At 66.5% G+C, this 913,664-nt stretch carries 772 protein-coding genes, 13 tRNA genes, 1 other RNA gene, 28 pseudogenes and 3 riboswitches (2 of these 817 running past the window's edge); of the genes and pseudogenes, 455 read left to right on the top strand and 359 right to left on the bottom strand.

Translation table 11 applies throughout. The annotated features are described in order from the left end of the window. Both FQS62_RS18545 and FQS62_RS18540 read right to left on the bottom strand, forming a co-directional pair. On the bottom strand, positions 1 to 1,331 hold the 5' portion of the coding sequence (locus FQS62_RS18545) for a hybrid sensor histidine kinase/response regulator (protein WP_208043014.1). 1,312 nt of this gene lie to the left of the window's left edge; only the first 1,331 of its 2,643 coding nucleotides appear in the window; it begins with the start codon at positions 1,329 to 1,331; its stop codon lies off the left edge, out of view. Positions 1,332 to 1,397: 66 nt separating this feature from the next. Then, a complete protein-coding gene (locus FQS62_RS18540; protein ID WP_005414426.1) occupies positions 1,398 to 2,567 on the bottom strand; it encodes an OprO/OprP family phosphate-selective porin in 1,170 nt (389 codons plus the stop codon). 332 nt (positions 2,568 to 2,899) lie between these two features. On the opposite strand from FQS62_RS18540, the gene FQS62_RS18535 reads away from it, so the two are divergent. Both FQS62_RS18535 and FQS62_RS18530 read left to right on the top strand, forming a co-directional pair. Then, positions 2,900 to 4,243 (top strand): dicarboxylate/amino acid:cation symporter, encoded by a 1,344-nt coding sequence (locus FQS62_RS18535; protein WP_005410972.1) that lies wholly within the window; start codon positions 2,900 to 2,902, stop codon positions 4,241 to 4,243. A 230-nt stretch (positions 4,244 to 4,473) separates the two neighbouring features. Continuing rightward, positions 4,474 to 6,765 carry an NADP-dependent malic enzyme gene (locus FQS62_RS18530; protein WP_032129106.1) on the top strand — a complete coding sequence of 764 codons (2,292 nt, stop codon included), beginning with the start codon at positions 4,474 to 4,476 and terminating at the stop codon, positions 6,763 to 6,765. 521 nt (positions 6,766 to 7,286) lie between these two features. Here the strand turns inward: FQS62_RS18530 and FQS62_RS18525 are convergent. After that, entirely contained in the window at positions 7,287 to 8,030 is a 744-nt protein-coding gene (locus FQS62_RS18525) for a basic secretory protein-like protein (protein WP_049444023.1), read from the bottom strand. Next, entirely contained in the window at positions 8,027 to 11,371 is a 3,345-nt protein-coding gene (locus tag FQS62_RS18520) for a GH92 family glycosyl hydrolase (RefSeq protein WP_208043874.1), read from the bottom strand. Before FQS62_RS18520 ends, FQS62_RS18525 begins: the two co-directional genes overlap by 4 nt. Positions 11,372 to 11,792: 421 nt before the next feature. On the opposite strand from FQS62_RS18520, the gene FQS62_RS18515 reads away from it, so the two are divergent. The 4 genes from FQS62_RS18515 (at position 11,793) to FQS62_RS18500 (ending at position 15,032) form a co-directional block, all read left to right on the top strand. Beyond that, entirely contained in the window at positions 11,793 to 11,990 is a 198-nt protein-coding gene (locus FQS62_RS18515) for a zinc-finger domain-containing protein (RefSeq protein ID WP_005410967.1), read from the top strand. A gap of 15 nt (positions 11,991 to 12,005) precedes the next feature. After that, positions 12,006 to 13,121 (top strand): glycosyltransferase, encoded by a 1,116-nt coding sequence (locus FQS62_RS18510; protein WP_088480517.1) that lies wholly within the window; start codon positions 12,006 to 12,008, stop codon positions 13,119 to 13,121. Beyond that, a complete protein-coding gene (locus tag FQS62_RS18505) occupies positions 13,102 to 14,433 on the top strand; it encodes an O-antigen ligase family protein (RefSeq protein WP_088480518.1) in 1,332 nt (443 codons plus the stop codon). Before FQS62_RS18510 ends, FQS62_RS18505 begins: the two co-directional genes overlap by 20 nt. 149 nt (positions 14,434 to 14,582) lie before the next feature. Further along, positions 14,583 to 15,032: an REP-associated tyrosine transposase gene (locus FQS62_RS18500; protein WP_154349614.1), complete on the top strand. Its 450-nt coding sequence runs from the start codon at positions 14,583 to 14,585 to the stop codon at positions 15,030 to 15,032. A 146-nt stretch (positions 15,033 to 15,178) separates the two neighbouring features. Here the strand turns inward: FQS62_RS18500 and FQS62_RS18495 are convergent, their stop codons facing one another. Further along, positions 15,179 to 16,096 (bottom strand): LpxL/LpxP family Kdo(2)-lipid IV(A) lauroyl/palmitoleoyl acyltransferase, encoded by a 918-nt coding sequence (locus FQS62_RS18495; protein ID WP_049444013.1) that lies wholly within the window; start codon positions 16,094 to 16,096, stop codon positions 15,179 to 15,181. Between the two features lie 60 nt (positions 16,097 to 16,156). Here FQS62_RS18495 and waaA point away from each other — a divergent pair, with 60 nt between their 5' ends. Both waaA and FQS62_RS18485 read left to right on the top strand, forming a co-directional pair. Then, positions 16,157 to 17,455: a lipid IV(A) 3-deoxy-D-manno-octulosonic acid transferase gene (gene waaA, locus FQS62_RS18490; protein WP_049444011.1), complete on the top strand. Its 1,299-nt coding sequence runs from the start codon at positions 16,157 to 16,159 to the stop codon at positions 17,453 to 17,455. A 215-nt stretch (positions 17,456 to 17,670) separates the two neighbouring features. Beyond that, positions 17,671 to 18,888 (top strand): hypothetical protein, encoded by a 1,218-nt coding sequence (locus tag FQS62_RS18485; protein ID WP_049444009.1) that lies wholly within the window; start codon positions 17,671 to 17,673, stop codon positions 18,886 to 18,888. Between the two features lie 68 nt (positions 18,889 to 18,956). On the opposite strand, the gene FQS62_RS18480 is transcribed toward FQS62_RS18485, so the two are convergent. The 3 genes and pseudogenes from FQS62_RS18480 to FQS62_RS18470 form a co-directional block, all read right to left on the bottom strand. Then, positions 18,957 to 20,315, bottom strand: coding sequence for a TolC family outer membrane protein (locus tag FQS62_RS18480; RefSeq protein ID WP_049444008.1), 1,359 nt, complete (start codon positions 20,313 to 20,315; stop codon positions 18,957 to 18,959). A 16-nt stretch (positions 20,316 to 20,331) separates the two neighbouring features. Beyond that, entirely contained in the window at positions 20,332 to 20,979 is a 648-nt protein-coding gene (locus FQS62_RS18475; RefSeq protein ID WP_164158636.1) for a protein-L-isoaspartate O-methyltransferase family protein, read from the bottom strand. 155 nt (positions 20,980 to 21,134) lie between these two features. Next, a pseudogene (locus FQS62_RS18470) lies at positions 21,135 to 21,794 on the bottom strand (TetR/AcrR family transcriptional regulator); the annotation flags it as partial. Between the two features lie 123 nt (positions 21,795 to 21,917). Between FQS62_RS18470 and FQS62_RS18465 the strand changes: the two are divergent. Together FQS62_RS18465 and FQS62_RS18460 are read left to right on the top strand one after the other, a co-directional pair. After that, positions 21,918 to 23,053 (top strand): annotated as a pseudogene (locus tag FQS62_RS18465) (efflux RND transporter periplasmic adaptor subunit). A gap of 3 nt (positions 23,054 to 23,056) precedes the next feature. Beyond that, positions 23,057 to 26,218: an efflux RND transporter permease subunit gene (locus tag FQS62_RS18460; protein WP_025874140.1), complete on the top strand. Its 3,162-nt coding sequence runs from the start codon at positions 23,057 to 23,059 to the stop codon at positions 26,216 to 26,218. A 399-nt stretch (positions 26,219 to 26,617) separates the two neighbouring features. Here the strand turns inward: FQS62_RS18460 and FQS62_RS18455 are convergent, their stop codons facing one another. Beyond that, on the bottom strand, positions 26,618 to 27,523 hold the full coding sequence (locus FQS62_RS18455; RefSeq protein WP_049445542.1) for a LysR family transcriptional regulator: 906 nt from the start codon (positions 27,521 to 27,523) through the stop codon (positions 26,618 to 26,620). Between the two features lie 123 nt (positions 27,524 to 27,646). On the opposite strand from FQS62_RS18455, the gene FQS62_RS18450 reads away from it, so the two are divergent. Together FQS62_RS18450 and FQS62_RS18445 are read left to right on the top strand one after the other, a co-directional pair. Beyond that, entirely contained in the window at positions 27,647 to 28,420 is a 774-nt protein-coding gene (locus FQS62_RS18450) for an SDR family oxidoreductase (RefSeq protein WP_088480523.1), read from the top strand. 97 nt (positions 28,421 to 28,517) lie between these two features. After that, on the top strand, positions 28,518 to 29,507 hold the full coding sequence (locus FQS62_RS18445) for a hypothetical protein (protein WP_208043872.1): 990 nt from the start codon (positions 28,518 to 28,520) through the stop codon (positions 29,505 to 29,507). Positions 29,508 to 29,600: 93 nt separating this feature from the next. Here FQS62_RS18445 and leuB read toward each other — a convergent pair whose 3' ends face one another. From leuB to FQS62_RS18395, 10 genes are all read right to left on the bottom strand, one after another. Next, complete coding sequence (gene leuB, locus FQS62_RS18440) at positions 29,601 to 30,662, bottom strand: 3-isopropylmalate dehydrogenase (RefSeq protein ID WP_208043871.1); 1,062 nt, start codon at positions 30,660 to 30,662, stop codon at positions 29,601 to 29,603. Then, positions 30,652 to 31,230, bottom strand: coding sequence for a 3-isopropylmalate dehydratase small subunit (gene leuD / locus FQS62_RS18435; protein ID WP_208043870.1), 579 nt, complete (start codon positions 31,228 to 31,230; stop codon positions 30,652 to 30,654). Before leuD ends, leuB begins: the two co-directional genes overlap by 11 nt. Further along, on the bottom strand, positions 31,230 to 32,648 hold the full coding sequence (gene leuC / locus FQS62_RS18430; protein WP_107380372.1) for a 3-isopropylmalate dehydratase large subunit: 1,419 nt from the start codon (positions 32,646 to 32,648) through the stop codon (positions 31,230 to 31,232). Before leuC ends, leuD begins: the two co-directional genes overlap by 1 nt. 60 nt (positions 32,649 to 32,708) lie before the next feature. Continuing rightward, on the bottom strand, positions 32,709 to 33,488 hold the full coding sequence (locus FQS62_RS18425; protein ID WP_057500351.1) for a class I SAM-dependent methyltransferase: 780 nt from the start codon (positions 33,486 to 33,488) through the stop codon (positions 32,709 to 32,711). Positions 33,489 to 33,498: 10 nt separating this feature from the next. Next, complete coding sequence (locus FQS62_RS18420) at positions 33,499 to 35,085, bottom strand: 2-isopropylmalate synthase (RefSeq protein ID WP_208043869.1); 1,587 nt, start codon at positions 35,083 to 35,085, stop codon at positions 33,499 to 33,501. Continuing rightward, positions 35,082 to 36,173 carry a threonine dehydratase gene (locus FQS62_RS18415; protein WP_057500352.1) on the bottom strand — a complete coding sequence of 364 codons (1,092 nt, stop codon included), beginning with the start codon at positions 36,171 to 36,173 and terminating at the stop codon, positions 35,082 to 35,084. The genes FQS62_RS18420 and FQS62_RS18415 overlap by 4 nt, the downstream gene beginning before the upstream one ends. 96 nt (positions 36,174 to 36,269) lie before the next feature. Then, positions 36,270 to 36,521, bottom strand: a complete 252-nt coding sequence (locus FQS62_RS18410) for an ACT domain-containing protein (protein ID WP_049445555.1) — start codon at positions 36,519 to 36,521, stop codon at positions 36,270 to 36,272. Beyond that, complete coding sequence (ilvG, locus tag FQS62_RS18405) at positions 36,505 to 38,241, bottom strand: acetolactate synthase 2 catalytic subunit (protein ID WP_088480528.1); 1,737 nt, start codon at positions 38,239 to 38,241, stop codon at positions 36,505 to 36,507. Before ilvG ends, FQS62_RS18410 begins: the two co-directional genes overlap by 17 nt. A gap of 38 nt (positions 38,242 to 38,279) precedes the next feature. Continuing rightward, the gene (gene ilvC, locus FQS62_RS18400; protein WP_057500354.1) at positions 38,280 to 39,254 is read right to left on the bottom strand and encodes a ketol-acid reductoisomerase; all 975 of its coding nucleotides are present in this window, start codon (positions 39,252 to 39,254) and stop codon (positions 38,280 to 38,282) included. 65 nt (positions 39,255 to 39,319) lie between these two features. After that, complete coding sequence (locus FQS62_RS18395; RefSeq protein ID WP_208043773.1) at positions 39,320 to 39,826, bottom strand: hypothetical protein; 507 nt, start codon at positions 39,824 to 39,826, stop codon at positions 39,320 to 39,322. 86 nt (positions 39,827 to 39,912) lie between these two features. Here FQS62_RS18395 and ggt point away from each other — a divergent pair, with 86 nt between their 5' ends. Beyond that, on the top strand, positions 39,913 to 41,631 hold the full coding sequence (ggt, locus tag FQS62_RS18390) for a gamma-glutamyltransferase (protein ID WP_049445562.1): 1,719 nt from the start codon (positions 39,913 to 39,915) through the stop codon (positions 41,629 to 41,631). Between the two features lie 565 nt (positions 41,632 to 42,196). On the opposite strand, the pseudogene FQS62_RS18385 reads toward ggt, so the two are convergent. Further along, positions 42,197 to 43,773 (bottom strand): annotated as a pseudogene (locus FQS62_RS18385) (BCCT family transporter). Between the two features lie 245 nt (positions 43,774 to 44,018). Next, positions 44,019 to 44,120: riboswitch (TPP riboswitch) on the top strand. Between the two features lie 82 nt (positions 44,121 to 44,202). Between FQS62_RS18385 and thiC the strand changes: the two are divergent. The 6 genes and pseudogenes from thiC (at position 44,203) to FQS62_RS18355 (ending at position 53,542) form a co-directional block, all read left to right on the top strand. Continuing rightward, a complete protein-coding gene (thiC, locus tag FQS62_RS18380; RefSeq protein ID WP_099588689.1) occupies positions 44,203 to 46,047 on the top strand; it encodes a phosphomethylpyrimidine synthase ThiC in 1,845 nt (614 codons plus the stop codon). A gap of 93 nt (positions 46,048 to 46,140) precedes the next feature. After that, a complete protein-coding gene (locus FQS62_RS18375) occupies positions 46,141 to 46,812 on the top strand; it encodes an ion channel (protein WP_088480400.1) in 672 nt (223 codons plus the stop codon). Positions 46,813 to 47,071: 259 nt separating this feature from the next. After that, positions 47,072 to 49,398: pseudogene (locus tag FQS62_RS18370) on the top strand (winged helix-turn-helix domain-containing protein). 115 nt (positions 49,399 to 49,513) lie between these two features. Beyond that, on the top strand, positions 49,514 to 50,413 hold the full coding sequence (locus FQS62_RS18365) for a helix-turn-helix transcriptional regulator (RefSeq protein WP_049444442.1): 900 nt from the start codon (positions 49,514 to 49,516) through the stop codon (positions 50,411 to 50,413). A 49-nt stretch (positions 50,414 to 50,462) separates the two neighbouring features. Next, a complete protein-coding gene (locus FQS62_RS18360) occupies positions 50,463 to 53,321 on the top strand; it encodes a TonB-dependent receptor (RefSeq protein WP_049444440.1) in 2,859 nt (952 codons plus the stop codon). 77 nt (positions 53,322 to 53,398) lie between these two features. Next, on the top strand, positions 53,399 to 53,542 hold the full coding sequence (locus tag FQS62_RS18355) for a hypothetical protein (RefSeq protein ID WP_049444439.1): 144 nt from the start codon (positions 53,399 to 53,401) through the stop codon (positions 53,540 to 53,542). A 55-nt stretch (positions 53,543 to 53,597) separates the two neighbouring features. On the opposite strand, the gene FQS62_RS18350 is transcribed toward FQS62_RS18355, so the two are convergent. Continuing rightward, on the bottom strand, positions 53,598 to 54,719 hold the full coding sequence (locus FQS62_RS18350) for an HDOD domain-containing protein (RefSeq protein WP_057501192.1): 1,122 nt from the start codon (positions 54,717 to 54,719) through the stop codon (positions 53,598 to 53,600). A gap of 151 nt (positions 54,720 to 54,870) precedes the next feature. Then, a complete protein-coding gene (ppa, locus tag FQS62_RS18345) occupies positions 54,871 to 55,407 on the bottom strand; it encodes an inorganic diphosphatase (protein WP_005410935.1) in 537 nt (178 codons plus the stop codon). Between the two features lie 183 nt (positions 55,408 to 55,590). Between ppa and FQS62_RS18340 the strand changes: the two genes are divergently transcribed. From FQS62_RS18340 to FQS62_RS18325, 4 genes are all read left to right on the top strand, one after another. Next, positions 55,591 to 56,064 (top strand): hypothetical protein, encoded by a 474-nt coding sequence (locus FQS62_RS18340; protein WP_049444435.1) that lies wholly within the window; start codon positions 55,591 to 55,593, stop codon positions 56,062 to 56,064. Positions 56,065 to 56,136: 72 nt separating this feature from the next. Next, a complete protein-coding gene (locus FQS62_RS18335; RefSeq protein WP_049444433.1) occupies positions 56,137 to 56,637 on the top strand; it encodes an RNA polymerase sigma factor in 501 nt (166 codons plus the stop codon). Positions 56,638 to 56,741: 104 nt separating this feature from the next. Beyond that, complete coding sequence (locus FQS62_RS18330; RefSeq protein ID WP_049444431.1) at positions 56,742 to 57,674, top strand: FecR family protein; 933 nt, start codon at positions 56,742 to 56,744, stop codon at positions 57,672 to 57,674. 266 nt (positions 57,675 to 57,940) lie between these two features. Next, a complete protein-coding gene (locus FQS62_RS18325) occupies positions 57,941 to 60,859 on the top strand; it encodes a TonB-dependent receptor (RefSeq protein ID WP_208042878.1) in 2,919 nt (972 codons plus the stop codon). Positions 60,860 to 60,952: 93 nt separating this feature from the next. Here FQS62_RS18325 and FQS62_RS18320 read toward each other — a convergent pair whose 3' ends face one another. Continuing rightward, positions 60,953 to 61,210 carry a DUF2789 domain-containing protein gene (locus tag FQS62_RS18320; protein WP_049444427.1) on the bottom strand — a complete coding sequence of 86 codons (258 nt, stop codon included), beginning with the start codon at positions 61,208 to 61,210 and terminating at the stop codon, positions 60,953 to 60,955. Between the two features lie 107 nt (positions 61,211 to 61,317). Between FQS62_RS18320 and FQS62_RS18315 the strand changes: the two genes are divergently transcribed. From FQS62_RS18315 to FQS62_RS18295, 5 genes and pseudogenes are all read left to right on the top strand, one after another. Continuing rightward, a complete protein-coding gene (locus FQS62_RS18315) occupies positions 61,318 to 61,905 on the top strand; it encodes a biliverdin-producing heme oxygenase (protein ID WP_049444425.1) in 588 nt (195 codons plus the stop codon). 31 nt (positions 61,906 to 61,936) lie between these two features. Then, the gene (locus FQS62_RS18310; RefSeq protein ID WP_005410928.1) at positions 61,937 to 62,404 is read left to right on the top strand and encodes a YbaN family protein; all 468 of its coding nucleotides are present in this window, start codon (positions 61,937 to 61,939) and stop codon (positions 62,402 to 62,404) included. After that, positions 62,391 to 63,119, top strand: a complete 729-nt coding sequence (gene exbB / locus FQS62_RS18305) for a tonB-system energizer ExbB (protein WP_208042877.1) — start codon at positions 62,391 to 62,393, stop codon at positions 63,117 to 63,119. The genes FQS62_RS18310 and exbB overlap by 14 nt, the downstream gene beginning before the upstream one ends. Positions 63,120 to 63,128: 9 nt before the next feature. Continuing rightward, a complete protein-coding gene (gene exbD / locus FQS62_RS18300) occupies positions 63,129 to 63,554 on the top strand; it encodes a TonB system transport protein ExbD (protein WP_208042876.1) in 426 nt (141 codons plus the stop codon). Beyond that, positions 63,551 to 64,269: pseudogene (locus FQS62_RS18295) on the top strand (energy transducer TonB). Before exbD ends, FQS62_RS18295 begins: the two are co-directional and overlap by 4 nt. Positions 64,270 to 64,320: 51 nt before the next feature. On the opposite strand, the gene FQS62_RS18290 reads toward FQS62_RS18295, so the two are convergent. Further along, positions 64,321 to 66,348, bottom strand: coding sequence for a sodium-translocating pyrophosphatase (locus FQS62_RS18290; RefSeq protein ID WP_049444416.1), 2,028 nt, complete (start codon positions 66,346 to 66,348; stop codon positions 64,321 to 64,323). 359 nt (positions 66,349 to 66,707) lie between these two features. On the opposite strand from FQS62_RS18290, the gene FQS62_RS18285 reads away from it, so the two are divergent. Beyond that, entirely contained in the window at positions 66,708 to 67,211 is a 504-nt protein-coding gene (locus tag FQS62_RS18285; RefSeq protein ID WP_049444414.1) for a hypothetical protein, read from the top strand. 70 nt (positions 67,212 to 67,281) lie between these two features. Here FQS62_RS18285 and FQS62_RS18280 read toward each other — a convergent pair whose 3' ends face one another. Then, on the bottom strand, positions 67,282 to 67,671 hold the full coding sequence (locus FQS62_RS18280) for a DUF488 domain-containing protein (RefSeq protein ID WP_049444412.1): 390 nt from the start codon (positions 67,669 to 67,671) through the stop codon (positions 67,282 to 67,284). A 118-nt stretch (positions 67,672 to 67,789) separates the two neighbouring features. After that, complete coding sequence (locus tag FQS62_RS18275) at positions 67,790 to 69,046, bottom strand: 6-phosphofructokinase (RefSeq protein ID WP_208042875.1); 1,257 nt, start codon at positions 69,044 to 69,046, stop codon at positions 67,790 to 67,792. A gap of 136 nt (positions 69,047 to 69,182) precedes the next feature. On the opposite strand from FQS62_RS18275, the gene FQS62_RS18270 reads away from it, so the two are divergent. The 3 genes from FQS62_RS18270 (at position 69,183) to FQS62_RS18260 (ending at position 72,014) form a co-directional block, all read left to right on the top strand. After that, positions 69,183 to 69,746, top strand: a complete 564-nt coding sequence (locus FQS62_RS18270; protein ID WP_014038375.1) for an adenylate kinase — start codon at positions 69,183 to 69,185, stop codon at positions 69,744 to 69,746. Between the two features lie 328 nt (positions 69,747 to 70,074). After that, positions 70,075 to 71,439, top strand: a complete 1,365-nt coding sequence (mpl, locus tag FQS62_RS18265; RefSeq protein ID WP_208042874.1) for a UDP-N-acetylmuramate:L-alanyl-gamma-D-glutamyl-meso-diaminopimelate ligase — start codon at positions 70,075 to 70,077, stop codon at positions 71,437 to 71,439. Continuing rightward, complete coding sequence (locus FQS62_RS18260) at positions 71,436 to 72,014, top strand: LON peptidase substrate-binding domain-containing protein (protein ID WP_208042873.1); 579 nt, start codon at positions 71,436 to 71,438, stop codon at positions 72,012 to 72,014. Before mpl ends, FQS62_RS18260 begins: the two co-directional genes overlap by 4 nt. Before the next feature lie 122 nt (positions 72,015 to 72,136). Here FQS62_RS18260 and FQS62_RS18255 read toward each other — a convergent pair whose 3' ends face one another. Then, positions 72,137 to 74,134, bottom strand: a complete 1,998-nt coding sequence (locus FQS62_RS18255; protein ID WP_208042872.1) for a bifunctional DedA family/phosphatase PAP2 family protein — start codon at positions 74,132 to 74,134, stop codon at positions 72,137 to 72,139. Positions 74,135 to 74,219: 85 nt separating this feature from the next. On the opposite strand from FQS62_RS18255, the gene FQS62_RS18250 reads away from it, so the two are divergent. From FQS62_RS18250 to FQS62_RS18240, 3 genes are all read left to right on the top strand, one after another. Further along, on the top strand, positions 74,220 to 74,882 hold the full coding sequence (locus tag FQS62_RS18250; RefSeq protein ID WP_049444404.1) for a serine/threonine-protein kinase: 663 nt from the start codon (positions 74,220 to 74,222) through the stop codon (positions 74,880 to 74,882). Next, positions 74,879 to 75,385, top strand: coding sequence for a DUF2867 domain-containing protein (locus FQS62_RS18245; RefSeq protein WP_208042871.1), 507 nt, complete (start codon positions 74,879 to 74,881; stop codon positions 75,383 to 75,385). Before FQS62_RS18250 ends, FQS62_RS18245 begins: the two co-directional genes overlap by 4 nt. A gap of 165 nt (positions 75,386 to 75,550) precedes the next feature. Continuing rightward, complete coding sequence (locus FQS62_RS18240) at positions 75,551 to 75,913, top strand: DUF4288 domain-containing protein (RefSeq protein ID WP_071306611.1); 363 nt, start codon at positions 75,551 to 75,553, stop codon at positions 75,911 to 75,913. A 45-nt stretch (positions 75,914 to 75,958) separates the two neighbouring features. On the opposite strand, the gene FQS62_RS18235 is transcribed toward FQS62_RS18240, so the two are convergent. Further along, positions 75,959 to 76,642, bottom strand: a complete 684-nt coding sequence (locus FQS62_RS18235; RefSeq protein WP_164158585.1) for a hypothetical protein — start codon at positions 76,640 to 76,642, stop codon at positions 75,959 to 75,961. A 108-nt stretch (positions 76,643 to 76,750) separates the two neighbouring features. On the opposite strand from FQS62_RS18235, the gene FQS62_RS18230 reads away from it, so the two are divergent. The 3 genes from FQS62_RS18230 (at position 76,751) to FQS62_RS18220 (ending at position 79,638) form a co-directional block, all read left to right on the top strand. Next, positions 76,751 to 77,569, top strand: coding sequence for an SDR family oxidoreductase (locus FQS62_RS18230; RefSeq protein ID WP_049412060.1), 819 nt, complete (start codon positions 76,751 to 76,753; stop codon positions 77,567 to 77,569). A gap of 93 nt (positions 77,570 to 77,662) precedes the next feature. Next, positions 77,663 to 78,655, top strand: a complete 993-nt coding sequence (locus FQS62_RS18225) for a YiiG family protein (protein ID WP_208042870.1) — start codon at positions 77,663 to 77,665, stop codon at positions 78,653 to 78,655. A 17-nt stretch (positions 78,656 to 78,672) separates the two neighbouring features. Beyond that, positions 78,673 to 79,638, top strand: coding sequence for a YiiG family protein (locus FQS62_RS18220; RefSeq protein WP_208042869.1), 966 nt, complete (start codon positions 78,673 to 78,675; stop codon positions 79,636 to 79,638). A 102-nt stretch (positions 79,639 to 79,740) separates the two neighbouring features. Here the strand turns inward: FQS62_RS18220 and FQS62_RS18215 are convergent, their stop codons facing one another. Then, a complete protein-coding gene (locus tag FQS62_RS18215) occupies positions 79,741 to 80,613 on the bottom strand; it encodes an ion transporter (RefSeq protein ID WP_154349593.1) in 873 nt (290 codons plus the stop codon). A 63-nt stretch (positions 80,614 to 80,676) separates the two neighbouring features. On the opposite strand from FQS62_RS18215, the gene FQS62_RS18210 reads away from it, so the two are divergent. Beyond that, positions 80,677 to 81,903, top strand: coding sequence for an acetylornithine transaminase (locus FQS62_RS18210; protein ID WP_208043396.1), 1,227 nt, complete (start codon positions 80,677 to 80,679; stop codon positions 81,901 to 81,903). 83 nt (positions 81,904 to 81,986) lie between these two features. Here the strand turns inward: FQS62_RS18210 and FQS62_RS18205 are convergent, their stop codons facing one another. Further along, positions 81,987 to 82,598 (bottom strand): HAD-IA family hydrolase, encoded by a 612-nt coding sequence (locus FQS62_RS18205; RefSeq protein ID WP_208043395.1) that lies wholly within the window; start codon positions 82,596 to 82,598, stop codon positions 81,987 to 81,989. Between the two features lie 123 nt (positions 82,599 to 82,721). Between FQS62_RS18205 and azu the strand changes: the two genes are divergently transcribed. Continuing rightward, a complete protein-coding gene (azu, locus tag FQS62_RS18200) occupies positions 82,722 to 83,171 on the top strand; it encodes an azurin (protein WP_057501171.1) in 450 nt (149 codons plus the stop codon). A 106-nt stretch (positions 83,172 to 83,277) separates the two neighbouring features. On the opposite strand, the gene hemL is transcribed toward azu, so the two are convergent. Together hemL and thiE are read right to left on the bottom strand one after the other, a co-directional pair. Then, entirely contained in the window at positions 83,278 to 84,567 is a 1,290-nt protein-coding gene (gene hemL, locus FQS62_RS18195) for a glutamate-1-semialdehyde 2,1-aminomutase (RefSeq protein ID WP_107380346.1), read from the bottom strand. A gap of 16 nt (positions 84,568 to 84,583) precedes the next feature. Continuing rightward, positions 84,584 to 85,210, bottom strand: a complete 627-nt coding sequence (gene thiE / locus FQS62_RS18190; RefSeq protein WP_057499635.1) for a thiamine phosphate synthase — start codon at positions 85,208 to 85,210, stop codon at positions 84,584 to 84,586. A 34-nt stretch (positions 85,211 to 85,244) separates the two neighbouring features. Between thiE and FQS62_RS18185 the strand changes: the two genes are divergently transcribed. Beyond that, positions 85,245 to 85,469, top strand: coding sequence for a rubredoxin (locus FQS62_RS18185; protein WP_080354805.1), 225 nt, complete (start codon positions 85,245 to 85,247; stop codon positions 85,467 to 85,469). Positions 85,470 to 85,529: 60 nt separating this feature from the next. On the opposite strand, the gene FQS62_RS18180 is transcribed toward FQS62_RS18185, so the two are convergent. The 8 genes from FQS62_RS18180 to FQS62_RS18145 all read right to left on the bottom strand — a co-directional run bounded on the left by FQS62_RS18180 (position 85,530) and on the right by FQS62_RS18145 (position 89,839). Next, complete coding sequence (locus FQS62_RS18180; protein ID WP_057499634.1) at positions 85,530 to 86,375, bottom strand: SirB1 family protein; 846 nt, start codon at positions 86,373 to 86,375, stop codon at positions 85,530 to 85,532. Between the two features lie 320 nt (positions 86,376 to 86,695). Continuing rightward, positions 86,696 to 87,142, bottom strand: coding sequence for a DUF192 domain-containing protein (locus tag FQS62_RS18175; protein WP_208043394.1), 447 nt, complete (start codon positions 87,140 to 87,142; stop codon positions 86,696 to 86,698). A 21-nt stretch (positions 87,143 to 87,163) separates the two neighbouring features. After that, entirely contained in the window at positions 87,164 to 87,811 is a 648-nt protein-coding gene (gene rpiA, locus FQS62_RS18170; RefSeq protein WP_006389802.1) for a ribose-5-phosphate isomerase RpiA, read from the bottom strand. Between the two features lie 22 nt (positions 87,812 to 87,833). After that, positions 87,834 to 88,313, bottom strand: a complete 480-nt coding sequence (locus FQS62_RS18165) for an EVE domain-containing protein (protein WP_019338636.1) — start codon at positions 88,311 to 88,313, stop codon at positions 87,834 to 87,836. Next, positions 88,310 to 88,903: a 5-formyltetrahydrofolate cyclo-ligase gene (locus FQS62_RS18160; protein WP_049449699.1), complete on the bottom strand. Its 594-nt coding sequence runs from the start codon at positions 88,901 to 88,903 to the stop codon at positions 88,310 to 88,312. The genes FQS62_RS18165 and FQS62_RS18160 overlap by 4 nt, the downstream gene beginning before the upstream one ends. 83 nt (positions 88,904 to 88,986) lie before the next feature. Then, a non-coding RNA gene (gene ssrS / locus FQS62_RS18155) (6S RNA) lies at positions 88,987 to 89,172 on the bottom strand. Between the two features lie 152 nt (positions 89,173 to 89,324). Beyond that, positions 89,325 to 89,621 carry a cell division protein ZapA gene (locus tag FQS62_RS18150; protein ID WP_005410899.1) on the bottom strand — a complete coding sequence of 99 codons (297 nt, stop codon included), beginning with the start codon at positions 89,619 to 89,621 and terminating at the stop codon, positions 89,325 to 89,327. Further along, positions 89,618 to 89,839: a TIGR02449 family protein gene (locus tag FQS62_RS18145; protein ID WP_043034082.1), complete on the bottom strand. Its 222-nt coding sequence runs from the start codon at positions 89,837 to 89,839 to the stop codon at positions 89,618 to 89,620. The genes FQS62_RS18150 and FQS62_RS18145 overlap by 4 nt, the downstream gene beginning before the upstream one ends. Before the next feature lie 153 nt (positions 89,840 to 89,992). On the opposite strand from FQS62_RS18145, the pseudogene FQS62_RS18140 reads away from it, so the two are divergent. Continuing rightward, positions 89,993 to 90,537, top strand: a pseudogene (locus FQS62_RS18140) (UPF0149 family protein). Positions 90,538 to 90,542: 5 nt separating this feature from the next. Then, on the top strand, positions 90,543 to 91,865 hold the full coding sequence (locus FQS62_RS18135; RefSeq protein WP_088480401.1) for an aminopeptidase P N-terminal domain-containing protein: 1,323 nt from the start codon (positions 90,543 to 90,545) through the stop codon (positions 91,863 to 91,865). Between the two features lie 551 nt (positions 91,866 to 92,416). Here FQS62_RS18135 and pepQ read toward each other — a convergent pair. The 7 genes from pepQ to rph all read right to left on the bottom strand — a co-directional run bounded on the left by pepQ (position 92,417) and on the right by rph (position 99,624). Further along, on the bottom strand, positions 92,417 to 93,748 hold the full coding sequence (pepQ, locus tag FQS62_RS18130) for a Xaa-Pro dipeptidase (protein WP_088480742.1): 1,332 nt from the start codon (positions 93,746 to 93,748) through the stop codon (positions 92,417 to 92,419). A 75-nt stretch (positions 93,749 to 93,823) separates the two neighbouring features. Further along, on the bottom strand, positions 93,824 to 94,195 hold the full coding sequence (locus FQS62_RS18125) for a PilZ domain-containing protein (RefSeq protein WP_049443677.1): 372 nt from the start codon (positions 94,193 to 94,195) through the stop codon (positions 93,824 to 93,826). Further along, positions 94,192 to 96,471: a DUF1631 family protein gene (locus FQS62_RS18120; protein ID WP_208042864.1), complete on the bottom strand. Its 2,280-nt coding sequence runs from the start codon at positions 96,469 to 96,471 to the stop codon at positions 94,192 to 94,194. Before FQS62_RS18120 ends, FQS62_RS18125 begins: the two co-directional genes overlap by 4 nt. A gap of 165 nt (positions 96,472 to 96,636) precedes the next feature. Beyond that, a complete protein-coding gene (hemW, locus tag FQS62_RS18115; protein WP_226053686.1) occupies positions 96,637 to 97,863 on the bottom strand; it encodes a radical SAM family heme chaperone HemW in 1,227 nt (408 codons plus the stop codon). A 56-nt stretch (positions 97,864 to 97,919) separates the two neighbouring features. Beyond that, positions 97,920 to 98,516, bottom strand: a complete 597-nt coding sequence (gene rdgB, locus FQS62_RS18110; protein ID WP_049443671.1) for an RdgB/HAM1 family non-canonical purine NTP pyrophosphatase — start codon at positions 98,514 to 98,516, stop codon at positions 97,920 to 97,922. Next, the gene (locus FQS62_RS18105; RefSeq protein ID WP_049443669.1) at positions 98,513 to 98,902 is read right to left on the bottom strand and encodes a VOC family protein; all 390 of its coding nucleotides are present in this window, start codon (positions 98,900 to 98,902) and stop codon (positions 98,513 to 98,515) included. Before FQS62_RS18105 ends, rdgB begins: the two co-directional genes overlap by 4 nt. Continuing rightward, complete coding sequence (gene rph / locus FQS62_RS18100) at positions 98,899 to 99,624, bottom strand: ribonuclease PH (protein WP_005410889.1); 726 nt, start codon at positions 99,622 to 99,624, stop codon at positions 98,899 to 98,901. The genes FQS62_RS18105 and rph overlap by 4 nt, the downstream gene beginning before the upstream one ends. A 124-nt stretch (positions 99,625 to 99,748) precedes the next feature. On the opposite strand from rph, the gene FQS62_RS18095 reads away from it, so the two are divergent. After that, positions 99,749 to 100,609, top strand: a complete 861-nt coding sequence (locus FQS62_RS18095) for a YicC/YloC family endoribonuclease (protein WP_019661992.1) — start codon at positions 99,749 to 99,751, stop codon at positions 100,607 to 100,609. Between the two features lie 25 nt (positions 100,610 to 100,634). Here the strand turns inward: FQS62_RS18095 and FQS62_RS18090 are convergent, their stop codons facing one another. The 10 genes from FQS62_RS18090 to fdnG form a co-directional block, all read right to left on the bottom strand. After that, positions 100,635 to 101,288, bottom strand: coding sequence for a nucleotidyl transferase AbiEii/AbiGii toxin family protein (locus FQS62_RS18090; RefSeq protein WP_164158579.1), 654 nt, complete (start codon positions 101,286 to 101,288; stop codon positions 100,635 to 100,637). Then, positions 101,285 to 101,776: a helix-turn-helix domain-containing protein gene (locus FQS62_RS18085; protein WP_049443665.1), complete on the bottom strand. Its 492-nt coding sequence runs from the start codon at positions 101,774 to 101,776 to the stop codon at positions 101,285 to 101,287. Before FQS62_RS18085 ends, FQS62_RS18090 begins: the two co-directional genes overlap by 4 nt. Before the next feature lie 70 nt (positions 101,777 to 101,846). Continuing rightward, positions 101,847 to 102,926, bottom strand: a complete 1,080-nt coding sequence (selD, locus tag FQS62_RS18080) for a selenide, water dikinase SelD (RefSeq protein ID WP_164158578.1) — start codon at positions 102,924 to 102,926, stop codon at positions 101,847 to 101,849. 26 nt (positions 102,927 to 102,952) lie between these two features. After that, positions 102,953 to 103,048, bottom strand: a tRNA-Sec gene (locus FQS62_RS18075). A 24-nt stretch (positions 103,049 to 103,072) separates the two neighbouring features. Next, a complete protein-coding gene (gene selB / locus FQS62_RS18070; protein ID WP_164158577.1) occupies positions 103,073 to 105,004 on the bottom strand; it encodes a selenocysteine-specific translation elongation factor in 1,932 nt (643 codons plus the stop codon). Further along, complete coding sequence (gene selA, locus FQS62_RS18065) at positions 105,001 to 106,425, bottom strand: L-seryl-tRNA(Sec) selenium transferase (protein ID WP_088480737.1); 1,425 nt, start codon at positions 106,423 to 106,425, stop codon at positions 105,001 to 105,003. The genes selB and selA overlap by 4 nt, the downstream gene beginning before the upstream one ends. A 4-nt stretch (positions 106,426 to 106,429) precedes the next feature. After that, positions 106,430 to 107,413 (bottom strand): formate dehydrogenase accessory protein FdhE, encoded by a 984-nt coding sequence (gene fdhE / locus FQS62_RS18060; protein WP_208042863.1) that lies wholly within the window; start codon positions 107,411 to 107,413, stop codon positions 106,430 to 106,432. A gap of 380 nt (positions 107,414 to 107,793) precedes the next feature. After that, positions 107,794 to 108,441, bottom strand: a complete 648-nt coding sequence (locus FQS62_RS18055; RefSeq protein WP_049448818.1) for a formate dehydrogenase subunit gamma — start codon at positions 108,439 to 108,441, stop codon at positions 107,794 to 107,796. Next, positions 108,438 to 109,355, bottom strand: a complete 918-nt coding sequence (gene fdxH / locus FQS62_RS18050; protein ID WP_049448816.1) for a formate dehydrogenase subunit beta — start codon at positions 109,353 to 109,355, stop codon at positions 108,438 to 108,440. Before fdxH ends, FQS62_RS18055 begins: the two co-directional genes overlap by 4 nt. A 10-nt stretch (positions 109,356 to 109,365) precedes the next feature. Beyond that, positions 109,366 to 112,434: a formate dehydrogenase-N subunit alpha gene (fdnG, locus tag FQS62_RS18045; protein WP_208042862.1), complete on the bottom strand. Its 3,069-nt coding sequence runs from the start codon at positions 112,432 to 112,434 to the stop codon at positions 109,366 to 109,368. 290 nt (positions 112,435 to 112,724) lie between these two features. Here fdnG and gmk point away from each other — a divergent pair, with 290 nt between their 5' ends. From gmk to FQS62_RS17960, 16 genes and pseudogenes are all read left to right on the top strand, one after another. Next, positions 112,725 to 113,390, top strand: a complete 666-nt coding sequence (gene gmk / locus FQS62_RS18040) for a guanylate kinase (protein ID WP_014038334.1) — start codon at positions 112,725 to 112,727, stop codon at positions 113,388 to 113,390. 110 nt (positions 113,391 to 113,500) lie between these two features. After that, a complete protein-coding gene (gene rpoZ / locus FQS62_RS18035) occupies positions 113,501 to 113,800 on the top strand; it encodes a DNA-directed RNA polymerase subunit omega (protein ID WP_005410877.1) in 300 nt (99 codons plus the stop codon). 106 nt (positions 113,801 to 113,906) lie between these two features. Continuing rightward, positions 113,907 to 116,057 (top strand): annotated as a pseudogene (locus FQS62_RS18030) (bifunctional (p)ppGpp synthetase/guanosine-3',5'-bis(diphosphate) 3'-pyrophosphohydrolase); the annotation flags it as partial. Between the two features lie 62 nt (positions 116,058 to 116,119). Next, positions 116,120 to 116,506: a RidA family protein gene (locus FQS62_RS18025; RefSeq protein ID WP_005410875.1), complete on the top strand. Its 387-nt coding sequence runs from the start codon at positions 116,120 to 116,122 to the stop codon at positions 116,504 to 116,506. 7 nt (positions 116,507 to 116,513) lie between these two features. Further along, positions 116,514 to 118,625: an ATP-dependent DNA helicase RecG gene (recG, locus tag FQS62_RS18020; RefSeq protein WP_088480031.1), complete on the top strand. Its 2,112-nt coding sequence runs from the start codon at positions 116,514 to 116,516 to the stop codon at positions 118,623 to 118,625. A 500-nt stretch (positions 118,626 to 119,125) separates the two neighbouring features. Then, positions 119,126 to 120,064: a nucleoside hydrolase gene (locus tag FQS62_RS18015; RefSeq protein WP_049444618.1), complete on the top strand. Its 939-nt coding sequence runs from the start codon at positions 119,126 to 119,128 to the stop codon at positions 120,062 to 120,064. An 88-nt stretch (positions 120,065 to 120,152) separates the two neighbouring features. After that, the gene (locus FQS62_RS18010; protein WP_005410871.1) at positions 120,153 to 120,395 is read left to right on the top strand and encodes a type B 50S ribosomal protein L31; all 243 of its coding nucleotides are present in this window, start codon (positions 120,153 to 120,155) and stop codon (positions 120,393 to 120,395) included. Between the two features lie 296 nt (positions 120,396 to 120,691). After that, positions 120,692 to 121,969, top strand: coding sequence for a citrate synthase (locus tag FQS62_RS18005; RefSeq protein ID WP_208044042.1), 1,278 nt, complete (start codon positions 120,692 to 120,694; stop codon positions 121,967 to 121,969). A gap of 290 nt (positions 121,970 to 122,259) precedes the next feature. Continuing rightward, positions 122,260 to 123,359, top strand: a pseudogene (locus tag FQS62_RS18000) (hypothetical protein). A 377-nt stretch (positions 123,360 to 123,736) separates the two neighbouring features. Next, positions 123,737 to 124,243, top strand: coding sequence for a CS1 type fimbrial major subunit (locus FQS62_RS17990; protein WP_046984294.1), 507 nt, complete (start codon positions 123,737 to 123,739; stop codon positions 124,241 to 124,243). A 48-nt stretch (positions 124,244 to 124,291) separates the two neighbouring features. Further along, a complete protein-coding gene (locus tag FQS62_RS17985; RefSeq protein ID WP_208044040.1) occupies positions 124,292 to 127,015 on the top strand; it encodes a TcfC E-set like domain-containing protein in 2,724 nt (907 codons plus the stop codon). A 20-nt stretch (positions 127,016 to 127,035) separates the two neighbouring features. Beyond that, positions 127,036 to 128,142, top strand: a complete 1,107-nt coding sequence (locus FQS62_RS17980; protein ID WP_208044044.1) for a CblD like pilus biogenesis initiator family protein — start codon at positions 127,036 to 127,038, stop codon at positions 128,140 to 128,142. A 19-nt stretch (positions 128,143 to 128,161) separates the two neighbouring features. After that, positions 128,162 to 128,860, top strand: coding sequence for a pilus assembly protein (locus tag FQS62_RS17975; RefSeq protein WP_208044039.1), 699 nt, complete (start codon positions 128,162 to 128,164; stop codon positions 128,858 to 128,860). Positions 128,861 to 128,927: 67 nt separating this feature from the next. Further along, a complete protein-coding gene (locus FQS62_RS17970) occupies positions 128,928 to 133,598 on the top strand; it encodes an ESPR-type extended signal peptide-containing protein (protein WP_268922387.1) in 4,671 nt (1,556 codons plus the stop codon). Beyond that, positions 133,570 to 133,761: a YadA-like family protein gene (locus tag FQS62_RS17965; protein WP_268922385.1), complete on the top strand. Its 192-nt coding sequence runs from the start codon at positions 133,570 to 133,572 to the stop codon at positions 133,759 to 133,761. Before FQS62_RS17970 ends, FQS62_RS17965 begins: the two co-directional genes overlap by 29 nt. Before the next feature lie 69 nt (positions 133,762 to 133,830). Next, positions 133,831 to 134,580, top strand: a complete 750-nt coding sequence (locus tag FQS62_RS17960; protein WP_208044037.1) for a hypothetical protein — start codon at positions 133,831 to 133,833, stop codon at positions 134,578 to 134,580. 144 nt (positions 134,581 to 134,724) lie between these two features. Here FQS62_RS17960 and FQS62_RS17955 read toward each other — a convergent pair whose 3' ends face one another. Both FQS62_RS17955 and FQS62_RS17950 read right to left on the bottom strand, forming a co-directional pair. Beyond that, positions 134,725 to 135,369, bottom strand: coding sequence for a hypothetical protein (locus FQS62_RS17955; RefSeq protein ID WP_208044036.1), 645 nt, complete (start codon positions 135,367 to 135,369; stop codon positions 134,725 to 134,727). Positions 135,370 to 135,577: 208 nt separating this feature from the next. Continuing rightward, the gene (locus FQS62_RS17950; protein ID WP_208044035.1) at positions 135,578 to 138,001 is read right to left on the bottom strand and encodes a penicillin-binding protein 1A; all 2,424 of its coding nucleotides are present in this window, start codon (positions 137,999 to 138,001) and stop codon (positions 135,578 to 135,580) included. A 219-nt stretch (positions 138,002 to 138,220) separates the two neighbouring features. Between FQS62_RS17950 and FQS62_RS17945 the strand changes: the two genes are divergently transcribed. The 13 genes from FQS62_RS17945 (at position 138,221) to tkt (ending at position 154,045) form a co-directional block, all read left to right on the top strand. After that, positions 138,221 to 139,279: a pilus assembly protein PilM gene (locus FQS62_RS17945; RefSeq protein ID WP_010484061.1), complete on the top strand. Its 1,059-nt coding sequence runs from the start codon at positions 138,221 to 138,223 to the stop codon at positions 139,277 to 139,279. Beyond that, complete coding sequence (locus FQS62_RS17940; protein WP_049444607.1) at positions 139,279 to 140,163, top strand: PilN domain-containing protein; 885 nt, start codon at positions 139,279 to 139,281, stop codon at positions 140,161 to 140,163. Before FQS62_RS17945 ends, FQS62_RS17940 begins: the two co-directional genes overlap by 1 nt. Next, positions 140,160 to 140,816, top strand: coding sequence for a type IV pilus inner membrane component PilO (pilO, locus tag FQS62_RS17935; protein WP_208044034.1), 657 nt, complete (start codon positions 140,160 to 140,162; stop codon positions 140,814 to 140,816). The genes FQS62_RS17940 and pilO overlap by 4 nt, the downstream gene beginning before the upstream one ends. Next, positions 140,813 to 141,349: a pilus assembly protein PilP gene (locus FQS62_RS17930; RefSeq protein WP_226053694.1), complete on the top strand. Its 537-nt coding sequence runs from the start codon at positions 140,813 to 140,815 to the stop codon at positions 141,347 to 141,349. The genes pilO and FQS62_RS17930 overlap by 4 nt, the downstream gene beginning before the upstream one ends. A gap of 21 nt (positions 141,350 to 141,370) precedes the next feature. Beyond that, positions 141,371 to 143,344, top strand: a complete 1,974-nt coding sequence (locus FQS62_RS17925; protein WP_049444603.1) for a type IV pilus secretin PilQ — start codon at positions 141,371 to 141,373, stop codon at positions 143,342 to 143,344. Between the two features lie 173 nt (positions 143,345 to 143,517). Continuing rightward, positions 143,518 to 144,543 carry an AAA family ATPase gene (locus FQS62_RS17920; protein WP_049444601.1) on the top strand — a complete coding sequence of 342 codons (1,026 nt, stop codon included), beginning with the start codon at positions 143,518 to 143,520 and terminating at the stop codon, positions 144,541 to 144,543. An 8-nt stretch (positions 144,544 to 144,551) separates the two neighbouring features. Then, positions 144,552 to 145,481 (top strand): DUF58 domain-containing protein, encoded by a 930-nt coding sequence (locus FQS62_RS17915; protein ID WP_208044033.1) that lies wholly within the window; start codon positions 144,552 to 144,554, stop codon positions 145,479 to 145,481. Beyond that, on the top strand, positions 145,478 to 145,927 hold the full coding sequence (locus FQS62_RS17910) for a DUF4381 family protein (protein ID WP_049444596.1): 450 nt from the start codon (positions 145,478 to 145,480) through the stop codon (positions 145,925 to 145,927). Before FQS62_RS17915 ends, FQS62_RS17910 begins: the two co-directional genes overlap by 4 nt. Continuing rightward, positions 145,924 to 146,928 carry a vWA domain-containing protein gene (locus tag FQS62_RS17905; RefSeq protein ID WP_208044032.1) on the top strand — a complete coding sequence of 335 codons (1,005 nt, stop codon included), beginning with the start codon at positions 145,924 to 145,926 and terminating at the stop codon, positions 146,926 to 146,928. Before FQS62_RS17910 ends, FQS62_RS17905 begins: the two co-directional genes overlap by 4 nt. After that, positions 146,925 to 148,745 carry a tetratricopeptide repeat protein gene (locus FQS62_RS17900; protein WP_208044031.1) on the top strand — a complete coding sequence of 607 codons (1,821 nt, stop codon included), beginning with the start codon at positions 146,925 to 146,927 and terminating at the stop codon, positions 148,743 to 148,745. The genes FQS62_RS17905 and FQS62_RS17900 overlap by 4 nt, the downstream gene beginning before the upstream one ends. Further along, positions 148,742 to 150,457: a BatD family protein gene (locus FQS62_RS17895; RefSeq protein ID WP_088480093.1), complete on the top strand. Its 1,716-nt coding sequence runs from the start codon at positions 148,742 to 148,744 to the stop codon at positions 150,455 to 150,457. Before FQS62_RS17900 ends, FQS62_RS17895 begins: the two co-directional genes overlap by 4 nt. 57 nt (positions 150,458 to 150,514) lie before the next feature. After that, complete coding sequence (locus tag FQS62_RS17890; protein WP_088480094.1) at positions 150,515 to 151,834, top strand: dicarboxylate/amino acid:cation symporter; 1,320 nt, start codon at positions 150,515 to 150,517, stop codon at positions 151,832 to 151,834. Between the two features lie 213 nt (positions 151,835 to 152,047). Beyond that, on the top strand, positions 152,048 to 154,045 hold the full coding sequence (gene tkt / locus FQS62_RS17885; RefSeq protein ID WP_088480095.1) for a transketolase: 1,998 nt from the start codon (positions 152,048 to 152,050) through the stop codon (positions 154,043 to 154,045). Between the two features lie 125 nt (positions 154,046 to 154,170). Here tkt and FQS62_RS17880 read toward each other — a convergent pair whose 3' ends face one another. Continuing rightward, a complete protein-coding gene (locus FQS62_RS17880; protein ID WP_107380303.1) occupies positions 154,171 to 156,123 on the bottom strand; it encodes an acetyl-CoA hydrolase/transferase C-terminal domain-containing protein in 1,953 nt (650 codons plus the stop codon). Between the two features lie 34 nt (positions 156,124 to 156,157). Continuing rightward, positions 156,158 to 156,715 (bottom strand): flavin reductase family protein, encoded by a 558-nt coding sequence (locus tag FQS62_RS17875; RefSeq protein WP_099589261.1) that lies wholly within the window; start codon positions 156,713 to 156,715, stop codon positions 156,158 to 156,160. 118 nt (positions 156,716 to 156,833) lie between these two features. Here FQS62_RS17875 and FQS62_RS17870 point away from each other — a divergent pair, with 118 nt between their 5' ends. From FQS62_RS17870 to FQS62_RS17860, 3 genes are read left to right on the top strand one after another with little or no spacing between them, the layout of a single operon-like run. After that, complete coding sequence (locus FQS62_RS17870) at positions 156,834 to 157,199, top strand: BlaI/MecI/CopY family transcriptional regulator (RefSeq protein ID WP_012481135.1); 366 nt, start codon at positions 156,834 to 156,836, stop codon at positions 157,197 to 157,199. After that, the gene (locus FQS62_RS17865) at positions 157,192 to 158,391 is read left to right on the top strand and encodes a M56 family metallopeptidase (RefSeq protein WP_049446324.1); all 1,200 of its coding nucleotides are present in this window, start codon (positions 157,192 to 157,194) and stop codon (positions 158,389 to 158,391) included. Before FQS62_RS17870 ends, FQS62_RS17865 begins: the two co-directional genes overlap by 8 nt. Then, positions 158,388 to 158,951, top strand: coding sequence for a hypothetical protein (locus FQS62_RS17860; RefSeq protein WP_049446326.1), 564 nt, complete (start codon positions 158,388 to 158,390; stop codon positions 158,949 to 158,951). The genes FQS62_RS17865 and FQS62_RS17860 overlap by 4 nt, the downstream gene beginning before the upstream one ends. A 65-nt stretch (positions 158,952 to 159,016) precedes the next feature. On the opposite strand, the gene FQS62_RS17855 is transcribed toward FQS62_RS17860, so the two are convergent. The 3 genes from FQS62_RS17855 to FQS62_RS17845 form a co-directional block, all read right to left on the bottom strand. Further along, positions 159,017 to 159,817 (bottom strand): MBL fold metallo-hydrolase, encoded by an 801-nt coding sequence (locus FQS62_RS17855; RefSeq protein ID WP_049446327.1) that lies wholly within the window; start codon positions 159,815 to 159,817, stop codon positions 159,017 to 159,019. 11 nt (positions 159,818 to 159,828) lie between these two features. Further along, positions 159,829 to 160,647 carry a S1/P1 nuclease gene (locus FQS62_RS17850; RefSeq protein ID WP_208043738.1) on the bottom strand — a complete coding sequence of 273 codons (819 nt, stop codon included), beginning with the start codon at positions 160,645 to 160,647 and terminating at the stop codon, positions 159,829 to 159,831. Positions 160,648 to 160,879: 232 nt separating this feature from the next. Beyond that, complete coding sequence (locus FQS62_RS17845) at positions 160,880 to 161,509, bottom strand: OmpW/AlkL family protein (RefSeq protein WP_049447745.1); 630 nt, start codon at positions 161,507 to 161,509, stop codon at positions 160,880 to 160,882. 192 nt (positions 161,510 to 161,701) lie between these two features. On the opposite strand from FQS62_RS17845, the gene gap reads away from it, so the two are divergent. The 8 genes from gap to FQS62_RS17805 all read left to right on the top strand — a co-directional run bounded on the left by gap (position 161,702) and on the right by FQS62_RS17805 (position 173,538). After that, on the top strand, positions 161,702 to 162,706 hold the full coding sequence (gene gap, locus FQS62_RS17840; RefSeq protein WP_005414333.1) for a type I glyceraldehyde-3-phosphate dehydrogenase: 1,005 nt from the start codon (positions 161,702 to 161,704) through the stop codon (positions 162,704 to 162,706). A 125-nt stretch (positions 162,707 to 162,831) separates the two neighbouring features. Next, positions 162,832 to 165,501 (top strand): DUF2339 domain-containing protein, encoded by a 2,670-nt coding sequence (locus FQS62_RS17835; RefSeq protein ID WP_154349566.1) that lies wholly within the window; start codon positions 162,832 to 162,834, stop codon positions 165,499 to 165,501. Next, positions 165,498 to 166,874 carry a DUF3999 domain-containing protein gene (locus FQS62_RS17830; RefSeq protein WP_049447747.1) on the top strand — a complete coding sequence of 459 codons (1,377 nt, stop codon included), beginning with the start codon at positions 165,498 to 165,500 and terminating at the stop codon, positions 166,872 to 166,874. The genes FQS62_RS17835 and FQS62_RS17830 overlap by 4 nt, the downstream gene beginning before the upstream one ends. Before the next feature lie 640 nt (positions 166,875 to 167,514). Further along, the gene (locus tag FQS62_RS17825) at positions 167,515 to 168,690 is read left to right on the top strand and encodes a phosphoglycerate kinase (protein ID WP_088480962.1); all 1,176 of its coding nucleotides are present in this window, start codon (positions 167,515 to 167,517) and stop codon (positions 168,688 to 168,690) included. Further along, positions 168,687 to 169,340 (top strand): HAD hydrolase-like protein, encoded by a 654-nt coding sequence (locus FQS62_RS17820; protein ID WP_088480963.1) that lies wholly within the window; start codon positions 168,687 to 168,689, stop codon positions 169,338 to 169,340. Before FQS62_RS17825 ends, FQS62_RS17820 begins: the two co-directional genes overlap by 4 nt. A gap of 174 nt (positions 169,341 to 169,514) precedes the next feature. Continuing rightward, a complete protein-coding gene (pyk, locus tag FQS62_RS17815; RefSeq protein ID WP_049447753.1) occupies positions 169,515 to 170,981 on the top strand; it encodes a pyruvate kinase in 1,467 nt (488 codons plus the stop codon). 280 nt (positions 170,982 to 171,261) lie between these two features. Then, on the top strand, positions 171,262 to 172,266 hold the full coding sequence (locus FQS62_RS17810; RefSeq protein WP_049447752.1) for a class I fructose-bisphosphate aldolase: 1,005 nt from the start codon (positions 171,262 to 171,264) through the stop codon (positions 172,264 to 172,266). A 129-nt stretch (positions 172,267 to 172,395) separates the two neighbouring features. Beyond that, positions 172,396 to 173,538 (top strand): iron-sulfur cluster assembly protein, encoded by a 1,143-nt coding sequence (locus FQS62_RS17805; RefSeq protein ID WP_088480964.1) that lies wholly within the window; start codon positions 172,396 to 172,398, stop codon positions 173,536 to 173,538. A gap of 91 nt (positions 173,539 to 173,629) precedes the next feature. Here the strand turns inward: FQS62_RS17805 and FQS62_RS17800 are convergent, their stop codons facing one another. After that, a complete protein-coding gene (locus FQS62_RS17800; RefSeq protein WP_049447750.1) occupies positions 173,630 to 174,229 on the bottom strand; it encodes an O-acetyl-ADP-ribose deacetylase in 600 nt (199 codons plus the stop codon). A 210-nt stretch (positions 174,230 to 174,439) separates the two neighbouring features. Next, positions 174,440 to 175,399 (bottom strand): cysteine synthase A, encoded by a 960-nt coding sequence (gene cysK / locus FQS62_RS17795; RefSeq protein ID WP_049447749.1) that lies wholly within the window; start codon positions 175,397 to 175,399, stop codon positions 174,440 to 174,442. A gap of 207 nt (positions 175,400 to 175,606) precedes the next feature. Between cysK and FQS62_RS17790 the strand changes: the two genes are divergently transcribed. The 8 genes from FQS62_RS17790 to FQS62_RS17755 all read left to right on the top strand — a co-directional run bounded on the left by FQS62_RS17790 (position 175,607) and on the right by FQS62_RS17755 (position 187,315). After that, positions 175,607 to 176,590, top strand: coding sequence for a LysR family transcriptional regulator (locus FQS62_RS17790; RefSeq protein ID WP_049447748.1), 984 nt, complete (start codon positions 175,607 to 175,609; stop codon positions 176,588 to 176,590). A 598-nt stretch (positions 176,591 to 177,188) separates the two neighbouring features. Next, entirely contained in the window at positions 177,189 to 177,620 is a 432-nt protein-coding gene (locus FQS62_RS17785) for a DUF2946 domain-containing protein (protein ID WP_057499467.1), read from the top strand. Between the two features lie 71 nt (positions 177,621 to 177,691). Beyond that, positions 177,692 to 179,755 (top strand): TonB-dependent copper receptor, encoded by a 2,064-nt coding sequence (locus FQS62_RS17780; protein ID WP_208043644.1) that lies wholly within the window; start codon positions 177,692 to 177,694, stop codon positions 179,753 to 179,755. 276 nt (positions 179,756 to 180,031) lie between these two features. Further along, positions 180,032 to 181,138, top strand: coding sequence for an efflux RND transporter periplasmic adaptor subunit (locus FQS62_RS17775; protein WP_208043643.1), 1,107 nt, complete (start codon positions 180,032 to 180,034; stop codon positions 181,136 to 181,138). Beyond that, entirely contained in the window at positions 181,135 to 184,260 is a 3,126-nt protein-coding gene (locus tag FQS62_RS17770; RefSeq protein ID WP_208043642.1) for an efflux RND transporter permease subunit, read from the top strand. Before FQS62_RS17775 ends, FQS62_RS17770 begins: the two co-directional genes overlap by 4 nt. Beyond that, on the top strand, positions 184,253 to 184,792 hold the full coding sequence (locus tag FQS62_RS17765; RefSeq protein WP_088479603.1) for a GNAT family N-acetyltransferase: 540 nt from the start codon (positions 184,253 to 184,255) through the stop codon (positions 184,790 to 184,792). The genes FQS62_RS17770 and FQS62_RS17765 overlap by 8 nt, the downstream gene beginning before the upstream one ends. A gap of 179 nt (positions 184,793 to 184,971) precedes the next feature. Then, positions 184,972 to 186,489: an alanine/glycine:cation symporter family protein gene (locus tag FQS62_RS17760; RefSeq protein ID WP_049447388.1), complete on the top strand. Its 1,518-nt coding sequence runs from the start codon at positions 184,972 to 184,974 to the stop codon at positions 186,487 to 186,489. Continuing rightward, complete coding sequence (locus FQS62_RS17755) at positions 186,482 to 187,315, top strand: TrmH family RNA methyltransferase (protein ID WP_208043840.1); 834 nt, start codon at positions 186,482 to 186,484, stop codon at positions 187,313 to 187,315. Before FQS62_RS17760 ends, FQS62_RS17755 begins: the two co-directional genes overlap by 8 nt. Before the next feature lie 184 nt (positions 187,316 to 187,499). On the opposite strand, the gene FQS62_RS17750 is transcribed toward FQS62_RS17755, so the two are convergent. From FQS62_RS17750 to FQS62_RS17735, 4 genes are all read right to left on the bottom strand, one after another. After that, on the bottom strand, positions 187,500 to 188,921 hold the full coding sequence (locus FQS62_RS17750) for a M28 family peptidase (protein WP_049447392.1): 1,422 nt from the start codon (positions 188,919 to 188,921) through the stop codon (positions 187,500 to 187,502). A gap of 274 nt (positions 188,922 to 189,195) precedes the next feature. Further along, a complete protein-coding gene (gene mscL, locus FQS62_RS17745) occupies positions 189,196 to 189,600 on the bottom strand; it encodes a large-conductance mechanosensitive channel protein MscL (protein ID WP_049447393.1) in 405 nt (134 codons plus the stop codon). A gap of 54 nt (positions 189,601 to 189,654) precedes the next feature. Then, positions 189,655 to 190,371 (bottom strand): fumarylacetoacetate hydrolase family protein, encoded by a 717-nt coding sequence (locus FQS62_RS17740; RefSeq protein ID WP_014038281.1) that lies wholly within the window; start codon positions 190,369 to 190,371, stop codon positions 189,655 to 189,657. Positions 190,372 to 190,446: 75 nt separating this feature from the next. Further along, positions 190,447 to 190,728 carry a hypothetical protein gene (locus FQS62_RS17735; RefSeq protein ID WP_005410817.1) on the bottom strand — a complete coding sequence of 94 codons (282 nt, stop codon included), beginning with the start codon at positions 190,726 to 190,728 and terminating at the stop codon, positions 190,447 to 190,449. Between the two features lie 178 nt (positions 190,729 to 190,906). Between FQS62_RS17735 and FQS62_RS17730 the strand changes: the two genes are divergently transcribed. Continuing rightward, positions 190,907 to 191,242: a Rieske (2Fe-2S) protein gene (locus FQS62_RS17730; RefSeq protein ID WP_100440271.1), complete on the top strand. Its 336-nt coding sequence runs from the start codon at positions 190,907 to 190,909 to the stop codon at positions 191,240 to 191,242. A gap of 337 nt (positions 191,243 to 191,579) precedes the next feature. On the opposite strand, the gene FQS62_RS17725 is transcribed toward FQS62_RS17730, so the two are convergent. From FQS62_RS17725 to thiS, 4 genes are all read right to left on the bottom strand, one after another. Then, the gene (locus tag FQS62_RS17725; protein WP_049447494.1) at positions 191,580 to 193,427 is read right to left on the bottom strand and encodes an SLC13 family permease; all 1,848 of its coding nucleotides are present in this window, start codon (positions 193,425 to 193,427) and stop codon (positions 191,580 to 191,582) included. 27 nt (positions 193,428 to 193,454) lie between these two features. Next, positions 193,455 to 194,189: a tRNA (guanosine(46)-N7)-methyltransferase TrmB gene (gene trmB, locus FQS62_RS17720; protein WP_005410814.1), complete on the bottom strand. Its 735-nt coding sequence runs from the start codon at positions 194,187 to 194,189 to the stop codon at positions 193,455 to 193,457. Beyond that, positions 194,189 to 194,983, bottom strand: a complete 795-nt coding sequence (locus FQS62_RS17715) for a thiazole synthase (RefSeq protein ID WP_049447493.1) — start codon at positions 194,981 to 194,983, stop codon at positions 194,189 to 194,191. Before FQS62_RS17715 ends, trmB begins: the two co-directional genes overlap by 1 nt. Before the next feature lie 106 nt (positions 194,984 to 195,089). Next, on the bottom strand, positions 195,090 to 195,290 hold the full coding sequence (gene thiS, locus FQS62_RS17710; protein WP_049447492.1) for a sulfur carrier protein ThiS: 201 nt from the start codon (positions 195,288 to 195,290) through the stop codon (positions 195,090 to 195,092). A gap of 207 nt (positions 195,291 to 195,497) precedes the next feature. On the opposite strand from thiS, the gene FQS62_RS17705 reads away from it, so the two are divergent. Next, positions 195,498 to 197,333 (top strand): autotransporter outer membrane beta-barrel domain-containing protein, encoded by a 1,836-nt coding sequence (locus FQS62_RS17705; RefSeq protein ID WP_208043035.1) that lies wholly within the window; start codon positions 195,498 to 195,500, stop codon positions 197,331 to 197,333. A gap of 115 nt (positions 197,334 to 197,448) precedes the next feature. Beyond that, a tRNA-Gly gene (locus tag FQS62_RS17700) sits at positions 197,449 to 197,522 on the top strand. 125 nt (positions 197,523 to 197,647) lie between these two features. Here the strand turns inward: FQS62_RS17700 and FQS62_RS17695 are convergent. The 3 genes from FQS62_RS17695 to FQS62_RS17685 are packed head-to-tail and all read right to left on the bottom strand — an operon-like array spanning position 197,648 to position 200,751. Further along, positions 197,648 to 199,120, bottom strand: a complete 1,473-nt coding sequence (locus tag FQS62_RS17695; protein WP_208043036.1) for an acyl-CoA dehydrogenase family protein — start codon at positions 199,118 to 199,120, stop codon at positions 197,648 to 197,650. After that, positions 199,114 to 199,542 (bottom strand): acyl-CoA thioesterase, encoded by a 429-nt coding sequence (locus tag FQS62_RS17690; RefSeq protein ID WP_049447489.1) that lies wholly within the window; start codon positions 199,540 to 199,542, stop codon positions 199,114 to 199,116. The genes FQS62_RS17695 and FQS62_RS17690 overlap by 7 nt, the downstream gene beginning before the upstream one ends. 27 nt (positions 199,543 to 199,569) lie before the next feature. Then, positions 199,570 to 200,751, bottom strand: a complete 1,182-nt coding sequence (locus FQS62_RS17685) for a YbfB/YjiJ family MFS transporter (protein ID WP_049447488.1) — start codon at positions 200,749 to 200,751, stop codon at positions 199,570 to 199,572. 122 nt (positions 200,752 to 200,873) lie between these two features. On the opposite strand from FQS62_RS17685, the gene FQS62_RS17680 reads away from it, so the two are divergent. From FQS62_RS17680 to FQS62_RS17655, 6 genes are all read left to right on the top strand, one after another. After that, positions 200,874 to 201,899: a GlxA family transcriptional regulator gene (locus FQS62_RS17680; RefSeq protein WP_099589897.1), complete on the top strand. Its 1,026-nt coding sequence runs from the start codon at positions 200,874 to 200,876 to the stop codon at positions 201,897 to 201,899. Positions 201,900 to 201,966: 67 nt separating this feature from the next. Beyond that, positions 201,967 to 202,845 (top strand): 30S ribosomal protein S6--L-glutamate ligase, encoded by an 879-nt coding sequence (rimK, locus tag FQS62_RS17675; protein WP_005410807.1) that lies wholly within the window; start codon positions 201,967 to 201,969, stop codon positions 202,843 to 202,845. Between the two features lie 247 nt (positions 202,846 to 203,092). After that, positions 203,093 to 203,569, top strand: coding sequence for a hypothetical protein (locus tag FQS62_RS17670; protein ID WP_088479595.1), 477 nt, complete (start codon positions 203,093 to 203,095; stop codon positions 203,567 to 203,569). A gap of 89 nt (positions 203,570 to 203,658) precedes the next feature. After that, positions 203,659 to 204,132: a hypothetical protein gene (locus FQS62_RS17665; protein WP_049447485.1), complete on the top strand. Its 474-nt coding sequence runs from the start codon at positions 203,659 to 203,661 to the stop codon at positions 204,130 to 204,132. A gap of 8 nt (positions 204,133 to 204,140) precedes the next feature. Next, positions 204,141 to 204,818: a response regulator transcription factor gene (locus tag FQS62_RS17660; protein ID WP_005410804.1), complete on the top strand. Its 678-nt coding sequence runs from the start codon at positions 204,141 to 204,143 to the stop codon at positions 204,816 to 204,818. 4 nt (positions 204,819 to 204,822) lie between these two features. Beyond that, entirely contained in the window at positions 204,823 to 206,151 is a 1,329-nt protein-coding gene (locus FQS62_RS17655; protein WP_080354893.1) for a sensor histidine kinase, read from the top strand. Positions 206,152 to 206,451: 300 nt separating this feature from the next. Here FQS62_RS17655 and coaE read toward each other — a convergent pair whose 3' ends face one another. From coaE to FQS62_RS17640, 3 genes are read right to left on the bottom strand one after another with little or no spacing between them, the layout of a single operon-like run. Continuing rightward, a complete protein-coding gene (coaE, locus tag FQS62_RS17650; RefSeq protein WP_057499452.1) occupies positions 206,452 to 207,063 on the bottom strand; it encodes a dephospho-CoA kinase in 612 nt (203 codons plus the stop codon). Positions 207,064 to 207,074: 11 nt separating this feature from the next. Beyond that, on the bottom strand, positions 207,075 to 207,938 hold the full coding sequence (locus tag FQS62_RS17645) for a prepilin peptidase (protein WP_049447482.1): 864 nt from the start codon (positions 207,936 to 207,938) through the stop codon (positions 207,075 to 207,077). Between the two features lie 8 nt (positions 207,939 to 207,946). Then, entirely contained in the window at positions 207,947 to 209,206 is a 1,260-nt protein-coding gene (locus FQS62_RS17640) for a type II secretion system F family protein (RefSeq protein ID WP_099589893.1), read from the bottom strand. 361 nt (positions 209,207 to 209,567) lie between these two features. Here FQS62_RS17640 and FQS62_RS17635 point away from each other — a divergent pair, with 361 nt between their 5' ends. The 3 genes and pseudogenes from FQS62_RS17635 to pilB all read left to right on the top strand — a co-directional run bounded on the left by FQS62_RS17635 (position 209,568) and on the right by pilB (position 212,364). Beyond that, on the top strand, positions 209,568 to 210,020 hold the full coding sequence (locus FQS62_RS17635; protein ID WP_208043037.1) for a pilin: 453 nt from the start codon (positions 209,568 to 209,570) through the stop codon (positions 210,018 to 210,020). 105 nt (positions 210,021 to 210,125) lie between these two features. Further along, positions 210,126 to 210,542, top strand: a complete 417-nt coding sequence (locus tag FQS62_RS22305) for a pilin (RefSeq protein ID WP_208043038.1) — start codon at positions 210,126 to 210,128, stop codon at positions 210,540 to 210,542. 93 nt (positions 210,543 to 210,635) lie between these two features. After that, positions 210,636 to 212,364 (top strand): annotated as a pseudogene (gene pilB / locus FQS62_RS17620) (type IV-A pilus assembly ATPase PilB). Positions 212,365 to 212,469: 105 nt separating this feature from the next. Here the strand turns inward: pilB and FQS62_RS17615 are convergent. Then, a complete protein-coding gene (locus tag FQS62_RS17615; protein ID WP_049447478.1) occupies positions 212,470 to 213,843 on the bottom strand; it encodes a sigma-54-dependent transcriptional regulator in 1,374 nt (457 codons plus the stop codon). Between the two features lie 60 nt (positions 213,844 to 213,903). Further along, entirely contained in the window at positions 213,904 to 215,517 is a 1,614-nt protein-coding gene (locus tag FQS62_RS17610) for a sensor histidine kinase (RefSeq protein WP_049447477.1), read from the bottom strand. Positions 215,518 to 215,922: 405 nt separating this feature from the next. Here FQS62_RS17610 and sucC point away from each other — a divergent pair, with 405 nt between their 5' ends. Beyond that, positions 215,923 to 217,092, top strand: a complete 1,170-nt coding sequence (gene sucC, locus FQS62_RS17605) for an ADP-forming succinate--CoA ligase subunit beta (protein WP_208042996.1) — start codon at positions 215,923 to 215,925, stop codon at positions 217,090 to 217,092. A gap of 20 nt (positions 217,093 to 217,112) precedes the next feature. After that, positions 217,113 to 217,988 carry a succinate--CoA ligase subunit alpha gene (sucD, locus tag FQS62_RS17600; RefSeq protein ID WP_017356169.1) on the top strand — a complete coding sequence of 292 codons (876 nt, stop codon included), beginning with the start codon at positions 217,113 to 217,115 and terminating at the stop codon, positions 217,986 to 217,988. Positions 217,989 to 218,105: 117 nt separating this feature from the next. Here the strand turns inward: sucD and FQS62_RS17595 are convergent, their stop codons facing one another. From FQS62_RS17595 to FQS62_RS17570, 6 genes are all read right to left on the bottom strand, one after another. Next, entirely contained in the window at positions 218,106 to 219,863 is a 1,758-nt protein-coding gene (locus tag FQS62_RS17595; RefSeq protein ID WP_208042995.1) for an ABC transporter transmembrane domain-containing protein, read from the bottom strand. Between the two features lie 51 nt (positions 219,864 to 219,914). Next, the gene (locus FQS62_RS17590) at positions 219,915 to 220,184 is read right to left on the bottom strand and encodes a hypothetical protein (RefSeq protein ID WP_049447475.1); all 270 of its coding nucleotides are present in this window, start codon (positions 220,182 to 220,184) and stop codon (positions 219,915 to 219,917) included. A 318-nt stretch (positions 220,185 to 220,502) separates the two neighbouring features. After that, the gene (locus FQS62_RS17585; protein ID WP_208042994.1) at positions 220,503 to 221,519 is read right to left on the bottom strand and encodes a TraB/GumN family protein; all 1,017 of its coding nucleotides are present in this window, start codon (positions 221,517 to 221,519) and stop codon (positions 220,503 to 220,505) included. After that, on the bottom strand, positions 221,513 to 222,526 hold the full coding sequence (locus tag FQS62_RS17580; protein ID WP_049447473.1) for a lysophospholipid acyltransferase family protein: 1,014 nt from the start codon (positions 222,524 to 222,526) through the stop codon (positions 221,513 to 221,515). Before FQS62_RS17580 ends, FQS62_RS17585 begins: the two co-directional genes overlap by 7 nt. Next, entirely contained in the window at positions 222,520 to 223,194 is a 675-nt protein-coding gene (locus FQS62_RS17575) for a hypothetical protein (protein WP_141097651.1), read from the bottom strand. The genes FQS62_RS17580 and FQS62_RS17575 overlap by 7 nt, the downstream gene beginning before the upstream one ends. Before the next feature lie 58 nt (positions 223,195 to 223,252). After that, complete coding sequence (locus tag FQS62_RS17570; protein WP_154349552.1) at positions 223,253 to 223,429, bottom strand: hypothetical protein; 177 nt, start codon at positions 223,427 to 223,429, stop codon at positions 223,253 to 223,255. A gap of 354 nt (positions 223,430 to 223,783) precedes the next feature. Between FQS62_RS17570 and FQS62_RS17565 the strand changes: the two genes are divergently transcribed. Next, a complete protein-coding gene (locus tag FQS62_RS17565; RefSeq protein ID WP_208042993.1) occupies positions 223,784 to 225,418 on the top strand; it encodes an NAD+ synthase in 1,635 nt (544 codons plus the stop codon). Between the two features lie 146 nt (positions 225,419 to 225,564). Here the strand turns inward: FQS62_RS17565 and FQS62_RS17560 are convergent, their stop codons facing one another. Beyond that, entirely contained in the window at positions 225,565 to 226,767 is a 1,203-nt protein-coding gene (locus FQS62_RS17560; protein WP_208042992.1) for an alpha/beta hydrolase family protein, read from the bottom strand. A gap of 222 nt (positions 226,768 to 226,989) precedes the next feature. Next, the gene (locus FQS62_RS17555) at positions 226,990 to 227,877 is read right to left on the bottom strand and encodes an outer membrane protein assembly factor BamD (RefSeq protein ID WP_049447469.1); all 888 of its coding nucleotides are present in this window, start codon (positions 227,875 to 227,877) and stop codon (positions 226,990 to 226,992) included. Positions 227,878 to 227,990: 113 nt separating this feature from the next. Here FQS62_RS17555 and rluD point away from each other — a divergent pair, with 113 nt between their 5' ends. The 4 genes and pseudogenes from rluD (at position 227,991) to FQS62_RS17535 (ending at position 230,690) form a co-directional block, all read left to right on the top strand. Then, on the top strand, positions 227,991 to 228,980 hold the full coding sequence (gene rluD, locus FQS62_RS17550; protein WP_208042991.1) for a 23S rRNA pseudouridine(1911/1915/1917) synthase RluD: 990 nt from the start codon (positions 227,991 to 227,993) through the stop codon (positions 228,978 to 228,980). After that, positions 228,980 to 229,751: pseudogene (locus tag FQS62_RS17545) on the top strand (laccase domain-containing protein). Before rluD ends, FQS62_RS17545 begins: the two are co-directional and overlap by 1 nt. A gap of 2 nt (positions 229,752 to 229,753) precedes the next feature. After that, on the top strand, positions 229,754 to 230,278 hold the full coding sequence (locus tag FQS62_RS17540) for a DUF4166 domain-containing protein (protein ID WP_049447466.1): 525 nt from the start codon (positions 229,754 to 229,756) through the stop codon (positions 230,276 to 230,278). After that, a complete protein-coding gene (locus FQS62_RS17535; RefSeq protein WP_099589885.1) occupies positions 230,253 to 230,690 on the top strand; it encodes a thiol-disulfide oxidoreductase DCC family protein in 438 nt (145 codons plus the stop codon). Before FQS62_RS17540 ends, FQS62_RS17535 begins: the two co-directional genes overlap by 26 nt. Before the next feature lie 94 nt (positions 230,691 to 230,784). Here FQS62_RS17535 and otsA read toward each other — a convergent pair whose 3' ends face one another. From otsA to FQS62_RS17515, 4 genes are all read right to left on the bottom strand, one after another. Continuing rightward, complete coding sequence (gene otsA / locus FQS62_RS17530; protein ID WP_049447464.1) at positions 230,785 to 232,149, bottom strand: alpha,alpha-trehalose-phosphate synthase (UDP-forming); 1,365 nt, start codon at positions 232,147 to 232,149, stop codon at positions 230,785 to 230,787. Beyond that, positions 232,146 to 233,927 carry a glycoside hydrolase family 15 protein gene (locus FQS62_RS17525; RefSeq protein WP_208042990.1) on the bottom strand — a complete coding sequence of 594 codons (1,782 nt, stop codon included), beginning with the start codon at positions 233,925 to 233,927 and terminating at the stop codon, positions 232,146 to 232,148. The genes otsA and FQS62_RS17525 overlap by 4 nt, the downstream gene beginning before the upstream one ends. A 39-nt stretch (positions 233,928 to 233,966) precedes the next feature. Beyond that, positions 233,967 to 234,725, bottom strand: coding sequence for a trehalose-phosphatase (otsB, locus tag FQS62_RS17520; RefSeq protein ID WP_049447463.1), 759 nt, complete (start codon positions 234,723 to 234,725; stop codon positions 233,967 to 233,969). A 151-nt stretch (positions 234,726 to 234,876) separates the two neighbouring features. Continuing rightward, complete coding sequence (locus tag FQS62_RS17515) at positions 234,877 to 237,312, bottom strand: TonB-dependent receptor plug domain-containing protein (RefSeq protein WP_088480719.1); 2,436 nt, start codon at positions 237,310 to 237,312, stop codon at positions 234,877 to 234,879. 215 nt (positions 237,313 to 237,527) lie between these two features. Here FQS62_RS17515 and FQS62_RS17510 point away from each other — a divergent pair, with 215 nt between their 5' ends. The 4 genes from FQS62_RS17510 (at position 237,528) to FQS62_RS17495 (ending at position 243,101) form a co-directional block, all read left to right on the top strand. Then, positions 237,528 to 238,010 carry a DUF3574 domain-containing protein gene (locus tag FQS62_RS17510; protein ID WP_005410781.1) on the top strand — a complete coding sequence of 161 codons (483 nt, stop codon included), beginning with the start codon at positions 237,528 to 237,530 and terminating at the stop codon, positions 238,008 to 238,010. Positions 238,011 to 238,046: 36 nt separating this feature from the next. Beyond that, entirely contained in the window at positions 238,047 to 238,904 is an 858-nt protein-coding gene (locus tag FQS62_RS17505) for an SH3 domain-containing protein (RefSeq protein WP_208043753.1), read from the top strand. A gap of 109 nt (positions 238,905 to 239,013) precedes the next feature. Further along, a complete protein-coding gene (locus FQS62_RS17500; protein WP_154349543.1) occupies positions 239,014 to 240,732 on the top strand; it encodes a thiamine pyrophosphate-dependent enzyme in 1,719 nt (572 codons plus the stop codon). Positions 240,733 to 241,496: 764 nt separating this feature from the next. Continuing rightward, a complete protein-coding gene (locus tag FQS62_RS17495) occupies positions 241,497 to 243,101 on the top strand; it encodes a SulP family inorganic anion transporter (protein WP_226053583.1) in 1,605 nt (534 codons plus the stop codon). A gap of 81 nt (positions 243,102 to 243,182) precedes the next feature. On the opposite strand, the gene FQS62_RS17490 is transcribed toward FQS62_RS17495, so the two are convergent. Then, positions 243,183 to 243,893 carry a glutathione S-transferase gene (locus FQS62_RS17490; protein ID WP_208043150.1) on the bottom strand — a complete coding sequence of 237 codons (711 nt, stop codon included), beginning with the start codon at positions 243,891 to 243,893 and terminating at the stop codon, positions 243,183 to 243,185. A 170-nt stretch (positions 243,894 to 244,063) separates the two neighbouring features. On the opposite strand from FQS62_RS17490, the gene FQS62_RS17485 reads away from it, so the two are divergent. The 3 genes from FQS62_RS17485 to FQS62_RS17475 all read left to right on the top strand — a co-directional run bounded on the left by FQS62_RS17485 (position 244,064) and on the right by FQS62_RS17475 (position 248,289). Continuing rightward, positions 244,064 to 244,879, top strand: a complete 816-nt coding sequence (locus FQS62_RS17485) for a DUF3014 domain-containing protein (protein WP_208043149.1) — start codon at positions 244,064 to 244,066, stop codon at positions 244,877 to 244,879. Between the two features lie 181 nt (positions 244,880 to 245,060). Beyond that, on the top strand, positions 245,061 to 247,646 hold the full coding sequence (clpB, locus tag FQS62_RS17480; RefSeq protein ID WP_057501267.1) for an ATP-dependent chaperone ClpB: 2,586 nt from the start codon (positions 245,061 to 245,063) through the stop codon (positions 247,644 to 247,646). Positions 247,647 to 247,743: 97 nt separating this feature from the next. Next, on the top strand, positions 247,744 to 248,289 hold the full coding sequence (locus tag FQS62_RS17475) for a hypothetical protein (RefSeq protein WP_226053582.1): 546 nt from the start codon (positions 247,744 to 247,746) through the stop codon (positions 248,287 to 248,289). Positions 248,290 to 248,329: 40 nt separating this feature from the next. Here the strand turns inward: FQS62_RS17475 and FQS62_RS17470 are convergent, their stop codons facing one another. The 3 genes from FQS62_RS17470 to FQS62_RS17460 form a co-directional block, all read right to left on the bottom strand. Beyond that, positions 248,330 to 249,130, bottom strand: a complete 801-nt coding sequence (locus FQS62_RS17470) for a MipA/OmpV family protein (protein ID WP_208043148.1) — start codon at positions 249,128 to 249,130, stop codon at positions 248,330 to 248,332. 140 nt (positions 249,131 to 249,270) lie between these two features. Further along, on the bottom strand, positions 249,271 to 250,560 hold the full coding sequence (locus tag FQS62_RS17465) for an ATP-binding protein (protein ID WP_057501269.1): 1,290 nt from the start codon (positions 250,558 to 250,560) through the stop codon (positions 249,271 to 249,273). Then, positions 250,557 to 251,294 carry a winged helix-turn-helix domain-containing protein gene (locus FQS62_RS17460; protein ID WP_208043147.1) on the bottom strand — a complete coding sequence of 246 codons (738 nt, stop codon included), beginning with the start codon at positions 251,292 to 251,294 and terminating at the stop codon, positions 250,557 to 250,559. Before FQS62_RS17460 ends, FQS62_RS17465 begins: the two co-directional genes overlap by 4 nt. Before the next feature lie 180 nt (positions 251,295 to 251,474). Here FQS62_RS17460 and FQS62_RS17455 point away from each other — a divergent pair, with 180 nt between their 5' ends. Next, entirely contained in the window at positions 251,475 to 252,761 is a 1,287-nt protein-coding gene (locus FQS62_RS17455) for an O-acetylhomoserine aminocarboxypropyltransferase/cysteine synthase family protein (protein WP_208043146.1), read from the top strand. A gap of 395 nt (positions 252,762 to 253,156) precedes the next feature. Here FQS62_RS17455 and ybaL read toward each other — a convergent pair whose 3' ends face one another. The 4 genes from ybaL to FQS62_RS17435 all read right to left on the bottom strand — a co-directional run bounded on the left by ybaL (position 253,157) and on the right by FQS62_RS17435 (position 258,915). After that, the gene (gene ybaL, locus FQS62_RS17450) at positions 253,157 to 254,854 is read right to left on the bottom strand and encodes a YbaL family putative K(+) efflux transporter (protein WP_208043145.1); all 1,698 of its coding nucleotides are present in this window, start codon (positions 254,852 to 254,854) and stop codon (positions 253,157 to 253,159) included. A gap of 194 nt (positions 254,855 to 255,048) precedes the next feature. Continuing rightward, on the bottom strand, positions 255,049 to 255,930 hold the full coding sequence (locus FQS62_RS17445; protein WP_208043144.1) for an XVIPCD domain-containing protein: 882 nt from the start codon (positions 255,928 to 255,930) through the stop codon (positions 255,049 to 255,051). A 9-nt stretch (positions 255,931 to 255,939) separates the two neighbouring features. Then, entirely contained in the window at positions 255,940 to 256,248 is a 309-nt protein-coding gene (locus tag FQS62_RS17440) for a hypothetical protein (RefSeq protein WP_049445850.1), read from the bottom strand. 279 nt (positions 256,249 to 256,527) lie between these two features. Beyond that, positions 256,528 to 258,915 carry a TonB-dependent receptor plug domain-containing protein gene (locus tag FQS62_RS17435; RefSeq protein ID WP_208043143.1) on the bottom strand — a complete coding sequence of 796 codons (2,388 nt, stop codon included), beginning with the start codon at positions 258,913 to 258,915 and terminating at the stop codon, positions 256,528 to 256,530. A gap of 336 nt (positions 258,916 to 259,251) precedes the next feature. On the opposite strand from FQS62_RS17435, the gene FQS62_RS17430 reads away from it, so the two are divergent. Further along, a complete protein-coding gene (locus tag FQS62_RS17430) occupies positions 259,252 to 261,117 on the top strand; it encodes an ABC-F family ATP-binding cassette domain-containing protein (protein WP_154349537.1) in 1,866 nt (621 codons plus the stop codon). Positions 261,118 to 261,196: 79 nt separating this feature from the next. On the opposite strand, the gene ampR is transcribed toward FQS62_RS17430, so the two are convergent. After that, positions 261,197 to 262,063: a LysR family transcriptional regulator AmpR gene (ampR, locus tag FQS62_RS17425; RefSeq protein ID WP_154349536.1), complete on the bottom strand. Its 867-nt coding sequence runs from the start codon at positions 262,061 to 262,063 to the stop codon at positions 261,197 to 261,199. Positions 262,064 to 262,238: 175 nt separating this feature from the next. Between ampR and blaL2 the strand changes: the two genes are divergently transcribed. The 3 genes from blaL2 (at position 262,239) to FQS62_RS17410 (ending at position 265,146) form a co-directional block, all read left to right on the top strand. Further along, positions 262,239 to 263,150, top strand: coding sequence for a L2 family extended-spectrum class A beta-lactamase (gene blaL2, locus FQS62_RS17420; protein WP_154349535.1), 912 nt, complete (start codon positions 262,239 to 262,241; stop codon positions 263,148 to 263,150). 86 nt (positions 263,151 to 263,236) lie between these two features. Next, positions 263,237 to 264,451 carry a cation:proton antiporter gene (locus FQS62_RS17415; RefSeq protein WP_208043401.1) on the top strand — a complete coding sequence of 405 codons (1,215 nt, stop codon included), beginning with the start codon at positions 263,237 to 263,239 and terminating at the stop codon, positions 264,449 to 264,451. A gap of 53 nt (positions 264,452 to 264,504) precedes the next feature. Continuing rightward, a complete protein-coding gene (locus FQS62_RS17410; RefSeq protein ID WP_049444546.1) occupies positions 264,505 to 265,146 on the top strand; it encodes a hypothetical protein in 642 nt (213 codons plus the stop codon). A 49-nt stretch (positions 265,147 to 265,195) separates the two neighbouring features. Here the strand turns inward: FQS62_RS17410 and FQS62_RS17405 are convergent, their stop codons facing one another. Continuing rightward, positions 265,196 to 265,939 carry a DUF3011 domain-containing protein gene (locus FQS62_RS17405; RefSeq protein ID WP_208043402.1) on the bottom strand — a complete coding sequence of 248 codons (744 nt, stop codon included), beginning with the start codon at positions 265,937 to 265,939 and terminating at the stop codon, positions 265,196 to 265,198. A gap of 158 nt (positions 265,940 to 266,097) precedes the next feature. Here FQS62_RS17405 and aspS point away from each other — a divergent pair, with 158 nt between their 5' ends. The 18 genes from aspS (at position 266,098) to queC (ending at position 282,235) form a co-directional block, all read left to right on the top strand. After that, on the top strand, positions 266,098 to 267,849 hold the full coding sequence (aspS, locus tag FQS62_RS17400; protein ID WP_164159197.1) for an aspartate--tRNA ligase: 1,752 nt from the start codon (positions 266,098 to 266,100) through the stop codon (positions 267,847 to 267,849). 16 nt (positions 267,850 to 267,865) lie between these two features. Then, entirely contained in the window at positions 267,866 to 268,186 is a 321-nt protein-coding gene (locus tag FQS62_RS17395; RefSeq protein WP_049444541.1) for a hypothetical protein, read from the top strand. 31 nt (positions 268,187 to 268,217) lie between these two features. Then, positions 268,218 to 268,739, top strand: coding sequence for a GNAT family N-acetyltransferase (locus tag FQS62_RS17390; protein ID WP_057500828.1), 522 nt, complete (start codon positions 268,218 to 268,220; stop codon positions 268,737 to 268,739). Positions 268,740 to 268,814: 75 nt separating this feature from the next. Then, entirely contained in the window at positions 268,815 to 269,447 is a 633-nt protein-coding gene (locus FQS62_RS17385) for an esterase/lipase family protein (protein ID WP_057500829.1), read from the top strand. A gap of 176 nt (positions 269,448 to 269,623) precedes the next feature. Further along, positions 269,624 to 270,355, top strand: a complete 732-nt coding sequence (locus FQS62_RS17380) for a YebC/PmpR family DNA-binding transcriptional regulator (protein ID WP_032128531.1) — start codon at positions 269,624 to 269,626, stop codon at positions 270,353 to 270,355. Between the two features lie 105 nt (positions 270,356 to 270,460). After that, positions 270,461 to 270,982, top strand: a complete 522-nt coding sequence (ruvC, locus tag FQS62_RS17375) for a crossover junction endodeoxyribonuclease RuvC (protein WP_049444534.1) — start codon at positions 270,461 to 270,463, stop codon at positions 270,980 to 270,982. Positions 270,983 to 270,995: 13 nt separating this feature from the next. Further along, a complete protein-coding gene (gene ruvA, locus FQS62_RS17370) occupies positions 270,996 to 271,589 on the top strand; it encodes a Holliday junction branch migration protein RuvA (protein ID WP_005410756.1) in 594 nt (197 codons plus the stop codon). A 49-nt stretch (positions 271,590 to 271,638) separates the two neighbouring features. Beyond that, positions 271,639 to 273,558 carry a potassium transporter Kup gene (locus FQS62_RS17365; RefSeq protein WP_049444532.1) on the top strand — a complete coding sequence of 640 codons (1,920 nt, stop codon included), beginning with the start codon at positions 271,639 to 271,641 and terminating at the stop codon, positions 273,556 to 273,558. 334 nt (positions 273,559 to 273,892) lie between these two features. Further along, on the top strand, positions 273,893 to 274,933 hold the full coding sequence (gene ruvB / locus FQS62_RS17360; protein WP_019337543.1) for a Holliday junction branch migration DNA helicase RuvB: 1,041 nt from the start codon (positions 273,893 to 273,895) through the stop codon (positions 274,931 to 274,933). Beyond that, positions 274,923 to 275,354 carry a tol-pal system-associated acyl-CoA thioesterase gene (ybgC, locus tag FQS62_RS17355; RefSeq protein ID WP_049446502.1) on the top strand — a complete coding sequence of 144 codons (432 nt, stop codon included), beginning with the start codon at positions 274,923 to 274,925 and terminating at the stop codon, positions 275,352 to 275,354. The genes ruvB and ybgC overlap by 11 nt, the downstream gene beginning before the upstream one ends. 10 nt (positions 275,355 to 275,364) lie before the next feature. Further along, complete coding sequence (gene tolQ / locus FQS62_RS17350) at positions 275,365 to 276,144, top strand: protein TolQ (protein ID WP_006438802.1); 780 nt, start codon at positions 275,365 to 275,367, stop codon at positions 276,142 to 276,144. Positions 276,145 to 276,168: 24 nt separating this feature from the next. Next, positions 276,169 to 276,597, top strand: coding sequence for a protein TolR (gene tolR / locus FQS62_RS17345; RefSeq protein WP_005410751.1), 429 nt, complete (start codon positions 276,169 to 276,171; stop codon positions 276,595 to 276,597). Beyond that, the gene (tolA, locus tag FQS62_RS17340; protein ID WP_049446504.1) at positions 276,587 to 277,642 is read left to right on the top strand and encodes a cell envelope integrity protein TolA; all 1,056 of its coding nucleotides are present in this window, start codon (positions 276,587 to 276,589) and stop codon (positions 277,640 to 277,642) included. The genes tolR and tolA overlap by 11 nt, the downstream gene beginning before the upstream one ends. Positions 277,643 to 277,925: 283 nt before the next feature. After that, the gene (gene tolB, locus FQS62_RS17335; protein ID WP_053443406.1) at positions 277,926 to 279,245 is read left to right on the top strand and encodes a Tol-Pal system beta propeller repeat protein TolB; all 1,320 of its coding nucleotides are present in this window, start codon (positions 277,926 to 277,928) and stop codon (positions 279,243 to 279,245) included. Between the two features lie 64 nt (positions 279,246 to 279,309). Then, positions 279,310 to 279,828 (top strand): peptidoglycan-associated lipoprotein Pal, encoded by a 519-nt coding sequence (gene pal / locus FQS62_RS17330; RefSeq protein WP_005410748.1) that lies wholly within the window; start codon positions 279,310 to 279,312, stop codon positions 279,826 to 279,828. Between the two features lie 3 nt (positions 279,829 to 279,831). After that, positions 279,832 to 280,650, top strand: coding sequence for a tol-pal system protein YbgF (gene ybgF, locus FQS62_RS17325; RefSeq protein WP_049446507.1), 819 nt, complete (start codon positions 279,832 to 279,834; stop codon positions 280,648 to 280,650). 139 nt (positions 280,651 to 280,789) lie between these two features. Then, the gene (gene queE / locus FQS62_RS17320) at positions 280,790 to 281,491 is read left to right on the top strand and encodes a 7-carboxy-7-deazaguanine synthase QueE (protein ID WP_049446508.1); all 702 of its coding nucleotides are present in this window, start codon (positions 280,790 to 280,792) and stop codon (positions 281,489 to 281,491) included. A gap of 78 nt (positions 281,492 to 281,569) precedes the next feature. Continuing rightward, positions 281,570 to 282,235, top strand: a complete 666-nt coding sequence (queC, locus tag FQS62_RS17315) for a 7-cyano-7-deazaguanine synthase QueC (RefSeq protein WP_049441292.1) — start codon at positions 281,570 to 281,572, stop codon at positions 282,233 to 282,235. Positions 282,236 to 282,287: 52 nt separating this feature from the next. Here queC and FQS62_RS17310 read toward each other — a convergent pair whose 3' ends face one another. Continuing rightward, positions 282,288 to 283,244 (bottom strand): DUF2268 domain-containing putative Zn-dependent protease, encoded by a 957-nt coding sequence (locus FQS62_RS17310; protein WP_088480892.1) that lies wholly within the window; start codon positions 283,242 to 283,244, stop codon positions 282,288 to 282,290. Positions 283,245 to 283,422: 178 nt separating this feature from the next. Here FQS62_RS17310 and FQS62_RS17305 point away from each other — a divergent pair. Beyond that, positions 283,423 to 283,498, top strand: a tRNA-Lys gene (locus FQS62_RS17305). Positions 283,499 to 283,512: 14 nt separating this feature from the next. On the opposite strand, the gene FQS62_RS17300 is transcribed toward FQS62_RS17305, so the two are convergent. Continuing rightward, the gene (locus FQS62_RS17300) at positions 283,513 to 284,166 is read right to left on the bottom strand and encodes a site-specific integrase (protein ID WP_065428130.1); all 654 of its coding nucleotides are present in this window, start codon (positions 284,164 to 284,166) and stop codon (positions 283,513 to 283,515) included. Positions 284,167 to 284,238: 72 nt separating this feature from the next. Beyond that, the gene (locus tag FQS62_RS17295) at positions 284,239 to 284,649 is read right to left on the bottom strand and encodes a MerR family transcriptional regulator (protein ID WP_049446607.1); all 411 of its coding nucleotides are present in this window, start codon (positions 284,647 to 284,649) and stop codon (positions 284,239 to 284,241) included. A gap of 85 nt (positions 284,650 to 284,734) precedes the next feature. Between FQS62_RS17295 and FQS62_RS17290 the strand changes: the two genes are divergently transcribed. Continuing rightward, the gene (locus tag FQS62_RS17290) at positions 284,735 to 285,370 is read left to right on the top strand and encodes a cation efflux transmembrane domain-containing protein (protein ID WP_049446609.1); all 636 of its coding nucleotides are present in this window, start codon (positions 284,735 to 284,737) and stop codon (positions 285,368 to 285,370) included. Positions 285,371 to 285,434: 64 nt separating this feature from the next. On the opposite strand, the gene FQS62_RS17285 is transcribed toward FQS62_RS17290, so the two are convergent. After that, positions 285,435 to 285,656, bottom strand: a complete 222-nt coding sequence (locus FQS62_RS17285) for a hypothetical protein (protein ID WP_049446612.1) — start codon at positions 285,654 to 285,656, stop codon at positions 285,435 to 285,437. Between the two features lie 281 nt (positions 285,657 to 285,937). On the opposite strand from FQS62_RS17285, the gene FQS62_RS17280 reads away from it, so the two are divergent. Continuing rightward, the gene (locus FQS62_RS17280; RefSeq protein WP_268922182.1) at positions 285,938 to 286,267 is read left to right on the top strand and encodes a hypothetical protein; all 330 of its coding nucleotides are present in this window, start codon (positions 285,938 to 285,940) and stop codon (positions 286,265 to 286,267) included. A 466-nt stretch (positions 286,268 to 286,733) separates the two neighbouring features. Here FQS62_RS17280 and FQS62_RS17275 read toward each other — a convergent pair whose 3' ends face one another. Next, on the bottom strand, positions 286,734 to 287,198 hold the full coding sequence (locus FQS62_RS17275) for a hypothetical protein (RefSeq protein WP_159054967.1): 465 nt from the start codon (positions 287,196 to 287,198) through the stop codon (positions 286,734 to 286,736). A gap of 305 nt (positions 287,199 to 287,503) precedes the next feature. Here FQS62_RS17275 and FQS62_RS17270 point away from each other — a divergent pair, with 305 nt between their 5' ends. The 3 genes and pseudogenes from FQS62_RS17270 to FQS62_RS17260 all read left to right on the top strand — a co-directional run bounded on the left by FQS62_RS17270 (position 287,504) and on the right by FQS62_RS17260 (position 289,498). Next, a complete protein-coding gene (locus FQS62_RS17270; protein WP_080354844.1) occupies positions 287,504 to 287,803 on the top strand; it encodes a hypothetical protein in 300 nt (99 codons plus the stop codon). Positions 287,804 to 288,302: 499 nt separating this feature from the next. Then, positions 288,303 to 288,902 (top strand): hypothetical protein, encoded by a 600-nt coding sequence (locus tag FQS62_RS17265; RefSeq protein WP_208042891.1) that lies wholly within the window; start codon positions 288,303 to 288,305, stop codon positions 288,900 to 288,902. Between the two features lie 171 nt (positions 288,903 to 289,073). Next, positions 289,074 to 289,498 (top strand): annotated as a pseudogene (locus FQS62_RS17260) (BLUF domain-containing protein). A gap of 45 nt (positions 289,499 to 289,543) precedes the next feature. Here the strand turns inward: FQS62_RS17260 and FQS62_RS17255 are convergent. After that, positions 289,544 to 289,735 carry a hypothetical protein gene (locus tag FQS62_RS17255; RefSeq protein ID WP_226053577.1) on the bottom strand — a complete coding sequence of 64 codons (192 nt, stop codon included), beginning with the start codon at positions 289,733 to 289,735 and terminating at the stop codon, positions 289,544 to 289,546. Between the two features lie 897 nt (positions 289,736 to 290,632). Further along, on the bottom strand, positions 290,633 to 290,965 hold the full coding sequence (locus FQS62_RS17250) for a hypothetical protein (RefSeq protein ID WP_080354887.1): 333 nt from the start codon (positions 290,963 to 290,965) through the stop codon (positions 290,633 to 290,635). Positions 290,966 to 291,065: 100 nt separating this feature from the next. Between FQS62_RS17250 and FQS62_RS17245 the strand changes: the two genes are divergently transcribed. Continuing rightward, positions 291,066 to 291,227: a hypothetical protein gene (locus FQS62_RS17245; protein ID WP_019658981.1), complete on the top strand. Its 162-nt coding sequence runs from the start codon at positions 291,066 to 291,068 to the stop codon at positions 291,225 to 291,227. A gap of 428 nt (positions 291,228 to 291,655) precedes the next feature. Next, positions 291,656 to 292,117, top strand: coding sequence for a PA2169 family four-helix-bundle protein (locus FQS62_RS17240; protein ID WP_049420088.1), 462 nt, complete (start codon positions 291,656 to 291,658; stop codon positions 292,115 to 292,117). Between the two features lie 607 nt (positions 292,118 to 292,724). Here FQS62_RS17240 and FQS62_RS17235 read toward each other — a convergent pair. Then, complete coding sequence (locus FQS62_RS17235) at positions 292,725 to 293,087, bottom strand: hypothetical protein (RefSeq protein ID WP_049447266.1); 363 nt, start codon at positions 293,085 to 293,087, stop codon at positions 292,725 to 292,727. A gap of 852 nt (positions 293,088 to 293,939) precedes the next feature. Here FQS62_RS17235 and FQS62_RS17230 point away from each other — a divergent pair. Continuing rightward, positions 293,940 to 294,917 carry a YagK/YfjJ domain-containing protein gene (locus FQS62_RS17230; protein ID WP_159054965.1) on the top strand — a complete coding sequence of 326 codons (978 nt, stop codon included), beginning with the start codon at positions 293,940 to 293,942 and terminating at the stop codon, positions 294,915 to 294,917. A 23-nt stretch (positions 294,918 to 294,940) separates the two neighbouring features. On the opposite strand, the gene FQS62_RS17225 is transcribed toward FQS62_RS17230, so the two are convergent. The 3 genes from FQS62_RS17225 to FQS62_RS17215 form a co-directional block, all read right to left on the bottom strand. After that, positions 294,941 to 295,354: a hypothetical protein gene (locus FQS62_RS17225; RefSeq protein ID WP_208042893.1), complete on the bottom strand. Its 414-nt coding sequence runs from the start codon at positions 295,352 to 295,354 to the stop codon at positions 294,941 to 294,943. A 416-nt stretch (positions 295,355 to 295,770) separates the two neighbouring features. Further along, on the bottom strand, positions 295,771 to 296,088 hold the full coding sequence (locus FQS62_RS17220) for a hypothetical protein (protein ID WP_208042894.1): 318 nt from the start codon (positions 296,086 to 296,088) through the stop codon (positions 295,771 to 295,773). Between the two features lie 113 nt (positions 296,089 to 296,201). Then, positions 296,202 to 296,468 carry a hypothetical protein gene (locus FQS62_RS17215; protein WP_226053576.1) on the bottom strand — a complete coding sequence of 89 codons (267 nt, stop codon included), beginning with the start codon at positions 296,466 to 296,468 and terminating at the stop codon, positions 296,202 to 296,204. Positions 296,469 to 296,750: 282 nt separating this feature from the next. Between FQS62_RS17215 and FQS62_RS17210 the strand changes: the two genes are divergently transcribed. Both FQS62_RS17210 and FQS62_RS17205 read left to right on the top strand, forming a co-directional pair. Continuing rightward, positions 296,751 to 297,593, top strand: a complete 843-nt coding sequence (locus FQS62_RS17210; RefSeq protein ID WP_049447273.1) for an alpha/beta hydrolase — start codon at positions 296,751 to 296,753, stop codon at positions 297,591 to 297,593. 83 nt (positions 297,594 to 297,676) lie between these two features. After that, positions 297,677 to 298,615, top strand: coding sequence for an alpha/beta hydrolase (locus FQS62_RS17205; protein ID WP_208042895.1), 939 nt, complete (start codon positions 297,677 to 297,679; stop codon positions 298,613 to 298,615). Between the two features lie 37 nt (positions 298,616 to 298,652). Here FQS62_RS17205 and FQS62_RS17200 read toward each other — a convergent pair whose 3' ends face one another. Next, positions 298,653 to 299,075, bottom strand: coding sequence for a response regulator (locus FQS62_RS17200; RefSeq protein ID WP_049447278.1), 423 nt, complete (start codon positions 299,073 to 299,075; stop codon positions 298,653 to 298,655). 92 nt (positions 299,076 to 299,167) lie between these two features. Continuing rightward, positions 299,168 to 299,935 (bottom strand): CPBP family glutamic-type intramembrane protease, encoded by a 768-nt coding sequence (locus FQS62_RS17195; RefSeq protein WP_208042896.1) that lies wholly within the window; start codon positions 299,933 to 299,935, stop codon positions 299,168 to 299,170. Positions 299,936 to 300,084: 149 nt separating this feature from the next. Between FQS62_RS17195 and FQS62_RS17190 the strand changes: the two genes are divergently transcribed. Further along, positions 300,085 to 300,393, top strand: a complete 309-nt coding sequence (locus tag FQS62_RS17190) for a TFIIB-type zinc ribbon-containing protein (RefSeq protein ID WP_208042897.1) — start codon at positions 300,085 to 300,087, stop codon at positions 300,391 to 300,393. Between the two features lie 131 nt (positions 300,394 to 300,524). On the opposite strand, the gene FQS62_RS17185 is transcribed toward FQS62_RS17190, so the two are convergent. The 6 genes from FQS62_RS17185 to FQS62_RS17160 all read right to left on the bottom strand — a co-directional run bounded on the left by FQS62_RS17185 (position 300,525) and on the right by FQS62_RS17160 (position 307,498). Continuing rightward, positions 300,525 to 301,037, bottom strand: coding sequence for a GNAT family N-acetyltransferase (locus FQS62_RS17185; protein ID WP_012481061.1), 513 nt, complete (start codon positions 301,035 to 301,037; stop codon positions 300,525 to 300,527). A gap of 81 nt (positions 301,038 to 301,118) precedes the next feature. Beyond that, the gene (locus FQS62_RS17180) at positions 301,119 to 302,114 is read right to left on the bottom strand and encodes a copper resistance protein B (protein WP_208042898.1); all 996 of its coding nucleotides are present in this window, start codon (positions 302,112 to 302,114) and stop codon (positions 301,119 to 301,121) included. Then, positions 302,111 to 303,922 carry a copper resistance system multicopper oxidase gene (locus FQS62_RS17175; RefSeq protein ID WP_049447287.1) on the bottom strand — a complete coding sequence of 604 codons (1,812 nt, stop codon included), beginning with the start codon at positions 303,920 to 303,922 and terminating at the stop codon, positions 302,111 to 302,113. The genes FQS62_RS17180 and FQS62_RS17175 overlap by 4 nt, the downstream gene beginning before the upstream one ends. A 75-nt stretch (positions 303,923 to 303,997) precedes the next feature. Further along, positions 303,998 to 304,381 (bottom strand): CopL family metal-binding regulatory protein, encoded by a 384-nt coding sequence (locus FQS62_RS17170; RefSeq protein WP_049447289.1) that lies wholly within the window; start codon positions 304,379 to 304,381, stop codon positions 303,998 to 304,000. A 204-nt stretch (positions 304,382 to 304,585) separates the two neighbouring features. Then, on the bottom strand, positions 304,586 to 306,391 hold the full coding sequence (gene recQ, locus FQS62_RS17165) for a DNA helicase RecQ (protein WP_049447291.1): 1,806 nt from the start codon (positions 306,389 to 306,391) through the stop codon (positions 304,586 to 304,588). Positions 306,392 to 306,949: 558 nt separating this feature from the next. Then, a complete protein-coding gene (locus FQS62_RS17160; protein WP_006385608.1) occupies positions 306,950 to 307,498 on the bottom strand; it encodes a Dps family protein in 549 nt (182 codons plus the stop codon). Positions 307,499 to 307,584: 86 nt separating this feature from the next. Between FQS62_RS17160 and hrpA the strand changes: the two genes are divergently transcribed. Continuing rightward, positions 307,585 to 311,667 (top strand): ATP-dependent RNA helicase HrpA, encoded by a 4,083-nt coding sequence (gene hrpA / locus FQS62_RS17155; RefSeq protein WP_208043301.1) that lies wholly within the window; start codon positions 307,585 to 307,587, stop codon positions 311,665 to 311,667. Positions 311,668 to 311,784: 117 nt separating this feature from the next. On the opposite strand, the gene FQS62_RS17150 is transcribed toward hrpA, so the two are convergent. Next, positions 311,785 to 312,321 (bottom strand): hypothetical protein, encoded by a 537-nt coding sequence (locus FQS62_RS17150; protein ID WP_049443695.1) that lies wholly within the window; start codon positions 312,319 to 312,321, stop codon positions 311,785 to 311,787. 130 nt (positions 312,322 to 312,451) lie between these two features. Between FQS62_RS17150 and FQS62_RS17145 the strand changes: the two genes are divergently transcribed. The 8 genes and pseudogenes from FQS62_RS17145 (at position 312,452) to tsaB (ending at position 324,792) form a co-directional block, all read left to right on the top strand. Then, entirely contained in the window at positions 312,452 to 314,608 is a 2,157-nt protein-coding gene (locus FQS62_RS17145) for a RelA/SpoT family protein (RefSeq protein ID WP_049443697.1), read from the top strand. A gap of 30 nt (positions 314,609 to 314,638) precedes the next feature. Beyond that, positions 314,639 to 316,209, top strand: a pseudogene (locus tag FQS62_RS22300) (hypothetical protein). Positions 316,210 to 316,271: 62 nt separating this feature from the next. Continuing rightward, positions 316,272 to 317,162, top strand: coding sequence for an SDR family oxidoreductase (locus FQS62_RS17130; protein WP_049443700.1), 891 nt, complete (start codon positions 316,272 to 316,274; stop codon positions 317,160 to 317,162). A gap of 73 nt (positions 317,163 to 317,235) precedes the next feature. After that, on the top strand, positions 317,236 to 318,288 hold the full coding sequence (locus tag FQS62_RS17125; RefSeq protein ID WP_049443702.1) for a glycosyltransferase family 2 protein: 1,053 nt from the start codon (positions 317,236 to 317,238) through the stop codon (positions 318,286 to 318,288). Between the two features lie 84 nt (positions 318,289 to 318,372). Then, entirely contained in the window at positions 318,373 to 320,811 is a 2,439-nt protein-coding gene (gene mrcB / locus FQS62_RS17120; protein ID WP_088479445.1) for a penicillin-binding protein 1B, read from the top strand. An 11-nt stretch (positions 320,812 to 320,822) separates the two neighbouring features. Further along, complete coding sequence (locus tag FQS62_RS17115) at positions 320,823 to 321,344, top strand: hypothetical protein (protein WP_180839184.1); 522 nt, start codon at positions 320,823 to 320,825, stop codon at positions 321,342 to 321,344. Positions 321,345 to 322,020: 676 nt separating this feature from the next. Beyond that, entirely contained in the window at positions 322,021 to 324,069 is a 2,049-nt protein-coding gene (locus FQS62_RS17110; RefSeq protein ID WP_099589863.1) for a DNA repair helicase YoaA, read from the top strand. Between the two features lie 9 nt (positions 324,070 to 324,078). Beyond that, positions 324,079 to 324,792, top strand: a complete 714-nt coding sequence (tsaB, locus tag FQS62_RS17105) for a tRNA (adenosine(37)-N6)-threonylcarbamoyltransferase complex dimerization subunit type 1 TsaB (protein WP_099589862.1) — start codon at positions 324,079 to 324,081, stop codon at positions 324,790 to 324,792. A 508-nt stretch (positions 324,793 to 325,300) separates the two neighbouring features. Here the strand turns inward: tsaB and FQS62_RS17100 are convergent. Together FQS62_RS17100 and gshB are read right to left on the bottom strand one after the other, a co-directional pair. Continuing rightward, on the bottom strand, positions 325,301 to 326,185 hold the full coding sequence (locus tag FQS62_RS17100) for an energy transducer TonB family protein (protein ID WP_049445443.1): 885 nt from the start codon (positions 326,183 to 326,185) through the stop codon (positions 325,301 to 325,303). Next, positions 326,185 to 327,131, bottom strand: a pseudogene (gene gshB, locus FQS62_RS17095) (glutathione synthase). The gene FQS62_RS17100 and the pseudogene gshB overlap by 1 nt, the downstream one beginning before the upstream one ends. Positions 327,132 to 327,371: 240 nt before the next feature. Between gshB and pilG the strand changes: the two are divergent. The 7 genes from pilG (at position 327,372) to FQS62_RS17060 (ending at position 339,259) form a co-directional block, all read left to right on the top strand. Beyond that, on the top strand, positions 327,372 to 327,773 hold the full coding sequence (gene pilG, locus FQS62_RS17090) for a twitching motility response regulator PilG (protein WP_005418455.1): 402 nt from the start codon (positions 327,372 to 327,374) through the stop codon (positions 327,771 to 327,773). A gap of 18 nt (positions 327,774 to 327,791) precedes the next feature. Beyond that, positions 327,792 to 328,154 carry a response regulator gene (locus FQS62_RS17085; RefSeq protein ID WP_005410717.1) on the top strand — a complete coding sequence of 121 codons (363 nt, stop codon included), beginning with the start codon at positions 327,792 to 327,794 and terminating at the stop codon, positions 328,152 to 328,154. Next, the gene (locus tag FQS62_RS17080; RefSeq protein WP_049445439.1) at positions 328,154 to 328,684 is read left to right on the top strand and encodes a chemotaxis protein CheW; all 531 of its coding nucleotides are present in this window, start codon (positions 328,154 to 328,156) and stop codon (positions 328,682 to 328,684) included. The genes FQS62_RS17085 and FQS62_RS17080 overlap by 1 nt, the downstream gene beginning before the upstream one ends. A gap of 41 nt (positions 328,685 to 328,725) precedes the next feature. Continuing rightward, the gene (locus tag FQS62_RS17075; RefSeq protein WP_049445437.1) at positions 328,726 to 330,762 is read left to right on the top strand and encodes a methyl-accepting chemotaxis protein; all 2,037 of its coding nucleotides are present in this window, start codon (positions 328,726 to 328,728) and stop codon (positions 330,760 to 330,762) included. Between the two features lie 100 nt (positions 330,763 to 330,862). Beyond that, entirely contained in the window at positions 330,863 to 337,474 is a 6,612-nt protein-coding gene (locus FQS62_RS17070; protein WP_208043174.1) for an Hpt domain-containing protein, read from the top strand. Continuing rightward, positions 337,461 to 338,798 carry a chemotaxis protein CheB gene (locus FQS62_RS17065; protein ID WP_154349517.1) on the top strand — a complete coding sequence of 446 codons (1,338 nt, stop codon included), beginning with the start codon at positions 337,461 to 337,463 and terminating at the stop codon, positions 338,796 to 338,798. Before FQS62_RS17070 ends, FQS62_RS17065 begins: the two co-directional genes overlap by 14 nt. Then, positions 338,795 to 339,259 (top strand): chemotaxis protein CheW, encoded by a 465-nt coding sequence (locus tag FQS62_RS17060; RefSeq protein WP_049445432.1) that lies wholly within the window; start codon positions 338,795 to 338,797, stop codon positions 339,257 to 339,259. The genes FQS62_RS17065 and FQS62_RS17060 overlap by 4 nt, the downstream gene beginning before the upstream one ends. 102 nt (positions 339,260 to 339,361) lie before the next feature. On the opposite strand, the gene FQS62_RS17055 is transcribed toward FQS62_RS17060, so the two are convergent. Continuing rightward, complete coding sequence (locus FQS62_RS17055; RefSeq protein WP_049445429.1) at positions 339,362 to 340,099, bottom strand: 16S rRNA (uracil(1498)-N(3))-methyltransferase; 738 nt, start codon at positions 340,097 to 340,099, stop codon at positions 339,362 to 339,364. Further along, complete coding sequence (gene bioA / locus FQS62_RS17050) at positions 340,090 to 341,481, bottom strand: adenosylmethionine--8-amino-7-oxononanoate transaminase (protein ID WP_219630224.1); 1,392 nt, start codon at positions 341,479 to 341,481, stop codon at positions 340,090 to 340,092. The genes FQS62_RS17055 and bioA overlap by 10 nt, the downstream gene beginning before the upstream one ends. Positions 341,482 to 341,558: 77 nt before the next feature. Between bioA and nudE the strand changes: the two genes are divergently transcribed. From nudE to gcvH, 9 genes are all read left to right on the top strand, one after another. Beyond that, on the top strand, positions 341,559 to 342,122 hold the full coding sequence (gene nudE / locus FQS62_RS17045) for an ADP compounds hydrolase NudE (protein ID WP_005418435.1): 564 nt from the start codon (positions 341,559 to 341,561) through the stop codon (positions 342,120 to 342,122). After that, entirely contained in the window at positions 342,119 to 342,922 is an 804-nt protein-coding gene (gene cysQ / locus FQS62_RS17040; RefSeq protein ID WP_154349515.1) for a 3'(2'),5'-bisphosphate nucleotidase CysQ, read from the top strand. Before nudE ends, cysQ begins: the two co-directional genes overlap by 4 nt. Positions 342,923 to 342,935: 13 nt before the next feature. Continuing rightward, positions 342,936 to 343,775: a nucleoside triphosphate pyrophosphohydrolase gene (gene mazG, locus FQS62_RS17035; RefSeq protein ID WP_088480713.1), complete on the top strand. Its 840-nt coding sequence runs from the start codon at positions 342,936 to 342,938 to the stop codon at positions 343,773 to 343,775. Next, entirely contained in the window at positions 343,772 to 344,101 is a 330-nt protein-coding gene (locus FQS62_RS17030; RefSeq protein ID WP_088480712.1) for a YnfA family protein, read from the top strand. The genes mazG and FQS62_RS17030 overlap by 4 nt, the downstream gene beginning before the upstream one ends. Before the next feature lie 124 nt (positions 344,102 to 344,225). Continuing rightward, a complete protein-coding gene (locus FQS62_RS17025; protein WP_049445447.1) occupies positions 344,226 to 344,528 on the top strand; it encodes an Mpo1-like protein in 303 nt (100 codons plus the stop codon). A 66-nt stretch (positions 344,529 to 344,594) separates the two neighbouring features. Beyond that, on the top strand, positions 344,595 to 345,554 hold the full coding sequence (locus FQS62_RS17020; RefSeq protein ID WP_107380104.1) for an SPFH domain-containing protein: 960 nt from the start codon (positions 344,595 to 344,597) through the stop codon (positions 345,552 to 345,554). 1 nt (position 345,555) lies between these two features. Next, a complete protein-coding gene (locus FQS62_RS17015) occupies positions 345,556 to 345,999 on the top strand; it encodes an NfeD family protein (RefSeq protein ID WP_049445415.1) in 444 nt (147 codons plus the stop codon). Positions 346,000 to 346,143: 144 nt separating this feature from the next. Continuing rightward, a complete protein-coding gene (gcvT, locus tag FQS62_RS17010) occupies positions 346,144 to 347,256 on the top strand; it encodes a glycine cleavage system aminomethyltransferase GcvT (protein ID WP_164159048.1) in 1,113 nt (370 codons plus the stop codon). Positions 347,257 to 347,349: 93 nt separating this feature from the next. After that, a complete protein-coding gene (gcvH, locus tag FQS62_RS17005) occupies positions 347,350 to 347,745 on the top strand; it encodes a glycine cleavage system protein GcvH (RefSeq protein ID WP_049445410.1) in 396 nt (131 codons plus the stop codon). Between the two features lie 314 nt (positions 347,746 to 348,059). Here the strand turns inward: gcvH and FQS62_RS17000 are convergent, their stop codons facing one another. Then, positions 348,060 to 348,410, bottom strand: a complete 351-nt coding sequence (locus FQS62_RS17000; RefSeq protein ID WP_268922099.1) for a hypothetical protein — start codon at positions 348,408 to 348,410, stop codon at positions 348,060 to 348,062. A 111-nt stretch (positions 348,411 to 348,521) separates the two neighbouring features. Here FQS62_RS17000 and FQS62_RS16995 point away from each other — a divergent pair, with 111 nt between their 5' ends. Then, the gene (locus tag FQS62_RS16995; protein ID WP_226053481.1) at positions 348,522 to 349,040 is read left to right on the top strand and encodes a hypothetical protein; all 519 of its coding nucleotides are present in this window, start codon (positions 348,522 to 348,524) and stop codon (positions 349,038 to 349,040) included. Between the two features lie 119 nt (positions 349,041 to 349,159). Here the strand turns inward: FQS62_RS16995 and FQS62_RS16990 are convergent. Then, positions 349,160 to 350,052: pseudogene (locus FQS62_RS16990) on the bottom strand (LysR family transcriptional regulator). A 114-nt stretch (positions 350,053 to 350,166) separates the two neighbouring features. On the opposite strand from FQS62_RS16990, the gene FQS62_RS16985 reads away from it, so the two are divergent. Beyond that, a complete protein-coding gene (locus FQS62_RS16985; RefSeq protein ID WP_049445404.1) occupies positions 350,167 to 350,925 on the top strand; it encodes an SDR family NAD(P)-dependent oxidoreductase in 759 nt (252 codons plus the stop codon). 191 nt (positions 350,926 to 351,116) lie between these two features. Here FQS62_RS16985 and FQS62_RS16980 read toward each other — a convergent pair whose 3' ends face one another. Beyond that, positions 351,117 to 352,517: a serine hydrolase domain-containing protein gene (locus FQS62_RS16980; protein WP_208043345.1), complete on the bottom strand. Its 1,401-nt coding sequence runs from the start codon at positions 352,515 to 352,517 to the stop codon at positions 351,117 to 351,119. A 324-nt stretch (positions 352,518 to 352,841) separates the two neighbouring features. On the opposite strand from FQS62_RS16980, the gene FQS62_RS16975 reads away from it, so the two are divergent. Together FQS62_RS16975 and FQS62_RS16970 are read left to right on the top strand one after the other, a co-directional pair. Continuing rightward, a complete protein-coding gene (locus FQS62_RS16975) occupies positions 352,842 to 354,131 on the top strand; it encodes an NTP/NDP exchange transporter (protein ID WP_208043346.1) in 1,290 nt (429 codons plus the stop codon). 75 nt (positions 354,132 to 354,206) lie between these two features. Further along, positions 354,207 to 354,557 (top strand): DUF1304 domain-containing protein, encoded by a 351-nt coding sequence (locus FQS62_RS16970; protein ID WP_208043344.1) that lies wholly within the window; start codon positions 354,207 to 354,209, stop codon positions 354,555 to 354,557. 508 nt (positions 354,558 to 355,065) lie between these two features. On the opposite strand, the gene FQS62_RS16965 is transcribed toward FQS62_RS16970, so the two are convergent. The 3 genes from FQS62_RS16965 to FQS62_RS16955 all read right to left on the bottom strand — a co-directional run bounded on the left by FQS62_RS16965 (position 355,066) and on the right by FQS62_RS16955 (position 359,000). Then, the gene (locus tag FQS62_RS16965) at positions 355,066 to 355,533 is read right to left on the bottom strand and encodes a hotdog fold domain-containing protein (protein WP_088479645.1); all 468 of its coding nucleotides are present in this window, start codon (positions 355,531 to 355,533) and stop codon (positions 355,066 to 355,068) included. 75 nt (positions 355,534 to 355,608) lie between these two features. Next, complete coding sequence (locus FQS62_RS16960) at positions 355,609 to 358,086, bottom strand: acyl-CoA dehydrogenase (RefSeq protein WP_088479644.1); 2,478 nt, start codon at positions 358,084 to 358,086, stop codon at positions 355,609 to 355,611. Then, on the bottom strand, positions 358,083 to 359,000 hold the full coding sequence (locus FQS62_RS16955; RefSeq protein WP_049445385.1) for an alpha/beta fold hydrolase: 918 nt from the start codon (positions 358,998 to 359,000) through the stop codon (positions 358,083 to 358,085). The genes FQS62_RS16960 and FQS62_RS16955 overlap by 4 nt, the downstream gene beginning before the upstream one ends. Before the next feature lie 141 nt (positions 359,001 to 359,141). On the opposite strand from FQS62_RS16955, the gene FQS62_RS16950 reads away from it, so the two are divergent. Next, positions 359,142 to 359,744, top strand: a complete 603-nt coding sequence (locus tag FQS62_RS16950; protein ID WP_006464233.1) for a TetR/AcrR family transcriptional regulator — start codon at positions 359,142 to 359,144, stop codon at positions 359,742 to 359,744. A gap of 137 nt (positions 359,745 to 359,881) precedes the next feature. On the opposite strand, the gene FQS62_RS16945 is transcribed toward FQS62_RS16950, so the two are convergent. The 3 genes from FQS62_RS16945 to FQS62_RS16935 all read right to left on the bottom strand — a co-directional run bounded on the left by FQS62_RS16945 (position 359,882) and on the right by FQS62_RS16935 (position 364,877). Then, a complete protein-coding gene (locus FQS62_RS16945; protein WP_049445382.1) occupies positions 359,882 to 362,635 on the bottom strand; it encodes a TonB-dependent receptor plug domain-containing protein in 2,754 nt (917 codons plus the stop codon). A 383-nt stretch (positions 362,636 to 363,018) separates the two neighbouring features. Beyond that, complete coding sequence (locus tag FQS62_RS16940; RefSeq protein WP_170935765.1) at positions 363,019 to 363,834, bottom strand: XOO1806 family protein; 816 nt, start codon at positions 363,832 to 363,834, stop codon at positions 363,019 to 363,021. A gap of 149 nt (positions 363,835 to 363,983) precedes the next feature. Next, on the bottom strand, positions 363,984 to 364,877 hold the full coding sequence (locus FQS62_RS16935) for an Hsp33 family molecular chaperone HslO (protein WP_208043057.1): 894 nt from the start codon (positions 364,875 to 364,877) through the stop codon (positions 363,984 to 363,986). A 77-nt stretch (positions 364,878 to 364,954) separates the two neighbouring features. Here FQS62_RS16935 and mtgA point away from each other — a divergent pair, with 77 nt between their 5' ends. From mtgA to FQS62_RS16920, 3 genes are read left to right on the top strand one after another with little or no spacing between them, the layout of a single operon-like run. Next, positions 364,955 to 365,704 (top strand): monofunctional biosynthetic peptidoglycan transglycosylase, encoded by a 750-nt coding sequence (gene mtgA, locus FQS62_RS16930; RefSeq protein WP_049445374.1) that lies wholly within the window; start codon positions 364,955 to 364,957, stop codon positions 365,702 to 365,704. A gap of 47 nt (positions 365,705 to 365,751) precedes the next feature. Beyond that, positions 365,752 to 366,771: a glycosyltransferase family 2 protein gene (locus FQS62_RS16925; RefSeq protein ID WP_049445371.1), complete on the top strand. Its 1,020-nt coding sequence runs from the start codon at positions 365,752 to 365,754 to the stop codon at positions 366,769 to 366,771. Next, complete coding sequence (locus FQS62_RS16920; RefSeq protein ID WP_049445369.1) at positions 366,731 to 367,162, top strand: CBS domain-containing protein; 432 nt, start codon at positions 366,731 to 366,733, stop codon at positions 367,160 to 367,162. The genes FQS62_RS16925 and FQS62_RS16920 overlap by 41 nt, the downstream gene beginning before the upstream one ends. 570 nt (positions 367,163 to 367,732) lie before the next feature. Here FQS62_RS16920 and FQS62_RS16915 read toward each other — a convergent pair. The 4 genes from FQS62_RS16915 to FQS62_RS16900 all read right to left on the bottom strand — a co-directional run bounded on the left by FQS62_RS16915 (position 367,733) and on the right by FQS62_RS16900 (position 373,196). Further along, positions 367,733 to 369,706 (bottom strand): AsmA family protein, encoded by a 1,974-nt coding sequence (locus FQS62_RS16915; protein ID WP_208043056.1) that lies wholly within the window; start codon positions 369,704 to 369,706, stop codon positions 367,733 to 367,735. Between the two features lie 83 nt (positions 369,707 to 369,789). Further along, positions 369,790 to 370,428 (bottom strand): PAQR family membrane homeostasis protein TrhA, encoded by a 639-nt coding sequence (locus FQS62_RS16910; RefSeq protein WP_049447597.1) that lies wholly within the window; start codon positions 370,426 to 370,428, stop codon positions 369,790 to 369,792. Between the two features lie 212 nt (positions 370,429 to 370,640). Next, positions 370,641 to 372,245: a peptide chain release factor 3 gene (locus tag FQS62_RS16905; RefSeq protein WP_014038155.1), complete on the bottom strand. Its 1,605-nt coding sequence runs from the start codon at positions 372,243 to 372,245 to the stop codon at positions 370,641 to 370,643. A 66-nt stretch (positions 372,246 to 372,311) separates the two neighbouring features. Then, on the bottom strand, positions 372,312 to 373,196 hold the full coding sequence (locus FQS62_RS16900; RefSeq protein WP_164158488.1) for a M23 family metallopeptidase: 885 nt from the start codon (positions 373,194 to 373,196) through the stop codon (positions 372,312 to 372,314). A 149-nt stretch (positions 373,197 to 373,345) separates the two neighbouring features. Beyond that, positions 373,346 to 373,464, top strand: a riboswitch (SAM riboswitch). A gap of 76 nt (positions 373,465 to 373,540) precedes the next feature. On the opposite strand from FQS62_RS16900, the gene FQS62_RS16895 reads away from it, so the two are divergent. The 3 genes from FQS62_RS16895 to FQS62_RS16885 are packed head-to-tail and all read left to right on the top strand — an operon-like array spanning position 373,541 to position 376,868. Next, entirely contained in the window at positions 373,541 to 374,572 is a 1,032-nt protein-coding gene (locus FQS62_RS16895; RefSeq protein ID WP_088479638.1) for a homoserine O-succinyltransferase MetX, read from the top strand. Then, the gene (locus FQS62_RS16890) at positions 374,569 to 375,804 is read left to right on the top strand and encodes an O-succinylhomoserine (thiol)-lyase (RefSeq protein WP_208043055.1); all 1,236 of its coding nucleotides are present in this window, start codon (positions 374,569 to 374,571) and stop codon (positions 375,802 to 375,804) included. The genes FQS62_RS16895 and FQS62_RS16890 overlap by 4 nt, the downstream gene beginning before the upstream one ends. Next, positions 375,801 to 376,868, top strand: a complete 1,068-nt coding sequence (locus tag FQS62_RS16885) for a homoserine dehydrogenase family protein (RefSeq protein WP_208043054.1) — start codon at positions 375,801 to 375,803, stop codon at positions 376,866 to 376,868. The genes FQS62_RS16890 and FQS62_RS16885 overlap by 4 nt, the downstream gene beginning before the upstream one ends. Positions 376,869 to 376,972: 104 nt before the next feature. On the opposite strand, the gene FQS62_RS16880 is transcribed toward FQS62_RS16885, so the two are convergent. Further along, entirely contained in the window at positions 376,973 to 377,968 is a 996-nt protein-coding gene (locus tag FQS62_RS16880) for an alpha/beta fold hydrolase (RefSeq protein WP_049447591.1), read from the bottom strand. A gap of 114 nt (positions 377,969 to 378,082) precedes the next feature. Beyond that, positions 378,083 to 379,465 carry an L-serine ammonia-lyase gene (locus FQS62_RS16875; RefSeq protein ID WP_049415888.1) on the bottom strand — a complete coding sequence of 461 codons (1,383 nt, stop codon included), beginning with the start codon at positions 379,463 to 379,465 and terminating at the stop codon, positions 378,083 to 378,085. Between the two features lie 100 nt (positions 379,466 to 379,565). Between FQS62_RS16875 and FQS62_RS16870 the strand changes: the two genes are divergently transcribed. Continuing rightward, on the top strand, positions 379,566 to 379,796 hold the full coding sequence (locus tag FQS62_RS16870; RefSeq protein WP_049447590.1) for a glutaredoxin family protein: 231 nt from the start codon (positions 379,566 to 379,568) through the stop codon (positions 379,794 to 379,796). A 70-nt stretch (positions 379,797 to 379,866) separates the two neighbouring features. On the opposite strand, the gene FQS62_RS16865 is transcribed toward FQS62_RS16870, so the two are convergent. The 3 genes from FQS62_RS16865 to FQS62_RS16855 are packed head-to-tail and all read right to left on the bottom strand — an operon-like array spanning position 379,867 to position 381,658. Continuing rightward, positions 379,867 to 380,439 carry a YceI family protein gene (locus FQS62_RS16865; protein ID WP_049448732.1) on the bottom strand — a complete coding sequence of 191 codons (573 nt, stop codon included), beginning with the start codon at positions 380,437 to 380,439 and terminating at the stop codon, positions 379,867 to 379,869. Positions 380,440 to 380,442: 3 nt separating this feature from the next. Next, positions 380,443 to 381,015, bottom strand: coding sequence for a cytochrome b (locus FQS62_RS16860; protein ID WP_049448736.1), 573 nt, complete (start codon positions 381,013 to 381,015; stop codon positions 380,443 to 380,445). Positions 381,016 to 381,025: 10 nt separating this feature from the next. Further along, positions 381,026 to 381,658, bottom strand: coding sequence for a YceI family protein (locus tag FQS62_RS16855; protein WP_057502023.1), 633 nt, complete (start codon positions 381,656 to 381,658; stop codon positions 381,026 to 381,028). A 165-nt stretch (positions 381,659 to 381,823) separates the two neighbouring features. Here FQS62_RS16855 and FQS62_RS16850 point away from each other — a divergent pair, with 165 nt between their 5' ends. Both FQS62_RS16850 and FQS62_RS16845 read left to right on the top strand, forming a co-directional pair. Continuing rightward, the gene (locus FQS62_RS16850) at positions 381,824 to 385,369 is read left to right on the top strand and encodes a hybrid sensor histidine kinase/response regulator (RefSeq protein WP_208043601.1); all 3,546 of its coding nucleotides are present in this window, start codon (positions 381,824 to 381,826) and stop codon (positions 385,367 to 385,369) included. A gap of 95 nt (positions 385,370 to 385,464) precedes the next feature. After that, the gene (locus tag FQS62_RS16845; RefSeq protein ID WP_208043602.1) at positions 385,465 to 388,992 is read left to right on the top strand and encodes a hybrid sensor histidine kinase/response regulator; all 3,528 of its coding nucleotides are present in this window, start codon (positions 385,465 to 385,467) and stop codon (positions 388,990 to 388,992) included. 517 nt (positions 388,993 to 389,509) lie between these two features. Here FQS62_RS16845 and mdtD read toward each other — a convergent pair. The 5 genes from mdtD to FQS62_RS16820 form a co-directional block, all read right to left on the bottom strand. Beyond that, positions 389,510 to 390,919 (bottom strand): multidrug transporter subunit MdtD, encoded by a 1,410-nt coding sequence (gene mdtD / locus FQS62_RS16840; protein ID WP_049444752.1) that lies wholly within the window; start codon positions 390,917 to 390,919, stop codon positions 389,510 to 389,512. A gap of 92 nt (positions 390,920 to 391,011) precedes the next feature. Then, the gene (gene hemE, locus FQS62_RS16835) at positions 391,012 to 392,094 is read right to left on the bottom strand and encodes a uroporphyrinogen decarboxylase (protein WP_208043705.1); all 1,083 of its coding nucleotides are present in this window, start codon (positions 392,092 to 392,094) and stop codon (positions 391,012 to 391,014) included. A 26-nt stretch (positions 392,095 to 392,120) separates the two neighbouring features. Beyond that, positions 392,121 to 392,360: a WGR domain-containing protein gene (locus FQS62_RS16830; protein WP_208043704.1), complete on the bottom strand. Its 240-nt coding sequence runs from the start codon at positions 392,358 to 392,360 to the stop codon at positions 392,121 to 392,123. A gap of 101 nt (positions 392,361 to 392,461) precedes the next feature. Beyond that, on the bottom strand, positions 392,462 to 393,574 hold the full coding sequence (gene aroB, locus FQS62_RS16825; protein WP_049444746.1) for a 3-dehydroquinate synthase: 1,113 nt from the start codon (positions 393,572 to 393,574) through the stop codon (positions 392,462 to 392,464). Continuing rightward, positions 393,571 to 394,113 carry a shikimate kinase gene (locus FQS62_RS16820; RefSeq protein WP_057499885.1) on the bottom strand — a complete coding sequence of 181 codons (543 nt, stop codon included), beginning with the start codon at positions 394,111 to 394,113 and terminating at the stop codon, positions 393,571 to 393,573. The genes aroB and FQS62_RS16820 overlap by 4 nt, the downstream gene beginning before the upstream one ends. Positions 394,114 to 394,211: 98 nt before the next feature. Here FQS62_RS16820 and FQS62_RS16815 point away from each other — a divergent pair, with 98 nt between their 5' ends. Then, positions 394,212 to 394,415 carry a dodecin family protein gene (locus tag FQS62_RS16815; RefSeq protein WP_005410663.1) on the top strand — a complete coding sequence of 68 codons (204 nt, stop codon included), beginning with the start codon at positions 394,212 to 394,214 and terminating at the stop codon, positions 394,413 to 394,415. 6 nt (positions 394,416 to 394,421) lie between these two features. On the opposite strand, the gene FQS62_RS16810 is transcribed toward FQS62_RS16815, so the two are convergent. Further along, positions 394,422 to 395,249, bottom strand: coding sequence for a kinase (locus FQS62_RS16810; RefSeq protein ID WP_107380077.1), 828 nt, complete (start codon positions 395,247 to 395,249; stop codon positions 394,422 to 394,424). A 40-nt stretch (positions 395,250 to 395,289) separates the two neighbouring features. Here FQS62_RS16810 and pdxH point away from each other — a divergent pair, with 40 nt between their 5' ends. The 3 genes from pdxH to FQS62_RS16795 all read left to right on the top strand — a co-directional run bounded on the left by pdxH (position 395,290) and on the right by FQS62_RS16795 (position 396,881). Next, on the top strand, positions 395,290 to 395,889 hold the full coding sequence (gene pdxH / locus FQS62_RS16805) for a pyridoxamine 5'-phosphate oxidase (RefSeq protein ID WP_088479628.1): 600 nt from the start codon (positions 395,290 to 395,292) through the stop codon (positions 395,887 to 395,889). A gap of 9 nt (positions 395,890 to 395,898) precedes the next feature. Further along, positions 395,899 to 396,258, top strand: coding sequence for a YqfO family protein (locus FQS62_RS16800; protein ID WP_088479627.1), 360 nt, complete (start codon positions 395,899 to 395,901; stop codon positions 396,256 to 396,258). Between the two features lie 161 nt (positions 396,259 to 396,419). Then, complete coding sequence (locus FQS62_RS16795; protein ID WP_208043703.1) at positions 396,420 to 396,881, top strand: DoxX family protein; 462 nt, start codon at positions 396,420 to 396,422, stop codon at positions 396,879 to 396,881. Between the two features lie 74 nt (positions 396,882 to 396,955). Here FQS62_RS16795 and prpR read toward each other — a convergent pair whose 3' ends face one another. Next, positions 396,956 to 398,539: a propionate catabolism operon regulatory protein PrpR gene (gene prpR, locus FQS62_RS16790; RefSeq protein ID WP_208043559.1), complete on the bottom strand. Its 1,584-nt coding sequence runs from the start codon at positions 398,537 to 398,539 to the stop codon at positions 396,956 to 396,958. Between the two features lie 155 nt (positions 398,540 to 398,694). Here prpR and prpB point away from each other — a divergent pair, with 155 nt between their 5' ends. The 7 genes from prpB to FQS62_RS16755 all read left to right on the top strand — a co-directional run bounded on the left by prpB (position 398,695) and on the right by FQS62_RS16755 (position 406,966). Beyond that, the gene (prpB, locus tag FQS62_RS16785) at positions 398,695 to 399,588 is read left to right on the top strand and encodes a methylisocitrate lyase (RefSeq protein ID WP_049444756.1); all 894 of its coding nucleotides are present in this window, start codon (positions 398,695 to 398,697) and stop codon (positions 399,586 to 399,588) included. Positions 399,589 to 399,624: 36 nt separating this feature from the next. Beyond that, entirely contained in the window at positions 399,625 to 400,782 is a 1,158-nt protein-coding gene (prpC, locus tag FQS62_RS16780) for a bifunctional 2-methylcitrate synthase/citrate synthase (protein WP_088479624.1), read from the top strand. 97 nt (positions 400,783 to 400,879) lie between these two features. After that, positions 400,880 to 403,498 (top strand): Fe/S-dependent 2-methylisocitrate dehydratase AcnD, encoded by a 2,619-nt coding sequence (gene acnD, locus FQS62_RS16775; RefSeq protein ID WP_088479623.1) that lies wholly within the window; start codon positions 400,880 to 400,882, stop codon positions 403,496 to 403,498. A 99-nt stretch (positions 403,499 to 403,597) separates the two neighbouring features. Further along, entirely contained in the window at positions 403,598 to 403,840 is a 243-nt protein-coding gene (locus FQS62_RS16770; RefSeq protein ID WP_005410653.1) for a type II toxin-antitoxin system ParD family antitoxin, read from the top strand. Next, the gene (locus FQS62_RS16765) at positions 403,837 to 404,199 is read left to right on the top strand and encodes a type II toxin-antitoxin system RelE/ParE family toxin (RefSeq protein WP_208043558.1); all 363 of its coding nucleotides are present in this window, start codon (positions 403,837 to 403,839) and stop codon (positions 404,197 to 404,199) included. The genes FQS62_RS16770 and FQS62_RS16765 overlap by 4 nt, the downstream gene beginning before the upstream one ends. 3 nt (positions 404,200 to 404,202) lie before the next feature. Continuing rightward, positions 404,203 to 405,381: a 2-methylaconitate cis-trans isomerase PrpF gene (gene prpF / locus FQS62_RS16760; protein WP_208043557.1), complete on the top strand. Its 1,179-nt coding sequence runs from the start codon at positions 404,203 to 404,205 to the stop codon at positions 405,379 to 405,381. Between the two features lie 124 nt (positions 405,382 to 405,505). Beyond that, on the top strand, positions 405,506 to 406,966 hold the full coding sequence (locus FQS62_RS16755) for a bifunctional 2-methylcitrate dehydratase/aconitate hydratase (RefSeq protein WP_088479620.1): 1,461 nt from the start codon (positions 405,506 to 405,508) through the stop codon (positions 406,964 to 406,966). Positions 406,967 to 407,043: 77 nt separating this feature from the next. Here the strand turns inward: FQS62_RS16755 and FQS62_RS16750 are convergent, their stop codons facing one another. Continuing rightward, positions 407,044 to 408,165, bottom strand: a complete 1,122-nt coding sequence (locus FQS62_RS16750; RefSeq protein ID WP_208043556.1) for a WD40 repeat domain-containing protein — start codon at positions 408,163 to 408,165, stop codon at positions 407,044 to 407,046. Positions 408,166 to 408,499: 334 nt separating this feature from the next. Here FQS62_RS16750 and FQS62_RS16745 point away from each other — a divergent pair, with 334 nt between their 5' ends. Together FQS62_RS16745 and pbpC are read left to right on the top strand one after the other, a co-directional pair. Next, positions 408,500 to 413,407 (top strand): alpha-2-macroglobulin family protein, encoded by a 4,908-nt coding sequence (locus tag FQS62_RS16745; RefSeq protein ID WP_208043555.1) that lies wholly within the window; start codon positions 408,500 to 408,502, stop codon positions 413,405 to 413,407. Between the two features lie 49 nt (positions 413,408 to 413,456). Beyond that, complete coding sequence (gene pbpC, locus FQS62_RS16740) at positions 413,457 to 415,838, top strand: penicillin-binding protein 1C (RefSeq protein ID WP_107380058.1); 2,382 nt, start codon at positions 413,457 to 413,459, stop codon at positions 415,836 to 415,838. A 57-nt stretch (positions 415,839 to 415,895) separates the two neighbouring features. Here pbpC and FQS62_RS16735 read toward each other — a convergent pair whose 3' ends face one another. Both FQS62_RS16735 and FQS62_RS16730 read right to left on the bottom strand, forming a co-directional pair. Then, positions 415,896 to 416,471, bottom strand: a complete 576-nt coding sequence (locus FQS62_RS16735; RefSeq protein ID WP_057499874.1) for a ferritin-like domain-containing protein — start codon at positions 416,469 to 416,471, stop codon at positions 415,896 to 415,898. 29 nt (positions 416,472 to 416,500) lie between these two features. After that, entirely contained in the window at positions 416,501 to 416,983 is a 483-nt protein-coding gene (locus FQS62_RS16730) for a peroxiredoxin (protein ID WP_049444717.1), read from the bottom strand. Positions 416,984 to 417,244: 261 nt separating this feature from the next. Between FQS62_RS16730 and FQS62_RS16725 the strand changes: the two genes are divergently transcribed. Further along, positions 417,245 to 418,138, top strand: coding sequence for a DnaJ C-terminal domain-containing protein (locus tag FQS62_RS16725; protein WP_049444715.1), 894 nt, complete (start codon positions 417,245 to 417,247; stop codon positions 418,136 to 418,138). 115 nt (positions 418,139 to 418,253) lie between these two features. Here the strand turns inward: FQS62_RS16725 and pilH are convergent, their stop codons facing one another. Continuing rightward, on the bottom strand, positions 418,254 to 418,625 hold the full coding sequence (pilH, locus tag FQS62_RS16720; protein ID WP_005410644.1) for a twitching motility response regulator PilH: 372 nt from the start codon (positions 418,623 to 418,625) through the stop codon (positions 418,254 to 418,256). 88 nt (positions 418,626 to 418,713) lie between these two features. Continuing rightward, a complete protein-coding gene (locus tag FQS62_RS16715) occupies positions 418,714 to 419,709 on the bottom strand; it encodes a YhdH/YhfP family quinone oxidoreductase (protein ID WP_208043554.1) in 996 nt (331 codons plus the stop codon). A gap of 153 nt (positions 419,710 to 419,862) precedes the next feature. Between FQS62_RS16715 and hflK the strand changes: the two genes are divergently transcribed. The 5 genes from hflK to FQS62_RS16690 all read left to right on the top strand — a co-directional run bounded on the left by hflK (position 419,863) and on the right by FQS62_RS16690 (position 424,518). After that, positions 419,863 to 420,996, top strand: coding sequence for an FtsH protease activity modulator HflK (hflK, locus tag FQS62_RS16710; protein WP_057493463.1), 1,134 nt, complete (start codon positions 419,863 to 419,865; stop codon positions 420,994 to 420,996). Beyond that, the gene (locus tag FQS62_RS16705) at positions 420,993 to 421,856 is read left to right on the top strand and encodes a protease modulator HflC (protein WP_010482785.1); all 864 of its coding nucleotides are present in this window, start codon (positions 420,993 to 420,995) and stop codon (positions 421,854 to 421,856) included. Before hflK ends, FQS62_RS16705 begins: the two co-directional genes overlap by 4 nt. A 66-nt stretch (positions 421,857 to 421,922) precedes the next feature. Beyond that, on the top strand, positions 421,923 to 422,108 hold the full coding sequence (locus FQS62_RS16700; RefSeq protein WP_005414170.1) for a DUF2065 domain-containing protein: 186 nt from the start codon (positions 421,923 to 421,925) through the stop codon (positions 422,106 to 422,108). Positions 422,109 to 422,433: 325 nt separating this feature from the next. After that, positions 422,434 to 423,726 (top strand): adenylosuccinate synthase, encoded by a 1,293-nt coding sequence (locus FQS62_RS16695; RefSeq protein ID WP_099589603.1) that lies wholly within the window; start codon positions 422,434 to 422,436, stop codon positions 423,724 to 423,726. Between the two features lie 123 nt (positions 423,727 to 423,849). Further along, a complete protein-coding gene (locus FQS62_RS16690; protein WP_088479613.1) occupies positions 423,850 to 424,518 on the top strand; it encodes a hypothetical protein in 669 nt (222 codons plus the stop codon). On the opposite strand, the gene FQS62_RS16685 is transcribed toward FQS62_RS16690, so the two are convergent. Beyond that, entirely contained in the window at positions 424,454 to 425,110 is a 657-nt protein-coding gene (locus FQS62_RS16685) for a M23 family metallopeptidase (protein WP_088479612.1), read from the bottom strand. The genes FQS62_RS16690 and FQS62_RS16685 overlap by 65 nt on opposite strands. Positions 425,111 to 425,114: 4 nt before the next feature. Then, complete coding sequence (locus FQS62_RS16680) at positions 425,115 to 426,077, bottom strand: L,D-transpeptidase family protein (RefSeq protein ID WP_208043553.1); 963 nt, start codon at positions 426,075 to 426,077, stop codon at positions 425,115 to 425,117. A 235-nt stretch (positions 426,078 to 426,312) separates the two neighbouring features. Between FQS62_RS16680 and FQS62_RS16675 the strand changes: the two are divergent. Beyond that, positions 426,313 to 428,435: pseudogene (locus FQS62_RS16675) on the top strand (methyl-accepting chemotaxis protein). A gap of 151 nt (positions 428,436 to 428,586) precedes the next feature. Here the strand turns inward: FQS62_RS16675 and FQS62_RS16670 are convergent. Next, entirely contained in the window at positions 428,587 to 429,066 is a 480-nt protein-coding gene (locus tag FQS62_RS16670) for a hypothetical protein (protein ID WP_049444699.1), read from the bottom strand. A gap of 22 nt (positions 429,067 to 429,088) precedes the next feature. After that, complete coding sequence (locus tag FQS62_RS16665; RefSeq protein ID WP_088479609.1) at positions 429,089 to 431,179, bottom strand: catalase; 2,091 nt, start codon at positions 431,177 to 431,179, stop codon at positions 429,089 to 429,091. A 115-nt stretch (positions 431,180 to 431,294) separates the two neighbouring features. Between FQS62_RS16665 and FQS62_RS16660 the strand changes: the two genes are divergently transcribed. The 3 genes from FQS62_RS16660 (at position 431,295) to FQS62_RS16650 (ending at position 434,016) form a co-directional block, all read left to right on the top strand. Continuing rightward, the gene (locus FQS62_RS16660) at positions 431,295 to 432,017 is read left to right on the top strand and encodes a helix-turn-helix transcriptional regulator (protein WP_208043552.1); all 723 of its coding nucleotides are present in this window, start codon (positions 431,295 to 431,297) and stop codon (positions 432,015 to 432,017) included. Positions 432,018 to 432,099: 82 nt separating this feature from the next. Further along, positions 432,100 to 433,467 (top strand): amino acid permease, encoded by a 1,368-nt coding sequence (locus FQS62_RS16655; RefSeq protein ID WP_049444694.1) that lies wholly within the window; start codon positions 432,100 to 432,102, stop codon positions 433,465 to 433,467. Positions 433,468 to 433,605: 138 nt separating this feature from the next. Next, the gene (locus FQS62_RS16650; protein ID WP_005410627.1) at positions 433,606 to 434,016 is read left to right on the top strand and encodes a VOC family protein; all 411 of its coding nucleotides are present in this window, start codon (positions 433,606 to 433,608) and stop codon (positions 434,014 to 434,016) included. Positions 434,017 to 434,107: 91 nt separating this feature from the next. Here the strand turns inward: FQS62_RS16650 and gcvP are convergent, their stop codons facing one another. Next, a complete protein-coding gene (gene gcvP, locus FQS62_RS16645) occupies positions 434,108 to 436,975 on the bottom strand; it encodes an aminomethyl-transferring glycine dehydrogenase (protein ID WP_057499863.1) in 2,868 nt (955 codons plus the stop codon). A gap of 61 nt (positions 436,976 to 437,036) precedes the next feature. Further along, a riboswitch (glycine riboswitch) is annotated at positions 437,037 to 437,139 on the bottom strand. Positions 437,140 to 437,438: 299 nt separating this feature from the next. Between gcvP and FQS62_RS16640 the strand changes: the two genes are divergently transcribed. The 3 genes from FQS62_RS16640 (at position 437,439) to FQS62_RS16630 (ending at position 440,179) form a co-directional block, all read left to right on the top strand. Continuing rightward, the gene (locus tag FQS62_RS16640; protein ID WP_208043551.1) at positions 437,439 to 438,665 is read left to right on the top strand and encodes a multidrug effflux MFS transporter; all 1,227 of its coding nucleotides are present in this window, start codon (positions 437,439 to 437,441) and stop codon (positions 438,663 to 438,665) included. 141 nt (positions 438,666 to 438,806) lie between these two features. Next, the gene (locus FQS62_RS16635) at positions 438,807 to 439,703 is read left to right on the top strand and encodes a siderophore-interacting protein (RefSeq protein WP_208043550.1); all 897 of its coding nucleotides are present in this window, start codon (positions 438,807 to 438,809) and stop codon (positions 439,701 to 439,703) included. Positions 439,704 to 439,786: 83 nt separating this feature from the next. Continuing rightward, entirely contained in the window at positions 439,787 to 440,179 is a 393-nt protein-coding gene (locus FQS62_RS16630) for a hypothetical protein (protein WP_014038106.1), read from the top strand. A gap of 127 nt (positions 440,180 to 440,306) precedes the next feature. Here FQS62_RS16630 and FQS62_RS16625 read toward each other — a convergent pair whose 3' ends face one another. The 4 genes and pseudogenes from FQS62_RS16625 to FQS62_RS16610 form a co-directional block, all read right to left on the bottom strand. Further along, a complete protein-coding gene (locus FQS62_RS16625; protein ID WP_208043549.1) occupies positions 440,307 to 442,271 on the bottom strand; it encodes a M2 family metallopeptidase in 1,965 nt (654 codons plus the stop codon). 670 nt (positions 442,272 to 442,941) lie between these two features. After that, on the bottom strand, positions 442,942 to 444,591 hold the full coding sequence (locus FQS62_RS16620; RefSeq protein ID WP_099589598.1) for a phosphoethanolamine transferase: 1,650 nt from the start codon (positions 444,589 to 444,591) through the stop codon (positions 442,942 to 442,944). Continuing rightward, on the bottom strand, positions 444,588 to 445,340 hold the full coding sequence (locus tag FQS62_RS16615) for a phosphatase PAP2 family protein (RefSeq protein WP_154349477.1): 753 nt from the start codon (positions 445,338 to 445,340) through the stop codon (positions 444,588 to 444,590). Before FQS62_RS16615 ends, FQS62_RS16620 begins: the two co-directional genes overlap by 4 nt. A 111-nt stretch (positions 445,341 to 445,451) precedes the next feature. Beyond that, a pseudogene (locus FQS62_RS16610) lies at positions 445,452 to 447,153 on the bottom strand (glycosyltransferase family 39 protein). A gap of 130 nt (positions 447,154 to 447,283) precedes the next feature. On the opposite strand from FQS62_RS16610, the gene FQS62_RS16605 reads away from it, so the two are divergent. The 3 genes from FQS62_RS16605 (at position 447,284) to FQS62_RS16595 (ending at position 450,641) form a co-directional block, all read left to right on the top strand. Next, positions 447,284 to 447,997 carry a response regulator transcription factor gene (locus FQS62_RS16605; RefSeq protein ID WP_049445487.1) on the top strand — a complete coding sequence of 238 codons (714 nt, stop codon included), beginning with the start codon at positions 447,284 to 447,286 and terminating at the stop codon, positions 447,995 to 447,997. Then, the gene (locus tag FQS62_RS16600) at positions 447,984 to 449,270 is read left to right on the top strand and encodes a sensor histidine kinase (RefSeq protein WP_049445485.1); all 1,287 of its coding nucleotides are present in this window, start codon (positions 447,984 to 447,986) and stop codon (positions 449,268 to 449,270) included. The genes FQS62_RS16605 and FQS62_RS16600 overlap by 14 nt, the downstream gene beginning before the upstream one ends. Before the next feature lie 120 nt (positions 449,271 to 449,390). Beyond that, complete coding sequence (locus FQS62_RS16595; RefSeq protein WP_208043713.1) at positions 449,391 to 450,641, top strand: DUF819 family protein; 1,251 nt, start codon at positions 449,391 to 449,393, stop codon at positions 450,639 to 450,641. Between the two features lie 542 nt (positions 450,642 to 451,183). On the opposite strand, the gene FQS62_RS16590 is transcribed toward FQS62_RS16595, so the two are convergent. Together FQS62_RS16590 and FQS62_RS16585 are read right to left on the bottom strand one after the other, a co-directional pair. Further along, on the bottom strand, positions 451,184 to 451,408 hold the full coding sequence (locus FQS62_RS16590) for a YbdD/YjiX family protein (RefSeq protein WP_005410613.1): 225 nt from the start codon (positions 451,406 to 451,408) through the stop codon (positions 451,184 to 451,186). Then, positions 451,408 to 453,489 carry a carbon starvation CstA family protein gene (locus tag FQS62_RS16585; protein ID WP_208043714.1) on the bottom strand — a complete coding sequence of 694 codons (2,082 nt, stop codon included), beginning with the start codon at positions 453,487 to 453,489 and terminating at the stop codon, positions 451,408 to 451,410. Before FQS62_RS16585 ends, FQS62_RS16590 begins: the two co-directional genes overlap by 1 nt. 215 nt (positions 453,490 to 453,704) lie before the next feature. Between FQS62_RS16585 and FQS62_RS16580 the strand changes: the two genes are divergently transcribed. Then, positions 453,705 to 454,556 (top strand): pirin family protein, encoded by an 852-nt coding sequence (locus tag FQS62_RS16580; protein ID WP_049445133.1) that lies wholly within the window; start codon positions 453,705 to 453,707, stop codon positions 454,554 to 454,556. 128 nt (positions 454,557 to 454,684) lie between these two features. On the opposite strand, the gene FQS62_RS16575 is transcribed toward FQS62_RS16580, so the two are convergent. The 4 genes from FQS62_RS16575 to FQS62_RS16560 all read right to left on the bottom strand — a co-directional run bounded on the left by FQS62_RS16575 (position 454,685) and on the right by FQS62_RS16560 (position 459,739). After that, the gene (locus tag FQS62_RS16575) at positions 454,685 to 455,146 is read right to left on the bottom strand and encodes a hypothetical protein (RefSeq protein ID WP_049445134.1); all 462 of its coding nucleotides are present in this window, start codon (positions 455,144 to 455,146) and stop codon (positions 454,685 to 454,687) included. A 196-nt stretch (positions 455,147 to 455,342) separates the two neighbouring features. Continuing rightward, complete coding sequence (aqpZ, locus tag FQS62_RS16570; RefSeq protein WP_032129854.1) at positions 455,343 to 456,062, bottom strand: aquaporin Z; 720 nt, start codon at positions 456,060 to 456,062, stop codon at positions 455,343 to 455,345. A 121-nt stretch (positions 456,063 to 456,183) separates the two neighbouring features. After that, positions 456,184 to 457,047, bottom strand: a complete 864-nt coding sequence (locus tag FQS62_RS16565; protein ID WP_208043715.1) for a pirin family protein — start codon at positions 457,045 to 457,047, stop codon at positions 456,184 to 456,186. A 628-nt stretch (positions 457,048 to 457,675) separates the two neighbouring features. Then, complete coding sequence (locus tag FQS62_RS16560) at positions 457,676 to 459,739, bottom strand: 3-hydroxyacyl-CoA dehydrogenase NAD-binding domain-containing protein (protein WP_208043716.1); 2,064 nt, start codon at positions 459,737 to 459,739, stop codon at positions 457,676 to 457,678. Positions 459,740 to 459,974: 235 nt separating this feature from the next. On the opposite strand from FQS62_RS16560, the gene rpoE reads away from it, so the two are divergent. From rpoE to recO, 9 genes are all read left to right on the top strand, one after another. Continuing rightward, positions 459,975 to 460,595, top strand: coding sequence for an RNA polymerase sigma factor RpoE (gene rpoE / locus FQS62_RS16555; protein WP_010482816.1), 621 nt, complete (start codon positions 459,975 to 459,977; stop codon positions 460,593 to 460,595). Further along, positions 460,592 to 461,473, top strand: a complete 882-nt coding sequence (locus tag FQS62_RS16550; protein WP_268921950.1) for a sigma-E factor negative regulatory protein — start codon at positions 460,592 to 460,594, stop codon at positions 461,471 to 461,473. Before rpoE ends, FQS62_RS16550 begins: the two co-directional genes overlap by 4 nt. A gap of 73 nt (positions 461,474 to 461,546) precedes the next feature. Next, positions 461,547 to 463,079 carry a DegQ family serine endoprotease gene (locus FQS62_RS16545; protein ID WP_208043718.1) on the top strand — a complete coding sequence of 511 codons (1,533 nt, stop codon included), beginning with the start codon at positions 461,547 to 461,549 and terminating at the stop codon, positions 463,077 to 463,079. Between the two features lie 180 nt (positions 463,080 to 463,259). Continuing rightward, on the top strand, positions 463,260 to 465,053 hold the full coding sequence (gene lepA, locus FQS62_RS16540; protein WP_032129849.1) for a translation elongation factor 4: 1,794 nt from the start codon (positions 463,260 to 463,262) through the stop codon (positions 465,051 to 465,053). Positions 465,054 to 465,107: 54 nt separating this feature from the next. Continuing rightward, positions 465,108 to 465,902 carry a signal peptidase I gene (gene lepB / locus FQS62_RS16535; RefSeq protein ID WP_049445569.1) on the top strand — a complete coding sequence of 265 codons (795 nt, stop codon included), beginning with the start codon at positions 465,108 to 465,110 and terminating at the stop codon, positions 465,900 to 465,902. A 52-nt stretch (positions 465,903 to 465,954) separates the two neighbouring features. Beyond that, positions 465,955 to 466,338 (top strand): DUF4845 domain-containing protein, encoded by a 384-nt coding sequence (locus FQS62_RS16530; protein WP_010482821.1) that lies wholly within the window; start codon positions 465,955 to 465,957, stop codon positions 466,336 to 466,338. Then, a complete protein-coding gene (gene rnc, locus FQS62_RS16525) occupies positions 466,328 to 467,008 on the top strand; it encodes a ribonuclease III (protein WP_032129847.1) in 681 nt (226 codons plus the stop codon). The genes FQS62_RS16530 and rnc overlap by 11 nt, the downstream gene beginning before the upstream one ends. Then, positions 467,005 to 467,901, top strand: coding sequence for a GTPase Era (gene era, locus FQS62_RS16520; protein ID WP_010482823.1), 897 nt, complete (start codon positions 467,005 to 467,007; stop codon positions 467,899 to 467,901). The genes rnc and era overlap by 4 nt, the downstream gene beginning before the upstream one ends. An 18-nt stretch (positions 467,902 to 467,919) precedes the next feature. Next, positions 467,920 to 468,639 (top strand): DNA repair protein RecO, encoded by a 720-nt coding sequence (recO, locus tag FQS62_RS16515; RefSeq protein ID WP_057499688.1) that lies wholly within the window; start codon positions 467,920 to 467,922, stop codon positions 468,637 to 468,639. Positions 468,640 to 469,118: 479 nt separating this feature from the next. Here recO and FQS62_RS16510 read toward each other — a convergent pair whose 3' ends face one another. Then, positions 469,119 to 469,847 (bottom strand): response regulator, encoded by a 729-nt coding sequence (locus FQS62_RS16510; RefSeq protein ID WP_049444940.1) that lies wholly within the window; start codon positions 469,845 to 469,847, stop codon positions 469,119 to 469,121. A gap of 128 nt (positions 469,848 to 469,975) precedes the next feature. Here FQS62_RS16510 and rlmD point away from each other — a divergent pair, with 128 nt between their 5' ends. The 9 genes from rlmD to FQS62_RS16465 all read left to right on the top strand — a co-directional run bounded on the left by rlmD (position 469,976) and on the right by FQS62_RS16465 (position 477,339). Then, positions 469,976 to 471,310, top strand: a complete 1,335-nt coding sequence (gene rlmD / locus FQS62_RS16505) for a 23S rRNA (uracil(1939)-C(5))-methyltransferase RlmD (protein ID WP_208043719.1) — start codon at positions 469,976 to 469,978, stop codon at positions 471,308 to 471,310. A gap of 33 nt (positions 471,311 to 471,343) precedes the next feature. Then, positions 471,344 to 471,829, top strand: coding sequence for a CYTH domain-containing protein (locus FQS62_RS16500; RefSeq protein ID WP_049444912.1), 486 nt, complete (start codon positions 471,344 to 471,346; stop codon positions 471,827 to 471,829). 113 nt (positions 471,830 to 471,942) lie between these two features. Beyond that, on the top strand, positions 471,943 to 472,638 hold the full coding sequence (locus tag FQS62_RS16495) for a DsbA family oxidoreductase (protein ID WP_208043720.1): 696 nt from the start codon (positions 471,943 to 471,945) through the stop codon (positions 472,636 to 472,638). A 162-nt stretch (positions 472,639 to 472,800) separates the two neighbouring features. Continuing rightward, positions 472,801 to 473,808: a beta-N-acetylhexosaminidase gene (gene nagZ / locus FQS62_RS16490; RefSeq protein ID WP_049444916.1), complete on the top strand. Its 1,008-nt coding sequence runs from the start codon at positions 472,801 to 472,803 to the stop codon at positions 473,806 to 473,808. Then, positions 473,808 to 474,362, top strand: coding sequence for a hypoxanthine-guanine phosphoribosyltransferase (locus tag FQS62_RS16485; RefSeq protein WP_005410592.1), 555 nt, complete (start codon positions 473,808 to 473,810; stop codon positions 474,360 to 474,362). Before nagZ ends, FQS62_RS16485 begins: the two co-directional genes overlap by 1 nt. Before the next feature lie 82 nt (positions 474,363 to 474,444). After that, positions 474,445 to 475,191, top strand: a complete 747-nt coding sequence (locus FQS62_RS16480; RefSeq protein WP_005410591.1) for an S-methyl-5'-thioinosine phosphorylase — start codon at positions 474,445 to 474,447, stop codon at positions 475,189 to 475,191. Positions 475,192 to 475,279: 88 nt separating this feature from the next. After that, the gene (locus tag FQS62_RS16475) at positions 475,280 to 475,486 is read left to right on the top strand and encodes a cold-shock protein (protein WP_005410590.1); all 207 of its coding nucleotides are present in this window, start codon (positions 475,280 to 475,282) and stop codon (positions 475,484 to 475,486) included. A 134-nt stretch (positions 475,487 to 475,620) separates the two neighbouring features. Further along, a complete protein-coding gene (locus FQS62_RS16470) occupies positions 475,621 to 476,889 on the top strand; it encodes an FAD-dependent oxidoreductase (RefSeq protein ID WP_208043721.1) in 1,269 nt (422 codons plus the stop codon). 180 nt (positions 476,890 to 477,069) lie between these two features. Beyond that, positions 477,070 to 477,339: a hypothetical protein gene (locus FQS62_RS16465; protein ID WP_154349465.1), complete on the top strand. Its 270-nt coding sequence runs from the start codon at positions 477,070 to 477,072 to the stop codon at positions 477,337 to 477,339. A 1-nt stretch (position 477,340) separates the two neighbouring features. Here FQS62_RS16465 and pdeM read toward each other — a convergent pair whose 3' ends face one another. The 4 genes from pdeM to FQS62_RS16445 are packed head-to-tail and all read right to left on the bottom strand — an operon-like array spanning position 477,341 to position 483,030. Further along, a complete protein-coding gene (gene pdeM / locus FQS62_RS16460) occupies positions 477,341 to 477,982 on the bottom strand; it encodes a ligase-associated DNA damage response endonuclease PdeM (protein WP_208043722.1) in 642 nt (213 codons plus the stop codon). Next, complete coding sequence (locus FQS62_RS16455) at positions 477,972 to 480,431, bottom strand: ligase-associated DNA damage response DEXH box helicase (protein WP_208043723.1); 2,460 nt, start codon at positions 480,429 to 480,431, stop codon at positions 477,972 to 477,974. The genes pdeM and FQS62_RS16455 overlap by 11 nt, the downstream gene beginning before the upstream one ends. Further along, on the bottom strand, positions 480,428 to 482,035 hold the full coding sequence (locus FQS62_RS16450; RefSeq protein WP_208043724.1) for an ATP-dependent DNA ligase: 1,608 nt from the start codon (positions 482,033 to 482,035) through the stop codon (positions 480,428 to 480,430). The genes FQS62_RS16455 and FQS62_RS16450 overlap by 4 nt, the downstream gene beginning before the upstream one ends. Then, positions 482,032 to 483,030, bottom strand: a complete 999-nt coding sequence (locus FQS62_RS16445; RefSeq protein WP_049445161.1) for a ligase-associated DNA damage response exonuclease — start codon at positions 483,028 to 483,030, stop codon at positions 482,032 to 482,034. Before FQS62_RS16445 ends, FQS62_RS16450 begins: the two co-directional genes overlap by 4 nt. A gap of 113 nt (positions 483,031 to 483,143) precedes the next feature. On the opposite strand from FQS62_RS16445, the gene FQS62_RS16440 reads away from it, so the two are divergent. Further along, a complete protein-coding gene (locus FQS62_RS16440) occupies positions 483,144 to 484,781 on the top strand; it encodes an acyl-CoA dehydrogenase family protein (RefSeq protein ID WP_049445159.1) in 1,638 nt (545 codons plus the stop codon). A 278-nt stretch (positions 484,782 to 485,059) separates the two neighbouring features. Here FQS62_RS16440 and FQS62_RS16435 read toward each other — a convergent pair whose 3' ends face one another. The 3 genes from FQS62_RS16435 to FQS62_RS16425 form a co-directional block, all read right to left on the bottom strand. Next, positions 485,060 to 485,470 (bottom strand): hypothetical protein, encoded by a 411-nt coding sequence (locus FQS62_RS16435; protein ID WP_010482846.1) that lies wholly within the window; start codon positions 485,468 to 485,470, stop codon positions 485,060 to 485,062. A gap of 157 nt (positions 485,471 to 485,627) precedes the next feature. After that, on the bottom strand, positions 485,628 to 485,969 hold the full coding sequence (locus tag FQS62_RS16430; protein ID WP_004153024.1) for a hypothetical protein: 342 nt from the start codon (positions 485,967 to 485,969) through the stop codon (positions 485,628 to 485,630). A gap of 124 nt (positions 485,970 to 486,093) precedes the next feature. Then, entirely contained in the window at positions 486,094 to 487,269 is a 1,176-nt protein-coding gene (locus FQS62_RS16425; RefSeq protein WP_057499278.1) for a thiolase family protein, read from the bottom strand. A 183-nt stretch (positions 487,270 to 487,452) separates the two neighbouring features. On the opposite strand from FQS62_RS16425, the gene FQS62_RS16420 reads away from it, so the two are divergent. Beyond that, on the top strand, positions 487,453 to 490,299 hold the full coding sequence (locus FQS62_RS16420) for an autotransporter serine protease (protein WP_100442822.1): 2,847 nt from the start codon (positions 487,453 to 487,455) through the stop codon (positions 490,297 to 490,299). A gap of 47 nt (positions 490,300 to 490,346) precedes the next feature. Here the strand turns inward: FQS62_RS16420 and FQS62_RS16415 are convergent, their stop codons facing one another. Continuing rightward, positions 490,347 to 491,444, bottom strand: coding sequence for a Glu/Leu/Phe/Val dehydrogenase dimerization domain-containing protein (locus tag FQS62_RS16415; protein ID WP_049448108.1), 1,098 nt, complete (start codon positions 491,442 to 491,444; stop codon positions 490,347 to 490,349). Between the two features lie 279 nt (positions 491,445 to 491,723). Here FQS62_RS16415 and FQS62_RS16410 point away from each other — a divergent pair, with 279 nt between their 5' ends. After that, complete coding sequence (locus FQS62_RS16410) at positions 491,724 to 492,800, top strand: HDOD domain-containing protein (RefSeq protein WP_088480909.1); 1,077 nt, start codon at positions 491,724 to 491,726, stop codon at positions 492,798 to 492,800. 3 nt (positions 492,801 to 492,803) lie between these two features. Here FQS62_RS16410 and FQS62_RS16405 read toward each other — a convergent pair whose 3' ends face one another. The 3 genes from FQS62_RS16405 to FQS62_RS16395 all read right to left on the bottom strand — a co-directional run bounded on the left by FQS62_RS16405 (position 492,804) and on the right by FQS62_RS16395 (position 495,734). Continuing rightward, positions 492,804 to 494,396, bottom strand: a complete 1,593-nt coding sequence (locus FQS62_RS16405) for a phospholipase D family protein (RefSeq protein ID WP_049451534.1) — start codon at positions 494,394 to 494,396, stop codon at positions 492,804 to 492,806. A 91-nt stretch (positions 494,397 to 494,487) separates the two neighbouring features. After that, a complete protein-coding gene (locus FQS62_RS16400) occupies positions 494,488 to 495,186 on the bottom strand; it encodes an RNA pseudouridine synthase (protein WP_057499283.1) in 699 nt (232 codons plus the stop codon). A 47-nt stretch (positions 495,187 to 495,233) separates the two neighbouring features. After that, positions 495,234 to 495,734: a M48 metallopeptidase family protein gene (locus FQS62_RS16395; RefSeq protein WP_043035443.1), complete on the bottom strand. Its 501-nt coding sequence runs from the start codon at positions 495,732 to 495,734 to the stop codon at positions 495,234 to 495,236. Positions 495,735 to 495,796: 62 nt separating this feature from the next. Here FQS62_RS16395 and FQS62_RS16390 point away from each other — a divergent pair, with 62 nt between their 5' ends. After that, a complete protein-coding gene (locus tag FQS62_RS16390; RefSeq protein ID WP_049443888.1) occupies positions 495,797 to 496,354 on the top strand; it encodes a DUF2058 domain-containing protein in 558 nt (185 codons plus the stop codon). A gap of 170 nt (positions 496,355 to 496,524) precedes the next feature. Next, on the top strand, positions 496,525 to 496,791 hold the full coding sequence (locus FQS62_RS16385) for a DksA/TraR family C4-type zinc finger protein (RefSeq protein WP_049443890.1): 267 nt from the start codon (positions 496,525 to 496,527) through the stop codon (positions 496,789 to 496,791). Between the two features lie 519 nt (positions 496,792 to 497,310). On the opposite strand, the gene FQS62_RS16380 is transcribed toward FQS62_RS16385, so the two are convergent. Both FQS62_RS16380 and FQS62_RS16375 read right to left on the bottom strand, forming a co-directional pair. Continuing rightward, positions 497,311 to 497,904, bottom strand: a complete 594-nt coding sequence (locus tag FQS62_RS16380; protein WP_080354789.1) for a mechanosensitive ion channel domain-containing protein — start codon at positions 497,902 to 497,904, stop codon at positions 497,311 to 497,313. A gap of 37 nt (positions 497,905 to 497,941) precedes the next feature. Continuing rightward, positions 497,942 to 498,121, bottom strand: coding sequence for a hypothetical protein (locus tag FQS62_RS16375; protein ID WP_005410570.1), 180 nt, complete (start codon positions 498,119 to 498,121; stop codon positions 497,942 to 497,944). A 126-nt stretch (positions 498,122 to 498,247) separates the two neighbouring features. Between FQS62_RS16375 and FQS62_RS16370 the strand changes: the two genes are divergently transcribed. From FQS62_RS16370 to FQS62_RS16360, 3 genes are read left to right on the top strand one after another with little or no spacing between them, the layout of a single operon-like run. Continuing rightward, entirely contained in the window at positions 498,248 to 498,826 is a 579-nt protein-coding gene (locus tag FQS62_RS16370; protein ID WP_088479576.1) for an RNA polymerase sigma factor, read from the top strand. Then, positions 498,823 to 499,356: a hypothetical protein gene (locus FQS62_RS16365; RefSeq protein WP_088479577.1), complete on the top strand. Its 534-nt coding sequence runs from the start codon at positions 498,823 to 498,825 to the stop codon at positions 499,354 to 499,356. Before FQS62_RS16370 ends, FQS62_RS16365 begins: the two co-directional genes overlap by 4 nt. Before the next feature lie 10 nt (positions 499,357 to 499,366). Then, on the top strand, positions 499,367 to 500,248 hold the full coding sequence (locus FQS62_RS16360) for a DUF4097 family beta strand repeat-containing protein (RefSeq protein WP_049443897.1): 882 nt from the start codon (positions 499,367 to 499,369) through the stop codon (positions 500,246 to 500,248). A gap of 49 nt (positions 500,249 to 500,297) precedes the next feature. Here the strand turns inward: FQS62_RS16360 and FQS62_RS16355 are convergent, their stop codons facing one another. The 3 genes from FQS62_RS16355 to FQS62_RS16345 form a co-directional block, all read right to left on the bottom strand. Continuing rightward, positions 500,298 to 500,480: a hypothetical protein gene (locus FQS62_RS16355; RefSeq protein ID WP_005410566.1), complete on the bottom strand. Its 183-nt coding sequence runs from the start codon at positions 500,478 to 500,480 to the stop codon at positions 500,298 to 500,300. Between the two features lie 11 nt (positions 500,481 to 500,491). Next, positions 500,492 to 500,743, bottom strand: a complete 252-nt coding sequence (locus tag FQS62_RS16350) for a YkgJ family cysteine cluster protein (RefSeq protein ID WP_005410565.1) — start codon at positions 500,741 to 500,743, stop codon at positions 500,492 to 500,494. A gap of 271 nt (positions 500,744 to 501,014) precedes the next feature. Further along, a complete protein-coding gene (locus tag FQS62_RS16345) occupies positions 501,015 to 502,376 on the bottom strand; it encodes an Hsp70 family protein (protein ID WP_208043351.1) in 1,362 nt (453 codons plus the stop codon). A gap of 181 nt (positions 502,377 to 502,557) precedes the next feature. On the opposite strand from FQS62_RS16345, the gene FQS62_RS16340 reads away from it, so the two are divergent. Further along, positions 502,558 to 502,893: a zinc ribbon domain-containing protein YjdM gene (locus tag FQS62_RS16340; protein ID WP_010482882.1), complete on the top strand. Its 336-nt coding sequence runs from the start codon at positions 502,558 to 502,560 to the stop codon at positions 502,891 to 502,893. 6 nt (positions 502,894 to 502,899) lie between these two features. On the opposite strand, the gene FQS62_RS16335 is transcribed toward FQS62_RS16340, so the two are convergent. Beyond that, positions 502,900 to 504,054, bottom strand: a complete 1,155-nt coding sequence (locus tag FQS62_RS16335) for a tetratricopeptide repeat protein (protein ID WP_208043352.1) — start codon at positions 504,052 to 504,054, stop codon at positions 502,900 to 502,902. Positions 504,055 to 504,282: 228 nt separating this feature from the next. Here FQS62_RS16335 and FQS62_RS16330 point away from each other — a divergent pair, with 228 nt between their 5' ends. The 4 genes from FQS62_RS16330 (at position 504,283) to FQS62_RS16315 (ending at position 507,148) form a co-directional block, all read left to right on the top strand. Further along, positions 504,283 to 504,885 (top strand): HD domain-containing protein, encoded by a 603-nt coding sequence (locus tag FQS62_RS16330; RefSeq protein WP_088479579.1) that lies wholly within the window; start codon positions 504,283 to 504,285, stop codon positions 504,883 to 504,885. A 50-nt stretch (positions 504,886 to 504,935) separates the two neighbouring features. Further along, positions 504,936 to 505,109 (top strand): oxidoreductase-like domain-containing protein, encoded by a 174-nt coding sequence (locus FQS62_RS16325; RefSeq protein ID WP_049443904.1) that lies wholly within the window; start codon positions 504,936 to 504,938, stop codon positions 505,107 to 505,109. Beyond that, positions 505,106 to 505,723 (top strand): DUF998 domain-containing protein, encoded by a 618-nt coding sequence (locus FQS62_RS16320; protein WP_088479580.1) that lies wholly within the window; start codon positions 505,106 to 505,108, stop codon positions 505,721 to 505,723. The genes FQS62_RS16325 and FQS62_RS16320 overlap by 4 nt, the downstream gene beginning before the upstream one ends. A 78-nt stretch (positions 505,724 to 505,801) precedes the next feature. Continuing rightward, positions 505,802 to 507,148, top strand: coding sequence for a virulence factor family protein (locus tag FQS62_RS16315; RefSeq protein WP_170935762.1), 1,347 nt, complete (start codon positions 505,802 to 505,804; stop codon positions 507,146 to 507,148). A gap of 98 nt (positions 507,149 to 507,246) precedes the next feature. Here the strand turns inward: FQS62_RS16315 and mprF are convergent, their stop codons facing one another. Next, complete coding sequence (mprF, locus tag FQS62_RS16310; protein ID WP_208043353.1) at positions 507,247 to 509,811, bottom strand: bifunctional lysylphosphatidylglycerol flippase/synthetase MprF; 2,565 nt, start codon at positions 509,809 to 509,811, stop codon at positions 507,247 to 507,249. A gap of 192 nt (positions 509,812 to 510,003) precedes the next feature. Between mprF and FQS62_RS16305 the strand changes: the two genes are divergently transcribed. Beyond that, positions 510,004 to 510,351 (top strand): RidA family protein, encoded by a 348-nt coding sequence (locus FQS62_RS16305; RefSeq protein WP_005418155.1) that lies wholly within the window; start codon positions 510,004 to 510,006, stop codon positions 510,349 to 510,351. A gap of 153 nt (positions 510,352 to 510,504) precedes the next feature. Here the strand turns inward: FQS62_RS16305 and rnfB are convergent, their stop codons facing one another. The 9 genes from rnfB to FQS62_RS16260 all read right to left on the bottom strand — a co-directional run bounded on the left by rnfB (position 510,505) and on the right by FQS62_RS16260 (position 519,580). Continuing rightward, positions 510,505 to 510,918: an Rnf electron transport complex subunit RnfB gene (gene rnfB / locus FQS62_RS16300; protein WP_053091904.1), complete on the bottom strand. Its 414-nt coding sequence runs from the start codon at positions 510,916 to 510,918 to the stop codon at positions 510,505 to 510,507. Between the two features lie 25 nt (positions 510,919 to 510,943). Then, positions 510,944 to 511,534 carry an HAD family hydrolase gene (locus tag FQS62_RS16295; protein WP_208043354.1) on the bottom strand — a complete coding sequence of 197 codons (591 nt, stop codon included), beginning with the start codon at positions 511,532 to 511,534 and terminating at the stop codon, positions 510,944 to 510,946. A gap of 78 nt (positions 511,535 to 511,612) precedes the next feature. Then, positions 511,613 to 513,685, bottom strand: a complete 2,073-nt coding sequence (gene metG, locus FQS62_RS16290) for a methionine--tRNA ligase (RefSeq protein ID WP_099588715.1) — start codon at positions 513,683 to 513,685, stop codon at positions 511,613 to 511,615. A gap of 102 nt (positions 513,686 to 513,787) precedes the next feature. Beyond that, positions 513,788 to 514,231 carry a DUF2147 domain-containing protein gene (locus tag FQS62_RS16285; RefSeq protein ID WP_049426799.1) on the bottom strand — a complete coding sequence of 148 codons (444 nt, stop codon included), beginning with the start codon at positions 514,229 to 514,231 and terminating at the stop codon, positions 513,788 to 513,790. 348 nt (positions 514,232 to 514,579) lie between these two features. After that, a complete protein-coding gene (locus FQS62_RS16280; RefSeq protein WP_049447555.1) occupies positions 514,580 to 514,984 on the bottom strand; it encodes an SMU1112c/YaeR family gloxylase I-like metalloprotein in 405 nt (134 codons plus the stop codon). Then, positions 514,981 to 516,051, bottom strand: a complete 1,071-nt coding sequence (locus FQS62_RS16275; protein ID WP_208043114.1) for a serine hydrolase domain-containing protein — start codon at positions 516,049 to 516,051, stop codon at positions 514,981 to 514,983. Before FQS62_RS16275 ends, FQS62_RS16280 begins: the two co-directional genes overlap by 4 nt. Positions 516,052 to 516,067: 16 nt before the next feature. Continuing rightward, positions 516,068 to 518,008, bottom strand: coding sequence for a DUF885 domain-containing protein (locus tag FQS62_RS16270; protein WP_107380008.1), 1,941 nt, complete (start codon positions 518,006 to 518,008; stop codon positions 516,068 to 516,070). Positions 518,009 to 518,102: 94 nt separating this feature from the next. Beyond that, entirely contained in the window at positions 518,103 to 518,888 is a 786-nt protein-coding gene (locus FQS62_RS16265; protein ID WP_088479065.1) for a queuosine precursor transporter, read from the bottom strand. Beyond that, positions 518,885 to 519,580 (bottom strand): DUF502 domain-containing protein, encoded by a 696-nt coding sequence (locus FQS62_RS16260; protein ID WP_005414135.1) that lies wholly within the window; start codon positions 519,578 to 519,580, stop codon positions 518,885 to 518,887. Before FQS62_RS16260 ends, FQS62_RS16265 begins: the two co-directional genes overlap by 4 nt. Before the next feature lie 76 nt (positions 519,581 to 519,656). On the opposite strand from FQS62_RS16260, the gene FQS62_RS16255 reads away from it, so the two are divergent. Beyond that, entirely contained in the window at positions 519,657 to 520,973 is a 1,317-nt protein-coding gene (locus FQS62_RS16255) for a hypothetical protein (RefSeq protein ID WP_208043115.1), read from the top strand. 8 nt (positions 520,974 to 520,981) lie between these two features. On the opposite strand, the gene FQS62_RS16250 is transcribed toward FQS62_RS16255, so the two are convergent. Continuing rightward, complete coding sequence (locus tag FQS62_RS16250; protein ID WP_208043116.1) at positions 520,982 to 521,698, bottom strand: hypothetical protein; 717 nt, start codon at positions 521,696 to 521,698, stop codon at positions 520,982 to 520,984. Between the two features lie 48 nt (positions 521,699 to 521,746). Continuing rightward, positions 521,747 to 522,199 carry a DUF4442 domain-containing protein gene (locus FQS62_RS16245; RefSeq protein WP_107380004.1) on the bottom strand — a complete coding sequence of 151 codons (453 nt, stop codon included), beginning with the start codon at positions 522,197 to 522,199 and terminating at the stop codon, positions 521,747 to 521,749. Between the two features lie 457 nt (positions 522,200 to 522,656). On the opposite strand from FQS62_RS16245, the gene FQS62_RS16240 reads away from it, so the two are divergent. Further along, positions 522,657 to 522,872: a hypothetical protein gene (locus tag FQS62_RS16240; RefSeq protein WP_226053500.1), complete on the top strand. Its 216-nt coding sequence runs from the start codon at positions 522,657 to 522,659 to the stop codon at positions 522,870 to 522,872. Positions 522,873 to 522,924: 52 nt separating this feature from the next. On the opposite strand, the gene FQS62_RS16235 is transcribed toward FQS62_RS16240, so the two are convergent. The 3 genes from FQS62_RS16235 to trxA form a co-directional block, all read right to left on the bottom strand. Next, positions 522,925 to 524,547, bottom strand: coding sequence for a CHASE2 domain-containing protein (locus tag FQS62_RS16235; RefSeq protein WP_049447562.1), 1,623 nt, complete (start codon positions 524,545 to 524,547; stop codon positions 522,925 to 522,927). After that, positions 524,544 to 526,244, bottom strand: a complete 1,701-nt coding sequence (locus FQS62_RS16230) for a FecR family protein (protein ID WP_208043117.1) — start codon at positions 526,242 to 526,244, stop codon at positions 524,544 to 524,546. Before FQS62_RS16230 ends, FQS62_RS16235 begins: the two co-directional genes overlap by 4 nt. Before the next feature lie 107 nt (positions 526,245 to 526,351). Then, the gene (gene trxA, locus FQS62_RS16225) at positions 526,352 to 527,209 is read right to left on the bottom strand and encodes a thioredoxin (RefSeq protein ID WP_049447564.1); all 858 of its coding nucleotides are present in this window, start codon (positions 527,207 to 527,209) and stop codon (positions 526,352 to 526,354) included. 123 nt (positions 527,210 to 527,332) lie between these two features. Here trxA and FQS62_RS16220 point away from each other — a divergent pair, with 123 nt between their 5' ends. From FQS62_RS16220 to FQS62_RS16180, 9 genes are all read left to right on the top strand, one after another. Beyond that, complete coding sequence (locus FQS62_RS16220) at positions 527,333 to 527,935, top strand: DUF998 domain-containing protein (protein WP_049447565.1); 603 nt, start codon at positions 527,333 to 527,335, stop codon at positions 527,933 to 527,935. 105 nt (positions 527,936 to 528,040) lie between these two features. After that, positions 528,041 to 530,683, top strand: a complete 2,643-nt coding sequence (gene leuS, locus FQS62_RS16215) for a leucine--tRNA ligase (RefSeq protein ID WP_057501216.1) — start codon at positions 528,041 to 528,043, stop codon at positions 530,681 to 530,683. Between the two features lie 136 nt (positions 530,684 to 530,819). Next, on the top strand, positions 530,820 to 531,404 hold the full coding sequence (gene lptE / locus FQS62_RS16210; RefSeq protein ID WP_049447566.1) for an LPS-assembly lipoprotein LptE: 585 nt from the start codon (positions 530,820 to 530,822) through the stop codon (positions 531,402 to 531,404). A gap of 9 nt (positions 531,405 to 531,413) precedes the next feature. Beyond that, the gene (gene holA / locus FQS62_RS16205; protein WP_208043118.1) at positions 531,414 to 532,451 is read left to right on the top strand and encodes a DNA polymerase III subunit delta; all 1,038 of its coding nucleotides are present in this window, start codon (positions 531,414 to 531,416) and stop codon (positions 532,449 to 532,451) included. Between the two features lie 3 nt (positions 532,452 to 532,454). Next, positions 532,455 to 533,120 (top strand): nicotinate-nucleotide adenylyltransferase, encoded by a 666-nt coding sequence (nadD, locus tag FQS62_RS16200; protein WP_099589355.1) that lies wholly within the window; start codon positions 532,455 to 532,457, stop codon positions 533,118 to 533,120. 58 nt (positions 533,121 to 533,178) lie between these two features. Then, positions 533,179 to 533,589: a ribosome silencing factor gene (rsfS, locus tag FQS62_RS16195; RefSeq protein ID WP_005418109.1), complete on the top strand. Its 411-nt coding sequence runs from the start codon at positions 533,179 to 533,181 to the stop codon at positions 533,587 to 533,589. A 63-nt stretch (positions 533,590 to 533,652) separates the two neighbouring features. Next, positions 533,653 to 534,123, top strand: coding sequence for a 23S rRNA (pseudouridine(1915)-N(3))-methyltransferase RlmH (gene rlmH / locus FQS62_RS16190; protein ID WP_005418108.1), 471 nt, complete (start codon positions 533,653 to 533,655; stop codon positions 534,121 to 534,123). A gap of 22 nt (positions 534,124 to 534,145) precedes the next feature. After that, positions 534,146 to 534,222: transfer RNA gene (locus FQS62_RS16185), tRNA-Asn, on the top strand. Positions 534,223 to 534,349: 127 nt separating this feature from the next. Further along, positions 534,350 to 535,324 (top strand): alpha/beta hydrolase, encoded by a 975-nt coding sequence (locus FQS62_RS16180; protein ID WP_208043776.1) that lies wholly within the window; start codon positions 534,350 to 534,352, stop codon positions 535,322 to 535,324. Between the two features lie 49 nt (positions 535,325 to 535,373). On the opposite strand, the gene FQS62_RS16175 is transcribed toward FQS62_RS16180, so the two are convergent. The 4 genes from FQS62_RS16175 to FQS62_RS16160 form a co-directional block, all read right to left on the bottom strand. Then, positions 535,374 to 536,795, bottom strand: coding sequence for a basic amino acid/polyamine antiporter (locus FQS62_RS16175; protein ID WP_208043775.1), 1,422 nt, complete (start codon positions 536,793 to 536,795; stop codon positions 535,374 to 535,376). A gap of 129 nt (positions 536,796 to 536,924) precedes the next feature. Next, a complete protein-coding gene (locus tag FQS62_RS16170; RefSeq protein ID WP_208043774.1) occupies positions 536,925 to 539,750 on the bottom strand; it encodes a TonB-dependent receptor in 2,826 nt (941 codons plus the stop codon). A 198-nt stretch (positions 539,751 to 539,948) separates the two neighbouring features. After that, positions 539,949 to 540,599 (bottom strand): energy transducer TonB, encoded by a 651-nt coding sequence (locus FQS62_RS16165; protein ID WP_049444959.1) that lies wholly within the window; start codon positions 540,597 to 540,599, stop codon positions 539,949 to 539,951. Between the two features lie 217 nt (positions 540,600 to 540,816). Then, positions 540,817 to 541,554 carry an SIMPL domain-containing protein gene (locus FQS62_RS16160; RefSeq protein WP_049444957.1) on the bottom strand — a complete coding sequence of 246 codons (738 nt, stop codon included), beginning with the start codon at positions 541,552 to 541,554 and terminating at the stop codon, positions 540,817 to 540,819. Between the two features lie 131 nt (positions 541,555 to 541,685). Between FQS62_RS16160 and FQS62_RS16155 the strand changes: the two genes are divergently transcribed. Genes FQS62_RS16155 through tldD form a run of 4 tightly spaced genes read left to right on the top strand, consistent with a single transcriptional unit; the run spans position 541,686 to position 549,168 of the window. Next, positions 541,686 to 542,294, top strand: a complete 609-nt coding sequence (locus tag FQS62_RS16155; RefSeq protein WP_208043532.1) for a Maf family nucleotide pyrophosphatase — start codon at positions 541,686 to 541,688, stop codon at positions 542,292 to 542,294. Then, positions 542,287 to 543,774 carry a ribonuclease G gene (rng, locus tag FQS62_RS16150; protein WP_049444954.1) on the top strand — a complete coding sequence of 496 codons (1,488 nt, stop codon included), beginning with the start codon at positions 542,287 to 542,289 and terminating at the stop codon, positions 543,772 to 543,774. Before FQS62_RS16155 ends, rng begins: the two co-directional genes overlap by 8 nt. 30 nt (positions 543,775 to 543,804) lie before the next feature. Next, entirely contained in the window at positions 543,805 to 547,662 is a 3,858-nt protein-coding gene (locus FQS62_RS16145; RefSeq protein WP_208043531.1) for a YhdP family protein, read from the top strand. Between the two features lie 60 nt (positions 547,663 to 547,722). Then, the gene (gene tldD, locus FQS62_RS16140) at positions 547,723 to 549,168 is read left to right on the top strand and encodes a metalloprotease TldD (protein WP_208043530.1); all 1,446 of its coding nucleotides are present in this window, start codon (positions 547,723 to 547,725) and stop codon (positions 549,166 to 549,168) included. Between the two features lie 41 nt (positions 549,169 to 549,209). Here the strand turns inward: tldD and yjgA are convergent, their stop codons facing one another. Beyond that, positions 549,210 to 549,797 carry a ribosome biogenesis factor YjgA gene (gene yjgA / locus FQS62_RS16135; protein WP_049444947.1) on the bottom strand — a complete coding sequence of 196 codons (588 nt, stop codon included), beginning with the start codon at positions 549,795 to 549,797 and terminating at the stop codon, positions 549,210 to 549,212. A 69-nt stretch (positions 549,798 to 549,866) separates the two neighbouring features. On the opposite strand from yjgA, the gene pmbA reads away from it, so the two are divergent. Continuing rightward, positions 549,867 to 551,234 carry a metalloprotease PmbA gene (gene pmbA / locus FQS62_RS16130; protein ID WP_010482969.1) on the top strand — a complete coding sequence of 456 codons (1,368 nt, stop codon included), beginning with the start codon at positions 549,867 to 549,869 and terminating at the stop codon, positions 551,232 to 551,234. Between the two features lie 87 nt (positions 551,235 to 551,321). Beyond that, positions 551,322 to 551,693 carry a DUF4870 domain-containing protein gene (locus tag FQS62_RS16125; RefSeq protein ID WP_049444943.1) on the top strand — a complete coding sequence of 124 codons (372 nt, stop codon included), beginning with the start codon at positions 551,322 to 551,324 and terminating at the stop codon, positions 551,691 to 551,693. 91 nt (positions 551,694 to 551,784) lie between these two features. Here the strand turns inward: FQS62_RS16125 and FQS62_RS16120 are convergent, their stop codons facing one another. The 5 genes from FQS62_RS16120 to FQS62_RS16100 form a co-directional block, all read right to left on the bottom strand. Continuing rightward, positions 551,785 to 552,663 carry a polyprenyl synthetase family protein gene (locus FQS62_RS16120; protein WP_057501214.1) on the bottom strand — a complete coding sequence of 293 codons (879 nt, stop codon included), beginning with the start codon at positions 552,661 to 552,663 and terminating at the stop codon, positions 551,785 to 551,787. After that, a complete protein-coding gene (locus FQS62_RS16115; RefSeq protein ID WP_005410522.1) occupies positions 552,653 to 552,913 on the bottom strand; it encodes an exodeoxyribonuclease VII small subunit in 261 nt (86 codons plus the stop codon). The genes FQS62_RS16120 and FQS62_RS16115 overlap by 11 nt, the downstream gene beginning before the upstream one ends. A gap of 36 nt (positions 552,914 to 552,949) precedes the next feature. Beyond that, complete coding sequence (gene tilS, locus FQS62_RS16110) at positions 552,950 to 554,236, bottom strand: tRNA lysidine(34) synthetase TilS (protein WP_208043961.1); 1,287 nt, start codon at positions 554,234 to 554,236, stop codon at positions 552,950 to 552,952. A gap of 562 nt (positions 554,237 to 554,798) precedes the next feature. Then, entirely contained in the window at positions 554,799 to 555,350 is a 552-nt protein-coding gene (locus tag FQS62_RS16105) for a WG repeat-containing protein (protein ID WP_208043584.1), read from the bottom strand. Next, positions 555,347 to 557,053 carry an alkaline phosphatase gene (locus FQS62_RS16100; protein WP_208043585.1) on the bottom strand — a complete coding sequence of 569 codons (1,707 nt, stop codon included), beginning with the start codon at positions 557,051 to 557,053 and terminating at the stop codon, positions 555,347 to 555,349. Before FQS62_RS16100 ends, FQS62_RS16105 begins: the two co-directional genes overlap by 4 nt. A 154-nt stretch (positions 557,054 to 557,207) precedes the next feature. On the opposite strand from FQS62_RS16100, the gene FQS62_RS16095 reads away from it, so the two are divergent. Next, the gene (locus FQS62_RS16095; protein ID WP_208043586.1) at positions 557,208 to 558,542 is read left to right on the top strand and encodes a dicarboxylate/amino acid:cation symporter; all 1,335 of its coding nucleotides are present in this window, start codon (positions 557,208 to 557,210) and stop codon (positions 558,540 to 558,542) included. A 252-nt stretch (positions 558,543 to 558,794) separates the two neighbouring features. Here FQS62_RS16095 and FQS62_RS16090 read toward each other — a convergent pair whose 3' ends face one another. After that, the gene (locus tag FQS62_RS16090) at positions 558,795 to 559,571 is read right to left on the bottom strand and encodes a C40 family peptidase (RefSeq protein WP_049436807.1); all 777 of its coding nucleotides are present in this window, start codon (positions 559,569 to 559,571) and stop codon (positions 558,795 to 558,797) included. Positions 559,572 to 559,703: 132 nt separating this feature from the next. Next, positions 559,704 to 560,282: a C40 family peptidase gene (locus FQS62_RS16085; RefSeq protein WP_170272479.1), complete on the bottom strand. Its 579-nt coding sequence runs from the start codon at positions 560,280 to 560,282 to the stop codon at positions 559,704 to 559,706. Positions 560,283 to 560,355: 73 nt separating this feature from the next. On the opposite strand from FQS62_RS16085, the gene FQS62_RS16080 reads away from it, so the two are divergent. From FQS62_RS16080 to FQS62_RS16050, 7 genes are all read left to right on the top strand, one after another. Further along, complete coding sequence (locus tag FQS62_RS16080) at positions 560,356 to 560,838, top strand: FKBP-type peptidyl-prolyl cis-trans isomerase (RefSeq protein ID WP_043034821.1); 483 nt, start codon at positions 560,356 to 560,358, stop codon at positions 560,836 to 560,838. A 99-nt stretch (positions 560,839 to 560,937) separates the two neighbouring features. Continuing rightward, positions 560,938 to 562,182, top strand: coding sequence for a DUF418 domain-containing protein (locus tag FQS62_RS16075; protein WP_208043587.1), 1,245 nt, complete (start codon positions 560,938 to 560,940; stop codon positions 562,180 to 562,182). Then, entirely contained in the window at positions 562,182 to 563,435 is a 1,254-nt protein-coding gene (locus FQS62_RS16070; RefSeq protein ID WP_226053503.1) for an FAD-dependent oxidoreductase, read from the top strand. The genes FQS62_RS16075 and FQS62_RS16070 overlap by 1 nt, the downstream gene beginning before the upstream one ends. Then, on the top strand, positions 563,432 to 564,790 hold the full coding sequence (gorA, locus tag FQS62_RS16065; protein ID WP_057501220.1) for a glutathione-disulfide reductase: 1,359 nt from the start codon (positions 563,432 to 563,434) through the stop codon (positions 564,788 to 564,790). Before FQS62_RS16070 ends, gorA begins: the two co-directional genes overlap by 4 nt. Positions 564,791 to 564,977: 187 nt before the next feature. Next, positions 564,978 to 565,898 (top strand): DMT family transporter, encoded by a 921-nt coding sequence (locus FQS62_RS16060; RefSeq protein ID WP_049447732.1) that lies wholly within the window; start codon positions 564,978 to 564,980, stop codon positions 565,896 to 565,898. Continuing rightward, positions 565,895 to 566,233, top strand: a complete 339-nt coding sequence (locus tag FQS62_RS16055) for an MGMT family protein (protein ID WP_223224586.1) — start codon at positions 565,895 to 565,897, stop codon at positions 566,231 to 566,233. Before FQS62_RS16060 ends, FQS62_RS16055 begins: the two co-directional genes overlap by 4 nt. Before the next feature lie 93 nt (positions 566,234 to 566,326). Then, positions 566,327 to 567,001, top strand: a complete 675-nt coding sequence (locus FQS62_RS16050; RefSeq protein WP_099588485.1) for a rhomboid family intramembrane serine protease — start codon at positions 566,327 to 566,329, stop codon at positions 566,999 to 567,001. Between the two features lie 90 nt (positions 567,002 to 567,091). On the opposite strand, the gene FQS62_RS16045 is transcribed toward FQS62_RS16050, so the two are convergent. The 7 genes from FQS62_RS16045 to FQS62_RS16015 form a co-directional block, all read right to left on the bottom strand. Next, on the bottom strand, positions 567,092 to 568,675 hold the full coding sequence (locus FQS62_RS16045) for a phytoene desaturase family protein (protein ID WP_088479880.1): 1,584 nt from the start codon (positions 568,673 to 568,675) through the stop codon (positions 567,092 to 567,094). A gap of 72 nt (positions 568,676 to 568,747) precedes the next feature. Continuing rightward, complete coding sequence (locus tag FQS62_RS16040; protein WP_057501223.1) at positions 568,748 to 569,242, bottom strand: VOC family protein; 495 nt, start codon at positions 569,240 to 569,242, stop codon at positions 568,748 to 568,750. A 124-nt stretch (positions 569,243 to 569,366) separates the two neighbouring features. Then, positions 569,367 to 571,376: a M13 family metallopeptidase gene (locus FQS62_RS16035; RefSeq protein WP_049447722.1), complete on the bottom strand. Its 2,010-nt coding sequence runs from the start codon at positions 571,374 to 571,376 to the stop codon at positions 569,367 to 569,369. A gap of 158 nt (positions 571,377 to 571,534) precedes the next feature. Further along, positions 571,535 to 573,637, bottom strand: a complete 2,103-nt coding sequence (locus FQS62_RS16030) for a M13 family metallopeptidase (RefSeq protein WP_208042998.1) — start codon at positions 573,635 to 573,637, stop codon at positions 571,535 to 571,537. A gap of 189 nt (positions 573,638 to 573,826) precedes the next feature. Further along, the gene (locus FQS62_RS16025; protein ID WP_049447720.1) at positions 573,827 to 576,841 is read right to left on the bottom strand and encodes a TonB-dependent receptor domain-containing protein; all 3,015 of its coding nucleotides are present in this window, start codon (positions 576,839 to 576,841) and stop codon (positions 573,827 to 573,829) included. An 833-nt stretch (positions 576,842 to 577,674) separates the two neighbouring features. Then, positions 577,675 to 580,497 (bottom strand): TonB-dependent receptor domain-containing protein, encoded by a 2,823-nt coding sequence (locus tag FQS62_RS16020; RefSeq protein ID WP_057501225.1) that lies wholly within the window; start codon positions 580,495 to 580,497, stop codon positions 577,675 to 577,677. A 363-nt stretch (positions 580,498 to 580,860) separates the two neighbouring features. Beyond that, a complete protein-coding gene (locus tag FQS62_RS16015) occupies positions 580,861 to 583,656 on the bottom strand; it encodes a TonB-dependent receptor domain-containing protein (RefSeq protein WP_208042997.1) in 2,796 nt (931 codons plus the stop codon). Positions 583,657 to 583,870: 214 nt separating this feature from the next. Between FQS62_RS16015 and apbC the strand changes: the two genes are divergently transcribed. After that, a complete protein-coding gene (gene apbC / locus FQS62_RS16010) occupies positions 583,871 to 584,725 on the top strand; it encodes an iron-sulfur cluster carrier protein ApbC (RefSeq protein ID WP_049447715.1) in 855 nt (284 codons plus the stop codon). Between the two features lie 72 nt (positions 584,726 to 584,797). Here apbC and FQS62_RS16005 read toward each other — a convergent pair whose 3' ends face one another. After that, positions 584,798 to 587,857: a TonB-dependent receptor gene (locus tag FQS62_RS16005; protein ID WP_049447713.1), complete on the bottom strand. Its 3,060-nt coding sequence runs from the start codon at positions 587,855 to 587,857 to the stop codon at positions 584,798 to 584,800. 420 nt (positions 587,858 to 588,277) lie between these two features. Between FQS62_RS16005 and dcd the strand changes: the two genes are divergently transcribed. After that, the gene (gene dcd, locus FQS62_RS16000) at positions 588,278 to 588,850 is read left to right on the top strand and encodes a dCTP deaminase (RefSeq protein WP_049447712.1); all 573 of its coding nucleotides are present in this window, start codon (positions 588,278 to 588,280) and stop codon (positions 588,848 to 588,850) included. 105 nt (positions 588,851 to 588,955) lie between these two features. Here the strand turns inward: dcd and FQS62_RS15995 are convergent, their stop codons facing one another. Genes FQS62_RS15995 through FQS62_RS15985 form a run of 3 tightly spaced genes read right to left on the bottom strand, consistent with a single transcriptional unit; the run spans position 588,956 to position 590,229 of the window. Next, positions 588,956 to 589,123, bottom strand: coding sequence for a LiaI-LiaF-like domain-containing protein (locus FQS62_RS15995; RefSeq protein WP_005410498.1), 168 nt, complete (start codon positions 589,121 to 589,123; stop codon positions 588,956 to 588,958). A gap of 15 nt (positions 589,124 to 589,138) precedes the next feature. Next, positions 589,139 to 589,561: an HIT domain-containing protein gene (locus FQS62_RS15990; protein WP_049447711.1), complete on the bottom strand. Its 423-nt coding sequence runs from the start codon at positions 589,559 to 589,561 to the stop codon at positions 589,139 to 589,141. Then, positions 589,558 to 590,229, bottom strand: a complete 672-nt coding sequence (locus FQS62_RS15985) for a dienelactone hydrolase family protein (protein ID WP_099588645.1) — start codon at positions 590,227 to 590,229, stop codon at positions 589,558 to 589,560. Before FQS62_RS15985 ends, FQS62_RS15990 begins: the two co-directional genes overlap by 4 nt. A 202-nt stretch (positions 590,230 to 590,431) precedes the next feature. Between FQS62_RS15985 and rimO the strand changes: the two genes are divergently transcribed. Together rimO and FQS62_RS15975 are read left to right on the top strand one after the other, a co-directional pair. Then, complete coding sequence (gene rimO / locus FQS62_RS15980; protein ID WP_049447709.1) at positions 590,432 to 591,793, top strand: 30S ribosomal protein S12 methylthiotransferase RimO; 1,362 nt, start codon at positions 590,432 to 590,434, stop codon at positions 591,791 to 591,793. Continuing rightward, positions 591,790 to 592,629 carry a DUF3025 domain-containing protein gene (locus FQS62_RS15975; RefSeq protein ID WP_208043875.1) on the top strand — a complete coding sequence of 280 codons (840 nt, stop codon included), beginning with the start codon at positions 591,790 to 591,792 and terminating at the stop codon, positions 592,627 to 592,629. The genes rimO and FQS62_RS15975 overlap by 4 nt, the downstream gene beginning before the upstream one ends. An 87-nt stretch (positions 592,630 to 592,716) precedes the next feature. Here FQS62_RS15975 and greB read toward each other — a convergent pair whose 3' ends face one another. Together greB and FQS62_RS15965 are read right to left on the bottom strand one after the other, a co-directional pair. Then, entirely contained in the window at positions 592,717 to 593,223 is a 507-nt protein-coding gene (greB, locus tag FQS62_RS15970; RefSeq protein ID WP_019336668.1) for a transcription elongation factor GreB, read from the bottom strand. A 127-nt stretch (positions 593,224 to 593,350) separates the two neighbouring features. Next, the gene (locus FQS62_RS15965) at positions 593,351 to 594,856 is read right to left on the bottom strand and encodes a helicase HerA-like domain-containing protein (protein WP_049447705.1); all 1,506 of its coding nucleotides are present in this window, start codon (positions 594,854 to 594,856) and stop codon (positions 593,351 to 593,353) included. A 122-nt stretch (positions 594,857 to 594,978) separates the two neighbouring features. Here FQS62_RS15965 and FQS62_RS15960 point away from each other — a divergent pair, with 122 nt between their 5' ends. Continuing rightward, positions 594,979 to 596,589, top strand: coding sequence for a transglycosylase SLT domain-containing protein (locus FQS62_RS15960; protein WP_208043855.1), 1,611 nt, complete (start codon positions 594,979 to 594,981; stop codon positions 596,587 to 596,589). Between the two features lie 23 nt (positions 596,590 to 596,612). Then, complete coding sequence (locus tag FQS62_RS15955; protein ID WP_164158644.1) at positions 596,613 to 596,960, top strand: ribonuclease E inhibitor RraB; 348 nt, start codon at positions 596,613 to 596,615, stop codon at positions 596,958 to 596,960. 107 nt (positions 596,961 to 597,067) lie between these two features. On the opposite strand, the gene asd is transcribed toward FQS62_RS15955, so the two are convergent. Both asd and FQS62_RS15945 read right to left on the bottom strand, forming a co-directional pair. Continuing rightward, positions 597,068 to 597,910: an archaetidylserine decarboxylase gene (gene asd / locus FQS62_RS15950; RefSeq protein ID WP_099588647.1), complete on the bottom strand. Its 843-nt coding sequence runs from the start codon at positions 597,908 to 597,910 to the stop codon at positions 597,068 to 597,070. Beyond that, on the bottom strand, positions 597,907 to 598,557 hold the full coding sequence (locus FQS62_RS15945) for an SCO family protein (RefSeq protein WP_208043856.1): 651 nt from the start codon (positions 598,555 to 598,557) through the stop codon (positions 597,907 to 597,909). Before FQS62_RS15945 ends, asd begins: the two co-directional genes overlap by 4 nt. A 122-nt stretch (positions 598,558 to 598,679) precedes the next feature. Between FQS62_RS15945 and prmB the strand changes: the two genes are divergently transcribed. From prmB to FQS62_RS15890, 11 genes are all read left to right on the top strand, one after another. Then, positions 598,680 to 599,609, top strand: coding sequence for a 50S ribosomal protein L3 N(5)-glutamine methyltransferase (prmB, locus tag FQS62_RS15940; RefSeq protein ID WP_005410487.1), 930 nt, complete (start codon positions 598,680 to 598,682; stop codon positions 599,607 to 599,609). Beyond that, the gene (gene aroC / locus FQS62_RS15935) at positions 599,606 to 600,709 is read left to right on the top strand and encodes a chorismate synthase (protein ID WP_049447700.1); all 1,104 of its coding nucleotides are present in this window, start codon (positions 599,606 to 599,608) and stop codon (positions 600,707 to 600,709) included. Before prmB ends, aroC begins: the two co-directional genes overlap by 4 nt. After that, complete coding sequence (locus FQS62_RS15930; protein WP_088479892.1) at positions 600,702 to 601,739, top strand: 2-hydroxyacid dehydrogenase; 1,038 nt, start codon at positions 600,702 to 600,704, stop codon at positions 601,737 to 601,739. The genes aroC and FQS62_RS15930 overlap by 8 nt, the downstream gene beginning before the upstream one ends. 94 nt (positions 601,740 to 601,833) lie before the next feature. Beyond that, entirely contained in the window at positions 601,834 to 602,862 is a 1,029-nt protein-coding gene (locus FQS62_RS15925) for an aspartate-semialdehyde dehydrogenase (RefSeq protein ID WP_049445577.1), read from the top strand. Positions 602,863 to 602,992: 130 nt separating this feature from the next. After that, the gene (locus FQS62_RS15920; RefSeq protein ID WP_208043857.1) at positions 602,993 to 605,038 is read left to right on the top strand and encodes a motility hub landmark protein FimV; all 2,046 of its coding nucleotides are present in this window, start codon (positions 602,993 to 602,995) and stop codon (positions 605,036 to 605,038) included. 26 nt (positions 605,039 to 605,064) lie between these two features. Further along, positions 605,065 to 605,427, top strand: a complete 363-nt coding sequence (locus tag FQS62_RS15915) for a VOC family protein (RefSeq protein ID WP_049447731.1) — start codon at positions 605,065 to 605,067, stop codon at positions 605,425 to 605,427. A gap of 32 nt (positions 605,428 to 605,459) precedes the next feature. Next, positions 605,460 to 606,230 carry a tRNA pseudouridine(38-40) synthase TruA gene (gene truA / locus FQS62_RS15910; RefSeq protein WP_049447697.1) on the top strand — a complete coding sequence of 257 codons (771 nt, stop codon included), beginning with the start codon at positions 605,460 to 605,462 and terminating at the stop codon, positions 606,228 to 606,230. Further along, a complete protein-coding gene (locus tag FQS62_RS15905; protein WP_049447696.1) occupies positions 606,227 to 606,883 on the top strand; it encodes a phosphoribosylanthranilate isomerase in 657 nt (218 codons plus the stop codon). The genes truA and FQS62_RS15905 overlap by 4 nt, the downstream gene beginning before the upstream one ends. Before the next feature lie 169 nt (positions 606,884 to 607,052). Beyond that, on the top strand, positions 607,053 to 607,727 hold the full coding sequence (locus FQS62_RS15900; protein WP_110713002.1) for an OB-fold-containig protein: 675 nt from the start codon (positions 607,053 to 607,055) through the stop codon (positions 607,725 to 607,727). Next, positions 607,727 to 609,745, top strand: coding sequence for a hypothetical protein (locus FQS62_RS15895; RefSeq protein ID WP_049447694.1), 2,019 nt, complete (start codon positions 607,727 to 607,729; stop codon positions 609,743 to 609,745). Before FQS62_RS15900 ends, FQS62_RS15895 begins: the two co-directional genes overlap by 1 nt. Before the next feature lie 85 nt (positions 609,746 to 609,830). After that, on the top strand, positions 609,831 to 615,227 hold the full coding sequence (locus FQS62_RS15890; protein ID WP_208043858.1) for a DNA repair ATPase: 5,397 nt from the start codon (positions 609,831 to 609,833) through the stop codon (positions 615,225 to 615,227). 64 nt (positions 615,228 to 615,291) lie between these two features. Here FQS62_RS15890 and FQS62_RS15885 read toward each other — a convergent pair whose 3' ends face one another. Further along, a complete protein-coding gene (locus tag FQS62_RS15885; protein WP_226053573.1) occupies positions 615,292 to 615,486 on the bottom strand; it encodes a hypothetical protein in 195 nt (64 codons plus the stop codon). A 21-nt stretch (positions 615,487 to 615,507) separates the two neighbouring features. On the opposite strand from FQS62_RS15885, the gene FQS62_RS15880 reads away from it, so the two are divergent. Both FQS62_RS15880 and FQS62_RS15875 read left to right on the top strand, forming a co-directional pair. After that, positions 615,508 to 615,930 carry a hypothetical protein gene (locus FQS62_RS15880; protein WP_226053572.1) on the top strand — a complete coding sequence of 141 codons (423 nt, stop codon included), beginning with the start codon at positions 615,508 to 615,510 and terminating at the stop codon, positions 615,928 to 615,930. A gap of 40 nt (positions 615,931 to 615,970) precedes the next feature. Then, a complete protein-coding gene (locus tag FQS62_RS15875) occupies positions 615,971 to 617,080 on the top strand; it encodes a toxic anion resistance protein (protein ID WP_208043859.1) in 1,110 nt (369 codons plus the stop codon). 71 nt (positions 617,081 to 617,151) lie between these two features. Here the strand turns inward: FQS62_RS15875 and FQS62_RS15870 are convergent, their stop codons facing one another. Further along, positions 617,152 to 618,039, bottom strand: a complete 888-nt coding sequence (locus FQS62_RS15870) for a LysR family transcriptional regulator (protein ID WP_088479897.1) — start codon at positions 618,037 to 618,039, stop codon at positions 617,152 to 617,154. 97 nt (positions 618,040 to 618,136) lie between these two features. Between FQS62_RS15870 and trpB the strand changes: the two genes are divergently transcribed. From trpB to glmM, 5 genes are all read left to right on the top strand, one after another. Further along, positions 618,137 to 619,354, top strand: coding sequence for a tryptophan synthase subunit beta (gene trpB, locus FQS62_RS15865; protein WP_049447688.1), 1,218 nt, complete (start codon positions 618,137 to 618,139; stop codon positions 619,352 to 619,354). After that, positions 619,351 to 620,028 (top strand): hypothetical protein, encoded by a 678-nt coding sequence (locus FQS62_RS15860; protein ID WP_208043860.1) that lies wholly within the window; start codon positions 619,351 to 619,353, stop codon positions 620,026 to 620,028. The genes trpB and FQS62_RS15860 overlap by 4 nt, the downstream gene beginning before the upstream one ends. Before the next feature lies 1 nt (position 620,029). Next, positions 620,030 to 620,839: a tryptophan synthase subunit alpha gene (gene trpA, locus FQS62_RS15855; protein WP_057501245.1), complete on the top strand. Its 810-nt coding sequence runs from the start codon at positions 620,030 to 620,032 to the stop codon at positions 620,837 to 620,839. Positions 620,840 to 621,058: 219 nt separating this feature from the next. Then, entirely contained in the window at positions 621,059 to 621,934 is an 876-nt protein-coding gene (gene accD / locus FQS62_RS15850; protein WP_005410473.1) for an acetyl-CoA carboxylase, carboxyltransferase subunit beta, read from the top strand. After that, positions 621,934 to 623,295 carry a phosphoglucosamine mutase gene (glmM, locus tag FQS62_RS15845; RefSeq protein ID WP_057501246.1) on the top strand — a complete coding sequence of 454 codons (1,362 nt, stop codon included), beginning with the start codon at positions 621,934 to 621,936 and terminating at the stop codon, positions 623,293 to 623,295. Before accD ends, glmM begins: the two co-directional genes overlap by 1 nt. Positions 623,296 to 623,373: 78 nt before the next feature. Here glmM and FQS62_RS15840 read toward each other — a convergent pair whose 3' ends face one another. Genes FQS62_RS15840 through FQS62_RS15830 form a run of 3 tightly spaced genes read right to left on the bottom strand, consistent with a single transcriptional unit; the run spans position 623,374 to position 627,270 of the window. Continuing rightward, positions 623,374 to 624,231 carry a polysaccharide deacetylase family protein gene (locus tag FQS62_RS15840; protein WP_099588655.1) on the bottom strand — a complete coding sequence of 286 codons (858 nt, stop codon included), beginning with the start codon at positions 624,229 to 624,231 and terminating at the stop codon, positions 623,374 to 623,376. After that, positions 624,224 to 625,369, bottom strand: a complete 1,146-nt coding sequence (locus tag FQS62_RS15835) for a glycosyltransferase family 4 protein (protein ID WP_049447682.1) — start codon at positions 625,367 to 625,369, stop codon at positions 624,224 to 624,226. The genes FQS62_RS15840 and FQS62_RS15835 overlap by 8 nt, the downstream gene beginning before the upstream one ends. Positions 625,370 to 625,389: 20 nt before the next feature. After that, positions 625,390 to 627,270 carry a DUF3413 domain-containing protein gene (locus FQS62_RS15830; RefSeq protein WP_208043861.1) on the bottom strand — a complete coding sequence of 627 codons (1,881 nt, stop codon included), beginning with the start codon at positions 627,268 to 627,270 and terminating at the stop codon, positions 625,390 to 625,392. 152 nt (positions 627,271 to 627,422) lie between these two features. On the opposite strand from FQS62_RS15830, the gene FQS62_RS15825 reads away from it, so the two are divergent. The 27 genes and pseudogenes from FQS62_RS15825 (at position 627,423) to pnp (ending at position 655,243) form a co-directional block, all read left to right on the top strand. Next, entirely contained in the window at positions 627,423 to 628,400 is a 978-nt protein-coding gene (locus FQS62_RS15825; RefSeq protein WP_049447680.1) for an isopenicillin N synthase family dioxygenase, read from the top strand. Between the two features lie 669 nt (positions 628,401 to 629,069). Further along, complete coding sequence (tpiA, locus tag FQS62_RS15820; RefSeq protein ID WP_057499468.1) at positions 629,070 to 629,825, top strand: triose-phosphate isomerase; 756 nt, start codon at positions 629,070 to 629,072, stop codon at positions 629,823 to 629,825. 31 nt (positions 629,826 to 629,856) lie between these two features. Further along, positions 629,857 to 630,294 carry a preprotein translocase subunit SecG gene (gene secG, locus FQS62_RS15815; RefSeq protein WP_208042989.1) on the top strand — a complete coding sequence of 146 codons (438 nt, stop codon included), beginning with the start codon at positions 629,857 to 629,859 and terminating at the stop codon, positions 630,292 to 630,294. A gap of 51 nt (positions 630,295 to 630,345) precedes the next feature. Beyond that, a tRNA-Leu gene (locus FQS62_RS15810) sits at positions 630,346 to 630,430 on the top strand. 111 nt (positions 630,431 to 630,541) lie between these two features. Beyond that, a complete protein-coding gene (locus FQS62_RS15805) occupies positions 630,542 to 630,898 on the top strand; it encodes an NADH-quinone oxidoreductase subunit A (protein WP_008265012.1) in 357 nt (118 codons plus the stop codon). Continuing rightward, positions 630,889 to 631,443 carry a NuoB/complex I 20 kDa subunit family protein gene (locus FQS62_RS15800; protein ID WP_005410463.1) on the top strand — a complete coding sequence of 185 codons (555 nt, stop codon included), beginning with the start codon at positions 630,889 to 630,891 and terminating at the stop codon, positions 631,441 to 631,443. Before FQS62_RS15805 ends, FQS62_RS15800 begins: the two co-directional genes overlap by 10 nt. Positions 631,444 to 631,476: 33 nt before the next feature. Next, positions 631,477 to 632,226, top strand: a complete 750-nt coding sequence (locus tag FQS62_RS15795) for an NADH-quinone oxidoreductase subunit C (RefSeq protein WP_010486428.1) — start codon at positions 631,477 to 631,479, stop codon at positions 632,224 to 632,226. Beyond that, a complete protein-coding gene (locus FQS62_RS15790; protein ID WP_088480176.1) occupies positions 632,223 to 633,530 on the top strand; it encodes an NADH-quinone oxidoreductase subunit D in 1,308 nt (435 codons plus the stop codon). Before FQS62_RS15795 ends, FQS62_RS15790 begins: the two co-directional genes overlap by 4 nt. Positions 633,531 to 633,627: 97 nt before the next feature. Further along, complete coding sequence (gene nuoE, locus FQS62_RS15785; RefSeq protein WP_006381132.1) at positions 633,628 to 634,155, top strand: NADH-quinone oxidoreductase subunit NuoE; 528 nt, start codon at positions 633,628 to 633,630, stop codon at positions 634,153 to 634,155. A gap of 4 nt (positions 634,156 to 634,159) precedes the next feature. Further along, the gene (gene nuoF / locus FQS62_RS15780) at positions 634,160 to 635,500 is read left to right on the top strand and encodes an NADH-quinone oxidoreductase subunit NuoF (protein ID WP_006381131.1); all 1,341 of its coding nucleotides are present in this window, start codon (positions 634,160 to 634,162) and stop codon (positions 635,498 to 635,500) included. After that, positions 635,497 to 637,730, top strand: a pseudogene (gene nuoG, locus FQS62_RS15775) (NADH-quinone oxidoreductase subunit NuoG). Before nuoF ends, nuoG begins: the two are co-directional and overlap by 4 nt. Next, positions 637,727 to 638,821, top strand: coding sequence for an NADH-quinone oxidoreductase subunit NuoH (nuoH, locus tag FQS62_RS15770; RefSeq protein WP_049443685.1), 1,095 nt, complete (start codon positions 637,727 to 637,729; stop codon positions 638,819 to 638,821). The pseudogene nuoG and the gene nuoH overlap by 4 nt, the downstream one beginning before the upstream one ends. A 3-nt stretch (positions 638,822 to 638,824) precedes the next feature. Continuing rightward, complete coding sequence (gene nuoI / locus FQS62_RS15765; protein WP_006381128.1) at positions 638,825 to 639,313, top strand: NADH-quinone oxidoreductase subunit NuoI; 489 nt, start codon at positions 638,825 to 638,827, stop codon at positions 639,311 to 639,313. 9 nt (positions 639,314 to 639,322) lie between these two features. Then, positions 639,323 to 639,979 carry an NADH-quinone oxidoreductase subunit J gene (locus FQS62_RS15760; protein WP_049437083.1) on the top strand — a complete coding sequence of 219 codons (657 nt, stop codon included), beginning with the start codon at positions 639,323 to 639,325 and terminating at the stop codon, positions 639,977 to 639,979. Further along, the gene (gene nuoK, locus FQS62_RS15755; protein ID WP_006381125.1) at positions 639,976 to 640,281 is read left to right on the top strand and encodes an NADH-quinone oxidoreductase subunit NuoK; all 306 of its coding nucleotides are present in this window, start codon (positions 639,976 to 639,978) and stop codon (positions 640,279 to 640,281) included. The genes FQS62_RS15760 and nuoK overlap by 4 nt, the downstream gene beginning before the upstream one ends. 7 nt (positions 640,282 to 640,288) lie before the next feature. Further along, complete coding sequence (gene nuoL, locus FQS62_RS15750) at positions 640,289 to 642,463, top strand: NADH-quinone oxidoreductase subunit L (RefSeq protein ID WP_099588571.1); 2,175 nt, start codon at positions 640,289 to 640,291, stop codon at positions 642,461 to 642,463. A 23-nt stretch (positions 642,464 to 642,486) separates the two neighbouring features. Beyond that, the gene (locus tag FQS62_RS15745) at positions 642,487 to 643,995 is read left to right on the top strand and encodes an NADH-quinone oxidoreductase subunit M (RefSeq protein ID WP_049443681.1); all 1,509 of its coding nucleotides are present in this window, start codon (positions 642,487 to 642,489) and stop codon (positions 643,993 to 643,995) included. Between the two features lie 15 nt (positions 643,996 to 644,010). After that, entirely contained in the window at positions 644,011 to 645,471 is a 1,461-nt protein-coding gene (gene nuoN / locus FQS62_RS15740) for an NADH-quinone oxidoreductase subunit NuoN (protein WP_208042987.1), read from the top strand. 127 nt (positions 645,472 to 645,598) lie between these two features. After that, positions 645,599 to 645,675, top strand: a tRNA-Met gene (locus FQS62_RS15735). 84 nt (positions 645,676 to 645,759) lie between these two features. After that, positions 645,760 to 645,836, top strand: a tRNA-Met gene (locus FQS62_RS15730). Between the two features lie 368 nt (positions 645,837 to 646,204). After that, entirely contained in the window at positions 646,205 to 646,804 is a 600-nt protein-coding gene (gene rimP / locus FQS62_RS15725; protein WP_226053571.1) for a ribosome maturation factor RimP, read from the top strand. Then, a complete protein-coding gene (gene nusA, locus FQS62_RS15720) occupies positions 646,801 to 648,312 on the top strand; it encodes a transcription termination factor NusA (protein WP_005410449.1) in 1,512 nt (503 codons plus the stop codon). Before rimP ends, nusA begins: the two co-directional genes overlap by 4 nt. 91 nt (positions 648,313 to 648,403) lie before the next feature. Continuing rightward, positions 648,404 to 651,055, top strand: a complete 2,652-nt coding sequence (infB, locus tag FQS62_RS15715) for a translation initiation factor IF-2 (RefSeq protein ID WP_057502014.1) — start codon at positions 648,404 to 648,406, stop codon at positions 651,053 to 651,055. 92 nt (positions 651,056 to 651,147) lie between these two features. Then, positions 651,148 to 651,531, top strand: a complete 384-nt coding sequence (rbfA, locus tag FQS62_RS15710; protein ID WP_005410447.1) for a 30S ribosome-binding factor RbfA — start codon at positions 651,148 to 651,150, stop codon at positions 651,529 to 651,531. Positions 651,532 to 651,638: 107 nt separating this feature from the next. Continuing rightward, on the top strand, positions 651,639 to 652,547 hold the full coding sequence (gene truB / locus FQS62_RS15705; protein ID WP_208043884.1) for a tRNA pseudouridine(55) synthase TruB: 909 nt from the start codon (positions 651,639 to 651,641) through the stop codon (positions 652,545 to 652,547). A gap of 175 nt (positions 652,548 to 652,722) precedes the next feature. Continuing rightward, positions 652,723 to 652,983 (top strand): 30S ribosomal protein S15, encoded by a 261-nt coding sequence (gene rpsO, locus FQS62_RS15700; protein ID WP_005410445.1) that lies wholly within the window; start codon positions 652,723 to 652,725, stop codon positions 652,981 to 652,983. A gap of 151 nt (positions 652,984 to 653,134) precedes the next feature. Further along, a complete protein-coding gene (pnp, locus tag FQS62_RS15695) occupies positions 653,135 to 655,243 on the top strand; it encodes a polyribonucleotide nucleotidyltransferase (RefSeq protein ID WP_057502013.1) in 2,109 nt (702 codons plus the stop codon). Positions 655,244 to 655,377: 134 nt separating this feature from the next. Here pnp and FQS62_RS15690 read toward each other — a convergent pair whose 3' ends face one another. Further along, the gene (locus FQS62_RS15690) at positions 655,378 to 656,364 is read right to left on the bottom strand and encodes a tetratricopeptide repeat protein (RefSeq protein WP_226053570.1); all 987 of its coding nucleotides are present in this window, start codon (positions 656,362 to 656,364) and stop codon (positions 655,378 to 655,380) included. Between the two features lie 222 nt (positions 656,365 to 656,586). On the opposite strand from FQS62_RS15690, the gene FQS62_RS15685 reads away from it, so the two are divergent. Next, a complete protein-coding gene (locus FQS62_RS15685) occupies positions 656,587 to 657,777 on the top strand; it encodes a glycoside hydrolase family 18 protein (protein ID WP_208042905.1) in 1,191 nt (396 codons plus the stop codon). A gap of 90 nt (positions 657,778 to 657,867) precedes the next feature. Then, positions 657,868 to 658,260 (top strand): VOC family protein, encoded by a 393-nt coding sequence (locus FQS62_RS15680; RefSeq protein WP_049445764.1) that lies wholly within the window; start codon positions 657,868 to 657,870, stop codon positions 658,258 to 658,260. A gap of 171 nt (positions 658,261 to 658,431) precedes the next feature. Here the strand turns inward: FQS62_RS15680 and FQS62_RS15675 are convergent, their stop codons facing one another. From FQS62_RS15675 to FQS62_RS15665, 3 genes are read right to left on the bottom strand one after another with little or no spacing between them, the layout of a single operon-like run. Continuing rightward, positions 658,432 to 659,991 (bottom strand): PepSY-associated TM helix domain-containing protein, encoded by a 1,560-nt coding sequence (locus tag FQS62_RS15675; RefSeq protein ID WP_049445766.1) that lies wholly within the window; start codon positions 659,989 to 659,991, stop codon positions 658,432 to 658,434. 10 nt (positions 659,992 to 660,001) lie between these two features. Beyond that, positions 660,002 to 660,265 carry a hypothetical protein gene (locus FQS62_RS15670; protein WP_049445768.1) on the bottom strand — a complete coding sequence of 88 codons (264 nt, stop codon included), beginning with the start codon at positions 660,263 to 660,265 and terminating at the stop codon, positions 660,002 to 660,004. After that, positions 660,265 to 660,561, bottom strand: a complete 297-nt coding sequence (locus FQS62_RS15665; protein ID WP_049445770.1) for a hypothetical protein — start codon at positions 660,559 to 660,561, stop codon at positions 660,265 to 660,267. The genes FQS62_RS15670 and FQS62_RS15665 overlap by 1 nt, the downstream gene beginning before the upstream one ends. Positions 660,562 to 660,989: 428 nt before the next feature. Between FQS62_RS15665 and thrS the strand changes: the two genes are divergently transcribed. From thrS to FQS62_RS15610, 11 genes are all read left to right on the top strand, one after another. Beyond that, entirely contained in the window at positions 660,990 to 662,891 is a 1,902-nt protein-coding gene (thrS, locus tag FQS62_RS15660; protein ID WP_057502008.1) for a threonine--tRNA ligase, read from the top strand. 63 nt (positions 662,892 to 662,954) lie between these two features. Next, the gene (gene infC, locus FQS62_RS15655) at positions 662,955 to 663,482 is read left to right on the top strand and encodes a translation initiation factor IF-3 (RefSeq protein ID WP_075076340.1); all 528 of its coding nucleotides are present in this window, start codon (positions 662,955 to 662,957) and stop codon (positions 663,480 to 663,482) included. Positions 663,483 to 663,748: 266 nt separating this feature from the next. Beyond that, on the top strand, positions 663,749 to 663,946 hold the full coding sequence (gene rpmI / locus FQS62_RS15650) for a 50S ribosomal protein L35 (protein WP_005410436.1): 198 nt from the start codon (positions 663,749 to 663,751) through the stop codon (positions 663,944 to 663,946). An 11-nt stretch (positions 663,947 to 663,957) separates the two neighbouring features. Then, on the top strand, positions 663,958 to 664,317 hold the full coding sequence (gene rplT, locus FQS62_RS15645; protein ID WP_005410435.1) for a 50S ribosomal protein L20: 360 nt from the start codon (positions 663,958 to 663,960) through the stop codon (positions 664,315 to 664,317). 193 nt (positions 664,318 to 664,510) lie between these two features. Next, positions 664,511 to 665,506 (top strand): phenylalanine--tRNA ligase subunit alpha, encoded by a 996-nt coding sequence (locus FQS62_RS15640; protein WP_005417865.1) that lies wholly within the window; start codon positions 664,511 to 664,513, stop codon positions 665,504 to 665,506. 87 nt (positions 665,507 to 665,593) lie between these two features. Then, the gene (gene pheT / locus FQS62_RS15635) at positions 665,594 to 667,975 is read left to right on the top strand and encodes a phenylalanine--tRNA ligase subunit beta (protein ID WP_208042904.1); all 2,382 of its coding nucleotides are present in this window, start codon (positions 665,594 to 665,596) and stop codon (positions 667,973 to 667,975) included. 27 nt (positions 667,976 to 668,002) lie between these two features. Then, on the top strand, positions 668,003 to 668,302 hold the full coding sequence (locus FQS62_RS15630; RefSeq protein WP_005410432.1) for an integration host factor subunit alpha: 300 nt from the start codon (positions 668,003 to 668,005) through the stop codon (positions 668,300 to 668,302). Then, positions 668,283 to 668,639 carry a MerR family transcriptional regulator gene (locus tag FQS62_RS15625; RefSeq protein WP_005410431.1) on the top strand — a complete coding sequence of 119 codons (357 nt, stop codon included), beginning with the start codon at positions 668,283 to 668,285 and terminating at the stop codon, positions 668,637 to 668,639. The genes FQS62_RS15630 and FQS62_RS15625 overlap by 20 nt, the downstream gene beginning before the upstream one ends. A 68-nt stretch (positions 668,640 to 668,707) precedes the next feature. Continuing rightward, positions 668,708 to 668,784, top strand: a tRNA-Pro gene (locus FQS62_RS15620). A 117-nt stretch (positions 668,785 to 668,901) separates the two neighbouring features. Next, positions 668,902 to 669,102, top strand: coding sequence for a hypothetical protein (locus FQS62_RS15615; protein WP_014037933.1), 201 nt, complete (start codon positions 668,902 to 668,904; stop codon positions 669,100 to 669,102). After that, positions 669,099 to 669,440: a low molecular weight protein tyrosine phosphatase family protein gene (locus FQS62_RS15610; RefSeq protein ID WP_049445773.1), complete on the top strand. Its 342-nt coding sequence runs from the start codon at positions 669,099 to 669,101 to the stop codon at positions 669,438 to 669,440. Before FQS62_RS15615 ends, FQS62_RS15610 begins: the two co-directional genes overlap by 4 nt. Here the strand turns inward: FQS62_RS15610 and FQS62_RS15605 are convergent. Further along, the gene (locus FQS62_RS15605) at positions 669,419 to 669,868 is read right to left on the bottom strand and encodes a GNAT family N-acetyltransferase (protein WP_208042903.1); all 450 of its coding nucleotides are present in this window, start codon (positions 669,866 to 669,868) and stop codon (positions 669,419 to 669,421) included. The two genes, FQS62_RS15610 and FQS62_RS15605, sit on opposite strands and share 22 nt — an antisense overlap. Before the next feature lie 86 nt (positions 669,869 to 669,954). Beyond that, a pseudogene (locus tag FQS62_RS15600) lies at positions 669,955 to 670,463 on the bottom strand (DUF3011 domain-containing protein). A gap of 242 nt (positions 670,464 to 670,705) precedes the next feature. Between FQS62_RS15600 and FQS62_RS15595 the strand changes: the two are divergent. After that, a complete protein-coding gene (locus FQS62_RS15595) occupies positions 670,706 to 671,101 on the top strand; it encodes a hypothetical protein (RefSeq protein ID WP_012511691.1) in 396 nt (131 codons plus the stop codon). A gap of 24 nt (positions 671,102 to 671,125) precedes the next feature. Here the strand turns inward: FQS62_RS15595 and FQS62_RS15590 are convergent, their stop codons facing one another. Further along, entirely contained in the window at positions 671,126 to 671,818 is a 693-nt protein-coding gene (locus tag FQS62_RS15590) for an aspartate/glutamate racemase family protein (protein WP_208042901.1), read from the bottom strand. Positions 671,819 to 671,973: 155 nt separating this feature from the next. Here FQS62_RS15590 and FQS62_RS15585 point away from each other — a divergent pair, with 155 nt between their 5' ends. Both FQS62_RS15585 and FQS62_RS15580 read left to right on the top strand, forming a co-directional pair. After that, positions 671,974 to 672,615 (top strand): LysE family translocator, encoded by a 642-nt coding sequence (locus FQS62_RS15585; RefSeq protein WP_106468705.1) that lies wholly within the window; start codon positions 671,974 to 671,976, stop codon positions 672,613 to 672,615. A 94-nt stretch (positions 672,616 to 672,709) separates the two neighbouring features. Continuing rightward, positions 672,710 to 672,883: a DUF1328 domain-containing protein gene (locus FQS62_RS15580; protein WP_006380555.1), complete on the top strand. Its 174-nt coding sequence runs from the start codon at positions 672,710 to 672,712 to the stop codon at positions 672,881 to 672,883. 22 nt (positions 672,884 to 672,905) lie between these two features. On the opposite strand, the gene FQS62_RS15575 is transcribed toward FQS62_RS15580, so the two are convergent. From FQS62_RS15575 to FQS62_RS15560, 4 genes are all read right to left on the bottom strand, one after another. Beyond that, positions 672,906 to 673,238: an SMR family transporter gene (locus FQS62_RS15575; RefSeq protein WP_154349409.1), complete on the bottom strand. Its 333-nt coding sequence runs from the start codon at positions 673,236 to 673,238 to the stop codon at positions 672,906 to 672,908. Positions 673,239 to 673,251: 13 nt separating this feature from the next. After that, the gene (locus FQS62_RS15570; protein ID WP_088480185.1) at positions 673,252 to 673,824 is read right to left on the bottom strand and encodes a TetR/AcrR family transcriptional regulator; all 573 of its coding nucleotides are present in this window, start codon (positions 673,822 to 673,824) and stop codon (positions 673,252 to 673,254) included. 86 nt (positions 673,825 to 673,910) lie between these two features. Continuing rightward, a complete protein-coding gene (locus tag FQS62_RS15565; protein ID WP_208042900.1) occupies positions 673,911 to 674,147 on the bottom strand; it encodes a DUF1653 domain-containing protein in 237 nt (78 codons plus the stop codon). A gap of 12 nt (positions 674,148 to 674,159) precedes the next feature. Next, positions 674,160 to 674,444 carry a hypothetical protein gene (locus FQS62_RS15560; protein ID WP_049445791.1) on the bottom strand — a complete coding sequence of 95 codons (285 nt, stop codon included), beginning with the start codon at positions 674,442 to 674,444 and terminating at the stop codon, positions 674,160 to 674,162. Between the two features lie 403 nt (positions 674,445 to 674,847). Between FQS62_RS15560 and FQS62_RS15555 the strand changes: the two genes are divergently transcribed. From FQS62_RS15555 to FQS62_RS15545, 3 genes are all read left to right on the top strand, one after another. Further along, positions 674,848 to 675,054 carry a hypothetical protein gene (locus FQS62_RS15555; RefSeq protein ID WP_057502001.1) on the top strand — a complete coding sequence of 69 codons (207 nt, stop codon included), beginning with the start codon at positions 674,848 to 674,850 and terminating at the stop codon, positions 675,052 to 675,054. A gap of 131 nt (positions 675,055 to 675,185) precedes the next feature. Then, the gene (locus tag FQS62_RS15550; RefSeq protein WP_005414052.1) at positions 675,186 to 675,752 is read left to right on the top strand and encodes a DUF3011 domain-containing protein; all 567 of its coding nucleotides are present in this window, start codon (positions 675,186 to 675,188) and stop codon (positions 675,750 to 675,752) included. A 167-nt stretch (positions 675,753 to 675,919) separates the two neighbouring features. Continuing rightward, positions 675,920 to 676,123, top strand: coding sequence for a hypothetical protein (locus FQS62_RS15545; RefSeq protein ID WP_005417823.1), 204 nt, complete (start codon positions 675,920 to 675,922; stop codon positions 676,121 to 676,123). Positions 676,124 to 676,232: 109 nt separating this feature from the next. On the opposite strand, the gene dxs is transcribed toward FQS62_RS15545, so the two are convergent. The 8 genes and pseudogenes from dxs to FQS62_RS15505 all read right to left on the bottom strand — a co-directional run bounded on the left by dxs (position 676,233) and on the right by FQS62_RS15505 (position 683,522). Next, complete coding sequence (dxs, locus tag FQS62_RS15540) at positions 676,233 to 678,140, bottom strand: 1-deoxy-D-xylulose-5-phosphate synthase (RefSeq protein WP_049445810.1); 1,908 nt, start codon at positions 678,138 to 678,140, stop codon at positions 676,233 to 676,235. A 105-nt stretch (positions 678,141 to 678,245) separates the two neighbouring features. Then, positions 678,246 to 678,911: an HNH endonuclease gene (locus tag FQS62_RS15535; protein WP_019336875.1), complete on the bottom strand. Its 666-nt coding sequence runs from the start codon at positions 678,909 to 678,911 to the stop codon at positions 678,246 to 678,248. A 569-nt stretch (positions 678,912 to 679,480) separates the two neighbouring features. Continuing rightward, positions 679,481 to 681,270, bottom strand: a pseudogene (locus FQS62_RS15530) (acyl-CoA dehydrogenase C-terminal domain-containing protein). A gap of 64 nt (positions 681,271 to 681,334) precedes the next feature. Beyond that, positions 681,335 to 681,811, bottom strand: a complete 477-nt coding sequence (locus FQS62_RS15525) for an LEA/WHy family protein (RefSeq protein ID WP_208043059.1) — start codon at positions 681,809 to 681,811, stop codon at positions 681,335 to 681,337. Positions 681,812 to 681,973: 162 nt separating this feature from the next. Beyond that, a complete protein-coding gene (locus tag FQS62_RS15520) occupies positions 681,974 to 682,525 on the bottom strand; it encodes a lipocalin family protein (RefSeq protein ID WP_208043060.1) in 552 nt (183 codons plus the stop codon). A 95-nt stretch (positions 682,526 to 682,620) separates the two neighbouring features. After that, positions 682,621 to 683,196 (bottom strand): hypothetical protein, encoded by a 576-nt coding sequence (locus FQS62_RS15515; protein ID WP_164159137.1) that lies wholly within the window; start codon positions 683,194 to 683,196, stop codon positions 682,621 to 682,623. A 100-nt stretch (positions 683,197 to 683,296) separates the two neighbouring features. Then, positions 683,297 to 683,372: transfer RNA gene (locus FQS62_RS15510), tRNA-Phe, on the bottom strand. Positions 683,373 to 683,446: 74 nt separating this feature from the next. Continuing rightward, a tRNA-Phe gene (locus FQS62_RS15505) sits at positions 683,447 to 683,522 on the bottom strand. Between the two features lie 335 nt (positions 683,523 to 683,857). Here FQS62_RS15505 and FQS62_RS15500 point away from each other — a divergent pair. Then, positions 683,858 to 684,883: an NADPH-dependent curcumin/dihydrocurcumin reductase gene (locus FQS62_RS15500; RefSeq protein ID WP_208043061.1), complete on the top strand. Its 1,026-nt coding sequence runs from the start codon at positions 683,858 to 683,860 to the stop codon at positions 684,881 to 684,883. A 71-nt stretch (positions 684,884 to 684,954) separates the two neighbouring features. On the opposite strand, the pseudogene FQS62_RS15495 reads toward FQS62_RS15500, so the two are convergent. Beyond that, a pseudogene (locus tag FQS62_RS15495) lies at positions 684,955 to 685,796 on the bottom strand (methylated-DNA--[protein]-cysteine S-methyltransferase). 132 nt (positions 685,797 to 685,928) lie between these two features. Here FQS62_RS15495 and FQS62_RS15490 point away from each other — a divergent pair. Then, complete coding sequence (locus FQS62_RS15490; RefSeq protein ID WP_208043062.1) at positions 685,929 to 686,690, top strand: SDR family oxidoreductase; 762 nt, start codon at positions 685,929 to 685,931, stop codon at positions 686,688 to 686,690. 6 nt (positions 686,691 to 686,696) lie between these two features. On the opposite strand, the gene FQS62_RS15485 is transcribed toward FQS62_RS15490, so the two are convergent. Then, a complete protein-coding gene (locus FQS62_RS15485; protein ID WP_057501891.1) occupies positions 686,697 to 687,182 on the bottom strand; it encodes a hypothetical protein in 486 nt (161 codons plus the stop codon). 160 nt (positions 687,183 to 687,342) lie between these two features. On the opposite strand from FQS62_RS15485, the gene FQS62_RS15480 reads away from it, so the two are divergent. Beyond that, positions 687,343 to 687,513, top strand: coding sequence for a hypothetical protein (locus FQS62_RS15480; RefSeq protein WP_162838401.1), 171 nt, complete (start codon positions 687,343 to 687,345; stop codon positions 687,511 to 687,513). Between the two features lie 61 nt (positions 687,514 to 687,574). Here FQS62_RS15480 and FQS62_RS15475 read toward each other — a convergent pair. The 4 genes from FQS62_RS15475 to FQS62_RS15460 form a co-directional block, all read right to left on the bottom strand. Continuing rightward, a tRNA-Ala gene (locus FQS62_RS15475) sits at positions 687,575 to 687,650 on the bottom strand. 93 nt (positions 687,651 to 687,743) lie between these two features. Beyond that, entirely contained in the window at positions 687,744 to 688,670 is a 927-nt protein-coding gene (locus tag FQS62_RS15470) for an alpha/beta hydrolase (RefSeq protein WP_107379952.1), read from the bottom strand. Continuing rightward, positions 688,660 to 689,553 carry an alpha/beta fold hydrolase gene (locus FQS62_RS15465; protein ID WP_208043063.1) on the bottom strand — a complete coding sequence of 298 codons (894 nt, stop codon included), beginning with the start codon at positions 689,551 to 689,553 and terminating at the stop codon, positions 688,660 to 688,662. The genes FQS62_RS15470 and FQS62_RS15465 overlap by 11 nt, the downstream gene beginning before the upstream one ends. Positions 689,554 to 689,574: 21 nt before the next feature. Next, complete coding sequence (locus FQS62_RS15460; protein ID WP_208043064.1) at positions 689,575 to 690,630, bottom strand: sugar phosphate isomerase/epimerase family protein; 1,056 nt, start codon at positions 690,628 to 690,630, stop codon at positions 689,575 to 689,577. Between the two features lie 101 nt (positions 690,631 to 690,731). Between FQS62_RS15460 and FQS62_RS15455 the strand changes: the two genes are divergently transcribed. After that, on the top strand, positions 690,732 to 691,313 hold the full coding sequence (locus tag FQS62_RS15455; RefSeq protein WP_049447625.1) for a TetR/AcrR family transcriptional regulator: 582 nt from the start codon (positions 690,732 to 690,734) through the stop codon (positions 691,311 to 691,313). Positions 691,314 to 691,493: 180 nt separating this feature from the next. Beyond that, positions 691,494 to 693,824: a TonB-dependent receptor gene (locus FQS62_RS15450; protein WP_049447624.1), complete on the top strand. Its 2,331-nt coding sequence runs from the start codon at positions 691,494 to 691,496 to the stop codon at positions 693,822 to 693,824. Between the two features lie 71 nt (positions 693,825 to 693,895). Here the strand turns inward: FQS62_RS15450 and FQS62_RS15445 are convergent, their stop codons facing one another. After that, positions 693,896 to 694,969, bottom strand: coding sequence for a hypothetical protein (locus FQS62_RS15445; protein WP_208043065.1), 1,074 nt, complete (start codon positions 694,967 to 694,969; stop codon positions 693,896 to 693,898). Positions 694,970 to 695,059: 90 nt separating this feature from the next. Then, positions 695,060 to 696,139, bottom strand: coding sequence for a ribonuclease D (rnd, locus tag FQS62_RS15440; protein WP_208043066.1), 1,080 nt, complete (start codon positions 696,137 to 696,139; stop codon positions 695,060 to 695,062). Positions 696,140 to 696,223: 84 nt separating this feature from the next. Between rnd and FQS62_RS15435 the strand changes: the two genes are divergently transcribed. Both FQS62_RS15435 and FQS62_RS15430 read left to right on the top strand, forming a co-directional pair. Further along, positions 696,224 to 698,116, top strand: coding sequence for a formylglycine-generating enzyme family protein (locus FQS62_RS15435; RefSeq protein WP_088480199.1), 1,893 nt, complete (start codon positions 696,224 to 696,226; stop codon positions 698,114 to 698,116). Between the two features lie 88 nt (positions 698,117 to 698,204). Beyond that, positions 698,205 to 699,101, top strand: a complete 897-nt coding sequence (locus FQS62_RS15430; protein ID WP_208043067.1) for a M48 family metallopeptidase — start codon at positions 698,205 to 698,207, stop codon at positions 699,099 to 699,101. Positions 699,102 to 699,624: 523 nt separating this feature from the next. On the opposite strand, the gene xseA is transcribed toward FQS62_RS15430, so the two are convergent. Together xseA and queG are read right to left on the bottom strand one after the other, a co-directional pair. Beyond that, a complete protein-coding gene (gene xseA, locus FQS62_RS15425) occupies positions 699,625 to 700,956 on the bottom strand; it encodes an exodeoxyribonuclease VII large subunit (RefSeq protein ID WP_049447735.1) in 1,332 nt (443 codons plus the stop codon). Positions 700,957 to 701,000: 44 nt separating this feature from the next. Beyond that, complete coding sequence (queG, locus tag FQS62_RS15420) at positions 701,001 to 702,071, bottom strand: tRNA epoxyqueuosine(34) reductase QueG (RefSeq protein WP_208043571.1); 1,071 nt, start codon at positions 702,069 to 702,071, stop codon at positions 701,001 to 701,003. Positions 702,072 to 702,094: 23 nt separating this feature from the next. On the opposite strand from queG, the gene FQS62_RS15415 reads away from it, so the two are divergent. The 6 genes from FQS62_RS15415 to FQS62_RS15390 all read left to right on the top strand — a co-directional run bounded on the left by FQS62_RS15415 (position 702,095) and on the right by FQS62_RS15390 (position 709,652). Beyond that, positions 702,095 to 703,579 carry an NAD(P)H-hydrate dehydratase gene (locus tag FQS62_RS15415; protein ID WP_208043572.1) on the top strand — a complete coding sequence of 495 codons (1,485 nt, stop codon included), beginning with the start codon at positions 702,095 to 702,097 and terminating at the stop codon, positions 703,577 to 703,579. Next, a complete protein-coding gene (gene tsaE / locus FQS62_RS15410; protein WP_012511659.1) occupies positions 703,576 to 704,058 on the top strand; it encodes a tRNA (adenosine(37)-N6)-threonylcarbamoyltransferase complex ATPase subunit type 1 TsaE in 483 nt (160 codons plus the stop codon). Before FQS62_RS15415 ends, tsaE begins: the two co-directional genes overlap by 4 nt. A gap of 82 nt (positions 704,059 to 704,140) precedes the next feature. Then, on the top strand, positions 704,141 to 705,709 hold the full coding sequence (locus tag FQS62_RS15405) for an N-acetylmuramoyl-L-alanine amidase (protein ID WP_208043573.1): 1,569 nt from the start codon (positions 704,141 to 704,143) through the stop codon (positions 705,707 to 705,709). A 139-nt stretch (positions 705,710 to 705,848) separates the two neighbouring features. Beyond that, positions 705,849 to 707,756 carry a DNA mismatch repair endonuclease MutL gene (gene mutL / locus FQS62_RS15400; protein ID WP_049447739.1) on the top strand — a complete coding sequence of 636 codons (1,908 nt, stop codon included), beginning with the start codon at positions 705,849 to 705,851 and terminating at the stop codon, positions 707,754 to 707,756. An 11-nt stretch (positions 707,757 to 707,767) separates the two neighbouring features. Then, positions 707,768 to 708,697 (top strand): DUF1684 domain-containing protein, encoded by a 930-nt coding sequence (locus FQS62_RS15395; protein ID WP_208043574.1) that lies wholly within the window; start codon positions 707,768 to 707,770, stop codon positions 708,695 to 708,697. Position 708,698: 1 nt separating this feature from the next. Continuing rightward, positions 708,699 to 709,652 carry a TraB/GumN family protein gene (locus tag FQS62_RS15390; RefSeq protein ID WP_208043575.1) on the top strand — a complete coding sequence of 318 codons (954 nt, stop codon included), beginning with the start codon at positions 708,699 to 708,701 and terminating at the stop codon, positions 709,650 to 709,652. Positions 709,653 to 709,726: 74 nt separating this feature from the next. Here the strand turns inward: FQS62_RS15390 and phaR are convergent, their stop codons facing one another. The 3 genes from phaR to gluQRS form a co-directional block, all read right to left on the bottom strand. Next, positions 709,727 to 710,266: a polyhydroxyalkanoate synthesis repressor PhaR gene (gene phaR, locus FQS62_RS15385; protein WP_049447744.1), complete on the bottom strand. Its 540-nt coding sequence runs from the start codon at positions 710,264 to 710,266 to the stop codon at positions 709,727 to 709,729. A 183-nt stretch (positions 710,267 to 710,449) separates the two neighbouring features. Then, positions 710,450 to 711,190, bottom strand: a complete 741-nt coding sequence (gene phbB, locus FQS62_RS15380) for an acetoacetyl-CoA reductase (RefSeq protein WP_049447742.1) — start codon at positions 711,188 to 711,190, stop codon at positions 710,450 to 710,452. Positions 711,191 to 711,207: 17 nt separating this feature from the next. Further along, positions 711,208 to 712,143 carry a tRNA glutamyl-Q(34) synthetase GluQRS gene (gene gluQRS / locus FQS62_RS15375; protein WP_049447743.1) on the bottom strand — a complete coding sequence of 312 codons (936 nt, stop codon included), beginning with the start codon at positions 712,141 to 712,143 and terminating at the stop codon, positions 711,208 to 711,210. A gap of 93 nt (positions 712,144 to 712,236) precedes the next feature. On the opposite strand from gluQRS, the gene htpX reads away from it, so the two are divergent. After that, positions 712,237 to 713,103 carry a protease HtpX gene (htpX, locus tag FQS62_RS15370; RefSeq protein WP_014037878.1) on the top strand — a complete coding sequence of 289 codons (867 nt, stop codon included), beginning with the start codon at positions 712,237 to 712,239 and terminating at the stop codon, positions 713,101 to 713,103. 764 nt (positions 713,104 to 713,867) lie between these two features. Here the strand turns inward: htpX and FQS62_RS15365 are convergent. Continuing rightward, entirely contained in the window at positions 713,868 to 714,695 is an 828-nt protein-coding gene (locus FQS62_RS15365) for an inositol monophosphatase family protein (RefSeq protein WP_049435104.1), read from the bottom strand. A gap of 120 nt (positions 714,696 to 714,815) precedes the next feature. Here FQS62_RS15365 and FQS62_RS15360 point away from each other — a divergent pair, with 120 nt between their 5' ends. The 3 genes from FQS62_RS15360 to FQS62_RS15350 all read left to right on the top strand — a co-directional run bounded on the left by FQS62_RS15360 (position 714,816) and on the right by FQS62_RS15350 (position 718,688). After that, on the top strand, positions 714,816 to 715,586 hold the full coding sequence (locus FQS62_RS15360; RefSeq protein WP_049444830.1) for an RNA methyltransferase: 771 nt from the start codon (positions 714,816 to 714,818) through the stop codon (positions 715,584 to 715,586). Positions 715,587 to 715,662: 76 nt separating this feature from the next. Beyond that, entirely contained in the window at positions 715,663 to 716,565 is a 903-nt protein-coding gene (locus FQS62_RS15355) for a phosphate/phosphite/phosphonate ABC transporter substrate-binding protein (protein WP_226053685.1), read from the top strand. Beyond that, entirely contained in the window at positions 716,562 to 718,688 is a 2,127-nt protein-coding gene (locus FQS62_RS15350; protein WP_049444825.1) for a putative bifunctional diguanylate cyclase/phosphodiesterase, read from the top strand. The genes FQS62_RS15355 and FQS62_RS15350 overlap by 4 nt, the downstream gene beginning before the upstream one ends. A 69-nt stretch (positions 718,689 to 718,757) precedes the next feature. Here FQS62_RS15350 and epmB read toward each other — a convergent pair whose 3' ends face one another. Further along, positions 718,758 to 719,774: an EF-P beta-lysylation protein EpmB gene (gene epmB / locus FQS62_RS15345; protein ID WP_164158925.1), complete on the bottom strand. Its 1,017-nt coding sequence runs from the start codon at positions 719,772 to 719,774 to the stop codon at positions 718,758 to 718,760. A gap of 120 nt (positions 719,775 to 719,894) precedes the next feature. On the opposite strand from epmB, the gene efp reads away from it, so the two are divergent. The 5 genes from efp (at position 719,895) to FQS62_RS15320 (ending at position 724,161) form a co-directional block, all read left to right on the top strand. Further along, complete coding sequence (gene efp, locus FQS62_RS15340; protein ID WP_005410381.1) at positions 719,895 to 720,461, top strand: elongation factor P; 567 nt, start codon at positions 719,895 to 719,897, stop codon at positions 720,459 to 720,461. A gap of 207 nt (positions 720,462 to 720,668) precedes the next feature. Further along, the gene (locus tag FQS62_RS15335) at positions 720,669 to 722,012 is read left to right on the top strand and encodes a TRZ/ATZ family hydrolase (protein WP_049444821.1); all 1,344 of its coding nucleotides are present in this window, start codon (positions 720,669 to 720,671) and stop codon (positions 722,010 to 722,012) included. A 24-nt stretch (positions 722,013 to 722,036) separates the two neighbouring features. Further along, positions 722,037 to 722,753 carry a bifunctional 2-polyprenyl-6-hydroxyphenol methylase/3-demethylubiquinol 3-O-methyltransferase UbiG gene (gene ubiG, locus FQS62_RS15330; RefSeq protein WP_088480206.1) on the top strand — a complete coding sequence of 239 codons (717 nt, stop codon included), beginning with the start codon at positions 722,037 to 722,039 and terminating at the stop codon, positions 722,751 to 722,753. Then, positions 722,750 to 723,445 (top strand): phosphoglycolate phosphatase, encoded by a 696-nt coding sequence (locus FQS62_RS15325; RefSeq protein WP_049444817.1) that lies wholly within the window; start codon positions 722,750 to 722,752, stop codon positions 723,443 to 723,445. Before ubiG ends, FQS62_RS15325 begins: the two co-directional genes overlap by 4 nt. Positions 723,446 to 723,456: 11 nt before the next feature. Further along, positions 723,457 to 724,161 carry a squalene/phytoene synthase family protein gene (locus FQS62_RS15320; protein ID WP_049444815.1) on the top strand — a complete coding sequence of 235 codons (705 nt, stop codon included), beginning with the start codon at positions 723,457 to 723,459 and terminating at the stop codon, positions 724,159 to 724,161. A 105-nt stretch (positions 724,162 to 724,266) separates the two neighbouring features. Here FQS62_RS15320 and FQS62_RS15315 read toward each other — a convergent pair whose 3' ends face one another. From FQS62_RS15315 to yidD, 3 genes are read right to left on the bottom strand one after another with little or no spacing between them, the layout of a single operon-like run. Then, a complete protein-coding gene (locus tag FQS62_RS15315) occupies positions 724,267 to 725,115 on the bottom strand; it encodes a M23 family metallopeptidase (protein WP_199849301.1) in 849 nt (282 codons plus the stop codon). Then, positions 725,115 to 726,461, bottom strand: coding sequence for a dihydroorotase (locus tag FQS62_RS15310; protein ID WP_049444811.1), 1,347 nt, complete (start codon positions 726,459 to 726,461; stop codon positions 725,115 to 725,117). Before FQS62_RS15310 ends, FQS62_RS15315 begins: the two co-directional genes overlap by 1 nt. 1 nt (position 726,462) lies before the next feature. Further along, positions 726,463 to 726,717, bottom strand: coding sequence for a membrane protein insertion efficiency factor YidD (gene yidD / locus FQS62_RS15305; protein ID WP_049444809.1), 255 nt, complete (start codon positions 726,715 to 726,717; stop codon positions 726,463 to 726,465). Positions 726,718 to 727,053: 336 nt separating this feature from the next. Here yidD and dksA point away from each other — a divergent pair, with 336 nt between their 5' ends. Beyond that, a complete protein-coding gene (gene dksA, locus FQS62_RS15300) occupies positions 727,054 to 728,220 on the top strand; it encodes an RNA polymerase-binding protein DksA (RefSeq protein ID WP_226053683.1) in 1,167 nt (388 codons plus the stop codon). Positions 728,221 to 728,774: 554 nt separating this feature from the next. Here the strand turns inward: dksA and FQS62_RS15295 are convergent. Genes FQS62_RS15295 through cysS form a run of 3 tightly spaced genes read right to left on the bottom strand, consistent with a single transcriptional unit; the run spans position 728,775 to position 731,901 of the window. Next, positions 728,775 to 730,022, bottom strand: coding sequence for an MFS transporter (locus tag FQS62_RS15295; RefSeq protein WP_049447588.1), 1,248 nt, complete (start codon positions 730,020 to 730,022; stop codon positions 728,775 to 728,777). Beyond that, positions 730,019 to 730,471 (bottom strand): SufE family protein, encoded by a 453-nt coding sequence (locus FQS62_RS15290; protein WP_010486631.1) that lies wholly within the window; start codon positions 730,469 to 730,471, stop codon positions 730,019 to 730,021. The genes FQS62_RS15295 and FQS62_RS15290 overlap by 4 nt, the downstream gene beginning before the upstream one ends. A gap of 53 nt (positions 730,472 to 730,524) precedes the next feature. After that, positions 730,525 to 731,901, bottom strand: coding sequence for a cysteine--tRNA ligase (gene cysS, locus FQS62_RS15285; protein WP_057500183.1), 1,377 nt, complete (start codon positions 731,899 to 731,901; stop codon positions 730,525 to 730,527). Positions 731,902 to 732,089: 188 nt separating this feature from the next. On the opposite strand from cysS, the gene FQS62_RS15280 reads away from it, so the two are divergent. The 11 genes from FQS62_RS15280 (at position 732,090) to FQS62_RS15230 (ending at position 743,465) form a co-directional block, all read left to right on the top strand. Next, positions 732,090 to 732,659 (top strand): glycine zipper 2TM domain-containing protein, encoded by a 570-nt coding sequence (locus FQS62_RS15280; protein WP_049447897.1) that lies wholly within the window; start codon positions 732,090 to 732,092, stop codon positions 732,657 to 732,659. A gap of 318 nt (positions 732,660 to 732,977) precedes the next feature. Continuing rightward, complete coding sequence (locus tag FQS62_RS15275) at positions 732,978 to 733,988, top strand: N-acetylornithine carbamoyltransferase (RefSeq protein ID WP_154349392.1); 1,011 nt, start codon at positions 732,978 to 732,980, stop codon at positions 733,986 to 733,988. A 120-nt stretch (positions 733,989 to 734,108) separates the two neighbouring features. Beyond that, entirely contained in the window at positions 734,109 to 735,302 is a 1,194-nt protein-coding gene (locus tag FQS62_RS15270; protein ID WP_049447895.1) for an argininosuccinate synthase, read from the top strand. Between the two features lie 148 nt (positions 735,303 to 735,450). Further along, complete coding sequence (locus FQS62_RS15265; protein ID WP_208043007.1) at positions 735,451 to 736,539, top strand: acetylornithine deacetylase; 1,089 nt, start codon at positions 735,451 to 735,453, stop codon at positions 736,537 to 736,539. A gap of 25 nt (positions 736,540 to 736,564) precedes the next feature. Continuing rightward, a complete protein-coding gene (locus FQS62_RS15260) occupies positions 736,565 to 737,893 on the top strand; it encodes an acetylglutamate kinase (RefSeq protein ID WP_049447893.1) in 1,329 nt (442 codons plus the stop codon). A 3-nt stretch (positions 737,894 to 737,896) separates the two neighbouring features. Further along, complete coding sequence (locus FQS62_RS15255; protein WP_049418141.1) at positions 737,897 to 738,499, top strand: GNAT family N-acetyltransferase; 603 nt, start codon at positions 737,897 to 737,899, stop codon at positions 738,497 to 738,499. Continuing rightward, a complete protein-coding gene (gene argC / locus FQS62_RS15250) occupies positions 738,496 to 739,449 on the top strand; it encodes an N-acetyl-gamma-glutamyl-phosphate reductase (protein WP_134972050.1) in 954 nt (317 codons plus the stop codon). Before FQS62_RS15255 ends, argC begins: the two co-directional genes overlap by 4 nt. 20 nt (positions 739,450 to 739,469) lie before the next feature. Further along, positions 739,470 to 740,765, top strand: a complete 1,296-nt coding sequence (gene argH, locus FQS62_RS15245; protein WP_049447891.1) for an argininosuccinate lyase — start codon at positions 739,470 to 739,472, stop codon at positions 740,763 to 740,765. Further along, entirely contained in the window at positions 740,765 to 741,028 is a 264-nt protein-coding gene (locus tag FQS62_RS15240) for a YciI family protein (protein ID WP_049447890.1), read from the top strand. Before argH ends, FQS62_RS15240 begins: the two co-directional genes overlap by 1 nt. Before the next feature lie 11 nt (positions 741,029 to 741,039). Continuing rightward, a complete protein-coding gene (gene proB, locus FQS62_RS15235; RefSeq protein WP_049451507.1) occupies positions 741,040 to 742,197 on the top strand; it encodes a glutamate 5-kinase in 1,158 nt (385 codons plus the stop codon). Continuing rightward, entirely contained in the window at positions 742,194 to 743,465 is a 1,272-nt protein-coding gene (locus tag FQS62_RS15230) for a glutamate-5-semialdehyde dehydrogenase (RefSeq protein ID WP_049445732.1), read from the top strand. The genes proB and FQS62_RS15230 overlap by 4 nt, the downstream gene beginning before the upstream one ends. Positions 743,466 to 743,509: 44 nt before the next feature. On the opposite strand, the gene pgaD is transcribed toward FQS62_RS15230, so the two are convergent. From pgaD to FQS62_RS15180, 10 genes are all read right to left on the bottom strand, one after another. After that, positions 743,510 to 743,980: a poly-beta-1,6-N-acetyl-D-glucosamine biosynthesis protein PgaD gene (gene pgaD, locus FQS62_RS15225; RefSeq protein ID WP_049445730.1), complete on the bottom strand. Its 471-nt coding sequence runs from the start codon at positions 743,978 to 743,980 to the stop codon at positions 743,510 to 743,512. Continuing rightward, a complete protein-coding gene (pgaC, locus tag FQS62_RS15220) occupies positions 743,977 to 745,233 on the bottom strand; it encodes a poly-beta-1,6-N-acetyl-D-glucosamine synthase (RefSeq protein ID WP_049445728.1) in 1,257 nt (418 codons plus the stop codon). The genes pgaD and pgaC overlap by 4 nt, the downstream gene beginning before the upstream one ends. Before the next feature lies 1 nt (position 745,234). Continuing rightward, on the bottom strand, positions 745,235 to 747,121 hold the full coding sequence (gene pgaB, locus FQS62_RS15215; protein WP_049445727.1) for a poly-beta-1,6-N-acetyl-D-glucosamine N-deacetylase PgaB: 1,887 nt from the start codon (positions 747,119 to 747,121) through the stop codon (positions 745,235 to 745,237). A 1-nt stretch (position 747,122) separates the two neighbouring features. Next, positions 747,123 to 749,150, bottom strand: coding sequence for a poly-beta-1,6 N-acetyl-D-glucosamine export porin PgaA (pgaA, locus tag FQS62_RS15210; protein WP_164158917.1), 2,028 nt, complete (start codon positions 749,148 to 749,150; stop codon positions 747,123 to 747,125). Between the two features lie 341 nt (positions 749,151 to 749,491). Beyond that, a complete protein-coding gene (locus tag FQS62_RS15205) occupies positions 749,492 to 750,697 on the bottom strand; it encodes a CynX/NimT family MFS transporter (RefSeq protein WP_208043006.1) in 1,206 nt (401 codons plus the stop codon). A 221-nt stretch (positions 750,698 to 750,918) separates the two neighbouring features. Further along, positions 750,919 to 750,995: transfer RNA gene (locus tag FQS62_RS15200), tRNA-Pro, on the bottom strand. 141 nt (positions 750,996 to 751,136) lie between these two features. Further along, positions 751,137 to 751,213, bottom strand: a tRNA-Pro gene (locus FQS62_RS15195). Positions 751,214 to 751,268: 55 nt separating this feature from the next. Beyond that, a complete protein-coding gene (gene cydX / locus FQS62_RS15190; RefSeq protein ID WP_005410354.1) occupies positions 751,269 to 751,385 on the bottom strand; it encodes a cytochrome bd-I oxidase subunit CydX in 117 nt (38 codons plus the stop codon). 53 nt (positions 751,386 to 751,438) lie between these two features. Further along, a complete protein-coding gene (gene cydB / locus FQS62_RS15185) occupies positions 751,439 to 752,590 on the bottom strand; it encodes a cytochrome d ubiquinol oxidase subunit II (RefSeq protein WP_014037846.1) in 1,152 nt (383 codons plus the stop codon). A 15-nt stretch (positions 752,591 to 752,605) separates the two neighbouring features. Then, positions 752,606 to 754,195: a cytochrome ubiquinol oxidase subunit I gene (locus tag FQS62_RS15180; RefSeq protein WP_049443555.1), complete on the bottom strand. Its 1,590-nt coding sequence runs from the start codon at positions 754,193 to 754,195 to the stop codon at positions 752,606 to 752,608. A gap of 229 nt (positions 754,196 to 754,424) precedes the next feature. Here FQS62_RS15180 and cydD point away from each other — a divergent pair, with 229 nt between their 5' ends. Next, positions 754,425 to 756,170: a thiol reductant ABC exporter subunit CydD gene (gene cydD / locus FQS62_RS15175; protein WP_049451466.1), complete on the top strand. Its 1,746-nt coding sequence runs from the start codon at positions 754,425 to 754,427 to the stop codon at positions 756,168 to 756,170. Next, positions 756,167 to 757,846 carry a thiol reductant ABC exporter subunit CydC gene (cydC, locus tag FQS62_RS15170; protein WP_049447355.1) on the top strand — a complete coding sequence of 560 codons (1,680 nt, stop codon included), beginning with the start codon at positions 756,167 to 756,169 and terminating at the stop codon, positions 757,844 to 757,846. The genes cydD and cydC overlap by 4 nt, the downstream gene beginning before the upstream one ends. 92 nt (positions 757,847 to 757,938) lie before the next feature. Here cydC and FQS62_RS15165 read toward each other — a convergent pair whose 3' ends face one another. The 11 genes and pseudogenes from FQS62_RS15165 to ccmA form a co-directional block, all read right to left on the bottom strand. Further along, positions 757,939 to 758,283, bottom strand: a complete 345-nt coding sequence (locus FQS62_RS15165; RefSeq protein ID WP_049447356.1) for a DUF1294 domain-containing protein — start codon at positions 758,281 to 758,283, stop codon at positions 757,939 to 757,941. Next, positions 758,284 to 759,396 carry a homoserine O-acetyltransferase MetX gene (locus FQS62_RS15160; RefSeq protein ID WP_208043005.1) on the bottom strand — a complete coding sequence of 371 codons (1,113 nt, stop codon included), beginning with the start codon at positions 759,394 to 759,396 and terminating at the stop codon, positions 758,284 to 758,286. 178 nt (positions 759,397 to 759,574) lie between these two features. Continuing rightward, a pseudogene (locus FQS62_RS15150) lies at positions 759,575 to 760,563 on the bottom strand (cytochrome C biogenesis protein). Further along, on the bottom strand, positions 760,557 to 761,006 hold the full coding sequence (locus FQS62_RS15145; protein ID WP_057500200.1) for a cytochrome c-type biogenesis protein: 450 nt from the start codon (positions 761,004 to 761,006) through the stop codon (positions 760,557 to 760,559). Before FQS62_RS15145 ends, FQS62_RS15150 begins: the two are co-directional and overlap by 7 nt. A gap of 4 nt (positions 761,007 to 761,010) precedes the next feature. Beyond that, positions 761,011 to 761,628, bottom strand: a complete 618-nt coding sequence (locus tag FQS62_RS15140; RefSeq protein ID WP_057500201.1) for a DsbE family thiol:disulfide interchange protein — start codon at positions 761,626 to 761,628, stop codon at positions 761,011 to 761,013. A gap of 8 nt (positions 761,629 to 761,636) precedes the next feature. Then, entirely contained in the window at positions 761,637 to 763,556 is a 1,920-nt protein-coding gene (locus tag FQS62_RS15135) for a heme lyase CcmF/NrfE family subunit (protein ID WP_208043003.1), read from the bottom strand. Continuing rightward, the gene (gene ccmE / locus FQS62_RS15130; protein ID WP_005410343.1) at positions 763,557 to 764,018 is read right to left on the bottom strand and encodes a cytochrome c maturation protein CcmE; all 462 of its coding nucleotides are present in this window, start codon (positions 764,016 to 764,018) and stop codon (positions 763,557 to 763,559) included. Continuing rightward, positions 764,015 to 764,203, bottom strand: coding sequence for a heme exporter protein CcmD (locus tag FQS62_RS15125; RefSeq protein WP_032129786.1), 189 nt, complete (start codon positions 764,201 to 764,203; stop codon positions 764,015 to 764,017). Before FQS62_RS15125 ends, ccmE begins: the two co-directional genes overlap by 4 nt. Beyond that, the gene (gene ccmC, locus FQS62_RS15120; protein ID WP_049447363.1) at positions 764,200 to 764,970 is read right to left on the bottom strand and encodes a heme ABC transporter permease CcmC; all 771 of its coding nucleotides are present in this window, start codon (positions 764,968 to 764,970) and stop codon (positions 764,200 to 764,202) included. Before ccmC ends, FQS62_RS15125 begins: the two co-directional genes overlap by 4 nt. 43 nt (positions 764,971 to 765,013) lie before the next feature. Beyond that, positions 765,014 to 765,709, bottom strand: coding sequence for a heme exporter protein CcmB (ccmB, locus tag FQS62_RS15115; RefSeq protein ID WP_049447364.1), 696 nt, complete (start codon positions 765,707 to 765,709; stop codon positions 765,014 to 765,016). Then, a complete protein-coding gene (gene ccmA / locus FQS62_RS15110) occupies positions 765,706 to 766,335 on the bottom strand; it encodes a heme ABC exporter ATP-binding protein CcmA (RefSeq protein WP_049447365.1) in 630 nt (209 codons plus the stop codon). The genes ccmB and ccmA overlap by 4 nt, the downstream gene beginning before the upstream one ends. A gap of 178 nt (positions 766,336 to 766,513) precedes the next feature. Here ccmA and FQS62_RS15105 point away from each other — a divergent pair, with 178 nt between their 5' ends. From FQS62_RS15105 to FQS62_RS15095, 3 genes are all read left to right on the top strand, one after another. After that, positions 766,514 to 767,662: a pyridoxal phosphate-dependent aminotransferase gene (locus FQS62_RS15105; RefSeq protein ID WP_049447366.1), complete on the top strand. Its 1,149-nt coding sequence runs from the start codon at positions 766,514 to 766,516 to the stop codon at positions 767,660 to 767,662. 14 nt (positions 767,663 to 767,676) lie between these two features. After that, complete coding sequence (locus FQS62_RS15100) at positions 767,677 to 768,483, top strand: amidohydrolase (RefSeq protein ID WP_049447367.1); 807 nt, start codon at positions 767,677 to 767,679, stop codon at positions 768,481 to 768,483. Between the two features lie 103 nt (positions 768,484 to 768,586). After that, on the top strand, positions 768,587 to 769,021 hold the full coding sequence (locus tag FQS62_RS15095) for a hypothetical protein (protein WP_049447368.1): 435 nt from the start codon (positions 768,587 to 768,589) through the stop codon (positions 769,019 to 769,021). Here FQS62_RS15095 and FQS62_RS15090 read toward each other — a convergent pair. Together FQS62_RS15090 and FQS62_RS15085 are read right to left on the bottom strand one after the other, a co-directional pair. Next, positions 769,008 to 769,307 carry a hypothetical protein gene (locus FQS62_RS15090; RefSeq protein ID WP_226053707.1) on the bottom strand — a complete coding sequence of 100 codons (300 nt, stop codon included), beginning with the start codon at positions 769,305 to 769,307 and terminating at the stop codon, positions 769,008 to 769,010. The genes FQS62_RS15095 and FQS62_RS15090 overlap by 14 nt on opposite strands. 89 nt (positions 769,308 to 769,396) lie before the next feature. Continuing rightward, complete coding sequence (locus FQS62_RS15085) at positions 769,397 to 770,524, bottom strand: MFS transporter (protein WP_208043002.1); 1,128 nt, start codon at positions 770,522 to 770,524, stop codon at positions 769,397 to 769,399. 90 nt (positions 770,525 to 770,614) lie between these two features. Between FQS62_RS15085 and FQS62_RS15080 the strand changes: the two genes are divergently transcribed. Continuing rightward, on the top strand, positions 770,615 to 771,403 hold the full coding sequence (locus FQS62_RS15080; RefSeq protein ID WP_088480232.1) for an AraC family transcriptional regulator: 789 nt from the start codon (positions 770,615 to 770,617) through the stop codon (positions 771,401 to 771,403). A 114-nt stretch (positions 771,404 to 771,517) separates the two neighbouring features. On the opposite strand, the pseudogene FQS62_RS15075 reads toward FQS62_RS15080, so the two are convergent. The 3 genes and pseudogenes from FQS62_RS15075 to FQS62_RS15065 form a co-directional block, all read right to left on the bottom strand. Next, a pseudogene (locus FQS62_RS15075) lies at positions 771,518 to 773,170 on the bottom strand (pseudouridine synthase). Next, positions 773,163 to 774,038 (bottom strand): SMC-Scp complex subunit ScpB, encoded by an 876-nt coding sequence (gene scpB / locus FQS62_RS15070; protein WP_049447372.1) that lies wholly within the window; start codon positions 774,036 to 774,038, stop codon positions 773,163 to 773,165. The pseudogene FQS62_RS15075 and the gene scpB overlap by 8 nt, the downstream one beginning before the upstream one ends. A gap of 13 nt (positions 774,039 to 774,051) precedes the next feature. Further along, positions 774,052 to 774,957, bottom strand: a complete 906-nt coding sequence (locus FQS62_RS15065; protein ID WP_010486714.1) for a segregation and condensation protein A — start codon at positions 774,955 to 774,957, stop codon at positions 774,052 to 774,054. 374 nt (positions 774,958 to 775,331) lie between these two features. Between FQS62_RS15065 and FQS62_RS15060 the strand changes: the two genes are divergently transcribed. The 10 genes and pseudogenes from FQS62_RS15060 (at position 775,332) to FQS62_RS15015 (ending at position 789,184) form a co-directional block, all read left to right on the top strand. Continuing rightward, on the top strand, positions 775,332 to 775,631 hold the full coding sequence (locus tag FQS62_RS15060) for a YciI family protein (protein WP_032129789.1): 300 nt from the start codon (positions 775,332 to 775,334) through the stop codon (positions 775,629 to 775,631). Positions 775,632 to 775,651: 20 nt separating this feature from the next. After that, entirely contained in the window at positions 775,652 to 775,903 is a 252-nt protein-coding gene (locus FQS62_RS15055) for a BolA family protein (protein ID WP_057500212.1), read from the top strand. Positions 775,904 to 776,051: 148 nt separating this feature from the next. Beyond that, positions 776,052 to 777,089, top strand: coding sequence for a LacI family DNA-binding transcriptional regulator (locus FQS62_RS15050; protein ID WP_049447374.1), 1,038 nt, complete (start codon positions 776,052 to 776,054; stop codon positions 777,087 to 777,089). Between the two features lie 76 nt (positions 777,090 to 777,165). After that, positions 777,166 to 780,222 (top strand): TonB-dependent receptor, encoded by a 3,057-nt coding sequence (locus FQS62_RS15045; protein WP_049447375.1) that lies wholly within the window; start codon positions 777,166 to 777,168, stop codon positions 780,220 to 780,222. A 249-nt stretch (positions 780,223 to 780,471) separates the two neighbouring features. Then, the gene (locus FQS62_RS15040) at positions 780,472 to 782,076 is read left to right on the top strand and encodes a glucoamylase family protein (RefSeq protein WP_107379899.1); all 1,605 of its coding nucleotides are present in this window, start codon (positions 780,472 to 780,474) and stop codon (positions 782,074 to 782,076) included. 4 nt (positions 782,077 to 782,080) lie between these two features. After that, positions 782,081 to 783,419, top strand: a pseudogene (locus FQS62_RS15035) (sugar ABC transporter substrate-binding protein). After that, positions 783,416 to 784,297, top strand: a complete 882-nt coding sequence (locus FQS62_RS15030) for a carbohydrate ABC transporter permease (RefSeq protein ID WP_005410323.1) — start codon at positions 783,416 to 783,418, stop codon at positions 784,295 to 784,297. Before FQS62_RS15035 ends, FQS62_RS15030 begins: the two are co-directional and overlap by 4 nt. Then, positions 784,294 to 785,130 carry a carbohydrate ABC transporter permease gene (locus tag FQS62_RS15025; protein ID WP_006378064.1) on the top strand — a complete coding sequence of 279 codons (837 nt, stop codon included), beginning with the start codon at positions 784,294 to 784,296 and terminating at the stop codon, positions 785,128 to 785,130. Before FQS62_RS15030 ends, FQS62_RS15025 begins: the two co-directional genes overlap by 4 nt. After that, positions 785,127 to 788,294 carry a discoidin domain-containing protein gene (locus FQS62_RS15020; protein ID WP_208043000.1) on the top strand — a complete coding sequence of 1,056 codons (3,168 nt, stop codon included), beginning with the start codon at positions 785,127 to 785,129 and terminating at the stop codon, positions 788,292 to 788,294. The genes FQS62_RS15025 and FQS62_RS15020 overlap by 4 nt, the downstream gene beginning before the upstream one ends. 2 nt (positions 788,295 to 788,296) lie before the next feature. After that, positions 788,297 to 789,184 carry an endonuclease/exonuclease/phosphatase family protein gene (locus FQS62_RS15015; RefSeq protein WP_208042999.1) on the top strand — a complete coding sequence of 296 codons (888 nt, stop codon included), beginning with the start codon at positions 788,297 to 788,299 and terminating at the stop codon, positions 789,182 to 789,184. 384 nt (positions 789,185 to 789,568) lie between these two features. Here the strand turns inward: FQS62_RS15015 and FQS62_RS15010 are convergent. Beyond that, positions 789,569 to 792,813: pseudogene (locus FQS62_RS15010) on the bottom strand (Rne/Rng family ribonuclease). A 407-nt stretch (positions 792,814 to 793,220) separates the two neighbouring features. Between FQS62_RS15010 and FQS62_RS15005 the strand changes: the two are divergent. Continuing rightward, positions 793,221 to 794,195 (top strand): RluA family pseudouridine synthase, encoded by a 975-nt coding sequence (locus FQS62_RS15005; RefSeq protein WP_154349375.1) that lies wholly within the window; start codon positions 793,221 to 793,223, stop codon positions 794,193 to 794,195. Positions 794,196 to 794,297: 102 nt separating this feature from the next. Here FQS62_RS15005 and zupT read toward each other — a convergent pair whose 3' ends face one another. The 3 genes from zupT to FQS62_RS14990 all read right to left on the bottom strand — a co-directional run bounded on the left by zupT (position 794,298) and on the right by FQS62_RS14990 (position 795,969). Then, a complete protein-coding gene (gene zupT / locus FQS62_RS15000) occupies positions 794,298 to 795,107 on the bottom strand; it encodes a zinc transporter ZupT (protein WP_010486740.1) in 810 nt (269 codons plus the stop codon). Between the two features lie 98 nt (positions 795,108 to 795,205). After that, positions 795,206 to 795,622, bottom strand: coding sequence for an energy transducer TonB (locus tag FQS62_RS14995; RefSeq protein WP_208043621.1), 417 nt, complete (start codon positions 795,620 to 795,622; stop codon positions 795,206 to 795,208). After that, entirely contained in the window at positions 795,619 to 795,969 is a 351-nt protein-coding gene (locus FQS62_RS14990) for a 4a-hydroxytetrahydrobiopterin dehydratase (RefSeq protein ID WP_006456031.1), read from the bottom strand. Before FQS62_RS14990 ends, FQS62_RS14995 begins: the two co-directional genes overlap by 4 nt. A gap of 90 nt (positions 795,970 to 796,059) precedes the next feature. Between FQS62_RS14990 and FQS62_RS14985 the strand changes: the two genes are divergently transcribed. Both FQS62_RS14985 and FQS62_RS22295 read left to right on the top strand, forming a co-directional pair. Then, the gene (locus FQS62_RS14985) at positions 796,060 to 796,659 is read left to right on the top strand and encodes an NfuA family Fe-S biogenesis protein (protein ID WP_049449234.1); all 600 of its coding nucleotides are present in this window, start codon (positions 796,060 to 796,062) and stop codon (positions 796,657 to 796,659) included. A gap of 10 nt (positions 796,660 to 796,669) precedes the next feature. Next, positions 796,670 to 798,437 (top strand): annotated as a pseudogene (locus FQS62_RS22295) (hypothetical protein). 140 nt (positions 798,438 to 798,577) lie between these two features. Here the strand turns inward: FQS62_RS22295 and FQS62_RS14970 are convergent. Together FQS62_RS14970 and FQS62_RS14965 are read right to left on the bottom strand one after the other, a co-directional pair. Next, positions 798,578 to 798,991 carry a barstar family protein gene (locus FQS62_RS14970; RefSeq protein ID WP_049449230.1) on the bottom strand — a complete coding sequence of 138 codons (414 nt, stop codon included), beginning with the start codon at positions 798,989 to 798,991 and terminating at the stop codon, positions 798,578 to 798,580. Further along, positions 798,991 to 799,443: a guanyl-specific ribonuclease gene (locus FQS62_RS14965; RefSeq protein WP_088480239.1), complete on the bottom strand. Its 453-nt coding sequence runs from the start codon at positions 799,441 to 799,443 to the stop codon at positions 798,991 to 798,993. Before FQS62_RS14965 ends, FQS62_RS14970 begins: the two co-directional genes overlap by 1 nt. A 220-nt stretch (positions 799,444 to 799,663) precedes the next feature. Here FQS62_RS14965 and FQS62_RS14960 point away from each other — a divergent pair, with 220 nt between their 5' ends. Beyond that, on the top strand, positions 799,664 to 800,275 hold the full coding sequence (locus tag FQS62_RS14960; RefSeq protein WP_005410310.1) for a superoxide dismutase: 612 nt from the start codon (positions 799,664 to 799,666) through the stop codon (positions 800,273 to 800,275). 101 nt (positions 800,276 to 800,376) lie between these two features. On the opposite strand, the gene FQS62_RS14955 is transcribed toward FQS62_RS14960, so the two are convergent. Further along, on the bottom strand, positions 800,377 to 801,225 hold the full coding sequence (locus FQS62_RS14955) for an endonuclease/exonuclease/phosphatase family protein (RefSeq protein ID WP_057500145.1): 849 nt from the start codon (positions 801,223 to 801,225) through the stop codon (positions 800,377 to 800,379). A gap of 162 nt (positions 801,226 to 801,387) precedes the next feature. Here FQS62_RS14955 and FQS62_RS14950 point away from each other — a divergent pair, with 162 nt between their 5' ends. Together FQS62_RS14950 and FQS62_RS14945 are read left to right on the top strand one after the other, a co-directional pair. Then, on the top strand, positions 801,388 to 802,953 hold the full coding sequence (locus FQS62_RS14950) for a POT-type proton-dependent oligopeptide transporter (RefSeq protein ID WP_049449227.1): 1,566 nt from the start codon (positions 801,388 to 801,390) through the stop codon (positions 802,951 to 802,953). A 7-nt stretch (positions 802,954 to 802,960) separates the two neighbouring features. After that, positions 802,961 to 803,587 (top strand): rhomboid family intramembrane serine protease, encoded by a 627-nt coding sequence (locus FQS62_RS14945; protein ID WP_057500143.1) that lies wholly within the window; start codon positions 802,961 to 802,963, stop codon positions 803,585 to 803,587. Between the two features lie 43 nt (positions 803,588 to 803,630). Here the strand turns inward: FQS62_RS14945 and FQS62_RS14940 are convergent, their stop codons facing one another. Then, positions 803,631 to 803,816 carry a hypothetical protein gene (locus FQS62_RS14940; RefSeq protein WP_088480240.1) on the bottom strand — a complete coding sequence of 62 codons (186 nt, stop codon included), beginning with the start codon at positions 803,814 to 803,816 and terminating at the stop codon, positions 803,631 to 803,633. A gap of 185 nt (positions 803,817 to 804,001) precedes the next feature. Between FQS62_RS14940 and FQS62_RS14935 the strand changes: the two genes are divergently transcribed. From FQS62_RS14935 to cfa, 3 genes are read left to right on the top strand one after another with little or no spacing between them, the layout of a single operon-like run. Continuing rightward, complete coding sequence (locus FQS62_RS14935) at positions 804,002 to 804,304, top strand: GNAT family N-acetyltransferase (RefSeq protein ID WP_006455911.1); 303 nt, start codon at positions 804,002 to 804,004, stop codon at positions 804,302 to 804,304. A 37-nt stretch (positions 804,305 to 804,341) separates the two neighbouring features. Next, positions 804,342 to 805,223, top strand: coding sequence for a PdaC/RsiV family protein (locus FQS62_RS14930; protein WP_049449223.1), 882 nt, complete (start codon positions 804,342 to 804,344; stop codon positions 805,221 to 805,223). Between the two features lie 19 nt (positions 805,224 to 805,242). Beyond that, complete coding sequence (cfa, locus tag FQS62_RS14925) at positions 805,243 to 806,358, top strand: cyclopropane fatty acyl phospholipid synthase (RefSeq protein ID WP_208043026.1); 1,116 nt, start codon at positions 805,243 to 805,245, stop codon at positions 806,356 to 806,358. Positions 806,359 to 806,508: 150 nt separating this feature from the next. On the opposite strand, the gene FQS62_RS14920 is transcribed toward cfa, so the two are convergent. After that, on the bottom strand, positions 806,509 to 808,677 hold the full coding sequence (locus tag FQS62_RS14920) for a M3 family metallopeptidase (protein ID WP_208043027.1): 2,169 nt from the start codon (positions 808,675 to 808,677) through the stop codon (positions 806,509 to 806,511). A 130-nt stretch (positions 808,678 to 808,807) separates the two neighbouring features. On the opposite strand from FQS62_RS14920, the gene FQS62_RS14915 reads away from it, so the two are divergent. After that, positions 808,808 to 809,287: a glutathione peroxidase gene (locus FQS62_RS14915; RefSeq protein ID WP_088480243.1), complete on the top strand. Its 480-nt coding sequence runs from the start codon at positions 808,808 to 808,810 to the stop codon at positions 809,285 to 809,287. Between the two features lie 94 nt (positions 809,288 to 809,381). Here FQS62_RS14915 and FQS62_RS14910 read toward each other — a convergent pair whose 3' ends face one another. The 4 genes from FQS62_RS14910 to FQS62_RS14895 all read right to left on the bottom strand — a co-directional run bounded on the left by FQS62_RS14910 (position 809,382) and on the right by FQS62_RS14895 (position 813,941). Further along, positions 809,382 to 810,161, bottom strand: coding sequence for a ferredoxin--NADP reductase (locus tag FQS62_RS14910; protein WP_107379882.1), 780 nt, complete (start codon positions 810,159 to 810,161; stop codon positions 809,382 to 809,384). 79 nt (positions 810,162 to 810,240) lie between these two features. Further along, the gene (locus tag FQS62_RS14905) at positions 810,241 to 812,112 is read right to left on the bottom strand and encodes an ABC transporter ATP-binding protein (RefSeq protein ID WP_208043028.1); all 1,872 of its coding nucleotides are present in this window, start codon (positions 812,110 to 812,112) and stop codon (positions 810,241 to 810,243) included. A gap of 446 nt (positions 812,113 to 812,558) precedes the next feature. Further along, positions 812,559 to 813,008, bottom strand: coding sequence for a carboxymuconolactone decarboxylase family protein (locus FQS62_RS14900; protein WP_208043029.1), 450 nt, complete (start codon positions 813,006 to 813,008; stop codon positions 812,559 to 812,561). A gap of 36 nt (positions 813,009 to 813,044) precedes the next feature. After that, entirely contained in the window at positions 813,045 to 813,941 is an 897-nt protein-coding gene (locus FQS62_RS14895) for an RNA polymerase sigma-70 factor (protein WP_154349370.1), read from the bottom strand. A 148-nt stretch (positions 813,942 to 814,089) separates the two neighbouring features. On the opposite strand from FQS62_RS14895, the gene FQS62_RS14890 reads away from it, so the two are divergent. The 4 genes from FQS62_RS14890 to FQS62_RS14875 all read left to right on the top strand — a co-directional run bounded on the left by FQS62_RS14890 (position 814,090) and on the right by FQS62_RS14875 (position 817,226). Then, entirely contained in the window at positions 814,090 to 815,607 is a 1,518-nt protein-coding gene (locus tag FQS62_RS14890) for a fumarate hydratase (RefSeq protein ID WP_049449206.1), read from the top strand. Positions 815,608 to 815,726: 119 nt separating this feature from the next. After that, positions 815,727 to 816,122: a hypothetical protein gene (locus FQS62_RS14885; protein WP_049449204.1), complete on the top strand. Its 396-nt coding sequence runs from the start codon at positions 815,727 to 815,729 to the stop codon at positions 816,120 to 816,122. A gap of 75 nt (positions 816,123 to 816,197) precedes the next feature. After that, positions 816,198 to 816,533, top strand: coding sequence for a hypothetical protein (locus tag FQS62_RS14880; protein ID WP_049449203.1), 336 nt, complete (start codon positions 816,198 to 816,200; stop codon positions 816,531 to 816,533). A gap of 57 nt (positions 816,534 to 816,590) precedes the next feature. Further along, positions 816,591 to 817,226, top strand: coding sequence for a glutathione S-transferase family protein (locus FQS62_RS14875; RefSeq protein ID WP_049449201.1), 636 nt, complete (start codon positions 816,591 to 816,593; stop codon positions 817,224 to 817,226). 94 nt (positions 817,227 to 817,320) lie between these two features. On the opposite strand, the gene arsC is transcribed toward FQS62_RS14875, so the two are convergent. The 3 genes from arsC to FQS62_RS14860 form a co-directional block, all read right to left on the bottom strand. Beyond that, entirely contained in the window at positions 817,321 to 817,662 is a 342-nt protein-coding gene (arsC, locus tag FQS62_RS14870) for an arsenate reductase (glutaredoxin) (protein WP_208043030.1), read from the bottom strand. Continuing rightward, entirely contained in the window at positions 817,662 to 818,816 is a 1,155-nt protein-coding gene (locus FQS62_RS14865; RefSeq protein WP_208043031.1) for a phospholipase A, read from the bottom strand. Before FQS62_RS14865 ends, arsC begins: the two co-directional genes overlap by 1 nt. 118 nt (positions 818,817 to 818,934) lie before the next feature. Continuing rightward, entirely contained in the window at positions 818,935 to 819,420 is a 486-nt protein-coding gene (locus FQS62_RS14860; RefSeq protein ID WP_019337375.1) for a DUF456 domain-containing protein, read from the bottom strand. Positions 819,421 to 819,655: 235 nt separating this feature from the next. On the opposite strand from FQS62_RS14860, the gene FQS62_RS14855 reads away from it, so the two are divergent. Further along, on the top strand, positions 819,656 to 819,865 hold the full coding sequence (locus tag FQS62_RS14855) for a cold-shock protein (protein ID WP_010486802.1): 210 nt from the start codon (positions 819,656 to 819,658) through the stop codon (positions 819,863 to 819,865). Positions 819,866 to 819,937: 72 nt separating this feature from the next. Here FQS62_RS14855 and FQS62_RS14850 read toward each other — a convergent pair whose 3' ends face one another. Both FQS62_RS14850 and FQS62_RS14845 read right to left on the bottom strand, forming a co-directional pair. Continuing rightward, positions 819,938 to 820,432 carry a glycine zipper 2TM domain-containing protein gene (locus FQS62_RS14850; protein ID WP_010486804.1) on the bottom strand — a complete coding sequence of 165 codons (495 nt, stop codon included), beginning with the start codon at positions 820,430 to 820,432 and terminating at the stop codon, positions 819,938 to 819,940. A gap of 136 nt (positions 820,433 to 820,568) precedes the next feature. After that, the gene (locus FQS62_RS14845) at positions 820,569 to 821,003 is read right to left on the bottom strand and encodes a cytochrome c (protein WP_049449193.1); all 435 of its coding nucleotides are present in this window, start codon (positions 821,001 to 821,003) and stop codon (positions 820,569 to 820,571) included. Between the two features lie 80 nt (positions 821,004 to 821,083). On the opposite strand from FQS62_RS14845, the gene FQS62_RS14840 reads away from it, so the two are divergent. Then, positions 821,084 to 821,911, top strand: coding sequence for a tRNA threonylcarbamoyladenosine dehydratase (locus tag FQS62_RS14840; RefSeq protein ID WP_107379876.1), 828 nt, complete (start codon positions 821,084 to 821,086; stop codon positions 821,909 to 821,911). 3 nt (positions 821,912 to 821,914) lie between these two features. Here the strand turns inward: FQS62_RS14840 and FQS62_RS14835 are convergent. Together FQS62_RS14835 and FQS62_RS14830 are read right to left on the bottom strand one after the other, a co-directional pair. Continuing rightward, positions 821,915 to 822,685 (bottom strand): annotated as a pseudogene (locus FQS62_RS14835) (TatD family hydrolase); the annotation flags it as partial. After that, positions 822,682 to 822,900 (bottom strand): DUF6116 family protein, encoded by a 219-nt coding sequence (locus FQS62_RS14830; RefSeq protein ID WP_010486812.1) that lies wholly within the window; start codon positions 822,898 to 822,900, stop codon positions 822,682 to 822,684. The gene FQS62_RS14830 and the pseudogene FQS62_RS14835, both read right to left, overlap by 4 nt. Before the next feature lie 163 nt (positions 822,901 to 823,063). Here FQS62_RS14830 and FQS62_RS14825 point away from each other — a divergent pair, with 163 nt between their 5' ends. The 11 genes from FQS62_RS14825 (at position 823,064) to FQS62_RS14775 (ending at position 836,581) form a co-directional block, all read left to right on the top strand. Continuing rightward, entirely contained in the window at positions 823,064 to 823,909 is an 846-nt protein-coding gene (locus tag FQS62_RS14825; protein WP_208043033.1) for a glycine zipper 2TM domain-containing protein, read from the top strand. Positions 823,910 to 824,035: 126 nt separating this feature from the next. Beyond that, positions 824,036 to 824,584: a GNAT family N-acetyltransferase gene (locus FQS62_RS14820; RefSeq protein ID WP_049434866.1), complete on the top strand. Its 549-nt coding sequence runs from the start codon at positions 824,036 to 824,038 to the stop codon at positions 824,582 to 824,584. Between the two features lie 156 nt (positions 824,585 to 824,740). Then, positions 824,741 to 825,397 carry a glutathione S-transferase family protein gene (locus FQS62_RS14815; protein ID WP_029380098.1) on the top strand — a complete coding sequence of 219 codons (657 nt, stop codon included), beginning with the start codon at positions 824,741 to 824,743 and terminating at the stop codon, positions 825,395 to 825,397. Between the two features lie 77 nt (positions 825,398 to 825,474). Beyond that, positions 825,475 to 827,754, top strand: coding sequence for a transketolase C-terminal domain-containing protein (locus FQS62_RS14810; protein ID WP_208043422.1), 2,280 nt, complete (start codon positions 825,475 to 825,477; stop codon positions 827,752 to 827,754). Positions 827,755 to 827,757: 3 nt separating this feature from the next. Further along, the gene (gene asnB / locus FQS62_RS14805) at positions 827,758 to 829,701 is read left to right on the top strand and encodes an asparagine synthase (glutamine-hydrolyzing) (protein WP_049449183.1); all 1,944 of its coding nucleotides are present in this window, start codon (positions 827,758 to 827,760) and stop codon (positions 829,699 to 829,701) included. Positions 829,702 to 829,767: 66 nt separating this feature from the next. Further along, positions 829,768 to 830,328 carry an NADPH-dependent FMN reductase gene (locus FQS62_RS14800; protein ID WP_049449181.1) on the top strand — a complete coding sequence of 187 codons (561 nt, stop codon included), beginning with the start codon at positions 829,768 to 829,770 and terminating at the stop codon, positions 830,326 to 830,328. 212 nt (positions 830,329 to 830,540) lie between these two features. After that, entirely contained in the window at positions 830,541 to 831,971 is a 1,431-nt protein-coding gene (locus tag FQS62_RS14795; protein ID WP_010486827.1) for a replicative DNA helicase, read from the top strand. 173 nt (positions 831,972 to 832,144) lie between these two features. Continuing rightward, the gene (locus tag FQS62_RS14790) at positions 832,145 to 834,388 is read left to right on the top strand and encodes a TonB-dependent receptor family protein (RefSeq protein WP_208043421.1); all 2,244 of its coding nucleotides are present in this window, start codon (positions 832,145 to 832,147) and stop codon (positions 834,386 to 834,388) included. Then, the gene (locus FQS62_RS14785) at positions 834,388 to 835,980 is read left to right on the top strand and encodes an alkaline phosphatase D family protein (protein ID WP_208043420.1); all 1,593 of its coding nucleotides are present in this window, start codon (positions 834,388 to 834,390) and stop codon (positions 835,978 to 835,980) included. Before FQS62_RS14790 ends, FQS62_RS14785 begins: the two co-directional genes overlap by 1 nt. Positions 835,981 to 836,123: 143 nt before the next feature. Continuing rightward, positions 836,124 to 836,336 (top strand): hypothetical protein, encoded by a 213-nt coding sequence (locus FQS62_RS14780; RefSeq protein ID WP_005410275.1) that lies wholly within the window; start codon positions 836,124 to 836,126, stop codon positions 836,334 to 836,336. A gap of 5 nt (positions 836,337 to 836,341) precedes the next feature. Then, the gene (locus tag FQS62_RS14775; protein ID WP_226053668.1) at positions 836,342 to 836,581 is read left to right on the top strand and encodes a hypothetical protein; all 240 of its coding nucleotides are present in this window, start codon (positions 836,342 to 836,344) and stop codon (positions 836,579 to 836,581) included. Positions 836,582 to 836,696: 115 nt separating this feature from the next. Here the strand turns inward: FQS62_RS14775 and lpdA are convergent, their stop codons facing one another. From lpdA to purB, 6 genes are all read right to left on the bottom strand, one after another. Further along, positions 836,697 to 838,133 carry a dihydrolipoyl dehydrogenase gene (gene lpdA / locus FQS62_RS14770; protein WP_010486837.1) on the bottom strand — a complete coding sequence of 479 codons (1,437 nt, stop codon included), beginning with the start codon at positions 838,131 to 838,133 and terminating at the stop codon, positions 836,697 to 836,699. 63 nt (positions 838,134 to 838,196) lie between these two features. Further along, on the bottom strand, positions 838,197 to 839,396 hold the full coding sequence (gene sucB / locus FQS62_RS14765; protein ID WP_049449173.1) for a dihydrolipoyllysine-residue succinyltransferase: 1,200 nt from the start codon (positions 839,394 to 839,396) through the stop codon (positions 838,197 to 838,199). Between the two features lie 40 nt (positions 839,397 to 839,436). After that, a complete protein-coding gene (locus tag FQS62_RS14760; RefSeq protein WP_208043624.1) occupies positions 839,437 to 842,268 on the bottom strand; it encodes a 2-oxoglutarate dehydrogenase E1 component in 2,832 nt (943 codons plus the stop codon). Positions 842,269 to 842,454: 186 nt separating this feature from the next. Further along, positions 842,455 to 843,351 carry a GNAT family N-acetyltransferase gene (locus FQS62_RS14755; protein ID WP_208043625.1) on the bottom strand — a complete coding sequence of 299 codons (897 nt, stop codon included), beginning with the start codon at positions 843,349 to 843,351 and terminating at the stop codon, positions 842,455 to 842,457. 8 nt (positions 843,352 to 843,359) lie between these two features. Beyond that, entirely contained in the window at positions 843,360 to 844,775 is a 1,416-nt protein-coding gene (locus FQS62_RS14750) for a ribosomal protein uL16 3-hydroxylase (protein WP_208043626.1), read from the bottom strand. Positions 844,776 to 845,524: 749 nt separating this feature from the next. Next, positions 845,525 to 846,892 (bottom strand): adenylosuccinate lyase, encoded by a 1,368-nt coding sequence (gene purB, locus FQS62_RS14745; protein ID WP_010480398.1) that lies wholly within the window; start codon positions 846,890 to 846,892, stop codon positions 845,525 to 845,527. 293 nt (positions 846,893 to 847,185) lie between these two features. Here purB and FQS62_RS14740 point away from each other — a divergent pair, with 293 nt between their 5' ends. Next, positions 847,186 to 848,610, top strand: coding sequence for a class II fumarate hydratase (locus FQS62_RS14740; protein WP_049445687.1), 1,425 nt, complete (start codon positions 847,186 to 847,188; stop codon positions 848,608 to 848,610). A 104-nt stretch (positions 848,611 to 848,714) separates the two neighbouring features. Here FQS62_RS14740 and FQS62_RS14735 read toward each other — a convergent pair whose 3' ends face one another. From FQS62_RS14735 to FQS62_RS14705, 7 genes are all read right to left on the bottom strand, one after another. Then, complete coding sequence (locus FQS62_RS14735; RefSeq protein ID WP_049445685.1) at positions 848,715 to 849,140, bottom strand: hypothetical protein; 426 nt, start codon at positions 849,138 to 849,140, stop codon at positions 848,715 to 848,717. A gap of 100 nt (positions 849,141 to 849,240) precedes the next feature. Further along, a complete protein-coding gene (locus tag FQS62_RS14730) occupies positions 849,241 to 849,852 on the bottom strand; it encodes a DUF2884 family protein (protein WP_049445682.1) in 612 nt (203 codons plus the stop codon). Positions 849,853 to 849,882: 30 nt separating this feature from the next. Next, positions 849,883 to 850,770 carry a DUF4097 family beta strand repeat-containing protein gene (locus FQS62_RS14725; RefSeq protein ID WP_107379861.1) on the bottom strand — a complete coding sequence of 296 codons (888 nt, stop codon included), beginning with the start codon at positions 850,768 to 850,770 and terminating at the stop codon, positions 849,883 to 849,885. 25 nt (positions 850,771 to 850,795) lie between these two features. Further along, complete coding sequence (locus FQS62_RS14720; RefSeq protein ID WP_049445678.1) at positions 850,796 to 851,824, bottom strand: ABC-2 transporter permease; 1,029 nt, start codon at positions 851,822 to 851,824, stop codon at positions 850,796 to 850,798. Then, on the bottom strand, positions 851,821 to 852,696 hold the full coding sequence (locus FQS62_RS14715; protein WP_049445676.1) for an ABC transporter ATP-binding protein: 876 nt from the start codon (positions 852,694 to 852,696) through the stop codon (positions 851,821 to 851,823). Before FQS62_RS14715 ends, FQS62_RS14720 begins: the two co-directional genes overlap by 4 nt. Further along, a complete protein-coding gene (locus tag FQS62_RS14710) occupies positions 852,696 to 853,055 on the bottom strand; it encodes a GntR family transcriptional regulator (protein ID WP_006453095.1) in 360 nt (119 codons plus the stop codon). The genes FQS62_RS14715 and FQS62_RS14710 overlap by 1 nt, the downstream gene beginning before the upstream one ends. 2 nt (positions 853,056 to 853,057) lie before the next feature. After that, complete coding sequence (locus tag FQS62_RS14705; protein ID WP_080354825.1) at positions 853,058 to 853,297, bottom strand: hypothetical protein; 240 nt, start codon at positions 853,295 to 853,297, stop codon at positions 853,058 to 853,060. Positions 853,298 to 853,664: 367 nt separating this feature from the next. On the opposite strand from FQS62_RS14705, the gene FQS62_RS14700 reads away from it, so the two are divergent. The 5 genes and pseudogenes from FQS62_RS14700 (at position 853,665) to FQS62_RS14680 (ending at position 857,621) form a co-directional block, all read left to right on the top strand. Beyond that, positions 853,665 to 854,252, top strand: a complete 588-nt coding sequence (locus tag FQS62_RS14700) for a glutathione peroxidase (RefSeq protein ID WP_049445672.1) — start codon at positions 853,665 to 853,667, stop codon at positions 854,250 to 854,252. A 96-nt stretch (positions 854,253 to 854,348) separates the two neighbouring features. Next, on the top strand, positions 854,349 to 855,326 hold the full coding sequence (locus tag FQS62_RS14695) for an FKBP-type peptidyl-prolyl cis-trans isomerase (protein ID WP_049445670.1): 978 nt from the start codon (positions 854,349 to 854,351) through the stop codon (positions 855,324 to 855,326). A 23-nt stretch (positions 855,327 to 855,349) separates the two neighbouring features. Beyond that, positions 855,350 to 856,698: pseudogene (locus FQS62_RS14690) on the top strand (UDP-glucose/GDP-mannose dehydrogenase family protein). Beyond that, positions 856,691 to 856,930, top strand: a complete 240-nt coding sequence (locus FQS62_RS14685) for a SlyX family protein (protein ID WP_049445667.1) — start codon at positions 856,691 to 856,693, stop codon at positions 856,928 to 856,930. Before FQS62_RS14690 ends, FQS62_RS14685 begins: the two are co-directional and overlap by 8 nt. A 10-nt stretch (positions 856,931 to 856,940) precedes the next feature. Then, a complete protein-coding gene (locus FQS62_RS14680; RefSeq protein ID WP_049445665.1) occupies positions 856,941 to 857,621 on the top strand; it encodes a DUF2058 domain-containing protein in 681 nt (226 codons plus the stop codon). A 48-nt stretch (positions 857,622 to 857,669) separates the two neighbouring features. Here the strand turns inward: FQS62_RS14680 and FQS62_RS14675 are convergent, their stop codons facing one another. The 4 genes and pseudogenes from FQS62_RS14675 to FQS62_RS14660 form a co-directional block, all read right to left on the bottom strand. Continuing rightward, complete coding sequence (locus FQS62_RS14675) at positions 857,670 to 858,857, bottom strand: MFS transporter (RefSeq protein ID WP_049445663.1); 1,188 nt, start codon at positions 858,855 to 858,857, stop codon at positions 857,670 to 857,672. A gap of 86 nt (positions 858,858 to 858,943) precedes the next feature. Beyond that, positions 858,944 to 861,627 (bottom strand): annotated as a pseudogene (gene metH / locus FQS62_RS14670) (methionine synthase). Beyond that, positions 861,624 to 862,718, bottom strand: coding sequence for a homocysteine S-methyltransferase family protein (locus FQS62_RS14665; protein WP_099590089.1), 1,095 nt, complete (start codon positions 862,716 to 862,718; stop codon positions 861,624 to 861,626). The pseudogene metH and the gene FQS62_RS14665 overlap by 4 nt, the downstream one beginning before the upstream one ends. Positions 862,719 to 862,731: 13 nt before the next feature. After that, positions 862,732 to 863,661 (bottom strand): ArsR/SmtB family transcription factor, encoded by a 930-nt coding sequence (locus FQS62_RS14660; RefSeq protein ID WP_014037755.1) that lies wholly within the window; start codon positions 863,659 to 863,661, stop codon positions 862,732 to 862,734. A gap of 153 nt (positions 863,662 to 863,814) precedes the next feature. On the opposite strand from FQS62_RS14660, the gene FQS62_RS14655 reads away from it, so the two are divergent. Together FQS62_RS14655 and FQS62_RS14650 are read left to right on the top strand one after the other, a co-directional pair. Beyond that, a complete protein-coding gene (locus FQS62_RS14655; protein WP_208043752.1) occupies positions 863,815 to 864,963 on the top strand; it encodes an acyl-CoA dehydrogenase family protein in 1,149 nt (382 codons plus the stop codon). Positions 864,964 to 865,096: 133 nt separating this feature from the next. Continuing rightward, positions 865,097 to 865,384 carry a hypothetical protein gene (locus tag FQS62_RS14650; protein ID WP_049445657.1) on the top strand — a complete coding sequence of 96 codons (288 nt, stop codon included), beginning with the start codon at positions 865,097 to 865,099 and terminating at the stop codon, positions 865,382 to 865,384. Between the two features lie 253 nt (positions 865,385 to 865,637). Here FQS62_RS14650 and FQS62_RS14645 read toward each other — a convergent pair whose 3' ends face one another. From FQS62_RS14645 to FQS62_RS14635, 3 genes are read right to left on the bottom strand one after another with little or no spacing between them, the layout of a single operon-like run. Next, the gene (locus FQS62_RS14645; protein ID WP_107379849.1) at positions 865,638 to 868,811 is read right to left on the bottom strand and encodes a multidrug efflux RND transporter permease subunit; all 3,174 of its coding nucleotides are present in this window, start codon (positions 868,809 to 868,811) and stop codon (positions 865,638 to 865,640) included. A gap of 15 nt (positions 868,812 to 868,826) precedes the next feature. Further along, positions 868,827 to 870,095, bottom strand: a complete 1,269-nt coding sequence (locus FQS62_RS14640; RefSeq protein ID WP_049445653.1) for an efflux RND transporter periplasmic adaptor subunit — start codon at positions 870,093 to 870,095, stop codon at positions 868,827 to 868,829. Further along, on the bottom strand, positions 870,095 to 870,751 hold the full coding sequence (locus FQS62_RS14635; RefSeq protein WP_208043566.1) for a TetR/AcrR family transcriptional regulator: 657 nt from the start codon (positions 870,749 to 870,751) through the stop codon (positions 870,095 to 870,097). The genes FQS62_RS14640 and FQS62_RS14635 overlap by 1 nt, the downstream gene beginning before the upstream one ends. 250 nt (positions 870,752 to 871,001) lie before the next feature. Between FQS62_RS14635 and FQS62_RS14630 the strand changes: the two genes are divergently transcribed. The 3 genes from FQS62_RS14630 (at position 871,002) to FQS62_RS14620 (ending at position 878,037) form a co-directional block, all read left to right on the top strand. Further along, positions 871,002 to 875,978, top strand: a complete 4,977-nt coding sequence (locus FQS62_RS14630; protein ID WP_088479865.1) for an NAD-glutamate dehydrogenase — start codon at positions 871,002 to 871,004, stop codon at positions 875,976 to 875,978. A gap of 293 nt (positions 875,979 to 876,271) precedes the next feature. Further along, positions 876,272 to 877,045, top strand: coding sequence for an NAD kinase (locus FQS62_RS14625; protein WP_049445646.1), 774 nt, complete (start codon positions 876,272 to 876,274; stop codon positions 877,043 to 877,045). Between the two features lie 47 nt (positions 877,046 to 877,092). Beyond that, on the top strand, positions 877,093 to 878,037 hold the full coding sequence (locus tag FQS62_RS14620; RefSeq protein WP_005410242.1) for a 5'-nucleotidase: 945 nt from the start codon (positions 877,093 to 877,095) through the stop codon (positions 878,035 to 878,037). Positions 878,038 to 878,211: 174 nt separating this feature from the next. Here FQS62_RS14620 and FQS62_RS14615 read toward each other — a convergent pair whose 3' ends face one another. The 11 genes from FQS62_RS14615 to asnS all read right to left on the bottom strand — a co-directional run bounded on the left by FQS62_RS14615 (position 878,212) and on the right by asnS (position 887,819). After that, positions 878,212 to 878,763 carry a DUF2939 domain-containing protein gene (locus FQS62_RS14615; RefSeq protein ID WP_049445644.1) on the bottom strand — a complete coding sequence of 184 codons (552 nt, stop codon included), beginning with the start codon at positions 878,761 to 878,763 and terminating at the stop codon, positions 878,212 to 878,214. A 55-nt stretch (positions 878,764 to 878,818) separates the two neighbouring features. Further along, the gene (locus FQS62_RS14610) at positions 878,819 to 879,505 is read right to left on the bottom strand and encodes a DUF2461 domain-containing protein (protein ID WP_088479863.1); all 687 of its coding nucleotides are present in this window, start codon (positions 879,503 to 879,505) and stop codon (positions 878,819 to 878,821) included. After that, the gene (gene sbcB / locus FQS62_RS14605) at positions 879,502 to 880,941 is read right to left on the bottom strand and encodes an exodeoxyribonuclease I (protein ID WP_107379847.1); all 1,440 of its coding nucleotides are present in this window, start codon (positions 880,939 to 880,941) and stop codon (positions 879,502 to 879,504) included. Before sbcB ends, FQS62_RS14610 begins: the two co-directional genes overlap by 4 nt. Next, entirely contained in the window at positions 880,941 to 882,308 is a 1,368-nt protein-coding gene (locus FQS62_RS14600; protein ID WP_049445639.1) for an FAD-dependent oxidoreductase, read from the bottom strand. Before FQS62_RS14600 ends, sbcB begins: the two co-directional genes overlap by 1 nt. A 31-nt stretch (positions 882,309 to 882,339) precedes the next feature. Further along, entirely contained in the window at positions 882,340 to 883,614 is a 1,275-nt protein-coding gene (gene kynU / locus FQS62_RS14595; RefSeq protein WP_154349353.1) for a kynureninase, read from the bottom strand. 236 nt (positions 883,615 to 883,850) lie between these two features. Further along, positions 883,851 to 884,372 carry a 3-hydroxyanthranilate 3,4-dioxygenase gene (locus FQS62_RS14590; RefSeq protein WP_049445634.1) on the bottom strand — a complete coding sequence of 174 codons (522 nt, stop codon included), beginning with the start codon at positions 884,370 to 884,372 and terminating at the stop codon, positions 883,851 to 883,853. 19 nt (positions 884,373 to 884,391) lie between these two features. Beyond that, a complete protein-coding gene (can, locus tag FQS62_RS14585) occupies positions 884,392 to 885,054 on the bottom strand; it encodes a carbonate dehydratase (RefSeq protein WP_049445632.1) in 663 nt (220 codons plus the stop codon). Between the two features lie 72 nt (positions 885,055 to 885,126). Further along, positions 885,127 to 885,765 (bottom strand): FMN-binding negative transcriptional regulator, encoded by a 639-nt coding sequence (locus FQS62_RS14580; RefSeq protein WP_049445630.1) that lies wholly within the window; start codon positions 885,763 to 885,765, stop codon positions 885,127 to 885,129. Positions 885,766 to 885,772: 7 nt separating this feature from the next. Continuing rightward, complete coding sequence (locus FQS62_RS14575; protein ID WP_006453002.1) at positions 885,773 to 886,087, bottom strand: hypothetical protein; 315 nt, start codon at positions 886,085 to 886,087, stop codon at positions 885,773 to 885,775. 7 nt (positions 886,088 to 886,094) lie between these two features. Continuing rightward, positions 886,095 to 886,394, bottom strand: coding sequence for a hypothetical protein (locus FQS62_RS14570; RefSeq protein ID WP_005417403.1), 300 nt, complete (start codon positions 886,392 to 886,394; stop codon positions 886,095 to 886,097). A gap of 30 nt (positions 886,395 to 886,424) precedes the next feature. Then, positions 886,425 to 887,819 carry an asparagine--tRNA ligase gene (gene asnS / locus FQS62_RS14565; protein WP_049445627.1) on the bottom strand — a complete coding sequence of 465 codons (1,395 nt, stop codon included), beginning with the start codon at positions 887,817 to 887,819 and terminating at the stop codon, positions 886,425 to 886,427. Positions 887,820 to 887,947: 128 nt separating this feature from the next. On the opposite strand from asnS, the gene FQS62_RS14560 reads away from it, so the two are divergent. The 6 genes from FQS62_RS14560 (at position 887,948) to zipA (ending at position 894,276) form a co-directional block, all read left to right on the top strand. Further along, complete coding sequence (locus tag FQS62_RS14560; protein WP_006376495.1) at positions 887,948 to 888,286, top strand: HesB/IscA family protein; 339 nt, start codon at positions 887,948 to 887,950, stop codon at positions 888,284 to 888,286. Positions 888,287 to 888,494: 208 nt separating this feature from the next. Then, positions 888,495 to 888,932 carry a 30S ribosomal protein S6 gene (rpsF, locus tag FQS62_RS14555; RefSeq protein ID WP_049445625.1) on the top strand — a complete coding sequence of 146 codons (438 nt, stop codon included), beginning with the start codon at positions 888,495 to 888,497 and terminating at the stop codon, positions 888,930 to 888,932. An 11-nt stretch (positions 888,933 to 888,943) separates the two neighbouring features. After that, the gene (rpsR, locus tag FQS62_RS14550) at positions 888,944 to 889,174 is read left to right on the top strand and encodes a 30S ribosomal protein S18 (RefSeq protein WP_002804494.1); all 231 of its coding nucleotides are present in this window, start codon (positions 888,944 to 888,946) and stop codon (positions 889,172 to 889,174) included. Between the two features lie 105 nt (positions 889,175 to 889,279). Continuing rightward, positions 889,280 to 889,729: a 50S ribosomal protein L9 gene (gene rplI / locus FQS62_RS14545; RefSeq protein ID WP_049408589.1), complete on the top strand. Its 450-nt coding sequence runs from the start codon at positions 889,280 to 889,282 to the stop codon at positions 889,727 to 889,729. Between the two features lie 259 nt (positions 889,730 to 889,988). Further along, complete coding sequence (gene smc, locus FQS62_RS14540) at positions 889,989 to 893,492, top strand: chromosome segregation protein SMC (protein WP_154349351.1); 3,504 nt, start codon at positions 889,989 to 889,991, stop codon at positions 893,490 to 893,492. 46 nt (positions 893,493 to 893,538) lie between these two features. Next, positions 893,539 to 894,276, top strand: a complete 738-nt coding sequence (zipA, locus tag FQS62_RS14535; protein ID WP_049445620.1) for a cell division protein ZipA — start codon at positions 893,539 to 893,541, stop codon at positions 894,274 to 894,276. A 99-nt stretch (positions 894,277 to 894,375) separates the two neighbouring features. Here zipA and FQS62_RS14530 read toward each other — a convergent pair whose 3' ends face one another. Continuing rightward, entirely contained in the window at positions 894,376 to 895,494 is a 1,119-nt protein-coding gene (locus FQS62_RS14530) for a pyridoxal phosphate-dependent aminotransferase (protein ID WP_208044188.1), read from the bottom strand. A 282-nt stretch (positions 895,495 to 895,776) separates the two neighbouring features. Here FQS62_RS14530 and ligA point away from each other — a divergent pair, with 282 nt between their 5' ends. The 7 genes from ligA (at position 895,777) to FQS62_RS14495 (ending at position 907,352) form a co-directional block, all read left to right on the top strand. After that, positions 895,777 to 898,248, top strand: a complete 2,472-nt coding sequence (gene ligA, locus FQS62_RS14525; protein WP_208044189.1) for an NAD-dependent DNA ligase LigA — start codon at positions 895,777 to 895,779, stop codon at positions 898,246 to 898,248. 49 nt (positions 898,249 to 898,297) lie between these two features. Further along, positions 898,298 to 898,783: a GNAT family N-acetyltransferase gene (locus tag FQS62_RS14520; RefSeq protein WP_049445614.1), complete on the top strand. Its 486-nt coding sequence runs from the start codon at positions 898,298 to 898,300 to the stop codon at positions 898,781 to 898,783. Further along, positions 898,780 to 899,736, top strand: a complete 957-nt coding sequence (gene epmA / locus FQS62_RS14515; RefSeq protein ID WP_049445613.1) for an EF-P lysine aminoacylase EpmA — start codon at positions 898,780 to 898,782, stop codon at positions 899,734 to 899,736. Before FQS62_RS14520 ends, epmA begins: the two co-directional genes overlap by 4 nt. 139 nt (positions 899,737 to 899,875) lie before the next feature. Further along, positions 899,876 to 900,604, top strand: coding sequence for a DUF3011 domain-containing protein (locus FQS62_RS14510; RefSeq protein WP_107379842.1), 729 nt, complete (start codon positions 899,876 to 899,878; stop codon positions 900,602 to 900,604). Between the two features lie 47 nt (positions 900,605 to 900,651). Beyond that, entirely contained in the window at positions 900,652 to 901,716 is a 1,065-nt protein-coding gene (gene mtnA, locus FQS62_RS14505) for an S-methyl-5-thioribose-1-phosphate isomerase (RefSeq protein WP_049445610.1), read from the top strand. Between the two features lie 261 nt (positions 901,717 to 901,977). Further along, positions 901,978 to 904,692, top strand: coding sequence for a DNA gyrase subunit A (gene gyrA, locus FQS62_RS14500; RefSeq protein WP_049445608.1), 2,715 nt, complete (start codon positions 901,978 to 901,980; stop codon positions 904,690 to 904,692). A 131-nt stretch (positions 904,693 to 904,823) separates the two neighbouring features. Further along, positions 904,824 to 907,352 carry a membrane-bound PQQ-dependent dehydrogenase, glucose/quinate/shikimate family gene (locus FQS62_RS14495; protein WP_088479855.1) on the top strand — a complete coding sequence of 843 codons (2,529 nt, stop codon included), beginning with the start codon at positions 904,824 to 904,826 and terminating at the stop codon, positions 907,350 to 907,352. 43 nt (positions 907,353 to 907,395) lie between these two features. Here the strand turns inward: FQS62_RS14495 and FQS62_RS14490 are convergent, their stop codons facing one another. Beyond that, positions 907,396 to 908,385, bottom strand: a complete 990-nt coding sequence (locus FQS62_RS14490) for a zinc-dependent alcohol dehydrogenase family protein (protein WP_208042949.1) — start codon at positions 908,383 to 908,385, stop codon at positions 907,396 to 907,398. A gap of 119 nt (positions 908,386 to 908,504) precedes the next feature. Between FQS62_RS14490 and FQS62_RS14485 the strand changes: the two genes are divergently transcribed. From FQS62_RS14485 to FQS62_RS14475, 3 genes are all read left to right on the top strand, one after another. Further along, a complete protein-coding gene (locus tag FQS62_RS14485; RefSeq protein ID WP_049445601.1) occupies positions 908,505 to 909,410 on the top strand; it encodes a LysR family transcriptional regulator in 906 nt (301 codons plus the stop codon). Positions 909,411 to 909,473: 63 nt separating this feature from the next. Next, positions 909,474 to 909,962, top strand: coding sequence for a DUF4952 domain-containing protein (locus FQS62_RS14480; protein ID WP_226053544.1), 489 nt, complete (start codon positions 909,474 to 909,476; stop codon positions 909,960 to 909,962). Positions 909,963 to 910,026: 64 nt separating this feature from the next. Then, positions 910,027 to 911,457: a serine hydrolase domain-containing protein gene (locus tag FQS62_RS14475; RefSeq protein WP_208042948.1), complete on the top strand. Its 1,431-nt coding sequence runs from the start codon at positions 910,027 to 910,029 to the stop codon at positions 911,455 to 911,457. A 16-nt stretch (positions 911,458 to 911,473) separates the two neighbouring features. Here the strand turns inward: FQS62_RS14475 and FQS62_RS14470 are convergent, their stop codons facing one another. Both FQS62_RS14470 and FQS62_RS14465 read right to left on the bottom strand, forming a co-directional pair. Then, a complete protein-coding gene (locus tag FQS62_RS14470; RefSeq protein ID WP_088479853.1) occupies positions 911,474 to 911,866 on the bottom strand; it encodes a DUF3037 domain-containing protein in 393 nt (130 codons plus the stop codon). Continuing rightward, positions 911,844 to 912,620, bottom strand: a complete 777-nt coding sequence (locus FQS62_RS14465) for a HipA family kinase (protein WP_208042947.1) — start codon at positions 912,618 to 912,620, stop codon at positions 911,844 to 911,846. Before FQS62_RS14465 ends, FQS62_RS14470 begins: the two co-directional genes overlap by 23 nt. Before the next feature lie 239 nt (positions 912,621 to 912,859). Between FQS62_RS14465 and FQS62_RS14460 the strand changes: the two genes are divergently transcribed. Further along, entirely contained in the window at positions 912,860 to 913,189 is a 330-nt protein-coding gene (locus FQS62_RS14460) for a hypothetical protein (RefSeq protein ID WP_005413891.1), read from the top strand. 166 nt (positions 913,190 to 913,355) lie between these two features. Next, positions 913,356 to 913,664, top strand: partial view of a S9 family peptidase gene (locus FQS62_RS14455; RefSeq protein ID WP_099589838.1) — the 5' end (the start) only. 2,154 nt of this gene lie beyond the right edge of the window; 309 of the gene's 2,463 nt are visible here — the first part of the coding sequence; its start codon is at positions 913,356 to 913,358; its stop codon lies beyond the right edge, outside the window.

Below are 913,664 nucleotides of genomic sequence, written 5' to 3'. Positions count from 1 at the left end.
TGCGGGCGGCCGCTGCGCAGGTGGTTCAGGCGACGCTCGATTGCTTCATCGACCGGGCCCGGACCGAGCAGGCCACGGCGTGCGTTGAAGCGGAACAGTTCCTCGATCGGCCGGCCGACGCGAACCAGGTCCTGTGGGAAACGGAACAGTTCCAGGTAGCGCGAGTTCCACGCGACCAGGCGCAGTTCGCGGTCGATCACCACCACGCCCTGCGGCAGGTGTTCGAGGCTGCGGCTGAGTCCGCTGTCGGCGTCGGTGGCCGCCTGCAGCAGGCCATCCTGTGCGGTGCGCAGTTCCTGTGCGTGCTGCTTGAGCAGGGTTTCCAGTTCGCGGCGGCTGCGCAGGCGATGCTTGGCCAGGCGTCGGCGCTGCTGCACGAACAGCACCAGGAAGCCCAGCGCCAGCCACGCGGCACCGCCGGTGAGGGCGGCCGCGCGACCGGCGGCGGTGGCGGCGCTGGCGTCGTGCAGCAGATGCAGGTTCCAGCCTTCGGCGGGCAGCGGCAGGCTTTGCCACAGCATCGGCTGCGGCAGTGCGGGATCGAGCAGGCGCACCATGCGGCCACCATCGGCAAGCACGTCTTCAGTACGCGCGCGCAATGGCTGCAACGCGCGGTCGGCGTACTGGCGGGCGTCCAGCATTTCGCGGCGCTCATCGGCGCCCAGCGGACGCAGCAGGCGGTAGCGCCAGCTGTCACGGTTGGCCAGGAACACCACGTCGTGGTCGTCGCTGGCCAGCACCACATCGGGGCTGCTCAACCATTCCTGCTCCAGCGCCGACAGCTCGACCTTGATCACCACCACACCGAGCCGCTTGCCGTCTTCCTCGATGGCCTGCGACAGGTAGTAGCCGGGCACGCCTGTAGTCATGCCGATGCCGTAGAAGCGGCCGCGGCCCTGCGCCAGTGCCTGCCGGTAGTAGGGGCGGTAGCTGTAGTTCTCGCCGACGTTGGTGGTCGGCTGGTCCCAGTTGCTGGCCGCCACTGCCACGCCGTCGTAGCCAACCAGGGTCAGGGTCGAGGCACGGGTGACTTCATTGGCGCGTTGCAGCTTGAGGTTCAGCCGCTGCCGTTCGGTGGGCGAGGGCGGCACACGCAGGGCGTGCAGAAGATCCGGATCCAGCGCCAGTACCTGCGGCAACGTGCCGAAGCGGTCGATGCGCTGCTGCAGGCCCTGGCCATACAGCTGCAGCTGGCGTTGCACCTGGCTGCTTTCTTCACCAAGGGCGCGCCGCCAGGCGTAGTGGCCGGCGGCGACCGCACACAGCACGGTACCACCGACCATCACCAGGAGGGTCAGCAACAGCATCCGGTGGCGGCTGAGCCAGTACATGCCGGCAGTCTACGCAGGGCCGGCGGGCGTGCCGTGCACGCCCGCCGGGATCTGACGTGGAAGGGGTCAGAAGTGCATCTGCGCGCGCAGTTCGAAGATCTCCGGCGTGCTATGCACACCGCGACGGCTGGCATCGACCTTCACGTAGTTGGCCTGGAACTTGAAGTGGCTGGTCAGGTACCAGTTCGCGCCCAGGGTCAGGTCGTGCTGGCGGCCGCCGAGGATGCTGCCATCGTCGAGGTCCATGCGGCTGTAACGGGCCACCAGTTCCACCGCGCCGTAGTCGTGCGCCGGCTTGATGTTGGCCACGGCACCTGCGTTGTACGGACGCGACTCGCCGGTCAGCACCCAGCTGGCCATCGCGTACTGGCCGCTGCCGGTGTAGTCGGGCTTGCCGTCATGGCGGGTGACCGTGGCGCGCAGGGCTTCGGCCTGCAGCGAGAACGGGCCGCGGATCCAGATGCCTTCCAGGCCGGTGCGGCGGATCTGGTCGGCGGTGACCAGCGCGCCGGAATCGACATAGCGGATGTCGGTCAGGCCGGCTTCCGGGCGTGCGCGCAGGCGTGCGCTGGCTTCGTGGTGTACATCGCGGCCATCGCTGTAGCCGCGCGGATTCTCCTGCGAATAGGCCAGGCCCAGGTGGATCACGTCACCCGGCGCCTTCACCGGGGTCCACACCGCACGCACGGCCTGGGTGGTGCCGGGGTTGTCACCCTGCAGGTCTTTGCCGCCATAGGCGCCGGCCTGCAGCAGGTACTGCGGGCGCTCCAGCACCCATTCCACGCCGGTGCGGCGGCCTTCGTAGAAGGCCTGCACGGGCAGCGCGGTTTCCAGGAAGCTGCCGGCGCGCGAAGAGGTGTTCGCATCCAGGCCAACCGGGGTCTTCATGTAGCCGAAGCGGAAGCGGCCGATGTCGCGGCCGAAGAAGGCCTTGCTTTCAAAGCGCACGAACACGTCCAGCCAGGTATCGGACTGGAAGTCGTAATAGACCATTGCGTCGTAGACGCCCTTCTTCTTCAGCGTCGCACCGAACTCCTTGCGGCGCACGGCGTCGTCGTCCTCCAGGCCGCTGCCCGAGGAGAAATCGTTGTAGTCGTAGGCGATGTTGGCGGTAGCGGCCAACTCGGTGCCGTCGCCGAAGGCGTACTTGGTCGGCCAGTTGTCGAAATCGGCAGCCGAAGCGAAGGCGGGAAGCGCGGCCAGCGACAGGGCCAGCAAGGTGGGAATCGGGCGCATGTTGGGTGCGGCTCTCTCAGATTGCGTGTGGACAGGACAACAACGGCCGCAGGGGCCGAAACTTTCGCAATGACGCGCCCGGCCGTTCAGCACGGGCCACCGGCCTCCCCAGGATCGGGCGGTGCGGCGCCAGTGTAGGCATCGCCGCCACCTGAACCGGGGGGCTAGTACCAATAGGTTATCTGCGCCGGCGTGCCCGGCGCGTACAAAGGCGTCCATTGGTCGCACCTCCTGCGCATGCAGCACAGGGCCTGCGATCAGTTTCCACGGTAACGGTTCCCGTGCTGTCCCGGGGCCGTACGTGCCTGAAAACGCCCCTTCCGGAGTCCGCCATGCACATCCCGACCGCAGCCCCGGCGCCTGCAAAGCCGTTGCCGATCTATCGCCAGCTGTATTTCCAGGTGATCGTGGCGATCGTCCTGGGCGCCATCCTCGGCCACTACGAACCGCTGATCGGCGAGAAGATGAAACCGCTCGGCGATGCCTTCATCAACCTGGTGAAGATGATCATCGCGCCGGTGATCTTCCTGACCATCGTCACCGGCATCGCCAGCATGACCCACCTGCGTACGGTGGGCCGGGTGTTCGCCAAGGCGATGGCGTACTTCCTGTTCTTCTCCACGCTGGCACTGATCGTGGGCATGATCGTGGCGCACGTGGTGCAGCCCGGCGCCGGCATGAACATCAACCCGGCCGAGCTGGACCAGACCGCGGTGCACAGCTACGTCGAAAAGTCGCACGACCTGACTCTGGTCGGCTTCCTGATGGACATCATTCCGAAGACGCTGGTGAGCGCCTTCGTCGACGGCAACATCCTGCAGGTGCTGTTCATCGCGGTGCTGTTCGGCATCGCGCTGGCATCGGTGGGCGAGAAGGGCAAGCCGATCCTGAACTTCCTGGAGGCGCTGGTCGCCCCGGTGTTCAAGCTGGTGCACATCCTGATGAAGGCCGCCCCGATCGGTGCCTTCGGCGCAATCGCCTTCACCATCGGCAAGTACGGCGTCGGTTCGCTGGTCAACCTGGCGTGGCTGGTGGGCTCGTTCTACCTCACCGCGTTCCTGTTCGTGGCGGTGATCCTCGGTGTGGTCTGCCGACTGTGCGGCTTCTCGGTGTTCAAGCTGGCGCGCTACCTGAAGGCTGAGCTGCTGCTGGTGCTGGGTACTTCCTCGTCGGAGTCGGCGCTGCCGTCGCTGATGGAGAAAATGGAACGTGCCGGCTGCAGCAAGTCGGTGGTGGGCCTGGTGGTCCCGACCGGCTACTCGTTCAACCTGGACGGCACCAACATCTACATGACCCTGGCGGCACTGTTCATTGCCCAGGCCACCAATACCGAACTGACCCTGGGCCACCAGATCGCCCTGCTGCTGGTCGCGATGCTCAGCTCCAAGGGCGCCGCGGGCGTCACCGGTGCCGGCTTCATCACCCTGGCCGCGACGCTGGCGGTGGTGCCGGAAGTGCCGGTGGCCGGCATGGCGCTGATCCTGGGCGTGGACCGCTTCATGAGCGAATGCCGCTCGCTGACCAACTTCATCGGCAATGCGGTGGCCACCGTGGTGGTCTCGCGCTGGGAAGGCGCGCTGGACCGCAACCGCCTGCAGCTGGCGCTGGATGGCCGCGAAAGCGAGCTGCCACCGCCGGTGGACGCACTGCCCGAGGCGCTGCCGGCCAAGGGCTGATCCAGGTGTGTGGTACCGCGGGGCCGATCACGACAGTGGTACGGCCCCGCGGCGTTTCATGGCGTCCCATGACTGTCATGGGCAGCGCCGAAGCTGGTGTCGCGGTACCGTCGCATACGGCACGGAATTGTGCGGTCGCAGCATGCTTGCGACAGGATAGCGACAGGTCCGGACGCTCCAACGGGGGTATCATCCCCTGTCCCTTCTGCCCATTCATGTAACCCACATCGATGTCCAACGAAGATTTCAAACAGGCCGCCCTCGATTACCACCGGATGTCCCCGCCTGGAAAGATCAAGGTTTCCGCTACCAAGCCCATGCTGACCCAGCGCGACCTGTCGCTGGCGTATTCGCCGGGCGTGGCGTACGCCTGTGAAGCGATCAAGGCCGACCCGCAGCAGGCCAGCGAGCTGACCGCCCGCGGCAACCTGGTGGCGGTGATCTCCAACGGCACCGCGGTGCTGGGCCTGGGCAACATCGGCGCGCTGGCCGGCAAGCCGGTGATGGAAGGCAAGGGCGTGCTGTTCCAGAAGTTCGCCGGCATCGATGTGTTCGACATCGAAGTGGACGAGACCGACCCGGACAAGCTGGTCGACATCATCGCCTCGCTGGAGCCGACCTTCGGCGGCATCAACCTGGAAGACATCAAGGCGCCGGAATGCTTCGTGGTCGAGCGCAAGCTGCGCGAGCGCATGAAGATCCCGGTGTTCCATGACGACCAGCACGGCACGGCGATCATCGTCGGTGCGGCGGTGCTCAACGCGATGGCGATCACCGGCAAGAAGATCGAGGAAGTGAAGCTGGCGACCACGGGCATGGGCGCAGCCGGCATTTCCTGCGTGAACATGCTGGTGCAGCTGGGCCTGAAGCCGGAAAACATCCTGGCCTTCGACCGCGAGGGCGTGATCCACACCGGTCGTACCGACCTGGATCCGGAAAAGCAGCGCTATGCGCGCGACACCGACAAGCGCACCCTGGCCGAGATCGTCGACGGCGCGGACATCTTCCTGGGCCTGTCGGCGCCGGGCATCCTGACTGCCGACATGGTCAAGACCATGGCGCCGGATCCGGTGATCTTCGCGCTGGCCAACCCGACCCCGGAAATCATGCCGGAACTGGCGCGCGCCGCGCGTCCGGACGCGATCATCGGCACCGGCCGTTCGGACTACCCGAACCAGGTCAACAACGTGCTGTGCTTCCCGTACCTGTTCCGCGGTGCGCTGGACGTGGGCGCGACCGCGATCAACGAGGAAATGAAGATCGCCTGCGTGCGCGCCATCGCCGCGCTGGCCCGTCGTGCGGCCACCGACATGGGCTCGGCCTACGGCGGCGAGACCCCGAGCTTCGGCCGTGAATACCTGATTCCGCGTCCGTTCGACCGCCGCCTGCTGGTGGAGCTGTCGGCCGCCGTGGCCCAGGCCGCGATGGACTCGGGCGTGGCCTCGCGCCCGATCGACGACATGGGCGCCTACCGCGACAAGCTGGCCCAGTTCGTCTACCGCACCAGCCTGATGATGAAGCCGGTCTACGACCGCGCGCGCAGCGACAAGCAGCGCGTGGTGTACGCCGAAGGCGAAGAGGAAGTGGTGCTGCAGGCGGTGCAGAACGTGGTCGATGACGGCCTGGCGCACCCGATCCTGATCGGTCGCCCGGAAGTGATCGAGTCGCGCATCGAGCGCCTGGGCCTGCGCCTGAAGATCGGCGAGAACGTTGAAGTCACCAACATCAACGACGACCCGCGCTTCAACGAATACTGGCAGTACTACCACGGCCTGACCGGCCGTCGTGGCGTGACCGTGGCCGCGGCGAAGAACCTGATGCGTTCGCGCCCGACCCTGATCGCGGCGGTAATGGTCGCCCGTGGCGAAGCCGATGCGATGCTGACCGGCATCGTTGGCCGCTTCCACAAGAAGCTGGGCTACGTGCGCAGCGTGCTGCCGCTGGAGCCGAAGGTCACCTCGACCTCGGCGATGACCGGCGTGATCAACCAGCAGGGCGTGTTCTTCTTCGTCGACACCCACGTGCAGGAAGACCCGACCGCCGAGCAGCTGTGCGAAGCGACCCTGCAGGCGGCCTACCGCATGAAGCTGTTCGGCATCGAGCCGAAGGTGGCGCTGCTGTCGCACTCCAACTTCGGCAGCCACGATTCGAAGGACGCGCTGAAGATGCGCCAGGTGCGTGAGCTGCTGCTCAAGCGCAACCCACGTCTGAACGTGGATGGCGAAATGCAGGGCGACACCGCATGGGATGAAGCGCTGCGCCAGAAGCTGCTGCCGGGCTCGACCCTGCAGGGCCGCGCCAACCTGTTCGTGCTGCCGAACCTGGAAGCGGCCAACATCGCCTACAACCTGGTGCGTGTGTTCACCGACGGCGTGGCGATCGGCCCGATCCTGATGGGCGTGAACAAGCCTGTGCACATCCTGACCACCAGCGCGACCTCGCGCCGGATCCTGAACATGACCGCCATTGCGGCGGTGGATGCGCAGATCCGCAAGCAGCTGGAAGCGGAAAAGAAGGCATAAGCCTTCTTTCCGATTCGATCTGCAGAAACGCGCCCCACGGGGCGCGTTTCTGTTTCCGCAAAGCGGAAACGGGTAGAGTCGACTGTTAGTCGACTGCCTTTCGTACAACCAACGAAAATCCCGCGCGATCGCGCGATAGTCGACTAACAGTCGACTCTACCGGTCCCGATGCCGGTCCCACCGCTGCCACACGCGCTACGCAACCCGGTCATGTGCCTGCAACGCCGTTACGGCCCAATACGCCCACGCGGCCTGGCCGTGGGAAGGGACCGGACCGGCCTCCCCACCCTGGGCCCGACCAACTTTCCATGGGTGAGGGTGTCATGCGCAATCGAGTGACGCGGCGGTACTTCCAGCAGCTGTTCGCGCTGTATGCCGGTTTCGTGCAGTCGCGCTGAGGCATAGAAGGCAGCGGGGTAGAGTCGACCGTTGGTCGACTATCGCGCGAAGCGCGGGGTTTTCGGTAGTTGTGCGAAAGTCAGTCCACCAACAGTCGACTCTACCCAGTCGACTCTACCCAGTCAGTGCCGCTTGCCGCGGCGCGCCGGCGCCGGCGGCGGTGCATCCGAACGTGGCTTGGCGTACTGCGTCCACAGCGCCTGCAGTGCCTTGCCGGTGTGCTTCTGCCACAGCGCAGGCGTATAGCGGCCTTCGCGCAGGGCCTTGTCCAGCGCCAGCACCAGGCCGGGATGCTCGGCCTCGGCCCATTTCAGGAACGCACCGGTCACCCGGTAGCCGCTGTCGACGTTCTGTCCCTTCTCGACCTTGCCCGGCAGTGCCCAGCCTGCGGCGGCATTGTCCATGCCGTAGCGGTCGCGCGCGTAGTCGGCGATGCCTTCCACCAGCCAGCCCGGTACCCGTGTATCGCCGTAGCCGGGATACCCCTGCACGATGTGCATCGCCTCATGGGTGACCAGGTCGATGTCGTTCGGGTGTTGCGCAAGCCAGCCTGGATTGATGGTGATCGTCGCTGCCTGGTCCTTGTCACCGACGAAGGCGATGCCGGTGTAGGCCGGATCGATCACGATGCGCACCATCGACGGCGCGGCCGGGTGGAAGTCCGCACGTTCGCGCAGGTAGGCGAAGAAGAACGTATCGATCACCCGCTTGCGCTGCGGCGCGGCCAGCGCGCCACGGGCATCCTGGTAGTTCAGCGTCACACCGTCGCGGGTCAGCTGCGTATCGAACGCCTGGGTCTGGCCGAAACTTGGGAAGGACAGGGCAACAAGGGCCAGTGGCAGAAGACGGAAGCGCATGCCGCTCATTGTACGGTGCTGGCCGCCAACAGTTCGATCTCCGCCAGCGGCAGCCGTGCCGGTGCCGCCAGGCGCAGGCGGTACTCGCTGTAGCGACCGGGTCTGGCGATGCGGAACGGACGGGTCTGGCGGGCGGATTCGAAATCTTCGCCGCTGCGCTGGTCGAGCACTGCCCAGCTGCCGCTGCCGTTGCGTGCTTCCAGCGTCCACTCACCGCCCAGGATGCGGCCGTCACCGCTGGTCAGCGTGTACATGGTCGGGGTGCCCTCGGCCAGGCCGGTCAGCGCGATGGTTGCACCGCCGCCCAGGCCCACCGTCGTGCCGGCATCGTCATCGACCAGCGCGGGCAGGGCACGGCCATCGGCCGACGTCGCCTTCGCGCCACTGCCCAGCAGGTCGTGCAGCAGCTGCGGGCGCTGCCCGCGTGTGGTCAACGAGCGCGGCACGTCATCCACGCCACTGCCCCAGCGCGACGGCTGCGGTCCCATCACGAAGTCGAGCGTCGCGCCCTTGGCGATCAGCTCGTGCGGCACCCAGGTCTTCGTCCAGGGCTGGCCGTTGATCTTCAGCGACTGCACGTAGACGTTCTCACGCGAGTTGTTGGCCGCGTTCACGGTCAGCACGGCACCACCCTGCAGCTCCACCCGTGCGTGCTCGAATGCCGGCGAGCCGATCACGTACTCCGGGGCGCCCATGCGCAGCGGGTACAGGCCCAGCGAAGCAAGCACGTACCATGCCGAGGTCTCGCCATTGTCCTCATCGCCCGGGTAGCCTTGGCCGATCTCGCTGCCGACATACAGCCGCGACAGGATCTCGCGCACATGCTGCTGGGTCTTCCACGGCTGCCCGGCGTACAGGTACATCCACGGGATGTGGTGTGCCGGCTGGTTGCTGTGCGCATACATGCCCATGCGCACGTCGCGTGCTTCGGTCATCTCATGGATGGTGCCGCCATAGGAACCGGCCAGTGCCGGGTCCGCGGTCTCCGGTGTGGCGAAGAAGGTATCCAGCTTCGCCGCCAGCTTCTCGCGGCCACCGTACAGCGCCGCCAGGCCCTCGCCATCGTGGGCGGCGGTGAAAGCGAAGGTCCAGCCATTGGATTCGGTGTAGTCGTGGCCCCACACGCGCGGGTCGTAGTCCTTGGCGTCCACGCGCCAGCGGCCATCGGCCTTGCGGCCCTGGAAGAAGCCGGCCGCCGGATCGAACATCGTCGCGTAACTGGCGGCGCGATGGCGGAAGTAGTCGGCCTCGGTGCTGTAGCGCTCGCGTGCGGCCGGCGTGGCCGCGCGCTTGGCCAGGGCATCGGCCATGTTGGCGATGCCGAAGTCATTGAGCGCGCCTTCCATCGTCCACGACATGCCTTCGTGCACGTCGGCGCTGGCATAGCCACGGAAGGTCGAGCGGTCCATGCCCTTGCGGCCGACATGGCGGTCGGGCGGGACCACGGTCGCGTTCTTCAGCGCGGCGGCGTAGGCCTCGGCCGGATCGAAGCCGCCGATGCCCTTCAGCCACGCATCTGCGAAGGCCACGTCCGAGCTGGTACCGACCATCAGGTCGGCGTAGCCCGGCGACGACCAGCGCGCGATCCAGCCACCGGCGCGGTACTGCTCGATGAAGCCCTGCACCATCTGCCCGGCATCCTCGGGCGTGAACAGTGCGTAGGCCGGCCAGGTGGTGCGGAAGGTGTCCCAGAAGCCGTTGTTGACGAACACCTTGCCATCGCGCACGGCGGCGTAGCTGCGGGTCGCGCTGCCTTCGGTGTTGTCATCGCTGGCGCTGGCCTGGTTGGCGTAGCGCCACTCCGGTGCGGCGGCGCTGCCCACGTTCTCGTGGCCGGAATTCGGGTACAGGAACAGCCGGTACAGGCTGGAATACAACGTGGTCTTCTGGTCGTCGCTGGCATCGCCGATGTCGAAGCGGGCCAGGCGCGCGTCCCACGCATCCTGCGCGCGGCCGGCCACGCTTTCCAGCGTATCGGCCGCGGCGATTTCCAGCGCCAGGTTGTGCCGCGCCTGCTCGATCGAGATCAGCGAGGTGGCGATGCGCATGGTCACCCGCCGGTCGCTGCCGGCATCGAACTTGATGTAACCGGTCGGGCGCCCGGTGTCGAGGCGCCCACTGCCGCGCCACGGCTTGTCGAAGCGGGCCACCACGTACATGCGGCTGGCGCCGTTGGACAGGCCGCTGCGTGTGTCGGTGTAGCCGGACAGCGTCTGCGTGGCGGCGTCCAAAGTCAGGCCACCGCGTGCATCGACGTTGTCGAACAGCAGGTTGGCGTCGCCGCCCTCGGGGAAGTCGAAGCGGAACAGCGCAGCATGATCGGTCGGCGCGATGGCGGCAGCGATGCCGTTGTCGAAGCGCACGTCGTAGCGATACGGGCGTGCGCTTTCATGGCGGCGATCGAACGACAGCGCGCGCTTGCGGCGGTCGGCGTCCGGCACACCACGGCTGGCCGAGGGCATCACCTGGAAGGTCTGGCGGTCGCCCATCCATGGGCTGGGCTGATGGCTCAGCGCAAGCGCCTGCAGCTGCGGACGGTTCTGTGCGTCGTTCTGTTCGTTCCAGCGGTACAGCCAGTTCAGTGCGCCGGCATCGGTCACCGGGGTCCAGAAATTGAACCCGTGCGGCACTGCCGTGGCCGGGAAATTGTTGCCGCGCGAGAAGGTGCCGTTGGCCTGGGTGCCACGGGTGGTCAGCACCCAGTCGGAGACGCGCTGTGGCTGCTGTCGCGGCATTGCGTCCAGGCGCACGTCATCGATCCAGCCGGACACCGGCGCGCCCTCGGCACTGGCCACCTCCAGCTCGATCGCCACCACGCGGCGGCCCTTCAGCGTGGGTACGTCGCCCAGCCGCACTGCCTTGCGCGCCCACTGCTGCGGGTACAGCGTCTTCGACTCGCCCTGCGCGCGTGCGCCGATCGCCACCCCATGCTGGTCACGCGCCGCACCGGCCGAAACGCGGCTGCCATCGTCCAGCAGCAGGTCCAGTGACACATAGGTCGAGGCCACGGTGTCCTTGCCGACGATCTCCGGCAGCACCAGCCACGACAGGGTGGTATCGGCCTCGATCGGCAGGTCGGTCTTGAACAGCTCGCGCCGCGCGCTGCCGCCTTCGCTGCGGTAGCGCAGTGCATGCAGGCCGCTGTAGCCCGCATTGCGCTTGGCGGCGTAAGGCGCCGCAGGGCCGTTGCCGATCGTCACCTGCAGTGCACCCGCGGCCTGCGACGGGGCAGGTTCGCCGGGCTCGAAGGAGGTCTGCAGTCCCTGTGCCAGCACCGGCATCGCGGTAGTCGCACAGGCCAGGGCCAGAGCGAGCGGAAGCAGGGCGCAGCGTGGATCGGACAGGGTCATGCAAGGGTCTCCCGGAAGGGCAGGCGGCGGGCAGAACCCGCATCGGCGGACACCACGGACAGCATCGCTCCGCCCGCCGGGATGGCAGTGGAAGAGGCGATGCCGGTCCGGTGGGGGCGGGCCATGCGATCGGGTCGGATTGGGGCAGGCCGGTTCACGACCTGGCCCGATCCTGCAACAGCCGTGGCAACCTGACAAGTGCCATTTAGTTCGATCCAAATGCGGGAAATATCGTTGTCGGTGGTTTCACGCCGTTAACCTGCAGGATCGGTCGGGAATTCCCGCCGGCCCCTCATCCCGAGGTGGCATGCAAGGTCGCAGGGAATCGGCCCGGTACACGCAAAGGCCTGTTGTTGCGCAATGTCGGGGCGGCCCGGATGCTAGAATCACAGGCCTCGCAACCCGTTCATCGACATCCGCCATGAGCCATACCGCCACCGCGCCCGCCAACGCCGAGAAGCGCTACACCGTGCACCGCAGCGATCTGCCGCTGAGCTGCCCGACCCCGGAAATGGCGCTGTGGAACTCGCATCCGCGCGTGTACCTGCCGATCGAAGACGAGCCCAATGGCGAAGCGCAGTGCCCGTACTGCGGCTCCGTGTTCGTGCTGGCCGACTAAGCGGCTGCCCCTTCGATGCGCCGATTGACCGTGGTGCAGTTGCTGCCGGCGCTGCACTCCGGCGGCGTCGAGCGCTCGACCCTGGAAATCGCTGCGGCCCTGGTCGCCGCCGGCCATCGTGCGCTGGTGGTCTCCGCCGGTGGTCGCCTGGTGCAGCCGCTGCTCGATAGCGGTGCTGAGCACCTCACCCTCGACATCGGCCGCAAGTCGCTGCTGACCCTGCGCCACCTGCCGACGTTGCGCCGCCTGTTCGCAGAAGTGGGTGCGGATATCGTGCATGCCCGTTCGCGGCTGCCGGCCTGGCTGGGCCTGTACGCGATCCGTGCCATGCCCGTCGCACAGCGGCCGCACTGGGTGACCACCGTGCACGGGTTGAATTCGCCCAGTCGCTACAGCGCGGTGATGACCAGCGGTGAACGCGTGATCTGCGTGTCCAACAGCGTGCGCGACTACGTGCAGCGGCACTATCCGACGGTTCCCGAAGCGAAGCTGCAGGTGATTCCGCGCGGCGTCGATGTCGCACAGTTTCCGCGCGTGGCCCGCGCCGACCGCCGGCCACGACTGGCGCTGGCAGCCGATTACCCGTGGCTGGCGCAGGTTGAGGGCCCGCTGCTGCTGCTGCCGGGGCGGGGCACCCGGCTGAAGGGACATGTTCATGCGCTGCAGTTGCTGGCGGATGTACGCGCGGCCGGTGTGCCAGCACAGCTGTGGATGCTGGGCACCGATGAACCCGGCCGCGAAGCCTACGTGGCCGACCTGCGCCGGCAGGCGGCCGTGCTCGGCGTGACCGACGCCGTGCAGATCAGCACGCCGACCGCGCGTATCGCCCAGGCCTATGCAGCCAGCGATCTTGTGCTGCAGCTGTCGGACAAGCCCGAAGCATTCGGCCGCACCGTGGTCGAGGCGCTGTCGGTCGGCCGTCCGGTGCTGGGCTGGGATCATGGTGGCGTTGGCGAACTGCTTCGGCAGCTGCAGCCCACTGGCGCGGTGCCGCTGGGCGATGCACGCGCGCTGGGTGAACGTGCGCTGGCCCTGCTGGCGCAGCCGCCGTCCTTGCCGACCCGCATCCCGTTTACCCTGCAGGCCATGCAGCGCGATACCCTCCGCCTCTATGCCGACCTCGCCGGCTGACCCCGCCGTCACCGGGCGCGACGACCGCGCCGGGCGCTGGGCACCCTGGTGGGTGCTGGCGTACGTGGCGCTGTGGCCGTTGCCGGGCATCGCTGAAACCGTGCTCGGTCTTGGCGCGGTCTACGCCGCCGCGCGCATGGTCATGCGCCGCCTGCAGCGCCGCCCGCACCTGTTGAGCACGGCAGCCTGGGCGCTGACCTCGATCCTGTTCCTCGGCTATTGGCTGCCGCAGGCATTCTCGGCGTTTGATGCGATCGATCCGGCAGCGTCGTGGACGAAGGCGGCCGCCGGCCTGCGCTACCTGCCCTTCATGTGGCTGGTGGCGATCGCGGTGGCCACGCCGGAGCGGAGGCGGCTGACCTTCGGTGGCCTCGCGTTGATCACCGCTGCGTGGACGCTGGATGCGCTGGTGCAGGCGCTAGCGGGTACCAGCCCGTGGTTCTGGTCACTGGAGCAGCTGAAGCTGGCGGTGAGCGGCCATGGATTGTGCCCGGCCGACGAGGCTGCAGTGGCCGACCGCCTCAGTGGCGCACTGGGGCCGTGCAACCTGAAGTTCGGCCAGGTGCTGGCCAGCCTGTCGCCGTTCCTGCTGCTGCCCGCCGCGCGGCGCTTTGGCAATACGGGCTGGCTGCTGGCTGCGGCAGCGCTGGGCAGCGTGCTGCTGCTGGCCGGCTCGCGTGCCTCATGGATCACCTTCGCACTGGTGCTGGGCTACAGCGGCGTACGCCAGTTCGGCTGGAAACGGCTGGCGGTGCTGGCGATGGTCGCTGTTCTCGGGGCAGGGGTGCTGACCGCCAGCGTGCCGCAGCTGCGCGAACGCTTTGCACGTACGGCGATGGCCTGGGATGGAGGCGAACGGGGGGTCGACGAAGCGCTGTCCGGTCGCGCGCGGATCTGGGAAGCGGCCGTCTGCATGATTGAGGCGCACCCGGTCAACGGGGTCGGCGCGCGCGGTTTCCGCGATGCCTATCCGGCCTGCGTGGCCGATGGAGGACCGGCGGTGTGGGGCAATGCCCCCGCGTTGCACGCCCATCAGATCGTGCTGGAAATCCTGGCAGAAACCGGTGTGCTGGGCCTGCTGCTGTGGCTGGCGGCGGTGGCCCAGGCCTGGCGGGCATGGCGTTATGCGCCGGCCGCCGCCCGTGAGCGTGCGCGGCCGGCGATGCTGGCGCTGGCGGTCACGGTGTTCCCGCTCAACACCCACTTGGCGTTCTACTCGGCGTTCTGGGGTGGGCTGACCGTGCTGCTGGCAGCGCTGTTCGCCGGCAGCCTGCTGGCACGCGAATCGGACGACACGCCGACGGCGGTGTGATCGTCCATCCAGCATGGCGTGGCTCTACTGCACGTACCGAACGGAGATTGCTGTGGTAGATCCACGCCATGCGTGGATGGAGCTTTCCCGACGCAAACACAGGTAACCCACCACTACCGGTGTTTCCATGCGTATCGCACGCTCGAGGCATGGCCAGCCCAAGACTCCGCTACGGTCGATTTTCCCGATCCGGCAACGTGTACTCATTGACCACGGCAACTCTTGGCCGTGAACCGTTATTCGCCGATGCGGCGGACATGGCGATCCTGATCGACACCCTGCGCTTCGTCGAGCGTAGGGGCTTCAGCCACAGTCTCGCCTGGGTGGTGATGCCTGACCATCTGCACTGGCTGATGGAACTGCGCAGTGGAACCTTGGCCGAGTGCATGTCCTTTCTGAAGTCACGCAGCAGCAGGTTGCTGAACCGGCGGTTGGAGCGGCAGGGTGTGCTGTGGCAGCACGGCTATCACGACCATGCAGTGCGGACCGACGAATCACTTCACGAGAAGGCGATGTACATCCTGGCCAATCCGGTCCGCGCGGGCTTGGCGTGCGTGGTGGGGGAGTACCCGTACGCCTGGTGCCGCTGGCCGTTGTGAATCACGGCACGGAATCGAAGAGCATCCACGCATGGCGTGGATCTACTTCAGAATGCCCCACGTCATTGAATCCACGCCATACGCGGATGAAGCTGCACAAGGCAGTAGATCCACGTCATGCGTGGATGAAGCCATCCCTCCCACCGCTACTTGTAGAAATCGCTCCGGCCACCCGGCTGGCGCTTGAAACGACGGTGGATCCACAAGTACTGGTCGGGCGCTTCGCGCACCATCTCTTCGATGGCCTGGTTGACCCGCGTGGTATCGGCTTCCACGTCCTCGCTGGGGAAATTCTCCAGCGGCGCACCGATCTTCAGGAAGTACCTGCCGCCTTCGCGACGGTGGAAATACGGGATCACCGCACAACCGGTCATCCGCGCCAGCTGGTGGGTGGCGGTGATGGTGGACGCGGTGTGGCCGAAGAACGGCACGAACACGGTGTCCTTGCCACGCATGTCCTGGTCCGGTGCATACCAGAGGAAGCCACCCTTCTTCAGGTGCCGCACGGTGGCGCGGATGTCCTCGTTGGCGAACATCGCCTTGGCATAGCGCAGGCGGCCGAACTTCACCGCCCATTCGTACACCGGGTTCTTGTGCTTGCGGTACATGCCCGAAAGATCAACGTAGTCGCACAGCAGGCGCCCGCACATCTCCAGAGTCATGAAGTGGCCGGAGACCAGCAGCACGCCACGGCCTTCGGCCTGCATCTGCCGCAGGTGCTCCAGGCCTTCGATCTGCACCTGAGGGCGGATGCGGTCGATACTGCCCCACCAGGCACGGATGCACTCGAACACGCCCACGCCCAGCGCATCGAAGCTGTCGCGTACCAGACGTTGCCGCCAGGCTTCATCCTTTTCGGGGAAGCACAGCTGCAGGTTGACCTCGGCGGCGCGACGGCGGCTGCCGAGCAGGCGCCAGGTGATCCAGCCGACGCCCCGGCCCAGCGCACGCTGCAGCATCCACGGCAGGCGGGCGATGGCGAAGGCGCCGAACATGGCGGCGAACATCGGCCAGTTGCGCGGATCGCGCAGCGACGGGCGGACGGCGGTGGTGGCATCGGACATTGCCCCATTCTACCAAGGCGGCCGCGTGTCTTTCCCGGGGGGCTCCCGTATCCTTGCCGCATGCGTAAAGACCCTGTCGAATGGATCCTGCGCGGCCTGTATTCGGTCGTGCTCTACATCCTGCTGCCGATCACCGTGTATCACCTGGTCTGGCGCGGTTTCCGGGTCCGTGAGTACTTCCGGCGCTGGGACGAGCGCTACGCCTCCTATCCACAGCCGACCGGCCAGCCACGGGTCTGGCTGCACGCGGTGTCGGTGGGCGAGGTCAATGCCGCCGCGCCGCTGGTGAACGCCCTGCGCGAGCAGCGCCCGGACATCCGCTGGGTCATCACCACCATCACCCCGACCGGTTCGGAGCGCGTGCGAGCGCTGTGGGGCGATGCGCTGGACCACGTCTACCTGCCGTACGACGTACCCGGCAGCGTCAACCGCTTCCTCGGTCACTTCCAGCCCAGCCTGGCGCTGATCCTGGAAACCGAACTGTGGCCGAACATGCTGTTCGGCTGCCGTGACCGGGGCATTCCGGTCTACATCCTCAATGCGCGCCTGTCTGCACGCTCGTTGCGCGGCTACCGGCTGCTGGCGGCGCTGATCCGGCGCGCCCTGCGTACGGTCACCTGCGTGGCCGCGCAGTCGCAGGACGACGCGGACCGCTTCGTCCAGCTGGGCGCTGCCCCGGAGCAGGTCCAGGCGCTGGGCAACCTGAAGTTCGACATCGCCACGCCGGACGTGAAGAGCTTCGTCGAGCAGTTCCACGCCCGCGTGCCGGCCGGGCGTCCGGTGTGGATCGCCGCCAGTACCCACGATGGCGAAGAACAGGCGGTGGTCGACCTGCACCGTCGCCTGCGCCAGCAGCATCCCGACCTGCTGCTGCTGTGGGCGCCGCGTCATCCCGAGCGCTTCCCGAAGGTAGAGGCGCTGACGCGCGAACAGGGCTGGAACGTGGCCACCCGGCGCGCGAAGCAGTGGCCCGAGGCCGACACCGACGTGTTCGTCATCGACACTCTGGGCGAGCTGATGCCCTTCTATGCCTGCGCGCAGGTGGCGTTTGTCGGCGGCAGCCTGCAGCCGATCGGTGGCCACAATCTGCTGGAGCCGGCGGCGATGGGCACCGCTGCCGTGACCGGCCCGCACCTGCACAACTTCGCTGAGATCTCGCGCCGCATGCGTGAGGCCGGCGCACTGCTGATCGGCGAGGACGTGCAGGCGGTCGGCGACCTGTTGCAGCACCTGCTCGACGATGTACAGGCGCGCCAGGACATGGCGCGCGCTGGCTGCACGCTGGTCAGCAATGGCCGGGGCGCCCTGCAGCGCACGCTGGCGCTGGTCGCGCCGCATCTGCCGCCACCGCGGAGCTGAGACGCCTACCGGCAGCAGGCCGGTCGGCTGACGTGATCGACTACATCAATTCTGCTTAGCGACCGGAATCCTGTCGCAGCAGGACCGGTTATAGGCCTTCGATCGTGTCTGTGATCACATCGCGGAGCCCCCGGTACAGATTCTGATACCGCCCCTTGGCGCAGGCTGCCAGCCTGCTGCCGACCGCACCTGGGCGGATATCAAGGGGACTTGCGATGGACAGCGACAACAGCCTCGACCGGGATGCCCGCCTCGGCAGGGATCACGTCGCCACGGTGGCACTGACGCTGCTGCTGGGGGGCAGCGTGATCGCTCTGGTCGGCCAGCACACCGCCGCGCAGGCGGGACCGGCCATCGTGCTGAGCCTGTTGTTGGCCGCGCTGGGCACCTTGCCCCTGCTGTGCTGTCTGCACGTCCTGAACCCGCTACTGCCCGTTGATGGCCTGCTGGGTCTGCTGCGCGCCGGATCGGGCAGGGCATCTGCCGGCCTGCTGGGTGGCATGTTGCTGCTGGAGCTGGTGGCGACCAGTGCTGGCGCGGCGCAATCCCTGGCCAGTCATCTGCGCGTGTTCCTGCTCCGCTGCGGCATCGATGCCGGCAACGCCATGCCGGATCAGCTGGCGGCGGTCTTCGGCCTGCTTCTGCTTGGCGTGGTCGGGTTGCTGCCGCCACGTCGTGTGGTATTGGCTGCCTGTGCGTTGCTCACGATGAAGATCGGCATCGGCCTGCTCCTGCTGGCCCTGGCGGCGCGTTACGTGCACTACGCACATTGGATTCCATGGTTGCCGGAAGCAACGGCGCCTTATCGTTTCGGACTGGGTGGAGTGCTGGCGGCGAGCGTACCGCTGCTCGGTGTGTTCGCCAGCGTTGGCCTTGCGCTGGGATTTCCCGGCATGGGCCGGCAGGAGAGGGCACGGACCATGCCGCTGCTGGCAGGGATGCTGCTGCTGGCCATGCTGCTGCTTATCGTGCTGGCCGCGTTGCAGGCAGGACTGGTGGAGTTCCCTGCATTGGCCAGTACGCGACCGTTGTCGGTGGCGCTGCAGCAGCACCCGCAGCTGCACTGGATGATGCCGTTGCTGCCACTGGCCGGTGCAGCAGGGCTGGCGGCGCTGCTGCTGGTAGTGATGAGGGTTGCCGCGCGCCTGGCGGCGCAGCTGTGGCCTGCGGCCAGCCATGCGGTGGCAGGATTGCGGGCGCGACTGGCGTGGTGCGTGGTGGTGGCCTCGGCGGCGGTGCTGGCGCTGCTGCTGCCCGTTGGTACGCTGCCGGTGCTGCCTGGCCCGGCAACCCTGCTGGTGATGGCGGCCTTGTGCCTGACCGTGCTTCGCGTGCAGGCGCCACCCTCACGCGTCTTGTTGGTGCTTGCGCCCGTGGCTGCGGCACTGTGCGTGTTGGCCGCAGTGGAGCGCATGCGTGTCTGGCCGGGCTGATCGCCGTGCAACGGCCACAAAAAAGCCACCCTCGCGGGTGGCTTCTTCGTTGCCGGCGCGGCGACCACTCAGTGCGTGGTCGTTGCCGGGTTGCCCGCGTCCTGGGTCAGCAGGCGGTTCACGTCCTGCAGCTCGGCCACATCCAGCGCACCCAGCGACTGGCTCAGCAGCAGGCGGTTCTGCAGGAAGGTGTAACGGGCCTGGGCGTAGTCCAGCTGCGCCGAGAACAGGATGCGCTGGTTCTGGATCACGTCCAGCACGGTACGGGTACCGACTTCCAGCCCGACCTGCGAAGCATCGTAGGCGCTCTGTGCCGAGACCACCGCCAGGCGGCGCGCTTCCACTTCGCTGATGCCCTGCACCAGGGTCTGGTAGGCATTGCGGGTGTTGCGGTCCAGGGCACGCTTCTGCTGCTCGTAGCCGTCCTGGGCGATGTCACGCTGGGCCAACGCCTGACGCACGCCGGACTGGGTGGCACCGCCGGCGAAGATCGGCACGCTCAGGGTCAGGCCGATGCTGTTGGTGCGCGCATCCGGCGACAGCGAACCCGCGCCGGTGCTGTCACCCCAGGTCGCGCTCTTGCCCCAGCTGCCGCCCAGCGACAGGGTCGGGTAATGACCGCCACGGGCAGCCTGCACCCCTGCCTCGGCGGCGCTGACCTTCAGCTCCTGCGCCTTCAGTGCCGGATTCTGGGTGGTGGCCTGGTGCACCAGCTCATCGATGTTGCCGCGGTTGGCCGGCACTTCCGGGCGGAAGTCGGCCGGCAGGCCGCGCAGGTTGACCACCGGCTGGCCGGTCAGCTCGGTCAGTGCCTGGTAGTTATCGGCCAGGGTGTTCTGCGCAACGATGGTGTTGGCGCGCGCCTGGTCGTACTGGGCGCGCGCTTCGTGCACGTCGGTGATCGGCGCCAGGCCCACTTCCAGGCGCTTGTCGGCGAAATCGAACTGCTTTTTCGCGGCCGCTTCGTTGGTCTGTGCGGCGTTCAGCGATTCGATCGCCACCAGCACGTTGAAGTAGGCCGCCGACGTGCGAACGATCAGGCTGTCGTTGGCCGAATCGAGGGTGAAATCCGCCGCCTTGCTCAGCTCGCGCTGCGAACGCAGGTTGTTGATCTGGGTCCAGTTGAACAGCGTCTGGCTGCCGTCGATCGTGTACGTGCGGCGCTTGTTGGTGAACGAGCCGGAGTTGGCGTCGGCGTTCGGCTCGCTGCGCGTGCGGTTCAGCGTGGCCTGGCCGTTGATCTGCGGCAGCAGGGCGGCGCGCGCCTGCACGGCACCTTCCTTGTCGACCAGCCGGGTCGATTCGGCGGCGGACAGCTGCGGATCGCCGTTGCGGGCCATTTCGTAGACCTGCAGCAGGTCGGCGGCATGGGCGGACAACGGCAGCAGGGCAGTGGCCAGCGCAACAGCGAGGGATCGGCGGATCATTGCGGCTTCCTTGGACTCAGAGGTGGAACTGGGGTGCCGGGGCGGCACCGCGCAGGTAATCAATATCGGTCTCGAACAGGGACTCGGTGCTGCCGTCGGCCTTGATCAGCAGGGCCTCCATCGCCGGCGAGCGGCCGTGGATCACGAACAGGCGTCCACCCGGACGCAGCCACGAGGCAAACTGTGACGGCACCACGTCGACCGCACCAGTGACACAGATCACGTCAAAGCGGCGTTCGGTCTGCCAGGACAGGGCGTCAGCCACTTCCACGCGGACGTTGGTGCCCAGGCCGGAAGCATCCAGGCGCGCGCGTGCGGCGGCGGCCAGCTCCGGGTCGATCTCCAGGCTCAGCACGTCGCGCGCCAGCGCGCCAATGCAGGCCGACAGGAAACCGCTGCCGGTGCCGATTTCCAGCACTTCGTCACCCGGCTGCAGGTCCAGTGCCTGCAGGGTACGGCCCTCGATGACCGGCTTCATCATCTTCTGGCCATGGCCGATCGGCAGTTCAACATCGGCGTAGGCCAGCGCCCGGTGCGCGTCGGCAACGAAGGCCTCGCGCGGCAGGCGGGCCAGGACGTCGAGCACCTTGATGTCCAGCACGTCCCAGGGACGGATCTGCTGTTCCACCATCAGTTCGCGGGCGTGGGCGTAATCAATCGTCATGAGGTTCAAATCCAGCGCAGTGGGCCGGCCATTTTACCGGTGCCGGAGGCCGGCGGCGCGCCCAGAGCATCAGCTGCGGGGTGGCCGGGGTCGCAGTGCCGGAAGTCATCGCGACCTCCGGTTCGTTCAGTTTTGGTTATCCAGCATTCCCAGCCCCCGCGCGCGTAGGCGCGCAGGAAGAAATCCACGCTGGCGGCCACGTGGATCGCAGCATCGGTCTCGACGGGGGACAGTGGCATGCCGCACATCATATGCATGTGCACTTCGCCCTTCACCAGGGTCAGGAACTGCTGACCGGCGATGTAGCAGTCGGGGATATCCAGTTCGCCGCGCTCGGCACGCGAACGCATGAAGTCGGCCAGTGCCTCGCAGGTGCGTTGCGGGCCCGCCTGCCAGAACAGTTCGCGCAGGCGCTCGTCGGTCTCCGGCGCCATCATCATCCGCTGGATCGACAGGGCCGCGTCGGAGGTGATCATCTCGAAGAACGCCATGCCGATGCCCAGCAACTGGTCACGCAGGGGGCCTTCGACGTCGGCCACGAACAGCGCGTCGGGCAGCATCTCGATGCACTTGGACTGCACAGCTTCGGAGAACAGGGTCTCTTTGTCGCCGAAATGGCTGTAGACGGTCAGCTTCGAGACGCCGGCCTGGGCAGCAATGCTGTCCATGCTCACGCCGCTGTAGCCCTGTTCAATGAACAGTGTCTTGGCTGCCTCGAGTATTGCCGCGCGCTTGCCCAGATCCTTGGGGCGCCCGGGACCGGCAGCCTTGGCAGCGGGCTTGGCCGTCAGCTTTCGGGAAGTGGGAGAACTCATTCCGCTAATACTAGACCAAGCGGTTCGATATTTATACTATACCGGCTGGTTCACTAATGTCCGCGTTGCAACAGTATGTTGCCGGCGCGTTCCCCCCGGATTTCTTTTCAGGTCCTGTACCTCATGAAAAACATGCGTTGGTTGGGCGTAGGCGTACTGGTCGTGGTGTTGGCAGCGTGCGGCAAGCAGGCCGCCGAGCCGGCGGCGGCCATCCCGGTGCTGGTGGTGCATCCCACCACGCAGGATGGACAGGCCGCGGCCGCCTACCCCGGCGAGGTGCGTGCCCGCCAGGAAAGCCCACTGTCGTTCCGGGTTGGCGGCAACCTGGTCAGGCGCCTCGTCGACGCAGGCGAGCGGGTGAAGAAGGGCCAGCTGCTGGCCGAGCTGGATGCGGCCGACTACGCCTCGCAGGCGGCGGCGTCGCAGGCGCAGCTGGCGGCGGCGGAAGCAGACCTGGTGCGCGCGCGCGATGACCAGAAGCGCTATGCCAAGCTGGCGGAAGACCAGCTGGTGAGCCGCTCGGCACTGGACCAGCAGACGGCGGCATTCAAGGCTGCACAGGGCCAGGCCAACGCCGCCCGGGCCAACCTCGCCGTGGCCCGCAACCAGGCCGAGTACGCGCAACTGCGCGCACCCGCCGATGGCGTGATCGCCAGCCGCCAGGCCGAAGCCGGGCAGGTCGTGAGCGCGGGGCAGACGGTGTTCACCCTGGCCGCCGATGGTGGCCGTGAGGTGCTGATCGCGCTGCCGGAAAGCAGCATCCGCGACTACAAGGTCGCCAGTCGGTGCAGGTGGAACTGTGGAACCGTCCGGGCCAGCTGCTGCCGGGCACCCTGCGCGAAATCGCCCCGGCCGCCGATGCACAGGCGCGCACCTATGCCACGCGCGTGAGCCTGGCGCCGGAAGCACTGAGCGAAGTGGAACTGGGCCAGAGTGCGCGGGTGTTTGCCACCGCCGGGCGCAGTGGTGCGTTGCAGCTGCCGCTGGCGGCCGTGCTGCGCGGCAGTGATGGCAAGGCCAGCGTGTGGGTGGTCAATCCGTCCAACGGTGCATTGAAGGCAACGCCGGTGCAGGTGGGTGCCTACGGCGCGCAGGCCGTGCCGGTCGTGTCTGGCGTGGGCGCGACGGACTGGGTGGTCGCTGCCGGCGGCCATCTGCTGCGCGAAGGCCAGGTGGTGACGCCGGTCGACCGCCAGAACCGCCCGGTGCTGGCACCGTCGGCCGCCAAGCCGGCGCCGGCCGCAGGCAAGGGGCACTGACCCGTGCGCCGCTTCAATCTCTCCGAATGGGCGCTGGGCAACCGTGCGCTGGTGTTGTTCGCGATGCTGGCGTTCGCCGTCATCGGTGCCTGGTCGTACAAGCACCTGGGCCAGTCCGAAGATCCGCCCTTCACCTTCAAGGCGATGGTGGTACGCACGATGTGGCCGGGCGCCACCGCCGAGCAGGTCTCGCGGCAGGTGACCGAGCCGATCGAAAAAGCGTTGATGAACACCGGCGAGTACGAATTCATCCGTTCGTACTCGCGGCCGGGCGAATCGCAGGTGATCTTCATGGCGCGCGACAGCCTGCGCTCCAAGCAGATCCCGGACCTGTGGTACCAGGTGCGCAAGCGCGTGGGCGATATCCGCGCGACGCTGCCGAGGGAGATCGTCGGGCCCTTCTACAACGATGAGTTCGGCGACACCTTCGGCAACATCTACGCGTTGACCGGCGAAGGCTTCGACTACGCGGTGATGCGCGACTATGCCGACCGCATCCAGCTGGAGCTGCAGCGCGTGCCCGACGTCGGCAAGATCGACCTGGTCGGCCTGCAGGACGAGAAGGTGTGGATCGAGCTGTCCAACACCAAGCTGGCCACGCTGGGCGTATCGCTGCAACAGGTGCAGCAGGCGCTGGCCGACCAGAACGCGGTCAGCGCCACCAGCTTCTTCGAAACCCCGACCGACCGCGTGCAGCTGCGCGTGACCGGTCAGTTCGATTCGATCGAGGACATCCGCAAATTCCCGATCCAGGCCGGCGAACGCACGTTGCATCTGGGCGACATCGCCGAGGTCAAGCGTGGCTTTGCCGATCCGGCCTCGCCGAAGATGCGCTTCATGGGCCAGGATGCGATCGGCCTGGCGGTGGCGATGAAGGACGGCGGAGACATCCTCAAGCTCGGTGCCACCCTGGATGCCGAGTTCGAGCGCCTGCAGAAGACCCTGCCGGCCGGCATGCAGCTGCGCAAGGTGTCCGACCAGCCGCATGCGGTGGAAGAGTCGGTGGGCGAGTTCGTGCAGGTGCTCACCGAAGCGGTGGTGATCGTGCTGCTGGTCAGCTTCTTCTCGCTGGGCCTGCGTACCGGCCTGGTGGTGGGCGTGACCATCCCGCTGGTGCTGGCGATGACCTTCTTCGTCATGCACTACTTCGATATCGGCCTGCACAAGATTTCGCTGGGTGCACTGGTGCTGGCACTGGGCCTGCTGGTGGACGATGCGATCATCGCGGTGGAGATGATGGCCACCAAGATGGAGCAGGGCTACGACCGCCTGCGCGCGGCCAGTTTCGCCTGGGAATCCACCGCCTTCCCGATGTTGACCGGTACCCTGATCACTGCCGCTGGCTTCCTGCCCATCGCCACGGCGGCATCCAGCACGGGTGAGTACACCCGTTCGCTGTTCCAAGTGGTGACCATCGCGCTGGTGGTGTCGTGGATCGCGGCAGTGCTGTTCATCCCGTACCTGGGTGACAAGATGCTGCCGGACCTGTTCAACCCGCAGCTGCCGAAGCCGGACAGCCTGGCCGGCCGCTGGCGCGCCAAGCGCCTGCAGTGGGCCGACCGGCATCCTTCACTCGCGCGCTGGATCGCACCGAAGGAGCATGCGCACGATCATGATCCGTACCAGCGGCCGTTCTACACGCGCTTCCGGGCGTTCCTGGATACCTGCCTGCGCCATCGCTGGTGGGTGATCGCTGCGACCATTGCACTGTTCATCGGTTCGTTGATGCTGTTCCGCTTCGTGCCACAGCAGTTCTTCCCCGACTCGACCCGCCCGGAACTGATGGTGGACATCGAGCTGGCCGAAGGTGCGTCGCTGGCCGCGACCCAGGCACAGGCCGACAAGCTGGAGAAGCTGCTGAAGGGGCGCGAAGGCATCAGCAACTACGTGGCCTACGTCGGCACCGGTTCGCCGCGCTTCTACCTGCCGCTGGACCAGCAGCTGCCGGCCACCAACTTCGCCCAGTTCGTGGTGCTCACCGAAGACGCCAAGGCCCGCGAATCGACCCGCGACTGGATGCTGAAGGACGTGATCAGTCAGTTCCCGGATGTGCAGATGCGGGTGACGCGCCTGGAGAACGGGCCGCCGGTCGGTTATCCGGTGCAGATGCGCGTGTCCGGCGAGCACATCGCACAGGTGCAGGCGATCGCGCGCCAGGTCGAGGCCAAGGTGCGCGAGAACCCGCACGTGATGAACGTGAACCTGGACTGGAGCGAGCCAAGCAAGGTGGTACGGCTGGTGATCGACCAGGACCGCGCCCGCGCGCTGGGCGTCAGCAGTGCGCAGGTCAGCCAGTTCCTCAGCAGCTCGTTGTCGGGCATGAGCGTGAGCACCTATCGCGAAGGCAACCGCCAGATCGAGATGCTGCTGCGTGGCCCGGACAACGAGCGAGCGCAGCTGGACCTGCTCGGCAGCCTGGCGATTCCGACCAGCAGCGGCACCGCGGTGACACTGTCGCAGGTCGCGCGGCTGGAATACGCCTTCGAGGACGGCATCATCTGGCACCGCAACCGTCTGCCGACGGTGACCGTGCGTGCCGACATCAGCGATGGCATGCAGCCGCTGGACGTGGTGCAGCAGATCGTGCCGACCCTGGATGGCATCCGTGCAGACCTGCCCAGCGGCTACCTGCTGGAGACCGGCGGCTCGGTGGAGGATTCGGCTCGCGGGCAGAACTCGATCAAGGCCGGCATGCCGCTGTTCCTGATCGTGGTGGCCACGTTGCTGATGCTGCAGCTGCGCAGCTTCTCGCGTGCGGCGATGGTGCTGGTGACCGCTCCGCTGGGCATCATCGGCGCGACGCTGTTCCTGTTGCTGTTCCGCGCGCCGTTCGGCTTCGTGGCGCTGCTGGGCACCATCGCGCTGGCGGGCATGATCATGCGCAACTCGGTGATCCTGATCGACCAGATCCAGCAGGACATCGATGCCGGGCATGACCGCTGGCATTCGATCATCGATGCGACGGTGCGGCGTTTCCGCCCGATCGTGCTGACCGCGCTGGCGGCGGTGCTGGCGATGATCCCACTGTCGCGCAGTGCGTTCTATGGGTCGATGGCGATTTCGATCATGGGCGGTTTGATCGTGGGCACGGTACTGACGCTGGTGTTCCTGCCGGCGCTGTACGCGGCGTGGTTCCGGGTCAAGCCGGATGAATCCGGGGCGTGATGCCCCGGGTTCTGCGGCTTCGGCCCCTGGCAGGTGCCGACCTTGGTCGGCACTGAAGCATGCATCCACGCGTGGCGTGGACTGATCTGCTCGCGGGATCTGCTTTCTGTAGAGCCGAGCCATGCTCGGCTGCTCTTCGCGCGATGATGGGATGAGCCGAGCATGGCTCGACTCTACAGAGGCATCCACGCATGGCGTGGATCTACTGCAGCCGGTCGTTGACCAGGTAGGTGCCAGCCTTGGTTGGCACTGCGGAACGCATCCACGCAGGGCGCGGACTGATCTGCTCGCGGGATCTGCTTTCTGTAGAGCCGAGCCATGCTCGGCTGCTCTTCGCGCGATGACGGGATGAGTCGAGCATGGCTCGACTCTACAGAGGCATCCACGCATGGCGTGGATCTACTGCAGCTGCAGGCCGATCCGCAGCACCGGCAGCAGCCATTCAATGAACACCTGCACGCGCAGCGCACGGTGTTGGCGATGCGGTTGCAACAGAGTCACCGGCAAGGGCTGCGCCACGTACTGCGGCATCACCTCCACCAATGCGCCTGATTGCAGTTCGGCCTGCACGTCGTAGCGCGGAATCTGCAGCAGCCCCAACCCCGCCACGCAGCACGCGATCGACGCCTCGGCGCTGTTCACCCGCACCCAGCCGGGCATCGGCAGCGTGCGCAGCTGGCCGCCGTCCTGCCACTCCCACGGTTCCACCCGCGCCGTGGTCGGCGACGCATAGTTCACTGCGCGGTGCTGCTGCAGGTCGGCGGGATGCTGTGGCACGCCGTGCCCGCGCAGGTAGGCCGGCGCGGCAACGTTGACGAAGTCGAGCTTGCCCAGTGTGCGCGCCACCAGGCTGGAGTCACCCAGCTGGCCGACCCGCAGCACGGCATCGCAGCCGTCTTCGATCAGGTTCACTGCGCGGTCGGTCATGCCCAGGTCCACTTCCACCTGCGGATACTGCGCGAAGAACCCGGGCAGCGCCGGAGCGATGATGCGACGGCCGATGCGGCTGGGCACGTCGATCTTCAGCAGGCCCATCGGCTGCGCGTCGTCCTGGCGGAACAGCGTTTCGGCGTCCTCAACCTCGGCGATCAGGCGCAGGCAGCGGGCATGGAACACGTCGCCGTCGTGGGTAGTGGACACTCGTCGGGTCGAGCGCTGCAGCAGGCGGGTGCCGAGCCGCTGCTCCAGCTCCGCAATGGCTGCCGAGACGGTGGAGCGGGGCAGGCCGAGCTGGTCGGCGGCGCGGGTGAAGCTGGCGCACTCCACGACCCGGGTGAAGATGCGGAAGCGATCGATCCGGTCCATTGTTCGCTGGTTCTGGAAAGTTAAGTCAATGTGGCGGGCTTTATCCGCATTTTCTGCACGATATCGTCGTCAGGGCAGGGTTGCCACCCCGGGCAGCCCCCTTCCGAGACCGAGATCGAGGCCATGACCGACCATTCCCTCAAGGGCAAGACCGTACTGATCGCCGGTGGCGCCAAGAACCTGGGCGGACTGATCGCCCGCGACTTCGCCAGCCAAGGCGCCAAAGCCATCGTCATCCACTACAACAGCGCCGCCACCCAAGCTGATGCAGAGGCGACCGTCGCCGACGTGCAGGCCGCCGGCAGCAAGGCGGTGGCCTTGCAGGGCGACCTGACGTCGGCCGCAGCGATGGAGCGCTTGTTCGCCGATGCCGTGGCCGCAGTCGGCCGTCCCGACATCGCCATCAATACAGTCGGCAAGGTATTGAAGAAGCCGCTGCTGGACATCAGCGAAGCGGAGTACGACGAGATGAGCGCAGTCAACGCCAAGGCCGCGTTCTTCTTCCTCAAGGAGGCGGGACGTCACGTCAACGACGGCGGCCGGATCTGCACCCTGGTCACCTCGCTGCTGGGTGCGTTCACGCCGTTCTACTCCAGCTACGCCGGAACCAAGGCCCCGGTCGAGCATTTCACCCGTGCGGCGTCGAAGGAGTTCGGTGAGCGCGGCATCTCTGTGACCGCGATTGGCCCCGGTCCAATGGACACGCCGTTCTTCTATCCGGCCGAGAGTGCCGACGCGCAGGCGTATCACAAGACGGCTGCGGCACTGTCGCCTTTCACCCGCACCGGCCTGACCGACATCGCCGACATCGTGCCGTGGATCCGCTTCCTGGTCACCGATGGCTGGTGGATGACCGGGCAGACCATCCTGGTCAATGGCGGTTACACCACCAAGTAACGTCGCGCGGGCTCGACGCTGCGGAAGGCATGCAGGCACAATCGTGCGCTGTTCCAGGGCCGGAGCGCCTGCCATGTTTTTCCGCACGACCTGCGCTTTGGCGCTGCTGCTGACTGCCTGCAGCGGGAGCGCCCGTGCGCAGACCGCAGAGACAGATGCAGTGCTGTTCCAGAATGATCTGCGCGAGGTGCTTGAATGCAGCGCAGGCCCGGATCTTCAGCAGCGCGTCGTCAGCCGCCTGCGCGCGGCACGCTATGCCGACGTCGCCGAACGCACTGCGGAACTGCGCGACTGGCGTTTCGAGGAGAAAGGGGCGGATGACGATCACCGGATGACTGTCATCACACTGCCACAGCCGATGACGGTCCACGGTATTGATGCGCGGCAGGTCGTTGCCGACCCCTTCGGCTTCTCGATTGCGCTTGACGGTGCACAGCGCGAGCGCGTCATCGCTGCCTATGGCCTGCACCTGCAGTCGAGCACGCTGCGTGAGCCGTTCGAGCTATGGTCGGCACCCACTGCGTCGGTCATTGTGCGCAGTGCGGGTGATGGCCATCGACTGGGATGCAAACCTTTCACGAAAGATGGCAAGGCAACCGTGCGTCAGGTGCCGGCTGTTGACGTCCAGGACCTGCAGGATGCCATTCACTGCCGCGCCGACGAAGGCAGCATGCGCCGGTTGCAGGCGTTCTGGCAGCGGCTTTCCGAACAGCCGCAATTCGAATGGCCGCAGGATGTCCGTTCGGTCAACGAGGTGAACTACACCGTCGACGATGAAGAGCTGCATCTGCTGCTGATCGGTTTGCAGGCGCCCGTCCAAGCGTACGGCGTTCCCACGCACACGATTGCGCTGGCGTTCGGTGGCTTCTTTGGCGTGGATCTCGGTAGCACTGCGGTGGCGCCAGTGCTTGCCAAGGCCGGCATGGATACCTCGCACGCGGTGGGCAAGGATGCCTGGCAGCGCTTGTTGCCACCGGTTGCGTTCAGCGGTGGTAGTTGGATCCCGCAACACATCGTGATGCGCACCGACGAAGGCCGCGTTGTTGCCGGTTGCGCCAGCGACTACGAGCGCGGTCCTTCGCGCTGACTTGATCTCTTGCTGGGCAGCCCACAGCAGGCCGGATAGGGTTCGGCGTCGGACAGGCAATGGGTGCCGGATATGCTCCGGCACCCGCGCGGCTCACCCCAGCTTGGCCAGTACCGCGTCGGTCGCCTGCGTGGTGCTCACGGCGGAACCCCGGGCGGCCAGGTCTGCGGTGAACACGCCGTCGTCCAGCACCGCGTGCACCGCCGCTTCCACCGCTGCGGCTTCGTCCTCCAGTCCCAGCGAATGACGTAGCAGCATCGCCGCGCTGAAGATCGTCGCGTAGGGGTTGGCGATGCCCTTGCCGGCGATGTCCGGCGCCGAACCGTGGATCGGTTCGTAGATGCCGACCGCACCGGGTTCGCCCAGCGAGGCCGAGGGCAGCAGGCCCAGTGAGCCGGCCAGCATCGAGGCCTCATCGGTGAGGATGTCGCCGAACATGTTCTCGGTCACGATCACGTCGTAATCGCGCGGCTTGGCCAGCAGGTGCATGGCCATCGAGTCGACCAGCTGGTGCTCCAGCGCCACGTCCGGGAACTCTTCGCGACCGATGCGTGCAGCTACGTCACGCCACAGGCGCGAGGTTTCCAGCACGTTGGCCTTGTCCACCGAAGTGACCTTGCCGCGGCGCTGTTGTGCCAGGCGGAAGGCGCTGCGCAGCACGCGTTCGATCTCGGCCACGGTGTAGCGGCACAGGTCACTGGCGCTGTCGGCGTCGCGGGTCTTGTCGCCGAAGTAGATGCCACCGGTCAGTTCGCGTACCACCACGAAGTCCACGCCCTGCAGCAGCTCGGCCTTGATCGGCGACGCGTGCAGCGCGGCCTCATGGGTACGCACCGGACGCAGGTTCGCATACAGGCCCAACGCCTTGCGGATCGCCAGCAGGCCCTGTTCCGGGCGCACCTTGGCGTTCGGGTCGGACCACTTCGGGCCGCCAACCGCGCCCAGCAGTACGGCGTTGGCAGCCTGGCAGGCAGCCAGGGTGGAGGCGGGCAGCGGCTCGCCATGGCGGTCGATGGCGATGCCACCGATGTCGTGCTCGCTGAAGGTAAAGGTGTGGTTGAAGCGTTCGGCGACGGCCTTCAGGACGGCGACTGCGGCGGCGGCGACTTCCGGGCCGATGCCATCACCGGGCAGGACAACGATTTCAGCGTGCATGCTCACTCTCGTAACGTTCGATTTCAGGGACACGGCCCAACAGATACCCCAACTGGTCGACACCTTCCAGCAGGCAGGTCTGCGAGAAGCCATCCAGCGGGAAGGAATAGACGCGGCCGTCAGGCGTGCGCAGCTCGCGCGCGGCCACGTCGATGGTCAGCTCGTCGTCCGGGCGCTGCATCAGCGCCTGCACGTCGGCTTCGTCCAGAACGATCGGCAGCAGGCCGTTCTTCAGCGAGTTGCCACGGAAGATATCGGCGATCTCGCTGCTGACGATGGCACGCAGGCCAAGGTCGGTCAGGGCCCACGGTGCATGCTCGCGCGATGAGCCGCAGCCGAAGTTGCGGCCCGCCAGCAGGATGCTGCGGCCGGCGTTGTGCGGCTGGTTGAAGGCGAAGTCGGCCACCGGCGAACCGTCGGCCTGCCAGCGCCAGTCATTGAAGGCGTTGCGGCCCAGGCCAGCGCGTTCGGTGGTGGACAGGAACCGCGCCGGAATGATCTGGTCGGTGTCGATGTTGGTCTGCGCCAGCATCACGCTGGACGAGGTCAGGGTACGGAAACCGGCCATCACGCCACCTCCTGTGCGAACAGCTCGCGGGTATCGGCGACATGCCCATTCACTGCGGCCCACGCGGCGCTCATCGGCGAGGCCAGCAGCGTGCGCGAACCGGGACCCTGGCGGCCTTCGAAGTTGCGGTTGCTGGTGCTCACGGCCAACTGTCCGGGTGCGACCAGATCGCCGTTCATGGCAATGCACATCGAGCAGCCCGGCTCGCGCCACTCCGCTCCGGCCGCACGCACGATCTCATGGATACCCTCGGCCTCGGCCTCGCGCTTGACGATCTCCGAGCCCGGCACCACCAGCATGCGAACCCGGTCAGCGACGCGACGACCGCGCAGTACCTGCGCCACTTCGCGCATGTCGCTCAGCCGGCCGTTGGTGCACGAACCGACGAACACCACGTCCACCGGCGTTCCGGCCAGCGCCTTGCCGGCCTGGAAATGCATGTAGTCCAGGCCCTTCTGTGCGGCGGCATCGTTGGCCGCCGGAATCGGCGCATCCACCGCGATAGCCGTGCCCGGATGGGTACCCCAGGTCAGGGTCGGGCGGATGTCGGCGGCGTCGATGTGCACTTCGCTGTCGAAACGCGCGCCCTCATCGCTGCGCAGCTGCTGCCAGCGCGCCACGGCGGCGTCGAAGTCGGCGCCCTTCGGCCCGCGCGGCGTAGCGGCGACGAAGTCGAAGGTGACCTGGTCCGGCGCCACCATGCCGGCACGCGCACCCGCTTCGATCGACATGTTGCACAGGGTCATGCGCTGTTCCATGTCCATCGCTTCGATGGTGCTGCCACGGAATTCGATCACGTGGCCGGTGCCGCCGTTGACGCCGATCACGCCGATGATGTGCAGGACCACATCCTTGGCGCCGACGCCCGGTGCCAGCGCGCCGTCAACGGTGATCGCGAACGTCTTCGCCTTGCGCTGCAGCAGGCACTGCGTGGCCAGCACGTGGCCGACTTCACTGGTGCCGATGCCGAAGGCCAGTGAACCGAAGGCACCATGGGTGGAGGTGTGGCTGTCGCCGCAGACGATGGTCATGCCGGGCTGGGTGAAGCCTTGTTCCGGCGCGATCACGTGGACGATGCCGCGGTTGTCCGAGGCCATGTCGAACAGTTCGATGCCGTGCTCGGCGCAGTTGCGTGCCAGGGTGGCGACCTGCGCTTCGGAGGCGGCGCTGGCGTAAGGCAGCGTGCCGTCGGCGGCGGCCGGCAGGGTCGGCGTGGAGTGGTCCATCGTCGCCTTGGTGCGGTCCGGGCGGCGCGGCGACAGGCCGCGCTCGCGCAGTTCGGTGAACGCCTGCGGCGAGGTCACCTCGTGGATCAGGTGCAGGTCGATGTACAGCACGGCGGGGGCGCTGTCGGATTCGGGAACCACCACGTGGGCGTCCCAGAGTTTGTCGTACAGGGTGCGGGGTGCGGAAGTCATGCGTATGCCTGGCAGAAGTACGAAATAGCGAACATCAGTAAAGAAAGCGGAACGGTCAAGTCAGCGACGGCGGGCGAGCACGCGCAGTCGCACGTAGTCGGCCAGTGGCTGGCCGGCGGCATTGCGCGGCAGCTCGGCCAGCAGCGCGCTGGCGGCTTCGCGCACGGTGGCGCGTGCCTCGGCCGGCAGGTCGTCCAGCAGCGGTGCGGCGAATACCCGCAGCCAGCCGGCCACGCCGGTCGGCAGCGCGGTTGGGCGCGGCGTGCACTCGATCAGCTGCACGTGGAAGCCATGCTGGCGCAGGCGGTCAGCATAGGCATCGGCCGTCGGGAAGTACCACTGGAAGGCGCTGGCGCCGTGGCCATGGGCCACGCGTGCAGCCTGTACCGCCGCGATGATCGTGGCCACGTTGCCGTGGCCGCCGAACTCGGCGACGAAGCGGCCACCGGGGCGCAGCGCACGGCGCACGCCTTCCAGCACGCGGTCCGGTGTGCCCATCCAATGCAGTGCCGCGTTGCTGAACACCGCATCGAACTCGCTGTCGAAGGCCAGTGCGTGGCCGTCCATCACCTGGGCATCGACACCGCGCGCGCGGGCGGCGATCACCAGCTCCGGCGAGGCATCCACGCCGTGGATGCGCGCACCGCTCAGGGCCAGTTCGGTGCTGAGTACGCCATCGCCACAGCCCAGATCGAGGATGCGTTCACCGACGCGCGGGTCGAGCAGGCGCGCTACCGCGCCGCCGAGCAAGGGCACGAAGCCGGCATCGATCGCATAGTCCTGGGCGTTCCACTGCTGGCCAGCGGCGCTGGCCGGGCTGGGGGTGTCGAAGGCGCTCATGGCAGGTTCCTCAGGCGGTGGCAGGGGTGGGAACGTCGGTGCTGCTGTGGGCGGTAGCCTGGCGCTGGCGCAGCAGGCGGTTGGCAACATCCAGCCAGGCCAGTGCGGAGGCTTCGATGATGTCCTTGCTGGTGCCGGTGCCGTCGTACTCCACGCCTTCATGGCGCACGCTCAGGTTGGCTTCGCCGCGCGCATCGGCACCGATGCCGACGCTGTGCACGTGGTAGCTGTCCAGCATCAGCTGCACGCCGGTGGCGGCCGACAGCGCGCCGAACAGCGCATCGACCGGGCCGTCGCCCTGCGCGGTCTCGGCCACGCGGTTGCCGTCCGGGTCGGACAGTTCGACCAGCGCATTGGCGCGGCTGCCGACATCGCTGATGGTCATCGAGGCCAGGCGGTAGCCCTGTGCGTTGGAGCCGCCCTGCATCAGTGTCTGCAGGTCGGCATCGGTGACCACGCGCTGCTGCTCGCACAGGCCCTTGAACTGCTCGAACACCAGCTTCAGCTCGTCCTCCTCCAGCCAGAAGCCCAGGGCGCGCAGGCGCGCTTCGACGGCAGCGCGGCCACTGTGGCGGCCCAGCACCATCTGCGAGTCTTCCCAGCCCACGTCTTCCGGACGCATGATCTCGTAGGTGCCACGGTGGCGCAGCATGCCGTGCTGGTGGATGCCCGATTCGTGGGCGAACGCATTGGCGCCGACGATGGCCTTGTTGCGCTGTACCGGCATGCCGACCAGGCGCTGCAGCAGCTGCGAGGTGCCCACGATGCGCGGGGTGTTGATCGAACTGTCCTGCTCGTAGAAGGCCTGGCGCACCTTCAGCACCATCGCGATCTCTTCCAGCGAACAGTTGCCGGCGCGCTCGCCGATGCCGTTGACGGTGCACTCGACCTGGCGCGCGCCGCCTTCGATGGCGGCCAGCGAATTGGCCACGGCCAGGCCCAGGTCGTTGTGGCAGTGCGCGCTGAAGATCACATTGGCGGCGTTCGGAACGTCGGCGACGCCGGCGATGACCTGCTGGAACATCGCGCGGATTTCTTCCGGCGTGGTGAAGCCGACGGTGTCGGGCAGGTTGATGGTGGTGGCGCCGGCGGCAATGGCCACGCGCGAGACTTCGATCAGGTAGTCCAGCTCGGTGCGGGTGGCATCCTCGGCCGAGAATTCGACATCGTCGATGTACGAGCGTGCCAGCGATACATGCTTGCGTACCGATTCCAGCACCTGCTCGCGGGTCATCCGCAGCTTGTGCTCACGGTGCAGCGGGCTGGTGGACAGGAACACGTGCAGGCGCGGGTTGGCGGCCGCTTCCAATGCACGTGCCGAGGTTTCGATATCGGCCTGCAGGCAGCGCGACAGCACCGCCAGGCTCAGGCTCGGGCGGCGCAGTTCGCGGCCGATCAGTGCCATCGCCTCGCGGTCGGACTGCGAGCTGGCCGGGAAGCCGGTCTCGATGATGTCCACGCCCAGTTCGTCCAGCGCACGCGCCATCACCAGCTTCTGCGGCGGGCTCATGCTGCAGCCGGGGGACTGCTCGCCGTCACGCAGGGTGGTGTCGAAGATGCGGATGCGCGGGGTGGTAATTCGTTCGATGGTGGTCACAGGGAAATCTCCTCGACAGCGGGTGCGACGGCTTGCAGGGGGGAAGGGGAAGAGGTGGGGGAAGCGGTGGCGCTGGCCTTGGCGGGCGAGCGCGGGGTTTCGCTGCGCCGTCGCCGCGGTTTGCGCGGCGGGCGCGGACGGATGTCGGTGAGCAGGCCGGCCAGGACACCGGCATCGATATTCCCGCCGGACACCACCGCGCACTTGCGGCGGCCGGCAACGCGGCGGCCTGCCGCCAGCGCCAACGCACCGGCGCCCTCGGCGATGATGTGTTCTTCCAGTGCCAGCCGCACCAGGGTTTCGCGCAGCTCGGCTTCGCGCACGATCACCACGTCGTCCAGCAGCGAGGTGCACAGGCGGCGGGTCAGGAAGCCGGGAATCTTCACCCGCACGCCGTCGGCCAGCGAGGCAACGGGAGCGATCTCGCGTACGTCACCGCGGATCGCTCGTGCCATCGAATCAACGCCTTCCACCTGCGCGCCGACCACGCGCACGCCCTGTGATTTCAGTGCCAGTGCAACGCCGGAGGCCAGGCCACCGCCACCGATCGGCACGATCACCACGTCCGGCGCGTGCGCGGCCAGCTCGATGCCGACCGTGCCCTGGCCGGCAATCACATCGGCATCGTCGAACGCGGACAGGAAACGGTAGCCGTGGCGCTGCGCCAGTTCGACCGCGAACGCGTAGGCCTCATCGTAACTGTTGCCATGCTGGCGCACGGTGGCGCCCCAGTGAGCGACGCCGGCGATCTTGGTGGCCGGTGCGCCGTGCGGCATCACGGTGATGGCCGGCACATCCAGGCGATAGGCCGCCCACGCAACGCCCTGCGCATGGTTGCCGGCCGAGGCGCAGATCACCGGCCGGGTGTCACCGCGCTCGCGACCGGCCAGCAGCGCATTCAATGCGCCGCGTACCTTGTAGGAACCGGTGCGCTGCAGGTTTTCCAGCTTCAGCCAGGTACCGAAGCGTTCGGCATGGTGCAGTGGGGTGGGCGGCAGGAAGCGGCGCAGGCGGGCCTGCGCCGCCAGAACGTCGGCGACGCTTACGTCGCCGACATCGCTTTCCTGGCTGGCATCAGCGGCCGGCATGGGCCACCAGCGCGGTGCGGAAGACCGCCGCATGCGGGCACGGGCGACGAAGAAGACGCCTCCGTACCGGCACCGTGGTCGCTACGGTACGGGTGTTCATGGGGCTACTCCTTCCACGGCGGTGACCTGCACGGACACGCAGTCGTAGATCTTCTCGATCTGCCGGCACAGCGTTTCCGCTGGGCGCTGGCCGTCCACCACCAGCTGCAGGTGCCAGCGGCCATCGTCGGCGGCCACCGGTGCGCCGCTGATCGCACGCGGCGCAAAGCCACGGCGTTCGGCCATGCCGATCACGCGCAGCAGCGCGCCTTCGGCCGGGTGCAGCACCAGGTCAAGCCGGTATTGCATTGGGGGTCTCCTGGCGGGCATGGGCGGGGTTGCTTTCCAGCATCGTGCTGTTGGCGGTGTTCGGCGGCACCAGCGGCCACACGTTGGCGCGTGCATCGATGGCCACGTGCAGCAGTGCCGGGCCCGGTTCGGCCAGCAGCGCGGCCAGGCCGCCTTCCACGTCGTCGCGGTTGTCGATGCGGGTGGCGGCGATGCCGAACACCTGCGCCAGTGCCACGAAGTCCGGGTTGTCGGACAGGTCGATCTCGCTGTAACGCTCGGCGAAGAACAGTTCCTGCCACTGCCGCACCATGCCCAGCGAACTGTTGTCCAGCAGCACGATCTTCACCGGCAGGCGGCAGCGGGCGATGGTCGCCAGCTCCTGCACGTTCATCATGAAGCTGCCGTCGCCGGACACCAGCACCACGGTGCGATCGGGGCAGGCAAACTGTGCACCCATCGCGGCGGGCAGACCGAAGCCCATGGTGCCCAGCGCGCCACTGGTCAGGTGGTTGCGGGGGTGGTTGAAGCGGCAGTGCTGGGCCACCCACATCTGGTGCTGGCCGACATCGCAGGCGATCACCGCATCGGCCGGGGCCAGCTCGCTCAGTCGCTTCAGCAGCGCCGGGGCGTAGATGTGCTGGCCCGGTGCGTCGTAGCGGGCGGCGAAGCGATCGCGGTGCTGCGCACAGCGTTTGCGCCATGCATCCTGGTGGGCCTTGGGGGAGGGGAAGGCCGCACGCAGGGCGCGGATGGCGTGACCGACATTACCAGGCACGGCGACGTCGGCACTGCGCAGCTTGGAGATCTCGTAGGCGTCCGCATCGATGTGGACGACGCGGGCGAATGGCGCGAACTCGGCCAGCTTGCCGGTGGCGCGGTCATCGAAACGCGCACCCAGCACCAGCAGCAGGTCGCTTTCCTGCACCGCCATGTTGGCTGCGCGGGTGCCGTGCATGCCCAGCATGCCCAGCGACTGCGGATGACTGGCCGGCAGTGCACCCAGCCCGCGCAGTGTCATCACCGTGGGGATGGCGCTGGCCTCGACGAAGTCGCGCAGGTCCTGCACGGCATCACCCAGCGCGATGCCACCACCGGCGTAGACCACCGGCTTCTCGGCCGCCGCCAGTGCGGCGATGGCCTCGGCGATGGTGGCCTCGGCCGGCGCCGGCGGCGGTTCGACACTGCTGGGCACATGCACCGGCAGATGGCTGGCATCGGCCAGCTGCACGTCCTTGGGCAGGTCGATCAGCACCGGGCCGGGACGGCCCTCGCGGGCGATGCGGAACGCATCGGCCACCACGCGCGGCAGGTCATCGACGCTGCGCACCAGCCAGCTGTGCTTCACGATCGGCATCGTCAGGCCGAATACATCCAGCTCCTGGAAGGCGTCGGTGCCCAGCAGCGGCGTGCCGACCTGGCCGGTGATGCAGACCATCGGTACCGAATCCAGCATCGCATCGGCAATGCCGGTGACCAGGTTCGAGGCGCCCGGGCCGGACGTGGCCACGCAGACGCCCACCTGGTTGCTGGCGCGGGCGAAACCATTGGCGGCCAGCGCCGCGCCCTGCTCATGGCGTACCAGGATGTGCTTCAGCGACGAATCCACCAGCGCGTCGTAGAACGGCATGATGGTGCCACCGGGATAGCCGAACAGCGTACGGACGCCTTCGGCTTCCAGCGCCTGGGTCAGCCAGCGCGCGCCGTTGGGCGGCGCGCTGCGATGTGTCGAAGAGTTCATGGGGGAACCTTGCAAAGCGGGTGGGGGAGGCCGCGTGGTTACGCGGCCTGTCCTTGCAACCAGACCATCTTGGCGCGCAGCTCCTTGCCCACCTTTTCGATCGGGTGCTCCAGGTCGGCCTGCTTGAACCTGTTGTAGTTCGGCAGGCCCGCTTCGTACTCGGCCACCCAGTTCTTGGTGAAGGTGCCGTCCTGGATGTCCTTCAGCACCTCCTTCATGCGTTCCTTGGTGCCGGCGTCGATCACGCGCGGGCCGCTGACGTAGTCGCCGTACTGCGCGGTCTCGGAGATGAACTCCAACATGCGCGAGATACCGCCTTCATAGAACAGGTCCACGATCAGCTTCAGTTCGTGCAGTACTTCGTAATAGGCGATCTCCGGCTGGTAGCCGGCTTCGACCAGGGTCTCGAATCCGGCCTGCACCAGCGCCGAGGCACCGCCGCACAGCACCGCCTGCTCGCCGAACAGATCGGTCTCGGTCTCTTCCTTGAAGGTGGTCTGGATCAGGTTGGCGCGGGCGCCGCCGAGGCCGGCCGCATAGGCCAGGGCGTACTCGGCCGCCTTGCCGCTCTTGTCCTGGTAGACCGCCCAGATGCACGGCACGCCACGGCCGATTTCATACTCGCGACGCACCAGCGCGCCCGGGCCCTTGGGCGCGACCAGCACGACATCGAGGTCCTCGCGCGGCTTGATCATGTCGAAGTGCACGTTCAGGCCGTGCGCGAACAACAGCACCGCACCCTGTTTCATGTTCGCAGCCAGCACGTCGTCGTAGAGCTTCTTCTGCACCATGTCCGGCGTCAGCACGGCAACCAGGTCCGCATCCTTCACCGCATCGGCCGGTGCTTTCACGGTGAAGCCATCGGCCTGTGCCTTGACTTCGGTCGGGCCACCCGGACGCAGGCCTACCACCACGTCGAAGCCGGATTCGCGCAGGTTCAGTGCGTGGGCGCGGCCCTGGCTGCCGTAGCCGATGACGGCGATCTTGGTCTGGGGCAGGTCGTTGGTGCTCATGGGGGAGGTTCCTTGCGGTGGGAAGAAAAAAGAACGGCCGGTCGTCGAGGTGACGTGCCGGCCGGTCAGGGGAAAGCGGTGGGGGAGGCGCCATGCGTCGCACAGGCACAGCCACTACGAGGTGTCGTGGTGGTGCTGGTCCAGGTTTTGAAGTTGGCGGTGTTCATGGTGGTTGCGTCTGAAACCAGGTCCTGAAATGAAAAAACCCGCACCTGGGCGGGTGCGGGTTTTGATGAGTTCCGGTGTGTTTGTTGCTTACACGCTGGCTCGTCCCGCACTTGTTGGTTGGGTAATAAGTACGAGCACAAGAATCGAACGCAGCGAGGCGGCGCCGGTGTCGGCGGCTTCGATGTGGGTTCGCGGTGGCGTGTTGTAATGCAACATGTGATCGAGAGAAACATAGCCGTTTCGGCGATGTCAACCCTCGCGACGGATTTTTTATCGGTTTCCAGTGCATCCAGCGCAATCGCTTGCGGCACAAGGATGGTTGCCTCTGAAAGTGTTTCAGTGAACCCGAATTCACTCCTTTCAGAGCCGTTTTTGCGCGGAATCCGGCGGATTTTCGCCCCCAAGATCGACGTCCATGACCTCTGCCCGATGCCGCGTGAAGGCCGTAGCGGCGAAGATCGGGGAACCACCCTTCCATCGGAACCCGACCGTGTCCCGACGCCTTGCCCGTTCCCTGCTCGCCGCCGCCGTGCTGGCTGCAGTGCCCGCGCTGTCCTTTGCCGCCGACCGCATTACCGGCCACACCTTCGCCACCCGTTCGGAGGTGATCGCCCCCCATGCGATGGCCGCCACCTCGCAGCCGCTGGCCACCCAGATCGCGCTGGACGTGATGAAGGGCGGTGGCTCGGCGGTGGATGCCGCCATCGCGGCCAACGCAGCGCTGGGCCTGATGGAGCCCACCGGCAACGGCATCGGCGGCGACCTGTTCGCCATCGTCTGGGACCCGAAGACGCAGAAGCTCTATGGCTACAACGGCTCGGGGCGCTCGCCGAAGTCGCTCACCCTGGCCGAGTTCCAGCGCCGTGGCCTGAAGGACATCCCGGCCACCGGCCCGCTGCCGGTGTCGGTACCTGGCGCGGTCGACGGCTGGTTCGCACTGCACGACCGCTTCGGTCGCAAGCCGATGGCCGACAACCTGGCGCCGGCCATCCGCTACGCCCGCGAGGGCCACCCGGTGGCTGAAGTGATCGCCTACTACTGGGACCGCTCGGTACCCAAGCTGTCGCAGTACCCGGGCTTCAAGGAGCAGTTCACGATCAACGGCCACGCCCCGCGCAAGGGCGAGATGTGGAAGAACCCGAATCTGGCCAGCACGCTGCAGAAGATCGCCGATGGCGGACGCGACGCCTTCTACAAGGGTGACATCGCCCGCACCATCGGCGACTACTTCAAGGCCAACGGTGGCTACCTGAGCTATCAGGACATGGCCGATCACCATGGCGAATGGGTCGAACCGGTCAGCAGCAACTACCGTGGCTACGACGTGTGGGAACTGCCGCCGAACAGCCAGGGCATTGCCGCGCTGCAGATCCTCAACGTGCTGGAAGGCTACGACTTCTCGAAGATCCCGTTTGGTTCACCGGAGCATGTGCACCTGTTCGTTGAAGCGAAGAAGCTGGCCTTCGCCGACCGTGCACGCTTCTACGCCGACATGGCGTTCCAGCCGGCACCGGTGCAGAAGCTGATCTCCAAGGAATACGCCGCGCAGCGCCGCGCGCTGATCTCGATGGAAAAGGCGTTGAAGGAAGTGCAGCCGGGCACGCCGAAGCAGCTGGAGGAGGGCGACACGATCTACATGACCGTGGCCGACGCCGACGGCATGATGGTCTCGCTGATCCAGTCCAACTACCGTGGCATGGGCAGCGGCATGGCACCGCCCGGTCTGGGTTTCATCCTGCAGGACCGCGGCGAGATGTTCGTGCTGCAGAAGAACCATCCCAACGGCTACGCGCCGGGCAAGCGCCCCTTCCAGACCATCATTCCGGCCTTCATCACCAAGGGCGGCAAGCCGTATGCCAGCTTCGGCGTGATGGGCGGCGCGATGCAGCCGCAGGGCCACGCGCAGATCGTGATGAACCTGGTGGACTTCGGCATGAACCTGCAGGAAGCCGGTGATGCACCGCGCATCCAGCACGAAGGCTCGACTGAACCGACGGGTCAGGCCACGGCGATGACCGATGGTGGTGAAGTGAATCTGGAAACCGGCTTCCCGTACGAGACGGTGCGTGCGCTGATGCGCAAGGGGCATCGCATCGTGTTCGCCGACGGTCCGTATGGTGGGTACCAGGCGATCATGCGCGATCCCGAGACCGGGGTTTACTACGGCGCTTCGGAGAGCCGCAAGGACGGGCAGGCGGCGGGGTACTGAGGTTTCCCGGCCACCGGGCTGAGCCCCCTCTGCGGTGATGGTTCAGCGATGCTTGGCTTGGCCGGGCGGGTGGATTGTCTGGGGGGCGCCGTGAATACGTCCCTGTAGGCTCGGTCGCCGCTTGCTCGTGTGCGCTGTCCTGCGCACACGGCAAGACCGGGGTTGGGCGTCCTGCCCAACCCGCCCGAGGCATGCCTCGGGCCCATGCGGCTCACGCCCCCAGCCAACCCATCCGCCCGGCCACGGACAGTTTTCGTGTCCGTCACCGCAGGAAAAGAAAAAAGAAGAGCAAGAGCAAGAGCAAAGGCAACAGCCGCGTGCTGTGGGTTGGGGTCGGATCCGTTTTCCGCAGGAAAACGGATCCGACCCCTTCTTGTTTTCCGATACACCTCATCCACGCATAGCGTGGAAAACCCACCGTCACACGGAAACTGTCGGGGGTGGGGCGGCGTGTCCTGCCAGCCCACACCGCCCCGCCAAACCAGCAGCAACCCAGAGCTGCTTTTGAGGTTGCTGTTGTCGTTGCTTGAGAAAAGCGGTGCAGCCGCAGGCTGCAAAACCCCCCTCAATCCTGATCGTGCGCGCGTGCGGCCTCCGCCTGGGTCTCCTCCTGCGCGGCCATCTCGCGTGCGATCCACGCATCGATCATATGCCGCTGGCGCTGCGCCTGCCGCCGCTCCCGCGTGTACTCCTGGTCCAGCACCCGGTACAGCGACACCATCACCAGCACCATCAGCAGCGCAAACGGCAACGCCGCAATGGTGATCATGCCCTGCAGCGCATCCAGGCCGCCGGCCAGCAGCAGTGCGCCGGCAATCAGCGCCACGCCCACGCCCCAGGCCAGCTTGCGCTTGGGTGGCGGATCGCCGGCTTCATCGGTGGACATGCTGGCCAGCACCAGCACCGCCGAGTCGGCCGAGGTCACGAAGAAGATCATCAGCAGCACCAGCGCGATGCACGACAGCAGCAACGGCAGCGGCATGCTGTCGAACATCGTGAACAGCACCGTCTCATAGCCATTGCCCAGTGCCTGCATCAGATCGGCCTGGCCGAAGATCTGCATCCAGATCGCGGTACCGCCAAACACCGAGAACCAGAAGAAGCCCAGCAGCGTCGGTGCCAGCACCACGCCGATCACGAACTCGCGCACGCTGCGCCCGCGCGAGATGCGCGCGATGAATGAACCCACGAAGGCGCCCAGGAAATCCACCAGGCCCAGTAGAAGATCGTCCAGTCGGCCACCCAGGTGCTGGATGAGAACGGCGACATGCGCAGGCTCATCGTCACCAGTTGGTTGAGGTAGGAGCCCAGCGTGGTGGTGAACGTGTTGAAGATCGCACCGGTCGGGCCGAGCACGAGCACCAGCAGCAACAGCACGGCGGCCAACGCCAGATTGAAATTGGACAGCCATTTGACGCCGCGGTCGACGCCGCTGAGCGTGGAAGCCATGTAGAGCACGAACGCCACCGCAATGATCACCAGCTGCAGCGGGGGCCCTGCGTGCAGGCCGAACACGCGCTCCATGCCGGCGGCGATCTGGATGGTGCCGAAGCCCAGCGTGGTAGCGACACCAATCGCAGTGGCGACGACGGCAGCGATGTTGACCACGCGGCCGATCCAGCCGCGGTGGTGGCGGCCGATGATCGGCTGCAGCATGTCACTGACCAACCCACGGCCGTTGCGGTTGAACTGGAACCAGGCCATTGCCAGGCCGATCAGCGCATAGATGGCCCAGGGGTGCAGGCCCCAATGGAAGAACACGTAGCGCATGGCAGCACGCGCAGCGTCCATGCTTTCAGGTGCCAGCCCTTCCGGTGGCTTGCTGAAGTGCGAAATGGGCTCGGCGGCGCCCCAGAACACCAGACCGATGCCCATGCCAGCGGCGAACAGCATCGACATCCAGCTGGCCCGCGAGAACTCCGGTTCGGCGTCTTCGCCACCGATGCGCAGGTTGCCGAAGCGGCCAAAGGCCAGATACATCAGGAACACAAGCGCCAGGAACACGACCAGCAGGTACAGCCAGCCGATGCCGCGGATGAGTTCGCCGAGGATGCTCTGCACCACGGTATTGAAGGGGCCGGGTGCAACACCGGCGAGCAGCACCAGCAGCAGAACCAGTGCGATGGAAACGCGAAACACCATGAAGGGGCTTCTCCGATCAAGGGATTGAGGGGAGCGAGCAGCGCTTGCTGCGAGGGGCCGGCGACATGCAGCACAGACCGGGCAGGGGCCGCGAAGGCGGCGAGGAAACACCGGCCGCAGCGGCACGATGCGCGTGCACGTTACTGAATGCGATGTCACGGTTCTGTTAATACAGAAACAGCGGATCCACGTCGTGCGTGGCTGGAACAGCCAGGAGCTGCAGTGCGTTCTATGCTCTAATGCACACCAAGAAGCGGGGGTACCGCGGCCATGTGGCCACGGTTGAGACAGTCCCTTGGAACCTGATCCGGCTCATACCGGCGTAGGGAAGCTTTGCAGTGCAGCCGTGCCCGGACTCCGCCCAAGGACCGTTCGTGCGCGGGCGCAGTGCGCCGCCGCTTCGTCCCTGACCTTCCTGGACGATGCCCGATGAACGCACAGCTCTCCGCCCTGCAGCAACAGGCCCAGCAACTCTCCGAATCCGTGACCCGGCCCATTCCCGGCTCGCGCAAGATCCACGTGCCCGGGTCACGCCCGGATCTGCAGGTGCCGATGCGCGAGATCGCGCTGACCCGCACGCCGACCTTGTTCGGTGGTGAAGAGAATGCACCGGTGACCGTTTACGACACGTCGGGCCCGTACACCGATCCCGAGGTGCGCATCGATCTGTCCGCCGGTTTGCCGGAACTGCGTCGCGGCTGGGTGGAAGAGCGCGGTGATACCGAGCAGCTCGAAGGACTGAGTTCATCGTTCGGCCGCGATCGCGAGCATGACCCGAAGCTTGATGCGGTACGCTTCCCCGCGCGCAGCCTGCCACGCCGTGCGCGTGCAGGCGCCAACGTCACCCAGATGCACTACGCGCGCCGCGGCATCGTCACGCCGGAAATGGAATTCGTCGCCATCCGCGAAAACCAGCGGCTGGACGCGATCCGCGATGCCGGCCTGCTGCAGCAGCACCCGGGCGAGGCGTTCGGCGCGTCGATCCAGAAGATCATCACCCCGGAATTCGTGCGCGACGAAATCGCCCGTGGCCGTGCGGTGCTGCCCAACAACATCAACCACCCGGAAAGCGAGCCGATGATCATCGGCCGCAATTTCCTGACCAAGATCAACGCCAACATCGGCAACAGCGCCGTCTCTTCGGGCATTGCCGAGGAAGTGGAGAAGCTGGTGTGGGCGATCCGCTGGGGCGGTGACACGGTGATGGACCTGTCCACCGGCAAGCACATCCACGAAACCCGCGAGTGGATCATCCGCAACTCGCCGGTGGCGATCGGTACCGTGCCGATCTACCAGGCGCTGGAAAAGGTCGATGGCCGTGCCGAGGCACTTACCTGGGAGATCTTCCGCGACACGCTGATCGAGCAGGCCGAGCAGGGCGTGGACTACTTCACCATCCATGCCGGCGTGCTGCTGCGCTATGTGCCGCTCACTGCCAAGCGCGTGACCGGCATCGTCAGCCGCGGTGGCTCGATCATGGCCAAGTGGTGCCTGGCGCACCACAAGGAGAACTTCCTCTACACGCATTTCGAAGACATCTGCGAGATCATGAAGGCCTACGACGTAACCTTCTCGCTGGGAGACGGCCTGCGCCCGGGCTGCATCGCCGATGCCAACGACGCCGCGCAGTTCGGTGAGCTGGAAACGTTGGGTGAGCTGACGAAGATTGCCTGGAAGCACGATGTGCAGACTATGATCGAAGGCCCCGGCCACGTGCCGATGCAGCTGATCAAGGAGAACATGGACAAGCAGCTGCGTGAGTGTGGCGAGGCGCCGTTCTACACGCTGGGGCCGCTGACCACCGATATCGCGCCCGGCTACGACCACATCACCAGCGCGATCGGCGCGGCGATGATCGGCTGGTTCGGTACGGCCATGCTCTGCTACGTGACGCCGAAGGAGCATCTCGGCCTGCCCAACCGCCAGGATGTGCGCGACGGCATCATGGCCTACCGCATCGCCGCGCATGCGGCTGATCTGGCCAAGGGCCATCCGGGTGCGCAGGTGCGCGACAACGCATTGAGCAAGGCGCGCTTCGAGTTCCGCTGGGAAGACCAGTTCCACCTTGGCCTGGATCCGGAGAAGGCCAAGGAGTTCCACGACGAGACCCTCCCGAAGGATGCGCACAAGCTGGCGCACTTCTGCTCGATGTGCGGTCCGCACTTCTGTTCGATGAAAATCACCCAGGACGTACGCGACTACGCCGAGGCCGGCATGAAGGAGAAGTCGGAGGAGTTCCGCGCGGCCGGTGCCGAGGTCTACCACCAGGGGTGATGCGTAACGGGTAGTGCCGGCCAATGGCCGGCACTACCGTTCATCACGCCGCGCCCGGCTATCCTCCGCGCATCGCCCAGGGGAAAGGACGCCATGCCCGTTGCCATGACCACCCGCTGGCTGGCCATCGCCCGCCGCCATCCTTCGGCCTGGCTGTTGGCCGCACAGTTGATCGCGGTGCTGCTGTATCCCGCCCTCGATGACACCGCCGGTGGCCGGGCGGCGCTGGGCATGTTCGGCATGGCGGTACTCGGCCTGGCGCTGTGGGTGGTCCAGCGCAGTCCGCTGGGCACCTGGCTGGCGTTGCTGCTGGCCATTCCCTCGGTGGTGTTCTCGCTGGCTGGCGCGCTGTTGGATCGCACCGGCCTGCTCACCACTGCGCAGCTGCTGGAGAGCCTGCTGTACTTCTATACGGCGGGCGCGTTGATCGCCTACATGCTGCAGGACCATAAAGTCACCCGGGACGAACTGTTCGCTGCGGGAGCGACCTTCACCTTGCTGGCCTGGGCCTTCGCGTTTGCTTTCGCCGTCTGCCAGCAGTGGTATCCGGGCAGTTTCCACGGCACCGGCGGTGGTGATCAGCGCAGTTGGATGGAGCTGCTTTATCTGAGCTTCAGCTTGCTGTCCGGGGTGGGATTAAGCGATGTAGTACCGCTGCATCCGCAAGCGCGGGCTTTGGTAATGCTGGAGCAGTTCGCAGGGGTGATGTACGTCGCGCTTGTGGTGTCGCGGCTGGTCGGATTGACGATGCTGCGACGCGTGTGAAAATGAACGCAAGATAAAAATATCGCGCCCAAGAGGGCGCGAATGGTGATGCACATTATGTGAATGCGTCGGCGAGAGAGAGCCTGAGTGTCGACCCCGTCATAGGCGGGGTAACCGGCATAGGCTAATATTCGTATGCGTAATTGTTTTTGCGGTATGCGCCGATGCTTTGTGCGGAATCTGGCTTTTTGTTGTCCCTGCAGGGGGACGGTATCGCTGGTGAAACCTGCCCAGGCCCGTCCCTACTGTATATCGGAAAATGAACAGCAGCGAAATACAGCCGCCCGACGCTGACCGTATCCAGGTTGGCGAATGCGTCGTTACCTTGTCCTCGCGAGAGGTCGAGGTTGCGGGTGCGCGTCGTCCACGCCGGCTCACGCCAAAGGCACTGGGTGTGCTGCGAGTGTTGCTGCGGCAGCCGGGGCGGGTGTTTACCCGCGAGGAGCTGTTTGCCGAGGTGTGGCCCGACACGCTGCCCACCAACGACGTGCTGACCCAGGCGGTCACCCAGCTGCGCAAGGCGTTTGCCAACGACGAAGACAACGGGCAGGCCTACATCGAGACCATCGCCAAGAGCGGCTACCGCTTGTTGGTGCCGGTGCAGGTGCTGGACACGCCCGAGCCTGTCATGGACATCGTCGAGTTGGCCGATCCGTCCTTGCCATTGGCAGCCGCCGTGGCTGCGGCCCCGGACGGTGCTGCGTTGCCAGTGCCGGGTCTGCGCCGGACATGGCGGCAGGTGCGGCGCCAGGTATTGCTGGCCACCGGCATTTTGATGCTCGTGACGGTGATCGTGCTGACGATGCTGTTGCTGCGGCGTGCTCCGGCGGCAAGTTCACCGGTGGACGAGGCTGTCGAGAACGGTGTCCGTGTGATCGGCAGCCCGCAGCGGCCGTACCGGCTGATCACCGCGACCAGTGGGTTCGAGACGTATCCAACGCTTTCGCCGGATGGTTCCCAGGTTGCCTACGAAGGCGCCAATGAGGACGGCAACGGCGGCGGAGCAATCAAGGTGCAGACGTCTGGCAATGCGCCCGCCCGCCAGTTGTTGGTGCCCCCGGCCGGTGCCAGTGATCGTTTCCCGAGCTGGTCGCCGGATGGGCGCGAGATCGCGTTTGCGCGGTTCAGTGCCGATGGTGGCTGCCAGGTGCTGATCGCCAGTGCCACGGGTGGGGCCCTGCGCCAGGCCACCCGTTGTGACGGCACCGAACTGCTCAGCTTCGACTGGACCCGGACGGCCGTGGGCTGGTGTTCGGCAGCATGGTCGGGCGCTACGCGCATCGCGGCATCCGCGTGCTCGACCTGGCCAGTGGCCAATGGCGCGACCTGGACTACAGCGTCGATGCCGATGACTTCGACTACGCGCCGCGTTATTCGCCCGACGGCAAGTGGCTGGTGTTCGTGCGCAATCCACAGATGGGTGATCTGTGGCGGATGCCCGCCAACGGCGGTACTCCGGAGCAGCTGACCAACGAAGCAGCGGAACAGCGAGGCTGGGCCTGGCTGGGGGATGGACGCACCATCGTATTCGGCCGTCGCGTCGACAGCGAAGTGCGCCTGTATTACCTCGACGTTGAGCGCCGTACGCTGCGCGACGCGGGCCTGGACGATGCGCAGTGGCCCGCGGTCTCGCGGCATGGCGGCGTATTGGCGTTCGTTCACCGGCGTGCGCAGTTCGGGGTGTTCAAGGTGCCCACCGAGGGAGGACACGCCGAGCGCCTGTTTGCCTCCAGTGGCCGTGACGGCCAGCCGATGGCCGCCCCCGATGGTCGGCAACTGGTTTTCACCTCCGATCGTTCCGGCAGTTTCGCCCTGTGGTGGGCGGACATGCAGCGGCCGGATTCGCTGCGGCCGATCGAGGGCCTGCGGCCGGAGGGACGGCAGGCACCGGACTGGTCCGCCGACAGCCGCCACCTGCTGGTGGTGGGACGTGATGAGCACGGGCGCACGGTGGTCTATGAAATCTCACCACGCGATGAGCGCCTGCAGCCATTACCGGTGCCTGCGGAACAACCGTTGCAGGCGTTGTACGCGGCAACCGAGAATCAGCTGCTGGTGGTCGAGCGCGACGCGGACCAGCGCACCCGCTTGAGCCTGTTTGATCGCAGCACGCAACCGTGGCGTCGGTTGGCCAGCATCGATGGGGTGTCGCAGGCTCGCTTCGATCGCGGCAGCGGACGGATCCTGTTCACGCGCCTTGCCGCCGGTGGACTGTGGTCGGTCGATCCTGCGTTGTCGTCGGCCAGCGTGCGCCAGATCAGTGAAGACCGGCCGAGCCGCTGGCGCTACCGCACCTGGACCGTTGCCGGCAGTGGTGGCGTCGGTTACCTCGGAACCTCCACCCAGTGCGGCACGACCCTGGTCAGGATCGAGGCGGGAACCGAGACGCCGGAGCGCTGCCTCGACCCGCAGCGGCTCAGTGCAGGCAATGGAATCAGTGCCAGCGCCGATGGGCGCGAGCTGTATGTGGCCCTGGCGGTCAGTGACGGTGCAGACATCGGCGTCATGCGGCTGCCAGAGCAAGCCCCGGCACTGTTCCCGGCGATCTCCAGAATATTGATTTTGAAGAAGAATTTTTCTTCGTAATTCTTTCGTGTGGTTTTCGCCGCGAATTCGTGGCGATCTCGGCTGTCTTTCCTGACACGCTGCCGCCCGATTGGGCAAAACGGAGGCCTGTACTTGGCAAATCCGTGGTGCCCCCATGCGTCAACTCTCGCTGGCCGATCGTGGCCAAACCGTTTCCCTCGACAAGGCCCTTGATGACGTGGCGCCCACCTGCCTGGGGGTTGCCCGGCTGGGCAGCCTGCAGACCGCGGGGAACAACTTCACGGTCTGGATGCAGGTTCGTGGCAGTTCCTGGGTGGAGGCCAAGGAAGGTCGCTTCCGGTTGCGTCAGGGCGAGTGGATCGCCTTCGAGAAGGAATCCCGACCGTTGGTGCAGGCGGGCCGCAACGGGCTCTGCGTGGGATTGAACCTGAATGTCGAAGCGCTGCGGGTGCTGACCGAGATGGCCGACTGTGGCCTGTATGCCGGCCGCGGCCGGATGGGGCGCAGTGACGCGCGGGTCGGCCTGCGGCTGTGGCGCGATGCGTTGGCCAGTGGCCAGCCCGCCCAGGCTCTGCGGCCCCTGCTGCTGCATCTGGCCAGCCTCCAGCGGGGCCTGGCCGAGAACGTGCAGCGCTGCCCAGGGCGTTCGCGCAGCCGCAAGCGCCAGGTGTTCGGGCGCATGCAGCGCGCGCGGCTCTACCTGGAGGGCAACAGCCACCGCGTGGTGCGGATCGGTGAGCTGGCCGAGCTGACCAACTTCTCCAGCTGGTACCTCTCCAAGACCTTCCAGAGCCTGTACGAAGAAAGCCCGCAGTCGCTTTCGGCCCGGTTGCGCCTCGAGCGTGCGGCTGACCTGCTGCGTGATACCGACATGATGGTGGGCGAAGTGGCCGCTGCCAGCGGTTTCGACAACTGCTGCAGCTTCGCGCGTGCCTTCCGCGCCCGTTATGGCCAGTCGGCTTCGCGGTTCCGCGAGAACGGCGGTCTCCTGCCGCCACATTCTGCAAAGTCTCCGGTTGGGTCGCGCAAATACAGCGTCGCAACGCAATCGTAACGTGCTGGGGTGTTTTAACACGCTGCTAACACGTACCTTGGAGAGATAGATGAACGTTTGTAATCCCGCAGTGCGGCTCGGCCTGCTGCCTGCCGGCATCGCGCTGGCGCTGGCGCCGGCCTTTGCTTCCGCCCAGGAAGCAAAGGCCACGACCGACCTGGACCGCATTTCGGTCACCGGCTCGCGCATCCGCCAGGCGAGCATGGAAACCGCGCAGCCCGTGATCGCGCTGCAGCGTGCCGACATCGAGAAGCAGGGCTTCACCAGCGTCGGCGACATCGTGCAGAACCTGTCGGCGACCGGTTCGCCGGCCATCAGCCGCGCTGATGCCCTGACCTCGGGCGAAGAAGTGGGCGGCCAGTACGTCGACCTGCGCGGTCTGGGCCCGGAGCGCACCCTGGTGCTGCTGGACGGCAAGCGCATGGGCGTCAGCACCGGTGGCTACACCGACCTGGCCTCCATCCCGACCTCGGTGGTCGAGCGCATTGAAGTGCTGACCGACGGCGCTTCGGCGATCTACGGCTCCGACGCCATCGCCGGCGTGATCAACATCATCACCCGCAAGAACTTCGACGGTCTGGAAGCCAGCGTCTACGGCGGCCAGTACAACAAGGGCGACGGCGAGAAGCAGGTCTACAACTTCGTCTACGGCCAGACCGGTGAGCGTGGTTCGATCACCTTCGGCGCCGAGTACAGCAAGGAAGATCCGGTCTGGGCGAAGGATCGTGCCTTCAGCCGTTACCCGAACGGTCAGTTCCACCCGAACCCGACGGATACGGACGCCAACGGCTGGTCGCCGGCGTCCAACCACGGCGTGCTGATCGACAGCAACGACAACTGGTACACCCGCGCCAACAACGGCTCGGGCAACACCATGGCCGATTTCCGCGAGTTCGGCACGGCTGACTACACCAATGCCAGCCAGGAAATGTGGCTGCAGAACAAGCTGACCCGTCGTTCGGTGTTCGCCAACGGCAACTACGACTTCACCGACAACATCCGCGGTACCGCGAATGTGCTGTACACCAAGCGTACGGCGACCCAGCAGATCGCTGGCTATCCGTACCAGTCGGAGGTCTATGAGACCCCGCTGTCGGCCAACAGCATCTACAACCCGCTGGGCACGGACGCGAACTTCATCCGTCGTACGTCCGAAGTGCCGCGCCAGACCGAGTCCGAGCAGGAGACCTTCCGCTTCTCGGCCGGCCTGGAAGGTTCGTTCGAGTTCGGCGACAAGTTCTGGGATTGGGACGTGGGCTACGTCTACAACCAGAACAAGGGCGTGAAGACCGGCACCGGCAACCTGTTCATTCCGAACGTGCAGAACGCGGTCGGACCGTCCTTCATGGATGGCGACGTTGCCCGTTGCGGCACCCCGGGTCATGTCATCGCAGGCTGCACCCCGTGGAACCCGCTGGCACCGTACGGCTCGACCGGCAACGGCTCGCTGGCCGATCCGGCCCTGCAGGCCTACCTGTACCTGCCGAGCCACGACACCTACACCAACACCACCAAGGCGTACAGCGCCAACATCGGTGGCTCGCTGTTCTCGCTGCCGGCCGGTGAACTGGCCATCGCCGCCGGTTACGAGCACCGTGAAGAAAGCGGTGAGTACAACCCGGATGCGCTGCTGCAGTCCGGCCTGAGCACCGATCTGGCTGGCAAGCCGACCAAGGGCAGCTACAAGCTCGACGAGTTCTACGTCGAACTGAACGTGCCGGTGCTGGCCGACATGCCGTTCGCCAAGGAGCTGTCGCTCGACATGGCCGGCCGTTACTCGGACTACAACACCTTCGGCGATACCATCAACAGCAAGTTCGGCCTGAAGTGGAAGCCGATCGACGACCTGCTGGTGCGTGCGACCTACTCGACCGGCTTCCGCGCCCCGAGCATCTCCAACATGTACGGTGGCACGTCGCAGACCTTCGACGCCTACACCGATCCGTGTGACAGCAGCTTCGGCTCGGCCGCGCGCAACGCCTCGGTGGCGGCTGCCTGCCAGGCACGCGGCGTTCCGGCCAACTTCCGCCAGATCACCTCCGGCGGTGCGCAGTCGACCGGCCCGGGGACCCAGTCCTACAGCGCTTTCGAGTCGGGCTCCAACCCGGAACTGAAGCCGGAAACCTCCAAGACCTGGACCGCCGGCCTGGTGTACAGCCCGAACTTCGTGCAGGGCCTGGACGTCAGCCTCGACTGGTGGAAGATCCGCATCAACAACGTGATCGCCGCCGAGTCGGTGACCTCGATCCTCAACCAGTGCTACGTGCTGGGCGTGGCATCGGCGTGTGAGCGTTTCGAACGCGGTACCGACGGCCGTGCCGTCAACCAGGTGGTCGACGTCACCCGTACCCTGATCAACGGTGGTTACCAGGAAACCGCAGGTTACGACCTGGGCGTCAAGTACCGCCTGCCGGAGTTCTCCTTCGGCAAGTTCGTCATCGACTGGAAGACCACCTACGTCGATTACCTCGAGTACAAGCGTGACAACGAAGCCGAAACCCCGGTCGAGCAGCACAACAGCTGGGCGACCGGCGATTGGGGTGCCAACTTCCGCGTCCGTTCGAACCTCAACGTCGACTGGACCCTGGGCAACCTGGGCGTGAACTGGGGCGTGCGTTACTACTCGGGCATGAAGGAGCCGTGCTCCTACGATACCGAGTGCAACCTGCCTGACTTCACCTCGGCGTACACCCTGGGTCAGCCGAGCCGCAAGGTGGGTTCGAACACCTTCCACGACGTGCAGGTGCGTTACAACCTGCCGTGGGAAGCCACTGTCTCGCTGGGCGCCAACAACGTGTTCAACCACGAAGGCCCGGTCATGTACAGCCAGCCGAACTCGAGCTTCTCCTACTACGGTGGCTTCGATATCGGTCGCTTCTACTACATGAAGTACACCCAGCGCTTCTGATTGTTTGAAGTGCGATAGCAGTACCGGGAGGGCGGACCGCAAGGTCCGCCCTCTTTGTAAGGGAGTTCCGAAATGCGGTGTTCGCCCAGACCGGTGGCGTCTGTGGGGGCGGGCTGTACTGCGAGGAACTGCGTCAGGAATGCCTGGCTGCAGGCAAGTCCAAGGTCCTGTGCGATCTGCAGTATCGCCACTGCGTGCAGGATGCCTGCGGCGCGCGCTGATGCAAAAAAGGCGCGCCCTTGGGCGCGCCTTCGAGGTTCTTCCTGCGTTGACGGCTCAGACCTCGCTGGGTACCAGTCCCATCAACGCATTGGCATGCTCGCGCCACTGCGGCAGCTTGTTGAGTACACCCGCGCGTTGCAGGTAGTCCTCGTCCACCGGATCGCCATTGACCAGTGCCAGTGCCACGTGCACCGCGCCGGTCACCCAGAAGCTGCGCGTATTGGCACGCTGCGGCTGCAGGTGGAATGCCACCGCTTCGATGATCGGCATCGGCAGGCCCCACAGGCCGAGCAGATAGGCGCCGGCTTCGGCGTGGCCCGGGCGGGTGTCACCGGCCAGCGACGGCTCGCTGCGTTCGTTGCGTACGCCCGGCAGCAGCAGGCCGATGTCGGCCAGCAGTGCGGCGGTCGCGCCCAGCTCGGCGCTGGATTCGGGCAGCAGGCGTGCCGCCAGGCGCGAGGCAAGCAGGGCGCGCTGCTGTAGTGAATTACGCTCGGCCGTGGACAGCGTCGGTGCCGAGAACACCTCGCTGGCCAGTACCAGATCGCGCAGCGTCGACAGGCCGAGGCGGGTCACGGCGGTGCGCAGGTCGGCGATGGTGCGGCCCTGGCTGAAGAACGCCGAGTTCGACAGCTGCAGTACCTTGGCGGCGATGGCCGGATCGGCGGCCACCAGCTTGGCGACGTCGGCGCTGTCGGCGTCATCGTCATGTTCCAGTGCCTGGGTCAGGCTCAGGTACAGGTGCGGCGGCGAGGGCAGCTTCTCGATACGGCCGATGGCGTCGCGCAGGCGTGGGCTGTCCAGCACTTCGCGCAGCTCCTCCAGGCTGGTCAGCGCTTCCAGCAGAACTTCCGGCGCCAATGGCAGCGGCAGGAAGCGATGGGCGACGCCGATCAGGCGTGCCGGCGGCGGCCGGTTGCCATGCTGGGCGTCCACCAGCGCAATGCGGATGGTTTCCGGGCGCAAGGTCCGGATCTGGCCGAGCAGCGTGGTGGCATTGAGGTCCGGCAGCTGCGGGCAGACGATCACCGCATCCACGCCCTGCGTGGCCACCGCAGTCATCGCGGTCTGGCCATCGGCGGCGGTCAACGGCTGCCAGTCTTCCCCAAGATCGGCAATGAATTCGGTCAGCTCAGCCGGCAGGCTGGCTGCATCCCCAACAAGCAGAATACGCACGACACATTCCCCTGGCTGTCTCGACGATGGATGTCGATGACGTGTGAAGTGACGCAATTTACCTAATACGGCGGCACGTGTGATGTGCCGTCGTCGTGAAACGTGACCCGCATCGCTCCGGCAGGGCCTGCCGGAGCGATCCGGTTCAGGCTCAGGCCTTGCTGTCGAGATGGCGCTGGTGCGCCTCGATCAGGATCTGCTTGGCCTCAGCGGCGCCGCCCCAACCATCCAGCTTGACCCACTTGCCCTTCTCCAGGTCCTTGTAATGCTCGAAGAAGTGGCCGATGCGCTCCAGCCAGTGGCTGGACACCTGGGCGATGTCTTCGACGTGAGCGTAGCCACTGAAGATCTTCGAGACCGGCACGGCCAGGATCTTCTCGTCGCTGCCTGCCTCATCGCTCATCTTCAGCACGCCGACCGGACGGCAGCGCACGACCGAGCCCGGCACCAGCGGCAGCGGCAGCACCACCAGCACGTCGGCCGGGTCGCCGTCGCCGCACAGGGTGCTCGGCACGTAGCCGTAGTTGCAGGGGTAGCGCATCGGGGTGGACAGGATGCGGTCGACGAAGATCGCGCCGGTTTCCTTGTCCACTTCGTACTTCACCGGCTCCGAGTCCTTCGGGATCTCGATGATGACGTTGATTTCTTCCGGCGGGTTCTTGCCGGGCGAGACGAGTTCCAGACCCATGGTGTGCTCCAGGTGGGGGATATAGACGGATAGCTCCCCATTTTATGCCTTTGCCGGGCGCTGTGCAGGGGAGGGGGCCGACAGTACGGCACGGCGGCCGCCCACACGTGCTGGTGGGGTTGCCCGATGGGGACGTCGGGACGCCGGGTGCAGGCTGGAACCCTCATCCCAAGGAGCTCCCGCATGAAAGCATCTGCCCTGTCGATCGGCCTGGCCTGCGCGCTGCTGATGGTGCCGCCGGTACAGGCGTCTCCCTATGTCGACCTGATCGACTACCCGCACCAGGAGGCCAACTGGGACCGCTTCTTCGCTCTGGAAGGCCGTCTGCAGCATGGCTTCGATGCCATCTGTGGCGACACCTTCTGCGAGGGCGAATACAGCGACATCCGGGCGCTGCGCCTGCGTTGTTCGGTGGATGCGGTGCGCGGCACGGTGCACGAGTGCCTGTGGGCATTCGCCGCCAGTGACCTGGCCGTATCGCGGAATGACGGTGCGATCGTGGCGCGGCAGCCGACCTGGCTGTGCCGGCTACCGCTCATGCCGGGCACGGCGGTGGAGGACTTCCATGCTGCCCTGGCGGCTCGCAATCCGCTGCACGACCCGCTGCCAGGCACGTCGCAAAGCGCCTATGACGGACTGACCGAGTGCATTCACTGATGGGAACGTGACTGATTCGCATTTACGGAGTAGCATGCGCGGCGCCTTCTGCCTGTCGTCCCGGTTCCGCGCATGTCCTCCAATGCCGCCTCCCTTACCGAACTGCTGATCCGCGAGCGGCCCGCGCTGCTGCGCCGGGTGCAGCGCATACTCGGCGGCGACAACGGCGCCGAGGACGTGATCCAGGCTGTGTGGTTCAAGGCCCGCGGGGTCGACGACAGTCAGTCCATCGACAATCCGCGCGCCTATCTGTACCGGTTGGCCGCGAATCTGGCCACCGACCACGGCCGCGAATCGACCCGGCGCAGCCGCCTGCTGGCCGATCACTACCTGTGGGGGCCGGACGAGGTGATCTCGACCGAGGAGCAGGCGATGGCACAGGACGAGCTGCAGCGGGTGCTCGACGCGGCAGGACACCTGCCGGAGCCGACCCGCACCATCTTCCGGCTCAACCGCCTGCAGGGCCTGACCCAGGCCGAGATCGCCCGCCGTCTCGGGGTATCGGTGACCACCGTCGAGAACCATGTGCGCAGCGCACTGCAACGACTGGCCTGGGCGCGCAGCGGCCGATGATCGCCCCAGCTTGGGGCTGGCCTTCGCTGAAACGTCTTGATCACTGGACCGTAGATGCGGTCTAGTTCCTTCGCCCGCGCTTGAATGCGCCTGTCCGCCAGCCGATGAGCCCGCCGAACACGCTGCCCGCCGCCAATGACGATGCCCTGGCCGAACAGGCCCGGGGCTGGATTGCGTGGCTGGCCTCGGGTGACATCGGCGAGGGGCGCATGCACGAGTTCGAGCGCTGGCTGGCACAACCGGGGCACCGACGCGCCTTCGAACACGAGCGTGCGCTGTGGCGCAGTGTCGGGCCGCGCCCGCAGGCCACACCGGTCAAACGACGTCGACCGCGGCGGCTGCGCTGGGCAATGACCGCGGCGGCGGCACTGGCGATGCTGGTCGCCTGGCCCGAGGCCTGGTTGCGGCTGCAGGCCGACCATCGCAGCACGCATGTCGTGCAGAACGTGCAACTGCCCGATGGAAGTCGCGCCGTGCTGGATGCGGACAGCGCGATCGCCGTGCGCTTCGATGCACATGCGCGCGAGATCGAGCTGCTGCGTGGACGCGCCTGGTTCGAAGTCAGCCCGGATGCACAGCGGCGTTTCAGCGTGCGTGCGGGCAATGGTGTGGTCGAGGACATCTCCACCGCGTTTACCGTCGCGCGTGGCGATGATCGGGTGGAAACCCAGGTCGGGCAGGGCAGGGTGCGTGTGGCCAGCCCGGCCGACGGTGGCTGGACCTACCTGCAGGTGGGCCAGCGTGCCGTCTATGGCGGGCGCAGCGGCGTGATGCGTCTGCAGGATGTGGCCGCCGACAGTGTGGGCGCATGGCGCCAGGGCGAGCTGCTGCTGGAGCAGGCCAGCGTCGCTGACGCCGTGCAATGGGTGGGGCGTTATCGTGCAGGCCCGACGTTCGTGCGCGGTGATCTGTCACGACTGCCCGCAGTGAGTGCCGCATTGCGCATCGATCGCCCGGAGCAGGCGCTGGATGCGTTGGCGGCAACAGCAGGTCTTCGGGTTACGCGTCTTCCCTTCGGCGTCGCCATCGTGCAGTAGATCCACGCCATTCGTGGATGACCGTCCCTGTGCCGACCAACGGTCGGCACCCACCGCTGCAACCAGCCGACCAACGGTCGGCACCCACGCTGCAACCAGCAGACCAATGGCCGGCCCCCGTCGCGACCACAAATCGCTCTTGGGGTTGCCACGTTTTCATCCGTCTTACTCCGCGAACGTACCCGCCGCCGCCACGTACGTCGCCGTGTCCGCCCGTGTTGCGGATGACGCCGCGCCCGCGGCACTGATTACCTGACAGGTTCCCCATGTTCGACTCCCACCGCACGGGCCGCGCGCTGCGCCCGTCCCGCCTGTGCATTGCATTGCTGGCTGCCGGCCTGGCCACTGCCACGCCATCCGTGCTGGCGCAGAACGCGAGCGGCGATCACCCCGCCGTACAGCGCTTCGATATCCCCGCGCAGCCCTTGGACGAGGCACTGCGCAGCTACATGCGCCAATCCGGCGTGCAGGTGGTGTATCCGGCCACACTGGCGAAGGGGATAACCTCGCGTGCGGTCAGCGGCAGCCTGTCGGCCAGCGAGGCGCTGCAGCATCTGCTGCAGGGCAGTGGCCTGGCGGTGCGCCGGGTCAGCGCCGATGCGGTGACCCTGGAAGTGGCAGCGTCGGCGCAGGCCGACAGCGGTGTGATTGTCACCGATACGCTGAGCGTGGCCGGTGACCGCGTCGACAGCAGCGCGAACAGCGACGAGGCGCGCCTGCTCGACAGCTATCGCAGCGTCGGCTCCACCACCACGCTCAACCGCACGCAGCTGGAACGTTTCCGCGGCACCTCCAACGGCGACATCGTCAAGGGCGTGGCCGGCGTCACCGCTGGTGATCCGCGCGTGGGCAACGGCTTCGACGTGAACATCCGTGGCATCCAGGGCCAGGGTCGCGTGCCGGTGATCATCGATGGCGGCCAGTCCAGCATGGATACCTACCGCGGCTATGCCGGCCAGTCACAGCGCACCTACCTCGACCCGGACCTGATCTCCAACCTGACCATCACCAAGGGCCCGAGCCTGCAGGCCAACGCCTCCGGCGGCATCGGCGGCGTGGTCGAGATGGAAACGCTGAAGATCGGCGACGTGCTGCGCGAAGGCCGTGACTTCGGCGTACGCGTGCGTGGCGGCCTGGCCAACGCCAGCGCCAACAACCTGCCGGCCTACAGCGCCGCGCCGCGCAGCGATCGCAGCGCCACCGGCAGCCAGTTCTTCAACGTGGCTGCAGCCGGTCACTGGGACCGCTTCGATCTGGTTGCTGCCTACGCCTACCGCGACAATGGAAACTACTTCTCTGGCAAGCACGGCTACGACGACTTCCCGCAGACCCGGCGCACGCTGGCACCGCTGAACCCGCCGCGTACCGAGGTCTTCAATACCGCGGCGCGCTCGAAGTCGGCGCTGCTCAAGGGCACCTGGCGCATTGACGACGCGCAGACGCTGGAGGCCGGTTACCGCCGCTACGAAGGCACCGCCGGCGAGATCATGGCGTCGCAGATCATCCGTGTGGATCGTGACCGCATTCCGCAATGGGATCCGGGCCACGTCGACATGGACAGCTACACGCTGCGCTATCGCTTCAATCCGGACAGCGAGCTGATCGACCTGCGCGTCAATGCCGCGTACACCGACACCGACAGCGTGATGTACAACAGCCTCACCGGTATCACCCCCTGGTACTTCGATCGCCGTACCGAGTGGTACGACGCGCCCAGCTTCAGTGGCGACCCCGGCTACAAGGATGCCTACCGCAACCCGCTGCGACAGAAGCGCTTCGGACTGGATGCCAGCAACACCTCGAAGTTCGACACCCGGGCCGGCGCGTTCACGCTGGACTACGGCCTGTCCTACAGCGACGAAGACATCGCGCCGGGCAGTTCGGGGCCGGTCATGCACGACGATCTGGTCAACAACCGTTTCCTGCGCAATGCCGAGCGCAAGGAATACAGTGCCGTGGCCTCGCTGAAGTGGCAGCCCGATGAGCATTGGGAACTGCTGGCCGGCGGCCGTTGGAACCGCGTGGATGTGCATGACCGCAACCGCCTGGCCACGCCCGATGCCTATGAAGTGCAGGGCCAGTACCGCTACACCGAGCTGCTCAATGGCAACCCGGCGCTGCCGTCGTGGCGGGCCAAGCGTATCGCGCTGCTGAACTGGTACCCGGACGCCAACGGCAACTTCACCCGGGAATCGCTGCTGGCCTCACCGTACAAGAAGGGCACGGTGGGCGACATCGGTGGCTGGAACTTCTACGACGCCGGCAAGCCGCAGGACCTGGAAGTGCCGGTCAGCTGGACCTGGTCGCAGCCGATCCGCCGTCGTGACACCGCGTTCTCGCCGACCGCCAGCGTGGCCTACCGCTTCAGCGAAGACACCATGGTCTACGTGAAGTATGCCGAAGGCACCAAGCTGCCGAGCCTGTTCGAGACCACGCTGGGCCTGTTCACCGCCGCCAAGCCGGTGGGTGAGCTGAAGCCGGAGCGCGCGCGCAGCTGGGAAATCGGTGCCAGCACCATCCGCTATGACCTGTTCACTGCAGGTGATCGCCTGGCGCTGAAGCTGGCGTATTTCGATACCCGCATCGACGACCTGATCACCCGTGACTACCGCACGCTGTCGGCCGGCCTGATCCGCAACGTCGACCAGTTCAAGGTCTCGGGCATGGAGTTCCAGTCCAGCTATGACAGCGGCAAGGTATTTGCCGATCTGTCCGCGCACTATTACTTCAAGGCCAAGACCTGCGCGCCGGACATCGCCGCCGAGCGCCGTGCCTACGGCGCACAGCGCAGGAACGGCGAGCTGGCCAACACGCCCGACTGCGTGGATGGCGGCTTCGAGGGCTCGTACACCAATACCCAGAATCCGCCGCGTTACATGGTCAACCTGACCCTGGGCTCGCGCCTGTTCGACGAACGCCTGACCTTCGGTACCCGCGTGGTCCACAACGCCGGCCCGATCAGCAAGCTGGACAAGGACTGGAACGTGGGCCTGTCGGCGATCCAGCAGCTGTACCGGCCGAACACCCTGGTGGATCTGTTCGCCAGCTGGAGCTTCAACGACCAGCTGTCGGTGGAAGCCGGCGTGGACAACCTGACCGACCGCTATTACCTGGACCCGCTTGCCCTGGGCGTGATGCCGGCCCCGGGCCGCACCGCGCGGCTGGCGTTGACCTGGAAGTACTGATCACCAGCGCAGAGCGCCTTTGGTGGGTGCGGACCTTGGTCCGCACCGCTTCTGCCGTGCAATCGCCAGCACCTGGCCACGCCCGGCGTCTGCTTACAGCCCGGTCGAAGCCTTCACCGCGTCTTCGTGCAGGGACTCGTTCAGCTCGTCCACCACGGTGGTCCATGCTGCATCGGCCTGCAGCGATTCAGACAGGAACTGGCGCTGGGCATCGTTCCAGTAGGGTGCCTCGACCACTTCGACATCGGTAGCCAGCTGGTGCTCGCGGATGAAGCGGGCGATGCCCTCGGCACTGGCATCCAGGCCCAGCTGCAGGAACAGGTTGGTCATGCGCGGTTCGGTGGTGATCATCGTCGGTTCCTACGGGAAGAAGGGATGCACCATTATCGGTGCACATGGCCTTGGGGAAAGCCCCGTGGCGAACGTCTACAGCAGGACGACCCCCTTGGCATTCCCCCATGAACGCACACATCGCTCCCGAAGACAGCCGCAGCCTGCGGCTCAAGGCCGCCACCCGCGACAGCCACGGTGCCCTGGACAAGCGCATCATGGCCGGCGACATCTTCGCCGACCGCAGCAACTTCGCTCGCTTCCTGCGCGTGCAGTATCGCTTCCACCGCAGCATCGATGCGCTGTATGCCAACCCTGCGCTGGACGCACTGCTGCCCGATCTCGATGAGCGCCGCCGCCTGACCCAGGTCGCACGCGACCTGCAGGACCTGGAGCAGACCCTGCCAGGTGCGGACATCGACGCGCTGCCCTCGGACCTGGCGCTGCCCGCCGCGTTGGGGTGGCTGTACGTGGCTGAAGGCTCCAACCTGGGCGGCACCATTCTGTACAAGATGGCCGCCAGGCTCGGCCTGGACCGTGATTTCGGCGCCCGCCACCTGGCCGCGCATCCGGATGGCGCGGCGCGCCACTGGCGCGAGTTCACCGCTGCGCTGGACGCGGTGCCGCTGAGTGCCGAGCAGGAGCAGCAGGTGATCGACGCGGCCGACGCCGCGTTCCGCAGCGTACACGGCCACGTCGAAGTGGAATTCGCCTGATGCACGGCGCGCGCCCACAGGTGCAGCGCTGATGCGCTGGCTCTGGTTCGCGCTGGGCTGGTTGATGGTGGGCCTCGGGGTGATCGGCGCGTTGCTGCCGGTGATGCCGACCACCATCTTCCTGATCCTGGCCGTGGGCTGCTTCGCGCGCAGCTCGCCGAAGTTCGAGCAGCGCCTGCTGGCGCATCCGCGTTATGGCCCGTCATTGCGGCTGTGGCGTGAGCAGGGGGCGGTGTCGCGCAAGGGCAAAGCGTTTGCCAGTGCCGGCATGGCGCTGGGCTTTGCCCTGTTCTGCTGGGGCGCGCACCCGTCCTGGCGCCTGCTGTTGGGCGTGGGCCTGTTCTTCGCGGTCAGCGCCGGCTACGTGCTGAGCCGACCGGCACCGCGGCTTGAGCCCCATCCGGTCGTGGAAGTGGACGACGCCAATGATCCGCGCGCGGCCCGTCGTCGCGCAGCGACCCCTGATGCTGATGGAAACCGAGACGATGCTGCCTGCTGACCTGGTCCCTGTGGCCGCCCCCGCATTGACCCCGTGGGGCATGTATCTGGCCGCCGACGTGGTGGTGAAGGCCGTGATGATCGCGCTGGCACTGGCGTCGCTGGCCACCTGGACCGTGCTGCTGGCCAAGGGCTGGGAACTGGCTTGCCAGGCCCGGCAGTTGCGTGCAGCGCGCGCGCTGTTGCTGCAGGCGCCGAGCCTGCCCGGCGAGAGCGCCGATGCCAGTGTGCAGCAGGGCACTGCGCTGGCGATGTTGGATGCGGCCCGCACCGAACTGCGCCTGTCGCAGGATCTGGAAGGGCGCGACGGCATCAAGGAGCGCATTGCATCGCGCCTGGACCGTATCGAGCTGGAGACCGCGCGCGTGCAGCGGCGCGGCATCGGTGTGCTCGCAAGCATCGGCGCGGTGGCGCCCTTCGTCGGCCTGTTCGGCACGGTGTGGGGCATCATGAACAGCTTCATCGGCATCGCCCACAGCAACACCACCAACCTGGCGGTAGTTGCGCCCGGCATCGCCGAGGCCCTGCTGGCGACCGCGCTGGGCCTGGTTGCAGCGATTCCCGCAGTGCTGGTCTACAACCACTTCAGCCGTGTTCTGGCCGGCCTGCGGGATCTGCTCGGCGACCTGTCGGCGGCTGTGCAGCAGCTGGTTTCGCGCGATCTCGATCGCACCGTGCCGCGTACCGCAGCGGCACCGCTGCGTGCGGTGCACTGAGGCACGACGATGGCGATCAGGACCGCGTCCGGCCGCGAAGATGCCCCCGAAGAAGCGCACGAGATCAATGTCACGCCCTTCATCGACGTGATGCTGGTGCTGCTGATCATCTTCATGGTGGCCGCACCGCTGGCGACCGTGTCGGTGCCGGTGCAGCTGCCAGCCAGCAGCGCCAGTGCCACGCCGCCCGAACAGGCGCCGGTGTATGTGACCATGCAGGCCGATCTGTCGCTGCGCGTTGGCGAACAGGCCGTAGCGCGCGACGGGCTGGCGGCTGCATTGCAGGCGGCCACCCACAGTGACACCGCGCAGCGTATCTTCCTGCGCGCCGATACCCACGTGCCCTACGGCGAACTGATGGCCACGCTGGATGCATTGCGTGCGGCCGGTTACCTGAAGGTCGCGCTGGTCGGCCTGGAGCAAGGCGCACGATGAGTGGACTGCGGCGCTGGGCGACCAGCCTGGCGATCGTGCTGCTGGTGCACGCGCTGCTGATCGGCGCGGCCTGCTGGTGGGTGACGCGCGCACCGGTGCTGGCTGCGACGGCGCCGCCCGCCGCGCTGATGCTGGAACTGGCACCGATGGCGCAGGCACCGCCGGTGCCGCCGCGCGAGGTCGCCACCGGTCCACTGCAGCAGCAGCAGCGGCAGGCGCGCCGAAGCCGGCCCTGCGCGAGCAGCCGAAGGCGCCGGCGCAGCCGCAGGGTGACCTGCCACCGCCGCGTACGCCGGAGCCGACGCCCTCGCCGGACACCGCTGACGCCAACGTTGCGCAGACCAGCGCACCGCCGCAGGTGGCGGCCGACGCGGCCGCACGCTACACCGCACCGCAGACCACGGCCGGCGAACGCAGTCGCGCCGAGGCAACCTGGGAAGGGCGCCTGCTCGGGCATCTGCAGAAGCATCGGCGCTATCCGCGCCAGGCCGAGCGGCTGCGCCAGCAGGGCGTGGTCTACGTGCGCTTTGCCGTGGCCCGAGATGGCGCGGTCTCGGGGTTGAAACTGGGCCGCAGCAGTGGCTTCGCGCTGCTCGACCAGGAGACGCTGGACACCGTGCAGCGGGCCAGCCCGCTGCCGGCGCCGCCGGCCGAAGTGGCCGGCGACCCGGTGGAAGTGATGGTGCCGGTGTCGTTCTTCCTGCGCGGGCGGTGACCGTGTAGAGCCGAGCTTGCTCGACTCTACGGGTTTACGCATGGCGTGGATCTACAGCAGCGGTACCAGCAGCAGCGCCACGATGTTGATGATCTTGATCAGCGGATTGATCGCCGGGCCGGCGGTGTCCTTGTACGGGTCGCCGACGGTGTCGCCGGTCACCGCGGCCTTGTGCGCCTCGCTGCCCTTGCCGCCGAAGTGGCCGTCCTCGATGTACTTCTTGGCGTTGTCCCAGGCGCCGCCGCCGGTAGTCATCGAAATGGCCACGAACAGGCCGGTCACGATCGTGCCGATCAGCAGGCCGCCGAGTGCGCGCGGCCCCAGCAGCAGGCCGACCACCACCGGCACCGCCACCGGCAGCAGCGACGGCACGATCATTTCGCGGATCGCCGAGCGGGTCAGCATGTCCACCGCCTTGTCGTACTGCGGCTTGCCGGTACCTTGCATGATGCCGGGGATCTCGCGGAACTGGCGGCGCACCTCTTCCACCACTGCACCCGCCGCGCGGCCGACCGCTTCCATCGCCATCGCACCGAACAGGTAGGGAATCAGGCCGCCGATCAGCAGGCCGATGATCACCGTGTGGTCGCTGAGGTCGAAGCGGAACTCCTGCCCGGGATGTGCAGCCTGCAGGTTGTGCGTGTAGTCCGCGAACAGCACCAGTGCGGCCAGCGCTGCCGAACCGATCGCATAGCCCTTGGTCACCGCCTTGGTGGTGTTGCCCACCGCATCCAGCGGATCGGTGATGTCGCGGATCTCCGAGGGCAGCTCGGCCATTTCGGCGATGCCGCCGGCGTTGTCGGTGATCGGTCCGTAGGCATCGAGCGCGACGATCATCCCGGCCATCGACAACATCGCGGTGGCGGCGATGGCGATGCCGTACAGGCCGGCCAGCGCGAACGCACCCCAGATCGCCGCACACACGGCCACCACCGGCAGCGCGGTGGATTTCATCGAAATGCCCAGGCCGGCGATGATGTTGGTGCCGTGGCCGGTGGTCGACGCCTGCGCCACGTGCTGCACCGGCTTGTACTGGGTGCCGGTGTAGTACTCGGTGATCCACACAATCAGCCCGGTCAGGACCAGGCCGATCAACGCGCAGCCATACAGCGCCATCGGCCCATGCACGTTGTCGGACATCAGCCCGGTTGTGATCGGGTAGAAGGCGATGGCGGCCAGCACGCCGGAGACGATCACGCCCTTGTACAGCGCGCCCATGATCGAGCCGCCCGGCTTCACCTTGACGAACAGCGCACCGATGATCGAGGCGATGATCGAAACGCCGCCCAGCACCAGCGGATACAGCACCGCATTGGCTCCCGCCTCGGCCAGCATGAGGCTGCCCAGCAGCATGGTGGCGATGACGGTCACCGCATAGGTCTCGAACAGGTCGGCGGCCATGCCAGCGCAGTCGCCGACGTTGTCACCGACGTTGTCGGCGATCACCGCCGGGTTGCGCGGATCATCTTCGGGAATGCCGGCTTCGACCTTGCCGACCAGATCGGCGCCGACGTCGGCGCCCTTGGTGAAGATGCCGCCGCCCAGGCGCGCGAAGATCGAGATCAGCGACGAACCGAACGCCAACCCGACCAGCGCGTGCAGCGCCTGCTCCATCGGCAGGCCCATCCGCAGCAGCAGTGCGTAGTAGCCGGCCACGCCCAGCAGGCCCAGGCCGACCACCAGCATGCCGGTGATCGCACCGCCGCGGAAGGCGACGTCCATCGCCGCGCTGATTCCGTGGCGTGCAGCCTCGGCAGTGCGTACGTTGGCACGTACCGACACGTTCATGCCGATGTAGCCGGCCGCGCCGGACAGCACCGCGCCGACCGCGAAGCCGATCGCGGTGTACCAGTTGAGGAACACACCGACCAGCACGAACAGCACCACACCGGCCACGCCGATGGTCAGGTACTGGCGGTTGAGGTAGGCACGTGCACCTTCCTGGATCGCCGTGGCGATCGCGATCATGCGTTCATTGCCGGTGGGTTGGCGCAGGATCCAGCGCGCCGAGACGATTCCGAACAGGATCGCGAGAATGGCGCAGCCCAGCGCCAGTGACAGCCCGTGACGTTCCAGCATTAGACCCCTCCGCAGAATGGATGTAGGCATCCAGTGGCGATGAACGGCACCACGAGGGGGACGACGGGCTGCAGCCTGGAACCAACCCGTACCGACCTTGGTGGTCGTCCGACGTATGGCGGTGTTCAGCATTCCCTGGTGCCCGCAGTATGCGTGCCGCCACTTATAGAGTCGAGCCATGCTCGACTGGCCTCTACGAGGCGCGCCTCCTGATCCTGTGGGTGCCCTCAAGATGGAAGGCATCGCCATGCGCGCGGCGCATGCCGTCGGGCCATGGCCATGATTCGAGAGCCACAGGCCTTTGCACCCCGTTAAGCCAGGCTCTGCAAGCCTGCGCTCAGTCCTGTAGGAGATCTCCCATGCGCCTGTCCCTGTTGATGCTTGCCGCCCTGGTCCCGGCTGTACCGGCACTCGCTGCGGAAACCCCGGAGCTGCAGCGCGCCGTGGGTGCCCCCCAGGCCATTGGTGCGGTGCACACCCTGCGGCAGATCCCCGAGGCCTGCGCGCGCCTGGAAGGTGCCTTCACCGGTCAGGCGGCCGAGCCGTATCGCTTCGCGCCGGTGCGGACCAGCGAGCAGTGCCAGCCGCGCGCGCGCTACGTCGACTACGCCAAGGCGCAGCCGAGTGCCGACAAGGGCTGGAAGCTCAATGATGTGATCCGCGTGCCCAGCGCCGCCTGCCCGGCACAGCAGGCCGTCGTGCGCGTCTGGCGCCTGCCGATGAACAACAGCCAGGCCCTGGACGGTCAGGGCCAGTCGCGGATCTACCTGGAAGAAGCAAAGAAGCAGGCTGCGGCCGGCCAGATCCCGAAGGTGACGATGTTCGCCGCGCAGCTGCAGATGGAAGGCAAGGCCTGCAATTGAATTTTGCGTGGGCGGAGGACCCACGCGGTCATCCACGGGTAGTGCCGGCCGCTGGCCGGCATCCGGGTGATCAATCCGCCAGCGTCGCCCCGCGCGCCACCAGCAGCTCGCGCAGGGCCTTGCGGTGGCAGTGCGCCTCATCCTCGCAATAGCACCCCACGCTGATGTCGCTGTGCTGCGACATCGCGGCCAGCAGGTCCAGCGCGTGGGCCGCATCCGGCGCCTTCATCTCGGTCGTGTAGTGGCGGAAGAAGGCGTTCCAGTCGGCGGCCGTTTTCGCCTCGTGCGCCTGCTTCACCAGTGCCGCGCTGGGTGACAGGGTCGGGAACCAGACGTCGTACCAGTCCTGTGTCGCGAACTCGCTGCGCGGCACGCCACGTGGTGGCCGTCGCACGGTACCGATGCGCAGGCCCTCGTCGGGCGCGCGCGGTGTACCCAATCGAACAACACGCAGTGCCATGGTGTGCCTCCACTAAAAGGGGACGGAGGGGATTAAGTCGTATCCGACCCACTGCTGACGCTGTTGGAGATAACGGAGGGGCAGATGCGACTTAATCCCCTCCGTCCCCTTTTTCGGCTCAGCCCTCGAACGGCGTCAGCTTCTGCTTCACCGCCACGTTCTTGAGGGTGACGTATTTCGGCAGGCCGTCGGTGCCGTACGGCAGCGGGGCTTCGCCCTTGATCAGGGGCGACAGGTAGGCGCGTGCCTTGGCGGTGATGCCGAAGCCATCGCGGCGGATGAAGCCGGCCGGCATCTTCTTCTCGTGGTTGGCGATCTTCGAGAGCGGTGCCGCTTCGATCTTCCAGCGGTACGGCGCATCGCTGCTGCGCACGATCACCGGCATCACGCCGTTCTGGCCCTTCAGCGCCAGCTGGACCGCGGCCTTGCCCACTGCCTGCGCCTGCTCCCAGTCGGTTTTGCTGGCCAGGTGACGGGCCGAGCGCTGCAGGTAATCGGGCAGCGCCCAATGGACCTTCAGGCCCAGCTGGTCCTTGACCCGACCCGCCAGGTGCGCCGCTACGCCGCCCAGCTGCGAGTGACCGAACGAGTCCTTGCCGCCGCCAGCATCGGCGACGAAACGGCCATCGGCGGTGGCGATGCCTTCCGACGCCACCACCACGCAGTAGCCGACACGCTCGACCACGGCCTTGACCTTGGCCAGGAACGCGTCCTCGTCGTAGGCGCGTTCGGGCAGCAGGATGATGTGCGGCGCTTCGTCATCGCCGTTACCGGCAAGGCCGGCTGCCGCAGCGAGCCAGCCGGCGTGGCGGCCCATCGCCTCGTAGATGAAGACGCGGGTGGAGGTCTCGGCCATCGCCGCCACATCCAGCGCCGCTTCGCGCACCGAGACCGCGGTGTACTTGGCCGCCGAGCCGAAGCCGGGGCAGGTGTCGGTCACCGCCAGATCGTTGTCGATGGTCTTGGGCACGCCGATGCAGGTCAGGTCGTAGCCGGAGGCCTTGGCCAGCTGTGAGACCTTCAGCGCGGTATCGGCCGAATCGTTGCCACCGTTGTAGAGGAACCAGCGCACGTCATGTGCGCGCAGCACCTCCAGCAGGCGGTCGTAGCGGGCGCGGTCGGCGTCCAGTGATTTCAGCTTGACCCGGCACGAGCCGAAGGCACCGCCCGGGGTATGAGCCAGGGCGCGGATCGCGGCGGCGCTCTCCTTGCTGGTGTCGATCAGCTCCTCGCGCAACGCACCGAGGATGCCGTTGCGGGCAGCCAGGACCTTGATGCCCTTGGCGCGGGCCTGCTCGATCACTGCCGCTGCGGTGGCATTGATGACCGCGGTGACGCCGCCGGACTGGGCATAAAGGAGAGTACCGTTGCGCATGCTTCTACCTGCTCGGGGGAGGGGACATTGCAGTGACATTACCCGTATGCGGTAAAGTGGCGCTATTGCGGTGCAGCGATACCGGTCCGTCCGGGGCGCGAACCTTCTTAATTTTCAACACGTTGGAGTCAGGTCAATGCGATTGGTTCTGTTGGGACCGCCCGGTTCGGGCAAGGGGACACAGGCGACGCGCCTGAAGGAAAAGCTGGGGATCGCCCACATTTCGACCGGTGACATGCTGCGCGCGGAAATCGCCGCCGGCACGGAGCTGGGCAAGCAGGCCAAGACGGTGATGGATGCCGGCAACCTGGTGTCGGACGACATCCTGCTGGGCATGCTGGAGTCGCGCCTGACCCAGGCTGATGTCGCCAAGGGCTTCATCCTTGATGGCTACCCGCGCAATGTGGCCCAGGCCAATGCGATGGACGGCCTGCTGGCCAAGATCGGCCAGCCGCTGGACGCCGTGGTGCAGCTGGACGTGGCCACCGAGCTGCTGGTCGATCGCATCGCCGGTCGTGCCAAGGAGCAGGGCCGCGCCGATGACAATCCGGAAGCGGTGCGCCAGCGCCTGCAGGTCTACAACGACCAGACCGCCCCGGTGGTCGATTTCTACGCCGGCCGTGGCACCCTGGCCCGCGTCGATGGCGTTGGTGAGCTGGACGAGATCGAAGCCCGCATCCTGGCAGCGATCAAGGCCTGATCCGGCAGGGCCGGCACGCGTCCGGCCCTTCGGGCGTAAAAAACACAGGCCTGGTCCGCGAGGATCAGGCCTGTGTCGTTTGATAGGCGCCAGCGGAGGGCTTGCTCAGGGCCCCGCAGCATGAGCTCCCTTGGGGATGGCCTCTTGGGGAGTAGGACCGGTTCGGGTACTGCGGCTGGCAGTTCGAATTGTGTCCGGGTTCACAGAACATCGCTATCGGGAATTCCCTGACAGATGATTGGAGTTTTCTCACATCCTGTGTAGGACTTGTCTTACCCGGGAGCGGACATTGGCCCTATACAGCCGTCATCGGTCACAATCCCCGATCATGAGCAGCGTACATATCCTTGCAATCGCCGGCACCTTCATGGGCGGCGTGGCCGCCCTGGCGCGGGAACTGGGCCATACGGTCAGCGGCAGCGACCAGGCCATCTACCCGCCGATGTCGACCCAGCTCGAGCAGCTGGGCATCACCCTGGACCAGGGCTACCGCGCCGACAGCGTGCCGGCCGGTACCGACGACGTGGTGATCGGCAACGCACTCTCGCGCGGCAATGCCGCCGTTGAGGCCGTGCTCGACGCCGGCCAGCGCTACATTTCCGGTGCCCAGTGGCTGTCCGAACAGGTGCTGCCGGGCCGTGACACGCTGGCCGTGGCCGGCACCCACGGCAAGACCACCACCACCACCATCCTCACCTGGCTGCTGGAAAGCGCCGGTCGTTCGCCCGGTTTCCTGATCGGCGGCGTCGCCGAGGATTTCGGCGTCTCTGCCCGCCTGGGCCAGGGCCGCGAGTTCGTGGTCGAGGCCGACGAGTACGACACCGCATTCTTCGACAAGCGCAGCAAGTTCGTGCACTACCGGCCGCTGGTGGCCATCCTCAACAACCTTGAATACGACCACGCCGACATCTTCCCGGACGTGGCCGCGATCCAGCGCCAGTTCCATCACCTGGTGCGCACGGTGCCGGCGCGCGGCCGACTGATCGTCAACGGTGAGGATCAGCATCTGGCCGAAGTGCTGGCGATGGGCTGCTGGACCCCGGTCGAGCGTTTCGGATTCGATCCTTCGCTGGAATGGCATGCCGAGCTGCTGGCTGCCGATGGCAGTGCATTCCGTGTGCACCATCGTGGGCAGGCGCTGGGCGATGTGCAGTGGTCGCTGCTGGGCCGCCACAACGTACTCAACGGCCTGGCCGCGTTGGCTGCCGCACATGCAGTGGGCGTGGCGCCGGCCGAGGTGATCCCGGCATTGGCACGCTTCCGCAGCGTCAAGCGCCGTATGGAAGTGATCGGCAGCCATGACGGCATCACCGTCTACGACGATTTCGCCCACCACCCGACCGCAATCGCCACCACGCTGGAAGGCCTGCGTGCCAAGGTGGGCGATGCGCGCATCGTGGTCGCGATGGAACCCCGCAGCAACTCGATGCGGCTGGGCGCACATGCGCAGGCGCTGGCACCGTCGCTGGTGCTGGCCGATGAAGTCGTGTTCCTGCATCGCCCGGAACTGGCCTGGGATGCTGCTGCGGTGATCGCCGAGGTGCATGGCGAGGCGCACGCCGTGCCCGATACCGACGCGCTGCTGGCGCAACTGCAGGCCAGCGCGCGCAGTGGTGACCATGTGGTGTTCATGTCCAACGGTGGCTTCGACGGCGCACCGCGCCGCTTCCTTGCCGCGCTGCAGGCCCGATGAGCGTCGACGGTTCGCTGCCGCTGTTTCCGCTGCACACCACGCTGGTGCCAGGTGCGGCGGTGGGCCTGCGCGTGTTCGAACGCCGCTACCTGGATCTGGTCCGCGACAGCGGCCGCAGTGGTGAGGGCTTTGGTGTCTGCCTGATCCTCGACGGCCAGGAAGTGGGGGCCCCGGCGACACCGGCGGCGTATGGCGTGCATGTACGCATCGAAGACTTCGATGTCGGCGCTGACGGCGTGCTGCAGCTGCGCCTGCGCGGCACCCGTCGTTTCCATGTCGAGCGCACCCGTGTGCGCGACAACGGGCTGGTGGTGGCCGATGTGCGCTGGTGCGAGGAAGACCCCGACGACGAACTGCGGCCGCAGCATGCGCTGCTGGCCACGGTGCTGGGGCACATCATCGAACAGGCCGGCGAGGCCTATGCGCCGGCCAGTCCGGCGCTGCTGGACCAGGCCAGCTGGGTCGGCTGGCGGCTGGCCGAGCTGCTGCCGCTGAGCGAGCAGCAGCGCCTGCAGCTGCTGCAGATGGATGACCCGCACCAGCGCCTGCAGCAGTTGCTGGGCTGGATGCCGTAGAAGCCATCCACGCAGGGCGTGGATCTGCTGTAGAGCCGAGCCCATGCTCGGCTTGATGGATCCCGCGAAGAGCAGCCGAGCATGGGCTCGGCTCTACACTGGGTGATCGCGACCGTTACCGATCAGGGCGTGGTGGTCTTCAACCGCAGCACCGGCAGCCCGGTTTCGCTGTGCACGTCCTCGCGTTGCGGAAGCTCCTGCACGGCCTCCTTCACCGCATTCAAGGCCGGGTCGACGCCACGTAGCGGGTGCCACATGCCGATCCACTCGAAGTGACGCTCGTAGCGCAGGGTCTGTGCACTGCCCAGCCACAATGGCGTGTTGCCCGGCTGCAGCTGTGCCGGTGCCGGCCACAGGCGCAGCACGTAGCGCTCCTCCGGCTGCGCGCCCTGGCGCACCATCAGCAGTGCTTCCACACGGGTGTCCAGCGTGGCCGGCAGCACCGGCAGTTCGTCGGCGCCGGTGTTCTTGTCCAGCATCAGCAGCGCCTGTTGCCAGCCCGCCTGTTCCTGCCGCTTCCAGCCGCGTGCTTCCAGCTGCGCCTGCAGCGGTGCCAGCGGCCCGGCCACCTGCACGTCCAGCGGCCAGCGCTGGTCGTCGTCGAACTCATTGCGGCGCGCCGGCAGCGTCACCCAGTCGTGCTGCCACCAGGCCTGCATGTCCATCGCCTGCGGTGCCGGCAGGGTCGGCTCGAAGCGTTCCAGCTTCACCGGGATGTGGCGTGGCGCGTACCACATCGCCGCCACGGCGAAGACGCCATAGAACAGCCAGGCCACCGGTTTCACCCAGAACGAGCGGTTGAAGCGGCGGCGGTAGGCGATGCCCAGCACCAGCAGCCAGAACGTGCCGAACAGCATGCCGCCGATCACGTCGCTCAGCCAATGCGCACCCAGGTACAGGCGCGAGAAGCCGATCAGGCTGACCACGATGCCCGACACCAGGTACGGCCAGACGCGGGTGCGGCCGGGCATCTCACGCGCGATCAGCACTGCGAAGAAGCCGAAGGTGATGGTGGCCATGGTCACCGACACCGAAGGGAAGCCGAAGCCGCTGCTGGCGTCGACCGGGCGCACCACATCCACGGTGGCACCCAGCAGCATGGTCAGCGCCAGGCCGAAGGCGAGGGCGGCCAGCCAATGTGCGGCCGCCATCCAGCGCCGGCGCCAGATCAGGTAGCCCATCGCTGCAGCGGTGGCCGGCAGCAGTACCTGCCAGGCACCCAGCGATGCCAGCGCGGCCATCGGGTAATCGGCCAGCGGGTTACGCAGCGCCAGCATGGCCTGGTGCACCAGCAGGTCGATCGCCAGCGGCTCGCCGTGCGCGACCACCACGGTCAACAATGCGAACCAGCCCCAGCCCAGTACCAGCAGCATCAACGCCAGCATCGCCAGCGGCACCGATTCACGGCGCTTGGGATCAAGCACGCCGACGGTATAGCGGCCCAGCGTCGGGTGGCGGTTGGACCAGTCCAGCAGGCGTGCCAGCCAGTTGTCCATGCGCGCGGCCGACCAGCGGTAGCCGTACAGCACGATGGCCCAGACCAGGCCGAGGATCACCGCCAGCAGGCCGACCACCACCACCAGTCGTCCGGCCACGGCGGCCACCGCGTCATACGCCTCACCGAGGATCCAGCCCGGGGCCAGGAACAACACGGCCCAGGAGATGCTGGCGATGCTGCTGGCCTGTACGTAGCGGCTGGCCGGCATCTTCATCATGCCGGCGATGGCCGGCACGAACGGGCGGATCGCGCCGACGTAGCGTGCGATCAGGATGCTTTTGAAGGCGTTGCGGCGGAACAGGTTCTCGCCGCGGTCGAGCAGCTGCGGATAACGGCTGAACGGCCACACGCCACGCAGGCGGTCGCCCCAGCGGCGGCCGATCCAGTAGCTGATACCGTCGCCGGCGAACGCGCCCAGCGCTGCAGCCGCTACCGCGTACGGCCCGGAGATCTGGCCCAGCCCGATGAACACGCCCACCGCGAACAGCAGTGGCAGCGCCGGCACGATGGCGCCAAGAATGATCACCGCATCGCAGAAGGCGATGAGGAAGATAACGGCACCCGCCAGCACGGGGTGAGCGGCAATCCACGCGAGCGTGGCGTCGATCCATGAAGAGTCCATTGTCCGATTATAGGGGCGTGAAGGTGACTGGTTCCCAGCCGCTTGGTGACCGTTTGCAACCGGCGCCATCGCCTAGAATGGGCCCATGCCGCATACGCCAGACGCTCCCCACCGTGCTTTGAAGGCCGACAGTTTCGGTCAGATCCTTCTGGTTGAAGGGCCCAATGGCCCGTTCGTGCGCCGCGATCTTGGCGCCACGCCGCTGTGGCTGCGGTTGCCGGCGTGGTGGCTTGCACGTCGCGAGGCACGCGCGCTGCGCCATATCCATGGCATGGCCGATGTGCCGCAGCTGCTGGCCTGGGATGGCCATCACCTGGACCGCAGCTTCATGGCCGGCGATGCCATGTACCAGCGCCCGCCGCGCGGCGATCTGGCCTGGTTCCGTTCCGCGCGCAGGCTGCTGCAGCAGCTGCATCGGAACGGCGTGGCCCACAACGATCTGGCGAAGGAGGCCAACTGGCTGGTGACCGAAGATGGCCGCCCGGCGCTGATCGACTTCCAGCTGGCGGTGATCGGCAACCCGCGCTCGCGCTGGATGCGGCTGCTGGCCCGCGAGGACCTGCGCCACCTGCTCAAGCACAAGCGCATGTACTGCCGTGAATCGCTCACCCCGGTGGAGAAGCGCGTGCTCAAGCGCACCTCGTGGGTGCGCGAACTGTGGTTTGCCACCGGCAAGCCGGTCTACCGCTTCGTTACCCGCCGCATCCTGCATTGGGAAGACAACGAAGGGCAGGGGCCGAAGCCGTGAAGGCTTCGCGGGTAGTGACCGGCCCGCCGAGTGCCGACAGTGCGCTGCGTGCGCAGTTGCCCGGTGCCGACTTCGTGCACGCCTGCCAGGCGACGACCCGTCGCGATGGGCGCTCGGCCTTGCAGGCCTATCGCGATATGGCGGCGACCATTCCCGGCTGGTTCGATGGGCTGATGGCGCTGCGCAACCACGGCATGCGCCTGCTCGGCATGAAGCATCTGGGCTCGTTGCGTGCGGTGCAGGCGGTCGAAGATCCTCAACCGGGCCAGCGGCTGGGCATCTTCACCCTGCAGTCGATGGATGACGATGCCATCGTGCTGGAGGACAACGACCGCCACTTGCGTGTGCAGCTGGCCCTGCAGTGGCAGGGCGACGTGCTGGAAGTGGCGACCGTGGTGCATACGCACAACGCGTTCGGGCGCGTGTACATGCTGCCGGTTGCGCCGGTGCACCGGTTGATCGTGCCGCATCTGTTGAAAAAGCAGGTGCAGGTGTACCGCTAGATCCACGCCATGCGTGGATGTGGTCTGTGATCTGCGGGCTGCTCAACGGCTAAACGGCTAAACGGCTCATTGCCCAGTGCCGCATGAATGTGGATTGCATCGGCAGCAGAAGACTCGCGGCATCCAAACCAGAGACAATCCGCAAGAGAATGATCGAGGTGATGCATGTGGTATTGCGCGCACGCAATTTTCTATTACGAGAGCCCAGGCCAGGGCTCGTTCCTGGTGCATGAGAACGTGTACCTGATCAGTGCCGACAACGATGAACACGCTCTTGAGAATGCAGAAGCGCTTGCTTCCGGGTATGAGGATCTGACCGGCCGCCTGGTGGGTGAAGGCGGTAGGCCGTACCTTTATCGATTCGCCGGAATCCGCAAGCTGATATCTGTGGAGCCTGGTCAGGACACCGCCGAGGGGCGCCTGCACTCCGGCGTGGAGGTCACGTACTCCGTGATGGCGGTGGATACGTTGGATCAGGTGAAACGGCTTGCCCGTGGTGATGGCGTGGCAGTGCTGTACCAGGAATAGAAATGTAGAGCCGAGCATGGCTCGGCTCTACAGGGGGCGGTGGCCTTACGGCGTCGCCGGCACGACCTGCTGGCCGATGAAGTTGCGCTTGGCGTCGAAGTCGTAGGCGATCTGCAACTGCCCGACATCCGGGCAAGCGTGGCAGTCGCGCAGCGGTGTGCGGTACATCACGCGGATGCCGCCGTTTTCCAGTGGCGAGGCTCCGGCCGACTGTGCCGGTGCGAACGGCGTGGCCTGCGGGTGGTCCTTCAGCAGGGCCTGTACAGCGGGGTCGGCACGCAGGGTGTCGTCCAGCTGCACGGCATCCACATCGATGCGCTTGCCACTGGCATCGACCAGGCGGGTGCCTTCATTGGTGTTGGCGCGGAACGGATACTCGACCGTGGCAATGCCCAGTCCTTCGTTCTCGTGCCATGCGGTCACATAGGCCAACTCGCCGCCGGTGGACAACTGCTCGGCCGCAGTGATGGCATCGGCACTGGCGCCACCGGCGCGCATCGCGTCGCGAAGGCAATCCCGGGTGGCCGCGTTCTCGCCCTGGCGGCACGCGTTGAGGTCGCCATCCCAGACCACCGCCTCGCTCCAGCGCATCTTGCCGTCGGCGGCGGCCTTCTCCGCACTCGGCGCGTCACCGGCGGGCGGCTCCTTTCCGGGTTCCGGCGAACGGCCCTGGCAGGCGGTCAGCAGGGCAAGCCCCAGGGCAGGCAGCAACAGGCGGGAACGGCGCATGGCGTGGACCTCGTGCGTTGTCTGGAGGCCCGAGTATCGTCAAGGGCGGGTGAACTCCGCGTCGGCGCGGCATACTAGCGGCTCATTGCATACGCTGGAGTGTGGAACGTGGGCAGTCTGCAGGGCAAAACGCTTTTCATCACCGGTGCCTCGCGTGGCATCGGCCTGGCCATCGCACTGCGCGCTGCGCGCGACGGCGCCAATGTGGCCATTGCGGCCAAGTCGTCGGTGCCGAATCCGAAGCTGCCGGGCACCATCCACACCGCCGCCGAAGCGGTGACGGCTGCAGGCGGGCAGGGCCTGGCGCTGAAGTGCGACATCCGCGAGGAAGAGCAGGTGCAGGCGGCGGTGGCGGCCACGGTCGACACCTTCGGTGGCATCGACATCCTGATCAACAACGCCAGCGCCATCTGGTTGCGCGGCACGCTGGATACGCCGATGAAGCGTTTCGACCTGATGCAGCAGGTCAATTCGCGCGGCAGCTTCCTGTGCGCGCAGGCCTGCCTGCCGTACCTGCTGCAGGCGCCGAACCCGCACATCCTGACCCTGGCACCGCCGCCGAGCCTGGAGCCGAAGTGGTGGGGCGCACATACCGGCTACACGCTGGCGAAGATGGGCATGAGCTTCGTCACCCTGGGCCTGGCCGCGGAATTCGGCCCGCAGGGCGTGGCGGTGAATGCGCTGTGGCCGCGCACCGTCATCGCCACCGATGCGATCAACATGATTCCGGGCGTGGATGCGGCTGGCTGCCGCACGCCACAGATCATGGCCGATGCCGCACACGCGGTGCTGGTGCGCGAAGCGGCCGGCTTCCACGGCCGGTTCCTGATCGACGATGAAGTGCTGGCGCAGGCCGGTATTACCGATCTTTCGGGCTATGCGGTGGATCCGTCGCGCGCGCTGTTGCCGGATCTGTTCCTGGATTGATCGCGCATCGCGGGAAGAGGCCGAGGGCTGCGACCCTTGGCCTGCTGCGTTAGAATACGTGGCTGTAATCGTTTTCAACAGGGATGTGAACACATGTCACGCACTCTTTCCGTCGCGGCGCTGGCCGCTTCGTTGTCGTTGATCCTGACCGCCTGCGGTGGCAAGGCCCCCGCAGCTGCGGGCGGCGCCGCTGCCTCCGGCACGCCGGACGCCAGCGCGGCGCCGTCCGACACACAGCAGCAGTTGACCGCCAAGCTCAACGCCTACATCGGCTGCTTCAACGCGCTGGATTCGAAGACCCACGGCAGCATCCAGTCCTACACGCGCTGGATCAAGGACGTCGACGCTGGCCCGACCGGGCGCGAGACGCACGTGTACGGACCGTTCGAGATCAGCGATTACGACATGAAGCAGTGCGACGCTCCGGTGACCGGGGCGATCGCTGCCAAGCCGGCGCTGGCCGATCTCGATGCTGCTGCAGGCCATTACCAGCAGGCGCTGAAGGCGCTGGTGCCGGTCAGCAAGGACGCGCACGACTACTACGATCGCCAGGACTACGAAGACGACCAGTTTGCCAAGGGCAAGCAGCTGCACGCGCCCTTGATGGCCGCCTTCAAGGATTTCGTGGCTGCCAGCGAAACGTTCAACGCCGAGCTGGAGCGTCAGAACGACGCCGCCCAGCGCGAACAGCTCAAGGCGCTGGAGCAGGCCGAGGGTCGCACGCGCGAGTACTACCGTCTGGCGATGATGCTGGAAGCCAAGGCCATCATGGATCTGATGAGCGAGGATGATTTCGATCAGGCCAAGGCCCGCGAACGCCTGGATGCCTTCAACCGCATTTCCGATGAAGCACATGCGAAGGTGTCTGATCAGGAGCCGGGCAAGCTGGACTGGAGCAGCTTCGAGCGCGAGGCCGAGAATTTCCGGCGCGAAGGCAAGGAGCGGCTGCAGCGCGTCAGCGAGAAAAAGCCTTACACCGATTTCGAACGACGCATGCTTGATTCGCCGTCGATGGCGCCGCGCGGTTCGGCCAGCAAGCTGATGCAGGAATACAACTCGCTCGTTTTCCAGAGCAACCGCCAGTGACCGGCGCGCCAGTACTCATGCGAGAGACCATGACGACGTCCTGTCTGCGTATCGCGCCTCTGCTGCTGATCGGCGCTGTGGCGGGCCTGAGCGGCTGCAACAGATCGGCAGGGCTGCCGGTGGCCGACCCCGGCCTGGAGAAGGTGAACGCCTACATCGAGTGCTACAACGGCGTTGAACAGCCCATCCACGAGGGCTTCCAGGCCTACACCAGCTGGATGAAGGACCCCGAAGCCGGCCCGACCGGCAAGGAAGCGCAGCCGCGTTCGCCCGGAAAGGTGCTGTCGCACCGCGTCGAGTACTGCGGCCAGCCACTGACCGACGCGCTGGCGAAGACCCCGGCACTGCCGATGGATGGCCCCGCGCGTGACTATCAGCAGGCATTCCAGGCATTGAACACCCTGGTCGAGCGTGCCGATGGCTACTTCACCCGCGAGGACTATCGCCGTGATGGCGGTGAAGGGATGCGCAGCCAGCATGCCCCGTTGATGCAGGCCTACGCCGATTTCTTCAAGGCCAGCGAAGCGATGGATGTGGCGCTGGAAAAGAACGAGAACGATCGCCGTGCCGCGCAGCTGAAGCAGATCGAGGAAAGCGAAGGGCGTTCGCTGGCCTACTACCACCTTCGCCTGCTGGGCGATGGCAAGCAACTGGCCACCGCGTTCCAGCACGACGCACCGGACGTTGCAGCGTTGCGCGCGCAGCTGGCTGACTATCAGGCTCTGGTGACGGAAATCCAGAATGACGGTGTCGGCAAGGACGACCCGATGTGGGGCCACGTGCAGCGTTCGGCGGACAAGCTGGTGCGTACCGCGGGACGCGGCGTCGAGCGCCTGGAGCAGCACAAGCCGATCACCGCCGATGCGCTGGCGGCCGAGCGCAAGGCATCGGGCAGCTGGCTCACCACCGATCCCGAAGGCGCGCAGTCGACGATTCTGGATGCCTACAACGACCTGGTGACCACCAGCAATCGCATGCGTTGAGGGGGATCCACGCATGGCGTGGATCTACCGAGGGGCGCGCCGGGCCATGCCCGGCGCGCCCCCTGTTGTTTCGGGAGTGCCGGCCGCTGGCCGGCATGACACTCAATGGTTGAACGCATCCGGCAGCTTGCCGCCGCACTTGCGGCAGTGCCGTGCATCCGGTTCGTGGCCTTCCAGCCCGCAGTCCGGGCAGCCACGCGCATCACGGCGTGCGGCCAGCTCGGCATCGCGCATGGTGCTGGCCAGTTCGGCGGTGTAGATGCCGGTGGGCACGGCGATGATGCTGTAACCGATCAGGATCAGCACCGAGGTGACGAAGCGGCCGAGCACGGTCTGCGGCACGATATCGCCGAAGCCCACCGTGGCCATCGTCACCACCGCCCAGTACATGCTGCTGGGAATGCTGGTGAAGCCATGGTTCGGTCCCTCGATCACGTACATCAGCGTGCCGGCGATGATGGTGATGGTGACCACCGTGAACAGGAACAGCAGGATCTTGCGCCGGCTGCGCCACAGCGACTGCATCAGCACGCCGCTTTCTTCGATGTAGCGGGTCAGCTTGAGAATGCGGAACACGCGCAGGATGCGCAGTGCGCGCACCACCAGCAGGCTCTGCGCACCGGGAATGAACAGTGACAGGTAGGTCGGCAGGATCGAGGCCAGGTCGATGATGCCCCAGATGCTCACCGCGTAGCGCAGCGGGCGCTTGACCACCGCCAGGCGCAGCACGTATTCGGCGGTGAACAGGATGGTGAAGCCCCATTCCAGCACGTACAGCCAGTCGGCATGGGCGATGTGGAAGCGCTGCACGCTGTCGAACATCACCACCAGCACGCTGGCGATGATCGCGTAGACCAGGATCAGGTCGAAATTGCGCGAGGGCCGGCTGTCGTGGCGGTAGATGATGTCGAACCACCGGCGGCGCCAGCCGGTCTCGGTGGCGGGGTTCAGCTGGGGGGCGGAAAACGGTCGCATGCGCGCATTGTGCCGCAGGGGTTCCGGCGCGAGAATGGGGATTCCTGAACCCTGCCGACTGCCATGACCGCCGCTACCGATCCGCTGATCTCCCTTTCGCACTATTACCTGCCGGTCTACAAGCCCCGCCAGGTGGTACTGGAGCGAGGCCAGGGCGCCCGCGTGTGGGACAGCCAGGGCCGTGAGTTCATCGACCTGGCCGCCGGCATCGCCGTCTGTGGCCTCGGCCACAACGATCCAGACCTGGTGGCCGCGCTGGTCGAACAGGCCGGCAAGCTCTGGCACACCAGCAACGTGTTCTACAGCGCGCCGCCGCTGCACCTGGCCGAAGAACTGGTCAAGGCCAGCCGCTTCGCCGAGCGCGTGTTCCTGTGCAACTCCGGCGCTGAAGCCAACGAAGTGGCGATCAAGATGGTCCGCAAGTGGGCCTCCAGCCAGGGCCGCCCGGCCGACAAGCGCGTCATCATCACCTTCCGCGGCAGCTTCCACGGCCGCACCATGGGCGCGGTCACCGCTACTGCCCAGCCGAAGTACCAGGAAGGCTACGAGCCGCTGCCGGGTGGCTTCCGCTACATCGATTTCAACGACGAAGTGCAGCTGGAAACCGCGATGGCCGCCGGTGACGTGGCTGCGGTGATGCTGGAGCCGATCCAGGGCGAGGGCGGCGTGATGCCGGCCAAGTCCGGCTTCCTCAAGCGCGTGCGCGAACTGTGCGACCAGCACAACGCATTGCTGGTGCTGGACGAGATCCAGGCCGGTATGGGCCGCACCGGCACGCTGTTCGCGCACTGGCAGGACGACGTGGTGCCGGATATGGTCACCCTGGCCAAGGCGCTGGGTGGCGGCTTCCCGATCGGTGCGATGCTGGCCGGCCCGAAGGTGGCCGAAACCATGCAGTTCGGTGCGCACGGCACCACCTTCGGTGGCAACCCGCTGGCGGCTGCGGTGGCCCGCGTGGCACTGCGCAAGCTGGCCTCGTCGGAGATCGCTGCCAACGTCAGCCGCCAGTCGAAGGCGCTGCGCGATGGCTTCGCCCGCATCAATGACGAGTTCGGTGTGTTCAGCGACGTGCGTGGTCGTGGCCTGATGCTGGGCGCAGTGCTGAGCAAGGACTTCGCCGGCCAGGCCGGTGCGATCCTTGACCACGCCGCCGAGCACGGCCTGCTGACCCTGCAGGCCGGCCCGGACGTGCTGCGTTTCGTGCCGTCGCTGAACATCACCGACGAGGAAGTGGCCGAAGGCCTGAAGCGCCTGCGTGCGGCGATTGCCGGGTTCATCGCCGCGCGCTGAACCCGGCAGCAACAGCTGTAGAGCCGAGCCCACGCTCGGCTGCTGTTGCCTGACACTGCGATGAGCCGAGCATGGACTCGGCTCTACAGTGGTTCACGCATCCGATAGCGCTTCAACACCTTCCCCAATCCCCGGCCATCGCGCACGGTTTCCGCGTGCAGGCCGGCGGCGCGTGCGCCGCGTACGTTGGCGAACAGGTCATCGACGAACAGCGTGCGTGCAGGCACCACCCCCAGCGCCTCCAGCGTGCGCAGGAAGACTTCGGGTGCGGGTTTGCGCAGGCCGAAATCCGCGCTGCAGAACACGCGCTCCCGCAGGGCCGGGGACAGCTCCGGCAGCAGGGTGGGCAACACCTGTTTCATCAGCGCGCCGTTGTTGGTCAGTACCGCCATTGGCAGCTGCAGGGCCTGCAGCCGCTGCAACACCGCAGCCTGCGGATGGCTGGCGGCCCGCCGCGCGGCGATCCATGCAGCCACATCGACAGTCGTGCCCAGAAGCTCTCCCAACTGCGCCAGATAGGCCGGGCCATCCAGCGTGCCATTGTCATGCGCCGCTTCCAGTCCGCTGTCGTACAGCGCCGCCTGCACCGCCGCAGCGGGAATCTGCAGTGCCTGTGCCAGGTGCAGTACACGTTGCACGCGCTGGTAGTGCACCAGCACGCCATCAACATCCAGCAGCAACAGATCGATCCGCATCGGCCGAGCATGCCATTGCAGTGAACACTCGGGAAACCCTGGAGCAGCCATGCGACAGACGGTCGCAGACGCGGCCATGGGGGGCTGCCTAGAATGGCGTTTGAATCCGCAGGAGATGCAACGATGAAGGCTTGGAGGGTGGCAGTGGGACTGGGCGCGCTGATGCTGGCGCCGTCGGCGATGGCGCGGGTGTGTGCGGTGAGCATCGACAGCACCGACCAGATGAGCTTCAGCAGCCGCGAGATCAAGGTCGCCGCCGATTGCACCGCCGTGGACCTGACCCTGCGCCACACCGGCAAGCTGGCCGCCACCGCGATGGGCCATAACTGGGTGCTGACCCGCAGTGCCGATTACCAGCCGGTGGCGATGGCGGGCATGCGCATGACCCTGGCCGACAGCTACCTGCCGAAGGCCGACAAGCGCGTGCTGGCGCACACCAAGGTGATCGGCGGTGGTGAGACCACGCGCGTGCGTTTCTCTACCCAGGGCCTGCAGAAGGGCGGTGACTACACCTTCTTCTGCTCGTTCCCCGGCCACTTCGCGATGATGAAGGGCAAGTTCGTCTTCGGTTGATGCCGTTTGTAGAGTCGAGCCATGCTCGACTGCTCTGTGCCAACCAAGGTTGGCACCCACCAGATGCGGCAGTGCCAACCAAGCTTGGCACCTACCAGAGCAGGGCTCAGCCCTTGGCGGCCTTGAACGCCACGCGTGCAGCGGCCAGCGTCGCTTCGATCACCGCATCGTCGTGCGCACTGGACAGGAAGCCGGCCTCGTACGCCGACGGTGCCAGGAACACGCCCTGGTCCAGCATCGCGTGGAAGAAGCGGTTGAACGCCGGGATGTCACAGGCGGTGGCCTGCGCATAGGTCTCCACCTTCTCGCTGGTGAAGAACAGCCCGAACATCGCACCCACGCAGGTGGTGGTCACGGCCACGCCGGCGTCGGCGGCGGCCGCTTCCAGGCCGGCACACAGGCGCGCGGTGCGCTCGGCCAGATCGGCGTGGAAGCCGGGTTGCTGGATCAGTTCCAGCATCGCCAGGCCAGCGGCCATCGCCACCGGATTGCCGCTCAGCGTACCGGCCTGGTAGATCGGGCCGGCCGGCGCGATCTGCTGCATCAGCTCGCGGCGACCGCCGTAAGCACCCACCGGCATGCCGCCGCCGATGATCTTGCCGAAAGTGGTCAGATCCGGAGTGATGCCGTAATGCGCCTGCGCACCGCCGAGGGCGACGCGGAAGCCGGTCATCACTTCATCGAAGATCAGCAGCGCGCCATGCTTCGTGCACAGTTCGCGCAGGTGCTGCAGATAGCCGTCGCGCGGCGGAATGCAGTTTGCGTTGCCAACCACCGGCTCGATGATCAGGCCGGCGATGTCGTCACCCTGTTGCTCGAACAGCGCAGTGGCGGCTTCGAAATCGTTGTAGGGCAGGGTCAGGGTCAGTTCGCTCAACCCAGCCGGGACGCCCGGCGAGGTCGGCACGCCCAGGGTCAGCATGCCGCTGCCGGCCTTGACCAGGAACGAGTCGCCATGGCCGTGGTAGCAGCCTTCGAATTTCACGATGCGGTTGCGGCCGGTGGCGCCACGCGCCAGGCGGATCGCCGACAGCGTGGCTTCGGTACCGGAGTTGACCATGCGCACCATCTCGCACGACGGCACCAGACGGGTGATGGTCTCGGCCATGGTCACTTCGGCCGCGCACGGCGCACCGAACGACAGGCCGTTGTCGATCGCCCTCTTCACCGCCTGGCGCACCGCCGGGTGGTTGTGGCCGACGATCATCGGCCCCCAGGAGCCGACGTAATCGATGTAGCGGTTGCCGTCGACGTCGTACAGGTAGGCGCCGTCGGCGCGCTCGACGAAGAACGGCTCGCCGCCGACCGACTTGAACGCGCGCACCGGCGAATTGACGCCGCCCGGCAGCAGTTGCTGGGCGCGGGAGAACAGGGCGTGGGAGTGATCGTGGTTCATGCGGATTTCCTGGGCATTACGCGAACTGGGCGAGGAAGGCGCGCTGGGTCGCGACCGGGTCTTCGGCGGCGAACACGCTGCTGACCACGGCGACCAGATCGGCGCCGGCGTCGATGATGGGACCGACATTGTCCGGCGTCAGGCCGCCGATCGCCACCCGCGGCACGCCCAGTGCGGCGCTTTGCCGCAGCAGGTCGGTATGGGCGCGGCTGCTGGTGACCTTGGTGGTGGTCGGGAAGAACGCGCCGAAGGCCACATAGCTGGCGCCGGCCGCTACGGCCTTTTCGGCATTGGCCAGCTGGTCGTAGCAGGAGGCGCCGATGATGGCGTTGGCACCAAGCAGCGCGCGCGCGCTGGGGATGTCCCCGTCGGTGCCGCCCAGATGCACGCCGGCCGCACCCACCGCCTTGGCCAGCGCCGGGTCGTCGTTGACGATCAGCGGCACGCCGTGCTCCGCACACAGTGCCTGCAGCGCCATGGCCTGCTCCCGTCGCAGCGCGTCGCTGGCGGTCTTGTTGCGGTACTGCAGCCAGGTGGCGCCAGCGGCCAGCAATGGCGCGGTGCGGGCCAGCAGGCGCGCGGTATCGGGCTCGTCCGGGGTGATCAGGTAGACGCCGCGGGGCGCCGGGGAAGCAGAAGTCATTGATGGCTACCGGTGAGTGGACCGCGATGGGACAATGGCGGCCCGTGAATCCAGCCCTGATTATCCGATGAGCGATGCCACCCCCACCACCTTGCGCACCTGGATGTGCGTGGTCTGCGGCTTCCTTTACAGCGAAGCGGAAGGCTTGCCGGAGGAGGGTATTGAGCCCGGGACGCGCTGGGAGGACATTCCCGAGACCTGGACCTGCCCGGATTGCGGGGTGACCAAGGCCGATTTCGAGATGGTCGAGGTCGATTGACTGGAGGGCCCACCCGGCCCATCCGGTGGGTGTGGACCGTTGGTCCACACACCGACTCCCTCAATGCAGCCGCGGCACCGGCCCGCCGAGGTCGATCAGCTTCTCGCGCAGCCACTGCGCATCGCTGGCCTCGGGATTGCGCTTCAGGTACTGCCCCAGGTCGTGGCGGGCACCGGCCAGATAATCGAGCTGCAGATAGGCCAGGCCGCGGTCGCGCAGCGCGTCGTCCTGCTCCGGGGCCAGCTTCAGCAGGCGGTCGGCACTGCGTGCAGCGCGGTCCCATTCGCCGGCCTCGGCGTAGACGCCGTGCAGGTTACGCAGCATGCGCATCAGGATCGCGCGCGCCGGCGCCGGGTCGAGGATCTGCGCCAGCACCTGGTCGTCGGGCATCTGCCCGCCCAAGTGTGATTTGGCCCGCTCGCGCAGTTCGTCCACGTCCAGCGGGCGGCCACCGTTGAACGGGTCCATCACCAGCACGCCGTCGTCCACCGGCAGACGCACCAGGAAGTGGCCGGGGAAGGACACGCCATCGAGCGGAATGCCCAGTCGGCGCGCGACTTCCATCTGCACCAGCGCCAGCGAGATCGGGTTGCCCAGTCGGCGTTCGAACACCTGGTTGAGATAGCTGTTGCGCGGGTCGTAGTACTCGTCGTGGTCGCCGCTGTAGCCCAGCTCGTCGAACAGGTGGCGGTTGATCGCCGCCATTTTCAGCGGGCTGTCGTCGATGCTCTCCACTTCCGAGCGGAGGTGCTCGACATGGCTCTGGATCAGCGCGTCATAGGTCGACGGCTGCAGATCGGGGTATTCATCGCGTGCGATCAGCAGCGCGGTCGGCAACAGTGGCAGCGCCTCGTCTTCGAGGTCGGCCAGTGCATCCCAGTCGGGGAGAGAGATCCGGTCCTGCATGACCACAGACTGGCGTCATTCGCAGGCGGTTTCAAGCGGTGTCGCGTGAATTCCTCATGTCATCGTTTCCCCATCCACACATGGCATGGATCTACGTGTCGACCAAGGTCGACACCTACCATCACCAGCGGAAAACCGTCGAAGGCGGGGTGGGTCCGGTGACGGGGGTGTCCGCGGCATAGGTGCCGCGGCCAAGGCTACAGGGACGTACTTGCGCCGTCCCCCGCCACCTGACCCACCCCGCCATCCCTCGAAATATACGAATTTGACGTTGCCGTTGATGTTGATTCGGCGGGTGCCGGGCGCAGCCCGGCCGTACCTTACTTTTCGATGCCCGGGCCGAACTTCAGCTCCGTCCCATCCTTCAGCTTGAGCTTCTCGGCCTGGCCAGCGTTGAGTTCCAGCACATAGCGCGCCGGGCCACCGCTGGGGTAGGGCGGGCACATGTCGCCGGCAGAGCACGGCGGCACATCGCGCTGCTGGCTGACCAGCTTGCGCTGGCTGTCGAAGTACAGGATGTCCAGCGCGATCTTGGTGTTCTTCATCCAGTACGCCTGCATTTCCTCGCGGTCGTGGATGAACAGCATGCCGTGGTCGGCGGCCATCTGGTCGCGGAACATCAACCCGCGCGCGCGGGTTTCATCGTTGGTGGCCAGCTCGACCTGGTAGCGGGCGCCATCCAGCTCGACCCAATGGCGGGCCGCGTCGGTGGCGCAGCCGGTCAGGGCCAGCAGCGGAAGCATCAGCAGCGAACGCAACAGCGACATCGTCAGGATCCTTCGAAAGGGTCAGAGCACGACCGGCGGCTCGCCGCCGACGATCACCACATCGGCGCGACGGCGCGCGAACAGGCCCACGCAGACCACGCCCGGCAGCTGGTTGAGCTCGCGCTCCAGCTTTTCCGGATCGGTGATCTGCAGGTTGTGGATGTCCAGGATCTGGTTGCCGTTGTCGGTGACCACGCCTTCGCGCCAGGTCGGCTGGCCGCCGGTCATGTCGCGGATCTGGCGGGCGACCAGGCTGCGCGCCATCGGGATCACTTCCACCGGCAGCGGGAACTTGCCCAGCACCGGCACCTGCTTGCTCGGGTCGACGATGCAGATGAAGCGCTCGCTGGCCTCGGCGATGATCTTCTCGCGGGTCAGCGCCGCTCCGCCGCCCTTGATCAGGCACTTGTTGGCGTCGCACTCGTCGGCGCCGTCCACGTACAGCGACAGGTTGCCGCTGTGGTTCAGCTCGATCACCTCGATGCCGTGCTGCTTCAGGCGCGCGGTGCTCTGCTCGGAGCTGGACACGGCACCCTTGATGCGGTGCTGGATGCGGGCCAGGGCATCGATGAAATAGGCCACGGTGGAACCGGTGCCGACACCGACGATCATGCCGTCTTCTACGTACTCGATGGCTTTCTCGGCGGCCAGGCGCTTGGCTTCGGACATGGGAGAACTCTCAGGCAGGGAATCAGGATTTCTTTTCCAGCGACAGCAGCAGCTTCCACTGCGCGGCCGTCACCGGGAACACCGACAGGCGGTTGCCCTTGGCAACCAGCGGGAAGCCTTCGCCGAGCTCATCAGCGTGCAGCTTGATCTCGTCCAGCGCGATCACCTGCTTGAGCTTGCGGTCGAAGGCCACGTCCACCAGCATCCAGCGCGGGTTCTCGCGCGTGCTCTTGGGGTCGTGGTAGTCGGATTTCGGATCGAACTGGGTGTCGTCCGGGTAGGCCGTGCTGGCCACCGTGGCCAGGCCGACGATGCCCGGCACCTTGGTATTGGAGTGGTAGAACAGGATGCCGTCGCCCACCTGCATGCCATCGCGCATGAAGTTGCGCGCCTGGTAGTTGCGCACCCCGTTCCAGGGTTCGACCTTGACCTTGGCCAGGTCATCGATGGAGAAGGCGTCCGGTTCGGACTTCATCAGCCAGTAGCGCTTGCGGGCGGTCATGCGTTCACGGGGGCAGCGGAGGGGAACAGGGTGCCGTCTTCGGTGCAGATCGCATCCACCGGCACGTCCCACGACGCCACCGGCAAGGACTCGACCTGCTGCACCGCAAACGCAGCACCGACCAGCCAGGGCGGCGCCGGCCGATCGTGGCGGAAGGCGAAGCTGCGATCATACCAGCCGCCCCCCATGCCCAGCCGCCGGCACTGTGTGTCGAAACCCACCAGCGGGGTCACCACCAGCGCCATCTGCGCCGGTTCCAGGGTGTCTTCCACCGCCACGTCCGGTTCGGGAATGCCGTAGCGGTTGCTGGTCAGCGGCTGCCCCGGCCGCCACGGTGCGAAGCGCAGCACGTCGCCGGCCAGCACCGGCAGGCAGTAGGTGAGTCCTTCGGGCAGCTGTAGCTGCCAGCGATGCAGGGCGATTTCGCCATCCAGCGCCCAGTAGCCGGCCACGGCGCCTTCGCGCGGGGCGAACGGCAGGGCCAGCAGGGCATCGGCGAGGGATTCGGCGGCGGCGATGCGCTCAGCGGCGGGAAGGTCGCGGCGGCGTTGCCGCAGGTCGTGGCGCAGGGCCTGTCGCGGGTCGGTCATGGCAGCGTGCGGCAAGGATCAGCCGTCATTGTGCCGGAAAGAACAAGGGCGACGCCCGAAGACGCCGCCCTTACTGGAATATTGCATTCTCCGCAATGTCGATGCATGCGAAACGACCTTGAACCCGGGGGCTCAAGTGGGAACGCTGGAGAACCATCGGGCTTCCCGCTACAAGGCGGACCTGCACTCCCGGCGCTGTCGCGCTCCCGGTGTCGTTCTTAAGGGACAAGGCGAATGTTTGCACATGCCGTCGAGTACCGCAGAGAACGCGTGGCCATTATAGCCAGCGTGCAGCATCTGGATAGGCCGTTCGTCGGCAACAGTCCGTGCCAATTCAGATATGAGAAAAGGGGACGGAGGGGATTAAGACGTTTCCAGCACGGAAGGGGCAAATGCGCCTTGATTCCCTCCGTCCCCTCTTCTATGGGGTGCCGTCGATCGCGCGGTCCAGGCGCCGGTTCAGGTCGGCCAGCGTCTGCTGCAGCGCCACCGCCTGGCGGGCGTTCTCGTCGCGCAGCAGCTGCAGTTCGTGGGCCAGGTTCAACGCAGCCAACACGGCGACGCGATCGACCGCGGCCATGCGGTTGCTGCCGCGGATCTCACGCATGCGCGCGTCCAGCAGGCGTGCAGCGGCCATCAGGCTGTCGCGTTCATCGCCGCCGACGCCCACGGTGTATTCACGATCGAGGATGCGGACACTGACCGGTTCGGCGCTCATGTGTGCTGCTCCAGGGATTTGAGCCGGCTGATCATCGCTTCCACCCGCGAGCGTGCCTGCTCATTCTTGGCCAGCAGCGTCGAACGCTCGGCCACCAGCTGTTCCTGCTGGTGGCGCAGGCTGCGGTTCTCCTCGGCCAGGCGCTGGTTGCGGTCAAGCAACGCTTCCACGCGGGCAGCGAAGTCCTGCAGCTGGGCAAGGGGATCGGCGGGTTCCATGCGGGCACGATAGGCAAGCCGGGTAAGGGCGGTCAAGCGTTGTCGCAGCAAGGCTGGGCGGCTGCGGAGAGGATGCCGTCGGGTTGCTACACTACGGGGTCTCACGGGCGCGCGCGTGCGCGCCCCGGGTTTCCTTTCCGAACGAGCCGCACGATGACCGAACTTCCCTCCGTCGACGACGTTACCCGCGCCAGCCAGGAACTGGGCCTGGGCGCCACCGCTGCCGAGCTGCACGGCGCGCTGTGTGGCTGGCTGGCCGCCGGCGCGCCCCGGCAACGACTGGCCGGCGCGTGCTGGCCGACGACAACCTGCCGCCGGTGGCCGCCGACAGCGTGCTGGGGCAGCTGCTGCAGGCCACCATCAAGCAGCTGGAAGACCGCGACTTCGCCTTCGAGCTGCTGCTGACCGACACCGACGACGTGTCCGCGCAGGCCGATGCCATGTTCAGCTGGACCCGCTCCTTCCTGGGCGGCTTCGGTCTGGGCAGCGGTGGTAACCGGCCAGCCCTGTCCGAAGAGGGCGAAGAGGCGCTGACCGACATGGCCAGTCTGGCGCGTGCCTCCAGCGAGGATTTCGAGGCCGGTGGCGATGATGACGACGAAGCCCTGTCGGAGATCGAGGAATTCATCCGCGTGGCGGTGCTGCTGCTGCACGGTGACGTGGTGCTGGCCTCGCGCCACCGGCAGCGCCTGAACTGATGGACATCAAGCAGCGCACCGGCATCGCGGCCGGCGAATACAAGCGTCGCCGCCGCCAGCTGATGGACATGGCCGGCGAGGACGCGATTCTGGTGCTTCCGGCCGCGGCCGAGAAGGTGCGCAGCCTCGATACCCATTACCCGTTCCGGCAGGATTCGGATTTCCAGTACCTGAGCGGCTTCCCGGAGCCGGAAGCGGTGCTGGTGCTGATCCCGGGCCGCCGCCACGGCGAGGCCATACTGTTCTGCCGCGAGCGCGATGCCGAACGCGAGGCCTGGGACGGCAGCCGTGCCGGCCAGGACGGTGCGGTAGCGCAGTTCGGCATGGACGATGCCTACCCGATCGACGATCTGGACGACATCCTGCCGGGCCTGCTGGAAGGCCGTTCGCGCGTCTACTACCACTTCGGCCGCGACGCGGATTTCGACCTGAAGCTGATCGGCTGGGTCAACCGTGTACGTTCGCAGGTGCGCCACGGTGCGCAGCCACCGCATGAGTTCCTTGAACTGGGCCACCTGCTGCACGAGCAGCGCCTGTTCAAGTCCGGCGCCGAAGTGGCGCTGATGCACCACGCCGCGCAGATCAGCGTGCGTGCGCATCTGGCGGCGATGAAGGCGGCCAGGGCGGGCATCCACGAGTACGAACTGCAGGCCGAGCTGGAGCGCGTGTTCCGTGCCAACGATGCCGTGCCGGCCTACTGCAGCATCGTCGGTGCTGGTCGCAACGGCTGCATCCTGCATTACCGCGACAACAACGCGCGTTCGCGCGATGGCGAACTGGTGTTGATCGATGCCGGTGCCGAATACCGCGGCTATGCCAGCGACATCACCCGCACCTTCCCGGTGAACGGCCGCTTCAGTGCCGAGCAGCGTGCGCTGCACGACCTCGTCGGCGATGCGCAGGCCGCTGCGTTGGCGCAGGCCAAGCCAGGCGTACCGTACGAGAGTGGCCACCTGGCCGCGGTGCAGACCCTGACCGAAGGCCTGCTGCGGCTGGGCCTGCTGAAGGGCACGCTGGAAAAGAACCTGTCCGAAGGCTTGTACCAGCGTTTCTACCGGCACAAGACCGGGCACTGGATCGGGCTGGACGTGCACGACGTGGGCGATTACCGCCTGGCAGGCGATTCGCGCCTGCTGGAGCCGGGCATGGCGTTCACCATCGAGCCGGGGCTGTACATCGGCGTGGACGATACGACGGTGGAACCACGCTGGCGCGGCATCGGCATCCGTACCGAGGATGATGTGCTGATCACCGACGACGGCCATCGCGTGCTGACCGAAGGCCTGGCGCGCAGTGCCGACGAGATCGAAGCGGTGATGGCGGGGTAAGGGGTGTTCTGCAGGGCTTGCAGCCCTGCACCTGCTTCAAGCCAGGGCAACAGCAACAGCGGGCATTCCGTGGGATGGCGGGGCACTGTGGGTTTGCGGGGACGCCGTGAATCCATCCCTGGAGGCTTGGTCGCCGCATCCATGCGGCTCACACCCCGCAAACCCACAGTACCCCGCCTTCGACAGGTTCACGGGGCTGTTGGTGGGTGCCGACCGTTGGTCGGCACATCTGTCAGATATCGAATGAATCATCCACGCATGGCGTGGATCTACTGGCACTGCGATTGTTGGGGCGGGCGGCTGTTGGTAGGTGTCGACCTTGGTCGACACAGAGCGAGCGCAGCGAGCGACCCGCTTCTGCTTTTCTTTATTTCTTTTCCGTGGTTGGACGCGGCAGGAAACTGTCAAAGGCTGGGCGGGGTGGGTTTGCAGGACCGTTGGCGCCATGGATGGCGCCATCGAGCCCCCATGGATGGGTTTACGGCGTGTCCTGCAAACCCACCCCGCCCGGCCAAGCGCGGCTTTTGATTCAACGGGCAACCGCGAGGGGCTCAGCCGTTCGCCGCCGCAAACTCCGGCCGCGTCAGGTTGTCCGCCTCGCCCTCGGTGCACAGCACTTCGTCTTCGATGCGGATGCCGCCATACGGACGGAAGAAGTCCACGCGGTCCCAGTTGATCGCATCGCCATGGCCGGCGTCCTTCACTTCGTTCAACAGCATGTCGATGAAGTACAGGCCCGGTTCGATGGTCACCACCATGCCCGGTTCCAGCACGCGGGTCAGGCGCAGGTACGGGTGGCCGGCCGGGCGCTCGATGCGGCCGCCCTCGTCGCTGGCCGCGAAACCGGCCACGTCGTGCACCTGCAGGCCGATCAGGTGGCCGATGCCGTGCGGGAAGAATGCGGCGCTGACGCCGGTCTCCAGCGCGGTCTGCGGCGAGACCTTGATCACGCCGAAGTCCTTCAGCACGCCCATCAGCGAAAGATGCGCGTCCACATGCAGCTGCTTGTAGTCGAAGCCCGGACGCACCGCCGCGCACATCTGCTGCTGGGCGGCATCGACGGCGGCGATCATCGCCGCGAATTCGTCGTGGCCCTGCGCGGCGTAGGTGCGGGTGATGTCGCTGGCGTAGCCGTGCGCGCTGGCACCGGCATCGATCAGGAAGCTGCGCAGCGGCTGCGGTGCCTTGCGGCCAAGCTCGGTGTAATGCAGCACGGCGGCATGTTCGTTCAGCGCTACGATGTTGCCGTAGGGCAGCTCGTTGGCATCCTGGCCCACGGCCTGGCAGTACGCCATGTGGATGCTGAACTCGTCGGCGCCGTTGCGGAACGCGGCTTCGGCAGCGCGGTGGCCGCGCACACCCAGCACCTGCGCCTGGCGCATCAGCGCGATTTCATACGGCGTCTTGCTGCCGCGGTGCCATTCCAGGTAGTTCACTACCGGCGCCGGATTGTTCGGCACGTAGTTGCCCAGCGCGCTCTGCGGCTCGCCGAGGATCGCGCAGCGCGACGGGTCGGCCGGTAGCAGGGCCAGCGCTTCTTCCGGCTTGCGGATGATGTGGATGTCGAAGTGCTCCACCCACCAGCCACTCGGCGCATCGGGTACCACGTGCCAGTAATCGAAGGGCTGGTGGAAGATCACTGCCGGACGCTTGCCAGGGGTGAACACGATCCAGCTGTTGGGCACACGGGTCAGCGGCAGCCAGGCCTTGAACTGCGGATTGACCGCATACGGGTAGTCGCGGTCGTCGAACACCTGGTAGTGCAGGGTGCCGCTGGGCACCACCAGGTGATCGAAGCCGCCGCGGGCCAGCGCCTGTTCGGCGCGTCGACAGAGCACGGCCAGGTGGTCGGAATACAGGGCGCCGGGGTCTTGCTGGATCATTGCGGTGGCTCGACACGGAAAACGGCCCTAGATTCTGCCGCATACCGCGAAAAACCGCTGTGCCGGAACCGGCACTCAGGCCGTCGAAACCGGTCCCTCGTCGCTGTCTTCGCCCACCCACTGGCGCAGCAGCTGCCGATGTTCGCGTGACAGGGTCAGGAAGCGGAAGCCGGTCCAGCTCTGCCCGGGAACGTGCGCGGGCTCACTCCACAGCAGATGCACGCCCACATCAATGTCCTGCTGGCGGCCGTCACCCAGTGGCAGCGGGAAGCGCAGCTGGTACAGCGCATCCTCGCGCAACGGTGCGCTGGCCAGCATCAGCATGCCGGTTTCGGAAACATTGCCGAGACGGCCCACCACGCATTCGCGCATCTGGTCGGTGACCGGGACCAGATCCGAGACCTGGCGGCGCGGCGCGCGACGGGTGTCCTGCGGCTGGGTAGTCATGCGGAAGTCTCCTGCGTGTGGCCGGCCGCCAACGCGCGCAACGCGCCAAGGCTGGCTTCCCAGGCGCGGTCGACCAGCCGGGCCTTGTCTTCGGTGACCAGCTGCGCACGGCCGGCGCTGACCTGCCGGGCCAGCGTATCCAGGTCGGTATCGGCGATCTTCTGCCCGCGCGGATTGACGAACAGGGCGTGGCCGGTCAGCAGGCTGTACCAGGACAGGCGCTGGCGGCGCAGCGTGCCATCACCGGTGTCGATGTCGAACCAGCTGCCGAACGGCAGCGTGGACAGCTGCTGGTAGGCCGCTTCTTCGGCACTGCTGCGGGGCGTTGCAGACGCGGTGCCGGTGGGCGTACCGGCGTGCTCGCCCAGACGCGCACGTGCTTTCAGGCGGGCACTGAGTTCGGTACGCGAGGTGCTCTCGTCCTCGCCGCCGGGCGTAGCCAGCCTGCGCGCGACGGCGGCGGCTTCTTCGGCGTGGTAGCCGACCTGCAGCAGGGCGGCCTCGACGTCGGCGGCGAGCGCGGCATCGGTGCCATCAGGGGCATCAACGGCCTGCGCGGTGATGGCGGCGATGCGCTGGGTCTGCTGCAGACGTTCCTGCCACTGCGGTGAGTCGTCGCCGTGGCGCAGGCGGGTCAGGGTCAGGGCGTCGGCCCAGGCCTGGCGCAGCAGGGTCTGCACGAAGCGCGGTGGCGACTGCGCTTCGCAGCACTGGTCGATCTGTGCGGTGGCCTGGCGACGAGCCAGTTCCAACCGCTCCTTGCCGCGCGCGGCTTCCACATGGCGGCGCTCGGCCAGTTCGGCACGATGGGCCGCCGCGCGCTGGTGCTGCTGCACGTCTTCGTTGGCGGCGGCGAAGGCGTCCGGCGCCCGTGCGTCCTGGCCCAGCAGGCCCTGCACGCTCTGCGCCATGCGCTGCAGCAACTGCGGGTCGACATCATCGTCGCCCAGCCAGTTGGCGCCGACTTCGGCAATCTGGTTGAGCAGTTCGCGCGCCGGGTGCTCGTCGCGTACGAAGAAGCCCGGATCGGCCATGGCCGCGCGTGCCAAGGGCACCTGCAGGCGCGCCAGCAGGGCGGCCGGCACCGGGTCCGGGCGTTGTTGCTGCTGTACCTGCTGCATCAGCATGCGCAGCAGGTCGAGGTTGTCACGGTCGTGGCTGCCCAGCTGCGCCTGTGTCCCGTGCTCACTGCGCAGCTGCGCCACTACGGCGGCCTGCAGGTCGGCGACGCCGGTGGCCGAGCTGGACTGGGCCTGCAGGCGCGCGAGCACCGCGTCAACTGCCGCGCTCGGCACCGCATCGCGGTCCGCGGGTGCTGTGCTGGCATGGCGTGCCTGCTGCAGCAGCTCATGCAGCGCGCTGCCGGTGGAGGTGGTCAGGCCGGGCAGGGCCGTGCCGGCTGCGCCGCCATCCTGGAAAGCGTCCTGCACCAGACTCGACCAGGAACCGGCGGGTGCCGATCCGTTCCACCCGGTCAGTGGCGCCGCGGTGCGCTTGGCTGGCTGGGTGGTACGTCCACCGCCCACCGACTGGGTGATGATCCGCCGCGTGCTCGCCGAGCGCGCCAGGTAGGGGGTGTAGACCAGGCCGGGCAGCACGCCGTTCTGCGCCAGCAGGGCATTGGCGCGGTCGAGGATGTCGCCCAGGCGTTCCAGCACCTGGCGCTCGAAGCTGCGATACAGCGCCAACTGGACTTCCACGCCGAGCGCATCCTGTTCGGCGATCCGGCGCAGCATCGCGCACAGTGCCTGCGGGGCCAGCGGCAGGGTGTCGGCCTCGAAGGCCGGTGCCGCGGCCAGTACGCCCAGCCGTTGGCCCAGCAGGTTCAGCGTGTTGGTCGAACGCAGCGTTTCCCGCCGCACCATCTCGGTCAGCAGCAGGTCGCGGTCCACTTCATGTTCATCGACCAGCGACAGCCCGAGCATGCCGGGCAATGGCGGCGGCGTGGCAGCGGTTGGGCTGCCGGCAGCGGGTTCGCGCAAACGTATCAGCGCGTCGGCCACGGCATCGAGCATGCGGTCGGCGAAATGGCCGGAGAAGGCGTGCAGCTGGCCGCGCTGGGCCATCAGTTCGGCCTGCAGCTGTGGATTGCGCGCGCGATCGGCGTCGTGCAACAGCGTCTGTTCCAGCGCTTCGACGGTCAGGATCAGAGGGGCGGCCAGCGTCTGCCGGCACAGGCCGATCAAGCCGCCCAGCAGCTCACGCACCCGCGGTGGCAGGTTACTGGCAGCCAGACGGGCGTTGTCGGCAGAGGTTATGGAGAAGACAGCTGACATCGGCAGGCGGTACCCGGATTCCCGCGGATCGATCTTGTGAATCTACCGTGTCGGCCGCCGTCGGCGCTACTTTAGGGTGAATGTGCACTCCGTTCGCCAGGCATGGCCCGACGGATGAACGCTCGCGCCGACCGTTGGCCGGCACGACCCTCTGTCACGCGAGCATCAATCTTCCAGGAACAGGCTCACCACATCGTTGGTGAAGCGGCGGCCCAGTTCGGTCGGCTGCACGTGCCCATCCGTCACGTCCAGCCAGCCGCGCTGCACGGCCTTGGCCAGCGGTGCGTCCAGCACGCTGCGCGGCAGCCCGGTGCGCGACTCGAAATCGCGCAGGCCGAAACCTTCGTGCAGGCGCAGCAGGTTGAGCATGTACTCGAACGGCAGGCGCTCGGCTGCGATCACGTCGTCGCCACCGAACGAGGCCGGAGTGCCAGCGCTGTCCAGGTAGGCCTGCGGATGCTTCAGCTTCCAGCGGCGCAGCACGTGTTCCTCGGCGCCCGAGCTGATCTTGCCGTGCGCGCCGGCACCGATGCCCAGGTAGTCGCCGAAGCGCCAGTAGTTCAGGTTGTGGGCGCTCTGCCGGCCGGGGCGGGCGTAGGCACTGACTTCGTACTGGCCGAAACCGGCCTGTGCCAGCAGGGCCTGGCAGTGTTCCTGCATGTCCCAGGCGTTGTCTTCATCGGGAATGCCCTGCGGCGGCCGCGCGAAGAACACCGTGTTCGGTTCCAGGGTCAGCTGGTAGTGCGAGATGTGCGCCGGCTGCAGCGCGAATGCACGTTCCAGGTCGGCCTCGGCGCCGGCCAGGGTCTGTTCCGGCAGCGCGTACATCAGGTCGATGTTGAAGTTGTCGTAGCCCGCGTCCTGCGCCATCTTCACTGCGCGCTCGGCTTCGCCACTGTCGTGGATGCGGCCCAGGCGCTTGAGCATGGCGTCGTCGAAACTCTGGATGCCGAAGCTGAGGCGGTTGACGCCGGCCGCGCGGTAGCGGTCGAAGCGGCCATGCTCGGCCGTGCCCGGGTTGGTTTCCAGGGTGATTTCGGCGTTGGGGGCAAAGCGCAGGCGCGCGCTGGCCTGCTGCAGGAAGCGGTCGATCGCCTCCGGCGGAAACAGGCTGGGCGTCCCGCCACCGAAGAACACGCTGTGCACCACCCGGCCCCAGACCAGTGGCAGGTCCTGGTCCAGATCGCGCAGCAGTGCATCGATGTAGGCGTCGAACGGCAGCTCGCCCTTGGCCTGGTGCGAATTGAAATCGCAGTACGGGCATTTGCGCACGCACCAGGGCAGGTGCACGTACAACGACAGCGGTGGTGGCACCAGTCGTGGCGGGCTGTCGTGGTCAGCGGAGCAGGCTTCGCCGGGCAGGTGGTTGCAGTGGTCGTGGGCGTGCGGCATGGGCTTCTTCGGTAGTGCCGGCCGCTGGCCGGCTTCCCTGGTTCGATCGGGTGGCGTCAGTACAGCGTCGCCAGCTGCTGCTTGAGCTGCTGCAGGGCAATCGCGCGGTGGCTGATGGCGTTCTTCAATGCCGGCTCCATTTCCGCGGCGGTCAGGCCGTGGGTGGTGTCCAGGAACACCGGGTTGTAGCCAAAACCATTCGTGCCACGCAGTTCGCGGATGATCTGGCCTTCCCAGCGGCCTTCACAGATCAGCGGCTGCGGGTCGGTGGCGTGGCGCAGCAGCACGATCACCGCATAGAAGCGGGCGCTGCGCTGGCCATCGGGAACGTCATTCATTGCGTCCAGCAGCTTGGCGTTGTTGGCCGCGGCGTTGGTCGGGTGGCCCGCGTAGCGCGCGCTGTACAGGCCCGGCGCACCGCCGAGGGCATCGACGATCAGGCCCGAATCATCGGCCAGCGCCGGCAGGCCGGTCGCTTCGCAGGCCGCGCGCGCCTTCAGCAGCGCGTTCTCGACGAAGGTCAGGCCGGTCTCATCCACGTCGCCCAGGCCCAGTTCGGCGGCCGAGGTGATCTGCAGCGGCAGGTCGGCGAGGATCTCCTGCATCTCCACCAGCTTGCCGGCGTTGTGGCTGGCCAGTACCAGTTTCTTCATTGACGGGGCTCCAGCAGGTCCCAGGTGTTGCCATACAGATCGCGGAACACCGCAACTGTTGCATAGGGCTCTTCGCGCGGCGCTTCCAGGAACTCGACGCCGGCGGCGACCATCGCCGCGTGGTCGCGATGGAAGTCGTCGGTGTTGAGGAAGAAGCCGACGCGGCCACCGGTCTGGTTGCCGATGCGGCTGCGCTGTTCCTCGTTGCTGGCGCGGGCCAGCAGCAGGGCGGCGGCGCTGCCGTCGGTCGGCCCCACCACCACCCAGCGCTTGTGGCCCTGGTCGATGTCTTCCAGCAGTGCGAAGCCAAGCTTGCCGGTGTACCAGGCAATGGCTTCGTCATAGTCGGCCACCACCAGGGTGGTCAGGGCGATCCGGCGGTTCATGCCGACAGCGCCGCCTGCTGTGCGGCCAGCAGTTCGCCCACGCCCTTCTCGGCCAGGCCCAGCAGCGCATCCAGTTCATCGCGGCGGAAGGCATGGCCTTCGGCGGTGCCCTGCAGCTCGATGAAGCCGCCACCGTCGTTCATCACCACGTTCATGTCGGTGTCGCAGTCGCTGTCTTCGGCGTAGTCCAGGTCCAGCACCGGAGTGCCGCGGTAGACGCCTACCGACACGGCAGCCACTGCGCCCAGGATCGGGTTGCGCTTGATGTCGCCACGCTTCATCAGCACGTTCACCGCATCGACCAGGGCCACGTAGGCGCCGGTGATGGCGGCGGTGCGGGTGCCACCATCGGCCTGCAGCACGTCGCAGTCGAGGGTGATGGTGCGCTCGCCCAGCGCGTTGCGGTCCACGCAGGCACGCAGGCTGCGGCCGATCAGGCGCTGGATCTCCAGCGTGCGGCCACCCTGCTTGCCACGGGCCGCTTCGCGGTCGCTGCGGGTGTGGGTGGCGCGCGGCAGCATGCCGTACTCGGCGGTCACCCAGCCTTCGCCCTTGCCACGCAGGAAGCCCGGCACGCGGTTCTCGACGCTGGCGGTGCACAGCACACGGGTTTCACCGAAGCACACCAGCACCGAACCTTCGGCATGGCGGGTGAAGCCGCGTTGGATGACGACCGGGCGGAGCTGGTCGGGCTGGCGGCCGCTGGGGCGGGAATCGGACATGGTGCGGGTTCCGTAATGGCGAGGGAGTACGCCGCCACGCCCGCGGCCTTCACGGGGCGGGCAAGGGGGCTCTGGTGAGGGCGCTAGGGTACCATTCCCCCTTTGCACGCACCGGACACAATCCATGATTCGAAGCATGACCGCCTATGCCGGCGGCGAGCGGGTCACCCCGTGGGGCACGCTCGGCTGCGAGCTGCGCTCGGTCAACCACCGTTTCCTGGAGGTCGGCACCCGCCTGCCCGAGGAACTGCGCGCGCTCGAACCGCAGTTGCGCGAGCGCATCGCCGCACGTCTGAGCCGCGGCAAGCTGGATCTGGTGATGCGCCTGCGCGCGCCGGAAGCGGCGGCCAACCTGCAGGTGGACGAGGCCCTGCTGGGCCAGCTGGGCCGCCTGGCCCACCGCCTGACCTCTGATTTCCCCAACCTGCAGGTCAGCTTCACCGACCTGCTGCAGCTGCCGGGCGTGACCCGTGGCGAGGCCACCGATGCCGCCGCCCTGCAGGTCGAGGCGCTGGCGCTGCTGGACCAGGTGCTGGATGGCTTCGTCGAGGCCCGTGAGCGCGAAGGCGGCAAGTTGTCTGCGGCCATCAGCGAGCGTGTGGACGGCATCGAGCGCATCGCCACCGAAGTGCGCACGCTGATTCCGGCCATTCGCGACGGCCAGCGCGCCAAGCTGGCCGCACGCCTGGCCGACCTGCCGCACCCGGTTGACCCCGGCCGCGCCGAGCAGGAGCTGGTGCTTTGGCTGCAGAAGCTGGACGTGGATGAAGAGCTGGACCGTCTTGGCAGCCATATCGTCGAGATCCGCCGCGTGCTCAAGCAGCGCGAGCCGGTCGGCCGCCGCCTGGACTTCCTGCTGCAGGAGTTCAACCGCGAAGCCAACACGCTGGGGTCGAAGTCGGTGGACAGCCGCACGTCCAATGCCGCGGTGGAGCTGAAGGTGCTGATCGACCAGATCCGCGAACAGGTGCAGAACATCGAGTGATGTTCCGCGCAATTGCCTGGGAGGATCACAGTCCTTCCAGGTAGTCCCCGGCTATCGCGACGCAGTGGTCGAAGTCTGGCGTGTAGTCCAGCGTGTCGATGGCCTTGAACGCAATCTTCAATGTCGGATGGGGATTGCGGATCTGATCAAGAAACGTTGATCGATGGCGGACCAGTGCGTCTGCGGCGGCCGCCAGCGCGTCCGGCTCGCGTTCGATGACCAGCGCAAGATCGAACAGGTCTCGGGCCGTTGTTCGATGCCCCCGATGGAACATTTTCTTGGCGATGATTTCCGCCGACGTTTCCACCCGTATGCGCTGACCATCGATCGTCCATTCCTCCCAGGCGTCATCGAGAAGATTGGGGGCCGCGACGAAATCCACCTCGCCTTCCTCGAACTGCAGCTTTACCCAGGCGCTGGGATCTTCGCTGTAGTCGCCGGTAAGGCTCGCGGCCATATCGCTCAAGCGGGGAGTAACGAACCCCAGGTACTGGGGATTCGGCACGAAGATGTCGATGTCCTTGCTGAGCCGGTGCCGATGTCGAAACATCAGCACCGTTCCGCCGCCCAAGGTCCAGAACGGATCGGTGATGCCGCCGTGGCGCTGGATCTCCCCGATGAGGACAAGCGCCCGAGGCAGCAGCGCCTGCCAGGCGCCGGCCGGCAATTCGCGGTTCACATCCACAGGTCCTTGCGATGGGCAGAAAGTGTGTTGGCCATCTTCGCCACGTTGCGCCAGATGCGCCGTGGTGGCATCTGCGCGCCGATTGCAGCTTCTTCGACCGCCATCACCATCATGGCGGGAGGGGCTTCATCCAGCAGGTGCGCCATCTGCGCCGCGTAGGTGGCAGGAACTTCCCCACTGACCAGCACGCGCGCCAGCTCGCCAGCCGTCAGTTCGCTTGCGTAGCTCACGTTGGCGGTGCGTGCGGCCATTTTCAGGCCTTGCTTGCGCAGCCGGCTTTCGGTGGTGGGTGCCGGTACATCCAGACCGAGCACGGCCATCACCTGTCCCACGCGATTGACACCCAGGTCACTCAGGGTGCCCCCTTCCAGGCCGACCACGGTTTGCCGGGAAAGGCCGCTGAGATGAGCCAGTTGGCCTTGCGACAGACCAAGCTGCTCACGGCGGGCGCGAACCGCCTTGCCGATGTCGATCAGGTTCATGGCTTGATTGTCCAATATTTTGGACACGATTCAAGTGCCCGGAAGCGGCACGTTGGCAAACCTTCACGTCTCAAACCACGCTGATGCCCGGCGCTCCTTCGCCCAAACGCCCCACCACGGCTGCCTGGCCGAACCCCGCGTCGTGGAAGCAGGCCAGCACCGCATCCACCGCCTCCGGGGCGCAGGACACCAGCAGGCCGCCGCTGGTCTGCGGGTCGGTCAGCAGTGGCTGCCAGTGTGCCGGCAACCCATCGGCGAAGCGCACCTCGGTGCCATAGGAGGCCCAGTTGCGATTGGAGGCACCGGTCACGCAGCCACGCTGCAGCAGCTCCAGCGTCTGCGGCAGCAGCGGGATCTGCGCGCTGTCCACTTCGGCGGCAACGCCACTGGCGCGGCACACTTCCAGCAGGTGGCCGAGCAGGCCGAAGCCGGTGACATCGGTCATGGCGTGCACGCCGTCCAGCGCGGCCAGGGGCACGCCCACGGTGTTCAGGCGGGTGGTCGACGCGACCATCTGCCGGTAGCCCTCGGCATCCAGCACTTCTTTTTTCAGCGCTGACGAATACACGCCCACGCCCAATGGTTTGCCCAGCACCAGCGCGTCGCCGGCGCGGGCATCGGCATTGCGCTTGAGCCGCTGCGGATCGAGCACGCCGATCGCAGCCAGGCCGTAGATGGGTTCCACCGAATCGATGCTGTGGCCGCCGGCCACCACGATGCCGGCATCGGCGCAGGCGCGTTCGCCCCCCTGAAGGATGCCGCGGATGGTGTCCTGCGGCAGGCTGTTGATCGGCATGCCGACGATGGCCAGTGCGAACAGCGGGCGCGCGCCCATCGCATACAGGTCCGACAGCGCGTTGGTGGCGGCGATGCGGCCGAAGTCGAATGGATCGTCGACGATCGGCATGAAGAAATCAGTGGTGGCGACAATGGCCTGGCGGTCATCGAGGCGGTACACCGCCGCGTCGTCGCTGGTCTCGCGGCCGACCAGCAGTTCAGCCGGTGCCGGAAGCGCTGGAATGCCGCGCAGCAGTTCGGTCAGCACGCCCGGCGCGATCTTGCAGCCGCAGCCACCACCGTGTGCCAGCGAGGTCAGTCGTTGCGGGGCATCGGCCGTTGAAGGGGCGGGGGACTGCGCGTGCGTGGCCATGCCGACATCTCCTGCGGAAACACGAATGGCGGAAGGCAGCAGGAGTCGAACCTACCAGGGAACGATCGACGCCCCCTACTGGGTTTGAAGCCCAGCCGCATGCCCGGATGCGCATGCCTTCCGAAAGTACGGCGGTACCGGTGGGCTCAGTCGCGGGCTGCGTTCCACTGCAGGTCGCCGCGCGGCCGATGCTGGTCACCGACGCGTCGAGTGTAGCCAACGCGATTGAAGAACTCCAAGATCTGGATGCTGCGTTTGCGGCCCAGGCCGATGGCATCGCGGAAGGCGGCCGCATCCACCGTGCCGCTGGCCTGTGACAGCTGCGCGACGATGGCGGCGAGTTCCGAAATGCGCGCGGGTGCATAGAACAGGTCCGGCACCACTTGAAACAGTTCGCCACGTGCGGCGGCGCGGCGCAGGACGGCGCGGACCTCGTCTTCGGCCAGTCCGAAGTCGGCGGCCAGGGTACGCACCCACGGTGGATCGAAGCCGCCGGCGTGCAACTGAGGTAGCACGCGGTCCAGCAGCAAGCGTTCGCGTTCCGGTGGCGCATGGTCGTGGCCGGGCAGGCGCCACCACGCACCCGCGCGCTGCACGAGGCCGTCTTCAAGCAGGTCCTGCAGCAGGGCGTTCCACAGTCCTGCTGCCAATGCAGGAAGGGTGCTGCGCTGCAGGCGCCCGCTGTCGACACCCGGTTCGTCCGGGCGTCGCTCATGCCATCCACGCAGTGAGGTGATCAACTGCTCGCGCAATGCCTGCCAATGCGAGTCAAGGATGATCACCGTGTCTTCGCGGGTGGCGATGCGTCGCGTGTCTGCAGGAAGATCGATCCGGTCGGCCGCGCGCCGGCAGTACCGTTGCAGCGCGGCCATGGGTATGCCGAAGGGCGCCTGCTGCAACAGCGGGCCGATTCCCGCACCTGCGGCCAGCTGCTCCAGTGCTCCCAGCCAGGCGAGCCGTGCGGGGCTGCGCCGGCGCCGCTGCGGCGGATCCGGGTCGAGCACGACGCCACCACCCAGCGTATGGGCCGCAGCTGAATCGCGGGCAATGAAGCGATCGCCACACATCGCACAGACGGGTGCATCGAACACCAGTTGCACCAACTGCCCATTGCCGTGATCGTCGTCCTCCAGCAGCACCACATGGGCCTGCCGGTGCATCGTGCCCCAGTGGATATGCAGCGGCGCCCAGTCGCGCAACGGTGCGGACAACGCGGAAAGACGCAGGCGCACATCGACCCGGGTGGTCGCCAGCAGGGCGCGCGGGTCGGCGATCCAGTCGCCACGGTGGATGTCATCACGGGCGATGGCCGCCAGGTTCAGCGCGCAGCGCTGCCCGGCCATCGCGTGGTCGCTGGCCTGGTTCTGTGCGTGGATGCTGCGCACGCGTACGTCGGTGGCGGCGGGCATCAGCTGCAGGTGGTCGCCCACCATGGCGACGCCGCCATGCACTGCGCCGGTCACCAGCGTGCCGTGGCCGGCCAGCGAGAACACGCGGTCCACCGGCATGCGGAACAGTTCGCTGCGCAGTTCGGCCTGGCGCGTACTGGCGTCGTCCGCTGCCCACGCGTGCAGCTGGGTACGCAGTGCGCTGATGCCGGCATCGTCGGGTGCGGTGCTGTTGCAGGCGAACAGAGGGGAATCCTGCAGTGGTGTCGCGGCCAGCAGCGCAGCGATCTCGATCTCGACCCGGGCGATGCGCGCCGCATCCACACGGTCGATCTTGGTCAGCGCCACAGCCCCCCGGTTCACGCCCAGCAGTTGCAGGATCGCCAGATGCTCGCGGGTCTGTGGCATCACGCCGTCGTCGGCAGCGATCACCAGCAGGGCGACATCGATACCCGTGGCACCGGCCACCATCGTGTGCACGAAGCGCTCATGGCCCGGCACGTCGACGAAACCCAGCGTCGCGGCCGGGCCTTCGACGTCCGTGCTTTCCACCGGGACATAGGCGTAGCCCAGTTCGATCGATATGCCGCGCGTACGCTCTTCCTGCAGGCGATCGGTTTCGATGCCGGTCAGTGCGCGTACCAGGCTTGTTTTGCCATGGTCGATATGCCCGGCGGTGCCGACGATCATGCCTGCAGCATGCTCCATTGGGCCAGGAACACCGCTTCGTCCCCGGGTTCCAGGCAGCGCAGGTCCAGCCACAACGCGTCATCGGCGATGCGGCCCAGCACCGGGCGCGGTAGTTGGCGCAAGCGCTTGGCCAGGCGATCCAGCCCGCCACGGCGTGCGCTGGTGATGCGCAGTCCGGCGCTGGCCAGCTGTGCCTGTGGCTGCGCGCCGCTGCCGACCTGGCTGTGCATTGAGGCCTCTTCAAGGGTGTAGTCGTCTGCCAGCACGGACTGCATCGGCTGCAGCAGGCGATGGGCCTGCGCAGCAACGTCATCCTGCGTGCGCGACAGGGTGCGCAGGGTGGGCAGCCTCTGTGTCAGCAGCTCCGGTTCGCGGTACAGGGCCAGCACCGCTTCCAGCGCAGCCAGTCCCATCTTGTCCATGCGCAGTGCGCGCTTGAGCGGGTTGCGGTTGATCCGCGCGATCAGGTCGGCGCGGCCGGCGATGATGCCGGCCTGCGGACCCCCCAGCAGCTTGTCGCCGCTGAACGAAACCAGATCGGCGCCGGCCGCCAGCGTTTCCTGCACGGTGGGTTCGTGCGGCAGACCGAACGTGGCCAGATCGCACAGGCTGCCACTGCCCAGGTCCACCACCAGCGGCAGGCCATGCGCGTGCGCGATCGCGGCCATCGCCGCGGTGTCGACCTTGGCGGTGAAACCGGTGATCGCGTAGTTGCTGGCGTGCACCTCCATCAGCAATGCGGTGCGTGCGCCGATGGCGTTGGCGAAGTCGGCCGGATGGGTACGGTTGGTGGTGCCGACTTCCAGCAGCCGCGCCCCGGCACTGCGCATCACGTCGGGAATGCGGAAGGCGCCACCGATCTCCACCAGCTCGCCGCGAGACACCACCACGTCGCGGCGGTTGGCCAGGCTGTTGAGCAGCAGCAGGACCGCCGCCGCATTGTTGTTCACCACGGTGGCGGCTTCAGCGCCGGTCAGTTCGCAGATCAATGCTTGTACCCGTGCATCGCGGTCGCCGCGACGGCCACGTACGACGTCGAACTCCAGGTCCACCGGCGCTGTCATCGCGCGAGTGACTGCGTGTACGGCGGCATCGGGAAGCAATGCGCGGCCGAGATTGGTGTGCAGCACGGTGCCGGTCAGGTTGAACATCGGCTGCAGGTCCAACCGTGCATCGGCTGCGAGTGCGGCCTCGACCGCTGCGGCCAGCGCTGGGCCCTCAACCGCTTCCTGCAGCTGCGCGGTCGACAACTGGCCGGCGCTGATACGCTCACGCAGCACCTGCAGGTGCGAACGCAGCAGCTGGGTGATGCGGCTTCGACCGTGGCCTTCGATCAGTGGCGCCAGTGCAGGCAGGCGCAGCACCCGGTCCAGCGAGGGCAGGGCGGAAACCGATGCCGGGGTGGGGGGCGTGGCGCTCATCGCCTCAATCGCCGTCGGATTGCCACAACAGCGGACTCTGGCTGGCGCGCGCATAGCCTTCCTCGGCCAGCAGCAGATCCAGCGCCAGCGTGCCGAGGTCATCGGCAACCGGCTCCAGTGACGGGTCTTTCTCCAGATACAGGATCTTGCGGTAGCTGTGGCAGTGGTCGCAGGTCTCGGCACGCACCGCGCTCTCGCGCACCGCCTCGCCGCTGTCGCCGTCCACATCGGCCAGGGCGCGATAGGCGATGTCCTTGCCGGTGGCACCACACTGACTGCACTGCACGCGCACGTAGTGCCACTGGCAGGCGCACAGCGAGCACGACAGGTAACGGTAAGACGCATAGGGTGGGCGTGCCTGCACTACGCTGACCACCGGTAGCGAGCCGCACAACGGGCACAGGCCGGGTGCATCGGCCAATGGTTTCAGGTCGGTGGGGCGGAAGCTGTCCGTCAGCACCGCCCAATAAGCCTGCAGTGCATTCATGACCAGCAGCGCAGCGACCGCATCTACCGACGGCGCGTCATCGCGCTCCAGCACGGCATGCGCCTGCGCATCCAGCCAGGCATCGTCGGCCGCGGCGACGCGCTGCAGCTCCTGGCGGGTTTCCACCGGAAGCCCGGCCTCGTCGGCACAGTGCTGGCACAGCGTGCGCAGCCAGTCGCGCCAGCGTCCATCCAGTTGAAGCGTGTTGGCCGGCCGCAACGGCATGCCGGCACCGGCCGCCGCACTCGACTGCTGCGCACGTGCGTGCGACTGCAGCGCCTCGCGTTGCTGCGGTGTCAGCTCGTCCAGCAGCGCCTGCTGTGCATCGGCCAGCGCCGCCAGCAGCTGCAGGTAGCCGCCGATGGCACTGCGCGCAGCCAGGCTGCGCAGGCGCGTCGCGCGCTCAGCAAACAGGGACGTGACATCGGGCAGGATGATGCGCGGGACATCGCGCGAGGCGAGCGTCTCGATCTCACCGGGTTCAAGGATGCGTTGCGCCATGCAGGGCCGGCCAGAAGAACCAGGCTCCATCCTCGCCGTTGTCGGCGCTGGCGTCCAGCGTGTTCAAACAACGCAGTCGAGCAAAGCAGTCGAGCATGGCTCGACTCTACAAAATTCGGTTTCGGTCGTTGCCATGTTCATTGTGTCGACCAAGGTTGACCCCCACCAAGAGCAGCTCATGCCATTCCGACAGCAGCGGGAAACTGTCGAAGGCGGGGTGGGTCCGGTTGCGGGGGTGTCCGCGGCATGGATGCGGCGGCCAAGCCCCCAAGGACGGGTTTACGGCGTCCCCCGCAACCGGACCCACCCGGCCACCCCTCAGGAAGCCAGCTTTTGACGTTGACGTTGCCTCTGCGGGTGCAGGGCCGCAGGCCCTGCCGCTACCCCTCTTCCCGCCGTCCGCGCAGGATGTCCCGGAACCATTGCCGGTGATGTTTGTACGCCCACCCATAGGTCACCTTGCCCTGGGTCATCGCCCGCACCGAGCCCTTGATCCAGAGCGCTGCGTAGATGTGCACCACGATCGCGCAGATCAGCACCCAGCCGAACAGCGCATGGGCAAGTACCGAGAAGCGGATCACCCCGATCGGGAAGAAGTGGCTGAAATACTGCCGCCAGATCACGAAGCCGGTCAGCAGCAGCGCCGACAGGCAGCCGATGATGGCCCAGAACAGCAGCTTCTGGCCCGCATTGAAACGGCCCACCGGCGGCAGCTTCTCATCCTCGTTGCGCAGCACATCGCGCATGCCGCGCATCCACGCGCGATCGTCAGCGGTCGGCAGATTGTCGCGCCACATGCGGAACGCCAGCAGTGCAAAGCCCACCACCATGGCCAAGCCGATGAACGGATGCAGGATGCGCGTCCACGGTCCACCGCCGAACAGCTGGGTCAGCGGAAACAGGGCAGGGTGGAACAGGGCCAACCCGGACAAGGCGGTCAGCACGAAGCAGATCGCCACGATCCAGTGGTTGATGCGGGTCGGCGCACGGTAGCGGATGATCTGGCGCGGGTGCGGGGCGTACTTCATGGCCGCTGCTCCTCTTCGATCTTCTTCGCCTCGTGTTCGGCTTCCTCTTCTTCCTCGTCATTGACCGTGTTGCGGCCGATGCCGATGTAATGCAGGAACCCGGCGAAGGCGGTGGCGGCGATCGCCAGCACGCCCAGCGGCTTGGCCACGCCCTTCCAGACTTCCACCATCGGGCTGATGCGCGGGTCCTTGGGCAGGTCGGCGTACAGCTCCGGCTTGTCCACGTGCTGCAGCACGTACATCACGTGGGTGCCACCCACGCCCTGCGGGTCGTACAGGCCGGCGTTCTCGTAGCCGCGCGATTTCAGGTCGTCCACGCGTCCGGCCGCGTGCTCGGTCATCGCCTGCTTGCTGCCGAAGGTGATCGCACCGGTCGGGCAGGTCTTCACGCAGGCCGGTTCCTGGCCCACCGCCACCCGGTCCGAGCACAGTGTGCACTTGTAGGCCTTGTGGTCCTTCTTGGAAATGCGCGGCACGTCGAACGGGCAACCGGTCACGCAGTAGCCGCAGCCGATGCAGTTCTCTTCCTGGAAGTCGACGATGCCGTTGGCGTACTGGATGATTGCGCCGGGCGACGGACAGGCCTTCAGGCAGCCCGGATCGCTGCAGTGCATGCAGCCTTCCTTGCGGATCAGCCATTCCAGCTTGCCCTTCTCGTCCTCGTACTCACGGAACTTCATCACCGTCCACGACTGGTCGCTCAGGTCGGGCGGGTTGTCATAGCTGCCAACGCAGCTGCCCACTTCGTCGCGCAGGTCGTTCCACTCCATGCAGGCGACCTGGCAGGCCTTGCAGCCGATGCACTTGCTCACATCGATCAGCTTGGCGACCTGGCCGGTGTGCGCACCACGCGCCTCCGGCGAGGGCGTGGTGGTGGCCGAGCGGCGGATGATGTCCAGGGATTGCAGTGACATGGCGTGTCTCCTACACCTTCTCGACCTTGACCAGGATGCACTTCGATTCGGGCGTCTGCGAGTTGCCGTCTCCGATGGCGTTGGTCAGCGTATTGGCGATGTATCCGGGCTTGGCCGCACCGAGGAAACCCCAGTGGATCGGCACGCCCACCTGGTGCACGGTCCGGCCATCGATCTGCAGGGCCTTGATGCGCTTGGTCACCATGGCCACCGCTTCGATGTGGCCGCGCTTGGAACTGACGCGCACGCGGCTGCCGTTGTTGATGCCCAGCTCGTCGGCCAAGGCCGCGCCGATCTCGACGAACTGCTCGGGCTGGATGATGGCATTCAACTTGCCGTGCTTGGTCCAGAAGTGGAAATGCTCGGTCAGGCGGTAGGTGGTGGCCACATGCGGGAACTCGTCCGGCGAACCGATCTGTGCACGGTCGCTGGCGAACACGCGTGCTGCCGGATTGTTCAGCGTCAGTGCCTGGCCGGGGCTGAGCGGATTGCTGCGCAGCGGGGTATCGAAGGGCTCGTAGTGTTCCGGGAACGGGCCTTCGGCCATGCCGGCCTTGGCGAAGAAGCGGGCGATGCCCTCCGGGTTCATGATGAACGGTCCCATGCCGCCGGCGGGATCTTCGTCGGCCTTGAAGTCCGGCACGTCCACGCTGCCCCAGTTCTTGCCGTTCCAGGCCAGCAGCGTGCGGCGGGGATCGAACGGCTGGCCGGCCACGTCGCACGAGGCGCGGTTGTACATCACCCGGCGGTTGGCCGGCCACGCCCAGGCCCAGCCCAGCGTGTTGCCGATGCCGGTGGGGTCGCTGTTGTCGCGCCGCGCCATCATGTTGCCGGTCGGGCCCCAGGCGCCGATATAGATCCAGCAGCCGGAGGCGGTGCTGCCGTCGTCGCGCAGGTCGCCGAATGCGGCCAGCTGCTCGCCGGCCTTGCGCACCAGCTTGGTCGGGTCCTTCGGATCGAACACGTCGGCCAGCGCCTTGCCGTTGTATTCCATCGCCAGTTCTTCCGGCGTCGGCAGCTCCGGATTGGAATACTTCCACGCCAGGTCGCGCACCGGCTCCCACCACGCACCGCCGTCCTTCTCGTACATCGCTTTGATGCGATGGAACAGCTCGGACATGATCTCGATGTCGCTGCGCGCTTCGCCCGGCGGATTGGCACCCTTCCAGTGCCACTGCAGCCAGCGCGACGAGTTCACCACGGCGCCGTTTTCCTCGGCGAATGACGTGGTCGGCAGGCGGAACACCTCGGTCTGGATCGTGCTCGGGTCGACATCGTTCAACGCACCGTGGTTCTGCCAGAAGGCGATGGTCTCGGTTTCCAGCGGGTCCATGCTGACCATGAACTTCAGCTTGGAGAACGCGCTGATCAGCTTGCCCTTGTTTGGCGCCGAGGCCAGCGGATTGAAGCCCTGGCAGATGTAGCCATGGATCTTGCCTTCATTCATCAGCTCGTACGCCTGCAGCATGTCGTACGGCTTGTCGAGCTTGGGCAGGTGGTCGAAGCACCAGTTGTTGTCGGCGGTGGCGGCATCGCCCCACCACGACTTCATCAGGCTGACGTGGAACTTCGGGTAGTTCTGCCAGAACGACATCTGGTTGGCGCGCAACGGCTTCTGCGTGCGCTTGGCGATGTAGGCCTCGTAGTCCTGCTCGTCCTGCTTCGGCAGCGTCAGGTAGCCGGGCAACAGGTCGGACATCAGGCCGATGTCGGTCAGGCCCTGGATGTTGGAATGCCCGCGCAAGGCGTTCATGCCACCACCGGCCACGCCGATGTTGCCCAGCAGCAGCTGCACCATGGTCCCGGCACGCACGTTCTGCGCGCCGATCGAGTGCTGCGTCCAGCCCAGCGCGTACAGGATGGTCATCGCCTTGTCCTTGCCGGCGGTGGACGCGATCATGTCCCAGATCTGGCGGATGCTGTCGGCCGGCGTGCCGCAGATGCGTTCGACCATCTCCACGGTGTAGCGCGCGTAGTGCTGCTTGAGCAGGTTGTAGACGCAGCGCGGGTCCTTCAGCGTCGGGTCGCTGCGCACGAAGCCATCGTCACCGTAGGCGTAGTCCCAGCTGGAGCGGTCGTAGCTGCGCTTCTCTTCGTTGTAGCCCGAATACAGGCCGTCCTTGAAGGCGAATTCGTCCTTCACCAGGAACGACATGTCGGTGTAGTTCAGCACGTACTCGTGCTGGATGCGGTCCTCGGTCAACAGGTAGTTGATCAGCCCGCCCAGGAACACGATGTCGGTGCCGGTGCGGATCGGCGCGTACACGTCGGCCACCGCAGCCGAGCGGTTGAAACGCGGATCGACCACGATCAGCCGGGCCTTGTTGTGTGCCTTGGCCTCGGTCACCCATTTGAACCCGCACGGGTGCGCCTCGGCGGCATTGCCACCCATGATCAGGATCAGGTCGGCATTCTTGATGTCGACCCAGTGATTCGTCATCGCACCACGGCCTAGCGTCGGGGCAAGACCTGCCACCGTCGGGCCGTGTCAGACACGTGCCTGGTTGTCGAATGCCAGCATGCCGAGGGAGCGGACGACCTTGTGGGTCAGCACCGCGGTTTCATTGCTGGTGGCCGAGGCCGCCAGCATGCCGGTGGTCAGCCAGCGGTTGACCGTCTGCCCGGCTTCGTTCTTCTGCACGAAGTTGGCATCGCGGTCTTCCTTCATCAGCCGCGCGATGCGGTCCAGCGCATCGTCCCAGCTCAGCCGCTTCCACTCGTTCGAGCCCGGCGCGCGGTACTCGGGGTAGAGCAGGCGCGACTTGCTGTGGATGATGTCGGCCAGGCCGGCGCCCTTTGGGCACAGCGTGCCGCGGTTCACCGGATGATCCGGGTCGCCCTCGATATGGAAGATGCTCGGCTCGGCGTTCTTGGCGCCATCGCCGAGGCTGTACATCAGGATGCCGCAGGCCACCGAACAGTAGGTACAGGTGTTGCGGGTCTCGGTCGCACGGGTCAGCTTGTACTGCCTGACCTCCGCGAGCGCGATGCCGGGCGCGAAGCCCATCAATGCCAGACTGGAGCCGACCAGGGTTGTCCCGGTCACTTTCAGGAACTGGCGGCGGCTCATCGATGGCATGCCGTTCTCCTGGGATGGCGGGGAGGCGCTGGCCTCCGGGCTGTCGTTGGGTACGGCCCGGTTATAGCACAGGCCCCCGCACGCCCATGTGGCACAAGGCGCGGCGCCTGCCGGGCGGGCGCGTAACGGGGCCGCTCTGGTAAAGTTGCGTGCCCGCACCCCGGGGAAGCGTCTGCCGGGCCTGGTTCCAGGATGTTCCGCGCAGCCCCCGCCGTCCTGGCGCGATCCTCCGCGCCGGAGCTGGAACATCGAGGAAAAATTTTGCGAAATCAACCCGTTGGATCCCCCGCATGAGCGCCCCGTCGAAGCCGTCGGACGCCGTTGCGCGCGGCACGCTGTACATCGTTGCCGCCCCGTCCGGCGCCGGCAAGAGCAGCATCGTCAATGCCACCCTGGCGCGTGACCCGCAGATCGCCCTGTCGATCTCCTTCACCTCGCGCGCGATGCGTCCGGGTGAAGTGAACGGCCAGCACTACCATTTCGTCAGCGCCGAGAAGTTCGAGGAAATGATCGCCGCAGGCGACTTCTTCGAGCATGCCTGGGTGCACGGCGACTGGAAGGGCACCGCCCGCCAGTCTGTGGAACCGCAGCTGGCCGCCGGGCAGGACGTGCTGCTGGAAATCGACTGGCAGGGCGCGCAGCAGGTGCGCCAGCTGGTGCCGGGCACGGTCACGGTGTTCATCCTGCCGCCGTCCAAGCAGGCCCTGCAGGACCGCATGCGCAAGCGCGGCCAGGACAGCGAGGCGGTCATCGCCCAGCGCCTGGGCGCGGCCCGTGACGAGATGCTGCACTTCAACGAGTTCGACTACGTCATCGTCAACGAGGTGTTCGACACCGCCGTGGACGAGCTGTGCGCCATCTTCACCGCCAGCCGCCTGCGCCGGGAGGCCCAGAAGGTCCGCCACGCCGGCCTGATCCAGGCCCTGTTGACCCCCGATCCGGGCGCAACTGACTGATTCCAAAAGAATCGGGTGGGGGTTGGCTTGATTTTGTCCAGCCCCTGCCAGTACACTCCGTCCCCTTTCCCTCATTCGACTGAGCGGCCGACCGGTCGCCGGGAGCCCGTATGGCCCGCATCACCGTAGAAGATTGCCTGGAAGTCGTTAACAACCGTTTCGAACTGGTCATGATGGCTTCCAAGCGTGCCCGCCAGCTCGCCAACGGCGTGCAGGCCACGCTGGACAACAGCGAGACCGAGGACAAGCCGACCGTGCTGGCGCTGCGCGAAATCGCCGCCCGCAAGATCGACAACGCGCTGATCGACGAAGTCGAGAAGGCCGAGCGTGAGCGCGCCGAGCGTGAAGCGCTGGAGTGGGCTGCCGCGGAAGTGGTCGCCGACGAAGACATGTCCAAGAACGACGATTGATCGCATCGATCAACGTAATCGTTGGATGTGCCGAACAGCCCGCCCCGTGCGGGCTGTTTCGCATTCAGGATTTGCCGTAAACGTCGCGCTGGAATAGGCTTCGGGCATGAACCCAGGCCCCACTGCCAAGGTCGCCGCAGCCCCCGCTGCCGCCGTACCCGACTACGTCCTCCAGCTTGAACGCGCCGCCCATTACCTGCCGCCGGAACAGCTGCCGCTGTTGCGCCGCGCCTGGGAAGTCGGAGCCGCCGCGCACGCCGGGCAGACGCGCAAGTCGGGCGAGCCCTATATCACCCATCCGGTGGCCGTGGCCCAGGTGCTGGCTGAGCTGGGCCTGGACGTGGAAGCGCTGATCGCCGCGATCCTGCACGACACCATCGAAGACACCCCGCTGACCCGTGAGGCGCTGGCCGCCGAGTTCGGCGAAGCCGTGGCCGAACTGGTCGACGGCGTGACCAAGCTGGACAAGCTGAAGTTCCGCGACCGCCAGGAAGCGGCCGCCGAGAGCTTCCGCAAGATGCTGCTGGCGATGTCGCGCGACCTGCGCGTGATCATGATCAAGCTGGCTGACCGCCTGCACAACATGCGCACGCTGGGCGCGCAGAGCCGCGAAGCGCGCGGCCGCATCGCCCGCGAGACGCTGGAGATCTACGCGCCCATCGCCCAGCGCCTGGGCATGAGCCTGGTCAAGAGCGAGCTGCAGAACCTGGGCTTCAAGGCGCTGTACCCGTGGCGCCACGCCATCATCGAAAAACACATCCGCAGCCAGCCGGTGGTGCGCCGCGAAGCGATGGCGCAGGTGGAAGTGCAGCTGTCGCAGCGGCTGGCGAAAGAGGGCATCGAGCACCGCCTGGTCAGCCGCATCAAGACCCCGTGGAGCATCTACAACAAGATGCGCGACGAGAACAAGTCCTTCGACCAGGTGATGGACGTGTTCGGCTTCCGCCTGGTCGTGCGCAGCGTGCCCAGCTGTTACCACGCGCTGGGTTCGGTGCACGCCACGTTCAAACCCTTGGATGGCCGCTTCCGCGATTTCATCGCCATTCCCAAGGCCAACGGTTACCAGTCGCTGCACACCGTGCTGTTCGGGCCCTACGGCTCGCCGATCGAAGTGCAGATCCGTACCGAGGAAATGGACCTGATCGCCGAACGCGGCGTGGCCGCGCACTGGACCTACAAGTTCGGTGGCGATTCGCCCAACAGCGCGCAGAGCCGCGCCCACGCCTGGATCGTCGAACTGATCGACTCGCAGCGCGCTGCCGGTTCGTCGCTGGAGTTCCTCGACAACGTCAAGGTCGACCTGTTCCCGGACGAGGTCTATCTGTTCACGCCGAAGGGCAAGATCCTGGCCCTGCCGCGCAATTCCACAGCGCTCGATTTCGCCTACGCCGTGCATACCGATGTCGGCAACATGGCGGTGGCCTCGCGCGTGGACAAGAAACTGGTGCCACTGCGCACCAAGCTGGTGTCGGGGCAGTCGGTGGAGATCATCACCGCCCGCTCGGCCACGCCGAAACCGCAGTGGCTGGAATTCGTGGTCACCAGCAAGGCGCGCACCGCCATCCGCCACCAGCTCAAGCAGCTGGAGCACGAAGACGCCGTGCAGCTGGGCCACCGCATGCTCGACCGTGCGCTGGAAGCGATGGATTCGTCGCTGGAGCGGCTGCCGAAGGGACGCCTGGATGCGTTCCTCACCGAGCATCGTTTCCCGCGCCTGGAGGCGCTGCTGGCCGAGGTCGCGCTGGGCAACTGGATGCCGACCCAGGCCGCGCAGGCACTGATGGCCTACGCCGAACTGCGTGGCGGCCCGCATTCGCGCCACCATTCGCAGGAAAAGATCCTGATCAACGGCAGCGAGCGCGGCGTGGTCACCTTCGCCGGCTGCTGCCAGCCGATTCCCGGCGACGAGATCATGGGCTACCACACCGCCGGCAAGGGCATCGTGGTGCACCGCATGGACTGCCCGAACCTGGCCGAGCTGCGCAAGTCGCCCGAGCGCTGGGTGCCGATCGGCTGGGATACCACCGTCTCCGGCGACTACGACACCTCGCTGGTGGTGGAAGTGGAGAACGGCACCGGCGTGCTGGCGCAGCTGGCCGCCGCCATTGCGCAGAGCCATTCCAACATCGAGCGCGTGGACTACCTGGACCGCGACTTCAACGCCGCCGTGCTGGCGTTCAACATCCAGGTGCGCGACCGCAACCACTTGGCCGAGGTGATGCGCCGCCTGCGCCGCCTGTCGGTCGTGCAAGCGGTGCGCCGGCACTACCGGGTTGCTACAATCACCGCTCTGTTTTCCCCCAAGCACCGGAGCGACCCATGTCCCGCCAGATCATCAACACCGAAAAGGCTCCCGCCGCCATCGGCCCGTACTCGCAGGCCGTGCGCGCCGGCAACACCGTGTACTTCTCCGGCCAGATCCCGCTCGACCCGGCCACCGGCGACATCGTCGGCGCCGGTGACGTCGAAGCGCAGGCCCGCCGCGCCTTTGACAACCTCAAGGCTGTGGCTGAAGCCGCTGGCGGCTCGCTGGACAAGGTCGTGCGCCTCGGCCTGTACCTGACCGATCTGGGCGAGTTCGCCAAGGTCAATGCGGTCATGCAGGACTACTTCCAGGCCCCGTACCCGGCCCGTTCCACCATCGAAGTCTCCGGCCTGCCGAAGGGCGCCAACTTCGAGGTCGACGCGGTGATGGTCATCGACTGACCGCCACGTGGCACGCAAGGCGGCGGTCACCCCGGTCCTGTCACCGTCCGGCGAAGCATCCCTGGCGATGCTCGCGGGCGTGGGTCCGGCCGTGGCCGCCAAACTGCAGGCGCGTGGCCTGGCCACCCTGCAGGATCTCTGGCTTCACCTGCCGCTGCGTTATGAAGACCGGACCCGGCTGACCCGCATCGAAGACCTGCGCAACGGCGTGCCGGCACAGGTGGAAGGGCGGGTGGTCGCGGTCGAGCGCGGCATGCGTTACCGGCCGATGCTGAAAGTGGCTGTGGAAGACGAAGGGCGGGGCACCCTGGTGCTGCGCTTCTTCCACTTCCGCCAGCAGCAGGTCGGCCAGTTCGCGGTCGGCAACCGGCTGCGCTGCTTCGGCACGCCCAAACCGGGCCAGCTCGGCCTGGAAATCGTCCACCCCAGCTACCAGGTACTGGGCCGCAACGACGATCCCGAACTCGGTGACCGCCTCGACCCGGTGTATCCCACCGTCGAAGGCGTCGGCCCGATGACCATGCGCAAGCTGATCGGCCAGGCGCTGGACCGCCTGCCCGAGGAAAGCGCGCTGGAACTGCTGCCCAGCGGCTGGCTCGACGGCCTTGGCCTGCCGTCACTGCGCAGCGCGCTGCTGACCGTACACCGGCCGCCACCGGATGCCGACCTGGCCGCGTTGGCCGCCGGCACTCATCCAGCGCAGCGTCGCCTGGCAATGGAAGAGCTGCTGGCCCACCACCTCAGCCTGCGCCGCCAGCGCATTGCCCTCCAGGCGCACCACGCACCGCCGCTGGCCGGTCCCGGCAAGCTGGCCAAGGCGCTGCTGAATCAGCTGCCGTTTGCGCTGACCGGCGCGCAGGCGCGCGTGTTCAAGCAGATCCGCGAAGACCTGTCGCGGCCCAGCCCGATGTTGCGGCTGGTGCAGGGCGACGTCGGTTCCGGCAAGACCGTGGTCGCCGCGCTGGCCGCGATGCTGGCGGTGGAGCAGGGCAAGCAGGTCGCGTTGGCTGCCCCCACCGAGCTGCTGGCCGAACAGCACCTCAACAACCTGCGCGGGTGGCTGGAGCCGCTCGGCGTGCGTATCGCGTGGCTGGCCGGCAAGGTCACCGGCAAGGCGCGCGCCAGGGTGATGGAGCAGGTCGCCAACGGCGAAGCACAGGTGGTGGTCGGTACCCACGCACTGATGCAGGAGGCGGTGGTGTTCCAGGACCTGGCCCTGGCCATTGTCGACGAGCAGCACCGCTTCGGCGTGCACCAGCGGTTGGCGCTGCGCGACAAGGGCGCAGGCGGCAACAGCGTGCCGCACCAGCTGGTGATGACCGCCACACCGATTCCGCGCACGCTGGCAATGTCCGAGTACGCCGACCTGGATGTGTCGGCCATCGACGAACTGCCGCCGGGCCGCACGCCGGTGCAGACCGTCGCACTCAACAATGACCGTCGCCCGGAATTGATCGAGCGCATCGCACTGGCCTGCCAGGAAGGGCGTCAGGTCTACTGGGTGTGCACGCTCATCGAGGAAAGCGAAGAACTGGATGCCACGCCCGCGCAGGCGACCTACGAATCGCTGCAGGCGCTGCTGCCGGGCGTGCGCGTGGGGCTGGTGCATGGCCGCCTGAAGGCCGCTGAAAAGCTGGCGACGATGGTGGCGTTCAAGGCCGGCGACATCGACCTGCTGGTGGCGACCACCGTGATCGAAGTCGGCGTGGACGTGCCCAACGCCTCACTGATGGTGATCGAGAATGCCGAGCGTCTGGGTCTGGCCCAGCTGCACCAGCTGCGCGGTCGCGTGGGGCGTGGTTCGGCGGTGTCGCGCTGCGTGCTGCTGTACCAGGCGCCGCTCTCGCAGATGGCACGCGAGCGCCTGCAGACCATGCGCGAAACCAACGATGGTTTCGTCATCGCCGAAAAGGATCTGGAGCTGCGCGGTCCCGGCGAACTGCTGGGTACCCGGCAGACCGGCCTGGCCGGTTTCCGCATTGCCGACCTGGCCCGCGATGCCGGCCTGCTGCCCGGCGTGCACGACCTGGCCGAGCGCCTGCTGGACCAGCAACCCACGCTGGCCGATCGTGTGGTGCAGCGCTGGATCGGCACCGCCGTGCGTTACGCCTCGGCCTGATCCCTGTAGAGCCGAGCCCATGCCCGGCTGCCGTTCGCGCTGCGCGCAGAAGTCGAGCATGGCTCGACTCTACAGACATCGCTTTCGATCGTTTCCATGTTCATCCACGCATTGCATGGATGTGTCGACCAAGGTCGACACCCACCAACAGCCGCGAAAAACTGTCGAAGGCGGGGTGGGGCCGGTTGCGGGGGGGTCCGCGGCATGGATGCCGCGGCCAAGCCCCCAAGGGTGAGGGCGCTTTGCTTGCGAAGCATTGCTTCGCAAGCGCCCGAACGCACAGCCGCCAGCGGCTGGGCCGGACCGCGGAGCGGGGTTTACGGCGTCCCCCGCAATCGGACCCACCCCGCCATCCCCCAGGAAACCAGCTTCTGCCGTTGCTCTGGCGTTTGCAGTTGATTCGGCGGGTGCAGGGCGCAGCCCTGCCGAACCCCAACCCCCGTACTTGCAACGGTCATCATCCCGGTCCACACTTCGTTGCCGATCTGAAGACGGCAACGATGACCCACAAGATCCCCCTGTTGATCGACACCGACCCCGGTGTGGACGACGCCCTGGCCCTGCTGATGGCCTTTGCCGATGAACGGCATGACGTGGTCGCCCTGACCATCGCCGCCGGCAATGTCGGCCTGCAGTACACCGTACGCAACGCCCTCAAGCTCTGCGACATCGTCGGCCGCGCCGACGTACCGGTGTTTGCCGGTAGCCCGGATCCGCTGCTGCACCCCTCCGTTGACGCTGCCCACGTGCATGGCCGTGATGGCTACGGCGACGTGGACCTGCCGCCGCCGAGCCGCCAGGCCGAGGCCGAGCACGCTGCGCTGGCCATCCTGCGCCTGTCGCACGAGCACGCCGGCGAACTGATGCTGGTGATGCTTGGCCCGTTGACCAACCTGGCCCTGGCACTGAAGCTGGACCCGACCCTTCCCGAGCGCATCAAGCGCATCGTGGTGATGGGCGGCGCGGTCACCTGCCACGGCAACATCACTCCGGCGGCCGAATTCAACATTGCGTTCGACCCGGAAGCGGCGCACGTGGTGTTCACCTCGTTCAAGCACCTGCTGGTTTCGGACTGGGAGGCCACTGTGGCCCACGGTCTGCCGCTTGAGCAGGCGGAGAAGTGGCTGCAGGCCGATTCCGACCGTGCCCGCTTCTACGAGCTGATCTCGCGCAAGACCCGTGGCCTGTCCGAAGACAGCAAGGGCGGTCGCTGGTACACCGCCGATGCGGTGGCCATGGCCTGGGCGCTGAACCCGGAAGGGCAGCTGCAGGTCGAGTCGCGGCCGCTGAATGTGGAGCTGAACGGTACGTTCAGCCGCGGCGCCACCATCGTCGACTGGAACCGCCAGACCGGCCAGCCGGACAACTGCGATCTGCTGATGGCCTACGACCAGCAGCGTTTCGAGGCCCTGGTGCGCCAGGCCCTGGGTGCGGACTGACGTCGATTGACCGGCACCGGTTGCCCCGGGCGGCAACCGGTGCTTATAATGCCGCTCTTGACCACCAGCCCATTTACGGTGTGAGCCCATGAAGGCCGATATCCATCCGAACTACCGCGACGTCGTCTTCCATGACGTCACCTCCGATTTCAAGATCCTGACCCGCTCGACCATGGCGACGAAGGAAACCATCCAGTGGGAAGACGGCAACGAATACCCGCTGGTCAAGGTTGAAATTTCCTCGGCTTCGCACCCGTTCTATACGGGCAAGCACAAGGTCATCGACACCTCGGGCCGTATCGACAAGTTCCAGAAGCGCTACGCGCGCTGATCTGTCGATCCAGCTTCGAACCGACGGCCGCGCTCTGCGCGGCCGTTTGTTTTTCCCCAACGCCAACCCAACGGGCGTTTGGATGGACGGAACACTGCGTTCGGGTGACAACGCTTTTGCCGATCCGGGCCGCTCAACGGCCGGCGTCTGGCCGCCTGTCGTCTACGACTTCTGTCTAGCGCCGGGCAAATGCTGCTGTGCGATAATGGCGTGATCCCCGGCACAGGCCGAGGACGTCATTCACGTGCCTGACCAATGCGCTTGGGCAGGCGCCTTCCCATGAAGGAGCGCACACAGTGTCCGATCTTGATCAGGTCACGCTCAACGCCGGCGATAAGTCGGTCGTTCTGCCCGTCATCAAACCCACCCTTGGCAACGACTGCGTCGACATCGCGAAGCTGACCAAGGAAACGGGGTACTTCACCTACGATTCCGGTTTCACCGCGACGGCCAGCTGCAAGTCCGCCATCACCTACATCGACGGCGACAAGGGCGTGCTGCTGTACCGCGGCTACCCGATCGAACAGTTGTCGGAAAAGTCGAGCTACGTCGAAGTGGCCTACCTGCTGATCAACGGCGAGCGCCCGAGCGCCGAGCAGCTGAAGGCCTTCACCGACGAGCTGGCTGCTGAAGCCAACGTCGATGAGTCGATCAACACCCTGATCGGCAGCTTCGCCAAGGACGCCCACCCGATGGCCATCCTGGCTGCTGCAATCGCGCAGCTGTCGGCCATCTACCACGCCTCTCTGGACCTGTCCGACGCCGAACAGCGCCGCCAGGCCGCCGTGCGCCTGATCGCCAAGGTGCCGACCCTGTCGGCGCTGATCTACCGCCATGGCAAGGGCCTGCCGGCCAACAAGCCGGACACTTCGCTGGACTACGTCAGCCGCTTCCTGAAGCAGACCTTCGAGTCGGCTGATGGCCAGTACGACCTGAACCCGGACGTGGTCAAGGCGCTGGACCTGCTGTTCATCCTGCACGCCGACCACGAGCAGAACGCCTCGACCTCGACCGTGCGCCTGGTCGGTTCGACCGGTGCCAACCCGTACGCGTCGGTCGCCGCTGGCGTCACCGCGCTGTGGGGTCCGGCCCACGGCGGCGCCAACGAAGCCGTGCTGAAGATGCTGGAAGAGATCGGCAGCGCCGACAACGTCGAGTCCGCCGTGGTCAAGGCCAAGGACAAGACCTCCGGCTTCCGCCTGATGGGCTTCGGCCACCGCGTCTACAAGAACTTCGATCCGCGCGCCAAGGTCATCGGTGAGATGACCAGCAAGGTGCTCAAGCAGCTGGGCGTGCAGGATCCGCTGCTGGACGTGGCCGTCAAGCTGGAACAGGCCGCGCTGCAGGACGAGTACTTCGTCGCCCGCAAGCTGTACCCGAACGTCGATTTCTACAGCGGCATCATCTACAAGGCGCTGCAGATCCCGACCGAGATGTTCACCGTCATGTTCGCCCTAGGCCGCACCTCCGGCTGGGTGTCGCATTGGCTGGAACAGCAGGTCGACCCGGAAATGAAGATCGGCCGTCCGCGCCAGGTCTACACCGGCAGCGACGTGCGCGACTACCAGGGCTGATCGCCCGCGTAGGTTGTGCCGAGAACGCCCCGCATCTGCGGGGCGTTTTTTTTTGCTTCGGCTCTGGTGGATGCCAAGCTTGGTTGGCACGCTTTCGACACTCGGGAAAAATCATCCACGCGTGGCATGGATCTACCGCGTTCCCGCTTTTTGGTAGGTGCCAACCTTGGTTGGCACGCTCTTCACCGCGCCAAGACCGCGTGATTCAAGGGTCTCGCCAGCTTCACAAGCGCTCGCGCAGCCTCAGGACGCCAGCTGCACCCGCAGCACTGATACGGAGCATCCACCCCATGAGTACCCGATTCGATCCACCCGAGCGCGGCCCGCTCGGTCCCGACGTCGCCGCTGTCGTTACCGCACCCATCGTGCCGCCCACCAGCGAAAGCGCAGTGTCCTGGGGCGCGATCCTGGCCGGCGCCGTTGCCGCCGCTGCACTGTCCCTCATCCTGCTCATCCTGGGTGTAGGCCTTGGTCTGTCCTCGGTGTCACCGTGGTCGTTCGAAGGCGTCAGCAAGGAAACCTTCGGCTGGTCCAGCATCATCTGGCTGACCTTCACCGCGCTGGCCGCTTCCGGCCTGGGTGGTTATCTGGCCGGTCGCCTGCGCACCAAGTGGACGCAGCTGCACGGCGATGAAACCTACTTCCGCGACACCGCGCACGGCTTCGTGTCCTGGGCTGTGGCGACTCTGCTCACTGCTGGCCTGTTGACCTCGGCCATCGGTGGCGTGCTGGGCGCCGGCGCAAAGGTTGCCGGTGCGACCGCAGGCGCCGCTGCCACCACTGCCGGTGCTGCCGTGGCCGGAGCTGGCAGCGCTGCTGCAGGCGCACCGGAGAGCGACCTCAACTACTGGGTGGATTCGCTGTTCCGCAGTGCCACCACGGCGGGCCCGGACGCTGCCGGTGCACCTCCGGTTGCGCCGGCAGCGGGCGCAGCGCCGGGTACCAGCCCGATGGACCCTGCCGCACCGCCGCCGCCCCGGCCGCCGCCAGCGTTGGCCCACGTGACGCCCGCACGGCCCCGCCGCCGCCGCGACCGATGCCGGGCAATGGCCCGATGGGCGACCGCCGCGAAGTCCGTGCCGAAGTGAACCGCATCATCGTCAACAGTCTGCAGGGGGATGGCCTGGACCCGGCCGATACCCAGTACCTGTCGCAGCTGATCGCGCGCGAGACGGGCATGAGCCCGGCCGAAGCGCAGGCCCGTGTGACCGACGTGCAGACCCGCATGCGTGCTGCGCTGGAGAAGGCCAAGACCACCGCCAAGCAGGCTGCCGACGATGCCCGCAAGGCAACGGCCTATGCCGCGCTGTGGCTGTTCATCACCCTGCTGATCGGCGCGTTCTTCGCCAGCCTCAGCGCCACCTGGGGCGGCCGTCGCCGCGACCTGTAACCCCCATCTGATGCAAGGAGACCTGCCATGAAAACGCTTCTGCTCTGGTTCCTGGGTGTGCCGATTCCGCTGTTGATCCTGTACGCGATCTTCTTCTAGGCACCGCACCGTTCATCGCATCAGGCCGCCGAACGGCGGCCTGATGCATTTTGGTGTCAGTGCAATGAGGGTTGTTGCAAAGGACTGGTGAGGACAATTGCATAGCCCTCAAACATTGAGCGCCTTCAAGGAATCTCCTTAACACGCATCTATTTAGGAAAGCTTGAATGGCCGCAGGGTAGGGCGCTGCCTACCATTCTCTCCGTCGCCCGCCCCCACGCAGGCGGGTGATGCCTCCGCACTGGAGGCCTCATATCCCACCGTCCGAGAGAGACACCATGAACTCCATCCTGAAGAAGGCCGCGCTCGCTGCAGCGCTGGCCACCGTTTCGCTGTCCGCCAATGCATTCGACGCCGACATCAAGGTCTGGGCCAACGTCGATCCGACCCTGGCCCTGCTCAAGGCCGATGGCACGGCGCTGGATTCGGTGGTCAACATGGTCCACAACCCGGTCAGCGGCCTGGTGCCCTGGTCGCAGCAGGTGCGTATCTACTCCAACGATGAAAGCAAGGACATCGAAGTGCGTGTTGGCAGCACCCCGCAGCTGCTCAACACCGATGGTGGCGGCACGCCGGTGCCGCTGACCGTCAGCCTCAACGGCAGGGCGCTGACCGTGGCGGCGCAGGATTTCACCGCATCCGACCTGTTCGATGGCGCCATGCCCGGTGCGTCGATTCCGATGGCGCTGCGTATCGCGCAGACCAGCCCAGCGCCGATCACCCGCGGTGGCCGCTACGAAGGCATCGTCACCATCGCCATGCAGCAGAAGACCACCAGCCCGTAAGGCACTCGCGCCGGCCCGCTTGCCGGGCCGGCTGCATCCGGTAATCCCATGAATGCTCCCGCCCCCGCCGTCACCCGGCTGGCGGTCGCGCTCGCCCTGTCGCTGGCCACTCCCCTGGTCGCGGCGCGCGGCGTTCCCGCCGGTTTCGAGGATCTGGTCGAAGGCCAGACCGAACAACTGGAGATCCGACTGTTCGGTCGTTCGACCGGGCTGGTGCCGGTGCGCGTGACCCTGGAACACGTGCAGCTGGAAACCCCGGCCGAAGCGCTGCAGGCATTGCAGCTGTCCGCCGAAGCGCAGGCTGCGCTGCTGCCGGCGTTGTCGAAGCCGCTGCCGCGCAACAGTCATCTGGCGTGCCGTTACGGCGGTGCCAGTGCCGGTTGCGGGTACATCGATCCTCCCCAGGAGCCCACTGCCGTGCGCGCGCTGTATGACGAAGGCGAGGGCGCCGTGCGCCTGTTTGTCGCCCGCCAATGGATCCCCGGCGAGCCGGCCGCCGAGCGCTACCACCAGGTCAGCGCCAATGCCGAGAACGCCTTCCTGCACCAGCACACCTTCAATGTCAGCGGTGGCCGGGGCTACCAGGCGCTGGCCGCGCAAGGCATGGGCGCACTGGGCGTGTTCCAGCGCGGGCACCTGTCCGCCGACTGGACCTTCAGCCAGCAGCACTACCGCGGCGGCCTTGCCAGCCGCCGTTTCCAGCTCGACAACGCCTACTACCGCCATGACCTGGGCCAGCAGCACTACCTGCAGGCCGGGCGCATGGACCGCCGCAACCTGAGCAGCCCGCAGGGCGGCACCTTCAGTTTCAGCATGCTGCCGATGGATCGCTTCCAGGGCCTGCGGTTGGGCACCACGCAGGCCTACGTGGACTCCGCCGCCGCCGTGCAGGCCACGCCCCTCACCGTGCTGCTGGCGCGCGATGCGCGTGTGGATGCGTTCGATGGCGAGCGCCTGTTGCAGACCTTCTACCTGCAGGCAGGCATCAACCAGCTCGATACGCGCCGGTTCCCCATGGGCAACTACACCGTCAGCCTGCGCATCTACGAAGACGGCGTGCTGGTACGCAACGAGGACGCGCCGTTCGACAAGGGCGGTGACTGGACCGACAGCAGCGTGCAGTGGTTCCTGCAGGGCGGCCGCCGCAACGAGCGCCGCAGCGACCGCTTTGACGACGAACTGGCGGCCATGGGCGGCCTGCGCGTGCCGATGGGGCGCAACGTGGCCATGACCGCTGGCATCGCCGACGTGGGCGGTTTCAGCTACGGCGAACTGCGGGTGGACCTGCGCCATGTGTTTGCCACCCAGGAAGTCCGCGCCACCTTCAGTGGCATGCACGGCAGCGATGGCAGCCGTGGCCAGCAGCATCAGGTTTCCTACCGTCGCCGCGCTTCGTGGAATGTGTACCACCAGCGCATGCGCGGCCGTGCCTGCCAGTTCGAGGATGACGCGCGCGACCGGCTCGGCTGCGCCGATTCGCTCAGCGCCTCGATGGCGCTGCCGGTGGCCGGCGGCAACGCCTACGTGGCCTATACGCGCCGCCAGACCTGGCGTGCAGGCACCGTGCGGCCGGGGCTGGATGATGATCCGCTGGCCGGACTTGACCCGCTGCTGCCGCCGTGGATGCCACAGCCCACGCGCATACCGCAGCTCAGCCGCACCTGGCAGGCCAGCTACAGCCGCAGCCAGCGCTGGGGCGAGTTCAGTGTCTCCAGCCGCATCGGCGTGTGGCAGCAGACCAGCGGCGGTGGACTGCGCGATGGACGTGACCGCGGCATCTACCTCAATTTCAGCCTCAACCGCCTGCAGCACGATGACCGCGGCAGTTCGCAGCGACGCTATGGCGTGGACGTGCGGCAACCACAGCATGCGCGGCCGGACATCAACTACAGCGCCGGGCAGACGCTGCGCCAGGAATACGAGGATCAGTACCGCGAGGTATCGGGCGAACTGCGCGGCAACAACAACGAGCGCTACAGCGCCACGCTGAGTACCCAGCTGCAGAACCGCATCGGCCAGACCGGTGCCACGGTGTCGCGCTACCAGCACCAGGGTGGCAACGAAGTGGCGTACAGCGCCACGCACAGTTCCGGCCTGGCCATCGGCAAGCGCGGCGTGTACTGGGGCGCTGGCGTTGGCGCCGACGCGGGGCTGGCGGTGCAGGTGGATGACACCGACGACCTGGACCTGACCGGCGTTGCCGCCGAGCTGCAGGTGGGCGGGCTGCGCCGGCAGCGACTGAAGCTGGGCGAGCGCCGGCTGCTGCCGATATCCGCCTACCAGTCGCACCGCGCTGAAGTGCAGGACGCCAGCGCCCTGGACAGTATCGCCGCCGTGCGCGTGAGCGGTGTGGGCGGCGCGCGTCCGTTGTTTCTGTCACCGGGCCGGCTGGTGCGCATGCCGGTGCCGATTGAAGTGACCTACACCTTCATCGGCAACGCCCAGGACATCGCCGGCGCACCGCTGCGCGGTGCCCGCATTCTCAACGCGCCGGTGCCCGGCACCGGCAGCAATGGAGGTTTCGTGGCCGACTTCCCACGACGCGAGAAGACCCTGTACCTGCTGCAGGACGACCGGTTGCTGCACTGCCCGCTGCAGGTGCGCGAGCGCCGCAGCGTGGTGATGCTGGTAGGCGCCGTGCAGTGCGAGCCGCTGGCCGTGGCCCAGCTGCCGGCCGACATCCGCCACCAGGCACGGGTGGTGCGGTTGCTGCAGGAGCAGGCGCTGATCGCCGCCACGCCACAGACCGCAGCAGCGGGGGGTGCGAAGTGAGCCGTCGGTTGTGGTGGGTGATGGCGGTGTTGTGTGGGCTGGTGGTGTTGGTGCCGAGGGCGATGGCGCAACAGCCGCCGGAGACGCATCCGTCGAGCGAGCACCGGGACATCGTGATGAGTTGGGATCGCTCTGCGATGCCAGGAGATATCGAGTTGTGGGCGCCGAGGACTGTGCTGGGCTATGAACTGCTTGGGACGCTTGACTACGGAAGGTTGTATCTGACCTGCAGATCAAGCAGTGACTCGGCACAGGGGAAATGTCCGGTCAATGACACGCTTGAGAATGCGACAAGCATCAAGAGTGTTATTCCGCTTCGATTTACCGAACGACGAAGTGGAATGACAGAAGATCTTGATGTGGTAGCAGAGCTGCGTCGAGGCGAAGCAACAACAGCCTGTAGCCTTGATTACTGGGATAGTTTAATTCGCTTGATTTGGTCATCGAGTTTCACGCCCTGCTTCGGGAAACCAGTGGGAACGGCTGTGTCAATGGAGCTGCAAGGAAAGCAGCTTGAGAGGTTGGTTGCAGGGAACTGGACGGCTCAGCTGGCTCTTTCACTGCATACACCATCTCATTTGAATATCGCAACGTATACGTTTGATCTTGCGCTTGCGGTAACAGACAAGAACGCGGTCTCCATCTACTTCCCGCTTTTCGATCAAGTCACCCCGCACGTCGGCCTGAACCTGCAGTACGACCCGATCGCGCAGACCATCGGTGGCCGTACCCAGCTCGACATGTGCCTGTACGACGGGCTTGGCTCGCAGAGCAGCTACCTCGGCGTCACCGTGCGTGACAGCGGCGCGCAACCTCCCGGGCCCTCGGGCTACTCGGTATGGCACGTCGATGGCGGCAGTGATGCCACCCAGCGCGTGGACTACACCGTCACCCTGGATCACAACGGCAGTGCAGTGCCCATGCGCAACGGCGTGGAGCAGCTGCTGCATGGCATCGATACCGCAAGGTTGCGCCTGGTGCTGCTGCCCGGCATGACGCAGCCGGTGTTCTGCGTGCCTACGCCATTGACGCTGGAAACACCGCGCGTGCCGGTCAGCACCAAGCGCCCCGGCTACTACAGCGGCGATCTCAAGGTGGAGCTGCGTGTTCCCACCGTCACGCCCTGAACCCCACATGGAGTCCCCGATGAAACCTCTAGTCCGCTGCCTGCTGCCCCTGTCGCTGCTGATGGCGTTGCCTGCCCATGCCAATCTCACCGTGCACCCCATGCGTACGTCGGTAGACGCGAAGAAAGGCGCACAGATACGCATCTACTCGCAGTCCACCCAACCGCAGTACGTGCAGGCATCTATCAAGCGCATCGTCGACCCGGCGGGGGCAGGTGAACAGGAGGTTGAGGTGGAGCCGAATGAGGCCGCCATCGCCATCACGCCGGGAAAGTTCGCCCTCGCCGGTGGCGGCAACCGGCTGATCCGTGTGATTCCGCTGCAGCCGGTCGAAAAGGAAACGGCATACCGCGTGTACTTCGAGGGCGTGCGCGGCCCCGAACGTGCGGACCCGGCAGGCGAGGGTGAGAGTGCCCAGGCCAATGTCGGCGTCAGCCTGGTCTGGGGCGCACTGGTCAATGTACTGCCCGCGCAATCGACGATGGACGTGCAGGTGGAGGGAAACCAGCTGCGCAACACCGGCACGGTACGCGTGGGCATCACCAGCATCGCTGACTGCGATGGTGCGCGCTGCACCGCACATGACGTCTCGCGCAGCCTGTACCCCGGCAGCGCGCTGGAGCTGCCGTTCCCATTGCAGCCGGGCCACACGCTGCAGCTGCGCTATCGGCTGACCCGCGATGGCTATCGCGAGCACCTGCACAACGTCGCGCTCTGAATGCATCACGCCGCTGTGGCTTGGTGCCACAGCGGTTCCTTCTGTTTCGTTTGTTAAGGAGAATCCCATGAACAAGATCTATCGACGACTCTGGTCCGCCGCCCGCCAATGCTGGGTGGTTGCAAGCGAACTGGCGGCAGCGCGCGGCACGCGCAGGCACACATCGCGTGGTCCTGGACTGGCGCTGACGCTGGCCATGCTGCCGGCATCGGTCATGGCAGCCACAGCGGGTCATTCCGAAACAAGCGCTGATGAGTGGACGGAAGATGCCCTCTACGTTGCCTTTGGCCCGTTCAACACAAGCGCCATGCTTGCGCACGAAGATGCCGCCACCGCTCCCAGCGGGCGAGCGTTCTCCCGCGCGAACGCGCTTCCGCTGGCCTACAGCGATTTCGTCCAGCTCGGTTCGTATGCCGGTGCCCGTGACAGGGCGGTCGCGGTCGGTGTATCGGCCTTCTCCAACAGCTACGGCGTGGCACTTGGCTACCGGGCCGATGCCAATGGGCAATACGCGACCGCGCTGGGGCACAAGGCGGTTGCCTGGGAGCTCGGCAGCGTCGCGGTGGGCAATGATGCGAAGTCGTATGCGCATAACGCGGTCGCCTTGGGGAGCGGCGCGCTCGCAGCCGGGCGCAACTCCGTCGTGCTGGGAGCGGATTCCAACGACTACGGCGACAATCAGGTGTCGGTCGGTAACGGCGGCATGCGGCGCAAAATCGTATACGTTGCCGACGGTGCAATCGACGCAAACAGCAGCGAGGTTGTGACCGGCAGGCAGCTGCACGCTACGCAGCAGGCGCTGGCCAGCGTGAGCCAGAGTCAGAAGTTGCTGGCGACCGGGACTGCGGCGACCAATGCCAACGCTGCCCAAGCAGTGGGTAGCCGTGCGCTAGCGATGGGCGTTGGCTCAAAAGCTGATGGCGACGATACCATTGCGCTGGGCGGGGGTGCACGCACAGCGTCCGGTCCGGGTATCTCCCGCATCGCCATCGGTGCAGGCGCCTCCGCGGGCACCAGCGGCTGGACGGGTGCCGTCGCCTTGGGCGGGGGCGCCAGTTCCACGCATGACGGCGTTGCCATCGGCTATCAGGCCAAGACAAGCAGCAGCGGTACGACCGCGCTTGGCCGCGGGGCAACGGCAACGCACGGAAATTCGGTTGCACTGGGCGCCAACTCGGTGACCTCCAGTGCCAATACGGTGTCGGTGGGCAACAGCAGCAACAAGCGCAGGATCCAATACCTTGCCGATGGCGTGATTGCGGCGGGCAGTACCGACGCGATCACCGGCAACCAGTTACACGCGACCAATGCATCGGTGGCGACCGCGGCGGCAACCGCGAGTGCGGCAAAGGCCGGTGTTGATGCGGTCAACAGCCGACTCAACGCAGAAGCGCTGGCATTGGGTGGCGGTGCGCTTGCAGAGTCCAATGCTTATGGCATCAGCACTGCATTGGGGCGCAACGCCAAGAGCTACAACGGCAAGAGCGTCGCGCTGGGTGATGACGCAAGGTCTGGCGTGGACAAGGACGGGAACCGTGTTGCCAACGCCAATGCGGGTGTGTCGGTGGGGGCAATGTCGCGCAGCGGCAACGGTGCCGTTGCGGTAGGCCTTGAATCCCAAGCGGAGGGCGACCGCGGCATTGCCATTGGCAATGGGGCAAAGGGCAATGCGGTGCATGCCACCGCTGTCGGGTACCAGAGCAACGCCAGTGCTGGCCAGTCCACTGCACTGGGGCGTGGTACCCAAGCAAGCGCTCCCTTCTCGACTGCGATGGGCAATCTGGCCAGAGCGTCGGCCGAGAGTGCCGTGGCCATTGGTGATCGCTCCTTGGCTCAGCACAATGGTTCGGTGGCGTTGGGCAATGGCTCGCAGACCAGTGCCGCCAATCAGATTTCGATCGGCAGCAGCGCCATCAAGCGCAAGCTGGTCAATCTGGCCGACGGTACGCTCAGTACGTCCAGCACCGAGGCCGTGACCGGCAAGCAGCTCAACGCTACCAATGCCAATGTGACGACTGCACAGAATGCGGCCAATGCCGCACAAACGGCGGCAACTGCGGCCAAGACCACTGCTGACAACGCGCTGGGCAGGGCCACAGCGTTGAGTGGTCTGGTCAGTCAGGTATCGGCCACGGGCAATGTGCGCCTGGGCGCAGACAACACTGGCACCGTGGTGGATGTGGCCAACAAGGACGGCGCGAAGCGGCGCGTCAACAACGTTGCCAACGGCGTGCTGAGCGGCACCAGTACCGATGTCGTGACCGGACAGCAGCTTCATGCCACCAACCAGTCTGTTTCCACGCAGGGCCAGTCACTGGTGCTGCACGGCCAGCAGCTGGCAACGCATACCCAGGCTCTCGCGGCACAGGACCAGCGCGTCGCGGCCAACCGCGCCGCCATCGATCAGCTTCGTACGGACGTGGACAACTTCGATCCGGATCTGGATGGAGTGGTGAAGTTCAGTGCCGATCGCCTGCTTGTGGACATGGAAGGTGCGCGCGTATCGGGAGTGGCGGCGGGGGATGTCAGCTCTGCGGCCAGTACCGATGCGGTGAATGGTGGGCAGTTGTTTGCGGCCAACGAGAAGATCTCGGCACTTGAAGGCGCCGGAAAGTTCGTTGCTGTAGGCGGCGGTGGACCGGCCGATAGCGCGGCTGCGGGATTGATCGCGGTCGCGGTCGGGGATTCGGCGAGAGCCGAGGCTGAAGGAGCGGTGGCGGTTGGTAGTTTCGCGATGGCAGCGGGAAAGAACTCAGTTTCCTTGGGTAGGGCTTCAAGTGTCGCGGGAAAGGCTGAGGATGGCTTCGCGCTAGGAGTTAGGGCATCCGTTGAGTCGGAGAAGGGCGTTGCAATAGGTGCCGGAAGCTCTGTTTCCGAAGCTGCTTCTAACAGTGTCGCCGTGGGCGCCGGCTCCATTGCAACTGAGGCGATGACGGTCTCAGTTGGACAAGGTGCTTTGAAGCGTCGGGTTGTGAATGTCGCTCGGGGTGTGAATGAAGGTGATGCATCGACGATTGGTCAGGTCAGTGACGCACTGGCAATGCTTGGGGGAGGCGCCGGCTTTGGCTCAGGAGGCGATGTCATTGCTCCTGTCTACAATGTACAGGGTGGTACGCAGAACAGCGTGGGTGACGCCTTGGCTGTGCTCGATGGCGCGGTGCTCAGGTCCGATAGCCGAGTAGATGGCGTCGAAGGCCAGCTGCGCGCGACATTCCAACAGTCGCCGTCAACCAGCGCAGATGGAATCGGCCAACTGAACCTGGCTGGCGCGCATGGCATGGTTCTGTCGAATCTTGCCGATGGGCATATTGCCGCGGGTAGCCGTGATGCGGTGACTGGGAGTCAGCTGCATGCCACTGAGCAGAAGATTGAGCGTAATAGACGCGACTTGGATGCAATGCAGCGCGACTGGAGCTCGGATCAGAATAGTCTGCTGAGTGAGGCCAGAGATGGAAACCTCATCGACTTCGGCGGCGCACGCCTCACTGGTGTTGCCGATGCGCACCTCTCCGCTGATAGTTCGGATGTGGTGCGCGGGAGCCAGCTGTATGCAACAAACCTGAGACTGAACTCTATCGAAGACAGAAGCGGCAACATTGCATTTGGCTGGATGCCCGAGGAGGGACAGTATCCAGCTGAAGCGGGCCCGGCTGGGCTGGCTGTTGGCAAGAATGCAAAAGCGTCACTGCGTTCAGAAGGCGGCGTCGCTGTAGGTGCTTGGGCAACGGCGGGAGGGAAGAACTCGGTAGCCTTGGGACGCGCGGCGTACGTAGATGAGGGGGCGGTGCAGGGCTTCTCACTCGGAGTCAGTTCCCACGTTTACGGATCGAATGGTGTTGCCTTGGGAGCCGGCGCAGAGGTCAGAACCGGCGCGCTCATGTCAGTCGCCGTTGGCGCCTACTCCATTGCCACTGAGGCGAATACCGCTTCATTCGGTTCATCCGGCCATCAGCGTCGCCTGACCAACATCGCCAACGGCATCGCGAGCCACAATGCAGCCACCATTGGTCAGCTCAGCAGTGCCCTCGCTACCCTCGGCGGCAACATAGACGCCAATGGCAACCTCACCACTCCCGGCTTCAACGTCCAGGGCCAGCACCAGAACACCATCAACGAAGCCCTCGCCACGCTCGACTCGGCCGTAGTCACCACCGGCTCCCGCGTCGATCGCGTGGAAACCCAGCTCCGCTCGGTGTTCCAGGAATCTCCGTCCATCCGCAGCGACGGCACCGCCCAGCTCACCCTGGCGGGCGCCAACGGCATGGTCATCTCCAACGTCGCCAACGGCTTGATCGCCGCCGGCAGCCGCGAGGCGGTCAACGGTGGCCAGTTGCATGCCGTGCAGCAGCAGCTCAACGGTCGCATCGATGGCCTGGAGCAGCGCGTGGACGGCCAGCCGCAGGCGCGTGCAATGGCCACGGCGTCGGCGGCACCGACCGAAGAGATCATGCCAAGCCGGGAAGCCAGCGGTTCGCCGCAGGTCGCTTCGGCGGGCGAGGGCGCTTCGCCTGCACCGCAGCCAAAGTCGAAGAAGGACGATTCGCCCGCGCCCACGCCGCAGGTTGATACCGCCGAGCTGGAAAAAAATGCTGGCCCGCGCCAACGAGTACACCGATGGTGCGATCAGCAACTTCGAGCGCCGCCTGGACAAGATGGACAAGCGCTTCAACCGCATGGCGGCGATGAGCAGTGCGCAGACGGCCATGGCCATGAACACCGCTGGCCTGGCCACCTATAACCGCCTTGGCGCGGGTGTGGGCTACGCCGAGGGCGAGTCGGCCATGGCGGTGGGTTACCAGCGCGTACTCAACGACAAGGGCTCAGCCACCTTCAGCCTCAATGGTGCCTTCACCAACAGCGGTGAACGCAGCATGGGCGTGGGTGTGGGCATCGGCTGGTAAGCCATGGCGCCCCGGCGTGGTGCGCGTAACGAGCCCCGCCGCGCCGGGGTCCTTGCCGAGGAGATGGCAATGTACCGATGGGTGAGTCGATTCATCAGCTACCGCACGTTCTACGTTTGGCGGGCACGGTTTTACTACCACACCCGGCATCTGGACGTCTGGATGCTTGCCAGCGTGCTGTGCTTCCTGGGGGTAGTGGCGTTACTCTGGTACTACTGGCGGTTCAGCAATGTGCCGCTTCCGCGCATGCATCCGCAGGTAGCTGCGCTACGGGTGGAGGGCATCACCAACGAGGCGATCCACAGGATTGTTCTGGTGCGCCATGGTGGTACTCCCCCCGGCAAGCCGTTCTCCACGCCGGAGGAGATCCGGGCCAGCACGGTGCGTACGATGCGGGTGCGGCAAGTGCTGGATGGCGAGGTGGCATGGCGGCTGAAGGCGAACCTGCTGGCGGATATCGCCGATTACATCGAGGCGACCGCGGGCTGCGTGCCGTATCAATGCACACGGGTGCAGGCGCACATCAGCCAGCTGCGTGAGGCCGCGACGGAGAACGCGGGCATCAACAGGGCGTTGCAACCCATTCTGGAGGGCCCGCGTGATCTGGTGCCCGGTCTCACGAGCGGCGATCGCCAACGGGTGAAGAGCGGCTGGTCGGATTCGTTCAGTGACATCTTTCACCAGGTATGGCTGTTGAACGATCTGCAGACCATGCACGCGCGGATGATGGCGGAGTACCCCAAGCGCGCACCCGCACCGTGGCTGCCGGAGTGGTTGATTGGCCCGGAGCCGACGACCGGTAATGGCATGCCACTGTAGAGCACTGCCATGCTAGGTGGCGCCCGCGGATGCCACGCTTCCTGTAGAGCCGAGCCCACGCTCGGCTGCTCTTCGGTCAGGTATCCGGAAGTCTGAAATGCAGTGCGGACCAACAGTCCGCACCCACCAAGACTGGCGCTACCGTCACCCGCCGATATACGCGGTGATCTCCGCCTCGGCCAGCACCTGCCGCAACTGCGCCACGGACGCGCGCCGCATCGGCTTCTCATCCACCGGCGACAGCGGCGCTTGGCGCAGGGCGTCGTAGGGCAGCACGGCCAGGTCGAAGGTCAGCTCTTCGGCACTGAACACCCACACCGGCACGTCGAGGCAGCGTTCGCGGTCCATGCGCAGACGACGTGTCCGTGATTCGGCGGGGATGCCATGTTCGTCCAGGAAGCGATGCACGGCTTCCGGGTCGTCACTGTGCAGGTGCAGCTGCACGGGGCTGTTGGCGTCGGCGGTGCCATCCAGTACCGGGCCGACCAGGCGCGGGGCGAAGCCGTGCAGGAACTCCAGGGCGTGCATCGCGGCTTCGCGGCGGCGCTGCAGTTCGTTGCCGTGCTGCGGCCCGGAGAACAACCGCTGGTACTCGCGCAGGGCGTCTTCGATCTCGGTGTTGCGGGGCAGGGAGGCATCGTCGTGGATGCCGAGCCGGCTGGCGGCCTTCAACTTGGCCTGGTGGTAGTCGCGGATGCCGCCTTCGGCCATCAGGCGGGCGGCTTCGTGGGCGAGGCGGTGGCGCCGCTCGCGGGTCTGGCTGGCAGCATGCTGACGGGCGCGATGCATGCGATGACTCCCTGTTGCGACCTGGCTACAGACTAGCGCACGGATGTGACATCTGCGTGGGTATGGCGCGGAGATGCCAACCAACGGTTGGCACCCACCAACGCTCTGGTAGGTGCCGACCTTGGTCGGCACGGGGCGCCAACCAAGGTTGGCATCTACCAGGGCAGCATCGGTGCCAACCCACGGTTGGCACCCATCGCACCTTTCCTCAGAAGATATCGAACGCGGCGGCGTCGGCCTGCGGGGTATTGAGGTTCAGGTCGTAGTCGGTCAGGCGGTCCATGTCTTCCACCTTCACCCACTCGGTGGCGCCATTGAGGGTGGCCTGCACCATGCCGCTGGGCGGGTCGTTCTGCGCGATCGGGGTGTCCTTCAGCGCGGTGCGCATGTAGTCGATCCAGATCGGCAGGGCGGCCTTGCCACCGTATTCGCGGTAGCCCAGCGAGCGGAAGTCGTCGCGGCCCACCCACACGGTGGTCACGTACGGGCCACCGAAGCCGGAGAACCAGGCGTCGCGGTGGTCGTTGGTGGAGCCGGTCTTGCCGCCCACGTCCTCGCGGCCGAGCACCTTGGCCTGCACGCCGGTACCGCGCTGGACCACGTCGCGCATCATCGACACCAGCTGGTAGGCGGTGCGGGCGTCGATCGCGCGCGGGGCGGTGCGGGCATCGGGGTTGACCGGCGCGGCCGGGGTTTCGGTCTTGGCTTCGGTCTTGGCCGCAGCGGCCGGGTCCACCTTCGGGGCCGGGGCGCCGAAGTTGAAGCCGTCCACCACCTGGTTGACCGGCTGGTCGCTGCTGCCTGCGCAGTCGCGGCAGGCCAGTGCCGGGTTTTCCTTGAATACCAGGTTGCCGTCGCGGTCATTGACCTGGTCGATCAGCCAGGTGTCCACGCGCGAGCCGCCATTGGCGAACACGGCGTAGCCACGGGCCACCGACAGTGGGGTAAGCGAAGCGGTACCCAACGACATCGACAGGTTCGGCGGCAGTTCGGATTCGGCGAAACCAAACTCGCTGATGTACTTGCGCGCGTAGTCCACGCCCATGCCATCGAGCAGGCGCACCGAGACCAGGTTGCGCGACTGCACCAGCGCTTCACGCAGGCGCATCGGGCCGCGGAAGCCGCCGCCGTCGTTCTGCGGGGCCCAGGTCTTGCCGCGGCGGTCGCGGAACACGACCGGGGCGTCGAGCACGATCGAGGCCGGGTTGTAGCCCTTGTCGAAGGCGGCCGCGTAGACGAACGGCTTGAAGCTCGAACCCGGCTGGCGACGGGCCTGGGTGGCGCGGTTGAACTTGTTGCCGGAGAAGCTGAAGCCACCGACCAGCGCTTTCAGTGCGCCATTGTGGGCATCCAGCGAGACCAGCGCGGACTGGCCGCGCGGGATCTGGTCCAGCAGCCACTCACCTTCCTTGGCACCGGCCCGCACGCGCACGATGTCGCCGCGCTGCACCAGCTTGCCCGGGGTCTTGTTGGTCCACTTGGCAGCGCCGGCCGGCAGCACGATCTCGCTGCGGTTGGCCAGCACCACGGTGGCGCTGCCATCGGCGCCGGTGCTGGCGACGATGGCCGGCAGCAGGCCGGCCTGGCCGAACATGCCGCGCAGGTGCTCGGCCAGGGCAGCGGCGTCTTCACCGGCACCGACCGCTACCTGCTTCTCCACGCCATGCCAGCCGTGGCGGTGGTCGTACAGCAGCAGGCCGTCGCGCACCGACTGGTTGGCGGCGGTCTGCAGGGTGGAGTCGATCGTGGTGGTGACGTGGTAACCCTTGTTGACCACATCGCCGCCGAAGCGGGCGATCATTTCCTGGCGCACCAGCTCGGCCACGTAAGGGGCATCGACCTGCACCGGCGGCTCATGCGCGGTGGCGTGCATCGGCACGGCCTTGGCCGCGTCGGCCTCGGCCTGGCTGACGAACTTCAGGTCGGCCATGCGCTGCAGTACATAGTTGTCACGGCGCTGGCGGGCACGCTCCGGGTTGGAGATCGGGTTGCCCGAGGACGGAAACTTGGGGATGCCGGCCAGCGAGGCCATTTCGTCCAGGTCCAGCTCGTTAAGCTTCTTGCCGTAGTAGAACTCGGCCGCGGCGGCCACGCCGTAGGCGCGGTTGCCGAAGAAACTCTTGTTCAGGTACAGCTCGAAGATCTCGTCCTTGCTCAGCTCGGACTCGATCTTCCGCGCCAGCAGGATCTCGGCCAGCTTGCGGGTGTAGCTGTACTCGGAGCTGAGGAAGAACTGGCGGGCGACCTGCTGGGTGATGGTGGAACCACCCGGCACGCGCTTGTCGTTGGTGGTGGCGAGCAGCCACACCGCACGGCCGATGCCCATGTAGTCCACGCCGCCATGCTCGTAGAAACGGGCGTCCTCGGTGGCCAGGAAGGCCTGCTTCAGGCGCTCGGGCACGTCCTTCATGGTGATCGGGGTACGCCGGGTCTCGCCGAACACCGCCATCAGCTTGCCGTCGGCAGCATAGACGTACATCGGCTCCTGCATTTCCACGTCGCGCAGGGTCTGCACGTCGGGAAGCTTGGAGGACACGGCGTAGTACAGACCGCCCACGGCGGCCGCGCCGATCAGCGCCAGGACCAGGACAATCAGGAAGATCCAGCGCAGCCAGCGGCGGAGTCGAGTCATCGGGTTCAGATTCCGATTGCGAATTTCGTGGTCGCAGAGTATAGATTACGCAAGGTGGCGGCTGGGGTCGTCGCCGGGGAGCGCAAGGGGAACAGTCAGGGGCTGCATGGTGAATCCGTGAGGGACTTCACAGCAGGGCCGTTGCCATTTGCTAAGAATACGTTATTAATGCTCGGGCGCAGGTCTTGCGTCCAAGTGCCCGTCGGCAGGGGAGAAACCGTGGGGCTCATCCCAAAAAGTCAGTCGCCGCTTGTGGGCGTCGACATCAGTTCGACTGCGGTAAAGCTTTTGCAGCTGTCCCGCAGTGGCAACCGTTTTCGTGTGGAACATTACGCTGTGGAACCTCTTCCGCCGAATGCGGTGGTGGAGAAGAACATCGTGGAAGTGGAGGCCGTGGGTGAGGCCATCCGCCGGGCGATGAACCGCTCGGGGAGCAAGGCCAAGCTGGCTGCTGCTGCCGTCGCCGGTTCGGCGGTGATCACCAAGGTGATCCCGATGCCGGCCGAGCTCGACGAAAACGACATGGAAGCCCAGATCGAGCTGGAAGCGGTCAACTACATTCCGTACCCGATCGAGGAAGTGAACCTGGACTTCGAGGTGATCGGGGCGATCCCGAACAATCCGGAGATGGTCCAGGTGCTGCTGGCCGCGTCGCGTTCGGAAAACGTGGAACTGCGCCAGTCGGCCCTGGAACTGGGTGGCCTGCAGGCCAAGGTGATGGACGTGGAGGCCTTCGCGGTCGAGAACGCCTACGCCCTGGTCGCCAGCGAGCTGCCGGTGTCCATCGAGGGCGTGGTCGCGCTGGTCGATATCGGCGCCACCATGACCACCCTCAATGTCCTGCGTGGTGGCCGCAGCCTGTACAGCCGCGAACAGGTGTTCGGTGGCAAGCAGCTGACCGACGAGATCATGCGCCGCTACGGCCTGAGCTACGAGGAAGCCGGCCTGGCCAAGCGCCAGGGCGGGCTGCCGGAAAGCTACGAGATGGAAGTGCTGGAACCGTTCAAGGAAGCCACGGTCCAGCAGATCAGCCGCCTGCTGCAGTTCTTCTATGCAGGCAGTGAGTTCAACCGCGTTGACCACATCGTGCTGGCCGGCGGCTGCGCTGTGCTGGGCGGGCTGCCGGAGATGGTCGAGGAACAGCTGGGCGTGCCGACCGTGGTCGCCAACCCGCTGGCGCAGATGACCCTGGGGCCGAAGGTGAACGCGCATGCGCTCGCCCAGGATGCCCCCGCGCTGATGATCGCCACCGGTCTGGCGCTGAGGAGCTTCGACTGATGGCACGCATCAATCTATTGCCCTGGCGCGCCGAACGGCGCAAGCAACGCCAGCGCGAGTTCTACGCAATGCTGGGCATGGCCGCGATCGGTGGCCTGCTGCTGTCGCTGCTGATCTGGTTCTATTACGACCGCCAGGTGAGCGGCCAGATGGACCGCAATGCCTATCTGGAAGCCGAGATCGAGAAGGTCAAGGAACAGAACAAGGAGATCGACCGCCTTGACGCGCAGAAGGAGCGCCTGCTGGCCCGCAAGAAGGTGATCGAGGAACTGCAGGCCAAGCGCTCGCAGATGGTGCACCTGTTCGATGCGCTGGTGCGCACGATTCCCGATGGCCTGGTGCTGACCGCGCTGAAGCAGGAAGGCGACGTGCTGACCCTGGAAGGCCGCACCCAGTCCAACGCCCGTGTTTCGGCGTACATGCGCAACCTGGAGACCTCCGGCTGGATGACCAACCCGGAACTGTCGATCATCGAAGCGCGTGACCCCGAAAAGGACAAGGACGGCAAGACCGGCCCTGTTGCGGACATCAAGGCGCTGCCTTATGTGTTCGTGGTCAAGGTGAAGCTGCCGGCGCAGAGCGAAGAAGTGGCGGCGACGCCCGGTCTGAACGCAGACGGCTCGGTGGCAACGGCAGCGCCGGCGCCAGTGGCACCGCTTGCCGCAGGCCCGGATGCGGCCACCCCTGCGGCTCCGGCGGCAGGCCCGGCAGCGAGCCCGGGTGCACCGGCGCCGGCGGCACCTGCTGCTGCCCCGGCCAGCGCACCGGCCAAGCCGAACCAACCGGCCGCACCGGCTGCCCAGCCCGCTCCGAAGCCTGAGGGCAGCCGCCTGGCGCAGCCGCCGCAGGCCTTCCATGCCCCGCTGCAGGGGGACCGCGCATGAGCCAGAAGATCGATCTCAAGAACCTGGATTTCAACGACATCGGCAACTGGCCGCAGAAGGCCAAGATCGTCTTCTGCTCGCTGCTGGCGGTGGTGATCATGTTCGTTGCGTGGATGCTGCTGATCAGCGGCAAGCGTGAGGAACTGGCCGGCCTGGAATCGGAGGAAACCGAGCTGCGTTCGGAGTTCACCAAGCAGCAGGAGCGCGCGGTGAACCTGGCGCCGCTGAAGCAGCAGCTGGCGCAGATGGAGCAGGTGCTGCAGCAGATGCTGCGGCAGCTGCCCAGCAAGACCGAAATGCCCGACCTGATCATCGACATCTCGCAGACCGCGCTGTCCAGCGGCCTGACCAACGAGCTGTTCGAGCCGGAGCAGGAGCAGGTCAAGGAGTTCTACGCCGAGAAGCCGATCAAGCTGCGGATGGTGGGCAGCTACCACCAGTTCGGTGCGTTCGTCAGCGGCGTGGCCTCGCTGCCGCGGGTGGTGATCCTGACCATGCACGACATCAACCTCAAGCCCAAGGACAAGACCAGCGGCAACGTCCGCAGTGGCGCGCTGGAACTGTCCGGCACGGTCAAGACCTATCGCTACCTGGACGAGACCGAGGTGCAGGAACAGCAGAAGGCTGAAGCCGGCAAGGAGGACAAGAAGTGATCCGTTCCTTCTTCGCACGTTGTGGAATGGTGGCCGCCGTGCTGCTGCTGGCCGCCTGCGGCCGCGGCGTGACCAGCACGCCGGGTGATGCGCCGAATCTTGAAAAGTGGGTGGAGGGTGAGCGTGCGCGACCGGCACAGCCACTGGAGCCGCTGCCGGTGATGCAGCAGTTCGAGACCTTCGAATACTCCGCGCAGGGCATGCGCGATCCGTTCACCGATGCCTGGACCAATCCGCAGCAGGGGAATGGCGGATTGCGTCCGGATCCGAACCGGCGCAAGGAGCCGTTGGAAGGCTTCCCGCTGGATGCACTGGACATGGTCGGTACCATCGGCACCGGTGCAGGCACCGTCGCGCTGGTGATGGGGCCGGACAAGGTGACCTACCGGGTGCGCCCGGGCGGTTACCTCGGGCAGAGCGACGGGCGGGTCACGGCGGTCTTCGAAGACCGCGTGGAGCTGATCGAACTGGTGCCGGATGGCGCGGGCGGCTGGCTGGAACGGCCGGCAACGCTCTCGCTTGAAGATCAATGATCGTTTACTGGGGATAGCACGATGACCTTTCACCAAGCCAAGGGGCTGCGTCCCATCCGGCGCTCTACCTTGAACCGTGTCAGCGCGTTGGGAGTCGCGCTGATGCTGGCCTGCGCTCCGGCGCTGGCCGCCGCACCGGCGGAAAAGCCGGTGGGCGCCACCGTGGCCCCGGCGACAGCGCCGGCGGGCCTGTCGGTGGCCAAGATTGATTTCAAGCGTGGCGATGACGGCGCCGGGCGCCTGATCGTCCAGTTCGACGGCCAGGGCGCGGTCCCGGACCTGCGCACGCAGGGCAACAGCGTGGTGGTCGACGTCGGCAACGCCCGACTGCCGGCCAACCTGCAGAAGCCGATGAACGTCACCGACTTCGCCACGCCGGTGCAGCGCATCGACGCCAAGCCGTCCGGTGCCGGCACCCAGCTGGTGCTCAGCACCGGTGGCGCAGTGGAGTCGCTGGCTTACCAGAGCGGCAACGAGTACGTGGTGGAGATCAGCCCGCGGCAGGCTCCGGCCGCTGTCGGTGCCGTCACTGCCGGCAGCGTCACCCAGGCTGCCAAGGCTGTCGGCCAGCGCGGTTTCACCGGCAAGCCGGTGACCTTCAACTTCCAGGACGTGCCGGTGCGCACGGTGCTGCAGTTGATCGCCGAGGAATCCAATCTCAACGTGGTGGCGTCCGATTCGGTACAGGGCAATGTGACCCTGCGTCTGGTCAACGTGCCGTGGGACCAGGCGCTGGACATCGTGCTGCGTGCCAAGGGCCTGGACAAGCGCCGCGACGGCAGCGTGATCTGGGTGGCGCCGCAGGCCGAACTGGCCAAGTTCGAGCAGGAGAAGGAAGACGCGCGCATCGCCATCGAAAACCGCGAAGACCTGGTCACCGATTACGTCCAGATCAACTACCACAGCGCCACCCAGATCTTCAAAGCGCTGACCGAGGCCAAGGGCATCGGTGGCGGCGGTGGTGGCGGCAATGGTGGTGGTGGCGGTTCGTCGCAGGAGGACAGTGGTTTCCTGTCCTCGCGCGGCCGCATCGTCGCCGACGAGCGCACCAACACGCTGATGATCAGCGACATCCCGAAGAAGATCGCGCGCATGCGTGAGCTGATCGGGGTGATCGACCGCCCTGTGGACCAGGTGCTGATCGAAAGCCGCATCGTCATCGCCACCGATACCTTCGCCCGCGAGCTGGGTGCGAAGTTCGGTATCAGCGGCAGCCGCGACAACGTGTACTTCAGCGGCAGCCTGGATGCCAATGCCGAAACCCGCAAGTCGCAGGTGGATACCGCGCAGGCCAACGCCAAGGCAGTCCGTGAGTGGCAGGCCGGTGGCAGCGTCGGCCCGGCGCCGATTCCCAGTGGCCCGACCATCAAGCGCGGGCTGAACTGGAACCTGCCGGTGGCCGCGGCCAACAACCCGGGCTCGCTGGCGCTGTCGATCCTCAACGCAGGCTACCTGCTGGACGTGGAGCTGTCGGCCATGCAGGAAGAGTCACGTGGTGAAGTGATCTCCAACCCGCGCGTGGTTACCACCAACCAGCGCGAGGCGATGATCAAGCAGGGCAAGGAAATCGGTTACGTCACCATCAGCGGCGCCGGTGCTGCCGGTGGCGCCGGTTCCACCCCGAACGTGCAGTTCAAGGAAGTGGTGCTGGAGCTGCGGGTGACCCCCACCATCACCAACGACAACCGCGTGTTCCTCAACATGCAGGTGAAGAAGGACGAAGTCGACCGCCTGATCGAACTGCAGGGCTATGGCACGGTGCCGTCGATCAACCGCCGCGAGGTCAATACTGCGGTGCTGGTCGAGGACGGGCAGACCGTGGTCATCGGTGGTGTGTACGAGTTCACCGACCGCAGCAGCATCAGCAAGGTACCGTTCCTGGGCGACGTGCCGTTCCTGGGCAATCTGTTCAAGAAGCGTGGCCGCAACAAGGACAAGGCCGAGCTGCTGGTGTTCGTCACCCCGAAGGTGCTGCGCGTGGCCAAGCAGAACTGAGCCCGCGCCACCGGCGAAACGAAGAAGGGCCGCCATGCGCGGCCCTTCCTCGTTTCCACAAGTAGATCCCCGCCATGCGTGGATGGGCCGTTCAGCCGTTCTTGATGCCAATCGCAGAGCACCCTGCGATGATGTCGGGAACCCGTGCCGTCCCGCGCCGGTCAAAGGCCCCCATGAACCTGCCACCGCCGATGCCCGAATCCGCCACGCCGCCGCCCGCGCCGGCCGCCTCCCGCCTGCATGGCGCCTTCACCCAGCTGCGGGACGCCCTGTCGGCCGAGATCGTCGGCCAGGCGGCACTGGTCGAACGCCTGCTGATCGCGCTGCTGGCCGATGGTCACCTGCTGGTGGAAGGCGCTCCGGGCCTGGCCAAGACCACGGCGATCCGTGCGCTGGCCTCGCGCCTGGAGGCTGACTTCGCCCGCGTGCAGTTCACCCCGGACCTGCTGCCGGCCGATCTGACCGGTACCGAGATCTGGCGCCCGCAGGAAGGCCGCTTCGAATTCGTACCTGGCCCGATCTTCCACCCGATCCTGCTGGCCGATGAAATCAACCGCGCGCCGGCCAAGGTGCAGTCGGCACTGCTGGAAGCGATGGGCGAGCGCCAGGTCACCGTTGGCCGCCACACCTACGCGCTGCCGCCGCTGTTCCTGGTGATGGCCACGCAGAACCCGATCGAGCAGGAAGGCACCTTCCCGCTGCCGGAAGCACAGCTGGACCGCTTCCTGATGCACGTGCGCATCAGCTACCCCGATCAGGCCGCCGAATCGGAGATCCTGCGCCTGGCCCGCGAGCGTGCCCGCGGCGCGCTGGGCGAGGCGGCACCGGCACCGGAGAAGCTGCCGATGCAGGATGTGTTCGATGCCCGCCGCGAAGTGCTGGACCTGCACATGGCGCCAGCGCTGGAACGCTACCTGATCGAGCTGGTGCTGGCCTCGCGTGAGCCGTCGCGTTATGACGCTGGCCTTGGCCGTCGCATTGCCTGGGGGGCAAGCCCACGTGGTTCCATCGCGCTGGAACGCTGTGCGCGTGCGCGTGCCTGGCTGGCTGGCCGCGATTTCGTCACCCCCGATGATGTGCGAGCGGTTGCCGCCGACGTGCTGCGCCATCGCGTGCTGCCCAGCTACGAAGCTACCGCTGAAGGCTGGGATGGCGAACGCCTGGTGCAGGAGCTGCTGGCCCGGGTGCCGGCACCCTGAGCCTGCGCATGACCGATCCATCCCTGCACGACGTCTCTTCCGCCAGCGACGGTGACGGGCTGCGCCCGCAGCTGGCCGAGCTGGTGGCGCTGCGCCGCCTTGCACAGCGACCGCCGCCGCCACGCCGTGGCCGTGCCGGCAACGCGGGCCAGGCACCTTCCCCGCTGCGCGGCCGCGGCATGGAATACGCCGAGTCGCGCGAGTACGTGGCCGGTGACGATGCACGCCATATCGACTGGCGGGTGACCGCGCGTACCGGCCGTGCCCACACCAAGCTGTTCCAGGCCGAGCGCGAGCGGGTCAGCCTGATCGTGGCCGATACCTCGCCGGCCCTGTACTTCGGCACCCGCGTGCGCTTCAAGTCGGTGCAGGCTGCACGTGCGGGCGCCGTTGCCGCGTGGTCGGCGCAGCGTCGTGGTGATCGCATCGGAGCCCTGCGTGGCAGCGACCGTGAACCACCGATTGCACCGGCAGGAGGCCCCCGTGGCGTGCTGCGCGTGCTGGATGCGCTCACCCGCTGGTACGCGCAGCCCCCGGCCGATGACCTTGGCCTGGAGCGCGCGCTGGACCATGCGGCCCGCGTGCTGCGCCCGGGCGCGCGCATGCTGCTGCTGGCCGATCCGCAGCAGGCCATCCGTATTCCACCGGCGCGCTGGAGCGCGCTGGCCCAGCACCATGACCTCAGCCTGGTGCTGCTGGTCGATCCGTTGGAGATGCAGCCGCCCTCGGCCGCGCTGCAGTTCCAGACCGCGCAGCAGCGCATCGGCCTCGACCTGCGACGCAGCGAGGTGCAGGCCCATTGGCAGGCCCACTTCGTCGAACCGCTGCAGGAACTGCGACGCCAGCTTGGCGCGCGCCGTGTTGATGTGCAGGTGCTGTCCACCGATGCGCCCAGCGATGTCTGGCTGGCACCCTCCCCCACCGAGGTGCCGGCATGAGCGCCAACCTGCCGCTGCGCGATGTGCAGCTGCCGCCGGCCCCATCGTGGTGGCCACCGGCGCCAGGCTATCTGATGATCGGCGGTGGGGTGCTGCTGTTGCTGGTGGCGTTGGCCTTGCTGTGGTGGCAGCGTCGCCGACGCCGCCAGCGCTGGTTGCAGCTGTTCGACCAGGAGCTGGCGACCACCGCCGATGCTGCTGCAGAACTGGCGGCAATCGCCGGACTGCTGCGTCGCGCCGCGCGCCAGGCACAGCCCGGCAGTGAATCCCTGCGCGATGATGCGTGGTGGCAGCGTGTGGATCCGAAAGGCACGCTGCCCGCGGCACGTCGCAGTCTGCTGGCGGAAGGCGCCTATCGCCCACGGGTGGACGCCAGCGATGTGGCGGCGCTGCGCAGTTGGGCGCGCGAGCGCTATCTGGCCATGCTGCTGGAGCGGCGCCGATGAACCTGCTGGCAAGTTACTGGCCATGGCCGGACCTGCAGCTGGCGTGGCCGCTGGCCCTGCTGGCGCTGCCGTTGCCGTTGCTGATGCGCTGGTGGAAGCGTCGTGCCGATCCCGGCGCTGCGCTGCGCGTGCCCTATGCGGCGACGGAACTGGAAGCGCTGGCCGGAGGCGGCCGCGTTGATGTTTCGTGGCTGCGTACGCTGCTGTTGTGGCTGGGCTGGTGCGCGCTGTGCGTCGCACTGGCTCGCCCGCAACAGCTGGGCGAAGCGATCACGCCACCGCAGCAGGGCCGGCAGATGATGCTGGCGATGGACGTGTCCGGCAGCATGGGCGAGGGCGACATGGTGCTGGGTGGGCAGGCGGTGGATCGCCTGACCGCAGCCAAGGCCGTGCTGGCCGATTTCCTTGATCGTCGTGCCGGTGATCGCATCGGCCTGCTGATCTTCGGCGACCGCGCCTACACGCTTACACCGCTTACTGCCGACCTGGCCAGCGTGCGTGACCAGCTGCGCGACAGCGTGGTCGGCCTGGCCGGCCGCGAGACGGCCATCGGTGATGCCATCGGCCTGGCAGTGAAACGCCTGCGCAGCCAACCCGAGGGACAGCGCGTGCTGATCCTGCTGACCGACGGCGTCAGCAACGCCGGCGTGCTGGAACCGCTGCGCGCGGCGGAAGTGGCCCGCGCCGAAGGTGTGCGTATCCATACCGTGGCATTTGGTGGTGATGGCAGCATGCGCCTGTTCGGCATTCCCGTATCCGCCGACCAGGATCCGGTCGACGAGGCTACGTTGAAGAAGATCGCGAGCATGACCGGCGGCCAGTTCTTCCGCGCCCGTGACACCGCGCAGCTGGCCGGCATCTATGCCGAACTGGATCGGCTGGAACCGATCGCAGCGAAGGGGCCGAGCCTGCGCCCGCGCGAAGAGCGCTATGCCTGGCCGTTGGGTCTGGCGTTGTTGCTGGGCGCATTGGCATGGGTGTGGCCGGAGCGTCGACGATGATCGCGTTGGCTTCCCATCTTCCCGACTGGAATGCGCTGCACTTCCTGCGCCCGGAATGGCTGTGGGCCCTGCTGGCGTTGCCGGTCATTCTTGCGCTGGCGTTGTACCGGCAGCGGCGCAGCGATGTGTGGCGAACCGCGGTGGATGCCCACCTGTTGCCTCATCTGCTGGCTGCGGGCAAGCGCCGGCGTGCACGCCTGCCCTGGGCCGTGCTGCTGGGCTGGACGCTGGCCTCGCTGGCCATGGCCGGACCGAGCTGGCGGCAGCAGGCGCAGCCGATGTTCCAGGCCAGCGCACCGCTGCTGGTGGTGCTGGATCTGTCCAGCCGGATTACCGCCACCGATCTGCCGCCCTCGCGCCTGCTGCAGGCGCGGGCGAAGGTGGGCGAGCTGCTGCGCGCACGCCAGGGCGGCCAGGTGGGCCTGGTGGTCTATGCCGAAGATGCCTACACCGTGGCGCCGCTGACCGACGACGGCAGCAACGTTGCGCTGTATCTGGACGCGTTGTCGCCCGATGTGATGCCACGTGATGGCCAACGTGCCGACCGCGGCATCGACTGGGCGACGCGGTTGATGCGCCAGATCGGGGCATTGCGGGGGCAGATCCTGCTGGTCAGCGATCAGGCGGATGATGAAGCGGCACTGGCCGCAGCGCAGGCGCGCAACCTCGGCCTGCAGGTGTCGGTGCTGGGCCTGGGGACGCCCGCTGGTGCGGCGTACCGGGACGGCAGTGGGCAGATCCGCCAGGCTGCGCTGGACGAAGGCAGCCTGCGTGCAGTGGCCACCGCAGGCGGTGGCCGCTATGCCCGCATCGCCGCCGATGACAGTGACCTGCACGCGCTCGGTGTACTTGATGCACGCGAAGGTGCCGCGGCGCAGCGGCCGGGCGAGGGCAAGCAATGGCGTGATGAAGGGTTCTGGCTGGTGCCACCGGTGATGCTGCTGGCGCTGCTCGCCTTCCGTCGCCGCGCGGTGCTGGCGGCCGTGCTGGCAGTGGGCCTGCTGCCGTGGATGGGGAATGTGCAGGCACAGGCACCTCCAGCGGCCGCTTCGCAGCCCGTGCAGGGCACGCTGTGGAAGCGTGCTGATCAACTGCAGCACCAGCGCTTGGCGGAAGGCGTACAGGCTTACCGCAGTGGCGACTTTGCCAACGCACGCAAGCAATTCGAAGGCATCGACAGCGATGCCGGCTGGTACAACCTGGCCAATACGCTGGCGCGCCAGGGCAACTACGACGAAGCCATTGCCGCCTACGACCGCGCGTTGGCGCTGCATCCCGGCATGGCCGATGCGGTCGCCAACCGTGCCGTGGTCGATGCCGCACGCAAGCGCAAGCAATCGGGTGGCAAAGGCCAGGATCAGCAGAAACCGCCGCAGAACGGGCAGCAGAAGCAACCGCAGAACGGCCAGGGCCAGCAGCCGCAGCAGGGCCAGCAGAATCCCGGCCAGGGCCAGCCGCAGCCGGGCCAGCATGGCCAGCCCAAGCCCGGTGACGACAGGAACCCGTCGAGCCCGCAGCCCGGCGAGCGTGGCCGCGATGGCCAACAGGCGCCGCCGCAGGTGGAGGATGCCAAGGCGCAGGCCCAGGCGGATGAGCAGCAGCGCCAGCGCATGCAGCAGGCAATGCAGCAGGCACGTGAGGGCAAGGGCGAACAGGATGGCAAGCCCGTGCCAGGCAGTGACGGCAGCACCCCGCGCCAACGCGAGGAGCAACAAGCGGTGGAGGCCTGGATGCGGCGCGTACCGGATGACCCGGGGGCACTGCTGCGGGCCAAGTTCCAGCTGGAAAACGAACGCAGGAAGAGGGAAGGGCGATGACGCGGGCGATCAACATGCACGGGCGCTGGCCACTGCAGGTACTGGCGGCACTGCTGCTGTGGCTGCCGCTGCTGGCCTGGGCGCAGCCGCGCGCGTGGCTGGACCGCGACCGCATCGCGATGGGCGACACGGTCACGCTCAATGTCGAGAGCGACCAGGGCGCGCCGGACTTCACGCCATTGCGTACCGACTTCGACCTCAGCGGGCAGACCAGCAGCCGCCAGGTGGAGTGGAGCAACGGCAGCATGCAGCAGCGCAACCTGTACGGCGTGGCGCTGACGCCACGGCGCAGCGGTGCACTGGTGGTGCCGGGCCTGCAGGTGGGCAGCGTACGTACCGCGCCGCTGACCCTGCAGGTGGATGCCGCTGCCGTGGCCGGCCCTGACAGCAATGCGGTGGCGTTCATCGAAACCGTTGTCGATGACCAGACACCGTATGTGCAGCAGAGCGTAGGCGTGGTGGTGCGGCTGTATTTCGCTTCGCAGCTGGCCTCCGGCGAACTGGTGCTGGATACCCCGGCAGGCGCGTCATTGCAGCGGGTGGGCGATGATCGCACCGATGTGCGACAGGTCAATGGCCGCCGCTACAACGTGGTCGAGCGGCGCTTCCTGCTGATCCCGGAGCGCAGCGGCGCGTTGCGCCTCGCCGGTGCCCGTTTCAGCGGGCGCAGCGCGGGCGGCTTCTTCGATGACTTCTTCGGTGGTGGCGACGGGCGCATGAATGCCACCGGCGCTGACCGCACGTTGCAGGTGCAGGCACAGCCGGCACAGGCGCCGCAGCCATGGCTGCCACTGCAGAATCTGCAGCTGCGCTACACCAGTGCGCCGACCAGTGCCCGTACCGGCGAAGCGGCCAACGTGGTGGTCGAGGCGATTGCTGAAGGCGCGACCCGCGCGCAGTTCACCGACCTGCCGGTGCCGGATGTCGGCGCCAATGCGCAGGTGTTTGCCGAACCCGCGCAGTACGAAGAGACCTTCAACGGCAGTACGCCGCGGCTGAAGATCACCCGCCGTTATTCGATCGTGCCGCGCCAGCCGGGTGCGCTGGCGGTGCCAGGGCCGCGCCTGCCCTGGTGGGACGTGCGCAACGGCAAGGCGCAGGAGGCGAAGCTGCCGGACCTGACACTGACGGTTGCGGCCGGCACCGGCACGGGCACTGCCTCACCGGCAACGTTGCCACCGATCGACACCGACGCCGCATTGCCGGGCACCGATGGCCAGGACAGCCGTATCGCGGCCACCGATCCGCGCGCCAGCGGCCTGGCCGAGCGTCCGTGGCCGTGGATGGCGGCGGCCATCGGTCTGGCGCTGCTGTGGCTGTTGACCCTGTTGTGGGGCTGGCAGCGAGGCCGGCGCCCGCGTGCAGTGACGCCTGTCGCTGGCAAGCCCTCTGTGCCGACTGTGGCGAGCGGACGTGCCGGCCTGGCCGAACTGCGCCGCGCGCTCGATGGCGAGGGGTTCGACCAGGTTGAAGCACAGCTGTGTGCGATGGCCGGCGTTGAACGCATCGAACAGGTCATCGCGCGGCTTGAGGATGCAGCCCAGCGCCAGGTGCTGCAGGACCTGCAGCAGGCGCGCTGGGGCGGGCAGGGTGATCTGGCGCCGCTGCGTGCGCGCCTGCGCGAAGTCTTCCGTGACGGACCGCACTGGTCGACGGACGCGGGTGCCGTCGACACTGGGCTGGCGCCGCTGTATCCGCCACGGCGAACCTGAACCGGCGCCGCTTGCGCGCTTTGTTAGAGTGCATTCATTTTTCGAGGAAACCCGCGTATGACAGCAGCTGCTGCCGACAAGAAGAAGTTGCCCCTGCATTGGAAGATGGGCATCGGCTTTGCGATCGGCCTGGTCCTGGGACTGATCGTGCACGCCCTGGGCGGCAGCGTCGATGGTCTGCAGGCCGGTGCCAAGTGGGTAATGGACTACGTCACTACCCCGGCGTCGGGCCTGTTCCTCAACCTGATCTTCATGCTGATCGTGCCGCTGATCTTCTCGGCGCTGATCATGGGTGTGTCGGAGATGGGCGACATCCGCGCCCTCGGCCGCATCGGCTGGAAAACGCTGGCCTACACCGTGCTGCTGTCCGGCATTGCCGTGGGCATCGGCCTGGTGCTGGTCAACCTGCTCAAGCCGGGTGCCGGCGTCGACCCGCAGGTCGCCGCGATGATGCTGTCGGAGAACGCCGAGCGCAGCAAGGAAATCGTTGCTGGCATCCATGGCACGCCGAAGGGCATGGACATGCTGCTGTCGATCGTGCCGAGCAACGTGCTGCAGGCTGCGTCTGACAACGGTGCGATCCTGTCGCTGATGTTCTTCGCGCTGATGTTCGGCATCGGCATGGTGCTGACCGACAACGAGAAGGTCGCCCCGCTGCGCCGCGCCATCGAAGGCGTGTTCGAAATCTCGATGACCCTGATCAACCTGGTCATCCGTCTGGCCCCGTATGCGGTGGCCTGCTTCATGTTCAACCTGGCCGCGCTGTTCGGCTTCGAGCTGATCATCCGCCTGGGCGCCTACGTGGGCGTGGTGGTGCTGGCCCTCGGCCTGCACATGGTGGTGACCTACGGTACGGCCGTATGGCTGTCCGGTCGCTCGCCGCTGTCGTTCTTCCGCGATACCCAGGAAGCGACGGTGATGGCGTTCTCCACGGCCTCCAGCAACGCCACCCTGCCGACCGCGCTGCGCGTGGCCGACCAGATGGGCCTGCCGCAGCGCGTGTCGCGCTTCGTGCTGACCGTGGGCGCCACCGCCAACCAGAACGGCACCGCGCTGTTCGAGGGCGTGACGGTGATCTTCCTGGCCCAGTTCTTCGGCGTGGACCTGAGCATCGGCCAGCAGATCATGGTGATGGCGGTCTGCATCCTCGGTGGCATCGGCACTGCCGGCGTGCCGTCGGGCTCGCTGCCGGTGGTGGCGATGATCTGCGCGATGGTGGGCGTGAATCCGCTCGGCATCGGCCTGATCCTGGGCGTGAACCACTTCCTGGACATGTGCCGTACCGCGCTGAACGTGACTGGCGACCTGGCCCTGACCACGCTGGTGGCCAAGGGCGAAGGCCACGATGGCCCGGCGCTGGGCCCGCAGCAGGACTGAGTCCGGAGCCACTGCTGGCGACCTGATCGGGGTCGATTCCTTTCCGCAAAGAAAGGAATCCGACCCCTTTTCACATGCGGAATCCGGCGGAGATCATGAAGTGCCGGCCAGCGGCCGCCACGACCGGGCACGGTGAACCGACCCCCGGCCCGACGACTATGGGACAATAGGCCGCCCGCACGTCCGCGGCCGCCTCCCGATTCCGACAGAACCATGACGCAGCCTACCCGTCGCCAGTTGGCCAACGCCATCCGCTTCCTTGCCGCCGATGCGGTTGAAACCGCAAAGTCCGGCCACCCCGGCATGCCCATGGGCATGGCCGACATCGCCGAAGTCCTCTGGAACGACTACCTCCGCCATAACCCGAGCAATCCGCACTGGTTCAACCGCGACCGTTTCGTGCTGTCCAACGGCCACGGTTCGATGCTGCAGTACGCGCTGCTGCACCTGAGCGGTTACGACCTGCCGATCGAGCAGCTGAAGCTGTTCCGCCAGCTGGGCAGCCACACCGCCGGTCACCCGGAACGCCACGAGACCCCGGGCGTGGAAACCACCACCGGCCCGCTGGGCCAGGGTTTTGCCAACGCCGTGGGCTTCGCCCTGGCCGAGAAGCTGCTGGCTCAGCGCTTCAACCGCCCGGAGCTGGAAGTGGTCGACCACCGCACCTGGGTGTTCATGGGCGATGGCTGCCTGATGGAAGGCGTGTCGCATGAAGCGGCATCGCTGGCTGGCACCTGGGGCCTGCACAAGCTGGTCTGCTTCTGGGACAACAACCACATCTCCATCGACGGCAACGTCGAGGGCTGGTTCACCGACAACACCCCGGAGCGTTTCGAGGCCTATGGCTGGAACGTGGTGCGCGATGTTGATGGCCACGACCCGGAGAGCATCAAGGCCGGCATCGAGGCCGCGCTGTCGCAGAGCGACAAGCCGACCCTGATCTGCTGCCGCACCACCATTGGTTTTGGTTCGCCGAACAAGGCGGGCAAGGAATCCAGCCACGGCGCACCGCTGGGCAAGGACGAGCTGGAGGCCACCCGCAAGCAGCTGGGCTGGGAGTACGGTCCGTTCGAGATCCCGCAGGCGATCTACGACGGCTGGCGCGCCAATGGCGCCGGCACCCTGCGCCAGGCCGAGTGGGAACAGCTGTTCGACAAGTACGCCAGCCAGTACCCGGGCGAAGCCGCCGAACTGACCCGCCGCTCGCACGGCGAGCTGCCGGCCGACTTCGTTGCCAAGGCCGATGCCTACATCGCCCAGGTGGCCGCTGAAGGCCCGACGATCGCTTCGCGCAAGGCCTCGCAGCTGGCCATTGAAGCCTTCGCCCCGCTGTTGCCGGAAATCGTCGGCGGCTCGGCCGACCTGGCGCACTCCAACCTGACCCTGTGGAAGGGCAGCAAATCGGTTGCCAGCGACGACGCCAACGCCAACTACGTGTACTACGGCGTGCGCGAGTTCGGCATGACCGCCATTGCCAATGGCCTGGCCCTGCACGGTGGCTTCATTCCGTTCGACGCCACCTTCCTGGTGTTCAGCGACTACGCCCGCAACGGCGTGCGCATGAGCGCGCTGATCCCGGCCCACGCCATCCACGTCTACACCCACGACTCGATCGGCCTGGGCGAAGACGGCCCGACCCACCAGCCGGTGGAGCACCTGGCCTCGCTGCGCTACATCCCGAACAACGACGTGTGGCGTCCGTGCGATGCGGTCGAGTCGGCAGTGAGCTGGAAGGCCGCGATCACGCGTCAGGACGGCCCGAGCTGCCTCGTGTTCAGCCGCCAGAACCTGCCGCACCAGCCGCGCAGCGCCGAGCAGATCGCCCAGATCGAACGCGGTGGTTACGTGCTGGCCGATGCTGCCGGCACCCCGGACGTGATCCTGATCGCCACCGGTTCGGAAGTCTCGCTGGCCACCGAAGCCAAGGCCCAGCTGGACGCGGCCGGCCTCAAGACCCGCGTGGTCTCGATGCCGTCCACCGACGTGTTCCTGCGCCAGGATGCGGCCTACCGTGAATCGGTGCTGCCCAATGCCGTGCGCAAGCGCGTGGCCGTGGAAGCCGGCGTCACCGGTTTCTGGCGCCAGTTCGTCGGCCTGGACGGTGCCGTGATCGGTATCGACACCTTCGGTGCCTCGGCTCCGGCCGACCAGCTGTACAAGCACTTCGGCATCACCGCCGCCCACGTGGTGGAAGCGGCCAAGTCGCTGTAAGCAGCATCGCAGCGTGATGAAGGAAAGGCCGGCGCACGCCGGCCTTTTCTTTGCCGCAGGAAAAAGGGGACGGAGGGGATTAAGTCGTTTGTGCACAAAGACTTAATCCCCTCCGTCCCCTTGTCTCAGGCGGTGCGCGCCAGTGCCAGCCGCAGGAGGCGCGCGTCCAGGCGTTCGGCGAAATCCTTCGGGGCCTGCAGGCCCATGCGCTGCAGGTACACCGCATCGCCATCGCCGGCCGGTTGGCGCAGCGCTGCCCAGACGGTACGCAGCTTGTCGGCGCGGGTCTGCGTGTTGGCCTTCAGCCAACCCAGCGCCTTCACCAGCACCTGCTCGATCTCGTTGAAGTCGCTGCCCAGCGGATAGTCCGGCAGGCTGCCATCGGCGCGGAAGGGTGCCAGTGCGGCGGCCAATGCCTGCGGCGTGTTGCGCTGCTGCTGTTCCGGATCTGGTTGCGCGGCGGCCAGCAGCTTGCGTGAGGCATGTGCCTGCTGCAGCAGGCCGCCCTGGAACGGGGCTTCGGTGATCGCGGTCATCGCATGCACGCAGTCCTCGTCGGTCAGCCCACGCAGATCGGCGATGCCGTATTCGTTGAGGTAGATGTCGCGCAGGTGGCGCGGGATGGTGGTATGCCCGTAGTTCCAGCGAACGTTGGATTCGCGCTGGCCCTTGTCATCGCGCGCGGCGCGGAACATCAGCACGCTGCGCGCTTCCGGCAGCGCATGTGCCATCGCCACGAAGTTGTACTGGCCGCCTACGCCGGACACTACGCGTCCGTCGTCCAGCGCATCCGACACCGCCGCACCCAGCGCGGTGGCCATCATGCAGGAGTTGAAGAAGCGCGCGTGCCGGCGCTGCAGGCGTTCCAACGTTTCGTTGCCGCCGTACAGCTGGTTGATCTCGCTGATCCGGCGCATGCCGATCGCGCGGCACTCGTCTTCCGGCAATGTGCGCAGCCACTCGTAGAATTCCGGCGAGCCCAGGTAGAACGCGCCATGCAGGTACTCGCCCTCGGCGGCCAGGGTGGCGTGATCGATGGACAGCGTGCTGCCATTTTCAATGCGCTGCATCAGCGCCAGGTCGTCGTGCACCTTGCGCTTGATCACCCCGGTCTGCACCAGCCGGCGGAAGCCCTCGTTGAGCATCTCGCTGCAGCCGTACAGGCCCACCTCGAACGGATCCAGTCCGCCGATTTCCTGCACCAGCGGGTGGCTGGCCAGCTGCGGGTCCAGCGCGTGCAGTACGCGGCGGTAGCGGGCGTTGTCAGTGTGGCGCAGCACCAGCGCATGGCTGAGCGCATCGGCCAGCGTGCCGATGCCAATCTGCAGGGTGCCGCCATCGCGCACCAGCGTGCTGGCGTACAGGCCAATGGCGTAGTCAGCATCGCCAACTGGCTGCCGCGGCAGGCCGAACAACGCCGGGTACGGCGGTGGCGGGGTGATCACCAGATCGAAGAACGACACATCGACCGTCGCCGAGCCGCCCAGATAGGGCAGCTGCGGGTCGATCTCGGCGATCAGCAACGGGCGCGGCAGCCCGCGCGCGGTCATCGCATCCAGCGTGTCCTGGGTGATGTCGTTGTTGCAAGACAGCGAGAGCCGGCGGTCATCGGGCCGCATCGCCACCTTCTGCACGATCACCTGCGGCGCGCGCTGCGCCACCGCATCGGCGGCGTGGGTGTAGTTCAGGCTGGTATAGCTGGATTGCGCCTGCCGCGACCCGAGCAGGGCGCCGGATTGCATGTAGAACTCTTCCACCTGCACATGTGCCGGCAACGCGTCGCGCGCGATCGCATCGGCATAAGCCAGGCGCGGGAAGTCGTCGCCGAAATGGCGCTGCGCGAACGGCGCCAGGAAGCGCGCTTCCAGGCCGTTGCCCCGCGCCTTCGGCGGATTCAGCGACAGCGCGGTATACAGCTGCAGCGGCCGCGAAGGGTCGTGCTCGACGCGTGCGTAGAGGGCATTGAGCAGCCGGTGTGGCTTGCCCAGTGCCAGCGGTGCCCCGATCCGCAGCGGCCCGTCCACGCGCGCAAACAACCAGTCGACAGCGGCGTCCAGGTCGGTGAGGTGTTCGGTCATGCGCGGCGGTCCTGCGTGTGGGGGAGTGCTGGCATTACAGCATGTCGGGCTTGAACCGCCGTCGACGCGAGACTTCCGCGCCGGACACCATGAACTGCCCATCGCCCCGGTAATGCACCGTGCGCGGCAGCTTTGGCCGGGGCGCGACGTGGGCGCGCACGATTTCCCAGATGAACAGGTTGCTCGACGCCACCTGGCTGTCGTCGTACAAGCGGCATTCGAAGCACGAATGACATTGGCCGACCAGCGGCGCGCCGACCTCGCGCGCGGGCAGCGCATCGAGCTCGAAACGGGCGAACTTGTCGACCTCGCGGCCGCTGCAGTTGCCGATGTCCACCACGGTATCGAGCAGCTCCACGCCGGGCACGTTGATCACGCACTCGCCGCTGCCACGGGCCAGCGCATGGCTGTGGTTTTCGTTCCACAGGTAGGTGGCGACCAGCGAAGGCGAGAAGCCCATCACCATATGCCAGCCCATCGTCATCAGGTTGCGCTGGCCGCGCCAAGCCGTGCTAACCAGCACGATCGGGCCGGGTTCGAGGAAGCGGCGGGCCTGCTCGACCGGGAAATCCTTCTTGCGCAGCGCTTTCATCCGGGGCCTGGGGCGGGAGGAACCGATGCTGGCGCAGATTCGATGAACCTGGAGTCGAGAGGCTTGACAGGCGATTCGATTACGCGCGTAATCGAATCGTCGATTACGGATGTAAACCATGACCCCGATCAGCGAAGCCGAAGCCGTTGTGATGGAGGTGCTGTGGCAGCAGGCACCGCGTAGCGCCGACGAAGTGGTCGCCGCGCTGGCCCACCGCGACTGGGCCGAGCCGACCATCAAGACCTTGCTCAACCGCCTGCTGACCAAGGGCGCGATCGCCGCCGAACGTGATGGACGGCGCTACCTGTACCGGCCGCTGCTGCAGCGCCAGGCCTGGGTGGAGGCGCAGAGCCAGGATTTCATCGGGCGAGTCTTTGAAGGGCGCGTGGCGCCGCTGGTCGCGCACTTCAGCGAACGTGGCCAGTTGAGCGCGCAGGACATCGCCGAACTGAAGAAGCTCATCCAGGAGCTGGACCATGACTGAGCTGCTCGACGGACTGTGGCGGGCCAGCCTGTGGCTGGCGGTGGGCGTGGTCCTGCTGGCGGTGATGCGGCCATTGCTGGTGCGATTGGGCGGCGCGGGACTGGCCTATCGCAGCTGGTGGTTGTTGCCGATGCTGCTGGTGGCCTTGCTGCTGCCATTGCCGCAGGCTGCGCTGTTGCAGCAGGTGCCCACGCTGCCGCTGAAAGTGATGCCCGGTGCCCTTGATAGCGTGGCCGGGCATTGGCTTTCATGGGCCGGGCTGTTGTTCACGCTGTGGGCACTGGGCGCGGGTATCTGCCTGCTGCGCGACTTGCGCGCGCAGCGTCGTTTCGAACGGCGCATGGGGCCACTGAAGCTGCGCACCGATGGAAGCTGGCAGGCCAGCGGCGATCCAGGCCTGCCCGCGCTGGTGGGCCTGTGGCGGCCGCGCATCGTGGTCGGCCCGGAATTCGATCAGCAGTTCAGTGCACAGGAGCAGGGCCTGATCCTGCAGCATGAGCGCAACCACCGTCGCAACGGCGATCACTGGGCCAACGGCGCGCTGCTGCTGATGCGCGCGGCGTTCTGGTTCCACCCGCTGGTGCCGTGGGCTGCACGCCGCTTCCTGCGCGATCAGGAGCTGGCCTGTGATGCCCGCACCATGGCCCCGCAGCCTGCGCTGCGCGGCCTCTACGCCAGCACGCTGCTGAAGGCGCAGCTGGTCCACCCGGTTGCGCCCGCGGTCTGCCATTGGCGCGGCCAACCCGTGTTGAAGGAGCGTATCGCCATGTTGAAGCAGTCCAAGCGGAAGGCATTGCCGTGGGTGTCGGGGCAGGTACTGGTGGTCGGGTTGTGTCTGGGAATGGGAGCGGTGGCGTGGGCCAGCCAGGGCGGTACGGCGGGAGGCCCGGCAGGGCCCGTCATGGATCGGGAGATCCAGGTCGACAAGATGCCGCCACCGTCCTACCCGAAGTCCGCGGTCGAGCAGCGCCAGGTGGGCGTAGTGAACCTGCGCGTGGAAGTGGACGCCCAAGGGCATCCCACTGATGTCCAGGTGCTCAGTGCCACCAACCCGGGCGTGTTCGATGCGGTGTCGATCGCCGCCGCACGCAGCTGGACCTATCGGCCGGCGGTGAAGCATGGCCAGCCGGTTGCAGGGGCGGTGAAGATTCCGATCACCTTCGCCATGGATGACACCGAGGACGCGAAGTGAAGTCCGCGCCGCTGTTGATGATGGCGGCGCTGCTGGTGGGGTGTGCAACCCAGGATCGCCTGACCACGGTCGATACCCGCAGCGAAAATGTCGGTCACCAGCGCCTGCGGCCCGATGCGGGGGGAGGGACCGGCCAGATCCAGCGCTACACGCTGGCCGCCAGCGAAGGCTACCGCATGCCGCAGCTGCATACGGCACCGGATCCGGTAGTGGGCGAGCGTGATCCACGCACCTCGCTGCCGCCGACTACGGTCTGCCTGCAGGTGGTGGTGGATGCGCAGGGCAGCGTTGAGCGCAGCATCCCGCTGACCGACCGCAGCGAATGCAGTGCGGGTGAGGCACCGGAGAATGCGCCCTTGCTGCAGGCAGCGCAGGAGGCGGTTGCCATGTGGAAGTACTCGTCTGCCGCGGTCTGCCACTTCGCACCGGGCAAGGTGCCGGCTGATCGCGGCGACTGCCGCAGTGCCGAGCGGGTCGAACCGGTGGCTGTCACCCTGCAGTACGCTTTCACCTTCGAGGTCGTGAAGGGCCAGCATGTGGTGCGCACGCAGGGGAAGTGAACAGGGCTGATTCCCGACGGAACGGTAGCGCCGGGCCTTGCCCGGCGGGTACCGCGCGGCGCCTATCAGGCCCCGCCCTGGATGTTGGCCTTCACCGCCGGCTGCATCAGTTTCGGTTCTTCCAGCGTGGCATCGCGGGCCTGTCGCACGCTGACGAATTCCGCCTCGGCCACACCGTCGTGCACGTGGATGTTGTGCGCGCGCTGTTCGCCGACGGTGGTTTCGTTGGCGAAGCCGCGGCCACCCGGGCCATAGTCGTGGCAGACAAACACGCGCGTTGCATCGGGCAGGGCCAGCAGGCGCTGGATCGAGCGGTACAGCTGCGCGGCATCGCCGCCCGGGAAATCGCAGCGGGCAGTGCCACCGTCGGGCATGAACAGCGAGTCACCGGTGAACAACGCATCGTCGATCAGATAGGCAATGCTGTCGCTGGTATGGCCGGGTACGGCGATCACCTGACAGCGTAGTTCGCCCAGAGCGAAGGTTTCGCCGTCGCTGAACAGGTGATCGAAGATTTCATCTGCGGCAGGAAGCTGCAGGCCATAGCGTGGTGCAAACGTTGCCTGTACCGCGCGGATGCCTTCGCCGATGGCCAGCGTGGCCTGCGGGAAGCGACGCTTCAGGCGGCGCCCGGCCGACACATGGTCAGCGTGGGCATGGGTTTCCAGCAGCCAGCGCAGCTGCAGGCCTTGTTGCTCGATGGCCTGCAACGCGCCATGCAGCGGCGCTTCACTGCTGGCGTCGGTATCCGGGTCGTAGTCCAGGACCGGGTCGATCAGCGCTGCCTCGCTACTGGCCGGGTCGCTGACCAGGTAGCTGAAGGTGTTGCTGTCACGGTGGAAGAACGACTGCACCTGGACCGACATCGGAGCTCTCCTCAGCGCGCGCCGAGCACGCGGTTCAGCAACTGCGCCAGGTTTTCACCGGCCAGTCGCAGCTGCGCTTCGGCCAGCGGCCGGTAGCGCTCGGTGTATTCGTCACCGATTTTACGCGTGGCCGGATAAACGCCAGCTTGCATGGAGATGCGGCAGCTGGCCTCGGCCCACGTCTGCGGGTCGCGCTGCGGGTTGGACTGGTGCGCCAGCTTCGGCGCGCGCTGGCTCTGCAGCAGCGGCAGATAGCCCGCATCGTCCAGCTTGCGGGTGTTGAGCATGCCGCTGTCCCACAGCGAGTGCAGGTTGGTGCCGCGGTTGCCGAACTGCAGCTGGAAATCGTTGCCGCCCTTGTCGTGGGCGTAGCCGGCGTGCATCGGCTGATGGATGTCGCCGACCAGGTGCACGACGAACTTCAGCGCCTGCAAGCGCTCGCCATCGGTCAGGCTGCGGTCGCCGAGGATCGCGCTCTGCGCCTTCAGCGCTTCGACGATGCAGTTGCCGCTCTTGCAGTGCTTCGGCGCCTCGTAGTGGCAGCCATCTTCGGCGATGTTGACGTAGTGCCAACCGGCCGAGCGGCGGCCCAGGCCCGGGTCCTTGGCGCGCAGCTGGTCGGCCCAGGGCGCGATGCTGGCAAGGGTGGCGCCGGGTTCGGTGGCCAGCAGGCGGTCGACTTCAGCGCGCGCAGCGGGGTTGAGACGGGTGTCGGCGACTTCGGCGACCAGGCGGTGGCCTTGCGCGCCCCAGGCATGGGCGGGGGCGGAGACGGACAGCAGGGCCGGCGCGAGGGCGGCGGCGAGGAACAGGGAGTGCAGGGCTTTCATGCGCACATTCTAGCGGGGTAGGTGGATTGAAGAGCGGCGCGTTCCTGTTCCGAAGCGGGAGCGCAGCGGGAGGCGCGGCGTGTCCCGGCTCTGCTCCCCGCCTCGCCCCAGCTCCGGAACCGCTTCAGTCCCAGGCACAAAAAAAGCCCCGGCAATCACCGGGGCAACATGCTGCGAGGGTTTTGCGTATGGCGGGGGAGCGGGGGCGAAGCCCCCGCGCCCAACACACCGCTTAGAACTTGAAGACGTACGAAGCGCCGTAGACCAGCGGATCGATGTTGACCGTGCCGATCTTCTCGCCGTTCAACTTCACCTTGCTGTCGATGTCGATCCAGCGCATGTCCACACGCAGGGCGCCCTTCTCGCCGATCGCGAAGTCGATGCCCGCATGCGCGGCCAGACCCCACGAATCCTGCAGCTTCAGCTTGCTGCCGGCCAGCGCACCGGTGGTGTCTTCGCTGAAGAAGGTCGTGTAGTTCACGCCCGCGCCGACGAACGGCGAGACCTTGCCCTTGCTGTTGAAGTGGTACTGCAGAGTCACCACCGGCGGCAACTGCTTGGTGCTGCCGACGCGGCCGAGGCCATTGATGTTGATGTCGTGCTTGAACGGCAGCGCGGCCAGCACTTCGATGCCCAGGTTGTCGGCAATGAAGTACTCGCCGGTGATGGTCGGCTTGACGTCGTTGTCGACGTCGACCTTCAGGGTGTGGCCCGCCAGCCAGCCGTTGTTCGACTTCGGCGCCACCTGGTGGATGCCGGCCGAAACGGTCCAGTCGCCCTTGGACTGGGCCATGGCCGGGGCAGCGGCAAGGGACAGGGCGGCGGCCAGGCTGGCCACGATCAGGGGGGAGGTCTTGCGCATGGGGATGTTCTCGTTGCTGGGTGGATGGCGACAGTCTCGGCCTCACGCCGCGCTAACGCTTTGATCCGGATCAAATCCTGTCCGGCAGCCCGCCGCGGGGCCCGGCTGGCCCACGGTGGCCAGCGACGGTTTGCTAGACTTGTGGGCCCTATCCATCCCGCCGCACCCGTCGCGGCTGCAGGAGCTTGAGAAATGGCAATCAAGGTTGGTATCAACGGTTTCGGTCGCATCGGGCGTAATGTCCTGCGCTCGGCGGTGCTGAACTTCGGCGACGACATCGAAATCGTGGCCATCAACGATCTGCTGGAGCCGGATTACCTGGCCTACATGCTCAAGTACGACTCCGTGCACGGCCGTTTCAAGGCCGACGTGGCGGTGCAGGGCAACGACCTGCTGGTCAACGGCAAGAAGATCCGCCTGACCCAGGAGCGCGACCCGGCCAACCTGAAGTGGGACGAAGTCGGCGCCGACGTGGTGCTGGAAGCCACCGGCCTGTTCCTGACCAAGGAAACCGCGCAGAAGCACATCGATGCCGGCGCCAAGAAGGTCATCATGTCGGCGCCGTCGAAGGACGACACGCCGATGTTCGTGTACGGCGTGAACGACAAGACCTACGCCGGCCAGGCGATCATTTCCAACGCTTCGTGCACCACCAACTGCCTGGCTCCGCTGGCCAAGGTCATCAACGACAAGTGGGGCATCAAGCGCGGCCTGATGACCACCGTGCATGCGGCAACCGCCACCCAGAAGACCGTCGATGGCCCGTCCAACAAGGACTGGCGCGGTGGCCGTGGCATCCTGGAGAACATCATTCCGTCGTCCACCGGTGCGGCCAAGGCCGTCGGCGTGGTCATCCCGGAACTGAACAAGAAGCTGACCGGCATGAGCTTCCGCGTCCCGACCTCGGACGTGTCGGTGGTCGACCTGACCGTCGAGCTGGAAAAGGAAGCCACCTACGCCGAGATCTGCGCGGAAGTGAAGGCACAGAGCGAAGGCCCGCTGAAGGGCATCCTGGGCTACACCGAAGACAAGGTGGTGGCCACCGATTTCCGTGGCGAGACCTGCACCTCGGTGTTCGACGCCGACGCCGGCATCGCCCTGGACGGCACCTTCGTCAAGCTGGTCACCTGGTACGACAACGAGTGGGGCTACTCGAACAAGTGCCTGGAAATGGCCAAGGTCATCGCCGCCAAGTAAGGCGGGCGTAGATCGCAGACGGACCCCGGCCTGGCCGGGGTTCGTCGTTTATGGGGCCGGCCCTGTCGTAGCATGGGCCGGTCGACCGCCGCCGCTGGGGCGCGGGAACGCAATGGAAGCACGCAATGGAAGCATTGATAGCCCTGGTCGTACTGGTCCTGCTGGCCATCCCGCTGCTGCTGGTGGTGGCGCTGGTGATGATTGCCGGCCTGCGCCGCCGCGTCGCCGCGCTGGAAAGCGCGATGGCCGCTGCGCCTGTCGCTGCCAAGCCGGCCGCCGCCACGCCCGCGCCTGAACGGCCGGTGGTCACGCCCGCAGCCAGTGCCGATCCACCGTTCCTGCGGCCGGTGGCGGCTGCTGCACCGCCTCAGCCAACGCCGCCGGTGCGCGAAGCGGTGCCTGCGGCAGCGGAGGCGCCGCGCCCGATCGCACCACCGCCGGTGCCACCCGCGCCGATGCAGCCGCCGTTGCCTTCCGAACCGGCGCTGCCGAACTTCATCGAGCGCGGCATTGGCGCGGTCAAACGCTGGTTCACCGAAGGCAACGTGCCGGTCAAGATCGGCATGCTGGTGCTGCTGGCCGGTGTCGCCGCATTGTTGAAGTACGTCAGTGACCAGGGCTGGCTGGTGCTGCCGATCGAGCTGCGCCTGGCCGGCGTCACCGTAGCCGCACTGGGCCTGCTGGCGTTCGGCTGGCACCAGCGCGAGCGCCGGCGCCTGTTCGCGCTGGCCCTGCAGGGCGGCGCCATCGGCGTGCTGCTGCTGACCATCTTCGCGGCGTTCAAACGCTTCGACCTGATTCCGCCCGGCTTCGCTTTCGTCAGCTCCATTGCACTGGTGGCCGGGCTGTGTGTACTGGCGGTGGTGCAGAACTCGCGCACGCTGGCGGTACTGGGCATCCTGGCAGGCTTCATGGCCCCGCTGTGGCTGTCCACCGGCAGTGGCAACCATGTGGGGTTGTTCAGCTACTACGCGGTGCTCAACGCGGGCATCTTCGCCATCGCATGGTTCCGTCCATGGCGAGCGCTGAACCTGCTTGGCTTCGCCTTTACCTTCGGCATCGGTACGTTCTGGGGCGTGCTGCAGTACGCGCCGGACAAGTTCAGCAGCACCGAGCCGTTCCTGCTGCTGTTCTTCGCCTTCTACCTGTTGATCCCGCTGCTGTACGCACGCCGGCAGCCCGCCGGGCGACGCGACCTGGTCGACGGCAGTCTGGTATTCGGCACGCCGCTGGTCGCGTTCTCGCTGCAGGCCGGCATGCTGCACGAGCAGCCGATGACGCTGGCGCTATGCGCGCTGGGCCTGGCGGCGATCTATGCGGTGCTGGCGCGGGCGCTGATCGCGCGTGCGTCGTACACCGTGCTGGCGCAGTCGCATGCGGTGCTGGCGGTGGGCTTCGCCACGCTGGCGGTGCCGCTGGCCTTGTCGGCGCGCGCCACCGGCGCGGTCTTTGCGCTGGAAGGCGCCGGCCTGGCCTGGTTGGGCCTGCGCCAGAAGCGCTGGCTGCCGCAGGTGTCCGGTGCGCTGCTGCAGATCGGCGCTGCGTTCGCCTTCGTGGCCGGCGGCGATCACTGGCATGAGGATCTGCGCTTCCTGATCAACCCGACTGCCATCGGCGCGCTGCTGCTGGCCCTGGCTGGCTTCGCGTCGGCCTGGAGCTACCAGCGCAGGTCACGCATCGAGATTGCCCTGGTCTACTACCTGTGGGGCCTGCTGTGGTGGCTGGGTGGCCTGGTGCATGAGATCACCCGTTTCTTCCCGTACCGCACCGAAGGGGATGCATTGCTGGTGCTGGCTGCCATCACCGCATGGCTGGCCGCCGAAGTACAGCGCCGCCAGCCGGCGCGCGCACTGGGTGTGACCGCGCTGGCGATGCTGGCGCTGGGCTTCCCGCTGGCGCTTTTGCAGAGCGATGCGCACCATCAGCCGTTCGCCGGCTACGGTGCGCTGGCCTGGGCGGTGTTCGCGGTGCTGGGTGTGCGCACGCTGCTGTGCCTGCGCCAGGGGGGCGACACGGTGGCGCGCATCGCGCAGTTCCTGTGGTGGCTGCTGTGGCCGTCGCTGCTTTCGCTGCTGGCCCTGTGGGGCGGTGGCGAGGCCGATCTGGCACAGGGCTGGACGACGCTGCTGGTGACCCTGCCGTGGTTGCTGATGGCGGCGCTGTCGCTGTGGCGCTGGAATGCACTGCGTTGGCCGCTGGGTGCAGCGTTCGACAGCGTGCGCCAGCCGCTGCAGTGCGTGCTGTTCGGGCTGCTGTCGACGGGGTGGCTGTTCGGCCAGCTGCTGCCGGGCGACGCCGCGCCGCTGTTGTGGCTGCCGGTGCTGAATCCGGCCGAGGTCGGACAATGGTTGAGCCTGTTGCTTCTGGCGCGCTGGTTGTACAGCGATCAGGCACCTCAGGCATTGCTGAACATCCGCATGCCGCTGCTGTCCCTGGCAACCTTCGTCGCGCTGACCAGCGTTGTGCTGCATGGCGTGCACCAGTGGGGCGGGCTGTCGTGGAATGTGTCGATGATGCGCTTCAGCCTGGCGCAGACCAGCCTGACCGTGCTGTGGAGCGTGCTCGGCGTGATTGCCTGGGTGTGGGGATCGCGCCGTGGCCAGCGCGTGCTGTGGATGGTCGGTGCCGTGCTGATGGGCGTGGTACTGGCCAAACTGGTCATTGTCGATCGCCAGCACCTGGGCAATCTGCTGGGCATCGCATCGTTCATTGCCTACGGCCTGCTGTGCACGGTCGTGGGTTATCTGGCACCGGCACCGCCCAGCGCGGCGCCGTCCGTGGAGGAAAAACAATGAGGAAGTGGAGCAGGGCGCTGCTGCCGACGATGTTCGGCATGCTGGCCGCCGTGGCGGTGCAGGCTGCCGACTACCGCACGCAGTACGCCGAGCAGTGGCCGCTGACGCTGTCCAGCGCGCAGTCCGGTGCATACAGGGTGGTTCTGGAGCCGGCCATCTATCGCCGTGCAGGTGCCGCAGACCTGGGTGACCTGCAGGTGTTCAACGCCGCCGGCCAATCGTTGCCATCGGCATTGCTGGCGCCGGACCAGCCGCTGGCCCAGCCGCCCGTGCAGCGTGAGCTGCCGTGGTTCGCGTTGCCGCCGCTGGCCGAAGCACAGCGCAACGATCTGCAATTGCTGACCGAGCGCGATACCGATGGCCGTGTCCGTCGCGTCGAAGCACGCGTGAGCGGCGGTGCGGCAACGAACGGGCAGGGTGGTTGGCTGATCGATGCCAGCGTGCTCGGCGAGCAACCGTTGGCGGCACTGGTGCTGGATTGGGCTGACAGCGGACAGCCGTTGCAGGCGCAGGTGCAGCTGGATGCCAGCGACGATCTGCAGCACTGGCGCGCGGTCGGGCGTGACATTCCGCTGGTGGACCTGCAGCGCGCCGGCAAGCGCCTGCTGCAGCGCCGGCTGCAGGTGAATGGCGAAGCACGCTACCTGCGCGTACTGGCACAGGGCGATGCGCGTCTGCCGACGCTGCGCAGTGTGCTGGCCGAGCTGCCGCCGGCACCGGCCACACTGCCATGGGAGTGGTTGTCGCTGGAACCGACCTCGAAGGGCAAGGGCGAGTACACCTTCGAGATGGATGGCCGGTTCCCGGCGGCGCGTGCCGACGTGGCCAGCACCGACAACAGCCTGGTGCAGTGGACATTGTTCAGTCGCGATGACGAGAGTGCAGAGTGGCAGCGCCGCAGTGCGCCGTGGATTGCCTACCAGCTGCAGCAGGGCGCGCAGGGCCAGCGCCAGCAATCAGCGGCCCAGCCGCTGGGCGGCGTGCATCGCGACCGCTACTGGAAGCTGGTGGCAAACCCGGCGGAAACTGCGACCGCACCGACCCTGCGCCTGGGCTATCAGCCGGAAGTACTGGTGTTCCTGAGCCAGGGTGCAGCGCCGTATGCACTGGCGGTGGGCAGCGCGACCGCGCGCCGCATGGAAGCGCCGATTGGTGTGCTGATCGAGGAACTGCGACAGCGCAATGATCCGTCGTGGCAGCCGACGCTGGCCCGCCTGGAAGGCAGCCCGGAGCCGCTGGCCGGCGACGCGGCGCTGAAACCGCAGCACGATTGGAAGTCGTGGTTGCTGTGGGCGTTGCTGGGGCTGGGTGTGTTGGTCGTTGGCGGCCTGGCGGTCAGCCTGCTGCGGCAGAAGCCGGCGCCTTCGGCGTAGGTTCCGGCGAACGGCGCAGCCCCTCGTGGGTGGGGTTGGTCGTGCAAAGCAAAAGCAAAAGCCGCGCTTGGCCGGGCGGGGTGGGTTCGTGGGGGACGCCGCAAGTACGTCCTTGTAGGCTTGGCAGCCGCATCCATGCGGCTGACACCCCCGCGAACCCACCCCGCCCGGCCTCTGACAGTTTCCGGTTGCGTCCACCCACGGAAGAGAAAAAAGAAGAGCAAAAGCAATGCAGCTTCGCTGGGCGCTTCTTGTAGAGCCGAGCCCACGCTCGGCTGCTGTTCGCGGTAGACCCAGCCGAGCATGGGCTCGGCTCTACAGTTTCTCCGACATCAGAAGCCGCTCTTGCTCCTGCCTTTGCCATCCGCTCCGCCTCATGAACCTGTCGAGGCCGGGGCGGTGTGGGGTGGCAGGGGTGTGAGCCGCAATGGATGCGGCGACCAAGCCCCCATGGACGGGTTTATGGCGTCCCCTGCCATCCCACAGCACCCCGGCTCACCCTCAGCACCAAGAAGCGCCAGCGCTTTGGCTGTTGCAGTTCGCTGTTGCCGTACGCCTCTGCCTGCCGCAGGCATCGCCACCCGATACAATGGCCGTCTGCCGTAGCCCGGCATCCCGTCCCTGAGCCAAAGAGTTGCCCATGTCCATCGTCCGCATGACCGACCTCGACCTCTCCGGCAAGCGCGTGCTGATCCGCCAGGATCTGAACGTGCCGATCGAGAATGGCCGCATCACCTCCGAACAGCGCATCACCGCTTCGCTGCCGACGCTCAAGCGCGCGCTGGAGCAGGGTGCGGCGGTGATGGTCACCTCGCACCTGGGGCGCCCGAAGGAAGGCGTGTGGAGCGAAGCCGATTCGCTGGCGCCGGTCGCCCAGCGTCTGTCCGAGCTGCTCGGCCGCGAGGTCCCGCTGGTGCGTGACTGGGTCGACGGTGTCGACGTGCAGCCCGGCCAGCTGGTGCTGCTGGAAAACTGCCGCATGAACGTCGGCGAGGGCAAGGACGATGAAGCCCTGTCGAAGAAGTACGCGGCGCTGTGCGATGTGTTCGTGATGGATGCCTTCGGCACCGCGCACCGTGCGCAGGCCTCCACCCACGGTGTCATCCGCTTCGCCCCGGTTGCTGCCGGCGGCCCGCTGCTGATGGCCGAACTGGACGCGCTGGCGCAGGCGCTGGATGCGCCGGCCAAGCCGCTGCTGGCCATCGTCGCCGGCAGCAAGGTCAGCACCAAGCTGGAACTGCTGGCCAACCTGGTCGGCAAGGTCGACCAGCTGATCGTCGGTGGCGGCATCGCCAATACCTTCATTGCTGCCGCTGGCTACAACGTCGGCAAGTCGCTGTACGAGCCGGACCTGCTGGACACCGCGAAGAAGATCGTGGCCGATGCCAAGGCGCGTGGCGCCGACATTCCGCTGCCGGTCGACGTGGTCACCGCCAAGCAGTTCATGCCGGATGCTGTTGCCGAAGTGAAGGCGGTCGACGCCGTTGCCGAGGACGACCTGATCCTGGACATCGGCCCGCAGACCGCTGCGCAGTACGCGCAGCTGATCGGGAAGGCCGGCACCGTGGTCTGGAACGGCCCGGTCGGCGTGTTCGAGTTCGAAGCTTTCAGCAAGGGCACCGAAGCGCTGGCTCGCGCCATCGCCAGCTCGCCGGCATTCTCCATCGCCGGTGGCGGCGACACCCTGGCGGCGGTCGACAAGTTCGATATCGCCAAGGACGTCAGCTACATCTCCACCGGTGGCGGTGCGTTCCTGGAGTTCCTGGAAGGCAAGACCCTACCGGCGGTCGCCGCCCTCGACGCGCGCGGCGCATGAGTGCCGACCGCAGCAAGGATGTCCTGTTCTTCGACCTGGACGGCACGCTGATCGATTCGCAGGTGGGCATCACCGCCTGCATCGCCTATGCGCTGCAGAAGATGGACCATCCGGTGCCGTCGCAGGAGACGCTGCTGGGCTGGATCGGTCCGTCGCTGCGGACTACCTTCGCGCCGCTGTTCGGCGAACCGGCGCGGGTGGAACAGGCGGTGGGCTACTACCGTGAGCGCTTCGACGTCGAAGGCTGGCGCGAGCACACGGTGTACCCGCAGGTGGAAGACACCCTGCGCGCGCTGCATGGTCGTGGCCACCGCCTGGCGGTGGTCACGGCCAAGAACGAGCCGCACGCGCGCCGCATTCTCGCCCACCTGCCGTTTGGCGGGCTATTCGAGGAGATCGTCGGTTCCACCCTGGACGGCTCCCGCAGCCACAAGCCAGAACTGGTGGGTGAGGCGCTGCGTCGGCTGCAGGTGCAGCCCGCGCAGTGCTGGATGATCGGCGACCGCCGCATGGACATCGAAGGCGCACGCCACCACGGCCTGCGCAGTGTCGGCGTGCTGTGGGGCTTTGGCGGTGAGGAGGAACTCACTGCCGCCGGTGCTGGCCAGCTCGCCCGTGAGCCGGCACAGCTGGAAACGCTGCTGGCCTAGTCTCCTGTGGAGCCGAGCCCTTGCTCGGCTCCACAGAACTCCCTGCGCCAGCGTATGTCCGGACCATGTCCGTTCCATGACCCGCGGAGTCAGGCAGCACAAGGCTGTAACCGTATACATGGGGCGTGAAGGATGTGCTAATTTCCGTTCTTTAACGGGAGAGGCCCCTTCACCATGTTCGAGCGTCAGCGTCGCACCAAGATCCTTGCCACCCTCGGTCCGGCCACCGATCCGCCGGGCGTGCTGGAGGATCTGTTCCGCGCCGGCGTCAACGTGGTGCGCCTGAACTTCAGCCATGGCGATCCGTCCGGCCAGGCCAAGCGTGCGGCCGAAGTGCGTGCCGCTGCTGCGCGCGTGGGGGTGGAGGTCGGCATCCTGGCCGACCTGCCGGGCCCGAAGATCCGCATCGAACGCTTCGCCGAAGGCAAGGTGCAGCTCAAGGCGGGTGACCGCTTCGACCTGATCGCCAGCTCCAACGCCGGTCCCGGCGATACGACCCAGGTGGGCGTGAGCTACCTCGGCCTGCCGCAGGACGTGGGCCCGGGCGATGTGCTGCTGCTGGACGATGGCCTCATGCAGCTGCAGGTGGTGGAGGTGCAGGGCGAGCGCATCATCAACACCGTGCTCAACGACGGTGTGCTGTCCGACCGCAAGGGCCTGAACAAGCAGGGCGGCGGCCTCTCGCTGGGCGCGCTGACCGAGCGTGACAAGGAGCTGATCGGCATCGTCGCCAAGATCGGTGTCGACTTCATCGCCGTGTCGTTCTGCCGCAACGCGCAGGACATGAACGATGCGCGTGACATCGCCCGCTCGCATGGCTGCGATGCTGCGCTGGTATCGAAGATCGAGCGTACCGAGGCGATCGAGAACCTGGAAGAGATCGTCGAGGCCAGCGACGTGGTGATGGTGGCCCGTGGCGACCTGGGCGTGGAAATCGGCGACGCCGAACTGCCGGGCCTGCAGAAGAAGATCATCAAGGCCTCGCTGGCCCAGAACAAGGTGGTGATCACCGCCACGCAGATGCTGCAGTCGATGGTCGAAAGCCCGATCCCGACCCGCGCCGAAGTGCTGGACGTGGCCAACTCGGTCATCGACGGCACCGACGCGGTGATGCTGTCGGCCGAAACCGCTGCCGGTGCCTACCCGGTCAAGGCCGTGGAAGCGATGGCACGCATCTGCCTGGGTGCCGAGCGCCAGTTCCAGACCGAGACCGACTTCAACGCTTCGCCGCGCAACCTGGAACGTGCCGACCAGGCCATCGCCATGGCCACCATGTTCCTGTCGCAGCACGTGGGCGTGCGCGCGATCGTGGCGATGACCGAATCCGGCGGCACTGCGCGTTACCTGTCGCGTTTCCGCGCCAAGGCGCCGGTGTTCGCGGTCACCCGCCATGACGGCGCACGTCGGCAGATGGCGCTGATGCGCGACGTCTATCCGATCAATTTCGACAGTCGTGGCCTGACCCCGCGCGAAGCGGCGCGTGGCAGCATCCGCCTGCTGGTGGAAGCCGACCTGCTGCAGGCCGGCGACCGCGTCGTGTTCACCAGCGGTGAGCACATGGAAACCCACGGTGCCACCAATACCCTGCGCCTGCTGGAAGTGGGTGAAGACGGCCGCGCCATTGGGCTGGGTGATCTGTAAGGTACGCGCCATCGCATGCGCGCTGTCGCCCCACGATCTGCTGTGCAGATGGTGGGCCCCTTCCTACCAGCATCCGGACCCCCGCCACTGCGCGGCCGCCCCCTGACTCAGGGGGCACTCGTCCCGGGATCCGGGTTTTGCGCGGTACCCACGCTCAGTCCGCATGGGTCAATGATTGTCCTGCGCGGACATTGGAATCGTTTCCAGCCTGGCCTCCACGTCGAGGCAACGGGTAGCGGGGCTATACTTACGTTTTTCCCGCACCCGCCACAGGAAGTACATGAGCATCGAACAGCTGGCTGAAACCGCCCAGGCCATGGTTGCCCCGGGCAAGGGCATCATCGCGATCGACGAATCCACCGCTACCATCGCCAAGCGTTTCGCTGGCGTCGGTATCGAGAACACCGAGGAGAACCGTCGTGCCTACCGCGAACTGCTGCTGACCACGCCGAAGCTCAACGAGCACATTTCCGGCGCCATCCTGTTTGACGAAACCATCCGTCAGTCGACCAAGGACGGCGTGCCGTTCGCCAAGTACATGGCTGACCACGGCATGATTCCGGGCATCAAGGTGGACAAGGGTGCGCACCCGCTGGCCGGCTGCCCGGGCGAGCTGGTCACCGAAGGCCTGGACGGCCTGCGCGAGCGCCTGCAGGAGTACTACAAGCTGGGCGCGCGTTTCGCCAAGTGGCGTGCGGTCATCAACATCGGCGAGAGCATTCCGTCGGGTACCTGCATCGAGTCCAACGCACACGCGCTGGCGCGTTATGCCGCCCTGTGCCAGGAATGCGGCCTGGTGCCGATGGTCGAGCCGGAAGTGATCATGGACGGCGACCATGACATCGAGACCTGCTACGAAGTCACCGAAGCCACCCTGCGTTCGCTGTTCGACGCGCTGTACCAGCAGAACGTGCTGCTGGAAGGCACCATCCTGAAGGCGTCGATGGTCATCTCCGGCAAGAACTGCGATGAGCAGGCCGACGTCGAGGAAGTGGCCGAGTCGACCGTGATGTGCCTGAAGAGCACCGTGCCGGCGATCCTGCCGGGCGTGGTGTTCCTGTCCGGCGGCCAGAGCGACGAGCAGTCCACCGAGCACCTGAACGCGATGAACCAGCTGGGCAACCTGCCGTGGCCGCTGAGCTTCTCCTACGGCCGCGCCATGCAGCAGGCCGCGCTGAAGCTGTGGGCGAAGGACATGAAGGGCAACTACGCCGCTGCCCAGAAGACCGTGTACGAGCGCGCCAAGGACAACGGCCTGGCTGCGCTGGGCAAGTGGAACGGTTGATCCGTCCCCTTGCAGGATGAACAGGGCAACGCCGGCTTTACGCCGGCGTTTGCTTTTGCGGGTATCTTTTCCGCCCCCGCGTGCCCGGCCGGTACGCGGGAACCACATGGAAGGCCAAGGAGAAACAACATGCGTTTGGCAGCACTCACACTGGCCGTCGCCACGGTCCTGGTCGCCGGCGGTTGCAACCGTCTCGGTGGCGGTGGTGACGCAGGCAAGGCCGCGTCGCTCGATTTCGACAAGCCGGTGTCCGGCGAGATCACCTCGCGCAGCGGCATCAACTACAACGACGGCAGCCACCACCAGCTCTACCAGATCAAGCTGGAAGACAAGCAGCTGGTCGGGCTGAAGCTGACCGGTTCGCTGAGCGGCTCGATCGCCGTGTTCAACAACGGCAGCCTGGTGGCCAGCAGCAACACCGGCTACGAGCGCGAAGGCGACGTTTCGCTTGCCTTCCGTGCCAACGGTGGCGGCACCTACCAGGTGGCGGTTAACGCCAACGGCTCGACCGATTACGGTCCGTACCGCCTGCGCGCCGAGAAGCTGGTGCCGTACGACGGCAAGCCGCTCGCGGGCAGTGGCGAGATCGTCGACATGCTGGCCGGTGGTTCCCAGGACTACACCCTGCAGGTCGACAAGGCCGGCCTGTACGAGATCCGCCTGGTGTCGGATGTCTTCGATCCGGTGCTGAAGCTGTCGGGCCAGGGCGTGGATGCCGAGAATGACGATGGCGGGGACAGCACCAACTCGCGCCTGACCCTGTCGCTGAAGCCGGGCAAGTACACCCTGACCGCGCGCGGCCTGGGCGACGGCGTCAACGGCATGTTCACCCTGTCGGCCAACCGCATCGAGCTGCCCGGCAATCTGGTCGAGCGCGATGGCACTGCACTGCCGAAGTCGGGCAGCGTGTACACGATGCTCGACAACGATGGCCGCCGCCGCTTCCTGCTGACCCTGGACCGCCCGGCCGACGTGCGCCTGGATGCGATTTCCAGCCAGGTCGATACCGTGCTGCGCGTGGTCGGCGGCGACGTCGAGCTGACCGATGATGACGGTGGCAACGGTACCAACTCGCGCCTGGAGGAGACCCTGCCGGCCGGTCACTACACTGTCGACGTTTCCAGCCTGAACAATGGCGCAGGCATGGTGGAAGTGCGCGTGCAGGTGGATGGGGCCAGCGCTGACGGTGCTGTGGCCTCTGCGGCCCGCGCTGCGGCCGATGCCGCCGCCGTGGCCGATGACGCTGCGGCGGTGGAAGCTGCCAGCCGTTGAGGTGGTCCACGCGCAGCGTGGATGACATCAAGGCTGCAACGGAAAAGGCCGGGCAATGCCCGGCCTTTTCTTCTACCTTCCGCGCTGCGGTTCAGTGCGCAGCGGCGAAGCCCGCATCGCCCAGAGGCGGGAGCATCGACGCGCGCGGTTCGTTGTCCGCGCTTTGCCCGGCGGCGCTCAACGCCTGCTGGTAAGCCTTCGCCGTGGCAGTGTTGAACGCCACCAGCACGATGCGCATCGGCTGTGCATGGCTGCGCTGCCACGCCAGTGTTTCGGTCACTGCAATCTGCGCGGCCTGGTACAGCGGATAGCCGTATACGCCGCAGCTGATGGCCGGGAACGCGATCGACTGCACACCCAGCGATTCGGCCAGCTGCAGCGACTTCCAGTAGCAGTTGGCGAGCAACGCCGGTTCATCGCGCTGGCCGTCATGCCAGACCGGGCCCACCGTGTGCAGTACATAGCGTGCAGGCAAAGCGTAAGCGCTGGTGGCGCGTACTTCGCCGGTCGGGCAACGCACGCCCGGGCGCAGCTCCGGCAGCTCCTCGCATTCGGCCAGCAATGCGGGGCCCGCTGCACGATGGATCGCGCCGTCCACCCCGCCGCCGCCGAGCAGTGTTTCGTTGGCCGCGTTGACGATCGCATCCACCGCCAGGGTCGTGATGTCGCCCTGCCAAACTTCGATCTTCATGCGTCCGTCTCCTGCCTGTGAGGTGATCCGCGCAGCATCTGCGCCGGCTGTTCCCACGGTAGGGGACAGGGCATCGATACTGCGTCATGACCGTCTCACGCGCTGCGATCCGACGGTCTTCACGCACGATGGCGGGCGACGCCTTCACGCAGGCTGAAGCGGAGGAGGGCGGCTCCCTTCCCCTGCGGAAAAGGGAGCCGACCCCGGCTCTTATGGCAGGCCGGCCAGCCAGTCGTCGTCGGACCCCTCATTCACATCGGCGAACAGCGGCGTGGAGAAATAGCGTTCACCGGTGTCCGGCAGCATGGCCAGAATCACTGAGCCCGGTTCGGCACGTGCGGCCACGTCCAGTGCGCTGGCCACGGTAGCGCCGGCGGAGATGCCGACGAAGATGCCTTCCTCCGCAGCCAGTCGGCGTGCGGTGGCGATGGCGCGGTCATCTTCCACCGTCACCAGTTCATCCACCACATCGCGGTTGAGCACATCCGGCACGAAGTCCGGGGTCCAGCCCTGGATCTTGTGCGGCTTCCAGTCATCGCCCTTCAGCAGTGCGGCACCGGCCGGTTCGGTGGCGATGATGCGGGTCTGCGGGCGCGCGACCTTCAATACTTCACCCACGCCGGTGAGCGTACCGCCGGTGCCCCAGCCACTGACGAAGTAGTCCAGCCGCTTGCCGGCGAAGTCGCGCAGGATCTCGGCGGCGGTGGTGTTGCGGTGATACGCCGGGTTGGCCGGGTTGGCGAACTGGCTGGCCAGGAACCAGCCATGCTGCTCTGCCAGTTCAGCAGCCTTGCGCACCATGCCGCTGCCGCGTTCGGCGGCCGGGGTCAGGATCACCTTGGCGCCATAGGCGCGCATCAGCTTGCGGCGCTCCACCGAGAAGGTCTCGACCATGGTGGCCACGAACTTGTAGCCGCGCGCGGCGGCGACCATCGCCAGTGCCACGCCGGTGTTGCCCGAGGTGGCCTCCACGATCGTGTCGCCCGGCTTGAGCACCCCGCGCGCTTCGGCGTCGAGGATGATCGCCAGCGCCAGGCGGTCTTTCACCGAGCCGCCCGGGTTGAACGACTCGACCTTGGCGTAGACGCTGACCTGCGGTGGCGCCAGGCGCTGCAGCTTGACGATGGGGGTGTTGCCGACGGTATCGAGGATGGAGTCGTACAGGGCCATGGAAGCGCTCCGGAAACGGGGCCGCGCCGGGTTTCGGCGGGCGAAGGGGGAGGGCTGGCTGTTCAGGCCAGCGGCTGCCGGCTGACCGTAGCGCCGGCATATGACGCCCGGAAATGACCAGATACCTTTCTTAAACAACCTTTGGTTATAAGCTGGTGACGGCAAATGACCCTAGAGTGGACCTCCGCCCCACGCCGCCTGCCTCCCATGACGCTGACCCAGCTGCGCTATCTGGTTGCCATCGCCGACGCCGAGCTGAACATCACGCTGGCTGCCTCGCGCGTGCATGCCACCCAGCCCGGCCTGTCCAAGCAGCTCAAGCAGCTGGAGGACGAGCTTGGCTTCCTGTTGTTCGTACGCAAGGGCCGCAGCCTGGAGTCGGTTACCCCGGCCGGCACCGAGGTCATCGCCCGCGCCCGTGCGGTACTGGCCGAGGCCAACAACATCCGCACCTATGCAGCCAACCAGCGCCGCGAGAGCCAGGGCCAGCTGATCCTGACCACCACCCACACCCAGGCGCGCTTCGTGCTGCCGCCGGCGGTGGCGGCGATCAAGCAGGCCTACCCGCAGGTGAGCGTGCACCTGCAGCAGGCCGGCGAAGCCGATGCGCTGGATCGCCTGAACCAGGGTGATGCCGATATCGCCATCATCAGCACCGCCGGCGGTGAGCCCACCGATGGCATCGCGGTGCCGCTGTTCCGCTGGCGGCGGCTGGTGGTGGTGCCGAAGGGTCACCCGCTGGACCGCGCCGGCCGCGCCCCGGATCTGGCCGCGCTGGCCCGCCAGCCATTGATCAGCTACGAGTCATCGACCCGTCCGAACTCGTCGCTGCAGCGCGCCTTCGCCGCCAATGGGCTGGCGCCCGACCTGGCACTGACCGCGCTCGATGCGGATCTGATCAAGACCTACGTGCGTACCGGTCTGGGTGTAGGCCTGCTGGCGGAGATGGCGGTCAGTTCCAACGATGAAGACCTGCGCTCGTGGCCGGCCCCGGAGCCGATCACCGAGTGCATTGCTTGGGCGGTGCTGCCGCGCGACCGTGTGCTGCGTGATTACGCGCTGGAGCTGGTGCATGTGCTGGCACCGCAGATTGATCCGCGCGACCTGCGCAGGGTGCTGGATGGCAACCAGGCGGCGGCGTGGCCGGTGCCACCGACGTGGGAGTCACTGACCCAGACCATCACGGTGTGAGGTGGGTCGAGCAGGGCCTGCAGCCCTGCACCTGCCGCGGCATTCAAGCAACAGCAACAGCAACAGCAACAGCAGAAGCGGCATTCCGTGGGTTGGCGGGGCGGTGTCGGAGTGCGGGGACGCTGCAAGTACGTCCCTGTAAGCTTGGCAGCCGCATCCATGCGGCTGACACCCCGCACTCCGACACCGCCCCACCTCTGACAGATTCCGGCGGCTGTTGGTAGGTGTCGACCTTGGTCGACACGGTAGATCCACGCCATGCGTGGATGCTCTTTGTTCAATTCTCGAAATATTCGATTCCGATGGAGATTCATCCACGCATAGCGTGGATCTACGACAGATCGCAGAAATCTGTCGAAGGCGGGGTGGGTCCGGTTGCGGGAGTGTCCGCGGCATGGATGCCGCGGCCAAGCCCCCAGGGACGGGTTTACGGCGTCTCCCGCAACCGGACCCACCCCGCCATCCCACGGATTGCCCGCTTTTGACGTTGACGTTGACGTTGATTCAGCGGGTGCAGGGCTGCAAGCCCTGCCGATAAACCCCCTCCTGCGACGGTTCGTCGCACGAGCAACCCTGGACCCGCATCTACACTAGCGGGGTGACCCGCCTGTCCCGCCCGCAGCGCCTTCTGCTCCAGCTCGCCGTCCTGGCGACGCTGCTGATGGTGCTTGCGCCACTGGTCAGTCGCGCGCTGCAGGCGCAGCCGATGGAGCACGTCGCGATGGCAGGCATGGACCACGCTGCCATGGGCCATGACATGCACGGCATGGCCATGGCCGGGCACGATCAACACGGGTCTTCACCGGTAGCGCCTGACCGTCCGCCCGACCCCCACGCCATGCACGGCGAAGCCTGCGAATACTGCGTGCTGGCGATGCGCCTGCTGCCATGGCTGGCGGTACTGGTGCTGCTGTTGCCGCTGCTGTGGCGGCCGCGCCTGGTGTTCCCGTGGTCTCAGCAGGTACTGCCCGCGTTGCGCTGGCCGGCGCATGCCGCGCGTGGGCCGCCGCGTTTCTCCATCGTTCGCTGATGTCCCTATCGAATCTGCCGCACGACGCCTGACCGGCGCCGTGCGCGCGTGCGTACCTTGGAGCTGTTCCGATGAAAATGACTTCCCGCCCCGCGGGCGCTTGCGCGCGCCTGCCGGTTGCCCTTGGCCTGGCCGTGGCTGCAACGCTGGCCCACGCTGCGCCCGCCGAAGAGGCGCGTACCCTCGACACGATGGTGGTCACCGCCGCCGCGCCCTCGTCGCCACTGCACTGGGTGACCGATCCGCGCCTGCCGCGGCAGCCGGTACCCGCCAGTGATGGCGCCGATTACCTGAAGACCGTTCCCGGCTTCTCCGCCATCCGCAACGGTGGCACCAACGGTGACCCGGTGCTGCGCGGCATGTTCGGTTCGCGCCTGAACATCCTCAGCAACGATGGCAACCTGATCGGCGCCTGCCCATCGCGCATGGACAATCCGCTGTCCTACATCGCGCCGGAGAGCTTCGACCGATTGACCATCATCAAGGGCCCGCAGAGCGTGCGCTGGGGCGCCGGTGCCTCGGCCGGCACCGTGCGCTTCGAACGCGATACGCCGCGCTTCGAGGAGTCTGGCCTGCGGGCGGACGCCAGTGCGCTGGTTGGCTCGCGCAACCGCAACGACCAGGTGCTGGACCTGACCCTGGGCAATCCGACCGGCTATGTACGCGCCAGCGGCAACCGTTCCGAAGCTGACGACTACAAGGATGGCCACGGTGATGTGGTGCCCTCGAAGTGGCGCAAGTGGAATGGCGACGTGGCCATCGGCTGGACGCCGGATGCCGACACGCTGCTGGAGATTTCCGCCGGTGCCGGTGATGCCATCGCGCGTTACGCCGGGCGCGGCATGGACGGTGCCGCGTTCGAACGCACCAGCTATGCCGCGCGCTTCGAAAAACGAAATCTTCCCGGTGCGTGGGACACGTTGCAGACCAACGTGTACTACAACGAGGCCGACCACGTGATGGACAACTACACGCTGCGCACGCCGAACCCGTACAGCATGATGCCGATGCCGATGGCGTCGAACGTGGATCGCCGTACCCAGGGCGGCCGGGTCAGTTCCGAGTGGCGCTGGCAGGACGTGCAGCTGGTGGCCGGTGTGGATGGCGAGGACAGCCGCCATCGTGGCCGCATGGGCATGGGCCGCGACACTTACCGACAGGCCGCCTGGGAGACCGATGCCAACTTCCGCCGCTATGGCGTGTTCACCGAGTTGACCCTGGGCGCCGGCACCGACCAGCGCTGGATCAGTGGCCTGCGCATTGACCGCGCCAGCGTGCGCGATGAGCGGCAATCGATCCGCGGCATGATGGGGAACATGCCCAATCCGACTGCGGGCCAGCGCCGCAAGGAATGGCTCGGCAGCGGTTTCCTGCGCTACGAGCAGGACCTGGCCGACGGTCTGACCTGGTATGCCGGTCTCGGCCACAGTGAGCGCATGCCCGACTACTGGGAGCTGTTCTCGCCCAACCATGGCCCGGCCGGCGCGGTGAACGCGTTCACCGGCGTGCGGCCCGAACGCACCACCCAGCTCGACGTCGGCCTGCAGTACAAGGGACCGCGCGTGCAGGCGTGGGTTTCGGCGTATGCCGGGCAGATCCAGGACTACATCCTGTTCACCTACCACGGCAGCGGCATGATGGGCATGAGCCAGGCCAGCAACGTTGATGCGCGTATCGCTGGTGCCGAGGCGGGCCTGGAAGTGAGCGTGGCCGAACAATGGACGCTGGGCGGCACGCTGGCCTATGCCTGGGGCGAGAACCGCGACCAGCATCGCCCGCTGCCGCAGATGCCACCGCTGGAAGCACGCCTGAGCGCGAACTGGGAGGGCCAGCGCTGGAGTGCCGGTGCGCTGCTGCGCGCGGTGACCCACCAGCATCGTGTCGCAGATGGCCAAGGCAACGTCGTCGCCCAGGATCTCGGGCTGAGTGCCGGCTTCGCCACTTTCGCGCTCAATGCGGCCTACCGCTTCAGTTCGCAGCTGCAGCTCAGCGCGGGTGTCGACAATCTGTTCGACCGTGCCTACAGCGAGCATCTGAACCTGGCCGGCAGCGCCGATTTCGGCTTCCCGGCCGATCCGGTGCGCATCAACGAGCCGGGCCGCAGCCTGTGGATGAAGGTGAACTACCGGTACTGATCCGCCGGGTGTAAAAAAAAACCGGGGCCGGATCCCCGCCAGGATCCGTCCCCGCCCGACGCCCTCTGCCGGGCAGCTTCGACTCTACGATGGCAACGCCTGCGGTGCACGGCTGGATACACCTCGACACACGCCGACATCGCCACGACCCGCCTTGCACGGAACGGATTCCGGGCGCTATCACGGCACTGGTTCCACGCTGGTAAACGCTTGGCACATACCGCTTTTGCGGGCCCTTGCCTACACTCGTCGGCCGTGGATCAATCAGGACCATTCATGTTGGCTCGTATCGCTTCGACCCTGGCCCTTGGCCTCAGCCTGGCCGTGCTGGCCGGGTGCGCAGGCAAACAGGAGGCCGCCGCGCGTCGGCAGGGAGAAGCGGTGCCGGTCACCGCGCAGGTGGTGCAGCCCACGCAGTGGAACGACACCCTGCAGGCACTGGGCACGGCCAAGGCACGCGAGTCGATCAGCGTCACCGCCAAGGTCAGCGAGATCGTCGAGAAGGTGCACTTCGAAAGCGGCCAGCACATCGCCGCCGGCGCACCGATCGTGACCCTGCGCGGACAGGCCCAGGAGGCTGCGCTGGTGCAGGCGCAGGCCACCTTCCACGAGGCCGACCAGCTGTACAAGCGCCAGCGCGAGCTGGCCTCCCAGAGGTTGGTGTCCAGCGCCACGCTGGATACGCAGAAGTCGATCCGCGATGCCGCCGAGGCGCGTGTGGCGCAGATGCAGGCGGATATCGGCGACCGCCGCGTGCGTGCGCCGTTCGCTGGGGTCCTGGGTATCCGCCAGGTGAGCCCGGGCACGCTGCTGACGCCGACCACGGTGATCGCCACGCTCGACGACATCGAGCACATGCACATCGATTTCCAGGTGCCGGAAGTGGAACTGGCCGCGCTGGGCGTCGGTGACAAGGTCAGCGCCACCAGCGTGGCGTGGCCGGGCCGCACCTTCGAGGGCGTGGTCAGCACCATCGACGCACGCATCGACCCGGCGACCCGTGCGGTGACCGTGCGCGGCGATTTCGCCAACAGCGACCACGCGCTGCGCCCGGGCATGCTGCTGGACGTGCGCCTGTTCCGCCCCGAGCGCCCGGCGCTGGTGGTGCCGGAAATCGCCGTGGTGCAGGTGGGCCGCGACACGTTCGTGTACCGCATCAAGAGCGACGACAGCGTCGAGCGCGTGGACGTGGTGACCGGTGCGCGCCGCGCCGGCGTGGTTGAGATCAAGCAAGGCCTGGAAGCCGGTCAGCGCATCGTGGTCGATGGCACCGGCAAGCTGCGCGCAGGCCTGAAGGTCGCGGCCAAGGATGCGGCACCGGCCAGCGGTGCAAAGCCCGCTGACGCCGCTGCACCGGTCGCGGCCGAGGGCCACGGCGGATGAAGCTGTCCGACGTCTCCATCCAGCGGCCGGTGTTCGCCGTGGTGATGAGCCTGTTGCTGCTGGTGCTGGGCGTGATGTCCTTCACCCGCCTGACCCTGCGCGAACTGCCCGCCATCGATCCGCCGATCGTCTCGGTATCGGTGGACTACACCGGCGCCTCGGCAGCGGTCATCGAAAGCCGCATCACCCAGGTGCTGGAAGATGCGCTGGCCGGCATCGAAGGCATCGATACGATCAACGCGCGCAGCACCAACGGCCGCTCGCAGGTCAGCATCGAGTTCACCTCCAACCGCGATATCGAAGCGGCGGCCAATGACGTGCGCGACGCGGTCAGCCGTGTCGCCGACCGCATGCCGGAAGAAGCGCGGCCGCCGGAAATCGCCAAGGTCGAAAGCGATGCCGACCCGATCATCTGGTTCAACATGGTCTCCTCGACCATGGACACGCTGGAGCTGAGCGACTACGCCGACCGCTACGTGGTCGACCGCTTCTCCAGCCTCGACGGCGTGGCCCAGGTCCGCATCGGCGGCCGCCAGCGCTATGCAATGCGCATCTGGCTGGACCGTGACCAGCTGGCCGCACGCGGGCTGACCACCGGCGACGTGGAAACCGCGCTGCGCAACGAGAACGTGGAACTGCCGGCCGGGCGCATCGAGTCGACCGACCGTGATTTCACCCTGCGCGTGGAGCGCAACTACATCAAGCCGGAAGACTTCGCGACCATCCCGCTGGGCAAGGGCCGCGATGGCTACGTGGTGCGCATGGGCGACGTGGCGAAGATCGAGCTGGCCTCGGCCGAGCGTCGCGCGTACTACCGCAGCAACGGCGAGCCGGGCATCGGCCTGGGCATCGTCAAGACCTCCACCGCCAACTCGCTGGACGTGGCGCGCACTGCGCGTGCCGAAGCCGAGCGTGTGGCGCTGTCGCTGCCCAAGGGCACGCAGATCTTCGTTGCGTTCGACAACACCACCTTCATCGAAGCCGCCGTGGACCGCGTCTACGCCACGCTGGTGGAGGCGATGATCCTGGTGCTGGCGGTGATCTGGCTGTTCCTCGGCAGCTTCCGCGCCGCACTGATTCCGGCGGTGACGGTACCGGTGTGCCTGGTCGCGGCGTTCATCGCGCTGTATGCGTTCGACTTCTCGATCAACCTGCTGACCCTGCTTGCTCTGGTGCTGTGCATCGGCCTGGTGGTGGACGATGCGATCGTGGTGGTGGAGAACGTGCAGCGCCGCATCGACCTGGGCGAGCCGCCGCTGGTGGCCTCCAAGCGGGGTACGGCGCAGGTCGCCTTCGCGGTGATCGCCACCACCGCCGTGCTGGTGGCGGTGTTCCTGCCGGTCGGTTTCCTGGAAGGCAACACCGGGCGCCTGTTCCGCGAACTGGCAGTGGCGCTGGCCGCCGCAGTGGCGCTGTCGGCGTTCGTGGCGCTCACACTGACGCCGATGATGGCCTCCAAGCTGCTCAAGCCGCATACCGGGCAGGCACCGCGCGGCCTGCACGGCTTCATCAATCGCAACCTGGAACGCCTGGCGGGTGCCTATGGGCGGGTGCTCGATCATCATGTGGATCGCACCTGGATCTATCTGCTGGTGATGGTTGCTGCGTTGGCGTCCAGCTGGTTGCTGATGAAGGTGCTGCCGTCGGAACTGGCGCCGGCCGAAGACCGCGGTTCGTTCCAGATCATGATCGATGGACCGGAAGGCGCCGGCTACGACTACACCGTGCAGCAGGTGCAGCAGGTGGAAGCGCTGCTGGCGCCGCACGTGGGCGCGGACAAGCCGATCGTGCGCGCCAACCCGCGCGTGCCCGGCGGCTTCGGCGCCAGCGAGGAAATGCACACCGGCCGCGTCAGCGTGTTCCTGCAGCCGTGGCGTCAGCGCAGCGAAGGCACGCCGGAAGTCGCCAACGAACTGCAGAAGGAGCTGGACACCATCCGTGGCGTGCGCGTGCGCACCCAGGTGGGTGGCGGCCTGGTGCGCAGTGGCGGGCAGCCGTTCCAGATCGTGCTGGGTGGCCCGGAATACGCCGAGATCGCGCAGTGGCGCGACCGCATTCTGCTGCGCATGGCCGACAATCCCGGCCTGGTCGGCCCGGACTCGGACTACAAGGAAACCCGGCCACAGATGCGGGTGAACATCGACCGCCAGCGTGCGGCCGACCTCGGCGTGCCGGTCACCGCGATCGGTTCGGCGCTGGAAACCATGATGGGTTCGCGCCGTGTCACCACCTTCGTCGACAACGGCGAGGAATACGACGTACTGGTGCAGGCCGGTCGCGATGGCCGTGCCAGCCCGGCCGACCTGGCCGCGATCCGCGTGCGCGCCACCTCCGGCGAACTGGTGCCGCTGTCCAACCTGGTCACACTGAGCGAAGTGGCCGAGGCCGGCACCCTGAACCGCTTCAACCGACTGCGTTCGATCACCATCAGCGCCGGCCTGGCGCCGGGCTATCCGCTGGGTGAGGCCATCGCCTGGGCGCAGCAGGTCACGCGCGAAGAGCTGCCGCAGTACGCGCAGGTGAACTGGAAGGGTGAATCGCGCGAGTACCAGAGCGCTGGCGGCGCGGTGCTGCTGACCTTCGCGATGGCCCTGCTGGTGGTCTACCTGGTGCTGGCCGCGCAGTTCGAGAGCTTCATCCACCCGCTGACCATCATGCTGACCGTGCCGCTGGGCGTGCTCGGCGCGTTGGTCGGATTGTGGGTGAGCGGCGGCACGGTGAACCTGTTCAGCCAGATCGGCATCGTCATGCTGGTCGGCCTGGCAGCGAAGAACGGCATCCTCATCGTCGAATTCGCCAACCAGCTGCGCGACGACGGAAGAACCGTGCGCGAAGCGATCATCGAATCGGCGATGGTGCGCCTGCGCCCGATCCTGATGACCTCCATCGCCACCGTGGTCGGTGCGATTCCGCTGGTGGTGGCCGGTGGCCCCGGTTCGGCCAGCCGTGGCACGATCGGCATCGTGATCATCTTCGGCGTCACCCTGTCCACCTTCCTGTCGCTGTTCGTGGTGCCGGCGTTCTACGCGCGGCTGGCCCCTTACACCCGCTCGCCGGAAGCGGTGAAGCGCGAACTGGAGAAGCAGGAAGCGGAATCGCCCTCGGTGGGCGGCCATGCCTGATCCGACCACTCTGCTGCGGGGCGACGGCTTCCAGCTGCGCCCCTGGCGCCCGGATGATCTGGAATCGCTGCTGCGCCATGCCAACGACGCCGAAGTGTCGCGGGGCCTGCGTGATCGCTTTCCGTACCCGTACACGCGCGAGGATGGCGAGGCCTTCCTCGCGGGCCGCGTGCTGGCCCCCGGCACCCTGAACCTGGCCATCGAGATAGACGGCCAGGCCTGCGGCAGCGTCGGTGCCCAGCAGGGCGTGGCCGAACGTGGGCATACCGCCGAACTGGGTTACTGGCTGGGCCAGGCCTACTGGGGCCAGGGCGTGATGACCCGCGTGGTCGGCCAGTTCGCACCGTGGGTAATGGACGAACTGCGCCTGTTCAGGCTGCAGGCCACCGTGGTCGACTTCAACCTCGGCTCGGCCCGGGTGCTGGAGAAGAACGGCTTCCAGGAAGAAGGCGTGGAGCGCTGCGCGGTCTACAAGCGCGGCGTCCTGCACGACCTGCGCCGGTTCGCCCGGGTACGCACGCAGCTGCCCTGAAGACGCGGGCTGGCCGCTGTAGAGCCGAGCCCATGCTCGGCTGCCCTCGGGGCCCAAGCCGAGCATGGGCTCGGCTCTACAAAACAGCGCTACCGCAGCGGCCTTCGATCAGGGAGAATCGACCGGTCCCTTCCAGCCGACGGGACGTCCTTACAACCCGCCGACTGGAGAGAGAGCGCGTGGAAGCTACCGTACATTTCATCAACAGCATCATCTGGAGCAAGGCGCTGATCTTCATGTGCCTGGCCGCCGGCCTGTTCTTCAGCCTGCGCACGCGCTTCATGCAGATCCGCGGCTTCTTCGAGATGTGCCGCCTCACCGTCAAGGGTGAGAAATCCGACGCCGGCGTGTCCTCGTTCCAGGCCCTGGCCATGTCGATGGCCGGCCGCATGGGCATCGGCAACATCGCCGGCGTGGCCACCGCCATCGCCTTCGGCGGCCCCGGTGCCATCTTCTGGATGTGGGTGATGGGCTTCCTAGGCGCGTCCACGTCGTACGTGGAATGCACCCTGGCGCAGATCTACAAGACCAAGGACGCCGAAGGCCGCTACCGCGGTGGCCCGGCGTACTACATCGAAAAGGCCATGGGCCTGAAGTGGTACGCGCTGGCCTTTGCCATCGCCACGATCATCGCCGCCGGCTTCCTGATGCCGGGCGTGCAGGCCAACGCCATTGCCGACAGCATCATCAACGCCTGCCGTGGCACCGCACTGTGCGGCCCGCTCGATGGCCAGGCCTTCGGCATGGAATCGGTGCAGGCGCTGAAGCTGGGCATCGGCATCGTGGTCGCGCTGTTGCTGGGCGTGGTGATCTTCGGCGGCGTCAAGCGCATCGCCAACTTCGCCGAAGTGGTGGTGCCGTTCATGGCCGCCGGCTTCATCCTGATGGCCATCGTCATCATGATCATCAACTACGACCGCGTGCCGGAAATGTTCGGCATCATCTTCAAGAGCGCCTTCGGCACCCACGCCGCGTTCGGCGCGATGATGGGCCTGGCGGTGGAGTGGGGCATCAAGCGCGGCATCTACGCCAACGAAGCCGGCCAGGGCTCGGGCCCGCACGCGGCAGCCGCCTCGGAAGTCTCGCACCCGGCCAAGCAGGGTTACGTGCAGGCTTTCGCCATCTACTTCGACACCATGATGGTGTGTACCGCCACCGCGTTCCTGATCCTGGCCAGCGGCACCTACAACGTGTACTCGCCCGTGGCCGGCGCCGAGCCGATCTTCCAGGGCCTGGCCGGCATTCCGGAAGGCGCGGGCTACGCGCAGGCCGGCGTGGAAGCGGTGCTGCCGGGCTGGGGTTCGGCGTTCGTATCGATCGCCATCTTCTTCTTCGCCTTCACCACCATCATGGCGTACTACTACATGGCCGAGACCAATCTCAGCTATGTGAACCACAACAAGAAGCGCCCGCTGACCGTGCTGCTGCTGCGCCTGGGCATCATCGGCATGGTGGTGTTCGGCGCGTTCCATAATGCAACCCTGGCCTGGGCGCTGGGTGACATCGGCGTGGGCCTGATGGCCTGGCTGAACATCATTGCCATCCTCATCATCCAGAAGCCGGCCATGCTGGCCCTGCGTGATTACGAACGACAGAAGAAGCTCGGCCTCGATCCGACCTTCGACCCCGATGCCCTGGGCATCAAGAACGCCGATTTCTGGCGTCAACGCAAGCTGGAGTTGTCCCGTAGTGAATGATCCCTGGAAGAACGCCCGCCGCCCGTCGTCGCGACCGCCGCGGGCCACCCCGCTGCCACCGCGTGAGGGCGGCACCCCGCCGCCACCGGGGCGCGGCAACGACGAACTGCGCCTGTATGGCTGGAACGCCGTGCAGGCCCTGTTCGCCAAGCGCCCGCAGGCGTTGCGCAAGCTGTATCTGGTGGACGCGCTGATTCCGCGCATGCAGCCGGTGCTGAAGTGGTGCGTGGCCAACCGCGTGGGCTATCGCGTGGTGGAGGAGGGTGACCTCAACAAGCTGGCCGCTACCACGCACCACGAAGGCCTGGTGGCCGACGTGCTGCGCGCGCCGGTCGTGCCGCTGGCGCAGTGGCTGGAGGATCTCGGCGAAGGCCCGGCGCTGGCGTTGTGGCTGGACGGCGTCGGCAATCCGCACAACTTCGGTGCGATCCTGCGCTCGGCCGCGCACTTCGGCGTCAAGGCGCTGCTGCTGCCGGCCGGCAGCACACTGGCGCTGTCCGGTGCCGCCGCACGCGTGGCTGAAGGCGGGGCGGAGTCGGTGCCGCTGGTGCAGTTGCCGGAGACCGCAGAGGCGATGGCACAGCTGCGCGCTGCTGGCTTCGGCCTGGCCGCAACCCTGGTCGAGGGCGGTGATGACGTGTTCCGTGCGTCCCTGCCAGACCGGCTGGTGTACGTGATGGGCGCCGAAGGCGAGGGCATGGACCGTGGCCTGGCGAGCCAGTGCGATCTGCAGGTCTCGATCCCCGGCAGCGGCGCGGTTGAAAGCCTCAATGTCGCTTCCGCCACGGCCGTGCTGCTGGCGCAGTGGGCGAGCCACCGCGGCTGAGTGACGCCCGGTGGGTGCGAACCCTGGTTCGCACCGCTCGTGCCGCTGCGCTTGCCGGGCATGGCCCGACGCTACCGATGCGGGATCTGACTTGGTGGGTGCGAAATCTGCCTTGGTGGGTGCGAACCTTGGTTCGCACCGCTCCTGGCGTTGCGCTCGCCGGGCATGGCCCGGCGCTACCGCATCATTCGTTCGGCGGCGTGGTCGCCTTGGCCTCGCTGCCGAAGTTGCCATCGGCTTCCGCCGCCAGGTAGGCGAACACAGTGTAGGCGGCCACGTTCTGCGCCAGCGCCTTCGGGTCGATCTTGTCCAGCGTGTCGTCGGCGGTGTGGTGCAGGTGGAAGTAGTCCGAGCCATCCTGCGCCAGCCACGCCCACGCACCGCCCTTGGCGGCCAGCGGGCCGACGTCCGGGCCCGGGCCACCCTTGTCGGCCTGGTACTCGATGCCCAGCGGCTTCATCACTTCGGCAATCTGCCTGGTCGCTTCGCGCGAGCCTTCCGGGTTCGGCGAACCGGTATTGAAGGCGTAGATGCGGCCTGCGCCGAAGTCGCTCTCGGCGGCCAGCTGGTGCAGGGCCACGTCCTTCGCGTGCGCTTCGGCATAGGCCTTGCCGCCATACAGGCCCTGTTCTTCGTTGGCGAAGGCAACCACGCGGATGGTTCGCTTCGGTGCCTGCTTGAGCTGGCCGATCAGATGACCTGCGGCCATGGTGATGCCCACGCCCGCGCCGTCATCCACCGCGCCGGTGCCCAGGTCCCACGAATCCAGGTGGCCGCCGATGACGACCACTTCCTTCGGCAGCGTGCGGCCGGTGATCTCACCGATCACGTTGTACGAGGTGGCGGTGCCATCCCAACCGCAGTCCAGCGCCACCTTCACGGTGGTCGCGCCGCGCGCCAGCAGACGGGCCAGCTGGTCTGCATCGGGCACCGACAGCGCCGCCGACGGCACCGGGGTCAGGCCATCGTCGAAGCGGGTGATGCCGGTGTGCGGCACGCGGTGCGAGTCGGTACCGGCTGAGCGCATCAGGAAGCCCACTGCGCCCTTGCGGATCGCCTCGGACGGGCCCTTGCTGCGGATCGCGCCGCCACGGCCGTAGTCGCGGCCATCGCGGAACGGCAGCATCTGGTAATCAACGAAGGCGATCTTGCCCTTCAGCGAACCGGCCGGTGCGGCCTGCAGCGCGGCCAGGTCGGCGAAGCGCACCACCTCGGCTTCCACGGTGCCGCCCGGGCTGCCCCCCAGCGCGGTGATCTGCAGCGGCTGGGGGTTCCTGCCGGTCACGGCGGCGTGTTCACTGCGGCGCTCCCACTTCGGGAAGGTCACCGGCTCCTTCCACACCTTGTCGAAGCCCAGCGCCTTGAACTTGGCTTCGGCCCAGGCCACCGCACGGGCGTCGGCTTCGCCGCCGGCGATGCGCGGGCCGATCTCGGTGGTGAGCGATTCGACCACCTTCCAGCCAGTGTCATCGGTCAGCGCCTGATCGCGCAGCTGCGCGGCGGTGGCCAGCGAGGCCGGGGGCAGGGTGGTGATGCGTGGCGCCGCGAAGGCCGGGGCGGCCAGCAGGGCGAGGGAGGATGCGATGGCAAGGACGCGGCGACGCATGGACAACTCCGGGAAGGGACCTAAGCCTTGGAGCTTAACAGTCGTTCAGCCGCGCGCATGGGCGGGAGGTCATGGCTGGCGCGAACGCTGTTTTCCGCCACGTCCGGCAAAGCGAAAGCCCCGCCGGGGCGGGGCTTTCGTGTGCTTCTGTAGAGTCGAGCCCTGCTCGACTGATTGTTCCGGGCAGTCGAGCAAGCTCGACTCTACGCACGAAGGCAGCCGAGCGTGGGCTCGGCTCTACAGGAAAGCGGGGCGCCCGTAGGCGCCCGATACCTTATTTCTTCAGGCTGTCGCGGATCTCGCGCAGCAGCACCACTTCCTCGGCCGGCGCAGCGGGAGCGGCTTCCTTCTTGCGCGACAGGCGGTTGATCACCTTGATCACCAGGAAAATGGCGAAGGCCACGATCACGAACTGGATCAGCGTGTTGATGAAGTCACCGTAGCCGATCACCACCGCCGGAATCTCCTTGCCGTCCGGCCCGATGCGGGCCGGCGACAGCGTCCACGCCAGCTGCGAGAAATCCACCTTGCCGATCAGCAGGCCCAGCGGCGGCATGATGATCTTCTCGACCAGCGCGGTCACGATCTTGCCGAAGGCCGCGCCGATCACCACGCCGACGGCGAGGTCGATGACGTTGCCGCGCATCGCGAATTCCTTGAACTCGGTGAGCATTCCCATTGTTGTTTTTCTCCGGTGGGGAAGTGGACAGCGCGCAGGGTAGCGCAGGTGATGTCAGCCGGCGATCACGCCGTGGCGCTCGGCCACGTTTTCCAGGCGGGCACTGAAGCGGTCGCCGGGCTTCAGTGCAGCCACCCCGGACGGGGTGCCCATGAACACCAGGTCGCCGGCACGCAGCTGCCACAGCTTGGACAGCTCATGCAGGATCTCCGGCACGTTCCAGATCATCTGGTCCAGCAGCGCCTGCTGGCGCACTTCGCCGTTGACCTCCAGCGACAGGTTCAGCGCGGCCAGGTCGCCCACTTCCTCGGCGTGCACGATCTCGCTGATCGGCGCGGAGGCATCGAAGCCCTTGGCTGCATCCCACGGGTGGCCCTTGTCCTTGGCCGCGGCCTGCAGGTCGCGGCGGGTCAGGTCCAGGCCGACGGCGTAGCCGTAGACCAGCGCGTCGGCGTCGGCCACGGCCAGCTCGCCCGCGGGTGCGTCACGGCCGATCGCCACCACCAGTTCCACTTCGTGGTGCAGGTTGGCGGTCGCCGGCGGGTAGGGAATGGCATCGTCGTGGCCGACCACGATCGCATCGGCCGGCTTGCTGAAGAACATCGGGCGGCCGCGATCATCGGCTGCCGGCACCGCCGCGCCCATTTCGCGGGCGTGGTCGGCGAAGTTGCGGCCGACGCAGTAGATGCGGTGCACGGGAAAACTGCCGCCACCGGCTACCGGCACACGCGGCAGGGTTACGGCGGGGATCACATCGGAGACATCGGACATGCGGGCATCCAGGAAGGGCGTGCCCGCAGTCTAGAACGCATGGCGCCCGCCGTCAGCGGGCGCGGAAGACGTGGATCAGCGCGAGGCCGGCAGCACCGGCTTGCGCACCACGCGGTACTCGCCCTCGACCACGGTCGGGTCGACCGGACGCGCGACACCCGGCTTGCGCGAAGCCAGCAGCTTCCACGCCAGGCCGACCAGGATCATCGCCGCACCGACGAATACGCCGATGAACACCATCGCGGCCAGGATCGCCAGGCCGAGCAGGCCCACGGCCACGCGCACCAGCGGGTGACGCGGCTTGCGCGGCGCGAACAGGGTGCGGAACTGGTTGAAGGCGGATGCGCGATTGAACATGGCGGCTCGATAGGCTGGGATCAGCGAAACCAGAGTATCGGGACGCGCCACTGTCATTGAGTGAAAAAATCGTTAAATATAGCCTTTGCTTATTGCGAATCAATGACTTGTGTTCATGTTGCAGCCAGTCACCTGAGTGGGCGTGCGACAATGCGGGTTTACTGTCCGAGCCTTCGCCATGACTGCCGCTGCTGCCCTGATCGCCCTTGATGCCATTGCCGATGGCGCGTTTGCCGAGGTCGAAGCGGTGGTGGATGGCGATGCCGAATCGTTGGTGCTGTACCGCGACGGCGCGCAGGTGCGTGCCTTCCTGAACATCTGCCCGCACGCCGGCCGACGCCTGGACTGGGCCCCGGGCCAGTTCCTGAAGAGCCGCGAAGGCCACCTGGTGTGCGCCGCGCATGGCGCCTCGTTCACGCTGGACAGCGGCGACTGCATTGCCGGCCCGTGCAAGGGCGACCGCCTGCGCGCCGTACCGGTGGACGTGCGCGACGGGCAGGTTTACCTGGCCTGATGTAACCGGTGCGCGAACCAAGGTTCGCACTCACAGGATCAATGGGGATCCAGAGATTCATCCACGCATGGCGTGGATCCACCGTGTCGACCAAGGTCGACACCCACCAGAGCAGAACGCCGACAGCTCGCGGAAAACTGTCGAAGGCGGGGTGGGTCCGGTTGCGGGGGCGTGAGCCGCATGGATGCGGCGACCGAGCTTACAGGGACGTACTTGCAGCGTCCCCCGCAACCGGACCCACCCCGCCATCCCACGGAATGCACGCTATTGCTGTTGCTGTTGCTGTTGCTTCGGCTTCGGCGGGTGCAGGGCGCAGCCCTGCCAACAAACCCAACCGTCAGAACATCAGGTTGATCATCAACACCACCACGCAGGTGTAGATCAGCGACAGCGGGCCGCCGACCCGCCACATCTCGCGCGGGGTGTAGTTGGCCGGGCCGGTGATCATCGAGATCACCGGGTTGGAGGCCGTCATCAGGTTGTTGGAGGCGGACAGCGCCACGATCAGCGCGAACGCGGTCGGGTTGCCGCCCGCTGCCAACGCCAGGTTCACCGCGATCGGCACCATCACGATGGTCGCGCCCACATGGCTGATCACCAGCGAGAACGCCGTGGTCAGCAGCGCCAGCGCCACCTCCAGCACCCACACCGGGATGCCGGTGGGCAGCTTGTCGATGGTATGGCCGGCCACCCATGCCGCCGCACCACTGGAGTCCATCGCCCAGCCGAGCGGAATCAGCCCGGCCATCATGAACACCGTCTTCCAGTTGATCGAGGCATAGGCCTCGTCCATGCGCAGCACGCCGGTCAGCAGCATGCCGGCCACGCCGGTCATCAGCGTCAGCGCCACCGGCAGCTTGCTGGTCAGTGCGATCAGGATGGTCAGCGCGAAGATCGCCATCGCGATCTTGAACTTGTGCGGGCGTTGTTCGCCGGTCGGGTAGTCGGTCACCACCACGAAGTCGCGGCTCTTGGCGGCCTGCGCCAGGTCGGTCCAGATGCTGTGGAAGACCAGCATGTCGCCCGCGCGCAGCTGCACGTCGCGCGCGTCCTCGCGGATCACCTGCTTGTCGCGGTTGATCGCCAGCAGGCTGATGCCGCGCTCCTTGCGCAGGCGCAGGTCGGCCGCGCTCTTGCCGATCACGTTCGAGGTCGGCGGCACCACCGCCTCGGAAATGCCGGCACGGCTGGGGTTGAACAGGTCACCCAGGTGCTTCAGCCGCGAAGACATGCGCAGGAACTGGTTCTGCGCGAAGTCGTTGATCTGCTCGCGCGGGCCCATCGCACCGAGCACGCTGCCGACCCAGATGCGCATCTCCGCCGGCGGCGCCAGGCGGGTGTCGTTGCCGGTTTTCAGGGCCAGCAGCAGCGGCGCATCGTGCAGGTTTTCGGCCTCGCCCAGGGTCATGCCCACCAGCGGGCTTTCTGCGGTCACCACCAGCTCGAACACATCGCCTTCAATGCCGTAGGTCTTGGCGAAATAGCTCTCGGTGCGTGCCGGGGTGACGCCGTCGTTGACCAGGCTTTCCTCTTCCACCAGCTTGCGGTCGCCGTAGTAGCGGAAGTACAGCAGCGAGGCGATCAGCAGGGCCACGCCGATCGGCAGCGGCGCGAACATGCGCAGCGGCTCGATGGTGGCCAGGCCCGAGGGCAGGTTGTTGTTGGCCGAGGCCAGCAGATCGTTCAGCAGGATCAGCGGCGAATTGCCGACCATGGTCAGCGCGCCGCCCATCACGATCGCCGCCGAGATCGGCAGCAGCAGGCGCTGCATCGTCAGCCCGGTGCGCGCCGCCAGTCGCGAGGCGACCGGCAGGTACAGCGCCATCACCGACGGGTTCTGCATGAAGGACGAGTTCAGGCCGGCGATGGCGGTGGTCATCATCAGCAGACGCTGCTCGACACCGTGGCCGCGCCGCAGCAGCCAGGCCGCCAGCCGGTTCAGCGCCCCAGTGCGGTCCAGGCCCGCACCGAGGATGGTGGTGGCGATGATGCTCATCACCGCGTTACCGGAGAAACCGCCGAAGATTTCCTCCGGCGCGATCAGGCCGGTGACACCGAGCACCACCAGCACCACCAGCGCGACCACGTCGGCGCGGATGCGCTCGAACAGGAACATCGCCATCGTGAAGCCGACCAGCCCGAGCACGAGCTTCATGTCGTTGGTCAGCGTCAGCGCGGTATCCATGTGGGGCGCGGCGTCCTCAGGCGATCGTCAGGTGCGGTCGTACAACAGGTCCCAGACACCGTGGCCGAGCTTCTGGCCGCGGGTCTCGAAGTGCGTCTGCGGGCGCCAGTCCGGGCGCGGCACGCTGCCACGCGGGCCGGCGCGGTTGACCAGCCCGGCGGTGGCATCAAGCACGTCCCACATCTGCTCGGCGTAGTCTTCCCAGTCGGTGGCGCAGTGCAGGCGGCCACCCGGGCGCAGCTTGCGCACCAGCAGCTCGGCGAACGCCGGCTGCAGCAGGCGGCGCTTGTTGTGGCGCTTCTTGTGCCACGGGTCCGGGAAGTAGATGCGCACTTCATCCAGCGCGCCGTCGGCGATCTCGTTCTGCAGCACTTCCACCGCATCGTGGTGGTACAGGCGCACGTGGTCGGCGTTGTCGTCGGCCAGCGCGTTAAGGAGGCGACCCACGCCGGGCGCGTGCACTTCGATGCCGATGTAGTCGCGCGACGGGTCGTGCTGGGCGGCGAAGCGCAGCGCGGCACCGTTGCCGAAGCCGATTTCCAGCACCTTGTGTGCCGGGCGCCCGAATGTGGCGTCCAGGTCACGCGGCTGGCCGGTGTAGTCGAGGCCGAAGCGCGGCCAGCGTTCGTCGAACGCGCGCTGCTGGGCGGGGGTGAAACGTCCCTGGCGCAACACGAAGCTGCGCACCTCGCGGCGGCCCTCGCTTACGGTGAAGGGCTTGGGCGGGGCCTTGGAACCGGCGCTGTCGAAAGGATTGGTCATCAGCCGATCAACCCATCCACCGGGGAGGAGGCGCTGGCGTAGCGCTTGCGCGGAATGCGCCCGGCCAGGAAGGCCTCGCGGCCGGCCTCGACCGCCTTGCGCATGGCGCTGGCCATCAGCACCGGGCTGCGTGCACCGGCAATGGCGGTATTCATCAGCACGCCGTCGCAGCCCAGCTCCATCGCGATTGCCGCATCCGACGCGGTGCCCACGCCAGCGTCGACGATGATCGGCACCTTGGCGTCTTCGATGATCTGCAGCAGGTTGTACTTGTTCTGGATGCCCAGGCCCGAACCGATCGGCGCGGCCAACGGCATCACCGCAGCGCAGCCGATCTCTTCCAGGCGCTTGGCCAGGATCGGGTCGTCGGAGGTGTAGACCATCACTTCGAAGCCGTCCTTGACCAGCTGCTCGGCAGCCTTGAGGGTCTGCACCACGTCCGGGTACAGCGACTTCTGGTCGCCCAGCACTTCCAGCTTGGTCAGGTTGTGGCCGTCCAGCAGCTCACGGGCCAGGCGGCAGGTACGCACGGCGTCTTCGGCGGTGTAGCAGCCAGCGGTATTGGGCAGGATGGTGAAGCGCTCCGGCGGCAGCACGTCCAGCAGGTTCGGTTCGCCCGGGTTCTGCCCGATGTTGGTGCGGCGGATGGCCACGGTGACGATCTGGGCGCCAGCAGCCTCGGTGGCCAGGCGGGTTTCTTCCAGATCCTTGAACTTGCCGGTGCCGGTCAGCAGCCGCGAGCCATAGGTCTTGCCGGCGATCACCAGCGAATCGGGGGAGACATGAACGTTCATGGCGCGATTATCGCTTATCCGCCTGAAGATGGGATCACGCAATGGCGTGCAGGCCGTGGATCGGTGTGGGTAGTGCCGGCCGCAGGCCGGCAAAGCCGGACAGGTCTCAGCCGCCGCCCAGTGCGTGCACGATCTCCACCACGTCGCCTTCGGACAGGACATGTTCGCCATGGCGGCTACGGCTGACGATCTCGCCGTTCACCTCCACCGCCACCCGGCGCTGCAGCAACTGCTCGGCGTCGAGCAGATCGTGGAGGGTCGCCGAAGCGGGCAGGGTGCGGGGTTCGCCGTTGAGCTGGATGTTCATCCCTGCATTGTCGCTGATGGCCCGCCGGGATCGGAACGTTTGCAAATTGAACCGGGCGCCAGCTCCGGCACAGCGGGCTTTGCCGTGCTCGGGCGACAATCCATGCGGCGGCGCAGCGTGAGCAAATGGCAGCGCGGTGAAACCATTCACCGTGCGCCGGCGTACGTCCGCCGGGTCCTCAACGATTTCCCCACAGGAGTTCTTTACATGCTGCTCAGCAAACGCCCGATCCGCTCCCTGATGGCGGCCGCGATCGCGCTGGCCGCGCTACCGGCCATGGCAGGCGAATCCCCGTATTCCAGAGCCGTGTTCTTCGGTGACAGCCTCACCGATGCCGGCTATTTCCGCCCGCTGCTGGATCCGGGCGTACGTCCGGTCACCGGCCAGTTCACTACCAACCCGGGTTGGGTGTGGTCGCAACAGGTGGCCAATTACTACGGCCTCGACGGCACGCCCAACGGCAATGGCCAGAACGGCGACAACTACGCTGCTGGCGGCGCCCGCGTCGGCGTGGACGTGCCGAGCGCGATGGGCACCATCCCTTCGCTGAAGTCGCAGGCCGCCCGCTACCTCGCCGCAAATGGCGGCAAGGCTGACGCCAATGCCCTGTACACCGTCTGGGGCGGTGCCAATGACCTGTTTGCCGCCGCCGCTGCGCCGGCCCAGGCGCAGGCCATCATCGGTGCGGCGGTCACCGATCAGATCGCTTTGGTCGGCGCGCTGAAGCAGGCCGGTGCGCAGTACGTGCTGGTGCCGAACCTGCCCAACGTCGGTCTGACCCCGGCCTTCCGCGGCCCGAATGCCGCCACCGCCACGGCGCTGTCGGCCGGCTACAACAAGGCCCTGTACGGTGGCCTGAAGCAGGCCGGCATCGAGTTCATTCCGCTCGATACCTTCACCGTGCTGGCTGAAGTCGCTGCCAACCCGGGCATGTACGGCTTCACCAACGTCACCGGTACGGCCTGCAAGATCGATCCGAACAACTCCACTGCGAGCATCATCGGCTGCAACCCGACCAGCTACGTCAGCCCGGATGCGGCCAACACCTACCTGTTCGCCGACGGCGTGCATCCGACCACCGCCGGCCATCAGCTGCTGGGCCAGTATGCGGTCTCGGTGCTGGAAGGCCCGCGTCTGCAGCAGGTGCTGAGCCACTCGGCACAGACCATCGGCCGTTCGCGTGCCGATCAGGTCAGCATGCACCTGGGGGGTCGCCCGGCCGATGGCCTGTCCTGGTGGGGCGGCGTGCGCGGTGACCTGCAGCGTTATGACCATGCCGACCTGTACGACGGCCTGGCGCCCGCCGGCCTGTTCGGTATCGACTGGGCACGCGACGGCATGGTGTTCGGCGGCTTCGCCGGCTTCGGCCGTCTCAACGCCGACTTCGGCAACAGCCGTGGCGACTTCACCCAGAAGGACACCACCGCTGGTCTGTTCGCGGGCTGGTACCACGACCGCATCTGGGTCAATGGCCAGGTCAGCTACACCTGGTTGTCCTATGACGTGAACCGCAAGGTCCAGTTGGGTCCGGCCACCCGCGAGCACGGTGGTTCGCCGGACGGCAGCAACCTGACCGCTGCCCTGAACGCCGGTTACGAGTTCGGCACCGAAGGCGGCTTCCGCCACGGTCCGATTGCTTCGGTGATCTGGCAGAAGGTGAAGATCGACGGTTACACCGAAAGCGCTGCCGCCGGCACGCTGGCCACCGCACTGGGCTACGACCGCCAGAACGTCGATTCGACCGTCGGTCGCATCGGCTGGCAGGCCCGCTTCGATGGCGGCACCGTCAAGCCTTACGCGCAGGTGACCTACGACCACGAGTTCGAAGACACCAAGCAGGCCAGTGCCTGGCTGCAGACCCTGCCGGAACTGGGCAGCTATCGCGTGCCGGGCCTGAACTTCGACAAGAACTACGCCACCGTGGTGCTGGGTGCCCGTACCGAGCTGTTCGGCCTGCAGAGCAACTTCGGCCTGAGCGCTTCGGCCGGGCAGAAGCGTGCCCAGGACGCGACGCTGTTTGCCAGCTTCAGCGGCAGCTTCTAAGCAGAAACCAGGCGGGGTCGGATCCCTTTCGGCAACGAAAGGGCTCCGGCCCCGCTCTGATGCGGGGGCACCATTGCGCAACACCGGCCCCAGCGCATAGACTTTCCACTGCAACGCGGGCGTAGCTCAATGGTAGAGCTGTAGCTTCCCAAGCTACTGACGAGGGTTCGATTCCCTTCGCCCGCTCCATCCTGCGGTCCGGGCCAGTATCAGACGCTCCGAGGTTCCGCACAGCCTGTGGTTCAATGTGTAGTTTCCACGTTGCTGCGCCACGCGGTCCTGCCACAGCTGCCCGTGATCGACGCTGTTTCATGCTATGCGTCGCTCTGCACGTAATCGAGCTCTTCCCGCAGCGCATTGAGATTGAGCATCAGCAGTTTTGACGCCTGTCGGATGTCGCGACGGTCGTAGCGTGCCTGTGACTCGTGGTCGCGCGCCACCAGACCCGCTCCGGGCATCTGGTGCAGGCGCTGTGCGCGGCGCACCAGGCAGTCCAGCCCGAAGACCCGCGACAGCATCCGCCCCAGAACAACCCGGCCTGCCTGGTTGAGGTGCTGCGTATCGATGTCGTCGAACTGGGGTGTCTGAGCCGCAGCGAAGCGGCTGTAGGGGTTGGCCTGCAGGACGTCGCGCAGATTCGCGAACCCGCCAACATGCATCTCATGCAGGGCGATGTCTGCCAGGTGTTGGCACAGCAGATCATTGGTTCCATCGAAGATCGTGTACACCCGTGCATCCAGCAGGGCGTGTGCAGCGATGTTGTCCGCGCCGGTGCGGTAGCCTTCTCCGCCGCACAGCTGTTGGTAGTCGATGGCGGAATCCAGCATCAGTTCCGACGACAGCACCTTGGTGGCCAGGGAGGCGAACATGCTGCCGGAGATATCGCAGGTGTAGTCTTCTTCAAGCAGAAGGTGGTGGTAAAGCGCGTTGCAGATCACGTAGTGGTTGCGGATGCGCGACACTTTGTAGCGCACGTATCCGATGTCATACAGGGAGCCTTCGCCGATCTGTCGGTTCTGCGTCTGCGACAGCGCTTCCCGGTAGAGACGGCGCAGAAAGCCGCTGGACATGGCCGCCTTGCTGAACCTCGACGCGCACAGGATCTCGGCTGTATCCCCCAGTCCCGTGCGACGCTTGTCGAGCCGCCGGTGGGGGGCGACCCGGATATCGATTTCGTTCAGCCCGTATCCCAGGTTCTTCAGGCCAAGGCTGTCGTAGACCTCGGTGGTAACGAAGCCACCGTCCGAGCGCCGGTGCACGAAGTAGCCGAACTGTTTTCCGGCGTACTGGCGGGCGCACACGATCCACCAGTCTGCCTGTGCGCTGAAGGCCTGCCAATGCTTGCTGCCCCGCACGTAGTAGCTGCCATCCTGTTCTTCGTAGGTGGTCTTCATGCGCGACAGGCTCGAGCCATGCTCCGGCTCGGTGAAGGCGATGCCGCCGATCACGGGGTTTTCGAGGAAGTCCTCGAAGACCTCTGCCTGCAGCCGGGACGATCCGCTGAGCGCTACGTTGCGCAGGAAAAGCACGGTTACGATCATCGTGTACATGCCCAGCGGCAGGTTGTACTCCGACATCATTTCAATCACTTCGCACATTTCGCGGTGGTTGTGCCGCCCCTCGTGCGCCACCGGAATAGCGGGCAGGCAGATGCCCTCGTCCATCAGCTGCGCCCAGCGCTCCTTGGGCAGCGGCTCCTGCGGCAGCGTATTGCTGTCGAACACGGGCAGCACGTTCTGGATCTGCCGCAGGAAGCTCTCGGTGTCGCGGTGGGTCTTGTTCAGCATGATGGTTCCTTCATCGCAAGTGACTGGGCGTACTCCTCGGTGAAGAAGATCGACAGGGCGCGTCGTCGCGCGCCGTCGATCTCCTGCGCAGCGTTGGCGGTGTAGTCGAAATGGACCATCACGCAGCGTCCGCTGGCGACCTGCTGGCCGCATTGGAAGGCGTTCTGCACGATGGACAAGGACGACCGGCCGATCGCATCAATGCGGGTGTCGATCTCGACGTCGTGCTCTGCGCGGATCTGTTTCAGGAAGTCGATCTCGTAACGGCGCAGGATCAGACTGAGATCGCGCATGTTTCCGGTTTGGCTGAAATGCAGGAAGATCGGAAGGCGGCCATGCTCGAACCACACCGGCAGCGCGGTGTTGGTGACATGCCCGAGCACATCGACTTCGGAAAATCGCGGGGAGATGACAATGCGCACACGGAGCTCCTTGGAGGCTGGTGAGGTTCATCCGGCGCCGCGCGGGGCGCGTGCCGCCCACGGCAGGGCGACGGCGGCGACATGCAGCGCGGCACTGAGCCATAGCGCTCCATCCAGACCGGTACGATCGGCCACTGCGCCGGCGGCCACAGGACCGATGGCCTGGCCGGCGGCGAAGGCAAGGTTGAACAGGGCCATCGCGCGGCCTATGCGCGCCGCAGGCAGGTTCTGCCGGACAAGGACCGCGATGGCGGCTGCAGCGATGAAGACGCTTGAGCCGAACACCGCAGCGGAAACAAACAGACCCGTCGTGCCGCCCAGCAACGGTGCCAGCGTGCCCAGCAGTGACACCGCGCAGCACGCTGACAGCACGTGCGCGCCAGGCCATGCACCCAGCGCGCGCCGCCAGAGCATTCCCGAACACAGGATTGCGATGCCCAGCACCGTCCACACGGCGATGCCCTGCTGCCAGGACAGTCCGTGGTCGCGCAGCCACGCAAAAATGAAAGTGAGATAGATGATGTAGCCACCGGCCCAGCAGAAGTAGGCTGCCAGGCAGGCGCCCAGGTGCCGAAGTGGCAGCGGCGCAGGGTCGTGGCCTTCAGTGACGGCGGTTGATTCCTGTATTCGGCCGGCCAGTGTCATTGGCCATATCGAGGCGAGAAGCCCAACGGCTCCCAGCACCAGCCACGCCGTTGGCCAGGTTGCGGCCCCATGGATGGCCAGCAGCGGCGCCACGGCCAGGCCCGCGGCAATGATCCCGATGCCGGCGCCTCCGAAGAACAGACCGGTTGCCGCTCCGCGACGGTTGGGTGCATGCCGGTAGTGCAGCAGCACGAGCGTGCTGCCGCAGGCCGAGACCCAGGCAGCGCCGACGCCGTTGAGCACGCGTTGGGTGCTCAGCCAGGGCAGGGCACCGCTGGCGCCGGTCACGGCGAGAGTGAACACGCACAGCCCCAGGCCTGCCTGGAACAAGCGGCGTGCGCTGACCCGGTGCAGAAGCGCATAGGCGGTGCCTGCTCCAAGCACATAGCCGAGCGCATTTGCCGTGTTGAGCCAACCCGCCTGCGCATAGGTCCATTGCAGATCCTCGCGCATGGCGGGAAGCAACAGTGCGTAGGCAAATCTTCCCAGGCCGTTGGCAACCGCCATCGACAGGCACAGGGCGAAGGCTGGCCACAGTGATGGCAGTACTGCAGGCGAGCCCATCAACACCGTGCTGCGTGGCTCTGTCTGCATTGCTCAAGCCCCCGATGTGATGACCGCGTGACTTATTAAAGCGTTGCTGGTCTACACTGCGAGGTGTCTTGATTGACAAAAAACAATCCAGAATGGACAAACCTGAGTTCATCATCGCGGTGCTCGACGGGACGTTGGCCGCCAGCGTGGGCGCGACACTCGATGTACTGGATTTCGCCAATCGCTCGGCCGAGCGCCTCGGTCAGCCGGCGCTGCGCTGGCGAGTAGCAGGCAGCCGTCGCCAGTTGCGGTTGAGCAATGGCATGACGCTGAAGGCCGATCCGCTGTCCAGCATCAGCGATGGGGCTGCCGGCGTACTGGTCATCCCCAGCCTGGGGCTGGACGGCATGCTCGATGCCAACGGGCACGAGCCATGTGGACTGGATGCCCGCTACACCGACGGTATTGCATTGCGCCGGTTGGCCATGCCGGATGCCCAGCATCTGGCACGCTTGGCTGCCCACTTCCACGCGAGCGGGGGCAGGGTGTGCGCCAGCTGTTCGGGGGTGCTGGTGCTGGGGGAGGCCGGATTGCTCGACGGCCGTCGTGTCACCAGTCATTGGGCATTGGCGGGCCTGCTGCGTAGGCGTTTCCCGCAGGCACGGCTGGATCCGGCCTGCATGGTGGCAGAGGAGGGGCGACTGACCACGGCAGGGGCAGCAATGGCACAGATGGATCTGATGCTGCACCTGGTGCGCCAGTACTCCGGGCGTGACGTGGCCGAGGCGGTCATGCGTTTCCTGCTGGTGGACAGCCGCACCACCCAGGCGCGCTACATGGCCTGGCAGGATGCCGACCACGATGACGACACCGTGCGCCGTTTCGAATCGTTGATCGAAACCAGCCTGCCGCATGCTCTGGGCATGGAAGAAGCGGCGCGGCGCCTGCACCTGACGGCGCGTACCCTGGCCCGACGCGTCCATCGGGTTACCGGCAGTTCGCCACGGGTGCTGGTGCAGACGGTACGGATGCGGATGGCTCAGCGGCTTCTGGAGCGGACAGATCTTTCGGTGGAGGATGTGGCCGAGCGGGTTGGCTATGCCAATGCAACGTCGCTGCGGAAGCTGACGTTGAAGATGACGCAGCTGACACCGGCACTGTTGCGCCAGCGGCTCTGAGTACATCCATCATCGCAGCGCCACACGCCCGCGCTATGCTGCGCGCCTGCCGCCCGATCCTGCCGCGATGAAGCTCGCCATCCTGTCCCGCAACAGCTCCCTGTATTCCACCCGCCGGCTGGTCGAGGCGGCGCGCGCGCGCGGCCACACCGTGCGCATCCTGGATCCGCTGCGCTGCTACATGCGCATCGCCGCCGATGGTTTCTCGATGCACTACAAGGGGCGGCCGATGACCGGCGTGGACATGGTCATCCCGCGCATCGGTGCCTCCATCACCCGCTATGGCACCGCGGTGCTGCGTCAGTTCGAATTGATGGGCGCGCGCACGCCCAACCCGTCCGATGCGATCCTGCGTTCGCGCGACAAGCTGCGCGCGCACCAGTTGCTGGCGGCCAAGGGGATCGACATGCCGGTCACGGTGTTTGGCGACAACCCCGATGACACTGTCGACCTGCTCTCCATGTTGGGCCCGCCGCCGCACGTGGTGAAGCTCAACGAGGGTACCCAGGGGCGTGGCGTGATCCTCACCGAGAAGGCCAGTGCTTCACGTGGCATCGTCGAGGCCCTGCGCGGGCTGTATGCCAATTTCCTGATGCAGGAGTTCATCGGCGAGGCCAAGGGCGCCGACCTGCGCTGCTTCGTGGTCGGTGACCAGGTGGTGGCCTCGATGCAGCGGCAGGCGCCGGAAGGTGACTTCCGCTCCAACCTGCACGCCGGCGGCACGGCGGTGGCCGCCAAGGCCAGCCGTGCCGAGCAGCAGGTGGCGGTGCGTTCGGCCAAGGCGCTGGGCCTGTCGGTATGCGGGGTGGACCTGATCCGCTCCGCCCGTGGCCCGCTGGTGTTGGAGGTCAACTCCACGCCGGGGCTGGAAGGGATCGAAGCCGCCTGTGGGGTGGACGTGGCGACACGCATCATCGAGCACGTCGAGAAGCTTAAAAAGCCCTGATCGTTCAATCGCTTGCGATTCTCATGGGCGAATGAGGCCTGGTTTAACACGCCTTTAATCGGCCCCGGCGTAGCCTTCAGCGAACCGCAGCTCTGCCTCTCAGCAGGATCGGTATCGGGATACAACTTCAGACCCAGGCGGGGGCACCGCCTGGGTCTTTTTTATGCCCACTGCAGGCCCCTTGTGGAGGCAACGTGACGACCGTAGAGTGGCGCCCATCGTTCCTGGATGGATCCGGAGGCTGGCGATGTACCGCATCACGATGATCGCGTTGTTGCTGGGGTTGTCTGGTGCTGCCTCTGCCAGGCCGGAGAAGACCGCCATACAGATGGACGGGCAGGCACCGGTGGCCGAGCAGGTCCGGCGGGTTGAGAAGGCCCTCGACGACGGCGAATACAGCGAGATTTCCGCTGACGACCGTGCCCAGGTGCAGCAGGCCTTGGCGCGCATCACCCAGCGTATGGGGGACCACCGCACGCTTCAGGAGCTTCCGCCGCAGGTCCAGGCGGAGGTCTTCAACGACCAGGAGCGAATCAACACCGTTCTTGTCCGGGCGCATGAAGACAGCCGCCAGATCTGCCAGCACACCCGCACCACCGGCAGCAACATGCCTAAAAGCCGCTGCCTGACCGTGGCCGAGCGCCGTCGGATCGAGGAAAAGGGCAAGGCACTGCTGAACGACCAGCGCACCTTCAACAACTTCAACCCCGCCACCAACCACTAGGCCGGCCGACGCCCCTGCGCATGGCACTTGCTGGCGTGAAGGTGGTGCGAATACAGTCAGCACTCAACTCAAACAAGGATTCGTTTGTCATGAAGTCCCTTCTGATGTCGGCGGTCCTGATCTCGGGCCTGACCCTGGCCACCGCCGCCTCCGCATCGAACCAGGCCGGTGAGGTCTTTATCCCGGGCAAGCCGCTGCAGCAGCAGATCGAGCGCATCGAAATCGAACTCAACGATGGCGAGACCTACAGCGAACTGAAGCAGACCGACCGCAGCCGCGTGCGCGAAGCGCTGGTGCGCATGCGTACGGCCGTCGAGCAGCATCCGAACCGTGATTCAATGCCTGAACAGGTACGAACCGATGTCTTCAACGACCAGCAGATCGTGAACACGGTTTTGACACAGGCACGTGAAGATAGTCGTCTAATATGCCAACGTGAAAAGGCCACGGGTTCGAACCGGGCTACGACGCAGTGCATGACCGTTGCCGAGCGCGCCCGGCGGAAGGACAAGGCACAGCGTGATATGGGCCAGGCCCAGCGCGTTGGCAAATTCGTCAATTAGAGGTGACAGTGAGAATCCTGGTAATCGAAGACAACAGCGACATTGCGGCCAACCTGGGCGACTACCTGGAAGACCGGGGGCACACCGTAGACTTCGCGGCTGACGGGGTTACCGGTCTGCATCTGGCCGTGGTGCACGAGTTCGACGCGATCGTGCTGGATCTCAATCTGCCCGGCATGGACGGCATCGAAGTCTGCCGCAAGCTGCGCAATGAAGCGCGCAAGCAGACCCCGGTACTGATGCTGACCGCCCGCGATTCGCTGGACAACAAGCTGGCCGGCTTCGATTCCGGCGCGGACGACTACCTGATCAAGCCGTTCGCGCTGCAGGAAGTGGAAGTGCGTCTGAACGCCCTGTCGCGTCGCGGCAAGGGCGTGCAGACCCGCGTGCTGGAAACCGGCGATCTGGAATACAACCTGGATACGCTGGAAGTGCGCCGCCAGGGCAAGCTGCTGCAGCTCAACCCGACCGCGCTGAAGATCCTGCAGGCACTGATGGAAGCGGCGCCCGCCGTGGTGACCCGCCAGGAACTGGAAACCCGCGTGTGGGGCGAAGAACTGCCCGACTCGGACTCGCTGCGCGTGCACATCCATGGCTTGCGTGCGGTGGTCGACAAGCCGTTTGAAGTGCCGCTGATCCAGACCCGCCATGGCATCGGATACCGCATCGCCACCCCGGAAGCCTGATTCGGTGGCAACCAAGGGGGAGCGCCGGCGCACGCCCTATCGGCGGCGCCTGCGCAGCCGCATCATCGTGTCGTTCGTGTTGTTGGGCTTCTGCCTGACAACACTGTTCGCGTTCGCCACCAACTGGGCCCGCATGCGGGTGGAGAACCAGTTGGTGGAAGACGTGATCAACCACAACATCGAAGAGTACGCGCGCCGCTTCTACGAGCATCCGGGGCGCAATCCGGCGGTGCCCGTGCAGCAGATCCGGGCGTACGCCTACTCGGCGGACAAGTTCGACAAGGCCCGCGAATCCTGGCCGCAGTGGGCCGACCTGCAGAATGGCAACTACAACCTGAGCGGCACCGACGAGCAGGGGCAGCCTTACGCCTACAAGCTGGCGGTGCGCAAGGCTGACGACGCCTGGTTCTTCCTCGCCTATGACATGACCGACAGCGTGCGCGGCGGCAAGCAGCTCAACCGCGCGCTGGTGCTGTCGGTGCTGGTGTTCAGCGTGCTGTCGCTGGTGCTGGGCTGGTGGTCGGCATCGAAGGTGATGAAGCCTGTGTCGGATCTGGCCGCGCGGCTGCGCGCCTACCGCGGCGGCACCAGTGATCCCGAACCTCTGGCGCCACGTTTCCCCGACGACGAAGTGGGGCAGCTGGCCCAGGCACTGGACGACTATTCGTCGCGGCTGACCGAGGTGGTACAGCGCGACCGCGAGTTCAATGCAGACGTCAGCCACGAGCTGCGCACGCCGCTGGCGGTGATCCGGGGTGCCACCGAGCTGCTGCTGACCCGGCCGGGTCTGGACGAAAAGGTGCTGCAGCGCCTGCAGCGCATCCAGCGCGCCGAGCAGCAGTGCAGCGATCTGATCGGTGCGCTGCTGCTGCTGTCGCGCAACGAGCGCGGGCAGGGCACCAGCAACGTCGCCCGCGTGGCGGAACAGCTGCTGGACGCGCACCGCGCGCAGCTGGGTGGCAAACCGCTGGAGCTGGCGCTGGAAGGCGAGCGCAATCTGGTGATCGATGCGCCCGAAGCCGCGCTGTCGGTGGCACTGGGCAACCTGATCGGCAACGCCGTGAAGTACTCGCAGGATGGCGAGGTTCGCGTGTTCGTCGGCACCAATTCGGTGTCGGTAACCGACAGTGGCCCGGGCCTGAGCGAGGAAGATGCAGCCAAGCTGTTCCAGCGCGGGTACCGCGGTACCCATGCCGGGCACTCGCAGGGCGGCGGTATCGGCCTGTCGATCGTCAGCCGCCTGTGCGATCTGTACGGCTGGCAGGTGAGCGTGCGCCCCGGTGGCGAGCGTGGCGTGATCGCCACCCTGACGTTCTCGCCGAAGCCCTTGTAAAGGGCACCTGCTTTGGTGGGTGCCGACCTTGGTCGGCACGAACCCTGCCGACCTTGCATCGCGCCCTGTGTCGCTTGTGCCACTGAATCCCCCGCAAGCGAGCATCGCATCACTGGCCCAACACGACACCACCGTGATCGCTGCCGCGCCCCGCGCGTGTTCCGGCGCACGCATTGGCAAGCCCGCGCCGCACTTGGGCTTGATGGTCGCAGCCGAGCATGGGCTCGGCTCTACAGCAGATCCCCAGATCCACGCGAGAATTCGCTTCGGTAGTGCCGGCCGCTGGCCGGCAACCAGGCCTCACCCCCTGGCCAACCCCAGATACCGCGCATGCAACTGTTCCACCTGCACCTGCAGGTCCTCCGGCTGCCCATCATTGACCACCACGTCGTCGGCCAGCGCCAACCGCTGTGCGCGGCTGGCCTGCGCCGCAATCATCCGGTCGGCCAGTGCGGCATCAATGCCATCGCGCTGCATCAGCCGGGCGTGCTGCACGGCCTCCGGCGCATCCACCAGCAGCACCCGGTCCAGCCACGGGTAGGCCTTCCGTCCACCCACCTCGGTCAGCAGCGGAATGGCCGCAATCGCATAGGGGCTCTCAGCCTGCTCGCACTGCTGCTGCATCAGCAGGCGGATGGCCGGGTGGGTAATGGCTTCCAGTGCCGTCCGCTCGGCCGGGTCGGCAAACACATGGGCGCGCAGGCGGGCCCGGTCCAGGCCGCCATCGGCCAGCAGCATGTCGGCGCCGAAACGCTCGGCAATGCGGGCCAGCGCCGGGCTGCCGGCGGCCACCACGGCGCGGGCGGCCAGATCGGCGTCGGCCACCACGATGCCCAGCGCCTCGAAGCGCCGGGTTACTTCACTCTTGCCCGAGGCGATGCCACCGGTCAGGCCAACCACATAGCGGCTCATGGGGACTCCCCTCAGCGCAGCCCGCTCATCACCATGTACTGCTCCACCAGCGGCGCACCCCACATGAAGTACAGCCAGCCGGCAACGGCCAGGTAGGGGCCGAACGGGATGGGCGTGGCGCGGTCACGGCCCCGGCTGTACAGCCAGATCGAGCCGATGATGGCGCCCAGCACCGACGACAGCAGGATGATCGGCAGGATGCCCTTCAGGCCGCACCAGGCGCCCAGCGCCGCCAGCAGCTTGAAGTCGCCGTGGCCCATGCCTTCCTTGCCGGTCAACTGCTTGAACAGCCACCAGACCGTCCACAGCGACAGGTAGCCCACCGCCGCGCCTACCAAGGCAGGCTTGGCCGGCATGTACAGGTTGTCGATGCTGCCTATCAGCCCCAGCCACATCAGCGGCAGGGTGAGCTGGTCGGGTAGCAGCTGCGTGCGCAGGTCGATGCCGGACAGGGCAATCAGGAAGCAGGTCAGCACGATGGCGCCGAAACCCTGCCAGCCGAAGCCGAACTGCCAGACGCAGGCCAGCACCAGCACCGAGGTCAGCGCCTCCACCAGCGGGTACTGCAGCGAGATCGGCGCCTTGCAGTGGCGGCATTTGCCACCCTGGATGATCCAGCTGAACAGCGGGATGTTCTCGTACCAGCTCAGCTTGTGCTTGCAGTGCGGGCAGTGCGACGGCTCGACCACGATCCCCGGTGGGGGTGGTTCATAGAAGTCCGGTTCCTCCAGGACCTCGCGCGCATCGCGCTTCCACTGCCACTCCAGGCGCTTGGGCAGCCGCAGGATGACGACGTTCAGGAAACTGCCCAGCAGCAGTCCCAGGGCGGCCGCGGCGGGGTAGCCGAGGCCGGGATGCTGGTCGAGAAATGCCATTGATACCTTTAGCCGACGACGGCGCCGAGTTTGAAGATGGGGAGGTACATGCCGATCACGATGCCACCGACAATGGTACCAATGAACACCATGATCATCGGCTCCAGCAGGCTGCTCAAGGCGTCCACGGCATTGTTGACCTCCTGCTCATAATACTCGGCCACCTTGAAAAGCATGGTATCCAGCGCGCCGGCCTCTTCGCCGATGCCGGTCATCTGGATGACCATGTGCGGGAACAGGTTCAGCTGCTTCATGGCCATGTTGACCGGATAGCCGACCGACACGTCGTCGCGCATCCGCAGCACGCCTTCTTCGTAGACCTTGTTGCCGGTGGCGCCAGCCACGATGCCCAGGGCCTCCACCAGTGGCACACCGGCCTTGAAGGTCACCGCCGTGGTGCGGGCGAAACGAGCAATCGCGCTGTTGTTCATGATCTGCCCTATGACCGGCACTTTGAGCACCAAACGGTCAAAGGTGTGCTGCATCTTGGGAGAGCGCTTGTAGGCCATGAAGAAGCCTACAGAACTGCCCACAAGGACAATCAGCAGCAACCACCACCAGGAGAGCATGAATCGCGAGGCAGCCACGATCATCTGAGTAAACGCAGGCAACTCGGCGCCGAAGCTCTTGAAAACCTCTTCAAACTGCGGAACCACAAACATCAGCAGGATGGCTGACACTACAAAGGCCACAAGGACGATCATGGCCGGGTAGAACATGGCCTTTTTGATCTTGCCCTTCAGGGCTTCCATGTTCTCTTTGTAGGTCGCAATGGTTTCCAGCACAGTTTCGAGCACACCTGCGCCTTCACCCGCACGTACAAGGTTGCGGTAGAGCTCGTCGAACTGCACCGGGTGACGGCTGATCGCCTCGTGCAGCGAAGAGCCGCCTTCGATGTCGGTACGGATCGTCTCGACCAGCTTCTTCATCCGGGGATTCTTGTGGCCCCCGGCAATGATCTCCAGTGACGAAACGATCGGGACGCCGGACTTCATCATCGTGGCCATCTGCCGGCTGAAGAAGGCGATGTCTTTCGGCTTGACGGCACTTCCCGCTGCGCCGAACAGCGGCTTCGGCTTGGCTTTGACCTGGCCGGGGTTGATCCCCTGCTTACGTAGCTCCGCCCGCAGCAGATTGGCGTTCTTTGCCAACTGCTCGCCTTTCATCTTCACGCCCCGCTTGTCGGTCCCCTCCCAGACAAACGGCAGCAGTTCCGTGGTCGCGCGGGCCACGGGCTCTTTCTTGATCGCACTGCGACTGACAGACATGTTGGCTCCCCAAGGCCCGCCATCCCCAGGCGGGCATCCTGACCGGCGATGGTAGCCGGTTCAGGGCCGTCCGGGGAGCCTGCTGGCGTGACGCCGCGCAGGGTTTTCGACCTGACGAGACGAAAGGTGACGTACCGCGTCACATTGCCGCGTCCATCGCAGATTCGCTTCTGGGGGGTTCCCATCCGCGAAATTGCTGCCATCATTGGCGCGGGGAAATCGGGGAGACGCTGCCATGGGAGACTGGCACGTAACCTGCGTTGATCCACCCGCGGGGACGGGCAGCCTGCTCATCCGGTCATCTGGCCGGCCGGCCGCCACCCCCGACATCAACCACCACTTATCTTGGGGATGTACCACCATGAAGAACCAGAAGGGCTTCACCCTGATCGAACTGATGATCGTTGTTGCGATCATCGCCATCCTGGCCGCCATCGCGCTGCCGGCTTACCAGGACTACACCATCCGTGCCAAGGTGTCGGAAGGCCTGGTCCAGGCCGACGCTGCCAAGCTCGCCGTTGCTGAAACCGCTCAGTCGCAGGGCATATTGGCGACCGCAGTCACCGATGAGGCCGCTGCTGGTTACGTGAGCAAGGCCACGAACAATGTAGCTTCGGTTGGCATCGCCAATGGCGTCATCACCATCACCACTAAGGCAACCGGTGCAAAGGTCCAGCCGATTCTCAAGCTGACCCCGAGCCAGACTGATTTGGATTCTCCGATCACTTGGGCTTGCACCTTCACCGCTGGTGAAGCGAAGCACGTGCCGGCTAGCTGCCGCACTGCTGGTGCTGGCGCTCCGCCTGCCGGCTGATTGATAGCGTGATTCTAAAAAAAAGGCCCCGCTTAGCGGGGCCTCTTTTTATGTAGGCTCGGAAATTCGGGCTGCTTCTCGAGAATTGGGGATCTTGGGGGAGTGATGAAGCGGCAAACGGGTTTTACTTTGATCGAACTGATGATCGTCATTGCGATCATCGCCATCCTTGCGGCAGTCGCATTGATCGCCTATCGCGATTACACCGTACGGGCGCGGGTAGCCGAAGGCATTGCATTGACCGCGCCGTTCAAGATAGCGGTGGAGGAGAGCGTCGTGGAGCATGGCAATCTTGATGCGCGTGCCTGCGCGGACGTGCCGACCATGCCTGCCGCTACCGAGAATGTTGCCGCTCTTTCATGCGTCGGCAACGGTGTGCTGAAAGTACAGACGACTGCGGCAGCAGGGAGCGTCTCTCTGGATTTCACTCCGACCCTCAGCGGCGACGGGATGCTGCTCTGGGACTGCCAGATGAGGGCGGGCAGGCAGCGGCAAGTGCCGGCTATCTGTCGCGGTCCCTGAGTTGGCTGCGCTGGGAGGTTGCCGCGGTTGGAGTTTCCTGTTTGCCAACCGAGAGTAGTCCGGTAATCTGCGCAGGGGAGTAGGAGCGCACAAATGAACACAATTGCCACCGCCAACCTCGTCGGCATCACCGGCCTGGCCCGCCGCCTGGTGCAGGACGGCGCCCTCGACGAGGCCACCGCCCGACGACGCGATGGCCAGGGCCGCCGCCGCCCGCCAGCCGCTGCCCACCTGGTTCGCCCAGAACAAGCTGGTCAGCGCCTCGCAGCTCGCCGCCGCCAACGCTGTCGAATTCGGCATGCCGCTGTTCGACGTGTCCACGTTCGACGCCAGCCAGAATGCGATGAGCCTGGTCAGCGAGGAACTGCTGCGCAAGCACAACGTGCTGCCGCTGTTCAAACGCGGTGGCAAGCTGTTCGTGGGTACCAGCAATCCGACCCATGCGCTGGACGAGATCAAGTTCCACACCAATCTGGTGGTGGAACCGATCCTGGTTGATGAAGACCAGATCCGCCGGACGCTGGAGCAGTGGCACGCCAGCCACGACACCATCGGCGACGCGCTCGGTGGCGATGACGAGGGTATGGCCAACCTCGATGTCGGGTTGGGTGACGAGGACAATGCCGGTGGCGACTCCGGCATCGACGCCAAGGGTGACGACACCCCGGTGGTGAAGTTCGTCAACAAGGTGCTGGTCGACGCGATCCGCAAGGGCGCATCGGACATCCACTTCGAACCCTACGAAGACGATTACCGCGTGCGCCTGCGCATCGACGGCTTGCTGAAGATGGTGGCGCGCGCGCCAGTGAAGTTGAACCAACGCATTGCCGCGCGCCTGAAGGTGATGGCGCAGCTGGACATCGCCGAGAAGCGCGTGCCGCAGGACGGTCGCATCAAGCTCAACCTGTCCAAGACCAAGCAGATCGACTTCCGCGTCAGCACGCTACCGACCCTGTTCGGCGAGAAGGTGGTGCTGCGTATCCTCGATGGCAGCGCGGCCAAGCTGGGTATCGACAAGCTGGGCTACGAGCCGGACCAGCAGAAGCTGTTCCTGGAGGCCATCCACAAGCCGTACGGCATGGTGCTGGTGACCGGCCCGACCGGTTCGGGCAAGACGGTGTCGCTGTACACGGCGCTGGGCATCCTCAACGATGAGACGCGCAACATCTCCACCGCCGAAGACCCGGTGGAAATCCGCCTGCCCGGCGTCAACCAGGTACAGCAGAACAACAAGCGCGGCATGACCTTCGCCGCGGCACTGCGCTCGTTCCTGCGACAGGATCCGGACATCATCATGGTCGGCGAAATCCGCGACCTGGAGACGGCCGAGATTGCGATCAAGGCGGCGCAGACCGGCCACATGGTGCTGTCCACGCTGCATACCAACGATGCGCCGCAGACCATCGCGCGCCTGATGAACATGGGCATCGCCCCGTACAACATCACCAGCTCGGTGACGCTGGTGATCGCGCAGCGCCTGGCACGCCGGTTGTGCGGCAACTGCAAGCGCCCGGCGAATCTGCCGGAGCATGCATTGCTGGCCGAGGGCTTCACCCAGGCGCAGCTGGACGCAGGCATTGAGCTGTACGAGGCGGTGGGGTGCGATGAGTGCACTGAGGGCTACAAGGGCCGTACCGGTCTCTACCAGGTGATGCCGATGACCGATGAGATCGCTACGATCGTGCTGGCCGGTGGCAATGCACTGCAGATTGCCGAGGCGGCGCAGCAGATCGGGGTGAATGACCTGCGGCAGTCGGCGTTGAAGAAGGCGGCGGCGGGTGTGACCAGCCTGGCCGAGATCAATCGCGTTACCAAGGATTGAGGTAGAGCCGAGCCCATGCTCGGCTGAGGGACCGAAGAGCAGCCGAGCGTGGGCTCGGCTCTACAGTAGATCCACGCCATGCGTGGATGGCGCGGTCCCGACCGCTTACTCCATCCCCAGCTTCTTCAGCTTGTAGCGCAGTGCGCGGAAGGTAATCCCCAGCTGCGCAGCAGTGCGAGTCTTGTTCCAGCGGTTCTCTTCCAGCGCGCGCTGGATGGCGCTGCGCTCCAGCTGCTCGATGTACGAGGGCAGGGCGGCGCTGCCGGGCTGCAGGTCGGCCACGGCTTCGGCGGGCGCGGCACTGCCCGGCGCACGCGGCGCGTGTTGCGGCAGGCGCAGGTCATCGGCGCCGATGCAGTCTTCCTCGGCCAGGGCCAGCGCGCGTTCCAGGATGTTCTCCAGTTCGCGCACGTTGCCGGGGAAGGCGTACTGCGCCAGTGCCTCCAGCGCCGAAGGCGCCAGCAGCGGGGTAGCACGGCCATGGCTGCGGGCCAGGCGTGCCAGTACCGCGGCGGCCAGTTCCGGCAGGTCCTGGCGGCGCTCGCGCAGCGGCGGCACCCTCAGTTCGATCACGTTGATGCGGTAGTACAGGTCGTGGCGGAAGCGCCCATCCTCGACCAGCTCGGCCAGGTCCTTGTGGGTGGCCGAGAGGATGCGTACGTCCACCGGCTCCTCATTGGCCGCACCGACCGCTCGCACCGACTTTTCCTGGATCGCGCGCAGCAGCTTGACCTGCATCTGCAACGGCAGCTCGGCCACTTCGTCCAGGAACAGGGTGCCGCCGTGCGCAGCCTGGAACAGGCCGGGCTTGTCGGCATGGGCGCCGCTGAAGCTGCCCTTGCGATGGCCGAAGAACTCGCTCTCCATCAGTTCGCCGGGAATGGCGCCGCAGTTGACCGGTATGAACGGTCCGGCCGCACGTGCGCCCTGGGCATGGATGGTGCGCGCGACCAGTTCCTTGCCCACGCCCGATTCACCGAGGATGTAGACCGGTGCCTGGCTGCGCGCAACCTTGCCGATGGTGGTGCGCAGCACGTCCATGGCCGGCGAAGCACCCAGCAGGCGTGCGCCTTGTTCGGCAGCAGGGCCGGGCACGGGACGTTCGGTGTTGTTGAGTTCCAGCGCATGCTTGACCAGGCCGCGCAGCACCGAGATGTCTACCGGCTTGCTGACGAAGTCGAAGGCGCCGGCCTTCAGTGCTTCCACCGCCAGGTCCATGCTGCCGAACGCGGTGATCATCGCCACCGGCGTGCGCGGGTAGTGCTGGGCGATCTCGCTGACCAGCTCGATGCCGTTGCCGTCCGGCAGCCGCATGTCGGTGATGCACAGATCGTACGGATTGCTGGCGAGCAACTCGCGTGCTTCGGCCAGGTTGGCGGCAGTACTGATGCGCAGCCCCATGCGGCCGAGGGTCAGTACCAGCAGTTCGCGGATGTCGCGTTCATCGTCGACGACGAGGGCGCTGCGGGTTTCGTTCATGGGCGTGAAAGATAAACGAGGGGGCTGGAAGCGACAAATGTTTGACGCACAGATCTGGAATCAGGTGGGCAACAGCGTGTGCGGGCCGGGCAGCACCAGACGGAAGCAGGAGCCGCCAGCCGGCACCGGGATGTAGTCGAGCCGTGCCTGGTTGGCGCGGCACAACTCGCGGGCGATATACAGGCCCAGGCCCGTGCCATGCTCGGAGGTAGTGAAGAACGGGCGGAACAACTGCGCCGCCACGGTCTCGGGAATACCGGGGCCACGGTCCATCACGTCGATCACCGCGCTGCGCTCGTGCTGCGCCACGCGCAGGCGCACGCGCGCCGGCTGCTGGCCGATGCGGCCGTATTTCAGTGCGTTGTGCACCAGCACGGTCAGCACCTGGTAGAGGTGCTTCGTGTCGACCTGCGCCATCACCGCCGTGTCACTGATGATCGGCTCGATGCTGTCGGTCTCCAGCGTCTGGCCCTGCTTGTACTCCAGCACGAAGCGTCGCACGAAGGCGACCAGGTCGACGTTCTCGGGCGTGGCACGCTCACGGCGGGCGAGGCCAAGGACGCTCTCGACGATGCCGTTGGTGCGTTGGCACTGCTGGCGGATGATCTGCAGCAGGCGGCGGTCACTCTCGTTGAAACCGGTGCCTTCCTCGAGCAGCTGCACGGCGTAGTTGATTGCCGCCAGCGGGTTGCGGATCTCGTGGGCGAGGCTGGCCGAGAAGCGGCCCATCGCTGACAGGGTGAGCGATTCGGCGCGGCGCGAGACCACGCTGGAGTCGTCCAGGAACACCAGGGCCAGCTCGCTGCCGGCCAGCAGGCGCGCAAAGCGCGGCTGTACTTCGGGTTGGTCGGGGTTGAGCTGCAGCGGCAGTTCGTCCTGCGCCCAGCCGTTGCGCCAGCGCTGCAGGCGGCGCGCCAGTTCCGGCGCGGCGCTGGCCAGGTCCAGGCGTCCTGTCTCGCCAATGCCGTCGTTGTCGCCGAGCAGCATCGAGGCCGCTTCATTGGCCAGGGTGATGCGGTTGTCGGCGTCCACCACCAGCACGCCGGTGCGCATGCGGCGGATGATCAGTTCGTTGATCTGGAACAGGTTGGCCACTTCGTCGCCGCGCTGGTTGGCCAGCTGCTGGTTGCGACGGGCGCGACTGCCCACCTGGTAGCTGATGAAGGCCAGTGCCAGGTAGCTGGTGGCGAACATGGCCAGCTCGGCCAGGGTGCGGGTGGGGTCGCCGCCTTCGAGCACCTTCCAGAGGTATTCGGTACCGGTGGCCAGGCTGGCAGCGACCGCCAGGCCCAGGCCCCAGGTCAACGGCAGCAGGGTGGCGGCAGCGGCGATGTTGAACAGCAGCGACATCGAGATGCCGGCGCTGGCGCCGGGCAGGGCGTGTGCCAGCAGGGTGGCGGCGATGATGTCCACCAGCACGCTGCTGACCACGATCGGGCGCAGCCAGCGTTCGTTGCGGCCAATCACCAGGGCCAACAGCGAAAGCACCAGATAGATGGCCGCGACGGTATCGGCCAGGCGCGGGTGGTGGGCCTCGCCGACCATGCCCGACAAGGGGCTGTAGAGCAGGCCGGCGATGACCGCGGCGATCAGCACCCGGTACAGCGCAAAGAAGTACAGCTCACGCCGCGGGATCGATTCGATGCGGTCGATCAATGAAGCACTGGGTGACACGCCGGAACTCCCCTTCTGGCTGCCTGGGTCTGGAATCTGCGGCGGGCCTGCCTGGCATCCCCTGAAGCCGGGCGGGTTCGTCGCTTCGATGTGGCCTGCGGTGGAAGCGGTCGAGCAACCTCGACTCTACACACCCTGGCTGACCAGTATAGGGCCCACGGACAGGTGCCGCCGGAGCCCTCTGGATCGCGCATTTGGCCCGCTGTGGATACCCGTGGCCAACCGCGGCCCGGGCGCAACTGCCTGAATGACGGCGGAAATCTGCCCGGCTGTGGCGTTTTGTACAGACTTCTTTGCGCCCCGGCGCTGGCTCGGCCACAATAGTGGGCCCGCCGCGGTCCATGCCGGCGCCCCGCCGGGGCCCTGAGGAATTGCGTGCGGTCGTTCCTATTCCCACGGTGACGCATGAATTTCCACGAATACCAGTCAAAACAACTGCTTTCCGAGTACGGCATCCCGGTCCCGGCCGGCAAGGTCGCTGCGACCCCGGACGAAGCGGTTGCCGCTGCCAACTCCCTGGGCCAGGGCCCCTGGATGGTCAAGGCGCAGATCCACGCTGGCGGCCGCGGCAAGGCTGGCGGCGTCAAGTTCTGCAAGACCACCGACGACGTGAAGGCCGCTGCGGCCAAGATGCTCGGCACCAAGATGGCCACCTACCAGACCGCTGGCGTTGAACTGCCGGTCAACCTGGTGCTGGTGACCACCGCCGGCGAGATCGTCAAGGAACTGTACCTGTCGGTGCTGGTTGACCGTGGCACCAAGACCATCACCTACATCGCCTCTTCGGAAGGCGGCGTGGAGATCGAGCAGGTCGCCGCTGAGACCCCGGAGCTGATCCACTCGCTGAACGTCGACTTCGTCGAAGGCGTGCAGGGTTACCACGGCCGTGATTTCGGCTTCAAGCTGGGCCTGACCGCCAAGCAGGCCGGCCAGTTCGCCAGCATCATGGTGAACCTGTACCGCCTGTTCAACGAAAAGGACCTCGCCCTGGTTGAAATCAACCCGCTGGCCATCCTGGACGACGGCAACCTGTACGCGCTGGACGGCAAGTTCGACAGCGATGACAACGCCGCGTTCCGCCAGAAGGCCCTGGTCGCCATGCGCGACAAGACCCAGGAAGATCCGACCGAAGTGATCGCTTCGGAGCTGGACATCAACTACGTCACCATGGACGGCAACATCGGCTGCATGGTGAACGGCGCCGGCCTGGCCATGGCCACCATGGACGTCATCAAGCTCAACGGCGGCGAGCCGGCGAACTTCCTGGACGTGGGCGGCGGTGCCAACAAGCAGCGCGTCATCGAAGCGTTCAAGCTGATCCTGTCCTCGGACAAGGTTGAAGGCATCTTCGTCAACATCTTCGGCGGCATCGTCCGCTGCGACATGATTGCCGAAGGCATCATCGCCGCCGTGAAGGAAGTAGGCGTCAAGGTTCCGGTCGTGGTGCGCCTGGAAGGCACCAACGTGGAAGAAGGCAAGCAGCTGCTGCGTGACAGCGGCATGGCCATCATCCCGGCTGACAACATCAACGATGGCGCCAAGAAGATCGTTGAAGCTGTCAAGAACGCTGCCTGATCCGACACCAAGGAATTCCCATGTCTGTTTTGATTAACAAGAACACCAAGGTGATCGTGCAGGGCTTCACCGGCCAGCAGGGCACCTTCCACGCCACTCAGATGATCGAGTACGGCACCCAGGTTGTTGGCGGCGTGACCCCGGGCAAGGGTGGCACCACCCATATCGACCTGCCGGTCTTCAACACCGTTGCCGACGCCGTGCAGAGCACCGGCGCCAACGCTTCGGTCATCTACGTGCCGCCGCCGTACGCGGCTGACGCAATCCTGGAAGCCGCTGCTGCCGGCATCAAGGTCATCGTCTGCATCACCGAAGGCATCCCGGTGCTGGACATGCTGCGCGTCAAGAACGTGCTGACCCGTTCGCATCCGGACACCGTGCTGATCGGGCCGAACTGCCCGGGCGTCATCACCCCGGGTGAGTGCAAGATCGGCATCATGCCGGGCCACATCCACAAGCCGGGCAAGATCGGCATCGTGTCGCGTTCGGGCACCCTGACCTATGAAGCGGTCAAGCAGACCACCGAAGTCGGTCTGGGCCAGTCCACCTGCATCGGCATCGGTGGTGACCCGATCAACGGCCTGAACTTCGTCGACTGCCTGAAGCTGTTCAACGAAGACCCGCAGACCGAAGGCATCATCATGGTCGGCGAAATCGGCGGCGACGCTGAAGAAGCCGGTGCCGAGTACATCAAGAACCACGTGAAGAAGCCGGTCGTCGGTTTCATCGCGGGTGCTTCGGCTCCGGCCGGCAAGCGCATGGGCCACGCCGGTGCGATCGCCTCGGGCGGCAAGGGCACTGCCGAAGGCAAGTTCGCTGCCATGGAAGCGGCCGGTGTTGTCACCGTCCGCTCGCCGGGCGATCTGGGCGCTGCCATCGCCAAGCTGGTGAAATAAGATCGACTGCCTCCGGCAGACGATTCTGTAGAGCCGGCCGCTGGCCGGCTGCTTGAAACAGAAAGGCCGCCTCCGGGCGGCCTTTCCTGTTCTGCGGGTGGCACGCTATGGTGGCCATTACTCGACCCTGGCCTGCATCTGCGGCCTGATCAGGTCGCGGTATCGAGCGCTGTGGATCAGCAGTTCTTCGTGCGACCCGGTGGCGGCGACCGCACCTTCATCGATGAGTACGATTCGATCGGCGGCAAGAATGGTCTGCAACCGGTGTGCGACGATGAGCGTGGTCGGCCCCGTGCCCGTTCCGAAAACATGGTCATGTACCGCCTGTTCGGCGTGTGAATCGAGCGCTGATGTCGGCTCGTCGAGCAGCAGGATATCGGCCCGCTTCAACAGTGCGCGCGCAATGGCTACCCGTTGCTGCTGGCCGCCTGACAATCGGGCCCCGCGTTCGCCCAAGGGCTCATCGTAGCCAGCGGGCAATTCACTGATGAAGGCATCTGCGCCTGAAGACACTGCTGCGTTCCTGACATCCTCGTCGGTAGCGTCGAGCTTGCCGTATCGGATGTTCTCAAGCACGGATCGGCCGAAAATCGCCGGCGCCTGCGAGATCGTGCCGATAGCGTTGCGGATGCTTGCAGGCTGGAACGTGGAGATATCGTGGCCGTCGATGAAGATGGCGCCCGCCCGCACGGGATGCAGGCGCAGAAGCAGCGACAGCAGCGTACTCTTGCCCGCGCCGGATGCGCCCACGATGGCGACCTTTTCCCCCTTCGCAATGTCCAGGTTCAAGCGTCGCAGGACGGGCCTGTCGGGCGCAGCGGCATACCAGAAATCGACATTCTCGAATCGGATGCATCCCTGCAGAGCCTGCACCAGCCTGGTTTCCTGCGCCTCATGGTGTGGCAGGTCACCAAATGCGGTGATGCGATCAGTCGCTCCGGCGGAGCGCTGCAGCGCGCCCCATGTGTCCAGAAGCGCGGCGGCGGCCATGCCGCACATCACGGCATACATGGCGAACTGTCCCAGCTGGCCCGCCGAAAGCGTCCGGTCCATGACCTTGTGGGTGCCTGTCCATAACACAGCGGTGATGCCCAGCAGCATGACGATCAATGACAATGCCGTCAGCACAGACTGCCAGGTCGTGCGCCGACGAGCTCCGCTGACGCTGGCATCGAGCGTCGCCGCATGGCGCTCTGTCTCGAAGGGTTCGCGGGCGAAATCCTTGACCGCCCTGATATGGCCCAGCGCTTCCGCCGCAACGACGCGCGATTGCGCAAGCAGATCATTGTAGTCGCGCGCGCTGGTCCGCAGGTGCTTGGAGCCCACGGCGATGGGAACCGATGCAAACGGGATGGCGGCGATCGTCAGCAGCGCCAGGCCAGGGTCGGTAATGAACAACATGGTGACCGCACCGGCCAGCATGATTCCGCTGCGTATTGCCACAGAGAAGCTGACCCCGATGGCTATCCGCAGGTGCTCGATATCCGAGGTCAATCGTGAAAGCAGTTCCGTTGATGGCTGCTGCTGATGGAATTCCAGCGGCTGGACGAGCAATCGTGAGAACAGCTGCCCCCGCAGGTCATTGGTTACTTCGTCAGCGAGGCGATTGATGAAGTAGACCCGCATTGCCGTGGCCACGCCAATCGCCACTGAGATCAAGGCAAGTGTCAGGAAGATGTTGTCGATCTTCTCCAGGCTGTTCAGGTCCAAGCCGCGGTTGCCCCTTGCGGCGATGGGAACGGCAAGGGCGAACGTGGTTGCAACCACGATGCTGGTCAGTGCACCCGCCAGGAGTGGCAGGTGGTTGCGCGAAAGACTCGCCAGCAGCCGGAGGGTACGTGCCACCGGCATGGCCTTCTCGAGGGCTCTATTCACACCCGGCGCTCCTGTCAGTTCCAGTTGCTGGAGCAAGCACCATGGCGATGGCTAGTTCATGCACTTGCGCTGCTCCATCGTCCTGATGATGGCCTCGGCACTGCCGGGGTTTGATGCAAGCGCCTGCCGCAGTTCTGCGCACGCCATCCTCCGCCCCATGCGTGCATACCTTCCCATCCATGAGTTGTCTTCGACGCTCACCTGCAATGTGGGCTCGCGCGCCGGAAAGGCGGCCTGGGTCGGTCTTGTCAGGGAGGGGCGCTTGAACGAGATATCATCTGGACGAATGGCAAGGTCGAGCGGTGCGGGGGCAACAGCCATCGCAGGTCCAGGTGCTTCATCGACCACGTCCAGCGTGGGCCTGCGGGGCGCCGCAGATGCAACTGGCAGCGCCGGGCCAGCAGTCCTGCCGGGCCCTCCCAATGCCCGGGGCATGGCAGCGGGAACGGGCGCCCGCGCGAGAGGGCGCTCGATGAACACGAGCGATACCCTCGTTTCATCATCCCCGACGTTTACAGGTGACTTGCCGGCGACCTGGCACAGCAGGATCAGCAAGGTCAGTTGTGCTGCCGATGCCAGGAAAAGCGCCGATAGTCGATCCACTCGAGGCGACATCGGTCGGTCACTGCGGGAGGGCGTTCAAGGTGACTCGACCTCGTATCCGCGCTGGCGCAGCGCATCGATGTATCCGTCGTTGCCGGACAGGTCGGCGATGGGAAGCACCGCGAGCGTCGTCGTGTTGGTCTGCAGTGCCTTGTCTGCGGCCGCAAGCCATTTCTCCCTTACGACCGTGCGGATGTCGGGCATGCCAAAAGCACGGGCTGCGGGCGCGTTGCTGAGCGAGTCCGTGCATAGTTCATCCCGTTTCGAGGTCAGGGATACGTCGATCCGGGCGGTCTCGCCCGTAGACCATGCATTTGCGTTGGTTACCAGGCGATCCATGCCGGATTCGACAAGATCCATGGTTGCCACCAGGCAGGCGCTGTCGTCGATCGACGTTGACCTGACTGCCTTGAGCATCTGCGCGGCGTTCTGGCGCGAGAGCTTGAGCGTATATCGAGGTGTGTGCAGTCCGATGCCGCGCGCCTTCACTTCGGCGACGATGACGGGAGCGACCACCCCCTTGTTGCTCAGGCCACGCTGGGCCATCACTGTCGACATCAGCTCGTCCGCCGCGGCAAGCGGGCGCTTGCCTTCGAGGTTGCTGCGGCCAGCGAGGTACGTGTCGCGCAGATTCTGCCAGCGCGCGTATACATCCGGTGCCAGGATGTCTTTGAGTTGCGCATTGCCAGGATTGTTCTGTGCCTTCATGTAGCTGTAGCCAAGCGACAGCTTGCCGAGCCAGCCGGTGTCGACGTCTACGGTGAAGGATGGCTCCCACAGCACGGCCTGAGCCTCGGCAATCACCTCTCGCACCGCTGCCGAATCCCATGTGATCGAGGATGGCACCGGCTTGAGCGTGCCCAGGATCCAGAGTGTGTGCTCGCCACGCGAGACTCTCCAGAGTCCGGGACCCGGTGCAATCCCAGACACCACGACGGTATCAAGGGTGCGCAATGGGGGCTCGGTGGCATCTGCTGCGGCGGCACAGTTGATGCCCGCCGCGAAAAGCGCCAATGCAATGAGGAGCACAAGACGTGATTTCTGTTTCAGCATGTGGGTGCCGTTGCGTCTCTTCTCAGGTCAATTACTGCGGTAGGGGCGAGCATGTCGGGGTCGCGGGCCAGCAGCCCGGCCACGCGCGCCACATCGGACCTCGGCACCTCAAGATGAGGGCCGTTCTGGGCGATGTGTTGCCGTACGTTCTGCCAGTAGATCAGCTGGTGTTGCATGTGGTGTTCATAGAAGGCGAAGAGCCCGCGCATGACGCGGTAGTCGTCTGCAAGCAGCCTGCGTTCGGACTGGCCCTGTGCTGCAGGTGCCGGCTCAGCGCACGGCGGTGCGAAAACGCTCCTGAAACCCAGGCCCGACGCGACGGGGGTGGAGATCATCGGGACGATCAGCGCATCGGTCCTGCGGGACAATGCGGCGGTGCCGAGCATGATGCTCATCGAGCGCTTGCAGAAGCTGATGGGGTACGTGGCGTTCTCGTCCTTGAAAACGTCCGGCAGGATGAAGACGGCTGCGCCTGCCCTCAGTTCACGGATGGCTGTTGCCAGGCCTTTGCGGGTGTCATGGACGAAACCAACACCGTTGTCCTCGTTCCAGAACCAGCCGTTGAGCCTGTCGAAGATTTCGTTGCCTGGATGGGTTTCCGGGTTTCCATAGAACAGGAAGGTTTTCCGCTCGTGCCGTAAACGCTCCGCCAGCATGATGATCGACAGAATGTAGTGGGCATGGTGCGGCACTGCGATCAGAAGCCCGCGTGGCGTACGTGCCAGTTCATCGAATGCGCTGTAGTCCGTTCGGTCGGCGCGACTGAGCAGGGACAGGAACTCGGTCCGGTTCCCACGCCGCAGAACGTTGGCAACGAACAGCTTCTGCAGGTACCAGTAGTAGTACTCGCCAAATCTCGTGTTTCCCGATTCGGCGCAGGCAACACGCAGGTAGTGCTCGTCGTCGTCGGTCAGAGGGGTCTTGATGATCGACTCGATCCAGGCAATCCGCCGATCAAGGCGGCGCAAGGGACGGGCAAGTTGAGTCAACAATTGCGGAATCAGCATGCAAGCCTTCCCTGTCGATCAACGACATCGCCTTCAAGCGTATCGATCGCTTCCATCAAGGCGTCGAGTTCGGCATCGATACTGTCGGGTTGGTACTGTGCCAGCAGTGCGGATCGGAACATCCTGATCTTTCTGCGCGCGTTGTATGTCCTGATCGCCGGCCTGCGCAGTGACTGTTGTTCGCGCAGCAACCATTGATCCCCCAGGCTGCTGCACTGGTGAAGATGGTCGATGATCCCGTGCAGGATCGCGCTGCTGTCGGCCGAATGGGCCTCGATCGTGGAATAGCCCTGTATGCCCCAGAACGACAGTGCATAGCCGTAGCGCTGATTGAGGATCATTTCGAGCGGCGAGACGTAGATGTCCTCGCGCGAGGTCCGAATCAGCAGGGTTGCTTCGTGTGCTGAGACAAGCTGGTCCGAGAAAATGACGAGTGCTGGTCGCTGGCCGGACTGCGCCAGCCGAACCATGCCGCTTGCGCTCAACCCAGGGCTGTTCTCGTTACACACAACGCGTAGGCGCCCTGCATCTGCGAGCTGTCTGCTTCTGGTCAAGACTGCACGCGTGGATGGCAGGACCAGCGCAAGAGCGTTGGTGCCAGCGTGGTCACTGCCTGCATAGGCATGGAGGCTCCGCTCGAACTCCTCCGGTGCGTTGAATCCATCCATGGAATGTGCTCTCGATAATGAAGAGGGCGAAGGCAACCGCCTTCGCCCTCGATCTGCGTCAGTTGATGCCCGGGTCGATTTCCGGCACGCAGTCATTGCCGTTGCTGCCGCAACAGTCCGAGCAGAACAGTGCTACCGCACCATTCCTCACCACTTCAAATGCGGTGCCAATCGACGTTGCGTCTTCGGCCCTCTGCAGCATCCCAGCTTCAAAGCCTGCGACATCCAATGCCATAGAACTCATCCTGATTCTCCATTCCAATTGGATACAGCGATCAATAGCCGGACCGAATTGGCCGGCCAATCTGGACACAACGTCCAAATTCCTTTTTGAACCAGCTTGCGCGGTGATCTGAGCCGTCGAAGGTGATCACCATGAATTTTTCGTGAATGGGAGAGTGCTACTGATGAAGGCGAAAATCAATAGCCCCAGGACGGACATTCGAGGAGGCGATGGCAGTGCCTGGCCGGCAGGGAAACGTGGTCCAGGTCTGCGCGACTCGGGGCGGACCGATCGCATGCATCGGGCCTGACCGGTCCGTGTCCAAAGGCCTAGAATGGTGCAATTGCAACCACAGGCTGGATTCCCATGGCTTCGATCCGCATCGCGATGGCGCAGTTCGATTTCCCGGTCGGCGATGTCGCCGGCAACACCGAGCGCATCATCGAGATGATCGGCCAGGCGCGCGACGAGTATGGCGCCGAGCTGGTGATGTTCCCCGAGCTGGCGGTGAGCGGTTATCCGCCGGAGGACCTGCTGCTGCGTCCCGGCTTCCTGTACGAATGCGAGCAGGCGATGGGCCGTATCGCTGCTGCCTGCCGTGGCATCACCGCCGTGGTCGGCTGGCCGCAGGCGGCTGGCGCGGTGGTCTACAACGCCGCCAGCGTGCTGCGTGACGGCCTGGTGGAGCAGACCTACCGCAAGCGCGAGCTGCCCAACTACGCGGTGTTCGATGAGCGCCGCTACTTCGATGTCGATCCGGATGGCGGCAGCTGCGTGTTCGAGGTCAACGGCATTCCGGTGGGCCTGCTGATCTGCGAGGACCTGTGGTTCGCCGAACCGCTGGCCGACACCATGCGCGCCGGTGCGCAGCTGGTGGTGGTGCCCAATGCTTCGCCGTACGAGCGTGGCAAGCACGCCCAGCGCGATGCCGTGCTGGCGGCGCGCACCCGCGAAAGCGGCGCGGCGATTGCCTACCTCAACGTGGTCGGTGGCCAGGACGCGCTGGTGTTCGACGGCGCCTCGGTGGTGGCCGATGGTGACGGCACGGTGCACCCGGCCGCCGCCGCCTTCGTCGACCAATGGCTGGTTGTGGAGTACGACGGTGAAACCCGCCGCTTCATGCCGCACGTGTGGATGGACGACGGCGACGAGAGCGTGGACGCGCTGGCCTGGCGCGCAGTGACCCGTGGCATCCAGGATTACTGCCGCAAGAACGGCTTCAAGAAGGTTTGGCTGGGCCTGTCCGGCGGCATCGACTCGGCGATCGTGCTGGCCATGGCCGTGGACGCGATGGGCGCGGAGAACGTGACTGCCGTGCGTCTGCCGTCGCGCTACACCGCCGGCCTGTCCAATGACCTGGCTGCAGAACAGTGCCAGGCACTGGGCGTGAAGCTGGAGGCGGTGTCGATCGAACCGGCGTTCAAGGGCCTGATGGAATCACTGGCGCCGATGTTTGAAGGCACGACCCCGGACGTGACCGAGGAAAACCTGCAGTCGCGCAGTCGTGGTGTGATCTTGATGGCGCTGGCCAACAAGTTCGGCGGCCTGCTGCTGACCACCGGCAACAAGAGCGAGTACGCGGTCGGCTACGCCACCATCTACGGCGATATGTGTGGTGGCTACGCGCCGCTGAAGGACCTCTACAAGACCGAGGTGTTCGGGCTGTCCAAGTGGCGCAACACCGTGGGCGGCGCGCCGGTGATCCCGCCGGCGGTGATCAGCCGTCCGCCGTCGGCCGAGCTGCGCGAGAACCAGCTGGACCAGGATTCGCTGCCGGCCTATGACGTGCTGGACGGCATCCTGTACCGCTACATCGACCAGGAGCAGTCGCGCACGGAGATCGTGGCCGCCGGTTACGACGCGGCCGTAGTCGACCACGTGCTGCGCCTGGTGCGCATCAGCGAGTGGAAGCGGCATCAGGCCGCGCCGGGGCCGAAGGTGTCGCGCCGGGCGTTTGGCCGCGAGCGTCGTTACCCGATCAGCAACGGCTACAAGGGCTGAGGCAGCGGGCGGTGGGCCTTGGCCCGCCGCTACCGGGCCCTCCACGCGTGGGCGTGGATCTGTTGTAGAGCCGAGCCATGCTCGGCTCAGAGACAGTCGAGCGTGGCTCGACTCTACATTTCGGGCTGTCCACGCATGGCGTGGATTTACGGGGACTCGTCCAGTACCTGTTCCAGATGGGCGGTCTCGGCCGCTTCATTGAAGTGCGCATCCCCCAGCCGTGCGCGCACGAACGCCAGGCCATCCGCAGCGGCCGCGTCCAGCGTGCCGCGGTGGTCGACCGGATAGCGACGGAACGCGACCGGCTCGCCTCGCAGGGCCAGGCCTGCGGCGTACAGCAGCGTGGTCAGATAGGGCACATCGCGGTCCGCGCTGCCATGGCCCAGCATCAGTGGTTGGCTGAAACCGCGGCGCGGTACGCCGAGATAGTCGTACAACACCGCCCAGATGCCCGGCACGCTGGTCAGCGGTGCAGTGAACATGCTGCCGGTATCCGCACCGTCCAGCGTGGCGGCCAGTTCGCCCAGGCACTGCTCGCGTGCCACTGCCACGCGGGCGCGGCCGGTGTCGCTGAGGACGCGGTCGATCTGCGGCGCGACCTGCAGCAGGCCATCGAGCAGATACGCGTGATACGCATTGAGCGCGCCAGGATTGGCGGTGCGGTTGTCCGGTTTCATCACCAGCGCGGTCAGCTCGACCGCGGTGGGCGTACCAGTGGTGAAGCTGCCGCGGTAGTGCAACGCCGGCCCGCCATAGGTGGGGGCGATGTGGCCTGCCGTGAGCGCGGCGGCGCCGCCCTGCGAATGGCCGACCGAGACCCACCGCGGCGACAGCGTTGCGGTGCCCAGGTACTGGCGGCTGGCTTTGATCAGGTCGATGGCGTTGCGCGCGGCAGTGCGCACATGCAGATAGGCATGGTCACCTGGATTGCCGAGGCCCTGGTAGTCTGCGGCCACCACCGCATAGCCCTGTGCCAGGAACTGATCGAGGAAGCGTCCGTCGCGTTCGGGTTGGTAGGGGCCGGACACTGCAGGCGCACAGCGGTCCGCGATGCCCTGGGTGCCATGTGCCCACGACACCACCGGCCAGCCACCTGCAGGAGCCGCGCCGGCGGGCAGGTACAGCAGGCCGGTGCCTTCGGCCAGCTGGCCGCGATGGTCCGGGGTGCGGTAGTGCAGCTTGTAGGCCTGCGCGGCCTTGGACGGTACCCATGACGCGCGATAGGGGGCCGCAGACAGCAGATCGCCCGGTGCAACTGGTGCGGCAGCCAAGGGGCCGGAGGACAGCGCCAGCAGGGTGGCGGCGAGGAGGCAGGTCAGGGGGCGGATACGGCGGGGCGGTGGGGTCATGGGGCGCTCCTTCACGGCCGGGATGACCGTTGCGCCGCAGTGTGGAGGGCCTCGCCAGAGCAGGCTGCGACCGGCGTCGCATCCGCCGGGGATTCGTAGAATTCCTAGGCGGGATGCGGGATGCCGCCGATGAAGGAGCGTCGTGCTTGGTGCGTCTTGCGAAGAGCAGTCGAGCATGGCTCGACTCTACAAAAGGGAAGGGCCCCTTGCGGGGCCCTTTTCTTACTTCTTTTCCAGTCGCGCGTTGCGCTGGCCGGTGCTGGCGGACTTCTCGCCGGCGAACGGGTTCAGCTTGCGGATCATCCACGGGTACTTCGGCCACTTGCCTTCCAGCCACGGGTGGTCCGGCTGGTTCAGCTGCAGGACGCGGCGGGCGTCGTCGGCCAGGGTCTTGTTGCCCAGGTGGGTGTAGGAATCGGCCAGCACAGCTACGGCGTCGTACTGGAAGGCGCTCTGCGGGTAGGTTTCCAGCAGGTAGTTGGCGCGACCTACGGCCGAGACCCAGGCGCCGCGGCGCATGTAGTACAGGGCGTTGTCCAGCTCGTGCTGGGCGAACACGTCACGCAGCTCCAGCATGCGCTGGCGCGCATCGGCGGCATAGCGGCTGTTCGGGTAGCGGTCGACCACGATGTTGAAGTCCGAATACGCCTGGTGCGGCGTGGACAGGTCGCGGCGGCTTGCATCCAGCGACCATACGCGGCGCAGGAAAACCGTACTGCGGTTGGAGTTGGCCAGGCCGCGCAGGTAGTACATGTACGCGATGTTGCGGTGGGTCGGGTAGGTACGGATGAAGCGGTCGATGCTGGACACCGCGTCATCGTGCTTGCCGGCCTTGTACTGTGCGTAGGCGGTTTCGATCATCGCCTGTTCGGTGTACGGGCCGTACGGATACTGGGCCACCAGGCGGCGGAAGCTGGATTCAGCCCCGCTCCAGTTGCCACCCTGCATCAGCTTGTGGCTCTTCTCGTACAACTGTTCGACCGGCGTCCCTTCATCGGGGCGATCGCCCTTCTTGGCACCACGGTGGCAGCCAGTGGCGGCGATGACCAGCACCAGCAGCAGGGCGGTGAGGCGGACGGGCGCGGAGAGCATGGCGGAGCGTCGGATCATGAGGTCGAGGCGGGACGCGGCTGGAATACGAAGGGTCGATGATAGCCTAGTGTCCTGTCCAGCGACTGAAACCGGCCGCCGGGACCCCAAAATTTCAAAGAATCCCCCCTGCCATGTCTGAACAACCCTCTGAATCGGCCCGCCAGGCCATCGTCCCCGACACCGCCGCCGGCCGTCGTTTCGACGCCGTGGTGGCCGAATTGTTCCCCGAATACTCGCGTTCGCGCCTGACCGAGTGGATCAAGACGGGCGACGTCCTGCTGGATGGTGCCCAGGTGCGCCCGCGCGATCCGCTGCGCGGCGGCGAGGTCGTGACCCTCAACGTGGTGCTCGAAACCCAGACCGACGCCCAGCCGGAGGACATCCCGCTGGACGTGCTGTTCGAGGACGAGCACCTGCTGGTGATCAACAAGCCGGTGGGCCTGGTGGTGCACCCGGGGGCCGGCAACCATAGCGGCACCCTGGTCAACGCCCTGCTGTTCCGCGACCCGTCGGTGGCGGTGCTGCCGCGCGCCGGCATCGTGCACCGCCTGGACAAGGACACCAGCGGCGTAATGGTGGTGGCCAAGACCCTGGAAGCGCAGACCGCGCTGGTCGAGCAGCTGGCCGCACGCGACGTGCATCGCCAGTACCTGGCCATTGTGATGGGCGCGCTGGTGGCCGGCGGTACCGCCGATGCCCCGATCGACCGCCACCCGCGTGACCGCCTGAAGATGGCGGTGCGCGAAGACGGCAAGGAAGCGATCACCCACTACCGCCTGCGCGAGCGCTTCCGTGCGCACACCGCGCTGGAGTGCCGCCTGGAAACCGGCCGTACCCACCAGATCCGCGTGCATATGGCGCACGAGCGCCATCCAATCATCGGCGACCCGCTGTACGGCGGCGCATTGAAGCTGCCCAAGGGCGCCAGCGACGAACTGGTGGCCGCGCTGCGTGGCTTCAAGCGCCAGGCCCTGCACGCCGAGACCCTGGAGTTCACCCATCCGATCACCGGTGAGCCGGTGCGCAACACTGCGCCGGTGCCGGACGACATGCTGCACCTGATGAAGGTGCTGCGCGAAGACAGCGAAGCCTTCGCTGCGCGCGAGCGGGATCGCTGGTGATGGCGGCCGCGCTGCCGGTGCTGCAGGCGGACTGGCCGGCGCCTCCGGGCATCCAGGCGCTGACAACGCGTCGGTACGGCGCAGGCATTTCGCCGGCACCGTTCGCGCAGTTCAACCTGGGCAACCGGCACGCGGCCGATGGTGATACCCCGGCCAACGTCGAGCACAACCGCCAGCTGCTGCAGCAGGGGCTGGCGCTGCCGTCAGCACCGCACTGGCTGCGTCAGGTGCACAGCAGTACGGTGCTGCGCTTCAACGCACCACCTGTGGAAGGAGCGAGCGAGCCGGTGGCCGATGCCGCGGTGACCTCGGTGCCGGGCGTGGTGCTGGCGATCCTGACCGCGGACTGCCTGCCGGTGGTGTTCGCCGCTGCCAATGGCAGCGAGGTGGGCGCCGCCCATGCCGGTTGGCGCGGGCTGGCCGACGGCATGCCCACGCCAATCGCCACTGAGATCAAGGCAAGTGTCAGGGAAGCTGCGGGCCTGGCTGGGCCCGGCGGCCGGGCCGGCTGACTGACGAGATCGGCGAGGAGGTCTACCACGCCTTCGTCGGGCACGATCCGGCTGCCGAGGCGGCCTTCGTGGCGACCGGCCGGGCCACTGGAAGGTGGACCTGTTCGCCCTGGCACGGCAGCGCCTGCAGGCGGCGGGCATGGACCCGGCCCAGGTGCATGGCGGTACGGTGTCGACCATGGCCGATCCGGACCTGTATTCGCACCGGCGCGACCGTCGCACCGGGCGCATGGCGACGCTGGCCTGGATCGCGCCCTGACCCTGCCGCTGTTCGCGCGCGTGCTGGGGCCGGCCTTCGCCAGCCTGGCGGCGCCGGTGCAGGCGCTGCATGCCGCACCACTGCCGTGCCGCTACGCAGGGCAGGCACGGATCAAGCGTGGGCCGCACTGGCTGGTACCCGTGCTGGCCGCGTTGGCGCGGCTGCCGAAGGACGGCGATGCGCTGCCGACCGAGGTGGCGTTCAATACACGCGGGCAGGGCGAGCAATGGGCGCGGCGTTTTGGCCGCTGGCCGATGGTGTCGCGGCTGTGGGCCCACGAGGGATACCTGCGCGAGCAGTTGGGCGCGGTGCGCTTCGAATTTGATCTGCAGGCGCACGCGGGTGGCATCGACTGGTCGGTGCGCCGGGTCTGGGCCTTCGGGCTGCTGCCGCTGCCGAGGCGCTGGTTTGGTGGCGTGCGTTGCCGTGAAGCCTGGCAGGGTGAGCGTTACACTTTCCTGGTCGATGTGACGCTGCCCTGGGTGGGAGCCCTGATCCGCTATGAAGGCTGGCTCGAACCGCAGTGAGGCTGCCGCCGAGGCGGGCAGCGCGGTGATCGTGTTCGATGGCGTATGCGCGCTATGCAGCCGCTGGGTGCGTTTCCTGCTGCGTTTCGACCGCAGGGGGCGCTACCGCTTTGCGGCGATGCAGGGGGCGCAGGGCAGTGCGATGCTGCGCACGCACGGGCTGGATCCGCAGGACCCGATGTCATTCCTGTTGCTGGATGCGCAGGGCGCTTGGACCGATACCGATGCGATCCTGCGTGTGCTGGCGGGATTAGGCGGCGCCTGGCGCCTGACCGGCGTGCTTCGGTCAGTGCCGCGCGGCTGGAGAGATGCCGCGTATCGCGCGCTGGCGCGCAACCGTTATCGCTGGTTCGGGCGGCACGACGCCTGTTACCTGCCCGCACCGGAGCAGGCCGCGCGGTTCCTGGATTGATTGCCTGTCTTCTGTAGAGTCGAGCCATGCTCGACTTGCTTTTTCTCCTGCTAATAGCAGTCGAGCATGGCTCGGCTCTACAGGAACGCGTGCTTCAGCCCTCCAGCGCGTCCAGGTAGCTGCGGCGCCAGTGGTTGATGTCATAGGTCCGCAGGTGATCCATCATCGCGTGCCAGCGTTCCTTGCGCTTGCGCAGCGACATCGTTGCTGCGGTGGCGATGGCATCGGCCACGCCGTCCAGATCATGCGGGTTCACCAGCAGTGCCTGCTTCAGTTCGTCGGCGGCGCCGGCCAGCAGCGACAGCACCAGCACGCCGGGATCTTCCGGGTCCTGCGAGGCGACGTATTCCTTGGCCACCAGGTTCATGCCATCGCGCAACGGCGTGACCAGGCCGACCGCCGCCGCCCGGTAGAAGCCGGTGAGGGTGGCATGGGTGAAGTTCTGGTTGACGTAGCGCAGCGGTGTCCAGTCAGGTTCGGCGTGGCCACCGTTGATGTGCCCGGCGATCTGTTCCAGCTGGCTGCGCAGCTGCCGGTACTCGGTGACATCGCCGCGCGAGACCGGGGCGATCTGCAGGTAGGTCAGCGAGCCGCGCTGGTCGGGGTGGCGCTCCAGGTAGCGCTCGAAGCCGAGGAAACGCTCGGGCAGGCCCTTGGAGTAGTCCAGGCGATCCACGCCGATCGCCAGCTGGCGATCGCGCAGACTGGCGCGCAGGTTCTTTACCGCGGTCTTGGTGGCGGCGGTGCCGGCCTGGCGTGCGATCAATTCGGTGTCGATGCCGATCGGGAAGGCAGCGGCACGGAAGCGGCGCCCGCCCGGTGCTTCCAGCTCGCCGTTGTCGAGCACGCGACCACCACCGAACAGGCGCAGGTAGGTCTGGAAGCGATCTGCATCGCGCTGGGTCTGGAAGCCGACCAGGTCATAGGCGTACAGCGCGGAGAACAGCCGCAGGTGGTCGGGCATCGCCTGCAGCAGGTCGGCCGAGGGCATCGGGATATGCAGGAAGAAGCCGATGCGGCAGCCGATGCCACGCTCGCGCAGCAGTGCGCCGAGCGGGATGAGGTGGTAATCGTGGATCCAGACGATGTCGTCCTCGCGCAGCAGCGGCGCCAGTTTGTCAGCGAACAGCGCGTTGACCTTGTGGTAGGTCTCGCGCGTGCCACGGTCGTAGTCGACCAGATCCAGGCGGAAGTGCAGCAGCGGCCACAAGGTGCGGTTGGCGAAGCCGTTGTAGTAGCCGTCCACCTCGCGCTTGCTCAGGTCGAGGGTGACGAATTCAATGTCACCGTCTTTCTGTGTGTGCAGCGTGCCGCTGCCGTCGCGCACGCTCTTGCCACTCCAGCCGAACCACATGCCACCGCGTTCCTTCAGCGCGGCCAGCAGGCCCACCGCCAGGCCGCCGGCGCGGTTCTCGCCCGGCACGGCCACGCGGTTTGAAACCACCACCAGACGACTCACGATGCCTCCTGCCAGGACCGCGACAGGCGCATCGCGGCTGTGATCAGGCCGACGTGCGAATAGGTCTGCGGGAAGTTGCCCCAGGCTTCGCCACTGTCGAAGGCCAGATCCTCCGACAGCAGGCCCAGGTGGTTGCGCTGCTTCAGCAGCAGCTCGAACATCTCGCGCGCTTCGTCCATGCGCCCGATTGCCGCCAGCGCATCGATGTACCAGAAGGTGCAGATGGTGAAGCTGGTTTCAGGCTCGCCGAAGTCATCCGGTGCGACATAGCGGTACAGCGAATTGCCATGCTTGAGGTCGCGCCCTATGGCATCGACGGTGGCAATGAAGCGCGCATCCATCGCGTCGATGAAACCGATGTCGGCCAGCAGCAGCAACGAGGCATCCAGCCGATGGCCACCGAAGGTATCGGTGAAGTGGCCCAGCTCCTCGCTCCAGGATTCGGCCATGATGCGGGCGTGGATGGTGTCGGCGCGCTCGCGCCAGTAGCGTGCGCGGTCATCACGCTTCAGCCGCACGGCGATCTTGCACAGGCGGTCGCACGCCGCCCAGCACATCGCGCTGGTGTAAGTGTGCACTTCAGTGCGGCCGCGGAACTCCCAAAGGCCGGCATCGGGTACGTCGTGCAGGGCAAATGCCTGTTCGCCCAGCGGCTCCAGACGGGCGAAGGTGTGCGCATCGCCCGGGTCCTGCAGCCGCCGGTCGAAGAACAGCTGGGTGGAAGCCAGCACCACGCTGCCATAGACATCGTGCTGGCGCTGCACCCAGGCCAGGTTGCCGCGGCGCACCGGGCCCATGCCGCGGTAGCCGGACAGGCTGGAGACCTCATCTTCGTCCAGCTTGGCCTCGAAGCCGATGCCATAAAGCGGCTGCAACGTGCCATCGGTGGTGGCCAGGTTGAAGATATAGCCGAGGAACTGTTCCATCGTGCGCGTCGCGCCGAGGCGGTTCAGTGCGCGCACCACGAACGCGGCATCACGCAGCCAGCAGTAACGGTAGTCCCAGTTGCGCACGCTGCCGGGGGCTTCCGGAATGGAGGTGGTCATCGCCGCGATGATCGCGCCGCTGTCCTCGTACTGGCACAGCTTCAGGGTGATCGCACTGCGGATCACCGCGTCCTGCCATTCCAGCGGAATGGACAGGTAGCGCACCCATTCGCGCCAGTAGTCGCGGGTACGCTGGAAGGCTTCCTGCACATAGCCGCTGATCGAGCGGTTGAGGGATTCATCCACGCCCAGGATCAGGTGGACGGGATGGTTGAGTACGAACGGCAGGTCGTCGCGTACGAAGCGCACTGGCACGTCGGTGGTCAGCCGCAGCACATGCTCCGGCAGGATCCAGCGCACGTGGTTGCTGCCCCAGGTGGACTCGGGCACGCGTGCGCCCCAGTCCGCCAGCGGGCGTGCGCGTACGGTGATGCGGGGGCTGCCGGCCAGCGGACGCACCTGGCGGATCAGGCTGACCGGGCGGTAGAAACGGTCGTTCTGGCGCCAGCGGGGGGCGAAATCGAGGATTTCCAGTTCACCACCATGCGCGTCGCGCAGGACGGTGCGAAGGATCGCGGTGTTGGTCAGGTATTCCTGCTCGCTGCTCGCGAAGTCCTCCAGCTCGATGGCGAAGTCGCCACCGGTCTGTTGGTTGGGGCCGAGCAGGGCACAGAAGGTGGGGTCGCCGTCGAAGGTGGGCAGGCAGCTCCAGACAACGCGGGCACGTTTGTCGACCAGGGCGCCGAAGCTGCCGTTGCCGACCACGCCCAGATCAAGATCGGGTTGGGTCATCACGCGGTACATCTCGGTTGCGGCCGTGGGGTGGCCGGGTCAATAGGCATTCTCACGCAGCCAGGCGTGCACGCTGCGTATGTCGGGCAGCGCGAACACCGCCTTGCTGGGTTCACGTTCGCCCACCAGCACGCTCCAGCCATGCTGGCCGTTGGCGGCGTCGAAGCCGAATTCGTCGGTGAGGTCGTCACCGAGGAACACCGGCAGGCGGCCACGGAAGGGCAGGTACTGCATCATCCGGCGCACGGCACGGCCCTTGTCGGTGCCGACGGGCACGAACTCGACCACATGGTCGCCAGGTTGCAGGCGGTAGCTGGCACGGCCGCGCACGTGGCGGTCGGCGAAGGCGCGGACATCGCTGGCGGCGTGCGGCGCGCCGCGCCAGTGCAGGGCCAGGCCGACGCCCTTGTCTTCCACCAGCACGCCGGGATACCCGTGGGCAAAGCGCATCGCCTGCTGGTGCAGCGCGTGCAGCCACTCGGCGGTATCGTCGTCGTGTTCGTCGCGCAGCACACGACCGTCCTCGCCACGCAGTTCGTGGCCATGCAGGCCGGCGGCGGGCAGCTTCAAAGGCGCGAACAGTTGATCCAGCTGTTCAAGCGGGCGACCACTGACCAGTGCCACGGCACCTTCCAGGCGGTCGCTGATGCGGCCGATGGCTTCACGCACATCCGGCAGCAGCTGCACGGCGTCCGGGCGTGCAGCGAATTCGATCAGGGTGCCATCGACATCGAGGAACAACGCGCACGCGTCGTCCAGCAATGGCGGTGGCGGGCGCAGGGGGAGCGGTTCAGCCATGACGCGCAGCTTGCCAGCGTGCGCGTGTACGTGGGGTCGAGGGCAGACTACGACCCTGCTTCGGTGGGTGCCGACCGTTGGTCGGCATGGCAGGTCAGCCTGCATCGAGCTCAGGTAGTGCGGACCAACGGTCCGCACCCAACAAGAGCGATCAGAACGTATAGCGGACGCGGCCGTAGTAGTAGGCGCCGTTGCTGCCGATCGGCGACAGCACGTCGTACGGCAGGTTGCCGAAGTAGTGGATATCGCTGTTGGATCGATCCGGATAGTTGTCGGTCAGGTTCTGGCCGCCGATGGCCACGCTCCACTGCGGCGTGATGCGGTACTCCACTTCGGCATCCAGCTGCCATTCGGCCTGGTAGGTCTGGCGCGGGATATAGCCGTCACCGAAGTTGAACACGCGGGTGGCGCTGCCGTAGCGGTTCACGCGGGTGCTCAGCGACCAGTGGTCGTTGCTCCATGCCGCCGAGAAACTGCCGCGCGTACGCGGTGTGGCATCGGTGAGCGTGTTGGTCTCTTCGATGCCAAACAGCACGTAGTCCGGATTCAGCGCACGCAGCTGTGCCGGCGTGGCCAGCACGTTCTTCAGCGTGGTCTTGGTATACGCATAGGTGCCGGTCAACAGCAGCTGGCCATCGCCCAGCGACTGGCGCCAGTTGCTTACCAGCTCGGCGCCTCGGGTACGGGTGTCGGCGGCATTGACGAAGAAGCTGGCGCTCTGCAGGCCGCTGACGCCGTAGTTGGCCGCCACGTAATCGGTCAGTGCATCGCCAGTGATGCTCTCCGACAGCGCGATGCGATCGTCGATGTCGATCTGGAAGAAGTCCAGTGACAGGTCGAAATGCTCGCCGATGCGGCTGGTGAAGCCCAGCGAGGTGTTCAGCGATTTCTCCGGCTTCAGATTCTGCGCACCCAAGCCACGCGCGATTGGATTGTTGACCGACAGCAGGCGGCCCTGCACCAGCTGGCCGCCAGCGTTGTAGCCGGTGGAGGTGGACTCGTAGCCGATCTGCGCCAGCGACGGCGCGCGGAAGTTGTTGGAGATGGCGCCACGCAACGCGAACGCCGGGGTGAATTCGTAGCGCAGGCCGAGCTTGCCGGTCAGTTCGCCACCGAAATCGTCGTTGTGCTCGTAGCGCGCGGCCAGATCGGTGGAGAACTTCTCACCGAACTGGCTGGACAGGCTGGCGTAGGCGCTGGCCACATCGCGCGACAGCGTGGCTGCGTCCTGCGGGGTCAGGCCGCCACCGGCCTGCGAACCGGTCGGTCGGTCGGTGTACGGGCCGGCGGCATAGCTGGCCGGGTCGCCGGGACGGGTCTGGTAGCGCTCATGGCGCGCTTCCACGCCCAGGCCCAGGGTGTGGCTGATGCTGTCGCTCTGGGTGTACACGCGGCTCAGGTCGAGGTTGCCCACGGTCTGCGCGTACTCGTAGTCGGCGGTCTTGAAGCGGGTCGGGCTGGTCGGGCCAAGCGACGCGTTGAGCGAATCACGCAGGCGGTAGGTGAAGTCGTTCTGGCCGTAATCCAGGCTGCCGTCGTAGCTCCATTCGCCCCACTGCCCGCGCACGCCGGCCACGGCCTGCACGTCGCGGTTCTCGCCCTCGGAGATCGGCCGGTACCCATTCGGATAGACCTCCTTCCAGTTGGCATCGCCATCGGGGTAGCGGAAGTAGTTTGCGCCTTCGGTATCGCGCTGGTTGAAGGTGCCGAACGCGTAGAACGTCGAGGTCTGGCCCACCGGAATCTCGGTGTTCAGCCACAGGTTGATGTCCTTGCTCTTGCCATCGCCCAGCACATAGTTGCGCTTGCCCTGCAGCGCCAGGTTGCCCGGGGTCTGGTCCCACGGCGGAATCTGGTCGAAGCCGGCACGGTTGGTGCCGTTGCGGTGCTTGTATTCCAGGCCGACGCGCAGGAAGCCGCCGTCCTCGCCCAGCGAGGTGCCGACCTTGGCGCTGATGTTGCCGGTCTGGCCGTCGGTGAGGGTACGCCCGATCGGCTTCAGGTGGGTGTGGTTGGCGCCGTAGCTGGCCTCGATCTCGCCACCGTCGCCGCCGTTGTCGAGGATCACGTTGATCACACCGGCCACCGCATCCGAGCCATACAGCGCACCCGCGCCATCACGCAGTACTTCGATGCGCTTGATCGCGCTGACCGGGATCGAATTGAAATCAACCGGGGTGGTGCCCTTGCCGATCTTGCTGTCGGTGTTGACCAGCGCGGTGTGGTGGCGGCGCTTGCCATTGACCAGCACGAGTACCTGGTCCGGCGACAGGCCACGCAGCTGTGCTGCGCGCACGTGGTCGGCGCCACCGGAGTTGGACTGGCGCGGGAAGTTGAACGACGGCAGCAGCGCCTGCAGCGCGCTGCCCAGTTCACCGTTGACCACGCCGGCCTTGCGGATGTCCTCGGCGGTGAGCACGTCTACCGGCGAGGTGGATTCGAGCACGGTGCGGTCGGCGGCACGGGTGCCGGTGACGATCACCGTGTCCAGGTTGGCGGCGTCCTGGGCCAGGGCCGGGACGGCGGCGGAGGAAAGCGCAAGGGCGATGGCGAGGCCGAGCGGCGACGCGGGCAGGCGGACGGACATGGGGGCTCCAGCAACAACGACGACGGGGAAGGGGGAGATAGTTTCACTTACATCCATCCGGATGAAGCGATATATTATCTTCGCGTGATGGCCGGTGCCGATGCAAGTCCCTGCCAGTCCGGCATGAGCTGATGCTCGGTTGGCATCAGCACGCCGGGCCAGTGGCGCTGTACGCTGCCGGCTCGCCTTGTCCCCCCTTCCCCGGAGCTGTACCGATGAAACACCTTGGCCTCGTCTTCGCCGTGCTGCTGGCCACCAGTGGCTGCGCCAGCCTCTCTTCGCAGGCGCCCAGCGCCTATGCCACAGCCACCACCGCCGAACTGAAGGGCGATGCCGCACGCCCGTCCGCCGGCCACGGCTGGGTGCGCAGCGAGCTGTACTTCGGCGTAGGCGAAGAGCAAGGCGCCGGCAACCGCCCGCAGGCCGACACCATCAGCGAGGCGCAGTGGCGCACTTTCCTGGACAAGGAAGTGACCCCGCGCTTCCCGGACGGACTGACCGTGTTCGATGCCTACGGCCAGTGGCTGTTCCGCGGTGATGCCTCGCCCAACCGCCTGCGCACCAAGGTGCTGGTGGTGCTTCACGAGGACACCCCGCAGCGCCGCGCCGATATCGAAGCCATCCGCCTGGCGTGGAAGCAGCAGACCAAGCATCAATCGGTGCTGTGGTCGCGGCAGCCGGTCGAGGTATCGTTCTGAGTTGAAGGTGCCGCCGAGGTGCCGCAGGAAGCGATGATGAATTACAGGGAATGCCTGCTGGGCCTGGTATTGGTGGGCGTGCTGGCACCGCCGGCGCAGGCGGGTGGGGACGACGGCGAAACGCTGCGCTTCCAGGTGGGCGCGCATGTGCAGGCGCATGCCGATCCCCAGCAGGACGGCAGCATCGCGGTGCAGTTGTCACCGTCGGGCAAGCGCCAGACGTTGGCCGGCGCGGCCGATGCCGACGGCAATTCGAGATGGGGTCTGGAGGACATCGATTTCGATGGCTACCCGGAACTGATTGCGCGCGCCTCGGTGGGCATGGTGAATGAAGCGGTGACGGTGTACCGCTTCGATCCGGCCAGTACAGGTTTCCGCGCGCTGCAGGCCGACACCCACGGCAAGGACAGTTGCGGTGACCTGATGGGGCTGACGGTCGATCGTCCGAGCCGCACCCTGACCAGCAGCTGCCGCAGCGGCCCGATGTGGTACACCGACCAGTACCGGTTTGCAGGCGCGAAACTCTATCTGTACCGCGCCGAGAGCGTGCTGATGCTGGGCGAGACGTTGAACACTGCGCTGCAGTGGGAACAGACGGACGAACAGGGTCCGCTGGCCGTCTGGCGCACCTATGATCCCGCCGGCCGTGTGCTGGAAAGTGCCATTGCCGATGGCCTTGGCGCACCGCCCGACGGGCCGCTGCGCGGCCAGCAGGCCACCGTGCTACCCGCGCGCCTGTTCCTGTTCGACCGGCCTGGTGCGTCCAGCACCAAGCGTTACCTGGTGCAGGGGGATCGCGTGGAACTGCTGGATGAACAGGACGGCTGGGTGAAGCTGCGCTATCGCAACCCGAAGCAGGGCGCGGTGGTGGGCTGGATCAACGTCAACGATTGACGAGACGTCTACCCGCAGTTTGCACATCGAGGCGATGGGTAATTTGCCCACGGAGGCATCACTTCATCGGGTCTAGCCTCGGACGTTCCCCCGTTCGAGGATGTATCCGATGAGCAAGCGCGTGGCCGAAATCGTGGTGGACGCCCTGCAGCAGGCCGGTGTCCGCCGTTGCTACGGCATCGTGGGCGATACGCTCAACCATGTGACCGATGCGATGCATGGCAGCGAGATCGCCTGGGTGCACGTGCGGCATGAAGAAGTGGCAGCCTTTGCTGCTGGCGCGGATTCGCTGGTGAGTGGCGAACTGACCGCCTGCGCTGGCTCCTGCGGCCCCGGCAGCCTGCATTTCATCAACGGCGTGTTCGAGAGCAACCGTAACCGCGCGCCGATGGTGCTGATCGCCAGCCAGGTGGTGACCAGCGAGCTGGGCATGGAATTCCCGCAGGAAGTGGACTTCAAGGCGGTGTACGCCAGTTGCTCGGTGTTCTGCGAGCAGGTGCACAGCGCCGAACAGGCCCGTCGCGTGGTCACACTGGCCTGCCAGGCGGCGATCAGCCGCCGCGGCGTGGCGGTGGTGATCCTGCCGGCCGATATCAGCCAGGCCGAAGTGAAGCACGATGTGCCGTTCTCGGTGCACTACACCCAGCCAGTGCTGCGCCCTTCCGATGCGGAACTGCAGCGCATCGCCGAGCTGCTGGGGCAGGGCAAGCGCATCGGCGTCTATGCCGGCGCTGGCTGCCAGGGCGCGCACGCGCAGTTGCTCGAACTGGCCCGGCGCCTGCAGGCACCGATCGCGCACACGTCGCGCGCGAAGGACTTCGTCGAGCCGGACAACCCGTACAACATGGGCATGACCGGCATCTTCGGCATCGAGTCCGGCTTCCACACGCTGATGGAGTGCGACACGCTGCTGCTGCTCGGCGCCGATTTCGCCTGGGGCCAGTTCTACCCGGACAAGGCCACGATCATCCAGGTCGACCGCGATGGCAGCCACCTCGGCCGCCGCCACCCGGTGAACCTGGGCGTGGTCGGTGATATTGCCCCGACGCTGGATGCCTTGCTGCCGATGCTGCCGCCGCGCGAGGACAGCAGTTTCCTGGACGAGTGCATCGAACGTCGCGACAAGGCGCTGAAGAAACGCGAACAGGAAGAACAACCGGGCGAAGGCGAACTGATCCATCCGCAGCACCTGACCGCGCTGCTGTCGAAGCACGCCAGCGACGATGCGCTGTTCACCGCAGACGGGGGTTCTCCGATGGTATGGGTGCTGCGGCATATCCGGGTGAATGGCCGCCGCCGCACGCTGACCAGCCTGTTGCACGGGACCATGGCCAACGCGATGCCGCAGGCGCTGGGGTTGCAGAAGGCGTTTCCTGGCCGGCAGGTGATTTCGCTGTCCGGCGATGGTGGCCTGGCGATGCTGTTGGGTGACCTGCTGACCGCGGTGCAGGAAAACCTGCCGATCAAGGTGGTGGTGTTCAACAACGGCTCGCTGAATTTCGTCGAGCTGGAGCAGAAGGTGGAAGGCCTGCTGGACAACTACACCGACCTGAAGAACCCGGACTTCGGTCGCCTGGCCGAGGTGATCGGCTTCCACGGCCGCACGGTGACGCGTAGCGAGGATCTGGAGGAAGCGGTGCAGGATTTCCTGTCACAGCGTGGCCCGGCGCTGCTGGACGTGCATACCAGCCGCGCCGAGCTGGTGATGCCGCCGCAGATCGAGGCCAAGCAGGTGGCCGGAACGGCGCTGTATGCGGCCAAGGCGGTGTTGAACGGCCGATTCGACGACGTGAAGCATCTGCTGGTGGACAATTTCCTGAAGAAGTGAGGGGTTGGTCGATGCAGGGCTGCGCCCTGCACCCGCCGAAACCACGGCAACCACCGAAGCAAGGTCAAAAGCAGGTTTGCCGTGGGTAGGCGGGGTGGGTCCGGTTGCGGGGGACGCCGTAAATACGTCCCTGTAGGCTCGGTCGCGCCTTGCTCGTGTGCGCTGTCCTGCGCACACGGCAAGACCGGGGTTGGGCGTCCTGCCCAACCCGCCCGAGGCATGCCTCGGGCCCATGGCGCTCACGCCCCCGCAACCGGACTCACCCCGCCTTCGACAGTTTTCCGCTGCTCTCGGTAGGTGTCGACCTTGGTCGACACGGTAGATCCACGTCATGCGTGGATGAACGAAAGAATGATCGGAATGATCTTCTGTAGAGCCGAGCCATGCTCGGCTGAGAGGCTTCGCGTACGGCAGCCGAGCATGGGCTCGGCTCTACAAAGAGAGCCTGCCTTTGCTTTTGATCTTTGATTCTCTTCCGTGGCTGGCACGCGCAGGGAATTGTCAGAGGCCGGGCGGGTAGATGGCGCGGGGGTGTCCGCGGCATGGATGCCGCGGCCAAGCCCCCAGGGATGGGTTTACGGCGTCCCCCGCGCCATCTACCCGACCGGCCCAACTCGCAATGCCAGTCGACTAACAGTCGACTCTACCCGCGACCAGCCACGAGGGGCTCCGCCGTTGGCTGGAACCCATCATTCCACGACGGAATTGGCGCGCCGGCCCCGCTGGGCCTACCATCGGCGGTCCCCACCCCCACCGCCCCTTCCATGTCCGCTCCCGCTTCCGCCGCACCGCGTCGCTGGTTCGTCGCCGGCGACTTCAACGGCTTCTTCGGCCTGGTCGTCGACAACCTCTCCATCCTCGGCTTCATTGCCATGGCCCTGGTGGGAATCTTCCAGTTTCCCGCCGACGTAGTGTTCGGCCGCATGTTCCCCGGCACCGCCTTCGGCGTGCTGGTCGGCAACCTGCTGTACACCCTGATGGCGCGCCGGCTGGCCGCGCGCACCGGCCGCGACGATGTCACCGCCATGCCGCTGGGCCTGGATGCACCGACCAGCATCGGCATGGCCCTGCTGGTGCTCGGCCCGGCCTTCATCGCCTTCAAGCAGCAGGGCATGGACCCGCACGCAGCGGGCATCGCCACCTGGCAGCTGGGCATGGCCGCGTTGGTCATCATGGGCGTGCTCAAGTTCGTGCTGTCGTTCTTCGGCGAAGCGGTCACCCGAGCGCTGCCCCGCGCCGCGCTTCTCGGCTCCATCGCGGGCATCGCGCTGGTGCTGATGGGCCTGCTGCCGCTGCTGGAAACGCTGCGCTCGCCGCTGGTCGGCTTCACCACGCTGGGCCTGCTGCTGTATGTGCTGATCGCCAAGGGCAAGTTGCCGGTGCGTGGCCCCGGCGTGCTGCTGGCCTTCGTGTTCGGCACCGTTCTTTATTACGGCCTCGGCCTGGCCGGGTTGGGCGCGCCGGGCTTCCACGTGCCGGAGTGGGTGCCGCCGCAGGTGGTGCTGCCGCTGCCGACGCTGGGCTTCCTCGAGGGCCTGCCTACGGCGATGACCTACCTGCCGTTGCTGCTGCCGTTCGGCCTGCTGATGGTGGTCGGCGGCATCAACGTCTCTGAAAGCGCACGCGCGGCTGGCGATGACTACCGCACCCGCGACATCCTGCTGGTGGAGGCGGTAGCCACGCTGGTGGCCGGTGTCTGTGGTGGCGTTGCACAGACCACGCCGTACATCGGCCAGCCGGCCTACAAGCACATGGGTGCGCGCAGCGGCTACACGCTGCTGACCGGCCTGTTCGTCGGCATCGGCGGCATGCTGGGCATCATCTCCGGGCTGGTGCAATGGCTGCCGCTGGCGGTGCTGGCACCAATCATCGTGTACGTGGCCATCGACATCACCACCCAGGCCTTCCAGGCCACGCCACGACACCACACCGGTGCAATGGTGTTCGGCTTCCTGCCGTCGGTCGCGTACCTGCTGGCGATCAAGGCGCCCGGCTGGATCGCACCGGACCAGCTGCCGCAGTTGCTGACCAAGCTCGATGGCCATGGCCTGCCGGAACTGGCGGTGATTTTCACCCTCGGCAACGGCTTCATCATCACCTCGATGCTGTGGATTTCGGTGGTGGCGGCGATGGTCGACGGCCGCCTGCGGCGTGCCTGCGGTTTCCTGCTGGTGGCGGCGGTGCTGACCCTGTTCGGCCTGATCCACTCGGTGGACCCGCGCGGCGGCATCTACCTGCCGTGGGATCTGGACGGGCTGGCACACATCATCAGCTGGCAGTTCGCCGGTGCCTACGTGGCACTGGCGTTGCTGCTGGGGTTGTTGTCGCTGCAGAAGCAGGCGGTGAAACCGCTGGGTGAAAACAGCTGACCCCACGGTAGTGCCGGCCGCTGGCCGGCAACGCGGTGGGCTGCAGACGCATCATGTGTGGTTGCCGGCCAGCGGCCGGCGCTACCGTTCGGCGTCCAGTTCCGGGTAATGGCGGAAGATGCCGTTGGTGTTGAATGGCAACCGCCGCTCCGAGGCCAGATAGGCGGCGATGTTGGGCCGCTTGGCTACCCGCTCCTGCAGCGCACGCAGCAGGGGCAGGGTGGGTGCCAGTGCGCGCATCCGGCGTGGAAACATATAGTTCAGCCCGCTCAGCAGCTGGAACAGCGACAGATCCACGTAGGAGTGCTCGCGCAGCGCATGACGGCCGCCATTGGCGGCCAGCACCTGCTCGAAGTAGCCGAGGAACTTCGGCAGCCGCTCGCTGCGCAGTGACGCAGCGCGTGCCTTGGCTTCGGTCTTCTGCTCTTCGTAGTACTTCGATGCAGCGATCGGATGGTGGGTGTCATGCACCTCGGCCACCAGATCAGCGATGGTCAGCTGCAACTGCAGCGCCTGCACCCGCCGTGGGGCCGCCTGCGGCACCAGGTCCAGCGTCGGGCCCAGGAAATCCAGGATGGCTGCGACCTGTGCAATGACCTGGCGACCGGCCTTCAGGAATGGTGGTGCGAAGGGCTGCGCACCTTCACTGCTGCCATCGAGAAACGGCTGCATCACTGCATCGCCGTGCACCCGCGCCATGTCGATGTAGTCGGCACCGGCGTCTTCCAGCGCCAGGCGCACGAACTCGCCACGGCCCTGGATGCCGGTCCAGTAGTACAGCGCGTATTGCATGGCAGTGCCTCCACAGGACAAGACCCACAGCGTCGCGCGGGGCATGCAAAGCAGGCGTGAGCGCGGCTCTGGTGCAGGCGCGAACCCGAACGGCAGCGGAACAGGTGGGGAACCCGTTGGAATCGATGGGGTCACACCTTCTCCATGCGTGTGAAACGAGGTGCTGCATCATGCAGAGTGGAAAGGCGGTATGGCCCTGGGTGTTGGGCGTGGTGGTGATCGGTGGCGCGGGCGGTTGGTTGTTCCGCGATCAGCTGAAGCGCCTGGCCGACGGTGTTTCGGTGCCGGTGCAATCAACCCCTGCCAGCGCACCGCCACAACCGCAGGCGGCCGCAGAACCCGCGCCAGCGCCGCCGCCGATCAAGCATCCGCTGGATACCGAGGCCGCGGCCGATCCGGCGCTGCCGAAGCTGGCTGACAGCGATGCCACAGCCTGGGGCGCATTGAGCCAGCTGTTCCAGGGCGAGGGCCCGCTGACCCTGCTGCTGCGCGATCACCTGATCCAGCGCCTCGTCACCCAGGTCGACAACCTGGACAAGCCCAGCGTGCCGCCGACCGCGCTGGCCGCGCGCCCGCTGCCGGGCAACCTGCAGGTCGAGCCTGGCGAAGGCGGTGAACGCATCGCCGCCGGCAACGCGGCGCGCTATGCGCCCTATGTGCAGGCCTTCACCGCGCTCGACCCGGCGGCGACGGCGACCACCTACAAGCGCTTCTATCCGTTGATCCAGCAGGCCTATGTCGACCTTGGCCGGCCGGAGGGCTATTTCAACGACCGCCTGGTCGCGGTGATCGATCACCTGCTGGAGACCCCGGAACTGGCCCAGGCGCCGCTGGTGGAACACGATGAGCGCGGCCGCTACCGCTTCGTCGATCCGACCCTGCAGTCGCGCTCGATCGGCCAGAAGGTCCTGCTGCGCATGGACGTGGCGCAGGCCCGGGCGGTCAAGCAGCAGCTGCGGGCGATCCGCAGCGCGATCACCCGCTGAACCCGTCCACCGTGCGGAACTGATCGGGATCAACGCGCCGACCACACCCATTCCGGCATGCTGGCCGCAGGCTGACTGGCCTCGGGGTGCAGTCGCAGTCACCCTTGAAACCGGGTGGGGCAACCGCATCTTTCCAGCATCGCCGGCACGGGCCGGCCCAGATGACCGATGAGGTTTCGCAATGCGGATGGACAAGCTCACCTCGCGTTTCCAGCAGGCGCTGGCAGACGCACAGTCGCTGGCCGTGGGCCGCGACAACAGCATCATCGAACCGGTTCACCTGTTCAGCGCGCTGCTGGACCAGCAGGGCGGCAGCACGCGCCCGTTGCTGGCCCAGGCCGGGGTGAACGTGCCGGTACTGCGCGAGCGCCTGACCGAGGCGCTGGATGCGCTGCCCAAGGTGTCCGGCCAGGCCGGCAATGTGTCGATGGGCAACGACCTCGGCCGCCTGCTCAATCACACTGACAAGCTGGCCCAGCAGAATGGCGATGCCTTCATCGCCAGCGAGTGGTTCGTGCTGGCCGCGCTGGAAGACGGCGGCACGCTGGGCATGGCGCTGCGCGCCGCCGGTGCCGACAAGAGCCGGTTGCAGGCCGCGATCGACAAGCTGCGCGGCGGCGAGAACGTGCAGTCGGAAAACGCTGAGGAACAGCGACAGGCGCTGGAGAAGTACACCATCGACCTGACCGCGCGTGCGGAGAGCGGCAAGCTTGATCCGGTGATCGGCCGTGACGAGGAAATCCGTCGCACCATCCAAGTGCTGCAGCGCCGGACCAAGAACAATCCGGTGCTGATCGGCGAACCCGGCGTGGGCAAGACCGCGATCGTCGAAGGCCTGGCCCAGCGCATCATCAACGACGAAGTGCCCGAAGGCCTGCGCGGCAAGCGTGTGCTGTCGCTGGACATGGGCGCGCTGATTGCCGGCGCCAAGTTCCGCGGTGAATTCGAGGAACGCCTGAAGGGCGTGCTCAACGACCTGGCCAAGAGCGAAGGGCAGATCATCCTGTTCATCGATGAGCTGCACACCATGGTCGGCGCCGGCAAGGCCGACGGTGCGATGGATGCCGGCAACATGCTCAAGCCTGCGTTGGCACGTGGCGAACTGCACTGCGTGGGCGCCACCACGCTGGATGAGTACCGCAAATACATTGAAAAGGACGCTGCGCTGGAGCGCCGCTTCCAGAAGGTGTTCGTGGGTGAGCCGTCGGTGGAGGACACCATCGCGATCCTGCGCGGGCTGAAGGAAAAGTACGCCGTGCACCATGGCGTCGAGATCACCGACCCGGCCATCGTCGCGGCGGCCACGCTGTCCAACCGTTACATCACCGACCGCCAGCTGCCGGACAAGGCCATCGACCTGATGGACGAGGCGGCCTCGCGCCTGCGCATGGAGATCGACTCCAAGCCGGAGGAACTGGACCGCCTGGAACGCCGCGTGATCCAGCTGAAGATCCAGCGCGAGATGCTGAAGAAGGAAAAGGACGAGGCCTCGCGGCAGCGCTTGGCTGATCTGGAAAACGACATCGATGCGCTGGAGCGCGAGTTCTCCGACCTCAATGAAATCTGGAAGTCGGAGAAGGCGGCGCTGCAGGGTGCAACCAAGATCAAGGAGCAGGTCGAGCAGGCCAAGCTGGAGCTGGAATCCGCGCAGCGCCGCCAGGATTTCGCCAAGATGAGCGAGATCCAGTACGGCCTGCTGCCGCAGCTGGAAAAGCAGCTGGCCGCTGCGCAGGAGGCCGAACACAAGGACTTCAAGCTGGTGCAGGACCGGGTTACCGACGAGGAGATCGCCGAGGTCGTTTCGCGCTGGACCGGTATTCCGGTCAACAAGATGCTCGAAGGTGAGCGCGACAAGCTGCTGCGGATGGAAGAGGTGCTGCACAACCGGGTGGTCGGCCAGGAGGAAGCGATCAAGGTCGTCTCCGATGCGGTGCGTCGTTCGCGTGCGGGCCTGTCCGATCCGAATCGTCCGGCCGGCTCGTTCCTGTTCCTCGGCCCGACCGGCGTCGGCAAGACCGAGCTGTGCAAGTCGCTGGCCGAGTTCCTGTTCGACAGCGCCGATGCGATGATCCGCATCGACATGAGCGAATTCATGGAGAAGCACAGCGTCGCCCGCCTGATCGGTGCCCCCCCGGGTTACGTTGGCTACGAGGAAGGCGGCTATCTGACCGAGGCCGTGCGTCGCCGTCCGTACTCGCTGATCCTGCTGGACGAAGTGGAGAAGGCGCATCCGGATGTGTTCAACATCCTGCTGCAGGTGCTGGACGATGGCCGCCTGACCGATGGCCAGGGCCGCACCGTGGACTTCCGCAACACCGTCATCGTGATGACCTCGAACCTGGGCTCGCACCAGATCCAGGACATGAGCGCCGACGACAGCCCTGAGGCCTACACGCAGATGAAGGCGGCGGTGATGGGCGTGGTGCAGGCGCACTTCCGTCCGGAGTTCATCAACCGCCTGGATGACATCGTGGTGTTCCACCCGCTGGACAAGCAGCAGATCAAGCAGATCGCGCGCATCCAGATGCGGGGCCTGGAAAAGCGCCTGGCCGAGCGCGGGCTGAAGCTGGAGGTATCCGATGCAGCGTTCGAGCTGCTCGGCAACGTCGGCTTCGATCCGGTGTATGGCGCGCGTCCGTTGAAGCGCGCGATCCAGGCCCAGCTGGAGAATCCGTTGGCGCAGAAGATCCTGTCCGGCGCCTTCGTCAACGGCGACACCATCGAAGTCGGCAACGACGGCGGCCACCTGGTGTTCGCCAAGGCCTGACCCCGCAAGCGCTCCCCTCTTCGAGTGGGGGCGCCATCGCGGGCTTTCCCGGTGCAGAATCGCCTTGTTGCACTTTTGCCCGGACAAGGAGAACCGCATGGATGGCACACGCCTGGCTTCACTCTGCATCGCACTGGCACTCGCTACGTCGGCCACCCATGCCGCCGCTGCGGAGCAGGTGCAGCTGCCGCCGATGAAGGGCTACCACCAGGCCCACCAGAACACCGATGCGCAGGGCAACCGCATCACCGAGTACGTGCCCAACGGGCAGACCGTGCAGGACTGGGCCGACATGGTCACCGTCAACGACGCGCCGAACAGTAGCCACGCAAGCCCGCGCGAGTTCCTCGGCATCATCGAAGCCGGTTGGCGCATTGCCTGCCCCGACGCACAGAGTCACTGGATCCGCGAGGGCGAGGAAGGTGGTCGCCCGTTCGCGTTGCTGATGCTCAGCTGCCCGGAGAACCCGGGCACCGGCAAGCCCGAGTTCACCTGGATCAAGGGCATCCAGGGCATAGAGGGCTTCCACACCGTGCAGAAATCGTTCCGCTCCGAGCCGGAGAAGGATGACGTCGTGCAGTGGATAGGTTGGCTGCGCGAGGTCGAGCTGTGCGGCAGCGGCCAGGCACCGGCCTGCCGCTGACCGCAGGGATCAAAGGCCGCCGAGGGGCGCCCTTCCTGCATCAGAAGCGGTGCGTGTAGCCGCTCATCAGCCCGAACTGGTTGGGCTTCTGCACGATCGGGCTGTCGGCTGCATCGCCGAGCAGGCGCGTGCCCTCGGCCGAGATGTACCAGTTGCCGTTGCGGCCCACGCGGTGGCTCCATTTCAGGCCGAGACCGGCACTGACCAGGCCGGCCTTCGGCTTGTGCTCGGCAAAGCCGGTGCGCGCGGCCTGTTCCGGGCTGACGCCGTACCAGGTCTGCATGTAGCCACGGTTGCCGTAGTCGGTGGAGACGCTGCCGCTGACCACGCCGCCGGCCAGGTCGAACAGCGGCATGCTCAGGTTCAAGTGGATCTGTTGGGTGGCCAGGCCGTTTTCGGCCTTGTCCTCGTCCTTGCGGGTGAACTGCCAGGAGCCGCTCAGCACGGCTTCGCCCAGCGTATAACCAGCCGAGACACCGACCAGGGGACGGGAATCGATATCGCCCATGCCGCGCAGGAAGTCGGAACCACCGAGCAGCGAATCCTTGTCCTTGCGGATGCCGCTGGCACCGACATAGGCCCGCACGCGGGTGTGCTCGCCGATGGACGTGCCCCAGCCGATGCCACTGGTGCCCAGAAACCAGCCACCCGGCGAGGTGACATCGAAGGACAGCATGGGCGACGCCTGATACTCCTTGCTGCCGCTGTAGCGAGGGGTCGCACCGGCACCGGCGGCGACTTCGAAGGTCCAGTGGTCATCCTTGGCGTGGGCGATCGGGGCGGCCAACAGCGGCAGCAGGGCCAGGCAGAGCAGGGTGGGGGAACGGCGAAGCTGGGACATGGAAACTCTCGACAATGGGAGGAAAGCAGCGCTCGCATCCGGCGAGTGCTGCAGGGTCGTTAGCGTGGCGATACGCCGGCGACCGATCCGTCCGCAGTTGTGCGGGAGTTGTAATCAACTGTAATCGCGCCCGTGGGCGTTCAGCTGGCAGCCAGCGGCCAGTGCATTTCCAGGCGCGCGCCACCCAGCGTGGCGCGGCTGATGCGCAGTTCGCCACCGTGGCGGGCCGCAATGCGGTTGACGATGGCCAGGCCCAGGCCGAAGCCGCCGGTGTCACGGCTGCGGCTGTCGTCCAGGCGGGTGAACGGACGCATCACCTTCTCGCGATCGGCTTCGGCGATGCCGGGGCCGTCGTCGTCCACGCGCAGGCAGGCGCGACCGCCAGCACCGACCAGCGAGACTTCCACCTGCGAATGCGCGTGGCGCAGCGCATTGCCCACCAGATTGCTGAGTGCCAGTTGCAGCAGGCGCGGCTCGGCATCCACCCGTGGCAACGCACTGGGCTGCACGCGCAGGACCACGCCGGCACGTTCGGCATCACGGCGCACATCGGCCAGGCAGGCCTGCAGCCAGTCGTTGGCTTCGATGCGCTGCATCGGCTCGCCTTCGCTGGGATGCTCCAGACGTTCATACGCCAGCAGTTCGCTGACCAGCCGGTTGAGTTCGGCCAGGTCGCCGTGCAGCCCCTGTGCCAGCCGTGCCCGGCGTTCGCGATCGTCGCTGTCCTGCATCAGGTCCAGGCCGAAGGCCACGCGCGCGATGGGTGTGCGCAGTTCGTGCGAAATGGCATGGGTGAGATCGCGCTGGCGCTGCACCAACTCGGCCACGCGCGCGGCCATGCGGTTGGAATGGTCGACGATCACCCGGATCTGCGAGCGTGGCGAAACCTGCGCGCGCGCCTGCAGATCGCCCGAACCGATGCGGTCGGCGTGCCGGCGCAGCGCTTCCAGGTCGCGCCAGAGCAGGCGTACCCAGGCATACAGGCTGGCGCCGACCAGCAGCAGGATGCTGAGGTAGGCCGCGATGGTCATGTACGTGGTCATCTGCACAGCGCCAGGCAGGCGCAGTTGCAGCCAGCGACCGCCGACGCCTTCGATGGGCAGCAGGACCTGCTGGTACTGATCGCGCACGATGAAGCCATCAGCCTTTACGGCCGCCTGTTCCTGCGGGGCGAGTGCCGGAGGCGTGTCGAACAGGGTCAATGCGATGCCATAGTGCGGCTGCCACTGCTGCAGGCGCTCACGCTGCTGACCGGCATCCAGGCCAGCCAGGCCACTGCGCAGGGCGTACACCTGTCCGCGGACCTGCTGGACGAAAACGCGATCCTGCACGGGCGTGTAGATGCCGTCCAGGATGTGGTTGAGGAAGAACACCGACACCAGGAAGCAGGCACCGGTGACGAACCACAACCACAGGAACAGCCGCTTCATGCCGTCCAGGCCGACGGGTTGAACTGGTAGCCACGACCCCACACGGTCTTGATCCGCCGCGGTTCGCGCGCGTCATCGCCCAGCTTGCGGCGCAGCTTGCCGATGCTGACATCGACGCTGCGGTCCAGCCCGTCGAAGCCGATGCCGCGCACCGCCTGCAGGATCTGGTCGCGCGAGAGGATCTGCCCAGGCTGGCTGGCCAGCAGCCACAGGATCTCGAATTCGGTGGTGCCCATGTCCACCGACTGTCCATGCAGGTGCACCTCGCGTTGCATGCGGTCGATCAGCAGTTCGCCGTGCATCAGGCGGCAGGGTGTGCCGGTGTTGCTGCTGCCATGGCGACGGCGAAGCAGCGCGCGCAGGCGGGCCAGCAGCAGGCGCGGCTCGATCGGCTTGTGCACATAGTCGTCGGCGCCCGATTCCAGGCCCAGCACCTGCTCGATGTCGTCCTCGCAGGCGGTCAGCATCAGGATCGGCACATCGGAGAAACTGCGGATCTGCCGGCATACGTCGATGCCACCGAGGCCGGGCAGCATCAGGTCCAGCACCACCAGCTCGGGCGCATGCTGGCGGCAGGCGGCGCCGGCGAGGTCGCCACGCGCGACGTGCTGCACGGCGAAGCCATGTTCGTGGAGGTAATCGCTGACCAGCTCGGCCAGGCGACGGTCGTCCTCCACCAGCAGTACCGACGTGGGCGCACTGCTGGGGGTGGGGGTCCAGGGGGATGGCTGCATGCGTGGGGCCTCCGTGCCCGGGCAGGAGCGCCCGGCGGCGAAGCCTAGCAACGGCCCATGACGGCTGCCTGAATCGCGGCCAACGTGATAACCGGCGGTACGGGCGTCATCGCCAGTGGCTTTCAGCGGGCGCCCCCGGCTGTCCTATGGTGGCGGTTTCCCCGGATGGAGCCTGGTGCAATGAGCGATCCGCAGTGGCAACTGGAAACCCTGGCCGTGCACGGTGGCTACCGTCCCGACCCAACCACCCGGGCGGTGGCTGTGCCGATCTACCAGACGGTGGCGTATGCCTTCGATGATACCCAGCACGGCGCCGACCTGTTCGATCTGAAGGTACCGGGCAACATCTATACGCGCATCATGAACCCCACCACCGATGTACTGGAGCAGCGCCTGGCCGCGCTGGAAGGCGGCATCGGTGCACTGGCGCTGGCCTCGGGGCAGGCCGCGATCACGTATGCCATCCAGACCATCGCCGAGGCCGGTGACAACATCGTCGCCTCCAGCGCGCTGTATGGCGGCAGCCTCAACCTGCTGGCGCACACGTTGCCGCAGTACGGCATCCAGGCGCGCTTCGCCGACCCCGCAGATCCATCCGCGTTCGCCGACCTGATCGACGAACGCACCAAGGCGGTGTTCGTCGAATCGATCGGCAACCCGCGCGGCAACGTCACCGACATCGCTGCGATTGCGGAGGTCGCACATGCCGCTGGCGTGCCGCTGATCGTCGACAACACCGTGGCCACGCCGTTCCTGCTGCGCCCGTTCGAGCACGGCGCCGACATCGTGGTGCATTCGCTGACCAAGTACCTGGGCGGCCACGGCACCAGCCTGGGCGGTGCGATCATCGACTCCGGCCGCTTCGACTGGGCGGCGCAGCCCAAGCGCTTCGCTCGCCTCAACCAGCCCGACCCGAGTTATCACGGCGTGGTCTACACCGAAGCGCTGGGGCCGGCCGCCTACATCGGCCGCGCGCGGGTGGTGCCGCTGCGCAATACCGGCGCTGCGTTGTCGCCGTTCAATGCGTTCCTGATCCTGCAGGGCATCGAGACCCTGGCGCTGCGCATGGAGCGCATCAATGCCAATGCGCTGGCCGTTGCGCAGTACCTGAAGGCGCACGACAAGGTCGCCTGGGTGCGTTACGCGGGACTGGCCGACGACCCCGAGCATGCCGCCGCGCAGCGCTATCTGCGTGGACACGGCTCGGGTGTACTGACCTTCGGCCTGCCGGGCGGCCGTGAAGCAGGCGCGCGCTTCCTCGATGCGCTGAAATTGTTCACCCGCCTGGTCAACCTGGGGGATGCGAAGTCACTGGCCACCCATCCTGCCTCGACCACGCATCGCCAGCTGGATGCAGCGGAGCTGGCCAAGGCCGGTGTCAGCGAGGACACCGTTCGCCTGTCGATCGGCATCGAGCACATCGGCGACCTGCGTGCCGACCTGGAACAGGCCTTGGCCGCCGCCTGATAGCCGCGCGCTTGGTAAATATCGCCATATGCGATCACCACCGGCCACGCGATGCGCTACGGTGGAACTGCCTCTCCAAGGCAGTGGCAACGTGGCGATCCAGATCCCCGGTCGATGCGGGTCGACCGGGGATTCTTTTGTGCCGCCGTGTCGACCAAGGTCGACACCCACCAGAGCAGAACGCCGTTCCGGCAGACCGCGGGAAATTGTCGAAGGCGGGGTGGGTCCGGTTGCGGGGGCGTGAGCCGCATGGATGCGGCGACCGAGCGTACATGGACGTACTTGCAGCGTCCCCCGCAACCGGACCCACCCCGCCATCCCACGCAATGCCAGCTTTTGCCGCTGCCGTTGTTTCGGCAGGTGCAGGGCTGCAAGCCCTGCCGCACGCACACCCCTCACACCACCGGAATGCTGTGCTGCCCCAGATTCCGGTACGGCGGCGTGGACATCACCATCTCCGCCAGCGAATACGCCAGCTCACGTTCGGCCATCACCGTGCCATCGGCGCCGTGCTCCAGCAGATGCTTCACTTCCGCATCGCTGTGCGCGCGCGCCAGCAGGGTCAGGTCCGGGTTGATCGCCCGCAGCTTGGCCAGCGCCTCACCGGCTTCCAGCGGCTGCGGAATGGCCAGCACCGCGATCTTCGCCCGCTCCGGGTGGGCCTCAGCCAGCACCCGGTCGGCAGCGGCACTGCCACGGATCGCCGCCAGGCCCTTGGCGTGCGCCTGTTCCACATGTTCCTTGTTGTCATCGATCACCAGCACCGGCACGCCGCGATCACGCAGCACCTGTGCCAGCTCGCTGCCGACCCGGCCATAGCCGATCACGATCGCGTGCCCGTTCAGATCACGCGATGGACCGATCGCCTCTTCCGGCTCGGCCGGCTGCGGCTGCTGTTCCTGCTTGGCCTGCCAACGATCCAGCAGCCCGAATACCAGCGGGTTGAGCATGATCGACACCAGCGCGCCGGCCAGTACCAGCGACTGGCCTTCCTTCGGCAGGATCTGCAGCGCCACGCCAAGGCCGGCGATGATGAAGGCGAACTCGCCGATCTGCGCCAGGCTGGCCGAGATGGTCAGCGCGGTGCTGGTCGGGTGGCCGAATGCGCGCACGATGAAGAACGCCGCGGCCGACTTGCCAAACATGATGATCAGCACCGTGGCCAGCACCTGCCACGGGTGCTGGATGAGGATGTTCGGGTCGAACAGCATGCCGACCGACACGAAGAACAGCACCGCGAATGCATCGCGCAGTGGCAGCGAATCGGTTGCGGCCTTGTGGCTCAGCTCCGATTCGTTGAGCAGCATGCCGGCGAAGAACGCGCCCAGCGCGAACGAGACGCCGAACAACATGGCCGAGCCGAACGCCACGCCCAGCGCGATCGCCAGCACCGACAGCGTGAACAGTTCGCGCGAACCGGTGCCGGCAATGCGTTCGAGGATCCACGGAATGACCCGGCGCCCGACCACCAGCATCACCGCCACGAACAGGCCCAGCTGCACGAAGGTCCAGCCGATGTCGGCCAGCACGCTGCCCAGCGAGTGCGATTCCTTGGCCGCGTCGGGGCCGAACACACCGGCCATCACCGGCATCATCACCAGTGCCAGCACGCAGGCCAGGTCTTCCACGATCAGCCAGCCGACAGCGATCTTGCCGCGCATCGTCTCCAGCAGGCGGCGTTCTTCCATTGCCCGCAGCAGCACGACGGTACTGGCGGTGGCCAGCGAGAAACCGAAGATGACGCCATGGATGGCCGGCCAGCCCATCAGCGATGCCACGCCCCAGCCGAGCAGGGTCGCAACCGCGATCTGGCCGATGGCACCGGGAATGGCGATGGCCTTGACCGCCATCAGGTCCTTCAGCGAGAAGTGCAGGCCGACGCCGAACATCAGCAGCATCACGCCCAGCTCGGCCAGCTGGTTGGCCAGCGCCTGGTCGGCGACGAAGCCGGGGGTGAACGGACCTACGCAGATGCCAGCAACCAGGTAACCGACCAAGGGAGACAAGCGGAGCTTGTTGGCCAGCGCGCCGAAGATGAAGGCGAGCCCCAGGCCAACGGCAACGATGTTGATCAGGTCGGTGTCATGGTGCATCGGCACTCGCAGGAAATCGGGGGGATGCCCGATTTTCACCGATGCGGCCACATACGGCAAACCCGGCCAGCGTATCGGATCGTTGCGTGGGCGGCTTGTACGGGCGAGATATCAAGCTTTGTTGAGAGATGGCAGGCCCTGACGGGCCGAATGGTGCCTACCTATGGGGGGGCTCCAGGCGTAGCCGTCGACGATCACACCATCTGCCGGCGCTGGGTCTCTTCCAGGGCAGGCTCGGCCTGCTGCGGCGAGGCGGCCAACTGCTTGTCCAACTGATGAAGCTGCCGCAGCGACTCCGCAACGGGTGGCTGAAGGGCCGCTTCAATGTGGATGTGGGCACGCAGATGGCCCGGGTCATCCAAGGCTCCCTGAATGACGAAGATGTTCTCCGGCCGTGGGGGCTGACCAGTCGGCAAGCCCAATACCACATGGTCGATCCGTTCCAGACCTTGTGCCCGGGCAAGTTGGGTGAGGCTGGCCGCCATGCGTTGGCTGGATTCATCAGATGCGCGACCCAGCGATGCGTCCAGCGCATGGACGCCGGCGAGTGCCTGCTGGTGAAGCGATGCCGAGGCATCGCTCAGCGATGGGATGCTGGTTTCCGGCCGTTCGGTTGCCGGTTGCGGCTGCGAAGGACTCGTGGGCCGCACGCGCTCTGCCTTGCGAATGGACTCGATCAGCTCCCGCGGCGTATCGGTGAACAGCAGTTCGCCTGCATCCAGGGACTGCCCAGTAACCTTGTTCACGGTACTGGTCGCCCACGATGCGCAGGTATTGCCATATGACCAGGTGACATTTTCGCCCAAGGCCTGGTCAAGTCGCTTGACCTGCTCGGGAGTCAATTCGTAATAGCGTGAGGCCGAAGGTGTGGCCCGGGCTTCCATGCCTTCGCGGATGTCCGAACCTGGGCCATTGTCCTCAACGAGTGGATGGTTGTCTGGCCACAGGCCATGGAACGTCGTATGGCCGTTTCGCGTCACCGAGATCCAGGCGTGGCCGTCCACGAACTGATTGAACGACCCCTGTGTATTGGGGTCTACGTGACTGTGGATGCCGAGGACGACCTTGTCGCTCATGGGATGCTCTTACGGAAAAATCTGTGTTTCGCCATCGGCGAACAGCATCACCACGCGCGGCGCCATCAAGGGAATTTCCTGACGGGCCGGGCCAGCAGGTCCGGGCTTCACGTCGCGCCGCAGCATGGTTGTGCATTGGCCGGATATGGGGCAGCGATCAACAACGACTTTCATGGTGCCCCCTTCCACCACATAGCTCATCCCTGCCGCGTAATACATGCTTTCCATCGGTTCATTGAACTGGACCTGGAGCTTCGACGCGGAGAGCTGGGTGACGACGATCGGCTCAAGGCTCGATTTGGAATAGCTGGGTTTCACGTGATCTCCTGAACACCCTGACAGGGGGGCCGCCAGCGCAATCCACGCGAGCGCAGCGTACACATGGCGGCGAGTGATGCAGGCTCTCGTCACGGAGCGGCTCCTTCGTTGGTCCGCTGATTATGCACGGGGCGACCTATGAGGCGCGTGCAACAGAGCACAGCTTGGAAACCGGGTGGGGAGCCGGCGCGGTATGCGTTCACGACCGCGCCCGCCGGGCGGAATGCCGGCGGGCGTGTGGAGCAGCGGCCGGGCAGGGCCCAGCACGCCCGTTACCGCTTACCAGGTGTACTTGATGCGGCCGTAGACATACGCGCCGTTGAAGCCGAACGGCGAGTAGTTGCTGTAGGGCAGCATGCCGAAGGTCGAGTTTTGCAGGTCTTCGGTGCGGTCGGGGTACTTGTCCAGCAGGTTGTCGGCGCCCACGGTCAGGGTCCAGTTGCTGCTCGGCTTGTAGCTGGCCGAGGCATCCACCACCCAGGCGTCGCCGTAGGTCTGGTCGCGCAGCGCGGTGGCCGAGTTGCGCACGGTGAACCTGCCGTAGCGGGTCGCGGCCAGGCCCAGTTCCCAGTGGTCCGAACGCCAGGTGCCGCTCAGGATCGCCTTGTCGCGCGGGTAGCTGTCCTCGATGCGGCCAATTTCATCGCGACCGATCAGCGACTGGGTCAGGCCCAGCGTGCCGAACACCGGCGGGGTGCCACCGACGCGGCGCACTTCGGTGTCGTTGTAGCTGTATGCAGCGGTCAGCTCCAGGCTGCTGGCGTTGAACGGCACCGTGTAGCTGGACACGAAGTCGACGCCACGAGTGCGCGTATCCAGGCCGTTGGTGAAGTAGGAGAACGCGGTCACCTGCGGCAGGCCGAGGGTGCCCAGCAGCGCGCTGGTGGCGGCATTGGTGGTGATGCTGGACGACAGCGCGATGCGGTCATCAATGTCGATCTGGTACGCGTCGACGGTGATGTACAGGCGGTCGACCGGCTGCAGCACCAGGCCCAGGCTGTAGGAGGTGGAGGTCTCGGCCTTCAGCGGCGAGGCGCCCAGCGCCTGCGCCGCCGGGCTGGTGGTCGGGAAGGTGCCGCGCTCGACGAATACGCCATTGAGGAACTGGCTGGTGACCGCCTGGTAGCCCTGCTGCGCCAGCGAGGGCGCGCGGAAGCCGCTGGAGGCGGTGGCCCGCAGCGCGACCTTGTCGGTGAATGCATAGCGCGCCGAAAGCTTGCCGGAGAAGCGGTCGCCGAAGTCCGAGTAGTCCTCGTAGCGGCCGGTGATGCCGGCCGAGAACTTCTCGGTCAGGTCCGCTTCCAGGCCGGCGTAGACCGCGTAGTTGTGGCGGTCGGCATGCACTTCATTGGTCGGGGTGAAGCCCGCGAAGCCCTGCGCACCGCTGCCGGTGTACGAGTTCAGTTCGCCCGGGTTCTGGTCCCACTTTTCCTTGCGGTACTCACCGCCGAAGGACAGCGTGACCGGGTAGGCCAGGCCCCAGTCCAGCGACTTGGTCAGGTCGGCATTGAAGATGTCCTGCTGGTACTTCAGCGTGCCGTCGTAGAACGAGCGCGGGCTGCTGGCGCCGAGGCTGTAGTTGATGCTGTTGCGGGTGTGGAAGTCGAGGGTGTTCTCGCCGTGGTTCAGGCTCAGGTCCCAGGTCCAGCCGTTGTCGGTGTTGCCCTTGACGCCGGCCACCAGCGAGCGGTCCTTGGAGTACTGGTTGATCTCCGGCACGAAGCCGTCCGGGTAGGTCTGCGCCAGCAGCGCGGTCTGCCCGTTGTGGTTGCGCGAGCGGTAGAACGCGAACGAGGTGATGTCGCGGTTGCTGAGCAGCGCGCTGGCGTAGCCGGTTACGTGGTCGCTGAAATCGAAGCTGGCGTTGGCCGAGGCGGCGGTGGCATCCACGCGCGGGTCGCCGACGATGAAGGTCTTCTGGCCGATGCTCGGAAAGTTGCCGGTATTCGGCGTGGTGCCGCGGTACGGGCCGGCGCGGTTGCTCTCGTCCTGCTGGCTGATCTGGCCGGCCACATGCACGCGGCCACGGCCATTGCCGAACTCGACGCCGGTATCGCCGGAGAGCTGGTACTTGTTGCCGTCACCGGCCGAGTACTGGCCGTAGTCCACGGCCAGGCTGCCGCCACGGCCGCTGCCCTTGAGCACGATGTTGATGACGCCGGCGATGGCGTCCGAGCCGTACTGCGCCGACGCGCCGTCGCGCAGCACTTCCACGCGCTCGATGGCGGCGATCGGGATCGCGTTGATGTCCACCGCCGATGAGCCACGGCCGATGCTGCCGTTGACGTTGATCATCGCCGAGGTATGGCGGCGCTTGCCGTTGACCAGCACCAGCACCTGGTCCGGCGACAGGCCGCGCAGCTGCGCCGGGCGCACGCCGCTGGTGCCATCGGTCAGGGCCGGGCGCGGGAAGTTCAGCGAGGGCAGCGCGCGCGACAGCGCGGTGGCCAGCTCGCTGGTGCCGGTGGACTGCAGCGCTTCGGGGGTGATGATGTCGATCGGCGACTGCGATTCGGCGACGGTGCGGTCGGCCACGCGGGTGCCGGTGACGATCACCGTGTCCAGGGTGTTGGCGGCGGTGCCAGCCTGCTGGGCAGCGGCAACGAACGGAGAGCCACCGAGTGCGACAGCGACGGCGGCGGCGATCAGGCTGGTCTTGCGGGTCATCGGGATGGGGCTCCGGTTGGCGGGGGCGGCACCGGAATCGACATCACGGGGGTGAGGCGGACGGCGGTTGTTGCGGTGCGCAATACAGGAATTAACGGGATATTCAGCGCCTGTCAAATGCCGGTCATCGGGAAAAACGTTGCAGCAGCAACCATTTAGCCCGAATTGGCACTGGCGGGGGAGGGAGCCCGGGACGCGCGCGGCGAGGACGTGGGAGAGAGGAACGCCGGCCGCCGCGCATCCCGGGACGCGTCAAGTATTCGTTAACGCTAGAATTGCGTCGCAGGAACAGTGCTCACCAGCACATTCCATCTGGTTATATGGACGCCTCCCCCGATGATTTCCCTTCGTAATTTCGCCTTGCGCCGTGGCGAGCGGCTGCTGTTGTCCAATGTCGACCTGACCCTGCACGCCGGTTACCGGGTGGGTGTGGTCGGCCGCAACGGTGCTGGCAAGTCCAGCCTGTTCGCGGCGGTGAAGGGCGAGCTGGAGGCCGACAAGGGCGATGTCGATCTGCCCGGCAAGGTGCGCATCGCCAGCGTGGCCCAGGAAACCCCGTCGCTGCCCGACCCGGCGCTGAGCTTCGTGCTCGGCGGTGACATCGAGGTGGCCGCAGTGCTGGCCGCCGAGGCCGAGGCGACCGCCCGCGAAGACTGGGAGGCCGTGGCCGAGGCGCACACCAAGATGGCCGAGCTCAATGCCTACGACGCCGAAGCGCGCGCCGGCAAGCTGCTGCACGGCCTCGGCTTCCCGGCCGAGACCCATCACCGTGCGGTGTCCTCGTTCTCTGGTGGCTGGCGCGTGCGCCTGAACCTGGCACGCGCGCTGATGATGCCCAGCGACCTGCTGCTGCTGGACGAACCGACCAACCACCTGGACCTGGACGCGGTGTACTGGCTGGAACAGTGGCTGCTGAAGTACCCCGGCACGCTGCTGCTGATCTCGCATGACCGCGAGTTCCTCGACAACGTGGCCACCCACACGCTGCACCTGCACGGTGGCGGCGCCAAGCTCTACCCGGGCGGCTACACCGATTTCGAACGCCAGCGCGCCGAACAGCTGCGCCAGCAGCAGATCGCGCACGAGAAGGAACAGGCCGAGCGCGCCCACCTGCAGAGCTTCATCGACCGATTCAAGGCGCAGGCCAGCAAGGCCGCGCAGGCGCAGAGCCGCATGAAGCGCCTGGCCAAGCTGGCCGGCACGGAAGCGGTGCGCGCCGAGCGCGAGTTCCGCATCGAGTTCGCGCCGCCGGCCAAGCTGCCGTTCTCGCTGATCCGCCTGAATCACGTCGAGGCCGGCTACGGCAAGGACGCGGTGATCCTGCACAACGTCGGCTTCGGCCTGGAAGCGGGCCAGCGGATCGGCCTGCTCGGCCCGAACGGTGCCGGTAAGACCACCCTGGTGAAGACCCTGGTGGGCGAGCTGGCGCCGATCGTTGGCGAGCGCATGGCGCATCCGGACCTGAAGATCGGCTACTTCGCCCAGCACACGGTGGAGTCGCTGCACGAAGGCCAGTCGCCGATGGAGCACTTCCGCGAGATCGCCCCGGACGCACCGAACCAGTCGTTCCGCGATTTCCTCGGCAAGTGGAACTTCCCGGGCGACCGTGCATTCGAGCCGGTGGATGGTTTCTCCGGTGGCGAGCGCGCGCGCCTGGCGCTGGCGCTGATCGCCTGGCAGCAGCCGAACGTGCTGCTGCTGGACGAACCGACCAACCACCTTGACCTGGAAATGCGCGAAGCGCTGGCCGAAGCACTGGCCACCTTCGAGGGCGCGATCGTGATGGTCTCGCATGACCGCCACCTGATCGGTCTGGTCTGCGACACCTACTGGCGCGTGGCCGATGGCGTGGTCGAACCGTTCGATGGTGACCTCGACGCCTACGCCGCGTGGCTGCGCACCCGCCCGCAGGCGCAGGGCACCAAGGCGCGCATGGATCAGGTGGAAGAGCCGGTAGTGGTCAAGACCGCCCCGGTGGCGCAGGTGGTGCAGAAGAAGCCGGTGAACCCGCACAAGCTGGCCGCCGCCGAAGCGAAAGTGGCCGAGCTGGAAGGCGCACTGGCCGAACTGGATCGCCAGCTGGCCGACCCGGCCAACTACGCCGATGCCACCCGCATGGCCGTGATCGGCCGTGACCGCGAAACCGCCGCCGCCCAGCTGGAAAAAGCCGAGGCAGCGTGGATGGAACTGCTGGAGTCCTGATCACGCAAAAAAAGGGGACGGAGGGGATTAAGTCGTTTGTGCCACAAACGACTTAATCCCCTCCGTCCCCTTTTTTTTGTTACGTGCCCTGCGCCTGCAGCCATTCGCGGAACCGCTTGGCCGGCTCGCGCTCGGCACGCGATCGCAGCCGCGTCAGCCAGTAGCGCCCCAGCTCCAGTGTGGTGCTGAACGGCTGCAGCAGGCGACCCTCGGCCAGTTCCTGCTCGAACATGCGCAGCGGCAGCAGCGCCACGCCGGCGCCGCCGACCGCGGCCATCGCCACTGTCAACGACGAATCAAACACCGGTCCGCGGGCTTCCACGCCGCTCACTCCTGCCGCCTGCAGCCAGCGCGGCCACTCGTCGCTGCGGTAGGAGCGCAGCAGCGGCAGCGTGCCCAGGTCGCGCGGCTGCTTCAGCCGCCGCGCCAAGGCCGGTGCGCACAGCGGTGCGAAGGGCGCATCGAGGATCGCGGTGCAGGCCTGGCCCTGCCAGTCGCCATCACCGAAGCGGATCGCCAGGTCCAGGCCCTCGCCGGCCAGATCGATGCGGTTGTTGTGGGTCTGCAGGCGCAGCTCGATGTCCGGGTGCGCGGCCTCGAACGCAGCCAGCCGTGGCAGCAGCCAACCGGTGGCGAAGGTGCCGACCACGCCCAACGTCAGTACTTCACGGGCCGGGCCACCGGTGTAGCGCGCGATGCTGGCCGAGATGCGCTCGAACGATTCATTGAGCACCGGATACAGCGCCGCGCCCTCCTCGGTGAGCGCCACGCCGCGCGGCAGGCGATGGAACAGACGGATGCCGAGCCGGTCCTCCAGCCCGCGGATCTGGTGGCTCAGCGCGGCCTGGCTGACACACAGCTCCAGCGCGGCGCGGGTGAAGTTCTGGTGGCGCGCAGCGGCCTCGAAGGCGCGCAGCGCGTTCAGCGGCAGGGTCGGGTGCAGCATCGGGAAGCCGTGAGCCAGGGTGATGGCTGATCCTACCCTTCAGCGAGGAATTTCGTAAATCTCAACGAGTTGATTACGACAGGCATGAATTAAGTTCATGGCTTCCGCTGATATTTCGCGCTGGTCGGCTCCGGGGGGGGCTTCAATAATCGGGCGGTCCCCAGGAGAACCCCGCATGCTCGCCCGTCGCCGATTCCTGCAGTTCAGTGGTGCCGCTGTTGCTTCCTCGCTTGCCCTGCCGTTGCTGGCCCGTGCGGCGGGCAAGACCACCGCCAGTGCACCGACCGATGCCGCCCTCACGGCCGCCACCGACTTCGCCACGCTGGAAAAGGCCTGTGCCGGCCGCCTCGGCGTGACCCTGCTTGATACCGCCAGCGGCCGCCGCATCGGTCATCGCCAGGACGAGCGTTTCCCGATGTGCAGCACCTTCAAGAGCGTGCTGGCGGCCACCGTGCTCAGCCAGGCCGAGCGCACGCCGGCGTTGCTGGATACGCGCGTGCCGGTGCGCGACGCCGATCTGCTCTCGCACGCACCGGTCACCCGCCGCCATGCAGGCAAGGACATGACGGTGCGCGATCTGTGCCGTGCCACGATCATCACCAGCGACAACACCGCCGCCAACCTGCTGTTCGGCGTGGTCGGTGGCCCGCCCGCAGTGACCGCGTTCCTGCGCGCGAGCGGTGATGCGGTGAGCCGCAGTGACCGCCTGGAGCCGGAACTGAACAGTTTCGCCGAGGGCGATCCACGCGATACCACCACGCCGGCGGCGATGGCCGCGACCCTGCAGCGCGTGGTGCTGGGCGAGGTGCTGCAACCGGCCTCGCGGCAGCAGTTGGCCGACTGGCTGATCGACAATGAAACCGGTGATGCCTGCCTGCGTGCAGGCCTCGGCAAGCGCTGGCGGGTGGGCGACAAGACCGGCAGCAACGGTGAGGACGCGCGCAACGACATCGCCGTGCTGTGGCCGCTGGCCGGCGGCACGCCGTGGGTGCTGACGGCATATCTGCAGGCAGGTGCGATCAGCTACGAGCAACGCGCTACCGTGCTGGCACAGGTGGGGCGCATTGCCGATCGCCTGATCGGATGAGGTAACCGCTGGTCATCCGTAAACGGCTTGCCGGATCGGTTCGGCGCGCGCATCCTGCGCGCGTTCGAACCACACGGAAGTCCCCCATGAGCCATGAACTGATCTACCTGCTGCTGATCTTCGCGCTGCTGGTGATCCCGCGCGCGCTGCAGCGTTTCAGCCTGCCCGCGCCGCTGACCTGCCTGCTGTTCGGCATCATCGGCATGCTCTGGCTGGGCGACCAGGCCCACGATGCGGTGATCGGCCTGCTGGCCACGCTGGGCATTTCCTCGCTGTTCCTGTTCGCCGGCCTGGAAGTGGACTTGCAGGCGCTGCGGCGGGGCATGTGGCCGCTGCTGGCGCATCTGGTGATCCGTACCGGCACGCTGTTCGGTGTGGGCTGGCTGGCCTGGCGCTACGCGGGATTGCCCTGGCAGGCCGCCGGCCTGCTTGCACTGGCGCTGCTGACACCGTCCACCGGTTTCATCATGGATTCGCTGTCGCGGCTGGGCCTGAGCGAGGACGAGCGGTTCTGGGTGACCAGCAAGGCCATCGCCGGCGAACTGCTGGCGCTGGCGGCGTTGTTCGTCGTGCTGCAGGCCGGCGATCCGGGGCATATGGCGCTGTCCAGCCTGGCGCTGCTGGCGATGATGGTCGGCCTGCCGTTGCTGTTCATCGCGCTGGGTCGCTGGGTGGCACCGCATGCGCCCGGCTCGGAGTTCTCGTTGCTGGTGATGGTGGGCATGGTCGCGGCCTACATCACGTACCTGCTGGGCGTGTACTACCTGGTTGGCGCGTTCATCGCCGGCCTGGTCGCGCGCCTGCTGCACCAGCGCATGCCGCTGCTGGCCTCGCATGAGAACCTGCACGCGCTGCGCCTTTTCGCCTCGTTCTTCGTGCCGTTCTATTTCTTCAATGCCGGTACCAAGGTACCCAGCGAAGCACTCAGCTTCGAGGCGCTGGGGCTGGGCATCGTGATCACCCTGGTGGTGCTGCCGTTGCGTATCGGCGTGGTCTGGCTGCAGCGGCGGGTGATGTTCGGCGAGAGCTTCCGCAGCAGCCTGCGGGTCTCGTTGGCGCTGGCACCGACGCTGATCTTCACCCTGGTGCTGGCCGCGATCATGCGCGAGCGCTTCCAGATTCCGGCGGTGCTGTTCGGCGCGCTGCTGCTGTATGCCGCATTGACCACGCTGCTGCCGTCGCTGGTGTTCCGTACCCCGTTCGATGTCGATCCGGTTGAACAGGAGCCGGCAGGCGAGGGCGCGGCCGCGCCGGTGGCGACCACCGAGACGCTGCCGGAACCGCACACCGTCGAACGCTGATCGGTTGCTGCGGGCGGTTTGCGCCCGTCGGCCAGGGCCGTTAGGGTTGGGGCATGAAACTGCCTGCCGTGGTCACCGCTTCCGCCCTCCTGCTCAGCCTCGCTGCCTGTTCGCAGCGCTCCGACACGGTTGCCCATGATCTGGCAACCGCACCGGCCGATGCCTTCATGGCCGCCATCGCCGCGCACTGCGGCCAGGCCTATGCCGGCAAGGTGGTGGAAGACACGCCGGCACCGACCGGCAAGGATCCGTTCGCCGGCCAGCGCCTGGTCATGCACGTGCGTGGCTGTGCCGATCCGGCGCACGAGCTGCGCATCCCGTTCCATGTCGGCAATGACCACTCGCGGACCTGGGTGCTGACCCGCACCGAAACCGGTCTGCGCCTGAAGCACGACCATCGGCATGAAGACGGCAGCCTCGACGCGATCACGCTGTACGGCGGCGACAGCACGCCACCGGGCACCGCCGAGCGCCAGCAGTTCCCGGCCGATGGCGATTCGGTGGCCATGTTCCGTCGTGCCGACATGCTGGCCTCGACCCACAACACGTGGGCGATGGAGATCGATCCCGACCAGACGTTCGTCTATGAGCTGACACGTCCGGATGGCCGCCGCTTCCGCGTGCAGTTCGACCTCAGCAAGCCGGTTGCCCTGCCGCCGCCGCCGTGGGGCGATGACAAACCACCGGCGCCGTGATCCCGGGGTCGGATCCCTCCTGCGGGGGGCTCCGACCCCGACGCTGCACTCACCGCGTGCCGAAGCGCGCGCGACAGCCGTTGCTCACCCATACCTGGCCACGCGAGTAACCCCAGCTGCGGCCTTCCTGGCAGGCACTGCCGGAGAGCTGCTGCTGAAGCACCGGCCGGCCCTGGCGTTCATCCCAGTCGCAGGTCTGGGAGCGATTGTTGTTGCTGCTGCAGGTAACGGAATAATTGCTGTTGCCGCCGCCCCAGCCACCGCCGCCACCGCCCCAGCCGCGGGCTTCGGCGAATTCCGCGCGGCAGCCATTGCTGACCCAGACTGCGCCGTTGCGCACGCCCCAGGTACGGCCCTCATCGCAAGGGCTGCCGGACAGCTGCCGGACCAGGCGGGCATTGCGCCACCCCGCCGGGCAGCTGCGCTCACGGTTGTTCTGGCTCTCGCAGCGGATGGTCTCGCCGGGGCGGCCGTTGTTGCCACCCCAGCCACCGCCGTTGCCGCCGCCCCAGCCACCGCGGGCCTCGACGAACTCGGCGCGGCAACCGTTGGTGACCCAGATGCTGCCATTGCGGCTGCCCCAGGAGCGCCCTTCCTCGCAGGGGCTGCCAGACAACTGGCGGACCAGCTGTGCGCCGCGCCAGCCGGTGTTGCAGACCCGTTCGCGGTTGCTCTGGCTTTCGCAGCGGATCACCCCGTTCTGCGCAGATGCGGACGGGGCGGGCAGGGTCAGGGTGCCCAGGGCACCCAGACTGAGGGTCACGGCCAGGCTGGCCAGGGACAGCGGTTTCATGGCGGCATCCCATACGGTGGCAGGTGCCCGACTATAGGGAGGGGGGCGATCAAGCCGGTGTGACTGGCCGGATTTGCCCCGGCCGGGGCCTCGGCCGCAGAATACGAGGCTTTCCGGCCCCCATCCGGTGCCGGCGTTCTCCAGCGGAGCTTCCCCCCATGCGTACCCACTTCTGCGGCCTGGTCGATGAGACCCTGATTGGCCAGACTGTCACCCTCGCCGGCTGGACCGACGTGGCCCGTAACCAGGGCGGCGTCTGCTTCATCGATCTTCGAGATCATGAAGGCATCGTGCAGGTGACCGTGGAAGTCGACAACGCTGAAGTGTTCGCCGTGGCCGCGTCGCTGGGCTACGAGGACGTGCTGCAGGTGGAAGGCGTCGTGCGTGCCCGCCACGCGGTGAACGACAAGATGCGCACCGGCAAGGTGGAAGTGATCGCCACCGCCATCACCGTGCTGAACAAGGCCGCGCCGCTGCCGTTCCACGCCCACGAGAACCCGGGCGAAGAAACCCGCCTGAAGTACCGTTACCTGGACCTGCGCCGCCCGGAAATGCAGCGCATGCAGCGCACCCGCATCAAGCTGGTGCAGGCCCTGCGCCGCCATCTGGACGAGAAGGGCTTCCAGGATATCGAGACCCCGATCCTGACCAAGGCCACTCCAGAAGGCGCGCGCGACTTCCTGGTGCCGGCGCGCATGCACCCGGGCGAGTTCTACGCCCTGCCGCAGAGCCCGCAGCTGTTCAAGCAGATCCTGATGGTGGCCGGCTTCGACCGTTACTACCAGATTGCGCGCTGCTTCCGCGACGAGGCCCTGCGTGCCGACCGCCAGCTGGAATTCACCCAGCTGGACATGGAATTCGCCTTCGTCCGCGAGCGCGACGTGCAGGACTTCGTCGAAGACATGATCCGCGCCATCTTCAAGGAAGTGGTCGACGTTCAGCTGGATGCCAGCTTCCCGCGCATGACCTGGGCCGAGGCGATGCGTCGCTACGGTTCGGACAAGCCGGACCTGCGCATCGCGCTGGAGCTGGTGGACGTGGCTGAACTGGTCAAGGACAGCGAATTTGCCGTGTTCACCGGCCCGGCCAATGATGCCGAGGGCCGCGTTGCCGCGCTGCGCATCCCGGGCGGTGCAGCGCTGAGCCGCAAGCAGATCGATGAATACGCCGCGCATGCCGCCAAGTACGGCGCCAAGGGCCTGGCCTACATCAAGATTGCCGACAACGGCGAAGTCAGCTCGCCGATCCAGAAGTTCTTCAGCGAGGAATCCTTCGCCGCGCTGGTGGCCCACGTCGGCGCCGGCAACGGCGACATCGTGTTCTTCGGCGCCGGTGGCTACAACAAGGTCTCCGACTTCATGGGCGCGCTGCGCCTGAAGGCCGGCAAGGACTTCGGCCTGGTCGCCGACGGCTGGGCGCCGCTGTGGGTCACCGACTTCCCGATGTTCGAGTGGGACGAGGAAGAACAGCGCTACGTCGCCCTGCATCACCCCTTCACCGCACCGGCCGTGGACGACATCGCCGACCTGCGCGCCAATGCCCGTACCGCCGTTTCGCGCGGCTACGACATGGTGCTCAACGGCAATGAGATCGGCGGCGGTTCGATCCGTATCCACCGTCCGGACATGCAGAGCGCGGTGTTCGAGCTGCTGGGCATCGGTGCCGAAGAAGCCCGCGCCAAGTTCGGCTTCCTGCTCGACGCGCTGAACTACGGCGCGCCGCCGCACGGTGGCATCGCCTTCGGCATCGACCGCATCGCCGCGCTGATGGCCGGCACCGAGTCGATCCGCGACGTCATCCCGTTCCCGAAGACCACCGGTGCACAGGATCTGATGACCGACGCGCCGTCGCCGATCGTCGACGCGCAGCTGGCCGAAGTGCACATCCAGGTTCGCCCCAAGACCAACTGATCAGGAGATCCAGGCAATGACCGAGTTTGCGTTTTCGCTGGAGTGGGAAAAGCTGGGCAATGAAGGCTCCGAGGCCAACCTGGTCACCGAGCGTGCACGCGTGTTCGGTGGTTGGCTGGTCCGCGTCGGTACCAACCCGTCGGCCATGGCCCTGACCTTCGTCGCCGACGGCGAAGGTCGCTGGGACGGTGAAGACTTCGGCGTCGAGGATTACGAAGACGACGAAGAGGAAGAATACGACGAGGACGAAGAAGGCGAGGAAGAAGAGGACGAGGACGAAGAGGAATACGAGGAAGAGGACGAGGAAGAAGAAGCGGAATCGCCTGAAAAGGCTTGACCCGCGCTTCGCCCTGACGTCAACTTCCTGCATGTATTCGATCCGCCGCGCCACCGTGGACGACGCGCCGACCCTGTCGGCGCTGGCTGCCCGCACGTTCACCGAAACCTTCGGCCATCTGTATCCGCCGCAGGACCTGCAGGCCTTCCTTGAGGAGGCCTACACGGTCGAGCGCCAGCGCGTGATCCTGGCCCACCCCGATTACGCGGTGTGGCTGCTGGAGCTGGACGGGGAGGCGGTCGGCCATGCCGCCGCCGGCCCCTGTGGCCTGCCGCACCCGGACGTGAAACCCGGCGACGGCGAACTCAAGCGCCTGTATTTGGTCAAGACGCAGCAGAGCTGCGGCTGGGGCAGCCGGCTGCTGGAAACCGCGCTGGCCTGGTTGGAACGCGACGGCCCGCGCACGCTGTGGCTGGGTGTGTGGTCGGAAAACTTCGGTGCGCAGCGCTTCTATGCCCGCTATGGATTCGAGAAGGCCGGCGAGTACCTGTTCCCGGTCGGTGACACCCACGATCTTGAATTCATCCTGCGCCGCGCACCGCGCGCGGCCTGACGTTCACCGCCGCTTGCTGCGTGCGCGTGTTCAATTGCCGTACGTTCCTGCCCCGATGACCGCCAGGCTGTTTGCATGACTCCCCCCGTATTGCTGCTGCATGGCATCTGGAATGCCCGCGCCTGGGTCGGGCCGCTGGCCTGGCGCCTGCGCGCGCGTGGTTTTCAGGTGCACGCGTTCGGTTACTCCTCGGTGTTCGGTGGCCCCGACGTAGCCGTGCCGCAGTTGCTGGAGCGGCTGGCCGATGCCGGTCCGTTGTCGCTGGTCGGCCACAGCCTGGGTGGATTGCTGGCGCTGGAAGCGCTGCGCCGCAATCCGCAGCTGCCGGTACAGCGCGTGGTCTGCCTGGGCTCGCCGCTGCGCGGCAGTGGTACTGCGCGTTCGTTGTCCGAGCACGGCTGGGGGCTGGCGCTGGGGCGCAGCAGCGAGTTGCTGCTGGATGGCCTGCCGGACTGGCAGGGCAAGGCCGAAGTCGGACTGATCGCCGGCTCGGTACCGCATGGGCTGGGCAGCCTGCTGGGGGCCATCGACGATGCCTCCGACGGCACCGTGGCACTGGCCGAGACCCGCCTGCCGGGGCTGGCCGACCATTGCGTGGTGCGCACCAGCCACAGTGGCCTGGTGGTGTCTCCCGATGCCGCGCGGCAGACCGCGCATTTCCTGCGCCACGGCCAGTTCGACCACAGCCGCGACGCGGCGGCGGCATAAGAGCGGGGCAGGCGGGGCCGCCCTGTAGAGCCGAGCCCATGCTCGGCTGCATTCCGTCGGGCCCATTGAGCCGAGCATTGGCTCGGCTCTACAACAATACGGGCCTAGACACGGTTGCCGCCCCCGATCAGGTAGAATCCGCGCCTTGATCCTGAAGCAGCCAGACGGTAGCACCCATGGGTAGAGGCCCCTCCATCGAAGCCCGCAAGAACGCGTCCGACGCGAAGCGCGGCAAGATTTTCACCAAGATCATCCGCGAGATCGGCGTGGCCGCGCGCGGCGGTGGAGGCGACCCCAACAACAACCCGCGCCTGCGCGTGGCCGTGGACAAGGGCCTGGCCGTGAACATGTCCAAGGACGTGATCGAGCGCGCCATCAAGAAGGCTACTGGTGAACTGGAAGGCGTCGATTACGAGGAAATCCGCTACGAGGGTTACGCCCCGGGTGGCGTGGCCGTGATCGTCGATTGCCTGACCGACAACCGCGTGCGCACCGTGGCCGATGTCCGCCATGCGTTCAGCAAGTGCGGCGGCAACATGGGTACCGAAGGCTCGGTGGCCTTCATGTTCAAGCGCCTGGGTGTGCTCAGCTTCGCACCGGGTGCCGACGAAGAAGCCATCACCGAAGCGGCCATCGAGGCCGGCGCCGACGATATCGTGGTCTATCCGGATGACGGTTCGATCGACGTGGTCACCAGCCCTGACGCGTTCAACGCGGTCAAGGACGCAATGGCCGCCGCCGGCCATGTCGCCGACCACGCCGAGATCACCTTCCGCGCGGACAACGACATCAAGGTCGAGGGCGAGGTCGCTCTGCAGGTCAAGAAGCTGCTGGACATGCTTGAAGACCTGGACGACGTGCAGGACGTGTATTCCAACGCCGAACTCGGCGCCGACGCCTACGCCTGAGCCGTCCTCGACGGCCTGGGCGCGGGCCGTTGAACGGTCACCGCGGACAGTCATGAGCCCATACGCCTGCCAGCGCTTCCCGTTCCGCCCCGCCAGGAGTGCAGCATGACCCGCATCCTCGGCATCGACCCCGGTTCGCAGCGGACCGGGGTCGGCATCATTGATGTCGATGCCACTGGCAAGGTCAGCCACGTGCATCACCAGCCGCTGGTGCTGCTGGGCGCCGACGACTTCCCGCAGCGCATGAAGCTGCTGGTGCTCGGCCTGGCCGATCTGTGCCGGGAATACCAGCCCAGTGAAGTGGCCATCGAAAAGGTGTTCATGGCCCGCAACCCCGATTCGGCGTTGAAGCTGGGCCAGGCCCGTGGCGCGGCGATCTCGGCCGTGGTCCTGCGCGACCTGCCGGTGCACGAATATGCCGCCAGCGAGATCAAGCTGGCGGTGGTCGGGCGCGGTGGCGCCGAAAAGCAACAGGTTCAACACATGGTCGGGCTCATGCTCAACCTGAAAACCAAGCTGCAGGCCGACGCGGCCGACGCGTTGGCCGTGGCAATCACCCATGCCCACGTAAGGGCGACGGCCAACCGCCTGGGGCTCAGTGCCCGCCAGGCCTGGGGCCGCAAATGAGGAGCTGCACGCAATGATCGGTCGACTGCGCGGCATCGTCGCCTACAAGGCGCCGCCGTGGCTGGTGGTGGACGTGAACGGAGTGGGCTACGAGCTGGAGGCGCCGATGAGCACCTTCTACGACCTGCCCGAGCTCGGCCGCGAGGTCACCCTGTATACCCATTACTCGCAGAAGGAAGACAGTGTTTCGCTGTACGGCTTCCTGCGCGAAGGTGAGCGGCGCCTGTTCCGCGATGTGCAGAAGGTCAGTGGCATCGGCGCAAAGATCGCGCTGGCCGTGCTGTCCGGCGTCACCGTCGAGGAGTTCGCGCGCATGGTCCAGGCCGGTGACATCACCGCGCTGACCCGCATTCCTGGCATCGGCAAGAAGACTGCCGAGCGCATGGTGCTGGAGTTGCGCGACCGCGCCGCCCAGTTCGGTGCAGGCGGCGCGCTGCCCACCGGCAGCGGCCCCGCGCCGGCCGATCCGCTGTCCGACGCCACCGTGGCGCTGCAGCAGCTGGGCTACAAGCCGGCCGAAGCGGCACGCATGGCCCGCGACGCCTTCAACGAAGGTGACGAAGTGGCCACCGTGATCCGCAAGGCGCTGCAGTCCGCGCTGCGCTGAGCCGCGTCTCTTTCCCTCAACGAACCGCCTGAGCTTCGCCAGGAGACCCATGTCCAGCAGTCAAACCCCGCACGCAGCCGCCCCCGGCGGACATGGCCACGCCCCCTCTGCTGGAGGACTGGCGCTGGTCATCGGTGCGATCGGCGTGGTCTTCGGCGATATCGGTACCAGCCCGCTGTACACCCTGAAGGAGGCGTTCTCGCCACACTACGGGCTCAACAGCGACCACGACACCGTGCTGGGCGTGCTGTCGCTGGCGTTCTGGGCGCTGAACCTGGTGGTGACCCTGAAGTACGTCACGATCATCATGCGCGCCGACAACGATGGCGAAGGCGGCATCATGGCGCTGATGGCGTTGACCCAGCGCACGCTGCGCAACGGCTCACGCTCAGCCTATGTGGTGGGCATCCTGGGCATCTTCGGCGCCTCGCTGTTCTTCGGCGACGGCGTGATCACCCCGGCGATGTCCGTGCTCAGTGCGGTTGAAGGCCTGGAGGTGGCCGCGCCCGGGCTGCATGTCTTCATCGTGCCGGTCACGCTGGTGGTGCTGCTGGCAGTGTTTGCCGCGCAGCGCTTCGGCACCGAGAAGATCGGCAAGGCGTTCGGCCCGATCATGGTGATCTGGTTCCTGTCGCTGGCGGCGATCGGCGTCTACAACATCGTCGATGCGCCGGAAGTGCTGAAGGCCTTCAATCCGTGGTGGGGCATCCGCTTCTTCATGGAGCATGGCTGGCATGGCATCTTCATCCTCGGCGCGGTGGTACTGGCGGTGACCGGCGGTGAAGCGCTGTACGCGGACATGGGCCACTTCGGCCTGCGCCCGATCCGTCACGCCTGGTACTTCTTCGTGCTGCCGTGCCTGGTACTGAACTACCTTGGGCAGGGCGCGCTGGTGCTCAATCACCCCGAGGCCCTGAAGAACCCGTTCTTCGAGGCGGTGCCGTCGTGGGCGCTGTACCCGATGATCATCCTGGCCACCATGGCCGCGGTGATCGCCTCGCAGTCGGTCATCACAGGCGCATTCTCGGTCTCGCGCCAGGCCATGCAGCTGGGCTACATCCCGCGCATGCGCATCAAGCACACCTCGCACGACACCATCGGCCAGATCTACATCCCGGGCATCAACTGGGGCATCGCGGTGATGGTGTTCGGCCTGGTGCTGGCCTTCCGCAGCTCGTCCAACCTGGCCGTGGCCTATGGCATCTCGGTGTCGGCCACCATGCTGATCGACACCCTGCTGCTGGCCGTGGTGGCGCGCACCTTGTGGCCGAAGTCGCGTGGCTGGCTGTTGCCGCTGTGCGTGGTGTTCTTCATCATCGACCTCGGCTTCGTCATCGCCAACGGCGCCAAGCTGCTGCAGGGCGCCTGGTTCCCGGTGGTGCTGGGCATCTTCCTGTTCACCATGATGCGTACCTGGCGCCGTGGCCGCGAGCTGCTGCGCGATGAGATCCGCAAGGACGGCATCCGCCTGGATACCTTCCTGCCGGGCCTGATGCTGGCACCGCCGGTACGCGTACCGGGCACCGCGGTGTTCCTCACCGCCGACCCGACCGTGGCCCCGCACGCGCTGATGCACAACCTCAAGCACAACAAGGTGCTGCACGAGCGCAACGTGTTCCTGCACGTGGAAACCCTGCCGATCCCGTATGCGATGGAAGGGCAGCGGCTGAAGATCGAATCGGTGGGCGACGAGTTCTACCGCGTCTACGTGCGCTTCGGTTTCATGGAAACCCCGGACGTGCCGCTGGCGCTGATGCGCTCGTGTGACCACGGCGGCATCTACTTCGACCCGATGGACACCACCTTCTTCGCCAGCCGCGAAACCATCGTGGCCACCGCCAACCGCGGCATGCCGATCTGGCGCGACAAGCTGTTCGCGCTGATGCACCGGAATGCCGCGCCTGCGACCGGCTTCTTCCGGATTCCGGGCAACCGGCTGGTGGAGCTGGGCGCGCAGGTGGAGATTTAATCTCCACCGTCGATTCATCCAGAGATCCATGCACGCATGGCGTGGATCTACCGTGCCGACCAACGGTCGGCACCAACCAAAGCAGAACGCCGTTCCGACAGACCGCAGGAAACTGTCGAAGGCGGGGTGGGTCCGGTTGCGGGGGTGTCCGCGGCATGGATGCCGCGGCCAAGCCCCCAAGGACGGGTTCACGGCGTCCCCCGCGACCGGACCCACCCCGCCATCCCCAGTAGATTCGCAATTGACGTTGACGTTGACGTTGACGTTGACGTTGCCTCTGCGGGTGCCGGGCGCAGCCCGGCCGAAACCCGTACTTTTGCCGCATAATCAGCACATGACCGACGACCGCATCATCGGCGCCGGCGCCACCCGCGAGGATGACGCCGCCGACGCCAGCATCCGCCCCAAGCGCCTTGCCGACTACCTCGGCCAGGTGCCGGTGCGCGAGCAGATGGAAATCTACATCCAGGCGGCCAAGGGGCGTGGCGACGCGCTCGACCACGTGCTGATCTTCGGGCCGCCCGGCCTGGGCAAGACCACCCTCAGCCATGTCATCGCCAACGAACTGGGCGTGGCCCTGCGGGTGACCTCCGGTCCGGTGATCGAGAAGGCCGGCGACCTCGCTGCGCTGCTGACCAACCTGCAGCCGCACGATGTGCTCTTCATCGACGAGATCCATCGCCTGTCGCCGGTGGTCGAGGAAGTCTTGTACCCGGCGATGGAAGATTTCCAGATCGACATCATGATCGGCGAGGGCCCCGCCGCCCGCTCGATCAAGATCGACCTGCCACCGTTCACCCTGATTGGCGCCACCACCCGTGCCGGCCTGCTGACCGCGCCGCTGCGCGACCGCTTCGGCATCGTCCAGCGTCTGGAGTTCTACAGCGTCGAGGAGCTGACCCGGATCGTGCGCCGCTCGGCGGCCATTCTGGCCATCGACTGCACCGCCGATGGGGCAGGGGAGATCGCGCGCCGCGCGCGTGGCACCCCGCGTATCGCCAACCGCCTGCTGCGCCGCGTGCGCGACTACGCGCAGGTCAAGGCCGGCGGCCACATCGACGAGGCCGTGGCACAGGCTGCGATGCAGATGCTGAAGGTCGACCCGGAGGGCTTCGACGAGCTTGACCGCCGCCTGCTCAAGACCATGGTCGACTACTTCGATGGCGGCCCGGTCGGCATCGAATCGCTGGCCGCGGCACTGTCCGAAGAGCGCGGCACGCTGGAAGACGTGGTCGAGCCGTACCTGATCCAGCAGGGCTTCCTGGTGCGTACCGCGCGCGGCCGCATGGCGACTCACAAGGCCTACCGGCACATGGGCCTGAAGCCGAAGAATCCGCCGCAGGACCTGTTCGCGGAGGTTCCCGATGTCGGTTGAGCCACTATTCAGTTGGCCGACACGCATTTACTGGGAAGATACCGACGCAGGTGGCGTGGTCTACCACGCCCGCTACGTGGCCTTCATGGAACGGGCCCGGACCGAATGGATGCGTGCGCTGGGCTACGGCCAGGAGCGCATGCGCGCCGAGCATGGGATGGTCTTCGCGGTGCGCTCGATGCAGATGGATTTCATCAAGCCGGCACGGCTGGATGACACCCTGCAGGTGAGCGCACGCCTGGTCCAGCTGAAGAAGGCCAGCATGGTCTTCGACCAGCAGATCCTGCGCGACGGCGAGCTGCTGCTGTCGGCGCAGGTCCGCATCGCCGCACTGGAAGCGGCCAGTTTCCGCCCGCGCGGCATGGACGAGGCCGTCCTTGCCGTGCTGCAACCCCACCTCCACCCCGAATCCGAACATTGAGGAACAACGGATGATCGCAACGCTCCTGGCCCTGCAGGCCACGGTCACCGAGGCACTGCCGGCCGACGTCAGCAACGCCGCGACCCAGACCCTTGCCCAGGCCACCACCGGCGGCGGCATCAACTACCTCGAACTGATGGCCAAGGCCAGCCTGCCGGTGAAGATCATCGTGCTGCTGCTGCTGGTCGGCTCGTTCGTCAGCTGGGTGATCATTTTCCGCAAGGCCCGCGTGTTCAAGCAGGCCACCCGCGAAGCCGACGAGTTCGAGAACCGCTTCTGGTCCGGCGCCGATCTGGGCAAGCTGTACAGCTCGGCCACCGACCGCAGCCGCAATGTCGGCGGCCTGGAAGCGATCTTCGAAGCCGGTTTCCGCGAATACACCCGCCTGCGCGACAAGCGCCGTCTGGATGGCCGTGCGCAGCTGGAAGGCGCGCAGCGTGCCATGCGCACTACCTATACCCGCGAAGTGGACCAGCTTGAGCGCAACCTGGAACTGCTGGCCAACATCGGCTCGACCGCCCCGTACGTGGGCCTGGTCGGTACCGTGTTCGGCATCATGGTGACCATGCACGACATGATCAGCAGCGGTGCGCAGGCCGGCATCGCCGCCGTCGCCCCGGGCATCTCCGAAGCCCTGTTCGCCACCGCCATCGGCCTGTTCGTAGCGATCCCGGCGGTGTGGGCCTACAACCGCTTCACCACGCGCGTGGAGCGTATGTCGGTGCGGTTCGAGACCTTCGCCGAAGAGTTCAGCTCCATCCTGCAGCGCCAGAGCGCTGGCGACGAGTAAGCGCCTGACCCGGGAGTCCAAGCCATGTCCGCTGCCATCGGTCGCCGCAAGCGCCGCAAGCTGAAATCGGAAATCAACGTCGTTCCCTACATCGACGTCATGCTGGTGCTGCTGATCATCTTCATGGTCACCGCGCCACTGCTCACCCTGAGCTTCGACGTCGACCTGCCGCAGTCCAACGCCAAGGCGCTGGAGAGCAAGCAGGACCCGGTGATCGTCTCGGTGCGCCAGGACGGCCAGCTCAGCCTGAAGCTGCCCGACGCCAAGGAGCCGACCGCCGTGTCTGCCGAGGAACTGGAAGGGCGCCTGGCCGGCATCGCCGCCCAGGACAAGGGCGTGCGCGTGATCGTCGCCGCCGACCGCGCCGTGGCCTATGAAAAGGTCATTGCCGCGATGGACGTGATCAAGCGCGCCAAGGTAGACAAGGTAGGCCTGGCCACCGATGCACGCTGACGCCCTGCCACCCCCGCATCAGCGCGAACCCGGCTGGGGCCTGCCCCTGGCGCTGGCGTTGCTGGTGCACCTGCTGGTCGCGCTGGTCTTCATCGTGGCCTGGCTGTGGTCGCCCCAGCGCAACACCGATGCCGCCGCCGGTGATCCGTCGGTCGAGGCCAGCCTCGCGCTGTCCGCGTCCGAGGCCTCCGCTGCACGCCAGGCCCTGCGCCAGTCGGAAAAGCTGGAGGACCTGCCGCCGCCGGTCGCCGAGCCGATCCCGGTGCCGGAAGACACCATTCCGCCGCCGCAGCCGATTCCCGAGCCGCGCCCGCAGGATGCCCCCACGCCCCAGCAGCAACAGGCGCAGGAGCGTGTCGCACAGCCGGATACCAAGGACCAGGAAGCGGTGAGTGCGCTTGCCATCTCCCAGGAGAAGGCCAAGCAGGAACAGGAAGCCAAGCGCCGCCAGGAGCAGATCGACCTGACCGAACGCAAACGCCAGGAAGAAGCGGAGCAGAAGCTGCGCCTGGCCAAGCAGCAGGAAGCGGACGAGAAGAAGAAGCAGGCCGAGCAGGAGCGCGTGGCCGCTGACAAGGCCGAGGCCGAGAAGCAGAAGAAGATCGCCGAGATCCGTGCCCGCCGCGAGCAGGCCGAGAAGGAAGCCAAGCTGGCCGAGCAGAAGCTGCGCCAGGTGGCCGCCGCGCGCAATGCCGCCGGCAGTGCCGCTGCAGGTTCCAGTGGTGCCTCCCAGCCCGCCGCCGGCGGTGGTGGCAACAGCGACGATCTTTCGGCCAAATATGCTGCAGCGATCCAGGCCAAGGTGCTGTCGCAGTGGGTGCGCCCGGATACGGTGCCGCTGGGCCAGCGCTGCCAGATCACCATCACCCAGATTCCGGGTGGCACGGTGATGCAGGCCAAGGTCAGCCCGAACTGCCCCTACGACGAGGCCGGCAAGCGTTCGATCGAGGCCGCCGTGCTCAATGCGCAGCCGCTGCCGTACCGCGGCTTCGAGTCGGTGTTCGCGCGCACGCTCAACTTCACCTTTACCGCCCAGGATCGCTGAGGCGGGCAGGGCAGGGTGGCTCCCGGCTACCCGCGCCCACGGATGTCGCACTTGCCTCTGGCAGGCCCGGTCTCGACCGGGCAGGCTGTGGGCTGCTGTCGAACACCGTCCTGTGGGGCGGTGTGACCTGGGCAGACGGTGCGATGTTAGCCACGACGTTAACGGTGCGTGAGAGGACGGGCTGGAACTGACCCGGAATTCACGTACCCTTGGTTCATGATTGCGAAGCGGTTCACTTCCGCTTTGCTATCCCTCGTTCCGGTTTCCCCCTATTGAGCGCTCCATGAAAAAGATGCCTCGCTGGCTTGCCGTGTTTGCGGCCCTGTTGCTGCCCTTTGCTGCCGTCGCGCAGCAGAAGGGGCTGGATATCGACATCATCGGCGGCAATGCTTCCGCCCTGCCGATCACCATCGTGCCGATGCCCTACCAGGGTTCGGCGGCTGCACCGCAGACCGACGTCGCCGGCGTGGTCCGCGCCGACCTCGAGCGCTCGGGCCAGTTCCGCACGCTGCCGGAAGCGCAGATCGTCGAAAAGCCCGTGCGTGGCGGCGACATCCAGTTCGCCACCTGGCGCGCGCTGAAGCAGAACTACATCGTGGTCGGCCGCGTGCTCGACGCGGGTGCCGGCGCCTACCGCGTCGAATACGAACTGTTCGACGTGCCCAAGGGCGAGCGCCTGCTGGGCCTGGCGATGACCGCCCGTGGCAATGCCATGCGCGATGTTGCCCACCAGATGGCCGACGCCATCTACGAGAAGATCACCGGCATCCGTGGCGCCTTCTGGACCCGCATCGCCTACGTGACCGCCAGCGGCAAGGGCGACGCCATGCGCTATGCGCTGATGGTGGCCGACTCCGACGGCTACAACCCGCAGACCATCGTGCGTTCGGCCGAGCCGCTGCTGTCGCCGTCGTGGAGCCCGGATGGCAGCAAGCTGGCCTACGTCAGCTTCGAGCGTGGCAATTCGGCCATCTACATCCAGAACATCGGCACCGGTGCGCGTGAGCTGGTCACCAGCTTCCGCGGCATCAACAGCGCCCCGGCGTTCTCCCCGGACGGCCGCAAGCTGGCCCTGACCCTGTCGCGTTCGGGCAATCCGGAAATCTACGTGATGGACCTGGGCAGCAAGCAGCTGACCCAGCTGACCAACCACTTCGCCATCGATACCGAGCCGACCTGGGCACCGGACGGCAGCGCGGTGTACTTCACCTCCGACCGTGGTGGCCGTCCGCAGGTCTACAAGGTCGGCGCGGGCGGTGGCAGCGCCGAGCGCGTGACCTTCCAGGGCAACTACAATGCCAAGCCCTCGGTCTCCTACGACGGCAAGAAGATCGCCGTCGCCCAGGGCTCGGGCAACAGCTACAAGATCGCGATGATGGACAGCTCGCTGGGTTCGCCGCGCTGGAGCACGCTGTCCCCGGGTTCGCTGGATGAATCGCCGAGCTTTGCGCCCAACGCAAGCATGGTGTTGTATGCCGCCCGCGAAGGTGGCCGTGGTGTTTTGTATGCCGTCTCGGCCGATGCGCGGGTCCGCCAGCGCCTGGTCCTGGCCGATGGTGATGTGCGCGAACCGGCATGGTCCCCATACCGTACCCAGCGCTAAAAGAGTGTTAATATTTTCGTTGTCTTGAACCCCTCATCGGCCTAGGAGCCACAAAGGTATCGCCATGAACAAGTCCACCCGCGTTCTGCTTGTTTCCCTGCTGTCTGTGGCCGTCCTGGCCGGTTGCTCGAAGAAGGTGAAGGAAGAGCCGGCAGCCCCGGTTGACACCGGCACCTCGACCACCACCCCGACCGGTCCGTCGACCTCGGGCCTGTACGGCCCGGGCGACCTGGACACCGACGCTTGCCTGCGCCAGCGCGTTGTCTACTTCGACCTGGACAAGGAAGACGTGAAGCCGGAATTCCAGGCCATCATGGCTTGCCACGCCAAGTACCTGCGTGACCGTCCGTCCTCGCGCATCACCCTGCAGGGCCACACCGACGAGCGCGGTTCGCGCGCGTACAACCAGGCCCTGGGTGAGCGTCGTGGCAACGGCGTCAACTCGGCCCTGCAGGCCAACGGTGGCTCGGCTTCGCAGCTGACCGTCGTTTCCTACGGTGAAGAGCGTCCGGTCTGCACCGAGTCGAACGAGTCCTGCTGGTCGCAGAACCGTCGCGTCGAAATCGTCTACACCGCGCAGTAATCCATGCGCATTGGCATCAAATTGATGCTGGTCGTTGCGGCAGCCCTTGTGGCTGCCGCACCGGCGCATGCACAGCGACAGAGCCTGGCTGACCGTGTCGGCGCGCTCGAGCAGCAGATGTACAACAACAGTGCCAACCAGGACCTGTTGAACCAGATCAATCAGCTGCGGCAGCAGGTCACCAGCCTGCAGGCCTCGATCGAGCAGTTGCAGCACGACAATGCCCAGCTCAAGCAGTCCGCCCAGGATCAGTACCTGGATCTGGACAGCCGCCTGAACCGGTTGGAAGGGGGCAATGCCGCCCCGGCCCTGCCGCCCGTTCCGGCGAGCGCGCCGAAGGCCGCTCCGGCCCCGGCAAAACCCGCAGCGGCGGCCACTTCCGAGCGGCCGCCTTCCGTCCATGGTGATGCCGGCAGTCTTGCCGCCACCGGCGATGAGCGGACCTCCTACAACGTCGCCTTCGATTCGCTGAAGGCCGGCAAGTACGATGATTCGGCGCAGCTGTTCCTGAGCTTCCTGCAGCTGTACCCGAACGGCGTCTACGCGCCGAACGCACTGTACTGGCTGGGCGAGAGCTACTACGCCACCCGCAATTTCCCGATGGCCGAGACCCAGTTCCGCGAACTGCTGTCGCGCTATCCAACCCACGACAAGGCCGCTGGCGGCCTGCTCAAGATCGGCCTCTCGCAGTATGGCGAGGGCAAGGTCGACCAGGCCCAGCAGACGCTGGAGACCGTCGTGGCGCAGTACCCGGGCTCGGACGCCGCGCGCACCGCGCAGGACCGTCTGCAGTCCATCCGCCTCGGCAAGCAGATCCGCTGATCCGCTGACCGGGCGTACAATGCGTACCCTGGCGCTGGGCTGATTTCCGGCAGCCTCCTGTAGAGCCGAGCCCATGCTCGGCTGCTTTCGTTTCCGGCGCCGATAAATCGGTGGCCCGTCCCATGAAGAATTGTTTGCCATGACCGCCGTTACTCCGTCCAACGCCGTCGCCACCCCCAGCGACATCGTGCAATCGCCACTGCCGCGCCTGAAGATCACCGAGATCTTCACCTCGCTGCAGGGCGAAGCCGATACCGCCGGCTGGCCGACCGTGTTCGTACGCTTGACCGGCTGCCCGCTGCGCTGCCAGTACTGCGATACCGCCTATGCCTTCCATGGCGGCACCTGGTGGGACATCGACGACATCGTGGCCGAGGTGCTGGCCCAAGGCGTGCGCCACGTCTGCGTGACGGGCGGCGAGCCGCTGGCGCAGAAGCGCTGCCTGGTGTTGCTGCAGAAGCTGTGCGATGCCGGCATGGATGTCTCGCTGGAAACCTCCGGTGCGCTGGACGTCAGCGCGGTAGACCCACGCGTATCGCGGGTGGTCGACATCAAGACCCCGGGTTCGGCCGAAGCGGCGCGCAACCGCTGGGAAAACCTGCCGCTGCTGACCGCACGCGACCAGATCAAGTTCGTCATCTGCAGCCGCGAGGACTACGACTGGGCCAAGGCCCTTCTGGTCGAGCACGATCTGGTCAAGCGCTGCACCGTGTTCTTCTCGCCCAGCAAGGGCGAGATCACCGCGCGGCAGCTGGCCGACTGGATCGTCGAAGACCGGCTGCCGGTGCGCTTCCAGATGCAGTTGCATAAAATCCTGTGGAACGACGAGCCGGGCCGATGAGCCCAGGCAACGTTCCCTGATGTAGCTCCGGCGCGGGACAGCGTGCTGGCTTTCCCCTCCCAACCGGATGTTTTTCCCATGAAGAAGGCAGTCGTGCTTCTCTCCGGCGGCATGGATTCAGCCGCCGTCATCGCCATGGCCCAGGAACAGGGCTTCGCCGTGCATGCGCTGAGCGTGCGGTATGGCCAGCGCCATACCTCCGAACTGGATGCCGCCGCCCGCGTGGCCAAGGCCCAGGGCGTGGTCGCGCACAAGACCGTGGACGTGGACCTGCGCAGCATCGGCGGCTCGGCACTGACCGACGACATCGACGTGCCCGAGGCCGGCGGTGCCGGCATCCCGGTCACCTACGTGCCTGCGCGCAACACCATCATGCTGTCGCTGGCGTTGGGCTGGGCCGAAGTGCTCGGTGCCAACGACATCTTCTGCGGCGTCAACGCCGTGGATTATTCCGGCTATCCGGACTGCCGCCCCGAGTTCGTGGCCGCGTTCCAGGCGCTGGCCAACCTGGCCACCAAGTCCGGCGTGGAGGGGGCGGGCATCAAGGTGCATGCGCCGCTGCAGTTCCTCAGCAAGGGCCAGATCGTCAGCGAAGGCGTGCGCCTGGGCGTGGACTTTGGCTTGACCGTGTCCTGTTACAACGCTGACACCAACGGCGCCGCCTGCGGCCACTGCGACGCCTGCCGCCTGCGCGCGCAGGGCTTCGCCGAAGCCGGCGTGCCGGACCCGACGCTGTACGCTTGATCGCGCAGTCACTCCCTCGGTGGGTGCGAACCGTTGGTTCGCACTCCTTGGTCTACCGGGCCTGCAACCACCCCGACGCTTCAATAAACGCCCGCACCGCACTCGGATCGGCATAGTCCAGCTGGATCATCCGCGCGATGCCGGCTCTCTCGTCGGCCTGCTGGCGCATGTAGTCCTGCGCGATACGGTAGCCGGCGTAGTAGCCCAGATCACTCACGCCGAACGCATTGCTGGCGCTGTTGTACAGCCAGTTGTCCAGGTTGTTCCCGTCCATCTCGGCAATGAAGCGCGTGCGGATTTCCGCTTCGTGCGCGGGCCCGTAGCGATACATCGGCAACGCCGGCCGACGCCCGCTCAGCCGTTCGGCCACGTACTCGGCAACGCCTTCGCGCACTGCGTACTGGGCCACGCTGCCGCTGGTTTCGCGCTGCTGGGTATGCACGTACTCGTGCAGGTTATTTTGCGCGTTGTTCGCACCGGGGCGGCTGTCGTAGAAGATCCGCAGGCGGCTGCGCATCGGCTCCGGCAGCTCGCTCACGTCCACGCCCTCATCGCCCAGCGCCATCTCCGCGCCGATCAGCACCTTGTCGCCTAGTGTGGTGCCACCGGTGCGCAGCACACCGACTGCGTAGGTGACCGTCGCGGGCGCCAGAGCCGGGTAAAGTTCCCGGAAGGCGGCCAGATCCCGTTCCAGTGTGGCGCTGGCCTCCTGCGCATCGGCGGTGAGCGGTCGCACCGAAGCCCAGAAGCGCGGCCAGGCCCGCATGGCCGCGGCGTATTCGCGGGCAGTGTAGTTGCGCACCTGCATCAGTGCATGCAGGCCGGGGCTGCCCGGATCGATGTAGCGCTCTTGCACGAGTGCGACCTGGCGCTCGACGTCGGGCTCGGCGCGCACAGCGTCATAGGTGGCCCAGAAGCGGCCGATGTCGTCGGTGACTACGTGGGACGGGGCGGACAGTGCCTTGCAGGGCAGCAGAAGGGCGGCAATGAGGCAGAACGGCAGGCGCATCCGTGGCTCCGGGCAGGAATCACAGCTGGGATGCGTCGGATGCCCGGAAGGTTTAAGCGGGCTCACCAGATCGGGTAGTGCCGGCCGCTGGCCGGCAACCTCGACGCACCAGGGTTTCACCCGGCCCGGCAAAGTAGGGTAGAATGCCCACCCCGCCGAAAGGCTGGGGCAGTGCAATGGGCCGTTAGCTCAGTCGGTAGAGCAGAAGACTTTTAATCTTTTGGTCGAAGGTTCGAATCCTTCACGGCCCACCAATTGCATCAACGACTTAGGCGCCATCAATGGCGCCTTTTTCTTTTCGTCCTGAAAACGATCCTGAAAAGTCAGGGAGCGACGCAGGTTTCACGACCGGCAATCGATGGTCGTATCGATCTCGCATGGCTGCACTCTTGTGGCCGCCGTCCTCCGGCTTCTCACTGTCAGTGATGCCGCGATGCTTGAGGCCGTGCAGGGTGAATTCCTCCCCCGGCTTCAACAGTGGATCCTCCCCGCTAGTAGCCAAATCCATTAGCCGCTGCCAAGCGGAATCAAGTCCGGATTTGGTCAGCGGCAAGCCCTTCTGGCTTACCACTAGTGGGCGCTTATCGGGCTGCAATTGCACTGGCCTTTTGTGGCGTTCCATCGCCTCCTTGCGAAGTCCATCCAGGACATTCCACGAAAGGCGTAGATCATCATTCCATTCGGTCACATTGTCCTTGCTGCCCTTGCGCCGTTTGCAAACACTGCCAACCTCGGTGTTGTTCGCATCTGTCAGCGTGACAGCCTCAATACCGCGCAGGCGGCATAGGTAGGTGATGACCATCAGCGGAGCGAGATACGGAGCAACGCTACCCTCTGTGTGAGCCTTTCGGCTGGCCGGGGCTACGGCGGACAGGAGGGCGGCGCACAGCGCCAAGGCAAGCGGATGGGACAGCTGGGTCATGGGTCGTCAAGGCGGCAAGGCCGCGCGGTGGCGAAGTAGCCCGGCGTTGTAAACCTTGATGCGACTACAAGGTCAAGCGGCAGGCTGCGGCTGAAGGGCTTCCAGCACCCTGCAATCAGCTACGCGGCCGCCCGGGCAATTGCCGATCATCCGCTCCAGCTCGCCCTGCAACGCCTGCAGGTCCTGGATACGGCGCGTGATGTCTGCGATGTGCGCTTTCACCACATCGTCCACCGAACTGCACTCGTGCTCTCGCTGTTCACCAAAGGCAATCAGCTCGCGGATCTGTTGAATGGAGAAGCCAAGCTCGCGGGCGCGGCGCACGAACGACATACGCCTCTGGTCCTGCGCGCCGTAGTAGCGGTAGTTGCCCTCCGAGCGCAACGGCGGCTGCAGCAGGCCGATCTTTTCATAATAGCGGATGGTTTCGGCCTTGGTGCCGGTCTGGCGGGCCAGCTGGCCGATGGTGAGGTGGCTGGGCATGAGCTTGACCTTGTAGGGGCTACAGGGTTGATAACGACTCTCCCACCCCTTTTCAAGCCCGGCCACAGCCTGGCGGGAGACACCCATGGACCACTGCTGCGGCCACAAGCGCCAGGAACTGGAAGCGCTGGCCCTTCACAGTGCGCAACGGCGCGTACTGGTGGCGGTACTCATCATCAACCTGGCGATGTTCTTCATCGAGTTCGGCGCGGGCATTGTTGCGCGCTCGAGTGCCCTACAGGCCGATGCAGTGGACATGCTGGGCGATGCGATCGTGTACGGCCTGAGCCTGTGGGCAGTGAATCGGGGCGCGCGCTGGGAGGCTGGTGCAGCCCTCGCCAAGGGGCTGCTTATTCTGGCCTTCTTTGTCTTTATCGTGGTGGAGGTGGTCAGCAAGCTGATCCACGGCGTGCGTCCTTCCAGTGGCTTGATGCTGGGGTTCGGAGCCATCGCGCTGGTGGCCAATCTGGTGTGCCTGACACTGCTGTGGCGGTTCCGCGCGCTCAACATCAACATGAAAAGTACCTTCGAGTGCTCTCGCAATGACGTCGCCGCCAACATCGGTGTACTGGTGGCTGCCGGTGGCGTTGCGCTGACCGGAAGCGGCTGGCCGGACATCGCAGCAGGCACGGTGATCGCTCTGCTCTTCCTGAAATCTGCATTGGACGTGATTGGCGAGGCGTGGCCGGCATGGCGAACCGCCAGGGCGGTGCAACGCTGAGTTCACTAAAGAAAAGCCCGAGAGCAGGGGACGGTGGTAGGCATTGACCGTCGCCTACTCAGACTCAGAAATCACTTGGGTCGTACAGATCGAGATGCGGCTTTGCTCCGGCTAGGCCGAGCGCTCCATTGAGCGCGTGCATAGTCGTCCAGATCCCGCCGCTTCCGTCATAAAGAAAGCGGATGCCGCATCCGTCGGCCCATCGGATCACAGTGGCAAGCCTAGGCCTCTTGCCCGGCTGGCAGAGTTCCTGCAGGTCATTAAATTGGAGGATTGCCTTGCTCATGCCGATAGCTCATCTGGCGCTGAACGTGCGCACTTCATTGAAGCACTTAGACAGTCTCTCCTTAAGCGGATAGAAGCCATTCGTAGGTGCCTCCGGCTCTGTGCAAGCGTGGAGATCAAGCAGCGCCGATTGGGCATTACGATATATCCTCCTGCCAAAAGGGAGAAGGAAAGCGATAGAGAAGCCAGCACCCAAGTGGGTACTTCGATGTGGGGTGGTCAGATTGTAGATCCGCGTATCGTGGGTGATACTCAGATCACCCATAAGGGAGAGACAGGCCGTTGAGCGCCCCCATGCTTCCAAGAATCGTTGGTTTCGATGTGCCACAGCTACATGAGCGCGTCGATTCCTCTACTGATGAGGCCATCATTGCGTTGTTGGATCTTGCGCCGGGTGTCCGCTGGACTGAGCTCTTCGTGAGGAAGTGCGACGCGCTGGCGTCTCAGCTCTCCCTGGCGGAAGTCCGGGTTGAAGGCTCGAAGATCTACTTCTACGGGTCAATCAGCGACTCAAGAGCGCTCGCCGATGCGGTCATGTCCATCGTTCACGTGCTGAATGATCAGCTCATGCGAGAAGGGAACGACGCAGCCTCGCGGGAAGAAGACTCCTAGGAGCAAGAGAGACGCGACCAGCATTGGCCTGCGATCTCCGCTGCGCCAGGGTGACCGCGCAGACTGGATCGGGCCGCAAGTCTGCCCTCCAGGTCACCCAGCCATTCTGCGCGCGTTCCGTGCGGATCTCTGATGTAGATGTCACATGCGAGCCGGATGACCGGGTCAACTTCATGGCGGAAGCTAATGGCGGGTAGCGCACCGGAGTTGAATGCCAATCCCCAATGCGTGAGTTCACGTTCGACGTCAACGAAATCCTTGTTCCTCTTGCGTTCCATGTCCTTCTCCTCTTAGAGCTGCACTGTACACCCTTAGAATCGGCGGCCTGTTCATGGCGCTTGTTCATACTGATGCCAATCGGGCACGGCTGCGTAACATGCTGGGGGCCATTGTGGGGTGGCAGCAGATGGCTGCATCGGAGTAAGACATGAACAACACTTCCCAGAACCAGAGCGACAGTCGCAACTCAGATGCCGATAAGAAGCATCCGGGTCAGCAGGGCCAAACAGACGGGAAGGATCTCGGCGATGAGGATTTGGCCGGAAAGCAAGGGCAGCAACAGCAGCAGCCGAACGGCACTGAGCCTGGGCAGCCAGGCCCTGGTCAGGCCCAAAAGGTCAGTGTCGATCGCGACGATCGTCGTTGATGCATAAGAGGTGGCCGCGCCAAGCGCGGCTCCTTCCGTATCAACAGGATCGCCAAAATGTCGTCCCACGCTCAAGCTGTGAACTTGATGACGAAGATCATGTATCAATCGCGCCCGGCGACCACCACGACGATGGCTCAGTGCCGGACCTGCCAAGGGGAAAGCCCTGGAGGAATGGAATGTGCGCGGTGTTTGACTGAAAAGCTGGGAAGGGTGATTTCGAATAGAGGCGCTGCTCTTTGCTGGCTTGAGTCGTTCCTGAAAGTTCAGCGAGACGAAGCACACGTGTTCATATGTGCAAAGAGAGTTGATGCGTCAGCGTTGTAGTAGTCGCATTCCGACCTGACATTGTGCAAGCGTATGCTCGGTACATCTAGGAGCAACGCTATGAATTTCCCGATATGCATCTACGATCGAACGGGTACTGGGCTCCGGCTTCCTCCCGAGTGGTGGATTGATCTGCAGTCTGATCTCCCCGCTCTAGTGAACGGTAGTGAGCGCATAGATCTACCACTTTCTTCGAAAGATGAGCGCCCTCGCCTGAATCCTGAAGTTCTCAGTGATCTATCCAGACGAATCCGGGGCTCGCAATGGCTAGAGTAGATCCAGCTCAACCGCCAGGCGTGCGCTGGCTTTTCTTCCGACTTCGCAATGGGCAATCGATTAGCCCGGCTAGGCTAATGTCTGTCTGGTGCGAAGCTACTGAATCAACCGAGTGCGCAGTCCGCCGCGAGATCATTGACGGTGCTGGCTACGTATATGCTCTCTATGCATCAAATGGACTGCGCTCCCCCCGACGTGTGGAGCTGCGTATGAGAGCACTTCTGGAGGAAGCCGGGTATGCCTTCACGATGGGGAGCTTGGCTGGGAGACACCCGGCCGACGGCTGAGGGGCGCCGCTTCCAAGCTTAGGAACCATCATCCGATCCGTTCCATTTTCGTGGATTCGCTGCCGTCCTCGAATGCCTGCGTGTGCCTATCGAGGCTGTTGAAGAGCCCTGCCTACGCAGCAAGCAGCGCAAGCTACCGTCTCCGAGAATGTGGTCTCAGCCTATGACGGGCTATCTGGCGCACCAATTTGCTCGGTCAGAACCATCAACGATTGTTCGAAGGCTGCGGCGAAGAGATCGCTGCTGTCGCCCCGGTGTTTGGCCACAATGTTGGGCAATAGCTGATGCCATGCGTCGGAGAGGTCGTTGGGTATAGGGTGAGTCAGTACGCAGATTCGCAATGCATACTCCATCGCCTTTAGGTAGCCGCGGTGCATCTCAAGTCCTGCCTCGCAGGCGTGGAGGCGATCGAGGATTTCCGTGATTTCGGTCGATATGGCAGTCTCGACAGGCGGGGGGTGGGCAGGGGAGAGTTCGCGGACACCTAGACGAGCCCCCTATGAGCATCCTCAACGTTCTGCTCACTCGTGACCACCTTGTCGTCGCCGTGGATACCTTGGCAGAGGATGCCCGAACAGGGGCGCATTCTGCGGGGGCGAAGCTGCTTCTGATCCCTCAGCACAACCTGGCACTGGCCACTCGCGGCTCCACGCAGTTCTTCCTCCGCATCTACGAGCTAGCTCTGCAAGCCAGTTTCCGCGCGGACTTCACGATGGAGCAGCTTTCCGCCGAGCTGGGGTTGGTGGTGGACCAATTATGGCCGAACTACGAGAAGGCAGCGGCCGAGGCTGGCCTGCCGCTAGAGCAGCTCGGGACCGAGTTGTCGCCGAAGAACGGGCGAATGATGGCCACGGCGTATGCCAAGAGCGACAGTCAGCGCCCGACCCGTGTCCAGCCGATCGGCGGGCAGCTGGCATCGCCCGGCGAACCGCTCCAGGCGGTGATGCCGAGCATGTCCCAGACCGATTTAATGGCCCATGCGCGCCTCCAGTCCAGCTACCTCAATGAGCAGATGGGCCGGCAGGTGGCGGGTGGTCGGCTGCTGGCTGGGTTCCTGCAAAACGGGCAGGCCGTGGTCAAGGATCTAGGGGCGATCTGATCTGGGCCGTAGTGCTGGAAGAATCGGCGGAACATAGCCGGAGGTAGCCCTGCGGGGCGTGCCCGGATTGTGTAGAACCCGGCGGAATTGTGACGGCTATCCGACGGTCTCTACGCGCTGCTTACACGGTCGGCCCTACGCTCGGTCTCCCCGAGGAGTCCGGAGAGTGCCATGCCCAACAGGGCTGTTGTTTTCGTCAGTGAGGCCTCACCACACCTGGCTGCGGAACATTTGGCTGCGATCATGGCGGACGCGGCTCGATTCAACAGAAACGCGGGCGTCAGCGGCGTCACCCTGTACGACGGCAGGCGGTTTCTGGCGTACATGGAGGGGCCGCCGGATGGTTTGGACGTCTCGTTCTCCAGAGCGGCGGGCGCGTCAAGCCATGGCGAGTTGATCGAACTGGCTAGGGGGGGGGGCAGCGCAGGCTTCCGTACTGGCCGATGCGTTGCATCCCCCTGTCGCCGCCGGAGCTGGTGCAGTTGGTGCGGGCCGACTGGACTTCCTTCCTGCAGCGGGGAGGCAATCAAGATGGCCCAGCCACCGCGATGGAGATGCTGGTGGCACTGGTCGAATCATTCGCCGAGGTTGCATAAGCAGCGCTGCGCCTGCATCGAATGGCGTACCGGAGATGCCATCGTTCATTTTGGGCCCTCAATGTCGAGTGGGTCATCCGGCTTTGGATCGAAGAGCGCCAGTAATCGCTCGCGGCGACACTGTTCAAGCCAGTGGTGCCAGATCTCCATTTCGTCCATCAACCCTGTGGCTCCGCAAGCCGGGCATGTAAGCGTGGTGCCCTTGGGATCGGTTTGAAAGCCTGCGTCCTCGGCCATTGAGGACCTCAGTCCGCAGTTTTTACATGTTGTCCGCACCTGTTCCAAGCGGATGATCGCCCCATTGAGCGCAAGTAGAGGCAGGATCGTATGGATCCTGAAGGCGTTGGGAGGGTGCATAGCCGTGCCGCTTGAGGGCTGGACACGGGAGCAAAGGATTCTGCGCCTGAGAAGAGCCACGAGACAGCAGTGTCTACCACGTGATGTGAGCCTCGCATCACACCAAGCTCGGGTGGAAGCTGCGCCCAACCTGCCGCTCATCGAAGTGACCGTCTAGCAAGGCAGGGCGCCGCCCGGGTGCCGGCAAGCATCCGGGTGGCGCCGCAACACAGGTGATCTCAGTACCTGGCATTGGCCGTGGCCCCGTCGCCCTCGCGAGAGAGGCGGGATTGTTGGCTTCCCCACCAGTTAGTCACGCCGTAGGTTCATCTTTCTGGTGAAGCGTCGCGGGGTGATAACGTGCCAAGGCGCACCATCATCCTGCGATGAATTCATCGCGATGGAGTGATTTATGTATGAGCGACGTCGAGGGCTACAGGTACGCATCCAGCACCAACTTGAAGGGCTGCGAGCGATATGGATACGGGTCAAGTATCGGAGTGAAAGGCTTCAAGCGATACGGGTACATGCTCGGCGCAGAAGCGACCGTTCCATTGAGGCTGCTTTCCTGCGAGCAGCAAATCCAGCTCAAGATGTTCAGTGAGGCCCGTGCGCGAATCTAGTGGAACATGATCTAGAGGGCTCAAGTCTCACAAATGCAAGTAGGAGCAATTAGCGTAAAACTTGAGTGGGCGGCGTAGAACTGCGCCGTCCATCATCGTTCTATTTGACCGCAGTCGGCTTGGCTTGGGGCGCTTCTGCTTGAGAGATGCAGTGTGAGTGAAATCGGGGCCTTCATCAGTGAAGGAGGTGGTCCCAGCAACGAGAAGCAAATTCTCTGGCGGCGGTCTCATTGCTCATGTCGCCTGATCGCAAGTTGAGTCTCTTCACTAGATCGTCAAGCCAGGCTTCCCGGCTTCCATGTGGATCTCTAGTGTAGATGTCGCATGCGATTTTGATGATGGGTTGGATATCTAGGCCGAAGCTGGCTCCAGGAAATGCACCGGAGCCGAAGTGCATGCGCCAATAGATGATCTCTCGCTCGACATCAACGAAGCTTGTATCCCTGCTCATGGCATTTTCCTCGAATGCGCCAAGGTCAGTGTACGCCTGTGGGTCGAATGGGCTCATTCATGTGCTCGGTTCAGGCTTCTCTTGGAAATCGACCTGCAGCTAACGGGGCGGCGCGCATGCTTCCAGTGCGGTGAGTCCACCGCGATGGAGTAAAGCTATGAATGACTTCAAACGTGATGCATCCAATACCAACAAGCCCGCTGTGGCGGAGCCGGATGCAGGGAAGCAGAAGCAACAGCAACAGGAGCAAGAACGCCAGGACAAGGAGTCCAAAGAGCGTAATGCCAATGAAGGCGGAGCTCATAAGTCGAACAAGTAAGATCGACTGTGAGTAGTTGAAAGAGGGTGGCGCAAGTGTGCGCTGCCCCTTTCTGTAGAAGGAGCGAAGTGCGTGAACAGGCTGAGAGACAGGAGCACAGACGCAGAGGCTTTGATGGTGCGGGTGGCATATCAGCTTCGGAGCCCGTCTGAGACCACGTTGCTGCCATGTAAGAGGTGCCGGAGACCAAGTCCTGGCGGCTATCTATGTGCCAATTGTCTATGCGACGACCTAGCCGTTCTGATTGAGAACTCGGGGGCTGCAAGTAGATGGCTTTCCTCAGTAAAGATCGCTATCCAGGATGAAGAGACTGTCCTTCGATATGCGAGGAAGGCTGCATCAAAATAGCTTTCCCCCGCCGCCGGTAAGTCGGCAGCGTGACGGGCACGCTTCGAAATCTTAGATTGAACCAATCAGGGAGAAGTGCCATGGGCCTTCAAACCATGCAGTCTAGAATTGAGAGCCGCCTCAATGACTTGATAGAGATATCGCGAGACGGGAAGGCGTTCTATGAGGAAGCCTCGGATCGAATAGAGAGCTCGGAGCTTTCCGATCTCTTCATGGGAATTGCAGGGGTTAAAGGTGAGCTGGTCGAAGAGATCAGTAGAATTGTGTCCACAAGTGGTGGTCGCCCCGCAGAGCGAGGCACATTCGTGGGTGCGATGCATCAGTACTATGGGAAGATGCTCGCGGCGTTTGGCGAGACCCAGTATCAATATGTGAAAGAGTTGGAGAAGTCTGAAGCGCGTCTCGTTCAGACATTCAACGAAGTTCTCAATGATCCGGACCTGTCTCAGGACGTGAAGAGGGAGGTTGCACGGATGATTCCCAAGGTCAGTGAATGCCATTCCGTCATGGTGAATCGGCTGCAATCGATGCATCGGCACTGAGGCTGGATGTTTCGTTGCTAACGAATAGTCCGCACATGTCCTGCCCGGCCTGCCGCCGACCCGCGAGCAGCAGCAACGGGCCCGGCGCCTAGCGGAGGCGGGGGCGAAAGAGATCGAGCGGATCAAGGCGGCGCTGGAGCCGAGCCGACCACCGAAGGAGACCAAGCCCAGGGCGAGGGATCCCATGATGGCGTGGGTCAGGGAAGGTAGAGACCTATTGTCCCGAGCTCGAATCTGATCCCCCGTTCAGGCGGGGGCGATTGCCGGACCTTGCTGGCGTTGCAGCCCCTCTTTGCTTAGCGTCGGCGGGGGGCCGTCTTGCCTTTGGCACTGATTCCCAGCCTTTTTTCGATTCTTGCCTCTGCCGTATCGAGTGGCGGCGGGGGAATGTCGCGTACAGATATTCTGGGAGCTGCTACAGGTCGCAGGCGGCATTGGTTCCACCAAGCCTCCAAGTCTTCTCTATGGATGCGATCCGACTTGGCGCTTTGCCCGAGTCTCACAGCGGTGAGTTGCCCGCCATCGATGGCTCTGCGTATCGTCTTGGCAGAGCACGCGCTCTGCTTAGCCGCTTCTGCAACGGTCATCAGCTTGCCGGGAGGTTGCACTAGCGTTTCCCCTTGCGCTCGTCATAGCGCCGTAGCCGGGCAAGAGCTTCCTTCATCTCAGGGGAGGTTACAGCTAGGGTTGGTGCGGAAGTTACCGATGGACGCGACCAAGCCTTCGCGCCGTAGATCGCCTGGTAGAGAGCCGCCTTCGCATAGAGCTTCTTCCCCATGAACTTGCGCGGATCAAGATCGTATTCGTGGGCGCGGGCATTGAACTGGCTAACTGACACGCCGCAGTAGTGGGCGGCCTCGTCTGCGGTTAGCCAGTCCTTGCCTGACAGATCGACGCATAGCACCGCTATTTGCTGTCGAAGTGCCTTGATCTCGTCCAGCAGGGAGACGTCGGATTCGGAGGTGTCCATCGGGATCTGATCCTGCGTGCCTACCCGCACCCTGCCACAGCGAAAGCCAGGTCGGAACCCAGGAGATCACTCAACCGGATTTCAAACCTATAACACGATAGGGAGAGGCCCCAGCCTCTCCTCTATGCCGGCGCAATGCCGGCTCCCTACTGACAAGGAGCCTATCGTGTTCATCGAACGATCCAATTCCCCTCTCGAGTACCTGGCCGCATTCGCGGTCGTCTTCTTGGCCGGAGTCATCACAAAGTCCCGAAGCTGTTGAGTCAGCCTGATCGGAGCCTGTAGCTGAGGCTCCACCTCACCCGGAAATCTGGTTCCCAACGCTCCACTTTGGTTCCAATGACGGCCATATGCGTCATTGAAATCAATGACTTGCGATGTGTATTTTTTTATAGGCGCTGGGCGGATCCCTGAATGGCCTTGGGCTTCCTAGCCTGTTGACACTGACACAACACGAGCTACCCCATGGAGAAAGCCAGTTCCAACCCGCTACGTGTCGTACGGAGAGAAGAGGTCCAGCGGCGGCTGGGAATCTCTCGCTCGACGATCTACGCGTATATCAACCGGCGCTCGCCCAGCTACAGGCCCTACTTTCCGAAGCCTGTGCATCAGGGGAGAACCATGGGATTCATCGAGCAGGAAGTGGATGACTACGTCCTGCGTCTTATGGACGCAAGAAAACTCGAAACTCAGCCCTAACTTTGACGTGGCGTAGGCCAAGTTAAACCCGCCAATCGCAAGTTTTTCTATGAGATTCCAGCGCGTCTCACAACCACACGATCTAGGAATGAACGTTGTTAATAGCCCAGTTGAAGGAGAGTACATATGGGGCAAGCAGCACACAGCAGTAGCATGTATCGTCGCGCCTATCTATGGGCATCGGACGGAACAAGGCTGATCACTGATCAGCAGACCGCCACCTTTGCTGTAAAGCAGATCGTGGACATGATGGGCAAATTGATGCGCTCCAAGGCGCCACTGTTTGAAGTGGATAGTCGCCATCAACTGTCGTTTGTACGTCGTACCACCCTGGGTGAAGCGTTCCTTCTGAGCCTGAAGTCAGATCTTGGTGCAATCTCTAAACACTTTCCAGCTCACCGGCATAGCCCTTACTACACTCTGTTTAAGCGCTTTTCTGCACCAGTTCGCTTTCTGTTCTCGGGCAATAAGCTCTTCGTTGAGGATGTACCCAGGGTCAATGCTGCAATAGAAAAAATGCGCGCTTTCGCCAAAGGGCCCGCACTTGGTGGGGCCATGCGTAATCTAAGGCGGTGTGAACATGAGAACGGTAAAGCTTCGCGTGAGCTGCTCTTGCGACTGCGTGAAGGCTACTCAAAACTGCTAGCTATCCGACTGGACTTCGGCTATTACTCCAACCTCTCTGATAAAGGGCGGATCTTCGCGCAGAGTGTGAGCTTGAAGGAGGCGCAGCAGCATCGTGACCGGCTGCTCAGCTATCTTCGTAGGGGCCCGCTCTCAGAGCATCTGGCCGGGTACATCTGGCGCCTGGAGTATGGTCTCGAGAAGGGGCACCACTACCATGTAGCGATTTTCTACAACGGCCAAGCGCTCGCTAAGGACATCAGCATTGCTGACATGATTGGCCACTACTGGAGGCAGACGGTGACCAAAGGGCGGGGGATGTTCTTCAGTTGCAACAAGAACAAAGAGATGTACGAGAGGTCCGGTATCGGAATGGTTGATCGCTCAGATGAGGAGAAGTGGGAGGCGGTGCACGAGGCGCTCCGATATCTCACGAAACAGGACCTCTACCTGCGCTTTCGGCCTGGCCCCAGGATTCGGACTTTCGGAGTTGGGGGGCCGTACTAGCTCAGCGATGGATCAGGGGCCGGTCACTGACCGGCCTTCGTCCTTGTCAGGACCTTCTTCTTAGTCAGCGTGGCATAGACCGCAGTCAGCTTGGGCGAAGCCCGCAAGGTGCGTCGGAACCAGTTCTCATCCTTCCCCTTCCCATCTTCCAAATCAAACATCGCTTGGCGAAAATCCGCAGTGAACCTGAATGGATTTTGGGAGTGAATTGCTAAGATCGATGCAGTTACACGCTGTCTGCTAGCCAGAAGTTCAGCCTTGGGGGTTCTGCCACCAATGGCGCCATTCTTGGCTGCAACGCGTCTCGCCGCCGCCTCATCAGAAGACTCGTACGCTGCCTCCATTAAACCTTCGCGGTGCGCCATTGTCTTCTGGGCCTGGACAAGATAGAACCAGCCTTCCTCAGCCTTGCCCTCTTTATGAAGATCTCGGGCCATGGAGAGCGGGATGCCAACCCTGTGCAGCTCGTCTGGACTTAGATGGACCCCCCATCCGCTAACGCGAGCCCCATCTGTGGTTTGGTACAGGAGTTCCCGAAGAACGTCCCCAAATGGTTTTGCCTGATCTGGAATTATGGATAGTAAGAACGATCGGACATCTTCCATGACTACGCCCTATGCGATTTCTGGCCATGGTCATGTTCTCAGTCTTAACTGTCCAGTCGTGCAAGGGCTCGCGCAAAGTGAGTCGATTAGTGAGTCCAAAGTAGATTGAATTAGATTTAATATCAATCAAATCAATTATTTACTCTTCTGTTTCGGTTGCTTCACGGCCACCATAGCATCCCATGACCCAGGTCATTCAGAAAGGCACCGCAATGCGGTGCCTTTTTTGTGGCGCTCGTCCAGGGCTACTACTTCGTCCGCGCAGCCTTCGCTTTAGCCGCCGCCGCGTCAGCAGCCTCCTGTGCGGCCGCTGCTGCCGCATTCGCGGAACGTGCCGCCTCCGCTCTTGCCGCCTCGAAATAGGTGAGCCGCTGCAGACTGGTCCTGCGTTCCAGCTCCATTGCTGCGGCGAAGCTCTCCGGATGCTTTGCAGCACAGGCCTCCTGCACCAGTTGCACGGCACGATCAGACAGCCCGGGCTGGATGTTGCCGAGCAGGCAATCGGCATACGGTACGGGCGCGGCCGGACTGGCGGCCAGCGCGCCGATGAGCACGACACTCAACATGCAAACCTCCTTGTAGGCTTCGAAGGGGCTGGCGACCAGCCCGTCCCAAGTATGGACCGGTTCTGGGTGCAACGGCGACTACGCCGGCCGGATATCCCGGCACACCAGTTCCATCAGCCCGCGGCAGGCGGGAACAACCGATCGATTAGCCCCTCATCCGGATGGCGGTCGGGCGTGGCCATCGACCGGTAGCGTTCGGCGGCGTCCAGCATTTCCACCACGGTCAGCATGCCAATGGCGGCACGCTCCGCGTGTGCCATCGCGAGTTCCCGCCCGGGCGGCAGATCGGTTTCCGGCCTGGGCAGACCGTCGGCGCCGTCGCCGTCGCCGTCGCCATCGCGGATGCGCTTGAGGCGTCCCCAGAATGCGCATCCACGCATGGCGTGGATCTACTTTCGCCTGAGAACAATCGCTGCGATGACGGCTGCGATGCCGACCGGGATCAGGACGACCGCCAGAAGAATGATCCAGTGCCAAATGCTGAAGCCCCCCATATCCCAACTCCTTGTAGGAAACGATGAATGTTAGCAGACGCGATTGCAGTCATTTCCCGATACAGTTCAAGCATCGCGCAGCGCCGTAGCGTACGTGCAGGCATGCCGAATCGGCCGACGCCTTGGCCTTGGCGTTATGCTCGGCACTTTCCCAGGATGGGCCGCCCCATGCGCTTGATCGTGCTGTCGCTGTTGTTGTCCGTTGTCTCCGCCGCGCCGCTGATGGCCGCCGAAACCGTATCGCCTGCTGCCGCCTCGCCACTGGTCATCGGCGAGACCTTCACCATCGAGTCGAAGGCGCTGGGCGAAACCCGCCGCATCAATGTCTACCGTCCGCAGCCCTGGGGCCTGGACCCGAAGGCACCGTTGCCGGTGCTGTACATGGCCGATGGCGGCATCGGCGAGGATTTCCTGCATGTGGCCGGGCTGGTGCAGGTACTGAGCGGCAACGGCAGCATGCGTCCGTTCCTGCTGGTCGGCATCGAGAACACCGAGCGCCGTCGCGACATGACTGGGCCCAGCAACGACCCGCAGGACCAGAAGATCGCACCGCGCATCGGTGGATCGGCGGCCTACCGCCGCTTCCTGCGCGATGAACTGATGCCGCAGGTACGCCAGCGCTACCCGACCACCGACGAGCGAGCACTGATCGGTGAATCGCTGGCCGGCCTGTTCGTGGTCGAAACGCTGCTGCAGGAGCCGACGCTGTTCAACAGCTACATCGCACTGGATCCCAGCCTGTGGTGGAACCGAGGCACGATGCTGGCCGGCGCAGCCAAGCAGCTGCCGGCGGTGACGCGCGCGCAGCCGCGCGTGTTCCTGGCCAGCAGTGGTCAGCCGGAGCTGGCTGCCTCCGCCGCGCAGTTGGCCACGCTGCTGCAGCGGGCCTCGCCGTCACCGCTGGTGAAGTACCTGCCGCTGCCGGAGGAAACCCACGCCACCATCTATCATCCGGCCGCGTTGCAGGCGCTGCGCACCCTGTTCCCGGCACCGCCGCCGGCCTCGCCCTGACCTGGCGTGGCGCCACGCCGCACGGCGTGTGAGGATGCGGTAGCGGCGCCACCGGGCGCGCCGCCCGCAACAGGAGAGCGCGGATGCAGCGTGTGCGTGGATGGAGTGTGGTGGCCTGCCTGACCCTGGCGGGATGTGCGATGTCGGTGGCGCCACCGGCAACGCAGAGTGACGTGAAGGAAAGCGCGGCAACGGCCGTGCCGGGCGTGGTGCTGCCGGATACGGAAGCGCTGCGCGTACATGACCCCGTGGGGCGTGATTACCCGATATGGGTGGCACTGCCGGCCGACTATGCCACGCACCCTGAAAAGCACTATCCGGTGCTGTACGTGACCGATGCGCTGTACAGCTTCCCGCTGGTGCGCAGCGTGCGCAATCTGGTGGGGCAGCAGGGCATCAACATCGAGAACTTCATCCTGGTCGGTTTGCCGCCGCAGGAGGGGCTGACTTCGAAGCAGAGCCGCTCGCGCGATTACACGCCCAGCGACCCGGCGCGTACCGCCGGGGGGTACTACAGTGATGACGTCACCTACGGTGGTGCCGCGCACTATCGCGATTTCCTGGCGGCGCACGTGCTGCCGATGGTCGATGTGCGCTACCGCACAGACCCGGCACGGCGCGCATTCGCCGGCCACTCCTATGGCGCTCTGTTCGGCGCCTATGTGCTGACCACCCAGCCGGACATGTTCAGCACCTACATCCTGTCCAGTCCTTCGCTGTGGTTCGATCAGCTGCGGCTGCCGCGCATGCAGGATGCCGCCGCCATCCCGGCGCAGCCGACGCGCGTGCTGCTGTCGGTAGGCAGCTACGAGACGGACAAGCCAGGGGCGCGTTACTCAACCGGGAACGACATGCTGCGGCAGACTGCCGACTTTGCCGCCCAGCTTGGGCGGAATGGCCGCAAGCTGCAGGTGGAGAATGTGGTGATCGACGGTGAGGACCATCTCACGGTGTACCCGCGGGTAATCACCCGCGCATTGCTGGAGGTGATACCAGGCGAAGGGCCGTATACCGGCGGTTGATGCCTTGTTCAATCCACGCCATGCGTGGATCAATGGCTCACGCCGCCTGTGCATCTGGCCCGACCAACACGCCCACATCCGCGTGCCGGAAGCACAGCCGGATGGCATCGAGCAGTTCGCTCATGTTGTAGGGCTTGGGCAGGAAATGGATGCCGTCGCGCAGTTGCGGCAGCACCTGGTGCTGGTCCATGCCCGAGGTGACCAGGATCGGCAGGTGTGGGTAGAGACTGCGAACCCGGTTGGCGGCTTCAATGCCACTGATCAGGCCCAGATTGACGTCGGTGAACAGCAGATCGAAACGCTCCCCGGCGGCCAGCAGACCCAGTGCCGCTTCGGCGGAGCTCACGCCCACCACGTGGCAGGCCTGGCTTTCCAGCGCCAGCCGGCTCAGTTCGCGAGTTTCCTCCGCGTCCTCGATCAGCAGGACGCGGGGTTCGACGTGGCGCTTGGACAGCAACATGACGCGGCAACTCCGGACAGCAACGGTGAAAAGGCGCGCAAGTATGCGCAAGCCGGTGGTGATCCCGGCGTGCACGGCAAGCTAAGCGGGCGTTACAGGTCTCTCTGGCGCCGGAGCCGAACGTGCCAGGCCAGCACCGCGACCGCGAGCAGGGCGGTGCCGATGCGCAGGCCGGTAGCCTGCCAGCCCAGTGCAACGGCGTCATCAAGGCTGAACGCATTCCAGGCCAGGTTCATCGAAACGTGCAGGACCAGGCCGCACCACAGAGTGTCTCCGTCGAGGTGGTCGAGCCAGGCGAAGATGAAGCCGCCCAGAGCGATCACCGCGCCGACGAACAGGGCGGTGCCACCTCCCTCGAAACCGCCGAAGCCCAGCCAGTGGACCATGCCGAACAACAGCGCCTGCGGCAGTGCGAGCCACGGCCAGGGGCCGCGAACGATCTTCACCAGCAAGACGAAACCGAGGCCACGGAACAGCACTTCCTCGGCCAGCGGGAACAGCACTGCGAGCATCGTGGCGTCCAATGCGGTCAGTGCCTTGTTTGGTGTGCCGAGCAGTGCCAGGCCCAGCCAGCACGGCAGGGTGGCCAGCAGCACCCACATCGGGCCGCCCCAGCCATTCCCGCGCAGCCCGAGGCTGGCCAGCAGGCTTGTTCCACGGGGGCGCAGCAGCGCGGCCAGCAGGAGTGCTACCAGCGCCGCCAGCGCGTTGTCCACCAGGCTGCCGCCATAGGGGATGGGCAGTGCGGGAATCGGTGTGCCGATGGCCGCGGCGATATCGCGCAGGTTCAGGCCGAGGCCAACGCCCAGCAGTACCAGCCCCATGCGCACGGCGTTGGGTAGGCGGGACAACCTGGTCATGTACGCACTCCTTGCGGAACAGGGGCCCAGTGTGTGCGACTGCCGTGGCATGGGCACGCGTCGGAAGTCCCCGTGCCATCGGTCATGGGTTGCCGCACAGTCATCACAGGGCAGGTAGAGTCATTGCCAGACCGACAGGAGCAATGCCGATGCTGTGCCCCGTATGCACGACCCAGACCCTGCAGATGGCCGAACGCCACGGCATCGAGATCGACTATTGCCCGGGCTGCCGTGGTGTCTGGCTGGATCGTGGCGAGCTGGACAAGATCATCGAACGTGCTGGTGCAGGTGCGGCCGTACCGCCGCCAGCGCCCGTGCAGGCTCAGCCGGCGTCCGCGCCGCCACCAGTGATGCACCGTGATACCCGCCACCTCGGCCAGCGCTACGAGGACAACCCTGGCCACGGCTACAAGAAAAAGAAGAAGGAGAGCTTCCTGTCGGAGTTGTTCGATTTCTAGGCGCTTCGCTCTTTGTAGCGTCGGGCCATGCTCGACTGGCTGTTGCCGCCAATAGTCGAGCATGGCTCGACTCTACAAGGGCCGGAAAGGAAAGCAGTCGAGCATGGCTCGACTTTACAGGGCGCGCATGATCACGGCCGCCGAAGGATGAACTCACGGTCGTGGGTGTCGCCCACGATGAAGTCGTACTCGCCAACCTTGCTGCAGCCATAGCGCGCATAGAAGCGCTGAGCACCGAAGTTTTCTTCCCACACGCCCACCCACAGGGTGCGGCGCTGCGGCTGGTCCAGCCAGGTCATGAACGCATCCATCAGGCGCGCGCCGTGGCCGCCGTTCTGGTGTGCAGCCAGGATGTAGAACCGCTTCAGTTCGATGTCGCCCTCGCGTGCATCCGTGTGCGGCAAGGTGTTGGCACCGGCGGCCAGATAGCCGACCACGGCATCACCCTCCATCAGCAGCCAGATCGCGCTGCGTGGGTCGGACAGTTCGATGCGCTGCGGTTCGCTGCTGTAGTGCGCCTGCAGGAAATCGTGCAGCTCCTGCGGCGGATAGGAATCGCCCCAGGTTTCGTTGTAGGTGGCAATTGCGATGGCCGACAGCGCGTCGACATCGGCAAGGGTGGCGCGGCGGATCTGCAACGACATGGCGGTGCCTGCAATGGAGCGTGGCGCAGTGTAGCCGGCCCCGGCGGCTGCCGGGGCTGGCCATTGCTCACGAACCGCTGCTCAGAACCACATGCGCACGCCCGCCACCCAACGCGTGTCGCGCGCGTGGTCACCGGCATAGTCGGCGGTGTCGCCAAACGTACGTTCGTGGCTGATGCCGATGTACGGCGCGAAGCGACGGCTGAACTCATAGCGCAGGCGCAGCCCGGCTTCGACCTTGTTCAGTCCGCGACCAATGCCGTACTCCGGTTCATCCTTGGCCGCAACGGTGGCTTCCAGCAGCGGCTGCAGGATCAGGCGGTTGGTCAGCAGTACGTCGTACTCGACCTCGGCCTTGGCCAGCACCTGGCCGCCGGAGCCCAGGTACAGCGTGGCCGAACTCTCGAACTTGTACGGCGCCAGGCCCTGGATGCCGATGGCCGCCCACGTGCGCGAGTCGGCCGGGCGGAAGTCCTGGCGCACACCGACCAGCACGTCCCACCACGGCGACACGCTGCGGCCATACAGTGCTTCCAGCGATGACGACTCGGTGCGGCCGCGGCTGCGTTCGCCATCGGTGCGCAGCCACAGGCGGTTGATGTTGCCGCCGATCCAGCCCGTGGCCTCCCAGGCCTGGCCGTTGCTGTCCTTGCCGTCCCAGTGTTCGAGGCGGTCGATCAGCAGCAAGCTGTTGATCTCCGGCGCATGCTCCATTGCACCGTGGGCGATGGGCGGGAATGCGGCGGCACGGTCGGCATCGGTGGGGACCGGAATCGGCTCACGCGGTTCGGTGGGTGCGGGCGTGCCGTGACCCATCGCCGCATGGTCCATCTGCGAATGGTCCATCGCCGCTGGCTGCATCGCGCCATGGTCCATCTTCGAGTGGTCCATCGCGCCCGAATCCATCTTCAAATGATCCATCTTCGAATGATCGACCTGTTCGACTGGTGCGTTGACGGTCTTTGCGGGCGCGTCCATCGCAGCCATGTCATGGCCGGCGTGCGACTGCGCGAAGACCGGCAATGCGGCGGCCAGACCCAGGGCCAGCAGGCTGGGGGAAAACAGTGAGCGGCTCATTCTTCGATCCTCACTTCGCGCATCATGCCCGCTTCCATGTGGTACAGCAGATGGCAGTGGTAGGCCCAGCGGCCGAGCGCATCGGCGCGTACGCGGTAGCTGCGGCGCGTGCCGGGTGGCATGTCGATGGTGTGCTTGCGCAGCTGGAACTCGCCCTGGGCGTTTTCCAGATCACTCCACACGCCGTGCAGGTGGATCGGGTGCTGCATCATGGTGTCGTTGACCAGCACGATGCGCATGCGCTCGCCGTAGTTCAGCCGCAGCGGTTCGGCGCTGGCGAACGGGATGCCATCGAACGACCAGGAGAATTTTTCCATGTGGCCGGTCAGGTGCAATTCGATCTCGCGGCTTGGCTCGCGGCCATCGGGATCCTCGAACAGGCTGCGCATCGCGCCGTAGGTCAGCACCTGGCGTCCGTTGTCGCGCAGACCAATGCCGGGGTCGTCCAGCTTCGGTTCGGTGGCCGAGCTCTGCATGTCCACCAGCGGGTTGTTGCGCTCGCTGGCCGGATGCTTCGGTGCCTTGCCGGCAGCATCGCCACCGCCGTGCGCACCGTGACCCATGCTGGCGCCGCAGCCACCCTCCATGCCCTTCATCGCGGCCATGTCGTGGCCACCATGGCCACCACTGCCCATGTCGTGCCCCATGTCGCTCATCGTCAGCAACGGGCGTGGGTCGCGCGCGGGAATCGGGGCCTGCAGCCCGTGGCGCACCGCCAGCGTGCCGGCGGCGTAGCCGGTGCGGCCCATGTCCTGGCAGAAGATGGTGAAGGCGTCCTGGCCGGTGGGTTCGACCAGCACGTCGTAGGTCTCGGCCGGCGCGATGCGGAATTCGTCGATGCTGACCGGATGGATGTACTGGCCGTCGGCGGCCACCACGGTCATCTTCAGGCCGGGGATGCGCACATCGAAGTAGGTCATCGAGGCGCCGTTGATGAAACGCAGCAGCACCTTCTCGCCGCTGCGGAACAGCCCGGTCCAGTTGCCGGCTGGGGCGGTGCCGTTCATCAGGTAGGTGTAGGTGTGCGCGTTGATGTCGGAGATGTCGGTCGGCGTCATCCGCATCCGCCCCCACATGCCACGGTCGGACAGCGCGGCTGACCAGCCCTCGCGCTTCACGTCACGCAGGAAGTCGGGCAGGGTGCGCTTGTAGTAGTTGTCATGCTCGGCGAGCTTCTTCATGCGGCGGAACAGCGCGCCAGGGTCCATGTCGGTCCAGTCGGACAGCATGATCACGTGCTCGCGATCGTGCCGGTAGGGCGCCGGTTCGGCCGGATCGATGATAAGCGCGCCGTACAGGCCGGCCTGTTCCTGGAACATCGAGTGGCTGTGGTACCAGTAGGTGCCCGACTGCTTCAGTTCGAAGTGGTAGTGGTAGGTCTCGCCGGGGCCGATGCCGTTGAAGCTCAGGCCGGGCACGCCGTCCATGTTGGCCGGCAGCAGGATGCCGTGCCAGTGGATCGAGGTCGGGTGGCGTTCCAGGGTGTTGCGCACGAACAGGTCCACGGTCTGGCCTTCGCGCCAGCGCAGGATCGGTGCCGGCAGCGAGCCGTTGACGGTGATCGCCGGGCGGGTGCGGCCGGTGAAATTGGCCAGCGATTCGCCGATGGCCAGTTCGATGCGGGTGTCGCTGAGCACGGCGGGGGCACCGGCCAGGCGTGGGGCGGCAGTGGCGGCGGCGAGCGCGCGCTGCGGCACGCCGACAGCGGCGATGCCGGCAACCACGCCACCGGCGGCCAGGCCCTGCACGAACAGGCGGCGCGACGGCATGGGCACAGCGCCCGGACCGGGGGGAATGCGGGTATTCATGGTGGTGACTCCAGACACGTAAAGACGCCGGCAGGTGGCCGGCTACGGTGCGCAGGGCGCACGGTGCATGTGGAATCAGCCGATGGGAGGGCGGGAGATCGGCGGCAGCGGCGGCGCCGGACGGCCGTTGGCCGGCATCGGCTGCGGGGCCAGCGAGAGCGCCGGGCCGGCCATGAACGGCAACGGCTGCACGACCAGCAAGGGGTGCTGGGCACAGCTGCGCACGCAGTCCTTGATCTGGCAGTGGGCGTCGTGGGCGGGGGCCTTGGCCTGCGGGGCCTCGTTGGCCTGCATGGCGGCGTGGTGGTGGCAGTCGGGGTCACCGCCATCTACGGCGGCCGCGACGGCGTGTGCCATCCGCCCCATTTCCTCGTGACCGCTGGCCATGGCCGCGTTCAGCCCGTTGAGCAACAGGCTGAGCATGAGCACGACACGGAGCAGGGTCGAGGCCAGGGACATGGCGTTAATCTAGCTGCAAGTGGGCGCCGATGCACTTCTGGCTGAATGGCTGGTTCAAGGTTGGACCGGCACCAGTGTAGAGCCGAGCCCACGCTCGGCTGCTTCTGCGCGAACAGCAGCCGAGCGTGGGCTCGGCTCTACAGGGGCGCCCGCGCGCCGTTGGGACCATGCCCGGCGGCCGCGCAGCGCGGCAACGCGATACCGTCAGCCCTCTTCGCGCACGATCTCGACCAGGCGTGGGCCGTAGCGGCTCAGCTTGGTACCACCGATGCCGCCGACCCGGGCCAGTTCGTCCAGGCTGGTCGGCCGCTGTTCGGCGATGTTGCGCAGGGTGCTGTCGTGGAAGATCACGAAGGCCGGCACGTTCTGTTCGCGGGCCAGTTCGGCACGCAGGCCGCGCAGCGCATTGAACAGGGCCAGGTCCTGCGGCAGCACCGACAGGCCGGTACGCTGCGCGCTGCGCTCGCGCCCGCTGGTGCTGCTGGCCGGGTCGCGGCGCATGCTGATCTGGCGGCGGCCGGTCAGCACGTCGCGGCTGGCGTCGGTCAGGCGCAGGCCACCGTGGCCCTCGCTGTCCACTTCCAGCAGGCTGGCGGCGACCAGCTGGCGGAACACGCTGCGCCAGGTGCGCGCATCCAGATCGCGGCCGATCGCATAGGTGCTGAGCTTGTCGTGGCCCTGCTGCTTCACCTTCTCGTTCTCGCTGCCACGCAGAACGTCGATCAGATGGCCGACGCCGAAACGCTGGCCGCTGCGGTAGACGCAGCTCAGCGCCTTCTGCGCCGGAATGGTCGCGTCCCACGAGGCGGGTGGCGTCAGGCAGTTGTCGCAATTGCCGCAGGGCTGGGGATAGGTCTCGCCGAAACCGGCCAGCAGCACCTGGCGGCGGCACTGCATGGATTCGCAGTAGCCCAGCAGGTGGTCGAGCTTGCCCCGTTCCAGCTGCTTGCGTTCTTCGCCGGCCTCGGACTGCTCGATCATCTGCTTCAGCAGCACCACGTCGCCCAGGCCGTAGCACAGCCAGGCTTCGGCGGCTTCGCCATCACGGCCGGCGCGGCCGGTTTCCTGGTAGTAGCCTTCCATCGACTTGGGCAGGTCGGTATGCGCCACGAAGCGCACGTCCGGCTTGTCGATACCCATGCCGAAGGCAATGGTGGCGCACATCACGATGCCATCCTCGCGCAGGAAGCGGCGCTGGTTGTTGGCACGCACTTCCGGGGGCAGGCCGGCGTGGTAGGGCAGGGCGTTGAAGCCCTGGCCGCAGAGGAATTCAGCAGTCTCCTCGACCTTGCGCCGTGACATGCAGTAGACGATGCCCGCCTCGCCACGGTGGCCGCGCAGGAAATCGGTCAGCTGCTTGCGGGCATTGTCCTTCTGCACCACGGTGTAGCGGATGTTGGGGCGGTCGAAGGAGCTGACGAAGTGGCGCGCTTCCTGCAGATCGAGGCGCTCGGCGATCTCGCGCTGGGTTGGCGGATCGGCGGTGGCGGTCAGCGCGATCCGCGGAATCTGCGGCCAGCGCTCGTGCAGCACGGTCAGCTGGCGGTACTCGGGGCGGAAGTCATGGCCCCACTGCGAGACGCAGTGTGCTTCGTCGATGGCGAACAGGGCGATCCGGCTCCGTGACAGCAACGACAGGAAGCGACCGGTCAGCAGCCGCTCGGGCGCGACATAGAGCATGTCCAGCTCACCGGCGAGCAGTTCGCGCTCGACGCGGCCGGCGGTCTCGGCATCCAGGGTTGAGTTCAGGTACTCGGCACGCACGCCGAGCTGGCGCAGGGCTTCGACCTGGTCCTGCATCAGCGCGATCAGCGGCGAGATGACGATGCCACATCCGTCACGCAGCAGGGCCGGGACCTGGTAGCACAGCGACTTGCCGCCGCCGGTGGGCATCAGCACCAGGGCATCGTGACCGGCAGCCACATGCTCCACGATGTCCTGCTGGGGACCACGGAAATCGTCGTAACCAAAGACGCGTTGGAGCAGGTCGTGCGCGGGACGGGAAGCCATCCGGCTAGTTTACCCCGGCGGGAGGGGTAGGGGTTCGGCAGGGCTGCGCCCTGCACCTGCTGCAAGCCAGTGCAACGTCAAAGGCAACAGCCGGCTCTGGGGTGATCCGTGAATTGGCGGGGCGGTGTCGGAGTGCGGGGACGCCGCAAGTACGTCCGTGTAGGCTTGGCAGCCGCATCCATGCGGCTGACACCCCGCAATCCGACACCGCCCCGCCTTCGACAGGTTCACGCGGCTGTTGGTAGGTGTCGACCTTGGTCGACACATCTGTCAGATATCGAATGAATTCATCCGTGTCGACCAAGGTCGACACCTACCAGAGCGGACGCTGTTCCGGCAGATCGCGGAAGCCTGTCAAGGGCGGGGTGGGTCCGGTTGCGGGAGTGTCAGCCGCATGGATGCGGCTGCCAAGCCCCCAGGGACGGGTTTACGGCGTCTCCCGCAACCGGACCCACCCCGCCAACCCACAGGAAACCAGCTCTTGCTCTTGCTCTGGTAGTTGCTGTTGCTTCGGCCTCTGCGGGTGCAGGGCGCAGCCCTGCCGAACACCCCCAACCCTTACTGGAGGAGCGAGCGCAGCATCCAGGCGTACTTCTCGTGGGTCTGCAGGCGCTGGGTCATCAGATCCTCGGTCGGGGCATCGTCACCCTTGGCCGCCACCTCCAGCACTTCACGTGCCGTACGGCAGACCGCTTCGTTGGCGACCACCAACTGGCGTACCATTTCACGCCAGTCCGCACTGTCGGTCAGGCCCGGTTCCTCGGCGATCGAGGTCAGCGCAGCGAATTCCCGGTAGGAGCCCGGGGCATTGAAGCCCAGCGCGCGGATGCGCTCGGCCACGTCGTCCAGTGCCGCCCACTGCTCGGTGTACTGCGTCTCGAACATGGTGTGCAGCGAGTTGAACATCGACCCGGTCACGTTCCAGTGGAAGTTGTGCGTCTTCAGGTAGAGCGTGAACGCATCGGCCTGGAACCGCGACAGACCGTCGGCAATCTTCTTGCGATCGCCCTGGGTGATCCCGATATCGATGTTCGGCGCCGACGGTGCCGCCGCTGCAAGCTTCTGCTTTCCGGTCTTGGGCTTGGTCGTGCTCTTGGTCTTCGCCATGGGGTTCCTCCTTGTGGAATCGTTGGCCTTCACAATAAACCGGTCGTGATGACTGGTCGCTTTCAAAGTTTTGAACGAACCGATTGATGAGCTCTATCGATAAAAATCCATCGCCCCGCCTGCGCCAACAGCGTGCCGCCATCGACGGCGCCATGAGCCGCGACCGGGGCCGTTTGCTGGGGATGCTCTCGCGTTGCCAGGCCAAGCCACAGGATGCGGCACTGGCCGCCACCTTCGAGCAGGCCTTGCAGGCGTCGGTGCAGCGCCGGATGACACGGGCGCAGCAGCAGCCGTCCATTACTCTGGACCCGCAGCTGCCGATTGCGCGTGAAGCCGACGCCATCATCGGGCTGATCCGCGACCATCAGGTCGTGGTGATCGCTGGTGAAACCGGCTCGGGCAAGACCACCCAGCTGCCGAAACTGTGCCTGGCCGCAGGCCGTGGCCAGGCCGGCATGATCGGTTGCACCCAGCCGCGACGGATTGCCGCACGTGCGGTGGCCAGCCGCGTGGCGCAGGAACTGCACAGTGAGCTGGGCCAGCTGGTGGGCTACCAGGTGCGCTTCAACGACAAGGTCAGCGAAGACAGCCGCATCAAGTTCATGACCGATGGCATCCTGCTGGCGGAGATCGCGAGCGACCGCTGGCTGTCGAACTACGACACGATCATCGTTGACGAGGCGCACGAACGCAGCCTCAACATCGACTTCCTGCTGGGCTACCTGAAGCAGCTGCTGCGCAAGCGCCCGGACCTGAAGCTGATCGTGACATCGGCCACCATCGACACCGAACGCTTCGCCCAGCATTTCGACAATGCGCCGGTGATCAGCGTCGAAGGCCGTACCTACCCGGTGGAAGTGCGCTACCGCGCGCTGGAAGGCGAGGGCGAAGACCAGGGCGAGCGCACGGTCAACGACGCCATCGTGTCGGCCATCGACGAGATCACCCGCCTGGATGCGCGCGGTGACGTGCTGATCTTCCTGCCGGGCGAGCGCGAGATCCGCGATGCGCACCAGTCGCTGGAACGGCGCAAGTACCGCAACACCGAGGTGCTTCCGCTGTATGCGCGCCTGTCCAACCAGGACCAGGACCGGGTGTTCAATCCGGGGCCGAACCGGCGCATCGTGCTGGCCACCAACGTGGCGGAAACCTCGCTGACGGTGCCGCGCATCCGTTACGTGGTCGATCCGGGCTTTGCCCGCGTCAAGCGCTACAGTCCGCGCAACAAGCTGGACCGCCTGCACATCGAGCCGATCTCGCAGGCCAGTGCGAACCAGCGCAAGGGCCGCTGCGGCCGTATCGCCGAGGGCATCTGCTACCGCCTGTACGCCGAGGCCGATTTCCAGGCGCGGCCGGAGTTCACCGATCCAGAGATCCGCCGCTCCAGCTTGGCAGGGGTGATCCTGCGCATGCTGCAGCTGGGCCTGGGCCGCATCGAGGACTTCCCGTTCCTGGAAGCGCCGGACGAGCGCGCGGTAGCCGATGGCTGGCAGCAGCTGACCGAACTGGGCGCGATCGACGCCGAGCGGCGCATGACCACCATCGGCAAGCAGATGGCGCGCCTGCCGGTGGACGTGAAGCTGGCGCGCATGCTGGTCGCCGCGCAGGCCGCCGGCTGCCTGCGGCCGATGCTGGTGATCGCCTCGTTCCTGGGCATCCAGGACCCGCGCGAACGTCCGCCCGAAGCACGCGGTGCGGCCGACAGCGCGCATGCGCAGTTCGCCGATGGTCGTTCCGAGTTCGTTGGCGTGCTGCGCCTGTGGGATGCCTATCGGCAGGCCCATGAAGATCTGACCCAGTCCAAGCTGCGCGACTGGTGCGGCCGTCATTTCCTCGGCTTCCTGCGCATGCGCGAGTGGCGCGAGCTGCATCGCCAGCTGCGCCTGCTGTGCGAAGAACTGGGCTGGAAGGAAGAGGCCAGCGAGGCCTCGATGGCACCGTTGCTGGCCGGCAGCAGTGCGCCGGCGCCAGCGCGTGATGATGCTGCCGCAGTGAAAGCCACCCGCGGCCAGCTGCACCGCGCCGCGCGCCTGGCCCGCGAAGGCAAGGCCGAGGCCGCACCGGCCCCGGTGGCCGTGCGTGCGCAGAAGGACCAGGCACCGGCGGGTGGGGGTTTCAGCGAACGCGTGCGTGCCGCTGCCTACCAGACCCTGCACCGGGCGCTGGTGGCGGGCCTTCCAACGCAGATCGGTCACCGCACCGAGAAGGGCGATTTCCAGGCACCGCGCCAGCGCCGGTTCCTGCCGTTCCCGGGTTCGACGCTGTCCAAGCGGCCGCCGCCGTGGCTGCTGGTGGCCAACCTGCTGGATACGCAGAAGGTGTGGGGCATGACCCTGGCCGCGATCGAGCCGGACTGGGTGATCGCCGAGCTGCCGCATCTGCTGCTGCGCAAACATTTCGATCCGCACTGGTCGCGCGCGCAGGGCCAGGTGCTGGCGTCCGAGCAGATCAGCCTGTTCGGCCTGGTGCTGGCACCGAAGAAGCCAGTGCACTACGGCCGCATCGCACCGGGCGAAGCGCATGACATCTTCGTGCGCCAGGCACTGGTGACCGGCGAGATCAACACCCGCGCCAGTTTCGTGGCCGACAACCAGAAAGTGCTGGAGGTCGCCCGCGAGGAAGAAGCGAAGCTGCGCCGCGCCGGCATCGTTGCCGACGAGGACTGGCAGGCCCGCTGGTACCTGGACCGGGTGCCGCCGCAGATCCACTCGGCCGCGGGCCTGGATACCTGGTGGAAGGGACTGGCGCCGGAACAGCGCAAGACCCTGCACTGGTTGCTGGTCGATCTGTTGCCGGGCGAGGGCAGCGAGCAGGAGCGCTATCCGAAGTACCTGGCGCTGGGTCAGGCGCGGCTGCCGTTGCATTACCGCTTCGAGCCGGGTGCCGACGATGATGGCGTGACCCTGGACGTACCGCTGCACCTGCTCAACGCGCTGGACCCGGTGCAGCTGGGCTGGTTGGCGCCGGGTTTCGTCGCCGACAAGGCCTCGGCACTGATCCGCAGCCTGCCCAAGGCGATGCGCCGCAACTACGTGCCGGCACCAGACTTCGGTCGCGCGTTCTACGAAGCGTTCCCGCAGCCCAGTGCCGATGCCATCACCGGCGAACTGGCGCGCTTCCTGTCACGCGCAACCGGCGCCACGGTGACTGCGCTGGATTTCGAGCCCGGTTCGATCGAACCGCACCTGCACATGAACCTGCGGCTGCGCGACGAGCAGGGCAAGGTGCTGGCGACTTCGCGCGATCTGGACGCACTGCGCGCGAAATTCGGCGGTCGTGCCGGCGATGCGTTCGCTGCACGCGCTGGGCGCGAGATGGCGGCCGATGGCCTGCGCACGTTCCCGGCCGCGCCGATTCCGCTGCAGGTGCCCGGTGAAGCGGGTGTACCTGCGTATCCGGCGTTGTTGGACGAGGGCGACAGTGTTGCGCTGCGCATCTTCGCCGACCGCCATCAGGCGCTGGAGGCTCATCCACTGGGCGTGCGCCGCCTGCTGGAAATCGCGCTGGCCGAGAAGGTGAAGCAGGCGCGCAAGCAGCTGCCGGTCGGTGCCAAGACCGGCCTGTTGTATGCCGCGATCGAGTCGCAGGAGCGCCTGCGCGGCGACCTGGTCGATGCAGCGATGAACGCCGTGCTGGCCGAGGGCCTGGAAGACATCCGCGATGCGGCGGCCTTCGAGCAGCGCCGTGAGCATGCGGCCAAGGCACTGTTTGGTGAGGCCATGTCGCGGCTGAAGCTGGCCGAAACCATCCTGGCCCTGGTGGCGGAACTGAAGCCGATGCTGGAAGCGCCGTTGATGGGTTGGGCGCGCGGCAATCTGGACGACATGGAAGCGCAGCTGGTCGGACTGATCCATCCCGGCTTCCTGCGCGACACGCCGGCTGACGCGCTGGCGCAGTACCCGCGCTATCTGAAGGCGATGATCCTGCGCACCGAGCGTGCCAAGCGTGATCCGCCGCGTGACCAGGCGCGCATGCTGGAGCTGCATCCGTTCCTGGAGGCGCTGGAGGTGGGCGAACAGCAGGGCCTGCGTGAGCGCCCGCAGTGGCAGGCGCTGCGCTGGGATCTTGAGGAATTGCGGGTGTCACTGTTCGCGCAGGAGCTGGGTGCACGCACCGGCATCTCGGCGAAGAAGCTGGCGCAGCGGGTGACCGCACTGCGCCAGGCGTGACTCCGATGATGTGATGACGTAGAGCCGAGCCCATGCTCGGCTGCTTTTTTGATGCCTCGTCATCTTCCCGTGCAGATCGCAGCCGAGCGTGGGCTCGGCTCTACACGATGGGCGGCGTTATTTGGTGCGGCGTACCTTCGGCTGGGTGTTCACGCCGTCGACCTTCAGGTACCAGACGCCCATCACGCCGGGCTTGATGCTGACGGTGGGGGACTGCTTGCGCACACCGGCCAGGGTGCTTGCATCGGTCTGCTCCCATTCCTGGCCGTTGTCCAGCACGTAGACGCGGCCTTTGCCGAAGCCGCGGAATTCGCCCTGCAGCACGCCGACAATCGGCTCGTTGCTGCCGAAATCGAAGAAGCCGCGATTCTTCACGATCACTTCCTGGCGGCCTTCCTCGCGCGCCGATTCCCGTACCGCAGCAACCGCCTGGGTGGTGGCCGCTTCGACCTTGCCCTGCAGCCAGCGGTTCAGCGTGGCCAGTTCCTGCGCGCTGAGCTTGTCCAGGCCGGCCGCCTTGAACTCGGCCGGCGACATCTGCTGCTGCAGGTCACCCTCCACCACGCGCTGGGCCAGCGCAGGCGCCGACAGGGACAGCAGGAGCGCGGCGCAGGCCAGCAGCTGTGGGCGGAAACGCGGGACGATCGAGGGCATGGCGGGACTCTCCTGGGTTTGCCCACGAGTGTAGCGGCATGTCTTCATGCCGGGTGATGGTGGCCGTGGTGATTGTCCCTGAACGGCGCCGGCGCTAGTGTAGAGGCCTCTGTCTTGCCTGCTCGATGCTGTGAACCGCGCTTCCGTCCCCGGCCTGGATGGCCTGTTGAACCGTCCCTCGGCAGCGGTGCTGCCTGCTCCGCTGCGCCAGGCCCTGCGCGAGCACTGGGAAGCGCCGGAGTGCGACCACCAGATGCGCGCCAGCTGGTCGGTGCTGGGCGATACCCTTGACGCACTGGCGATGCTCTCGGCCGATGAGGGCGCAGTGGTCGCGGCCCTGCTGTTCGACCTGCCGGGCCTGCGTGCCAGTCTGGAGCAACTGCCTCTGGGTAACCACAAGGCGGCGGTGATCGGCCTGCTCGACGGTCAGGATGCAGCCGATCCGGTGTGGGCGCTGCATGCCGGCCGCGAGGCGGGGCGCAACAGTGAAGGCCTGCGCCGCCTGCTGCTGGCGATCATCCGAGACCTGCGCGTGGTGCCGATCCTGCTGGCACGGCAGCTGGCGCGGATGCGCGCGGCCGACAAGCTCGACGACGCGCAACGCCGCGCGCTGGCGCAGCTGACCCGCGACATCCATGCACCGCTGGCCAACCGGTTGGGCATCTGGCAGCTGAAGTGGGAGCTGGAGGACCTGGCGTTCCGCCATCTGGAACCGGAGACCTACCGGCGTATCGCCCGCGAGGTGGACGAGACCCGCATCGCGCGCGAGCGCTATGTCGAGAACGTCAAGAAGGTGCTGTCGCGCGAGCTGGTCGCGCAGGGCATCAAGGCCGAAGTCAGCGGCCGCCCGAAGCACATCTACAGCATCTGGCGGAAGATGCAGAAGAAGCGGCTGGCGTTCGACCAGCTGTACGACATCCGCGCAGTGCGGGTGATGGTCGACGACGTGGCCGCCTGCTACGCCGCGCTGGGCGTGGTGCATGCACTGTGGGCGCCGGTGCCCAGCGAGTTCGACGATTACATCGCCCGGCCCAAGGCCAACGACTATCGCTCGCTGCATACCGCCGTGGTTGGCCCGGAAGGGCGCACCATCGAAGTGCAGATCCGTACCCATGAGATGCACTCGCAGGCCGAGCTGGGCGTGGCCGCGCACTGGAAATACAAGGAAGGCGGCAAGGGCGCGGAGAAGTCCTTCGACCGCAAGATCACCTGGATGCGCCAACTGCTGGAGCAGGCGCAGGACGGGCAGGGCAATGAGCTGGCCGGGGCGCTCGACGCCGAGCTGACCGAGGACCGGGTCTATGCATTGAGCCCGAAGGACGAGGTGCTGGACCTGCCGCAGGGTGCCACGCCGCTGGATTTCGCCTACCAGGTGCACACCATGGTCGGCCACCGCTGCCGCGGCGCCAAGGTCAATGGCCGTATCGTGCCGCTGACCTATCGCCTGCGCAGCGGCGACCGCGTCGAGATCCTGACCGGCAAGGAGGCCGACCCGCGGCGCGACTGGCTGATGCCGGCCAACGGCTTCCTGGCCAGCAACCGCTCGCGCGAGAAGGTGCGCAGCTGGTTCCACAAGCTGGACCGTGCGCGCAACGTGCAGGCCGGTCGCGAGCTGCTCGAGCGTGAGCTGAAGCGGCTGGGCCTGCAGCACTCGGACCTGACGGTGGCGGCGAAGAAGTTCCATGCCGACAGCGTTGACGACCTCTACATCCAGGTGGCGCTGGGCGATACCGGCCCGAACCAGGTCAGCCGTACCCTGCTGGAAGCCGAACGTGCAGCGAGCCAGCCGGCGCCCACGCCAACCCTGCCGCGGCCGACTGCCCGCCGCGAGAACCTGGGCAAGTCCAAATTCACGGTGCAGGGCGTGGGCAATCTGCTGGTGCAGCTGGCGCGCTGCTGCCAGCCGGTGGCCGGCGAGCCGATCGTCGGCTACCTGACCCGTAGCCGGGGTGTCACCGTGCATCGTGCAGACTGTGCCGCGCTGGCCCGGCTGGCAGCCACCAGCCCGCAGCGCATCCTGCCGGTGGAGTGGGGCCAGGCCGGCGGCGGCTACGAAGTGGACGTGGTGGTCACTGCAGTCGACCGCCGCTGGCTGCTGAAGGACATCACCAACCTGATCGCCCAGGAAGACGCCTATGTGCTCGACATCCACAGTGACAACGTACGCAACAGTGGCCGTGCCCACCTGCGCCTGCGTCTGAAGGTGAGCGACTACGGCCAGCTGTCGACCCTGCTGGGCAAGCTGGACGCGCTGCCGGGCGTGAGCGAGGCGCGTCGCCTCGGCTGAGCTTCACGCTGCCCCGGCTACCCTGCACGCATGGAACGCGAGCCCCCGCATCGCCCGCATGGCGCTGAACATCCTGCGCTGGACCGCGTCCGCCGCGAAGGCCGTTGGTGGTGGCTGCAGGCACGCCACGCGCGCCGGGTGTGGCGCTGGGCGCTGGTCGCGGCGCTGGCGGTGTTCGTGCTGCTGGTGCTGCTGCGCAAGCCATTGGCCGACTGGTTCTGGGGTGAGCCGCAGATCGAACAGCTGCTGGCCGAAGGTGACCGCGCGCTTGCCACCGGCCGGCTGAGCGCGGCCGACGGCAGTGGTGCGCGCGAGCGCTACCAGGCCGTGCTGGCGCTGGATGGTGATCGCCCACAGGCCCGCGAGGGCCTGGCACGAACCGCTGCGGCCGCATTGCAGCAGGCCCGCGACAAACTGCAGAACGACGACCTCGACGGCAGTGCACAGGCACTGTCGCTGGCTCGCGAGCTGCAGGTGCCGCAGGTCGATGCAGATGCCGTCGACCGCCAGCTGCAGGCACGGCGCAGTGCGGGCGCGGCATCGGGGCGCTGCTGGCCCAGGCCCGCAATGCCTTCGCTGCCGGGCGGCTGGACGATGGCGACAGCAGCGCGCTGCCGTTGTTCCAGCGCATCCTGGCGCTGCAGCCTGACAACCTGCCGGCACTGGAAGGGCGCGAGGATGCGCTGAGCGATCTGCTGCAGCACGCGCGTACATTGGGCGCGCGCGGGGAACTGGCCGAAGCCGCCGCGATCGTGCAGCGCGCGCGTCAGTTCGATGCGGGCCATGCCGATCTGCCGGCCAGCCAGGAAGCACTGGCGCGGGCGGTAGACGAACGCTTGCGGCAGGCGCAGCGCGCGCTGCAGCGGCAGCAGCTGGAAAAGGCAGCGAAAGGATTCCTGGCCGTGCTGGCGGTGGCACCGGAGGATCCTGCGGCCCAGCGTGGGCGGGAGCAGGCGCTGCAGGCGGTGCTTGCGCGCAGCCAGAGCCAGGCCGATGATTTCCAGTTCGAGGCTGCGCAGCGCGATGCGGTGCTGGCGGAAGAGCTGGGTGCGTCGGCAGCAGCACGTCAGCAGTTGGCGCAGCGCCTGCAACGCGCGCAGCAGGCGCAGCAGTCCCTGAAACAACCGGCTGTCAGTACGGCGCAACGTGAACGACAGCTGCGCGATCACCTGCGCAGGATGGAGCGTGCCGAGCGCGCCGGGCAGTGGATCAGCCCGCCCGGCCATAGTGCGTTTGATGCGCTGCGTGAAGCGCAATCACTGGCGCCACGCGATGCACGGGTGAAAGCTGCAGCCGCCCGCCTGCTGCCCGCCAGCCGCAGTTGCTTCGATGACAACCTGCGGCAGAACCGGGTGCAGGCGGCAGGGGCCTGCCTGCAGGCCTGGCAGACCCTGTCACCCACTGCGAATGGCCTGGCTGCTGCCCGCCAGCGCTTGGCACAGCGATGGCTGGCAATTGGCAGCGAGCGTCTGGGCAATGGCGATGTGGCCTTTGCCGAGCACGCCCTGCAGCAGGCCGGCGAGCTCGGGGTTGGTGCTTCCAGCAGCGAGTACCAGCAGCTGCGGCAGCGCCTGCGCGACATCGGGGTGTCCTCCCCCTGAGCCTCGCCGTTGCCGGAGGGCTCGCTATAGTAGCCAGCCCCGCAACACCCCACGGAGTGCCGATGACCGTCCTTGTTTCCGGAGCCACCAGCCAGATCGGCCGGTTCCTGCTGCCGCGCCTGGTGCAGGTGCATGAGCGGGTGCAGGCGGTGAGCCGGCGGCCACAACCGGCACAGGACGGTGTGCAGTGGCTGTGCGGGGATCTCGCAAGCGCACTGGACAGCGTGCCGTCCCCTGCCTGGAAGGCGATCGCCAGCTTCGGACCGCTGGAAGGCCTGGCGCAGTGGTTGTCACAGCAGAGCGTGGCTCCGGCCGGGCAGGTCATCGCCACCAGTTCGATGAGCGTGCTGAGCAAGCAGGATTCCGAGCAGGCCGACGAACAGGACGTGGTAGCGATGCTGCAGCGGGGCGAAGCAGGCTTGATCGAACAGGCCGAACGTCTCGGCATGGTGTGGACGATCCTGCGGCCAACGCTGATCTACGGCGCCGGCATCGACCGCAGCATCACCCCGATCGTGCAGCGCGCCCTGCGTCTGCGCCTTTTCCCGATCCCGCTGGCCGATGGCCTGCGCCAGCCGGTGCATGCCGATGACATCGCCCGTGCCGTGGTGGCCTGCATCAGCAGCGGCGCGGGGTCCTCGAGGGTGCTGGAAATCGGTGGCGGCGAACGGTTGCCCTATCACGCGATGTTCCGCCGCGTGCATGCGAGCCTGGCGCAGCCGACCCTCGCGCTGCCGTTGCCGGGCAGTGCCCTGCGTGGCCTGGCCGCACTGGTTCCGCGCGCCCGCGGCCCGGTGTCACGCCTGCAGCAGGACCTGGTTGCAGACAACGGTCCGCTGCAGGCGTTGTTGGGCATCTCGCCGCGACCGTTCCAGCCAGAGGCGGGCATGTGGCAGCCGATGAGCGCTGCGCAGGCCCTGCAGCGTATCGCTGCCCATTCCAGCAACGGATAGTCAGCACCTGTTTCCGTGCGCTGGCGGGGGCTCTGCTACCATCCCCCAGCCTTGTTTTCCGCGAGTACGTTCGATGCCTGACACGCCATCCCGATCGGCCGCTGCCGAACGCATTGGCGTCGCGCTGTGCACCTACAATGGTGCGCGCTACCTGCAGGCACAGCTGGACAGCATCCTCGAGCAGGATCTGCCGGTGAACGAAGTCGTGATCGGCGATGACGGCTCCAGCGATCAGACGCTGCAACTGCTGCAGGCGTTCGTGCCGCGCGCGCAGGCGCTGGGCGTACGTGTCGAGATCGTCCAGCACGCACAGAATCTTGGCTATGTGCGCAATTTCGCCGACGCGCTGCTGCGTTGCCAGGCCGATATCCTGTTCCTGTGTGATCAGGATGATGTCTGGCATCCGGGGCGGGTCCGCAGCTACGTGCAGCGCTTCCAGGCAGACCCGGCCCTGTTGCTGCTGCACAGCGACGCGCGGTTGGTGGATGCGCAGGGCGCGCCGCTGGGCCAGCGCCTGCTGGAGGTGCTGGTGGTGCATCCGGCTGAAGTGGAGCTGGAACGTTCGGGTCTTGCGATCGACGCGATCCTGCTACGGAACTTCATCACCGGCGCCACCTGTGCAGTGCGTCGCACACTGTTGGCCGATTCACTGCCCGTGCCTGCCGGCTGGAGCCACGACGAATGGCTTGCGATCCACGCCTCGCTGTGTGGAGGGCTGGACATGCTGGCCGAACCGACCATCGACTATCGGCAGCATGGCAACAACCAGATCGGAGCCAGTCGGCGCGGCTTTCTGCAGCGCCTGCGCCATCTCGACCTGTTCGATGCGCAGGCGCGCCAGCGCACGGCGGGGCGCCTGCTGGCCCTGGATGCTCTGCTGCGACAGCGTGGCGTGGTCGTGGCGCCGGAGCGCTTCCAGGGGCTTCACGCGCTGGCCTGGCGCATGGCGTGGTCGCGGCTGCAGCTGTATCGCCGCGCGGATGTTCAGGGACGCTGGATCGCCCATGACATGCCGCGCTTGATCGCTCGGTTGGCCAATGTCTGCCTGGCCGGAGCCGGCTGGAAGGGCCTCCGGGCGGCACTGGCAGGGGCCGCGGCAGGCCAGCGGACGTCGCGCCCAGCTTGAACTGCAGTGAAACCGCAGCCCATCGCCTGCCAGCCGCCACGGCGGCTGCGTTAGACTCGCCAGACCCTACCTGCCCGCATCCCCGTGCCCCGACGCTACGATTCCGACGACATCGACGATTACGACGACGACCAGCAGGACAACGGCCCGCTGTGGCGGCGCCGCCTGATCACCTGGAGCATGGCCGCGGTCGCGTTGGGATTGGGCTTCCTGATCCCCTATACGCTGTACCTGAACCAACAGGTGACCCAGCGGTTCGGTGAACTGCGCTGGCAGATTCCGACCCGTGTGTACGCGCGTCCGCTGGTGCTTACGCCGGGCAAGGCGTTGGACGCGGCAACCCTGAAGACCGAGCTCGCCGCGTCCGCCTACCGCGATGACGGGCAGGGTAAGGAGCCGGCCACCTATGCGGTGAACGGTGGGCGCTTCGTTATTTCCAGCCGCGGCTACAACGATGTCGATGGCCGCGTTGCTCCGCGCCGGCTGGAGCTGTCGTTGTCCGACGGTGCGGTCGCTTCGCTGCGCGACGCCGACAACCGCAAGGCCTTGAAGGCCGCACGGTTGGACCCGGCCCGCATCGCCACGCTGTACGGCCAGAAGCAGGAAGAGCGCCGCCTGATCCGCATGGATGAGGCGCCGGATCTGCTGGTGACCGGCCTGCAGGCGGTGGAGGACAAGGACTTCAACCGTCATCACGGCATCGACCTTTCCGGCATTGCCCGCGCGGTGTGGGTGACCATCCGCTCCGGCGGCCAGAGCCGCCAGGGCGCTTCGACGCTGACCCAGCAGCTGGCCCGTAGCGGCCTGCTCGGCATCGGCAAGGAACAGACGGTCACCCGCAAGTTCAACGAAGTGCTGTACGCGCTGATCATGGAAGCGCGCTACGACAAGCGCACCATCTTCGAGGCCTATCTCAACCAGGTGTACCTGGGCCAGCGTGGCAGCCAGGCGATCCACGGCATGTCTTCCGGCGCCGAATTCTGGTTCGGCCGTGACCTGTCGTCGCTGGAAACCGAGCAGATCGCCTTGCTGATCGGCCTGGTCAAGGGGCCGTCCTTCTACGACCCGCGTCGCAACCCGGAGCGGGCGCTGGATCGCCGCAACTTCGTGCTGGGCAAGCTGCACGAAGCCACGCTGATCGACGATGCCGAGTACCAGCGTGCGCTGAAGGCACCGCTGGGCGTGCCCAAGACGCCGGGCCTGGTCGCGGCCAACCGCTTCCCGGCTTACGTCGACCTGGTTCGTCGCCAGCTTGGCCATGACTATCCGGAATCGGCGCTGCAGGGCGCAGGCCTGAGCGTGATGACCGGTATGTCGCCGTCCGCGCAGGCCTATGCCGAAGGCGCGGTGACCCGCACCATCAAGTCGCTGGAAAGCAAGCGTCGCCCCGAACTGCAGGCCGGCATGGTGCTGACCGACGTGCACAACGGTGACGTGCTGGCGGTGATCGGCAGCCGTGAGGTGTCCGAGGTCGGCTTCAACCGCGCGATCGAAGCACAGCGCCCGGTCGGCTCGCTGCTCAAGCCGTTCGTGTACCTGCTGGCGCTGGCTCAGCCGGACCGTTACTCGCTGGCCACCTGGGTCGACGATTCACCGGTGACCGTCCAGCTCGGTCGTGGCCGCAACTGGAGCCCCGGCAATGCCGACAACCGCAGCCATGGCACCGTTCGCCTGATCGACGCGCTGGCGCATTCCTACAACCAGGCCACCGTGCGCGTGGGCATGCAGGTCGGCCCCGAGCGGGTGACCCAGCTGATCCACGTGCTGGCGGGTATCAAGGCCGAAGCGAATCCGGCGGTGATCCTCGGCTCTACCGACCAGAGTCCCTACGCGATGGCGCAGCTGTACCAGTTCCTCGCGTCCGGCGGCGAGATCCAGCCGCTGCACGCGGTGCGTGGCGTGCTCGACCCGCAGGGCAAACTGCTCAAGCGGTATGACAAGACCCCGGCGCCGGCCCAGGAAGGCGACTCGATCGCCGCCAACCTGATCAGTGTCGGCCTGCAGCAGGTGGTCGCCAGCGGTACCGCGCAGCGCCTCAACGCCGACGGTCTGGGCCGGCTGCAGCCGGCCGGCAAGACCGGTACCACCAATGACGGCCGTGACAGCTGGTATGCCGGTTACACCGGCGATCATCTGGCGGTGATCTGGATCGGCAACGACCAGAACGAGCAGGCCGGTCTGTACGGCGCCACCGGCGCGATGCGGGTGTGGTCGGGCATCTTCCAGCGCCTGCCGAGCGCACCGCTGCGTGTCAGCAACAAGGGTCTGGACTGGCAGTCGGTGGCGCCCACCGGTCTCAACACGACCGATGAAGGCTGCCCGGGTGCACGCCGCTTCCCGTTCGTGGTCGGCTATGCACCGGCGTATGCGCCGTGCGCGCCGGCGGTGTCGCCGGACGGGCAGGGCGGTGCAGAAAGCGAAGGCGGTGGCTGGCGCAGCTGGTTCGGCCTGGACCGCAAGCCGGAAGCGCCCGCCGAACCTGCCGCAGCACCTGCCGCCGCCACTCCTCCTCCGAGCCGATGAAGCCGATGAACATGCGATCCCTGCTGCAGCTCCTGGCCTTGACCGGCCTCAGCCTGGCTCTGGCCGCCTGCGTGAGCAGTGCACCGCCGGTGGTCAAGCCGGTCGACACCACCACGCCGGCGCAGCGCCTGGCAGCCGTGAATGCCGCTGCGGGTCCGGACGACAAGGAGCTGTCGGTGCAGCCACTGCGTGATTCGCAGGTGGAAGATCTGCGGGTGACCGCGCAGGCGCAGCGCCAGGCCAACGATCTGGCCGGTGCCGCCAGCAGCCTGGACCATGCGCTGGAAATCGTCGCCGGCGACCCGGCGGTGCTGCAGGAACGTGCCGAACTGGCGCTGCTGCAGGGGCAGTGGGCGCAGGCGGAGACGTTCGCGCGCAAAGCGGTGGATCTGGGTTCGAAGACGGGGCCGCTGTGCCGCCGGCACTGGGCGACGATCGAGCAGTCGCGCCTGGCGCGGGGCGAGAAGGAAAATGCGGTGTCGGCGCATGCGCAGATTGAAGGCTGCACGGTGCCGGGGATCAAGCGGTACTGAGTTTCCAGCCAACGGCGCAGCCCCTCGTGGCTGGCTGCTTGGCCGCGTAAAGCAAAAGCCGCGCTTGGCCGGGCGGGGGTGGGTTCGCGGGGGACGCCGTGAACCCGTCCTTGGGGGCTTGGCCGCGGCATCCATGCCGCGGACACCCCCGCGAACCCGCCCCGCCCGACCTCTGACAGTTTCCGTGTGCTGCCAGCGACGGAAGAGAAAAAGAAAATCAAAAGCGGGTCGCGCGCTGCGCGCACTCGTTGTGGGGTCGGAGCCGTTTTCCGCAGGAAAACGGCTCCGACCCCTTCTTGTTTCCGTTCGACCCACCGCTTCTGAATCCAGTCGAGCAAGCGCGACGCCACGAAGCACGTCCATCCGTCACCGGGAAACTGTCGAAGGCGGGGCGGGAGGGGCAGGCAGGACCGTTGGCGCCATGGGCCCGAGGCACGCCTCGGGCGGGTTGGGCAGGACGCCCAACCCCGGTCTTGCCGTGTGCGCAGGACAGGGCACACGAGCAAGGCGCCACCGAGCCCCATGGACGGGTTTACGGCGTGTCCTGCCTGCCCCTCCCGCCCCGCCAAACACGCAGCAACCCAGAGCCATGAACCACGCTGTTGCTGTTGCCTTTGCCTGCGCTCTGGCTTGAAACGGGTGCCGGGCAGCGCCCGCCGGGTATCCTTTCCCTCTGATGTCCGACCTTGTCCATGCCAGCCGCGAAGCCCTCAGCGACGGCGGCGCGCTCGCCTCGCACCTGGATGCCTTCGTCCCGCGTCCGGCACAGCTGCACCTGACCGAAGCCATCGCCGATGCGCTGCAGCAGCGGGACCTGCTGCTGGCCGAGGCCGGTACCGGCACTGGCAAGACCTTTGCCTATCTGGTGCCGGTGCTGCTGTCCGGGCTGCGTACCATCATTTCCACCGGAACCCGCGCGCTGCAGGACCAGCTCTACCACCGCGATCTGCCGCGGGTGCGCCAAGCACTCGGTGTCGGCCTGCGCAGTGCGCTGCTGAAGGGGCGCGCGAACTACCTGTGCCGCTATCGCCTGCAGCAGGCACGGGGCGAGCCGCGTTTTTCCAGCCCCGAACAGGCTGCGCAGTTCCAGCGGATCCTGGCCTGGTCCGGTCGTTCGGAGTTCGGTGACATCGCCGAACTGGAAGGCCTGGCCGATGACTCGCCGCTGCTGCCGATGGTCACCTCCACCGTCGACAATTGCCTGGGAACCGATTGCCCATTCTGGGACGACTGCTTCGTGGTGCGCGCGCGGCAACGCGCGCAGGCCGCTGACGTGGTGGTGGTCAACCATCACCTGCTGCTGGCCGATCTGGCACTGAAACAGGATGGCTTCGGTGAGTTGCTGCCGGGGGCGCAGGCCTTTGTCATCGACGAGGCACACCAGCTGCCCGAACTGGCAGCGCAGTTCTTCGGCGAAGGTTTTGGCATGCGTCCGTGGCAGGAACTGGGCCGCGACTGCCTGGCCGAAGCGCGCGGTGTAGGGGGCGCACAGTCGGCACTGCAGGAACCGGTCGACCAGTTGCAGCAGGCGCTGCTGGCGCTGCGTTCGGCGATGGAGGGCTTGCCGTCGCGTGGCACGCAATGGCGCGCGCTGGCAATGCCACAGGTGCGCGACGGATTCGATACCGTGATGGCGGGATTGGTGACCCTGGAGCAGGCACTGCAGCCGCTGCGCGAAGCGGCGGCGGGCCTGGATGCCTGCCATGCGCGGGCGCGCGAGGCGGTCTCGCGACTCAGCCGCTGGCTGGGCGATGATGAGCCCAGCCTCGACTTCGATACCGATCCGGCAGACACAGCCAATGCCGCTGATGTGCTCTGGTACGAGCTCACGCCACGTGGCTTCCGCTGCCAACGCACGCCCATGGATGTGTCCGGCCCGTTGCGCGAGCATCGTGAGCGCAGTCGCGCGGCATGGATCTTCACCTCGGCGACGTTGACCGTGGGCGGTGGCTTCGATCACATCGCCACCCGCCTGGGCCTGGACGACCCGCATACGCTGGTCCAGCCAAGCCCGTTCAACTGGCCGGAGCAGGCGTTGTGCTACCTGCCCGAAGGCCTGCCCGATCCGGCCGCGCGCGGCTTCGGCACCGCGCTGATCCAGACCCTGCGGCCCGTGTTGCAGGCGTCGCAGGGCAGGGCATTCCTGTTGTTCGCCTCGCACCGTGCATTGCGCGAGGCCGCCGAGGCACTGCGTGATGGGCCTTGGCCGTTGTTTGTGCAGGGCGAGGCACCGCGCGCTACGCTGCTGCAACGCTTCCGCGAATCGGGCAATGGCGTGCTGCTGGGCTCGGCCAGTTTCCGCGAGGGCGTGGACGTGGTGGGCGAGGCGCTGAGCGTGGTGATGATCGACAAGCTGCCGTTCGCAGCACCGGACGATCCGGTGTACGAGGCGCGGTTGGAGGCGATCCGCAGCCAGGGCGGCAATCCGTTCCGCGATGAGCAGCTGCCGCAGGCGGTGATTGCACTGAAACAGGGCGTTGGCCGCCTGATCCGCAGCGAGAGCGACCGTGGTGTGTTGGTGTTGTGCGACCCACGCCTGCTCAACCGTGGCTATGGTCGGGTCTTCCTCGATTCACTGCCGCCGTTCCGCCGTACCCGCAGCCTGGCCGATGTGCAGGCCTTCTTTACGCCACAATGGGCGCCCGTGGCCGATGATGCGGCTGCCCCGGTCGCTGTTGCGACCGGCCCCGAGCCGGCGCCCGGTGCCACGTTCCCCCTGTTCTGACCCGATCCGATGAAACTGCTCGCCTTTGAAACCGCCACCGAAGCCTGTTCCGTTGCCCTGCATGTCGATGGGCAGGTGCTGGAACGCTTCGAGATCGCCCCGCGCCGGCACGCTGAACTGAGCCTGCCGTGGGCCGAGGCGCTTCTGGCCGAAGCCGGCATCAGCCGCCGCCAGCTGGACGGCATTGCGCTCAGCTGCGGCCCCGGTGCGTTCACCGGCGTACGCCTGGCGATCGCGATTGCCCAGGGCATCGCACTGGCGCTGGACCGGCCGCTGCTGCCGGTCTCGACGCTGCAGGTGTTGGCGCTGCGCGCGCCGGTGGAAGAAACGCAGATCCTGTCAGCGATCGATGCGCGGATGGGCGAACTCTACGTCGCCCGCTTCGAGCGTGTGGACGGCCTGCCGGTGGCGCGTGATGCCGAACGCGTCTGCGCACCGGCTGCGGTGGCGCTGCCGGAAGGGCTGTCGGCTTACGGTGTCGGTACCGGTTTCGGCGCGGCCGAGGGGGCACTGGTGACCCAGCTGGGCACCGGACTGCGCGGATTCGACGCCACGGCATTGCCGCGTGCGTCGGACGTGCTCGCACTGGCGGTGCCGGCGTTCGCGCGCGGCGAAGCCATTGCACCGGAGAAGGTCGAGCCGGCCTACCTGCGTGACAACGTGGCACTGACCCTGGTCGAGCAGCAGGCCGCGCGCGAGGCGAAGGCGAAGGCCAACGGCTGAGCCCCTCGTGGCCGAGGATCGGTAGAGTCGACTGTTAGTCGACTGCAACAGCCGCGCTTGGCCGGGCGGGGTGGGTTCGCGGGGGACGCCGTGAACCCGTCCCTGGGGGCTTAGCCGCGCCATCCATGGCGCGGATACCCCCGCGAACCCACCCCGCCCGACCTCTGACAGTTTCCGTGTGCGTCCGCCACGGAAAATCAAAAGAAAATCAAAGTCAAAAGCGGGTCGCTTCGCTCGCATCCACGCGTGGCGTGGATGTGTGTCGACCAAGGTCGACACCTACCAAAGCAATGGTGCGCCGGGATCTGTCAGAGGTGGGGCGGTGTCGGGTTGCGGGGTATCCGCGGCATGGATGCCGCGGCTAAGCCTACAGGGACGTACTTGCGGCGTCCCCGCCACCCGACACCGCCCCGCCAAGCGTCAGTACACCGGCCGCCGCTTCTGCTGTTGCTTCGGCTGTGGCCGTTGCCTCTGCGGGTCCCGGGCCGCAGGCCCGGGCAACAAAACCCTACCGGTCGTCGTGCAGGGTGCCGCCCGGCAGGAACACCCACGTGCGGGTGACCTGCAGGATGTCGATCTCATCTTCGGTCTTCGGCAACGGCGGGAACGGCTGCGCCAGCTTCACCACCCGCAGGGCCGCCTCATCCAGCAGCGGCGTTCCGCTCGAACGCAGGATCCGGCTGCTCTCCACGCTGCCATCGCGGCGTACGCCCACGCTGATCACCACCTGGCCGCCGAGGCGGCGCTGCCGCGCCTCGTCCGGGTAATTCAGGTTGCCTACGCGCTCGGCGCGGTCGACCCAGGCACGCAGGTAATTGGCATAGGCATATTCACGCGTGCTGGCCGACACGAACTTGCGGTTCGGGCGCTTGGCGTACTGCGCCGAGCGCAGATGCACTTCAGCGGCCAGTCGGGCCATTTCCACATCGCGCTGCTCGCGTGCGCTCAGCGGTGCGTCCGGTTCGGGCTGATCCGGCGTGGGGCGGGACTGCGCCTGCGCCACCACCTCCTGGCCATTGCGGCTGCTGACCACCCGTGCCTGCGGCGGCGGAACCGGTGCGGCCGATTGCTGCTGCTGCGGCACCGGGCTCAGCCCGGACTGGGCCTGCGGCACGATACCGGCCTGGTTGTCGCGCGGACGCTGTGCGCGGTCGTGCTCGCCACCGCCTTCCTGGTTGGCTGCGGCCAGGAAATCAGCCTGCTTCGGCGTCAGCGCGGTGCGGGTCTGGCTGAAGATCACTTCCAGCGTCGGCACCAGCGGTGCATCACCCTTCACGGCGAAGCCCACGCCCAGGATCAGCAGGGCGTGGACCAGCACAGACAGCGCGATGGTCGCCCCCAGCCGTTGCGCTTCGCGCGGTGGCGGGGGCAGGACGGCAGGTGCGGACGGCATCAGCGCAGGCCGGCCTCGATCGCGTCGAACAGGGTGCCGGCAATGTTCAGTCCGTACTGTGCGTCCAGTTCGCGCACGCAGGTCGGACTGGTCACGTTGACCTCGGTCAGATAATCCCCGATCACGTCCAGGCCGACGAAGCGCATGCCACGACGCTTCATCTCCGGGCCCACCTGGGCGGCGATCCAGCGGTCGCGCTCGCTCAGCGGGCGGCCTTCGCCGCGGCCGCCGGCGGCGAGGTTGCCGCGGAACTCATCGCCCTGCGGGATGCGTGCCAGGCAGTAGTCGACCGGTTCGCCATCGACCAGCAGGATGCGCTTGTCGCCGGCGGTGATGTCGGGAATGAACTTCTGCGCCAGCGCCATGCGGTGGCGCCGTCGGTCAGCGTTTCCAGAATCACGTTCAGGTTCGGGTCGCCCTGGCCGCTGCGGAAGATGGAGCGGCCGCCCATGCCATCCAGCGGCTTCAGTACGGCCTGGCCGTGCTCCAGCGCAAAGGCCTTCAAGGCCTTGGCGTCGCGGCTGACCAGAGTCGGCGGGCAGCACTGCGGGAACAGCAGCGCGGCCAGCTTCTCGTTGTAGTCGCGCAGGCCCTGCGGGTTGTTGACCACGCAGGCGCCGGCCGCTGCGGCCACGTCCAGCACCTGGGTGTCGTAGATGTATTCGGCGTCGACCGGCGGGTCCTTGCGCATCAGCACGATCTGGCCGGGGCCGAACTCGGTGCGGATGAATGCGCCCAGCTCATACCAGCCGGCCGGGTCGTCGCGCACCTGCAGCGGCGCGGTCTGGGCCACCGCTACGCCACCCTCCAGGGCCAGGCCACCCGGGCGCACATAGTGCAGGGCATGGCCGCGGCGCTGGGCTTCCAGCAGCATGGCGAAGGTGGTGTCCTTGGCGATCTTGATGTGGGCGATGGGATCCATCACCACGATGACGTTCAACGGCATGGGCGCACCTGTCAGGCAAGGTGTTGATGGTAGCGGCAACGCCGGTCGCGCGCCTCCCCGCCGTACTGCAACGCAGCGTCCGCCCGGCGGTCGCGCACTCATTGCGAAACCCGTCACGTTCAGGAGGGTGCCATGCCCCGCGCCATGGGGCGGCCTTGAAGCGGGCGCAGTAAGTGCGATATAGATACGCTTTCGTAGCGGCCCCCGCCAGAGATCGGGCCGTGCGCTTGGGGATAGGCAATGACTGAAAACACGACTGCGGGCGGGGAACTCGCAGGACTCCGGGTGATGGTCATCGATGATTCGAAGACCATCCGCAGGACTGCGGAAACGCTGCTCAAGCGCGAAGGCTGCGAGGTGGTCACCGCCACCGACGGCTTCGAAGCGCTTGCGAAGATCGCAGACCAGCAACCGCAGATCATCTTCGTCGACATCATGATGCCGCGCCTGGACGGGTACCAGACCTGTGCGCTGATCAAGGGCAACCAGCTGTTCAAGGCGACCCCGGTCATCATGCTCTCGTCCAAGGATGGCCTGTTCGACAAGGCGCGGGGACGCATCGTCGGCTCGGAGCAATACCTGACGAAGCCTTTCACGCGTGAAGAACTGCTGGGTGCCATCCGCACATACGTCAACGCCTGACCAGGGGGGAAAGGCACAATGGCTCGTATCGTTCTGATCGAGGATTCACCGACCGACCGCGCGGTGTTCACCCAGTGGCTGCGCCGTGCCGGCCACGAGGTGCTGGAAGCGGACAACGCCGAGGATGGACTGCAGCTGGTCCGCGACCAGGTGCCGCAGCTGGTGCTGATGGACGTGGTCCTGCCCGGCATGAGCGGCTTCCAGGCCACCCGCGCGATGGCCCGTGATGCGGCGATCAAGCACATTCCGGTGATCATCGTCAGCACCAAGGCGATGGAAACCGACAAGGCATGGGGCCTGCGCCAGGGCGCGGCCGATTACATCGTCAAGCCGCCGCGCGAGGATGAACTGATCGCGCGGATCAACGAACTGGTGGCCTGATGCGCTCGCCCTTCGACATTCTCGAAGCCTACGAACGGCGCAGCCTGGCCCATGCAGTGCAGCTGCCCGAGCGGCAGTTCGCCCAGGACCTCTGGCGTGGCGTGGGTTATCGCGTCGGCCAGCGCCGGCTCGTGTCCGATTTCCGCGAAGTGGTGGAAATCGTGCCGATGCCGCCGGTGACGCCGGTGCCGTGCGCGCAGCCGTGGTTGCTGGGCGTGGGCAACCTGCGCGGCAACCTGTTCCCGGTGGTCGACCTGAAGTACTTCCTGGAGGGCACGCGTACCGTGCAGCAGGAAGGCCAGCGGGTGCTGATCATGCGCCAGGCCGGTGGCGACGTGGCACTGACCATCGATGAACTGTTCGGCCAGCGCAGCTTCGAGCTGGCCCAGCAGATCGATGCTGGTGCGCTGGCCGATGGGCGTTATGCCCACTTCGTCGACCGCGCCTTCCACGCCGACGGCCAGGACTGGGGCGTGTTCTCGCTCTCGCTGCTGTCGCGCACCCCTGAATTCCGGCAAGCCGCGGCCTGAGGCCGGGCGCTGCCCCCTGCATTGAAGAACGAGGTTGAACGATGAGTACTGCTTCGGACGCCACCAAGACCGGCAAGCTGCGGCTGGGCGGCAGCAACCTCTGGTTGTTCCTGCTGCTGGCATCGATGATCCTGTTCGGCGTCAACACCGGTGTCGCCACCTGGCAGGGCAGTCGCCTGGCCGATGCCGGTTCCAAGGCAGCCGACCTGCAGGTGCTGTCACAGCAGCTGGCCAACCAGGGCCGTGACGCGGTGGGCGGCAACGCGCAGGCGTTCACCGCCTTCAAGGCCACCCGCAACGCGATCGAACAGAATGTGTCGACGCTGCAGGGGCGCTACGGCAAGGAGCCTGGGGTCTCCGGCGCGATCGCCACGCTGGGTGAAACCTGGGCGCCGCTGGGCAAGCAGGCCGGCCAGCTGGTCGCCAGTGAGCCGGCGGTGCTGGCCCTGGCTGGCAACGCCAACAACTTCAGCGGTGCAGTACCGGGCCTGCAGGCACAGCTGAACGAGCTGGTGCGTGCGATGTCCGCCTCCGGTGCGCCGTCGGCGCAGGTGTACAGCGCGCTGCAGCAGGTGGTGGTGGCCGGCTCGATGGCCCGCCGCGTGACCGAAATGCGTGCCGGTGGCAGCGGTGCTGCTACAGCCGGCGATGCGCTGGCCCGCGACATTACCGTGTTCTCGCAGGTGCTCGACGGCCTGCGCAACGGCAACGAGGAACTGGGTATCACCGCCGTGCGCGGTGCTGCCGCCGTGGCCGCGCTGGAGCAGTCGCAGCAGAAGTGGGAAGCGATGAAGCAGGACGCCGACGCGATCCTGGCCAGCTCGCGCCAGCTGTTCGCCGCGCAGTCCGCAGCCACCGCGCTGGGCCAGGGCTCGGCGCACATGCTGGACGACAGCCGCAAGCTGTTCGACGCGTTCTCCTCGTTCGGCTCGGTGTCCGATACCCGCCTGTTCCCGAACTTCTGGATCGGCGTGGTGTCCGGCGCACTGTCGCTGATCGCGATCATCGGCTTCGTCTCCACCAACGTGCGCAGCCGCTCGCGCGAGCAGGAACTGCGCTACCAGACCCAGGTGGAGTTCAACAGCCGAAACCAGCAGGCGATCATGCGGCTGCTGGACGAAATCTCCTCGCTGGGTGAGGGCGACCTGACGGTGAAGGCCTCGGTGACCGAGGACATGACCGGCGCCATCGCCGACGCGATCAACTACGCTGTCGACGAGCTGCGACACCTGGTGACCACCATCAACGACACCTCGGCCAAGGTCGCGCTGTCCACCCAGGAAACCCAGGCCACCGCCATGCAGCTGGCGGAAGCGGCGGGCCACCAGGCCAACCAGATCACCTCGGCCTCGGACCGCATCGGCGAGATCGCGGCGAGCATCGAACAGGTGTCGCGCAACTCGGCCGAGTCGGCCGACGTGGCACAACGCTCGGTGGTGATCGCCGCCGAAGGTGCCGGCGTGGTGCGCGAGACCATCCAGGGCATGGACCAGATCCGTGACCAGATCCAGGAGACCTCCAAGCGCATCAAGCGCCTGGGCGAATCGTCGCAGGAAATCGGCTCGATCGTGGAACTGATCAACGACATTTCCGAGCAGACCAACATCCTGGCGTTGAACGCAGCGGTGCAGGCCGCGTCGGCGGGTGAAGCGGGCCGCGGTTTCGCGGTCGTGGCCGACGAAGTGCAGCGCCTGGCAGAACGCACCTCGGGTGCGACCCGACGCATCGAAAACCTGGTCCAGGCCATTCAGGCCGACACCAACGAAGCGGTCACGTCGATGGAGCAGACCACAGCCGAAGTGGTGTCCGGTGCACGCCTGGCCGAGGATGCCGGCACCGCGCTGACCGAAATCGAGCGCGTGTCCAATGCATTGAACACCCTCATCAAGAACATCTCCATCGCCGCCCAGCAGCAGTCGGCTGCGGCCTCGGACATCACCCGCACCATGGGCGTGATCCGGCAGATCACCGGCCAGACCTCGCAGGGTGCCGGGCAGACCGCCGAATCGATCGGCCACCTCGCGCAGCTGGCGGCGGACCTGCGTCGTTCGGTCGCCGACTTCAAGCTGCCGGCGTGACGCGGGCAGGGCGGCGAGCAAGGAACCAGTCGATGAAGCATTTCCATTCCCCACGCCAGAACTCGCGCGGCTTCCGCGCGGCGGCGAACGGAGCGCGTCCATGAGCAGTCTGCGCGATGCGATGAGCCACGCAGCGCTGGGCTGGGTCAAGCCCGAGCTGGACGAGACCCTGCGCCAGGTGCGCAACGAGGTCGAGTACTACGCGGAAGACCCGACCGATGCCAGCCGCATGCGCATCTGCGCCGGCTACCTGCACCAGGTGCAGGGCACCCTGCGCATGGTCGAGCTGTACGCCCCGGCGATGGTGGCCGAGGAGCTTGAACAGCTGGCCAATGCCATCGGCGCCGGTGGTGTGGCAGATCGGGATGAAGCCTGCGCGACCCTGATGCGTGGCAGCGTGCTGCTGCCCGACTACCTGGAGCGCCTGCAGAACGGGCATCGCGATATTCCGATCGTGCTGATGCCGCTGCTCAACGAAATCCGTGCCGCGCGTGGCGAAGAAGGGGTGCATGACAGCGTGCTGCTGGCATTCGCACCGGACAGCGTCACCGCCACCGAGGCCGAACTGGACCATGCCCGCGGCAGCCTGAGCGGGCGCAACCGCGAACTGCTCGACACCGTCGGCAGTGCGGTGAAGGAAGAACTGCTGCGCATCAAGGATGCGCTGGACCTGCACCTGCGCACCGGCGGTGCGCCGGAGCAGCTGCAGACCCAGGCCAACGAACTCGGGGCGGTGGCCGATACGCTGGGCATGATGGGCCTGGGCGTTGCCCGCGGCGTTGTGGTGCAGCAGCGTGACGCATTGCGTGGCGTGGTCGAAGGGCGCCAGCAGATCGACGAGAACCTGCTGCTGGATATCGCCGGTGCACTGCTCTACGTGGATGCCTCGCTGGACGACCAGGTCGCCCATCTGGGCGCCGGCGGCAGTGGCGAGGACGATCCGAGCGCGGTGGAGAACCGGCGCACGGTAGAGGTGCTGGCGCATGAGGCCATCGCCAACTTCGCCGCCGCCCGCGAGCACTTCGTTGCTTTCATTGAAACCAGCTGGAACCATGCCGAGCTGCAGGACGTGCCGCGCCTGCTGGGTGATGTCTCCGGCGCGCTGCGCATGCTGGATCTGGGCACGGCGGCCGATTACCTGCGCGGTGTGCAGCAGTACATCGAAGCCGAGCTGATCGGTCGCCAGCGCGTGCCCAGTGGCCGTCAGCTGGACACCCTGGCCGACGCCATGGCCAGTCTGGAGTACTACCTCGAAGCCCTGCGCGACCGCCGTCCGGGCCGCGAGGACATTCTCGACATCACCCGCAGCAGCCTTGAAGCGCTGCGCTATTGGCCGTTGCCGGACCGCAATGCGGTGGCACCGGTTGCCGCTGCGCCGATTCCGTTTGCATCGCTGCTGGTGGATCGCGAGCCGGTCGCGCTGCAGGCCGAGTCGCTGCAGCCGGAGCGCATCGAGATTGCTGTACAGCCGGCCGCGCCCGCCGCTGGCACTGTGCCGGCGCCACTGCCGGACTTTACCTTTGATCCGCCACCGGCCACGCCTGCACCGGAGATGGTGGACAACACCCTGATGTTCGGTGCGCTGGGAACCGTTGCATCCGCACCGCTGTCGCTGCATGACGACGCAGATGCACCGCTGGTGTTCGCGGCTTCGAGCGCGCCTGCGCCCGAGGTTCCGCAATGGGATCTCGCACCGTTCCATCCGGAGGCCGATCCGGCCGCGAGTGCCGACGACGAGCGCAGCCCGACCTTTGCCAGCTTCGATCCGGTCAGTTTCGAACAGGCCGAAACCAGAGTGGAACCGGCACCGCAGTGGACGCTTTCGGAGGCAACGCCGCCGGCAGTGGCCGATGTGGCCGTGATGGATATCGAGGACAACGTCGACGCGTCGGTGCCCTTCGACACCGCGGTCTTTGCCGCGCCGGTGTTCGACCCGGTGGCTGCCGAGCACGATGCGGTTGCCGCCGGTGACGACGTGGTGTTCCACTTCGATGCCGACGCGCAGGACAACGCTGACGATGTGCTGTCGCTGCATGCGATGGAGACGCTGTCGCTGGACGGCGATGCCGCGCTGCATCCGTCGCTGGAGATCGCCGATGCCGGTGTGCCAACGATGGAGGACGCAAATCCTGTTGCCGTCGACACGGGTGCCGCTGCTGCGGATGCACCGATTGACGCGCCGGCACCCGGTGTCGACGCGCCTTCGCCTGTGGCGGATGCGCCTGCGGTGTCGGTGATCGACATCGACACCATCGCGCCGATCGATTTCAGCGAAGCCGACGCACAATTCTTCGCCGAGCTGAGCGCGGCCGCTGCGGACTTCAATCCGCAGGCAACGGCCGCGCCGACCGTGGCCGAAGTACCAGTCACGGCGGATGCCGAGGCGGGCTTCGAAGCGGGCTTCGATGATGACGCGGAGAACATCGACGAGGACATCCGTGAGGTGTTCCTGGAAGAGTTCGATGACGAACTGGCCAATCTCGGCAGCTTGCTGCCGGCATGGCGCATGCAGCCGGACAACATGGACCGGCTGCGGCCGATCCGCCGTATCTTCCACACCCTCAAGGGCAGTGGCCGCCTGGTCGGTGCCCGCACCCTGGGTGAGTTCGCGTGGAAGATCGAGGGCATGCTCAACCGCGTGCTGGACGGCAGCCGTCCGGCCTCGCCGGCTGTGCTGGCCATGGTTGACAACGCGCACGCCGCGCTGCCGCAGCTGAACGCCGCGCTGCGCCACGGCCAGCGCATCAGCGTGGACCTGCAGGCGATGCAGGCCATCGCCGACCGTGTCGGCGCCGGTGAGGAAACCTATTACGTGCCGCTGCCGGTAGCGGCCGCGCCTGTGGCACCGGTGGCCGAGGCCGAGACCGAAGGCGAGGACGAGATCAGCCGCATCCTGGCGGCCGAAGCCATCGCGTCGGTGCAGGACGAAGCCGAGCCCGAGGCCGTAGGTACTCCAGCCAACATCGACAGCGTGCTGCGCGAGATCCTCGAAGCCGAAGTGGAAGTCCACCAGGCCACCCTGCAGGACTGGCTGCGTTCGGCGCAGCAGGCACCGCAGCCGGTCAGCGACGCGCTGCTGCGCGCGGTGCATACCATGAACGGCGCCTTCGCGATGACCGAAGTGCCGGAAATCACCGCCGTCACCGGTGGCGCCGAGTCCTACATCAAGCGTGCACTCGCCGCCGACGTGGTGCCTGGCGACGAAGGCGTAGCCGCGCTGGATGCGACCGCACAGGCGATCACCGCGACCATGGAAGCACTGCAGGCCGAGCAGCCGCGGATCGCGCCGCAGGGCGCGCTGGTGCAGCGCCTGCAGGCGTTGGCCGGCGAGTTGCCGGAAGCGCGCTGGCCGATGGCCGGGCTGGAGGACGAGGACGACGATCTGGCGTTGGAGGCCGACCTGGAGTTCGATGCCGCTGTCGAGACGACGGATGCCGCCGCGTTCGAGGCAAACGAGTCCGGGATCGTGCCTGCCGAGCCGGTGCTGGAACCGATTGCAGCCGGCGCGCAGGCGCCGGAAGCCACGGACGTGATCGATGCAGGTCTGGAGGTCGGCGAACTGACCAGCGGCGATGATCTGTCGCGGTACTTCGATGCCGGATGGCCGTCGGTGCCGGGCGAGGGCGAAGCCGCCACCGTGGATATCGGATCGATTGAATCGATCCAGCCGGTTGAAAGTGAGTCGGTTGCTGCGCCGGCCGCTGAAGCCGATCTGACTGCCGCAGACGACCTGTCGCCGTACCTCGACGCCAGCGCGCTGCCGATCGATGACCGCGACGCGGACGAACTGCCTGCGTCTGCGGAAATTGACGCGATCGACCTGAATACGCTGCAGCCCTCCGATCTGGAGGAAGCCGAAGGCAACGCCTTTGACGACGCTGCTGCACTGCCACTCGACAGCGAGCTGTCGAGCCTGCAGGATGAAATGGCTGCGCCGGGTTTTGCAGAACCGGTCACGCTGGCAGCCGCGCTCGAGGCCGGCCTGCACGTGATCGACGAAGAGCAGACCCTGGACGACGACGGGCAATGGCCCGTGCTCGGCCTCCAGGCCAGCGAACTCGCGCCGGGCGAGGCGGAAGCCTTTGCCGAGGATGCGGACGTCGGCGGGGAGGCGGCGGTCGGTGAAGGAGAGAGCGCCGATCAGCCGTCCCCGGCGACGGTGGATGAGGAGGTCGCTGCCAAAGCACCGCAGGCCTCCGAAGAGCCGGTGCGCTTCTTCGAACTCGAAGAAGCACCGGGTCAGGGCACGGTCCATGACGATGCCGAACCTGTCCAGCCGGAAGTCGCAGTCGTTGCAGTCAATGCGCCGGCCCACGATGAAGCCTCCCCTCTGGAAGACAACGCGGATGGCATCGATGCGCTCGACTTCAGCGTGTATGACCGCGAGCTGGTCGACATCTTCGTCGAGGAAGGCAAGGACCTGCTCGACCACTGCGACGGTCTGATCAGCGAGCTGCGTGATGCGCCGCAGGACCGCGAGGTGCTGGCCGGCCTGCAGCGTGACCTGCATACCCTGAAGGGTGGTGCACGCATGGCCGGCATCAACGCCATCGGCGATCTCGGCCACAGCATCGAATCGCTGCTGGAAGCCGTCGCCGCCGGCCGCACCGAGATCGAGCGCCGCGATGTGCAGCTGCTGGAGCGTGGCTTCGATCGCCTGCACCAGCTGCTGACCCGCACCGGTGATCATCGCGTGGTGGAGCCGGCGCAGGACCTGGTCGACGCGTTCGAAGTGCGTACCACCACCGATATCGCTGCGGCAGCGGCAGCCAATGTGGCGAGCGTCGCAGAAACCGTCGCGGCAGCGGTCGCCAGCCCGGCTCCGGCACTGATCGATGCGCCGTTGTCGGCACCGCTGCCGGCAGAAGGCGCGGTCGATGAAGATCCGCTGGCGCGTCCGCAGCAGGAGCAGGTGCGCGTGCGCGCCGACCTGCTCGACCGCCTGGTCAACCATGCCGGTGAAGTGGCGATCTACCGCTCGCGGCTTGAACAGCAGCTCGGTGCCTTCCGTGGCGCCATGGGCGAACTGGAGCGCACCAATGCGCGTCTGCGTGACCAGCTGCGCCGCCTCGACCTGGAAACCGAGGCACAGATCGTCGCGCGCTACCAGCGCGAACAGGACCAGGCCGACCAGAAGTTCGATCCACTGGAACTGGACCGCTTCTCGACCCTGCAGCAGCTCAGCCGTGCGCTGAACGAATCGGCGGCCGACCTGGGTGGCCTGCAGGGCGTGCTCGACGATCTTTCGCGCCAGTACGATTCGCTGCTGCAGCAGCAGTCGCGGGTCAGTTCGGAACTGCAGGATGGGCTGATGCGCGCGCGCATGGTGCCGTTCGATGGCCTGGTGCCGCGCCTGCGTCGCGTGGTCCGCCAGTCGGGCATGGATACCGGCAAGCAGGTCCACCTCACCCTGGAAGGTACCCACGGCGAACTGGACCGCAACGTCCTCGACCGCATGGTCGCGCCGCTGGAACACATGCTGCGCAACTCCGTGGCCCATGGCCTGGAGGCGCCGGAACAGCGTCGTGCCGCCGGCAAGCCTGAGGAAGGCGAGATTGCCATCCGCCTGCACCGCGAGGGCTCGGAAATCGTGCTGGAAGTGGCCGATGACGGTGCCGGTCTGGACCGCGAGGCGATCCGTCGCCGTGCCATCGACCGTGGCCTGCTGGCTGCCGATGCGCAGCCGAGCGAGCAGGAGCTGGACAACCTGATCTTCGCCTCAGGCTTCACCACCGCCGACCAGGTCAGCCAGCTGGCAGGCCGTGGCGTGGGCATGGACGTGGTGCGCAACGAAGTGCGCCAGCTGGGTGGTTCGGTCGACATCCAGTCGGTGCGTGGCCAGGGCGTGCGCTTCACCCTGCGCCTGCCGCAGACGCTGGCGGTCACCCAGGCAGTGTTCGTGCAGATCGGCGAGACCACCTTTGCGGTGCCGGTCGCCTCGGTCAGTGGTATCGGCCGCCTGTCGCGCGAGCGCTTCGAAGCCGCCGACAGCAGCTACCGCTACAGCGGCGAGGACTATCCGCTGTACGACCTCGGCAGCCTGGTCGGGCAGGCCCCGGCCCGTGCCGATGGCCAGGATCAGGTGCCGCTGCTGCTGGTCCGCGCCGGTGACCTGCGGGCCGCCGTGGCGATCGACCAGGTGCTGGGCAACCGCGAAATCGTGGTCAAGCCGGTCGGCCTGCAGATCGCGTCGGTGCCGGGCATCTACGGTGCAACCATCACCGGCGATGGCCGCGTGGTGGTGATCCTGGACGTGGCGCCGCTGGTGCGCCGCTTCCTCGCCAACCCGACGCTGCCGGTACTGGCCAACGCACCGCGCCAGGAGCGCCAGGTGCCGCTGGTGATGGTGGTCGACGACTCGCTCACCATGCGCAAGGTCACCGGCCGCATCCTCGAGCGCCACAACTTCGAGGTCAGCGTCGCCCGCGATGGCGTGGAAGCGCTGGAACGCCTGGAAGAGCGCGTGCCGGACCTGATGCTGCTGGATATCGAGATGCCGCGCATGGATGGCTACGAGCTGGCCACTGCGATGCGTGCCGACCCGCGGTACAAGGATGTGCCGATCGTGATGATCACCTCGCGCAGCGGCGACAAGCACCGCCAGCGCGCCTTCGAGATTGGTGTCCAGCGCTACCTGGGCAAGCCGTACCAGGAACTGGACCTGATGCGTAACGTGTACGACCTGCTGGGGATCGCCCGTGTCCGTGAGTGAAACCCAAATGGCGCCGGCCGTTGCCCTGCTGGCCCGCCCCGGCGCGGCGCGTGAGCGCCTGCGCGAGGCGCTGTCGCATGCGGATGTGCAGCTGGTGCTGGAAGACGACCCGAACAGCCTGGAGCCGCAGCTGCTGCAGGAGGCGCGCCCGCAGATCGTGGTGATCGCCCTGGAGGCGGCCATCGAGGATGCACTTGAGCGCCTGGAAAGCGTACTGTCCGCACCGGGCCTGACCCTGGTGTTCGACGAGGCTGAACTGGCCGCGCGCCGTGATGGTTGGGAGGCACAGCGCTGGGGCCGCCACCTGGCTGCCAAGCTGCACGGACACCAGCAGGTGTTGCCGCCGGGTGCCGAGGATGAACCCAGCCTGCAGCTGGAGCCTGGCCATCCGGCACCGGCACCGGCGCCACAGGAAGAAGCGCTGCAGCCGCACCTGAACCAGGCGTTGAGCTGGGCCGACGAGGTCCCCGCTGACAGCCTGTACTCGCCGCCTGCGCATCTGCACGAACCGATTGCACTGGAACAGGCACTGGCGGCGTTGCAGCCGGTCGTGCCCGAGCCACTGGATCTGCCTTCTCCGCCGCAAGCGCTGGCCGAACCGGCGGCGCCTTCGGCACCGCCGATCTCCTTCGATCACACCGCCTGGTCGCTGGTCGAGGAATCGATCGAAGCGCCGGTACCGGCAGAAGTGGCAGCACCGGTCGCCGCGCCGCAGCCCTCCTTCGATACCGATCATTTGAGCCTGGTCGATCTGGATGCTGCTGCTCCGGTGGGCGCGCGCGCCGGATCGCTGCTGGTGCTGGCCGGTATCGGTGGCCCGGATGCGCTGCGCCGCCTGCTCGGCGCGCTGCCGTCTTCGTTGAGCGTGCCGGTGCTGGTGCACATGCGCCTGGACGGCGGTCGCTACGGCAACCTGGTCAAGCAGATGGCACGTGTCTCACCATTGCCGGTCCAGCTGGCCGAGGCCGGTCAGCGCGCCATCCCGGGCGAGGTGCACGTGCTGGCCGATGATATCGGCGTACGTACGGCGCCTGACGGCCTGCATTTCCTCAGCGACGCCAACGGCATCGCCATCGCCGGGCTGCCGGCGGAACATACCGCGCTGGTGCTCCTCAGCGGTGCCGATCTGGCCCATGTCGGACCGGCGCTGGACCTGGCGGCCGCCGGTGCCTGGGTGGCCGGGCAGGTGGGTGAGGGCTGCTATGACCCGGCGGCGGCGACCGCCGTGGTTGCGGCCGGCATGGTGGCTGGAGAACCGCAGGAACTGGCGCAGGCCATCGCCGCGCGCTGGGGTGAGCAGGACGATAACGGAGAGGCACCATGAGCTATGCCAGCAATGATGAAATCCGCGGCGTCCTGATCCAGGCCGGCAACGAGCGTGTACTGCTGCCCAATGCCACGGTGGCCGAAATGATGTCGCGCGTGCCGGTGCAGCCGGTCTCCGACGCCCCGCGCTGGCTGGTTGGCGAAATCGGCTGGCATGGCTGGCAGGTGCCGCTGGTGTCGTTCGCACGCCTTTCGGGGCTGGGCGAAGAGCCGGTGGCTGGCCACAACAAGGTGGTGGTGCTGAAGGCCCTGAGCGGCAACGCGCAGCGCCCCTACTATGCGCTGTTGACGCAGAATTTCCCGCAGCTGATCTCGGTGCCGCGCGACGGCTTGCTGGCCGACGCCTCCGAAGAAACCCTGCCGCAGATCGTGCACATGCGCGTGCTGCTGGGTGAGCAGAGCGCGTTGCTGCCCAACCTGGATGCGCTGGAAGCCGCCCTGGATTCGCTGGCGGCCTGAGCGGCAATCCGCCGGTCGGGTTCGCGGTAGTGCCGGCCGCTGGCCGGCAACTTCATGATCGGGTGGATGCCGGCCAGCGGCCGGCACTACCACGAATCAGCCTTATCCCAGATCGCCCAACCGCGCCTGCAGTGCCGCGATCGCGGCCAGCCCGGCGGTCTCGGTACGCAGGATGCGCGGGCCCAGCTGCAGGCCCTGGAAGCCTGCAGCCGCCAGCTGATCCCGGTCGCGCGGCGACCACCCCCCTTCCGGACCGATTGCAATCACGATACCCGCGGCGGGTGCAGCGTCCAGCGTCGACAGCCGATGCGCGCCCTGCGGGTCCAGCGTCAACCGCAGCGTATCCACCGGTAGTGCTGCCGTCGCCTGCGCCAGCGACAGAGGCGAACCCACCTGCGGAATGCGCGCGCGCCCGGACTGGCCACAGGCCGAGGTCACAACATTGTTCCAGTGCGCCACGCGCTTCTCCGCGCGAGCTGCATCGAGCTTCACCTCGGTGCGCTCGGCGTTGACCGGAATGATCGCTGCCACGCCCAGTTCGGTGGCCTTCTGCAGGATCAGGTCCATCTTCTCGCCGCGGGCGATGCCCTGCAGCAGGGTGATCGCCAGCGGCGATTCATTGGCGATGGCCTGCACGGCGTCGATGCGGACCTGCACTTCGCGTTTGCCGGCCACCGTCAGCGTCGCGCTGTAGTCGTTACCGTCGCCGTTGAACAGCACGCAGGTATCGCCCTCGCGCAGGCGCATCACCCGTACCAGGTGGTTGGCCGTCTCTTCCGGCAGGGTCACGGTCTGGCCGCTGTGCAGCGCCAGGTCGATGGGGCAGCGGGTCACGCGCATGCAATCGCCTCGTCAATCGCTGCCAGCGTGGTATGTGCCAGCAGCTCCAGTTGTTCGTCATCCACGCAGTAGGGTGGCATCCAGTACAGCACGTCGCCCAGCGGACGCAGCACCACGCCACGTTTCAGCGCGGCCTTGTAGGCGTGCAGGCCCAGCCGCAGTGCCGGGTCGAACGGCGTGCGCTTGTTGCCATCGCGCGACAGCTCGAACGCCACCACCATGCCGGCCTGGCGCACGTCTGACACGTGCGGATGGTCGTTGAACGGTGCCGCCAGCGTACCCATCACCGAAGCGATGCCGCGGTTGCGGGCGATCACATCGTCGTCGCGGAAGATGTCCAGCGTCGCCAGCGCGGCCGCGCAGGCCAGCGGGTTGCCGGTGTAGCTGTGCGAGTGCAGGAACGCGCGCTCGCGCGAGTCATCGAGGAAGGCGTCGTACAGCGCCTGCGTCGCCAGGACGGCTGCCAGTGGCAGGAAGCCGCCGGTCAGGCCTTTCGAGAGGCACATCAGGTCCGGCATCACCCCGGCCTGTTCGCAGGCGAACAGGGTGCCAGTGCGGCCGAAACCGGTGGCGATCTCGTCGGCGATCATGAATGCACCGTGCGCATCGCACAGTTCGCGCACCCGCTGTAGGTACACCGGGTCATGCATGCGCATGCCGCCCGCGCACTGCAGGCGTGGCTCCAGGATCACCGCACAGATCTCGCCCGGATGCTGGTCGAACAGCGTGGCCAGGCCATCGGCGGCCTGGCGCGCGCGATCCGCTGCACTCTGGCCGGGTTCGGCCAGGTAAGCGTCGGGCGAGGGCGCGAACAGCCCTTCGGCCAGCAGCGGTGCGTAGACACGGCGATACAACGGGATGTCACCCAGCGCCAGCGCGCCCAGGGTCTCGCCGTGGTAGCCGTTCTCCAGTGCGATGAAGCGCGTGCGCCGCGGCTCCCCACGGTTCTGGAAATACTGGAAGGCCATCTTCAGCGCCACTTCCACGCCGGCCGAACCGTTGTCGGCATAGAACACCTTGGCCAGCGGTTCGCGGCCAGGCTGGCGCGGGGCCAGTGCCAGCAGGCGTTCAGCCAGGGTGATGGCCGGCTCATGGCCGAACCCGGCCAGCATCACCTGTTCCAGCTGCGTGGCCTGGGTGGCGATGGCCCCCCCGATGCGCGGTTCGGCATGGCCGAACAGGTTGGTCCACCAACTGCTGACCGCATCCAGGTAGCGGTTGCCATCGTGGTCGATCAGCCATGCACCTTCGCCACGGGCGATCGGCACCAGGGGCAGGGTGTGCGGGTGTTCGCGCATCTGCGTGCACGGGTGCCACAGCACCTGCAGGTCGCGTTGCCGCCAGTGCTGGGCCAGCGGAGAGGGGGTTGGGTCTGCTAGCATTTCGGGCTCATGAACATGTTGCTGCCTGCACATTCTATCGGCCCCGGCGCAGGCGCCGGCCGCCGCGGAGATTCCGCATGAACGATGACCGTGCCGGCCGTCGCTTGCCGATCATCCATCGGATCACCGATGAGGAGAACGGCCCCTTCCAGCGCCAGCACCTGGACCTGGAGTTCTCCAACGGCGAGCGCCGCCGCTTCGAGCGTCTGGTCAGCCGGGGCCATGGTGCAGTGGTGGTGGTGCCGATGCTCGACGACGAGACGGTGCTGCTGGTACGTGAATACGCAGCCGGCATGCACCGCTACGAGTTGGGGCTGGTCAAGGGCCGGATCGATGCCGGCGAGACTCCCGAGCAGGCCGCCGATCGCGAACTGAAGGAGGAGGCCGGTTACGGCGCGCGCCGGGTCGATGTGCTGCGCGCGATGACCCTGGCCCCGACCTACATGAGCCACCAGTCCTGGCTGGTGGTGGCGCGGGACCTGTACCCGGAAAAGCTGGCCGGCGACGAGCCGGAAGAACTGGAAGTGGTGCCGTGGAAGCTGGCCGAGCTGGATCAGCTGATGCTGCGCGAAGACTTCTCAGAGGGACGGTCGCTGGCGGCGCTGTTCATCGCCCGCCAGTGGCTGCAGGGAACGCGATGATCAAACTGACCACGGACCTGCGCGAGACCGCAATCGCCATCGCCCAGCAAGCCGGACAGGCCATCATGCAGGTCTATTCCGATGGCTTCGACGTGCAGATCAAGGATGACGACAGCCCGCTCACCAGTGCCGACCTGGCGGCCAACCACGTCATCGAGCAGGGCCTGCAGCAGCTGACCCCGGATCTGCCGATCCTGTCCGAGGAGTCGGCCCCGGTCACGTGGGAGCAGCGCCGCCATTGGGGCGCGTACTGGCTCGTCGACCCGCTCGACGGTACCCGCGAGTTCATCAAGCGCAATGGCGAGTTCAGCGTCAACATTGCGCTGATCTACCAGGGGGCGCCGGCCTTCGGCGTGGTGCTGGCGCCGGTGACCGGCATCGTCTGGCATGCCATGCGTGGCGAGCTGGCCTATCGCCGGCAGGGCCTGCATGACACCGTGCTGCGTACGCGCACACCGGCCACCGCGCCGCTGCGCGTTGCCGCCAGTCGCTCGCACCGCTCACCGGAAACCGAAGCGCTGCTGGCGAGGATGGGGCGCATCGAGACCATCGCGCAGGGCTCGTCGCTGAAATTCTGCCGGATCGCTGAAGGTGGCCTGGATGTCTACCCACGACTGGGCCCGACCTCCGAATGGGATACCGCCGCCGGCCAGTGCGTACTGCACGCCGCCGGCGGAGCGGTGCTGTCGGCGGCGACCGGCAAGCCGTTCCGCTACAACCGCCGTGAGACCCTGTTGAACGGCGATTTCATTGCCCTTGGTGATACCAGCCTGCCGTGGCGCGACTGGTTGTCCGATTGACCCTGGAGGCCGCATGAGCGCGCACGATACCCCCACCACCGGCAGTGCAGCCAGCAACGAACTGGAGCGCCTGCTGGCGATCATGGCGCGCCTGCGCGATCCGCAGGGCGGCTGCCCTTGGGACCTGGAACAGAACTTCGCGACCATCGCGCCGTACACCATCGAGGAAGCCTACGAGGTGGCCGATGCGATCGACCGCGGCGACCTGGATGATCTCTGCGACGAACTGGGGGACCTGCTGCTGCAGGTGGTGTTCCATGCACGCATGGCCGAGGAGCAGGGCGCCTTCGCCTTCGCCGAGGTCGCACGCGCGATCAGCGACAAGATGCAGCGCCGTCACCCGCACGTGTTCGCCGATGTCAGCGTCGACGATGCCGATGGGGTGACGCGCAACTGGGACGCGATCAAGCGTGCCGAGCGTGCCGCCAAGGGCGAGCAGGATACCTCCGCACTGGCCGGCATCTCGCGAGGCCTGCCGGAATGGCAGCGTGCTGTGAAGCTGCAGTCGCGCGCGGCCAAGGTCGGCTTCGACTGGCCGGGCCCGCTACCGGTGCTCGACAAGGCCGCCGAGGAGCTGCAGGAACTGCGCGAGGAATTCGAGCGCGACGACACCGCCGCCAACAAGGGGCGCCTGCAGGAAGAACTGGGCGATCTGCTGTTCGTCTGCGCCAACCTGGCGCGCCATGCCGACATCGACCTGGGCGCGGCACTGCGCGGGGCCAACCACAAGTTCGAACGTCGCTTCCGTGCGATGGAAGCGCAGGCCGAAGCGCAGGGCAGCGCGTTGGCGACACTGGACCTGGATGCGCAGGAAGCGCTGTGGCAGCACGCCAAGGCGGCGGAGAAAGCGTGAAGACGCTCGGCCTGTTCCTGCTGACCGCGCTGGCCGAGATCGTCGGCTGCTATCTGCCCTGGTTGTGGCTGCGCAAAGGCGGGAGCATCTGGCTGCTGCTGCCGGCGGCGGCCAGCCTGGCCCTGTTCGCCTGGCTGTTGACCCTGCATCCGACCGCCAGTGGCCGGGTCTATGCCGCCTACGGTGGCGTCTACATCGGCACCGCGCTGTTCTGGCTGTGGCTGGTCGATGGCATCCGTCCCAGCCGCTGGGACCTGCTCGGTGCCGCGCTGTGCCTGGCCGGCATGGCGGTGATCATGTTCGGCCCGCGCACCTCATCGGTGTAGCGTCGAGCCAGGCTCGGCCGCTCTCCCTCCGACCGCGCTGGCGCGCGCAAGCCGAGCATGGCTCGGCTCTACAAGGTCAGCGATGGTGCATGATGGGGGCGCCCCTGGTTCCCGGAGCATGCGCATGTCCCGCTTCGCCAGCTTCCGCGAGTTCTATCCGTTCTATCTCAGCGAGCACCGCCACCCTGTATCGCGCCGGCTGCACTTCATCGGCAGCTGCGGCGTGCTGCTGCTGATCGTGGCAGCCCTCCTGCGCGGGCAGCCGATGCTGCTGCTGGCGGCGCTGCTGTGCGGCTACGCTTTCGCTTGGGTCGGCCATTTCTTCTTCGAGAAGAACCGTCCGGCGACCTTCCGGCATCCGCTGTATTCATTCATGGGCGACTGGGTGATGTTCGCCGATATCCTGCGCCGGCGGGTGCCCTGGTAGCTCCGCTGTGCCCACCGCCCTCACGCGCTATGCTGGGGCCTGGGCGACATAGATAAGGAAAGCGCGATGTTCCCGACCATGTTCTTTACCGTGGTACTGGCCTTCGTGGCCGTGGTGATCCTGTTCAAGGCGGTGCGGATGGTCCCGCAGGGGTATGAATGGACCGTTGAGCGCTTCGGCCGCTACACCCACACCATGACACCGGGCCTGCACTTCCTGATCCCGATCGTCTACGGCGTCGGGCGCAAGGTGAACATGATGGAGCAGGTGCTGGACGTACCCAGCCAGGAAGTGATCACCAAGGACAATGCCGCCGTGCGTGTGGATGGCGTGGTCTTCTTCCAGGTCCTGGATGCGGCCAAGGCCGCCTATGAGGTGGCCAACCTGGAAGTGGCGATGATTGCCCTGGTGCAAACCAACATCCGTACCGTGATCGGCTCGATGGACCTGGACGAGTCGTTGAGCCAGCGCGAGGTGATCAACGCCCAGCTGCTGAGCGTGGTCGACCATGCCACCAATCCCTGGGGCGTGAAGGTCAACCGCATCGAGATCCGCGACATCCAGCCGCCGCGCGATCTGCTGGATGCGATGGCGCGGCAGATGAAGGCCGAGCGCGAAAAGCGCGCGCAGATCCTCGAAGCGGAAGGTTCACGGCAGTCGGAGATCCTGCGCGCCGATGGCGAAAAGCAGGCTACCGTGCTGGAGGCTGAAGGCCGTCGCGAAGCCGCGTTCCGCGATGCCGAGGCGCGCGAACGCCTGGCCGAGGCCGAAGCGATGGCGACCAAGGTGGTGTCGGCGGCGATTGCCGAGGGCGACGTGCAGGCGATCAACTACTTTGTCGCGCAGAAGTACGTGGAAGCGTTCAAGGAACTGGCCAGTTCGCCGAACCAGAAGCTGGTGCTGATGCCGATGGAGGCCAGTGGCGTGATCGGTTCGATCGCGGGCGTGGCCGAACTGGCGAAGCAGGCGCTGGCCAGCCAGGACAACAAGCCCGCCGGCAAGCGGCCGCCGCCGCTCGGAGGCTGACATGCGCTGGGAAGTCGTCGGTTGGGGTGCGTTGGCGCTGCTGCTGTTCGCGGCAGAGGCGTTGGCACCTGGCGCGTTCATGCTGTGGATCGGCATCGGCGCAGCGGCCGTGTTCGTATTGGTTGCGGTGTTCAGCGGCATTCCGTTGCTGTGGCAGGTCGTTGCCTTCGTCGTGCTGAGCGTGGTCTCGATCCAGTGCTACCGGCGCTGGGGCAAGGCAAGGGCGCGGCCCAGCGATGCACCGTTGCTCAACCGCCGCGCCGAACAGCTGGTCGGTCGGGTGGTGCCCTTGCAACAGGGCATCATCGGCGGGCAGGGCCGGGTCAGCATCGATGATGCGTACTGGCAGGTCAGTGGTCCGGAACTGCAGGCCGGCAGCCTGGTGCGGGTGGTGGCGGTGCAGGGCAGCACGCTACGGGTCGAGGCTGCAGACCGCCCCCTGTAGAGCCGAGCCCACGCTCGGCGCCCACACGAAGAGCCGCCGAGCATGGGCTCGGCTCTACAGCTCCGGCGCTGCGCTGCGGCACGCCTGCGGGCGACCGATCTGGGATAATGGGGATTCTTGTTTCCTCTGCTGCCGGACCCGGTCATGACCCAGAAGACGCTGCTCAACGATACCCACCGCGCCCTTGGCGCCAAGATGGTCGATTTCGGGGGTTGGGACATGCCCATCCACTACGGCTCGCAGCTCGACGAGCACCACCTGGTGCGTCGCGAGTCCGGTGTGTTCGACGTCAGCCACATGACCGTGGTCGACCTGCGCGGTGACCAGGTCAAGCCGTTCCTGCGCCGCCTGCTGGCCAACTCGGTCGACAAGCTGAGGGTGACCGGCAAGGCGCTGTACTCGTGCATGCTGAATCCGCGCGGCGGCGTCATCGACGACCTGATCGTCTATTACCTGGGCGACGACTTCTTCCGCATGGTGGTCAATGCCTCCACCCGCGAAAAGGATCTGGCCTGGCTGCGCGAGCAGGCCGCACCGTTCGGCGTTTCCGTCGAGCAGCGCCCGGACCTGGCCATCCTCGCCGTGCAGGGTCCGCAGGCGCGCGACATCGTCATCGGTCTGGTCCGCGAAAGCGACCGCGCAGCGCTGGCCAAGCTGGGCCGCTTCGCCGCCCTGCAGGTGCAGTCGGATGACGGCGTCGAGCTGTTTGTCGCCCGCACCGGCTACACCGGTGAGGACGGTTTCGAGATCCTGCTGCCGCAGGACGCCGTGGTCGCGTTCTGGAACCGCCTGCTGGCGGCGGGCGTGAAGCCGGCCGGTCTTGGCGCGCGCGACACCCTGCGCCTGGAAGCCGGCATGAACCTGTATGGCCAGGACATGGACGAAGAGATCAGTCCATATGAAGCGGCGCTGGCCTGGACCGTTTCGCTGGACGAAGGCCGAGACTTCATCGGCCGCGACGTGCTGGAAGCGCAGAAGGCTGCCGGTACCGCGCGGCAGATGATCGGGCTGGTGATGGACGAGAAGGGCGTGCTGCGCCACGGCCAGGCGGTGACCACCGCCGGCGGCCAGGGCGAGATCCTGTCCGGCACCTTCTCGCCGACCCTGGCCAAGGGCATCGCCTTCGCCCGCGTACCGGCCGGTGAGCTCGGCGAAGTCACCGTCGACATCCGCGGCCGGCAGGTGCCGGTGCGCGTGGTCAAGTTCCCGTTCGTGCGCGAAGGCCAGGCCCAGCCCGGTGTGCTCGCCGACGCCTGATCCGAACATGCCGGTCGTCACTGACAGCAGTGGCGGCCGGTTGGTTACACTAGCCCCGTTTTTTCCACCCCTGCATATCTCTGGAGCAGTCCCATGAGCGAGATCCCCGGCGACCTCAAGTTCCTCAAGTCCCATGAGTGGGCCCGTGTCGAAGGCAATGGCCGTGTCACCGTCGGTATTTCCGACCACGCCCAGGGCCTGCTGGGTGACCTGGTCTACGTCGAACTGCCGGAAGTCGGTGCCGACGCCAAGGCCGGTGAACAGATCGCCGTTGTCGAGTCGGTGAAGGCCGCCTCGGACGTCTACAGCCCGATCAGCGGCAAGGTGGTCGAGGTCAACTCGGCCCTGTCCGACAAGCCGGAAACCATCAACGAAGATGCCTACGGCGAAGGCTGGATGTTCGTGGTCGAACTGACCAACGCCGAAGAGGTCAACGAGCTGCTGGACCCGGACGCGTACGCCGAAGTCCTGGAAAACGACGACCACTGAGTCGTCACTTCCGGTCTCTGGAACGGCCACCTTCGGGTGGCCGTTTTTGTTTTGGCGGCCGCGTCGGACTCATGACGCGGGGTTCGCTGCGCACCCTCGGCGTGGCATCAGTCGACAGACGAACGGTGCCGACGGGCGTGCGCAGTTTTGCGCAAATCCGCGTTTCCACCCCGCGCCGACGCACTCGGATGTGAAAACTTTTCGCCTCCCGTTGCGGTGCCGTTGTGCTGGCGTTGGCGGCGGTGCCGGTGACCAGCGACGATGCGCTCGCGCTGTTGCGCCTCACCCGCGCCTATCTGCGCGGAGTGCTTATTTCAAGTGTTTTTTTGATCATCGCCTGCATCGACATCGATGCAGGCAACGCGCATGCGCGCCGCTTCCGCCGTCGTTGCAGGCCGTGCAGGGTGGTGGCGCAGGCGGCGTCCGGAAAGGTGCGGATGTGAAAATTTTTCGCGGGGGTTGTTGACAGTAAAAAAAACCGTGATTAGGTTTCGCCTCAGCAGACCTTGCCTGCCAAACCGAGTGCGCAGAATCAATCGTCCGATGCGAAGCAGCCCCTTCAAGACCACCGCGACCCAGATGACGGTGGACATGGCCCCGCTTCCCCCGGAGAAATGCAAGGCACCTCCCGTTCCGATGCCCGTTCCGCCGATCGAGGCGGGCATCGCCGCATCCGTAACGGCGCGCCTGACGCGCCGGCGGTCCCCGCACGCAGCATCAGCGGGTTTGATCCACCTGGGCGTTTCAACTCCCTATCACTGACGAGGAGCCATCCCATGGCAACCAAGAAAGCTGCGAAGAAGAAGCCCGCCGCCAAGAAAGCGGTGAAGAAGGTCGCGAAGAAGGCCGCTGCCAAGAAGGCAGTGAAGAAGGTCGCGAAGAAGGCGACCGCCAAGAAGGCAGTGAAGAAGGCTGCGAAGAAGGTCGCCAAGAAGGCCACTGCGAAGAAGGCAGTGAAGAAGGCGGCGAAGAAGGTAGCCAAGAAGTCCACTGCCACGAAGGCCGTCAAGAAGACCGCGAAGAAGGCCGTCAAGAAGGTAGCCAAGAAGGCCACCAAGAAGACTGCCAAGAAGGCAACGGCCCGCAAGCCGGCCAAGAAGGTCGCGAAGAAGGCCACTGCCAAGAAGGCCGTCAAGAAGACCGCCAAGAAGGCAGTAAAGAAGACCGCGAAGAAGGCCACCAAGAAGGCTGCCCCGAAGAAGGCAGCGAAGAAGGTTGCCAAGCGCAAGCCGGCCGCCCGCAAGAAGAAGGCCGCTCCGGTCGCTCTGCCGGCAACCCCGGCGCCGCTGATCTAAGTACTTCCCGATAGCCGCATCCTGAAACCCCCTTCCCCGGCTGCCCAGCGGGGAGGGGGTTTTTTTATGGGCCGTTTGTAGCGTCGAGCCATGATCGACTGTTCTTCTGAGCGTCGAGGCTAGCGGTGCGCCGCCGGTGGAAAGCGCTCCACCAGGAAGTCCAGGAAGCTGCGCAGTCGCGTCGAGTGGTAGCGATCATGGGCGTAGACCACGTGCATCGGCCGACCGGTCTGGCCCTGCTCCGGGAACAGCTGTACCAGCGCCCGGCGTCGACGTCGGCAGCCAGCAGCAGTGCCGACTGCAGCACGATGCCCAGCCCATGCAGCGCCGCCGTACGCAGCGCTTCGCCGTTGTTGATCTGCAGCCTGCCGTCGGGCGCACGGTCGAGTTCGCCAGTGTCGGCCTGCAGCCACTGCGCGAGTGCCGTCGGTTCGAAGGACAGGCACTGGTGCCGGGCAAGTGCCTGCGGATCGGTGGGCGTGCCATGCCGGGCGAGGTACGCGGGCGAGGCACACATCATCAACCGGTACGGCGTCAGTGCGCGCGCGACCAGTGTGCTGCTGTCGGCCAGCGTACCGATGCGCAGTGCCGCTTCGAATCCTTCTTCGACGAGGTCGACGACGCGGTCGCTCAGCGTCGCTTCGACACGCACGCCAGGATAGCGCGCCATATAGTCGGCCAGCGCAGGCACCAGCGCATGCGTGCCGAAGATCACCGGTGCGCTGATGCGCAGCGTGCCTGCCGGTGCCAGCTGCTGGTGCTGGGCCTGTGCATCGGTTTCATCCACCAGCCGCAGGATCTCCCTGCAGCGGGCGTAGTAGTCCTCGCCGAAGGGCGTCATGTGCTGGCGCCGCGTGGTGCGGCTCAGCAGCTGCATGCCCAGGCGAGCTTCCAGTGCACGCAGGTGCTTGCCGGCCATCGTCGGCGAGATAGCCATCGCCGCTGCCGCAGCGCTGAGGCTGCCCTTGTCCACGATCAGCACGTAGACCTGCATGCTCTCCAGCAGGTTCATCTGACACCCCGGGTGTTGAATGCTGAAACCTGCGCGGAGTTTATCAATCAGCGGTGATCGAACAGCATGCATTGCACGGGCCGGATGTACCGGCCATGCTCACAGGAGATCACCATGGATTTGAACCTCGAAGGGCGCACCGCCTTGGTCACTGGCGCAGGCAGTGGCATCGGTGCCGGTGTTGCCCGGCTGCTGGCGGCCCAAGGCGTACGCATTGCGATCAGCGCACGACGTGCGGAACCGCTGCAGGCGCTGGCTGAAGGGATTGAGGCCACGGGTGCGCCGGCACCGATCATCCTGCTCGGCGACGTCACCGATGCGGAGGATGTACGCCGCATCGCGGATGCAGCCTTGGCGGCGCTGCAGCGCGTCGACATCCTGGTCAACGCGGCGGGGGGATCGCGCCCAACCCCGATGGATGCCGGTGACGATGTCTGGGAGGAGGCGGTCGCGCTGAACTTCTCTGCAGCCCGGCGCCTGACCCAGGCGCTGCTGCCGGCGATGCAGGCGCAGGGCTGGGGACGGGTGATCAACTTCAGCGGTTCGATGGAGCCGCGCGCAGTGAACGCGGCTACCGCCGCGAAGGCGGCGCTGCACCTGTGGGGCAAGGGGCTGGCCTCCGAAGTGGCCGGGCAGGGCATCACGGTGAATGCAATTGCGCCGGGACGGATCAACAGCGCACAGATCCTCGGCCGCCTGCATCCCACCGAGGAGAGCCGACGCGAGTTCATTGCCCGCAACATTCCGATCGGGCGTTTTGGTGATCCGGAGGAGGTGGCGCCGCTGGTGGCCTTTCTGGCCTCGCCCTTGGCCGGCTACATCACCGGCGCGGTGATTCCGGTGGACGGCGGTATGCACTACTTCGCGCACTAGCCCTCCGTTTGTAGAGGCGAGCCATTTGTAGAGGCGAGCCATGCTCGACTGCTTTTCGCCACGATTCCGCTCAGCCGCGCATGGCTCGGCTCTACAGGCCCAGCGGAGTCGAGCATGGCTCGACTCTACAAGAGCCAATAAAAAGGGCGACCCTCAGCCCGCCCCTCCCATCCACGGTCGAGCCCGCCAGATCAGCGCGGCGAGGCCACCGCACGGTTGCTCGAAGCACCCTTGCCCTTGCGCTTGTCCTGCTGCGCCGGGCTGGCGCCCTCGGCCATCAGGTTGTCGCTGCCGAAGTCGGTGTCAACGTCCAGCCAGCGCTGCGCCGGCAAGCCAAGTGCGGCATCGAGCACGGTCGGCAGCAGGCCGCTGGGAAGGCCGCTTTCGCCGTTCCACATGATGGCGATGCCGAGGTCGCGTTCCGGCACCAGTGCGACCAGGCCGCGGTAGCCCTGCACGGCGCCGGCATGGAACACGACGTCGTGGCCGGCGTAGTCGAAGGTGCGCCAGCCCAGTGCGTAGCCGGCCGAGTGCAGGCGCTCGCGGCGCCAGCCCGAACGCATCTCCCCGGGGGTGTTGATCAGGCTCGAATGCAGGGTGGCCAGCAACGGGGCCGGCAGCACGTCGGGGCGATGGCCGGTGTGGGCCAGCAGCCACTGCGCCATGTCGCTGGCGCTGGCGTTGACGCCGGCCGCCGGAGCAACGCGGTAGTAGGTCGGCTTCGGCGTCAGCGAGACCCAGCCATTGCGGCTGCGCACGTGCGGACGTGCCCAGCGCGAACTGGCCTGGATGCCGGCCAGGCCGAGGCTGGCATCGTTCATGCCCAGCGGCTTGAAGATGCGGCGCTCGACCGACTGCTCGTAGAAGCTGCCGGAGGCGGCATAGACGACGTCGCCGATCAGGCTGAAGGCCACGTTCTGGTAGGCGTAGCAGTCGCCCGGCAGGCACTTCAGGCTGGTGTTGGCCAGCTTCTGGGTAAGTGCGTAGTACTCGGCGTTGCCTTCGATGTCGCGGTCGTAGGCGTTGTACGGCAGGCCGACGCGATGGCTGAGCACGTCGGCCACGGTCAGGCGGTCGGTGGCTTCCGGCGAGTTCAGGCGGAAACCCGGCACATAGTCGGTGACCTTGCTGTCCCAGCGCAGGGTGCCGTCGTTGACCAGCAGGCCGGCCATGGTGCCGGCGAACGCCTTGGACAGTGACGCCAGGCGGAACACGGTGTGGGCATCGACCGGCAGCGGGTTGTTGACGTCGGTAACGCCATAGCCACGCGCGCTGAGCACGCGGCCACCCTGCACGATGGCCACGGCCATGCCCGGCACGCGCTCGCCATAGGTGAGCTGCTGCGCCATTGATTCGATGTTGGCGACGTTGAAGCCAGCCGCCGGGGCCTGCACCTGCGGCACCAGGCCGGTGCGGTAGGCGGCTGGCTGGGTGTGGGCGACGGTGGGAGCCGTAGCGGATTCGATGTTGGTCGGCATCGGCGGCAATGCCGGCGGTGTCTGCGCGGTGGTGGACAAGGCAACGGGCATCAACATGCCCAGCAAACCGGTGGCCGCCGAACGGATCGGACGACGCAGGCTGTTCTTTTTCATCGGTTGGACCCGTGCGCGACTGCTGATGGCGATTCTAGCGCCGCTTTTCCCTTGTGCACAAACAAAGCGAAGATGAATGCGCATCTCGTTGAAAAAGTTGGAATTTTGACGCTCTCAAGGCGTGTATCGGAACGTGTCATCCGGACTCCTCATGACACTGCGTTGCAGCCTTCAAACGGCCTCCTGCTGGCGATGTTGCAGTGCATTGGCTAACGTACGCGCTTCACCGCCCCCGGAGCCTGCCATGCCGCTGTCCAACCGCCGTCTTCTGGCGAGGGACGCCGCGTGAGTGCGGTGCAGGGCAGGGGGCCGCTGCGGGGCCTGATGGTGGCGCTGCGCGAGTCGCCGGCGTTGTGGTGGTCGTTCCTGTATTTCTTCTGCCTGCTCAGCGGCTACTACGTGCTGCGCCCGGTGCGGGAGGCGATGGCCGCCTCGGCCGACCTGGAAACGGTGTTCCCGCCGATGCTCATTGCCTGGTTCGCCAGCCATGGCATCGCGCTCAAGGACTTCGTGCTGCAGTTCCTGTTCTCCTGCGTGTTCGTGATCATGCTGGTGCTGCAGCCGGTGTACGGCTGGCTGGTCAGCCGCTTCCCGCGGCGGGTGTTCCTGCCGGCGGTGTACGGGTTCTTCATCGTCACCTTGCTGGGTTTCTACATACTGTTCGACAGCGGTGTGCCGGGCCGCGGCATGGCGTTCTTTTTCTGGATCACCGTCTTCAACCTGTTCGCGGTGGCGGTGTTCTGGAGCTTCATGGCCGATGTGTTTTCCAACGCGCAGGCACGTACCTTCTACGGTTACATCGGCGCGGCCGGCACCATCGGTGCTTTTCTCGGTCCGATCATCACCGGTGCGCTGGTACAGCGCGTGGGCATCGCCAACCTGATGCTGGTTTCGGCCGGATTCCTCGCCATCTGCCTGTTGAGCATCTGGCGGCTACGGCACTGGGCGGTGCTGCGCGAGCATGAGCAGCAGCTGGTGTCCGGCGAACAGCCAATGGGCGGCAGCGTGCTGGACGGTCTGAAACTGATCGCGCGTGAGCCGTTGCTGCGCTGGCTGGCGATCATGGTGGTGTTCGGTGTGGGCGTGGGCACCCTGCTGTACAACCAGCAGGCCAGCATCGTGCGTGCGACGTTCAACGATGCAGGCGCCGCCACGGCCTTCTTCTCGCGCATCGACCTGGCGGTGAACGCGCTGGCGCTGTTGATGCAGCTGGGCCTGACCCGCTGGCTGCTGTCGCGCCACGGCATCGCACCGGCCCTGTTGATCCCTGGATTTGCGATCCTGATCGGCTTCTCGGTGCTTGCCGCTTCACCCATGCCGTTGATGGTGGCAGTGGTGCAGGTGATGACCCGGGCCAGCGAGTTCGCATTGGCCAAGCCGGCGCGCGAGACCATCTACACGCGCGTGGACCGGCAGTGGCGCTACAAGGCCGGCGCAGCGATCGACACGGTGGTGTACCGCGGCGCGGACCTGAGCTTTGCGTGGGTGCACAAGGGCTTGTCGCTGTTTGGTTCACACGTGGTGTTCATCGGCGGCGTGGTGGTTGCCGCGTGCATGACCGCCGCCGCATTCGGTGTGCTGCGCGAAGAAAAGAAGCTGCCGCGCGACCGCTGATTTTCCGGGGTCAGATCCCTTTCCCATGGGGAAGGGATCTGATCCGATTCTTCTTCCCTGTCCAAGGAACCGCCCATGTACTGGATCGCACTCGCCCTGACCTTGCTGGTCGCACTGCTTCACGTGTACTTCCTGGTGCTGGAGATGTTCCTGTGGACCCGCCCGCTGGGCCTGAAGACGTTCCGCAACACGCCGGAGAAGGCCGAGACCACCCGCGTTCTGGCGGCCAACCAGGGCCTCTACAACGGCTTCCTGGCGGCGGGCATCGGGGTGGGTCTGGTGATCGACCAGCCGGTGCTGGTGACCTTCTCGTTGGCCTGTGTGGTGGTGGCGGGGTGCTATGGCGCGTACAGCGTGAGCCGGCGCATTTTCATGATCCAGGCGGTGCCGGCGATCCTGGCGTTGGTGTTTCGCGCGCTGGCGTAGTTTCCAGCCAACGGCGCAGGCCCTCGTGGGTTGGCCACGTAAAGCTTGTCATGGGGTTGGCCGGGCGGGTTGGGTCCGCAGGGGACGCCGCAAGTACGTCCTTGTAGGCTTGGCCGCGGCATCCATGCCGCGGACACCCCCGCGAACCCAACCGCCCGGCCTCTGATGGTTTCCGTGCGCGGCCAGCCCACGGAGAAGAAAAAGAAGATCAAGAGCAACAGCGGTTCGCTGCGCTCGTGGGCTCCGCGCGTATGAAAAAAGCGGCCGAAGGGCCGCTTTTGCTTTTGCTTGCTCCTGCTCTTCTTTCTTCTCTTGCGTGGGTGGACGCCACAGAGATCTGTCAGAGGCCGGAGGGGTGGGGCCGGGCGGGGTATCCGCGCCATGGATGGCGCGGCTAAGCCTACACGGACGTACTTGCGGCGTCCCCGCCCGGCCCCACCCCTCCGGCCCAGCCGATAAACCGCGTTTCGCGACGCACCCACGAGGGGCTGCGCCGTTCGCGGGAACACTACTTCGCCGGCGACATCCACATGTCGATCACCGCGCTGAACACCTCCGTCCCCGCGCGGTCGCGCACGCTCACCGTCACCGGCAGCGCATAGCCCTCGGCCGCGACCACGATCGGCTGCGCCGGCAGCGCCACCGCCTGCAGCGTGCCACGCGCCTTGGCCAGGTACTGCACCTGCATCCCCTTTGGAATCCAGCGCATTCCCTTCGGCAGTGATGCATCGACCATCAGCCCGGCGGTCAGTTCGGCCAGGTTGCACATCGCGATCGCGTGCACCGTACCGATGTGGTTGCGCACCTTGCGGCGGTCGGCCAGCGTGCCTTCGCAGCGGCCGTGTTCCAGGCGGGTGATGCGTGGCGCGATGCTGGCGAAGTAGGGCGCCTTGAAGCACACCGCGCGTGAGAACAGCCAGGTGCCGGCAGGCCAGCGCTGCAGGCGGTTGTAGAGCGAGAGCAGGGGCGTGGACATGAGGAGGATTCCGGTCGGCGGACAAAGCGACGGCGGGCCGAGGCCCGCCGTCGAGGCAACGCGTGTCGCGGGCGATCAGGCCGCCTGCGAATGCGGGTCCTTGTGCTGGCGGTCGTAGTAGCTGGCCGCGCGCAGTTCGTGGGTGTCGAAGTCGTCCACGGTGATGGTATCCAGCGTCAGCGTACGCAGCTCTTCCAGCAGGCTGCGCTCGTCCTGGGTAATCACGCCTTCGGCCACGGCTTCGTCCAGCTGGCTGTTGAAGTCCAGCGCTTCAATGCCCTTGCTCTTCAGTGCCTTCAGGAACTTGCGCTCCACCGGCTCGGCCATGATCGCCTTGCTCAGGTAGCTGTTGATGCGGCCACCCGGGTTGTTCTCGCACGGGGTCAGGAATACGCCGCTGGCCAGACGGTCGCGGGCTTCATTCGGCGCCATCAGCAGGGCGGCGACGCGGCGGCTCAGGCGGTCGCCCGGGGCCTCGGCACGACGGCCCAGCGGGAAGATCAGCGCCCACATCAGCCAGCCGATCGGGCGGATCGGGAAGTTGCGCAGTGCGGCCGACAGCGACTCTTCGATCTTGTGCACGCTGTCATGGAAGGCCCACGCCAGCAGCGGCTGGTCGGCCTGCGGTGCGCCTTCGTCGTGGTAGCGCTTGAGCATGGCGCTGGTCATGTAGACATGGCTCAGCACGTCGCCCAGGCGGCCGGACAGCGATTCCTTGAACTTCAGCTTGCCGCCGAGGGTCATCATCGAGATGTCGGCCATCAGCGCCAGGTTGGCCGAGTAACGGTCCAGCTTGCGGAAGTAGCGGCGGGTATAGGCGTCGCCCGGGGCGGCACCGAAGCGCGCACCGGTCAGGCCGAACCAGAACGAACGCACGGCATTGGAGATGCCGTAGCGGATGTGGCCGAACAGGCTGCGGTCGAAGTCCTGCAGGCCGGCACGGGTGTCCGGATCCTGCGCGGCCTTCATTTCCTTCAGCACCCACGGGTGGCAGAGGATCGCACCCTGGCCGAAGATCAGCAGGCTGCGGGTCATGATGTTGGCGCCTTCCACGGTGATCGCGATCGGTGCAGCCTGCCAGCTACGACCGGCGAAGTTGCGCGGGCCCAGGATGATGCCCTTGCCGCCGATCACGTCCATCATGTCCGAGATCACTTCACGGCTCATGTTGGTGCAGTGGTACTTGGCAATGGCGGACGGCACCGACGGCACGTCACCGCGGTCCACCGCAGCAGCGGTGGCCTGCGAAAGTGCGCTGATCTTGTAGGCCTTGCCACCGATGCGGGCCAGCGCTTCCTCCACGCCTTCGAAGCGGCCGACCGACAGGCCGAACTGCTTGCGGATGCGTGCATAGGCACCGGTCACGGCGGCACCGGCCTTGGCACCGCCACTGGCGGTGGACGGCAGGGTGATCGAGCGGCCCACGGCCAGGCATTCGTTGAGCATGTTCCAGCCCTTGCCGGCCATGGCCGCGCCACCGATCAGCTGGGTCAGCGGAATGAACACGTCCTTGCCGCGGATCGGACCGTTCTGGAAGGTCGAGTTCAGCGGGAAGTGGCGACGGCCGATTTCAACACCGGCGGTGTCGCGCGGCAGCAGGCCCAGGGTGATGCCGATGTCGCGGGTATCGCCGATCAGGCCATCCGGGTCGTACATGCGGAAGGCCAGGCCGATCAGTGAAGCGACCGGGGCCAGGGTGATGTAGCGCTTGTCGAAGGTCAGCTTGACGCCGAGCACCTGCTCGCCGTTCCACTCGCCCTTGCAGACGATGCCGTAGTCCGGAATGGAGGTGGCGTCGGAACCGGCGAACGGACCGGTCAGGCCGAAGCAGGGCACTTCGCGGCCATCGGCCAGGCGCGGCAGGTACTGGTCCTTCTGTTCCTGGGTGCCGTAATGCACCAGCAGTTCACCCGGGCCCAGCGAGTTGGGCACGCCGACGGTCGAGCTGACCACCGAGGACACCGAGGCCAGCTTCTGGATCACCTTGTGGTGGGCCAGCGCGGAGAAGCCCAGGCCGCCATATTCCTTCGGGATGATCATGCCGAAGAACTTGTTCTTCTTGATGAAGGCCCACAGTTCCGGCGGCAGATCCGCATGGACGTGGGTGATTTCCCAGTCGTTGACCATCGTGCACAGCTCTTCGACCGGGCCATCGAGGAAGGCCTGTTCTTCGGCGGTCAGCTGCGGCTTGGGGTAGTTGAGCAGGATGTTCCAGTCCGGATCACCGGTGAACAGTTCGCCCTCGAAGCCAACCGACCCGGTTTCCAGCGCGATGCGCTCGGTCTGCGACAGCGGCGGCAGCACCTTGCGGAACACCTTCATCATCGGGCCGGTCAGCAGCGGCTTGCGGATGAACGGCAGCAGCAGCGGCACGGCGATGACGGCCAACACAGCGGCCGCAACGATCGTGGCGGTCTGGTTGACGTAGGGAATGAACCAGCAGGCGGCAAGCAGGGCCACACTGATCAGCGTCCAGGTAAACAGCCGCATGCGGTGGTAGGCGACGAACGCGCCTGCCAGCAGCAGGGCGAGGAAGGGAAGAACGATGCTCATGAGCGTGCTCCGGTGACGTGCTCGTTTGTGGCGGACGAAGCTGCAGCATCCGCTGCGGGCAACACGTCCAGATAGTCCAACACAGTAGCGGTAAAGGCGTCGTTGTCATCGCCGGCGACCATGTGCGTGGCCTGCGGCAGCTGTACATGGCGCGCGTGCGGCGCCAACGCCAGGAATTCGGCCACGGTCTGTGGCGTGACCAGGTCGCTGCGGCCGCCGCTGACCAGCAGCAGCGGGCACTTCACCTGGCGTGCGGCCTCGGCCAGCGCATCCTGGTGCTGCTCGCTGTCGCGGGCCAGTTCGGCCACCAGGCGCGGGTCCCAGTGCCAACGCCAGCGGCCGTGGCCGTCCTCGCGCAGCAGTGCGCGCAGCGACTGCTCGGATTTGCGCGGACGGTGCGGCATGTAGGCCGAGATCACATCGGCGGCCTGGGTCAGCGAGGCGAAGCCGTCAGGATGGGCGGTCATGAAGGCCAGGATGCGTTCGACACCGGCGGTATCCCAGCGCGGGGTGATGTCGACCAGCACCATTGCCGAGAACAGGCCAGGCCAGCGCGATTCGGCCAGCAGGCCGAACAGGCCGCCCATCGAGGCCGCGACCAGCACCGGCGGGCGCGGTTGCTCGCCGGCCAGTACGATCAGGTCATCGGCGAACTGTTCGCCGTGATATGGCAGGTCGGCGGCATTCCAGTCCGAGTCGCCGTGGCCGCGCGCGTCGTAGGCCAGGGTCTGCAGACCCGCCGCGGACAACGCGCGGGCGGTGGCGATCCAGGCATGACGGGTCTGGCCGAAGCCATGCGCGAAAAGCACCCGGCCGCGCCGGCCATGGTCGCTGGCGGTCGCTGCAAGGCGCGCGCCATGGGCCGCCTCCAGGCGCAGATCATGGAACGCAGCGGGAGTAGGGGACGTAACCATACTTGCTAGTATGGATCGCTTGGGTGGGAAGTCAATACTGCATCGTATGGTGCAGTGCGACAGGCCTGCAGGAGAGCCCTTTGACGGTTTCGCCCGCAACGGCGTACTGCAACGAACCCCGGCGTATGGTTAAATCAGCCCATGAATCAACCTGACGCTTCCGCCGGCGAACCGCGCGCCGGCCGCAACAGCCGCCTGAGTGCCGAAGACTGGGCCCAGGCGGCCCTCGACCTGATTGCTGAACAAGGCGTAGGCGCCGTTGCGGTGGAACCGCTGGCGCGGCGACTCGGCGTGACCAAGGGCAGTTTCTATTGGCATTTCCCCTCGCGTGACGCCTTGCTGCAGGCCGCACTGGAACGCTGGGAACTGTTCGAACAGGAACAGGTGTTCGGCAGTCTGGAAGACGTACCGGACCCGCGTGTGCGGCTGCGCCAGCTGTTCCAGATGGTGGCGCATGAAGTGCAGCCGCACATCATCTACAGCGAGCTGCTGAAGGCGCTGGACCACCCGATGGTGCGCCCGGTGATCGATCGGGTGTCGCAGCGCCGCCTCGACTATCTGATCGCCTCGTTCCGCCAGGCCGGGCTCAGCTCGACCGATGCGCGCCACCGTGCACGCCTCGCCTACGCCGCCTACGTCGGCTTCCTGCAGTTGTCGCTGCAGTTGCAGCAACCCAAGCAGGCGCGCGAGGATTTCGAGGCCTACGTCGAGCACCTGATCGAGACGCTGATTCCGAACGGTTGAGCGTTGTTGCTGCGTTGAGTACAGAAAGGCCGCGGCAATGCCGCGGCCTTTTCCGTTGGTGCTGCTGCAGCCTGGAAGGCACAAAAAACAACGGCCCCTTGCGGGGCCGTTGCTGCGTCAGCCGATCAGTGGATCGATCAGAACTTCTGCTTGTACTGCATGTACATGTAGCGGCCCGGCAGGTCGTACTGCGGGTCGAACATGTTGGCACGGACCGAGTAGGACACCGGCGGATCCTTGTCGAACGCGTTGTTCAGACCCAGCATGATGGTGCCCTTCCACGGGGTGTTGTAGCGGACCTGGATATCGTGGTAGGTGGTCGACGCGATGTGGTTCTCGCCCTTCGCACCGTCGGAGCAGAACGGGAAGGTCTCCGGATCCTGGGCCGGATCGAACGGGCACTCTTCACGCATGCCGGACTTGTAGCGCAGGCCCCAGTTCACACCGAAATCACCGTAGCTCCAATCCACATACAGGTTGGAGCGGATGCGCCAGTACGGATCCTGGTCGCGGTAACGGCCCTGACGGCCTTCAACCGGCGAGTCCTGGGTCGACTTGGTGTCCCACTTGGACAGATAGGTGCTGTCCCAGCTGATGGTGAACTGACCGAACGAGGTCTCCGGCAGGCGGTAGGCCAGGCCCAGATCCCAGCCTTCCACCTTGTACGATGCCAGGTTCTGCAGCGGCATGTTGACGTTGGTGATGGTGTAGCGCTGGTTGACGGTGCCGTAGTTCGGATCACGCGTGATCAGGCCGCAGTAGGCTGCCTGCTGCTGCGGGGTGCCGCCGTAGCAGTAGCTCATGATGTCCTGGATCGCCGGACGGGTGATGGCGTCTTCCACCTTGATCTGCCACCAGTCCAGAGTGACGTTCAGGCCGGTGACGAAGCTCGGGCTCCACACCAGGCCCAGCGTCTTGCTGGTCGAGGTTTCGGGCTTCAGGTTCGGGTTGGCCTGCCAGGTGAACGGCACAACCGTCTGCTTGCGGCCTGCACCGGCGCCCGGCTGAACGAAGTTGGCCGGCACGCCTTGTGCGGCACACTGGGCGGCAACCGCGCCGGTACGGAGGCCAGCGTTGGACGAGCAGGGATCGATGTAGGTCTCGAAGGAGTCTGTATCGCCGCGATACAGGTTGTTGATGCTCGGCGCGCGGAAGCCCTCGGAGTAGTTACCGCGGATCATCAGGTCGTCGATCGGCTTCCAGCGGAAGCCGAACTTGTTGTTGGTGGTGTTGCCGAAGTTGCTGTAGTCGGAGTAGCGCGATGCCACGCTGAAGTCCAGCAGCTTGGCGCCCGGCAGGTCCGCCAGCACCGGGATCGACAGTTCCACGAAGAACTCGTTCAGATCGTAGCCGCCCTTGGTCGGTGCCGCACCGTTGCCGGTGCTCAGACCCGAGGCAATGAAGGCGTCCGGATCAAACTGACCGGTTTCCTTGCGGTACTCGTAACCGGCAGCGAAGCCCAGCGCACCGGCCGGCAGCTGCACGATCTCACCGGAGATGTTGGCGTAGTAGCCCTTCGACACCAGGCTCGCCGAATCGTGTGCGGTGAACGAGGTGTAGTCCAGAGCTTCCTGCGAGATGGAGCCCAGTCCACCCAGCGGATTGATCGGCACACAGCCGGCAATGACGGCGCCCGCCGAATTCAAGCAGACCGGCTTGCCGTCGCGCAGAGCCGACGGGCCATAGGCCTCGGCCAGACGCTGCCTGTTGAACAGGCCGTAGGTCAGGTCGTTCTGGTCGGTCTTGTCGTAACGATAGCCAACGTCCCAGTCGAAGTTGCGATCGGCAAATTCGAAGAAGCCTTCGAAGCCACCGTAGAAGTGCCAGTTCTTGACGTTCTGGTTGAACGAACGACCACCGGATTCATTGAAGCGACGATTGACGCCCGTCAGGTCGACGCCATACGGGTTGTACATGCTGCCCGCGCTCAGACGCTGGCCGGTCACCGGCATGGATGCCAACAGCTGCTCGGACTTGCGCTCGTTGTACATCGCCTCGGTACGGAAGGTGATGTTGTCAGTCACGTTGTACGAACCCAGCACGAACAGCGAGGTGCGCTCGTTCGGGGTCAGCAGGTAGTTGTCCGGTGCAGTGTTGTAGCCGTGGACGTTGGCATCGAACGGGGTTTCAACGCCATTGATGATGACGTACTGGTTGCCGTTGCGCACATAGCTGCCCGGGATGCCGGTTGCGCTCTGGCCACTGAAGAACGGCGGGCCACCGGCGGAGATCTTGCGATCGCCGGCCATCACGGACTTTTCGTTGACGTAGGACGCGCCGACGGTGATCGAGGCGCGGTCGGTCACGGTGCCCAGGGTGAAGTCATATGCTTCACGCTGGCCGTCGCCGGCGCTGTACTGACCCTTGTAGGCGTTGACTTCAGCACCGTCGAAGTTCTGCTTGGTGATGATGTTCACCACGCCGGCGATGGCGTCCGAACCGTAGATGGTCGAGGCGCCGTCCTTCAGGATGTCGATGCGCTCGATCATCGCAGTCGGAATGGTGTTCAGGTCGACGCTGCCGTCCAGACCAGTGGTCCAGCGGCGGCCGTTGACCAGCACCAGGGTGCGCTCGGCACCGAGGTTGCGCAGGCTGACGCCGGCCGAACCGTCACCGCCGTTGTTGAACGTACGGTTCAGGGCGGCACCGTTGGCGGCGACGCGCTGCAGGATGTCGGCGACCGAGGTCACGCCCTGCTTTTCGATGTCGGCGCGGGTCAGGCTGAGCACCGGCTGCGAGGTTTCGATGTCGGTGCTCTTGATGCGCGAACCGGTGACCGAGATGCGGTCAAGGTTGGTCGCTTCCTGGGCCTGGGCGGTGGCAGTGGATGCCACACCGGCAACGAGCGCGACCAGAACGGCGTCGCGCAGCTTGTTGGACTGGAAATTCATTGGCTCTCTCTCTCCAAGAAATCTTGGCTGGGTTAGTGCCCGGCGGGGGAGCGAAAAGCGCTCCCAAATCGCGAGGGCTGAACCGATAGTAGCGGGCGTTCGCCAAGAATTAAAGCTGTGTTAATCAAATCTATGATTTTGGTGAAAATTGAAATTAATTCGAAAAATCAAAGACTTGAGTTGCATTCGAGCCAGTTTCGTCTCGTTTGTTAGCGCACAGTGATGAAAAAAGTGCTCGCCGGCGTGTATCGCAGCATGTCGAACTGAACTGCACGGTATCCGACCCGCCGAAAAGCGCGATGCGTGTATCGCGATCACGCATACGCAACGGGCGCCTTTCGGCGCCCGTGAGAAGTCACTGCAGGAAGAACCGCGCGGTGGGATCAGAGATCCTGTTCGTAACGCACATATGGCACAGTGCCGTCGTCATTGCTTTCATTGCGCGGCGAGAACGGATTCTTGCCGCGGCTGATCACGTTCTCCGCGCCCACGGTGAGCTGGCCGGACCAAGGGGTACGCCAGGTCAGGCCGATTCCCAGGCCTTCCCACTTGCCAGGCTTGCCCGGTACGTCGACGACGCGACCGATGATGCTGCCGGTGAAGTTGCCGTAGCCGGCACCGATGCTCAGGCTCTTGCTGTCCCAGCGGTCGACCAGGGCCGGCGAAGCGTCGGCCAGCGGAACCAGGCGGGCCTTGGCATAGGTACCGGCGATGGAAACGAAGCCTTCGCGCCCGATGTTCTTCTGCGCGAACACGGTCAGATCATTCTGCTCGGCGCGCAATGACGGCGTCTTGTTGGGGCCTGCCAGCCATGCCGGCAGGGTTTCACGGCCGGTACCGGCAGTGATGCCCAGACGACTGTTGCCGCGGTTCAGCGCGGCGGTGCCGCTGAAGCGGCGGCTGTTGAGGTCATCTTCGTCGCCGAGGCTGGCCAGCATGCAGTGACTGGCCAGGCCGCTCATGCTGGTTCCACTGCTGCTGTTGCAGAGCAGGCCCAGCGAATCGCCCGACGACAGGCCGAAGGCGGCATCCAGCGAATTGCGGCCGAAGTGCCAGCGGGCGCCAGCCGCCTGTTCGCCGGTGGGCTCCAGGTACAGCAGGGCTTCGACCTTGCCGCTGCCCTTGTTCCACACCGGCAGCACGGTCCGGGTGTCCTTGCTCTGCGCATGCACGCCCGTGATCGCGCCAAGGGCGATCATCAGAGCCAGCGGTAGACGCAGGAAGGTACGCATCGGACCAGTTCAGACAGGGACGAACAACGGAAGTTCCCGAAGATACGGGAACTTGATCCTAGGGTGTTTATGAATTCTTAACAAGCCTTGATCCCCCCAGATGCAAGACAAGCCGTTTACTGAAGCCGCTCAGGCGCCGGTACAGTCCCCTCGGCACCGTGGAACAGTATGCCGAACTCCGTCAAAGGAAAGTGATACTCCCGCCCGCAGAATTCGCAACGGACCTCGACGGCGCCGGTGTCCGCGGCCGCGGCACGCGCCTCGTCCTCGCCCAGCGACTGCAGCATCGACGCGACCCGTTCACGGGAGCAGGAGCAGGCGAAGGACAGCGGCTTCTCGCCCATCAGCGCCGGCTTCTCCTCGTGGAACAGGCGGTGCAGCAGCTGCTCGGCCGGGGTGGCCAGCAGCTCTGCCTTGCCCAGGGTTTCGAACAATGCGCTGGCGCGCGCCCAACCATCCTCGTCGCCCTCGTCGCCCGGCAGCTTCTGCAGCAGCAGGCCGGCGGCACCGTTGCGGTCGGCCGCGAGCAGCAGGCGGGTCGGCAGCTGCTCGGACTGGCGGAAGTAATCCTCGAAGGCTTCGTCCAGCTCCGGCGCTGTCAGCGCGACCAGGCTCTGGTAGCGCTGCGGCTCGCGCGGGTCCAGGCCAGGGTTTTCGATGGTGATCGCGAGCAGGGCGTCGTCGCCCAGGCTGGACAGGTCGCGCGGCGCGTCGACGCCTTCGCTGAGCTGGGCAATACCGCGCAGGGTGCCTGCGGCGGTGCATTCAGCAAACAGGGTGCGCAGGGCGGTGCTGCTGCGCAGCTGGATCGAGAGGCGGCCATCGATCTTGGTGTGGCCGGTGAACAGCGCCGAGGCCACGCAGGCCTCGCCGAGCAGTTCGGCGGCCGTATCCGGGTACGCGGCGTGGGACAGGATTTCCTGCCAGGTGGCCTGCAGGCGCACATGGACACCACGGACGCCAGCGTCGGGGAGCAGGAAGCGGATCAGGGAATCGGAGTTGGCGGTCATCGGCTCATATCGCGCGTAAACGAGGGCGGTTGCCGGATAATGCGCCGACAACCAGACAGAAGAAGGATGCACCAGTAATGGGGGCAGGGGGAGAGCAGCACAAGGTGGAGGCCGGGGCGGACGTCCCGCGCCGCAGGCGCTGGCGCTGGAAACAGCTGCTGTGGCTGCCGGTGCTGCTGGCAGCCTTCAGCTGCCTGCAGGTGCTGGTGCTGCGGTTCATCGATCCTCCGGTGTCCACGGTCATGCTGTGGCGCTATGGCGAGGCGCTGGGCGAGGCTGACTGGTCGTATCGCCTGCATTACCAGTGGCGCGACCTGGACCAGATGGCCCCGAGCCTGCCGATCTCGCTGGTGGCGGCCGAAGACCAGCGCTTCCCCGAACACAACGGCTTCGACCTGCAGGCCATCGAAAAGGCCCGCGACCACAATGCCAAGGGCGGGCGCCTGCGTGGCGCCAGCACGATCAGCCAGCAGGTGGCCAAGAACCTGTTCCTCTGGCAGGGCCGCAGCTGGATCCGCAAGGGCCTGGAGGTCTGGTACACGGTGCTGATCGAAGCGCTGTGGCCGAAGGAGCGCATCCTTGAGGTGTACGCCAACATCGCCGAGTTCGGTGATGGCGTGTACGGGGCGCAAGCAGCGGCGCAGACGTTCTGGGGCAAGGACGCGGCGCGCTTGAGCCCGGCCGAGAGCGCGCGGCTGGCGGCGGTGCTGCCGGCACCGCGGCGCTACAACGCGGCAAAACCAGGGCCGTACGTACAGCGGCGCGCGGCGTGGATCCAGCGGCAGGCACGGCAGCTGGGCGGGGCCGCGTACCTGTCGGAAGAATGAGGGCCCACGACGCCTGATCTGCGGGCGCGGCAACGTACAATCGGGGCATGACCCGCGAACGGCTTACCTTTGTCATCGCCGCCTACAACGAGGCCCTGGCACTGCCGTTGCTGCATCCGCGGTTGTGTGCCGTGCTGGACGGCATGCCCGATATCGAAGGCCACATCCTCTATGTGGATGACGGCAGCCATGACAGCACCTGGGAGGTGATCGCCCGCCTGGCCCAGTCCGATGCGCGGGTGTCCGCGCTGAAGCTCTCGCGCAACTTCGGCAAGGAAGCCGCGCTGACCGCTGGCCTGGACCTGGTGCGCGACGGAGCGGCGATGATCCTTGACGCCGACGGCCAGGATCCGCCGGAGCTGGTACCGGAATTCGTCGCGCGCTGGCGCGAGGGCCATGACAACGTCTACGGCACGCGCATGGCCCGCGATGGTGAGGCCTGGATCAAGCGTGCCACGGCGGCGGTGTTCTACCGGGTGATGGGGCGCCTGTCGCGCACGCCGATCCCGGCCGATACCGGTGATTTCCGCCTGCTGTCGCCACGTGCGTTGAGTGCGCTGCGCGAGATGCGCGAGCGCCACCGTTTCATGAAGGGGCTTTTCAGCTGGGTCGGTTTCAAGCGGATCGCAGTGCCCTATCACCGTCACGCGCGAGTGGCCGGCACCAGCAAGTTCAGTCTGTGGCGGCTGTGGAACTTCGCGCTGGAGGGCATTACCGGCTTTTCCACCGTGCCGCTGCGGGCGGCGACCTACCTGGGACTGGCAACGGCAGCGGTGGCCTTCGTCTTCGGCGTATGGGTGATCGTGAAGGCGGCGCTGTATGGCGACCGGGTGGCGGGCTGGCCGACGATGATGGCGGTGATCCTGTTCCTGGGCGGGGTGCAGTTGATTGCGCTGGGCCTGATCGGTGAGTACCTGGGACGGCTGTACGAAGAGTCCAAGCAGCGGCCGCTGTACCTGGTTGACGCGTGGCTAGCATCCGCCGTGGCAGACTCGGCACTGCAACCCACCCTCGGAGGGCAGGCAGATGACGACGGTACGGCAACTGTTGGACGGCAAGTCTCCTGAAGTACATGCGGTCGCGCCGGAGGCGGCGGTGATCGATGCGATCCGGTTGATGGCGGAGAAGGGCATCGGTGCGGTGCTGGTGATGGACGGGCCGCGGTTGGTCGGCATCCTGTCCGAGCGCGATTACGCACGCAAGATCGTGCTGCGTGATCGTTCGTCACGCGATACGGCGGTGGCGGAGATCATGACGGCGCAGGTGGTGACGGTCTCGCCGGGCGAGCAGGTGGAGCACTGTCTGCAGTTGGTGACCGACTATCGCATCCGCCATCTGCCGGTGGTGGAGGGCGCGCAGGTGCTGGGGGTGATTTCCATCGGCGACCTGGTGAAGTCGGTGATCGATGCGCAGCGCAGGGAGCTGGACCAGCTGCAGCAGTACATCGTGGCGGGGTGAGGTGTTCGCTGGCGGGCCTGCGGCCCGCCGGCCCGCTTTTCGAAGCCAGAGCCAGAGCCAGAGCTGAGCGCAGCGCCTTCCTGATGCATGGGGAGGCGGGAGGGTGCGGCTGGGCAGGACACGCCGTAAACCCATCCATGGGGGCTCGATCGGCGCATCCATGCGCCTCACGGTCCTGCCCAGCCGCACCCTCCGCCTCTGGACACGTTCCTGCGAGCGCGGTGCGTACATGCGCGGTGCCTCGCCTTTGGTAGCTGCCAACCTTGGTTGGCAACCGCTTTTGACTTTGCCTTCTTCTTTTGATTCTGAATTTCGCTCTCGTTCCGCGCGCGCAGGAAACTGTCGGGAGGGGGACGGGTGACGCAGGCAGGACCGTTGGCGCCATGGGCCCGAGGCATGCCTCGGGCGGGTTGGGCAGGACGCCCAACCTGGTCTTGCCGTGTGCGCAGGACAGCGCACACGAGCAAGGCGCCATCGAGCCTACAGGGATGTACTTGCGGCGTGTCCTGCCTGCGTCACCCGTCCTCCTCAAGCCAACATCAATGCAGGCGCCGCGAACAACCTGTAATCCTACTTCGCATACTGCCCCCCGCAGTCGGCATCCTTGCCCGGCCCCAGTTCGATGGTCGCCAGCAATGCCGCCGGCGGCGCGATGCTGCCCAGTGCCAATGCCACGGCGCCACGAATACCCAACGCCTTGAAGTCCGGGCGGAATGACGGATCCTTGAAGGTGCCAGCGATGTGCAACGGTGAGCGCAGTACCAGGATGCTCTTGTCCTTGGGGCGCGGTTTCAGCAGCAGGTCCAGGGTCTCGTCGCGCAGGCTGACCGTGCCTTCGCCGATGAGAATCGTGTCGGTGGTGTCCACCGCCAATGCCTGGCTGGTCATCTGGCCGTCGCGCACGCCGAAGTCGGCGAAGGCGCAGCGCAGGGGAATCTGCTTGTCGCCGGTCACCAGGAATTTCAGCGACTCGGTGATGTCCAGGCCGGCCAGTTCCATCACCAGGTTGCCGACATGGCCACGGCCCATCGCCAGGCCGACCTTGCCATTGCTGCTGCCGAGCATGGCGGCGATCGAGTTGCCGCGGCCGCTCAGGTCCACTTCGCCGCCGATGCCGCCTTTGGCCTGTTCAGCCAGTTTCGCGTCCGGGAACAACTGGCCCAGCTGTACGCCGCGCACGCTGGCCTTCAGCGCGGTGCTGATCTGCGGACGACGCGCGTCCATGCGAATGGTGCTGCGGATGTCGCCACCGGCGACGCCGAAGTTCAGCGGGTCCAGCCTCAGCACGCCGTCATCCAGCAACAGGTGCGCGTCCATGTCGTCCAGCGGCAATGACGGCGCGTTGATGCGATGGGCCTTCCAGCGCACGTCGGCATCCATCGCGCGCAGCTTGCCGAGGTTGTAGGGCGTGTCGGGCAGCACGCGTGCACGGGCAGCCACCCGTGCGGCCTCGGCCTTCTGTTCTGCGTTGGCGGTTTCGCCGCCGCCGGTCTTTGGCGGGGCACCGACGAAGCCGGCCAGATCATCGAAGTCCAGCCGTTTGGATTCCAGCGTGGCCGTCAGCCGCGGCCGTGCGCCGCCCACTTCGAACTGCAGGTTGCCGCCGAGATCACTGTCGCCGACCTTGCCGGTGAACTGCTCATAGCGCCAGACGTCGTGGTCGCGCTTGAGGCGGCCGTTCAACGCATAAGGGGGCGACGGCGGAATGGCAATGCCGAGCAGCGGGTAGAGGTCGGCCAGGTCTTGGCCGCTGAGCGCGAACTGCAGATCGAACACACGCAGCTGGAAGGGATTGGTCAGCGTGCCACTGGCCACCGCGTGGGTGGCGCCTGCCCGACCATCAAGATGGATGCGGAACGGGTGGTCGCTGTCGGTCAGCTCAAGCGGTGATTCGGTGCCGCCATGCAGGGTGAATGGATTGCCCTGCCAGTGTCCCTTGCCCTGTACCAGAAGCGGTGGCGCAGCGTCGGCCTGTTTCGGCTGGCCGCTGCGCATGTCCACGCGGATATCAGTGCGGCCCAGCGCATCGAGGAACTGCAGGCGCCCATCGTCGATGCGCAGCCGTTTGAGCTGCGGACTGGTCCCGCCGGTGCTGCCACCGAGGAAATCCCAGTTGCCCGGGTCGCCCTTGCGCGGAGCGGTTTCCAGCAGCACGTCCGGCCGGGTCAGGCGCACTTCGGGCAGCTGCACGCTGCCGCGGAGCAGGGGCCAGACCCGCACGTCGATCTCGACGCGGTCGGCGCTGGCCATGTCAGGCTGCTTTGCCCAGCTTGCATTGGCGAAGGTGATCGCATCGGCGCGGATGGTACTGGTGCGGCCGAGGTCGACATCAAGGTTCCCGATGTGCAGCACACGGCCGGTGCGGGCCTGCACCGCGCGCTCCACCGGTCCCTTGAACCAGTTCCAGTCCCACAACGCGATCAGCAGCAGGATCGCTGCCAGCAGGAAGATCAGGATCGTAAGCCAGCGCCGGCCTCGTGGGCCGGGGCGGCGGAGGCGCCAGGGGGTCGTGCGCTTTGCGGCAGGGGAGGCGGCAGCATTCACGCTGCCATGGTTGCCTCCTCTTCGTGGACAGGGCGCGAAGCGTCCATGTGCATGGTGTGCACACGCGGCCCGTGCGCGGCCGTTTACAGCACCTGCATGGTGACGGCGACGAAGTGGCAGACACTGCCACCGATCACGAACAGGTGCCAGATCGCGTGCGAGTACGGGATCGATTCACGGTGGTAGAAGTAGGTGCCCAGCGTGTACGACAGGCCGCCGGCGAACAGCCAGGCGAGGGTGCCGCCGTCGATGGAGGCCCACATCGGCTTGATCGCCACCACCACCAGCCAGCCCATGGCGATGTAGATCACCGTGGAGAGCACCTTGAAGCGGCCGGTGTAGAACAGCTTGAACACCACGCCGCCCAGCGCCAGCGCCCAGATCGCGGTGAACAGGCCCCAGCCCCACGGGCCGCGCAGGCCGATCAGGGTGAACGGGGTATAGGTGCCCGCGATCAGCACATAGATCGCGCAGTGGTCGAACACCTTCAACCGGCCCTTGGCGACCGGATGCTGGATGGCGTGGTACAGGGTGGAGGCGGTGTACAGCAGCAACAGCGCGATACCGAAGACGATCGCGCTGGCCAGCTGCCAGCCGTCGCCGTAGATCGCAGCCAGGGTGATCAACACCGCGCTGGCGGCCAGGGCGAATACCGCGCCTAGACCATGGGTCAGGGCGCTGGCGATTTCTTCACGGATCGAAGCAATGGACGTCGTGGACATGGGCGTGGGCATCGGTCACGGGGTGGGGGACCCGCGTCCCCCTATCATCGCCGCGATGGGCGACATGTGCACGCCCGTCACCGTATGGTGGGTGAATCCCTGCATTGCGCCGATGAACCCATGATCGGTAGATCCACGCCATGCGTGGATGAACCGCCCGCGACGGCTGGGTCAGAGCCCTTTCCTGCGGAAAGGGATCCGACCCCTTGGCATCAGCCCACCGAAACCGTATGCGCCGCTTCGCGGGTGGCCGAGAAGCGCACATCCGGCGAGCGTTCCTGCGCCAGCTGCAGGTTGACCCGGGTCGGTGCCAGGTAGACCAGGTGTCCGGCCGCATCCAGTGCCAGGTTCAGCGCGTTCTTCTCGCGGAACTCTTCAAGCTTCTTCTCGTTGCTGCAGTGGACCCAACGCGCGGTGGTCACGCTGACCGGCTCGAAGGTGGCTTCCACGCCGTACTCGTCCTTCAGTCGGTAGGCGGCGACGTCGAACTGCAGCACGCCGACCGCACCCAGAATCAGGTCGTTGCTGGTGAGCGGGCGGAAGAACTGGGTCGCGCCTTCCTCGGACAGCTGAGCCAGGCCCTTCTGCAGCTGCTTGAGCTTGAGCGGATCACGCAGGCGTGCGCGGCGGAACAGTTCCGGGGCGAAGTTGGGGATGCCGGTGAAGGTGACCGCTTCGCCTTCGGTGAAGGTATCGCCGATGGAAATGGTGCCGTGGTTGTGGATGCCGATCACATCGCCCGGCCAGGCTTCGGCGGCGATTTCACGATCGCTGGCCATGAAGGTCAGTGCGTTGGCCAGCTTCATTTCCTTGCCGGTGCGTACGTGGAAGGTCTTCATGCCAGCGCTGAATCGGCCCGAGCAGACGCGCATGAACGCCACGCGGTCACGGTGTTGCGGGTCCATGTTGGCCTGGATCTTGAACACGAAGCCGGTCAGCTTGTTCTCTTCCGGGGCGATCTCGCGGCCGGTGGTGGAGCGTGCCTGCGGGGACGGCGCATGCTCGACGAAGAAATCCAGCAGCGGTTGCACACCGAAGTTGTTCACGCCCGAGCCGAAGAACACCGGGGTCTGCTTGCCGGCGCGGTAGGCGTCCAGGTCGAACGGATGGCTGGCGCCCTGCACCAGTTCCAGTTCGTCGCGCAGGTCGGCCAGCATCTGTGCACCGATCTTCTCGGCCAGGCCGGGGGCATCGATGGACGGGAAGATGGTCGAGTCCTGGCGGGTGAAGTTGCGGCCCGGCTCGTACAGGTGCACTTCGCCGGTCAGCAGGTGGACGACGCCCTTCAGGCGCTGGCCCATGCCGATCGGCCAGGTGACCGGCGCGCACTGGATGCCCAGCACGGTTTCCACTTCATCCAGCAGCTCGATCGGATCCTTGCCTTCGCGGTCGAGCTTGTTGATGAAGGTCATGATGGGCGTGTCGCGCAGGCGGCACACTTCCATCAGCTTGATGGTGCGCTCTTCCACGCCCTTGGCCACGTCGATCACCATCAGCGCCGAGTCCACCGCGGTCAGCACGCGGTAGGTGTCCTCGCCGAAGTCGGCGTGGCCGGGGGTGTCGAGCAGGTTGACGATCTTGCCTTCGTACGGGAACTGCATCACCGAGGAGGTGACGGAGATGCCGCGCTCCTTTTCCAGCGCCATCCAGTCGGAGGTGGCGTGGCGGGCGGCCTTGCGGCCCTTGACCGAACCGGCCATCTGGATCGCGCCTCCGAACAGCAGCAGCTTTTCGGTCAGCGTGGTCTTGCCGGCGTCAGGGTGGGAAATGATGGCGAAGGTGCGGCGACGCGACGCTTCGTTGGCGACTTCGGACATGGCAGTGGCGCCCGCCCGGGGCGCTTTTCAAAGAGATAAGCGCCCGATTATACCGGCCGGGGCCGTTCAGCGCCCAATGCCGCCCTCGGCCTCGCCCTGGCGGGCGAACTGCAGCTGGCCCTGCTCGGTGAAGATGCGTGCCGGCACCGAGCGCAGGCCCATGCCGCGGTTGACCTGCACCACGAAGTGCAGGTGCGGCGCGCTGCTGTAGCCACTGTTGCCGGACAGGCCGATCGGCTGCCCGGCGCCCACCGCCTGGCCGCGACGCACGCGCATGCCGCCGGCCTGCAGGTGGCCGTACAGCGCCATGCTGCCGTCGCTGTGCAGCACGCGGATGAAGTTGGCGCGACCAGCATCGCGTTCGCGGTCCTGGCCGTTGCCACGGAAGCCATCCTGGATCTGCATCACCGTGCCCTCGCGCGCGGCCAGTACCAGCGTGCCCTCCGGCAGCGCGAAGTCGACCGCGTCGCGGTTCTCCTCGTCATCGTGGCTGAACCGCCCCTGCGGCGCCTGGTCCACGCGCGGACGGGCCGCATCGAACGGCAGGCGGTAGGCGACATCCTCGGCCTGTGCGGCTGGATTGCCCGGCACCGAATGCAGGCGCAGGTCCAGCGCGCGGCCATTGAGCGGGGCGGGCAGGTGACCGACCACCAGGCTGCTGTCGCCCTGGATCAGCGACTCGACCGGGAGGCCTTCGACCGGGTGTCCGGGTGCAGCGCGCAGCTGGATCTGCAGCGGTCCTGCCAGCCCATTGTCGATCCGGGCCTGCCATTGCGTGCCGACCGGCTGCAGGCGCAGCTGGGCCATGGGGGGGGCGCCCTCGACACTGCCTGCGCGGGTGGCTGGGCCGGAGGGGGGAATCAGTCCCCAGCCCTGGCGCCAGTCGCCAGCGTGTGCAGTCGCGCTCGTCAGCAGAGCCAACAGCAGGCAGGACAGGGGCAGGCGCGGCATCGGCGGTTCCAGTGAAAAGGACCGCCGGGACTGTACTTGATCCTGAACGGAACGGGCGCGACGGCGCTCGCAGAGTGGAGTCGGAAAATATTCATCGCTTTATCCGCATGAAGGGATTGACAGTGCGCGAAAGGGCTGGCATCGTGGCCCCACCATCGAGACCGGCAGAGGGACAGGCCCTTTGAAGCCGGGGCAGCCCGCAGATGCGAAAGCGTCTGCGTAGGTGCCAAATCCTGCGGGGACCGTGGCGTCCACCGAAAGATGGTTCGAACCATGCACCGCACGTGCATCTCGAACGCGGGCCCGCGAAGGCTCGATGGCCGATTCCCCAACCGGATCCCGCCATGAGCTTCGCCGCCAGTACCGCCATTCGCCCCGAACCCTTTGTCCCCGTCAGCGTGCCGGTCGAAGACCGTATGCATGCCGAGCGCGGTGAGTTCGCCGCGGTGCTGTCGATGCGTCACGCCGGCCCCAGCCCGGTGCGCCTGCGCTATGAGTGGGTCGGTCCGGCCACTGCGCCGGTGGTGGTGCTGGCCGGTGGCATTTCTGCCCATCGCCATGTGGCGTCCAACGCACAGTTCAGCGAGAAGGGTTGGGCCGAGGACCTGGTGGGCAGCGGCCGCGCGCTGGATCCGCAGCAGCTGCGCGTGCTGGCCTTCGATTTCATCGGTGCCGACGGTGCTCTGGATGTGCCGATCGATACCGCCGACCAGGCTGATGCGTTGGCACTGCTGCTGGATCATCTGGGTATCCGCACGCTGAAGGCCTTCGTCGGCTACTCGTATGGCGCGCTGGTCGGCCAGCAGTTCGCGATCCGGCATCGTGCCCGCGTGCGCCAGCTGGTGCTGGCCAGTGGTGCGCACCGCCCACACCCGTATGCCGCCGCCTGGCGCGCATTGCAGCGCCGCGCGGTCGCGCTGGGCCAGCTGCAGTGCGGTGAAGACCACGGGCTGGCGCTGGCACGGCAGTTCGCCATGCTCAGCTACCGCACGCCGGAAGAATTCGGCGAGCGCTTCGACGCCGCACCGGAAGTGATCAATGGCCGCGTGCGCGTCGCCGCCGAAGACTATCTTGACGCTGCCGGCGCGCAGTATGTCGCGCGCACGCCGGTGACCGCCTACCTGCGCCTGTCCGAATCGATCGACCTGCATCGCGTCGACCCTGCTGCGATCCTGCCGCCCACCGTGGTGGTAGCCGTGGAGGGCGATCGCCTGGTGCCGCTGGCCGACCTGGTCGGCCTGGTCGAAGGGCTGGGCCCGCGCGGCAGCCTGCGCGTACTGCGCTCGCCCTACGGCCACGACGCCTTCCTCAAAGAAACCGATCGCATCGACGCGATCCTCGCCACCGCCTTCCGCACTTCTGGAGAGTCCGCATGAGCCTGCACGCCAACGAGCCGTCCTGTAGTCGCACCACCGCCGCCGTCCGCGCCGGCATCGATCGTGACACCGCGCATGGGGCGGTCACGCCGCCGATCGTGCTGTCGTCGAATTTCAGCTTCGAAGGCTTCGGCAACAAGCGGCAGTATGACTACACGCGCAGCGGCAACCCCACGCGTGACCTGCTGGGTGAAGCGCTGGCGGAACTGGAGGGCGGCGCCGGTGGCGTCATCACTGCGACCGGCATGGGCGCGATCAACCTGGTGCTGAACGCGCTGCTGCAGCCGGGCGATACTCTGGTCGTGCCGCACGATGCGTACGGCGGCAGCTGGCGCCTGTTCAATGCGCTGGCGAAGAAGGGCCACTTCGAGCTGGTCACCGCCGACCTGACCGATCCGCGCGCGCTGGCGCAGGCGCTGGCCACCCAGCCGAAGCTGGTGCTGGTGGAAACGCCGTCCAACCCGCTGCTGCGCATCACCGACCTGCGCTTTGTCATCGATGCCGCGCACAAGGCCGGTGCGCTCGTGGTGGTCGACAACACGTTCCTGTCGCCGGCCCTGCAGCAGCCGCTGTCGTTCGGTGCGGACCTTGTGCTGCATTCCACCACCAAGTACATCAATGGCCACAGCGATGTGGTGGGCGGTGCGGTGGTCGCGCGCGATCCGGCATTGCACGAGCAGCTGGTGTGGTGGGGCAACGCGCTGGGCCTGACCGGTTCCCCGTTCGACGCCTTCCTGACCCTGCGCGGCCTGCGCACGCTGGATGCGCGCCTGCGCGTGCACCAGGAGAACACCACGTCGATCGTTGCCCTGCTGGACCAGCATCCGGCCGTCGGCGCGGTGTACTACCCGGGCCTGGCCGATCACCCCGGCCACGCCATCGCCGCCCGCCAGCAGAATGGTTTCGGCGCGATGCTGTCGTTCGAACTGGCCGCGTGCGAAGGTGATGATCCGCATGCCGCAGTGCGTGCCTTCGTCGATGGCCTGCGCTGTTTCACCCTGGCCGAATCGCTGGGCGGCGTCGAAAGCCTGATCGCGCATCCGGCCACCATGACCCATGCGGCGATGACCGCCGAAGCGCGTTCCGCCGCCGGCATCAGCGAAGGGCTGCTGCGCCTGTCGGTCGGCATCGAGGCCGAGCGTGACCTGCTGGCCGATCTCGGTGCCGCATTGCAGCGCGCCGAAGCCGTGATCGATGCAGCCGCGCGCCGCAAACAGGTGGTGGACGCATGAGCGCGCTCGCCGCTGAAGTTCCTGCACTTGGCGTGGGGCGGCTGGCGCTGCTCGGCACGGGCACGGTGGGCTCGGCCTTCGTGCAGCGCTACCAGGCGTTGCAGGCACGTGGGCTGGAACTGCCCAGCGTGCAGTGGCTGGCCAATTCGCGCACCGCGCTGGCGATCGACCGCGATCTGGCGTTGCCGCTGGAGCTGGCACGGCGCGCACCGCGTGACGGCCTCAGCTCGCCGCCGTGGGCCAGCGCCGAAGGACTGGAGCGTGGTGATGTGGTGGTCGACGCAACTGCCAGCGAAGACGTCGCCGCGCGCCATGTGCAGTGGCTGGCGCGCGGCGTGCACGTGGTGACCGCCAACAAGCTGGGCCGTGGTGCGCAGCTGGCTCGTGCGCAGGCCATTGCGGAAAGCTGTGCCGACAGTGGCGCGCGTTATGGCGACAGCGCTACCGTCGGTGCCGGCCTGCCATTGTTGAGCAGCCTGCGCGCGCTGGTCGCCGGTGGCGACCATATCCATGCCATCGAGGGCGTGCTGTCCGGTTCGTTGGCGTGGCTGTTCCATCGCTATGACGGCCAGTCGCCGTTCTCGGCGGCGGTGCGCGAGGCGCTGGCGGCCGGTTATACCGAACCGGACCCGCGACTGGACCTGTCCGGCGAGGACGTGCGCCGCAAGCTGCTGATCCTGGCGCGCAGCAGCGGGCTGGCGCTGGATGCCTCGCAGGTGCAGGTGGATTCACTGGTGCCTGAAGCGCTGGCAGCGTTGCCACTGGAGGACGCAGTGGCTGCACTGGAGCAGTTGGATGCGCCACTGCAGGCGCGTTGGCAGCAGGCACGCGACAACGGCCGTGTGTTGCGTTTCGTTGGCCGTGTTGACGGCGAGGGTGCGCAGGTGGGCCTGCGCGAGTTGCCGGCCGATCATCCGCTGGCGCAGGGGGCAGGCACCGACAACCGCGTGGCCATCCACAGCGATCGCTACCACCGCCAACCCTTGTTGATCCAGGGGCCAGGTGCGGGCGCGGAAGTCACCGCCGCTGCGCTGCTGGATGACGTGCTGCGCATCGTAAGTTGATCGCATCGCTTGTGTAGAGCCGAGCCCATGCTCGGCTCGTACTGGCGTCGTTCCATCCTGCCCGAGGAGCCGAGCATGGGCTCGGCTCTACAGGGGCCCGTCGGTCAGCGCGACTTCAGCGCCTTCAACAATGCGCTGTTGAACTGCTTGGGGTCCTGTACCTGTGGCGAATGTCCCAGTTCGGCGAACTCGATCAGCGTCGCGCCGGGAATCGCCGCGGCTGCCGCCTTGCCGAGCACCGGATAGTTGCCCAACGTCGCCTTGACCGCAGGCGGCGCCAGGTCACGGCCGATCGCGGTGCGGTCCTTCTGGCCGATGAACAGCGTGGTCGGCACCTGCAGGTTCTTCAGTTCGTAGACCACCGGCTGGTTGAACACCATGTCCGAGGCCAAGGCCTGGCTCCATGCAACGGCCTGCTTGCCCGGGCCTTCGTACATGCCCGACTGCATCCGCGCCCACGGTTCATACGCCGGCTTCCATTTGCCGTCGTAGTACACGTCCAGCTGGTAGCGGCGGATGCTGTCATAGCTGATGTTCATTTCGCCGGCGTACCACGCGTCCACGCTGCGCCAGGGAACACCCAGCGCCTTCCAGTCCTCCAGCCCGATCGGATTGACCAGCGACAGGCTGCGCAGGTCCTGCGGGAACATCAGCGCGTAGCGCACCGCCAGCATGCCGCCCATCGAATGACCGACCAGGTGCACCGGTACATCACCCAGTTGCAGCTGTTGCAGCAGGGCATGGGTGTTGGCCGCCAGCTGCGCGAAGCTGTACTGGTAGCGCTCGGGCTTGCTGGATTTGCAGAAACCCACCTGGTCCGGGGCAATTACCCGGTAACCGGCGGCAACCAGCGGCTTGATCGATTCCTTCCAGGTGGCCGCACAGAAGTTCTTGCCGTGCAGCAGCACCACCACGCCGATGGGTGCCTTCTTCGGCGCGATGTCCAGGTAGGCCATCTCCAGCGGCTGCCGCTGTGATTCCAGCGCGAAGGTCTTTACCGGATAGCCGTAGTCGAAACCCTCCAGCCGCGGCCCGTAAGTGGGCGCGGCCAGGGCAGGCAGCGGCAGGCAGGCAAGCAGGGCGGCAGCGATTACGCGCATGGGGCAATCCGGGACAGGGGAAGCCCCGAGCCTAACCGGAACGCGGTGACGGTGTCGTCCGACCGGGCAGATTCGACCTGCGGCCCGACGCCATCGCGCCGGGCCCGGTCGACCTCAACACTCGATGACGTTCACCGCCAGCCCACCGCGGCTGGTTTCCTTGTACTTGTCCTGCATGTCGCGGCCGGTATCGCGCATGGTCTTGATCACCTTGTCCAGCGACACCTTGTGCTTGCCGTCGCCACGCATCGCCATGCGCGAGGCGTTGATCGCCTTCACTGCGCCCATCGCATTGCGTTCGATGCAGGGGATCTGGACCAGGCCACCGATCGGGTCGCAGGTCAGGCCGAGGTTGTGTTCCATGCCGATTTCCGCGGCATTCTCGATCTGGCTGGGATTGCCACCCAGCGCCGCGACCAGGCCACCCGCCGCCATCGAGCAGGCCACGCCCACTTCGCCCTGGCAGCCGACTTCGGCGCCGGAGATCGAGGCGTTTTCCTTGTACAGGATGCCGATCGCTGCCGAGGTCAGCAGGAAATCGAATACGCGCTGCTCGTTGGCGCCGGGGCAGAAGCGGTCGAAGTAATGCAGCACCGCCGGCAGCACGCCGGCCGCACCGTTGGTCGGCGCGGTCACCACGCGGCCACCGGCGGCGTTCTCTTCGTTCACCGCCAGCGCGTACAGGTTGACCCAGTCCAGCGTGGTCAGCGGGTCGCGCATTGCCGCTTCCGGCTTCGACGACAGCTCGCGGTAGAGCGCCGGTGCACGACGGCCAACCTTCAGGCCACCCGGCAGCACGCCTTCCTCGCGGATGCCGCGCGCCACGCACGACTGCATCGCACTCCAGATCTCGCGCAGCTGCGCGCGGATCTCGTCCTCGCTGCGCCAGCACTTTTCGTTCTCGAACATCAGCTGGGCAATGCTCAGGCCGCTGCGCGCGGTCTGCGCCAGCAGCTCGTCGCCGCTCTTGAACGGGTAGGGCAGCGGGGTTTCGTCGGGCACGATGCGGTCATCGGCCGCGTCGTCCTGGTTGACCACGAAGCCGCCGCCGACGGAGTAGTAATCGCGGGTGGCGATCACTTCGTCGTCGGCGTTGTACGCGGTGAAGCGCATGCCGTTGGTGTGGTACGGCAGCTTCTGGCGCTTGTTCATGCCGAGGTCGCGTTTCTCGTCGAAGGCGATCTCGTGCTGGCCCATCAGCTGGATGCGCTTGCTGCTGCGGATGCGCTCCAGCGTGGCCGGAATGATGTCCGGGTCGATCAGGTTCGGCCGCTGGCCTTCCAGACCCAGCAGGATCGCCTTGTCGGTGCCGTGGCCGCGGCCGGTCAGCGCCAGCGAGCCGTAGACATCGGCACGGATGCGTGCGACCTCGTGCAGACGGCCCGGATCGAGCAGCCAGCGGTGGATGAATCGCTCGGCAGCCTTCATCGGCCCGACGGTGTGTGAGGAGCTCGGGCCAATGCCGATCTTGAAAACGTCGAACGTGCTGACAGCCATGGTTGCCGTACTGCGGGTACCGGAAGAGACGGCTATTCTAGCGGTTCACGCCGCACTTCCATGGCTGCGGCGCAGCATTTCCGCCAGGGGGATCCATCCGGTGTTGACTCTGTTCCAGCGTGACGACTGCCACCTGTGCGACATGGCCCTTGCCGAGCTGGCCAAGGCCAGGGCGCCGGAGTTCGAATCGGTGTTCCTGGATGACCAGCCGGCGCTGGAATCGCGCTACGGCGCGCGGGTGCCGGTGCTGCGAGACGAGCGCGGCGACCGCGAGCTGGATTGGCCGTTCGACGCCGCCACGGTTCAGGCCTGGCTGGCCGTCGATCGGTAGTGCCGGCCGCTGGCCGCAACCCCGCCGTGCCCGGTGATGCCGGCCAGCGGCCGGCACTACCAGACGCGGTTTATTTCGCGTCGAACTTCACGATCGTGCTGATCGCGGTCTCATCCGGGATGGTCTTGGTGTCGGCCCAGTCACCGCTGCCGACGCCGAAGTCCAGGCGCTTGACCGTGGCCTTGCCGGTCAACACCGGCTGGGTGCCCGGCTTCCAGGTGAAGGTGAGGGTGACCGGCTTGCTGACGCCGCGCAGTTCCAGCGTGCCGTCGGCAGCGAACTGGTCATTGCCCACCGCGCGGAAGCCCTTGGCGGTGTAGCGCGCGGTGGCGAACTTGCCGACGTTGAAGAAGTCGGCGGTCTGCAGGGTCGAATCGCGGTCGCTGTTGCCACTCTTGGCACTGGCCAGCGGGATCACCACGTCCAGCGAGCCCGCGGCCGGGTTGGCCGGGTCGAAGCTGAGCTTGGTGGCAAAGCCCGGGAAGCTGCCGGTGAACACTTCACCGTCGTACTTGGTGGCGAACACCAGGATCGAGCCGGCGCCGGGCGCCTGCGCATAGTCGGCGGCGAACGCCGGAGCGGTGGCCAGCATGCCGGCCAGGGCGGCGGCCACGGCGGCCGGGGTGGTCAGTTTCAGGTTCATCGGTCAGTCCTTGTGGGGAGAGGCGAGCCAGCCACGCGGCAACATGCGGGACAAGGTCGCATCGCGCTGGAACAGGTGGTGGTAGAAGGCGGCACCGGCATGGGCCAGCACCACCGCGATCAACAGCCAGAAGCCGTATTCGTGGATGGCGTGGGAGACGGCAACGACCTGCGGGTCCGGGCCGCTCAGCTTGGGAACATCAACCAGGCCGAACCAGCGGAACGGGCGCAGGCCGCTGGCCGAGTCGTACAGCCAGCCCGACAGCGGGATGGCGAACATCAGCACATACAACAGCACGTGGGTGGCACTGGCGATGCGTTCCTGCCAGCTGGGCACGCCCGGTACCGGCTTCGGTGCACCGGCATACAGGCGCCAACCCAGGCGGAACAGCACCAGCGCCAGCACGGTGATGCCAATCGACTTGTGTGCGGTGTAGACCCAGAAGTACTTGGGGGTCTTGGGCAGTTCGCCCATGGTCAGGCCGACCACGCCCAGGGCGAGGATCAGCAATGCGATCAACCAATGCAGGATCTGGCTGACACTCCCCCAGGCGGCGGGGGTGTTCTTGGCGGTCATGAAGGGTCCTCTAGGGGGCCGTCTTGGGGTGGGAGTGTGGAACGGGAGCGGGAGTTCCCGGGGCGTCGCTGCGGTCGAGGGTGGCTTCAGCCTCGATCCTCAGCTGTACTGCATCACCGATGACGCCCGGCCAGGCGGTGATGCCGAACGCGCGCCGGCTCAGCGTGGTGCTGGCGGAAAAACCGGCGGTGCGTCGGAACGGGGGGAGGGGGTAGCGCTTGATGGCGTTGAGGGTCACGTCCAGCGTGATCTCCTGGCTGACCCCGCGCAGGGTCAGGGTGCCGATCACGTGGGCGCGTCTGGCATCGATCGGTTCGACCCGGCTGGAGACGAAGTGTGCCTTCGGGAAACGCTCACCATCCAGCAGGCTGCGCGCCAGCGTGGCCTGGTTCCATTTGGCATCACCAAGGTCCAATCGCGACACGGGAACCTCGACGTCCAGTGTGGCTTCGCGCCAGTTGTCGGGATCGAACTGCAGGCGTCCTTCACTGCCGGAGACCGTGCCCATCGCCTGCGAGTAACCCGCGTGGTCGATGGTGAACAGCACACGGGTATGCACCGGATCGAGGCGATAGGTATCTGCATCCGCCCAGGCGGGCGCGGTGGCAAGCAGCATCGGCAGCAGGGCCAGGCTGGGACGCATCGATGGCGGGCTCCGGAAGGGGGACGCTGTGATCATACGCACAGGCCCCTGCCAACGATGCGTGCATGGCTGCAACAGTTCGTGGTGGGTCTATCGGTGGAAACAGGCTGTTGCAGTCATGAACCCAGCCCTGTGTGACAATCGGACCAGGACAGGGGGTTCAGGATGACGAGCAGCTGGCGCCTGTGGTGTCGAGGCATCGTGGGCATGGGGCTGTTGCTGATGGCGTTGGCCACTGCAGCTGCGGCCCCGGACATGGCAGAAACACCGCGCCTGCGCCGTTTCGGTGCCGCCGAAGGCATGCCCTCGCGCATGGTGCTGGCGTTGGCCGAGGATCGCCAGGGGCATATCTGGGCGGCCACCGACGGCGGCCTGGTGCGCTATGACGGGGGCGCCCTGCGGGTCTGGGAACACGACCCCGAGCAGCCGGGCTCGCTGCCCGGCAATGAGATCGAGACCCTGCTGGTCGATCCCCTGGATCGCGTCTGGGTCGGCATCAATGGCAAGGGCGTGGCCCGGTTGGATGCCGACCGCGAACGCTTCAAGACCTTCGATGCGGTCAACGGCCCCTGCATGAGCCAGTTCTGGACGCTGGCCTACGCCGAGGATGCGCTTTGGATCGGCACCAGCAGCCAGGGCGTCTGCCGGTTCGGAGAGGACGGTAGCCTGCGCTTCTTCAAGCACGACCCGACCCGCCTGGACGGCCTGCCCAGCAACACCATCTACAGCAGCCTGGTTGACGCGCAGGGGCGGCTGTGGATCGGCACCGAGAGCGGGGTGGCGCGCTGGAACGGCCGCGGGTTCGAGTCCGTGGCAGCGCGTGAGCTGGGCGCGTTGAGCGTGCTGCGGATGAGCCGTGATCCGGATGGCTCGATATGGATCGGCAGCCAGAACGACGGGCTGTACCGCATCGATGCACAGGACCGGGTCAGCCGTCCGCGCTGGAGCGACAGCGCCCGCCTGCGTTCGGCGCTGGTGCTGGCCGATCGCCAGGGAGGCTACTGGGCGGGCACGTCCGACGGCCTGCTGCGCGGCGGCGCCAGCGCACTGCGGCGGCTCGAGGGCGACCGCGGCAGCGGCTTCCTCACTGCCCAGAGCGGCGTGCTTGATCTGCTGCAGGACCACGAGGGCGGATTGTGGGTGGCGCTGCTGACCCAGGGCCTGGCCTACCTGCCGCCGGACTGGCGCCGGTTTTCGATCTGGAACCAGCTTGACGGCAAGCCGCTGGACAGCCAGTACCTGCTGAGTGCAGCCAGCGATGACCAGAATTACTACGTCGGCTCGGCACATGGCGTGTACCAGCTGGACGCGCAGGGAGCACTGAAGTTGTTGGCCAGCGATCGCGAGATCGGCAGCGGGGCAGTGTGGTCGGTACTGCCGCGGCCGGGTGGGCGCCTGTGGCTGGGGCGTGCCGGCCGTATCAGCGTGTATGACCCAGCGACACGCGCGCTGCATGACTGGCACATCGAGGGGGGAGCCGACCTGCGCCAGCGCATCGACCTGATGCGCCAGGCACCCGACGGAACGATCTGGCTTTCGGTGATGAACCTGGGCCTGCAGCAGCGCAGTGCCGACGGCCGTGTGCTGCGCAGCTATCCGCTGGACGATTTCCGCAAGTCGGCCGATTCGCCTATCGAGCAGATCCGTTTCGACGCCCAGGGCAAGGTCTGGGTGATGGGCGACATGGGGCTCTGGCGCGAACAGGCCGGACGCTTCGAGCCGGTGCCGGGGGTCTCCCGTGGTCTGATCTACGATCTGGTGTGGATTGATCCGCAACAACTGTGGCTGGCCCGCCAGGGCGCGCTCGAGCGCTACCAGTGGGATGGCATGAGCCTGCGCCTGATCCAGCGCGTCGATGGAAGCGCCGGCGTGCCGCCAGTCAGCATGGGGGGCCTGGCGCTGGCCGACAACGGCCGCCTGTGGGCGACCACGCCGCGCGGTCTGCTGCGCTGGGATCCCAAGGCACGACGCCTGCAGTTGTTCAATGAACGCGATGGCCTTTCCGATGCCGAATTCACCAGCCGACCACCGGCGGTGAATGCCGATGGACGTGTGCTTGCGGTTGCCCAGACCGGCCTGGTGGCCTTCGACGTGAATGCCTCCGACGTTGTGTTGCCGGAATCATCGCTGGTGATCGCCGAGGTCCGCGTGCGCCGCGACGATGCGCGTGGCTGGCAGCCGCTGCCAAACACCGGCACGTTGCTGCTGGGACCGGGTGATCGTGATCTGCAGATCGACGCCCGACTCCTGTCGTACGCCAACCCGCAGGGCAACCGCTACCGCTTCCAGGTACGCGGTTACGACCAGAACTGGGTGGAGCAGGGCGGTGACGGCCAGCGCACGCTTTCCCGGTTGCCCACCGGCAGCTATGTCATCGAAGTGCAGGCAGCCACCTCCAGTGGCGCATGGACGCCATCGCAGCAACTTCAGGTGAAGGTGCTTCCGCCCTGGTGGCGCAGCGGCATGGCGATCTTCGGCTACATTTTGATCGGCTCGCTGCTGCTGCTTATCCTGGTGTGGTCGATCCGGGCGCGCCTGCGTCGCCGCCAGCAATGGCAGTTGACCGTGCACAAGCAGGAATTGGCCGAACAGGCCTCGCAGGCCAAGAGCCGGTTCCTTGCCACGCTGGGCCATGAGGTGCGCACGCCGATGACCGGCGTACTTGGCATGAGCGAGCTGCTGCTGGCCACGCCGCTGGACCCGGTGCAGCGCAGCTACGCCGGTTCGATCCAGCAGGCCGGCAGCCATCTGCTGCGCCTGGTGAACTATGCGCTGGACCTCGCGCGCATCGAGGCCGGTCGATTGGAGCTGGACCTGCACCCGTTCGACCTGGTGGGCCTGCTCGACCAGGTACAGGCACTGATGCAGCCGATGGCGACGCAGCGCAAGCTGGAGTTCCAGCGTGGCGAAGATCCGTCGGGACCGATCAGTGTCAGCGGTGACGAGATGCGCGTGCGGCAGATCCTGCTCAATCTGCTGGGCAACGCGATCAAGTTCACCGAGCGCGGCCATGTCGGTCTGGCAGTGCGCCTGGAGGAGAACGGCGGTGGCCTTTGCTTCGAGGTGCATGACAGTGGCCCCGGCATCAATGCCGAGCAGCAGGATCGCCTGTTCCACCGCTTCGAACAGGCCGATGGCCCTCGTACGGCATCGCGCTACGGCGGCAGCGGGCTGGGCCTGGCGATCTGCCAGGAGCTGGCCGTGGCAATGGGCGGGCGCATCGAAGTGGACAGCCAACCGGGCAAGGGCGCGCGCTTCCGGGTACGGTTGCCGCTGCCCTGGACACGGCAGCCCGCCGTCGCAGCGGGCGATGTTCCGGCGCAGCCGAACCTGCCGCCGCTGCGCATCCTGCTGGTCGAGGACGATGTCACCGTGGCCGAGGTCATCGCGGGCCTGTTGCGCGGCCGCGGTCATGACGTGGTACACGTTCTGCATGGCCTGGGCGCGCTGTCGGAGATCGCCACCGATGGCTTCGACGTGGGCCTGCTCGATCTCGATCTGCCGGCGCTGGACGGCACCGCCATTGCCCGCCAACTGCGTGCCCTGGGGTACGAGCTGCCGTTGGTCGCGGTGACTGCCCGTTCCGATGCCTATGCCGAATCGCAGGTTCTGGCTGCCGGCTTCGATGGCTTCCTGCGCAAACCGGTTACCGGCGACATGCTGGTAGCGGCAATCGCCCAGGCCCGTGCAAAGCGACAGACGGCATCGTGAAAGCGTCGGCGCCTGGCGTGAACGGCGCTACTTTCGGTTTACCATGCCGACGCCCGCAGCGCGGGAATCATCAGGGCAGCGTGAGGAGGCAATCGGTGGTGTATCTGCGGGCGGCGATGCTGCTGCTGGTCCTGCTGTGCTGCCTGTCACCCGCTGCCGCGCAGCCGGTGCCGCCAAGCCCGCGCCAGGTGACGGTGTTCGACGGCCTGCCGTCCAACACTGTCAATCGGATGGCCGAAGATCGCTACGGCTACCTGTGGATCGCTACCAACGATGGCCTGGCCCGCTACGACGGGCGCAACTACCGGATCTGGCGTTCGGAGGACGGCCTGCGCGACAACCGCATCTGGACGGTACTGGTCGATGCGCGCAACCAGCTCTGGATCGGCACAGAGAATGCAGGCCTGGTGCGGATGTCGGCCGATCGCCGCCAACTGCATTTCTACGATCGCAGCAGCCAGCCGTTGATGGGCACCAACACGGTCTGGAGCCTGGCGACCACGCCGGACGGTTCGATCTGGTTCGGCACCCACGAGGGCGGGTTGTACCGCCTGGACAACCAGGACCGCCTGCAGCGTTTCCTGCCGGAAGCCAACAATCCGCGCAGTCTGCCGGCGGCATCGGTTCCGTATCTGGCGACACTGGCTGACGGCAGTCTGTGGGTTGGAACCAAGCACGGCGTTGCGCGCTGGACCGGCACCGATTTCGAGCGCATCGGCACCGACCTCATCCCCAGCCTCCTGATCAATGGCCTGACCGCCGAGCCCGACGGCAGCCTGTGGATCAGTACGATGGCCGGAGCCATCGTGCGCCGCCCCGATGGTCGCTTCGAAGCGCCGCCGTGGAAGCTGCCCGAGGGCGAGCAGGTGCTGGGCATGATGCTGCGCGATGAACAGGCCGGGTACTGGCTGGACACCCGCACAGGCCTCGGCCGTGCAGTCGACGGCCAGTACCAGACCGTCCCGTTGTACAGCGCGGTGGCACGCGGCCCGGTGCGACCGAACTGGACTGGCGCCTACGAGGACCGTGAAGGCGGCATCTGGTTGGCCAGCACCAACGCCGGGCTGTGGCATCTGCTGCCCCGCTGGTGGCAGTTCTCGGTGCTGTCGCGGCTGGAGGACGACCCCCGCTCGCTGCGCAACGCTTTCGTGCTGGGCACCAGCCCATCCAGCAATGGCGGCATCTGGACAGTAGGCAGCCATGGTGCGCTGGACCGCTTCGACCCGAACACCGGCAAGGTCGAGCAGCACCGTACCTGGGTGAACGGAATGCACTGGCTGACGTCGGTGCGCGAGGACCGCCGCGGACAGGTCTGGATCGGCTCGAATGACGCCCTGCTGCGTTACGACCCGAAGCGGCGCGATCTGCGACGCTGGGGCCGTGATGCCGGTGCCGACGCAACCATGGAAGGCGTCATCGAATCGATGACGACCTGTGACGGCGACAGCCTCTGGCTGATGCTGTCGTCGGGCCTGCAGCAGCGCGACCTCGATGGGCGCCTGCGTCGCCAGCTCAACAATGGCCAGCGTGGTCTGCAGCAGGGGCAGCTCAATCTTGATGTGGAATGCGGGCCGCAGGACCATGTGTGGCTGGCCAGCAGCCGCGGCCTGCTGCAGTGGTTGCCGGAAAGCGAGCGCTTCCAGCCGGTGCCGGGGGCTCCGGCGACCGCGATCCATGCCTTGCACGTCGGTCGTGATGGCCAGGTCTGGCTGTCCGAAGATGGGCGCCTGTCGCGCTATCGCTGGAGCCAGGGGCGGCTGGAACGGCAGACCGTGGTCGGCGCCGAGCAGGGCTACCCGGCGATCTCGGCGTCCGGGCTGGTGGTCGACGCGCAGGGCGTGGCCTGGGCGACCAGCGCGCGCGGCCTGGTGCGGGTTGGTGCCGATGGCCAGAGCGTGCGCCTGTATGGTGTGCACGATGGCCTGCCCAGCCAGGAGTTCCGCGAGCACACGCTGGTGATGTCGGGGGACGGCCATCTGGTAGCCGGCACGCCGGCTGGCGTGGTGGTGTTCGACCCGGAACAGGTGCGGCCCTCGGTACGGCGCGCGCCGCTGGTGATCGAACGGGTCGAAGTCCGCCGCAACGAGCAGGTGCTCGACCTGACCCATGACACGCCGTTGCAGATCGCCGATGGTGACCGTGACCTGCGCATCGTCGCGCGGCTGCTGTCGTTCGCCGATTCTGCCTCCAACAGCTACCGCTACCGGCTGGCCGGCTATGACCCCGATTGGGTGGAAGTGGGGCCCGCCGGCGAGCGTCTTTTCTCGCGCCTGGCCCCGGGCAGCTATCGCCTGGAAGTCCAGGCGCGCTCGGCCGACCACGTCTGGTCGCGGGTGCAGAGCCTGGAGTTCCGCGTGCAGCCGCCGTGGTGGCGCAGCCTGTCCGGATTGCTGGTACTGGCTTCCATCGCACTGCTGCTGACCAGTTGGTTTGCCTGGCTGTACCGCCGCCGCCTGCAGCGTCGCCACGCCTATCAACTGGCATTGCACAAGCAGGAACTGGCCGAGCAGGCATCGGCGGCCAAGACCCGTTTCCTCGCCAATCTTGGCCACGAGATACGTACGCCGATGACCGGTGTGCTCGGCATGAGCGAACTGCTGTTGGCCTCGCCGCTGGATCCACAGCAGCGCGGTTATACGCAGTCGATCCGTCACGCTGGCGAACATCTGCTGCACCTGGTCAACGATGCGCTGGACCTGGCACGTATCGAGTCCGGGCGACTGGAACTGCAGTCCAAGCCGTTCGCGCTGAGCTGCCTGCTGCAGGATCTGGCGGCGCTGATGGGGCCGCTGGCCGCACAGAAGGGCCTGCGCTTCACCCTCGACAACCAGCTGCCGCCTGGCCTGCAGGCCACGGGAGACTCGATGCGGGTGCGGCAGATCCTGCTCAACCTGCTCTCGAACGCGGTGAAGTTCACCAGCCGCGGCACCATCACCCTGCATGCGCGCAGCGACGCTGAGCTGCGCGCGCTGCATTTCGAAGTGCGTGACACCGGTCCGGGCATCAGTCAGGAACAGCAGCAGCGTCTGTTCCGCCGTTTCGAGCAGGCCGACGGCGCCCGCACTGCCGCGCAGTACGGCGGCAGCGGTCTGGGCCTGGCGATCTGCCGCGAACTGGCACAGGCGATGCAGGGGCGTATCCAGGTGGAGAGCCAGCTGGGCCGAGGCACCTGCTTCGGCGTGACGCTGCCGTTGCCGCTGGTGGTCGATGCCAATGCCGAAGCGGATGGCGAAACGCACCGCGAGGACGCGGCCAACATGCCGCCACTGCGGGTGCTGCTGGTCGAGGATGACGCGACCGTGGCCGACGTGGTGCGCGGCCTGCTGAGTGCGCGTGGGCATGAGGTGGTGCATGCGGGCCATGCGCTGGCGGCGCTGCGTGAAATCAGTGCCGGCGATTTCGACGTCGGCCTGCTGGACCTGGACCTGCCCGGCCTGAGCGGTTTCGAACTGGCCCAGCACCTGCGCAACCAGGGCTACATGCTGCCGCTGCTGGCAGTGACCGCGCGGATCGATCCGGACCTGCAGCAGCAGGTGGAAGCGGCAGGCATCGGTGGCTTCCTGCGCAAGCCGGTGACCGGCGAGCTGCTGGTGGAAGCGATCGCCAGGGTGATGGGCAGGTAGGGGTTCGGCAGGGCCTGCGGCCCTGCACCCGCTACACGCAACGGCAACAGCTGAAGCAACAGCCGAAGCAAAAGCTGGCTTCCTGTGGGATGGCGGGGTGGATCCGGTGGCGGGAGACGCCGTAAACCCATCCATGGGGGCTTGTCCGCGGCATCCATGCCGCGGACACTCCCGCCACCGGACTCACCCCGCCTTCGACAGAATCCTGCGATCTGCGGTAGATCCACGCCATGCGTGGATGCGTTTCGATTTCAATTCGAAATATTCGATCTCGATGGAGATTCATCCATGCATGGCGTGGATCTACAGGCCACCGGGAAACTGTCGAAGGCGGGGTGCTGTGGGTTTGCGGGGTGTGAGCCGCATGGATGCGGCGACCAAGCCCCCATGGACGGGTTCACGGCGGCCCCGCAAATCCACGGTACCCCGCCATCCCACGGAATTCTGCTTTGGCTGTTGCTTCAGCTGTTGCCGTTGCGTGTAGCGGGTGCAGGGCCGCAGGCCCTGCCGAACCCCCTTATTCCGCTACGTGCTCGACCTGCCGTGGCTCCGGCTTTGTATCAGGCAGTTGCCAGAAGATCATCGTCGAGGTCAGGGTGATCGCGCCTACGCACAGGAACGTGGCATGCAGCGCGGCGGTCGCGCTGTTGCTGTCCAGGTGATTGCCGAACGCGGCCAGCAGGCTGCCGGCTGCAGCGGCACCGAAACCGGCGGCGAGCATCATCACCATCGACAGCAGGCTGTTGCCGGAACTGGCGAACTCGCGGTCCAGGTCACGCAGGGTCACCGTGTTCATCACAGTGAACTGCAGCGAATTGACCGCACCGAAGAAGGCCAGCTGCAGCAGGCGCCAGGCCAGGTGCTGGCCGGGTGTCATCAGGATGAAGCTGGCCATCGCCAGGCCCACCAGCACGGTGTTGACCATCAGCACGCGGCGGTAGCCGTAGTGCTCCACCAGCTTCACTGCCAGCTTCTTCGATACCATGCCGGCGGCTGCCACCGGCACCATCATCAGGCCGGCGTTCATCGGGCCCAGGCCCAGGCCGACCTGCAGCAGCAACGGGATCAGCATTGGCATGGCGCTGCTGCCGATGCGCGAGAATAGGTTGCCGAGGATGCCGATGCGGTAGCTGGGTACGCGGAACAGTGCCAGCGAGAACAACGGCGCCGTCGAATTGGCCGCGTGCAGCCAGTAACCCACCAGCGCCGCCAAGCCGGCCACGGTCATCAGCATCACCAGCGCATGTGGCGTTCCGAGCCCGGAGATGCCGTCCAGTGCCAACGACAGCACCACCATCGCGAAGGCCAGCATGATGTAGCCACGCAGGTCGAAACGGGTGCGATGGCTGGCGTAGTGGTCGGGCATGATCTTCATCGCGGCGATGAAACCGATCACGCCGATCGGCAGGTTGATCAGGAACACCCAGTGCCACGACGCGATTTCGACCAGCCAGCCGCCCAGCGTCGGGCCGATCAGCGGGCCGACCAGGGCCGGGATGGCGATGAAGCTCATCGCGCGCAGGAAATCTTCGCGCGGTACCGAGCGCATCACCGCCAGCCGACCGACCGGCAGCAGCATGGCACCGCCGATGCCCTGTAGCACGCGCGCACCGACCAGCTGGTGCAGGTGCTGGGCCAGTGCGCAGGCCAGCGAGCCAAGCGTGAACAGGATGATCGCCACCAGGAAGGTGCGACGGGTGCCGTAGCGGTCGGCGATCCAGCCGGAGGCGGGAATGAAGGTGGCCACCGCCAGCGCGTAGCTGAACACCACCGACTGCATCTGCAGCGGGCTTTCGCCCAGGCTGGCGGCCATCGCCGGCAAGGCCGTGTTGACGATGGTCGAGTCCAGCATCTGCATGAAGATCGCCAACGAAACCAGCCACAGCAGAGGGCGCTGGCGGTTGTAGGTCGATGGCGATGTGGACATGGGGTGCGGCCGGTGCAGCGTGGGGGCCACCATGATCGCGCACTGCGGGTCACGGCGCGATCAACATCGCGCCGCAACCGCGTGCGCAGTGTTCAGCGCTGGCTGTGCGCGTGCACCGCGTCGACCAGCACCTGCACATGTGCCGGGTCCATGTCCGGTGACATGCCGTGGCCGAGATTGAACACATGGCCCTCGCGCGAGCCGCCGTTGCCGGCAGCATAGGTGTCGAGCACGCGCGCGGCGGCTGTGGCGATCGCATCCGGCGAGGCGTACAGCGTGGTCGGGTCAAGGTTGCCCTGCAGGGCGACGCGGCCACCGGTACGGCGCATCGCCTCGTCCAGGTCCAGCGTCCAGTCCAGGCCGAGCGCATCGGCGCCGGTCTGCGACAGCGCCTCCAGATGCAGGCCGGTGCCCTTGCCGAACAGGATCAGCGGCGTGCGCTCGCTGCCTTCGCCGCGCTCCAGGCCTTCGGCGATGCGCTGCAGGTAGCGCAGCGAGAACTCGCGGTACATCGACGGCGACAGCACGCCACCCCAGGTGTCGAACACCTGCAGCGCCTGCGCACCGGCCGCGCGCTGCGCGCCCAGGTACGCAATCACCGCGTCGGTGGTGACCTCCAGCAGGCGGTGCAGGGCCCGCGGGTGGTTCAGTGCCATCGCCTTGATGCGCGCGAAGTCCTTGCTGCCGCCGCCTTCCACCATGTAGCAGGCCAGTGTCCACGGGCTGCCGGAGAAGCCGATCAGCGGCACCTGGCCGTCCAGCTCGCGGCGGATCAGGCGCACCGCGTCCATCACATAGCGCAGGTCCTGTTCCATGTCCGGCACCGCCAGCTTGGCGATGGCCGCTTCATCACGTACCGGGTGACGGAACTTCGGGCCTTCGCCTTCGACGAAGTACAGCTCCAGGCCCATCGCATCGGGAATGGTGAGGATGTCCGAGAACAGAATGGCCGCGTCCAAGGGGAACCGGCGCAGCGGCTGCAGGGTGACCTCGCAGGCAATCTCCGGATTCTTGGCCATGGCCAGGAAGCTGCCGGCCTTGGCCCGGGTCGCGCGGTACTCCGGCAGGTAGCGTCCGGCCTGGCGCATCAGCCAGACGGGGGTGCAGTCCACCGGTTCGCGGCGCAGGGCGCGCAGCAGGCGATCATTGCGGAGAGGGCTGGTCACGATGGGCATTCCTTGGACGAAAGTTGGCAGCGGCGTCAGTCGCCGTGCGAAAGGATCTGGAAGCCGCGATGCAGTTCGGCATCGCGGGCCTTCTCGAAAGCATGGCGGGCTTCGTCGGCCTGCAGGAACAGCTCGCGCCGCAGCTGCGAGCGGGCACCGACGCGGCCGCTCTCGCGCAGCAGTTCCCAGCCGCCGAACAGGTCCGGGACCAGCGTCAGGCGCAGGAAGCGCGGTGCCTGCGCACCGGCGTCGGGATGTTGCAGGTAGACGTGCATGGGTCGATTGTAGCGGGGCCAGGGTGACCCCGGCCGCAACGCGGTCGTGCCGGCGGCTGGCCGGCTTCCTCGTCGCTGACGTTGCCGGCCAGCGGCCGGCACTACCGGGACGACAGCACCTTCAGCACCACCGCCTCATCCACATCCGGCACCACTTCGGCGCGGCCCATGCCGCGCCACAGCACCAGGCGCAGGCGGCCGGCCACGTTCTTCTTGTCCAGCCGCATGCGGCCGAGCAGGGCCTGCGGGTCCAGCCCGGCCGGGATCGCCACCGGCAGGCCGAGGTGTTCCAGCAGCGCCTGCAGGCGGGCGCGGTCGGCATCCTCGGCCAGGCCGAGCTCGGTGGACAGCCTTGCGGCCAGCACCATGCCGACCGCTACGGCTTCGCCATGGTTCAGCGCGTCGCGGCCCGGGGCCGCGTAGCCCTGCTCGGTCTCGATGGCATGGCCGAAGGTATGGCCGAGGTTGAGCAGGGCGCGCTCGCCCTTCTCGAACGGATCGCGCTCGACGATGGCGGCCTTGTGCCGGCAGCTGCGCGCGATGGCTTCGGAAAGCACGTTGTCTTCGCCGGCCAGCAGCGCATCGGCATGCTGCTGCAGCCATTCGAAGAACACGGCATCACCCAGCGCGCCGTACTTCACCACTTCGGCCAGGCCAGCACGCAGCTCGCGCGGCGGCAGGGTGGCCAGCACGCGGGTATCGGCGATGACCGCGCGCGGTGGATGGAACGCGCCAACCAGGTTCTTGCCGGCCGGAATGTCGACCGCGGTCTTGCCGCCTACCGACGAATCGACCATCGCCAACAAGGTGGTCGGCAGTTGCACGCAGTCCACGCCGCGCATCCAGCAGGCGGCGGCAAAACCGGCGAGGTCACCGACCACGCCGCCACCGAGGGCGAACACGCAGGCGTCGCGGGTGGCGCCGAGTGCGGCCAGCGCTTCGATCGCGCGGCCGAATTCAGCCAGGGTCTTGGAGGCTTCGCCGGCGGCCAGCACGTGCTCGCCGACGATCAGGTCGGGGCGGGCAGCCAACAGCGTCTGCTTGACCGACGCCAGATAGCGCGGGGCCACTTCGCTGTCGCTGAGCAGCAGCACGTGGCGGCCGCGAACATGCGAGGCCAGTGCAGCACCATCGGCCTGGGCTCCGGCGCCGATGGTGATGGAGTAGGGGCGGTCGCCGCCAACGGCGACCTGCAGCAGGGCGGGGGAAGTCATGCGGTCAGGTCCTGGCGCTGCCATTGCGTGGCCAGCTTGACCACCAGGTGGGCGGTCGCGTCGGCAGCGGTATACGGGTCGGTATCAAGGGTGAGGTCGGCCAGTTCGCGGTACAGCGGGTCGCGGTGTGCGGCAAGATCGTGCAGCACCTGCTCGCGGTCCGGGCGCTGCAGCAGCGGCCGGCCCTTGTCGCGGGCCAGGCGTTCCAGCTGCGCGGCCACGCTGACCCGCAGGTAGACCACGAAGCCGCGTTGGGCGATCAGTGCACGGTTGTCCGGATCCAGCACCGCGCCGCCACCGGTGGAGACCAGCTGGCCGCGACCTTCCAGCACGCGGGCAAGCGCCTCGCGTTCATGGCTGCGGAAGCCGGCTTCGCCGGAGTGCTCGAAAATGGTCGGAATGCTGGCGCCGGCGGCATCGACGATGGCCTGGTCGACATCGACGAAGTCCAGCGTGAAGCGCTCGGCCAGGCGGCGGCCGATGCAGGTTTTGCCGGCGCCCATCGGGCCGATCAGGATCAGGTTCGGAGCAGGATTCATGCCCTGTGATGCTAACACCTCCGTGCCCTGGCCTTTACGTCCTTCACGTCAGGGTAGGCGTTCCTGCGGGGTTTCCCGCGCCAACCGGAGTACAGGCCATGACGGTCGCCAAGGTTATCGAAATCACCGCCTCCTCGCCGAAGAGCGTGGAGGACGCCGTGCGCAGCGGTCTGAAGAAGGTCTCCGAGACGGTCAAGGGCATCCAGGGCGCCTGGGTGAACGAGACCAAGGTGGTCACCAATGGCAGCGGCGAAATCACCGAATGGCGGGTCAACCTGCGGGTAACCTTCCTGGTGGAATAGGCGCGCTCAGCGCACGTCCTGCACCTGTCGCTGGCCGTCCAGCATCACTACGTGGTCGGCCAGGGCGGGCAGGGTAGCCAGCGCCTGCCGGCTGACCCGTTCGTAGTACTGCACGAAGCGCTCCAGCTGCGGCCGGCTCATGCCGTGCCGGCCCGGCTGCGCGGCCTGCAGGTTCTGCTCCTGCTGCCACCGCCAGCGCGGTACCACCGAGAAATCCGGTGGCTGCAGGAACCACAGGCGGTCGCAGCGCTGCCACAGCGCCGGGTAGTCGCGGGCCAGCGCCTGGTTGCACCAGCGCCGCCAGCGAGCATCGGCGTCGGCTTCGCGCTCCAGTGCGTTCAACGGGCTGTCCAGCGCGTCGTCATCCTGCGCAGGCGTGCCCAGGAACCAGCCTTCGAAGACCAGCAGGTCCAGCGGTTGCTTCAGCTGCAACCATTGCGCCTCGGGCAGGCGTTCATCGGCCAGCTTGTCGAAGCGCGGCATCGCGAAAGGCTGGCGTGTGTCCACGGCGTCCAGCACCGCATGGGCCAACGCCAGGTCATGGGTGCCCGGCGGGCCTCGGGTGATCAGCAGCGGGTGCACCTGGCGGGCCAGCCGCTGCCGCTGTGCGCGGGTCAGGTAGACATCATCGATGGACAGCGTGGCGGCGTTCAGGCCGCGCGACTGGGCGCGCGCCACCACCTGTGCGGCCAGCGTCGATTTGCCGCTCCCCTGCAGGCCGCTGATCGCCAATACTGGAACCGCTGCACCGCTGCCCAGTGCATCGTCCAGCACCTGTTCGGCCAATGTTTCGGGGAATCCTTTCACCTGGGGCATATACGCAGCAGCGGCCATGCAGCCACAATAGCCCAATCCGTGTGAGAAGAACGCAATCATGAGCGACCTGTACGCCGAAGCCCTGTCCACGTTTGCCGACCTGTTCGAAGAAGCCAAACAGAGCCGCGAGGTCGAGCCGAACGCGATGACCGTGGCCACTGCCGATACGCACGGCCGTCCCTCGGCACGTACCGTGCTGCTGAAGGCGTTCGACGAGCGTGGTTTCGTGTTCTACACCCACCTGGACAGCCATAAGGGCCAGGAGCTGCAGGCCAATCCGCAGGCCGCGCTGTTGTTCCTGTGGCGCAGCCTGCGCGAGGCCGGTATCCAGGTGCGCATTGAAGGCCGTGTCGAGCAGGTCGCCGATGCCGAAGCCGATGCCTATTTCGCCAGCCGCCCGCGCATGAGCCAGATCGGCGCGTGGGCCTCGCAGCAGTCGAAGACGCTGGCAACGCGCGAAGAGTTCGACGCGCGCGTGGCCGAGATCGAAGCCCGCTTCGAAGGCAAGGACGTGCCGCGCCCGGAGGGTTGGAGCGGCCTGCGTGTGGTACCCGACCGCATGGAGTTCTGGTACGGCGCGCAGTTCCGCCTGCATGAACGCTGGTGCTATGAAGCCGGTGCCGAAGGGCGCTGGAGCAAGCGTCTGCTGTATCCGTAAGGCTGCCCGATGCAACGCCTGCCGCTGTACCGCGTGGTGGTGTTCGTGCCATCGGCAGCACTGGACGCGGTGAAGCAGGGCATCCTGGCGGTGGACGCGCTGGCTGCCGGCGACTACGAACACGGTATGTGGTGGTCGGCGCCGGGGTTTGAACAGTTCCGTCCACGCGTGGGTGCGACGCCCGTACGGGGTGAGGCGGGTCGCACCGAAGTGGTCGACAGCGTGCGTCTGGAATTCTGCCTGCCGCGTGATCCGCAGCGGCTTCAGCGCATCTTCGAACAGGGCATTGCGCCGCATCACCCGTGGCAGGTGCCGGTGGTGCAGGTGGAGGAAATCGAGCTGCTGCTTGCTGATGCAAGCTCCTTGTAGAGCCGAGCCATGCTCGGCTGCTGTTGCTCTGGCGCGTAAGGCAGTCGAGCATGGCTCGACTCCACAAGAGCTCGTTGTCGCGAACGGACTGGTCAGCTTCATCTGCGAGCAGGTCAGCAACCGGCACACTCCGAAGAATTCCCTCGATTTCCGGAGTCGCCATGCCTTCCTGGCGCTGCCTGTTCGCCGTACCTCCCATCCGCCGCGGCGTGGAAGCGCACCTGCTGCTGCTCGCCCGTATCGTCGCCGGTGTGATGTTCTGCGTGTCCGGCTGGAACAAGGTGTTCACCGACGCGGGGCGCGAGCGCATGGTGCATACGCTGATCGATGCGGGAATTCCGCTGCCGGTGTTCAGTGCGCCGGTGCTCGGTTCGATCGAATGGATCGCGGGCGGCCTGTTGGTATTGGGGCTGCTCAGCCGCCCCTCGGCGTTGCTGCTGGCGGGCATCTGCGCGGTGGCTGCATTGACCGATGGCATCGCGCGCATTCCTGCCGGGCTTAGTGTGCCGGATTGGCTGAGCTGGTTCTTCTATCTGAGTGAGGTGCCGCTGGGCGTGCTGCTGTTATGGGTTGCGGCAGTGGGCAGCGGCCGGTTTGCGATAGAGGCGCGCTGGGCACGCTGACGGCACGCACCCTGTAGAGCCGAGCCCATGCTCGGCTGCTTCTGCGGGAAGATCAGCCGAGCATGGGCTTGGCTCTACAGGCCTTCAGCGCGCAGCCAGCGCCACAGCGTGGTGCGTGATACGCCCAGCGCCTGTGCCATCCCCTCGCGGTCATTGCGGTGTTCCTGCAACAGCGTTTCCAACTGCGCACGCGGCGGGCGCTTGCCGTTGCTTTCCACTGGTAGCGCAGCGGCGCCCTCATTCACCAGCTCGGGTGCCAGCTGCAGCAGTCGCGCGGCATCAATCAGCCCTTCACCGGGTTGCCAATGGATGCGCAGCCGATCCACCAGATTACGCAATTCGCGCACATTTCCGGGCCACTCGGCGGTGGTCAGCACCGCCAGTGCCCCCGTATCCAGGGGCGCGTCGATACCACGCAGCTGGCGGAAGAAATGCTGCGCCAGCAGCGGGATGTCACCGCGCCGGGCACGCAGCGCGGGCAGGGCGATGCGCAGCGCGGCCAGGCGGTAATACAGGTCGCGGCGGAAGCTGCCGGCCGCCACGCGCTGCTCGAGCGACTGCAGGGTCGCGGCCACCACGCGAAGGTCGACCGGGGTCGGTTCGGTGGCACCGACACGCAGTACCTCGCGTTCTTCCAGCACGCGCAGCAGGCGGGTCTGCAGTGGCAGCGGCAGTTCGCCGATTTCATCCAGGAACAGGGTGCCGCCGTCAGCGGCCTCGACCAGGCCGACGCGGCCGCCACGGCGTGCGCCCGTGAAGGCGCCATCGCTGTAGCCGAACAGCTCCGCTTCCAGCAGCGATTCGCTGATCGCGCCGCAGTTCAGTGCCACGAAGCGGCCACGGCGGCCGCTGGCGGCGTGCAGCTGGCGCGCCACCAGTTCCTTGCCGGTGCCGGTTTCACCGGTGACCAGTACGGTGCTGTCATGCGGTGCGTACAGCGCGATCTGCGCGCGCACCTGCGCCATCGCGTCGCTGTCGCCGAGCAGGTCGTGGGCATCGCTGCGCGGTGCGGCGCGGCGGCGCGGCGCGGGCCGGCTGCCGCCGGAGCGGGCCAGGGTCTGGGTCAGTTCCAACGCATGCTCGAACGCTTGCCGTACCGAATCTGCCGAGTACAGCAGCACACCGGGCAGGCCGGCCTGTTCGGCATGATCGATGGCCATGCCGGTGCCGACGATCACCTCGATGCCGTTGGCGCGCAGGTCGGCGATGCAGTCGCGGGCGTCCTCGCGGGTGACGAAGCGGCGATGCTCGATATCCAGGCCGAAACTCTGCTGGAAGTTGCTGAACACCGGCACGTCGCTGGCGTGGGTGACCAGGCCGATGCGGCTGGCGATTCGACGCGCCCGGGCCAGCGCTTCCATCAGGTCGAAGCCGTTGGCCTGGATCGGCACCAGCGGCAGCTCCAGCCGGCTGCGCAGCCAGGCCGCGTTGGAGCCGCCGGCGATGACCACGTCACAGTGCTCGCGGCGCAGACGCTGGCCGATCACGTCCACCGCTTCCTCGAAGCCGAGGTTGATCTGCTCGATGCGCGCGCGGCGGTCGAACTCGGGAATGACGTCGCCGAGCAGGCCGGTCAGCCGCGAGACGCTGACGGTCCAGATCACCGGGCGGCCGGAGTCGGCATCGGCGTGGCGCAGAGGCGAGCGGGGCAGGTACATGGCGGCGCGCGTTGGACGGGATGTTTCATGATACATCTGTTTCAATGTTTCATATGTTTCACTGTTGAGCGAGCGTCATTCCCGTGAAATCAAGGGCTTGCAGCTTGGCATGGTGCTTGCGCTCTCTATCCCCGTACTTCAACCTGGATTGCCGCATGACCGCTTCCGCCCCTTTCTCCGCCGGTGCCCGCTTCCGTGAGGCGCTGGCTGCCGAATCGCCGCTGCAGGTGATCGGCGCGATCAACGCCAACCATGCACTGCTGGCCAAGCGCGCCGGCTTCCGCGCCATCTACCTGTCCGGCGGCGGTGTTGCTGCCGGCTCGCTGGGCCTGCCGGACCTGGGCATCAACACCCTGGAAGACGTGCTGGTGGACGTGCGCCGCATCACCGATGTCTGCGACCTGCCGCTGATGGTCGACATCGACACCGGCTTCGGCCCGAGCGCATTCAACATCGCGCGCACCGTGAAGTCGCTGATCAAGGCCGGTGCGGCCGCCTGCCATATCGAAGACCAGGTCGGCGCCAAGCGCTGCGGTCACCGCCCCGGCAAGGAGATCGTCTCGCAGGGCGAAATGGTGGACCGCGTGAAGGCAGCCGCCGATGCCAAGACCGATCCGGACTTCTTCCTGATCGCGCGTACCGACGCCATCCAGGTGGACGGCGTGGACAAGGCCATCGAGCGCGCCATTGCCTGTGTCGAGGCCGGTGCCGACGGCATCTTCGCCGAGGCCGCCTACGATCTGGATACCTACCGCCGCTTCGTCGACGCGGTGAAGGTCCCGGTGCTGGCCAACATCACCGAATTCGGTGCCACTCCGCTGTTCAGCCGCGATGAACTGGCTTCGGCCGGCGTCGCCATCCAACTGTTCCCGCTGTCGGCCTTCCGTGCGGCCAACAAGGCCGCCGAGAACGTCTACCAGGCGGTGCGCCGCGATGGTCATCAGCGCAACGTGGTGGAAGTCATGCAGACCCGCGAAGAACTCTACGACCGCATCGGCTACCACGCCTTCGAGCAGCAGCTCGATGCACTGTTCGCCGCCAAGAAATAAGCAGTACCCTGCACCATCAAGTTTTCGGAGGGAAACATGAACGATACGACCGCAACCCCGACCTTCAAGCCGAAGAAGTCCGTCGCCCTGTCCGGCACCGCTGCCGGCAACACCGCGCTGTGCAGCGTGGGCCGTAGTGGCAACGACCTGCACTACCGTGGCTACGACATCCTGGACCTGGCCAACACCAGCGAGTTCGAGGAAATCGCCTACCTGCTGGTGCACGGCAAGCTGCCGACCCGCGCCGAGCTGGTTTCCTACAAGGCCAAGCTGAAGTCGCTGCGTGGCATCCCGGCCGCGGTGAAGGCGGCGCTGGAAGAACTGCCGCCGTCGGCGCACCCGATGGACGTGATGCGCACCGGCGTGTCCGTGCTCGGCTGCGTGGCGCCGGAGAAGGACGACCACAACCATCCGGGCGCGCGTGACATCGCCGACAAGCTGATGGCCTGCCTCGGTTCGATGCTGCTGTACTGGTACCACTGGAGCCACAACGGCCGCGCCATCGACGTGGAAACCGACGATGACTCGATCGGTGGCCACTTCCTGCATCTGCTGCACGGCGAGAAGCCGCAGGAGTCGTGGGTGAAGGCAATGCACACCTCGCTGATCCTGTACGCGGAACACGAGTTCAATGCCTCGACCTTCACCTGCCGTGTCATCGCCGGCACCGGCAGCGACATGTACAGCGCGATCTGCGGTGGCATCGGCGCGCTGCGCGGTCCGAAGCACGGCGGCGCTAACGAGGTGGCGTTCGAAGTGCAGAAGCGCTACGACACCCCGGATGAGGCCGAGGAAGACATCAAGGCCCGCGTCGAGCGCAAGGAAGTGGTGATCGGTTTCGGCCACCCGGTCTACACCGTCTCCGATCCGCGCAACAAGGTGATCAAGGATGTGGCCCGCGAGCTGTCCGAAGAGCAGTCGAGCATGAAGATGTACAACATCGCCGAGCGCCTGGAATCGGTGATGTGGGACATCAAGAAGATGTTCCCGAACCTGGACTGGTTCAGCGCCGTCAGCTACCACATGATGGGCGTGCCGACCGCGATGTTCACTCCCCTGTTCGTGATCGCCCGCACCGCCGGCTGGAGCGCGCACATCGTCGAGCAGCGTATTGACGGCAAGATCATCCGCCCGAGCGCCAACTACATCGGTCCGGAAGACCGCGACTTCGTCGCCATCGACAAGCGCGTCTGATCCACCTGCTGTACCCATCCGGCCGGCCGCGTGCCGGCCGGATGCTATCGCCGCCGCACCGCCGGCACCCGGCCCGCCTCAAGCACTCCGCCAGCCCATGAATACCGATTACCGCAAGAACCTCCCCGGCAGCGCGCTGGATTATTTCGACGCGCGTGCCGCTGTCGATGCGATCCAGCCCGGCGCCTACGCCACCCTGCCGTACACCTCGCGCGTGCTGGCCGAGAACCTGGTGCGCCGCTGCGATCCGGCCACGCTCGGCGATTCGCTGAAGCAGCTGATCGAGCGCCGTCGCGACCTCGATTTCCCGTGGTTCCCGGCACGCGTTGTGTGCCACGACATCCTCGGCCAGACCGCGCTGGTCGATCTGGCCGGCCTGCGTGATGCGATCGCCGACAAGGGCGGCGACCCCGCCAAGGTCAACCCGGTGGTGCCGGTACAGCTGATCGTCGACCACTCGTTGGCAGTGGAATGTGGTGGCTTCGATCCGCAGGCGTTCGAGAAGAACCGCGCGATCGAAGATCGTCGCAATGAAGACCGTTTCCACTTCATCGACTGGACCAAGCTGGCCTTCGAGAACGTGGACGTGATTCCGCCAGGCAACGGCATCATGCACCAGATCAACCTGGAGAAGATGTCGCCGGTGGTCTACGTGCAGGACGGCGTGGCCTTCCCGGATACCTGTGTGGGCACCGACAGCCACACCCCGCACGTGGATGCGCTGGGCGTGATCGCCATCGGCGTGGGCGGCCTGGAAGCCGAGAACGTGATGCTGGGTCGCGCGTCGTGGATGCGCCTGCCCGACACCGTCGGTGTCGAACTGAGTGGTCGCCCGCAGCCGGGCATCACCGCCACCGACGTGGTACTGGCCCTGACCGAGTTCCTGCGCAAGGAGCGCGTGGTCGGCGCCTGGCTTGAATTCTTCGGCGAGGGTGCTGCGGCACTGACCATCGGTGACCGCGCCACCATCTCCAACATGTGCCCCGAATACGGTGCCACCGCCGCGATGTTCTACATCGACGGGCAGACCATCGACTACCTGCGCCTGACCGGGCGCGAGGAATCGCAGGTAGCGCTGGTGGAGAACTACGCGCGTACCACCGGCCTGTGGGCCGATGACCTGGCCACCGCGCAGTACGAGCGCGTGCTGCGCTTTGACCTGTCCAGCGTGGTGCGCAACATGGCTGGCCCGTCCAACCCGCACAAGCGAGTGGCCACTGCCGAACTGGCCGAGCGCGGCATCGCCGACGAAGCCAAGCTGGAAGCCGGCAAGGCCGAGCAGGCGCAGGGCCTGATGCCCGATGGCGCGGTGATCATCGCCGCCATCACCAGCTGCACCAACACCTCCAACCCGCGCAACGTGATTGCCGCTGCACTGCTGGCGCGCAACGCCAACGCGCGTGGCCTGCAGCGCAAGCCGTGGGTGAAGTCGTCGCTGGCGCCGGGTTCCAAGGCCGTGCAGCTGTACCTGGAAGAATCCGGTCTGCTACCCGACCTGGAACAGCTCGGCTTCGGCATCGTCGCCTTCGCGTGCACTACGTGCAACGGCATGAGCGGTGCGCTGGACCCGAAGATCCAGCAGGAAATCATCGACCGTGACCTGTATTCCACGGCCGTGCTGTCAGGCAACCGCAACTTCGATGGCCGTATCCACCCGTACGCCAAGCAGGCCTTCCTGGCCTCGCCGCCGCTGGTGATCGCCTATGCCATCGCCGGCACCGTCCGCTTCGATATCGAGAAGGACGTGCTGGGCGTGGATGCCGACGGCAACGAGGTGCGCCTGAAGGACATCTGGCCGAGCGACGCCGAGATCGACGCGGTGGTGAAGGCCTCGGTGAAGCCCGAGCAGTTCCGCAAAGTCTACAACCCGATGTTCAACGTGCGCGTGGAGCATGGCGCCGCGGTCAGCCCGCTGTACGACTGGCGCCCGCAGAGCACCTACATCCGTCGTCCTCCGTACTGGGAGGGCGCACTGGCCGGCGAGCGTACGTTGGCAGGCATGCGCGCGCTGGCGGTGCTGCCGGACAACATCACCACCGACCACCTGTCGCCGTCCAACGCGATCCTGGCCTCCAGTGCCGCCGGTGAATACCTGGCGAAAATGGGCCTGCCGGAAGAGGACTTCAATTCCTACGCCACCCACCGCGGCGACCACCTGACCGCGCAGCGCGCCACCTTCGCCAACCCGAAGCTGTTCAACGAGATGGTGCGCAACGACGACGGCAGCGTGAAGCAGGGCTCGCTGGCGCGGGTGGAGCCGGAAGGCAAGGTCATGCGCATGTGGGAAGCGATCGAGACCTACATGGACCGCAAGCAGCCGCTGATCATCATCGCCGGCGCCGACTACGGCCAGGGCAGCTCGCGTGACTGGGCCGCCAAGGGCGTGCGCCTGGCCGGTGTGGAAGCGATCGTGGCCGAAGGCTTCGAACGCATCCACCGCACCAACCTGATCGGCATGGGCGTGCTGCCGCTGGAGTTCAAGCCGGGCACTACCCGCCTGACTCTGGGCATCGATGGCACCGAGACCTTTGACGTGATCGGCGAGCGCACCCCGCGTGCCGAGCTGACCCTGGTCATCCACCGCCGCGACGGCCAGGACGTGATCGTGCCAGTGACCTGCCGCCTGGACAGCGACGAGGAAGTGGCGATCTACGAAGCCGGTGGCGTGCTGCAGCGCTTCGCCCAGGACTTCCTGGAAGGCGCCAAGGTGGCGTGATACCGGCCTGAATGCCTGCCCCCGGAGGCCGGGGCGGGCTTGTCCGACACCCGGGCAGGGCGCACACTGACTTGGCAAAAACTGCCAATGGAGAGTCTCATGGCCACCATGAACATTTCGCTGACCGACCCGCTCAAGCAGTTCGTGGACGAGGAAGTGCGTGAAGGCGGCTACTCCAGTACGTCGGACTACGTGCGTGACCTGATCCGCCAGCGCCAGCGCAGCAAGGCCGAGGAACTGCTCAAGCAGCTGATTGCCGAGGGGCTGGCCTCTGGTCCTTCGGCGCCTCTGGCGCCGGATCACTTTGACAAGCTCCGTGAGCGTGCACGGAATCGCAAGTGAAGCCCTCGCACTGGTCCCCCGCAGCGGTTCGAGATCTTGACCAGGCCGCAACCTGGTATGGGGATCGTGGCGGAGAGGCATTGGAAATCGGCTTCATCGATGCGGTGGAATCCGTTGTGAAGCTTCTGGAAGCGCACCCTGGTGCCGGTTCCGCACTGCATGCGGACTTGTTGCCATCCCTCGCTGCCCCGTTGCGCTTTCATCCGGTTCGTCGCTTCGACGGCTACCTGATCTACTACGTTGAGCTACCTGCGCACATTTCCATTGTGCGCGTCTGGAATGCTTCGCGGGGCATGGAAGCATTGTTCGAAGACGAGGGACTCAACCCCGATATTGGTTCGTCGCATCCAGGATATTGATCCATGACCTTCCTCCCGCAACTCCGTATTCCCGCCACCTACATGCGCGGCGGCACCAGCAAGGGCGTGTTCTTCCGCCTGCAGGATCTTCCCGAGGCCGCGCAGGTGCCGGGCGCCGCGCGCGATGCGCTGCTGATGCGCGTGATCGGCTCGCCCGATCCGTATGGCAAGCAGACCGACGGCATGGGCGGCGCCACCTCCAGCACCAGCAAGTGCGTGATCATTTCCACCGCCTCGGTGCCTGACCACGATGTGGACTACCTGTACGGGCAGGTCTCGATCGACACCGCCTTCGTCGATTGGAGCGGCAACTGCGGCAACCTCAGTACTGCAGTAGGTCCGTTCGCGATCGCCAATGGGCTGATCGATCCGACCCGCGTACCGCGCGATGGCGTGTGCACCGTGCGCATCTGGCAGGCCAACATCGGCAAGACCATCATCGCCCACGTGCCGATGCGCGATGGCGAAGTGCAGGAGATCGGCGATTTCGAGCTGGATGGCGTGACCTTCCCGGCGGCCGAGATCCAGCTGGAATTCATCGATCCGTCCGATGACGGCGATGCAGGCGCGATGTTCCCGACCGGCAACCTGGTCGATACCCTGGAGGTGCCCGGCGTCGGCGCCTTCGAGGTAACCATGATCACCGCCGGCATTCCGACGATCTTCCTCAACGCCGCCGACCTGGGCTACACCGGTATCGAGCTGCAACCGGCGATCAACGAGGACAAGGGAGCGCTGGAGCGCTTCGAGAAGATTCGCGCCTATGGCGCCTTGCGCATGGGTCTGATCAGGAACCTGGAAGACGCGGCGACACGCCAGCACACGCCCAAGGTGGCGTTCGTTGCACCGGCACAGGACTACGTCTCGTCCAGTGGCAAGGCGATTCCGGCATCGGCCATCGATCTGCATGCGCGCGCGTTGTCGATGGGTAAGCTGCATCACGCGATGATGGGTACCGCAGCCGTGGCGATCGGTACCGCGGCGGCGATCCCGGGCACGCTGGTCAATCGCGCCGCCGGCGGCGGCGAACGTGAAGCGGTGACGTTCGGCCATCCGTCCGGCACGTTGCGCGTGGGTGCGCAGGCGGCACTCGTTGACGGCCAGTGGACAGTGACCAAGGCCATCATGAGCCGCAGCGCCCGCGTGCTGATGGAAGGCAGGGTGCGGGTACCGGCCGAGTGATGCGTTGGTAAACGCCAACCAAGGTTGGCGACTACCGGGCCGCAGAGACCGATTGCTTTGGTAGATGCCAACCTTGGTTGGCAGGGTGCACGGGCAACCGTGCACCGCAACGAGGAGATCGACGATGTCCGACAGTCACACCCCATCCAACGAGCGTGCAGCGTGGGATGCGCTGCTGGTTGACATCGTCGATTACGTACGCGACGCCCGCATCGACTCACCGCTGGCGTTCCAGACCGCACACCACTGCCTGCTCGATACCCTGGGCTGCGGCCTGGAGGCACTGTCTTTCCCGGCCTGCAGCAAGCTGCTTGGGCCACTGGTGCCGGGCATCAGCGTGGTCAACGGGGCGCGCGTGCCGGGTACGCACTACGTGCTGGATCCGGTGCAGGCGGCCTTCAACCTGGGCGCAATGGTGCGCTGGCTGGATTTCAACGACACCTGGCTGGCCGCTGAATGGGGCCATCCTTCCGACAATCTCGGCGGCATCCTCGCCGTCTGCGATTGGCTGGGCCGCAATGCGCAGGCCCTGCGTCGTCCGCCGCCGACCATGCACGATGTTCTGCTGGCGATGATCAAGGCGCACGAGATCCAGGGCGTGCTGGCCCTTCAGAATTCCTTCAACCGCGTCGGGCTGGACCACGTGGTGTTGGTCAAGGTCGCCACCACTGCGGTGGTCGCCCAACTGCTCGGGCTGGACCGCGAGCGCATGCTCAATGCGCTGTCGTTGGCCTGGGTCGATGGCCAGTCGCTGCGCACCTACAGGCACGCACCCAACACCGGCTCGCGCAAGAGCTGGGCCGCCGGCGATGCCACCAGCCGTGGCGTGCGCCTGGCGCTGATGGCAGCCAGCGGCGAGATGGGCTACCCCAGCGCGCTCAGCGCACCGGTCTGGGGTTTCGAGGCGGTATCCATGCACGGCCAGGCACTGACGCTGGGGCGACCGCTGGGCAGCTATGTGATGGAGAACGTGCTGTTCAAGATCAGCTACCCGGCCGAGTTCCACGGCCAGACGGCCGTGGAGGCGGCGATCACGCTGCACCAGCAGCTGCGTGCTGCGGGGCGGCGGGTCGAGGACATCGCGCACATCGACATCCGCACCCAGGAAGCCTGCATCCGCATCATCGACAAGCAGGGGCCGCTGCATAATCCGGCCGACCGCGATCACTGCGTGCAGTACATGGTGGCCATCGCGCTGCTGCACGGGCGGCTGGTGGCCGAGGACTACGAGGACGACATGGCCGCCGACCCGCGCATCGACGCGCTGCGGGCGAAGATGGCCTGCTGGGAAGACCCGCAGCTCAGCGCGGACTATCTGGACCCGGACAAGCGCAGTATCGCCAACGGGCTGACCGTGCGCTTCACCGATGGCAACGGACTGCCGGAGGTACTGGTGGAGTACCCGCTCGGCCACGCGCGGCGCCGGCAGGAGGGTATTCCGCTGCTGATGGACAAGTTCCGCCGGCACCTCGCGCACCGGTTCCCGACCGGCCAGCAGCAGCGCATCCTGGCGGCCTCGCTGGACCCGGTGGCGCTGGCCGCGATGCCGGTGACGGACTACGTGGACCTGTATCTGCCGGGGTAGGGGCTCTGGTAGATGCCAGCCTTGGTTGGCGTCAGGAGCGCCAACCAAGGCTGGCATCTACCATTGTGTGCGCCGGATCAGATCACGTATGTGGAAAGGCATCCATAGTCGGTCCGTACCGAGATGGCGTTGTCTCCCGTCCATGCGATATGCGCGGTACGTACCACATGATCTATCGCAAAGCTTCGAATTTCCCTCATGTCCGCGAAGTCATGGAGGATGATCTGTCCACGGCGCAGGATGGCCAGTCGCTTACCGTCGGCGTCCAGCGCAAAGTCGGCTCGTGTCATGTCAGCGAAATTCGGCCAGCCGGAAGGACACGCCCCTGTTGCCGTATCCAGGCACAGCAAGCGCCATTTTCCATATTGTTCCAACGCCAGCAGCCAGCGCCCATCGGGGCTCCACTCCATCTTGGTGATCATTTCAAAATCACTTCGATGTCGGCGGACAGTTTCCGCCTGAGCGATATCGATGTACTCGATCTCACCGGGAGTGGCGCAGCAGGCAAGCATTGCGGCATTCGGGGAGAGCGCGCCCATCATCTGCCTCGAATGCCCGCCCACCATCGCGGGGGTACGTGTCAACTGCAGTACGCGCTGCCTATTGGCGAGTCTCATGACCGTTACATGATCGCTATCATGCCACGCGACGTGCCCGTTGGACGTTGTCAGGAACGGCGATGACATTACCGTTGCATCACTGATCCGCTGGGCAGGACTGCCATCAGATGGCCAAAGGTAGATGCCGGAGTGGAATCGGATCAGGAAGCCGGTGCCGTCATTCGCAGGGAGTGCTGACCATGCAAGATCGGTTTTGCCGGGGCGCCACTCATGGAGTGTCCTGGCATCGTCACCAACGAGCACCAGCATGTCGGTTGCTGCACCAGACGCATCCTCATCCTGATGCCGGTTGGTCACTACTCTGCCAGCGCAGCCGGCAATCATCAGGGCCCCTGTATAGCCGCCGCCGATGTACCTCTGCATGCTCGGTTGCCCTGCTTCAGCGGCAGGATTCACCAGTACGAAGCCCTTCTTCAGCCGCGACCATTCCTGCTTGACTGCCCATGCAACGGCTTCGTCTGGCCCTGGGAACTCCTTCGGCTGCACTTTCGGCTTGGCAGCGTTGCCGGACGTCACTTCCACAATCGCACCTTCACAACGGGTGCCCCAGATCTTTCCGGTCGTCGGATCGTGGAGCAAGCGCTCTCTTGTCACGTCGGGTTGCCTTTATAAGTTGGGCGGACGCTCGATGCTACAGCGATGATTGAAGGTGGGTCGGCAGTGGGTGGATTGGGGGTTATCTCCGACACTGGTGGACGGTTTTGGCTTCGTGTGCAGGGGCGCCGCGCGGGTTGGTGGGCTGTTGATGTGTGGGCAGCGCCGCGCCCGGGGCGCCACCCGGGTACCCGTCTGGCGACGCCGATCCCGCCGGGCATGGCCCGGCGCTACCCTTGGCCCCGCTTTCCGACCGCCGGGGCGTCAACACCTTGACGCGGCGCGCCTATAATGTCTGCCTCGATCAAGGAGTGACGACATGAGCGGTCCGGCACGGCGGAAGCGGTGGGGTTGGGCGGCGGCTGTACTGGCAGGAGGCCTGTTGCTGGGTCTGGCCGGTTGTCGCAATGACAACGGGCAGCTGCCCAAGGCCAGCGGCGAAGCCATCGCCACCAAGGCCGAGCAGGTGAAGGACTTCACCCTGCTGCGCGCCTATCCGGACCAGAAGAGTGAGGGCCTGTCGCTGGCGCTGGAGTTCTCGCGCCCGCTGGTCGGCACCCAGGACTTCGACAAATTGGTGCGCTTCGAAGAGAAGGTCGGCACCGACGACAGCAGCTGGACCCTGTCCGATGACGGCCTGACCCTGCGCTACCCGTTCGTCGAGGCCGGCAAGGAGTTCAGCCTGGTGGTCTCGCCGGACCTGCTCGCCGCCGATGGCAGCCGCCTGGGCAAGGAGCTGAAGCAGAAGGTGTTCAGCGGCGAGCTGAAGCCGGTGGTTGGCTTCGCCTCGCAGGGCAGCGTGCTGCCGGCCAAGGACAGCCGCGGCCTGCCGGTGGTCTCGGTGAACGTGCCGGAGGTCGATGTCGAGTTCCTGCGCGTGCGCGAGAAGGACCTGCCGACCTTCTTCAGCCAGTACCAGCGCGGCGGCCGCCGTGGCAGCTGGGAGCTGAGCAGCGACTACGAGCGCAGCCCGATCAACAAGCTGGCCGAGCCGGTCTACGTCAACCGCTTCATCCTGGGCGGCAAGAAGAACGAGCGGGTGCTGACCTACCTGCCGACACAGGACATCAAGGAACTGCAGGAGCCGGGCCTGTACTTCGCCCTGCTCAAGCGCACCGGTGACTACGAGGGCGAGTTCGATACCGCGTTCTTCTCGGTCAGCGACATCGGCCTGCATACCCGTGCCTACAAGGACAAGCTGTTCGTGCACACCGCCGGCCTCAAGGACGGCGCGCCGCTGAAGGGCATCGATCTGCGCGTGCTCGATGCCAAGGGCGAGATGGTGCTGAAGGGCAGCACCGACGGCAACGGCAATGCGCTGCTGAACTACACCCTGGACGCCACCCACGTGCTGGTCGCCAGCAGTGGCAAGGACACCAGCTTCCTGCCGTTCAACCAGCCGGCGCTGGACCTGAGCGAGTTCGCCGTGGCTGGCCGTGACAACGCCTGGTTCGATGTCTACGCCTGGTCCGGCCGCGACCTGTACCGACCGGGCGAGACCGTGCGCCTGTCCGCGCTGCTGCGCGACAACGACGGCAAGCCGGTCAAGGCACAGCCGGTGTTCCTGCGCCTGAAGCAGCCCGACGGCAAGACCTTCCGCGAGACACGCCTGCAGCCGGGCGACCAGGGTTACATCAACTTCGAGCAGGTCATTCCTGCCGAGGCGCCGACCGGGCGCTGGCAGGTCGAGTTCCGCACCGACCCTGCCAGCAAGGAAGCGATCCAGGGCATGACCCTGCGCATCGAGGAGTTCCTGCCCGAGCGCATGAAGCTGGACCTGGACAGCGCGCAGAAGACGCTGAAGCCGGGCGAGGATCTGCGCCTGCAGGCCAATGGTGCCTACCTGTATGGTGCGCCGGCCGATGGCAACCGCTTCACCGCACGCATGGCGGTCGCCGCCGAACAGAAGCCGGTGGAGGGGCTGCCAGGCTATTTCTTTGGTGACCCGACCCTGCAGCTGCCGCGCGAGGCCAAGGACGTGATCGACACCACGCTGCCGGGCAATGGCCAGCTGCGTGAGGATGTGGCGTTGCCGGAAGAGGCAGCCAAGGCCAAGGCACCAATCGCCGTGGTGCTGTCCGGCAGCCTGTATGAAACCGGTGGCCGAACGGTCACCCGTACCCTGAAGCGGGTGATGTGGCCGGCCAACGCCCTGGTCGGTGTACGCCCGCTGTTCAACCCCGAGGACGGTGCCGATTCCAACGGCAATGCGCGCTTCGAGCTGATGCGCGTGGATGCCGCCGGCACGCCGCAGCCGGCCAAGGGCCTGAAGATCACCCTGGTGCGCGAACTGCGCGACTACCACTGGACCTTCAACGACAACCGCTGGGACTATGACTTCACCCGCCGCTTCGAGAACAAGGAAACGCGCACCGTCGATGCCGGCAGCAGCGCGGTCGCCTTCGATTTCCCGGTGGAGTGGGGCGAGTACCGGGTGGACGTGTTCGATCCGTCCACCGGCCTGACCAGCCGTTACCCGTTCCGCGCCGGCTGGAGTTGGGGCGATGACAACCGCGGCCTGGACGCGCGTCCTGACAAGGTCAAGCTGGGCCTGGACAAGACCGGCTACAAGGCCGGTGACACCCTGGAAGTGACGGTGACCCCGCCGCATGCCGGCAAGGGCATCCTGATGGTCGAGACCGACCGCATGCTGTACGTGCAGGACATCGAGGCCAAGCCGGGTTCGACCTTCAAGATTCCGGTCACCGCCAATTGGGAGCGCCACGACGTCTACATCACCGCACTGGTGTTCCGCGGCGGCAGCGCGCCGAGCAAGATCACTCCGGCCCGTGCCGTGGGCGTGGTGCATGTGCCGATGGATCGCAAGGGGCGCACCGTAGCCGTCGGCCTGGCCGCGCCCAAGCAGATGCGGCCGGAGCAGGACCTGCCGGTGACGGTCAGCGCACCGCAGCTGGCCGGCAAGGTGGCGCACGTCACCGTCTCGGCGGTGGACGTGGGCATCCTCAACATCACCCGTTTCCCGGTGCCCGACGCCGGTGCGCACTTCTTCGCCCAGCGTCGCCTCGGCATCGATGCCTACGACATCTACAGCCGGGTGATCGAGAGCTTTGACGGCGGTGCCGGCAAGCTGAAGTTCGGTGGCGACATGGCGCTGCAGGCGTTGCCACAGGCCAAGCGCCCGACTGCGCGCGTGCAGACCGTGGACCTGTTCTCCGGCCCGGTGCAGCTCGATGCCAAGGGCACCGCCCGCATCCGCCTGAAGGTGCCGGACTTCAACGGCACCCTGCGCGTATCGGCGCTGGTCTACAGCGATGACCAGTACGGCAAGCGCGACGTCGAAACCATTGTGCGCGCGCCGATCCTGGCCGAAGCCAGCATGCCGCGCGTGCTGGCCCCGGGCGACCGCAGCACCGTGACCCTGGACGTGCAGAACTTCACCGGCAAGCCGGGCCAGTTCAACGTGAAGGTGGAAAGCGAGGGGCCGTTGAACCTGGGTGAGGGCAGCCGCAGCGTGCAGTTGAATGCCGATGCCAAGACCACGCTGAGCTTCCCCTTGTCGGCACGCGAAGGCCACAGCGTGGCCAAGGTGCGGGTGCGGGTGGACGGCAACGGCTTCAAGGCCGATCGCCGCTACGACCTGCCGGTGCGTGCGGCATGGCCACAGGTGCTGCGTTCGCAGGTACGCACGCTGGATCCGTTGGCCGCGGTGAGCCTCGACAACAGCCTGACCGAGGGCCTGATGTCCGAGTCGGTGAACGCACGGCTGCTGGTCAGCCCGCTGCCGCCGATTCCGTTCGCCAGCGCGCTGCAGGGCGCGTTGAACTACCCGTACGGCTGTGCCGAGCAGACCACCAGCAAGGGCTACGCCGCGCTGATCCTGGACCAGGCGACGTCGTCGATGCTCGGTGCCGACGGGCTGGATGCCAAGACCCGTCGCGAGCGCATGGAAGGTGCGTTTGGCCGCCTGGCGTCGATGCAGGTGGCCAACGGCAACTTCTCGATGTGGGGTGACGACGGCTACGTGAATCCGTGGCTGACCCCGTACATCACCGAGTTCCTGCTTGATGCCAAGGACGCCGGCTTCGGCGTGCCCGACAACGTGCTGCAGAAGGCGCTCAACCGGCTCAGCGAGGATCTTCTGTCCGGCGGCAACCAGTTCTACGGCCAGGATGACCGCGAGAAACTGAAGTTCGCCAACCAGGCGTATTCGGGCTACGTGCTGGCCCGGGTCAACCGTGCGCCGCTGGGTACCCTGCGCACGCTGTACGACAACGAGCGCAGCAAGGCGGTCGGTGGCCTGTCGCTGGTCCACCTGGGCGTGGCGCTGTCGTTGCAGGGAGACGCCAAGCGCGGCCAGGCGGCACTGGCGGCGGCGTTCGCCAAGTCCAGCAGCGAACGCCCGTCGTACTTCGGCGACTACGGCAGCGCCATCCGCGATGACGCGCTGATGATTGCGCTGACCCACGAAAACAAGCTGGCCAAGCCGGCCTGGGACGCGCGTGCGGTCGATCTGGGCCGTGGCCTGGATGCGCGACGCAACGCCGGCTGGATGTGGCTGAGCACGCAGGAACAGGTGGCGATTGCCCGCCTCGGCAAGGCGCTTGCTGCCAACCAGAAGGCGCTGGTGGCCGGTGAACTGGTGATTGGCGGCAACACCGAAGCCATCGGCGAGCGCAAACTGTTCGGCCGCAACTTCAGCGCCAGTGAGCTGGCCAGTGGCGTGCGCTTCACTCCGCAGGGCCAGCCGCCGATGTTCGCCAGCATCGACGTGGCTGGCATCCCGCGCAGCGCACCGGCGCCGGACAACAGCGTGCTGGGCGTCGAGCGCAGCTACTACGGCACCGATGGCAAGCCGTGGTCGCCGCGCCCGCTGAAGGAAGGCGAAGCACTGATCGTGCGGGTCACCGTCACCGCTGACACCACGATGCCGGATGCACTGCTGACCGACCTGCTGCCGGCGGGCCTGGAGATCGAGAACTTCAACCTGGGCGATGCCAAGCAGTGGGCCGACGTGGTGGTCGATGGCATCACCATCAGCGATCGCGGTGAAGCGGCCGATACCAAGCACGAAGAGTTCCGCGACGACCGCTACGTGGCCGCGCTGAAGCTCTCGCGTGGCAGCAAGGCCAACGTGTTCTACCTGGTACGCGCGGTGACCCCGGGAACCTACTCGGTGCCGCCGCCGCTGGTGGAGGACATGTACCGGCCGCAGCTGCGTGGCGTTGGCCGCAGCAACCCGACCACGATCACGGTAGTACAGCCGTGACCGCGCGGACGGGCCGCGACGGCGCGGCCCGTCCTGATGGCAATTCGCAATGAAAGACGCAATGAAGACCCGGCTGGCGGCCCTGCGCCGCCGGCTGCGGCCGCTGTGGCCGTGGTTGCGCTGGGGTACGGCCGCCACGCTGGCGCTGCTGCTGGTGCTGGATTTCGCCTTCCCGCCGCCGCTGCCGAAGCAGCGTGATACCAGCACCCTGGTAGTGGCCGCCGACGGCACGCCGCTGCGTGCATTCGCCGATGCCGAGGGCGTGTGGCGCTATCCGGCTTCGATCGACAGCGTCTCGCCGTTGTACCTGCAGGCGTTGCTGACCTACGAAGACCGCTGGTTCTGGCGTCATCCGGGCATCAACCCGCTGGCGATCCTGCGTGCCAGCGGCCAGCTGCTGCGCGGCGGTCGCATCGTTTCCGGTGGCTCGACCCTGACCATGCAGGTCGCACGCATCCTCGATCCGCATACGCGTACGCCCTGGGGAAAGCTCAAGCAGATGCTGCGCGCGGTGCAGCTGGAAGTGCATCTGAGCAAGCAGCAGATTCTGGCCCTGTACCTGGAGCGCGCGCCCTACGGCGGCACCATCGAGGGCGTGGAAGCGGCCAGCTGGGCCTACCTGGGCAAGCCGGCGGCGCAGCTGTCGCATGCCGAGGCCGCGTTGCTGGCGGTGCTGCCGCAGGCGCCAAGCCGGCTGCGCCCGGACCGCCATCCGGAAGCGGCACAGAAGGCGCGTGACAAGGTGCTGTCACGCATGGCCGAACTGGGTGCGTGGACAGCGGAAGAAGTGGAAGACGCCCGCATCGAGAACGTGGTGGCACGCTCGCTGCGGCCGCCGCTGCACGCCGCACTGCTGGCGCAGCGCCTGCATTCGGCGCATCCGGGCCAGGCACGCATCCGGAGCAGCATCGACATCGGCCTGCAGCGCACGCTGGAAGAACGCGTGGCCAGCTATTTCTCGACGCTGCCCGAGCGCACCTCGGCCGCCCTGCTGGTGGTCGACAACCAGACCCTGCAGGCGCGCGCCTATGTGGGCACGCTGGCGTTCGGTGATCGCCAGCGGCTTGGCCACGTGGACATGGTGCAGGCCTGGCGTTCGCCGGGCTCCACGCTCAAGCCGTTCCTGTATGCAATGGCGCTGGACGATGGCCTGATCCATTCGGAAAGCCTATTGGTCGATGCGCCGCAGAGTTTCGGCAGCTACCGCCCCGGCAACTTCGACATGGCCTTCAATGGACCGATCGGCGCCTCCAGCGCATTGCGCCTGTCGCTCAACGTGCCCTCGGTGGATCTGCTGCAGCGTGTCGGGGCCGCGCGCTTCGCTGCACGCTTGTCTCACTCCGGCATCCAGTTGCGCTTCCCGCCGGGCAGCACGCCCAACCTGTCGCTGATCCTGGGCGGCACTGGCGCGCGGCTGGAAGACCTGGTCGGCGCGTTCGCTGCGCTGAACCGCAACGGCATCGCCGGCCGCGTGCGTTACACCGACGACGAGCCGATGATCGAGCGGCGCTTGGCCTCGCCAGGCGCCAGCTGGATCGTGCGCGAGATGCTGGAGTCGAACCCGCGCCCGGGGTACAGCGTCGGTACGTTCGATGTCGGTGGCCGCCCGCGCGTGGCGTGGAAGACCGGCACCAGTTACGGGTACCGCGATGCGTGGGCGATCGGCAGTACCCGCCACTACACCGTGGGCGTGTGGGTGGGGCGGCCAGATGGCACGCCGTTGCCGGGCCAGTACGGCGCGGTCACTGCGCTGCCGCTGATGTTTGAAGTGGTGGACAGCCTGCCGCGACAGCGCGGTGACTCGGCCGCTGCGCCGATGCCGGCCAGCGTCAGCCAGGAGGATGTTTGCTGGCCCACCGGCGAACGTGCCGAGGGTCTGCCTGCGGCACTGTGCCAGCGGCTGATGCCCGCCTATCTGCTGGAAGGGGCGGCACCACCGACCTTCCCCGAACGCGAAGCACGGCGTTGGCAGCCGGGTCGGCAGCGCTACCTTGCCGACGCGCGTACCGGTCTGCGCGTGTCAGCCGATTGCCGCTTGCCGCACGAAGAAGTCGCGCGCGAGATCGCGCGCTGGCCGGCATTGTTGTCGCCGTGGCTGTCCAAGGCCACGCGCGAAGCCTCGCAGCTGCCGGCGCTGTCGCCGGACTGCCGTGATGATGGCCGCGAGGCCAGCGTCGCGCTGCACATCGACGGGCTCAACGATGGCGCCACGCTGGCGCGTGCGCCAAATTCGGAACATGGCGTACGCCTGCAGCTGCGCGCGCTGGGCAGCGAGCAGACGGTGGACTGGTTGCTGGATGGACGCTGGATCGCGCAGACCCGCGGCGCGCAGTTGATGCAGCGGGAGTTCGCCGAGCCGGGCGCGCACACCCTGACCGCGCTGGCGGCCGATGGCGCGTGGACGCAGGTAAGGTTCAACGTCCTCCGCTAGATGCCACCGTTGGTTGGCACGCGATAGATGCGCGCACCAAGGTGGGCATCGACCGGATCATTCCCCGATCCACCCATCCAGCAGGTCGGCGAACTCGTCGGCGTGTTCCTCTTCCTGTGCGAGGATCTCTTCAAGAATGCGCTTGGTGGTGGTATCGCGGTCGCCGATGAAGTTGATCATCTCGCGGTAGCTGTCGATGGCGATGCGTTCGGCCACCAGGTTCTCGCGGACCATGTCGCGCAGGTCGCTGCCTTCCTTGTATTCGGCATGCGAGCGCGCTGTCAGCGTATCCGGGTTGAAGTCCGGCTCGCCGCCGAGCTGGACGATGCGCTCGGCCAGCTTGCCGGCGTGCGCCTGTTCCTGCTGTGCATGCTCGAGGAATTCGGCCTTGACCGCGTCGGCCAGCATGCCCTTGGCCATGAAGTAGTGCCGGTAGTAGCGCAGCACGCACACATACTCGGTAGCCAGGGCGTCGTTGAGCAGCTTGATCACCACCTTGCGGTCGGCGCTGTAGCTGTCGGTGATCGCGCCGTCTTCGATGTTGCGCCGGGCGCGCTCGCGCAGCGTCTCGCGGTCGCTGATGCCGGGAACGTTTGCGGCGGGCTTGCTGGCTTTGGCTGGCTTGCTGGACATGGCTGGCCGTTTCCTTCTGCGGTGGGGAATCAGGTGGGAAGATGCTCCAGCACGTACTCGGCCGAAGACACTTCGAACTGGCCGGGCTGTTCAACCCAGGCCTCTCGGACTACGCCGTCGTCGACATACAGGGCGAAGCGGCGCGAACGGACGCCCATGCCCGAGGCGCTGGCATCAAGCTCCAAACCCAAGGCGCGCGTCAGCTCGGCGTTGCCGTCGGACAGCATCAGCAGGCCGTCGGGCACGCTCTGGTCGGCGGCCCAGGCCTTCATCACGAACGGGTCGTTGACGGCCATGCAGTAGACGTCAATGCCGCGCTGGCGGAATGCCTGGAATTTCTCGACGTAGCCGGGCAGGTGGCGCGCCGAGCAGGTTGGGGTGAACGCGCCGGGCACGGCGAACAGCACCACCTTGCGCGCATCGAACAGCGAATGCGTATCGAGTGTTTCGATGCCCTCGCGGATGCGCTTGAGGGTCACTTCCGGAATGCGGTCGCCGACATGGATGGTCATGGGGAACTCCTTGCTGGGGCAGGCTAGTGGGCCGGATGGGACAGGGACGTCAAGACATTGGAAACCCGGTGTGCAGGCCCCATCTTCAGGCGTTGTGGCAGGGGCTTCCAGCCACAGCGTGGGGCACGGGGATGGCAGCCGCATTGCGCAGGATCAGTCGGCCTCACCGGGGCCGCACGAGGGGCGGCGTAGCCTCGCCGGCGCGTAGAATGAACCCAGGGCGGCGCCACCGGCGCAGCCGAAGCGAATCGAGGTAGCTGGATGGAATTCAAGGATTACTACGCCACCCTGGGGGTGGAACCGAGCGCGGGCGAGGCGGAGATCAAGACCGCCTATCGTCGGCTGGCACGCAAGTACCACCCGGACGTCAGCAAGGAGGCCGGGGCCGAAGACAAGTTCAAGGCGGTCAACGAGGCCTACGAGGCGCTGCGCGACCCGGAGAAGCGCGCTGCCTACGACCAGCTGCGCGCACAGGGCTACCGCCCTGGCGAGGAATTCAACGTGCCGCCGAACTACGGCGGTGCCGGTGGCTTCAACTTCGAGGAAGTGTTTGGCGGCGGTGGCCCCAATGGCGGCTTCAGCGACTTCTTCGAGAGTCTGTTCGCGCGCCAGCGTGGCGGTGGCGGCGCTGGCCCGGGTCCGGGCTTCAGCAGCCAGGGCCACGCCCCCAACCGCGACACCCGCGCCAAGCTGTCGGTACCGCTGGAAGCGGCCTACAGCGGCGACAGCCTGCGCATCACCGTCAACGGCAAGCAGCTGGACGTGCGCGTGCCCAAGGGCATCCGTCCGGGCCAGGTGATCCGCCTGGCAGGGCAGGGCAACCATGGCGGCAACCTGCTGCTGGAAGTGGAATACGCCGCCCACCCACAGTTCGAGGTCGATGGCCGCAACATCCTCTATACGCTGCCGCTCACGCCCTGGCAGGCCGCGCTGGGCACCAGCATCAGCGTGCCGACCCTGGGCGGTGCCGTGGAGCTGAAGATTCCGGCCGATTCCGATGCCGGCCGCAAGCTGCGCCTGCGCGGCCGTGGCCTGCCGGGCAACCCGGATGGCGACCAGATCGTTGAAATCGAGATCGTGGCCCCGGCCGCGACCGACGAGGCGCAGAAGAAGGCCTACCGCAATCTGGCCAAGGCGTTCGGCGAGACGATCTGAGGCTTTGGTTATGTGGAGTCGAGCATGGCTCGACTCTACAAAAGCGTGCCAACCAAGGTTGGCACCTACCAAACAAGAGCGTGCCGACCAGGGGCGGCACCCATCCGCGCGCGGCTCAGCCCTGCCCGGCGAACACCCGCTCCAGCACCTCGGACAGTTCGTCTTCCGAGAACGGCTTGGTGATGTAGGCCTTGGCGCCCTGGCGCATGCCCCACATGCGGTCGGTGTCCTGGTCCTTGGTGGTCACCAGGATCACCGGAATGTGCCGGGTGGCCTCGTCGCGGGCGAGGGTGCGGGTGGCCTGGAAGCCATTGAGGTTGGGCATCACCACGTCCATCAGGACCAGGTCGGGCAGCTCGGCCTTGGCGGTTTCGACCCCGGCAGCGCCATCGGTGGCGGTCAGGATCTGGTGCCCGAGCTTCTCGACGATGCGCTGTATCCCCAACAGCTGCGACGGTGAGTCGTCGACGATCAGAATGCGTGCCATGTTGTTCCCCATGTAATGCCCGCAGTGTAGTGCGGGCCCATTACCGGCGGGAGGGCCGCGTCTGCCGTCCGTCGCCTGCCTGCGACGTTCAGTCGATCCGCACCACGGTGCGTCCCAGTGAACCACCGGCCAGCATCCGCTCGAATACGGCGGGAAGACCATCGAGACCGACTTCGGCGGTGCAGATGCGTTCCAGGTGCTGCGGCTTCCAGTCACTGCCCAGCCGCGCCCAGACTTCCTCACGCAGTCCGCGTGGCGCATTGGCCGAAGACACGCCGAGCAGCGAGACGCCGCGCAGGATGAACGGCATCACCGTCATGTCCAGCGTCGGGCTGGCTGCCAGGCCAGCACTGACCACGCTGCCGTAGGGCACGGTCTGCGCCAGCAGGCTGGCCAGCATGTCGCCTCCGGCATTGTCGAGGCCCCCGCCGAAGCGGGCCGACTGCAGCGGGGCGGTATCGGAGAGCGCCTCGCGCGGCAGCACCTCGGTGGCGCCGATGGCGTGCAGGAAGTCGGTCTGGTCAGGCTTGCCGCTGACCGCGTGCACGGCGTAGCCGGCACGGCTGAAGATCGACAGCGCCAGCGCACCGACACCGCCGCTGGCACCGGTGACCGCCAGCGGGCCGAGCTCCGGGGTCTGCCGGTTGTCCTGCATGCGCAGCAGGGCCAGCGCTGCCGTGAAGCCGGCGGTGCCCAGCACCATCGCCTCGCGCGGGGTCAGCCCGGCCGGCTGGGCGATCACCGCCCGCGGCTCCAGCCGCACGTACTGGCTGTAGCCGCCGTCGCGGGTCTCGCTGAGGCCGCAGCCGGTGGCCAGCACGGCGTCGCCTTCACGCCAGTCCGGGTCGGTGCTGGCCACGACGGTGCCGGCCACGTCGATGCCACCCACCAGCGGGAAGCGGCGCAGGATCTTCCCCTTGCCGGTGCCGGCCAGCGCGTCCTTGTAGTTGACGGAGGACCAGTGGGCGCGGATCAGCACCTGGCCGGGGTTGAGGTCGTCGACCCTGAGCTGGGCCAGGCCGCTGCGGTAGCCGGCGTCGTCATTGTTGATGCGGAAGGCGGTGAACGGGGTGGTGGGGGCCATCGGCGTTGCCTGACTTCGAGGAAAACGCCACCTTACCCCGTTGCCCCCCTTTCGATCCTGCCGATCCGCCCCATCTTGTATGATCGGTGATGGTTTCACGGCTGGCGGTGCGGGAAGGGCCCGCGCCGCAGCCCAAATCTTGATGGAGCGTGCATGGCCTGGAATACACCCGGCGGCAACAAGGGCGGACAAGGCCCCGAGGACAATCGACGCGGGCCCTTCGGGTCGCGCGGCGGTGGCAATGGTGGTGGCTGGGGCGGATTGCCCGGGCCGCTGAAGGACCTGTTCGACGGTGGCATCGTGCGTTGGGTGGTGGCAGCGGTGGTATTGCTGGTGCTGTTCTCCAGCTTCCAGCTGATCGGCGAACAGCAGCGTGGCGTGGTGCTGCGCTTCGGCCAGTTCTCGCGCATCCTGCAGCCCGGCCCGAACTTCAAGCTGCCGTGGCCGATCGAATCGGTCACCAAGGTCAACGCTACCGAGATCAAGACCTTCTCGATCCAGGTGCCGGTGCTGACCCGTGACGAGAACATCGTCAACGTCTCGCTGAACGTCCAGTACCGCATCGACGACCCGCAGCAGTACCTGTTCGGCACCGTTGATGCCAACCAGGTGCTGGAACAGTCGGCGCAGAGCGCGGTGCGCGAGGAAGTCGGCCGTGCCGACCTCAACGCCGTACTGAACAACCGTGGCCCGCTGGCCGTGGCTGCCGAGGAGCGCCTGCAGGCGCTGCTGAAGGCGTTCAAGACCGGTCTGACCGTGACCGGCCTGACCCTGCAGGACGCCCGTCCGCCGGAGGAAGTGAAACCGGCCTTCGACGAGGTCAACGGTGCCCAGCAGGTCAAGGAACGCCTGATCAACGAAGCCCAGGCCTACGCCGCCAAGGTCGTGCCGGAAGCCCGAGGCCAGGCCTCGCGTGCCCGTACCACCGCCGAAGGCTACAAGCAGGCCGTGGTGTCCAAGGCCGAGGGTGACGCGCAGCGCTTCAGCCTGTTGCAGGCCCAGTACAAGGACGCCCCGGAAGTGACCCGCAAGCGCCTGTGGCTGGAGACCGTGCAGCAGGTGCTGAGCGAGAACCGCAAGGTGATTGGTGGCGATGGCCGCCAGCTGATCTACGTGCCGATGACCGGCGACACCCGTCCCAGCACGTCGGCCCCGGCCGCAGTGGCCAACCCGGACGTGGTGATGCCGTCGCTGCCGGGTGCAGCGGTGGAAGCTTCCCGTGATCCGGGCCGGCCGGTGGGCCGCCCGACCGGGCGACCGAGCGGCCGTGAGGAGGGCAGCCGATGAAGAGTCCTATCTGGATCGCCGTGATCGTGGCGGTGGTGCTGGGCCTGCTCGGCTCGGTGTACGTGGTCCGTGAGGACCAGACCGCCATGGTCCTGAACCTGGGCAAGGTGGTGCGTTCGGACATCAAGCCGGGCCTGCACTTCAAGGTGCCGGTGGTGGAAACGGTGAAGGTCTTCGACCGCCGCTTCCAGGTGCTCGACACCGCGCCGGCGCGCTACTTCACCGCCGAGCAGAAGGACGTCAGCGTCGACTTCTTCGCCATCGGCTACATCTCCAACGTAGGTGACTACTTCCGTGCCACCGGCGGCGATCCGCGCATTGCCAACGCCCGCCTGGCACCGATCATCACCGACTCGCTGCGCAACCAGATCAACTCGCGCACGCTGCAGCAGCTGGTGTCCGGCGACCGCAGCGAGCTGATCGCCGAGCAGCTGAAGGGGATCAACGAAGCGGTGGCCGGCCTCGGCATGCAGATGATCGACCTGCGCATCAAGCAGGTGGACCTGCCGACCGACAGCCAGGTGATCAACGACGTGTACGAGCGCATGCGCGCCCAGCGCAAGCAGGAAGCCGCCAAGCTGCGCGCCGAAGGCGAGGAGCAGTCGCTGACCATCCGCGCCCAGGCCGACCGTGACAGCACCGTGCTGATCGCCGAGGCCGAGCGCGATGCCCAGCGCCTGCGCGGTGAAGGCGATGCCGATGCGGCCCGCATCTACGGCAAGGCCGGCTCGGCCGATCCGTCGTTCTATGCGTTCTACCGCAGCCTGGAGGCCTACCGTGGCTCCATGACAGACGGAAACGGCGTGATCGTGCTCGACAAGAATGACCCGTTCCTGCAGTACCTGAAGAACGACCGCTGAGGTCGCAGGGCAGTACCCCACGGGGCCCGGCCAAATGCCGGGCCCCGTGCTTTTTCCGGAGTCCCCATGAAAGATCTGTTTGCCGCCGTCTGCCTGGTGGCGGTGCTGGAAGGCCTGTTCCTGTTCGTCGCGCCGTTCGCCTGGAAGCGCATGGCCGAGCGCCTGCTGGACCTGCCCAGCCCGGCCCTGCGCAGCTTCGGCGGGCTGGTGCTGCTGGCCGGCCTGAGCCTGCTGTGGTGGGTGCGGCACTGAAGGCCCGGCGCGGCCGCCTGCGTTCACATGCGTGACCCGGCTCTGGTAGATGCCAACCTGGGTTGGCATTGCCGGCCAGCGGCCGGCACGACCGGGCGGGGCGGCTGACCGGCCGGTGAAGCCGTCCGTCGGAAAGGTGGCACCCGACCCTGGAAACCCGGATAATGCACAAAAGCCGGACGGGCCTCCCCGTTCGGCTTTTTCTGTGTCTGGGCCTTCCATCGCCGGCCGCTCCCCGTTTGGAGCCGCCCTCCAGGTGCTGGCCAGCCCCGCCACGGTTTACCCGTCCGCGGCCCCGATGGCCGCAACATATGAGGAGCCCGTCATGGGTCAGTCTGTCGTAGTGCTTGGTGCCCAGTGGGGCGATGAAGGCAAGGGCAAGATCGTCGATCTGCTCACTGAGGAAATCGGCGCCGTCGTGCGCTTCCAGGGCGGCCACAATGCCGGCCACACCCTGGTCATCAACGGTAAGAAGACCGTCCTGCACCTGATCCCGTCGGGCATCCTGCGTGACGATGCGCTGTGCCTGATCGGCAACGGCGTGGTGATCTCGCCGGCCGCGCTGCAGAAGGAAATCGCCGAGCTGGAAGCCTCCGGCGTGGAAGTGCGTTCGCGCCTGAAGATCTCCCCGGCCGCGCCGCTGATCATGCCGTACCACATCGCCCTGGACCAGGCGCGCGAGCGCGCTGCCGGTGGCAAGGCAATCGGCACCACCGGCCGTGGCATCGGCCCGGCCTACGAAGACAAGGTGGCGCGCCGCGGCATCCGCATCGCCGACCTGCATTATCCGAAGCAGCTGGAAGAGCTGCTGCGCACCGCGCTGGATTACCACAACTTCGTGCTGACCAAGTATCTGAACACCGATGCGGTCGATTTCCAGAAGACCTTCGACGAAGCACTGGCCTTCGGCGAATACGTGCAGCCGATGAAGTCCGACGTGGCCGGCATCCTGCACGACCTGCGCAAGCAGGGTAAGCGCGTGCTGTTCGAAGGCGCGCAGGGCGCGCTGCTGGACATCGACCACGGCACCTACCCGTACGTCACCAGCTCCAACACCACCGTCGGTGGCGCGCTGGCCGGTTCCGGCGTCGGCGCCGATTCGATCGACTACGTGCTGGGCATCGCCAAGGCCTACGCCACGCGCGTCGGCGGCGGCCCGTTCCCGACCGAGCTGGACGACGAAGTCGGCCAGGGCATCCGTGACCGCGGCGCCGAGTACGGTGCTTCGACCGGCCGTCCGCGTCGCTGCGGCTGGATGGACATCGTCGCGCTGAAGCGCGCCGTGGCCATCAACGGCATCAGCGGCCTGTGCATCACCAAGCTGGACGTGCTGGACGGCATGGAAAAGCTGAAGGTCTGCATCGCGTACGAATACAACGGCAAGCGCACCGAGTACGCGCCGCTGGATGCGCAGGGCTGGGAAGAGTGCACCCCGGTGTACCTGGAGTTCCCGGGCTGGACCGAGAACACTCACGGCATCACCAACTGGGATGACCTGCCGCCGGCCGCACGTGCCTACCTGCGTTCGCTGGAAGAACTGGCCGGTTGCCCGATCAGCATCGTCTCCACCGGCCCGGACCGCGACCACACCATGGTCCTGCAGGATCCGTTCGCCTGAGGTAGCGCCGGGCGCTGCCCGGCGTAGGTGACAGGAAGAGCCCCGCGAAAGCGGGGCTTTTTCGTTTTCGATACTGTGGCGGCACAGCCGGCGGGGAAGCGCAGCGATGACGGAGACTTCGGCATGAAGGGCGAGACGGTCGTACGGGTGACCCTGTGGCTGCTGTGGAGCCTGTGGACGCTGGCCTGCATCGTGCTGGTGCTGGGCGCGCTCGCCAATTACCTGGCTTCGCGCACGCAGACCCTGCCGTTGGTGCTGCAGCCGGGCGCGACCGCCGAGATCACGGTGTACCGCTTCATCGACGACCCGCTGCGACTGCGCCTGCGCTATGCGGATGACAGCGCCGATCCGGCGGTCGATCCCGAGCTTCGCCTGCGCGCGGACACCCCGACCGATCGCACCGAGTTCCGCGCGGACAGCCGCTCGGCGACGACCGGTCCAGAGATCCACCGCGCACTGGAATCGGTCGAGCGAGACAGGTTCGCCGCGTCGTACTTCGGCTACGGCCGCGGTGATGCACTGCCGCGTGGCCGTTCCTCGCTGCGGCTGACCGTGCTGGAGGTCGACCCGGCGCTGGCCGGCCGTGCGGCCTCGGTGGACCTGCTGCCGCCGATGGACGTGCTGAAGCTGACCGACCTGGACTACCTGTGGCTGTGGCCGTTCTTCTTCTGGAAGGTGGCGGCGTTGTTCCTGCTGATCCCCGGGGCTGCCCTGGCGGCATTCACCTTCACTTTGCGACGCTGGCAGCGTCGGGCGTCGAAGCAGCCGATTCCAGCAATGGATACGGATTGATCGATTCCCCCTTCCACCACTGCTTCTCCGGCCCCAGCACGTGCACTTCAAAGTGCAGATGCGGAGCCTCGGCACTGGCGTTGCCTGTGCTGCCGACATAGCCGAGGACGTCTCCGCGCTTGATCACCTGCTTCTCCGCCAAGCCATCGGCGTAGCGCTGCAGATGCGCGTAGTAGTAGCACCAGCGGCCACTGGGCTCGAACTGGTAGATCGTCAGCCCGCCACGCTCGCTGTTGAACAGTTTTTCCACGGTGCCATCGGCCACCGCCAGCACCGGCGTGCCGGCGGTGGCCATGATGTCGATGGCATCGTGCACGCGGCCCTCGCTGCGTGCATCGGTGAACGTGTCGCGCAGCTGGGACGCCTGGATGCCCTGCACCGGCAGCAGCAGACCGGCTGGCGCATCGGTGGCGTTGGACGGCGGCGCGGCCGTGGGAGCCGGGCCGTCCACGCGCGGCGTTGCAGCCGCAGCCACCGCAGGTTGCACTGCGGGCTGGGCAACCGCCACCGGCTCACCTGCATCGCGGTGCAGCCACCAGCCTGCACTCAGCCCCAGCAGAACGCCCACTACGATCAGCTGCGAAAGACGCATCGGCTCACTCCTGCATCACCACGGGTACCGAGGTATCCACCGCATCGGCCACACGCAGCGCATCCCAGTTGGTCATGCGCACGCAGCCATGCGACTCGGTCTTGCCGACATGGCCGGGCTCGGGCGTGCCATGCAGGCCGTAGTGCGGCTTGGACAGGTCGATCCAGACCCGGCCGACCGGATTGTTCGGGCCCGGCGCCAGTGTCGCCTTCTTTTCACCTTTTCGGGCATCCCAGAACAGCTTCGGGTTGTAGTGGAACGGCGGGTCGCGGTAAACACCCAGGATCTTCCATTCGCCGATCGGCAACGGGTCGTGCTGGCTGCCGGACGACACCGGCACCTGCGCGATCAACTTGCCCTGCGCATCCAGCAGCTGCAGGGTGGAGTCGGATTTATCGACCACGATCTTCGTCGCCTTCGGCAATGCCGCCGGTGCGATGTTTGGCACCTGGATGTGGTTGCCGGCCTTGCTCAGATCCACGCCCGGATTGAGCAGCTTCAACAGCTCAGGGGATGCGTGGAAGCGTTCGCCCAGCGACTCTTCGACGTTGTTGAAGCTCAGCGATTTCAGTTTGGACTGTGCGGCGGGGCCCTTCGGCACCGCCTGGAACGGCCCGGCGACATCCTCGCTGGTCAGCGTGTAGCTGGCCAGGGGGGTGACCGTATCAGCCTGCAGGGCCTTCCAGGTCGCGTCATCCAGTTCACCTGTTACCGTCAGCCCACGCGCCGCCTGGAAACCCGACACTGCGCGCCGCTGGTTGCTGCCCACTTCGCCGTCGATCTGGCCGGGCGAGAAATTCGCGCGATCCAGCAGCACCTGGGCGTGCAGGGCAGATCGTGGTGCGGTGTCCGGTCCTGCCTTCTCGGCAATGGGGGCAGGCAGTCCAGGCGGCGGCGCCTGCGCGAACGCAGGCGATGCCAGGAGCGACAAAGCGAGCAGGGCGGATCGGGACACAAGTAAAGGCATTGGGATCTCCAGAAGATGGCGCCACAACCTTGCCTGCAGCCCGCGCAGAGCCACCGTGAAAGCGATCTGACGCCCGCATGAGCAGCCATGCCCGTAGCAGCCCGGTCCCGGGCGTAGATGCCGCCGGGCCGGAGTCTCACCAAGGTGAACGGTGCCCGACGCCATCGATGAGCGGCGATCAAGATTGCCTGCCGGGCCGCCGATAAGGGCGCATCCCCCCGTTTTGGATACCCCCATGAACTACTTGAGGAACGTCAGGGTTGCCTGGCGTCTTGGGCTGGGCTTTGGCCTGTTGCTGCTGCTGGTTGCCGCTGTGGTGGCCACCGGCGCCACCGCCAGTGTCGTGCAGAAGCGCGCGATGCAGCAGGTGGTCGACGTCAGCGTGGCCAAGGTGCGCCTGTTGTCGCAGATGCTCGATGCCAACAACCAGATGATGGTGGTGCGCCGCGAGATGCTGATCCGCCAAGGTGACGACCGCAGCAGCGACGAGAAGCGCATTGCCGATCTGGTCAAGCGCTACGAGGCCAGCTGGTCCGCCTACCAGGCGCTTCCGGGTGATGCCGAAGGCAAAGCCATTGCAGAAACCATCGCCACCAAGCGAGCCATCGCGCGCCCGCTCAACAAGCAGACCAGCGAGCTGATGGAGCAGGGCGACTATCCGGGCGCCGTGGCGCTGACCCTGGGCCCGGTGCAGGACGCGGCCAACGGCTGGAACAAGGCGTTGTCGGACGGCGTGGACTTCGAGGAAAAGGAAAGCCGCAAGGCTGCTGCCGAAGCGATCCGCCTGGGCGAGCGCAGCCTGTTGCAGCTGCTGGTGTTGGGCGGCGTCGCGCTGCTGGCGGGCATCGCCGCCTCGGTGATGATCGGCCGCAGCCTGACCGGCCCGCTGGCGCGCGCGGTGAATCTTGCCGAGCGGCTGTCCAAGGGCCAGCTGGACCAGGAGTTCCGCCTCGGTGGCCGCGACGAGCTGACCAGCTGGGCGAGGCCATGGCCAGCGTCCGCCAGAGCGTGCAGGCGGCGATCGGCGCGCAGCTGCAGATGGCCGAACAGCACGAAGCCGGCGCAATCCGTTATCGCATGGATGCCAGTGCCTTCCCCGGCGATTTCGGCCGCATGGTGCAGGCCACCAACAGCCTGGTCGAATCGCACGTGCAGGTGGAACTGCTGATGGCTGAAGTGATGCAGCGTTACGCCATCGGTGACCTCAGCCGCGACCTGCCGGACTACCCGGGCGAAAAGGGCACGTTGACCCGCACCCTGGCGGCGGTGAAGCAGAGCCTGATGGCGATCAACGCGCAGATCGATGAGCTGGCCCGCGCTGCACGCGCCGGTGACTTCACCATGCGCGGCGACGCCGCCGCGTTCCAGTACCAGTTCAAGGCGATGGTCGAGCACCTCAACGGCATGATGGCCAGTTCGCAGGCCAGCATCGCCGATGTTTCCGACGTGCTGCGCGCGATCTCGCACGGCGACCTGACCGCACGCATGGATGGCGAGTACGACGGCGTGTTCGCGCGCATGCGCGACGACGCCAACACCACCACCGCCCAGCTGACCGGCATCGTGCGTGGCATCCAGGTAGCCGCCGACAGCATCAACAACGCGGCGCAGGAACTGGCGGCCGGCAACAACGACCTGTCGCGCCGTACCGAGCAGCAGGCGGCCAATCTGGAAGAAGCCGCCGCATCGATGGAGGAACTGACCTCCACCGTGCGTCAGAACGCCGAGCTGGCGCGCCAGGCTGACAGTGAAGCGCATGCCGCCGGTGCCGCCGTGCGCGAGACCGAACAGGCGATGGCACAGATGGCGTCGGTCATGGGTGAGATCGATCAGTCCTCGGCACGCATCTCGGAAATCTCCACGGTGATCGACGGCATCGCGTTCCAGACCAACATCCTGGCGCTGAATGCTGCGGTGGAAGCCGCACGTGCAGGCGAGCAGGGGCGCGGTTTCGCCGTGGTCGCCAGCGAGGTACGCACGCTCGCACAGCGTGCCGGTGTCGCCGCCAAGGAGATCAAGGAGCTGATCGAAGACGCTGCTGCCAAGGTGAAGAGTGGCCTGGCGGTGACCGTTGAATCGGAAGCGGCGATCGCGCGCGTGGCCCAGGCCAGTTCGCGCACCACTCAGCTGATGAGCGACATCGCAGCGGCCAGCAAGGAACAGGCCGCCGGCATCGAGCAGGTCAACCAGGTGGTGGTGCAGATGGACCAAGTGACCCAGCAGAACGCCGCCCTGGTGGAAGAAGCCACCGCGGCCAGCCGCGCGCTGGAAGAGCAGGCGCATGCGCTGACCACGTCGGTGTCGGTGTTCAAGGTGGAAGGTGCATCGGTTCCGGCTGTGCCGCGTCGCGCAGCCTGACCCAAGCCACGAACGTTGCTGCACGAATGCGGCCGCGCTCAGCGGCTGCATTTCGCTGGAAGGGCTGCGTCCATGACTGCAAGCACGCACTCGTGCAGCGACAACCGAAGTTGCCGCGTGGATGAGGACGCTGTCGCCCTGATCGAAGGGCTCAGCCGCGCGCGCGGGTACGCGCGGCTTTCTTGGCCGCCACCTTGCGCACTGCCTTCTTCGCCGCACGGGTCTTCGCCGCCTTCTTCGCTGCAGCACTACGCGAGGCGGCCGTACCGGCCTTCTTGACCGCTGTCTTCTTTGCGGCTGTCTTGCGGGCCGGTGCCTTCTTTGCCGCCGCCTTCCTGGCTGTCGCCTTCTTCGCAGGTGCTTTTTTCGCTGCCGTTGTCTTGGTTGTGGCCTTCTTTGTGGGCGACTTCCTGGCAGGCGCCTTCTTGGCAGCCTTCTTGCTGGTCGCCTTCTTGGTGCCCTTGCGTGCGCTGCCGGCGCGCTTGCCGCCGCCGTCCTGCTTGTTCACGGTGGCCCAGGCAATGCGTTCGGCCGTTCCTTCGCTGGCGCCGCGATCACGCTCGCTTTCCTCGATGTGCTCGGCCTGGCGCTTCTGTTTCTCGGTATATGCGGATTTGTCACCACGGGGCATGACAGTTCTCCTGTTGTTGTAGTCAGGCCAGCAGGCGCAGCTTGGGTTCACGCGCCCATTGGCGGGTGGCGGCGACTGCCAGGAAGGCCTTGGCGTCTTCCGCTTCGACGATGCCGGCATCGTTGCCGACCCGTGCCGTCTTCAGCAGCGCCTGGCCACCGGCATCGCTGGCGATGGCCTTCAGGTGCGCCCACGCCTGGCTGACGAATTCGACGGCTGCACTCTCTTTCGACAAGGCCTTCGCGGCTTCAAGGCTGAGCACCACGGCGACCGCATCGAATACGGCCGACGGGGTGCCCGCCAGCTGCCCATCCGCCGCCTGCAGCGCGCCATCGCTGAGCGTGGCACCCCCCACTTTGGGGGCGACCAGCTTCACGTCTGCACCTGCTTTCCTGGCTGCCTTGCTCAGGTTGGCAATGATGCGGGCGTCGGAGCCTTCATCGAACAGGATGCCGATGCAGCGACCCTGCAGGGTGGGCTTGTTACGCCCGATCACGCGCACCTCGGGAGCGGGCGGCATGTCCCGCACCGGGGTAGCGGTTGGCGCGGGGTCGGGCAGTGCGGGCAGGGCCAGACCATCGGCCACGCGCTGCGCCAGTGAGTCATCGATGTTGCGCAGGTGGCTGACGGTGCGTACCCGCACCTTCAGCGTTTCCACCTTGGACAACTCGAACACCAGCGCCGAGGCAAGGTGCGCCTGCTCCGGCTTTTCAAGGCTGCGGAAGAACATGCGGGCCTGGCTGTAGTGGTCGGCAAAACTCTCCGCACGGGTGCGGCCCTTGCGGCCGTCGTCGGCACTGGCGTGACTGCGGAAGCCGCTGGGTGTCTCGCGCGGTGTGTCTTCCTGCAGCGAACTGGGGTCGTAGGCCACCCGGCCCTTGGGAACCTGCATCTGCATATGCCCGTCGCGCTGGTGATTGGCAAACGGGCACTTGGGTGCATTCACCGGGATCTGGTGGAAGTTGGGGCCGCCGAGGCGCAGCAGCTGTGTATCCAGGTAGGAGAACAGGCGCCCCTGCAGCAGCGGGTCGTTGCTGAAGTCGATACCCGGTGGCACGTTGGCCGGGCAGAAGGCAACCTGCTCCGTTTCGGCGAAGAAGTTATCCGGCCAGCGGTCCAGCACCATGCGCCCGATGACCTGCAACGGTACCAGCGATTCGGGAATGATCTTGGTCGGGTCCAGGTGATCGAACGGGAACGCGTCAGCCTCATCTTCGGTGAACAGCTGCACCGCCAGTTCCCATTCGGGGAAATCGCCGCGCTGGATCGCCTCGAACAGGTCACGGCGATGGAAGTCGTTGTCGGCCGACTGCAGCTTCAGCGCTTCGTCCCAGACCGTTGACTGGATACCCAGCTTCGGCCGCCAGTGGAACTTGACGAAGGTCGATTCGCCCGCCTCGTTCAGCAGGCGGAAACTGTGCACGCCGAAGCCTTCGATCATGCGCAGCGAGCGCGGGATGGCGCGGTCACTCATTGCCCACATGATCATGTGCATTGATTCGGGCATGAGCGAAATGAAGTCCCAGAACGTGTCGTGGGCCGACGCGGCCTGCGGAAAGGCGCGGTCCGGTTCCATCTTCACCGCGTGCACCAGGTCCGGGAACTTCATCGCGTCCTGGATGAAGAATACCGGGATGTTGTTGCCGACCAGGTCCCAGTTGCCCTCCTTGGTATAGAACTTGACCGCAAAGCCGCGCACGTCGCGCGGGGTGTCCACCGAGCCTGCGCCACCGGCTACCGTCGAGAAGCGGGTGAACACGGGTGTCTTCACGCCTACCTCGGTCAGGACGCGAGCGCGGGTGTGCGCCTTCAGCGATCGGGTCAGCTCGAAGTAGCCATGTGCTGCGCTGCCACGTGCGTGCACGATGCGCTCGGGAATGCGTTCGTGATCGAAGTGGGTGATCTTCTCGCGGAGGATGAAGTCCTCCAGCAGCGTCGGCCCCCGAGGTCCCTGCCGCAGGGAGTTCTGGTTGTCCGCCACCGGGATGCCCTGGTCGGTGGTCATCGCCGGATGGCTGCCCCCAGCCTGCTGGTGGAGTTCATCGCCATCGCCCCGGCGGTGGTTTTCGGCAGGGGTGGTTGCGCGCTTGCCGGTCGGCTTGCTGGCGGCCATTGACGTTGGCTCCGGATCATCAAAAAGGAACCACGACACTGGAACCAGCCCCGTTAAACCCAGGTCCGGCAAAGGTGAACGTACAGGCAAAAGCGGGCTCGGGTATGCTTGCGGCATGCGAGTCGAGCCTGCCGACATCGAAGCCCTGTTCGACGCCATCCCGGATGTGCTGTTCTTCATCAAGGACCTTCAGGGGCGTTACACCCACGTCAACCAGACCATGCTGCGGCGGCTGGGCCTGCGCGCCCGCAAGGACGTGATCGGGCGTACCGCGGCGGAGATCTACCCGACCGGGCTGAGCGCCGACTACGTCGATCAGGACGCCCGCGTGCTGTCCGGTGAGGTGATCGAGAACCTGATGGAGCTGCACCTGTTCGCCAACCGCGAACCGGGCTGGTGCCTGACCTGCAAGCGCCCACTGGTGGTCGATGGGGCCATCGAGGGGCTGATCGGCATTTCCCGCGACCTTGGCCAGAAGGACAGCCTGGGCACCCAGTACGAGCAGTTGCGGCTGGCCCTGGCCCACCTCAATGCGCACTACGCCGAGAACGTGCGCATGCAGACCCTGCTGGACATCACCGGCTTCTCGCTGTCCAAGCTGGAGCGCAGTTTCCGCAAGGTGTTCCAGATGACCCCGCAGCAGGTGCTGACCCGGCTGCGGATCCAGATGGCCATGCACCTGCTGCATGGCGACGACAGCATCGCCTGCATCGGCCAGGCCTGCGGTTTCAGCGACCAGAGCGCCTTCACCCGCAAGTTCAAGGCTGAAACCGGTTTCTCGCCGCGTGCCTATCGTGCCCGTATCGGTGGCAACGTCGGCGAGCCGGTGCTGGCCTGAGCCGCCTGCTGCGCTGTGCCTATCCCCGCGGGCATGGGACAGGGTAAGGTGTCGCCCCTGTAGCCCGCCGCCAGCCCTGCCGATGCCCAACTCGATTCCGACTGCTTCGCCGTCCCGCCTCGGACATTCGCTCAAGCCCCGCCAGCTGATCATGATGGGCCTGGGCAGCGCCATCGGCGCCGGCCTGTTCCTCGGCTCGGGCGTGGGTGTGCAGGCGGCCGGTCCGGCGGTGCTGGTGTCGTACCTGGTGGCCGGTGCGCTGGTGATCATCGTGATGAACGCACTGGGCGAGATGGCGGCGGCCAAACCGACCAGCGGCGCGTTCTCGGTGTATGCGGCCGACGCCATGGGCGCCACCGCCGGTGCCACCGTAGGCTGGCTGTGGTGGGTGCAGCTGGTGATCGTGATCGCCGCCGAAGCGGTAGGCGCGGCCGGGCTGTTGGCCACGGTCTGGCCTGCGGTGCCGGTGCCGATGGCAGCGTTGGCCTTCATGCTGTTCTTCACCGCGATCAACCTGCTTGGGGTGAAGAACTTCGGCGAGTTCGAATTCTGGTTCGCCATCCTTAAAGTGGCGGCGATCCTGGCGTTCATCGCCATCGGTGTGGCGCTGCTGATGGGTTGGCTCCCGCAGGTGACCTCGCCGGGGCTGAGCAACTTCACCGAGCATGGTGGCTTCGCCCCGAAGGGCCTGGCGGGTATTGGCGCTGCGCTGCTGGTTGTCGTTTTTGCCTTCGGTGGCACCGAGATCGTGGCCGTTGCGGCGGCGGAGACCGAAGACCCGGAACGCAGCATCGCCCGTGCCATCCGCACCGTGGCGTGGCGTATCCTGGTGTTCTACATCGGCTCGCTGAGCGTGATCATCGCCGTGGTGCCGTGGACCAGCGAAGCGCTGAAGTCGCCATTCGCCGCCGTGCTGGACATCGCGCGCATTCCGGGCGCCGGCACCGCCATCACCCTGATCGCGGTAATCGCGCTGCTGTCGGCGCTCAATGCCAACCTCTACGGCGCCTCACGCATGATGTATTCGCTGGCGCAGCGACGTGAAGCCCCGGCCGTGCTGGGCTGGACCGATCCGCGCCAGGTACCGGTGATCGCCGTGCTGGCCAGCGTCCTGTTCGGTTTCGCTGCCACCGTGATGGAACTGCTGTTCCCGGACCGGGTGCTGCCGGTGCTGCTGAACATCGTCGGTTCCACCTGCCTGCTGGTTTGGACGCTGTCGCTGGTCTCGCAGCTGGTACTGCGCCGCCGCGCGGATCGCCTGGGCACCCGCCTGCCGTTCCGCATGGCGGGCTTCCCGTGGCTGACCTGCTGCGCGCTGGGCATCCTGGCGCTGATCTTCGGCCTGCTGCTGAGCGAGTCGCACACCCGCCTGCAGTTCCTGTCGATGGTGGCGCTGACGGCCACTATCGCCGCCAGCAGCGCCATCGCAAGGCGCATGCGCGAGGCGTAATTCTGTAGAGCCGACCCTACGGTCGGCTGCTGTTTGCGCGGTCGCCAGCCGAGCATGGGCTCGGCTCTACAACAGGCACACACTCCGCGTGGCACTGTGCAGGCAGGCCGTCATCGGCCCGTCGACCAGGAGTACCGCATGCTGCGCAGTCGCCCTTTCCTGATGTTCACCGGCCAGGCCGAAGCCGCGCTGGCCCTGTACGCCGAGGCCTTCGCCGATTTCCGCCTGCTGGCAATGCAGCGCCATCCGGATGGCGCCGGTGCCGGCGTGCCCGGGCAGGTCCGCCAGGCCATCTTCCTGCTGGGTGGCACCCACTACCTGTGCTTCGACAGCCTGGACGTGCACGACTTCACCTTCAGCCCGTCGATCTCGCTGTTCGTGGAGTGTTCCGGCGCCGAACAGTTCGAGCGTGCCGCGCGTGTGCTGGGCGAGGGCGGCCACTGGCTGATGCCGGTGGGCGACTACGACTTCAGCAACCGCTACGGCTGGGTGCAGGATCGCTTCGGGGTGTCGTGGCAGTTGAGCCTGGGGCAGATGCCGGACCCGTGACCGGAATGTTGTGGGTGTGGCCTTGGTCCGCACACCCTCATGAAAACGGCCCGCTTGCGCGGGCCGTTCTCTTTACCGATGCAGCGAGGAATCAAGCCTCGACTTCATCATCCTTGTAGGCATCGACCGGGATGCAGGCGCACATCACGTTCTTGTCGCCGTACACGTTGTCGACACGCGCCACCGGCGGCCAGTACTTGCTCTGCTTCAGGCTGGCCAGCGGGAAGGCGGCCAGTTCACGCGGGTAGGCGTGGGTCCACTCGCTGGCGGTCACCGCAGTGGCGGTATGCGGCGCGTTCTTCAGCGGGTTGTCCTCGCGGTCCAGGCGGCCGTCTTCGATCGCGGTGATCTCCTCGCGGATCTGGATCATCGCGTCGATGAAGCGATCCAGCTCGTGCAGCGATTCGCTCTCGGTCGGTTCGACCATCAGCGTGCCGGCCACCGGGAAGCTCAGGGTCGGGGCATGGAAGCCGAAGTCGATCAGGCGCTTGGCCACGTCCTCGGCGCCGATGCCGCTGGTCTTCTCCAGCGGGCGCACGTCGAGGATGCACTCGTGCGCCACCAGACCGTTGCGGCCGGTGTACAGGGTCTTGAAGTGCGGGGCCAGGCGCTTGGCGATGTAGTTGGCGTTGAGCTGCGCAACCTGAGTGGCCTTGCGCAGGCCGTCGCGGCCCATCATCGCGATGTACATCCAGCTGATCGGCAGGATCGAGGCGCTGCCGAAGCTGGCCGCGCTGACCATGCCGACCGGGCCGTTGTCCCCCAGCTTGCCCGGCAGGAACGGCGCCAGGTGCTCCTTGACCGCGCACGGACCGACGCCCGGGCCGCCACCGCCGTGCGGGATGCAGAAGGTCTTGTGCAGGTTCAGGTGCGAAACGTCCGAACCCCACTTGCCCGGCTTGGCCACGCCGACCAGGGCGTTCATGTTGGCACCGTCGGTGTACACCTGGCCGCCGTGCTTGTGGATGATCTCGCAGATCTCCACCACCTCTTCCTCGAACACGCCGTGCGTGGACGGGTAGGTCATCATGATCGCGGCCAGACGGTCGCTGTACTTCTCGGCGTTGAGGCGGATGTCTTCCACATCGACATTGCCGTTGGCGTCGGTCTTGGTCACCACGACCTTCATGCCGCACATCTGCGCCGAGGCCGGGTTGGTGCCGTGCGCCGAATCCGGAATCAGGCAGATGTCGCGATGTTCCTCACCGCGCGAACGGTGATAGGCACGGATCGCCAGCAGGCCGGCGTACTCGCCCTGCGCGCCGGAGTTCGGCTGCAGGCTGACGGCGTCGTAGCCGGTGCATTCGACCAGCATCGCTTCCAGCGTGTCGATCAGTTCCTTGTAGCCCAGCGCCTGGTCGGCCGGCACCAGCGGGTGGATCTGCGAGAACTCCGGCCAGGTCACCGGGATCATCTCGGCGGTGGCGTTGAGCTTCATGGTGCACGAGCCCAGCGGGATCATCGTGCGGTCCATCGCCAGGTCCTTGTCGGCCAGCGAGCGCAGGTAGCGCAGCAGCTCGTGCTCGCTGTGGTGGGTGTTGAACACGGGGTGGGTGAGGAACGCGGACTGGCGCAGCAGGCCGGCCGGCAGCGCGTCGGCGGTGCTTGCATCCAGCGCGTCGACGTCGGCCTGCGCGCCGAACACGGCAGCCAGCGCGACCACGTCGGCGCGGGTGGCGGTCTCGTCCAGGCTGATGCCGACCGAGTCGCTGTCGATCGCGCGCAGGTTGTAACCGGCGGCGCGCGCCTTGGCATGGATTTCATCGGCATGCACGCCGGTGACATGCAGGGTGTCGAAGAAGTCGCCACCGACCTGGACGCCGGCGTTGCGCAGCGCGGCGGCCAGGATCGAGGCCAGGCGGTGGGTGCGGCGGGCGATGCGGGTCAGGCCTTCCGGGCCGTGGTACACGGCGTACATCGAGGCCATCACGGCCAGCAGGACCTGCGCGGTACAGATGTTGGAGGTGGCCTTCTCGCGGCGGATGTGCTGCTCGCGGGTCTGCAGGGTGAGGCGGTAGGCCGGGTTGCCCTGAGCGTCGATCGAGACGCCGATCAGGCGGCCCGGCATCGAGCGCTTGTAGGCGTCACGGCAGGCCATGAAGGCCGCGTGCGGACCGCCGAAGCCGAACGGCACGCCGAAACGCTGGCTGTTGCCGACCACGATGTCCGCGCCCCATTCGCCTGGGGCGGCCAGCAGGGTCAGTGCCAGCAGGTCGGTGGCCACGGCCACCAGGCCGCCACGTGCGTGCACGGCATCGACCAGCGCCTTGTAGTCGCCCACCTGGCCGAAGGTATCCGGGTACTGCAGCAGCAGGCCGAACGCTTCCGCTTCCAGTGCTTCAGCCGGGGTGCCGACGCGCAGCACGATGCCCATGGGCTCGGCGCGCGTGCGCAGCAGCTCCAGCGTCTGCGGGTGCACGGCGTCGTGCACGAAGAAGGTGTCCGATTTCGACTTGGCCGAACGCTTGGCCAGGGTCATCGCTTCAGCGGCGGCAGTGGCTTCGTCCAGCAGCGAGGCGTTGGCGATTTCCATGCCGGTCAGGTCGGCGCACAGGGTCTGGAAGTTGATCAGCGCTTCCATGCGGCCCTGCGAGATTTCCGCCTGGTACGGCGTGTAGGCGGTGTACCAGGCCGGGTTTTCCAGGATGTTGCGCAGGATCACGTTCGGCGTGTGGGTGCCGTAGTAGCCCTGGCCGATGAAGCTGCGCAGCACGGTGTTCTTGTCGGCGATCGCACGGATCTTCGCCAGCGCCTGTACTTCGGTCATCGACTCCGGCAGCGCCAGCGGCGCCGGCGACTTGATCTTGGCCGGTACGATGGCATCGGTCATGCCATCCAGCGACGCGTGGCCGACGACATCGAGCATCTGCGCGATCTCGGCGTCGTTGGGGCCGATGTGGCGCTCGACGAACGCGTTGTGGTGCTCGAGCTCACGCAGGGAAGGGGTGTTCTGGGACATGGCGAAGGATCCGTCAGGAAAGGGCACACGCACGGGCACAAGCCGCCGGTCGGCGGTCTGCGGGGCGCCCTCTGTCCTTTTGCCTGAGAGTTTAAAAGTGCGGCGGACCGCAGCTTCGTGCCCCTTCGGCGCCGGATCGAACCGGTCTCTCCAGAGTTCTGTTACGGGTGGTATCGGGCCTGAGCGATTACGGGCGTTGCGCCTTCGGCAGCGGTGTTCCGCTTCTCCCACCGTGTTGCCTGCTGATTATAGCCCGTTGCGGGCCCGCCGGCCGCCTCCAGCCATGGCCGCCGCGCCTGAATGGACGGTGGCCCGGCCGTGCGTTTTGTGCAGTGCTGCATGGCATCGCGCGCAATCCCCACCTATCATGGGCGGATACCCGAATTCATCTGGCGCCGTCCCTGCAGAAGGGGACCGGCGCCCGCCGTGCGTGCCGCGCATGGCCCTGCCGGACGCCTTCCCCATGACCGCCGCTGTTGCTCCTTCCACCCGCCGCATGGCCCTGCTGCTCGCTGGCCTGGCCATGTTCGGTCCGTTCTCGATCGACACCATCTTCCCGGCGTTCCCGCAGCTGGCCCAGCGCCTGGCGGTGGACGAGGTGGCGGTGCAGCAGACCATCAGCGTGTACCTGCTGTTCTACGGCCTGATGAGTCTGGCGCACGGTCCGCTGTCCGATGCCTGGGGCCGCAAGCGGGTGATCCTCGGCGGCCTGGTGGTGTTCGTCGGCGCCTCGGTCGGCTGCGCGCTGTCCACCGACCTGACCACGCTGCTGGCGTTCCGTGCGCTGCAGGGCCTGTCGGCGGGTGTCGGCATGATCGTCGGCCGCGCGGTGATCCGCGATCTCTACCACGGTCACGACGCGCAGCGCCTGATGAGCCAGGTGTCGATGCTGTTCGGCATCGCCCCGGCCATCGCACCGATCATCGGTGGCTGGATCCTGCTCAGCGGCGCCGGCTGGCCGCTGATTTTCTGGTTCCTGGTGGTGTTCGCGCTGGTCCTGCTCGCAGCCACCGCGCGCTGTCTGCCGGAGACCCATCCGGTCGAAGCACGCGTGCCGTTGTCGCCGCGCACGTTGATGCGTGATTACGTGCGCATCGGCTTCAACCCGCGTTTCCTGCGTCTGGCGCTGGCCGGCAGCATCGGCTTCGGTGGCATCTTCCTGTACATCTCCTCGGCGCCGGTGTTCGTGATGCAGCACCTGCATCTGGGCGAGGGCGGCTTCGCCTGGCTGTTCATTCCCACCATCGGCGGCATGACCACCGGCTCGTTCCTGTCCGGGCGCATGGCCGGCCACACCACGCCGACGCGGCAGGTCGCCATCGGTTTCGGCCTGTGTGCGCTGTCGGTGCTGCTGAATGTCGGCTATGTGGCGCTGTCGCCGCAGTTCGTGCTGCCGTGGGCGGTGCTGCCGATCTTCCTGGGCGGCATGGGCATGGCACTGATCTTCCCGATCCTGGCGCTGGCGGTGCTGGACATGTACCCGCACCAGCGCGGCCTGGCCTCGTCGCTGCAGGCCTTCGTGCAGCTGATGATCAGCACGGTGGTGGCCGGCGTGGTGTCGCCGCTGCTGAGCGCGAGCCCGCTGCACCTGGCGCTGGGCCAGGCCGCGTTCTTCGGCGCCGGCTTCGTGTTCTGGTACTGGGAACACCAGCGTGAACGCGCGGCGCAGGCGGCCTGCACGGGCCATTGAGCAGCGCACAGGGGTAGAGCCGGCCGCAATGCCCGCAACGCTTGCGACGAGGAACGACCGGACTAGGCTGGGCACTCCAGCCAGCCGGTGCGTGGATGCACGACAGCCAGCCAATCCGATGCCGTTGCATGAGGTTTCCCCATGGCTGCGCAGCAGACCTACCGCCTGTTCGAGGTGGCGCTGAAGGAGCGCCGCGTTCTTTCCCCTTCCCTGGACCGCATGGTGTTCACCGGTGCCGACGTGGCGCGGATGAAGACTGAAGGCCCGGACCAGCGCATCAAGGTGTTCTTCCCCTTGCCCGGCCAGGAGGTGCCGCAGGTCCCCAGCGGTGACGACTGGTACCCGCGCTACCGGGCCCTGCCGGACGACCAGCGCCCGCCGATGCGTACCTACACCATCCGCCAGTTGCGGGCCGAGCAGGGCGAGGTCGACGTCGATTTCGTGCTGCATGGCGAGACCGGGCCGGCCTCGCGCTGGGCCATCCACGCGCGGCCGGGCGACCGCGTCGTGCTGCTGGCGCCTGACGCCGATTGTTCCGGGAGCAGCGAGGGCTGGGAGTGGAAGCCACCGGCCGGTGTCGGCCAGGTGCTGCTGGTGGCCGATGAAACCGCGTTGCCTGCGGTGGCCGGCATCCTTGAGGAACTGTCAGCCATGGTCGACCCACCGCGCACGCTGGCGCTGCTGGAGGTGGCGCAGGCCGGTGATGCGGTGCACCTGAAGGCGCCCTCCAGCGCCGAGCTGGTCTGGCTGCCGCGCGGGCAGGCCGCCTACGGGCAGCGGTTGCTGCAGGCAGCCCAGGCGCGGTTGGCAGCGGCCTCGGGCGTGGCTGCCGGCGATGCGCTGGAGGAGATCGACGTCGATACGCAGATCCTCTGGGAACAGGCCGATACCCGCGTGGCCGGGCCCCTGTATGCCTGGGTGGCGGGCGAAGCGGGGGCGGTGATGGCGATCCGCCGCCACCTGGTGCGCGATTGCGGGCTGGACCGCCGCGCGATCACCTTCATGGGCTACTGGCGGCAGGGCAAGGTGCTGGACTGACCGGACTGGATCGAGCACGCGTGAAGCAGCGCTGCGGGCGGGGTGCGCTATCCTTGCGCCCCCCTTCGCAGCGGTACCGCACCATGTCCACCAGCTCCAAGACCCGCCGCGACCAGCGCCGTCGCCAGGAAAAGCAGGCCGCCAACAAGGCCGCTGCGCAGGCTTCGCCGGTGGAACCGCATGCCGAACTGCGCGACGCGCAGCGCACCCTGCTGGCTGGTGTCGTGCGCCGTGACGGCGAATGGGTGCTGGGCATGGACGGCCGCATCGCGGGCCACAGCGAGAGCGCTGCGCAGGTGCTGGCGCTGATCATGCAGGCCGGTGAGCTGCACGAACGCAAGGGCACGCCGGTGCGCCTGATGTACTCCGATGCACTGCGTGATGCCGCACAGGCCGAAGCAAAGGAGAAGGGCCAGACCTTCGAGGAGTTCAAGGCCGAGCTGGCCGCGGCGATGGCGGCGAAGAAGAACAGCTGATCGCGCCCAATATGTAGAGCCGAGCCATGCTCGGCTTGCCGTACGCAGCACGGTGGAAATGCAGCCGAGCATGGCTCGGCTCTACAACAAGGAGAAGGGGCGGATCCTCGCGGACCCGCCCCTTTTCTCATTTCGCCGCCGGGGCCGCGTTGGCCTGCCAGCCGCACATCTGGCCTTCGTTCTGCTGCTTCAGCCACTCGTTGACCGGCGTGAAGTACTCGATCATCGGGCCGGCATCGAGCTTGTCGGTGCCGGTCAGCTCCTTCAGCGTGGCCTGCCACGGCTGGCTGGCACCCTTGCTCAGCATCGCCCAGTACTTCTGGCCGGCTTCCTTGTTGCCGTAGAAGGTGCAATCATGCAGCGGGCCCTTGTAGCCGGACGCGTCGCACAGGCCCTTGTAGAACTGGAACTGCAGGATGCGCGCCAGGAAGTAGCGGGTGTACGGGGTGTTGCCCGGCACGTGGTACTTCGCGCCCGGATCGAAGAACTCTTCACCACGGGTGCTGGCCGGGGCCACGCCCTGGTACTTGGCCTTCAGGTCCCACCACGCCTTGTTGTAGTTGTCGGCGGTGATCGAGCCATCGAACACGCCCCAGCGCCAGCGGTCGATCATCAGCCCGAACGGCAGGAACGACACGCCCGACAGCGCCATGCGCATCTGGTTGTTGATGACTGCTTCGCGGCTTTCGGTCGGTGCATCGACCAGGCCGATCGAGCTGAGGTACTTGGGCGTCATCGCCAGCACGATGGTGTCGCCGATCGCTTCATGGAAGCCATCGTTGGCACCCCCCTGGAACAGCGGCGGCAGCGGGTTGTAGGCCAGGTCGTAATAGATGTGGCCCAGCTCGTGGTAGATGGTGGTGAAGTTCTCTTCGTTCGGCTTGATGCACATCTTGGTGCGCACGTCGCCTTCCATGTTCATGTCCCAGGCGCTGGCGTGGCAGACCACGTCGCGGTCGTCAGGCTTGATGAACTGGGTTTTTTCCCAATACGACTGCGGAAGCGACGGCATGCCCAGCGACACGTAGAAGTCCTGCGCGCGTTCGGTCATCTGCCTGGCGGTACGCAGTTCGGCCTCGCGCTGCGCCTTGTACTGGGCGGCGACGTTGGCGTCCTTGCCGGCCTTGGCCAGCGCCGCGCTCAGGTTGGTCTGGTACTGCTTTTCCAGTGCCGCGGTGATGTCCAGGCTGCCGGCGCCCGGATACGGTTCCAGCTGGTCCCACAGATTCGACCAGTCCTGCTGCCACATGTTGCCCAGCAGGTGCGCGGCGATCAGGCCGTTGCCCACTTCGGCCTTGTCCTTGCCGTAGGTCTTGTCCAGCTTGCCGCGTGCGTAGCAGTGCAGCTGCTCGTACATCGGCTTGACCTGTTCCCACAGACGGTCGGTTTCCGGGCCGATCTGCTCCGGCGGCATGTCGTAGCCGCTGCGCCACATCTGGCCGGCATCGGTGAAGCCCATGCCCTTGGCGCCTTCGTTCACCAGGCCGACGAACTTCTGGTAGTCGCCGCGCATGCTCTTGGTGGTGCTGTGCCAGCCCTGCCAGGCATCGAGCTGCTTGTCGTAATCGCGGCTGCGCGCCAGTACCTGTTCCAGCTCGCCCAGCTGGCGGCAGGAGTTGGGATCATTGGCGTCGGTGCAGTACTTGCCGGCGCCGTAGCTGCCTTCCATGCGGGTGGCGATCTGGGTCAGCTCGGCCAGCTTGGCCGGGTCGCGCGGTGCCGGCATCGATGACATCAGCTTCAGCAGGTGGATCGCGCGCTTGCTGTCCTCGCTCATCGGCTTGCCGTCGAACTTGGCGGCCTGTTCGATCCAGCTGTTGAGCTGGGTCAACGAGCGTTCGTTGGCTTTGGCTGCGATACGTTCGGAATCACTGTTGATGTAGGTGGAGGACAGCCACTGCGCTGACGTCATCTCCGGGTAGGCGGCCTTGAATTCGGCATTGATGCGGGCCACGAACTGGTCGGCGGTTTCGCCGGCCGGGGCGCTGCTGCTGGCGGTATCGGTGCCTGGCGCAGCTTCCTTCTTGCAGGCGGCCAGGGCCAGCGTGGCGACGGCGATTGCCGAGGCCAGCAGGAGATGACGGTGTTTCACGGGCGGTCCTTGGGTGGTGAACGACGGCCGAAGGCTAGTGGGCCGTCGCCGCCACCGCAAGTGGCGGAAGTCGGCCGGGCGGCGCCCGGCACCCGCAGAGGCCTTCAAGCAACGGCAACGTCAACTTCAAAAGCGGGGATTCCGCAGTTTGGCGGGGCGGTGTCGGAGTGCGGGGACGCCGCAAGTACGTCCTTGTAGGCTTGGCAGCCGCTTGCTCGTGTGCGCTTTCCTGCGCACACGGCAAGACCGGGGTTGGGCGTCCTGCCCAACCCGCCCGAGGCATGCCTCGGGCCCATGCGGCTGACACCCCGCACTCCGACACCGCCCCACCTCTGACAGGTCGCTGCGTCTGTTGGTGGATGTCGACCTTGGTCGACACATCTGTCAGGTATCGACAATCAAAATGGGGTCAGATCCGTTTTCCTTCGAAAAACGGATCTGACCCCAAGATCGTTCCAACAGATCGCGGAAAACTGTCGAAGGCGGGGTGGGTCCGGTTGAGGGGGCGTGAGCCGCATGGATGCGGCGACCGAGCTTACATGGACGTACTTGCAGCGTCCCCCTCAACCGGACCCACCCCGCCAGCCCACGGGATGCCAGCTTTTGCTGTTGCTTCGGCTTCGGCTCTGGCTTCGGCAGGTGCAGGGCTGCAAGCCCTGCCGAACAACCCTCAACCTTCGCAGTTGGCGAACAGGTCGCGATCACGCTCGTACAGCGAGGTCTTCACCTGCATCAGGCCCAGCACCGACGGGAACAGGTTGTCATGATCGGTATAGGCTGCCGAACGCTTGCGCACACACTGCAGGTCCAGCCCGCGGCTGCTGGCGAAGCCCGGCGAGAACCACATCGTCATCGGCACCCGGGTCTGCTCGGCCGGGGCGATGGCGTAGGGCACGCCGTGCAGGAACAGGCCCTTCTCGCCCAGCGACTCGCCGTGGTCGGACAGGTAGATCATCGCTGTATCGTAGTCCTGCATCCCCTGCAGCGTGCCGATGGTCTTGCTCAGGAAGTGATCGGTGTACAGCACGGCGTTGTCGTAACTGTTGGTGATCTCTTCGCGCGAGCAGCGGCCGATGTCACGGGTGTCGCAGGTTGGCTTGAAGCGGGCAAAGGCGGCCGGATAACGCTCGAAATACGCAGGGCCATGGTTGCCCAGCTGGTGCAGCACCACTACGCGGTCGCCGGGCCTGGCACGCACCTGGGTGGCCAGGTCCTGCAGCAGGATCTCGTCCATGCAGCGGCCGTCGGCGCACAGGCCCGGGGTGGTCGCGTCGGACAGCGACTGGAAGTCCAGACCTTCGCACACACCCTTGCAGCCGGACTGGTTGTCACGCCACAACGGTGCGATGCCGGCACGGTTCAATACGTGCAGCAGCGACTGGTGCGCGCGGATCTTCTTCTCGTCGTAGTCGTGGCGGCCCCATGGCGAGAACAGGCACGGCAGCGAAACCTCGGTGCTGGTGCCGCACGAATGCATGTCGGGGAAGTTGATCACCGGTGCCTGGGCCAGTTCCGGGGTAGTGTTGCGGCCACCGTTGAGCCCCCAGTTCTGCGCGCGCACGGTCTCGCCCATGACGATCACCAGCAGGCGCGGTTTGCTGGCAGGTGCACGCGGAGTGGCCTTGGCGTCGGTACCGATCGGCAGCTTCGGCGCGCGCTGCACCGGATTGTCGCCACGCAGCGCACGCGGCATGCCCAGCAGCACGTTGGCCGGGGTCGCGAGGTAGCGTACTTCGCGCTGGTTGCGCATCAGCGCCGAGACATCCTGGAACGAGATCAGCGCACCGCCGAGCGCGGTCACCGCAGCCACCACCAGGAAGCCGAGACGCCACAGCAGGCTGCGTCCCCAGCTGCGACGACGCACCTGCACGCGCCACAGCACCACCATCGGTAGCACCGCCAGCAACAGCACCGGCCACAGCAGCGACACGGTCATCAGCTCGCGGCTTTCCTTGGGGTCGGTCGCCAGCACGTTGCGCAGCATGTCCGCATCCAGGTAGATGTGGTAGCGGCTCATGTAGTGCGCAGCGAATGCAGTCACCAGCAGCAGCAGGCTGATCACCACCTTGGCGTTCCAGCGCCAGACCAGGATGCCGAGCAGCACGCCGTGCGCACCCAGCAGCAACAGCAGCAGCGAGAGCGCGTAGCGCAGGCTGCCCGGATGGCTGGCCATCGCGCTGTGCCAGAACAGGCCGTTGCCGGCCACCGCGAAGAACAGGCTGGTCAGTGCGATCAGTGCTTCGGTGGAGAGCTGCGGCCGCCAGCGGCGAAGGTTCGCCAACGCGGGAAGACGGGCGGGGCGTTGGACCGATGCACTCATGCGTTTGCCTCCTGGCGGTGGGGACGGTCCAGCTGATGGCGGATCAGAACATACAGGCCCAGCGAAAGCAGCCAGCAGATCAAAGCGGTCGCAACGTCATGTGAAAGGAAATGCGCGCCCCGCAGCTGCTGGCTGATGCCGAACAGCAGGCCGGCACCAAGGCCGACCCACAACCCCACCCAGCGCCAAGACGGGCGCCACAGCAGAGCGAAATAGTACAGACAGAGCCACGCGTAGCCGGCGCTCGCATGCCCGGCCGGGAAGCAGGCCTGTGGCGCCATGCCGGCTGGGCGCAGGGTGAAAAGCCCGATGAAAGGCTGGTGGCCGCCGTAGCGCAGAAGATCCCAGGGGCATTCCATCGGCACCAGCGACTTCAGCAGGGAGATCACACCCGTGCCCAGGGCCATGGCAATTACGACATAAAGCAGCGCCCACCGCAGGGTGCGATCGCGACCCTTTCGCCAGTGGTGGAAGCACAGCAGGATCGCCACGAGCGCAGCAGCCGTGCTCAGCCACTTGCCGACCTTGTGCACCACCGTGCGGGTGATCCAAGCGTCCTGCAGCGCCCAGTGACCACCCTCCAGGCGGAACAGATGATCGGCCACCCATTGGTCGCCGCCGAAACCCATCAGCAGCGTAAACAACGGCAGACCGATTGCGACAGGCAGCCAGAGGTGAGTTACGGCAAATCGTGACGCCAGTGGCGATGTCGCAAGCGGCGCTACCGAATCAAGGGGACGGACGGGCATGCTGGGAAAGGGCGGTTCGGGAATCCGCGGTCATGCTCGTCACCTGGATGTCGGAGAAGGGTCGGACGCTCGTTCGTGCCGGGTTAATGTGTGCCTGGCACGTGTCAACGTTCAGTCTTCTTCGGCGGTCGACCCTGTCCGCTCGGCGTGGCACTCCGGGTTCCATGCGGTACCGGGAAGCAGTTGCCAACGATTCCTGTTGGCAACACCGATATCGATCACTTTGCTCGGGTCCACGCACGGGCTCATCGCATCATCCAGCACCAGCAGCCAGCGCTTGTCCGGTGCTTCGGCCAGCCACGGGCCGGCATCGTGCCATTGCTCGGCCCAGGGGCGCTTGAAGCCGAATTCGCGCACTGGCCGGTCGGCCTGCAGCAGGTTCTGCTCGCGCCAGGCCACCAGCGCCAGTTCGGCGTCGGGACCGATCCGCGCGCCTACCCGGCGCATCAGTGCCGACGCCGATGCGTAGGGATCCAGCGCCGGGATCAGCACCAGACCGTAGAGCATCCACAGCATGCCGTGGGTCAGCAGCACCAGCGTTGCGGCGCGGCGTACCCGCAGCCACACGATCAATGTGGCCAGGGCGATGGCGAAGGTCAGCAGGCCGTCGCCCAGCACCGGCAGCAACGTATCGGGCATGGCGCGGCGTTCCAGTTGTGCCAACGCCCATGGGTGCTCGGTCATCAGCATCACGCCGAGCACGCCGGTGGCCAGCATCAGCACCACGCTGTAGCCGAACAGGTAGCGGCGCACGCACAGGCGGCGCAGGAGGCCGGGCAGCAGCGGCGCCACCGCCAGTGCCATCGCCGGCAGCATCGGCAACAGATACACCTCGCGCTTGCCCGGGCTGGCACTGAAGAACACCAGTACCAGCACTGCCCAGCCCAGCAGCAGCCACTGGCGGCCATCGCCGCGGCGGATGCGGCGCCACCACGGCTTGAACAGCATGGGCAGCAGCAGGCTGCCCGGCAGCCACAGGGTCAGGATCACCTGCAGGTAGTACCAGACCGGCTGCCGGTGATGCCAGGCATTGGCGTAGCGGGTGCCGGTCTGCTTGAACAACAGCTCATGCGCGTAGGCCTGCAGTTCGGCGCTGGGCGTATGCAGCAGGGCCCAGCCCAGCGGCGCCAGCCACACGCCCACGCCCAGCAGGAACGCCGGGATCAGCCACAGCAGCGTTGCCGGGTGCGGACCCTCCACACGGTGCCCGCGACGGCGCTGGTACAGCCACCAGCCGAACCAGGGCAGCACCATCAGCAGCGGCAGGAAACCCACACCCTTGGTCACCGTGCCGACGCCTGCGGCGAAACCGGCCAGCCACAGCGCGGGCAGGTTGCGGCGTTCGCACAGGTGCCGCAGCAGGCCCCACAGGGCCACGGTGATCATGCCGACCAGCACCATGTCGATCTGCGCGCGCTTGGCCATCAGCCCGAACTGCAGGGTGCAGAACAGCGCCGGCAGGGCGTACAGGGAATGCCGCGGCGACCACAGCCGCCGTGCCAGATCCGACACCAGCCACAGACTCAGCAGGCGCCCAGCAATGACGGCAGCAGGAACGACCACTGCCAGCTGCCGACCAGCTCGTAGGCGGCCGCCTGCAGCCACATGAATACCGGTGGCTTCTCGGCATACAACTCGCTGCCACGATGCGGCAGCAGCCATTGCCCGCTCTCCACCATGGTCCGCGCGCCAGCACGAAGCGCGGTTCGTCCGGCGGCTGCGGCTGCCGAAGGCCAATGCCCGCTGCCAACGCAGCAATGATCAGCAGCCACAGCAGGGGCAGGCGCCAACGGCGGGGCAGGGCTACGGGCACGGCAGGCTCCGGGAGCAAAACGGCCATTTTGAGGTGGCGAGGGTGGGAAAAGCGTCAGAAGGGGGCGGGACGACCGCATTCCGACATGGGCGGCGCTACCATGGTACGAACTTCCGTGGATGTTTCGTGCATGCGTCTGTTGGTGATCGAGGACAACCGCCAGCTGGTGGCCAACCTGTTCGACTATTTCGAGTCGCGCGGGCATGTGCTGGACGTGGCCCCGGATGGCATCACCGGCCTGCACCTGGCCGGCAGCCACCCCTACGATGCGGTGATCCTGGACTGGATGCTGCCGCGCATGGAGGGGCCGGAGGTGCTGCGCCGGCTGCGTGCCGAGCACGCGTCCGAGGTGCCGGTGATCATGTTGACCGCGCGCGATGAGCTGCCGGACAAGATCGCCGGCTTCCGCGCCGGTGCCGACGACTACCTGACCAAGCCGTTCGCGCTGCCGGAGCTGGAAGTGCGGCTGGAGGCGCTGCTGCTGCGTGCGCAGGGCCGCAACCCGCGCAAGCGCCTGCAGGTGGGCGATCTGGTGCTGGATCTGGCGACGCTGGAGGCCCAGCGTGAGGGTCAGGTGCTGCACCTGTACCCGGCCTGCCGGAAGCTGCTGGAAGTGCTCATGCGCGCCAGCCCCGGCGCGGTGACCCGCCAGCAGCTGGAATTCGCTCTGTGGGGCGACGAGCCGCCGGATGGCGACCTGCTGCGTTCGCATGTCTACGAGCTGCGCCGCAGTGTGGACGGACCGTTCGCCGAGAAACTGATCCATACCCTGCCGCGGGTGGGTTACCGCTTGGCCGTGACCACGCCCAGCGATGCCGGCAAGGATGATGATGAAGGCGAGTAAGCCGGGGCCGTTGTACCGGCGCGTGGTGTGGTGGTTGCTGGGCTATCTGGCGCTGCTGTCGGTCGCGGTGTTCAGCGTCGGCAACTACGTGCATGAACATGCCGAGCATGCTGCCTGGCGCGCGCTGCTCAATTCCGAACTGGACAGCATCGTCGAGCACACCGAGCACGAGCCCCACTATCGCTGGCAGGACTCGGACACGCTCAGCCTGTTCCGCTTCGATGAAGGCAACATGCCGGAAAGCGTGCGCATGCTGCACCCGGGACTGCATGACGGGGTGCCGATCAAGGGGCGACAGACTGCGGTGATGGTGCGTGACACCGGTTCGATGGGGCGGGTGGCGCTGGCGCTGGACATTTCCGACTTCCATGACCTGGAACAGTTCGCCACGCGCTGGGTGATGCTGGCCGGGGTGATCATGATCTTCGTCACCGTGCTGATGGCGTCGTTCGGCATGGAACGCATGGTGCGCCCGTTGAGCCTGCTGGCACAGCACATTGCCGGGTTGCGACCAGGGGTGCAGGGCCAGCGCATCGAGGTCGACCCGCGCGGCAGCTCCGAGCTGCATACCATCGCCGATGCGCTGAACGACTACCTGGACCGCAACGAACAGTTCGTCGAGCGCGAGCGGGTCTTCATCAGTACCGCCAGCCACGAACTGCGCACGCCTATCGCAGTGATGACCGGTGCCGCCGAGCTGGCACTGGAACAACCGGGCCTGCCCGATCGTGCACGCCAGCAGATGCAGCGGGTGCTGCGCACGGCGCAGAGCGTGGAGCAGCTGATTGAACTGCTGCTGGTGCTGGCGCGTGATCCGGCGCGCCTGGCCGCACGTGCCGAGCGCATCGCGCTGGACCAGCTGCTGCCGGAGATCGTCGACGACCATCGCCACCTGCTGGGCGACAAGGACCTGAGCATCGGCATCCAGGCTGCCCCGGTGGATATTGTCGCGCCGCTGGCCGTTGTGCAGGCCGCGATCGGCAACCTGCTGCGCAATGCCATCGAGAACAGTGGGCGTGGCCACATTGAGTTGCGCCTGAGCTCGTCGGCGGTGCTGACCCTGCAGGACCCGGGGCATGGCATGAGCCCCGAGGAGATTGCCGCGATCCACGCGCGCATGGCCCGCGGTGAACGTGCTGATCGGGGCGGCGGTATCGGTCTGGACCTGATCGCGCGGCTGTGCGAGCACCTGGGCTGGACCCTGCAGCTGCAGCCCTGCGACCCGCGTGGCACGCGGGTCACCCTGGACTTCGGCGCCTCGCGACCGGGCTGACCGACATGCCAATCGCTCCGCGCTGCGGCATGACCCGGCGTGAAGACAATGTTAATCTCGACCTGCGCCGCTTTATGCGGCGCTTTTTTTTTCCCGCTCTTTCGATCGACAGAGGATCCCATGCCGACCGAACCCGCTACTGCCCTGATCAGCAACGACATCGTTGGACTGGGCCTGATTGCCGCCACCCTGGCCCTGATCTTCTGGGCCGCCAGTGGTCCGACCCCGTTGCTGAAGAAGATCTTCGCCTGGGTGCCGGCGCTGCTGCTGTGCTATTTCATTCCCGCCATCTACAACACCGCCGGTGTCATCGACGGTCACAACACCTCGCTGTACAACCCGGTCGCACGCGACGTGCTGCTGCCGGGCGCGCTGGTCCTGCTGACCCTGTCGATCGACCTCAAGGGCATTGCCAAGCTCGGCCCCAAACTGCTGATCGTGTTCTGCGCCGGTACCGCCGGCATCATGCTCGGTGCCATCGTCTCGTTCCAGCTGATGAAGCTGATCCACCCCGAAACCGTGGCCGGTGATACCTGGGCTGGGATGGCGGCGCTGGCCGGCAGCTGGATCGGTGGCGGTGCCAACATGGTTGCCATGCGCGAGGTGTTCGGCACCGACGCCACCACCTTTGGCCAGTTCGCGGTGGTCGACGTGGCCTGCGCCAGCCTGTGGATGGCGATCCTGCTGTTCCTGGCCAACCGCGCGCAGCAGATCGATACCCGCAATGGTGCCGATACCCGTGCCATCGATGAGATGAAGGCACGCATCAGCGCCTACGAGGCACAGAACGCGCGTATTCCCAGCATGACCGACCTGATGGTGATCGTCGGCGTGGCACTGGGCGGCGTCGGCCTGGCCCACGCCATCGCCGCACCGCTGTCGGGCTGGTTCAAGGCCAATGTCAGCTGGGCCAGCCAGTTCAGTCTCGATAGCCAGTTCGTGTGGGTGATCCTGCTGTCCACCGCGATGGGCCTGGGCCTGAGCTTCACCCGTGCACGCCGGCTGGAAGCGGCCGGTGCGTCGCGGCTGGGCACGGTGTTCCTGTACTTCCTGATCGCCTGCATCGGCATGCAGATGAACCTGCTGTCGCTGCTGGATCGGCCGTGGCTGTTCCTGCTTGGCGCGATCTGGATGGCCACGCATGTGCTGGTGCTGTGGGTGGTGGCCAAGCTGCTGCGCGCGCCGCTGTTCTTCTTCGCCATTGGTTCGCAGGGCAACATCGGCGCAGCCGCTTCGGCTCCTGTGGTGGCAGCGGCGTTCCATCCGACGCTGGCCCCGGTGGGCGTGCTGCTGGGCACGGTGGGCTATGCGACTGGCACGGGGCTGGCCTACGTCACCGGCCTGATCCTGAAATGGATGGCCAACGGCTGAGTGGTGCAGCCGGGCTGCGCCCGGCACCCGCCGAAGCGGTAGTGCCGGCCGCTGGCCGGCAATCTCAACGGCAACAGCCGAAGCAACAGCAATAGCGGGCTATCCGTGGGATGGCGAGGTGGGTCCGGTTGCGGGGGACGCCGTAGATACGTCCCTGTAGGCTTGACCGCGGCATCCATGCCGCGGACACCCCGGTAACCGGACCCACCCCGCCTTCGACAGAGTTCCGCGATTTGCCGGAATGGCATGGCCTGCTCTTGGTGGGTGTCGACCTTGGTCGACACGTAGATCCACGCCATGCGTAGATGCTGTTCGTTCAATTGTCGAAATATTCGATTTCGACGGAGATTCATCCACGCATGGCGTGGATCTACCAGACACCGGAAATCTGTCAAAGGTGGGGCGGTGTCGGATTGCAGCGTCCCCACAATCCGACGCCGCCCCGCCAACCAAACAGAAACCCAGAGCCGACGCTCCGGCCGTTGTCGTTGCAGTTGCTTCTGCGGGTGCCGGACTGCAAGCCCGGCACCCACACCCAACCCTCAACAGCAGCGACCACCGTTGCGTCCGCCGTAGCGCGCTTCCTGGCGCTCGCGGAAGAACGTCTTGTAGTCCATCGGCTCCTGGTCCGGATGCTTTTCCAGCATGTGCCGGACGTAGTTGTCGTAATCAGGAATGCCACAGCACAGTCGTGCGGTCTGCACCAGGCGCCGCCAGATGCGGCGGTGCGCCTGGTACTGGCCAGCGGGAACCAGTTGCGTGCTCATCACAGATCCACCATTTCATGCGGCTTCAGTGCCACGTACGGGGTTTCGCGATCAGTGCGCTGCGGATTGCGGCGGGCCGCCAGGATGGTCTTGATCGAATAAACCAGCACTGCGCCCACCACCAGCAGGAACAGCGCGGTCAAACCGGTGTTGACGTAGGCGTTGACCACGATCTGCTTCATCTGCGCCACCGACTTGGCCGGTGCGGTGATCGTGTCGCTGGCGAGCGCGGCCTGGAACTTGTGTGCCTGGGCCAGGAAGCCCTGCGCCGGGTTGCTGTCGAAAATCTTGATGAAGCCTGCGTAGGTGGTGCAGATCAGCAGCCACACGGCCGGTACTGCGGTCACCCACGCATAGCGGTCACGTTTCATCTTGAACAGCACCACCGTGCCCAGCATCAGCGCGATACCCGCCAGCATCTGGTTGGAGATGCCGAACAGCGGCCACAGCGTCTGGATGCCACCGAACGGATCGACCACGCCGGTGTAGAGCAGGTAGCCCCACAGCGCCACGCAGCCGGCGGTACCGATGATGTTGGCGGTCCACGATTCGGTCTTCTTCAGGGCCGGCACGAAGTTGCCCAGCAGGTCCTGCAGCATGAAGCGACCGGCACGGGTGCCAGCGTCGACTGCCGTGAGGATGAACAATGCTTCGAACAGGATCGCGAAGTGGTACCAGAACGCCATCATCGTGTCGCTGCCACTGGGAATCGCTTCGTGCAGGATCTGCGCGATGCCCACCGCCAGTGTTGGTGCGCCACCTGCACGATGCAGGATGGTGGGTTCACCGATGGCCGCCGCAGTCGCGGTCAGCTGTTCAGGCGTGATGGTGAAGCCCCAGGTGTTGGTGATGTAGTGCGCGGCCGACGCGGCGTCGGCGCCGATCACCGCCGCCGGGCTGTTCATCGCGAAGTAGATGCCCGGATCGATGATCGAGGCCGCCACCAGTGCCATCACCGCCACGAACGATTCCATCAGCATGCCGCCGTAGCCGATGTAACGCATGTGCGCTTCATTGGCCAGCAGCTTCGGAGTGGTGCCGGAGGAAATCAGTGCATGGAAACCGGAGACCGCGCCGCAGGCGATGGTGATGAACAGGAACGGGAACATGCCGCCCTTCCACACCGGGCCGTCACCGCTGGCGGCGAACTGGGTCAACGCCGGCATCTTCAGTTCCGGCATCACCACCAGGATGCCGATGGCCAGCGCGATGATGGTGCCGATCTTGAGGAAGGTCGACAGGTAGTCACGCGGGGCCAGCAGCAGCCACACCGGCAGCACCGACGCGACGAAGCCGTAGCCGATCAGCATCCAGGTGATCTGGGTGCCGGTGAAGGTGAACGCCGGGCCCCAGACCGGATCGGCGGCGACCTTGCCGCCGTACCAGATCGCGGCCAGCAGCAGGATCAGGCCAACCACCGAGATTTCGCCGATCTTGCCGGGGCGGATGTAGCGCATGTACACGCCCATCAGGATTGCGATGGGCATCGTCGCGATCACGGTGAACATGCCCCACGGGCTTTCGGCCAGCGCCTTGACCACCACCATCGCCAGCACCGCCAGGATGATGATCATGATCAGGAACGCACCGAACAGCGCGATGGTGCCGGGCACCTGGCCCATTTCCTCGCGGACGAGGTCACCCAGTGAGCGGCCGTTGCGACGGCTGGACAGGAACAGGACCATGAAGTCCTGCACCGCACCGGCCAGCACCACGCCCACCACCAGCCACAGCAGGCCGGGCAGGTAGCCCATCTGCGCGGCCAGTACCGGGCCGACCAGCGGGCCGGCGCCGGCGATGGCGGCGAAGTGATGGCCGAACAGCACGTGCTTGTTGGTGGGCACGTAGTCCAGGCCATCGTTGTTGATCACTGCCGGGGTGGCCCGGGTCGGATCCAGCTGCATCACCTTGTTGGCGATGAACAGGCTGTAGAAGCGATAGGCCACCAGGTACAGCGAAACTGCGGCGACGACGATCCACAGGGCATTGATGTGTTCGCCGCGGCGCAGGGCCACGGTGCCCAGACAGAAGGCGCCGAGCAGGGCGAGTACCGCCCAGCCTATTTTGGAAAACCCTTTCATGAGGTGCTCTCTCCCGGAAAGACAGTCAAAGAGTCCCGCGTGCCCTCGGCAGGGTCAATTGGCACAGGACGAATCAGCGGTAGTACTTTGGTCGTACGCAGGGCGTGCTGACGTGCAGCGAACATCAGGGATGGAACAATCGGTTGCGGCGCCGTCCATTGGCGTGCGGCCATGTGGCGTCCATCTTCAGTGGCATCCATCCAACAGGAGTCGCCATGAGCTTTCCCGAACCGGTCCGCGTACTGCGCACCATCCGTGGCATGCCCACCTCCGACGGTGCCGGCGTGCGCCTGACCCGCGTCATCGGCGGCCCGACGCTGCCGGACCTGGATCCGTTCCTGCTGCTTGATGAGTTCGGTACCGACCGTGCCGAAGACTACATCGCAGGCTTTCCCGAGCATCCGCACCGTGGTTTCGAGACCGTCACCTACATGCTCGACGGGCGCATGCGGCATCGCGACAACCATGGCAACGAAGGCCTGCTGACCCCGGGCAGCGTTCAGTGGATGACCGCTGGCCGTGGCCTGGTGCATTCGGAGATGCCCGAACAGGAAAGCGGGCAGATGCGCGGTTTCCAGCTGTGGGTGAACCTGCCGGCGAAGGAGAAGATGACCGATCCGAAGTACCAGGAGTTCGCGCCGGAGCGCATCCCCGTGGTGCAGCCGGAACCTGGCGTGGAAGTGAAGGTGATCGCCGGCAGCGTGGACGGTACCCATGGGCCGATCGTGCAGCCGGCCACCGAGCCGCTCTACCTGGACATCACGTTGGCGCCGGATCGCGCCTGGACCTATGCGCTGCCGGAAGGGCACAACGCGTTTGCCTATGTGTTCGAAGGTGCGGTGACGGTAGGTGAGCAGGACGCTGCGCGTGACGTGGCACGCCAGGAGCTGGCGGTGCTGGGCGGCGGAGAACAGCTGCACCTCTCGGCCGGCAGCGAAGGCGCGCGGTTGATCCTGGTGGCCGGCCGTCCGCTGCGCGAGCCGGTGATGCGGCATGGTCCGTTCGTGATGAACACGCGGCAGGAACTGATGCAGGCCTTCGTCGATTTCCAGGAAGGCAAGTTCTGAGGTAGTTCCGGCCGCTGGCCGGCAGCAGCCTCGGATAATGGCTGATCGAGGTGCCGGCCAGCGGTCGGCACCCCCCTGTAAGCGGGCCGTGTTGTGGGGATGCTGCCAGGCAGTCATCCCCGTCATGCTCAGCGCCCGGCTGCCACGGCCGACGGGGTCAGGCTCATGCCCTGCGCCAGCTGCTGCAGCGAGCCCAGTTCCTGCGGGCTGTCCGGATACAGCGAAATCTGCGCGTAACGCCCTTTGTCGAGCTTGACCACGCTGATCCGGCGTTCGGCATAGCCCGGCGGCTGCTGGCCACCAAGGTCGGGCTGGTACCAGTAGAGTGATTCACCGCCGAAGCTGCCCTTTTCCTGGCGCAGCGAGCGGTTCAACGGAATGGACGGGTCACGTGCGCTGAGCATCAGGCTCAGTACCTCACGGCCATCTCCGGTACTGGCGCGACAGATCAGAAAGTCCGTCTGCACCACTTGCTGCCATTGCAGGCCACTGCTGGCCGGCAGCGAAGGACATTCGGTGGGAGCCTGTGCAGCCGCGGCCTGGGCCACGACGAACAGCAGGCTCGACAACACTACAGGCGCGAACTTCATGCATCCCCCAAGGTGGTGTGTCGTTTGGCGCCGCCGGATGGGCGGGCGGCGTTGGCATCCCATCCCCGGATGCCACCCCGGCCGGCATGTGCACGGACGGTCAACTCAACCTTAACGGAACGTGAGCGATCGCACAAATTGCGGTTACAAGCGTAACCATTGCGGCCGATGGTCGGCCGCAAGGTCCACACCGGCCTCAGCGGTCGTTGCCGATCCACTTGTAGATGATGCCGCCGATCGCGCCGCCCAGAAGGGGAGCGACCCAGAACAGCCACAACTGGCTGACCGCACCGCTGCCGGCGAAGAACGCGACGGCGGTGGAGCGGGCCGGGTTCACCGAGGTGTTGGTGACCGGGATGCTGATCAGGTGGATCAGGGTCAGCGACAGGCCGATCGCCAGTGGCGCGAAGCCGGCCGGTGCCTTGCCGTGGGTGGCGCCCATGATCACGATCAGGAACACCGCCGTCAGCACCACTTCGCACAGGAAGGCGGCCGCCACGCTGTAGCCGCCAGGAGACAGCGCGCCATAGCCGTTGCTGGCGAACGCACCGGCCTGACTGCCATCGATGGCGAAGCCACTGGCGCCGGAGGCGATCTGCAGCAGAATGAAGCCGGCCAGCAGGCCGCCGGCGACCTGGGCGATGATGTACGGGATCAGGTCCTTGGTCGGAAAACGGCCGCCGGCCCACAGGCCGACACTGACCGCCGGGTTGAAGTGCGCGCCGGAGATATGGCCGAACGCATAGGCGCCGGTCACCACGGTGAGGCCGAAGGCCAGCGCCACGCCGAGGAAACCGATACCCAGCGGATTGCCGTCACCTCCGAACTTGGCGGCCAGCACCGCACTGCCACAGCCACCCAGAACCAGCCAGAACGTGCCGAGGAACTCGGCCGACAAGCGTTTACCCATGCTCATGTGTTGCACTCCTTTGACGGTCTAAAGTGTGATTTATGTCACATTTCAGTGATCAGCGGGTGACTGTAGCGTCAACGCCGGGTGCAGGGATACACCCTCGGATGTGTGCAACACGCGATGTTCAGTACTGCGGCAGCGGGATGAATTCCTTGTCGTCGCCCGGGATGGTGCCGAAGCGGCCGGCTTCCCAGTCGTGCTTGGCCTGCTCGATGCGCTCCTTCGAGCTGGAGACGAAGTTCCACCACAGATGACGCGGGCCATCCAGCGGCTCGCCGCCGAACAGCATCGCCTTCACCGGCGTCTTCGCACGCAGGTGACCTGTCGCACCGGCTTCGGGGATCACCAGATGCTGGGCGGGAATATCCACGCCATCCAGCTGCGCCTCGCCTTCGAGGATGTACAGCGCGCGCTCGCGGTGGCCATTGTCGATATCGATCTCCGCATCCGGGTCGAGGTCGATCGCTACGTTGAGGGTGTCGGCGAACACCTTCACCGGCGATTCCTCGCCATAGGCGCGGCCGGCGATCACCCGCAGCCAGACACCATTGCGGCGCTGCTCGGGCAGGGTGGCCGCAGCATGGTGGTAGAACGCCGGCTCGATTTCCTCATGCGACTTCGGCAGTGCCACCCAGGTCTGCATGCCATGGATCGGGTTGTCGTGATCGCGGTCCGGTTGCGGCGTGCGCTCGGAATGGGCGATGCCACGGCCGGCGGTCATCCAGTTGACGTCACCGGGGCGGATCACCTGGTCCGAGCCCAGCGTGTCGCGATGGCCGATGGCGCCCGACCACAGGTAGGTGACCGTGGCCAGGCCGATATGCGGATGCGGGCGCACGTCGATGGCGGTGCCGGGGTGCATGAGTGCCGGGCCCATCTGGTCGACGAACACGAACGAACCGATGCTGCGCGCCTGCAGGGTGGGGACGGCGCGACGGACTTCGAGGCCGCCGATGTCGTGTACGCGCGGGGCGATGATGGTGGTCATGCGGGCGTTCTCGCTGGCAGGGATCAGGTGGTCAGCATCGCACGCAGCTGTGACGGGGACATGCCCCGTATGGGTAACAGGTTGTTCCAGCCAACGGCGCAGCCCCTCGTGGCTGTGGGGTTGGTCGCTGAAGGCGGAAGCAAGATCAAAAGCCGCGCTTGGTCGGGCGGGTGGGTTGCGCAGGACACGCCGTAAACCCATCCATGGGGGCTCGATGGCGCCATCCATGGCGCCAACGGTCCTGCGCAACCCACCCGCCCAACCTCTGACAGTTTCCGTGTGCGTCCAGCCACGGAGAAGAAAAAAAAGAAAATCAAAATCAAACGCCGATCGCTTCGCTCCTGGTGTCGACCAAGGTCGACACCCACCAGTTCGTAGTGATCCACACCGGAATCGAGATTCACCGACCGTCAACGGGAAACTGTCAGGGGTGGGGCGGTGTCGGGTTGCGGGGTGTCCGCGGCATGGATGCCGCGGCCAAGCCCCCAAGGACGGGTTTACGGCGTCCCCGCAACCCGACACCGCCCCGCCCAACAAACAGAAAAGCCAGAGCCGCTTTGGCTCTGGCTTCTGCTGTGGAACTTGACGTTGCCTCTGCGGGTGCGGGCCGCAGGCCCGGCCGATAAACTCAAACCACTGGTTCGCGCAGGGCGGGGTTGTCCCAGCCGGGGCGCGGGGCGAAACGGTCGCCATGGCGCTGCTGCAATGCCTTCAACCGCTCGACGATCGCATCGGCACCGACCGCACGGATGTGCTGGATCGGACCACCGCGGAACGGCGCGAAGCCGGTGCCGAAGATCACGCCGGCATCCAGCAGGTCCGCGTCGGCCACCACGCCTTCGTGCAGGCAGGCCACCGCTTCGTTCAACAGCGGCAGGATCAGGCGGTCCTCCAGATCGGCCGGGGCCTGATAATCGCTGGCCACGTCCGGCTTCTTCGGCTTGCCGTTTTCCCAGGTGTAGATGCCCTGGCCATCCTTCTTGCCACGCTTGTCCGGTTCCACCGTCTGCAGCGCGGCCGGAATCTGCAGGCCCAGGAACGGCGCCAGTTCGCGGCCGACGCCGGCGGCCACGTCCAGGCCCACGGTGTCGATCAGTTCGATCGGGCCCATCGGCATGCCGAATTTCACTGCGGCCTTGTCGATCACCGGGCCCGGAATGCCCTCGGCATACGCGGTGGCGGCTTCCAGCATGTACGGGAACAGCACGCGGTTGACCAGGAAGCCCGGGCTGCCGGCCACCGGCACCGGGAACTTGCCCAGCGCCTTGCAGAACGCGGCCAGACGGCGCTCGGTCTCCGGCGCCATGCCGTCGTGGTGGATGATTTCCACCAGCGGCATCTGCGCGACCGGGTTGAAGTAATGCAGGCCAGCGAACTGTGCCGGGCGCTGGATATGGTCGCGCAGTTCCACCAGCGGAATCGACGAAGTATTGGTGGTCAGCAGCGCGTCCTGCTTCATCTTCGGTTCCAGCGTCTGGTACAGCGCACGCTTGGCTTCCGGGTTCTCGATGATCGCTTCGATCACCAGGTCGGCCTCGGCCACGCCGTTGCCTTCCAGATCGGCACGCAGGCGCGCGGCCACGGCGGGGCGCTTGCTCTCGTCACGCACCTTTTTGGCGAACAGTGCCTGCGCGCGTTCCATGGCCGGGTCGATGAAGCGCTGCTCACGATCCTGCAGAGTCACTTCGAAGCCCTTGTAGGCGGCCCACGCGGCGATGTCGCCGCCCATCACGCCGGCGCCCACCACGTGCACATGGCGGATGCCGGAATCGCCGCCACCGAGGCCCTTCAGGCGCTCGGTCAGGAAGAAGATGCGGATCAGGTTGCGCGCGGTCGGTGTACTGGCCAGCTTCACCACCGCGCGCCGTTCGGCGTCGAGGCGGGCCTGGATCGGCTTGCCGCCGCTGCGCTGCCAGGTGCTAATCAGCGCGTACGGCGCCGGATACTGGTCCTTCTTGGCCTTGCGTGCGACCTGCTTGACCATCTGCGGCGCCAGCAGCGTGCGTGCCAGCCAGGTGTTGGTGGCCCAGGCCGTCGCGCGCTGCTTGAACGGGCGCGTAGCGCCGGACAGGGCCAGCGCCACGGCGGTGTCGAGCACCACCGCCGGCGCCACCACCTTGTCGACCAGGCCGATGCCGCGCGCGGCCGAGGCCGACAGGGTGCGGCCAGTCAGCATCATGTCCATCGCCGCCGGTGCGCCCACCAGCTGCGGCAGTCGCGCGCTGCCGCCCCAGCCCGGGAAGATGCCCAGCTGGGTCTCCGGCAGGCCGATGCGGGTGCTGCTGTCATTGGAGGCCACGCGGTAGCGGCAGGCCAGCGCCAGCTCGGTGCCGCCGCCCAGGCAGTGGCCGTGGATGGCCGCCACGGTCGGGCAGGGCAGCTCGGCCAGCTTCTGGTAAGTGGCCTGGCCACGACGGATAGCGTCGTTGACGGTGCCGCGGCGGTCGAACTCCTGAAACTCCTTCAGGTCCGCACCGGCAATGAAGCCGGCCTTTTTCAGCGACTGGATCACCACGCCCTTGGGCGGGTCCAGTGCAATGCGCTCCAGCAGGTCGCCCAGTTCCAGCAGCACATCCTGCGACATGGCATTGACGCTGCTGTCCTGACGATCCAGGGAGAGAACCACCACGCCGTCGTCGCGGATCTCGGGGTGCCAGTGGCTGAAGCGGAGACCATCGAAGCCTGAGAGCATGGACGTTCCATCCGGTTGTGTATGGAGAAGCGGCTATGATCCAGAGGTTGTTTCCCCCGCGTCAAATCCCAATAGCAGGGGAGTGGCGACCCCGGATCCATGGCCGTGGACCGGAACGCTAACGGAACGGTGGTTAAAAGCTGGTGCGGCGCCAAGTGATCGGCGACTGAACTTTTCCCGGGATTGGCAGTCTCATTGCCCGACGTCGGTTGGGCTGACAGGAGTGCGGCCCCTCATGGCCGATGTTGATACACCTCAGGAGCTGGATCTGGAACTGGTCCGGCGCGTGCAGCACGGCGAGAGCGCCGCGTTCGATGTCCTGGTGCGCAAGTACCAGCATCGCGTGGTGGCCCTGGTCGGTCGCTACATCGCCGACTGGAGCGAATGTCAGGACGTCGCCCAGGACACTTTCATCCGTGCCTACCGCGCGATCGGAAGTTTCCGTGGCGATGCCCAGTTCTCAACCTGGTTGCATCGAATCGCCGTGAATACCGCCAAAAACTACCTGGCTTCACACAATCGCCGACCGCCGACCGATGACATCGACATCGGTGATGCCGAACAGTTCGACAGCGGGACGCGCCTGCGCGACACCGACACGCCCGAACGCGAGTTGATGCGCCAGGAACTGGAACAGACGGTGATGAAGGCCGTCAACGCGCTGCCGGAAGAGCTCCGGTTGGCGATCACCCTGCGCGAGGTGGAAGGCCTGAGTTACGAGGATATCGCGCAGAAAATGGGGTGCCCGATCGGCACCGTGCGTTCACGGATCTTCCGGGCGCGCGAGGCGATCGACACCGAACTCCGGCCGCTGTTGGACATCGGCAGCGCCACCCGTGAGAAGAGCCGCGTATGACCAGTAATCCGTTCAACGAATCGCAGAACCACCAATCGCCCGCCGGGCAGCGCCTGGACCAGCGCCACCGCGAACAGCTGTCGGCCCTGGTCGATGGCGAGCTGGGTGCCGATGAGGCGCGCTTCCTGCTGCGTCGCATGGAACACGATCCCGAACTGGCGGGTTGCCAGGAACGTTGGCAGCTGCTGGGCGATGTGATGCGCGGGCAGGCCCCGGCGCTGGCACCGGCCGGATTCAGTGCTGCCGTGGCTGCCGCCATCGCGGCCGAACCCGCACCACAGGCCGAGCCGCGCCGCCAGGTACGTCGTACGCGCTGGCGAGCGTGGGGCGGTGGTGCCGCCCTGGCCGCGTCGGTTGCCGCCGTCGCGCTGTTCATCGGCGGCGAGAAACTGAAGGAGTCCACGCCGGGTGAACCGCTGGCGCCGCAGGTGATCGCCAGCCAGGCGGAATTGGCGCCGGCACCGGCCACCCCGGCGACGGTCACCGAAGCGTCGGTGGATACCGCGGCAATGGCTGTGGCAGCGGCGCCGGCCGTGGCGATGGCTGCCTCCAGCCGCCGCCAGGACGCCCGCCGTGCCAGCGCTACGCGCACCCAGCAGGCCGGGCGTGCCGCGCAGCGCGATGAGGCCCCGCAACGGGCCATCGCCGCAGCGCCGGCGCCGTTGACCCCGACCGTGCCGGCCAGCGCCAGCCGCAACCTGCCGTTCGGCGAGGTGGGCGGCCTGCAGGCCCGGCCGTGGCCGCGTTCCAGCCTGGCGCCCGCTGCCGGTGGCGCACTCAATGCCAGCTTCCCGACCCATGCCGGCGGCGCGGCGTTCTATCCGTTCGAGCCGCGCCTGCAGGACGACCGGCCGGTGCCGCCGCGCCCGCGCGACTGAGCCGGGCGCTTTCACGCCCGCCGTCGGCGGGGCCCGTATTCCTCTTTCCATCCGATCCGGAGGTTGCCGTCCGATGACTCCCCGACTCCGCACGCAGGCCATGGGTCTGCTGGCCCTGACCCTTCCCCTGGTGGCCTGCGCACAGGCCCCCGCGCCTGTCGCGCAGACCCAGCCTGCGCCAGCTGCAGCAGCGCGGGCGCCGGCACAGCCGCTGGTCAGTGGCCTGCCCGACTTCACCAACTTGGTCGAACAGGTCGGCCCGGGCGTGGTCAATGTCGACACCACCATCGTCCGCAACAACCGCCAGGCCGCGCGCGGCCCGATGAGCGACGATGACATGCCGGAGTTCTTCCGCCGCTTCTTCGGCCCGGACTTCCCGATGCCGGGGCAGGGTCCGGGTGGCCAGGACGGTGGTCCCAGCATCAAGGGCCGCGGCATGGGCTCGGGCTTCATCATTTCGCCCGACGGCTATGTGCTGACCAACTACCACGTGGTGGCCGATGCCAGCGAGGTGAAGGTCAAGCTGGGCGACAGCCGCGAGTTCAAGGCGAAGGTGGTGGGCAGCGACCAGCAATACGACGTGGCCCTGCTGAAGATCGAAGGCAAGAACCTGCCGACCGTGCGCGTGGGAGATTCCAACACGCTGAAGCCCGGCCAGTGGGTCGTCGCAATCGGCTCGCCGTTCGGTCTCGATCATTCGGTCACCGCCGGCATCGTCAGCGCACTGGGACGCAGCACCGGTGGTGCTGACCAGCGCTATGTGCCGTTCATCCAGACTGACGTGGCGATCAACCAGGGCAACTCCGGCGGTCCGCTGCTGAACACCCGTGGCGAAGTGGTCGGCATCAACTCGCAGATCTTCTCCGCCTCCGGCGGCTACATGGGCATCAGCTTCGCGATCCCGATCGACCTGGCGATGAGCGCGGTCGAGCAGATCAAGAAGAGCGGCAAGGTCACCCGTGGCCAGCTCGGCGCGGTGGTTGAACCGATCGATTCGCTGAAGGCACAGGGCCTGGGGCTGCCGGACAGCCGTGGCGCGCTGGTCAACCAGATCGTGCCCGGCAGTGCGGCCGAGAAGGCCGGCGTGCAGATCGGCGACGTGGTGCGCTCGGTCAATGGCAGCCCGGTCAACAGCTGGTCCGACCTGCCGCCGCTGATCGGCGCGATGGCGCCGGGCAGCCGGGTCACCCTGGGTGTGATCCGCGACGGCAAGCCCCGTGACCTCAGCGCCACGCTGACCGCACTGAGCGACGACGGCCAGGGCAACGCTCGCGCGGCGGCCACGGCCAAGCCCGATGCGGCACCGCAGGCCGGCGCCAATGCCCTGCTGGGCCTGGACGTCAGCGACCTGACCGCACCGCAGCGCAAGCAGTTCGGCCTGGACGGCAACGAGGGCGTGCGCATCACCGGGGTCAAGGGCCAGGCGGCGCGTGATGCCGGCCTGTCGCCGGGCATGGTGATCCTGCAGGTCGGCCGCACTCCGGTCGGCAGTGTGGATGGCCTGAACCGCGCGCTGTCCGGTTACAAGAAGGACGACGTGGTGATGCTGCTGGTGCGTACCGGCAATGGCAACAGCGCGTTCGTGGCTGTGAAGGCCGGCCAGTAAGTCCTGCCCGGGCCGGTCCGGCGGCCCCGCCGATCACCCCGAAGCCCCGCCCCGGCGGGGCTTCGGCCATTCCGGGCCCGGCTCGATGAGGCCGTTTTCGCGGCGGGGCGCCGGGCGTGCGATAATCGACCGTTACCCTGACGACGCCGCGCGCCGCCGCCACCTATGTCTTCTGATTCGATGCGGAACATCCGCAACTTCTCCATCATCGCCCATGTCGACCACGGCAAGTCCACGCTGGCCGACCGCATCATCCAGCTCTGTGGTGGCCTGCAGGCCCGCGAGATGGAAGCGCAGGTGCTCGACTCCAACCCCATCGAGCGCGAGCGTGGCATCACGATCAAGGCGCAGTCGGTGTCGCTGCCGTACCTGGCCAAGGACGGGCAGACCTACCATCTGAACTTCATCGACACCCCGGGCCACGTCGACTTCTCCTATGAAGTCAGCCGCTCGCTGGCCGCCTGCGAAGGCGCGCTGCTGGTGGTCGATGCGGCCCAGGGCGTGGAAGCGCAGTCGGTGGCCAACTGCTACACCGCCGTGGAGCAGGGCCTGGAAGTGGTGCCGGTGATCAACAAGATCGACCTGCCCACCGCCGACATCGAGCGCGCCAAGGCCGAAATCGAGGCCGTGATCGGCATCGACGCCTCCGACGCCGTGCCGGTCAGTGCCAAGACCGGCCTGAACGTGCAGGACGTGCTGGAAGCGATCGTGCATCGCATCCCGCCGCCGAAGCCGCGCGACACCGACAAGCTGCAGGCGCTGATCATCGACTCCTGGTTCGACAACTACCTGGGCGTGGTCTCGCTGGTGCGCGTGATGCAGGGCGAGATCAAGGCCGGTGACAAGCTGCAGGTGATGTCCACCGGCCGCAACCACCAGGTCGACAACGTCGGCGTGTTCACCCCGAAGCGCAAGGTGCTGCCGGCGCTGCGTGCAGGTGAAGTGGGCTGGGTCACCGCCAGCATCAAGGACGTGCATGGTGCGCCGGTCGGCGACACCCTGACCCTGGCCGGCGACCCGGCACCGAAGCCGCTGCCGGGCTTCCAGGAAATGCAGCCGCGCGTGTTCGCCGGCCTGTTTCCGGTTGATGCCGAGGACTACCCGGACCTGCGCGAAGCACTGGACAAACTGCGCCTGAACGATGCCGCGCTGCGTTTCGAGCCGGAAAGCTCCGAGGCGATGGGCTTCGGTTTCCGCTGCGGCTTCCTCGGCATGCTGCACATGGAAATCGTGCAGGAGCGCCTGGAGCGCGAATACAACCTGGACCTGATCAGCACCGCGCCGACGGTGGTGTATGAAGTCCTGAAGACCGATGGCTCGATCATCAACATGGACAACCCGGCCAAGCTGCCGCCGGTGAACCAGGTCGAAGAGATCCGCGAGCCGATCATCCGTGCCAACGTGCTCACCCCCGAGGAGTACATCGGCAACATCATCAAGCTGTGCGAAGAAAAGCGCGGCAGCCAGATCGGCATCAACTACCTGGGCAGCCAGGTGCAGATCAGCTACGAACTGCCGATGGCCGAGGTGGTGCTGGACTTCTTCGACAAGCTGAAGTCGGTCAGCCGTGGCTATGCCTCGCTGGACTACCACTTCGTGCGCTTCGACGCCGGTCCGTTCGTGCGCGTGGACGTGCTGATCAACGGCGACAAGGTCGATGCGCTGTCGCTGATCGTGCACCGCAGCCATGCCGACCGCCGCGGCCGCGAGCTGTGCGAGAAGATGAAGGACCTGATCCCGCGCCAGATGTTCGACGTGGCCATCCAGGCCGCCGTCGGCTCGCAGATCATCGCCCGCACCACGGTCAAGGCGATGCGCAAGAACGTGCTGGCCAAGTGCTATGGTGGCGACGTTTCGCGCAAGAAGAAGCTTCTGGAAAAGCAGAAGGAAGGCAAGAAGCGCATGAAGCAGGTCGGCCGTGTGGAGATCCCGCAGGAAGCGTTCCTGGCCGTGCTGCAGATGGACAACAAGTAAGCCCGCACCGGCCCTGCGGGGCCGGTCGTCTGGTGACGTTGCAAAGGACCCTGAATGAAACTGTTTGAGATCCTCCTGGTCGTGCTGACCCTGGCCTCGGGCCTGATCCTGCTTGGCGAGAAGCTGTACTTCGCCAAGCGTCGCGCCCAGCGCGCGGGCCTGCTCGATTCCGAGCCTGTGCTGGTGGACTACTCGCGTGCGTTCTTCCCGGTGCTGGCGATCGTGCTGATCGTGCGCAGTTTCATCGCCGAGCCGTACAAGATTCCGTCCAGCTCGATGATGCCGAACCTGTTGATCGGTGATTTCATCCTGGTCAACAAGTTCTCCTACGGCCTGCGCCTGCCGATCAGCAACACCAAGATCGTGCCGTTTGGCGAGCCGTCGCGTGGCGATGTGGTGGTGTTCCACTTCCCCGGCCATAGCGACAACGACCCGGCAAAGGGCGAGAACTTCATCAAGCGCGTGATCGGCGTGCCGGGTGACACCGTGGTCTTCGAAGGCGACGGCATGATCCTCAACGGCGAACCGCTGAAGTACGACAACAAGGGCATCTACGCCGGCCACAAGGGCCAGGGCGAGGGCGCCAACCTGCTGGTCGAGCACCTGCCGGGCCGTACCCACACCGTGCTGGAGACCGACTACCCGCGTGGCCAGGGCCAGTGGACCGTGCCGGCCGGCAAGTACCTGGTGATGGGCGACAACCGTGACAACAGCGACGATGGCCGTTTCTGGGGCCTGCTGCCGGAAGAGAACCTGCGCGGCAAGGCCTTCCTGATCTGGCTGAACTGCCAGGGCTGGTTCTGCAAGGATGGCTTCGAGCCGTCGCGGATCGGCTCGAGCATCAACTGATCGGGCATCAACCGGGTAATTTCACATCCAACGCGTATCTGGGGAGAACGCAATGAAGACGATGAACACGCAGCGTGGCATGACCCTGACCTCGTTCCTGACGGTCCTGATCGTGGTTGGTTTCTTCCTCTACATCGGCATGAAGCTGTTCCCGATGTACCAGGAGTACTACGCGGTGCGCTCGGCAATGAAGAGCCTGGCCAACGAGCCGGGTGTGGGCAGCATGGAGCCGGCGCGGATCCAGGACCTGTTCTTCAAGCGCCTGTACATCAACTATTCGGACAACGTGAAGCCGGCCAACGTGAAGTTCGACCGTCGCGACAATGGCTGGACGCTCAAGGTCAACTATGAAGTGCGCCGTCAGCTGATCGGCAACCTCGATGTGGTTGGCAAATTCGATTCCTCCCAGGACCTGACACGAAGCGGTGCCCAGTAAATTCATCCAACGTGGCGACCTGATCGGTCATGCCTTCAGCGACCCGGCCCTGCTCAAGCAGGCGCTGACGCATCGCAGTGCCGGTGCGCCGCATAACGAGCGCCTGGAGTTCCTCGGTGACAGCATCGTCAACATGATGGCGGCCGAGGCGTTGTACCGACGCTGGCCCAAGGCTGACGAAGGCGCGATGACCCGCGCCCGTGCCGAGCTGGTGCGAGAAGGCGCGCTGGCGGTGATCGGGCGCACTCTGGAACTGGGCGAGCGGCTGACCCTGGGCCCGGGCGAAATGAAGTCCGGCGGTCATCGCCGCGACTCGATCCTGGCCGACGCGGTGGAAGCCGTGGTGGCCGCGATCTACCTGGATGCCGGCTTCGAGGCCTGCCGGGCGGTGGTACTGCCCTGGTTCAGCGCGTCGATCGAGGCACTGCCGGCCTCCGGCCGGCCCGAGAAAGATCCCAAGACCCGCCTGCAGGAATGGCTGCAGGCCCGACAGAAGGCGTTGCCGCAGTATGAACTGGTGTCAGAATCCGGTGACGACCACGCCAAGCACTTCCGGGTACGCTGCAACGTAGCCGACCCGGCCGCCAGCACCGAGGGCGAAGGCGCCTCGCGGCGGCTTGCCGAACAACAGGCGGCTGCGGCCGTCCTAGAACAACTGGATTCCAAGTGAGCGAACAAACTTCCCATCATTGCGGCAGCGTGGCCGTCATCGGCCGCCCGAACGTGGGCAAATCGACCCTGACCAATGCCCTGGTCGGCGCCAAGGTCAGCATCGTTTCCAACCGACCGCAGACCACGCGCCATCGCCTGCTGGGCATCGCCACCTATCCGGAAGGCCAGCTGGTGCTGGTCGACACCCCCGGCCTGCACAAGGTGCAGAAGCGGGCGATGAACCGGGTGATGAACCGCGCCGCACGCGGCTCGCTGGAAGGCGTCGATGCTGGCCTGCTGGTGATCGAAGCCGGTCGCTGGGACGAAGAAGACAGCCTGGCCTTCAATGTACTGCGCGACGCCGGTATCCCGGTGGTGCTGGTGGTCAACAAGATCGACCGGCTGAAGGACAAGGGCGCGCTGCTGCCGTTCCTGCAGGAAGTCACGGCCGGCCGCGATTTCTCGTCCGTGCATCCAATCTCGGCGCAGAAGCGCAACGGCCTGGAAGCACTGGTACGCGACGTACTGGCGCTGTTGCCGGAAGCGCCGCCGATGTTCGGTGAAGACGAGATCACCGACCGCAGCCAGCGTTTCCTGGCCGGCGAACTGGTGCGTGAGCAGCTGATGCGCCAGCTTGGCGAGGAACTGCCGTACGCCACCACCGTGGAAATCGAGCGCTTCACCGAAGATGGCAACCTGCTGCGCATCGGTGCGGTGATCTGGGTCGAGCGCGAGGGCCAGAAGGCGATCGTGATCGGCAAGGGCGGCACCCGGCTGAAGGAGATCGGTGCCAAGTCCCGCCTGCAGATGGAACGTCTGTTCGGGGCCAAAGTGTTCCTGGAGACCTGGGTGCGCGTGCGTGAAGGCTGGTCTGACGACGAGGCCGCGCTGAAGGCCTTCGGTTACGAGTAAGCCGTCGCGGTCGCTTCGATGATGATCGAGGACGACACCGGTTTCGTGCTGCACGCACGGGCCTACCGCGAGACCAGCCTGCTGGTCGAAGTGTTGAGCGCGCAGCATGGCCGCATTGGCCTGCTTGCGCGTGGCGTGTCCACGGCCAAGGGCCAGGTGCTGCGCGCGGCCCTGCAGCCGCTGCAGTGGATCCGCTTCAGTGCCCTGCAGCGGGGGGAACTGGCCCAGCTGCGCGGCGCGGAAGCACTGGACGCGGCCCCACGCCTGGTCGGCCAGGCGATGCTGGCCGGCTTCTACCTGAGTGAACTGACCCTGCGCCTGGCCCCGCGCCAGGACCCGTTGCCCGAGTTGTACCTGGCCTACGGCGAAGCGCGTGCGCGGCTGGCCGTGGGCGCCGGCCTGGCCTGGACGCTGCGTCGCTTCGAACGCGAGCTGCTGTCCGCGCTGGGCCTGGGTTTCGATCTGGACAGCGCGAGCGACGGACAGCCGATCGACCCGGCCGCGCGCTATGAACTGGACCCGCAGGAAGGCGCGCAACGCCTGCTGAGCGAGCGCGGTGGGGAACGCCGGGCGGCCGCCACTGGCTCGGCGCTGCTGGCGCTGGCGGCGGACGAAGAGCCCGGTGCGGCCGACCTGGCCAGCCTGCGTCTGCCGATGCGGCGGGTGCTGGCCCATCACCTCGGGCCGCGCGGGCTGAAATCCTGGGAAATGCTCGAGCAGCTCGCACCCCGCAGGTAGGGGGTGTTCGGCAGGGGTTGCAGCCCTGCACCTGCCGAATCAACGTCAACGTCAACGGCAGAAGCTGGCTATCCGTGGGGAGGCGGGGTGGGTCCGGTTGAGGGGGGCGCTGCAAGTACGTCCATGTAAGCTCGGTCGCCGCATCCATGCGGCTCACGCCCCCTCAACCGGACCCACCCCGCCTTCGACAGATTCTTGCGAGCTGTTGGATCTGACCCCAGTTTGAATTTCGATATCTGACAGATGTGTCGACCAAGGTCGACACCTACCAACAGCCGAGTGAACCTGTCGAAGGCGGGGCGGTATCGGAGTGCGGGGTGTCAGCCGCATGGATGCGGCTGCCAAGCCCCCATGGACGGGTTTACGGCGCCCCCGCACTCCGATACCGCCCCGCCACCCACGGAATGCCAGCTTTTGCTTTTGCTGTTGCCTTGGCTTGAAGCCTCTGCGGGTGCAGGGCGCAGCCCTGCCGAAAACCCTCAATGCAGCAGGGCCGCCACCGCGTCGCGGAACCCATCCTGGGCCTGCCCGGACTCGGGCGCATGATGCAACTGGCGCACCGCACGGGCCAAGCGTGCCGCACCCACGAAACCACAGCTCGCCTGCAGCCGATGCAACTGGCTGCGCAGCTGGCGCTCGTCATGCTGGTCCACCGCCTGCTCGACCGCGTCGCGTACGCCCGGCAGCTCGGCCAGGAACAGCTCGCGCAGCGCGATCAGGTGGTTGCGCTGGCCATTCAGCGCAGCCAGCGCCGCCGTCTCGTCCCAGTCCTGTACCTGCAGCTCGACCGCGGCCGGCGCCTGGGCCATGACGATCCCGGCCGGACTGTTGACCAGTGCGCGGCGCACCGCCTTCAGCAGCTGGTCGCGCCCGAGCGGCTTGACCAGCGTGTCGCTGAAGCCGGCCTCGCGCAGGCGTGCGTGGATCGAGGTATCGCCGTCGGCGGTATGCGCCAACGCCGGGGTATCGGGGTGTGAACGGCGCAGCTCGCGCAGCAGCTGCGCGCCATTGCCGTCGGGTAGATTGACGTCGATCAGCCACAGGTCATGCGCGCCGGGCTCGGCGCTCGCCAGCGCACTGGCCAGTGAATCTGCGGTGTCCACGTCCGCCGGTAACGTTTCCAACGCCGCTTTGAAAAAACCGCGGCTGATGATGTCGTCCTCGACAAGCAGGAAGCGGGGCCGGCTGGCCCGCGGGGTCATCTGCATCAGGGCTGCCTCCATGTCAGCTGACCCCAATCATCAAGCACGGCGGCGGCGGGCGCAAGCGGGTCCGGACCCTGCCGGTCAGGATCTGCGACAATACGCCCCCATTTTTGCCCGCAGCCTGTTGCCACGTGGCCCGATCCCGCTCCCGCACCGACCGTACCCCGTTCCAGACCGAGATCCTCGACCTCAGCCATGATGGTCGCGGCGTCGCCCGCCGTGAAGGCGAGGGCGGCAAGGTCACCTTCGTCAGCGGCGCCCTGCCGGGTGAAGTGGTCAGGGCCGAACAGACCGCCCGCAGCCGCCATTTCGACGAAGCGCGCACGGTGGAAGTGCTGCAGGCCTCGCCGCAGCGCGTGACCCCGAAGTGCCCGCACTTCGGCACCTGTGCCGGCTGCGTGCTGCAGCACCTGGATGAAGACCAGCAGATCGTGGCCAAGCAGCGCGTGCTGATGGACAACCTGGAGCGCATCGGCCACGTGAAGCCGGGTACCGTGCTGGCGCCGCTGGTCGGCGAGAGCTGGGGCTACCGGCGCAAGGGCCGCTTCTCGGTGCGTCGGGTCGAGAAGAAGGACAAGACCCTGGTCGGTTTCCGTGAACAGGATCCGCGTTTCGTCGCCGACCTCAGCCAGTGCCTGACCGTGATCCCGGAGATCGGCACCAAGGTCGAGGCGCTGTCCACCTTCATCGAATCGCTTGATGGCAAGCGCGATATCCCGCAGATCGAGTTCATTGCCGGCGACCAGGCCGTGGTCCTGACCGTGCGGCACCTGCAGCCGCTCAGCGACGCCGATCGTGCGGCCTGGGCCGCCTTCGGCCAGCAGCACGGCTTCGTGATCTACCTGCAGTCCGGTGGCGTGGACACCGTGCAGCCGCTGGACGGGCAGGGTGTGCCGCTGTCGTTCCGGCTTGCGCCGTGGGATGTAGAGCTGGCGTTCCGTCCGCTGGACTTCATCCAGGTCAACGCCAAGCTCAACGAGAAGATGATCGCCCACGCCCTGGACCTCCTGGAACCGGGTGAGGACGAGCGCGTGCTGGACCTGTTCTGCGGCCTGGGCAACTTCACCCTGCCGCTGGCCCGTCGCGTGCGCGAAGTGGTCGGTGTGGAAGGTGATGCCGGCCTCGTCGCGCGTGCCCGTGAGAATGCCGAGCGCAATGGCCTGGCCAACGCGCAGTTCTTCAGCGCCGACCTCACCCAGGACCAGCGCAGCACCCCCTGGATGCGCCAGGGCTTCGACAAGCTGCTGCTGGACCCGCCGCGCTCGGGCGCGATCGAAGTACTGCAGCAGCTGCCGCTGAAGCAGTTCAAGCGGATCGTCTACGTCAGCTGTCATCCGGGCTCGCTGGCACGCGATGCCGGCTATCTGGTCAACGAACAGGGCTTCACCCTGGTCAGTGCCGGTGCCATGGACATGTTCCCGCACACCGCACACGTGGAAAGCATCGCGGTGTTCGAGAAGCGCTGATCGGCTGTCATGCCCATCGCGCATAATGGCGCGATGGGCATCGAAATCGAACGCAAATTCCTCGTCAGCAGTGATGGCTGGCGCACCGTCGCGCACCGGGTGATCCCGATGGCGCAGGGCTATATCAACGACATGGGCGCGCTGGATCGCGGCACCCAGAACGCCTCGGTACGCGTGCGCATCGAGGGCGACCACGCCGCGCTGAACCTGAAGTCGCGCACCATCGGCCACACCCGGCAGGAATTCGATTACCCGATTCCGGTGGAGGACGCGCGCGCGCTGCTGGCGTTGTGCGTGGGTGGCCTGATCGACAAGCGCCGCCACCTGGTCGAACACGCCGGCCTGACCTGGGAAGTGGACGAGTTCCTCGGCGACAACGCCGGCCTGGTCGTGGCCGAGGTCGAGCTCGACAGCGCCGACCAGGTCATCGACCTGCCGGACTGGGTCGGCGCCGAAGTCACTGATGACGCCCGCTACTACAACGTTGCCCTGGCCAGTCATCCGTATTCAGAGTGGTGAGCTCCCAAAAAGGGGACGGAGGGGATTAAGTCGTCTTTACCCCATCTGTGCTGAAAACGACTTAATCCCCTCCGTCCCCTTTTATCGAGGGGCGCGGCCCCCATGTCGGGGGGATGAGAATCGACATCTACTCCGACGTGGTCTGCCCCTGGTGCTGGATTGGCAAGTATCGTTTCCAGCAGGGTGTGCAGTTGCTGGGCGCGGACGCGCCTGAACTCGACATCCATTGGCAGCCGTTCCAGCTGGACCCGGATGCGGACGCCACCCCGGTGCCGCTGCGCGAGGCCTACGTGCGCAAGTTCGGCGGCGTCGAGCGCACCGAGCAGATTCTCGGCCAGACCCAGACCACGGCGCGTGCCGAAGGCCTGCCGATGGACTTCGGCCAGGGCCAGGTGCGGGTGACCACGCTGCCGGCGCACCGGGTGCTGTGGCTGGCCGGCCAGCACGGCGTGCAGGATGCGGTCGGCGAAGCGCTGTTCCGCGCCCACTTCGAGCATGGCCAGAACCTGGCGGACAGTACGGTGCTGATCAAGGCCGGTGTGGCGGGCGGCCTGGACGGCGGCGAAATCGCGCAGATGCTGGCCTCCGCCCGCGGTCTGGCCGAGGTCGAAGCCAAGCTGGCGGAGGCCCATGCGCTGGGCATTTCCTCGGTGCCGACCTTCGTCATCGATGGAAAGTGGGCCATTTCCGGGGCACAGCCCCCAGAGGCCTTCGCCAACGCCCTGCGCCAGATCGCGGCCGAACAGGGCGCCCCGGCAGCGTCGGCTGACGGAGACGAGTCCTGCGGCCCGGACGGTTGCAAGGTCTGACCGCCCCGAAAAGGGGACGGAGGGAATCAAGACGTATCCAGCCCGTAGGGGCCTATTGCGGCTTAATCCCCTCCGTCCCCTTCTTCTGACCACTGCGCCTGCCGGCCGGTTCTGCGACAATGCGGCACTGCGCCATGCGGGCGCGCGTTGTGGAGATCGACCATGCTGCTGATCGGCGTTGCCGGCACCGAACTCACCGCCCAGGAGCGCGACTGGCTGCAGCACGATGCCGTGGCCGGGGTGGTGCTGTTCAAGCGCAACTTCGCCTCGCGCCAGCAGGTGACCGATCTGAGCGCAGCGATCCGCGCTGCCGCGCCGCGCCCGCAGCTGATCTGCGTGGACCAGGAAGGCGGCCGCGTGCAGCGTTTCCGCGAGGGCTACAGCGAGCTGCCGCCGTTGCAGGACATCGGGGCGCTGTATGCCACCGATCCGCAGCAGGCACTGGCCCTGGCCGAGCAGCACGCCTGGCTGATGGCCAGCGAAGTGCGTGCCAGCGGCCTGGATCTCAGCTTCGCGCCGGTGGTCGACCTGGGTCGCGGCAACCGCGCCATCGGCAACCGCGCCTTCAGTGAAGACCCGCAGGTGGTGGCCGCGTTCACCGCCGCCTATGTGCGTGGCATGCATGCGGTCGGCATGGCCGCCACGCTCAAGCATTTCCCCGGCCACGGCACCGTGCTGGAAGACACCCACGTGGATACCGCGATCGATCCGCGCGCGCTGGACGAGCTGCGCGCGCAGGACCTGGTGCCATTCCAGGCCGGCATCGCCGCCGGTGCCGATGCCGTGATGATGGCGCACGTGATCTACCCGCAGATTGCGCCTGAACCGGCCGGCTATTCGCCGCGCTGGATCCAGGACATCCTGCGCGGCGAGCTCGGCTTCCGCGGCGTGGTGTTCTCCGATGACATCGGCATGGCCGCCTCGCACAGCGCCGGTGGCGTGCCGGCACGCGTGCACGCGCATCTGGATGCCGGCTGCGACGTGGTGCTGGTCTGCCACCCGGAACTGGTCGATGAAGCCCTGCACGCAGTGCAGGGGCGTTCCCTCAACACTGCTGCGCTGCTGGGCCTACTCGGCCGCGGCGCGCTTGGCTGGGACGGCCTGTTGGCCGATGCCCGCCATGGCGACACCCAATCCCGTCTGCTTGAAACCCTTGGAAGAACCGTCTGATGCCTAACCTCACCATTTCCCAGGCCCTGGCCCAGGCTGACCTGCTGGTCGACCGCCCCACCATCGACAAGGCCATCGCTGGTATCGCCGACGCCATCGCGCGCGATTACAAGGGCGAGGTGCCGCTGTTCCTGTCCATCATGCACGGTGCGCTGCCGTTCGCCGGCCAGCTGGCACTGGAACTGGGCGCGCGCGGCCAGGACGTGCAGTTCGATTACCTGCACGCCACCCGCTACCGTGGCGAAACCACCGGCGGCGACCTGGTCTGGAAGCACAAGCCGGCCACCTCGCTGTTCGGCCGCCGCGTGCTGCTGGTCGACGACATTCTGGACGAGGGCTACACCCTGCAGGGCGTGCGTACCTGGTGCCTGGAACAGGGCGCGACCGATGTGCGCATCGCCGCGATGACGGTGAAGAAGCACGATCGCGCACTGCCGGACGTGACTGCCGACTATGCCGGCATCGAACTGCCGGACCGCTACGTGTTCGGCTTCGGCATGGACGTCAACGAAACCCTGCGCTGCGTGCCGGCCATCTACGCAATGAAGGAATAACGGCGCAGCCGCCTGCGGCGCGTCTTCTTCTGCCGCCGGCATCCTCGGGTGCCGGCGTTCGTCTTTTCATGGAGTGCTTCGAATGCAACAGATCGCCCTGGCCGTGATCGGCGGTACCGGTGTCTACAACCTGGCCAAGCTTGACGACGTGCAGACCCACGAGGTCGACACCCGCTTCGGCCGCCCGTCCGGCCCGGTGCGCGTCGGTACGCTGCTCGGCCATCGCGTGGCATTCCTGGCGCGGCACGGCGAGGGGCATTCGCTGCCGCCGCACAAGATCAACTACCGCGCCAACCTTGCCGCGCTGCAGCAGCTGGGCGCGCAGCGCGTGCTGGCGTTGAACACGGTCGGTGGCATCACCGAGAACTTCGGTCCGCGCGTTCTGGCTTGCCCGGACCAGATCATCGATTACACCTGGGGCCGAATCAGCACGATCTGTGAAGAAGAAGGCACCGACGTGGTCCACGTCGATTTCGGCCATCCGTACACGCCGATGCTGCGCAGCAAGATCCTGGCCGCGGCCAAAGTGACCGGCGTCACGGTCCATGACGGTGGCTGCTACGGCGCAACGCAGGGGCCGCGCCTGGAAACCATCGCTGAAATCGCCCGGATGCGCCGCGACGGCTGCGACCTGGTGGGCATGACCGGCATGCCGGAAGCCGCGCTGGCACGCGAGCTGGGGCTGGATTATGCCTGCCTGGCGATCATCGCCAACTGGGCTGCCGGGTGTGGTGATGGCGAGGAGATTACGATGGCCGAAGTGCTGGCCAACGTGCAGGCGGCAAGCAACGGACTTCCGGAACTGGTGGGCGAATTGGCGCGGGGGTGATTGTCTTCCCCGTGCAAGCTTTGCATACTCAGCTTGTGCGCGGGTTCAGCGTACACCACCCATTCATTGCATAAGGTCTCGCATCACCATGCCGAACGGTACCGTCAAGTGGTTCAACGACGCCAAGGGATTTGGCTTCATCTCGCCGGAGGATGGCAGCGCCGACGTGTTCGCGCACTTCTCCGCCATCAACTCCAAGGGCTTCCGCAGCCTGCAGGAAGGCCAGCGTGTCACCTATGACGTGACCCAGGGCCCCAAGGGTGCCCAGGCTTCGAACATCACGCCGGCCGAGTGATCCACTCGACAGTGCGTTGAAAACCCCGCTTCGGCGGGGTTTTTTTTTGGGGGGGGCAGCAGATCCACGCCAGGCGTGGATGCCGTGTGCGGACTCCCTTCTCCATCGCAACCCTGCTCGGGCACAATGCGGCCATGACGGAACGACTGCGTATTGCCGTGATCGGCTACGGCACCGCTGGACAGGCAGTGTCCATCCTGCTCACCCGTGACGGCCACGAGGTGGAGATTTTCGAACGCGTGCCCACGCCGGGACCGGTTGGCGCCGGCTTCCTGCTGCAACCCAGCGGCCTGCAGGTGCTGTGGCAGATGGGCCTGCTTGATGCAGTGCGCGCGCATGCCGCGCCGGTGCACCGCCTGTATGGCGATACGCCGTGCGAACGCGCAGTGATGGACATGCGCTACGACGGCCTGGATACGCGCCTGCACGGCCTTGGCATGCAGGGCGGGGCCTTGTTCTCGCTGCTGGACGAAGCGCGTGCGGGGGCGGGCCAGCTGCATGCCGGCGTCACCATTGCCGCAGTGGATGCCGAGCAGGGCCGCCTGCGCGACAGCGAAGGGCGCATGCACGGCCCGTTCGATCTGGTGGTGGTCGCCGATGGCGCTGCATCAACGCTGCGCGGCACCATCGCAGGCGGTGCCGGGCTGGACCGTGTGTATCCGTGGGGGGCGTTGTGGTGCCTGCTGCCGGCCGAGGACTGGCCACACGTGCGGGAGCTGCGCCAACGCTATGTGGCTGCGCGCAAGATGATCGGCCTGCTGCCCGTCGGTACGCGGCCCGGTGATGACACGCCACGCCTGAGCTTCTTCTGGAGCCTGCCACGTGCCGACTTCGAGCGTTGGCAGAGCGATGGCATGCCCGCCTGGTTGGAGGAACTGCACACGCTGTGGCCGCAGGCCGCTCCGCGCTTCGCCCATCTGCGCGCCCCCGGCCAGATGGCGCGCGCGATCTATCGCGATGCAGTGATGACGCGTTGGCATCAGGGTCGCATGGTACTGGCCGGAGATGCCGCGCACGCGATGAGCCCGCAGCTGGGGCAGGGGGTGAACATGGCGCTGCTCGATGCACTGGCGCTGCGCGATGCCGTGCGCAGCCATGGCGGCGGTGCGGTGGCACTGCAGGCCTACCAGGTGCAGCGACGCGCGCATGTGGCGGTGTACCAGCGCTGGAGTCGTTGGCTGACGCCGCTGTTCCAGTCTGACCGCGATGCCTGGGCAAAGGCGCGTGATGTACTGCTCGGGCCGATGGGGCGCCTGCCTGGTGGTCGTGGCCACATGCTGCGCGTTCTCAGTGGCACGCAGCATGGCTGGTTCGGCTCGCTGGCACTGGATCCGGCCTTCATCGACGCGTTGGCAACGGCCGCCGAACCGCCCCGCATCATCGGCGCAACTGCCAGCGCGTGAGGCCTGCCGTCACGTGAATTAACGGTTGCCTCACCGCAGATGTGCGAGAAGAGGGGAGCACGCGACAGCCGCGTCGCCCGTTTTCCTTTCCGTGATCGATATCGCGCGTGGCCCGGGTGGCGCCGCCGTTGCGGCCTGCTGCGGCCCGGACGCGCCGCTGATGTTGAAGAGGAGGATGCCATGTTGTTCGCGGTCGAGGAGCTGGAATCGGAAATCTGCAAGCTGCGCGGACTGCTGCAGATGCTGCACGAGGACCAGCCCGACGTACTGGAGGACGTATTCGAATTCCATGTCGGCAGCCTGATCAGCCATGCATCGCCCGAGCATCACGCACGCATCCGGGTCTGTGCGCAGGAAATGCTGGTGGCCATCCAGGCCCTGCCGCGGCGGCGTGACGATGACGCGCCTGATTTCCGGCTGATGCCGGCGCTGAGCGTCCGCCCAGCCTGATTCACCGCACGGGCAGTTCCACCAGGCCATCCTCCACACAGGCGATCATCCGCTCGCTGTGGGCAGGTACGGGCGTGATTCCAGCGGTGAACGCGGAGAATGCGGGCAGGATCGTCATGCGCTCGCGCAGCCAGAACGCAGGGAAGCGCCGCCGCAACGGCGGCAAGGCGATCTGCGGATGCAGATGACCGGCGATCACGTGCAACGCTGCATCGGGAATCGGCTCATGGCGAAGCAGGAACGCCTGCAGCCGTACCTCATCGTGGATATGGACCTGCAGCTGCGCATGCGGGAGCTGCCGGTCGTGATTGCCGCGCAGTACATGCACGTCCAGCGCGGCATTGCGCTCGCGCCATGTCAACCATTGCTGGTACCACGCGGCGCGATGTGCGGGCCCATGCAGGATGTCGCCAAGGATCCAGAGTTCGCGGCAGGTGTGCGCGTCAAGCACTGACTGCAGGCGCTGCAGGTCTGTGTGGGTGCCGCCAGCGGGCAGCGCGATGCCGGCGCGGCGGAACACGTCGGCCTTGCCCAGGTGCAGGTCGGCGATCAGCAGTGCCTGCCGTGCGGGCCAGTACATGGCGCGCGCGCCGACCAGCATGAACGGCTCGCCGGCCAGCAGCAGCGGCAGTTCATCGGCCATGGCGGCGTTCCAGCTGTTGTGCGGCGCGCTGCACGCGGCTGCGCCAGTCTTCGTTGCTGAATTGCCCGCGCAGCCGCTCTGCCCACAGTGGGAAGCCCAGTGGTGTGAGTGATGAAGGGCGCTGTACCGACAGCAAGCGCATGCCGATTCGTTCCAGTACCTGCTGCAGTCCGGGAAAGTCCAGGCTGTCGTACAGTACTTCGCGCTCGGCCAGGGCCAGCAGCAGATGGTCGGGATCATGCTCGCGCAGTACGTCGTACAGCAGGCCCGCCGAGGCCTGCAGCTGGCGCAGCGAACGCGGCATGCCACCGGGCAGGCTCGGAACCAGCAGCCCGGCGACGCGAGCGATGCCTCGGAACTGGCGTCGCGCCAGCTCGCCCAGGTTCACCGCCGCACGCAGATCGTCGAGCAGTTGATCAGCAGTGAACAGCGCCCGCCACTGCTGCGCCTCCAGATCGACCGTCTGCGCCGGGGCCAGCACCAGGCCGTGGTCGTTCACTGCATAGCCGATGCTGTTGCGCTGCCGGCGCGTGAGCCGCAGCGCCAGCAGCGCGGCCAGTGCCTCGTGAACGTGGCGGCCGGCAAACGGATAGACGAACAGGAACTGGCCGTCGCGCCGCCGCACGTCTTCAACCAGCAGATGGTCCGGCCCGGGGCGTGCGGACACCTGTTCCTGCAGAGCCAACAGCGGAGCCAGCCAGCGTGATTCCGCGCTGTCGTCGGCACCGGACAGGACCCACTCCAGTTCGCGGCCGAGCGGCATCGACAGCGGCAACTGACCTCCCTGCCATCGCGGCACGACACCCTCACCGCGCCCTCGTGCCAGCCGCACGAAGGCGGTCATCTCGCGCAGCTGCACCAGTTCCAGCAGGCGCCCGGCGAACTGGAAGCGATCACCACGGCGCAGCCGGCTGGCGAACTGCTCCTCCACGGCGCCCAGGCCACCACCGCGCAGGAACTGCACGCGCACGCTGCCATCGCTGCTGATGGTGCCGATCGACAACCGGTGGCGCAGTGCCTGGCGGCGATCATGCATGCGGTAGCAGCCGTCGTCATCGCGTACGACCTTGTGGAAATCGGGGTACTGGGCCAGCGCCTGGCCGCCCTGCACGATGAAGGTCAGTACCGCCTGCCATTGACCTTCGCCGAGCGATGCGAAGGCGTGGGTGCGCCGTACCTGCGCCAGTAGCGCATCGCTGTCGAAGCCACCGGCCAGGGCGCGGCTGACCGCATGCTGGGCCAGCACATCCAGCGACAGCGTGAGTGGCCTGCGTGCTTCGACCACGCGTTCGGCCAAGGCACGGCGCACCGCGGCGTACTCGGCCAGTTCCAGCGCATGGCTGGGCACGCACAGGATGGCGCCGCTGGCACCCGGGCGGTGGCGTGCACGTCCGGCGCGTTGGCGCAGGCGCGCCACGCCTTTCGGGCTGCCCAGCTGCAGTACCTGTTCAACCTCGGGGAAGTCCACGCCAAGGTCGAGGCTGGACGTAGCCACCACGCAGCGCAGCGCGCCCGCTCGCAGTCCGTCTTCCACCTGCTGGCGCAGTGCCGGATCCAGCGAGCCGTGGTGCAGCGCAAGCGTGTCCTGGTCCTCGGGCCAGACCGCGGCCAGTGCCTGATGCCACAGTTCTGCCTGCGCACGGGTGTTGGTGAACAACAGGCTGCTGCGTGCCCGCATCAATGCGTCCAGCACCCGCGGCAGCTGCGCCAGGCCCAGATGCCCGGCCCAGCGGAAACGTTCGCCGGGGTCAGGCAGCAGGCTGCGCACGCTGATCGCGCGCGGGCGCACGCCCTGCACGATCGGCGCGTCGGGCTGTCCGGGCAGCAGCACGTCGCGCGCCTCTTCCAGATTGCCCAGCGTTGCCGACAGCCCCCACAGCTGCAATGCAGGCGTGGCATCGCGTAGCACGGCCAGATTCAACTGCAGCAGGACACCGCGCTTGTTGCCCAGCAGCTCATGCCATTCGTCCACCACCACGCAGCGCAGCTGGCGCATGCGCGGCAGCGTATCCGGATAGCTCAACAGCAGTGCCAGCGACTCCGGCGTGGTCACCAGCACGTCGATGCGCCCTTCGCGCGCCTGTCGTCGTTCGCGGCTGCTGGCGTCACCGCTGCGCAGGCCGACCCGCCATCCCAGCCCCAATCCATCGACCACGGCCTGCAGTGCGCGTGCGGTGTCGCTTGCCAATGCGCGCAAAGGCGTCACCCATAGCACCTGCAGCGGGCGCACCGCACTGGCGCGGCGGGGCGAAGGCGCTGGGTCGATCATGGCCTGCAGCAGCGGGCCGCCAAACATCGCCAGCGTCTTGCCGCTGCCGGTGGGCGTGTGCAGCAACCCGGATTCACCGGCAAGGTAATGCCGCCACATTGCGCGCTGGAACGGCAGGGAACGCCAGCCACGACCGGCAAACCAGTCTTCCAGCCGGCGCAGCGCCTGGCTGCGGGTCATCGCGCCAGCGCCTGCAGGCTGGCCAGTTGATCGGCTTCACTGGCCGGTTTGTCGTGGCGCCAACGCAGGATGCGCGGAAAGCGCACGGCGATGCCGGACTTGTGCCGGCTGCTGCGGTTGACCGCTTCGAAGCCCAGCTCGAAGACCTGCTCGGCGCGTACGCTGCGTACCGGACCAAAGCGCTCACGGGTATTGGCGCGGATCCAGCGATCGAGTGCCAGGATCTCCTTGTCGTCCAGGCCCGAGTAGGCCTTGGCCACCGGCACCAGTGTGTCACCGTCCCAGACGCCGAAGGTGTAGTCGGTGTACAGCGTGCTGCGTCGCCCGTGGCCGGCCTGCGCGTACAGCAGCACCGCATCGATGGTGAGTGGATCGACCTTCCATTTCCACCAGTCGCCGCGTCGCCGCCCGGCCTGGTAAGGAGACGTACGTCGCTTCAGCATCAACCCTTCCACGCCGCGCTCGCGCGCCACCTCGCGCATCGCTGCAGCCTGCGGCCAGTCGCCGGCGGCAACATCGGGCGACAGCTGGACCCGCGCATCATCCAGGGCACCGATCACCGCGGTGAGCCGCATGCGCCGTTCCTGCAACGGGAGCTCGCGCAGGTCCGCGCCATCGAGTTCCAGCAGGTCATAGGCGAGCACGCGCACCGGCGTGTTGCGCAGGGTGGCTGCACCGGGTTTGCGGCGCTGGATGCGGGTCTGCAGCGCGGTGAAGGCACGCGGCAGGCCGGTGGCCTCGTCCCAGGCCAGCAGCTCGCCGTCCAGCACGCAGCCATCGGGAAGCGCCATCGCCGCTTGTTCGATTTCGGGGAAGCGGCCATCCAGCCGCTCTTCGCCGCGTGACCACAATGCGACTTCGCCACGCCGGCGCAGCAGCTGCAGGCGGATGCCATCCCATTTCCATTCCAGCAGCCAATCATCGATCGGGCCGAGCCGTTCGGCAGGTTCACCTTCCAGTGGCGATGCGAGGAAGAACGGGTAGGGTTGCTGGCAGTCCAACGGAAGCTCATCGGGCGACAGCAGCTGGCCCAGCAGCCCGGGCGAGGGTACCCACTCGCCGAGCATGCGCTGGGCGATGCGTGCGATGTCCAGGCCCGACCACTCGGCCAGCGCCTGCTGCACCAGCCGCTGCGAAACGCCTACGCGCAGGGCACCGGTCAGCAGCTTGTTGAACACCAGGCGTTCGCCGCTGCACAGTTGCTGCCAGCCTGCGACGACCGCCGCACGGCGCACTTCTTCAGGTTGATTGGCCACCGCCAGCAGATGCTGTTCGATCCATTCGGCCAGCGGGCGGTCGACGGCTGGCTGCGATGGATCATCCAGCAGCAGGGTCAGCGTTTCGGCCAGGTCACCTACCTGCGCATAGCTGTCTTCCACCAACCATGGGGGCAAGCCGGATTCCTCGGCAATCCAGGCGCGCAGTTCACCGCTGGCAGCGATCTTGCGGCGTGCACCGCCCACCTTGCCACCGCTGAGCAGGTACAGCGCCCATGCCGCGTCGTGTGCACCTGCCTGGCGGAAGTAATCGACCAGCGCTGCACGCTTGTCCAGCGTCGCGGTGCTGCGATCCAGGCGCTGGTAAAGCGCGGCGAAGGCCTTCATTCCTCGCTCCCGAAATCGGTACGGAAGGCTTCGGCCGCCACTCCGCGCTCGCGCAGGAACGGAATCAACGCATCGGTATTGCCATGGGTAGCGATCACCCGCTGCGCACCCGTCTGTTCGATGGTCTGCAACAGCGCTGGCCAATCGGCGTGATCGGAAATGACGAAACCGCGATCGACATTGCGGCGGCGCCGATTGCCGCGCAACTGCATCCAGCCGGATGCGAAGCCCAGCTGGTGGCGGCCGAAGCGGCGCATCCAGGGCGTGCCCGCAGCCGAGGGCGGGGCGAGGATCAGCTGGCCGGCGGCATCAGGCTGGCGGCCCTGCTCGGCCACGGTGAGTGTCTCCAGCATCGGCACGCCGGCTTGCCGGTAGACGGCGACGCCATTGGCGATGGCACCGTGCAGCCAGGCCGGGCGGTCGTCCAGCGGCAGCAGCTCGGCAAGCACGCGTTGTGCCTTGCCGAGCGCGTAGCACAGCAGGATCGCAGCCTCGCCGCGTTGTTCGCATTCGCGGCGCCACGCCACGATCTCGGCCGCCACTGCCGGCGTGTCCGGCCAGCGGTAGATGGGCAGGGCGAAGGTGGCTTCGGTGATGAAGGTATCGCAGGGCACCACTTCGAACGGCGCGCAGGTCGGGTCGGGCTGGCGCTTGTAGTCGCCCGAGGCTACCCAGACCTGCCGGCCGTCGTCGATGCGCACCTGCGAAGAGCCGAGGACGTGGCCGGCAGGGTGCAGCGATACCTGCACCTTCCCCAGGCGGAACGGCACGCCCTCGACGTGCGCCTGCACCGGCACATCACCCAGGCGCCAGCGCAGGATTGGAAGGCTGCCGTCGCTGCAGTGGTATTCGCCCATGCCCGGGCGCGCATGATCGCCGTGACCATGGGTGATGACCGCGCGCGCTACCGGTCGCCACGGGTCGATATGAAAATCGCCAGCGGCGCAGTACAGCCCCTCCGGGCGCAGCACCACCAGATCATCGTTGTCTGCCATGCGGTCACTGTGGCCTGCGTCTCGTGCAGAGGGTGAGAACCGGCCTGAACACGGGCTTGGCAGGCGATGCGGCACAATCGGGCCGCAGACTTCTTGGCGCCAGGATGGACCGGATGAGTGGACCCAGCTTCAGCAGCAATGCGCCGTATGAAACCCATGTGGTGCTGAACCAGCCGCCGCCGTTTGCAGGGCGACAACTGTGGACCGACGACGTGGCGTTGATGGACGCCGTGCAGCGCGAAGGGGCCGGCAGCTTCGCGCCGCGCCTGGCGGTCTATGGCGCACTGGCGGGGGATGAGCTGTACCGGATCGGCTTCGACGCCAACCGTGATCGCCCGCGCCTGCGCACGCATGATGCGCAGGGCCATCGCATCGATACGGTGGAGTTCCATCCGGCCTATCACCAGCTGATGGGTACGGCCAAGTCGCACGGTGTCGCTGGATTGTCCTGGCACGAGCCACAGCCCGGCGCACACGTGGCACGTGCGGCGTTGAGCTACCTGCATCACCAGGCCGAAGCTGGCACCAGTTGCCCCTTGACCATGACCCATGCGGCCGTGGCGGTGCTGCAGTCCCAGCCCCATCTGGCCGAGTGGGCGCGCAAGGCCGCCGCGCCGGTCTATGACCCGCGCGATGTGCCGGTGACGGACAAGGCCGGCATCACCCTGGGCATGGGCATGACCGAGAAGCAGGGTGGTTCCGACGTGCGTGCCAACAGCACGCGTGCTGAACCGATCGATGGCGAACGCTATCGCCTGGTGGGCCACAAGTGGTTCTTCTCCGCTCCGATGTGCGACGGCTTCCTCGTGTTGGCACAGGCACCGGGCGGATTGACCTGCCTGTTGATGCCGCGCCGGCTGGCCGATGGCGACCGCAACGCGTTCCGTTTGATGCGGCTGAAGGACAAGCTCGGCGATTGGGCCAACGCCTCCAGCGAGGTCGAGTTCTGTGGCGCACAGGCATGGCGCGTGGGCGAAGAGGGGCGCGGCGTGGCCACCATCATCGGTATGGTGATGATGACCCGCCTGGACTGCATGCTGGGTGCAGCCGCGGAGATGCGCATGGCGCTGGCGCAGGCGCTGCACCACGCACGCCATCGACGCACCTTCGGCAAGCTGCTGGTCGAGCATCCGCTGATGACCAACGTGCTGGCTGATCTGGCGCTGGAGTCGGAAGCGGCCACGGTGTTGGCGATGCGCATCGCACGCGCGGTGGATCGCGCCGGTGTGGATGCCAACGAAGCGGCGATGGCGCGGCTGGGCACGGCATTGGGCAAGTACTGGCTGTGCAAGCGCGCGCCGGCCTTCGTCAATGAAGCACAGGAGTGCCTGGGCGGTGCGGGTTACGTGGAGGAGTCGATGCTGCCGCGCCTCTACCGGCAGGCACCGTTGAATTCGATCTGGGAGGGCAGCGGCAACATCCAGTGCCTGGATGTGCTGCGTGCGCTGGCGCGTGAACCGGAGGCGATGGCGGCGTTGCGCGATGAGCTGACGTCGGTGGCAGACCGTGACGCGCGCTACGCATCGGCATTGCAGCGCTGGGCATCGGCGCCGCCACCGGAAGAATCGCAGGCGCGGCTGTTCTGCGAGCGTACTGCGCTGCTGCTGCAGGCCGCGTTGCTGTTGCGTGCGCGCAGCCCGGTGGCGGAGGCGTTCGTGCGCAGCCGGCTGGAGGGGGAGCATGGGCTGGCGTTCGGGACGCTGCCGGCGGGGTTGGAGCTGACGGCGATGCTGGCGCGCGCGCTGCCGTAGGGGCGGCCAACGGCGGAGCCCCTCGTGGTGGGCGCTGATATCGGCGGTGGCCGCGCGAGTGGGTTGCGCAGGGGACGCCGTGAACCCGTCCTTGGGGGCTTGGCCGCGGCATCCATGCCGCGGACACCCCTGCGCAGCCCACCCGCGCGGCCTTGGACGATTTCCGTGCCGTCCACCACGGAATCAACAGAAAAAGCAGAGAGCGAAAAGCAGAAAAGCCGCGGCAGTGCCGCGGCTTTTCCTGTAGCGCCGAGTCGATGCTCGGCTGCCGGTAGGGCTTAGTGCTTGGCTTCTTCCTTGGCGGCATTGGCCTTGGCGTCATTGGCGACATCGCGGGCCTTGTCGGCGACCTTCTGTGCCGCGTTGGCGGTCGCGTCGCTGGCGTGTGCGGCAGCGTCGGTTGCGGCGTCCTTGGCCTTGTCGGCGGCGTTGGCGGTGGCGTCTGCAGCCTTGTCCAGCGCCTGCTGGGTATCGGCGGCAGCCTGCTCGGAAGCGGCAGCGGTCTTGTCGGCAGCGTTGCGGGTGGCTTCAGCGGCCTTGTCCACGGCGTCACGGGCGGCAGCGCCCGCGCTGTCGGCGGCCTGCTGTGCGTCCTGCTTGGCCTGTTCGGCTTCGGGGCCCTTGCAGGCCGCCAGGGCCAGCAGCAGGGAGGCGGCCAGCAGGGTGGTGGTGATCGGACGAATCTTCATGGCGGTCTCCGGTACTGCAATGGATGGGGACGCCAGCCTATTCATGCCATTGTGAAGAGGGAGTCGCGATGCAGCGGCTCAGTCGCGCGCATTCGACAAAAGAAAAAGCCGCTGGCGAACCAGCGGCTTTTCCAGAACAGCGTGAAGAAAGAAGTTATTACTTCTTGGCTTCTTCAGCAGCGTCCTTGGCCTTCTCAGCGGTGCCTTCAGCAGCCTTGGCAGCGTCAGCAGCGGCGCCGGCAGCGGCGTCGGTGGCAGCAGCGCCAGCCTGGGCAGCAGCGTCAACCGAAGCGTCAGCAGCGGTGGCGGCGGTGTCAGCGGCCTGCTGGGCAGCGTCGGCGGTCTGGGCGCCAGCAGCGGCGGCCTGGTCGGCAGCAGCCTGGGCTTCGGTGGCGGCTTCGTTGGCCGAAGCAGCGGCGTCCTGGGCAGCTTCCTGCTTCGAGCAGGCGGCCAGGGCCAGAGCCAGGGACATCGCGACCAGCAGCTTGTTGATGCTCATTGTGTAAATCCTCGTCGTTAGAATTAGGCAACGCGCATGCTGCGCGCCGACAACATGATGACAAGCCAAGATTGGGTGTCAAGCGATCCCGCATTCATTTTTGCGAAATCATCGTTAAATCCATTTAAATCAATTCGATGGCGATAGCCGTTGCTTCGCCACCGCCGATGCACAGGGTGGCAATGCCGCGCTTGCCACCGCGCGTGCGCAGGGCGTTGACCAGCGTCACCACCAGGCGCGCACCGGAGGCACCGATCGGATGGCCCAGTGCGCAGGCGCCGCCATTCACGTTGAGCTTGTCATGCGGGATGCCCAGTTCGCGCATCGGCGCCATCGCCACCACGGCGAAGGCTTCGTTGATTTCGAACAGGTCGACCTGGTCCAGCGACCAGCCGGTCTTCTCCAGCAGCGTGTGCAGCGCACCGATCGGCGCGGTGGTGAACCACTCCGGCTCCTGCGAATGGGTGGCGTGGCCGACGATGCGGGCCAGCGGGGTGATGCCGCGCGCGGCCGCGTCTTCCTCGGTCAGCAGGACCACTGCAGCGGCGCCGTCGGAGATGCTGGAGGAACTGGCGGCGGTGACGCTGCCATCCTTCTTGAAGGCCGGGCGCAGGGTCGGGATCTTGGCAATGTCGGATCGGCCGGGCTGTTCATCGGTAGCGACCTCGACCTCACCCTTGCGGGTGGCGACCTTGACCGCGACGATCTCGTCGGCGAATGCGCCGTTGGCCTGCGCGGCCTGCGCGCGCTTGACCGATTCGATCGCGTAGGCGTCCTGCTCTTCGCGGCTGAACTGGTACTTGTCCACGGCGCATTCGGCGAATTCGCCCATGGCCTTGCCATCGTAGGCGTTGACCAGGCCGTCGTGGGCCATGTGGTCGACCGCCTGGAAGTTGCCGAAGCGGTTGCCGGTACGCGAGTTCGGCAGCATGTGCGGGGCGTTGGACATCGATTCCATGCCGCCGGCAACCACGATGCGGGCCGAACCGGCCTTGATCAGATCATGGCCAAGCATGATGGTCTTCATGCCCGAGCCGCACACCTTGTTCAGCGTGGTGGCACCGGTCGACAGCGGGATGCCGGCGGCGATCGCCGCCTGGCGGGCCGGCGCCTGGCCGAGGTTGGCCGGCAGCACGCAGCCCATCAGGACTTCAGAAACGTCGCTGGCCGGGACACCCGACTGCTCCAGGGCGGCGGCGATGGCGGCCGCGCCAAGGGTGGGGGTCGGCACGCCATTGAACTGGCCGAGGAAGGAGCCGATGGCGGTGCGCTTGGCGGCGGCGATGACGATGTTGGACATGGCAATCTCGTTGATGCGTAAGCAATGTTCGGAAAGGAGACCGGGGGCCGTTGGATGTGCCCGGGTTTCCCGGCAGACTGCGTGGGGGTCGGCCCAAGTATAGAGGGTCGGGGAGGGCCGCCGCTGAGCGCGGCCGCACGCCTGCCGGGATGAAGGCAGGACAACGTACATGGGAAGGAATCGATGGAACGCACGATGATGGTGAGGTCTGCCCTGGGAACCGCGCTGGCCGTGGCGCTGACCGCCTGCGGCGGCGGAGGCGGGGGCGGCAGCAATGTGCGTGTCGATCCGCCGCCGACCACGCCTGTGCCACCGACCACGCCGCCTCCCACCACGCCGCCGCCGGCCAAGCCGCAGGAGCCGGCCTTCGATGCGCATCTGTCAGTCACCAACGCGCGTGCCGCACAGGCTGCCGGCCTGACCGGGCAGGGCGTACGCATCGGCATCGTCGATTCGGGCGTGCAGCGCAATGCGGTGGCCTTGAACGGGCGGGTGGTCGCCAACCTCAATTACATCGACCCGGCCAAAAACAACCTGGGTGTCGACGACGTGGTCGGGCATGGCACGGCCGTCGCCAGCCTTGCCGCCGGTGCGGCAGTAGGGTCCTGGCCGGGCGGCATCGCACCGGGCGCGCAGATCGTGTCGGCACGGATCATTTCCGACAAGCCGCCGACCGATGACGGCAGTGGTCGCGGCAATGCCTTCAGCGGCCCGCTGGGCGTGGCCCAGGTCCACCAGGACCTGATCAACTACAACGTGAAGGTGATGAACAACTCGTGGGGCGGCCTGTACTGGACCGACCTGCCGACCACCGCGCAGGTGGCTGCCGAATACCGGCCGTTCGTGATCAATCACGGTGGCCTGGTGGTGTTCGCCGCCGGCAATGATGGGCGCAGCGAGCCGAGCAGCCTGGCTGCGTTGCCCAGCCAGAAGGGCGTGGCCGGTTCACTGCCTGCAGCCGATCTGGAGCGTGGCTGGCTGGTGGCCACGGCGGTGGATCCGTATACGCCCGGCGCACTGGCCGGCTATGCCAATGCCTGCGGGCAGGCGGCCCGCTACTGCCTGGCGGCGCCGGGCAGCGCGGTCTACCCGGATGCCAATGGTGGCAGCTACTACTGGAACTACGGCACGTCTTTCGCTGCGCCTCTGGTTTCCGGTGCGGCGGCCCTGGTCTGGCAGCGCTTCCCGTACTTCGGCAACGATCTGGTCCGGCAGACCCTGCTGGGTACCGCCAAGGACATCGGCGCCCCGGGCGTGGATCCGGTGTTCGGCTATGGCCTGCTCGACATCGGTCGTGCGATCAACGGTCCGGGGCGCTTCGACTGGGGTGATGTGGTCGCCAACGTGGACGTGGCCTCGACCGGCTCGGCGTGGCGCAACGATATCGTCGGCAGCGGCGGCCTGGTCAAGCAGGGCGGGGGCACCCTGGTGCTGGCCGGCAACAACAGCTACACCGGTGCCACCCGCATCGAACGCGGCATCCTGTCGCTGCAGAACGGTGGCGTGATCCGTTCCAACGTGACCATCCTCGGCCAGCCCGATCCGGATTCGACCGGCCTGCAGTTCAACGGTGGCACGCCCCGCGTGATCGGCAATGTGGTCAACGGCAGCAGCGTATTCCTCACCAGTGGCAACACCACAGGCACGATCGAGGGCAACTACGTCCAGCAGGCCGGTGGCCAGCTGATGATCGCGCTCGGCGCCAATGCGCTGCAGGTCACCGGAAATGCTGCGATCGACGGCGGTGTGCGCGTGCACGGCTTCGTTTCCGGCTACGTGCCACAGAACGGCAGCCGACAGGACCTGATCCATGCGGCAGGCGGACTCAGTGGCACTTTCAGTACGCCGGCTACCTCCAGTGGCCTGCAGGGCCTGTCGCTGCTGCAGAGCAGCTACGGCTACGACAGCAACAACGCCTGGTTGAACCTGACCCAGGTCAGCGTCACCGCCGCGGCCAGCGGCCTGGGGGCGTCCGCGCAGGCCGCTGCGCAGCGTCTGGAGGGTGCATTCGCAGCGCTCGACAAAAACGCAGGCTTGCAGGGATCGGCCTTTGGTGCAGCGGCCGGCGCCCTGCAATGGACCGGCGGTGGCAATGACGGTCTGGCCGCCAGCCTGCAGAGCCTGTCCGGTCAAGCGCATGCGCGTGCTGAAGCGGCCACCTTCGACAGCATCGACATGTCACGACGTGCGATTGCCGAGCGCTTCGACCGCGTGCAGGCCGCGCCGCGCCTGCGCGGTACCTGGCAGAGCGCGCTGGGTGAAGCGGGGCAGGGCAGCTTTGCCGGCAACGCCGCCGACAGTCACGGGTGGATGGCGGGCCAGGACCTGCCGCTGGGCAGCAACGGCCTGATGGGTGTGGCCTTTGGCGAGACCCGCAGCAACGGTGGCAGCAGCTTCGGTGGTGACCGCGGACGTGATCGCCAGGCGCAGGCGCAGCTGTATGCCGGCTGGAACCTGGGGCGTGGCTACGCACTGGCCCAGGTCGGAAGTGGCCAGTTCACCCGCGCGTTGGACCGCCAGCTGCTGCTGGGCGCCGGCGCGTACGGCGTGTCTGCGCGCTACGGCGGCCGCTTCAGCAGTGCCAGCGTCGAAGGCGGCTATCGCTTCGGTCGCGCCGGGGCGTCGTTGACGCCGTATCTGGGCGCCAGCACCACGCGTGTGGATACCGATGCCTTCAATGAGCTGGGCGGTTTCGGCTTCGGCCTGCGGGGTGAAGCCAATCGCGTGCAGCGCAGCCAGATGCTGGCCGGCATCCGCGGCGAGCGTGGCTGGGGGCGTTGGACGCTGCGTGGGCATGCCGAATGGCAGCAACGACTTGATGGTGCGGATGCGGACTGGCAGGCCAGCTTCGTCGGCGTCGATGCCTGGGCGCCGCTGGCGGGCTGGAACGCGCCGCACGGCAGTGCGCTGATCGGCGTGGCGCTGGAATCGTGGTGGGGCCGCACTGGTCGCCTGAGCCTGGGCTTCGACCAGCGCGTGGGCGGCGAGGGCGCGCGCCAGGCGGCGTTGCGCTACAGCACCGGGTTCTGAGTGATCGGTCGCGCCGGGGCGATGGTCCCGGCGCGACATCGGCAGGCTCAACCGCCGCGCAGGTTACCCAGGCGCGGGGTGCTGCGGCCCAGCGGCATCTTCAGCTTGCCGATCGACAGGATGCGGCTTTCGGCGATGCGGTCGGCGGCACGCTGCGGTGCGATGTTCTCGCGCTGCGACAGTTCGAAGATGCGGGTGAGGTTGTGGTAGATGCTGCGGATCAGGCGCATCGCGCGTTCGCGGTTGTAGCCATCGATCTCCAGCGACACGTTCATCACGCCACCGGCGTTGACCGCATAGTCCGGCGCATACAGGATGCCGCGCGCATGCAGTTCGTCGCCGATCTCCAGGCTCGACAGCTGGTTGTTGGCGGTGCCACAGATGATCTTCGCCTTGATCCGCGGCAGGGTGTCGGCGTTGATCGCACCTTCCAGCGCGCACGGCGCGAACACGTCGGCGTTTACCTCGTGGATCTCGTCCGGCTTGACCGCTTCGGCGCCGAAATCGCTGACCGCGCGATCAACCAGCGCGCTGTCCAGGTCGGTGACGTAGAGCTTGGCGCCGCGGTCGCGCAGCAGCTTCACCAGTTCCATGCCGATGTGGCCCAGGCCCTGCACGGCGATGCTGGTCTTGCCCACTTCCTCATGGCCGAACTTGAAGCGCATCGATGCCATCAGTGCCTGCAGCGCACCGTAGGCGGTGAACGGGGCGGGATCGCCGGAGCCGCCATGGACCTGGTGCACGCCGGTCACGAACTGGCTCTCCAGGTAGATGTTCTCCATGTCGTTGACGTCGGTGCCCACGTCTTCGGCGGTGATGTAGCGCCCACCCAGCGAGTCGACATAACGGCCGAAGGCGCGGAACAGCACCTCGGTCTTGTCCACCTTCGGGTCGCCGATGATCACCGCCTTGCCGCCGCCCACGTTGAGGCCGGCCAGCGCATTCTTGTAGGTCATCGTCCGGCTCAGCCGCAGCACGTCGGCCAGCGCCTCGTCGGTGCTGGCATAGGGGCGCATGCGCACGCCGCCCAGGGCCGGGCCCAGGGTGGTGTTGTGGATGGCGATGATCGCCTGCAGGCCGGCATCGTGGTTGTGGCAGAACACCACCTGTTCGTGGCCGGTGGTGGCGAGGGTTTCGAATAGCATGGCGTCTCCGATGGCGCGAACAGCGGCGAACTGCAGCGAACGGCCAGTGAACGGTAGGGTCCCAAAAACAAAAAAAAGCGACGTCGTCGGTGCAGGGTGACGGTCGCGCGGCGCCATTCTAGTCCATTCCCCCGGCCGCTGCCGTCGACATCGGCGGCCTTCCGGTTAAAGAAGATGAAAGTGCGGCCGATGCTGCGACGACGGCGGGTGGCCGGATTCGTGTGAAGAGGCAGGGCAGTCAGTGACGGCACGGGCACCACAACGACAGGGCGGGCGGCGATGACGGCGGCCTGGTGGCGATCGCTGCGCGGCTGGCTGGCGCGCTCGACCGGGGCCGCGCCGTCCCGCTTGGCGGCTGTATCGCGACAGGCAGTGGCGGCAGCGGCTGCGAGCCTGCAGGGTGAAGCTCTGCCGTCTGCGGAGATCGCTGCACATCTGCAGCGCGGCCTGCACGCGTTGGCGCTGTACCCAAGACTGGCCGGTGAGCCGACGCCGGTACAGGATCCGGCGTTGGGGGACGCGGTGGCACGTGCGCTGCAGGACCGCGACTGGGCCACCCGGCAGCTGCCGCGCCGCCCGCAACTGCTGCCGCAGCTGATCCAGACCGTCAACGACGATGCCGCCTCAGCGCGGGTGATGGCCGCGATCATCGGCCAGGACCCGGTGCTGACCGGCAACCTGCTGCGCATCGCCAACAGCCCGGCGTACAAGGTGCACGAGCGCCCGGTGGAAAGCCTGCAGCGTGCGGTGACCCTCGTCGGCACCGAGGGGGTGCGCCAGATCATCAGCGCGGTGCTGGTGCAGCCGGTGATGCAGGTGCAATGCGAGGTGTTTCCGCAGTTCAGCACGATCATCTGGGAGCACGCACTGCTGGCCTCGCGCGCGGCTGCAGACCACGCACGCACGGTCACCTTCGGTGATGCCTTCGCCGCGCAGTGGCTGGGCCTGGTGCAGGGCCTGGGGTCTGCGCTGGTGATGCGCCAGCTGCTGCAGGAAGCCCAGGCACGCGGTGAAACCGTGGAGCCGGCGCTGGCACTGCAGCTGCTTCAGCAGTGGTCGTTGCCGCTGGCGCAACGGGTGGCGGCTGCCTGGGAGCTGCCCGAGCCGGTGCACCAGGCGCTGTTGCCGGAGGCCGAGGGCCCGCTGGCCGACAGCCTGCGCCTGGCCAGCGCGGCCGCAGCGGCCAGCCTGTTGTGCCGGCATGGGCATGCCAGCCAGAGCCGCATGCTGGCCCTGCTGGAGCAGTTGCCTGCGGCACCGCCGCATGCATTGCGCTGGATCTGGCGGCGCCTTCATGGGCGCAGCGTGGAAACGCTGGATGAGGCCGGACAGGACGAGGCCAATCCAGCGACCTGAGCGCTACAGTTGCGATTCCACCGGCAGCCAGCTGATCACTCGCGACATCCAGCGCTTGCGTGCCGTTGCCCCCGGCTCGGCCTCCACCCAGTGCGGTGGTGGCTCGCGCTCCAGCCAGCGCAACCGACGACGATCGTCCAGCGCCAGCCACCAGCTGTGCCTGGGATCAGCCAAGCGCAGGTACTCGTCCCGCAGCTGTGCGCCCAGCACCGGATCGTCGAACAGCACGCCCATCTCGGTGTTCAGATAGGCCGAGCGCGGGTCGAGGTTGAACGAACCAACAAAACCGCGGCAGTCGTCGACCAGGAACGCCTTGGTATGCAGACTCGCGCCGCTGCTGCCGAACACGCCGGCATCGCCGGACTGCCCTTGTGCCTTCAGTTCGTAAAGGTGGACGCCGGCTTCGAGCAACGGCACGCGGTAGCCCATGTAGCCACCGTGTACGGCGGCGACGTCATTGGCGGCCAGTGAGTTGGTGACCACGCCGACCTGCACGCCCCGCCCGGCCATGGCCGAAAAGCCATCCAGGCCCTCGTTGCCGGGAACGAAGTAGGGCGAGATCAACAGGGCCTTGTGCCTGGCGGCCTGCAGCTCGCTGATGAGGGTCGACACCAGCCAGGCAGCGCGATCGTCATTGCGGTGCTTCATCGGCGGGTCTGACACGATGCGAACTGCACCGCTCCAGTGCAGCGGCTCGGGGCTCGGTCGCTGCCGCTTGCGCGATTCGGCCACGCGCGCAAGGTAGGGCCGGGCCACGTCCCGCTGCGCCTCATGATCCGATTCGCGGACCAGCAGGCGCAGCTGCGCATCGGTATGGAAGGCAAGCGCCGATACCGGAATGGCAGCTTTGCTGTTCCAGTAGTCGTCGAAGATACGGTTGGCCTGCTCCACGGCGGGGCCGGCGACCAGCAGATCCAGGTCCTGGAAATTCACATCGTTGCGTGCGCTGAAGTACTCCTCGCCGATGTTGCGGCCACCGACGATCGCGACCCGGCCGTCGGCAATCCAGCTCTTGTTGTGCATGCGATGGTTCACGCTGAAGAAGCGTTGCACCATCTCCACCATGCGCAGGATGCCAGTGCGGTTGCGGAAGGGGTTGTACAAGCGGATCTCGATGTTCGGATGCGCATCGAGCGCCATCATCAGCGCGTCCTTGTCCTTGGCATTCATGTCATCGAGCAGGATGCGCACGCGCACGCCGCGCTCAGCGGCGTCATACAGCGCCTTGGCCATCAGGTGGCCGATCAGGTCGTCGTGCCAGATGTAGTACTGCAGGTCCAGGCTGCGGCCTGCGTGCGTGGTGATCATCGCGCGTGCGGCGAAGGCATCCATGCCATCACTGAGGAACGCCACGCCGGACTGCCCGGGGTGGGCGTCCTGCAGCGGCACGATTTCCTGGTCGATACGGGTCTGCGCCGGCTGCAGTGGCAGTACCTGCGAGGGCGCGCCCTGCGCCTGTGGCGTGAGATGGTCGGCCAGCAGCAGCCCGGACAGGACCAGCAGCAACAGCGCGGCGAGGAGGATTGCAGCGATGCGCAGCAGGCGTCGCCACAGGGGCTTGGGCAGGCTCATGCCCCGATGGTAGATCCACGCCATGCGCGGATGAAAGCCAGCCGACCCATTGCAGTAGATCCACACATGCGTGGATGGCTGCTCCAGGCAATATCACACCCTGCGTGGATGGGCCTCAGAACCGCTCGTCGCTGCCCAGGTAGCGCCACTGGCCCGGCGGCAGCGGCCCCAGCGCCACGCGGCCAATGCGCAGACGGCGCACCGCTGTCACCTGCAGCCCGGCGGTTGTCACCGCTGCACGCAGGCCCTTGGCGGTGAGCCCCTTGCCGGCGAACCGCAGCCGCTGTTCGCTCTGCCAGCTGACCTTGCCGCCGCCGGCCTCCTGCTGCAAGCGCGCCATCAACCAAGGCCCGCGCTCTGGGCCGCCCTCGGCCACTTCGATCAGGTATTCCTGCTCAGTGCGGCCCAGATTGCGCTGCAGATGCGCCAACGTGGCCGGATCCTGGCTGACCACGACCAGCCCGCTATCGGCCGCAGGCAGCGATGCGGCCAGCTGCAGGCCGTGGAAATGCCGCTGCAGCGGGCGGATGTCGCTGGCATCGAGTTCGCTGCGGCTGTCACTGCTGACCAGCGCACACAGGGTCTCGGCGGCAACGCCGGCCGGCTTGTGCAGCAGCATGCTGACCCGCTCGGCCTTTTCATCGCTGGCCTGCTCGGCCACGACAATCTCGGCGCTGTCATCGACCGGGCGCTGCGGCTGTTCCACCACCTCGCCATTGACCGTGACCCAGCCGCCTTCGATGTAACGTCGCGCTTCGCCGCGCGGGATGCCGAGCAGGGCGGACAGGCGTTTGTCGAGACGGATCGGTTCCATGGCGGAAAGGTCAGGCAGGGGGCGCGCAGTGTAGCCGCTGCGGCCGGTCAGCGCTGGCCGCGGTTGGCCAGCTCGGTCAGGTACAGGCGGGTATCGAACTCCAGCTGCAGGTAATCCGGTTCCATGTGCTGGCACAGCTGGTAGAAGGCCTTGTTGTGGTCGGCTTCCTTCAGGTGGGCCAGCTCATGCACCACGATCATGCGCAGGAAGGCCGCCGGTGCCTGGCGGAACACGGTGGCGATGCGGATCTCGCGGCTGGCCTTGAGGCGGCCACCGTGCACGCGGGAAATGGCGGTATGGGTGCCCAGGGCGTGCTTGATCACTTCCAGCGTGTTGTCATAGCAGACCTTGTTGAGCGGCACCGACTTGCGCAGGTAGCGGTCCTTCAGCTCCTGCGTGTAGTCGTACAGCTGACGGTCGCTGCGCACCTCGTGCGGGTCGGGGTAGCGCTGCTGCAGCCAGGGGCCGAGCTTGCCCTGCGCCAGCAGTTCGCTGACCTGGGCGACCAGGGGTTCGGGATAGCCGGTGAGGTACTTCAGGACTGCCATGCAGGGGCGGCGGGGCGTCGGTAGAATGGGGCATCCAAGATTACACGCGGTACGCACCGACCATGGCAAAGCCCAACGCGTTGCAGGAACAATTGCTCAAGGCCGGCCTGGCCAAGAAGTCGCAGGCCAGCGCTGCCGCGAGCGCGCAGGCCAAGGCCCGGCAGGGCAAGGCCGAATCGACCTCGGCCGACGTGCAGCGCGAGGCTGAACGGGCCCGCGCCGAAAAGGTCGAGCGCGACCGCGCGCTGGCCGCCGAGCGCAACGCCCAGGCCAAGCTGGCTGAACAGAAGGCGCAGGCGAAGCAGATCATCACGGCCCATGCCGTGCCCCACAAGGGCGATGACGAGTACCGCTTCAGTGATGGCGCGGCGATCCGCACCCTGCTGATCGACCCCAAGCTGCGCAAGGCGCTGTCGGTGGGTGTGCTGGTCATCGTCGCCCATGGCGAGGGCTACGCCCTGCTGCCGCGAGTCGCCGCCGAGAAGGTGCGTGAACGCGCGCCGGAAGCGATCATCGTCGACCACGGCCAGCCGGGCTCGACCGCCGAGATCTCCACCGGCAACGCCGAGGACGACGCCTACTACGCGCAGTTCCAGGTGCCGGACGACCTGGTCTGGTAAGCAAAAAGGGGACGGAGGGGATTAAGTCGCGATCTACCTGGTTGAAGCCCTCCACGTTCTGCTCAGATTGCTGAAGATCAGCCGGGCATGGCTCGGTTCAACACCGGTCTGCTCCTTTGTGCGCGGGTGTATCGTCCCCATATCAGGCGACACACCTGCGGAGGATGGCCATGGCCACCGGTTGGGCGGGAGACGGCGCGGTCCAGGACCAGATCGACGCCACCGTCGACGATGCGATCGCCCGCGCGCGGCGCCAGCTGCGCGAGGGGCCCGGTCTGGAACACTGTGAGGAATGCGGCGCGCCGATTCCGTTGGCGCGGCGCCAGGCTGTGCCTGGTGTGCGGCTGTGCGTTGCGTGCCAGCAGGCGCGGGATGACGAAGACCAGGCGCATGCCGGGTACAACCGGCGTGGCAGCAAGGACAGCCAGCTGAGGTAAAGGGGTGTTTTATTGCAGGGCTGCGCCCTGCACCTGCAGAAGCAACGTCAACATCAAAGGCTGGCTTTCCGTGGGTTGGCGGGGTGGGTCCGGTTGAGGGGGACGCCGTAAACCCATCCATGGGGGCTTGGTCGCGCCATCCATGGCGCTCACACCCCCTCAACCGGACCCACCCCGCCTTCGACAGATTTCCGCGATCTGTTGGAACCTGCTGCTGATGGTGGGTGCCGACCGTTGGTCGGCACGGGGTCGGATCCAATTTTGACTATCGATATCTGACAGATGTGCCGACCAACGGTCGGCACCCACCAACAGCGCGCGGAATCTGTCAGAGGTGGGGCGGTGTGGGTGGGCAGGACCGTTGTCGCCATGGATGGCGCCATCGAGCCCCCATGGATGGGTTTACGGCGTGTCCTGACCACCCACACCGCCCCGCCATCCCACGGAATGCCGCTCTTGATCTTGCTTCGGCTTCGGCCTCTGCAGGTGCAGGGCGCAGCCCTGCCGAAAACTCCACCCTCAGCCGTCGCCCTGGATGCCGCCCGGTGCCTGTGCCGGGTCGCGCCAGCGGCGCACCGTGCGCTGGAAAAACAGGTTGTTCGGCAGCTGCAGCACCGTGCCCTCGTGGCCGTCGCCGGTCTCCTGCAGGGTGGTGTAGATCAGGTTGACGTCGATCACCCGGCCCTTCAGGCCCGGCTTCTCGCCGTTCTCCAGCACCTCGATGTAGTCATGCAGGCGGAACGGGCGGGTGGTGAAGATCAGCAGCGTGCAGAAGATGTTGGACAGCACGCTCCACGCCGCGAAGAAGGCCACTGCGCCCACGGCCGCGAAGCCGGTGAACGCGGTCCACAGTACCGACGGCGATGCGCCGAGCAGGCTGAGGATATACAGCACTGCGCTGAAATAGACCACGAAACTGCTGATCCGGCGTGCGCCCATCGCCATCTCCGGCGGCAGTGTGTAGTGCTCGGCGAAGCGGCGGATCAAGCGCCGTGCCAGCACCCGCAGCAGCCACGCGGCCAGCAGGGTGAGCAGGATCTTCGCGGCGATTCCGGCGTCGTGGAGCCAAGGGTAGGTCCAGGCCGGCAGGTGATCCTTCAGCGACAACATCATGGGGGGTGACGACAGGTGGCAATAACGGCCCCCGATGTTACCCGGCGCGTGCGGGGGATTCGACCGCCGGGGTCCAGGCCAGGCACACCAGCTCCTGGCGGTGCTGCTGCAGGCAGGCGCGGCCGTTGTCGGGGCGCAGCTGCAGTGACAGGCCCAGCGCCTGCAGCAGGACGCAGGCAGCGATCACCAGCAGGGCGGCGCAGGATGGGCTGGACATGGCAGGACTCCCGGACGGCAATTTCGCGAAGGACCTTCCATGGATGCAGCCGCCATCCAAAAGGTTGCATGCCATCGATCATCGACCGGCTCTAAACCTTTTCCCGGGTCGCCGCATCCAAGCGATATGCTCGACACCACCATGCCCGCGCCGCCTGCCGCCAATGACGCCGTCGACGAACCCGCCCTGGTGCGGGCGGCGGCCGCGGGCGACACCGCTGCCTACGAACGGCTGTACCGGCGTCACGCGCCGCGTGTATTCGCTGTCCTGTGGCGGTTGTGTGGCGGCCAGCAGGCACGTGCCGAGGATGCGCTGCAGGAGGCTTTCCTGCAGGCGTGGAAAGCACTGCCAGGGTTCCGTTTCGAGAGCAGCCTGTCCACCTGGCTGCATCGGCTGGGCGTCAACGCCGCGCTGATGGAGTTGCGCGGCCGGGCTGCCGGGCAGGACCACGACAGCCTCGATGATATCGACGGAGGCCTGCAGGAACTGGCGGTGCATGACCGTTGTGCCGGCACCGAGCGCGATCTTGAGCGCGCGCTGTCGACACTGCCGCCACGGGCGCGTGCGGTACTGGTACTGCACGACATCGAAGGCTGGAAACACCAGGAAATCGCCGAGCAGCTGCAGATGGCCGTCGGCAGTTCCAAGGCACAGCTGCATCGTGCGCGCGGCCTGTTGCGCGCACGGCTGGGAGACATGACATGAGTACACACGAATACGATTCCGATCACGACCTGCTGGCCCGGCTGCGCGGGCTGCCGAACGAGCGCGATGTCCCCACCGATGGCTGGGCACGCCTGTCGGCCCAGCTGCCGCCGCGTGAACCGCAGGCAGCACCTGTGCCAACGGACAACGTGGTGGCCCTGCCAACGCGCTCGCGGCGCCGCTGGTGGCTGCCGGTCGGCGCTGCCCTGGCGGCCAGCCTGGCGGTCTACGCCGTGGCGCCGTGGCGCCATGCGCAGCCAGAGGTACCGGTACCTTCAGCGCTGCAGCTGCAGGCGGCGGCGATGACCGAGCAGTACCGGCAGGCCGTCGCTTCGCTGCCCGACGGACGGGCGCCGGAATGGCAGCCGGCCCTGCACGAACTGGATGAAAGCGCGGCGCAGATCCGTGCCGCCCTGGCGCAGGACCCGCGTGCGCCGCACCTGCTTGGCCAGCTCAAGCGCACCTATGCGCTGCGGCTGGAACTGACCCGGCAGGCGGCCTATGCCGCCGAGTCCGGCTTGACGACCTGAGGAGACCCCCATGACCCGAACCCTGATTTCCTGCTGTGTCGCGCTGCTGCTGGCCCCTGCCGTGGCGCTGGCCGATACCCGCATCGACGAGCGCCATACCCTGGCCGCGGGCGGTCGCATCGAGCTGAGCAACGTGGCCGGCAAGGTGACCGTGCGTGGCTGGGACCGCAATGACGTGCAGCTCACCGGCACGCTCAGCGATGGCCTGCAGCTGCGTCAGGAAAAAAGCGCCAACCGTGTGCGCTGGGAGATCGAGTACCCGCGCCGCAGCAATAACGGCGGCGCAACACTGGTACTGAACGTACCGCGTTCGGTGGAACTGCTGCTCAGCACGGTCAGTGCCAGCCAGGACATCAGTGGCATCGATGTACGGCGGCTGCAGGCCGACACGGTCAGCGGCAGCCTGAGCGCGGCTGGCCGCAGTGGCGACAGCAAGCTCAACACAGTCAGTGGCAGCGTCAGTGCACGCCTGCAGACGCCGAAGTTGGACGTGAACACAGTCAGTGGCCGCATCGAGGCCGGCGGCGGCGTGTCCGGTGATATCGGCGCGCAGACGGTGTCGGGCCGGGTCGAGGTGGACGCTGGCCGCGTGCAGCGGCTGGCGGTGGAGACCGTCTCGGGCAGCATCGATCTGGCAGCAGCCGGACTGGCACCCGGTGGCCGGATCAATGTCGAATCGGTCAGTGCCTCGGTCACGCTGAGCCTGCCGCGCGCGGTGTCGGCGCAGCTGTCGGTGAACAGCTTCAGCGGCTCGATCAACAGCGATGCCGGCCAGGTGGAGCGGCCGCGCTATGGGCCGGGCAGCCACCTCGATACGCGTCTGGGCGGCGGCGACGGTGACATCCGCATCCAGTCGCATTCGGGCAGTGTTCGGGTTCGCCTGGATCGCTGAGCACGGTCCGGCAGGCCGCGGCGGCAGCGCCGCCGCGGTCGGTGCTGGGTCAGCTGGCTTTCTTCAGCGCCCAGGTGGTGCCGAGGACTTCGATCTTGCCACCGGCCTTGCGGAACGCTGCCAGGTCCGAAGCGATCGAATCGCTGCTGACCACGGTGCTGGCGGCCGCGCCCTTGCGTTCGCTGCGGATGCTGTTGCTGGCCTTCGCGGGGGTCTTTGCCTTGCGGGGCATGGTTGCTCCTGTCAGGTGGAAGGGGAGGAAAGCGCCCAGGCGTCGGCCTGGCGCAGGTAGTCCTGCCGCTCGCGGCGGCAGTCATCGCCGCCCATCGAAAACTGGCGGCAGATCGCCGGGCGCTGCGAATAGATCGTGCAGCGCAGGTGATAGGGATCGATCGCCGCGCACCAGCCTTCCTCGTTGCGCGCCATCACGGCACGGCCGTGGGTGTCGCGTGACAGGAACTGGCCGGGCACGTGGTCGCCGGGCTGCAGCAGCACGGGCAGCCGGCAACAGACCGCGTCACAACGGCGGCAGTCGATGGGTGCAGGTGCTGCGTCAGGTTGTAAGGCCACAGGGGCCTGGCGGGTGCCCAAAGCGGGTCTCGATGGCGGCTCAGGTGCTGCGCGGACCATGATCGAGCCAGGAAGGCATGGCCGCTAGGCCCGCAGGGCGGGCCAGGCTGCACCGTGGACACACACCGGCGTGGCCGGTGGAAGGTGCAGCGGAGTTCTAGCCGACCAAGAGTAACTTAGACCGCGTAACGTTTTGTTAATCCTGGCTGGCTGCCGCCAATGCCAGGCCCTGGACCACGCCCAGCGAGGGCTCGCCATGGACCATGCGGGCACCCGGGAAGGCCTCGGCCACGGCCTGGCGCAGGTAGCCGGCACGGGACATGCCGCCGGTCAGGAATACCGCATCCGGGTCGCCGCCGATGTCGCTGCGGACCTGCGCCAGCAGTTCACGGATCTGCTCCAGGTAGCCCTGGGCGGCGGCGGCCAGGCCGTCGGCGCTGCTGTCGGCATGCAGGTCGCGGGCGATGTAGTCCAGCGTGCTGCGGTGCTCGCTGGCGGCGCTGAGGGCGATCTTGGCGCGTTCGACATCGCGGTACAGGCGGGCGGTATTGCCGCTGTCCTGCAGGGCCTGCAGGCGCGCGCCCCACGGGTCGTCGACGTGATCGTATTTGTGCTGCCGGAAGTCACGCTGGCGCGTCATGTCCTGCACTGTCGCTGCTTCCACGTAGTGGTGGGCGGGTACGCGGGTGATACCGCGGCCGAACAGCGGCATGTAGCTGGACAGGCTCAGCGCCAGGTCGATGTCGGTACCGCCGCGGGCGATACCCCAGGCGCGGTGGATGCGCGGGGCGTCGTTGCCGCCGACTTCTGCATGCGCGATGTCGGTGGTACCGCCACCGATGTCGACGATCACCGCCTGGTGACGTTCGCGGCTTTCGGCGTGGTAATGCATGGCCGCCGCGGCCGGTTCCTCGAGGAAATCGATCCGGTCGAAGCCGGCCTGGGTGGCCGCTTCGCGCAGGATGTCCAGCGCCTGGTCGTTGCCGGCCGCGCCGATCGAGCTGCGGAACTGCACCGGGCGGCCGAGCAGGGCGGCACGCAGCGGGCGGCCGAGCTGGGCGCTGGCGGTCAGGCGGATGTGTTCGAGGATGTGCGCGGCGATGCCGGTGATGGTCTGCTTCGCGCGCGGGTGCAGGTTGTAGCCCAGCATCGACTTCGGGCTCTGCACCAGGTTGCCTTCGTGTTCCTCGAAATAGGCTTCCAGCGCATCGTCGCCGTAGACCGCGTTCTGCAGCAGGTCGCTGGCGCTGCGTTCCTTGCCGGCGCGGGCTTCCATCCATTCCCGCCGCAGTGCGCGCAGGGCTTCGCGGCGCAGTGCCTGTGGCGTGCGTTCCTGGCCGGCGGCACGGGCTGCGCGTGCGGCGCTGTCGATCATCTGCTGCAGCTGGTGTTCCTGGCCATCATCGAGCTGGAAGTCGTCCGGGTCGGGCACCACGCCGGGGAAATACACGCTGGTACGGAACTGCTCGGCGTCGCCGAAACGGATCGGCAGCAGTTTCCCCTCATGCACGATGGCGGCGGCGGAGTTGCTGGTACCGAAGTCGATGCCGAGGCGCATGGGGAGTTCCGGGGGCGATCAGGGGCCGCGCACTCTGCTGCAGTTCGCGGCCGACTGCAAGTTCCACGAGCGTGCTGTTCCGGCCCTGGTCATGGCGCTGGCCGGATACCGGCCAGGGAAATGGGTCTCCGGGTCAGGCGGTTACAATGGCGGCTGTTGATTCACTTTGAGGTACTTGCTGATGTCTTCTGCCCCCGCCTGCCCGCAGTGCACCCTGGAAAACACCTACGCCGATGGTGCGCTGTGGATCTGCGCCGACTGCGGTTTCGAATGGACCGCCGAGGAAAGCGCCGGTTCGACCCTGGTCGTGCGTGACAGCAACGGCAACACCCTGCAGGCCGGCGACACCGTCACCGTGATCAAGGACCTGAAGGTCAAGGGTTCCTCGATCCCGCTCAAGCAGGGCACCGTGATCCGCAACATCCGCCTGGTCGAGGACGATGCCGAGCACATCGAAGGCAACTCGGACAAGATCAAGGGCCTGGTCCTGAAGACCTGCTTCCTCAAGAAGGCCTGATCGCCTTCACCGCCGGGCCTGCTGCTGCGCGCGCCAGCGGGCCAGGCTGTCCAGCTTGGCCTGGTAGCGCGCCTGCTCCGGCGCGCCCCCCAGTTCCTGTGCACGCAGCAGTTCGCGGTCGGCGCGCTTGAGCTGGCCAGCCAGGAAATAGACCCGTGCCAGCCCGAAGTGGAACTGATGCGCGGTGTCATACAGGCGCATGGCCTGCCGGTAATAGCGGATCGCCTGGTCCAGCTGGCCGGCGCGTTCGGCCCGGGCGCCGAACATGTACTGCGCAAACGGATCTTCGCGCTGCACCGACTTCAAACGGCGCTCAAGTGACTGCGCCTGCGCGGTCAGTCCCAGGCTGCGGAACAGCGCGGAGGCATTGGTCAGTGCAGCATCCTGGCGGCCGTCCAGCTGCAGCGACCGATCCAGCGCCTGCCGCGCCGCCTCGTTGTTGCCTTCGCGGTGGTCGAGCACGCCGAGGTTGTTCCACACCGGAGCGAACCCGCTGTCCTGAGCCAGGGAAGCGTCGAAGAATGCACGAGCGCCGCCGAAGTCACCGTCGGCGAGGCGCTCCGCACCCAGGTTGTTGTAGAAGTGCGCCAATGCCCGAGCACGGCTCACGGGAACCGGCCCGCGGCGGTCATAGAGCACATTGCGATCCAGATCGACGGTACCGAAACGCCCGCCGACGTCGACACCGGCATTGACGTGGCCGACGCTGTAGACCACGCCCGCGTCCTGGTTCTGGTACCAGGACACCACCTGCCCCACTTCCTGCACGCGGGCCTGGATACCAGCCTCCCGTGCAAGCGTCACGAACAGCAGGGTGAAGGCCAGGCAGTTGGCGCGGCGGTGCTGCCAGATATCGCTGACGGTGTAGGTCGCATCGGCGTCGTACTGAAGGTCCAGCCCGTGCTGATCGAAGATCATCTCTACGAGCGCCTGCAGCCGCTGGTCGCGGGAGTAGCTGCGCTGGATCACCCGCTTCTGGAGCATCGCACGCAGGTCCGCGGGAATGGCGAATACTTCTTCCGGGGTCGGCACACGTGCGGCCGACACGGTGATGGTCGGGGACGTCACCACATCGGCGGGCGGTGCCTGGCCTGCGCCGAAGGCAGGAACACAGAAAGCCAGCAGCGAAAGGCAGAGGCAATGGGCGGCAGAACGGTACATGACGGTTCCCGGCAGCGGCGGGCGCTCCCGCCTGTGGCGAGTGTATTCCCATGGATGCCAGGCTGCAGCGACCGTTGGTCGGCGCCGTGCTCATCCACAACCGATGTGGACCAGCGCTCGACAAAGCTGTGGACAACCGGCTGTGGGCCCCGCCCGGCAAGCGTTGTGAGTGAGTGGTGAAAAAACCACCAGCTTGCCCGGCACCGGCACAGGCGGGATGATCGGGGCATGGACTTCTCACCGCTGACGCTTGCTCCGGCGCAGTGGCAGGCGCTGCAGGACAGCTATGCAACGCCGCCACGCGCCTACCATCACTTCGGCCATGTACGCGCAGTGCTGCAGCATTGCCAGGAAGTGGCCGAAGGCCCGGGCTGGCGGCAGCCGGCCGAGGTCTATCTGGCCGTGCTCTACCACGACGCGATCTACGAGGCCGGCCGCAAGGACAACGAGGCACGCTCGGCAGCGCTCGCCCTGCAGGCGATCGCGCAGGCGCCGGAGCTTGCCGGCGTCGACACCGCCCGCGTGGAGCAGTTGATCCTGTTGACCGCCCGCCATGGTGCGCTTGGCCGGGACGATGTGGATGCCGAGGCGGCGCTGTTCCTTGACTGCGACATGGCGATCCTGGCCGCGCCGGAGCCGGTGTTCGCCGCCTATGACCGTGGTGTAGCCGAGGAATACAGGGGCGTTGTGCCGGGCTTCCTGTACCGTGCTGGCCGGCGTCGATTCCTGCAGGGGCTGCTGCGTGCACCGCGGATTTTCCTCAGTGACTTCTTCCATCAGCGCCTGGATGCGGCCGCGCGCGACAACCTGCGCCGTCAGCTGGGGCGCTGAGCCAGCCCGGTACACTGGTGGCCTGTTTCCATCGGCTATCGCCTCCAACCGTGTCCGACCCTGATCCCGATCCCCGCCCGCTGCCGCCGGAAGAGCCCGGTCCCAACGAATGCTGCGGCAGTGGCTGCCCGTTGTGCGTGCTTGACCTGTATGCCGACGAGCTGCAGCGCTATCGCAAGGCGCTGGCCGAATGGAAGGCGCGGCATCCTGAGGCCGCACCATGAACCGCACGCGCCCGGCGGCAGCGCTGGCGCTGGTGGCATTGCTGCTGTTTGTGGCCACCGCGCTGTGGACGCAGTTCGCACGTGCCGATCTGGACTGGGTGCGGGCCACGCTCAGCCTTTACCTGCACGGGCCGTGGGGGCTGGCGCTGCGTGCGGCATATTGCCTGTTGGCGCTGGCCATCACGGTGCTTGGCATTGCGCTGTATCGCGGCAGCATCGGTCCGCGGCGCAGTGCGGCGGCGCCGCTGTTGTTCAGCGTCTCAGCGCTGGGGCTGGTGACGGTCGCCATCGGTGACAGCTGGCTGCCGGAAGCCACCCCCTTGCTGGCGCCGTTCATCCACGGGCTGGCGGCCAACACCGCGTTCCTGTGCGCCAGTGTCGGCATGCTGCTGCAGGCCTGGTATCTGCGCCGCGAACCGGGTTGGCAGTCTGCCGCCGGCCTGCTCTGGGGTTGGGCCTGGCTGGCGTTCGCACTGTTGTGGCTGCATGTGCTGTGGCGCGCCGGTCCGCCGCGCGGGCTGGGCCAGAAGGCCGTGATCGTGGTGATCGTGGGCTGGCTGCTGTACCTGGCGCTGGCACTGTACCGGCGCGGTCGGCGTACCACGGCCCACTGAATCCCCAACGGCCTGCGCCGGTACGTGCCGTGCACGCGGCGGCGGCGTATCGTGTGCGTATTCCATCGGGGATGCGATATGAAGCGTGCAGGGCTGGGCTGGGCAATGGGTGTGGTTCTGGCGCTGGCGGCGCTGCCGGCGATGGCGGCGGCCAACGTGCAGCAGTTCAGCCACGGGCGGTTCGAGCAGATTCCAGTGCACATGCCGGCCGGCACGCCGCAGCGGGTAGTGATCTGGTTCCATGAGCCCACCGCCGGTGGCGACACCAGCCGCCTGCCGATCGAGGCCCTGCGTGCCGACGGCGCCATGGTTGCCGCCGTGGACATCGCGCACCTGCGCGGGGTGCTCAAGCGCGAGGGTGACCCGACCTGTTCGTTCGGTTCCGGTGACGTCGAGAACTTCTCGCGCTGGCTGCAGGCCTCGCTGCATCTGCCCGGTTACCACCTGCCGCTGGTCGGCGGTGATGATGAAGGTGCCGAGATGGCCTACTCGCTCGCAGCGCAGGCCGATACCCAGGTGTTCGCCGGCGTGCTGACCACCGGCTTCTGTCCGGACCACAACCACCAGCGCATGGTCTGCGGCGATGGTGTGAAGCACAACAAACTTCAGCCTGCCGAGCTGAACTTCCCGTGGTTGAGTGCGGCCGGTGACCACGGCTGCAAGGTGGGGGAGGCCAGCCGGTTCGTGCAGCAGGTCGCGATGGCGCGTGAGTTCAAGCGCACCGCGCGCGGTGATGCCTCGCCGGGCCTGGTGGCCGCAGCGCGGGTAATCGGCGCGCAGGCCGGCGTCAGCCTGGCACCGCCGCCGGCCGCGCTGAAGGGCCTGCCGGTGGTGGAGATGCCAGCCGCCGGCAACGGCGACACGCTTGCAGTGTTCGTTTCCGGCGACGGTGGTTGGGCCGGCCTGGACAAGAACGTGGCGTCGTCACTCAACGAGCATGGCGTAGCGGTGGTCGGCATCGATTCGCTGCGCTACTTCTGGAGCGAGCGCACGCCGAAGGGCTTTGCCGGTGACCTGCAGAAGATCATCGACCACTACCGCCAGCAGTGGCACCGCGACAAGGTGATGCTGATCGGCTTCTCGCAGGGCGCCGACGTGCTGCCGGCCACCATCAACCAGCTCGATGCCGATACCCGCGCGGCGCTGGACCGTATCGTGCTGCTGTCGGTGGGCAGGAAGGCCGACTTCGAATTCCACGTCAGCAACTGGCTGGGCGGCGGCGGTGACGGTCTGCCGATCGCGCCGGAAGTGGCCAGGCTGCCGGCGGAAAAAACGCTGTGCGTATACGGCGACAAGGATGAGGATGCACTGTGCCCGGACCTGCCGGCCAATGACGGCGTGAGGAAGGTGAAGCTGCCGGGCGATCACCATTTCGGTGGTGACTACGATCGCCTGGCCGAGGTAATCCTCAAGGGCGGGATGTAGCGTCAAGCCATGCCCGACCGCCGTCGCTGACGTGTCAACCAAGGTCGACACCTACCCGGCGAAGTGTAGCGTCGAGCCCTGCTCGACGGATCGCGGCCTCAACATCGCCGCGGGTCCAGTGAAATCAGGCGCGTGGCATCCAGCAGCGCCGCCGGCAGGTGCATGCCGCCCGGTGCGGCCAGGTAACGCGGCCGCCACTGCGGATCGAACTTCGATTTGAAGCGACGCAGGCCACTGAATCCATAGAAGCGCTCACCATGCCGCGCGAGCAGGCCGGCCAGCCGGTTCCAGCGACCGGCCAGGCGATGCTGGGCCAGCCCGGACAGCGGTGCCATGCCCAGCGAGAACCGCGCATAGCCCTGCGCGCGGCCCCACAGGAACAGCTCGATGAAGAGGAAGTCCATCGTCCCCTTCGGCGCTTCGTTGACGTGGCGCATCAGGTCCACCGACAGCTCGGCACCGGCCGGTGCCTGCCACAGGTTGGCAAACGCCACGATCTGGCCTTCGGCCTCGACCAGCGCCACCGGGAAGCGCACCAGGTAGTCCGGGTCGTAGCTGCCCAGCGAGAAACCCTTTTCGTCCCCGGATTTGTCATCCAGCCAGGCGTTGGAAATCGCGTGCAGGCGCGGCAGCAGGCTGGGAATTTCCTCCACTGGCGCTACGCGGAACGACAGGCCGCTGCGCTTGCCGCGGTTCCAGGCCTGGCGCAGGTCGGCACGTTCGCGACCTTCCAGGCCGAAGTCGTGCAGAGGCACCATCGCTTCTTCGCCCAGTTTGACCAGCCCCAGGCCAAGGTCGAGATAGGTCTGCCAGTACGTCTCGCCGACCTGGTAGAAGACCGGACGCAGGCCAAGCCGGTCGGCTTCTTCGCGGAAGCGCCAGATCAGTGCACGGGCGACGTCCGGCGGGCCGACTGGATCGCCCATTGCGATCAGCGAGCCACCATAGCGCTGCATCATCACGAAGCCCAGCCTGGCGTCGTCACGCAGCACTGCCTTGTCGGCGGTCAGTACCAGACAGGCTTGGGTGTCCGTAGCACCCGCCAGCACCGGTGCCAGCGATTGCAGCGTGGCTTCGTCGGCGGCCGGCAGTGGGCTGCGCGTGCTATGCAGCAGCCGCGCCAGGCCGAACATCACCAGCGCGATGGCCACCACCAGCAACGCGCGCAGCGCGCGTGGTGCGTTGCCCGACACCGCGAACTGCCACCACAACTCGTTCTGGTATTCGACATGGCTGTAGGTGAAGAACAGCAGCCAGGTGACCGCCACCAGCACCAGGCCGAGGTTGCGCAGCCACGGCCATGACCAGGCTTCGTCCAGCAGCGCGCCCTGGCGGTAGAACTCGCGACGTGCGGCCCACAGTGCCATCGCCACCAGCACCGCCGAGAGGGCGATCAACAGTTGGCCACCACGCAGCCACAGCGGCAGCGGGGTGATCACGCACACCGCCATCGCCAGCATCCACGCGGCGTGGCTGCGCCGGGCCAGGCCCTGGCCGATCAGCAGCAGTGCGACGCCGCTGAGACTGCCGATCAGGTGCGAGGTTTCGAGGATCGGCAGCGAGGCGTTGACCAGGTGACGGCGCGGCGTCGGCAGCGTGCCGTCGATGACCAGCGCGGCACCGATGCTGAACACCGCCAGCGCGATGATCTGCGGCAACCATGGGCGCAGCGCGTTCCAGCCGGCACGGGTTGCGCCGGCGCTGGCCTGCAGCGGCTGGCGCAGGGCGGGCGCGAGCGCGAGCAGGGTAGCCAGTACCAGCGGCAGTACATAGTAGGTAACGCGGTAGATCAGCGCCGCCGCCAGCACCGCCGCCGGTGCCACCTGCGGCAACAGCTTCAGCAGGCTCCATTCGAACACGCCCAGGCCGGCCGGCACGGTCGAGACCAGGCCGGCCAGCACCGCCACCAGGTACAGGCCGACGAAGCCGGGCAGGCCGGTGGGAGTGGAGTCGGGCAGCAGCACATAGAACGCAGCACTGGCCAGTACCAGCTCGATGACGCTGAGCACGGTGACGCCGATCATGGTCCGGCGGTCGGGTAGCCACAACGCATGGCCGAACACGCTGAACTGCCGTCCATCGCGGCCGACCAGCAGCACGGTGCCGAGATAGGCGAGCAGGGCGACGATGCCGACCACGCGCACGGCTTCGGGATTCAAAGGCAATGCCAACGCCGCCGCCGCAGGTTCCATGCACAGCGCGACGCTGATCAACAGCCATGCACCGAACACGAAACCGAGCGTGCTCATCAGCACTACCTGGCCGATCTGAGCCAGGTCCAGGCCGGCGCTGCGGTAGCCACGAAGGCGCACCGCACCACCGGTCAGCGCGGCAAAGCCGACGGTCTGGCCCAGCGTATGCGCGAGGAAGGCGGTGATGCCGATGCGCGCCGGATGCACGCGGATGCCGCTGCGGCGCAGGCCGATGGCATCGAAGCCGATCAGGCACGCGTAGCTGGCCAGGCCAAGCACCACGGTGAGCGCGATCTGCATGCCGCTGAGCTGGCGGAACGCCTGGCGGATGGCACGATAGCCGTGCTCGTCGAATTCACTGGCCAGGCCATGCAGGGCCAGCGAAAGGATCAGCAGGGGAACGACGATGGTGAGGACCCGCTTCCATGCCGGGGTAGAGGAAGCGGTGGCGGGGTCGGTGTCTGGGGTCATCGGCGCAAGGGTGCGTCAGGAAGGGCGAGTGCGGTGTCAACGCGGGCGTGGCGCATCGTGCGCCTGTCGCCGTCATTTGACCAGCGTGCGTGTCGTAGCCCGGTAGTGGGGCTGCGCGAAGGTTGCCCATGCACCCACCGTTGACCGGTTTGGAGGACAATGCAGGCCTGATCACCCGCAGGAGCCACGCCCATGATGGAGCGTTACGACGTCGGACCGCGCATGTCCGAAATGACCGTGTACAACAAGGTCGCCTACCTCTCCGGCCAGATTCCGGAAGACACGAGCCAGGACATCACCGGGCAGACCCGGCAGGTGCTGGCGGAGATCGACAAGCTGCTGGCGCTGGTCGCCAGTGACCGCCAGCACGTGCTGCGCGCGGAAGTGTTCCTGGCCGACATCGCCGACTTCGACGGCATGAACAAGGCGTGGGACGAGTGGGTGGTCGAGGGCGCGACCCCGGCCCGTGCGACCTTCGAAGCCAAGCTGGCCCACGCCGAGTGGAAGGTCGAGATCGTGGTGACGGCGGCGGTGCCGTAACGGCAGGCAAGGTCACCTCCCACCAGCGGAGGGGGGAGAGTCGACTGTTGGTCGACTGTCGCGCGCAGCGCGGGGTTTTGCGCCGCCGGAATGAAGAGCAGTCGACCAACAGTCGACTCTACCCCGCCGCTCCACCGCCGGTTGGTCCGGTGGCTACGTTGGCACCAGCTCGATGCAGTCCACCGGGCATGGGGGAATGCACAGCTCGCAGCCGGTGCACAGATCGGCAATGACCGTGTGCATGTACTTTGCGCCGCCGACGATGGCATCCACCGGGCAGGCCTGGATGCACTTGGTGCAGCCGATGCAGTCGGCTTCCACGATCAACGCCACCTGCGGCGCCTTGTGCTCGCCGCGCGCACGGTCGTAGGGCCTGGCCGGTACGCCCAGCACCTGCGCCAGTGCACGCGCACCGGCATCGCCCCCCGGCGGGCAGCGGTCCACATTCGCCTCGCCACGCGCCATCGCCTGCGCGTACGGGCGGCAGCCGTCGTAGCCGCATTGCCCGCATTGGGTCTGCGGCAGCAGGCGGTCGAGGCGTTCGGTCAGGGGCGGGATCAGGCTCATGCGTGGCGAAGGCTGCGCGGTGGGGTCATTTAAGGGGTTTGCCACGGAACCAGCGCTCGTGGGCCAGCGCCAGCATCGGCTTGTCTTCGGAACTGTCGCCGTAGGCATGGATGCGCACGTAGCGTGACAGATCGAACTGGCGACGGATGTGCTCGACCTTGTGCGGGCCGCAGTCGCCACCGGCATAGCGACCGGTCAGACGACCGTCCTGGCTTTCCAGCCGGTTGCAGATCAACTGCAGGCCCAGCTGCTCGCACCATGGCCGCAGGTACAGATCCAGCGAGCCGGACACGATCACCACGGTGTGCCGCTGTTCCTTGTGCCAGCGGATCTGCTCCAGCATTTCCGGGCGCACCACGTCGGGCAGGAACTCACGCGAGAAACCGACCGCCAGCGTGGCGATGTCATCGCTGTGGCGGTCGCTGAAGGTCAGGCGGGTGACGCGTGCGCGTATGCGTTCGGCCGAGATCAGCTTCAGCTTGTACGCGGCCAGCCACGGGCCGACCTTCCACCACGCCTGCGCCAGCTGTTCGGCGGTGGCCACCCGGCGCAGGAAACGGCCATAGGTATCGCAGGTGGTCACGGTGTGGTCGAAGTCGAACAGCGCCAGTTCCATTCCGTTGCTTCCCATCGCGTTGCCTACGGTGGCCGGTGCTGCCGGCGGGCGCGGCCGAGGCCACGCCCGCTGCAGGCATCAGCGGACCGGCATGCCCGGCTGCGCGCCGCTGTCGGCGTCCAGCAACGCCAGCGCACCGCCGTCGAAACCGGCCGACAGGATCATGCCTTCGCTCAGGCCGAAGCGCATCTTGCGCGGGGCCAGGTTGGCGATGAACACCACGCTGCGGCCGACCAGCTTCTCCGGCTCGCCGTAGCTGGCGCGGATACCGGAGAAGATCTGGCGCTTGCCCAGTTCACCTGCATCCAGTTCGAAACGCAGCAGCTTGTCCGAACCTTCCACGAACTCGCACACCAGCACCTTGCCGATGCGCAGGTCGAGCTTGGCGAAATCGTCGATGCCGATGTAGGCCGGGGCGTCGGCGCTCTTTGCGTCGTCCTTGGCCGGAGCCGGAGCCGGAGCGGCCGGCTTGGCGGCGGGGGCGGCAGCGGCGGCCGGCTGCAGGGTGTCCTTGGAGGCGTCGATCATGGCGTCAATCTTCTTCGGGTCGATACGGGTGAACAGCGGGGTGTACTCAGTGATGCGGTGGCCGAGCAGCGGCTGTGCCAGCTCGGTCCAGTCGTTCACCGGCGCGGCCAGGAAGGCCTCGGCCTGTGCGGCGGTGGCCGGCAGCACCGGCTTCAGGGCGGTGACCAGTACGCGGAACAGGTTCAGGCCCTGGCTGCAAACGGCCTGCAGCTGCGCATCGGCGCCTTCCTGCTTGGCGATGACCCACGGCTTGACGTCGTCGATGTAGCGGTTGGCTTCGTCGGCCAGGGTCATGGTCAGGCGGATCGCAGCGGCCGGGTCGTTGCGTTCGTAGGCTTCACGGATCGGCGCCAGGCCATCGACGAAGCGCTGGTACTGCGCCGCATCGGGCAGCTGCGCGGCCAGCTGGCCGTCGAAGCGCTTGCTGATGAAGCCGGCGCAGCGGCTTGCGAGGTTGACGAACTTGCCGACCAGGTCGGCGTTGACACGGGCGATGAAGTCACCCAGGTTCAAGTCGAGATCGTCGACGCCACCGCCGGACTTGGCGGCGTAGTAGTAGCGCAGCGCTTCCGGCTCCAGGCCGGCATCGAGGAAGGTACGCGCCATCACGAAGGTGCCGCGCGATTTGCTCATCTTGGCGCCGTCCACGGTCAGGTAGCCGTTGACGTGCAGGCGGGTCGGCGCGCGGTGGCCGGTACCGTGCAGCACCGCCGGCCAGAACAGGCCGTGGAAGTTGACGATGTCCTTGCCGATGAAGTGGTGCAGCTCGGTGGCGGTGCCTGCGCGCAGGTGCGCTTCGAAGTCTTCGCCGATCCTGCCGCACAGGGTCTGGAAGCTGGACAGGTAGCCGATCGGCGCATCCAGCCAGACATAGAAGTACTTGCCTGGCTGGCCGGGAATCTGGAAACCGAAGTACGGCGCATCGCGCGAGATGTCCCACGCGCGCAGGCCACCTTCGGCATTGAGCCACTCACCCAGCTTGGCCTTCACGCCCGGCAGGGCAACATCGCCGGCCAGCCATTCGCGCAGGAACGCATCGAAGTGGCCCACCTCGAAGAAGAAGTGCTCCGAATCGCGCATCTCCGGCGTGGCACCGGAGATGACCGAACGCGGTTCCTTCAGGTCGGTCGGTGCATAGGTCGCGCCGCACACTTCGCAGTTGTCGCCATACTGGTCAGGGCTGCCGCAGTTCGGGCAGATGCCCTTGACGTAGCGGTCGGGCAGGAACATGCCCTTGGCCGGGTCGTAGAACTGCGCCACCGAACGCCGGCTGATGTGGCCGGCCGCTTCCAGCTTCAGGTAGAACTGCTCGGTCAGCGCCTTGTTGGCCGCCGAATTGGTCGAATCGTAGTGGTCGAAGGCCACGCCGAAGGCGGCGAAGTCACGTTCGTGGCTGGCCTGGATGTTGGCGATGAAGGTTTCCGGGGTGACCCCGGCCTTTTCCGCGGCCAGCATGATCGGCGTGCCATGGGTGTCGTCGGCGCAGACAAACCAGGCCTTGCCGCCGCTCATTCGCCGCGCACGCACCCAGATGTCGGCCTGGATGTAGCCGACCAGGTGGCCCAGGTGCAGCGGGCCGTTGGCGTAGGGCAGGGCGGTGGTGACGAGCGCGGTACGGGTCATGGTCGCGGGGTGAAGCCGAGGGGAACCGCAGAGTATCGCATGCCCGCAACGAGGTGACCCGGCCGGGGCCGGGTCACGGGGATGAAGCGGGGGCCGGGGCGCTTATTCGCGCTGCCAGGTCTGCGCGCGGCAGATGAAGGCGATGCAGCCGGACACGTCAAGCCTGGTGCCGCCGGGCTGCAGTTCCATCTTCGACTTGTAGGTCTTGCCGTTGGCCGGATCGAGGATGGTGCCGCCGGACCACTTGTTGGCGCCGTCGGCCTTCAGGTTCCAGAGGATGGTCATGCCCTTCACCGGCTTGTTCTTGTTGGCGCCTTCACAGCCGTCGCAGACCGGGTTCGGGCCCTTGTCCGAGTGCAGGATGTCGACCACCTTGCCGGTCAGGGTGCCGTTGGCGGCCTGGGTGATCTCGACGATCGACTTCACCTTGCCGGTCTTGTCGTCGATGGTCTTCCAGCGGCCGGCGGCGCCGTCGGCCGCCTGCGCCGAGAGCGCGGCCAGGCACAGCGGCAATGCCAGCAGCAGGGTCTTGAAGGTCTTGCGCATGGTCCCCTCCCAGGGTTCATTCCGGCACGATGCCGGTACGGGTCGACTGTATACCCATTCGGCGGGGTATGGGGAAGGGGGGCTTTGCAGGGCTGCGCCCTGCACCTGCAGAGGCAACAGCAACGGCAGCGGCGGGATTCCGTGGGATGGCTGGGCGGTGTGGGTGGGCAGGACACGCCGTAAACCCATCCCTGGGGGCTCGATGGCGCCATCCATGGCGCCAACGGTCCTGCCCACCCACACCGCCCCACCTCTGACAGATTTCTGCGGCTGTTGGTAGGTGTCGACCTTGGTCGACACGGTAGATCCACGCCATGCGGGGATAAGACCGACCGTGGGAATGCGGGGTCAACCGACTTCGTACAACTCCAGCGGCAGGTCGTCGGGGTCGGCGAAGAAGGTGAAGCGGCGTCCGGTGTATTCGTCCACGCGGATCGGTTCGCAGGCGACACCGTGCGCGGCCAGGCGCTGGATGAAGGGTTCCAGTGCAGTTACCCGGAACGCGAGGTGGCGCAGGCCCTGGGCCTCCGGGCGGCTGGGACGGGGCGGCGGCGAGGGGAAGGAGAACAGTTCCAGCTGGCCGCCGTCGGGCAGGGCCAGGTCCAGCTTCCAGGAATCGCGCGCGGCGCGGTGGTTCTCGGCCAGCACGCGCAGGCCGAGGATGCGCACGTAGAAGTCCTTCGAGCGTGCGTAGTCGCTGCAGATCAGTGCGGCGTGGTGGATGCCCAGCAGGCCGTCGGAAGCGGTGTTCATTGCAGGGTGTCCAGCCAGCGCTGGGCGATCTTCAGCGCCAGCGGATAGGGTTCGGGGTCGTTGCGGTTGGTCAGTACGATCACGGTCAGGTGCTTCTCCGGGTGACGCACGATCACGTTGCGGAAGCCAATGCTCTCGCCGCTGTGCCATTGCACCGGGCCATTCAGGCGCCAGCCGAAGCCGTAGTGCGGTACATCCGGTTCGGGCGTCGATGTGGCCGGACTGAACATCGCCCGGCGCGAGGCCTTCGACAACAGGCGGTCGTCGTACAGCGCCGCATCCCACCGGGCCAGGTCGTCCAGCGAGGAATAGATGCCGCCATCGCCGAGCACGGCACTGGTGGTGCTCTGGTCGGTGCGTTGCCAGTGGCCATCGATCTGGCTGTAGCCATAGGCGCGTGCGGTGATGGTATCCACGCCGTCCTGGTGGGCCACGGTGTGGGCCATGCCCAGCGGGCGGAAGACGCGCTGCTGCAGGAAGGCGGCGAAATCCTGGCCCGAGGCACGGCCGACGATCAGTGCCAGCAGCGCATAGCCGCTGTTGCTGTAGCGGTACTGTGTGCCCGGTGCGAAGTTCAGGCGGTCCTGGCGAGACAGCAGGGCCAGCACATCGGCATCGTGTACCTGCCGTGGGTCTGCCGGGTCCATCAGGTCTTCGTAGTCGAGCAGGCCGCTGGTGTGCGACAGCAGCTGGCGCAGGGTGATGGCCGCCGCTGCCGGCGGCAGCTCGGGCAGCCACTGGCGGGCGGTCTGGTCCAGCCCGAGCCGGCCGTCTTCCACCAGCAGCAGCACCGCCGCAGCGGTGAACTGCTTGCTGACCGAGGCAAGCCGGAAGTTGCTGGCGGCGGTCACGGCAGTACCGTCTTCCACCACCGCCAGGCCATAGCCGCGACGGAACACCGGTTGCCCGTCGTGCAGTACCAGCACCGCGGCGCCAGGAACCTGCCCATCGTAGGCCTGCATCAGGCCGTCGATGCCGGCATCCGGTGGGGTCAGCACCGGTGCGGCGGAGGTGGCCAGCGGCAGCAGGCCCAGCACGGCGGCGAACAGGGCGACGGCAGGGCGCATGGTGGCTCCGGATGCGTCAGGGTGAAGGCGTGGGTGTAGTGCTGGCCGGCTGCGCCATCCAGCGCTCCATCTTGCGGTCCAGCACATCCAGCGGCATCGAGCCATCCTTCAGCAGTTCGGCATGGAAGCGGCGCAGATCGAAGGCTGCACCCTGGCGTGCCTTGGCCTTGTCGCGCAGGGCGACAATGGTGGTCAGGCCAGCCACGTTGGACAGTGCCTGGCCGGGCTGGGCCATGATCCGCTCGACTTCAGCGTTGGCATCATCGCTGCTCATGTCCACCGTTTTCTGCAGGTAGGCCACGGCCTGCTGCTTGCTCCAGCCCTGTGCGTTGACGCCGGTATCGGCCACCACGCGCGCGGCGCGCAGCAGGCGCGAGTACAGGTAGCCGATGCGGTCGTAGGGATCGGTGTAGATGCCCAGGTTCTCGCCCAGCGTTTCCGCGTACAGGCCCCAGCCTTCGACGAAGGCGAGGTCGCCACCGAGGCGGCGGAAGCGCGGCAGCTTGGCCAGCTCCTGCTGCAGGCCAAGCTGCACGTGGTGGCCGGGGATCGCTTCGTGCAGGTACTGCACCGGCACGTTCCAGCGCTTGCGGCTGGGCAGGTCGCGGGTGTTCACGTACAGCACGCCGGGTTGCCCGGCCGGTGACGGCTGATAGGCTGCGGCGGCGGCGGTCAGCGCACGTTCCGGTTCCACTGCGCGCACGTCCAGCGTCGACTTGGGCAGGGTGTCCAGTACCTGCGGCAGGCGCGCATTGACCTGCTGCTGCACCTGGCGGTAGCGGTTGATCAGCGCATTGGCGTCGCCGTACTGGAACTGGCGGTCATTGCGCATGCTGCGCAGCAGTTTGGATGGCGTTCCACGCAGCTTGGCGTCCTTCATCACCGTGGCGATCTGTGCCTGCAACTCCTGCACGCGCTGCTCGCCCAGTGCATGCAGCTGCGCGGCAGTCTGGTCGCTGGCGGTGGTCTGCACGATCAGGTTGGCGTACCACGCCTGGCCATCGGGCAGCGCGCTGAGGCCACTGCTGGCGCGCGTGGCGGGCAGGTATTCGGTGGCAATGAAACCGCGCAGGGCGCGGTAGGCCGGCATGATGCGCAGTTCGATCATGCGCTTGTACTCGGCACTGATGCGCGCCTTGTCCTCGGCCGCGATGGTGTTGGGCATGGTGCGGATCGGCGACCAGAAGATGCTCTCTTCAGCGGTCGGCTTGATGACCGCATCCAGCTGCGGCAGCACCTTCTCCATCAGGTCGCGCGGCTGTACCACGCCGGCCTTCATGCCCTGGCGCATGTTCTCGATGGCCTGGTCGAACAGCTCGGGAATGCCCAGCGCGCGGCGCGACCAGGTGTCGTAGTCCTGCACGGTGTTGAACGGCTGTGCGCCGGCACCGGCGCCGAGGATCGCCATGATGCTGCCGACGTTGTAGTACTGGCTGATCGGCATCATCCAGCTGGGGTAGCGCTCTGCGGCCAGCGAGGCGCGCGCATCGCGCACGAAGATCTCGTAGCTGAGCAGGTCCTGGCCCTGCAGGCCGTCGCTGCCGAGCTTCTCCACCTTGCCAAGCCACTCGGTGGTGAAGTCGTGCGATTGCTGGCGCCATGCGGCGGACAGGATGTTGGGCAGCTGGTCGTTGTAGCGGGCCTCGCCCTGGAAGGTCGCCTGCAGCGGATTCAACCGCATCGAGGCATCCCAGTACTCGTCGTACAGGCGCTCCAGCTGCACCTGCTTGGGTACGGCCCGGGCCGGTGCGACCGGACGCGGCGCGGCGCGGCGCGCCGAGCTGCCACGGGCCGGCGCGGTGGCGCGGGCGGGCCTGGCCTTGGGCTTGGCGGCCTGGCGGGTCTGCGCGGCGGCAGGGCGGCTGGCCTTCTTTTTCGCTGCTTCGGCCGACGGCACGGCGCTGAACAGGAACAACGCGGCGATGGCGGCGGCCAGGGCGCGGGTGGGATGCGGCATCAGGAGCTTCCGTGGAACACAGACCGTGGAGCTTGCACGATCCGGCCGCGTACGGCCAGCGTGAAGGCGCAGTCAGCTTTCTGCTGCTGGGGCTTCAGTCAGCCGCGGCTGCGGCGCGCAGCGCGGCGGCTCTGTCTGCACCCAGATAGCGGGTAATGGCACGCCGCATCAGGTACAGCAACGGAATCAAAGCGATCGCAAAGCCCATCTTGTAGATGTAGTTGACGCTGCTGACGGCGAGGAACAGCGAGGTCGGCCAGTGTTGCGGGCCCAGCACGAAGGCGATCCAGATCACCACGAAGCTGTCCACCAACTGCGAGACCGCAGTCGATCCGGTTGCGCGCAGCCACACGTGGCGCTCGCCGGTAGCCTGGCGGATGCGATGGAACACCGCCACGTCGATCAGCTGGCCGAGCAGGAAGGCCACCAGCGAACCGGCGATGGTCCACATGCCCTGGCCGAACACGGCTGCGAACGCGGCCTGGTAGTCCGGCACACCGTGGCCATCCATCGAAGTGACCCACCAGCTGGCCGGCGCCAGCGAAATGGCCGCGAAGGCGAACAGGAAGCCGTAGCCGATCAGCACCACCGCCAGCCACGAGATGAAGCGCACGCCGCGCTTTCCGAAAAACTCGTTGATGGTGTCGGTCATGATGAACACCACCGGCCACAGCAGGGTGCCGGCGGTGAAGCTGAGCGAGCCGGTCTGGCCGAACAGGTTCCAGTTCAGCGGATCGATGCCCAGGGTGTCCTCCAGCGCGAAGATCTTCACCCCGATCAGCTCGGCCAGCACCGCGTTGCCGCAGAAGAACGCGGCCAGCACGATGAACAGCAGGACCGCGCGGTCCTGCAGCGGACGCTCGATCGGCGCCGGTGTCATTCGGTGCGTTCGCCAGTGCGTTCGCCGGCACGGGTGAACGGCACGCTGGACGGCGCCACGGCACCGCCGGAAATGATGAAGCTCATCGCCTGGTCGACGGTCCAGTCGGTCGGGGTCAGCAGCTCCACCGGAACGATCTCCAGATAACCCGAGGTCGGGTTCGGCGTGGTCGGCACGTACACGGCGGCCAGCTCACGGTCGGTGCCGTGTTCCTTGATCACGCGGGTGACCAGACCGACCGATTTCATGTCGCGGTGCGGGAAGTCGATCAGCACCACGCGCTGGGTGCTGCCCGGCTCGGTCTGAAGCATGTCCAGCAGCTTCTTGGCGCTGTCGTAGATGATGCTGGCCAACGGAATGCGCTTGATGACCGCGCCCACCCAGCGCAGCAGGCGCTGGCCGAGCACGCGGCGGCTGGCCACGCCCACCGCCAGGATCACCAGCAGGGTGGCCAACAGGGCGATGGTGTCCTGGATCCACTCGGCGCGGACCCAGCCGAGGTAGTGCGGGAAGCTGGTCGCGATCTGCTCGGAAAGTGGTACCACCAGCGGGCTGGAAATGCCCGACAACAGCACGAACACGAACTTGACCACGACCCAGGTCAGCCAGATCGGCAGCAGGGTGAGCAGGCCGGTCAGGAACAGGCGCTGCAGGGAAGGGCGGGGAACCAGGGCGGGGGCTTCGAGCGACATGTGCGCATTGTAGCGGCCGCCGTGGGTCGATTACGCTGGGGAATCGACTGCGGCAACGGCACATGGAAGGGAAGCTGTGTTGAAGATCCTGCGCGGACTGGGCTGGACCCTGGCAGGCCTGCTGGTGCTGGCCATCGTCGTGTGGTGCGCTTCGCGCATGTGGCCGGTGCCCGAATCGCGCCTGCAGGCGCAGCAGCGACTGGAAGCACGCCTGCCGGCGACCGGCCACAACGGTTATGCCTTGTTGTGGACGCTGCCGTTCGACGATCTGGATGCCCAGCAGCGCGAGCAGGCGCTGGCCGAGGATGTACGGCGCTGGGAAGCCGACGCACATGGCGGAAGCAGCGGCCGGACACACCTGGTGGCCAACCATGCCGAGCTGCACTCGCGGCCCGGGGCCAGTTGCGGGCCGGCCGCCAGCGGCTGTCTCGCCCAGGTCCGCGCGGACCCGCAACGCTTCGTGGAGGCCCACGCCGGGCACCAGCAGTTGCATGCGCGGCTGGATCAGCTGGCCGACGCCGACTACTTCGCGTCGCCGTTCCGGCCGAAGGGCGAGGGCATTCTGGTCCCGTTGCCGGCCTATGGCGTGGTGATGGACGCCACCAGTGCACGCGCGCTGGCCTACGTGCAGGGTGACATTGACGGTGCCCTGCGTGGTGCCTGCCGTGGCCTGCAGCTGGGCCGGCGACTGGTGCCCGGCGGCAGCTATCTGGTCGAGAGCATCATCGGTGCCAGCCTGGTGCAGGCCAATGCCCAGCTGCTGGCTGACATGCTGGTCGAACTGCCTGCCGACCACCCCCTGCCGGCCGAGTGCGAACAGGCCATGCAGCCGTTGCGGGCCGAGGAACAGAGCCTGTGCCGTGCGATGCAGGGCGAGTACGCGATGAGCCGGGCGGCGATCGAGTCCTCGGCCCAGGAATTTGGTGGCGTCCTGGTGCTGGATCGGAGCAGCACGTTGGCGCGCGTGGCCGGCAATCTTGGCTGGGCCTGTGGCGCAGCCGCCACGGCCGCGCTGGAGGCCGATCGGCCGCTGCCGGTACAGGCGCCGCCGCAGCGGGACTTCGGTTGCCTGTCCAATGTGATGGGGTGCGTGCTGACCGAGATCGCCGCGCCGGTCTATCCCGCATATTCGTCACGGTCCCAGGATGCGGCGGCGATGCTGCGCCTGCTTGGCGCCCAGCGCTGGTTGCGGCAGCAGGCGCAGGACCCGGCTGAGGCGCTGCAGCGGTTGCCTGCGCAGTTCCGCTCGCCGGTGCGGTCGCCGCGGCTGTCCGTCGATGGCCGCCATCTGCTGGTGCCGCGTCGTTCGCCACCGCGTGGTGACGCTGAGAGCCCCTGGTTGTCCGTACCGCTGATGGCCGACGCCGGCGTAACTGCCGCTGCCCGCGACTGAACCGTGGCTCAGTCGGTACCGGCCTGCGGATCGAATGCCCAGCCATCGCCGACGGTCTGCAGCGTCCAGCGGCGGTTGCCACGCAGTGGCTGCCAGTGCACGCTGTCCTTGTCGTTCTCGATGCTGCCTTCGGCGCGTTTTACCTTGCGCGTGGAGAAGTTCACGCTCAGCGATTCGGTCTTCCCGGAATTGCGCATCACCGAATCCTGGTCGTAGCCGATCAGCGCGAACGCGCCATCCTGCCAGCGGAAAGTGAAGGCGGTGGTACCCATCGACCAGCTTCCGGCGCTGGCGAATGAAAACAGCGCGATCCTCAACGTGCCACGCTGGATGCTGACACCGCCTTCTTCAAGCGGATCGCTCATGACCGGGTTGTCCGGGCGCGGAATCAGCTGATGGTCCTGCACCGCCAGCACATAGCCGGTCGGGCGCGACCATGCCACGGCGAGAATGCGCGGGTTGCTGTCGTATGGCGATGGGCCGAAGCCATCGTGTTCGATGACATTGCGCGGATCCTGCTGGCGCAGGACCAGTACCAGGTCCGCGCGGCCATCCCGGTCGAGATCGCCTTCGATGCTGGACTCCAGCGTCCAGCCCTCGGGCACGAAGCCGGCGGCAGTGGCAGCCTGGGCCGGCAGCGTCGGGTACTGCACCGTCGGCAGGTCGAGCGCATGGGCCGCGCACGGCAGGGTGCTCAGCAGTGCTGCAAGGGTGTAGGGGCGCATCGGGGCCTCCATGGCAGAGGGCAAAGAGGATAGCGCCCCAGCGTTGATTCAGCGTGCGTGCGGCTTCAGGCGCAGATAGACCTGCTTGCGCACCTGGGCGACAACCTCGCCGCTTTCATCGACCACGTCGTTGCTGAACCAGCGCAGCACCTTTTCACCGCCAGCTGCTTCGGCCCGCAGTTCATCCAGCAGCGCATCGTCGATGCGGAACGACGTACGCACGGTGCCGCGGCCGGGCTTGAGGAAATCGATGGCACCGGCCCGGTCCCATACGTAGTAGTCGCGGCCGAGGATGTGCAGCAGGCCCAGCATCCAGAACGGATCGGTCATCGCAAACAGGCTGCCGCCGAAGTGGGTGCCGACATAGTTGCGGTTCCATGGCCGCAGGCGCAGTTCGACATCGATCTGCCGGTAGTCCGGCGTGACGCGGGTGACGTGAATGCCGGTGAACAGGAACGGCGGCCAGAGATTGATACCGAAGCGGAACAGGCGGGCGTTCATGCGAAGGCCGGGCAGGAGGCGAGGCTGCCAGTCTAACCATTCGCATGCGTATGTTGTAGCCTTGGCGAGCGTCCGCACGATTCGGACGTGGTCCGGCGAATTGTAGAGTCGAGCTTGCTCGACTGCTTTCAGGGCAGCAGCGAATACGCTCGACGCCATCCGATAGCTACTTCAGGGTTTTCCCGATGGGTACGGCCCGGTCTCCGGCCCATGCTGTTTACATGCCCAGCCCTGCCTTGTTGCGCGGTCGATTTTCCGCAATCGGATGCTTCTACGTAGTCACCGCTGTCACCGCGGGTCGTCGACGCATCTTTGCAGATACGCGACACGCGGCGACCCTGATGGACGGCCTTCGTGACAGTGACCGCCGTGGACTCACGCGATCATTTGCCTGGGCGGTAATGCCCAATCATCTGCATTGGGTCATGCAGCTGCGTCAAGGAACCTGGGGCGATGCATGCAGTCACTGAAGTCCAGATTGGCCATTGCAGTCAATGTGCACTCCGATGAAGGACGGCCGGTGTGGCAGCGGGGCTACTACGATCATCTGATCCGGAATGAGGCGGATGTTCGGCAACAGTCACTGTATGTACTGGCCAACCCCGTGCGCGCGGGCCTGACACCGCGGCTGGGAGACTATCCGCTTGCGTGGTGTCGCTGGCCGCTGGAATGAGGCGGAGGCAGTCCAGCAAGCTCGACTCTACAGGCGGTGTGCACATCCTGCGTCATGCGCCGTCGATGACATACCCGTCGCGGCCGTTGGCCTTGGCCTGGTACAACGCGGTGTCGGCGCCTTCGACGAAATGATGAGGTTGCAGCGTGCCATCGGGTACGCGGGTGAACACGCCGATGGTGAGGGTGACGCCTGCTTCGCTGCCGTCACCGGGCGCCGGCACTGCACGCACGCAGGCGATCAGGTCCTCGATGACCTGGCGCGCGCCTTCGGCCGGGGTATCCGGCAGCACCAGAGCGAACTCATCGCCGCCGTAGCGCGCGGCCATGTCACGCGGGCGCCGCGCATGCGCGCCGATCAGGCGTGCGACATCGCGCAGCACGCGGTCGCCGACCTGGTGGCCATGGCGGTCGTTGTGGCGCTTGAAGTGGTCGACGTCGATCAGCGCCAGGCTCAAAGGCTTGCCACTGCGCCGGGCTGCATCGCATTCCTGCTGCAGCGACTGCTCGAAGCGCAGGCGGTTGCCAAGACCGGTCAGCGCGTCGCGGTTGGCCTGGCGGTGCCAGGCCGAGATCCGCCAGATCGCCCAGGCCAGCAACACCAGCAGAACGCCCAGCATTGCGCTGGCCGGTGCCCACCACAGGTCACCGGCGCGCAACAGCAACCAGCTCAGCAGCGGTGGAAGCGGCAGCGAGCACAGCGCAGCAAGCCATGGCAGGCGCAGGCCGAGCAGGATCACGCACAGCGCCACCAGCACGCCGCTGATGGCATGCTGCCAGAGGCGTGGCAGCAGATCGATCTGCTTGTGCTGCAGCAGCATCGAAGCAATGTTGGCCTGGTACTCACTGCCGCTCATCCAGAACTCGCGGGTGGTCGGGGTCAGCAGCCGCGGTGCGATGCCGCTGGCGGTCATGCCCACCATGATGCGGCGGCCATGCAGCATCGCCATGTCCACGTGACCATCCAGCACGTCGGCATAGGACACCTGCGGCAAGCGCTCGGGCGGCCCGGCATAGCGCACGCGCACATAATCGTTGCGCCGCCATTGATAGGGCGAACCGATCTCCGGATGGGGGTCAGGCAGGCCGTGCACCGCGCCCGGCGGCAGGTCGGCCAGCGCCAGCCCCAGCGCCGGCCAATGCGCCTGGCCGATGCCGGCGTGCAGGTACACGCCGCGGGCGACACCATCCCCGTCCACTTCAACGTCGGTGTGGCCGATGGCGGCGGCACTGGCCGCAATCTGCGGTACCGGCAGCATTTCCTCAGCCATGCGATCACCGGCCGCGGGCGCGGCCAGCACCGGCAGCACTACCCGGCCATTGCGGCGGATGGCCGCGGCCAGCGCCTCGTCCTGGCGGCTGTCGCGGCGGTCCGGTTCGGACAGCATCAGGTCCAGTGCAACGCGTTCGGCACCGGCATCGGTCAGCCGGTCCAGCAGGCGGGCATGGATCGAGCGGGGCCAGGGCCATTGGCCGATGCGCTGCAGGCTGCCTTCGTCGATCGCCACGATCAGCACGCTGGGGTCGGGACGATAGTCCCAGTTGCCGACCATGGCGTCGTAGGCAGCTTCATCCTGCCGCCACAGCCATTGGCCCTGGCTGGCGATCACGGTCAGCACGCCAGCCAGCAGCGCCAGCAGGATCCTCTTCGACCACGGCAGTGGCGAGCGCCTCATAACAACAGCCACAGCAGCAGGGCGCCGCCGCCGGCGCCGTAGCACAGGCGGCACGGCAGCTTGATCTGCTGCGCCGGCGAGTACTCGCCGGCATGACCGTCATCGTCGATGTACTGCACGCGTACATGCAGGGTGCCGCTCCACGGCCGCTTGAAGCTGACCTGTGGCTCGGCAACCGTCTCATCGACCAGGGGGGCCTTGAAGTCGCCGCGGCGATCGACCTGCACCCGGTAGCGCTGGCCGTCGCTGCCGGCCTGCCAGCGCAGGGTCAGCTCACCGTGCGCGGCCTCCGGCGGCTGCAGGGCCGGATCGACTGGTTCATTGCTCAGTTGCAGCGGCAGCGCCTGGCCATAGCGGCCCTGGTGACCGTTGCCATCGCGCGAGGCCACGCGCCAGAAGTACTGCCCCGGCGGCAGTGGTTGTGCCAGGCGCAGGTCGGTGCCCTGGGTCGTCTGTTCCTGCAGTGGCTGCACGAAGCTCGGCTCGGCGGCGATCTGCAGCACGCTGCTGCGTGCGCCGGGGGCCTGGCTCCAACGGAAACGCGGCCGGTCGCTGTTGATCGTCTGTCCATGCAGCGGGGCCACCGTCAGCGGTGGCGGCGGTTGGTCGCTGAGTTCGAAATCAACGCTGGCATCCAGGCCTTCCACGCCCTGCGCGTCGACGGCGCGCAGCAGCACGCGCAGCTGCCCGGGCGGCAGGTCGCCGATGGCCAGGCGGGTGTCTTCGGTGGTTGCGGCAAACAGCAGGATTTCCGGCGTTGCCGCCTGCACCACTTCCACGCGGTAGTGCGCGGCGCCGTCGACGGGGTCCCAGGCGAGCAGGGTCGGCAGCGGCGCCATCCGAAGCTGATCATTTCGCAGCGTCGGCGCCGGCAGCAGGAGCGAGACCGCAGCGGGGGCTGCGTCTGCGCTGCTGCTGCGGGTAGCCTGTCCGGGTTGGACCATGCGCTGGCCGTGGGTGTTGCCGACCTGCACCTTGCCCTGCAGGACCTCGGTGGCGGCAACCTGGTCGGTGTCACCGGCGCTGACCCGGAACACGGTACCGCGCACGCTGCTGGTCGCGGTGGGGGCGTCGATGATGTAACGCGATGCCGGGCCGCGGGCGGGCGTCACCCGGTTGCTGGCACGGCCCTGCTGCAGGCGCAGGCGGGTATCGACCATGCCGGTATGGCCATAGCGGCTGAGCTGGTCCAGGCGCAGCCGGGAATACTCGCGCAGCTGCAGGCGCGAGGCGTCGGCGAATTCAAGAGTGACGCTGGAGTCGCCTTCGGTCTGCACGGTGTCACCGATGCGAAGCTGTTCCCCGGCGAGTATCGCGCGGGTGGCACTGCCATCGGCGCCTGACAGCTCAACCTTGCCGCGCACCGACAGCACGCGGGCGGGCGCAGGCTCGATGCGCAGCCAGCTGATCGGGAAGCGCAGCAGCTGGCCCGGCGGCAACTGGTAAGGATTGTCGATGCGGTTGTGCTGCTGCAGCTGCTGCCAGCGTACCGACGGCTTCAGGTACAGGCTGCCCAGATCCCACAGGGTATCGCCGGGACGGACCCGGTAGTTCCAGTCCTGGGCGGTGGCCAGACCCGGCAGCAGCAGGAGGGTACAGAGCAGGATGCCCTGGAAGCGCATGGCGAACGACAGCGAGCGGACGAAGGTCACAGTTTGCAATCCCGGCAAAACGGGGGTGCAGCTGCAAGACCCCATGGCCCCGACCTCATCCCCCCGAACGGATCGTGGCGGCCGAGCGGCCGCCATCCCGCGCATTATTGCCCGCGTTCAGTGCAGGGATTCTGAACGAAGTCCGTTCCCGTTCAGAACAGCAGGGAGGCCATCCGGCGGCGGTACTGGCCAACCAGGTCCTCGTCGGAGATCACATTGAAGGCGTCGATCAGGGCCTTGCGCGGCAGCCCTTCCTCGAAGGCGCGGTCGATCCGCAGCATTTCCAGGAACTGGGCGAGTGCGGCCTCATCGTGGCCGCCCAGCAGCAGCTGCACGCCGCGCAGGTGTCGGGCCTTGAGGTCTTTGCCGTCGGCGGCAATGCGCGCGTCCAGCACTTCGGCCGCGGGTGCATCCTTCAGTGCGGCGGCGAAGGACAGGCGGGCACGGGCGCGCACGGCACGGTCGTCGGTGGCGAGATTGGCGGGCAGGCCGTCGATCAGCGTGCCGGCCTCGTCCACGCCGCCGATCTGCAGCAGGGCCAGGGCCAGGTCGAGCTTCAGCTCGTCCTTGTCCGGCTCGGCGGCGATCTGCGCACGCAGCACATCCACCTGTGCCTGCGGGTCCAGCGGTGCCTGGTCTTCGGCAGCGGCGTCGCCGATGTCGGCCGGCACGATGCCGTGCTGGGCCAGGAATTCACGCAGCTGACCTTCCGGGATGGCCCCCGGGAAGCCATCCACCAGCTGGCCGCCCTTGACCAGGAATACGGTCGGCACCGAGCGGATCTGGAAGGCCGCAGCGATCTGCTGTTCAGCGTCGACGTCGACCTTGGCCAGCTCGAAGGCGCCGTTGTATTCGGCGGCCAGCTTTTCCAGCATCGGCCCGAGCGTCTTGCACGGCCCGCACCAGGTGGCCCAGAAGTCGACCAGCACCGGCGTCTGCAGCGACTTCTGCAGGACTTCGGCCTCGAAGGTCGCAGTGGTGGCGTCGAATACGTAGGTCGTCTCGGTCATGGGGGAGGCATCGTTTGGCATCTGGAAACCGATTCTATGGTGACGATCGATACCGGTCTCAACCCGCGATGCCGCAAATGCCCGACAATGCGGCCTTCCTGCCGCTGTTGTTCCGGAGCCCGCATGTCGTCATTGTCCCCGCTGTTGCGCCTGTCCGGGGTGATCGCCGCGCTGCTGTTCGTGCTGGCGGTGATGGGCTTCGGCTCCGGCCTGGAAGGTTATGCACAGGCGCGGCACCCGGTGGCCCTGCTGGGTGCGCGGGGCGTGCCGCACGCGTTGGCCTTCAATCTGCTGGGTTTCGTGCTGCCGGGCCTGCTGGCGGTGGTGGTGGCCGAATGCCTGCGCCGGCGACTGCCGGCCAGCGCTGGCTGGGCGCCGCGGGTGGGCAGCCAGATGCTGCTGTTGGGCGGGCTGGCCTTCGCCGCGATGGGCTTGCTGCCGCTGGATGTGGACGATCTGCACGGGCCAGCCAGCCAGCTGCATGCCAGTGCCTGGATGGTCTGGGTGCTGGGCTTCGTCGCCGGCACCCTGTTGCTGGGCATCTCCAGGTTGCGCCAGGCGCGCGGCCGCGCCCTGGGCGGGGTGGCGGTTGCCTGTGGCGTGCTGGCCGCGCTGGCGGCCTTTGCCCTGCAGGGCGTGTTGCCGGCGCCGCTGGCACAGCGGCTTGCCTTCGCCTGCTGGGCCGTCTGGCTGGCACTGGCCCTGCCGCTGTCGCGCCCGCACTGAGACGGCCTCCGGGCGCAATCGGCGCCGGCGGTCGACGGGCAGGATTGGAGCCATTTGCCGCACTGCGGTACGCTGTACCGCTTTGCCGCCGCAACCGCGTGTTACATGACCAGCGTCGAACCCAACGTTTACGATCCGCAGCAGGTTGAATCCGCCGCCCAGAAGTACTGGGACGCTACCCGTGCCTTCGAAGTCGACGAGACTTCGGACAAGCCGAAGTACTACTGCCTGTCGATGCTTCCGTATCCGTCCGGTGCGCTGCACATGGGCCACGTGCGCAACTACACGATCGGCGATGTGATCAGCCGCTACAAGCGCATGACCGGCCACAACGTGCTGCAGCCGATGGGCTGGGACGCGTTCGGCCTGCCGGCGGAAAACGCGGCGATCAAGAACAAGACCGCGCCGGCGGCGTGGACCTACAAGAACATCGATCACATGCGCAGCCAGCTGCAGTCGCTGGGCTATGCCATCGACTGGTCGCGCGAGTTCGCCACCTGCCGCCCGGACTATTACGTCCATGAGCAGCGCATGTTCACCCGCCTGATGCGCAAGGGCCTGGCGTACCGCCGTAACGCGGTGGTGAACTGGGACCCGGTCGACCAGACCGTGCTGGCCAACGAGCAGGTCATCGACGGTCGCGGCTGGCGCTCCGGCGCGCTGGTCGAGAAGCGCGAGATTCCGCAGTGGTTCCTGCGCATCACCGACTACGCCCAGGAGCTGCTGGACGGCCTGGATGAGCTGGACGGCTGGCCGGAATCGGTCAAGACCATGCAGCGCAACTGGATCGGTCGTTCCGAGGGCCTGGAAATCCAGTTCGACGTGCGCGATGTCGACGGCAGCGCGCTGGACCCGCTGCGCGTGTTCACCACCCGCCCGGACACGGTGATGGGCGTGACCTTCGTGTCGATCGCCGCCGAGCACCCGCTGGCGCTGCATGCGGCGAAGAACAACCCGGAGCTGGCGGCGATGCTGGCCGACCTGAAGCAGGGCGGTGTATCCGAGGCCGAGCTGGAAACCCAGGAAAAGCGCGGCATGGATACCGGCCTGCGCGCGCTGCATCCGGTCACCGGCGAGCCGGTGCCGGTCTGGGTCGCCAACTTCGTGCTGATGGGCTACGGCACCGGCGCGGTGATGGCCGTGCCGGGCCATGACCAGCGCGACAACGAAGTGGCCAACAAGTACGGCCTGCCGATCAAGCAGGTGATCGCGCTGAAGGATGCGCGCACCGAAGAGGAGCGCAACTGGGACGGCAGCCGCTGGCAGGACTGGTACAGCGACAAGAGCCGCGCCTTCGAGCTGGTGAATTCGGCCGAATTCGACGGCCTGGACTTCCAGGGCGCCTTCGAAGCGCTGGCCGAACGTTTCGAGCGCAAGGCCCAGGGCCAGCGCCGCGTCAACTACCGCCTGCGCGATTGGGGCGTGAGCCGCCAGCGCTACTGGGGCTGCCCGATTCCGGTGATCTACTGCGCCAAGTGCGGCGCGGTGCCGGTGCCGGAAGAGCAGCTGCCGGTGGTGCTGCCGGAGGACGTGGCGTTCTCCGGCACCGGTTCGCCGATCAAGACCGACCCGGAATGGCGCAAGACCACCTGCCCGGACTGCGGTGGTGCGGCCGAGCGCGAGACCGACACGTTCGACACCTTCATGGAGTCGAGCTGGTACTACGCCCGCTACACCTCGCCGGGTGCCCGTGATGCCGTCGACAAGCGCGGCAACTACTGGCTGCCGGTCGACCAGTACATCGGTGGCATCGAGCACGCGATCCTGCACCTGATGTATTTCCGCTTCTATCACAAGCTGCTGCGCGACGCGCGGATGGTGGACAGCAACGAGCCGGCGCGCAATCTGCTGTGCCAAGGCATGGTGATTGCCGAGACCTACTACCGCCCGAACCCGGACGGCTCGAAGGACTGGATCAACCCGGCCGATGTGGAAGTACAGCGCGACGAGCGCGGCCGCATCACGGGCGCCACCCTGATTGCCGACGGCCAGCCGGTGGTGGTCGGTGGCACGGAGAAGATGTCCAAGTCGAAGAACAACGGCGTGGACCCGCAGGCGATGGTCGGCAAGTACGGCGCCGATACCGTGCGCCTGTTCTCGATGTTCGCCGCGCCGCCGGAACAGTCGCTGGAATGGAACGAAGCCGGCGTGGACGGCATGGCCCGCTTCCTGCGCCGCCTGTGGGCCCAGGTGCAGAAGCATGCCGCCGACGGTGCCGCCCCGGTGCTGGACGTTGCCGCACTGGATGCCAACCAGAAGGCACTGCGCCGCAAGACCCACGAGACCATCGGCAAGGTCGGCGACGACTATGGCCGCCGCCACAGCTTCAATACCGCCATTGCCGCAGTGATGGAACTGATGAACGCGCTGGCCAAGTTCGAGGACGGCAGCGAGCAGGGCCGCGCGGTGCGCCAGGAAGCGTTGCAGGCCATCGTGCTGCTGCTGAACCCGATCACCCCGCATGCCAGCCACGCCCTGTGGCAGGTGCTGGGCCATGGCGAGACGCTGCTGGAAGACCAGCCGTTCCCGCAGGCCGACGCTGGCGCGCTGGTGCGCGATGCGCTGACCCTGGCCGTGCAGGTCAACGGCAAGCTGCGTGGCACCATCGAGGTGGCGGCCGATGCCGCACGCGAGCAGGTCGAGGCGTTGGCCCTGGCCGAGCCGAACGCGGCCAGGTTCATGGAAGGCCTGACGGTGCGCAAGATCATCATCGTGCCGGGCAAGATCGTGAACATCGTCGCTGCCTGATGCACCCCGCATCGGCCACCCGCGTGGTGGCCGGTGCCTTTCCGATGCAGGGCCATGTGCATGATGGCCCTGCATTCACGCGGCTTCGGGCACGCTGTGTGTTGCCGTGATCGCCCGGCTCCGCCAGACTGTCTCCATGACCCGAATCCTGCTTGCCCTCGTTCTTGCCCTCGGCCTTGCCGGCTGCGGCTTCCATCTGCGCAACAAGCTGATGCTGCCGACCGATACGGCGCCGGTGAAGGTGGTCTCCACCGCGCCTTACAGCGAACTGGTCAAGCTGCTCAACCGCAGCCTGCTGGCGTCCGGCGCCAAGCTGGCCGATGAGGACAGCAAGGAACCCAGTACCCAGCTGCAGGTGCTGTCCGAACGCTGGGGCGACCTGCCGATCGCCATCGACTCGCAGGGCCGTGCCCAGGAGTACAGCCTGCGCTATGCGGTCATCTTCATCTTCCGTCGCGAGGATGGCAGCGAGCTGGTGCCGCAGCAGGTGATCGAGCTTTCGCGCGACTACGTGTCGCCACCGACCGACGCCACCGGTACCACCACCGAACGCGAGATCCTGGCCGATGAACTGCGCCGGGAAATGTCGGCGTCGATCATCCGCCGCATCGACAGCGTGGTCCGCGCCGAGATCGAGAAGGGCGGCAGCCTGTCGGCACCGAAGGCCAAGCCGCTTGAGGGTGCGGTGCCGGCCGAGCCGGTCCCCGCAGCCAAGCACTGAGCTGCGGCGATGGAACTGCGTCCGGAGCAGCTGGCCGGCCAGAGCGCTGATACCGCGCTGGCACCGGTCTATCTGATTGCCGGCCCGGAAACGCTGCGCGTGCTGGAGGCGGCCGACGCCATCCGTGCACGTGCGCGTGCCGCCGGTATTGGCGAGCGCGAGGTGTTCGACGCCGACGGTCGCGATTTCGACTGGAACCAGCTCGACGCCAGCTTCAATGCGCCCAGCCTGTTCAGCGCCCGCCGCCTGGTTGAGGTGCGCCTGCCCAGCGGCAAGCCGGGCAAGGACGGCGCCGAGGTGATCAGCCAGTTCTGCGCCAAGCCGGCGCCGGACGTGGTGCTGATGATCACGGCCAACGAATGGAGCAAGGCCCATCAGGGCAAGTGGGCCGAGGCGGTCAACCGCGTCGGCGTGCTGTCGGTGGCGTGGGCGATCAAGCCGCACGAACTGCCGGACTGGATCGAGCGCCGCCTGCGCGGCAAGGGCCTGCGCGCAGATCCGGCCGCAGTGCAGCGCCTGGCCGAGCGGGTGGAAGGCAACCTGCTGGCTGCCGCACAGGAAATCGACAAGCTGGCGCTGTTGGCTGATGGCCAGCCATTGGATGTGGAACGGATGGAGTCGCTGGTGGCTGACGCTGCCCGCTATGACGTGTTCCGGCTGGTGGAGGCGACGTTCTCCGGCCAGCCGCCGGCCGTGCTGCGCATGCTGGCCGGCCTGCGCGGTGAAGGCGAGGCGGTGGCCGCATTGATGCCGATGGTGATCCGCGAACTGCTGGCCGGCGCCGGCCTGGCCCGCGTGCAGGCCCGCGGCGGCAATCTGGCCGCCGAAATGAAATCGCGTGGCATCTGGGAATCGCGGCAGGCGCCGTACAAGCGCGCGCTGCAGCGGCACCCGGAAGGCAAGCGCTGGGAGCGCTTCGTGGCCGAAGCGGGCCTGGTCGACCGCATCGCCAAGGGGCGGGCCGACGGCGATGCCTGGCTGGCACTGGAGCGCCTGCTGGTGGCCGTGGCCGAACCGCGTGCCGTGCGCCTGCTGGCGCGGGCCTGAGCAATGAGCCTGCGGATCTATTACGGGGGCACCTTCGATCCGGTGCACCTCGGGCACCTGGCGATCGCGCGGGCCGCCCGTGACGAACTGCAGGTTGCCGTGCGCATGCTGCCGGCGGCCGACCCGCCGCACCGTGCGGTGCCCGGTGCCACTGCCGAACAGCGTTGCAGCATGCTGTCTCTGGCCATTGGCGACGAACCTGGCCTGCTGCTGGACCGGCGCGAGCTGGACCGCGCCGCCCGCTATCCCGGTCGTCCTTCCTATACCGTCGATACCCTGCGCGAACTGCGTGGCGAACTCGGCCCGAGCCGGCCGCTGGCCTGGCTGGTCGGCGCGGACAGCCTGCTGGGCCTGGCCGGTTGGCACGAATGGGAGGCCCTGTTCGGGCTGGCGCATTTCGTTGTGGCTGAACGGCCGGGCAGCCCGCTGCGGGCCTCGCTCGATGGCGAGCTGGGCCACGCGCTGGAAGGGCGCTGGGCCGACAACGAACAGGCCCTGTTCGCCAGCGCGGCCGGGCGCATCCTGCGCCTGCACCACCCGCTGCGCGAGGAATCGGCCAGCGCCGTGCGCTCACAGATCGCCTCCGGCGGCCCCTGGCGCGCACTGCTGCCGCCGGCCGTGGCCGACTATGTGGCTGCACACGGGCTGTACCGCCCGGCCAGGCCGTGAATGGCGCGGCGCCGCCATCCCCGTATAATCGCCCCCACGTTTATCGAGTCGATCCACTTTGAGCAACCAGACCCAGCCCCAGACCATCAAGGTCGATCTGCCCAGCCCGCCGCCGTCCGTGCCGGAACTGCTGGCCAGCGTCCGCCAAGCCACCGAAGACCTGAAGGCCAAGGACCTGGTCGAGATCGACGTGCGCGGCCGGTCCAGCGTTGCCGACTACATGATCGTCGTTTCGGGCACCTCGACCCGCCACGTCAAGTCGATCGCCGATGAAGTCGTGCGCTTCGCCAAGAACATCGACGTGATGCCGCTGGGTGTTGAAGGCGAGCGCGAAGCCGAATGGGTGCTGGTCGATCTGGGCGACGTGATTGTCCACGTGATGCTGCCGCGCGTGCGTGAGTTCTACGCCCTCGAGCGCCTGTGGACCGTCGGCGACCAGCCGCCGTCCAGCGACGACGAAGTGGCCTGAGCCACGCGTTGATGCATCCTTCGACGGCGCCGATGGCGCCGTCGACGTTTTGGAGGACCGTTGATGAAAGCCCGCCTGATCGCCACCGGTGAACGCGCCCCCAGCTGGGTCGCGCAGGGCTTCGCCGAGTACCAGAAGCGGCTGTCGCACTGGCTGCCGTTCGAACTGGTGGAAATCGAGCCCGGCCTGCGTGGCAAGGGGCGTGATCCGCGTCGGGCTACCGAAGACGAAGGCAAGCGGGTCATCGCCGCGCTGCCGAAGAATGCCTATGTGGTGGCCCTGGATGTGCCGGGCCGCCAGCTGAGTTCCGAACAGCTGGCACAGCGCCTGGAGCATTGGCGCGGGCAGGGCAGGGACCTGGCGTTCCTGATCGGTGGCCCGGAAGGGCACTCGCCGGAAGTCTCTGCGCTGGCCGATGAGAAGTGGTCGATCGGACCGCTGACGCTGCCGCACATGCTGGTGCGCCTGGTGGTGGCCGAGCAGCTGTACCGGGCTGCCGCAATGATTGCCAATCACCCCTACCATCGCGCGTGAAGAGTGGTTATACTAGTCGTCTGCCCGAATAGCTCAGCCGGTTAGAGCACTTGACTGTTAATCAGGGGGTCGTTGGTTCGAGTCCAACTTCGGGCGCCACTTTGAGAAACCTGCATCGCGAGATGCAGGTTTTTTTTTTGCCGTGTTGTAGAGCCGAGCCCACGCTCGGCTGCACCCTGGAAGCCGAGCATGGGCTCGGCTCTACAATCTGCTGCTCCAACCATGGATGCCGATCGTGCGCGCACTCCTGTCCGTCGTTTCTCTGTTGCTTGCGCCGCTGACGTTCGCCGCAGCGAATGCGGCACCACCGACCTGGCACCCGCCGCAGGGCACTACCGAGCTGCCGTTGTGGCCGGAAGGCAGGGTGAAGGCACCGCCAAAACTGAAAGGTCCCGAGCAGATCAGTGAAGCAACCTCCAGGGCCAGCGGAGAACGCTGGACGATGTTGCAGAACGTGGCTGTGCCGACGCTCACCGTGTTTCCACCGAAGGCACCGGCCAATGGCACCGCGGTGATGGTGGTGCCCGGAGGTGGTTACCGGGTGTTGGCGATGGACCTGGAAGGCAGTGAAATCTGCGATTGGTTGAACGCGCAGGGCATCACCTGCGCACTGCTGAAGTACCGCGTGCCGGCGTCCGGGCCCAACTGGGATCCCGACTGCAACTGTCGCGACAATCCGACAGTACCGATGGCTTTGCAGGACGCGCAACGTGCAATGGGCCTGCTGCGATTGCAGGCACAACGCTGGAACATCGACCCGAAGCGGGTGGGGGTGATCGGTTTCTCGGCCGGCGGACACGTGGTGGCGGGATTGAGTACGCACGCACGTCGTAGCTACGCGGCGGTCGACGCGGCCGACTCACAGTCCAGTCGCCCGGATTTCGCGATGGTGATGTACTCCGGCCATCTGTGGGCCGGGCATGGCAAGGGGCTGTCCCTGGTCAAGGACATCGTCTTGGATGACGCGGTGCCGCCGACGTTCATTGCGCAGGCCACCGATGATCGCACCGACGATGTGCGCGAATCACTCGCCTACTACCAGGCGCTGATCGATGAAGGCGTGCCGGTCGAGATGCATCTGTTCGCGCGCGGTGGCCACGCGTTCGGTCTGCGTATGAAGGATGCACCGGTGGCGGTGTGGCCACAGCTGGCCGAGCGCTGGATGCGGGATATCGGCATGCTGCCCGAACGCCAGTTGTAGAGCCGAGCCATGCTCGGCTGCCCGTGCGAAGCCGAGCGTGGGCTCGGCTCTACAGTGTCAGCTCACCTCTGGAGAACGCCACCAACGTGGCGATCGCCACCACCAGGATCGCGCCGAACAGCGCCCACTCCCAGCGCGTGAATACCTTTTCCCCTCGCTGGTGCCGGGTGAACGCGAACAGCACCACGCCGGGTACGTACAGCAGGACCGACAGCAGCAGGTTGTCGAGGCCGCCGGCATACACCAGCCACAATGCATAGGCACTGGCCAGCAGGGCAACGACGAAATCGCGCCAGCGCGCACCCGGTTCACCCGCATAGGCCTGGCCACGCCAGGCCAGCTGCACGCCGAACGCGGTGGACAGGAAGTAGGGCACCAGGCTCATCGACGCGGCCAGCAGCACCAGTCCGGTATAGCTGCCGGAATTGACCAGCACCAGCAGCAGGAACACCTGGATCAGACCGTTGCTCAACCACAGCGCATTGGCTGGCACGCCGCGCGTGTTTTCGCGACCGAGGAACGCGGGCACGGTGCCGTCGCCGGCCGCGGCGTACAGCACCTCGGCGCACAGCAGCACCCAGGCCAGCAGCGCGCCCAGCACGGAGATGATCGAGCCGATGATGATTACCGTCGCGCCCCACTCGCCAACGATCGCACGCAGCACGTACGCCATGGATGGATTGGGCAACCCGGCCAGTTCGGCCTGCGACAGCACGCCCATCGACAGCAGGCTGACCAGCACCAGCAGCAGCCAGACGCCGAGGAAACCGATCACCGTGGCGCGGCCGACATCGGCGCGACGGGCCGCGCGCCGCGAGTAGATGCTGGCGCCTTCGATTCCGATGAATACCCACACGGTCACCAGCATCATGCCGCGCAGCTGCTGGCCGAGGTCGCCGAGTGCGGGCGTGCCCAGGAAATCGGCGCGGAACACATCCATGCGGAAGGCACCGGCGGCCAGGATCAGGAACAGCGCAATGGGCAGCAGCTTGGCCACAGTCACCAGCCCGTTGACGATGGCAGCGGTGCGCAGGCCCCGCAGCACCAGCAGGTGCACGGTCCACAGCAGCAGTGACGACGCGGCCACCGCGGCCGCGGTATTGCCTTCGCCGAAGATCGGCAGGAAATGTCCGAGGCCGCTGAAGATCAGCACGAAGAAGCTGGCGTTGCCGAGCACCGAGGCGACCCAGTAACCCCATGCCGCGGAGAAACCGATGTAGTTGCCGAAGCCCTCGCGCGCATACGCGTAGATGCCGGTATCGAGATCCGGCCGGCGGTTGGCCAGCGCCTGGAACACGAAGGCCAGCATCAGCATGCCGGCGCCACTGACCGCCCAGCCGACCAGCGCCGCGGCCGGTCCGGCGCTGCGCGCCACGTTCTGTGGCAAAGAAAAGATACCGGCACCGACCATCGAGCCGACCACCAGAGCGGTCAACGCGGGCAGGCCCAGGCGTTGCGATGTCGCAGCCATGCAGATCCCCTGCGGCGGTGATGCCGCGTGCACACGGTAGCGGTGGGCCCGTGAACATGCCTGCAAGGCGCACAACGACGAAGGCCCGGGCAGGTGCCCGGGCCTTCGACGGTGGTGCGTTGAGCGGTATTACTTGAAGGTGTACTTGGCGCCGACAGTGAAGTAACGGCCGATGGCGCCGCTGAAGTGCAGCGGGTTGTAGTTCACGCCACCGTAGGTGGTCGGGTCGAGCGGAGCGATGCGATCGAACACGTTCTGCACCGATGCATTCAGTTCGAAGGCTTCGGTGATGTTCCAGCGGCCGGACAGGTCGAAGGTGGTGAACGAGGAGATCTTGGTGACGTCGGTACCGTCGGCGTACGAGAACTGGTACGAACCGTCCGGGCCACGGAAATCCTTGTTGTCCATCTTGGAGATGTAGTTGGCAACGCCGCTCACACTCCACGGACCCTGGCGCCAGGTGGTACCGAAGTTGATGCGATCCTTCGGCGTACCGATGCAGTTGGTCACGTCGCAGTTGCCGTGGGTGCCTGCATAGTCGAAGGTCTGGTCGGAGTCGGTGCGCTCGTACTTCAGCACATGGCTCCACTGCAGATCCATTTCCAGCTGGCCCGGGCCGATATCGAAGGTCTGGCGGATATCGGTATCGATACCCCGCACGCGGGTGGAGGCGGCATTGATGTACGCGGTGTTGACCGCCAGGATGCTGCCGGTGCCAGCGATGCCGTTGATCAGGTCGATGTCACGCAGCACATTGCCGGCGGCGATGGCATCGGCCGTGGAGCCCTGGGCGATCTCGTTGGTGCGCTTGATCTGCCAGGCATCGACGGTCATCGAGGTGGAGGGGGTCGGCTGCAGCACGATACCCACCGAGTAGCTCTTGGATTCCTCCGGCTTCAGGTCCTTGTTGGGGCGGGTGATGATTGCAACCGGACGCGAGCTGCAGTTGGTGCCGACATCGGCCGGCGGGCTGGCGGCGCAGCGCACCGGATCGCGGGCGTTGGAGAAGGCGGCCAGGCCACCGTCGCCGTTCTCGGCCGGGTTGGGGGCGCGGAAGCCTTCTGCGTAGCTGGCGCGCAGTGCGATCCAGTCGGCCGGCGTCCACTTGATGCCCAGCTTCGGCGTCGCCTTGCCTTCGCCACTTTCGTACTTGTCGTAACGCAGCGCGCCGGACAGTTCCAGCTGCTCCAGCACCGGTGCCGACAGTTCAACGTAGCCGGCGTAGACATTCTGCGTACCGTCGTAGGCCGAGTAGCCCAGGCCGATGATGTCACCCTGGTCGGTGTAGGTCTGCGGGCTCAGGCTGTTGCTGGTCTTGCGCCACTCGGTACCGATCGCCAGGCCCAGCGGACCCCCCTTCAGGTCCATCAGGCTGCGCGATACGGTGAAGTCGAACATGTCCAGGCTGGACTTGGCGCGTGCGCTGATGGTCGGCGAAATGTAGTCGTACAGTGCCTGCGAATTGAGGTTGGCATTGTCGCCAATACGCCACACGCCGCCGGCACAGTTCGGGTTGCCCAGCGCGCACTGCACGGCGCTGTAGCGCAGGAAGCCGGTACGCTTGTTGACCAGATCGGTGCCGGAGTGCAGGTAGGCGGTGTCGTAGCTCCAGTCACCCCAATTGCCCTTGACGCCGACCAGGAAGCGATTGAACTCGTTGGTGTTGTTGGTCACGCGCGGGCCGACATCCCAGGCCGAGTAGCGCAGGCGCGAGGCCTGGCCCGGAATCGGGTTGTCGGGATGGGTCGGCGACAGCACCACGGCGCCCGGGCCGCTGCTGGCATTGCGCGGGCCAAGCGGATAGCCCCAGCTGCCGGACACGCCGGAGGGCGTGTTGCTGAAGATCGTTTCCTTCTTCGAGTAGCCGATCTCGGTGTAGATCTCGCCGCCTTCACCGAAGGCGAAGCTGGCGCGGCCGAACACGTTGACGTACTTCTCTTCCGGGGTCAGATCACGGTACAGCTGGTTCGGATCCCACAGGCAGCCGTGTGCGGCCACCGAGGCATCGGTCTGGCCCGGGATGGTGGTCAGGCCCTGGCAGCCGGGCAGCGGCACGAGCTGGGCCGAGGTGCCCGGCGGGACGCGGTCGTCGAATACCGAGCCGTTCGGACCCACGCCACCGCTGGTGCGGTTGTTGAGGTAGGCGCCGCCGAGGAACTGGGCGTTGTTGCCATAGCCCCACGGACGGATGTCGCCCGTGCCGATCCACTTGCGGTTCTTGCGATCACTGATCTTGATCGCGTCGGTCTTGCCAACGTCCAGGCTGAAGAACGCGTTCCAGCCGTCGGTGGCCAGGTCGCCGGTACCGGCGGTCAGGGTGGCCTTCTTGGCGTTGCCGTCGCCGTCACCGGAGGTGCCGTAGGAGGCACGCAGGATCGCGCCCTGGAAATCACTGCGCAGGATGATGTTGACCACGCCGGCGATGGCATCGGAGCCATAGATCGCCGAGGCGCCATCCTTCAGCACTTCCACGCGTTCAACGGCGTCGAGCGGGATGGTGCTCAGGTCGGTGAAGACCTTCTGGCCGTCATCGGCCAGGCCGTAGGTGGCCATGCGGCGGCCGTTCAGCAGGACCAGGGTCGAGCCCGCGCCCAGGCCGCGCAGCGAGATGCCGGCGCCACCGCCGGCAAAGCCGTTGCCGAAGGTCTTCGGGATCGAGCCGGAACCGTCGGCGGTCAGGGTCTGCAGGTATTCGGCGACCGTGGTCTTGCCGGTTCGGTCGATTTCCTGGCGGGTCACCACCTGCACCGGGGACGGTGTTTCGGTGTTGGTGCGCGGAATGTTCGAACCGGTAACCGTGATGCGGTCCAGGTTGGTGGCCTTCTCCTGCGCGAAGGCGGAGGTGGAAGCCACGGCGCCAACCAGCAGCAGGGTGCCGCCGGTAAGGATGTGGGTGATGGACGATGCCAGTGTGGTGCGGCGGCGGCTGGCGGGCCGTTGGATCAGGTGTTTCACAGCTTCTCTCCTAACTGGAAAACCGTAGCGTTGAGGGCTGTCTCCGGAAGGGGGCCGGGACGGGCCAATCTAGGTTTCCGACGGGTGACGAAGTAGTGAAATTTTGCTTAATCCGTAACGTTGAATCCAAACTTTGCCGAGTTTGGTACTTCGGCGGTGCTGGCCGGCCCGGCAGGTGGCCGGGCCGGCCCTGGACAATCAGTCCGGTAGCGAGAATTGCACCGGTACCAGCCCGATGGCCGGCACTGCTACGCCGTCGCGCTGGGCCGGTTCGAAGCGCCAACGCTTGAGCACTTGCTGACGCGCGGCCTGGTCCAGGCTGCGCGAGCCACTGCTGCGCTCGATGCTGACCGCGACCGGCTGCCCGCTGCTGTCGACTTCCACCCTCAGCAGCACCGTGCCCTGCTCATGATTGCGCAGGGCCGGCAGGGGATAGGCCGGTGGCGGTGCACTGCGGTACTGCAGCTGTGCTCCGGACAGCGGTGTCGAGCTGTCGATGCCTGGTGCGAGCTGCGGCGGGGACGGTTCGGCTGCCGGCAACGCGATGCCCTGGGTTTCCTCCACGGTTGCGGTGGGAGCGGGCAGGGGCGGCGCTACCGGCTGCGCATGCGGCTTCGGCACCACCCGCGCGACCTCCTTCGGTTCCACCAGTACCGGCGGAGGGGGCGGTGGCGGGGTCTTCTCGATCAGCCGTACCGTGGTCTTGTCACGCGGAACCTGCACAGCCTGGTAGGTCGCGGGGATCAGCAGCAACAGGAACGCGAGCAGATGCAGGGCGATGGCCGCGCTCCAGGCGGCAACGCGGGCGGGGTCGAAGTGCGGGGATGCAACGGGATACGTACGAACCATGGTCCACCTCCATGCCAGTGACGAAGTCCTCAACGCACCAGGGCCCGTGGCGGGGTTGCCGCACGCGGCTGGCAGTGCATCAGTAGCGCGATGGGGCCGCTACTGCCTAGAGGCAGGGTCGGCATCGTTGGGCTGGACTTCAGCCAGTGCAGGCCGCAGGCATGAAAAAAGGCGGAACCCCTGCGGGATCCGCCCTTGTCGGCAGTGGCAAGCGGGATCAGCGACCCAGTTCGAACACTACATCCAGGTTGACCGAGACGGTCGATTCGCCCGGCGCGACCGGGGTCGCCTTGTCCATCGCGGCGCCGGCCGACATCGCCCGCATCATCGGCATCGGACGGAAGCCGCCATTGCTGTTCTCGGAGATGCTGACGATGCGGCGCACCTGCAGGCCCAGCGACTTCGCATAGGTCTGGGCGCGGGCCTGGGCCTTCTTCAGCGCGGCCAGGCGGGCTTCGTCATAGACCGGCTCCGGCTGGTCGATCTCGAAGCTGGGGCCGTTGATCTGGTTGGCACCCTGCGCAGCCAGTGCGTCCAGCACCTTGCCGAGCTTGGCGATGTCGCGCACCTTCAGGCTGACCGTATTGCTGGCCTGGTAGCCGGTGATCTTCGGTGCTTCGTTGTCGGCATAGCGGTACTGCGGATTGAGGCTGACGCCGCTGGTCTGCACGTCCCGCTCGGCAATTCCGGCGGCCTTGATCGCGGCCAGCACCTTGTCCATCTGCTGGGCGTTCTGGCGCATGGCGCTGTTGCCGTCGGCCGCCTGGGTGACCACGCCGGCCGACAGGGTGGCCACGTCCGGCACGCGGGTGGCTTCAGCATTGGCCGAGATGTTCAGCAGGGTGCCTTCGGCCGGGGCGGCGACCGACGGCGACGACGGGGCGGCATGGGCAGTCATCGAGGTTCCAAGGGCGAGGGACAGGGCAAGCAGCAGCGGGGTGGCGGTCAGGCGCATGGAGAACTCCTTGTTGTGCCGTTGAGGGTGGTGTCGTAGCGATGAACGCGCTGTGAGCCCATTCGGGGTTGAACGCGTTCCGGAACGGGTTGCCGACGATTCAGGTGGCGGCCTCAGGTTATGCTGTGCCGATGCTCTATCTTGCTTCCCGCTCCCCCCGACGCAACCAGTTGCTGGCCCGACTCGGACGCCCCTTCCAGGCCCTGGACCTGGAGGTTGTCGAGCAGCGCGCGCCCGCTGAAAGCGCTGAACAGTATGTATGCCGTGTCGCCGCCGACAAGGCGCGCGCCGGGCTGGCCCGGGTGCTGGCCGATGACCCACAGGCGCGTGTGCTCGGCTCGGATACCGAGGTGGTGCTGGACGGTGAAGTGTTCGGCAAGCCGGCCGATGCCGCCGACGCGCGGGCGATGCTGGCGCGGCTGGCCGGGCGCACCCACCAGGTGATGACCGCAGTGGTGGTGGTCGGTGCCGACGGCCTGGACAGCGAGCTGGTCATTTCCGAAGTGACCTTTGCGCCGATCAGCGCCGCCGACATCGCCACCTACGTGGCCACCGGCGAGCCGCTGGACAAGGCCGGGGCCTACGCCATCCAGGGCGGGGCCGAACGCTGGATCGAACATCTTTCCGGCAGCTACTCCGGCGTGATGGGACTGCCGCTGCTGCACACCGATCGTCTGCTGGCGCGCTGCGGCGTGCCGGCCCCCACTGCTGATGCCGCCAGGGAGGCTGCCGATGTCTGAGGAAATCCTGGTCAATGTGACCCCGCGCGAGACCCGGGTCGCCGTGATCGAAAACGGCATGCTGCAGGAACTGCACATCGAGCGCGGCTGGCGCCGGGGTGTGGTCGGCAACATCTACAAGGGCAAGGTGCAGCGCGTCATGCCCGGCATGCAGGCGGCCTTCGTCGAGGTCGGGCTGGAGCGGGCCGCGTTCCTGCATGCCAACGACGTGGTGCGACCGGCGCCGGTGGCCAGTGCGGACACCGAGAACACCACGCTGCCGCCGCCGTCCAGCGTGCCGATCGTCGAGCTGCTGCGCGACGGCCAGGACATCGTGGTGCAGGTGGTGAAGGACCCGATCGGTACCAAGGGCGCGCGCCTGACCACGCAGATCAGCATTCCCTCGCGTTACATGGTGCTGCTGCCGCAGTCCAAGGTGGTGGGGGTGTCGGCGCGCATCGAGGATGAAGGCGAGCGGGCGCGGCTGAAGGCGCTGGTGACCGAACTGTCGGCCCAGCATGGTGGCTACGGCTACATCGTGCGCACCAATGCCGAAGGCCAGCCGGCCGAGGCCATTGCCGAGGACATCGCCTACCTGTCGCGGGTCTGGAACGTGGTCGAGCGTCGTGGCCGCGAAGCACCCTCGTGCAGCAACATCTATGAGGACCTGAGCCTGCCGCTGCGTTCGGTGCGCGATCTGATCCGCAAGGACGTGGACAAGGTGAAGGTGGACTCCAAGGAAACCTTCGCGCAGCTGCAGGCCTTCGTGGCCAAGTACATGCCGGTGCTGGCCGAGAAGCTGGAACTGTATTCGGGTGACCGGCCGATCTTCGACATGTTCGGCGTGGAGGACGAGATCGGCCGCGCGCTGGACAAGCAGGTGCCGCTGAAATCCGGCGGCTACCTGGTGATCGACCAGACCGAGGCGATGACCACCATCGACGTGAACACCGGTTCGTTCCTTGGCCAGCGCAACCTGGAAGAGACGGTGTTCCGCACCAACCTGGAAGCGGCGCAGGCAGTGGCGCGGCAGCTGCGGCTGCGCAACCTGGGCGGCATCATCATCATCGATTTCATCGACATGGACGACGCCGAACATCGCCGCCAGGTGCTGCGCACCCTGGAAAAGGCGCTGGCCCGTGACCATGCCAAGACCACGGTGTACGACTTCTCACCGCTGGGCCTGGTGGAGATGACCCGCAAGCGCACGGTGGAAAGCCTGGAGCGCCAGCTGTCGGAAACCTGCCCGCAGTGCAGCGGCCGTGGCAGCATCAAGACCACCGAGACGGTGACCTACGAGATTTTCCGCGAGATCACCCGCGCGGTGCGCCAGTTCGATGCGGCGCGCCTGCTGGTGATCGCTTCGACCAAGGTCGTTGCGCGCATTACCGACGAGGAGTCTTCGGCGGTGGCCGAGCTGGAAGAATTCCTCGGCAAGAGCATCCGCTTCCAGGCGGACGAGCAGTACCTGCAGGAGCAATTCGATGTTGTTCTGCTCTGACCCTCGCCGGCTGCAGGCCGGCGGTGGCCGATGAGCGCGCCGCCGCGCCTGCGACTGCGAAGGATCCGCCGTCATATCATTGCCGCCTGTGCGGTGGGCCTGGTCGGGCTTGCACTGCTGGTGGGCACGCTCAGCCAGCTGCTGCCGCTGGCTGAGCGTCATCCCGGGAAGATTGCCGCCTGGCTGAGCGAGCGTGCCGGCCAGCCGGTACGTTTTGACCAGTTGCACACTGCCTGGACCCGACGCGGTCCATTGCTGCAGCTGAAGGGCCTGCGCATCGGCGCGGGCCAGGGCCTGGCCATCGGTGAAGCCGAAGTGCTGGTGTCGATGTACAGCGGGATGCTGCCTGGTCGCTCGCTGACCGAGCTGCGCCTGCGTGGCCTGGCGCTGGACCTGCAGCAGGGCGAGGACGGCCGCTGGTCGGTGCGCGGCCTGCCGAAGTCAGACACGGGCGGTGACCCGCTGGAGGCGCTGCGCCGGCTGGGCGAGCTGCAGGTGATCGATGGCCGCCTGGGTGTGCATGCACCGGGACTGGGTATCGATACCACCCTGCCGCGTATCGATCTGCGCCTGCGCGTCAATGGCGACCGCCTGCGTGTGGGCGTGCGTGCCTGGGCGCGGACCGATGCCCTGCCGCTGACCGCAGTGCTGGACGTGGACCGCGCGCGCGGCAACGGCCAGGCCTGGCTGGGTGCCGATCCTGTTGATTTCCATGCCTGGTCGCCGTTGCTGGCAGCGGGTGGCGTGCGCCTGCGCGAAGGCAAGGGGGAGCTGAACCTGTGGCTGACCCTGCGCGACTTCGCGCCGGTGGCGCTGACCACCGATTCTGACCTGCGTGACGTGCGCATCGACGGTGCACCGATGCCCGACGTGGCAACGCCGCAGTTGCAGCTGCAGCGCTTGCAGGCGCGCCTGCGCTGGCAGCGCCAGGCCGATGGTTGGGCGCTGCAGGTACCGCGCCTTCGTTTGAAGACCGAAGACGGCGAACAACAGCTCGATGGCCTGCAGTTGCAGGTTGGCAGGCAGCTGCGGGTGAGTTCCGGCGAAGTACAGGCCGGTACGGCGCTGCGTGCGCTGGCGCTGAGTGATCGCCTCGAGCCAGGCCTGCGCCATTGGTTGTTCCTGTCCAAACCGCAGCTGGATGTGCGAGCGCTGCAACTGGCCGGCGAACGTGATGGCCCGTTGCGGGCACAGGGCGAGCTGCAGTCGCTGGGCTTTGCCAGCGTTGGCAATTCTCCGGGTCTGCGCGGCCTGGGGGGACATTTCGAGGGCGACGCCGATGGCTTCAGCCTGCAGCTGCAACCGCAACGGCAGCTGCAGTTCGATTGGCCCACCGGCTTTGGCGTGCGGCATGACCTGCACCTGGCTGGACAGATCGTGGGCTGGCGTGACGAGGGCGGTGGCTGGCGTATCGGCACTGCGGCGATGCGCGTGGAAGGCACCGACTACGCGGCCGATGTGCGCGGTGGTGTCTGGTTCCAGGGCGACGGCACGCGGCCCTGGCTGCAGTTGGCGGCCAAGCTGGACGATGTGCCGATGACGGCGGCCAAGCGCTTCTGGATCCACTCCAAGATGAGCAAGGGCGCCACCGACTGGCTGGACATGGCGCTGGCCGGCGGCCAGGTGCGAAATGGTATCGGCCTGGTCAGCGGTGACCTGGACGACTGGCCGTTCGACAACAACGATGGCCGCTTCGAGGCCACCGGCCACATCACCAACGGCGACATCCGCTTCCAGCACGACTGGCCGCTGATGAGCCAGGTCGATGCCGATATCGCCTTCATCGGCCCCGGCTTCGACATGCATGGGCGCGGCGACCTGGCCGGTGTAGCGGTGCAGAAATTCGAGGCGGGCATCCAGGACTTCGGGCAGCAGCCTCTGTACGTGCGTGCCGATGCGCAGAGCGAGGCCGGCAGACTGCTGGCAATGCTGCGGCAGAGCCCATTGCACAAGGAATACGGCGATACCCTGGACAACCTCACCGCTGCTGGCCCGGCGCATGTGACCTTCGATCTGCTGCAGCCGCTGCATCACGATGAAGGTGGCGGTCACCTGCAGGGGACAGTCGATCTGGCCGGCGTGAAGCTGGTGGACAAGCGTTTCCAGCTCGCCTTCGACAACATGCACGGGCAGGCGCGCTACAGCAACGGCGGATTCGGCGCCGAGGAACTGGCGGTGCGCCACCTCGGCCAGGACGGCCGCCTGAGCCTGCGTGCCGGTGGCTACGTGCACGACAGCAGACTGGCCTTCGAATCGAAGCTGTCGGCCACGCTTGATGCTGGCGTGCTGATCGACCGCGCACCGGAGATGGCCTGGCTCAAGCCCTACATCACCGGTACCTCCCCATGGACGATCGCGGTCAACCTGCCCAAGGTCGCTCCCGGGGCGCCTGCGCCGCCAAGCGAACTGCGCCTGAGTTCGGATCTGGTGGGCACCCGCCTGGATCTGCCGGCGCCGCTGGACAAGCCGGCCGCCGAACCGCTGGCGACCACCGTGGCCGCGCAGCTGCCGATGGGGGCTGGCCGCATCGACGTGGCCTTTGGCCAGCGTCTGGCCCTGGCCGCGCGCAGCCACAACAACCAGACCGGCGTACAGGTCACGCTCGGCAGCGACCACGTCGACCGTGAGCCGCCACCGAGCGGGCTGACCGTCAACGGCCGCAGCCCGACCCTGGATGCGCTGGAGTGGATCAGCCTGGCGCGTGGAGGCGGGGACGATGACGGCATGCCGCTGCGTGCGGTGGACGTGCAGGTCGGCAAATTGATGCTGATCGGCGGCGTCTTCGAGCAGACGCGGCTGAAACTGCAGCCGGGCCCGCAGGCGCTGGATGTACGCCTGGATGGGCCGTCGCTGGCAGGCCGTTTGACTGTTCCCAATGCAGAGGGCGGCACCATCAGCGGCCAGCTCGACCGTGTGCACTGGCAGTCGCTGCCGGCCGCACCGGGCGCACCGGCTGCGCCCGCGCGGGTACAGGCCGGCGCCAATGACATGGATCCGGCAAAGCTGCCGCCGTTCGCGCTGGACATTGCCGATCTGCAGTTCGGCAAGGTCGTACTCGGCCAGGCGGTGCTGCGTACGCGGCCGCTGGCCAATGGCCTGAACGTGGACGAGCTGCGCTTCCGTGCGCCGGACCAGGAGATCGACATCAGCGGTCGCTGGCTGGGCCGCACCGGCGGTGCCCGCACCGAGCTGACCGCACAGGTGCGCAGTGAAGACCTGGGCGGCCTGATGCAGAACCTGGACTACGGTGGCCAGCTGCGCGGCGGCTCCGGTCAGGCCCAGCTGCAGGCCTCGTGGAGCGGCGGTCCCTCGGACTTCCAGCTGGCCACTCTGCAGGGCCGGCTCGATCTGCACGCGCGCAACGGCCAGTTGCTGGAGCTGGAGCCCGGCGCAGGTCGAGTGCTCGGCCTGCTCAGTGTCGCGCAGCTGCCGCGGCGCCTGATGTTCGACTTCCGCGATTTCTTCTCCAAGGGCTTTGCGTTCAACCAGGTCGATGGCAGCGTGCAGTTCGGCCAGGGCATGGCCCGTACCGACAAAGTGCTGATCGAGGGTCCGGCGGCGAACATCACCATCCGCGGCCAGGCCGACCTGCGCAACCAGCAGTTCGACCAGACCATCGACGTCAACCCGCGCGCCGGCAACCTGCTGACCGTGGTCGGCGCGGTGGCGGGTGGCCCGGTAGGTGCGGCACTCGGCGCCGCCACCAATGCGGTATTGTCCAAACCGTTGGGCGAAATCGGCGCCCGCACCTACAAGGTGACCGGTCCATGGAAGGAGCCGAAGGTGGAAGTGATCGAACGCAGCCGCGAGAAGACACCGCCCGCACCCACACCGGCGCCGGCGGTTCCGCCGACGGTGACCGACCTGCCACGCTCGCGTTCACGCTGAGCATGGTGTTCCCGTTCACGGGGCTTGCCTGAGCGCCCCCGAATCCCCAGATCGAGGACCATGACTGATATCGCCCTGACGCTTGCCCAAGACCGCCTGTTGCGCCCTGGTGGCCTGGATACCGCTGGCCTGGAGCGCACCTTCGGGCAGTTGCTCGGCCCCGGTGTGGACTTTGGTGACCTTTATTTCCAGCACGCCCGCCGCGAGAGCTGGAGCGTGGAGGATGGCATCGTCAAGGACGGTGCCCATTCCATCGAGCAGGGCGTGGGTGTGCGCGCGATTTCCGGCGAGAAGACCGGCTTCGCCTACTCCGATGACATCCATGCCGATGCGCTGCTGGCTGCGGCGCAGTCCGCACGTGCGATTTCGCGCGAAGGTGGCGCCCAGACCGGGCGTTCGCTGCTGCGGGGCAATGCGCGCGCGCTGTATCCGGCGCTGGACCCGATCGACGGCATCGGCAACGAAGCCAAGGTCGAAGTGCTCAAGCGCCTGGACGGTTACCTGCGTGCCGCCGACCCGCGCGTGAAGCAGGTGATGGTCAGCCTGTCCGGTGGCGTCGACACGGTGCTGATCGCCCGCAGCGACGGCGTGCTGGGCGCCGACGTGCGTCCGCTGGTGCGCCTGAACGTGCAGGTGATCGTCGAGCACAACGGCCGGCGCGAGTCCGGCTATGCCGGTGGCGGTGGCCGCTATGGCTATGAGGAGCTGTTCGCCGACGGCCGCCCGGAAGCCTTCGCCCGTGAGGCGCTGCGCCAGGCGCTGGTGAACCTTGAAGCGGTACCGGCACCGGCCGGCGTGATGCCGGTGGTACTGGGCCCGGGCTGGCCTGGCGTGCTGCTGCATGAAGCGGTTGGCCATGGCCTGGAAGGCGACTTCAACCGCAAGGGAACCAGCGTCTACGCGGGCCGCATCGGCGAGCGCGTTGCCGCCCCGGGCGTGACGATCGTCGATGACGGCACGCTGGACGGACGCCGTGGTTCGTTGAACATCGACGACGAGGGGCATCCCAGCCAGTGCACGACGCTGATCGAGGACGGCATCCTGGTCGGCTACATGCAGGACAGCCTCAATGCGCGCCTGATGGGTGTGGCGCCGACCGGCAATGGCCGCCGCGAATCGTTCGCGCACATGACCATGCCGCGCATGACCAACACCTACATGCGTGCCGGCCAGCACGACCCGCAGGAGATGATCCGTTCAGTGAAGAAGGGCCTGTACGCGGTCAACTTCGGCGGCGGCCAGGTCGACATCACCAGCGGCAAGTACGTGTTCTCGGCTACCGAGGCCTACCTGATCGAGGATGGCCGCATCACCTCACCGGTGAAAGGCGCGACCCTGATCGGCAACGGTCCGGAAACCATGCAGAAGGTGCGCATGGTCGGCACCGATCTGGCCCTGGACGAGGGCGTGGGCATCTGCGGCAAGGATGGGCAGAGCGTGCCCGTGGGTGTCGGCCAGCCCTCGCTGTTGATCGAGGGCATCACCGTCGGCGGTACCCAGGCCTGAGCCGGGCGATGGCCAGCGCCACCGCCCAGGCGGGCGCGGACTCAGTCCTCGTCGGCTTCGTCGGTCTCGACGGGGTCGGCGCCTTCGGCGCCGGCCTTCAGGCCCAGCGCGGCCGGCAGCATCAGCGCGCGCAGCACCTGGAAGATCTCGCGGTAGGCGCGCGGCGGCTTGTTCTTCGCCTTCTCGGCCTGCGCGTTGCGCACCAGCGTGCGCAGCTGCTGGCGGTCGGCCTGCGGGTAATCGTCCAGCAGGGCGGCCAGCGCCTTGTCACCTTCGGCCAACAGGCGCTCGCGCCAGTCTTCCACGCGGTGCATCATCGCCACTTCGCGGCGGCCGGTTTCACTGTTGGCGTCCAGCGCATCGCGGATCGCATCCAGCGTGGCGTCTTCTTCGCGGCGCATGTGCTTGGCCAGGAACGCCAGCTGGCGCTTGTGGGCGATGTGGGCGGTGATGCGCTTGCACTCGGCGATATGCGGCAGCAGGTCTTCCGGAATCGGCAGGCGCGCCAGCTGGGCGGGGGTCAACGACACCAGCTTCTCGCCCAGGGCCAGGACGTCGAGCGCGTCGCGCCGGTTCTGGCTGCGACTCTTGTCGTGGAATTCACCGGTTTCTTCGTCGCGTCCGCGCATCGTTCCTACCTGATCTCAAAAAAAAGTCGCCCGGCGTGATGCCGGGCCCAACCCGTACAGGATAAAGCATTGAACGTGATCGCCCCTGAAGTCGCTGTCGGCGACGACAGCCCGGCCCGGCTGGAACGGCTGGCCGACCTCTCCCAGCAGCTGCTCGACCGTGCCCGTGCGCTGGGCGCCAGCCAGGCAGAGGTCAGCTGCAGCGAGGACCGTGGCCTGGAGGTCAATGTCCGCCTTGGCGAAGTTGAGACCGTGCAGTCCACCCGTGACCGCGGTATCGCCGTCACCGTCTATTTTGGCCAACGCAAGGGCAGCGCCAGCACCGGCGACCTGAACGAGGCCAGCCTTGCCGCCACGGTCGAGCAGGCCTGCGCGATCGCCCGCCATACCGAGGACGACCCGGCTGCCGGCCTGGCCGAGGCGGCGCTGATGGCGACCGATTTCCCCGACCTGGACAGCTGGCACCCCTGGGCGCTGCAGGCCGACGAGGCGGTGGACCTCGCCCTGGCCTGTGAAAACGCCGGCCGCGAGGCCGATGCGCAGATCCGCAATTCCGACGGCGCCTCGGTGTCGAGCATGCAGAGCCTGTCGGTGTACGCCAATTCGCATGGCTTTTTCGGCCGTGAGCGTGGCACCCATCATTCGGTGGGCTGTGCGCTGATTGCCGGCCAGGGCGACGGCATGCAGCGCGATGGCTGGTACACCAGCGCGCTGGCCCGTGAGGATCTGGAGGAGGTGGGCCTGGTCGGTCGTCGTGCCGCCGAGCGCACCGTCGCCCGCCTGCAGCCTCGTTCGATGGCCACCGGCAGCATGCCGGTACTGTTTGCCCCGGAAGTGGCGCGAAGCCTGGTCGGCCACCTGCTGTCGGCAGTGTCCGGCGGTGCCCTGTACCGCCAGGCCAGCTTCCTGCTGGACAGCGTTGGCCAGCAGCTGTTCCCGGACTGGATGCAGATCGAGGAACTGCCCCACCTGCGCCGTGGCCTGCGCTCGGCCGCCTTCGACGGCGACGGCGTGGCCACCCGTGCTTCGGCGCTGGTCCGTGACGGTGTACTGCAGCGCTACGTTCTGGGCAGCTATTCGGCACGCAAGCTGGGCCTGCAGACCACCGCCAATGCGGGCGGCGTGCACAACCTGCAGCTGGCCGCCAATGCGGGCTCCCTGCAGGAGATCGCGCGGCAGATGGGCGATGGCCTGCTGGTGACCGAGTTGATGGGGCAGGGCGTGAACGGCGTGACCGGCGACTACTCGCGCGGTGCCGGCGGCTTCCGCGTGGAGAACGGCGAGATCCAGTACCCGGTGGACGGCATCACCATCGCCGGCAACCTGCGCGAGATGTTCAGCAGTATCGAGGCGGTCGGCAGCGACGTCGACCCGCGCTCGCACATCCGGACCGGTTCGATCCTGCTGGGGCGGATGACCATCGCCGGTAATGATTGATGGCATTGATGGCGTAAGCTATGCCCGCCTGACGCAACCAGCTTGGCGCTGGTGGGTCAAGACCACCCAATGAAAAGGAGTTTTGTCGTGAGCGAATTCGATAACGTCCCGCCGCCGCCGGCAACCACCGATGCCCCGGCCGACCAGCGCACCATGGCGCTGGCTGCGCACCTGCTGGGCATCTTCACCGGCTTCATCGGCGCGCTGATCATCTGGCTGATCAACAAGGATGACGCCAGCAAGGCCTTCGTGACCGACCAGGCCAAGGAAGCCCTGAACTTCCAGATCACCGTGACCATCGCGATGGTCATCAGCATCATCCTGATGATCGTGATCATCGGCGGCATCCTGGCCCCGATCGTCGGCGTCATCAACCTGGTGTTCTGCATCATCGCTGCAGTGAAGGCCAACAACGGTGAAGCTTACCGCTACCCGTTCACCCTGCGCCTGATCAAGTAAGACCGGCTGCATGCGGAACTGAAAACGCCGGCATTGCCGGGCGTTTTCATGTGCGGGGAGCTGCGGGCGGTGCCCGACGAGCGCGCAGCGATCAATGATCGCGTTCGACCGCCAGCGTCGCCAGCGCACGCAGTGCATCGGCCTCTTCGCCGTATCCGGCCAGGATCGCCTGCATGCGTGCTGCGAGCTCATGCAGCTGGGCCTTTGCGCCGTCCATGCCAAGCAGCGCGGGGAACGTGCTCTTGTCCTGCGCCTGGTCCTTGCCGGCGGTCTTGCCCAACTGCTCGGAACTGGCCTCGACATCGAGAATGTCGTCGCGTACCTGGAAGGCCAGGCCGAGCGCGTCGGCGAAGCTGTCCAGCTGGGCCAACTGCGGTTCGTGAGCCTGGCCGCACAGTCCGCCCATGCGTACCGCCGCGCGGATCAGCGCGCCGGTCTTCAGCGCGTGCATGCGGGTCAGCGCCGCCAGCGTCTGCTGCTGGCCGGTGGCATCGATGTCCAGGGCCTGGCCGCCGCACATGCCGGACGCGCCGGAGGCGTGGGCCAGGGTCTGCAGGCAGGCTACGCGCAACGTTGCCGGCAGCGGCGCATCGGCCAGCAGGCCGAAGGCACGGGTCTGCAGGGCGTCGCCGGCGAGGATCGCGGTAGCTTCGTCGAAGGCGATGTGGGTGGTCGGCTTGCCACGGCGCAGCGCGTCGTCATCCATCGCCGGCAGGTCGTCATGCACCAGTGAATAGGCGTGGATCAGCTCGACCGCCATCGCCGCCGCATCCAGATGTTCCGGCTGCGCACCGAACAGGTGGCCACTGGCGTACACCAGCAGCGGCCGCATGCGCTTGCCACCGCCCAGCACCGAATAGCGCATGGCCTGGTGCAGGCGCTGCGGTGCTTCGGCAGGCGAGGGCAGGGCGGCGTCGAGCTGGCTTTCGATACGGTCGCGCCAGCGCGCGAACAGAACCTCAGCCGTCATGGCTGGGCGGATCGAAGGGCTCGGAGGCTTCCGGCTGCGCCGGATCGCTGAGCAGGCGCACGCGCAGTTCTGCCTGTTCCAGCGCCTGCTGGCACTGGCGATACAGACCGACGCCACGTTCGTAAGCACTGAGCGAGGCTTCCAGGCTCAGCTCGCCGGTTTCCATCTGCTCCACCAGCTGTTCCAGCGATTCGAGCGACTGCTCGAACTGGGCAACCGGGGAGGCGTTTTCGGGGGACTTCTTGGCCATGTGGCAAGTGTGGACGGGCCGCGCGCGGGGGTCAATTCACCAGCTGCCGGGACGCCACTGCAGCTGAGCATCATGGGCCTGCAACCAGGCTTGCAGAGGGGCCGCGATGACCACGTCGGCGGCGGCCAGCAACTGCGGGCCATCAAAGATCAGCGGCAGCTGCGCGCGTCGCCACGGGGCGAGGTGTTCGCGTTGCAGGCAGTCCTTCAACGCGTGCGAATGCTGGCGACCGGGCAGCAGAATGCGCTCACCGCCCACGCGTGCACGGACCTGCAGCGGGCGTTCGAAGGCCGGGGTGCCCTGCAGGCGCAGCTGTCCGCCATCGGGCAGCGGCAGCGGTGCGCGGCCATCCCATTCGACCTGCCACTCGAGGGGAAGCGCAGGCAGCCGGGCCGGCAGCAGGTAGGCGTGGTCGCGCCACTGCTGGATCGCGTGATCGTGCCAGCTCACACGGGCCTGACGATCGTTGTCGGCCGGCAGCAGCTCGTCCAGCGCCTGCTGCAGCACCGTGGCCGGCAGCGGTGCCGCACCGTGGCCGGCCACCCACGCACGCAGCACGCGTGCGGCACGACCCGGTGAGACCTGGCGCAGCAGCTGCAGCGACAGCACGCGTGGAGCGACTTCCAGGTGTGCGATCAGCTCGGCGTCTTCCTCATCGAGGAGTTCGCGGGTCTGCCCGCAATGCGCTGCGCTGCCCGCCATTGCCGCGGCGGCATGCGGCCAGCGTTGGCGCAACAGCGGCAGCACCTGCAGGCGCAGGAAGTTGCGATCGGCGTGGTCGTCGCCATTGCTGGGGTCTTCGATCCAGTGCAGCGCATGGTGGCGCGCGTAATCGAGCAGCGCACTGCGCGGGACCGCCAGCAGCGGCCGCCACAAGGCATGTTCGCCAAGGCGGCTGTGCGTGGACATCGCCGCCAAGCCATCGACGCCGGAAGCGCGCAGGGCCCGCAACAGGAAGGTCTCGGCCTGGTCGTCCTGATGCTGCGCCAGTGCGAGCGTTTCGCCGTCGCGCAGCTCGGCCGCGAATGCGGCGCGTCGCGCCAGTCGCGCGGCACCCTCGGTGCCCAGGCCTGTGCCGTTCTCGACCTGCACGCGATGCACGGCCAGCTCAATGCCCCAGGCGTCGCATTGCTGCTGGCAGTGCAGCACCCACCCATCCGCATCGGGCTGCAGGCCGTGGTGCACGTGCACCGCGCGCAGCGCAGTGCCGGAAGCTTGCGCGCAGCGCCACAGCCAATGCAGCAGCACGGTGGAGTCGACACCACCGCTGTAGCCCACCAGCAGCGGCGCATCCAGCGGAACGAGGGCAGGGAAGGCAGTCACGGCGGCAAGTATAGGGTTGCTCGGCAGGGCTGCGCCCTGCACCCGCAGAGGCGCAAGCAACAGCAACGGCCGAAGCAACAGCAGAAGCGGGGTTCCTGAAGGATGGCGGGGTGGGTCCGGTTGCGGGAGACGCCGTAAACCCATCCATGGGGGCTTGGCCGCGGCATCCATGCCGCGGACACTCCCGCAACCGGACCCACCCCGCCTTCGACAGTTGGCCGCGATCTGTCGGAACGGCGTCGTGCACCGCTTTGGTAGGTGTCGACCTTGGTCGACACAGTAGATCCACGCCATGCGTGGATGACTCATTCGATATTTGACAGATGTGTCGACCAAGGTCGACACCTACCAACAGCCGCGGAGATCTGTCAGAGGTGGGGCGGTGTGGGGGGGGCAGGACCGTTGGCGCCATGGATGGCGCCATCGAGCCCACATGGATGGGTTTACGGCGTGTCCTGCCCCCCCCCACACCGCCCCGCCCTCCCACGGAATGCACGCTGTTGCTGTTGCTTCGGCCGTTGCTGTTGCGTCTGCAGGTGCAGGGCGCAGCCCTGCCGAAACCCTACTTCACCCGACGGCCCGAACGGTCGATACGGAACCGCTCTCCGCCTTCCATCGGCGTGTGGCCGTCGGCATCCGGCGTGCCGCGGCGGCAGCCATTGCAGACCTCGGCCACGCCATCCTGGAACGGCCACCCGAAATCGAAGGTGCCGGGCACCACTTGGCGGAACTTCAGGTCGAAGTAGCCCACGCGGTCGCCGACGCGGCCGCGCAGCAGGCCTTCCTGCGGCGTTTCCGGACCGTTGTCCCAGGTCAGCACCGGCAGGCTGCGACCCTTGCGGTTGACGTAGTGGAAACCCTGGTGGGCGTACACCACGGCCAGGCCGTGGTCGTCGTAGTTCAGGTCCTTCAGCGTGTCGGCGCTGATCTTCGGCCGGTGATCGACCACTTCGCAGTTGGGCAGCGGCCACAACCCGTGTTCGTCGGTCAGCAGCTTGCACGCCGGTGCCTGTGCCGTTGCAGTGGCAGTGGCAGTGACCAGCACGCCAAGCAGGGCCAGCGACCGCGCGAAGCGGCCGCTGACAGGGACAGGGCGGGCCTGCCGTGCGATCACTTGGTCTCGGCCTTGCGTTCGAAGGCTGTCGGTGCCGGCAGCTGCACCGGCACGCCCTTGTCATCGCAGGTGCCGGCCTGGCACAGGCGCTCGCGCAGGGCCGGAGTGGCCTGCACGATCATGTGGTAGATCGCGTTCTGTTCCAGCGTGCCGCGGATCGCCTTGCTGCCCGGGCCGCGTGCCCAGATGCCGACATCCTCACCGCCGTGCGATTCGGACTTCATCGGCACCAGTGCTTCCTGCATGTAGTCCGGATGCTCGGTGTCGACCTCGCGCAGGTTCGGGCGACCGTTGGCCGGTTCGAAGCTGCTCGGGTTGTGCGGGTAGCGCTTGGGGCCGGCCGGCTGCTGGTTGCTGCTGCCGGTATGGCCCGGGCCATTGGCGTAGCTCAGCGTGGTGTACGGCTGGCCGGTGCCGTCCAGCGCATAGTCCAGCTTGCCGGCACCATCTTCGCCGCCCTTGTCTTTCACCTTGCCCAGGATCGGGTTGCCGCGCGCCGGGTAGCCGACGAAGTTCAGCGTGTGCGAGTGGTCGGCGGTAACGATGATCAGCGTGTCATCGGCCGAGGTCAGTTCGTTGGCCACGCGGACCGCGTCGGACAGGGCCACGGTCTCGGTCAGTGCACGGTAGGCATTGCCGCTGTGGTTGGCGTGGTCGATGCGCGCGCCTTCGATCATCAGCACGTAGCCTTCCGGGTGCTTTGAAAGGTTCTTGATCGCTGCTGCGGTCAGTTCGGCCAGGCTCGGCTCACCGCCTGGATCCTGCGGGCGCTCGTACTCGTAGCGCATGTGGTCCGGTTCGAACAGGCCGAGGATGGCCGGCGCATTGGCGGCGGCGGCCAGCTGCTTGCTGTTCCACACATAAGCGCCCTGCGGATGTGCCTGCTGCCATTCCTGCACCAGGCTGCGGCCATCCAGGCGCTGGCCGACCTTGTCGTCGTATTCCGGGTCGCGTTCTTCGACGGTGGTGAATTCACCGCGGCCGCCACCGAGGGCGACCAGCGGGCCGCGGCCATAGCGCGAGGTCGACAGCAGCTGCTGGGCGATGTCCTTGCAGCCGGCCGCCTTGGCCGCTTCGGTCAGGTCGGTGTCGTTTTCCCAGTTGCGCTCGGGCGAATTCGCATAGGTCGCGGCCGGGGTGGCATGGGTCAGGCGCGCGGTGGACACCACGCCCGTGGCCAGGCCGGCGCTGTCGGCCAGCTGCAGCCAGGTCAGCAGGCCCTTGGACAGGCTGTCGGCACAGTCGGTGCGGCTGCCGGCGCTGACGCCGATCGCGCCCATGTGGGTCTTCACGCCGGTGGTGATGGCGGTCATGGTGCCGGCCGAATCCGGGGTCTGCGAATCGGTGTTGTACGTCTTGCTGAATGCCGTGGCCGGGAAGCGCTCCCAGGACAGCAGGTTCTCTTCACCGGAGCCGCCCTTCTGCTGGCCCTCGTAGATGCGCGAGGCAGCCACGGTGGTCAGGCTCATGCCGTCACCGAGGAACAGGATGACGTTCTTGGCCTTGCCGGACATCGCGCCGTTGGCGGCGGCCTGGGCGGCGCCACTGCGGTACCACCACTGCGGGGTTTCGCCGGCCGGGTGGGCGACGGGGTCGACGGCGACCTTGAGGCCGGCCGGAGCGGACGAGGGGGCGGTGCTGGCGCAGGCGCCCAGCAGCAGGGTGGTGGCGCAGGCGGCCAACAGGGAGACGGAACGGCGCATGGACGCTGGGTTCTCACAAACTGTAACGGGACGTTCATTATGCCCGGCCCCGCAAGGCACGCCGATGACACACTGATTTGCCGGTCGGGCGGTCGTTCTGCGGGCCGCGTTGGGCTATCGTGCCAGCATCCCTTCCTTCCCCTCTGGATTGCCTATGAAGCTGGTCTCTGCCTGGCTGCGGATTCCATTCTGGCAGCGCGTGGTCGGTGGCTTCGTGCTCGGCGCGCTGGCCGGCTGGGCGCTCGGCCCGGCCGCGGAGACGTGGTTCGGCCCGCTCGGCGAGCTGTACGTCACCCTGATCAAGATGATCGCCGTGCCACTGGTGTTCTTCGCGGTCATCAACGCGATCTCGTCGCTGCACGGGCAGAAGTCGGTCGCCGCGCTCAGTGGCCGTACCTTCCTGTGGTTCGTGATCACCGCTGCATTGGCGGTGTGCGTCGGGCTGGGCGTGGGCACCGTGCTGCAGCCCGGCGCCGGTGGCCTGCAGCTGACGATGGCCAGCAACTACGTGCCGCGTGAAGTGCCCAGCGTGGTGCAGGTGCTGCTGGACGTGGTGCCGGCCAATGTCTTCTACGCGCTGTCCGGCATCGGCACCAAGGTCAACGCGGCCGGTGAGACCGTGCTGGCCGCCGGTCGTGGCTCGATCCTGCCGGTGATCTTCTTCGCCGGGCTGGTCGGCTTTGCCATCGTCAAGCTCGGCGAGAAGGTGACCGAGGCGCGCAAGCTGGTCGGGCAGATGAGCGACATCATGATCCAGGTGACCCGCTTCGTGCTGGAAGTCACCCCGATCGGCACCTTTGGCCTGATCGCCGGCCTGGTTGGCAGCTACGGGTTCGAGAAGCTGCTGCCGCTGGGGCATTTCGTGCTGGCCCTGTACGTGGCCTGCGCCCTGCACATCGTGGTGGTCTACAGCGCACTGCTGCTGGCGCATGGCCTGAACCCGCTGAAGTTCTTCCGCAGCGCGGCACCGGGCATGCAGGTGGCCTTCGTCAGCTCGTCCAGCTTCGCCGCGATGCCGGTGGCGCTGCGTTCGATCACCCACAACCTGGGCGTGAACAAGGACTACGGTTCGTTCGCGGTGCCGCTGGGCGCCAGCATCAAGATGGACGGCTGCGGCGCGATCTATCCGGCGCTGTGCGCGGTGTTCATCGCGCAGTACAGCGGCGTGCCGCTGACCCCGGAACAGTACGTGGTGGTGCTGATCGCTTCGGTGCTGGGCAGCTTCGGTACCGCTGGCGTACCGGGTACTGCGGTGATCATGGCCACGGTCGTGCTGAGCGCGGCCAATCTCCCGCTGGAGACCATCGGCTACCTGTATGCCATCGACCGCATCCTGGACATGATGCGCACGATGACGAACGTGACGGGCCAGATGCTGGTGCCGGTGATCGTGGCCAAGGAAACCGGGCTGCTCGACCAGGCGGTGTATGACAACCCGTCCAGCAATGTGGGTGTGGACGATCCTGATCCGACGCCGCCACGCGCCTGAGACTGCGTGGCGATGTAAAAGGCCCGCCCTGACCCGGCGGGCCTTTTGTTTGGGAGCTGGCGCGGTGGCGGCCAAGGCGGGTCCTGGTAGATCCACGCCATGCGCGGATGGAGACAGTGCCGACCAACGGTCCGCACCCACCTGACAGAGGGGGGGGGCGGCATCTATCTACCCACCATTACGGGCCCAACAGAAAAGCCGCTGCGGGGCAGCGGCTTTTTGTCTTTCAGGCGGCGCCGTAGCGCCAGCGGGTCAGAGGTCGACCCGGCGGGCCTGCATGAACTTGTTGCCCCAATAGCCACTGAGCAGGGTGTCCACGCGGACGTCCTTGCCCGAGCTCGGTGCATGCAGGAAGCGGCCGTCGCCGACATAGATGCCGACGTGGTCGACGCGGCCCTTGCGGCCGAAGAAGACCAGGTCACCCGCGGCCAGTGCAGTGCGGTCGTTGATCAGTTCGGCGTTGTCATCGTGGGCCATCTCGCGCGAGACGCGCGGCAGCTCGATGCCCAGGGCCGAGCGGAACACGTAGCCGACCAGACCGCTGCAATCGAAGCCGCTGTCCGGGTTGCTGCCACCCCAACGGTACGGGGTGCCCAGCAGGGTCATCGCGCGGCGCAGCAGCGACTGCACCTTGCCGTTGTCGGCAGCGGTGCCGACAACGCTGCCATTGGCGGCGCTGCTGGTGTCGTAGTTGGCGAGCAGGCGGCTGAGGTCGCCGGCCACCACAGCCGAGCGGTCCATCAGCGGAATGGTGTCGTTGGCGGCCAGGTGCGGCAGCAGGGCGGCCAGCGTGGCACTGGCGGCGGCGTCGACGCGGCTGCGCTGCGGAGCGGCAGCCTCGGCCTTGGCGGCCGGTCGGGCGGTGCTCTCGGCCACCGGGGCCGGGGTCACATCGGAGGAACGGTTCGGAGCGGTCTGCGACCAGGCCGGAAGGCTGGTCAGACAGAGTGCCAGGCCAAGCAACAGCGGGCGGGCACTACGTGAAGATACGGAAGTCTGGCCTTCGCTTTTCAGGTCGTCAGTCGTCACGCGTCGGTCACAGGAAAAAAAACGATGGGGCATCATGCCCTGTAAAAGCGCGGATAAGTTAAAAATTCCGTTAGTAAATCGTTAGTTGCACGGTGATGTACGTCACAGCTTTGAACATATAGCCTGTTCATTTTAGCGAAGGACGCGTTTCGCCCCTGTGTAGTGGTCCTTCCAGTAGGGACCGCTGAGCGAGTCGAGGCGCACGGTGCCGCCGGTGCTCGGCGCATGCACGAAACGCCCTTCACCGACATAAATACCGACATGGGTGACGCTGCCGCGGCTACCGAAGAACACCAGGTCGCCGGTGGCCAGACGCTGCGGATCGATCTTCGGACCCTGTACTGCCGCAAGGTCGCGCGAGGTGCGCGGCAGCCGCAGGTCCAGCATTTCGCGATAGACGTAGGCGACCAGGCCGCTGCAGTCGAAGCCAGAATCCGGGGTGTTGCCGCCGTAGCGGTAGGGCGTGCCGACCAGGCTGATGGCACGCATCAGCACCGAGTTGGCGGCTTCGGGGTTGTCCGGCACGGTCTTCGGCCAGTTCGCCGTCGGCGGGGGCGGCGCGGGGCGGGTGGCCTTGCCGCCGCCGCAGGCGGTCATGAGCACGGGCAGGGCCAGCAGCAGGGCCGGGGCGAGGAGCCGGCGCAGGCCGGACGAAACTGGCGTGATGTGCATGATCTCCGGATAATGCGCCACCTTAGGATTGGCCGTCATGATGGCGGCGTCCCCGCCGGGCGACAACCCGCCCCAACCCGCCTGCCTTCGGCAGATCCAGACAGAGTTGCGCATGAAGATCGAAAAAGACCGCGTTGTCCGCTTCCACTACACCGTTTCCGAAGTCGGCCAGGAGCCGATTGAGTCTTCCAAGGACCGCGGCGAGCCGCTGGCGATCCTGATCGGCCACGGCAACATCATCCCGGGCCTGGAAAACGCCATGATGGACAAGGAAGCCGGCGCGACCTTCAGCGTCGACGTCACCGCCGCCGATGCCTACGGCGAGCGCCGCGAGGGCCTGTCCCAGCGCGTGCCGAAGAAGCACTTCGGCAACACCAAGCTGGCCCCGGGCCAGCAGGTGGTGCTGCAGACCAACTTCGGCCCGCGTGCGGTGACCGTGCAGAAGGTCGGCATGAGCGTCGTCGACGTCGACCTGAACCATCCGATGGCCGGCAAGGACCTGCATTTCGACGTCGAAATCGTTGACGTGCGCGAAGCCGGCAAGGAAGAGATCGACCACGGCCACGTCCACGGTGACGGCGGCCACCAGCACTGATCGCAGCGCGATCATGGTGGAAGCAACGGCCCGCTTCGGCGGGCCGTTGCGTTTGTGGAACACGGCGCGGCCATCCACGGCGCGCGGGCCGGCGGCATAATGGCGGACCTGCCCGACGGATGCCCCGTGAACGCCGCTTCTCCTTCCCTGCAGCCGGTGGCTTCCGGCGAACGCATCGCCCTACTGGACGTGCTGCGCGGTGCCGCGTTGCTGGGCATCCTGCTGATGAACATCGAGGCCTTCAGCGGGCCGCTGGACCTGGCCTTCACCGGCATCGACGTGCGCTGGCAGGGCATCGACTACTGGGCCGATGCTTTCGTCTACGTGTTCGTGCAGGGCAAGTTCTTCACCCTGTTCTCGCTGCTGTTCGGCGCCGGCTTCGCGGTGATGGCGCAACGCGCCGAAGTGGCCGGACGCGACTTCACCCCTTTCTACCTGCGCCGCAGCGCAGGGCTGCTGCTGATCGGCCTGTGCCACGCGCTGCTGGTCTGGTCCGGTGACATCCTGGTGATGTATGCGCTGATCTCGCTTCCGTTGCTGGCCTGCCGAGAGGCACCTCGCAGCTGGTTGCCGTGGATGGGCGTGATCGTCTATCTGGGCGGCGTGGCGATGATGCTGCTGGTCGGCGCGATGGTGTCGATGGCTTCGGCGGAAGACGTGCAGAAGATGCTCGCCGACGCGCAGCAGAGCATCGAGCTGCAGCGCCAGGTCTATGGGCAGGGCAGCTGGATGCAGGCCAATGTGCAGCGCCTGAGCGAGTTCGGCACGTCGATGGGCGCGCTGCTGATCACCGGCCCGGAAGTGCTGGGCATGTTCCTGATCGGCAGCTGGTTCGCCGGCAGTGGTGCGCTGGCGGCGCCGGAGCGCTTCCCGCGGTTGTACGCGGTGCTGCGTTGGGTGGCACTGCCGCTGGGCTTGGTGGTCACGCTGCTGGGGGTTGCCTGGAAACCCTACCTGGCACCGGGTGCTTACGACCTGCCGGTGACAGCCGCAATGGCACTGGTGACGATCGGAGGCCTGCCGATGTGCCTGGGCTACCTGGCGTGGATCGTGCACTGGCGTGCGCGGTTGGCCTGGCTGGCCCCGGTCGGGCGCATGGCGTTGAGTCACTATCTGGGTCAGTCGCTGCTGTGCACCTGGTTGTTCTATCACTATGGCCTGGGCGGCTTCGAGCTGATGCCGCGCAGCGTGCAGCTGCTGTTCGCACTGTTGTTGTTTGCCGTGCAGGTGGCCCTTTCGCATGTCTGGTTGCGCCGCTTCCGCTTTGGCCCGATGGAATGGCTGTGGCGTGCGATGACCTACCGGCAGTGGCCGCCGATGCGGCGCGAGGCCGGGCAGGGCTGATCGATGCAGGCGCGCGCGAGGATGTGATCGTGGTCGGCGCCGGTGCCATTGGACTGGCCGCCGCACTCGCGCTGCGCGCACAGGGCCGGCAGGTGCGGGTGATCGACCGTGGGCGTGTCGGCGGCGCGACCTCGCATGGCAACTGCGGCACCATCACGCCCAGCCACGCGCCGCCGTTGGCAGCGCCTGGCGTGCCGTTGCGTGCGCTGCGCTGGATGCTCGATCCGCGTGCGCCGCTGTACGTGCGTACACGCCTGGACCCAGCATTGTGGCGCTGGCTGCTGCAGTTCGGGGCGCGCTGCAACGCGCGTGACTGGCTGCACGCCACGCGGGCGCGCGGCGCACTGTTGAATGATTCACGGCTGCGCCTGGTGCAGTGGGTGCAGACGCATGCGCTGGACTGCGAGTTCGAGGCGCGCGGGCTGGACTACGTATTCGGCGATGCCCGCAATTTCGATCATCATGCTGCCGAGTGCGAGGCGCTGAACGCGCAGGGTATTGCCACAAGCTGCATCGGCGGCGCCGACTATGCGCGCGACAATCCGGCGTTCCATGATCGCCTTGCCGGTGCGATCCACTTACCCGGCGATGCGCAGCTGCGTCCGGACCGCTACACCGCCGAACTTGCGCGCGTGCTGCGCGCACAGGACGTGGTGATCGAAGAGCAGTCGGACGTGCAGGATTTCAGCGCCGACGCGCAGGGTGTGCGCGTGCGTGTCGGTGAACGCATGCTGCGGGCGCGCGAGCTGGTGCTGGCCACCGGGCCGTGGTCACCGCGCTGGGCACGGCAACTGGATCTGCGCGTGCCGATCCAACCCGGCAAGGGCTACTCGCTGACCTGGTCACGACCGGCGCAGGTGCCGCAGCGTCCAGTCGTGCTGAAGGACCATTCCGTGTTCGTGATTGCCTGGCGTGAAGCACTGCGGCTGGGCGGCACCATGGAATTCGCCGGTGCCGACCCGCAGCTGCGCACGACCCGCCTGCAGGCCCTGCAGCACGCCGCCGACCACTACCTGCGCACGCCGCGTGGTGCGCAGCTGCAGGAGCAGTGGTGCGGTTGGCGCCCCATGAGCGTGGACGACGTGCCGTTGATCGGCCGTGCACCCGCGCATCCTCACGTCTGGCTTGCAGTGGGGCATGGCATGCTCGGCATCAGCATGAGCGCCGGCACCGGCCAGCTGATCGCCGATCTCGTCTGCGGCCGCACGCCGGCGATCGATCCAGCCCCTTACCGACCCGAGCGATTCCGATGAGCACAGCACCCTATGATTACGACCTGATCGTCCTTGGCGGCGGCTCCGCCGGCCTGGCTGGCGCGATCCGGGCCGCGCAGTACGGCAAGCGCGTGGCGCTGCTGGAGCCCGGCGAACTGGGCGGCACCTGTGTCAATGTCGGCTGCGTGCCGAAGAAGGCGATGTGGCTGGCGGCCGACCTGCACGAGCGCATCGGCCTGGCCAGTGCGATGGGCTTCGATGTCGAGGCACGCCCGGCGCTGTCGTGGAAGGAACTGGTGATCCATCGCCAGGCCTACATCAGCAACATCCACACCAGCTACCATAAGCGCCTGGATGAAACCGGCGTGGTGCGCATTCCCGCGCGCGGCCATCTGCTCGATGCGCACACCGTGGCCTGCAGCGATGGCGTGCGTTACAGCGCCGAGCACATCCTGATCGCCACCGGCGCGCACCCGCTGCGGCCCGACATTCCCGGCGCGGAGCTGGGCCTGGTTTCCGATGATTTCTTCGACCTGCGTGCGGCACCAGCCGAGGTGGCGATCATCGGTGGCGGTTACATTGCAGTGGAGCTGGCCGGATTGCTGCAGGCACTGGGCAGCAAGGTGAGCCTGCTGGTGCGCGGCAAGCGCCTGCTGGAGCGCTTCGACTACGAGCTGACCGACCAGTTGGCCGAGAACCTGAAGCAGCAGGGCGTACGGATTCATTTCGGCTATCGCCTGCGCGAACTGCAGCGCGATGGCGAACGCGTTCGTGCGTTCGGCCATGACGGCCCGATCGACAGTGTGTTCGATGCGGTGTTCTTCGCTGCCGGCCGCCGTGGAAACAGTCGTGATCTGGGCCTGGAAGCGCTCGGTATCGGCATCGGCGAACACCAGCAGGTGCAGGTGGATGAATGGCAGACCACCTCTGTGCCGAGCGTGCATGCCGTGGGTGACATCGCTGGCAAGGTGGGCCTGACCCCGGTGGCGGTGGCGGCTTCGCGGCGGCTGATGGACCGCCTGTTCGGGGGGCGCCCGCAGTCGAAGATGGATTACGAGAACGTGGCCAGCGTGGTGTTCTCGCATCCGCCGCTGGGCGCTGTGGGCATGAGCGAGGAAGACGCGCGTGCATGTTTCGACCAGGTGAGCGTCTACCACAGCCGTTTCCGTCCGATGCTGCAGGCGCTGGCCAACGGTACCCAGCGCAGCCTGTTCAAGATGGTCTGTGCGGGTCCGGAAGAACGGGTGGTGGGCATCCACCTGCTGGGCGAAGCGGCCGACGAGATCCTGCAGGGTTTCGCAGTGGCGGTGAAGATGGGCGCGACCAAGGCCCAGTTCGACGACACCGTGGCGATCCACCCGACCTCGGCCGAGGAAGTGGTGCTGATGCGCTGAGCGGGGCGGTTGTAGAGCCGAGCCTGTGCTCGGCCGTCGCTCTTTGTAGAGTCGAGCCATGCTCGACTGCGGTGGAAAGGCAGTCGAGCATGGCTCGACTCTACAAGGCGGGCGCCAGGCGCACCCATGCGACAATGGACGCCCTTACGCCTTCCCTGGCCGCCCCGTGCGGCCCGCCGTCGTCCTGATGTCCAGCCCCGCTTCCCGTATCGCCACCGCTTCCCCGCGCATCGCGCTGGGGGGTATCGGCCTGGCCGCGATCGGCGCCATCGCCGCCTCCGGCAAGGCCATCATCGTCAAGCTCGGCCTACGTCACGGCGTGGATGCCACCACGCTGCTCGCCCTGCGCATGCTGATGGCGCTGCCGCTGTTCGTAGTGATGGCAGTGTGGGCTGCACGCCGGGCCACGCCGCTGTCCTGGGCCGACCGCGCCCGCGTGCTGTGGCTGGGCTTCACCGGCTACTACCTGTCCAGCCTGCTCGACTTCCAGGGACTGCAGTACATCAGCGTGACTCTGGAGCGCCTGATTCTTTACTTGAACCCGACCCTGGTGCTGCTGATCAACGTGCTGCTGGCGCGCCAGCGGCCGGGCCGGTGGCAGATCGGTGCGTTGGTGCTGAGCTATCTGGGCGTGCTGCTGGCCTTCGGGCACGACCTGCAGCGCGAGGGCGGACAGATCATCGTCGGCAGCCTGCTGGTGCTGGGCAGTGCGCTCAGCTACGCGCTGTACCTGTTCGGCAGTGGGCAGGTGGTCGCGCGCATCGGTGCGGTGCGGCTGACCGCCTATGCCAGCTGTGTGGCCAGCGTGCTGGTGCTGCTGCATTTCGCGGTGACCCATCCACTGCCGCTGCTGTGGCAGGCGCCGGCGCCGGTGCAGTGGCTGTCGCTGGTCAATGCCACCGTGTGCACGGTGCTGCCGGTACTGGCGATCATGCTGGCGGTGCAGCGCGTGGGTTCGTCGCTGGCCGCGCAGGTCGGTATGCTGGGCCCTGTATCCACCATCGTGATGAGCCTATGGCTGCTCGACGAACCGATGGGGCCGGCGCAGATCGCCGGCACCGTGCTGGTGCTGATCGGCGTTCTGCTGGTGACCCGTCTGCGGCGCTGACGCCGGAGCAGGCGCGTGCGCGCATCCTGGCGGTGATCCGCGCGATTCCGGCGGGGCAGGTGATGGGCTATGGGCAGGTGGCGATGCGCGCAGGCTTGCCCGGGCGTGCGCGCCTGACCGCTCGCATCCTCGGCCAGAACGATGACCCGGACCTGCCCTGGCACCGCGTGCTGCGCTCGGACGGACGCATCGCCATGGAAGAAGGTTCGGCTGGGTGGCGCGAGCAGTCGCAGCGGCTGCGTGCCGAGGGCGTGCGGGTGGAGAACGGCCGGGTCCGGATGCCGGCGACCGATCCGGCGGCGGCGCTGGATGCTGCCGTGTGGGGCCCGGGCTGAGCACCGCTGGCGACTGAACAGGCCGGACCTGAGGGTCGCCAACAAGACACGGTGCTGCGGCTATGATGGAGGCCGTTCCATGCCGGTGCTCCCATGTTCCCGCGACTGCCAACCGTCACCAAGGCCCTGCTGATCGCCAATGCGATCCTGTTCCTGCTGCAGCAGCCGTTCCTGCTCGGCATGCAGACCTTCGAGCCGTTCATGCTGCAACCACTGCAGCAGGGCTTCGATGCGTTCTCGCCGGGGGGCAACTTCCAGCCGTGGCAGCTGCTGACCTATGGCTTCCTGCATGGCAGCTTCGGGCACCTGTTCTTCAACATGCTGGCCGTCTTCATGTTCGGCGCGCCGCTGGAGCAGACCTGGGGCGAGAAGCGCTTCCTGCTCTATTACCTGGTGTGCGTGGCCGGTGCCGGCGTCTGTCAATTGCTGGTGGGGACGCTGCTGGAAAACCCGGCCACGGTGCTGGGCGCCTCCGGCGGCGTGTTCGGCCTGCTGCTGGCCTACGGCATGCTGTTCCCGAACCAGCGGGTGATGCTGCTGTTCCCGCCGATTCCGATGAAGGCGCGGACCTTCGTGATCTTGTTTGGCGTGGGTGAGCTGGTCCTGGGCATGACCGGCTGGCAGCCGGGCGTGGCCCATTTCGCGCACCTCGGCGGCATGCTGTTCGGCTGGCTGTTGATCCGTTACTGGCGCGGGCAATCGCCGTTCAACAAGCGCCGCCCGCCGGGTCCACCGAAGCGCCCGAACCATCTGCGCAGCATCAAATGATCCGAAGGATCATTTGATGCTGTAGGTGCCAACCTTGGTTGGCACACCTTCTCCCATGCAGGTGGGTGCCGACCGTTGGTCGGCACACCTTCACAGATCCCGCAACACCACCTGCGCTGCGTTGTGGCCCGGCGCACCGGTGACGCCGCCGCCGGGATGGGTTCCCGAACCGCACAGGTACAGGCCGGGCAGGGCGCCGCGGTAGCCAGCCTGGCCGACCATCGGCCGCGCCGAGAACAACTGGTTGGCACTCAGCGCGCCGTGGAAGATGTCGCCACCGACCAGGCCGAAGGTGCGTTCCAGATCCAGCGGCGACAACGCCTGCCGACCGAGGACGCTGTCAGCGAAGCCGGGCGCATAGCGTTCGACGGTGGCGATCATCAGGTCAGCCACGGTTTCCCGGTGATCATCCCAATGGCGGCCCCCAGGCAACACCGGTGCCACGTGCTGGCAGAACAGGCTGGCCACGTGCTGTCCGGGCGGGGCCAGGGAATCGTCCAGCGTGCTGGGAATCAGCATTTCCACGATCGGTTCGCGTGACCAGCCATCGCGGCGGGCGTCCAGCCAGGCGCGATCCATGTAGTCCAGGCTGGGTGCCATGATGATGCCGGCGCTGAGGTGATCGCCTCGGCCGGGCAGGGCGCTGAAATCCGGCAGCCGAGACAGCGCCACGTTCATCCGGAACGTGCCCGAACCGCAGCGCCAGTTCGCCATGCGTTCGCGTGTGGCAGCGGGCACCTGCGACGGTTCCAGCAATTGTTCGTACAGCAGCTTTGGATTGACGTTGGCGATCACCGTACGTGCGCGCAGAACTTCGCCATCAGCCAGTTCCACGCCCACTGCGCGACTCTGCTCGATCAACACGCGCTGCACACCAGCCTCCATGCGCAGCTCCGCACCGGCCTCGCGTGCAGCGGCGGCGATGGCCTGGCTGATCGCGCCCATGCCGCCGATCGCATGGCCCCATGCACCTTTCACGCCGTTGCACTGGCCGAACACGTGATGCAGCAACACATAGGCACTGCCCGGCGTGTAGGGACTGGCATAGTTGCCGACGATGCCATCGAATCCGAACAGCGCCTTGATCGGTTCGCTTTCGAACCAGCGATCCAGATACTCGGCCGCCGACAGCGTGAACAGGTCCAGCAGTTCCTGGCGCAGTGGAGCATCCAGTGTCGCCAGTTCGCGGCCGAGTTTCCCCATCTGCCACAGGGCGGGCAGGGTATGCCAACCGCCTGCTACGCCCAGGTCCGGCGGCGCGCGCAAGGCCCATGCGCGCAGCACGTCGGCGAAGATCTCCAGGCGTGCTTCGTACGCGGGCAGGCGCTGTGCGTCCCGCTCGGAGAACTTGGCGACTTCGGCCTGGGTGCGGCCAGGCGCCGACAACAGGTGGCGGCCGTCCGGCAATGGCAGGAAGTTGTTGGCCGGACGCGCGACGATACGCAGCCCATGCGCATGCAGCTGCAGATCGTCGATCACTTTCGGCTGCAGCAGCGAGACCGTGTACGACGCGACCGAGTTGCGGAAGCCGGGATGGAACTCCTCGGTGACTGCGGCGCCGCCGAGCACGCCGCGCCGTTCAAGGACCAGCGCCTTCTTTCCGGCACGTGCCAGGTAGGCGGCGCAGACCAGGCCATTGTGGCCACCACCGATGATGATCGCATCCCAGGACATCAGCACCTCTGGAAAAAGGGGACGGAGGGGATCAAGTCGCAATCTGCATCTGAGTGCAGGGGGAGAAACGACTTAATCCCCTCCGTCCCCTTTTTTGATTGCCGCTTCGATGGTCGCGATGTCGATCTTCTTCATCGGCATCATCGCGTTGAAGGCGCGCTTGGCCAATGCCTTGTCCTTGCTGGTCACCGCTTCGATCAGCATGCGCGGGCTGATCTGCCAGGAGATGCCCCAGCGATCCTTGCACCAGCCGCATTGGCTCTCCTGGCCACCGTTGCCGACGATGGCGTTCCACAGACGGTCGGTCTCAGCCTGGTCCTCGGTCTGGATCTGGAAGGAAAACGCTTCGCTGTGCTTGAACGCAGGCCCACCATTGAGACCGACGCAGGGGATGCCGCAGACAGTGAATTCGACGGTCAGTACGTTGCCTTCCTTGCCGTCGGGGTAGTCGCCCGGTGCGTGATGCACGGCGGTCACCGCGCTGTCGGGCAGGATGCTGGCATAGAAGGTGGCGGCATCGAGCGCGCCGTTGTCGTACCAGACACAGATGGTGTTCTTGTGTGCCATGTCGGGGCTCCGCGTTGGACGAAGCTGCAGCGATAGCACGCCCGGTGTTAACCCGGGATCGTGCTGCACCCGCAAAAAAAAGGGCGCCCGAAGGCGCCCTCTGCATTACCGTGTGGCAGCTGGTTCAGCGCCAGACCTTGATCTGCTCGGCTTCGCTGCGCTGCATCGGCTGGCCGGCCTTGCAGCTGAAGGTGGCACCGAAGGCCGGCAGGTTGGCCAGCGTGCCATTGCTGCGCCACAGGCCCGGTGCACGGATGTCGGCGGTCAGGCGGCGCACGGCCTCGTTCGGAGACAGCTGCTGCGCCCACAGCGCCGACCAGGCGCGGAAGAAGCCCTGCTGCTGGGTCTGCTTGGCCTTCGGTTCCTGTGCGGTGTAGGCCGCCCAGGCCAGTTCCAGACCGGCGATGTCGGCCAGATTCTCTTCCTGGGTAAGCGTGCCGTTGACCTTGGCACCCTTCACGCCCGGGAAGTCGTAGGCGCCGTACTGCGCAGCCACGCGGTTGCCGAGCAGGGTCCAGGCGGTCTTGTCGGCCGGGGTCCACCAGCTGCGCAGCTCGCCCTTGGCGTCGACCAGCGCACCCTTGGCGTCGATCGCACGGGTCAGCTCATGGCCGACCAGGCCACCGAAGCTGCCGAACTTGTCGGCGGCGTCAGCCTTGGCGTTGAACACCGGCCCCTGCAGGATCGCGGCGGTGACGATCAGGCGGTTCTGGGCCAGATCGTAGGCCAGCGAAGGCTGCTGCGGCAGCACGTCCCAACGGCGGTCGGCGTTGCCCTTGCCGATGCGCTTCATTTCCTCGCGATGGCGCCAGGTTGAAGCAATCAGCATGTTGCCGCCGAACGAGCCACGACCCATCGGCTGCACGCTGTAGTCGAGGTCGCGCAGCGGGGTGCCGATCTCGATCTTCAGCGCGGCCAGCTTGGCCTGCGCTTCGGTCTTGGCCTCGGCACTCATCCAGCTGCTGTTCTTGACCGCTTCGATCTGCACTTCGCGCACCTTGTCGACGATCCACGCCGCCTGGCGACGGTCTTCGGCCGACAGGTAGCGGGCGGCGTATTCGCGGCCGACCATCGGGCCAGCGGCCACGTTGATCGCATCGAGCACGTCTTCCCAACGCTGCGGCGGCAGGGTCTCGCCACGCAGCACGCGGCCACGGAATTCAAACTCGGCGTCGCGATAGGCCTTGGACAGGTACGGCGCCATCGAGTCGCCCACGCGCCAGCGCAGGTAGGCCTTCCACTGGTCCGGCTTGAGCTTGGTGACCATGCCGTCGAGCTGCTTGAACAGGCCCGGGTCGGCCAGCGAGACCAGGTCGTCATCCACGCCCTGTGCCTTCAGGAACGCATCCAGCTGCAGATTTCGGTAACGGCTGTTGAGCTCCTTGGTGGAGATCGGCGCGTAGTTGTTGAACGGGTTGTTGATGCCGGCCAGCGACTGCGCATTGCGCGCCAGCTCGGTTTCCAGCGCGATCACCGCCTGCGACTCGGCATCCAGCTTGGCGGCCGGGGTGCCGGTCAGCGCCAGGATCTGCTTGACGTAGGCGCGGTAGCGGCCCATCAGGGCTACGGTGTCGGCGTCGGTGCGGGTATAGAACGCCGGGTCCGGCAGGCCCATGCCGCCCTGCATGAAGTAGCCGATGTGACGGTCCAGCGCCTTCAGATCGACGTCGGGGCCGAAGTTGAAGGCCACCGGGATGCCGACCTGGTGCAGCGCGGCGATCGATGCCGGCACATCCTTGGCCTTCTTGATGGCGTTGATGCGGGTCAGCAGCGGGGCGATCGGGTTGGAACCGTCCGCTTCCACGGCGGCTTCGTCCAGGCCACTGGCCCAGAAGTCGCCCAGCAGTTTCTGCACGTTGCCCTGCGGCGATTTCATCGCGGCGTCGAGCAGTTCACGCTGCTGCTGGCGGCTGCGGTCGACCAGCTGGCCAAGCGCGGTGGTGGCGCCGGTCTGCGGCACCGGATTGGCCTTCAGCCAGCCTGCGTTGGTAGCGTCATAGAAGTCGCTGCACTGGGCACTGACGGCCGGAGCGCGTGCGGCCTTCTTCTTGGCGGCGGCGAACGCATCGTGGGTCGGGACCAGGGTCGCCAGGCTGATGCCCAGGGCGATGGCAAGCGGACGGAAGTTGGGCATGTGGAACGAATCCGTGATGGATTGAGGGCGCGCGCACTATAGCAAGCCGCGCATCGACGCGGCATGCACGCATCACGCCGCGCTCGCAGGGCGCCGCCAAAAACAAAGGCCCGGGAATTCCCGGGCCTCTGCAGGTCTGCCGCAGCGTCAGCCGTGGCTTACCAGATCACCACCTGCTGCTCGCCGGTGCGGGCCATCGGCGAACCGGCCTTGCACTGGAAGGCCGCGGCAAAAGTCGGCAGGTTCGACGGCGCACCCATGGCGCGGAACTGCGCCGGGGCATGCGGGTCGGTGGCCAGGCGGACCTTGGCGTTTTCCGGGGTGTACTTGGTGCGCCACACGGTGGCCCAGTTGAAGAAGAAGCGCTGGTCGCGGGTGAAGCCATCGACCTTTGCATCTTCCTTGCCGGCGGAGGCCTTCTGCAGCGCGTCGTAGGCGGTGGCCAGGCCGCCCAGGTCGGCGATGTTCTCGCCCAGGGTCAGGTGGCCGTTCACCGCCTGGCCGTCGATCTTGTACTGGTCGAACTGCTTGACCAGCTTGCCGGTCAGGCCTTCGAAGTTCTTCTTGTCGGCCGGGGTCCACCAGTCTTCCATGTTGCCGGTCGGCCCGAAGCGCGCACCCTGGTCATCGTAGCCGTGGGTCATCTCATGACCGATCACCGCACCGATGCCGCCGTAGTTCAGCGCGTCGTCGGCCTTCGGATCGAAGAACGGCGGCTGCAGGATGGCGGCCGGGAACACGATCTCGTTCTGCAGCGGGTTGTAGTAGGCGTTGACCGTCTGCGGGGTCATGCCCCACTCGGTCTTGTCCACCGGCTTGCCGATCTTGGACAGGTTGAACTTGTAGTTGAACTCACTGGCCGCGCGCACATTGCCCAGATAGCTGTCGCGCTGGGTCTGCAGGCCCGCCCAGTCACGCCACTTGTCCGGGTAACCGATCTTCGGGGTGAAGGTTTCCCACTTGGCGATGGCCTTGGCCTTGGTTTCCTCGCTCATCCAGCTCAGGCCCTGGATGCGTTCCTTCAGCGAGGCGGCCAGGTTCTTCACCAGCTCTTCCATCTTCGCCTTGGCTTCCGGCGAGAAGGCAACCTTCACGTACAGCTGGCCGAAGGCTTCGCCGGCATCGTTCTCGATGGTGCCCAGCACGCGCTTCCAGCGCGGCTTCTGTTCCTTCTGGCCGTTGAGGGTCTTGCCGTAGAACTCGTAGTTCTCCTGCACGAAGGCGTCAGCCAGGTACGGCGAGGCGCTGTCCACGGTGTGGAAGCGCAGGTAGGCGCGCCACACCGACGGATCGGTGTCGCCCAGCGCCTTGCTTACTTCCTCATGGAAAGCCGGCATGGCCAGCGAGAACTTCTCCGGCGCGGCCACGCCCTGCGACTTGAAGAACTCGGTCCAGCTGAAGTTCGGGGTCAGCTTGTCGGCGTCGGCCAGGGTGACCGGGTTGTAGAACAGCTCGACGTTGCGCGACAGCTCCACGCGCGACTTGGAGGCCTTGGCCAGGCGGGTCTCGAACTTCACCACGTCCTCGGCCTGCTTGGCTGCATCGGCTGCAGCCAAGCCGGACAGCTCCAGCACCTTGGCGACGTGCGCCTGGTAGGCCTTCAGCTTGTCGGCATTCTTGGCGTCGGTGTAATAGGTGGTGTCCGGCAGGCCCAGGCCGCCCTGGCTGGCGTAGGCCATGTTCACGGCCGAGTTCTTGAAGTCGGCCTCGGCGCCGAAGCCGAACAGGACGTTGTCGCCCTTGGCGGCGCTGCTGCGCAGGTAGTTGGCGATGGCCGCCTTGTCCTGCAGGCCGTCGATCGCGGTCAGGTCGGCCTTCAACGGCTCGATGCCTTGCGCGTTGATCTTGGCCTCGTCCATGCCGGTGGCCCACAGGTCGCCGACGATCTTCTCGATGTGGTTCGGGTTCTTCACCTGCGCGACCTGCTCGGCCAGCTGGTGCTGCACGGCCACCGAGCGCTCGTCGAGGATGGTGAAGGCACCCCAGCTGGTGCGGTCGCCCGGAATTTCATTGGCGGCCAGCCACTTGCTGTTCACGTAGTCGCCGAAGGCGCCACAGGCGTCCTTGCTGGCATCCAGATCGCCGGGCTGGAAAGCGTTGTAGGCCGGCAGCTTGCTCTCGTCCAGCGTGTAGTGGGTGGCTTCGGCCGCAGCCGGCGTGGAGGCGGTGGCGTCCTTGGCCGGGGCTTCAGTCTTGCCGCAGCCAACCAATGCGGCCGAAACGGCCAGGGTCAGCAGCACGATCTTGGGATTACGGGTCACTTGAATGGCCTCCAGGCCGAGTGAGTCAGGGAAGGGCCGCAGGACGGCCGTGGGCCGAACGATACGCCGCCAGCCTGACCTGCAAGGGTGTCGAAGGTCATGGCCGGGCGCAAGGGGGCAGGGCCGCGGCCGGAAAAAGACAGACCCGGCAAAAGCCGGGCCTGTCGGGGTGCTGCGGTTCTGGATGGATCAGAACTTGTAGGTGGCGCCCATATACATGTAACGGCCGATGTTGTCGTACATCGCTGAACCGACATCGGAGCCGAAGTAGTTCACCGGCGGGTCCTTGTCGAAGGCGTTGTCGATGCCCAGGTAGACGTCGATCTTGTCACCCGGGAAGCGGTAGCCGAACTGGAAGTTGTGGTACGTGTACGAGCCGTTGCGGATCGGACTGGTCTGTCCCGGGTTGGCCTGGTAGCTCTTCGGCTGCACACGCAGGTTCGGGCCAACGTAGGTCATGTCCCACGACGCGCGCCACTGGCCCAGCGAGTACTTGGTCTGCAACTGGCCACGCCAGCGCGGATCGGTCACCCAGGTGACGTTCTCGTCGTACTCGTTCGGGAAGGCCTGGAAGGCCCACTCGCGCGACTGCAGCAGACGGGTGCCCACCAGGCGGATGACGGTGTCACCCTCGGCCAGCTTGAAGCGGTAGTCCATTTCCAGATCGACGCCGACGCGACGCGAGCGGGCCAGGTTTTCGTTCAGCGCAACCCAGCGGCTGATCGAGTATTCCGGGAAGGTGCGGCCGCCAGCATCGGTCTTGCCGCCCACCGGTGCGCGTTCGATGAAGCCGCAGAAGCTGTTGTTGATCCCCCCCGGCGAATCCACGCAACGGGTTGCATTGGTCTGCGCGGTCACCGCACCAATGGCGTCCTTCAGACTGATCCACCAGTAGTCGACGGACATGCCGAAGCCCTGCAGGAAATCAGGCTGCCAGACCAGGCCATAGGTGAAGCTGCGTGCGCGTTCCGGCTTCAGGTCCGGATTGCCGCCGCTGACGCCCGGGCGGGTGGCAGTGTAGGTGTCGACCCAGCCGACCGGCACGCCCAGCGCCGAGCAGTTGGCCTGGCGCAGTGCCGGGTCCGCCGCGGTGTTCGGGCGGTTCGGGTTGGTGGCCAGGTAGTTGCAGGGGTCGTTGACCGTGGCGAAGTTTTCGCTCTGCGGGTTGTACAGCTCACCGATGCTCGGTGCGCGCACCGCCTGCGACAGGGTGCCGCGGGCACGCAGCGACGGGATGATGGTCCAGTCCAGGCCCACCTTCCAGGTGGTGGTCTTGCCGATGCTGCTGTAGTCCGACCAGCGGCCTGCGGCGTCCAGGGTCAGGTTGTAGATGCCCGGGATGTCGGCCAGCAGCGGCACGGTGGTTTCAACGAAGGCCTCGCGCACGTCGTACTTGCCCATGCGGTTGGGAATGGCGTTGAGGAAGGTCAGGCCCTGCGCGGCCAGCGGATCGGTGATTTCGCGGCTCTTTTCGCGGCGGTATTCCACACCACCGGCCACGCCGACGTCACCGGCCGGCAGGCTGAAGAGCGAGCCGTTGGCCAGCGACGCGCTGAACACCGACTGCTGCAGGCGCGAGTAGTTGAACGAATTGACGTTCATCCAGTCACGCGCGGCCTGGGTCACAGCTCCGTTGCCGAACACCGAGAACGGCACGCAGCCTTCGCGGGCGAACTGCGAGTACACGCGGTTGCCGTTGTTGGGATTGGTCGCGTTCGGGTTCAGCGTGGTGCGGCAGACGATCTCGCCATTGGCCGGGTTGACCACGGTATCCAAGCCGGCCTGCCAACGCTCGTTGATGCGGTTGTTGAGGTTCCAGCGCTTGACTTCGCTCTGGCCCCAATTGCCGTAAACGTCGTAGGTCCAGTTCTCGGTCAGGTTGCCTTCAATGCCCAGCACGAAGCGCTGGGTGTTGCGCTCCACGTGCTCACCACGCTGGCCGGCGTCGACGTTGAAGCGGCTCAGGGTCAGCTGGCTCAGGCCGGCGCTGGTCATCAGTGCGCGCAGTTCCGGCGACACGTAGGCGTTATCGCGCTGGATGCGCAGGGTCTGGTCGAACGACGGCTGTGCCAGGAAGTCGGACACCGTTTCGGTGTACTTGCCCTCGAAGTACAGGCGGTGGTTGTCGGTCAGGTCGAAGTTGACGACCGTGTTGATGCTCTTGCGGTCGAACTTCGGCTGCAGGTCGGCAACCGAGTTAAGGTCGGCGAAATCACAGTTCACGCAACTGGTTGCGCTGACCACGGTGCCGTCGTAGCGCTGCTTGCGGAAGGTGCCATCCGGGTTGAACTGGTAGCGGTTGCCCCAGGTAGCCGGATTGTTCGGGTTGAAGGTACCAATGTTGAAGGTACCGCCGAAGGAGATCGAGTGGTTGCCGCCCGGGCCTGCCAGCACGGTTTCCGGGTTGCTTTCGCTGGACGGCTTGCTGCTGTCGTAGTTCGGGTTGCGCACCGACACCAGGAACTCGTTGCCGATGGCGCGGTCGGTGCGGACGAAGCGGTCCTGCTTGCTGTATTCAAGGGCGACAGCGGCGTTGCCGCGGCCACCGGCGAAGTCGGTGCCGGCCGAGGCACTGATGAAGGAACGGTTGAAGCCGCCTTCGCTGGCCATGCCGGTCTGACCGCGTACTTCAGCCCCGTCGAAGGACTTCTTCATGATGAAGTTGACCACACCAGCCACAGCGTCGGCGCCATACACCGCCGATGCACCACCGGTGATCACTTCCACGCGCTCGATCCATTCCACCGGAATGGTGTTGACGTCCACGGCGGAGGAGCCGGAGGTTGCGCCGACGTGACGGCGGCCATTGACCAGTACCAGGGTGCGGGAGGTGCCCATGCCACGCAGGTCCATCAGACCCACACCGGCGGTGCCGATGAAGCGGGTCGAGTTGCCCAGGGTATAGGTCGGGGTCAGCGCCGGCAGGCGGGTCATCAGGTCGCCGATGTTGTTCGCACCGGTGGCACGGATTTCCTCGGCGGTGATGGCCGTAACCGGGGAGGGGGTCACGAAGCCGGTACGCGCAATGCGCGAGCCGGTCACGCTGACGCGATCGAGGTCGATCGGGTTGGAACCTGAGCTGGCTTCCTGGGCCAGGGCCGGGCCGGCAGCGGCCATCATCAGACCGACCAGCAGGGCGTTGGTCAGCGGGTGGCGGCCGGGAGTGCGGTTGTACGTCATCGAGTGGATCCCCCTAGTGGACAGAATTCTTTCGCTTCCGTGCAGTTGTTATGTTGATGTTCAGATGTCGTCCTGACTTGACGCGAACCTAACATGGTCTTAACGCAAATTGGCCATTTGCTGGGAGAGCTGACACATTCCGCATCAGTTGGCTACATAAAAGTGCAACAAATACAGCGACTTGGTATCAGTTGTAATCGTGGCATCGAGATCTTCCAGTGGATGCTGAATGGGCTGTTAAGGTCAACTTTGCGCAAAGTGGCGGTTGGCTTTGCGCGGGGAGACATGCGCGGGGGACCCGAGGGTCTCTGTGCCCGACATGCCTGTACGGTGCGTTCAGCTGCAGCAGGCCGGCGGGTCAGGGGGTGACGACCGTCCTGCAAGGCGGGACATCCCACCCGCCTGCAGCTGGCCCGGCCAGGTCGCCTTGCAGCATCACCTCAAGATTGCACGAGGCGGCGAAGCAACCCGTCCGCGGGGCATTGGATTCATCAGGCGATCAATGCTCGGACGGGAGATCGGTAGGCCGTTCGAACGGCTTTTGAACGTAGTTGTGCTGCGCACCAATGTCGCCAACTTCCGCTGGGCTCAGAGCGTGCCTCATGTTGCCGGCAGTGCCGCCTGACTGCGGATCAACGTGATTGCCGATTCCTTTCAGATCCAACGGCCTTGGGTGTCGAGCCAGGTCGGCAAGGTTTCATTCCGCGACTTTTCAGGGGGTTGTTGCAAGAAAGTAAAGATTGAAAATCCATTTCAGCGTTTTGGCCGGAATCGGGCAAAAAAGACCCCGCCGAAGCGGGGTCCTGGTGTTCTGCAGGAACGCCCCCGCCTGGGCGGGGCGTCCAGCAGGGAGGGGCTTACTTCCTGCCGAAGTCGTACTGCGCCTGCACATAGATCGCCCGTCCGTAGGCGTTGTACAGGGAGTTGTTGTACGGCACGTCGATGTTGCCGGCATAGGAGTGCTGCTGGTTGTCCGGCACCTTGTTGAACAGGTTGTTGACCATCAGCGAGAACGTCAGGTTGTCCATCGCGCGATAGCTCACGCTCAGGTTGTAGGTGGTGTACGAGCCCCACTTGCCGGCCTTGTAGCCGGACGTCGGGTCGACAAAGTCGTAGCCGCGACCCAGGTAGGACATGTAGTTCGGCGTGCGGCCGATGTAGTTGAAGTACAGGGTGGTGGTGAACTTGTCCAACGCCCAGCCGATCGAGCCATCGGCGCGGACCTTGGCGTAGGAGTCATACACCCACATCGCGTACGGGTTGCCCAGCAGGTCCAGGAACGGATCATTGAGCTGCGGCTGCAGTTCGCGCTTGAGCATGTTGGTGTAGTTGCTGGCGAACTGCAGGGAGCCGAAGCGGCCGATGTCCTGCACGTACTTGAAGCTCGCGGTGAGCGCCTCGAGGTTCTGGCGCGCCACGTTCAGCTTCGGCGTGTAGATCTCCTCCAGGGCGCCGGTGGCGTCACGGGTGACCCAGTTGGCCACCTCGTCACAGGTGGCGCCTGCGGTGTTGGTCAGACCGTTGCGGCAGTAATACTCCGCCAGCAGCAACTGGTCGGAACTGAGGGTGTTGACCTCGTTCTTGATCTTCCAGTTGTAGTAGTCCAGCGATACCGACAGATTGTTGATCGGCGCCCACACCAGGCCGGCGTTCCACACATCGGCAGTGATCGGCTTCAGTGACGGATTGCCCGACTGCGTGCCGAACACCGACACGCTGCCATAGCGGCAGTCCACCGTGTTGGACGGATCGAAACCGAGCTGGCCGCAGCGGTAGTAGTCCTTGGAGCCATTGGCGTAATAGCCGCTCTTGCCCTGGAAGGCATCGGGCAGGGACGGTGCTCGGAACGCGGTGCCGTACTTGCCGCGGACCAGCAGGCTTTCGAAGGGCCGGAACTCGACGCCGATACTGTAAGTGGGCTTGTCAACGGTATTGCCGGCGATCTTGAAGTTGTCGTACCGACCCGAGGCCGTCACCGTCAGCATGTCGTGCAGTGGCAGGCGCAGTTCGCCGGTCACCGCATAGTTGCTGCGGTGGCCATTGCCGGCCACGGAGGTGGTTCCGAACACGGTGCCGTCGGTCAGGCGTACATCCGGGGTGTAGTCCCAGCCTTCACTGCCGCCCTCGACGACTGCCGCAAAGCCGGCATCACCACCGGGCAGCTTGAACAGCGAACTGTTGGTGAGCTGGGCCCGGGTCTGGGTCTGCCAGGTGCGGCTGCGGCTGGTGGTGAAACCGGTGAAGCTCTGGAACGCCCCGTCTGGCAGTCTGGAATAGAAGGCGCCCCAGTTCGGGTTGTAGATGTTGTAGCCATCATCGGTCTCGCCCAGCACCGGACCCAGCACGTTGTCGGCGAACCAGTTGTTGATCGGATCGTTCCAGCGCGCATAACCGCGCTCATTGAGCTTGTACTCGCCGCGGGTGATGCTGGCCTCGTAATCCCAGTTGCTGCCGATCGAACCGCGTGCGCCGAACGTGACCTGATAGGACTTGCTGCGGTCGGTATTCATGATGTCGCGGTAGCCACCGCCGCCGATGTCTTCGGGGGCGAACACGCGCTGCAGGCCCAGATAGCGACCGCTGGACTGATCGAAGAACGGACCCATGCTGATATCCGTGCCCCAGTAGTTGTAGCCGGCACCGGTGTTGTACTTGACGGTTTCGTAGCTGTAGAGGACATCGCCGAACAGCTGCAGGTTGTCATTCACATCGTAGGTCAGCGACGAATAGAACTGGCTGCTTTCCTTGCTGTTCTTGATCGTCTTGTAACCCGCGCCGAACGCGGAGCCGCAAGATTGTCCAGCGCGGCGTGTACCGAGGATGGTGGTGCCGTCGAACTGGCCGGCAACGCCGGCGCAGTTGTTCGGGTCCATCATCAGGAAGTCGTCGGTTTCCGCATCGAAGACCAGGAAGTCGTTCGAGGGGAGCTGGCGGGTGTAGCCCCGGGGATTGTTCTGCGTGGTGATGTCGCGCTGGTAGCCCCAGATCGGGTTGGTTTTTTCGTACTGCACGTTGACCAGTGCGCGGAAGCGGTCGTCGCGGCTGTTGAAGCCGTTGGCCGCGCTCACGCGGAAGCTGGCGCCGCCGCCATCCGAGTACGCGCCGCCACGCACGTTCAGGGTGCCGCCGTCCATGCGTTCCTTGAGGATGATGTTGACCACGCCGGCGATCGCGTCCGAACCGTAGAGCGACGACTGACCGCCAGGCAGGACTTCGATGCGGTCGACGATGTCGATCGGAATGCCACTGATGTTGTTGAACGCGTCGCTGCCGTTGTACAGCGCCGGGTAGGACAGCATCGGGCGGCCGTTGATCAGGTACTTGGTGTAGCCCGGATTCAGGCCGAACATGCCGGCCGCTTCGGCGCCCTGGGTGAACGACGCGGAGGTCTGGCCGCCCTGCAGGCCGCCGGTGGTCAGCGAGGACTGCTGCAGCACTTCGGCAACGCTGGAGAAGCCGCGCGCCTGGATCGCCTCAGCACTGATGGTCAGCACCGGCGTCTGGTTTTCGATCTGCGTCTGCGGAATCAGCGACCCGGTGACCGTGACGCGGTCAAGGTTGGTGGCCGCGCTCTTGCTTTCCTGAGCGAGCGCGACAGTGCTGGCGCTGGCAAGGAACAAGCCGCTGAGCACGGCACTGGTGAGCGGGTGGCGTGAGAACAAGAAGCGACTGCGAGACATGCGATTACTCCGTGTGATCGTAAGAACGCGTTTTCCCTTCCAGGGGCTCGGTTTCTGTTCGGCCGCGTCAACAGGTCATGCCGCGCGCGGTCGCTGAAACCTAACATGCGCTTAATTTGAAATGCACCGATTTGTAACCAAGCTTGACGAGCTTCGTCACAATTCCGTCCTCTTCTCTTTTCAAACAACAACTTGCAGATACTGTCTGGTTTTGCCGAGTGTGGCGGAATGAATGTCGATCAAATGACCGTATTAATAATCGAGACATTTATTAGATTATTTTCCGGGTTGTTCATTGCCCAAAAAAAAAGGCCCCGCCGAAGCGGGGCCTGGTCCAGACACTAAGTCCGGAAAACGACGGGATTACTTGCCGAAGTCGTACTTGGCCTGCACGTACACGGTGCGGCCGTAGACGTTGTACAGGTAGTTGTTGAACGGCGTGCCGGAGGTGCCCTGGTAGCTGTGGGCCTGCTGCTCGGGCATCTTGTTGAACACGTTGTTGACCATCAGCGACAGGGTCAGGTCATCCTGCGCGCGGTAGTTCACGCTCAGGTTGTACGTGGTGTACGAAGCCCACTTGCCTGCCTTGTAGCCCGACGCGGCGTGGGTGTACTCGTAGCCGTTCAGGCCTGCCAGGTAGTTCGGGGTGTGGCCGATGTAGTTCGCGTACAGCGTGGTGGTCCACTTGTCCAGCGACCAGGCCACCGACGCGTCGGAACGGACCTTGGCGTAGCTGTCGTAGTTCCACATCGACTTCGGGTTGCCCAGCAGGTCCTGGAAGTCCTCACCCGGCTGCGCCTGCACTTCACGCTTCAGCATGTTGGTGTAGTTGCCCGAGAACTGCAGCGAACCGAAGCGGCCGATGTCCTGCAGGTACTTGAAGCCGACGGTCACGGCCTGCAGGTTCTGGCGGGCCACGTTCATCTTCGGGGTGTACAGCGAGCTCAGGTTGCCGGCCGAGTCACGGGTGACCCAGTCAGTCACGTTCTGGCAGGTGGCCGAGGAGCCGTTCGGAAGGCCGTTGCGGCAGTAGTACTCAGCCAGCAGCAGCTGGTCGGTGCTGGCCGTATCGACTTCGTTCTCGATCTTCCAGTTGTAGTAGTCGGCCGAGATCGACAGGTTCGCCATCGGCGCCCAGACGATGCCCGCGTTCCAGACGTCGGCGGTGATCGGCTCCAGGTCCGGGTTGCCGGCACGCTCGGAGTAGACCGAGACGCTGTCGGCGTAGCGGCAGGCGTCGGTGTTACCCGGGGTGTAGCCCAGCTCGCCGCAACGGTAGTAGTCGGTCGAGTTGGCAGCGTAGTAGCCGCTGCGGCCCTGGAAGGCGTCGGGCAGGGTCGGCGCGCGGAAGGCGGTGCCGTACTTGCCGCGGAACAGCAGGCTTTCGATCGGACGGAACTCAACGCCCACGCTGTAGGTGGCCTTGTCGACGGTGTTGTCGGCGATCTTGAAGGCGTCATAGCGACCGGAAGCGGTCACCGTCAGCGACTCCAGCAGCGGCATGCGCAGCTCGCTGGTCACCGCGTAGTTGCTGCGATGGCCGTTGCCGGCAACAGCCGACGAGCCCCACACATCGCCGTCCAGCAGGCGCTGGTCCGGGCTGTAGTCCCAGCCTTCGCTGCCGCCTTCGACGACCACGGCCAGGCCGGCATCACCGCCCGGAAGCGAGAACAGCGAGCCATTGGTGACCTGCGCACGTGCCAGGTTCTGCCAGGTGCGGGCATGGTTGGTGGTGTAGCCGGTGAAGCCAGCGAAATCTTCCGGCGAGATCGGCGAGTAGAACGCGCCCCAGTTGGTGTTGTAGATGCCGAAGCCATCCTTGGTGCCCAGCTGCGGGCCCAGCACCTTGTCGGTGAAGTAGCTGTTGATGGCATTGCCGAAGCGCTGGAACTTGCTTTCATCCAGGCGGTATTCGCCGCGGGTGAAGCTCAGGCTGTAGTCCCAGTTGCCGACCGCGCCCTTGCCGCCCAGGGTGACCTGGTAAGCACGGCTCTTGTCGTTGTTCAGGATGCCCTTGTAGCCTTCGCCGCCGATGTCTTCCGGAGCGAACGCGCGCTGCAGGTTGACCAGCTTGCCCGACGCCTGGTCGTAGAAGCCGCCCATGCCGCTCTTCGTGCCCCACCACAGGTAGTTCGAGCCCGAGGTGTATTCGGTCTTTTCCTTGCTGTACAGCACGTCGGCGAACAGCTGGAAGTTGTCGTTCACGTCGAAGGTCATCGACGAGTAGAACTGGCCGCTGTCCTTGCCGTTCTTCAGGGTCTTGTAGCCGGCGCCGAAGACCGAACCGCAGGACTGGCCGGTCGGGCGGTTGGCCAGCACGGTGGTGCCATCGAACTGGCCGGCGACGTTGGCGCAGTTGCTCGGGTCCATCATGTACAGCGCATTGGTCTTGGCGTCGATGACGGCGAAGTCGTTCGACGGCAGCTGTGCGGTGTAGCCGTGGGTGTTGTTCTGCTTGGTCAGGTCGCGCTGGTAGCCCCAGATCGGGTTGCTGCTTTCGATCTGCACGTTGACCAGTGCATTGAAGCGGTTGTCCAGTGCCGAGAAGCCGTGGGCGCCGCTGATGCGGAAGCTGCTGCCGCCGCCTTCAGTGGTGGTGCCGCCACGCACGGACAGGCTGCCGCCTTCCATGTGGTCCTTCAGGATGATGTTGACCACGCCGGCGATCGCGTCCGAACCGTACAGGGAGGACTGGCCACCCGGCAGGACTTCGATGCGCTCGACGATGTCGATCGGAATGCCGCTGATGTTGTTGAACGCGTCGCCGCCGTTGTACAGCGCCGGGTAGGACATCATCGGGCGGCCGTTGATCAGGTACTTGGTGTACCCCGGGTTCAGGCCGAACATGCCAGCGGCTTCAGCGCCCTGGGTGAACGAGGCGGAGGTCTGGCCGCCCTGGATGCCGCCGGTGGTCAGCGAGGACTGCTGCAGCACTTCGGCGACGCTGTTGAAGCCGCGCGACTGGATGGCTTCAGCGCTGATGGTCATGACCGGGGTCTGGGTCTCAACCTGGGTCTGCGGGATCAGCGAGCCGGTGACGGTGATCTTGTCCAGGTTGGTGGCCTTGTCCTGGGCCATTGCCGGCGAGGCGGCGACCAGGGCGGAGATCAAGGCGACAGCGAGGGTGTTGCGACGTGCGGAATTGCGAAGGTCTTTCATGTAGTTCCGTTCAAAGAGCAAATACGAATACGGCACTGCGCATGCGCCATCGTGGGTGCCGTGAAACAGCGACGCAGCCCAAAACCAGTGCTTAGCGAACGTAACATGAACTTAACAACCTGTGCACGAATCTGTAGCAATCCTGAATTTCAGTCAGGCTACGTCCAGCTTGTATGATGTTGGGTTATTCCCCCCGATACCGCTGGTGCCCGTTGTGAACAGTTCTCCCCGTCGCCCCCATGCCAGCCAGGTCCAGAAGGGACTGACGCCACATGCCCGCATCCGCAATGTCATTGCGGTCGGCTCGGGCAAGGGCGGTGTCGGCAAATCCACCACGTCGGTGAACCTGGCAGTGGCGCTGCAGCAGCTCGGTGCACGCGTGGGCGTCCTTGATGCGGACATCTACGGCCCAAGCGTGCCGGCCATGCTTGGCCTGTCAGGCCGCCCGGAAAGCCCCGACAACAAGAGCATTGAGCCGCTGCGTGCGTTCGGTGTGGATACGATGTCGATCGGCTACCTGATCGAGGAAGACACGCCGATGATCTGGCGTGGGCCGATGGCCACGTCGGCGATGACCCAGCTGTTCAACGACACCCTGTGGGACGACCTGGACTTCCTGCTGATCGACCTGCCGCCGGGTACCGGTGACATCCAGCTGACCCTGACCCAGAAGATCCCGCTGGCCGGTGCGGTGATCGTCACCACGCCGCAGGACATCGCCACGCTGGATGCGAAGAAGGCGCTGAAGATGTTCGAGAAGGTCGAGGTGCCGGTGCTGGGCATCGTCGAGAACATGGCGGTGCACACCTGCAGCAACTGTGGTCACGTCGAGCACCTGTTCGGCGAGGGCGGCGGCGAGCGCATGGCCGCGCAGTACGGTGTGCCGCTGCTGGGTTCGCTGCCGCTGCAGATCGGCATCCGCGAGCAGGGCGACGCTGGTACGCCGATCACCGTGGCGCAGCCCGATTCGGTCCCGGCCCAGGCCTACCGCCATGCCGCGCAGCGCCTGATCGAAGAAGTGGGCAAGCGCCCGCGCGCTTCGATTCCGATCCTGTCGTCGCTGCTCTGATCACAGCTGCAAAGAAAAAGCCGCCGGCGCAAGGCCGGCGGCAAGTTGGAGCGTTCCTGGAGAGGAAGCTGCTTACCAGTCGTACTGGACCTGGAAGCGGACGGCACGCGGATCGTTGAAGTACTTCGGCGTGTTGTAGTTGTAGTAGTTGCGAATGGTCGGAGCGGAGCTGGGGCGACCGTACTTGGTTTCGTACACCTGCACCGGCTTGATGTTGTTGAAGGCGTTGAGCACGGACACCTGCAGGCTCAGGCCTTCCAACCAGTTCGGCGTATAGGTGATGTTCGGGCTGACGGTGAACTGCCATGGCGTGCGGCCGGCGCTGCCGACCTTGGCGATGTCGTCTGCCGGAACCCGGCCATTGAGCTCGCAGCTGTGGAATACGCCAGAGTAGCCGTACTCGGTGTCGAAGCTGCCATAGCCGCCGCCGAGGCAGCTCTTCGGTGCGCCGGACTGCGCCAGGATGTTCACGCCGACCGACCACTCGTCGGTGAACTTGTAACCACCAAACAGCTTGATGCTGTGGCGATGGTCGTTGAACAGGTAGCCGTCCGAGCCATACATGATCTCGGCGAAGTCGAAGTCCGACGTGGTGCCGGTGTCATCCTGGCCGTTGGTGCTCTTGACCAGGCCTTCATAGTTGCCTTCCAGCTTGGACCAGGTGTAAGAGAAGCTGGCATACCAACGTTCGGTCTGCTTGTCGGCGCTGAGGGTGACGGCCTTGTACGTACGCTTGGCCTTCGGGCCGAGGCTGGCGCCCGGAACAGTGATCTCTTCCGCCGTGCCGTTGCCATCCACATCAAGGGTGACCTTCAGGTCGCTACCCGGGTTGTAGATCCAGCAGCCGGGCAGGCCTTCCGGCACTGTCCACGGGTCGGACCAGTTGGACAGGTCATAACCTGCGGCAGCTGCGGCGTTGTACAGCGAGCGCGAGTCGCAGGTGTCGTCGATCACCTTGTTGGCGCGGCGATAGGTCGCCTTGATGCCAACGGTCCAGTCGTTGAAGAAATCGATCGACGAGCTGACCTGCTGCTGATAACCGATGATCAGTTCGTCCTGGGTGTAAGGCTTCAGGCCCTTGGACGCGACTGCGCGCGGATCCGGAGTGACGCCGCTTTCGCCATTGACCACGGAGTCGTTCGCACCATCCTCGAAACTGCCGGTGACGTTCGGAGCGCCATTGGCGCCGATGCCGTCGTAGGTGTAGTACTGGTCCAGGTAGTAGGAGGCGCTGGCTGCGCGCAGTGCCACGTTTGCCGCGATCGGCAGCGAGTACCGGCCCACCGAAGCGAACAGCTTGCTGCGACCATCACCCAACAGGTCCCACGAGAAGCCAAAACGCGGCTGCCAGATGTCGTCCTGCTTGACGAACGTTGCACCGTCGGAGTTCTTGTTGTTGAACGAATCGTTACGAATGCCGCCGTACAGCATGAAGTTGTCGGTGATCTGCCAGTTGTCCTGCAGATACCACGACTTCTGCTTGATCTCGATCGAACCACCGTTGCGGAAGTTCACGAGATTGGCGTAGTCGTCGAACAGGTACCAAAGTGCTCCGCCCGAGTACGAGGTGCCCTGCACGGACGTCCATTTTTCATCGCTGTAACCAAAGCCGACCTTGTGGTCGCCCAGCTGCCAGTCGAAGTCGAGGCGAGTGCCCTTGCGTTCGTTGCGGCCGCCGAAGATACCGACGGTGCTGGCAACCGCACAGCCGATCTGGCGGCCGGTGCCGCCGGTGGCCGAGCGGTAGTCCAGCACATAGGGGCACGCACCCTGCGGGCTGTTGATGTCACCGTTGTAGGCATCAAAGACGCCATCGGCGCTGATGGTGTGTTCCGATGAACGATTGCGCATCTGCCCGTACTGCAGGGATGCGGTCAGGTTCTCGGTGAGATAGCTGGTCCACTTGAAGACGTCGGTCTGGCCGCCGCTCTTGCCGATCAACTGGCCCAGGTCGCCGGTCTTGGCCGGTTCGCCGCCAGCGTTGGGGCTGTCATAGGCCGCAGTGTAGTAGTCATACGAGTAACGACGGCTGTTGTCGAAGCCGGTGTACTCCAGGTGGTTGTTCTCGTTGAGGTACCAGTCGACCTTCAACAGCCAGTAGGGCGTCTTCGACTCATAGTCATAGGCGCTGGTCGACAATGCCGCAGCCGACGGCGGACGGCCATTGGTGGTGTACTGGGAGCCGCGGTTGCCGAAGTTGCCGGTCTTGGAGTTGCTGAACTGGCCCATCGCGAACACGAACAGCTTGTCCTCGATCAACGGACCGCCAGCCCAGACGCTGTACACGTTGGAGCTGCTGCTGTTCTTGTCGTACGAACGGAACAGCGAGCCATCGCTGTAGTAGGTGTCCGGAGCTTTTTCACGCAGCGAGTCCGGGGTGCCGGTCCAGCTGAAACCACCCTTCCATTCGTTGGTGCCGCGCTTGACGTTGACGCTGGTCACGCCACCGGTGGAGAAACCGTACTGAGCACCATAGCCGCCGGTCTGCACGTCCAGCTGATCGATGGCCTGGTACGGGATCTCCGAGAAGGACAGGCTGTCATACAGATTGGTGACGTTGAATCCGTTGACGTAGTAGCTGTTTTCCGCAGCCGACGCGCCACCGAACGAGGCTGGGCCGAAATAGCCGCTCGATGCGACGGTGCCCGGGGTCAGCAGCGAGACGCTGGTGATATCGCGGGCGACCGGCAATGAATTGAGCTTGTCGGCAGTGAAGGTGGTACGCGATTCAACGCTGCCCAGGTCGATCGTGTTGGCCGCGCCCAGGGCGCGCACGTTGACGGTATCCAGCGATGTTGCACCGCTGCTGTTCGCCGAGGCGAATGTCGCGAACGACTGTTGTCCGGCGACCACGGTGACGCGGGTGGTCGCAACCGGATTTCCACCACTGACCGTGGTGACCTCATAAGTGCCGGTCGGCAATTGGGAGATGCGGAAACGGCCATCCGCGCTGACGTTCGCCTCGCGGGTGGCGCCGGAAGACAGGCTCTTGACCTGCACTTTGTCAGCCGACGTAGCGGTACCGACGATGTCGCCGGAAGTGCTCTGCGCATAGCTGGTGCCGGCGATGGCTCCCAGGACCATGGCCAGAGCGGTGCGCTTCAGACTGCGTCCATTGAAGTTCAGATTCATCGTGTTCCTTTGCGGTTGCAGAGGGAAATCGGTTGGGCTCAAAGGACCTGAACGAATTGTTCAGGATGAATGAAACCGTAACGATCAATCTTTCCTCATGCAACGTTCATCCGGCGCTCATGTCACCAAGGAGGCCGACTGATGGCTTCATGTATTTGAATTTCAAGAAAAAATATTTTTATGTCGACATGTGTCATTGCAAACATGCTGATTGGATTTGACATAAATATGTGCTAACTGATTTAACTCGGTCGGCCTGGTCTCATTTGTTAGTCATCCTGCGCGTGCGTCTTTTCGCTGCGACGGCGGATGACAATGGAAGTGGCGCGCCAATCCGCATCATGGCCGGCACAGTCGGCCCGCCTGTAGAATCGCCGCCTCGGGCGCAGCCCGTTTCCCCCTCGTTCAACAGGACAGAGCATGAGCATCAAGAGTGACCGTTGGATCCGCCGCATGTCCGAGCAGCACGGCATGATCGAGCCGTTCGAGGCAGGGCAGGTCAAGCAGGCCAACGGCGAGCGCATCGTCAGCTATGGCACGTCCAGCTATGGCTATGACGTGCGCTGCTCGCGCGAGTTCAAGGTGTTCACCAACATCAACTCGACCATCGTCGATCCCAAGCGCTTCGACTCGGGCAGCTTCGTCGACATCACCGCCGACGAGTGCATCATTCCGCCGAACAGCTTCGCGCTGGCGCGTACCGTTGAATACTTCCGCATTCCGCGCGACACCCTGGTGGTGTGCCTGGGCAAGAGCACCTACGCGCGCTGCGGCATCATCGTCAACGTGACCCCGCTGGAGCCGGAGTGGGAGGGCCACGTGACCCTTGAGTTCAGCAACACCACGCCGCTGCCGGCGCGCATCTATGCCAACGAAGGCGTCGCACAGATGTTGTTCTTCCAGGCGGCGGCCGATGACGTCTGCGAGACGTCGTATCGTGACCGTGGTGGCAAGTACCAGGGCCAGACCGGCGTGACCCTGCCGCGGACCTGAAGGCTGTCGGCAGCTTGTGGGGCCGGGCGATGCTCGGCCTGACGTCAAGGCAGCCGAGCATGGCCCGGCTCTACATGAAGAAGGCGGCGCAATGCGCCGCCTTCTTCATTTCCCGCGACCGAACAGCATCGCGATACCGACACCCACCAGCGCCACCGGCCACCAGGTCAGCAGCAGCTTGGACAGGTTCAGGTGCGTCCAGCCGAGGTTGCTGGCGAGCATGAACAGACCGATCAGGATCAGCAGGATGGCGGCAACGAGGTTGAATCGCATCGGGTCGGCGAACGCTCAGGAGTGGGCCGGATATCCTAGCCGTTCCTTCCAGTAGGCGACATGCTGGTCCAGCGCGGCCGGCTCGTAGCGGTGCGCCGGCCCGCTGCCCCAGACCGGGCCGGGCCAGGCCGGGTCGCCATCGTGACGCCCGATCACGTGGAAGTGCAGCTGGCGCACGATGTTGCCCAGCGCGCCGATGTTGATCTTCTCCACGCCGTCGGAGCCCTTCAGGGCCTTGCAGGCGCGGTTGAGCTCGGTGCGCAGCTTGTCCTGCTGCTCGCCGTCCAGCTCGATCCACTCGGTCACCCCGGCCAGACGCGGCACGAGTACCAGCCAGGGGAATCGTTCGTCGTTCATCAGCCGCACTTGCGACAACGGTCCTTCCGCCACCAGCACGCTATCGGTGGCCAGGCGTGAATCGAGTTCGAAATCGCTCATCCAAGATGCTCCGAGAAGAAGTCCAGGGTGCGTTGCAGCGCCAGGGCGGCGCTGTCTGGATCATACGCATGTCCGACCTCCCGGTTGAAGGCGTGATCGGCCGGATAGACGTAGGTGGCCATCTGCGGCAGCTTCTCCCGGTGGGCCTGCACGGCCTCCGGCGGGATGCTGCGGTCCTGGGCGCCAAAGTGGAAAATCACCGGGGCCTTGGGCGTCTCATCCAGGAACTGGACGTTGCGCGCACCGTAGTAGCTGACCGAGGGCAGGCCCAGGCGCAGCGCGGACAGCATCGCTACCGTGCCGCCCCAGCAGTAGCCGACGGTGCCGACCTTGCCGTAGGGGGCCAGCCGGGTGGCCGCCGCGCGGACCACTTCCAGCGCCTTCTCCATGCCCAGCGCGCTCACCCGTTCCAGGCCCTGCTTCACGCCGTCGGCGTCATAGGGCAGGGCATCCGGATCGGCTTCTGCGCCATCAACCAGGTCGAAGAAGGACGGCGCCAGCACCGCGTAGCCTTCGGCCGCGAAGCGCTCGGCTACGCCGCGGATGTGCGGGTTGGCGCCGAAAATTTCCTGCACCACCACCAGCCCGCCGCGCGGGGTGCCTTCAGGGAGGGCCTGCCAGGCCCGTACCGCGCCGTGGTGCGTATCCAGGGTGATCCACTCGGCCATTGCTTCTACCTCATTGCGGGAACAGACCCGCATTGTCGGTGCTGCGCGGGTTAGCGCGGTGTCAGCGGCTGTGCGTGATCGGGCGGCTGGCCATTCAGAGCGAGGTCGCCAACCCCGGTATACTGGCGCCCTTTCAGGCCCCGGCCCCCAGGAACCCCTGCCACGCCGGCAGGGGCCCAGGCCCCCAGAGTCCCGCGATTCCATGTCCCAGCTGAACCCCAAAGTCGGCTTCGTCAGCCTTGGCTGCCCGAAGGCCCTTGTCGATTCCGAACGCATCCTTACCCAGCTCCGCTCGGAAGGCTACGACATCGTCCCGTCCTACGATTCGGCCGATGTGGTGGTGGTCAACACCTGTGGCTTCATCGATTCGGCGGTGACCGAGTCGCTGGACGCGATCGGCGAGGCGATGAACCAGAACGGCAAGGTCATCGTCACCGGCTGCCTGGGCAAGCGCCCTGAGCAGATCCGCGAGGCGTACCCCAACGTGCTGGCGGTGTCCGGCCCGCAGGACTACCAGAGCGTGATGGAAGCGGTGCATGAAGCATTGCCGCCCAAGCACGATCCGTTCGTGGACCTGGTGCCCGACTACGGTATCAAGCTGACTCCGCGCCATTACGCTTACCTGAAGATTTCCGAAGGCTGCAACCACAAGTGCAGCTTCTGCATCATTCCGTCGATGCGAGGCAAGCTGGTCTCGCGCCCGGTGGATGAGGTGCTGCGCGAAGCCGAACGCCTGGTACGCGGTGGCGTGCGCGAGCTGCTGGTGGTTTCGCAGGACACCTCGGCCTACGGTGTGGACGTGAAGTACGCCGAAAAGATGTGGCGCAACAAGGCCTACCAGACCCGCCTGAAGGCGCTGTGCGAAGGCCTGTCCGAGCTGGATGCGTGGGTGCGCATGCACTACGTCTACCCCTACCCGCACGTGGACGAAGTGGTGCCGCTGATGGCCGAGAACCGCATCCTGCCGTACCTGGACATCCCGTTCCAGCACGCCAGCCCGCGCATCCTGCGGCTGATGAAGCGCCCCGGTGCGGTCGAGAAGACCCTGGAGCGCGTGCAGAACTGGCGCCGCATCGCGCCGGACATCACCGTGCGCTCGACCTTCATCGTCGGCTTCCCGGGCGAGACCGAATCCGAGTTCGAAGAGCTGCTGTCGTTCCTTGACGAAGCGCAGCTGGACCGCGTGGGCGCGTTCGCCTATTCACCGGTTGAAGGTGCCACCGCCAACGATCTGCCCGATGCGGTGCCGGAAGAGGTGAAACAGGAACGTCTGGCCCGCTTCATGGAGAAGCAGGCGCAGATCTCAGCCGCGCGCCTGGAGGCCAAGATCGGCACCGTGCAGCAGTGCCTGGTCGACGCCATCGAAGGCGATATCGCCGTGGCCCGCTCCAAGGCCGATGCCCCGGAGATCGACGGCCTGGTGCACATCCAGAATGCCGACCAGGTGCCACTGCGCGTGGGCGAATTCGTGGATGTGGAAATCACCGAGAGCGACGAGCACGACCTGTACGGTGACGCGCTGCCGGCCGCCACCCGCCCGGCATTCGATCTCAAGATGCTGTGACCGCAGCGACGACCGCCGCCGGTGACGGCAGCGGCGTCCGCCGCTTCGTGCCGCCGCCGCGTGCGGCGGTCGATCCGCAGGTGTTCGCGCACCCGGTGTTTGCCGGATTGCGCGACGTTCGTGACCTGCTGGCCAGCCCGGAGTGGCCGTCCATTGCAGCGCTCGAGACACGCCTCGCGCTGCCCGGCAAGCATCTGGTCGAGCAGGATGCCACGCTGCTGACGGACGGCCTGCACTACGAAGTCCGCATCGCACAGGGGCGCATCGCCACCCGCGCCGACAACTGGCATGACCTGTTCAACGCACTGGTGTGGGCCCGTTACCCGCAGCTCAAGCAGGCGCTCAACGTGCAGCAGTGCAGGCATATCGCATCCATGCCGCCGGGCCAGCGCAATCGCGCACAGGCGGCACTGACCCAGTTCGACGAGACCGGCGTGATCGTGCGCGTGCGCCATCACACGCTGCTGGCCGCCTGGGATGCGCACGACTGGCGTGCACTGTTCGAATCGAGATACTGGCTGAGCGGCGACATCGCCATCGCTGCGGTATTCGGCCATGCGCTGATGGAGCAGGCGCTGCTGCCGGGGCGTCTGCTGGTGGGCAAGTGCGTGGTGGTGCGCGACGAAGTCGATGATGCCTGCGTTGACGCAGTGACCGCGGCCATCGCCGAGGGCAGGGCAGTGACCGATCCGCTGCAGCTGCGGCCCCTGCCATTGGCCGGTATTCCCGGCTGGCATGGCGTGCAGGATTCCGCCTTCTATCGCAATGCCGATTATTTCCGCCCGCTGCGTGCCGGTCGCCAGTATCCGTTGCCGCTGGTGGGGTTGCCGTTGTAGAGCCGAGCCCATGCTCGGCTGCGTTTGCCCATCAGCCGAGCATGGGCTCGGCTCTACAAAGGGCAGGCAGTCGAGCCATGCTCGACGCTACACAGGCTCGTATTCCACCCCGATTACCGCAAAGGTGAACTGGCCGCCGGGCAGTTCCACCGAGAATTCATCATCCAGCCGCTTCTTCAGCAGCGCACGCGCCAGCGGCGAATCGATGCTGATCCAGCCCAGGCCTGCGTCGGTCTCATCCGGACCGACAATGCGATAGCGGCTGGTGTCGCCGCTGTCCACGTTCTCCAGTTCCACCCATGCGCCGAAGAATACCGCCTGCGGATCGGTCGGCGTGGTGTCGACCACGCGCAGCGATTCCAGCCGCTTGGTCAGATAGCGCACGCGGCGGTCGATCTCGCCCAGCTGCTTCTTTCGATAGGTGTACTCGGCGTTTTCCGAACGGTCGCCTTCTGCGGCGGCTGCGGCCAGTGCCTTCACCACCTCGGGGCGCCGCACACGCCACAGGTCATCCAGTTCGGCCTTCAACCGGGCGTGGCCGGAGGCGGTGATCAGGGCGGTACTCTTTTCTGCAGGGGGACGCCAACGCGACATGTGGTGCGACTTCTTTTCTGGATGACGAACGGGGGAGCGGGGGCGGAGCCCGCCCTGGCGGGTGGGATCCGACCGCGGGGCCAGATCCCTTTCCAGCGGAAAGGGCTCCGATCCCAGTAGCGGCAGGTCAGCGCTTGCCGCCGAAGATGCCGCCCAGCAGGCCGCGCACGATCTGGTTGCCCAGCTTGGTGCCAACGGTACGCGTGGTCTGCTTGGCCATGGTTTCGATCATGCCCTGGCGGCGCTTGGTGCCGAAAATCGCATCCTTGATCGCCTGGCCGAAACCGCCTTCCTGCGCTTCGTCCTGCTCACGGCTGCGCGCGGCCGGCGCCTGCGCCTGTTCGACGGTCTTCTGCGCACGCTGGGCCAGCAGTTCGGCGGCCGATTCGCGGTTGATCGCGGTGTCGTAGCGGCTGCCGACCGGGCTGCCGGCACGCACCTGGGCACGCTCGGCCTCGGTGATCGGCCCCATCCGGCAGCGCGGCGGTGCAATCATCGTCTGCTGCACCGGCATCGGCACGCCCTTGTCCTGCAGCGTAGAGACCAGCGCTTCGCCGGTGCCGAGCTGGCTCAGTACCTTGGCCACGTCCAGCTTCGGGTTCGGCACGAAGGTTTCAGCCGCGGTCTTCACTGCCTTCTGGTCGCGCGGGGTGAATGCACGCAGCGCATGCTGCACGCGGTTGCCCAGCTGGCCGAGGATGTTGCCCGGCACGTCATCAGGGAACTGCGAGCAGAAGTACACGCCCACGCCCTTGGAGCGGATCAGGCGCACCACCTGCTCGATGCGCTGCACCAGCGAGGCCGGTGCGTCGTCGAACAGCAGGTGGGCCTCGTCGAAGATGAAGACCAGCTTCGGCTTGTCCAGGTCGCCCACTTCCGGCAGCTGCTCGAACAACTCCGACAGCAGCCACAGCAGGAAGGTCGAATACAGCTTGGGCTTGAGCACCAGCTGGTCGGCGGCGAGGATGCCGATCACGCCGCGGCCGTCGTGATTGACCCGCATGATGTCGGCCAGTTCCAGGGCCGGCTCACCGAAGAAGTTCTCGCCGCCATCCTGCGCCAGGCGCAGCACCGAACGCTGGATCGCAGCGATGGACTGCGCGCTGACCAGGCCGTATTCGGTGGAGATGTCCTTGCGCTCCTCGGCCACCAGGCCAAGCAGGGCGCGCAGGTCGTCCATGTCCAGCAGCAGCAGGCCACGGTCGTCGGCCAGCTTGAACACGATGTCTAGCACGCCGGACTGGGTGTCGTTCAACTCGAGGATGCGCGCCAGCAGGGTCGGGCCCATCTCGCTGACCGTGGTGCGCACCGGGTGACCCAGCTTGCCGTACAGGTCCCAGAAAAGGGTCGGGCTGGCGGCCGGCGCGTAGTCGGCCACGCCGATCTCGGCGGCGCGCTTGAGCAGGTTCTCGGCGCCGGTGCCGGGCACGGCCAGGCCGGAGACATCGCCCTTCACATCGGCCAGGAATACCGGCACGCCCAGTCGCGAAAAGCCCTCGGCCAGAGTCATCAGGGTCACGGTCTTGCCGGTACCGGTGGCGCCGGCCACCAGGCCGTGGCGGTTGCCGAGTTTCGGCAGCAGGGTGACGGCAATATCGTCGGTAATGCCTTTGCCGAGCAGAATCGGATCCATGGTCCAGCCCTTGTGGTGAATAGCCCAATGTTAACCGCCGGCGGTGACGGTCCGAAGGTCGGCTTGCCCGGACCTTGGCGGCGCCGCTACTCTGCCTGCCTGTTTCGCACACAGTGCCATCAATGCCCGTTCCTGTCCTGATTTCCCGCGGTTGGCCGCTGCTGGCCCTGGCCGGCCTGGTTTCCCTGGCACCCGACGCCCATGCACAGCGGGTCTCGGCCCGGGACAAGGTGAAGGTGGATGCGCTGCAGCAGCGCATGACCGCCGCCGAGAAGCGCTACAGCGACGCTCTGCTGCTGGTCGCCAACGCCGACCCCAAGGGCAGCAACGAGGCCGATGCCGCGCTGGAGGACATGGAAGATGTCCTCAACGACTGCGTGAAGCAGAAGGGCTGCCAGATGGGCACCCTGCTGGCCAGCTACAAGCGCCTGCTCAAGCACGACGCCGATGCGGCCGCCAGCGATGACGTCGCCGACGAGGGCGGTGACCGCCTGGAAGCCGACCCCGACCACATCGGCCCGCTCACCGCCGACGTGCCCGAAGCCGCCCGCGCCGCCGCGCTGCTCAACGACAAGCGGCACGCCTTCGACAGCATGGTCGAATACAACCCGGCCGTGCAGGCCGGTATTCGCCGCTGGCTGACCGACATGCGCCCGGCGCTGCTCACCAGCTATGAGAACTACCAGAACCTGCGCGCGGTGATGTGGCCGGAGTGGGAGAAGCGTGGCCTGCCCGAGGCACTGCTGTTCGGCATCATGGCCAAGGAATCCAACGGTCGCGTGCACGCCTCCTCGCGTGCCGGCGCAGCCGGCCTGATGCAGTTCATGCCGGCCACCGGCCGCCGCTTCGGCCTCGGCCCGGACGGCACCGGCTTCGATACCCGTTTCGATGCGCGCAGTGCCGCTGAAGCCAGCGCCAGCTACCTCAACGAGCGCCTGCGCGAACTGAACAACAACGTGGAAATGTCGGTGGCCGCCTACAACGGTGGCGAAGGCCGTGCCGCGCGCGTGTTCAAGCAGAGTGCTGGGCAGAGCTTCTGGACCGACAGCGTCTACAACCAGTTCCCGGGCGAGACCAAGGACTACGTCCCGATGGTGATCGCCGCGGCCTGGATCTTCCTGCACCCGCAGCAGTACGGCGTGGAGTTCCCGAAGATCAGCGCCCAGCCGGCCACGCTGCGCCTTGCCAAGTCCACCACCATCTACGAACTGACCATCTGCCTGGGCAGCCACGGTACGCGCGATGGCTACATGCGCGCGCTGCGCAACCTCAACCCGCGCTATGAAGCCGATGGCTGGATTCCGGCCGGTACGCTGATCAACGCTACCACCCGCATCGCCGGCCTGTACCAGCGCAACTGTGTCAGTGGCCCGCGCGCCGACCTGGCCCGCACCCTGATCACCGCCGATCTGAATGCGGCGATCAAGCGCCCGACTGCGGCCAGCTACACCGGCAGCGTGGCGGTGGGTGGTGTGGTGCCGGTGGCCGACGCGGCCGCATCCACCAGCGTGCCGACCGCACCGGTGGCTGCGGTGGCGGCGCCGCGCCCGGCACCGGCCGCCCGGCCGAAACCGGTGCGCAGCCACAAGGTGGGCAAGGGCGAAACCCTGGGTGCCATCGCGGCGAAGTTCCAGTGCGACGTGCCGACCCTGGCCCGCGCCAATGGCCTGAGAGCCCCGGCCTACAGCCTGCGCCACGGCCAGACGCTGAAGCTGCAGGGCTGCGACAAGTAATTCCCCCGACCCCTGGAATCCGCATGGACCTCGAAGACACCCGCAACCTGTTCGCCAACCTCCGCGAAAACACCGACTGGGACATCAACGGCCCGTTGCTGTGGGGGTACTTCTTCGTGCACTCCACTGCTGAGCCGTTGCAGGCACTGGCAGGGCACCTGCAGGCGCAGGGCTATATCTTCGTGGAACTGTTCGAGCAGGAGCCGGAAGAGGGCGATGCGCCGTTCCACGTGCTGCACGTGGAGCGCGTGGAAATCCACGACGAAGCCTCGCTGGACCGTCGCAACCAGGAGTTCGCGGCGCTGGCCGCGGAGAAGGGCGTGGAAGATTACGACGGCATGGACGTCGGCCCGGCCCCGGCCCTGCAGTAACGCGCTTCTGGCTGTAGAGCCGAGCCCATGCTCGGCTTCCTTTGCCCACAGAAATGCATGACCGGTTGCAGCCAGCAGCCGAGCATGGGCTCGGCTCTACATGTACCTCAGCGCAGTTTCGCCAGCGCCTGGCCCAGCTGCACCGGGCTTTCGGCGCCCAGCTGCGGTGCGAACTCGGCCACGCCCGGCGGCAGCAGCACGATCACGGTTGAACCATAGTTGAAGCGCGCCATCTCGGCGAAGCGCTCCAGCTTGATGCCCTGGCCGCGGTAATCCTTGCGGGTGATGCGATCGCCATAGTGCGGAATTTCTTCGCCGCTCCATACGGTTTCCACACCGGACACCAGCAGCGCACCGACCATCACGCTGACCATCGGCCCGAAGCTGGTGTCGAAGTGGCAGACCAGGCGCTCGTTGCGGGCGAACAGGCGCGGCACCCCGTTGACGGCCGCAGGACCAACGCTGAACAGGCGGCCCGGCACGTGCACGGTTTCACGCAGGGTGCCGGTCCACGGCATGTGCACGCGGTGGTAGTCGCGCGGGGACAGGTACACGGTGGCGTACAGGCCGTCGTTGTACGGCTTGGCGTCTTCGTCGCTGCCCAGCAGCTCGGCGGCGGTGAACGACTGCCCCTTGGCCTGGAAGATGCGGCCGGCCTCGATCTTCCCCAGCTGGCTGATGCGGCCGTCGGCCGGCATCACCAGGCTGCGCGGATCGGCATCGGCCACGCGCGCGCCCGGCTTCAGCGCACGGGTGAAGAACTGGTTGAAGGTCGGATAGCTGCGCGGGTCCGGGTTGGCCGCTTCGTCCAGGTTGACGTTGAACTTGCGGGTGACCGTGTCGATCAGCCAGCGCGACACGCGCGGATCGTCCGAGTACGCCAGCGAGCGCGCCATCGAGGACAGCAGGCGATGGGGCAGGGCGTACGTCAGGGCGGTGGTGAGGCTCATGGGGCGGTTTTCTCGGTCAGCTTCTGCAGGTCGCGGGCAATGGCCGGCGCGTTGAACGGGGGGCGTACCAGGCCGGCAAGACGGCCCTGCGGGTCGAGCACGGCCAGGCTGGCCGAGTGCTCGACGGTGTAATCCTCGGGATTCTCGTCGAAGTGCTTGCCCGGCACCTTCTGGAACACGAAGCCCAGCGAGGTGGCGAAGCGTTCCAGCGAGGGCACATCGGCGGTTGCGGCCAGGGTGTCCTTGTGGAAGCCGTGCACGTACTCGCCCAGCCGCGTGGCGCTGTCCCGTTCGGGGTCGACCGAGATGAACAGCACCCGCGGGCGCAGCGTGTCAGGCAGGGCTTCCCACTGGTTCTGCGCGCCAGCCAGCTCGGCCAGGGTGGTCGGGCAGACGTCGGGGCAGAAAGTGAAGCCCAGGAACACCAGGGTCCAGTGGCCCTTCAGCTCGCCCGGGATCAGGCGGGTGCCGTCGGACTGCGCCAGGTTGAAGTCGGGCAGCGCACGCGGCTGCGGGTACAACGTGATTGCTTCGGTGGCCGGGGCGTTGGCCGGGGGCTTGGGCGCGAATGCCTGCTGGGCGGCCAGCAGGCCGAGCCCCGCCGCCAGGGCGATCAGCAGGATGATGCCGGCGTTGCGATTGAACATGGGGGCTCCCGCGCGAAATGGGCTCCATCATACCGGCTGCGGCCCGATCGTTTCCGCCGCAACGGATGCCGCCACGGGCGCCAGCCCCTATAATCGGGGGCCACTTTGCCCGCAGTACCGCCATGACCGCTGAAACGGCCGCCGAACTCCACACGATCATCGATCTGATCCGCTACGGCACCAGCCGTTTCAACGAAGCCGGACTGACCTTCGGGCACAGCTACGACAACGCGCTGGATGAGGCCACCCAGCTGGTGCTGCACAGCCTGCACCTGCCGCACGATCTCGGCCCGGCCTATGGCCAGGCGCGCCTGCTGCAGGCGGAGAAGCTGCGCGTGCTGGAGCTGTTCCAGCGTCGCATCGATGAACGCATCCCGGCCGCCTACCTGACCGGTGAGGCCTGGTTCGCCGGCCTGAGCTTCAAGAGCGACAAGCGCGCCCTGGTGCCGCGCTCGCCGATCGCCGAACTGATCGAATGCGGCTTCGAGCCGTGGCTGGCCGGCCGCGATGTCAGTCGTGCGCTGGACCTGTGCACCGGTTCGGGCTGCATCGCCATCGCCATGGGCCACTACTACCCGAACTGGGAAGTGGACGGTGTCGACCTGAGTGACGACGCGCTGTCGCTGGCCGAGGAAAACAAGGAGCGCCTGCAGGCGCACAACGTCACGCTGCTCAAGTCGGACCTGTTCAACGGCCTGACCGGCCGCCACTACGACCTGATCGTCACCAACCCGCCGTACGTCACCAACGACGAGACCGATGCCCTGCCGCAGGAATACTCCTACGAGCCGGAGATGGGCCTGCGTGCCGGCGACGACGGCCTGGACCTGGTGCTGAAGATCCTGCGCGACGCCCCGCTGCACCTGAGCGAAGACGGTCTGCTGATCTGCGAAGTGGGCGAATCCGAGCAGCACCTGATCAAGCTGCTGCCGGAAGTCGACTTCGCCTGGATCGAGTTCAAGGTCGGCCAGATGGGCATCTTCGCGGTCGAATGCCGCGAGCTGATCGCCCACAGCGCACGCATCACCGAACTGGCGGCGCAGCGCCCGTGAGCTCCAATTCGTTCGGCAAGCTGTTCACCGTCACCACGTTCGGCGAGTCGCACGGGCCGGCCATCGGCTGCGTGATCGATGGCTGCCCCCCGGGGCTGGCACTGGACGCGGCCGAATTCGCCCACGACCTGCAGCGCCGCGCGACCGGCAAGAGCAGGCACACCTCGGCGCGCCGCGAGGCCGATGAGGTCGAGATCCTGTCCGGCGTGTACGAGGGCCTGACCACCGGCACGCCGATCGCCCTGCTGATCCGCAACACCGACCAGCGCAGCAAGGACTACGCCAACATCGGCCAGCAGTTCCGGCCGGGTCATGCCGACTACAGCTACTGGCACAAGTACGGCATCCGCGACCCGCGTGGTGGCGGCCGTTCCTCGGCGCGCGAAACCACCATGCGCGTGGCCGCCGGCGTGGTCGCCAAGAAGTGGTTGGCCGAGCGCTTCGGCGTCACCGTGCGTGGCTACCTGTCGCAGCTGGGCGACATCACTCCGGCCGGTTTCGACTGGTCGGCGGTGGAAGACAACCCGTTCTTCTGGCCGCACGCCGCACAGGTGCCGGAGCTGGAGGCGTACATGGATGCGCTGCGCAAGTCCGGTGATTCGGTCGGTGCGCGCGTGGACGTGGTGGCCGACAACGTGCCGCCGGGCTGGGGCGAGCCGATCTACGGCAAGCTCGACGGTGACCTGGCCGCCGCGCTGATGAGCATCAATGCGGTGAAGGGCGTGGAGATCGGTGACGGTTTCGCCAGCGCTGCGCAGAAGGGCACCGAACATCGCGACCTGCTGACCCCGCAGGGCTTCGCCAGCAACCATGCGGGTGGCATCCTCGGTGGCATTTCCACCGGCCAGCCCGTGGTCGCGTCAATTGCGTTGAAGCCGACCTCCAGCCTGCGTCTGCCGGGTCCGTCGCTGGACACGGCCGGCAACGTGGTCGAGGTGGTCACCACCGGGCGCCATGATCCCTGCGTCGGCATCCGTGCCACTCCGATCGCCGAGGCGATGGTGGCGATGGTGCTGATGGACCAGGCACTGCGCCATCGCGCGCAGTGCGGCGATGTCGGCACGATCACCCCGCGCATTCCCGGGCAGATCGATGGCTGACACGCGGCCGACCGTGTGGGTGAGCCAGCCGCTGATCGACGCGGCCATCGCGCCGCTGCGCGATCGCGTGCAGCTGCGCAGCACCGACACCGTCACCGCCTGGTCGCCCGACCAGATCGCCGAACAGCTGGCCAGCGCCGACGGCGCGATCATCACCCTCAACGAACGCATCGGTGCGGCCCAGGTGGCCGATGCCACGCAGCTGCAGGTGATCGCCAATGTCGGCGTCGGCTACAACAACCTGGATGTCGACGCGCTCAGCGCGGCCGGCATCCTGGCCAGCAACACGCCGGACGTCCTGACCGAAACCACCGCCGATCTCGGCTTCGCGTTGCTGATGGCCACCGCGCGCCGCATCACTGAATCCGAGCGCTGGCTGCGCGAAGGCCAGTGGCAGCAGTGGTCGTTCCAGACCATGCTCGGTGCCGACATCCACGGCAGCACGCTGGGCATCCTCGGCATGGGCCGCATCGGCCAGGGCATCGCCCGCCGCGGCGCGCATGGTTTTGGCATGAAGGTGCTGTATCACAACCGCTCGCGGCTGCCCGCCGCGACCGAGGCGGAGGTGGGGGCCCGTTACGTAGATCTGGACACGCTGCTGGCGCAGTCCGATCACCTGCTGCTGGTGCTGCCGTATACCGCGGCCTCGCACCACCTGATCGATGCCGCCGCGCTGGCGAAGATGAAGCCGTCGGCGACGCTGGTGAACATCGCCCGTGGTGGCCTGGTTGATGAGATCGCGCTGGCCGATGCGCTGGCCAACGGTCGCCTTGCTGCAGCGGGTCTGGATGTGTACGAAGGCGAGCCGAAGGTGCGCCCCGAACTGCTGGCACTGCGCAACGTCGTGCTCACTCCGCATATCGGCAGCGCCTCCCTGGCCACGCGCACGGCGATGGTACAGCTGGCCGTGGATAATCTGGTTGCCGGGCTCGGCCTGGATGGCGGCCCGTCGTGCATGCCGAGCGCGATCAACGCTGACGCGGCGATGGCCGCGCGCGTGACGCTGGGCAAAAAAACCGGGAAACGATAGGGAACCTCCGCGCGCCCCGCTTGAGGAGGTTCCCCGAACCCAGCTGTCGTGCGTGTTTTTTTCCCCATTCCCGTTTTTCGTGAGAGTTTCCCCCATGAGCAATGCACAGCGCAGTTTCCACGTCGCCGTCGTCGGTGCCACCGGTGCGGTCGGCGAGACCATGTTGTCGATCCTGGCCGAGCGTGATTTCCCGGTCGGTACCCTGAGCGTTCTCGCTTCCGAGCGTTCGGCCGGCGGCGAGATCGAGTTCAACGGCCAGAAGGTCACGGTCCAGGACCTGGCCACCTTCGATCCGACCGGTGTCGAGATCGCCCTGTTCTCGGCTGGCGGCAGCGTGTCCAAGGAATACGCACCGAAGTTCGCCGCAGCGGGCGCGGTGGTGATCGACAACTCCTCGGCCTTCCGTTACGACGATGACGTGCCGCTGGTGGTGTCCGAGGTCAACCCGGAGCAGGTCGCCAACCGTCCGCGCGGCATCATCGCCAACCCGAACTGCTCGACCATGCAGATGCTGGTGGCGTTGGCGCCGCTGCACCGCAAGTACGGCATCGAGCGCATCAACGTCTCCACCTACCAGTCGGTGTCCGGCGGCGGCCGTTCGGCTACCGAGGAACTGGGCAAGCAGACCGGCCAGCTGCTGAGCTTCCAGGAAATCGATCCGCAGCGCTTCCCGGTGCAGATCGCCTTCAACCTGATCCCGCACATCGACGACTTCCAGGACAACGGCTTCACCAAGGAAGAGATGAAGCTGATCTGGGAAACACGCAAGATCCTCGGCGACGACAGCATCCTGGTGAACCCGACCGCGGTGCGTGTGCCGGTGTTCTACGGCCACTCCGAGTCGGTGGCGATCGAGACCCGTGACAAGGTCACCGTCGCCGAAGCGCGCGCGCTGCTGGAGCAGTCGCCGGGCATCGAAGTGGTGGACCGTCACGAAGCCGGTGGTTACCCGACCCCGGTCACCCACGCCTCGGGCACCGACGCGGTGTACGTCGGCCGCATCCGCGAGGACCTGTCGCACCCGCGCGGCCTGAACCTGTGGATCGTGTCGGACAACGTGCGCAAGGGCGCGGCGTTGAATGCCGTGCAGCTGGCCGAACTGGTCGCCGCCGAACAGCGTTGATGGAGAGGCCGGGCAATGCCCGGCCTTTTCTGTAGAGCCGAGCCCACGCTCGGCTCAGGCCATGCAGCCGAGCATGGGCTCGGCTCTACATGGGTGCGGACCCCGGTCCGCACGCTTTATAGTGTCGCCCATGAATAAACGGGCCAAGGGCGCAAAGCGCCCGCTCAGCTATCTGTCCACCGCCCTGCTCGCCTTGGCCAGCAGTTCGGCGCTCGCCCTGGGGTTGGGCGACATCCGTGTCCTGTCCAAGCCGGGCCAGCCCCTGCTGGCCGAAATCCCGGTGGTCTCGGCGGACCCATCCGAGCTGGAAAACCTGCGCGTGGCGCTGGCCTCACCGGTCACCTTCGAACGTGTCGGCCTGCAGCGGCCCACCGGACTGGTCAGTGAGCTGCAGTTCGAACTGACCCGCGACACGCAGGGCAGGGCGGTGGTGCGCGTCACCTCGCAGGCGCCGGTGGAGACGCCGTCACTGAGCTTCCTGATCGAAGCCGACTGGGGCCAGGGCCGCCTGGTGCGCGAGTACTCGGCGTTGGTCGATGCGCCGCCCAGTGCGTTGGCCGTGGCCGAGCCGGAGATCGTCGCACCGGCCGGCACGCCCTCCAATACCATCATGCGCGAACCTGCACCGGCTTCGGCAACGGCGCCGGCAGCAGCGACGCCCACTACGCCGCCCCCTGCGGTGGCGCCAGCACCGGCACGCCCGCGTGCGGCCTCCGCGCCGGTTGCTGCACCGGCGGCCGATGGCAGCATCACCGTGCAGCGCGGGCAGACCCTGTCGCAGATCGCCAGTGCGGTGGCACGTGGCAACCAGGTCAGTCGCGACCGCGCGATGATCGCCCTGCTGCGTGCCAATCCCGAAGCCTTCATCCGTGGCAACGTCAACCTGCTCAAGCAGGGGGCGGTGCTGCGCATGCCGGGCAGCGACGCGCTTGCTGCGGTCGACGCTGCCGAAGCGGCGACGCTCGTGCGCGAGCACGCCGCGCAATGGCGGCAGGCGCGTACCGTGCCGCAACCGGCGGGTGCCGTCGCCCCGGTCGCCAAGGCGGCAGCCACGAACGCTTCTTCCCCGGCTGCGGCCAATGGGGCACGACTTGAAATCGCTCCGGCGCTGGCGTCCGACGCCGTGCACGCGGGCACAACCACCGGCACCGCTGCCGGCAGCGAGGGTGACATGCTGGGCAACGAACAACTGCGCCAGGCGCGTGAGGACATCGCCACCCGCGATGCCGAGATCGGCGAGCTGAAGCAGCGCGTGGCCGACCTGGAAAAACTCAAGGAGCAGCAGCAGTCGCTGATCGCGATGAAGGACAACGACCTGGCCGCCGCGCAGCAGCGCCTGGCGCAGGCGCCGGATGCCCGGGATGCCGCAACACCGTGGTACTGGCTGGGGCTGCCGGTGCTGCTGCTTGCGGCCGGAGCGGCCTGGCTGCTGCGTCGTCGCAAGCCGTCGCCGCTGCCGCCGCTGCGTGAGGAAGACGATGCCGCCGGCCTGGCCGCTGCGGTGCCGGCGGGCGCGGCGCTGGATACGCTGGCCGAGCGGTCTTCGTGGTCGTCGGCGGTAGCCGATGGTGGCCGCCAGGAACCGGCGATGCCGGCCTGGGCGAGCGAGCCCGAGGCACCGGCCGAAACAGTGGTCGATCCCGTGGTGTCGGCCGACTGGCAGGCCGGTACGCTGCGCGACGACGAGATGGTCGCATTGCCCGAGGCGGTGACCGATCTGCCGCGCTGGGACGAACCCGTAACCACCAGCAGCGCGGGTGTCGTCGAGCCGGTGCACGACGAGCTGGTCGCATCGGAAACCCCGGTCGAAACAGGCGTGCCGGACTATGCGCTGCATGCCGAACAGCAGCCGCAGTTCCGCGGCGTGTTCGATCTGCCGGCCGACGCGCATGAGAACGAGGCTCCGGCGGATGCCGCACGTCCCGAAGCCATCGACGGCATCGATCATGGCAGCGTCGAGGCCTCTCATTCCGACGACATCGCGTCGAGCGCGGTCGCGCCTGCCGGCGACGCGGGCTGGTCGCCACGTGCCGGCCAGGAGCGCCTGGAGCTGGCCATCGCCTATCTTGACCTGGGCGACGCACAGACTGCGCGTACCCTGCTGCTGGAAGTCGCAGAAGACGGCGATCTGCACAGCCAGGCACAGGCGCGCGAACTGCTGGCCCGCCTGCCGTGATCGAACCTGCTGACAAGGACCGTGCCATGAACCGCGAACGCCGCATCGATTACGTTGAGTTCGCGTCCAACGACCCCGCCGCCAGCCGTGCCTTCTTCGAGAAGGTGTTCGGCTGGTCGTTCGTCGACTATGGCAGCGACTACACCGCCTTCGACGATGGCCGCCTGCAGGGCGGCTTCTTCCGTGGCCAGCCGCAGCGGGCCAGCGACAGCGGTGCGCCGCTGCTGGTGCTGTATGCCGACGAGCTGGCACCGGTCGAGGCGGCGGTGCGTGACGCCGGCGGCGAGATCGTGCGCGCGGTGTTCTCCTTCCCCGGCGGCAGCCGCTTCCAGTTCGTCGAGCCCGGTGGCAACGAACTGGCGGTCTGGTCCGAACGCGATCCGGCCTGAGCGCCGCTCCATCCGCAACATCGAGGTAGCACATGCGTTATGCGCTTGGCGTCGAGTACGACGGCAGCGATTTCAGGGGCTGGCAGAACCTGGGCGAGGGTGGTCCCAGCGTGCAGGCCAGCCTCGAGCAGGCCCTGTCGTCGGTGGCCGATGTGCCGCTGCAGGTGGTCTGCGCCGGTCGCACCGATGCCGGTGTGCATGGCCAATGCCAGGTTGTCCATTTCGACACCGACGTGGTGCGCGATCCGCGTGCCTGGATGCTGGGCACCACCACCCGCCTGCCGCGCTCGATCGCGGTGCGCTGGTGCGTGCCGGTGGCCGATGATTTCCATGCCCGCTTCTCGGCGCGTGCGCGCCGTTACCGCTACCGTCTGCTCAACCGCGAAGTGCGGCCGGCGCTGGAGCGGCAGACCCTCAGCTGGGAGCGCCGGGCGCTGGACGAGACCCTGATGCATGCCGCCGGCCAGGCTCTGCTCGGCGAGAACGACTTCAGTGCCTTCCGTTCGGTACAGTGCCAGGCGTTGCACGCCCGGCGTGAACTGCAGTCACTGCAGGTCAGCCGCCAGGGCGAGGTGATCGAGGTTGCTGTGCAGGGCAATGCATTCCTTCATCACATGGTCCGCAATATCGTCGGATCGTTGATCCTGGTGGGCAGCGGCGAAAAGCCGGTGGAATGGATCGCCGAACTGCTGGCCGGGCGTGATCGCACCGTAGCTGGCCCCACCGCACCGCCGCAGGGCCTGGTGTTCCTTGGGCCCCTGTACCCCGACAACTGGCATCTGCCCGCCGAGGTCACGCTATGAGCCGCTCCTACTACCGTACACGCATCAAGTTCTGTGGCATGACCCGTGCCGGCGATGTCCGCCTGGCCGGTGAACTGGGCGTGGACGCGGTGGGTTTCATCTTTGCCCGCGAGAGCAGCCGCCGGGTTGCGCCGGCCGAGGCCCGCGCGATGCGCCAGGCGATCGCGCCGATGGTCGACGTGGTGGCGCTGTTCCGCAACAACAGCAAGGAAGAGGTGCGTGAGGTGCTGCGCACGGTGCGTCCGACCCTGCTGCAGTTCCATGGCGAGGAAGACGAGAGCTTCTGCCGCAGCTTCAACATGCCCTACCTGAAGGCGATTGCCATGGGCGGGCGTGAGGAGGTCAACGCCCGCACCCTGCAGCTCCGCTATCCCAGCGCCGCCGGCTTCCTGTTCGACAGCCACGCACCGGGTGGTGGTGGCGGTACCGGCGTAGCGTTTGACTGGGGCCGCATTCCGACCGGGTTGCACCGGCCGTTCCTGCTGGCCGGTGGCCTGAACCCGGAAAACGTCTATGACGCCGTCCTGGCCACGCTGCCGTGGGGCGTGGACGTCTCCAGTGGCATCGAGCTGGAGCCGGGCATCAAGGACGGGTACAAGATGCGCACCTTCGTCGAGGAAGTGCGCCGGGCGGACTGCGCGGTTCTCGAGTGATTCGCGTGGCTATTTGTCCTGATCAGCGCCCGGATTTGAGCCTGCACGCACTCTTCACATAGGATGGAGCCAAGCGCGCCTGCCATGAGGGCCGGCGCGGGGATCGACGGGGCGCGCTCTGCGCGTCCCGAACGGGCGAGCACCGCCCACAGCCCAGGAAGGCAAAGCGATGCAGGAATTCCTCACCGTCGTGTTCGGTTTCCCGACCCTGCCGTACAGCATCGTGCTGGCGGTGGCGGTGCTGTATTGGGCGCTGGCGGCGTTCGGCCTGGTCGATGACGGGTTCGGCGATGCCGGCGCCGATGGTGCGCTGCATGGCGATCACCACGACCTGCAGGGCCTGTCCGCGCTGCTGGCGCGCTGGGGCCTGGGCGGGGTGCCGCTCATGCTGGTGGTGACGCTGCTGGGCTTCTTCGCCTGGATCGTCACCTATTTCATCCATTTGTTCGTGCTCCTGCCGCTGCCTGACCTGCTGCGCTGGTCGATCGGCGCGGTCGTGGCCGTGCTGGCGCCGTTGCCAGCTGTACCGGTCACCGCGCTGCTGCTGCGGCCCATCCGCCGGTTCCTGCTGCGCCTGCGACCGGTGGCGCAGGCCTCGCTGCTGGGGCGGACCGGCGTGGTCGCCTCGCCCAGGGTGGACGCCCGCAGCGGTCACGCCACTTTCGACGACGGTGGTGCCGGGCTGGTGCTGCAGGTGCGCAGCGACATCGAACTGCAGCGTGGCGAGCGCATCGTGCTGGTCGAGCACATGGCCGAACAACACTATTACCGGGTGGTCCGCGCTGATGCGGTCGCCCTCGATTTCCAGGACAACCTGCTTCCGGGCAACAAGGAGAATCACTGATGACATTGGCAACCATGGCCCCCTTCCTGATCGGCGTGGTGGTCCTGCTGGTCGGTCTGCTCGGCCTGGCCGGCCTGTTCAAGGCCTTCTACCGCAAGGTCGACCAGGGTGTGGCCCTGATCGTCAACGACATGAGCTCCACGCCCAAGGTGCATTTCACCGGTGCGCTGATCATCCCGGTGCTGTACCGCGCCGAACTGATGCGGATCAGCCTGATCACCCTGCAGATCGACCGCCGCGGCAAGGAAGGCCTGATCTGCCGCGACAACATGCGTGCCGACATCGCCGTGGCCTTCTACCTGCGGGTCAATGAGACCCAGGCCGACGTGCTGCGCGTGGCCAAGGCCATCGGTGCCGACCGTGCGTCGGACAAGCATGCCGTCGATGAGCTGTTCAACGCCAAGTTCTCCGAAGCGCTGAAGACCGTCGGCAAGAAGTTCGACTTCACCGAACTGTTCGAGAAGCGCCAGGAATTCCGCGACGAGATCATCGCGGTGATCGGCAACGATCTCAACGGCTACGTGCTGGAAGACGTGGCGATCGACTACCTGGAACAGACTCCGAAGTCGTTGCTGGACCAGTTCAACATCCTCGACGCGCAGGGTATCCGCAAGATTACCGAGCTGACCGCCGCGCAGAACGTGGTGACCAACGAGCTGGAGCAGAACGAAAAGCTCGCCATCACCAAGAAGAACGTGGAAGCGCGTGAAGCGCTGCTGGCGCTGGAGCGCCAGCAGGCCGAAGCCGAAGCCCGCCAGAAGCGCGAGATCGAGACCATCCGCGCGCGCGAGGAGGCCGAGACCGCCAAGGTGCAGGAAGAACAGCGCCAGCTGTCCGAGAATGCCCGCATCGAAGCGCAGCAGCTGATCGAGATCCGCGACCAGAACCGCCTGCGCGAAGTGGAAGTGGCCGAGCAGAACCGCCAGCGTGCCGTGGCCATCGAGGCCGAGCGCGTCGAGCGCGCACGCCAGCTGGAGCAGGTCACCACCGACCGCGAAGTGCAGCTGCAGGGCGTGGAGCGCGACAAGGTGGTCGAGCAGGGCAAGATGGACGTGGCCAACATCACCCGCGAACGCATCTCCATCGACAAGACCGTGGCCCAGGAAGAAGAGCGCATCAAGGAAGTGCGTGAGGTCTCCGAAGCCGATCGCCAGAAGCAGGTGCTGATCCTGGAAGCCGAAGCCAAGGCGCAGGAATCGCTGGTGCGCGAAGTGAAGGAAGCGCAGGCACGCGAGACCGCCTCCAAGCATCGCGCGGTTGAACTGACCACGCTGGCCCAGGCCGAGCATGAAGCGGCTGGCAAGCAGGCCGAAGCCAAGCGCCTGCTGGCCGACGCCTACCGTGCCGAACAGGCGGCCCCAGGCCTGGCCGAAGCGCAGGTGCGTGAAGCCTCCGCGCTGGCCATCGAGAAGGTCGGCATCGCCGAAGCGCGCGTGATCGAAGCCAAGGCCGAAGCCAGCCTGAAGCAGGGCAGCAACGAAGCCCGCGTGCTGGCCGAGACGCTGCAGGCACAGGCACAGGGCGAGGAGAAGATGGGCCTGGCCCGTGCCACCGCCACCGAATCGCTGGGCAACGCCGAAGCCGGTGTGGTGCAGAAGAAGCTGCTGGCCGAGGCCGAAGGCCTGGTCCGCAAGTTCGAGGCCATCGCTTCGTTGAGCGACCAGGCACGCGGCCACGAAGAGTTCCGCATGATGCTGGACAACAGCCTGAAGCAGGCCTTGGCCTCGATCGAAGCCGGCAAGGAAGTCTCGCGCGAGAACGCCAATGTCATCGCCAGCGCGTTGCGCAATGCCGACATCGATCTGGTCGGCGGCGACGGCGGCATGTTCGAGAACCTGGTCAAGGCCGTCTCGCTGGGCAAGTCGATCGAAGGCTTCGCCGGCAAGAGCCCGATCGTGCAGGAGCTGATGCAGCGCTACCTGGGCGTGGCCGTGGCCGAACCGGCACCCCGCCAGATCACCGAGGATGCCGAAGCGGTGCCGACCGTGTCGGCCACCGTGGTCGACAGCGCCCGTTGATGCATCGGGCGGTGGCCGCCGTGGCCATCGCCCGCCCGCGCCGGCCGCAACCGCGGCCGTCCGCCCGTGAGCTGGAAACCTGCTGATGTCTGAAACCCATCCGTCCGCCGAATCCACCGCGCCGGAGGCCGGCGACAACACCGTTGACCAGGCCGTCGCCCAGGGCGGTGCCTATGAAGTCCTGCGCCGCCGCCTGGTCGAGCAGGGCCAACGCCTGCAGTCCCTGGCCGAAACCCTCAATCGTCAGCGCCTGGCCGAATTCGGCGACAGCCGGTTGGAAGTGGCCGGGCGCTTCCGCATCCGCAGCGAGAACAACTGCGTCGGTCGTGACATCGTGCAGGTGGGTCCTGATCGCCTGCTGTTCGGCTACAACGTGTTCATCGGGCTGAAGACCCAGACCCGCATCGAGGATGTGTTTGGCCTGTACCGGCTGGTACAGGGCAACGACGGCTACGATGTCGCCGCGCTGGAGCTGAAGGGCAGCTTCCTCGACCAGCCCGGCTTCGTGCACGACTTCAACGAGCTGTACGCCTACTACAAGCACGCACGCCTGCTGCAGTTGATCGTGGTGGGCGACAAGCTGCTGGCCTCGTTCCAGATTGGCGAGCGCAGCAGCGATGTGCGCGTGTTCCGCTGGGCACTGTCGCGCGATGGCGAACTGACCTATCTGGATGCGCGCGGCGAACGCGATATCGCGCTGCCGCCGCCGTTCGACTTCGAATGGACCAGGGCCACGCGCGACCTGGCGGTCAGTGGCCGCCATTCACACCTGAACATCCTCGACACCCTGTTCGTGGAGACCACCGGCGGTGATCTCACCATCAAGGTCGAGAACAACACCGAGACCGGGCAGGGCATCTACAGCGAACCGGTCGAGGACAGCACGCAGTCGCTGGACGACGCCCAGTTCGAATTCGCCCGGGTGGGTTCGCTGGTGCTGCTGAAGGTGCTGCCGTACCGCGAGACGGCGTGGCGCGGCCTGATCTACAACACGCTGACCGGCGGCATCGTGCGCAACGATGCGATCGTGCAGGCCTGCGTGCAGCTGCCCGAAGACCACGGTGTGATCTTCCCCGGCGGCTATTACCTGCAGGGTGGCGAGCACAAGGCGTTCGACGCCTCGATGGCCGGCATGCAGTTCAAGCGCAGCATCCGTTCGCCGAACGGCGAGGACGTGCTGTACATCTTCTATGAGCGCGAAGGTGGGCGCTCGGCACTGTTCGTCTACAACACCATCCAGCGCGTACTGCAGACCCCGGTCTTCGGCCACGGCTACGCCTTCCTGCAGGATGGGCGCATGGTGCTGTTCCACGCTGAAGGCAACGAACCGACCCGCATCCATCCGATGCAGGTCTGGCAGACGCCCTTCAGCAGCGATGAGTTCGCCGCCAGCCGACCGCCCGGCAACACCTTCATGGGCCGCATCGGCAATGCCGAACTGGTGCGCGGCATCTCCAACCTGTTCAACCTGGCACGCGAGATCGACGGCCAGGACGTGTCGGTGCAGCGCTACCAGCGCCTGGTGGCCGATACACGGCGCTTGTTCGATGCCCACCACTGGCTGGGTGATGCGGCCTGTGATGGCGCCGAGGCGCTGCTGCGGCAGATCAGCGCCACCGGCGAATCAGTGCTGGACGAGTACGAGAAAGTGCAGTCGATCCGGCAGCAGTCGGCACAGGCGATGGTCGAGGCCGAGACCGCGCACAAGGCGTTGCTGGGACGGCTGCAGCCGCAGAACTGGAACGAGGTGCAGGCGTTCGTCGAGGCCCTCAACGCAATCACCGCATTGCGTGGACGCCTGTTGACCATCCGTGAGCTGCGCTACATCGACACCGCGCGCATCGAAGTGATGGCGGCCGAGCTGGTGGAAGCGCAGGACCGCGTCGGCGCCGCCACTGGCGAGTTTCTTGCGGACGAAGCCGCGTTGGCGCCGCTGACCACGCGCCTGCAGGTGCTGGATGAAGCGGCGCAGCAGGCACAGAGCGCCCGCCAGCTGGACGAGCAGCTGGAAGGGTTGCGTGGCATGGCCGCCGACCTGGACATGCTGTCCGAGCTGATGGCCGGCCTGAAGGTGGACGATGCGACCGCCCGCACCCGCGTGGTCGAGTCGATCTCGGTGCTGTACGGACGTCTCAACCAGGCGCGCGCGCGCGCCGATCAGCGCCGCAGGTCGCTCGGTTCGGCCGAGGCCGTGGCCCAGTTCGCCGCACAGTTCGCGCTGTTCTCACAGTCGATCACCAGCGCGCTGGCGCTGGCGACCGACCCTGAACGCGCCGACGAGCAGTTGTCGCGCCTGCTGGTCCAGCTGGAGGAGCTGGAGAGCCAGTTCGGCGAGCACGAGCAGTTCCTCGGCGACATCCTGAGCAAGCGCGAGGAGCTGGTCGAAGCCTTCGAGACCCACAAGCAGGCGTTGCTGGATGACCGCCAGCGCAAGGCGCGCTCGGTGCTGGATGCGGCCAACCGCATCCTCGACGGCCTGGCCAGGCGCACCGAGCGCTTCGCAACCGCCGATGAGCTCAATGCGTTCTTTGCCGGCGATCCGTTGATCCTCAAGCTGCGCGAACTGGCCGAACGCCTGCGCGCGTTGCATGACAACGTCAAGGCCGACGATATCGAGGCGCGGCTGAAAGGCGTGCTTGACCAGGCGGTGCGCCAGCTGCGCGACCGCAGTGACCTGTACGAAGCCGGCGGCAACGTCGTGCGGCTGGGGCCGCGCCATCGCTTCAGCGTCAATACCCAGGCACTGGATCTGACCCTGTTGCCGCGTGGCGATACGCTGGCCATCCATCTGACCGGCACCGACTTCCTGGAGACCCTGCACGATCCGGAGCTGGATGCGCTGAAGCCGTTCTGGCCGGTCACGCTGGACTCTGAATCCCCCACGCTGTATCGCGGCGAGTACCTGGCCGGCAGCCTGCTGATGGCTGCGCAGGAGGGGCGCGACGGCCTCGATCTGGCCATGCTGCAGCAGGACGTCGCCAATCCCGAAGCGCTGGATCAGCGTGTGCGTGCGTTCGCCGCACCGCGTTATCGCGAAGGCTACGAGCGCGGCATCCATGACCATGATGCCGCGCTGATCCTGCGCGCGTTGCTGCCCCTGCAGCAGACCGCTGGCAGCCTGCGCCATGCACCACGGGTGCGCGCGCTGGCGCTGCTGTTCTGGGCGGCCGAGCAGCGGCGCGAGGCAGTGGCGCAGTGGCCGGCGCGGCAGGCCGGTGCCGAGGCGCTGGCACGATTGTTCGGGTCCGATGAGGGACGCCAGGCCCTGCGTACGGAGATGGCCGAGGCACTGTTGGCCTACGCGCAGTCCCATGCCTTGCCCTTCGACGCCGATGCCGCTGAGGCTGCAGCCGCCTACCTGGGCGAAGAGCTGGCGGCGGGCGATCCGGTGTTCAGCAGCAGCCGCCATGCGGTGGCACTGCTGGAGGCATTCGCGCAGCAGCTGGAGCAGGCAGGGCAGCGCGACACGGTCGAACGCGCCGTGCAGCGCAGCCAGGATCCGCTGGCAACGCGCTGGGCACTGGCCGGGCAATGGCTGCGTGCACTTGCGGGTACGCCCGCGTACGCCATGCATGCCGGATATGTTGATGAAGCGGCAGCGCTGCTGCTGGTGCAACGCCAGCTGCGCACCCGTGCCAGCGATGCAGCGTTGCGGGTAGAGGTCAACGGCCTGCTCGGTGAACACGCGCGCATCGGCAACGGCACGCTGGTGGTGTCGCTGGATGACTTCCTGGCACGCCTGCAGCAGCACCTGCGTCACTTCGTGCCGGCGTTCCATGCCTATCAGGCATTGCGCCAGGGCATCATCGGCCGCGAGCGCGAGACCCTGCGTCTGTCCGAGTTCAAGGCGCGGCCGCTGTCCTCGTTCGTACGCAACAAGCTGATCAACGATGTCTACCTGGGCGTGATCGGCGACAACCTGGCCAAGCAGATGGGCACGGTGGGCGAGAACAAGCGCAGCGACCTGATGGGCCTGCTGATGATGATTTCGCCACCAGGCTACGGCAAGACCACGCTGATGGAGTATGTGGCGCACCGGCTCGGTCTGGTTTTCATGAAGATCAACGGGCCGGCGCTGGGCCACGAAGTGCGCTCGCTGGATCCGGCGCAGGCGCCGGACGCGACCTCGCGGCAGGAGCTGGAAAAGCTCAATCTGGCGCTGGAAATGGGCAACAACACCATGCTGTATGTCGACGACATCCAGCACACCCATCCCGAGTTCCTGCAGAAGTTCATTTCGCTGTGCGATGGCACCCGTCGCATCGAAGGCGTGTGGCGCGGCCGCACCCGCACCTACGACATGCGCGGCAAGAAGTTCTGCGTGGTGATGGCCGGCAACCCGTATACCGAGTCCGGCGAGGTGTTCAAGATTCCGGACATGCTGGCCAACCGTGCCGACATCTACAACCTGGGCGACGTGCTCGGTGGCATGGAGGCTGCTTTCACGCTCAGCTACATCGAGAACAGCCTGACTTCCAACCCGGTGCTGGCGCCGCTGGCCACGCGTGACATGGCCGATCTGTACGTGCTGGTCGAGCGTGCGATGGGCAAGGAGGTCTCGACCAATGGCCTCAGCCATGCCTACAGCAGTGCCGAGATCAACGAGATCACCGCCACCCTGCAGCGCATGCTGCGCGTGCGCGACGTGGTCTACCGGGTCAACCAGCAGTACATCGCCAGCGCCGCGCAGGATGACCGCTACCGCACCGAACCGCCGTTCCGGCTGCAGGGCAGCTACCGCAACATGAACAAGCTGGCCGAGAAGATCTCACCGGTGATGAACGAGGACGAGCTGCAGCAGCTGATCTCCGACCACTACCTGGGCGAGGCACAGCTGCTGACCACCGGCGCCGAAGAGAACCTGTTGAAGCTGGCCGAACTGCGCGGCGTACTGGATGACACGCAGGCGCAGCGCTGGGCACAGATCAAGCGCGACTTCCTGCGCAACAAGGCCATGGGTGCCGACGACAGCGATGTCGGCGGGCGCGTGGTTGCACAGTTGGCAGACATCGCCAGCGCGTTGCAGTTGCCACCGCCGACGCCGGAGGCGGCGCCCGTTGCCGTCGCCGACCCTGCGCCATGGCCGGCGTTGCTTGAAGCCCTGCAGCGGCTCTCCGAAACACGCCCTGCGCCCGCCGCATCGGTGCCGGTCGCGGTGGCACCCAGTGTGCCGGCCACGGTCCTGGCCGAAGATCTGCAGGCCGGCCTGGCACCTCTGGTCGAACTGCTGGCGGCATCACAGGCGCAGCAGGCACAGGTATCGCAGACCCTGGCTGCGTTCGCCGGTTGGGCACGGCAGCAGGTCGAGCGCGGCGGGCCCAGTGCCGTGGTGGCGCAGCGTGCACGTGTACGCCGTGCCGCGACGCCGGAGGAGCGGGCTCTGGATGAGGCCCTGATGCGTCACTTCTACGGCGAGTCATTGCCGCCGGAAGACGCTGATGGCCCCCCGGCATCCACGCCGAAGCCGCCGCCGCTGCCGTGACCACGCAGGCGCCACTGCCGTCACCGATGTTGCCGGACACGGCCGATGTCGCCGTGCTGGCCAACTACGGTGCGCCGCTGCTGCAGGTGCTTGCCCAACGCGCCGCCAGGTTGCCGCCGGTTGCGGGCGAAGGCCTGGTGGCGCGCTGGCGCGCATCGCGCTGGCCCTGCAGGCGGCGAATCCTGCGCAGATCCGGCGACAGGAAGGCTGGTGGGGGCGCCTGCTTGGGCGCGATGTCGACCGCGAGGCGCAAGGGCATGCGCTGCAGTCGCAGCTGGGCGTGCTGGCGCTGCAGGCGCGCGAGCAGGCCCAGCACCTGCAGCAGCACCAGCAGCAGCGGGCCCTGGCCATCGTCGAGCGTGCAGAGGCGGCCACGGCACTGGACGCCTGGGTCGAGGTGGGTGCATCACGGCTGGCGCACTGTGATGCGTCCGGGCATGCCGCGCTGTCGGAGCGGCTGGATCACTTGCGCCGGCTGGCGGCCCTGCATCGCGTCGAGGCCGGTCAATGGCAGCTGCTGCAGGACCAGGACACGCTGCTGCTGCAACGTTTCGCACGCATCCATGATGTCCTGCTGCCCGCCTGGCGACAGGCCACCCTGGCCGACCAGAGCGCCGCAGGCGCTGCATTGGCGGGCAAGGCGGCCACGCTGCACGCCCAGATCGATGACGAGGTTGCGGCCGCTCAGGCTAGACTGCGCTGAATCGGCCGCAGCCGCTTACCCATTTCAAGGAGATCGCCCGATGGTCCAGGACAGTCAGAGCCCCGGCACGCTGGTACAGGCCAACACCGCCGTTTCCACGCTCGACGAGGGCACGCTGAAGGCACTTGGCCTGGTCCACGAGGACCTGCCGCGCATCGCCGAGATCCGCCGTGAGCTGGATGACCTGCGCCCGGGCAACCTGCAGGTGTTCGGTCGCGAAGCGGCCACGCGCACCGCAGCGTTCTCCAGCCAGTTGCTCGACCAGGTGCGCAATCGTGACCTGGATGCCAGTGGCGAGAAGCTGGGCGAAGTGGTGCGCATCGCGCGCAGCCTGAAGCTTGACGGTTTCGCGCAGCGTTCCAGGGTCCCTCTGATTGGTGGCCTGATTGATCGGTTGCGGGCATCCAAGGGCGAGCTGGTGCAGAAGTTCAGCGACACCAATGCGCAGATCGAGCAGCTGCTGGGAGACGTCGGGGCGCAGCAGGTGCTGATGGGCAAGCGTGTGGGCGAGTTCGACCGCATGCACGATATCGTCCGTGAAGAACGCCACGCTCTGGGGCTGTACGCCGCTGCGGGCAAGCAGCGTCTGGCCGAACTGCAGACCGAGCAGCTGGCCGGGCAGGGCAGTGAGGATCCGCGACAACGCATCCGCCAGAGTGAAGTCGACAACGCGATCCGGCTGATCGAAAAGCGCGTGTCCGACCTGCAGCTGATGCAGCACGCGGCCGATCAGTCGCTGCCGATGATCCGCCTGATCCAGGCCAACGCACTGCAGCTGATCGAAAAATTCAATACGGTGCGCGAGATCACCATCCCGTCGTGGAAGCGCCAGTTCGCCATCCAGCTTTCGCTGGGCGAGCAGAAGGCCGCGGTCGAGCTGTCCACCGCCATCGACGATGCCACCAACGAGCTGATGCGCCGCAATGCCGATCTGCTGCGCCAGGCCTCGGTGGATACCGCGCGCAGCAACCAGCGCGGCGTGATCGACGTCGCCACGCTGCGCCACGTGCACGACCAGTTGATCGCCACGGTCGAGGAAGTGCGCAGCATCCATCGCGAAGGAATGCAGCAGCGGCAGCAGGCCGAAGTCGAGCTGTCGCGCCTGCGCGAAGACCTGCAGCAGCGCCTGGCCACCCCGACCGCCAGCTGAAAAAAGGGGACGGAGGGGATTAAGTCGTTTGTGCCACTTGCGACTTGATCCCCTCCGTCCCTTTTTTGTTGTCAGCGCAGTTGCTGGCCCAGCCAGTCGGCCAGCGCATCCACGCGTGCATCTGCCGGTCCGTCCGGCCTCGCCAGCACCCAGAAACCGCCGGTGGCGGCAAACCCCCACGGCGCGACCAGGCGGCCTGCCGCCAGATCCTCGGCCACCAGCGGCTCTGGCGCGATTGCCGGGCCCAGCCCGGCCACCGCGGCTTCCAACAAGTAGTACAGGTGCTCAAAGGCGGTTCCCAGCTGCAGCTTCGACACGTCCAGGTCGTGCGCCTGTGCCCAGGCCGGCCACGCCTGCGGTCGCGAGCTGGTGTGCAGCAGCGTCTCCTGCAGCAGCGCCGAGGGCGGTACATGCCGCAGGCGCTGCGCCGCCGGATGCGATGGGGCCACCACCACGCCAACCCGTTCCGGTGCCAGCTCACGCACCTGCCAGCTCCGGGGCCACGGCGCCTGCGCCAACAGCAGTACTGCATCCAGTGCTGCCTGCGCTTCGGTGAAACTGCCATCCAGCGCCGACCACTGCAGGCGCACACCGGGCAGGGCGGCCTGCAGTGCGGGCAGGCGCGGGATCATCCAGCGCGCCAGTACGCTGCCGCTGCAACCCAGTACCAGTGCCGGGGCCGCCGCCGGCCGCCGCAGTTCGCGCACGCAGTCTTCGATGCCGCCGAAGGCCTCGCTGCACGCTGCCTGCAGGCGCGTGCCCGCAGCGGTCAGGCGCAGACCGCGACCGGCACGCTGGAACAGCGCCAGGCCGAGATGGTCTTCCAGCAGCTTCAGTTGCCGGCTGACCGCGCCGTGGGTGACGTGCAGGTCCTGTGCGGCCCGCCCAACGCCACCAAGGCGGGCAGTGGCCTCGAACGCGCGCAGTGCATTGAGCGGCGGAAGCAGGGAACGACTCATGTGAGATTTCCTGACGATATACGCCAGATAATATCCATTTTCCGGTCACAACCCGTGCGCTAGAGTATCCACCTGTCTCGAATCAGCGGTCGCTTCCATGTCTGCCTCCCCCATTGCCGACTACCACGCCTTCCCGGATGCCCAGGGCCACTTCGGCCGCTACGGCGGCAGTTTCGTTGCCGAAACCCTGGTCGGCCCGCTGCAGGAACTGGCCCAGGCCTATGACCAGGCCCGCCAGGACCCCGCATTCCAGCAGGCCTACGACCGCGACCTGGCCCATTACGTGGGCCGGCCGAGCCCGATCTATCACGCCCAGCGCCTGAGCGATCATGTCGGCGGCGCGCAGATCCTGCTCAAGCGCGAAGACCTGAACCACACCGGCGCGCACAAGATCAACAACACCATCGGCCAGGCGCTGCTGGCGGCGCGGATGGGCAAGACGCGCATCATCGCCGAGACCGGCGCCGGCCAGCATGGCGTGGCCAGTGCCACGGTGGCCGCACGGCTGGGCCTGGAGTGTGTGGTGTACATGGGCGCCACCGATATCGAGCGGCAGAAGATCAACGTCTACCGCATGAAGCTGCTCGGCGCGACGGTGGTGCCGGTCACCTCCGGCTCGGCCACCCTGAAGGATGCGCTCAACGAAGCGATGCGCGACTGGGTGACCAACGTGCAGGACACCTTCTACATCATCGGCACCGTGGCCGGCCCGGATCCGTACCCGCGCATGGTGCGCGACTTCAATGCCATCGTCGGCCGCGAGGCACGCGAGCAGATGCTGGCCGAGTATGGTCGCCTGCCGGATGCGATCACCGCCTGCGTCGGCGGCGGCAGCAATGCCATCGGCCTGTTCCATGCCTTCCTCAACGATCGCCAGGTCGAGATCGTCGGCGCCGAAGCCGCCGGTGATGGCATCAGCACCGGCCGCCACGCCGCCTCGATTGCTGCCGGCCGCCCCGGCGTGCTGCACGGCAACCGCACCTATGTGCTGTGCGATGACGACGGCCAGATCATCGAGACCCATTCGGTGTCGGCCGGCCTGGACTACCCGGGCGTCGGCCCGGAGCATGCGTTCCTGGCCGATACCGGCCGCGCACGTTACCTCGGCATCACCGACGAGGAAGCGCTGCAGGCCTTCCACCTGCTGGCGCACACCGAAGGCATCCTGCCTGCGCTGGAATCCAGCCATGCGCTGGCCCAGGCGATCAAGCTGGCACGCGAGCGTCCGCGCGACCAGATCGTGTTGTGCAACCTGTCCGGCCGTGGCGACAAGGACGTGCACACCATCGCCGCGCGCGAAGGGCTGGTGCTGTGAGCGCGCTGCTTCGCAATAGTAGCGTGCTGCTGCTGGCGCTGGGGATGGCTGCATGCCAGCCGCCGGAGCCACCGGTGCTGGCACCGGCCGCCAAGGCCACCACGCAGCCTGTGCAGCAGGCGGCCAACGATGATCTCGACCCGATGGCGCGTACGCCCATCGTCGATCCGCCGTCCGTGGAGGGCGCGGACAGCGACGACGTGCCTGCAGTGGCTTCGGTGGCGCTGGACCATGCCCGCGAGGTCTTGATCGGCCAGCATATGACGGACCTGAAGGCACTTGGGCCGTGGACCGCACAAGGCGCGGTTGAAGCCATCGGCGGCAGTTGCGAGTACTACGACGGCAAGGAGCTGCCGCCCGGCGTATCGATGATGACCGATGAAGATCGCGTCGTCCGTTTCGATCTCGGCCTGGATCCGCAGAGCGGGGCGCCGACCCAGCAGCCCGGTCCATTCGGCCTGCGTGTCGGCATGACCCGTGCCCAGGCCATGGCCCAGTTCCCGAAGCCGCCGGTGTCCAGCCCGCACGCCTACGACGGTGATCAGGGCGAGTACCTCACCTGGCAGGACCCGGGTTCGGACCTGGGTATCCGCGTGGAACTGTTTGAAGGAAAGGTCATCCAGATGTACTGGGGGACCAGCGATGCGATTGAACTGATTGAAGGATGTGCCTGAAATGTCCGTATCCCGACTCGATGCCTGTTTCCAGCGACTGCGCGAGCAGCAGCGCAAGGCGCTGATTCCCTTCATTACCGCCGGTGATCCCTCACTGGAGGCCACCGTGCCGGTCATGCACGCGCTGGTCGATGCCGGTGCCGACGTGATCGAACTGGGCGTTCCGTTCTCCGACCCGATGGCCGATGGACCGACCATCCAGCGCAGCTCCGAGCGCGCGCTGGCACGCGGGGCCGGCGGCCGCTATGTGCTGCAGGCCGTGGCGCAGTTCCGCGAGCGTGATGCGCAGACGCCGGTGGTACTGATGGGCTACCTGAACCCGGTGGAGATCCACGGTTACGCGGCCTTCGCCAAGGCCGCCGTCGACGCCGGCGTGGACGGCGTGCTGCTGGTCGACCTGCCGCCGGAAGAAGCGGGCGAGGCGCTGCAGGCATTCGATGCGGCGGGGCTGGCGCTGGTCCTGCTGGCGTCACCGACCACCAGCGAAGCACGTGCCGACAAGCTCCTGGCGCTGGCCCGTGGCTACCTCTACTACGTCAGCTTTGCCGGTGTCACCGGCGCGTCCGAGCGCCTGGACAGCGATGCGGCCAGTGCCCGCCTGCAGGCGTTGCGCGCGCGTGCTTCAGTGCCGGTGGTGGCGGGCTTCGGCATCAAGGATGCCGACAGTGCCGCAGCCATGGCCCGCCAGGCCGACGGCGTGGTGGTGGGCAGCGCGCTGGTGGCGGCGCTGGCCGAAGCGGGCTCGGCTGAAGAGGCCGCGCAGCGCGCTCGAACCTTCCTGGCTCCGCTGCGGCAGGCGCTGGACGCGTAACAGGACTGCCGGCCGCTGGCCGGCATCCTCCTCCATACCCGCCTGCGCGCAGGGGCTGCTGGCCAGCGGCCGGCACTTCCCCGCACCTAAACGTACGTCCCAGCATGGTTTTTTCCGGCTGCCCTGCGGCTGGCAAGGGGGTGCACGGGCGGCGAAAGCGGAGCTAGACTGTCCGCCTTTGCGGCCCCTGGGCCGCCCTGAACGGAAGTGTCCTCCCGCATGAGTTGGCTCAGCAAGTTGATGCCGTCCGGCATCCGCACCGACAACACCCCCAGCAAGAAGCGCAGTGTCCCCGAGGGCCTGTGGGAAAAGTGCAGCAACTGCGGCAGCGCGTTGTACCGTCCGGAACTGGAAGAGAACCTGGAAGTCTGCCCGAAGTGCGGCCATCACATGGCGATCCGTGCGCGTGCGCGCCTGGCCGCCTTGTTCGACGCCGACAGCACCACCGAGATCGGTGCGCGCCTGGGCCCGACCGACCTGCTCAAGTTCAAGGACCAGAAGAAGTACAGCGAGCGCATCAAGATCGCGCAGAAGAACACCGGCGAGTATGACGCGCTGATTGCCATGCGAGGCCTGCTCAAGGGCCGTGCGCTGGTGGCATCGTCGTTCGACTTCGCCTTCATGGGCGGCTCGATGGGCTCGGTGGTCGGCGAGCGTTTCGCACTGGCTGCGGAAACCGCGGTCGAGATCGGTGCGCCCTATGTGTGCTTCTCGCAGAGCGGAGGCGCCCGCATGCAGGAAGGCCTGTTCTCGCTGATGCAGATGGCCAAGACCTCGGCTGCGCTGGGCAAGCTGCGCGAAGCCGGCCTGCCGTATATCTCGGTGCTGACCCATCCGACCACCGGTGGCGTGTCGGCCTCCTTCGCGATGCTGGGCGACATCAACATCGCCGAGCCGCAGGCGCTGATCGGCTTCGCCGGCCCGCGCGTGATCGAGCAGACCGTGCGCGAGAAGCTGCCGGAAGGCTTCCAGCGCTCGGAGTTCCTGCTGGAGCACGGTGCCATCGACCAGATCTGCGACCGCCGCGAAATGCGCGATCGCCTGTCCGATCTGCTGGCGATGCTGGGCCGTCAGCCGGCGCCGGAGGTGGCTTGATGGGAGGCCGCAAGTACTTCGGTACTGATGGCATCCGTGGGCGGGTCGGCCAGGGCGTGATCTCGGCCGATTTCGTGCTGCGCCTGGGCAACGCCCTGGGCCGTGTCCTGGTCGCCCAGCGCGGCCAGGACGGGCGCCGGCCGATCGTGGTGATCGGCAAGGACACCCGCATTTCCGGTTACATGTTCGAAGCGGCACTGGAAGCCGGCCTGGTCGCCGCCGGTGCCGACGTGCAACTGCTGGGCCCGATGCCGACCCCGGCGGTGGCATTCCTGACCCGTACGCTCGGTGTGGATGCCGGCATCGTCATCAGTGCCTCGCACAACCCGCACTACGACAACGGCATCAAGTTCTTCTCCGCCCAGGGCGAGAAGCTCGATGATGCGACCGAGCTGGCCCTGGAAGCGGCGCTGGACGTCCCGTTCACCACCGCCGAATCGGAGAAGCTGGGCAAGGCATCGCGCGCGCGTGAAGCGGTGGGACGTTACATCGAGTTCTGCAAGGCCAGCGTGCCGCGCGCGTTCGACCTGCGTGGCGTGCGCCTGGTGCTGGATTGCGCGCACGGTGCCACCTACCAGATCGCACCGCTGCTGTTCCGCGAACTGGGCGCCGAGGTGATCGGCATTGGTGCCGAGCCCAACGGCGTCAACATCAATGCCGGCGTGGGGTCCACCCATATCGACAACCTGGCGGCCAAGGTCCGCGAGACCCGGGCCGATCTGGGCATCGCCTTCGATGGCGATGGTGACCGCGTGTTGATGGCTGATGACCAGGGCAACCCGGTCGACGGCGATGACCTGCTGTACATCCTGGCCCGCGCATGGAAGGACGAAGGCCGCCTGCGCGGCCCGGTGGTCGGCACGCTGATGAGCAACTACGGCGTCGAGAAGGCATTTGCCGACCTGCAGATTCCGTTCGTGCGCAGCAATGTCGGCGATCGTTACGTGCACCAGGCGCTGATCGAAGGCGGCGGGGTGCTCGGCGGTGAAGCCTCCGGCCATCTGCTGTGCCTGGACCGGGCCACCACCGGCGACGGCATCGTCAGTGCCCTGCAGGTGCTGGTGGCGCTGCGCAACAGCGGGCAGACCCTGCGCCAGGCACTGAAGGGACTGGTGCGGGTGCCGCAGAAGACGGTCAACGTGCGGCTGGGCAATGTCTCGGCCAAGGCCACGGTGCAGGCCGACAGCGTGCAGGCCGCGCTGGCTGTCGCGCAGCAGTCGGTGGCCGGCCGTGGCCGTGCGTTCCTGCGCCCGTCCGGTACCGAGCCGGTGGTGCGGGTCACGGTCGAGGCCGATGATGCAACGCTGATGCAGGATACGCTGGACCGCCTGTCCGCTGCGGTGCGCGAAGCCGCCAGTTGAAGCGCCTGCCCGTCGGTGCAAAAAAAACGCCCCGGAATTCCGGGGCGTTTTCTTTCTGCGGGCCGGGCCTGGTCGTGCCTACGGCCCCGGTACCATCTTCTTCTGGCGCGCCTTGAAACCATTGAACAGTGGCGCGATCAGGGGGTTGTAGCTCTGGGCTATGCGCTTGCGCAACCAGCTCGCCGGGCGGTTGCGGATCGCGAAGCGGTAGATGCGTTCCGGATCGCCGCCCACCACGTTGCGGCCGAACGGGTGGGTGGTGTGCAGGTAGCGGAAGCCGTGCTCGCGTGCCACCTCGATGTGGTCCTGGTCGAAATCGCCGTAGGGCCAGCACAGCGTATCGGACACCTCGCCGAGCTTGTCCTGCAGGACTTCGCGTGAGACTGCCAGATCGTGGCTCAGGCCGGCACGGCGCTGTGCGCGGTCCAGGTCGTTGCGGCGCAGCCAACGGGTGTGGGTATGGGTGTGGCAATGCACTTCGAAGGTGCCGGCGGCGATGGCCGCGCGCGCTTCACTCCAGCGCATCATCACGTCGTCGCTGCGGTTCTGCTCGTAGATCGCCGCTTCGCAGCCGCGATGGTCCGGCGTGGCAGGCAACGTTGCCCCGGCAAGCCCGGCGTGGGGCCGCTCCGGGCCTTCGCCCATCCAGCCGGTGACCACGAACACCACCGCGTGCATGCCGTACTTCTGCAGGATCGGGTGCGCATACACCCAGTTGTCCAGGTAGCCATCGTCGAAGGTGATCACGATCGACTTGCGCGGCACCGGCTTGCCGGCCAGGAAAGCGGCGTACTGGTCCAGTGTCAGCGAGGTCCAGCCGTTGCCGGCCAACCATGCGATCTGGCTCTCGAAATTCTCCGGCGACACGGTGATCATGCCCGGCGACGGACTGACGTGGTGGTGCATCAGCACCGGTACGGTTCGGGCATCAGCCATGTCCCAGCTCCTTCAGCCACTGGTGGTAATAGTGTTCGGTGGTCTCACCGTGGCCGTCGGGAGTGAACCGGTGCGCGCTGCGCATCCAGTCCCAGCCGGCGCGGCCCATCTGCCGCCGCCGTTCCGGATCGTCCACCAGCAGGCGCAGGGCGCCTGTCAGGGCAGCATTGTCGCCCAGCCGGGTGAGGATCGCATTGCTGCCATCCACCACCATCTCCGGCACGCCGCCTACGCGTGTGGCCACGATCGGCACCCCGACATAGGCGGCCTCCAGGAAGACGGTACCGGCCGCTTCCTTGTGCGAAGCCAGCGCGAAGATGTCGAAGCCGGCCATAAGCCGGCATGCGCCATCGCGGTAGCCGAGCAGATGGACCTGCTGCTGCAGTCCGTGCTCGTCGCGCAGCGCCTGCAGCCGATCCATGACCGGCTGGCCATCGCCGACCACCACCAGGTGCAGGTTCGGGTGCGTCTTGCACAGCGGCACCATCGCCTGCAGCAGGTCGGCATGGCCCTTGGGTTCGCGCAGCACCGCCACGCAACCGACCACGATGTCCTGTTCGCCGAAGCCAAGCTCGGCGCGCACTTCCGCGCGCACCTCCTGCAGGCCTTGCCAGGGATCGTCCTTGCGGATCTCGCTCCAGCGCGGCGGGACCGCGATGGGCGGTACGATGCCGATGTATTCGGCCGGAATGCCGCGCTCGGCCAGCAACTGCTTGACGAAGCTGCTGACGGTCAGCACCCGGTGCGGCAGGCCGGTATAGGTCAGCAGCGAGTTGACCGGGCTCATCAGGTGGCGCGAGCGCACCACCAGCGGCGTGCCGCCCAAGCGTGCGCCGGCGGCGGCGATCAGCGCGTCACGGCGGCTGGTGGTGTTGACCACGTCATAGCGTTCGCGGCGCACCAGGCGCGAGACCGACCAGATGCCGCGCAACAGGCGCAGCAGGCCACCCATGCGCAGGGTATGCACGGTGAAACCATCATCGCGTGCCAGCTGGGCCAATCGCGCTTCGGGCTGGCACAGCAGCGCCACCTCGTGGCCGCGCGCGCGCATCACCTGCATGTGGCGGAAGATGTAGATCTCCTGCCCACCCATTCCCTTGGCGGCTTCGGTGTGCAGGATGCGCAGCGGACGGTTCATGCAGGATCGATCCTTGAGGGTCAGCGGTTGCGGAAGCGGGTCAGCGCTTCCCATGCGGTACGGACGGCGGCGGCATCCGGGGCCTGCTGCGGCAGTGGGCGATAGTGCAGGTCCAGCGAGGTCGCGTTGCCGAACTTGTCGAACACGTAGATGGCGTTGCCGTGGCGGACGGCGCGTTGCGACCAGCTTTCCACCACCAGCGCGCGCTCGCCCGCAGGTTCGGCCAGCAGGTCCTGGCCGGTACTGAAATCGGTCAGCGCGTTCTCGCAGCCCAGTGCGTGGCGCATCAGGGTAGGCACCCAGTCCTCGTGCGAACTGACGCGCGTTTCATGGGCATTGCCCTTGCCAGGCCAGTGCAGGACGAACGGCACCTGCAGCTGGTAGTCGGAGAAGTTGCCGTTGTGGCCCCAGTAGTTCAGCTTGAGGTCGTTGAATTCCTCGGCATGGTCGCCGGTGACCAGCACGATCGTGTCCTGGTCCAGGCCCTGAGCGCGCAGGTCGTCCAGCAGCGTGCCGACCAGGCTGTCGGCGTAGTGCACGGCGGTCCGATACCTGTTCCGTTCCGGGGTCGGGTCGTGGCCCGGGCCGAACTTCAGGAAGTCGATTTCACTGGCCATCGGGGTCGCCAGCGGCGGGTAACCCGGGGGCATGTGGTAGGGCGCATGGGTAGAATCGAGGAAGACGAAGCCGAACCACGGCCTGTGCGCGGCCTGGCTGGTCCGGATGTCTTTCCGCAGCGCGTCGACGATGCTGCGGTCGCGTCCTTCAGAACCCAGCTGGGCAGGCCCCTGGTGCAGCTGGTCGCGAACATCGGCGAACGCAGTGCGGTCGAATTCGGGGCTGTACATCGGCGCACTGCCGTACAGATGCAGGTCGTAACCCTGCTGGCCCAGTACCTTGAACAGCTGCGAGCCGCGCTGCTCGTCAAGCATGCTTTGCCAGTAGCCGCCCGGCAGGCCGTAGAGCAGGCCGAACAGGCCATAGCGGGTGGCGTTGCCGGTGCTGAAATGGCGGTCGTAGACACGAGCGGAAGCCGCCAGCGCCGAGGTGTTCGGCATGATCTGCGGGGTGAGGGCGTCGTGGCGCAGTGATTCCAGCACCACCATCAGCACGTTGGGCCGTTGCGGACTCTGGCAGCGCAGCGGCTGCAGCGGATACAGCAGCTGCGCATGGCGAGGATCGGGCAGGCCGACCTGCTGCTCGCTGACCACGCCCAGCTTGCGCATGAAGCTCTTGGCGGTGATCGGCTGCGCCCAGGGCAGGTAGTTCCACTGGGCGATCACGTCACGGTCGCCGCGCGCGTCGTAGTAGGCGGTGGCCACCTGGCCGCCGGCCATCAGCAGGACGGCCGCCGTCCAGGCCTGCAGTACCCGGTGCCGGCGCGGCGCGGCAGGCAGCAGTTTCCAGCAGGCCCAGGCCAGGATGCCTTCGGCAGTGAAGATCGCCGCGACCAGCAGGCCGACCTGCACCCAGGTCTTCCACGACAACGCGACCTGGTCCTGCAGCGCGCCGCCGAACACCATGTTCACGACCATGGCATTGAGGTGGAAGCGATACAGGGTGAAGATCTTGGCATCGACCAGCAGCAGGCAGAGCCACAGGCCCTGCAGCAACACCGCGCTGATGCTCAGCGTGCGCGCACTGCGCTGCCACAGGCCCAGCAGCAGCGGCAGAACACCGGCCAGTGCACCGAAGGCGAGCAGGTGGCCGGGCAGGGCGACTGCCAGATAGGCCAGGCCCTGGCTGCCGCCCGGGTTGTCACGCAGCGGCACGTTGCCGAGGGTGATCATCGTCGCCAGAAGTACATTGCCCATGACGAACAGCGACCACCATGCGAGCCTGCGCCAGAGGCGGGCAGGGCCTGCGGGGGAGGTGGCGATGGGGGCTGGAGCTATGGGCATGATGCGGGCGGGTTGAGACGGCGCGGAAGGGCGGCGCGGCAGCAACGTAAGGATTCGTTAAATGTGCGCGGGTCGCGCATTGTATCGGTTTGTTTCGTTGCATCGAGTCGCGTTCGCCGGACGATCTGTCACAATGTTCAGGCGGGCCATGAATGCGCAGGCCCCCCAGACCCAACGACAAGCCAGGAACCGCTGTGAGCCAGATCCCCACCCTCGACATCACCCGTTTCGACAGCGACCGCGAGGCCTTCGTGGCCGAGCTGGGCGCGGCCTACCGCCAATGGGGATTCGCGGGCATCCGCAACCACGGCATCCCGCAGGCCGACATCGACGCGGCCTACGATGCCTTCAAGGCCTTCTTCGCCCTGCCGGAAGAGGTCAAGCGCAAGTACCACGTGGCCGGCAGCGGCGGCGCCCGCGGCTACACCCCGTTCGGGGTGGAGACCGCCAAGGGCTCCAAGCATTTCGACCTGAAGGAGTTCTGGCACATCGGCCGTGAAATCGCCGATGACTCCAAGTACCGCGAGGTGATGGCGCCGAACCTGTGGCCGACCGAGATCGAGGGCTTCCGTGAGCGCGGTTACGGGCTGTACCAGGCGCTGGACAACCTGGGTTCGCGCGTGCTGTCGGCGCTGGCCCTGCACATCGGCCTGCCGCAGGACTTCTTCGCCGACAAGACCAACTTCGGCAATTCGATCCTGCGCCCGATCCACTACCCGCCGATCACCACCGACGACATCCCGAACGTGCGTGCCGGTGCCCATGGCGATATCAACTTCATCACTCTGCTGGTCGGCGCCAGTGCCGCGGGCCTCGAAGTGCAGTCGCATGAAGGCGAGTGGGTGCCGTTTACGTCAGACGCGGACACGATCGTGGTCAACATCGGCGACATGCTGCAGCGCCTGACCAACCACGTGTATCCGTCGACGATCCATCGCGTCGTCAATCCTCCGGGTGAACTGGCGCGCCAACCGCGCTACTCGGTGCCGTTCTTCCTGCACCCGAACCCGGACTTCCTGATCGACGTGCTGCCGTCCTGCATCACCCCGGAGAACCCGAGCCGGTATCCGGAGCCGATCACCGCCCACGGCTTCCTCGAGGAACGCCTGCGCGAGATCAAGCTGAAGTAATGAGTGAGAAGGCCGCCGAAAGGCGGCCTTTTTCTTTGCAGGGTTGCACCCTGCACCCGCAGAGGCCGAAGCCAAAGCCAAAGCCAAAGCGGCTCTGGGGTGTTCCGTGGAGAGGCGGGGAGGTGTCGGATGGCGGGGGCGCCGTAAACCCATCCCTGGGGGCTTGGCCGCGGCATCCATGCCGCGGACACCCCGCCATCCGACACCTCCCCGCCTTCGACAGTTTCCCGGTGACGGTGGGTAAATCGCGATCTCCGGTAGGTGTCGACCTTGGTCGACACGATTTCACGCCATGCGTGGATGAGATCTGTCAGGTATCGAGGGAGGGTAGGGGACCGGCTTCTGCTTCTGATCTTCTTTTTTCTTTCCGTGGCGGGCGGAACCGCCGGACTGTGTCAGAGGCCGGGCGGGTGGGGCTGCGCAGGGGCGTGAGCCGCATGGATGCGGCGATCGAGCTTACATGGACGTACTTGCAGCGCCCCCTGCGCAGTCCCACCCGCCCGGCCAAGCCCCAGATCTAGCCGGGCTCTCCGCGACCAACCCAGCCCCGACCCCCGCCACGAGGGGCTGCGCCGTTGGCTGAAAATCCATGTAACCGCTTACAAGGAAACGGATTTTTGCCGCAACAGGTATCATGACCGGCTGACTTCACACAGGAGCCACCCGCTCATGCGCCGCAAGATCGTCGCCGGAAACTGGAAGCTGCATGGCAGCCGTCAATTCGCCAATGAACTGCTGGGGCAGGTCGCCGCTGGGCTGCCGCTGGACGGCGTGGACGTGGTGATCCTGCCGCCGCTGCCGTACCTGGGTGAGCTGGTCGAGGACTTCGGCGAGACCGGCCTGGCCTTTGGCGCGCAGGACGTAAGCAGCAACGAGAAGGGTGCCTATACCGGCGAGGTCTGCGCGGCCATGCTGGTCGAGGTCGGGGCCCGCTATGGCCTGGTCGGCCATTCCGAGCGCCGCCAGTACCACCATGAAAGCAGTGAACTGGTCGCGCGCAAGTTCGCCGCCGCCCAGCACGCCGGTCTGGTGCCGGTGCTGTGCGTGGGCGAGACCCTGGAACAGCGCGAGGCCGGGCAGACCGAAGCGGTCATCGCCAGCCAGCTGGCGCCGGTGCTGGAGCGGGTCGGTGCAGCCGGCTTCGCCAAGGCCGTGGTCGCCTACGAGCCGGTCTGGGCCATCGGTACCGGCCGTACCGCTACAAAGGAGCAGGCACAGCAGGTGCACGCGTTCATCCGTGGCGAAGTCGCGCGTATCGATGCTAGAATCGCTGATTCACTGCCCATTGTTTACGGCGGTAGCGTGAAGCCCGACAATGCCGGGGAACTGTTCGCGCAGCCGGATGTCGATGGTGGGCTGGTCGGCGGCGCCTCCCTGGTGGCCGCGGACTTCCTGGCCATCGCACGGGCGGCGGCCGCGAACTAATCCTAGAAGTTTTGTCCGAGGGCGGTTTCCAATGCTGATGTTGATCCTCAATGTCGTCTACGTGCTGGTCGCTGTGGCCATGATCGCGCTGATCCTGATGCAGCGTGGCTCGGGTGCGGCGGCGGGTTCGGGCTTTGGTGCCGGTGCCTCGGGCACGGTGTTCGGTGCGCGCGGCGCCTCGAACTTCCTGTCCAAGTCGACCAAGTGGCTGGCTGTCGTGTTCTTCGGCATCAGCCTCTTCATGGCCTGGTATGCCGGTCACGGCACCCGTCCGGCGGCCGACCAGGATCTGGGTCTGATGTCAGCCCCGGCGGCGACTGCTCCGGCGGCCCCGGCGGGCGAACTGCCGGCCGTTCCGAAGGCCGATGCGGTCCCGGTCGCCCCGGTTTCGGCCGCGAATGTGCCGGCTAAGGCGGAATCTTCGGTTTCTGGTGAAGAAAAGCCTTCGGAAGGCTCCCGGAAAGACTGAAGCCGGTTACAATACGCGGCGCATCGGGAAGATAGTCTGATGTGATCGTTTGCCCAGGTGGCGGAATTGGTAGACGCACTACCTTGAGGTGGTAGCGACGCAAGTCGTAGGGGTTCGAGTCCCCTCTTGGGCACCATTTGTAAGTAAAGCGGGTTCGTCTGGCGCGCAAGGCGCCAGGCAGATTCCCGTCCACTCCCCCATGCCAAAGCGCCTGCAGGCGCAGCGGCAGAGGCAAGAGAGAATCGCTGTGCTGGCCGAATATTTGCCGTCTCTGCTGTTTCTGATCGTTGCCACCGGTATCGGCATTACGCTGATGCTGGTTGGTCGATTCCTCGGTCCCCGCCGCCCCGATCTGGAAAAGCTGTCGCCGTACGAGTGCGGCTTCGAGGCCTTCGAAGACGCGCGCATGAAGTTCGACGTGCGCTATTACCTGATCGCGATCCAGTTCATCGTCTTCGACCTGGAAATCATCTTCATCGTGCCGTGGACCCAGGTCTTCATGGAGCTGGGTGCCCGTTCGCTCATCACCATGGGCCTGTTCGTCGGCATGCTGTTCCTCGGTTTCATTTACGTCTGGAAGAAGGGAGCGCTGGAATGGGAGTGATTCAGACTCTCGATGGCCTCATGAACAACCCCACGCCGGAAGGCCGGGTTGATGACATCCTGCGGCCGGAAGGCGACAACCCGCTGCTGGAAAAGGGCTTCGTCACCACCAGCGTCGATGCACTGCTGAACTGGGCGCGCACCGGCTCGATGTGGCCGATGACCTTCGGTCTGGCCTGCTGCGCGGTCGAGATGATGCACGCCGGTGCCGCGCGCCTGGACCTTGACCGCTACGGCGTGGTGTTCCGCCCGTCGCCGCGTCAGTCCGACGTGATGATCGTGGCCGGCACCCTGGTCAACAAGATGGCCCCGGCGCTGCGCAAGGTCTACGACCAGATGCCCGACCCCAAGTGGGTGATCTCCATGGGCAGCTGCGCCAATGGCGGTGGTTACTACCACTACTCCTATTCTGTGGTGCGCGGCTGTGATCGCGTGGTGCCGGTGGACGTCTACGTCCCGGGCTGCCCGCCGACCGCCGAGGCGCTGGTGTACGGGATCCTGCAGCTGCAGAAGAAGATCTGGCGTACACAGACCATCGCCCGCTGACCCCTTCACCTGACAAGAGCGCGCCAAGCCCCCATGGCAGAGCAAGCATCCTTCATCGACCGACTCTCCGCACGTTTCGCAGGTGCGAAGGTCATCGTGGTCGAACCCCGCGGCGAAGTGACGCTGGAAGTGCCTGCCGCCGAGTGGCACGCCACCGCCCTGGCGCTGCGTGACGAGTTTGGTTTCGAGCAGGCCGTGGATCTCTGCGGCGTCGACTACCTTGGTTATGGCTCCGACGAATGGGACACCGCCGACGTGTCCTCGCAGGGCTTCAGCCGTGGCGTCGAAGGCAAGGCCCAGGGCCGCTTCGCGTGGGGCGAGTTTCCCACCGAGGAAAACGGTGCCGACGGTGCCCGCCCGCAGCACATGCCGACCCAGCGCTTCGCCGTGGTTGCCCAGCTGCGTTCGTACCAGCACAACCTGATGATGCACCTGCGCTGCTTCGCTCCTGACGAAGCGCTGCCGGTGGTGTCCTCGCTGACCAGCATCTGGCCGGGCCTGAACTGGTTCGAGCGCGAAGCGTTCGACCTGTACGGCGTGATCTTCGAAGGCCACCCGGACCTGCGCCGGATCCTGACCGACTACGGTTTCGTCGGCCATCCGTTCCGCAAGGACTTCCCGCTGATCGGCAATGTCGAAGTCCGCTACGACGAAGAAAAGAAGCGCGTGATCTACGAACCGGTCACCTCGGTGGAGCCGCGTGTCGGCGTGCCGCGCGTGATCCGCGATGACGCCCGTCTGCAGACCGCAGAAGGTGAGCGCGCGCAGGAGGCAGTGAAGTGAGCCACGTACACCAGGCCGGCGAAGCATTCGCCAGCAACGCAGCCGAAAGCCGGCAGGAAATCCGCAACTACACCATGAACTTCGGCCCGCAGCATCCGGCCGCTCACGGTGTGCTGCGCCTGATCCTGGAAATGGACGGCGAAACCATCATGCGCGCCGACCCGCACGTGGGTCTGCTGCACCGTGGTACCGAAAAGCTGGCGGAGTCCAAGCCGTTCAACCAGTCGATCGGCTATATGGATCGACTGGATTACGTGTCGATGATGTGCAACGAGCACGCCTACGTGCGCGCGATCGAGACCCTGATGGGCATCGAGGCGCCGGAGCGTGCGCAGTACATCCGCACCATGTACGACGAAATCACCCGCATCCTCAACCACCTGATGTGGCTGGGCTCCAACGCGCTTGACCTGGGTGCGATGGCGGTGATGCTGTACGCCTTCCGCGAGCGCGAAGAGCTGATGGACTGCTATGAAGCAGTCTCCGGCGCACGCATGCACGCGGCGTACTACCGTCCGGGCGGTGTCTACCGCGACCTGCCGGACCACATGCCGAAGTACAAGGAATCGCGCTGGCACAAGGGCAAGGCGCTGAAGCAGCTCAATGCTTCGCGTGAAGGCTCGCTGCTGGACTTCCTGGAGAACTTCACCAACGAATTCCCGGGTCGCGTTGACGAATACGAAACCCTGCTGACCGACAACCGTATCTGGAAGCAGCGTACCGTCGGCATCGGCGTGGTGACGCCGGAACTGGCCCACCAGTGGGGCATGACCGGCGTGATGCTGCGTGGCTCGGGCGTTGCCTGGGACCTGCGCAAGAAGCGCCCGTACGCCAAGTACGACGCCGTCGATTTCGACATCCCGCTGGGCAAGGAAGGCGACTGCTACGACCGCTATCTGGTCCGCGTTGCCGAAATGCGCGAGTCCAACCGCATCATCAAGCAGTGTGTGGCATGGCTGAAGGCCAACCCCGGCCCGGTCATGGTCAAGAACTTCAAGGTCGCTCCGCCCAAGCGCGAGGACATGAAGGACGACATGGAAGCGCTGATCCACCACTTCAAGCTGTTCAGTGAAGGCTATTGCGTGCCGGCCGGCGAAACCTATGCGGCCGTGGAAGCGCCCAAGGGCGAGTTCGGCTGCTACCTGGTCTCCGATGGCGCCAACAAGCCGTTCCGCGTGCACCTGCGCGCACCGGGCTTCGCCCACCTGTCCTCGATCGATTCGGTCGTGCGCGGCCACATGCTGGCCGACGTGGTGGCGATGATCGGTACCTACGACCTGGTGTTCGGCGAGGTTGACCGGTAATGCCGTTCGCCACGCCAACGCCCGCTGCAGGCAGCCGGCGCAAGCCGGCGCCGCAGTTTCTGGAATTTCACGTTATGCATTTCGCTGAGGTCGGCCGATGAAGGCGACAGGTAATTTCGAGGCGGCGCGCGACGTCGACCCGATGGTGGTGCTGAGCGACAAGACCCGCGCTCACATCGATCACTGGCTGTCCAAGTTCCCGCCGGACCGCAAGCGCTCTGCCGTGCTGCAGGGCCTGCATGCGGCCCAGGAGCAGAACGAGGGTTGGCTGACCGACGAGCTGATCGCCGGCGTGGCCAAGTACCTTGATCTGCCGCCGGTGTGGGCCTACGAGGTCGCCAGCTTCTACTCGATGTTCGAGACCGAGAAGGTGGGCCGCAACAACGTGGCCATCTGCACCAACATCAGCTGCTGGCTCAATGGCGCCGAGGACATCGTCCGCCATTGCGAGAAGAAGCTGGGCATCAAGCACGGTGAATCGACCCCGGACGGCCGCGTCTACCTCAAGCGCGAGGAAGAGTGCCTGGCCGGTTGTGGCGGCGCGCCGATGATGGTCATCAACGGTCACTACCATGAGCGTCTGACCCTGGAAAAGGTCGACGAGCTGCTGGACGGGCTGGAGTAAGGGCATGGCACATCACCACGAATCCAAGGGTCCGGTCGGCCCGGCGCCGCTGCCGCACCAGGTGGTCTACACCACCCTGCATTACGACACTCCGTGGTCGTACGAAAGCTACCTGAAGACCGGTGGCTACGCCGCCCTGCGCAAGATCCTCGAAGAGAAGATCCCGCCGGAGCAGGTCATCGAGATGGTCAAGGCCTCGGGCCTGCGCGGCCGCGGTGGCGCCGGCTTCCCGACCGGCCTGAAGTGGTCCTTCATGCCCAAGGGCAACATGCAGAAGTACATCCTCTGCAATTCGGACGAATCCGAGCCGGGCACCTGCAAGGATCGCGACATCCTGCGCTACAACCCGCATTCGGTGGTGGAAGGCATGGCGATCGCCTGCTACGCCACCGGTTCGACCGTGGGTTACAACTACCTGCGCGGTGAGTTCCACCACGAGCCGTTCGAGCACTTCGAGCAGGCCCTGGCCGACGCCTATGCAAATGGCTGGCTGGGCAAGAACGTGATGGGCTCGGGCGTGGACATCGACATCTACGGTGCGCTGGGCGCCGGCGCGTACATCTGCGGCGAAGAAACCGCGCTGATGGAATCGCTGGAAGGCAAGAAGGGCCAGCCGCGCTACAAGCCGCCGTTCCCGGCCAACTTCGGCCTGTACGGCAAGCCGTCGACGATCAACAACACCGAAACCTATGGTTCGGTGCCGGCGATCATCCGCAACGGTCCGGAGTGGTTCAAGGGCCTGAGCCTGACCGCCAACGGCGGTCCGAAGTGCTTCTCGGTGTCCGGCTGCGTGCAGAACGGCGGCAACTTCGAAGTGCCGCTGGGCACCAAGTTCCACGACCTGCTGGAAATGGCCGGTGGCCTGCGTCCGGGCCGTACCCTCAAGGGCGCGATCCCGGGCGGCGTGTCGATGCCGGTGCTGACCGCGGCCGAGCTGCAGGATCTGCCGATGGACTACGACACCATCCGTGCGCTGGGCTCCGGCCTGGGTTCGGGTGCGATCGTGGTTCTCGACGACAGCGTCTGCTGCGTCAAGTTCGCCTGCCGCATCAGCCAGTTCTTCCACAAGGAATCGTGCGGCCAGTGCACCCCGTGCCGTGAAGGCACCGGCTGGATGCACCGCGTGCTGGAGCGCATCGTCGCCGGCAAGGCCACGATGGAAGACCTGCACCAGCTGAAGGCGGTGGCCGGCCAGATCGAAGGCCACACCATCTGTGCGTTCGGTGAAGCGGCTGCATGGCCCATCCAGGGCTTCCTGCGCCAGTTCTGGGACGAATTCGAGTACTACATCGTCAACGGTCATTCGATGGTTGACGGCAAGAAGGTGGAGGCAGCCGCCGCATGAGCGCGCAACCCGTAAACCCGAACGTGCCACCGGATCACGTGACCATCGAAATCGATGGCAAGTCCCTGGTAGTGCCCAAGGGTTCGATGATCATCCAGGCGGCCGACAAGGCCGGTATCTCGATTCCGCGCTTCTGCTACCACGAGAAGCTGCCGATCGCCGCCAACTGCCGCATGTGCCTGGTGGACGTGGAAAAGTCGCCGAAGCCGGCGCCGGCCTGCGCCACTCCGGTGATGGATGGCATGAAGGTCGCCACCCGCAGCGAGAAGGCACTGAAGTTCCAGCGCTCGGTGATGGAGTTCCTGCTCATCAACCACCCGCTGGACTGCCCGATCTGCGATCAGGGCGGCGAGTGCGAGCTGCAGGACGTGTCGCTGGGCTATGGCCGTTCGGTCAGCCGCTTCAACGAGCGCAAGCGTGTGGTGCCGGACGAGGACATGGGCCCGCTGGTCGCCACCGAGATGACCCGCTGCATCCAGTGCACCCGCTGCGTCCGCTTCACCGCCGACGTTGCCGGTACCTATGAACTGGGTGGCATGTACCGCGGTGAGAACCTGCAGATCGGCACCTTCGACGGCAAGCCGCTGACCACCGAGCTGTCCGGCAACGTCGTCGACGTCTGCCCGGTCGGCGCGCTGACCAACAAGGTGTTCCAGTTCCGTGCCCGCCCGTGGGAGCTGACTGCGCGCGAATCGCTGGGCTACCACGACGCGATGGGTTCGAACCTGTTCCTGCACGTGCGTCGCGGCGAAGTGCTGCGTACCGTGCCGCGCGACAACGAAGCGGTGAACGAGTGCTGGCTGTCCGACCGTGACCGCTACTCGCACCAGGGCCTGTACAGCGAAGACCGTGCGGTCAAGCCGCTGCGCAAGGTCAATGGCGAGTGGAAGGAAGTGAGCTGGGCCGAAGGCCTGACCGCGGCCGCCGAGATCCTCAAGGCCAACCAGGGCGACAACCTGGGCGTGCTGGTGCATCCGTCCACCTCGAACGAGGAAGGCGCGCTGCTGGCCCGCCTGGCCAAGGGCCTGGGCTCGAGCAACATCGACCACCGCATCAACAACCGCGATTTCTCCGACGCCGCAACCGCCGAAGTGTTCGGCCTGCCGCTGGCCGAGATCGAAGGCGCCGACCGCATCGTGGTTCTGGGCAGCAACATCCGCCACGAACTGCCGCTGCTGCACGCCCGCCTGCGCAAGGCGCAGACCACCAACGGCGCGAAGATCCACGTCGTCAACCCGGTGGACTTCGACTTCGCCTTCAGCATCGCCGGCAAGCAGATCGTCGCGCCGTCGAAGTTCGTCGACGCGCTGGCCAACGCCGAGCTGCGTTCGGCAGTGCAGGGCGGCAACAACACCGTGCTGATCGTTGGTGGCATCGCCGAAAACCACCCGCAGGCTGCCGCGATCCGCGCCGCTGCGCGTGACTTCGCTGCCGCCACCGGTGCCAAGCTGTGCCGCATCCCGCAGGCGCCAACGCCGTGGGCCTGGCCCGCGCCGGCGTGCTGCCGGCCGGCAAGGACGTCGCCGCGATGCTGGCGCAGCCGCGCCAGGCCTACGTGGTGTACGGCCTGGAGCCGGGCCTGGACTTCGCCGACGCTCCCGCCGCGCGCAAGGCGCTGGTCGGAGCCCAGGTGGTGGCCTTCAGCCAGTTCGCCTGTGCCTCCACCCGCGACGTCGCCGACGTGATCCTGCCGATCGGTGCGCTGCCGGAAATCGACGCCACCCTGACCAACCTCGATGGTCGCGAGCAGTCGGCCCGTGCCGGCGGCAAGCTGCCGGGCGAGGCCCGTGAAGGCTGGCGCGTGCTGCGCGCCCTGGGCGGCGACATGGCGCTGGCCGGTTTCGACTTCACCGACCTGGCCGGCCTGCGCGCCAGCCTGGCCCCGGTGTCGGTCACCGTCGCTGCTTCGGCGCAGCCGGTGGTCGCCGGTGAAGGCCTGGAAGTGGCTTCGACCGCTGCGATCTACCGCACCGACGCGGTGGTCCGTCGTGCGCCGGCGCTGCAGTCGCATCCGCTCAACAACGCCCCGCGCATCGTGCTGAACGCTGAAGATGCCGCTCGCCTGCAGCTGCAGGAAGGGCAGATGGCCAAGGTCGGCACTGATGCCGGCAAGGCCACCCTGCCGGTGGTGGTCGACGCCCGCGTCGCTGCGGGTTCGGTCTGGATTGAATCGGGCCACGGCGCGACCGCGCCGCTGGGTGCCGCTCGCGTATCGGTGGTGGCTGCATGAACGAATTGCTGTTGAACGCGGTCGATCCGCTGCACCAGTGGCTGCTTGGCCTCGGTGACATCGGCGCGCTGATCTGGATCATCCTGAAGATCCTGGTGATCACCGTTCCGGTGATCATCTCGGTGGCCTTCTACGTGGTCTGGGAACGCAAGCTGATCGGCTGGATGCACGTCCGCCACGGCCCGATGTACGTGGGCATGGGCATCTTCCAGGCCTTCGCCGACGTCTTCAAGCTGCTGTTCAAGGAAGTGGTCCAGCCGAGCAGCGCCAACAAGGCGATCTACCTGCTGGCACCGCTGATCACCCTGGCGCCGGCCTTCGCGGCCTGGTCGGTGGTGCCCTTCGATTCGCAGATTGTGCTGTCCAATGCCAACGCTGGCCTGCTGTACCTGCTGGCGATGACCTCGCTGGGCATCTACGGCATCATCCTGGCCGGCTGGGCGTCGAACTCGAAGTACGCGTTCCTGGGTGCCATGCGCGCTTCGGCGCAGATGATCAGCTACGAAATCGCGATGGGCTTCGCCCTGGTGGGCGTGATGATCGCGTCGGGCAGCCTGAACCTGAGCAACATCGTGATGGCGCAGGCCGGCGATTCCGGTTTCTTCGACTGGTTCCTGCTGCCGCTGTTCCCGCTGTTCGTCATCTACTGGGTGTCGGGCGTGGCTGAAACCAACCGCGCGCCGTTCGACGTGGTGGAAGGCGAATCGGAAATCGTCGCCGGCCACATGGTCGAGTACTCCGGCGGTGCGTTCGCGCTGTTCTTCCTGGCCGAATACGCCAACATGATCCTGATCAGCTTCCTGATCTCGATCTTCTTCCTTGGCGGCTGGCTGAGCCCGATCCAGGGCTGGGTCAACCCGGGCGACATCTCGCCGCTGGTCGACTGGATCTGGAAGGGCGGTGCACCGTGGCTGTTCGTCAAGGTGTTCTTCTTCGCCAGTGCCTACATCTGGTTCCGTGCCAGCTTCCCGCGCTTCCGCTATGACCAGATCATGCGCCTGGGCTGGAAGGTCTTCATTCCGCTGGCCATTCTGTGGATCGCGGTTACCGCCGTCATGGTGTTCTTCGGCGTGATTCAAAAGGGCGTCTAAGTGATGAACAGGATTACCCATTACTTCAAGAGCCTGCTGCTGCTCGAACTCCTGGGTGGCCTTTGGCTGACGCTGAAGTACAGCTTCAAGCCCAAGTACACGATGATGTACCCGATGGAGAAGTTCCCGCAGTCGCCGCGCTTCCGTGGCCTGCACGCCCTGCGCCGGTACCCCAACGGTGAAGAGCGCTGCATCGCCTGCAAGCTGTGCGAAGCGGTGTGCCCTGCATTGGCCATCACCATCGACTCGGCCAAGCGCGAAGACGGCACCCGCCGTACCACGCGCTATGACATCGATCTGTTCAAGTGCATCTTCTGCGGCTTCTGCGAAGAAAGCTGCCCGGTGGACTCGATCGTCGAAACCCACATCCTCGAGTACCACTTCGAGAATCGTGGCGAAAACATCGTTACCAAGCCGCAGCTGCTGGCCCTGGGCGACCGTCTCGAGTCCGAGATCGCCGAGCGTCGCGCCGCCGATGCCGCTTACCGCTGAGGTCGAGAGATGGATTGGGTAAATATCGCTTTCTGGGTGTTCGCCATCGCGGCAACGGTTTCGGCCGGTGCGGTGATCAGCGTGCGCAACCCGGTTCACGCCGTGCTCTGCCTGGTGCTGACCTTCTTCTCCATCGCCTGCGTCTGGCTGCTGGTCGGCGCCGAGTTCCTCGGTGTGGCACTGGTGCTGGTGTATGTGGGCGCGGTGATGGTGCTGTTCCTGTTCGTGGTGATGATGCTGGACATCGACCCCACCAAGATGCGTGAGGGTTGGGTGCGCTACCTGCCGGTCGGCCTGATCGTTGCGGTGGCCATGCTGGTGCAGATGCTGATCCTGATCGGCGTGAAGGGCAGGGCGGTTACCCCGTTCCCGGCCGACAACGCCGCCGCGCTCGCCGCCGACAGCTCCAACGTCACCTGGCTGGCCCGCACGCTGTTCACCGAATACCTGCTGCCGTTCGAGTTCGCTGCGGTCATCCTGACCGTGGCCGTGGTTGCCGCCGTGATGCTGACCCTGCGTCGCCGTACCGGCGTGAAGAGCCAGAACCCGGGCGAGCAGACCATGGTCAAGGCCGGCCAGCGTCTGCGCATGGTCAAGATGGGCGCCGAGGCACCGGTCGTGCACAGCAACAGCAAGCCGGCCGCCGGCGAGGAGACCCAGCCGTGATTACCCTTGGCCACATGCTTGCGCTGGGCGCGGTGCTGTTCGCCATCAGCCTGGCCGGCATCTTCCTCAACCGGAAGAACGTCATCGTCCTGCTGATGTCGATCGAGCTGATGCTGCTGTCGGTGAACGTCAATTTCGTCGCGTTCTCGCGTCAGCTGGGCGATCCGTCCGGCCAGCTGTTCGTGTTCTTCATCCTGACCGTCGCCGCCGCGGAAGCCGCCATCGGCCTGGCGATCCTGGTGACCCTGTTCCGTACCCGCCGCACGATCAATGTCGGCGAAGTCGATTCGTTGAAGGGCTGATCCACAGATGGAAATCACTCTCTCCAAGAGTCTGTTGATCGCAGTGGTGCTTGCACCGCTGTTCGGCAGCATCATCGCCGGCCTGTTCGGTCGCCAGGTCAAGCGCTTCGGCGCGCAGACCATCACCATCCTCGGCGTTGCGGTTGCCTGCGGCCTGTCGATGTACACGCTCTACCAGCTGCTCTGGGGCGGCGCGCAGCCGTTCAACCAGAACATCTACACGTTCTTCGAAGTCGGCCAGTACTCGGCCCACGTCGGCTTCATGGTCGACAAGCTGACCGCGATGATGATGGTGGTGGTGACCTTCGTGTCGCTGCTGGTCCATATCTACACGATCGGCTACATGCAGGACGATCCGGGCTACCAGCGGTTCTTCAGCTACATCTCGCTGTTCACCTTCTCGATGCTCACCCTGGTGATGAGCAACAACTTCCTGCAGCTGTTCTTCGGCTGGGAAGCGGTGGGCCTGGTGTCGTACCTGCTGATCGGCTTCTGGTTCAAGCGCCCGACCGCGATCTTCGCCAACATGAAGGCGTTCCTGGTCAACCGCGTCGGTGACTTCGGCTTCCTGCTGGGCATCGCCGGCGTGTTGTGGGTGTTCGGCACCCTGGACTACTCGCAGGTGTTCTCGCAGGCCGGCATGCTGGCTGACCCGCGTGCCCAGCTGCAGATCTGGGACGGCACGATCCTGGGCATGCAGCTGCTGAACGAGCCGGTGATCTGGTCGATCGCCACCGTCATCTGCATCTGCCTGTTCATCGGTGCCATGGGCAAGTCGGCCCAGGTTCCGCTGCACGTGTGGCTGCCGGATTCGATGGAAGGCCCGACCCCGATCTCGGCGCTGATCCACGCCGCGACGATGGTGACCGCCGGCATCTTCATGGTCACCCGCATGTCGCCGCTGTTCGAGCTGTCGCAGACCGCGCTGAACTTCATCCTGTTCATCGGTGCCACCACCGCGTTCTTCACCGGCCTGATCGGCATCGTGCAGAACGACATCAAGCGCGTCGTTGCGTACTCCACGCTGTCGCAGCTGGGCTACATGACCGTGGCGCTGGGTGTGTCGGCCTATTCGGCGGCCGTGTTCCACCTGATGACCCACGCCTTCTTCAAGGCGCTGCTGTTCCTGGGTGCCGGTTCGGTCATCATCGCGATGCACCACGAGCAGGACATGCGCAAGATGGGCGGCCTGCGCAAGTACATGCCGATCACCTTCGTCACCATGTGGATCGGTACGCTGGCACTGGTCGGTACGCCGTTCTTCTCCGGCTTCTACTCGAAGGACACCATCATCGAGGCCGCCGAGATCCACGCGCACATGCAGAACAGCTGGGTGGCCACCTATGGCTACTGGGCCGTGCTGGGTGGCGTGCTGGTGACCAGCTTCTACAGCTTCCGCCTGCTGTTCCTGACCTTCCACGGCAAGGAGCGCTTCCGCGACGCGCATGATGATCACGGCCACGGCCATGACGATCACCACGCCGCTGACGCCCACCATGCTGATGCCCACCACGGCGATGCCCATGACGACCACGGCCATGGCCACGGTCCGCATGAGCCGCATGAAACCCCGTGGGTGGTGACCCTGCCGCTGATCCTGCTGGCCATCCCTTCGATCGCCATCGGTTTCTTCAGCATTGGTCCGATGCTGCACGGCACCGACTGGGCTGGCCACCACGCCCACGCGGCGATCAAGGGCCAGGTCAACACGTTCTTTACCGGCATCGTCGACTTCTACGATCCGGCCAAGAACACCGTTGCCTTCCTGGGCGAAGAGTTCCACGGGCCGGTGGCGTTCGCGCTGCACGGCATGATGCTGCCGCCGTTCTGGCTGACCCTGGCGGGCTTCCTGCTGGCTGCGCTGTTCTACCTGTGGAAGCCGGACCTGTCGGGCAAGGCGCGCAAGACCTTCGCCCCGCTGGTGTCGGTGCTGGAAAACAAGTACGGCTTCGACAAGCTGTGGATCGATGGCTTTGCCGGTGGCAGCGTCAAGCTGGGCAAGGTCGCACGCTGGATCGACAGCAACATCGTCGACGGCGTGGTCAATCTTTCGGCACGTGTTGTGGACGTCGCAGCCGGCGTGCTGCGTCGTACCCAATCCGGTTTCCTCTATCACTACGCCTTCGCGATGATCATCGGCCTGATTGCCCTTCTGGGCGTGCTGATGCATTACCTGCGTTGATGACCTGTACGGAATAAGAAGACGTGTCGAACTGGCCTCTACTCAGTGTCCTCATCTGGCTGCCGATCATCGGTGGCGCCCTGATCCTTGCGATCCGTGATGCGCAGACCGCCCGCTGGGCGTCCCTGGGCGTAGCGGTGCTGACGTTCGTGGCGAGCCTCTCGCTGCTGAGCGGCTACAACGCGGGCATCGACGGTCTGCAGTTCGTCGAGACCCATGCCTGGATCCCGGCGTACAAGATCGGCTACAACCTGGGCGTGGACGGCATCGCCGTGGCGCTGATCCTGCTGACCACCCTGGTCAGCGTGCTTGCCCTGATCGGCGCCTGGAGCGCCATCGACAAGCGCGTCAACCAGTACGTGGCCGCCTTCCTGATCCTGGAAGGCGTCACGGTCGGTATCTTCTCGGCCACGGACGCGATGCTGTTCTACGTGTTCTTCGAGGCGATGCTGATCCCGATGTTCCTGATCATCGGTGTCTGGGGTGGCCCGCGCCGCATCTACGCCGCGCTGAAGTTCTTCCTGTACACCTTCCTCGGCTCGGTGCTGATGCTGGTGGCACTGATCTACCTGTACATGAAGGGCGGCAGCTTCCAGCTGGCTGACCTGTACGCGCTGCCGCTGTCGGCCAAGGAGCAGACCTGGATCTTCTTCGCGTTCCTGATCGCCTTCGCGGTCAAGGTGCCGATGTTCCCGGTCCACACCTGGCTGCCGGACGCCCACGTGGAAGCGCCGACCGCCGGTTCGGTGATCCTGGCCGCCATCGCCCTGAAGATCGGTGGCTACGGCTTCCTGCGCTTCAACCTGCCGATCGTCCCGGACGCGTCGCAGGAATGGGCGTGGCTGGTGATCGCGCTGTCGCTGATCGCCGTGATCTACGTCGGCCTGGTCGCCCTGGTGCAGGACGACATGAAGAAGCTGATCGCCTATTCGTCGATCGCACACATGGGTTTCGTCACCCTCGGCACCTTCATCGCGCTGTGGCTGGTGCGTGAAGCCGGCAACGCCGATGCCGCCCGCCTGGGCCTGCAGGGCGCCATGGTGCAGATGATCTCGCACGGCTTCGTGTCCGGCGCGATGTTCTCCAGCGTCGGCGTGCTGTACGACCGCATGCACAGCCGCCGCATCGCCGATTACGGCGGCGTGGTCAACGTGATGCCCTGGTTTGCGACCTTCGCCATGCTGTTCTTCATGGCCAATGCCGGCCTGCCGGGCACCAGCGGTTTCGTCGGCGAGTTCATGGTCATCCTCGCGGCCTTCCAGCGTAATCCGTGGATCGCCTTGGGCGCGGCCACCACCCTGATCATCGGCGCCGCCTACACCCTGTGGCTGTACAAGCGCATCTTCTTCGGCGAAGTGGCCAACAGCCACGTTGCCGAACTGAAGGACATCAACGGTCGCGAATGGCTGGTGCTGGGCGTGTTTGCCGCCGGCGTGCTGGCCCTGGGCATCTACCCCAAGCCGCTGACCGACCTGATGGAGCCCTCGATCGCGAAGCTGGCGATGCAGATCGCATCCAGCAAGCTGCTGTAATTCCAGGATTTGATGATGACCACCTCGCCGCTGCTGCCATTGACCGCCGCTGACCTGCCACCACTCGCTCCCGAGCTGGTGCTGATCGGCAGCGCCTTCGCCCTGATGATCCTCGACCTGTTCGTCAGCAACCGGAACAAGATCGTCACCCACCTGTTCTCGCTCGCTGCGCTGGCCGTGGTGCTGTTCATGCTGGCCACCGGCGTGGGCGGGCAGGGGGAGGTCTTCCATGGCATGTTCGTGCGCGATACCGCCGCGGACGTGATGAAGACCGGGATCGTGCTGCTCAGCGGCCTGACCCTGGTCTACGGCTGGCGTTACCTGCGTGACCGCAACCTGTTCCAGGGCGAGATCCCGGTGCTGATCCTGTTCGGCACCGCCGGCATGATGATCCTGGTCTCGGCCGGCAGCCTGCTGATGGTCTACCTGGGCCTGGAACTGCTGGCGCTGTGCTCCTACGCGCTGGTTGCCAGCAACCGTGAGAACGGCCTGGCCTCGGAAGCGGCGATGAAGTACATCGTGCTGGGTTCGCTGGCCTCGGGCCTGCTGCTGTACGGCATGTCGCTGATCTACGGCGCCACCGGCAGCCTGCACCTGGACGTCATCCGTGAGGCCATCCCGCACTCGGAAGAGCGCGTGCTGCTGATCACCGGTGCGGTGTTCATGATCGCCGGCGTCGCCTTCAAGCTGGGTGCCGCGCCGTTCCACATGTGGCTGCCGGACGTGTACCAGGGTGCTCCGGCACCGATCGCTCTGTTCATCAGCTCGGCGCCGAAGCTGGCCGCGTTCGGCATGGCCTACCGCCTGCTGGAAATGGGCGTGGGTCCGCTGTCGACCGAACTGCAGCTGCTGATTGCCGGCCTGGCCGCGGTCTCGCTGGTCATCGGCAACCTGATGGCCATCGCGCAGAGCAACCTCAAGCGCATGCTGGCGTTCTCCACCGTCTCGCACATCGGCTTCCTGCTGATGGGTATCGCCGGTGGCGGTTCGCAGGGCTATGCCGCCGCGCTGTTCTACGCGCTGGCCTACGCCATCATGTCCACCGCCGCCTTCGGTGCGATCATCGCGCTGTCGCGTGCCGGTTTCGAAGCCGAGAACATCGAAGACTTCAAGGGCCTGAATGCCCGCAACCCGTGGATGGCCGGCCTGGTGCTGTGCATCATGGCGTCGCTGGCCGGCATCCCGCCGTTCCTGGGCTTCTGGACCAAGCTGGCGGTGCTGGGCGCGGCCGTCAACGGCGGCCTGCTGTGGCTGGCCATCCTCGGCGTGCTGTGTGCTGTGGTCGGCTGCTTCTACTACCTGCGCGTCATCAAGGTCATGTACTTCGATGAGCCGGTGGGCGAGGCCATGCCGCGCAGCAACGACCGCGTGCTGGGCCTGGTGCTGGGCGTGAACGCGCTGGCGCTGCTGGCGCTGGGCCTGGCCTGGAACCCGATCATGGTCTGGTGCCAGCAGGCATTTGCGCACATTGCATAAAAGTTGACACAAAGCTGCGCGATTCGTGTAATATGCGCAGCCTGAGTTGTCACTGCAGCGGTTCAGCCAGAACATCGTTGCGGTAGCCCTCCTCGAAAGAGCAGGGCAGCAGTTCAAACACTTCCGGTGCGGGGTGGAGCAGTCTGGCAGCTCGTCGGGCTCATAACCCGAAGGTCGCAGGTTCAAATCCTGCCCCCGCTACCAACACATCGAATCGGCGCCAACCAGTTCGATGAATGAGGAAAGGCTTGCAGGTTTTGAAGTTATGCCTCATAATTCCGCTTCTGATGCGGGGTGGAGCAGTCTGGCAGCTCGTCGGGCTCATAACCCGAAGGTCGCAGGTTCAAATCCTGCCCCCGCTACCAAGTAAAGAGATCGCCTTCGAAGTGCTGCTTCGAGGGCGTTTTTTCTTTGGATTGGTTCTGTTTTTGTAGAGTCGAGCCATGCTCGACTGCCGGTGTGGAAAAGGGGCCTGGTCTCGGCCCCGCACCTTGCACCAGCGCGGTGCAGTCGCTATCATCAGCGGCCTAGCAATACCCCTGAAGGCGGCCTCCCAGCGGGAGTCCGGACCCGGAAGGAGGGCCGCAACCGGCAGGCACTGCAGGTTGCAACCGGAATCCAGTCACCGGAGTCTTTCCGGAAAAGGGGCCCAGCGGGCCCTTTGTCGTTTCCGGGGCGTCATGTTTCCATGCTGGCCAAGGCCGGCACCCAACCATAGAGATCAAGGCAGGCTGTGAGCGACAAGGCAACCGACATCGCGAATCTGCTCGCCCCGACCGTTGTGTCGCTGGGCCTGGAGCTGCTGGGCGTTGAGTATCTGCCGGCCCCCGGCGGTGCGACCCTGCGCCTTTACATCGACGTGCCGCTGGCTGAACAGCCCGAGCGCATCATCAATGTCGACGACTGCGAGCGGGTCAGCCGCGAAGTGTCGGCACAGATGGACGTCGAAGACCCGATCAGCGGCAACTACACGCTGGAAGTGTCTTCGCCGGGCGTCGATCGCCCGCTGTTCAACCTGGAGCAGTTCGGCCGTCACCTCGGCGAAATGGCCAAGGTCACGCTGAAGCTGCCGCAGGACAACCGTCGCCGCCTGCAGGGCCGCATCGAAGCCATCGACGAGACCGCAGGTGCCATCACCTTCATCGTCGACAAGGCCGAAGTGGTCGTGTCGGCCGACAACATCGACAAGGCACGGATCATGCCCGACTGGGTGGCGCTGGGGCTGGCCCCGAGCAAGCCGACCGGTCCGGCACCGAAGCGTCCGAAGCCGAACACGAATTCTTCTTCCAACGAGCCGGCGGCAAAAAAAGCCGCGCGCGGAGTGAGCCAATGAGCAAGGAACTGTTGCTGGTAGTCGACGCGGTCGCCAACGAGAAGGGCGTGCCGCGTGAAGTAATCTTCGATGCCATCGAGGCCGCCCTGGCCTCGGCAGCGAAGAAGCGCTATCCCGACGAGGAAGTGCTGACCCGTGTGGTCATCGACCACAAGGATGGCAGCTACGAAACCTTCCGCCGCTGGGAAGTGGTGGCCGATGACGTGGTCATGGAATCGCCGGACCGCCAGATCCGCCTGATGGATGCCGTCGATGAAGCCGAAGGCGTGGACGTCGGCGACTACATCGAAGAGCAGATCGAAAACCCGGATTTCGGCCGCATTGCCGCCCAGGCCGCCAAGCAGGTCATCGTCCAGCGCGTGCGCGAAGCCGAGCGCCAGCAGGTCGTGGATGCGTGGAAGGATCGCGTCGGCGAGCTGATCACGGGTGTGGTCAAGCGCGCCGAGCGCGGCAACATCTATGTCGACCTCGGTGGCAACGCCGAAGGCTTCATCCCGAAGGACAAGGGCATTCCGCGCGACGTGCTGCGCGCTGGTGACCGCGTGCGCGGCTACCTGGCCGAAGTCCGTTCGGAACCGCGTGGCCCGCAGCTGTTCATCAGCCGCGCCGCCCCGGAATTCATGATCGAGCTGTTCAAGCTGGAAGTGCCGGAAGTCGGCCAGGGCCTGGTGGAAATCAAGGCCTGTGCCCGCGATCCGGGCGACCGCGCCAAGATCGCCGTGCTGGCCCACGACCAGCGCACCGATCCGATCGGTGCCTGCATCGGCATGCGCGGTTCGCGCGTGCAGGCCGTGTCCAACGAGCTCAATGGCGAGCGCGTGGACATCGTGCTGTGGAACGACAACCCGGCCAACTTCGTCATCAACGCGATGGCGCCGGCTGAAGTGCAGTCGATCATCGTCGATGAAGACAAGCACTCGATGGACCTGGCTGTTGCCGAAGACCGCCTGGCCCAGGCAATCGGCAAGGGCGGCCAGAACGTGCGCCTGGCCAGCCGCCTGACCGGCTGGCAGCTCAACGTGATGACCCAGGACCAGGTCACCGCCAAGTCGGAGGCCGAGCAGGCTTCGGCCCGCCAGCTGTTCATGGACAAGCTGGAAGTGGACGAGGAAATCGCCGGCATCCTGGTCAGCGAAGGCTTCGGCACTGTCGAGGAAATCGCATATGTCCCGGTCGGCGAACTGCTGGCCGTGGAAGGTTTCGACGAAGACATCGTCGAAGAGCTGCGCGCTCGTGCCCGCGATGCGCTGCTCAATGAGGCCCTGGCAGTCGAGGAAGGCCTTGAAGACGGCCAGCCGGCGCAGGACCTGCTGTCCCTGAAGGGCATGGACGAAGCCACCGCATATGCGCTGGCCGGCCACGGCGTGCGCACCAGTGAGGACCTGTCCGATCTGGCCGCCGACGAGGTCATGGACTTCGGCATCGAAGGGCTGGATCAGGCGCGCGCCGCTGCGCTGATCCTGGCCGCACGTGCCGAGGAGATCGCCCGACTGGAACGCGGCGAATGAGCCGGCAATGAACAGGGCCCTGAGCCGCTCAGGGCGTAGAATCCGCGCCACCTCCAGATGCGGGGGGCGCCCACAAGATCATAGGATCCGAATGTCGCAGCAAACCACCATCCGCAAGCTTGCCGAACTGGTCAACACGCCGGTCGAAAAACTGCTGGAACAGCTGGCCGGTGCCGGCATGAAGTTCAGCGGTCCCGACCAGGTCGTGACCAGCACCGAGAAGGTGAAGCTCCTGGGCTTCCTTCGTCGTTCGCACGGCAAGCCCGAGCAGGCCCCGGAAGAAACTGATCAGTCTGCAAAGAAGATCACGCTCAACCGCCGGAAACAGCAGGAAGTGACGGTCAGTTCCGGTCGCAGCAAGACGACCGTGAATGTCGAGGTGCGCCAGAAGCGTACCTACGTCAAGGATGGTGCTCGCGCCATGACCCCGGACGAAGAACGCGCCGACATCCTGCGCAAGCTGGAAGAGTCGCGCGCGCGCAACCTCGCCGAACAGCAGGCACTGGCCGAGAAGGATCGTCTGCGCGACGAAGCCATTGTCCGCGCCCGTGAGGAAGAGGTCGCCGCCAAGGAACGCGCAGAGGCCGAGAAGAAGGCCGCCGAGGAAGCTGCCGCTGCCGCGAAGGCGGCCGAGGCGCTGGCCGCCAGCAAGCCGAAGGTGCGCGCTCCGATCGACGAAACCGCGCCGCGCCCGCCGCGTACCCCGGCTGCCGCTCCGGCCGCACCGCGTGGTGCACCGCCGGCACCGCCGCGCAGCGACGACCGCAACAACCGCAGCGCGCCGCGCAACGAGCGTGGCCCGGGTGATCGCTTTGCCGGCCAGATGCATCTGTCGGCGGCTGATCGTGCGCGTCGTGGCAACAGCAACAACAGCAACACCCGGGGTCGTCCGGGTGGTCGCAACCAGAGTGGCGGCCGTCGCGACATGTCGCGTGGTGGCAGCAACGCCGGTCCGCACGCCTTCGAGCGTCCGACCGCACCGGTGGTGCGTGAAGTGGCGATCGGCGACACCATCACCGTGGCCGACCTGGCGCAGAAGCTCGCGCTGAAGGGCGGCGAGGTGGTGAAGGCGCTGTTCAAGATGGGCGTGATGGCCACCATCACCCAGTCCATCGACCATGACACTGCCGCGCTGGTGACCGAAGAACTCGGCCACAAGGCGATCCGTGCCAACGACAACGACGCCGAAGACGCACTGCTGGCCTCGACCGGTGAAAACCAGGGCGAAGCCACCCAGCGTCCGCCGGTGGTCACCATCATGGGTCACGTCGACCACGGCAAGACCTCGCTGCTGGATTACATCCGCCGCACCAAGGTCGCCACCGGCGAAGCCGGCGGCATCACCCAGCACATCGGTGCCTACCACGTGGATACGCCGAAGGGCGTGATCAGCTTCCTGGATACCCCGGGCCACGCGGCATTCACCTCGATGCGTGCGCGCGGCGCCAAGCTGACCGACATCGTGGTGCTGGTCGTGGCCGCCGATGACGGTGTCATGCCGCAGACCAAGGAAGCGATCCAGCACGCGCGTTCGGCGGGTGTGCCGCTGATCGTGGCGATCAACAAGATCGACAAGTCCGATGCCGACCCGATGCGGGTCAAGAACGAACTGCTGTCCGAGCAGGTCGTGGCCGAAGACTTCGGTGGTGACACCCAGATGGTGGAGATCTCGGCCAAGACCGGTCTGGGCGTCGACGACCTGCTGGATGCCATCTCGATCCAGGCCGAACTGCTGGAACTGAAGGCGGTCGACGAAGGCCGCGCCGCGGGCGTGGTGATCGAATCGTCGCTGGACAAGGGCCGTGGCCCGGTCGCCACGGTGCTGGTGCAGCAGGGCCGCCTGAAGAAGGGCGACTACCTGGTGTGCGGCATCCAGTACGGCCGCGTGCGTGCGCTGTTCGACGAAACCGGCAAGCAGCCGGAGTTCGCCGGCCCGTCCATCCCGGTGCAGGTCCTGGGCCTGTCCGGCGTGCCGGAAGCCGGTGACGACTTCGTGGTCGTCGAGGACGAGCGTCTGGCCAAGGACGTTGCCCAGCAGCGTGAGACCAAGCGCCGTGAATCGCGTCTGGTCGCCACCGCTGGCAGCCGCATGGAAGACATCATGGCGACCCTGGGCAAGGGCGAGGGCCAGCAGGTCCTCAACCTGGTCATCAAGGCCGACGTGCAGGGTTCGGTGCAGGCCCTGAGCCAGGCACTGGTCGCGCTGTCCAACGAAGACATCCGCATCAACGTGATCCACTCCGGCGTGGGCGGCATCACCGAGTCGGACGCCAACTCGGCGGCCGCTTCCAAGGCCACCGTCATCGGCTTCAACGTGCGTGCGGATGCTTCGGCCCGTCGCATCATTGAATCCAACGGCGTGGACCTGCGTTACTTCTCGATCATCTATGACGTGATCGATCAGGTGAAGCAGGTGGCCTCCGGTCTGCTGGGCGTGGAGATCCGCGAAGAGATCATCGGTATCGCCGAGGTCCGCGACGTCTTCCGCAGCTCCAAGCTGGGCGCCGTCGCCGGTTCGATGGTCATCGAGGGCGTGGTCAAGCGCAACAAGCCGATCCGCGTGCTGCGCGACAGCGTGGTGATCTTCGAGGGCGAGCTGGAATCGCTGCGTCGCTTCAAGGAGAACGTCGAGGAAGTCCGCAACGGTACCGAATGCGGTATCGCGGTGAAGGCCTACAACGACGTCAAGCCGGGTGACCAGATCGAGTGCTTCGAGCGTATCGAAGTGCCGCGCACCCTGTAATGCTGCAAGGCGGCCCGACCAACGGTCGGGCCCCACCATGTACCTGTAGCGCCCGACCGTTGGTCGGGCGACAACTGAACCAAGAGCTCCTCGTGCCCAAGACTTTCCATCGAACCGACCGTGTCTCCGCCCAGCTGCGCCGTGAACTCGGCACCCTGGTGCACAACGCCGTGCGTGAGCACGGGTTGCCCTCGGTGAGCGTGTCCGACGTGGAAATCACCCGCGACATGGCCCATGCCAAGGTGTTCGTCACCGCGCTGATGCCCGAACGTTCGGCTGAAGCCGTGGCCGGCCTGAAGGAGCTGGGCTATCGCCTGCGCATGGACCTGGCCCGCGCGATGAAGCTGCGCCACGTGCCGGAACTGCACTTCCACTACGACGACTCGGTCGACCGTGGTGAGCACATCGACAACATCCTGCGCGACCTGCCCGATACGCTGGCCGCGGAGAAGCGTCGCGAGAGCGACGAAGAATAAGCGCGCGACGCCGGGCATGCCCGGCGTTGTTGCATTCCGGCTGCGCGATGTCTGATGCAGACCCCGCTGCGGCAGTCGAGCATGGCTCGACTCTACGAAATTCTGTCATGACCCGAATTCAGTTCCGCCGCCTGGATGGCATCCTGCTGCTCGACAAGTCGACCGGCATGAGCTCCAACGCCGCCCTGCAGGTGGCCCGTCGCCTGTTCCGTGCCGAGAAGGGCGGCCATACCGGCAGCCTTGATCCGCTGGCCACCGGCCTGCTGCCGCTGTGCTTCGGCGAGGCAACCAAGATCGCCGGCCTGCTGCTCGGCTCGGCCAAGGCCTACGACGCCGAGATCATGCTCGGCCAGACCACCGATACCGATGACGCCGAAGGCCAGGTGCTGCTGCAGCGCCCGGTGCCTTCGATCAGCGCCGAGGCCCTGCAGGCGGCGCTGGTGCCGCTGACCGGCAGCATCCGCCAACGCGCCCCGATCTATTCGGCGCTGAAGCAGGGTGGGGAACCGCTGTATGTGAAGGCCCGCCGTGGGGATGTCATCGAGGCCCCGGAACGCGAGGTCCACGTGCATGCCATCGAGGTGCTGGAGCAGCAGCCGGAACGGCTGCGCCTGCGGGTGACCTGCGGCTCCGGCACCTACATCCGCAGCCTGGCCCGCGACCTGGGCGAGGCGCTGGGCTGTGGTGCCCACATCAGCGCGCTGCGCCGCCTCTGGGTCGAGCCATTCCGTGAACCGGCGATGGTCACCCTGGATCAGCTGCGGGCGATGGTCGAGGCGGGTGACGAGACGGGCATGGACGCGTTGCTGCTGCCATTGGCGGCCGGCCTGGCTGAGTATCCGCGGATCGACCTCGATGCCGATCAGACCCGCCGCTTCTGCGTCGGCCAGCGCCAGCGCGACCCGTCCTGGCCCCATGGCCTGGTGGCCGTGTTCGGTCCGGACGACGCTGTCCAGGGGTTGGGCCAGGTCGATGACAGTGGCCTGCTGGCCCCGCAGCGTCGTTTCAACCTCTGACCTGGCCTGCCGGTTCAGCCCCGGTCCTTGTCCCGGAAGCCCCCGCCCGTTACAATTTCGCGGCCGTTTTCCGGCAGCCTGCCTCGCGCGGGTTTCATCCTTGTAGTCCACGGCGAGCCTGGCGGTGCGCGAAGCGCGTTCCTGCCGGCCACGCATCACAGAGAAAAAAAAGAAAATGTCGATCGACACCCAGAAGGTCATTGAAGACAACAAGCGCAGCTCGGCTGACACCGGCTCCCCGGAAGTCCAGGTTGCCCTGCTGACCGCCCGCATCGAACTGCTGACCGGCCACTTCAAGACCCACAAGAAGGACCACCACAGCCGCCGCGGCCTGCTGCAGATGGTCAACCGCCGTCGCAGCCTGCTCGACTACCTGAAGAAGAAGGACGTCGAGCGTTACAAGGCCCTGATCGAGAAGCTTGGCCTGCGTCGCTAAGCAACGAATCCCCCGCGGCGCAGCGATGCGCCGCGGTTTTGTTTTGTAGCACCGCAATCCCCGATTCAGGCCGGAACGATCCGGCCACCCGCTGGCGGCAAGGGTCGCCGACGGTCCAAATTCGCAGACAGCATCCCCAAGGACACCCTCCGTGGCAAAAATCACCAAAACCTTCCAGTACGGCAAGCACACCGTCACGCTCGAGACCGGCGAAGTCGCCCGTCAGGCCAGCGGTGCCGTCATCGTCAAGATGGACGACACCGTACTGCTGGTCACCGCCGTCGCCGCCAAGAGCGCGCGTGAAGGCCAGGACTTCTTCCCGCTGACCGTCGATTATCAGGAAAAGTTCTACGCCGGCGGCCGTATCCCGGGTGGTTTCTTCAAGCGTGAAGGCCGTGCGACCGAGAAGGAAACCCTGATCTCGCGTCTGATCGACCGTCCGATCCGTCCGCTGTTCCCGGAAGACTACAAGAACGAAGTGCAGATCATCGCCACGGTCATGTCGTTGAACCCGGACGTGGACGGCGACATTGCTGCCCTGATCGGTGCCTCGGCTGCCCTGTCGCTGGCCGGCACCCCGTTCATGGGCCCGATCGGCGCTGCCAAGGTCGGTTACAAGAACGGCGAGTACATCCTGAACCCGACCGTCAGCGAACTGGCTGACTCGCAGCTGGAGCTGGTCGTCGCCGGTACCTCCAACGCCGTGCTGATGGTTGAATCCGAAGCCGCGCTGCTGTCCGAAGAAGTGATGCTGGGCGCCGTGACCTTCGGTCACCGCGAGATGCAGAAGGTCATCAACGCGATCAACGAGCTGACCGTCGAAGCCGGCACCAAGCCGTCGACCTGGGAAGCCCCGGCCAAGAACGACGTGCTGATCTCCGCCCTGAAGGAAGCCATCGGCCCGCGCCTGGGCGAAGCCTTCCAGGTGCGCGACAAGCTGCAGCGCCGCGACGCCATCTCGGCGATCAAGAAGGACGTCTTCGAAACCCTGGCTGGCCGCGTGGCCGCTGAAGGCTGGAACCCGGCCGAGCTGTCGAAGGAATTCGGCGAGCTGGAATACCGCACCATGCGTGACTCGGTGCTGGACACCAAGGTCCGTATCGACGGCCGTGCGCTGGATACCGTCCGCCCGATCGCCGTGAAGACCGGCGTGCTGCCGCGTACCCACGGTTCCTCGCTGTTCACCCGCGGCGAAACCCAGGCCATCGTGACCATCACCCTGGGCACCGCCCGTGACGGCCAGGTCATCGACGCCGTTGCCGGTGAGTACAAGGAAAACTTCCTCTTCCACTACAACTTCCCTCCGTTCTCGGTGGGTGAGTGCGGCCGCATGATGGGTCCGAAGCGCCGCGAAATCGGCCACGGTCGCCTGGCCAAGCGCGGCGTGCTGGCTGTCATGCCGTCGCTGGAAGCCTTCCCGTACACCATCCGCGTCGTCTCGGAAATCACCGAGTCGAACGGTTCCTCGTCGATGGCTTCGGTCTGCGGTTCCTCGCTGGCCCTGATGGACGCCGGCGTGCCGGTGAAGGCGCCGGTTGCCGGTATCGCCATGGGTCTGGTCAAGGAAGGCGAGCGCTTCGTCGTCCTGTCCGACATCCTGGGTGACGAAGATCACCTGGGCGACATGGACTTCAAGGTGGCCGGTACCGCTGAGGGCATCTCCGCCCTGCAGATGGACATCAAGATCGAAGGCATCACCGAAGAGATCATGAAGCAGGCGCTGCAGCAGGCCAAGGCTGGTCGTCTGCACATCCTGGGCGAAATGGCCCACGGCCTGACCGCTCCGCGCGAAGAGCTGTCGGACTACGCGCCGCGCCTGCTGACCATCAAGATCCACCCGGACAAGATCCGCGAAGTGATCGGCAAGGGTGGCTCGACCATCCAGGCCATCACCAAGGAAACCGGCACCCAGATCGACATCCAGGACGACGGCACCATCGTCATCGCTTCGGTCAATGCCATCGCTGCGCAGGCTGCCAAGGCCCGCATCGAGCAGATCACCTCGGATGTCGAGCCGGGCCGCATCTACGAAGGCAAGGTCGCCAAGATCATGGACTTCGGTGCGTTCGTCACGATCCTGCCGGGCAAGGACGGTCTGGTCCACGTGTCGCAGATCTCCAGCGATCGCGTCGAGAAGGTCGGCGACGTGCTGAAGGAAGGCGATGTGGTCAAGGTCAAGGTGCTGGAAGTCGACAAGCAGGGCCGTATCCGCCTGTCGATGAAGGCCGTGGAAGAAGGCGACGCCGTCAGCGCCGAGTAATCGACCTCCGGTCGATTACGGTAGGTGTCAACCTTGGTTGACACGCTTCTGGAATCGCTGAAATGAAAAAGCGGGCTTCGGCCCGCTTTTTCTTTGCCTGGAATCCTGCGGGTGAGGACCGTTGGTCCTTGCACTTACGCGTCTTCTTCGTCCTCACCCAGCCACCAGACCTGGCCTGGCTCCGGGTCGCTCAGCGGGTGCTCGCGCTGTTCGATGGCCTCCAGCACCCGGCCGGGGGCTGCAGCGACCCACACCGCCATGAGCTTTTCCACCGCAGCCCGGCCCTGTGCGGCCACGCCGAGGTCACGTTCGCGTCTCCATTGGTCTTCATCTGGCGCCTCATCACCATGCTGGTGCGGCGTGCCGTAGCTGCAGCGACGGCACAGCCGGCGCACGGTGGCTGTCCAATCCTCGACCATGCCGATGCCGGGCAGGGTGATGGCCTCCAGGGCAGCGATGTCATCGGCCGAATCGCACTGCACGAACACGGTGAAGGTCGCCATGTCCGATGCCTGCAGGCGCTGCATCGCGTTGAACACCGGCACCTGGCGCTCGCCGTAGGCACGCTGGCCGGTCGAGGCGCCGTCGTGCAGCACGATGTCGCCGAAGCGGAAGCCGCTTTCGGGCAGCGGTACGTTGTCGATGCGTGCACGCACCGGATCAATGCGGCTCATGTACACCACTTCGGCGTCGGACCATGGCGCCAGGCGCATGCAGGCCACGCCGAAGTGGCCCTCGATCGGGCCCTCGCCTTCGGGCAGGGTGATGCCACAGCGGGTCCACTGGCGTCGTGCTTCGGCCCAGTCCGCCATGCCGGTGGCGGCGATGCCGGCATTCCAGGCAGTGGCGACATCGAACTCGCCGCGCAGCTGCTCCGATCGCAGGTTGTCCTGCAGTGAGGCAGCCCAGTCGCGCAGATACTTGTGCGCCAATCCGCGCATGTAATGCAGGTACGGCACTTCGGGGGCGAGTGCGATCAGCTCGCCGAACAGCGCCACCGCCCGCTGCAGGTTGCCTTCGTGGAAGGCGTCGTAGGCGCGTGCCTCCAGGGCCTGGCCTTCGTCGAGGGTTTCGTCGTCCAGCAGGTCGCCGTCGTCGAGGTTGTCGTGGTCGGTGCTCATGTCCATGCGCGGTTGAAGGTCCGCGGCTACCTTAGCTGATGCGCGAGCCCGCGAACGCGGCGTCGGCGTGTGTCCTGCTGCAGTGCATGAGGGTCGTTGCATGACTGGCGCGTTGTCGCCATTCGGCGGGATGCACCTGTCCACTGGACGACATGCTACGACAACCGTCCCACAGCCCCATCCGTTTGCTAACGTGGCTGCGCCTTCGAACCGGGAGATCCCATGTTCCGCCAGACCGTGGCTGCCCTTGCCGTGCTGATTGCCGGTGCCTTGCCCATTGCCGTGCATGCGGCGCCCGCGCAGCCGCCGATCTTCGGTGCCTACTACCCCGGTGGTTCGGCCGAGCGCTACCCGGTGTCGAGCATTCCGGCCGAGCGCCTCACCCACCTGTTCTACGCGTTCTCCACCATCGAGGACGGCCGCTGCACGATCGGCGCGGAAGCGCCGAAGAATTTCGCGGCGCTGGCCGAGCTGAAGAAGGCGCACCCGCATCTGCGCACGCTGATTTCGATCGGTGGCTGGGGGGCAGGCGGATTCTCCGATGCAGCGCTGACCGAGGCCAGCCGCAAGCGCCTGGTCGACTCATGCATGGCGCTGTTCTTCGATCGTCATGCTGGCAGTTTCGATGGCGTGGACATCGACTGGGAGTTCCCGGTCAGTGGCGGGCCGAAGGAGCTGGCACACCGTCCGCAGGACCGCGCCAATCTGACCCGGCTCGCGCAGGCGTTCCGCGTGGCCCTTGATGCGCATGGACGCAAGGCGGGGCAGCCGATGCTGTTGACCGCCGCACTGGCCGCCGGTCGCCTGCAGACCGATGGCCCCTACGATCCAGCGGCAAGCTATGACCTGCCGGCGCTGGCCAAGGTGTTCGATTTCATCAACCTGATGAGCTACGACATGGGCACCGGCTTCTCATCGGTGTCGACGTTCAATGCGCCCCTGCATGAAGTGCCGACCGATCCGCTGGCGCCGGAGCTGCGGCGCTGGAACAACGTCGCCGGCGCAGTGCAGTACTACCGCGAGCATGGTGTGCCGGCCGACAAGCTGGTGCTGGGCGTGCCGTTCTACGGGCGCGGCTTCAAGGTCACCGGCGATGCACCGGACGGTCTGTATCAGGCCTACAGCGCACCGGCCGATGCCGGCGATTGGCGGGTGATCAAGGCGCGTTATCTCGACCAGCCGGGCTGGACGAAGCACTGGCAACCACAGGCGCAGAGCCCGTGGCTGTACAACGCCGGGCAGAAGATCTTCATCAGCTATGAAGACCCGCGCTCGATCGGTCTGCGTGCGCAGTTCGCCCGTGAGCAGGGCCTGGCCGGGGTGTTCATGTGGGAGCTGACCGGCGACGACGAACAGGCCAGCCTGCTCAATGCCATGCTGGGCCCGTGGCAGAAGGCGCGCATCGGCGACTGAGCTGCATCAGGCGATGTCCGGCGCAATGCCGCAACGTCAACGACCCAACCCCGCACAGCATGTCCATGCCCGCAGCGTTACGCTGTGGGCATGATCCATCTTGAACGCTTGGACCACCTGGTCCTCACCGTCGCCGACATCGAACGCAGCTGTGCTTTCTACCAGCGCGTGCTCGGCATGCAGGTCGTGCGCTTCGGTGCGGGCCGTACCGCGCTGCAGTTCGGCCAGCAGAAGATCAATCTGCATCCGGCCAGTGCACCGCTGCAGCCGCATGCGCGGCGACCCACGCCGGGCAGTGCCGACCTGTGCCTGGTCACGCGTACGGCGACAGTCGATGTGCTGGCCCACCTGCAGGCGCAGACCGTTGCGGTGGAGGAGGGGCCGGTCGCACGCACCGGCGCGCTGGGACCGATCGAATCGGTGTATTTCCGCGACCCGGATGGCAACCTGATCGAAGTGAGTCGTTACCCCGGCGAGGCATGATCCTGCTTGGGTAGCGTCGAGCTTGCTCGACGGTGCTTGGCGCGAAATCAACGCCAGTCGAGCAAGCTCGACTCTACATTGGCGCGAAATCAACAGCTGTCGAGCAAGCTCGACGCTACAGGGGGCGTTGCGCGCAACGGTAGGTAGCGTCGGGCCATGCCCGGCGGAGGCTCAGTTGGCCCAGACGCTGTTGGGGTCGCCGTTGCGGGCGCGGCGCTGGCTGGCGACGGCCAGGCGGGCGAAGCCGAAGGCCATGGCCAGCGCGATGGCATCGACCCAGAACAGTGGCCAGTGACCACGCCCCGCAGCGCGCCACAGCCAGTCGCCATTGAGTGCGCCGTGCAGCACCGGCACCAGCGCGGTACTGATCGCTGCCGCCCACAGCAGTTCGCGTGCGGCCTGCGCCGGGCGTCGCAGCGCGGCCCATAGCGCACAGGCCGCCCAGCTGCCGAAGCAGGCCCAGCGGATGCCGTGGTCGACCGCCGTCGGCGCCAGCCGCTCCAGCACCAGTGCGGTGACGAAGGCGACCGAGATCGCCACGCACAGGCCGATGCACACACCGACCGTCGCCCGCGCCATGTTCACCCCGGCACGCGGCTGCTGCGGCTGGCGGCGCCTGCGCCGCGATTCGATCCACAACAGGTTGCCGGAGTAGAACAGGAAGGCACCGCCGAGGCCGAGCAGGAAGTACAGCCAGACCACCACGCCATTGCCGAATTCGCCGAAGTGCAGCGCGTAGGCGGCGCTGAGCGTGGCATGGTTGGCGTCGCGCTGGCCCGGTAGCTGCGAGGCCAGAACGTTGCCGGTGGTCACGTCCAGCGCCACCGCGCCAAGCGGGCCGAGCGTGCCGGTGGATTCACCGGTGATCTCGATGGTGGCATTGGCATCGCCGGCATTGGCCAGCTTCAGGTAGGCCGGCTCGAAGTTGGCCACGCCCTGTGCGCGGGCGACTTCAAGCGCACGTGCATGCAGCACGCGCAGGCTGCCCGGCGGCGCCGGAATGCCACTGGCCTCGCGCACGGGCGCGGTGTCCATCGCCGTCGGCACCGCCTGCAGGGCCTTGCCGTCGTAGATCAACGGGTTGAGCAGGGCCATCTGCACGAACACCAGGCAGAGCAGGGCGCCGGTCACCGCAAACATCAGGTGGAAAGGCAGGCTGAGCACGCCGACCACGTTGTGCGCGTCCTGCCACAGCTGCTTCAGGTTGCGGCCCGGACGCAGCGCGAACAGATCACTGAACAGCTTCGGCAGGTGGATCACCAGGCCGCTCAGCAGCGCCATCCCATACAGCAGGCTGACGATGCCCATCACGTAGATGCCGGCCACCGGCAGGCCGAGGCTGTAATGCAGCTCGTTGACCAGCTCGGCCAGTCCGGTCTGTGGTGGTGTGGTGCTGCCGGCGATCTGGCCGGGCCAGGCATAGCGCCAGCTGCCATCATCGGCCTGCCAGTACGCAAGTGGCTGCGGATGTTCGGCGCCGGGGAAGGTCATGCCGACGTGGCGGCGGGCTTCCGGGTGTGCCGCCAGTACGTCTTCCAGCAGATACTGCGCGTCGTCCAGGCCCGCCGGCAGCGCGGTGGCTGCGCCCGGGGTCTGCCACAGCGGCAGGTCGTGATGGAACAGGGTCAGCGCACCCGCGTAGAAGGCCACGAACAGGCCGAAGCCGGCGACCAGGCCGACCCAGGTGTGCAGGGTGGTAAACGTGCGCAGGGTCTGCGAACTGAACTTCATGGGAGGGGTCTCATTGCACCGCGCCGGTCAGGCGCAGCAGCCCGAGCACGGCAAAACCGGTGGCCGCGCTGCCGGCCAGCACCAGCCAGGCGCGCAGCGCACTGCGGAAACTGAACGCCCACAGGGCGGCCAGCATCCACAGCGGGATGAAGGCGATCAGGGTCGGCACCAGCGCCCGCTGCCACGGGCCGGGCGGCAGCCACGCCAGCAGGCCGGTGGCGGCTGCGGCCAGAAAGAAGCCGGCGATGATGCCGGCAAGGGCACGCGGCCACATCAGGGTGACTCCGTGCCGGGGCGGTGCCAGGCGGCCAGCGCCGGCAGCAGCATCGCCGCCAGCATCCAGGTGCACAGCATGGCCACCAGGCCGGCGGCAAAGCCGAGCTCGGCCATCCACAGCCACAGCGCGGCAGCCGCGGCGACCAGGCCGATCTGGTGGCCGAGGCGGCCGGCGCGGCGCAGGCGTGGCCAGCGGCAGTGCGGCGAGGCGGCGTAGAAGGCCAGCGCCGAGAACATCGCTGCCAGCATGCCCAGGCTGCAGAAGCCGAGCGTGGAAAGGCCGACGGTGATCATCGCGGGCGGCCAGCGTGGCAGCGGGCCGGCGAACGCGGGACACGGGCGGGGCCGGCGGGAGCCGGTCGGAGCGGGTGGCGCATCACGGGGTCCTGGGGAAAGCGGGCAGGCTGGCACGAGGCGCCTGCGCCGACATGGTAATCATTGCCATTTCACGCCGCCAGCGAGACCCATTCAGGGGACCGTACGGTGGGCCTTGGGCTTTCCCGTGCACTGGTTTAAGATCATCGCAGAACCCTGACTGGAACAAGGTGGCCCGCGCCCAGCGCCGGCCGAGCGTGCGACATGAGCACTACCACCGCCCACTGTTGACCTGTCCCCGAAGGCCCTGTGTTCCAGGCGCCCTCGCGGCGCTTTTTTTATTGCCCGGGCGCAGCCCCGGGAACGCTTTCCAGCCCGCTCAGCGGGCCCCGCACGAAGCCACTGCGATGATCAACATTACTCTTCCCGACGGCAGCCGCCGCGAATTCGAAAACCCCGTCAGCGTCATGCAGGTCGCCCAGTCGATCGGCGCCGGACTGGCCAAGGCCACCATCGCCGGTGCCGTGGATGGCGTGCTGGTCGATGCCAGCGACGTCATCGACCACGATGCGAGCCTGCGCATCATTACCGCCAAGGACGAGGAGGGTGTGGAGATCATCCGCCACTCCTGCGCCCACCTGGTCGGCCACGCCGTCAAGCAGCTGTACCCGGACGTGAAGATGGTGATCGGCCCGGTGATCGCCGAGGGCTTCTACTACGACATCTACTCCGAGCGCCCGTTCACCCCGGACGACATGGCGGCGATCGAGAAGCGCATGGGCGAGCTGATCGCCCAGGACTACGACGTCATCAAGAAGGTGACGCCGCGCGCCGAAGTGATCGAGATCTTCAAGGCCCGTGGCGAGGACTACAAGCTGCGCCTGATCGAGGACATGTCCGACGACATCCAGGCGATGGGCATGTACTACCACCAGGAATACGTGGACATGTGCCGCGGCCCGCACGTGCCGAACACGCGCTTCCTGAAGGCCTTCAAGCTGACCCGCATCTCCGGCGCCTACTGGCGCGGTGACGCGCAGAACGAACAGCTGCAGCGCATCTACGGCACCGCCTGGGCCGACAAGAAGCAGCTCGAGGCGTACATCAAGCGCATCGAAGAAGCCGAGATGCGCGACCACCGCCGCATCGGCAAGCAGCAGGACCTGTTCCACCTGCAGGAAGAAGCGCCGGGCCTGGTGTTCTGGCACCCGAAGGGCTGGGCGTTGTGGCAGGTGGTCGAGCAGTACATGCGCAAGGTCTACCGCAACAGCGGCTACGGCGAAGTGCGCTGCCCGCAGATCCTGGACGTGAGCCTGTGGAAGAAGTCCGGCCATTGGGACAACTACCAGGACAACATGTTCTTCACCGAGTCGGAGAAGCGCACCTACGCGGTCAAGCCGATGAACTGCCCGGGCCACATCCAGGTGTTCAACCAGGGCCTGCACAGCTACCGCGACCTGCCGATCCGCTACGGTGAGTTCGGTTCCTGCCACCGCAACGAGCCGTCCGGCGCGCTGCACGGCATCCTGCGCGTGCGTGGTTTCACCCAGGACGACGGCCACGTGTTCTGCACCGAGAGCCAGATCGAGTCGGAAGTGACTGCCTTCCACCAGCAGGCGCTGGCGGTCTACCAGCACTTCGGTTTCGATGAGATCCAGATCAAGATCGCGCTGCGTCCGGAATCGCGTCTGGGCGACGATGCCACCTGGGACAAGGCCGAGGGCGCACTGCGTTCGGCACTGTCCGCCTGTGGCGTGGAATGGCAGGAGCTGCCGGGCGAGGGTGCCTTCTACGGCCCGAAGATCGAGTACCACCTGAAGGATGCCATCGGCCGTACCTGGCAGCTGGGCACCATGCAGGTCGACTTCATGATGCCGGGCCGCCTCGGCGCCGAGTACGTGGACGAAAACAGCCAGAAGAAGCATCCGGTCATGCTGCACCGCGCCATCGTCGGCTCGATGGAGCGCTTCCTGGGCATCCTGATCGAGCACCATGCCGGCCAGTTCCCGGCCTGGCTGGCGCCGACCCAGGTGGTGGTGGCCAACATCACCGACGCCCAGGCCGACTACGTCTCGGGCGTGACCAAAACCCTTGCGGAGCAAGGCTTCCGCGTCAGCTCGGATTTGCGTAACGAGAAGATCGGCTATAAAATCCGTGAGCATACGTTGCAGCGCGTGCCCTACCTGCTGGTCATTGGTGACCGCGAGAAGGAGAATGGGGCTGTGGCGGTGCGTACGCGTTCTGGCGAAGACCTGGGCAGCATGAGCCTGCAGGCCTTCATCGAGCGGCTCCAGGCCGAGGGCGCGTAAGCAAAGGTCCGGTCCGGGGGCACAGGCACCCGGACCGGTTCGATACCCTTGGGAGAACGTAATATCAGCACCCCTGACAACAAACAGAACCGCAAGAATCAGGAAATCCGTGTGCCGCGCGTCCGCGTGATCGGCAGTGACGGTGAAATGATCGGCGTGTTGTCGCGCGACGAAGCGCTGTCCATGGCCGAAGATGAAGGCCTGGACCTGGTCGAAATCCAGCCGCAGGCCGATCCGCCGGTCTGCAAGATCATGGACTTCGGCAAGTTCAAGTTCGAAGCGCAGAAGAAGGCCAGCGAGGCCAAGAAGAAGACCAAGCAGGTCGAGATCAAGGAAGTGAAGTTCCGTCCGGTCACGGACGAGGGCGACTACCAGATCAAGCTGCGCAAGATGCGCGGGTTCCTTGAAGAAGGCGACAAGATCAAGGTCAACATCCGTTTCCGTGGCCGTGAAATGAGCCACCAGGAACTGGGTCGCGAAATGGCCAACCGGATCGAGACCGATCTGGGCGAGGACATCGTCATTGAATCCCGTCCGCGCCTGGAAGGGCGTCAGATGGTCATGATGATCGCGCCGAAGAAGAAGACCTGAGGCCTGACGGGCCGCCTTCCGGGGCGCCTGGCTGAATGGTTCAGGGCAAAGGGGCGCCATTGGCGTCCCTTTGCTTTTGCGGCAGGCCGGTGAATTGCCGGCGAAAGGGTTGCAGGGGCTGGTGGCAGGGCGGTTTTGCCTGTATCATGCCCGGCTCGACCCACCCAGGACGGGTCGTACGCCGATCATGGCAGGACGGAAAGAGCGGCCCAGGCCGCCGCCAGATCAGTCAGAAACCAGGGTCATATCCCATCAAGGACATTGCAATGCCCAAGATCAAGACCAACCGGGCAGCGGCCAAGCGTTTCCGCAAGACCGCCTCGGGCAAGTACAAGTGCGGCCACGCCAACCGTAGCCACATCCTCACGAAGAAAGCGACCAAGCGTAAGCGTAATCTGCGTCAGACGGGCCATGTCCGTGCAGAAGACGCAGGCCGTCTGGACCGCATGCTCCCTTACCTCTGAGGAACTGAAAAATGGCACGAGTTAAGCGTGGCGTACAGGCGCGTCGCCGCCACAAGAAGATTCTGGATCTCGCCAAGGGCTATTACAACGCCCGTCGCAAGGTCTTCCGCGTCGCCAAGCAGGCGGTCATCAAGGCACAGCAGTACGCCTACATCGGCCGTAAGCAGAAGAAGCGCAACTTCCGTTCGCTGTGGATCACCCGTATCAATGCGGCTGCCCGCATCAACGGTCTGAGCTACAGCCGCTTCATGAACGGTCTGCTGAAGGCCGGCATCACCCTGGATCGCAAGGTCCTGGCTGACATCGCCGTGCACGACGCAGCCGGTTTTGCCGCGCTGGCCGAAAAGGCCAAGGGCGCGCTGGCGGCATAAGTCCTTCCCGATGCCGTAACCGTTCACTCGGAACGGTGTCAGGTCAAGGCAATGCATGGGGAAGGGCGCAAGTCCTTCCCCATTCTTTTTTGGGTCCCGGCGAGGCCATGGCGGCAGCGCGGGGACGGCGGTGGCGACAGGGGTCGGCCCTTCGCGCATCGCGATGGCAGATCGACTGGAGTTCCGGCCCCCCATGAGCGACATCCAATCCCTCACCACCCAGGCGCTGGCCGATGTGGCCGCCGCACAGAGCCCCGACGTGCTGGAACAGCTGCGCGTGGCCCTGCTTGGCAAGAGTGGCAGCATCACCTCGCAGCTCAAGCAGCTCGGCGCCCTGCCGGCCGACGAGCGCAAGGCCGCCGGTGAAGCGATCAACCAGGCCCGCGACGCGCTGACCCGCGCGCTGGGCGAGCGCAAGGCGCTGCTGGAAGACGCGGCACTGGATGCGCGCCTGGCCGCCGAAGCCATCGACATCACTCTGCCGGGCCGCAACGGCGACCGTGCTGGCCTGCATCCGATCACCCGCACCCTCGAGCGCATCACCGGCATCTTCGGCCGGCTGGGCTACGAGCTGTCGGAAGGGCCGGAGATCGAGGATGACTGGCACAACTTCGAGGCGCTGAACTTCCCGCCGCACCACCCGGCGCGGGCCATGCACGACACCTTCTACTTCGGCGACGGCCGCCTGCTGCGCACGCATACCTCCGGTGTGCAGGTGCGCTACATGGGCGACCACGCTCCGCCGCTGCGCATGATCGCCGCCGGCAAGGTGTACCGCAGCGACAGCGACCAGACCCATTCGCCGATGTTCCACCAGGTGGAAGGCCTGCTGGTGGACGAGCATTCGACCTTCGCCGACCTGAAGGGCACGCTGGCCGAGTTCGTTCGCGCGTTCTTCGAGCGCGACTTCGAAATGCGCTTCCGCCCCAGCTACTTCCCGTTCGTTGAACCGGGCGCGGAAGTGGACATCGCCTGGCAGCAGCCCGATGGCAGCACCCGCTGGCTGGAAGTGCTCGGCTGCGGCATGGTGCATCCGAACGTGCTGCGCAATGTCGGCATCGATCCGGAGCGCTACACCGGGTTTGCCTTCGGCATGGGCGTGGAGCGTTTCGCGATGCTGCGCTACGGCGTCAACGATCTGCGCGCGTTCTTCGAGAACGACGTGCGGTTCCTGAAGCAGTTCGCATAAGCCGCAACCATGTAGAGCCGAGCCATGCTCGGCTGCTCCTAAATTCGCAGGCCCAGGCGCATGCGCCGGGCCCACCAGGGTGACACCATGAAATTCTCCGAAAACTGGCTGCGCAGCCACGTCCCGACCTCCGCCTCGCGCGATGAACTGAGCGCGGTGCTGACCGCCATCGGTCTGGAAGTGGAAGAGGTGACTGCGCTGGGCGAAGGCCTCGATCACGTGGTCGTGGCACGCATCGTCGACGCAGTACGCCATCCGGAAGCCGACCGCCTGCAGGTGTGCAGGGTCGATGCCGGGCAGGGCGAGCTGCTGCAGATCGTCTGCGGTGCGCCGAACGCGCGCCCGGGCCTGGTCGCGCCGCTGGCGATGGTCGGGGCGCAGATCGGCGAACTGAAGATCAAGCCAGCCAAACTGCGCGGCGTCGAGTCCAACGGCATGTTGTGCTCGGCCAAGGAGCTGGGCTTGGACAATGATGCCTCCGGCCTGCTGGAACTGCCGGACGATGCACCGGTGGGCCAGACCCTGGTCGAGTACCTCGGCCTGCCGGACGCCAGCATCGAGATCAAGCTGACCCCGAACCGCGCCGACTGCTTCAGCCTGCGCGGCATCGCCTACGACGTCGCCGCCGCCACCCGCAGCGAAGTGCTGGACTTCGCGGCCGGCGCCATTCCGGCGGTCGGCAGCCGTGAGCTGGCCATCCAGCTCGACGCTGGCGCGGAAGCGCCGCGTTACCTGGGCCGCGTCATCGAAGGCGTCAACGCCGCTGCCAAGACCCCGCTGTGGATGGCCGAGCGCCTGCGCCGCAGCGGCGTGCGCCCGGTCTCGCTGCTGGTCGACATCACCCAGTACGTGATGCTGGAGCTGGGCCAGCCGATGCACGCCTACGACCTCGGCACCCTGCAGGGCAGCATCGCCGTGCGTCGTTCGCGCGCGGGCGAGACGCTGAAGCTGCTGGACGGCCGCGATGCTGCGCTGGACGACAGCTTCCTGGTGATCACCGACGCTGACCGTGCGGTCGGCCTGGCTGGCCTGATGGGCGGCTTCGACACCCGCGTCACCGACGCCACCACCGACGTGTTCCTGGAAGCCGCGCACTTTGCGCCGGCCGCGATCATGGGCCGTGGCCGCAAACTGGGCCTGCACACCGATGCCGGCCATCGCTTCGAGCGCGGCGTCGACCCGGCGCTGCCGCGCACCGCCATCGAATACGCCACCCGCCTGGTGCTGGAACTGGCCGGTGGTACCCCGGCGCCGGTCACCGAGGCCGTGCGCGCCGATGACCTGCCGAAGCCGGCGACGATCCTGCTGCGCCGCGCCCGCATCACCCGCGTGCTCGGCATCACCATCGACGATGCTGAAGTCGAGCGCATCCTGCGCGCGCTGGGCATGGACGTGGTCGCCACCGCCGACGGCTGGCAGGTGGTCGCGCCGAGCCGCCGCTTCGACATCGCCATCGAAGAGGACCTGATCGAGGAACTGGCCCGCATCCACGGTTACGAGCAGATCCCGACCACGCTGCCGGGCGGTGCCTCGCGCGTGGCGATGCCGAGCGAGACGCAGCTGGACGCGCTGAGCGTGCGCCGCCAGCTGATCGCCCGTGACCAGCAGGAAACCGTAAATTTCGCCTTCGTCGACGACGCGCTGCTGACCCAGTGGAAGCTGCGCGACGGCCTGGTCCCGCTGGCCAACCCGCTGTCGGCCGAACTGGCAGTGATGCGCCCGTCGCTGCTGCCGGGCCTGGTCGCCACGTTGGGCCGCAACGCTGCCCGCCAGTTGGGCCGCGTGCGCCTGTTCGAGCTCGGCCGCGTGTTCGCCCAGCAGGCCGGAGACGGCCAACCGGCACCGCTGGAAACCCCGCGTGTGGCCGCTGCGGTCTGCGGCGAGGCGCAGGCGGTGCAGTGGGGCCTGCCGACCCGCAAGGTCGACTTCCATGACCTGAAGGGCGACCTGGAATCGCTGGCGGCCGCCAGTGGCGCGCAGTTGGCGTTCCGCCCGTCGGCCCGACCCTATGGCCACCCGGTGCGTTCAGCCGACGTATTCCGCGATGGCGTGGCGATCGGCTGGATCGGTCAGATTCACCCGCGCCTGGCCAAGGCAATGGACATCGAAGCCGACGTCTACGCCTTCGAGCTGGACCTGGAGCCGCTGACCGCCCGTCGCCTGCCGCGTGCCGGCGAGCTGTCGCGCTTCCCGGCGGTGCGTCGCGACCTGGCATTCCTGGTGCCTGAACAGGTGGCCTGGGCCGACCTGGCCGCCACCGTCCGCCAGGCCGCCGGCCCGCTGCTGCGCGACCTGAACCTGTTCGACCGCTACGTCGGTCAGGGTGTCGAGCCGGGGTTCAAGAGTCTCGCTATGGGCTTGATTTTGCAGGACAAGTCGCGCACTCTGACGGACCGCGACGTGGATGCGGTGGTGGCCGAGGCGGTCACTGCCATCGAGCGTGAACATCACGCCCGGATCCGCGGCTGAGCGGGCAGCACTCGGGGGTAGCAGGCAATGGCATTGACCAAGGCGGAGATGGCGGAGAAGCTGTTCGACGAAGTCGGTCTGAACAAGCGGGAAGCCAAGGAATTCGTCGACGCGTTTTTCGATGTGCTGCGTGAAGCATTGGAACAGGGACGTCAGGTGAAGCTGTCGGGCTTCGGTAATTTCGATCTGCGGCGCAAGAACCAGCGCCCGGGCCGTAACCCCAAGACCGGCGAGGAAATTCCGATTTCCGCCCGTACGGTGGTCACCTTCCGTCCGGGCCAGAAGCTCAAGGAGAGGGTGGAAGCTTATGCTGGATCCGGGCAGTAACCGCGAACTACCGCCGATCCCGGCCAAGCGCTACTTCACCATCGGTGAAGTCAGCGAGCTGTGCGACGTCAAGCCGCACGTCCTGCGCTACTGGGAAACCGAGTTTCCCAGCCTTGAGCCGGCCAAGCGCCGAGGCAACCGCCGCTACTACCAGCGCCATGACGTGCTGATGGTGCGGCAGATCCGCAGCCTGCTGTACGAACAGGGCTACACCATCGGTGGTGCACGCCTGCGTCTGGACGGCCCCGATGCCCGCGAGGAATCGGCGCTGAGCAACCAGATCATCAAGCAGGTACGCATGGAGCTGGAAGAAGTGCTGCAGTTGTTGCGCCGCTGATCCCATTTCCATCGTAATCCGCTATACTTCACGGCCCGCCGCACTGGCGGGCACATCGCAGCATCAGTCGGGGCGTAGCGCAGCCTGGTAGCGCATCTGCCTGGGGGGCAGAGGGTCGTCGGTTCGAATCCGGCCGTCCCGACCACTGTGATGAATCAAGAAGCCCGCGCAGCGATGCGTGGGCTTTTTTGTGCGTGCGGTGTATGCTGCGCGCCACTCGTACTACCGCGGCTGCTGAACCCGGTACTCACGAGAACACATCATGGAATCTGCAAGAAACCGTGCCTGGCGCCGCAGCCAGGCCCGCAACCGCGGTGGCGACCGCGCCACGACCGCGTACAGCTACAAGCCCGAGAAGAACTGGAAGCTGCTGTATACGCGCGATGCCAAGCTCGCGCGTGCACGCCAGCTGGGTTTCACCTATCCGGTCCTCAGTGCCCGCCAACTGCAGGAACAGGAATGATCAACCTGCTGTTCGTCTGCAGCCGCAACCAGCTGCGCAGCCCGACCGCCGAAGCCATGTGGCGACGGCGGCCCGGCTTCGCCGCGCTGTCGGCCGGCACCAGCCCGCATGCACGACGCCCCATCGGTCCGGCGGATATCCGCTGGGCCGATGTCATCCTCGTGATGGAAGCCAAGCACCAGCATCGCCTGCAGGCCGCATACGCGCGCCTGCTGGAACACAAGCGCCTGCATTGCCTGGACATCGCCGACGACTATCGCTGCATGGATCCGCTGTTGATGGACCTGCTGGAGGCCAAGGTGGCCGCATATCTCGGTCAGCTGCCGGCAAAGCGGTAGATCAACTCCGGATCTCCTTCGTCCAGTCCATGCACGATGCCGCTGTCGATGAAACCCGAGGCGGCGAGCAGGCGCTGCATAGCGGTATTGGAGGCATTGGTCGAAGTGAACAGCTTGCCTTGGCCCTGTAGCGCGATGGCATGCCGCAGCAGGGCGGCACCCACGCCCTGGCTGCGTTGTTCGCGCGCCACCATCAGCATCTCGACGAAGGCTTCGCCGAAGAAGTGATGGTGGATGACCAGGTAACCGGCCAGCTGGCCGGCCCGTTCGCGCACATGCACGCCACCGCCGGCCAGCCAGTCGGGGATCTGCCGTGCCCGTCGCGGATCGTGGGCCGCAACGCTGTCGAGCGCGATCAGCGCGGGAACGTCGTCGGGCATCGCCTCGCGGATATACAGCATGGTCGAGGAGGGGGCGGGCGGCAGCATCGAAGGCTCCAGGGCTGGGTGCGCCCAGTCTATCGGTCACGTCGGCCGTATCTGCGCATCCGCCACAGCCAGCGTGTGGTCGGCAGTCAATACACACGAAACTCGGCACGGCAGCCGTCGCTGACCCACACGCCGCGGCGGTCCCAGCCCCAGTTGCGGTCCTCGATGCAGGTCGTCACCGATTTCTGCTTGACCAGCCGCACCTCGTGACGCACGCGAATCCGGCACTCCTTGTCCTTGTTCTCGTAGGACTCGCAGACCAGGCGTTCACCCTCGTTGTCGCGATCACGGCCGCGGCCACGACCCGGCCAGCGGCCATGTTCGTCGGCGACGAACTCGGCGCGGCAGCCATCGGTCACCCACAGCATGCGCCGGCTCTGGCCCCAGTTCTGGTCTTCCACGCAACGGGTCACCGACAGCTGCCTGGCCAGACGCATCGGACCCTCGATGGGGCATTGCTCGGTCTTGTTGAACTGGGATTCGCAGCGCAGCGCTGGAATGTGATCAGCGTCGTAGTCCTGGGCGCCACGGCGGTGGCGGCCAGCAGCAGGGCAAGGGCGGCGCCGGTGATCGGCAGCAGCGGGCGAAGGGTCATGGGGAGCCTCGAGCGGGGATTCGGGCGGCAAGAATGACCCAGCATGGGACCGTCGGAACGCATCGTTCCGGAACTGGCTCAGTAGGGATTTAGTAGTGCGCACGGGCCCATGCAGAGGCTTACATCCCGTATCATCGCTGCACATCCGATCGCATCGGTTTACACCTTCTTACATGTCTCCCACGTCGGTCGGCGCAGCCTGTGGCTGCCGTCACTGGTGTGCGGGCGGCCTGTGGGGGAGGATGCGCGGACCACGACGACCACAGGGGGTTGCGTTGATCAGCAGTACCGTCATTCATCGCTCGGCCGACGCAGGTGGCGCCGAGGTGCGGGTCCTGGACACTACGTTCAAGGGCAAGCATGTGTTCATCGCCTGGGGCCTGCGCGGGCCGGAACTGACCCGTAGCGCGGACCCGGCTGCCACCGTGGCTGCGCGCAAGGCATTGCATGCCGTTGCCGGGCACAGTGAAGGGCCGCGCAGCCCGGAAGTGTTCATCGCCAACCAGTCGGCGGTGGCGATCACGGTCTATCGGCTGCTTACCGAAGCGCGCTCCGGTGACGCCATCTTCTTCCTGTGCGATTCACAGGCGGTGGTCGAGTGGCTGATCACCGCGCTGGAAGTGCAGGGCGCGGACTGATTCCGCGCTCCGGCGCGCAGCGATTCAAGCCAGTGCTGCGTCCACCGCAGCCCGCGCATGCAGGGCAGTGGTATCGAACAGCGGCACTGCACTGTGCTCCGGGCGTACCAGCAGCATGATCTCGGTGCAGCCAAGAATGATTGCTTCGGCGCCGCGCGCCACCAGTCGCGCGATCACGCCCGCATAGATCTGTCGTGACTGCTCGCTGACCACGCCGGCAATCAGCTCCTGGTAGATGATGTCGTGCACGCTGCACCGGTCATCGGCACCGGGCACCAGCACCTCCAGGCCGAAGCGATCCTGCAGCCGGCCGCGGTAGAAGTCCTGCTCCATGGTGAAGGCGGTGCCAAGCAGGCCCACCTTGCGTGCGCCGGCCTGCACGATGGCCTGGGCGGTGGGGTCGGCGATATGCAGCAGCGGCAGTGGGCAGGCTGCCTCGATACGGTCAGCCAGCTTGTGCATGGTATTGGTGCAGACCAGCAGCAGATCGGCGCCACCGGCCTGCAGGCGCCGTGCGGCGTCAACCATGTGGTCGCCCAGTGCAGCCCAGTCGCCGTCATGCTGCAACTGCTTGATGCCGGCGAAATCCACCGACCACAGCAGCAGTTGTGCCGAATGTGCGCCACCGAGGCGCTGCCGCACGTCCTCGTTGATGAGCCGGTAGTACTGGGCCGAGCTTTCCCAGCTCATGCCGCCGATCAGGCCGAGGGTTTTCATGCACAGCTCCAAGCCAGGAACCTTCATTGCAGCACAGATGGTGCCCGGTTGCCGATGCCGGCGATCTGTAACCACCGTATCCATGTTGTGCTGTATGTGCCGCGCGCTGCAGGCGCACTCTATGCTGGTTGGGTCTTCTGAAGTGGATGTGCGCTATGGCCCTGCATACCTGGTGGTGGTTCCTCGCCACGGTGTTCGTTCTGTGTGGCACGCCGGGGCCGAACATGCTGCATATCCTCGGCCGCAGCGTCGGGCTCGGCTTCCGCGGCAGCGTGCCGGCGATGGCCGGCTGCCTGCTGGCGATGCTGCTGGTGCTGGCGGCCTCCGCAGCGGGCCTGAGTGCGTTGCTGCATTCCTCGCCGATGCTGTTCGAGGTGCTGCGTTACCTGGGCGTGGCCTATCTGGCCTGGCTGGGCCTGAAGGCATGGCGTGACAGTTGCCGGCCAGCACCACCGGTGACGGTCGATGCCGCGCTGCCGGCTGCGGCGTCGCTGGGCGCGTGGAAGGTGTTCCGTGGCGGCCTTCTGGTGGGTCTGAGCAATCCCAAGCTGCTGCTGTTCGCGGCGGCGTTCCTGCCGCAGTTCGTCGATCCGTCCCGTGGCCAGGCGCTGCAGTACAGCGTGCTGGTGACCACCTTCGCCGCCTGCGAACTGTTCTGGTACGTAATGTATGCAGCCGGTGGCCATGGCCTGCGCCGTTGGCTGGCCAAGCCGTTCGCACGACGCTGGTTCGAGCGGCTGGTGGGCAGCGTGTTCCTGGCGTTTGCCGTCGCGCTGCTGCGCTTCCGTCCGCGTTGATTCACGCCGCGCACGCGGCCTGTTCACGACTGCGGCATCGGCTACGGCCTAGCTTGATCATCCAGTACGCAGTCCCTGCGGGGAAAGGTTTGACATGATCAAGTGGGCCATCATCTTCGCCATCATCGGCGTCATTGCCGGCGTGCTCGGCTTTGGCGGCATTGCCGGCGCTGCGGTCGGCATCGCCAAGTTCCTGTTCTGGGCCGGCATCATCATCGCGGTGGTGCTGTTCCTGCTCGGCATGACCGTAGCGAAGAAGGTCAGCTAGCGTGTGTCGCGCAGCAGCGTGCTCAGTGTGCGTTGCTGCGCGAGAACAGGTTGATTACCAGTACGCCGGCGCAGATCAGGCCGATGCCGATCAACGCCGGTGCATCCAGGCGCTGCTTGAACACCACCAGCCCGATCAGCGAGATCAGCACGATGCCGACGCCGGACCAGATGGCGTAGGCGATGCCGGTCGGGATCGACTTCATGGTCACCGACAGCAGGTAGAAGCACAGTCCGTAGCCGACCAGCGCGCCCAGTGTCGGCGCCAGTCGACTCATACCGTCGGAGGCCTTCAGCAGCGACGTGGCGATCACTTCCAGCACGATCGCGGCGGCGAGATAGGCGTAGGGATTCATCGCGGGCTCCGGCTTACAGAGGATCGCACAGCTTCAGGGCCTGCTCGGCCATCGCCAGTGCATTGATGCGCTCTTCTTCGTCCAGTGGCCGGCCGTAAGCGGTGGCCCAGTAACCATCCGCCGCACAGCGCGCAGCGTACAGGCGAGGGTCGGTGGCCTCGCCGGGAAACTCGGCCAGCATCGCGCGCTTCCAGTCGCGCCAGTGCGCCAGCAGGGCCGGCTCCATCAGGTTGCCCAGGGTCAGGCCGATGTCGTTGTCCTGTTCCTGCTGCAGCAGATGCTCGAAATTGGCCTGCACATAAGCGCGGCTGAAACGGCCATGGCCTTCGGGGTTTTCCTGCAGCAGGGCACGTACCCGCGCTTCGAACTCGCCGATGAGCGCTCCGATGGCTTCATCCACCAGTGCCTGCTTGCTGCTGAAATGATGAAACAACGCACCCTTGCTGACACCGGCGGCCTGCGCGACGTCCTGCACGGTCAGCGCGGCCAGGCCATGACCGCCGATCACTTCAATGGTGGCCTGCAGCAGTGACTGGCGCACGCTGTCGGGCGCCTTGCGGCGCGAACGGGAAGGGGATGCGGACATGGCAGGAAGAAACCGACTGGACGGTACGATTGTAGCGCAGGCCCGCTGCGTTACCGCGCTGCCGGCCTGGACCGGCAGCGGAACCGTCATGCGTCGATGCGGGCGAAACGCGGTTGCGGTCCGTGCTCGCCCGGCACCTGCTCGACGAACATGGCATAGGGGCGTACCCACAGACCACCTTCGCCATACAGCGCGCGGTACAGCACCATCGGTTGCAGGGTCTCACTGCTGCGGACGATCTCGAGTACTTCGTACTCGCCGCCCTTGAAGTGGCGGTAGCGGCCCGGGGCCAGCGTTGGTAGCGGGCTTCTCAGCTCAGCCATGGTGGAAGCGACTCACTTGCGCGCCGGGCTGGCCGGCTTTGCGCAATAGGCGTCGATGGCTTCGGCGGTATTCGCCAGGCCCTGCGCCTGCGCCAGTTCCCACGGGCGCTCACAACGCTGGCTGTGCTCGCACCACTGGTAGCCGGCCGAACCGATGCAGCCATGCGCATCGCGATCACCGCCGACCACCGGCGTGGCTGGCGACGTGGCTGCCGCTTCGGCGTGCGTGGGCGCCTTGTCCGGGCTGGCACAGGCGGCCAGGACCAGCAGGGCTGGAATCAGAAGAAGGGATTTCATCGGCGAAGCTCCGTGCCTAAAGCAACAGTGTCGGCCGCAGGAAAAACGGCAGCAAGTGCTCAGTGCAGGGCGGCGCGGATCAGTTCCTCGATCAGGACGAGGTAGCTGGCGACGAAGTAGAACTTCAGCAGCGTCCAACGCTGCTGGGAGAAGAAGGTGCGCATGTGGAAGGGGCCCCTGTTGGTGACGATAGTGTGAAGCTCTGCTGACTCCGTGACAAGGATCACGGAAAGAACAGGCTAAACGGGCTCAGGGATGTGAGGGCAGGGAAGGGCTGACCAGAGGGCGCGGCATTTTCGTACAAATCTGATGGGCCATCCCTGAGGTGATCGCTAGCCTGAAGGTGTACCGGTACGTGGCCCGTCCGCCTGCCGTCGCATCCTTCCAACCGCAGGAGCCCCTCATGGTCATTACCGTTCAATGCAACGCCCGGCACTGGTCCGTGCTGGATCCGCAGGCGCATGACGCCACCCGTTATGCGCGGGGCGCCGAGGCTTTCGATGTCGCCGCGGCGCGGGCCCTCGAGCACCACCGTCGCACCGGCCAGCGCAGCACGGTGCGGGTCGAGGCGCTCGGCAGCACGGTGGATGCCCTTCACGTCGGAGACTGACGCCGACCGCCGTGGTGCAGTCAGCTACGGTTGCGTTGTTTGAATGGGGAAAAACCGCCGTCACGCGCCCCCCTGTGCGCCGTGCCGCGAATCCCGGATGCTTGCGCCATCGTATTCATCTGGAGATCTCGATGGGCAAGGCACTCACCTGGCGCACCCTGGCCTGCACCCTGCTGCCAATGCTGGCGGCGGCGGGTGGCGCCCAGGCGCAGAGCTATGGCTACGGCTATGACGATGACCGCTACGGCGGCCGCGAAGGCAGCGGCATCGTGCGCTGCGAATCGATCAAGAACCGCAGCAACGAGTGCCGTCTTGAAGGCCGGGCGCGGATGATCCGCCAGTTGTCCGGTTCACCCTGCGTGGAAGGTGAGACGTGGGGCCAGTCGCGCTACGGCGTCTGGGTGACCCAGGGCTGTCGCGCCGAGTTCGTTGGCGAGTATCGTCGTGGCGGTGGCTGGGGCAACGGAGGCGGCTGGGGCAACGGCAACGGAAACGGAAACGGTTGGGGCGGTGGTGAGGTGATCACTTGTCATTCCAATGGCCACCGCCAGGAGTACTGCGATGCCCGCATCCGTCGTGGCGTGCGCCTGGTCCGCCAGGATTCACGCAGCGCCTGCATCGAGGGCCAGACCTGGGGCTGGGACCGTCGTGGCATCTGGGTCAGCGACGGCTGCCGGGCGCAATTCCAGGTGAATTGAGTACGCCACTCGAAAATCAGAATAATCTGATACAGCTCACATTTTGAACGTCGTATCTTCTGCGATCAGGGCACCTCTGCGTGCCCCTGATCCCTCGTGATGAAGTCTGCCGTAACCGGCACGCCCGTCCCGCTACCGTCGATACGCTGCCTCAAGGAGTGAGCTGCATGTTGATCCGCCTGCAATGCGAGCAACGCCAATGGCGCGTGCTGCACCCGGACCGGCCGGAACCGATCGAGTTCCGCGATGGTGCCCGGGCGTACGATTTCGCTGAAACCCTTGCACGCCTCCACTTTGTCGACACCGGGCAGCGCGCTGCGGTGCGGGTGGAGGCCAGCGGCGCGTTCGTGGAAGCGGTCAGCTACGGCTGAGGGTTGGGGCTTCCGGAGCTCGTTATCCACGCATGGCGTGGATCGACCCCTGTTCCGCAGTGGATCCACGCCATGCTGGATCCACTGGGTAGTGATCTAGTGATCGGCCTCAGCCTGCCGCGCTGAGCGGTGGGGTTCCTGCGCCCAGCTGTGGCCAGCGCTTGAGTACCGCCGCGCGGATGCCTGCGGCGTCGATGCCGGCTTCGGCCAGCAGGTCCTCGCGGCTGGCGTGGTGCTGGTAGCTGTCGGGCAGGCCCAGGTGCAGGATCGGGCGCAGCACGCCTTCGGCATTGAGCAGCTCACCGACGCCGGAGCCGGCGCCACCGGCCACCACGTTGTCTTCGATCGTCACCAGCCCCTCGTGCTGGGCGGCGACAGCCAGCACCAGCTCGCGGTCCAGCGGCTTGATGAAACGCATGTTGACCACGCTCAGGCCCAGTTCGCGGCCGACCTGTTCGGCGGCGGCCACGGTGCTGCCGAAGGCGAGCAGGGCGATGCGACTGCCCTGCAGACGCAGCTCGCCCTTGCCGATCGGCAGGGTGGACAGATCGGTGCCGGCAGCCACGCCGGTGCCGGTGCCGCGCGGATAGCGCACGGCGGCCGGGCCCGGGTGCTGCAGGCCGGTGCTGAGCATCTGGCGGCACTCGGCTTCATTGGATGGCGCCATCACCACCATGTTCGGCACGCAGCGCAGGAAACTCAGGTCGAGGTTGCCGGCGTGGGTCGCACCGTCCGGGCCGACCACACCGGCGCGGTCGATGGCGAACAGCACGTCCAGGTCCTGGATGGCCACGTCGTGCACCAACTGGTCGTACGCGCGCTGCAGGAAGGTGGAGTAGATCGCCACCACTGGCTTGCCACCCTGGGTCGCCATGCCGGCGGCGAGGGTGACCGCGTGCTGCTCGGCGATCGCTACGTCGAAATAACGCTGCGGGTATTCCTTGCTGAAACGCACCAGGCCGGAGCCTTCGCGCATCGCCGGGGTGATGCCGTACAGGCGCGGCTCGGCGGCAGCGGCATCGCACAGCCAGTCGCTGAACACATCGGTGTAGGTTGGCTTCTTGGCACCGGCCTTGGCCACCAGGCCCTTGTCCGGATCGAACGGACCGACGGCGTGGTAACCGATCTGGTCGCCCTCGGCCGGCTCATAGCCCTTGCCCTTGGTGGTCATCACGTGCAGCAGCTTCGGGCCCTTGGAGGCGCGCAGCGTCTTCAGCGTGGACAGCAGGGCGGGCATGTCGTGGCCGTCGATCGGGCCGGTGTAGTGGAAGCCCATTTCCTCGAACATGGTGGAGGGCACGAACATGCCCTTCCAGTGTTCTTCCCAGCGCTTCACGAAGCGCGCGGGGTTGTTCTTCTTGTCGCCGAGGATCTTCTTGCCGCCTTCGCGCAGTGCATTGAGCGTGCGGCTGCCGGTGGCACGGCCGAGCATCTTGGTCAGGCCGCCGACCGCCTCGGAGATCGACATGTTGTTGTCGTTGAGGATCACCAGCAGGTTCGGCTCGGGTTCCATGCCGCCGGCGTGCATCAGCGCTTCGAAGGCCATGCCGGCGGTCATTGCACCGTCACCGATCACCGCAACGACCTGGCGGTTGTCGCCTTCGGACTGGCGGGCGATGGCCATGCCGAGCGCGGCCGAGATCGAGGTCGACGAATGGCCGACGCCGAAGGTGTCGTACTCGCTCTCTTCACGCTTCGGGAACGGCGCTACGCCGTCCTTCTGCTTGACGGTGTGGATCTCGTCGCGGCGACCGGTCAGGATCTTGTGCGGGTAGGTCTGGTGACCGACGTCCCAGACCAGCTGGTCCTGCGGGGTCTGGTACAGGTAGTGCAGGGCCACGGTGAGTTCGATCACGCCCAGGCCGGCGGCGAAGTGGCCGCCGCTCTTGCCCACCGATTCGATGAGGTAGGCGCGCAGTTCGTCGGCGACCGCCCTCAATTCGGATTCGTCGAACGTGCGCAGGTCATCCGGTGTCTGGATGCGCGCGAGGCGGGGATAGCGGGCAGAGTCGATCATCATGTTCGCACTTGTTCTGAACGCCCATTTTCGCCCTCAAACGGGGGTGGGGCAAGCAAACGCCGCCGCCCGTGACAGGACGGTGAGGGTTGCATTTTCAGCGATTCAGGTGCTCAGTTTTGAACGCTTCGGCAATTGCGCCTTCAGGAAGGCCATCTGGTCGGCCAGAATGTTGCGGTTGGACAGGATCAGGTGTTCGATCCAGCTGGGCCGGTAAGGCACCGCCAGCAGCGGCATTCCGGCCTGCTGCGGGGTGCGGTCGCTCTTGCGCGAGTTGCAGTGGAAGCAGGCGGTGACCACGTTTTCCCAGCAGTCCAGGCCGCCCTTGGACAGTGGCATGACGTGGTCGCGGGTGAGCGTAGGGCGGTTGAACTGCTGGCCGCAGTACATGCATAGATGGGCGTCGCGGGCGAACAGGGCCGGGTTGGTCAGGTTCGGCGTCGGGTCGATCGCGCGGGAGCGGGCGTGGCCGCGGGCGGCGATGATCGGGTGCAGGTCCATCCCGCTCTGCAGGCCACTGAAGCGGTTGGTGCCGCCGTGGATGTGCAGGCAGGGATCGCCGAGCGTCCAGGCGACGGCTTCGCGGGCGTAGAGGCACGCCGCGTCCTGCCAGGTGATCCAGTCCAGTACGCGCCCGTGGGCATCAAGCGAGAGCAGCCGGACCGAGCCGGGGCGATGCAGCGTCGTGGCGTTGGGCGATGCTTCGGCGCCCGGAGCAGAAAACGGAGCTCCGGCTTCGATCAGACCCAAGCGTGTAGTGTCTGTCTCCATCGGGAGAACAGCTTATACCTGAATCATTGCGATTTGGGTATCGCCCCGAGGGCGATGCCAAATCGCAATGATTCAGGTCCACGCATTCCTCCTAATCCCCGCGCCTGTCGGCGCGCCCCCTTTAGCACCCCAGCCCGCCGTTGGCGCGCTGGGGTGCCCGCGCATTCTTCCTAATCCCCGCGCCTGTCGGCGCGCCCCCTTTAACAAAAGGGGGCTCTTCTCCAGAGGGATTTCGGGGGTTTCCATCCACGCATGGCGTGGATCTGCCGTGTCGACCAAGGTCGACACCTACCAGCAGCACAAATCTGTCGAAGGCGGGGTGGGTCCGGTTGCGGGGGCGTGAGCCGCATGGGCCCGAGGCATGCCTCGGGCGGGTTGGGCAGGACGCCCAACCCCGGTCTTGCCGTGTGCGCAGGACTGCGCACACGAGCAAGCGGCGACCGAGGCTACAGGGACGTACTTGCGCCGTCCCCCGCAATTGGACCCACCTCGAAATCCCGCAGGAAGCCGGCTGTTGCGGTTGCCGGCCAGCGGCCGGCACTACCGCAGGTGCCGGGCGGCAGCCCGGCTCAGGCGCCGAAGCGCTCGTCGTCCATCGCCATCAGCGGGGCGGCGCCGGCCTGGATGGCGGCGGCATGGCTGAGGGTGCGCGGCAGCACGCGGGCGAAGTAGAAGCGAGCGGTTTCGCGCTTGCCCTGGGCGAAAGCGGCGCCGTGCGCGCTGGCGTCGGCGGCGGCCACGCTGCGAGCCCACCAGTAGGCCAGTACCACGTAGCCCGAATAGAACAGGTAGTCGTAGCTGGCTGCGCCCAGTTCGTCCGGATTGCCGGCCGCGCGCTGCAGCACGTCCAGGGTCAGCTTGCCCCATTCGGCGGCCTTGGCGCGCAGCGGGCCGATGAACTCGGCCAGCGCTTCGTTGCCCTCGTGTTCCTTGGCGAAGGCTTCGATCTCGGCCAGCATCAGCTTCAGGCCGGCGCCTTGGCTGGACGCGGTCTTGCGGCCGATCAGGTCCAGCGCCTGGATGCCGGTGGTGCCTTCATACAGCGTAGTGATGCGCGCGTCGCGGGCCAGCTGTTCCATGCCGTGTTCGCGGATATAGCCGTGGCCACCGAAGCACTGCAGGGCGTTGTAGGTGTTCTCGATGCCCCATTCAGTCTGGCAGGCCTTGGAGATCGGGGTCAGGAAGCTCACCAGAGTGTCGGCGCGCTCGCGCTCGGCGGCATCCTCGGCGTGATGGGCAACGTCGATCAGGGTGGCGGCGTGCAGGGCCAGCAGGCGGCTGCCTTCGACCAGCGACTTCACCGTCAGCAGCATGCGACGCACGTCCGGGTGGACCAGAATCGGGTCAGCCGGCTTGTCCGGGAACTTGGCGCCGCTGAGGGCGCGCGACTGCAGGCGCTCACGGCTGTACTTCAGCGCGTTCTGGTAGGCACGCTCGGAGAGGCCAATGCCCTGCAGGCCGACACCCAGGCGCGCGGTGTTCATCATGGTGAACATGGCCTGCAGGCCCTTGTGCGGCTGGCCAACCAGGTAACCCTGCGCGCCATCGAAGTTCATCACGCAGGTGACCGACCCCTTGATGCCCATCTTGTGCTCGATCGAGCCGCAGCGCAGTGCGTTGCGCTCGCCGACGTTGCCTTCGCGGCCGACCTTGAACTTGGGGGTGACGAACAGCGAGATGCCCTTGGCGCCGCAGGGGCGTCGGGCAGCTTGGCCAGCACCAGGTGCACGATGTTGCCGGTCAGGTCGTGCTCGCCGGCGGTGATGAAGATCTTGGTGCCGGTGATCGAGTAGCTGCCATCGGCGTTCGGCTCGGCCTTGGTCTTGAGCAGGCCCAGGTCGGTGCCGCAGTGCGGTTCGGTCAGGCACATCGTGCCGGTCCAGCGGCCTTCGATCAGCGGCTTGAGGAAGGCGTCGTGCTGCCAGGCCTCGCCGTGCTGCTTCAGTGCTTCGATGGCGCCGTGCGACAGCAGCGGGAAGTTGCCCCAGGCCAGGTTGGCGGCGTTGATCATTTCGTTGAGCGGCACGCCCAGGGTGTGCGGCAGGCCCTGGCCGCCCAGCTCTGGCGAGGCGGTCAGGCCGGTCCAGCCACCATCGACGAACTGGTCGTAGGCCTGCTTGAAGCCGGGCGGGGTGGTCACTTCACCGGTGGCCTGGTCGAGCACGCAGCCGATCTCGTCGCCGACGCTGTTGAGCGGGGCCAGCACGGTGGCGCTGAAGCGGCCGGCTTCTTCCAGCACGGCATCGACCACATCGGCGGTGGCGTCGGTGAAGCCCAGGCGGGCGAACAGGGGTTCGACCTTGAGCACGTCGTGCAGGGCGAAACGGAGGTCGGAAAGCGGGGCGGTGTAGCTGCTCATCGGTACGTCTCGATTTGATCAGGGCAGGGGAGAGCGGCGCCGGGCGCCGCCGCGGAAAGAGGGGTCAGCGCAGCACGCCGGGCAGGCCCGGGGCCTGGTTGAGGGTGCTGCGGCTGCTGATGTCGAAGCTGCGCTGCTTCTTTTCCTGCGGCGTGGCCGCCACCGTTCCCTTCAGGCCGTAGGCCAGGGTGCGGTTGCCGGCCAGCGCGTCGGCCACCACCAGGCGTGCGGCCGAGCTGGGCACGAGTTCGACATTGATGACGTCGGCCGAGGTGCCGCCGATGGAGATACCGGGCTTAGCCAGCAGCGTGCCGGCGTCGCTGTCGCCGACAGTCAGCGCCAGCGCGACGTCATCGAAGGTCATCGGCATCGAGCTGAAGTTCTGCAGGCGCAGGGCCACGGTCCAGTTGCCGTCGGCGCGCACGGTCAGCTGTTGCAGGCTGGCCGCCGGTTCCGAAACACGCTTGACGATGCCGTTGTTGCAGGCAACAACGGCGAGGGTGCACAGGACGATCAAGGCGATACGGAAACGGTGGAGCATGGGCGCAGGTCCTCTGGAGGGGTGCGTTGGATAAGCATACTACGGCGTATGGACGTTTGGATCGCCTGTGGCGACCCGTCGCAGAGGGTAGCGCGTGAAGATGGCGGCCGGGCGTGCGCGGCGCCGGATGGCGCGCGCGTGGTGCGCCGGATGCGGGGCGGTTCAGTTGGCGGGCGTGTCGCGCAGCGGGGCCATCAGGCGCAACGGCTTGAGGTCGTAGCCCATGGCTTCGGCTTTTTCTTTCAGCTGTTCGAATCGGGCGCGATCCATTTCCGGCACGCGCGAAAGAATCCACAGGTACTTTCGATCGGGTTCGCCGATCAACGCCCACTGATAGTCCGGGTCCAGTGCCAGCACCCAGTAGTCGGCCCAGACCAGCGGCACCCAGCTCAGCCAGTCCGGCACGAAGCGCACCTGCAGTTGGCCGGGATGACCGGCAACCGGGCGTGCTACGCCTTCAGCAACCACACGTTCTCCGTCGCCGTTGCGGCAGGCATTGGTGACACTGATGCGGCCATCGCGGCGCAGCCCGTAGTTGGCGGTGATCTCGCCGACGCACTGCTTCTGGAACGACACCGGAAGATGCGCGATCTCGTGCCACTGGCCTGCGTAGCGATCGATGTCCAGCGTGTCGACTGCGCGCACCGGTTCGGCGGCGATCACCGGGGAGGCGGCCAGCAGCAGGCAGGCGAGCAGGGCGGGGCGAAGATGCATGGGCGGCTCCAGGCAGGAGTCTGGAGCTTAGGCGAGCGGCCACGGGCGCGTGTAAAGGTTCCATGCGCCGGCACCATTGCCGTCGTCAGTTGCGGCTACTGCTCGAACGGGCGTTGACTGCGCTCGTCGCCGTCAAAGGTAATTGTCCGCGTATGCAACGTGCCGCTGCTCATATCCCATTTGAAGGTGTCCAGCCCTCCGCCGCCGGTTCCCTTGGAATGCAGGCGTACTGCGCCGCGGGTCAGATTGTCGGTCAGCAGCAGTTGCGCGGAGCCGTCGGCGTCCACACGGAGTCCGGCCCGGTCCCGCCACCGGTCCTCGCCCTGTCCCTTCGGGGCGTCCAGAGCAAGAGCGACGCTGTTGTCCTCGAACGTGCTCAGGCCGCCTCGCTCGGCGCCGGAAGCGTCGAAAATCAGGATGCCGGCAGCGCGGCTTCGTCGCCCTTCTTCTACGCTGCCCTGGCCAATCTCCACCCGTACCACGCCGTGCTCGTCGAGTACCTGCAGCTGCCGCGTGCTCAAATGATCGACGTGTAATGCGGCATCGCGCTGCGAAAGCAGCCAGGCTGTGACTGCGGCCAAGCCAAGCAACAATACGGACAGCCCGGCAACCAGCCATTGCAGGCGTCGCAGCGATTGCTGTAGTTGGGACGGGGAGGGGGTGTCATCCATGTCATCAGTGCTCCATGCAGTGAACCAAGGACGGTACTACAGAGACGGCAGGGACGGTCGCGCAAAAAAAAAGACCTGCATTTCTGCAGGTCTCTGAAGATGGTGGCCGAAGACGGAATCGAACCGCCGACACGGGGATTTTCAATCCCCTGCTCTACCAACTGAGCTACTCGGCCAAATTGTGTGGCAACCGTGATCAAACCCGGTTTCCGGAAAAAAAAAGACCCGCATTTCTGCAGGCCTTCGAAAGTGGTGGCCGAAGACGGAATCGAACCGCCGACACGGGGATTTTCAATCCCCTGCTCTACCAACTGAGCTACTCGGCCACATGTTTCGTTGCAGCGAGGTCGCTGCCAAGGACGCGTATATTACGGAGGTCGGCTGCCTTCGGCAAGCGTTTTGCCAAGATTTCTTCACATTGCCGTCTGCACGCTCGCAAGTGCTTGATCCTCCGTTCTGGGGCGGGGCGTGACCAGTCGATAATCGTCTGCGGTGGAAATCAGCAGATCGCCGCCATCGCCAAAGCTGCAAGGGCAGGGGCTGCGCCGGACCCGCGCCGGTCCGGGCGATGGAACGCTGTTTTCGTGGCCGCTGGCGCCGCCCGCAGCGGCGTAGTGTCGACGCTCCTTTCCTGATGCTGGCAACAGCAGAGTCCGTCGCCATGACCGCTTCTTCGACTACTTCCCGCATCGTGCTGGCCTCGCGTCCACAGGGCGCACCGACCGCCGGCAATTTCCGTCTGGAGCAGGCCACGCTGCCGGCGCCCGGGCCGGGCGAAGTGTTGCTGCGCAACCGCTACCTGTCATTGGACCCTTACATGCGCGGACGCATGGACGAAGGCCCGTCCTACGCCCCGCCGGTGGCGGTCGGCGCGGTGATGGAGGGTCAGACCGTGGCCGAGGTGCTGCAGTCCAATGCCGAAGGGGTAGCGGTGGGGGATCTGGTGCTGGCGCCAGGTGGCTGGCAGACCCACGCGGTGCTGCCTGCGACTGCGCTGGCACGTCGACTCGATCCCGCCGGCCTGCCATTGAGCACGGCGCTGGGCGTGTACGGCATGCCCGGATTCACTGCCTATTCCAGCCTGCATGAAATCGCCCGTTTGAAGCCGGGCGAGACGCTGGTGGTCGCCGCAGCGAGCGGCCCGGTCGGGGCGACCGTGGCCCAGCTGGCCAAACTGCAGGGCGCACGCGTGGTCGCCATCGCCGGCGGTGAGGCCAAGCGTGCCTACCTGCAGACGCTGGGCGTGGACGTGGCGCTGGACCATCGCGCCGCTGATTTTGCGGACCAGCTGCGCGCGGCGGTGCCTGCGGGCATCGACGTCTACTTCGAGAACGTCGGCGGCCATGTACTGGATGCGGTGCTGCCACTGCTCAACGACTTCGCTCGCATTCCGGTATGCGGCACCATTGCCACCTACAACGACCGCGGCGTCGAGCAGCCCGGTCCGGACCGCCTGCCGGCGCTGTTCAGCCAGATCCTGCGCCAGCGCCTGACCGTGCGTGGTTTCATCGTGCACGACTTCAACCACCTGTGGCCGGACTTCGAACGCGAGATGCCGCAGTGGCTGCGCGACGGCCGCATCCAGTACCGCGAGGATGTGGTGGAAGGACTGGAGAATGCACCGGAGGCGTTCTTCGGGCTGTTGCAGGGGCGCAACTTCGGCAAGCTGGTGGTGAAGCTGGATTGAGGGCTTGGCGGTGTGCCGACCAAGGTCGGCACCTACCGGAAGCTGGGCGCCGACCAAGGTCGGCACCCACCTCAGGCAGTCGAGGCCTTTTCGCGGCGTAGCAGTTCGCGCTTGCGGGCCACGCCCCAGGCGTAGCCGGACAGGTCGCCATCTCGACGCACTACGCGGTGGCAGGGTACGGCCACCGCCAGCGGGTTGCTTGCGCATGCGCGGGCTACGGCACGGCTCGAGCGCGGGGCGCCGATGCGCGCGGCGACATCCGCATACGACGCGGTCTGCCCGCGCGGAATCTGCTGCAGCGCTTGCCACACCCGTTGCTGGAACGCGGTGCCGCGGATGTCCAGCGGCAGCGTGGCGCCCCGCGAAGGATCCTCGACCAGGCCTACGACCTGTGCCACCAGTTGCTCATAGCCCTGGTCGGCGCGACCAGTTCGGCCTGGCGGAAGCGTTGCTGCAGCGACTGCAGCAGGGTCTCCGGATCGTCGCCGAGCAGGATCGCGACCACGCCGGTCCCGCTGCTGGCCACCAGTACGCTGCCCAGTGAGCTTTCGGCAAGCGCGAAGTGGATGACTTCGCCGCGACCACCTGCGCGCCATTGCTTGGGCGTCATGCCCAGCAACTTCGGTGCGTTCTCGTAGAAGCGCCCGCTGGAACCGAAGCCGGCATCGTGGAAGGCGTCGGTGATGCGTTCCTGCTGTTCCAGCCCGGTGCGCAGGCGGTCGGCGCGCAGCGCGGCGGCGTATTGCTTCGGGGTCAGCCCGGTGGCCTGTTTGAACAGGCGGTGCAGCCGGGTCGGGCTGCAGCCGGCGATGTCGGCCAGTTCCTGCAGTGAGGGTTCGTCGAGGCTGGTCTGCAGGTGGCGGCAGACCCGTTCGACGCGGGCATCGAGGGCGGTGGTGGCGGTACTGTCCATGGCCGGATTCTGGCACGCGCCGGTGCTGCGGAAACTCCGTTTCCTGCACCGACGGGCCAGGCCCGGAAACGGAGTGTTGGCAGGCCGAAGGCGCGGCATCGTGGCGGCCACTTCACAACCGGCACCACGACCATGCGCCTGAACAACAAGATCGCTCTCATCACCGGTGCCAGCGCTGGCATTGGCCGCGCCAGCGCCCTGCGCTTTGCTGCCGAAGGGGCAAGGCTGGTGCTCAACGCACGGCGACCGGAGCCGCTGCAGGCGCTGGCCGAGCAGATTCGCGCCGCCGGTGGCGAAGCCGTGGTGCATGCCGCTGACGTGGCCGATCCGGGCACGGCGCAGGCGCTGGTCGATCTGGCCCAGCGGTCATTCGGCGGCCTGGACATCGCCCTCAACAATGCCGGCATGCTCGGCCCGGGCGTGCCGGCGGCGGAGTTCCCGGTGGACGCCTGGCGCGAGGTGATGGCGACCAATCTGGATGCGGCCTTCCATGCCGCACGTGCGCAGTTGCCGGCACTGCTGGCGCGCGGTGGCGGCTCGCTGGTGTTCGTCGGCACCTTCGTCGGCCACACCGTGGGATTCCCGGGCATGGCGGCCTATGCGTCAAGCAAGGCCGGGCTGATCGGCCTGAGCCAGGTGATCGCTGCCGAATACGGCGCGCACGGCGTGCGCAGCAACGTGCTGCTGCCTGGTGGCACCGATACCGAGATGGGCCGGCAGGCGGCACCGACCGGCGATGCCCGCGCCTTCGTGCGCTCGCTGCACGCGCTCAAGCGCATGGCCGAGCCAGAGGAGATCGCCAACGCGGCGCTGTTCCTGGCCAGCGACGAAAGCAGTTTCGTTACCGGCACCGCGATGCGCGTGGAGGGCGGGGTGTCGATCACCCGTACCTGAGCGGGCTCACGAGCGTGGCGCGTAGCGGATGCCGCTGCTGGCCATGAAGCCTTTCGGATCGAAACGGGCCCAGGCTTCGCCCCAGTCGAAGCGGGCGAGGCCGCCGGTCAGTTTGCGCCCCAGTGCCGTAGCCAAGATGCGGCGCATGAAAGCGACTTCGGCATCGATCGCGGCCTGGGTCGGCCAGCCGTCTTCCAGCGGCGCACCAGGCAGACTGACACCCATTGCCACCATGTCGAGCTGTTGCCCGTGGAAGCACAGGCTGATGCCAGCGGGCGCGCCGCCCAGGCTGAGCCGGTGCAGGCTGAGCCAGTGATAGCCGGTGCCGACATCGCGCTCCCCTCGCACCAGCGCGGCGAAGGCGACGCTCGCTTCATCCCGGGACAGGGTGGGGCCGATCAGCGTCGGCAGATTGCCGAGCTGGATGCTGCCGTCGGTCGCATCGAGGAGCATCGGCAACGCGTGCGCTGCGTGCTGGGCAGGAGAGGGCATGGCATACCGGTGGGCGTGGTGCTTCGGATTCTGGCTGCGCGGGGGCCGCGGCGGCAAGCCAGTGCCTGCACATGGCGTTGGCACGGGACTGACCTGCGGCTTACCCGGCAACCTCTAGCGTGGTGGGCAACGCAGGCCCGCCGCCGGCGTGGAGATTTCGATGAACGAGCGAGACAAGGATCAGGACCCGAAGCAAGGCGTGCAGGAAAGCCGCCAGGACAGGAAGCAGGACGATGTGGCCAAGCAGCGGCCCGGGCAGCGTGATCAACAGGTGCGCGATGCGCACTCGCGCAGCCCGCGGCGCAAGGACGGTGACCAGGAGCCGGCCTGAGTTGCGGACGCTGAAAAGAAAAACCCGCAGATCGCAGGGATCTACGGGTTCTTCTGGATAGTGGTGGAGCCAAGGAGGATCGAACTCCTGACCTCGTCATTGCGAACGACGCGCTCTCCCAGCTGAGCTATGGCCCCACGGCAGGCTTTCAGTGTAGCGCTGCCTGCCGGCCTTGCCAAGCGCCGGGCCGGGACGGCGGCTGGCGTGGATCTGCCACCGTCCCGGCCGCGTCAGGTCAGGGCCTGGCGCAGCAGATCCCCCGCGCGCTGTACCGCTACGCCGGTAGAAACAGCCATTCCCTGCAGATGGATGCAGGCGTGGATCATTCCGGGCAACCGCTCGAGCGTGCAGCCGATACCTGCCGCCTGCAGCCGCCGCGCATACTGCTCGGCCTCGTCACGCAGTGGGTCGTACTCACAGCTGAGCACGGAGGCCGGCGCCAGTCCCCGCAGGTCGGTTGCGTGGGCGGGCGAGGCCAGTGCCAGCGGCGGATGCAGATCACCAAGATAGCCCTTCCAGCAGCGCCGCATCAGTTCGGCGCTGAGGTAGTAGCCACTGGCGTACTCGCGGTAGGAATCGCTGCCCATGCCGGCATCCAGCGCCGGGTACAGCAGCAGTTGGTGGCATGGTTGTGGCAGCCCCCGTTCGCGCAGCAGCAGGCAGCAGGCGGTGGCGAGGTTGCCACCGGCGCTGTCGCCACCGATCGCCAGCCGCTGTGGGTCCAGGCCAAGGCGCTCGGCGTTGTCCTGCAGCCACTGCCAGGCGTCGGCGACGTCATGCAGTGGAACCGGGAACGGGTGTTCCGGCGCCAGCCGGTAGCCCACGGCGACAATCACGCAGCCGCCGGCATTGGCCAAGGCGCGGCAGGGACCGTCGTAGACCGCCAGCGAACACTGGAACCAGCCGCCGCCGTGGGCGAACAGCAGGGCCGGCGCCGGTCCATCGGGCAGCCCTTCCGGTGTGTAAAGGCGGACTTCCAATGCATGCCCGTCGCGTGCGATCACCGTGTGCTCGATCACGCGTGCAACCGGCTGCGGCGCCCCCTGCAGCGTCGGCAGCGCACCCTCGCTGATCGCACGCAGTTCCCGCAGGTCGTCGGGCAATGGCTGCGACGCCACGGCGTCGACGAACTGCTGCAGCGCCGGTTCAAGCTGCATGGTGTGCCTCCTGCAGGAACGGCAGCAGCTGTGCAAGAAATGCCTGCGGCGCTTCTTCCATGATGAAGTGGCCGCAGCCCGGCACGATGCTGCCGCGCACGTCATCGGCATGTGGCTGCAGGGTCAGCATCGGCGCGTCGCCGGTGGCGTGTTCGGCGCCGATCGCCAGCACCGGCATCGGCAGCCGGCGCTGCGCGCGCAGCTTGTTCTGGCGGATGGTTTCCGGAATCGCGCGGTACCAGGCGAAGCCTGCGCGCAGCGCGCCGGGGCGGCTGTAGGCCGCGATGTAGGTATCGGCGGCCACTGCATCGCGCCGGTACGACCAGCGATCGAACATGAATTCCAGGTAGGCGCGCTCGCGACCGCTGATGAGCGCCTCGGGCAGATCGGCCACCTGGTTGAACATGAAGTGCCAGAGGAAGATGTTGTCAGCCGGTGCGGCGAAGATGCCCGGCTCGGGCGCCAGCCCGGGAATCACCGCTTCGGTGACGGCCAGCTGGCGCACGGCCTGCGGCTGGTCGCTGGCCAGCGCATAGGCAATCCACATGCCGATGTCATGGCCGACCACCTGGTAACGGTCGTGGCCCAGCGCCTGCATGGTCTGGTGCAGGACGGCGGCGGCGCTGCCAGTGTCGTAGCCGTGAATGGGGCGATCGGATTCGCCGATGCCCGGCGGATCAACCGCGATGGCTTTGAACCCGGCCTGGGCCAGAGCGTGCAGCACGTGCCGCCAGGCGTACCAGGTCTGCGGCCAACCGGGAATCAGCAGTACCGGCTCACCGTGGCCGGCGGATACGCAATGCACGCGCTGGCCGTCGATGCGCAGGTAATGGTGGCGCAGGGAAGCGTCGCCGGCAGCGCCAGCGGAAAGGGAAGGGGTCATGGGGGCGTGCTCCGTTGGGGCTCAGGCAATGCCGAGCATCTGCTGCATCTGCGCGGTGCTGATCGGTGCACCGGCGAAGTCGTCGAAGATCTTGTCGGTGACCGGAATGATGTGGTCGCGGATGAATGCGGCGCCTTCGCGCGCGCCGGCTTCCTGGTCCTTCAGGCAGCACTCCCATTCCAGCGTCGCCCAGCCCTGGTAGTCGTACTGGGCCAGCTTGGAGAAGATCGACTTGAAGTCGACCTGGCCATCGCCCAGCGAGCGGAAGCGACCTGCACGTTCGGTCCAGTCGGCATACCCGCCATAGATGCCTTGGCGGCCGCTGGGGCGGAACTCCGCATCCTTGACGTGGAACATGCGGATCAGCGGGTGGTAGATGTCCAGGTACTCCAGGTAGCCCAGCTGCTGCAGCACGAAGTGGCTGGGATCGAACAGGATGCGGCAGCGCTGGTGCTGACCGACGCGCTCGAAGAAGCGCTCGAAGCTTGTGCCGTCATGCAGGTCTTCGCTGGGATGGATCTCGTAGCAGAGATTGATGCCGTTGTCCTCGCAGGTGTCGAGGATCGGCCGCCAGCGTCGTGCCAGTTCGTCGAAGGCGGCATCGATCAGGCCCGGCGGGCGCTGCGGGAACGGGAACAGATACGGCCAGGCGAACGAGCCGGAGAAAGTGCCCATGTCCTGCAGGCCGAGACGGCGTGACGCGCGGGCGGCTAGGTGCAGCTGCTGCTGCGCCCATTCGCTGCGCGCCTTCGGGTTGCCGCGCAGTGCTTCGGGGGCGAAGCCATCGCAGAGCTCGTCGTAGGCAGGATGTACGGCCACCAACTGGCCAAGGATGTGGGTTGTCAGCTCACTGACCTGCAGGCCGTGTTCGGCGAGCGTGCCACGGATCTCGTCGCAGTAATCCTGGCTGTCGGCGGCAGTGGCCAGGTCGAACAGGCGTGCATCCCAGGCGGGAATCTGCAGTGCCTTGAAACCGTGGCCGGCGGCCCACTCGGCGATGCCGGCAAGTGAGTTGAACGGGGCCTGGTCGCCGGCGAACTGCGCCAGGTGCAGGCTGGGGCCCTTGAGGGTCTGCATGTGTTGCTCCAATTATTTGTCGATCGACAAAGAATAGGCGCGACCGTCGCGATGGTCAACACCCGCGTTACACTGCGCGCCTCACTGGAGCAGGCAGGCAGATGGCAGGGCGACCGCGCGAATTCGACAGGGACCAGGCATTGCGCAAGGCGATGCTGCTGTTCTGGCAGCACGGCTATGAAGGCACGTCGATGTCGGCACTGGTCGAAGCACTGGGCATCGCCTCCGCACGCATCTACGCCGCGTTCGGCAGCAAGGAGCAGTTGTTCCGCGAAGCCGTCGCGCTGTACGAGGAAGGCGAGGGCGGCTTCGCGCCGCGCGCGCTGGAGCAGGCCACGCTGCGTGAGGCGATCGGCTCCATGCTGCGCGAAGCCGTGCTGACCTACACCCGGCGTGGGCGGCCGCACGGCTGCCTGGTGGTGTCCTCGGCCAGCAGCGTCTCGCCCGATGGCGAGGGCGTGCGGGACTGGTTGGCCAGCCATCGTCGCCAGCGCACGGCCGCGATCATCGCGAGGCTGCAGCAGGCGCAGGCCGAAGGGCAGCTGGCCGACGATGTGGCGGTGCAGGCGCTGGGCGATCACTTCGCCACGGTGCTGCACGGCATCTCGGTGCAGGCCCGCGACGGCATCAGCCGCGAGCGCCTGCTGGCGATGGTCGATGTGGCGTTGGGGCCGCTGCCCTGAGTCAAGCCTTCAGGGCGTGCGGAATGCCCGGCGACTGTGCCGAAACCGCTGGTTTCGCCGGGCTTGGAGGTCGCGCAACGAAATCGTAACAATTTGGGGGATAATGGCGGCTTGCGCAGTTCTCCTCCCTTTTGCCGCCCGGCTCGCGCAGGCCGCACGGACGCCTCCTCAGAGCATTTCATGCCCTCCCATTCCGATTCCCGCCGTCTGTCGGGTATGTCGTCTTCCTTCGTTTCCTTCCGCCGCCATCCGCTGGCCCTGGCCTGTGCCGGCCTGGCTCTGGTCGGCAGCTTCGGTGCCGCCGCGCAGGACAGCGCGCCGACCCCGACCGGGCTGGACACGATCACCGTGACCGCCGAACACCGCGAGCAGAACCTGCAGGAAGTGCCGGTCTCGGTGGGCGTGGTGCAGGGCGAGCGCATGCGCGACTTCACCGCCGGCGGCGACGACACCCTGCTGGCGCTGTCCGGCCGCGTACCGAGCCTGTATGCGGAAACCACCACCGGCCGCATCTTCCCGCGCTTCTACATCCGTGGCCTGGGCAACATCGACTTCTACCTGGGTGCCTCGCAGCCGGTGTCGATCATCCAGGACGACGTGGTGCTGGAACACGTGGTGCTGAAGTCCAACCCGGTCTATGACGTGGACCAGGTGGAAGTGCTGCGCGGCCCGCAGGGTTCGCTGTTCGGCCGCAACACCACCGCCGGCATCATCAAGTTCGACACGTTGAAGCCGACCCAGGACTACACCGGCCGCGTCAGCGCCAGCTATGCGACCTACAACAGCGTGTCGATCGACGGCGGCTTCGGCGGCCCGATCAACGACATCGCCTCGTTCCGCGTGTCGGCCCTGTACCAGCACCGCGACGACTACGTTGACAACACCTACCGCGGCCCGAGCGCCGACGGCACGGTCAGCCCGAAGAAGAACGCCATGGGCGGCTTCGATGACCGCAACGTGCGCGCCCAGCTGCTGCTGACTCCGAGCGACCAGTTCTCGATCCTGGCCTCGGCCCACGCCCGTGACTACGAAGGCACCTCCACCCTGTTCCTGCGCGGCGCGCTGACCAAGGGCTCGAACAAGACCGACGTGCCGCGCGACCAGGTCGCCTACGACGAAGCTGACAACAATCCGCAGGCCTACAAGACCTACGGCGGTTCGGTGAAGGCGCGTTACGACTTCGGCGCGATCGACTTCACCTCGATCACCGCCTACGAAACCACCTCCGGCTACAGCCGCGGCGACACCGACGGCGGTGCCGCGGTGAACTTCCCGGTCAACGGCGTGCCGAACGGCTATGGCCAGTCGATGGGCCGCATCCGTGATCTGGACCAGTGGACCCAGGAATTCCGCCTGGCCAGCCATGACGACAGCGCCCTGCAGTGGCAGGCCGGTGCGTTCTACTTCAACGGCAGCGACACCACCGACTTCTACCAGCGTGCGTGGTTCCTGCAGGGCGCGGCCCGCAACCCGAACAACTGGGTGCGCCTGCGCAACAAGAACACCTCGTGGGCCGGATTCGGCCAGCTGAGCTACGCCTTCACCGACAAGTTCACCGTCACCGCCGGCCTGCGCCAGACCAAGGACGAGAAGCACACCCGCCTGCTGAAGACGGCTGACACTGCCGCCGGCGTGGTCACCTACAAGGGCCGCACCGACGTCAAGATGTCCGACACCACCCCGAGCTGGGATCTGAGCGCGATGTATCAGATCACGCCGGATGTGAGCGTCTACGCCAAGGTCGCGCGCGGCTTCCGTGGCCCGACCATCCAAGGTCGTTCGGCGGTGTTCAATGCCGATTTCACCACCGCCGATTCCGAGACGATCCTGTCCTGGGAAGCGGGTGTGAAGAGCAGCCTGTGGGACAACCGCCTGCGCCTGAACGCCACCGCGTTCACCTACACTGTCAACGACATCCAGCTCAACGGCAACGATTCGGACGGCAACGGCGTGCTGTTCAACGCCGACAAGGCCAAGGCCTACGGTTTCGAAGCGGACATGGAGCTGCGCCCGATCCCGAACCTGACGCTGAGCGCCGGCCTGAGCTTGCTGCACAGCGAGATCAAGGACAAGCGCGTCTACGCGCAGGTCTGCGGCCTCAATGGCCAGGTGGTCTGCACCGTCGGCGACCCGACCATCAAGGTCGGTGCCAACACCTTCGCGCAGATCGACGGCAACCCGCTGCCGAACGCGCCGAAGTACAACGTCAACCTGGCCGCCCGCTACGACTTCCCGGTCAGCGACGCCGGCACCATGTTCGTCTCGACCGACTGGAACAAGCAGGGTTACACCAGCTTCGTGCTGTACGACAGCAAGGAGTTCAACTCCAAGGGTGACTTCGAGGGTGGCCTGAAGATCGGCTACTCGGGCAACTACGGTGCCTACGAGGTGGCGCTGTTCGCGCGCAACATCACCAACGAGAAGAACCTCAAGGGTGTGATCGAGAACTACATGGCCGCGGTCTACAACGAACCGCGCACCGTCGGTGTCTCGTTGAACATGAACTGGTAAGCCTTACCCCGTCGTGTAACGGAAACGGCGCTCATCGAGCGCCGTTTTTCGTTGCTAGGCATCATCCGTGCTCACGGCGTGGCGCTGACGCCCTTGCCCAGCGCTGCATCGGACGGCGCACTGGGGCCCAGCACCTGCAGCTGCATCGCCTCCATTCGCTCCAGTACCTTGCGCTGCTTGCCGTTGAGGCCGCGCGAGGTGATTGCGATGTGCTTGCGTGCAGCGTCCAGCGGCGCGGGTTGGTAGTGCACCGTGAAGCGGCGCAGGGCGCATCCCGTCAGCTTGTCGACCGGTGCGCAGTCGTTCGCGTTGAAATCGATATCGCCGTCGGCGGCAACAATGAAGGGGCTGAGCAGGATCTGCCCTTCGCTGGCAGTGAAGGCCAGTGGCGCGTGGGCCTTGGCGATGACCGCCTGGATGCGTACGGCAGGGATGTCTTCAGGGACGATCCTGTCATCCCAGTAGCCTTCGGTCGGGCGCGAGGTTTCGTAGTTCTGGGTGCCCCATGCCACGCAGTTGCCGGAGGCCACATGCACCGAGATGCAGACCTGCTGGGAGTGCTGATCGGTCAGGACGCCGGGTGGTACCCAGACCTTCTTCCAGGAATAGAAACGGTAATCGACGTCGGACAGGCGGGTGGCGCCGATGTCCTTCGATACTTCGTCCGCGGTCCCCAGCGGCTTCAGCTTGGCCACGCGGGTGTTCAGGCGGTAGTTCTCCGCACCGTTCAGCAGATAGGTGCCTGGCGGAATCAGATGCACCTCGAACACGTCCATCAACACCGTCCGCTGCGGGCCGGTTTCCAGTTCGTTGGTGTTGAACAGCTGCACATAGCCCTGGGAGGGAATGTCCTTGTGCTGGAAGGACACCCGCGTCGAGAACCCGGGTAGGTCGGTCGAGCGGTTGCCCAGATGAAAGCCGGGCACCGGAGAGCCGACGCCTGGCCCGCCGTTGTGCACGACATACGGGGCCGGCACCAGCACGGCAACCAGACCGTCGCGGGTGGCACCGTCAATGATGTCCACCAGCTTGGCTGTGTTCTCCTTTTCCTGTGCATAGGAAAGCGGTGCGGCTTGCCCAGAGCATGCCAGGCCCAACGTGGTTAGCAGCAGTGCGCAGGCGGTCGCGATCTTGAGGGTCTGCATCGACGTCTCCTTGTCAGTACCGGCAAACCCTAGCACGGCCCCTGCAGGCTTGAGGTGCAGGGCGCCGGCGTGGTCCGGCGCCTTGTGCCATCAACGTGCGGGCAGCAGGGCCTGCAGCCGCGATTCCAGTTCCTGCTGGCGCCAGCCGGCCAGTGCGGCCGGCCACTGGCGACGTTCCAGATAGCTTTCCAGGTGCTTGCGCGAGGCCAGCACGCCATCCGGCAGGCCCAGTTCGCGGCTGCGCTCGGCGACCGCGTCCTGCAGCTTCTTCAGTGCCTGCTTGTTGCTGTCGTTGGCCGGCAGCGCCAGCGGTGCCTCGGCCTCATCGGCCAGCGGTGCGTCCAGCGCCTGCCACACGGCGCCAGCGAGCTTGCGCGGTGCCTTCGGGAACTGTTCGAACAGCGTGCCCAGCGCAGCAGCATCGGCCGGTGGCGTGCGCGCCAGCGTGGCGGCCAGTTCGTTGTCCAGGATCCAGCTCCGCGGGCGGTCGCTGCTGCGGGCCTGGACATCGCGCCAGCGCAGCAGGCGCAGCAGGCGGCGCTGTGCGGCGGCATCGAGGAACTGCGCCGAGCGCATCGCCAGGTGCGGCCAGCGGTCTTCGTCATTGGCGACGCTGGCCAGCAGGCGTTCGCCGTCGTCGTGCAGCCACTGCTGGCGGCCCAGCGCCTGCAGCCTGGCATCGATGGCGTCATGCAGCGCGAACAGGTGCTCGACGTCGTCGGCGGCGTACTGCAGCTGCGATTCCGAGAGCGGACGGCGCATCCAGTCCGAACGGGTTTCGCCCTTGGCCAGCGCCACCCCGGTGATCTCCGCAACCAGCTTCTGGTAACCCATGCCGCCACCGATACCGGCCAGCGAGGCACCGATCTGGGTGTCGAACAGCGGTCGCGGCAACACGCCGCAGGCCCACTTGAAGGCGACCAGGTCTTCGCTGGCGCTGTGCATCACCTTGATGATCGATTCATCGACCAGCCAGGGCGCCAATGCTTCGGTCATGCCGGGAATCAGCGGATCGATCAGCAGGATGTCCTGTCCGACGGCCATCTGCACCAGGGCCAACTGCGGCCAGAAGGTGCGTTCGCGGATGAATTCGGTGTCCAGGCCGATGCGGGTCGGACGCTGCTGGAAGTACGGATCCAGCTCAGCGGGGGTGGTGATCCAGGTTGCCACGGGTCAGGGCCTACTACTCGGGTTTGCTCAGGCAGGGGAGAATAGCCTAACGTCGGTCCGCATCCGTGCCGAAGGAGATCCTGCTTGCGTTTTCTGCTGTCGTCCGCGCTGTGCACCGCCCTGGCTGTGGCCCTGGCCGGCTGCACGCCGTCGCCCTCGGCAACGGCGGAGCCGGCGCCGGCTGCTGGCGAAGACGCGCGGCCGCAGGAAGGTCCGCAGGTGGACACAGCCCTCGGGAACGGGCAGGGCAGCGTCACCATTGCCGGCGAGGATGCGGCCGAGGATGTGCAGCGGTGGACAGCGCCACGGGTTGATCGGCAGGGGCGCACGCTGGCCCAGCTGCGCCGCGCGGCCGAGAAGGCATTCAACGAAGGGCATCTGTACGAGGACGCCGACGCAGCGGTTCCGCTGTGGTTGGCGGTACAGGAGGAAGACCCGGATGACCGTCAGGCCCGCATTGGCCTGCAGCGTGCCCGCCAGCGCCTGCAGCAGCAGGCGGACGCGCTGCTGGTGCGGCCGCTGAAGCAACGCGAGGCCCTCGCTGAGGCCAGCCGCCAGGCGCTGGTACTGCTGACGCTCGCGCCGAAGGACGAGAAGGTGCGTGCGCTGCAGGGGCGGGTCGAGACCGCGCAGCGCGCGGTGGCCTACAACCGCGCCGGCGAAGAGGACCTGCGGTCGAACCGGATCGGTGAAGATGGTGACGGTGCCATCGGCAACTTCCGCGAGGCCCTGGCCCTGGATGAACACAACAGCCGGGCGCGGCAAGGCCTGGCAGCAGCGGAGAGTGGCTTGATCCGCCGCGCCGAAGACGCCGCGCGCGTGCGCGACTTCGCCAGCGCGGGCACCTGGCTGGCCGAAGCCAGCAAGGTCCGCGACTCGTCACCGACCATTGCCGATGCCTTCGAGCGCATTGAGCAGATCCGTGCCGCCACGCTGCTGCAGCTGCGCGATGACGGTCTGCGTGATCTGGCCACGCCGCAGGGCCTGAAGCCGGCCCGCGAGAAGTTGGCCGAGGCCCTTCGCATCGCTCTGCCGGGAGACGCGGTGGTGGCCCAGCTGCGCGAGCGTATCGATCTCGCTACCCATTACGGTAGCTTCCGCCCGGGCCAGGTGTTCAGCGACGCCATGCGTGATGGCGGGCGCGGGCCGCAGATGGTGGTGGTGCCGCATGGCGGCTTCCAGATGGGTGCCAGTGATGCCGAGCCTGGATCCAGTGATTCCGAGCGCCCTTCACACTATGTGCGCTTCGATCGCGGTTTCGCGATGGCGATCACCGAGGTTACGGTCAGCGATTTCGAACGTTACGTGAAGGCGTCCAATGCGCGCCCGCGCGCGACCCGGCGTGGCCATTCGGTGGTATATGACGAGCGTAGCGGCAACTTCATCCGCCGCAGTGGAGTGGACTGGCGCTCTGACTATGACGGCGGCCGCGCGTTGGGCAACTCGCCGGTGATGCACGTCAGCGTGCGTGATGCCGAGAATTACGCGGCGTGGTTGTCCGAGCAGACCGGCCGCAGCTACCGGCTGCCCAGCGAGGCCGAATTCGAATATGCACTGCGCGCCGGCAGCAGTGGGCGCTACCCATGGGGCGACGCTGGCACGCCGCCGCCCGGCAGCGGCAACTTCACCGGCAGCAAGGATGTCTCCCCGTCCGGGCGGCATTGGCACAACGCCTTCATCGGCTACGGCGATGGCTGGTGGGGACCGGCGCCGGTGGCCAGCTTCCAGGCCAACGCCTTTGGCCTGCACGACATGAGCGGCAACCTCAGCGAATGGGTGGCCGATTGCTGGCATGCCAGTTACCGGCGTGCGCCCTCCGATGGCGCCGCCTGGTTCAACCCGGGCTGTCGTTCGCGGGTGATCCGCGGCGGCAACTGGGCCAATGCGCCCGAACAGACCCGTGCGGCCTGGCGGCAGTCACAGGATTCGGACACCACCAACGCCCGCATCGGTTTCCGCCTGGTGCGGGGCATCTGAGGGGCACCGGGCTTCACCCGCTGCTGGCGTCCGCGCACTAAGATTGCGCCGTGCCCGCCGGCCGGCGGGGCCTGCTGGACGACCCCTGATGCGCAATGATCCCTTTTCCCGCTCGCCCCAAGGCCCGCAGCGTCGCGGCCTGTTCGGCAACATTCGCTGGTGGGTGCTGCTGCTGGCGGCCGGCTATGCGGTGTTCTACTGGTTTTCCAACCGCACGGTGGACCCGTACACCGGCGAGAAGGTGATGATCGACAGCAGCCTGGACGCGCGACAGGAGACCGCTTTGGGGCTGCAGGCCTACCAGCAGATCCTGTCGCAGGAACGGCCGATGGATCCCAGCGCACCGATCGCGCGCGATGTGCGCGACATCGCCCAGCGGCTGATTGCCAAGGTCGATGTGGTGGAGACCGCGATGGCGCAGGAACACGGCGTGCAGCCGGCGCATTTCGCGCGGGATTTCCAGTGGGAGGTGAACGTGATCCCGTCCGATCAGGCCAATGCGTTCTGCCTGCCGGGCGGCAAGATGGCGGTCTACACCGGGCTGGTGCCGGTGGCGCGTACCCGCGACGCGATGGCGGTGGTGATGGGCCACGAGATCGCGCATGCACTGCTGCGCCATGGTGCACAGCGCATGGCCCAGCAGAAGCTCACCCAGATCGGACAGGTGGCCGGTGCCGCAAGCGGCATGGATGCGCAACAGCAACAGATGATGATGTCGGCGATGGGCTACGGGTATCTGCTGCCCTATGCGCGCAGCCACGAGACCCAGGCCGACGAAGTGGGCCTGATGCTGGCCGCAGCGGCGTGCTTCGATCCACGCGAGGCGGTGCCGCTGTGGCAGCGGATGGGCCAGGCCGGTGGCGGCCAGTCGCCGCCGGAGTTCGCATCTACTCACCCGAACCCGGGTACCCGCATCCAGAACCTGCAGGCGCTGATGCCGAAGGCACTCGAGTACCGGCAGAAGTTCTGCGAGCAGGCAAAGTAGGGTGGTGTTCGCAGGGCTGCGCCCTGCACCTGCCGAAGCAACCGCAACAGCAACAGCGTGCATTCCGTGGGATGGCGGGGTGGGCCCGGTTGCGGGGGCCGCTGCAAGTACGTCCATGTATGCTCGGTCGCCGCATCCATGCGGCTCACGCCCCCGCAACCGGACCCACCCCGCCTTCGACAGATTCTCGCGATCTGTCGGAATGGCGTGGGGTCAGATCCGTTTTCCTACGGAAAACGGATCTGACTCCGAATTGATTCGATATCTGACAGAGATTCATCCACGCATGGCGTGGTTCTACCGACCGTCATCGGGAAACTGTCGAGGGTGGGGCGGTGTGGCTGTGCAGGACCGTTGGCGCCATGGATGGCGCCATCGAGCCCCCAGGGATGAGTTTACGGCGTGTCCTGCACAGCCACACCGCCCCGCCAAACCATCAGCAATCCAGAGCCGCTTTGGCTGTTGCTTCGGCCGTTGCTTGAAGCCTCTGCAGGTGCAGGGCGCAGCCCTGCCGAACACCCCTCTACTTGACCTGCACGTCGATCACGCCGTCGCCGACGCGGGCCTGCAGTGCGTCACCCGGCTGTACCTGATCGATCTGGCGTACCAGCGTGCCATCGTCGCTGCGGGTGAGGATGCTGTAACCACGAGCCACGGTCGCCAGCGGGCTGACCGCTTCCAGTGAACGCGCCAGCCCGCGCAGGCGCAGCACATCGCGCTCCAGCAGACGCTGCATCGCAATCTGCGGGCGCCCGCGCAGGGCAGCCAGGCGGCGCTGCATCGTGTCCAGCTGGCGCTGGGGATGGTGCCCGCGCAACACGGCTGCGGCATGACGCAGACGCGCGGCACGGCGTTCCTGCTGCTGGTTGAACGCCGCATGCAAGCGCCGGCCCAGGTCCAGCTGGCGGCGACGCAGCAGATCCAGCCGCGCCTGTGGGCTCTGCGCGTTCAGACGCAGCAGTGCACGGTCGGCACGCTGCATCGCCTGCTGCATCGTGTGCCGCTGCAGCTGCACCATGCGTGCGGCCGTGCGGCGCAGGCGCAGGGCCAGTTCGCGCTGGTCCGGCACCAGCAGCTCGGCGGCCACCGACGGCGTCGGTGCACGCAGGTCGGCGGCAAAATCGCTGAGGCTGAAGTCGGTTTCATGGCCCACCGCCGACACCACCGGGGTGCGGCTGGCGGCGATCGCGCGGGCCAGCGCTTCATCGTTGAACGCCCACAGGTCTTCCAGCGAACCGCCACCGCGGGTCAGCAGGATCACATCATAGCGGCCACTGGCATCGGCGGCCTGCAGCAGGCGGGTGATCTGCGCGGCGGCGCTGCTGCCCTGTACCAGGGTCGGCAGCAGATCCACTTCCAGAAGCGGGAAGCGGCGGGCCAGCACGCTCAGCACATCACGCACGGCGGCGCCGGTGGGCGAGGTGATCACTGCCAGGCGCTGCACGTGCGCCGGCATCGGCCGCTTGCGCGCCGGGTCGAACAGACCCTCGGCCTCCAGCCGTGCCTTCAGCTCTTCGAACGCTCGGCGCAGCGCGCCTTCGCCCGCTTCTTCCATGTGGTCCAGCACCATCTGGTACTCGCCACGGGCGTCGTACAGGGTCACCTTGCCGCGCACCAGCACGCGCATGCCTTCGCGTGGCACGAACTTCAGGTACTGCGCCTTCATCCGGAACATCGCCGCGCGCAGCTGCGCACGTGCGTCCTTCAGGGTGAAATACAGGTGCCCGGAAGAAGGGCGCGCCACGCTGCCCAGCTCGGCCTCGACCCAGATCGCCGGGAAGCTGCCTTCCAGCAGGTCGCGGGCCAGGGTGTTGAGCTGGCTGGGGGTGAAGATGTCGTTGTTGCGTGGCTGCATGGGAACGGCGTGCTGCGGGCGGAACGGGGGCTCAGGATCGCACGTCAGCGCACCGTGTGCTGGCCCAGCGCCCACTGCACGTGTTCACGCACCAGCGGCGAGGGATCATCGACGCGGGTCTGCAACGCGGCCAACGCTTCGGCCGAGGTCGGTGCATTGCCCAGTGCCACGGCGATGTTGCGCAACCAGCGCTCATGGCCGCTGCGGCGGATCGGGCTGCCTTCGGTACGGCGCAGGAACTCGGCTTCATCCCAGGCGAACAGCTGATCCAGCCGCGCGGTATCGAGGTTGTTGCGCGCGCGGAAATCGGCTTCGTCGGTGCGCTTGGCGAACTTGTTCCAGGGGCAGACCAGCTGGCAGTCGTCGCAGCCGTAGATGCGGTTGCCGATCAACGGCCGCATGTTTTCGGGAATGGCACCGTCGTGCTCGATGGTCAGGTAGGAGATACAGCGTCGCGCATCCAGCCGCTGCGGGCCGGTGATGGCCTGCGTCGGGCAGACATCGATGCAGCGCGTGCAGGTACCGCAGTGTGCCGTGGCCGGCGTATCGATCGGCAGCGGGACATCGATGTAGATCTCGCCGATGAAGAACCAGGAGCCGCCGTGGCGGTCGATCAGGCAGGTGTGCTTGCCGATCCAGCCGAGCCCCGCATTGCGGGCCAGTGCGCGTTCCAGCACCGGCGCCGAATCGACGAATACGCGGTAGCCCAGCGGTGCCACTTCATCGTTGATCTGCGTGGCCAGCTTCTGCAGGCGGTTGCGCATCAGCTTGTGGTAGTCGCGGCCCAATGCGTAACGAGCCACGTAGGCGCGGCCCGGGTCGGCCAGGGTTGCCCAGGCCTCGGTGTCGTCCTTGTGGCTGTAGTCCATGCCCACCGAGATCACCCGTACGGTGCCGGGCAGCAGCTCGGCCGGGCGCGCGCGCAGGGTGCCATGGCGCGCCATCCAGTCCATCGTGCCGTACAGGCCCTGGCCCAGCCAGTCGGCCAGGTGCGCTTCATCCTCGCCCAGCTCGATGCCGGCGATGCCACAGCGCAGGAAGCCATGCGCACGGGCCAGTTCGCGGATGCGCTGCACGGCCTGGGCCGGATCGACAGGGGTGGGGACGGGGGACATGTGCACCAGTATAAAATCCCTGCATGGCCAACCTTGCCGATCTGTTCGATTCCGCTGCCGCGCGTGCGCTTGATGCGCAGGCCTCAGCGCTGGCCGCCGAGGGCGGTTGGGGCCTGATGGCGCAGGCCGGTCAGGCCGCCTGGCAGTGCCTGCTGCAGCATTGGCCGCAGGCGCGGCGGATCGGCGTGGTGGTCGGGGCGGGCAACAACGGCGGCGATGGCCATGTGCTGGCCCGTCACGCGCTGCAGGCCGGGCGCGAGGTGACAGTGATCGCCTTGCCGGGGAAGTCGCCGTCAACCGTGCTGGCACAGCATGCAGCATCTGAATTCAAGTCCGGTGGCGGCACCATCACCGATTTCGACGGCATGCTGCCCGAGGCCGACATCTGGGTCGATGCCCTGTTCGGTCTGGGCTTCGATCGCGCGCCGGAAGGCGTGGCGCAGGCGCTGATCGTCGCGCTCAACGCGCAGGCGGCACCGGTATTGGCGCTGGACGTGCCCAGTGGCGTCGATGCCGACCGCGGTGCCGTACCGGGCGTGGCCGTGAAGGCCGCTTTGACCCTGCAGTTCATCGTGCCGCATCGTGGGCTGTATACCGGCGATGCGCTGGATCATTGCGGGCAGAAAGTCCTGGCACCGCTGCAGCTGGCTGCGGCCGCATGGCAGGGCGTGTCACCCGCCGCAGAGCACTGGACCCAGGCTCGCTTGCCGGCACTGCTGCCGCCACGTCGCGCCAACACTCACAAGGGCGAATCCGGGCACGTGCTGTGCGTCGGCGGCAACCATGGCAGCGGCGGCGCCATCGCAATGGCCGCCGAGGCCGCGTTGCGTGCGGGCGCGGGATTGTTGAGCCTGGGCACTCGCCGCGATCATGTCGGCCCGTTGCTGGCGCGCCTGCCGGAGGCGATGACCCACGCGCTGGAAGACGGCGATGTGCTGCCAGCGCTGCTGGACAAGGCCAGGGTGGTGGCGATCGGCCCCGGTCTGGGCCAGGACGAATGGGCGCGCGCACTGTTTGCGCGGGTGCTGGCCTGCGCCAGGCCACTGGTGGTCGATGCCGATGCCCTGAACCTGCTGGCGCAGGATCCGCGCGCGCTGCCTGACGCCATCCTTACGCCGCATCCGGGCGAGGCCGCGCGCCTGCTCGGCTGCAGCACCGCTGACATCCAGGCCGACCGCTACGCCTGCGCGCAGGCACTGGCCGAGCGTTTCCACGCCGTGGTGGTGCTGAAGGGCGCCGGCAGCATCGTCGCAGCGCCCGGGCAACGGCCACGGCTGATTGCCGCAGGCAACCCTGGCATGGCCGTGGGCGGCATGGGGGACCTGCTCACCGGCATCATCGCCAGCCTGCGCGCGCAGGGCCTGGCAGCCTTCGACGCTGCTGCAACCGGTGCGCTGCTGCATGCGCTCGCGGGTGATGTCGCTGCCGCCGACGGCGCGCGCGGCCTGCTTCCTACTGATCTGCTGTCGCCGTTGCGGCGACTGGCCAACCCGGAACTCTCCCGATGATCGATTTCTTCCTTGCCGACAGCGATGCCACCGAACTGCTCGGGCAATGGCTGGCGGCCACCCGGCCGCCGCAGGCGCTGGTCGAACTGCGCGGCGACCTGGGCGCCGGCAAATCCACCACCGCACGCGCACTGCTGCGCGCACTGGGCGTGCAGGGCGCGATCCGCAGCCCGACCTACACCCTGGTCGAGCGCTATCCGCTGGCCAGCGGTGGCGAGGCCTGGCACCTGGACCTGTACCGGATCGGCCAGGCCGGAGAGCTTGATTTCCTGGGCCTGGACGAGGGCAGCGCGGTGCTGTGGCTGGTGGAATGGCCGGAACGCGGCGCGGGCGCGCTGCCGCCGACCGACCTGGTGGTGGCGCTGGAGATCGAGGGGCAGGGGCGCCGCGTCCGTCTCACTGGAGCCAGCGACGTCGGACATGAATGGCTGAAACGGCTTCCCCAAGGGGGCGACTTGCAGGCCATTTCTGTCGGCTGACGAGAACAAAGACCGGCAGGTTACGGATTATTAAGGAAAAAGGTGTTGCATTCCGTTCAGCGCGGTGATTGAATCCTGAGCCATGCGCCCGGGGAACCGTCTCATCGCTATCTGTGCCGCCGTCGGACTGGGTCTGGCGAGCGTCAGTGCGTGGGCTGGTGAAGTCCGCCAGGTCCTGCTGAATACCGGCGCCACCGGCACCCGTGCCGAGATCTCGCTGGTCGGCAGTGGCGGCTACAAGACGCTTTCTCTGGCCGGTCCGAACCGTCTGGTGGTCGATTTCCCGGATTCCAGCGCCATACGCAACCTGAAGATGCCGGCCGCGCAGGGCGTGGTCACGGCGGTGCGTACCGGACAGCCGGTGCCGGGCACTTTCCGTGTCGTTTTCGACCTCGCTGAATCGGTGGCGCCGTTCCGCCCGCAGATGCAGCGCGAGGGCAATGAATCCAAGCTGGTGATCGAATGGCCGGGCGATGGCCCGGCCGTGGCCGTCAGCCGTCCTGCGGTGGCGCCGGCGGTGCAGCCGCAGGCACCGGTCAACACGCCCGCACCGACGCCGACGCCGGCGGAGAGCGCGCAGTCACGTTCCGATGCGGCGCGTGCGACCGCGCTGCTGACTGCCCAGGTGCGCCAGCAGGCCAGTGCCACTGCCGCCGCGCCGGCCACGCCCACCCCGGCGCCGTCCACCGCACCCGCCCAGGTCGCGGCGGCCGGTACCGTGGCCAGCAGTTCGCCTTCTTCCTCGCCGGCCGCGATCCTGGCTGGGCAGCGCACCGCAGCGGTCGTGACCACGCCACCGGCCACGGTGCCCGCACCGGCACCGACGCCGGTGGAACCGCCGCGCCCGGTCATGCCCAGCGATGCGTCGCGCATCCGCATGCAGGCCGGCATGCGCCATCTGGTGGTGGCCATCGATCCGGGCCATGGCGGCCAGGATCCGGGTGCAATCGGCCCGACCGGCAAGCGCGAAAAGGATGTGACTCTGGCCGTGGCGCGTGAACTGGCCCGCCAGGTCAATGCGACGCCGGGCCTGAAGGCCTACCTGACCCGCGACAGCGACGTGTTCATCCCGCTGCCGATGCGTGCGCAGAAGGCGCGTGCGAACAAGGCCGACATCTTCATTTCGATCCATGCCGACGCGGCCGAAAACCGTTCTGCAACCGGTTCGTCGGTGTACGTGCTGTCGACCAAGGGTGCTTCTTCGCAGCGCGCCCGTTGGCTGGCGGACAAGGAAAACGCGGCTGACCTGGTCGGTGGCGTGCGCCTGCAGCAGACCGAAGGCACGCTCGCCAACGTGTTGCTGGACCTGGCCCAGAGCGGCTACATGAAGGCATCCGAAGACGCGGCCGGCCACGTGCTGGGCGGCCTGAAGCGGATCGGTAACAACCACAAGCCGAACATCGAGCGCGCCAACTTCGCGGTTCTGCGCACCTCGGACATGCCGGCGATGCTGGTGGAAACCGCGTTCATCTCCAACCCGGATGAAGAACGCCGCCTGATCGACCCGGCCTACCAGCGCAAGATCGCCGGTGCGGTGCTGGACGGTGTACATACCTTCTTCAGCCGCCAGCCGCCGCCGGGGACGCTGTATGCCGCCCGCGCCCAGGCCGAGATCGACGCAGCCGGCACCATGGCCGGCGGCAGCAAGTAACCCGCCGAAGGCGGGTTACTGCGTTCTGTAGAGTCGACTGTCAGTCGACTGCTCTTCGCCGGGCACCGAAACCCACACACTGCGCGCGCAGTCGACTGACAGTCGACTCTACATGCGCAGCCTCCGTTATCATCCCCGCATGACGTCTGCTACCCATCCGCGCCCGATCCGGCCGTTGCCGGAGATCCTGATCAACCAGATCGCCGCCGGCGAAGTGGTCGAACGTCCTGCGTCGGTGGTCAAGGAGCTGGTCGAGAACGCAATCGATGCCGGTGCCAGTCGCGTTGATATCGATCTTGAAGAGGGCGGTGTACGCCTGATCCGCATCCGCGACAACGGCAGTGGCATCGCGCCGGAACAGCTGCCGCTGGCGGTATCGCGCCATGCCACCAGCAAGATCGCCGATCTGGACGATCTTGAATCGGTGGCCACGCTCGGTTTCCGTGGCGAAGCATTGCCGTCGATCGCTTCGGTCAGCCGTTTCACCCTGTCCTCGCGTCGCGCACATGACGAACACGGTTCGGCGCTGCAGATCGAAGGCGGCAAGATCGGCGAGGTGACGCCGCGCGCGCATGCGCCGGGCACCACGGTGGAAGTGCGCGAGCTGTTCTACAACGTACCGGCGCGACGCAAGTTCCTGCGCGCCGAGCGCACCGAGCTGGGCCATATCGAAGAATGGCTGCGTTCGCTGGCGCTGGCGCGGCCGGATGTCGAACTGCGCGTGTCGCACAACGGCAAGGCGTCGCGCCGCTACAAGCCGGGCGATCTGTATTCCGATGCGCGATTGGCCGAAACGCTGGGCGAGGATTTCGCCAACCAGGCCGTGCGCGTCGACCACAGCGGTGCCGGCCTGCGCCTGCACGGCTGGATCGCGCAGCCGCATTATTCGCGCGCCAGCGCCGACCAGCAGTACCTGTACGTCAACGGCCGTTCGGTGCGCGACCGCAGTGTCGCCCATGCGGTGAAGATGGCTTACGGCGATGTGCTGTACCACGGCCGCCAGCCGGCCTATGTGCTGTTCCTGGAACTGGATCCGACCCGCGTCGACGTCAACGTGCACCCTGCCAAGCACGAGGTGCGCTTCCGCGATTCGCGGCTGGTCCATGATTTCGTCTATCGCACGTTGAAGGATGCGCTGGCCGATACCCGTGCCGGCGTGTCGGCGCAGGACATCGGTGCCGGCTCTGCGCATCCGGCGGATGCAGGTTCGGCACCGATGGTCTCCAGTGCGGGCGCCTCCGGTTTCGGTCTGGTACGCGGTGCCGCACCGGGTGCCGGATCGAGTGGTGGCGGTGGTGGATTCTCGGGCTGGCGCCCGCAGCAACCGCTGGGATTGCAGGTGGCCGATGCACCGGCCGCCTATGCCGCGCTGTATGCCGCGCCGGCCGGTGCCGAACGCGGTGCTGCACTGCCGCCGATGCCGACCGAGAACGGACTGCCGGTGACCAGTGCTGACGCCGGCGTGCCGCCGCTGGGCTACGCGATCGCGCAGCTGCATGGCATCTACATCCTGGCCGAGAACGCCGAAGGCCTGATCGTGGTCGACATGCATGCGGCGCACGAGCGCATCGGCTACGAGCGGCTGAAGAACGCGCACGATGGCATCGGCCTGCAGTCGCAGCCATTGCTGGTGCCGATCACGCTCGCGGTGGGCGAGCGCGAAGCGGATACCGCCGAAAGTGAAGCCGAAACGCTGGCCGCACTCGGCTTCGAAGTGACCCGTGCCGGCCCCGGTGCGCTGCACGTGCGCAGCATTCCAGCGCTGCTGGCACACGCCGAACCGGAAGGCCTGCTGCGCGACGTGCTGACCGACCTGCGCGAACACGGCCAGAGCCGGCGTGTGGCGAGTGCGCGCGATGAGCTGCTGTCGACCATGGCCTGCCACGGCGCGGTGCGCGCCAACCGACGGCTGACCGTGCCGGAAATGAACGCGCTGCTGCGCGACATGGAAATCACCGAACGGTCGGGCCAGTGCAACCACGGCCGGCCGACCTGGGCCCGTTTTTCGCTGGCGGAGATCGACCGCTGGTTCCTGCGCGGACGTTGAGGGGAGCATCGATGCGTTATCGGGGAATGGGCGGCCTGCTGGCCGCTTTGGTGTTGGCCGCCTGCAGTCCGGCGACACCGCCTGCGCCGACGGTTGCTGAAGATCCGGCCTATGCGGTCACGCAGCAGCAGTGGCGGGTAGCGCGCTACCAGGACCTGACCCGGCCGGATGGTTGGACAGCGTTGGTCGGCCTGCACTGGCTGCAGAACAAATCGCACTTCGTCGGCAGCGGCGCGACCAACGGGATCCGCCTGGCGGTTGGACCGGACAAGCTGGGCCTGCTGCGCCGCGAAGGCAGCCAATGGTGGTTCACACCGGAGACCGGCGTTGACGTCAGCCATGACGGGCAGCCGGTACGCGGCCGCATCCGTGTCGACACCGACAAGGATCCGCAGCCGACGCTGCTGGCCTTCGATGGTGGCAAGGGGCAGCTCAGCATCATCCGCCGCGGCCCGCGCGATGCGCTGCGGGTCAAGCACGCCGACGCGCCGGCACGCCGTGATTTTGCCGGCCTGGAATACTGGCCGGGTGGCCCGGACTGGCAGGTGCAGGCACGTTTCATCCCGCATCCGGCGGGCAAGACCCTGCCCATCGTCGACATCACCGGCCTGACCACCGAAATGCCGAACGCAGGCGCGGTCGAGTTCCAGCGCGATGGCCGCAGCTGGCGGCTGGAGGCGATCGGTGCGCCGGGTCAGCCGCTGTTCCTGATCTTTGCCGATCGCACCAGTGGCCGCGGCAGCTATCCGGCCGGGCGTTACCTGGACACCGACGCGCCGGCAGCCGATGGCACGGTGCGCATCGATTTCAACCATGCCTACAACCCGCCGTGTGCGTTCACTGCCTACGCGACCTGCCCGTTGGCGCCGCCGGAAAACCGGCTGGACCTGCGCGTGGAAGCGGGCGAGAAGGCTTACCACCTGCCTGAAGGAGAAGGCTGAGATGCCGATCAGAACCCTGTTGCGTGCCGCCGTTGTGTTGGCGGCCTGTGCGCTGGCACCGCTGGTTGCAGCGCGTACCGTGCAAGCCGACACCGCTGGCGCAGCGGCGGCCAAGCCGCCCGTACCGCTGTTGTGGAAAGTCACCGGCCCGGGCGATGCACGCGTGTACCTGCTGGGATCGTTCCACCTGCTGAAGCCGCAGGACTACCCGTTGTCGCCCGATGTCGAACAGGCGTTCGAGGCCTCGCAGCGGGTCGTGTTCGAACTGTCGCCGGAAGACATGCAGTCGCCGCAGCTGGCCAGCCGCATGGTGCAGGCAGCGGTCCGCACCGATGGCAGCGAACTCAAGCGTGATCTGGATGCTGCGACCTGGCAGAAGCTGCAGGTGTTCGCTGCCGAGAACAAGCTGCCGCTGGCGCAGATGCAGGGCATGAAGCCGTGGTTTGTCGGCCTGAGCATTTCGGTCGGGCAGATGCAGAAGCTGGGCCTGGACCCGGCACTGGGCCTGGACCGCCACTTCATGGAGCGTGCGCAGAAGACCGGCCGCAAGACCGCGGGACTTGAAGACATCGACACCCAGATCGGCATGCTCGACGGAATGACGCTGCAGGAACAGCGGCAGATGCTGGCCGAAGCGCTGGACCAGGCCGGCAAGGCCGACGAGCAGGCACGCCAGCTGCATGATGCATGGCGCCGGGGTGACGAGCGCCTGCTGTGGACCCGGATGGCGGCGGAAATGCGCCAGCAGTATCCGCAGCTTTACCAGCGCATCAATACCGGCCGCAATGACGCCTGGGTGCCGAAGCTGCTGCCGTACCTGCAGGCCGGGCAGGGCGGCACGCTGGTGGTGGTCGGCACGCTGCACCTGCTGGGCAACGATGGCGTGGTCGAGAAGCTGAAGGCGAAGGGTTACAAGGTCGAACGCGTATGCACGGGGTGCAAGGCGAAACGCTGACCTGACGTTGGCGCGATGCCAAACAGAACGGCGCGCCAGGGGCGCGCCGTTTTCGTATCAGCAGATGCCGCAGCTCAGCGGCGGGTCTTGCCGCCGGTGCCGGTGCCCGGTTCGTTCGGTTTGTTGCCGGTACCTGCGCCGGTTCCCGTTCCGGTGCCGCCCGGGCGCGGGCCGCCGAAGCCACTGCCCATGTTGCGCTGGAATTCCTGCCACAGCTCCAGGTTGCGCTCGGTCAGCTGGTTCATCATCGCCCACGGGGTCTGGCCCAGCAGGTTGCCCATCTGCTGGCGGAACTGCTGCTGCTGGTCGAGGAAGACCTGCATGCTGCGCTCCAGGTAATTGCCCATGAAGCCCTGCAGGGAATCGCCGTAGAAGCGGATCAGCTGGCTCAGCAGCTGGGTGGACAGCATCGGTTCGCCGTCCTGTTCCTGGTCGGCGATGATCTGCAGCAGGACCGATCGCGTGAGGTCGTCGCCGCTCTTGGCGTCGCGGACTTCGAAGTCTTCACCGTCCAGGATCAGCTGGCGCACGTCCTCGATGGTGATGTAGCTGGAGATCTCGGTGTCGTAGAGACGGCGGTTCGGATACTTCTTGATGATGCGGGTCGCAGCCATGAAGCGGTACTCGTCACAGTAGACGCGCAGCATGGCGCAGTGCAGCAGCCGTTGCAACCGCCTCAGCCCCCGCCAGGCTTGGCTTTCGGCGGCGATCATGTTGCGCAACAAGGGTTTGCGTGCTGCGCAGCATGACGCTTGGCAGGGGCCGGCGGCGGCCGCCGCGAGGGCCCTCTGCGCGGCTTACCACCCCATGTGGTGGCCGCCGTTGATGTCCAGGTTGCTACCGGTGATCCACGAGGCTTCGTCGGCGACCAGGAACGAGACGCCGTAGGCGATTTCCTCCGGCTTGCCGAGGCGTCCGGTGGGGATGTCGGCGATGATCTTGGCGCGTACGTCCTCCGGCACCGCCATCACCATGTCGGTGGCCACGTAGCCGGGCGAGATGGTGTTGACGGTGATGCCGAAGCCAGCATTCTCGCGGGCCAGAGAGATGGTGAAGCCGTGCATGCCGGCCTTGGCTGCGGCGTAGTTGGCCTGGCCGTACTGGCCCTTCAGGCCGTTGATCGAGCTGATCTGGATGACCCGGCCCCAGCCGCGGCGGCGCATGCCCTCGATGACCGGACGGGTGACGTTGAACACCGAATTGAGGTTGGTGTTGATCACATCGTGCCACTGGTCAGCGCGCATGCGATGGAACGTGGTGTCGCGGGTGATGCCGGCGTTGTTGACCAGGATCTCGACCGGGCCCAGCTCGGCCTCGACGGCGCGCACCAGCGCTTCGGCGCTGCCCGGATCGGAGACATCGCCCGGGAAGATCGACACGCTGTAGCCGCGTTCGGTCATCGCCTGCTGCCAGGCGCGGGCCTTGGCCTCGTCGCGGTAGTTGGTGGCGACCCGGTGGCCCTGGTCGGCCAGGCGTTGGCAGATGGCGGTACCGATGCCGCCGGTTCCGCCGGTGACCAGTGCGACGCGAGATGTCATGGAGTGTTGTCCGGGTATCAGGTGGGGGAAGTGGGATTCTGCAACATCGGCGTGGAAAGTGCGCCGGCTGGCGGCAGGCCTGCTCCAATCAGGATGTCACCCCGCGGCAGCCGCGCTGGGTCGAATGCCTGCCGAGCGGTGGCCAGCAGCGTGTCCAGGTCGTGCGCAGGTTCCAGCGCTTCAGGTGCCTGGCCGAGCAGCTGCCAGAGCTGGCGCAGCACGGGCAGCGGGCGCGAACTGTCCACCGGCAGCGCTGACAGCGACTTGGACAGCTTGTGGCCCGGGGCATCGAGCAGCAGCGGCAGGTGCCAGTAGCGCGGCACCGCCAGCCCCAACGCCTGCTGCAGCAGGATCTGCCGCGCGGTGGAGTCGAGCAGGTCGGCACCGCGCACCACTTCGGTCACCCCCTGCGCGGCGTCATCGACCACCACCGCCAACTGGTAGGCCCAGCAGCCATCGGCGCGGCGCAGCACGAAGTCGCCGACCTCGGCATGCACGTCCTGCTGCTGCGGGCCGCGCAGGCCATCGTCGAAGTGCACGAGGCTGCCCGGCGGCACGCGGAAACGGACGGCGGGATCCGGTCGGGGTTGCCGGGCGACGCAGCGATGGTGGATGCCGCCGCTGGCGGCCAGGTCGCTGCGGCTGCAATGGCAGACGAAGGCCTGGTCGCTGGCGAGCAGTGCATCCAGCGCAGCCTGGTAGGCCTCGCCGCGGGCGCTCTGCCAGAAGATCGGACCGTCGTGGGCCAGGCCGAACGCCGCCAGTGCCTGCAGTTGTGACTCGGCGGCACCGGGCACGGTGCGCGGTGGGTCGACGTCTTCGATGCGCAGCCGCCACACGCCGCCGTGATGGCGCGCGAGCAGCCAGCTGCCGAAGGCGGCGAGCAGGGATCCGGGATGGAGCAGGCCGGTCGGCGAGGGCGCGAAACGACCGCAGGGAATGGGGGAGGTCATGCTGGCTGAATCGTCGGTCAGGTTGGCGCTTGAATTCAAGCTGACCACACCGCAAATTGACCGGTATCGACCCCTTCCGAGCCGGATTTTCCCATGTTTACCCGCATTGCCCTGTTCCTGGCGACCAACTTCGCGGTCCTGATCCTCGCCAGCATCGTGATGTCGTTGCTGGGGGTCAATCCGAGCCAGATGAGCGGCCTGCTGGTCATGGCCGCGATCTTCGGCTTCGGTGGCTCCTTCATCTCGCTGCTGCTGTCCAAGTGGATGGCCAAGCGCTCCACCGGGGCGGTGGTGATCACCGAGCCGCGCAACCAGACTGAGCGCTGGCTGCTGGCCACCGTCGAGCGCCAGGCCAAGGCGGCCGGCATCGGCATGCCCGAAGTGGCGGTCTATGACGGCCCGGAGATCAATGCCTTCGCCACCGGCGCCAATCGCAACAACGCGCTGGTGGCAGTGTCCACCGGCCTGCTGCACAACATGAGCGAAGACGAGGCCGAAGCGGTGCTGGGCCACGAGATCGCCCACGTCGCCAACGGTGACATGATCACCATGGCACTGCTGCAGGGCGTGTTGAACACCTTCGTGATCGTGCTGGCCCGTGTGGTCGGCGGCATCATCGACAGCGCGCTGTCGGGCAACCGCGAAGGCGGCGGCCGCGGCTTCGCCTACTACATCATCGTGTTCGTGCTGGAGATGGTGTTCGGCCTGTTCGCCACGATGATCTCGATGTGGTTCTCGCGCCACCGCGAGTTCCGTGCCGACGCCGGCGGTGCCTCGCTGGCCGGCCGCCAGAAGATGATCGCCGCGCTGGAGCGCCTGCAGCTCAACCACGGCCAGAGCACGCTGCCGACCCAGATCGCGGCGTTCGGTATTGCTGGTTCGACGGCGAAGAAGCTGTTCATGAGCCACCCGCCGCTGGAAGAGCGCATCGCGGCGCTGCGGGCATCGACGGCGGCGTAAGCCACCGCTCCATGGCAGTGCAGGAACGCCTGGCTTCGCGCCGGGCGTTTTTGTATGCGCGCACGCATTGGTGGCGCCGGGTACGACTTGGCGAGAGTCGTTTCCGCGACCGCGGAGGGGTGTCACTTTCTTTGCTCGTGCACCGCGCTGCAGGAGCAGCGTGGAACGGCGTAGCCGGCCCGTAGGGTGGCGCACATGGATGTGCGCCATCAAGAAAGTAACCAAAGAAACACGCCGCCAGGGCGCGAGCCGATGCTCCGCATCGGTACCCTGCGCTCCTCGGCGAATCAGGGGGCGGCGCCGAACTCGCTTCGCTCAAACATCGGCGCCTCTTCGCCCCTGATTCCCCTGCGATGCTCGGCTCGCTCAAGGCGGACCCAAGGTCAAATGCTTCAGCTGCACCCCGTAGATTCACGCCATGCGTGGATGCTGTTTGCTCTTGATCTTGACCTTCCAGTCCGCCTTCAAGCGAGCCGAGCACCGCAGGTCCGGCGAGGGCGAAGAGGTGCGGGTGTCTGAGCGCAGCGAGTTCCCGCACCGTCCCTCGACGGGCCGAGGAGCGCAGGGCACCGGCGTGCGCAGCACGTCGGCTCGCGGCCGGCGGAGCGTTTCTTTGGTTACTTTCTTTGCGCGCAAAGAAAGTGACACCCCACCGCGGTCGCGAAAATGACCCCAGGCATCGCCTGGCGCGCCAATGCGTCGGCGCGCAAACGAAAACGGCACCCTCGCAGGTGCCGTCTCCACGAACCGCTTTACACGGAACCTCAGAACTTCGCGTCGAACTCCGCCGCGTAGCCGGTGTTCACCAGCACCTTCTGCAGCGACTCGGCCACCTTCAGGTTGCCGGCCACGATCTGATGGGTGTCCGGGCCACGGTTGTCCATGCGGCCCAGGGTCGCGCCCTTGAAGTCGCAGACCTTGCCGCCCGCCTCGCGCACCAGCAGCAGGCCGGCAGCGATGTCCCAGGCCTTCACGCCGGCTTCGAAGTAGGCGTCGGCGCGGCCGCAGGCCACGTAGGCCAGGTCCAGTGCCGCCGAGCCGGTGCGGCGGATGTCCTCGCCGTGCACCAGCAGGGCGTCCACCGCCTTCAGCTGGGCGCTGGCGCGGCTGCGCTCGCGCGGCGCGAAGCCGGTGTGGATCATGGTGCCTTCCAGGTCCTTGCGGTCGGCCACGCGGATGCGGCGGTCGTTCAGCACGGCACCCGCGCCACGGCTGGCGGTGAACAGTTCATTGCGCAGCGGATCGAAGATGACCGCATCGGTCGGCTCGCCGTTCTCGACCAGCGCGATCGACACGCAGTAGTGCGGCACGCCGCGCAGGTAGTTGCTGGTGCCGTCCAGCGGGTCGATGACCCACATCTGGCGGCGCTCGCCCTGCACGCCACCTTCTTCACCGAAGATGCCGTAGTCCGGGTAGGCGCGCTTGAGTTCCTTGACGATGACCTTTTCCGCGTCCGCATCCACTTCGCTGGCGTAGTCCATCCGGCCCTTCTGCACCACGTTCAGTGCCTCGAGCTTGTTGATGTTGCGCAACAGGACGTTGCCGGCGAGGCGGGCGGCCTTGACCATGACGGTTACGGCGGGTTTCTGCATGGCGTGGGCTCCCGGAAAGGCAGAAGAGATGGACTGGCGGGGGAAAAGAGCGGGTCCGGCGCAGTGGCCGGCCGCACAGTTTACCATTGGTCATCGTCCAGCTCGACCTTTTCCCTGTTCATGTCCCAGTTTCCCGCCGCCACCCGTCTCCGATTCGTCCTGGTCGGTACCCAGCACCCCGGCAACATGGGGGCCGCCGCCCGTGCCCTGAAGACCATGGGCCTTGCCCGCCTGGTCCTGGTCGCCCCCGAAAAGCCGCTGGACGAGGAGGCCTTCCGCCGCTCGGCCGGTGCCGAAGACGTGCTGGGGGACGCCCCGGTGGTGGCCACCCTGGCCGAGGCCGTGGCTGACTGCCGCCTGGTGCTGGGCTGCACCGCCCGTGCCCGCCGCGTCCAGCTGGAGGAGTACCTGCCGGCCGATGCCGCTGCCCGCGCGGTGGCCAAGGCCGGCGAGGGTGCCGAAGTGGCGCTGGTGTTCGGCCGTGAGCGCACCGGCCTGACCAACGAGGAACTGCAGCTCTGCCATGCAGCGGTGCACATCCCGTCCGACCCGGAGTTCAGCTCGCTCAACCTGGCTGCCGCCGTGCAGGTGCTGGCCTATGAAACGCGCATGCAGCTGCTGGGTGCGCAGCCTGCGTCCGACGCCGAGCCCGGATTCCGCGAACAGGCGGCCAGCCACGAGCAGATGGAGAGCTTCTTCGCCCAGCTGGGTGACACGCTGGACGAGATCGATTTCCACAAGGGCCGCGCCCCGGAATCGGCGATGCGCAAGCTGCGCCGCCTGTTCCTGCGCAGCGAGCCCAGCGAGCAGGAAGTGCGCCTGCTGCGCGGCATCCTCGCCGACACCCAGCGCATGGCGCGGCTGGCCCAGGCAGGCGGCAAGGACAGCTGACGACGTTCTCATTTTTTCGGGTAGTCTGTCTGGATACCCAGGGGGGATGAAGCCTGTGTCGGGTCTGCGAAAGGCAATGCAGGGGGGACTGCTGAGCCTGGCCATGGTCCTGCTGGCCGGGACGGTGCATGCAGCACCGGACCCGGTGCTGGTGCTGGGCCGGATCAGCGATGATCCCAAAGCCCACTACGAGCAGCTGCAGCCCTTGCTGGACTATGTGGTGGCGCGCATGCACGACGTTGGCATCAAGGAAGGGAGGATCCTGATGGCACGCGACCCGCAGCAGATGGCCAGCTATCTGCGGCGGGGCAGGGTCGACTGGGTCACCGAAACCTCGGGTACGGCGGTGGCGCTGGGCCAGCGCAGTGGTGCACGGCCGTTGCTGCTGACCGAGCGCAATGGCGTGCGCGAGTACCAGACAGTGTTCTTCGTGCGCAGCGACAGCCCGATCCAGCGCGTGCAGGATCTGCGCGGGCACCGCCTGGCGCTGCAGAACACGGCGTCGACCAGCGCCTATCTGGTGCCGGTGATGACCCTGCTGCAGGAAGGGTTGTCGCCGCAGATCCTGGCGGGTACGTGGGACATGCCGGGGCGGGACAGCGTGGGGTATGTGTTCGCGCGCAGCGAGTTGAACATTGCAACGTTCGTGCACAAGGGCGTGGTCGATGTGGGGGCGGTGAGCAGCGTGGACTGGAATGACCAGCGCCGGATGCCGCCTGCGTTCCGCCACGACTTCCGCGAACTGCTGCGTACCGAACCCTACCCCCGCGCGGTGGAAATGGTCCGCGCCGACCTTGACCCGCGGGTGCGGGATCGCTTGCAGGAAGTGCTGCTGCAGGCGGCCAGCGACCCACAGGCGCAGGGAGCGTTGCATCGGTTTTTTGGCACCTCCGGTTTCCACCGCGTCGATGCGCATGCGCAGCAGCGGTTGGATGAATTGAAACAAGGATTGACGCGCGTGCGGATGGAAGTGGAATGAAGTGGCTCGGCTCGGGGATGCAGGCCCGGTTCCTGCTGGCGATGGGCGGAGCAATGGTGGTGGTGGTGGCGATCCTGGCAGTGCTGCTGGGGCGGCAGACCGCCATGCAGGGCGAGGTGCGCAGCCTCAGTGGTGGCGTCATCCATGAACTGTTCGACCGCAGCGTGCGCAGCCGCGGCGAAGCGATGGCGCGCGAGTTGTCCGATTCACTGGCCAATCCCCTGTACTACCGCGATCTGGACCAGGTCGGCGCACTGGTACGGGGCACCGCGCGGCAACCGGTGGTGCGCTATGTGCTGGTGTTCGACGAACGTGGCCGGCTGGTGCATGACGGCTCGATCGAGGTATCCGGTTTCGGCCAGCCCATGGCCGATCCGCTGGCACCCAAGGCTGCCGCCGCACAGGCGCTGGTGGTGCAGGAATCGGCGAAGGTGCTCGACAACACGATGCCGATCATGATCGGCAACCAGCGCATTGGCGGCGTCCGCGTTGGCATGGCGCTGGACGAGGTGCAGCAGCGTGAACAGGCCGCCAATGCCACCCTGGGCGAGCGCCTGCAGCAGGTCGGCAGCCGCCACCTGGGCTGGCTGCTGCTGATGCTCGGCATGCTGGTGGTGATCGGCGTGGTGGTGATCCTGTACGTGCAGCGCACCCTGGTGGCGCCGATCCGTGATCTTGCCGTCGCCGCCCGCCGCATCGAGGCCGGTGACTACCAGACGCCCCTGGCCGAGAACACCCGCGACGACGAGGTCGGTGAACTGGTACGTGGTTTCGCCCGGATGCGTGATGCGATCGCCCGCCATGACCGCGAAGTGCGGCGCATGGCCTATACCGACGCGCTGACCGGGCTGACCAACCGGCTGGCATTCCGCGAGGCGCTTGATCATCGGTTGATGGCTGCCCGTGCCGCCAATCACCGCTTAGGCCTGTTGTTCGCCGATATCGACGACTTCAAGCGCGTCAACGATACCCTCGGCCATGAGGCCGGTGACGAAGCGCTGTTGCAGTTCGCGCAGCGCATCGGCCGTGCAGTCACCGAGGCCGGTGGCGATGAGGCCCTGCTGGCCCGCTTCGGCGGTGACGAGTTCGTGATCCTGGTCGGTGATGGTGACGTGGCCGCGAACGCGCGGCTGCTGGCCGAGGTGCTGGTGCGCGAGCTGGGCAAGCCGCTGGTGGTGCAGGGCAGGGAGCTGTTCCTGGGGACCTCGATCGGCGTGACCCTGTTCCCGGACGATGCCGCCGATGCGACCACGCTGCTGAAGAACGGCGACATCGCCATGTACCAGGCGAAGATGGCCGGCAAGAACTGTTATCGCTACTACAGCCGGGCGATGGACCATGCGGTCGAGCGCCGCGTGCACATGGAGCAGGAACTGCGCGGGGCCTGGGAGCGCGGCGAGCTGCGCCTGGCCTACCAGCCGATCTTCCGCATGCGCGACCGCCGCATGGTCGGCGTCGAAGTGCTGCTGCGCTGGCAGCATCCGACCCTGGGTACGATTCCGCCGTCAGTGTTCATCGAAGTGGCCGAGCAGAGCGGGCTGATCGAGATCATCGGCCCGAAGGTGCTGCGAGCGGCCTGCATGGAAGCCTCGCAGTGGCCACGTGGGGCCGGTGGCGATGATCTGTTCGTGTCGGTGAACGTGTCACCACGGCAGTTGCGCGGCGGTGAGCTGCCGGCGCTGGTCGCGCAGTGCCTGCACGAATCCGGCCTGCCGGCCTCGCGGCTGCACCTGGAGCTGACCGAAACCGCCGTGATCGGCGACGAGATGGTTGCCGCGCAGCTGCTGGACAAGCTGCATCGCACCGGTGTGAAGGTCTGGCTGGACGATTTCGGCACCGGCTTCTCCGGTCTCAGCCATCTTCGCCAGGTGCCGGTGGACGGCGTGAAGATCGACAAGAGCTTCGTGGCCGACATGCAGCGCGATCCGGACGACCTGGCGCTGACCACGGCGATCATCGCCATGGCCCACGCACTGGGCATCACGGTGGTGGCCGAGGGCATCGAGCAGCAGGCGCAGTACGAGCTGCTGGCCCAGCGCGGCTGCGACCTCGGCCAGGGCTACTGGCTGAGCCATCCGGTGACCGCCACCGAAGTGGTGCGGATGATCGAGTCGGGCGTCTGACGGTAGAACCACGCCATGCGTGGATGGGCGTTCCTGGCCGAATCATCCACGCATGGCGTGGATCTACTGTTACACCGGCCGCTTGCTCGGATCGCCGGGCAGTTCGCGCACCAGCTTGGGGATCAGGTAACCGGACAGGCGCGCGGTCAGGCCGGCAATCAGCGCCTTGGCCTGGGCATCGTCCACTTCGAAGTGGGCCACGCCCTCGACCCGGTCCAGCTGGTGCAGGTAGTAGGGCAGTACGCCGGCGGCGAAGCTGCGCTCGCTCAGGTCCTGCAGGGCCTGCACGCTGTCATTGACCCCGCGCAGCAGTACCGCCTGGTTCAGCAGCTGGGCGCCGATGCCGCGCAGGCGAGCCATCGCTGCGTCCACGCTGGCGTCGAACTCATTGGCGTGGTTGGCGTGGACCACGATCGCCAGCGGCCAGGGCAGGCTGTCCAGCCAGGAGACCAGTTCATCGTCCACGCGCTCCGGCAGCACGATCGGCAGCCGGGTATGGATGCGCAGGCGGCGGATATGCGGGATCGCGCGCAGGGCGTCGGTCAGCTCGACCAGCTTGTGCGTGGCCAGTGACAGCGGGTCACCGCCGGACAGGATCACCTCGTCGATGTCCGGATCGCCCGCGATGGCGGCCACCGCCTCCTGCCAGCCTCCCTTGGCGGCGTTCTCCGCGCCGTAGTCGAAGTGGCGACGGAAGCAGTAGCGGCAGTTGATCGCGCAGCTGCCGGTGGCGACCAACAGGGCGCGACCGCGGTACTTCTGGATGACGCCAGTGGCCTTCCTGGCGGCGCCATCGCCCACCGCATCGAAGCTGAACCCGGGCGCCGGCCGCATTTCCTCGTCGATCGGCAGCACCTGGCGCAGCAGCGGGTCGCCTGCATCGCCAGGGCGCATGCGGGCCACGAAGCCCTCCGGCACGCGCAGCGCGAACTGGGCCATGGCCGCCTCCGAGACGCCCAGCGCGGCCGGGTCCAGTTGCAGCCGGGCCAGCAGCGCGTGCGGGTCGCGCAGCGCCTGGCGCCAGAGCTGCTGCCAGCGCGCGGGCGCACCGGGCGACTGGGGCCGGGGGAAGGCGGAAAGCTGCATGGAGAGGGGGCCTGCGGTTATCATGTGGGCAGAAAAACAGTCGCCCACCGGCATCCGGTGGGCTTTCCATTCTAACGGCTCGCCGCACCCGCGGCGTTTTTGCCACTCAGGAGTTTACGCATGGCCAGCTACGGCATGAACGACGTCAAGAACGGGATGAAGATCCTGGTCAACAACCAACCGGCCGTCATCATCGACACCGAATACGTCAAGCCGGGCAAGGGCCAGGCCTTCACCCGCGTGAAGTACCGCCTGATCAAGGACGGCCGTACCCAGGAAGTCACCATGAAGTCGACCGACTCGCTGGATGCAGCCGACGTCGTCGATACCGACATGAACTTCATGTACAGCGACGGCGAGTACTGGCACTTCATGGACCCGGAATCCTTCGAGCAGGTCCAGGCCACCAAGGCCGGCATGGGCGGCGCCGAGAAGTGGCTGAAGGGCGAAGAGTCCTGCGTGGTCACCCTGTGGAACGGCGAGCCGATCTTCGTGCAGCCGCCGAACTTCGTTGAACTGAAGATCACCGAAACCGATCCGGGCGTCCGCGGTGACACCTCGGGCGGCGGCGGCAAGCCGGCCACCCTGGAAACCGGCGCCGTGGTCCGCGTGCCGCTGTTCGTCAACCAGGACGAGGTGATCCGCGTCGACACCCGTTCGGGCGAATACTCCGCACGCGTCAAATAAGGTTCCGGCCATAGGTCGACCTGCTGTAGTGCCGGCCGCTGGCCGGGTACGCGCCATCGCATTCGCGCTGGCGCTCCCATGGTCTGCTTCGGCAGATCATGGGCCCCGCTTCACGGGTCTCCAGACCCCGCCGCTTCGCGGCAGCCCCTGACTCAGGGGCGTGTCCCCCAGAAGTATCTCGCCGCCCCCACAGCCCAGTGAGCCCGCATGAGCGATAGCCCGCACCTCCCCGAAGCCTGCGACCTGCTCATCGAAGCCGGTTACGTCGTTCCGATCGAGCCGCATGCGGTGGTGCTGGAAGACCATGCCGTTGCCGTGCGTGGCAGCGAGATCGTGGCCATCCTGCCGCGTGCCGAGGCGCGCGCGCGGTTCCGCGCCGCCCAGGTGGTCAGCCGTCCTGAGGCCGCGCTGATGCCGGGCCTGGTCAATGCGCACACGCACAACCCGATGACCCTGCTGCGCGGCGTCGCCGACGACCTGCCGCTGATGACCTGGCTGCAGCAGCACATCTGGCCGGTGGAAGCGGCGGTGATCGGCCCCGAGTTCGTTGCCGACGGCACCACCCTGGCCATCGCCGAGATGCTGCGCGGCGGTACCACCTGTGCCAACGAGAACTACTTCTTCGGCGACGTGCAGGCCGCCGTCTACAAGAAGCACGGTTTCCGCGCGCTGGTCGGCGCGGTCATCATCGATTTTCCCACCGCCTGGGCCAAGACCGACGACGAGTACTTCGCCAAGGCCGGTGAACTGCACGACCAGTGGCGCACCGATCCGCTGATCGGCACCGCATTCGCGCCGCATGCGCCGTATACGGTCAACGATGCCAATTTCGAGCGGGTGCGGATGCTGTCCGACCAGCTCGACATGCAGGTGCACCTGCACACCCACGAGACCGCGCAGGAGATCAACGATTCGATCAAGCTGCACGGCCAGCGCCCGCTGGCGCGACTGGATCGGCTCGGCCTGGTCAACGACCGCCTGATCGCGGTGCACATGACCCAGCTGACCGACGCGGAAATCCACCTGTGCGCCGAACGTGGCGTCAGCGTGGTGCACTGCCCGGAATCGAACCTCAAGCTGGCCTCCGGTTTCTGCCCGGCCTGCGCCCTGCAGCGTGCTGGCGTGAACCTGGCGATCGGCACCGACGGCTGCGCCAGCAACAACGACCTGGACATGTTCAGCGAGAACCGCACCGCGGCGATCCTGGCCAAGGCCGTGGCCGACGATGCCACCGCGCTGGACGCGGCCACCACGCTGCGCGCCTCGACCCTGGGCGGCGCCCGCGCGTTGGGCTTCGGCGAGCGCATCGGCTCGATCGAAGTCGGCAAGCAGGCCGACCTGGTCTGCGTCGATCTGTCCGCGCTGGAAACCCAGCCGCTGCACAACGTGCTGTCGCAGCTGGTGTACGCCACCGGCCGCCAGCAGGTCAGCGACGTCTGGATCGCCGGCAAGCCGAAGCTGGTGCAGCGCGAGCTGGTCGGCATGGACCTGCCGGGCATCATCGCCAACGCGCGCCAGTGGCGCGAGCGCATCCGTCATATCCGCGCCTGATCCCTGGCGCCGCAAGGACTCCTCATGACTGCCCCCCACGCTTCCTCCAATTTCGATCAGGCCGAGCTGGACAAGTTCGCCGCGCTGGCCAACCGCTGGTGGGACGCTGATGGCCCGCAGAAGCCGCTGCACGCACTGAATCCGGTGCGCCTGAAGTACGTGGCCGAGCGCGTGCCGCTGCGCGGCGCACGCGTGCTCGACATCGGTTGCGGTGGCGGCCTGTTGAGTGAAGCGCTGGCCCAGGCCGGCGCCGATGTCACTGCCATCGACCTGGCCCCGGAGCTGGTCAAGGTCGCGCGGCTGCATGCGCTGGAAAGCGGCGCCAAGGTCGACTACCGCGTGCAGGCCGCCGAAGACCTTGCCGCCGAGCAGCCGGGCAGCTTCGACGTAGTCACCTGCATGGAAATGCTCGAGCACGTGCCCGATCCCGGCGCAATCATCGAAGCCTGCAAGCGCCTGCTGAAGCCGGGTGGCCACCTGTTCCTGTCGACCATCAACCGCACCGCTGCCGCGTTCGCGGTGGCGATTGTCGGCGCCGAGTACGTGGCGCGGCTGCTGCCCAAGGGTACGCACCACTACCAGGAATTCATCAAGCCGGCCGAGCTGGCGCGCTGGCTGCGCGAGGCCGACATGCAGCTGGTGGATGTCAGCGGCATGGCCTACGAGCCGTGGCGCAACCACGCCCGCCTGAGCAGCCGCACCGACATCAACTACCTGGCCTACGCGGTCAAGCCAGCATGACCTCCGCACGCTTCCCGCGCGCGGTGCTGTTCGATCTGGACGGCACCCTGCTGGACAGCGCGCCGGACTTCGTCGCCACCTGCGATGCGATGCTGGCCGAGCGTGGACGCGCGCCGGTCGATCCGGCACAGCTGCGACCGGTGGTCTCCAAGGGCTCGCGCGCGATGGTCGGGGCCGCTTTCCCGGACTTGGATGCCGCTGCGCGCGATGCACTGATCCCGGAATTCCTGCAGCGCTACGAAGCGTTGATCGGCCAGCACGCGGTGCTGTTCGATGGCGTGGCCGGCATGCTCGCCGCGCTGGATGAGGCCGGTACGGTGTGGGGCATCGTCACCAACAAGCCGGAGTACCTGGCGCGCTTGATCGTGCCGCAATACGGCTGGCAGCAGCGCTGCGCGGTGCTGGTCGGTGGTGACAGCCTGGCCGAGCGCAAGCCGCACCCGCTGCCGCTGCTGCACGCCGCGCAGGCGATCGGCATCGCCGCCGAAGACTGCGTGTACGTGGGTGACGACGAGCGCGACATCATCGCCGCACGCGCTGCCGCCATGCCGTCGGTGGCGGCGCTGTGGGGCTACCGCCTGCACAGCGACGACCCGTTGGCCTGGCAGGCCGACGTGCTGGTCGAGAATGCTGAACTTCTGCAACTGGCCAGTCTCTGGCCGACCCGGCCGGCAGCCCCGGCCCAGCCGTAAGGAATCACGTAGTGAGCAGTACCGCGCTGGACAGTTTCCTCGACAAGTGGCGCAGCCGTTGGCCGGAATGGTCGGTGGCCGCCCCGTTCGTGGCCGAATCGCAACGCGAGCTTGCCGTGGCGTGGTTCGCGCTGCTGCAGGAGTTCGACGACATGCTCAATACCGGCGGCGATCCGCTGCCGGCCGACGCCAAGCTGGCGTGGTGGGGCGAGGAGCTGCGCAGCTGGGCCGCGCATCGTTCGCGCCATCCGCTGGGACGTCTACTGGAGCCGGTGCGTGCACCGTGGGCCCAGTTGGCCGAAGCGCTGCCGGATCTGGTTGAAGCGCGCACCGTCGCACTGGATGCGGCCGGAGCCGAGCGTGCGCTGGCCAACTACGCCGAGGCCGTAGCTGCGGTGGAGGCGGTCTTGTTCGCGGACAAGCCGCGCACCGGCGCGGGCCGTGCGGTGCAGCTGCAGACCCTGGCCCAGCGCCTGCAGGATGCCGGCGTGGCCGGTGTGCCGCGCAGCCTGCTGGACGGTGATGCCAGCAGCGCCGCGCAGCGCTGGGCGCAGCATCTGTTGAAGGGGTGGGGCACCCGCGTGCCTGGCCCGCGCCCGCGACGTGTGTGGTCCAGTCTGGCGCGCGCCCGCGTGGCGGCGCAGGCCGCAGGCAAGCCGATTGAAGCTACTCCGGTGCGCACCCTGCTGCGCGTGTGGTGGGCTGCGCGCGGTTGATCGATCGGCCCTGCGGACAGCTTCTGGTGGGTGCGGACCTTGGTCCGCACGCTCTGAGGGATTGTGCCGACCAAGGTCGGCACCCACCAAGGCGCATTGCACGCGTTACTTACGCTCCAGCACCAGCAACGGGTCGATACGGGTATCGAACCAGTTCATGCCCCAGTGCAGGTGCGGGCCGGTGGCACGACCGGTGGCGCCGACCGCGGCGATCACCTGGCCCTGTTCGACACGGTCGCCAACCTTCACGTCGATGCGCGACAGGTGCAGGAAATTGGAACTGACCCCGAAACCGTGATCGAGCAGCAGCGTGCCACCGGTCAGGTACAGGTCCGGGCCGGCGAAGGTCACGATGCCGGCGGCCGGTGCCTTCACCGGTGTACCGGTCGGTGCCGCGATGTCCATGCCGGAATGACCGGCGCCTGGCTGGCCGTTGTACACGCGCGCGTTGCCGAAGCGGCCGCTGATGCGGCCCTGCACTGGCCAGATGAAGGTCTGGGTGAAGTCGGTACGGTCGTCATCGCGGGCACGCGCGGCAGTCACCTGCGCCTGTTCGCGCTTGATCCGCTCGGCAATCGCCGGCGGCGGGTTGACCGTCTTCGGTGGCACGCCGTTGACCCGCTCGGTGGGCCAGTCGCGCGGCGTCACCGCAATGGTCGCAGTCTCGCTGCCACCATCGGGGCGCTGCACCTGCACGCGCAGCGGACCCTTCTCGTCGCGGCCAATGCCGAACACCACGCTGCCATAGCCGCTCACCCGCAGCTGGCGGCCGGCGTACTGCACGCGGCTGCCGGCGGGCACCTTGCCGATCACCAGTGCACCCTGCGACGCACTGGCCGGGAACACCACGCGGCTGTCGATCAGGCTGCCGATGCCATCCTGCGCCTGGGCCGCCGGTGCGGTGAGTAGGGGCGCGGCCAGCAGCAGCGCCCCGATCATCAGTGCCGAACGCATCAGCGGTCGTAGGTCATGCGCTGGCCGGCGGGCTCGCCCACCAGTTTGCTGCCGTCCCACACCAGCTGGCCGTTGACCCAGGTGGAGGCGACGCGCGAACGGAAGGTGGTGCCTTCAAACGGCGACCAGCCGCACTTGGACAGCACGTCCTCGCGCTTGACCGTGAACGGCACGTCTTCGACCAGGACAAGATCGGCGAAGTAGCCTTCGCGCAGGAAGCCGCGCTCCTCGACGTCGAACAGCTGCGCCGGCGCATGCGCGAACTTCTGCACCACCTGCTCGCGGGTCAGCTTGCCTTCGTGCACGCGCTCCAGCGCGGCCACCAGCGCGTACTGCACCAGCGGCAGGCCCGACGGCGCCTGCGCGTAGGGCTTCTGCTTCTCTTCCCAGGTGTGCGGGGCGTGGTCGGTGGCCAGCACGTCCAGCACGTCGTCGGCCAGCGCAGCGGTGATTGCCTCGCGGTCGGATACTTCCTTGATCGCCGGGTTGCACTTGATCAGGTTGCCCTTGGTCGCATAGTCAGGGCGCGCGAAGTGCAGGAAGTGCACGCAGGTTTCAGCGGTGATCTGCTTGCGGCTGCCGTCGGCGCGGATCAGCGGCCCCTTCTCGAACAGCGCCAGCTCGTCGGCGGTGGAGATGTGCAGCACATGCAGGCGGGTGCCGTGCTTGCGCGCCAGCGACATCGCCAGGCGGGTCGACTTGATGCAGGCCTCGCGTGAGCGGATGTCCGGGTGCATGTCCGGGGTCAGCGCATCGCCGTACTTTTCCTGGAAGGCCTTCAGGTTGGCATCGATCATCGGCGTGTCTTCGCAGTGCGTGATGATCGGAGTCGGGCATTCGCGGAAGATCGCGTCCAGCGTTTCCGGGTTGTCGACCAGCATGTTGCCGGTCGACGCACCCATGAATACCTTCACGCCCGGCGCCTTCTTCGGGTCCAGAGCGCGGATCGCGTCCAGGTTGTCATTGCTGGCGCCGTGGTAGAAGCCGTAGTTGGCCCAGGCGCGACCGCGCGCGAGCTCGTACTTGGCTTCCAGAATGGTCGAATCCAGCGTCGGCGGATTGGTGTTGGGCATGTCCATGAAGCTGGTCAGGCCACCGGCCACGGCCGCCGCCGATTCGCTGGCGATGTCACCCTTGTGGGTCAGGCCCGGCTCGCGGAAGTGCACCTGGTCATCGATCATGCCGGGCAGCAGCCAGCGTCCGGCCGCATCCACCACCTGCTCGCCGACCCGCGGCGCCAGCCCATTGCCGATCTGCGCGATGCGGCCGTTCTCGATGCGCAGATCGCCGTCGAAGGTGCGGCCTTCGTTGACCATGCGGGCATTGGTGATGAGGGTGGAGGACATGTCAGTGTTTTCCTGTGCAACGGCAAGAGGGGGCGTTGGGGGACTCGGGCACGGGGTCGACGCCGCCGGGATGGAACGGATGGCAGCGGCCCAGCCGGCGCGCAGCCAGCCAGCTGCCGCGCAGCGGACCGTGCCGCGCGATCGCTTCCATCGCGTATTCAGAACAGCTCGGCACGAAACGGCAGCGTGGCCCCAGCAAGGGGCTGATGAAGCGCTTGTAGAAGCGCAGCAGGGCGATGAGCAGGCGCGAGATCACCCAGTCATCTTATGCCAGTTGGCATGAAGGCCGCATTTGTGCAGGATGGGCCGTTGGTCGCATGTCGCCGATGGCCTGCGACCGGTACCAGCACCTTCGGGTGTTGGCCAGGTTCCGTACCGCGCAAGGCGGTCCGTGTTCGTCGGACCGCCTCCAAGGGCGCCTTGACTCCAGGACTGAATGGAGCAGGGGGTCGAGGTTGCTGCTGCGGGTCGGGTAGGCTATAAAGGCCCGCTTTCCCGGGCCCCGGGGAATCCAAGGAAGAGCGTTTCGTGGCTGCTAAAAAAAACTGCAAAGAAGGCCGCAACGGCCGCCAAGAAAACCGCCAAGCCTGTTGTGAAGAAGTTGGCGGCAAAGCCCGTTGCCAAGAAGCCGGCCAGCAAGCCGGCGACCAAGGCAGCGTCCTCGCAACCGGCGGCCAGGAAGGCCACCGCAAAGAAAACGCCGGTCAAGGCAACCAAGCCGGTGGCGAAGAAGGCCGCTGCGCCCGCCAAGTCCAAGCCTGCCGCTGCCAGCAAGAAGGCGCCGGTGGTGAAGAAGGCCGCCAGCAAGGCCGCGCCGATGAAGAAGGCCGCCGCCAAGCCGGTAGCGAAGAAGGCAGCAGCCAAGCCGGCGCCGAAGGTGGTGGTGAAGAAGGCTGCAGCCAAACCGGTCGCCAAGCCTGCGGCAAAGAAGGTCGCTGGAGCTAAACCGGTTGCCACGCCTGCCGCTGTAAAGAAGGTTGCCAAGAATGTTGCCGTGCCGGCCGTCAAGCCGACCCCGGCCCCAGTAGTGAAGTCCGCACCGAAGCCTGCTGCCAAGCCGGCTCCGGCCAAGCCTGTCCCGGCCAAGACCGTGGCAGTGGCAGCAGCCCAACCGGCCTCCAAGCCGGCCCCGGCCGCCGCTCCTGCCGCTTCGAAGGCCCCGCAATCCAAGAATCCCGTGCCCGTTTCGAAATCGCCTGCCAAAACCGCCGTGAAATCCGATTCCGCCCCGAAGACCGTGTCGCGCCCTGTCGGCAAGGTTGCCGTGGCCGTCGCCGCCCGCTCGGCGGCACCGGCCCCGCGCAGCAAGTACAAGGTGGTCGAGTACAAGACCGACGAGGCCACCGGCCGCCCGATCCTGCCGGCTGGCTACAAGCCGTCCTCGGAAGAGGAATACATGAGCCCGCTGCAGCAGGAGTACTTCCGTCAGCGCCTGCAGAACTGGCGCGCGGACCTGGTCGAAGAGTCCAAGCAGACCATCGAGAATCTTCGCGAGGAAGTGCGTGACATCGGCGACGAAGCCGAACGCGCGACCCGCGAGACCGAGAACTCGCTTGAACTGCGTACCCGTGACCGCTACCGCAAGCTGATCGGCAAGATCGACAGCACCCTGAAGCGCCTGGAAGCGGGCGACTACGGTTACTGCGTCGACACCGGCGAAGAAATCGGCCTGGAGCGCCTGGAAGCGCGCCTCACCGCCGAACGCACCATCGACGCCCAGGAGCGTTGGGAGCACCTGCAGAAGCAGCAGGGCGACTGATTCCTGATCGTTGTCTGGTCATGCAGAAAACCCGGCTTCGGCCGGGTTTTTTGTTGGGTTCGAGTTGGTTGTGTAGAGCAGCACCTTCCGCGTATCGGAGGGAGCCTGCGGGTGGGTCCGGGCAGGACACGCTGCAAGTACATCCCTGTAAGCTCGGCCGCGGCATCCATGCCGCGGATGGTCCTGCCCGGACCCACCCGCAGGCGCTCGACGGTTTCCTGCGTGCGCGGCCGATGTAGAGCCGAGCCCACGCTCGGCTCAGGCCGACAGGAGCGGTCATGCGTGCGCTCGCGGCTGTTGAGTCCGCCTTGTAGCGCGCCGAGCACCGCAGGGGAATCAGGGGCGAAGAGGCGGCTCCATCCTGTAGAGCCGACTGCTAGTCGGCTGGCTCTCCGCGCCGTCCCCTGATTCACCGAGAAGCACCGGCTCGCGGATGGCGGAGCGTTTCTTTGGTTACTTTCTTTTCGCGAAAAGAAAGTGACAAGCCCAATCATCGAGGGAGAGCAACGGACCCAGCCAAACGCCCGGCGCCGCCGAATCCGCTGTTCGCAGCATCATTGCAGGTCGCGAAGGTTCAGTTTCCGCAGCGTCGGGTTCTTCCATGCGGTGATCCCGGCCACGCTCAGCACGGCGAACCCACCCAGCACCACGGCCGGCACCAGGCCGAGCAGCTTCGCCATCGTGCCGGCATAGAACGCGCCCAGCTCGTTGGACGAACTGATGAAGATGCCGTTGATCGACGACACCCGTCCGCGCATCTCTTCCGGCGTGGCCAACTGCAGGATGGTCGAGCGGATCACCACCGAGACGCCATCGAAGGCCCCATAGAACAGCAGGATCAGCGCCGACAGCCAGAAGTGCTGCGACAGGCCGAAGCCGATCACGCACAGGCCGAACCCACCCACCGCGAACAGCAGCACGCGGCCTGCATTGCGATGCAGCGGGTGGCGGGCCAGCCACAGGCCCACGCACACCGAACCGAGTGCCGGCATCGCGCGCAGGATGCCCAGGCCCTCCGGACCGTGGTGCAGGATTTCGTGCAGGAAGGCCGGCAGCATCGCCACCACACCGCCCAGCAGAACCGAGAACATGTCCAGCGCCATCGCCCCGACCATGATCCGGTTGCCGACCACGAAGCGCGCGCCTTCGGCGATGCTCTTGAAGATGGGCGCGGCAGGACCGGTGTGCACCGGTTCTTCCACCTTCAACGTAGCCAGGCAGGCCATCGCCACCAGCGCAAAGGCTGTTGCCACCGCGTAGGACAGGCCCTTGCCACCGAAGCCGACCAGCACGCCGCCCAGTGCCGGACCGGCAACCATGCCGGCCTGGAACACCACCGCGCCGAGGCCGGCGCCGCGCGCGAACTGGTCGCGGGCCAGCACGCGGGCGAACAACGCGTTGTAGATCGGCGACAGGAAGGCGCGGACCATGCCGGTCAGGGCGATGGCCGCATAGATGGGCCACACGCCTTCGAACGGCAGCCAGCCCTTGGCCACGCTGGTCAGCACCAGCGCGGTGGCGATCAGTCCGGAGCAGGCCGCCATGCCCAACCGGCGCCGCGGCAGGTGGTCGACCAGATAGCCGGCGAATGGCGCCACGCAGAAGAACGGCAGTACCTCGGCCAGGCCGATCAGTCCCAGCGAGAACGGATTGCGGGTGACTTCGTAGATATGCCAACCGACGGTGACCGCCACCACCTGGTAGGACAGCATCGCGAAGATGCGGTAGGCCAGCAGCTTGGCGAAGCCGGGCCGGGACAGCAGGCCCAGCGCGGTGTCTTCGGCTGTGGCAGGCTCGCTCACGACGGATCGCGCTGCAGCTGGGCCTGCGCGGTCTCGCGGATGAAGGCCAGCATCGCCGCCACACCGTTGCTGCGGGTGGGGGAGAGGTGGCGGGCCAGGCCGATGTCCTGGATGTAGCTCGGTTCGGTGGCGAGGATCTCCTGCGCCGAGCGCCCGGAGTACACACGCAGGGCCAGGAAGATCAGGCCGGAAACGATGGCCGAATCACTGATGGCATGGAAGCGCAGCGACTGCGCGTTGCCTTCCGGCACGATCCAGACCATCGACTGGCAGCCGAGCAGGCGATGCTCTTCGGTCTTCCATTCTTCCGGGAAGGCCGGCAGCTTGCGGCCGAGGTCGATCAGGTACTGGTAGCGCTCGGACCAGTCGCCGAAGAAGCCGAATTCCTCGGCGATGGCGGTCTGTGCCTCGGCGGCGGTGGGTTCAAGCGGGAACGGGGAGTCGGTCACAACGGTCTCTACGGTGGGGCGTGGCCGGCGGACCGGCCACGGGGCAGGGCAGGTCAGCCGCGCTTGCGCGACCAGCGCACGCCCTGCGGGGTGTCTTCCAGCACGATGCCTTCGGCGGCCAACTGGTCGCGGATGGCATCGGAACGGGCGAAGTCGCGGGCCTTCTTGGCGGCGGCACGCTCGTCGATCAGGCCCTGGATGCGGGCATCGTCGCCGCCGTCGCTGGCCGCAGTGCCGAACCACTGTGCCGGGTCGGCCTGCAGCAGGCCCAGCGCCAGGCCCGCACCAAGAAGCTCGCCCTTCAGGCGTGCCTGTTCGGCCGGGTCGGTGGCCCGGCGTGCATCGGCGGCGATGCGGGCCACTTCGGCCAGCGCCTGTGGGGTGTTCAGGTCGTCGTCCAGGGTCGCCTCGACCGTGGACGGGATCGCCACGACCGCGTCGACCGATGCCAGTTCGCGCAGGGTGCCGTACAGGCGGTCCAGGGTGCGCACCGATTGTTCGATCAGGCCGTCGGACCAGTCCAGCGGCTGCCGGTAATGGGCCGACAGCAGGGCCAGGCGCAGCGCTTCCGGCGGATGCTGGCGCACCAGATCGTGCACGCGCTCGATGTTGCCCAGCGACTTGCTCATCTTGGCGCCGCCGAAGTTGAGCATGCCGTTGTGCAGCCAGAAGCGGGCGAAGATCTTGCCGCCGTGGGCGCATTCGCTCTGCGCGATCTCATTTTCGTGGTGCGGGAACTGCAGGTCGACGCCGCCGGCGTGGATGTCGATGGTCTCGCCCAGATGGGCGGCGGCCATCGCCGAGCATTCGATATGCCAGCCCGGGCGGCCACGGCCCCACGGCGATTCCCAGCCGGGCAGGTCGTCGCTGGACGGCTTCCACAGCACGAAGTCGCCCGGGTCGCGCTTGTACGGGGCCACGTCGACGCGGGCGCCCGCCAGCATTTCATCCGGGTCGCGGCGCGAGAGCTTGCCGTAGCTCTCGAAGCTGGCCACCGCGAACAGCACATGGCCTTCGGCGGCGTAGGCATGACCATTGGCGATCAGCTGTTCGATCATGGTGATGATCTGCGGCATGTGCGCGGTCACTTCCGGCTCGATGTCCGGCGGCACCACGCCCAGCGCGGCCATGTCTTCACGGTAGGCGGCGGCGAACCTGTCGGTGATGGTGCTGATCGGCACCCCCTGCTCACGTGCAGCGGTGTTGATCTTGTCGTCCACGTCGGTGATGTTGCGCGCGTAGCGCAGGCCACCGAAACGGCGCCGCAGCAGGTCGGCCAGCACCCCGAACACCACCGGGCCACGGGCGTTGCCGATGTGTACGTAGTTGTAGACCGTCGGGCCGCACACATACAGGGTCGGACAGGCCGGGTCGAGCGGAGTGAACGGTTCGAGCTGGCGAGTCAGGTTGTTGTGCAGGCGCAGGGTCATGGGGCTGTGGCTGGGGGACAAGCCTGTGATTTTAGAACGTGTCGGCCCCCTTTGGGGGCACCGCCTGCCACCGGTGGACGCCGGGTCCGCCCAAGGTGGGGTGGGCAGGAGCAGCGTGGACGGGTAATGTTCAGCCCCTTGCGCTCGCCACTGCCTACACTATTGCCGTGTCCTTGCCCCCTTCGCCAATGAAATCCACCGCGTTGCTGACCCTGGCCTGCCTGTCGGCGCTGGCCGCCGTGGCCCAGGCGCAGGAGGCCGAGCCCCGCAACCGGGTGGTGATCGTGGAGAACGTGAAGTTCGACTACGCGCAGGTGCTGAACGTCGAGCCCGTGTTCCAGACCCTCCGCGCGACCCGTACCGAAGAGCACTGCGAGCCGGTCTCGACCCGGACTCTGGCGCCGGTCAATGTCACCGGCGAGGAGCCGGTCGAGGACAAGGGCCGGATCAGCCGCTTCTGGGACTCGGTGCGCTCGATGTTCAAGCGCAGCGATGAAGAGGTCTCCGAGGACACCGCCGCCGAGTCACCGGCCCCGGCGCCGGCACCGGCCAACAACGGCCCGATGCTGACCCGCGACTGCCGCATCGTGCCGGTGGGGCGTGAATTCCGCAGGCCCATCGCCTACGACGTGGATTACGTCTACAAGGGCACCAAGTACCGCTCGCGGCTGCCGGAAGACCCCGGCAACCGGCTCAAGATCCGGGTGTCGATCACCCCCTGGGTCGGCCCCGAGCAGGGCACAGCCAGCAACCCCTGATTCTGCGACCCCGGCCCCTTGCGCCGGCCCCAGCCGCATGCAAAGATAATTGACCATGAAGCTCACCGACTTCCAGCGTGACAGCAGCGCAGCCCGACAGGCGTCGGGCATGACCTCGCGTGCGCGTCGACCGGAACCCCACATCCTGGCTGGGTAACCGGAGCTTTTTGCTGTTCGTCCGAAAAAAACCCAGCTGCCCGGCTGGGTTTTTTCGTTTCTGCGTTCTGAAAGCTGCAACTGCAACCTTTTCGTTCCACCTTTGCTTCCTGTTTTCCCTTCCACCGCGTCGAACCCGGCGCCGCCACGCAAGGAAAGATGATGTCCCCCATGCACTTCCTGAACACCCAGGACTGGAGCCGCAGTGATCTCGACGCGCTGCTGACCCAGGCCGCGCTGTTCAAGCGCAACAAGCTCGGCGACCAGCTCAAGGGCAAGTCGATCGCGCTGGTGTTCTTCAACCCGTCCATGCGCACCCGCACCAGCTTCGAACTGGGCGCGTTCCAGCTCGGCGCCCACGCGGTGGTGCTGCAGCCGGGCAAGGATGCGTGGCCGATCGAGTTCAACCTCGGCACGGTGATGGACGGCGACACCGAAGAGCACATCGCTGAAGTGGCCAAGGTGCTGGGCCGTTACTGCGACATCATCGCCGTGCGCGCGTTCCCCAAGTTCATCGACTGGGCCTACGACCGCCAGGACATCGTCCTCAACAGCTTCGCCAAGTACTCGCCGGTGCCGGTCATCAACATGGAGACCATCACCCACCCGTGCCAGGAGCTGGCCCACATCATGGCCCTGCAGGAGCACTTCGGCACCCAGGACCTGCGTGGCAAGAAGTATGTGCTGACCTGGACCTATCACCCCAAGCCGCTGAACACTGCCGTGGCCAACTCGGCGCTGACCATCGCCACCCGCATGGGCATGGACGTGACCCTGCTGTGCCCGACCGCCGACTACATCCTCGACGAACGCTACATGGGCTGGGCCGAGCAGAACGTGGCCGAGAGCGGCGGTTCGCTGAAGATCAGCCATGACATCGACAGCGCCTATGCCGGTGCCGACGTGGTCTACGCCAAGAGCTGGGGCGCGCTGCCGTTCTTCGGCAACTGGGAGCCGGAAAAGCCGATCCGCGACCAGTTCAAGCACTTCATCGTGGACGAGCGGAAGATGGCGCTGACCAACAACGGTGTGTTCAGCCACTGCCTGCCGCTGCGCCGCAATGTGAAGGCCACCGACGCGGTGATGGATTCGCCGCAGTGCATCGCCATCAACGAAGCCGAGAACCGCCTGCATGTGCAGAAGGCGATCATGGCGGCGGTTGCCGGGCGCTAGATCGAACAAGGGGGTAGAGCCGACCGTTGGTCGGCTGCTCCCGCAGCGGCGCATCCAACATTCCAGCCGACCAACGGTCGGCTCTACCGAATTCTCATCCCCCAAGTGGACCTGACCCCCATGAGCAACAAAGACGTCGTTCTCGCCTTCTCCGGCGGCCTGGATACCAGCTTCTGCGTGCCGTATCTGCAGGAGCGCGGCTACAACGTGCACACCGTGTTCGCCGATACCGGCGGCGTGGATGATGAAGAGCGCGATTTCATCGAGAAGCGTGCCGCCGAGCTGGGCGTGACCAGCCACGTCACCGTCAACGGTGGCCCTGCCATCTGGGAAGGCTTCGTCAAGCCGTTCGTATGGGCCGGCGAAGGCTACCAGGGCCAGTACCCGCTGCTGGTCTCGGACCGCTACCTGATCGTCGATGCCGCGCTGAAGCGTGCCGCCGAACTGGGCACCAACATCATCGCCCACGGCTGCACCGGCATGGGCAACGACCAGGTCCGCTTCGACCTGGCCGTGAAGGCGCTGGGTGACTACCAGATCATCGCGCCGATCCGCGAGATCCAGAAGGAACACACCCAGACCCGCGCCTACGAGCAGAAGTACCTGGAAGAGCGTGGTTTCGGCGTGCGCGCCAAGCAGCAGGCCTACACCATCAACGAGAACCTGCTGGGCCTGACCATGTCCGGCGGCGAGATCGACCGTTGGGAAGCTCCGGGCGAGGGTGCCCGTGGCTGGTGCGCGCCGCGCAGCGAGTGGCCGGAACAGGCGCTGACCGTCACCCTGAAGTTCGTCGAAGGCGAAGCCGTCGAACTGAACGGCAAGGCGCTGCCGGGTGACCAGATCCTGGCTCAGCTCAACAAGCTGTTCGCCCCGTACGGCGTTGGCCGCGGCGTCTACACCGGCGATACCGTGATCGGCCTGAAGGGCCGCATCGTCTTCGAGGCCCCGGGCCTGGTTTCGCTGCTGGCCGCGCACCGCGCGCTGGAAGATGCGGTCCTGACCAAGCAGCAGAACCGCTTCAAGCCGGACGTGGCACGCAAGTGGGTGGAGCTGGTGTACGAAGGCTTCTACCACGACCCGCTCAAGACCGACATCGAAGCCTTCCTCAAGTCCTCGCAGGCCAAGGTCAACGGCGAAGTGGTGCTGGAAACCCGTGGTGGCCGCGTCGATGCAGTGGCGGTGAAGTCGCCGCATCTGCTCAACACCAAGGGCGCCACCTACGCGCAGTCGGCCGACTGGGGCGTGGAGGAGGCCGAAGGCTTCATCAAGCTGTTCGGCATGAGCTCGACGCTTTACGCGCAAGTCAATCGCTGAGCGATTGAATTGCGCGCACGTCTCCCGCGCATTCCACCTTAACCCTGCGCCGTTGGCGCGCCCCCTTCAACAAGAAGGGGGCTCTCCACCAGACGCATCACGGTAGCGCCGGGCCATGCCCGGCGGAATTCCACAGGATCTTTGTTTCATGCTTGAACAGACGCTCGATCACCTGCAGGCCCTGGTGTCCTTCGACACCCGCAACCCGCCGCGTGCGATCACCACCGGTGGCATCTTCGATTACCTGCGCGCGAACCTGCCCGGCTTCAACGTCGAGGTGATCGACCATGGCGCGGGCGCAGTCAGCCTGTACGCCGTGCGCGGGACGCCGAAGTACCTGTTCAACGTGCACCTGGATACCGTGCCGGACTCGCCGCACTGGAGTGCCGACCCTCTTGTGATGCGCCGCCTGGACGACCGTGTGGTCGGTCTGGGCGTGTGTGACATCAAGGGCGCTGCCGCTGCGCTGGTGGCGGCGGCCAACGCCAGCGATGGCGATGCCGCCTTCCTGTTCTCCAGCGACGAAGAAGCCAACGATCCGCGCTGTATCGCCGCGTTCCTGGCCCGTGGCCTGCCATACGAAGCGGTGCTGGTGGCCGAGCCGACCATGAGCGAGGCGGTGCTCGCGCACCGTGGCATCAGCTCGGTACTGATGCAGTTCGCCGGCCGCGCCGGGCATGCTTCGGGCAAGCAGGATGCGGCCGCCAGTGCGCTGCATCAGGCCATGCGCTGGGGCAACCGTGCGCTGGACCACGTGGAATCGCTGGCTTCGGCGCGCTTCGGCGGGCTGACCGGCCTGCGCTTCAACATCGGTCGCGTCGAAGGTGGGATCAAGGCCAACATGATCGCACCGGCTGCCGAAGTACGGTTCGGCTTCCGCCCGTTGCCATCGATGGACATCGATGGCCTGCTGGCGACCTTCGCCGGTTTCGCCGAACCGGAAGCGGCGTTGTTCACCGAAACCTTCCGTGGCCCCAGCCTGCCGGCCGGCGACATCGCCGAAGCCGAGAACCGCCGCCTGCTGGCACGTGACGTGGCCGATGCGCTGGACCTGCCGATCGGCAATGCCGTGGACTTCTGGACCGAGGCCTCGCTGTTCTCCGCCGGTGGTTACACCACGCTGGTGTTCGGCCCGGGTGACATCGCCCAGGCCCACACCGCCGATGAGTTCGTGACGCTGGAACAACTGCAGCGCTACACCGACGCCGTGCACCGCATCATCGCCGCCGGCGCCTGATTATTCCCTTTCCGACGAAACCGAAATGTCTCCTGCCCTCCAGCCCCACCGCCAGACCCGCCAGACCATCGTGCGCCTGCTCTCCAGCATGGCCAGCGCGAAGGAGATCAGCCAGTACCTCAAGCGCTTTTCGCAGCTGGATGCCAAGCGCTTCGCCGTGGTCAAGGTCGGCGGCGCGGTGCTGCGCGACGACCTCGACGCGCTGACCTCTTCGCTGTCGTTCCTGCAGGAAGTCGGGCTGACCCCGATCGTGCTGCACGGCGCCGGCCCGCAGCTGGATGCCGAACTGTCGGCCGCCGGTATCGAGAAGCAGACCGTCAACGGCCTGCGCGTGACTTCGCCGGAAGCGCTGGCGATCGTGCGCCGGGTGTTCCAGCAGTCCAACCTGCGCCTGGTCGAGGCGCTGCAGCAGAACGGTGCGCGTGCCACCTCCATCACCGGTGGTGTGTTCGAGGCCGAGTACCTGGACGTGGACACCTACGGCCTGGTCGGTGAGGTGAAGAAGGTCAACCTGGCGCCGATCGAAGCCAGCCTGCGCGCCGGTTCGATCCCGGTCATCACCAGCCTGGGTGAGACCGCAGGCGGCCAGATCCTCAACGTCAACGCCGACTTCGCCGCCAACGAACTGGTGCAGGAACTGCAGCCATACAAGATCATCTTCCTGACCGGTACCGGCGGCCTGCTGGACGAGCAGGGCAACGTGATCGATTCGATCAACCTGTCCACCGAGTACGACCACCTGATCGCGCAACCGTGGATCCACGGCGGCATGAAGGTGAAGATCGAACAGATCAAGGATCTGCTCGATCGCCTGCCGCTGGAATCGTCGGTGTCGATCACGCGTCCGGCCGACCTGGCCAAGGAACTGTTCACCCACAAGGGCTCGGGCACGCTGGTGCGCAAGGGCGAAAAAGTGCTGCGCGCCACCGCCTGGGACGAACTGGACCTGCCGCGCCTGAAGGGTCTGATCGAATCCAGCTTCGGCCGCACCCTGGTGCCGGACTATTTCCAGAAGACCAGGCTGCTGCGCGCCTACGTCAGCGAGAACTACCGCACCGCGGTCATCCTCACTGATGAAGCTGAAGGCGTGTACCTCGACAAGTTCGCCGTGCTCGACGACGCACAGGGCGAAGGCCTCGGCCGTGCGGTCTGGAACGTGATGCTGGAAGAAACGCCGCAGCTGTTCTGGCGCTCGCGCCATGGCAACCCGATCAATCACTTCTACTACGCCGAGTCCGATGGCTGCTACAAGCAGGATCAGTGGAAGGTGTTCTGGTTCGGTGCCGATGGCATCGACCGGATCAAGACCTATGTCGATCATTGCGCGCAGCGCACCCCGAGCCTGCAGGGCTGAGCAATGAGCAACCTCGATGCCTGGAACACGGTTCCTACCCTGCGCGGCCAGCACGTAACCCTGCAGCCGCTGCAGATGGAACATGTGCCCGGCCTGCGCGATGCGCTTGAAGGCAGCGGCCTGGACCAGCTCTGGTACACCCAGGTGCCGTCGCCGGAACAGGCCGAGACCTATGTGCGGGCCGCGCTGCAGGCGCAGAGCGAAGGCAAGGTGCTGCCGTTCGTGATCCGTGATGCGGCTGGCGGAATCGTCGGCAGTACCCGTTTCTATGACATGGATGCCGGTGTGCCGAAACTCAGCCTCGGCTACACCTGGTATGCGCCGCGCGTGCAGCGTACCGGCGCCAACACCGAAGCCAAGCTGTTGCTGCTGCAGCACGCCTTCGAAACGCTGGGCTGCATCAGCGTGGTGCTGGAAACCAGCTGGTTCAACGCCACCTCGCGCACTGCCATCGCCCGCCTCGGCGCCAAGCAGGACGGCGTGCTGCGCAACCACAAGCGGCATGCCGATGGCACGCCGCGCGATACCGTCATCTTCTCCATCATCGATGCGGAATGGCAGGGCGTGAAGCGCCACCTGCAGTACCGCCTGGACAGTCACGCATGAACGATTCGACTTTCACCCTGGGCATCGTCGGTGCCCGCGGCCATACCGGCGCCGAGCTGATCAAGCTGGTGGCCGCCCACCCACGGCTGAAACTGGCTTTCGTCTCCTCGCGCGAGCGCGCCGGGCAGCGCCTGTCCGACCACCACCCGGAATTCCAGGGCGAGCTGCAGTACGAAAACCTGGACGCCGACGCGGTGGCGGCCAAGGGCGTGGACGCGGTGATCCTGGCCCTGCCCAATGGCCTGGCCGCACCGTTCGTGGCCGCGCTTGAAACCGCGAAACCGGACACCGTCATCGTCGACCTCTCCGCCGACTACCGTTTCGACAACAGCTGGTACTACGGCTTGCCGGAGCTGACCCGCGGCCGCTACAACGGCCAGAAACACATCAGCAACCCGGGCTGCTATGCCACGGCGATGCAGCTGGCGGTGCATCCGCTGCTGGACCTGCTGGCCGGTCCGCCGCAGTGCTTCGGTGTCTCCGGCTACTCCGGCGCCGGTACCACGCCGTCGGACAAGAACAACGTCGAACTGCTGGCCGACAACCTGATGCCCTACGCGCTGACCAACCACGTGCACGAGCGCGAGGTGTCGGTGCAGCTGGGTGTGGCTGTTGAATTCATGCCACATGTTGCGCCGCATTTCCGTGGCATCACGCTTACCGCCAACCTGTGGCTGAACCGCGTGCAGACCCGCGAACAGATCGTCGAGCGCTTCCAGCAGGCCTACGCCGGCGAACCCCTGATCGAAGTGGTGGATGAAGCGCCGTGGGTCAGCCGCATCGCCGGCCGCCACGGTGCCCAGGTCGGTGGCTTCACCCTGGCCCCGGGCGGCAAGCGGGTCGTCGTGGTGGCGACCCTGGACAACCTGCTCAAGGGCGCGGCCACCCAGGCCATGCAGAACCTCAACCTCGCGCTGGGCATCGACGAACTGACGTCGATCCCGCACTGAACACGTATTCCGGAGCCCCCATGGCAGACCTTCTTTGGCAGAAGCCCGGCGTTGCTGTCGACGCCCAGATCCAGACCTTCCTCGCTGGCGATGACGTGATCCTCGACCGCGAGTTCTTCCTGCATGACATCGCCGCCAGCGCCGCGCATGCGCAGGGTCTGCAGCACATCGGCATCCTCAGCGCCGACGAGCTGGAAGGCCTGTTGCGCGAACTGGAGATCCTGGCGCAGGACTTCCGCGAAGGCCGTTTCGTGCTGGATACGCAGTACGAAGATGGCCACTCGGCGATCGAAGCGCGCCTGACCGAACGCCTCGGCGATGCCGGCCGCAAGATCCACACCGGCCGCAGCCGCAACGACCAGATCCTGGTCGCCACCCGCCTGTGGTTGAAGGAGAAGCTGCAGCGCGTGGCGCAGCTCAGCGCCGAGGTGGCCAAGGTCGCGCTGGACCGCGCACAGGCCGAGAAGGACCTGCCGGTTCCCGGCTACACCCACATCCAGCGTGCCGTGGTGTCCTCGGCCGGCATGTGGTGGGCCGGCTGGGCCGAGGCGTTCATCGACAACGCCATCCGCGCGCGCGACACCCATGCACTGGTTGACGCCAATCCACTTGGCACCGCCGCTGGCTACGGCGTGAACCTGCCGCTGGACCGCGAACACACCACGGCCGCGCTCGGTTTCGCGCGCATGCAGATCTCGCCGATCTATGCACAGCTGTCGCGCGGCAAATTCGAGCTGGCCGCACTGGAAGCACTGGGTGGCGCGACCCTGGACCTGCGCCGCATCGCCTGGGACCTGTCGCTGTTCACCAGCGCCGAGTTCGGTTTCGTCGCGCTGCCGGCGCAGTACACCACCGGCAGTTCGATCATGCCGAACAAGCGCAACCCGGACGTGATCGAGCTGATGCGTGCCACCCACGCCAGCGTGGCCGCTGCGCGCACCGAGATCGAGCAGCTGCTGTCGTTGCCGTCGGGCTACCACCGCGACCTGCAGTCGTCCAAGGGCGCCATCTTCCACGGTTTCGGCCGTGGCCTCGCCGCACTGGAGCTGCTGCCGGCGCTGCTGGCCAATCTGGAATGGCGTGACGACCGGCTGCGCGCAGCGATCGACTCGGGCATGTATGCCACCGACGTCGCCGTGGAAGCAGCCGTGGCCGGTGTACCGTTCCGTGAGGCCTACAAGGCCGCTGCAGCTGGTGCCGACAGCGCAGGGCAAGGACGCACGCCGGAAGGCAGCCTGGCCGCGCGTGTGTCGCCGGGTTCGGCCGCCGATCTGCGCCTGGACGAGCTGCACGCGCGCTGGCAGGCGCTGTCCTGATGGCGGGCACCGTCTACCTGGTGATGGCCATGCGCCGGCCGGACTTCAACGATGCAGCGGTGCAGCCGCACCGCGAATTCCTCGACGCGTTGCAGGCGCAGGGCAAGCTGCAGTTGACCGGTGGTTTCGCCGATGGCAGCGGTGGTGCCTATGTGCTGTGCAACGTGGACAGCCTGGCGCAGGCGCAGGCCATCATCGCCACCGATCCGCTGGTGACGATGCAGGCCTCCGACCTGACCGTGCACGAATGGAATACCCGCTGAGAGCCTGACCGATGATCCAGCACGCTGCCCACGTCGCCTCGCCGTTCCCCGAACAAGCGCTGCCGCCATGGCGGCGTGCGGTGCTGAAGGTCGGCAGCAGCCTGCTGGCGGCTGATGGCGGTGGCCTGTCGCCGCGCCACGCGCTGGGCCTGGCCCAGTTCGTCTCGGCCAATGTACTGGCCGGGCGCGAGGTGGTGATCGTGTCGTCCGGTGCGGTTGCGGCGGGGCGCGCGATCCTGCCGCGGGCCGATGAGCCCGGTGCGGCGATGGCGGCGAGGCAGGCGCTGGCCGCGCTCGGCCAGGCCCAGCTGATCGGGCTCTGGCAACGCTTCTTCGAGCGCCCGGTGGCGCAGGTGCTGCTGACCCATGACGACCTGCGCAACCGCCGCCGCTACCTCAACGCCCGCGCCACGCTCAACGAACTGCTGCGGCTGGGAGCATTGCCGGTGGTCAACGAGAACGACACCGTGTCGGTGGACGAGCTCAAGCTTGGCGACAACGACAACCTGGCGGCGACGGTGGCGGCGCTGGTCGATGCCGATGCGCTGTTCATCGCCACCGATATCGATGGCCTGTACAGCGCCGACCCGCGCACCGTGGCCGACGCGCGGCCGCTGCACGACGTGCCGGAACTGAGTGACGAGGTGCTGGCGATGGCCGGCGGCGCCGGCTCGCGCGCCGGTACCGGCGGCATGCGCACCAAGCTGGAAGCGGCGGCCAAGGCGGGTCGTCTCGGCATCGAAACCTATCTGTTCAATGGCCGCAGCGGTGACGTGGTACGCGCGCTGGCCCAGGACCGCCTGTTCGGTACCCGTATCCACGCCGCGCGCAGCCGTGAGGCGGCCCGCAAGCACTGGCTGCGGCACGCGCCGCTGGTCGAGGGTGCGATCGTGATCGATGCCGGCGCGGCGCAGGCGATGCGCGAGAAGGGCGCCTCGCTGCTGCCCGGCGGCATCACCGGCGCGGAGGGCATGTTCCGCCGTGGCGACATGGTGCAGGTGTGCTGGAACGCGCCACAGGGCCGCGTCTGCGTGGCGCGCGGCGTCAGCCAGTACGCGGCCGATGATGTGCGCCGGATCGCCGGCCGCCATTCGCGCGACATCGAGGCCGTGCTGGGCTACAACTACGGTGGCAGTGTCGTCCATCGCGACGATCTGGTGCTGCCATGACCGGTTTGAAGGACTCCCCGATGAGCGAAATCGAAGTGCAGGCACGTGCCTGCCGTGATTCGGCCCAGACCGTTGCCGGCCTCGACAGCGCGTCCCGCCGCACGTTGCTGCTGGCGATGGCCCAGGCACTGGAAGTGAATGCCGGGCTGATCCTGGCCGGTAATGCGCGTGACCTCGCCGCCGCGCGCGACAAGGGCGTTGGCAGTGCCATGCTCGACCGCCTGGCGCTGGACCCGGCACGCCTGTTCGCGATGGCCGAAGCCGTGCGTGAGGTGGCTGCGCTGCCCGATCCGGTCGGCCAGATCACCCGCGACGATGTGCGTCCAAACGGCATCCGCGTGCAGAAGGTACGCGTGCCGCTGGGCGTGATCGCAATGATCTACGAGGCGCGCCCGAACGTGACCGCCGAAGCGGCCGCGCTGTGCCTGAAGGCCGGCAATGGCGTGATCCTGCGCGGTGGCTCCGAGGCGATCCACTCCAACACCGCCATCGCCCAGGCGCTGGCGGGTGCCTTGCAGGCCAATGGCGTACCGCCGGCAGCGGTGACCGTGCTGACCGACCTGCGTCGCGAAGCAATGCTGGAACTGCTGCAGCTGCATGAGCTGATCGATCTGGCGATTCCGCGCGGCGGCGAAGGCCTGATCCGCTTCGTTGCCGAGCATGCGCGGGTGCCGGTGATCAAGCACTACAAGGGTGTCTGCCACCTGTTCGTGGATGCCAGCGCCGACCTCAGCAAAGCCATCGATCTGCTGGTGGACGGCAAGTGCAGTCGTCCGTCGGCCTGCAATTCGCTGGAGACCCTGCTGGTGCACCGCGATGTGGCCGAAGCGTTCCTGCCACGCGTGGCCCAGGCGCTCGGTGAGCGTGGCGTGCAGCTGCGCGCCGATGCGCAGGCGCAACCGCTGCTGCCGGGCAGCACGGCGGCGACCGATGAGGATTACGCTGCCGAGTTCCTCGACCTGGTGCTGGCCGTGCGCGTGGTTGATGACCTCGAGGCGGCCATCGCGCACATCCGCCGCTATACCTCCGACCATACCGAAGTGATCGCCACCGAAGACGCCGGCCACGCCGAGCGCTTCGTCACTGCGCTGCGCTCGGCGGTAGTGATGGTCAATGCCTCATCGCGTTTCTCCGATGGTGGCCAGTTGGGCCTGGGCAGCGAGATCGGCATTTCCACCACGCGCCTGCACGCGTACGGCCCAATGGGCCTGGAGGCACTCACCGTCGAACGATTTGTCGTGCGCGGTGAAGGGCAGACGCGCAAGTAGATCCACGCCATGCGTGGATGCTCTTCGCGGTAGACCCCGGTGGGTCACACCACCTCGCGACGGATGCCGATCGGTCGCGCGTGATCGTCCATGTGCAGCGTGGCGGCCTTGCAGGCCAGCAGGCGCTCGGCCAGCCCGGTGCTGGCCCCGAGGTCAGCGGCCACTTCATTGAGGCTGGCCAACGGTCGCGGCAGGCGCCGGTCGTGGCCACGGAAGCGCGCGCGGTTGTACTCGGCCCAGCCGATCAGCAGCACGCTGGCGCACAGCAGCATCAGTGGCAGCGCCACCAGCACATAGGGGTCGAACTGGCTTTGCCGTTCGTACAGCTGCCGCCAGGCCAGCTGTCCGCCGATCAGCCACGACACCAGGGTCACCAGTGGTGCCCACAGGTAGAAGTAGAAGCCCCAGAACGCCAGGGTGACGAATCCCCAGGCAGTGCGCTGGAAGCGCGGTTGATGGTGTGGCTTGCGGATCATCCGCGAGTCGAAGCGGTTGGACGGGTGTCGTGCGTTCATCGGATCCCCCGGTCGGGGCTGGTCCAGGTGGCGCGCTTGCTGCGACGGCGCAGCAGGGTCTTGGGAAGCGCCACCAGGGTGGTGGAAAGGCTGATCAGCCAGTACGCCATCGGGTACCAGATGACCCAGAAGTAATTGCGTCCAATCTGTGTTTCGTAACGCCGGTCGATGATCAGGCTGCTGGCGAACTGCAGCAGGCAGACCAGGGCCAGGATCACGCCATGCCACTGCGGAAGCAGGCTGGCGATGTGCAACTCTGGTGGCAGTTCGATGAACTTGCCCAGTGCCCACAGCAGCACGATGAACAACATCGTGTAGGCCCAGATCACGCTCAGCACGTACTCCAGCAGTACGCCCCACATGCGCCGCTCCTTCCAGTGCAGCAGCGAGCCGGCGTGGCGCAGCATCACTTCCACGCCGCCCTGCGCCCAGCGCAGCCGCTGCCGCCACAGGCCCTTCAGCGTTTCCGGCATCAGGATGAAGCACAGCGCATTGGGTTCGTAGCGGATGTCCCAGTGCGCGCGCTGCAGGCGCCAGCTGATGTCGATGTCCTCAGTGACCATGTCGTCCGACCACCAGCCGACCTGATGCAGGGCGGTGCGTCGGAAGCCGGCGATCACTCCGGAGATGGTGAAGATGCGCCCGTACACGCGCTGCGCGCGCTTGATCATGCCGATGATCGAGGAAAACTCCGCCACCTGAAGGCGTCCGAGCAGGGTGGAGCGGTTGCGGATGCGCGGGTTGCCGGTCACTGCACCAACCCGGTTGCCGCTGACCAGGTGCCAGACCATCCAGTGCAGCGCATGCTCTTCCAGCATTGCATCGCCATCAATGCACACCAGGTATTCCGAGCGCGCGGCCAGCGCACCCATGCGCAGCGCATTGGCCTTGCCCAGGTTGCGGTCCAGGTGCAGTACGCGCAGCCGCGGATGCTGCGCTGCCAGTGCGTCCAGTCGCGCGCCGGTGTCATCGCTGCTGCCATCATCGATGGCGATCACTTCGTAGTCGGCGGGATAGCGCTGGGCCAGCACCGCAGTGAGCGTATCGTCCAGGTTCTCCGCTTCGTTGTGGCAGGGCACCAGCACGGTTGCGAAGGGGGGATCGAGCATCAACGGCGGATCGTTGCGCGGGCGCGAGTGGCGCTCGCGCCGGAAGTAGTAGTACAGGCCGCCGGACATCCAGAAGAACGCCATCACCATCGGGTAGTAGAAGGCGAACTGGAACAGGACCTGCAGCAGCGGATGCATGTCCATGTCACTTCTCCGGGTACGGGAAGTTGCCGGCGGACATCGCCGCGCGGGCATCGCGGGTGGAGGGCTGGTCGGCGATGAAGTCGTCCGGGTACCAGGCGAAGTGGTGCACGCCCTGCGCCTGCAGCTGGCGGATCTGTGCACGCAGGCGCTCGGCGGGAATCGGCTTTCCATTGCGCCAATCGACGGTCTGCAGTTCGAACAGCGTGTGTTGCAGTTGGGGATCGTGCGCGCGCACTGCCGCCAGCAACTGGTCGAGCCAGCGTTCGGGGTGCTTGCTGCCTTCCATCCATGGCATCGCCATCAGTGCGGTCTGGTCGTAGGCCTTGTTGAACAGGTCCAGGCGCTGCGCGAACCAGGCCTCACTCTGCGGGCGGAGTACCGGCTCGGCATACAGGTTGCGTACCGTGGCCAGCTTCGGCCGCCAACGCTGCGCACTGTCGCGCAGGGCCAGGGTGAAGGCGATCAGTGCCTGGGTACGTGCGCTGCCATCTTCACCGGCCGCCAGAGTGGGCAGCTCGGTGTCGCGCAGGTAGCCGTCGTCATGGAACAGCAGACCTTCAAAGTAGGAATTGACCGCCAGATCCTCGTAGCTGTCGAGCATGATCTGCCTGGCCTTCGGGTTGGTGAAATCCAGGCGGTACATGCCGTCGGCATCACCGTTGCGGATCGCCAGCGCCTTTCGCTGCACCGGGTCGGGCAGCTCGAAGCCGAGCACCGGCAGCCACGCGTAGACCTTCACGCCCGCGCGGGATTTCAGCTGCCAGGCGACGCGGCTGAACAGGTCCGCGCGCATCGGCATGTGGCGGTTGGGGAAGTAGAGTGCATCGGCGGTGTTGTTGCCGTCCGGATCGGCGAACGCCTGCAGGTAGACGTGCGTCGGTGCGATGCGCTTGACCCGCTCGATCAGCGCATCCAGATTGCGTGCCTGCTGCGCCGGATCCGGGTCGTACACATCATCGAGGTCGATCTGCAGAGCGCGGATGCCGTCGAGCGCGACATCACGGCGCAGTTCGTAGGCCAGCCCTTCCACGGTCGGGTTGTCGCTCACCAGCAACCGCGCCAACCCGTGCAGGTCACTGGCCACCGGGGTGCTGCGCCCTTCCAGGTCGAATGAGACCGGCATGCCCAGCTGTTCGGCGATCTCGTTGCTCAACCGGTTGTAGGCCGCGTATGGCCAGACAATGGCGCGCGGGCGCACGCCCAGGTGCTGCTCGATGCGCTGCACGCTGCGCGAGAGATCGGCGCGAAGTCGCTGCTCGTATTGCGCCTCGCTCTCGTAGCTTCGCGTGGCTGGGGTGTAGATGCGGGTGACCACGGCGGGCGTCGAATTGCCCTGTGGATTGGCAAGCACGCCGTGGTGCAGGTCGTCGGTATGGCTGGCCACTTCGATCAGACCGCTGTCATGCATCTGCTTCAACTGCGCCCAGGTGACGAAGTCGTCGTGGCCGAATGGGCGGTAGCCGTAGTCGATGGTGCGGCCCGGTGCCATGTCCACATAGTCGGTGATCACCGCTACCAGGGCCGGGTAGTGGTAGGCCCGCAGCAGCGGAAAGGCTTTGTCGTAGACGCTGCGCAGGCCATCGTCGAAGGTCAGCAGCACCGGTTTCGGAGGCAGCGTCGCACGGCCCTGCGAGGCCTCGATCAGCTGTGACAGCGAAACCGGGTGGTATCCATGCGCGCCCAGCCAGTCCAGGTGCGCGGCGAAGTTCTGCGTGCTCACCGCATAGGTATCGGCATCGCCCTTGGCGGCCACCTGGTCGCGGATGTCGTGGTAGCTGAGGATCAGCAGGCCGTTGTCGATCGCATCAAGATGCACGGACTGCTGCGCGAACGCCGGTGGCACGCAGGCCAGCAGCAGGAGCACGATCAGTCGCAGGAAGCGGGTCATGTCAGTCTCCCCAGCGCAGTGCAGCTTCGAAGCCGATATGGCGCTCGCGATGGCCGTCGTACACCGGCCGCGACCAGCGCACGCCATACTCGAACACGCGACCGGGGCCCAGCTGCCACTCGTGCATGTAGGACACCGACGGCACCAACGCACTGCCGAAGCCGTCCTGCCAGTAGTCGCCCAGCGAGACGGTCAGCCGGTGCCGGAAGTGGCGCTCGTAATGGCGCCACAGCTGCTGGTCGATGCGCAGGCCGATCTCGACCATCCGGTCGCGCTTCGGGTTGAAGTAGGGCGCATCGTCGCGGCTGCCACGACTGGTGTAGGCACTGGCCAGGCCATCGACCAACCAGCGGGGGCGGGTCAGCAGGCGCTGTTCGAGGCGGGTGCCGAACAGTTCGCGATGGTTGCCATCGTCATAGCGGAAGCGGCTGGCGCCGAACATCCAGTGCGTGCGTTCGCTGCGCCGGTAGTCCACCTGTGCGCTTACGCTGTCGGCGGTGATGCCGGCCGAGCGTGCCTGCATCGATGCCTCCGGATCATTGCGTGCGGCCACCACGCCGGCATGCCAGTGGTCGTTGAACTGCCAGCCGACGCCGACGCGCAGGCCGGTATCGCCAGTGTGGTCGTTGGCGCGCAATACCGCTGCTTCCGCATCCAGTTGGCCGAAGCGGTAGCGTACGCCTGCGCCCAGCCACAGCGGATCGATACGCTGGTCCTGGAAATCGGTGGAGCGCCGGTCGGCGAGGGCGAACAACCGCCAGCGGTCGTCGAGGATCGGTGTCTCCAGTTCCACGCCGTAGTGGCGATCGTTGTTTCCCAACGGCGAGGTGCCACCGCCACCGGTACTGCGTCCGATGTCGGTCCATGCCTTCAGCTGCCAACCGCGGTGCGCGCGCCAGGCCTGGTCCATGCGTTCGACCGCCGGTTGCGTCGGGTAGCGCGCGATCAGGTCGTCGTGCAGCGGCCGCGCCAGGTCGTCGCGCTGCAGGGCGACGTAGGCCTCCTCCATTCCCAGCCGAGGTTCGATGTCACGCGGGTCCAGCGCGTGGGCCATCTGCTGGCGCTGCAGCGCCCGGCGTGGCCAGCCACGCATCATGTAGACGCTGCCCAGTGCACTCTGCAGGCCGCCGTTGCCCGGCGCGATGTCCACCATCGATTCCAGGTCGTGCTGCGCGGTACCCAGGTCGCCGCTGTAGGCGCGCACCATCGCCAGATTCAGGTCGGCCTCGTAACGTGACCAGTTCGCGTACGGTGATTTGCCGTTGCTCCAGCGCCACGCCGGCGCCTTGTCACGCCAGCCCTGCAGCAGGTCGATCGCCTTTTCCTGCTGCTCGCTCTCCAGGTAGGCATAGGCCAGTTCCGAATGCGAGGCATCGCGTGTCGGGTCGCCGGCCACTGCCGCCTGCAGCACCGGAATGGCCTCTTCCGGATGCAGGGTGGCCATCAGCGAATCGCCGACCGCAGGCAGCACATAGTCGGGCAGGGCATGGCCTTCGGCCTGAAGTGCGCGGGCTTCCTCGCGCACCTGCGCATGGCGGCCCAGGCGGTTGAGCAGGATCAGCCGATCCATGCGGATACGCAGTGGTGCCTGCGAGGATGGGGTGCCTTCGCCGCCAAGGTAGCGCTGCATGCGTGCCAGGGTCGATTCGGCCTCTTCGAGGCGGCTGTCCTCGCTGCTGCTGTAGGCCAGGCTCCAGACCACCAGCTTGGCCAGGTAGTCTCCTTCCAAGCGCTGCTTCTGCGCGGCGTCGAACAGCTGCGGGCGCTGCTGGTAAAGCTCCCACGCGCGCCAGGCGTTGCCGATGTCGCCCAGGGTCAGCACGCGCAGCTTGAACAGCAGGTCGTCATCCGGTTGTTGCTGGCTGGCGCGCTCGATCGCGCCCAGGGCATCCAGCCAGCGCGCCTGGTCGCGGTAGTGACCGATCTCGGCCAGGGCCGCCTCGCGGTCGGGCGGGGCAGCGCTGCTGGCCCAGGCCAGCGCGGTACAGGCAAGGCCGACGCAGAGCGCCAGCCGACGGTGGACAACCATTGGGGACCCCCTTGGCTTCCAAACCAGACAACCTGAAAAATGTGACGCACATCACATGCCAGCTTTTGGCGTGGCCGTGGCCCGCGTCACTCCCTTCGTGCATGCCCGTCCCATCAGGACGGATACAACCCGGACAGCGACCTGCAATGTCTTGTCTGAAACGAGAGTCCCCCGCACACCGAGTGGTGGCCTGGGCGGCGATGCCGCCCCCATGCCCGATGCCGTCACGCGGCAAGGATGGGCATTCACCGGCACTATCCGCCCGGAATTGTCAGTCCGGCGTCAAAATTCCCAGGGTGGCTGACGAGCGGTAGGCGGGGCGGCCTGGTGGCCCCGGCCGGTTACCAGAGATCTTCCAGTTTCCGCGGCTTGCAGGCCACCCACGAGGCGCACAGCATCAGCATGGCGCAGCCGAACAGGAAGCTGAACGGGAGGGTCCAGCCGTCGCTGACCGTGTGCAGCCAGCCGACCAGGAACGGGCCCAGGCAGCTGAAGCTGTAGCCCACGCCCTGCATGAACCCGGACAGCGCCGCCGAGCCGGTGGGGGTGCGGGTGCGCAGGTTGATCAGGGTCAGCGCCAGCGGGAAGGTGGACGGACCGACGCCGAGCAGGCAGGCCCACAACAGCGGCGCCTTCATGGGGGCGAGCAGCAGGCCGGTGAAGGCGATCACGAACGAGAAGAAGCCGATCAGCACCAGCGGGAACGGGTTCTGCAGGCGCACCGCCATCGACGGAATGACCAGCGACGGCAGCAGGCCCAAGGCCGAGAACACGGCCACCATCACACCGCCGAACGCGGGCGTGCCACCGGCCTCGACCACGATGCGCGGCAGCCAGGTGAACATCGAATAGGTCATCAGCGAGGTCATGCCGAACATCAGCGTCATGCTCCAGCCCAGCGACGTGCGCCAGACCTTGCCGTGCGGCTGCGCAGCGGGATCGCTGGCATCCGCCTGCGGCTTCGGCGCACGCCTGGCCAGCAGCAGCCAGGGAAGCGCAGCGGCCAGCGCCAGCAGCGCCCACATGCCCAGCGACACGCGCCAGCCTGCAGCGTTGGCCACCGGCACCGCAAGCAGGGCCGGCAGCATCGTGCCCAGCTGCAGCACGCTGATGTACAGCGTGCTCATGGTGCCGACCTTGTTGGCGAAGTAACGCTTCACCAGCGGCGGCACCACCACGTTGCCGATGCCCATGCCGGCAAGTGCCACCACCGAACCGAGCAGCAGCGTGCCGACGTTGCCGGCGCTGGAGCGCAGCAGCAGGCCGGCCATCGCCATCACCATCGCCAGCAGGGTGGTGCGTTCCAGGCCAAGGCGCCGCGCCAGCGCCGGCGTGGCCACGCCGAACAGTGCGAACGAGGCGGTCGGCAGCATGCCCAGCACGCCGGTCATGGTGGTGCCGAAGCCGAACTGCTGGCCCAGTACGTCGAGTAGCGGGGTGATCGAGGTGACTGCGGTACGCAGGTTGATCGCCGCAAGCAGGATGGCGGCGAACGCCAGCACGCGTCCGTGCAGCAGCGACGGCGAATCGGAAGTGGAGGAACTCATCGGTGGTCCTTGCAGGTGTCGCATGCCGCAGCAACGGCATGCAGCGCCGGCATCGGTCTACGCCGAAGCGGCAGGTGGGGGAGTGGCTGCGTGCAGGCCGGCAGCGCGGCCCATTGTACGTGTGCGGTCCGGCAAGGTCCCGTCATGCGGGCGTGCCGGGCGCCGGATACAAAAAAACCCGGAGGACTGTCGTCTTCCAGGCTTCTTGGTGACCACCGAAGTGGTCGGGGAGACAGGATTCGAACCTGCGACCTCTACGTCCCGAACGTAGCGCTCTACCAGACTGAGCTACACCCCGAAGGGAGCCGCCTATTCTAGCGATTCACCCCGATGGCGGCAAGGGGTGAATGCTGTTTTCTTCACACTGCCGAAGCAGTGCCACTTCAGGGAACAAAAAAAGCCTGGACGACTTCACCAGGCTTGAATGCGACCACCTGAGTGGTCGGGGAGACAGGATTCGAACCTGCGACCTCTACGTCCCGAACGTAGCGCTCTACCAGACTGAGCTACACCCCGAAGGAGCCGCCTAAGATACCGTGTGAAGGCCCAGGCGGCAAGGTTTTTTTACAGCTCAGCGACGATTTTCTTTCTCGATGCGGTTCTGCTCGCGGGCTTCGAACCACATGCCGTTGAGGATGGCCACCGTCGAGGCGAGGCCGGCGCCGAGAATCCAGGCGAAATACCACATGGTCAATCTCCTTTGTTCAAGGGTGTGCCGACCGTGGGCCGGCACACCGGCAATCAGTAAGCGTTCGGGTTGTTGCCCATCTCTTCGGTGGTGGTCTTGCCCTTCAGCACGCGGTACACCCAGGTGGTGTAACCGATGATGATCGGCAGGAACACCGCCGTGGCCAGCAGCATGATCCACAGGGTCAGGTGGCTGGACGAGGCATCCCACACGGTCAGGCTGGAGGTGGGCTGGCTCGAGGACGGCAGCAGGAACGGGAAGATGGCGAAGCCGACGGTCAGGATGATGCCGGCGATGGCCGCACCGGAGGCGATGAAGGCCAGGCCGCCGCGACGGGCACGCAGCAGCACCGCACTGGCCAGCAGGCCGGCCAGGCCGAGCAGCGGGGCCAGGATCGTGGCCGGCATCGTGCTGTAGTTGCGCATCCAGCCACCGGCGGCGCCCAGTTCGGCGGTCTTCAGCAGCGGATTGGTGGCGCCATCGGTGACCACCTGCGAGGTGATCTGGTAACCCGGCAGGCCGAAGGCCACCCAGGCGCCACCGACGGCGAACAGCACGAAGGCGATGATCGCGGCGATGCTGCCGAAGCGGGCCGCACGCTCGGCCACCGGGCCATCGGTCTTCAGCACCAGCATGGCGGCACCGTGGGCGACCAGCATCGACACGCTGAGCAGGCCGGCCAGAAGCGCGAAGGGCATCAGCAGGCCGAAGAACGAGCCGGTGTAGAAGATGCGCATGCTGTCATCGAAGTGGAACGGCACGCCCAACACCACGTTGCCCACTGCCACGCCCATGATCAGCGCCGGGATGAAGCCGCCGATGAACAGCGCCCAGTCCCAGGTGTTGCGCCAGCGCTCGCTGGGCATCTTGCTGCGGAACTTGAAGCCGACCGGACGCAGGATCAGGGCGAACAGGATCACGAACATCGCCAGGTAGAACCCGGAGAAGCTGACCGCATACAGCGGTGGCCAGGCGGCGAAGATCGCACCGCCACCGAGCACCAGCCACACCTGGTTGCCTTCCCAGACCGGGCCGATGGTGTTGATCACCAGCCGGCGCTCGGCATCGTTGCGGGCGACGAAGGGCAGCAGGGTGCCCACGCCCAGGTCGAAACCATCCATCACGGCGAAACCGATCAGCAGGATGCCGAGCAGCAACCACCAGATCACGCGCAGCGTGGTGTAGTCCAGAAGAATGAAATCCATCTTGGTTCTCCTGCCTCAGGCCTGGCCGGCGGCCGGCGCCGAGGCATTGTGGGAAGCATGCGGCTGGGGCGACTGCAGCGACGGCAGCACCTCGTCCGGACCCTTGCGGATCGCCTTGAGCATTAGCTTGATCTCGACCACGATCAGCGCGGTGTAGATCGCGGTGAAGCCGGCCAGGGTCAGCACGATTTCATGCAGGGCCAGGCCCGATGCTGCATAGAAGGTCGGCAGCACGCCGTCGACCGCCCACGGCTGGCGACCGTATTCGGCCACGAACCAGCCACATTCGATTGCGATCCACGGTGCCGGCAGCGTCCACAGGGCCAGGCGCAGGAACCAGCGCTTGTCCTGGAAGTTGTTGCGGCAGGAGTAGTAGAAGGCCAGCGCGAAGAAGGCGATCAGGTAGAAGCCCAAGCCGGCCATCACGCGGAAGGTCCAGAACAGCGGCATCACGCGCGGCACGGTGTCCATCGCCGCCTGCGAGATCTCCTGCGGGGTGGCGTTGAGGATGTCATCGCGGTAGCGCTTGAGCAGCAGGCCATGGCCCAGGTCCTGCCAATGGCGGTCGAACATCTCGCGCGCTTCAACGTCGTTCTTGTTCGCGCGCAGGCGTTCCAGCGCACCGTAGGCCAGCTGGCCGCCGCGCACGCGGTGCTCGGCGCGCTCGACCAGTTCCAGGATGCCCGGGATCGGCTGGTTCAACGAACGGGTGGCGATCAGGCCCATCAGGTACGGGATTTTCACCGCGTAGTCGTTCTGGTGGGTTTCCTGGTTCGGGATGCCGAAGGCGGTGAAGTCGGCCGGTGCACGCTCGGTCTCCCACATCGCTTCGATCGCGGCCAGCTTCATCTTCTGGTGTTCGCTGGCGGCGTAACCGCTCTCGTCACCCAGCACCACCACCGACAGCGACGACAGCAGGCCGAAGGCTGCGGCCACCGCGAACGAACGACGGGCCAGGTCCTTGTGCTTGTTGCGCAGCAGGAACAGGGCGCTGATCGCCATCACGAACACCGCGCCGGTCACGTACCCGGCGCTGACGGTATGCACGAACTTGGCCTGCGCCACCGGGTTGAACACCACGGCCATGAAGTCGACGACTTCCATGCGCATGGTTTCCGGGTTGAACACCGCGCCGGTCGGGTTCTGCATCCAGCCGTTGGCGATCAGGATCCAGATCGCCGACAGATTGGTGCCCAGCGCCATCAGCCAGGTCACCATCAGGTGCTTGACCTTGCTCAGGCGGTTCCAGCCGAAGAAGAACAGGCCGACGAAGGTGGCTTCCAGGAAGAACGCCATCAGGCCTTCGATCGCCAGCGGCGCACCGAAGATGTCACCCACGTAGTGGCTGTAGTAGGACCAGTTCATGCCGAACTGGAATTCCATGACGATGCCGGTGGCAACGCCCATGGCGAAGTTGATGCCGAACAGGACGCCCCAGAACAGGGTCATCCTGCGCCAGATCTCCTTGCCGGTCATCACATAGACGCTCTCCATGATGGCCACCATGAACGACAGGCCAAGCGTGAGCGGGACGAATAGGAAGTGGTACATCGCGGTCAGAGCGAATTGCAGCCGCGACAGTTCTACGACTGTCTGATCAATCATGGCCTGGCTACCTCGTTGGATAGTGCCGTTGCAGGTGGCGGGAAGGGTGGTCTACGACGTGAATGATGTGACCGACTACTTCAAACAGCCTTGATCCAGATCAATGTATGAACAGGTGCCCCGGTTGATCGTATGCCAACCTGATGAAGACTGCGACCGCCGGCCGCAGGGGCGGGCTGTTGCCTGCGCCTACAATGCCGTGTCTCCCCCGTTGCCCGTGAAGACCCCCTTGAGCGCTGCCGAAACGACCCCTGACGGCCTTTCCCCGGAAGCTGAAACCGCCCGCCAGCGGCGTGTTCGTACGGCCTGGCTGGCCGATCTGGCACGGTCCGCCCGGGGCCGCCAGCGGCTGGCGGCGGTGTGCATCAGCCTGTCCGGCGGGTTGCTGGTCGGGCAGGCTGCGGCCATTGCCTGGTTGGTGCAGACGGTGCTGGTGGAGCGCGCACCGCTGGCGTCGGGTCTGCCGGTGCTCGCTGGACTGGCCGTGATCCTGGTGCTGCGCACGCTGCTGGGCAGTACCAGCCAGGCGGCTGCCGGTGATGTGGCGGATGCCGCGCGATTGGCGTTGCGCGAGCGTGTGTTCGCGCGTCTGCTCGGCCATGGGCCGCTGTGGCTGCGCCAGCGCCGCACCGGCGAGCTGGGCGAGCTGATGCTGCATCACGGCGACGCGATTGAAAGCTACTACAGCGGCTTCCTGCCGGTGCGCACCGAAGTGGTGGTGGTGCCCCTGCTGATCCTGGCCGCGGTAGCCTGGGTGGACTGGGTGGTGGCGTTGATCCTGCTGTTCACCGCACCGCTGGTGCCGTTCTTCATGATGCTGGTGGGCTGGGGCGCCGAAGCCGCCGGCCGTGCGCAACTGGGCGAGCTGGCGCGGATGAGCGGCCACTTCGCCGACCGCATCAAGGGCCTGGGCCTGCTACGCCTGTATGGCCGTGGCGAGGCCGAACTGGAAGGTATCGAGGCGGCTGCAGAAGGCGTACGCGTGCGCACCCTGAAGGTGCTGCGCATCGCCTTCCTGTCGTCCACGGTGCTGGAGTTCTTCGCCTCGGTGAGCGTGGCGATGGTCGCGCTGTACCTGGGCTTGAGCTACCTGGGCATGATGTCGCTGCACTCGACGGTGCCGACCCTGGGCGCGGGCCTGTTCTGCCTGCTGCTGGCGCCGGAGTTCTATGCGCCGCTGCGGCGTTTGGCTGCGCACTACCATGACCGCGCCAACGCACTGGCAGCGGCGGCCGAGGTTGAGCGTCTGCTGCAGTCGTTGCCGGACGAGCAGGGCCTGATCGAGAACGAGGTTGCACCGCTGGCGGTGGAGCCGGCCGAGGCCGCGTTGCCGCCGTTGCGGGCGCAGGGGCTGGTACTGCGCCCATTGGGCGCCCCCCACGATGTGCTGCAGGATCTGGATGTACTGCTGGAACCGGGCCAGCGGCTGGCCCTGGTCGGTCCCAGCGGATCCGGCAAAAGCACGCTGCTGGAAGCACTGGCCGGTTGGTTGCCGCCGCGTGCCGGCAAGCTGCAGTTGCGGCCCGGCGTGCAGGTGGCCTATGCGAGCCAGCGACCGTACCTGTTCCATGGCAGCATCGCCGACAACCTGCGCCTGGCCGATCCCGGTGCCAGCGATGCGCGCCTGCGCGCGGTGGCCGAGGCCTCGCAGGTGCTGCAGTTCGCGCAGCGCCTGCCGCAGGGCCTGGATACGGTGATCGGCGAACGCGGCTTTGGCCTGTCCGGTGGCGAAGCGCGCCGTATCGGCCTGGCCCGCCTGTTGCTGCGCGACCCGCAGGTGCTGCTGCTGGACGAACCCACCGCGTTCCTCGATGCCGATACCGAAGCGGCGCTGCTGCGCAGCCTGGCAGCCTATGCACGTGGACGCAGCGTAGTGGTTGCCACCCACAGCCCGGCGGTGATCGCCTGGGCCGACCGTTGCCTGCTGTTGCCGGAAGGCCGGCTGGTGGAACCGGCACAGGCGGTGCGCGCATGAGTCGTTCGCCTGATTCGCTGCGCGCGGTGTTTCTGCGCCATCGTCCGCGCCTGCTGCTGACCGTGCTGCTGCTGTGGATCACGATGCTGGCCGGCACCGCCCTGCTGGGCCTGTCCGGTGGTTTCCTTACTGCGGCCGCGCTGGCAGGTGCTGCGGGCCTCGGCCAAGGCTTCAATTTCTTCTCGCCCTCGGCCGGCATCCGTGGCCTGACCATGGCGCGCATCTTGTCGCGCTACTTCGAAAAGCTGGTCGGCCACGACGCTACCTTGCGCATCGCCCGCGACCTGCGTGTGTGGTTCTTCCGCCGCGCGCTGCCGCTGGCGCCGGCACGGCTGGGTGCTACGCGCACCGGCGAGCTGCTGGCGCGCCTGCTGGGGGACATCGGCGAAGTGGATGGGCTGCTGGTGCGTGCGATCGGGCCGCTGGTGGCGCTGGGCGCGCTGTCACTGGTGGCGGTCGCCTCGGCAGCGCTGATCCTGCCCTCGGCAGCGGTACTGCTGGCGGTGCTGGCGCTGCTGATCGCCTTCGGTGTGCCGTGGCTGGGCGTGCGTGGTCGTGACGATGAGGAGGCCGACCGCGCCGCGCATCGCGCTGCCCTGCGTACCGTGGCCTTCGAAGGACTGGAAGGCGCGGGTGATCTGGCTGCGCTGCACGCCGATGCGGCGTGGCAGCTGAAGGTACGCGTGGCCGCCAAGCAGCTGGCTTCGCGGGATCGTCGTCGGCGCTGGCGCCTGATCGCGGCCTCGACCCTGCATGGCCTGGTGGCCGGGATGGGCCTGGTGGCGATGCTGGCATTGGCCCTGCATGCGGCCGAACAGCAGCGCATCGCGCCGGAAATGGCGGCGGGGCTGGTGTTCCTCACTGTGGCGCTGATCGAGCTGTGGGCGGGCATGGGCCTGGCCTGGCAGTCGCTGCAGTCCGGGCGCATCGCCGCCGGTCGCCTGCAGGCCATCGTCGAGCAACCGCCGACGGTGGACGATCCGCTGGCACCGCAGGCGGTGCCACAGTCCGCGCGCGTGCATTGGGATGACGTGCATTTCCAGTGGCCGGGTGCTGCGCGGCCGGTGTTGTGCGGCCTGCAGCTGACCCTGGCGCCGGGCGAGCGCATCGCGATTCGCGGTGACAGCGGCAGTGGCAAGACCACGCTGTCGAGCCTGCTGCTGCGGCTGTGGGATCCGCAGCAGGGACGGCTGACCTACGGTGGCCGCGATCTGCGTGATTTCGCCCAGGCCGACTGGCACCGGCAACTGGCGTGGCTGCCGCAGAACGCGCCGGTGTTTGCCGGCAGCGTGGCCGAGAACCTGCGATTGGGTGATTCCGACGCCAGTGACGCAGCGTTGTGGGCGGTGTTGCGTCGCGTGCGCCTGGGCGAATGGGCCGAGCGCAACGGTGGCCTGCAGACCTGGGTGGGCGAGAACGGCGCGACGATGTCGGCCGGCCAGGCACGACGTCTGGCGCTGGCGCGCGCACTGCTGCGTAATGCGCCGATCCTGCTGCTGGACGAACCGACCGAAGGCCTGGACGTGGACACCGCACGTGCGTTGCTGCAGGACCTTTCCGGGTTGCTGGACGGACGCAGCCTGCTGATCATCACCCACGACGACCTGCCCGAAGGCGTGGTCGATGCGCAGTACCGGTTGCGTGATGGGGTGTTGGTGCGCGAAGTGCTTCGGTAGATGCCGACCTTGGTCGGCACATCCACGCATGGCGTGGATCTACTGTAGAGCCGAGCCCATGCTCGGCTTCGGAAGCAAGTCAGCCGAGCCGGTCAATGGGAAAACTCGCGCAGCATCACCGCGATCGAGGCCACGTTGGCCAGCACGCACAGCCAGAACACCCACTGGAACGCGGCCTTGCGGTGCTTGTGGCGGAACATCGCCTGGCCCAGCAGCGCGCCGGGCCAACCGCCGGCAAAGGCCAGCAACTGCAATGTACGCTCGGGAATACGCCATTGCTTTCGCTGTGCCGCGCGCTTGTCGTGGCCATACAGCCCGAACGACACCGCGCTGCCCAGCAGGCACCAGCCACCCAGCCACAGCGGCAGCACACCGCTGATCATCAAGGCGGCCAGCGCGCCGAATGCGGCCAGCGCGAGATTACGCCGCCACGCCACTTACAGTGCGTCGAGGAAGCCGCGCACGGCCGGACCGAAACGCTCGAAATCGACGAGGAAGGCGTCGTGGCCCTGTGGCGATTCCAGGCCGATGAAGCGGGCATCGGCGCCGCCGGCGCGCAGGCCATCGGCGACCTGTTGCTGCTGCTGCACCGGGAACAGGATGTCGGTGTTGGCGCCGATCGCCAGCGCCTTTTCCACCCGGATCTTCGCCAGGCCGGCCAGCACATCGCCATCGGCGTACTCGGCCAGATCGAACCAGTCCATCGAACGGCTCAGGTACAGGTAGCAGTTCGGATCGAAGAAGCGCACGAAACGCCGTGCGTGGCCTTCCAGATAGCTTTCCACCTGGAATTCGAGGCCGAACGGATCGTCGTCGGCCTGGTCCGAATCCAGCCGCACGCGGCCGAAGCGGCCATCCCATTCCAGTGCGGAGCGGTAAGTGATCACGCCCAGCTTGCGCGCCATGCGCATGCCGGACTCGGGGTATTCGGCATCGTCGTAGTGGCCACCATTCCAGCGCGGATCAAGACGGATCGCCTCGCGCTGCAGTGAACGGATCGCGATCGAGAACGGCAGCGCCTGCGCACTACCAGAAATGTTGACGTGGCTGCGCGCGATGCCCGGTTGCAGCATCAGCACGGCCAGCGCGGTCATGCCGCCCATCGAATTGCCGACCACACAGGCCAGCTGCTCGATGCCCAGTGCCCGCACGACTTCGATCGCGGCGCGTGCGCCGTCTTCGATCGACAGCTCGGGGAAGTCGAGGCGATACGGTTCACCCGTGGCCGGATTGAGCGAGGCCGGACCGGTCGAACCCTTGCAGCTGCCCAGCGAGTTCACGCAGACCACGAACCAGCGGTCGGTATCGATCGCCTTGCCGGGGCCGACCATCCCTTCCCACCAGCCCGCTGCCGGGTTGGCGTCGTTGGCTGCCGCGTGTGCATCCGGCGACAGGCCGGTCACGATCAGGATCGCGTTACTGGCGTCGGCCGCCAGTGTTCCCCAGGTTTCATAGGCCACGCGCGCGCTGTGCAGGGCGCCGCCGCGCTTGAACGGGAAGGGCGAGGGCAGGGCGTGGAAGCGGGTGCCGGGCGGGATGAATTCGGTCATGCAGGCATTCTAGCGGGGCCGCATGTGGAGCTGGCGACACGCTGGTTTCCATCGGCGATGCACCCGGACCGGATCGTCACATTCACGCATGGCGCGGATCTACTGTAGAGCCGAGCCCATGCTCGGCTGCCGTTGGTTTCCCAGCATTCCGCAGCCGAGCATGGCTCGGCTCTACGGGTCAAGGGAACCGCAGCTCCACCACGCCCTCATGCGGCAGGCTCACCTTCACCGGAACGCTCTGCAGGTCATCCTCGCTGCGGTTGGCGCTGCCGGTGCGCGAGATGCGTGCCAGCACTTCCACCTCACGATGGGCCGACAGCGGTGCGGTCGGCATCGGGCTGTCACCGTCGCCCAGCCCGACCGTGGCCGGGAAACCGGCCAAGGGCAGCTTGCGCGCGGCCACCGGCATCGGCGGTCCGCCCACGGCGCGGGCCAGTACGAACACCTGGGTGCTGGCGGGCCAAACGGCGTTCTTCAGCGCAGGCAGCTGCACACGCACCTGCAGCAGCGCTGCTGGCGCCGCAGCGGCAGCATCGGCGCCTGGCCGGCGGCCTCGCGGGCGATGGCGATCTGCGCCTGCAGCGCCTGTGCGGCCCCGGGTTCCAGGCGCGGCAGCAAGCCGCTCCAGACGTCGGCAGCCTCGGCATTCTTTCCGCGCTGGCGCAGGGCGATACCCAGCAGCCAGCTGGCGCGCTCGGCATCGGGCGCCAGCGCACGAGCCTGCTGCAGCCAGGCCATTGCGGTGTCATCGAACTGCTTGCCGGCATCGGCCTGCGCACGTGCCTGTGCCGCTTCCACCAGCACGCCGGGGTCTTCCGGGGCGAGAGTGGCGGCCCGCGCGAACGCGTCCGCCGCAGCTGAGGCATTGCCCAGTTCGGCCTGCGACCGGCCCAGCAGCGCCCAACCATCGGCCCGCTGCGGGTCACGCTTCAGTGCATCCTGCAGGGCCTGCACGCCATCGCGCAGGGTGGCTACCGAAGGCGTCGGTTGCACCTGTGCTGCACGCGGATCACCGACCAGCAGATACAGGCAGGCACCGGCCACGCCCAGTGCGAACACGCCGACCACGAAGCCGCGGCGGCCAGAGTGGCGCAGCGGCGACAGCACCAGCACTGCTATCAACGCAGCAACCAGACCGGCCAGCACCGGCAGCCAATGGCTCACCATCCGTCTCCTTCATCGGCCTTGCCGGCCGCTGCGGCGCCAACCGTACGGCCACGGCGGCGGACGATGCCCAGCACCACCAGAGCACCCGCACCGAGCATCAGCAGGGGACCGCCCCACAGCAGCCAGGTACCCGGCTGCAATGGTGGCTGGTAGAGCACGAACTCCCCGTAGCGCGCGACCAGGAACTGCTTGATCTGCGCGTCGTCGTGGCCCTGCTGCATCAGCTGCAGCACTTCGCGGCGCAGGTCCTGCGCGATCTGCGCGTTGGAATCGGCCAGCGACTGGTTCTGGCACTGCACGCAGCGCAGCTGCGCGGCCAGGTCGTGAAAGCGGCGTTCTTCGGCGCCATCGCGGAACTGCAGCGGCTGCGGATCGTGCAGCGGCTGCTGTGCCACCGCGGCCAGCGGCAGCATCAGAAGCAGCAGCGCCAGCAGCCAGCGCATGGGCTCAGGGCGCCGTGTGCAGCGTGCTGCCGGCATTGCCCTGGGCCTTCTCGATCTTTTCCAGCGCCGGAATCAGCTTCTCGTCGACCACGCGCTGGGACATCGCACCGCTGTACTTCCAGCGCACGATACCGCTGCCGTCCACAAGGAAGGTCTCCGGTGCGGCGGTCACACCCCAGTCGATCGCGGTGCGGCCCTCGACGTCGCTGAGCACGACCATGAACGGGTTGCCCAGCTGTTCCAGCCAGTGCAGTGCATCGGTCGGGTCGTCCTTCCAGTTGTAGCCGATCACGCGCACGCGCTTGCTCTCGGCGAACCGGGTCAGCACCGGGTGTTCCTCGCGGCAGGCCGCGCACCAGCTACCCCACACATTCAGCAGATAGGGCGCGCCGCGCAGGTCGTCGCTGTGCACGATCATTTCCGGGTCGTGCAGCACCGGCAGGGCGAACGCCGGCGCCGGCTTGTCGATCAGCGCCGATGGCAGCACGTCGCGCTGTGGATCACCCGATTTCATCACCCCGTAGATCATCAGCCCGAGCAGGCCGAAGAAGAACAGCACGCCGATCACGATGGCTACCGGCGGCAGCGGGCGGGAGGGGCGCGGGGCGGGGGACTCGGACATGGAAACTCCTACGGACGACGGAAACGGCGGTCGGCGGCGGTGATGAATCCGCCCAGGGCCATCAGCAGCGCGCCCAGCCAGATCCAGCGCACGAACGGCTTGATGTGCATCCGGACCGCCCATGCATTGTTGCCCAGCGGCTCGCCCAATGCCACGTAGACATCGCCGTCGAAGCGTGCATCGATGCCGGCCTCGGTCATCACCTGGCCGCCGCTGGCGTACTGGCGCTTCTCCGGGTGCAGCAGCGCCAGTTCGCGGCCGTCGCGGAACACCCGCAGATGGCCTCGATCGGCGATGAAATTGGGACCTTCGCGATGATCCACGCCCTCGAAGCGCACTTCGTGACGGCCGACCACCAGCTGCTGGCCCGGCGCCAGCGCCACTTCGCGCTGCACGTTGAGTGCTTCCACCAGCAGCGCACCGGCCAGGAACACGGCAATGCCGGCGTGGGCGACGATCATGCCAAGCATTTCGGCGGTGAAACGACCGTTGCCGCGCAGGCGCTGCCAGACGAAGCGGGCGGTGCCCAGCCCGACCCAGGCCGCCGCCGCAACTCCAAGACCGGCTTTCCAGCCGTTCTGCGGCGCCTGCCACCAGGCCAGCGCGCCCAGCAGCACCGCCAGCCCCAGCCAGGGTGCCAGCAGCGCGAACGCGCGCGAGGGCTGGTCGCGTTGCCACTTCACCAACGGGCCGAATGGCAGCAGCAGGATCATCGGTGCCATCAGCAGCAGGAACAGGCTGCCGAAGTAGGGCGGGCCGACCGAAATCTTGCCCAGCGACAACGCATCGGCCAGCAGCGGGTACAGCGTGCCGAGCAGCACCATCGCGCAGGCAGTGGCCAGCAGCAGGTTGTTGGCCAGCAGCAGGGTCTCGCGCGAGGTGGCGGTAAAGCCACGGCGCGGATCGTCGGCGTCCACGCTCAGCTGGCTGGCACGCAGCGCGTACAGCAGCAGGCTGCCGCCGACCAGCACCGACAGGAACACCAGGATGAACAGGCCGCGCGACGGATCTGCAGCGAACGAATGCACGCTGGTCAGCACACCGGAGCGGACCAGGAAGGTGCCGAGCAGCGACAGTGCGAAGGCGGCGATCGCCAGCAGCAGGGTCCAGCTGCCGAACGTGCCACGCTTTTCGGTGACGGCCTGGGAATGGATCAATGCCGCACCGACCAGCCAGGGCATGAAGCTGGCATTTTCCACCGGGTCCCAGAACCACCAGCCGCCCCAGCCCAGCTCGTAATAGGCCCACCAGCTGCCCAGCGCGATGCCCAGGGTGAGGAAGCCCCAGGCGACGTTGGTCCACGGCCGCGTCCAGCGCAGCCAGCGCGCATCGATGCGCCCCTCCAGCAGGGCTGCCACCGCGAATGCGAACGGAACGGCGAAGCCCACGTATCCGATGTACAACATCGGCGGATGGATGATCAGCCCCGGGTCCTGCAGTAGCGGGTTGAGGTCGCGGCCTTCCAGCGGCGCTGGGTTCAGGCGCAGGAACGGATTGGAGGTGAAGATCAGGAAGGCGAGGAAGCCGACGCTGATCACGCCCATCACCGCCAGCACGCGCGCCTGTACCGGTGCAGGCAGGTGCCGCGAGAACAGCGCCACCGCGCCGGTCCACAGTGCCAGCACCAGCGCCCACATCAGCAGCGAGCCCTCGTGCGCACCCCAGACCGCCGAGTAGCGGTAGATCATCGGCAGCAGCGAATTGGAGTTCTCGGCCACGTAGCGCACCGAGAAGTCCTGCTGCACGAACGCGGCGGTGAGCACGGCGAACGCGCCGGCGACCAGCAGCAGCTGCGCGAACGCGGCAGGTCGTGCCACCGCCATCCACGCCGTGTTGCTGCGATGCGCGCCGACCAGCGGCAGGCCGGCCTGCAGCAGCGAGGCCAGCAACGCGCACAGCAGCAGGATCTGACCCAGTTCGGGCAGCACTCAGCGCACCTCGGGTGCCGTTACCGGCACGTCGTGCTTGCGATGGGCGTCGCCCATCTTGTCGGCCACTTCCTTCGGCACGTACTTCTCATCGTGTTTCGCAAGCACCTCGTCGGCGACGAAAGTGCCGTCCTGCAGTCGGCCGCTGGCGACCACCGCCGTGCCTTCGGCGAACATGTCCGGCAGGATCCGCGACGTGGTCACCGCCAGTTGCGCGTCGCCGTCGGTCACTTCAAAGCGTGCCTCCAGCGAGCCGACCGGTCGGTTGAAGGAGCCTTTCACCACCATGCCGCCCAAACGGAAGCGCGATTGCGCATCGACATCGCCGCGCAGCACTTCCGAAGGCGTGTACAGGTAGGCGATGTTGCGTTCCAGCGCCATCGCCACCAGCGCGGTGGCCAGCCCGGAGGCGAGCAGGGCCAGCAGTACCCAGGCCAGGCGACGGCGTTGTACCGGCGTCATCGTTCCAGCTCCGTCGACAGCGGCGCTGCAGCATCCTGTTTGACGGCGCGGGTCTGCTGCCGCTGCTGACGGGCCAGCGCCAACCGGCGTGCCACACGCAGGCGCAGCCATGAACCGATGGCATCGGCGCCGAGCACCAGTACGAACACGGCGTAGGCGCCGATCACATAGGGCAGGTGGGTCATGATCGGGCCTCCCCGGCCGCACGTGCGGCATCGACGCGGCCACCGACCCAGGCCTTGCCGGCCTCGCGGTCGAGATTGTCGGCGCGGGCCTTGGCCAGCACCGAGCCGGCGAACCAGAACTTGGTGCCGATCACCATCCACCACAGTGGCGCGATCATCGCGCTGCTGATCGCCGATTCACCGAACACGCTGATCGACTGGCGCTGGTGCAGGCCGCCCCACCAGTCCACCGAGTAGCGGATCACCGGCAGCAGGCTGACACCGACGATGGCCAGCAGGCCGGCCGCGCGCGCGGCGCTGCGGCGGTCCTCGATGGCGTGGTACAGGCCAATCACGCCCAGGTACAGGAACAGCAGCACCAGCTCGCTGGTCATGCGCGGGTCCCAGTCCCACCAGGTGCCCCAGGTGCCCTTGCCCCAGATGCTGCCGGTCAACAGGGTGATCAGAGTGAAGCCGGCACCCATCGGCGCACACGCCATGGCCAGGATCTCGCAGACCTTGATCCGCCAGATCAGGGCGATGGCGGCATACAGCGCCATCAGCGCGAACACGAACAGGCTCATCCAGGCACTGGGCACGTGGATGTAGAGGATGCGGAAGCTGTCCAGCTGCTTGGCTTCCGGCGGCACCACCAGCAGCGCCTGCCACATGCCGACCAGTAGCACCGGCACCGCAGCCAGGTAGAACACCCGCGACCAGCGGGCAGCGAAGCGGTCGAACGTGGGAGGCGAACCGAGTTGGTGGAACCAGCGGACAATCGGATTCATGCGTGGCGGCTATCCAGCAGGGGTGGATTGGCTCTCAGCTCGGTCAACTCAGAGAAATACGTATTGCAGCGGCAGTGGCCAGCGGTGCCAGCACCAGCGCGACCAGCAGGCCGGCGCCCAGCATCAGCAGCGCACCGACCGGATCCTGCCCGCGTCCGGCTGCCACCAGACTGCCTGCGCCGAACACCAGCACCGGCACGTACAGCGGCAGCGACAGCAACGCCACGAGAATACCAGAGCGTCGGATGCCCACGGTCAGCGCGGCGACCACGCCACCGATCAGGCTCAGCAACGGCGTTCCCAGCAGCAACGATGCCAGCAGCATCGGCAGCTGGTCATGCGGCAGATGCAGCATTTCGGCCAGCAGCGGGCTGACCACGATCAACGGCAGGGCGGTGGTGGCCCAGTGCAGCAGCACGCGCACCAGCACCAGCCAGGCCAGCGGCACCGGCGCCAGCAGCCATTGTTCCAGCGAGCCGTCTTCGGCATCGGAGCGGAACAGTGAATCCAGCGACAGCTGCCCGGCCAGCAGCACAGCAAGCCACAGCACTGCGCCTGCGGTGGCGGCCAGCAGGTTTGGCTCGCGGCCCTGGGCCAGCGCGAACAGCACCACCACCAGCACCGCGAACAGCAGCGGCTGCAGCGCGTCGCCGCGGCGCCGCCAGAGCAGGCGCAGGTCGCGCTTGAGCAGGGCGCCTGCGGTCTGCCACAGGCCCGGTTCGGTGCCCGGCGCGATCATGCGGCACCGCCGAGGTCGAGCTGGCGGGTCCGCACCGGCGGTGCGGCATAGGCGCCGTGGGTGGTGACCAGCGCAGCGCCACCGGCGCGCAGGTGCGCGGAAATCATCCGGTTGACCAGAGTGATGCCCTCCAGGTCGAGGTTGGCGTAGGGTTCGTCGAGCAGCCACAGCGGCGCCGGCGACAGCCAGATGCGCGCCAGTGCCAGCCGCCGCTTCTGCCCGGCCGATAGATGCCGCACAAGGGTTTCCTCATATCCGGCCAGGCCGACAATGGCCAGCGCGTTGCCCGGCATCTGCCGTGCGCGGCGGCCGTGCAGGCCGCACAGGAAGTGCAGGTTCTCCAGCGTGTCCAGGTCTGGCTTCAGCGCCGGCAGATGGCTGAGGTAGGCCACGTAGCGTGCACGTTCGGCATTGTTGGCCGGCTTGCCGTCGATCCGCACCTGCCCGGCCCCGGGCCGGGCCAGGCCGGCCAGCACGCGCAGCAGCGTGGTCTTGCCGGCGCCGTTGCCGCCCTGCACCAGCAGGGCTTCGCCGGCGTCCACATGGAAGTCCAGCGGGCCGAACACCGGCTCGTCATTGCGGGAGAAGCTCAGGCCGCTGGCAGCCAGCAATGCAGGGGTGTTCAAGGGGCAAAGGTCTTCATGCCGGAGTGCGGCGGCAATTGTAGCGGTGAATGCCGATGGTAGTGCCGGCCTCTGGCCGGCAATTTCGCCACCTGCCAGCCGAAGTTGCCGGCCGGCAGCCGGCACTACCGACGCGCGGATTGCGTAAACTCGCAGGTCTGTTCCCCCACAGCCCAGGCCGATGCAACCCACCACCAAGCTGCCCAAGGTCGGTACCACGATCTTCACCGTGATGTCCCAGCTCGCCGCCGAACACGGCGCAGTCAACCTGGGCCAGGGTTTTCCGGACTTTTCGGCGCCGCAGCGCCTGATCGACGAGACTGCCAGGGCGATGGTCGCCGGGCTGAACCAGTACCCGCCGATGACCGGCGTGGCGCCGCTGCGCCAGGCCATCGCGCAGAAGGCGCTGGACTGCTACGGCGCCCAGGTCGATGCGGACAGCGAGATCACTGTCACCAGCGGTGGCACCGAGGCCATCTTCAACGCCATCCACGCCGTCGTGCGTGCCGGCGAGGAAGTGATCGTGCTCGACCCGGCCTATGACTGCTACGAACCGGCGATCGACCTGGCCGGTGCCAAGGCCGTACATGTGTCGCTCGATCCGCAGACGTTCGCCGTCGACTGGGACCGCGTGCGTGCGGCGATCACCCCGCGCACCCGCATGTTGATCGTCAACACCCCGCACAATCCGTCCGGCGCGATGCTGTCGGCGCAGGACATGCAGGCACTGGCCGAGCTGCTGCGTGGCACGCAGATCTACCTGATCTCCGATGAGGTGTACGAACACATCATCTACGACGGCCGCCGCCATGAATCGGCGCTGCGCTACCCGGAACTGCGCGAGCGCGCGTTCGTGATCTCCAGCTTCGGCAAGACCTACCACTGCACCGGCTGGAAGATCGGCTATGCGATCGCACCGCCGGCGCTGACCGCCGAGTTCCGCAAGGTGCACCAGTACAACACCTTCACCAGCTTCGGCCCGGCGCAGTACGGCTTCGCCGCGATGATCCGTGACGAGCCCGAGCACCACCTGGAGCTGGGCGCGTTCTACCAGGCCAAGCGCGACCGCTTCCGCGAGCAGCTGGCCGGCACCCGCCTGAAGGCGCTGCCGGTGCCGGGTGGCTACTTCCAGCTGGTCGATTACTCGGCCATCAGCGACCTGCCAGACCATGAGTTCGTGAAGTGGCTGACCATCGAGAAGGGCGTCACTGCCATTCCGCTGTCACCGTTCTACGAGAACCCGCCGGCCGGCCAGCGCCTGGTGCGTCTGTGCTTCGCCAAGAACGAAGCGACCATGGACGCGGCCATCGAACGCCTGCGCCTGCTGTGAGCGGAGGGCTGAACATGCAGGACCTGCGCATTTCCCTCGTCCAGGGCGACACCCGCTGGCACGACCCGGCGGGCAACCGCGCCTACTACGGCGCGCTGCTGGCGCCGCTGGCCGGCAACACCGATCTGGTGATCCTGCCGGAGACCTTCACCAGTGGCTTCTCCAACGAAGCCATTGCCCAGGCCGAAGGCATGGACGGCCCGACCGTGGCCTGGGTGCGCGAGCAGGCCAGGGCCTTGGACGCGGCGGTGATCGGCAGCGTGCAGCTGCGTGATGGCGATGGCGTCTACAACCGCCTGCTGTTCGCCACGCCCGATGGTGAGCTGCAGTACTACGACAAGCGCCACCTGTTCCGCTACGGCGGCGAGCACGAGCGTTATGCCGCCGGTCGCGACCGCCTGAGCGTGGAATGGAAAGGCTGGCGGATCAATCCGCAGGTCTGCTACGACCTGCGTTTCCCGGTGTTCTGCCGCAACCGCTACAACGTGGAGCGTCCGCAGCAGCTGGATTTCGACCTGCAGATCTTCGTCGCCAACTGGCCTTCGGCACGCGCCTATGCGTGGAAGACACTGCTGCGTGCACGTGCGATCGAGAACCTGTGCTTCGTTGCTGCGGTGAACCGTGTCGGCGTCGATGGCAACCAGCTGCACTACGCCGGCGACAGCGCGGTGCTGGATTTCCTCGGCCAGCCGCAGGTGGAGATCCGCGAACGCGAACAGGTGGTCACCACCACCATTTCGGCCGAGGCGCTGGCGGCACACCGCGCACGTTTCCCGGCGATGCTTGATGCCGACGCCTTCCATCTGGACGAACAGGCCTGAGCGACGGCCTGAACGCTGCCGCACCAGCGCGCGCGCCTGCATTCAACCTGCACGCGCGCGCTGCTAGATTCGCCGCCAGTCCGACCGAACGGGAAGTCCCGCCATGAACAAGCCCTTCGCCCTGCTGCTGGCCCTGTCTGCCGCATCGCTCGCCCCGGCCGCGCACGCTGCCGGCAACCTCGATTGCGAGCTGCGCTACAACCTGTCCGGCTGGTCGCTGATCTACAAGACGGCTTCCGGCAATGGCACGGTCACCTGCAGCAACGGCGCCAGCATGCCGGTGCACATCCAGATGAAGGGGGGCGGCCTGACCGTGGGCAAGTCGAAGATCACCAACGGGCGCGGCAATTTCACCGGCGCGATCAGCATCGACCAGCTGCTGGGCACTTACGCGTCGGTTGGTGCACATGCCGGTGCGATGAAATCCAGCAATGCGCAGGTGATGACCAAGGGCGACATCTCACTGGCCCTGTCCGGTACCGGCAAGGGCTGGGACCTGGGCGTGGACGGTACCGCGTTCACCCTCAGCCGGCGCTGAGGCGCGACGGCTCGGCAGCTCCCCAGCTGATGCGGATGTAGTGCTGTTCGGAGTCGCTCAATAACCGTTCGATACCGAAACCATTCTTCAGCAGCTGCGCGACCACGTCTTCGACGAGCTGCTCGCTGGCCATTACCTGGTTGAAGCCGAACACGATGTAGCGTCGGCCATTTTCCGAGCCGATCTGGATAGCGTTGTCGAGATCGCGGTAGAACAGTTCGATTGGGCGCTTGGCAGCATCGGCGTTGGCGCGGGCCTGTTCGGCGGTGATGGTGATCACGGGCATCTGTCTTGTGTGGGAGAGCGCGCACGATAGCCGGGGAATCAAAACCATTCCCGGAAGGCGCGCACAGTGCGCTGCTTTTGCAGCAATTCCTAGGCTGCAACGGGACGCCGCCGCTGCAGCCACAAGGCCAGCAGGCCACACACGATGAGGGTCGGTGCCAGCAGCTGCACTGCACCGACCAGCGCCATCGCCGCACCGATCAACAGGTAGTAGAGCAGGCCGAACAGCGCGCCTGCGCTGCCGAGACAGTGTGGATAGCCACGCAGGGCCTGGCCGAGCACATTGGGAATGGCAAGGCCGAAGCCCGTCACCACCGGCACCATCGCCGCGACCAGGGCGGGGTGATCATGCAGCAGCGCAGCCAGCAGGCCTCCCGTCAGAACCAGGCCTGCGGCGATGCGGATACGCGCGGTTGTGGAAACGCCTGCACGCAGCAGGCAGCCATTGCCCCACGCGCCCAATGCCGAGCCCAGTGCCAGCACCGCGCCGCTGGCGCCGAACCAGGTGGCTGGCCAGTGCAGGCGCGCGAACACGAAGGGGCCGAGTACATACCAGCTGTACATCGCCACGTTGAAGGCCATCACCAGCAACGCGTGTGACCAGATCCAGCGATCGCGCAGCAGCTGCCGCAGCAGCGGCAGCATGGGCGTGTGCGGGATCTGTGCAGGGCGACTTTCACGCAGGCCTGCCAGGCATGCCACCGCCAGCAGGGCGGCGATCAGCAGCAGGCCGGACTGTACGCCGACATAGCCATGGGTGGCGACCAGCAGCGTGCCCAGTGCAAGGCCGATGGCCGGGCTCAGGGCCAGGGCCATGCCGATCCAGGAGAATGCCTGCGCCAATGCCGGCCCCCGCAGATGGTCGCGCAGCACGGTCTGGGTGACCACCGAAGCGGCGGCGGCGCCGACTGCGGCCAGCGCCTGGGCCAGCAGTACCTGGCCGAAGCTGCCTGCCATCAGGCCGCCCAATGCAGCCACTGCGAAGACGCCGAGGCCACAGAGAAGGGCGGGGCGGCGACCGAGGCGATCGGCCAAGCGCCCCCACAGCAGCACGCCTGCAGCGAAGCCGAACAGGTACAGGCTCATGGCCTGGCTGGCGGCACTCGGCGGCAAGGAGAAGCGTTTGGCCAGATCGGCCAGGGCCGGGCTGTACAGGGTCTGTGCCAGCTGCGGAAACATCAGCAGTGCAATGGTCAGCAACAACAGGCGGCGCGACATGCGGGCGCTCCAGGAACAGGGCCGCGCATTGTGGTCGCGTCCGCAATGGCGCACCCTGTCTAATCTGTCATTGGATGTATGAAATCAGACATGGCCTGGTTGCAGCCGGACGCGCACTTCGACGCCGATGCCTGGAGCGCTCCGGTGCTGGGTATCGCGGCCTCACTGGCGGATCACGATTCGGGTTGGCACCAGCACGCACGCGCGCAGCTGCTGTATACCCGGCAGGGCTGTACACGCCTGACTTACGGTGATCGCATCAGCCTGCTGCCGCCCGCGCGCGCCGCGTGGATCCCGGGTGGGCTGCGCCATCGCGCGCAGATGCGCCAGGCGGTCGACTACCGTTCGTTGTACTTCGACGCCAGCCTGGCGGCCCAGCTGCCCCGGCAGCCGGCGATCATCGGCGTGGGTCCGCTGCTGCAGGCGTTGCTGGAGCCGATCGCACAGGCACCGTTCGACCAGGACTGGCAGGCGCCGCGTGCGCACCACCAACTGGCGTTGTGCGTGCTGGAAATCGCCGCTGCACCGGTGGCGCCGATGGACCTGCCTTTACCGCGTGATCCACGAATCACACGTTGCCTGCCGCTGGCCGAACAGCTGCCGCCCGAACTGGGGGAGCTGGCCGCGCGCACGGGCCTGAGCGCGCGTACCGTCGGCCGGTTGATGCAACGTGATACCGGCATGAGCTATCAGGCCTGGCGCCAGCAATGGCGCCTGATGCGGGCCATGGAGCTGCTGCTGCTCGGCCGTCGCGTCGCGCATGTGGCCCAGGACACCGGCTTCTCCGCCGAGAGCCCGTTCATCGCCTTCTTCCGCAGCATGACCGGCACCACGCCCGCCGCGTTCCAGCGCCACGCAAAAGGGGACGGAGGGGATTAAGTCGCTTTCGCCCCTTCGACACACACAGTGGCAAAAACGACTTAATCCCCTCCGTCCCCTTTTCAACGAAAAACCCGGCCGGAGCCGGGGTTTTTCATTTCAGTCGGGTCGTGATCAGCCGCCGCGCGGGCCGCTGCGGCGCGGGCCGCCGGACCGCGGTTGCCGCCGGGGCCACCCGGGCCACGGTTGCCACCCGGGCCACGGTTGCCACCCGGACCGCCCGGGCCGCGATTACCGCCCGGACCACGGTTGCCGCCGCCCGGACCACGACCGCCCGGACGGGCGCCCTGCGCCGGCTTCGGGCTGCCATACGGGTGAAGCCCGGAGTGGCGTGGTCGGACGGAAGCTCGGGGCATTGCCCGGATGGCCATACGGGTGCTTGTTGCCCTGGCCCTGCGAGCGGTTGCCCGCACCGGCCGGACGGCCCTGGCCGCCTGCGCCGCTCCGGCCTTCGCCGCCGCCGAAACCGCCACGGCCCTGGCCGCCACCGGCGCCTGCGCCCGGACCCTTCGGCTTGCCGTACGGACGGCCCTGGCCGCCTGCACCCGGACCACGGGCGCCGGGGCCACGTGCGCCCGGACCGGCATTGCGATGGCCGCTCGGGCCGGTGCTCACGCCATCCGGCACGTACCAGGTGCGGAACGCCGCCGGATTGCCTTCCGGCAGCGAACGATCGTTCTTCTGGGCGCGCTGCTTGAACGGCTTCTGCGACTGCTTGGCTGCCGCTTCACCGCTGACCGTCAGGCCGCCCTTGAAGCCGCCACCCTTGCCGCCGCGACCACGGCCGCGGTCTTCGCGGACGTTGTCGAAACGACGCAGCTCGCGGCCTTCGTCGGCGGTGTTGTGGCCGTTGACATAGGCATTGCCGCGGCCACCTTCGCGCACGCGCACGGTGGTCTTGGCGGCGCGGCGCTGGCCGATCACCGGCTGCAGCGTCAGTGCCGACGGTGCGCCTTCTTCCAGCTTCAGCTGCGCGCGCAGGGCTTCCACCTGGGCGGTGCCCAGTTCCACCGAATGGCCACGGGCCAGTTCGCGCGGCAGGCTCACCTTGCCATAGCGGGTGCGCTTCAGGCGGCTGACCTGGCAGCCCTGCGATTCCCACAGGCGGCGCACTTCGCGGTTGCGGCCTTCCTTCACCACGACGCGGAACCAGTCGTGCGAATCGGTGCCGCCGATGCGTTCGATCTCGTCGAACTTGGCCGGGCCGTCTTCCAGTGCCACGCCACGGGTGAGGCGGTCGACGATGGCGTCGGAGACCTTTTCCTCGCCTTCCGGCGCACGCACGCGCACCACGTACTCGCGCTCGACCTCGAACGACGGGTGCATCATGGCGTTGGCCAGTTCACCGTCGGTGGTGGCCAGCAGCAGGCCGGTGGTGTTGATGTCCAGGCGGCCGATCGCGATCCAGCGCGCGCCCTTCAGCGGCGGCAGCGATTCGAACACGGTCGGGCGGCCTTCCGGATCATCGCGGGTGGTCACTTCGCCTTCCGGCTTGTTGTAGACCAGCACGCGCGACGGCTCGGCCAGGGCGGTGGCGACGAAGCCACGGCCATCCAGTTCGATCTTGTCGCCGCTCTTGACCGACATGCCGGTCTGCGCGACTTCACCGTTGACCTTGACCAGGCCTTCGGCGATGCGCTGTTCCAGCGCGCGGCGCGAGCCGAGGCCGGCCTGGGCCAGCACCTTGTGCAGGCGCTCTTCCAGCTTGAACTGTTCGGAGGTGGCTTCGCGCTTCAGCGAGAGCTTGTTACGGGGGGTGTCACTCATCAGTTTTGCTCCGGCCGACGGTTTCGAGGTCGGCCTCTGGTTCGGAATCGGCTTGGTCAACAGCCACGGTCGTCATCGCGACGGCGTTGTCTTCGCGTTCGTTCACTGGCACCGCGCGCTCGCCCGGCGCGGAATCGGGGTGCCCATCATCGAGGGGCGAAGGTGCTTGCTCATCGGAAGCCGACGCAGACGCTGCATCGGCGGAATCGGGGGTGTCGCTGCCGGCCAGGCCGGTGTCATCGTTCGCGGCAGCGCCATCGGCGCCAGCCGAAATGTCAGGACCGTCGGCACTGGCGGCGGCCGGTGCGTCACGGTCCAGGGACAGCTGGGGTTCCAGCTCGCCCAGGTCCTTCAGTTCCGACAGTGGCGGCAGCTCATCCAATCGCTTCAGGCCGAAATAATCCAGAAAGCCCTTGGTGGTGCCGAACAGCGCCGGCTTGCCGGGCACATCGCGGTGGCCGACCACGCGGATCCACTCGCGTTCTTCCAGCGCCTGGATGATGTTGCTGCTGACCGCCACGCCGCGCACCTGCTCGATCTCGCCGCGGGTGATCGGCTGCCGGTAGGCGATCAGCGCCAGGGTTTCCAGGGTGGCGCGGGTGTAACGGGTCTTGCGTTCGGTCCACAGCCGGCTGATCCAGCCATGCACTTCGCCGGTGACCTGGTAGCGGAAGCCGGAGGCGACCTCGACCAGTTCCACGCCGCGCCCTTCGCAGGCCTCGCGCAGGCGTTCCAGTGCGCGTTCGATGCTACCCGGAGGTGCCGGTTCCTCTTCCGGGAACAGATCCTTCAGCTGGGCCAGGGTGAGCGGCTGGCTGGAGGCCAGCAGGGCACCCTCGACAATGCGGTTGATCAGCAATTGATCCATCGGCAGTCAGCGCTCACTCGTCTGCATTGGCGGCGTCGTTGTCGTCGAATTCGCTGCTGAACTGCAGCGGGGCATTGGTGTTGCCGGCGGCCAGCGATTTCACGTAGATCGGCGCCAGCGGTTCTTCCTGGACGATGTCCAGCAGCTGTTCCTTGGCCAGCTCCAGCACCGCCAGGAACGTGACCAGCACGCCCAGCTTGCCTTCTTCGGCCGTGAACAACCCTTCAAAACGATAGAACTTGCCATCTTCCAGGCGTCCCAGCACTTCGCCCATGCGTTGCCGCACGCTCAGTGCCTCACGCTTGATGGCGTGGCCGCTGAACAGCTCGGCGCGCTTGAGCACGTCGTGCAGCGCCAGCAGCATCTCCTTCAGGTCCACCGGCGGCGGCAGCTTCACCGTGGCGCGTTCGGGCATGAAGGCATGCGCCACCGTCGTGTCGCGATCCTGGCGGGGCAGGGCGTCGATGTCCTCGGCGGCCTGCTTGAAGCGTTCGTACTCCTGCAGCCGGCGCACCAGTTCGGCGCGCGGGTCGGCCTCATCGCCTTCCTCGCTGACCGGGCGCGGCAGCAGCATGCGTGACTTCACCTCGGCCAGGATCGCCGCCATCACCAGGTACTCTGCGGCCAGCTCGAAGCGCAGCTCGCGCATCACGGTGATGTATTCCACGTACTGCCGGGTGATCTCGGCAACGGGAATGTCCAGGACATCCAGGTTCTGGCGGCGGATCAGGTACAGCAGCAGGTCCAGTGGGCCTTCGAAGGCATCCAGGATGACTTCCAGCGCGTCCGGCGGAATGTACAGGTCCTGCGGAATCTGCAGGACCGGTTGCCCATGCACCACGGCCAGCGGCATTTCCTGCTGCTGGGGGGCGGGCGGCCGGGTTGGCGGGTTCGCGTCGAGCGCGAGTTCGGAAGTCATCTAATGGACATCAGGATTGCAACGGACCAGTCGCGGCACCGGGTTCGCCGGGCCAACGCCACGGAGCCCCAGGGCACCAGACACGCCGGGATCGGCGCGATTCCACACATATCAAACAGCAGGACGCGCCGCAGGAAACGGCAGCGACGGAACTACGGGGAGGTCGTCTACGTGGCCCGGCCAGGTGGACCGGTTTGAAGCAGCGGGACGGTCGTCGGGGGCTGCGTTGGCCGCAAAAACCGACGGGCTGCTGCATCCAGCCACGTGCAATGGAGCCTAGGGTAAGCCTTTGTCGCGCCAGTGTCCAGCCGGGCCGGGGCGGGGGCCGCATTGGCTAGAATCTGCGCACCCGACAACGCAAGCGAGGAAATGCCGTGTGGTATGTGATTGAAGGCTATGACGGCCAGGATGTGCTGGCGCAGCGGCTGCAGGCGCGGCCGGAGCACCTGGCGCGGCTGCACGCGCTGCGTGACGAAGGCCGCCTGCTGCTGGCCGGGCCGTGCCCGGCGGTGGACAGTGAAGACCCCGGCCCGGCCGGTTTCAGCGGTTCGGTGGTGATCGCGCAGTTCGAATCGCTGCTGCAGGCCCAGGCCTGGGCCGACGCCGACCCTTACGTTGCGGCCGGCGTCTACACCCGCGTACAGGTGCGTCCGTTCCGCAAGGTGCTGCCGTGAACGCGGAACGGATCTCGCGAATGCGTGATGCGCTGCAACAGGCGCTGGTCCCCAGCGTGCTGGAAATCGAAGACGACAGCCATCGGCATGCCGGCCACGCCGGTGCGCGCGACGGTCGCGGCCATTTCAACGTGCATGTGGTCAGTGAACGCTTCGCCGGACTGGGCCCGCTGGCCCGGCATCGCGCGGTGTACGCCGCACTGGGGTCGATGATGGAGACCGATATCCACGCGCTGTCCATCCGCGCACATACCCCGTCAGAACAGGGCTGAGCCCTTGTCCCGCACTGTCCCGGCCGGTCCGCACGGGCCTCGCCACGGACAGATTTTCATGTCCATTTCGGGACATTCGCCTAACGGACTGTTTACAAGCCCAGATGGAAACGCTTACATTCCGCGCCAATGCTGGTAGGTCCAAGCCGTGGAGGGCGGCTTCGTGAACAAGGCAGCTATCACAATCAAAGACGTCGCTCGCGAAGCCCGGGTCTCCGTGGCCACGGTTTCCCGCGCGCTCAACGGGCATGAAAATGTCGCCGAACCGGTCCGCCAGCTTGTGCTGGAGGTCGCCGCACGGCTGCGTTACACCCCGCACGCCGCCGCCCGCAGCCTGAGCAGCCGCCGCACCAATACGGTGGGCGTGGTGCTGCCGGATCTGTACGGCGAGTTCTTCTCCGAGCTGATGCGTGGCATCGACAACGTCGCCCGTAGCCGCCGCCAGCACCTGCTGGTGTCCAGCTATCACGGCGACCAGGAACAGCAGGGCGCGGCCCTGCGCGCCATGCGCGGTCGCGTCGACGGCCTGCTGGTGCTCTCGCCCTATGCCGAGAGCCCCGGTTTCCTGACCGACAACCTGCCGCAGTCGTTGCCGACGGTGTTGATCAACACCTATCTGCCCGGGCAGGACCACCCGGTGCTGAGCATTGACGACCATGCCGGTGCGATGGCGATGACCCGCCACCTGCTGGACGCCGGCCACCGCCGCATTGCATTCATTTCTGGCCCGGACCTCAACTTCGACGCGCGCGAGCGCCTGCGCGGCTTCCGTGACGCGCTGGTGGCTTTTGGCAGTGGCGCCGAGGGCATCGAGCTGCCCGGTGATTTCGACGAAGCTTCCGGCCATCGCGCCGGTCAGGAGTTGCTGGCAGCCGGAGCGCTGCCCGATGCCGTGTTCGCCGCCAACGACATGATGGCCCTGGGCTGCCTGTATGCGTTCACGCAGGCAGGGGTCCGTGTTCCGGCCGATGTCGCCCTGGCGGGTTTCGATGACATTCCACTGGCGCGTTTCGTCCACCCGTCGCTGACCACCATGCAGGTCAGCATCGCCGAGCTCGGCGACCGGGCCATGACGCGCCTGCTGCAGTTGATGGACGGCACCTCCACGGACGGGACAGGGGACAAGCAGACCCTGGTTCCCCGCTTGATAGTTCGCGATTCCACCACTCCGCCATCGGGCCATTGAAGCCAGAGGCGTTCCTTCTTTTTTGATTGATCGCAGGTACCGCGCAAGCGGTTACCGCCACCCGGAGATTGAGTTGATGATGCACACCACCTTCCGCACGCCGGCACGCCGGCTGCTGAGCACCGCACTGGTCAGCTGCCTGATGCTGGCCGCCGCTCCGAACGTCATGGCGCAGTCGGCCAACGCCAGCCTGCGCGGCCAGGTTTCCGGCGCCCAGGCCGGCGCCGAAGTCACCGCCACCAACGTGGCCACCGGTACCGTCCGTCGCGGCACCGTGCGTGCCGATGGCAGCTACTCGCTGATGGGCCTGGACCCGGGCACCTACGACGTGGTTGCCAACGGCCAGTCGCAGAAGGTCACCGTCACCGTGGCCTCGACCGCTACGCTGAACTTTGCCGGCGCTGCCAGCAGCACCCCGGGTTCGACCGCGGCCACCAACCTGGACACTGTCAACGTCGTCGCGCCGACCCTGCTGCAGGAAGTGCGCACCTCCGAAGTCGGCAAGACCGTCAGCCTGCAGCAGATCCAGACCACCCCGCAGGTCTCGCGCAACTTCCTGGAGTTCGCCGACGCGGTGCCGGGCCTGATCTTCACCCGTGACGCCAAGGGCAATACCTCGCTGCGCGGCGGTGCCACCAATGCCGATGGCACCAATGTGTACATCGACGGCGTGGGCCAGAAGAGCTACGTCAAGGGTGGCGGCGTGGCCGGCCAGTCCGGCAGCGCCGGCAACCCGTTCCCGCAGCTGGCCATCGGTGAATACAAGGTCATCAGCGGCAACTACAAGGCCGAGTATGGCCAGGTGTCGAGCGCCGCAGTGACTGCTGCGACCAAGTCCGGTACCAATGAGTTCAAGGGTGAGGCGTTCTACCGCTACACCGATGAGGACATGCGTGCCAAGACCCCGGCCGAGCGTCAGGGCGGCAAGGACAAGATGGTCTCGGCCGAGAAGGAATACGGCTTCGCCCTGGGCGGCCCGATCATCCAGGACAAGGCGCACTTCTTTGTCACCTACGAAGCCAAGCGCTTCGATCTGCCGGTCACCATCGCGCCGGACGGCGCGGTCACCGGCGCTGCGGGCCTGCTGCCGCCGGCCGGCGCCGCCGGCCTCGGCCCGGCCAGCCAGCCGTTCCAGCAGGATCTGATCTTCGGCAAGATCGACTTCGAGCCGACCGACAACGATCGCATTGAACTGACCTTCCAGGACCGCGACGAAACCCAGTCGCAGTTCAGTGGCCAGACCTCGCCGCAGGCCGGGCGCGAAGTGGTCAATACCGACCGTCGCTACGCCCTGCGCTGGAACCACAGCGGTGAGCGTTACTACAACGAATTGATGGTCACCCACGAGGATTCGTTCAACAATCCGACCCCGCTGACCCTGGCCAACGGCATCACCTACACCGCGCCGGACGGTCCCGAAGACCGCACCGTGGTGAAGATCGGCGGTGCATCGGCTCTGGATTCGCAGGTGAAGGGCCAGAAGGGCTGGTCGATCGAAGACAACCTGACCCTGGATGGCATCCAGTGGGCCGGTGACCACACCATCAAGATGGGCGTGAAGTACAAGCAGATCGACCTGTACGCTTCCGACGCGGCGCAGATCAACCCGACCTTCACCTATTCCCTGGGAGACCCGGACTTCCCGGATTCGATTCCGTACAAGGCGCAGTTCGTCAAGCCGGTGACCGGCGTGTCGGGCGTGTCCGGCGAAGTGCGTTCGAAGTCCAAGCAGTACGGTGTGTTCATCCAGGACGACTGGCAGGTCAACGACCACCTGCAGCTGAACATCGGCCTGCGCTGGGACTACGAAAAGACCCCGACCTACCTGAATTTCGTCACCCCGCAGCAGGTGGTCGACGCCATCTATTCGCAGGATCCGCGTGCGCCCGCCGGCCAGACCTACGCCGATTCGCTGGCACTGGGTGGCCTGGACATCAGCGACTACATCAGCAACGGTCACAACCGCAAGGCGTTCAAGGATGCCTGGCAGCCGCGCCTGGGCTTCTCGTATGACATCAATGCCGACGAGCAGCACGTGATCCACGGCGGTGCCGGCCGGTCCTACGACCGCGACCTGTTCGACAACCTGCAGCTGGAAACCACCAAGCTGGCTTTGCCGCAGCCGACCATCTACTTCCGCAACCCGGCCACCGGCACCTGCATCAACGGCCAGGCCGCCTGCTATGACTGGAACCCGAACCTGCTCAACGGCATCGGCAACCTGCAGTCCCTGGTCGGCGCGACCAGCAATGCCGGTCTGGAAGTGGACCTGCTGAACAACAAGCTGAAGGCGCCGTACTCGGACCAGTTCAGCCTGGGCATGAGCAACCGGATCGGCGAGTGGCTGACCGACGCCACCATCGCTCGCACCCTGAGCTACGACGGTTTCGCCTTCACCCTGGGCAACCGTTACCCGACCGGCCAGTTCTTCGATGACCCGCGCCTGTGCGGTGGCACCGACCCGGGCCTGAGCCAGGCGTGGAGCTGCAACGTGCCGGGCTTCGGCAGCCTGATCATCGGCCAGCAGGGCATCAAGACCCGTGCCACCCAGGTGCTGCTGTCGGCGCAGAAGCCGTTCACCAAGGAAAGCGGCTGGGGTACCTCCATCGCCTATACCTGGACCACCGCCCGCCACAATCGCGACATCAACGAGAAGTACGCGTTTGACCGCGGTCTGATCGGCGACTATCCGACCATCCGCTCCAACGGCGCACCGCGCCACCGCCTGGTGGTGACCGGTTCGTACGCGGGCTTCTGGGGCATCACCTTCGGCGGCAAGATCACCCTGGCCACCCCGACCGCCGTCAACGACTGGTACCCGGTGATGCAGGCCAGCGGCTACACCCTGCCGACGCCGCAGGCGGCCGTGCCCAACGCCACCGGCAAGTTCCTGGTGGGCGGCAAGATCTTCGGCTACCGTTCGGTCGACCTGCAGGCGACGAAGACGTTCAAGATGCCGGGCGATACCGAGCTGTACGCACGTATCGACATCATCAACGTCTTCAACTTCGACAACTTCTCCACCTACAACTACGTCAAGACCAACGGCAAGCTGCAGGCCAGCTACAACGAGACCGGCGACATCATCGGTACGCCGCGTCAGATCAAGGCCGAAGTGGGCTTCCGCTTCTAAGCCCGGGTGTAGATGCACGACCCGATGCCGCCGCTCCGCCGGCGGCATCGGTCGCGTGAAAACGGCAATGGCCGGCTTCGTGCCGGTCCATTGCCCACGCCGCTGCCGGGCAGGGGGCAGCGGCGTGGGCAATGATCGCGGTGTCAAACCACGTTTTTCGTGGTTTTTTTTTGAACGCAGCTTGTAAACGATTTCAGATCATTGGACGTTATGCTTTCCCATCGATCAGACCACCGGAGGAATCGCGCCATGCAGGCACGCCATCTGTTGTCCGCCGCGGCGTTGAGCCTGGCTGCTGCTGCCTGCCAGCCGGCCCAGCAGGAGCCTGCCAAGCCGCGGCCGCCGGTGATCCTGATCGAGGCCGATGCACCGCCGCGGCCGATGAAGCCGGAGCTGCCGCCGCTGTTCGATGACATCGAGCGCCGTACTTTCCAGTTCTTCTGGGACACCACCAACGAGATCAACGGCCTGACCCCGGACCGCTACCCGTCGCGGCCGTTCGCCAGCATCGCCTCGGTCGGCTTCGCGCTGACCGCCTATCCGATCGGCATCGAGAACGGCTGGGTCAGCCGCAACCAGGCGATCGACCGCACCCTGACCACCCTGAAGTTCTTCCGCGACGTGCCGATGGGCCCGCAGCGCACCGGCAAGGCCGGCTACAAGGGCTTCTACTACCACTTCCTGGACATGCAGGAAGGCCGCCGCTACGACAGCTGGGTCGAGCTGTCCTCGGTGGATACCGCGCTGCTGATGATGGGCGTGCTATTCGCGCAGTCGTACTACGACGGTGACGATCCGCGCGAGAAGGAAATCCGCCAGATCGCCGATATGTTGTACAAGAAGGTCGACTGGCCATGGTTGCAGCAGCGCGCGCCGCTGATCTCGATGGGCTGGTTCCCCGAGAGCGGCTTCATCGACCACGACTGGATGGGCTACAACGAGGCGATGATGGTCTACATCCTCGCCCTGGGTTCGCCGACGCACCCGGTCAGCCCGGATGCGTGGACGGTGTGGACGCGTACCTATGACAACGACTGGGGCGTCTACCAAGGCCAGGAGTACCTGTCCTTCGGCCCGCTGTTCGGCCATCAGTACAGCCATGTCTGGATCGACTTCCGCGACATCCAGGACGCGTACATGCGCGAGCGTGGCAGCACCTACTTCCTCAACAGCCGCTCGGCCGCCCTGGCCCAGCGCGAGTATGCCATCGCCAATCCGATGCAGTGGAAGGAGTACGGCGAAAACGTGTGGGGTTTGACCGCCAGCGACGGACCACAGAACACCACCCAGGACTATCGCGGCGAGCAGCGCCAGTTCCGCCATTACTCTTCACGCGGCGCTGGCCTGCGCGAGAATTTCGATGACGGCACCATCGCCCCCACTGCCGCGATCGCGTCGGTGGTGTTCGCGCCGGAACAGGTGATCCCGGCCACGCTGGAGATGCACAAGCGCTACGGCGATTACATCTATTCCAGCTACGGCTTCCTGGATTCGTTCAATCCCAGCTTCAACTACGACATCCCGATCAAGACCGGCCGCGTGGTTCCGGATCGTGGCTGGGTCGCCAGCGACTACATCGCCATCGACCAGGGGCCGATCCTGACCATGATCGCCAACTACCGCAATGACTTCGTCTGGGAAGTGATGAAGAAGAATCCGTACATCCGCAAGGGCCTGGAGCGGGCGGGGTTCAGTGGTGGCTGGCTGGCGCCGGAAGGTTCGTTCCAGCCGCTGGAACTGCAGAAAGACGAAAAGGCCGCAGCGGCACGCGCGGTGGGTATCGCCGAATCACGCGCGGCTGCCGCGCAGGAACAGAAGAACAATGCCAACCGCAACACAGGCCAGGGCAAGTAACCCGATGCCGAACTGGATCGACCGTCTGCGCCGCTGGACACTGCCAGCCCTGGCCGCACTGGCCGTGGCCGGCTGCGCCCGCACCGAACCGGGCACCACCACCGTGCGCTTCTGGGCGATGGGCCGCGAAGCCGAGGTGGTCAGCGAACTGATCCATGAGTTCGAAGCCGAGAACCCGGGCATCAAGGTGGATGTGCAGAACATCCCGTGGACCGCTGCGCACGAAAAGCTGCTGACCGCGTTCGCCGCCGACGGCCTGCCGGACGTGTGCCAGCTCGGCAACACCTGGGTGCCGGAGTTCGCCGAGCTGGATGCGCTGACCCCGCTGCAGCCGTTCGTGCAGCGTTCGGCCGTGGTCGACCCGAAGGACTACTTCCAGGGCATCTGGGATACCAATGTGATCCATGGCGAGCTGGTCGGCGTGCCGTGGTATGTCGACACGCGTCTGATCTACTACCGCAAGGATCTGCTGGCCAAGGCCGGCTACGACCACCCGCCGCGCACGTGGGCGGAGTGGGACGAACAGATGGCGGCGATCAAGCGCATGCAGGGCCCGAACCGCTATGCGGTGCTGATGCCGATCAACGAGTTCGAGCAGCAGTTGTCGCTGGCGCTGCAGCAGCCCGATCCGCTGCTGCGCGACGATGACACCCGCGGCAATTTCGCCAGCCCGGGGTTCCGCCGCACGTTGGCCTTCTACGCCAACATGTTTGAGCAGGGCTGGGCGCCGAAGATGTCCGAGACGCAGATTTCCAACGTCTGGGATGAGTTCTTCCGCGGCTTCAACGTGTTCTACATTTCCGGCCCCTGGAACATCCGCGAGTTCAAGAAGCTGCAGCCCAAGGAACTGGAAGGGCAGTGGGGCACGGCCGCGCTGCCGGGTCCGGACGGTCCGGGCGCCGGCATTGCCGGGGACCAGCCTGGTGATCTTCCGCAAGTCGCAGCAGAAGGAAGCGTCGTGGAAGCTGATCGAGTTCCTGTCGCGCCCGGACATCCAGGCCCGCTTCCATTCCATCATCGGTGACCTGCCGCCGCGCCGCAGCGCCTGGAGTGCCCCGTCGCTGGCCAACGATCCGCTGGCGGCCGCGTTCCGCGACCAGCTGGAGCGGGTCAAGCCGACCCCGAAGGTGCTTGAGTGGGAGCGCATCGTGCAGGAAATGCGCATCGTCACCGAGAAGGTGGTGCGCGGTGGCCTGGCGCAGGACCAGGCCGTGGAAGAGCTGGACCAGCGCGTGGACAAGGTGCTGGCCAAGCGCCGCTGGATGCATGAACAACAACGCCTGCAGCAGCGCGTGCCGGCGCCGCAATCGAGCAGTGCCGTGGCCGCCGGGAGCGTGCAATGAAACGTACTTCGCTTGCCGGCTGGATCTTCGCCGGTCCCTCGCTGATCGTGCTGGGCGTGTTCTTCGGCCTGCCGGTGGCTTCGGCGCTGGCGCTGAGCGTGACCGACTTCGACCTGTATGCCTTGGCTGACAGCAGCAACCTGCGCTTTGTCGGCCTGGGCAACTACATCGATCTGCTACAGACACCGATGTTCTGGAAGTCGTTGTGGAATACCACTTACTTCGTGTTGATCGGCGTGCCGTTGTCGATTGGCGTGTCGCTGGGCGCAGCGATGCTGCTGAATGCACCGGCCGCGCGCTTCAAGGCGCTGTTCCGCACCGCGCTGTTCGCGCCGGTGGTGACCACGCTGGTAGCGGTGGCGGTGATCTGGCGCTACCTGTTCCATACCAGCTACGGGCTGGTGAACTACGGCCTGGGCCATCTGGGCATCAGTCCGATCGACTGGCTGGGCGATCCCAACTGGGCGATGCCGACCATCATGCTGTTCGCGGTGTGGAAGAACTTCGGCTACAACATGGTGATCTTCCTGGCGGGCCTGCAGGCGATCCCGCATGACCTGTACGAGGCCGCCCGCATCGACGGTGCCTCGCGCTGGAAGCAGTTCCTGCACATCACCCTGCCGATGCTCGGCCCGGTGCTGCTGGTGGTCGGCGTGATCACCGTGTCCGGCTACTTCCAGCTGTTCGCAGAGCCCTACGTGATGACCCGTGGCGACCCACTGCAGAGTACCGTCAGCGTGCTGTATTTCATGTTCGAGGAAGGCTTCAAGTGGTGGAACCTGGGACGCGCCTCCGCGGTGGCGTTCCTGCTGTTCCTGATCATCCTGGCGGTGACCACCGTGATGCTGCGTTTCGGCCGCAAGAGGCAGTTGGTATGAGTCGTGAAATCGGCCAGTCGCGCTGGTACCCGTGGTTGATCAATGGTGCGTTGCTGGTGCTGGCCCTGGTCAGCCTGGCGCCGTTGCTGTGGATGCTCTCGGTCTCGTTCATGCCGCAGGGCGAGGCGACCCACTTCCCGCCGCCGCTGCTGCCGTCCAGCATCACCACGCGCAACTACCATGAGTTGTTCGCGCGCACCGGCATGGGCGGCAACTTCGCCAACAGCCTGCTGGTGTCGGTCGGCATCACCCTGGGTTCGCTGCTGCTCAACACGATGGCCGGCTACGCCTTCGCCAAGCTGAACTTCGTTGGCCGCGAGCGCCTGTTCCAGGTGTTGATGGCGGCGCTGGTGATCCCGGCACAGGTAGCGATGCTGCCGCTGTTCCTGCTGATGAAGCAGCTGGGCCTGGTCAACAGCTTCGGCGGCGTGATCGTGCCGGCGCTGGCCAGCGTGTTCGGCATCTTCCTGGTGCGCCAGTACGCGCGTTCGATTCCGGACGAACTGCTGGAAGCGGCCCGCATCGACGGGGCAGGGGAGCTGCGCATCTTCTTCCAGATCGTGCTGCCGATGCTCAAGCCGGTGCTGGTGACCCTGGCAATCTTCACTTTCATGGGCGCATGGAACGATTTCATGTGGCCGTTGATCGTGCTGACCGATCAGGAGCACTACACTTTGCCGGTGGCGCTGGCCACCCTCTCGCGCGAGCACATCATGGACGTGGAAATGATGATGGCCGGCGCGGTGGTCACCGTGGTTCCGGTGCTGGCGCTGTTCCTGGTGCTGCAGCGGTACTACATCCAAGGTCTGTTGTTGGGGAGCGTCAAAGGATGAAGCGAGCGATCGCCGTTGGACTGGGCCTGTTGTGGACCTCCCTGGCGATCGCCGCACCTCCGGCGCTGCCGGCACCGAAGGTGCTGGACGATTTCGACGACATCGCGGCCTGGAAGCTGGTGCTGTCCGACCAGGTCAGTGGTTCTCTGCGACCGGTCAGTGGCGCCGGTGGCGGCCGCGCGCTGTGCCTGGACTATGACTTCCACGATGTCTCCGGCTACGTCGGCATCCGTCGTGCGCTGAACGTCGAGTACCCGGTCAATTACCGCTTCGGCTTCCAGCTGCGCGGTGATTCACCGGGCAACGACCTGCAGTTCAAGCTGATCGACGCCAGCGGCGACAACGTCTGGTGGGTCAACCGTCCCGGCTACAGCTTCCCCAAGGCATGGACGCCGGTCGAGTACCGGCGTCGGCAGATCGACAAGGCATGGGGGCCCTCGCCCGAGAAGGAGATGGCACGCAGCGCCGCCGTCGAATTCACCATCTACAGCAAGGTCGGCGGCCGCGGCACGGTGTGCTTCGACAAGCTGACCCTGCAGGGCCTGCCGCCGCAGGATGATTCGGCGCTGGTGCCGTCGGTGATCGCCGACACCGCCACCGCGCTGCAGGACCGCATGATCGACGGCAAGAGCGATACGTTCTGGATCAGCGGTGGCGTCAAGCAGCAGACCATCAGCCTGGACCTGCACAAGAGCCGCGAGATCGGCGGTGCGGTGATCGACTGGCTGCCGAACCTGGAAGCGCGTCGCTACACCGTGCGCACCTCCGAGGACGGCCGTGACTGGCGTACCGTGCGCGAAGTCACCAGCGGTGCGGGTGGCCGCGACTGGCTTGCGCTGCCGGACACCGATGCGCGCTACGTGCGCTTCGATCTGCAGGATGGCCCGAACTGGCGCTATGGCATCCGTGACATCGCGCTCAAGCCGCTGGCCTTCGCGGCCACGCCGAACGCGTTCCTGTCCTCGGTGGCCGCCGACCTGCCGCGCGGGTCGTTGCCGCGTGCCTACGTGGGCGAACAGCCGTACTGGACTCTGCTGGGCCTTGATGGCGGCCAGGAACAGGCGTTGATCAGTGAGGACGGCGCACTGGAGCCGGCCAAGGGCAGCTTCAGCATCGAACCGTTCATCCGCCTCGACGGCAAGCTGCTGGACTGGTCGAAGGTGGCCATCACCCAGTCGCTGCAGGATCACTACCTGCCGATCGCCAACGTCGACTGGGTGCATGAGAAGGCCGGCCTGGCGGTGACAAGTTTCGTGCAGGGCACGCCGGAGCGCGCGCAGCTGATCGGCCGCTACCGGCTGAGCAATCCGGACAAGGTCGCGCACGAGTACACCCTGGCACTGGCGATCCGTCCGTGGCAGGTCAATCCGCCCACCCAGTTCCTCAACACCGTCGGTGGCTTCAGCCGCATCGATGCACTGGACGTGGGCGAGCAACTGGTGCGGGTCAACGGTGAGCCGCGCATCTACCCGCTGCAGGTGCCGGACGCACGCTTTGCCAGTACGTTCGACGGCAAGCTCGATGCGATGCATCTGGCGGACGGAAAGTATCCGGCCACCACTGCAGTGAAGGACAACACCGGCATGGCGTCGGGCGCGTTGATCTATACGATCACGCTCGAGCCCGGCCAGAGCCGCGAGGTGGCGGTGGTACTGCCGCAGACCGGTGGCTGGGCGCCGCAGGCGCTGGACGTGGCCAAGGCGCAGGCGCAGGTGGCCGAGCAGTGGCGGCAGAAGCTGGGCGTGGTCTCGCTGCAGGTGCCCGCTGCGGGCCAGCCGCTGGTCGACACCCTGCGTACGGCAGTCGCGCACATGCTGATTTCGCGCGTGGGGCCGCGCCTGCAGCCGGGCACGCGCTCGTATGCGCGCAGCTGGATACGCGATGGCGCGATGATCTCCGAGGGCCTGCTGCGCATGGGCCGCAGCGATGCGGTGCGCGACTACATCAACTGGTATGCGCCCTACCAGTTCGAGAACGGCAAGGTGCCGTGCTGTGTCGATGCACGTGGCAGCGACCCGGTGCCGGAGAACGACAGTCATGGCGAGCTGATCTACAGCATTGCCGAATACGGGCGCTACACCGGCGACAGTACCTTCGTCGAGCTGATGTGGCCGCACGTGCAGGGCGCCTACAGCTACATGGAGCAGCTGCGGTCCAGCGAGCGCACCGAGGAGAACCGCGCACGCAATCCGGCCTTCTACGGCATGATGCCGGCCTCGATCAGCCACGAAGGCTATTCGGCCAAGCCGATGCACTCGTACTGGGACAACTTCTGGGCGCTGCGCGGCTACAAGGACGCGGCGCTGCTGGCGACCCAGCTGGGCAAGGTCGAGTCGATGCAGATGGCCGAATCGCGAGACCAGTTCCGTGCTGACCTGCAGGCCTCGCTGCTGTCGGCGATGCAGCAGCACAAGATCGATTACCTGCCGGGCTCGGCCGAGCTGGGCGACTTCGACGCGACCTCGACCACCATCGCGCTGGCGCCGGGCGGTGAGCAGGGCAGGCTGCCGCAGCAGGCACTGGAGGCTACCTTCGATCGCTACTGGAAGGAGTTCGTGGCGCGTCGCGATGGCAAGCGCGAGTGGAAGGACTACACCCCGTACGAGTGGCGCAACGTGGCCGCGTTCGTGCGCCTGGGCTGGCGCGACCGCGCCTGGCAGGCCACCGAGTTCTTCTTCAAGGATCGCGCACCGCAGGCCTGGAACCAGTGGGCCGAGGTGGTTTCGCGCACGCCGCGCAAGCCGTTCTTCGTCGGTGACCTGCCGCATGCCTGGGTGGCTTCGGACTTCGTGCGCTCGGCGCTGGACATGTTCGCCTACAACCGCGACATGGACGATGCGCTGGTGCTGGCTGCCGGTGTACCGACCGCGTGGCTGCAGGGCGAGGGCATCGCCGTTCAGGGCCTGCGTACGCCGCAGGGCCAGCTCAACTACCGCCTGCAGCGCAGCGACAAGCAGCTGGTGCTGGAGGTGCAGCCGGGCCTGGTGCCACCGGCCGGTGGCGTGGTGCTGCCATGGCCGTACGCGGGTGATCCGGGCGAGGCGACGGTCAACGGCGAAGCCGCCGAGTGGGTCAACAGGGAACTGCACGTGCACCAGCTGCCGGCGCGGGTCGAGATCGAAGTGCCGAACGCGGTGCGCCGCGCCGAGCGCAAGGGACAGTAACGATGAAGCAGCAGGGGGAGAGGGTGCGCACGACCGTGCGTGCCCTGGGGCTGGCAATGGCATTGGCATTGCCGGGCGTGATGATGGCGGCCGAACCGGTTGCCACGACTGCGGCGGCCGACGTTGCCAGCGCGCCGGGCATGAGCATGGTCACCTTCAACCTGCATCATGACCGCGAAGACTGGCCGAGCCGGCGCCGCACCATCCTGGCCGAGCTCAAGCGTCTGCAGCCGGATGCGGTTGCCCTGCAGGAGGTGATCCAGCGCCGCAACGTGCGCAACCAGGCGCAATGGCTGGCCAGCCAACTCGGCTACAGGTACGTGTTCGTGTCTACCGATCCGGTGGGCGCACCGAAGCGCTACGGCAATGCGCTGCTGACCCGGCGGCCGATCCTCGCCCAGGGGGATCATCTGCTGCAGCCGTTGGACGACTACCGCACCGTTGCTCACCTGCGCATCGACGTCGACGGCGCGCCGGTGAACGTCTACGCCACGCATCTGAACGAGCGCAGTGATGAGAGTGGGCAGCGCATCCGTCGCAGCCAGGTCGAGGACCTGCTGCGCTTCATCAGCGCGACGTCGGCGGGCGCACCGGTGGTGATCGCTGGTGACTTCAATGCACTGGTGGATGCAGGCGACCTGAGCGAGCTGCGCAGCCACTACGGCGACAGCTACGGCAGCGTGCATGTCAACACCGACCTGGCCGGGGTCAGTACGCTCAATCGTCACTACTACCAAGCGTCTTTGCGGATCGACCACATCTTCTTCCAGCAGGACGAGATGGTCGCACGCGAGGCGAAGCTGCTGTTCGACCAGCCCGACGACAGCGGTCGCTGGGCATCCGATCACTACGGCGTGTGGACCCGGTTGCAGTTCGCACCGGCGCGCTGATGTCCTGGTAGCTGCCAACCTTGGTTGGCACGGGCGTGTCCGCGTTCGCTCCAACAACGGCGCCAACCAAGGTTGGCCTCTACCAGAGCAGTGACCGTGCGCGGGTTGTGCCCTGGTGGGTGCCAACCTTGGTTGGCACGGGCGTGTCCGCGTCCGCTTCAACAACGGCGCCAACCGAGGTTGGCCTCTACCAGAGCAGTGACCGTGCGCGGGTTGTGCCCTGGTGGGTGCCAACCTTGGTTGGCACGGGCGTGTCCGCGTCCGCTCCAACAACGGCGCCGTCCAGGGTCGGCCGCTACCAGAGCGCTGCACGCGCCCGATGCACAAACAAAACGGCGGGGATCATTGATCCCCGCCGTTTGGTTTTCACGCGACAAAGAGCGATCAGTTCGCCGGCGGCGTGCGCTTGGCGGCTTCTTCGTCTTCTTCGTCGGCCTTGGCTTCTGCAGCCTGGGCTGCAGCGTCGGTGTGGCCATCGGCGACCGGGTCAATCGACGGCGTCACCACTGCTTCGGCGACCGGGGCCGAAGCGTCCACCGGCGCGGCTTCCACCGCCACCGGAGCGACCGGCTGCTCGGCGGCCACGACGGGCTCGACGACCGGCTTGGCTTCAACCACCGGCGCAGCCTCAACGACCACCGGCTCGGCATCGACCACCGGAGCGGCTTCAACAATCTCCGGCTTCGCTTCGATCACCGGAGCAGCTTCAACAACCGAAGCTGCTTGAACAACCGGGGCTGCTTCAACCGCGGCCGGCTTTGCTTCGGTCACCGGTGCAATGGCTTCGATTGCCGGCGCGGCAGCGGCTACCGGCTGGGCCGGGGTCGCGGCGTCGATGGCATCGAGCATGCTGGTCTGCACCGGCGAGGACGCCGTTTCAGTCTTCGCAGCAGCTTCGACCGGGGCCTGTACTTCAGCCACGACCGGGGCAGCGGCTTCGACCACGGCGCTGCTCACTACGGCGAGCGGTGCCGCGGCAACGGCGGCGGCAGCACGGACCGGCTTCGCGGCGTCGGCAGCGGTCGGTTCGGCTTCGTCATCGAAGTCGAACTCCGGCTGCGAACGGGCCGGCTGCGCAGCAGCGACCGGCGCAGTGCCGGCAGTGCTGTCGACGTTCGGCTCGGCGCCGTCGGCGTCATCACCGTCGTCACCATCGTCCTGGTCATCGCCCAGGACGTCGCTGCCGGCGGCGTTCTCGGCGCCCCCGCGACGACGACGACGGCCACCACGACGGCCACGACGACGTCGCGTCGCGCCTTCGCCTGCCTGCTCGCCATTGGCGTCGGTTGCAGCCTCTTCGGCAATCGCAACCACCTCGGTCTCGCTGGCAGCGTTGGCACCGGTCTCGACCGGTGCTGCAGTGTCCACCGGAGCGGCGGCCACCGGCGCAACCGGGGCGACCGGTGCAGTGGCTTCCTGCGCGGTCACCACATTGGCGGCGACGGCGGTGGCGGCCACGGCTGCTGCCGCGGTCACGGCCTCGGCCTGTGCTTCGGCGGCACCGCGCTGCGGCTTCTCGGCCGGCTTGTCACCGTCCTGCTGCTGGCGCGGCTGCTTGGGCTGCTTCAGCTTCGGCTGCTGCTGGTTCTGGTTCTGGCCCTGCTGCTCGTTGCGCGGCTTGTTCTGCTGCTGCGGCTGCTGCTGGCCATCCTTCTGCTGCGACTCCTTCTGCTTGCCCTGCTGCGGATGCTGCTGGGCATTGCCGTTGCGGCCGTCCTTGCGCTGCTCACCACGGTCCTTGCGGTTGCCGCCGTCCTTCTGCTGCTGCGCGTTGCCGTTGCCGCCGTTGCCACGATTGTCGTCGCGACGGTCCTTGCGGTCCTTGTTGCGATCCTTGTTGCGGTCCTTGCGGCCACCGTCCTGCGACTGACGCCCTGCCGGCGCGACCGGCGCCGGCGCGGGGCCGGTTCGCCACCGAACACGCGCTTGAGCCAACCGATCACGCCGCCGCTCGGGGCCGGCGCCACCGGCGCTGCCACGACCGGGGCCGGGGCCGCTGCGGCCGGCTCCACTTCCTCGCGCACCGGGGCCGGGGAGGTGTGCTTGACCTGGGTCACCGCCGGCGGCGGGATGTTCAGCTGGCCCTTGGTCAGCGCGTGCACCGGCAACTTGCGCGGGGTGCCGCGCTGGTAGCTGGGCTTGTTGCTCTCTTCACCCAGCTCGTTCTCGCGCAGGCGGGTGACGGTGTAGTGCGGGGTGTGCAGCTGCTCGTCGGCGACGATCACGATCGGCGCCTCGTGGCGCTGTTCGATCTCGCGCAGGGCGCTGCGCTTTTCGTTCAGCAGGTAGTTGGCGATCTCCACCGGGGCCTGCACCAGCACCTGCCCGGTGTTCTCCTTCATCGCATGCTCTTCGGCAACGCGGATGATCGACAGCGACAGCGACTCGACGCTGCGCATGCGGCCGTGGCCGTCGCAACGCGGGCAGACGATCTGGCTGGACTCGCCAAGGCTCGGGCGCAGGCGCTGGCGGCTCATTTCCAGCAGGCCGAAGCGCGAGATGCGGCCGACCTGGACGCGGGCGCGGTCGTACTTCAGCGCGTTGGCCAGACGGTTCTCGACCTCGCGCTGGTGCTTGTTGGAGGCCATGTCGATGAAATCGATGACCACCAGGCCACCCAGGTCGCGCAGGCGCAGCTGGCGGGCCACTTCCTCGGCCGCTTCCAGGTTGGTCTGGAACGCGGTGTCCTCGATGTCGCTGCCCTTGGTGGCGCGCGAGGAGTTCACGTCAACCGCAGTCAGCGCTTCGGTCTGGTCGACCACGATCGAGCCGCCCGACGGCAGGCGTACGTTGCGCTCGTAAGCGCCTTCGATCTGCGATTCGATCTGGAAGCGGTTGAACAGCGGGATGTCGTCCTTGTAGTGCTTGAGCTTGCGCAGGGTCTGCGGCATCACCTGCTGCATGAACTCGCGGGCGTGCTCGTACATCTCCTCGGTGTCCACCAGGATCTCGCCGATGTCGGCGCGCAGGTAGTCACGCAGGGCACGCACGATCAGGCGCGATTCCTGGTAGATCAGGAACGGGGCCGGCTTGCTCAGCGCGGCTTCGGCGATGGCACGCCAGACGTTGAGCAGGTAGTCCAGGTCCCACTGCAGCTCTTCCGCATCGCGGCCGACGCCAGCGGTACGGATGATCACGCCCATTTCGTCGGGGATGTTCAGCTTGTCCAGGGCGTCCTTCAGGGCGGCCCGATCTTCGCCCTCGATGCGACGGGAGACACCGCCGGCGCTGGGCGAGTTCGGCATCAGCACCATGTAACGGCCGGCCAGCGAGATGAACGTGGTCAGGGCGGCGCCCTTGTTGCCACGCTCTTCCTTGTCGACCTGGACGACGATCTCCTGGCCTTCCTTCAGCAGTTCGCGGATGCCGGCCTTGTTGTGGTCGACACCGGCCTGGAAGTAATCGCGGGAGATTTCCTTCAGCGGCAGGAAGCCATGGCGGCCACCACCGTATTCGACGAAGGCCGCTTCCAGCGAGGGCTCGATGCGGAAGATCCGGCCCTTGTAGATGTTGGACTTCTTCTGTTCCTTCGACGGCTGCTCGATGTCGATGTCATACAACGACTGGCCATCCACGATGGCAACACGCAGCTCTTCAGCCTGCGTGGCGTTGATCAGCATTCGCTTCATTGTTGCGTTCCTCGCAAGCGGCTACCGCGCGGAACGCCATGGGGTTTCGCCTCTGGACACGGTTCGCCGCCCATTCGCGCAAGCGCGGGGAGGGCGGCTTGGGTTTCCAGCGCTACGACACCACGGCAGGCCGCGGGAGCGCTTCACTCTTATGGGTTTTGGGGTGTTACAGGCCGCAGGCAGCTGTCAGCCAGGCTGGAGCGCCACGCGGGACATGTTCAGCACGGTTGCGTGTCAGGCATCCGGCGATGGCCGGGAAGGCCGGTGAGCCGCTAACATGGCCGCCCCGCGGGCGGTGGTCGCGCACTGTGCCGGATTCGTCGGAAGCTGGGCTTCTGGCCCTGAGTAACTTCCAACGAAATCAATCCCTTATCTCGCCCCCCGAGTGTAACAGAATAAACAGCCTGATGACTGCCCAAGACCCCACCAAGCCCGCTGGCGACAAGCCTTCCGTGCGCATGATCACCGTTCCCGCCGACCGCGCCGGCCAGCGTCTGGACAACTTCCTGCTCGGCCAGCTGAAGGGCGCCCCGCGCAGCCTGGTCTACAAGCTGGTACGCAGCGGCCAGGTGCGGGTGAATGGTGGCCGCGCCAAGGCCGAACGCAAGCTCGAGGCGGGTGATGAGGTGCGAGTGCCGCCGGTTCGTCTCACCGAAGAGGGAGACAAGGCCGGTCCGCCGGAGGCGTTCATGCGACGCCTGGAGCAGGCCATCGTGTTCGAGGATGCCCGCCTGCTGGCCCTGAACAAGCCCACCGGCGTGGCCAGCCACGGCGGCAGCGGCATCAGCTTTGGCGCCATCGAGACCCTGCGCGCGCTGCGTCCGGGGCAGACCCTGGAGTTGGTCCACCGGTTGGATCGCGACACCTCGGGCCTGCTGATCGTGGCCAAGAAGCGCTCGGCGCTGAGCGAACTGCAGGCGCTGCTGCGTGAAGACCACGGCGCCGGCATCCGCAAGCGCTACCTGACCCTGCTGACCGGACGCATGCCCGACGGCGTGATGACGGTCGATGCGCCGCTGCACGTGGGTCTGCGCCAGGGCGGCGAGCGCCATGTGCAGGTGAACGCGATCGGCAAGGAATCGATCAGCCACTTCCGCGTGCTGGAGCGTCGCGGCGGCCATTCGTACTGCGAGGTGCGCATCGAAACCGGTCGCACCCACCAGATCCGCGTGCATGCCCAGCACCTGGGTCATCCGGTGGCCGGTGACGACAAATACGGCGATCCGGCGGTCAACAAGCGGCTTCGTGAGCAGATCGGACTGAAGCGCCTGTTCCTGCATGCGGCCTCGCTGGAGTTCTCGCTGGACGACGGCAAGAGCCCGTACGTGCTGAACGCGCCGCTGGCGGATGAGCTGGCCGAGGCGCTGGACCGCCTGAAGTAAGGAACCCTTGTAGAGTCGAGCCACGCTCGACTGCTCTTCGGTAGGGTTGCGCGAAAAGCCAGTCGAGCATGGCTCAACTCTACAGGGCGAGCCGGGAACCCCTCACCACTTGAACAGCACCAGGCTGATCGCCAGCGTGCCCATGCCGGCCACCAGCCCGTAAACCGTCTCGTGGCCCTTGGCATAGCGCTTGGCCGCCGGCAGCAGCTCATCCAGCGCCAGGAATACCATCACGCCGGCGATCAGCCCGAACACCCAGCCGAAGGTGGCGTGCGACAACGACCCGGACAGCAGCCAGTAGCCCAGCGCCGCGCCCACCGGTTCGGCCAGGCCCGACAGCAGGCTGGCGCTGAACGCATAGAACTTGTTCTGGGTGGCGAAGTACACCGGCACCGCAATCGCGATGCCCTCGGGAATGTTGTGGATGGCGATGGCGAAAGCCAGTGGCATACCCACCGATGGGCTTTCCAGTGTGGCAAAGAAGGTTGCCAACCCTTCCGGGAAGTTGTGCGCGGTGATCGCGACCGAGGTCAGCAGGGCAACCCGTTTCAGGTACTCGCGGCTGTTCTCGCGGAACGCCGGGTCCTGCTTGTCGAGGCTGTCATGCGGATTGGGAATAAAGTGGTCGATCAGCACGATCACGATCACGCCCAGCAGGAAAGCCAGGGTGCCGTAGGTGAAGCCGGTGCGCTCTCCATAGGCCAGTGCGAAGGAGGCAATGGACTTGTTGAGGATCTCTGACAGCGACACATAGACCATCGCGCCGCCGGCGAAAGCCAGGCCGAACGCCAGCAGGCGCGGATTGGGGCGGCGCGAGAACAGCACCAGCAGGCTGCCGATGGCGGTGGCGAGGCCGGCCGCGAGGGTGACCGCCAGCGCGATCCAGATGTTTTCGGGGGGAATCTGCAGCATGTACCGACGCGGTCCTGGTCAACAGACAGCCGCCCCGGGCAAGGCCGGGGCGGCGAGGGCGAGGCGGGCGTCGGCTGGCCTCGTCGGGGTACGGGCGATCAGCCGCCGCGGCGCAGCCGTTCTTCGATGGCGAAGCACTGGTCTGGCTTCGGCTGCGGCGGGTTGAAGCTGACCGGCACCTGGATGGTGGCCGGCACCGGTTGGCCGTTGCGGGTGGCAGCGTTGAACTGCCAGCCCTGCACGGCGGTCTTGGCCAGTTCATCCAGTTGCGGGTTGCCGGCCCCGGTCAACAGCGCGACCTCGCTCGGCTTGCCGTCGGTGCCGATGGTCACCTTGAAGGTGCTGGTGCCACCCACGCCCATGCAGGCCAGCTCCAGCGGGTACTGCGGCGGCGGCGTCTTCACTGCGGCCACTTCTGTCGGCGGCGGCTGTGGTGGTGCCGGCGGTTCGGACGGGCCACAGCCGGCCAGGCCGGTCGCAGCCATCAGGGACAGGCTCAGCAAGCGTACGTTCATGGCAGTTGCTCCGTCAGGGCCGAAGTCTTTGCCGCGCAGATGAAGTCGTTCTCGCTCAGGCCGCCCACGTCGTGGGTGGAGAAGCGCACAACCGCGCGGTCGTAATGCACGCCCAGGTCCGGATGGTGGTCCTCGCGGTGGGCGATCCAGGCCAGCGCGTTCACGAAGGCCATGGTGGCGTAGTAGTCCTTGAAGCGGAAGGTGCGCGACAGCGCCTGGCCACCCTCGCTCAGCTCCCAGCCGGGAATCTGCGGCAGCAGTTCAGCCAGGCGGGCTTCGCCAAGCTTGTGGTCGCTGCCTTTGCGCGGCACGCAACGGGCCTGGGCCAGTGGAATCAGGTCGGCCATGGGAATCTCCACCTCGTGTTGACTGAACAATGCGCCGGACGGTGTATAAACCGAATGAGCGGCTGACGCTTACTTGGCTAGAATAGCCTGATGATCCAGATCTCCGACACTGCCCAGACCCATTTCCGCAAGCTGATCGAACGCGAGGGCGTGCCCGGCATGGGCGTGCGCTTGAGTGCAGTCGACCCCGGCACCCCGCGCGCCGATGCCCGGCTTGAGTTCGCCGAACCCAGCGACCTGCTCGGTGATGAGTGGGCGGTGGACTGCGATGGCTTCACCCTCTACGTCGATGCGAGCAGCGTCGGCTGGCTCGACGGCGCCGAGATCGACATCGTCGCCGGCACCGCCGGTACCCAGCAGCTGACCATCAAGGCGCCGCGCATCAAGGGCGAGGCCCCCGGCGATGCCGCGTCGCTGGTCGAGCGCGTGCACTGGGTGGTCGAGAACGAAGTCAATCCGCAGCTGGCCTCGCATGGCGGCAAGGTGGCCGTGCAGGAAGTGTCGGCCGAAGGCGTGGTGCTGCTGCGCTTCGGTGGTGGCTGCCAGGGCTGTGGCATGGCCGATGTGACGCTCAAGCAGGGTATCGAGAAGACCCTGATGGGCCGCGTGCCGGGTGTGACTGCCGTGCGCGACGCGACCGACCACGACAGTGGCCACGCGCCGTACATCCCTCGCGGCAACGCCGCCTGATCGCTGACGCGTGCCTCTGACCCGGGCCGAGCAACTTATCGACCTGCTGCTGGCCCGCCAGCAGCCACGCGCCGTCCTCGAGAAGTCCACGCGCCTGCCCTATGGCTGGGCGCTGTGGCTGCGTTCGCTGGGCCCGCTGCCGCGGCCGTTCCACGCCCGCGAAGTGATTGCGGTATTGCTGCCGCGCCCGCTGCCGGGACCGCCGGGCCAGTCGCCCCGGCTGTCATCGTGGCAGTCGCTGCGCCGGTTGTTCTGGCAGGACTGGGACGCAGCGCCGCGTGATCAGCGCTGGATGCGCTGGACCTCCGCGTTCGCCAGCGCGCTCCTGCACCTGCTGTTCTTCGTGCTGCTGCTGTGGGTGGCGGTGATCCGCACCACGGCACCGGAAGCAGAGGGCGCCGAAGGCGAGCGTGTGCAGGTGGAATTCATCGGCCGCGCCTCCCAGGAGGGCGGGGGCGAGCAGCCGGGTGCCGAGGCGGCTGCGGCTGCACCGGCCGGCCAGATTGCCGCCGGCCAGGAGGCGGGGCAGCGACTGCACCTGAGCCGCGTCCTGCAGCTGCGTCGGCGCCTGCGCCCGCACCGGCTCCAGCACCGACAGCCAGTGTGCCGTCGCCGCCGGCCGACGACGCCGAGCCGGCCCGCTTGCGGCCCCACCACCATCGCCGGTGCAGGCCACCGAAGTGGCGCAGGCCAGCACCGATTTCGTGGTGCCGCCGGTCAGCGTGCCGCGCACCGAGGTCAGCATCGTGCCGCGTGACACCACACCCACGGTGCGCGAGCGCAGCGTGCAGCCGGTGCAGGCGCCGCCAACCCCCACCGCACCGCGTGTGCCGGAGATCGCGGTGCGGACGCCGCAGCTGCGTGACATCCCGGTGCAGGAACGCGAAGTCAGTACGGTCGATGCACCGGCGGTGTCGCAGCCGCTGCGCACGGCCGATGTGCAGGTGCGCGTGCCGCAGCGCGACGTGCAGGTGCGCGAGCGTGAAGTGCAGGCAGTGGTCGATCCGCAGGTGCGGATGGCAACCGTCGCCGGTCGTGAGCCGGCAGTGCATGCGCCAGCGGGTCGTGACGTACAGGTGCGCGAGCGCGAAGTAGCCTCGGCACCGGCGGCAGCCCCTTCGTCTTCGAATGGGAGTGCACCTGCGGCAACGCCTGCGCCGGCATCCAGTGGCAGCGCGACGCAGGCGAGCAGCAGCACTGCGCGGCCCGCTGCATCCAGCACGACCCCGGCCCAGGCTGGAGCGCGTCCGGCCCCCAATCCGGGCAACTGGGCCACGCCCGCCAAGGGCGATGACTGGGGTGCATCGAGCCGTAACCATGGCGGCGCCGACAACGGCGCCCGCCAGGCCAGCGCCACCGGCAAGGGCAGTGGCCTGTTCAATGCCGATGGCAGCGTCCGCGTGCCGGGCCAGGAAGGCGAGGGTCGTGCCGAGCGCGGTGCGCCCGGTGGCGCCAGCGATGGCTGGAGCAAGGAACGCATCGCGCAATCGGGCACCTGGTTGAAGCGACCGCCTTACGACTACACGCCCACTTCGTTCGACAAGTACTGGGTTCCGCAGGAATCGCTGCTGGCCGAGTGGGTGCGCAAGGGCATCAAGTCGATGGAGATTCCGTTGCCGGGCACCGGCACGAAGATATCCTGTGTGATCTCGATCCTGCAGGCTGGTGGTGGCTGTGGCCTGACCAACCCCAACATGCAGGACCAGCCGGCGGTGGCGCGACCGCCGCCGGACATCCCGTTCAAGAAAGAGCTGCAGGAAGATAACGGGAGCCGCTAGGCAGGGCGCGCGGGCCCCATACGCTGGCCGGCTCGCGCGTTGGTAGGTGCCAACCTTGGTTGGCACAGAAGCGCCGACCAGGGTCGGCATCTACCGGAGCACGTGCGCCGACCAGGGTCGGCCTCTACCTGGGCGGTGACTTACGCGCTCTGCGACAGGAACACCCAGAACGGCACGTCGCGGCCGACCCAGTCGCGGCTGGTCTCGTCCATCACATCCAGCAGGGTGTCGAAGTCCTTCTGCGTGGAGGCGCGCAATGTGTCCACGTCGGCCAGGAACAGCGCGTAACCGTTGGCCGGCAGCCATTGCAGGTCGCGCAGGTTGTCCGACAGCGCATCCCAGTTGCCGCCGAAGCCGGCCGGGAAATCCAGTTGCGCGGCCAGCCGGGCGAGCAGGGTGCGCTTGTCGGCCACGCCTTCCAGATCGATGCGGATCACCTTCAGCCCGGCATCACGCATCGCTGCGGCCAGTGCGTCGATGTCGTCGCTGTCGATGGCGTAGACCCCAGCATTGTTGATGTCATGCAGGCCGAGGCCGAAATCATCGTGGCTCATCACTGCGCTCCCTGGGCCGGTACGGTAAAGCTGCGGAACGATTCGTAGTGGTCGTCGGTGTAGTACCACGCCTCCGGCGGATCGCCACCGGTGACGATGCGGCGCGTGCCGCGGGTACGCGCACCGGGGGTGTCGACGGTGTATTCGCGGTAGTAGCCACGCGGACGCTGTGGCAGCTGCTGTTCGCGGTTGCCGAAGGTGCTGCCGTCCTGGCGGTGCGGGAATGGACCACCGCGCTGGATCAGGGCGATGGTCTGCCGGGCTTCAGCGGGCAGGAACGCGGGCAGGCCGCTGTCGTTGCCGGTAGCGGCCGTGGCCGGCGCGCGCGCGGCAGACGCACCCTGCAGGTCCGGCGCGAACTGCGGCGCCGGCGGGCGCTGCATGAAATGGTTGACGACCAGCCCGAGCAGCAGCAGGGCGATGGCGGTGATCAGCAGCCGGGGGTTGCGCATGGGCAGGGAGCGGGCGAGGGTGGTGCAGGGACTTTAGCGCCTGTGCGCTGCACGGTGCATGAGGACGGCGTCGCGTCACTGCTGCGTAACAATTGCCGTCGTGCTCACTGGCAGGACGCAATTTCCTTTACATCCCCCTTGGTAATCTGGGGGTCTGTCCCCATCATTCACCGCGCAACGCCCGACACCGTCGGGTGCCCTCGCAATCAGGAGATGCATCATGGCCTATACCCTGCCCAAGCTGTCCTACGCCTACGACGCGCTGGAACCGCATATCGATGCGGCGACGATGGAAATCCATCACACCAAGCATCACCAGACCTACATCAACAACGTCAACGCGGCGCTGGAAGGCACCGAGTACGCTGACCTGCCGGTCGAAGAACTGGTGAAGAAGCTCAAGTCGCTGCCGGAGAACCTGCAGGGTCCGGTGCGCAACAACGGTGGCGGCCATGCCAACCACTCGCTGTTCTGGACCGTGATGGCTCCGAATGCTGGCGGTAACCCGGTGGGCGACGTGGCCAAGGCCATCGACAAGGACCTGGGCGGCTTTGACAAGTTCAAGGACGCCTTCACCAAGGCTGCGCTGACCCGTTTCGGCAGCGGCTGGGCATGGCTGAGCGTGACCCCGGACAAGAAGGTCGTGGTCGAGAGCACCGGCAACCAGGACAGCCCGCTGATGGAAGGCAACACCCCCATCCTCGGCCTGGACGTGTGGGAACACGCGTACTACCTGAAGTACCAGAACCGTCGGCCGGAATACATCGGCGCGTTCTTCAACGTCATCGACTGGAATGAAGTCGAGCGCCGTTACCAGGAAGCGATCGCCTGATTGCGTGACGGAATGGAATGAGAAGGCCGGGGGAGACCCCGGCCTTTTTGTGTGCCAGCTTCTGGACGTCGGGCAGGACCTGGTGGGGGCCGAAGGCGGGGCTATTCGGCCGTGGCCGTATCGCCCTGCAGGCGCAGGGTGGCCATCACGCCCAGGCGCAGACCGGGCAGGTCGCCGTCGGCCGGCAGCAGGATCGGCTGCTGGCGGATGCCGCCGAAGTGCTTGACCTGGAACAGCACATCCAGGCCATGGCCACTCGCACCGCCGCCACTGGCCGCGGGCGGATCGGCGCGGCCGCCGGGATTGCGCCGGGCCGGCTGGAAGCCGGGCGTGCTGCGCACCAGTTCCACCGTGTTGGCGGAGAAATCACCGGCGATCAGGCTGGGCATGCCCTCGGAGGTGGCGCCGATCCAGGTCATCAGATCGCTGGTCTGATGCTGGCGGGCAGTGGCCTCGTCCAGGTCCGGGCGCAGTCGCGCCACATAGATGTTGACCAGCGCCTCGCCCAGCTTCAGCCGCATCATGCCGGCGGCGCTGAAGGTGCCGGGTGGATGCAGCAGGGTCACGCCATCCTCGCTGACCGGCAACCGGGTCAGCATCGCGTTGCCATGCCGCAGCGGCTGGCTGGGCGGATCGGCGGTAACGAAGTCGCAGCTGTAGCGCAGCCGGCTGGCCAGCCAGCAGGCCGGGTTGCGGCCCTGTTGCTGCAGCACCTGCTGCACCGAAATCACGTCCGGTTGCAGGTCGGTCAGCAGCTGCGCGACCTGCTCGCGGCGCTGTTTCCATTGCGTGTCATCGCGGCTGGGCAGTTCCAGCGCGGCCACCGTCAGTTGGCGAGCCTCGCCCCCGCCGGTGGCGGACGCCGGCGCCTGCGGCCGCGCCTGTGCCTGCAGCGCCAGCAACAGCGCAAGACAGCTGAGCAGGAGGCGGGCGTGGGCGAGGGGGCGCATAACGATAAGTTTACGCTTTTGTCGTGCAGGTTCCGTGACTTCCGGCGGCGCCAGGACGGCCTGCCATGGATTGGCACCGTTGTCATGCAGCCCTGCAGCGTGCTTCGCAAGCCCCGGTTCCGGTAACCTTGCGCCTTTCGCTTTGCAGGAATGCCTTACAGGATGAGCCACGACGCAGTTGCCCCCATCGCCGGCCAGGGAAGGATGCCGCGCCAGATTCCGTACATCATCGGCAATGAGGCCTGCGAACGGTTCAGTTTCTACGGGATGCGCAACATCCTGGTGCAGTTCCTGATCACCTCGCTGCTGCTGCAGGAAATCACTGCAGAGGGCCGTGCCGGTGAAGCCAAGGACATCATGCACAGCTTCATGATCGGCGTGTATTTCTTCCCGCTGCTCGGTGGCTGGCTGGCCGACAAGTTCTTCGGCAAGTACCACACCATCCTCTGGTTCAGCCTGGTCTACTGCGCCGGCCACCTGTGCCTGGCACTGTTCGAAAACAGCCGCGAAGGCTTCTTCCTCGGCCTGGGCCTGATCGCGCTGGGTGCCGGTGGCATCAAGCCGCTGGTGGCCTCGTTCATGGGTGACCAGTTCGACCAGAGCAACAAGCACCTGGCCAAGATCGTCTTCGACGCCTTCTACTGGATCATCAACTTCGGCTCGCTGTTCGCCTCGCTGCTGATCCCGCTGGTGCTGAAGAACTGGGGCCCGCAGTGGGCGTTCGGCATTCCGGGCATCCTGATGTTCATCGCCACCTTCGTGTTCTGGCTGGGCCGCAAGCGCTACGTGCTGGTGCCGCTGCCGCCGAAGGACCCGCACTCGTTCGCCAACGTGGTGCGCACCGCGCTGACCGCGCGCGTCGCCGGCCAGGGCCGTCCGGGCCTGGTGATCGCCGTGCTCGGCGGGGTGCTGGCAGTGGCCTCGTTCGGCCTGGTCGGCTCGCTGGGCATCGTGATCTGCCTGTGCCTGGCGCTGGTGTCGATCCTGGCGGGCATCGGCGGTGGCACCTGGCTGCAGCTGGATCGCGCCCGTGGCCAGCATCCGGCCGAAGCCGTGGAAGGTGTGCGTTCGGTACTGCGCGTGCTGGTGATCTTCGCGCTGACCACGCCGTTCTTCTCGCTGTTCGACCAGAAGGCCTCGACCTGGGTCCTGCAGGGCCAGCAGATGCAGATGCCGAGCTGGTTCACCGCCTCGCAGATGCAGGCGCTGAACCCGCTGCTGGTGATGATCCTGATCCCGTTCAACAACCTGGTGCTGTACCCGGCCCTGCGCCGCTTCGGCTTCGAGCCGACCGCGCTGCGCCGCATGACCGCCGGTATCGCTTTCAGCGGCCTGGCCTGGATCGTCATCGGTGGCATCCAGGTGGTGATGGACGGTGGCAATGCCATGTCGATCTTCTGGCAGATCCTGCCGTACGCGCTGCTGACCTTCGGTGAGGTGCTGGTCTCGGCCACCGGCCTGGAGTTCGCCTACAGCCAGGCGCCGCAGGCGATGAAGGGCGTGGTGATGAGCTTCTGGAACCTGACCACCACCATCGGTAACCTGTGGGTGCTGCTGTCCAACGCGGCGGTGCGCAATGACACGGTGACCCACCAGATCGCCGGCACGGGCCTTAGCGAGGCGGCGTTCCTGATGTTCTTCTTCGCCGGCTTCGCCTTCATCGCGGCGTTGGCCTTCGGTTGGTATGCGAAACGCTATCGTATGGTCGACAACTACCGTAGCGCCTGAGCCTGACATGACCCCCGTCAATCTGCTGTTGATCGCCATCACCGCTATCCTGTCGTGGATGGCGTTCAACAACCGCAAGCTGGCCGACCGCCTGATCCTCTGGCCGCCGGCCATCGACCGTCACCGCCAGTACGACCGGCTGGTGACCTATGGCTTCATCCACGCCGACTGGTCGCACCTGATCTTCAACATGATCACCCTGTTCTTCTTCGGGGGATTCATCGAGAGCGTGATGGTGCAGCTGACCGGCAGCTACCTGACCTATCCGGCGTTCTACATCGGCGCGCTGCTGGTTTCGATCCTGCCCAGCTACCTGAAGAACCAGAAGAATCCGAACTACCTCAGCCTGGGTGCGTCCGGTGCGGTGTCGGCGGTGCTGTTCGCCTTCATCCTGATCAAGCCGTGGTCGATCATCCTGGTGTTCTTCATCCCGGCGCCAGCCATCGTCTACGCCGCGTTCTATGTCGGCTACAGCATCTGGATGGACAAGCGCGGCGGTGACCGCATCAACCACAGTGCCCATCTGGCGGGCGCGGCGTTCGGCGTGATCTTCATGCTGGCCATGCAGCCGAGCATCTTCAACCACTTCCTGCGCGAGCTCTCCAACCCGACCTTCCGCCTCGGCGGCGGTTGATGGCGGCAGCGGGGCGGATCGGCAGCGATCCGCCCCGGCAGGCTCAGGCTGCGGTCTGCTGGCCGTAGGTGTCCATCAGGCGGGCGAACACTTCCTCGCCGATGCGCTGGAAATCCTGGTCTTCGGTCTGCCCTTCCACCGCCAGTTGCAGCAGGCCCTCCAGCAGGGCACGGTCGGTATCGGAATGGGGATCGCTGGGGTGCATCGGTGCCTCCGCGGTGGTACGCATGGTCAACGGTCGCAAGGGCCGTGCCAGCCTGGCCGGACCCCTCCACAGGCGATAGCGGCCGCCAGCGCTCCAGCTTGAGGGTCGCAAACTGACGTGAATGGAACGGACTTGCCCCTGTTCAGGCTTCACGCGATCATGGCGCCCGGCTGCGCACCATCCACGCAGTCGCCGCAGGAGACAGTTCCATGGCTTCGGTCACGCCCCCCGGTCTGGCCTACGAGGTCGAACACGACCTGGCCAACCACCGCTTCACCGCCCGTGTGCGTGGACAGCTGGCGGTGCTCGATTACCAGATCAAGCGCAGGCGCATGGTCATCACCCACACCGAAGTGCCCGAGCCGATCGCCGGCCGTGGCATTGCCGGTGAGCTGACCCGCGTGGCACTGCGTTTCGCCCGCGAGCAGAAATACAAGGTGGTGCCGGCATGCTCCTACGCCGAGGCCTTCCTGCAGCGGCACGAGGAGTACCACGACCTGCTCGTTGGCTGAACGCCAGCGGGTCACGCTTCAGCCATGGCAGGCGATGATGTACAAACATGAACAGGGGATCCCGATGAAGATTGGAAACAACCGGCCACTGCACGGCAGCGTGCTGGCCGGCGTGGTGGGCGTGCTGTTGCTGGCCGGTTGCCAGCGTGAAAGCGAGCCGGCGCCGGCAGCCGACGCGGCACCCGCCGCCGAGGCCACCGCCGCCGGCGAAACGCCGGCCACCGAGGCGCCGCTGGACCTGCGAGACGTGATCGAGAACAACGAACGCGAAGTGGTGGGCATCAGCTACCCGGCCGGCATCGACCGCTACCCGGGCCTGGCGCGCGCGCTGCAGGACTATGCCACCAGCGCTCGCAGCGACCTGCAGCAGGCACTGGACGGGCTTGGCAACGACAAGCCGACCATGCCCTACGAGCTGTCGCTGAGCTTCGAGAAGCTGCTGGAAACGCCGCAGTTGGTGGTGGTCAGTGCCGACGGCAGCCGCTATACCGGTGGCGCCCATGGCGAACCGCTGGTGGCGCGCTTCGTGTGGCTGCCGCAGCATCAGCAGATGCTCAGCGCCGAAAAGCTGGTGGCCGATGCCAAGGGCTGGAAGGCGATCAGCGATTTCGTCGCCGACCAGTTGCGCGAACGCGTGGCCACCCGTCTCAGTGGCGAGGACATGGACCCGGCCCAGCTGCAGGAGTCGCTGCGCAACGCATCGCGCATGATCGCCGACGGTACCGGCCCGCAGGCCGACAATTTCAGCCAGTTCCAGCCGCTGACCAACGACAAGGGGCAGATCACCGCGCTGCGCTTTGTTTTCCCGCCGTACCAGGTGGGTCCATACTCGGACGGCACCCAGACCGCCGATGTACCGGCGGCGGTGCTGTTGCCGCACGTGGCCAAGGACTACGTGGAGCTGTTCGCACGCGGTTGACCGCAGTCGAGGAGGTGGTGTGGATACAGGGTTGCAGGAGCGGGTCGCCGGCCTGCTCCACGAAGCCGGGGTCCGCATCGGCGGCACCCAGCCACAGGACATCCAGGTGCATGACCCGCGCTTCTTCGCGCGGGTCATGGCGCACGGTTCGCTCGGCCTGGGCGAGAGCTACATGGACGGTTGGTGGGACGCCAACGTCCTGGATGAATTCCTCGTCCACCTGATGCAGGCGCACCTGGACGAACGGGTGCACGGTTGGCGCGAAGTGGCCGATGCACTGAAGGCGCGCCTGTTCAACCTGCAGGTCGGGCAGGGCAGCTACGAAGTGGGCCGCCGCCACTACGACCTCGGCAACGATCTCTACCAGGCCATGCTCGGTCAGCGCCTGGTCTACAGCTGCGGCTACTGGCGCAATGCCGACAATCTCGACGCCGCGCAGGAAGCCAAGCTCGACCTGGTCTGCCGCAAGCTGGGCCTACGCCCGGGCCAGCGCGTGCTGGACATCGGCTGTGGTTGGGGCGAAGCCCTGAAGTTCGCCGCAGAGCGCTACGGTGTCAGTGGCGTCGGCGTGACCATTTCGCAGGAACAGGCCGGGTTCGCGCGCGAACTGTGCGCGGGCCTGCCGATCGAGATCCGTCTGCAGGACTACCGCGAACTGCACGAACCGTTCGATGCGATCTTCTCGATCGGCATGTTCGAGCACGTCGGTGACAAGAACTACGCCAGTTTCTTCGAGGTGGCCAAACGCTGCCTGTCGTCGCGCGGGTTGCTGCTGCTGCACACCATCGGCACCAACATCTCGCGGCATCGCACCGATCCGTGGATCGCGCGCTACATCTTCCCCAACTCGATGCTGCCGTCGGCGGTGCAGATCACCCGGGCGTTCGAAGGGCATTTCGTGCTGGAGGACTGGCACAACTTCGGTACCGACTACGACCTCACCCTGCAGGCCTGGCGCCGCAACGTGGAAGCGGCATGGCCACGGCTGGATGCGCGCTACGACGAGCACTTCCGGCGCATGTGGCGCTTCTACCTGGCTGGCTCGATGGCCACGTTCCGCTGCCGGCACGCGCAGTTGTGGCAGCTGTTGCTGTCGCCGGAAGGTGTGCCGGGTGGGTACGTAGCGCCGCGGTGAGTTCATGGTCGGGTCGGAGCCCTTTCCGTTGGAAAGGGATCACCCCGGGGTCAGATCCCATTTCGCAGAAATGGGTTCTGACCCCAACCCCAACAAAAAAAACCGCCCGGTCTCCCGGGCGGCTTTCGTTTCAGGCGACTGCGCTGGCGATCAGTTGCCGGCGCCGGTCAGGCCACGCTTTTCCAGCAGCGGTTCGATCTGCGGCTCGTGGCCGGCGAAATCGCGGAACAGCTGCATCGCGTCGACGCTGCCGCCCTTGGACAGCAGGGTGGCGCGGAAGTGGTCGCCGTTCTTGCGGCTCAGGCCGCCGTTGTCCTTGAACCACTTCTGGGTGTTGGCATCGAGCACTTCCGACCAGATGTAGGCGTAGTAGCCGGCCGAGTAGCCGCCCATGATGTGGCTGAAGTACGGGGTCTTGTAGCGCGGCGGAACCGGCGCGTAGTAGATGCCGTCCTTCTCCAGCGCGGCGCGCTCGAAGGCCATCACGTCCTTGGCGGCCGGCACCTGGTCGGCGCCGATCTGGTGCCAGCGCTGATCAAGCATGGCTGCACCCAGGTACTCGGTGGTGGCGAAGCCCTGGTTGAACTTGGCCGCCGCCAGCACCTTGTCCAGCAGTGCCTGCGGCATCGCCGAACCATTCTGGTAGTGCTTGGCGTAGTTCTTCAGGATGACCGGGTTGTCGGCCCACATCTCGTTGACCTGCGAGGGGAACTCGACGAAGTCACGCGGCACCGAGGTGCCCGAGAAGTACGGGTACTTCACGTTGGAGAACATGCCGTGCAGGGCGTGGCCGAACTCGTGGAAGGTGGTGTTCACCTCGTCCCAGGTCAGCAGGGTCGGCTGGCCGGCCGGCGGCTTCGGGATGTTCAGGTGGTTGGCGACCACCGGCTTGAAGCCGGTCAGCTTGGATTGCGAGACGTAGGAGTTCATCCACGCACCACCGCGCTTGGAGGCGCGTGCATACGGGTCGAAGATGAAGATCGCCAGCTGGCTGCCGTCGGCGTCGAACACATCGTAGACGGTGACGTCATCGTGGTAGACCGGCAGGTCGGTGCGCTGCTTGAAGGTCAGGCCGAATTCCTGGCCGGCGGCGTAGAACACGCCGTTCTCCAGCACGTTCTTCATCTCGAAGTACGGCTTCAGCTGCGACTCGTCGAAGTTGTACTTGGCCTGGCGCACCTTCTCGCTGTAGAAGGCCCAGTCCCACGGTTCCAGCTGGAAGGTCGGCTTACGCGCGGCCTTCTGTTCCTTGTCGATCATCGCCTGCAGGTCGGCGGCTTCGCGCTTGGCGTTGGCCACCGCGGCCGGGGCCAGCTTGCCCAGCATCGCGTTGACTGCTTCCGGGGTCTTGGCGGTCTGGTTGGTCAGGTTGTAGGCGGCGAAGTTCGGGAAGCCCATCAGCTTGGCCTTGTCGGCACGCAGCTGCATGATGCGCGAGACCAGCGCGGTGTTGTCGAACTCACCGCCGCGGCTGCCGCGGGTGGTCGAGGCTTCGTAGATCTTCTGGCGCAGGGCGCGGTTGGCCAGGTTGGTCAGCGGCGGCTGGCCGGTGGTGTTGAGCAGGGTAATCACATACTTGCCGTCCTGGCCGCGGGCCTTGGCGGCTTCGGCGGCGGCGGCGATCTGCTCCTTGGACAGGCCGTCCAGCTCCTTGACGTCGTCGACGGTGATCGCCGAGGCGTTCACTTCCGACTGCACGTTCTGGCTGAACCTGGTACCGAGGTTGGCCAGCTCGGCGTTCATGTCCTTCAACTTGGCCTTGTCGGCCTCGGACAGCTTGGCGCCAGCGCGCACGTAGTTGTCGTAGTACTTCTCGACCAGGCGCACGCCTTCGGCGTCCAGGCCCAGCTGGCTGCGGGTGTCATACAGCGCCTGGATGCGGGCGAACAGCTTGCCGTTCAGCGCGATCGCATCGCTGTGCGCGGCGAACTTTGCCGAGTAGTCGGCCTGCAGCTTCTTGCGGGTGTCGTTGGTGTCGGCGCCGACCAGGCTGAAGAACACGGTCGTCGCACGGTCAAGGATGTCACCGCTCTTTTCCAGGGCGATGATGGTGTTGTCGAAGGTCGGCTTGGCCTTGTTGTTGGCAATTGCCTCCACTTCCTTCAGCTGCTGCGCCATGCCGGCGTCGAAGGCCGGGGCGAAGTCACTGTCCTTGATCTTGTCGAACTGCGGGAAGTGCAGCGGCAGCGGGCTTTCGGCGAAGAACGGATTGGCCTGCTGGGCATTGGTGCTGGCAGCCGGGGTGGCGGCGCCGGCCGAGAAGGCGGGCAGGGCAAGGCCGAGGGACATGGCCACGGCAAGGGCAAGGCGAGTGGTCAAGGTAGGAACTCCGGTAAGGCAAACAAGGGCCCGAGGGTAACCCGGCCGGCGGCGCCCGCACTTGTGTCAAAAGGCATGTTGCCGGGGCCGGGCGCGGGTACCATGCAGTCACCGCCCACGGCCCGCTGCCATGACCACTGCCTACGATTTCAGCTTCCGCGACCTCGACGGCCAGCCGCAGGCGCTGGCCCGTTATCAGGGTCACCCGTTGCTGCTGGTCAATGTCGCCAGTCGTTGTGGCTTCACCCCGCAGTACACCGGGCTGGAGCAGCTGTGGCAGGACTACCGCGAGCGTGGCCTGGTGGTGATCGGCTTCCCGTGCAACCAGTTCGGTGCACAGGAGCCCGGTGACGCCGCGCAGATCCGCCAGTTCTGTTCGCTGGATTATCCGGTCAGCTTCCCGCTGTCGGAGAAGATCGAGGTCAACGGCGAGGGGGCTGATCCGTTGTGGGCATGGCTGTCACGCGAGAAGCGCGGCCTGCTGGGCAGCGCCCGCATCAAATGGAATTTCAGCAAGTTCCTGGTCGATCGCCAGGGCAACGTGGTGGATCGCTTTGCACCCACCACCAAGCCGGAACAACTGCGCGACGAGATCGAAGCGGTGTTGTAGAGCCGAGCCCACGCTCGGCTGCTTGTCCGGCCGACATTGAGCGCGCGCGGTGCGCGCGAGCCGAGCGTGGGCTCGGCTCTACAGCTGCAACGGTTTACTTCTCGACGAACGCGCGCTCGAACACGTAGTGGCCCGGCTGGCCGATGCGAGGCGAGACCTGGAAGCCGCGGGCGTCGAGCACACTGCGCAGGTCGGCCAGCATCTGCGGGCTGCCGCAGATCATCGCGCGGTCGTTTTCCGGGTTCAGCTCCGGCAGGCCGAGGGTGCGCTGCATCTCTCCGCTCTCCATCAGCTGGGTCAGTCGGCCCTGGTTGGCGAACGGCTCACGGGTGACCGCCGGGTAGTACAGCAGCTTTTCGCCGATCATCTCGCCCAGGAACTCATGCTCGCGCAGTTCCTTCTCGAAGTAATCGCGGTAGGCCAGGTCCTTTTCGTAGCGCACGCCGTGGCAGAGGATCACCTTCTCGAAGCGTTCGTAGGTTTCCGGGTCCTTGATGACCGACAGCCACGGTGCCATGCCGGTGCCGGTGCCCAGCAGGTACAGGTTCTTGCCCGGGTGCAGGTCGCTGATCAGCAGGGTGCCGGTGGGTTTCTTGCCGACCAGCACCTTGTCGCCCGGCTTGATGTGCTGCAGACGCGAGGTCAGCGGGCCGTCCTGCACCTTGATGCTGAAGAACTCCAGGTGCTCTTCCCAGTTGGCGCTGGCGATGGAATACGCACGCAGCAGCGGCCGCGCCTCGGTTTCCAGGCCGATCATCACGAACTGGCCGTTCTCGAAGCGGAAGCCGCTGTCGCGGGTGGTGGTGAAACTGAAGTAGGCGTCGGTCCAGTGACGGACCTCAAGCACCGTTTCGGCGCCAAAAGCGGAGGACATGGGCGTATCTATCAAAAGTCGTCGGAGGGATTCTATCTCAAATGAGACAAGTTCTCATTGGGCGGAACGAGAGGCGTTCTCAGCGGTAACCGGCCGCCTGCAGCTCGAACAGCTCGGCATAACGGCCGCCTTCGGCCATCAGTTGCTCATGGGTGCCACTGGCCTCGATCCGGCCATCGGCCAGCACCAGGATGCGATCGGCCATGCGTACCGAAGAGAAGCGGTGGGAAATCAGCACTGCCGTACGATTATCCGCCAGCTCCCTGAACCGCTGGAACACTTCGAACTCACTGCGCGCATCCAGCGCTGCCGTTGGCTCATCCAGGATCATCACCTGGGCATTGCGCATCCACGCGCGGGCAATGGCGATCTTCTGCCACTGGCCGCCAGAAAGGTCCACGCCCTGCTTGAAGCGGCGGCCGATCAGCTGGTCGTAGCCGCCGGGCAGGTCGTCGATCACTTCCTCGGCCATGCCGCGCCGCGCGGCATCGGCGATGCGTGCCTGGTCATCCATCGCCTCGACCTGACCGACGCCGATGTTCTCGCCGGCGCTGAGGTTGTAGCGCACGAAGTCCTGGAAGATCACTCCGAGGTTGGCGCGCAGGTCGTCCAGGTCGTAGTCGCGCAGGTCGCGGCCATCGAGCAGGATGCGGCCCTCGTCCGGTTCGTACAGGCGTGCCAGCAGTTTGACCAGTGTGGTCTTGCCCGCGCCATTCTCGCCGACCAGGGCCAGCACTTCGCCGGCGTGCAGCTGGAAATCCAGATGGCGCACCGCCCATTGTTCGGCATCGGGATAGCGGAAGCCGACGTTCTCGAACACGAAACCCTGGCGGATCGGCTGCGGCACGCGCGCGGCGTCTTCCCGCGAGTGGATTTCCGGCTCGATCTGGAAGAACGAGAACAGGTCATCCAGGTACAGCGCCTGGCTGGCCACCTGCGAGAACCCGATCAGCAGGCCCTCCAGCAGCTGGCGCAGGCGAAGGAAGCTGCCGGCGAGGAAGGTCAGGTCGCCGATCGAGAAATCGCCGCGCACCGTGCGCCAGGCGATGTAGGCATAGGCGGTGTAGTAACCCAGCGTACCCAGCGCGGCCAGCAGCGTGCCCCAGAACGCGCGGCGCCGGGCCAGCGCCCGGTTGGCCTGGAACAACGCCACCGACAGGCGCCGGTAGCGCTCCACCAGGAAGCGGTGCAGGTTGTAGATCTTCACTTCCTTGGCCGTTTCCACGCTGGCGCCGAGTTGGCGCAGGTAGTCGAGCTGGCGGCGCTCGGGCGTCCACTGGAAGTTGAGGCTGTACCCGGCTGCGTTGAAGTGCGATTCGCCGATCAAGGCCGGCACCAGCGCCAGCGCCAGCAGCAGGATCAGCCACGGCGCATACACCAGCAGGCCGACGGCGAGGCTGGCCACGGTGATCGCGTCCTGCACCTGGCCGAACAGCTGGCTCATCAGGTTCATCCGGCCCATGGTCTGGCGCCGCGCGCGGTCCAGCTTGTCCTGCAGGTCCGGGTCCTCGAAGTCCTCCAGGTCCAGCGTTGCCGCGTGTTCCATCAGGCGGATGCTGGTGACGTTGGCGAACAGCTCCGAGAGCAGCGCATCGGCGTAGCTGACCAAACGGCCGAGCAGGTCCGAGGCGATGGCCAGGCCGAATTCCAGCGCCAGCAGGCCCAGCAGTGGATTCAGCACGCCGCTGGACAGCGCCTCCCCCAGCGGCGGGAAGCCCGCATCGTGCTGGCTCAGGTGCAGGGCGCTGTCGATGATCAGCTTGCCGACGTACAGCATCGCCACCGGCAGCAGGGCGCGGATCAGGCGCAGCCCGAGGCTGGCCAGGGTGAGCGCAGGGCTGGTCTGCCAGACCATGCGCAGGAACGGCGGCAGGTTGCGCATGGCCCTGAAGCGCTGGCGCAGGCTGGGTTTCTTCGCGGCGGCAGCGCCAGCGGTGGGGGGAGCAGGCATGCCCGTATTGTGCGCGCCTGATGCGTGCAGAGGGGGTCAGTGCAGCCGTGTGGCAGCGCCGGGGTCAGAGCTCTTTGCGAAGCGAACGGATCCGGCCTGCCTGCATCCACGCATGGCGTGAATCCACCGTGTCGACCAAGGTCGACACCTACCAACAGCAGTAGAAGTCTGTCGAGGGCGGGGTGGGTCCGGTTGCGGGAGTGTCAGCCGCATGGGCCCGAGGCATGCCTCGGGCGGGTTGGGCTGGATGCCCAGCCCCGGTCTTGCCGTGTGCGCAGGACAGCGCACACGAGCAAGCGGCTGACAAGCCCCCAAGGACGGGTTTACGGCGTCTCGCGTAACCGGATCCACCTCGCCATCCCTCAGGAAACCAGCTTCTGACGTTGCTGTTGTTTCGGCTGTTGCCTCTGCGGGTGCCGGGCGGCAGCCCGGCCAACAGATCCCTCTTACGGCAGCGGCGGCAGCAGGCCCGCACCCAGCCGGTTCCAGGCGTTGATTACCGCAATGCCCATGCTCAGGTCACTGATGCCCTTCTCATCGAAGTGCGGCGCCAGTGCATCAAACGCCGCCTGCGACGGCGCACCGTCAGTCAGCCGGGTCAGTGCCTCGGCCCAGCCCAGCGCCGCGCGTTCGCGCGCATCGAAGAAGCGGCTTTCGTGCCAGGCGGGCAGGGTGTCCAGCTTGCGCGGCTCGATGCCGCCCTTGCGCAGCGTGGTGGCATGCATGTCCATGCAGTAGCCGCAGCCGTTGAGCTGCGAGACGCGCAGGAACACCAGTTCCATCAGGGTCGGATCGATCGAGCTGTCATGCACCGCCTGGCTGGTGGCCAGCAGGCCCTTGAAGGCCTCGGCGGCCAGGCGGGTGTAGGGGACGCGGGGAGAAGTGTGATTGGACATCGGGGGCTCCACGGCGGCCACGATGGCCGCCTTTCACTACCAGGACGCCGCACCGTCACCGCGCGTGACAACCTTCGGCAACTTTTCCGGATTCAGCACGCTGTACACGTTGGCGATGCGGCCATCGACCACTTCGATGGTGGTGACCGAGTGCAGGCGGTCACCCTGGAAGCGCAGGATCGCCGGCTCGCCGTTGACGTAGCCCAACTGCGCCGGATGCACCGCGCCTCGGCGGGCAATGGCCCAGAACAGGCGACCGATGCGCTCGGCGCCCAGCAGCGGGCGCACCGCTGCGGTGACCACACCGCCGCCGTCGGACACCAGCAACGCGTTGGTGTGCAGCAGGGCCTGGATCGCCTTGCTGTCGCCGCGCTGCGAGGCATCCATGAAGCGCGCCAGCAGCTGCCGGTGCTGGCTGGCATCGGCGTTGAAGCGCGGTCGTCCGGCCTGCAACCGCTGCCGGGCGCGATGCACCAGTTGCCGGCAGTTGGCCTCGCTGTGGCCGATCAGGTCGGCGATTTCGCGGTAGTCGTGGTCAAAGGCCTCCTTCAGCAGGAAGGCAGCGCGTTCCTCGGGGCCGAGCTGTTCGAGCAGGGTCAGGAAGGCGACCGAGACGTCGTCGGCCAGCGCATGCAGCTGGGCCGGGCCGGGCGCCGGGTCGGGCTCCAGGGTGACCGCCAGCGGCTCGGCCAGCCATGGGCCGACGTAGTGCACGCGCTCGCGCTTGGCCGCGCGCAGCCGGTCCAGGCCGAGCCGGGTGGTGATGGTGACCAGCCAGGCTTCGGGGTCGCGGACGGCCGCCGGATCGGCACCGGACCAGCGCAGCCAGGCATCCTGGACCACGTCTTCGGCGTCGGCGCGACTGCCGAGCAGGCGGTAGGCCAGGGCCATCAGGCGCGGGCGGTGGGTCTGGAAAGCGGTTTCGGCGTTCATGTGGGCAAGGACGCCGCAGTGGCGCGTGGCGTGACAGAGGGCTTGCGTGGATATTGCCGGCCAGCGGCAGGTACTACCACCCTGCGGCCGGGGGAGGGGGTAAAATGGGGGGGATTACCCCCGCCAGCCTCCAGCAAGCGAGCAAGTCGTGACATCGATCAAGCAGGAAGACCTCATCCAGTCCATCGCCGACGCGCTGCAGTACATCTCGTACTACCACCCGGTCGATTACATCAAGAACCTTGCCGCCGCCTACGAGCGCGAGGAGTCGCCGGCCGCGAAGGAAGCGATGGCGCAGATCCTGATCAATTCACGCATGTGCGCCGAAGGCCACCGTCCGATCTGCCAGGATACCGGCATCGTCACCGTGTTCCTGGAAATCGGCATGGACGTGCGTTGGGACGACGCCACCATGGGCGTGGAAGACATGGCCAATGAAGGCGTGCGCCGCGCTTACATGCACCCGGACAACAAGCTGCGCGCCTCGGTGCTGGCTGATCCGGCCGGCAAGCGCATCAACACCAGGGACAACACCCCGGGCGTGGTCAACGTGAAGGTGGTGCCGGGCAACAAGGTCGACGTGATCGTCGCCGCCAAGGGCGGTGGTTCGGAAGCGAAGACCAAGTTCGCCATGCTCAACCCGTCCGACTCGATCGTCGACTGGGTGCTGAAGACCGTGCCGACCATGGGCGCCGGCTGGTGCCCGCCGGGCATGCTCGGCATCGGCATCGGTGGCACCGCCGAGAAGGCGATGCTGCTGGCCAAGGAAGCGCTGATGGAGCCGATCGACATCACCGAGCTGCAGGCGCGTGGCGCGTCCAACCGCATCGAAGAGTTGCGCCTCGAGCTGTACGAGAAGGTCAACGCGCTGGGCATCGGTGCGCAGGGCCTGGGCGGTCTGACCACCGTGCTCGACATCAAGATCAACGACTACCCGACCCACGCGGCCAACCTGCCGGTGGCGATGATCCCGAACTGCGCGGCCACCCGCCATGCGCACTTCACCCTCGATGGCAGCGGCCCGGTGATGCTGGACCCGCCGTCGCTGGAAGACTGGCCGAAGCTGACTTACGACGCGTCCAAGGGCACCCGCGTGGACCTGGACACGATCACGCCGGAAGACGTGGCCAGCTGGAAGCCGGGCCAGACCCTGCTGCTCAACGGCAAGCTGCTGACCGGCCGCGATGCTGCGCACAAGCGCATGGTCGACATGCTCAACAAGGGCGAAGAACTGCCGGTCGATCTGAAGGGTCGCTTCATCTATTACGTCGGCCCGGTCGATCCGGTGCGCGACGAAGTGGTGGGTCCGGCCGGTCCGACCACGGCGACCCGCATGGACAAGTTCACCGAGCAGGTGCTGGCACAGACCGGCCTGCTGGGCATGGTCGGCAAGGCCGAGCGCGGCCCGGCCGCCATCGAGGCCATCAAGAAGCACAAGTCGGCCTACCTGATGGCCGTCGGTGGTTCGGCCTACCTGGTGTCCAAGGCGATCAAGGCGGCCAAGGTGGTCGGCTTCGCCGACCTGGGCATGGAAGCGATCTACGAGTTCACCGTGCAGGACATGCCGGTGACCGTGGCCGTCGACTCCACCGGTGAATCGGTGCACAAGACCGGCCCGCGCGAATGGCAGGCCCGCATCGGCAAGATTCCGGTGGTGGTGGAGTAATTCCCCGCACGCTTCGGTCCAGACAACGGCGCCCGTGTGGCGCCGTTGTCGTGTGCAGCCTGCCCGCACGCGGCCTGCTCTGCTAACGTGCTGGCTGACGCCTTGGAAGGGAGTCCATCGTGCTGAAGTGGTCGCGTGTTTTCGTGTTGCTGGTCGCTGCGCTGGCGTGCAGCGCCTGCGGGCCGCGTTACTTCGTTGAACCTCCAACCCACGAAGCGGGGAAGATCTGCGCGTCGGTCTGCGAGAGCCAGAAGGCGACGTGTGACTTCCACAACCGCGCCCGCGGCGAGTCGGAGCAGCGGCGCTGCGAAAGCGAGAAGAGCCGGATCATCAGCCGTTGCAGTGGTATCGCCGATGACAAGCAGCGGCACAACTGCGAAGGAGGCAACGGTGCCGGCAACTACTGTGGTCCCCCGGCGCTTCCTTCATGCAGTGCTCCTTACGCCCAGTGCCTTCTCTCCTGCGGCGGCACCGTGAATGAAGTCCGCACCGACACCGGTATTCCCGTGTACTGATCGGGGGGCGCTGGTGCATGCAGGAGCAACCGTGGTCTGCTAGGGTCGACACACCCACTGCACCAGGATGTGCCCATGCGCCTGCATCGATCCCTCCCGGCTGTGTTCCTGCTGGTCCTGGCTGGCTGCAGCACAACGTCGTCCTACGAAGGTGCGGATTTCTCCGCCTCCTCGCAGTGCCGCATGCAGTGCCAGGCCAGCTACCGCAGCTGCATGGCGAAGGGGAGCATCGGCAGCAATGACTTCAGCTGTGAACAACAGGTGGTGCCGGCGCCGGACAAGCGCTGCAAGGACGTTTCCAACCCCGAACTGCGCCGTTCCTGTGAACTGAAGGCGCATGACTGCACGATGCGCGCGCCGATGATGTCCTGTGGCGAACGCCGCGATACCTGCATGAGCAGTTGCGGCTGAGCGGCGACAACCGGTGTGGGCGCATAATCGGTCGATCCATCCACACAGGACCCGCGCATGAGCACCACGCTGTATGGTTCAACCAGCACCGCCGCCCTGGTGGTGCATTGGCTGCTGATCGAGCTGGGCATCGAGCACGAACTGGTGCTGCTGGATTTTGACGCGCGCGAGCACAAGTCAGCGCAGTACCTGGCACTGAATCCGGCCGGTGTGGTGCCGACGCTGCTCATCGATGGCCTGGTACTGACCGAAGCGGCGGCCATTGCGTTGTACCTGGCTGATCGCCATCCGGACGCCAACCTGCTGCCCGCGCTGGGCACGCCGCAGCGCGCCGATGCCTACCGCTGGATGTTCTGGTGTGCCAATACGCTGCAGCCGGCCTATCGCGCCTGGTTCTATCCGCATGAGGTGGCGGGCGAGGCGAACGTCGAGGCGAGTCGCGAGATGGCCCGTCAGCGCCTTGAAGCGGCCTGGCAGCATGTGGCCACGCACCTGCAGGCGCATGGCCCTTACCTGCTGGGCACCACGCCCTGCGTGGTCGACTACATGCTGGTGATGCTGATGCGCTGGTCGCGCAACATGCCGAAGCCCAGCGACACCTGGCCGGAGCTCAAGGCGCATGCCACGTCGATGAAGGCGCGCCCGGCGTTCGCCGAGGTCTACCGCCGCGAAGGCATCACCGACTGGCGGTAACCTGTTCTGTAGAGCCGAGCCATGCTCGGCTGCTGTTCGCGTGCAGTCCATGAATGCAGCCGAGCATGGCTCGGCTCTACTAACGCAGTGCGGATTACAGGATCTCCAGCACCGTTTCGGGCGGGCGGCACAGCCGCGTTCCCTTGGGCGTGCGCACCACGGGGCGGTTGATCAGGCGGGGATGTTCGGCCATCGCGGCCAGCAGCGTGGCCTCGTCTGCATCTTCCAGGCCCAGTTCGGCGAACTGCGCTTCCTTGCTGCGCACCAGATCACGCGCGTTCAATCCGGATTCGGCCAGTACCTGGCGCAGTGTGGCCACATCGGGTGGATTGCCGAGGTACTCGATCACCTCCGGCTCAAAGCCCGCATCGCGAATCAGCTTCAATGCGCCGCGTGAATTGCTGCAGGCCGGGTTGTGCCAGATCGTCACGTCCATCAGAACCACTCCAGCAGGGACACGCCCACGCCCACGTAGGTAGCCTTGTGGTTGTAGTCGATCAGGCTTTCGCCGTAGCCGTCGAAGACCTGCACATGGCCGCGCAGCAGGTTGCTGATCGGGAAGCCGTAGTCCAGCTGCAGGGCGCCGTGCGAGGGGCTGCCGGTGCGCAGCGAATGGCGCGCCATCAAGGAGACTTCGTGGCCGTTGCGGTTCCAGGTCAGGGTCGCGTCACCGCGGCCCATGTAATCCTCGATGTCCGGGTTGTTGTCGTCGCTGCGCGTCTCGGGAATGCGGTACCACGGCCGCAGCACCAGCGCCCAGTTCTCACGGTCCAGGCCGATGTTGAGCATCACCCGGTTCCAGCTGCGCGACAGCGGATCAGCGCGGCCATTGGACTGGTGGTTCAGCGCGATGCCGGTCATGCGCCCGCGCCAGCCACCGATCGAATAGCCGTTGCGGAACACCATCATCACTTCCGGCTCGTAATTGGTTTCGCGGAACGGGCGCGAATCCTCGCCGTTGTAGGCCTGCCAGCGCGAGCTCTGGGTGTAGCCGGCCCAGATATCGCCGTTGTCGCCGAACAGGTTCTCGGCGATCTTGGTCTTGAAGCTGATCTGGAACTTCAGTTCGGCACTGTCCAGCACCTGCGGCGTGGTGACCGTGTTTGCCGGGTTCGGCGAATGCGGCGTGGTGTTGCGGTCGCTGGTCCAGAACGCCGGCAGCAGGTACACCGGCTTGTAGGCACGCAGCTGGAATGGACCCAGCTTGGAGTCTTCGGCCAGTTCCCAGCGGCTGTCCAGCAACGAACCACGGCCGGCGTTGGCCAGTGCGCTGTCCGGTGTTGCCGGACGGAACAGGTCGCTGACCCGTTCGCGCAGTTTCTCTTCGCCCTGGCTCACGCGTGCGGTCTTGCGCTCTTCGCGAAGGGCCTGCGCGGCCGCCTCGGCAGCGGCGTCGGCAGCCGCCGTGGCCTGCGGGGTGTGCGCGAACAGGCGGTCATAGCAGGCCAGGCGCGCCGCGTCGGTGGTGATGGCCGCGCAAGCGGCCGGCGAGGTGTCGGTGCTGGGCACGAACTCCTGCGCGGCCAGCGGCGCACTGGCCAAGGCCAGCGCCAGCGTTGCAAGGCGGGGAAGCAGCGAGGGGAGGGTCATTCCAGCAGGCCCTTCGGTGACTATGGGGATCGCACAGTGTGGCGGCTGCATCGCATCGCGGCCAGCCCCACGGTTTATGCACGGCCACTGCGTGCGTGTGGCGTGAAGGCTGCACCGGTCACAGGAACCAGGCGAAGGCGAACAGCCCCAGCATCGCGATCACCACCGCCAGCTTCAGCGCCAGGCCGAGCAGGATGCCGAGCCAGGTGGCCAGGCCGACCTTGGTCGAGCGGCCCAGCTCGCGGGTGTGCCAGTACTCGCCGAGCAGGGCGCCGATCAACGGGCCGGCGAACAGGCCGATCGGCATGAAGAACAGGCCGACGATGCTGCCGAGGAACGTGCCCCATAGCGCCTTCCGGCTGGCGCCCACCCGTTGTGCGCCCACCACTGTGGCCAGCACGTCCGCCAGCAGCGAGAGCACGGTCAGTACACCCAGTGCGACCAGGGTTGGCCAGCCCACATGGGCGAAGCCGTCGGCCCAGGCCGCCAGCAGCAGTCCGATGAATACCAGCGGGATGCCGGGGAGGGCTGGCAGGATGATCCCGGCGATGCCGACCAGGACAAAAATGACCGCTAGCAGATATAAGATGAATGAGAGTCCCATGCTGTCCCGTATGGTGGCCGTTTTGGGGTTGACAGTGAAAGATTTTGCCAGTTGATTTTTCGTTTTGGGCGGGTTAAGTTGCAGTCGCTGAGCTTGGCAAGGTCACCGTGGATCGTGGCCTGATGAAGCAAGATCTTCCCGATCCGCTGCATCGATGCACCTCGCTTCCCCCTTGCTTGTCAGCCGCCCACCAGGCGTTTCCAACAACAAGAGAGAGTCAAAGGGAGTTAGTGAGATGGCTGATCGCGAGACCGGTACCGTAAAGTGGTTCAATGATGCGAAGGGCTTCGGCTTCATCAGCCGGCAGAATGGCGAGGACGTGTTCGTGCACTTCCGCGCCATCGAGACCCAGGGCTTCAAGAGCCTCAAGGAAGGCCAGACTGTGAGCTTCGAAGTCGTGCAGGGCCAGAAGGGTCTGCAGGCTGACAAGGTCCAGCCGGTGTAATACCCGCCGCCTGTCGGCATGAAAAAGGCCCGCGCAAGCGGGCCTTTTTCTTTGCGCTTGGCCCGGTGCGGATCAGCGCAGGATGACCTTGCCGTTGACCACGCGCACATAGGTGTTCTCGCGGATGCCGCCGAGGTCACGCTGGTTGACCACGATGGTGCGGCCATCGTCCATGCGCACGCTGATGTCGTAGGTGTCGCTGGTCACGTTCTTCTGGATCTGGTTGCCAGCCAGCGCACCACCGACCGCGCCTGCAGCGGCGGCGATGTTCTTGTTGCCACGGCTGCCGCCGGTGTGGTCGGAGATCTCGTGGCCGGCCACGGCGCCGACGATGCCGCCCAGGATCGCGCCGGTCGCGCTGGGGGCGGTACGGCCGGACTGCACGGTATTGATGCGGGTGACGATGCCGCAGTCAGCGCAGCGGCCCTGGTTGTAACCGCCGTTGTTGCCGTAGCCGCCATTGTTGTAGCCGTTGTTGTAACCACCACCGCCGTAGCCGGGCGAGGTGGCACAGCCAGCCAGGGCGAGGGTAGCGATGGCGCTGGCGGCAATGAGCTGGATCTTCATGGGGCGTCTCCTGGCCGTGAAGGCGGGTGTCTGGGGTGGTACTGCGTCATGCAGCAGGGTGGACGAATCGTCCCCTTTTGAACGTGAACGACGCGCCAACCGTGCGTGCCTTGCCCGGCTGCAGGATGAATGCGGCTCAGCGGAAGTCCTGGTGGCAGGCGCGGCAGTCAGCCTGAACGGTTTCCACCACTTGGGCCAAGGCCGTGCAATCGCTGGGCGGCGCGGCCAGGGCGGCGTTGAGGCTGCCGCGCAGCTGGCTGGCATGCTGCTGGAACTGCGCGTTGTCCTTCAGCCCGGGAAAGGCCAGATCGAGGTCGTTGGACAGCAGGCGCAGGGCCTGCAGGCGCGGTACGCTGTCGGCCAGGCTGCAGCGGTTCTGCTGCTGGGCCTGCTGCAGCAGCTCTGATTGCCGCTGCATGACCTGCATCAGGCTGTCCGGGAACGGGTCGCGGCGCGCCTGCAGGGCGCGGCCCACCATGACCGTGGCGATCAGGCCGATCAGCAGGCCCAGGCACAGCACGAACAGATAGCGGTAGGCGGTGGACGGGCGGCGGGGCGGGCTGGCGTTCATGGCGGGCTCTCCGGGCGTGCAACGGTGGGTTCGATGCCGGTGCGCTGCAGGCGCCGACGCCTGCACGTTAAAATAGCCGGATGAACGAACAGGTCAAACAACGCTTCGCCGGCATCGAACGGCTGTATGGCGTGGGTGCGCTCGAGCGCCTGCAGGGCAGCCGCGTGGCGGTGGTGGGCATGGGGGGTGTCGGCTCATGGGTGGTGGAAGCGCTGGCGCGCTCCGCGGTCGGTCACCTGACCCTGATCGATGCCGATGACATCTGCGTGTCCAATACCAACCGGCAGCTGCCGGCGATGGAAGGCAACTACGGCCGCAACAAGGCCGAGGCGATGGCCGAGCGCTGCCGCGCGATCAACCCGGACATCGACGTTGATGCGGTGCAGGCGTTCCTGACGGTGTCCAACATGGCCGAGCTGCTGGACCGGGGCTTCGATCTGGTGATCGATGCCTGCGACAGCTTCCGGGTCAAGGTCGAGACGATTGCCTGGTGCCGTCGCCGCAAGCTGCCGCTGCTGACCGTCGGTGCCGCCGGTGGCCGTACCGATCCGACTCTGGTGCGCATCCGCGACGTCTCGCGCACCGAGCACGACGCCATGCTGGCGCTGATCCGCAAGAAGCTGCGCAGCGAGTTCAATTTCCCGAAGAACGCCAAGCGCTACTTCGGTGTGCCGGCAGTGTATTCGCTGGAGAACGTGAAGTATCCGCAGGCTGATGGCAGCGTCTGTGGCATCCGCCCGAACCTCGGCGCCGATGCGGCGTTGAAGCTGGACTGCGGCGCCGGCCTGGGTGCGGCGACCCATATCACTGGCGCGTTCGCGTTCGCGGCGGTGGGCAAGGCGCTGGAAATGCTGCTGGAGCCGAAGAAAGTGAAGGCCGAAGCGGTCGAGGATCACGCCGACGCGTGAGGGTAGTGCCGGCAGCGCGAACAGCCGCCGCGCATTCTCCGTCGTGGCCTGGGCCACCGCGTCCAGCTCCATCCCGCGCAGCGCGGCCACGTGGCGGGCGATGACCGCCAGCCGCGCCGGTTCGTTGCGCTGGCCGCGGATGCCGGCGTCAGGCTGGTCGGGCGCGTCGGTCTCCAGCAGCAGTTGTTCCAGCGGCATTTCGCGCACCAGCCGCTGCAGGCGCTGCGCGCGGTCGTAGGTCAACGGGCCGCCGAGCCCGAGCAGGAAGCCCTGCCTGTGCAGTTGCGCCGCCTGTTCCGGACTGCCGGAAAAGCTGTGCACCACGCCGCGCAGGCCGCCGATGCGACGGATCGCGGCGATCACCACGTCCACCGCGCGCCGCGCATGCACGATCACTGGCAGCTCGAACTCACGGGCCAGTTGCAGCTGGCCGATGAAGTACGCCTGCTGCGTCTCGGCATCCAGGCCTTCGACAAAGAAGTCCAGGCCGCATTCGCCGATCGCGCAGGGGCGTTCGCGCTCGATCCACTCGCGCAGCAGCGGCAGGTGGCCGGGCCGGTGCTCGGGCAGGAACATCGGGTGCAGGCCGTAGGCCGGGTACAGCCCCGGCGCCTGCTGGCAGACCTCCCGCAGCTTCGGCCAGCTGGCCGCCGTCACCGCCGGCACCACCTGCAGGCGCACGCCAGCGGCCTGCGCGCGTGCGATCACGGCGGCGCGGTCACTGTCGAACCCGCCGGCATCGAGATGGCAGTGGCTGTCGACCAGCAGGCTCAACGCTGTTCCAGCGACGGCGGCGCTGTGGCGGTGTTGCGGCTTTTCCAGTTGGCCAGCAGCAGGGTGCCGAAGCCGAGCACCAGTTCATCGACGAACGGGATCGGGTCGGGGATGAACAGGGTCAGCACGAACAGGCCTGCGGTGAGCTTGAACAGGGTGGGGTAGCGCAACCGGCGCGCCCATTGCAGTACCGGCAGCAGCATCGGGTTGGCCATGGCGGGGGTCCTCCTGGGGAATATGCAAACGCTACCACGGGCCCAGCATTTCCCGATGCTGAATGGGTTACGGGAATGAGCAGGAAATGTGGAGATTCCGTTCAGGCAGCGCATGCTGCAATCTGGTCCGAGAACGTTGCGGATGGTCCGCAAGGAGCAGGTCATGAAAAGCACAACTACAACTGTCCTGGTCGCAGCGGGCGCGCTGCTGGTCGGTGGTATCGCCACCGCCGCCTTCATGAAGAGCGGCGACACGTCGCCTGATTCCATCAGCGCCGGAACCCCCAATGGCAAATCGCGCCTGGTCGATGGCAACGCCACTGACGATGGCGCGCGTGGTGACACGCTCGACCCGTCGGCACCGCGTGGGCTGGAATATGCCGATGTGCTGAAGGTCGACCCGATCACCGAGAAGCAGAAGGCCTACGCCACCGTGATCGGCACCGATGCGGTGCGCGAGACCTCCACCACGCAGACACCGCATGAAGTCTGCCAGGACGTGACGGTGCAGGAGCGCCTGCCGGAACGTGACGGCAACGTCGGCGGCACCGTGGTCGGTGCCGTGGTGGGTGGCCTGCTGGGCAACCAGGTCGGCGGCGGCAACGGCAAGAAAGCCGCGACCGCAGCCGGTGCCGTGGCGGGTGGCTTCATCGGCAACCAGATCGACAAGCGCCATGTGGGGGGCCGCGTGGTCAACCGCACCGAGCGCCAGTGCCACACCGAGACCGCGACCTCCGAGTCGAGCCGCGTTACCGGCTACAACGTGACCTATCGCAACGAGGACGGCACCACCGGCACCATGCGCATGGCCAGCAAGCCGGGCAACCGCATTGCCATGGGTACCAACGACGTAGTGAAGGGTTACAACGTGACCTACCGCTACGACGGCGCCGAGAAGACCGTGCGCATGGACAACAAGCCGGCCAGCGATCGCCTGCCGGTGGTCGATGGCCAGCTGGTCACGCAGACCGCTGCCGCCGGTGCCACTGCGGCCACCACGCGCCAGTAGTCTGGAAGCAGCATGCAGTACCCCACGGGCCGGCTCATGCCGGCCCGTTTCGTTGCAGCCGGCGAAATTCATCCGTGCGGAGCGCGAATCCACCATCATGGACGCTTCCTTCGACATGGAGCCGGCATGAGCATTTTCGACCTGCGCATCGAAACAGAGCGCCTGATCCTGCGCCCACTGCTGCGCGAGGACTACGAACCCTACCTGGCGTTCTGCGCCGACGAGGAAACGATGCGCACCCTCGGTGGCGTGCAGCCGCCTTCGGTGGCCTGGCGTGGCTTCTGCAGCCTGGCCGGCGCCTGGCAGCTGTTCGGCTTCTCGATGTTCAGCGTGATCGAGAAATCCAGCGGCGACTGGATCGGGCGCATGGGTCCCTGGCAACCGCAGGACTGGCCTGGTACCGAGGTCGGCTGGGGCATCCGCCATGCCAGCTGGGGCAGGGGCTATGCGCCGGAAGCTGCGGTCGCCGCGATCGACTGGGCGTTCGACACGCTCGGGTGGGATGAGGTGATCCACACCATCGCCGAGAACAACGACAACTCGCGGGCGGTCGCGCGCAAGCTCGGCAGCACGATGCTGCGCATGGGGGAGCTGCCAGCGCCGTACAACGACAAGCCGATGCAGATCTGGGGCCAGTCGCGCGAGCAGTGGCGGCAGCGCCGTTCGCCGTTGTAGAGCCGAGCCCATGCTCGGCTGCATTGGGCGAACAGCAGCCGAGCATGGGCTCGGCTCTACGCCATGCCCGCCATGCTGCACCCGCGCTTGGCATTCACAGACGCGCTTGCCAGACTGCACGCAGCCGGCCGCCGGCCGGATGTGATGGAGCAGGCAATGGTGGAAGAGCGCGTCCCGCTGACGGTGCATGGCATGTCGGTCTCGGGCAATTGCCACAAGGTCCGCCTGCTGCTGGAGCAGCTCGGCAGCCGTTACCGCTGGGTGGAGGTGGACAGTGCCCACGGCCAGACCCATACCCCCGAATTCCTGGCGCTCAACCCGAATGCCAAGGTGCCGCTGATCGTCCGCGACGATGGCCGCGTGCTGACCGAATCCAACGCGATCCTGTTCTGGCTGGCCGAAGGCACGCCGTACCTGCCCACCGATGGCTGGGAGCGCGCGCAGGCGTTGAGCTGGATGTTCTTCGAGCAGTACACGCACGAGCCGTGCGTGGCAGTGGCGCGCTTCATCCGCGGCTGGACCGCACCCGATTCGCCGCGCCGCGCCGAACTGCCGCGCCTGCATGAACGCGCCGCCACCGCGCTGGCGGTGATGGAGCAGCACCTGCGACAGGCGCAGTGGTTCACCGGCAGCGGATACGGCATTGCCGATATCGCCCTGTTTGCCTATACCGATGTGGCGGGCGAGGGCGGCATCAGCCTGGAGCCGTTCCCGGAAGTTCGCGCCTGGCTGCAGCGCGTGCGTGAGCAGCCGCGCTTCCTGCCGATGCCGGCAGTGACCGCCGAAGTGCGCTCGCGATTCGAGGCCGCGTGACTCTCACCAAGGTGACCCCCACAGGGTAGCGCCGGGCGATGCCCGGCGGAATGCAACAACGACACGGAGGGTGTTCGATGTTCGCTGTGGTTCCAGATCCGATTCCCGCACGCATGCGCGTGCTCAACCGCGCCGAAGTTTGCGACGTCAACTTCCTCGATGCGGTGCGTGGCTGGCGCGGCACCCCGCGCCAGCGCCCGGCACCGGATGCGCCGATCCTGCCGGGCAGCACGCTCAGCGCTGCGGCCTTCGGTGAGCTGTTCGATTCGCAGCTGGCCAGCCGCCAGCTGGACCTGATGGCACGCGTGCTGCGCGTGCAGAACAAGGTCTTCTACACCATCGGTTCCTCCGGCCACGAAGGCAACGCGCTGCTGGCGCGGGCCTGCCGGCATACCGATCCAGCCTTCCTGCACTATCGCTCCGGTGCTTTCATGGCCGAGCGTTCGCGCCAGGTGCCGGGCATCGATCCGCTGCGCGATGCCGCACTGTCCTTCGCCGCCAGCGCGGATGATCCGGCCAGTGGTGGCCGCCACAAGGTGTGGGGCAGCAAACCGTTGTGGGTGCTGCCGCAGACCTCGACCATCGCGTCGCACCTGCCGAAAGCGCTGGGCACCGCGCTGGCCATCGAGAGCGGCAAGCGCCTGGGGCAGCCGTTGCCGATCCCGGCCGACAGCATCGTGCTGTGCTCGTTCGGCGACGCCTCGGCCAACCATGCCACCGCGCAGACCGCGTTCAACACCGCGATGTGGTCGGCCTACCAGAAGCTGCCGGCACCGATCCTGTTCGTCTGCGAGGACAACGGCCTGGGCATCTCGGTGAAGACCCCGGAAGGCTGGATTGCCGAGCGCTTCAGCCGCCAGCCGGGGCTGGACTATTTCTTTGCCGATGGCCTCGACCTGGCCACGGGGCACGCCCAGGTGCAGGCCGCGGTGCAGCACTGCCGGCGCACGCGGCGGCCGACCTTCCTGCATCTGCGTACCACCCGCCTGATGGGCCACGCCGGCACCGATTTTGAAGTGGAATGGCGCGCGTTGCCGGAGCTGTGCGCGGCCGAGGCGCAGGATCCGCTGCTGCGCTCGGCGCAGATCGCGATGGAGTCGGGCTGGATGGATGCGGCCGCCATCGAGGTCGCCTACGAAACGATGCGCGCGCGCTGCATGGCCGCGGCGGTGGATGCCGAAGGCCGCCCGACGCTGCAGTCACTGCAGGAGGTGATGGCGCCGCTGGCGCCGTACACGCCGGCAGCGGTACAGGCCGAAGCGCAGCGTGAGGCACCGACCGAAGTACGCGAAGCCGTATACGGCGGTGCGGACGCGTTGCCGGAGCGGCAGGCACCCCGGCACCTGGCCATCCAGATCAACCACGGCCTGCTGGAGCTGCTGGCCAAGTATCCGCAGAGCCTGCTGTTCGGTGAGGATGTGGCGCAGAAGGGCGGTGTCTACACCGTCACCAAGGATCTGCTGCGCCGCTTCGGCCCACGCCGGGTGTTCAACACCCTGCTGGACGAAACCATGATCCTGGGCATGGCGCAGGGCCTGGCCAACATGGGCATGCTGCCGATTCCCGAGATCCAGTACCTGGCCTACCTGCACAACGCCATCGACCAACTGCGCGGCGAAGCGTGTTCGCTGCAGTTCTTCTCCAATGACCAGTACCGCAACCCGATGCTGGTGCGGGTGGCCGGGTTGGGATACCAGAAGGGTTTCGGCGGCCACTTCCACAACGATAATTCGATCACGGCGCTGCGCGACATTCCCGGCCTGGTGGTCGGTTGCCCGTCGCGTGGCGACGATGCGGTGATGATGCTGCGCACGCTGGCGGCGCTGGCCCGGGTGGATGGACGTGTAGCGGTGTTCCTGGAGCCGATCGCGCTGTACATGAGCAAGGACCTGCATGAGCCGGGCGATGGCCAGTGGCTGTTCGACTACCCGGCCCAGGGCCAGGCGCTGGTACCGGGCGAGGGGCGGGTCTATGCGCCGGAGGCAGGCGACCTGGTGGTCTACACCTATGGCAACGGCGTGCCGATGGCGCTGCGCGCGGCGCGGGCAATCGAGCAGCAGCTGGGCTGGCAGGTGCGGGTGGTCGACCTGCGCTGGCTGGTGCCACTGGATGCAGGTTTCATCGCCAGCCAGGCGGCCAGTGCACGGCGGGTGCTGGTGCTGGACGAGGGTCGCCACAGTGGCGGGGTGGGCGAGGGCGTGGTGACCGCACTGGTCGAGGCCGGTTTCAGCCATCTGCCGCTGCGCCGGGTCTGCGGTGCCGATACCTATACCCCGCTGGCGGGGGCAGCAATGTTCGGGCTTCCAAGCGACAATGCGGTGATTGGCGCCGCCCTTGAACTGGCGCAGGAACCTTGATGCATGTGTGGATTGGCAGGAATGTTGTTGCCGGCGCCTGTGGCGTCGGCCGAGGTGCTGCAGGCGCAGGTCCTGGCCATGGGCGAGGCGCTGCACCACCGCGGGCCGGATGATGGCGGCAGCTGGGTCGATGCCGGGGCAGGCATCGCGCTGGCGCACCGCCGGCTGAGCATTCTCGACCTGTCGCCGCTGGGCCACCAGCCGATGGCCTCGTCCGATGGTCGCTACGTGATGGCCTACAACGGCGAGGTCTACAACTTCGCCGCCCTGCGTGCCGAACTGGAGCCGCTGGGGCACACCTTCCGTGGCCACTCCGATACCGAGGTGCTGCTGGCAGCGATCCTGCAATGGGGCATCGAGGACACCCTGCAGCGCTGCAACGGCATGTTTGCCATCGCGCTGTGGGACCGCCAGGAGCAGTGCCTGTGGCTGGCCCGTGATCGCGTCGGCAAGAAGCCGCTGTACTACGGCTGGGCCGGTGACACTCTGGTGTTCGGTTCCGAGCTGAAGGCGCTGTGGCAGCACCCGGCCTTCGACAACGACATCGACCGCGATGCACTGACCCTGTTGCTGCGGTTGGACTACATTCCGGCCCCGCACAGCATCCACCAGCGCTGCTACAAGCTGATGCCGGGCCGCGTGCTGCGACTGGATGCCGAAGCCGTAGCGGCGGGTGCATCGGCGCACCGCCCGGAACAGGCGCAGCGCCCCTACTGGGATGCGCGTGCACGCATGCAGGCGGCGTTGGCCGCGCCGTTCCAGGGGCGCATCGAGGAAGCCGAGGAGCAGCTGGACGGGCTGTTGCGGGACGCGGTGGCGCTGCGCATGGTGGCCGACGTGCCGGTGGGCGTGTTCCTGTCAGGTGGCACCGATTCGTCGCTGGTGGCCGCGCTGATGCAGGCACAGAGCGGACAGCCGGTGCACAGCTTCAGTATCGGCTTCACCGGTTCGGGCCACGACGAGGCGCCGTTGGCCAGGGAACTGGCTGCGCATCTGGGCTGTGACCACACCGAACTCTACGTCAGCGGTGCCGATGCATTGGCGGTGGTGCCGCAGTTGCCGGCAATGTTCGACGAACCCTTCGCCGATGCCTCGCAGGTGCCGACCGCACTGGTCGCCCGCCTGGCGCGGCAGGGCGTGACCGTCGCGCTGTCCGGCGATGGTGGCGACGAGCTGTTCTTCGGCTATACCCGCTATGTGCGCGCGCTGCGCAACTGGCAGATGCTGGGCCGTGTGCCGGGGCCGCTGCGGCGCTGGATGGGCGCACGCTCCCAGCAGCAGGGCGAGGCCTCGCGTACCGGCGGCCTGGCCGCGCTGTTGGCCGAGTCCGGCGCGCGTGGCATCGGCGACGTGTACCGCAACCGCATCTCGCGCTGGCGCGACCCGGCGGCGGCAGTGCCCGGGGCGCAGGCCGCGGGCAGCTTCTATGACCTGGCCGACCCGTTGCACGGTGCCGGCACACCGGCCGACGCGATGATGCTGGCCGATTACGTGACCTACCTTCCGGATGACCTGTTGTGCAAGGTCGACCGCACCTCGATGGCGGTCAGCCTGGAAGCACGTGCGCCGCTGCTGGATTCACGCGTGGCCGAGTTCGCCTGGTCGCTGCCGCTGGGCTTCAAGCGCAGTGAAACCACCAGCAAGGTGCTGCTCAAGCGCGTGCTGGGCCGTTATGTGCCGCAGTCGATGGTGCACCGGCCCAAGCGTGGCTTCGGCGCGCCGGTCAGTGACTGGCTGAAGGGAGACCTGCGGCCATGGGCCGAAGACCTGCTGCAGCCGGCGCGGCTGGAGCGGGAGGGCGTGCTGTCGGCGGCTGCGGTACAGCCGCTGTGGCAGCAGTTCCTCGGCGGCCAGCGCAAGTGGCATACCCATCTGTGGAACGTGCTGATGTTCCAGGCCTGGCAGGCACATTGGCGGCAGGTGCGTGCGGGCGTGACGGGCGGCTGATCTTCACCGGTCTGCAAGGGCCCGGCGACTAGGCTGGGTCTCCCGCACCATGAGGAGAATGTCCCGATGTCCGTCCCCACCATCGCCGTGTTCGTCGGCAGCCTGCGCAAGGAGTCCTGCAACCGCAGGCTGGCCCACGCGCTGGAGAAGATCGCCGGCGACCGTGCACGCTTCCAGTACGTGCAGATCGGTGATCTGCCGCTCTACGACCAGGATTTCGATGGCCAGTACCCGCCGCAGGGCACCCGGCTGAAGGATCAGGTGCGCGCCGCCGACGCGGTGCTGTTTGTGACCCCCGAATACAACCGGTCGGTGCCGGGCGTGCTGAAGAACGCCATCGATATCGGCTCGCGTCCGTATGGCGACAGTGCGTTTGCCGGCAAGCCCGCGGCGGTGATCGGCGCCTCCATCGGCCAGATCGGCACCGCCGTGGCCCAGCAGCACCTGCGCAACAGCCTGGCCTTCCTGGACATGCACGTGCTCGGCCAGCCCGAGGCGTTCATTCATTTCAAGGACGGCCTGATCGATGCCGATGGCACGATCCACAACGAAGGCACGCAGAAATTCCTGCAGGGCTATGTGGACCGCTTCCTGGCGCTGATCGCGGTTCACGTCAAGGGCGATTGACGCCAGCGGTTGCCACCCCCATCTGCGATAATGCCCGCTCGGGTGCCGCAACGGCGCCCGTCGCAGGCAGTGCGACGCCCCCACGCCAATCTGGCCAGGCACCGGCGGATATCCCCCGTTTCTCCACGGCTTATCCACAGGCTTGTCCATCGCCGCCGGGGTCGGCGCATGCCTACACTCGTCCGGCCCACTTTTGCAGGAAACACCGCAGCATGTCCGCTCGCCCCGGCTTCCGTTCCAACCGCAGAGAGCGCGGTGATGGCTTCGATCGCGATCGCGACGAGTCGCGCATCGACCAGTTGCGGGTACCGCCACATTCGGTGGAAGCCGAGCAGGCGGTGCTGGGTGGCCTGATGCTGGCCCCGGAGGCCTACGACCGGGTCAACGACCAGCTGACCGAAGGTGATTTCTACCGTCGCGACCATCAGATGATCTATCGCGCGATCCGCGAGCTGTCCGAGCGCGAGCGGCCGTTCGATGCGGTGACCCTGGGCGAGTGGTTCGAATCGCAGGGCAAGATGGAACTGGTGGGCGATGGTGCCTATCTGATCGAGCTGGCCAGTACCACGCCGTCGGCAGCCAACATCGTGGCCTACGCCGAGATCGTGCGTGACAAGGCGGTGCTGCGGCAGCTGATCCAGGTGGGCACCGACATCGTCAACGATGGTTTCCAGCCCGAGGGCCGTGAGAGCAGCGAGCTGCTGGCGTCGGCGGAAAAGAGCGTGTTCGCCATCGCCGAACAGGGCGCACGCGGCCGTACCGATTTCGTGGCGATGCCCGGTGCCCTGAAGGATGCCTTCGAAGAGCTGCGCAGCCGCTTCGAGAACGGCGGCAACATCACCGGCCTGCCGACCGGCTACAACGATTTCGATGCGATGACCTCCGGCCTGCAGCCGACCGACCTGATCATCCTTGCCGCGCGCCCGGCCATGGGCAAGACCACCTTCGCACTGAACATCGCCGAGTACGCGGCGATCAAGTCGAAGAAGGGCGTGGCGGTGTTCTCGATGGAAATGTCGGCATCGCAGCTGGCGATGCGCCTGATTTCCTCCAACGGCCGCATCAACGCGCAGCGCCTGCGTACCGGCCAGCTGGAAGACGAGGACTGGAGCCGCGTCACCAGCGCGATCAAGATGCTGAAGGAAACCAAGATCTTCATCGACGACACGCCCGGCGTGTCGCCGGAAGTGCTGCGTTCCAAGTGCCGCCGGCTCAAGCGCGAGCATGACCTGGGCCTGGTGGTGATCGACTACCTGCAGCTGATGAGCGTGCCGGGCAACAGCGAGAACCGCGCGACCGAAATCTCGGAGATCTCGCGTTCGCTGAAGGGCCTGGCCAAGGAACTGCACGTGCCGGTGATCGCGCTGTCGCAGCTCAACCGCTCGCTGGAAACACGTACCGACAAGCGTCCGGTGATGGCCGACCTTCGCGAATCGGGCGCAATCGAGCAGGATGCGGACATGATCGTCTTCATCTACCGCGATGATTACTACAACAAGGAAAATTCGCCGGACAAGGGCCTGGCCGAGATCATCATCGGCAAGCACCGTGGTGGCCCGACCGGTTCGTGCAAGCTGAAGTTCTTCGGCGAATACACCCGCTTCGACAACCTGGCCCACGATTCGGTCGGCTCGTTCGAGTAACAGGCGTGCCGGCCGCTGGCCGGCAACCACCCCACGGCCGGCAAACCATTCAAAACGCCAATCTTCCGTATGTGGCGTGTAAATGACATGTAACGCGACGCTTCTACGATTCCGCCGCTGCTGCCCTTCGACGCCGCCCTTCGGCGTCCAGCGTGCCCGAGGAATCCGCCCCCATGCCGTCCCACGCTCCGCTCCGCCGCAATCTGCTGGCCCTGCTGGTCTGTGCTTCGCTGCCGTCGCTGGCTGTCGCTGAAACCGCCCCCGCCATCGACACACCGTCGGCCACCACGCTCGATTCGATCTCGGTGATCGGCCGCGGCGAAGCCCGCCAGGTGCAGCGTGTGACCGCCGAGGACCTGAAGATCCTGCCGCCGGGTGCCAACCCGCTCAAGCTGCTGGCGACCAAGCCGGGTGTGCATTTCGAATCGGCCGACGCCACCGGTGCCTACGAATGGTCCACCACCATCAGCCTGCGTGGCTTCAACCAGAACCGCCTGGGCTACACCCTTGATGGCATCCCGCTGGGCAACATGGCCTACGGCAACAGCAACGGCCTGCACATCAGCCGCGCGGTGATCAGTGAGAACCTGGGCGGTGCGGAGGTCTCCACCGGCATTGGCGCGCTGGGTACGCCGTCCACCAGCAACCTTGGCGGCGTGTTCCAGTTCTACTCGATCGATCCGTCCACTGAATACGGCGTGGTTCTGGCACAGGGCTTCGGCAGCGACAATGCGCGCCGCAGCTATGCGCGCCTCGACACCGGCGACCACCAGGGCTTTGCGGCCTACCTGTCCGGCGCGTACTCGGAAGGTGACAAGTGGAAGGGCAAGGGCTCGCAGGAGCTGAAGCAGTTCAACGGCAAGGCCACCTACAACTTCGGAACGGACAGCAGGATCACCGCGCTGTTCAACGGCTCGCGCCGCGTCGAGGCCGATTACCAGGACCTGTCGCTGGAGATGATCGATCGCCTCGGCTGGGACTGGGACAACTACGCGCCGGACTGGGATCGCGCGGTTGCCGCGGCACGCGGAAAGTACACGGGTGGCGTCAACAGCCCGTGGGATGCGTACTACTCCGGCCACGGCCTGCGCAACGATGACCTGTCCAGCATCGCCGGCGATTTCGGCCTGAACGATTCGATGCGGTTGAAGGTGAATGTCTACAACCACAGCAACCGCGGCCAGGGTCACTGGTTCAGCCCGTCCAATCCGTCCAACCCGGGCACCAGCCGCGAGATTCCGATCTCGATCCGCACCACCGAGTATGCGATCGACCGCACCGGTGTGACCTCGGCGTTCACCTGGAACGTCGGTGGCCACGAACTGGAAGCCGGCCTCTGGTACGAGGACAACGGCCACAGCGTGCAGCGCAACTTCTACTACATCGACGGCCCGATCACCGACGACTTCTTCCTGCGCAACCCGGATCAGCGCGTGTGGCACCAGCGCTACACCACCATCACCCGCCAGTTCTACGTGCAGGACCGCTTCCGCCTGTTCGATGACCGCCTGACCATCGACATCGGCGCCAAGTCGCCGCACACCCGCACCAGCGTGCGCACGCCGCTGGGCAGCTATGCCAACAACAGCAGCCTGACCTCGAAGAAGGGCCTGCTGCCGCAGGCCGGCTTCAACTTCAAGCTCAACGAAGGCAACGAGATCTTCGGTTCGTTCGCCAAGAACGTGGCCGCGTACGCGCTGGGCGTGGGCAGCCCGTTCAACGTGCCGCAGGCCGCGTTCGACGCCAGCGCGCAGAGCCTGAAGCCGGAACAGTCGCGCACCATCGAACTGGGCTGGCGCGGCTATGGCCAGGGCTATGAAGCCTCGGTGGCGGTGTACGACGTCAAGTTCGACAACCGCCTGCTGGCCATCGCGCAGTGCGTGGGCATCCTCGGTTGCCCGGCGCTGTTCTCCAACGTGGGTTCGGTGACCAGCCGCGGCGCCGAGGCGACCCTGCAGCTGAAGCCGATGCAGGACCTGACCTGGTCCAACGCACTGTCGTGGAATGACAGCACCTACGACAACGACTACGTGAACAACGGTGTGGTGCCGACCCGCGGCAAGACGACCGTCGACACCCCGGAATGGATGTTCGCCAGCACCCTGGCCTGGACGCCGGGCCCGTGGGACCTGCGCCTGGCCGCCAACCATGTCGGCAAGCGTTACGTGACCTATACCAACGATGTGTCGGTGCCGAGCTACTGGCTGGTCAACGCCTCGGTGGCCTATGACTTCGGCAAGCTCGGCCCGGCGCAGAACCTGACCGTGGCGCTGAACCTGACCAACCTGACCGACAAGCGCTACCTGTCCTCGATCAACACCAACGGCACCTACGCCGCCGATCCGACCCGCAGTCTGGCGACCATGCAGGTCGGCGCGCCGCGGCAGGTGATGGCCACCGCTACCGTGCACTTCTGATGCGCGGGCCTGTGGATCCGGAAAGCCGTCGTCGCCTGCTGCGCATGGCGTGGCAGGGCACGGGGGCGGCGATCGCACTGGCGGCGATGCCGGGGCTGGCCACGGCCGGCCCGCGGCCGCGGCTTGGCCGTGATCCGTTCACCCTCGGTGTCGCTGCCGGTGATCCGGATCCGCAGGGTGCGGTGTTGTGGACGCGACTGGCGCCGGACCCGCTCAATGGCGGCGGCATGCCGTCGCGGGCAGTACCGGTGCGCTGGTTCGTGGCCGAAGACCCCGGCATGCGTCGGCTGGTGCAACGGGGTGTCGCTGCCGCTGTGCCCGAGTTGGCCCATTCGGTGCACGTGGAGGTCAACGGCCTGCGCCCAGGCCGCGATTACTACTACCGTTTTGCCTGCGACGGTGACGAGGAAAGCGCGGTCGGCCATTTCCGTACCGCGCCGCTGCTGGACACGCAGCTGCAGCAGCTGCGGCTGGCCCTGTGCACCTGCCAGGCCTGGAACAGCGGCTACTACCCGGTGCTGCGCGACATCGCGCAGAGTGACGTCGACCTGGTGCTGCATGCCGGCGACTACCTGTACGAATACAGCCCGCTGCAGAACGCGCGCGACAGCACGCTGGATGCGGCGCGCTTCAGTGGCGAGACGGTGAGCCTGGAGCGCTACCGCGACCAGTACGCGCTGTACAAGCTCGATCCCGACCTGCAGGCCGCGCACGCCGCACACGCGTTCGCAGTGATCTGGGACGACCACGAGGTGCAGAACGATTACTCCGGCATCCATCCTGAGAAGCCCGGCGTCTCGGCCGAAGACTTCATCGTGCGGCGCGCGGCGGCGTATCGTGCGTTCTACGAACATCTGCCGATGCGCAGCACGCCTGCTGGCAATGGCGGCCTGCGTGTACACCGGCGGCTGCGCTATGGCAATCTGGCGCAGCTGACGCTGCTGGACTGCCGCCAGTTCCGCCCGGCCAATCCCTGTGGTGTAGGCGAGTCACCGCGCTGCGAAGCGGCCCTGGATCCGCGCAAGAGCATGCTCGGTACGGGCCAGGAGGCGTGGTTCGCGCAGTCGATGGCCGCCGCGCAGGGCACGCGCTGGAACGTGGTGGTGCAGCAGCTGCTGATGGCGCAGCTGCGGCTGGACGGTGGCACGCCACGCGAGCGCTTCTGGAACGATGCCTGGGATGGCTATCCCGCCGCACGCAACCGGCTGCTGCAGGCCTTGCAGGCGGGCGGGCGGGGCAATGCCATCGTGCTCGGCGGTGACTGGCATTCCACTTTCGTCAACGACCTGAAGCTGGATTTCGACGCGGCCCGCGCGCTGATCGTGGCCACCGAATTCATCGCCCCGGCGATCAGCAGTGGCGGCGACGACACACCGTACGGTCCGTACTACGGTCCGTCGATTCCGCAGAATCCGCATATCCGCTACTTCGACGGCGACCGCCGCGGCTGGTGGAAGCTGCAGCTGAACCGGCAGGCCGTGGATGCCGAACTGCGCTTCGCCGACAGCGTGCTGCGCGCGGATGCCGCAGTGCGCACCGCGGCGCGCTTCCAGGTGGCCCATGGCCGCCCGGGCGCGGTGCAGCTCCTGTAGAGCCGAGCCCGCGCTCGGCTCTACAACAGCGCTGGATCGGTTTCATCGCCCCCAGCCCGGTTTCGTCGCAAACCGTTTGCCGGCGGTGGGGCGGGGCGCCAAGGTGTCCGCAGGCGGCAGGGTGCCGCCACAAGGAGACCGTGATGAAGACCCTGTTCGCGCTCGGTGTGTGGTGCCTGCTGTTCGTGCTGTGCTGGCCGCTGGCGATCCTTGCCCTGATCGCCTGGCCGTTCGTGTGGCTGCTGAGCCTGCCGTTCCGTCTGGTCGGCATCACCTTCTCGGCGCTGTTCGCGTTCCTGCGCGCGCTGTTCATGCTGCCGGCACGGTTGCTCGGCGGCGGGCCGGTTGCCGCATGAGGGTCATGCTGTTGACCGCTCTGGCACTGATCGCTGCGCCCGCCGTGGCTTCACCTCCAGCACCGCCATCGGTGTGGCTGGAGCGCCAGCAGACCGCTGCGGCTGACGAGGCGAATGCTGCAGCGGTTTCTGTGCCGAAAGCCAAGGAGCGCTGCAAGGTGGTGAAGGAATGGAAGATTGGTGAGGCCGTAGTGCAACACCGCATCTGCGACGATCCGCCGAAGAAGCCGGCTGCCAAGGTGTAGAGCCGAGCGTGGGCTTGGCTCTAAACGAAAATGGGCAACAAAAAACCCCGCCGAGGCGGGGTTTTTCGTCTGCAGGCGCGTGCCGACCAACGGTCGGCACCTACCCGGATGCCGATCAGTTCGCCTTGTGGATGGCGCGCTTGCTGACCGCCATTGCCGCGTCGTGGATCACTTCCGACAGCGACGGGTGGGCGTGGCAGATGCGGGCCAGGTCATCGGCCGAGCCACTGAACTCCATGGTCAGCACGCCTTCGTGCACCAGTTCGGAGACGTTGGCGCCGACCAGGTGCATGCCGAGGATGCGATCGGTTTCGGCATGGGCCAGGATCTTCACGAAGCCTGCCGGTTCGATCATCGCCACGGCACGGCCGTTGGCGGCGAACGGGAAGCTGCCGGCCTTGTACGGAATGCCTTCGGCCTTCAGCTGGGCTTCGGTCTTGCCGACCCATGCCAGTTCCGGCTCGGTGTAGATGACCCACGGAATGGTGTCGAAGTTGACGTGGCCCGGCAGGCCGGCGATCAGCTCAGCCACCGCGATGCCTTCCTCGAAGCCCTTGTGCGCCAGCATCGGGCCGCGCACGCAGTCGCCGACCGCCCACACGCCATTGACGCCGGTGTGGCAGTGCGCGTCGACTTCGATCTGGCCACGCTCGTTGATCTTGACGCCGGTGCCTTCCGCCAGCAGGCCCTTGGTGGCGGCGCGACGGCCGACGGCCACCAGCAGCTTGTCCACGGTCAGGGTCTTTTCGCCTTCGCTGTCGGTGTAGGTGACAACGACTTCCTTCTTCTTGCCCTTGCCGGTGATCTCGGTCTTGGAGACCTTGGCACCGAGACGGATGTCCAGGCCCTGCTTCTTGAATTCCTTGGCAGCGGTCTTGGCCACTTCGGCGTCGGCCACGGCCAGGAACTCCGGCAGTGCTTCCAGGATGGTGACTTCAGCGCCCAGGCGCTTCCACACGCTGCCCAGTTCCAGGCCGATCACGCCGGCGCCGATCACCGCCAGGCGGTTCGGCACTTCGGTGAAGTCCAGGCCGCCGACGTTGTCGACGATGGTCTCGCCGTCGAACTTGGCGAACGGCAGTTCGATCGAGTCCGAACCGGCCGCAATGATGACGTTGGTACCCTTCAGCTCGACGATGGAACCGTCATGCTGGGTGACCTTGACCACGTTGCCCGGCTGCAGTTCGCCGAAGCCGTAGTAGGCGGCGACCTTGTTGGCCTTGAACAGCATGCCGATGCCGCCGGTGAACTGCTTGACGATCTTGTCCTTGCGGCCAATCATCGCCTCGACGTCGATTTTGGCATCCTTGAAGCTGATGCCGTGGTCGCCAAAGATGTGGCCCATGTTCCAGAACTGGCGCGAGGAATCCAGCAGCGCCTTGGACGGGATGCAGCCCACGCGCAGGCAGGTGCCGCCGAGGGCCGGCTTGCCGTCCTTGCCCAGCGCTGCGTCGATGCAGGCGGTCTTCAGGCCCAGCTGGGCCGCGCGGATGGCAGCGTGGTAACCGGCCGGGCCGGCACCGATGACGACGACGTCGAATTGTTCAGCCATTGAATTATTCCTTGATGCATTACCAGAACCCCTCCGCGCAGGCGCGGAGGGGCGGGAGGTTTCTTACAGGCCGAACAGCATGCGGCCCGGGTTTTCCAGCTGGTTCTTGATGTCCACCAGGAACTGCACCGAGTCCTTGCCGTCGATGATGCGGTGGTCGTACGACAGCGCCAGGTACATCATCGGCGCGATCACGACCTGGCCGTTCTGGGCGATCGGACGCTCCTTGATGGCGTGCATGCCCAGGATGGCGCTCTGCGGCGGGTTGATGATCGGGGTCGACAGCAGCGAACCGAAGGTGCCGCCGTTGGTCACGGTGAAGGTACCGCCCTGCAGTTCTTCCAGGCTCAGCTTGCCGTCACGGGCCTTCTTGGCGTAGTCGGCGATGGTCTTCTCGATGTCGGCGAACGACATGCGCTCGACGTTGCGCAGCACCGGCGTGACCAGGCCCTTCTCGGTCGAGACGGCGATCGAGATGTCCGAGTAGCCGTGGTAGATGATGTCGTCGCCGTCGATCGAGGCGTTGACCAGCGGGAAGCGCTGCAGCGCGTTGGCAGCGGCCTTCACGAAGAAGCTCATGAAGCCCAGCTTGATGCCGTGTGCCTTGACGAACTCGTCCTGCAGCTCCTTGCGCGCAGCCGAGACCTTGGACAGGTCGACTTCGTTGAAGGTGGTCAGCATGGCGGTGGAGTTCTTCGACTCCATCAGGCGCTCGGCGATGCGCTTGCGGATGCGGGTCATCGGCACGCGTTCTTCCGGGCGTGCGCCACCGGCCTTGCCGGCGCCGCCGTTGCGGGCGAAGTTGACGATGTCTTCCTTGGTCACCGCGCCGCGACGGCCGGTGCCGTCGACGTCGGCCGGGTTCACGCCTTCGGTGATGGCGGTGAAGCGGGCGCCCGGCGGCAGGGTGTCGGCGGCCGACTTGGCAGCCGGAGCCGGAGCGGCGGCAGCGGCCGGAGCAGCGGCGGCCGGTGCGGCTTCAGCCTTCTTCTCTTCAGCGGCCGGGGCCGGGGCAGCAGCCACGGCGCCTTCTTCGATGATCGCCACGACCTGGCTGGAGGTCACGGTATCGCCTTCCTTGAACTTGATCTCCTTGAGCACGCCGTCGACCGGCGACGGCACTTCCAGGACGACCTTGTCGGTTTCCAGGTCAAGCAGGTTTTCGTCGCGCTTGACGGCGTCGCCCACCTTCTTGTGCCAGGTGGCGATGGTGCCGTCGGCGACGGATTCGGGCAGTACCGGGGCTTTGACTTCGGTGGCCATTGCGGGAGCTTCCTGGTTTGTCTTCTAAATAGGGGGAGGATTATTCAGCGAACGTGTCGTTGAACGGGTTGACCAGTGCGTCGGCGACCAGCTGCTGCTGTTCGCGGACGTGGTCAGCCATGTGACCGGCAGCCGGCGAAGCCGAGCGTGCGCGACCGGCGTAGTGCAGGTTCTGGCCATCGGCCAGGCAGAACTGCAGGTGGTGGCGGATCTGGTACCACGCCCCCTGGTTCTGCGGTTCTTCCTGCGTCCACACCACGTCGGTGGCCTTGCCGTACTTCTTCAGTTCGGCAGCCAGCAGCGCACGCGGGAACGGGTACAGCTGCTCCACGCGGATGATCGCCACGTCGTCCTGGCCACGCTTGGTCTGGTCTTCCAGCAGGTCGTAGTAGACCTTGCCCGAGCACAGCACCACGCGCTTGACCTTCTTGGCGTCCGCATAGGCGTCGCCGATCAGGTGCTGGAACTCGCCGTTGGCCAGCTCGTCCAGGGTCGACACGGCCAGCTTGTGGCGCAGCAGCGACTTCGGCGACATCACCACCAGCGGCTTGCGGGTGGTCAGGTGCTGCTGGCGACGCAGCATGTGGAAGGCCTGCGCCGGGGTCGACGGCACCACCACCAGCATGTTCTCCAGCGCGCACAGCTGCAGGAAGCGCTCCAGGCGCGCCGAGCTGTGTTCCGGGCCTTGCCCTTCATAGCCATGCGGCAGCAGCAGGGTCAGGCCGGAGATGCGGCCCCACTTGGCTTCGCCGGCGGCGATGAACTGGTCGATGACGACCTGGGCACCGTTGGCGAAGTCGCCGAACTGGCCTTCCCAGATGCACAGCGTGTTCGGATCGGTGGTGGAGAAGCCGTACTCATAGGCCATCACCGCTTCTTCGCTCAGCAGCGAATCGATGACGGTGGCCTTCTCCGGCGAATCCACCAGCTGCCGCAGCGGCATGTAGTAGTTGTCGGTCTTCTGGTCGTGCAGGATCGCGTGGCGGTGGGTGAACGTACCGCGGCCCACGTCCTGGCCGACCAGGCGCAGTGCATTGCCTTCGTCGAGCAGGGTGGCGTAGGCCAGGTTCTCGGCAAAGCCCCAGTCGCCCGGGATCTCGCCGGCGGCCATCTTGCGGCGGTCGTCGTAGACCTTGGCCACGCGCGAGTGCAGCTGCACTTCTTCCGGGATGGTGTTGATCAGCTTGGCCAGCTCGACCAGCCTGTTCTTCTCGACCTTGGTCGAGACCGGGTCGGACAGCTTGCCTTCCAGCAGCTTCGGCCAATCGACGAACAGCGGGCTGGTCGGCGGAGTCTTCTCGACCTTGGCCAGCTCGGTGGTCACTTCACCGGCGTCCAGCTTCTCGCGGTAGGCATCAACCATCGCCTTGCCGGCACCGGCGGCAATCACGCCCGCCTTTTCCAGCTGCTCGGCGTACATTTCGCGGGTGGTGGCATGCTTGCGGATCACCTGGTACATCAGCGGCTGGGTGATCGCCGGCTCGTCGGCCTCGTTGTGGCCCCAACGGCGGTAGCACATCAGGTCGATGACCACGTCCTTGGCGAACTTCTGGCGGAACTCGAAGGCCAGCTGCGCGGCGAACACCACCGCTTCCGGATCATCGCCGTTCACGTGCAGCACCGGGGCGGCGATCATCTTCGCCACGTCGGTGGCATAGCGCGTGGAACGCGTATCCAGCGGGTTGGAGGTGGTGAAGCCGACCTGGTTGTTGACCACGATGTGCACGGTGCCGCCGACGGCAAAGCCGCGGGCCTGCGACATCTGGAACAGTTCCATGACCACGCCCTGGCCGGAGAAGGCCGCGTCGCCGTGGATCAGGATGGGCATGACCTGCTTGCGTGCGGTGTCCTTGCGGCGCTCCTGGCGCGAACGCACGGAACCGGCCACGACCGGGTCGGCGATTTCCAGGTGCGACGGGTTGAACGCCAGCGCCAGGTGCACCGGGCCGCCCTCGGTGGCGACGTCGGCGGAGAAGCCCATGTGGTACTTCACGTCACCGGCCGAGGCGTGTTCGTCGTGCTCGAACTTGCCTTCGAACTCGTCGAACAGCTTGCGCGGGTTCTTGCCCAGGGTGTTGACCAGCACGTTCAGGCGGCCGCGGTGGGCCATGCCGATCACCACGTCCTTGACGCCATCCTTGCCGGCGCTGCGGATGATGGTGTCCATCATCGGGATCAGCGAGTCGCCGCCTTCCAGCGAGAAGCGCTTCTGGCCGACGTACTTGGTGTGCAGGTAGCGCTCCAGGCCTTCGGCTGCGGTCAGGCGCTCCAGGGTGCGACGCTGGGTGTCAGCGTCCAGCTGGTAGTTGCCACCGGCCGCTTCCAGCTTCTTGTAGATCCACTGGCGCTGTTCGACCTCGGAGATGTGCATGAACTCCGCACCGATCGAGCCGGTGTAGGTCGCCTTCAGGCGCGCCAGCAGGTCGCGCAGCTTCATGCGCGGCTGGCCGCCGACGCCGCCGGTGCTGAACTCGCTGTTGAGGTCGGCATCGGACAGGCTGTGGAACGGCAGGCCCAGGTCCGGGGTGTTGACCGGTGCGGCCAGGCCCAGCGGATCGAGGCGGGCGTCCAGGTGGCCGCGCGAACGGTAGGCGGTGATCAGACGACCGACATTGCGCTCGCGCTCGTCGCCTGCACCGTTACCGGTACCGGCCTTCAGCGCATCCTTGGCCGCGTCCGCAATGTGGGAGATGACGGCCGAGTGCGGAATGTCACCTGCTTCACGGCCCTTGAAGCCGTCGAAGTAGGTTTTCCATTTGGGATCGACACTATCCGGGGAGACCAGGTACTGCTCGTACAGGTCCTCGACATAGGAGGCGTTGCCGCCGGCGAGTTGCGAAGATTGCGCAAACTGCTTCAGTTGATTGTCCACGATGGAGGGTGTTGATTCGCTTTGTGGGGTATGGCTTCAGAAGGACCCGGCAGGAAGATGAATAGCCCTGCGCGGGCGCGTTCAAACAGCCAAATTGTACCCCCAACCGGACACGAAGGGGCACCACCAGAGGTATCCCGCGTCCCCCGGTGCCGCTTCCAGACAGGTTGAGTCTGTTGTGCGGGCTCAGATGCCGAGCGCGCGCAGTTCGCTGCAATCGCGCGAACGGTCCCAGACGCGCTGCAATTGCTGCTCGAACGGCTGCGAACGTGCCGGCAGCGCGATGCCGGCCTCGCCGTCAAGCCGATGCCCGATCAGACGAAAGTAGAAGTCGCCCGCATCGTTGAGCAGGCAGGCCGAGGCCAGCGCACGGTCGACCGGGTCGCTGACCTCGCGGAACTGGATCACACTGGGCAGGCGCTGGGCCAGCGCCAGCAGTGGTGCCCCGGCAGACGCGATCGCAGCGGCATCGTGCACGATCACCCGCAGCTGCTTGTCGTGGCGGGCGGTGACGAAGCGGCGCAGTGCCGCCTGTACCGGGGGCGCGTCGAGCAGCCCCAGGTCCAGCTGGCGGCTGTGCAGCCACAGCTGGCGACGGGCGCGGTGGATGATGGCCGTAGTGATGGCCACCGCCTCGGCGCGGCTGTCGATGGCGCTCGCGGCGCTCAGCCGGCGGCGCATCTGCTGGTGGCCGATGCCGGCCTCCTCGAACACCTCGCCTTCGGGCAGGAATCCCTGGCGGGCATAGAAGTCGCGGGCGGGCAGCTGGGCGTGCAGGTGCAGTTCGGCCAGGCCGAGGCGGCGCCCGGCCTCGACCAGTGCCTCCAGCAGGGCCTCGCCCACCCCCTGGCTGCGATGGCTGGCCAGCACCGCCATGCGGCCAATGCGACCATCCGGGGCCAGCCGGCCGGTGCCGACCGGCTGGCCGTCGGCATCCAGCGCCAGCACATGGGCGCTGACCGGGTCCAGCGCATCGCGTTCCAGCTCGGCGGCGATGCCCTGTTCCTGCACGAACACGCGTTGGCGCACGTCGTGGATGGCGACGTGGGCGTCGGCGTGGCTGATCTGCTGGACCCGGATCATGGCAAGGCTCAGGCGCGACCGTCGTCGCTGTCGTCTTCGTCGTGATCCTCGAAGTTGACGATGACGTCGATGCCGTCGTCGTGCACGGTCACGGAGTGGACATCGTCGGACACCGCATCGGCGTCGATCGCATCCACGCGGTCACGGCCTTCGACGACTTCGCCGAGCACCACGGCGTCCTCGCCGTCATCCTCGTCTTCGGCGTCATACAGTTCGCTGGGGTCGATCAGCTGGAACACGCCACCGACCAGCAGCTGCTGGACCACCGTGCGGCCCTGGTCGGACAGGCCGCGATAGGCGGTGGCATCGAGCTGTTCGGCGCCGGCCAGACGCTGGGCGTCCTTCACCGGCAGCGCGAAGTCCTGGCCGCTGACGTACAGGCTGGCGCCGCGCTTGGCCCGGCGCCAGGCCAGGCGTGCCCACGGGTGGCGCTGCAGCAGCAGGCCCGAGGCCAGGGCCTGGACCACTTCCTCCGGGGCCGGCGCGGCCTGGTGGGCCATCACTTCGCCCGCTGCACGGTAGGTGGTGATGAAACGGCCGAACCAGTCGCCCAGCTTGTCCGGGTCGTTCATGCGGATGGCGTTGAGCGCGGTGATCACGCGTGCCATCGCCACCGTGTCGATCTCGTTCGGATCGGCCGGCACCTTCAGGTCGGCATCCTGGTAGCGGATGTTCTCGTCGGCATCGGCAATCAGAGTGTCCAGGTAATCGCTGATCAACTCGGCCGAGGACGGCGCGCGCATGCCGAACGAGAAGGTCAGGCACGGATCTTCGGCCACGCCGTGGTGCGGCACGTTCGGCGGCAGGTACAGCATGTCGCCCGGCGCCAGCACCCAGTCGTGGGTCGGCTTGAACACCTTCAGCAGCTTCAGCTCCACGTCCGGGCGGAAGCCCAGCGGCGGCTGCTTGCCCTTGATCGATTCGCTGGCATCGATCTGCCAGCGGCGGTGGCCGTGGGCCTGCAGCAGGAACACGTCGTACTGGTCGACATGGGCGCCGACCGAGCCGCCGGTAGCGGCGAAGCTGATCATCACATCATCCATGCGCCAGCGCGGCAGGAAGCTGAAGTGCTCGATCAGGGTGCGCACATCCGGGTCCCACTTGTCCACGTCCTGCACCAGCAGGGTCCAGTCGTGGTCGGGCAGGGCGGGGAACACGTCTTCCTGGAACGGGCCGGTGCGCACGCGCCAGCCGTCCTGGGTCTTGTCGTGCTCGATCAGGCGCGCAAGCACGCCTTCCTCGCAGGCCAGCCCGGCCAGGTCTTCCGGCTGCACCGGAGTCTGGAAGTTGGGGAAGGCGTTGCGGATCAGCAGCGGGCGCTTCTGCCAGAAGTCGCGCAGGAAGGTGGCCGGCGCCATGCCCAGCGGCTGGCCGGGGCGGGCGGTGACTTCGATCAGGGGGGCGGAGGACTTGCGGGCGGCCATGGGGGAATCCTTGCAGCGGAAAGCGGGAGGGGCGGCGCGGCGGGCCGCCAAGGTCTCCATTGTCCGACGTTCGTGGGGATTGCGCACGTGCGCGGGTTTGTCGCGGGGTGTCCGGCCAACGGCGGAGCCCCTCGTGGCGACCCTGGTAGGGTCGACTGTTAGTCGACCGGCTTCATGGGTTGGGCCGGGCGGGGTGGGTTCGCGGGACACGCCGTAAACCCATCCATGGGGCTCGATGGCGCCATCCATGGCGCCAACGGTCCCGCGAACCCACCCCGCCCGGCCCCTGACAGTTTCCTGAGCGGCCCGCCACGGAATGGAAGAAGAAAATCAAAGGCAACAGCGGGTCGCGCGCTGCGCTTGCTCGTGTAGAGCCGAGCCCACGCTCGGCTTGCCGTTGCCATTGCGAAAGGCAGCCGAGCGTGGGCTCGGCTCTACAGCGTTCCCAAAGACAAAGAGGGACGCGGCGAAGCCGCGTCCCTCTCAAATTCCGTCCCGACAACCCAACGCTCTTCGATCCGTCACTAGGAATCTGTCAGAGGTGGGGCGGGTTGGGTTCGCGGGGGTGTCAGCCGCATGGATGCGGCTGACAAGCCTCCACGGACGGATTCACGGCGTCCCCCGCGAACCCAACCCGCCCCGCCAAGCACGACAGCAATCCAGAGCCGTTTTTGACGTTGCTGTTGCTGTTGCCGTGGCAGTACCAGCCTGCCGCAGGCAGCGCCCGCGGCCGCCGCCGCAGGAAAACCTTAGATCTTCTTCGCCAGCGACTCGGCCAGACCGGTGTAGCTGCCCGGGGTCATCTCCAGCAGGCGCTGCTTCGCATCCGCTGGCAGCTCGAGCCCCTGCACGAACGCACGCATCGACTCGGCCGTGATGCCCTGGCCACGGGTCAGCGCCTTCAGCTGCTCGTACGGATTCGGCAGGCCATGGCGGCGCATCACCGTCTGCACGGCTTCGGCCAGCACTTCCCAGGCCGCGTCCAGATCGGCGTCCAGGCGCTGCGGGTTCACTTCCAGCTTGCCCAGGCCCTTGGCCAGCGAATCCAGTGCCACCTGGCTGTGGCCGAACGCGGTGCCCAGTGCACGCAGCACGGTGGAATCGGTCAGGTCACGCTGCCAGCGGCTGATCGGCAGCTTCGCGCTGAAGTGCTCGAACAGCGCGTTGGCGATGCCGAAGTTGCCTTCCGCATTCTCGAAATCGATCGGGTTGACCTTGTGCGGCATCGTCGACGAGCCGACTTCGCCTTCCTTCAGGCGCTGCTTGAAGTAGCCCAGCGAAACATAGCCCCAGATGTCACGGGCCAGGTCGATCAGGATGATGTTGGCGCGGCGCGCGGCATCGCCGATCTCGGCGATGTTGTCGTGCGGCTCGATCTGCGTGGTGTACGGGTTGAACACCAGGCCCAGGCCGGTCACGAAGCGCTCGGCGAAGGCCGGCCAGTCCACGTCCGGGTAGCTGGCCACGTGCGCGTTGTAGTTGCCTACCGCGCCGTTGATCTTGCCGGTCAGCTCGACGGCAGCGATCTGCCTGCGCTGGCGCTCCAGGCGGGCGACCACGTTGGCCAGTTCCTTGCCCAGGGTGGTCGGCGAGGCGGTCTGGCCGTGGGTGCGCGACAGCATCGGCTGGCCGGCCTGGGCGTGGGCCAGGCTGCGCAGGCTGTTGGCGATGCCGTCCAGGGTCGGCAGCAGCACCTCGCGGCGGGCCTGCTCCAGCATCAGGCCGTAGCTGAGGTTGTTGATGTCTTCGCTGGTGCAGGCGAAATGCACGAATTCCAGCGCCGGTGCCAGCTCGGTGTCGTCCTTCAGCTGTTCCTTGATGAAGTACTCCACCGCCTTGACGTCATGGTTGGTGGTGCGCTCGATTTCCTTCACGCGCGCGGCCTGGGCCGGGCTGAAGCTGGCGGCCAGGGCGCGCAGGCGGGCGACGGCGGCGTCGGAGAACGGGGCCAGCTCGACGATGCCCGGCTCGGCGGCCAGGGCCAGCAGCCACTCCACTTCGACCGTGATGCGGGCCTTGATCAGGCCGTACTCGGAGAAGATCGGGCGCAGGGCATCGACCTTGCCGGCATAGCGGCCATCGAGCGGGGACAGGGCGAGCAGGGCGGAATCGGACATGTCGGCAGGGCTGGGGCGAGCGGCGGGGGCCATATTCTACGACGTGCCGGTCAGGTAGTGCCGGCCGCTGGCCGGCAACCACGCCCGGCCTACGCTTCCATGGATTGCCGGCCAGCGGCCGGCACTACCCTTGCGCGTGCACAACGGCCGTGCAGACGGAACGATCTGGCCCGCCCTCGTCATCCCACGCTGCGGGCAAGGGAGTATCGTTGGCGCAGCCGCCAGCCTCGGAAGCGACACCCTGCCAGCCGCCGCTTCCCTTTCCCCAACTGAAGTAGTGCGGAGTTGATGCAATGAGCAAAGCTGCAAGCAAGGGTTTCAGAATCGAACACGACAGCATGGGCGAGCTGCAGGTGCCTGCGGACGCCCTGTGGGGCGCCCAGACCCAGCGTGCCGTGCAGAATTTCCCAGTGTCGGGCCAGCGCATGCCGCGCGGTTTCATCCGTGCCCTGGGCCTGGTCAAGGGCGCTGCCGCCGGCGTAAACGCAGAGCTGGGCCACCTGCCGAAGACCGTGGCCAAGGCCATCCAGACCGCTGCCGCCGAAGTGGCCGCCGGCAACTGGGATGCGCACTTCCCGATCGATGTCTACCAGACCGGTTCTGGCACGTCGTCGAACATGAATGCCAATGAGGTCATCGCCACGCTGGCCAACCGTGCCGGCAAGGCGGGCAAGACCCCCGTGCACCCCAATGACCACGTCAACCAGGGGCAGAGCTCCAACGACGTGATTCCAACTGCGCTGCGCGTGTCGGCAGTGTTGGCGACGCATGAGCAGCTGCTGCCGGCGCTGGTGCACCTGCGCAGGACCCTGGACAAGAAGGGCCGCAGCCTGCGCAAGGTGGTCAAGACCGGCCGTACCCACCTGATGGACGCGATGCCGCTCACCTTCGAGCAGGAGTTCGGCGCGTGGTCTGCACAGTTGGCCTCGGCCCAGGAGCGCATCGAAGACAGCCTCAAGCGCGTGCGCCGCCTGCCGCTGGGCGGCACCGCCATCGGCACCGGCATCAATGCCGATCCGCGCTTTGGTGCACAGGTGGCCAAGGCGCTGAAGCAGCAGACCGGCTTCAAGTTCGACAGCGCCGAGAACAAGTTCGAAGGCCTGGCCGCGCAGGACGATGCAGTGGAGCTGTCGGGTCAGCTCAATGCACTGGCGGTGGCGCTGATCAAGATCGCCAATGATCTTCGCTGGATGAACGCCGGGCCGCTGGCCGGGCTGGGCGAGATCGAACTGCCGGCGCTGCAGCCGGGCAGCTCGATCATGCCGGGCAAGGTCAATCCGGTGATTCCGGAAGCGACCGTGATGGCCTGTGCGCAGGTGATCGGCCACCACACCGCGATCACCGTGGCCGGCCAGACCGGTAATTTCCAGCTCAACGTCACATTGCCGCTGATCGCCGTGAACCTGCTCGATGGCATCGGCCTGCTCGCCAACGTGTCCACCCTGCTGGCGGACAGCGCGATCGCCGGGTTGAAGGTGCGTGAGGACCGCGTGGCCGAGGCACTGGCGCGTAATCCGATCCTGGTCACCGCACTGAACCCGATCATCGGCTATGAGAAGGCTGCGGCGATTGCCAAGCGTGCCTACAAGGAACAGCGCCCGGTGCTGGACGTGGCACTGGAGGACAGCGGGTTGGCCGAAGCCGAGCTGCGGCGCCTGCTGGACCCGGCCGCGCTGACCGCTGGTGGCATCCACGCCGGCGGCGGTGGTGGCGGTTGATCTGCCGGTTGTAGAGTCGAGCCACGCTCGACTGTTGTTCCGGAGTCGAGCATGGGCTCGGCTCTAGGGAAACGAAGAACGCCGCCCTTGGGCGGCGTTTTTCTTCAGCGACGGTCGGCCACGATGTTGCCGAAGGTGTCGGTGTAATCCTTGAACTCCGGGATGCGCTGGATCAGATCCGCCGGAATCACTTCCATGCCCTCCGGCGGCTGGATCTTCACCGGCTGCATGTTGGGATCGGCCGGCGCGGCCACCAGGGTGTTCTGGCGAAGCACCTGCAGCTTGCCGAACATGGTCTGCAGCATCTGCTTCTGTGCGTCGTCCAGCGGAATCTGGATCTCGTCCATCTTCATCGTGCCGTCGGCGAGGATGATGATGTTCGGTGCCGGCGGGCGACGCACGGTGACCATGCCTTCGCTGACGGAAATCTTGGGCTTGCCGCGCTCGGCGCGGTGGTTGCGGTACTCCTGGTCACAGCCGACCAGGCCGAGGCAGAGCAGGGCGGTCAGCAGCAGAAACAGCTTCTTCATGACATTCGGTTCGGGCACGTCCGGGGGCCCCATTGTAAGCCCGCCAACGCAGTGCGACCGGCAACGGAAGGCCGCTGCCGGTCCGGTGCGTCGATTTGTCTCACTTGGAGAACGTGACCGAGTTGTTCTTGCCGCAGTCGTCCACGTCGCTCTGGTCCATCGTTGCGTACGGCTTGAAGGCCGGCAGCTCGCGCGCCAGTGCCTGCTGGCTGGCCAGCATCGCCGGCAGGCGTTCACAGATGCGCTTGGCCTGGGCCTCGATCTTCGCGGCTTCGGCGTTGATGCGCTTCTCGACACCTTCGCTGTCGCCGCTGAAGATGCCCTTCAGTGCTTCACCGGCCGCGTTGGCTCCCAGCTTGGCGCCGGCCAGGCCGACGTCCATGCCATCCATCGCGATGGCGACCACGTGGCCACGGTACTCCTGCAGGTGGCGGCGCTGGGTGTCGTTGACGGTGACCTCCTTTCCCGCGATCAGCAGGCGGCCATCCGGGCTGATTTCCGCGCGTGGCTGCTTGTCGGCCGAGATCTTGATGTTGCCCTGGGCGATGTCCTTGCGGGCATCGTCCATGGCTTCCTTGACGGTCTGGCCGACGCCACTGGTGGCTTCGGAGACGCTCTTGCCGACGGTCTTGTCGGACGAGGACGAGGTGCCGCCGCAGGCGATAAGCGGCAGGGACAGCAGCACAGCGGGCAACAGGCGCAGCAGGTTCATTGTGGTCCCCTGGAGGTGTCTGGAAGTGGATTACTTGCTGCGCGGCAGGGTGACCTTGCCGCTGACATTGCGATGATCGACGTCACCGCTGCCGCTGTGGTCGACGGTCAGGCTGCCGCCAACGCCGTCGACCTGGATGTCGCCCGAGCCGTGGCTGCGGACGTGCACATTGCCGCCGATGTCGGCCAGGTCGATGCCGCCGGAGCCGACCACGCCCACCTCGACGCTGCCCTTCACCCGCTTGAACTCGATATCACCCGAACCCACGGTATCCAGCCGCGCGTTGCCACGCACATCGGTGATCTTCAGGTCACCGGAGCCGACGGTACCGGTGCTGGCGTCGCCGCTGATGTTGCGTACGGTGACATCGCCGGAACCCAGCGACAGCAGGTTCAGGGAGCTGCCGCCATCGATGTTGAGGTCGCCGGAACCCACTGCAGCGTGGATGCTGCCGCGGGTACCGCGGGCCACGGCGTCACCGGAGCCGACGTCCACGCTGAGCGACTGTGCGTTTTCCACGCTGGCATCGCCCGAGCCGACCTTGAACTGCAGCGGCAGGTTGTCCGGCACGCTGCCGCGGATATCCAGCCAGGCATAGCTGTTGCCCAGGCTGATGCCGCTTTGGCGGCCGTCGCGGCGCAGGCTCACCACCAGCTTGTCGCCCTCCTTGCGCTGGTCCAGTACCAGCTGGTCCAGCCATTCCTGGCTGGAGGCACAGGCGCGCCCTTCCAGCTGACCGCCGCCGGCGCTGGCGACCACCTTCAGGTCATGCTGATTGACCTCGAACACCACCGTTCTGGCACCGGCCACGTCCAGCTTCAGCGTGCGGGCGGCAGTGAACTTGCAGTTCGGAGCATCGGCGGCCAGCGCCGACAACGGCAACAGCAACAACGCGGAACAGGCGAGCAGGGAACGCATGGGTGGTGCCTCCGGATGGATGGGATCAGATCTCGCCGGCGCGCTTGCGCAGGCGGATGGCAAGGAAGATGAACACTGCACCGACGGCCGCACCGATCCACAGTTCCGGCATCGCCAGCGACTTCAACTGTGAAGCCGGGGACATCAGGCTGACCACCGAGTCCAGGTCGCGGCGCGAACCTTCACCGGCGCTGAGCCGATACAGCAGGTCCATGCCAGGGACACCGCCCAGCAGCAGGCGGCCGACGATGTTCTGCCAGAACCAGCCGGTGGTCAGGCCGAACAGCGGCATGATCTTGGTGGTGCTGACGATGACACCGGCAAACAGCGGCAGCATCACCGCCCACAGGAACGGCTTGCTCTTGGCCCAGGCCGAGCACAGCAGCAGCCAGCCGGCGGTGGGCAGCGCCCACAGGGCATAGACCGGAATCCAGGCCAGGTGGCCTGCGGCCAGGGTCAACGGGCTGGCCGGACCCCAGATCAGCGCCATCGGGCTGCCGCCGTGCATCAGCGCGACGACACTGATGATCAACATGAAGCCGAACATGGTGATGATGCCGGCGATGACCGCGATCAACGGTGCCACGATCAGTGCGCTGATCACCTTGGACAGCACGGTCTGGGTATCCGACAGCGGCAACGACTTCCAGAACAGGATGCTGCGGTCGCGGCGATCGTCGTACAGGGCGCCCAGGCAGTAGAAGAACACGACGAAGGCCAGTACCAGGAACGGCCACGCCGAGCTGAGCACCAGGGTCAGGTCCAGGCCATTGCCGAGATCGGCCAGATCCTTGCCGTTGATGTTGCGGGTGAGCAGTGCCAGGTCCAGGCCATTGACGTTCACGCTTTCGCCATCGACATGCAGGGCGCCGTTGCGCGCTGCGCGGTTCAGCGCGAACAGGCCGAAGGCGATGCCCACGGTGCTCATCACCAGCGAGATCAGGCCGGCGATCAGCGGGGCATACAGGAAACCGCCGCGGTTCTCCCAGTACTCGCGCTTGAGCAGCCAGCGCAGGGTGCCCAACGGGCTGACGGGGTGGTTGACGGCGTTCATGCGTAGGTCCCCTTCATGATGGCGACGAACAGGTCGGCCAGTCCCGGGCTGCGGGTCTCGCCGAGGGTGGAGAGCTGGGTGCGCGGCACGCCATCGAACAGCATCACGGTCTTGCCGAACGCCAGGCTGCGCTCGTCGATCGGCTTCAACGCGCGGGCCGTTTCGAGCTGGTCGGCATTGACCAGCAGCTCGGTGTAGCGCTGGCCGACCTCGTCCATTTCCGCATCGAGCACGATGCGGCCATCACGGATGAACATCACGTCGCTGAGGATGTGCTCGATCTCTTCCACCTGGTGGGTGGTGACGATGATGGTCTTCTGTTCGTCGAAGTAGTCTTCCAGCAGGCGCTGGTAGAACTCCTTGCGATAGAGGATGTCCAGGCCCAGGGTGGGCTCGTCAAGCACCAGGACGCGGGCATCGATGGCCATCACCAGCGCCAGGTGCAGCTGCACGATCATGCCCTTGGACAGTTCGCGTACACGCTGCTTCGGCTGCAACTTGGTGTTGGCCAGGAAGCGCTCACAACGGGCGCGGTCGAAGCGCGGGTGGACGCCGGCGACGAAATCGATCGCTTCGCGGACCTTCAGCCAGCGCGGCAGCACGGCGACGTCGGCGATGAAGCAGATGTCCTTCATCAGTTCGTCGCGATGCAGCCGTGGGTCGCGGCCGAGCACGCTCAGGTCGCCTTCCACCGAGGTCAGGCCAAGGATGGCCTTCAATGCGGTGGTCTTGCCGGCGCCGTTGGGGCCGATCAGGCCGACGATGCGCCCACTCGGAATGCTGAAGCTGGCGTTGTCGAGGGCGACGGTGGTCTTGTAGGCCTTGCGCAGGCCGCGGGCGGTGATGACCGATTCACTTGCAGTGCTATTCATCAGACTTTCCCCTGGGGCAGCAATTCATCAAGGCTCAGGCCCAGGCGCTGGATGCGCTCCAGCACGGCCGGCCATTCTTCGTTGAGGAAACGGTCGCGCTCGCTGCTGCGCAGCTGCGTGGCCGCCTGCTCGGTCATGAACATGCCCAGGCCGCGGCGCTTCTCGACCAGGCCTTCGTCGGCCAGTTCCTGGTAAGCGCGCGAAACGGTGATGGGGTTGAGTTGATAGTCGGCGGCCACCTGGCGCACCGAAGGCAGGGCATCGCCCGGCTTGAGGATTCCGTCGAGCATCATGGCGATCACGCGCTCCTTCAACTGACGGTAGATGGGAGCGCCGTCGCTCCACTGGATGTCGCTCATATTCAGCTCCGTGGGGTCAGCGGCTGGGCGAACGAGAAATACGGCATGGACAGGGAGCTGTGCAGCCGACGCGGGGGAGGGGGGGAGGAGGGGTTGGCGTTCCCTGCCGGAGAGGCGGTCGCGTCCTGCGCACTGTCAGCGGAGTCGGAGAGACTGGGCGCGGCCAACCAGGCCAGCACGATCAGGGTCGAAACGGCAGCGGCCGCGGGTGCGGTGAGGTTGCGACGGATCCGGACGTTCATGGCTTCCCCCTGCCTCAGGTGACTGGTGTTGTATGCAACTATAACACCGGCACGCCTACGTGCAACCCCTGCCGTCCCCAACTGATGGCAGGGGGCGGTCAGATTGCTGAAATATCCCTTTATTTAATTGATTTAAAAGAGAAATAAAGCTGTCGCAGCGGGCAATCCGCACCCACCTTCCATTCAGTGATGTCCATGCTATGTCATCCCGGCACCGCCGATCGCGCCCGTGCAGCGCATCCGCCACGCCGCGCAAAGCCCTGCTGGGCCGATGCCATCAGGGGCGCCGGAGCCCGGTGCTATAGTTCGGCCGATTCCCGGCCGGCAGTGGCCGGGCCTTGTGAATGGCTACCGCGGACCACTCCTGATGCCCCTGTCGACCGTTTCCCCGCGCCGCCTGCGCGGTCTGTCCCTGCTGGCCTTGTTGGTGGCCGGCATCGCCGGTTCCACCAGTGCGCTGGCCGCCGATCTGCTCGACCTGGACTACCGGCCGCTGGCCAGCAAGCAGCAGGTCAACCTGCAGCAGCGCTACCACGGTCAGGTGCTGCTGGTGGTCAACACCGCCAGCAAATGCGGCTACACCCCGCAGTACGAGGGGCTGGAGGCGCTGCAGAAGCGCTATGCCGGCCGGGGTTTCGCGGTGCTGGGCTTCCCGTCCAACGACTTCAAGGGCCAGGAACCGGGTGATGAGAAGCAGATCCAGGACTTCTGCACCCTGACCTACGGCGTCAAGTTCCCGATGTTCGAGAAGGTGCATGTGATCGGCGCGGAGGCTACGCCGCTGTACCAGCGCCTGACCGCGGCCACCGGCGTGGCGCCGGGCTGGAACTTCCACAAGTACCTGGTCGGCCGCGATGGCAAGGTCATCGCCCAGTTCGCCAGCAAGGTGACGCCGGACGATCCGCAGCTGACCGCGGCTATCGACAAGGCGCTGGCCGCAGCGGCCACGCATTGATATCCGGCACGCATGCCTCGACATCGACGGCATGCGTGCGACAATGTTCCTTTTCGCGCCGACGTCGGCGCCCAGACACTTCCAGGAATGCAGCGAATGAAGATGGGAATGCGCGGCGCCGCGGCGTCGGTTCTGATTCTGGCGATGGGCACTTCGGGTGTCGCTCTGTCGCAACAACCGGCTGCCCCCGCAGCCGCCAAGGAGACCGCAACCTTGAATTCCCCCAAGCAGAAGCTCGGCTACGCCATCGGCCTGGACGTGGCCAAGTCGTTCACCCCGATCGCCGATGAGATCGACGTTGCCGCCCTGCGCACCGCCGTCGAGCGCTCGTTCGAAGGCCTGCAGCCGCAGATCACCCAGGAACAGGCCAAGGCCACCGATGCCGCGCTGCGCCAGGTCGTGATGGCCCGCAGCGGCCAGCAGGTGCCGGGCGTGGCACCGGGCTCGCAGCCGGCGAAGGTCGACCGCGTCAAGGTGTCGCAGATGATTGGTTCGTACTCGGTGGGTCCGTCGCTGGCGCAGTTGAAGGACGACATCGACGTCGCCTCGCTGTTTGACGCGATCAGCACCGGCCTGAGCAAGGGCCAGCCGAAGATGACGGAAGCTGACGCGACCGCCACCATTCAGGCCTTCATGGGCAGCAAGCAGGCCGAAATGCAGGCCAAGGCTGCCGCCGCGGCGCAGACCAACCGTGAGGAAGGCAATGCGTTCATGGCCAAGAACAAGACCCAGCCGGGCGTGGTGACCACCGCGTCGGGCCTGCAGTACCAGGTCATCCGCCCGGGCAGCGGCGAGCGTCCGCTGCCGAGCAGCAAGGTGCGCGTGAACTACGAAGGCAAGCTGCTCAACGGCACCGTGTTCGACAGCTCCTATGGTCGTCAGCCGGCCGAGTTCGGTCTGGACCAGGTGATCAAGGGCTGGACCGAAGGCGTCGCGCTGATGCCGGTCGGTTCGAAGTACCGCTTCTGGATCCCCGGCAACCTGGCCTATGGCGAAAACGGCACCCCGGGTGGCCCGATCGGCCCGAATGCGACCCTGACGTTCGACGTCGAGCTGCTGGGCGTTCTGCCGTAAGTCATCCAGGAGCGAATACGGATATGCGCGTTGCGATTTTTGGTACCGGTTACGTTGGACTGGTGACCGGTACCTGCCTGGCCGATGTGGGTCATCAGGTGGTCTGTGTCGATATCGACCAGGCCAAGGTGGATGGCCTCAACCAGGGCATCATCCCGATCTATGAACCCGGCCTGGAGCCGATGGTGAAGGCCAACCATGCCGCAACGCGGCTGGCGTTCACCACCGATGCCGCGGCCGCCATCGATCATGGCCAGGTGGTGTTCATCGCCGTCGGCACGCCGCCGGACGAGGATGGCAGTGCCGATCTTCAATACGTGCTTGCCGTTGCCCGTACCATCGGTCGGCACATGAGCGTGCCGACGTGGTGGTGAACAAGTCGACGGTGCCGGTCGGCACCGCGGACAAGGTGCGTGCCGCCATTGCCGAAGAGCTGGCCACGCGTGGCGCGGACATCGCCTTTGACGTGGTGTCCAACCCGGAATTCCTGAAGGAAGGCGATGCGGTTGCGGACTGCATGCGGCCGGACCGCATCATCATCGGTGCGGCCAATGAAGAGTCGGTGGCGGTGATGCGCCGCCTGTATGCGCCGTTCAACCGCAACCATGACCGTGTGGTGGAAATGGACGTGCGTTCGGCGGAGCTGACCAAGTACGCGGCCAATGCGATGCTGGCGACCAAGATTTCGTTCATGAATGAAATCGCCAACATTGCCGAACGCGTCGGTGCCGACGTCGAGCAGGTCCGCCAGGGCATCGGTTCGGACCCGCGCATCGGCTGGCACTTCATCTATCCGGGCGCCGGCTACGGCGGCTCGTGCTTCCCCAAGGACGTGCAGGCGCTGGCCCGCACCGCCCAGCAGTATGGCCTCGAGCCGAAGCTGCTGAACGCGGTGGAAGCGGTCAATGACGCGCAGAAGGGCCATCTGTTCGCCCTCATCCAGCGCCATTACGACAAGGGCGAAGACGAAGGCGTGCGCGGCAAGACCTTTGCCGTGTGGGGCCTGGCATTCAAGCCGAACACCGACGACATGCGCGAGGCCTCCAGCCGCCGCCTGCTGGCGCAGCTGTGGGAAGCCGGTGCGACGGTGCGTGCCTACGATCCGGAAGCGATGCACGAATCGCAGCGCATCTTCGGTGAGCGCGATGACCTGGTGTTCTGCAACAGTGCCGATGAAGCACTGCAGGGCGCCGACGCGCTGGTGGTGGTTACCGAGTGGAAGCAGTTCCGCAGCCCCGATTTCCAGAAGCTGCGCGAGCAGCTGAAGGATGCGGCGGTGTTCGACGGGCGCAACCTGTACGAGCCGGCGGAAGTGGAAGCCGCAGGCCTGGCCTACTACGGCATCGGCCGGGGGCGCTCGCTGCATGTCTGATCTACCGTCCGAACGCGAGCAGGCGCTGGAAGCGCGCCTGGTCGAGCTGGAAATGCGCGTGTCCTTCCAGGAGCAGGCGCTGGCCGAGCTGAGCGATGCGTTGGCCGACGCCCGCATGCAGGGCATGCGCAACGCCGACGTGCTGCGCGTGCTGCTTGAAGACCTGGGCAAGGTCCGCAACGCACTGAATTCTTCCGATCCGGCGAGCGAACCGCCGCCGCCGCACTACTGATCCGAATCCTATGAGCGATACCCTCCGCGACCAGCTGATGGGCCTGGGCTTCAAGCCGGCGCCCAAGCCCGAGCGCAAGAATGATGGCCCCCGCCGTGACGGCCGCCCGCAGGGCAAGGGTGGCAATGGCAATGGAAAGCCGCAGGGCGCAGGCAAGGGCGAGCACAAGCCCGGCGAGCGCCGTGGGCAGGGCCATGGTGGTCCGGGCAAGCCCGGTGGCCAGCGTGGCCAGGGCCAGCAGGGCCCGCGCAAGCCGCGCAGCGCCGAAGAGATGGACCTGGCCAAGGCCTATGCCATCCGTGCGCAGCGGGAGAAGGAGGAGCGCATCGAGACCGAGCGCCTGAAGCAGGAAGAGGCGCGCGTGCGTCGCGAGGCGAAGGCCAAGCTGGAAGAACTGCTGAAGGACAAGAGCCTCAATGCCGAAGCGGCGGACATTGCCCGCCACTTCCCGTATGGCGGCAAGATCAAGCGCATCTACGTGACGGCCGAACAGCTGACCGCGCTCAATGCCGGTGAGCTGGGCGTGGTCCAGCTCAATGGCCGTTACCTGCTGGTGACTGCCGAGGTGCTGGCACAGTCCGAGGCGGTGTTCGCCGCATCGGTGGCGCTGAAGGTCGATCCGAATGCGCCGGCCGAGGAAGATCCCTACGCCGACCCGCAGTACCAGGTGCCGGACGACCTGGTCTGGTAATCAGGCCAGCAGGATGATCGAAACGCCGGGCACTGCCCGGCGTTTTCGTTACGGGGCATGCATGCTGCTGCGGCGTGCGCGGATCAGCGGCAGGCTCAGCGCGAAGAAGCACAGCACGGCGCCGACCAACGCGAAGCCGCTGCCGGCAAGGAAGGCCGTTCGACCGTCATCGATCTTCCACAGCTGGCCGGCAATGAGCGCGCCCAGCACGCCGCCGACACCGGACGAGAAGCCGTACAGCAGGCCTTGCCCATGGCCATTGAGGCGGCCCGGGAAGTAGGTCGCCAGCATCTGCATTGCCGCTGCGAAGAAGGCGGCGAATCCCAGCGCATGCGCGCTCTGCGCGACCAGCATCACTGGCAGGTTCTGCGGGAACAGGGCGGTGACGGCCCAGCGCAGGCAGGAGCTCACCAGTGCGATCAACAGCATCCAGCTGGCGTCGTAGCGGCGGAAGAAGCGGCCGATGGTGAAGAACACGCCGACCTCGAACACCACGCCGATGGTCCACAGCAGGCCGAGCGTGGACGTGCGGTAGCCATGGTGGTCCATGTAGACCGAGAAGAACGTGTAGTACGGCCCGAACGAGAGCTGTTCCATGAAGGCGGCAAGGAAGAACGCCAGCACCGGTGGCCGCCGCACGATCTGCCAGAATCCGCTGGCATCGCCTTCGGCCTTGCCGACGCCGCGTGCGTAGTGGTTGCTGAAGGCGGACACCACCATCAGGGCGAACAGCGGCAGCATCATCCACGGCAGCAGCCCGGCGTGGCTGGTGGTGCCGTCGCCCTCGATCAGCCACCCGAACAGGGTCACGACGGCGATGAATCCGAGCGAGCCCCAGACCCGGATCAATCCGTAGCGATGGCTGTCGCTGCCCAGGTGGGTGAGGGTGATCGACTCGAACTGCGGCATCACCGCGTTGTAGAAGAAGCAGAACACCACCATCGCCGGATACATCCACGGCTGCGGCAAGGGAAGCAGGAACGCTGCGAAGCTGACCAGGGTCAGGACGCAACCGATGCGCAGCAGGCGGATCGGTCGTGGCGAGGCCGCCGCCAGTGAGGTCCAGGTGCTGGGCGCGATCACGCGGGTGGCATACCAAAGACCCATCATCACGCTGATGGCGGTCACGCTCATGCCGCGCGCGGTCAAAAACAGGCTCCAGTACGGAGTGAACGCGCCCAGCGCCGCGTAATAGAACAGATAGAAGCTGGAAAGACGGGCAACGGGAACGGTCATCGCGGAATGATGAAGCAAAAAGGGGACGGAGGGGATCAAGTCGTTTGTGCCCAAAACGACTTGATCCCCTCCGTCCCCTTTCTGTGTCATTCGGGATCGTAGTCCAGGTTGGAGGCCAGCCAGCGCTCGGCCTGGGCGCGGTCCACGCCTTTGCGGCGGGCGTAGTCGCTGACCTGTTCGCGGCTGAGTCGTCCCACCACGAAGTACTGGCTCTGCGGATGGCTGAAGTAGTAGCCCGACACCGCGGCCGTGGGCAGCATCGCGAAACTCTCGGTCAGCTCCATGCCGGCGTTGGCTTCGGCCTGCAGCAGGTCGAACAGCCGGCGCTTCTCGCTGTGCTCCGGACAGGCCGGGTAACCGGGGGCCGGACGGATGCCGCGGTACTGCTCGTCGATCAGGGCTTCGTTGTCCAGCGTCTCGGCCTGCTCATGGCCCCAGAAGTCGGTCCGCACGCGCTGGTGCAGGCGTTCGGCCAGCGCTTCGGCGAAGCGGTCGGCCAGTGCCTTCAGCAGGATCGCGTTGTAGTCGTCGTGGTCGGCTTCGAAGCGCGCCACATGCGCGTCGATGCCGATACCGGCAGTGACGGCAAAGGCGCCGATCCAGTCCTGCTTGCCGGTGTCGGCCGGCGCGATGAAATCGGCCAGGCAGAAATCCGGGCGCTCGGCCGGCTTGTCCACCTGCTGGCGCAGGAAGTGCAGGGTGGTCTCGCCCTGCGGATGCTGCACGCGCACGTCGTCGCCGACGCTGTTGGCCGGCCACAGGCCGAACACGGCCTTGGCGGTCAGCCATTTCTCGCCGACGATGCGCTCGAGCATCGCGCGGGCATCCTTGTACAGGTCGCTGGCCTGGGTGCCGACGATCTCGTCGGTGAGGATGGCCGGAAACTTGCCGGCCAGTTCCCAGGCCTGGAAGAAGGGCGTCCAGTCGATGTAGTCGACCAGTTCGGCCAGCGGGTAGTCGTCGAATACGTGCAGGCCGGGCTGGTTCGGTGCCGGCGGCGTGTAGCTGTCCCATCCTCCCTGGAATTTCTGCCCGCGTGCATGTTCCAGCGTGACCAGGCGCTTGGCGTCGCCACGGTTTCGGTGGCGGGCGCGGATCTCGGCATAGTCGGCCTCGTTGGCGGCCACGAAGGCATCGCGCAGGTCACGCGAGATCAGCGACTGGGCCACTCCGACCGCGCGCGAGGCATCCTTCACCCACACCGTGGGCGCCTTGTAATGCGGGTCGATCTTCAGCGCGGTATGCGCACGCGAGGTAGTGGCGCCACCGATCAGCAGCGGCAGCTCGAAGCCCTGGCGCTGCATCTCGCGGGCGACGTGGCTCATCTCCTCCAGCGATGGAGTGATCAGTCCAGACAGGCCGATCAGGTCGGCGTTGTGTTCGCGGGCGGCATCGAGGATTTTCTGTGCCGGCACCATCACGCCAAGGTCGACGACCTCGAAGTTGTTGCAGGCCAGGACCACGCCGACGATGTTCTTGCCGATGTCATGCACATCGCCCTTCACCGTGGCCATGATGATCTTGCCGTTGCTCTTGGCGGTGTCGCCGCTGCGCGCCTTCTCCGCCTCGATGTACGGCAGGAGGTAGGCCACGGCCTTCTTCATCACCGCGCGGACTTGACCACCTGTGGCAGGAACATCTTGCCGGCGCCGAACAGGTCGCCGACCACGTTCATGCCATCCATCAACGGGCCTTCGATCACGTCCAGCGGGCGGCTGGAGGCCTGCCGGGCCAGTTCGGTGTCTTCTTCCACGAAGGCATCCAGGCCGTGCACCAGTGCATGCGCCAGGCGCTGCGCCACCGGCTTCTCGCGCCAGGCCAGGTCTTCGGTCTTCGCCGCGCCTTTCCTGCCCTTGTAACGCTCGGCGATTTCCAGCAGGCGCTCGGTGGCATCGCTGCGTCGGTTGAGGATCACATCCTCCACGCGCTCCCGCAGTTCCGGTTCCAGTTCGTCGTAGATCGGCATCGCGCCGGCGTTGACGATACCCATGTCCATGCCGGCGGCGATGGCGTGGTACAGGAACACCGAGTGGATGGCCTGGCGCACCGTTTCGTTGCCACGGAACGAGAACGAGACGTTGGAGACGCCACCGGAGACATGGCAGTGCGGCAGCGTCTGCTTGATGATGCGGGTGGCTTCGATGAAATCCACTGCATAGTTGTCGTGCTCTTCGATACCGGTCGCGACGGCGAAGATGTTCGGGTCGAAGATGATGTCCTGCGGCGGGAAACCGATCTCGTCGACAAGGATGCGGTAGGCGCGGGTGCAGATCTCGACCTTGCGCGCGCAGGTATCGGCCTGCCCGGCTTCATCGAAGGCCATGACCACCGCGGCGGCGCCATAGCGCAGCACCTTGCGCGCGTGTTCGCGGAACAGCGCCTCGCCTTCCTTCAGCGAGATCGAGTTGACCACGCTCTTGCCCTGCAGGCACTTCAGGCCGGCCTCGATCACGCTCCACTTCGAGGAGTCGACCATCACAGGGATGCGGGCGATGTCCGGTTCGGACATGATCAGGTTGAGGTAGCGGGTCATCGCCGCTTCCGAATCGATCAGGCCCTCGTCCATGTTGACGTCGAGGATCTGCGCACCGCTGGCGACCTGCTGGCGGGCCACGTCCACCGCTTCTTCGTAGCGGCCTTCCTTGATCAGTTTGCGGAACTGCGCGCTGCCGGTGACGTTGGTGCGTTCGCCGACGTTGATGAACAACAGGTCCGGGGTGATGACCAGCGGCTCCAGGCCGGACAGGCGGGTGTAGGGCGAGGTGCTCATGCGGCCTGCTGCTCCTGGGAACCGGGCAGGGCGCGCGGCGGCAGCCCGGCCACGGCCTGGGCGATCGCGCGGATATGGTCGGGCGTGGAGCCGCAGCAGCCGCCGACCAGGTTCAACAGGCCATCCTCGGCGAAACCTCGCAGGGTGGTGGCCATTTCTTCGGGCGTTTCGTCGTACTCGCCAAAGGCATTGGGCAGGCCCGCGTTGGGATGCGCGCTGACATGACAGTCCGACACCTGCGACAGGGTTTCCACGTGCGGGCGCATCGCTTCCGCGCCCAATGCGCAGTTCAGCCCGATGGACAACGGGCGTGCATGTGCCAGTGACGCATGGAAGGCCTCGGCGGTCTGGCCGGACAGGGTGCGACCGGAAGCATCGGTGATGGTGCCGGAAATCATGATCGGCAGCCGCGCACCGCGTGCGTCGAAGGCTTCTTCAATGGCATACAGCGCGGCCTTGGCATTGAGCGTGTCGAAGATGGTCTCGACCATGATCGTGTCGGCACCGCCGTCGATCAGGCCGTCGATGGCTTCGCGGTAGGTGTCGCGCAGTTCGTCGAAGCTGGTGTTGCGGAAGCCGGGGTCATTGACGTCGGGGCTGATCGAGGCCGTGCGGCTGGTCGGGCCAAGCACGCCGATGACAAAGCGCGGTTTGTCCGGCGTGCTCGCAGTGGCGGCATCGCAGCAGGCACGAGCTACCGCAGCGCCCGCCTTGTTCAGCTCATAGACCAGGTGTTCGAGGTGGTAGTCGGCCTGACTGACCGAGGTGGCGTTGAAGGTGTTGGTCTCGACCAGATCCGCACCGGCTTCGAGATAGGCGGTATGGATGTCGGCAATGACCTGCGGCCGGGTCAACAGCAGCAGATCGTTGTTGCCTTTGAGATCGTGACCTTCCGGTGTGCCGTGGTCGCAGCCGGGGCCATGGGCGTGGTCGTAACCATCGGCGAAGCGCTCGCCTCGGTAATCGTCTTCCTGCAGCCCATGGCGCTGGATCATCGTCCCCATCGCGCCGTCGATGATCAGGATCCGCTGGCGCAGGGCGTCGAGCAGGGCATTGACACGATCAGGATGCAACCAGGGCAGGGCGGACATGGCGTTCTCGGGCTCAGGGCTTGTTGGCGATCAGCGAAATCACTTCAAAGTGCGGCGGGCGCTTCTCGCGGGTAACCGTCTCCAGACTTGATACCTGCAGGCCGGCCTTGTCGACGAACTTGCGCAGCTCCTTGTCGCTGAAGCCGAGGTTGACGTGGCCGTAGGCCTCCACTGCCGCCTTGTGCTCATGGCGGGCCAGGCTGCACAGCAGCAGGCGCCCGCCCGGGCGCAGCACGCGCGCGGCTTCGGTTACCGCCTGCGCCGGCTTGCTGGCGTAGGTCAGCGCGTGCATCAGCACCACCAGGTCGAAGCTGCCGTCCTTGAACGGCAGCGCATGCATGTCGCCCTCGCGCACTTCCACATTGGGCAGGCGGCGCAGGCGCTCGCTGGCGGCGGCAACCACGCGCGCGCTGGTATCGATGCAGATGTAGCGCTTGGCATGCGGGGCGACGAGTTCGGCCAGCACGCCGTCGCCGGAGGCGATGTCCAGCACGTCGCCGGTTTCCAGCAGCGGCAGCGCGGTACGCGCCAGCGCTTCCCAGGTACGGCCAGGGGAGTAGTGGCGCTCCATGTCGCCGGCCACGCTGTCGGCCCAGTTCTGGTCGGAGGCGCGGTGGGCCAGCACGGCGGCAACACGTTCGGCGTCCTGCCGCAGCAGCGGGTCGTCGCTTCCGTTGCTCAGGGCATGCCACAATGCACGCTGCGCCGGGTCCAGCTGGGCCTCGTCGAAGCGGTAATAGGCTGACACGCCGGCACGGCGGTCGCGAACCAGGCCGGCTTCCTTCAGGCGCGCCAGGTGGGTGGAGACGCGCGGCTGTGCCAGGCGGGTGATCGCTGACAGTTCGGCCACGGTCAGTTCCTCCTGCTCCAGCAGCGCCAGCAGGCGCACGCGGGTCGCATCGGCGAACACCTTCAGGCGTGTCGACCAGTCTTCAAGATCCATAAATATCTACCTATCGCGATATAGAGATATATTCGCCGAGAGCGCCTGCCGCGGTCAAGTCGCTGGCGTACGGAATTCCCCGGGCCCCGGTACAATCGGGGCACCTGGGCGCGCCGTGCGCGGCCCATAACATCATGTACCCGGGAGGGTGTTGTGGATTTCAGCTTTACTGAAGAGCAGTTGATGTTGCAGGACGTTGCGCGGCGCATCGCGCAGGAAAAGATCGCCCCGAGCGCGGAGCACCATGACCGCACCGGCGAGTTCCCGCTGGACAACATCCGCCTGCTGGGCGAGAACGGCCTGATGGGCATCGAAGTGCCGACCGAATACGGTGGCGCGGGCATGGACCCGGTTGCGTACGTGCTGGCGATGGTGGAGGTCGCTGCCGCCGACGCTGCCCACTCGACCATCATGTCGGTCAACAACTCGCTGTTCTGCAATGGCATCCTCACCCACGGTACCGAGGAACAGAAGCAGAAGTACGTGCGTGCCATCGCCGAGGGCGAGGCCATCGGCGCGTTTGCGCTGACCGAGCCGCAGTCCGGTTCGGACGCCACGGCCATGCGCTGCCGCGCCGTGAAGCAGGCCGACGGCACCTTCATCATCAACGGCAAGAAGAGCTGGATCACCTCCGGCCCGGTGGCCAAGTACATCGTGCTGTTCGCGATGAGCGAGCCGGACAAGGGCGCGCGCGGCATCACCGCCTTCCTCATCGATACCGACAAGGCGGGCTTCGGTCGCGGCAAGACCGAACCGAAGCTGGGCATCCGTGCCTCGGCCACCTGCGAGATCGAGTTCAACGATTACGTGGCGCAGGCCGAAGACGTGCTGGGCCAGGAAGGCGAGGGCTTCAAGATCGCCATGAGCGTGCTCGATGCCGGCCGCATCGGCATCGCTTCGCAGGCCATCGGCGTCGCCCGTGCTGCCTATGAAGCGACCCTGGAATACGTGAAGGAGCGCAAGGCGTTCGGCGCGGCCATCGGCACCTTCCAGATGACCCAGGCCAAGATTGCCGACATGAAGTGCAAGCTGGACGCAGCACTGCTGCTGACCCTGCGCGCGGCGTGGGTGAAGGGCCAGGGCAAGCGCTTCAGCACGGAAGCGGCCGTTGCCAAGCTGACCGCTTCGGAAGCGGCGATGTGGATCACCCACCAGGCCGTGCAGATCCACGGTGGCATGGGGTACTCCAAGGAAATGCCGCTGGAGCGCTACTTCCGTGATGCCAAGATCACCGAGATCTACGAAGGCACGTCGGAAATCCAGCGCCTGGTGATCGCCCGCAACGAGACCGGGCTGCGTTGAGTTCGACCAGCCGCGCCGCTGCAACGGCGGCGCGGCCGGTAGATCCACGCCATGCGTGGATCTACACGGTCTTCTTGGCCGGGCGATACCCGATCTGTTCCAATACAGGCCGTTTATTACGCGGTCTGCAATGATGATCTATCGTGGTTGGGGATTCATGACGCTGGTGACGCCGATTGCAGCCATCCTGCTGCTGGCGTACTTCTTCCCGCATGAAGGCTCCAGGGGCAACACTCCGCTGACGCAGGTTCTGTTGGGTGCAGGCATTGGCGCGGCGGTAAACGTAATGCTGGGCCTGTGGTTCAACCGTGCGCCCCGGCAGAAGGGCGAGGCCGCACCCCATCATTTCTTCTTTGTGCCGATGCAATGGGCTGCGCTGGCACTCGTAGTGGTGTGCGTGGCGGTCGCGCTGTTGCGCTGAGGGGTTGGAGCTTGCCGTAGAGCCGAGCCCATGCTCGGCTTTCGCGGCCAGTAGATCCACGCCATGCGTGGATGCGCCGTGGCCTGCGCTTTCTGTAGAGCCGAGCCCATGCTCGGCTCGGGCAAAAGCAGCCGAGCATGGGCTCGGCTCTACAGGAAGCAAAAGCAGCCGAGCGTGGGCTCGGCTCTACAGAAACCTGCAAAAAAGGCCCCGGATCGCTCCGGGGCCTTTCTCGTTTCAACTCACCGCTGGATCAACGATCCGGACGGTGTGCAGCATCTGCGTCGCGCTGGCGTTCCATGAACTCCTTCGACGGTTCATCCAGCTTGTCGCCCAGCATGCGGCGCACGACCACGAAGAACACCGGGATCATCAGCAGGCCGAGCAGGGTCGCGAACAGCATGCCGCCGATCACGCCGGTACCGATGGCGTGGCGGGAATTGGCGCCGGCACCGGTGGAGATCGCCATCGGGATCACGCCCATGATGAACGCGAACGACGTCATCAGGATCGGGCGGAAACGCAGGCGCGCCGCCTCGATGGTGGCGTCGCGCAGGTTCTTGCCTGCTGCACGTTGCTCCACCGCGAACTCCACGATCAGGATCGCGTTCTTCGCCGCCAGGCCGATCACGGTGATCAGACCGATCTTGAAGAACAGATCGTTGGGCAGGCCGCGCAGCATCGAAAGGCCGAGGGCGCCGAGCACACCCAGTGGTACCACCAACAGCACCGCGACCGGAATCGACCAGCTCTCATACAGGGCGGCCAGGCACAGGAACACCACCACGATGGACAGCACCAGCAGCAGCGTCGCGGCGTTGCCGGCCAGGATTTCCTGGTAGGACATGCCTGACCAGTCGTAGCCGAAGCCGGCCGGCAGGTCGTCGTTGACGATGCTCTCCATGGTCTGCATCGCCTCGCCCGAGCTGGTACCCGGGGCCTGCGAGCCGACGATGTTGATCGCCGAGTAGCCGTTGTAGCGGCTCAGCGACGGCGGTGCCGACACCCATTCGGACTTGACCACCGTGTTCAGCGGGATCATCGAATTGGTGCCATCGGCGTTCTTGGTCAGGCTGGACGGGCTGTAGAAGCTCTTCAGCGATTCCTGGCCGGTGCGGTACGGACCATCGGCCTGCATGGTCACGCGCTTGATGCGGCCTTCGTAGAAGAAATCGTTGACGTACACCGGGGCCAGCATCAGCTGGATGGTGCTGTACACGTCCGACACCGACATGCCCATCGACTGCGCCTGCACGCGGTCCACGTGCAGTTGCAGCTGCGGGGCATTTTCCAGGCCGTTCGGGCGCACGCCAACCAGGTGGTCCGGCTTCTGTGCGGCCTGGCCCAGCAGGATGTTGCGGGCCTGGGTCAGCTGCTCGTAACCGGCACCGCTACGGTCCTGCAGCCACATGTCGAAGCCGCCGAACTGGCCAAGGCCCTGCACGGTGGGCAGGTTGACCACGAAGATCTGCGCTTCCTTGATGCCATAGAACGCGCCGTTCATGTTCTGGATGAACTCGGGCGCGGTGAACTTGCGTTCCTCCCACGGCTTCAAGCGGATGAAGCCCATGCCGACGTTCTCGCCGGAACCGACGAAGCTGAAGCCGGCCACCTGCAGCATGCCCTCATAGCCATCCTGCTTTTCCAGGATGCCGCGCATCTGGCCGAACACTTCGTTGGTCTGGCCCTTGGTCGAGCCCGGCGGCAGCTGCACGATCGCCAGCGCATAGCCCTGGTCTTCTTCCGGCAGGAAGCTGCCCGGCATGCGGGTGAACAGGAAGCCGCACAGTGCGGTCAGCACCACGAACAGGATCATCCAGCGCGGCGCATGGCGCACCGCCGAGGTGATGTGGCCCACGTAGGTGTGGCTGATCTTGTCGTAGTACTTGTTGAAGGTGCGGTAGACGATGTTCGGGTTGTCGTTGTGCGTCGGCTTGAGGAAGGTCGCGCACAGCGCCGGGGTGAAGCCCAGCGCCAGGAACGCCGAGAACGCCATCGAGATGGCGATGGTCAGGGCGAACTGCTTGTAGATCTCACCGGCGGCGCCGCCCTGCAGGGCGGACGGGATGAACACCGCCGCCAGCACGACGGTGATCGCCACCACCGCGCCGGTGATCTGGGTCATCGCCTTCTGCGTGGCCGGCTTCGGCGCCAGGCCTTCCTCGGTCATGATGCGTTCGACGTTCTCGATCACCACGATCGCGTCATCGACCACGATGCCGATCGCCAGCACCATCGCGAACAGGGTCAGCTGGTTGATCGTGAAGCCGATCATCCACATGCCCAGGAAGGTGCCGAGCAGGGCCACCGGGATGACCAGGGTCGGGATGAGGGTGGCGCGGAAGTTCTGCAGGAAGATCAGCATCACCAGGAACACCAGGAACACTGCTTCAAACAGTGTCTTGACCACTTCCTGGATCGAGATCTTGACGAAGGTGGTGCTGTCGTACGGCGAGAACCAGGTCACGCCGGACGGGAAGCTGGGCTGCAGCTCGTCCATCTTGCCGCGCACCGCATCGGCCACGTTCAAGGCGTTGGCGCCCGGCAGCAGCTGGATGGCGAAGGCGCCGGTCGGCTTGCCGTTGTACTGGGTGTCGAAGCCGTAGTTGTTGGCACCGAATGCAACGCGGGCGATGTCCTTCAGCAGCACGCGCGAGCCGTCAGCGTTGGCGCGCAGGATGATGTTCTCGAATTCCTGCGGCGAGCTGAAGCGGCCTTCGGCCGAGACCGTGGCGGTGAAGTGCTGGCCTTCCGGCGACGGGTCCGAACCCAGCGCACCGGCGGCGAACTGCACGTTCTGCGCACGAACCGCGGCCAGCACCTGGCTGGCCGACAGGCCATAACCCTGCATCTTTTCCGGGTTCAGCCAGATGTTCATGGCGTATTCGGAACCGAACTGCTGGGTGCTGCCGACGCCGGGGATGCGCGAGACCTGATCGAGCACGCGTGAACCGACGATGTCGTTCAGGGCATCACGGTTGATGGCCGGCGTGTCGGACTGCAGCGCGATCACCATCAGGAAGCCGGCGTTGGCCTTGGCCACCACCACGCCCTGCTGGGTCACTTCCGAAGGCAGCCGTGGCGTGGCCAGCGACACCTTGTTCTGCACCTGCACCTGCGCGATGTCCGGATCGGTACCGGTTTCGAAGGTCAGGGTGATCTGCGCGCGGCCGTTGGAGGCGGACGAAGAGCTGAAGTACAACAGGTGATCGATACCGGTCAGCTGCTGCTCGATCACCTGGGTGACCGATTTTTCGGTGGTATCCGCGCTGGCGCCCGGGTAGGTCGCCGAGACGGTGACCTGCGGCGGGGCGATGTTGGGATAGGACTCCACGCCCAGGTTGAGGATCGCGATCACGCCGCTGAGCGAGATCAGGATCGCAACCACCCAGGCGAAGACTGGATGTTCGATGAAAAATTTAGGCATGACGGAAGGTTCCCGTTACTGCTTGTTCGAATCGGTGGCGGCCGGCTTGGCCGCATCGGCCTGCTCGGGCTTGGCCGCGTCGGCCGGTGCCTTGCCTGCGGCCGGTGCCGCGCCCGCAGGAGCGGCGCCGCCTGCGGCAGGCTTGCCGTTGGCGTCCTGCCCCGGGGTCCACGGCTTGGCCACCGCCGGTGCGCCTTCCTTGACCTTCTGCACGCCGGCCACGATCACCTTGTCACCGGCGGCCAGGCCGTCGCTGACCAGCCAGTTGCCGTTCTGCGCGCCATCGGTCTTGACGTTCTTGCGCACGACCTTGCCGTCTGCACCGACCACCATCACGTAACCGCCGGTGGTATCGCGCAGCAGGGCCTGCTGCGGCACCAGGTAGGCGTTGTTGCGCTCGCCCAGGTTGGCCTGGAAGCTGACGAAGGCGCCCGGCAGCAGGATCTGCTGCGGGTTCGGCAGCAGCGCACGCAGCGACACCGCGCCGGTGGCCGGGTCGACCGTGGTGGAGGAGAAGTCCAGCGTGCCCGGCTCACTGTAGGTGCTGCCGTCGGCCAGCTTGACGTTGACCGTGGCCTTGCCATCGCCGGACAGGGCCAGCGCACCCTTGGCCTGCTGGGCGCGCAGCTGGGTCAGCTCATCCACGCTCAGCGAGAAGTTGACGTACAGCGGGTCGAGCTGGTCGACGGTGGTCAGCAGGGTCACATCGCCCTGGCCGACCAGCGCACCCTCGGTAACCTGCTGCTTGTTGGCCACGCCGCTGATCGGCGCCGTCACTTCGGTGTAGCCCAGGTTGATGCGCGAGGAGGTCACTGCCGCTTCGGCCTGCTTGACCGCAGCCAGCGCGGTGCGCTCGGCCGATTCGGCGTTGTCCAGGTCGGACTTGGAGACGAACTGCTGCGGGGCCAGCGAACGCGCGCGGTCGGCGGCGACCTTGGCGTTGGCGTAGGTTGCGCGGGCCGAGGCCAGCTGGGCCTCGGAGGCATTGAGCGAGGCACGCAGCGGCGCCGGGTCGATCAGGAACAGGGGCTGGCCCTGCTTGACCTGTGAGCCCTCCTGGTAGACGCGCTTGAGCAGCACGCCCGGCACGCGCGCGCGCACGTCGGCGCTGCGGAACGGCGACAGGCGGCCGACCAGCTCACGCTGCAGCGGCAGGGTCTGCGGCTTGGCGTCGATCACGCCCACCTCCGGCGGCGGGGGCGTCTGCTGTTCCGGCTTCTTGCAGGCAGCCAGAGCGACAGCAACGGCGCACGTCAAGGCAAGGGTGCGGAGTGGGGCGATCATCAGGAGGAACTCCGGGGTTGGTTTGTAGACGGGGCCGCCGACGGCTGTGGCGCGAACGCGCGCAGGAAGCTGTCGACGGAGAACTCTGCCCAGCGCCGACGCAGCAGCGCGTCATCACGATGGGGGGTGTGGAAGCGCTGTTTGTCGAAATCCTGACCGGCGATCATGCTCAGCAGCAGTTCGGCCATGAAGTGCGGGTCGTCATGCCGGAGCTGGCCTTGCATGCAAACGGCTTCAATCCATTCAGCAAGATGAAGCGTCAGCGCGCCGGCGCCATGCCGGTACAGCGTACGCGCCTCTTCGGGAAACTGGGACGCATCGGCGGCGATCAGCCGACAGGCCTGGCCCACGTGCGGTTGGTTGAAATGCTCCAGGAAGTCGATGGCGAACTGGAGCAGGCTGGCACGCAGGTCGTCACTGCGGAGTGCACGAACCATGGCGCCGGTGGCGTGGCCTACATGGCGCTGCATCACCCGCCGCAGCAGTTCCTGCTTGCTGCCATAGCGCGAGTACAGGGTCTGCTTGGAGCAGCCGGCGTGCTGGGCCACCGCGTCCATGCTCATCTGCATGCCCTGTTGGGCCAGCAGCTCGCGCACGGCATCGAACACGCGCTCATCGCGTGCGTCGAGGGCAACGGGGAAGTAGGCCGGGTTCACGCGGTGGACTATACCGTCCAGTTCAGGATTGTGGAATCGAATCCGGGTCGCCGCGTGTGTCTTCCGGTAACACGCTTTGCCGATCCTGTCGGCAGTGCTGAAGCGGGCGCCAGCACCATACCGGTGCGAACTGAATAGGCGTCTAAACCGCAGCAAACCCGAATCTACTTATTCCGTCCTGCAGCAAGGCCTTTTCATGCGGTAGGGCTACAATTTCATTTTCCCAACTGAGCAAGCGCATCGCTCTGCCATGAAACCGCAAAAAACCGCAGCCAAGACCGTGAAAAACAAGACCAAACCAGCAGAAGCGGAGGTCGCAGTGACCGCTGGTTTCTCCCTGGAGCCGGTGTACACGGCATTGCGCAAGCGTTACCCCGCGGCCGCACAGGCCGAAGCGGTGGCCTTCGCCACTGACTTCTACAAGCGCATGGAGTCGGACGAGTTTCCGCATCACAGCGCTGAAGAGTGGGCCGCTCTCGCGGCTGAGACGCTGGAATTCGCCCGTGCCCGCAAGGCCGGCAAGGCCAACGTCCGCGTGTTCAATCCGACCGCGAAGGCCAACGGTTGGGAATCGCCGCACACCGTGCTGCAGATCGTCAACGACGACATGCCGTTCCTGGTCGACACCGTCACCATGTCGCTGGCCGAACAGGGCGTGGGTGTCCACGTGCTGGGCCATCCGGTGCTGCGCTTCACCCGCGACAAGGCCGGCAAGCTGGTCAAGGTCGGCGAGGGTGATGCCGAGTCGGTGATGCTGCTGGAAATCGACCGCCAGCCGGCCGAAGCCATGGCGGCCATCGAGCAGGCCATCAACAAGGCGTTGGACGAAGTGCGTGCGATCGTGCGCGACTGGCAGCCGATGAAGGACAAGGCGCTGGCACTGGCCGACGACCTGGGCAGCCGCCAGCTGCCGGTCGACGCAGCCTCGCGCAAGGAAGCACAGGAATTCCTGCGCTGGGCCGCCGACAACCACTTCACCTTCTTCGGCTACCGCGAGTACCGCGTGGAGAAGCAGGGCAAGGAAGAAGTGCTGGCGCCGCTGAACGACACCGGCCTGGGCCTGATGCGCGGCAAGGACAAGTCCGCCGCCCGTCCGGTCAAGACGCTGGCCGCGCAGGGCCTGAACGCCACGTCCGGTCTGAAGGACGCGCTGATCCTGACCAAGACCAATGCCCGTTCGCGCGTGCACCGCGCCGGCTACATGGACTACATCGGCGTGCTGGAATTCGACGCCAAGGGCAAGATCATCGGCGAGCAGCGCTTCCTCGGCCTGTTCACCTCCAGCGCCTACAACCGTCGCCCGTGGGAAATCCCGCTGGTGCGCCAGCGCCACGAGCACGTGATGAAGCAGTCGGGCCTGGCCCCGGCCAGCCACAGCGGCAAGGCCCTGCGCCACATCCTGGAAACCCTGCCGCGCGAAGAACTGTTCCAGTCCAGCGAGGACGAACTGTTGCGTACCGCGATGGGCGTGCTGGGCCTGCAGGAGCGTGTGCGAAGCCGCCTGTTCCTGCGTCGCGACAAGTACAGCCGTTTCATCTCCGCGCTGGTCTACCTGCCGCGCGAGCGCTTCAACACCGACGTGCGCCTGCGCATCGAAGCGATGCTGAAAGACGCGCTGCACGGCGAGTACGTCGACAGCTCGGTGGTGCTGGGCGAATCGCCGCTGGCCCAGGTGCACCTGATCGTGCGCCCGAAGCCGGGTGAAATGCTCGACGTCGATACCGCCGAACTGGAGCAGAAGCTGGCCCAGGTGCTGCGCAACTGGCAGGACGACCTGCGTGAAGCGCTGGTGGCCCGCCATGGCGAAACCGAAGGCCTGCGCATCGCCGCCCGTATCGGCAAGGCATTGCCGGCCGGCTACATCGAAGACAACAGCACCGCCGTTGCCGCCAACGATGTCAGCCAGCTCGACGCCCTGACCGGCCCGGACGACCTGCGCCTGAGCCTGCAGGCCGTGCCGCGCGAAAGCGGTGATGGCCTGCGCCTGAAGCTGTACCGCCAGCTGGACGACATTCCGCTGTCGGACGCGTTGCCGATGATGGAAAACATGGGCCTGCGCGTGATCGCCGAGCGTCCGTACCGCCTGTCGGTCGACAACGCCCCGGTGTACGTGCAGGACTTCGAGGTCGAATCGACCGCAGGCGCGATCGATGCCGCCAGCGTCGATGAAGCCTTCGGTGAGACCTTTGCCCGCGTCTGGCATGGCGATGCCGAGAACGACGGCTTCAACCGCCTGGTGCTGGCTGCCGGCCTGCACTGGCGCCAGGTCGCCATGCTGCGCGGCTACTGCAAGTACCTGCTGCAGACCGGCGTGCCGTTCTCGCAGGCCTACGTGGAAGGCACCTTCGCGCGCTACCCGCTGCTGGCCCGCCTGCTGGTCGAGCTGTTCGAGGCGCGCTTCGATCCGGCTACCGGCCACGAGAGCAAGGACGACATCGCCGCCGGCCAGGCCCAGCTGAAGGCCCACTTCGATGTGCTGGCTGCTGGCGACGACGCCACCCTGAAGGTGCTCAAGACCGTGGTCGACGCCCGCAAGGGTGACCGCGACGCGCAGATGCAGGCCGCGCGCGATGCGCTGCTGAAGCTGATGGACCGCGTGTCCAGCCTGGACGAGGACCGCATCCTGCGCTCGTTCATGGGCGTGATCGACGCGACCCTGCGTACCAGCTACTACCAGACCGATGCCAACGGCCAGCACGGCCATGTCATCAGCTTCAAGTTCGATTCGGCGCTGGTGCCGGACCTGCCGAAGCCGCGCCCGTACCGCGAAATCTTCGTCTACGGCCCGCGCGTGGAAGGTACCCACCTGCGCTTCGGCGCGGTCGCCCGTGGTGGCCTGCGCTGGTCGGATCGTCGCGAAGACTTCCGTACCGAAGTGCTGGGCCTGGTCAAGGCACAGATGGTCAAGAACACCGTGATCGTGCCGGTCGGCGCGAAGGGCGGCTTCTTCGCCAAGACCCCGCCGGTGAACGGTGACCGCGACGCGATCTTCGCCAACGGCGTGGCCTGCTACAAGCTGTTCATCCAGGGCCTGCTGGACATCACCGACAACATCGTCAACAACAAGATCGTGCCGCCGGTGGATGTCGTGCGCCACGACATGGACGATCCGTACCTGGTGGTTGCGGCCGACAAGGGCACCGCGACCTTCTCCGACATCGCCAACGGCCTGGCCATCGCGCACGGCTTCTGGATGGGCGATGCATTCGCCTCCGGTGGTTCGGTGGGTTACGACCACAAGGGCATGGGCATCACCGCACGTGGTGCGTGGGAGTCGGTCAAGCGCCACTTCCGTGCGCTGGGCCGTGACAGCCAGACCCAGGACTTCACTGCGGTCGGCGTCGGCGACATGTCCGGCGACGTGTTCGGCAACGGCATGCTGCTGTCGCGTCACATCCGCCTGGTCGCTGCCTTCGACCACCGCCACATCTTCCTGGACCCGAACCCGGATGCGGCCACCACGTTCGTCGAACGTGAGCGCCTGTTCACCGTGCCGCGTTCGAGCTGGGCGGACTACGACGCCAAGTTGATCAGCAAGGGCGGCGGCGTGTACCCGCGCAGCCTGAAGTCGATCGAGATCACCCCGCAGGTGCGTGAAGCGCTGGGCCTGGATGACAATGTCAAGGCGCTGTCGCCGAACGATCTGATGAGCGCGATCCTGAAGGCACCGGTCGATCTGCTGTGGAACGGCGGCATCGGTACCTACGTGAAGGCTGCCAGCGAGCAGCACAGCGATGTCGGCGACCGCGCCAACAACGCGCTGCGCGTGAACGGTGGCGAGCTGCGCTGCAAGGTGGTGGGCGAGGGCGGCAACCTGGGCATGACCCAGCTGGGCCGCATCGAAGCCGCCCAGGCCGGCGTGCTGCTCAACACCGACTTCATCGACAACTCGGCCGGTGTCGACACCTCCGACCACGAAGTCAACATCAAGATCCTGCTCAACGATGTGGTGCGGGCCAAGAAGCTGACCGTCGAGCAGCGCAACAAGCTGCTTGCCTCGATGACCGATGAAGTCGCCGAGCTGGTGCTCAATGACAACTACCGCCAGAACCAGGCGCTGAGCCTGATGGAGCGGATGGCGGTCAAGCGCCTGGGTTCCAAGCAGCACTTCATCCGTACCCTGGAACAGCAGGGCCTGCTCGATCGCCAGATCGAGTTCCTGCCGTCCGACGCCGAGCTGTCCCAGCGCAAGGCACGAGGCCAGGGCCTGACCCGTCCGGAACTGTCGGTGCTGCTGTCCTATTCCAAGCTGGTGGCGTTCGCCCAGCTGCTGGATTCGGATATCCCGGAAGATCCGTACCTGTCCAAGGAGCTGCAGCGCTACTTCCCGACCCCGCTGCAGAAGAAGTACGCCGACGCGATGGAGCGTCACCGCCTGAAGCGCGAAATCATCGCCACGGCCGTGACCAACCAGACCATCAACCGCATGGGCGCCACCTTCCTGATGCGCATGCAGGAAGACACCGGCCGTTCCATCGCCGAGGTCGCCAAGGCCTACACCATCAGCCGCGAAACGCTGGATGCGCGCGCGCTGTGGGCGCAGATCGATGCCCTCGACGGCAAGGTGCCGGAGTCGGTGCAGATCGACGCACTGGAAGTGATCTGGAAGCTGCAGCGTTCGTTCGTGCGCTGGCTGCTGTCGCGCCCGGGCGCGATGCCGGGCATCACCGAAGCGGTCAACCGCTACCAGGGCCCGTTCAACGACATCCGCGTTGCCTCGGGTGTGCTGCCGGATTCGCAGCGTCCGACCTACGAAGCCCTGGTGGCCGAGTGGAAGGAAAAGGGCCTGCCGTCCGCGCTGGCGCAGCAGCTGGCCGAACTGCACTTCCTGGAGCCGGCGTTCGACATCATCGAACTGGCCCGCACCCGCAAGCTGAAGCCGGTGGACGTGTCCAAGGTCCACTTCCGCCTGGGCGATGCCCTGCAGCTGCCGTGGCTGTTCGAGCAGGTCGATGCGCTGGAAGTCAACGGTCGTTGGCACGCCGTGGCACGTGGCGTGCTGCGCGACGAGCTGGCGGCCAACCACCGCAACCTGGCCGGCCAGGTGCTGGGCACCAAGGGCAGCAGCGCGGAGGCCAAGGTCGCAGCCTGGATGGGCCGTGACGACAACAGCCTGCGCTTCACCCTGGCGATGCTGGCCGAACTGGCCGAGCAGAAGACCCTGGACTACCCGACCGTTTCGGTCGCAGTCCAGCGCCTGGGCCAGCTGGCGGCACACGGCGCGTAAGTGATGTAGTGCCGGGCCACGCCTGGCATGCGTGAACCGGAACGGCCCCGCGAAAGCGGGGCCGTTCTGTTTCTGCCCTTGATCTTTGCGACCACCTGACCCGACGCCGGCCGTGAACCTGCCAGGTGGATGACCGGCATATCCGCCGGGACCGTGAGCGCCATGGATGGCGCGATCGAGCCCCCAGGGATGGGTTTACGGCGTGTCCCGGCGGATATGCCGGTCATCCGCCCCACGGGGTCCAACTCCCGGCGCTCGGTTATGCTCTCCATCAAACCCACCCGGATCCACCGATGAGCGACACCCCCCGCATCGCTTTCCTGGCCAGCACCACCGAGCCCGCGCAGATGGCCCGCGCGGCCATGGTGTCGCGCTATGGCGACTACACGCCCGAGCAGGCCGATGTACTGTGCCCACTGGGCGGCGATGGTTTCATGCTGCAGACCCTGCACCGGCATGGGCACCTGGGCAAGCCGGTGTTCGGCATGAAGCTGGGCACGGTCGGTTTCCTGATGAACCAGTACCGCGGCGACGATGACGTGCAGGCGCGCATCGCCCGTGCTGAACCGGCCAACCTGCGTCCGCTGGAGATGGTGGCACTGACCGAATCGGGCACCAGTACCGGCTCGCTGGCCTACAACGACGTCTCGCTGTTGCGCCAGACCCGTCAGGCCGCGCATATCGGCATCGATCTGAACGGCCAGGAACGCGTGGCCGAACTGATCGGTGACGGCGTGCTGGTCGCCACCCCGGCTGGCAGTACCGCGTACAACTATTCCGCGCACGGCCCGGTGCTGCCGCTGGGCTCGCATACCATCGCGCTGACGCCGCTGGCCCCGTATCGGCCGCGACGCTGGCGCGGGGCGATCCTCAAGGCCGACACCGAAGTGCGCTTCCGCGTGCTCGATCCCTACAAGCGCCCGATCAGCGTGACCGCTGATTCGCATGAGACCCGCGACGTGGTCGAAGTGACCATCCGCGAGTCGAAGGACCGCCGCGTGACCCTGCTGTTCGACCCGGAACACAACCTGGAAGACCGGATCCTGAGCGAACAGTTCGTTTTTTGAGGACAATAGGCGGCCGGCCCCGCCGACCGCTTGAAGGACCCCCACCGATGGGCGACAACTCCCCCCGTTTGCTGACCGTCGCGGTGACCTCGCGCGCGCTGTTCGACCTCGAGGAAAGCCACGCGCTGTTCGAGAGCGATGGCGTGGCGGCCTATGCCGAATTCCAGCGCCAGCATGAGGACGACATCCTCGGCCCCGGCGTGGCCTTCCCGGTGGTGCGCAAGCTGCTGGCGCTGAACCAGGGCGCCAGCCCGGAGAACCCGCGGGTCGAGGTGATCCTGCTGTCGCGCAACTCGGCCGATACCGGCCTGCGCATCTTCAACTCGATCCAGCATTACGGCCTGGGCATCATCCGTGCGACGTTCACCGCCGGCGAGCCGACCTGGCCGTACGTGAAGCCGTTCGGCACTGACCTGTTCCTGTCGGCCAACCCGGAATCGGTGCGCAGCGCGCTGCGCCATGGCATCGCGGCGGCGACCATCCTGCCCAAGCCGCCGGGCGAGACCGCTGCGGCAGCGGCCGACCAGATCGATACCGGTCGCCCGGCCGGCCAGCTGCGCATCGCCTTTGACGGTGACGCGGTGATCTTCGGCGACGAGAGTGAGCGCATTTCGCGCGAGCAGGGCGTGGAAGCGTTTGGCCGCCATGAACGCGAGCGTGCCCGCGAACCCCTCAGCGGCGGCCCGTTCCGCGGCTTCCTGTCGGCGCTGCACACGCTGCAGGAAGTGTTCCCGGCCGGCGAGAGTGCACCGATCCGCACCGCGCTGGTCACCGCGCGTTCGGCGCCGGCGCATGAGCGGGTGATCCGCACCCTGCGTGAGTGGGGCGTGCGCCTGGACGAAGCGCTGTTCCTCGGTGGCCGCCACAAGGGACCGTTCCTGCAGGCGTTCGGCGCCGACATCTTCTTCGATGATTCGCAGCACAACATCGACAGCGCCCGCGAGCATGTGGCCGCCGGCCATGTGCCGCATGGTGTCGCCAACGAGGGGTAGGGCCTGATAGTTGCCAACCTTGGTTGGCGCTGCCATGCATCGGCGCCCACCAAGGTGGGCATCTACCAGAGCGCTGTACCGCGGTAGTCGCCAACCTTGGTTGGCGCCGTCCTGGATCCATGCCCACCAAGGTGGGCACCTACCGAAAGCAGCGCCGTCGAAGGGCATGACCCGTCACGGGCTGCCCGACATCCCCAACTGCAGGTCCACCACCTTCCAGCGCAGGCCCTGCGGTTCCAGCACCACCTTCATCGGCGGCTGGTCGGGGCCGCGATCGACGTCGATCACGAAGCGGTCCAGCGCTTCGAAGTGATGCTCGGCGTTCTTCAATGGCCGTGCCGGCTCGGTCGCGCCGAAGGCATCACCGCCCTGCAGTTCATTGCGGCCGCGCTTCCACAGCACGTGGCCCTGCAGCATCGCGCCGATGCCGGTCGGGGTCACCATCGTCTCCACCGCCGCACCACCGAGCTGGTCGCCCAGCCCGTAGAGCAGGGCGCCGAACGGGCTGGCCGCTACATCCGGGCCGGCCTGGCGGACCAGATAGTCGTTGAGCTGCGCGCGCAGGCTGCTGCGCACGCGAGGGAAATCGACATAGCGTTGCAGTCGCGCCGTGTCACGTTCTTCGATGGCCTTGGACAGGCCGTGCACGGTCATGTACGGGCCGCCGAACCACCACGCAGCCAAGGCCAGGACCAGCAGCACAGCCAGTGCAGTGAGCTTCTTCATGCTGTCCAGACTGCCGCAAGTAAGGCAGCCAGTGGTGAACGGCAGGTGATGCGGCTCAGAACTCCAGGTCCAGCGCCGCGCACAGGTAGTCAACGAACGGGCCGAGCCCCGCCAGGTCCTTGCCCAGCGTGGACAGCAGGCGCGGGCCGGTCATGGTGGCGTCGTCCAGCGAGCGCCACATCACCCAGTTGCGGTGCTTGAGGTCGTCAATGAACTCGAAGTCTGCCGGAAAGCCGCGCGGCGGCCGTACCAGCTTCTCGCTCTCCTCGAAATCGAAGCGCTTGCGCAGCGCCGGGGCATGCGCAGCGGCCTTCCAGCTGCCGGGGTTGTCGAGAATGAAGTGGCGCACGCGGCGCTGCGTCTCGGGTTCTGGATGCCACAGGCCGGCGCCGACGAAGCTCTCGCCCGGCTGCAGATGCACGTAGAACGAGGGCGCGGCCACTTCGCGGCGGCGCTCATGGAACAGGCGTGCACCCTGCCAGGTCTTGTACGGGGATTTGTCGTTGGAGAAGCGCGCATCGCGATGGATGCGAAACAGCGAGCCGCCGACGCCGCGGGTATCGGCGCGGAAGTGCTCGCTGATCTCGGCCAGCGCCGGCTGCAGGTCACCCAGCAGGCGCAGGAATGGCTGCCGGACATGGTCTTCATACTGCTGGCGGTGATCGTTGAACCAGGCCTTGTCGTTGTGCCGCGCAAGGCTGCGCAGGAACTTGAAGCTGGCGTCCGAGAAATAAGTGCTCACAGCGTCTCCTGCAGGTGCTGGCCCCAGTCGCGCAGCGATTGCAGCAGGGCCTGGCGCCGGGTGTCATCGGGCGCTTCGGCGGCCAGTGCATTGAGCTGCTGCTGGTACTGGGGCAGGTTGAGTTCGCCCAGGCCGCCGTCTCCGAGCAGGCGCTGGCGGCGGTAATCCTGCCAGCGCTGTCGTTCAGGCGGCGCGAGGCTGTCGGGATGATTGCGCGCGCGGTAGCGGAACAGCAGCTCCGGCAGGCGTGGGTCGCGGAAGCGACCTTCCAGCGCGGCCAGCTGCTCGGGCGCGGTGGTGCGTGCAAGCGCAAGCAGCGGCTTGTCACCGTTGCCGAGGAAGCCGTCGTACAGCGAGGCATCGACGTCGGCCACGGTGGCGGCGCGGGGCTGGTTGTAGACCTGCCGGGCCTTTTCGGCCAGCTGCGGGGCGAACGCGCGCAGGCGTTCCACCTTGGCTTCGATCGCGGTCACATCCAGGCCGAGGCGCGCGTGGTCATCGGCGCGCAGGTGGTTCCAGGCGATCAGCGCCGGCACCTTGTTCAGATGCACTTCCTTCAGCGGTACACGTGCGACGCCTTCGGGCAGATCGCTGGCGCGCATGTACAGGCGCTGTGCGATCACGTCGGCCGGCAGTTCCAGCAGATCGTCGATCTCGCCTTCCAGGTCGAACACGATCACCCGGTTGTTGATGGTCGGGTGCATGGCCAGCGGCAGCACCGGTGCCGCGCACAGGCGGCTGGCCGGGTAGCGCATGGAAATGTGCAGCACCGGCTTCATCGCGGCCACGTCCAGCAGGCCGCCGACGAAGCGTTTGTCGCGCAGCTTCAGTGCGTACTCCCACAGCCGCGGCTGCGATTGCTTGAACAGCCGTGCCATGCCGATGGTGGCACGCACGTCGGACAGTGCTTCGTGCGCATCGCCCTCGCGCACGTGGTTGGCCTCGGCCAGGTGTTCGAGCTTGAACGAGGTGGCGCCATCTTCGCGCAGGGGCCATTGGATGCCGTCCGGGCGCATCGCGCGCATCAACCGCAGCATGTCCAGCAGGTCCCAGCGCGAATTGCCGTTGCGCCACTCGCGTTCGTACGGGTCGTGGAAGTTGCGGAACAGACCGTAACGGACGAATTCATCGTCGAAGCGCAGCGTGTTGTACCCCAGCGCGCAGGTGCCGGGGCGCGACAGCTGTTCGTTGATGCGGTCGAAGGCTTCGGCCTCGCTGATGCCTTCAGCCAGCGCCTGCTGCGGGGTAATGCCGGTCACCAGGGTGGCCATCGGCGAGGGCAGCAGGTCATCGGCCGGGCGCACGAAGAAGCTGACCGGGGTGTCGATCTCGTTGAGGTCGGTGTCGGTGCGGATCGCGGCGTACTGCGAGATGCGCGTGCGTCGCGGGTCCTGGCCAAAGGTTTCCAGGTCGTAGAACAGGAAGCTGTCGGCCATCAGTGCGCGCCCTCCAGGACCGGCAGCTGCGCGTGGATCTGCGCTTCCAGTGCGGCCCAGTCGATGTTGTCCAGTGAATCGTGACCTTCGGTGGCTGCCGCCAGCAGGTTGCGTTGCAGTTCGGTGCGGCGCAGCGCTTCGGCATACGGCGTGTGCAGGAAGGTGACCATGGTGTAGTGCGGCACGAAGCGCGTCGGCCATCGACGCTGCAGCTCCTGCTCCAGCTCACGCTGCAGCAGGAAGGCCGGGTCGGCCACGCGGTCGCGCATCTCCAGGTAGTTTTCCAGCGCCATCTGCTGAATGGCACGTGCATTCGGCTTGCGCTCGGTTTCGAACGCGGCGAACGCACCCTCCAGATCATCGGCCTCCATCAGGTGACGGGCCAGCGCAACGCAGTCCTCGAACGCGCAGTTCATGCCCTGGCCATGGAACGGCACCATCGCATGCGCAGCGTCGCCGATCAGCACGGCGCGGCCCTGCTGGTGCCAGCGTTCCAGGGTGAGTGTTCCGAGCAGGCCTGGCGGGTGCTGTTCCCAGTCCGCGCGCAGGTTCGGGATCAGCGGCAGGGTGTCGGCAAACTCGCGCGCGAACAGCGCCTCGGCCTGCGCACCGGTGTTGATGGTGGCGAAGCTGGGGTCGCCCTGGTTGGGCAGGAACAGGGTGACGGTGAAGGTGCCTTCGTGGTTGGGCAGGGCGATGCACATGTAGTGGCCACGCGGCCAGATGTGCAACGCATTGCGCTCGATGCGGAAGCTGCCATCGGCGGCCGGCGGGATCTCCAGCTCCTTGTAGGAGTGGTCGAGGAAGGCAATGTCCTCACCCAGCGGTGCACGGCGGTTCATCGCCGCACGCAGTGCCGAGCCCGCGCCGTCGGCACCGATCAGGGTGTCGAAGTGGATGTCGTGCGGGCTGTCGTCGCGGTCATCGATGAAGCGCGCGTAGCCGGCATCGAAATCGACGGTATGCAGGCGGCGATGGAAGTGCACGGTGGCGCCGGCCTGTTCGGCCAGTTCCAGCAGCGTGGTGTTCAGGTCGCTGCGGTGGATCGACCAGATCACTTCGCTGTCATCACGGCCATAGCGCTGCAGCTGCGGTTCGCCGTCGCGTGGGTGCACCATGCGGCCGCGCATCATCACCGCGCGCGCCATGACCTCGTCTTCCACACCGGCCTGGCGCAGCGCGTTGCGCCCACGCTCGGCCAGCGCCAGGTTGATCGAGCGTCCGCTCTCGTAGTCGGCCACGCGTGGATCGCCGCGGCGTTCGTACAGGGTGATGCGCCAGCCCTGGCGTGACAGCAGGATGGCCAGCAGGGACCCGGCGAGGCCGGCACCGATAATGCTCAACGAGCGGGAAGCGTGTGCGATCAACGAACTGTCCAGCAGTAGGGGAGAGGCCGGCTTAGAGGCCGGCCCAGGCTTCCACTTCCTCGACGAAGTGGTGCACGTCCAGGTAGCGGTTGTAGAGCGGCGTGGGCGAGATGCGGATCACGTCGGGCTCGCGCCAGTCACCGAGCACGCCGATGCCGCGCAGGTGTTCGAACAGTGCGCGGCCACGTTCGCGGCCACCGATCACGCGCAGCGACAACTGGCAGCCGCGGCGCTGCGGCTCGGCCGGGGTGATGATGTCCAGCACGCTGGACAGGCGCGCGCGCACCAGCGCTTCGAGCATGCCGGTCAGCGCCAGCGACTTGCTGCGCAGCGCCTCCATGCCGGCGCGCTCGAACAGGTCCAACGAGGCCCGCAGCGGCGCCAGGCCGAGGATCGGCGGGTTGCTCAGCTGCCAGCCTTCGGCGCCGATGGCCGGGGTGAACTGCGGTGCCATCTGGAAGCGGGTGGCTTCCTCATGGCCCCACCACCCAGCAAAGCGCGGCAGGGTGGTATCGCGGTGGTGGCGCTCGTGCACGAAGGCGCCAGCCACTGCGCCCGGGCCGCTGTTGAGGTACTTGTAATGGCACCACACGGCAAAATCGGGTGCGATGTCATGCAGGCGCAGCGGCAGGTTGCCGACCGAGTGCGCCAGGTCGAAGCCGATGCGTGCGCCCTGCAGGCGGGCGGCACGGGTGATCGCATCGAGGTCGAAGGCTTGGCCGGTGCGGTACTGCACGCCCGGCCACAGCACCAGCGCCAGGCGCGGGCCGTGTTCGGCGATGGCGCGTTCGATCGCTGCCAGCGATATCGTGCCGTTGACCTCGTCCGGCTGCACTTCCACCAGGCACTCGGCCGGGTCGAAACCATGGAAGCGGATCTGCGCCTCCACCGCATGGCGGTCGGTCGGGAATGCGCCGGCTTCCATCAGGATCACCGGGCGCTCGGCCGTGGGCCGGTAGAAGCTGACCATCATCAGGTGCAGGTTCACGCTCAGCGTGTTCATCGCCACCACTTCGCTGGGCAGCGCACCGACCACGCGGGCCAGCTGCGCGCTCACCAGGCGGTGGTAGGACAGCCACTGCGTGGGGCCGGTGAAGTGGCCTTCCACCGCCAGCTCGCCCCACTGCTTCATCACTTCCTGCACGGCCGCCTGCGCGCCACGCGGCTGCAGGCCCAGCGAGTTGCCGACGAAGTAGGTCTGCTCGCCACCACCGTGGCGCGGAATCAGGAATTCATTGCGCAGCGGGCGCAGCGCATCGGCGGCGTCCAGGGCAATGGCGTGGGTGCGGCTGAGCAGGTCGGACATGGTCGGGCAACAGGCTGCAACGGGACCGCCAGTGTAGCGCCTGGGGCATGGCCCGGTAGCAGCCGGCCCGGCACCAGCGCCGTGTGATCCGGTAGTCGCCAACCTTGGTTGGCGCACGTACAAGAAAGTGCCCACCAAGGTGGGCATCTACCAGAGCGGGAGCGAGCAAGCGCCGGGCATCTACCAGGGCAGGAGCGAGCAAGCGCCCACCAAGGTGGGCGACTACCGTTCGGGGCTCAGCCCGCCGCCGGCGTCGGCAGCGGATCCACGTGCCCGCACTGGCTGCAGGTACGCAGCTCCAGGCTGGCGTGGTAGCGCGCGAACACCTTCGGCAGATCGGTCTCGATGTTCAGCAGCGCGAAATACTCTTCGTGCAGCTTGTGGTTGCAGCGTTCGCAATGCCAGATCACGCCGTCCATCTCATGCGGCAGGCGCTTGCGCTCGACCACCAGACCGATACCGCCGGGCGGGCGCCGCGGCGAGTGCGGCACCTTCGCCGGCAGCAGGAAGATCTCACCGGCACGGATCGGAATGTCGCGCACCGCGCCGTCTTCCTGCACCTTCAGCACCATCTCGCCTTCGAGCTGGTAGAACCACTCCGGACCTTCGTCGTAGTGATAGTCGGTGCGCGAATTCGGCCCGCCCACCACCATTACGATGAAGTCGCCATTGTCGATCATCTTGTTGCCCACCGGCGGCTTCAGCAGGTGGCGGTGTTCTTCGATCCAGGCGTGCAGGTTGATCGGCGAAGCGAGCATGGTGGTCTTCCGTAGGGAATCAGTCGCGCTTGCCCTTGCGCGGAACGTAGGACAGGGCCTTTTCATAGGCGGGCTGCAGCTCTTCCTGCGAACCGACGTCGATGCCCATCTCGCGCACGCGTCCGTCCTTCAGGCTGTAGACCCAGCCGTGCACCATCAGCTTCTGGCCGCGGGCCCAGGCGTCCTGCACGATGGTGGAGCGGCACAGGTTGGCAACCTGCTCGATCACGTTCAGTTCGCACAGGCGCGCGTGCTTGAGCTCATCGGTGTCGATCGCATCGAGGATGCCGGTGTGCTTCTGCATTACGTCGCCGACGTGGCGCAGCCAGTTGTCGGCCAGGCCGACGCGGGTGTTGTGCAGGCAGGCATGCACGCCGCCGCAACCGTAGTGGCCGACGATCAGGATGTGCTTCACCTTCAGCTGGTCCACCGCGTACTGCACCACGCTCAGGCAGTTCAGGTCGGTGTGGGCGACTACGTTGGCCACGTTGCGGTGCACGAATACTTCGCCCGGCGCCATGCCGATGATCTGGTTGGCCGGAACGCGCGAGTCGGAACAGCCGATCCACAGGTATTCCGGGTGCTGCTGCTTGGCCAGCTGGTGGAAGAACTCGGGGTCTTCCTTTTCGATGCGGTCGGCCCAGTCGCGGTTGTTCTGCAGCAGTTTGTGGATGTCTTTCATGTAAGGGTCCCTGGCGTCGGGTGGGGGCGCGCCGCAGCCATCCGGCTGCGTCGTTGCGGGAATCTTGGGCGTTCAGTCGCTGCGGGCGGCCTGTTCGCGGTGCCAGCGCATCCACTGCGCCAACTCGATGGAAGAGGGTGTGCCCAGCTGTTCCAGTTCGGCGATCACCGCGCGCTGGTTGGCGTCGGGATGGTTCTGGCTCAGTTTGAGCTTCAGTTGCACCTGCTCGACCTGGAACCGGAAGCCGACGATGGCGCGCAGCTCCGGGCCGTGTTCGGCACGCGTGGCATCGAACTGCCAGGCCTGGCCGACGCTGGCCTCGAAGCGGTCGCTGATCGCGCCAACCAGTTCGGCCAGCGCATCAGCGTCGTCGAAGGTCTGCAGCTGGCCACGCAGCTCGGCAGCGGCGTAGTTCCAGGTGGGTACCCGCGCGGCGGGTTCCTTGTCCGGATACCAGCTGGCCGAGACGTAGCCGTGTGGGCCATCGACCAGTACCTTGGCCGCGCCGCTGTGGCGCGACTGCGGGTTGGCGCGGGCCCAGTGGCCGCGCAGTTCGATCTGGTCGCCGTCACGCCGGTACAGCACTGGCATCCGGGTCAGCTCCGGCAGGCCATCGCTGCCGACGGTGAGCACCGTGACGAACGGGTCGCGCGCCAGCAGGCGGTCCAGCCAGAGCAGGTCGGTCTCGGCGAAGGCGCGCGGGGTGAACATGCAGGGGTCAGGCGCGCCCGCCCAGCGACTGGATCATGCGGCCACGCAGACCCTCGTCACTGTCGGCCTGCGGCGGCTGCACTTCGTGCAGGCTGAAGCCGCGCACCAGCGCGTCCTCCTCGTCCAGGCCGTCGTACTCGACGAACTCGGCGTCGAACAACTGCGAACGGGCGGTGTCTTCGCTGTCATAGCTCAGCGTGTTGCCATCGCTGTCGAGCACTTCGGCGGTGCCGGCCGGGCGCACGCGCAGCCGCGCCCAGATCAGGGTGTTGCCGAGGCTGGCCAGCCACCAGCTGTCGCGCGAGGCGGTGATGTCATTCATGGATGTGTTACCAGAGCGAGGCCAGCCAGAGCAGGGCGGCCATGCCCAGTCCGGCCAGCAGGGTCAGCAGCGATACCCAGGCCGGCGTCGCCAGCCCGGACAGCGAGCGGTCGGGCTGCTGGCGATAGTCGCGGCGCAGCAGCCAGGCCAGGGCATCGGGCTTGAGGAAGGCGCCGCTGCCGAAGCGCTCGGCGAGCGCCGGGTGGCGGTCGCGCACGTGCACCAGGGTCAGCGGCCAGAAGATCACGAAGGCACTGAACCCGGCCACTGCAACGCCGACGAAACAGAGGGCGAAGAACAGGGTCATGGGAGCGGTACCTCCGTGATCGTGTGGGGCTTAGAAGTCCGCGCTGCCCGGGGCGCGCGGGTAGGGGATCGCATCGCGGATGTTGGACAGGCCGCAGACATAGACCACCAGGCGTTCGAAGCCCAGGCCGAAGCCGGCGTGCGGCACCGAACCATAGCGGCGGAAGTCGCGGTACCAGCTGTAGTGCTCACGATCCAGACCGAACTGGGCCATGCGCGCATCCAGCACGTCCAGGCGCTCTTCGCGCTGGCTGCCGCCGATGATCTCGCCGATGCCCGGGGCCAGCACGTCCATCGCGGCCACGGTCTTGCCGTCGTCGTTCAAGCGCATGTAGAAGGCCTTGATGTGCTCCGGATAGTTGGTCACCACCACCGGGCGGCCGACGTGTTCCTCGGTCAGCCAGCGCTCGTGCTCGGTCTGCAGGTCCAGGCCCCATTCGACCGGGAAGTCGAACTTCTTGCCGGACTTCTGCAGCAGGCTGACCGCATCGGTGTAGTCGATGCGCTCGAACGGCGCGTTGATGAAATCTTCCAGCTTGGTGATCGCGTTCTTGTCCACGCGCTCGGCGATGAAGGCCAGGTCGTCGCTGCGCTCGTTCAGAACCGCGCGGAACAGGTACTTCAGGAACTCTTCGGCCAGGCGCGCGTCTTCGGCCAGGTCGGCGAAGGCGATTTCCGGCTCGATCATCCAGAACTCCGCCAGGTGGCGGGTGGTGTGGCTGTTCTCGGCGCGGAAGGTCGGGCCGAAGGTGTAGACCTTGCTCAGCGCCAGGCAGTAGGCCTCGACGTTCAGCTGGCCGGACACGGTCAGGAAGGTTTCCTTGCCGAAGAAGTCGCGGCTGAAATCGATCGCGCCCTTCTCGTCACGCGGCAGGTTCACCATGTCCAGGGTGGACACGCGGAACATCTGGCCGGCGCCTTCGGCGTCGGAGGTGGTGATGATCGGGGTGCTGATCCAGTTGAAGCCGTTCTCGTGGAAGAAACGGTGCACGGCCTGGGCCAGGCAGTTGCGGATGCGGGTGACCGCGCCGAACAGGTTGGTGCGCGGGCGCAGGTGTGCCACTTCGCGCAGGAACTCCGGCGACATCGGCTTGGGCTGGATCGGGTAGGTGAGCGGGTCTTCGACCCAGCCGACCACTTCCAGTGCGCTGGCCTGGATCTCGAACGACTGGCCCTTGCCCTGCGACTTCACCAGGGTGCCGGTGGCAATGACCGAGCAGCCGCTGGTCAGGCGCTTGATCTCGTCGAAGTTGGCCAGGCCGTCGCCGGCCACGACCTGGATCGGGGCGAAGCAGGAGCCGTCGCTCACATTCACGAAAGCCAGATTCGCTGAACCGCGCACCGTGCGCACCCATCCGCGTACCGTGACTTCGCCGCCTTCCGGGATCTTCCCGGCAAGCGCATGTTCAACGCTGACCACCGTCATGACTTGAATCCTCTGCTGATCGACTCGATCTGTGAACACGGGAGTTTACCGGTTGCAGCGTTCTGCTTGCGAGGCATTTTTCGCGGCAACGGCTCCTTATAATGTCCCCGTACCTCTGGAGTAGCCCCATGGCCGTCAGCCTGACCCCCATTGCCTTCGAGCGCGTGCAGCGCTTTGTCGCCCAGACCCCCGGCGCGCTGGGCCTGCGTTTCGGCGTGACCAAGACCGGTTGCTCGGGCTGGGGTCACATCACCGACCTGGCCCGCGACGAGCGCGAGGGCGATACCGTGTTCGACCAGGACGGCGTGAAGATCTACGTCGATGCCAAGAGCCTGGCGCTGGTGGACGGCACCGTGATCGACTTCGGCAAGCACGGCCTGAGCGAGACCTTCACGTTCAGCAACCCGAATGCCACCGCCGAGTGTGGCTGCGGCGAGAGCTTCACCACCGACGCCGACAAGGCCTGAGGGCAGCCTGGGGAGTTGCCGACCTTGGTCGGTACGGGTGAAGGGCACCCCGGTTCAGGAGCTCCAGGGCCCCCCGGTTGCCCGGCCACCCCATCTGCGCCATAATACGCGGCTTCCTGCCTTCCTGGCGGGAATCCTTGCCCCACCGCGGTATCAACGGCGGGGGGCTGTCCGGCCGCAAGGCCACATCCGAAAGGTAGAAAAAAACATGAGTCGTCATTACGAAATCGTGTTCATGGTCCACCCGGACCAGAGCGAGCAGGTCCCGGCCATGATCGAGCGCTACAAGTCGCTGGTCGAGAACGGCAACGGCACCATCCACCGTCTGGAAGACTGGGGCCGCCGCCAGCTGGCGTACCCGATCCAGAACCTGGTGAAGGCCCACTACGTGCTGCTGAACATCGAAGCCGACCAGGCCGTGCTGAACGAGCTGACCGAAAGCTTCCGCTTCAACGACGCCGTGCTGCGCAACCTGGTCATCAAGCGTGACGAGGCTGACACCGAGCAGTCGCTGATCATGAAGAGCAAGGACGAGAAGGGTGACAAGCCGGAGCGCGGTGAGCGCCGTCGTCGTGACGACGAAGAAGGCGAGTCCACCACCACCGCTGACAACGAAGCCGGCGACGACGCCGCTTCCGCCGCCTAAGGAGCCTTCCCATGTCCAAGTTCTTCCGTCGCCGCAAGTTCTGCAAGTTCACGGCTGAAGGTGTGAAGGAGATCGACTACAAGGATCTCAACACCCTGCGCCAGTACCTGACCGAGAACGGCAAGATCGTGCCGAGCCGTGTCACCGGTACCAAGTCGAAGTACCAGCGCCAGCTGGCGACCGCCGTCAAGCGCGCTCGCTTCCTGGCCCTGATCCCGTACACCGACAACCACGACGTCTGATGCCCGGCGGGGCGGCCCGGTGCCGCCCCCGCTGTGCCAGCTATTCGGACAGCCTTTGTTGCGGGGCATCGCCTCGCTAACGAATAACTCATCTGGAGCAATACCATGCAGCTGATCCTCCTGCAGAAAGTCACCAACCTCGGCAACCTGGGCGACCTGGTTGACGTGAAGCCGGGCTACGGCCGTAACTTCCTCGTGCCGCAGGGCAAGGCCGTTCCGGCCACCGAGAGCAACAAGGCCGAGTTCGAAGCCAAGCGCGCCGAGTACGAAGCCAAGGCCCAGGCCATCCACGCCGACGCTGACGCCCGCAAGGCCAAGCTGGAAGGCGCGAGCGTGACCATCCCGGCCAACGCTTCGACCGAAGGCAAGCTGTACGGCTCGGTCGGCGCCCGCGAAATCGCCGATGCCTTCACCGCTGCCGGCCTGCCGGTCAGCAAGAGCGAAGTCATCCTGGGCGAAGGCGCCTTCCGCAACATCGGCGAATACGACGTGCTGATCCACCTGCACGCCGACGTCGAGACCACCGTCAAGGTCGTCGTCGTCGCCGAAGCCTGATCCCACGCCGTACGGCCTGGAATCACCGCAGAACGGGCGCCCGCAAGGGTGCCCGTTTTGTTTTATGGCTCCGTTTCGTGGTGTCGGGCCACGCTCGGCCGGCGGGGTGGGGCTGGACAATGTTCCACGCCCATTCGTAGAACACGGCCACATCGGTATACTCAGGGCGTCACACCCGTTCCACGGGCATCGATCCCAACAGGATCAATGACTTGGAGGGTAAACGCAGGCCGCTTGCCGGCCCCAGTCCGGAACCCCTATGCGTCTTTCCACGATCAAGCTGTCCGGCTTCAAGTCGTTCGTCGATCCGACCACCCTGCACCTGCCGACCAACATGACCGGCGTGGTGGGGCCCAATGGCTGCGGCAAGTCGAACATCATCGACGCCGTGCGCTGGGTCATGGGCGAGAGTTCGGCCAGCCGCCTGCGTGGCGACTCGCTGACCGACGTGATCTTCTCCGGGTCCAATGCCCGCAAGCCGGTCTCGCAGGCCACGGTCGAGCTGATCTTCGACAACTCCGACCACACGATCTCCGGCGAGTACGCCTCGTTCAACGAAATCTCGGTCAAGCGCACGGTCAGCCGCGACGGCACCAGCAACTATTACCTCAACGGCACCAAGTGCCGCCGCCGCGACATCACCGATCTGTTCCTCGGCACCGGCCTGGGCCCGCGCAGCTACTCGATCATCGAGCAGGGCATGATCAGCCAGATCATCGAAGCGCGCCCGGAAGACCTGCGCGTGTACCTCGAAGAGGCGGCGGGCATCTCCAAGTACAAGGAGCGCCGCAAGGAAACCGAGACCCGTATCCGCCACACCCGCGAGAATCTGGACCGGCTGGGCGACCTGCGCGACGAGATCAGCAAGCAGCTCGAACACCTCAAGCGCCAGGCCAAGCAGGCCGAGCAGTACCAAGCCCTGCAGGAAGAGCGCCGGGTCAAGGATGCCGAGTGGAAGGCGCTGGAATTCCGTGGTCTCGACGGACGCCTGTCGAAGCTGCGCGAAGGCCTGTCGCAGGAAGAGACCAAGCTGCAGCAGCTGATCGCCGACCAGCGTGATGCCGAGGCCCGCATCGAGACCTCGCGTGCGCGGCGCGAAGAGGCCGCCGACGCGCTCAACACCGCGCAGGCTGCGGTCTACCAGGTCGGCAGCACGCTGGCCCGCCTGGAGCAGCAGATCCAGCACCAGCGCGAGCTGTCGCAGCGCCTGCACAAGGCGCGCGATGAAACGCAGCAGGCGTTGGCCGAACTGGGCCAGCACATCAGCGGCGACGAGGCCAAGCTGAGGGTGCTGCGCGAGGCGGTGGAGGCTGCCACCCCGCAGCTGGAGGAGCTGCAGGAAGAGAACGAGATCAAGCAGGAAAGCCTGCGCGAGGCCGAGGACCGGCTGGCCAGCTGGCAGCAGCGCTGGGAACAGCACACCTCGCAGAGTTCGGAGGCCTCGCGCGCCGGCGATGTCGAGCGCACGCGCGTGGACTATCTGGACAAGCAGATCCTTGACGCCGACCGGCGTCGTGAAGCCCTGGCCGCCGAGCGCGCCGGCCTGGACGTGGATGCGCTGGAAGAAACGTTCGAGCACCTGCACCTGCAGCACGACACGCAGAAGACCGCGCTGGATGAATTGAGCGAAGACGTCGAACTGCGCAAGCAAGGCGTAGTGGCGGTGCAGGAGCAGCAGCGCAAGGGCCAGAACGAACTGGCCGAACTGCGCAAGCAGGCCAACGCCCTGCGTGGCCGCCTGGCCTCGCTGGAAACCCTGCAGCAGGCCGCGCTGGGCCAGGAGCAGGGCGCGGCCGTGGCCTGGCTGAAGGCGCGTGGATTGGATTCGGCGGCGCGTGTCGGCGAACGCCTGGACGTTGATGCCGGCTGGGAAAATGCGGTGGAAAGCGCGCTCGGCCAGTTGATCGAAGGCGTGCTGGTTGATGATCCGGCCAGCCTGGTCGATGCCCTCGGCGAACTGGGCGAGGGCCACATCGCGCTGGTTGCCAACGATGGCGCGGACCTGAAGGTCGCACCGACCTCGCTGGCCGCCCGCGTACGTGGCCCGGCAGCGATCCGTCGCCTGCTGGCACACCTGCATGCAGCAAAGGACCTTTCCGAAGCGAAGGCGTTGCAGGGCAGCCTTCCGGAAGGCGATTCGATCATCACCCAGAGCGGCGAGCGCCTGGGCCAGGGTTGGCTGCGCGTATCGCGCTCCGGTGCAGCCCAGCAGGGCGCGCTGCTGCGCGAGCGTGAGATCAATGAACTGCGTGAGCAGATCGAGCAGCTGCAGGACCGCGAGGCCGAGCTGGAAGAACAACTGAGTGGATTCCGTGAGCAGCTGCAGGCCGCCGAGCAGCAGCGCGAAGACGCGCAGCGTGCGCTGTACCAGGCCCATCGTGCGGTCTCTGAACTGGCGGGCCAGTTGCAGGGCCAGCAGGGCAAGGTGGAAGCGGCGCGCACGCGCATCGACCGCATCGAAGGTGAGCTGAAGCAGTTGCAGGAAACGCTGGAAGCCAACAACGAGCAGGCGCGTGAAGCGCGCTCACGGTTGGAGAACGCGGTCAGCAGCATGGGCGACCTGGAATCGACCCGGCAGCGACTGGAGGGCGAGCGCCGCCAGCTGACCGAGGCCCGCGACCTGGCGCGCGATGCTGCACGCGCGGTGCGTGAGCGCTCGCACTCGCTGGCGCTGACCCTGGAATCACAGCGGGCGCAGCTGGCCTCGTTGAGCCAGGCATTGGAGCGCATGGGCACCCAGCGCGGGCAGCTGGATTCGCGCCTGGGCGAACTGCATTCGCAGCTGGATGAAGGCGATTCGCCGGTCGAATCGCTGCAGGCCGAGCACCAGAACGCGCTGGAAGAGCGCGTGCGCGCGGATCGCGTGCTGACCGAGGCGCGCACGCTGCTGGACGGCATCGACGCCGAGCTGCGCAACTACGAACAGACCCGCCACCAGCGTGACGAGCAGGCGCTGGCCCAGCGCGAGCGCATTTCGCAGCGCAAGCTGGACCAGCAGGCGCTGGTGCTCAGCGCGGAGACCCTGCAGGCGGCGGTGGAGAAGGCCGGCTTCGTGCTGCAGGACGTGCTCAACGCATTGCCCGAGGATGCCCGCCTGGGCGACTGGGAGCAGGCCGTTCACCAGATCGACGGCCGCATGCGCCGGCTGGAGCCGGTCAACCTGGCCGCCATCCACGAATACGGCGAGGCTTCGCAGCGCTCGGATTACCTGGATTCGCAGCACACCGACCTGACCACCGCGCTGGAAACCCTGGAAGACGCCATCCGCAAGATCGACCGCGAGACCCGCGGTCGTTTCAAGGACACCTTTGATCGTGTCAACGCTGGCGTGCAGGCGTTGTACCCGCGCCTGTTCGGTGGCGGCCACGCCTACCTGGAACTGACCGGTGAAGACCTGCTCGACACCGGTGTGACCATCATGGCGCGTCCTCCGGGCAAGCGCGTGTCCAGCATCTCGCTGCTGTCCGGCGGCGAGAAGGCGATGACCGCGGTGGCGCTGGTGTTCGCCATCTTCCAGCTGAATCCCGCGCCGTTCTGCCTGCTGGACGAGGTGGACGCGCCGCTGGATGAAGCCAACGTCGGCCGCCTGGCCAACATGGTCAAGGAAATGAGCGAAAAGGTGCAGTTCCTGTTCGTCAGCCACAACAAGGCGACGATGGAGGCCGCGCACCAGCTGTCGGGCGTGACCATGCGCGAGCCGGGCGTCAGCCGCCTGGTCAGCGTAGACCTGGAAGAAGCCGCGCGATTGGCGGGCGCGGCCTGACGTGCCATCCTAGTTACCTGAATGAACTAGCCGGAGAACCTATCGAATGTCCGACACGGCACTGTTGCGCATCGGCATCCTGGCCGCCGGCCTGCTGTTGATCGCCGCGATCTTCCTGTTTGGCCGTCCGAAAAAGAAGCCCCAGGGGCGCCGCGTGGAAGGCGCGGAACCGACCAGCGGCGAGCGCCGCGAGCCGGTGCTGGGCGAAGACGGCGTCACCGTGCCCGATGGCCGCGTCGAACCGGGCATGGGTACGGAAGGCGAGCAGGCCGAACTCGGCCTGGGCGAAACCGACCCGGGCGCCAGCGACCTCGGCAAGCGTGCCACGCAGGATTTCGACAAGATCGTCTCGTTGTTCGTGGCCGCCCGCGCCGGCGAGCAGCTGCGTGGTGAGGACATCGTGGTGGCGGCGGAAAAGACCGGACTGGTGTTCGGTCACATGAACGTGTTCCACCGTTTGGTGGAAGGCCACCCCGAGCGCGGCCCAATCTTCTCGATGGCCAGCATCATGAAGCCGGGCAGCTTCGACATGGCCAACATCCGCGCCATGGAGACTCCGGCCATCGCCTTCTTCCTGACCCTGCCGGCCCCGCTGACCGCGCTGGACGCCTGGGAGAAGATGCTGCCGACCGTGCAGCGCATGGCCGAGCTGCTGGATGGCGTGGTGCTGGATGACAGCCGCAACGCCCTGGGCCGCCAGCGCATCGCGCACATCCGTGACGAGCTGCGCGCCTACGACCGTCAGCACCAGGCGCCGCCGCTGACCAAGACCCCGCGCTGGTAAATGCTTTTTTCGGTGTGCCGACCAACGGTCGGCACCCACAACAGTAGATCCACGCCATGCGTGGATGGGGCGAACCAAGGTTCGCCCCCACCAACAGGGTCAGGCCGGGACGCCGGCCACCTTCGCGAACGCATGGCGGAACGCGGCCATCTCCTCTTCGGTGCCGACGGTCACGCGCACGCGCTGTGGCCAGATCGGCCAGCTGCGCCCGATCACCACGCCGTTGTCGGCCATCGCCTTGGCAAACGTGCTGCCATCGCGCTGGACGTCGACCACGAAGCAATTGGCTTCCGACGGCACGCAGCTGAAACCACGCTTGCCCAGCCACGCGATGGTGGCCTGCCGCACCTTGGCATTCTGCAGGCGGCGCTGCGGAATCAACTGCGGATCGCGCAGGCTGGCCAGTGCAGCGGCCAGCGCCGGCACCGGCAGTGGGTTGTCGCCCAGGCTGGCCAGTTCGCGAAGGCGGTCGGGATGCGCGGCCGCCACGCCCAGACGCAGGCCGGCCATGCCATACAGCTTGGAGAACGTACGCAACACGATCAGGTCATCGCGCTGCGCCACCTGTGCGATCAGGCTCGGCTGTTCGCTGTACTGCAGATAGGCCTCGTCCAACAGCACGCGGGTGGATGCGGGCTTGTGGGCCAGCAGCCAGGCGAGCTCATCCGGCGGGCTGATCGAACCGGTGGGGTTGTTCGGGTTGCACACATACAGCAGGCCTGTCGGGCGTGCGTGTGCGGCGGCGACCATCGCACGCAGGTCATGTGCGCCGTTGTCGCGCAGCGGCACTTTCTGCACGTGCGCACCGTGGGCGGTGGCGACCTCGCCCAGCGTCTCGAAGGTCGGGTCGGCGACTACCAGTCCCGCCTGCGGGCCGGTCCACAGCACGGCGGCACGGTTCAGCGGTTCGCTGGAACCCGGATAGAGCCGCACATGATCGGCCGGGATGCGCGCCTGTTCGATGAAGGCGTCGCGCACCTGACCGGCCAGTGCGAAACGGTAGCGGCCGCAACCGGCGATGCTGTCGCGTGCCGCCTGTTGGGCCGCGGGCGAGGGGCCGTAGGGACATTCGTTGAAATTCAGCAGCACCGCGCCTTCGGCAGGGGCGGCGGCTGTCGCGGGTTGGGCATGGCCGAGCTGCGGCAGCCCGCTGCCGGCGACAGCGAGGCCGGCACCGGCCAGTTGCAGGAAGCGTCGACGGGAAGCAGGCAGGGTCACGGGCAGGATTCCGAAGGGCAGACCGTCGCACGCTAGCGCTGGTGGGGATGGGCGGCAAGCTGCTTTTGCAGCGTCGAGCCGTGCTCGACCACAGACGTGCCAACCATGGTTTGCACCTACCGGATCTGGGAAGAAGGTTGGCACCTGCTGGAGCGGGGGAGTGCTTGGCGCCTGCCAGAGCGAAGCGCCAGTCGAGCATGGCTCGACTCCACAAAAGGCAGGGCCGTTACCGGGCCTGACGGCCGGGCGCGGTAGAATCCCCGGCCATCCCAGAACCACCGGATCCCGATGAGCCCCAGCCCCGCCGAACGCGCCGAAGACCTTCGCCGGCAGATCGCCCAGGCCAACCGCGCCTACCACGAGCTGGACGCGCCGGAGATCCCCGACGTCGACTACGACCGGATGGTCCGCGAGCTGGAAGCACTGGAGCGCGAACACCCGGAACTGGCCCGTGCCGACAGCCCGACCCAGCAGGTCGGTGCGCGCCCCTCCGGCCGCTTCCCGGAGGTGCGCCACGCGGTACCGATGTTGTCGCTGTCCAATGCCTTCAGCGACGAGGAAGTGGCCGATTTCGTGCGCCGCATCGATGAGCGCCTGGGCCGCCGCAGCCTGCAGTTTTCGGCCGAGCCGAAGATGGACGGCCTGGCGATCAGCCTGCGCTATGAGGATGGTCATTTCGTGCTCGGCGCGACCCGTGGCGATGGCAGTACCGGCGAGGACGTGACCGCCAACCTGCGCGAGATCGGTGACATTCCCAAGCGTCTGCACGGCAGGGACTGGCCGGATGTGCTGGAGGTGCGCGGCGAGGTCTACATGGCCCGTGCCGACTTCGAGGCCTACAACGAACGTGCGCGCCTGCAGGGCGGCAAGGTGCTGGCCAATCCGCGCAATGCGGCGGCCGGTTCGCTGCGCCAGCTCGACCCGAAGATCAGTGCGCAGCGCAGGCTGAGTTTCTTCGCCTACGGCACTGGCGAAGTGCAGGGCGGCGAGCTGCCGGACACCCATTCGGGCACCCTGGCCCAGCTCGGTGCCTGGGGCTTCCCGGTCAGTGAGCTGTGCAAGGTGGTGGAAGGCACCGACGGCCTGCTGGGTTACTACCGCGATATCGGTGAGCGCCGCGATGGCCTGCCGTTCGATATCGATGGCGTGGTCTACAAGCTCGATGACCGCGCGGGCCAGCAGGCGATGGGCTTCGTCTCGCGTGCGCCGCGCTGGGCGATCGCGCACAAGTTCCCGGCGCAGGAACAGAGCACCACGGTGGAGGCCATCGAGATCCAGATCGGTCGCACCGGTGCCGCCACGCCGGTCGCGCGACTGGCGCCGGTGGCTGTGGCCGGCGTGATCGTGTCCAATGCCACCCTGCACAACGCCGATCAGATCGCACGCCTGGATGTGCGGGTGGGCGACAGCGTGATCGTGCGCCGCGCCGGCGATGTGATTCCGGAAGTGGTCAGCGTCATCCTCGATCGCCGCCCGCAGGGCACCACGCCGTGGCGGATGCCGACGCTTTGCCCGGTGTGCGGCTCGGAAATCGTGCGCGAGGAAGGTGCCGCCGCATGGCGCTGTTCGGGTGAGCTGTCCTGCCCTGCGCAGCGCAAGGAGGCCATTGCCCATTTCGCTTCGCGTCGTGCGATGGATATCGACGGCCTCGGCGACAAGTACATCGAAACCCTGGTCGACGCCGGCATCGTCAAGAGTGTGGCCGACCTGTACCGGCTCAACCGTGACCAGCTGCTGCACCTGAAGCTTGTGCTGGATGCCGAGGACCCTTCCGCACTGGCTGCTGCGCTGAAGCTGCATCTGCCCGCCGAAGGCAGTGGTGCGGTGCTCAATGCGGTGCTCAAGCTGGACGGCAACGATCCGGGCTGGCGCGCGCAGGCGCTGGTGCAGCCCGCCAGCTTCGAATGGAACACGAAGAAGATCGCCACCAAGTGGGCCGACAACCTGATCGCGGCGATCGACGCCAGTCGTGCCGCCACGCTGGAGCGTTTGCTGTTCGCGCTCGGCATCGAGCATGTGGGCGAAAGCACGGCCAAGGCGCTGGCGCAGTGGTTCGGTGACCTGGAGCTGATCCGCCACCTGCCGTGGCCGTTGTTCAAGCGCGTGCCGGACATCGGTGGCGAAGTAGCGCGCTCGCTCGGCCATTTCTTCGAGCAGCAGGGCAACCAGCAGGCCATCGATGACCTGCTGCAGGTCGGCCAGGTGCGCATCAGTGATGTGCATGCGCCCAGTGCCAAGCTGCGCGAAGGGCTGGATCTGGCGCAGCTGCTGGTCGAGTCGGAAATCCCCGGCATCACCCGCCTGCGTGCGGAGAAGCTGGTGGCTGCGTTGCCTGGCGCGCAGGCCGTGCTCGACGCCGAGCATGGCCAGTTCGTCAACGCCGGCCTGCCCGATGACACCGCACGCGGTCTGGCTGCGTGGCTGGACGCCGAAGGCCATGGCGCGATGCTGCTGGTGGCCGAAAAGGCGATGCAGCAGATCCTGGCCAAGGCGCCGGCGCTGGCCGAGATCGTGGCCGGCCCGCTGGATGGGCAGACCGTGGTGCTGACCGGCACCCTGGCCCAGCTCACCCGCGATGCCGCCAAGGAGCGCCTGGAAGCGCTGGGTGCCAAGGTCTCCGGCAGCGTTTCGAAGAAGACCAGTTTCGTGGTGGCCGGTACCGAGGCCGGCTCCAAGCTGGACAAGGCGCAATCGCTGGGCGTGCCCGTGTGGGACGAAGACCGCCTGCTGGCCTACCTTGCCGAACACGAATGATGACCCCGCCGGGTGCCTCGCGCCCGGCATGAAACACAAAGGAATACCGATGCAGACCGCCCCGCTGGATTTCCGCTTGGCCACCCGCGCCGACGAAGAGCAGTTGATCGCGTTGATGCGCGAGTTCTATGCCGAAGACAAGATCGACTTCGATGACGCGCGCGTGCGTCGCGGCGTGGATGCACTGCTGGCCGACCCACGCAACGGCGAAGTGCTGTTGTGGCTGGACGAGGCGGGCGAGGTGGTTGGTTACGCAGTGATCGCGATGGGCTTCAGCCTGGAGCAGGGCGGCCACTTCATGCTGCTGGACGAGCTGTACCTGAGCCATCGTGCGCGCGGTCGTGGCCGCGGCAAGCAGGCGCTGGCCATCTGCGAACAGCGCGCGCGTGGCCGTGGCGTCAGCCGCCTGCGCCTGGAAGTGAACCACCACAACGAGCTCGCCCGTCGCCTGTACCTGGCCAGCGGATACATCGATGACACCCGCGATCTGCTGACCCTGCCGCTGGACCACCCGCGCCCGGAGGGCATCCTGTGAGTGAGGCCCTGCTGCACGCGCTGCAGCAGCGCGCTGCGCTCAATGCGCTGGTGCGCCGCTTCTTCGCCGAGCGCGATGTGCTGGAGGTGGAAACACCGATCCTGTCGGTTGCAGGCAACACCGAGCCCAACATCGACAGCTTCCATACCGATTTCACCGGGCATGTCGATGCCGGTGGCCGTCGCCGCTGGCTGCGCACCTCGCCGGAGTACCCGCTCAAGCGATTGCTGGCGGCAGGTGTGGGCGACTGCTACGAGCTGGGCCGGGTCTTCCGCAACGGCGAAGCGGGTGGTCGCCACAACCCGGAATTCACCATGCTGGAGTGGTACCGGGTCGGCTGGGACCACCACCGGTTGGTGCAGGAGACCGCCGAGCTGGTCGGTCAGGCACTGGCCCTGGTCGGACGCAGTGCGACCCTGCGCGTGCTGAGCTACCGCGAACTGTTCCAGCAGCATGTGGGCGTGGACCCGTTCGAGGCTGACGAAGCCGCGCTGCGCGCCGCGCTCGGCGACGTGCACATCGACCCGGTAGGGCTGACCCGCGACGACTGGCTGGACCTGCTGATGACCCATCACATCCAGCCGCACTTCGATGACACGGTGATGACCGTGGTCCACGATTGGCCGGCCAGCCAGGCGGCGCTGGCCCGCATCCGCGCCGGCACGCCGCCGCTGGCCGAGCGTTTTGAGCTGTATCTGGGTGCGGTGGAACTGGCCAACGGCTATCACGAACTGAACGATGCGCAGGAGCAGCGCACGCGCTTCCAGCGTGACCTGCAGCGCCGGCACGAACGCGGCCAGGTGCAGCCGGCGCTGGACGAGGCACTGCTGGCCGCACTCCCATCAATGCCGGCGTGCGCGGGTGTGGCGGTGGGTGTCGATCGGCTGCTGATGGCGATGAACCGCACGCCACGCATCGCCGACGTGCTGGCCTATGACTTCGCCCACGCCTGATCTTCAGGGTTTTCTGAATATCGAAGACTGAACGGATTGCCGCATTTCCGCGCTTGCTTCGGTAAGCAGGATGATGCTCTTATCACGGCAGATGCGGGACACTCGCATCGGAATTCGTCCACTCCTGTTGGGGAAGGCATTGGTCAAGTGGTTTGCGGTCGTCGCGGCTCCGGTCTACTCCATTGCGTTGTGGGGTGCCTGGCTGCCGTCGTCGGCGTCTGCCCAGCAGGTGGGGTATGACGGCGAAGTGGTGACCTGCGAATCGCGCGACATGGGCTGGGTGCATTGCGATATCGATGTCAGCAATGGCATCGACCTTGTCCGCCAGCTCTCCAACAGCAGCTGCATCCGTGGCAGCGAGTGGGGCACCGACCGCAGTGGTGTCTGGGTCACCCTGGGTTGCCGCGCCGAGTTCCGCGCGCGCCGCGCCGCGGGGGCCATTCCGGCAGCGAATGAAGGCAAACGCCTGGTTCGCCGCGTGGTGCGCTGCGAATCCAACGGTCGTCCGCAGAGCTGTCCGGTGCGCCTGGATGGGGCGCCGGTACGCCTGCTGCGCCAACTGTCGGCGTTGCCGTGCCGGGAAGGGCAGGGCTGGGGCTACAAGCGTAACGAAGTGTGGACCAGCCGCGGCTGCCAGGGGGATTTCGAAGTGGCTGACGAGGACGGCCGTTTTGTTGACGTGCCACGCCGTCTGACCTGCGAGTCGAAGTCGAAGAAGCGCCGCTTCTGTGGCGCGAGCATTTCGGTCGGCGCCGTCGTCACCGAACAGTTGTCCAGCACCCCGTGCGAGGAAGGCAACACCTGGGGCTGGAACCGCAACGGGATCTGGGTGGACGGCGGCTGCCGCGCCGAATTCTCGGTGAATTGAGCCCGGGCAGGCTCCAACCGCGCGGGGCGTGGCCCTACAATGGGCCCATGAACACTGCCTCCGACATCGACTACGCCCGTTACGACCACATCCGCCCGATCCTGTGGACCGGCGATGCCCTGCAACTGCTGGACCAGCGCAAGCTGCCGTTCGTGGTCGAGCATGTGGTCTGCCATGACAGTGACGAGGTTGCCGCCGCCATCCACGCGTTGACCGTGCGTGGTGCACCGGCGATTGGCATTGCCGCGGCCTGGGGCGTGGTGCTGGCCGCACGTGACGTGCAGGCCGCAGACGGTGCGCACGCGCTGCAGCAGCTGGAACCGGCGCTGCAGCGCCTGAACGCGTCGCGCCCGACCGCCGTCAACCTGGCCTGGGCGCTGGCGCGCATGCGTCGCTGCCTGAACGCCGCCGGCGCCGACTGGAAGGCTCTGCTGGAAGCGGAGGCGCAGGCCATCGCGGAGGAAGACCTGGCCGCCAACCGCCACATGGGCGCGCTGGGCGCGGGCCTGATCGACGCCGGCAGCGGCGTGCTGACCCACTGCAACACCGGCTCGCTGGCCACCGCAGGCTTCGGCACCGCACTGGGCGTGATCCGTGCCGGCATGGCCCAGCACCGCATCGCCCGCGTGTTCGCCGGCGAGACCCGGCCGTGGCTGCAGGGTGCACGCCTGACCGTGTGGGAGCTGCAGCAGGATGGGATCGACGCCACCCTGATTGCCGATTCGGCCGCCTCGCACCTGATGAAGACCGGCGCGGTGCAGTGGGTGATCGTCGGTGCAGACCGCATCTGCGCCAATGGCGATACCGCCAACAAGATCGGCACCTACCAGCTGGCCATCGCCGCCCGCCACCACGGGGTCAGGTTCATGGTGGTGGCGCCGTCCTCGACCGTGGACATGGACACCGTGGACGGCAGCCAGATCGAGATCGAGCAGCGCGACCCGGGCGAGCTGTATGGCGTGGGCGGGACCCGCACCGTGGCCGAAGGCATTGCCGCCTGGAACCCGGTGTTCGACGTCACCCCGGGTGAACTGATCGATGCCATCGTGACCGAGCGCGGGGTGATCCTGAACCCGACCGCTGACAACATGCGTGCCGCCTTCGGCGGCTGAGGCGGGCAGGGTCGCGGATGTCTGTGGAGCCGAGCCCACGCTCGGCTCAGCCAGTGAATCCGCCGCAGCCGAGCATGGGCTCGGCTCTACAGGGGCGGCATGGGGCCCTAAGTTCCTGATTTGTGCCGGTAAAATCCCCGTAAAGGGAGGCGGAAAACGGCCTGTTGTGGTAGTATCCACAGGTTGAATCGAGGTTCCGGCGCGACCCCCTCCCGCAGAGGGCTGCGCCGGACTGGACCGCTACCAGACAACGGAACCCGAATGGCAGAAACCGCCAAGGAAATCATCCAGGTCAACCTGGAAGACGAGATGCGCAAGAGCTATCTCGATTACGCCATGAGCGTGATCGTGGGCCGCGCGCTCCCGGATGCGCGCGACGGCCTCAAGCCGGTGCATCGCCGCGTGCTGTTCGCGATGAACGAGTTGAACGCGCACAGCAACAAGCCCTACTTCAAGTCGGCGCGTATCGTCGGTGACGTCATCGGTAAGTACCACCCGCATGGCGATCAGTCGGTGTACGACACGCTGGTGCGTCTGGCACAGCCGTTCTCGCTGCGCTACATGCTGGTCGATGGCCAGGGTAACTTCGGTTCGGTCGACGGTGACTCCGCTGCGGCGATGCGATACACCGAGGCGCGCATGTCGCGCCTGGCGCATGAGCTGATGGCGGACATCGACAAGGAAACCGTCGATTTCCAGCCCAACTACGACGAAAAGGAACTGGAGCCGACGGTCATGCCGACCCGGTTCCCGAACCTGCTGGTCAATGGTTCGGCCGGTATCGCGGTGGGCATGGCGACCAACATCCCGCCGCACAACCTGACCGAATCGATCAACGCCTGCATCGCGCTGATCGACAATCCGGAAATCGATGTCGACGGCCTGATGGAGTACATCCCGGGCCCGGATTTCCCGACTGCCGGCATCATCAATGGCACCGCCGGCATCGTCGCCGGCTACCGCACCGGCCGCGGCCGTGTGCGCATCCGTGCCAAGGCCGATATCGAAGTGGCCGACAACGGCCGTGAGTCGATCATCGTCACCGAAATTCCTTACCAGGTGAACAAGGCGCGTCTGATCGAGAAGATCGCCGAGCTGGTCAAGGAAAAGAAGATCGAAGGCATCAGCGAGCTGCGCGATGAGTCCGACAAGGACGGCATGCGCATCTACATCGAAATCAAGCGCGGTGAATCTGCCGAGGTTGTGCTGAACAACCTGTACCAGCAGACGCAGATGGAATCGGTGTTCGGCATCAACATGGTGGCGCTGGTCGATGGCCGCCCGCAGTTGATGAACCTCAAGCAGATGCTGGAGTCGTTCGTCCGCCACCGCCGCGAAGTGGTCACGCGCCGTACGGTATTCGAGCTGCGCAAGGCGCGTGCCCGTGCCCACGTGCTGGAAGGCCTGACCGTCGCGCTGGCCAACATCGACGAGATGATCGAGCTGATCAAGACCTCGCCGAACCCCACCGAAGCCCGCGAGCGCATGCTCGCGCGCCTGTGGGAGCCGGGCCTGGTCGGTTCGATGCTGGGCGCTGCCGGTGCCGAAGCCTCGCGTCCGGATGACCTGCCCAAGGGCGTGGGCCTGATCGAAGGCGGCTACCAGCTGACCGAGATCCAGGCCACCCAGATCCTGGAAATGCGCCTGCACCGCCTGACCGGGCTGGAGCAGGACCGCCTGACCGAGGAATACAAGCAGCTGCTGGAAGTGATCGCCGGGCTGATCCACATCCTGGAAGATCCCGATCGCCTGCTGCAGGTGATCCGTGAAGAGCTGATCAGTGTCAGGGCCGAGTTCGGCGACGAACGTCGTACCGAAATCCGCCACAGCGAAGAAGACCTGGACATCCTCGACCTGATCGCGCCGGAAGACGTGGTGGTCACCGTGTCGCATGCCGGCTACGTGAAGCGCCAGCCGGTGAGCGTGTACCGCGCCCAGCGCCGTGGTGGCCGCGGCCGCAGCGCAGCGTCCACCAAGGAAGAGGATTTCATCGAACAGCTGTGGCTGGTCAACACGCACGACACGCTGCTGACCTTCACCAGTTCGGGCAAGGTGTTCTGGCTGCCGGTCTACCAGCTGCCCGAGGCTGGCTCCAACGCCCGCGGCCGTCCGATCATCAACTGGATCCCGCTGGAACCCGGCGAGCGCGTGCAGGCCGTGCTGCCGGTGCGCGAGTACGCCGATGGCCAGTTCGTGTTCTTCGCCACGAAGAACGGCACGGTCAAGAAGACCCCGCTGGGCGAGTTCGCCTTCCGTCTGGCGCGCGGCAAGATCGCGATCAACCTGGACGAGGGCGATGCTCTGGTCGGCGTTGGCCTGACCGACGGCCAGCGTGACATCCTGCTGTTCGCCTCCAACGGCAAGACCGTGCGCTTCGGTGAGGACAAGGTCCGCTCGATGGGCCGTACCGCCACCGGCGTGCGTGGCATCAAGATGCCGGCCGGCGAGGAAGTAGTCAGCCTGATCGTGGCCGAAAGTGCCGGTGGCATCGAGGACGAGAACGAGGACGACAACGGTGTCGAGGAAGCCGCCGCCACGGGCGATGCGGTGATCGACGGCGCCGACGACGCCAGTGTGCAGTACATCCTGACCGCGACCGAGAACGGCTACGGCAAGCGCACCCCGCTGCCGGACTACCCGCGCAAGGGCCGTGGCACGCAGGGTGTGATCGGCATCCAGACCACCGAGCGCAATGGCAAGCTGGTCGCCGCGGTGCTGATGGGCTCCAGCGACGAAGTCCTGCTGATCTCCGATGGTGGCACCCTGGTGCGTACGCGTGGCTCGGAAATCAGCCGCGTCGGCCGCAACACCCAGGGCGTGACCCTGATCCGCCTGTCCAAGGACGAGAAGCTGCAGGCGGTGGAGCGCATGGATGCCTCGATCGACGAGGACGAGGACGAGGTGGCTGCCGCCGCTCCGGCCACGACCGACGGCGCACCGGCTGCTGCCAGCAGCGAGGACGCCGCGCAGGAGTGATCCTGCCGCGAGCCTGAGGTACTCGACGACGCCGGCTCTGTGCCGGCGTCGTCGTATCCGGATGCCACACATACGCGCGCGCTTCACGCAGGCGGTGCGATAACGGCGCATGCTGCCCCCGGAGATCGACGATGTCCGCCACGCCGCAGTCCGCTCCTGCTCCCGTTCGCGCCTCCCGGCACCCCCTTGTCACCGTGCTGTCGCTGCTGCTGGTCGTGCTCGGCCTGGTCATCGGCGGGCTCGGTGCGTGGCTGCTCAGCCTTGGCGGCTCGGCGTACTACGCCATCGCCGGGCTCGGCCTGCTGGCCAGCGGAATCCTGTTGTTCGGCAACCGCCGCAGCGGCGCGCTGCTGTATGCGCTGGTGTTCACCGGTACGCTGCTGTGGACCTGGTGGGAGTCGGGCAGCGACTACTGGCGCTGGGTGCCGCGGCTGGGCCTGGTGACCGCGCTGGGCATCGCGCTGGCCTTGCTGGCTCCCACCCTGCACGAGCCGGTCTCCAAGCGCTTGTCGCGCAGCGTGGCGGGCGTGCTGATGCTGGTGTTCGTGGCCGCCTTCGGCCTGGCTTTCGCGCCGCATGGTGAAGTGGATGGGCATCAGCCGTTCCCGGAAGGCGCGATCAGCGCCGGACTGGAACCTACGCGTGATACCACGGGCCTGCAGCCGGCTGACCAGCCCGCCGAGGGCGACTGGCCGGCGTGGGGCCGCAGTAATGCGGGTACCCGCTATTCGCCGCTGCAGCAGATCACCCCGGCCAATGTGGCCACGCTGCAGCCGGCCTGGCAGTTCCGTACCGGCGATATGCCGAAGAAGCGCTGGGGCGCCGAAACCACGCCGCTGAAGATCGGCGACCGCCTGTACCTGTGCACCGCACGCAACCGCCTGATCGCGCTTGATGCTGCCAGCGGCAAGGAACTGTGGCGGTTCGATCCAAAGGTAAAGGATGCTTCGATTCCCTATACCGCTGCCTGTCGTGGTGTGAGCTATTACGAGCAGCCCAGCATGCCGACCCTTGCCGACGCGGCACTGGCCGATGTCGCCGCTGATCTGGCGCTGCCGGAACCGCCGCCCAGCGTTACCCGCAGCGCTGCGCCGGGCAGTCGTCCAACGTGCTGGGCGCGCATCATTGAAGGCACGCTGGACGGTCGCATCATCGCGGTGGACGCGGACAGCGGCCGCCCCTGCGCCAACTTCGGCAACAACGGCCAGGTCGACATCACCCTGGGCATGGGCGAGGTGCCACCGGGTTACGTGTCGATCAACTCGCCGCCGGCCATCGTGCGCGGCGTGATCGTGACCGGTCATCAGGTGCTGGACGGGCAGCGCCGCGATGCGCCCTCAGGCGTGATCCAGGCCTACGACGCGATCACCGGCAAGCTGCGCTGGGCGTGGGACATGGACCAGCCCGAGCGCAGCGGTCTGCCACCGCGCGAGCAGACCTACACGCGGGGCACGCCCAACATGTGGACCACGGCCACCGGTGATGAGGCGCTGGGCTTGGTCTACCTGCCGCTGGGCAATGCCGCGGGCGATTACTGGAGTGGCTCGCGCACGGAGAACCAGAACCGCTACGCGACATCGCTGGTGGCGATCGACGTGGCCACCGGCAAGCCGGTCTGGCATTTCCAGGCAGTGCGCAAGGATGTGTGGGACTACGACCTGGGGTCGCAGGCCAGCCTGATCGACTACCCGACGGCGGCGGGCAAGGTGCCGGCGATCCTGCTGCCGACCAAGCAGGGCGACATGTACATCCTTGATCGCCGCAACGGCCAGCTCCTGACCGCCGCCGAAGAGCGCAAGGTACCGGTCGGCGGCGTCGAACCCGAGCAGCGTTCTCCCACCCAGCTGTTCTCGCTGTACCACACGCTGCGTCGCGAATATGACCTGACCGAGCGTGACATGTGGGGCATCACCCCGATCGACCAGCTGGTCTGCCGCATCCAGTTCCGCAAGGCGTACTACGAAGGGTTCTACACGCCGCCGAGCAGCGAGCGCCATTCCATCGAGTACCCCGGCTACAACGGTGGCTCGGACTGGGGCAGCGTGTCCATCGATACGCGCCGCGGCGTGATCGTGGCCAACTACAACGACATGCCCAACTACAACCGGCTGGTGCCACGTGCCGAGGCTGACCGGCTGGGCTGGCTGCCACGCGAGAAGATCCGGTTCGACAAGGGCGGTGCCGAAGGCGCGGGCGACCCGCAGGTGGGCACGCCGTATGGCATCCAGGTCAACGCCGGTTGGCGGCTGCCGTTCACCGGCCTGCTGTGCAAGCAGCCGCCCTATGGCGGCATCCGTGCCATCGATCTGCGCACCGGCAAGTTGCTGTGGGACCGTCCGTTCGGCAGTGCGCGCGGCAACGGACCGTTCGGCATCCGCTCCGGCCTGCCGATCGAGATCGGCACGCCGAACAACGGCGGTTCGGTGGTGACCGCCAGCGGCCTGATCTTCATCGCCGCCGCCACCGATGACCTGCTGCGTGCCATCGATCTGAAGACCGGCAAGGAACTGTGGCATGCCAAGCTGCCCGCGGGCGGCCAGGCCAATCCGATGGTGTACGAGCAGGGCGGGCGCCAGTACGTGGTGATCATGGCTGGCGGCCATCATTTCATGGAAACCCCGAACGGCGATTACGTGATGGCGTTTGCGTTGCCGAGGTAACCGCAATGGGGGCGGTGGGCCGCCTCCATTGCACGACACGGGATTACACCGTGACCACCACCTTGCCGATCTGCTCGTTCGATTCCAGGTAACGGTGTGCTTCCTGGATCTGCGCAAACGGGAACACCTTGGCAATTTTCGGCGCCAGCGTGCCCTTGTCCAGGCCATCGACGATGAATGCCTTGGCACGGGCCAACGCGGCATCGTCGGAGACGATTTCCGAGTACAGATAGCCCTTCAGCGTCAGCGACTTGCCCAGCACATTGAACAACGGGAACGGCGTGGGTTCGCTGCTCAGCGCGCCGTATTCCAGCAGGATGCCGCCACGTGCCATCGCTTCGGTCAGTGGCACGAACTGCGGGCCACCGATCGGATCGAACACCACGCGGGCGCCGGCGCCACGGGTGATGCGCGCCACTTCGGCCACCAGATCCTGCTCCTGGGTGGCGATGACGTGGGCGGCACCGGCATCGAGCAGGGCCTGGCGCTTGCCCGGGCCGCGGGTGACCGCGATCGGCGTGGCGCCCACCGCATTGGCGATCTGGATCGCGGCCAGGCCAACGCTGCTGCTGGCAGCGGTGATGATGACGAAATCCCCGGCGGACAGGTGCGCCTGCTCCAGCAGCGCGCCCCAGGCGGTGACGTACTGCATCCACACCGCAGCAGCCGTTTCAAAGTCCAGCGCCTGCGGGTGCTTGACCGCCAGTCGAGCCGGCACATTGGCCAGCTCGCCGTAGGTGCCCCAGCGCGCGATGTCCAGCGGCGGTACCACGCTGACCGCATCGCCTGCTGCGAAGCCGCTCACCGCACTGCCGACCGCTTCGACAATGCCGGCCGCTTCGTAGCCCAGCCGGCTGGGGAACTGCGCTTCCTGCAGATAGGCGCCGTTGCGGAACATCACCTCGGCGCGGTTCATGCCGATCGCCCTCACCCGGATCTGGACTTCGTCAGGGGCGGGGGCGGGAACGTCGATATCGTCGATGCGCAGCACATCGGCGGTGCCATATTCGTGGATGCGGACAACCTGGCTCATGGGGGACTCCGAGGAAGGGCCGACGAGGGCGCCGGCGAAAGGGTGAGCGCTACTGTGCGCGTAGTCTGCAACCAGAATAAGGGGTAATCTGGTGTTTCATTGGAAAACATTTGTTTGCAATGGACCTGATCGTTCCCCTGCGGACCTTCGCCAAGGTGGCCGAGGTCGGCTCCTTCGCCGCCGCCGCAGACGCGTTGGATCTCTCGCCGCAGCTGGTCGGCAAGCACATCCAGGCGCTGGAGCAGCATCTGGGCGTGCGCCTGCTCAACCGCACCACGCGAAAGCAGAGCCTGACCGACTTCGGCCAGGCCTACCTGGCGCGGGCGCGGGTGATCCTGGAGGAAGTGGAGGGCGCCGAGGAATTGGCGGAAGTGGCGCGTGGACGGCCGATGGGGCGCCTGCGCATCAGCGCGCCGGTCACCTTCGGCGTGCACGCGCTCGGCCCGGCGGTGGTGGCTTACATGCAGCAGTACCCGGATGTGCAGGTCGATCTGAACCTGTCCAACAGCCTGGTGGACATCGTCGAGGACGGCTACGACCTGGTGTTCCGTACCGGTGACCTGGCCGACAGCGGGCTGGTGGCACGGCGGCTGGGGCCGTATCCGCTGGTCCTGTGTGCCTCGCCGGACTATCTGGCTTCGCGCCCGGCCATCACCCATCCCAATGATCTGAGCCGGCACGAGTGCCTGGGCTTCGCGCATTCGATCATCCGCACGCGCTGGAGTTTCCGCGATGCCGATGGCAGCGTGCTTACCGTCCCGGTGTCCAGCCGCTTCATGGTCAACCAGGCCGAGCCGCTGCTGACAGCAGCCGTGGGTGGTCTGGGCTTGATCCTGCAGCCCTACGAAATGCTTGCCGCTGCGCTGGCACGTGGTGAACTGGTGGAAGTGCTGCCGGACCATGTGCCGGTATCGACCTGGATCAACCTGGTGTATCCGCGCGACCGCCAGCTGACCCCCAAGCTGCGCAGCTTCCTGGACTTCTGCGTGGCGCGTTTCACTGAGCAGTCGATGGCACGGCGATAGCGTGGCATCGATCAGTATTCCCGTGTTCCCATGCGAAGGACTCGCCCCGTGATCTCTCTCCCGTTGCCGCAGCATGCCACCCGCTTCCTGCTGCTGGCGTCCTTTTCCAGCGCCAGCGTGCTTGCGCAGCAGACACCTGCGCAGGCGTTGGCCGAGTGGGAGGTGCAAGGGCGCACGGATGGCCTGGCGCGACCTGATATCGAATGCCAGGATTTCCTGCAGGCGATGGGCCGGAAGCCTCCGGGACTGCAGTATGTAGGTTGCAGCCAGGATGACGCGTCCTACATCAAACCCATGGAAGCCCACTATCGTGTTTCAGGTGCCCAGGCGGCGCAGGTGGAAGCCTATCTGCGCGAGACATTTGGCATGCCTGCATTGCGCTACGTCTGTTGCGGCTGGAGCAATGGCGCGCCGTACTACTGGCGTGACGGCCCGGATACGGTGCGGTATCAGATCGGCATGGGGGTGGAGTCGCTGCCGTACGAACGGGACGAATGGCCGCGCATCGAGGCATTCAACGTCACCGTCGAGGTGTTGCGGCAGAGTCCCTAGCGTGGATGCGGCGGGCCGATCCATCGTCTAGGATGCGCCCAGGGATGCCCGCAAAGGAATTGCCATGAAGGCTGTTGGACGCCTGTTTCTCTGCAATGCGTTGGCCTGTTTGATCCTGGTTGCCACATCGGCGTTTCCGGCAGTTGGCGCAGCATCTTCCGAGCGCGAACATCCACGTGCGCAGGATGCCATCGATGACTGGCTTGCGGCCTTCAATGCAGGCAGCCTCGAGGGGTTGCAGGCATTTGCCGACAGATATGCGAAGCAGGAGGGCAGCACTCCCAAGGACTATCTCGAGTTCCGCGAGAGCACCGGCCCGCTGAACGTGCTGGAAACACTCGAGCGCGCGCCCAGCCAGGCGAAGCTGCTGGTAATGGGCCAGCTGAGCGAACGTGCGATGTGGGTGACGGCGGTCATGGACCCGGCTAACCCGTCGCACGTGAAGCTGTTCCAGATCGAGGGCACTGATACGCCGGACAAGTACAAGCCGGAACGGGTTGCTTTGCCCGCGCTGATGGCCGATGCCACAGCAAAACTGGAGGCGCTGCGGGCGCAGGACGCGCTGTCGGGTGCATTGCAGGTGGCACGGAACGGCAAGGTGCTGCTGGACTGGCGCGGTGGCGAGGCCGATCGTACCGCTGGCATTCCAGTGGGCGTGGATACGCAGTTCCGCCTTGCGTCCTCCAACAAGATGTTCACTGCAGTGGCCCTCCTGCAACTGATGCAGGAGGGCAAGCTCAGCCTTGATGACACGATAGGCAAGTTCCTGCCGGACTATCCGAACAGGGTGGTCGCCAACAGCGTGACCGTACGCCATCTGCTGTCACATACCAGCGGTCTGGGTGATTTCTTCGGCGACGATTTCGAGCAGTATTCCGCGTCGTTGAAGACGCTGGATGACTACGTGCAGCGCTTTGCCAAGGATGCGCCGCAGTTCACGCCGGGCAGCCAGGACAGCTACCCCAACTATGGCTTCATCGTATTGGGGCGCATCATCGAAGCGGTTTCGGGGCAGTCGTACTACGCCTATGTGGACGAGCACATCCTGCGCCCGGCGGGCATGACCGGCACCGGCTTCGAGCCGGAAACAGTGAACGTCCCGCAGCGAGCCGTCGCCTACACGAAGAAGGATGGGCAATGGGTCCGTGAAACGAAGTCGCTGCCCTGGCGCGGCATGTCAGCCGGTGGTGGCTACAGCACGGTGGCCGACATGGTGAAATTCGCCGGGGCACTGCAAAGCGGAAAGCTGGTCTCGCCCGCATTGCTGAAGCAGGCCACCACCGCGCAGAACCACAAGGGCTGGTATGGATTCGGCTTCGTGGTGCAGGGCGAGGGCAAGGAACACCAGTATGGCCATGAAGGCGGTGCGCCCGGATCGAACAATGCCATCGTGGTGATGCCCGCACAGGGCTATGTGATCGTTGGCCTGGCCAATGTCGATCCGGATGCGATCGGCAACGTGGTCAACTACATCGCGCGTAGAGTGCCGCTGTGAACGCGGCAGGTGCCGGTCATTCCGGCACCCGCACCATCTTCGTCATCAAGTGTTCCACCACACCCGCCGGGTCGGCCGTGCGGCCCACATGCGTGCTCGACATCTGCACGACCGAACTGCGCTTGGCGGTGAGGAAGTGGAAGCGGGCGCGCGCAGGCAGCTGTGCGATCGGTCCGGCGTTGGCGTCGCCACGGCAGATGGCTACGATCGCATCCAGCCACGGTTGCAGCGCCTCCTGATCCAACGCCGGCGCGAACGCCCGCAGGCGCGCAGGATCGATCTCGATGGCCGCCTCCAGATGACGCGCGCCAGGACAGGAGACGATCACCCCGACGTTGATGAACTCCTCGCGTTCCACCCGCGGTACCACGCGGATGACCGCGTAGTCATACGTGTGCAGCGTGGGCACGGATGGCCTCCTGCACGAACACCGCACGCACTTTCAGGCGATGCTTGAGATAGTTGATGTAGCCCTGGCGGTAAGCCTGCGGGCTTTCGAACGCCGGCTCGTTGACCAGCCAGCTGTCCGGCACCAGGTCGACGATGCGTTCGATCTCGGCATCGGTCAGGCGCGCGGCCAGCTCGGCATCCACCTCGGCGATGCGACTGGCGAACGACAGCAGCACATGATCGCGGATCAACACGAACGGCTTTTCGCAGGCATCGCCGGCGTTGGCCCAGTCGTGATGGAAGTACATGGCCGCACCGTGGTCGATCAGGTACAGCTTTCGATGCCACACCATCAGGTTGGGGTTGCGGGTGGTGCGATCGACATTGCTGGTGAACGCATCGAACCAGACGATGCGCGAGGCCAGGTCGGCATCCACCGGCATCGCTGCCGGGTCGTAGTTGATCGCGCCGGGCAGGTAGTCCAGACCCAGGTTCAGGCCCTCGCTGGCGCGGATCAACTCCTGGATTTCCGGGTCCGGCTCGGTGCGGGCGAACTCGCGGTCCAGCTCGACGAACAGGATCTCTGGAATCGGCAGTCCGAGCGTACGCGCCATTTCGCCCGCGATCAGCTCGGCGATCAGGGCCTTGGGTCCCTGGCCGGCACCGCGAAACTTCAGCACGGCCATGCCGTCGTCGTCGGTCTCGACCACGGCCGGCAGGGAGCCACCTTCCCGCAAGGGGGTGATGTAGCGGAGGGCATGTACGGTGCGCATGCGCGCATTCTAGCGTGGGTGCAGGTGCAACCCTCTGATCGGCGTGGACCGATTTCGGCCTTCACCTGTCCCTTCCGCCTGCGATGGCAGCATCCTGCTACAGGAACCCTTGGGTTCATGAGCGTACTGGCACTCTCGATGCAGAGGCTCCAGGCTGGGTACCTGCTCGGCTGCCAGCGACGCGCACTGCGAAGCGGAAACCTCATCCACGATGTCCTGCAGGCTACGGAGGTGCACCGATGAGCGACGAATTCACTCCCATTCTGCCGACCTTGGACGATGCCAAGGCGGAAGAAATGATCGGCAAGGTCGTACTGGTCGGGGTCACCCGCTATGGCGGCGACGGCCAGGTGAAGGGGCTGGAGCAGTACGCCGGCACGGTGTTGCGCATCAGCGCCGACGAGGGCGTGGTGCTGGCCGACGAGAATGATGGCCACGAGCGCTATCTGCCGCCGATGCTGGACCAGTACCAGCCAGCCGAGCCCGGGGAGTACCGCATGCGCACCAGTGGCATGATCGTGGTCGACCCCGACTATCTGGCCACCTGGGACCTGCACGCGCAGCAGTAGTGCCAGTCCAGGCCTGGCAGGTGCCGGCAGTTCCCCGGCACCTCCCTGGGACGCACTTTGCCCCATCCGGCCACTAGCCCTTCCGGCCCATTCACGACAACCCCTGCGGTGCTAGATTCGGGTCCATGCCCGATGCCGGGTACCCATTCACACTCAGGGGATAAGGATGCTGATCCGTCGAACCTCTCTGGCGGCGGCTGTTGCCGTTGCCACCGTCGGCCTGCTGGCCGCTGGACCGGCTTTCGCTGATTACGCGAAGCCGCCGGAACACCTGCTCAAGGTGCTGAAGGCGCCGCCGCCGCCGGCGCCGAATGTGGCCCCGGGTGGCCACCGCTTGCTGCTGACCACTGCGCAGACCTACCCGTCGATCAGCCGCGTTGCCCAGCCGTACCTGAAGCTGGCGGGTGTGCGCCTGGAGCCGAAGAACCGCAGCCGCCATGACACCCCAGGCGGCTACGGCATTCCGGCCTGCGTG

This window comes from Stenotrophomonas sp. SBJS02 (assembly GCF_020428325.2).
Classification (GTDB): domain Bacteria; phylum Pseudomonadota; class Gammaproteobacteria; order Xanthomonadales; family Xanthomonadaceae; genus Stenotrophomonas; species Stenotrophomonas africana.
Note: the sequence above shows the minus strand (reverse complement) of the source record. Positions and strands in the feature narration are given on the sequence as shown.

What these genes read in the sequence shown, in the direction of transcription:
- FQS62_RS18540 (WP_005414426.1), bottom strand. Translation starts at nt 2,567, where the DNA reads ATGCGCCCGATTCCCACCTTGCTGGCCCTGTCGCTGGCCGCGCTTCCC.
- FQS62_RS18535 (WP_005410972.1), top strand. Translation starts at nt 2,900, where the DNA reads ATGCACATCCCGACCGCAGCCCCGGCGCCTGCAAAGCCGTTGCCGATC.
- FQS62_RS18530 (WP_032129106.1), top strand. Translation starts at nt 4,474, where the DNA reads ATGTCCAACGAAGATTTCAAACAGGCCGCCCTCGATTACCACCGGATG.
- FQS62_RS18525 (WP_049444023.1), bottom strand. Translation starts at nt 8,030, where the DNA reads ATGAGCGGCATGCGCTTCCGTCTTCTGCCACTGGCCCTTGTTGCCCTG.
- FQS62_RS18520 (WP_208043874.1), bottom strand. Translation starts at nt 11,371, where the DNA reads ATGACCCTGTCCGATCCACGCTGCGCCCTGCTTCCGCTCGCTCTGGCC.
- FQS62_RS18515 (WP_005410967.1), top strand. Translation starts at nt 11,793, where the DNA reads ATGAGCCATACCGCCACCGCGCCCGCCAACGCCGAGAAGCGCTACACC.
- FQS62_RS18510 (WP_088480517.1), top strand. Translation starts at nt 12,006, where the DNA reads ATGCGCCGATTGACCGTGGTGCAGTTGCTGCCGGCGCTGCACTCCGGC.
- FQS62_RS18505 (WP_088480518.1), top strand. Translation starts at nt 13,102, where the DNA reads ATGCCGACCTCGCCGGCTGACCCCGCCGTCACCGGGCGCGACGACCGC.
- FQS62_RS18500 (WP_154349614.1), top strand. Translation starts at nt 14,583, where the DNA reads ATGGCCAGCCCAAGACTCCGCTACGGTCGATTTTCCCGATCCGGCAAC.
- FQS62_RS18495 (WP_049444013.1), bottom strand. Translation starts at nt 16,096, where the DNA reads ATGTCCGATGCCACCACCGCCGTCCGCCCGTCGCTGCGCGATCCGCGC.
- waaA (WP_049444011.1), top strand. Translation starts at nt 16,157, where the DNA reads ATGCGTAAAGACCCTGTCGAATGGATCCTGCGCGGCCTGTATTCGGTC.
- FQS62_RS18485 (WP_049444009.1), top strand. Translation starts at nt 17,671, where the DNA reads ATGGACAGCGACAACAGCCTCGACCGGGATGCCCGCCTCGGCAGGGAT.
- FQS62_RS18480 (WP_049444008.1), bottom strand. Translation starts at nt 20,315, where the DNA reads ATGATCCGCCGATCCCTCGCTGTTGCGCTGGCCACTGCCCTGCTGCCG.
- FQS62_RS18475 (WP_164158636.1), bottom strand. Translation starts at nt 20,979, where the DNA reads ATGACGATTGATTACGCCCACGCCCGCGAACTGATGGTGGAACAGCAG.
- FQS62_RS18455 (WP_049445542.1), bottom strand. Translation starts at nt 27,523, where the DNA reads ATGGACCGGATCGATCGCTTCCGCATCTTCACCCGGGTCGTGGAGTGC.
- FQS62_RS18450 (WP_088480523.1), top strand. Translation starts at nt 27,647, where the DNA reads ATGACCGACCATTCCCTCAAGGGCAAGACCGTACTGATCGCCGGTGGC.
- leuB (WP_208043871.1), bottom strand. Translation starts at nt 30,662, where the DNA reads ATGCACGCTGAAATCGTTGTCCTGCCCGGTGATGGCATCGGCCCGGAA.
- leuD (WP_208043870.1), bottom strand. Translation starts at nt 31,230, where the DNA reads ATGGCCGGTTTCCGTACCCTGACCTCGTCCAGCGTGATGCTGGCGCAG.
- leuC (WP_107380372.1), bottom strand. Translation starts at nt 32,648, where the DNA reads ATGACTTCCGCACCCCGCACCCTGTACGACAAACTCTGGGACGCCCAC.
- FQS62_RS18425 (WP_057500351.1), bottom strand. Translation starts at nt 33,488, where the DNA reads ATGAGCGCCTTCGACACCCCCAGCCCGGCCAGCGCCGCTGGCCAGCAG.
- FQS62_RS18415 (WP_057500352.1), bottom strand. Translation starts at nt 36,173, where the DNA reads ATGCCGGCCGCTGATGCCAGCCAGGAAAGCGATGTCGGCGACGTAAGC.
- FQS62_RS18410 (WP_049445555.1), bottom strand. Translation starts at nt 36,521, where the DNA reads ATGCAATACCGGCTTGACCTGGTGCTGCACCCGGCCGAAGGCGCGCTG.
- ilvG (WP_088480528.1), bottom strand. Translation starts at nt 38,241, where the DNA reads ATGAACTCTTCGACACATCGCAGCGCGCCGCCCAACGGCGCGCGCTGG.
- ilvC (WP_057500354.1), bottom strand. Translation starts at nt 39,254, where the DNA reads ATGAGCACCAACGACCTGCCCCAGACCAAGATCGCCGTCATCGGCTAC.
- thiC (WP_099588689.1), top strand. Translation starts at nt 44,203, where the DNA reads ATGAACGCACAGCTCTCCGCCCTGCAGCAACAGGCCCAGCAACTCTCC.
- FQS62_RS18375 (WP_088480400.1), top strand. Translation starts at nt 46,141, where the DNA reads ATGCCCGTTGCCATGACCACCCGCTGGCTGGCCATCGCCCGCCGCCAT.
- FQS62_RS18365 (WP_049444442.1), top strand. Translation starts at nt 49,514, where the DNA reads ATGCGTCAACTCTCGCTGGCCGATCGTGGCCAAACCGTTTCCCTCGAC.
- FQS62_RS18360 (WP_049444440.1), top strand. Translation starts at nt 50,463, where the DNA reads ATGAACGTTTGTAATCCCGCAGTGCGGCTCGGCCTGCTGCCTGCCGGC.
- ppa (WP_005410935.1), bottom strand. Translation starts at nt 55,407, where the DNA reads ATGGGTCTGGAACTCGTCTCGCCCGGCAAGAACCCGCCGGAAGAAATC.
- FQS62_RS18340 (WP_049444435.1), top strand. Translation starts at nt 55,591, where the DNA reads ATGAAAGCATCTGCCCTGTCGATCGGCCTGGCCTGCGCGCTGCTGATG.
- FQS62_RS18335 (WP_049444433.1), top strand. Translation starts at nt 56,137, where the DNA reads ATGTCCTCCAATGCCGCCTCCCTTACCGAACTGCTGATCCGCGAGCGG.
- FQS62_RS18330 (WP_049444431.1), top strand. Translation starts at nt 56,742, where the DNA reads ATGAGCCCGCCGAACACGCTGCCCGCCGCCAATGACGATGCCCTGGCC.
- FQS62_RS18325 (WP_208042878.1), top strand. Translation starts at nt 57,941, where the DNA reads ATGTTCGACTCCCACCGCACGGGCCGCGCGCTGCGCCCGTCCCGCCTG.
- FQS62_RS18320 (WP_049444427.1), bottom strand. Translation starts at nt 61,210, where the DNA reads ATGATCACCACCGAACCGCGCATGACCAACCTGTTCCTGCAGCTGGGC.
- FQS62_RS18315 (WP_049444425.1), top strand. Translation starts at nt 61,318, where the DNA reads ATGAACGCACACATCGCTCCCGAAGACAGCCGCAGCCTGCGGCTCAAG.
- FQS62_RS18310 (WP_005410928.1), top strand. Translation starts at nt 61,937, where the DNA reads ATGCGCTGGCTCTGGTTCGCGCTGGGCTGGTTGATGGTGGGCCTCGGG.
- exbB (WP_208042877.1), top strand. Translation starts at nt 62,391, where the DNA reads ATGCTGCCTGCTGACCTGGTCCCTGTGGCCGCCCCCGCATTGACCCCG.
- exbD (WP_208042876.1), top strand. Translation starts at nt 63,129, where the DNA reads ATGGCGATCAGGACCGCGTCCGGCCGCGAAGATGCCCCCGAAGAAGCG.
- FQS62_RS18290 (WP_049444416.1), bottom strand. Translation starts at nt 66,348, where the DNA reads ATGCTGGAACGTCACGGGCTGTCACTGGCGCTGGGCTGCGCCATTCTC.
- FQS62_RS18285 (WP_049444414.1), top strand. Translation starts at nt 66,708, where the DNA reads ATGCGCCTGTCCCTGTTGATGCTTGCCGCCCTGGTCCCGGCTGTACCG.
- FQS62_RS18280 (WP_049444412.1), bottom strand. Translation starts at nt 67,671, where the DNA reads ATGGCACTGCGTGTTGTTCGATTGGGTACACCGCGCGCGCCCGACGAG.
- FQS62_RS18275 (WP_208042875.1), bottom strand. Translation starts at nt 69,046, where the DNA reads ATGCGCAACGGTACTCTCCTTTATGCCCAGTCCGGCGGCGTCACCGCG.
- FQS62_RS18270 (WP_014038375.1), top strand. Translation starts at nt 69,183, where the DNA reads ATGCGATTGGTTCTGTTGGGACCGCCCGGTTCGGGCAAGGGGACACAG.
- mpl (WP_208042874.1), top strand. Translation starts at nt 70,075, where the DNA reads ATGAGCAGCGTACATATCCTTGCAATCGCCGGCACCTTCATGGGCGGC.
- FQS62_RS18260 (WP_208042873.1), top strand. Translation starts at nt 71,436, where the DNA reads ATGAGCGTCGACGGTTCGCTGCCGCTGTTTCCGCTGCACACCACGCTG.
- FQS62_RS18255 (WP_208042872.1), bottom strand. Translation starts at nt 74,134, where the DNA reads ATGGACTCTTCATGGATCGACGCCACGCTCGCGTGGATTGCCGCTCAC.
- FQS62_RS18250 (WP_049444404.1), top strand. Translation starts at nt 74,220, where the DNA reads ATGCCGCATACGCCAGACGCTCCCCACCGTGCTTTGAAGGCCGACAGT.
- FQS62_RS18240 (WP_071306611.1), top strand. Translation starts at nt 75,551, where the DNA reads ATGTGGTATTGCGCGCACGCAATTTTCTATTACGAGAGCCCAGGCCAG.
- FQS62_RS18235 (WP_164158585.1), bottom strand. Translation starts at nt 76,642, where the DNA reads ATGCGCCGTTCCCGCCTGTTGCTGCCTGCCCTGGGGCTTGCCCTGCTG.
- FQS62_RS18225 (WP_208042870.1), top strand. Translation starts at nt 77,663, where the DNA reads ATGTCACGCACTCTTTCCGTCGCGGCGCTGGCCGCTTCGTTGTCGTTG.
- FQS62_RS18220 (WP_208042869.1), top strand. Translation starts at nt 78,673, where the DNA reads ATGCGAGAGACCATGACGACGTCCTGTCTGCGTATCGCGCCTCTGCTG.
- FQS62_RS18215 (WP_154349593.1), bottom strand. Translation starts at nt 80,613, where the DNA reads ATGCGACCGTTTTCCGCCCCCCAGCTGAACCCCGCCACCGAGACCGGC.
- FQS62_RS18210 (WP_208043396.1), top strand. Translation starts at nt 80,677, where the DNA reads ATGACCGCCGCTACCGATCCGCTGATCTCCCTTTCGCACTATTACCTG.
- FQS62_RS18205 (WP_208043395.1), bottom strand. Translation starts at nt 82,598, where the DNA reads ATGCGGATCGATCTGTTGCTGCTGGATGTTGATGGCGTGCTGGTGCAC.
- azu (WP_057501171.1), top strand. Translation starts at nt 82,722, where the DNA reads ATGAAGGCTTGGAGGGTGGCAGTGGGACTGGGCGCGCTGATGCTGGCG.
- hemL (WP_107380346.1), bottom strand. Translation starts at nt 84,567, where the DNA reads ATGAACCACGATCACTCCCACGCCCTGTTCTCCCGCGCCCAGCAACTG.
- thiE (WP_057499635.1), bottom strand. Translation starts at nt 85,210, where the DNA reads ATGACTTCTGCTTCCCCGGCGCCCCGCGGCGTCTACCTGATCACCCCG.
- FQS62_RS18185 (WP_080354805.1), top strand. Translation starts at nt 85,245, where the DNA reads ATGGCGGCCCGTGAATCCAGCCCTGATTATCCGATGAGCGATGCCACC.
- FQS62_RS18180 (WP_057499634.1), bottom strand. Translation starts at nt 86,375, where the DNA reads ATGCAGGACCGGATCTCTCTCCCCGACTGGGATGCACTGGCCGACCTC.
- FQS62_RS18175 (WP_208043394.1), bottom strand. Translation starts at nt 87,142, where the DNA reads ATGTCGCTGTTGCGTTCGCTGCTGATGCTTCCGCTGCTGGCCCTGACC.
- rpiA (WP_006389802.1), bottom strand. Translation starts at nt 87,811, where the DNA reads ATGTCCGAAGCCAAGCGCCTGGCCGCCGAGAAAGCCATCGAGTACGTA.
- FQS62_RS18165 (WP_019338636.1), bottom strand. Translation starts at nt 88,313, where the DNA reads ATGACCGCCCGCAAGCGCTACTGGCTGATGAAGTCCGAACCGGACGCC.
- FQS62_RS18160 (WP_049449699.1), bottom strand. Translation starts at nt 88,903, where the DNA reads ATGACCGACCCGCGACAGGCCCTGCGCCACGACCTGCGGCAACGCCGC.
- FQS62_RS18150 (WP_005410899.1), bottom strand. Translation starts at nt 89,621, where the DNA reads ATGAGCGCCGAACCGGTCAGTGTCCGCATCCTCGATCGTGAATACACC.
- FQS62_RS18145 (WP_043034082.1), bottom strand. Translation starts at nt 89,839, where the DNA reads ATGGAACCCGCCGATCCCCTTGCCCAGCTGCAGGACTTCGCTGCCCGC.
- pepQ (WP_088480742.1), bottom strand. Translation starts at nt 93,748, where the DNA reads ATGATCCAGCAAGACCCCGGCGCCCTGTATTCCGACCACCTGGCCGTG.
- FQS62_RS18125 (WP_049443677.1), bottom strand. Translation starts at nt 94,195, where the DNA reads ATGACTACCCAGCCGCAGGACACCCGTCGCGCGCCGCGCCGCCAGGTC.
- FQS62_RS18120 (WP_208042864.1), bottom strand. Translation starts at nt 96,471, where the DNA reads ATGTCAGCTGTCTTCTCCATAACCTCTGCCGACAACGCCCGTCTGGCT.
- hemW (WP_226053686.1), bottom strand. Translation starts at nt 97,863, where the DNA reads ATGCCGCACGCCCACGACCACTGCAACCACCTGCCCGGCGAAGCCTGC.
- rdgB (WP_049443671.1), bottom strand. Translation starts at nt 98,516, where the DNA reads ATGAAGAAACTGGTACTGGCCAGCCACAACGCCGGCAAGCTGGTGGAG.
- FQS62_RS18105 (WP_049443669.1), bottom strand. Translation starts at nt 98,902, where the DNA reads ATGAACCGCCGGATCGCCCTGACCACCCTGGTGGTGGCCGACTATGAC.
- rph (WP_005410889.1), bottom strand. Translation starts at nt 99,624, where the DNA reads ATGTCCGATTCCCGCCCCAGCGGCCGCCAGCCCGACCAGCTCCGCCCG.
- FQS62_RS18095 (WP_019661992.1), top strand. Translation starts at nt 99,749, where the DNA reads ATGATTCGAAGCATGACCGCCTATGCCGGCGGCGAGCGGGTCACCCCG.
- FQS62_RS18085 (WP_049443665.1), bottom strand. Translation starts at nt 101,776, where the DNA reads ATGAACCTGATCGACATCGGCAAGGCGGTTCGCGCCCGCCGTGAGCAG.
- selD (WP_164158578.1), bottom strand. Translation starts at nt 102,926, where the DNA reads ATGGCCACGCACGCGCAGTCCCCCGCCCCTTCAACGGCCGATGCCCCG.
- selB (WP_164158577.1), bottom strand. Translation starts at nt 105,004, where the DNA reads ATGATCGTCGGCACCGCCGGGCATATCGACCATGGCAAAACAAGCCTG.
- selA (WP_088480737.1), bottom strand. Translation starts at nt 106,425, where the DNA reads ATGAGCGCCACGCCCCCCACCCCGGCATCGGTTTCCGCCCTGCCCTCG.
- fdhE (WP_208042863.1), bottom strand. Translation starts at nt 107,413, where the DNA reads ATGGCGCAACGCATCCTTGAACCCGGTGAGATCGAGACGCTCGCCTCG.
- FQS62_RS18055 (WP_049448818.1), bottom strand. Translation starts at nt 108,441, where the DNA reads ATGAAGTACGCCCCGCACCCGCGCCAGATCATCCGCTACCGTGCGCCG.
- fdxH (WP_049448816.1), bottom strand. Translation starts at nt 109,355, where the DNA reads ATGTCACTGCAATCCCTGGACATCATCCGCCGCTCGGCCACCACCACG.
- gmk (WP_014038334.1), top strand. Translation starts at nt 112,725, where the DNA reads ATGAGCGCCCCGTCGAAGCCGTCGGACGCCGTTGCGCGCGGCACGCTG.
- rpoZ (WP_005410877.1), top strand. Translation starts at nt 113,501, where the DNA reads ATGGCCCGCATCACCGTAGAAGATTGCCTGGAAGTCGTTAACAACCGT.
- FQS62_RS18025 (WP_005410875.1), top strand. Translation starts at nt 116,120, where the DNA reads ATGTCCCGCCAGATCATCAACACCGAAAAGGCTCCCGCCGCCATCGGC.
- FQS62_RS18015 (WP_049444618.1), top strand. Translation starts at nt 119,126, where the DNA reads ATGACCCACAAGATCCCCCTGTTGATCGACACCGACCCCGGTGTGGAC.
- FQS62_RS18010 (WP_005410871.1), top strand. Translation starts at nt 120,153, where the DNA reads ATGAAGGCCGATATCCATCCGAACTACCGCGACGTCGTCTTCCATGAC.
- FQS62_RS17990 (WP_046984294.1), top strand. Translation starts at nt 123,737, where the DNA reads ATGAACTCCATCCTGAAGAAGGCCGCGCTCGCTGCAGCGCTGGCCACC.
- FQS62_RS17985 (WP_208044040.1), top strand. Translation starts at nt 124,292, where the DNA reads ATGAATGCTCCCGCCCCCGCCGTCACCCGGCTGGCGGTCGCGCTCGCC.
- FQS62_RS17980 (WP_208044044.1), top strand. Translation starts at nt 127,036, where the DNA reads ATGGCGGTGTTGTGTGGGCTGGTGGTGTTGGTGCCGAGGGCGATGGCG.
- FQS62_RS17975 (WP_208044039.1), top strand. Translation starts at nt 128,162, where the DNA reads ATGAAACCTCTAGTCCGCTGCCTGCTGCCCCTGTCGCTGCTGATGGCG.
- FQS62_RS17970 (WP_268922387.1), top strand. Translation starts at nt 128,928, where the DNA reads ATGAACAAGATCTATCGACGACTCTGGTCCGCCGCCCGCCAATGCTGG.
- FQS62_RS17965 (WP_268922385.1), top strand. Translation starts at nt 133,570, where the DNA reads ATGAACACCGCTGGCCTGGCCACCTATAACCGCCTTGGCGCGGGTGTG.
- FQS62_RS17960 (WP_208044037.1), top strand. Translation starts at nt 133,831, where the DNA reads ATGTACCGATGGGTGAGTCGATTCATCAGCTACCGCACGTTCTACGTT.
- FQS62_RS17955 (WP_208044036.1), bottom strand. Translation starts at nt 135,369, where the DNA reads ATGCATCGCGCCCGTCAGCATGCTGCCAGCCAGACCCGCGAGCGGCGC.
- FQS62_RS17950 (WP_208044035.1), bottom strand. Translation starts at nt 138,001, where the DNA reads ATGACTCGACTCCGCCGCTGGCTGCGCTGGATCTTCCTGATTGTCCTG.
- FQS62_RS17940 (WP_049444607.1), top strand. Translation starts at nt 139,279, where the DNA reads ATGGCACGCATCAATCTATTGCCCTGGCGCGCCGAACGGCGCAAGCAA.
- pilO (WP_208044034.1), top strand. Translation starts at nt 140,160, where the DNA reads ATGAGCCAGAAGATCGATCTCAAGAACCTGGATTTCAACGACATCGGC.
- FQS62_RS17925 (WP_049444603.1), top strand. Translation starts at nt 141,371, where the DNA reads ATGACCTTTCACCAAGCCAAGGGGCTGCGTCCCATCCGGCGCTCTACC.
- FQS62_RS17920 (WP_049444601.1), top strand. Translation starts at nt 143,518, where the DNA reads ATGAACCTGCCACCGCCGATGCCCGAATCCGCCACGCCGCCGCCCGCG.
- FQS62_RS17915 (WP_208044033.1), top strand. Translation starts at nt 144,552, where the DNA reads ATGACCGATCCATCCCTGCACGACGTCTCTTCCGCCAGCGACGGTGAC.
- FQS62_RS17910 (WP_049444596.1), top strand. Translation starts at nt 145,478, where the DNA reads ATGAGCGCCAACCTGCCGCTGCGCGATGTGCAGCTGCCGCCGGCCCCA.
- FQS62_RS17905 (WP_208044032.1), top strand. Translation starts at nt 145,924, where the DNA reads ATGAACCTGCTGGCAAGTTACTGGCCATGGCCGGACCTGCAGCTGGCG.
- FQS62_RS17900 (WP_208044031.1), top strand. Translation starts at nt 146,925, where the DNA reads ATGATCGCGTTGGCTTCCCATCTTCCCGACTGGAATGCGCTGCACTTC.
- FQS62_RS17895 (WP_088480093.1), top strand. Translation starts at nt 148,742, where the DNA reads ATGACGCGGGCGATCAACATGCACGGGCGCTGGCCACTGCAGGTACTG.
- FQS62_RS17890 (WP_088480094.1), top strand. Translation starts at nt 150,515, where the DNA reads ATGACAGCAGCTGCTGCCGACAAGAAGAAGTTGCCCCTGCATTGGAAG.
- tkt (WP_088480095.1), top strand. Translation starts at nt 152,048, where the DNA reads ATGACGCAGCCTACCCGTCGCCAGTTGGCCAACGCCATCCGCTTCCTT.
- FQS62_RS17880 (WP_107380303.1), bottom strand. Translation starts at nt 156,123, where the DNA reads ATGACCGAACACCTCACCGACCTGGACGCCGCTGTCGACTGGTTGTTT.
- FQS62_RS17875 (WP_099589261.1), bottom strand. Translation starts at nt 156,715, where the DNA reads ATGAAAGCGCTGCGCAAGAAGGATTTCCCGGTCGAGCAGGCCCGCCGC.
- FQS62_RS17870 (WP_012481135.1), top strand. Translation starts at nt 156,834, where the DNA reads ATGACCCCGATCAGCGAAGCCGAAGCCGTTGTGATGGAGGTGCTGTGG.
- FQS62_RS17865 (WP_049446324.1), top strand. Translation starts at nt 157,192, where the DNA reads ATGACTGAGCTGCTCGACGGACTGTGGCGGGCCAGCCTGTGGCTGGCG.
- FQS62_RS17855 (WP_049446327.1), bottom strand. Translation starts at nt 159,817, where the DNA reads ATGTCGGTCCAGGTGCAGTCGTTCTTCCACCGTGACAGCAACACCTTC.
- FQS62_RS17850 (WP_208043738.1), bottom strand. Translation starts at nt 160,647, where the DNA reads ATGAAAGCCCTGCACTCCCTGTTCCTCGCCGCCGCCCTCGCGCCGGCC.
- FQS62_RS17845 (WP_049447745.1), bottom strand. Translation starts at nt 161,509, where the DNA reads ATGCGCAAGACCTCCCCCCTGATCGTGGCCAGCCTGGCCGCCGCCCTG.
- gap (WP_005414333.1), top strand. Translation starts at nt 161,702, where the DNA reads ATGGCAATCAAGGTTGGTATCAACGGTTTCGGTCGCATCGGGCGTAAT.
- FQS62_RS17835 (WP_154349566.1), top strand. Translation starts at nt 162,832, where the DNA reads ATGGAAGCATTGATAGCCCTGGTCGTACTGGTCCTGCTGGCCATCCCG.
- FQS62_RS17830 (WP_049447747.1), top strand. Translation starts at nt 165,498, where the DNA reads ATGAGGAAGTGGAGCAGGGCGCTGCTGCCGACGATGTTCGGCATGCTG.
- FQS62_RS17825 (WP_088480962.1), top strand. Translation starts at nt 167,515, where the DNA reads ATGTCCATCGTCCGCATGACCGACCTCGACCTCTCCGGCAAGCGCGTG.
- FQS62_RS17820 (WP_088480963.1), top strand. Translation starts at nt 168,687, where the DNA reads ATGAGTGCCGACCGCAGCAAGGATGTCCTGTTCTTCGACCTGGACGGC.
- pyk (WP_049447753.1), top strand. Translation starts at nt 169,515, where the DNA reads ATGTTCGAGCGTCAGCGTCGCACCAAGATCCTTGCCACCCTCGGTCCG.
- FQS62_RS17810 (WP_049447752.1), top strand. Translation starts at nt 171,262, where the DNA reads ATGAGCATCGAACAGCTGGCTGAAACCGCCCAGGCCATGGTTGCCCCG.
- FQS62_RS17805 (WP_088480964.1), top strand. Translation starts at nt 172,396, where the DNA reads ATGCGTTTGGCAGCACTCACACTGGCCGTCGCCACGGTCCTGGTCGCC.
- FQS62_RS17800 (WP_049447750.1), bottom strand. Translation starts at nt 174,229, where the DNA reads ATGAAGATCGAAGTTTGGCAGGGCGACATCACGACCCTGGCGGTGGAT.
- cysK (WP_049447749.1), bottom strand. Translation starts at nt 175,399, where the DNA reads ATGGCCCTGTACGACTCCATCCTCGATACCGTCGGCAACACCCCCATC.
- FQS62_RS17790 (WP_049447748.1), top strand. Translation starts at nt 175,607, where the DNA reads ATGACGCTGACCCAGCTGCGCTATCTGGTTGCCATCGCCGACGCCGAG.
- FQS62_RS17780 (WP_208043644.1), top strand. Translation starts at nt 177,692, where the DNA reads ATGAAAATGACTTCCCGCCCCGCGGGCGCTTGCGCGCGCCTGCCGGTT.
- FQS62_RS17775 (WP_208043643.1), top strand. Translation starts at nt 180,032, where the DNA reads ATGTTGGCTCGTATCGCTTCGACCCTGGCCCTTGGCCTCAGCCTGGCC.
- FQS62_RS17770 (WP_208043642.1), top strand. Translation starts at nt 181,135, where the DNA reads ATGAAGCTGTCCGACGTCTCCATCCAGCGGCCGGTGTTCGCCGTGGTG.
- FQS62_RS17765 (WP_088479603.1), top strand. Translation starts at nt 184,253, where the DNA reads ATGCCTGATCCGACCACTCTGCTGCGGGGCGACGGCTTCCAGCTGCGC.
- FQS62_RS17750 (WP_049447392.1), bottom strand. Translation starts at nt 188,921, where the DNA reads ATGCGTCGCCGCGTCCTTGCCATCGCATCCTCCCTCGCCCTGCTGGCC.
- mscL (WP_049447393.1), bottom strand. Translation starts at nt 189,600, where the DNA reads ATGGGAATGCTCACCGAGTTCAAGGAATTCGCGATGCGCGGCAACGTC.
- FQS62_RS17740 (WP_014038281.1), bottom strand. Translation starts at nt 190,371, where the DNA reads ATGTCCGATGTCTCCGATGTGATCCCCGCCGTAACCCTGCCGCGTGTG.
- FQS62_RS17735 (WP_005410817.1), bottom strand. Translation starts at nt 190,728, where the DNA reads ATGTTCAATCGCGCATCCGCCTTCAACCAGTTCCGCACCCTGTTCGCG.
- FQS62_RS17730 (WP_100440271.1), top strand. Translation starts at nt 190,907, where the DNA reads ATGACTGCCGCTGCTGCCCTGATCGCCCTTGATGCCATTGCCGATGGC.
- FQS62_RS17725 (WP_049447494.1), bottom strand. Translation starts at nt 193,427, where the DNA reads ATGGATACCGCGCTGACGCTGACCAACGACATGAAGCTCGTGCTCGGG.
- trmB (WP_005410814.1), bottom strand. Translation starts at nt 194,189, where the DNA reads ATGACCAATCCTTTCGACAGCGCCGGTTCCAAGGCCCCGCCCAAGCCC.
- FQS62_RS17715 (WP_049447493.1), bottom strand. Translation starts at nt 194,983, where the DNA reads ATGAACGTTCATGTCTCCCCCGATTCGCTGGTGATCGCCGGCAAGACC.
- thiS (WP_049447492.1), bottom strand. Translation starts at nt 195,290, where the DNA reads ATGAACATCCAGCTCAACGGCGAACCCCGCACCCTGCCCGCTTCGGCG.
- FQS62_RS17705 (WP_208043035.1), top strand. Translation starts at nt 195,498, where the DNA reads ATGCTGCTCAGCAAACGCCCGATCCGCTCCCTGATGGCGGCCGCGATC.
- FQS62_RS17695 (WP_208043036.1), bottom strand. Translation starts at nt 199,120, where the DNA reads ATGCTGAACAAGACCCACCGCGACACCGAGAGCTTCCTGCGGCAGATC.
- FQS62_RS17685 (WP_049447488.1), bottom strand. Translation starts at nt 200,751, where the DNA reads ATGGGCTCGCCTGCAGTACTGCCATCACTGTGGCCAGCCTTCGCCCTG.
- FQS62_RS17680 (WP_099589897.1), top strand. Translation starts at nt 200,874, where the DNA reads ATGGACAAACCTGAGTTCATCATCGCGGTGCTCGACGGGACGTTGGCC.
- rimK (WP_005410807.1), top strand. Translation starts at nt 201,967, where the DNA reads ATGAAGCTCGCCATCCTGTCCCGCAACAGCTCCCTGTATTCCACCCGC.
- FQS62_RS17670 (WP_088479595.1), top strand. Translation starts at nt 203,093, where the DNA reads ATGTACCGCATCACGATGATCGCGTTGTTGCTGGGGTTGTCTGGTGCT.
- FQS62_RS17665 (WP_049447485.1), top strand. Translation starts at nt 203,659, where the DNA reads ATGAAGTCCCTTCTGATGTCGGCGGTCCTGATCTCGGGCCTGACCCTG.
- coaE (WP_057499452.1), bottom strand. Translation starts at nt 207,063, where the DNA reads ATGAGCCGCTATGTGGTTGGCCTGACCGGTGGCATCGCCTCGGGCAAG.
- FQS62_RS17645 (WP_049447482.1), bottom strand. Translation starts at nt 207,938, where the DNA reads ATGGCATTTCTCGACCAGCATCCCGGCCTCGGCTACCCCGCCGCGGCC.
- FQS62_RS17640 (WP_099589893.1), bottom strand. Translation starts at nt 209,206, where the DNA reads ATGTCTGTCAGTCGCAGTGCGATCAAGAAAGAGCCCGTGGCCCGCGCG.
- FQS62_RS17635 (WP_208043037.1), top strand. Translation starts at nt 209,568, where the DNA reads ATGAAGAACCAGAAGGGCTTCACCCTGATCGAACTGATGATCGTTGTT.
- FQS62_RS22305 (WP_208043038.1), top strand. Translation starts at nt 210,126, where the DNA reads ATGAAGCGGCAAACGGGTTTTACTTTGATCGAACTGATGATCGTCATT.
- FQS62_RS17615 (WP_049447478.1), bottom strand. Translation starts at nt 213,843, where the DNA reads ATGAACGAAACCCGCAGCGCCCTCGTCGTCGACGATGAACGCGACATC.
- sucC (WP_208042996.1), top strand. Translation starts at nt 215,923, where the DNA reads ATGAATTTCCACGAATACCAGTCAAAACAACTGCTTTCCGAGTACGGC.
- sucD (WP_017356169.1), top strand. Translation starts at nt 217,113, where the DNA reads ATGTCTGTTTTGATTAACAAGAACACCAAGGTGATCGTGCAGGGCTTC.
- FQS62_RS17590 (WP_049447475.1), bottom strand. Translation starts at nt 220,184, where the DNA reads ATGGCTGTTGCCCCCGCACCGCTCGACCTTGCCATTCGTCCAGATGAT.
- FQS62_RS17585 (WP_208042994.1), bottom strand. Translation starts at nt 221,519, where the DNA reads ATGCTGAAACAGAAATCACGTCTTGTGCTCCTCATTGCATTGGCGCTT.
- FQS62_RS17580 (WP_049447473.1), bottom strand. Translation starts at nt 222,526, where the DNA reads ATGCTGATTCCGCAATTGTTGACTCAACTTGCCCGTCCCTTGCGCCGC.
- FQS62_RS17575 (WP_141097651.1), bottom strand. Translation starts at nt 223,194, where the DNA reads ATGGATGGATTCAACGCACCGGAGGAGTTCGAGCGGAGCCTCCATGCC.
- FQS62_RS17570 (WP_154349552.1), bottom strand. Translation starts at nt 223,429, where the DNA reads ATGGCATTGGATGTCGCAGGCTTTGAAGCTGGGATGCTGCAGAGGGCC.
- FQS62_RS17565 (WP_208042993.1), top strand. Translation starts at nt 223,784, where the DNA reads ATGGCTTCGATCCGCATCGCGATGGCGCAGTTCGATTTCCCGGTCGGC.
- FQS62_RS17560 (WP_208042992.1), bottom strand. Translation starts at nt 226,767, where the DNA reads ATGACCCCACCGCCCCGCCGTATCCGCCCCCTGACCTGCCTCCTCGCC.
- FQS62_RS17555 (WP_049447469.1), bottom strand. Translation starts at nt 227,877, where the DNA reads ATGATCCGACGCTCCGCCATGCTCTCCGCGCCCGTCCGCCTCACCGCC.
- rluD (WP_208042991.1), top strand. Translation starts at nt 227,991, where the DNA reads ATGTCTGAACAACCCTCTGAATCGGCCCGCCAGGCCATCGTCCCCGAC.
- FQS62_RS17535 (WP_099589885.1), top strand. Translation starts at nt 230,253, where the DNA reads ATGAAGGCTGGCTCGAACCGCAGTGAGGCTGCCGCCGAGGCGGGCAGC.
- FQS62_RS17525 (WP_208042990.1), bottom strand. Translation starts at nt 233,927, where the DNA reads ATGACCCAACCCGATCTTGATCTGGGCGTGGTCGGCAACGGCAGCTTC.
- otsB (WP_049447463.1), bottom strand. Translation starts at nt 234,725, where the DNA reads ATGGCTGAACCGCTCCCCCTGCGCCCGCCACCGCCATTGCTGGACGAC.
- FQS62_RS17515 (WP_088480719.1), bottom strand. Translation starts at nt 237,312, where the DNA reads ATGTCCGTCCGCCTGCCCGCGTCGCCGCTCGGCCTCGCCATCGCCCTT.
- FQS62_RS17510 (WP_005410781.1), top strand. Translation starts at nt 237,528, where the DNA reads ATGAAACACCTTGGCCTCGTCTTCGCCGTGCTGCTGGCCACCAGTGGC.
- FQS62_RS17505 (WP_208043753.1), top strand. Translation starts at nt 238,047, where the DNA reads ATGAATTACAGGGAATGCCTGCTGGGCCTGGTATTGGTGGGCGTGCTG.
- FQS62_RS17500 (WP_154349543.1), top strand. Translation starts at nt 239,014, where the DNA reads ATGAGCAAGCGCGTGGCCGAAATCGTGGTGGACGCCCTGCAGCAGGCC.
- FQS62_RS17495 (WP_226053583.1), top strand. Translation starts at nt 241,497, where the DNA reads ATGTCCGCTCCCGCTTCCGCCGCACCGCGTCGCTGGTTCGTCGCCGGC.
- FQS62_RS17490 (WP_208043150.1), bottom strand. Translation starts at nt 243,893, where the DNA reads ATGCAATACGCGCTGTACTACTGGACCGGCATCCAGGGCCGTGGCGAG.
- FQS62_RS17485 (WP_208043149.1), top strand. Translation starts at nt 244,064, where the DNA reads ATGCAGAGTGGAAAGGCGGTATGGCCCTGGGTGTTGGGCGTGGTGGTG.
- clpB (WP_057501267.1), top strand. Translation starts at nt 245,061, where the DNA reads ATGCGGATGGACAAGCTCACCTCGCGTTTCCAGCAGGCGCTGGCAGAC.
- FQS62_RS17475 (WP_226053582.1), top strand. Translation starts at nt 247,744, where the DNA reads ATGGATGGCACACGCCTGGCTTCACTCTGCATCGCACTGGCACTCGCT.
- FQS62_RS17470 (WP_208043148.1), bottom strand. Translation starts at nt 249,130, where the DNA reads ATGTCCCAGCTTCGCCGTTCCCCCACCCTGCTCTGCCTGGCCCTGCTG.
- FQS62_RS17465 (WP_057501269.1), bottom strand. Translation starts at nt 250,560, where the DNA reads ATGAAGCGGCTGTTCCTGTGGTTGTGGTTCGTCACCGGTGCCTGCTTC.
- FQS62_RS17460 (WP_208043147.1), bottom strand. Translation starts at nt 251,294, where the DNA reads ATGCAGCCATCCCCCTGGACCCCCACCCCCAGCAGTGCGCCCACGTCG.
- FQS62_RS17455 (WP_208043146.1), top strand. Translation starts at nt 251,475, where the DNA reads ATGAGCGATCCGCAGTGGCAACTGGAAACCCTGGCCGTGCACGGTGGC.
- ybaL (WP_208043145.1), bottom strand. Translation starts at nt 254,854, where the DNA reads ATGCACCATGACACCGACCTGATCAACATCGTTGCCGTTGGCCTGGGG.
- FQS62_RS17445 (WP_208043144.1), bottom strand. Translation starts at nt 255,930, where the DNA reads ATGAGCGACAAGGTCGTCCTCGGCATCCACAGTCACGTAGACCCCAAT.
- FQS62_RS17435 (WP_208043143.1), bottom strand. Translation starts at nt 258,915, where the DNA reads ATGACCCGCAAGACCAGCCTGATCGCCGCCGCCGTCGCTGTCGCACTC.
- FQS62_RS17430 (WP_154349537.1), top strand. Translation starts at nt 259,252, where the DNA reads ATGATTTCCCTTCGTAATTTCGCCTTGCGCCGTGGCGAGCGGCTGCTG.
- ampR (WP_154349536.1), bottom strand. Translation starts at nt 262,063, where the DNA reads ATGCTGCACCCGACCCTGCCGCTGAACGCGCTGCGCGCCTTCGAGGCC.
- blaL2 (WP_154349535.1), top strand. Translation starts at nt 262,239, where the DNA reads ATGCTCGCCCGTCGCCGATTCCTGCAGTTCAGTGGTGCCGCTGTTGCT.
- FQS62_RS17415 (WP_208043401.1), top strand. Translation starts at nt 263,237, where the DNA reads ATGAGCCATGAACTGATCTACCTGCTGCTGATCTTCGCGCTGCTGGTG.
- FQS62_RS17410 (WP_049444546.1), top strand. Translation starts at nt 264,505, where the DNA reads ATGAAACTGCCTGCCGTGGTCACCGCTTCCGCCCTCCTGCTCAGCCTC.
- FQS62_RS17405 (WP_208043402.1), bottom strand. Translation starts at nt 265,939, where the DNA reads ATGAAACCGCTGTCCCTGGCCAGCCTGGCCGTGACCCTCAGTCTGGGT.
- aspS (WP_164159197.1), top strand. Translation starts at nt 266,098, where the DNA reads ATGCGTACCCACTTCTGCGGCCTGGTCGATGAGACCCTGATTGGCCAG.
- FQS62_RS17395 (WP_049444541.1), top strand. Translation starts at nt 267,866, where the DNA reads ATGACCGAGTTTGCGTTTTCGCTGGAGTGGGAAAAGCTGGGCAATGAA.
- FQS62_RS17390 (WP_057500828.1), top strand. Translation starts at nt 268,218, where the DNA reads ATGTATTCGATCCGCCGCGCCACCGTGGACGACGCGCCGACCCTGTCG.
- FQS62_RS17385 (WP_057500829.1), top strand. Translation starts at nt 268,815, where the DNA reads ATGACTCCCCCCGTATTGCTGCTGCATGGCATCTGGAATGCCCGCGCC.
- FQS62_RS17380 (WP_032128531.1), top strand. Translation starts at nt 269,624, where the DNA reads ATGGGTAGAGGCCCCTCCATCGAAGCCCGCAAGAACGCGTCCGACGCG.
- ruvC (WP_049444534.1), top strand. Translation starts at nt 270,461, where the DNA reads ATGACCCGCATCCTCGGCATCGACCCCGGTTCGCAGCGGACCGGGGTC.
- ruvA (WP_005410756.1), top strand. Translation starts at nt 270,996, where the DNA reads ATGATCGGTCGACTGCGCGGCATCGTCGCCTACAAGGCGCCGCCGTGG.
- FQS62_RS17365 (WP_049444532.1), top strand. Translation starts at nt 271,639, where the DNA reads ATGTCCAGCAGTCAAACCCCGCACGCAGCCGCCCCCGGCGGACATGGC.
- ruvB (WP_019337543.1), top strand. Translation starts at nt 273,893, where the DNA reads ATGACCGACGACCGCATCATCGGCGCCGGCGCCACCCGCGAGGATGAC.
- ybgC (WP_049446502.1), top strand. Translation starts at nt 274,923, where the DNA reads ATGTCGGTTGAGCCACTATTCAGTTGGCCGACACGCATTTACTGGGAA.
- tolQ (WP_006438802.1), top strand. Translation starts at nt 275,365, where the DNA reads ATGATCGCAACGCTCCTGGCCCTGCAGGCCACGGTCACCGAGGCACTG.
- tolR (WP_005410751.1), top strand. Translation starts at nt 276,169, where the DNA reads ATGTCCGCTGCCATCGGTCGCCGCAAGCGCCGCAAGCTGAAATCGGAA.
- tolA (WP_049446504.1), top strand. Translation starts at nt 276,587, where the DNA reads ATGCACGCTGACGCCCTGCCACCCCCGCATCAGCGCGAACCCGGCTGG.
- tolB (WP_053443406.1), top strand. Translation starts at nt 277,926, where the DNA reads ATGAAAAAGATGCCTCGCTGGCTTGCCGTGTTTGCGGCCCTGTTGCTG.
- pal (WP_005410748.1), top strand. Translation starts at nt 279,310, where the DNA reads ATGAACAAGTCCACCCGCGTTCTGCTTGTTTCCCTGCTGTCTGTGGCC.
- ybgF (WP_049446507.1), top strand. Translation starts at nt 279,832, where the DNA reads ATGCGCATTGGCATCAAATTGATGCTGGTCGTTGCGGCAGCCCTTGTG.
- queE (WP_049446508.1), top strand. Translation starts at nt 280,790, where the DNA reads ATGACCGCCGTTACTCCGTCCAACGCCGTCGCCACCCCCAGCGACATC.
- queC (WP_049441292.1), top strand. Translation starts at nt 281,570, where the DNA reads ATGAAGAAGGCAGTCGTGCTTCTCTCCGGCGGCATGGATTCAGCCGCC.
- FQS62_RS17310 (WP_088480892.1), bottom strand. Translation starts at nt 283,244, where the DNA reads ATGCGCCTGCCGTTCTGCCTCATTGCCGCCCTTCTGCTGCCCTGCAAG.
- FQS62_RS17300 (WP_065428130.1), bottom strand. Translation starts at nt 284,166, where the DNA reads ATGACCCAGCTGTCCCATCCGCTTGCCTTGGCGCTGTGCGCCGCCCTC.
- FQS62_RS17295 (WP_049446607.1), bottom strand. Translation starts at nt 284,649, where the DNA reads ATGCCCAGCCACCTCACCATCGGCCAGCTGGCCCGCCAGACCGGCACC.
- FQS62_RS17290 (WP_049446609.1), top strand. Translation starts at nt 284,735, where the DNA reads ATGGACCACTGCTGCGGCCACAAGCGCCAGGAACTGGAAGCGCTGGCC.
- FQS62_RS17285 (WP_049446612.1), bottom strand. Translation starts at nt 285,656, where the DNA reads ATGAGCAAGGCAATCCTCCAATTTAATGACCTGCAGGAACTCTGCCAG.
- FQS62_RS17270 (WP_080354844.1), top strand. Translation starts at nt 287,504, where the DNA reads ATGGCTAGAGTAGATCCAGCTCAACCGCCAGGCGTGCGCTGGCTTTTC.
- FQS62_RS17265 (WP_208042891.1), top strand. Translation starts at nt 288,303, where the DNA reads ATGAGCATCCTCAACGTTCTGCTCACTCGTGACCACCTTGTCGTCGCC.
- FQS62_RS17255 (WP_226053577.1), bottom strand. Translation starts at nt 289,735, where the DNA reads ATGGCCGAGGACGCAGGCTTTCAAACCGATCCCAAGGGCACCACGCTT.
- FQS62_RS17250 (WP_080354887.1), bottom strand. Translation starts at nt 290,965, where the DNA reads ATGAGCCCATTCGACCCACAGGCGTACACTGACCTTGGCGCATTCGAG.
- FQS62_RS17245 (WP_019658981.1), top strand. Translation starts at nt 291,066, where the DNA reads ATGAATGACTTCAAACGTGATGCATCCAATACCAACAAGCCCGCTGTG.
- FQS62_RS17240 (WP_049420088.1), top strand. Translation starts at nt 291,656, where the DNA reads ATGGGCCTTCAAACCATGCAGTCTAGAATTGAGAGCCGCCTCAATGAC.
- FQS62_RS17235 (WP_049447266.1), bottom strand. Translation starts at nt 293,087, where the DNA reads ATGGACACCTCCGAATCCGACGTCTCCCTGCTGGACGAGATCAAGGCA.
- FQS62_RS17230 (WP_159054965.1), top strand. Translation starts at nt 293,940, where the DNA reads ATGTATCGTCGCGCCTATCTATGGGCATCGGACGGAACAAGGCTGATC.
- FQS62_RS17225 (WP_208042893.1), bottom strand. Translation starts at nt 295,354, where the DNA reads ATGGCCCGAGATCTTCATAAAGAGGGCAAGGCTGAGGAAGGCTGGTTC.
- FQS62_RS17220 (WP_208042894.1), bottom strand. Translation starts at nt 296,088, where the DNA reads ATGTTGAGTGTCGTGCTCATCGGCGCGCTGGCCGCCAGTCCGGCCGCG.
- FQS62_RS17215 (WP_226053576.1), bottom strand. Translation starts at nt 296,468, where the DNA reads ATGCGTGGATGCGCATTCTGGGGACGCCTCAAGCGCATCCGCGATGGC.
- FQS62_RS17210 (WP_049447273.1), top strand. Translation starts at nt 296,751, where the DNA reads ATGCGCTTGATCGTGCTGTCGCTGTTGTTGTCCGTTGTCTCCGCCGCG.
- FQS62_RS17205 (WP_208042895.1), top strand. Translation starts at nt 297,677, where the DNA reads ATGCAGCGTGTGCGTGGATGGAGTGTGGTGGCCTGCCTGACCCTGGCG.
- FQS62_RS17200 (WP_049447278.1), bottom strand. Translation starts at nt 299,075, where the DNA reads ATGTTGCTGTCCAAGCGCCACGTCGAACCCCGCGTCCTGCTGATCGAG.
- FQS62_RS17195 (WP_208042896.1), bottom strand. Translation starts at nt 299,935, where the DNA reads ATGACCAGGTTGTCCCGCCTACCCAACGCCGTGCGCATGGGGCTGGTA.
- FQS62_RS17190 (WP_208042897.1), top strand. Translation starts at nt 300,085, where the DNA reads ATGCTGTGCCCCGTATGCACGACCCAGACCCTGCAGATGGCCGAACGC.
- FQS62_RS17185 (WP_012481061.1), bottom strand. Translation starts at nt 301,037, where the DNA reads ATGTCGTTGCAGATCCGCCGCGCCACCCTTGCCGATGTCGACGCGCTG.
- FQS62_RS17180 (WP_208042898.1), bottom strand. Translation starts at nt 302,114, where the DNA reads ATGAGCCGCTCACTGTTTTCCCCCAGCCTGCTGGCCCTGGGTCTGGCC.
- FQS62_RS17175 (WP_049447287.1), bottom strand. Translation starts at nt 303,922, where the DNA reads ATGAATACCCGCATTCCCCCCGGTCCGGGCGCTGTGCCCATGCCGTCG.
- FQS62_RS17170 (WP_049447289.1), bottom strand. Translation starts at nt 304,381, where the DNA reads ATGTCCCTGGCCTCGACCCTGCTCCGTGTCGTGCTCATGCTCAGCCTG.
- recQ (WP_049447291.1), bottom strand. Translation starts at nt 306,391, where the DNA reads ATGGCTTCCCGTCCCGCGCACGACCTGCTCCAACGCGTCTTTGGTTAC.
- FQS62_RS17160 (WP_006385608.1), bottom strand. Translation starts at nt 307,498, where the DNA reads ATGGCGAAGACCAAGAGCACGACCAAGCCCAAGACCGGAAAGCAGAAG.
- hrpA (WP_208043301.1), top strand. Translation starts at nt 307,585, where the DNA reads ATGAGCTCTATCGATAAAAATCCATCGCCCCGCCTGCGCCAACAGCGT.
- FQS62_RS17150 (WP_049443695.1), bottom strand. Translation starts at nt 312,321, where the DNA reads ATGCCCTCGATCGTCCCGCGTTTCCGCCCACAGCTGCTGGCCTGCGCC.
- FQS62_RS17130 (WP_049443700.1), top strand. Translation starts at nt 316,272, where the DNA reads ATGACCGTCCTTGTTTCCGGAGCCACCAGCCAGATCGGCCGGTTCCTG.
- FQS62_RS17125 (WP_049443702.1), top strand. Translation starts at nt 317,236, where the DNA reads ATGCCTGACACGCCATCCCGATCGGCCGCTGCCGAACGCATTGGCGTC.
- FQS62_RS17115 (WP_180839184.1), top strand. Translation starts at nt 320,823, where the DNA reads ATGCGATCCCTGCTGCAGCTCCTGGCCTTGACCGGCCTCAGCCTGGCT.
- FQS62_RS17110 (WP_099589863.1), top strand. Translation starts at nt 322,021, where the DNA reads ATGTCCGACCTTGTCCATGCCAGCCGCGAAGCCCTCAGCGACGGCGGC.
- tsaB (WP_099589862.1), top strand. Translation starts at nt 324,079, where the DNA reads ATGAAACTGCTCGCCTTTGAAACCGCCACCGAAGCCTGTTCCGTTGCC.
- FQS62_RS17100 (WP_049445443.1), bottom strand. Translation starts at nt 326,185, where the DNA reads ATGCCGTCCGCACCTGCCGTCCTGCCCCCGCCACCGCGCGAAGCGCAA.
- pilG (WP_005418455.1), top strand. Translation starts at nt 327,372, where the DNA reads ATGACTGAAAACACGACTGCGGGCGGGGAACTCGCAGGACTCCGGGTG.
- FQS62_RS17085 (WP_005410717.1), top strand. Translation starts at nt 327,792, where the DNA reads ATGGCTCGTATCGTTCTGATCGAGGATTCACCGACCGACCGCGCGGTG.
- FQS62_RS17080 (WP_049445439.1), top strand. Translation starts at nt 328,154, where the DNA reads ATGCGCTCGCCCTTCGACATTCTCGAAGCCTACGAACGGCGCAGCCTG.
- FQS62_RS17075 (WP_049445437.1), top strand. Translation starts at nt 328,726, where the DNA reads ATGAGTACTGCTTCGGACGCCACCAAGACCGGCAAGCTGCGGCTGGGC.
- FQS62_RS17070 (WP_208043174.1), top strand. Translation starts at nt 330,863, where the DNA reads ATGAGCAGTCTGCGCGATGCGATGAGCCACGCAGCGCTGGGCTGGGTC.
- FQS62_RS17060 (WP_049445432.1), top strand. Translation starts at nt 338,795, where the DNA reads ATGAGCTATGCCAGCAATGATGAAATCCGCGGCGTCCTGATCCAGGCC.
- FQS62_RS17055 (WP_049445429.1), bottom strand. Translation starts at nt 340,099, where the DNA reads ATGCGCGTGACCCGCTGCCCCATCGACCTGGCGCTGCACAGCGGCCAG.
- bioA (WP_219630224.1), bottom strand. Translation starts at nt 341,481, where the DNA reads ATGCTAGCAGACCCAACCCCCTCTCCGCTGGCCCAGCACTGGCGGCAA.
- nudE (WP_005418435.1), top strand. Translation starts at nt 341,559, where the DNA reads ATGAACGATGACCGTGCCGGCCGTCGCTTGCCGATCATCCATCGGATC.
- cysQ (WP_154349515.1), top strand. Translation starts at nt 342,119, where the DNA reads ATGATCAAACTGACCACGGACCTGCGCGAGACCGCAATCGCCATCGCC.
- mazG (WP_088480713.1), top strand. Translation starts at nt 342,936, where the DNA reads ATGAGCGCGCACGATACCCCCACCACCGGCAGTGCAGCCAGCAACGAA.
- FQS62_RS17025 (WP_049445447.1), top strand. Translation starts at nt 344,226, where the DNA reads ATGTCCCGCTTCGCCAGCTTCCGCGAGTTCTATCCGTTCTATCTCAGC.
- FQS62_RS17020 (WP_107380104.1), top strand. Translation starts at nt 344,595, where the DNA reads ATGTTCCCGACCATGTTCTTTACCGTGGTACTGGCCTTCGTGGCCGTG.
- FQS62_RS17015 (WP_049445415.1), top strand. Translation starts at nt 345,556, where the DNA reads ATGCGCTGGGAAGTCGTCGGTTGGGGTGCGTTGGCGCTGCTGCTGTTC.
- gcvT (WP_164159048.1), top strand. Translation starts at nt 346,144, where the DNA reads ATGACCCAGAAGACGCTGCTCAACGATACCCACCGCGCCCTTGGCGCC.
- gcvH (WP_049445410.1), top strand. Translation starts at nt 347,350, where the DNA reads ATGAGCGAGATCCCCGGCGACCTCAAGTTCCTCAAGTCCCATGAGTGG.
- FQS62_RS17000 (WP_268922099.1), bottom strand. Translation starts at nt 348,410, where the DNA reads ATGCCCGCCTCGATCGGCGGAACGGGCATCGGAACGGGAGGTGCCTTG.
- FQS62_RS16995 (WP_226053481.1), top strand. Translation starts at nt 348,522, where the DNA reads ATGGCAACCAAGAAAGCTGCGAAGAAGAAGCCCGCCGCCAAGAAAGCG.
- FQS62_RS16985 (WP_049445404.1), top strand. Translation starts at nt 350,167, where the DNA reads ATGGATTTGAACCTCGAAGGGCGCACCGCCTTGGTCACTGGCGCAGGC.
- FQS62_RS16980 (WP_208043345.1), bottom strand. Translation starts at nt 352,517, where the DNA reads ATGAAAAAGAACAGCCTGCGTCGTCCGATCCGTTCGGCGGCCACCGGT.
- FQS62_RS16975 (WP_208043346.1), top strand. Translation starts at nt 352,842, where the DNA reads ATGGTGGCGCTGCGCGAGTCGCCGGCGTTGTGGTGGTCGTTCCTGTAT.
- FQS62_RS16970 (WP_208043344.1), top strand. Translation starts at nt 354,207, where the DNA reads ATGTACTGGATCGCACTCGCCCTGACCTTGCTGGTCGCACTGCTTCAC.
- FQS62_RS16965 (WP_088479645.1), bottom strand. Translation starts at nt 355,533, where the DNA reads ATGTCCACGCCCCTGCTCTCGCTCTACAACCGCCTGCAGCGCTGGCCT.
- FQS62_RS16960 (WP_088479644.1), bottom strand. Translation starts at nt 358,086, where the DNA reads ATGAGCATCGTTCTTCCCTTCCTCGCCCTGCTGCTGGCAGGCGCGTTC.
- FQS62_RS16955 (WP_049445385.1), bottom strand. Translation starts at nt 359,000, where the DNA reads ATGGTTACGTCCCCTACTCCCGCTGCGTTCCATGATCTGCGCCTGGAG.
- FQS62_RS16950 (WP_006464233.1), top strand. Translation starts at nt 359,142, where the DNA reads ATGAATCAACCTGACGCTTCCGCCGGCGAACCGCGCGCCGGCCGCAAC.
- FQS62_RS16945 (WP_049445382.1), bottom strand. Translation starts at nt 362,635, where the DNA reads ATGAATTTCCAGTCCAACAAGCTGCGCGACGCCGTTCTGGTCGCGCTC.
- FQS62_RS16940 (WP_170935765.1), bottom strand. Translation starts at nt 363,834, where the DNA reads ATGATCGCCCTTGGCGCGATCACGGGCGTGCATGCGCAGAGCAAGGAC.
- FQS62_RS16935 (WP_208043057.1), bottom strand. Translation starts at nt 364,877, where the DNA reads ATGACCGCCAACTCCGATTCCCTGATCCGCTTCCTGCTCCCCGACGCT.
- mtgA (WP_049445374.1), top strand. Translation starts at nt 364,955, where the DNA reads ATGGGGGCAGGGGGAGAGCAGCACAAGGTGGAGGCCGGGGCGGACGTC.
- FQS62_RS16925 (WP_049445371.1), top strand. Translation starts at nt 365,752, where the DNA reads ATGACCCGCGAACGGCTTACCTTTGTCATCGCCGCCTACAACGAGGCC.
- FQS62_RS16920 (WP_049445369.1), top strand. Translation starts at nt 366,731, where the DNA reads ATGACGACGGTACGGCAACTGTTGGACGGCAAGTCTCCTGAAGTACAT.
- FQS62_RS16910 (WP_049447597.1), bottom strand. Translation starts at nt 370,428, where the DNA reads ATGTCCACGACGTCCATTGCTTCGATCCGTGAAGAAATCGCCAGCGCC.
- FQS62_RS16905 (WP_014038155.1), bottom strand. Translation starts at nt 372,245, where the DNA reads ATGTCCGAAGTCGCCAACGAAGCGTCGCGTCGCCGCACCTTCGCCATC.
- FQS62_RS16900 (WP_164158488.1), bottom strand. Translation starts at nt 373,196, where the DNA reads ATGCCGCGCCTGCCCCTGTCCTGCCTGCTGTTGGCTCTGCTGACGAGC.
- FQS62_RS16895 (WP_088479638.1), top strand. Translation starts at nt 373,541, where the DNA reads ATGAGCTTCGCCGCCAGTACCGCCATTCGCCCCGAACCCTTTGTCCCC.
- FQS62_RS16890 (WP_208043055.1), top strand. Translation starts at nt 374,569, where the DNA reads ATGAGCCTGCACGCCAACGAGCCGTCCTGTAGTCGCACCACCGCCGCC.
- FQS62_RS16885 (WP_208043054.1), top strand. Translation starts at nt 375,801, where the DNA reads ATGAGCGCGCTCGCCGCTGAAGTTCCTGCACTTGGCGTGGGGCGGCTG.
- FQS62_RS16880 (WP_049447591.1), bottom strand. Translation starts at nt 377,968, where the DNA reads ATGCGCGTAATCGCTGCCGCCCTGCTTGCCTGCCTGCCGCTGCCTGCC.
- FQS62_RS16875 (WP_049415888.1), bottom strand. Translation starts at nt 379,465, where the DNA reads ATGGCTGTCAGCACGTTCGACGTTTTCAAGATCGGCATTGGCCCGAGC.
- FQS62_RS16865 (WP_049448732.1), bottom strand. Translation starts at nt 380,439, where the DNA reads ATGAACCTGAAACTGACCACCCCGGCCGCCGTGGCCGCCGCCCTGGCC.
- FQS62_RS16860 (WP_049448736.1), bottom strand. Translation starts at nt 381,015, where the DNA reads ATGACCGCCAAGAACACCCCCGCCGCCTGGGGGAGTGTCAGCCAGATC.
- FQS62_RS16855 (WP_057502023.1), bottom strand. Translation starts at nt 381,658, where the DNA reads ATGCGTCCCAGCCTGGCCCTGCTGCCGATGCTGCTTGCCACCGCGCCC.
- FQS62_RS16850 (WP_208043601.1), top strand. Translation starts at nt 381,824, where the DNA reads ATGACGAGCAGCTGGCGCCTGTGGTGTCGAGGCATCGTGGGCATGGGG.
- mdtD (WP_049444752.1), bottom strand. Translation starts at nt 390,919, where the DNA reads ATGTCCACATCGCCATCGACCTACAACCGCCAGCGCCCTCTGCTGTGG.
- hemE (WP_208043705.1), bottom strand. Translation starts at nt 392,094, where the DNA reads ATGCCCATCGTGACCAGCCCTCTCCGCAATGATCGCCTGCTGCGCGCC.
- FQS62_RS16830 (WP_208043704.1), bottom strand. Translation starts at nt 392,360, where the DNA reads ATGCACGTCTACCTGCAACATCCCGACGCCGGTGCGCAGGCACCGCGC.
- aroB (WP_049444746.1), bottom strand. Translation starts at nt 393,574, where the DNA reads ATGACTTCCCCCGCCCTGCTGCAGGTCGCCGTTGGCGGCGACCGCCCC.
- FQS62_RS16820 (WP_057499885.1), bottom strand. Translation starts at nt 394,113, where the DNA reads ATGAATCCTGCTCCGAACCTGATCCTGATCGGCCCGATGGGCGCCGGC.
- FQS62_RS16815 (WP_005410663.1), top strand. Translation starts at nt 394,212, where the DNA reads ATGACGGTCGCCAAGGTTATCGAAATCACCGCCTCCTCGCCGAAGAGC.
- FQS62_RS16810 (WP_107380077.1), bottom strand. Translation starts at nt 395,249, where the DNA reads ATGGCCGCTGCTGCGTATATGCCCCAGGTGAAAGGATTCCCCGAAACA.
- pdxH (WP_088479628.1), top strand. Translation starts at nt 395,290, where the DNA reads ATGAGCGACCTGTACGCCGAAGCCCTGTCCACGTTTGCCGACCTGTTC.
- FQS62_RS16800 (WP_088479627.1), top strand. Translation starts at nt 395,899, where the DNA reads ATGCAACGCCTGCCGCTGTACCGCGTGGTGGTGTTCGTGCCATCGGCA.
- FQS62_RS16795 (WP_208043703.1), top strand. Translation starts at nt 396,420, where the DNA reads ATGCCTTCCTGGCGCTGCCTGTTCGCCGTACCTCCCATCCGCCGCGGC.
- prpR (WP_208043559.1), bottom strand. Translation starts at nt 398,539, where the DNA reads ATGTACCTGCCCCGCTCGCCTCTGCGCCACGCCGATGCCGACTCCGGC.
- prpB (WP_049444756.1), top strand. Translation starts at nt 398,695, where the DNA reads ATGACCGCTTCCGCCCCTTTCTCCGCCGGTGCCCGCTTCCGTGAGGCG.
- prpC (WP_088479624.1), top strand. Translation starts at nt 399,625, where the DNA reads ATGAACGATACGACCGCAACCCCGACCTTCAAGCCGAAGAAGTCCGTC.
- acnD (WP_088479623.1), top strand. Translation starts at nt 400,880, where the DNA reads ATGAATACCGATTACCGCAAGAACCTCCCCGGCAGCGCGCTGGATTAT.
- FQS62_RS16770 (WP_005410653.1), top strand. Translation starts at nt 403,598, where the DNA reads ATGGCCACCATGAACATTTCGCTGACCGACCCGCTCAAGCAGTTCGTG.
- prpF (WP_208043557.1), top strand. Translation starts at nt 404,203, where the DNA reads ATGACCTTCCTCCCGCAACTCCGTATTCCCGCCACCTACATGCGCGGC.
- FQS62_RS16755 (WP_088479620.1), top strand. Translation starts at nt 405,506, where the DNA reads ATGTCCGACAGTCACACCCCATCCAACGAGCGTGCAGCGTGGGATGCG.
- FQS62_RS16745 (WP_208043555.1), top strand. Translation starts at nt 408,500, where the DNA reads ATGAGCGGTCCGGCACGGCGGAAGCGGTGGGGTTGGGCGGCGGCTGTA.
- pbpC (WP_107380058.1), top strand. Translation starts at nt 413,457, where the DNA reads ATGAAAGACGCAATGAAGACCCGGCTGGCGGCCCTGCGCCGCCGGCTG.
- FQS62_RS16735 (WP_057499874.1), bottom strand. Translation starts at nt 416,471, where the DNA reads ATGTCCAGCAAGCCAGCCAAAGCCAGCAAGCCCGCCGCAAACGTTCCC.
- FQS62_RS16730 (WP_049444717.1), bottom strand. Translation starts at nt 416,983, where the DNA reads ATGACCATCCATGTCGGCGACCGCATTCCGGAAGTGACCCTCAAGCGC.
- FQS62_RS16725 (WP_049444715.1), top strand. Translation starts at nt 417,245, where the DNA reads ATGGAATTCAAGGATTACTACGCCACCCTGGGGGTGGAACCGAGCGCG.
- pilH (WP_005410644.1), bottom strand. Translation starts at nt 418,625, where the DNA reads ATGGCACGCATTCTGATCGTCGACGACTCACCGTCGCAGCTGTTGGGG.
- FQS62_RS16715 (WP_208043554.1), bottom strand. Translation starts at nt 419,709, where the DNA reads ATGGCCCCCACCACCCCGTTCACCGCCTTCCGCATCAACAATGACGAC.
- hflK (WP_057493463.1), top strand. Translation starts at nt 419,863, where the DNA reads ATGGCCTGGAATACACCCGGCGGCAACAAGGGCGGACAAGGCCCCGAG.
- FQS62_RS16705 (WP_010482785.1), top strand. Translation starts at nt 420,993, where the DNA reads ATGAAGAGTCCTATCTGGATCGCCGTGATCGTGGCGGTGGTGCTGGGC.
- FQS62_RS16700 (WP_005414170.1), top strand. Translation starts at nt 421,923, where the DNA reads ATGAAAGATCTGTTTGCCGCCGTCTGCCTGGTGGCGGTGCTGGAAGGC.
- FQS62_RS16695 (WP_099589603.1), top strand. Translation starts at nt 422,434, where the DNA reads ATGGGTCAGTCTGTCGTAGTGCTTGGTGCCCAGTGGGGCGATGAAGGC.
- FQS62_RS16690 (WP_088479613.1), top strand. Translation starts at nt 423,850, where the DNA reads ATGAAGGGCGAGACGGTCGTACGGGTGACCCTGTGGCTGCTGTGGAGC.
- FQS62_RS16685 (WP_088479612.1), bottom strand. Translation starts at nt 425,110, where the DNA reads ATGCGTCTTTCGCAGCTGATCGTAGTGGGCGTTCTGCTGGGGCTGAGT.
- FQS62_RS16680 (WP_208043553.1), bottom strand. Translation starts at nt 426,077, where the DNA reads ATGCCTTTACTTGTGTCCCGATCCGCCCTGCTCGCTTTGTCGCTCCTG.
- FQS62_RS16670 (WP_049444699.1), bottom strand. Translation starts at nt 429,066, where the DNA reads ATGCCCCGTGGTGACAAATCCGCATATACCGAGAAACAGAAGCGCCAG.
- FQS62_RS16665 (WP_088479609.1), bottom strand. Translation starts at nt 431,179, where the DNA reads ATGGCCGCCAGCAAGCCGACCGGCAAGCGCGCAACCACCCCTGCCGAA.
- FQS62_RS16660 (WP_208043552.1), top strand. Translation starts at nt 431,295, where the DNA reads ATGCGAGTCGAGCCTGCCGACATCGAAGCCCTGTTCGACGCCATCCCG.
- FQS62_RS16655 (WP_049444694.1), top strand. Translation starts at nt 432,100, where the DNA reads ATGCCCAACTCGATTCCGACTGCTTCGCCGTCCCGCCTCGGACATTCG.
- FQS62_RS16650 (WP_005410627.1), top strand. Translation starts at nt 433,606, where the DNA reads ATGCTGCGCAGTCGCCCTTTCCTGATGTTCACCGGCCAGGCCGAAGCC.
- gcvP (WP_057499863.1), bottom strand. Translation starts at nt 436,975, where the DNA reads ATGTCCCAGAACACCCCTTCCCTGCGTGAGCTCGAGCACCACAACGCG.
- FQS62_RS16640 (WP_208043551.1), top strand. Translation starts at nt 437,439, where the DNA reads ATGACCGCCGCTGTTGCTCCTTCCACCCGCCGCATGGCCCTGCTGCTC.
- FQS62_RS16635 (WP_208043550.1), top strand. Translation starts at nt 438,807, where the DNA reads ATGGCTGCGCAGCAGACCTACCGCCTGTTCGAGGTGGCGCTGAAGGAG.
- FQS62_RS16630 (WP_014038106.1), top strand. Translation starts at nt 439,787, where the DNA reads ATGTCCACCAGCTCCAAGACCCGCCGCGACCAGCGCCGTCGCCAGGAA.
- FQS62_RS16620 (WP_099589598.1), bottom strand. Translation starts at nt 444,591, where the DNA reads ATGAGTGCATCGGTCCAACGCCCCGCCCGTCTTCCCGCGTTGGCGAAC.
- FQS62_RS16615 (WP_154349477.1), bottom strand. Translation starts at nt 445,340, where the DNA reads ATGCCCGTCCGTCCCCTTGATTCGGTAGCGCCGCTTGCGACATCGCCA.
- FQS62_RS16605 (WP_049445487.1), top strand. Translation starts at nt 447,284, where the DNA reads ATGCGTCTGTTGGTGATCGAGGACAACCGCCAGCTGGTGGCCAACCTG.
- FQS62_RS16600 (WP_049445485.1), top strand. Translation starts at nt 447,984, where the DNA reads ATGAAGGCGAGTAAGCCGGGGCCGTTGTACCGGCGCGTGGTGTGGTGG.
- FQS62_RS16595 (WP_208043713.1), top strand. Translation starts at nt 449,391, where the DNA reads ATGCCGACCGAACCCGCTACTGCCCTGATCAGCAACGACATCGTTGGA.
- FQS62_RS16590 (WP_005410613.1), bottom strand. Translation starts at nt 451,408, where the DNA reads ATGAGCACGCAACTGGTTCCCGCTGGCCAGTACCAGGCGCACCGCCGC.
- FQS62_RS16585 (WP_208043714.1), bottom strand. Translation starts at nt 453,489, where the DNA reads ATGAAAGGGTTTTCCAAAATAGGCTGGGCGGTACTCGCCCTGCTCGGC.
- FQS62_RS16580 (WP_049445133.1), top strand. Translation starts at nt 453,705, where the DNA reads ATGAGCTTTCCCGAACCGGTCCGCGTACTGCGCACCATCCGTGGCATG.
- FQS62_RS16575 (WP_049445134.1), bottom strand. Translation starts at nt 455,146, where the DNA reads ATGAAGTTCGCGCCTGTAGTGTTGTCGAGCCTGCTGTTCGTCGTGGCC.
- aqpZ (WP_032129854.1), bottom strand. Translation starts at nt 456,062, where the DNA reads ATGAGCATGGGTAAACGCTTGTCGGCCGAGTTCCTCGGCACGTTCTGG.
- FQS62_RS16565 (WP_208043715.1), bottom strand. Translation starts at nt 457,047, where the DNA reads ATGACCACCATCATCGCCCCGCGCGTACACGACATCGGCGGCCTCGAA.
- FQS62_RS16560 (WP_208043716.1), bottom strand. Translation starts at nt 459,739, where the DNA reads ATGCTCTCAGGCTTCGATGGTCTCCGCTTCAGCCACTGGCACCCCGAG.
- rpoE (WP_010482816.1), top strand. Translation starts at nt 459,975, where the DNA reads ATGGCCGATGTTGATACACCTCAGGAGCTGGATCTGGAACTGGTCCGG.
- FQS62_RS16550 (WP_268921950.1), top strand. Translation starts at nt 460,592, where the DNA reads ATGACCAGTAATCCGTTCAACGAATCGCAGAACCACCAATCGCCCGCC.
- FQS62_RS16545 (WP_208043718.1), top strand. Translation starts at nt 461,547, where the DNA reads ATGACTCCCCGACTCCGCACGCAGGCCATGGGTCTGCTGGCCCTGACC.
- lepA (WP_032129849.1), top strand. Translation starts at nt 463,260, where the DNA reads ATGCGGAACATCCGCAACTTCTCCATCATCGCCCATGTCGACCACGGC.
- lepB (WP_049445569.1), top strand. Translation starts at nt 465,108, where the DNA reads ATGAAACTGTTTGAGATCCTCCTGGTCGTGCTGACCCTGGCCTCGGGC.
- FQS62_RS16530 (WP_010482821.1), top strand. Translation starts at nt 465,955, where the DNA reads ATGAAGACGATGAACACGCAGCGTGGCATGACCCTGACCTCGTTCCTG.
- recO (WP_057499688.1), top strand. Translation starts at nt 467,920, where the DNA reads ATGATGATCGAGGACGACACCGGTTTCGTGCTGCACGCACGGGCCTAC.
- FQS62_RS16510 (WP_049444940.1), bottom strand. Translation starts at nt 469,847, where the DNA reads ATGCAGATGACCCCGCGGGCCAGCCGGCCCCGCTTCCTGCTTGTCGAG.
- FQS62_RS16500 (WP_049444912.1), top strand. Translation starts at nt 471,344, where the DNA reads ATGGGCATCGAAATCGAACGCAAATTCCTCGTCAGCAGTGATGGCTGG.
- FQS62_RS16495 (WP_208043720.1), top strand. Translation starts at nt 471,943, where the DNA reads ATGAGAATCGACATCTACTCCGACGTGGTCTGCCCCTGGTGCTGGATT.
- nagZ (WP_049444916.1), top strand. Translation starts at nt 472,801, where the DNA reads ATGCTGCTGATCGGCGTTGCCGGCACCGAACTCACCGCCCAGGAGCGC.
- FQS62_RS16485 (WP_005410592.1), top strand. Translation starts at nt 473,808, where the DNA reads ATGCCTAACCTCACCATTTCCCAGGCCCTGGCCCAGGCTGACCTGCTG.
- FQS62_RS16480 (WP_005410591.1), top strand. Translation starts at nt 474,445, where the DNA reads ATGCAACAGATCGCCCTGGCCGTGATCGGCGGTACCGGTGTCTACAAC.
- FQS62_RS16475 (WP_005410590.1), top strand. Translation starts at nt 475,280, where the DNA reads ATGCCGAACGGTACCGTCAAGTGGTTCAACGACGCCAAGGGATTTGGC.
- FQS62_RS16470 (WP_208043721.1), top strand. Translation starts at nt 475,621, where the DNA reads ATGACGGAACGACTGCGTATTGCCGTGATCGGCTACGGCACCGCTGGA.
- FQS62_RS16465 (WP_154349465.1), top strand. Translation starts at nt 477,070, where the DNA reads ATGTTGTTCGCGGTCGAGGAGCTGGAATCGGAAATCTGCAAGCTGCGC.
- pdeM (WP_208043722.1), bottom strand. Translation starts at nt 477,982, where the DNA reads ATGGCCGATGAACTGCCGCTGCTGCTGGCCGGCGAGCCGTTCATGCTG.
- FQS62_RS16455 (WP_208043723.1), bottom strand. Translation starts at nt 480,431, where the DNA reads ATGACCCGCAGCCAGGCGCTGCGCCGGCTGGAAGACTGGTTTGCCGGT.
- FQS62_RS16450 (WP_208043724.1), bottom strand. Translation starts at nt 482,035, where the DNA reads ATGAAGGCCTTCGCCGCGCTTTACCAGCGCCTGGATCGCAGCACCGCG.
- FQS62_RS16445 (WP_049445161.1), bottom strand. Translation starts at nt 483,030, where the DNA reads ATGGCAGACAACGATGATCTGGTGGTGCTGCGCCCGGAGGGGCTGTAC.
- FQS62_RS16440 (WP_049445159.1), top strand. Translation starts at nt 483,144, where the DNA reads ATGAGTGGACCCAGCTTCAGCAGCAATGCGCCGTATGAAACCCATGTG.
- FQS62_RS16435 (WP_010482846.1), bottom strand. Translation starts at nt 485,470, where the DNA reads ATGAAGATTCGTCCGATCACCACCACCCTGCTGGCCGCCTCCCTGCTG.
- FQS62_RS16430 (WP_004153024.1), bottom strand. Translation starts at nt 485,969, where the DNA reads ATGAGCATCAACAAGCTGCTGGTCGCGATGTCCCTGGCTCTGGCCCTG.
- FQS62_RS16425 (WP_057499278.1), bottom strand. Translation starts at nt 487,269, where the DNA reads ATGTCCAACATCGTCATCGCCGCCGCCAAGCGCACCGCCATCGGCTCC.
- FQS62_RS16420 (WP_100442822.1), top strand. Translation starts at nt 487,453, where the DNA reads ATGGAACGCACGATGATGGTGAGGTCTGCCCTGGGAACCGCGCTGGCC.
- FQS62_RS16415 (WP_049448108.1), bottom strand. Translation starts at nt 491,444, where the DNA reads ATGCTATTCGAAACCCTCGCCACCACCGGCCACGAACAGGTGGTGTTC.
- FQS62_RS16410 (WP_088480909.1), top strand. Translation starts at nt 491,724, where the DNA reads ATGACGGCGGCCTGGTGGCGATCGCTGCGCGGCTGGCTGGCGCGCTCG.
- FQS62_RS16405 (WP_049451534.1), bottom strand. Translation starts at nt 494,396, where the DNA reads ATGGCGTGGATCTACCATCGGGGCATGAGCCTGCCCAAGCCCCTGTGG.
- FQS62_RS16400 (WP_057499283.1), bottom strand. Translation starts at nt 495,186, where the DNA reads ATGGAACCGATCCGTCTCGACAAACGCCTGTCCGCCCTGCTCGGCATC.
- FQS62_RS16395 (WP_043035443.1), bottom strand. Translation starts at nt 495,734, where the DNA reads ATGGCAGTCCTGAAGTACCTCACCGGCTATCCCGAACCCCTGGTCGCC.
- FQS62_RS16390 (WP_049443888.1), top strand. Translation starts at nt 495,797, where the DNA reads ATGGCAAAGCCCAACGCGTTGCAGGAACAATTGCTCAAGGCCGGCCTG.
- FQS62_RS16385 (WP_049443890.1), top strand. Translation starts at nt 496,525, where the DNA reads ATGGCCACCGGTTGGGCGGGAGACGGCGCGGTCCAGGACCAGATCGAC.
- FQS62_RS16380 (WP_080354789.1), bottom strand. Translation starts at nt 497,904, where the DNA reads ATGATGTTGTCGCTGAAGGATCACCTGCCGGCCTGGACCTACCCTTGG.
- FQS62_RS16375 (WP_005410570.1), bottom strand. Translation starts at nt 498,121, where the DNA reads ATGTCCAGCCCATCCTGCGCCGCCCTGCTGGTGATCGCTGCCTGCGTC.
- FQS62_RS16370 (WP_088479576.1), top strand. Translation starts at nt 498,248, where the DNA reads ATGCTCGACACCACCATGCCCGCGCCGCCTGCCGCCAATGACGCCGTC.
- FQS62_RS16365 (WP_088479577.1), top strand. Translation starts at nt 498,823, where the DNA reads ATGAGTACACACGAATACGATTCCGATCACGACCTGCTGGCCCGGCTG.
- FQS62_RS16360 (WP_049443897.1), top strand. Translation starts at nt 499,367, where the DNA reads ATGACCCGAACCCTGATTTCCTGCTGTGTCGCGCTGCTGCTGGCCCCT.
- FQS62_RS16355 (WP_005410566.1), bottom strand. Translation starts at nt 500,480, where the DNA reads ATGCCCCGCAAGGCAAAGACCCCCGCGAAGGCCAGCAACAGCATCCGC.
- FQS62_RS16345 (WP_208043351.1), bottom strand. Translation starts at nt 502,376, where the DNA reads ATGCGCCTCGGCATCGACTTCGGTACCAGCAACTCCGCCGCCGCCATC.
- FQS62_RS16340 (WP_010482882.1), top strand. Translation starts at nt 502,558, where the DNA reads ATGTCTTCTGCCCCCGCCTGCCCGCAGTGCACCCTGGAAAACACCTAC.
- FQS62_RS16335 (WP_208043352.1), bottom strand. Translation starts at nt 504,054, where the DNA reads ATGTACCGTTCTGCCGCCCATTGCCTCTGCCTTTCGCTGCTGGCTTTC.
- FQS62_RS16330 (WP_088479579.1), top strand. Translation starts at nt 504,283, where the DNA reads ATGGACTTCTCACCGCTGACGCTTGCTCCGGCGCAGTGGCAGGCGCTG.
- FQS62_RS16320 (WP_088479580.1), top strand. Translation starts at nt 505,106, where the DNA reads ATGAACCGCACGCGCCCGGCGGCAGCGCTGGCGCTGGTGGCATTGCTG.
- FQS62_RS16315 (WP_170935762.1), top strand. Translation starts at nt 505,802, where the DNA reads ATGAAGCGTGCAGGGCTGGGCTGGGCAATGGGTGTGGTTCTGGCGCTG.
- mprF (WP_208043353.1), bottom strand. Translation starts at nt 509,811, where the DNA reads ATGACCCCAGACACCGACCCCGCCACCGCTTCCTCTACCCCGGCATGG.
- FQS62_RS16305 (WP_005418155.1), top strand. Translation starts at nt 510,004, where the DNA reads ATGATGGAGCGTTACGACGTCGGACCGCGCATGTCCGAAATGACCGTG.
- rnfB (WP_053091904.1), bottom strand. Translation starts at nt 510,918, where the DNA reads ATGAGCCTGATCCCGCCCCTGACCGAACGCCTCGACCGCCTGCTGCCG.
- FQS62_RS16295 (WP_208043354.1), bottom strand. Translation starts at nt 511,534, where the DNA reads ATGGAACTGGCGCTGTTCGACTTCGACCACACCGTGACCACCTGCGAT.
- metG (WP_099588715.1), bottom strand. Translation starts at nt 513,685, where the DNA reads ATGACCCGTACCGCGCTCGTCACCACCGCCCTGCCCTACGCCAACGGC.
- FQS62_RS16285 (WP_049426799.1), bottom strand. Translation starts at nt 514,231, where the DNA reads ATGCGCAAGACCTTCAAGACCCTGCTGCTGGCATTGCCGCTGTGCCTG.
- FQS62_RS16280 (WP_049447555.1), bottom strand. Translation starts at nt 514,984, where the DNA reads ATGAACACCGCTTCCGACGGCCTGCTGGGCATCCACCACGCCGCACTG.
- FQS62_RS16275 (WP_208043114.1), bottom strand. Translation starts at nt 516,051, where the DNA reads ATGCGCCCTGCCGTCGCCCTGTTCGCCGCCGTGCTGGGCCTGCTGCCG.
- FQS62_RS16270 (WP_107380008.1), bottom strand. Translation starts at nt 518,008, where the DNA reads ATGCCGCATCCCACCCGCGCCCTGGCCGCCGCCATCGCCGCGTTGTTC.
- FQS62_RS16265 (WP_088479065.1), bottom strand. Translation starts at nt 518,888, where the DNA reads ATGACACCGGCGCCGATCGAGCGTCCGCTGCAGGACCGCGCGGTCCTG.
- FQS62_RS16260 (WP_005414135.1), bottom strand. Translation starts at nt 519,580, where the DNA reads ATGTCGCTCGAAGCCCCCGCCCTGGTTCCCCGCCCTTCCCTGCAGCGC.
- FQS62_RS16250 (WP_208043116.1), bottom strand. Translation starts at nt 521,698, where the DNA reads ATGCGCCCCTACACCCTTGCAGCACTGCTGAGCACCCTGCCGTGCGCG.
- FQS62_RS16245 (WP_107380004.1), bottom strand. Translation starts at nt 522,199, where the DNA reads ATGAACGCCCGCCTGTTCCGCTTCGGTATCAATCTCTGGCCGCCGTTC.
- FQS62_RS16240 (WP_226053500.1), top strand. Translation starts at nt 522,657, where the DNA reads ATGCAGTCACTGAAGTCCAGATTGGCCATTGCAGTCAATGTGCACTCC.
- FQS62_RS16235 (WP_049447562.1), bottom strand. Translation starts at nt 524,547, where the DNA reads ATGAGGCGCTCGCCACTGCCGTGGTCGAAGAGGATCCTGCTGGCGCTG.
- FQS62_RS16230 (WP_208043117.1), bottom strand. Translation starts at nt 526,244, where the DNA reads ATGGGGTCTTGCAGCTGCACCCCCGTTTTGCCGGGATTGCAAACTGTG.
- trxA (WP_049447564.1), bottom strand. Translation starts at nt 527,209, where the DNA reads ATGACCGAGACGACCTACGTATTCGACGCCACCACTGCGACCTTCGAG.
- FQS62_RS16220 (WP_049447565.1), top strand. Translation starts at nt 527,333, where the DNA reads ATGTCGTCATTGTCCCCGCTGTTGCGCCTGTCCGGGGTGATCGCCGCG.
- leuS (WP_057501216.1), top strand. Translation starts at nt 528,041, where the DNA reads ATGACCAGCGTCGAACCCAACGTTTACGATCCGCAGCAGGTTGAATCC.
- lptE (WP_049447566.1), top strand. Translation starts at nt 530,820, where the DNA reads ATGACCCGAATCCTGCTTGCCCTCGTTCTTGCCCTCGGCCTTGCCGGC.
- holA (WP_208043118.1), top strand. Translation starts at nt 531,414, where the DNA reads ATGGAACTGCGTCCGGAGCAGCTGGCCGGCCAGAGCGCTGATACCGCG.
- nadD (WP_099589355.1), top strand. Translation starts at nt 532,455, where the DNA reads ATGAGCCTGCGGATCTATTACGGGGGCACCTTCGATCCGGTGCACCTC.
- rlmH (WP_005418108.1), top strand. Translation starts at nt 533,653, where the DNA reads ATGAAAGCCCGCCTGATCGCCACCGGTGAACGCGCCCCCAGCTGGGTC.
- FQS62_RS16180 (WP_208043776.1), top strand. Translation starts at nt 534,350, where the DNA reads ATGCCGATCGTGCGCGCACTCCTGTCCGTCGTTTCTCTGTTGCTTGCG.
- FQS62_RS16175 (WP_208043775.1), bottom strand. Translation starts at nt 536,795, where the DNA reads ATGGCTGCGACATCGCAACGCCTGGGCCTGCCCGCGTTGACCGCTCTG.
- FQS62_RS16165 (WP_049444959.1), bottom strand. Translation starts at nt 540,599, where the DNA reads ATGGTTCGTACGTATCCCGTTGCATCCCCGCACTTCGACCCCGCCCGC.
- FQS62_RS16160 (WP_049444957.1), bottom strand. Translation starts at nt 541,554, where the DNA reads ATGCGCCTGACCGCCACCCCGCTGCTGCTTGCCCTGTCCCTCGCCCTT.
- FQS62_RS16155 (WP_208043532.1), top strand. Translation starts at nt 541,686, where the DNA reads ATGCTCTATCTTGCTTCCCGCTCCCCCCGACGCAACCAGTTGCTGGCC.
- rng (WP_049444954.1), top strand. Translation starts at nt 542,287, where the DNA reads ATGTCTGAGGAAATCCTGGTCAATGTGACCCCGCGCGAGACCCGGGTC.
- FQS62_RS16145 (WP_208043531.1), top strand. Translation starts at nt 543,805, where the DNA reads ATGAGCGCGCCGCCGCGCCTGCGACTGCGAAGGATCCGCCGTCATATC.
- tldD (WP_208043530.1), top strand. Translation starts at nt 547,723, where the DNA reads ATGACTGATATCGCCCTGACGCTTGCCCAAGACCGCCTGTTGCGCCCT.
- yjgA (WP_049444947.1), bottom strand. Translation starts at nt 549,797, where the DNA reads ATGCGCGGACGCGACGAAGAAACCGGTGAATTCCACGACAAGAGTCGC.
- FQS62_RS16120 (WP_057501214.1), bottom strand. Translation starts at nt 552,663, where the DNA reads ATGACGGCTGAGGTTCTGTTCGCGCGCTGGCGCGACCGTATCGAAAGC.
- FQS62_RS16115 (WP_005410522.1), bottom strand. Translation starts at nt 552,913, where the DNA reads ATGGCCAAGAAGTCCCCCGAAAACGCCTCCCCGGTTGCCCAGTTCGAG.
- FQS62_RS16100 (WP_208043585.1), bottom strand. Translation starts at nt 557,053, where the DNA reads ATGCGCCGTTCCGTCTCCCTGTTGGCCGCCTGCGCCACCACCCTGCTG.
- FQS62_RS16095 (WP_208043586.1), top strand. Translation starts at nt 557,208, where the DNA reads ATGAAGCTGGTCTCTGCCTGGCTGCGGATTCCATTCTGGCAGCGCGTG.
- FQS62_RS16085 (WP_170272479.1), bottom strand. Translation starts at nt 560,282, where the DNA reads ATGACGGCCAATCCTAAGGTGGCGCATTATCCGGAGATCATGCACATC.
- FQS62_RS16080 (WP_043034821.1), top strand. Translation starts at nt 560,356, where the DNA reads ATGAAGATCGAAAAAGACCGCGTTGTCCGCTTCCACTACACCGTTTCC.
- FQS62_RS16075 (WP_208043587.1), top strand. Translation starts at nt 560,938, where the DNA reads ATGGCGGACCTGCCCGACGGATGCCCCGTGAACGCCGCTTCTCCTTCC.
- gorA (WP_057501220.1), top strand. Translation starts at nt 563,432, where the DNA reads ATGAGCACAGCACCCTATGATTACGACCTGATCGTCCTTGGCGGCGGC.
- FQS62_RS16060 (WP_049447732.1), top strand. Translation starts at nt 564,978, where the DNA reads ATGTCCAGCCCCGCTTCCCGTATCGCCACCGCTTCCCCGCGCATCGCG.
- FQS62_RS16050 (WP_099588485.1), top strand. Translation starts at nt 566,327, where the DNA reads ATGTTCCCGCGACTGCCAACCGTCACCAAGGCCCTGCTGATCGCCAAT.
- FQS62_RS16045 (WP_088479880.1), bottom strand. Translation starts at nt 568,675, where the DNA reads ATGTCCTGGGATGCGATCATCATCGGTGGTGGCCACAATGGCCTGGTC.
- FQS62_RS16040 (WP_057501223.1), bottom strand. Translation starts at nt 569,242, where the DNA reads ATGGCACACAAGAACACCATCTGTGTCTGGTACGACAACGGCGCGCTC.
- FQS62_RS16035 (WP_049447722.1), bottom strand. Translation starts at nt 571,376, where the DNA reads ATGCCCAACTTCCGTCCGCTTGCCATCGCCCTGGGCATCAGCCTGGCG.
- FQS62_RS16020 (WP_057501225.1), bottom strand. Translation starts at nt 580,497, where the DNA reads ATGTCTCGCAGTCGCTTCTTGTTCTCACGCCACCCGCTCACCAGTGCC.
- FQS62_RS16015 (WP_208042997.1), bottom strand. Translation starts at nt 583,656, where the DNA reads ATGAAAGACCTTCGCAATTCCGCACGTCGCAACACCCTCGCTGTCGCC.
- FQS62_RS16005 (WP_049447713.1), bottom strand. Translation starts at nt 587,857, where the DNA reads ATGAATCTGAACTTCAATGGACGCAGTCTGAAGCGCACCGCTCTGGCC.
- dcd (WP_049447712.1), top strand. Translation starts at nt 588,278, where the DNA reads ATGAGCATCAAGAGTGACCGTTGGATCCGCCGCATGTCCGAGCAGCAC.
- FQS62_RS15995 (WP_005410498.1), bottom strand. Translation starts at nt 589,123, where the DNA reads ATGCGATTCAACCTCGTTGCCGCCATCCTGCTGATCCTGATCGGTCTG.
- FQS62_RS15990 (WP_049447711.1), bottom strand. Translation starts at nt 589,561, where the DNA reads ATGAGCGATTTCGAACTCGATTCACGCCTGGCCACCGATAGCGTGCTG.
- FQS62_RS15985 (WP_099588645.1), bottom strand. Translation starts at nt 590,229, where the DNA reads ATGGCCGAGTGGATCACCCTGGATACGCACCACGGCGCGGTACGGGCC.
- rimO (WP_049447709.1), top strand. Translation starts at nt 590,432, where the DNA reads ATGTCCCAGCTGAACCCCAAAGTCGGCTTCGTCAGCCTTGGCTGCCCG.
- greB (WP_019336668.1), bottom strand. Translation starts at nt 593,223, where the DNA reads ATGTCGCGTTGGCGTCCCCCTGCAGAAAAGAGTACCGCCCTGATCACC.
- FQS62_RS15965 (WP_049447705.1), bottom strand. Translation starts at nt 594,856, where the DNA reads ATGGATCCGATTCTGCTCGGCAAAGGCATTACCGACGATATTGCCGTC.
- FQS62_RS15960 (WP_208043855.1), top strand. Translation starts at nt 594,979, where the DNA reads ATGCCCGTTCCTGTCCTGATTTCCCGCGGTTGGCCGCTGCTGGCCCTG.
- FQS62_RS15955 (WP_164158644.1), top strand. Translation starts at nt 596,613, where the DNA reads ATGGACCTCGAAGACACCCGCAACCTGTTCGCCAACCTCCGCGAAAAC.
- asd (WP_099588647.1), bottom strand. Translation starts at nt 597,910, where the DNA reads ATGAGCCTCACCACCGCCCTGACGTACGCCCTGCCCCATCGCCTGCTG.
- FQS62_RS15945 (WP_208043856.1), bottom strand. Translation starts at nt 598,557, where the DNA reads ATGTTCAATCGCAACGCCGGCATCATCCTGCTGATCGCCCTGGCGGCG.
- prmB (WP_005410487.1), top strand. Translation starts at nt 598,680, where the DNA reads ATGACCGCTGAAACGGCCGCCGAACTCCACACGATCATCGATCTGATC.
- FQS62_RS15930 (WP_088479892.1), top strand. Translation starts at nt 600,702, where the DNA reads ATGGCTGACACGCGGCCGACCGTGTGGGTGAGCCAGCCGCTGATCGAC.
- FQS62_RS15925 (WP_049445577.1), top strand. Translation starts at nt 601,834, where the DNA reads ATGAGCAATGCACAGCGCAGTTTCCACGTCGCCGTCGTCGGTGCCACC.
- FQS62_RS15920 (WP_208043857.1), top strand. Translation starts at nt 602,993, where the DNA reads ATGAATAAACGGGCCAAGGGCGCAAAGCGCCCGCTCAGCTATCTGTCC.
- FQS62_RS15915 (WP_049447731.1), top strand. Translation starts at nt 605,065, where the DNA reads ATGAACCGCGAACGCCGCATCGATTACGTTGAGTTCGCGTCCAACGAC.
- truA (WP_049447697.1), top strand. Translation starts at nt 605,460, where the DNA reads ATGCGTTATGCGCTTGGCGTCGAGTACGACGGCAGCGATTTCAGGGGC.
- FQS62_RS15905 (WP_049447696.1), top strand. Translation starts at nt 606,227, where the DNA reads ATGAGCCGCTCCTACTACCGTACACGCATCAAGTTCTGTGGCATGACC.
- FQS62_RS15900 (WP_110713002.1), top strand. Translation starts at nt 607,053, where the DNA reads ATGCAGGAATTCCTCACCGTCGTGTTCGGTTTCCCGACCCTGCCGTAC.
- FQS62_RS15895 (WP_049447694.1), top strand. Translation starts at nt 607,727, where the DNA reads ATGACATTGGCAACCATGGCCCCCTTCCTGATCGGCGTGGTGGTCCTG.
- FQS62_RS15890 (WP_208043858.1), top strand. Translation starts at nt 609,831, where the DNA reads ATGTCTGAAACCCATCCGTCCGCCGAATCCACCGCGCCGGAGGCCGGC.
- FQS62_RS15885 (WP_226053573.1), bottom strand. Translation starts at nt 615,486, where the DNA reads ATGCCCTTGCGCCTCGCGGTCGACATCGCGCCCAAGCAGGCGCCCCCA.
- FQS62_RS15875 (WP_208043859.1), top strand. Translation starts at nt 615,971, where the DNA reads ATGGTCCAGGACAGTCAGAGCCCCGGCACGCTGGTACAGGCCAACACC.
- FQS62_RS15870 (WP_088479897.1), bottom strand. Translation starts at nt 618,039, where the DNA reads ATGAGTCGTTCCCTGCTTCCGCCGCTCAATGCACTGCGCGCGTTCGAG.
- trpB (WP_049447688.1), top strand. Translation starts at nt 618,137, where the DNA reads ATGTCTGCCTCCCCCATTGCCGACTACCACGCCTTCCCGGATGCCCAG.
- trpA (WP_057501245.1), top strand. Translation starts at nt 620,030, where the DNA reads ATGTCCGTATCCCGACTCGATGCCTGTTTCCAGCGACTGCGCGAGCAG.
- accD (WP_005410473.1), top strand. Translation starts at nt 621,059, where the DNA reads ATGAGTTGGCTCAGCAAGTTGATGCCGTCCGGCATCCGCACCGACAAC.
- glmM (WP_057501246.1), top strand. Translation starts at nt 621,934, where the DNA reads ATGGGAGGCCGCAAGTACTTCGGTACTGATGGCATCCGTGGGCGGGTC.
- FQS62_RS15840 (WP_099588655.1), bottom strand. Translation starts at nt 624,231, where the DNA reads ATGGCTGATGCCCGAACCGTACCGGTGCTGATGCACCACCACGTCAGT.
- FQS62_RS15835 (WP_049447682.1), bottom strand. Translation starts at nt 625,369, where the DNA reads ATGAACCGTCCGCTGCGCATCCTGCACACCGAAGCCGCCAAGGGAATG.
- FQS62_RS15830 (WP_208043861.1), bottom strand. Translation starts at nt 627,270, where the DNA reads ATGCCCATAGCTCCAGCCCCCATCGCCACCTCCCCCGCAGGCCCTGCC.
- FQS62_RS15825 (WP_049447680.1), top strand. Translation starts at nt 627,423, where the DNA reads ATGCGCAGGCCCCCCAGACCCAACGACAAGCCAGGAACCGCTGTGAGC.
- tpiA (WP_057499468.1), top strand. Translation starts at nt 629,070, where the DNA reads ATGCGCCGCAAGATCGTCGCCGGAAACTGGAAGCTGCATGGCAGCCGT.
- secG (WP_208042989.1), top strand. Translation starts at nt 629,857, where the DNA reads ATGCTGATGTTGATCCTCAATGTCGTCTACGTGCTGGTCGCTGTGGCC.
- FQS62_RS15800 (WP_005410463.1), top strand. Translation starts at nt 630,889, where the DNA reads ATGGGAGTGATTCAGACTCTCGATGGCCTCATGAACAACCCCACGCCG.
- FQS62_RS15795 (WP_010486428.1), top strand. Translation starts at nt 631,477, where the DNA reads ATGGCAGAGCAAGCATCCTTCATCGACCGACTCTCCGCACGTTTCGCA.
- nuoE (WP_006381132.1), top strand. Translation starts at nt 633,628, where the DNA reads ATGAAGGCGACAGGTAATTTCGAGGCGGCGCGCGACGTCGACCCGATG.
- nuoF (WP_006381131.1), top strand. Translation starts at nt 634,160, where the DNA reads ATGGCACATCACCACGAATCCAAGGGTCCGGTCGGCCCGGCGCCGCTG.
- nuoH (WP_049443685.1), top strand. Translation starts at nt 637,727, where the DNA reads ATGAACGAATTGCTGTTGAACGCGGTCGATCCGCTGCACCAGTGGCTG.
- nuoI (WP_006381128.1), top strand. Translation starts at nt 638,825, where the DNA reads ATGAACAGGATTACCCATTACTTCAAGAGCCTGCTGCTGCTCGAACTC.
- FQS62_RS15760 (WP_049437083.1), top strand. Translation starts at nt 639,323, where the DNA reads ATGGATTGGGTAAATATCGCTTTCTGGGTGTTCGCCATCGCGGCAACG.
- nuoL (WP_099588571.1), top strand. Translation starts at nt 640,289, where the DNA reads ATGGAAATCACTCTCTCCAAGAGTCTGTTGATCGCAGTGGTGCTTGCA.
- nuoN (WP_208042987.1), top strand. Translation starts at nt 644,011, where the DNA reads ATGACCACCTCGCCGCTGCTGCCATTGACCGCCGCTGACCTGCCACCA.
- nusA (WP_005410449.1), top strand. Translation starts at nt 646,801, where the DNA reads ATGAGCAAGGAACTGTTGCTGGTAGTCGACGCGGTCGCCAACGAGAAG.
- infB (WP_057502014.1), top strand. Translation starts at nt 648,404, where the DNA reads ATGTCGCAGCAAACCACCATCCGCAAGCTTGCCGAACTGGTCAACACG.
- truB (WP_208043884.1), top strand. Translation starts at nt 651,639, where the DNA reads ATGACCCGAATTCAGTTCCGCCGCCTGGATGGCATCCTGCTGCTCGAC.
- rpsO (WP_005410445.1), top strand. Translation starts at nt 652,723, where the DNA reads ATGTCGATCGACACCCAGAAGGTCATTGAAGACAACAAGCGCAGCTCG.
- FQS62_RS15690 (WP_226053570.1), bottom strand. Translation starts at nt 656,364, where the DNA reads ATGAGCACCGACCACGACAACCTCGACGACGGCGACCTGCTGGACGAC.
- FQS62_RS15685 (WP_208042905.1), top strand. Translation starts at nt 656,587, where the DNA reads ATGTTCCGCCAGACCGTGGCTGCCCTTGCCGTGCTGATTGCCGGTGCC.
- FQS62_RS15680 (WP_049445764.1), top strand. Translation starts at nt 657,868, where the DNA reads ATGATCCATCTTGAACGCTTGGACCACCTGGTCCTCACCGTCGCCGAC.
- FQS62_RS15675 (WP_049445766.1), bottom strand. Translation starts at nt 659,991, where the DNA reads ATGAAGTTCAGTTCGCAGACCCTGCGCACGTTTACCACCCTGCACACC.
- FQS62_RS15670 (WP_049445768.1), bottom strand. Translation starts at nt 660,265, where the DNA reads ATGTGGCCGCGTGCCCTTGCCGGCATCATCGCCGGCTTCTTTCTGGCC.
- FQS62_RS15665 (WP_049445770.1), bottom strand. Translation starts at nt 660,561, where the DNA reads ATGATCACCGTCGGCCTTTCCACGCTCGGCTTCTGCAGCCTGGGCATG.
- thrS (WP_057502008.1), top strand. Translation starts at nt 660,990, where the DNA reads ATGATCAACATTACTCTTCCCGACGGCAGCCGCCGCGAATTCGAAAAC.
- rpmI (WP_005410436.1), top strand. Translation starts at nt 663,749, where the DNA reads ATGCCCAAGATCAAGACCAACCGGGCAGCGGCCAAGCGTTTCCGCAAG.
- rplT (WP_005410435.1), top strand. Translation starts at nt 663,958, where the DNA reads ATGGCACGAGTTAAGCGTGGCGTACAGGCGCGTCGCCGCCACAAGAAG.
- FQS62_RS15640 (WP_005417865.1), top strand. Translation starts at nt 664,511, where the DNA reads ATGAGCGACATCCAATCCCTCACCACCCAGGCGCTGGCCGATGTGGCC.
- pheT (WP_208042904.1), top strand. Translation starts at nt 665,594, where the DNA reads ATGAAATTCTCCGAAAACTGGCTGCGCAGCCACGTCCCGACCTCCGCC.
- FQS62_RS15630 (WP_005410432.1), top strand. Translation starts at nt 668,003, where the DNA reads ATGGCATTGACCAAGGCGGAGATGGCGGAGAAGCTGTTCGACGAAGTC.
- FQS62_RS15625 (WP_005410431.1), top strand. Translation starts at nt 668,283, where the DNA reads ATGCTGGATCCGGGCAGTAACCGCGAACTACCGCCGATCCCGGCCAAG.
- FQS62_RS15615 (WP_014037933.1), top strand. Translation starts at nt 668,902, where the DNA reads ATGGAATCTGCAAGAAACCGTGCCTGGCGCCGCAGCCAGGCCCGCAAC.
- FQS62_RS15610 (WP_049445773.1), top strand. Translation starts at nt 669,099, where the DNA reads ATGATCAACCTGCTGTTCGTCTGCAGCCGCAACCAGCTGCGCAGCCCG.
- FQS62_RS15605 (WP_208042903.1), bottom strand. Translation starts at nt 669,868, where the DNA reads ATGCTGCCGCCCGCCCCCTCCTCGACCATGCTGTATATCCGCGAGGCG.
- FQS62_RS15595 (WP_012511691.1), top strand. Translation starts at nt 670,706, where the DNA reads ATGCGCGGACCACGACGACCACAGGGGGTTGCGTTGATCAGCAGTACC.
- FQS62_RS15590 (WP_208042901.1), bottom strand. Translation starts at nt 671,818, where the DNA reads ATGAAAACCCTCGGCCTGATCGGCGGCATGAGCTGGGAAAGCTCGGCC.
- FQS62_RS15585 (WP_106468705.1), top strand. Translation starts at nt 671,974, where the DNA reads ATGGCCCTGCATACCTGGTGGTGGTTCCTCGCCACGGTGTTCGTTCTG.
- FQS62_RS15580 (WP_006380555.1), top strand. Translation starts at nt 672,710, where the DNA reads ATGATCAAGTGGGCCATCATCTTCGCCATCATCGGCGTCATTGCCGGC.
- FQS62_RS15575 (WP_154349409.1), bottom strand. Translation starts at nt 673,238, where the DNA reads ATGAATCCCTACGCCTATCTCGCCGCCGCGATCGTGCTGGAAGTGATC.
- FQS62_RS15570 (WP_088480185.1), bottom strand. Translation starts at nt 673,824, where the DNA reads ATGTCCGCATCCCCTTCCCGTTCGCGCCGCAAGGCGCCCGACAGCGTG.
- FQS62_RS15565 (WP_208042900.1), bottom strand. Translation starts at nt 674,147, where the DNA reads ATGGCTGAGCTGAGAAGCCCGCTACCAACGCTGGCCCCGGGCCGCTAC.
- FQS62_RS15560 (WP_049445791.1), bottom strand. Translation starts at nt 674,444, where the DNA reads ATGAAATCCCTTCTTCTGATTCCAGCCCTGCTGGTCCTGGCCGCCTGT.
- FQS62_RS15555 (WP_057502001.1), top strand. Translation starts at nt 674,848, where the DNA reads ATGGTCATTACCGTTCAATGCAACGCCCGGCACTGGTCCGTGCTGGAT.
- FQS62_RS15550 (WP_005414052.1), top strand. Translation starts at nt 675,186, where the DNA reads ATGGGCAAGGCACTCACCTGGCGCACCCTGGCCTGCACCCTGCTGCCA.
- FQS62_RS15545 (WP_005417823.1), top strand. Translation starts at nt 675,920, where the DNA reads ATGTTGATCCGCCTGCAATGCGAGCAACGCCAATGGCGCGTGCTGCAC.
- dxs (WP_049445810.1), bottom strand. Translation starts at nt 678,140, where the DNA reads ATGATCGACTCTGCCCGCTATCCCCGCCTCGCGCGCATCCAGACACCG.
- FQS62_RS15535 (WP_019336875.1), bottom strand. Translation starts at nt 678,911, where the DNA reads ATGGAGACAGACACTACACGCTTGGGTCTGATCGAAGCCGGAGCTCCG.
- FQS62_RS15525 (WP_208043059.1), bottom strand. Translation starts at nt 681,811, where the DNA reads ATGCTCCACCGTTTCCGTATCGCCTTGATCGTCCTGTGCACCCTCGCC.
- FQS62_RS15520 (WP_208043060.1), bottom strand. Translation starts at nt 682,525, where the DNA reads ATGCATCTTCGCCCCGCCCTGCTCGCCTGCCTGCTGCTGGCCGCCTCC.
- FQS62_RS15515 (WP_164159137.1), bottom strand. Translation starts at nt 683,196, where the DNA reads ATGGATGACACCCCCTCCCCGTCCCAACTACAGCAATCGCTGCGACGC.
- FQS62_RS15500 (WP_208043061.1), top strand. Translation starts at nt 683,858, where the DNA reads ATGACCGCTTCTTCGACTACTTCCCGCATCGTGCTGGCCTCGCGTCCA.
- FQS62_RS15490 (WP_208043062.1), top strand. Translation starts at nt 685,929, where the DNA reads ATGCGCCTGAACAACAAGATCGCTCTCATCACCGGTGCCAGCGCTGGC.
- FQS62_RS15485 (WP_057501891.1), bottom strand. Translation starts at nt 687,182, where the DNA reads ATGCCCTCTCCTGCCCAGCACGCAGCGCACGCGTTGCCGATGCTCCTC.
- FQS62_RS15480 (WP_162838401.1), top strand. Translation starts at nt 687,343, where the DNA reads ATGAACGAGCGAGACAAGGATCAGGACCCGAAGCAAGGCGTGCAGGAA.
- FQS62_RS15470 (WP_107379952.1), bottom strand. Translation starts at nt 688,670, where the DNA reads ATGCAGCTTGAACCGGCGCTGCAGCAGTTCGTCGACGCCGTGGCGTCG.
- FQS62_RS15465 (WP_208043063.1), bottom strand. Translation starts at nt 689,553, where the DNA reads ATGACCCCTTCCCTTTCCGCTGGCGCTGCCGGCGACGCTTCCCTGCGC.
- FQS62_RS15460 (WP_208043064.1), bottom strand. Translation starts at nt 690,630, where the DNA reads ATGCAGACCCTCAAGGGCCCCAGCCTGCACCTGGCGCAGTTCGCCGGC.
- FQS62_RS15455 (WP_049447625.1), top strand. Translation starts at nt 690,732, where the DNA reads ATGGCAGGGCGACCGCGCGAATTCGACAGGGACCAGGCATTGCGCAAG.
- FQS62_RS15450 (WP_049447624.1), top strand. Translation starts at nt 691,494, where the DNA reads ATGCCCTCCCATTCCGATTCCCGCCGTCTGTCGGGTATGTCGTCTTCC.
- FQS62_RS15445 (WP_208043065.1), bottom strand. Translation starts at nt 694,969, where the DNA reads ATGCAGACCCTCAAGATCGCGACCGCCTGCGCACTGCTGCTAACCACG.
- FQS62_RS15430 (WP_208043067.1), top strand. Translation starts at nt 698,205, where the DNA reads ATGCGCAATGATCCCTTTTCCCGCTCGCCCCAAGGCCCGCAGCGTCGC.
- xseA (WP_049447735.1), bottom strand. Translation starts at nt 700,956, where the DNA reads ATGCAGCCACGCAACAACGACATCTTCACCCCCAGCCAGCTCAACACC.
- queG (WP_208043571.1), bottom strand. Translation starts at nt 702,071, where the DNA reads ATGTCCCCCGTCCCCACCCCTGTCGATCCGGCCCAGGCCGTGCAGCGC.
- FQS62_RS15415 (WP_208043572.1), top strand. Translation starts at nt 702,095, where the DNA reads ATGGCCAACCTTGCCGATCTGTTCGATTCCGCTGCCGCGCGTGCGCTT.
- tsaE (WP_012511659.1), top strand. Translation starts at nt 703,576, where the DNA reads ATGATCGATTTCTTCCTTGCCGACAGCGATGCCACCGAACTGCTCGGG.
- FQS62_RS15405 (WP_208043573.1), top strand. Translation starts at nt 704,141, where the DNA reads ATGCGCCCGGGGAACCGTCTCATCGCTATCTGTGCCGCCGTCGGACTG.
- mutL (WP_049447739.1), top strand. Translation starts at nt 705,849, where the DNA reads ATGACGTCTGCTACCCATCCGCGCCCGATCCGGCCGTTGCCGGAGATC.
- FQS62_RS15395 (WP_208043574.1), top strand. Translation starts at nt 707,768, where the DNA reads ATGCGTTATCGGGGAATGGGCGGCCTGCTGGCCGCTTTGGTGTTGGCC.
- FQS62_RS15390 (WP_208043575.1), top strand. Translation starts at nt 708,699, where the DNA reads ATGCCGATCAGAACCCTGTTGCGTGCCGCCGTTGTGTTGGCGGCCTGT.
- phaR (WP_049447744.1), bottom strand. Translation starts at nt 710,266, where the DNA reads ATGGCTGCGACCCGCATCATCAAGAAGTATCCGAACCGCCGTCTCTAC.
- phbB (WP_049447742.1), bottom strand. Translation starts at nt 711,190, where the DNA reads ATGACATCTCGCGTCGCACTGGTCACCGGCGGAACCGGCGGCATCGGT.
- gluQRS (WP_049447743.1), bottom strand. Translation starts at nt 712,143, where the DNA reads ATGACCTCCCCCATTCCCTGCGGTCGTTTCGCGCCCTCGCCGACCGGC.
- htpX (WP_014037878.1), top strand. Translation starts at nt 712,237, where the DNA reads ATGTTTACCCGCATTGCCCTGTTCCTGGCGACCAACTTCGCGGTCCTG.
- FQS62_RS15365 (WP_049435104.1), bottom strand. Translation starts at nt 714,695, where the DNA reads ATGCAGAAACCCGCCGTAACCGTCATGGTCAAGGCCGCCCGCCTCGCC.
- FQS62_RS15360 (WP_049444830.1), top strand. Translation starts at nt 714,816, where the DNA reads ATGTCCCAGTTTCCCGCCGCCACCCGTCTCCGATTCGTCCTGGTCGGT.
- FQS62_RS15355 (WP_226053685.1), top strand. Translation starts at nt 715,663, where the DNA reads ATGCAGGGGGGACTGCTGAGCCTGGCCATGGTCCTGCTGGCCGGGACG.
- FQS62_RS15350 (WP_049444825.1), top strand. Translation starts at nt 716,562, where the DNA reads ATGAAGTGGCTCGGCTCGGGGATGCAGGCCCGGTTCCTGCTGGCGATG.
- epmB (WP_164158925.1), bottom strand. Translation starts at nt 719,774, where the DNA reads ATGCAGCTTTCCGCCTTCCCCCGGCCCCAGTCGCCCGGTGCGCCCGCG.
- efp (WP_005410381.1), top strand. Translation starts at nt 719,895, where the DNA reads ATGGCCAGCTACGGCATGAACGACGTCAAGAACGGGATGAAGATCCTG.
- FQS62_RS15335 (WP_049444821.1), top strand. Translation starts at nt 720,669, where the DNA reads ATGAGCGATAGCCCGCACCTCCCCGAAGCCTGCGACCTGCTCATCGAA.
- ubiG (WP_088480206.1), top strand. Translation starts at nt 722,037, where the DNA reads ATGACTGCCCCCCACGCTTCCTCCAATTTCGATCAGGCCGAGCTGGAC.
- FQS62_RS15325 (WP_049444817.1), top strand. Translation starts at nt 722,750, where the DNA reads ATGACCTCCGCACGCTTCCCGCGCGCGGTGCTGTTCGATCTGGACGGC.
- FQS62_RS15315 (WP_199849301.1), bottom strand. Translation starts at nt 725,115, where the DNA reads ATGCGTTCGGCACTGATGATCGGGGCGCTGCTGCTGGCCGCGCCCCTA.
- FQS62_RS15310 (WP_049444811.1), bottom strand. Translation starts at nt 726,461, where the DNA reads ATGTCCTCCACCCTCATCACCAATGCCCGCATGGTCAACGAAGGCCGC.
- cysS (WP_057500183.1), bottom strand. Translation starts at nt 731,901, where the DNA reads ATGACCCTGCGCCTGCACAACAACCTGACTCGCCAGCTCGAACCGTTC.
- FQS62_RS15280 (WP_049447897.1), top strand. Translation starts at nt 732,090, where the DNA reads ATGAAATCCACCGCGTTGCTGACCCTGGCCTGCCTGTCGGCGCTGGCC.
- FQS62_RS15275 (WP_154349392.1), top strand. Translation starts at nt 732,978, where the DNA reads ATGTCCCCCATGCACTTCCTGAACACCCAGGACTGGAGCCGCAGTGAT.
- FQS62_RS15270 (WP_049447895.1), top strand. Translation starts at nt 734,109, where the DNA reads ATGAGCAACAAAGACGTCGTTCTCGCCTTCTCCGGCGGCCTGGATACC.
- FQS62_RS15265 (WP_208043007.1), top strand. Translation starts at nt 735,451, where the DNA reads ATGCTTGAACAGACGCTCGATCACCTGCAGGCCCTGGTGTCCTTCGAC.
- FQS62_RS15260 (WP_049447893.1), top strand. Translation starts at nt 736,565, where the DNA reads ATGTCTCCTGCCCTCCAGCCCCACCGCCAGACCCGCCAGACCATCGTG.
- FQS62_RS15255 (WP_049418141.1), top strand. Translation starts at nt 737,897, where the DNA reads ATGAGCAACCTCGATGCCTGGAACACGGTTCCTACCCTGCGCGGCCAG.
- argC (WP_134972050.1), top strand. Translation starts at nt 738,496, where the DNA reads ATGAACGATTCGACTTTCACCCTGGGCATCGTCGGTGCCCGCGGCCAT.
- argH (WP_049447891.1), top strand. Translation starts at nt 739,470, where the DNA reads ATGGCAGACCTTCTTTGGCAGAAGCCCGGCGTTGCTGTCGACGCCCAG.
- FQS62_RS15240 (WP_049447890.1), top strand. Translation starts at nt 740,765, where the DNA reads ATGGCGGGCACCGTCTACCTGGTGATGGCCATGCGCCGGCCGGACTTC.
- proB (WP_049451507.1), top strand. Translation starts at nt 741,040, where the DNA reads ATGATCCAGCACGCTGCCCACGTCGCCTCGCCGTTCCCCGAACAAGCG.
- FQS62_RS15230 (WP_049445732.1), top strand. Translation starts at nt 742,194, where the DNA reads ATGACCGGTTTGAAGGACTCCCCGATGAGCGAAATCGAAGTGCAGGCA.
- pgaD (WP_049445730.1), bottom strand. Translation starts at nt 743,980, where the DNA reads ATGAACGCACGACACCCGTCCAACCGCTTCGACTCGCGGATGATCCGC.
- pgaC (WP_049445728.1), bottom strand. Translation starts at nt 745,233, where the DNA reads ATGGACATGCATCCGCTGCTGCAGGTCCTGTTCCAGTTCGCCTTCTAC.
- pgaB (WP_049445727.1), bottom strand. Translation starts at nt 747,121, where the DNA reads ATGACCCGCTTCCTGCGACTGATCGTGCTCCTGCTGCTGGCCTGCGTG.
- pgaA (WP_164158917.1), bottom strand. Translation starts at nt 749,150, where the DNA reads ATGGTTGTCCACCGTCGGCTGGCGCTCTGCGTCGGCCTTGCCTGTACC.
- FQS62_RS15205 (WP_208043006.1), bottom strand. Translation starts at nt 750,697, where the DNA reads ATGAGTTCCTCCACTTCCGATTCGCCGTCGCTGCTGCACGGACGCGTG.
- cydX (WP_005410354.1), bottom strand. Translation starts at nt 751,385, where the DNA reads ATGTGGTATTTCGCCTGGATTCTCGGCGCCGGCCTCGCCTCGACGGTG.
- cydB (WP_014037846.1), bottom strand. Translation starts at nt 752,590, where the DNA reads ATGGATTTCATTCTTCTGGACTACACCACGCTGCGCGTGATCTGGTGG.
- FQS62_RS15180 (WP_049443555.1), bottom strand. Translation starts at nt 754,195, where the DNA reads ATGATTGATCAGACAGTCGTAGAACTGTCGCGGCTGCAATTCGCTCTG.
- cydC (WP_049447355.1), top strand. Translation starts at nt 756,167, where the DNA reads ATGAGTCGTTCGCCTGATTCGCTGCGCGCGGTGTTTCTGCGCCATCGT.
- FQS62_RS15160 (WP_208043005.1), bottom strand. Translation starts at nt 759,396, where the DNA reads ATGACCGAATTCATCCCGCCCGGCACCCGCTTCCACGCCCTGCCCTCG.
- FQS62_RS15145 (WP_057500200.1), bottom strand. Translation starts at nt 761,006, where the DNA reads ATGCGCTGGCTGCTGGCGCTGCTGCTTCTGATGCTGCCGCTGGCCGCG.
- FQS62_RS15140 (WP_057500201.1), bottom strand. Translation starts at nt 761,628, where the DNA reads ATGTCCGAGTCCCCCGCCCCGCGCCCCTCCCGCCCGCTGCCGCCGGTA.
- ccmE (WP_005410343.1), bottom strand. Translation starts at nt 764,018, where the DNA reads ATGACGCCGGTACAACGCCGTCGCCTGGCCTGGGTACTGCTGGCCCTG.
- FQS62_RS15125 (WP_032129786.1), bottom strand. Translation starts at nt 764,203, where the DNA reads ATGACCCACCTGCCCTATGTGATCGGCGCCTACGCCGTGTTCGTACTG.
- ccmC (WP_049447363.1), bottom strand. Translation starts at nt 764,970, where the DNA reads ATGAATCCGATTGTCCGCTGGTTCCACCAACTCGGTTCGCCTCCCACG.
- ccmB (WP_049447364.1), bottom strand. Translation starts at nt 765,709, where the DNA reads ATGATCGCGCCGGGCACCGAACCGGGCCTGTGGCAGACCGCAGGCGCC.
- FQS62_RS15105 (WP_049447366.1), top strand. Translation starts at nt 766,514, where the DNA reads ATGCAACCCACCACCAAGCTGCCCAAGGTCGGTACCACGATCTTCACC.
- FQS62_RS15100 (WP_049447367.1), top strand. Translation starts at nt 767,677, where the DNA reads ATGCAGGACCTGCGCATTTCCCTCGTCCAGGGCGACACCCGCTGGCAC.
- FQS62_RS15095 (WP_049447368.1), top strand. Translation starts at nt 768,587, where the DNA reads ATGAACAAGCCCTTCGCCCTGCTGCTGGCCCTGTCTGCCGCATCGCTC.
- FQS62_RS15090 (WP_226053707.1), bottom strand. Translation starts at nt 769,307, where the DNA reads ATGCCCGTGATCACCATCACCGCCGAACAGGCCCGCGCCAACGCCGAT.
- FQS62_RS15085 (WP_208043002.1), bottom strand. Translation starts at nt 770,524, where the DNA reads ATGTCGCGCCGCCTGTTGTTGCTGACCATTGCACTGCTGATGTTTCCG.
- FQS62_RS15080 (WP_088480232.1), top strand. Translation starts at nt 770,615, where the DNA reads ATGGCCTGGTTGCAGCCGGACGCGCACTTCGACGCCGATGCCTGGAGC.
- scpB (WP_049447372.1), bottom strand. Translation starts at nt 774,038, where the DNA reads ATGGATCAATTGCTGATCAACCGCATTGTCGAGGGTGCCCTGCTGGCC.
- FQS62_RS15065 (WP_010486714.1), bottom strand. Translation starts at nt 774,957, where the DNA reads ATGACTTCCGAACTCGCGCTCGACGCGAACCCGCCAACCCGGCCGCCC.
- FQS62_RS15055 (WP_057500212.1), top strand. Translation starts at nt 775,652, where the DNA reads ATGCGTGATGCGCTGCAACAGGCGCTGGTCCCCAGCGTGCTGGAAATC.
- FQS62_RS15045 (WP_049447375.1), top strand. Translation starts at nt 777,166, where the DNA reads ATGATGCACACCACCTTCCGCACGCCGGCACGCCGGCTGCTGAGCACC.
- FQS62_RS15040 (WP_107379899.1), top strand. Translation starts at nt 780,472, where the DNA reads ATGCAGGCACGCCATCTGTTGTCCGCCGCGGCGTTGAGCCTGGCTGCT.
- FQS62_RS15030 (WP_005410323.1), top strand. Translation starts at nt 783,416, where the DNA reads ATGAAACGTACTTCGCTTGCCGGCTGGATCTTCGCCGGTCCCTCGCTG.
- FQS62_RS15025 (WP_006378064.1), top strand. Translation starts at nt 784,294, where the DNA reads ATGAGTCGTGAAATCGGCCAGTCGCGCTGGTACCCGTGGTTGATCAAT.
- FQS62_RS15020 (WP_208043000.1), top strand. Translation starts at nt 785,127, where the DNA reads ATGAAGCGAGCGATCGCCGTTGGACTGGGCCTGTTGTGGACCTCCCTG.
- FQS62_RS15015 (WP_208042999.1), top strand. Translation starts at nt 788,297, where the DNA reads ATGAAGCAGCAGGGGGAGAGGGTGCGCACGACCGTGCGTGCCCTGGGG.
- FQS62_RS15005 (WP_154349375.1), top strand. Translation starts at nt 793,221, where the DNA reads ATGACTGCCCAAGACCCCACCAAGCCCGCTGGCGACAAGCCTTCCGTG.
- zupT (WP_010486740.1), bottom strand. Translation starts at nt 795,107, where the DNA reads ATGCTGCAGATTCCCCCCGAAAACATCTGGATCGCGCTGGCGGTCACC.
- FQS62_RS14995 (WP_208043621.1), bottom strand. Translation starts at nt 795,622, where the DNA reads ATGAACGTACGCTTGCTGAGCCTGTCCCTGATGGCTGCGACCGGCCTG.
- FQS62_RS14990 (WP_006456031.1), bottom strand. Translation starts at nt 795,969, where the DNA reads ATGGCCGACCTGATTCCACTGGCCCAGGCCCGTTGCGTGCCGCGCAAA.
- FQS62_RS14985 (WP_049449234.1), top strand. Translation starts at nt 796,060, where the DNA reads ATGATCCAGATCTCCGACACTGCCCAGACCCATTTCCGCAAGCTGATC.
- FQS62_RS14970 (WP_049449230.1), bottom strand. Translation starts at nt 798,991, where the DNA reads ATGAGCCACGATGATTTCGGCCTCGGCCTGCATGACATCAACAATGCT.
- FQS62_RS14965 (WP_088480239.1), bottom strand. Translation starts at nt 799,443, where the DNA reads ATGCGCAACCCCCGGCTGCTGATCACCGCCATCGCCCTGCTGCTGCTC.
- FQS62_RS14960 (WP_005410310.1), top strand. Translation starts at nt 799,664, where the DNA reads ATGGCCTATACCCTGCCCAAGCTGTCCTACGCCTACGACGCGCTGGAA.
- FQS62_RS14955 (WP_057500145.1), bottom strand. Translation starts at nt 801,225, where the DNA reads ATGCGCCCCCTCGCCCACGCCCGCCTCCTGCTCAGCTGTCTTGCGCTG.
- FQS62_RS14950 (WP_049449227.1), top strand. Translation starts at nt 801,388, where the DNA reads ATGAGCCACGACGCAGTTGCCCCCATCGCCGGCCAGGGAAGGATGCCG.
- FQS62_RS14945 (WP_057500143.1), top strand. Translation starts at nt 802,961, where the DNA reads ATGACCCCCGTCAATCTGCTGTTGATCGCCATCACCGCTATCCTGTCG.
- FQS62_RS14940 (WP_088480240.1), bottom strand. Translation starts at nt 803,816, where the DNA reads ATGCGTACCACCGCGGAGGCACCGATGCACCCCAGCGATCCCCATTCC.
- FQS62_RS14935 (WP_006455911.1), top strand. Translation starts at nt 804,002, where the DNA reads ATGGCTTCGGTCACGCCCCCCGGTCTGGCCTACGAGGTCGAACACGAC.
- FQS62_RS14930 (WP_049449223.1), top strand. Translation starts at nt 804,342, where the DNA reads ATGTACAAACATGAACAGGGGATCCCGATGAAGATTGGAAACAACCGG.
- FQS62_RS14915 (WP_088480243.1), top strand. Translation starts at nt 808,808, where the DNA reads ATGACCACTGCCTACGATTTCAGCTTCCGCGACCTCGACGGCCAGCCG.
- FQS62_RS14910 (WP_107379882.1), bottom strand. Translation starts at nt 810,161, where the DNA reads ATGTCCTCCGCTTTTGGCGCCGAAACGGTGCTTGAGGTCCGTCACTGG.
- FQS62_RS14905 (WP_208043028.1), bottom strand. Translation starts at nt 812,112, where the DNA reads ATGCCTGCTCCCCCCACCGCTGGCGCTGCCGCCGCGAAGAAACCCAGC.
- FQS62_RS14900 (WP_208043029.1), bottom strand. Translation starts at nt 813,008, where the DNA reads ATGTCCAATCACACTTCTCCCCGCGTCCCCTACACCCGCCTGGCCGCC.
- FQS62_RS14895 (WP_154349370.1), bottom strand. Translation starts at nt 813,941, where the DNA reads ATGAACGCCGAAACCGCTTTCCAGACCCACCGCCCGCGCCTGATGGCC.
- FQS62_RS14880 (WP_049449203.1), top strand. Translation starts at nt 816,198, where the DNA reads ATGCGCCTGCATCGATCCCTCCCGGCTGTGTTCCTGCTGGTCCTGGCT.
- FQS62_RS14875 (WP_049449201.1), top strand. Translation starts at nt 816,591, where the DNA reads ATGAGCACCACGCTGTATGGTTCAACCAGCACCGCCGCCCTGGTGGTG.
- arsC (WP_208043030.1), bottom strand. Translation starts at nt 817,662, where the DNA reads ATGGACGTGACGATCTGGCACAACCCGGCCTGCAGCAATTCACGCGGC.
- FQS62_RS14865 (WP_208043031.1), bottom strand. Translation starts at nt 818,816, where the DNA reads ATGACCCTCCCCTCGCTGCTTCCCCGCCTTGCAACGCTGGCGCTGGCC.
- FQS62_RS14860 (WP_019337375.1), bottom strand. Translation starts at nt 819,420, where the DNA reads ATGGGACTCTCATTCATCTTATATCTGCTAGCGGTCATTTTTGTCCTG.
- FQS62_RS14855 (WP_010486802.1), top strand. Translation starts at nt 819,656, where the DNA reads ATGGCTGATCGCGAGACCGGTACCGTAAAGTGGTTCAATGATGCGAAG.
- FQS62_RS14850 (WP_010486804.1), bottom strand. Translation starts at nt 820,432, where the DNA reads ATGAAGATCCAGCTCATTGCCGCCAGCGCCATCGCTACCCTCGCCCTG.
- FQS62_RS14845 (WP_049449193.1), bottom strand. Translation starts at nt 821,003, where the DNA reads ATGAACGCCAGCCCGCCCCGCCGCCCGTCCACCGCCTACCGCTATCTG.
- FQS62_RS14840 (WP_107379876.1), top strand. Translation starts at nt 821,084, where the DNA reads ATGAACGAACAGGTCAAACAACGCTTCGCCGGCATCGAACGGCTGTAT.
- FQS62_RS14830 (WP_010486812.1), bottom strand. Translation starts at nt 822,900, where the DNA reads ATGGCCAACCCGATGCTGCTGCCGGTACTGCAATGGGCGCGCCGGTTG.
- FQS62_RS14825 (WP_208043033.1), top strand. Translation starts at nt 823,064, where the DNA reads ATGAAAAGCACAACTACAACTGTCCTGGTCGCAGCGGGCGCGCTGCTG.
- FQS62_RS14820 (WP_049434866.1), top strand. Translation starts at nt 824,036, where the DNA reads ATGAGCATTTTCGACCTGCGCATCGAAACAGAGCGCCTGATCCTGCGC.
- FQS62_RS14815 (WP_029380098.1), top strand. Translation starts at nt 824,741, where the DNA reads ATGGTGGAAGAGCGCGTCCCGCTGACGGTGCATGGCATGTCGGTCTCG.
- FQS62_RS14810 (WP_208043422.1), top strand. Translation starts at nt 825,475, where the DNA reads ATGTTCGCTGTGGTTCCAGATCCGATTCCCGCACGCATGCGCGTGCTC.
- asnB (WP_049449183.1), top strand. Translation starts at nt 827,758, where the DNA reads ATGTGTGGATTGGCAGGAATGTTGTTGCCGGCGCCTGTGGCGTCGGCC.
- FQS62_RS14800 (WP_049449181.1), top strand. Translation starts at nt 829,768, where the DNA reads ATGTCCGTCCCCACCATCGCCGTGTTCGTCGGCAGCCTGCGCAAGGAG.
- FQS62_RS14795 (WP_010486827.1), top strand. Translation starts at nt 830,541, where the DNA reads ATGTCCGCTCGCCCCGGCTTCCGTTCCAACCGCAGAGAGCGCGGTGAT.
- FQS62_RS14790 (WP_208043421.1), top strand. Translation starts at nt 832,145, where the DNA reads ATGCCGTCCCACGCTCCGCTCCGCCGCAATCTGCTGGCCCTGCTGGTC.
- FQS62_RS14785 (WP_208043420.1), top strand. Translation starts at nt 834,388, where the DNA reads ATGCGCGGGCCTGTGGATCCGGAAAGCCGTCGTCGCCTGCTGCGCATG.
- FQS62_RS14780 (WP_005410275.1), top strand. Translation starts at nt 836,124, where the DNA reads ATGAAGACCCTGTTCGCGCTCGGTGTGTGGTGCCTGCTGTTCGTGCTG.
- FQS62_RS14775 (WP_226053668.1), top strand. Translation starts at nt 836,342, where the DNA reads ATGCTGTTGACCGCTCTGGCACTGATCGCTGCGCCCGCCGTGGCTTCA.
- lpdA (WP_010486837.1), bottom strand. Translation starts at nt 838,133, where the DNA reads ATGGCTGAACAATTCGACGTCGTCGTCATCGGTGCCGGCCCGGCCGGT.
- sucB (WP_049449173.1), bottom strand. Translation starts at nt 839,396, where the DNA reads ATGGCCACCGAAGTCAAAGCCCCGGTACTGCCCGAATCCGTCGCCGAC.
- FQS62_RS14755 (WP_208043625.1), bottom strand. Translation starts at nt 843,351, where the DNA reads ATGATCCGGGTCCAGCAGATCAGCCACGCCGACGCCCACGTCGCCATC.
- FQS62_RS14750 (WP_208043626.1), bottom strand. Translation starts at nt 844,775, where the DNA reads ATGGCCGCCCGCAAGTCCTCCGCCCCCCTGATCGAAGTCACCGCCCGC.
- purB (WP_010480398.1), bottom strand. Translation starts at nt 846,892, where the DNA reads ATGTCCGATTCCGCCCTGCTCGCCCTGTCCCCGCTCGATGGCCGCTAT.
- FQS62_RS14740 (WP_049445687.1), top strand. Translation starts at nt 847,186, where the DNA reads ATGAGCAAAGCTGCAAGCAAGGGTTTCAGAATCGAACACGACAGCATG.
- FQS62_RS14735 (WP_049445685.1), bottom strand. Translation starts at nt 849,140, where the DNA reads ATGAAGAAGCTGTTTCTGCTGCTGACCGCCCTGCTCTGCCTCGGCCTG.
- FQS62_RS14730 (WP_049445682.1), bottom strand. Translation starts at nt 849,852, where the DNA reads ATGAACCTGCTGCGCCTGTTGCCCGCTGTGCTGCTGTCCCTGCCGCTT.
- FQS62_RS14725 (WP_107379861.1), bottom strand. Translation starts at nt 850,770, where the DNA reads ATGCGTTCCCTGCTCGCCTGTTCCGCGTTGTTGCTGTTGCCGTTGTCG.
- FQS62_RS14720 (WP_049445678.1), bottom strand. Translation starts at nt 851,824, where the DNA reads ATGAACGCCGTCAACCACCCCGTCAGCCCGTTGGGCACCCTGCGCTGG.
- FQS62_RS14715 (WP_049445676.1), bottom strand. Translation starts at nt 852,696, where the DNA reads ATGAATAGCACTGCAAGTGAATCGGTCATCACCGCCCGCGGCCTGCGC.
- FQS62_RS14710 (WP_006453095.1), bottom strand. Translation starts at nt 853,055, where the DNA reads ATGAGCGACATCCAGTGGAGCGACGGCGCTCCCATCTACCGTCAGTTG.
- FQS62_RS14705 (WP_080354825.1), bottom strand. Translation starts at nt 853,297, where the DNA reads ATGAACGTCCGGATCCGTCGCAACCTCACCGCACCCGCGGCCGCTGCC.
- FQS62_RS14700 (WP_049445672.1), top strand. Translation starts at nt 853,665, where the DNA reads ATGCCCCTGTCGACCGTTTCCCCGCGCCGCCTGCGCGGTCTGTCCCTG.
- FQS62_RS14695 (WP_049445670.1), top strand. Translation starts at nt 854,349, where the DNA reads ATGAAGATGGGAATGCGCGGCGCCGCGGCGTCGGTTCTGATTCTGGCG.
- FQS62_RS14685 (WP_049445667.1), top strand. Translation starts at nt 856,691, where the DNA reads ATGTCTGATCTACCGTCCGAACGCGAGCAGGCGCTGGAAGCGCGCCTG.
- FQS62_RS14680 (WP_049445665.1), top strand. Translation starts at nt 856,941, where the DNA reads ATGAGCGATACCCTCCGCGACCAGCTGATGGGCCTGGGCTTCAAGCCG.
- FQS62_RS14675 (WP_049445663.1), bottom strand. Translation starts at nt 858,857, where the DNA reads ATGACCGTTCCCGTTGCCCGTCTTTCCAGCTTCTATCTGTTCTATTAC.
- FQS62_RS14665 (WP_099590089.1), bottom strand. Translation starts at nt 862,718, where the DNA reads ATGTCCGCCCTGCCCTGGTTGCATCCTGATCGTGTCAATGCCCTGCTC.
- FQS62_RS14660 (WP_014037755.1), bottom strand. Translation starts at nt 863,661, where the DNA reads ATGGATCTTGAAGACTGGTCGACACGCCTGAAGGTGTTCGCCGATGCG.
- FQS62_RS14650 (WP_049445657.1), top strand. Translation starts at nt 865,097, where the DNA reads ATGATCTATCGTGGTTGGGGATTCATGACGCTGGTGACGCCGATTGCA.
- FQS62_RS14645 (WP_107379849.1), bottom strand. Translation starts at nt 868,811, where the DNA reads ATGCCTAAATTTTTCATCGAACATCCAGTCTTCGCCTGGGTGGTTGCG.
- FQS62_RS14640 (WP_049445653.1), bottom strand. Translation starts at nt 870,095, where the DNA reads ATGATCGCCCCACTCCGCACCCTTGCCTTGACGTGCGCCGTTGCTGTC.
- FQS62_RS14630 (WP_088479865.1), top strand. Translation starts at nt 871,002, where the DNA reads ATGAAACCGCAAAAAACCGCAGCCAAGACCGTGAAAAACAAGACCAAA.
- FQS62_RS14625 (WP_049445646.1), top strand. Translation starts at nt 876,272, where the DNA reads ATGAGCGACACCCCCCGCATCGCTTTCCTGGCCAGCACCACCGAGCCC.
- FQS62_RS14620 (WP_005410242.1), top strand. Translation starts at nt 877,093, where the DNA reads ATGGGCGACAACTCCCCCCGTTTGCTGACCGTCGCGGTGACCTCGCGC.
- FQS62_RS14615 (WP_049445644.1), bottom strand. Translation starts at nt 878,763, where the DNA reads ATGAAGAAGCTCACTGCACTGGCTGTGCTGCTGGTCCTGGCCTTGGCT.
- sbcB (WP_107379847.1), bottom strand. Translation starts at nt 880,941, where the DNA reads ATGGCCGACAGCTTCCTGTTCTACGACCTGGAAACCTTTGGCCAGGAC.
- kynU (WP_154349353.1), bottom strand. Translation starts at nt 883,614, where the DNA reads ATGTCCGACCTGCTCAGCCGCACCCACGCCATTGCCCTGGACGCCGCC.
- FQS62_RS14590 (WP_049445634.1), bottom strand. Translation starts at nt 884,372, where the DNA reads ATGCTCGCTTCGCCGATCAACCTGCACGCCTGGATCGAAGAACACCGC.
- can (WP_049445632.1), bottom strand. Translation starts at nt 885,054, where the DNA reads ATGAAAGACATCCACAAACTGCTGCAGAACAACCGCGACTGGGCCGAC.
- FQS62_RS14580 (WP_049445630.1), bottom strand. Translation starts at nt 885,765, where the DNA reads ATGTTCACCCCGCGCGCCTTCGCCGAGACCGACCTGCTCTGGCTGGAC.
- FQS62_RS14575 (WP_006453002.1), bottom strand. Translation starts at nt 886,087, where the DNA reads ATGAATGACATCACCGCCTCGCGCGACAGCTGGTGGCTGGCCAGCCTC.
- FQS62_RS14570 (WP_005417403.1), bottom strand. Translation starts at nt 886,394, where the DNA reads ATGACCCTGTTCTTCGCCCTCTGTTTCGTCGGCGTTGCAGTGGCCGGG.
- asnS (WP_049445627.1), bottom strand. Translation starts at nt 887,819, where the DNA reads ATGACGGTGGTCAGCGTTGAACATGCGCTTGCCGGGAAGATCCCGGAA.
- FQS62_RS14560 (WP_006376495.1), top strand. Translation starts at nt 887,948, where the DNA reads ATGGCCGTCAGCCTGACCCCCATTGCCTTCGAGCGCGTGCAGCGCTTT.
- rpsF (WP_049445625.1), top strand. Translation starts at nt 888,495, where the DNA reads ATGAGTCGTCATTACGAAATCGTGTTCATGGTCCACCCGGACCAGAGC.
- rpsR (WP_002804494.1), top strand. Translation starts at nt 888,944, where the DNA reads ATGTCCAAGTTCTTCCGTCGCCGCAAGTTCTGCAAGTTCACGGCTGAA.
- rplI (WP_049408589.1), top strand. Translation starts at nt 889,280, where the DNA reads ATGCAGCTGATCCTCCTGCAGAAAGTCACCAACCTCGGCAACCTGGGC.
- smc (WP_154349351.1), top strand. Translation starts at nt 889,989, where the DNA reads ATGCGTCTTTCCACGATCAAGCTGTCCGGCTTCAAGTCGTTCGTCGAT.
- zipA (WP_049445620.1), top strand. Translation starts at nt 893,539, where the DNA reads ATGTCCGACACGGCACTGTTGCGCATCGGCATCCTGGCCGCCGGCCTG.
- FQS62_RS14520 (WP_049445614.1), top strand. Translation starts at nt 898,298, where the DNA reads ATGCAGACCGCCCCGCTGGATTTCCGCTTGGCCACCCGCGCCGACGAA.
- mtnA (WP_049445610.1), top strand. Translation starts at nt 900,652, where the DNA reads ATGAACACTGCCTCCGACATCGACTACGCCCGTTACGACCACATCCGC.
- gyrA (WP_049445608.1), top strand. Translation starts at nt 901,978, where the DNA reads ATGGCAGAAACCGCCAAGGAAATCATCCAGGTCAACCTGGAAGACGAG.
- FQS62_RS14495 (WP_088479855.1), top strand. Translation starts at nt 904,824, where the DNA reads ATGTCCGCCACGCCGCAGTCCGCTCCTGCTCCCGTTCGCGCCTCCCGG.
- FQS62_RS14490 (WP_208042949.1), bottom strand. Translation starts at nt 908,385, where the DNA reads ATGAGCCAGGTTGTCCGCATCCACGAATATGGCACCGCCGATGTGCTG.
- FQS62_RS14485 (WP_049445601.1), top strand. Translation starts at nt 908,505, where the DNA reads ATGGACCTGATCGTTCCCCTGCGGACCTTCGCCAAGGTGGCCGAGGTC.
- FQS62_RS14475 (WP_208042948.1), top strand. Translation starts at nt 910,027, where the DNA reads ATGAAGGCTGTTGGACGCCTGTTTCTCTGCAATGCGTTGGCCTGTTTG.
- FQS62_RS14465 (WP_208042947.1), bottom strand. Translation starts at nt 912,620, where the DNA reads ATGCGCACCGTACATGCCCTCCGCTACATCACCCCCTTGCGGGAAGGT.
- FQS62_RS14460 (WP_005413891.1), top strand. Translation starts at nt 912,860, where the DNA reads ATGAGCGACGAATTCACTCCCATTCTGCCGACCTTGGACGATGCCAAG.